Here is an 891,886-nt window from a genome sequence, read left to right as displayed (position 1 = left end):
ACGACGCCGTCGGCCGGGATCTTTTCGCCCGGCCGCACCGCAACGCGGTCGCCGATCGAAACCGTGTCGGCCGGGACCGTCGTCTCGGTGCCGTCGGGGTCGATGATCGTCGCTTCATCGGGAGACAGCGCCATGAGCTCGCGCAGCGACTGGCGGGCGCGGTCCATGGCGTACCCCTCAAGCAGTTCCGCGATGCTGAACAGGACCGCGAGCGTCGCGGCCTCGAAGTACAGCGGCTTCCCGAACGCGAAGCTGGCGGTGAGCGCGCCGAGGATGGCGATCGACATCAGGAAGTCGATGTCCATGCGGCGGTCGCGGGCCGAGCGCGCGCCGTTGCGAAGCGTCTTGAAGCCACCGGCCGCGACCGCGACGAGGAACGCGACGTCGGCGGCGTGCAGGCTGGTGCCGGCGACCACCCCCAACACGACGTTCGCGTCACCGACGAAGAACCGCAACGCCAGTCCGGCGAGCAGGAACACGCCGCCGACCGCGGTTTGGAGGGCGCGAGGGCTGGTCCAGACGTCCGCCCGGGAGGTGTCTCGGTCGCCGTCGGTTCCGGTGACGTCGTAGCCGGCGGCCTCAACGGCGGCCACGACGTCCGGCGTGGTGGCCGTGCTTTCGTCGAGCGTGACGACGACGGAGCCCGTCGTCGGCTGTTCTTCGTGGGCGGTGACGCCGGCGGTGGCGTCGAGGGCGTCCGCGACGCTGCCGGCGCACGACGAGCAGTCCATCCCGGGCACGTCGAGGCGCAACTCGACCAGGCCGTCGCCGGGCGGGTGATCGCGTGAAGACATTGCGAACTGGTACGTTCCGGACGGTTATGAACGCTACTGCTATCTACCCGGGTTGAGTTAATCAAAGTTAACAAAAAAATCCGATTGAGTTATTAATTAGGAGGTTGAGCCGCGGCGGCACAGGGATCACCGGCCGCCACCAGCGTGCCCACATGGCGGCGTTCATCGCGGGGAACCGAGCGCAACGGACGCATCGAGGAGCGACAGGAGCGCTTCGACACCGCCGACTGCGTGGCGATGACCCGCCCGATCCGTGACATCGCAAACGAGAGCGGACGTTCCGCGGCCGCGGTCGGATACGCGCTGTTCGCGTGCGACGCCCACGTTCGTTCGGGCACGCTGTGTTAGCAACGTGGACCGTCAAACGCGGCTTGAATGGTATTTTTTAATACTGAGTGCGGACTGTGTTGTTATATGAGCGTTGTCAGCGTCTCGATGCCCGAAGAACTGCTCGAGCGACTCGACGACTTCGCGGACGATCACGGATACACCGGTCGCAGCGAGGTCGTCCGGGAGGCCAGCCGAAACCTGCTCGGCGAGTTCGAGGACAAGAAACTGGAGGGGCGGGAGCTGATGGGCGTGGTCACTGTGGTCTTCGATTACGAGACGACGACCGTCGAGGAGAAGATGATGCACCTGCGCCACGAACACGAAGGGTTGGTGGCGTCGAACTTCCACAGCCACGTCGGCGGTCACCACTGCATGGAGCTGTTCGTGCTGGAGGGGTCACTGGAGTCCATCTCGACGTTCGTCGGGAAGATCCGCGCGACCAAGGACACACTAACCATCGATTACTCCGTGCTTCCGGTTGACGAGTTCGGGGGGCTGGCTGACGTGAGCTGACGCGCTACGTGTGTTGAGCGATCCAGCGCCCGTCTTCCTCAGCGACCAAGCCGTTGTCCTGGAGGTCCGGGAGGACACGAAGGAGCGTGAGCAACGGCAACTCGAGGTCGGCCTTGAGGTCGTCCAACGTTGCCCCACCCTGGGTCGCGAGATAGAGGTAGACGAGCTTCCGACGGTTCGAGTCGATGGCACGAACCGATGACACGACGCCAGCTGACTGCTCGTCACGTTGCGTGCTCATATCCGACGGCAGTACTTCGACGATAATAAAACTGGCCTACCACGTCTGTCGAAATCGGTGGGCGACAGGAACCGCCACAAGCGAAGCGACACGCTGGGCCGTCGACAACGGCTGTGGAACTGCGTGGAGCGACGGCCACAGCAATGCCGTAACTCCTTACGCGTGGAGGGCCGACGGGGCGTCAACTGACGGCATCGTGCTCGCGGGCCCAACCGCGAGCACGTCACCACCGCTGCACCGCTGCAGCGTGTGAAGGGTGGAGGGAGAGAGGAGAGACTGTGAGACCGAACGCTGCGATGTGGATTGCCGACACCCCCACTGCACGCACGTTCGAAGCCTCACGATCGACACGAGCACGGGAAGCCACATAAATCAGTGTCGGCGTTCTCTGGCGCTGCAAGTGCCCCGGAACGCACAGGGCAGTCGAACGCCGATCCACGGACCGGCTGACCGCCGGCCGGGATGTTACAACCGGTCGAACGCTTCGTCCACCATCTCCCCCGTGGTGGCGACGATGTCCTGCATCTCGCTGTCGTCGGCAGCCATCCCGAGGAGTCGCGCGATGCGCATGATCGAGACGTGATAGACCCGCTGGCGGCCGGGCGATTCTGCCCAGATCACCACGTTACACGGCATCAACGCGCCCAAGCGGTTGTCGGTCGCGTCGAGGGCGCGATCGGCCACGTCGGGGTGACACGCGCCCAGCACGTAGTAGGGGTCGCGGTCGGCGTCGATCTTCTCGTTGAGTAGTTCCGCGGGCGAAAACTCCACGGGGACACCGAAGCCGGCATCCGTGAATACGTCCCGGACGTGCTCGATGGCGTCCTCGTGGGACAGTTCCAGTGTCGCCTGCTGTTCGCCGATGTCAGCGGGGTCGATGGCGGCCGGGTCGATGGGAAGCATTCCGTGTGGTGTATCGACCAGGCCGGACAAAACGGTGGCGAGAACAAGCACCGCGCGCCCGACACCTCAGCGAGCGAAACAACCGACTCACACCAGCCGAGAATATTGTCTCCATAGCGCACACCCGGGGCGGCGGGTAGCGCCGCGGCGACACCGCGCCAGGCGAACGGGTACGGCGGTACAGCACGCCGACTGGAGCCAGCGAGTCGAGGCACCCGGACGGAGCCAGTGCCGGACGGCTACAGCCCCGATCGCGGGGTTGTGTGCGCCGGCCCGCGCCGGGAATTGTATAGAGTTTACACAAATCTTTTGGTGTCGAACCGGCTAGAGGAACCCAACGCCAATGCCAGATTCGATGGCTGAACAACTCCGCCACGACATGACCTGTGACGGGCTCTTGGAGTGTTTCCACGGCCTCAAACAGCTCGATAAGGGCGTGTTCCAAGCGCTCGTCACCACGAACGACGCACTGACAGTCGACGACATCGCCGAACGCGTGGACCGCGAGCGCTCGACGGCCTACCGCGCGGTTCAACGCCTCCTCAGCGCGGGACTCATCCAGAAAGAACAGATCAACTACGACCAAGGCGGCTACTATCACGTCTACGAGCCGACCGATCCCGCCGAGATCGCGGACGACATGCAGCGACTGCTCAACGACTGGTACGCCAAAATGGGCCAGCTCATCCAAGAGTTCGAAACCAAATACGACCGCACGGACGCCGGCGTGCAGTCCATCGAAGGCTGAGCGCGCCCCACCAGTGGCTGCGCTGCCGCCCGATCGTGAACTGATTGCCGCCCCGCGACGAACTGCAGGCGTGGGCTGATCGAGTGCGCCGGAACCACAGATCGACCACCACCACAAGCGTTATTTTGCCGGTTGATGATGGATAGATTATGAGTTCTGGCTTCTCCACAGGCGAGCGGCGAGACTTTGCGATCGGTCTCGGTGTTGTCTCCGCGGTCGCCAGCATTGCCGGAATTCTGGTGTCCGATGTCTCCATCACGTTCAGCACGTCGGCCTTTCTCTTCGTCATGCTCGTCGCGTTCGGAGCCGGGAACACCGTGGGTGTCTCGTGCTATCTGTTCATCGATCAGTCCGTGGTGACGCCGATGATCGGCGCTAGCTACGTCGTAGCGGTAGTAATCGCGCTGTTCCTCGGCGCCCAATCGTCGGGAATGCTGATGGTCAAGTTCGTCACTGTTTCGTTCCTTGCGATCATCGCGGGAAGCATCGAGTACGTGGTCCGGTCCCTGATCGGGGAGTTCGTCGAGATCATCGAGCCGCGACCGCTCGTGTGAGCGGCCCTGTCAGCGACCCGGGTCGGCAGTGTGGCTCGAATACCGGGAGTCAACGAGTGGCGCGGCCGACGCGTCCGGGGAGACCGACTGAAATGAGGATCGCAGCTACCCCTGGAGCCACGTGCTCAGGGGCCAGGCACAGTGTGGATGGGCCCTAGCGGTTCGTGACTCCACGGTTGCAGTTCGACCCGGAACTTCGGCTGACTTTGTAACGGTCCATCATTCGTTGGGCAGGTAGTCGCGGCGCTGATTGGCTCGCTCGCGCTTGTTGCGTCGGTCGTAGTGCTTGTCCAGAATCTCCTCGCTCGCGTTCAGGCGGTCGGACACACCCCGGCGAGTACCCAGAGCCACGAGTGCACGGTAGCCGCGCGCTCTCGGGTACCTTCGACTAAGTACGCCGTCGTTCACTTTCGCGGTGTGGCTCCCTCGCATGGACCGTGGCGAGGCCCACCCTCCGTGAATCACCCTGTCGAGTGAGCCAAATTCACTCGGTTTTCCCGCCTCGTGTGTACGAGTCAAAGACAGTCGCGGAGATCACACGCTCAAAATTCTCATCAGTCCTGTCTAGGAAGAGTACCGGCCAGGAATTGGCCGAGAATGAATCCGCCGCCGCAGAGGCAGATGAACGCACAAATAAAGATTATTCTCAATCGCCCTTTGAACAGCGGCACCACTCCACTAGTTGCATCAATCACTCCGATTAGAAGAATAGCGATGCCAGTGGCTCCATTTCCAAGCGCTGCTGCTGGAATTAACGAAATTTCTTTGATGCGGTTCCGATAATCCGCAACCAAGGCAGTCTGTCGGTCACTCTGGTTACTGTTTCGGACGAGACCAGCGAGTGGGACACTACCAATTGAAATAGCAATGATTGCGAGAACGAAAGATAACAAAAGGGGAATCGATCCCACGTAAATATACACATTAGGTTCTAAATTTCCCGAATCAGACAACTGCGGGATTGCCCCTACGATGGACAACCCTATCAGATCGAACTGAATCACTCGAATCGCACGAGAGGACTTCTCCCGTAACCGCCTCTGAAATAGATCAAATTCCGGGATTCCGTCGTCAGTCATTTCCTCATTATCCACACTTAGGACAGAACCTCGTGAAGATTACGCTACTAGATTTGGCGAGATATAATCAGAGCGCATCGAGACTTACTCGCTGAAGTCCAGCGTGAGAGCATCGCTCCGCCGAGACACGTCCACACCGTGACGAGACGCCCACGCGTAGAACTCTGCCGCCGCGGAGTCGCGCCCACGCTCGGCGGCACCAATCACTTTCGCGCTCGCCTCGACCGCGCGCCGGGTCGCGTCCTTCGCCTCCTGGGCAGCCTCGTGGACGATCTCGGCGACCCGCGTAGACCGCAAACCAACCTCCGCGTACTTCGTCTCCACGAGGTCATCCATTCGCCGAAGCGCCCGCCGCACCGAGTCAACGTGCCGGTCAGTCGCCTCCGCGAGATCGGCCGGCGATAGCTTCCCGCCGTCCGTCACCAGCATCTCCAGACTCTCCCACCCCACAGCGGTCGCTGAGCCTCCTCGTCGGTTTCACCGAGCGGGGAGAGCCCGAAGTCCTCGGGGTCGTGCCCCTCGATGTGGTACTCGCGTTTCTCCTTGCGGACGGACTCGTACCCACAGACCGGGCAGACTCCGAGGTAGATGTGCTTGCGGCTCCAAGAATACTCCTCGATCCGGAGCGTCACGCGCACCACCTCGCGGTTTCGATTGACGGATTCGCAGGACTGCGCGGCCCCAGAATCACTCGGTGGTTCGAATCCGACTCAGAGGCAAGGATTCGGGCGAGTCGATTACGAGATTCTCGAAGGGTAGAGACACCTCTACGAGAACTTCTGCATGAAGTAAGAACCGTCGAGGAAATGGATGGGCCCTGGCGGATTTGAACCACCGCTCACCCGGTGTCCCACAGCGCCGCCGCATGCGACGGCACTGATATGAGCCGGGGGCTTTGAACCGGACTAAGCTAAGGGCCCGCTGGCGATGGCTACCACGGGGAGTGTCTTTAGGGTATCGAACACTAGTCGGCGTACGAGCTGGCTGGCACGGATCGAAGAGGAAGTGACGCCGCCACCAGGGCTCGAACCTGGGACAACGTGGGTAACAACCACGTGCTCTACCAACTGAGCTATGGCGGCTCGCACCCTATCGTAACCCGGGGATTTTGAAATGGCTTTCGTTTCCCGGGCGGGGAGTCCGGGCATCGACACGGCTTAGACGCGGAGCGCCGAACGAGACGTATGACCGACGCCGCAGCAGTCATCGAGCGCGTGCGCCAGCGCGTCGATCCGACGCCCGCCGAGCGGCGCGCGCTCGCGGCGGCTGCCAGCCGGCTCACCGAGCGCGCCGAGGCCGCGATCGCGGAGCTACCCGTGGCCGCCGACGTGGTACAGGTCGGCAGCACCGCCCGTGGCACGTGGGTTGCGGGGGACCGAGACATCGACCTGTTCGTGCGGTTCCCCAGCGACCTTCCCCGCGAACAGCTAGAGACCTACGGCACGACCGTGGGCGCGGCGGTGCTGCCGGACGGCCACGAGGAGTACGCCGAACACCCCTACGTGACCGGGACGTTCGAGGGCTACGCGGTGGATCTGGTGCCGTGTTACGACGTGGCGGCGGCCACCGAGATCAAGTCCGCGGTGGATCGGACGCCGTTCCACACCACCTACCTCCAGGAGCACCTCGACGACGGCCTCGCCGCCGACGTGCGGCTGTGCAAGCAGTTCCTGAAAGGGATCGGCGTGTACGGCAGCGACCTCCGCACGCAGGGGTTCTCGGGGTATCTCTGCGAGCTGCTGGTCGTCGAATACGGTGGCTTCGAGGCGATGCTGGCGGCCATCGAGGACTGGCAGCCGCCCGTGGTGATCGACCCCGCGGCCCACCAGCAGGCGTCGTTCGACGATCCGCTGGTGGTCGTGGACCCCACCGATCCGGAGCGCAACGTCGCCGCCGTCGTGTCGGCAGCGAACGTCGCCACCGTCCAGCACCACGCCCGCCGGTTCCGCGCCACCCCCAGCGAGGACGCGTTCACGCCGGCGTCCCCGGCTCCCCTGGATGCGGCGGCGCTGCGCTCGCACATCGACCGCCGCGACACGACCCCGCTGGCGGTGGTGTTGGACGCCCCGGACGTGGTCGCCGACCAGCTCTACCCGCAGCTCTATCGGTCCCGTGATGGGGTCGTGCGCGGGCTCCGCGAGCACGGCTTCGACGTGGTGCGGGCGGCCGCGTGGGCCGACGAGCGCGCGGTGGTGTTCGTGGAGCTTGCGAGCGCCGAGCTGCCGGCCGTTGAGCGCCACGTCGGCCCGCCGGTCTCCGTGGGCACCCACGCCGAGCGGTTCTACGAAACGTACGCCGACGATGACGGCGTCTACGGGCCGTTCGTCGACGACGACGGGCGGTACGTCGTGGAGCGCGACCGGGACGTGCGGACCGCCGGTGGGTTCGCGCGCACCGAACTGGGGACGGTCGCGCTGGGCGCGCGGATCGAGTCCCGGGTGGCCAGCGGCGACTACGACGTGTACGTCGGCGATGCCGTTGTGGAGGCGTTGCTGCCGGAGTTCGAGAGTGAGCTGGCGGCCTACGTCGACCCGAAGGCCTGATGCGTGTCCCGAACACGCTCGAAGAGGTCGCGCACGCTGTCACTGACGTCGTCTTCGGGCTCGGTAGGGTCCCGCCCGTCGAAGGTTTCGTGGACCGTGCTGACGCCGTCGGCGAGCGTGTCGAGGCTGTACCCGCCTTCGAGGACGAACGCCAGCGGGGCGTCCGTCCGGGCGCTGATGCGGCGCACACGGTCGGTGAGCATCGCGTACCCCTCCGTCGAGAGGTGGAGGCGTGAGATCGGGTCGTGGTGGTGGGCATCGAAGCCCGCGCTCACCACGAACAGATCCGGGTCGAACGCCCGGATCGCGGGCGCGATGAAGTCGTCGACGGCGGCCGCGTAGTCGGCGTCCCCGGCCCCGGTCGGGAACGGGAGGTTCAGCGTCGTGCCCGCGCCGTCGCAGTCACCGGTCTGTGCGACCGACCCGGTGCCCGGGTAGAGGCCGTCCTCGTGGATGGACGTGTAGAAGACGTCACCGCGGTCGTAGAAGATGTCCTGGGTGCCGTTGCCGTGGTGGACGTCCCAGTCGAAGATCGCGACCCGATCCAGCCCGTGGGCGTCGAGGGCGTGCTGGGCGGCGACGGCGGCGTTGTTCACGAAGCAAAACCCCATTGCGTCGTCGGTGATCGCGTGGTGGCCGGGCGGCCGTCCCAGCGAGAACGGCGTGTCGCGGCCGTCAGCGCCGTCCAGGGCGGCGTCTATGGCGTCCATCGCGAGGCCTGCGCTGGCGCGGATGGCCGGCCACGTGGACTCGGTGGCGGCGGTGTCGGGATCCCAGCTGCCGCCGCCGCGCTCGCAGAACGACCGCACCTCGGTCGCGTAGTCGGGATCGTGGACGGCCGTGATGTCCGATAAGTCGGCGTCCGGGGCGTCCTCGTAGGTGACGCCGTGGCGCTTCTGGAGGCCACGCTTGATCGCCCGGAGGCGGTCGGGGCTCTCGGGATGCCGCACCCCCGGGTCGTGTTCGAGACACGCCTCGCTGAATCCGAATCTCATTCCACGAGCGTGACGTACGTCTGTATGTCTTCGGCTTGGACGGTGCGGCGGCCGGCGTGCTCGGCGAGCACCGCTGCGCCGTCAGCGATGTCGGCGGCGTACGCCTCGAGCACGCCCGCGAGCGCGACGCGTGCGTCCTCGGACACCCGGAACCGGTCGTCGATCTCCAGGCGGGCGATGCGGTCGACGGGGGCAACTGGGAGTGCGAGGTCGCCGCGGCGGTCCGGTGCCGTGTCGTCGCGCGGGCCCACGATCCCCTCGAAGTCGGACGCCATCAGGGTTTTTCGGCCGTCCTCGCGTGCGGCGGCGGCTGCGTCCACGGCGAGGATCGCCCCATGACGCTGGATGCGGCGCGCGAGTTCCTCGGCCGCGCCAGCGCTCACTCGCAAGTCACCCGCGTGCCCCCGGATGAGTGAATCCACCGGGGCGAACGGGAGTTCGACGCTCATGCGTCACATCGTGGCGCTCGCACGCTTAATTGTTTCCGTTACCTCGACGCGAGTCACGACTCCGTGACGTCGTCGGCGTGTAGCCGGCCGTCGTCGAGCGAGCCGCGGACGGTGACCTCCTGGCCGAGAGTCACGTCGGCGTCGGTGGTGACACTCATCGTCTCCTCGCCGTCGTCCAGAATCAGCGGGTCCTGGGCCTGCACGACGACGCCGGTGAACTCCACGGGCGTGTCGCTGTGTGGAGTCTGTGTGTCGGCCGCGTCGTCGGTGGCGGCGGGCTCGTCGTCGCTGTCGGCACCGAACGCCGCCAGCCCGCGGTCGGGGCCGTCGCTGCCGGCGGCGGCGTCGTCCTGGGTGCTGTCCGACAGCGGGATCACCGACGCCTGCCAGCCGGCCGACGCCTCGATGTCGTCCTGCCAGCCGTCCTGGATCTCCACGTCGAGGGCCGCCACTTCGTCACCCGGGCCGATGTCCAGATCCGCCTTCTCGCCCCACAACGCAACCCGAATGTCGCCGGTGTCGTCCTGCAGGCGGACGTTGCGTACCTGGCCCTCGCTGCCGTCGTCGCGGTCGAACGTGCGCGTGGGGTCGACCGACCGAACGACGCCCGCGATGTCCGCGGTGTCGTCCTGTTCGAGGCTGTCGATGGACGTGGTGTCCGGAACGAACGACACGTCGGCGTCCGGGACCGGCGTGACCGCGCCGGTGTCCCCGACGTGGAGTTCGAGGCTGCCCTCCCGCTCGCGGACGTATCCGTCCACGATCTCGACGACGGCCCCGGCGTCGAGATCCGTCGCGGTGTCGGCCTGGTCGTCCCACAGGGTCACTCGCACTCGGCCGGTCTCGTCGCCCACCACGAGATTCGACACACGACCCTCGCTGCCGTCGTCACGGTCGAACGTCCGGACGGCCTCGGTGTCCAGGACCTCCCCGACGAGGGTCACGTCCGAAACCCCCAACGAGAGGTCGGCGGCGTCGTATTCGTCCTGGATCTGGACGTCGATCTGCTCGTCGGCGTCGAGTTCGACCTCGTCGGCGCTGACCTCCAGGCCGTTGTAGCCGTCCGTCGGCCGCCCCTTGATGCGGAGCACGTCCCCGGGGGCGAGGTCGTCGGCGGCCGCGGTGGCCTGTTCGTCCCACAGCGAGACCCGGACGTCGTCCGTTTCGTCGGCCACCGTGACGTTCACCACCCGCCCCTCGGCGGCCGCATCGTCGTCGTCGGCGTCCTCGCGGTCGAACGTGCGGACGTCACCCACGCGGGTGACTTTCGCGATGAACTTCACCTCGTCCATCTCGGAGTCGATGTCCGCGACGCCGTTCACCTCGCCGTCGTCGATCTCGTGGGCGATGAGCATCGCCGCCGTCTCCTCGTCGGCGAGCCCCCCCATCTGTTCGACCTTCGACTCGACGGCCTCCCGGAACTCCTCGATAGACACGTCGGTGTCGAGGTCAGCGTACACGTCCTCAATCGCGCCCATTGTCGGTTCAGGCCAAGGCGACGGCCACCATAAGCGTTTACGGTGTCTCGATGAGTGCAGCGCGTGCGCTCGCCCACCACCATGAAAACGACTGTCATCGGGCGGCACGATCGTAACCGCTTTACGTAGCCCCGGGCTACACCTGAGTGAGTCCGGATAGGGTAGTGGACTATCCTCTTGGCTTGCGGAGCCAGGGACCGGCGTTCAAATCGCCGTCCGGACGTTCTCACAGTTCTCACCCGGCGAGCGCCGGCTGTGCGCTGTCGGCGTGATCGGCCGTGGGCGCGGCGCTTTTTCCACGTGGCCGCCAACGCAGCAGTATGGATGCGCCACTGCGTGCCGGGGTCGCCGTCTACAACGCCGGCCACCACCGGGCGGCCCGCGACGCCCTGGCGGACGGCTGGTTGGCTCGTTGCCGGGACGACGACGCCGAGCGCCACTGCACAGCAGCCCTACGGGCGTTCGCCGCCGCGGTCGTTGCGGCCCACGATCACGACCCACAGGCGGTGCGCGCGCACTGCCGGCGCGCCCGCGAACAGTTCGCGTGCTGCCCTGAGGATGCGGGCGTCGACGTCGGGGCAGCGGACGCGGCGCTCGACGCGCTCGCCGACGACCCGGACCGCGTCACCGACGCTGGGGTACCGCCGCTGGTCGTGTCTGGGACCGCGATCACGCCGTCCGCGCTCGGCCCACCGGCGGCCGTGGAGGCCGCGGTGGTGCTGGCCGACGCCGCCGGCTACCAAGCGGACGAGTTCAAGGCCGGCGTAGAGTACGCACGCGAGGAGCTTGCCGACGGCGATTACGGCGCCATCACGGGGTTGCTGTGTGACTTCGCGGCGGACGCCGACCACCGAGCGATGATCGCGACGCGACTCCGACAACACGTCCGCCGGAAGCAACGCCGGGAGGCGGACGTCGCCGGACTGTTCGACTGATCTCAGACGGCGTGGACGGCGATCACAGCCGCAACGCCGAGCACGACGATGCCGACGGCGCGAACCACCCACTGCATCCAGCCGGGGATCAGTTCGGTGCCGCCCGCGGGGCTGTCGTGTCTGCGCCGCCGGGTCGACCCGAGGAACACCGACAGGCGTGCCACCGTCGTCGGGGCGGCAACCATCGCAACGCCGAGCACACCCCCGAGGACGACGGCGAGCAGCTCGCGGAGGCCGGCACCACTGTCACCGACGATCTCGATCACAGCGCTACGAACGGAGGCGCTGGATGCGCTTCTCCGTTGGCGGGTGCGTCGATACGAGTTTCTGGAGGACGCTCGTGTCCGGGCTGGAGATGCACAGCGCGCTCACCTGCTGGTCGAGCCCGTCGTCGTTGCGCTGGCCGCGCTGGCGCCGCCCGCGCCCGCGGGAGGTGCGCTGGCGCTGCTGTTGGGCGGCCTGCTCGTTGCCCTGGCTGATCTTTTCGAGGGCGCGCGCGAGGGGTTCGCCGGTCCCGATGGCGCGGCGCGCGTCCGCGTCGGCGACGTACTCGCGGTAGCGACTGATCGCGAGCACGAACAGCGTCACGAGGAACTGCACGAGGTTCCCCACGACGATCGCGAGGAAGAAGTCCGCGAGGTCGTTGTCGCCGGAGAACAACACGATGTACTGGGCGACGATCCCGACGATCGACGCGATGCCCTGCCCGAGCTGCATGGTCACCACGTCGCGGTTGGCGATGTGCGAGAGTTCGTGGGCGAGCACGCCGTCGAGCTCCTCGTGTTCGAGGATGTCGATGAGCTCACGCGACACCACGACGGTGCCGTTGCCCTTTCGGCCGACGGCGAACGCGTTGGGGACGCCCATGTTCGCGACTTTGAGCGTCGGTTTCTTGATCCCCATGTCGCGTGACAGCGACTCCACGCGGCGGTGGATCCGGGGGAACTCCTGTTCGTCCATGTCCTCGGCGCCGACGCTGCGCAGCGCCATCCACTTCCCGACTTTGTACTGGACGCCAACGAGCACCACGCTCCCCACGATGGCGATCGCGAGGATGGTCTGGTTCTGACCGAAGAAAAACCACGCGGCAGCGATCGCGACCGAGTAGAACGCAAAGAGGATGGTGCCGACGATGGCCATCCGTATCTTGAGGCCGGTATTTCTCATACGAGCCACACTAGTTCGTCATGGCATATAAATCCAGTTGGGGATAGTGAGCCACACAGAGAGAGTTGGGGAGTCGAGATCTCAGGAGGGAGTAGTTCAATGCGCACAGAAAGAACTAGAGTACGGCAGTCAAATACACCGATGAGCCGCCAAATGGCGACGACCCACCGACACGCCGTGTATGGCTACGAAACGGCGATGCGAAAACCAGTGCTAATCTCCGTTTTGTTTAACGGCCTCAGCTGCCGCCGGAGAGTTTCTCGTCGCCGTCCCACTCGGCGGAGTTGTCACGGGGCTCGTAGCCGAGCGCGTCTTTGGCACGCGCCAGCGAGTAGTATTTGCGGTCGTTGTCCGAGATGCCGTAGACCACCTCGTAGTCGTAGTCCGCGCTGAGACAGCGATCAATGAGGTGCGCGCAGTCCCGGGGGGACAGCCACATCGCTTGGCCGCGCTCGTAGTCGATGGGCGGGTGGCCCGCGGTGAGGTTGCCGATGCGAACGGCGGCGAACGTGAGGCCGTGCTCGTCGTGGTAATACCGGCCGAGCGTTTCGCCGGCGGCCTTCGAGACGCCGTAGAGGTTCCCCGGACGGGGGCGTTCGGTGCCGTCCAACCGGAAGTCGTCGTCGCTGCGGTAGAGGTCGGGTTTGCGGTCCGTCTCGTAGTGGCCGACGGCGTGGTTCGAGGACGCGAACACGACGCGGTCGACACCAGCGGCCAGGGCGGCGTCGAGGACCGTCCGCGTGCCGTCGATGTTGTTCCGCAACACGCTCTCCCAGGGGGCTTCGGGGCGGGGGTCGCCGGCCAGGTGGACGATCGCGCCCACGTCGCTGGCGGCCTCACGCACCGCTGTTTCGTCGGTGATGTCGGCCACCACGAACTCGTGGTCGGGGTCGTCGGTGGGCGGCTCGCGGTCGAACAGCCGCCACGTGTAGTCGTCGCCGATGCCGCCGAGGATGGCTTGCCCGACGCGCCCGGAAGCGCCCGTGAGGAGGACCGGCTCGTCCATTCGAGTAGTCATCCGCCCGACTGGGGCATCAATGGTACGGTTCGGTCCGTCGGGCCGGATGCCAACAGTGCTTAGGCGTGGCCGCCCCCAGCCGGGGTATGGCGACTGACGCTCAGCAAGCCTGTTTCGAGGCCGGAATCAAGTTCGGCGCGCTCTACCACCAGTTCGCGGGCACGCCGGTGAGTCCGGCGAGCGCGCCGAGCCTGGAGACCGCGATCGAGGAATCAATCCGGAACCAGCCGTTCTGCGAGGGCGTCGCCGTCGACATCAAGACCGAACGCTTGGACGTCGAACACGGGTACACGGAGCTCACGGGCGAGTACATGGACGTCGAGTTGCGCATCGACTACGAGGGCACGACGGTCGCCGCGGAAATGGCGATGGACGACGGGTATCCGTTGATGCGGCTGGCGGAGATCGACCCGTAGCGCGGGCGTGCTTTTAACCCAGCGGCGGCCGAACGCCGGGAGTATGAGCCAGTCATCGCTGGACGACGACGAACTGTTCGGGGAGGCCGCCGAGGAGATGCGGGCCGAGGTGGAAGGCCACATCGAGGCCGCCCGGGACGCGCTTCCGGACGACGACGCCCTCTGGGAAGTCGACGACGGGGGCAACACGCTCGGGGTGCTGAACACGCTCAAAACGGCGCTCAACACCGAGGAGGTGGCGTCCCACGTGCGCGACGCGAAGAAGGCGTTCGTGATCGGGCAGCGCGCGGACGCGTTCGACGGCGACGACCTCGCCGACGACTTGGCGGCCATCGAGGACGTGCTTGCGGACCTCGAAGCCGCCAGCGAGCACGCGGGCGCGCTGGCGGAGACGCTGCCGGAGCTGCGAGGCGCGCTTCCCGACGAGTAACCACGCGCCGGTTATCGGTGTGGCAGTGGGGCGGTCGTGTCGCGGTCCGCGACGGCCGCGAGCAGGGCACACAGCGACTCGGTCGCGGCGTCCAGCAGCGCCGCCCCGCGATCCGCGTCGCCCGCACGGGGGTCGCCGACAACGCCGTTGTCGGTGAACGCCGCGGCGTCGGCGGCGAGGTTGGCGTGTGACACCCACTCCCCCCAGGCGTCGGCGCCGTCCTCGGCGGCCGCCTGGACGCGGTCCTCGCGGATCAACTCGGGGTCGGTGTGCCTGAGAAACGCCGTCTCCAGGGGGCCGGCGTGGCCCATGTCGCTGCTGTGGTCGCCGACGGCGTCGAACCACGTGAACGGCACCGCGTACGCGTCGTCCTGGCGCGTGATCGTGGCACAGACTTCGCCCAGCGCGGCGGTGTTGCCGCCATGCCCGTTGACCACGACGACGCGATCCCAGCCGTGGCTCGCGAGGCTCCCCACCACGTCACGAACGGTGGCGCGGAACGTGTCCGGGGCCACCCACAGCGTCCCTGTGAACTGGCGGTGTTCCGCCGACACCCCCACGGTGATCGGCGGCGCAACGATCACCTCGCCGTCCGAGTAGGCGTCCGCGCCGGCCGCCGCGACCGCGTGAGCGGTGATGTGATCGGTGCCCAGCGGCGCGTGTGGGCCGTGCTGTTCCGTGCTGCCGACGGGCAGCACCGCGAGATCCGTGTCGACGCCGTCGGCGTCCGTCCAGGTTGCGTCTGCGAGCCGCATACGCGACGGCACGCGCCCCCGGCGCTTGTAGGCTGCCATCCACCGGCTAGTCGTCGTCCTGGTCGTCGACGGTCGCCTGGCGTTTGGCCGCGCGCTCGATGAACTCGTCGGGCAGCTCGTCGATCTCGCCGGCCTGCACCCCCCAGAGGTTCGCGTACAACCCCTCGTCGCCGAGCAGGTCGGCGTGGGTTCCGCGCTCGACGATCTCGCCGTCCTCCAGGACGACGATCTGGTCGGCGTCCTTGATCGTGGACAGCCGGTGGGCGATCGAGAACGTCGTGCGGTCCTCCGTGAGGCGGTCGAGGCTGCGCTGGATGAGCATCTCCGTCTCCGTGTCCACGTCGCTGGTGGCCTCGTCGAGCACGAGGATCTCGGGGTCTTTGAGGATGGCCCGCGCGATGTCGATGCGCTGGCGCTGCCCCCCCGAGAGCTTCACGCCGCGCTCCCCGACCTCGGTGTCGTAGCCGTCCGGGAGGTTCTGGATGAACTCGTGGGCTTCCGCGGCCTTCGCGGCGTCCACGACGGCCTCGCGGTCGGCGTCGAAGGTGCCGTACGTGATGTTCTCCTCGACGGTGCCGTAGAACAGGAACGTGTCCTGGCTGACGTAGCCGACGTGCCGGCGCAGGCTGGGCAGCGTCACCCCGGAGATGTCCTGGCCATCGACACGGACCGCGCCCGCATCGACGTCGTACATCCGCAACAGGAGTTTCAGTACCGTGGATTTCCCCGCGCCCGTCGGGCCAACGAGCGCCAGCGTGTCCCCGCCGTCAACCTGGAAGTCGATGTGCTCGACGATGGCGTCGTCGTCGTCGTAGCCGAAGCTCACGTCGTCGTAGACGACGCCGCCGTCGTCAACGACGAGCTCGTCGGCGTCCGGGTTCTCCTCGATGCGGGAGGGCTCGTTCATCAGCCCGAAGATGCGCTCGCTGGACGCGCGCGCCCGCTGATACATGTTGATGATCTGGCCGAACTGCGCCATCGGCCAGATGAACTGCTGGCTGAGCAGGATGAACGTCACGAACTCCCCGGGGTCGAGCGTTCCGGAGAAGAACATCGGCGGGCCGGTGGCGACCCAGATGCCGCCGATCACGAACGTCAACACGAACCCCACGCCGGAGATGATGCGCAGCGCCGGGAAGAACTTGATGCGGATGGTGATCGCCCCCCAGTTGGCGTCGAAATACCCCTGTGAAACGTCATCAACGCGGTCCGACTCGTAGCGCTCGGTGTTCGACGTCTTGATCACTTGGATCCCGCCGAGGTTGTTCTCCAGCCGGGAGTTCAGATGCCCGACTGACGACCGCACGTCGGCGTACTTCGGCTGGATGGCGTTCACGAACCGGTAGGTGAACAGCGCGATGATGGGCACCGGCAACATCGTGAGAACGGCGAGTTGCCAGTTCACGACGAAGAGGTAGACGCCGATCGCCAGCACCATCACGGACAGCCGGAACGCCGAGTTCAAGCCGTCGTTGAGGAATCGCTCCAAGCGGTTCACGTCGTTCGAGAGGATGGACATCATCTCGCCGGTCTGCTTGGTGGCGAAGAAATCCATGTTCAGGCGCTGCATCTTGTCGTAGGTGTCGGTCCGAACGCGGTGCTGGATGTGCTGGCTGAACGAGTTGAACCCCCAGTTGCGGATCCAGTGGAACGCCGCCCCCAACAGGAACGACCCCGCGATCAGTCCCCCCATGAACAACAGCCGGTCGGGCTTGCTGCTAGGCACGACCGACTGCGGGAGGAACGGCAGAAACGCCTTGTTCCCCTGGATGACGGAGTCGATGGCCAACCCGAGCAACACGGGCGGCGCGAGATCCAACACGCGCGCAAACACCGACGCCAGAACGGCGACAACTGCCTGAAAGCTGTGATCGCGCCCGTACTCGTCGAACAACTGCACCATGGCGTTGTCGACGTCCGCGCGCTGCTCCTCGAAGGGATCGTCGTCACCCTCGTTGTCCGGTGCAGTACTCATGTTCCTGACCGAACGTGAGCCCCCGGCAAAAACGTTTCCTACGAATCGAAACACGCCGGTTGATTGGTTACTCGCCGGCCGCAGGGATCCGCACCCGATCCCCAACCGAGACGTTGTGCGCGGCCGTCCAGTTGAGCGACACCTCAAGCACCCACTTGCCGTGCCCCTCGTAGCGGGTCAACGGCCCGTCGCCGTCGGGGACCGTCGCGTGATGGATGCTCGTGATGTTGCGGTCGGCCCCCACGTAGATGATGTCGATCGGGAACGCCATCGACCGCATCACGTACGCGCGGCTGCCGGCCCGCTCGTGCACGAACAACATCCCCTCGTCGGCCGACAGCGACTCCCGAGTGCTGAGCCCGGTGTAGCGCTCGCCGCGCGTCGCTGCGACCGCGACCGCGACGCTGCCGTGTTCGACACCCGTGTCCGCGTCGACGACGGTGACCGTCGGCGCATCTCCGGGCTCCGGGGTCGATGGGGGATCCTGGGCGGCCATCGGCGACCCACCACAGCCAGCAACGACGACGAACACAGCGACAACAAGGGCGGTCCACCTCATGCCGACGTGTACGCCAGCGGCGGCTTTGGTCGTTGCGGCGAAAGGAAACCGTTTTTGCGACCGAACGGCACGATACGGGTACGGGTTCGTGGTCTAGTTGGTCATGACGCGGCCTTTACAAGGCCGAGGTCGGTGGTTCGAATCCGCCCGAACCCACTCGTCTGCTGCAACGAACAAGCGTGGGAAGCGAGGGCGGTTCGGACCCTGGAAGACGAACGACGTGAGTCTTCATCTGGTTCGAATCCCCCTCTCTCGCCCGCTAGTGGGCTTTCACCAAGTACTGCCGGAGGTAGTCCTCACGGAACATATCCAGCCTTCCCAGCCACCAAACTCCATCACCAGTCTCGGCTCAACCTCACGCTCATACAACAACGTCTCCCCGGTTCTCGATGTCGACGGTCGTTCCACTGCTGGCCGACTGGGCCACGTGCTGGCTGTCGAAACGGCTACGCAATGCGTGCACGTCCGGATTCTGCTGGGCGGTCACTCTACACTAGCCAGGAGTCAGTCACGACAGAACGGAGGGCAGCAGAACCGCTGGGAAAGCCCACATGGATGGGTGTTCGATAGCGATACCGCGGGGATGGCGGCCTACAGTTCCTGGCCGGTCGGGCGGATCAGGAGTTCGTTGACGTCCACGCGCTGTGGCTGGCTCGTCGCGTAGACGATGCCGCGCGCGATGTCATCGGGGTGCAGCATGGGCAGGTCCATCTCCGCGAAGCGTTCGAGGACTTGCTCGTCGGGCACGTGCGTGGAGAGTTCGGTGTCGACAGCCCCCGGTTCGATGATGGTGGTGCGGATGTCCTGGCTGGTGAGCTCCTGGCGGATCGCGTCGGTGAACGCGTTCACGCCGAACTTGGTGGCGTTGTAGCCGCTGGAGTCGGCGTCGGCCTGCCGGCCGGCGACCGAGGAGACGTTGACGACGTGGCCGGCGTCCTGGTCTTGCATGATCGGGACGACGGCGTGGGTGAGGTTCATGAGCCCGAGCAGGTTGACCTCCACCATCTGGCGGAGGTTCGAGCGGTCGGCCCGCTCCAGGGGTTCGAGCAGCATGACGCCGGCGTTGTTGACGAGGATGTCGATGCGGCCGTACTCGTCGACGGTCTCCGAAACGAGGTCGTCGATGGCGGCGTCGTCGGTGATGTCCGTGGGGACGACGAGCGCGTCACCGTCGGTGTCCTCGATGCGGTCGGCGAGCGCCGCCAGTTCGTCGGCGCGGCGGGCTGCGAGGACGACGTGAGCGCCCTCCGCGGCGAGTGCTTCGGCGGTGGCCTCGCCGATGCCCGAGGACGCGCCCGTGACGATTGCGACGTCACCGGCGAGTTCGTGGTTGTGTGCGGACTGCGCGTCTGTTGGGTCTGAGTCGGCTTCCATCACGTCGTCGTACGTGGTGCAACCACGAGCGTGCTGTGTTTACCAGTACGGGGGTTTATATACGGATGGCGTGTGTGGTGGGCAGGCCAGCAGTGGCGTGCACGTCACGGAGCATGCATCGGCCGGGCGTGCTCGGGGCCGACGGTTTCGCCGATGAGCTGGCGTTCCGCGCGGCGCAACAGGTCCGACGCCGCGGCGGCCGACACACCCAGCTCGGCGGCGAGCTCGCGGGTCGAGCATTGCCGCGGCGAGTCGTAGTATCCACGGGCGAACGCCGTCCGGATGGCGCGATACTGTTTGTCCGTGAGGCCGAACTGGTCGCGCTCGCCGGGGTGTTCGGGGTCGGATGCGATGGCCACCAGCTCGAACGGGATGTCGTTGACCGCACACCGGTCGCGGAGCGTGGCCAGCGCGTCGTAGTCCGAGAACACCTTCTGTTCGTGGATGCCGTCGGCGGTCACGGTGGCCTCCAAGGCGACCCCTTCGAACTCTGCCGGATCGTGGGAGGCAACCAGCCCCGTGGTGTCGGCGACGATGATCCGATAGAACCAGCCGTCGGCGGTCGCGCCGATCTCGGAGACGCTGGTGACCTGTGGGTGCGCGCGCGCCTCGTCTTCGAAGGCCGCCTGTGAGTCAGCAGCGACACGGATCGTGAACAGCAGCCGCCCGTCGTCGAGCGGGACGGAGTTCGAAATCGAGAGTTCCCCGCTGGGGATCGCGTCCGCGACGCTGACCAGTGGCAGGTCGGGATCTGCGAGCAGGATCTCAGCGACGATAGCCATGGGGCTGTCTCAGGATTCACGTCGGATAAACGAGCCGGCCCCAGGCCGGACTGTGGTCGCCGTTCTACAGCGTCCGGACGACTTGCGTGTCGTTCCCACTGGTGTAGGCAACAACACTCGCGTTCTCGCCGCAGCCAGTGAGTCGGTTGCCCACCGAAGTGACGTTCTCGTCGTACCCTTTGTCGCTGCAGTAGATGCCTTCGGTGTTGTCACCGAGTTTGGTGAGGGTGACATCGTAGGAGCCGTTGTCGAGCTGTTCGGCTGTGACGCCGGCTTGCGCGTTGCTCTGGAGGTTTCAGTCACCGAATCCAAGCACTGCGGTCGCGATGACCGCCGCGAGGATCACGGTGATAGCTACCATCAGAATCACGCCGATGACCGGCGACACAGCGCGTTCGTCCGCGTCCGTGTCGAAGAGGCTGAGGTCTGTCATTTGTGAACCCTGCCACGCCAACCACCGCTGGAACGATCTCCCCCGGAGGGTTCGCGTCACGCTGGTCGCTGCGTGTGGCTACGGACGGCTACATACCGGACGTACTTAAACCCACCTGACGGGTAGACCCCGACGATACCCGCTATGACGTGTGGCAACGACAAACCAGCCGGACGGCACGTCGACGGACAGTGAACAAAAGTACCGGGGGAAAATGTAGGCCGACCAAAATACGGCGGCTCCGGGGGGGTGACAGCGCCGCGATTCGAAACCCTTTTTTCTGCACCCGGCATCAGTACGGACACGAGCCGCCTTAGCTCAGACTGGGAGAGCACTCGACTGAAGATCGAGCTGTCCCTGGTTCAAATCCGGGAGGCGGCATCATACTCACGGTTCAAATGCCCACGGAGCGGTGCGTGGGCGACCCCCTCGGATTCCCTCACGACCAATTCGTTAAACTCGACTCGGTACTCTTCGCGTCCCGCGCGGATTCTCGTCTGTGTTCCAACTGAGAAGAGGCTGGAAGTCACAATCCTTCACCCGGGGGATTCCGACGGTATAGAGGCTGGTTGTAAACTAAAATGCGGAAACTCTTTTAACTGTTAAGACAATATAGTTTACAAGGATGCTTACGAAGGCCGGGCTCGCTATTCTAGACGTGCTGAGTTCCGGGGCGGACGCAACCGCACAAGAGCTGGCCGCAGAAACCGGGTATAGTCGCAAGCAGGTCTACCGCGTCGTTGACGACTTACTCGACAAAGGGGTACTGGACGAGTCCCGAGCGCAGCACAACCAGCGTGTCCTGCGCGCCTCTGACGACCCGATTGTCGAAGCGTACCGGGACCTAACATCGAACCTCGGGCACGTGGACTGGGCGGACCTCCTCTCACCGGCCACGATACAGGTCTGCTGGTACCTTGATGAACCACGCCGCATCACCACGATCGCTGACCGATTAGGAATTACGCGACAGGCTGTCCACAAGGCGTTATCCCCGTTGAAGAACCGAGCGATGCTCGCTCCCGCCGGCCCAGAGTACGCACTCGCCGACGACCTTCACCCCTTACTCGAATTCGCCAACACCGTCGTCAGGCATGGCCACCGCAACCGTGTTCGGCGACTCGCGCCCAGTGCCACAATTGCGTGGTGTGACCCGAAACGCGCGCTCGTCCAAGTACAAACCTCCGAAGACGCGGAGAAACTCCAGAACGCCGACGACTGGGACGTGACTGGATTAGCGGAATTCCAGGCGTACGGCCTGCAGTTCTTCCTTGCAGGAGAACCCGCCTTCTGGTACGCGCCAGACGACGATCTCACCCTTGCAGACATCGTTTGCCATACGCTCGTCCTCAACACTGACTCCCGACGCGTGAGCTACGCGATGCTGCTCATCGAACAGGAACGAATCGAACAGGAAACACTCACCGAGACTGCGACTTGGTACGGTCTGGACTCAATGATACCCCGGATGTATCGTCTTATAGACGAAGGCACTGACGCCGCCGATGAGATGGAGGCGGGAAGTCCCTTGCCGAGTGCTCAAGAATACGCGGCGCTGAAAGATCAGTATGGAGTCGTATAAATGACCGTCTTTAGTGGCGAGGAGGCCATCAAGACGTTTCTTGCCGAGTTTGACGAGTGGCTCTCAGAATCGGTGGACGTGTACCTCCTTGGCGGGTCTGCAATGACAGTTCGCGGGCTGAAAGACCAAACCGAAGATATCGACTTGGCTCTCGGCGTGCCAACCGAATTCGAACACGTCTATCACGCCCTTCGAGAACAAGGGTTTCAGGTGACGGGTGAGCCGACCGCGTCATTCGAAGGGGTTGGAAAAACGGTTGAGCTCTACCATCCTGGCCGCGGGTTTCGGGTTGACTTGTTCGAGCAACAGGTTGTCGGGAAAGTCTGGATCACAGAGAGCATGCACGACCGGGCGGACGAGTTCTGGACAGGGGAGTATGCAACGGCGTACGTGCTCGCTGATGAGGATTTGTTCTTGTTGAAGGCAGTGTCCGGTGGCGACTTAGGGGCTGGCAGACGACGCGACATTGAGGATATGCGGACGTACGCGCAGCGTGGACTCGCCTACGAGGAGATCCTCAACGAGATTGAGGAACAGCGCCCGTTCAATACGGGGTCAATTGAAGCGACGCATATCCGTAATCAATCTCACCCGTTATTTACTATCGAGGTGGCTGTACAGTCGCTTTCCGGGCTGCCATCCTCGTTTACGGATCGCGTGTCGGAGTTCGCAACCGAATTCGAAGTTGAGTACGGTATCTTGGAAGCGGTCGATGAGGGTCTTCGGAGTCCACGCGCGATCAGCGAACGTGTTCTTTCGAACATCCGAGAGCTCTCCGTTGGCGACGAGGAGGCGGTGTCTGCTGGGATCGATCGTCTCGTCGAAAAGGAAATTCTTGGCCGAGAAGGGGATACTGTTCACCCCTCGTCCAACTAACTCGGTGCTTTCGAATCTCTCAGTGACGGCACTGGGATGAGGATGGCAAGCGTTCGGCAGTACGTCTCTGGGTACGTACTTGTGTACATCCATGTGTACGTCCACAAGTACGTGTGTACGTACATTCTGCCGAACGTTAGTACTCCCAGCGGAGATCCGATATCGAGGTACTGATAGCGATCATGGACGGAACGCGACCAGAACCAACCTACGTATTAACAATCCAATCCAGCGGTGTAGTGCCGTGGGATTTCCTCGTCTCCGGGCGGGGGAATATGTCCGTCTCGTTCATCGCTGTCGAAGTGTCACCAAGTGTCGGCTACGTATATTCTACTACCGCCCTGCGGCACGGTTTTATTCGTTTCAGACTGCTGCCGTGTGTATGGACGAACTGACAGCGAATATCTCGTTCGACCGATTCGCAGATATGCCGGAATTCTACGGCTCCGGTGCTGCAGAATACCGTCTGGCGATGGTGAAAGAGCGCGCTGACTTTCTTGATCTGTTCGCAGGCGCTCGTCACGTGGATGCCGTGACGTACGCGGAAACGCCCGATCTGATGGTGAAGATGCTGACCGAGTACGACATTGGTTCACTGGACGTACTCATCGGGAACGCCGAAGACTACGCTGACCAGGTGAGCGAAGTATCGACAGCGAGGTCGCTCGTGCGACTGCGACAGGACGACCGACTCACGATTCGATTGAAGAACCGGAAGACAGTCCACTCGAAGATTTACCGAATCGTGATGCCGGACGACACGGTGAAGCTCGTCCAAGGGTCAGCGAACCTCTCACGGAACTCTTGGGAGTACCACACGAACCAGATCTCCGTCATTACGACCGATGTCGGGACCGAACTGGACGAGGAGTTCGAGCGGTTCATCGACGAGTACCGTGACGGGTACAGCGACCAGACACTCCTCGAAGGGCTTGTCGAAGCACTGGAGGAGGCCGATTCAGCGGAAGAGCGGGAGAACCGTATCGAGTACTGGGTTGGTGCGGGTGACCTTGACGTGAGCGACACTGCTGCCCTGAATCAGGACGCCGTCGAGGACCTGAAAGACGTCGCTGATCAGGTTACCGCCGTCGTTGACGACCCTGAGGAGGCCGAGGAGACAGTCGCGTTTGTCGAAGACCCCGAGAACGCCGACCGCAACGTCATCGAACCAGAGGACTCCTCGGACGAGGACGACTCACCCAATGCTCCGGACGAGGACGAGTCTCCGGATGTCGGACTCGTTGAGTCAGATCACGAGACGGGGTTGACGGATGGACTCGACCGGCCGCGGGTTCGTGCGCCCGACGAGAAGATACGGATGGGAACCAGCAAGGTGGACAAAGACACTGCAGACGAGTTCGGGGCCGGGCTCCGCGACCGTGGCGCGACCGTTGAGGACCACAGCATCACCGCGCCGCTGAGCGCGTACAACAACCAGGTCAAGGAATCGACGTCCATCCCGACGATGTCCGTCCTCCCAGAGTCAGAGCAAGTCGTGATCGGTGAGGACGATGAGATGATTCTCGTCGCCACCGACGAGCCGACCCCCGAAGTCTTGGATCATTGCCTCAAAACCATCGAAGACTACATCGAGACCGTCCAGAACCACGGTCACACGCAATCCGAGACCGCAGTGATGGCGCAGATGTACGAGGCGTTCCTCTACGGGTTCTGGGCCCCGTTCGCCAACCAGTACGCCGAGGCACTGTCGTCACCGTCACGGACGCTGGACAACGTCCTGCAGCACCTCTACATCGAAGGGAAGAGCGACGCGGGGAAGGACAAACTCACCGAGTACATCCTGCGACTCGTCTCCGACAACACGGTCATCTCCGGGGTAGACGCAGACGACGTCGGCGTCAAGGAAGTCCGCGGCGTCCGCGAGTGGGACACGTGCTTCCCGTACGCCATCATCGACGCGGAGAAAGAGAAGATCCAGCGGTGGAGCCCGATCCGAAACTACTGGGGGGACTGGACGCCCACCAGCGTCGATCAGCCGTGCCTTATCTTCACGACCAACGACGCGCTCCCGAAATCCGAGTTCCGGAACCGGATGAAAATCCTGAGCATGGACGTCTCCTTCCCCTCCAACCCGGAGGACCCAGGCTTCCGCGAAGCGCAACAAGACCTGTCAAGCGTACTGGAACGGCAGAACCCGATCTTCAGTTACGTGGCTCGCCGAATGCTTACCGAACAACCGTGGACCGACGGGAACGGCACTATCGAAGACGTCCGCCGTATTGTCCGCGAATTCTACGACGAAGCCGGTCGAGAGCAACCCGAGTACTTCCCCGCTGACGAGCCGGCCGAGAAGACGTACGACACGGGGCGGTTGAAGTGGCAGCGGGACATCCAAGGCGGCCGTGTCACGTTCGAACCAGAACCGAACGCCATCACGGCCGACTTCGACCGCGAAGAATACGAGGTGTACGACTACGAGAAGCGTCTCCCCAAGCGGTTCATGTCCGAGAAGTCTTCTACTAGTGTCTACATCGGCGCGCCAGAGGAATTCGCTGAGTGGATCGGGTACTCGGTTGATGAGCTACTGAATGGTGCTGCTGAAACAGGATCTGAGATTTCTCAGCAGAATAGAGGTCCAGAAGACAACGGGAACGATAGTGAATCAACTGGCTTCATCGCGCGATTGCTTGGTAGGTAACTGACCTCTCAGTTAGCGACATCACAGAGATTGTTACTCGAAAGTACCAGCCCTGTTCTTGGTCAAGTCAGAGTTCTTGCTGAAGAACTACATTGATACGATCCAGTACTGGGTTGCAGTCGTCGTTCTTTCGTGTTGTCTGCCGCAGTTCGTCGAACAGGCCAGCCAGCGTATTCACCGTTTCACCGCTCATCTTCGGTGGATCAATCGCCGGAACCTGTTCCAATTGATCCGGCTCGATTTTGTCGAACCCCCCATCCCGCGTTTGCTTGTACTCACGAACAACCTCTTCGAAGACGTGGCTATTGAGGTACGCCAGTAACGCTTTCAGTTCGGTCTCAGAAAGCGTGATGTCGTAGAAGCCGTAGCAAGCGCTCGTGTGTCGAATATCTGTTTCGTTCAGGATGAACTTGAACTGATCCCGGCTCGCATTTTGAACAAGGACGCGAGTTGGGTCTTTTCGTCGAGGTCGGTACCAGTACGGACGGTTCGAGAACGTGCTCGTGTCACTAAGCCCGTACTCAATTACACCCTCTCGAAGATACTCTCGCACTTCCGAGTACCCATCCCTAATGACGGATCCCTCACGCGCTTCCCTTCTTGCCGCTTTCGAGACCTCCTGTTTGAACTCCGCAATCGTATTCGGCACTTCGGGTATCCGGTCTGGGTCTAGGAGCCAGACTTCTTCTCCCTTCTCGCGTGCTTCCTTCCAGTCGGCTTCCTGATAGTCGTATCCATCTATCTGACTCGGCTTACGGACGATCCGCGACAGGTGGCGTTCGTCGAGATTGTTCTCATCGACTTCCTGCTGTGACAAGCAGAAGAGATTGACTTCGCCTGTTGTTGGCCCGCGGTGGATGGTGAGGAGTGTCCCAAGAGTCGGGAGGTGACTCGTATCGATCTCGACAGGGTCGAACAGGGCCTGCCAGTTCTTCTCAGGGCAAAGTTCGGATTGTGGGACACGGTTGATGATTCCCCACTCAGTTTCCCCCGGTTCGCCGTTCTCGACTGCGTCACGGATCGTCTTCGACTCGATCTTCTCGTCAACACGAATGAAGCGGGTCTCGCCACCTGTCTCACTATCCGGCTTCGCTTCTAAGAACGTGAGCAGAGCGGTCGTGTCGGCGTTATCGAAGACACAGTAGCTCTCCGGGTTGAATTGTACGAAGGCTTTGATTGCGTAGTTGTCGAGGAGGAACTGTTTGAGTGACTCTCCGTATCGGTTGCTGAGGAAGCTTTGCGGGGTGATGAAGGCCGCACGATCGCTCGGCGACAGGAAAGCGCGTGAGTGGTATATAAAGTAGGCATAGAGCGGTGACCGAGCACTGATTTCGAGTCCTGTGGTCTTCTCCAGTTGCGTGTTAATCCGTTCTTTGTACCAATCCGGGAGTGAATCTCCCTTCGTGTACGGTGGGTTACAGACGATCCCATCCAGATCTTGCTGCAGATCCGAAGGTGGGATATTGAGGAAATCTGTTTCAAGCAGTTCGTGTGGTTGCCCGTACAAGGTCAGCGCAGTGCTTCCCATAAGGAGGGCGAGCTGGCTCTGATCAATCCCGATTACGCGTGCTGAATCGGTACTCAATCGCCAGTCCGGATGAAACGGGCTCGATAGGACGCCAGCGCCCATCCCAGGATCGACGACGGTGTTGTCGCTTTCCCCTGCCCATAACCGCATCAACTGACCGATGTCAGGTGGTGTCCTGAACTGACTGAGCGATTGTCGGTATTTTTTCGGAATTACTGCCTCGTAGAGGCGACCGATGTCTTCCGCGGGTTGCGTGGACGCAAGCAACCGATCTCGATTCTCGTCGATGACCTCCATCTCCGATTCATCGACATGGAGAAGAAAGTAATCCAACACGCACTCTCCGAAACCTGGATTCGCCCCAACCTCTGCAACACTTTGTGTTATCTCCCACGTATCGGCAGGGAACTCCGGCAACTCACCACGTCGATGATGCCACTCATACACGGTGGCCTTTAGCAACCGGTTGAGGACGGCCTGGCGGGCGACGAGGCGTCTCCTGGTACTGGTAGTCGCATCATTGTATCCGTGAGACAGACACCACGTATCGACTCGTTCGTGGAGTGAGTCTGGGATCTCAGCGAGAGCTGGTGCGAGTCGATCAGCTACCGTTGTGATGATCTCGGCGAGGTGGTCGGTGTCAACTGACCGGCTGAACTCGGGTATCCTGTGATCCTTGTTTATCCACAGGGGATCTGGCGCAGTCGGAGTTATCGGCGATACATTTGCTATGTCCGGCTCAGTCACGGCTAATTCCGGATCTACCGAGGTTTCAGTCCGGCAGCGTCGAAGGTTCGTTTCATTCAACATCGGGGTAGCCTGCCATCATGAACCACCCCTATATAAAGCCTCGTCCGCTGAGTCCGAGGTTTCAACGCTATAGGCCGTTAGAAGCCAAATTCGCATTCACAGCGTAGACATCCTACTGACAGCACGACTATACCGCCGATAATAACAATTGCATGATCAGAACGCCGAGAGTCAGTGGCAAAATAGAGCCCAGACTACCGCGCGCGCGAACCGATCTGCGAGGATCTGTCGACGAAATTTTTGTAATCCCAGCACCGCGCGAGGACCTTCCGTCGACAAGACAGAAACAATCCGAAAGTCACTCTCAGATTGATCACCCGACGACCAACGGGATTTTTAGAGTTTTCGTCGAACTCCGAACCTCGTCAGCAGAGTGCCACACGAATACGTACGACCGACGACGCTGAATCGCTGAACAAAGAAATGGCAAACAGCTCTCGACCCGCACTTTCGAAAACAGTCGTGAACAGCGAACTACGTCGTGTCCCATCGAGGTCCATCAACGACTTCGTCCATGAGGATGTCGCGTCCTTCGTCAGCGGTTCGTTCTGCTTGTTTGACGTTCTCTAGGGTTGGTGTCAGAGTGCTCAAGACGGTGTGAGTAGGTCATCGATGTCCGATACGGTGAACAAGGACCACGAGTTATCGAGTTGTGCTTCGAGGCCGTCGACGAATCCGTTTTTCGAGAACAGGGCGAATTGCTCGTCTCGATCCGGCGGTCCCCATCGGACGTGCTCCGCCTTCGCTCGCAGGCTCTCGACGAGGCTTTCCCCAACTGGCTCAGTCGTCCACTTACATTCGGCAAGGAGGACTCGGTCGTCGTTCGGTGCCAGCCCGACGATATCGATCTCTTCCTCGGCGTACCACCAGCGACCGACTTCCGAGTACGGGTCGAATGTCCCGCGTCGAATCCCTTCCCAGACGGTTTCTTGACACACGTCCTCGAACGTGGTTGCGACGTGCGTTGGGAGGTCCGGCTCAATCGTCCCGTCGTACACGATCTCTGGTGCTTCCTCGATACTGGATCGATTCGGCTCGACGTACCGAAACCAGAACCGAAGGAACTCATCGGCAACCTGGTACCGCGACCGCTTGGATTTCTTCCCCGAGGCCGTGACTGGAACATTTCGTTCGATGAGCCGTAGTCGGCGAAGTGTCTGGAGATACTTCGAGAGCGGTCCCGAATCGATCCCTGTTGCGCCGGAGATTTCGTTCGGCGTCGTATGGCCCAGTGCGACTGCTTCGAGGATGCTCATGTACCGAGCTGGGTTTCGAAGTTCAGTTCGCAGGAGGAACTCGGGTTCGTTATACAGCACCGCAGACGGTGACAGTACGTGCGACTGAATATTCGCCGCGAGCGACTGCGAGTAGTCGAACAGTGTGAGATACATCGGGGTACCACCCGTGACGGCATACGACCGAATCGTATCCTGGATGTCGTACGAGATGACTTCTCGGGCCTGGTGAAACGAAAACGGCGTCACGTCAAGTTGCGCCGTTCGTCGCCCGTAGAGTGGGCTCTCGTGTCCCAGGATCTCTGACTCCATCGTACTCACGCTCGACCCACAGAGTACGAGCATCGAATCCGTCCCATCGAGTTCCTGGTCGACGAACCCTTGCACGTACGATGGGAGCGAGTCGTTCTCTTCGACGAGATACGGGAACTCGTCAATGACGACGATAAGATCCTCACGCTGGAGTTGCTCCCCGAGGTACTCGAACGCCTCGTCCCACCCGTCGATTCTCGGGACGCGCTCGTCGAAGTGGTCTGCGATTTGGTCGAGGAACTTCTCTCGCTGTCGATGTTCGGCCTCCTGCGCAGCGAGGAAATAAATGTGGGGACGATTGGCGCAGAACTCTTTGAGGAGTTCCGTCTTCCCAACTCGACGTCGCCCGTAAACAACGATGAAGTCCGCACCTGGGGACTCCACCGCGTCGGTGAGGGTATCGAGTTCCGCCTCCCGGTCGTAGAAGGTCATACTCTGGGTAATGATTACTACGATAATGACTTAAACATTCGGTCAACCGGGCCCAACCGAGAGTTGCTCGGACTGCGAACAAAGTACCGAACCAAGCCTGGTGAAAGATCCAAGCGAAACAGGGCTGAAGAGACGGGAATACCGGCCGTCAGTTCAATCGCGCGGTTCCGACTGGTCACTCCTCAAATCCTGGACCGACAGTGAACGAATCTGGCGCGCAGGCTAGTTGGTTGTGTTGACACCACTGACAGTGCTCACCAGCAGTGTACCGACCGAACGAGAACTCAGCAATGCGGTTCATCGACGCCGTCACGTCGTCCCTGACCGCCGCCAGGTCACCGTCGCTGAACGCTCGGGATTCGACTTTTGGACCGATGTCTCCGACATAGGCGTATCCCGCACGTGCGACAGGCTCATCGTACAGGTCACGGCACGCTAACAGGTAGATTGGGAGTTGTTTGTCGTCCTGTAGGTCGCGGTGGCGTTCGGTTGCCTTGTAGTCGATGACGACCAGTTCGTCGTCAGGCGTCCGGTAGACGGCGTCAATATAGCCGACGAGTTCGTGCCCATCGATATTGAGTTCGAACTCTCGCTCCGCGTCAATGACCTCGTAGCTGGGAAGATCTAACTCGAAATACCGGTCGATGCACTGTTTTGCCGCCGGGAGCGCGTCCTCAGCGCGGCGCTGACTGGCAAGTCGTCCGCAAATCTCGTACCATTCCTCACGGCGTTCCACGTCTTGATTCGCAGCTTGCTCAGCGGTGTCGTGGAACAACAACCCGATTGTACGTTGCGACACGCCACCCCCGGCGTCACTTGTGGTTTCCTGGTAATCGGGAAATGCGTTGACTACGTAGTCCAAGTAGTGACTTCGCGGGCATTCCTCGTAGGCCGCCAGTGACGTGTAGCTGTGGGAAAGCGACGGCGACGGTGTCGACGGGCCAGTCAGCGACGTAACCCGGAGTATCTCCCGCTCGGCTCTCGGTGAGAGATTCCCGTCGAGGGTGGCCGTTGCCAGGTTTAGCACGCGATCGCGCGCAATCTTAACCGCTAGCTCTTCCCCATCGTGCCTGACGGTACCGCCGATATTTCCGACAGTCTCGCTGGCCAGCGTGTTCGTCCAGTCTACTGCGTCGTCCGGGAGACACTCTTGGACATCGGTCCAGAGCGGGAGATGTCCTCGCTCTGGCTGCCAAGTGATTCGAGATGGGAGAATCTCGCCGACCACTTCCGAAACCGAATCCTCGTCCGCAGCATCGTCTCCTTCCTCGCTGCCACCCTGCAGGACAAGGATGTCCTCGGCACGCGTGATCCCGACGTGGAACACGCGACGGGTCTCACGAGCATCCCGCTCGACGAAGTCCTGCGCGAACGCTGCTTCCGCACCATCCGAGAGGCTGGTTTCGAGCGCGTCGTACGTACGTGAGCTCGGGGCCCATTCATCAGCCGTGATTTGCGGGATGAGGACAACCGGGAAGTCCAGGCCCTTGCTTTTGTGGATGGTCATCACGTTGACCGCGTCGTCAGCGACGTCCGGCTGACTCGTGGGTGTGGTGCCACTCTCGTCGAACAGGGAGTCGTAGTGTTCCAGCGAGTCGATGAACTCCGGGGTGAGCGGTGGTTGGACAGCACTGTCCCCGTACTGTTCGATGACGTCCTCCAGCTGGGCAAGATCCCGGCGCTCCTGTTCGCTGAGGTACCACTCGATGTTCGTGATGTCCATGAGTTCGCGGTACAGGTGACTGAGCGACGCCGAATCACGGATGGCGAGGAGCTCTGTGACGTGTTCGCGGGCTTCTGCGACGCGGTCGGGTTCCGCGAACTCGTTGAGCGGAGTCTCGCGGAGCGTGTCCACGAGCGGGTCGTCGCCCACGTTGAGCGTACGGAGATCCGCATCGCAGAGCCGGTACCGCATCAGGAGGACGCGATTCCAACTCACCTCGTCTTCCGGTCGGGCCAGCGCCTTCAGGTAGGCAGTGACGGTTCCGACGCCGACTGATTCCGTGGCCAGATCGCCAGCAACCTGGTACGGGATGCCAGCATCTTCGAATTCCTCGATGACAGGTGTCGCGTGGGCGTGCTTCCGAACGAGTAACGCGATGTCGCCTGGATCGTACGTCTCATCGAGGTTGTCTGCTACACCGGTCAGTAAATTCTGTACGACAGTACGAAGTTGGGCTGCACCGTCCGAGTCGTCGTCTTCGTCCGGTAGTTCGACGGTAACGACGGTATCTCCGTCGTATGCGGGTTCATCGACGCGAGTGAGCGTCTTGTGCTGTTCACGGTGGTCGAGTTTCTGAATCGCCTCGTTCGCTAGGTTGAGAATCGGCTGACGGGAACGGAAGTTCTCCTCCAGCGGTTCGTCCGTGAGCGCCGCAAACGCTTGGTCCAGTTCGTCGGTGATATTAGCGACGTTCGCGCCGCGCCATTCGTAGATCGCCTGATCGTCGTCCCCGACGACGAACAGATTATCGTCGGTGACGAGTGACGTGACGAGGTCGAACTGAAGGCGATCCGTGTCTTGGAACTCGTCGCAGAATACGTAGTCCCAGCGCTCGGCGATTTCCTCACCAACCGGCGAGTCCATCAGCGCAGCCGTCTCGACCACCAGGCCGTCGAAGTCAATGAGATTGCGCTCGTCCAGTTCTCGCTCGTACGCAGCGTACCCGGCAGTGAGATCTCGGGCAGCAAGACAGTCGGAAACGAACGAGTCGAGGTGGTCCGTGAGTTCAAGATCCAAATCGTCCGGGATCCCTTTCGGAGCACCGCTTGCGTACCCTCCAAACAGGTACTTCGGGAGTTTATACGCGTTGTCTGGCAGATCACGCTCGCCATTCTGGTGGGCCTCGAACGCGGTTTCAAGCGCATCACACAAATCGACGAGCCGGTCGAGGAAATCCCGAGCACTGGCTTCGATCCCGTCCGTACCCAATGCATCGCGTTCCGCGGCGAGCTCATCGCGCACATCGGGGAGTGAATCCAGCACGCTCGACACGGACCGGCCGCCGAGATGATCGCTGGCAATCGTTTCGATGCGTTCCGGCAGGTCGGCGAGATCGTAGACGCGGTCGGCGGGCCCGAGGAACGCGTCGATGTCGTCTGGCGAGATGCCGCTGCGCTTCATCGACCCGATAAAGCTGAGCAGCTTCGACGCAGCTCCGGACGCGTACCCGTCGCTGCCGTACACGTTGGGTTTGACCGACCGGTACTCGATGTCGTCCAGAACATCCAGCACAATAGCGTACTTCTCGGCGTCCGTGGCGACCTCGAAGTCCGGGTCGATCCCGGCTTCGTAGGCGTAGTCAGTGAGAATCTCGTTACAGATCGAGTGGTACGTGTACGCGTCGATGTCGTACCCCGCTGTCCCGAGTTTCGCGTTAAGCTTCTCCCGCATCGAGTCCGCCGCGTTGTTCGTGAACGTCAACGCGAGAATCCGGTCTGGCGAAACGTCTTCCTCGTCGATGAGGTGCTCGATCTTCCGCACCATCGTGAACGTCTTGCCCGTTCCTGCTCCTGCGAGCACACGCATCGGGTACGCATCGGAGTTGATGATTGTCCGCTGTTGCGGCTCTGGGGACACGTCTTCTTCCGGCACCGGGAACCAAGACGGGTACTCGGACTCGTCGCTCATCGTTGCACCTCCGTGGACAGTCGGTCAGCACACATCTCTCGATAGTCGCAGTCCGGGCACGCCTCCTCAGTAATAAGGTCGAGCGGTTCCGGCTCGTACGTCTCACCCGTGATGCCATCGTGGGCATCCCGGATGAGCGCCCAGATCGTGTCGTAGTGGTTCTCGTAGATTTCCGTGGTTTCCCGAGGCCAGCCACGCGCGGACACGTCGTATCCGTTCGGGGTGCTCTCGAACGACGTGCTGTTGAGGATCCCGTAGAAACTGAATCGAACCTCCATCCCGTCCTCGTAGAACGGTTCGTTCTTCACGCCTTCGACGTATGTCGCCGTTTGGAACGCGTTCCGGACTCGCTTCGGTTCGTGGGCTTCTCCGTCGAAATGGTCGCCAAGGTACTCGGCCGTCCCCGACGAAAGAACCCCGTCCGTGTTCCGCTTGTAGTCGAAAATGTGCAGCCCGTCATCAGTCCGGACGACGTTGTCAGCTTTCCCGTGGAGTTCTCGACCATCCACTTCGCACTCCACCCAACATTCCGTGGCGACCGAGTAGCGAGCGTGCTCGATCCCGTCACCGCCGTCCGGATCGAAGAATGACGCGATGGCAGCGCGGTTCTCAGCTCGCTGGTATTCCTGATGCGCAGCGGATTCGTAGTCGTCCGGGGTACTGTGTTCGTCCCATTTTGCATCGAAGACCTGCATCGCCCGGTTGTGTATCGTCTCCGGGTCGTCATCGCGGTCAGTCGCATCACACACGTCCTCGATAGTCTCGTGGTAGATCGTTCCTTGGTTGAGATACAGTTCTGTACGGTCCGGCGCGTTCACGTCTTGCGCGTAGCGGTAGTCGTACAGCCGCGGACACGTCGCGTAGTTCGCTAACCGCGACGGGGAGAGCGACGAACTCATCGCCGCACCTCCCCGTTAGCGAATTCGACACGTGCACGCAACGCTTCTCGGAGCTCGTCTCCTCGGGAGCCGCTTTGTTCGAGCAGGTCCTGAATCTCACCGAGTTCCGCTTCGACCTCGTCAAGCGACACCGCCACGTCCTGACTGTTCGCGCGGCGCACCTCCGCGAGCGCGTCGTCGACCCGCGACAGCAGGTACTGCTCCGCCGCTTTCTCACTCGTAATGTGTGGCTCATCGGCCTCGGTCACCCACGGAAGATCAGCATACGCTGCTGTGAGGAACCGCGATGCCTGCGTACGCTCTTCGAGCGCCGTGTCTTCGTACTCGTAGAGACAACAGTAGAGCCGCTCTGTCGCCGCGCCAGCACCGACAGCCAGCCGTCGCCGCGCGTGCTCCGTGTGGTACTGCGCGAACGGTCGTCCTGACGCTGTCGACGTCGTCGGGAACGTCGCATCCACGTCCGCTCCATCCAGTTCCGTTACGCCAGGGTAGTCTGGCATCGACGCGACTCGCTCGCTCGGGAACAACCGTGTTAGGAACGGGTCGCCGGGGTACTCGCTGTCGACGAGATTCACGAGGAACACCGCGCGGAACGACTCGTTCTTGATCGCTTGCAAGTGATCGACGCGGACGCCGCCGTTGAGATCCGTCGCACTCGTCTGATTCTGCTGCGGTGCGTACTCGTGAGCGCGTTCCAGCATCTCCTTGAACGACTCCCACGTCGCATCCACGAACTCGGTCTCTTCGAGGAACTCGGCCATGCGGAACGCCCGCCGGACGTTCCCGAACTGCGCCCGTGCATCCAACGGGGCCGCCCGCTCCGCGATCCGCTCTTTTAACCCGGAGTCCGTTGCCCACCAGCGAATCGCGTCTTCGAGGCTCTCCGTCTCGCTGACACGGTCTAAGCGGTCCGTGTCGAGCTCTGGACCGTGCTCGGGAACATCATCTTCCTCGTCAGCGAGATGCCGAACGGCCGCCAGGAGTTCCCGAATCGCGGGGTCGTCACCGAACCCCGTGACAGTTGTCGATTCCGTCGGAATCCCGGTGCCTTCGAACGCTTCGATAATGTCCGTCACAGCACTACCACTTTGCTTCGTGGCGACAGCGATGTCGTCGTACCCCCAGTCCGGCTGCACGACGAGCTCTTCAATCTCGTTCGCAATCTCAGCGAGTTGTTCGTCGCTGGAGTCTGTAGCGAGGACGGACACCGACCCGTTTTCCGGATCTTCCGGGACCGTTTCGTCGGCGAAATAAGCTGCCGTCGCAGCTGGTCGCGTCGACGGCGTCCCCGATGCCCCGAGTCGGGACTCGCTGAACGAGACGTAGTCCGTGACTGGCCCTGTCTCGACCCACGTCCGGCGCACACTCGCGTTCTCTTCGGCGACACAGACAAGCTCGCAGTCTCCCGCGAGCGCGTCGAGATACGCGCGATCAAGCGGGAAGAACTCTTCAAACTCGACCGCGAGCACCGCGTCGAAATCAACGACCTCGTCGCGGGCATCCCCGGTGAGGACATCGAGCGCTTCCGAGATGAGTTGCCCGCGTTCCATGTGCCCGTGATCGGCGAGCCACTCGTGGAACGCGTCGAGCGCAGCCGTGATGTCACGGAGTTCTGGAGTATCGTCAGGCGTGACCGTCTGCCAGGAGATCGTGCCCATCACGGCATCCACGTCCTCTATGAACGACGGTTGCGCAGACGCCCGTTGGAGGTACTCCGTTTCCCACTCGTAGTCTGCGAGGAACCGGTACAGGAGTTCCCGCCGTAGGGCGTCGGAGAGAATGACGCGGTCATCGGTCTGGTTGAGGACATCGGTCGCGTGCACCACCGACGACGTCACGTACGGCGTCGCCGCGCCCGGCAGTTCCTCACCTAACGCTTCACGGAACGTGTCTGCGCTCGTCGGCGCACCGGTGATGACGAGCACATCCTCAGAATCGTGCTCGTTGAGAAGCATCCGGTATTCGTTTCGCGCTGTCCGTTCGACGTTTTCGCCCCCGAACGGTACTGTAACTAACGTTCCGGTGAACTGCTGGTAAACAGATGATAGTGACACGGAATCGAACCTCGGATAATTAGAAACGTTGGTTGATTCTGTCATAAGAGTACCCCTACTTCCGCTAGTTCTCTCCATCTGGTCGGGCAGTTTGTTGGCAAAGCGTCTATACCTCCGCGTTGAGTTGTCCGGAGATGATGGTATGACTGAGACAGATGACTTGCGGCGGGAGTTGAAGACGTTCACACGCCGATGGGAGCAACTCACCGCGGTTCCCGAGACACCTCGGTCACTGATGGATGTGATCGAGTACTCGTTAGGAACACAACGGAAGGCCGAGGTGTACATCAACCGCCTCTTCGCATATTTCCTCGACCAGGAGCAGCCACACCGGATGAACTCGGAATTTCTCCGCGTATTTCTCAATGGCCTACCCGACACGTGTGGGTTCGAGGAGGATATCCACGATCTCTCAGACGTCGTTGTCGACGATCAAGTACGGCTCACTGAGCAGGCCGACGGAGAAACAGTATCGTCAGGATTCGTCGACCTGGCAATTCAAGTCCCGAACGAATGGTTCCTTCTGGTCGAACTCAAATTCTCTGCTGAGGACACGCAAACGGAGTTCTATCGACAGGACGTTACGCACATCGACGGTGTTCCGAAGGACGACTACGAGTCTGGCGCGTACTATCTCTATCTACATCAAGGGGACCGACCAGACGCGAACGATCCAGAATTCAGTAACTGGACGTGGACAGCCTTCGTCGAAACCGTCCTGACCGACTTTATTGTCGATAACGCACCACGGTACCCACAACGAACAGTCGTACAACTTCACGAATTCGCTGACGATATTCGATCCATCACAGGTATGTCAGACCCCACCGACAACGTTGACGAGAAGATCGAACTGTATCTCGACCACTACGAGGCCATCGCTGACGTAACGGCCACATTCGAGAACCAGTGGGAGACGTTCTCTCATAACTGGCCCTCTCGCCTTTCTGACCGTCTCGTCACCGCCGATCACGGATCGATCCGCTCGGAGAGCGACTACCACGTATTATTCGAGTGTCCGAACGACGCTGTCGGGGACTGGTGGTTCCGCTCAACGAGTTCCGATTGGGGGATGATCTTCAAACACGGCTGGTGGCGACACACCGATGACCTCTCAGACGTGCTCCACGAGCGACCCGACAATCGGAACGATGCCAGAATCGGATTCCACCACCGCCTCGAAAACGACCGTGAGCAAGCCCTCCGAGACAACACGCTCACACTGTATTTCCGAAACATGGGGGCCAACGATCAATCCTTCATCGATGCTGTTTCTGACCACTTCGATGCGCAAACCGATGCTATCGAGGCCACGCTGCCGGATACTGCCAGTCTCACCGGCAACAAACGCAATATGATATCAGCAGAGTACGATATCGCTCCCGACGAGTATGATGACTTTTTCGCGGCCTATATCGCGGCCCTCGAAGAAGGATTCACTGACCTCGTCGTTGAGAACCCCAAACTAATCGCTATCCTCGACGACATCTACACTGACGCCGTCGCAGAGGTCTACGACACCCAGATCACAATGAGTTCCCAACAAAACTGAGTTCGAAGCTCGTGTCGTGCAGGCTTACAACACCGGTCCTGGTGACTCCGGATACTGAATGATTTTCACGTCTTCGTCGCGGCTAGCTGGTGTTTCGCGGGCTAACTCGTCGACGAACAGCAGCCCCTTGACATCGACTGACTCCAAGAGGTCTTCTGCGGATTCAACGTACTCGTCCGTCGCCGACTGTTTGACAAACGCCATGTACTCCAGTAGTTCCCGGAGCCCGGTTGCAACATAGTCGGTGTTCTGCGTGTACTTCACTTCACCAAGGAACACTTGCTCAAGTTCCGTCCCACCAGCCTCTGTCTCCCGGTATCGCTCAAGAACAATATCAGGACGGCCACCCCACAGTGAATCACTGCCGCCACGCCCAAGCAGATCCTCAGAGATCGTTTGCCATCGGGAGAGCACCTCGTTCATACGGTTCAAGTACCCGTCAGGCTCGATATCTTCAGAGCCGATTGATTCACTGAATGAAAGCCCTTGACCGGTCGCATCGTGAGACAAGACGAATCGTGACCCGTCCTGCTCCCACGTAGCGATCGTCGACGGACTATCTCGACTGTCAGTCAACACCCGATACTCCACGCCCTCGTACGAATCAAGTACGCGGAACACCCAGTACAGTTCGAACAGCGTGTCCGTGTTCGCTGGCGCAATGAGTGTGTGATTCAATATATCGCGCGCTTCGGTGCTGTCCAACTCGTGGTTCATCAACTGCCGATACCGATCCAGCAAGACCGCTGCATCCTGATAGAACTGCGAGCGCGAGCGCTTGACTGACTCGATGGTCCTGTCTGTGATATCGGTATCAGCGACGTTGATCCGCTGCAGGTAGATGTTCTGCTCGTAAATCCGGTCAAGCATCTCCGCTGCTGACTCTACACCCCGACCACTCCCACCTGTGTGCGGCATCACCCACTCGTTCAGCCAGTCATACCCCTCCGAGTTGTCCAGCGCGTACGCAAGGTCATCCGTAACGATCTCGTGAATAATCGTCAGTAACCGTTTCAGCACGAGATTCTCGTCGATGTTATAGTGCTCTTCAGGCTGCGTACACACAAACAGCGGCTCATCCAGCCGACCAGCGCGTGCCCGTGTCTTCACCGTTCCCTGCCAGTCGATCTGTCCGCGGATCTCACCACGGTACTGGAACGACTCCGGAGCGGTTGTCGTCTTCATCTGCCGAATCCGATCTTCCAACTGCCGCATAAAATCCAGGACACCGACTTCCGAGCTGTCGTCTTCAGCATCGGTCAAGACGAAGTGAATCCGAAGCAGCGTTTCGATGTCGTCGATATCCAGGTCCGCGTGCGCCGACCCGATGACTCGATCGAATCGAACGCCTTTCCGGAGATACGTCTGAAAATCGTCGGCAATCTCTCCCAACAACGCCTCTTCAGTCGTCTTCGCCATTTTCAGTTACTCTCCCCCACCCGGCTGCAGGTCAATCTGGAAGAAATCACGTGCGACTGTCCACAACTCACCAGTCTCGTCGTCAACAATCTCGTCAAGCGCCCCGATCAGCTGCTCTAACTCGTTTCGCCGCAGCCCTTCCAACTGCGGAAACACGTACATAATGATCGGCGAAACATAATCCGCAGTCTCCGTTGAGGGAGCGGCTGCAACGTGTTCATAAATGTCTTCAACGATGGCTGGCCCGATGGCTCGCTGTTCATTAACCGCTCGCCAGATACGCCCGACCGTCTCGTAGTGCTGGTCTGCTTCCGGCACTCCACCGTTTGCCGCCCAGACTGCGACATAGTCCGCGACAAGTGATTTGAGTGCAGAATCATCACCATCCTCACGGGCAGGCAGATCAGGAATTCCAACGGGGACGAACGCCCAGCGCCGCATAAACGCGTAACTCATCTCGTACAGCGACGTCTTGTCGAGCGTGTTCATCGTCGCCAGCATCCGCCAGTCCTCAGGGATGAAAAACCGGTTCTGGCCGATATCCTCGTGGCTGCGGGACGCGTCGAGGATTTCAATCGGATCCCCGGCAGCGTCATCGAACGGTAACGTGACGCTCTCTCCCGTCAATGCCGAGAACAACGACCCGAATGCCTTGTCGATATCTGCCCGGTTGAGTTCGTCGATGACCAACCACTCATTCGCTGGTGTCCCGTCGCCATCTGCTTGGAACCGGTCCAACACAACTCCCGGCCCGAATTCAAGCGTGTTCTGCGTGGTCGTTTGATACCCGCCGACCGTGTCGAACGTCGACCAATCAGCCGACGCTGTCACGAGCTCGTATTTGTTTTCCCCGACTGTCGCCTCACACACTTGCCGTGCCAGCTTTGTCTTCCCCGTGCCCGGTGGGCCGAACAACAAAACGTGATTCCCGTTTGCCAACGCTTGTTCCACCCGTGACTGAATTCGATCCCATTCCTCCTCCGGGAAATGCAAGTGCTCCTGCTCAACCGCGATCTCCGAGTCCGGGACCGTAAGCTCCGAAGCGAAGTCATCAAACCGCGTCATCTCGCATAACTCCAGAATCCGGTCGTACTCACCCTCTGTGAGTTGCGTGATGACGAAGCTGTTGTCAGATTCAACGAGTCGGCTTCCATCTAACTCCGCGTCTGACTTCACATCCCGCCAACTTGCTCCATCTAATGACTTCTCCCATTGGAGCGTGATGCCTTCCACGGGTTCAGAATTACCGGACGTGGAAGCCTCAGTACTTCACAAAGCCGTTAGTTGAGAAGTCCGCTTGCTGAGTTGTGACCAAACAAACAGAGCAAGCGGACAGTGAAATCCACGAAGACCAGCTCCTTAACTTTCTCGTCAACGTTCTCACCAGCGCATTCACGCTAGATCTTGGTGAGAACGCAGAAATCGACCCAGAGGACATCTTCGAGGTCCTCGTCGGCGCGACCGCCGACGGGACCTCGATATCCACCCTCTGCGAGAAGAGCGAAGACGCTCCCTCTGGCAACGGTGTTCTTCATCATCTCCGGACCAAGTTCGACCTCGAAACCGTCGAATCTACCGGGAACACGCTCCTCCAACAGGATGTTCTCGAAACCCTCCCTGAGCAGGTGGAGGTCGCTGCTGACCTCCACCTGCGGCCCTACTACGGTGACGAAGACGAGACAGACGGCCTCTACTACAACGAGGCCAAAGCAGGAACGACTGCGTTCCACGCCTACGCCACGCTCTACGCACGCGTGAACAACAAGCGATACACCTTGGCGGTGCGCCGTCTCACCGACGGCGACACCGCCAGCGATGTCCTCGCCGAGTTTCTTGGACTGATCGATAGCTTCGAGTTCGACGTCAAAGCGGTCTATCTCGATAGCGGCTTCTACGACGGGAAGTGTCTCACGTTACTCCAAGCGCACAATTTCGCGTACATCGTCCCGGTCATTTCGTGGGGCAAGAAGATCAAGACCGAACTCACCCAGGGCTGGAGTCGTGAGATCACTCACGATCTCACGACGTCCTATGGCGAACACGAGTGGACCGTCGAATTTCCGGTGATGATCGACTGTACCTACAAGAATGGTCGATACGATGAGCATGGGGTGGCGCGTCACGGCTACGCCGTCGACGCGCCGTTCATCGACGAGCCACGACAGGCTCGATCCCACTACAGCAAACGCTTCGGGATCGAAGCGAGCTATCGCCTCTCCGAGTCAACGATTATCTCGACGACAACGCAAGATCCCACGAGACGGCTGTTGTTCGTTGTTCTCAGCCTCCTGATTCAGAATGTCTGGCGGTTCTTGCACTGGGAGTACGTGGCGACGCCCCGCCGAGGCGGGCGTCGCCTCTGGTGGTGGCCCTTCGAAGAGTTCATCGATATGGTGACCCGGGCAGCGTGGACGGCCCTCGCAGTGCGTCGGTCCGTCCCCGCGAATCGTCCACCGGACGACCGGTTTCACCGGTAACTAGTAATCGAGTACGCCTTGCCGATCAGTGGCAACGCCGTCGCTGTCGGCGGCGATTGCCGCCGACGCGACGGCTTCCCGTCTCTCGTCGTCGGAATGGATCTTCAGAACACAAATCCAGCTTTGGTTCGTCGGTAACTCACGATCCAGCATCAGTTAGCTCCGGATGCTTTGTGAGGTACTGAGCCTCCTCGTGTAATCCACGCACAACATGCGCTCGCCCGACAATCTCCTTCACCGGCGCAATCTGATATATTAATACCTGATCCCCTGGCATCGCCTCCTGATACGCCTCCAGATTCCGTCGCGTTTCACCAGCTGAATTTGTCACCTGATAAAACGACTCACCGCCCTCTTGATGCCAGTCAGTTGCCTCAGCATTCACCCAGAAGTACTGCGTTTCCCCTTCCGGCTCCGGCGGTTCTATTCCTGCTGCGTCCAAAAGAAATGCACCAGCATCCGGTGTGAGGTGGCAAAGATACGCCTGCAACACCTTCCCAGCGTCATTCAATGGGTACCTGGTTTTCTCCTGCCGGACCTCCGGATCAAGCAGCCCGTCCCGAATCTCGTTTAGCGGCACTGGATCACTTAATCGGTCTGTCGACAGATCGACGAAGAAGTGTTGTTCACCGTCGAATTCATCCTGATACGCTTCCGCCTCAACGACTGAACACGCACGGATCTCCTGATTCGCGTAGTGGAAAACGACATCCCCCGGATCCAAAACTGTGAGATCGCGTTGCCACTTCGTATCCGTTGACCGAAGATACTCCCCATCTAATTCTTCGTCGTGCGTTTGATTCACCCAATAAAAATCGATGTCGTCCGCGACGTCAGGTAATGCATCGGGTTCGACTGCGTCAGGAGCGAGAAGATCGCTCCAACTCCAAATCATCGTTTGGACGTGCAGCATCGACGGGTCCTCCACCCGCCCTTCAAGCCGCGTTAACAGTTGCGCACACGCCTCGTTTAATTCCTGATACTGACGCGCATCGAACCCTTGATTCACCTTGTAGTCCGCGAACTCACCGAAGAAATCCCGCATCTGCGTCCACTTGTAGTGAACATACTGATCCGGATGGACAAACATCAGAAGACACCCACCGAGTCCAAGCAGCGAACCAGGCGCACTCCCAGCTTCCACATCCGCGTAGAACTCCCGAAACCGGTCTAACCGCTCTACGAGATCTTCAGTCGGATCAAAGAAAAACGAAAGCGTATCGGCAGTTGCTTCGACGTCCGCTTCAGAAACCTCTTTGAACTCATGCCACGCTACACCGCCATTCTGCCCACCACCTAACATATACGCTGGAATTTTCGTGTCGATACTCACCTGCTCATCAAGCACTTCAAGCAGCACCGGAACATCACTCTGCGATAACTCCGTCACCTCCGTGTCCGCTAAGAATTCTGCTTCCAAATGCCGCTGATAATCCCATTTCCACGTTTCCCACCCAACAGGCGACGCCGCATCTTCCTCATACCCACCAGCATCCCACACCTCAACAAACCGATCAACAACATCATCGATTCCATCAAACACAATCTCAGAAGACGATTCACTCATTCATCAACACTGTCTCATCTACTCGCTTAAACGTACCCCAACGAAAATACGACGAGGAGTCATTCTGGCCACAGGGACTCTCGTGGGTGGGGTAAGTATCGTCCAACGGGCCCAGTCGTTCGCAAGTTCACCATCTGAGTTACCGGCAGAATTCCAAGATGCCAGTCTATGATCACCACCTCCGCTGCGTATTCTAGGCCTGGGGTTCGGCGGCCGCGGTGCTCGGCAACGACGTTGTATAACGCCTTGAGCGTAGATGTCGTGATGGTCGCTTCGACGTCGTCACTCACATCGCACGTAACATGTTGGTCAATGAACCATGCCGCGGCCCTGTATGCTTCAATGTAGAGGGGGCCTCTTCGTGATCTTGGTAACCTTGGGCATAGAGCACGAAGAGGACGTAATTGGCGTATTTACCAGGACGTAGTGGATTTGCTGGAGGTAGCGCATCTCAGATAAGATATTATTAATGTCATGTGTGGGTGACACAAAAGATGTTCAACAATCCGGGCACCGATACCTACCGGAACATTTTGGAAGCCTGGCTGAGCGAATGATGACGTGATAATAACCACTCATGAATTTAACTAAATTTCAAGTCGAGACATTCAAACCGATAGAAGAGGACGGCTTCGGATCGATTGAAGAACTCTCAGTACTGATCGGAAAAAACGACGCAGGCAAATCGTCGTTTCTGGAAGCGGTTAGGATCTTCCTCAAGGAGAAGGGGAAGCCCGAGCCCAGTCACTTCCACATGCGCGAAGCGGAAGAGATCGTCTTCTCTGGCCGCTTCGCAGGAGTGCCAGATGAACTCTCAGAGCAGCTCACTGATTCTGTCGACACGTCGGATGGGACTCTGAAAATCGTCCGAAAGTACAGCGAGAATGGGGAACGGGCTCCATCCCGAACGACACTATTGGGAGAAGACGAGCAGGAAACGCTAGGTTCCGGGACAATCGTAGAGGATGGCGAAGAACTCAATAAGGTTCCGTCACGTGAGCGAATCTGGTCATACCTTCCCGAACCTATCTACATTCCCGCGGAGCGGAATATCTCCGAGCAGACAAAGTTCAAGTCAGACACCTGGATCGACCGCCTGCTGAGTCCCCTCCTCAACGATAGCGAGTCGCTCAGCGCAAAGCGCGAATCACTGGAGGAGGAACTTCAAGACGAGATGGGGGTTCTCTCCGGTCTAATCGAAGACCGACTAGTGAGCCGACTGGACTCGATCAGTGAAGTGGAAGTTGATCCTGGGGCAATTGACTTGGGAAAAGCGTTCACTCCATCGATTACGGTCAAGGATCACTCGACCGAAACGTCAGTCCCGGTTGGAGAACGAGGCTCGGGAGTGGGGAGCATGTTCGTTCTTTCACTGGTTGAGGCTTACCGAGAACGGCACGTTGACGAGGGGTACTTCCTACTCTTCGAAGAGCCCGGAGTTTGGCTCCACCCAGAAGCGAAACGAGAGATGCTGGGCTCGCTTAAACAGATTGCCCAGTCCGGGGGACAAATAATGCTATCCACACACTCACCTATCTTCATCGATCGTCGAGGTCATGGTGATCTCCATCTTGTGCAACGAGAAGGCGGAAAAACATCGATTCGGATGATCAACGAAGACTATCTCTCCGCAGTAGAGGAACTTGGCGCTCGAAACAGTGACATCCTCCAAAGCGACTTCGTCATCTACACTGAGGGCCCCAGTGACGCGAGTATTCTCAGAACCGTGGCACGAGAGTACGTAGAAGACTGGGAGCGGAAGAACATCACAATTCAGCACCTCGGGGGGACAGGCAACATCCAGAGCTGCAACCCGGAAGACTTGCAAGGGATCAATCACAACTTCTGCTTCTTGCTGGACAGCGACCGCCGGTCCGAAGATACCCGTCCTTCAGATACCGTACAACAGATTCAGGACGACTGTAGAGAACTTCGAGCATTCGTTCATATCCTGGAAAAACGGGAGATCGAGAACTACTTTTCGCCGACTGGAATCAACCAAACGCTCGGTCTCGACGTAGGTCCAGATTTCGTTGGAAGCTACGAGGACATCCCCGAGAAACTCCATTCAGAGATTGCAGAGACACATATTGGGGAGGAGGGAGCACCCGTAGAGGATCGACAGTGTGACGCGTGCGGCAATATCACTGCTCCTGACGCTGGCAGGCAATATGACAAGAAACGGGGCACAGAAATCGTCGAAGCGATGTACAGGGAAGGCGAAGAAATCGAGGAACTTCACGATTTCTTAGATCGCGTCACTGATCAGTTGTCATAGTCATTCTTCGAATAGTTTCTGTTAACTTTTAGTAGCTAAATCTTCGATTATTTCCCGGTTGAGCGACTCGACCATCTTATACCGAACACGGTAACGGGGGTACGATTCTCAGTCCACACTCCAACTAAAGAGTTTCCGGACGGCGACACCTGCGGCCTCGGCTCTGCCCGCGCCATCTACGAGAACTTCGAAGCCCTCGCCGAACGCGCCCGCGACCAACTCCGCGACTGCCACTGCGGCCAACCCAACGGCTGCCCCGCCTACACCTTCGACGAAAACTGCGACAACGATAACAAACCCCTCCTCCGCGCCTCCGCCATCGACGTCCTCAACCAACTCCTCGGCGCGGAAGACCGCGACGGCCTCGCCGAACACCTCCCCGACGACGAACACGGCAGCGACCGCCGCCCCGTCGTCTTCTACTCCTAAAACAAGATCCGGATTACGTCGATTCCAAACTCAGTACATCACAAAGCCGCTTAGTTAGAACGTCTGCTTGCTGAAGGTGTGTCTACGACCCAGCAAGCAGACAGTGAGATTCACGAGGACCAGCTCCTTAACTTCCTCGTCAACTGCCTTGACGAGGAAGTTTCTCTCAACCTCGCCAACAACGCTGAAATCGGTGCAGAGGACATCTACGAGGTCCTCGTCGGCGCGACCGCCGACGGGACCTCGATCTCGACGCTGTGCAACTCCAGTGAAGACTCGCCATCGGCGAACACAGTTCTCTATCATCTACGGACGAAGTTCGAGCCCGAACGGCTCGAACGAGTCGCTAACACGCTTCTTCGCCGAGACATCGTCGAACTGCTTCCCGAGCAGGTGGAGGTCTGCGCAGACCTCCACCTGCGGCCCTACTACGGTGATGAAGACGACACGGAGAACCTCTATCACTCGGAAGCCAAGCGTGGAACCACCGCATTCCACGCCTACGCCACACTCTACGCGCGTGTGAAGAACAAACGCTACACGCTGGCGGTGCGCCGTCTCGAAGACGGCGACACCGCCAGCAGCGTCCTCGCTGAGTTCCTTGGTGTACTCGACGGCCTTAACACCGAGGTCAAGGCCGTCTACCTTGATCGCGGATTCTACGACAGCAAGTGTCTCACGCTGCTTCAGGCGCACAACTACGCCTACGTGGTCCCAATCATTCAGTGGGGTGAGGCGATTCAGCAGGAACTCTCGGAAGGATGGAGTCGCATTATTCAACACAACCTGACAGGGAAACTCGACGGTCACAGCTGGACCGTCGAGTTTCCCGTCTACATCGACTGTACGTACCTGAACGGACGATATGACGAGAACGGTGTAGCGCGTCACGGCTACGCCGCTGACGCGCCGTTCATCGAGACGCCACGCGAAGCGCGATACCACTACAGCAAACGCTTCGGTATCGAATCGAGCTATCGCTTGTCCGAGCAAGCGATAGCGACGACAACGACACGAGACGCGACGGTGAGACTGCTGTACGTCGTAGTGAGTCTGCTGCTACAGAATGTTTGGCGGTATCTCCACTACGAATACGTGGCGACGCCGCGCCGAGGCGGGCGTCGCCTCTGGTGGTGGCCGTACAAGGAGTTCGTGAATATGGTTCGACGGGCTGCGTGGACGGCCCTTGCGGTGCGTCGGGCCGTCCCCGCGAACCGACCACCTGACGACCGATTCCACCGCTAACCACTGACCGGGACAGCCCCCGCACTGAGTGGCGACGCTGTCGCGTCGGCGGCTAAGCGCCGCCGACAGCGACAGCTTCCCGTCGATCTGTGAGGAGATCGCGGTCGGTCACTGCACTCCGCAACAGAAATCAGACCTCAGACTGACTCAACTGAGGACGCTTTGTGAGGTACTGAAACTAGGATTGAGCTTCAATCGGTATAGATCTACATTATCATCCGCTACTGCACGCTTCACCCGTGTAGAGAAGTCCTCCGCGATCAGGATACCTCGTACCTCCTCCTCAGCCTGAGTCTCACGCTTCAAATCATTCATATATCCCTTGATCTGACCAACTGCACTATCGTCTGCCTCGCCCTTTTTCAGCTCGACAACTACCCAGCCATCCGAATCTTCAGCGAGGACATCGATATCACCAACAGGAATCGGAGATTCATGCTCTGTAACCGTGAGGCCACTATCTATTTTCTGAAGATTCCTCATCGCCCAAACATGCATATCGTCCTCCGATGATCCTAGCGAGATCGTCGATTCAATTTCCTCGGTCGGAATCTCTGGTGCTCGATTCACCGCCGCTTTGAGATCCTCCCGGGAACCCATCTGTTCTAGTTTAGTGACGGAGTGAAGCAGGATCTCAGCGGAGACTATACCGAATTGAGGCGGATTAGCTCAGGAGACTGGGTTCGCTGGAGCAGGCAGTCGCTGATTTGTTGTGTGATACCTTCGAGGCGGCGCACTCACAGCCGTGAGTGCGTCGCCGTTCCAGCGCTGCCGCTATCGACACAGGTGCTTCCCCGGTCGTCAGGCGAGTTCGTTACCAGAACTCGCCTGACTCAACCTGCTCACGTAACCGCGGTCGATGCGGATTTGGATCACGTGAAGCCCACAGCAACAACTCATCTAAATCCGGAAGTTCGTACCCTAAATCGAGCATCACGTACAACTGAATCAGGTGTGAATGGCGTTCGACAGCGTGAGAACATCGTCGACGAGGAAGTTGCGGCGACGACGCTGTGGCGTCGTCGGCGCTTTCCCGTTGTTTCACGTCCAGTTTCCGGAGTTCATCGACGATAACACGGCTCATCAGCAGTGAGATTGCGGCCATGATGACCAGAGCTTCGATGATGTACGGATCGGTCGTGTTGATTTCGTCAAGTCCGAAGCGTGATTTCAGTTCTTTGAACAATAATTCTATTTCCCAGCGCGCCCGATAGAGCTGTGCGATATCGGGCGCACTATAGTCGTCTTTCGAGAGATTTGTCAAATAGAGATGGTACTCTTCAGTATCCTCGTTCCAAACACCGACCAGTCGGAACGTTCGGGTCGTGCTGGTGCACGACCCTCGCTTTCGCTCGAACGAGAGGGTGATGCGAACATCGATTTCCTGTCGCTGCAGGTCGTCAAGGACGTCCTGCAGCGACTCTCCTTCGAGCGGGATACTGTTCCCCCGCCACGTCCGGAGCTCTTCGACGATCTCGAAGTTTGCGTCGTCTTTCACACGGGAGACGAACCAGCCGTTATTCTGGTCGATGCGGTCGAACAACCAGAAGTCGTAGAAACCGAGATCGAGCAAGACAAGTGCGCCAGCTACCCACTCGCCGGTGGGTAGCTGGCTCCGTTCTTGGGTTTTAGCGTCAGTTGTTCGGTACCGTGTTGGAAGGCCAGTTGAGAGTGATTCTGTTAGGTGAAGTTTCAGACCGGCCTGATCGTCACCGGTCGCAGCGTACACATCCGCGGCGTCTTGATAGAGAGAAACAATGCTCCCATCGGCAATGAGGACGTCTCGAAAGCGTTCGAGACGTCCGCTAAGGTCGGCATTTCTGGTATCGAGACTCTCGATGGCATCATCGAGAATCTCTCGAAGGAGTGCAACGAACGGTGGAGAGAACCACCCGTGGAAGGTTGCATAGGAGAGTTCATCGCAGTCGGACATTTCGACGAATCGTTCGAGAAAAGCCTGTACAGATCGGTCTGACCCAGCAGCGAAGCCAAGTGAAAGCGTGTAGAACAGCGCAACAGCGTCGAATTTCCGTTCACGCTCGACGAGATTCGTTGCGCGAGCGCGCTCGCGCAACTCATCGGAGGGAAACGCTCTTTGAATCCGATCAACAATCACTGAATCCGGTGGGGAGTAAGTCACACTATCCACCGGATTTCTCTGACTGGTAGTTACAACGATATCTAATCAGACGACGGTACACTCTGCTAAACTAGAACGGATGCCCGGGAACCACCAAAGTTAGCTAATGTAGCTGGCGTATAGACTTGAGGGCAGTCAGAGGGCAGTTCGTCCTTAGATACTGGAGTGCCCCAGTCATACCATCTGACGGTACGGTGGTATCGATGGTCATCGAATGGCAGGTTGGGGTGCCTAACGTATTCCGGCTCACCGACCTCACCAACGCCCACTACCAGTCCTTTCGGATTCGGTGCATAGACGATCACTGTGTCGCCTTTGCGCATTCCATCTCCGCGTTTTGTCTTCCCCAGAAAACGGGCTACTTGGCGGCCAGCGCCCGCATCCTTGCTTTTATCTACGATCTTCTCTGCGCTTTGATCCCGGAAATCACCAACTGAGCGTGCCCACCCGACCGTGACAATGTCCTGTTCAAGCCAATCGATAGCTAACGACCCACCATGGCCAGCGGTCATCCTCCACCAATTGTTATCTTGATTTACCATAGCACGACGAACTTGTAGAACTCATTTAAATTTGAATGTCCAGACATCGGAAGTAGGAATATTCCAGTATGACTGTGAGAAATTTGGCAATAAATCAGTCCGGGTAAACGTTATACTGTAGCTGGTAGCTATTTTAGTTGTAGTTGGAATATTGCCGTGAGTGAGAAATTCACCGCCGGGGATCAAACTGAGTCAGAAGAGGCAGATAGTTCGCAAGTCGATGAAACCCCGGAGCTCCAGCCCTCCCGTCAACAGGAGCGTGACCATTCCCCGGATGCGTATTCCTCGGGGTATGATCCGTTTGGTGAGACTCGCGTCGGCATTGGTAGTGCTGGCGGAGAGGTAGAGAAACTCATTCGGCACAATGAAGGCCGGCATCGTTCTGACGGTAATCACAGTACCCGTGAGGCAATCCGCGATAAGGTTCGTGTGACCGAGGCTTTCTGCTCTGCGCTCGATATCCCCGCCCATCAGCAACAAGCGGCAGTCACCGCGATGGCGACGATGAATCTTGATCGATTCGGTCGGCAGAAACGCCTGTCAAAAGTTGCCCTCGCCACGATCAAAGTCGTCGTCGAGTGGGACCGGTTTAATCGGATTCCTGATGAGGCCTTGCCGGACCTCGATGCCGACCGACTCCCGCCGCGGATGCTGGAACAAGACGATTTCCAAACTCTGCTGGAGGAACAAGAGGTTTCGAAATCCGATCTCTATAGCGTTTCACAACTCGTCAAACGCGAACTCAAAAAACACGATCACTTCCCACTATGACTGCGTCTTCGTGCCCGCCGAATTCGCCAAAGAAACCTCCTCGGACAACGGTACTCCCCTATTTGTGCCGGTAAATGCTCAATGGTTATTATCTTTGTGCCTAGAATGCTCGAAAATAATATTCTTTTAAGTATTCCCTGCGACAATATGCGAAATGAGGGTCGTCGGTCGTCGGTTCCGCCATAAGGCGGAGCGACGGCCTGGCTGCCAATTATCGCGCGAAGTTCGCCAGCCCTTCGTTAAGCAGGGTACCAAGTTTGGCCCCTTTGCAACACCTATTCCGAAGTGGCCAGTTCACGAGGACTCTGACTCTGCTTCAGCCACGAAGGGGTTACTCCATTACACACGCGAGCTTCGAGGCTTCGACCCAGCCAACCGCTTCGGTGTACATTCCATCGTACGCGCGAGGTTCACGCATCGCTTCTCGTCGTTAGCCAGCGACGTCCCTTAGAGACCCTTCGACACTCCCTCAGAGAGCTCCATCCCTCTCGACGGCTCACCTCGAAGGGTTTCCTCAACAGTCTGTATCACCGCGCCCAGTGGCAACACTGGCCAGCGCAGATACACTCCCTACGCAGCCACTGGCACTCAGACGACGAGACGCATCACCACGCGACTCCTTCGATCAATGTCCAGCTACACCAACCTCGACCAGACGTATCTTCCGCCGATCAAACAGCACGCCCACGACCGCTGGCACGAACGCTTCCCCACGGACCGCCCGCTCGAAGCTGCCTGGCGCGCCGCCAAACCCGTCGATGCACCCGCAGCCCGCTGCAGCCACGCCCGTCTCTACGAACCCGTCGACGCACTCATTCTCGTCCGCGACGGCTGGATCCGAACCGTCCTCATCAACGACGGTCGCCTCGACACGACCGGCCTCGTGATGTGCGACGCCTGCGACGACCTCGTAGACCCGATCACAGACACGCGCTGCCCAACCTGCGGAGAACCACAACCCGCCGTCCAAACCTGCGGACAAGTCACCGTGATCCGGGGAGGTGGTCACCGATGAGCAGCCCACCGTTCCTCCACATCGACGAGTTCGACGGCACGAACGGGTTCATCAAAACGAAAGCATTCGTCAACTACTCCATTGACCTCAACAGCCACACCCCACACCAGAAGGTCATGCTCGGCAACAGCGACCGCGGCGACGTCCAACGCCCCTGCGTCGTCTTCAACGACGACATCACGCTTGACGAAGGCTGTGGTTACGTCTTCGGTGGCTTCGACAACCTCTGGCCAGACGGCGAAGAGATACAGTTGAAGCTTGCCCAAGGCGCGTGGATCCGGAAGATCTACGACCCGAACGACGAGTAGCGCACCTCTCACCGTTCTGCACTCGAATCGGTATCTGTGCTCGGGCGGATTGACGTCCTGCACGGCCCAATTTAATGACGACCGGTTGAGAAGGGCTGTAGCAATGGCAGCTACACTCACCGAACCTGCCGTTCTCGCTGCCGCGAAAGACACCCTCTACCCGAATCTCGATACCAGTCCAGATCACTACGCTGTTACGGAAACCCAGTTCACGAAACCGACGTGGGGTGGGTGGGAAATCCCTGAAGATCTGCGCAGTCGTCTTGCGCCGTTCAATACGATTCGCCTTGCCGACGGCGAACCTGATCTCCTCGGCGTCGGGATGCCCGCTCTCGAAGTCCTGAACGCCGACACCACGACAACCCCTGTCGCCGTCATCGAATCGAAAGGCCACAACACCGACCCGAGCGCCGCCGATGTCCGAACCGGCATCAACCAGGCGCACGGCCACCTCTCCGAAGTCAACATCGGGTACGTCGCCGCCCCCATACAGAGCATCTCTGATCAAGCACGCGCTCTCGCACGCGATCTCAACATCGGCGTCATCGGCGTCGAAAGCCCGTACGACGCAACGCTCATCGAACCCGCTCGCGTCACCGGCGTCGGTGACTTCTCCACCACTATCGACGCAATCCGATTTCAAGCAACGACGCACCAACTCACCGAAGGTAGCTTCCCAGTAAACCATCCGAAGAACTACCTCGGCTACGCCCTCGCCCTCGCTGCAGATGGTGACACCGCTGACATCTACTCCGAACACGTGATCAACAGCGTATCTGGAGGCCGCCGCGGGGCAATCCTCCTCGGTCTCGTCGACAATCGACCTGACGGAGAGACACTCACGCACCTCGGCGCAGAAGTCGTCCGCTTCGCTCGCACTCAACACGGAACCGTCGATGCTGCACTCGATGAATTCGCCTCCTGGAAAGGCCGATCCACACCGTTCACCGACCTCGCACCCCGCTGGGCGCAATTCGCCCGCTCAGTCGCCATCCAGTACGACCCAACGCAACTCATCATCGAAGCACTCGAACGCCTCCACCAACGCGGCATCAAACCCGCAACCATCGACGACGTCGCGCGAGAAGCCTGCCGCATCAACCAACCACTCACCGTGGAAGTATTCTTCACCCAATCCAGACGCGAAGACATCCTCACCGCCGACGGTGACATCGACGAATCGGTCCTTATCGATCCGACCGTGTACAAATCGGGCATTCACTTTCAATTCAAATACCATCTCCGGCACATCGGACTGCTCACGGAAGGTGGGACCGATGACAAGGACGAAGTCCTATCGAGCGAGTGGACGCTAAATCAAGCGGTCGGACTCTGACTGGCTCACTCTTCGCTTGACTTACTAACTTCGGTGATGAGATTCCCGAACCGTCGGAGCAGGACTTCTGCATTCTCTTTGGTTGTTGTCGGCTGGTACTGTCCCTCTTCGTACTCCGCCAGTTGGATGCTTGGGTGAGCCAATAGGTTGAGTGACTGTTCAATGACGTGCTGGTCCGGAACTCGTTCCTCACTGTACATGCCTTTCAAAATCAAGCGGAGCCGGTCAGCGGTTCCTTCCTCTGGGTTTGCTCGTTGAAGCGCTTCCATCACGGCGAGCAAGTCCTCCGTACCACCGAGACGAGTCCGGAGTTCATCATCGATCTGATCTAAGCGGTCATCTTGGAATGCACCCGGTTCAGTGAGATATGTTGCGAGTGCTTCTGGCGGGATTCCATAGGCATCACGCCGTTCTAGGAGCGCCTGGAGGTGATTGGTCGCAAGGAGGACGATTCCTTGTCGGTCCGCATCTTCAATTGCCGCCGGGGTGAAGCCAGGTGCAACCACAATCGCTTGGTCGGCCAAATGTCGCTCTTTATGCCCTTGGATTCGCGTTGCATCTGGCGATGCCAGCGTCCCACTGCTTCGTGCCTTTACCTCGATGACTGCGTGAATTGGAGCCGTGATTTCAACGTCCGTATCATCTCCGCCTTCAATCCATCGCGCTTCAAACCCTAACCGAGAGAACGCCTTGGCGACCAGTTCTTCCAACTCCTCATATTGGTCACCATCCCGACTCGCCGCAACAATACGCTCTCCCAGATCTAGTTCTTGTACCTCTTCAGATTCCTCCTGCGACGGCTCCTCATCGAACTCATGAACCCGGACACCGCTCCCTGTCAACTCATTAACCGCGGTTTCAACGGACTCATACGCATCCTCTATGTCGCGGATACGCGAATCCGACACACGACTGAACCCCTGCGGAATATAATTGTCTTGGTACCCCGCGAGTTCATTGAACGACTCAACGTCCACATCAATCTCCTCCACCCCAGTCAAGAACAGCAAATACCGCCACGGACTTTCAGGATCCCACGGGTTCCCCTCAGTACGCCAGAGGTGCTCAGCCAGGTCAAGATCTTCACGTGTCCGCACAACCGTCGCCTGCGCGATGTACCTCCCATCCCGGTAGATTAACGCAATGTCCCCACCCTCCACGAACTGCCACTTCGAGTCAACTGACGTCCCCCACAGATGCACTTTCTCAGTCTCTGAATCAGTAACGGCCTCAACTTCGGTGTCAGAAAGATACTCTTCAAACTCTGCCGGGTCATACCCTTCCTTCACGGACTGCAGATAATCCTGATAGGCGTCCTCCCGTCCAGCTGTAATAATGGCAATCCCCGTCATTCGTGTGTGTGAATCACTACTTTGCCAGGAGAAAAATCACAGGGGTAGACAGGGAGTCTGTCGGTTACTCTGCAGTCTGAATTTCGGTGCGAATATCCGCCAACTCCGATTTTACCTCACCCTCGATCTCCTCTAGTTCCTCGTCGATTTCGTTGGCCGTCTTCCTGATTGAGGTTGTCTTCTTCCGTATCGTACTGAACCGGTCAATCGAATCGCTCACCTCACTCACGGCGTTCTGAATTGCTTCCGGATCGAAGGCGGTACCCGAATCGACGTACCCTTGGACCGCCCGTGTCCGCGCCCAGTTGTACGCGATCCGGAGGAAGCCCGGTTCGACGTCGTCGTCCTCGGTTTCTTTGAGGGCAACGGAGAGCCGCTCGGAATCGAACTCGTGGAAGTACCCGACTTTGTCCGGGATGTAGGACTCGCACTCGAAGACGACGATCCCGTAATCGGCGTCACGGTTCTCCACGGCGTCAGCGAGTTCCTCCTTGATATCGCGCTGTGAGTACCCGCTGTCGCTTTTCGCTTCGACGACGATTCGCTGACCAGTATCGTTGAGCGTGATAACGAAGTCGCCGACTTTCCGACCACTGATCTCACCATTCGTGTCACCAGTGTACTCGACCTCGTTACTCGTGTTGTACACGAGGTCCGAGAGCATGTTCTCGACCGTGTCTTCGAAGTCGTCGCCCTTCAGCGTGGTTCGCTGCCGGATCTCTTCCTCCGTCTCCTCAGCGGTCGCTTGCTCCTCGATTTTATCACGGAGGTCCTGAATCTGATCCTGTAGCGTCCGCTTGAGTCGGTACGTGGGCGTTCCCTCCGTATCAGGGTCCAGCGCCTTCTGAATACGTTCGCCGTCTTCACCGAGCTCTTCATCGAGGCGCTCGGTAAACGGCCCGTCTTCGCTGAACGCGTCCTCAATGTGCTGCTTGAGATGGCCATCCTGTCCGAGGTGATCGTCGAAAATCTGAGGAACGTGACCATCGTCGCCAAACTTCTCTTCGACCTCATCCTCGATCCGGTCAATCTCCTCCTGGAGATCTCGCTGCATCTCAGTGAACTTCCGCTCGACGTACTCCTCCTGCTGAGACGTTTCCGCAAGATCCATCGTCGTTACACCGACACGCAACGCCCGGACGAAGGCATCCTCCCGTTCTTGGTCGTCATCGAACTGACGAAGATACTCCACGACCGTTGAATCCGCCACCTCAAACTCGCTAACACGTACTCGGTCATCGTCCACTTCGATCCGAGGAACCCCTTCAGTAGCCATATATCACGCAAAAACCACACTGTAGATACATAAACTTCTCCACCAGACGGGGCAACTCCCCCATGAGTTTGCTCGGTCCTCCGCGACGTTCGTGCCCGCTTTGGCTTGTTTTCAGATAGGCACTACTAAGTGCGCACGGAAGAACGATGACGTAGTGACCAGGGAGTTCCCCTGCAAGCAAAGAGCGTAAGGACGTGGTGTTCCCACGTTTTGTAGGCTCTGAGCCGGCTTCTAAGCACGTCTACACACGTACTGGTGAGACTCTCGCAGGGTGTAGTGGCTGGACTGAACTCCTGCTGGAGTTCCTGAACTCACACCCACGCGAGTTCCGCATTATGTTCTGCAAGGTACGTAGTATCTAAACGCCCTTCAAGCGATGGAACCCGCTCGCCTGCTCGATTGATAATAGTTCGCTGTAGTAAGTCACTCTCCGTTTCAAACGACGGGTTCACCAACAGACGACACTCCTGATCGAGCGTGAACAGCTCACGGTCAAACGCGGCGTGATGCGTTTTACTCAACGGCACGACGTTCGCCAAGTCCGCCCTGTACTCAGGGTACTCACTCCACGACAGGATATGCGCCACGTCCAATAGACCGGGATGATCCACCCCGGAAACTGGACACGTCCGGTCGTGCCGGGACAGTACAGTCGCGCGGAACTCCGGATCGACCGACCGTGCGTGGACCGTCGTTTCGTACGTCCCAGTACCCATCCCAGCATTGCTCACCGACGGTGTCCAGTCCGAGTCAGCCCACTCCTCCACCGCGCTCTCAACGAACTGTAGGCCGTCCTCCGTCAACGCGTACTCGTCGCCGCGCTTCTCGACGAGGCCCATGCTTCGCAGCCAATTCACCCGCTGCTTCGCCATGTCGGTCTCGCCAGGGCTCCACCCTAACTCTGGATGTGTGTCGAGCTGCTGTTCACTTACCTCTGCGAGCGTCATCGGCCCAGCAGCCAACGCATACATGAGACTCCTCAGTCCAACGTTTCGATCACACATAATTCGCAGCAGCGTCGCCACGTCATCCTGCTCAACGTACTCCCGACCAGCATCACCAAGCGCCCAGTGATCGTTCGCCTGACGGAGAAACCCGACCTGCTGTAAATACCGCACCCGCCGCAGAATCGAGTCCCGACTCGACACGTTCTGGAACGAACCCCGATGCCATCCGACGAGTTCGTCCGTCGTCGGCTGATGCGCTTCAACGAACGCAAGAATCGCATCCAGCGTCTCAACGTACCGTGTCCCACCGCCAAACATCGGGACGATACTACGGAGCCGATCCGGAGGCATGACGAAACAGTGACAGAGCAGGATGATGATCCTTTCCCCGGCAGATCTGTCCTGAAGCTGATTGAGAGCTGTCGAGGACTATGCTTGGGAGGTGTCGTCGATTGGTGGTCGTAAGTCACGCCACCGGAAATCAGCCGTTTCACCCGAATCAAATGCGACCCGGTAGAGCTGCGCATCTCGCTCGTCAGCAGTAACCGAATCCGCATCATCACTCAACACTGCAACGACCTGCCCATGCTCCCCGTGAAACTCCTGATGATCGGGATCCGTCCCATCCGGAATATCGACCCGGACACGATCTCCCTTCGAGAAGCGCTGCATTAACGGACCAGACGACAGCGATGGTTATCAGCACTTGGTATCTACGACCGCTCAGTCATATCGAGTGCCGCATCGTTGTCACTCCCGCAGCAGAGATCGAGAGTTCCGTCACGAACGCCGCTCGGTCCTCGTATGTGTCATTCACCCGTGTGGCTGGGCCGGTGTACAGCACTGGTGTCCCATCAGCTGCCGCGAACGTGTACCCGGTCTCGAAATTCTCGCCACGCGGCGAATGTTCATCCCCCACTAAGACACAATCAAACGTGACTCGTGACGCCGCCAGCAACGCGTCTACATCAATATCAGCCTCATCGCCGCCATACGGCGTCACTCGTTCGTGCAGACACAGGATATTCGGGCCGGGCGACGCCGCCTCAAACGGAATCTCCGATGGCTCCCACCCAGTCAAATCATACGACCGAATATCGTCAAGCCCGACGTTCTTCGCCGACACACCGTACGCATCAACCGGTCCGCCAGCAACCGCCGTCCCCGATGCCGATAACTCAACGAGCGTCCCGTCCTGCACTTGTTGTTGTAGCCACGCCCCACCATCAACAGACGTCGGATGCCTCGGGTCCGCCGATTGGTGGTCATGCGTTCCAAGAATACAGTAGACCGGAATCTCGGAGCGTGCCAAGTCACGCAAACTTGACGTCGCAGCATCAAGCGTCACCCCATCCACCTCATGATCCAGCAAATCCCCAGTATGAATCACCGCATCAACTTCCCGCTCCAACGCAATCTCTCGAATCCGCAGCATCGTTTCCCGCGTATTAATCTCACCAATCCACGACACCTGTTCCCCACTCCCCGTCTTCACACGGTTCTCGTACCCGAGATGTGTATCACTCACAAACAACACTGTCGTCCCACTCGCCGTCGCACCACCTCCTCTGGTCTCTCGTGTTTGACGAACACGCGCCGGATCAAGCAACACATCGACGCCGTCACCTAGACGGTCCGCTGCGGGTTCAGCTGGGAATTCAGCCAGCAGCGAAATCGCCCAATCAACCTCCGCCGACGCGACGTTCACTGGAAGCACTTCTCCTGACTCCGGCGCAACCGGTAACTTCGCACCCGACGGCACGTACTGCTTATCCGACTCGCGCGGCTCCGCCACCCGAGTCGCCGAAAACTCCGTTACCCGATCCCCATCCCCATGTCGCTGCGCGTAGTCCTTCCGCTTCCCCGAATTCCGCTCCTTCTGCTGAGCGCCATAACACGACGCCTCATCAGCCAACAACTCATCACCGTATAGCACAGACCGCAACGCCAATCTCCACTCCGAATCCACCCCAGAAGGCAACGACCCATACAGAACAGAGAGAGAATCGTACAGCTCAGTCAACTCATTCCCAGAACCCATCGGATAGGAAACCCGTTACAGTCCGGTGATAATAAGTCGTCGATTGTTCCTTTCTTGTCCGACTTTCCTTGTTTGGCACCTGATTCACGCTAAGAAGGACATTAATTTCTGTACCGGTATCCGAGGCATGGTGTGTCCGGATTCTGATTATGACTGAAAAGAAAACTATCGAAGTCAGCGCAGACGTGTTCGAGAAAATCGCTCAGGACAAAGGGAAACGGACGTGGGACCAACAATTAGAGCGGATGCACGAGATGGCCTATGGAACCGATTACGTGCGGTCTCCGAAGCTACAAGATTTCAACGGCGGCGGCCCGGGCGGTGTTGTCGGTAAAGTCCGAGTTCCGTCCGATGGCGATCTTGAATTCCTTCTACGACTTTCCGACGGAACACCGACAGCGGTAGCCACCTTCGACGAACTTGCACCGAATGAAGAAGTGACTGTCGAGGTTCCAAAAGGCGAAGTAGTCGAAGAATAGATCGAACCACAGCCAATTTCGGGATCTGCCCCTGAAGGTCGCTACCCTCGTTCTGCGACGGACAGGTACAACGCATAATTATCGGTCAATTCCCCCGTATCGCGGTCTTCGGTCCGTTGAAGATTAATTTCAAGCCGTGTATCTTCCCCCTCGAACTCTAGGAGCGGCCTGAACAGGCTTCCAACTGCTTCAACGAACTCAGGGGATCCTGTGACCCGGATATCCGATATTTCGGTCGCGTATTTGCTTCCGCTGAAGTTATTAGGCTTCTCAACGACCGACTCTCGACTCTCCTGTTCAGAAGCCTCATCCAGACCGCTCAGCCAGTCGATTGCGTGCCGCTTCACTACGTGCCCAGAATCGGTCGTGGGGAGTTGCTCTAACTGACTCACACCACCAAGTTGCGCGTAATGGTATTTGAATCTCAGCGCGGTGCAAGGCGATCTACTCTTCGCCTTTCAAGTACATTCCCGCGACGACGTGCGGAGGCTCTTCCTGTTCTTCCGCCCACTCCTGGCGTTCCTCGTATTTCTCTTGCAGATTGTACCGGGAGATGATCTCTCGAACAGCCGCCACTAGCTCTTCACCTGTGATTTCTTCGTTACGGAGGTCTCTGAACTCGTCGAGGATCTGGTCTGCCGATACAGTCTCAACGATATCTTGGAACTGTGCTAGGGTCTGTTGTTGGTCGGTGTTTTCCACAGACGACGCGACTTCCCCGAGTTCGTCAATCACGTAGTCTCGGTCAATACTCGCACCTTGACGGGCCTCTCGTTGGAACTGACGGCGCTTACCCATGTCATCTCCGAACTCCGACCGCGCCACCTGAACCGCCCGTTCGTAGCGACTATCGAACTTTTCGGCATCAACGGACGCAACAGGCTCATCAACAGGACACGTGATGGTTTCGACGATAGTATCTTTCTCTTGTGAGGCAAGGTCTTGCCCTCCTTCGCTTGGGAAGGTTACGAGGTACGGGGTCGTGTAGTCTCCTTGCCGGTAGACAATGACGACACCGTCGTACTCTCGGTCCCACTCCATCGCACTCCGAATACCGTCACGGTCATCCAACCAACTGAGGAGATCCGGGTGTTCCTGTTTGAGATCCTGGAGGCTGCTTGCCGGACCGATGAGGTCGTCGCTCCCGATAATCTCGTTCACGTCGTCTTCGACCTTCTCGATATCCTCCTCGGCGTAGATGTCCTCCATGTACGACTTGTTCACGTTATCCTCCGGGCTCAGAATATCGCCGTCTTCACCTAGGATTCTACCGATTTCTTGAACCCGAGATTCAACGCGGTCGACGATGCCGAGTTCTTCTTCGAGTTTCGTTTCAGGCAGGAAATTGAGCGCGTAGATGTCCTCGTGGCCACTCCCGAGGCGGTCAACACGACCGATTCGCTGAATTAGACGCAGGGGATTCCAGTGGAGGTCGTAGTTGATGACTAAATTCGCATCCTGAAGATTGACACCCTCCCCGGCCACGTCGGTCGCAAAGAGGACATCAATCTCGTCACTGGGGTCAATTTCGTCCCGAGCATCGTTGGCCTCTGGAGCGAAACGCTGGATGATGCTCTCGACGTTTGACGTGTCACTCGTGGCACTGGCAAACCGAACGTCATCAGAGATGAGCCCGCGGTCTTGGAACTGCTCAAACGCAGACTCTAGATACTCTACCGTGTCTGTAAATTGCGTGAACACAATCAGCTTCTCAGCCCGATCACCGCGCTGAAGAATACCATGGGTGCCTACTCGAAGATTTCCAAGGAGTCCCCGGAGCTGTTCGACCTTGTCATCCATCGCGTAGTCGTTCTGGATGTCCTGATGGAACGGTTCCAAGGTGGCCTGGAGATCAGAGAGGAGTTGGATGTCAGTCTCAAGGTCGTGCTTCAGTTCTTCAAGATGGAAGGCTTCCGTTTGATATTCTGCGTACTCTCCTTCCTCAACCATCTCGTCAATTTCATCAAGGATGGTGTCGATCTGCTCACCACTGTTGATGAGCTCGGAGACGTCGCTCCCGACAGCGACCGTACCTTCGTCGAGGAGATCTCGGAACATTCGGTAACTCCGAAGCATCCGATTGAGAGACGTGTAGAAGGCGTGGACACTGCTTTCCAACCGCTTCAGGAGGTTGGACTTCATCAACCCACGAATGCTCCTTCCCATCGAAGAGAGGTTCTGATACGGGTCCTGATTCGCGTACCCCGTCTTCAGGTATTCCTCTTGACCCAGTGAGTACCGAGCGAACGTGAGGTCTTCCAGCGTCTCCACAATCGCATCGTAGAGTGAATCATTCACACCATCTTCCGTCGAGTACGTCTCATGCAGATTGTAATCGACCGTCTGTAAGTGCCGATCTGGGAGGTACCGTCGTTCGCCACCCATCTGGAGATACAGATTGCCCTCCTCGTCTTCCTCACCGTATTGGTCGATGATGTCCTGGCGAGTCCGCCGCACCATGACGTGGCTGAGAAGATTCGAGAGGTCAGTCTCGTCGTTCTCCGCCATCTGTGTGAAGTCGTAGAGGTTGGGGGGCGTAATCGGAATCTGCGTGAGGTCCTCGATGTGGAACAGCTTAATCTGATTGTAGACGTCCCACGCGCTTTTCGTATACGGTGTCGCAGTCAGGAGAATTGTCTGATTGACCGTCGGCAGGAACGACTGTAGATTGTCGTACCGGTGTGTATCGTCGTTCCGGAAGTGATGCGCTTCATCAACGAGACATACCGTCGTGTCGTCATGCTCTTCCAAGAGCGTCTCGTGGTAGTCCTCCTTCGAGACCATCCCCAGACTGATTACTTCCGCGTTGAAGTTGTACCGCTTGTTGACCATCCGCTCCCACATCGGCTGAAGATGTTTCGGCGAGATGATCAACATCTTCCCCTTGTTACCACGGAGACGATTCCGAGCGTGGAAGTGTTCGAGGAGGCCAAGGCCGACGAACGTCTTCCCCATCCCGACCACGTCGGAGACGAGGACCCCGTCGTATTTGTTGGCGATTCGGATGCCCCGATTCACCGCCCACTGCTGGAACTCATAGAGATCCTCGTATACGTCGAATGACTGGAGATAGTCTTCAGCAGTCTCTAATGTCTCCTTGTAAAGCTCGTAGAGAATCTTCGTGTACACCAGATACGGCGCCGGGAGACCAGTACCACTACTGACCTCACGGAGCGTCTCCGTCGTGTCATCTGGGAGTGAATCATCCGGCAGTGCCGGTGGCTCGTCTTCCGCCGAAACGTGACCCGGATTGTTCGAAACCCAAGAATCTTCGAATGCGTCTAGGAGGTCGGCGTCGAATTCTACGGCGTCGTCCCACAAGTCATCGAACCAGTCCTTCAGTTGCGTAACTCTCTCGTTGTAGACGGGTGCGTTTAGTTCCGTATTGCTGTGGAGCCCACTGAGACTGAGATTCGACGAACCGACGACGCCGACGTCTTTGGGTGTAAAGATGTCCCCTTCGTCTTTTTCGAAGAGATATGCCTTTGCGTGGAACCGTTCCTGAAGGTACAGCTTTGGCTGGATACGTCCCTGTTCTAGCCAGTCGATTAGCTTCGTGAAGAACGCTTGATTCTCTGCAGTCGGGTTTTCGTAAAGCAGCTGGTTCGAGTAGTTGTTCGCGGTTTCGGCACGAATTTCTGTGCGCTCACTCCACTTGACGTTCTGTGACTGTTTGAATTTCGTACCAGTGAGACGGAGGTTCTGATGAGCCTCTATGAGTTCGTCCAACCCCTGCTGATCTGGATTCCCTATTAGGACTTGGAGTGTACCACCGTTGTCGAGGAATTCATCCAGCTCTGGACGAAGTCGCTTTAGGCCGCTCATATAGAGGTACCCGACAGCAATCCGAATCCGATCCACCCCGTCGCCTTCGAGCCCGGATTTCAGGACCTCGTCTAGGTGCGAGTAGCGCCGGTTATCGATGATTCCTATTGATTCGTCATCACTCATGATTTCGAGCGGCTTGACTGCGATATTTGTTTATCATCTGAGTGGTGCAAACCGTGAAGGAGATTTGCGGAAACATACACTACACTGGAACAAGCCACATGAAAAATGTTTCATCGCACTACTGAGTGATTCACCAGTAGTACCAAACAAATGGAGATCGTGAGTATCATGGGAAGCGGCTCCTTAGGCAGAGAAATCAACTTGGATCCCCTCGTTACAGGTTTGAAAGATGAAGTCGGCGATATCTTGGAGACGAACTTCCAGAGTGCTGGGATAGTAACCGTGAAATTCGGAAGTGAAAGCCCAGCATTTAGTATTTATCGTACAGGAGCGTTTCAAGTCCGAGGAGCATCTGATCATGACGATCTGAACGACTGGATCGGTCAATTTCTTGGAATATTATCTGAGATTGGATTCGATATTGAGGACGCTGAATTTGAAGAGAAGACAGCTGTATTCATGGACGAGGTTCAGCAGAGTGTGAATCTGGAAGCACTCACGATTCACCTTGGTCTAGAATTCACGGAGTACGAACCCGAGCAATTCCCGGGCGTAGTGTATCGACCAGCAAACCAAACTGTTACGCTCCTTGTGTTTTCGAGCGGGAAGGTACTAGTTCTGGGCACCACCGAACAAGGGTGTGCAGAAGCTGCTTTCGAGTCCTTGAAAAAGGAGATTAGAGCGATCAGTTGAACTGCTTATCTGGAATAGTCATACTGGGGATTGTGTTGTGCGATAGTCTCACAGAGTGATGGATTTTCTTCAGGTTGCCTCATCAGTCTATCCCGGACCATGCGAACCATTTCTTGGTAGAACTCGCTTTTCTCCTCTACAGAGGTAAGACCGATCTCATCAAGGAAAGGCTCGTCAAGGGATCTCCGATCTTGCTTCATCTCATCTAAATCGAAATCATCCGGGGAATAAGCCTGCAGCTCCTCAAAAACATTGCCAATATCGCGGCTCATCACTTGTTCGAGTGTCTCTTTGATGCCCTCCTCAATCCCATCTGAAGCATTCAGTATTGGCATCTGTTGATACTCGAACTTATCCATCCTCAGAGTATTTGTCCAAGCACGAGCGGTCACCTCGGTCATGAACCAACCTAATGTTGTATTCATGTAACCAGCTAGGTACTCTGGTGACACAAACTCTGGCTTTGGAAGGTAGAAGAAGTTATCTGCTACCTCAAACAGACAGGGGTTGTAATGGAATTGGAAATTAGCGTTGAATGTTCTATTCAGTAGTAAGAACGGGCGATCACAATCTGACTGCTCATACCAAGGAGAACCACTTAGTGTAGGTCGGTCCGGAAGTGGTTTATTCGTTCTACCCCAGATTGGTTCTTCTCCAAGGTTAACATATTCGATTACTTGCTCGTTTTGTAACTCGGACTTCCCTCCTTCAATCTGGAGATGAACAGAGTTCAAGTGGCTTGGCTCGATCGGACTTTGTTTGATCTCCCGATTCTTTACTAGAATCAGGTTAGGAACCAGTCTTCGGCTATCTCCTTCATAGATGTAGTCAAAGTCCTCAATAAAGCGGTCGGGGACCTCATCGGCATCCCTCATCCAGTATTCCTTTTCGATATAGTAGTCTTCTCCTGAATCAGTATGGTGTAGCCTGAGATCTCCGCTAGATTCCTCCACAGAAGACTCGAACGTATTATTGCTGTTCCCCGGACGAGGGACGAAGAAGAATTTGTTTGCACCGCTTGTGGTGCCACGTTTAAGTCCCTGCTCATCACTTACGAGGCTCCCGAGAGTGGCAAATTTACTTCCAGAGTCCCGCCAAATAGTGAAATAGAGCGTCGGTGCCTCAATAAACCGGCCCCAGATTCCATCCTCATAAGAACCGGTGGGGAGGCATCCACTGTCCTCATACGATTCAAGCGAAGACTGGTTACTCACAAGACCCACTTCTTCTGAGAAGACCTGTTCAGTTTCCTCGGTGTCGATCTCCTTCGTACTTCCTCCACCTAACCTCCACAGACTCTCATGTGGAATTGACGCAACCCGTATTCCGTCACTTGTACTGACTTGCATGGTTTCTTCGTCCAGCGGAACAGTTTCCGCCGACTCCTCGGGGGAAACCAAGAAATCTCCGAATTCAGTTGCATAATCATAGTCGAAGAAGCCGCGATTGAACCGGACGAAGCGAGTATTCTCGTTCAATACCTCCTGAGACTTCCGATTCGCAACTGTAATGTACGTGTTGACATCAGCGTCCTCGAAGGATTTCTCACTGGTATTGCCGAGAATGTACGAAAGATCGGTTAGTTTGAGCAAACCTTCGTGGAGCCGCTTCCCGTAGCCGATATCAAGCCAAGAGTTCGAGGTGATGAATGACAGAGTTCCGTTCTCCCGCAGCAGATCGATTCCCTTGAAGTAGAAATATATGTATATGTCGCTTCTTTTGTATGGCTTGATGTCAAATGTCTTCTGTACATACTCTACAAGGTCGTTTTTATACTGGTTCCTCAGATCCTTGACCTCACTATCTTCCATCTCATCAAGGCGTTCTGGGTGAATCCCCTGGTCGATGATGTCCTCTTGACGGACGTATGGTGGATTACCGATCACAATGTCGAACCCACCTTCTACCATTACGTCGGAGAAGTCGATGTCCCACATGAAGAACCCAGTAGCCCCGGCCTCGTCAATCGCGTCGCGAGTCTCCTTGAGCTCTTCAATCCGCTCCTCGACGTCGTCATCAACTTGATCGTCCTTTGTGTCCCCAAAGAGGGTCTGCTGAGAACCGTCTTTAGATAGGTTGTCGATGAGACCGTCGATGTGATTCTTGAGAAGTTCCACCTGCTTCTCTTCGATCTCCTGTGTCCGATCGGCCTCTCCTTCGAAGTGTTCGCGCTTCAGCTCTTTCAGTTCAGTAAGGAGGTCGCCAGTATCCCCATCTAGCGTTCGCGTGAGGGTATCTAGGGAAACAAACTCTCCATCGAGCTTCTGAATCAGGCTGTCGCCAACCTTAAGCTTGAAGGAGAAATTTGGAAGCACTGGCCGCTGGTCGGGGAGTTGCTCCTCGCCCTCAACGAGCGAAAGCCAAAGACGGAACTCAGCAACCCGAACCGCCCAGTCCTTGACATCGACGCCATACAGATTCTCGTTGATGATCTGCTCTTTGAGGTGGTAATCCGGAGTCGTACCGAGCTTTCGGTAAAGTTCGGTAACCACTTGCTTCATTCCCACTAGGAACGCACCACTACCACAGGCGGGGTCAACGATACGCAGTTCGTGGAGGATACCCTCCAGTTGCTCTGTTTTCCCGCTGCTCTCCGCATCCCAGTCCTGTGGCTCACTGAAGATAAACTCGACAATCTGCTGTTTTCCTTCGGCATCGAGATCGTTTGCATGGTCACAGAACTGCTCGTACAGTGCCATCCGGCACATCAGATCCACCTCAACACGAGGCGTGTAGAAGATCCCAGCTTCGCCGCGTTCCTGCTCAGCAATCAGAGACTCGTAGATCTTCCCGAGCATCGCGGGATCGACGGCGACGTCGATATCGTAGGGGCTCTCTTCGGTGACGGTGAAGTTATACTGTTCGAGGAACTCTTTGATCACCGACTTCAGCGCAGAATCTGATAGGAACGTGTCGCGTCCGTCCTCCTCAGTCGGCTGGAAGAGTCCACCGTTCATGTACGGGAGCTCAGCAACAGCCGTCTCGACTTCGGAGGGGAGGTCAGCATCGATCTCTCCGCCTTCCGGGCTGTTCATACCCTCGAAGAACAGCGCCGAGAGCCACTTCTCGTGGAACACGTCTTCCTCGTTGGACTCCTCGTACTGCTGGTGGAACCATCGGATGAAGTCCTTCCGGTCACCAATCCAGCCCTTCTTCTGGAGATAGTAGAAGAACATCAACCGGTTTAGCATCGTGTGTGCGTACCGGTCGGCGTCCTCAATCTCCAGTCCCTTACGGCGAAGTTCCTCACTGAGCGTGTCGAAGGCGCTCTTGTAGTTCTCGTAGAAATCCTCAGTGACAGGCTTAACTCGGAACGCCTCATCGATGCGTTCTGCCAGCCGCCCTTTGCTGGCATCCATACTCGAAAGCGCATTTGCAACGGTGCGGTGGGTCTCGCCTTCCCCGAGGGTGTACCGGCGCAGAACAGGACGGCCAGTCGTGATGTCGTCCGTGCCTTCCTCGTAGGGTGTGACGAGGTGCCAGACGTCCTCGTCAGGGGCGTGGAATACAGTCAGGAAGGAGCCGTCAATAGCCCACCCGCTCGTTCGGTCTGACCGTGTGAGGCTCTGGATAGCATTCCGTTCGGCTGTCCGGGTCAGCTTCTCCAGTTCGACGTAGATTACGCGGAAGTTTCCTGATTCGGCGAAGAGCCGGGCAGCATTCGCCCGAGCTGTATTCGGCCACTCGTGAACAGGGATGTCCTGCCAGGTTGCGTCACCCAGTGGTGAGGTCGTTTCTTCGAAATTGAGCACCTGAACGAAGAGGTCCTGGAAGAACTGGGTTGCCGCCTCTCCGGTGGAGCGGTAATCGCGTTCGAATTCATCTAGAGAGAGGTCCTCGTCTAAACGCTGCCGAATCTCTTTGGTTTGCTCGTCAGTCATGGATATTGAGTCTGGTGGAGGGGTTCGATTGGACGAGCCAAATGGACATACAGCACCTTGCTCCTTCCCCCGACTTAAATGTTGATTTGGCCGGGGGAGACATCACCTATGAGAATGTAACTTACCCGATTCAAACAAACTCCGCCAAATCGTCCTTCAGGGCGGTGAATATCTCTTCTGCCGCATCCACACTCCGACAGCCGGTAATCACGACGCGGCCGGAAGCAAAGAGCAGAACTACTCCGTCGTGTCCTTCAGGGCGATAAATAAGGCCTGGGAACTGTTCGGGTTCGTACTCTGTCTGTTCCAGTCCCAATCCGATAGCGAGCGCATTAAGATTCAGAGTCTGGCCGAGATCCTCAGTACATACGTAGTTTTGAACGGAGAACCACTCGTCAGTCGCGTTTTCAATAACGTCCATATCGGACAGGAACTTCAGAAACCGTTCCCGAAGGTCGAACAATTCCTCCTCTGAAGTCGGTCCGGTAATGATGTATTTGCCAGTCCTGTATACGGTAATCAGCGGGCCATCTTCCTCAAATCGAAGATACATGCCAGGATACCATCCGTCTTTAGCTAAGCGAAGAACCGCGTGACAGCAGCGGCTTATCGAGGCTACTTTTCGGAAGGAATGAGGAGGTGTCGAGTGTGTACAACGAGACCTCCTCATCGAGAATCTTGCGTCGTCTCACTACACTGTTTCCCTCTGAGTTCCTTGAAGAGCACGCCGAGGAACTCGGCGTGGTCGAACGGGAGGGGAAGCTTCAGATTCCCGTCCTCGTGTGGGCGCTTGTGTTCGGCTTCGCCGCAGGCGAGAGCCGAACACTCGCTGGATTTAGACGTAGCTACAACTCTACAGCCGATGAGACGATCTCTCCCGGTGGCTTCTATCACCGGTTGACACCGTCACTTGCAGAGTATCTCCGCGACCTCGTCGAGCGTGGTCTCGACGAGGTCGCTGTTCCCGACGCTGTTGACGGTGATATCAACCGATTCAGGGACGTGATGATCGCTGATGGAACGGTGTTGCGGTTGCACGAGTTCCTTTCCGACGAGTTCCAAGCTCGCCACGAGGAGCAGGCTGGAGCGAAGCTCCACCTGCTCCACAATGCCACCGACCAGACGATTGAACGGATCGATGTGACCGATGAAAAAGCGCACGACAGCACGCTGTTCAAGACGGGATCGTGGCTGCATGGACGGCTGGTTTTGTTCGACCTAGCGTACTTCAAGTACCGCCGCTTTGCGCTGATCGACGAGAACGACGGCTACTTCGTGAGCCGGTTGAAGCAGAACGCGAATCCGGTGATAACAGAGGAACTACGGGAATGGCGCGGGCGCGCCATTCCCTTGGAAGGAGAGAAGATCCACGACGTGGTCGGTGATCTCTCGCGGGAGTACATTGACGTAGAGGTCGAAGCGGAGTTCAAGCGGGGTCAGTACGAGGGAACACGGTCGCTAGACACGAAGCGGTTCCGCGTCGTCGGCGTCCGGGACGAGGACGCCGACGACTACCATCTGTATATCACAAATCTACCGAGAGAAGAGTTTCTCCCAGCAGATCTAGGGACGCTGTATCGGTGTCGATGGGAGGTAGAAACGCTGTTTCGTGAGTTGAAGACGCAATACGAACTAGATGAGTTCGACACGAGCAACCCTGTTGTGGTGGAGATTTTGCTGTATGCGGCGTTGCTGTCGCTGCTAGTGAGCCGTGAGTTGTTGGATCTGGTCACCGAGCAGGCTGACGACGAGATTGTGTTTCCACCGGAACGCTGGGCGGCGACCTTCCGGTCGCACGCCCAGCTTGTTCTCCACGAACTCGGTGAGTACCTCGGCTACTCACCACCACCGTTGCTGGAGCGGCTCATCGAGGATGCTCAGAAGATCCATCAACAACGACCGATCTTACAAGAGACGCTCGCTACCGCTACACAACCGAGGTGTGAGTCTTAGCTAAAGACGAATGGCCAGGATACTTATCAGGGTCATATCGAGCCCGAGGTTGACCGATTTCTTCAGAGAGTGTTTCAAGGTCAATCTCAAGATCAAGGGAGCCTGAACCGACCATATTCACGACTTTCACCATCGCTCACCCCACCGTGAGGTCAAAGAAAAATCGGGGCTATCCATCTTCAGAAGAATCTAGTTCCCATAGCTTAGCGTTCCCAACCTTTCGAGAGGTGAGTCTTCCCTCTTCCTCCAGCTCAGAAAGTTTCGCATGAGCAGTTCTGTAGGCACAATCAACTTCGTCGGCTACTTCCTGAGTACCTGCTGATCCCCCTAATGATTCTAAGGCAGAGAGAAAATTCTCCCGAGTATACCGCTCGGTGTATTTCCCCGTCTCCTCATCTCGATCTTTGGGCATTACTCCGTCCATTGCATCTACCTGTAGAAGGGGTTTAATCTCTTGCACCCAATGCATCCTAATGCAATGGTAACGCTTTTACCAATGCAGGCTAATGCATTGGATAAGGAGGCCCGGCCCAACGGGAGATCCAGCGTAGAGGATACCCGCGTGGTGGTGCACGCGGGCGGGGCTTCCTGATAATCCGAGGTAACCCCAATGGAAGATTCAACCCCAGATCGACAAGAAGGCACGGATCGAGAGTTAATTGAAGAAATAAACAAACTGGAAAAAATTTCGCTCGGGGAAGGGGCCGCGACGTGTCAAGTGTACGGCTCTTCTCTTCGTGAGGGTGATGCGGTTGTTGTGTACGTGTTTCGGCCGGCTGGTGAGGTGATGTTTCAGGTCGGTTACGTGGTGTGTGGTGACGAGGGTCATGAGCTTCCCACGGAGTACACGCTTGGTGTGCGGGAATTGCTTGTCGAGGGTCGCATCGGGGTGTGCTCGGACGGGGCGACGCAGTCGTCGTGGCCGGTGCTGTTGGATCCCGAAGTGGTGGGAGTGAGTGCGGCGGCGACGAAGTCGGTGCGGAAGATCCCCGATGGTGGGTCGCCGGTGAATGATGCGTTGGACGTTGAGGAACCAGAAACGTCCGAGACGCAGGCGAAGGTGTCCTCGGGAGAGGCGCGGCGTCGTGCGAGTCATCCAGACGGCAATGTGGTCCGCGGGATGTTCTGGGGTGGTGAGCGATGACGTCAGGTGAGTCGGCGCTCGTTGATTCGCACCTCGATGTCGAGCTGGACGTGCCGCGGTCGGTGGAGGAGATGCTGCTGCCGGACGTGTACATTGGCCTCGAAATCGACCTGCTGTCTCCTGGTGATGGGATCGTCACGGATCGGCACCATGCGTCGGCGGATCGGTATGAGTCGGATGATCCGATGAATCAGATTGAAGGACAGATAAGCCCGTTCACCCTGTCAGGCTGGCTGCGGCACGGGTGTGAGGAAGTTGTCCAGATTGCAGGGGCGACGGCGTGCCACCCTGGTGAACCGAATGCGGACTACATGCGTGCGGAGACGTACGAGCGTGACTTGGAGTCCGGGTACCATGAGAAGGGAACTTGTCTGGATGAATACGATGATGGGTGCGTCGTCTACGACTTGTTCGGCGGATTCGGTGCGCAGCCGGGGAAATTGCTGCGCCGGCCTGTGACGTTCTCCCCGATCCGCAGGAACGTGGACGTTCTTGACGGGGAGGCGGAGGCGCACTACCGTCAAATCTCGAATCAGGTGCGGTCTCGGAACGAGGAAGACGGTGGGCAGCCGCTCCGCCAGGCGGATCGGGATGTGCTTGGGAACGTTGAGGGAACGTGGAAGTTGACGCTCCGGGAGTTGAAGCCGGAGTTCGTCGGGCTGTTGTTGGAAGCCGTGTCGTTCCTTGACGCGCACAGTGACCAGTATGGGTTTCAAGTCGGCGGTGCACGGAATTTCGGCGCTGGGATTGCTGACGTGTGGGTGATCAATCCGTTGTACACTGAGCAGGAGGTGCGGCGTGTGTTCAATCGGGCGCAGGCGACGACATCGGCGATGGAGGAGAAGGATAAGTTGTGGCGGTCGGAGTGTCGGCCGGAGTTCGTGAGGGCGTTGCAGGCGCGGGTTGCGCAGCGTGATGGTGACGTGCCTTTCCCTGGTGATGATGGGTCAGCGGGTGGTTCGGCATGACTGGTGGGCGTGACGACCGGGATGCTGGTGATGATGATCCGGGGAATGTGGATCAGGATGGTGCGGAGCTGGATAAACTAGCCGAGCCAGCGACTGGTCTGCGGACTGCTCAAGAACGGACGGCATCGGAGGAGTCGATTGTTGCGTCTGGCGGTGGAGAGGCGGGTGCTGCGACTGACGGGTCATCAGCGACTGGTAATTCCGACACTGATGGTCTCGATGAGTTGATGGAGCCGTCGACGGGGCTCCGCACAGCCCAGGAACAAGAGGCGGATACGTCGACGGACGACGACGATGATGACGCTGGCCGGGCAGGTGATTGGGATGCGTGATGCGATCGCCGATTCTGAGGGGGAGGTTGATGCCGATGCGGTGGACCCGTTGGTGGCGGCGTATCGGCATGATGTGCATAAGCTGCGGGCGCGGACGCATAGCCATGCAGTGGATTCGATTGGCGGTGTGCGGGTGAATGAGCCGGTGCCGGACGGGGCGGACGGGGATGCGGCGTTGTTGAGTCGGCCGCGTGGTGATCCGGAGCAGACGGTGGATGCGTACGCGTCGTGGCGGCGTATGTCGTTGCTGACTGGGGAGGTCGTTTCGAGTGAGTCGGGTGAATCGCTGGACGAGTTGCTCGTGGCCGATGACGCTGAGCAGTTGCACGCGACGTGGGTGTCGGCGACGCTGCCGGCTGGGTTCAGTGAGTCGCCGTACTACCCGTATACGTCAGTGAAGTACCACACGCTCCTGGCGGCGGTGCTGTTGGATAATTACCGGAACGGTCACGAGTTCGGCGACTTGTTCCTGGCAGTTGAAGCTGCGGACGCGGAGTCTGTAACACCGCATCGAACAGTACTCTCGACGGGTGGGGTATCGTTGGCTGTGACTGGGGAGCCGGGGGATCGGCCGGCAGCGCGGTTGGGTGATGTGCCGGCGCGGTCGTTCGCAGATACGTGGGCGCGGCTCCCGGCGCGCCCGTTTGACGTGGGTGGGTCACGTCGGTGGCGCGTGCTGGATTCGCAGTTGCGGCGGATCCGTTCGTGGTCGGTGGCGCTACAGTTTATCGAGGACTACGTCGCGGCGTTCGTACCGGCGCAGTGCGCTGGGCATGGTCGCCGTGGCTGTCGAGGTGGGGGTGAGGGTCGGTGACGCGGCTCCAACAGGTCCTCTTCGAGTTGGAGTCGCCGTACTACGGGCATCCGTATTTCGTGTCGGGGAACGCCGTGTTCAATGCGGTGGCGCGGCGTGTCGGTGCTGCGACGCGTGGGGCGCTGCATGTGAGTCACGGCGTGTTTCTCCCGGGTGAGTACGGTGAGTACCCGGCAGGCGCGTCGCAGGATGGGTATGCAGGGAAGCTCGGGTTGTCGTTGCCGGACGTGGAGTCGTACGAGGACTTGTTCGTGTTTCGGGACGCGGCGCAGCGGTGGCTTCTGGATTCACGGCCGCGGGATGCGCATAACCTACACCCGTTGCAAACTCATGGTGGCCGTGTTGCGTTCGACGATTCGTGTTGGTTCGGGCGGCCAGCGGAGATGCGAGATCACCGCCGGTCAGTGTCGTGGTTCCTGCACTGCTACTTGCACGCCGGGCGTGGTGGTGTCGTACCGGTCGCGGAGGATGTACTGGACGGGATTCGTGTTGGTGGGACGCGGAATTACGGGTTCGGAAAGGTGTCCGTGGTGGAGACACAACTCGTAGATCTCGATGCGTTGGATTACGCTGGAGTGCGAGGGGCTGACGAGTTGCAGTTGGAGCTGGTGACGCCGTACGTGCTAGCGAGTGAGGCTCCGAACGCGGATTCACAGTCGGTGCCGTGGTGGTGGGATGTGCCGTCTGGCGGGTTGCGTCGCCGGGAGACACGCCTCGTTAATGGTGAGGAGTCGTACGCTGTGGCGACGGTTGATCACGGGCAGGTCGTCGAGTACGTCGGAGATGACGCGGTGCGAACGGCGAAGAACGGTGTGACGCGGGTTGGAACGCATTCTCGGTTCGGGTTCGGGGAGTTTCGGCTGCGCCCGAGCGGTGCGGACCGGGTGCCGGAGCGTGCGGCGGCCGCGTCGGACGGAGGTGGTGTGTGATGGTGTTGGAGCAAGTGGCGTTCGATATCGAGACGACTGGGTTCAACGTTGATGACGAGGTGACGACGGTCGGGTTTGCGGTGCCGATGGGCGTCCGCGTGTTCGTGCAGACTGGCGAGCGGGCATCTGTTCTAGTTTAGTGACGGAGTGAAGCAGGATCTCAGCGGAGACTATACCGAATTGAGGCGGATTAGCTCAGGAGACTGGGTTCGCTGGAGCAGGCAGTCGCTGATTTGTTGTGTGATACCTTCGAGGCGGCGCACTCACAGCCGTGAGTGCGTCGCCGTTCCAGCGCTGCCGCTATCGACACAGGTGCTTCCCCGGTCGTCAGGCGAGTTCGTTACCAGAACTCGCCTGACTCAACCTGCTCACGTAACCGCGGTCGATGCGGATTTGGATCACGTGAAGCCCACAGCAACAACTCATCTAAATCCGGAAGTTCGTACCCTAAATCGAGCATCACGTACAACTGAATCAGGTGTGAATGGCGTTCGACAGCGTGAGAACATCGTCGACGAGGAAGTTGCGGCGACGACGCTGTGGCGTCGTCGGCGCTTTCCCGTTGTTTCACGTCCAGTTTCCGGAGTTCATCGACGATAACACGGCTCATCAGCAGTGAGATTGCGGCCATGATGACCAGAGCTTCGATGATGTACGGATCGGTCGTGTTGATTTCGTCAAGTCCGAAGCGTGATTTCAGTTCTTTGAACAATAATTCTATTTCCCAGCGCGCCCGATAGAGCTGTGCGATATCGGGCGCACTATAGTCGTCTTTCGAGAGATTTGTCAAATAGAGATGGTACTCTTCAGTATCCTCGTTCCAAACACCGACCAGTCGGAACGTTCGGGTCGTGCTGGTGCACGACCCTCGCTTTCGCTCGAACGAGAGGGTGATGCGAACATCGATTTCCTGTCGCTGCAGGTCGTCAAGGACGTCCTGCAGCGACTCTCCTTCGAGCGGGATACTGTTCCCCCGCCACGTCCGGAGCTCTTCGACGATCTCGAAGTTTGCGTCGTCTTTCACACGGGAGACGAACCAGCCGTTATTCTGGTCGATGCGGTCGAACAACCAGAAGTCGTAGAAACCGAGATCGAGCAAGACAAGTGCGCCAGCTACCCACTCGCCGGTGGGTAGCTGGCTCCGTTCTTGGGTTTTAGCGTCAGTTGTTCGGTACCGTGTTGGAAGGCCAGTTGAGAGTGATTCTGTTAGGTGAAGTTTCAGACCGGCCTGATCGTCACCGGTCGCAGCGTACACATCCGCGGCGTCTTGATAGAGAGAAACAATGCTCCCATCGGCAATGAGGACGTCTCGAAAGCGTTCGAGACGTCCGCTAAGGTCGGCATTTCTGGTATCGAGACTCTCGATGGCATCATCGAGAATCTCTCGAAGGAGTGCAACGAACGGTGGAGAGAACCACCCGTGGAAGGTTGCATAGGAGAGTTCATCGCAGTCGGACATTTCGACGAATCGTTCGAGAAAAGCCTGTACAGATCGGTCTGACCCAGCAGCGAAGCCAAGTGAAAGCGTGTAGAACAGCGCAACAGCGTCGAATTTCCGTTCACGCTCGACGAGATTCGTTGCGCGAGCGCGCTCGCGCAACTCATCGGAGGGAAACGCTCTTTGAATCCGATCAACAATCACTGAATCCGGTGGGGAGTAAGTCACACTATCCACCGGATTTCTCTGACTGGTAGTTACAACGATATCTAATCAGACGACGGTACACTCTGCTAAACTAGAACGGATGGGCGAGCGGGACGCGCCGGGGATTGAATCGGCTGTTGAGTCTGAGGTGTCGGAGACGCTCGTGCGAGTGTCTGCGCATGCGTCTGAAAGCGAGTTGCTGGCCGCAGTGTCTGAGTTCGTTGCGGAGCGGATCCGTGATGACATGCTGCTCGTCGCGTACAATGGAGAGCGGTGGAATGGCGGGTTCGACGTACCGTTCCTGCGAACGCGGTACGCGCAGCGTGATTTAGCATGGCCGTTCGTCGACGTGCCGTACGCAGACGTGATGCCGCTCGTCACTGACCGGTTCAACACGACCGTTGATGGGACCGAGCAGGGTGATCTCGTGACGGCGTACGACGTGTTGTGCGACGGTTCATACGGTGATCTCGACCCGTTCGACGATAGTGCAGAGGCTGTGGCGGCGTTCGAGGACGGGCGGTTTGCGGAGCTCGTGTTGCATAACGTGGCGGATGTGCTGCGGACACGGGCGCTCGGCCGCGTTGCGGAGCGGTACTGTTCGAAATTCGAGTTCAAAGTGAAGTCGCTGACGCCGACGAGGTCGATCTGAGATGCAGGTGGATCGAGTCCGACGCGGGGTTCGCGGCAGGTTGGTTCGTGACTGGGTGGTGCCGCCGGATTTGCTGTGAGCGGTACGCGGCGGCGACGCGGGTACGACGGGCTGCGAATTGAAGCGATACTCCACGACTTCCCGTTCCCCGGTGTGAACAGCTGCAGAACCGACCACTGGAAATCAGCGAATGACAGAAACAGAGTCACACGATCACGACGACGCGCCGAGGATGAGCGAATCGAGCGGTGAACGAACGGAGCGGTTGACGCCTGAGGAGTGCCACGAGACAGTTGATCCGAAGACGCGGGAAGCGGTGCTTGACGAGTACGCCCATCGTTGCCAGGTCTGCGGGCGACGCGGACCGGAGAAAGGCGGGTTAGCGACGCTGCATGTCCACCATATCGAACGCGACCCGGACGGGATTGGTGAGCATGATATGGAGAACCTGACGTTGCTGTGTCGGTCGTGCCACAGCTGGTTCCATCAACAGAGCACGCCTGACGACGCGCCGGTAGAGATCACTGAGGAAGACCAGAGTGTGTTGCTTCCGCAGGACATCGAGATCCTGCGGTTCTTAGCAGATGCGGGTCCGGCGCGAACGGGTGATATTGCGTCCGGAGTGCCGACTGACTTGACGGTGTCAGCGGTTCGTGAGCGGTTGTGGGTGCTGATGGGGCTCGACAACTTGGTCGAAGCCCGCGACCGGCAGATCGTCGATAAGGACGTCGAGACCGGGGAATGGGGGCTCACCGAGCAGATCGAGAACTCCGCTCGTGGGCACATCCCAGATGACCCGCAGTTGTTGCTCCAGCGTATGGAGGACGAGAAAGTCCGACAGGCACTCGACCGCGGGTGTGATCGCAACGACGTCATCAACGTGTTCGATGTCTCGCGTCGGACGACGTTCAACAAGCAGAAGCGAGCCTGTGCGTACGACTTCCCGTTTGCCGCGTTCAACCGCGGGGGACGGCCGACGACCGACAGCGACCGGTCGGAACGCAGTCCCGCCACGACCGACACAGGAGAGGACGACGGTGATGAACAGCAGCGGCTTGACGCAGCCCCCGAACAGGACACAGACTCGGTGGGCCGAACTGAAACGTGGGGTGCGACTGAGACGACTCCCGAATCGGAGCCCTCGAATGAGAGCGTGGAGGGTACTGATCAAGCGGTGAGTGAGAACGGTGCAGATGACGAGCTGCGCGTGCATCTGCAGCACGCAATTGATGCGCTACAAGAGGTAGAGCAAGGGCTGTAACTGAAATACGAGCTAGTCGGAGACTCGACCGGACTGGGATGTATCACCTGTTTTTATTGATACAGGTGCTCTAATTACGAGCAATCAATGTGCCGGTGCTGCTTGACGGAATATGTGAGAATCACACCGGAGTGTAGACCCTAAATGAGCGAAATACCGTTTCCGGAAGCGGAGAACCTCGACAAATTACCTAAAGACAAACGCGTATCCAGGATGGCTGAGTTGCTCGAAGACAGTCAAGAGATAGTCGCTCTTTCCATCGGTAATACGACCGGTGAGTTACCAAAGACCGGCTCCGTTGCCCGAGGTACGTATCCTGGTGACACGGAAGCAGAAGCTCTCGGTCGAGCCTACCACATCCGTGACCAGATTCGAGAGAATGGTGGCGAGGCTGAAGTCACATACATCGAACCTGTCGCCTACATCGATGGGACGACTTTTCATGAGGTTGAGATTGAGGTCATTGAAGGAAGTGAATAACTAGGTGGTGCTTGCGGAGTGACGGTGGGTTGTGAATGAGACATATTACTGTAGCGTTGGAAACGGGTGGTATGGATACGGCCGAGATCCGGGAGTGGGCGAAATCATACGACGAAAGTTACGATGAGGAACTCCACGAGATTGAACAGACGCTCCATGAAGCGCTACAAGCACAGGAGTACATTACGCAAGGACAGCTTCGTGATGTAGTCACGTGGAAATTGGATAACCAAGCGGGGCGTCGAAGCGGGAATATTGAACGAGTGAATTTGGTTCCCGGTGAGTTTGTGCGCCGGGTAAGCGAGGCTGCCTTGTTGGTTGACGATCCAGAGGTGCAACTCAAGACGTTGTCCTCGATTCCTGGAATTGGGTATGCGACAGCGACAGTCGTGCTTACGTTCTATGACCCTGAGCGGTACGCTGTGGGGGATCGATACATGGTGGATTTGTTCTTCGGTGAAGATCGGCAGATGCGGGTGACGGATTATCCAAAGCTGCTCTCGGAGTTGCATGACCGGAATCCGGGAGGGTTCGGTCTCCGAACGGTGGAGAAAGCGTACTATCAGCGGTATCGAGAAGAGAACGATATCGCGTAGGCCAACGGTTGAGGGCTGCTGGTGTACAGAATATCGCGTGATATGTAGTTACTCAACGGATGAACTTGGAGGTGTTAGAGAGGTTTCGTCCCGTGGTTTCGTCGCTCCTGGATCGTATCCTGCGTCTTGAAGGTTCGAAAGGACATCGTGGATGGTGTCGAGAGTGTCATACAGGTTTTCTGTGGTACGGCCGTCGCTGAGGAACTCGTTACTATCTGTGTTCTCGACGAGGAGGTTGGCGTGCGCGACGTCGTTGCGGAGGTCGGTGACTTCGTGGAGACGGGAGTCTGCACCGCCTTTCGTAGAGAAGTCGCAGGTTTGCCAGCAGGCTTCGACGCTGGTGACGATGGTTTCGAGCGTGGAGAATTGTGCGTAGTGGATCTCGTCTAACGCGACGTTGGCGGCTTGTGCGTCTTCGTACCGGTCTTCGATGTCGTCGAGTTCGTCTGCGGTGACGGGCGTGGTTTTCCAGTCTGGTTTCTTGTCGAGGATGAGCTCGCGGAGGTGTTCTTCGAGGTAGGTGATGCGGTCGAAGAGGTAGATGCGTACTGGGGCGGTGTTGAGATCGGCGCGGGTGAGGATGCCGGTGACGTTGTTGTGGCCGCCGAGGAAATAGACTGGTTGCTCGATGAGTGCGGACAGGACGTCGGTGAATGAGGTGTCGCCGCTGATCATGTGGCCGATGGTCAGCGGGGTGAGGTGGTCGTCGAGGGTGTTGCCGTCGTCGTCGGTTGTGACGTCATCTTCGTGGATAAATCCGATTGGGTCGTCGTTCGCGTAGACCGGGGCGGCGTCGTAGCCGTTCTCGGCGAGCCACTCGGCGGCGGTGCGTGGTGGCGTGTCGTGTTGGAGGTGTTCGACGGAGTGGGTGGCGAGTTCAGCTGCGGTGCAGTCGTAGAGGTCGCGGGGCATATTGCCCGGTGGGACGCCGAGGGTAGTCAAAATGAGGGTGCGATAGTGAAGGGGCGAGGTACCAACCCACCACAAAGTTAATACCTGTAAGGCATATATTTCTATTTGATTATGCCCAATGGGCATTTTGAGTCGGCGGGGGCGAGTATCGAGTACGGTGCTGCGGGCTGCCTCTTCCCCGTCGGCGACCTGGATGCGACAGTGCTCCAGTACCGAGATGCCCAACTCGCGCTCGACGACGTCGATGGCTCGGACGTCATCGTCGTCGCCCCAACGAGTCTTGCAACCAGTTACTTCCTCACTCAGCACGCGCTCACCGCAATTCCCGTCGACAGTCTCTCCACTGCAGTTCAGACCCGGCTCGCCAACGAGCTTGACGACCCCGTAGACACGTTCGAGTTCATCCAGATCGGCAAGTGGAACAGTACCAGCGCAAATCACTCACTCGCCGAGTTTACCGACGCCTGACCATCAACACTTGGACGTACTGACGCAAACAGCGCCAGCAGTACACGACTCTCAATGACTAAGACACTCGCCGACGAGTATCCCGAAGCCGCCACGTACATCCAGCAAGCCGTCGACGAACACGGCGAAGACTGGGTGCTGGAACACTATTACGAGCAACTGTACCCGCTCGGACGAGTGATAGCGATGCCCGAGAAGGACGAACTCCCGTTCTACGACGCGGACGAGCACGACACGATGACGGAAGAGGAACGGATCGAAATGTACCGGGCGTGGGCTGAGTACCGGGAGAACCTCCGTACCGGAACGAAACCTAGCGAGTGACTGCGACCCTACATTTTTCGCAGCGGTAGTCGTTGATGACGTATGGATTTGGATCGGGCGCGTGGTGCGTTACTTGGATTAGCGTCTGGGGATGCGCTTGGCCGGCCAGTCGAGTTTACGTCTGCGTCGGAGATCTCCGCTGAGCACGGACGGCTTGACGAGATGGTGGGGCACGGCACGTGGAACCAACCGGCTGGGACGATCACGGACGACACCGAACAGGCGCTGTGTATTGCTCGAAGTCTCGTCGAACACCAAGCGTTCGAGCCGGCGGATATCGCTGACCGGTTTGTCGCGTGGTACGACAGTGGCCCGTTCGATATTGGAGGAATGACGAGGCGGTCGCTCACCCGGCTCAAACGCGGCGACGCGTGGAACAAGGCGGGTCAGCACGTGTGGGAGAACAGTCCGGAAGGGCAGAATGCGGGGAACGGGAGTGTGATGCGGTGTCCGCCGCTCGCCATCCCGTACGCGACGGAGTGGGATCGACTCGCCGAAGTGAGCCGGCAGTCCTCACAGATTACGCACGCTGACCCGCGGTGTACTGAAGGCTGCGCTGTCCTGAATCTCACAGTGGCTGGCCTCCTCGACGACGCGGACGCGCCGTTGCAGGATGCGCTCGATTCCGTCGGTGCAGACGCGCCTGGTGAGCTTGTGGCGGCGCTCGAACCACTCGCTCGTGGTGACTCACCCTCCACGCTGGAAACGTCAGGGTACGTCGTGCATTCACTACAGACGGCACTCCACGATGGCCTCATCGCGGACAGTGCTGAGGACGCGATTGTGACGGCGGTCAATCGTGGCGGTGATACCGATACGATTGGGGCGATTGCTGGCGCAGTCGCTGGCGCGCGGTTTGGAGCGTCACAGCTTCCGGATCGGTGGCTTGCTGCTATCGATGAGACTGACGAACTCGAATTGCTGGCGGAGCAACTCGCGGCGGTATGATACAGGTGACGGAAGGAACACTCCTGTTTTGTGTCGGTGTCGAAGACATATTTAGAGTCTATGTATTATGAGCGGCTGTGGAGACGACTTTCATCAAAATGACTCTCAACGACTACCTTTATACCGAGAGAGGATTTAGACTCTATGTACGCTGAGCGGCTATGGAGTCAACAAACGACGAAGAGACTCAACGGAAGAGCCTGTCGACGCGTGAGTCGCGGGCACTGTCACGGCTCGCAAGCGAGAACCGGCAGGTCATCAGTATTAGTGACATCGCGGACGCGCTTGACATTCCGCGGAAGTCGGCAAAGGACATGGCGTATGCCCTCAAGGAGAAAGGGTGGCTTGAGCGGATCGCGCACGGGAAGTATCTGATTCTCCCGCTCTCTGCCGGTGAGAACGCCGTGTATACCGAGCACGAGTTCGTGATCGCGTCAGCACTTGTGGAGCCGATGTATATCGGGTACTGGAGTGCGTTGAATCACCACGGGCTGACCGAGCAGATGTCTCGCACAGTGTATGTCGTGACGACAGAGCGCGCCCAGGAGCGTGAAATCCACGGGGTCACGTACCGTCCGGTGACGGTTACTGAGCAGAAGTTCTTCGGGTATCAACCGACTGCGGTCGGGTCGAACCAGGTGAATCTGTCGAGTATCGAAAAGACGCTGGTCGATTGCGCCGACCATCCGGAGTTCTGCGGGGGTATCAGCGAGCTTGCGAAGGCAATGCAGAACGCCGTCGACACACGCTGTTCGTGGGAACGCGTCGTTGAGTACCTGCGGCGGGTTGGGAATGGTGCCGCAACCAAACGACTCGTGTATCTCGCCGACCAGTTGGACATCGACCTTCCGGAGTACCAGGACCTCGTCGAGAGCTTCACGACCGGGTACCCACTGCTCGATCCGACGAGAGAAGCGACGGGAACCCGGGACAGCACGTACCAACTCCGCCTAAATGTTGACCCCGAATCGCTCCTTCCTGGTGACTTCTCATGATTTCCGAAGCGCAACTCCGACGGCTGGCCAGAGAGCTGGATGTTCGACTCGGCTACGCGGAGAAGAACTACGTCAATTCGTGGATTCTGTGGGCGATCTACACGAGTCCCTACGGTGACAACCTGCTGTTCAAGGGCGGCACTGCGCTCAGCAAGTTGTACTTCCCGGAGACGTGGCGCTACTCGGAAGACCTCGATTTCGGTGTCGAGGGAGAGTATCACGGGAGCGAAGCGGGGTTGCAACGCGCATTGGAAGACGCGACCATCGCCTCCGATATCGACTTCGAGGTGACCAAACACCGCGAACTGCAGAAAGAAGCGTATCCGACGCACTACGTCGATATTGATATTCAGTACGACGCTGTGCTCGGTCACAAGAACACGACGAGTCTGGACGTGATGATCGATGAATACGTGGCGTTTGCTTCGGTGGACCATCGCCACGGTTACCAGGATGTCCCGGAATTCGAGCTGACCGCGTACAGCTTGGAAGAAATCTTCGCGGAGAAGTTACGAGCACTCTATCAGCGGTCACAGGCGCGTGACTACTACGACCTGTATCGGATGCTTACGGAGGCTGACGTTGATGACTCGGTTATTCTTCCGGCATTCATGCGGAAGTGCGACCACGACGGGCTAGACATTGACCTTCGGGACGGGCTTCCTGGAGAGAAACGGGACGAGATTCGTGACGGTTGGCAGAATACGCTTCCTGATTTGGTTGCAGACCTCGCCGAGTTCGGCACCGTGTATGACACACTCGAAGACTACGTCGATTCGCTAGTAGACGAGCAGCAACGCTAGTTCTGGAAGTGGGCAACGGCAGGACCGAGTGCCCGGGTGCGTTGGCTTTCGGTCACGTCGTACCGTTCTGCTATGCTATTGCGCCGGTGTCTTCGGCGATAACCGTTCCAGCTTCACAGACAGGGCATTGTTCGTCGACGAGTTCATCAATGGTCTTGACCGCGTTCGACCGGCACTCAGGACACGCTTTCTCATCTCTATCCAAGTCCAGATCTACCTGGGTTTCACAGTGGATGCAGAAGCAGTACGTGTTGAACCCGGTGCGACGGTCAATCTCTTCTTGGGATGCGTCCTCGCCGATCACTTCTCTCGCTCGCCCTATTTCCCCGGGATGTGGACAGTGGACGCGTTCGTCGTCATCCGCAATCGCGTACATGTAGTACCCCCAGCCGGACGGCATCTTGAAGTCACAGTCCGAGTTCGTACAGTAGAAATCGAATATTTGGGGCATTGATGCGCCATTCACCGGGATGCCAGTAATCTGTTTCCCAAACCCGAATCGCCGTCAGGTAAATCTTGTTCGGGGACCGTTGCTCAACTCGCTCCAGCGAGACGGGTGTAACCCGGTTCATCGAGCATCGATTGGTACGCGTGATCGATATCTCGGCCCGAGAGGTGGACGTAGCGACCGGGGACGCGTGACCCGGGAACCCACCCGAACCAGACGCACATCTGTGCTTCTGTGAGGTAGTTCGCTAGGTAGGTTGCGCGACTATGTCTGAAATGGTGGGGATTGACGGATTTTTCAATTCCGACGCGCTCTCGCGCCTTGTTGAGAATCCGTAGTCGGATGTATTGGTAGCTGATCGTTTCATCTGGAGAGCCTTGCTTTTCGTCGATTTTGCACCATAACGGCGCATCTGGCCGTCTGTTGGGATGGGCTGAAAGCCACGAGTCGAAGTACGATTCAGATTCGAGCAGTAGTAGTCGGCGTGAACCGGTCTTCCCTGCAACGACGACTTGCTTTCCCAGTGTCGTGTTCTCGATGTGGCTTACTTGGAGGTCGATGAGTTCGCCAATCCTGGCTCCGGTTTCCCACAGTACAGCGATGAATGCGCGGTCACGTTCGTTGCGACACGCATCGACTAACGCCTGGACATCGCGTGGTGTGAGGAGACTTTGTGGGAGGATTCGTTTCTGCTCTACCGGCCCGCGCCGGATCCACTTGGTTTCCTCGGGGTCCTCGCCATCGTTCATCCACTTCCAAAACTGCTTGATCGCCTGCTTGTAATCAACGACTGTCGAAGCGCTCGTTCCGCGGGTGTACAGCCACGCGACGAGATCCACGATATCGTCTTTGTCGAGTTCCGTAAACGGGGTCTGACCGACGTGGTCAGTGATGATTTTGAAATGAGAGAGTACTTTTTGTTGTTGTGCGGGACTGATGTCCGCGAGAACCATGTCCCTGTGATACGCCTGAACCAGTCGCTTATTCTCCGGGTGGATATGCGTGGCTGACTCAACGTAGTTCAGTACTCGGGCGGCTGCCGCTTCGTAGTCCATCGTCGGCATGCCATCCAGACAGGGTCTCTACGGAGATAATCCGCGCGATAAGCGCGTCCAATTGTTGTTCGATTCCCGTGGGTCACATCGAGATATTCAGCCGTGGCCACAGGCCTTGGCGATATATTCGTACTGTGAGTCGCTCCCGATTGCTCTCAGTTGGCGTGTCTTTTTCGGCCCTCCCTGCGTTTCGATTGGGATCGATGAGCGCCCCTCAGCTTCCAGCCCATCCACGGCGTTGGACGTGTTAATAGTTGCTGCGAAGTCGCGTTGGAAAGCCGATCATTGTCCTCAAGCTGGATTAGACCTTCAGCATATGATCGTAGATTCGTTCAGTGGTCTGGATACTGCGATGTCGTAATCGATTCCGGACATCGTAGAGCGTATTTTCGTCTTCTTCGTTCATCATTCTGTAGGCGACACTATGTCGGAGTGCGTGCGGTGTCACGTCACTGGCGTTACCCCGAGTGCCATCAATCTTGTATGGCCGAACCTCTGCTTCCTCGGCGATCTTGTGAAGCATATTCCGAACACCTTGTTCAGAAATCCGATCAGAGGATCGAGACGGGAAGAGTGCTTGCGGGTCTTTCCAGCGGGAGTTAAGATATGCTGAGAGCAATCGTGCCGTGTCCTTCGATAGTGTGAGGGTCACAGGCGGTGGGGAATTTTCGTTCGGGTAATCCTTCTGGAGGTCTGTCGGGAGATAGAGTTCCGAGTTTCCGTTTCGAAGCAACGGCTTGTCAATCTGGACGAGTTCTCCAACGCGGAGTCCAGTATCGTACGTGAACGTGATGATCGCTTCGTTACGTTGTTGGAGGTATTCTGCACCGGTGGTGTAGCATGCTGATCGGAGTGCTTCGACTTGGTCCGGTGTCATCCATACCTTCGCGCGAACTTTGGAGTTTGCAAGACTGCTCATTTCGGGATGCCCTCTTTATATACTGCTATTGGCCTGGACGCCCTTAACTTTGGAGTCTACAAAGAGACTCCAAAGTTGAGGGCGACCTTCTCAACCGATCTTCTCTTTGCTGCTCACGACTCGGTCGCTTGCTCATCAAGGAGCTCTCGGAGATAGGAACGGCTGGCAACGCCGACCTCAATCCCGCGAACGTAGTCGTCTTCGCCAAAGGCTTTGACGCCAGCTGAGCGTTGGGTGAATCCCTCAATGAGGACGAGACGGATACACTCGGTAACTGCAGATTTGCTATGCGCTTCGACAGCGGTGCTGACGTATCGGTCGAAGTGGGCGTCCGGGTCCTGTTCCGGTCGGGGATCAGCTGCTCGTTCTAAGGCGAGCTCAATGACGTCATCGACGGAGGGATGGGTCGAGTTTCCCGTATTCTCCCGCACACGATACGTCTCGTCTGTGGACATGGCGATACGTTCTATTTCGAGTGGCAAAAGCACAGTTGGCGATCAATCGAGAACCACGTCATCGAAGGTTTTCTTCTCCCACGACCTACGATGTGGCATGCATTCAAATCACGTCGGGTCTGACTGGACAGTCGAGTGGGCAACACCTACGCCAGGTGGTGACGGGTATCTGGATAACTTGGTGTTGAGCCGTAATCAGGCACGTGACTATGGTGACGAGCTTGTGATGTCTTTACGCGTGGACGAGAAGATATTGCAAGAACGGGAGATAGATCCTACTGAGCCGTTTGCCTGGAAGATTGAGGACGGTGAGTTGCTGACAGAGCAGATTTCGCGCCAGGCGTTCGAAACCGTTGCAGAGAGTGATCGAGATGATGCCGAGTATGCCAGCGAAGTACTGGACTATCGAGCGAGACGACGGATAAGCGACACACGGTAGCCGCCGGTCAGAAGCGAGACATCAGACGTGCTTGAAGTCGCCTCGGCAATAGAGGGCTGTTTCTGCTGTCACCGAATTATATCTGGGGACAATCGTCAATTAGCCAATTCTCAGTTAGCCTATTCTGTATTAGGCTATTCGAGAGTTTTATCTGGTTGGGCGGCAGTCAAAGGATATGGAGCGATTCGTGGATCGGGAGGATGAACTCAGTCGGCTTCGAGACTGCTATGAGTCGGACGACGCTGATATGGTCGTGATTTTCGGACGTCGCCGCCTCGGGAAAACCGAACTCGTCCGAGAGTCACTAACAAACCGCGATGACGCCATTTTGTACCAAGCGACTGAAACAACCCGGCAAATCCAACTGGACGCGTTCGTGGACGTAGCGGCTGAGTCGTTTCCGGGTATCGACCGGATCGAGAACGAGTGGGAATCGCTGCTTGGGTATCTCGCTGACCAGGATGCAGTCATCGTGCTGGATGAGTTCCCGTACCTGATTGACGCCGACGAGAGTCTTCCGTCGGTTATCCAGCGACTCTGGGATCAGGAGTTGCGTGACACGGGCGTGACGCTCGTGCTCGTGGGATCCTCGATTAGTATGATGGAGGAGGCGACACTCCTCGGGAACAGTCCTCTGTATGGTCGATTCACTGAGAAAATCGATCTCCGCCAGCTCGACTTTGCTGCCGTGCGGACGTTCTTTCCCGAGAGCTATACCCCCGAACAGTTGCTGTTCGCGTGGGGCGTGTTTGGCGGGACACCGTACTATTTGGACGGCATCGACCTAGATGGTGACCTCGGAACAGTCATCCAGCAGTCGCTGCTGTCACGGCAGGGATTCCTGCATGACGAACCGGAGTACGTCCTTCGGACTGAGTTGACTGAACCGAACCGGTACTTTGCCATCCTGAAAGCGATTGCCGCCGGGAATACCACGTCGAACGAGATCGCACAAACAGTCGGGATCGATGGCAAGCAGATTTCGACGTACACGCAGAAACTGGAGCGATTGCGACTGGTCGAACGTGAGGTCCCGGTAACGGAGGACAAGACGAAGTCACGCCGAGGGCGGTACCGGATTCTCGATCCGTTGTTCAGGTTTTGGTTTCGGTTCGTCTACGGGAACGAAGACCGCTACGAGCGATTGGGTGCCGACGCCTACGAGACGGTTATCGAACCGGAGCTGGCGGATTTCGTGAGTCAGGAGTTTGAAAATCGCTGTCAGGACATCCTCCCGGATCTCTATCCCGAGCTGATGTTCACCGATATCGGCCGCTGGTGGTACAACGAGTACGAAGTGGATGTGGTTGGATTCGATGCAGACGGGACGATGGTAACTGGTGAGTGCAAGTTCACGTCCGCGTCACTTGATTACGGTGCGCTTGCCTCGCTTGAAGACCACACAGAGGAGATCCGATGGTCGCCTGATGATGGCGAGGTAGAGCACGAGTATGCGCTGTTCGCGCGAAACGGGTTCACGCAATCTGTTCGTGATGAAGCGTCGGGCCGTGACGACCTGCAGTTATTCGATCTTGAACAGATCGTTGACCCGAGCGCGTCGCAGTAGGTGCGTCGAGAACTGTGGGATCGACCGATGTCGAGAGAATAGTGATCGACATCTTCGATTCTGTTTCCAAAGCGTATGCTGCCCATCAGTCGGCGCGTACAAGCAGGCCCTTACTTGCGCAGGAACAATGGAAGCTGTGGAATCGCGGGACTACTACTGTTCGTTACCGGAGTTCTGCGCCACAGTTCGGACAGAAGCGTTCGTCGCCGTCCAGCAGGTGGAGACACTCGACACAGACACGGTTGCTTGGCGGCGTGGCGATATCTTCGAGGAAGTCCATGGCTGTTCGGTCCTCGACACCTGGTCCGTAGCCGTCAGCATAGCCCGGCAGCGTCGAAGCCCACTGGACAGTCCCTTCGTCATCAACGAGTGCGATGTTGCCGGCAATATCGAACTTGCCGTACCGTTTGAAGCCTTCCGAGGGGGTCGGTTCGATGGACTGGTTTAGGGCACGGTTCCGTTTGAGATCGCGTTCGTAGATGTCTTCTGGCGTCGAAGCCCGCACCTCACCGGGGAACTCCGTGATCGGCCCATGCTGTTCGTCGATACGGTCAATCTCCACCACGATACCGTGGTTGTCGTGGAGCGTCCGTAACAGTTGGAGAACGTGCTCGTGGTGTTCACGAATGTCGGAATCAGCGTAGTATCGGAGTCTCATGGTTGATTCGACGTGTAAGATGAGGTTAGTGGCTTATTCTGGTACGTCACTCTCGGCTTGTCGCATCCTATTCTGACCAGAAGGCATCGTAGTCCACTGGATCAAACGCTACGTCCCGAATTGCTTGAAGGAGTTGGGTATCGGTGACATCAAGCCGAAGCCCGCGTGGTGAGAGGCACCGATTGATCATCGTGTGCCAATTGTAAAACAGAATAGCGATGTGCATGCCGTACAGACGCTGTTTGGGATCTTTGCCCTTGATGTGTGGCATAAAATTATGGACAATCTGGCCGATAGTCGGTTCGATGGCCCACCGCTGGATATACTCATCTCGAACGCCAGCCCCTGAGCGATACCGTAGGGAGCGGTCCGTAAGATACGTCGCATGCGTGGCGTGTTTATTGATGCCAACCCCGTCCTGTGCAGCTAGGTCCGAAAACGCTTCAGTAAGCATCGGTATTGCATCGTCAGGAACTAGTGGACCCTGAACCCTGGTATCCCCCTCATCTCCGGTCGCAAGTGGAACGCGAACCTTTTCGCCGTCTTCTTCATGTTGTATCTCTTCTGTTAATACCTTCTCAGGGTCGATCTCGACGAGGTCCGGATCATCACTGTTGTATGGATATGTGACCACATTTGGCTTGGGCTCTACGTTCCACTTCACGTCCTGAGCGAATCCGATGCAGTTGCTTGGCGTCAACCGTCTCAAACCTTTGATAATCGTGTGGTCCGGCGCACTGATGACCCAATCGTCGCCCGCGAAGCGTCGGACTGTCTCGATCAGTTCGCCCCCGATGATTTCGCTGTCGATGAAAATAGAGTCGATATCGACGGTGTCGAAGGTATTCGATAGAATCTCAGCAAGAGCCGTCGGATAGTCATATAGTGTCGCCACCAAACGACCGCCGAGGACAAATCGGCTCTCTGTGTCAATGCCACCGGCGACGAGAAAGGTCCACTGCTCAGTAACGGCGTCGTTGTCAGCTTTCGGTGGACGACCGATTGTGGCTTCAAGAGAGTCTCCTGTCCAATCGATGCGGAACATATCAGCGCCTATATTGAGCGGATCTGACCGCGACCAAAATCCAAACTCCTTCGCTAGGGCCAGCGTCCGGGTATGCACCGCATCGAATTGTGCATCGATTGATGGTATCGAAGCGCGATCTGCGTCAGGAGTAAAGTCGCGTAAGTCATACTCGGACGGGACTCGTTCAGGGACGTAGTTGTGTAGCCAGCCGCCCGATGGGATATTCTCCCGGGGATAGTCCCAATCACAGACATCTTTCATTTCTTCTAAGCCACAGTCAAATAGTGCCGATGTAGCGAGGGCCCCGATAAACGCCCGCATGTCGTGGTTAACCTTCTCGGTAGTGCGGCCGAACGTTAGCGGGTCGGTGGTGTGGTCAAGCAGGAGACGCACCCAATTCCGCAGTTCTTCTTTTTTGGTCTCACGTGAGACTGACTTCTCATTTAGTGGCGGCGCAACAGCACCAAAACTGTACGACTCCTTGATTGCGTCCGGTGGAACGACTCCCGCTCGAAAGACAGCATACACAGTCCTGGTAACCGCATCTTTGAAGGCATCCAGATCTATATCGTTGCCTTCGCTAAGCTCGCGGAACTCACGCTGTAAGACGTTGTACGAGGGGATGTCATTCGGCCCTTCGTACCCAAGCAATGAATGAACGACAGAATCGACAGGGTCAGGACCAGATAAGTACGCATGCAGTTCCGTCCCATTTTGCCCCCGCGCCAATCGCAAAAAGAGCGCTTTCAGCCGGCGCTCGGGGATATCAAGTTCTGCCGGATTAATTCCCTCAAGCGCCAGTTTCTCCTCGCATAGATTCAGAACAACCTCATCATAGAGCTTCCCCCCATCGTTCCCATACTCTGATATATCCTTCCAGAAATCACGATTCTCGGCATGAAACTGAGCAGTGAGGTGTGTCCGACGGAATAACGTCTCAACGTCATCAACGGGCGAAGAGACTTGGATGTCAATCCCACGGCGTTCTATCGGTCCATACTTCCGTCCATCCGAATCAACGCCATCCTTCTCTGGAAACGGTGCATAGGCAGTCGGCGCTGTGTAGGTACCATCGTCTGGTGCCTGCACAGGAGCTGAGTCATCAGTATGCTTGATTGGGGAGCCGTCGTACACCAAATATAGATTATCATAACTTGTGGTGCGTGATAAGTGATTGCCCCCGTATTCAGATGCCCCAACAGTTGCTAAGAGCAAAATAAGTCGCCTCTTGGGTTCTATAATATAGGCCCCATAGAATTGGTGTCGCTGTCTGTCGATATACCCCACAGACCGAGAAGAATTCACGACGGTGACAACTTATCACTCATCTCATTCTTCAACATCAGGTAAAAATAACCAAACGTAGTGTCCTCCACGTCGGAATCATCTCTAAAGTATACAGAATCCATCAAGAGCAAAATATACAGCCACTTGAGTTTTGATTGTGTCGCTCACGTTTCAGAGTCGTCTGTTTTGATCTCGTCTTGGAAGTTCGAGACAGCATCGGCGTGTTGTTCGGTGGCCTGTCGTTTGCGTTCCGTTGTCTCAGCGATATTGTTGTGTTGGGCGATCTCAGCGAGGTCTTCAGCTTCAGGGTTGAGTTGGTATAGCTTGATTTTCCCGCCATCATCTGGATATTGGAAATACTCTTTCCAGAGTCCAGTTTTGGCACCTTCGGTGAGCCGACTTGCAACCGTGCCGTGACTCACCACGAGTGCATCATCGATTTCGCTGAATCGCTTGGGCCCATCAGCGAGCTGAGCGAGGATTTCTACTGCGCCTTTCTTCTGGAAGAAGTCTCTGACCTTCTGATGATCAATCTCGGTTTCCGGTTCATCATCCGGTTTTGTATCTTCAGTAGCATCTACGGATTTACTGTTCTTATCAGGGTATACAGAGCCCGAGTTGCTGGTTTTCTCTAAATTCCCGACAGTCTCTGTTTCGTCATCAGAGGTGTTTGAGGTGTCGTTCGGCATGTTGTTATCCTCCTCTTCGGGCTCCAAGGTTTTAACTTACAGTGAATCAAACCACTATTTACTCAAAATTAGAACTGCTATGTATTTGAGCAACAATCGGCCGAACAGAGGTGAACAGGGCCAACATGAGTTCTGAAGCTTCTGACTCATACCAGTCGGCTATCGACACGGCAGAGGACCTACGAGATGATTTGGAGGCAATCGCAGCGAGCGATCTCCCGTTCGCCTACGACGCCGAACGCATCTTAGAAGAATTAGATCAAACACGAGGTGACGACTCAGAGTGAGGTGACGTGCCGACCAGAAAACACTAGAAGAACAGTTACCAGCGGTTCTCCACGAGCAATTTCAACTGGATGGACTGCCGCGCGACCACGAACCATCCTGGGAATACATCACCGCGAATACCCGGTACTCTGCGGAAGGACTGAACAACAGGTCCAAAGAATTGTACGGACAAACCCTCCTCGAATTTCTCGGAAAGCAGGGGTTTGGTGTCCGCAACAACGGGAGATGGCCCACCGGTGATGAAGCGACCATTCAGTCTCTGGAATACTACGTCAATAGTGCTCAGGATCGACGGGGATGGAAAGAGAACACTACAGGCACCGGTTCGACTGTCGAACGAATTGACCCCTGAGGCGTGAGGTGGCCGAATTCGGGCGCTTCAGACCGTCGAATAGTACAAGTTTTCATCACGTGATTGGACGTCCGCTGGGACGTCGGTGGCGTGCGTCTGCAGCGTGGTAAGGGATTGTCCCGTCTTATCGTAGTGATAGGGTTACTGGGCTGCCCGCGCTTGACGGCTCTGCTCAACTGTGAGCCGAACTTACCGACTGAGATCTTCTCGCAGTTCCTCTTCTAAATTAGTGAGTTCTGCATCGAGTTCAGCATCATCCACCTGTTCTGGTGGCTTGTCTTCTTCATCCTCGGCGTGATCATTGATTGGATGGCTGAACATCCGATCTAACTGATCGAGACTAGTGAAGAAGCGCCAGAACTCTTCGTCGTCCATAATAGATGGTGTGTGCTCTATTGACAAAAGCGTCAATGCCGATTACGGATCGTAGCCTTCGCCATGTATCTCCCCAAATGTAGGTTTTATTATTATTTGGATTAGGTGGCTTGTGTTCCCTCCGAAATAATCGCAGGCAGTTCCGGCCTGGGAATTTGGTTGAGTCTACCAACCGCCGAAAGTCAATGAGATATCATACCGTCACTGTACAGCGAATCTAAGTTGACTGAATTGGTTCGGTTGTGAGAGGCTACAAATCGAAAGCGAACAGGACACGGGTCATGACTGAAATATAATATGAAAGAACAGAACCAAATCTGACTCTATCTTAGAGCTTTGCCGGAAGTGCCTGTTCTATATTTCAAGTCCCAATGAGCGGAGTTCCTCGATCTCGCTTTGGATGCTCTTGACTCGCTCTTTCATGTCGCCATCAGCTTCCAACGCGGAGTCGAAGAGTCGTTCTTCCCGTTCTTCGAGCCGCTCGACACCCTTCGGACCCAGAGCCTGCCCACACCACATACATTGGGCTTCTCCCCTGGGCGTATCGCGTTGACAACGCGGACACTGCACCGGCCCGATATCCTCGATCTCATCCTCCGAAACGTCTACTCCGTGGGCACGGGCCACTTCACGAGCAGTATCCTCCCGGAACACATCGATATATCGTCGAGCTTCATCGCTGTTTTTCACCCAGCCATGATGGTTCTCTATATGATTCTGTGACACGTTCTTTCGCGCGAGGTAACTCGCGGAAGACTTCCGCATCCGCGTGAATACCATCTTCGATGGCTTTCTGAGATCGCCGTTATCAACCGCTCGCTTGACGGGTGCTCGAAGCATCTTCAACTTCATGTTGTAGCTCACATCCCGCCCGGTGTCTAAGTCCGACCAAAGCGGTGCATCAGGCTCGTTACCCCGAGGGTGAACCTCCAACCAGCGTTTGAGGTATGGGACTGATGAGATGAGCACCATTGAGCGGCGACCTTTCTTCCCATCAACGGTGATCTCCATCCCGTACTTGTGATCGCTAACGTCACCAACAGTGAGTCCACGGAACTCTCCGGATCGTGGGCCAGCATCCCAGTCTACAGCGACTGCCGCCTTGTTGCGTGCGTATTTGGCGTTATTCAGGACAGGAACAATGTGATCGTCCCACCACCACATCTTCGTCGGGTCTGGCTTTGGATCATAGTCCTTGGGGAGATCAGCAGAGATCCACTCAACGCTTGATGGTTTCTCTTCTTTGTAATCTCCTTCTGTTAGGTGCCCACCAAGCATTCGAAGCGCGACTCGATGGTCACGTTTCGACTCTTCGTTATCATAGTTCGCGTTGATCCAACTGACGTATTTCTTTGCGGCGTCTCTCTCTTTCTTGGACTCTCCAATGATTTCTACTAAATCTGGCTTGGGTAGTTCATCTGGGGAGTATTTGGACGAATCCCCAGCCATCATCGTGCAGTGCTGGAGGAGCTTCGACCATCGTCCCACAGAGTAGTTATGCACCCCGAGTTCTGAAGAGAACTTCTGGAGGGCGTCCTTCTCTTCTGGTGCGAGGTTCTCCGAATCCTTAATCCGCGTGTGGAGTGTTTCAATCGCAGGTGGCAATCTTGGCATACTCTAATTTAGAACGGGTAGGCATTTGAACTCTTGGTATATATCCGGGAGGCGGCATATTCTGAGAACGCAACCGCGAGCGTAGCGAGCGGTCCGTCGAAGAAACAACACCGACCGCGATTTGAACCGGACGAGTCGCGCGCAGCGAAGCGAGTACGTCTCGGCGGAGATGGCAATTCGGCGGTGAACGAGTTTCCCCTCAGATCAGCGTGTCATAGAAGGCTTTGTACGACAGTCTCACCTGGAAATTATCAAGACCCCCGTGCGACTGGCAGCCCGATCTCCCGGGAGAACGCGACGTAGTCCTTGATGAAGGGGTCCTCGCGCTCTTCCGGAACTCGCTAAACTAAACACGACCTCTAAATCAATCTTTCATATAATGTCTTTATTCCTAAATACAGACTATTCAACTATTTATTTGTTCAACAGAAATATTTAAGCGTTCTTTTTTAGCAGTTAGTAAATATTCAAGTGATAACTTTGAATCTAATTTCAGTGATTCCATCCACTCTGCGAGTTTAAGAGATGCGTCTACTGTGTAAGTCCCATTTGGGAAACAATCCAAATCGGAAGCGTGGTAAAGCTGATGCTGGATCCGATAGGTCCCATCAGGTTCGATCCATACTTCGAAGGGGCGATCCTCGACGGCGACCGTCACGTCCGTCGGCCATCGCCAACATCCCTGGGTCGGTTCCTCGGGGAGCGCCCCCTGATGGAACTCAACGTGCTTCGGTTCCCGCGGGAAAGGCTGAATCTCCCCGGCCGACCCCTCGAAGCGCGGGAGGTTCTCGAGTGGTCCGCCGCTTCGCTCGCCGGGGACAATCGGGACCTCGATGTCGTGGTGGTTCGTCACTGTGAGTTCGATGATTGCTGGCCGCTCGGCAGTCGCCGCTTCGAGCACGCTGGCACCCACCTCGACCAGGTCGGCGTCGTAGGACGGGGCGTCGGTGGTCCGCTCGTCCGTCGTCCCTGTCCGTTCGCCAGTAGTCTGTCTGTCCGTGGTCTCGGTTTTGGTCGGGCTGTCTCCGCTCGACGGGCTGGTGGGTTCGGTCGTTGACTCGTCAGTACTCACACAGCCAGCGAGTGAAAATAGGCTCGCCGGACAACCGAGGAGGACTGCTCTACGGGTATATGATTGCATATTAGGTGAGTAACGGGCAGGGAGTAAATGTTTCCTGTTATATATTGGAAGTGTTTAGTTAAGCTTGAAATTTCGGTGTCAAACGCTTGCGGAAAGCAATCCACGATTGGGGTCAGAAAGCCGATCTGCAGCCAGTCAGTGGGAAAGCTCCGAATCAGATCGCACTCGACGAAACAGTGGTTCGAATCAACGATCAGCAGTACTGGCTGTACGCTGCGGCGAATCCAGAAACGAACGAATTACTGCATATTCGGCTGTATTCGACGACTACGACCGCGGTGACTGAGATGTTCCTGCAGGAACTCCGCGAGAAACACGATGTCGAATCCGCCGTGTTTCTCGTCGATGGTGCCCGACATCTCCAAACTGCACTGCAACGAGCAGGGCTCCGGTTTCAGGTTGAACGTAACGAAAATCGGAACAGCATCGAACGTGTTTTCCGTGAGCTAAAACGCCGTACCTCTTCTTTCTCAAACTGTTTCAGTCACGCCGAACCGGAAACAGCCGAAACGTGGCTTCAGAGTCTCGCAACATGGTGGAACTCGCTAAACTAGATACGACCGGATCACCGTCTCCAGCTGGAACCGTACGCCACGTCGCGTCGATTGCAGCGCTCGATCACGGCTCGCAACGAACACGACCGTTGGGAGCCGCCGTCGCACGGCTGGGCGGATCGCAGCCGCCGGTGGGCGTATGGCGGCGCGGGTGGTAGGGTCGGGTATGCGTGTCGGCCCGCGATCGAGACGGGACGTGTTCGCACCGTCGGCCAGACACAGCTACTACGTCACCGAGCCGGGTGACGTGGCGGGCGTGCCGGGCTGGGATCGTGACGTGGTGTACGCGGCGGTGCGGACAGCCGACGGCATCGATGACGGCTGTGTGGTGGTCGCGTACGACCGCCACGCGTTGTACGTGGCGACACAGTCGGCTGTGACCTACCACCCACCGGGCCTGTTGGGTGTGCGGCGCTCGCCACGGCTGGCGGTCGCTGACGCTCACGAGTACCAGCCGGACACCGCTGAGACGGTGGGGGTCGGTGCGGTGACCGTCGAGGACGCGTTCGACGTGCTGGTGCCGGCGTTCGACTGGACGACGCTGACCGACGACGACGTGCCGCCGGCCGTGCCGCGCCGGCGCACACACGCGCCGTCGAAAACGGGAACGGGGACGCGGACGTAGGATCGCGGCGGGCGGACCCGAAGCCGGGACGCGGCGACACAGTGTAGTCCCAGTACCAAATTCCCAGGGGATGGTGTCCGGGGGAAGGCATTCACTGGGGCGCTGCGAAGCGTGCGTATCGCATGTTCACCGTACTGGTAAGCGACGGAATGGGGATGTTGGGAGCGCTCCCGGACGCGGTGGCCGACCGGGCGACCCGGGACGTGGCGTTCGATCACCGGCGGGTGGAGACGGGTGAGGGGCTCGTGGCTGCGGTCGACGACACCGGGGCTGACGCGGTCGTCGGCGGTCCCGAGACACCGGTGCCGGCGGAGACCATCGCGGAGATCGACGACGACGTGGCCGCGATCGTGCGGGCGGGCGTCGGCGTGGACGCGATCGACTGTGCGGCGGCCGCCGACCACGGCGTCGCAGTGGCGAACGCGCCGTCGTACTGCACCCGGGAGGTCGGCGAGCACGCGCTGTCGCTGGTGTTCGGGGCTGCCCGCCGGCTCCACGAGTACGACCGGCAGACGCGCCGCGGCGGGTGGGCGTGGAACGACGCGCCGGCTCCGCTGCGGCTGGCGGACGCGACAGTGGGGTTCGTCGGGTTCGGGGAGATCGCTCGCGGGGTGGCGGACACAGCAACGACGGTGGCGGAGTCGGTGATCGCCTACGACCCGTACGTGGACGCGGCGACCGCCGAGCGCCACGGCGTGGCGATGGCGGAGTTCGAGGCAGTCTGCGCGCAGTCGGACGTCCTGGTGGTGTTTGCGCCGTTGACCGAGGAGACGCGGGGGCTCGTCGACGAGGCGGCGTGCAACCGACTCCCCGAGGGTGCCGTCGTGGTGAACGTCGGCCGCGGGGCCGTCGTGGACGACGCGGCCCTGGCAGGGGCGCTTGAGGACGGCCCCGTGTCGGCGGCGGCGCTGGACGTGTTGCCGACGGAGCCGCCCGTCGAGTCGCCGTTGGTGGGTCGCAGTGACGTGCTCGTGACGCCGCACTGCGGGTGGTATTCGGAGGCGGCGGCGGAGTCACTGGTGGCGTCGCTGGCGGGGACGGTGGCGGCGGTGGCTGACGGCGATGGGGTGCCCGAGCGAACGCGGGTGGCGTGAGTCGGCGCGGGTGGCGGTGATGAAACCCTTATGAGTCTGACGCCGCAACTGCCACCATGACCTACGACACCGTCGTGTTCGACAACGACGGGGTTCTCGTTGGCCGCACCCGGTACGACGTGCTGGAGCGGGCCACCGAGGAGACGTTCAGGCGGTTCAACGTGGACGACCCAGACCCCGAGGATGTCGAAGCGATGACGATCGGCGCGACCCCGAAGACAGTCGGCGACGTCTGCAGCCGGTACGGGATCTCCCCGAAGGACTTCTGGCCGGAGCGCGACCGGGCGCTCACGGAGGCCCAGCGCGACGAAGTCCGGGAGGGCCGGAAAACGCTGTACGACGACCTCGACACCCTCCATGACCTCAACGTGAACATGGGGATCGTGTCGTCGAACCAGCAGGCAACGGTGGATTTCGTGCTCGATCATTTCGGCGTTCGGGACCTCTTTGGCGCTGCGTACGGGCGCGAACCGACGATTCAGAGCCTGGAGCGCCGGAAGCCCAACAGCCATTACATCGACCGCGCGCTCGCGGACCTGGACGCCGACACCGCGTTGTTCGTCGGGGACAACGAAAGCGACATCCGGGCCGCGGAGAACGCGGGCATCGACTCGGCGTTCATTCGACGCCCCCACCGGGAGAGCTGGGAGTTGAACGCGTGGCCGACCTGGGACATCGACTGCCTCAGCGATCTGCACGACATCTGCGAGTAGCGCGTGCACCCGGAATCGCGGCGGATGCGGGCCCAACAGCCGCGGGACGCGGTGCGAGAGGGCGTCCCGCCAGGCCACAAGCGTTATGAGTGCGAGGCGTCACAGTACAGTTGCAATGGCGACAGGCGAAGTTGACTTCTTCAACGACACTGGCGGCTACGGTTTCATCGAGACTGAGGACGCGGACGAGGACGTTTTCTTCCACATGGAGGACGTCGGCGGTCCTGACCTGGAGGAAGGTCAGGAAGTCGAGTTCGACATCGAGCAGGCCGACAAAGGCCCGCGCGCAACGAACCTCACCCGTCTGTAATCGGGATTCCGTATAGACGAATCGTTTCCAGAGTGGCGTACTCCACCGACGGAGTACAACGGACGGGTGTGGCCTCACGGCCCACGCGCCGGTTTTCTGCGCGATGGCACGTCGGAGAGCGCCGGGTGCCTGCAGCGGGCGTGCTCGGCGACGCTTCGAAGCCTTTATTCGCGCGCTGACCCTGAGCCACGGGTAGTACCTATGTCCGAGAAGCCGGCTTCCATGTACCGGAAGATCGACAAGCCGTCGTACACGCGGCGGGACTACGTCACCGGCATCCCCGGTTCGAAGATCGCCCAGCACAAGATGGGCGACCTGCAGGCCGACGCCGACGACTATCCCGTACAGATCAGCCTTGTTCCCCAGGAAGAGTGCCAGCTCCGTCATGGCTCCCTGGAGGCCGCGCGGCTGTCAGCGAACCGCCACCTCATCAAGGAGCTCGGTGAGGGCAACTACAAGATGCAGCTGCGCAAGTTCCCCCACCAGATCATTCGGGAGAACAAGCAGGCGACCGGCGCGGGTGCCGACCGTGTCTCCGACGGGATGCGCCAGGCGTTCGGCGTCCCGGTGGGCACTGCGGCCCGCATCCAGCCCGGCGATCAGCTGTTCACGGCCTACTGCGAGGTCGAACAGGCTGCCGCCGTCAAGGAGGCGTTCCGGCGCGCGTACAACAAGATCACGCCGCCGTGCAAGATCAACGTCGAGCGCGGCGAGACGCTGCTCGTCCGGTAGCGAAGCGCGACCCCGAGACGCCGGGTTCTCGGTCCGGCTTGCTGTCACCCGTGGAGCCACGCCTTTTTTCCCGTGGACCGCCGACTGCCTGGCGTATGCTGGGGCTGGCGGTCGCCAACGACGCCGAGACGTTCGCGCGGATGCAGGAGCCACTTGCCGAGCGCGGGGTTCGCGCCGAACACGTCACGGTCACCGGTTCGGTGACGCGTCTCGACGCGCCGCCGGTTGACGCGGATCGCTTCGACGCGGGGTTCGTCTATCCGGGCCGGCTGATGGAGGGCGGTGTCGTGGACGCGTTCATCGACGTGCCGTGGGTGAACGGCCGCGAGGCCGTGTTGCGGTCGCGGAACAAGGCGGGGGCGCTGGCGCTGCTGTCGGACGCCGGCGTGCCGGTGCCTGAAACAGTCTACGTGTCGAACCCGGCCGACGAGGACGCGGTCAGAGGCGTGTTCGAGGCGTTGGAGCCGCCGGTGGTGGTGAAGCCGAACTCGGCCACGCGGGGCGTCGGGGTGACGAAGGTCTCGGACCCGGATTCCCTCGATGGCGTGACTGACTACCTGGAGTTGGTCCACGACTACCGGGCGACCGGCGACAAGTCCTATCTGATCCAGGCGTTCGTTCCCGACGCCACCGATTACCGCGTGATGGTGCTCGACGGCCAGGTGGTCGGCGCGGTGCGGCGGGACAGCGCGGGCTGGAAGCACAACGTCCACCAGGGCGCGACCGCGGCGGGCGTGTCACTGCCGGATCGGCTGCGCGCGCTGGCGGTCGACGCGGCCGCCGCGCTCGACGTGTCGTTGCTCGGCGTGGACGTGCTGGCGACCGACGAGCGCGCGGTGGTCGTGGAGACGAACGCGCGGCCGACGATCGACGACACCGCGAAGTACGAGGCTGAGTTCTACGATCGGCTGGCGGCGTTGGTTCGGCGGACCGCCGGGGACGGGCGGGCGTGACGGCGTTACTGGACGTCGATGTTCGTGGAGGACTCCGTGCGGTCGAACGCGACTTCGAGGATGCCGTTGTTGTACGTGGCGGCCCCGGAGTGGGCGTCGACGCGCCCCGGGAGGTCAACGCGTTCGTCGTATTCGCGGTGGCCGGATTGGGCGCTGACGGTGACCGACGTGCCGTCGCATTGGATGGAGATGTCGTCTTTCTCGACCCCCGGGAGGTCGGCGATGACGCGGATCGCGTCCTCGGTTTCGTGAACGTCGACGTGGGTGCTGGAGGCGAACCCGGACTGGTCGCCGCGGTCGAGGCGCTGGCCGTCAGCCATCATGTCCTCCATCATGCGTTCAATCTCCCGGAAAATGTCATCAAACGGGTCATCCCGGTCGTCGCGTCTCATGGCCCGAGGTAAGTGTGGACTGTGGAAAAGGGTTCGGGCTGTGTCACTGTGTGCACAGCCAGCGCCGCCGTGGGAGCGCCTCAGATGCCGAGGGCGTCGTTGGTGGTGGCGATGGATTCGGCGGCGTCGGCGTCGCCGGCGATGGCGCGGACGGCGTCGACGTTCTCGGGAACGACGTCGGATTCCTGGTGGATGGCTTGGAAGCAGTAGAAGTCCCGGCCGTCCATGGTGACCGACTCCCCCCACAGGCAGTTCTCCCAGAGGTCACCCCGGGGGCGGCCCATGTCCTGGGCGTACTCCTTGAGCGGGCCGGTACCGTCGATGCCGAGGTCGTCATCGAGCAGCATGATGCGGGATTGGCCGGCGAGCACGTCCCGGACGTCGGCGGCGTCGGGGTCGCGTTCCAGGGTGACGTTGATGCTGTGCATATGCATCAGCGTCGCCGGCACTTTCATGCCGAGGGTGTCGATGTCGAGATCCGGGAAGATCGTGTTGACGTCCGGGCCGTGGTGGCTGGGGATGGTGATGGGGTCGGGGAGGATGTCGTTGATGGGGCCGCGGTCGGTCTGGCCGGGGTCGCCGCCGCGGCGCACGAGCGTGGCGCGCACCTTCTCGATGCCGTACTGTTCGCGCAGCGGCGCGAGCAGGCGGGAGAGGCCCGTGGTGTTACAGGAGACGACGCGCACGTGGTCGGCGTCGGCGGCCGCCTCGAAGTTTGCGCGGGCGTTGAACGAGACGTCGGCGACGCTGGCGTCCTCGCCGCCCTGGTAGATGGCGGGGGTGTCGTGGGCCGCGTAGCGGCTGCGGTTTTCCGCGCCGACGCCGGAGGGTGTGGCGTCGACGACGACATCGCTGTCGGCGATGAGGTCGTCGACGGGGCCGGCGGTCTCGATGCCGGCTGCGGGGAACTGGTCGGCGCGGTCTTCGACGGCGGTGTAGAGGTCGAAGCCGCGTTTGCGGGCCTGTGTGGCCTCGAAGTTGGGGCTGGTTTTCGCGACGCCGGCGACGGTCATGTCGGGTTGGGCGGCGACGGCGTCCGCGACGCGCTTCCCGATGGTGCCGTAGCCGTTGATGCCAACGCGGATCATACGAGGGTGTCCCACGGGCCACCGGATAACCGTTTCGAGGCAGGGATTTACGAGAACCGGAGTGAACTGTGCGCGGGGGCGGGCAGCGAAAGCGCTAACCACCGGCCGGTCGATCCTACGAGTATGAGTCTGCGCGACGCCGCGGAGACCGCTGTCGAACAGTGCCTTGGCCTGCAACCCGAGGAGTCGTGTGTCGTCGTCACGGACGACAAGCGCGAGGAGATCGGGCGCGCCATCTACGAGGCCGCTCGCGACGTGAGCGACGCCACCACGATGCTCCAGTATCCGCCCGGCGACCAGCACGGCGAGGAGCCACCCGCACCGGTTGCGGCGGCGATGGCCGACGCCGACGTGTTCGTGGCACCGACGACCAAGAGCCTGAGCCACACGCGCGCTCGTGGCGCGGCCAACGACGCCGGGGCGCGGGGCGCGACCCTGCCGGGGATCACCGCGGACGTGTTCACCACGGGGTTGGACGCCGACTACGAGACCATCGAAGCCCACTGCGAGGACGTGCTCGCGCAGGTCGCGGACGCCACGGAGGTCCGCGTGACCACGCCGCTGGGGACCGACATCACGTTCGAGGCGGGCGACCGCGCGTGGCGCGACGACACCGGCATCGTTCGTGAGGGCGGCGAGTTCTCGAATCTGCCCGCGGGCGAGGTGTTCGTGTCGCCGACGGACGCCAACGGCACGTACGTCGTTGACGGCACGATGATGCCCCACGGGAAACTCGACGACGAGGAGCTGCGCTTCGAGGTCGCGGACGGCGTCGTGACCGAGATCTCCGACGACCAGGTGCGCGAGCAAGTCGAGGCGGGCAGCGAGGAGGTCGGCGAGGACGCGTACAACCTGGCGGAGCTGGGCATCGGGACGAACGTCGCGGTCACCGAGCTCGTGGGCAGCGTCCTGCTGGACGAGAAGGCCGCCGGCACCGTCCACATCGCCATCGGCGACGACGCCGGGATCGGCGGCGACACCGACGCGCCGCTGCACCTCGACGGCATCATTCGGGAGCCCACCGTCTACGCGGACGGCGAGGAAGTCGAGTTGCCCCAGCCGTAGCCGAGCCCGGTGGGGCGTGACTCCGCGTGTTTTTACGTCCGCGCGGACAACGCGGCTGTATGAACCACGGAGTTGAGGCTGGCGAGCAGGTTGGGCTGTCGTGTCCGTCCTGTTCCCCGGATTTGGAGACGGTCCACGAGGTCGTGACGACCGGCGGGGGCCACGCGACAGTCGAGTGCGGGGCGTGCGGGCACGTGCACAAGGACCCGATCAAGACAGAGGACACCGAAGCGGTCGACGTGGTGGTGTCCCAGGACGGGGAGTCGTTCACCGGACAGACGTCGTTCGACCCCGAGGAGACGGTCTACGAGGGCGACGAGTTCATCGTGGAGACCGCCGAGACCATCGCGCAGGTGCGCGTGACGAGCATCGAGGTCGGTCCCGAGGACCGGACGACCCGGGCCGACGTCGAGGACATCGAGACCGTCTGGACGCGCGCCGTCGACAACGTCTCGGTGGACGTGACCGTCCACCCCAAGGAGGGCAGCGACGAGGGCAGCCGGAGTCTGGAGCTCCACGTGCCCGGTGACTTCGAGTTCGTCGTGGGGGAGACCGCGACGTTCGGCGACGAGGAGTTCACAGTGGAGGGCATCCACGTTCGGGAGTCCGCCACCGGCGAGTACAAGTTCCCGAAGCTCGGGAACGCCGGCGACACGGTGTTCGCGAAGGACGTGAAACGCGTCTACGGTGCCGACGAGTCGAGCGCCGCCTGGTCGGCCTGGTAGGCGGGCCAGCGCGCTGGGCTGCCGGAGCCGTCCTGTTTTTTGGCCCGGCCACCCACGGGCGTGTATGGAGGACTTCCGGACGCTGCTGGTGTTGCGAGCGGCCCGCGAGACCGGCGTACTGGATGCGCTCGTCGCCAGCGCTGACACGCCGGCGGCGGTCGCCGAGCAGGCGGGCGTGACCGAGCGCGCCGCCGAGGTCGTCGTGGCCGTGCTCGTGGACCGTGGGTTCCTGACGTGGGTGTCGGGGGCCGTGGAGCCGACCAACCGCATGCTGGGGTTCATCACGAAGACCGACGTGCGGTCGATCGGATCGCTGCCGCACGCGCTCGACGTTGCGGACGCGCTCGTCGCGCTGCCGGCAGCGATGGAAGGCGACGACGTACCGGCCGGCAGCGACACCGACCGCGCGTTCCGCAACCGCCTGGGGGCAGCGGCAGCCCGCGACGACGCGGCCGTGCGGGCGGCGGTGACCGCGGCGGTCCACGAGCGGCCGGGCGCGGAGTCAGTGGTTGTCGTGGGCGACGACGCGGGGCACCACGCCGTGGAGTGCGCGCGGCGAGGGTTCGACGTGGCGGCACACCACGACGACCGGGTGGTGGACGCGATCCGGCCAGTGCTCGCGGCCGAACCCGTGGAGCTCGTTGGGGGTGGCGTGGCGGAGCCGGTGGACGCGGCCGCCGACCTCGCGGTGATCCCACACACGCTCTCGCGGCGGTCCCCGACGGCGGCCCAGGACGTAGTGAGGGCCGCAAGCGAGTCGGTCAGCGCGGCCGGCGGGACCGTCGCGGTCGTCGACACGTTCGGCAGCGCGCCCGGGCTGTCGGCGGCGCTGCTGGCGACGACGCCGGGGGGTGCGGTCCGGGACGCCGACCGGGTCGCGTCGTGGCTGGCGGACGCCGGGCTCACCGACGTGCGCACGAGCGACGTGCCGGGTACCGAGCACCGCGTGGTGGCCGGCCGCAGGCGCGCAGTTCAATAGGCTGGGCTGCGGATACCCGTACATGGAGTTTGGGGCGTTGCGCGAGGAGATGGTCGACAGCCTCCTCGACGCGGGGACGGCGCTCGCGGACGCGCGGCCGGCGGACGCGGCGATGCGTGCGGTTCCCCGCCACGAGTTCGTCGACGCGGGGCATCGGGCGTACACCGATCAGGCGTTCGAACACCGCGGGACGCGCGTGCTCGCGCCGTCGACGGTCGCGCGGCTGATGGGAGCGCTGGAGCCACGGGCTGGCGACGACGTGCTCGTGGTCGGGGCCGGCGTCGGGTATACGGTGGCGGTGTTGGCGGAGATCGCCGGCCCGACACACGTACACGCTGTGGACATCGACCGGCAGGTCGTGTACGACGCGCGCGGGAACCTCGCCGACGCCGGGTACGAGGACGTGCTCGTGGACTGCCGGGACGGCGCTGAGGGGCTGGCGGAGTACGCGCCGTTCGACCGCGTGCTCGTGGAGGCCGGGGCGGCCAGCGTGCCGGACGCGCTCGCCCGCCAGCTCGCGGCCGACGGGCGGCTGGTGTTCCCGGAGGGCGTCGGCGATCAGCGCCTGGTGTCCGTTCGGGACGGCGAGACGGTCGGCGTGCACGGGCCGGTGTCGTTCGCGCCGCTGCTGGTGGCCGGCGAGCAGGCCAGCGCCGTCGAACGCAACCGCACCGTGCGCGAGGACCGCGAGCGCGTGCGCGAGGCGGCGCAGTCCCGCCCGGGCTGGGAGCGCGAGTGGATCGACTGGGAGGACGCGTAGCCGGGGGCGGCCGGCGTCGCGTGGGTTTTTGCGTGCTCGTTGCCATGCGTGGCGTATGACTGATGACCGCAGGACGGCCGGGTTCAAGGAGCGGACTCGGGTGGCTGAGGCGCGCGAGCGCCTCCTGGCGGCTGTCGACCCGCTGGCGCGCACGGCGCGGGTGGCGCTCGGTGACGCCGACGGGCGCGTGCTCGCAGCGGACGTCGAGGCACCGCGCGCGGTGCCCCACTACGAGCGGGCGGCCATGGACGGGTTCGCGGTGCGCGCCGCGGACACGTTCGGGGCGAGTGATCGGTCGCCGGTCGTCCTGGACGTGGGCACCGGCGGCGACGTGGGACCGGGGGAGGCGGTGCGCGTGCACACGGGCAGCGAGCTGCCGGCGGGTGCCGACGCCGTGGTGATGATCGAGGACGCCGAGCGCCGCGGCGACCGGGTCGACGTGTTCGCGGCGGCGGCCGGCGGCGCGAACGTCGCGCCGGTCGGGGAGGACGTGAGCGACGGCCAACACCTCTACGACGCCGGCCACCGGCTGCGGCCGTCGGACCTCGGGCTGCTGAAATCCGCGGGCGTGGACGCCGTTGCGGTGTACGAGCGCCCGACGGTGGGCGTGCTCCCGACCGGCGAGGAGCTGGTGGCCGCCGACCCGGGACCGGGGGAGGTGGTCGAAACGAACGGCGGGACCGTCGCCCAGTACGTCTCGCGGTGGGGCGGCGTGCCGACCCGTCGCGGTGTCGTCACGGACGACGAGGCCGCCCTCCGGACGGCGATCCGCGAGGCCGTCGACAGCCACGACATCGTGGTGACCACCGGCGGCTCCTCGGTGGGTGCGCGCGATCACGTACCCGAGGTGATCGCGGACCTCGGGACGGTGCTCGTGCACGGGGTGGCGTTGCAGCCCGGGCACCCGGTGGCGTTGTGCGTCGTCGACGACACGCCGGTGGTGGCGCTGCCGGGGTATCCGGTGGCGGCCATCGTGAACGCCGTGCAGTTCCTCCGCCCGCTTCTCAAGGCGGTGGGCCACGCTCCCGCGACCGCTCACCCGACGACTGACGCCGTGCTCGCGCGGAAGATCGCGAGCGAGCCGGGGACGCGGTCGTTCGTGCGCGTGACCCGACACGGCGACGAGGACGGGCGGCCGACCGTGACGCCGACGCGCGCGGGCGGGTCGGGCGTGTTGTCGAGTGTCGCGCTGGCGGACGGCTGGGTGGTGGTGCCCGAGGACTGCGAGGGGTACGACGCGGGAACGACCGTGGCGGTCGAACACTGGGAGTGGTCGGCGTGAGCGACGACCGCCGGGAGTTCCGGGATCTCGCGTCGCCGGCGCGCGCTCGGGAGGTGCTGGCCGCCCTGGACGTGACGCCGGCGCCCGAGACGGTGCCGCTGGCGGAGGCCCGGGGGCGCGTGCTCGCGGAGCGCGTGGACGCCACCATCGACGTGCCGGGGTTCGACCGCGCGAGCATGGACGGGTACGCGGTGCGGGCCGCGGACACGTTCGGCGCGAGCGAAGCCGATCCGGCGCGGCTGTCGGTCGCGGGCACGGTGCACGCCGGCGAGGAGCCCGCGGTCGAGGTGACAGCCGGACGCGCCGTGGTGGTGTCGACGGGCGCGGTCATGCCGCCGGGGGCTGACGCGGTGGTGAAAGTGGAGGCGACGACGGAGGCCGACGGCGGCGACGCGGTCGACGTGCGGACGAGCGTCGCGCCCGGGACCGCGGTGATGTTGGCGGGCGCGGACATCGCTGCGGGGTCGCGGGCAATCGGCCCGGGGACGAAGCTGACCGCCCGGGAGATCGGCGTGCTGTCGGCGCTGGGCGTCGGGTCGGTGCGCGTTCGGGGCGCGCCCACCGTGGGCATCATCTCGACCGGCGACGAGCTGGTGCGGCCCGGCGACCCCCTGGACAGCGCGGCCGGCCAGATCCACGACGTGAACAGCCACACGATCGCGGCCGCCGTGGAGGCGGCGGGCGGCGAGCCGGTGGTGTACCCCCACGCGGGCGACGACTACGCGGAGATGGAGCGGCTGCTCGTGGAGAGCGCCGCCGACTGCGATCTCGTGTTGTCCTCGGGGTCGACGTCCGCGAGCGCGGTGGACGTCATCTACCGGGTGGCCGAGGAGCGCGGCGACCTGCTGTTGCATGGGGTCGCGGTGAAACCCGGCAAGCCCATGCTCGTCGGGGAGATCGAGGGGACGGCGTACGTCGGACTGCCGGGCTATCCGGTGTCGGCGCTGACCATCTTCCGGGTGTTCGTTGCGCCGGTCGTCCGCGAAGCCGCCGGCCGGGGCCAGCCCGAGCCGACGGTGGTGACCGGGGAGATGGCGCGCCAGGAGCGCTCCGCGGAGGGGCGGCGGCGGCTGCTCCCGGTGGGGCTGGTCGAGGACGGCACCGGCGACCGCCTGGTGTACCCCGTGGACAAGGGCAGCGGCGCGACCACGAGCCTGGTGGACGCCGACGGCACCGTGACGGTGCCCGCCGACACCGCGTACGTGGCCGCCGGCGACTCCGTTGACGTGGCGCTGTTCGCGCCGGACGCGCGGGCCCCGCGAGTGTTGGCCGTCGGCGAGGACGACCCGCTGTTCTCGCGCGTGCTGGACGACGTTGCCCGGCCGCGGTTCCTGCCCGTGGGCACCCGTGAGGGGCTGCGGCGGCTCCGAGAGGGCGTCCCGGACGTGGTCGTGGTTGCCGGCCCGGCGACGCCCGACGGCGACGCGGTTTCCCTCGGCGGCTGGACCCGCGAGTGGGGGATAGTCGTGCCCGCCGGGAACCCCGCGGGCGTCGACTCGGTTGCGGATCTCGTCGACCGGAACCTGGGGCTGGTGAACCGCGCTCGTGGGTCGGGGCTGCGGCGGTGCTTCGACGACGCCATCGCGGCGCTGGCAGCCGAGCGTCCCGCGAGCCGCGGGGCGCTTACCGACGCCATCGACGGCTACGAGCTGACCACGACCGCCCACGAGAGCCCGGCGCGGAAGGTCGCGGCGGGCGACGCCGACGCGGGGCTCGGACTGGCTGCGACGGCGGCCAGCCTCGATCTCGGGTTCGTCCCGCTGGGCACGCAGTCCGTGACCGTCGTGGCCGCCCCCGACCGCGTTGACAAGCCGGGGGTTCGTGATCTCGCGGCCGCCCTCGATGACTGCGGCGGGCTGGCGGCACCGCTGGAGGGCATCGACCCACAGTGAGCGCGGGCGCTACGCGGAGTCGTCGGCGGCGTACTCGTAGGGGTCGCGGTCGCCCTCGACGTCGAGGTAGTCGTCGTTGATCTCCCAGCCGCCGTCGTCGGTCCGGGTCATGTACTCGCCGTAGTACGGAACCCGGTTGGCGACGGTCTCCCGGAACGCCGCGCGCATCGACTGGGTGGTTTCGCCGATCCCGCGGAGGTCGTCGTTGCGGTTCAGACAGCCCTTGAGGTAGCCGTCGTGCGTGAGCCGAACGCGGTGGCAGTTCGCGCAGAACTGCGGGTTCTCGACGGGGTCGACGATTTCGACCATGCCCTGGTCGGGGTGGGCGCCGCCGTCCGGCGTGACGGACTGGGCGGCGTCGTCGGCCGTGGAGCCGGCGTCCCGGCTGGACACCCAGTAGCGGCGGCGGTCGTGCATCTCGCGGGTTTCGATGCGGTCGGCGCGGTCGGCCAGCCAGTCGTGGACGCGGTCGATGTCGATGGCCCACTCGGGGTGGCCGGCGAGCTCGGGCATGTACTCGATGAGCTGCAGCCGGAGGCCGTCCCGGGCGGCGACGTGATCGACCATCTCGGGGACGTAGCCCGCGGTCGGCTCGAACACGACCATGTTCAGTTTCACGGGTGCCAGTCCGGCGTCGAGCGCCGCCTCGACGCCCTCCAGGACGGCGTCGTAGGCGCCGCTCTGGGTGAGCTCCGCGAAGGCGTCGTTGTCCATGGCGTCCTGGGAGATGTTGACGCGTTCGAGGCCGGCGTCGACGAGGTCGGCGGCCCGGCCCGGCAGGAAGGTGCCGTTGGTCGTCATCGACACCGCCATGTCGTCGGGGGTGCGCCGAATGATGGCTTCGAGGTCGGAGCGCAGCATCGGCTCGCCGCCGGTGAGCTTCACGGCGTCGACGCCGAACTCGTGGGCGACGGAGAGGAACCGCACGACGCGGTCCGTGGACAGCTCGTTCTCCCGGGGGTCAATCGGGCCGCGGGTGTCGCCGAGCCCCTCGTTGTGGCAGTATACGCAGTCGAAATTGCAGCGGTCTGTCAGCGAGACGCGGACGCCGGACACGTCCCGCCCGAAGTCGTCCTCAAGCATCGTCTCGCTAGTGCCTGGCACCGGACGCATTTAAGCAGTGGCCACGCGGTGGCCCCGGCGGGTCCGGCTGCCCGCACGACAGCCCGCCCGGTGGGCTTTTGCCGCGGTCCACCCAAGCCGCCACATGAGCGGGCTGGAGTTGGACGCGACACAGCTGGACCGGTACTCCCGACACATCATCATGGACGACGTGGGGGCGACCGGACAGGCGGCGCTCCGCGAGGCGGCCGTGCTCGTGGTCGGCGCTGGCGGCCTCGGATCACCGGTCATCCAGTACCTCGCGGCCGCCGGCGTCGGCACCATCGGCATCGCCGACGACGACGCCGTGGAGCTGTCGAACCTGCAGCGCCAGACCATCCACGGCACCGACGACGTGGGCGAGCAGAAAGTCGACAGCGCCGCGGCGTTCGTCGACACGCTGAACCCCGATGTCGACGTGCAGCGCCACGACCAGCGCGTCACCGCCGACACCGTCACCGACCTGATCGCGGCCTACGACGTCGTCGTGGACGCCTCGGACAACTTCCGGACGCGGTACCTCATCAACGACGCCTGCACGCTGGCTGGCGTGCCGTTCTCGCATGGCGCGATCTTCCAGTTCGAGGGCCAGGTCACGACGTTCACCGGCGGCGACGACGGGCCGTGTTATCGGTGCCTGTTCCCGGAAGCCCCGCCCGCCGGGACGGTCCCCGACTGCGCGACCGCGGGCGTCCTCGGCGTGCTCCCGGGAACGATCGGGTCGATCCAAGCCACCGAGACGGTGAAACACATCCTGGGCGTGGGCGACTCCTTGGACGGTCGGCTGCTGTTCTACGACGCCGCTGACATGTCCTTCGAGACGGTGGCGCTCGCACAGCGCCCGGAGTGCCCGATCTGTGGGGACAGTCCCGTGGTTGACTCCGTCCAGGAGGTCGCGTACACGGAGTCGTGTGCGGTCACCGGCGACGCCACCACGGAGTGACGGCTACTCGGGGATGTCGTGGCGCCAAAAGGCGTCATCGACGGTGACCTCTTTTTTGAACAGCGGGACCTCGTCTTTGAGGCGGTCGATCCCGTCCGAGACCGCTCGGAACGCGTCGCCACGATGCCCGGCAAGCACCACCACGTGGACCACGTCGTCGCCCGCGGGCACGACGCCCGTGCGGTGGTGCATGCGAACGTCGTAGACGCCGTCGCGCTCGCAGAGCTGCTCGCGGATAGTGGCCATGCGCTGCTCGGCGACGGTGTCGTAGCGCTCGAACTCCAGGTGTTGTGTCGGCGTGTCGTCGGGGTCGTCGCGTTCGCGCACGCGCCCCGTGAACGTCGCGATCGCGCCGGCGAACTCGCTGTCCTCGTGGGATTTGAGGCTCGCAACCAACGAGTCGAGCGTCTCCCGCACGGGGGCGTCCTCGACGGCCGCGAGGACCGCTTCGGTGTCGAGGGCGTCGGCGTTGGGGGCGGTCACGTCGGGGTCGGGGACGTCGTGGTCGCCGAGCGCAACCGTCGGGAGGGCGGCGTCCGGGAACCCCTCAACGATGACGTAGTCGAACGCGGGCGCGAGGTCCGCAAGCACGTCGTCGAGCGTGCGATCCGCGCCGCTGGCCGCCCACGCGCCGTGGTCGCTGAGCGAAACCGAGCGCGCGGTCGACGCGGGCGTGGTGACTGTGTCGTCCCGTCGGACCGTCGCGACTCGCCCGCGTGGCCGGAGTGCAGCGGCGACTGCGGCGGCGGCCGCGTCCGTGTCGGCAGCGGGGCCGACGACCGAGAGAGCCTTCATGCGCGTGCGTTGGCGGGCGGGGGTGATAAGGGTCGCCCGTTGGGCCGTAGGGACCACGGGGCCGCCGGCACGGGACCAGCAACGCGCCACGACCGGGAGCATCGGGACAGCGGAACACAGTCGTCACTCGCGGCCCCGGACGCGGGGCGGGCGACTGCCTGGCCCTACTGGCCGGTATCGACTGGATCCGTCGACTCGAGCGGGCGCACGTAGCGCACCCCCCGTTCGACGACGAACCAGGCGCTCGCGAGGAGCGCCCCGATGGTGTTGGCGAGTGCGTCGTTGAGGGAGGGATGGCGGCCTGGCTGGGTGGCCTGGAGGCCTTCGATGAGGAGGCCGTAGCCGACCGCGAGCACGAGCACGACGGCGATGCGCGTCAGGATCGTGTCGCGGCGGTGAGCGGTGGCGTACGCGAGCGCGAGGCCGAGGCAGAGATAGCCAAGCAAGTGGAGTTTCTTGTCCCAGAGTGGGTCCGGGCGCGGGGGCGCGACTGGCGGCGGTGACAGCACCGAATAGTACAGCAGAACCCCGGCAACGGTGGCAGCACCGAGATAGCGCAGCCACTTGGGGACGAGGGGGAACGGGAATCGGCGCACGAGCCAAAGATCAGACCGGGTGCCTAAATCCGTAGTGGTCCTCACTCGGCGTCGCGATCCGGCGGCTCCCCCTCGGTCTGAGCGGCGGCGTCATCGGCCGGTGTGGCTGGGGGTTCAAAGAGCGCGGCCAGCGCGCCCCCCGCCTGAGTGTCGGCGACCCACGCCAGCAACGCGCCGAGGGCGGTGACACCGTCCGCGAGGACGGACTCCCGGTAGATCGGCGCCAGCCACCCGACGACGCGTGTGAGGACGGTGATGAACGGGCCGACGGTGCGTGTGTCTCGCAGGTCGATGACGACCACGTCGGGGTCCGGTTCGGCGGTCAGCCAGCCGTAGAGAAACGACCCCGTGACGAATGCGGCGGCCGTCGAGGCGACCGTGCGGGCTGTGCGGGCGATCCGCGACCCACCCATTGCGGCCGTCGCTCGCTCCCGGAGCGTCGTTATCGATGTCATGCTGGTCGCACGCTCGGCCCGCTCCAAGTGGGTGGCTGTGCCGGTTCGTGTAGCATGGTGTTATGAATTGACGTTCACGACGGTCGCTTCGACGGTGGTCGTGTCGAAGTTGAGGACGACCGTCGACCGCTGCTGGAGCGGGCGACCGTTGAACGTTGTCCCGGTCGTCGTCTCCCGCACCCGAAGCTCGGTGGTGAGCGTCACGTCGCGGTTGATCGGGTGATCAACGACGTTGACGCTGCCGTCGTCGCCCGTCGTGACGAGCGTCGACGGCTCGACAGCCACGTCGGTGACAGTGGCAATGGGGGTGCCGTTGGTGCGCTCGGTCATGCCCGCGTGGAACGTCCGGGCGAACTGCTCCCGGATCCCGCTGACCTCAAGCGTGACCGTTCGCGTTGTGGCTGTCCCCGGCTGCTCGAGGGTGCCGACGCGCTGAATCCGGCCGTCGAGATCGTACGCGTCGGGTGCAAGCGAGAGGCTGTTCCCGCGTCGCACCGGCGTCACGCCGAACCGCGTGGTGTCACCCTCGGTGATCGTGTCGAGGGTGAGCCCGACCACCACGCGCTGCCGGCTGGGGTCTCTGGTGGCGTGCGTGGTGACCGTCTCGACGGTGGCGACGGCCTGCCCACCCAGGCGAAGCTGGTCGCCGGTGGTCACCTCACTGGCGTCGACTGCCGGGAGCGTCGTCTCCAGTACCACGTCGGTCGTGTCGGTTTGGAGCGTCTCGCTCGCACCGACGGACTGGATCGCGCCACTGACCTTGTACCGGCTGGTGGCGATGTCGAGGGTTCTGCCGAGGCGAAGCGGCGCGCCCGCGTACATCGTGCTGTTGTCGTCGCCGGGCGTCCCCTGCAGTTCTGCGCGGGCGATGACGCGTGTCTGACCGTCGTCCGGTGCCCGATAGACGTCGGTGATCGTCAGCTCGCTGTCCCCGCTCGCGTCCGTGGTGTCACCGACGGTGATCTCCGTGGCAATGTGGGTCGGGTGCGAGCCGAGATCCAGGGTCACGTGCGTCGAGGACTGTTCGGGCGCCGGCGTCGGCTGGAGCGCGAAGGCCGCGCCGGCAGCCACGACCGCGAGCACGAAGAGCACGACGAGCGCGTCGACGACGTTGACGACGCCGAAGAGGTTGCCGTCGTCGTCAAGGAGTTCCATAGAAATCACCGATCATGTTGGTTCGGGGTAGTTAGGGGAGTGAGAAAACGGTTCCGGAAGCAACCGTCAGTGTAGCGGCCGTTAGCTGTAGTACGGGATCGTCCGACCGAGTCCCGCCGCGAAGTCGACAGTCGGCTCGTAGTCGAGGTGCTCACGCGCCTTCGAGATGTCCGCATGCGAGTGGCGCACGTCACCCGGCCGGGGGTCGTCGTAGATCGGATCGAGATCCGTGCCGAGGTGGTCGTTGAGCGCGTCCACGAGCTCGTTGACGGTGACGCGGCCGCCCGTCCCAACGTTGAACGCCTCACCGGTGGCGTCGCCCTCGGCGGCACGGATGTTCGCCTGAACGGCGTTCTCGATGAACGTGAAATCACGGGATTGCTCGCCGTCCCCGTAGATGACGGGGCGTTCACCGTCGAGCATTAGGGAGATGAATTTCGGGATAACCGCGGCGTAGTCGCCGTTGGGGTCCTGCCGCGGGCCGAAAATGTTGAAGTAGCGGAGTGCCGCCGTATCGATGTCGTAGAGCTCGCTTGCCTGGAGCGCGAGCTTCTCCGTGTAGTGCTTCGAGAGGGCGTACGGCGATTCGGGCTGTTCGGTCATCGACTCGACCTTCGGGAGCTGGTCCGTGGAGCCGTACACCGAGGAGGAGGACGCGACGACGACGGTGTCCACGTCCGCCTTCCGCGCGGCGTCGATGACGGTGGCCGTTCCCGTACAGTTAGCGTCCGTACTGGTGACAGGGTCCTCGACACTCCGCGGGACCGAGGGGACGGCCGCCTGATGGAAGACATAGTCGACGCCCTCAGTGATGTCGGCGATAGTGTCGGCGTCTCGAATGTCTGCCTCGTGGAAGGTGAAGTCGTCGTCTGCATGTAGGGATTCGAGATTCTGTTCGCGGCCGGTCGCGAAGTTGTCGACGCCGCGAACGTCGTAGCTGCGGTCGAGCAGTGCGTCAGCGAGATTCGACCCGATGAACCCCGCGACGCCAGTGACGAGTGCAGTCGGCATACGTCAGAATTTCCACGAGTGGGGATGGGTCTGTCGACTTCGAACAGGTGACTGCTGGGTCACGCACTGGAGCATTCCTGGTCAGGGAATAGGTTTTGCCTGTGGGACTCACATCGTACACATATGGGTTCGGAGAGGGGAGAGAAACAGCGCGTCCAGTTCCGGGCGCCTGAGAGCGTCGTCCAACAGGCGGATACGCTGGCGACAGTACTCGAAACGGACCGCACGTCGGTTATTCTGTCGGCGCTCCAAGAGTACGTACGAGACGCTAGCCACGACGACGACCTCAAACAGGAGCTCGCAGACGCGTACTACGACGACGACATCACCTTCGACGAGCTCAAAGCCGTCGTCGGCCACGAGGAAGCAGCTAACTTCCGCGTGCTCAAGGAACAACTCGACGAGGGGTTCGTCGACGCGACCGCCGACGAGCTCGCCGAGTAAACACCGGCCGTCGCGAGTGCGCATGTCGCGTGAGTAGATTTATGCGGTTCCGAGAGGTATCTCGAAGTGAGCGGATGGCGCAGGAGACGATGATCCCTCTCTGAAGGGGTATGAGCCTCCTGTTGCTGTCCGGTAGGTTTCTGCGTCAGTAATCCGCTAGCTGTCGGTTCTTAATCGCTCGGACAGCTGCTTTACAGCCGGACGACGTGGTTGTCGTCCCGGTGGCTGGTCGCGTTCCGCGCGTCGAACAGGAGCGTCGACTCGTCGACGAGCCGGTCGACGTTCGAGATGGGATTGAAGGCGAGACGTTTTTACCCGACAAGTGAGCGAATCTCTACTATGCGAATTCTCGTTACGGGCGGTGCCGGGTTTATCGGCGGGCATCTCGCGGAGCGGTTTGTCTCCAGGGGGCACGACGTCGTCGTCCTCGACAACTTCGATCCGTTTTACGACACGCGCATCAAGGAACACACGGTAGAAGCGTGTCGGGAGCGAGCGGCAGACGGAGACGGATCGTACGAACTCGTAGAGGGTGACGTTCGGAACGCGGAGCTCGTCACTGAACTCGTGGATGACGCCGAGTTCGTCTATCATCAAGCCGGACAGGCCGGCGTCCGCCCGAGCGTCGAGAACCCACGGAAATACAACGAGGTCAACGTCGACGGGACGCTAAACGTCCTCGACGCTGCGCGGGAGACAGACATCGAGCGCGTCGTGTACGCGTCCTCGTCGTCAGTCTACGGGAAACCCGAGTATTTGCCCTACGACGAAGTGCATCCAACGACGCCAGTCAGTCCCTACGGCGCGTCAAAGCTCGCTGCGGAACGGTACGTCTGCGCGTACAACGAAGTTTACGACCTGCCGACCGTCGCGCTCCGCTACTTCACCGTCTACGGCCCACGAATGCGGCCGAACATGGCAATCTCGAATTTCGTTTCGCGAGGACTGAACGGTGAGCCGCCGATTGTGTACGGGGACGGCACGCAGACGCGTGACTTCACGTACATCGAGGACATCGTCGACGCGAACGAGGCACTGCTCACGGACGACGCAGCCGACGGCGAAGTATTGAACATCGGGAGCACGGACAACATCGAGATTCTGACGCTCGCAGAGGAAATTCGGGACCAGGTCGCTCCGGACCTGGATATTGAGTTCGCTGAGCGATTCGAGGCAGACGCCGAGCATACGCACGCGGACATCTCGAAGGCTAACGAACTGCTCGGCTACGAGCCCAGCCGGACGATCCGGGGGGGCGTCGAGGAGTTCGTCGAGTGGTACCGCGCGAACCGGGACTGGTACGAGCCGCTAGTGCTGGAGAGCTCATAATGCGGATTCTTCGCGTTGCACAGAACCTCTACCCGGAGGTACCGGGCGGGGGGACGTACCACGTCCACGCAATGAGCCGCGACCAAGCGGCGATGGGTCACGACGTTACTGTGCTCACGGTAACCGACGACGATAGCCTGCCACGGCACGAACAACGGGACGGATACACGGTTGTTCGCCGGCAGCCGACCGTCGAGTTGCTCGGGAACGAAATCTCGGCTGGCGTCGCGAAGTTTCTCCGGAACGCCGACGATTTCGATGTCGTGCACGCGCACTCGCATCTCTACTTTTCGACGAACCTTGCTGCGCTGAAACGGCGGTTGGGCGAGACACCGTTAGCGATCACGAATCATGGGCTCTACAGTCAGAACGCGCCAGAGTGGCTGTTCGACGCATACCTGAAGACTGTCGGCCGGTGGACGTTCAACCAAGCCGACGTCGTGTTTTGCTACACCGACGAGGACCGCGAACGCGTCCGCGAATTCGGCGTCGACTCGCGCATCGAGGTCGTCCCGAACGGCGTCGACACCGAACGATTCACGCCCGATGGCCCGACAAGCGACTTGATCGACCATGATGGAGAAGTGGTGTTGTTCGTCGGACGACTCGTGGAGGGGAAGCTTCCCGGTGATGCAGTCGCAGCGGTCTCACGACTGGCTCGGAACCGGGATGTGAAGCTGTTCGTGGCTGGCGAAGGGGCACTGCGATCGGAGTTGGAAGACGAACACGTCGAATTTCTCGGACAGCTACCGTATAAGGAGATGCCTTCCGTATACCGGTCTGCGGACGTACTGATATTGCCTAGCCGTGCTGAGGGATTACCCCGAGTAGTCCTTGAAGCAATGGCCTCCGGTGTTCCAGTTGTGGTGAGCGACCTAGAGCAGGTTGCACCCGTGGTTGGTGATGGCGGTGTGGCCGTACCTGTTGGGGATATCGAGGGATTTAGTGAGGGATTGAAGACGGTCCTAGACGGTGGAATTTCTGATCCACAGGTACAGATTGGAGGACAGTTCGACTGGGAGAGGACCGTTGAGAAGACAACTTCGGCTCTCAGAAGATTGTAGAAGAGACTGATCGTCAACATCTTAGTCCACGCTGAACCGGATATTGGGTAATAACACCCGTGGTCAGTAGATAATTACACACACTTCCATACTGGTTCACCAGTATGAGCCTAGTTCGAAATCCCAATCAATCGGGTAGAATGTTTCTGTGCCTGCACCGGGTGCCAAGGTCAACTCCCCGAAGTAGATTCGATTCTCACTGGTATGATAGAGATCGACGCGGACAAACTCAAATCCGTCCCCCAACTTTTCCGCGATTTCTATCATGTCATTTAATCGCTCAGGCTCATCAATTACTGGGCCTAGAGGGTAATCTAATCTGAAATTGTAAGGGCGCCATTCCCTATCAAAAAATCTACGCGACCGATTACCGGAAAACCGATTAAAATCTACGTGTACAAATTCGGCCCGACCGTTGAAGACATAGAACTTGAAATCCCGTGGAACAGAATTATTTGGATCAGGGATGTATTCCTCGATGACGATCTGGGGAGGAATAGATTCATACCAATATTCCCTAGATTTCGTGCCGTATGACGTTTCAAGCCAAGATTCGCATTCCATTCTGATCGAATCGAAATCTTGTTCTTGCTTTTCATTCACCACGATAGCCATCCCGCTCCCATGTGTGGCCTTGACAACAAATCTATTCGGTAAATCATCAAATGGGATCTCATTCGGGTCATCCCCCACAAAATAAAGCTCAGTCAATATATCCGTACTAACCGTTTCCTCAACGTACTCACGAACTGCATACTTATCGGACACCTTCGAGAATACGGAAGAATTCTCGCCAGAGAGCTTCCGTGAAATTATCTTTTCATTGAATGAACGGGGTTCGTCAAGTTTTGGCCAATACCCCAAAACAGGTGCTGCCATGAGCTTTTCGTGATTTTTTGGGGATATTATTTTCGATAGAATTGGATAGGCAGGCTTCTGGAGTACGAAACGGGCAGAATGCCTAAGCGTCGGGACGAATCCCCGATGCTGCAGTGTTTTTCGAAGCTTAGAAAAATAAGTCATAGATAGTTTCTGCATTTATTCGCATATATAAGTGTTGAATTCGTTGAGTGCATTCTCCAAGTCGGGGGACTATAGTTCTGGGTCGGTAAATCCGTTCGAAGTGTCTACTGGTTATCTTAGTAGGTAATGCAAACGTGCAACTGTGCAATCTAGTATTCTGGTTGGCCATAATCATGTAGGTAGAGTGGCACTGTCTAGTTGAGTTAGTTTGGGGAATGAGCAGATCGTTGAGTGAATTGGTTAGATGCTCGCAGATCTGCTCAGCGAGAGCTATAAACCGGGTTTAGAAGAATCTTGGGAGAATGAGCGAGGTCGTGTTTGAACAGTTTATACATTACTATAACCGCTACAGACCGCATCAAGCTTTCGAAGGAAAAACGCCGATCGAGGGGGTCCAGAACTAGACAGTGCCAATGAACCTATGCAGTCACGCTTTCGACGAGTATCAGGCCTTTATACCAGATGATGGTAATCTGATCCCATTACAGGTATAGAAGCCCCTCATCAACCACTCAACGATCACCCGGTTCTCAAACAAACTCAGCTAGACCCTCCAATTCAGAAAACATTGTTAAGAATCCAAGTTTTGATCTCGTCGGCAGACTTCTCTGGTGTGATACCACCACTGTTCTCAACCCTAATCAAATTTATATTTTGGTAATGGTGTATTTCCGATTTACAAATTCTATAAATGTTATCAAACTGCCTCCCAATATTATATAAACTAGAAATATCCTGGGATAGTTCAGCAGGTTCAACTCCGCCAGATCGGGATTTAAGTCGGTTTTTTAATTCTTCTGGCGGTGCAGTTACGTAGATTGCAACATAATCATAGGATGAGGGGATGATATTGAAAGAGGTACTTATTAGAGGGGTATAGTTGTCATTATTTGTAAGGTAAGCATATGACCAAACACCCTGAATAATACCCTGGTCAAATATAGTAACTTTTCCAGAACTCTCTTGCAGAAGGACGTCCATTACGTAGAGCCAATTGTAATTTGCTCGAATGTATCCAAAGAGGTTATTCGCATTACTCCATGGGAAAGTGCCAGCTGTTGGCCGAAAAATGGAACGTAGCACTCGAGGAAGTTTATAAGCGTGAGACATGTATCGAGACATATCATGGGCCAGGTTATATGGAGTGTTTATGGTTTCAACCCCACATGACAATAGCTTATTGTTTATTTTATTGGCAATAGTGGATTTGCCGGCGCCCATCGGGCCAAAAAAGTCTACTACTAACTCGTCATTATTATTCATTATTCTTTAACAGGAATATATGTTCTTGCGATAGGATTGGAAGGATCTTCTTAGATTCTATAATTTCAAACCCAGTAGAAAAGATTTCTTCAGTTCGTTGAGGGGATTCATAACAATTGCCACGCTCACCATCTCCAAGATCGCCACCGATTGTTCGCTGCCGCAAACCACGCCGAAGCTGGTGAAATCGGGTTTCGACGCCCGTAGAAGCTATAATATAGTCCGCAATTGAACCCAGTTCTTTGAGGATATTTTGCTTTGTTTCTGCTGGAACGCGATGAAGTAACCTCAAACAGACCGCCACATCAAAATTTTCATTAATTTCTTCAGAAATGTGTTCTGCATCAGAGACCTGAAATTGGGCCTGTTTAACCCCAGCCTGCTCAAATTCTTGTTCGGCAATTTGCAGCATATTTTCAGATATATCGCACGCAACCACCTCCGAACCATGTGCTGCGAAAACAGGCGCAAGTTTTCCAGAGCCAGTAGGGATATCAATTATCGTGCCATTTGGGATTTTTTCTAATAACGTACCAATCGCCTTTCGTTCGCGTCTCGCAATTAAAGCATGACGCCAGTTTTCCTTATTAGCGAATGCACTATGGTACTCCTTTGCAACCTCGTCTGATTTATAATGGTTCCTCATCTCTGAAGAGTAGTTAAAGGATTCGTCGTCGGGCATAGATAGGTCTCATAACTCCACAAACCTCACTCTATCGGATTTGCCACGTCATCCTTCAAATCATAACACTCAATTCCAGCGACTATGGAGTAATATGGTTAAAAGTATATCCATAGCCCGCGGAGTACATAGCAGTGAAACAGAATCAGTCAGCGATAGTACTAGGAAAAAGGACCTGTGGATACGTAGAAGGGTGAACAGACTGTGAGATCCAGAATTAAGATATACCTGCGACATATTACTACAATATGCCGTTAGTGAGTGTCGTAATACCGACCCACAACCGTGCGGATATTCTCCCACGGGCTTTACGAAGTGTTCAACAACAGTCCCATGAGAACCTCGATATTATCGTAGTAGACGATTGCTCATCCGATGATACGTCTAATGTTGTACAAAATCTAGCGGATTCCAGGACTAGATACATCAGGCACGAAGAAAATAAAGGAGCTAATGCAGCTCGAAATACCGGCATTAAAGCTGCTAATGGTGATTATATCGCTTTTTTAGATGATGACGACAAGTGGCTTGAACCGAAAATTGAAATGCAATTAGAGCGGTTCAAATTGCTTCCATCATCATACGGATTGGTGTACTCTGGTAGAAAAATCGTTGAGGATGGAGAAGTAATTGAAGAATATATACCAGACAAAGAGGGTGATATTTATGACATATTGTTGAATGGGAATATAATACCTAGTGAATCCCCCCTTATTCGTGAGGAGTGTTTCGAAAATGTAGGGAATTTTGACACAAAGTTCCAGAGTTCACAAGACATCGACATGTGGATCCGTATTGCCAAACAGTATGAGATCGCATGCGTTCCGAAAGTCTTAGCTATCAGTTTTTGGGGCCATAATGACAGAATAAGTCAAGATTATGATAAGAAATATCAGGGGACTATGAGGTTGCTGAAAAAGTATTGGTGGGATATGTTGAAAAACCCACGGGCAGCCATTAATGTCATACCAAAAATACTGTTCTACTTTACCATGAGTTGTTTTGAGAGGTGGCAAATCCACCGCAATAATATATTAAATAGACAATAATACCTTTGAGAAGAGGGGGATCACATATTCGGCGGTTGGATTTCTATAAACCACCAATTACGGAATATGCTTCTGGAGGAATCCTATTCGTCAAATACTATCTACGGTCAAAAAGCCGCTCAGTAGCGATGCATATTGACCGCAGAAGAAAGTTTCAGACACTATGAATTATCTTGTCGTCGGTAAACACATTTTTTCAGCGTTCCGCCTCTTTCGTCCACAAGATCGTAGCCAGCATCCTCAAAAGTCCGCCTGGCCTTTTGGACTTTAGCGGTCATCCCTTCGAAGGTGTGGTACTCGATAATGACAAAGGGACAATAGTCAATAACTGTTTGCAGTTCCTCTTCAATTAACTCGATCTCTGCCCCCTCCATATCAACGATTAGGCCACACTCGTTCAGACAATATTTGTCGATGATATCCGCCAGAGCAACCGTCTCAACCTCAATAGATTCCATGTCCCCTCCAACGCTCGAACGGGTGAAATCGCCGGACGTATTGAATTCAACAGCATCTGCCGTGGTCGAGTACGCTTTTTTCTCAATTATAAACTGAGCCTCATTAAGTTCGCGAGTGCGTTCCAGAACAGGGAGGATATCCGGGTTTGGTTCAACGACGATCTGTTGGACACCATCGTCTTGCTTCTGATTAACGGCGGACGAAATATATCCCAACCCACCACCGAACTCAACGACAGGGACCGAAGGATCGAGGTGATTTTTGATGAATGAGTGTATTTCCCGCTCATATTGTCGGAATACAAGTCGCGGAATCTGATGATGGACAACAGGATCCGAGATGTCGATTGTAACACCGGAACTTGTGATTGGGTTGCGGTATTGAGCCCACTTGACTGCACCCCATCGGACTGGTGATAACGTGGGTAAAAAATTCACCACGCCTCTGATTAGTCCAGACACTCCGCCATCACGGAATCTCGACAAGGCACGGGATACCAACCCTGATCTTGTCGGGTTTTGAGCCATACGAGGAAACTTTATCCCCCCCCCCCTTTTCAAAAGTATTTGGAATAGAGGCATTAGCAGTGTTCAGATAAGGATGAAGGGTGAGGCGGAACGATTTTTGAGTGGTCTATGCTCGAAATCGCCCGCCTCAACGGAGGTAGCGACTGCTTCGAGTTAGAGTTTCTGGAGCGAGAGGCGACACCCGAGCCGGCGATAAAGCTCAGTATCCAACTTCATCTAGCTAAAACATCAATCTCGAATACTGTAACGATTCTCTATATTTTGGGTGTCGTACGCTGTCGTTCGACCGTTCATAACTGGGTGCAGAAGGCTGATTTACAGCCGCTTAATGGCGCTGTTCCGAATCACGTCGCAGTTGATGAAATCACCTGGAATCACCCGGATTGGGCTGTTCGTGTCATTACTCGCCCTATGAGAAGTCAGTATGTGTTTACCCCGAGGTCTCGACAGCCGGCACAGCGTGAGCCCGTGAGATCATATCATTGCTGCTGACGACTCGACGAAGCTCTTCGTATGGATTGCGTCCCTGCTGGCGCCACGTCGCCAGCAGGGACAAGATCGTCTCGTGAACGAACATTCCTCGGTCATTACGGAGCGTTCCGATGATTTTCCGGAGAACCACTGGTTCACGAAGCGCGTTCTCTGCGGCATTGTTCGTCGGAGAGACCGCTGGCTCACCGACGAAGGTGAGCCAGTGGTCAAGACCTCCTTCGATCTTCCCGAGCAGTGTTGCCACTGGTCCGTCGGGTACTGACCGTTCAATCAGCGATTCAAGCTCTCTTCGCGCCACACGCTGGAGGTCTGCTCGCTCACGGACTGTCAAGTCGCTCTCCAGCCGGGCCTGGAGAGCGACGTACACCTGTCTGAGAGCGTGGTAGATCGGTTCACCTTCTGCCTGCTTTTCCGCGGCGTCTTCAGCCTCTCGAAGAATGTGCGCCCAACACCGCTGGAGGTTGCTGCTGAAAGCTGGGTACGCCGTCCACCCGTCACAGATGACCGTTCCCGCGAAGTCCTCACCGAGGACTTCCGCGGGAACATCACTTCCACGACTCTCTCTGACCGCGTATAACGTATGCTGAGCGGTCTTGAACGTCCAGATCCACGCCTGCTCACCCTCACGTTTGATACCTGTTTCGTCGATATGAACCACGTCGGCATCTTGGATCTCTTGACGGATCTGGTCGTACTCACAGCGACCGGCGCGCGCAGCGCGCTCGGTCGCGTGCCACGCGGATGCACCCGAGAGTTCGAGTCCATGCAGTTGCTCGAAGCGGTCAGCGATCTTCCGGTAGGGAAGGCGATGATCGTACCGTGACAGAGCTGATTGAGCGATGACGTTCACCCCGAACTGCCCCTCATCGGGGCAGTCGGGGTGAGCCGCAACTGTCTCTGTTCCACAGGAATCGCACTGGTAGTAGTGGCGGTTGTACCGGGTGATTTCTGGGGGCTGCGGATCAGGAATCTCCTCGACGAGTCGGGGGCTGACGCCCACCGACTCGTCGAAGTGGTCGCCACACTCAGGACAACAGTCACAGGTGACTTCGATTTCTTCGTCGGGATCAGCTGTAGAACGCCACTCCGGATCGTGACCGTCCTTTCGACCAGGAGTACCGCCATCAGTTCGGACATCGTCGTCTTCGTCGTCCTGCGAGGTCGGGGACTCATCGGTCCCCGACCGTCGCTTGCTGGGTGGAGTGTGCGGATTCTCGTATTTGCGAAGACGTGTTTCGAGTTCTTCGACCCGCTCGTCTTTCTCTTGCAACTTCTCTCGGAGCTGTGTGTTCTCTTGTTCAAGCTCTTCGACTCGTTGTTCAAGTTGCAAAAACCGGGAGAGCAACTCGTCCTTGGTGAGATCATCTCCGTTCACAGATCCCACCTTCCAGTACAGACAGCGGAGGCAACGGGATGGGCTCCGCGACGGAGCCCATCCCTGTGGATCATCACGAACCTCCGCTGCCAGCTCATACAGCCCGATTTGTGCGCCTCCTATGAGATGGTGGCGAAATCAGCTCGGGCTAAACACATACAGAAGTCATATATCGATTGGCGGATTGAGTCATCTCTATGTCGGATGAAGCCGAGCGCGAGTCGTCGCTCTTCGGTCGGATATCTCGTGGGGCTCTTATATTTGTCACCGGGAAAGGATTCAACAAAGGATCGCTCTTCGTCCTCAACGCGATATTGACGAACGGAATCGGCGTGAGTGCGTACGGAGTGTTCACGTACGCCAAGAGTATACTCACTATCCTCCTGACGTTTGCGGACTTGGGCGCGATGAACGCGATACTCAGATTCGTCCCGGCGAATCAGGACGACGACGCGAAGCAGAACCAGATTCTCGGACTCGCGTTCTCGACCGTTCTCGTTTGTAGTCTCGTCCTGGCCGGAGTCATCTTTTACTTTAGCCCGGTCATCACGGAGTGGACGCTGGGAGAAACGGCGCTTACGACAACGCTCCGGGCGATGATGTTTGCAGTCCCGCTGTTAATCTTCGTTCAGGTCATTGCTACCGTCTTCCGGAGTATCAATTTACCCGAGTACCAAGTGCTACTGTCCAGTATCTGTCGGCCGGGGTTTCAACTCGTTGTGGTTGGCGGGGCCGCGGTTCTCCTTGGAACACTGACTGAAGTTGTCATCGCGTTCGTCCTGAGTGGCGTCGCTGCAGCACTGGTCGGGATCGCTCTGTTTCTTCGTCGGACCACCTTCAAGCCGACACTCACGGGAGCGAGGGAGGAGGTTTCGGAGTTCTACAACTTCTCGTTGCCGATTGCCTTCAACAAGGCGGGATCGGTCATGTACAGCCGTGCGGACATCCTGATGGTCGGTCTCTTTCTCCCGAGCTCCGCGGTCGGTATTTACAACGTCGCGGTCCTTGTCTCACGACTCATCTCGCTTCCGCTCGGCGCGTTCGGACAACTCTTCCCGCCAGTTATCTCGGAACTATACAGTGGCGGGAAGATGGACGAGATCTCGTCGTTGTACAGCAGGGTGACGAGATGGATGTTCACCATCGCGCTATTGCCCGGACTAGCGGTCATAGCGTACGCCGAAACCGTCCTGCAGATATTCGGGAGTGATTTCACGGCTGGAGCGTCGGTTCTGGTTCTGTTCTCGGTCTCGCAGTTGGTAAACGCGGCTGTGGGACCGAGTGGCCATCTACTGATGATGACCGAGCACCAGTACTTGTCTATGGTGAATCAGTGGATTTTCGGTCCGCTGAACATCGTACTCAACTACGTTCTATTGAGCGAATACGGACTTATCGGGGCAGCAGTCGCCACCGCGTCCATCTTCGCGCTCCTCAACGTCACTCGCGTGGTAGAACTATGGCACACCGAGCGACTGACGCCATACACGAAGGCATTCGTCAAGCCTGTTATCGCGGGCGTGGTCGCCGGGAGTACGATGGAGGCCGCGAAAGTCCTCCTTGGCGGCTATCTGCTCCCGGTCGTCGGAACTTCCATTGGTGGCGTATTCTTCGTCGCGGTGCTTTACGTTCTTGGCATCGAGCAGGAGGACGTGGAGTTCTTTGAGGACGTTCTTCCGGTCGGATGATTTCAGGATCAAAAATCCAACCGCTAAAAAGGACTGAGTTCGGAGAGTACCGTATGAATGCACATTCGGTTCGTCGTTAGTCAGTTTCCGAAGATTTCGGAGACGTTCGTTCTGGACCAAGTGACGGGCATGATTGAAGCAGGCCACGAGGTCGATATCTTCGCCCGCTTCCACCCCGACGAGGGACAGACTCACGCCGTCGTGGACGAGTACGACCTTCTCGGAAAGACGTCCTACTCGGCCACGCCGGTGAGTAAGTTACAGCGTCTCCCGTCGGCGACTCGGCTCCTCGCCACGAAGGGATGGCGAGAGCCGAGGAAGGTATTCGAGTCGATGAACGTTTTCGAGTTCGGTCGGGATGCGCTTTCACTTCAACTTCTCCACGCGAGTACGTCATTTCCCGATGGAGATCCGGACGTGCTTCACTGCCACTTCGGCCCGAACGGAAACCTGGGGGCGCTCCTGAAACGACTCGGTGAAGTGCAGCGATTGGTTGTCTCGTTCCACGGGTCGGATATACACCTTGCGTTGAACGAGAAACGAGACCTCTATGACCCCGTGTTCAAGCGTGCGGACGCAATCCTCGTAAACTCGGGGTACAATTTGGAGAAGTTAGTCGAACTCGGTGCGGACCGAGCCGACCTCACCCGACATCCGGTTGGTCTTGATATCGAAAAATTCCCGTACCGGTGGGACGGTTCTGACCCGACCGACGCGAACGACGTCTCTCTCCTTACCATCGGCCGACTGGTAGAAGAGAAGGGGTATCCGTACGGGCTTCGAGCGGTCGCGGACGTGGTTGACCGATTCCCGAACCAGTCGTTCGAGTATCGAATCGTGGGGTCCGGCGATAAAGAGCGTGAGCTGAAAGCGCAGACAGAGGAACTCGGGCTCGAAAACGTCGTGCAGTTTTTGGGACAGAAGACCACCGAAGAGATAGTGAAGGAGCTCGGGAAAGCACACGTCTTCATGCTCCCGAGTATCAGGGAGGGGTTCGGGAAGGTGCTACTCGAAGCTCAGGCGACCGGTTTACCCTTCGTTAGTACGACAGCAGGTGGAATTCCGGAGGCGACGAACGCCGGTTCGGCCGGATATCTAGCTCCACCCGGCGATGCCGAGGCGCTCGCCGACCGACTAGCGGAGGTCGTCCGGAACCGAGATCGATGGGTGGAGATGGGACAGGCTGGACGCGGGTTCGTGAAGGAGAACTTCGACACGAGACAGTTGAACCAAGAGTTAGAGAAGATTTATCGGAGAGTCGCTTGATGAGCAAGAATATTGAAGTCGATAGAGAAAAATACACCTTGGCCGATGGTGCCCACTAATGACTAACGTCGCGGTCGTCGTACTTGACACATTACGGAAGGACAAGTTCGACGCACATTTCGACTGGCTTCCGGGAATTCGGTTCGATAATGCGTGGGCACCATCTCACTATACCGTTCCTGTCCACGCGTCCCTCTTTACTGGAAAGTACCCCAGCGAGGCCGGCGTTCACGCCAAGAGCGAACGGTTAGATTGCTCGGACCCAGTTCTGGCCGAGCGGTTACGAGAACAGGGATACACGACGCGAGCCTTGAGCGAGAATCTTTTACTCTCGTCGCTGAACGACTTCGACAGAGGGTTCGAATCCTTCAGGTCTATCGGACGCGCAGTACAGATAAACTCGAATATTTTCAACTGGAGCAAAGCCCTTCGAGATATCCCTCAGAACGGCGTTTTACGCGACGCTCGAGCCGTTTTACGATGCTTCTTCGGAGATGCTGATACGGTACCATCCCTCGAAGTCGGATGGAAGATGAAGCAAAATTCCTTCGACGGACTCAGTGAAGCCGAAACTCGAATTCAGGAAACGGATTTCGGGACCGATGAGTTTCTCTTCGTAAACTTGATGCAGGCACACGGACCATACAATCCGCCCGAGTCCTACGCGACGGTGGAGTGCGACCGATACGCCCCCAAGGGAGCGGAAACGCTGTTGGGTGGTGACGTAGATTTCAGCCGGCAGAAACGAGCGTACGACGACTGCGTGCGATACCTCTCCGACGGGTATCAGGGGCTGTTCGTGGATCTTCGAGAGGACTTCGATTACGTCGTTACGCTTGCCGACCACGGAGAGCTTTTCGGCGAACACGGCGCTCGCCAGCACTGGCACGGCGTATATCCCGAACTGACGCACGTCCCAATAGTGATTTCGGGAGACGGAATCGACGACGAGCGCAGAGACGAGACGGTCAGCGTCCTTGACGTTCACGAGACGGTTCAGCATCTAGTCGGAATCGACGCACCGTCGCGGGGACAAAACCTACTCGGGGATGTGGAGAGCCGACCTTGCCTCGTCGAGTATCGCGGCCTACGTGAGAGCAGACGAGAGATACTAGCCGAGCGAGGGTTCTCAGAGGTCGAAATCGACGAATACGACGTGCGGTTGAACGCTATCGCGGTTCCGTCGGACTACTACGGATTTGAAACTGTCGAAGGGTTCGAAGAACAGGGGACCGCGAGAGTAGACGACCCGCGAAGTCGGATGGACGAGCTATCGAAATCCGTTCCCGAACGGAGCGTCGCCGACGAAACCAAAGCAGTATCGGACGATGTCAAAGAACAACTAGAACGACTTGGGTATGCGTGAATATCGATTCGAGCTTCTGGCCGACCGCAAGGGTACGATGCGATGACTGAACGAGTGAACAACAGGGGCACCGTGAACGCCCGGTTAGTGGGGCACGTTGGACTGCTACTCGGATTACTGTTCGTCATAATCCGATAATAGCCTTGGGTACGGATACGACCCCAATCGTCGGCGTTCTCTACGCTGGACTTGTCACCATTCGACGAGAAATAGAGGTCGGGGGTGACCGCCGCAGTACTCGTTTTTGCAGTTATGAAGGCGAGCGTCCCTTTTCGAGGAGGTCCGTACGGCATCGAGTTCGATTTCTGGCTCTACGACCTACCACTCGTGGCGGCACTCACTGTACTCGCTATTCGGCAACAGGAACTCCGGCTCCACTGGTCGTTGTACGTACTACTGGTGTTAATCGGTCTCGTCGGCTGGACTGTCCTCTCGGCTATCGTCGGCAACGGAGTCTCAATAGCGGCCGCGATGACGTTCGCCGTGGACCTCGTTCAGCATCTGCTGCTCTTCGCGTTTGGTGTGCTGGCCACGATGCGATTCCGAACGCTGGTCTTTGCGCTTTCGGCGACGACTGCAGCCAACGTCCTGTACGCGACTGCCAAGACGCTCCGACAGTCCTTGTTCGGACTCACGACCCTCGTTGAATTATCTCAGATGTACGGACTTGACCCATTCCACGTCGTTTCGTGCTTAAACCCGGCCGAGATTGTCGAATATTCCATAAGTTCGACAACGAAATCATTCGAGCCGAGGCTATCTCTTTTACCTGTTGTACAACACTACTAGTGGGTTATTTTAGTGGCTAAAAGGTGATATATTCGTGCAGTAGTAACTCTTCAGGCCGATGGATGCGTATGAGCAAATGATAATTTGATAGCTGATATTATAATCCCTATACCCACCCAGGTTGATTCAAGATATAGAGCATTACTTGGCCCGAGGGTACTTAGCGGGAGGGCAAACGCCCAGGCGGCGATCGCAATTACCGCAGGGTCTTTGGTTCTTAACGAAGCTCGGATTGAATTAGAGATTAAGTACGCAAATAGAGCAAGGAGGACAAGCAGTCCAGCAATCCCTAACTCAGTAAAAGCAACTCCAAACCATGAATGAGGATCACCCACCTCATTTGGAGTTAATTTACGTTCTTGTATCAAGCGTGAAGAACTACCTAACCCAACTCCAATAATGCTTGATGTACCAATACTGAATTCTGCTTCGTACAGCTCCCATCGAGCAAATATCGAACTTGATTTAGCTGGTATCGGATTTGGGAGAGCCAGTAAGACAACTCCGAGAGCGTAGGTTAGAAGCGAAAATAGCGCCATTATTGGCCGGAAGGAAATCCAATCAGGAACAGCATCTCTGTGTGAAACATAGCTTAGAATTGCAACGACAGCAATCATAATAGCCACAGATATCAACGCGGCACGTGAGCCGTTGTTGAAAACCAATCCGATGATGGCGACCGTAAAAATCAGAGAGTTTCTTTTAGTTTGGGACGAGATATTCTTAGAGAATATAGTCGCCATTGGATAGGCAATTGTTAGTAAGAGAAACATTGAGAGGTCATTAATATTGAAATGCCAAGCAGTAGCGAGGTAACCAATATTTCCGTCAATAGTGCGTCCTGCGTATTTTGATGTGGGAAGGTTATTTCCAGTTAATACCTCAGGAATTGATATTACAAGCGCAGCGACTCCGAGAAGGGAGAGAACAATAAGCGATCTGTGGATGGACTTTCGGTCTATAAGAATGAATGAGAGAGCAACTGCAAGAACGGCACCTGTGCCCAATTGCGCTGCATCTCGAAGAGTGAGGTTCGGATAAATCGACCACGTAACGCTTGAGATGGCTATTAAAAGGAAAATGACTAGTAGAGAAGTTCCGCGAACAAGTTGAATTTGGTGCTGTTTCATCGTCCAAAATATAGCCAGAAGAAGGTATGGAATGAGAAGTAGTCGGTAGGGAGTGATGTAAATGCCAGCTATATGTACGCTGGGGAGTGTTGCACCTAGTGTTGCAAGGACAATCATCACATAAGTAGAATATTGCATAATCCGGCTCCAAGCCATTACCTCACGCTAATTGGGAGCGCCGCTTATGAGTAACGGAATCACATATACGACTCCAGAGTCTGTCCCAGAACCAGGAGGTTCCGCGACGGGGATAACAGTCGGGGGAGCAGGTGCGCGACCTTATTGAAACCCGCGTCCAACGGAGTCCAGATGTCGAAGGTGTATTCAGCCACCACATTGAGCCCTATGTAGATGCCAGCAGCGCGATGAGACGCCACCGGAGCGGATAGGCGGCCCAGATGCCGCCTGGCCAGCAAACGCCGGTGAGAGCGGCGAGCAAGCCCGCCAGCGCAAGTGCCGCGCCCGTCCCGTGGTAGTCGCGAACGCGAACAACACCAGCAGCAGCATCGAGGAAACAATGTTACAAACCTAATCATCACGCTATGGGAGCGTTTCTGCACCAACTTGTCCAGAGGGTGTCATAGAAGAGTTCTCATGGTTTGCTGAATCAGCTCTAACGAATTGAAAGCGCCGTACACTTGGTGCACGCTATTTTTAGCTTGTCGTAGCTATGGCGAAAGAGAAATTCGGAGTCGCTGTTGACGAGGAAATTGTGCGAGAAGTGGACGAACTGGTCGCTGAGTGTGACGATCTCGGAGCCAGCCGCTCCGAGATCGTCGAGGCCATCCTCACAGCGTTCGTCCAATCTGGGTCAAACCACGCTGAGCGAGTGAGAGAAATCATAATTCGGAAACGAAAGGGTACTCTCTAAGTATCTCAACATACCGTGCACCAAGTGCACGGCTTTCTAAGCTAGTAATGCTCTATAACAATCAGAAACTCTACTATAGTGTGTGAAGACTTCTATGACACCCTCTGTCCATCTAAAAGCCTCGAAACTCTGGCGCATCGTAAATTAATGGAGAAACTGAAGCTGGCACGTTCTTAACGTTGGACAGGTTCGGTAACCCGGACGAGAGATTACCAATCCTTTATGACCCGAGCAAATCTGGACGATATGTATGCACCGCAGGGAGTTGATTTCAGTAGGCTTAGTCGGGATAGTTGGGGGGTGTCTTGGTACGGCGCCATCTGTTGTTCGACATGAAGAGCCGACCTCTCTGACTGCGCTTAACTGGACACGTAATTCGGCGAATCCGATAATAACGGGATCAGCAGAAACACATGACCAGGCTGGATTCGGTGGAGTTATGCACGCCAGCAACCACATCAAAAACCCGATCGACAACTGGTATTTCTACTGGGCCGGGCACGATGGAGGAGGAATCTGGCTATCGACAGCCCCTAATCTAAATGGGCCATGGACGGTGCATGACCAATTATTTACTGCAAATGATGTTCTCGGCAACGGTCATATCTCCAGTCCATACCCAGTCGTGGACCAAGCGTCAGACCGAATACTACTCTACTATCATAGCCATCGTGGGAATAAGGGGCAATCAACTGCCGTCGCCGAACTGGATCTCGATAAAGGTACCGAGCTCAGAACACAACCGTCGTGGATTTTCGATCTTCCAGGCGACCGGTGGGATGGAAATGAACGGAGCTATCTGAAGGTGCTGCAGACCCATAGCGGCGAGTTTATTGGTGTGTACCAAGGCCGAGATGCCAGCAACTCCACCCCCGGCTTCGGCTTTGGGACAAGTTCAGACGGCATTAACTGGTCCATCTCGTCTCATCCGGCGTACTACAATTCGCAGGTTCAGGACAAGTCTGGATTTATTGGCGGCCCGCACTTGCTCCCCCTAAATGGGGAGATTTATCTCCTCTACCAAGACCGAGCCCGCCCTAATGATAGTCCAGAGGGAATCTACGTGCTTCCCTGGGAGAAGCGGGATCATCGGGTGTCAGATGGTAAACTGGTACTGGCAGCTGAACAGTCCTGGACGAATGACGAATCCCTTCACGTTGTTGACCACGTGTTTGAGGGTGATACTCTATATCTGTTCTACGCTGATTCCACGGCACAAGGAACCCAAAGCATCGGATTCGCAACAGCTACTGCCAGATAATGGTATGCATTTTGCTATGCGTGTGGAATGGAAATATAATAGATGGAAAATATCGAATTACTTGATAAAGCGTCCGTTATCGAGATAAGACTAAGGTACAAAACCCCAATATTATGAGGGGAAAGTAGCACTAGTTAGAATTACGCCACGCATCTTCTGCTTCAGCTAGCCGCGCTTCCGCTTCCTCCCGATCTTCTGGATACCCGATGTCAACGCGCCACCCATCCAGCCCAATCGCATCAATCGTCCGGCCACTCTGGATTAGCAGATCAATAGCCTCCGAAATCTCGTATTCCCCACGATTAGAAGGCTGCACAAGGTGACAAGCATGAAAGATAGCCGGACTGAACGTGTAGAAGCCAGTCATCACGAGATTCGACGGTGGGTCGTCGGGTTTTTCCACAACGTCGGTCACTTCGCCGTACTGGTTCGTATCACACACGCCATATCGACTCGCTTCCTCCCAGTCGACTTCCTCGACGAGGAATGCCGCGTCAGCCCGGTCCTCCTGCTGGCGACGCACCACGTCCTCGAGGTTCGCCTGGAAGATGTTGTCGCCAAGCATCAGCATGAAGTCATCATCAATGTACTCCTCGACTTTCAGGAGTGCGTGCGCCAACCCCTTCTGTTCGCGCTGATGGGCATACGTGATCGGAATGCCCTCGAATTCGTCGCCGTAGTGCTCGATAATGTCCTGCTTCCGGTAGCCGACGACCACGACGAGTCCATCCGCACCGAGCCCCACAAGCTGCTCGAAGCAGTGCGTGAGAATCGGCTTCCCGTTGACCTCAACCATGCCCTTGGGCTTGTCCTCGGTAAGTGGCCGGAGGCGTGTGCCCTCACCGGCGGCTAGCACGACCGCTTTCATATTGTCCGAAGGATAGCCGCACATGGTCATAGGTCTGTTGACTTGTTGAACCAAACCCTGAAGCAGCGTCCCACAAACCGATAGGTAATGCGAGTGAGTATCGTTGGCAGCGGCTACGTCGGCACGACGGTTGCCGCGTGTTTCGCCGACATGGGCCACGACGTCGTCAACGTCGACATTGACCAAGACATCGTCGACACGATCAACGCCGGGCAGTCACCGATTCACGAACCTGGGCTCGACGACCTACTTGCGACCCATGGTGACGACACACTCACGGCAACCACAGACTACGAGGATGTCCTTGAGACGGACGTCACGTTCCTCGCGCTCCCAACACCCTCCAAAGAGGACGGCAGCATCGACACGTCAATTATCGAAACAGCAGCCGAAACGCTCGGGAACACTCTTCGTGGGAAGGATGGTGACCACGTTGTCGTCACGAAGAGCACAGTCATCCCAACGACGACCACGGAGACACTCGCGCCGATTCTCACAGATGCCTCCGGCAAGCAGCTCGGCGAGAATCTCCACGTCGCGATGAACCCGGAGTTCCTCCGCGAGGGCACAGCCGTCGAGGACTTCCAAAACCCGGATAAGGTCGTCTTCGGCAGCGACAGCGAGACCGCCATCAGCACCCTCCACGAGATCTTCGAGCCCCTCATCGAGGCATCCAACGCGACTGTCGTTGAGACTGGTGTCGAGGAAGCGGAGATGATCAAGTACGCGAACAACGCCTTCCTCGCGTCGAAAGTCAGCCTCATCAACGACATCGGGAATATCTGCAAGGAGTTCGGCGTCGACGCCTACGAGGTTGCTGACGCGATCGGGCTCGACGACCGTATTGGCGAGCGCTTCCTGCGTAGCGGCCTTGGCTGGGGTGGTAGCTGCTTCGGGAAAGACACGAACGCCATCATCAACGCGGCCAAAGAGACGGGCTACGAGCCGGCGATGCTCGAAGCGGCCGTGGCGGTCAACGACCGCCAACCCGAACGCCTCCTCTCGCTACTCGACGACCACGTCAACGTCGAGAGCGAGCGCGTCGCCGTGCTTGGGCTCGCGTTCAAGCCCGGCACTGACGACGTCCGGGACTCCAGGGCGATCCCCGTTATCAATGGCCTTCAAGAGCGTGGTGCAAACGTCGCTGCCTACGACCCAGTCGCCGCCGAGAACATGCGCACGCACTTCCCAGACATCGAGTATACTGACACACCACAGGACGCACTTGCGGGCGCAAGCGCGTGCGTCGTCTGTACTGACTGGGACGAGTTCGCTGTACTCGACGAGGAGTTCGATGCCATGGAAACACCAGTCGTCGTCGACGGCCGACGTATTATCGAGCGCCGTGATGGCCTTACGTACGAGGGGCTCACCTGGTAGCAGGGAGTCGCGAACGACAGTACGGAACCAACCTTACTCAGAACACTCCCGCAGCGCGCCATAAGCGACCCCTAGCTCTCAACTTCACTTGCAGTAGTGGTGTGTCAACCTGCATCCTTCCCTGATACCCGGACAGCATGAATCCACGGCAATACAAAGAGATCCATCGCACAACCCCTACAGCACGCCGTTCCGAGACGCGAGTCCCTCTATCTTCTCGATTTCGGCGTCAAGCATGAGGACGTCGGCCATCGCGTCAACGGCACTTTCGAACGGGACATCCAACTCATAGCTGTAGTAGTTGCCTCTGGAGCCGCTGCGGTTCTCGTATTTGGAGAGGATGCCAAGCATGTGGAGATCGGAAAGGTGGTTGTGGACGGAGCGCTGTTTGAGCGGATCGTCAGTGTTCGCGGCTGACTTGCACAGCGACGCATACTCATCGTAAATGGCGCGCGTCCGACTAGGCGTGTCCGCTTTCGCAGCCTTCGAGACCACCGCCAGCAGTGTAAGCCGACCATGGGTTGTCAGTTCGCGCATTCCCTCTTCAACGCGTTCGCGTTCGAGTTCGGAGCGGGCGGCTTCAACGTGGTCCGTCGAGATCGCATCCGCGTCCTGATTCTCGGCGAGTTCACCGGCTAACCGAAGCAAGTCCAGTGCTTGGCGGGCGCTCCCGCTGTCGCGAGCGGCCAACGCCGCACAGTGCTGGGTCACGCCCTCTGCCAGCGAGTCGTCAGCAATTGCAATATCCGTTCGGGAGTCGAGGATGTTCGCGAGTTCGAGCGCGTCATACGGTGGGAACTGGAGTTCGCGCTCGCAGAGTGTGTCCTGAACGCGTGGGTCAAGCTGTTCTTGGAATTTATAATCGTTACTGATACCGATGATCCCGACTTTCGCGTCCTCAAGATTTCCTTGAGAGCGGGCGCGCGGCAGCTCGTAGAGGAGATCGTCGCGGTCGCCAATCGCGTCGACCTCGTCAAGAACAATCAGAATCGTTCCGCCGAGCGCTTCGAGCTCCTGGTAGAGTTTCTTGAAGACGGACTGTTGGGGGTATCCCGTGGAACTGATTTCGGCGCCGGGCCGTCGAAGCTTGTTCACGAGTTCGACGGCAACCTGGTAGGATGAGCTGAGCGTCTTGCAGTTCAGATAGATGACCGAGAGAGTGACATCGTCGTAGGCTTCGACGTCAGTCTGGAGTTGGTCGAGCAGATAGTCGGTGACTGCAGTTTTCCCAACGCCCGTGTTGCCGTAGACGAAGATATTGTTTGGTTCCCAGCCGTCGATGACTGGCTGGAGGGCGTCCATGTACTTCTCGATCTCTTCATCACGTTCCTCGATCTTGTTCGGCTGGTAGGATTCGCCGAGCGCATCCTTGTTTGCGAAGATGTTCTGCTTGCGCTCGAAACTAGGCATTAATAGCAAGACCCCGAGAGAAGATAATAAAACCACCGTTTCACCTGATGCAAGTGAACACCCACACACCACTGTTGCAAGTGAATCGAAACGTGAGGAACTAGAAGAACAACACACCACCAATACAAGTGAATATATGACATATCCCCCTCTGGCTGAAAACCTACTACCCAACAATAGAGCGTGAAACGCAAGAATGTCGAACCCCACCCACTAATCGGCCCTATGTCGTTACGGAAGTGAGAGGAGAAAGCCCCGCCCTTCAGGGCGGGGATGAATCCGACACTACCTTTCACTAACCACGTTCGAGAGCAGGGCCGGATATTCCACGCCAATCCACACTATTAACTAATCTTATCGACATAGGTTACGTATGGCGAAACAGGTCGTCACCCGAACCTACACTGCTTCCATACGGAACCAGCAACAGGTGTCCGACGACCTTGATTCGCTCGGGTTCGCAGCCTCGAAACTCTGGAACGTCGGACGGTGGGTCTGTGACAGAGTGTGGTCTGAGATAGGCCACATTCCCAGTCACACCGAACTCACCTCGTACCTCAAGTCGCACGAACGCTACGATGACCTGCATTCGCAGTCAAGTCAGCGAGTCCTTCAAGAACTCGCTGAGGCGTTCAACGGCTGGTACGGTAAACGACGCAACGGAGACACGAGAGCGAATCCGCCGAAGTACCGCAAGCACGGCGACGACCACCCACGAAGTACGGTCACGTTCAAACAGAAAGGCTTCAAGCTCGACACCCAGTACAACCGCGTCCGACTCAGTAAAGGGTCGAACCTGAAAGAATACTGGTCGGACTTCGTCCTCTGCGAGTACCAGATCCGTCCCGACGTTGACCTCTCCACCGTGGAGAACGTTCAACAAGTCAGATCCGCCTGGACTGGTGACGAGTGGGAACTGCACTTCGTCTGCAAGGTCGAAGTCGAAGTGAGCGAATCGCCCGGCGAGAAGACAGTGGGTGTTGACCTCGGCATCAACAACTTCGCCGCACTCGCCTACGAAGACGATCACAGCGAACTGTATCCGCTGAACTGCCTGAAGCAGGACGACTACTACTTCAGCAAGCGACTCGCTCAGTGTGACGATTCGGATTCCGAGCAGGCTACGCGACTGAACGAGAAGAAGTCGGCTCGCCGTACCCACTACTTCCACACCCTTTCAAAACACATCGTCCAGCGATGTGTTGACGAGGGGGTTGAAACGATTGCCGTGGGTGATCTATCCGGTGTCCGTGAGGATGAGGAGAACGGCGAGTCGAAGAACTGGGGCAAGCACGGCAACCTTGACCTGCACTCGTGGGCATTCGACCGTTTCACCGACCTCCTCGAATACAAGGCCGAGATGGAAGGCATCTCGGTTGAAGAAGTATCTGAGCGGGATACGTCGAAGTCGTGTTCGTGCTGTGGTCGGACGCGTGAGGCGAACCGTGTTGAGCGTGGGCTGTACGTCTGCGATTCGTGTGATACGGTGGCGAACGCGGACGTGAACGGTGCTGAGAACATTCGACAGAACGTATCTCCGAGTCCCGTCACGGATGGCGGTGATAGGAGTAACGGCTGGTTGGCACAGCCATCGACGTTCCTGTTTGACAATGAAACTGGTGCGTTCGTACCTCAAGAACAGGCTACGTCGTAAACCATAATATCCCAACGCGGTCGGGAATCCTCGCCCTTCAGGGCGGGGAGGATGTCAATGCTGCAGTCTCAGCTATCCTGTTTCAGTTGCAACGGTGGTGTGTCTCTCTTCGACGAGACTCCACTCTCTCAAAAGAAACACTAGTGGGACACGCTTCAGTTGCAACGGTGGTGTGTCTCTCTTCGACGAGACTCCACTCTCTCAAAAGAAACACTAGTGGGACACGCTTCAGTTGCAACGGTGGTGTGTCTCTCTTCGACGAGACTCCACTCTCTCAAAAGAAACACTAGTGGGACACGCTTCAGTTGCAACGGTGGTGTGTCTCTCTTCGATGAGACTCCACTCTCTCAAAAGAAACACTAGTGGGACACGCTTCAGTTGCAACGGTGGTGTGTCTCGTCACCTGAACCAATAACGGAGTACTGATTGGATAGATACAGAGCTGGTTCCGTCGAGGAACATTCGACGCAGTGGGGTGGGAGAACCGACAAGCAAGCGAGGCACGAACAGAACCGACAACGGGGCCATCCGAAGAACACTCGACACAGTGGGGTGGGGGGAGAAGAACAGCAGCGACGAATCAAGAACTGTTCCGTCTCCGGTCTTAACCAACACCATCCACCACTCCCTCACTAGTGTTGGTTAAGACCGGAATACCAGCAGCTACCGAGACTACTCGTCCGCTAGCTTACCAGTTTTCGAGGCGGAGCCCCCGGCTCAACGAGTGAGGGCTTCCGACTGGTCGGACGTGCGACGCGAGTCGGCCGGGGAGGGAGCCGACATTCACGACACAATCCACGAGCCAATAGCTTTCCAACTCCCGAATCATTGTATCTGGTCCACAGGCCTATGTGTATGGAGGTGATAACATATGGTGGCGGATGGCGTCCTACACAACCATCGAAGACTGGCGAGATGTCAAAGACGGCTCCGTCATCGATATCACCATCCGACAAACGGAGGACAAGCAGTACCCGAGCGGGTGGGACTACGGCCTACATCTCGGGGACGTCGGCGGCGACACAATCCTCCGCTACGACAACGCCCATGAACGGACGAAAGGCCACGAGCGCCACACCCAGGATACCGTTGAAATCATTGACTTCCCCGGAATGCTGGCGCTCTACGACCGCTTCAAGCGCGAGACCGAGGAGCTGTCGCCTGTCTCATGGGACTGGCCGGAGTAGGACGCATCCAAGAGGGACACACCATGCCCACACTCAAAGTTACCGTCGGCAAACGCGACCGCCTCGATCAGCGCACGCGTAGTCGAATCAAGGCTGCCCAAGAGGGCGAAGATCTCGACGACGCCCAGCCGGTACTGAATTTCGAGTCGTATACTGAACTGAGTCGACTCCTCAGCCCGAAGAACCTAGAGCTGTTGGAGACAATCTCCGAGCACGACCCAGAGAGCATCAGCGAAGCCGCCGAACTGGTGGACCGAGACTACAAACAAGTTCATCAAAACCTCTCTGAACTCGAAGATATCGGCGTCATCACGTTCGAACACAGTGACACCGGCCAAGCGAAGCAGCCGAAGCTGGCCTATGATGGCCTCGAAATCGACATCCCCTTTGCAGGGTCGAACGGGAGCGCCAGCACAGCCGCCCCCTGAACTACCCGCTCTTACTCGATCAGGACTGACGCCGTTCGCTCCTTGAGGGTAGGGCTTCCTGCTTCTATGACGCGCTTTGCAGATACAGGCGTATCCACAGGGAGCGCAGTCTCCACAGGCGTTGATTTGGAGTGTCCCACTCCTACAACTTCGAGACCGCGAGAAAGGATGTTCCACGCCGCGTTCGCGTCCCTGTCAGCCTCAAACCCGCAGGCAGGACAGGAGTGTTCACGGACCCAGAGCGGCTTCTCCGTCGAGACGCCGCACGCCGCGCACTCTTTGGTCGTCCCTCTCGGGTCCACCGCTACGAAGTGCGTGCCTTCGCGGTCGCACTTGTATTCGAGCAGCGAGAGGAACGTTCGCCACGCGGCAGACGCGGTGTTGCGACTGTTCGACGGTGATTCGAGCATCCCCTTCACGTTCAAGTCTTCGACCGCCACGAAGTCGTACTCCCGAGCATAGTACGCCGAGAGCTTGTGCAGGAAGTCGCGGCGCTTCCGTCGGAGGTCGGCGTGACACTCCGCGACGCGCCGCCGTTGCTTCTCGTAGTTGTTCGACCCGTGCTGTTTGCGCGAGAGTTTCCGTTGCTCGCGTTCCAAGCGGTCACATTCGTCTGAGAGGTCGAGCGACCCGACCGCCGCGCCGTCGGTGTCGTGTGCGTACGTGAGAATCCCAACGTCGATACCGACGCACTTCTCGGGGTTCTCAGGCGGTTCGGGTGGTTCACGGTCCATTTGACCCCGAAGGTGGCGAACCACTCGCCCGTCGGTTCCTTCTTGATCGTGACCTGTTTGAGTTTGGCGTCGTCGGGGATGGCGCGGTGGAGCCGAATCGGTATGTCCGCAAGTTTCGAGAGCGACAGGACAGTCTGACCGCCCTTCTTGTCGAGCTTGAAGCCAGACTGACTGTACGTGAAACTGCGGAACTCTCGTGGCGGCTTCCATTTGAGTTGGCCGACGCTGTAGCCGTTCTCCTTGAGCTTGGAGAGGCCTTTGAGGTTGTCGAACAGCCGTTCGACGACGGTTTGGAGAACCTTCGAGTACACGTCGTCGAGGTCGTCCCACCACTGCTTGAGGTCGGGGAGTTCCGACCGCAGGGTGGTCATGGACGGCAGTTCGCCGTGTTCGTCTTGGTACTCGTTGAGACGGTAGAGCGTGTGGTTGTAGAGTTGCCTACAAATGTCTCGGTGGCGGTCCAACTCCTCATGGTGGGAGTCGGACGGCTTGAGACGGTACTTGTAGGCGTAATACATCCGTTACTCTCGTTCCTCAATTAGTTCGTCCAATTGCTCGCGGACGAACGACGAGAGGTTGAGGTGTTGGTCCTCAATCCACTCGTCTTGGTCCTCCCGGATGGTGATTGTCTTCCGTTTCACCGTAATGCACACTATGCACTCTACACGTATAATGATTTGGGTGAGGCGTTGGCCTGTGGGCCGAGTGCCGAACATGTTTGAGTCTCATGCGGCGCTGTATCCCCTCCCTGCTCGCTCCCGTGGGTCGCTCGCTGAGGGAGGGGGCTTAGCGCCTCAATTCAGCTAAACACGACCCCTACACCAGCGGAAAGAGTTATTCTATGTTGGTTCATTACACCAACATAGGGAGCACAGATGGGATCGACGATCATCTACCGGCGGAGCAGGCCGAGTGCCTCGGGGCTTGACCCCGAGGGTGAAGGCCGTAAGCCCCGTTTAACGTGTTCCGTACGCTCGATATACTGCTCAATCGTGTCGGTCGAACCATCACCTGCCGTCCCCACGTAGTACGATTCCTCCCAGAACCCACCGCCCCAAAGATACTCCTCCAAGTACGACTCGTGCTGTTCCCACATCTCCCGCGCCGTGATGCTCTTGACCGTCCGCACAATCTCGCCCGGCGCGTGCTTCGGATGGGTGGAAAGGAACAAATGTACGTGGTCGGGTGAGATGTGGAGCGACAGTATCTCGTAGCCGTACTCGTCGCACACATCCCGAAAACTCGCCTCCAGCGAATCCTCGATTGGTTCGAGAATGGGTGGCGATACTTCGGACACCACACGAAGTGATAGTTGACGTTGTACACCGTGTGATTCGACCGCTTCTCGCCCATATCGAACCCACCCCACCAGCACAGTTAAGTATATCCAAAGGATATACGCAGGTATGGCGAATCGCTTTGAAATCGACGGCGAGGAAGTTCTCGACGGCGAGGTCAAGCCGTTCGGGAACAGTGCCCACGTCACCGTTCCCAAACGCTGGCGTGGTGCGGACGTGAAAGTCGTCCGAACCTCAGAACCCACCGAACAAGACGAAGAATGACCGACGCACAGGCTCTTGTCAAGACGCTGGACTTCCAACTCGACATCCAGAGTGACAACGAGAGCCTGCTGTACGACGCCACCCTCGAAGCCCGCTCGGTGTACAACGAAACCATCCGTCTCGCCAAAGAGGGTGTGGACTGGGACGCCATCCCCGACCGTGTGGCCGACGATGCCAACCTCGTGAAGAACACGACTCAGCGCGTCGTCGCCAAAGCACTCGGCGCGATGGAGAACTACTACGAGTACGACGACTTCGGCAAACCCAGCCACACCAAGGACGGCGCGTACCCGCTTCGTGCGAACTACGAGGAAGGGTACAACCTGTCGCTCACCGACGACGGCAACGTGGCGTTCCGAATCAGCGCGAAGCCGTACAACCACGTCAAGGGCGTCCTCAAAGGGAGTGACGCCCATCTCGACGTTCTCAAGACCGCTCTCACGAGTGACGAGTGGAAGATTGGGACGGCGGAAGCCCTGTTCCACAACGACACTCCTGAGTTGCACGTCAACCTCACCAACACCGAGCAGACCGTTCGAGACAAGCAGTACTCACGGACGGTCGTCGGTGTGGACGTGAACGAAGACAACGTGGCTCTCACCGCTCTTTCCGAGGATGGCATTGAGGACTCGTTGGTTATCGACTTCCCCGAAATCAAGTTTGAACGTCATCGCTACTTCACGATGCGGAAGCGCGTCCAGAACGCGGGGAAGAACAGCATCCACGACACGCTGGAAGGGCGTGAGGAACGGTTCGTCCGCGACAGACTCCACAAGGTGAGTCGTCACATCGTGGAGTGGAGTCGTCAGTTCGAGAAACCGTGTATCGTCTTTGAAGACCTCAAAGAGATGCGCGATAGTATCGACTACGGCACGCGAATGAACCGACGCTTGCACCACCTCCCGTTCCGCGCCCTCCAGTTCTGTACGTCGTACAAGGCCGCGTTCGAGGGCATCCCGACTGCATGGATTAACCCCGAGTACACAAGTCAACGGTGTCCGCTGTGTGGGCATACGGAGCGTGCGAACCGCAACAAGAAACGGTTCAAGTGCAAGGACTGTGAACATCAAGACCACAGCGACCGAGGTGCAAGCGTCAATATCGCCGTCAAAGGCGTAAAGAAACTTGATTGGAATGTGCCTGCTCTCAACAGCCTTCCCACCGTGCGGAAGGTGCGACGGCGGGCATCGGGGGCCGTGGACGCCCCGACCGTGACCCACGACACCGCTACAGGCCACCTTGCCGATGGTGTCGCGGGAGTGTCCGACTAACCTACGGGAAGCCTCGGGACTTGACCCCGAGGCGGTTCACGAAGACGAAGACACGTTCGCCGACGGCTCCAGATACGAGATGATCGCGACCGCCATCCCAAAAAGCGACGACTACCCCGAGGGCGTCAAGTATCGATTCCAGTACATGGCCGAAGACGGTCGAACGCTGCTCCGGTTCGACAACTTCCCGGACCACCCGGGCGTTGACCGCCATCACTACCACACGCCCACCGGCGTCTACGACGACATCGAATACACCGCCCTCAAAGCCCACGCTCAGACGTTCTACGACGAAATGGACGACCGCCGCGAGAGGTGACCCACCATGCCTGACAAATCCAACACACCCGACGACACCGACGACGTCAACAGCACCGACTCCGAGCCCGAGGAGATCGTGATGGACGACGTCGAAGCCGAGGCGGGCTTCCTTGAGGACCGCAACCCCGAGGACTACCCCTCGGTGCTACGGATCACATCCGACTCCGACGAGGCCCACCGCCAGGACGCGCTCGACCGCCTCGACCGCTGGGAAGCCGGCGAGGAGATCCCGCACGTCATTAACTTCCAGAACCCCAGCGACCTCCGAGCGCTGCTCACCGACCGCCGCGTTGAGCTCCTTCGGAGCATCATGGCTGACCGCCCGGATAGTATTCGCCAGTTGGCCGAGCGCCTCGACCGTGACGTCAAGAGCGTCCACGACGACCTGCAGGTCCTCGCTGACTACGACATTGTCCACTTCGAGCAGGCCGGCCGGGCGAAGCGCCCGTTCGTCCCCTACGACTCCATCGAGGTCAGTCTCGAAATCTCGACCTCGACCTCGACCGACGACGCCGCCCCCGCCTGACCAACCTCGATTCCCGTAGTGGAATCCCGTGTCTTCAGGCGGAAAAGGATGGCAACCTAGTGAATGTCACTGTTGACCATCCCCTTAACGATATCTTTGCCGAGAATGGGCCGACAGACATGCAGACCGCCAATCAGTCGAAGATTGGAGACTCGTCGAGAGAGCCAGATTGGTTGTTTGCAGGGTCGATCTCCATCTCTTGGAGGTCCTCGTCAGCGGGCTCGTCGCCGTCTCCGTGGTACCCATCGAGAGCCTCGTCAAGATTGTCGAGTGCGTGCTCTCGGGTGCGGCCCTGGCTGGAAACACCCGTTTCGGTATCTTTGGCGATCCACCATCCGTCGTCTTTCGTGAGTATAGTTGCCGGAATGACACCTCTCGACATACAACAACTCTCGAGGGACCGCTGCAAAAACCTTGTTACCGCTATTATCAACCGCTCCCGAAGTGTTTTGTCATCGACCGGCCTACGAAGGAGTATGGCGCAAGCGGATGCTGGTAATGGGGAGTCACCACGGCGACAGATCCATCTCGTTGAGGAAGCTGATGGAACGTGGTCCGCCATCGATGAGGGTGCCGGGGTGGCCAGCCAGGGGACAACGCGGGCCGAAGCACTGGCGAACCTCGACGAGGCCGTGGCACTCCATGAAGGCGAGATTGGCGAGCCGGTAACGGATGCTGATCTGCGAGACCTCGGACTCGACCCCAACACAGTCCCAGACGAGCCCCAGGAACCGGATGCGCCGTGGTTTTCTGAGTAATTGTGCCGGCTCCATATTCATCCAAGGAACTCGTTGCAGCACTCACAGAGGTGACATCCTCCTCGCCATGAACGGCGAGGCTTCCCCTACAAGGGGAATCCAATCTGGCAGGTTTCAGTCCGAGTAGACCACGAGCGTCATCTGCGAGGATTTCTCGCTCGTCTCGCGGTGGACTGTGGCGCTGTCACAGGCGCTCCCGTCCCGAGGCGAGTCATCGCGTCCGGGTTCCCAACGGACACTCTCTCCCCACGGGTTAGCGCGACGGGCGATATTCGCCGCCGCGTTAATATCTGCTTGGAACTCCGAGACGTGGCAGTCGTCGTGCGGACACACGAACTCCGCTTGTTCAACCCGCCGACCGAGACGCCCACACGCGTGGCAGGTCTGCGAGGTGTACGCCGCGTTGACGTACTCAACACGAATCCCTGCCTCGGTCGCTTTGTCTTCGATGCGACCCTGCAAGCGGGCGAATGCCCAGTTGTGGAGGCGACGGTTCATCCACTTGCTGTAGTCGAGATGCTCGCGGATGTACGACAAGTCTTCGAGGACGATAACCGCGTCCTCGAACTGTCGGGCATATTCGACGGCCTCCCGAGACGCCTTCTCGACAATATCTGTCAGGGCGTTCTGGTAGTGGTCGAATCGTTCGTCAATCCGCCACTGGGCGGCATCACGCTCTTGGAGTCGCTTGAGCGTGGTGTGCATCTCTTTGCGAAGGTGTCGCGCTCGACTGCCGCTGACGAGCATCGGCTTCCGTGGCACGTCGCGTTTGAGGGCACAGCCCGTAATCAACGCGCTCTCACCGACGTCGAAGCCGATGTACGTCGGGTCGTCCGACTCGGTCGGTTCTGCGACCGAGTATTCGACGGTGACGTGCAACTCCCACGACGTGCGGTGTCGCTGGAGGCGTAGTTCGCCCGCCGTCGCGTCGCCGTCAAGCAGGTCGCACCAGAGTGATTCCTGTTCGGGATTGATCTGAAGCGGAATCCAGAAGTTCGTCCCGCGACCGGGTTGCGGAACCTGCCAGACGAAGCCGTGGTCACGCTCCGCCGAGTGGTCGAATGTGGCCGCTCGATTGACGAGCCGAACTGGATGCTCGTCGTCCAACTCCTCGGCGTTGTACGTATCCCGAAGCTTCGGGACGTAGGACTTGAGCGCGTCCTTGGCCTGATACGGCAGGTCGTAGGGCGTCACGATGTCGTTGACGGCTGACATCGTGTTCGCCCCCGCGTCGAATGCGTCGTGGAGTGCGTCGTGGTAGGTGTCCAAGAGGCGCTGTAGGCGTTGCTCTTTGCCCGTGGTGGGTGTTGCGAGCGTGGCCTGTAGCGTCTTCGTCACCGTCTCGGACACACCCGTAGAAACAACGTAGATAAAGTTAAGTGTGGCGGAGGGCAAGAATGACTCATGCCTCACATCAACTTTGAAGTAGACGAGAAACAGTACAAGTCTCTGAAAGAGACAAAGAAGCGCCACGGTCTGACGTGGAAAGGAATGCTACTCCACGCGCAGAGGGATTTGGATTCCGACAGTGCCGATTGAGCGGTGGAATGCGTAGTCAAGTGACGCGATTCCCCACCCGGCCTAAAGGCCGGGGTTCCCTCGCTGATTAAAGATAGGCACCAGTTGAGCCTACTCTATGCCGGTTTATCCCACACATCAGATATCGGATATCTACCACCACCTGGCACTGTCTAGTTGAGCAGATTTTGGTAACGTAGTGTCTCACACTGGGTATACTGGAATTGAAACGGGTGCGATTCTTGATTATACGCTGAACAGGCGCAATCCCACGGCGTTCACGCCGTGGATACGCGCCGTCACTCGGTGATACGTTCCACCGCCAATTGCAGAGCTGAGTTTCCAATCCATACGTTGAAGTGCCAAAAACTGCTAGACAGCAGTAAGGCCAGGTCGGAACGGCGCGGATTCCGAACCGTCCTTCGGAGGCGGTCTATCCGCCACTCAATGAGACAGTATCCGAAACGCCGACGCGGTGAACACGAATCCTCGAAGGGTTCGCCGTGTGCCCGTCGGCCTGAGCAAGCCCGACGATACCTCCAAGTCCGTTGAACTGTCAGCGACTCCCGGCTGGCAAAAACAACAGCTGGGAGTCACCGACGCTGAGGATAGGAGTACCAGCCGCTTGGCACGGCTAACCAGCCACCGACCACGACGACTGGGTTAGATGTGAACTCCCGTAAAGTGGCGGCATCCATGGTTGCAAACCTGGCACTCCCACCGCTCGGGATTCCTCCACCTTCAGGCGGAGGAGGATGTCAAGCTTCTGAGATACTCTCCGTCTCGTTCGTACGCAGTCCAGAAGTGAACTCTCCTTGGGACCACAGCTGTCTTTCAGACAGTCGAAATCAGCCGATTTGCCTCAACTAGACAGTGCCCACCACCTCCAAGAGTGTAAGCGAACCCACGGCTAAAGCCCTGTCTCTTACCCACAACTCCTATCGCTGTAGTTCGCCGAGAAAGAGGCCAAGATGCAGAGCGGTTCACGGAACCGGCGGTCTGACGTAGACGATGAGAGTGAGCGATGTGAGACAGATGTCTCTGGCAAGGTTCGTGAGGAGTTCCAGTCTGCTGAGTTTGGTGACCAACGGCTTACGAAGCGATTGATAGAGGTCGGAGATCGGCTCGGCAGGGCACCTGCCGAGTCGATCCCAAACGCGTGCGAAGACTGGGCCTCCACAAAGGCTACGTACCGATTTTGCGACAACGAGCGTGTGGATCCGAACGAGATTCTTGATGCACATAAGCGAGCACAACGGTCACGAGTGCAGGACAACGACGAGCTCTTGGTCGTCTCCGACACCACTGAACTCGTCTTTCCGAGACATCCGTCGAAGGAAGGGCTTGGCGACATCGGCAACTCCAAGACAGATCTTGAAGGCGTCAAAGTTCACTCGACGATTGGACTTGATCCACAGACTCACCGCATGACGGGGGTCATCGATCAGCAATCGCTGATCGAGGACCAGCAAGCCAGCACGAAGCACGATGCGAATGGAAAGAACGAGCCAGTCGAATTAGAGAGTGAACAGGAAAAATGGATTCGGGGAGATAGGCAAGCCAGCGACTGGCTTGCCGAGGAGGTTCGGCCGATATTCATCCACGACCGAGGAGCTGACGCATTTGCCTTCTACCGCGAAGTTACAGACGACTTGGACGCTGGATTCGTCGTCCGTGCGAATCAGAACCGGTGTATTCAGACGCCGTCCGGAACGGACGGCCGTCTGATTGACTGGAGTGAAGACCTTCTTGAACAAGGTCGCACGTCTATCGAGATTGACCAAGGGAGCGGAAGAGAGGCCAGAGAAGCTGAGCTACTCGTCAAAGCCGGTTCATGTGAGTTACTCCCTCCAAAGAACGATTCAACTCATACGGATCCAGTTGAGGTAAACGTCGTCCGAATCGACGAACTTGGAGAACAAGATGACCCGATTCAGTGGGTGTTACTCACCACTGAATCGGTCGATACGTTCAGTGATTCGCTGAGGGTGGTAGAGTCCTACCGCGCCCGATGGACGATCGAAGACTGGCACAAGGTGCTGAAAACTGGATGCCGAATCGAGGAACGCCGGCTAGAAACATGGAAACGTATGGAGGTCTTGTTGAGTGTCTACTCGGTAATTGCGTGGAAGGTGCTGGAGTTGCGGGAACTTGCTCGGGGAGAGACATACTACTCACCTGATGTCCTTCTGAGCGAGACTGAACGGTCAATTCTGGAAACGAAATTTCCAGAATTGACCGACAATGGGGATCAAGCGTACGCAATTGCGGTTGCGAAGATCGGTGGCTACCTTGACCGAAGTTCCGATCCACCGCCTGGTTGGGAGACGATGTGGAAAGGTCTCAAGAAACTTCAGACCTGGGCGGAGGGATACGAACTGCACTCCTGAGACTTATGGGTAAGAGACAGGGCTAAAGCCGTGGGCTTTCAGCGTGGACTCCCACTCTGGCCGACACTATCGGCAGGAGGTTCATACCCTCCGTTCGTGTTCAACGTCCCGCTGTTCAAGCGCACGCCTACGGGTGCGCCTCCACCGGCGCCAGTTTGGGTCCGGCGGAGATACCGTAATCCAATATTTTTCGCGGCGTTGTAGTCGGCGTGGTTCTGGTAGCCGCATTTCAGGCACTCAAACGATTCACGCTCACGATTATCCGGGTGCGTGAACCCACACGTCGAGCATCGCCGTGAGGTATTCTCCGGGTCAACCTGCTCGACGTCGATCCCGTACTCAGCGGCTTTGTATTCGACGTACTCGTAGAGGCGATTGAACGCCCACTTGTGTCCCCACGACCCTCCAGTGCGTTCCCGAATGTCGGTTAAATCCTCAAATGCAATCACCGAACAGTCGTGGTCACGGGCTTCAGCCACCAACTCGTTCGAAATGCGGTGGAGCGTCAGTTTGAACCGCCCTTCCTCTTTCCGCCCCACTGCCTGCATATTCTCGTGTGCCCAGCGTGTGCCGTGTTCCTGTAAGTCACCACGCCGGGTCTCGTATTCGCGGCGCCAGTGGTCGAACTCATCACCCGTCCAGAACGTCCCAGTCGAGGCAACTGCAAGATTATTCACGCCGAGGTCAACCCCGAGAATTGTTCTGTTCTCGGTGGCATCCTGTCCTGGCGTGTCAGACTCCACGTCCGTCTTGCAGTGGATGTGAAGCATCCAGTTGCCGTTCGTGTAATGCAGTTCTGCCCCGGTGGTTTCGTACTCCTCGGAGAAGAAGTATTCTGCGTGGGGCGTGTCTCGTTCCTCGTCGGGTAGCACGTAGTCGGCTTCGATGCGACCGTCAACTGTTGCCAGCGACACGTAGTCATCGTGGAACGTCGCAGTGCGGTGGTCATAGACGAGGTGTGGGCTAGTGAAGTGGGGCATCGACGCCTTCTTGCCTTGCTTCCACTTCTTGACCACGCTCTTGGCGGCGTCAGCGGCCTTGTTTCGCGCCGCTTGGACGTGATTGCTGTGCAACGGTGTCTCCTCGCGCACGTCCTCGTAGGTGTCGTCGTGGAGCGTTGTCTTGCTCGTCGTGACGTATTCGCCGTCGAAAGCGTGGCGCGTCACGTAGTTAGCGGCCCACAGAAACTCGTCGACCGTGTCTTCGAGGAGCGCGGCGTCGTCACTGTCCACGTCAAGTTTTACGGGGACAGTACGCCGCTTCTCCATACTTCATATGGGTGTTTGATGGTTGAAAAGCATTAGGGAGTCGACCCTGCCATTGTCGGTGGGTTGTTGCACGGAGCGAACGCGCTTCCTCCCACCCGTAAACGGATGGGTTTCCGCGCTGTTACCGCTATGACTCCCAGGTATTGATTCGGTGAAGGCACGAGTGCGCCTCCACCGCTCCGCGGGCGCAGAAAAACACGGCCGCAACCGAGCGCATATGCTTCGAGCGGTTTGAACGGTCAGCTATCTACCACGTGCTTCCCACTCTGGGCGTGGTGTCGGGGACGGGAGTTCGTCAACCAGAGTTCGAAGTTCGTTCTCTGTCGTCCACGGGACGCATCGATCGTGGAGTTCGAATTTGCGGAACTTGTTGAGATGGACCCAACTGTACGTTGCCGGCTCTTCGTCCTCATCTGCCCGGTCGTCGATCACCTTCCAAACCTCCTGTTCGTCGATGTCAAGACCGCTCTCTTGGGCACGATCAACGAGCGACTCGACCTTTGATTGGACTTCATCCGTCGATAACTCGTCCGCGAATGCAATCTCGAGAGCGATCTGAATGACGTGGTCTTTCGAGTGAAGGTTCTCGTCAGTCACCCATGCGTAATCGCGCGGGAGCACGTACGACTTGTCGAAATATGGCGGGTCATCGATCTCGCCTAATTCCGGTGCTTCACCGCCGCTCTCCTTCTCGAAGACACCGACGATGTAGTCGCTGTATGTCGCGAGCAATGAAAACATGATATCGAACGTATTGAGCCGGTCAGTCGGCAGTTCGAGGAGGTCACCCATGATGAACGGGTAGGCGCCGAGTTGCTTCGTGAGTTCGTTCTGGACGGCGCGAAGCCGGCGGAGATAGGGGTCGCGATAGCTCCCGAGGATGAAATACGAGGTCCGCTGACTCCAGAGATACGGTAATTCGCGCTGTGTGAATCGCCAGATCTCTCGTTTCTCTGCTGGTTCAAGTTCGATACCCCCGATGGCCTCGTGAACGACAGTCATGATGTCTGCAGCATCCGGCGGCGGGCTTGGATCGGTCATTAGCTGCCGATTCAAACTACAACACCTTATCCCTTCTGAACCACTTTTGTTTTCTTCAGATTGACCAACTTGGTCTACCCTAACTGTTATATCGCCCCGCCTCGTACCATCACATATGAGCGAGAGCGACACTAGCGCGGCCGATGCGGGGCCGTTTGCGGAACAGCAGCGGCTGTTCAAGTTGCTATCCCAGGATACGCGTCATCTCATCATCCAGGAGCTACTGGGCCACCCCGCCCATCTGATGTCGCTCGCCGAACTCGAGTATATGACCGGGAAGAGTCAAGCGGCTATCAAAGACCAGCTGGAGACACTGATCGACGCCGGGCTGCTCGCACGCTACACGTACGAACCGAATGAGCGCACACGTGATCTCCCCGCTCAGTTCTACGGCTTCACCAAGCGAGGCGTCGAGGTCCTCCACGACTACAAGTATCTCCGTGGGCTTCCGGTCGCACGCGCTTTCTACGAAAACACGCGGAAAACCGAGAAAATCGAGCGCCACGAATCGGCACCCCGCCCGGAGCTTCCGGACGGTGTCGCGGACGCACTCGACTTTGACGAGCCCGAGCTCGACGCCGGTGATCGTGACATAGACCGCTAGCTCGTCGTCGAATAGCACCGTTCTCAACGCCGGAGCGGAATATCCCAATTTCGAGATTGCTCCGCCTTCAGGCGGAAAAGGTTGTCAACCTAGTGAATTAACCACCAGCAACTGTTCTCGTCGGCAATCCTCGACGGGTATCTCTCACACGCCCAACTATTTCGCCGAGCCAGTAACAAGCATTGACGAACGGGGTGGACGTTTTTACCATCACAGTTCCAAGACCTGGTACCGATGGGGGTGTTCGACGAACTACTCGTCGAGGACGGCGTCGAGTTGCCGAAGTTCCCACGCGAACGGAGCGCGTCCGAGATCGAGTGGCAGACGAAAGAGATCGGTCGGCCAGCCATGCAAGCGTACAAGCTCACCGCGGACGGCCGCTTGCTGCGGCGGGAACGCGAATACCGCGAGAAAACCCCCGAGGAGAAGCACGCCGAGGCCGCCGAACACGGCTTCGACTCGTGGGACGAGTACGTCTCGTTCTGCGAGGGCGCGGAGCCACAGGCACTCCTTGAGCGCGGCATCGGCATCGCCGGTCCGGGCGAGTCGACCGTCGACGAGGAGTTCTGGCTCGACCACAATATGCATGGGAGCTTCGAGTTCCACGGGAGCAGCGACGGCGTCGAGGACGGGTTCTCCTGGTCGTACGAGGCGCGGTTCACGCGCGGCGACCTCGACGCAATCGTCTTCCTCGGCGAGCGAGGCGGCGGCGGGCCCGACGACTACAAGCCGGATGAGCCCGCCACTGTCCGGTTCTGACCGCGACATCGTCGTCCATCAAGGTCGAGCTGGCGCGTCAACGTGCACACGTCGCCAGCCTCAGGGCGAGTGACCCCGGTGGTCTCGCGTTCGCCGAGTGCGCACTCACGATCGGATGTTGGTCACGCGTCGAATCCCGCTGCCCGTCAAACTATGCTGGTAACGCGCTTCAGTCAGCTACCCATTTCCAGAGTCAGTCCGACCGGTCTCACTACGTTCTTCGTTGGCGCCGAGCAGCAACGACCGTTCCTGCTCAGTCGGGTCGAAGTCAATCACCTGTTTCTCGTTGAGCATTGCCTCCACCGTGATCCTTCTGCATTCACCATCGATACCAAGTGATTCGATGCTGACGGTTTCCGGGTCGAGATCTGGGTCGACACCGCGGCGTGGCTCTCCTGTATTAGTGTCCACTTCGGGTTCGTTGGACACGGCGGTCGACTCACGAGGACGAACCTCGTGGAGCGTCGGTGGTGTTGAGTCGTCGTCGCAACTGGCGTCTCGACGAAGAGTGGTTCTTCGGCGACGACACCTCGAGAATCGAGAAGTATCGACGCCACGAGCGAACCACTCGGCCTGCTTGCTGGTCAGGCGTACCTGATTCGTCAACTCTCTGGCCATACGTTGTCATGACGCGGATGGCTAGTCATAACAGATTTAGTGTGCCAACCCGAACAGGTAGGTACGATGGCGACGGGGAACGACAAAATCCAATTCCGAGGGGAAACAGAAAAAGAAGCGAGTTACCTTGTCGATCAGATGCGGCTCGGCGGCATCAACATCAGCGAGCTCGCGCGGCGGGGACTTCGGGCGAAGCTCCGCGAATCCCTCTCCGATGAGGAGAAAATCCACTTGTACCAACAATATAAACAGGGCGAGATCTCCGAGGATGTCGCAGAAGTCCTGCTTGGGGACGGGCTTGCCGAGATCGAGCGCGAACAGGACGCGTTCGAGGACGCCATGGCACTCGACACGGACGACATCTACCAGTCCTGATTGATGGGCAGCAATGCGCGACATCCGGTCCTCGTCGATACAGATGCTCTCATCGCGGTCGCCAATACAGAGTTGTGGCCAGCGATCACTGAGACGTTAACCCTCACGACGACGAACGTCTGTCTCCAAGAACTCACCCACCATATCCGGGAAACCTCCGAGTACGCGGCCGACGGAACACAAGACAACTGGGTATACGAGGGGAGCAAAGCAGCACGGCAACCGTTCGAAGACGAGAGCAACGGCGCATTCACTGTCGTCCCGTGTGTGCCACGGCCACACGGCGAGGATGCTGGAGAAGAGTCGCTGCGCCGGGAAATCGTCCAGCATCCGGACGAGTACACCCACGCAATTTTGATGGACAAGCACGGGCGAATCGCGCTCAATCGCGCCTTCGAAAGCGCAGAGACTGCTGGACAAGCAGTTGCCCCACCATTTCTCCTCTATCTCCTCTACGATGCCGATGCGTGCACGAAAGCGGAATTCTGCCGGGCATGTGGAGAACTACTGGAGGGAGAGGGCTGGACAGGCTACCAAGCAGTGGAAGCCGCCTGGAACGCTATCCCAATCAATTGTAGCGAATTTCTCCCCGACGACCTCCTCCCCGACGAATAGCCCGACACCACCGAGTTTCATAGGCGGAGCAGGCTAAGTGGCCTCGGCGCTTGACTCCATAGTGCTCCAAGTTTGTCGAGGACATCTCCGGTGCTGACGTATGTTAGGGTGTTTCTGTCGTCTCGACGGGGTCTGTAAGGTCGACGCAGAGAGCATCGGTATTCGGCCACCACTCTGCGATGTATTGAGTCGTAGTCGTGTGGTGGTAGTTGTGTTGTTGGAGGAATCTTCGACAACTTACTTCGCCAGTATATCCTGTATCGTCGATTTTGTATGCGTACTCTGTAATTTCACTGGATGATTTTTCAGTATTGACGTCTACTGGTCGCACGAAAATGAGATCTAAGTCTTGGTGTGTCCCAAGGCGGACATACTCAGCTGCGGTAAACTGTGACTGATAAATGGCTGCGTTTACTCGTAACTCGTCGTCCTGAGAGATGGTCACGGTTCCCGTAGTTGGTTCTTTTGTGGAGGTCTGATCGGCCATTGTTAAAGAGAGACAATCGACAGTCGTTTGACGGTCATTACGTGGGTTCAGTCTCGTCTTCGGTTTCTGTTTCCGTGGCTGACTTGATCTCACTGCGGTCATTAAGCCCGTAGATTAGTGGCTCTTTGAGGACTTCCTCGGAGGGGATGTTCCAGTTGTCGGGGAAGATCGGCTTGGTGTTGAGTCCGGGGAGGTCTGGGGAGACGAGTCCGCGTGGATAGCGGAAAGAGATTCCGGGATAGCTTTGCTCCATTACACCTTCCACTGAAATACGCTCGCGCTCGTAGTAATCTTTCCTGTAGGTGCCATATTTATTATTCCCTGGGTGGCCGTGGGCGCTGAGTTGCTCGATCCAATTTTTGATGAACGGACGGCAGTCCCGTTCAAGGAGGGGGTCGTCGTTTTCGTGTTTGACGAGGAACGTCTCGAAGGCCTGCTGGTGGCTTTTTTCGTTCCGGGTGGAGGCTTGTTCGACGTCCCAGTGGGCCGTCATGTCCTGTTGGACGAGCTCGTCGGTGTCTGGGTCATAGCAGTAGAGCGCCTCCACAAACCGGAGATAGCTCAGGTCGATGGGGCGGTGACACCGTCGTAGTGTGGTGTTTTCGATGTCGTCTTCCTCGTTGTAGGTCTGGACGGGTTTTCCGTATTTGTTTTCGACGACGTAGTGGTCGTCGTCTTCGTAGTATCGTGGGAGGTTGTACTCGAAGGCCTCGAAGGGCGCTGTGGCATCTCCGCGGACGAGGACTTTGCCGTCGTGGATGAGCAGGTATTCACGGTCGCAGGTGAGCCACCAGTTGGCTTCAGAGACCCCGTCGGGCAACAGCAAGGTTTTGTCGTCGACGACGATCTTGCCGGAGCAGTTGTGGAGCTCGGTCTTGGTCGGGTCACGGTGCTTCATCGGGACGGCGAGGCTGTTGAGCGCCCATTCACCGAGCGTATCGAGGGATTCGGTGCGGCCGTCATCGTCTGTTTGCGGGACCATGACGGTGATCGTTTTATACCCCCAGACGGCCTGCCGGATGAGATTCGTATAGAAACTCCCCGCCTTTGATTTTGTTCGGTATTCGACTTCGACAGCAAAGATTTCGCCATCGTCACGACGCACCCAGAGGTCCGGACGCGACCCGGTGTCCTGGGTGACGATGACGACATCGTAGCCCTCAGTCTCGAAGGCAACAGCAACGTGTTTGATCGTATCCCAGTGAACCTCGGTGCCGTCGTTGGCGGTTGTCGGGTCCTGGTCGAAGTCGCTGTCTTCGATTGGCGCAGTAACACCGATTGTCACCTCATCGGGGAGAATTTCGTCGGGATCGATGCCGACATCAGTGATGTCGAAACCGGTCGCTTCCGGGGCCTTTCGCCAGGGGTCGATACCCGGGTCGATTGTGCCGAGTCCGACGTAGTGTTCGAGGTCGATCTCGCGGGCGAGGAGGCTCGTAAACGCGCAGCGGTCTTCAAGCGTATCGGATGCGCCGTACTGTCCACGCCGCATATTGTCGAATTCAGCTTCACCAGTGATCAACGATTGACCTGCACTAAAGTGCGGCAGGTTGCTGTCATCGGCGGGCATCACGGTCTCCTCATCTAGCCACGAGGTGGTGTAGCCGTCATCAATGACCGAGAGACTTGATGAGACCCCCAGTTTAGCAAACGAGTCGGCAGGGTCACACTGCCGCCCGAACCGGAGGCACTCAGCGTACTCACTCTCGGTGCTGATCTTGTACTCGGGATTAAACAGGAAGACGCGGACGGCGACCTGGTACTCGTTGCTCTCTGGAAGGCCACTCGACTGGCGGTACAGCGCGTGATAGAGGAACGGTTCCCCGGCGAGGTCCTCGAAGAGGGCGTTTGCGTCCGCATCGGAGACCTTCTCGCGGCCGGCAGGCTTGCGGTTGCGATGTTCCATCACGAGTCGTGTTCCAAGCGCCGGCGATGAGCCGAAGGCGTCCATCGGTAAGACACCGATACGAATCTTGAGTGCCTCCGGGAGCTCGCTTTTCAGTTTGCTGTACGTGGTGTGAAGTGGTTCCGGGAGTGAGTCCGGCCCCTCCACGGGCGCGGTGGCTTTTGTTTGAACTGTAGACTGTCGAGATGGTGTATACGCTCGGAACGCGTACATCATCCCGTCAGTGACTGGCAACGCGAACTCTTCGACTTCGTCTATCTCGAAATTATCTCCCCTATTAGACCCCGAATTATCGTTGTCGAATAGGTCAGAAATCACGACTGTGCCGCGCTTTGGCCCAGATTCGAAGGTTTCAACCATTGAAGCAGGGACCTTCACAAAGACGACTTTCGTGCGGTCGAATTCCTGTGTCTCAAGCGCTGACGGCCGGATACTGATGCTGTGCTGGTACGACGGGGGTTGGCTCTCCGCCCCTGGCTTTTGGTCTGACCGCGATTCTGATTTAGTCTTTGACATTATGGTGTGTGCTCAATGTAGCCGCTAGTCGCCGGACATCGACAGTGGGACAGCCCACGCCCGGTCAAAGAGTTGTCGCAGGCCGTCCCCGGCGCGCCCGACCCTGACGTCTTCGTCAGTTTCCAGTACCTCGTTAATCACCGTTTTCGGTTGGCTACAGTCTCGTGCCTGCAGTTGGCGAGAGACGACCTCGGTAAACTCGTCGTAGTCAATCGCCGCCGTGGGCGATTCGACCGTCCGCTGGGCGAGCACTTCGTTGACAACCGTCACGGTCTGCTCGTAACTAGATTGGTCGTCAAGATTTATCGCTCGAGGCGCCTCGTTCACCGGTGACAGCCCGTCACCGGAGGCATCCGGGAGCGCGTACACGGTACTCTCCGTGAGCGGTGCCGCCAACGGGACGACCAGAGGAGGGTTTATTGGACGCCAAGTAGTTGGATCGGGACTTGTCTGGGAGTCAGTAGCCGGTGCGACGGCCGGACGTGCTTCCTCGACGACCTGTTGTTCGACGTCGATCCAGGCACTATCGTTGAGCGTGACGGTCCCCTCTCTGAGGTCGTAGGTCGCTATGACGCGTTCATCGTGCCGTAGCTCGCAGACGCGAGAACGGTCCGCTTCGGCGTCAGTCCCACGGATACACCAGGTTGGCGAGGTGGTCCCAGCTGCAGTGACAGCCACTACTCCATCATGCTTGAGAACGTCCGTCCGGCTGAAGGGACGGATACCGTTGGCAGTACGTCCAGCTACAGGGGCTTCGAGCCACCTGTTGACGCGAGTCGCTGTCACTTCATCAGGGGCGACGATCACGTGGGTCGACTCGCGCTTGGTGGCGTTATACGCCGTCTGGATCGCCCGCTCGGGGACTTCCGAGGTGGTAAGGATGGTCACATCCACTGGATCATCGTCAATATAACAGTGGAAATCGACAGCTGGGTAATCATCCGCACGCGCGTAACGTACATGAGTGATGCCGGGCGTTGCGGCTAAGGCATCGCCCACGACGGACGACATCGGTGTATGTGGTTGGTGCTTGCTCATTGGGTTCTGGGGGGTCGACCCCCTACGACCACCATCGAAAGGGATTACAAAAACCGCTGTTAGAGTTAGCGGATTCAGAACTAAATCCACGGAAACCCACAGAAGTAGTTGAAAACACCCACAGAAAACCCGTCATCCGCCGAGAGTTCTCCCCCTCATCTTCCCGTGATCTTCATTGCTTGCGCCCGTGATCTTCACGCGTTCTTCATTGCTTGCGCCCGTGATCTTCACGCGTTCTTCATTGCTTGCGCCCGTGATCTTCACGCGTTCTTCATTGCTTGCGCCCGTGATCTTCACGCGTTCTTCATTACTTGCGCCCGTGATCTTCACGCGTTCTTCATTACTTGCGCCCCTCAATCCTCATCACTCGCACCCTTGAGGAGAACGTGAATCTGACTGGGTATCATCGCTCACCAAGCAAATCCTTGCCGCCCGCTAGTCTGAGGACATACGATGTGCAGCCTGAAACTAGAGAGTGCTACCTCCGCAGATCGCTATTGCTGGTTCATTCGGACGCTTCACGCCAACTGAATCGGCAGAAATCTTCGAACGATTGTAGGGGCGCCGCGTATTTCTTGTCGAGGCAATAGTGAGTGATTGATAATTCTGAGCTCATGCTCCGTATGGTCCTCACTAAACGTGGACTCGACGTGCGGCTGGCTGGCGCCTCTCCGTAGTCCGTCTTGCATACCTCTGCCCGTGCTCTCCGTTTGTATTTCTCTGCGTCTTCTGTAATTTCCAGCCCAGTGCAGGACCATCCTCAAGTTGGTCTAAAATCGTTTTGTACTGAGTTGAGCTGTGCCGTGGTAGTGCTAGCCGCTGGTGCTACTAGCGTGAACGGTGACACCGTACGGAGTTCAAATCTTCGGGAGTACCTGTCCTCTGTCATGGTGGTTTGGCGCTGTATCTGATTGTGCTTCAAAGTGTGCGTCGACGTTGCGGGAGAGTTGCGTGAGAGTTTATTCGAGACTGCGTACCCCTGCTGGAAGAGTTGCGCGGGGGTTTTCTCGAGAGTGTGTACCTCTGTTGGAGGTGTTGTGCGAGCCATTTGTTGCGTGAGTGTTGGTGGTTCTGTAGCGGTGGATTAGCTATTCGTTGAGAGGGTGTCATAGAACTCTTCTCACACCGTGATGATCGTACTTCCCGGATTGTCTCCACGTTCGTAGTTGGTGATAGCGACGACGAGGCGAAGGCACAGGGCAACAAACACCTGCGCCCGTGCGTGGACGCGGCCTCGGGCGTGCGTTCGCCCGAGGCCGCAGTCCTTCACTGATTCGTTGGTTCGTTCGACTCCAGTACGGCGGTTGTACGTCTCATCCAACGTGGACTGCTTCAGCTGAACGTCCTCGCTGTGTTCGGTGATGCGGTCTTCGACCCTGTACTCGATGTCTTTCGGGTCGTCAGTGTTTCGCGCGTTGTACGGAGCAACTGGCACGACCCCTGCGGCCAGCAGGTGGTCGTGCCAGTCGAGCGTGTCGTAGGCGCTGTCACCGACCATCCAGATCGGCTTGGCGACGGCGAGCGCGTCACGCGTGACGCGCATCGCCGTCTCCTCTGGCGCTTGTTTACTCTCTGTGAATTCCGCCGCGATTGGGATTTTTTGCCCGGTCGAGACGATCGTACAGCCGTAGCCGTAGTAGTACTCGTCGTCGGTTGGATCGTAGCACTTCGACGCGTCTTGATCGGCAGGCATCGCCCTCACGTCCGTTGAATCGATACAGTAGGTCAAGTCGAGCAGGCCGCGGACGGCGGCCTGCTCGACGAGTCGGTCAAAGACTTCGTCGACGACGTGTTCGAGGTCGGTGAGAAAGCGATCGACCGCGTCTCTCGACGGCGGTCGATCGAAGCCACAGCTCAGCCAGACAACCGTGTTCCGAAGCTCTCGTTCAACTGGACGAATTCCATAGATGTCCTTGTAGTAGCAGTGGAGGAAGCCACGCATCAGCTCTGGTGGTTCGTGCTCTCGTGTTCGCCCCGTCTGCGCCGGGGCGAACACGTCGAACTCTTCGAGAAACTCGAAGGAGAGGTGCTCAAACAGCGCTAGCGTCTCGGTCTCCGCGACATTGAAGAACGTCTCTACCGAAGGATCATCTTGCAGGGTCGCTGAGGCCATACCATCTCAGCATTCACCCTGCTCTTTGGTGTGGGAATCGTTCTATGACACCCTCATTCGTTGAGTCTATGATGAGGATGGGATAGTGTTGTACGGTGCCGAGCGTGGGCTTGGGTAGCGATACGTTCCGTGGAACGCTGCATCTGTTACTGCTAGGACGAGGCTATGTCCAAGCTCTTCTTGTAATGTCTATTTCAGGGAGCGGGCTGCGTTTCGACCCGGGTGTGGAACGGATCTCATGTGACTGGAAGCGGCTGTGGGGCACGGTGGGTGGCACGGACAGAGCTGTGAGGGACCCGCCCCTCTAATCGCCAGACGGAAGCAACTTCGAGGCACCCAACACCGACTGATATAATACTAATAAACACGCATTACTGCCGGGCGAACAGATGACTAGAACAACCACCCCAGGAGGGCCCCCAGGATAAACACATACTCCAATTTTCAGATAGCATCCCGGCTTGAGACAGGTCCAACTGACACCCCCTATTTGGACGGCCGCCAGTGGTTGAACGACACTCGAGACTAGTCCCCATCAAGCGTCGTCAACCAAGTGCTAGTCCATCAGCGGTCCAAGTGTCGGTTTGTCTTTGTCTGTTCTGCCAGCGGCAGCGTAGTCCCGACGGTGGCGCAGAATGCAACTGGTCCGTCCCCGGTTGGTAGCAAACGAGATACGTAGGTGAGTACTCGAACACCACTCGAGTGAGGCCACCGACACCGGACCGGGTTCGAAATTGATGGCTTGATCTGGTCGTGACAGACACCGGCTGATCGGCTCAGTGTCTTTGGTGTCTGTTTCTCGGCCCAGTAGTGGTCGTGGGACATCTCGCGGGGAACCACTATCGACGGCAGATTATGTAGTCGTGGTCCCGTGAGGGGTGCGGTGGCTGTTCGTGACGTCGTTGAACATATCCTCAGATTGATCGTGGACCGTGCGTCCAAGCAGCGAGTAACTCGTGCCGTTTTGATTGGTCGGTGGGACGGTGCGTCGCTACTAGGTTCTCGCTTGGGTTCGGGTTGACTCCACCTCCGTAATGGCGAGTGGGGGTGGGTGAGGAGAGACTGGTGTCTTTCGAGTCTCCGTTTAAGTTGGCGTGCTGATAGGACAAATTGGGGATCCCCGTGAGCAATTTATCGTGCTAATAGTTGTCAATACCTGCGGTCGACAGGTGGCCCACTGTGTCGGTTCAGGTCCTGTCGTTCGTGTTGGGCTCTCGTCATGAGTGCCGACCAACGTCACTTCGAAAGTGACCACGAATCAACACAAGGGGATTTGCCAGTTGGATATATTATCGTTCAATCGATTGAATCACTACTAGTAGAAAACAACTGGGAACTAGTACCCCTGCTTCGACGCCCTCCTCCACCCGAACACGCCATCCCAAAACCGTCCAGAGCACACTCCTAACCCCCGTTATTCCGAGACAACCCACCCAGCCTCACCCCCACTCGACTGCTCGTTATACGGATGCCGACGCGTACTCCCACTAGACGCTTTCTCATCCCACTCAATCGCATCACGAACGTCCTCCCGGTCTATCGTCTCACGAGCCGGCGGCCGATACGTAAGCCCGATCTCCTCAAGCTTCCGTGGCAAATACTTCGCCGCGTACTCAACACCAAACTCGGTTCGTAGAATCGACTCAACGGTATCAGTCGTAACCGGCTGCCGACGCTCAACACACTCAAGAAACGCCGCCTCTTCCGACTCCGAAAGCTTCGGTGGCCGCCCACTCCCATAATCCGGAAGCAACCCCGCAAGACCACCATCATTCCACCGATGCACCCACCGATACCCAGTCGACTCAGACCGCCCCACACGACCAATCGCCTCCGGAACGGAATCCCCCCGAAACAGATTCTTAACAAACACCAACCGCCGAACCCGCTCCTCGCTATCCGCCGCCTGCAACTCCTGATCTAACTCCGCCTCAGAAAACCACCGCTCCACTACTAGTGAATCACTCATGAACACCATTTAATTCCCAATCCTTTTCTAAAACTGTTATCCCAGAACCGCGTTGCCCCCAGACCACTTCACCAACCACAACCAGCAGTCCCATCAAAACCAAACCAGTTCGCTGCCACAACACCATCCGAAACCAGTCTCGCGGCGCACACTCGAAGCCCACTCCAGTATCCGGGCCGGAACCGCCGACCCGCCTCTCGGGTCCCTCCTGAACCAATAGTCACAGGCAATCGGCAGAGGAGTGCAGTAGGTCTATTAGTATTATATCAGTCGGGCTTCTGTGCCCTGAAGTAATCGCCTTCTTGCGATTTTAGCTATTACTGCCCCACAGCTATTTTGCTGCCACACACCGTGCCTCACAGCTGCCCCCCACAGAGACTATTCGGATTTTCCGCCAAGGGGAAGCGTCTGTGAGTTCCCGCCGCGGTCTTCCCATGAATTTGGGCACATTTAACGTGAATTGATGAGGAATTCTACCACCGATCGGGCTTGGAGGTGACCCCCGACACTTGGCCTAATGTTCTGTCTCCTCAATATATTGGTCAACCACTTCCTTCAACACTGCGCCGGTCGTTCCAACGTTTGTAACCAACGGCAGCACCACTTTCAGCCGGCTGTTGGTTAAGATACGGTAGCTCAAAACTTCCGAGTCTCGTTGCTCAGCCCGGTCGTTCATTATGGTCCACCTGCAACGCCTCGGACTCGATGTCGACACCGGGCAGCGACAATCACTCCTCCTTGACCGAACCCAAGTCGATAACGCGGTTCCCTATTGGCCAAGACCCCTCCACTCGAAACTCGTGTCATTCACTGTTAACGCCTGTCGGCCTCTCTGAGAACTCTGCGTTGTCGCGTCGAAGGGTTTGTATATTTTGCATACTATGTAAACAATATGGGGACGATTTCAGCACGCGTACCCGACGAATTGGAGGCTGAACTCGATGCGTATCTCGACGAGGAGAACCTCGATCGGAGCACGGCCGTTCGCAAACTCCTCTCAGAGGGGCTCGACGACTGGCGTCGCGAACAGGCCCTTGACCAACTAGCCGCCGGCTCCATTACATTCAATAAAGCCGCTGAGATGTCCGGGATGTCCGTCTGGAACTTCGCCCAGCTCGCCAAGGAGCGTGATATCACCTGGGTCGCAGCCGACCACCTTGACGACGACCTTGAAGCACTCTAATGTGGGTTTTTGACGCGACACCACTCATTTACCTCGCGAAAGTCCAGCAGCTCACACTCGTCGATCACTTGGAAGCACCCTGTGTTATCCCCGAACTCGTCTACGAAGAGGTCGTCACTACTGGCCTCGAAGAGGGCTATCCGGACGCACGTCGGATCGAACAACAAGTCGACACTGACCGGTTTGAGATCGTTTCAGTGGAGACGAACGCCCGCTCCTCGCAGATGCAAGGGAATCAAAATCTAAGCACTGCTGATGTCGCTGTCCTCGCCTATGCCGACGCCCACGATGGCGTCGCCGTGATGGATGAGTCGTATGGACGGGACGTCGCTACGACTGAGGGGATTACTACCCGCGGCACTGCATTTCTTGTCCTGAAATGTACGAAACAGGGCGCGATTAGTAGCGGTGATGCTCGCACTACTATTGATGCGATGATTGACGAAGGATGGTACTGTGCACCCGATGTCTACACAAGGATCATACAGAAACTTGAGACGCTTTCGGAGTGACCTTCGAGAAGACGAGCGAGGACGAACTTGAGGAACTCTCCGTCCCGGATCAGGTCCTCGGATTTCTCGCCGCCAACGAGGATCTCGCGTTCAAGGCCCGCGAAATCGCCTCTCAGATCGGCGTCGATGAGGGCGCGGTCAGCACCGCCCTATCGAGGCTGAAGGGGCGCAATCTCGTCGAACACAAAGCGACCTACTGGGCGATAACCGACGACGCCGAGCGACTCGACGGATACAGCGGGTATGAGCGAGCGACCGCCCTATTCAACCAGCAACTCGGTGCAGAGGACAAGGAGTCCTGGCGCGAACACGCACCGGAGGAACCACATCCGAGCGTTAAGGACGAACAGTGACCGACGAAGGGACACCGATTTTCGAGCGTGGCGACGTCGTCTACGGTGATGATCCGTTCAAAGGCGAGGAAGAGGCTCGACCCTGACTAATCCTCTCGAATCACGAAGGCCGTCCGTTCTACGGAAGTGCGAGGAGAAAGCCCCGCCGTTCACGGCGGGGATGAATCCGACAACACCTACACAGACCACGTTCGACGGGAGTAAATCCGACAACACCTCCGCAGCCCACCGCCGATAGCAAGACCAGATATTCTACCGGCGCAGCAACTGTCGGTGTGCTGGTGTGACATCCATAACAGCAATATTGGTTCCGTGTGCCGACGAGGTGGGAGCAGTGTTAGTATTTGCTGATTGGTCGTTATTTGAGGCCGGTGCGGTTGGAATTGTTTGTATTCCCCGGGGTTGGGGTGGAGGGTGCGTGTGAACGCGCCCGGTGAAAGAATGCCTGCTGAGAACACGAAGAACGGTAATCAATCCGCTCAGAGCGGTTGCACCACGCCGCAGACAACCTCGACACCCGCACAGCCAATGACACCAGCGACTCGCTGTGAGCAAATCGTAGAGTTCACCGACCAATCTGGGACGCGACGCCGCATTCGTTTCGTCCCTCAGTCGAATCCTGATGACCAGTGGCAGCGCATCGAGGAGGTCTGGCGAGCCCAAGAGTGGCAGCTTGTCGGCCAAGACACCGTCGCCGATGTCGACTACTGGACACGACCAGTCCAGACACCGTAATCATCATCCAGAACTCTCGTCTGAGGGTCTTCGAGTCGATACCCAGCGTGCAGGAACCAGAGCCCGTCGAGCAGCGCCAATCGTCAACATACTCATGCAGTACGCAAATCCCACGAGTCGGTACTTTCACACGAGTCGCTCACACGCCAGCTATTGGCCCTCCGTTCGTAGGAGGCGACCGACCGGACGTCCACCACGAAGCAGACCACAGCGGCCACAGCGCCCACCCCGTGAAATAAACGAACAAACCTGCAAAGTCGCCCACACATCCGTCTTTAGTTAAGCCTCACACCTCGGTTGTGTAGTGGTAGCGAGCGTCTCTTGTAAGATTGGTCGTTGCTTGTGGATCTTCTGAGCGTCTTCGATCAGCCGGTCGAGCAGCGGCGGTGGTGAATAGCCGAGGAACTCACCGAGTTCGTGGAGAATGAGCTGGGCGTGCGACCGGAAGGTCGCCGCCCAGCGCTCTGTCGGAAACACAAGCTCATCATCCGCCTGCTCAGTGACTAGATCCAACAGATCGCGGCTTACAAGCAGCGACAGCAGCGCTGCGTACAATAAGATCCTCACCACGTGTTCGTCACTCGTGTCGAACTCGTCCAATTCGTACTGCGTCTTCAGCTCCCGGAACAGCAACTCAACTTCCCACCGACAGCGGTAGATCTCCGCTAAATCCGCCGGAAAGAACTCCTTCCTCGCTAAATTCGTCATGTACAGGTGGTAGTCGTCGGCGTCCTCGTCGCGGACGCCGACGACGCGAAATCGCTTCGTATCTAGTGACCGCGTCCCATTGTACGGCCCTCGTTTGAATTCGACTTCGACTTCTACATCGATGTACTTCCGATCGAGATCGTCGAGAACAGCTCGGAGCTGCTTGCCCTCTAAGGGAATGGCGCGACCGCGCCATTCCCGTAACTCCCTCGTAATCAGCGGATTCGCGTTCTGCTTCAGCCGACTCACGAAGTAGCCGTCGTTTTCGTCGATCAGCGCAAACCGGCGGTACTTGAAGTAGGCGAGATCGAACAACACGAGGCGATTCTCAAGCCACGGCCCTGTTTTGAACAAGGTGCTGTCGTGCGTTTTCTCGTTAGCAGTATCGAGCCGTTCAATCGTCTGCTCTGTGGCATTGTGGAGCAGGTGGAGCTTCGCTCCAGCCTGCTCCTCGTGGCGGGCTTCGAACTGATCTGAGAGAAATTCGTGTAACCGCAACACCGTTCCATCAGCGATCATCACGTCTCTAAATCGGTCGATATCAGCGTCAACAGCGTTAGGAACAGCGACCTCGTCGAGACCATGCTCAACGAGGTCGCGGAGATACTCCGCAAGCGTCGGTGTCAACCGCTGATAGAATCCACCCGGAGAGATCGTCTCATCGGCAGTCGAGTTGTAACAGCGTCTAAACCCGGCGAGTGTTCGGCTTTCGCCTGCGGCGAAGCCGAACACGAATGCCCAAACGAAGGCAGGGATCTGGAGCTTGCGGTCACGTTCGACCACGCCGAGTTCCTCGGCGTGCTCTTCAAGGAACTCAGAGGGAAACAGTGTAGTGAGCCGACGCATAATCCGAGATGAGGAGTCCTTGTCGTGCACAGACTGGACTTCCTCATTCCTTCCGAAAGGTGCCTCGATAAGCCGCCGCTATCACGCGGTTTCTCGCTTAACTAAAGACGGATGGTCGCCCACAGCCAGCGTTACTTACGGATTGGAGAACAACGAGATGCTGGCCTACTTCGATACAGCGTCCCCGAACGAAGGGTTAACGACCAATTCAAGGTGAGTGGTTGATGCGGTCCGAAGACCTGGAGGAAGCAGTGCTTGACCGCTGGGGGAACGCCTGTGTCGTCTGTGGACCACGCCCCGAGGAATGGCTCGAGACGAATCGCGGGGAGCGGCGACAGGACAAGCTGTCGTTCCATCACGTCAACGGCGATGACACCGACGATCGTACCGAGAACATCATCCCACCGTGTCAGAGCTGTCACGTCCACATCCACCGCGTCGACGAACCCCCATACCGGATGTGGCACCGCCAACTCCCCAGCGAACATCGCCACGCCTGGAACGCCAATTACCAGGAGTGCTACGAAGGACGTCGGCTCACTCGCGAGGAGGCAGTACGGCGGTTCAGCGACGAAGAAAGCACTCCAGAGAGCGTCAAGTATCTCAAACACGAACGCGAGAACTTCGACCCGGACAACTTCACAACCAACGCCACACCTGGAACCAGCTACGACCTCGATTGACATCCTCCTCCGCCTGAAACTGGAGGAATACGTGGTCCGCCGATGTGTGTGGCATCGTATTGCTCGAATATCTCTTCGACCGGTCGTGTGGGCCTCTCTAGACGCAGAGGTTTCGGCTGCTGGGAGTCAGCGGCTCCGCCTCGAATTGGTGACGCCACGCTTATTTGTGTGTAGGTCCTACACATAGAGTGTGATGTCGGAGGAAAAAACGCGCGTCGACTTTAACGCGCCGCGGGCGCTCGTCGAGCGTGCTGATCGGGCCGCCGACCTCCTCGATATCTCCCGAACGCAGCTGCTCATCGACGCCCTACAGGACGAACTCGCGGAACTTACGGACAACGACGAGTTTCGGGCTCGCCTCAAGCAAGCCTACTACGACGGCCGAGCGGACTACCAGACGATCGAGGACCTCCTCGGAACGGAAGCGGCGATGCGGCTGAAACTCCTCCGTGACTCCATCGATCGCGCGCCACCCGAACCCATCCTCGACGACGAGCTTCCCAGTGACGACGAGTTCTACGATGGCCGTGTGGAGACGTGGTCGGACAGCGACGAGTCCGCGTAACAAATGGCGGGCCAATCGACGATTGTCATCGATGCGAATTCGCTGCTGAATCTCGCGACAGTCCGTGTCGACGCCAGCAACCGCGCGCCAACGGGAGCAGATCCACTCAAAGCACTGCTCGCGACGTATGAAGTCCACGTTCCGGACGTGGTAATGGAAGAGATTGGAGCGGCTGCTGTGGACGACGACCTCCTCGCCAGAGCCGCCGACCTCGTGCTCCAGGCAGCCCACCACCTGACGACCCACGATGTCGAAGCGGCACTCGACGCGCCGCTGACCTACGGCCTCGACACAGGCGAATCACACGCGATCTGGCTCGCAAACGATCTCCAAGCCGCGATGTTTCTTACCGACGAATTCAACACCACGAACTATCTCCTCGTCTCTCTCGCCCTCGATGACCGAAACACGCTCTTCACCACGCCGCATGTTCTCCGTTCGCTCGTACGTGATGGAATTCTCTCAGCGGCCTACGTCGACGCCGTGCTGACGTACTTTGTTGAGACGAAACACTGGGACAAAGTCTATGTCGAGCGACTCCGAAGCGAATACCTGTAAACTACCCCTCCCTACTTCGCTCACCCGGAGAAGTTCGCTCGTGGAGGGTGGGGGCTTGTCCGTGGACTCCGCCTCGGACCCGTCCGGGTGGGCGTTGAAAACGGAATAATCGGCTCTGTTGAATAGCGATCTAATCAGCCGATATCACTGGTTTAGAAGGATGAAGCCGAGGAATTCGATTCTGTCCTATGGAAATCGATCTCCTCGACTTCGTTGAGCAGTGTCGTGAGCTAGCTAAACAAGCGTTGGGGAAGCACGCGGGCGAGCCCGCCAGCGGCGGGTTCGCCCGCTGGGTCCACGTCGTTCTGCACTGCTTTCGGCTCGAAGAAGGCCACAGCTACCGTGAAACGCCGAATCGGCTGAAGTACCTGACCGAGATTCGCGACGTACTCGGCCTAGATCGGCACGACCTGCCGGACTACAGCACGATCTACAAATCGTTCGATCGGCTGAAAATGTGGGTGTGGCGGGCGCTGCTGCGCGTTTCCGCGCAGCAGCACCCGCAGTCTGGCCACGCCGCTCTCGACAGCACGTTCTTCGACCGTCGCCGTGCGTCGTCGTACTTCCGCCAGCGGTCGGGGAGCACTGTACAGACGCTGAAAGTGACGACATTAACTGATGTGGAGTCGCTTGCGGTTCTTGACGTTCACATCACAGCACGGTGGAAGCATGATACGAAGACCGGACCGCAGGTCGTCCGCCGAAACGCGGACGACCTGCAGTCGGTCGCCGCCGACAACGGCTTCCAAGACTGGCACACCGAGTACGAGATCGCTGCATATGACGTTGAGTACCTCGTTCACTACCGCGGGTCGTCACCGAAAGCAGCTCTGAACAACGCGCTCAACCGGGCAAAAGGCTACTCTCAGCGCTGGATGGCCGAAACGTCGTATTCGACAGCCAAGCGCTCGCTCGGCGACGCCGTGCGAGCGCTCGGCTGGTATCGGCAGTTCCGTGAAATTGTCTTGATGTTCGCTCTCATCAACATAGAATCGCTGTGTGAGCCGCTGTAACCGTGACTCAGCATCTATTCAACAGAGCAGAATAATCGGCTCTAGCAAGATCTATGACGTTTTGGGTCGTGGATTGGCGTATGGAAGATCCGTGTTCGGACTTGCAAGCTGATGCCAGCGAACGCGCAGCAGCGCCGGATTTTGACGAGTTAACTCCATCGGAGGATGTCGTCCGTAGTGACCGAACGCGCGATGACACAGAATGAGCGGAAGCCCACGCTCTAGGAGTGGGAGGAAGTTAACGTTGCTTCAACTACCGTAGTTTGAACTACGATAGTTGGACTACGCGATGAAAGCAGTCAGTTGGGCTGTAATGTGGTCCATCGCAACCCCTCATCGCTGTGGCTCGTGAAGTCCTGGAGTGGGAGAGTACGTTTCGTCTGTCTTCGGCTGGAGTTGCGTGGAGTGAGAGAGTACATTTCGTCTGTCTTTATGCCTCTAGGTCAAGCCTAATCGACCTCAACACAGAAACATCAATCAGTGCCACCAGTCGTTTGGTTCACCATCATGCGACCACAGACACACGGGACAACGAGTGAAAACCCACTATAGACTGCGCGTTATCGGTCTTCTGTTGGAGCGTCGCTCTCTCAGATAGGGAGTACGTTTCGTCTGTCTTTGGGTTACTCGGGTCGTGATTGGGGTAGCTTGTTTTGAGGTAGGGGTGAGTAGATTTCGTGTGTCTGTGGAGTATAGAGTTGGGGGACTGGAGTGAGGTGGTTATCTCCGTTGTTAGGACTGACGAGACTTACGAAAGAAGGTTTTAAATATATAGGGTGGTTCGCGGATGGTAGACGCATGGCTGGGCCATTCAGTGACGTTGAACAGACGATTTTTGCGGCCAAAGAAGTTCTCTCTGAAGACTACCAACCAGACCAAATCCTTGAACGCGACGAGGAAATCGACGACTACCGATACGCACTCCAAGACGTCCTCTTTGGCCGCACCCCCCAGAATGTAATGCTGTACGGGAAAGCCGGCCTCGGGAAAACCGCAGTGACGAAATACATGATGGAGGCGCTCCAAAGCGAGGTCAAAAACCGACCTGACGCCGACGAACTCCACGTCCACGAGCGGAATTGCAACGGGAAAACCGTGTATACGGTTGTTCGCAACCTCGTCAACAAGTTACTCCCAGACAGTGCAAGTGACTTCCCAAAGCGAGGCCTTGGTACAGGCGACGCTTTCGAGGAGCTGTACACCCAACTCGATCGACTTGGTGGGACCCATCTGATTGTCTTCGACGAGATCGATCACCTCGATAATGTTGGCACGCTTCTGTACGAACTGCCGCGGGCACGATCGATTGGCCATATTACGAACTCGAAGGTCGGTGTCATCGGCATCAGTAACAACTACACGTTCCGGCAATCGCTCTCCCCAAAAGTCAAAGACACCCTGATGGAGACCGAGATTTCGTTCAGTCCGTATAACGCGAGCGAGCTCCGAACGATTCTCACCGAACGTGCCGAACAAGCATTCGTCGACGACGTTTGTGACGAATCAGCGATCGCAAAAGCAGCAGCAATCGCAGCCAAAGACCGCGGCAATGCACGCCAAGCAATCGATCTCCTTCGCGTTGGCGGTGAAGTTGCAAAGCGACACGGCGACACCTATATCGACGACACCCACCTCACGGAAGCCCAAGAACTTGTCCAGCGAGGCCGCCTCAGCAACCGCATTCGCGACCAAACCCAACACGCTCAATTCCTCCTCGAAACTGTCGCCTACCTCGAACAACGTGGAAAGACACCAACCCGATCCAAGGAGATTAAAACCCAATACGAGGAAATTGCAGAATCCCACGCTGCAGACCCACTCACCACGCTCAAAAGCATTCAAAATCACTTATCGGACCTTCATATGCTCGGGTTCCTGCATCGGAACGGACAGAATCACGGGGAAGGTGGTGGCCGGTACTACGAATATGGCCTCGATCTTGACCCCGAAATCATCCTCGATATCAGACGCGAAATTGAAGAAGAACCATCCTAACAGATCCTTCCAGCTCCAGCCGTCGACTTTCACTGTTCACTCCCCCTGGTCAAAGACAGACGAAACGTACTCTCTCACTCCACGCAATCTGCCGAAGACAGACGAAACGTACTTTCTAAACACTCACAGAGATACTTGTGAGAAAAGCATATATTTCCATTCCTTGAGTGAAGGCACGCACGGCGAGATTTAATGCCCAGATGATCGCAAACTCGACCGTGCTTCTCATAGTGTGATTCCCACGTCTTCAGGCGTGGAAGGCTGTCAAAGCGTCTGTTAGGACGGAACAGTCAATCGTCGAGTACCAATCGCGCCCGAAGTGTTTTGTCATCCACCGGCTGAAGACGGAGTCTGGCGCAAGCGGATGCCGGCAATGGAGAGTCACCACGGCGACAGATCCATCTCGTTGAGGAAGCTGACGGAACGTGGTCCGCCATCGATGAGGGCGCCGGGGTGGCCAGCCAGAGTGAAACGCGCGCCGAAGCACTGGCGAACCTCGACGAGGCCGTGGCACTCTATGAAGGCGAAATTGGGGAACCGGTAACCGACGCTGAGCTGCGAGACCTCGGGCTTGCTCCAGACACAGTCCCGGACGAGCCCCAGGAGCCGGATGTGCCGTGGTTTTCTGAGTGACATGAGACGGCCGCAGGAGAACCCACATTAAGGCATGGGTTTTGAACAGGAAGGCGCCACTGGAGAGACGAGATTGTTCTGTCACCCCACCGCGTCGAATGTTCGTGGTGGGATTCGGGCGGCCGGAACACGAGTACACCGCGACTGCACTCACTACGGGCTTACCGGGACATATCCGGCGAACTACCCGTAGGTTTGCGCGGTGTCAAAGTCACCGTTCGACACGACCAAAGCGACGTTCGTGCCCAACGTTGGAGGAGAGTTGCTCCCAGTCTCAGCTCTTAACCAACAGCATCCACCAATCCTTCACTAGTGTTGGTTAAGATCTGAACACCAGCAGCTATTGAGACCACCTCGCCCGCTAGCTTACTCATCTCTCCGGTTAGAGCGGGAGTCCACTGACAAGCCTCGGGACTTGACCCCGAAGCGGTTGACGTCGGCTTGGTACTCGCCCATCCAGTGAATCAGTATGTCTCGACTGTGAGTCCGTCTACGTCCTTGAAATCCTCGTCGTTGCTCACGACTGGCTCGTCTAAGGTCAGTCCTGTCGCCGCAACCATTGAATCGGCCCCGTCGAGATTTGGTAGGGAATCCGACCGGGTGTGCCTTCCTCGAAGTGTTCCCGCTTTCCGGGCGAGACTGGCATCCATCTCGACGACGGGCAACGACTGCAGCAGTTTCTCGTATCCGTCCCGGAGCGTGTGCCGCTTTGGCTCAGGGGCTTTCGAGACGCCGTAGTACAGTTCCCACGTGACCATCGCTGGAACGCGTGTCGGGATGCCGGTCGCGTCTAGCTCCCCGGCTTTCTGCTTTGCAGTCGGGGTTTGCTCGACGAGATTCCCGAGAAATTCGGTATCCAGGATCACGGAAGTTCCTCATCGAGCGTCTCGCGGTTTGCCTCGTCGTCAGCCTCGAAGTCAGCTTCGAGCGCTTCGGTGTCCCACGCGTCGCTGGCTTCCTCGACGTCCTCAGCGAAGTCGAGCAGGCCGTACCCGCCGACCATCCGTTCGAGCGCGTCGCTGAACGATTCTCCCTCACGTTTTTCATCTTCGACGCGAGCGTACAGCCGTTCACTCACTCGAACTTGCTTCGTTCCCATATTAGTGCGTTGACGCTGTTGACAAATCAAACTGGCGGAAATACCATCGTCGTGACATCCTCCGCGCCGTGAACGGCGCGGCTTCCCTGCACAGAGGGAACCCGGCCCGGTGCCGGTCGGTTTCAGGACTGGCTCTCCCGAGGTCGGCGGGGCGGGTTTCGGCCCTCGCTCGGGAGCGTCCTGTGGCCCTGTCACGGGGGCTCCCATCCGCCACCGAGTCATTGCCCCGCGGTTTCTCAACGCGGCTCTCTCCGTGGCGGTCGTGGCTCGCGGCACAGCCACCGGCGCGGTTCACACCTTCTCGGGGGCAACCCATCACCCGGGCTTCCCGCGCACCGCAGACATGGGTGGAATGCGGCCCGACTCCCGCCGTCGCACGCGGCGGGGGTCGGCGGAACCCGTGTGTCAACCATCGACACGGTCGATACTAAGCGTTGGGGTTCCTGCCGAGGAGACTCCGGTCGTCTGTGCCACGGAGCTTACGCGATTCACGCCCGCCGTAAACGGCAGGATTCTCTCACTGAATCAAGATAGCGGTACCAGCGCGGAAGCCCACCCCTTCAGGGCTGTCTCTTACCCACAACTCCTATCGCTGTAGTTCGCCGAGAAAGAGGCCAAGATGCAGAGCGGTTCACGGAACCGGCGGTCTGACGTAGACGATGAGAGTGAGCGATGTGAGACAGATGTCTCTGGCAAGGTTCGTGAGGAGTTCCAGTCTGCTGAGTTTGGTGACCAACGGCTTACGAAGCGATTGATAGAGGTCGGAGATCGGCTCGGCAGGGCACCTGCCGAGTCGATCCCAAACGCGTGCGAAGACTGGGCCTCCACAAAGGCTACGTACCGATTTTGCGACAACGAGCGTGTGGATCCGAACGAGATTCTTGATGCACATAAGCGAGCACAACGGTCACGAGTGCAGGACAACGACGAGCTCTTGGTCGTCTCCGACACCACTGAACTCGTCTTTCCGAGACATCCGTCGAAGGAAGGGCTTGGCGACATCGGCAACTCCAAGACAGATCTTGAAGGCGTCAAAGTTCACTCGACGATTGGACTTGATCCACAGACTCACCGCATGACGGGGGTCATCGATCAGCAATCGCTGATCGAGGACCAGCAAGCCAGCACGAAGCACGATGCGAATGGAAAGAACGAGCCAGTCGAATTAGAGAGTGAACAGGAAAAATGGATTCGGGGAGATAGGCAAGCCAGCGACTGGCTTGCCGAGGAGGTTCGGCCGATATTCATCCACGACCGAGGAGCTGACGCATTTGCCTTCTACCGCGAAGTTACAGACGACTTGGACGCTGGATTCGTCGTCCGTGCGAATCAGAACCGGTGTATTCAGACGCCGTCCGGAACGGACGGCCGTCTGATTGACTGGAGTGAAGACCTTCTTGAACAAGGTCGCACGTCTATCGAGATTGACCAAGGGAGCGGAAGAGAGGCCAGAGAAGCTGAGCTACTCGTCAAAGCCGGTTCATGTGAGTTACTCCCTCCAAAGAACGATTCAACTCATACGGATCCAGTTGAGGTAAACGTCGTCCGAATCGACGAACTTGGAGAACAAGATGACCCGATTCAGTGGGTGTTACTCACCACTGAATCGGTCGATACGTTCAGTGATTCGCTGAGGGTGGTAGAGTCCTACCGCGCCCGATGGACGATCGAAGACTGGCACAAGGTGCTGAAAACTGGATGCCGAATCGAGGAACGCCGGCTAGAAACATGGAAACGTATGGAGGTCTTGTTGAGTGTCTACTCGGTAATTGCGTGGAAGGTGCTGGAGTTGCGGGAACTTGCTCGGGGAGAGACATACTACTCACCTGATGTCCTTCTGAGCGAGACTGAACGGTCAATTCTGGAAACGAAATTTCCAGAATTGACCGACAATGGGGATCAAGCGTACGCAATTGCGGTTGCGAAGATCGGTGGCTACCTTGACCGAAGTTCCGATCCACCGCCTGGTTGGGAGACGATGTGGAAAGGTCTCAAGAAACTTCAGACCTGGGCGGAGGGATACGAACTGCACTCCTGAGACTTATGGGTAAGAGACAGGGCTTTAGCCGTGGGAGGATGTCAGGCGTCGGTGTGTTTTCGAGCGGCCTGTAGGCTATCTGAGCCGGTTGTTAGATCGATCGTGTCCATGGTGGTGAATTCAGCGAGCGAGACGCCCAGCGCGCCCAAGAGGGCCCGCCAGGAGATTGTATAGGTTAGTTGTTCGCCCATCGTGACGTGGTCGGTCAGCGACCAGGTATCGATATGGTCATCAACGTGGATGGCAGGCACTACGACTTTGCCGATTTCTCGCTCGATTCCCGAATCGAGAGTGTAGACGACGAACAAGTAGAGGTGGAGTCGGCTGGTGTCTTCGTAGACGTCTGCGCTGGCAAGTAGTCGATGGTGGTGTGGTCCCCAGATTCGAAACCGGCCGGGGGTCTGGGATGGGTATTGGTTGATTGCGGTTTTGACCTCGACATAGCAGCTGACGCCGGACTGGCTTGTGACGTAGTTGTCGACCCACGGACCAGGCGACCACTTCTCGAACCGGGGGTGTTCGCCAAGCATGGCGTTCGCGAGTAGTTCTGCGTTGTAGCCGCGTGGCGCTGCTGTTCCACGCCCCCGGCCCTGGGGCTCGTTGCCGCCGAATTGCTCACGCACATCCTCCAGTTTGAGGCTGGGATGGACGACAATTCCCGGCGAGTCCTCACTCATCCGCTCGCGGTAACAGCAGATAGATGGCCTGCCTGAGATAGTGAGCAGCATCACGGTCATCGATTGAGGGATAGATATCAAGGAGCGTGGAAACGATTGGGTCGAGTGACTGACTCGAAAGCTGGCACTCACAAAATGAAGTGGTGAGGTTACCGGTTGTGGTGGTTGTGAGTTCGGTGATTGGCTTGCCACAGCGAGGACACACAGCAAGCGACGCAACCTGGTCGACCGCGGAAGTGTCGATGGTGCTCTCAAGGCGGAGCATCTGGCTGGTGAGAAGATCCCGGCCCTCAGTCGTCACCTCGTATGAGTCCAGTGGGGATTCGGCCTCGATGAGGCTGGCTTCTTCAAGGGGGTGGAAGGCACGGAAGAGCTCTTGGTCAGTCAGTGTTGGAGACTGTGAACCAGTGAGTGCCTCTCGGATGTCGCTGCGGGTGGTCGAACACTCATCTCGCTCGCGTCGGGCGATAGTGTAGAGGAGTGTGCGCGCCGGGCCTGGTAGATCAGTCCACGCAATCGGAGTTTGTTGTGCCGGCATTGTCTAGCCGTAACGTCGTCGCCCCCGCCCAAGATTGGAGTCCTCTCAACGCCTACACAGAATACAGCCACCCGAGTAGTATCGCAGAATACTCCGGAAACACACGAATACGGCAGTTACACGCCAATTCCGATGTTTCTACACTCGTATCACATCCGAAATAACCGTTGGTGCCTCCCCAACGCAGGACAGGTTAATGCCCAGTAGCCATAGAACTCTTAGTTAGGGATGGGTACGCTGACTCACACCGCGATTCGCAGACTGGGACGTTGACATCCTCCAGAGATAATCCGTGAGCCCGCCCACGACTCAGGGAGACTATCCCGGGTCAGCTGAGGCCCCCCACAGGTCCACAGCAGTATTGTCGCCTAACGCTGGGATAGGTATTCAGGATTACTGAGTATCCGGTTCTGCGAGCGCGATCTCTTGATAAACCCCGGGATTGTCCTGAAGTTTCTCCTGAAGATCGTTGATGACCTGTTCCTGTTGCATACGAAGGCGGTAGTGCTATATCCATATTGACATCCTCCTCCGCGTGAACGCGGAGGAATCCCGAGCGGTGGGAGTTTCAGGTTCGCAACCATGAGTCCGATTTCTTCTTCGGGAACCCGTTTAACCCATCACGAAACGGTGGCTGACTGGCGGTGCCAAACCGCCGTTACTCCTATCCTCCGCGCCGTTGACTCCCATCTGTTGTTTTTGCCAGCAGAGAGTCGCTGACACTTCGACGGACTTGGAGGTACCTTTGGACTTGCTCAACCAACAGGCACAGACGAACGCTTCTGGCATTCGCTTTCACCGTGTTGGTGTTTCGGATATTGTCTCATTAGCGGCGGCGAGGCCGCCTCCGAAGGCCGTTCGGAACCGCTCCGTTCCGACCTGACCTTACTCCCCGATACGAATTGACACCACTTGAAACTGCGGACTTTGGAAACTCGGGAATGCCACCGAACAGGGTTCGTGTAGGGTTCTGTCGAATTCATCCTGCGGCTAAAGCCGCAGGTATTCTCCTCGAATTTCGATAACCGTGGCGGTGACTTCGCTCAGAATCACTAGCCATCAACGAGACAAATCCGACAGTCAAAGCCGCAGAGTCGCCTAACTTGGGTAGACTCTCTAGAATTTTCCAAAGCACCCTACGGAGTCAGCTCCGTCTCCTGCTAGGTATCAGGGTTTAGTGAGTGGGTGGAGCGAGGTTTTTCATCGAGAAGTCCGAGCGGGGGACGAAGCGTTCGGCGAGCATCGCGAGTTCGTGAGTGCGTTGGATGTCTGCAAGGTTGTGTTTCAGCAGCGGCTTTGCTGTCCACAAAGGGGTCACAGGTATCGGCACCGATGAGCGCCTCATAGACCGACACGAGGTCGCGATTGTCGTTGGTGTCGAAGCGTTCGATTGCCTCCCTCATGTCGGCGTACGCGACATCGCCGAACGGCCACGGGATGTCGTGGCGGAGATACGCCGTCCTTCGGAGGCGGTCTATCCGCTCACCTTACGTAAACCCAGAGAGGGCACTACCAGTGGCAAACCCGACAGCGACCGCCACAATCCCGATGCCGAGCAGGGCGTAGTTCGCAATCGGGTTCGCTGCCGTAAACAGGTCGAAAGAGATTGTCCGGGTCGAGCGCGGCGTCCAGGGCTGGATGCCCATCGGAGTCAAGGCGTCAGCGGCGAGATGTGAGGCGATCGTCAGCGAGACCACGACACCGGCAAACAGGCCGATGCCGATACCCGCGAGCACGCCTCGTGAGAGGCTGGCGATCAGGCCGAGGCCGCCAGCAAGTCCACCGAGAAGAAGGGTGAACCAGGCGGTATGGGTCGGGCCACGGTGCTCGACGAACGGAATTCGCATGTCGAGGTCGGGGACCATCGCGAGCGCACCAGCGACGACTGCGCCGGCGATGGCGAAGTCGGTGTAGCCGACGGCAGTCGTACCCATCGCGACGGGGCTGTAGGCGAGGAGTGCCATACCGACGTGGCCCTCTCGGTGCATCACGAACCCGATTCCCCGCGGGAGGTATTCAAGTTTCTCGCTGCGGAACCCAACACGTAGACATCGTCAACGTCAGTGCCGGATTGTCTCGATGGTGTCGACGCCCACTTTCCAGATTTGGCGGACGACGATCTTCATATCTAGCCAGAGCGACTGCTGTTTGACGTACTGGAGGTCCCACCGGAGTTTCTCCTCGGGGTCGGTGCTCTTCGCGCCGTTCACTTGCGCGAGCCCCGTTAGACCGGGTTTGACGAACCAACGTTTCCGCCAGGACTGCTCCTGGGCCTCCAGTAGGGACTCCTCCTCGGTCCAGACGGCGCGGGGGCCAACGACGCTCATGTCGCCGACGAGGATCGACCAGAGCTGTGGAATCTCGTCGAGATGCGTGCGCCGGAGGACGCGCCCGATGGACGTAATCCGGTCGTTGTCCTCGTCGTCGACGGGCTCGACGGACTCGCCTTCGGGAACCATCGACCGGAACTTGTACACGTCGAATATCTCCCCGAAGACGGCCGTCCGTTCCTGGCTGTACAGCACGGAGCCACCGTCGTCCAACTTAATCGCGACGGCAATCCCCAGAATCACGGGGCTCAACACCAGCAGGCCGAACGCGGAGAATGCGACGTCGAACCCGCGCTTGAGTACGTAGTCCTGAACGTCCCAGGGTTCGACGTCAACGCTGACGAGCGTGCCGACGTCGTCGTCGGCGGTGAGGACGCGGTCGGCGTGGTCGCGGTGGACTTTGGCCGCGACGCCGTGCTCGTAGCAGGCGTCCAGTGCGCCGAAGAACTCCGCGCGGTCGGTGCGTTCGAACGCGAGCACGACCGTGTCGACGTCGTATTCGACGAGCACGTCTTCGATCCGGGAGAGGCCGCCGAGGCGGTCGTGGTCGTTGAGCGCGCGTGCATCACTGCCGCCGTCCGCGACGGCGGGGTGTGGGGGGGCGGCGTCCGGGGTGCGTGGGACGACTGTGGGGCAGACGTAGCCGTAGAGTGGGTGGTCGATGTCGGCGACGAGGCGCTCGATTTCGTCGAGCGTGTCGCCGACGACGATGGTGCGGGATGCTGCCGTCGGGGTAGGACGGCGGCGGATCCAAACGAACAGCGCAGGCACCGCAACAAGGAGGACTGGCGTGACCGCGAGCAGCGTCGTTCTGGGGAGGCGGTACGTGTAGTCGAAGTAGCCGATGGCAGCGAGCGCGAACAGGGCGACGACGACGCGTTTCTGCGCGAGCACCACCACGTCGAGGACGCGACGGGGACGGGGTTTGTACAGGGGGAGGCAGGCCACGGCGACGACGCAGACCGTGGTACTGACTTCGAGCAGTCCTTCAGCGACGCCCGGCGGGTCAGCCGCGAGCTGGGCGAACACCGGGAGCGCCCCGGTGAGTGCTTGGCCGGTAGGGCTGTTGGCGACCCCGACCGCGAGCGCGGTGAGCAGGCAGACCCCCGCAATACTCCCGAGTCGGTACCGCCACCCGCCAAGCATCGTCTATCACTGAGTGGTGGGCGGGGCGAGCGGTTAAGCACTCCGACTTCGCCCGGGGAGTGCACGCCAGTAGCGAGTTCCTGTGGACTTAAGCGCCCGAGCGGCGACAGTGGAACGTGATGCAGGCAATCGTCGTGGCGGCGGGGCGCGGAACGCGCATGGGACCGCTGACGGAGACGCGGCCGAAGCCACTGGTGCCGGTGGCGGGCGCGACACTGCTTGAGCACGTGTTGGATGCGGCGGCCGGGGTCGTCGACGAGTACGTGATCGTGGTGGGGTATCGGGGCGACCAGATCCGGGAGCGGATCGGCGCGTCGTACGCCGGGACGCCGGTGGTGTACGCCGAGCAGGACACCCAAGAGGGGACCGCGCACGCCGTCGGCTGTGCGGAGCCACACGTCGAGGGGCCCTGTCTGGTGTTGAACGGGGACGTCTACGTGACGAGCGCGCTGGTTGAGGCGTTGGCCGGCGCGGACGGGACGGCGATGTCGGTGATGCCGGTTGCGGACCCACAGTCGTATGGGGTGGTGGAGCGCGGCGACGACGGCCGGGTGACCAATGTCGTCGAGAAGCCGACGGACCCACCGACGGATCTCGCGAACCTCGGGCTGTACCGGTTCACGCCACGAGTGTTCGAGTACATCGACACCGTCGAGCGCAGCGAGCGCGGCGAGTACGAGCTGACGGACGCGCTCGCGCGGGCGATCGACCGCGAGGACGGCGGCGTGACGGCGGTGTCCTACGACGGCCCGTGGTTGGACGTGGGGCGGCCCTGGGAGTTGCTCGCGGCCAACAGCGCGCTCCTGGCGGAACAGGAGCGCGAGATCAACGGAACGGTGGCGGACGGCGCGACGCTGACGGGACGCGTCGTCGTCGAGGACGGCGCGCGGGTTCGCGATGGCGCATACATCGAAGGGCCGGTCGTCATCCAATCGGGTGCGGATGTCGGGCCGAACGCCTACGTTCGCGGCGCGACCGTTGTCGGACCAGACGTCCGGGTTGGGAACGCCGTGGAGGTGAAAAACTCGATTCTGATGGCTGACACGGCGGTGGGCCATCACGCGTACGTCGGGGACAGCGTGCTCGGGGCGGACGTGAACTTCGGTGCGGGCACGAAGGTCGCGAACCTCCGCCACGACGAGGAGACAGTCCACGTCCAGGTGAAAGGCGAGCTGGTCGACACGGGCCGCCGGAAGTTCGGGGTCGTCGTCGGGGACGACACCAAGACCGGGATCAACACGAGCCTGAACGCGGGCGTGACGCTGGGAACGGGGACGCGAACAACACTCGGGGCGGTCGTGACAACTGATAAGGGCCGTGACTGAGAGAACACAGTCAATGCAGGCTGTTGTGCTGGCGGCGGGGAAGGGAGAGCGGCTCTGGCCGCTGACGGAGAACCGGCCGAAGCCGATGGTGCCGGTTGCCAACCAGCCCATCCTGGAGCATATCGTGGACGCGTTGGTGTCGGCGGGCGTCACGAGGGTGATGTTGGTCGTGGGGTCGAACCGGGAGCGCGTCCAGCGGCACTTCGAGGACGGCTCGCGGTGGGGGATCGAGATCTCCTACGTGGTCCAGGACCGACAGCTCGGCACGGGCCACGCGCTCGCGCAGGCGGAGTCCGTGGTGGGGGAGTCGTTTGTCGCGCTGAACGGCGACCGCGTCATCGACGCGTCGCTGGTCGAGGACGTTTGGGAGTGCCACCGTGAGAGCGGCGACTCCGCGATGGGCGTGACCCAAGTCGAGACGCCGAGCGCGTACGGCGTGGTCGATCTCGACGGCGGGACCGTCACCGACATCGACGAGCAGCCGGTGCCCGAGCTGGTGGCGTCGGAGTACATCAACGCCGGCGTGTACGCGTTCGGCCCGAGCGTGTTCGCGGCGATCCGGCGGACCGACAGCTACGGCGAGCTGGCGCTCACGGACGCCCTCGGCGAACAGCTCGCGGACCACGAGCTGCGGGCCGTGCGGTACGACGGCCGGTGGCTCGACGTCTCCGAGCCGTGGGATCTGGTTGCGGCCAACAGCGCGCTCATCACGGAGCAGCGCTTCGACCCGCCGGTGGAGCGGCGCAAGCCCCGAGGGAGCGTGCCGGGCGACGATCAGCAGGCACCGGTTGGCGGAGGGACCGTCTGTGGCGAGGGCGTTATCGTGCACCCGCAGGCAGTGGTCCGGAACGGCGTTGCGCTCGGCGACAACGTGACCGTCGGTGCGAACGCAGTGATCGAACAGTCGATACTGTTACCTGACTCGACGGTCAACCCAGGCGCAGTAGTGAACGACAGCATCGTCGGCGCGAACGCGACCATCGGCGCGAACACGACCGTGGAGGGCGGCCAAACAGACGTGGTGCTTGGTGACACGGTCCACCAGGGGGTTCGGTTCGGGGCGTTGGTGGGCGACAACGCCGAGGTCGGCGCGGGTGTGACGGTCGCACCCGGGTCGATCGTCGGGAACAGCGCGGTCGTCGACAGCGCCACGGTCGTCACCGGGCGCGTCGACGACCAGGCGCACGTTACGAGAGGCTGACTATGTGTGGAATCACGGGCTACATCGGCACCGATCCGACGGGGCGCATCGTCCACGAGGGACTGCAGAACCTCGAATACCGCGGCTATGACTCCGCTGGCATCGCGCTCGCCGGCGGCGGCTCGCTGTCGGTGCACAAGACCGGCGGCGAGGTCGGCGACCTCCCAGTGCCGTCCCGCGAGGACGGGACGCGTGGCATCGGGCACACGCGCTGGAGCACCCACGGCGAGCCGACGCGGGAGAACGCCCACCCGCATACGGACTGCACGGGCGACGTAGCCGTGGTGCACAACGGCATCATCGAGAACTACGCCGCGCTCGCCGACGAACTGCGGGCCGACCACGTCTTCCACAGTGACACTGACACCGAGGTCGTCCCACACCTCATCGAAACCCACCTCGCCGACGGCGTGTCGCTGCTGACGGCCGTGCAGCGCACGACCGAGCGCCTCACCGGGAGTTACGCGCTCGCGATCACCGCCGCCGGCCACGACGGCATCGTGGTGGCGCGGTCGGACAGCCCGCTGTTGCTCGGGCACGGCGACACCGGTACGTTCGTCGCCAGCGACGCCACCGCGTTCATCGAGCACACCAACCGGGTCACGTACCTCCGGAACGGCGACATCGCACACCTCACCGAGACCGAGTGGACGGTGTACAACGACGGCGCGCGCGTCTCACGGGACATCGAAGCGCTCGACTGGAGCGCCGACGCGGCGGGGAAAAGCGGCTACGACCACTACATGCTCAAGGAGATCCACGAGCAGCCACGCGCGCTCCGGCAGGCGATCTCCGGCCGCATCAGCGATCTCGGGACGGACGTGACACTCGACATGGAGCTGTCCACGGAGACACTGCAGAACGTCGCGGAGCTCCAGATCGTTGCCTGCGGCACGTCGTATCACGCCGGCTTGTACGCCAAAGAGCTCCTGGAGACCCACGCCGACCTGCCGGTGACCGTGCACGTGGCAAGCGAGTACGAGCTTCGGGGCGGCCGCAGCCCCAAGGACACGCTCGTAGTGGCGATCACCCAAAGCGGGGAGACAGCGGACACGCTGGCCGCGCTCCGGAGCGCGGCCCAGAAGGGAGCACCCACGCTCGCGTTGACGAACACGCTCGGCAGCACGGTCACGCGGGAGGCCGACGACGCGCTGTTCATTCGCGCCGGCCCCGAGATCGGCGTCGCTGCCACGAAGACGTTCGTCTCACAGGTGGCGACCGCCGCACTGCTGACCATGCACATCGGGCGCGCCCGCAACGCCATCAGCACGGGCGACGCCGCCGCGCTCCGGGACGCGATCCGCGACCTGCCGGGGGCGGTCCAGCAGGTCCTCGATCAAGCCCCCGAGATCGCGTCGATCGCCCGCGAGTACGCCGACAGCGACGCGTTCTTCTACGTCGGGCGGCGGGCCGGCCGACCAGTGGCCTTGGAGAGCGCGCTCAAGCTCAAGGAGATCTCCTACGACCACGCCGAGGGGTTCAGTGCGGGCGAGCTCAAACACGGCCCGCTCGCGCTCGTCACGGACAACACGCCCGTGGTGGCGGTGTTGACCGAGTACGCGGCACCGGAGAGAACCGCGAACAACGTCAAAGAGGTGCAGTCCCGGGGCGCGGACGTCATCGGGCTCGCGAGCGACGCCGGGACCGCGCGCCACGCCGACGTCACGATCACGCTCCCGGCGTGTGGTCCCCTGGAGCCGGTCGTGGCGAACGTTGCACTCCAGTTGTTCGCGTACCACATCGCCAACGAGAAGGGCCGCCCCATCGACAAGCCCCGGAACCTCGCGAAGAGCGTGACCGTCGAGTAGCGCTACGCGGAGACTGTCGTGCCGTTGCCCACGGCGGCCGCCGGCACGGTGACTGTCCCGCCGGTCGAAACCGAGTACGCGCCGGGGTACGCCACTGTCACGGTGTAGGTCCCGTTGGCCGCGGCGGTCGTGGTCCGAGTGTACGTGACCGCCTGCCCGGAGACCGTGCCCTCGTGTGTCAGCGTGACCGACGCGTTCGACGCGGCGGTGCCGGTGACCGTCGCCCCCGGGACGACGCGGTAGACAGTTTTTGCGTCGCCGGCCCAGACCGCGCGGTAGTGCGCCAGCCCCGACCCCCAGGCGGTGAGTGCCGAGCCGATCGTCCCGGTGGCACCGTCGGGGACGGAGTTGGCGTCGAAGACGACGAACGCGGCGCGATCTTGGAGCCGGTCGTTCCACTTCCCCGGGGTCGTGGAGCGGAGGAAGTCGTCGTAGTTCGATCGAGCGTACCAGTAGCTACGGCTGTTCCCGGATCCGAACCAGTTGTACAGCCGGTTTCGGGACCACCGGCTGAACACGTACGTGGTGTCGTCGGTCCAGTCGGGCGCGTTGAGCGCCGCTTCGACGTGCGTGGCCGCGTGGTACGCGTCGTCGCTTTGCACCAGCGTGTTCGTGCGCAGCGGCGTCATGACTGCGCCGAGCCCGCCGACGAGCAGGAACGCAACCCCGATGCGGAGCGCGCGCGAGCGGGTTGGGATCGCAAGCGAGCGCACGCGCTCGCGATCCGACGATCGGGCCGAGAAGTCAAGCGGCGGATCCGCGAGGTCGACCACCGAGAGGAAGTACACGAACGCGACCGCAGCGAAGACGGCGACGAACACGGACAGCTCCCCGGAGAATCGGACCTGTGTCACCGCGAACGCGAACAACACGGTGCCGTAACAGCCGGTGAGCAGCCATCGTGGCCGCGAGCGCGCCACGCCCGTGTACATCGCCCACGCACCCGCGGGCAGCGCGAACAACAACGCCGTCCCGTAGAAGAAGATCGGCCCGGCGAACAGTCCGTACGTCGTGCTGAACAGCGATTTCGTCTCCACGATGGAGCTTCCCGACTGCCCGACGAATCGCGCCCCCTCCTGTTGGAGCTCCGCGACAAACGAGGGGTCGATCGTCGCGACGACGGCGAACGCGGCGACACCGCTGGCTGTGGTGAGCACTGGGGCCGTCCATGATGGCACCCCCACGCGTCGGACGCCGGCCGCGATGAGGGCGGCAGCACCGACGCCGAGCCCGGCCAGCAGCGGTGGCGCAACGATTACGGGCGACTGCCACCCGAGCAGAACATGGCCGGCGACTGCGAGCACGCCGCCGGCGGTGAGTGCAGCGGCGAGCGGGAGGTCTGCGAGCGCCGACTTGTCGTCGACGAGCGCGGCGCTGCGCGCGACCGCGTACACGACGAGCGGGACGAACAGCAGCGGCGCGGCGTTCCAGGAGTGAGCTTGTGCAGCGACGCTGCCAGCGAGCACACAGCCCCACGGGAGGTGGCGTCGCCAGCCGGAATCATCGGGAACGGCGACACCGGCCCCCGGGAGTAGACGGACGGCCGCAAGCACGGTGAACGAGAGCCACACGAGATCAAGGGCGTGGTGGTCGCCGAACCCGAGTGCGGTCCGATAGGCGTGCACAGGCAACACGGCCAGGACGAGTACGGCTGTGATCCCGACCCGGCGGTCGTGGGACAGCGTGGTCGCCAGCAGATAGCACGCTACCGCCGTCACGACAGCCGCCACCACGGGATACCAAGCAGTGACGTGTGCGGCGGCGCTCGCGCTCCCACCGAGCAGCCGCGTGGCACCAACCAGCACCACCACCAGCAGTGGTTCGCCGCGAGCAATACGGGCCGGAACGTCCAGCAGCCCGGCCCCCGACTGCTGCATTGCCGACACCAGGTACCGGTAGTAATAGGGGTCGTTGCCGAGCAACACGACGTGTCCGGCCCGGAACACCCGCGGGAAGACGAACACACGCAGCGCAACGACGACCAACAAGCTGGCGGCGAGGAACCAGGCCGCACGCGAGGAGACCGACGGGCTGGGAACACGGTCGCGAAGCGAGACCGCGGCTCCGTCAGCGTCGGATGGGTCGGCGTCCGGGTCGCCGAGCGCCGCCCGGACGGCCTGCCGGTCGGCGAGCACGTAGCCGTCGCCGGACTCGACGACGATGCCGCGGCCCACGAGTTCGCCGAACACCCCGGAGTCGACTGGTGCGTCGTCGAACGTCCACGTGTCCTGGCTCCGATCGACCTCGACGAGCGTATCGAGGGCGTCGGCGAGCGCCGGACGGTCAGCGAGGAGGGCGGTGGTCGCCGCGCGCACGTCACTCATTCGTTTTTGTCACGCCAGCCAGCGGGCTAATGTGTTTCGACTCCGCGACGCCCACACGGGCGCGCGGTCATTCGCCGAGCGCCTCGACGGGCGGATCGTTGGCTGCTTTCCACGCCGGATAGAGCCCGCTGAGCAGGCTGGCGAAGACCGCGAACAGGAACCCGTAGACGAGGTATTTCGAACTCGGCCACACCAGCACGTCCATGGCGTTTTGCGTGATTTTGTCGAAGATGAACGCACCCACGCCGAGGGACGCAAGCGAGCCGACTAACCCACCGACAGCGCCCAGGAACATCGCCTCGGTGAGGATCATGCGGAGAACTTCTCCCCGACGGATGCCGACCGCGCGCAGCACGCCGATCTCGCCGCGGCGCTCGATCGTGCTCATCAGCATGACGTTGAGGATGGCCACACTCGCCACCAACAGTGAGATCGAGCCGATGCCGAGCAACCCCAGTTTGAGCGTTCTCATGAACTTGTTCACGCCCTCACGGGCATCTGAAGTGCTCCGGATTTCGAGGATTTTCTCCTCGGTGCGGCCGTAGGAATTGAACTCCGAGTCGAGGCGGTCAGCGATCCGGGCCGCATCAGAGCCCGAGTCGGCGTAGATATCGACGGTGTCGTACTCGTCCCGATCGGCCATCGCGGACAGCGGCACGACGAGCTCGGCGAACCCGCCGAACCGAGAGGTGGTGGTGATGATACCACGAATCCGGTACAGACTGCCGTCGTACTTGACGGGATCGCCGACCCCGAGACCGAGCGTCTCGGCGGTCTGGTTGGTGAGCAACGCGCCCGAGTGAAGGGTTTCGGGTGGATTCGCCGACGTAATGTTGTACGGCTCGGCCACCTCGGTCACGGCGGTGACGGTGACCACGTCAACGGTGTCAGCGCGGGAAGAAAGCGACGTGGTATCGGATTTCTGCTCGACGACGGTGCCGGCGCTCACCAAGTCATCAATTCGTTCGACCTGCGTCTGCGTGACCCCGTTCTCTTCGGCGTCCTCACCGGCACTGACCGAGACCTTGTTGCCGAGATCACCGAGCTGGGCGGAGGCTTGCTGATTGATCGCGGCGCTCGCCATCCCCATCGATGCGATCGAGATCACACCGATCACGATCCCGAGCGCGGCCAGCGCAGTCCGCACGCGGTTCCTCCCGAGGTTCCGCCACGCCATCAACACGCTGGGGAACCGAGCGAGCACACTCACGTGTGTAACACCCCATCGACGAGGTTGACTGCGCGGTCGGAGAACTCCTCGAGTTGCGTGTCGTGAGTGATCGCAACCACGGCGATGTTCTCCTCCTCGGTGAGGCGCTGCATCTCGGTGAGAATCGTGCCACCCGTCTCCTGATCGAGGTTGCCAGTTGGCTCGTCGGCCAGCAGAATCTCGGGTTCGTTGATCAGCGAGCGCGCGATCGCGACGCGCTGCTGTTGGCCACCGGAGAGCTCGCCCGGAGTGTGTGTAAGACGGTCCCCGAGCCCGACGCGCTCCAGGAGATCGACCGCGCGGTCGTGGCGGTCGACGGAGGTGTCCCACATCGACGGCAGTTCCACGTTCTCCACGGCCGTCAGCATCGGGAGCAGGTGAAACGACTGGAAGACGAACCCCAGTTCCGCGCGGCGCTCCTCGGTGCGCTCGTCCTCACTGAACCCGGTCACGTCTTGGCCGTCGAGGATGACGCTGCCCGCCGTGGGTGAGTCAAGCAAGCCGATCATGTTCAGCATCGTGCTCTTGCCGGAGCCGGACGGCCCAACGACGGTCACCATCTCGCCGCGCGCCGCCGAGAAGTCAACGCCTTTCAGCGCCTCGACTGTCTCGGCACCGGTTTCGTACCGTTTGACCACGCCTTCGAGTTCGATGATGCTCATGGGTTCCGCCAGCGTCGAACAACGACGACGACGATCGCAATCACAGCGACAGCGCCCCCGATCTTGAACAGCGGTAACCCGCCACCGCTCGCGCCGTTGGACGGGCTGGGCGCGCGGTTCTGCTGTTGGCCCGGCGCGCGTTCGGGCGAGGTAGCGCTCCCGCTGGACGCGCCGCTCACGTCGACGGTCACGACGTCCGAGTAGCGCTGCCCGTCGGCGGAGTAGTTCACCGTTATCGGGATCTCGTCGACGGCCGAGTCCGCCTGCACAGTCATATCGAAGGTCGCGAACTCACTGGTTTCGATCTTTCCCACGAAGTACCCGCCGTTGGCGGACAGCCCATCACCGACGGCGTTGACGCGCACCGACGCAGCGTCCGCACTGCCAAGGTTCGCGGCGTCGCCGCTGATCGTGTACGTGGTCCCCCCACCGGATGCCTCAATGCCAGTGAGCGCAACGTCTGCGGAGCGCTGTGGTTGGTAGGTGAGTGTCGTGTTCGTGGTGTGCGTGCTGTGTTCGTCGTCGAGGGTGTACTCGCCGCGGATCACTAACTCGCCGCTGGGGATCGACGCCCCGTCGAAGGTAACGTTCGCACTGTCGCTTTCCGAAACGTTGGCGACTGGCGCCCGCTCGACGATGCGCCCATTGGACACGACCTGCAACTCGCCGGACTTGATCGGGATAGTGCCGTACTGCGTGATCGTGGCCTGGATGTCTGTCGATCCGTTGGTTGCTGTCGTGCGCGCGGAGACGCCCACGTCAGAAGTACGATCGTCGACGGTAACGTACACGCTGCGCTGCACGTAGAAGACGCTGCCATCCGGGTTCAGCCCCCGTACGTGGACGCTCAGCTGGTGGTCACCGGGCTCGGTGAACGTGCTCGACAACGGAACGTCAATGGAGTCACCCGCCCCAAGCCTCCCCAGGCTGTCTTCTGTTGCGAGGAGACCGTCGCCGCGCAGTGTGACCTCGTTGACGCGCGCGGACCCGCTTGCCGATCCGGAGTTGTTGATCGACGGGGTGATCAACACCTGCGTGCCCGTCGTTGGGTTCGCAGGCGAGACGGCCACGTCGCCGATGGTGACTGAGACCGCACCGCTGCCGGCGGACTGCGCCCCGGAAAGTGGGGCAACAGCCGACACCGCGGCCAGCGCCAGTACGACGACTGCGAGGCCGGCACCGACACGAGACCGCCGAGTCATCGGTATTCTGGCCGACTGGCGGACAGTGGCTGGCGGCGTGATTCGACCGGTCTCGATGGAAGGAGAGTGGGATACTGCATTGGGACCGTTCCAGTATCGGGAACGTTCCAGAAACTGGTCGGCTGTGATATGACTCTTTTGGTGGCAGTGAGCACGCGGTGGCTGTCGCTGGTCGGTCGTCGGTAACAAAGAAAACGGCACCGCAAGTGACCGCGTACGCGCGGTCAGACGTGATTCAGTGGGTCAATCAGTTCTGGCGGAGTGCCAGCAGCGCCGCACCGAGGACCGCGACGAGCGCAACACCGACACCGAAGCCGGGGATGCTGCCGCCTGACTCGCCATCGGAAGTGCCCTCCGAGCCGTTCTCGGTGGTGTCCTCCTGCGTGGTAGTCATCTCGGTGGTCGTCTCGGTGGTCGTCTCGGTCATCGTCGTCGTCATCGTCTGGTTGTTCTCGGGCTGATCGACGGTCGTCTGATCAGGCTCCTCGAGTTCCTCGACGATTTCGACGTTCTGACGGTCGGTGTTGTCACCGTCGTCAGCTTCGACCGTGTAGTTGCCCGGCTCGACGTTCGAGAGCGGGACATCAACCGACCACTGGCCGTCGCTGTTCCACTCATCAGTGCTGTTGATCTCGATGGACGCGTCGCCCTGGAGGAGTTCAACCGTGATGGTGTTGTCGTCGGCCTTCCGGTTGGTCGTCCCCATGACGGTGAGCGAGCCGCCCGCTTCGCCACCCTCAGTGGCTTCGATCGTGGTCAGTCCGTCAACGAGACGGAACTGCTGCGTGACGATGAGGTCGTCGCTGGCGGTGTCGTCGACCGTGTTCGAGAGGATGCGGTCGCGGATCTGGTCGCCAGTCGGCGAACCCGAGGTGTAGTTACCGACTTCGTCCTCAAGATCGCTGATGCTGCTGGCGGTGTCCTCACCGAACTTCCCGTCACGACCCGACGAGAGGACGTGTGCGGAAGCACTGCCCTGTCGGAGCTCCGAGATGTCGATGTCCTCCTCGTCGAACGTGTCGTCGCTGTCGACGGAGATGGACTGGAACTTGACCTTGCCACGGCTGCCGATGATGATGGCGGCAACGTTGTCCTTCCCGGGGGCGGTCCCCTCAACGTCGATCTGGTTGTCGTCGTCGGCGACCTGCCCGTTGTAGGTCTCGAAGGACGCGGTGAGTTCCGTGTCAGTCACACGGATCGAGGACGTACTGCTGACGCCCTGGTTGAAGTCGGACGTGTCAATGTTGTCTTTCACGCCACCGGACGAGTTGACGGCGTCGCTCTTGGCGATGATGCCGAGGCGGTACGTACCGGGGAGACCAAGGATGTCGTCACCGCCCTTGTCTCCATCGGAGAGCGTGATGTCTTCCTCCTCGAACGTGTCGTCGCTATCGACTTCGATCGATTTCTCGTCGTCGATGGTGACGAGTTCGAAGTCGTTGTTGTCGCGAGCGTACAGCACGACGTCGTCGGTCCCCTCGTTAGCGGTCCCGTTGATGTCGACTTCCGAGCCGACAACGTACGCGCCGGTCGGGTTGTCGAGGGTGATGTCGCCCTGCGTGACGTCGAAGTCAGTGTCGTCGTCGGTCGACAGATTGTTCAGAGCGTCGACGCCGTCTGTCCCGTTGAGTGATTCGCTGTTGACGTAGTTCTCGCCGTCAGTTCCGGATGCGGGGTAGAGGTCGATGTCGGCGCTGGAGTCATCGAGGTACTGCGTCTCGATGGATCCGACGCCGTTTCCGTCGTCGATCTCGACGATGGCGTACGCGTAGTCGACGTCCGAGATCGAGGTGTCTTCATAGGCGTCTACACTTTTGGTGATACTGCCGTTGTCGACGACGAGACCGGTGTCGACAGTGTCACCAACGCTGCGCATGACCTTCGCGGCTTCCTCGGCGTTGCTGTTGTCGCGGAAGTCGCTGCTGTCGATGGTGACAGCGTGGTAGTTACCTTCCGGACTGTTCTCGATGGTGTACTTGAGGTTCGCTCCCTGCACGACTTCGTCCTCGGCGAGGTTCAGCGATGCCTTGTTCGAGGAGGAAATCGTCACGGAGACGGACTCGGTGGCGTCACCGAAGTCCAGGTCCTCGACACCTTCAACGGAGAACGTGTAGTCGCCCGCGTCAACGTTGTTCGGGTTGATGCCGAAGTACGCCGTGTTGGTTCCGTTGTTCCGGGTGTCCGAGGTGCCGGTGAGGATCTCGTCGGTAACATCGAGGCCGTCCTCGTCTTCGACGGTCAGCTCGATGTCCTCAGCGGCGTAGTAGTTGTAATCAACGGCGACCCGAGATTCGTTCTGCTGTGTGTTCAGGACTCCGCCAGTGACGTCGTTGTCCGCGTTGTTGCGGACTTCGAGCATCGTCACCGATGGACTCTGGACCGTAACGCCGAAGTCAGCCTCGGCGATGTCTGGACCACTGCTATCGTAGGAACCGGTCGACTGGTCCTCGGGGATCGGCATCTGGAGCGGGACACCTTCGTCAGACCCACCAGTGCGCGAGAGGGTTGCCGAGTCGAACGTTTGGTCCGTGTTACTTGAATTCCGGAAGATGATGTCTTCCTCGCCCTGGAAGATGGTCGCGCCATCCCCGACACTCCCGCCGGTCTTGCCATCTACTGAGGCGTTGTTATATTCGTAGTTTGAATTATCATTGAACCGCTGATAATCGTTCAGCTTTTCTTGGTTCGCCGCAGCAGCCCCGCCCGTGAACGCGACGCCGGCTCCGATCACGGAACCGATCATCAGCGCCGTCAGGAGGACTGCGCGGAGTTTACCTGTTGTGTCTGTCATTTTTACTGAGTGACTGAGCTACGGTGTCAGTCCAACCAGACGACCGCATCCACCTGATTCCGCCGAAACGGTGAATCGTGGGTTTCTGCAGCCGCCATTTCGGGTAGGGGTGCTCCAGACTATACCCGGCCACTGGTAAATGCTTTCTGCCTTTTCGCGCGCCAGCCGCCGTCAGAACACCGATTTATATGTTTATTGCTCACATGAAACGTGAATGGTGGAGCGGCGACATCACGCACGGTGCCGTCCGGCGAAAACGGGGGTTAAAGATGCCCCAGTTCGAACCGAAGCCGCAATGAGCGGGAGTGGGCCACGGAAGTGCCTCGTCGTCGGCGTCTGTGTTCTCATCGCCGGGCTCGTCGTCCCTGCAGGCGGTGTCGCTGCACAGCCGGCCGTCGCGGGGAGCGACGGCGCGGGTAACAACATCCATGCGGGGGTTCCGTTCGCCACCGATCAGGCGCTGAACCTCACCACGAACCTCACTGTTGCGGGCACACCGCTGCCCGATGGTGGATCGGTGACGACTGCCGACAACCCCCGGCTGGCGATGAACGTGACCAGCAACGCCACCATCGAGGTGATCTCGGTGCGCATCAACGACAACACGCGGCGGTCGTACGTCCCGAACGCCACTGCGTTCAACGAATCCACGAGGCTGGACCTGGATGCGGGAACGCACGACCTGACCACGGTCGTCAGGACTGCGAACGGGACCACGACGTACACCGGGACGATCACCGAAGACCCGAACGCGCCACTCGTCACGTTCGAGGCCCCGATGTCGGCCGGGTTCGTCGGCCCGGACAACGAGTACGAACCCCTAGGTAACAACTACACCGTCAATCAGGCCACCGTCACCGTAGAAGGGACGATCCAGGACCAGTCGGCCGTGGAGTACATGGAGATCACGCGGTACTACAACTACCGACCGGGTATAAACGGCCTCCCGGACTCGAAGGCGGACGCCAAGCGGGAGATCGAGATTCCAGATCCGGGGGACTCGTTCTCCCAGGAGTTGCGCCTCGGACCGGGGCGTCCGAGCGTCGGCAGCGGCGTCAACCGACTTCAGATCGAAGTCGCGGACGAATACGGGAACGTCAGACAGTACCACACCCAAATCGCGGTCAAGGACACAGCTGCACCCGAGATCAACGTCTTGGATCGGCGGCCGGTCGCAACGCGCTCGGCGGTGGAGGTCACCGCTGAGGTGACCGATAGCGTGGGGATCTCGTCGATCAGCGTCCGGGACGGCCCGGTAACTGGTGCCGGCCAGGATGTCCTGTTCACGCAACGCCAGCCGTTGCAGCGCCCGTTCTCGAAGACGGTGACGACGACCGTCCCGATCCTCGACGGTACGAAGGCGATCACACTCATCGCCACCGACCAGGCCAACCACAGGACCACCCGCGAGCTCGCGGTGAACTACAGCGAGCTGGTCACGCCGGCGATCCAGTTCGACAACTCACTCACCGGAACGGCGGGGGCACAGCGCGTCCAGGCGGTCGGACGAGTCTACGACGGGCAGATCTCACGCGTGCGCGTCGAGTCGCTCACGCCGGACGGTGAGACGATCGACATCAACTCGGTGTACAGCGGTGGTGTCACCGAGAACGTCAGCTTCCAGGAGTTGCTGGATGCAGAGGCGTACCCGGCCGCCGTGCGCGTGCGCGTGCTTGACGTGACGGGGACCGAGCACACGAAGACCATCGAGTTGTCCCAGTCAGAACCGGTCGACGAAGTGGTGGTGGAAGGAGCGGGAACGGAAACCGAAACGGCCGGTGGCGAGGGCGATCAGGCCGACAGTACAACGCTCAGGAACATCGAATCCAGTCCGGCGGTGTCGCCGGGCACCGCCGATCAGTCGGGGCCGTTGGGAACGCTGACCGGGCTGGTGAGCGAGTACGCGCTCCCGATCGTGGGGCTGTTGGTGGTCGTGATTCTCTTGTTGGTCGTCCAGCAACGCCGCGGGTAGCGGGCAACGTTACGGAAAATTCGAGGCGAAAGCCTCGCCCTTCAGGGCGGGGATGAAGCCGACCAACAGTATTCAACCGCCGTCGATGGCATAGACGGGGTTCCAACGCAATCTTTAAGCCGTCCGACTGTGATAGTATGCATAGATGGTGAAGAGTACCCGTCACGCGAAATACGAACTCTACTACCACATAGTGTTCGTGCCGAAATATCGGCGTTCGCACCTGACGGGGAAGACGAAGGAGCGTCTTGAAACCATCTTCGCGGAAATCTGTGAGGACAAGAGCCTCGAACTGGCCGAGTCCGAGGTCATGTCCGACCACGTACACCTGTTCATCGGGAGTCCCCCGAAGAACGCCCCGTCCCTCATCGTCAACTGGGTCAAGGGCATCTCGGCGCGGAAGTATAATCAGCGATACGACGACCGCGTGAAGTGGACGCGTTCGTACTACGTGGGAACAGCAGGAAGTGCATCGAAGGGCGCTGTCGAACAGTATATCGCTGAACAGGAGGGTGACGACGCATGAAGCGCGTCAACACTTTCGAGGTCGTGCCACAGACCGAGAACGACAAAGAGTGCCTTCGACGGCTACTCGACGCCTCCGCCTCCCTGTGGAATGAACTGACCTGTCAACTGCCTCGGGGTCAAGCCCCGAGGCTTGTCAGTGGACTCCCGCTCTAACTGCGAAGGGCAGTAGGTCGGAATCGACCATTCGCGTTCAACGTCCCTGACTTCAGAGCCAGTTGACTCGTGGCTCGTCCAGCACCAGACTTGAGCCAGTGCTGAACAAGACGCCACCCGATATTCCGAGCGGCGTTATAATCGCTGTGCAACCGTTTCCCGCACTTCAGACACTCGAACTCGTCACCATCTCGATTATCTTCGTGGGTGAATCCACATTCACCATGACTGCATCGCTGAGAAGTGTACGCAGGGTTCACGTCGTCCACGCCGATACCGTATTCTTCGGCTTTGTATTCGACGTGCCGTTGGAGTTCCTTGAACGCCCACTGCTGAAACTTTGAAGCGTTCGAGATACGATTCCTGATGTGTTTCAGGTTCTCGAACGCGATTGCCGTACAATCGTTCTCCACGGCTTCCTGCACGATTTCTTTGGAGATGCAGTGAAGGTAATCGGCACTCCACCGAGCGAATCGGTCGCCAATCGACTGCATCGTGAGGTGGGCCGACCGAGTGCCTGTTTGTTGCAGGTTTCCACGCCGACGTTCGTACTCATCGCGTCGGTGGTTGAGGTAGTCTGCGTTACCGAGGAACGCTCCTGTACTGGTGACGGCGACGTACCCGTCCACGTTCAAGTCAACACCGAGAACCACTCCGTTCTCGGATTCTTCGTCGCAAGAGGTGTCAACGTCTTTCTTCACGGCGACGTGGAGGTAGTACGTGCCATCGCGTTTGTGGAGCGTTGCTTCGGCTTTCTCCCATTCATCCGTCCAGTAGTCCTCGAACGGCGTTCCTTCCTCGTTGACGGGCGTGACGTATTCAGCGGTCACGCGGTCGTCTACGGTGGCAAGAGATACGTGGTCGTCGTTGTACGTGATGGTTCGACCATTGTACACAACGACGCTTCCTCGGAACTCCGGCTTGCTTGCTCGTTCGCCGTCAAAGATTCTGTCTTTGCAGTTGCCGAGTGCGGTGGCCGCGAGGTTTCGGGCGGATTGGACGAGACTGGATTGCAGGGAGAGTTCATCACGAACATCAGAATACGTCTCTTTGTGGAGTGTGTTCTTGGTGTCCGTGATGTTGTAGGAGTTGTCGTCCCATCCGTGGTCTGCGACGTGTTGGGCCGCGTGTCGGAACTGCTCGAACGTCTCATCGAGGACTTCGGCGTCCTCTTTGGAAACGTCGAGTTTGACTTGGATGTTCCGAACAACCTCCATACTTCATTAGTATGGTGATAGATACTTAAAACCACATAATTGAGTGGGGGAGTCGGGCCTACTATCGAGCGTGGTTTGTGAGGGGTAGTGTCGGCTTCCTCCCCGAGGTCAAGCCTCGGGGTATCCGCCTTGAAATCTGATGAACGCCGCCAGAACTACTTCGGTGACGGCGACGTGTGGGATACTTCCGAATACCGTGGACAGTACAACGGCGTCGTCGGAAGCGCGACGGTCCAACAGGTCACGCGCAAGAACAGCGAAGCGTGGCGGTCGTTCTTCGCTCTCAAAGAGAAAGGCGAGGACGCCAACCCACCGTCGTACTGGGGGAACGAAGAGGACGGACGCGAACTCCGCACCTACATCCGAAACAACCAGTACACGGTTCAGTGGGGCAAGCGTAGCCGTCTCGAAATCCCTGTCGGGCAAGAACTGAAAGACGAATACGGACTCGGCTACCATGAACGACTCCGCCTCGAAGTCCGAGGCAACCCGAAGTGGGACGGCAAACAGGGTCGTCTGGAACTTGCGTACGACGAGGTGAGCGACACGTTCAGGGCTTTTCAACCAGTCACCGTACCTGATTCTCGACTGGATTCACCACTGGCTTCCGAAGAAGCCGCCCTCGACGTTGGCGCGAACAATCTCGTCGCCTGTTCCACGACTACTGGGAACCAGTACCTCTACGACGGACGGGAGTTGTTCGGACGGTTCCGCGAGACGACCGACGAAATCGCCCGTCTACAGTCGAAACTCCGCGAGGGACGCTACTCCTCGAAACGGATTCGACGGCTGTACCGGCAGCGAACGAAACGCCGTGACCACGCACAGAACGCGCTGGTACGCGACCTCGTTGAACGGCTGTACGACGAGGGCGTGGCGACGGTGTACGTGGGCGACTTGACCGACGTGCTGGAAACGCACTGGTCGGTCAGGGTGAACGAGAAGACGCACAACTTCTGGGCGTTCAAGAAGTTCATCCACCGTCTCGCGTGTGTCTGTGAGGAGTACGGCATCTCTCTTGAAGCCGAGTCGGAAGCGTGGACGAGTCAGACGTGCCCCGAGTGTGGCGACCACGAGGAGACAGTTCGCCACGAAGATACGCTGACGTGTCCGTGTGGCTTCGAGGGGCACGCCGACCTCACGGCATCAGAGACGTTCCTTCGAGAAAACAGCGATTGCGAAGTCAGGCCGATGGCACGGCCCGTGCGATTCGAGTGGGACGACCACGATTGGTCGGGGAAACCACACCCTCACGAAAGTCCCAAAGAAGTGCGCACAAACCCGCAAGTTGCCTCCGTGGGTCGGTAGCCGAACCCCCAACGGAGGAATCCTCGCGCTTTAGCGCGGGGAGGATGTCAATCGCGGCGGCGGCGCAGGCCCACACCAGCGAACACGATGACAACCGCCACGAGTGCCCCCACGGCGGTGAACCCCGGCGTTGGACCGCCGGTTTCGCGCGACGTGGTGGTCGTTTCGGACTGCGTCTCGGGCGTCGTCGTGGCTGCCGTGGTCGTGCGTGTCGGGTCGGTGACCGTCGCCGTCGTGTGCGCAACCGTATCGTCGGCAACGAACATCGTCAGTGTCACCGTCTCCCCGACGGTTGGAACCGGGAGGTCGACGGTGCCGGTAAACGTGCCGTTGGCGGCTACGGTCGCAGTGGACCGCTGAATGTAGCCGAACGATCCGTTCGATTCGGCGAACGAGACGCGAACCGTCGCCTCGGTTCCCGGCGCGAGGTTCGTCACACCCGAGACGTGTGTCGGCTGTGCGCGTGTGAGCAGCCGCCCGTCACCGCTGTCGGCTCGGAGATCGAAGCGTGTGCGTGGCGTCACGACCTGGAAGTCGTCGCTGGCGGTCTCGTTGGTGCCGGGAGCCAGATAGGGGAACGCCGGGATCGTTATGTCTCCGCCAGCGCCACCCAGGAGGCTGCGGTAATACGTCTGGATGTTGTTGTCCCCACGGTCGAACTGGAACGCGTCGGCGGGGTCGGTCTCGTAGGTGAGCGACGCCGAGAGGTTCTGGAAGTCGGTCCCGCTGGATGGTTGGAAGTCAGCAACCGCCTGTGGATCGACAACGACGTACAGTCGCCCGCGTGACGCGTTGGCGTACACTGAGGCCGCGGCCGGATCCGCACCGGATAGGTCGAGGATTTCGAGTGGGGACTCGATGCCGGGCGGTGAGTCCGGGCCCTTGACGACAGGGCTGTTGGTGGCCTCGACCGCGAACTGGACGCCTTCGCCGGTTCGGGCTTCGAGTGTGGAGAGGGTACTCGGGGCGACACCCGAGGCGAGCGCGTCCGGCCCGCCCGCGATGGCTGCCAGATGGCCGTAGATTCCGGTCGCGTTGGCCGCGATCACAACCCGGTCGGTGGTCGTGGGCGGTCGCTGGTCGGTCATCGACGCCGCGAGCGCGGTCGCGTTCGGAGCTGCGTCCGCCGCGCCGGCGGGGGCCGTGTTCACCGTGATGTTGTGGACGCCCGGGGTTGTCAGTGAGACCGTCGCGGTGTCGAATCCGCCGTCGGCCGGTGACGACGTGAGTGCGGTCGTCGCGCCGTCGGTGCGTGCCTGCGCGCTGATGGTTCGGTTGGTGGTCGCCGTCACGGTGTATGTGCCGGGCTGGAGGGGGCGAGTGAGTTGGGCTGTCGGCCGCTCGCGGTCGGCGCTCCGGATCAGCCCCACCGTGGCCAGGTAGTCGGCAAATCCGTCGAGCTGGGTGCCGTCGGGGCCGACGAACCGCGGCCCGGGATCGCCGTCGAGGCGTCCGTGAACGCCGCTTGTGACGGTGTCACCACCGCTGTAATAGACGTTTTCGGTGTTCGTCGGGCTGAGACTCGTACTGGTCCCGAGCGTCCTGGTGTTGATTCCGAGGGTGATCGTGCCGTCGGCGTCAGTGTCGACGGCGCGAACGACGTCGAGGAAACCGGCATCGGCGCCGCCGACGTGAATATAGACGGGGTGATCGTTGGGAATGCGGTCGGGCAGTGTCAGTGAGAGCGAAACGATGTCTCCCGCGGGCCGTGTGTGCTCGGTGTGTTGCCAGCCAGCGTCGTCGGTGCTGTTCGAAGGTGATTCCGGGGGCGCGCCGGCGGCCGCTGTCGGGGCGTGATCCGTGGCCGCAGCCACTGTCCCGGCGACCGGCGTGCAGACGACAGCCACGACGAGAATGGAAACGGCGGTCGCGCGCAGTGTCGTCGTGAGCGAGGGAGTGCGTGTCATGGATGAGAGCGTCTCCAGGTGCGCCACCCGATCTAGTGCGGTGGTTCGCGGCCCTGTTATTTGATCGTGTCCATCTGTGGGGCCGCAGCGGACGGGCGCAGTCGTCCGTGAGAGGGGATATCTAGAGGACGCAGTCGGGTGGGTAAATACTTTGGGCGCTCGGAACCCCGCCGACAGTCGGCCACAACGACGGAGCGGACGGCAACCCGACAGAGAACAGACCTGACAGCGACGAGGGCAGGGGCGAACGTGGGGGTCGGTAATCAGCACCTTCAAAATACTACTCTCGTAACTATCAGTATGAACGGCGATAGTCCCTTTGCGGGGCCTCCAGAAGACACACGCGAGGAGATCCTCCGGGCGGCGTTTCTCGTGCTCCAGCGGGACGGCTACGGTGGGCTGTCGATGAATCGGATCGCCGAGGAGGTCGGCCTGCAGAAGGCGTCGGTCTACCATCACTACGCGGAGAAAGACACGCTGTTGCTCGCGCTCGTCGATTACGTCGTCGAGGAGCTTCGGTACCGGATCGTTCAGTCCGACGACGAGGACCCCCGCCGGCAGCTGCGACGGTTCATCGACGAGGTGGTGTTCGGACACCACGCCGGATCGGATGCCACGGCGTTGTCGCCGCCGACGGATGGGACGATCCGGGCGTTCATTCAGATCCGCGCGCAGGCAGTCCACGACGACGACTACCGCGAACAGATCACGACGATCGACCGGATCCAACAGGAGCACATCGCGGAGATCATCCAGCGTGGCGTGGACGCGGGAGAGTTCCGCGATGTCGATCCGACGCAAGTGGCGTCGTTCATCTCGACGCTGTTGACCGGCGTGTTCACACGCCGAGTCACGATGACGACTGACCTGACGCCGGTGCGGGAAGCGACCCACGCGTATCTCGAAGCGGTGTTAGTGGCGTAACCCTGCTCGTGCGTGCTACGTGGCGCACAAACTATTACATAGAACGGGCAACACGTTGTGGGTATGTCACAGCAATCACGCACGGCGAGCCGGGAGGCGGCGTCGATCATCGCACTCCCGACACACGTGGTCGGCTACCTCGCACTGCTGGCGGCGATCGTCACGGGGGTCATCCATCTCCAGTTGGGCAATCAGATCGCTGGGTTGAACCAGCAGTTGGCGATCCTGTTCGTGTTGAACGGCGTCGGGTTCCTGGCTGGCGGCGCCGTCTACGTGAGCAGCTACTGGCGCGAGGCGCTGTATCTCGTGGCGGCGGCGTACGCGCTCACCACGATCGTCTCGTTGTTCGTGTTCCAGGGGTTCAGCGTGGACGCCTTCTACATGGGCAACACACTCAATACGACGGCCGTGATTTCGAAGGTAGCCGAAGCCGTGCTGGCGGCGTGTGCCGTGTTCTTGTACGCGACGGAGTAGCGGGACACGGAACAGGACGGCAGAAAACAGGAGGAGCGGTTATTCGCCGTCGCGGAACCGGCGGAACGCGATCACGCCAAGCCCGCCCAGCGATCCCAACACGAGAAGCGCGGCGACAGAGCCGGACAGCGAAGTGATGGAGCCGGGCGTCAGCGAGAACTGCTGTGCCGACTGGTTCGGCTGGGTCGTGGCTGGTGCGATCGACATCGAGGAGCTGGAGACCTGGACGGACTGCGAGCTGTCGTAGGACTCCCCGCCGACCTGGTACTCAGTGTGAAGCGAGAGCGTGGTGTCGGCGTCCAGCGTAGTGGGAACAGTCACCGTCTGTGAGTGGGCGGCGTCGACGGTCCCGAACGCAGCCGCAGGTGCCGGACCGACGTCGTCGGTGCCGACCGTGGTCACGTCGTTGACGGCTGCGTTACCGAGGTTGATGAGGCGATACTGGAGGAACTTCGAGTCGTTCTCTTCGATGACCGTTGCGTCGACGCGGACGTCGGTTCGGAGCGCATCGACGTCGATGGATTTCGACGTGTTGACTGCGGCGTCGCTGGTTTCAAGCGATGCCTTGAGGTCGATCGTCCCGGTGCGTTCGGGCCGGATATCGAATTCGAACTGGGTGATGTTCTCGGTGCCGAGCACCGGCTTCAGGCGCGTCTCAGTGTCGAGGTTCTGGTTGGTCGCTTCGAGGTCGAGCGACAGGTCCGTGAGCGGGTCCTCTTCGCCGTTCGAGACCGTGACGGTGACCGGCGTGTCGGTGCCCGCGACCGCGGACTGCGCGTCGATCTGAAGGCGAGGTTCGGGTGGTGACGACGAGGACGGCTCCGAGACCGAGACGTACACCGGGTAGTCGACGGAATCGATGCTGCGGGTGACCCCGTCACTGTCGGTCTGGACACCGCGAACGGTGACTGTGAGTTCTTTGTCACCAGCTGAGTCGAAGGACGTGCGAAGCGGCACGTCGATCGACTCGCCGCCGGCGATCGTTCCCAAATCGCTGACCTTTGCCAGGTTCCCGCCGTCACCGGAGAGGGTCACTTGCGTGATCTCGAACGATCCGTCGCTGGAACTGGAGTGGCGCACGGTCGGCGTGACAGTGATGGTGTCACCGGTCGTCGGTTCGTCGTCGGAGACGGCAACGTCTGAAACGGTGACTTTCAGACCGTTGTCTGCGGACACGACGCCAGCAGCCGCGACGGCCGACAGGCAGACGACGGCGGTCATAATTAATGCTTTCAGCGCGCGGGAATCCATGTGGTTGTTTCCCATCATAATCCCGGACAACAACCTAACAATATATAAATGTTGGCTTTATTGAGATTATGTAATCTTGGAATTATGTAGGGTTCCTCGTGATCACCTAGTAGAAGTCGGATCACCGAGACATGACTGCCTGTAGAAAAAGCCATATATCAGCCATATGCTGTCGATGGCCAACACCGAGACGACCGCAGCGACTGGCCGCCCACAGACACCAACACGCCTATGCACGGGGCGTGTTTCGCTCGGACCAGCAACCATGACTGCAGCGACAGACGCGCTCGCATGGGTTGTCGTCGCGGCGTTCGCAACGAGCGCCCTGATCGACGCGGCCAGCGACGACCACGAGGCGGTGCGGCGGTACGCCGCCGTCGGCGCGTGGGCCGTGTTCGGGCTGTTCTGGGGCCTGCTCATCGAACACTTCCTGCTCGTGCAGCAGTCACTCATCGAGGGCGCACTCGCTGCAGCGGCCGTGCCCGCGTGCCTCTACACGGCGTACCTCGTGGCCAGCGGCCGGAAGTCGCTGGCGACACTGACCCGCGCGATCGCGGTCATGGGGCTGCTCTACATTCCGTTTCAGACGATCGAGCCGCTGCGGCGGTGGGCGATCCTCACGACGACACACCACGCCGCGTGGATCATGGGCCAACTCGGCTACCACCCGGCGATCGAGGTCGCCACGAGCTACCACGGCTACCCTGCGAAGTTCGCGTTCCACGGGACGAACGTCGTGACCGGCGAACCCTGGGGGTTCCCCACAACGGTGCTACTGGCGTGTACGGGGATCGGAAGCATGAGCATCGTCGGCGGGCTCGTGGCGGCCGTCGACGCGCCGATGCGGCGCAGGCTGCGCGCACTGGGGGTGGCGATCCCGCTGATCTACGGGATGAACCTGGTGCGTGTCGTGTTCATCGCGATCGCACACGGCAACCAGTGGTTCGGCGGGGATGTTATCGAAGGCGTGGTGTTTGCGTTGTTCCCGACGGACAACCCCAACCGGGTGTCGTATCTGTTCGCGGATCGCGTGCTTGCGCAGTCGCTGTCTGTCGTGGTGCTCGTCGTGTTGACGCTGGCGCTGCTGCGTATCGTGCCGGAGCTGGGCGGCGTCATCGAGGACGTGGCGTTCGTTCTCACCGGCAACGAATACGACATCACGGGCCGGTTCGCCGGCGACCGCTAGCCCGGCCTGGTCGCGTCGGTTGGCGTGGATCGAGACAGGAGGCGTTGGGAACGGACGCGGCGCTGTCCGAGTAGCGGAACGGAGAAAGCGCCCGGAGCGGGATTTGAACCCGCGTCACAACCGTGACAGGGTTGTATGATGGGCCACTACACCATCCGGGCTGGCTGCACTCATTCGTATCCGGGGTATAGTATTAAGACTTTCCAATCGCGGGCTGTGTGTGTATCGCTGTCGTGTCACCGTTCGCGCGCCCCGTGGTTGACAAGGCTTAAATGCTGTGGGCAGCAACTGGCCTGTAGTATCTCGTGAGAGTCAGTTCTCCCCCCACGCAGGTGCACCCATGGTAGACGTAAGCCAACACGAACTCGTACCCGAGCACACCGTTCTCGATGAGGAGACACTCGACGGAGTGCTTGCGGACTACGACATCGACCGCACGGAGCTTCCGAAGATCAAATACAAGGATCCAGCGCTGCCCGACAACGCCGAAATCGGGGACGTCGTGGAGATCGTTCGGGACTCGCGAACCACAGACGAAGCCGTCGTGTACCGACTGGTGATCGAATAGATGCTACAGGAAGACAAACGCGAACTGTCCGAATCGTACTTCTCGAAAGAACGCCTCGCCGAACACCACTTCCGCTCGTACAACGCGTTCCTCGAACACGGCATGCAGGATGTCGTCACCGAGAAAGAACGCATCGAGACGGACATCGGCGACAAAGAGGACGAAGAGCCGGTGTGGGTTGAGCTCGGTGACGTTCGAGCCGTCACGCCCCGCGTCAGGGAGGCCGACGGCAGCGAGGAGCTGCTGTACCCACAGGAAGCGCGGCTGCGGAACATCACGTACTCGGCGCCCGTGTTCATGGAGATGAGCATCGTGCGTGGTGGCGAAGAAGAAGAGGAGCGTGTCCTCGACACGACCGAAACGAAGGTCGGTCGGATGCCCATCATGGTGGGCTCGGACAAATGCAACATTTCCGGGTTCAGCGACGAGGAACTCATCGAGATCGGTGAGGACCCGGCCGACCCCGGGGGGTATTTCATCATCAACGGCAGCGAGCGCGTGTTGATGACCAGCGAGGACCTCGCGCCGAACAAGATCCTCGCCGAGTACGACTCCAAGTACGGCGACGAAATTCAGGTGGCGAAGACGTTCAGCCAGCGCCGCGGCTACCGCGCGCTCGTGCTCGTCGAGCGCAACCGCGAGGGCCTGCTTGAGGTGTCGTTCCCGTCGGTCTCCGGGTCGATCAGCTTCGTAACGCTCGTGCGCGCGCTCGGGTTGGAGTCCGACGAGGAGATCGTCCACCGGGTCAGCGAGGACCCCGAGATCGTGAAGTTCATGCTGGAGAACCTGGAGGAAGCCGACGTCCAGACCCAGGAGGAAGCCATCGAGGACCTGGGCCAGCGCGTCGCCTCCGGGCAGGGCAAGAACTACCAGCTCAAGCGCGCGAACTACGTCATCGACCGCTATCTCCTCCCACACCTCCACGAGGACGGCGTCGAGGAAGAGGAGACACGCATCAACAAGGCGTACTACCTCTGCCGGATGGCCGAAGCGTGCTTCGAGTTGGCGCTCGGCCGCCGCGAGGCCGACGACAAGGACCACTACGCGAACAAGCGCCTGAAGGTCTCCGGAGACCTGATGAAAGACCTGTTCCGAACGGCGCTGAACAAGCTCGCGCGTGACGTGAAATACCAGCTGGAGCGCGCGAACATGCGGAACCGCGAACTCACGGTGAACACGGTGGTTCGGTCCGACGTGTTGACCGAGCGCCTCGAACACCCGATCGCGACCGGGAACTGGGTTGGTGGGCGGTCCGGCGTGAGTCAGCTCGTCGACCGCACCGACTTCATGGGTGTGCTCAGCCACCTGCGCCGCCTGCGCAGTCCGCTCAGCCGCTCCCAGCCGCACTTCGAAGCGCGGGACCTACACGCCACCCAGTGGGGGCGCATCTGTCCGTCCGAGACGCCGGAAGGCCCGAACTGTGGGCTGGTGAAGAACTTCGCGCAGGCGATGGAGCTCTCACAGGACGTCGACGACGAGCGGGACCTCAAACAGGAGCTGTCCTCGATGGGTGTGGAGGGAATCCCCGGCATCAGCATGGAAACGACATCGACGACGTCCGCGGACGACTAACATGAGTACGGAACGCGAAGCCAAAGTCTACGTCAACGGGAGTCTGGTTGGAACACACGAGAACCCCGAAGAGTTAGCAGAACAGATCCGGGAGGCGCGCCGCCGCGGTGAGGTCTCCGAGATGGTGAACGTCTCGGTCAGGGACCGCACCGGTGAGGTCATCGTGAACGCGGACGCTGGCCGGGCACGCCGGCCGCTGCTGGTCGTGGAGAACGGCGAGCCGGTGGTCACCCAGGAGGAAGTGGAGGCCGTCAAGAACGGCGACATCGACTTCGAGGACCTCGTTGAGGCGGGGAAAGTCGAGTTCATCGACGCCGAGGAGGAAGAGGACATCCTCGTGGGCGTCGAGGAGGAGGAGCTCACGACCGACCACACGCACCTCGAAATCGACCCGCAGCTCATCTTCGGGATCGGTGCGGGGATGATCCCGTACCCCGAGCACAACGCCAGCCCCCGGATTACGATGGGGGCGGGGATGATGAAACAGAGTCTGGGGCTGCCGGCGGCGAACTACCGCATCCGACCGGACACCCGCCAACACCTCCTGCATTACCCGCAGAAGGCGATGGTGAACACCCAGACGACCGAGCAGATCGGCTACGACGACCGGCCGGCGGGCCAGAACTTCGTCGTCGCCGTGATGTCCTACGAGGGGTTCAACATCGAGGACGCCCTGGTCATGAACAAGGGGTCCGTGGAGCGCGCGCTCTCCCGATCGCATTTCTTCCGCACGTACGAGGGCGAGGAGCGCCGCTACCCTGGCGGCCAGGAAGACCGCTTCGAGATCCCCGGCGACGACGTGCGAGGCGCACGCGGTGAGGACGCGTACACGCACCTCGACGACGACGGCCTGGTGAACCCCGAGACGAAAGTCGACGATTCGTCGGTGCTGTTGGGGAAGACGAGTCCGCCACGGTTCCTCGAAGAACCCGAGGACATGGGCGGGCTGAGCCCGCAGAAGCGCCGCGAAACGTCGGTGACGATGCGGTCGGGCGAGGACGGCGTCGTCGACACGGTGACGCTGATGGAGGGCGAGGACGGCTCGAAGCTCGCGAAAGTCTCCGTGCGCGACGAGCGCATCCCGGAGCTCGGCGACAAGTTCGCGAGCCGACACGGCCAGAAGGGCGTCGTCGGCCACCTCGCGCCCCAGGAAGACATGCCGTTCACGCAGGAAGGCGTGGTGCCGGACCTCGTGTTGAACCCCCACGCGTTGCCGTCGCGGATGACGGTCGGCCACGTGCTGGAGATGCTCGGCGGGAAGGCGGGGTCGCTGGACGGGCGGTCCGTCGACGGCACGCCGTTCACCGGCGAGGGCGAGGACGAGATCCGTGGCACGCTCGAAGACCGCGGCTTCAAATCCTCCGGCAAGGAGGTCATGTACTCCGGGGTGTCCGGGGAGAAAATCGAGGCCGAGATCTTCGTGGGGACGATCTTCTACCACAAGCTCTACCACATGGTGTCGAACAAGCTCCACGCCCGGTCGAAGGGGCCGGTGCAGGTGCTGACCCGACAACCCACCGAGGGTCGCGCCCGCGAGGGCGGACTGCGGGTCGGTGAGATGGAGCGTGACACCGTCATCGGGCACGGCGCGGCGATGGTGCTCAAAGAGCGCCTGCTCGATTCCTCGGACCGCGAGGAGATCCACGTGTGTGGGAACTGCGGCATGACGGCCGTGGAGAACTACGAGCAGCGCCGGGTGTACTGTCCGAACTGCGAGGAGGAGACCGACGTACACAGCATCGAGATGAGTTACGCATTCAAGCTTCTACTCGACGAGATGAAGGCGCTCGGCATCGCGCCGCGCCTGGAACTGGAGGAGGCAGTGTAATGAGTGCAGGACAAGCCCCCAAGGAAATCGGCGAAATCAGCTTCGGGCTGATGGACCCAGAGGAGTACCGCGACATGTCCGCCACGAAGGTCATCACGGCGGACACGTACGACGACGACGGCTTCCCGATCGACATGGGGCTGATGGACCCCCGACTGGGCGTCATCGACCCGGGCCTGGAGTGCAAGACGTGTGGGCAGCGCTCGGGCGGCTGCAACGGCCACTTCGGCCACATCGAGCTCGCGGCCCCGGTGATTCACGTGGGGTTCTCGAAGCTCATCCGCCGGCTCCTGCGTGGGACGTGTCGGGAGTGCGCGAGCCTGCTGCTCACCGAGGAGGAGAAAGACGAGTACCGGGAGAACCTCGATCGGACGCGGAGCCTCCGCCAGGACGTCTCTGACGTGATGACGGCGGCGATCCGTGAGGCCCGCAAGAAAGACCACTGCCCGCACTGCGGGGAGGTCCAGTACGACGTCAAACACGAGAAGCCGACGACGTACTACGAGGTCCAGCAGGTGTTGGCGTCGGATTACAGCGAGCGCATCGCGGCGTCGATGCAGCCCGACGAGGACGAGGACGACGCTGGCGTGAGCCCCCAGGAGCTCGCCGAGCAGACCGACATCGACATCAGCCGGATCAACGAGATCCTCTCCGGGGAGTTCCGGCCGCGCCGAGAGGACCGCGAGGCCATCGAGACGGCCATCGGCGCGGACCTCACCACCGAGGACATGAACAAGCTGATGCCGTCGGACATCCGGGACTGGTTCGAGGACATCCCCGGCGAGGACCTCGAAGCGCTGGGCGTGAACTCGGACCGCAGTCGGCCCGAGTGGATGATCCTGACGGTGCTACCGGTGCCGCCGGTGACGGCGCGACCGTCGATCACGCTTGACAACGGCCAGCGCAGCGAGGACGACCTCACGCACAAGCTGGTGGACATCATCCGCATCAACCAGCGGTTCATGGAGAACCGCGAGGCGGGTGCGCCACAGCTCATCATCGAGGACCTCTGGGAGCTGTTGCAGTACCACGTCACGACGTTCATGGACAACGAGATCAGCGGGACGCCGCCGGCGCGACACCGGTCCGGCCGCCCGCTGAAGACGCTATCCCAGCGCCTCAAGGGCAAAGAGGGGCGGTTCCGCGGCAGCCTCTCGGGGAAACGCGTGAACTTCTCCGCCCGGACCGTCATCTCGCCGGACCCCACGCTGTCGCTGAACGAGGTCGGGGTGCCGGATCGGGTGGCGACGGAGATGACACAGACGATGGTCGTCAACGAGCAGAACCTCGAGCGCGCCCGACGCTACGTCCGGAACGGCCCCGAGGGGCATCCGGGCGCGAACTACGTCACCCGGCCCGACGGCCGTCGCGTGCGCGTCACCGAGAAGGTGTGTGAGGAGCTCGCCGAGCGCGTCGAGCCCGGCTGGGAGGTCCAGCGCCACCTCATCGACGGCGACATCATCATCTTCAACCGGCAGCCGTCGCTGCACCGGATGTCGATCATGGCCCACGAGGTCGTGGTGATGCCGTACAAGACGTTCCGCCTGAATACGGTCGTCTGTCCGCCGTACAACGCCGACTTCGACGGCGACGAGATGAACATGCACGCCCTCCAGAACGAGGAGGCGCGGGCCGAGGCGCGCGTGCTGATGCGCGTCCAAGAGCAGATCCTCTCCCCGCGGTTCGGGGAGAACATCATCGGCGCGATCCAGGACCACATCTCGGGGACGTACCTGCTCACGAACGACAATCCGCGGTTCAACGAGACGCAGGCGTCGGACCTGCTCCGGCAGACCCGGATCGACGAGCTGCCGGCGGCCGCCGGCACCGACGAGGACGGCGACCAGTACTGGACCGGCCACCAGATCTTCTCCGAGTTGCTGCCCGACGACCTCTCGCTTGAGTTCACCGGCACGACGGGTGACACCGTCGTCATCAACGACGGACAGCTCGAAGCGGGCACCATCGCCGACGACGAGGTCGGAGAGTACGGCAGTGAGATCGTGGACACCATCACGAAAGTCCACGGGAACACGCGCGCCCGCATCTTCATCAACGAGGTCGCGTCGCTGGCGATGCGGTCGATCATGCACTTCGGGTTCTCGATCGGCATCGACGACGAGACGGTGTCGACGGAGGCCCGCGAGCGCATCGACGAGGCGATCCAGTCGGCGTACGACCGCGTGCAGGAACTCATCGAGACCTACGAGAACGGGGACCTAGAGAGCCTGCCCGGCCGCACGGTCGACGAGACCCTGGAGATGAAGATCATGCAGACGCTCGGAAAGGCTCGGGACTCCGCCGGGGACGTCGCCGAGGAGAACTTCGACGAGGACAACCCCGCGGTCGTGATGGCGAACTCCGGCGCGCGTGGGTCGATGTTGAACCTCACGCAGATGGCGGGGTGTGTCGGCCAGCAGGCGGTTCGTGGCGAGCGCATCAACCGCGGCTACGAGGACCGCACGCTCTCCCATTTCGCGCCCAACGACCTCTCCAGTGAGGCCCATGGCTTCGTGGAGAACTCCTACACCAGCGGGCTGACCCCGAAGGAGTTCTTCTTCCACGCGATGGGGGGCCGCGAGGGGCTGGTTGACACGGCAGTCCGGACGTCGAAGTCCGGCTACCTGCAGCGCCGGCTGATCAACGCGCTGTCGGAGCTGGAGACGCAGTACGACGGCACCGTGCGGGACACCAGCGACACGATCGTGCAGTTCGAGTTCGGGGAGGACGGCACCAGTCCGGTGCAGGTGTCCTCCAACGAGGAGGTCGACATCGACGTCGAGCACGTCGCCGACCGCATCCTGAACTCGGAGTTCGACAGCGACACCCAGAAGGCCGAGTTCCTGGAGGTCGAGGAGCCGCCGACGAACCTCTCCGAGCACGGCGCCGCCTGGGAGGTGGAATCGGATGACTGAGTTCGACGTGACGGACGGCGTCCACGACGTGATCGAGGACACCGAGTTGCCACGGCGGCTGAAAGACGAGGTGCTCGCGACCGCCGAGGAGCGCGGGGTCACGAAGTCCCAGGCGAACGAGATCGCCACCGCGGTTGAGGCCCAATATTTGGACACGCGCGTCGACCCGCTCGACCCAGTGGGGACGGTGAGCGCACAGTCCATCGGGGAGCCGGGGACGCAGATGACCATGAACACGTTCCACTACGCGGGCGTCGCGGAGATGGACGTGACACAGGGGCTGCCGCGGCTCATCGAGCTCGTGGACGCCCGGAAGACGCCGGACACGCCGGTGATGGAGGTGTACTTGGAGGACGAGTACGCCGAGGAGCGCGAGCGCGCCCACGAGGTCGTCTGGAAGATCGAGGCCACGAAGATCCTCGCGCTGGGCGACATCTCCACGAACGTCGCGGACATGGTCGTCCGCATCGACCTCAACGAGGACACGCTCCAGGAGCGGTGGCCGCGGGTTGACTCCACGACGCAGATCGCGGGGGAGGTCGCGGAGACGATCGAGGGGAACCTCGGTGTGACGGTGACCCAGGACGGCACGATCCTGGAGTTCGGACCGAGCGAGCCGTCGTACCGGGAGCTCCTGCAGCTGGTCGAGCAGCTCCGGGACATCGTGTTCAAGGGCATCGAGGAGGTGTCCCGGGTCGTGATCCGGCGCGAAGAAACCGACCGCGGCGAGGAGTTCGTCCTCTACACCGAGGGGTCGGCGTTCAAGAAGGCGCTCAAGATCGAGGGCGTCGACGCCACGCGCACGTCGTGTAACAACATCCACGAGGTGCACAAGACCCTCGGCATCGAGGCCGCTCGGGAGGCGATCATCAACGAGACGATGACCACCCTCGAAGAGCAGGGCCTCGACGACGTGAACATCCGCCACCTGATGTTGGTCGCCGACATCATGACCAACGACGGCACCATCGAGTCGATCGGCCGCCACGGCATCTCGGGGAACAAGAACTCCGTGCTCGCGCGGGCCGCCTTCGAGGTGACGGTGAACCACCTCCTGGACGCGGCGATCCACGGCGAGAGCGACGACCTCGACGGCGTCATCGAGAACGTGATCGTCGGGAAGCCGGTTCGGCTCGGAACTGGTGACGTTGACCTCCGGATGGGCGCGACACAGACGTCGGACTGATGACCATCCGGCTCTCAGATGAGGCGCGCCAGCTCATCGCCGTCTTCGAGACGGAGACCGACGCGACGGCCGTCGATTGCCTGCCCGACGACGACCGGGTGGTGTACGTCGTCACTGCGGGCGAGATGGGGGCCGCCATCGGCGACGGCGGGAGCCGCGTCGACGCGCTTGAAGCGACGCTCGGGCGCAGCGTGGTGCTCGTCGAGGATGCCCCGACCGCCGAGGGGTTCGTGGCGAACGCGCTCTCGCCGGCGGCGGTCTACAACGTCACGGTCAGCGAGAACGACACGACGGTCGCGTACGCGGAAGTCGCCCACGAGGACAAGGGCGTCGCGATCGGTGCTGACGGCACGAACATCGAGACCGCCAAGGAGTTGGCCGCCCGCCACTTCGACATCGACGACATCCAGCTGACGTAGTCCCGTTCGCTGCGCTCTCTCGGGCGCTGGCAAGGGCTGCGCTGAAAGCACTCCGCTTTCCTGCCGCTCGCTTCGTCGCCGCCCGTGGACAGACGAGGGAGTAACACGACCGAGCGCAGGGCAAAAGGTCGGGCTTAAGTGCCTCCGCGGGATACTCGGCTGTATGACGAACGGCAAGTACGCCGCTCGCAAACTCAAGAAGGACCGCCAGCAGCGCCGGTGGTCCGATTCTGAGTACGCGCGGCGAGAGCGGGGCCTCGGTAAGAAGTCCGACCCCCTTGAGGGAGCCCCACAGGGGCGTGGCATCGTACTCGAGAAGGTCGGCATCGAAGCGAAGCAGCCGAACTCCGCGATCCGGAAGTGTGTTCGGGTGCAGCTCATCAAGAACGGCAAGCAGGTGACTGCGTTCTGCCCCGGTGACGGTGCGATCTCGTTCATCGACGAGCACGACGAGGTCACCATCGCCGGGATCGGTGGGGCGAAAGGTCGCGCGATGGGCGACCTCTCCGGTGTCAACTACAAGGTCGAGAAGGTCAACGGCGTGAGCCTCATCGAACTGGTTCGCGGGAACGCTGAGAAGCCGGTGCGATAACACATGAGCGACGAGCAACCAGCCGAAGACGAGACAGAGGAGGCAGCCGCCGAATCCGAGGACACCCAGGAGGTCGCGGCGAACGCGAAGCTGTTCGGGAAGTGGGACGTCGCGGAGATCCACTACGAGGACCCGAGCACGCGGCGCTACCTCGCAGTGACGCCGGTCGCGCACACGATGGGGCGACACGCCCAAAAGCAGTTCAAGAAAAGCGAGATCTCCATCGTGGAGCGGCTCGCCAACCGCTTGATGAAGACGGGCGCGAACGCCGGGAAGAAACAGCAGGCACTGAAGATCGTTCGTGACGCGTTCGACATCGTCCACGAGCGAACCAACGAGAACCCCATTCAGGTGCTCGTGAGCGCCGTCGAGAACGCGGCCCCGCGGGAGGAGACCGTGCGCCTGAAGTACGGCGGGATCTCGGTCCCCCAGGCCGTCGACACGGCACCGCAGCGCCGCGTCGATCAGGCACTGAAGTTCCTCGCGGACGGCGCGCATTCGGCGTCGTTCAAGACGCCCACCGACGCCGCGGAGGCGCTTGCCAATCAGCTCGCTGGCGCGGCGGACTACAACGTCCAGACGTACGCCATCGGCCAGAAAAAGGAGAAAGAACGCGTCGCAGCAGCGGCACGCTGACGCGGGCGGGTTTCGATTTTCGCCGAGTCGGGTGATTCCGCTTGGCGCGCTCTCGGGTGGACAGCGACGCGTGGTCAGTCGGCGGCGGGGCCCGTGGTGGTGGTCTGGGCGTCGGCGTACGTGCGGATCGTATCGACGAGGCCGCGCCGGCAGTCGCTCTCGTCGGGGTCGGGGCCAAGCGTGGCGAACCGGCGGCGGAACCCGTCGACGTCGATCTCGGGGGCGTCCTGGCCGGCCGCGTGTGCGAGGTCGTACAGCCGGTGGTCGCCGGGAATGGCGTCGTGGCGTTCCAGGAGTGCGAGTGCGAACGCGGCGTTGACCGCGGTCATCGAGGGGTCGGCGCCGGCGGTGAGTCGGTGGCCGGCCTGCTGGCGGTCGGCCGGCTGGTCGGCGATGGCGGCCGCGAGCTCGGATTCCAGGAACGAGCGGAGTTTGTCGGTGGGGCCGACCGAGAGCGTGATGTCGTCGGCGTAGATGTCTTTGACGTGGTTGGCGATCTGGTAGCAGTGGGTGAGCACGCGCTGTTCGACTTCGCGGCCGGTGAGCGCGAGAAACAGCACTTCGTCCATCGAGAGGGTGTGGCTGGGGTGGCCGCGTTCGTGACGGTGCATGTGGGCGAACTCGTGGAGCGCGAGCTCGCGGGCCATCACGGAGGTTGCGGCCTGCTGGGAGATGTTGAGAACGTGGTGGTCGTCGTAGTGGCCGGCCCAGGTTCGCTCGTCGGGGTTCGACCGGATGTGGACGTCGACCGGGAGGTCGAGGTCGTGGCTGGGTTCGAAGACGTCTCGGGCGCTGAAGAAGGGGGCAGCCGGGCCAGCGCCGGACACACGAATCTCCATGGTAATAGTTCACAGCGGAGTGGTGACAAAGACTCTTACGCCCCCAGCAGGCCCCGCGTCCTCCGAAGTCGGTGGTCGGCGGGCAACGACCGCCCGGAACCCGACGCGTTCCGGGGTGACACCACGCGTCTCGGGTGCCATGCGACCGGCAAAGCACTATCCTTTTGAACCCGCTGGCAGTATGAATGTCCAATGGGCCGACGAAAGAAGATTGTCGAACAGTGCGAACGGCTGATGGACAACCCGGAGCAGATCCGGAACATCGCCATCGCCGCGCACGTCGACCACGGAAAAACCACCCTCACTGACAACCTGCTCGCGGGGGCGGGGATGATCTCGGAGGACACCGCCGGCCAGCAGCTGGCGATGGACACCGAGGAGGACGAACAGGAACGGGGCATCACCATCGACGCCGCAAACGTCTCGATGACCCACGAGTACGAGGGCGACGACCACCTCATCAACCTCATCGACACGCCGGGCCACGTCGACTTCGGCGGTGACGTGACCCGCGCGATGCGCGCCGTCGACGGCGCGCTCGTCGTCGTGGACGCCGTCGAGGGCGCGATGCCCCAGACGGAGACAGTCGTTCGGCAGGCGCTCCGCGAGGGCGTCAAGCCGACGCTGTTCATCAACAAAGTCGATCGCCTCATCTCGGAGCTCCAGGAGGGCCCCGAGGAGATGCAGGAGCGCCTGCTCTCGGTGATCGGCGACGTCAACGAGCTCATCCGCGGGATGACCGAGGAGAAAGACGACATCGAGGACTGGACGGTGTCCGTCGAGGACGGCACCGTGGCGTTCGGGTCCGCGCTCTACAAGTGGGGCGTTTCGATGCCGTCGATGCAGCGCACCGGCATGGACTTCGGGGATATCATCGACCTGGAGCGCTCGGACAAGCGCGAGGAGCTGCACGAGCAGACGCCGCTGGCCGACGTCGTGCTCGACATGGTCGCCGAGCACTTCCCGAACCCCATCGACGCGCAGCCCCGCCGTATTCCGACCGTCTGGCGTGGCGACGCCGACTCCGAGATCGCGGAGTCGATGCGCCTCGTCGACGAGGACGGCGAAGTCGTCCTGATGGTGACCGACATCGGCGTCGACCCACACGCCGGCGAGATCGCGGCTGGGCGCGTGTTCTCCGGCACCCTCGAGAAGGGCCAGGAGCTGTACGTCTCCGGGACGGCCGGCAAGAACCGCGTTCAGAGCGTCGGGATCTACATGGGCGGCGAGCGCGAGGAGGTCGACGAAGTCCCCGCAGGCAACATCGCCGCGGTCACCGGCCTCAAGGACGCCATCGCCGGCTCCACCGTCTCAAACGAGGAGATGACGCCGTTCGAGTCCATCGACCACATCTCCGAGCCGGTCATCACGAAGTCCATCGAGGCACAGAACATGGACGACCTCCCGAAGCTCATCGAGACGCTGCGACAAGTCTCGAAGGAGGACCCCACGATCTCCATCGAGATCAACGAGGACACCGGCGAGCACCTCATCTCGGGGCAGGGCGAACTCCACCTGGAAGTCCAGACCCAGCGCATCGAGCGCAACCAGGGCATCCCCGTCACGACTGGGGAGCCGATCGTCGTCTACCGTGAGACGCCGACCAGCGACTCCCAGGAAGTCGAGGGCGTCTCGCCGAACCGCCACAACAAGTTCTACATCACCGTCGAGCAGCTCAGCGACGACGTGCTCGAGGAGATCCGCCTGGGCGAGGTGTCGATGGACATGCCCGAACAGGAGCGCCGCGAGGTCCTCCAGGAGGCGGGCATGGACAAGGAGACGTCACAGGACGTCGAGAACATCATCGGGCGCAACATCTTCATCGACGACACGAAGGGGATTCAGCACCTCAACGAGACGATGGAGCTGGTCGTCGACGGCCTCACCGACTCCCTGGAGGACGGTCCGCTGGCGGCCGAACCCGTCGAGGGTGCGCTCATCCGCCTGCACGACGCGCGCCTCCACGAGGACGCCATCCACCGCGGTCCGGCGCAGGTAATCCCGGCGACTCGGGACGCCGTCCACCGCGCGCTCATCGACGCCGACATCCGGCTGCTGGAGCCGATTCAGGACGTCCGCATCGACGTCCCGTCCGAGCACATGGGCGCTGCGTCCGGCGAGGTGCAGGGCCGGCGCGGTCGCGTCGACGACATGTACCAGGAAGGCGACCTCATGGTCGTCGAGGGCATCGCACCGGTCGACGAGATGATCGGGTTCTCCAGTGACATCCGCTCGGCGACCGAGGGGCGGGCGTCCTGGAACACCGAGAACGCTGGGTTCCGCGTCATGGCGGACAACCTCCAGCGGGAGATCATCATGGAGATCCGCGAGCGCAAGGGCATGAAGACGGAGCTGCCCGAGAGCATCACGCACTTCTAATCCGTTCTCGCGGGGGGTTTCGATTTCGTGGCGCGTCGACGGCCGGTCGCGCGCTCGGCGACGCCGGCAGGAGTTGACTCGGCCGAAGCGTTATAACAGCCAGCAGTCCGACTGCAACTCATGTTCGCAGGCGGACGCGATCCGAGCTGCGGGGTCGGCACCGAGCGACTGCAGTCCGGCTCGTGGCCGACAACACGCGTCCGGCGGGGTGCCACGCAGGGGGTGGGGTGGCCGTGACCGCGCCCGCGGATCGGACCCACGTGCTCCGACTGGAGCTTGCCGACGAGCCCGGCGCGTTGCTGGCTGCGCTTGCGCCGATCGCGGACGCAGGGGGGAACCTGCTGTCGGTCCTCCACGAGCGCGGGTCGGTGACGCCGCGCGGCCGCATCCCCGTGGAGGTGACCGTGGAGTGTCAGCCCGACCGGTTCGAGACGGTGGTGGGGGCGTTGGAGGACGCGGGCGTCACCGTCATCGACGCCACCGCGGAGCGCTACGCGGACGCGGTGACGGTGCTGCTGGTGGGGGATCTGGTGGCCACTGATCTGTCCGAGCTGCTCGCGTCCGTCGAGGAGTGTGGGGCTGCGTCGGTAGTGGAGTTCACGTTGACCGACGAGCCAGGGGTGGGCCACGAGGCGAGTGCGCGCCTCCGGATGGGGGTGGCTGATGGTGCAGCCGAGCGCGCGCTGGCGGCCGTGCGAGCGGTGGCCGCCGAGGCGGGCGTCCGCGTGATCGAGCCACTGGTGGGTGATCGGCGATGAGACTTGCCGTCATGGGGGCGGGAGCGGTCGGGCAGGCGGTCGTCGACCAGGCCGCGTCCCACGGCCACACTGTGGTTGCGGTGGCCGATTCGACGAGCGCGGTCGTCGACGTCTCGGGGGTGGACGCGGCGGCGGTGTGTGCGCGCAAGCGCGACGCGGCGAGTGAGATCGGGACGGGAGCGCCGAGTGACGCGTTGGCCGCCGACTACGACGTGCTCGTGGAGGCGACGCCGACGACGCTGGGGGACGCCGAGCCCGGTTTCGGGCACGTCGAGCGCGCGCTGAGTGCGGACCGCCACGTCGTGCTCGCGAACAAGGGCCCGGTCGCCGAGCGCTACGCTGGAGTGTGCGAGCTGGCGGCGGCGAGCGCGGGCAACCTCCGGTTCGAAGCGACTGTTGGGGGTGCGATCCCCGTGCTGGCGACCATCGAGCGCATCGGCGCCGACCGCGTGCGCGCTGTCCGTGGCGTCCTGAACGGGACCGCGAACTTCGTGTTGTCGCGGATGGCGGCGGCGGGACTGGGGTACGAGCACGTCCTGGCGGAGGCACAAGAGGTGGGGGTCGCGGAGGCGGATCCGACGTTTGACGTGGACGGCACGGATGCGGCGCTGAAGTGTGCGATCCTCGCGAACGTGATCGGCGACCGTGAGTACGACCTCGACAGCGTCAGCGTCGACGGGATCACGAGGGTGGCACCGTCGGCGCTGGAGCTGGCCGAGACCGACGGGCAGACGATACGGCTGATCGGGGAGGTGGGGCCGGATCACGTGCGGGTCGGGCCGCGGTTGGTGCCGGCCAACGGGACGCTTGCGGTGTCCGGGACCACGAACATCGTGCAGTTGGAGACCGAGCACGCGGGGCGGCTGAACCTGTCCGGACAGGGTGCTGGCGGGGCGGCAACGGCGTCGGCGGTGCTTGCGGACGTCGATCACATCGCCGACCAACAGTAACGCCGGTTCGCTGACACAACGTTCTCGCGACCGTGGTACTAGAAGGCATGGTATCAGCGACTGTCGCGGCTGATCCCTGGTCGCGTACCGAAATGGTTTTAATGCGAACTGACGAATAGACTTCACAGAGCGCGTCTTCAGCGCATTATCCGAATATGAGCGACAACCGCCACCAGAACCTGGCCGTCATCGGCCACGTCGACCACGGCAAGAGCACGATGGTCGGGCGCCTCCTCTACGAAACGGGGAGCGTACCCGAGCACGTCATCGAACAGCACAAAGAAGAGGCCGAGGAGAAGGGCAAGGGCGGCTTCGAGTTCGCCTACGTCATGGACAACCTCGCCGAGGAGCGCGAACGCGGTGTCACCATCGACATCGCCCACCAGGAGTTCACCACCGACGAGTACGAGTTCACTATCGTCGACTGTCCTGGCCACCGCGACTTCGTGAAGAACATGATTACGGGTGCGTCCCAGGCCGACAACGCCGTCCTCGTCGTCGCCGCTGACGACGGTGTCGCGCCCCAGACGCGAGAGCACGTCTTCCTCTCGCGAACGCTTGGCATCGACGAGCTCATCGTCGCTGTCAACAAGATGGACGTCGTCGACTACGACGAGTCCAAATACAACGAAGTGGTCTCCGGCGTCAAGGACCTCTTCGGGCAGGTCGGCTTCAACCCCGACGACGCGAAGTTCATCGCGACCTCCGCGTTCGAGGGCGACAACGTCTCGGACCACTCGGACAACACACCGTGGTACGACGGCCCCACCCTCCTGGAGGCCCTCAACGGGCTTCCGGTGCCACAGCCGCCGACGGACGCCGATCTCCGGCTCCCGATCCAGGACGTCTACACGATCTCCGGGATCGGTACCGTTCCCGTCGGACGCATCGAGACCGGTGTGATGAACACCGGCGACAACGTCAGCTTCCAGCCCAGCGACGTCGGTGGCGAGGTCAAGACCATCGAGATGCACCACGAGGAAGTGCCGAACGCGGAGCCCGGTGACAACGTCGGGTTCAACGTGCGCGGCATCGGCAAGGACGACATTCGTCGCGGCGACGTCTGTGGTCCGGCCGACGACCCGCCGTCGGTCGCCGACACCTTCCAAGCACAGGTCGTCGTGATGCAGCACCCGTCGGTCATCACCGCCGGGTACACGCCGGTCTTCCACGCGCACACCGCACAGGTCGCGTGTACCATCGAATCCATCGACAAGAAGATGGACCCGGCGTCCGGCGAGACCCAGGAGGAGAACCCGGACTTCATCCAGTCCGGCGACGCAGCGGTCGTCACCGTGCGCCCGCAAAAGCCACTCAGCCTCGAGCCGTCCTCGGAGATTCCGGAACTCGGCTCGTTCGCCGTGCGCGACATGGGTCAGACCATCGCGGCCGGAAAAGTTCTGGACGTCGACGAAGCCTAATCCATGCAGCAGGCACGCGTTCGTCTCGCCGGCGTCGATCCCGACGACCTCGACAACATCTGTGGCGAAGTCCAGGAGATCGCGGACAAAACCGGCGTGAAAGTCTCCGGTCCGGTCCCGCTGCCGACGAAGACCCTCGAAGTGCCGTCCCGGAAGTCCCCTGACGGCGAGGGGACCGCGACCTGGGAGCACTGGGAGATGCGCGTCCACAAGCGTCTCATCGACATCGACGCGGACGAGCGCGCGCTCCGCCAGCTGATGCGGATTCAGGTTCCCAACGACGTCAACATCGAGATCGTCCTCGAAGACTGAGCCGCCACCGTGGCCCCATGAGGGCCGTTTTCGGCTCGCATCGTCTTCGATGTTCGACCTCGCCGCGCGGTCGTTTCTGCGCGGTCGCGGGCTCGTAGATCAGCGGTAGATCGCTTCCTTCGCAAGGAAGAGGCCCTGGGTTCAAATCCCAGCGAGTCCACTCCTGTATTTGCCCGCAAAGCGACGCGTCGGTCCGTAGTGTCGTGGTGCCGAGTCGAGAGAGAACAGTTACGGCTGTGTCCGACCCCCTGGCTCGGTGCGAGGCACCGTCTGTGGTGGCTACGAGGAGGTCGTCGGTGAGTCGACGACCGTGACGCCGCGGTTGTTCACCGCGTCGGGGTCGAGGCCGACCTCTTCGAGGAAGTCGCGGTATTCGCGTTCGGCGGTTTCACCGGCTTGTTGTTTGTCGCTGGCGCGGTCACAGAGCGAGATGAGGGTTTCGGGAACGTCGTTCTGGTAGACGATCCAGTGGTTCACGAGGTCGCTCATGCGGCGGATGGGGCTGGTGAAGTGGCCGTAGATCTCGAAGTTGAGCGCGTGGTGGCCGCCGAAGGGATCGTTCATGTATCGCGCGCGCGGCATCACCTTCATCACCGCCCACTGGATCTTGCCGAGCTGGCGCTCGGGGGCTTGTTCGAGGGTTGCGTTGACCGCCTTCCGGGGGTCGTCCCAGGCGTCGCCGGGGATGGAGACGCCGTTGAGTTCCTGGATCTCCTGGAGGGCGTCGTCCCACTCCTCGGGGGACGGCTGGGGGTGGACGCGGTAGACGGCTTCGACGCCGCGGTTCCACATGAGTTCGTGGGTGACCGCCTTGTTCGCCTTGAGCATCGACTCCTCGATGATGGTGTGGGCGCGGTCGCGGCGGGGGTTGAGCACGAGGCTCCCCTCGACCTTGCGCTGCTCGTGCATCTGGTCGGCGAGATCGAACACCAGCGAGAGGTCGTCGTGGAGGGGCGCGGTTTCGTCGTCGAGGCGCTGTTCGGCGTCCTTGTAGGTGAGCCGTTCGTCGCTGTGAATGACGGACTTGTAGATCTCGATGGTCTGATACGAGAGGTCGTCCTTGTCGAGGTGCATCTCGACGGTGTGCGCGAGGCGGTCCTCGCCGGGCACCAGCGAACACACCGTTTCGGCGAGCACCGGCGGGAGCATGTGCATGGTGTACCCGGGGAGGTAGACAGTGTTCGCGCGGTCGATGGCTTCCGCCCACATCTCCGAGTCCGGGTGAACGTAGTGGGTGACGTCGGCGATGTGCACCCAGAGGACGTACTCGTCGTCGCGTTCCAGCACGGAGATCGCGTCGTCGAAGTCCTGGGCGTCGACGGGGTCGACGGTCCACGTGGGCAGCGGGCGCATGTCCGCGCGGTCCTCGATTTCGGCCTGGATCTCCGCTTGGACGTCTTCGGTGCGGGCTTCGGCTTCGGCGACGACGTCCGGCGGGAACTCGTCGTGGAGGTCGAACTTCTCGAAGAGGTCGTCGCGTTTGTTTTCGAGTTGGCGGGCGAGTTCGGGCGAGATTTCGACGGGACCCTGGTCCTCGATGGACCCCTGGGCGGGTTCAGAATCGCTCATGGCTACCAGTAGCCGGGTGGCGTAGTTAGTGGTGTCGCCACCCTACTCGCGTTCGGCGGTGTCTTCGCGTGTGGCGTCGAGGAACCGGGCGAGGAACTCGTCGTCGGGGACCCGACCCGCGCCGGCGTCGTCGAGGGCCGCTTCGAGGCCATCGCGGGCGTGTTTGGTGAGCCGACGGAAACAGGGTTTACAGAGGTATTCGAACTCCTTGTCCGTGCGCGTCCAGCGGTCGCCGTGTTTGTCGTACTCGCGGGCGTCGCTGCGTGCGGTGGTGTCGCCGCACGCGATACAGGTGACGGGATCGTGGTCGGCCCACATCACGCGGTTGTTCACCGGGCGGGCACTTATCCGTTGGGCAGACAGCGGTCGATTTATGGCTGGAGGCGCCCCGAGGACACGTATGGACGTGTCTTCACGGCACCACTTGCGAAGCGACGACATCGACGAGATCGGCGACGCGCTCCGAACGGGGTTGGGTGTCGAGTTGGATGGCGACGCCTACGAGCGCGTGACGTTCGCCGACGAGGAGTTCGAGATCGTGCTCGTCGACGGCGACCCGTTGGTGTGGTATCCCGACGGCGAGCCGTTCGTCACGGTCGCGGGCGCGAACCGCACCGACCCGTCGACGGGGGTCGTGACTGTGGACGCCGGTGCTGTGTCGTTCGTGAGCGACGGTGCAGACGTGATGCGACCCGGGATCACGGCGGCATCGCCGGAGATCACTGCCGGCGACCTGGTCGTGATCCAGGAGGCAGCACACGGCAAGACGCTGGCCGTGGGGCGGGCGCTCGTCGACGGCACCGAGATGGACGGTGAGTCCGGGAAGGTCGTGTCGTCGCTGCATCACGTCGGCGACGAGCTGTTCGAGTTCTCGGTCTGACCGTCGGGGTGACCCGGGTCCGTCAGTCGGTTCCCGTCGCCGGGGCGTCCTCGTCGTCGGGGTCGTCGTACAGTTCGATGGCGTCCTCGTAGCCCGCTTTCGCGAGCCGGTACGTCTCCCGGAGATCGACGATCGGATCCTCGCTGGCGTCGACCCGGAGGTCGTTCCAGTACGGTGACTCCGCGGCGGCCGTGTCGACGACCGTGACCGCCGCGCTCTGCACGGTGAGCGCCTCGCGTTTGTCGCCGCCAGCGGCCTGTCCCGCGCCCAGGGCGTCGATGAGGCGGCTGGCAAGCGGGTCGGCGTCTTCGGCGTCGGTTGCACCGTCGACTCGTTGGTCCTCGTACGCCGCGGCGGTGCGTTCAACGACCGCGTCGCCAGTGAGGAGGTTGCCGGCGACGGTGTAGTTCTCGCCGGCACGGTCGCCGTACCAGCCGTTGCAGTCGTCGCCGGAGAACGCGAACGACCCGGTGCGGCCGACGCCGTGAAGCTGTCGCTCGGAGCTGTTGTCGTCGGCGTTGAGGAGTGCCTGCAGCGCGTCTTCGACGCCGAGCCCGTCGGCGAGGTAGTCGACGCCCGCCGACCCCAGTCGGGGGTTGGTCACGCTCTGCGTGGCGACCGCGCCGTGCTCGTTGACGTGTGGACAGGGGACGCCGACCCCGGGGAGTCGGGTCGTCACGGCAACCCCGAAACGGTACTGCTGGTCGCCGTCGGCGGTGTAGGGTTCTCGAACGCAGATGCTGAACGTCACGCTCGGGGCGAGCGCCTGCAGCAGCAAAGACCTGATCGAACCGGCAGTCGACCCCACCGTGATCGGGGGTGAGGCGGCGCGAGCGTGCGCAACCGGGCAGTTCACCCCGTCTGACGCAAGAACTATGAACGCGGCGGGTTGGTGTCTACCGTATGGGATTCATGAATAAGATCCTCCGTGGGAACGGCAGCTCCACCGAGGATTACGTCGAGCTGGACGCGGACGACTTCAATGCGGACGCCGGCGAGGCGAGCGTGGCCGTGCACATCGCGGAGATCGACGGCCAGGAAGACGTCATCGCGATCAAGGACGCGGTGTACGACGGGGATCTCGTCGTCGCGGACATCACGCGCCTTCGCACGGAGGATCGGACCGTCGAACACGTCATCGACGAGCTGCGCCAGGTCGCCAGGGAGGTCGGCGGCGACATCGTGCAGAAAGGCGACGACCAGCTGATCGTCACGCCGAACGGGATCGGGATCAGCCGTGAGAAGCTCAACCGGCCCTGACTGCTCGGCAGAGCCGGCGGCCGAGTGGTGCCGTACGGACCGCCGCGCCGATGCGTGTGGCGTCGGCGGCGGCTGTGACCACGGAGAGGACGGCAGAACGGCGGTCGACTAGACGGTGTCGGGTTTTTCGGCGTCGTCTTCGACGCTGCGCTTCATGGAGTCGCGGCGGGACTTGGCGTCTCGGCCCGTCGCCTCGAGCAGGAAGTCGTTTTTCGCGTCGACGGCGTCGGCGGCCGCGTCGGCGTTGCCTTCGGCGATCACGTCCTCGGCGGGCCGTTCCTCGAACTGGACGCCGAGCTTGTCTTTTTTCCCGGCGTATTCGACGGTTCCGGCGACGATGCGCTTGAACACGGGGTTGTCGGGGTCTTCGACGACGTAGAGGTCGCTGTCCTTGAACCGTTTCGTGTCGGTGACGTCGCCGAAATACTCCTCGACAGTCGCCAGCATATCAGACACGCGTTCGTCGAGATACTCCCCCCGCCGCATCTTGTACTCCTTCATGACCGCGAGAACGGCAGCGAGGGTTTTAGTCCCTTCGTGTGCCGTCAGCGGTCCTCACCGAGGTAGCCGCGCTTGCACTCCGGGCAGATGTCGCCGGCGCGCAGGCTGGCCCCGGCGGCGTACTGCTCGAAGCCGCATTCCGGGCAGAACAGCGTGAAATCGAGGTCGTCATTGCCGTCGGTGTCGACGGTTCCGGGGCTTGTGAACTCGGTCTCGTCCATCGGGTCGGGGTCCGCCGTCGTTTCGAACTCGAAGGTGCTGGTGTCGGCGTCGGTCGCGGTCGGCGCGACGACATCGGCGTCACCGGCTGGGTCCGTGCCGCGGTCGGGGGTTGCGTCGAACCCCTCGTCCTCGCCGTCGGGCTCGGGCCACTCGCCGTGGTCGCGGTCCGCCGGCGTGTCGTCGGCCGCGGTCGTGGTCGCGTCGGCGGTCGCCTGGGACGTGTCCACGCCGGCGGCATCGTCGTCGGCGTCCGGGTCGGCGTCGACGAACTCGACGGCCTCATCGTCCGGGTCGGCTGACGCCGCCGCTGTGGGGTTGTCCGGATCGACCTCGGGGTCGGCCGGCTCCGTCCACTGGTCGCGGCCGGGACTGTCCTCGTCGGCCGTGGTGTCGGCCGTGGACTCCTCCAGGATGACCGCGTCGTCGGCGCCGCTGCCGTCCGCCGGTGTGGTGTTGCTGGACGCCGATGCGTCGGTGGTCGTGTGATCGACGGCCTCGCTGGCGGTCGAGAACGCGGCGCTGCTGGTGCCATCGGCTGCCTGCGTGGCGTCGGTGTCGCCGTCCTCCGCGGAGTCAGGTGTCGACTGGGAGTCCGCAAGCGGCCGCACTTCGGTGTTCTCGCTTGTGACGTGTTCGGACCCACAGCGCTGGCATTCCCGGAGCTCGCGTTCTGTCACCACAACCTCGTTTCCGCGCTCCTCGCGGTCCCGCTCGACGAACGACTCACCGTAGTCGTGCCCGAGCAGGGAACACCTGATACCCATTGGGAGCGTCGTACCCAGCCCAACGGCAAAAGACTACCGTTCAGGGACACGGCTAAGACACCGGGGACCGTTCGATAACGTATGCCTGCGAAGCGCGAGTTTCGAGACCGCCCCCAGACGGAGGTTGCGGTCCTCGATGCGCTCGCTGAACGCCCCGGCGACGGGATGACCGTCTTCGAGTTGCGGACGGGCGTGGATGTCAGCATCGACGACATCGAGGCCGCGCTGGCGTCGCTGACGGCCGCGGGACTCGTGCACGCCGAGGAAGCGGAGGGCAGAACCAAGTTCAGAGTCGACGAGCGCGTTGTGGCCCGCCCGACTGACGACGCGACCGACGAGTCGTCGGTCCTGGACGCGATCCGGCGGCGGATCGGCCTCTGATCGATGCGGTGGGTTTACCCCCTGCGGGCGGCGAGATACTGGATATGACTGTGGTGAGGGCGGCCCACGAGGCGCACGGTGCGACGTTCCGCGAGGTGGCGGGGCGGGCGGTGCCCGTCGAGTACGGGCGTCCCGACCGCACGCATCGCGCCGTCAGGAACGCGGCCGGGGTGACCGAACACGCGTTCGACGTTGTCGTGGCGACCGGCGAGGACGCCCACGAGGTCGTTGCGGCCGGCGTGTCGGGTGGCGTACCGACCGAGGACGGGCGCGGCGCGTACGTGGTCGTCTGCGACGACGGGCGTGTGCGCGCGGACGGATACGTGTTTGCGACCGACGACCGGCTGTTGGCCCTCCTGCCGGCGGGCGAGGGCGACAGAGTTGCCAGCCGGTGGCGCGAGCGTGCCGGCAACCGGGACGCCGCGGTCACGCTGTCGACCGGCGAGTTCGGGACGTTCGGCGTCCACGGCCCACAGGCCACTGAGAAGGTGGCGAGCGTGCTGCACCGGGCAAGCCCCCCCGAGGAGCGCCTGCGGTTCGTCCGCGGGGAGATGGAGGGCGGCGTGACGGTCGTGCGCGACGACGACCTCGCCGGCGAGGAGGGATATCTGGTCGTGTGCGCCGCCGAAGACGCCGACGACGTGTTCGAGACGCTGCTGGTTCGCGGATTGAACGCCGTGCCGTTCGGCCGCGAGACCTGGGAGACGCTGACGCTGGAAGCCGGGACGCCGCTGTTCGCGTCCGAGCTCGCCGGTCGAACGCTTGCCACGCTCGGGCTCGCGCGCCTCGACGGGAGTGACGCCGCGGCTGCCGGGGAGCCCCACCGCCGCCTGGTGGGGCTTGCGCCCGACGCACTGCCGGCCTCCGAGGCGGCCGTGTACGCCGACGGATCGCGGGTCGGCGAGGTGACGCGGGCGGCAGAGAGTCCGATGCGGGGCGACCCGCTGGCGTTCGCCGTGGTGAGCGAATGGCACGGCGGGCTCACGGTCGCGGCGGACGGAGACCGGGTCGATGCAGCGGTGGTCGAGCCGCCGTTCGTCGACACCGGCGAGCGGTCGCGCCGACGGCCCGAGTACTAGGCGGCTGGCGGATCGGCGGCGCGCTCGGGAACACGACTGTTATTACCGTGTTCGGCGAACGCGCTGGCATGGACGCAGCCCCAACGATCTACGAGGACCGGCTGGCCGCCCAGATGGACCGCGGCGACTTCGTGCTCGCGGTCGTGACGGCGACCAAGCCGGATTTCTACAAGCAGGCCCCCGTCGTTGCCGCGGCCGAAGCCAACGACGTGCCGTGTTTCGTGATTCACACCGGCCAGCACTACGACGACGTGCTCGGGCACGGGCTCGAAGAGTACGGGATCGAGCCCCACATCGCGGCCGACCTGGGGATCAGGGGCGATCTGACCCAGAAGACCGCGGAGATGATGCTGGCGGTGAAAACGCTGGCCGAGCGCCTCGAGGCGTGGCCGGACACCACCGTGTTGCCGATGGTGCACGGTGACACGCACGCCGCCGGCGTCTTCCCGCAGGCGTGGATGTTCGCCACGAACCAGCAGGTCGCGCACAACGAGGCCGGGCTGCGGGGGATGGCGCCGGCGTACGAGACCACCGACGACCCGGCGGCCGTGATCCGCGAGCAGTGGCGCGGCGACTGGCACGTCGAGCGAACCGAGCCGTTCCCCGAGCAGTACGACACGTTCGTCGGTTCGGCGGCGTCGATCTACCAGTTCGCGCCCGTGGCGCTGAACCGCGAGCACCTCGAACGCGAGGGGTATCCGCGCAGCGTCGACGGCCACGAGCGGATGCCGGTGGTCGGGAACTCGGTCGTGGACGCCATCGAGATGAAACGCGATCACGACGGCGAGAGCGTGTTCGACGTGTATCCGGTGTTGGAGGCGCGCGACGACTGGCTGCGCGTGGACATCCACCGGCGCGCGAACCTCCTGCCCGAGCGGTTCACCGCCATCGTCGAGGGCGTCATCGAGCTGGTTGAGCGCGGCTACAACGTCAACTTCGTGGAGTTGAACGCCACCAAGCGGGCGTTGGAGAACTACGGCTACCGGGAGCGCCTCCAGCGGCTGGCCGACGAGCGGGAGAACTTCCTGTTCACGGGGCTGTGGAAGAAACACGCCCACGTCTACGAGTTCCTCGAATCCGGGCAGTGTTTCGCGGAGTTCACCGACTCCGGGAGCATGCAGGAGGAGCTCAACGAGATCGAGGCGGCGCTGTGTCTCACGGCGCGGTTCAGCACGGACCGCCCGGAGACGGTGTTCGACGCGAACACGAACCTCCTGGTGCCCCCGACAAGCGGCGCGTTCGTCGCGGACATGATCACCCACGTGGCGGAGACCGACGACGTCCGCGAGCGCATGCGGTCGGGGCAGGCACTCTACGGGGCCGACGTGGGCGAGGAGATCGTCGAGTTCCTGCGGGCGCGCGCCGACGACGGCGTCTTCGACTGGGCGCACGAGCGGCTCGGATTCGACGCGGGCAGCGAGCAGGCCTTCGACTACCTGTAGGGCTGTGTTACCGGAGCAGCGCCCGCGCCTGGTCGAGTGAGAACAGGCTGGTCGGTTTGTCCATGTCGACCGCGATCTCCCCGGAGAACAGCCGCAGGCCGGCGGACTGGATGGGCGTCGGCATCGAGTAGCCCGCCCGCACGAGGTGGCCGAGCGTGATCTCGCGTTCGAGGGCGTCCCGCCAGGCGCGCTCGTAGCCCGCGAGGGTGCCCGGGCGGTCGGGGTCGAGTTCGCGGGCGGCCGCGTCGGCGGCGGTCATCCCGTAGCGGATGCCGCCGCCGGTGAAGGGTTTGGTCTGCCCGGCGGCGTCGCCCAGCAGGAACCCGCGGTGGCTGGTGACGGTGTCCGGCGGGCCGATGGGGATGAGACCGGAACACCGGTGTTCGACGTCGACGCCGTAGTCGGCGACGAGGTCGTCGAAGCGACCGGCGACGTCCTCGCCGGGGGCGGCTGCGAGCCCGTATTCGACGCCGGCGTCGCCGCGGGGGATGCGCCACGCGAAGAACCCGGGGACGGTGAGGTGGACGTCCACGAAGTCCTGGTGGTCGGGGTCGGGGTCGAACGCGAGCGCGCCGTGCAGGAACTCGTCGGGGTCGGGCAGCGAGAGCGCGTCCCGAACGCGGGAGCGCGGGCCGTCGCTGCCGGCCACCATCTTCGCGGTGACGTCGATGGAGTCGTCGGGGCCGCGGGCGGTGACGGTGACCCGGTCGCGGTGTTCGGTGACGTCGGTGACCGTGTGGTGTTCGCGGACGTCAGCACCGGCGTCGCGGGCGGCCTCGGCCAGGACTTCGTCGAGGTGGACGCGGTCGATGGCGTTCGAGATCGGGGTGGATTTGTAGAACGGGTGGGCGGACGAGTCCGCGCCGCCGAGGTGGAAGCGCGCCCCCCGGATGTCGTTCTGGAACAGGGCGTCGTGGTGTTCGTCGGGGACGAACTCCCAGACGTCGAGGCTGACGTGGCCCGAGCACGCGAGCGGCGTGCCGAGGTCTCCTTGTTCGAACGCGATCACGTCGTAGCCCTGTTGGGCCGCGCGCCGGGCGAACCGCGCGCCGGCGGGGCCGACACCGACGACCACGAAGTCGTACATCATCGCGTGGTAGTCCGGTGGCCAGCAAAGGTCTTCTCCCTCGCGGCTGGCGGCTGCGTACGGCAGCTACACGGACGATGTGGTGCACGACGCCGACGGGTCACGGGCAACGGAGAGGCTGCCGGCGGCGTCGATCGACACCCGCGTTGCGGCGCTGGGGCAGTCGAAGTCGGCCGGCGTGACCCGAGCGGTCGCCGTGGCTTCCGTCCCGAGCACTCGCATCGAGGCGGTGTACGCGCGGCGGTCGCGCAGCCGAACGACCGCCGTGCTGTCGGGGGCGAGGGTGTAGACGCCGTCGAAGCGGGGTGTCGAGTCGGTGTCGACGCGGAGCCGCGTCGTCCACGACGCCGCGGTGGCGTTCCGGAGGCGCAACGCGTAGTCGCCGCCCGCACCGGCTGCGCCCACCGTCTCAGTCGCGGTGTCGCCGGCCGCCACGTCGTCGGTCACGACCCCCGGACACGCCATCCGCGTCGAGACGCGCGTGGACGAAAGCGTGGCGTCGTCCTGGACGGTGATGGCGGTGCTCGTGGCGTTGCAGGTGAACCCGCCCGGACGCAGGGTGGCTGTTTGCTCGCCGCGCAGCGTGGGGCCGGACACCCGCGCGGTGTAGGCGTCCAGGTCGGTGAGCGATGCGACCAGGCTCGCGTCCGCGGCGAGGGTCACCGGCTCGTCGAGCACGCGCTCGCCGCGCCGGGAGATCGTGAGCGTGCCGTCGTGTGGCTCGCTCGTGGGGTTGGTGAACGCGATGCGGGCCGGCCGCCGGAGCCCGCCCGCATCGAGGCTGCCGGTGCCGACGGTTCGGCGGGCGGTGTCGCCGGCCGCGACGCGCGTGCGGTCAGCGGAGCGCGGGGGCGACGCATCCGTGCCCGTCGATCGAGTGCGTGACGTGGCTGAGTGGTCGCGGTCGTCGCGCCGAGAGAGACAGCCCGCGGTTGCGGCCACAGCCCCGAGACAGAGCCGCGAGAGGAACGGTCGGCGGTGCATACACGGCCGTACGCGGGGCGGCGGTATTACGGCTTGGCGGGTTCAAACGCGCGTTTGAGTTCGCGGGCGGATCAGTCGTCGCTCAGCGCCGGTTTCTCGCGGCCGCTTCGCGGCCCCTCGCGGTCGACCGCCGGGAGCTTATCGCGGAGGTAGCGGCCGGTGTGGCTGTCGTCGGTGCGCGCGACCGCCTCCGGGGTTCCGGTGGCGACGACGTCGCCGCCGGCCGCGCCGCCCTCGGGGCCGAGGTCGACGACGTGGTCGGCGTTTTTCACGAGATCCAACTCGTGTTCGATGACGACGACGGTGTTGCCGCGGTCGGTGAGCCGCTGGAGCACCTCGATGAGCTTGCGCTCGTCGTGGCTGTGGAGCCCGGTGGTGGGTTCGTCGAGGAGGTACAGCGTGTCCCCCGAGGACTGCTTGCCCAGCTCCTCGGCGAGCTTGACGCGCTGGGCTTCCCCCCCGGAGAGCGTGGTGGACGGCTGGCCGAGGCGCATGTAGTCGAGGCCGACGTCTTCGAGCAACTGGAGGCGGCGGCCGAGCCGGCTGTCGGCCTCGAAGAAGTCGTGGGCTTCCTCGACGCTCATGTCGAGCACGTCGGCGATCGTCTTGCCCTTGAACGTGACGTCGAGCGTCTCGTCGTTGTAGCGGTCGCCGCCACACTCCTCGCAGGGCACGTGAACGTCCGAGAGGAAGTTCATGTCGATCTTCTGGGTTCCCTGGCCGCCACAGGCCTCACACCGGCCGCCTTTGACGTTGAACGAGAACCGCCCCTTCTTGTAGCCGCGCTGCGTGGCGAGTTTCGTCTGCGCGAACTTCTCCCGGATGTAGTCGAAGATGCCGGTGTAGGTGGCCGGGTTGCTGCGGGGCGTGCGGCCGATCGGGCTCTGGTCGATGAGCCGCACCGTCTCGACGTGTTCGGTGCCCTCGATGGCGTCGTGGTCGCCGGGGTCGACGCTCGTGTTGTCGTTCATCTCGCGGGCCAACCCCTTGTAGAGGATGTCGTGCATGAGCGTCGACTTCCCCGAGCCGGAGACGCCCGTGATGGCGGTGAACGCGCCGATCGGGAGGTCGACATCGAGGTTCCGGAGGTTGTGCTGGCGGGCACCCGTGACGGTGAGCGTGTCGTCGTAGTCGCGGCGCTCGTCGGGGACGGGGATCTGCTCGCGGCCCGCGAGGTAGTCGCCGGTGATGGAGTCGGTGGCGGCCATGACGTCGGCGACGCTGCCGTTGGCGACGACCTCGCCGCCGTGGCGGCCCGGCCCCGGCCCCATGTCGACGACGGTGTCGGCGCGGCGCATCGTCTCCTCGTCGTGCTCGACGACGATCAGCGTGTTCCCGAGATCCCGCAGCTCTTCGAGGGTGTTCAACAGCCGGTCGTTGTCGCGCTGGTGGAGTCCAATGGAGGGCTCGTCGAGGACGTACAGTACGCCGACCAGCCCGGACCCGATCTGGGTGGCGAGGCGGATGCGCTGGGATTCCCCCCCGGAGAGCGTCGACGCCTCGCGGTCCAGCGTGAGATACTCCAGGCCCACTTCCGTCATGAACCCGAGGCGGGCGCGGATCTCTTTGAGGATCTCGGCGGCGATCTTGGTGTCCCGGGCGTCCAGCTCGGCTTCCATCCCCTCGAACTGTGCGAGGGCGTCGCCGATGCTCATCCGGTTGACGTCGGTGATCGGGGTGCCGTCGACGAGGACGGCCCGCGAGGACGGCTTCAGGCGGGTGCCGTCGCAGGCCGGGCACGTCGTCACGGACATGTACGTCTCGATGTGGTCCCGGGTGGACTCCGAATCCGTCTCGACGTACCGGCGTTCGAGGTTCGGGATGACGCCCTCGAAGCGCTTCTCCTTGCGGCGGGTGCCGTTTTTCGTGGAGCGCTCGAAGACGACCTCGTCGCTGGTGCCGTAGAGGAACGCCTGCTGGACGGCGTCGTCTAGCTCGTCGAAGGGCGTGTCGACGCTGACTCCGAAATGCGCGGCGACGGCGTCCAGGCGCGTGCGGTAGTACGAGCGCTGGTAGCTCCACGCCTCGAAGACGTCTTTGATCGGCTTGGAGGTGTCGACGACGACGAGGTCCTCGCTGACCTCCTTGGTGTTCCCGATGCCCTCGCATTCGGGACACGCCCCGTGGGGGCTGTTGAACGAGAAGCTGCGCGTCTCGATCTCGCTGATGTCGATGCCGCAATGCGTGCACGCGAGGGCGTCGCTGAACTCCACGACGAGGCGGTCGTCGGCGGCGTCGTCGGCGAGGTCGCCGGTCGAGCGCGCCGTCGCGCCGCCGAGTTCGGTGTCGGGTCCGGCGTCCGGAACGACGACTTTGAGCACGCCGTCGGCTTCGTCGAGGGCGGTTTCGACGCTGTCAGTGATCCGGGAGCGGGCGTCCTCGGTGACGGTCACGCGGTCGACCACCACGTCGACCGTGTGGTCGTAGTTCTCGTCGAGGTCGGGGTCGTCGTACGCGAGGTCGTAGGACTCGCCGTCGACTGCCACCCGCGAGTACCCCTCGTTGACGAGGTCCTCGAAGAGGTCCTCGAAGGCACCCTTCTGGTCGCGCACGACCGGTGCGAGCAGCTTCGCTTTCGTTCCCGCGGGGAGGTCGAAGATGCGCCGCACCATCTGCTGGGCGGACTGCTCGCCGACCTCGCGGCCACACTCCGGGCAGTGTGGCGTGCCGACGCGGGCGTACAGCAGTCGCAGGTAGTCGTGGAGCTCGGTGACGGTGCCGACCGTCGACCGGGGGTTGTTCGCGGCGTTCTTCTGGTCGATGGAGATCGCCGGGGAGAGCCCCTCGACGGACTCCACCTGTGGTTTGTCCATCTGCCCGAGGAAGTTGCGCGCGTACGCCGAGAGGCTCTCGATATACCGGCGCTGCCCTTCGGCGTAGATCGTTTCGAACGCGAGCGACGACTTCCCGGATCCGGACAGCCCCGTGACGACGTTCAGCGACTCGCGGGGAAGCTCCACGTCGAGGTCCGTGAGGTTGTGTTCTTCGGCGCCACGGACCTCGATGTACTCTTCGCTCATTGGGAGAGCACAGGGGACCGACCACGGAAGGTCTATCGGTCCCAGCGAACGCAGGGAAGGCTTTTCAGTGGGCCGAAACAGCACACGACATGGCCGACTACGACATTGCCGCCGTCGACCTCGACGGCGACAGCTTCGAGGTCAGGCAGGCGCTCGTGCGGAACAAGTACGACGTCCGGAACGCCGACGGCGAGGTGGTGCTGAAAGCGAAACAGAAGCTGTTCAAGCTCAAAGAGCAGTTCCCGTTTGTCACCGACGACGGTGACCCGGCGTTCACCGTGGCGGCGGGGGGCATACTCGACATCGGCGGCACGTACACCATCGTCGACGACACCACCGGCGAGGACGTGGTGGTGCTCGATGAGGACTACTCGCTGTTCGCGGAGAACTGGACGATCCGGGACCCCGACACCGGCGACGCGCTTGCCACCATCGAGTCACGGAGCACGGTGCTGTCGGCGCTCCGCCACCTCATCGGCGTGGTGAACCTCGTGCCGAACAAATACGACATCTACGACCCCGAGGGGCGGGCGGTCGGCGCCATCGAGGGGCAGTTCTCGGTGAAGGACACGTACACGGTCACCATCGACGACGCACGCACCATCCCCAAGGAGGGTGTCGTGGCCGCCGCCTGCGTGATCGACGCGCTCGAAAACCAGTGAGTGCCCGGCAGCGAGCACGGGGTTCTTCAGCGAGTGCGGGCAAACACCGAGGCGATGCCATCGGAGTCGCGCTCGCTGCTCGCACGGTCGCTGCCCGTGGTCGGCGTCGCCTACCTCGTGTTCCTCGCGATGCAGCCGCCGCCGGGTCGGTGGGTGGGGCTGGCGTGTCTGGCCGTCGTCGCGCCGTTCGCCGCCGGCTGGGCGCTGGGGCGGTTCGCCGGCGTCGGCCCGTGGAGCCAGCGGGGCGAGTAGCGGCCGGTTCGGCGGCTACACGTGCTCGGGCAGCCAGCCGCCGTCGACGTTGACGTTCTCGCCGGAGACGTAGCCGCTGTCGGCGTCGCAGAAGAACCGGACGACGCTCGCGATGTCCTCGACGGTCGCCCACCGGCCACGTGGTGCGTCGGCGGGGAACTCGTCGGAGTTCTGGACGACGTACGGCGAGACGGCGTTGGCGGTGATGCCGTCGTCTTGGGTGTCGGCGGCGAGCATGCGGGTGAACATCAACAACCCCTGTTTGGCCGCGAAGTACGGGAAGTTCGTGGGATTGACCAGTCCCTTCTCGGCGGACGCGTAGCCGACGTTGACGATGCGACCCCACGACCGGGCGCGCATCCCTGGGAGCGCGCGCTTGGCGGTGAGGAAGGGCGCGGTGAGGTTGGTGTCGAGGACGGTGTGCCAGGTGTCGGCGTCGATCTCCGTCCAGTGCGTGGGCGCGAACGCGCCGACGTTGTTCACGAGCACGTCGACGGGACCGATGTCGGCTTCGACGGTGTCGAAGATGTGGTCGACGGCGTCGGGACTGGTGACATCGCCGCGGACCGTCGTGACTGCCGGCGCGCCGAGCGCCCGGGCTTCGGCGGCGGCCTCGTCGGCGGCGTCGGCGCTGGTGTGGTAATGGATGGCGACGGCGGCACCGCAGTCGGCGAGCGAGAGCGCGAGGCCGCGGCCGAGCCCGCGGGCGCTCCCGGTGACGAGCACAGTCCGGCCGGCGAGGTCGGGGGCGTGCATGTGCGCACCTGCGGGCGGCGGGCATATGCTTATGCTGGTCGCGGGCCACGACCGCGTATGATGCGTGTTCGGCGGCGGACGGGCGGTGGTCGCGGTCCCGGACCGAGGTGGCGATGATGGAGGCGTCGGTCGGCGACGGGATGGGGGGGCTGTTGGAGGTCACACTGGACGCCGAGGAGGCGGTGTTGGCCGCTGCGGGCGCGCTCGTGGATCACACGGGGGACGTGCGCATCGACCGGTCGCGGGCGGGGGCGATGCGGTCGGTCGCGAACACCGCCCGCGAGCGCGAGGTGACGCCGGTCCGGGTGCGCGCGGTCGGTGGCGGGGCAGTGGTGCGGTTCGCACCTGACTACCCGGGGGAGATCGCGGCCTGTGAGTTGGGCGCTGCCGGGGGGCGGGTGTCGGTGGCGTGGGACGGGTTCGTTGCGGCGCCGGTCGGCGTCAGCGTGGGTGCGCGCAGCATCGGGAACGCGCCGACGCGGGGCATGGGGCTGTTGATGACGCAGTTCACGGGCGAACGAACCGTGTACGTCGCCGGACGGGGGCGCGTGGAACGGGTGGCACTGGCCGAGGGGGACAGCCGCGTGGTCGCGGCCGCGAACGTCGTGGCGTTCGAGGACCGCGTGCGCGTGGCTGTCGAGCGCGTGTCCGCGATGGAGGACGCGGCGTCGGTGGGGCGGTTCCACGGGCCGGGCACGGTGTGGGTTGCGACCCGGTGAGCGGGCGGACACGATCCTGCGTGAAAACTGAGTGGTTAAGTGGTCGGAACCCGCCGCTACACGTGAATGCACTACGCGGGCGTCGACCTCGGGGCGACGAACGTGCGTGGGGCGGTCAGTGACGAATCGGGACGCATCGTCGGCGTCGACCGGCGGAAGACGCCCAGCGGCCCGACCGGGATCGCGGTCACGGAGACCGTGCTGGCAGTGATGCGCGCGGCGGCCGCGGACGCCGGCGTCGCGCCGACGGCGATCGAGGCCGCGGGCATCGGCAGCATCGGCCCCCTGGATCTCGCGAACGGTGCCATCGACTCCCCGGCGAACATGCCGGCGTCGGTGGAGACGATCCCGCTGGTCGGCCCGCTGGCGAACCTGCTGGGGGTCGACACGGAACGCGTGTTCCTGCACAACGACACGGTCGCCGGCGTCATCGGGGAGCGGTTCTACGCCGACCGCACGCCGGACGACATGGCGTATCTCACGATCTCCTCGGGGATCGGCGCGGGGATCGCCGTCGACGGAACCGTGATCGGGGGGTGGGACGGCAACGCCGGCGAGCTCGGGCATATGGTGGTGGACCCGCGCGGCCGGCGGACGTGTGGGTGTGGCCGGGACGGCCACTGGGAGGCGTACTGCTCGGGGAACAACATCCCCGAGTACGCGCGCCTGCTGGCCGACGACGCCGACGGCGTGGAGACGGCACTGCCCCTGGACAGCGGGGGGCTCACCGCCAAAGACGTCTTCGAGTGTGCGGCCGACGGCGACACGTTTGCCGCCCACGTCGTCGAGCAACTCGGGGTGTGGAACGGGATCGGCGTGACGAACCTCGTCCAGGCGTACGCTCCGCTGGTGGTGTACGTCGGCGGGGCGGTCGCGCTGCACAACCCCGAGCAGGTGCTTGGGCCGATCCGAGATTACATCCAGGAGCGCGTGTTCAGCAACGTCCCGGAGATCCGGCTGACGACGCTGGGCGACGACGTGGTGCTGAAGGGCGCGATCGCGTCGGCGCTCACGGGCGGGACCGGTGACAGCACTCACGCGCCGTGAGCGCGCGGTCTACCGGCGGGCGGCGTGAAAGAGCAGTAACCGAAGGTATACCATGCATCGAGCGTGTATCCGCGGGTATGAGCGAGACAGCGGCCGCGGGAGACCTCCACGAGCGCGTCGAAACCTGGCTCGTCGGTCAGATGCCGATCATCAGGAGCCACGGGGGGACCAGCGCCGTCAGGAAGGCCGACGCGACGGCCGGCGAAGTCGTCGTCGAGTTGGGCGGCGCGTGTTCCGGGTGTGGGATCAGCCCGCGGACGGCACAACGGATCAAAACCGACCTCGCGGCGGAGTTCGACGAGGTCGACGATGTCGTCGTGCGGTTCACCGACGGCGACGGCGGCGGCTGGGGCGGCGATCAGGCGGAGAGCTTCATGGGGATCGACCGCAACGAGGGCGGCCGCGGCGGTCGCGGCGAGGGCAGCCCCAGCTCCGACGCACACTTCTAAGGAGCGTGTTACTCAGCCACGGCTGACTGCACGCGCTCGGCGACCGACAGCGCGTTTTCCGCGAGTTCCTCGGAGACCAGGCCGTCGGCAACGCAGTCCTGCAGTTCCTCGCGGTCGACGATCTCGACGGCACCGTCGGCGTGTTTGATCACGTCCACGTGGAGGTCGACGTATCGGACGGCGTCCGGGAACACTTCCACGGGCGTGCAGACGTTGAGATACGTCCCCTTGCGTTCGCCGTCCTCGCTGCGGTAGACAGTCGGATACCACCAGTTGCCCTCGGTGAACCGGGTCGTGGCGGTGTCGCCTGCCTCGCGGGCGACACCCAGGGCGTCGTACGTGCCGCCGCCAGTCATCTCGCGCTCGACGGTGATGCGGGCGTTCTCCGCGGACCGATCGGTGACTTCGCCGCGGCCAAGCGAGATGAGCGCGCCGTCGGGTTTGCCGTGCTGGATCTCGATCGACGCGCCGACGCCGGGGCCGAACTGGTCCGTGACCGCGCCGAACGGGAACTCGTCGACGGACGCCCCCAGCGCCTCCGCGAAGTCGACGGCGTCGCTGGCGGCGTCGCTGCCGGCTTTGATGCGGTGGTGGCCCGGCATCGTCGCTGCCACCGTGCGGCGGTGGTCGTCGAGCGCACACCGGGTTTCGCGGCCGAACCACGCCCACAACGTGGTGTCCGGAGCGGCCACGAGGCCGGGGGTATCGCCCCCGTCTGCGTCGGCGAGTGTGGCCTCCAGCCGGTCTGCCCGGGCGGCCAGCGTGTCGAGGGCGGTCCCGCGGGCGTCGAGGCTCGCGTCGGCACCGTCGTACTCCCAGTAGACACCCCAGTTGTCGGGGATGTCGGGGTCGAGGAGCTCCGTCGCGCGGGCGAGCTCGGCGCGGTCGGTGGCGGCACCGGCGACGAGCGCGTCGACGCCGCGGTCGAGGCTCGCGAGCGCGCCCGAAACGGTGATCGTGGCCGTGGCCCTGGGGCGGTCGTCGTGCCAGGGCGGGGCTGGATCACGGATGGCGACCCGGAGGGTGTCGCCGTCGGTGACGTGGTCGTCGACGGCGCCGAACGGGAGGTAGGCCTCGCGGTCGTCGCCGAGGTCGAGGATCGCGCCGCCGCCGACGGTGTGGTCGACGGTGGCGTCGAAGACCGCGCCGCGAGGGACGGGATCGGGCCAGACGAAGGTGTCTCGGGGGAGGTCGGCGACGACGGCGCGGACGGCACGTGCGTGGTCGTCACCGTGGGCGGTGATGCCGACGCCCTGGCGGTCGGGCGTCATCCGGATGTCGGCGTGGGGTTCGGCGGCACCGAGGTCGGCGTCCGGGAACCGTGCCCGGATGGGCGGGGATGCGGCGACGACGTCGAGGCCCGCGTTCCGGAGCAACTGCGTGAGCGCGGTGGCGTAGATGCCGCGGACGCGAACCCGGGTCATTGGACGTGCGAGTGGGCGGCGGTGGTGGTGGGCTGGTGGCGCTGCATACGCGGTGGTTGCGCCCGTACCGGTATCAGGGTTTCAGTCGTCGGCGGGCTGTGCGGGGGTCGTGTCGGAGTGGTCGCTGTCGGTTGGGGTGGTGTACAACAGGCCGCGGCTGTGACTGTATGCCATGGTTGTGGCGTCGATTTGGTAGCACACAAAACCTATCGTCGAGGCAAGTACTGACACACGTCGGGTCGGAAGGAACGATGAAGGACGTGGATGCGAAAGACGGGACACATGACCGCTGACCAGGACCCGGTGCAGCGGGCTGCCGACGACGACATGGACCTCTACGATGTCGTCACGTGGGAGCCCCGTAGTCGGCTCGACTACGCGGCTACGTGGCTCTACAACGCTCTCGGGACGGGGCTTCGCCCCGGGGTGTTGGTTGTCGCGGCGCTCATCATCGTCGCGCAGTTCGCCACGGCGACGGGGTTGGTGTTCTTCGACCGGCCCGTCGTCGGGGCCTACGTGTTGCTCTCGGTGGCGCCCGCGCTGGCCGTCGCCGGCTACATCTGGCTGGCCGACGCGACCGGCCAAGAGCCGATCGAGTTGCTCGTCGCCACGTTCGTGTTCGGGTTCCTGTTCGCGGGCTTTGCGGCCGCCATCAACGCGATGTCTTCGGTCGTGCTGTTCGGGTCGAGCGACCCCATGACGGGGAGCACGGCCGTGGCCACGTCCGCACTGTTTTATTTCCTGGTCGTCGGCCCCGTCGAGGAGATCGTGAAGTGGCTGGCGGTGCGGCTGTACGTCTTCCGCAGCGACGAGTTCGACACCGTCGTCGACGGCGCGGTCTACGGTGCGATGGCGGGCCTGGGGTTCGCCACCGTCGAGAACGCGATCTACATCCTGCGGGAGGTCATGTCGGTCATGCAGACCGCGGGCGGCCAGCAGGCCACGGAGGTGGCGTTCCAGGTGGCGGCGCTGCGAACGCTCGCCGGCCCCGGCCACGTGATCTACTCGGCGTTCGCGGGCTACTACCTCGGCCTCGCGAAGTTCAACCCCGACGACGCCGGCCCCATCGTCGTGAAGGGGTTGGTGACCGCGACGTTCATTCACGCGACGTACAACACGGCGGTCACCAACCTCAAGCCGGTCGCGGAGTTCGTCGGGGTCGCCCAAGGGGTCGCGTTCCTGGTGTTCGTCATCGCCTACGACGGCGTCTTCCTGGCGGTCCTCGGCAAGAAGCTCCGGGCCTACCGGGCGGCGTACAACCACACCGGGGCGTCGGCGGTCGCGGCGCACGCCGCAACCTGGGACGGCGACGCGCTCGAGCCGGCGGTGCGGCGGATCGCGGACGACGGTGTGGGCGTCGACCCCGAGGATTACTCGGCTGCGTCCAGCGCGCCGCCGACCGAGTCCACGGAGGAGTCGTAGCTGGCCATCCGCTCGACGTACTTCGCGAGCACGTCGACCTCGACGTTCACGCGATCGCCGGGGCTGCGCTCGGACAGCGACGTGAGTTCGTAGGTCGTCGGGATGACGGCGACGGAGAACGTGCCGGCTTCGTCGTCGATGCCGGCGACAGTGAGACTGACGCCGTCCAGGGCGACCGATCCCTTCGGCGCGACGTACTGGGCGTGGCCGTCGGGGAGCGCGAACGTGAACGTCCAGTCCTCGCCGACCTGCTCGATGTCGACGACCTCGGTGGTGGTGTCGACGTGTCCCTGCACGACGTGGCCGTCGAGGCGGCCGTCGGCGGGCAGCGCGCGCTCCAGGTTCACGCGGTCGCCCGACGACACGGCGCTCAGCGTTGTCTTCGACAGCGTCTCGGCGGCGGTGAACACCGAAAACCAGTCCTCGCCCCAGTCTTCGACGGTGAGACAGACGCCGCCGACGCTGATGCTCTCGCCGTGGCTGAACGCGCCGAAACCCGTGACTGCGATGCGGAGGCGGCGACCGTCGTCGTCGTCGACGACACGCTCGACGGTGCCCGTCTCCTCGATGATTCCCGTGAACACGGTTCCAGATTCGGGACGCATCACGAAAACGTACCGGTTCGTGGCGACGACAACTGTTTTTCGCCTGCGCACGCACAGCCACCCTGTGAAGCTGCTCGATGCGGTCAGCCTCGGCGTCGCGGTCGCGTTCGCAGCGCCAGCCGGGATGCTGGGCGTCGAAACACTGCTCGCCGGGGACCACACCGGCTGGGTCTTCCTCGGGTTCGCTGCCGCCATCCTGGCGTGCGACCGCTACGTCTACACGCCCACCGAGATCCCGGCGCTCATCGCGCAGAGCGCTGCCACGGTGGTTGCCAACCCACCCGACAACGACGACGACAGCGACGACGCTCAGTAATCGGCTTTGGGCACGACCGAGCGCGGGAACGACCCGACGCGCTCGGCGCCGTCCGCGCCGACGACAGCGACATCCGACACGCCGACCGTGCGCCCGTCGTCGGTCACGCCCGCCGACACGGACACGACCGCACCCTCGGCGAGCGTCGCCTCCCCGGTCGGCGCTTCCCGGCGCTCCAGGCCGACCCCGTGAACGTCGACGGTGGTCTCCTCGGGCGGGAACCCCAGCGACGCCAGCTCGGCGGTCGCCTCCTCACCGGCGCGCTCGGCGGTCGTCTCCCCCGCCTCGATGACGTCGATGGCGGCGTCCACGCCGTACTCACAGCCCAGCGTGGCGCGGCGATCCCAGCCGCCGTCCGCGCCCGCGACGAACGTCCGGCGGACGGGCGCATGGTACCCGTCGACAACAGCAGTGGCCGTGACGCGCAGCGGCGTGTCCGGCTCCGCCGACGCCGGCCGCACGGTCGTCGCCGGCACCGCGCCGTCGTCAGCGATCCCGGCGTTGGCCGCACGACGCACGGCCGCGGGCGTCCCGAGGTCGTCCGCAACACCGTCGGCGAGCAAGCCGCCGGCGGCCCCAAGGCCGGCCTCGGCGGCGGCGACCGCCTCCCGCAACGTCTTCTGCTCGGCGGGCGTCTTGCTACGGCGGGCGTGCTTGTGGACGACCGTCGACGACACGTCGATGCCCGCCTCTTCGAGGTACAACGCGGCGTCGTGGGGCAGCATGCGGGGCGCAAGCACTGCGTCCGACGCCAACCCCGGCAGCCGCCTGGCGGGCACCGAATGCGGGTCCAGGACGGTGACCTCGGCCGGAACCCCGGACGCCGCGGGGAGGCTGCGCTCGGGCACCACTGCGACCCGGCCGCCGTACACGACGGCCGCGCGACACGGCAGCTGTGTGCCGGCGAGATACGACACCACCGGATCATCCGGCGGGCCGACGTGGACGAACGCGTCGGCGTCGGCGTCCGCCAGCGCGGTGGCGAAAGGTGGAGCGCGCATTCTGGTTACGGGATCTGCACCGGCGTATCGGCGTCCAGCGCGTCCGCAAGCGTCTGTCCGGTCCGCTCGCCGTACAGCAGCACGTCGATGGGGAGCGTCGGCGCGCCGCCGACGAGGTCCTGCAACAGCACCAAGCGCTCGCGGGCACGGCTCATCCCCACGTAGAAGACGCGGCGCTCGTTGTCAGTCAGGATCGGCACCGGGCTGGTTTTGCTCGTGAACTCCACGTCGTCGGGCACCGTCTCGGGGTCGGCGGTCGCCGCCATCTGCTCGACGACCTTCTCCGTGAGATCCGTCGCCAAGAAGACGTGATCGGCCTCGCGGCCCTTCGCGGAGTGGATCGTGCCGACGCGCACCCGATCCGGATCCATGCCACGGTAGTCACCCTCGAAGTAGGCGTCGATGCTGCGGCGCTGGTAGCGTGTGACCTTCCGCAGCATGTCGGCGGCCGCCGACGGCCCGGGAACGAACGGCACGTAGTCCCGGATGAACTCCGCGGGGAACGTCAGCTCCGTGAGGTCGGTGCTCTCGCCTTGGGCCTCGTCGATGGCCTCCCGGAGATCGCTGCGGTCGTTGGTGCCGAACGCCGAATCCTGGAGCATGTCCATGAGCCGGCGGGCCTCCAGGCCGTTGACGTCGTCGTCGGTCTCCAGGGCTTCGACGGCGTTGATGTACTGTTGGAGGCGGTCGGTCCACATCCGCTGGTCGGTGAGCGCGCGGAACGGGATGCCGTCGCCGATGAACTCGTCCACGAAGTCGAACAGCTGGTAGCGCGCCCGGAACAGGATCATCACCGTGTCGTCGTCGGTGGCCTCGACGGTCCGCCGCACGTTCCGCACGAGATCCAGCATCGACGGGCTGTCGATCGCTTCGACGCTGCCGCCCTCCTTGCGGGGTTTCAGGTCTTTCTCCTGGCGGGTGTCGATGTGACTGATCTCCTGTTGGACGATCTCAAGCACCTGGGAGGGGAGCCGATAGGAGTTGGGCAACACCTGGTCGTCGGTGACCGTGGTGTCGAGCAGCAGGCGGGGGTCGGCGCCCTGCCAGGCGTACACCACCTGGTCGTCGTCGCCCGCGATGAGGACGCGATCCATGTGGGGCCGCCACTCCTCGTAGACGTCGTACTGGAGGCTCGTGATGTCCTGGAACTCGTCGATGACGAGGTACTCGACGTTCGGCAGCAGCGAGCGCTGCTCGACGCGTTCGAGCATGTCCGCGAACCCGACGAGTTCGTTCTCGCCTTTGTACGTCCGCCACGCACGGATCGCCTCGGGGATGTCGTGGCGTTCGTCGCTGGACGGCCACGTCGGCGTGTACTTGTTCCCGACCTGTGCGTTCTCGTCGATCTCCGGGGGGAGGCGGACCTCCTCGTCGTCCCAGCGGAAGGGAACGTCGTACCACTCCGAGACGTCCCGGCTGGTTCGCTGGAGCCACTGTGAGGTGGCGATGACCTTGTTCCCCAGCGTCGTCGAGCGCGCCGTCCGGCGCGACCCGGAGGCGTACTCGTCCTCGAAGGAGATGCCGTACTCCTCACAGAACGCCTCCTTGTCGCTCTCGCCGACAACGTCCCCACGGGACAACCCGAGGAGTTCGTAGGCTTTGGCGTGCATCGTGGCGACGTTCCCCCGCAGGGATCGCGGGTTCATATCGAGTCGCTCGGCGAGTCGTTCCCGGACCTCGGCGGCTGCAGCGCGCGTGTACGACACGACGAGGATGTCTCGAACCGAGACGTCGTCCTCGCTGAGGATTTCCTCGACGTGGTCGAGGAGCGCGGTCGTTTTCCCGCTCCCCGGACCACCGAACAGCCGCGTGACTTCCGGCTCCGAGTCCGTCATTGCAGCACTAGAGGAGCTAATGGTGTATAAACCGATTGAAATTCTGCCACTCCGAACCGGGCGTCAAACCTGCCCGGTTTCGTCGGCCGCCGGAGCGGCCACACACGGGGGTGGGCGGCGCGCGCAGCGGCGTACGATGCTCCCGACAGAACCGCAAGCCGATGGTCGCGGGTCGGTGCGCGTGACCGGCGCTAGTTCGGTCCCCAGCCACAGACTGTGCAGGTTCGTGCGTCTACGTCGTGGAGCCCACCACACTCCGGACACTGCTTTTTGTTGTAGCTCTCGTCCCACGTCCGGGTGTCGTGGCCGCGGTCTTCGAGGAACTCGTCCAGCAGGGAGTCGTCCGAAGTCTGTGCGCTCGACATGCATGCCATGGTACACCGCGCCATCACTTCAAGCTACTGCAAGGTGTCAGGTAGTACCACACACAGGAGTCGCGTCCACGACACCGCCGCCGGCTGGTGGACCGGTCAGGCCTTCACCAGCACTTTGATCGCCTCCCGGTCGTCCATGGCCGCGTACCCCTCCGGGACACCGTCGAGGTCGACGGTCTTCGTGAAGATCGGCGACGGATCAAGCGTCCCCTGCAGCACGTCGGCCATCAGCTCCTCGGCGTACGCCCGAACCGGCGCGACCCCGCCCCGGATGGTGATGTTGTCCGAGAACATCGTGAACACGTCCAGCCCGCCGTCCTCGACGCCGTAGGGCACGCCGACGTAACCGACGGTGCCGCCGGGCCGCGCGATGGCGATGGCGGAGTCCATCGCGGACGCCGCGCCCACGCACTCCATGACGTGGTTCGCGCCGCCGTGCGTGAGGTCTCGCGCTCGCTCGATTGCGTCGTCGCCGCGCGCCGAGATCGTGTCCGTCGCGCCGAACTCCGTGGCGAGTTCGAGGCGGTCCTCGTGGTGGCCCATCGCGATGATGCGCTCGGCACCGAGGCGCTGGGCGGCGAGCACGCCACACAGCCCGACCGCGCCGTCGCCGACGACGACGACCGTGTCACCCTCGCCGACGCCCGCGCTGACGGCGGCGTGGTGGCCGGTGCCCATCACGTCGGTCAGTGGCAGCAGCGATTCGAGTACGTCCTCGTCGTCGGCGTAGCGGTCCGGCACCCGAACGAGCGTGCCGTCCGCGAACGGACACTTGACGTACTCGCCCTGGCCCCCGCCGTTGGCCTCGCTGCCCCAGGACTCGTCTTCAACGCAGGAGGTGTACAGGCCCTGCCGGCAGAACTCACACTCCCCACAGGAGATCGCGAACGGTGCGATGACGCGGTCCCCGGGCGCGACCGAGGTCACGTCGTCGCCGACTTCCTCGACGATGCCCATGGGCTCGTGGCCGACCCGCGACCCCGCCTCGCGGTCGCTGTCCCCTCGATAGAACCAGAGGTCGGAGCCACAGACCGCCGTGTGGGTCACGCGAATCACGGCGTCGTCGGGCGACTCAATTTCGGGTTTCGGTACCTCTTCGACGGCGATCTCGCCGGGTCCCTGATAGACGGCTGCGCGCATACTCGTCCCGACGGTGGGCAGCCAGATAAACGGCTGCCCCTCACAGTGTGGGCTGCCGGGCTGCCCACTCCTCGCGCAGCACCCCAAAGGTGACCATATCGTAGTAGTCGCCGCGATAAAATAACTACCGGCTGTTCGCACCGCCTGACGCGGCGTCAGAGGTCGTACAGCTCGCCGTACTTCTCGTGGACGTGATCGAGGAAGTAGTCGGCCGTGAACGCCTCACCGGTGGCTTCACGAACCAGGTCGGGCGTGGTGTAGCGGGCGCCGTGCTGGTGGACGTTGGATTCCAGCCAGTCACCGACGACATCGAAGTCGCCCTCGCGGACGCGTTCGTCGACGGGGCCGATGTCGGCCTCCAGCGCGGCGAATATCTGGGCGGCGAGCACGCTGCCCAGCGAGTACGTCGGGAAGTAACCGATCGACCCCTGGCTCCAGTGGATGTCCTGCAGACAGCCCTCGGCGTCGGTCTCGGGGCGGACGCCCAGGTACTCCTCGTACTTGTCGTTCCAGGCCTCGGGCACGTCCGCGACGTCGAGATCGCCCTCGATGAGTTCGCGCTCGATCTCGAAGCGCACCACGATATGCATGTGGTAGGTGAGTTCGTCCGCCTCGACGCGGATGAGGTTGTCCTCGAAGATCTCGTTGGCGGCCTCGAAGGCCGCCCGTGGGGTGGCGTCCTCGACCTGCGGGAACTGGGTTTTCATCTCGGGCAGGAACGCCTCCCAGAACGCCGGCGAGCGGCCGATGTGGTTCTCCCAGAGCCGGCTCTGTGACTCGTGGACGGTCAGGTCGCGTGATTCGCCGAGAGGGGTGCCGTACTCCGCTCGGGGGAGCCCGAGCGTGTAGCGGGCGTGGCCGAACTCGTGGATGGTCGACAGCAGGGCGTCGACGGGTTTCTCGGGGTCGAAGCGGGTGGTGACGCGCGCGTCGAAGGGAGTACCCGAGGAGAACGGATGGGGGGCGGTGTCGATCCGGCCGTGCTCCCAGTCGTAGCCGAGCGTGTCGAGCACGTCACGGGCGAGGTCCTCCTGGGTGTCCACGTCGAACTGGCTGCCCGCGAACGGGTCCGCGAGGGTCACGTCGCTGTCGCGGATGTCCGCGATGAGCGGGACGAGTTCGTCCCGGAGGCGTTCGAGCACGCGTTCTGCGGTGTCGAGGTCGAGATAGGGCTCGTAGTCGGCGAACAGGACCTCGTAGGCGTCTGCGTCGGGATCGATGTGGGTGGCGTACTCCCGTTTGAGGTCGATGAGGTCCTCCAGGACCGGCGCGAAGATCGAGAAGTCGTCTTCCTCACGGGCCTGCTTCCACTTGGGGTGGGCCTCGGAGGTCTTCTCCGAGAGGTCGGCGATCAGGTCGCTGGGGACGCGGGCGGCGCGTTCGTGCTCGCGGCGGATCTCGCGGACGACCGCCGCCTGTTCGTCCGTGAGGTCGGCGTCGGCGAGGTCGTCGAGCCAATCGGCGACCTGCTGGTCGGTCAGCAGGTCGTGTCTGACCGTCGACACCGCTGATTTCTGCGTCGAACGGGCGGGCGTGCCACCCTCGGGCATCATGACCTCCTGATCCCAGCTGAGGATGCCGGCCGCACCGCCGAGGCCGGTGATGGTTTCGTAGTGATCGAGGAGGGCGTCGTAGGCGTCCGGAGACTGTGTGGCGTGTGCCATGTGTGTGCATCGACACCGGGGTACTATCAGCGTTCGTGTCGCGGAACGCAGTGGGATCGCGGGGGCACGGGGTGCCGCAGTGTGTCATCGAAATTCATGTGCATGTTAACATACACCATACAACTTTTACGTCCGGCGCGCCTACCAGAAATCGGCGCCACCGTAGACCGGCGCCAGTCGAATCCATCCCGCACCCCCACGGCGCGCACGCCATCCCACGCTTGCGGTCACGCTCGGGGGCGCTGTCAGTGGCACCGTCCATCACACCGGACTTGTCGGGGACCTGGGCACGTCCCATCTCACTGCTTGCCACCCCACAGCGGCCGCGCTCGGCGGTGGCCTGCCGGGCAGCGGAGTGATCTCACCGGTCGCGGCCAAACACCCTTATCCGTGCGCCGAGACTACGGACAGTGAAATGAACGTCGTTCCGGACACGAGCGTCGTCGTCGACGGCCGCATCTCGCGGGGCGTCGAGGACGGGACCTACGAAGGCGCGACAGTGTATGTGCCCGAAGCGGTCGTGGGCGAAGTCGAGGCACAAGCCAACGGCGGCCGGCAGACCGGGTGGGACGCCCTCGAAGAACTCCAGCGGCTCGTCGAACTCGCCGACGACGGAGCGATCACCGTCGAGTACGTCGGCGAGCGCGCCGACGAAGACGACATCAAGCGCGCGGCGGCGGGCGCCATCGACGCCATCATCCGCGACGTGGCGGCCGCCCACGACGCGACGTTCGTCACCAGCGACATCGTGCAAGCGGAGGTCGCGGAAGGCAAGGGCATCGACGTGGAGTTCCTCGAACCCCTGGAACCGGATTTCGAGGCGCTCGCCATCGAGGAGTACCTCGACGAGGACACGATGAGCCTCCACCTGAAAGCGGGGATGGTGCCGAAGGCCAAGCGCGGTGACGTGGGCGAAATCGAATACCAAGCCATCGGCGAGGACGCCCTCGACGAATCGCTCGTGCGGGAGTACGCCACGGAGATCGTCTCAACCGCGAAGCGCGCCGACGACGCCTTCATCGAGCTCTCGGAGGACGGCATGACCATCGCGCAAGTGCGGGATCTGCGCATCGCCATCTCGGAGCCGCCGTTCAGCGAGCGCGTCGAGATCACCGCCGTGCGGCCGATCGTGAAGACGACGATGGACGATTACACGCAGGCCGATGCCCTCCGTGAGCGCCTGCTCGAACGCGACCGCGGCGTGCTCATCGCGGGCGCACCCGGCGCGGGGAAATCCACGTTCGCACAGGCGGTCGCGGAGTTCCTCGCTGACGCCGGCAACGTCGTGAAGACCATGGAGAAACCGCGGGACCTCCAACTCGGCGAGGAGGTCACGCAGTACACGGCGCTGAGTGGGTCCATGGAGAAGACCGCCGACTCCCTGTTGATGGTGCGGCCGGATTACACCATCTACGACGAAGTCCGGAAGACCGACGACTTCGAGGTGTTCTCGGACATGCGGCTGGCTGGCGTCGGGATGGTCGGCGTGGTCCACGCCACCCGCCCCATCGACGCCCTCCAGCGGCTCGTCGGGCGCGTCGAGCTGGGCATGATCCCCCAGATCGTGGACACCGTCGTCTACATCGAGGCCGGCAACGTCGAGACCGTCTACGACGTGACCACGGAGGTGAAGGTGCCGGAGGGACTGATGGAAGAGGACCTCGCGCGCCCGGTCATCCAGGTGCGGGACTTCGAGACGAGCGTGCCGGCGTACGAGCTGTACACGTTCAACCGCCAGGTCGTGACCGTGCCACTCGACGGCGAAAGCGGCGGTGCCGGGGAGTCCGGCGTGGACAAGCTCGCAAAGCAGGAGGTCGAACGGGAGATCCAGGCCGCCACCCGGGACCGTGTGGCGGTCGACATTCGGGGGCCAAACGACGCGGTCGTCTACGTCTCCGACGACGACATCAGCCACGTCATCGGGAAGGGCGGGGGCCGCATCGCGGACATCGAGAACCGGCTTGGCATCGACATCGACGTGCGCACGCTCGACGAGCGCCCCACGGAGTCGGCGGCCGACCCCGACAGCGACACCGACGACGCGCAGGCGGGGGAGATCGTGACCCCGGAGATCACGAGTCGACACATCATCGTCCCGATGGGCGACGACCGCGCCGGTGAGACCGTCGAAGTGCAGGCCGACGGCGAGTACTTGTTCACGGCGACGGTGGGCCGAGGCGGCGACATCAAGGTGTCTCGTGGCTCGACCATCGCCGAGGAGTTAGAGCGCGCGATCGACACCGAGCGGATGATCACGGTCGTGCCGAACGCGTAGCGTCGACCAGCAGTGACGCCGCGTGTGGGGCGTCAGAACGGAGTTCTCAGGCTGCTTCGGCGTCCGCGTCGGCGTCCTCCGGGGCAGCGTCCGGAGTGAGATCATACAGACTCTGGCGAGCGTCGGCGAAGTAGATGTCTTCGTCGACGGCGTCACGGTCTTCGAGCCGTTCGAGCGCGTACCGGACGGTGCGCGCCGAGAGCATTGTTTCCTCGACGATGCGTTTCTGTGTGAGTGGGCCGTCGTATTCGAGGACCTTGAAGACGAGTTTGGCGCTCGGTGGGAGGTCTTCGAGTACGCTGTCGTCTGCAGCCATCATTACGATTCGAAACACTCCACGCGCTTAAAGCACCGGGAAGTCGTCTCACGGGAACTGTTCACGTGACCTGTCGGTGGGGCGTCATCCGGCAAGCGAACTGCTTTTGAGCGCGGCCACCACACACCACCGTATGGCAGAGAACCTGGACCCGACGGCCGCTCATCGGCGAAGCCTGACGGTCACGACCATCGCCACGCTCGGCGGGGTGGTGGCGGCGTTCGTGTCGGAGGTGACCGTCTCCGACCCGACCAGCCGCATGGGCTTGCTCGTGTTGCTCGGGCTGGTTATCGTCGAGCTTGGTCTCATGCGGGCGTTCGGCGTCGACATCGGAGAGTTCTCCGCGAAAGACTACTTCTACGTCGCGTTCATGACGTTCGCGCTGTGGTTCGTCACGTGGGGCGTGCTCCTGACCGCCGGCGTGAGCCTGTAACGATGGCGGACGACAGCATCGCGGTCGTCGACCTGGATCGGTGTCAACCGGACCGGTGTAACTACGAGTGTTCGAACTACTGCCCGCCGAACCGCACCGGCAAGGAGTGCATCACGCTCCGCGGCGAGGACGCCGGGGACGGCGACCCCGACCAAGTCCACATCAGCGAGGAGATCTGTCTCGGGGAGTCCTGTGGGATCTGCGTCGAGAAATGTCCGTTCGACGCCATCGAGATCATCAACCTCCCCCAGGAGCTCGACGACCAGCCGACCCACCGCTACGGGGAGAACTCCTTCTCGCTGTACGGGCTGCCGGTGCCGGAGTCCGGGAAGGTCACCGGCCTGCTTGGCCCCAACGGCATCGGGAAGTCGACGGCCGTCGACTTGCTCGCCGGGGAAGTGACGCCGAACCTCGGCCGCCACGAGTCGCCGCCCGACTGGGACGAGGTCGTCGACGAATACCGCGGGACCGAGCTCCAGGACTACCTGGCGGCCGTCCGGGACGGCGACGTCGACGTCGCCAAAAAGCCCCAGTACGTCGACGAGATCCCCGCACAGTTCGACGGCAACACCCGCCAGCTGTTGGAGGCGACCGACGAGCGCGGCGTGCTCGATGACCTCGTCGACCGGCTGTCGATCCGGCCGGTGATGGATCAGGCGATCGATTCGCTGTCGGGCGGGGAGCTCCAGCGCGTCGCGCTCGCCGCGACGCTGGCGCGGGACGCCGATTTCTACTTCGTGGACGAGCTGACGCCGTACCTGGACATCGGCCAGCGCGTCACCGCGGCGCGCCTCGTGCGGGAGCTCGCCGAAGACGCCGACAAGGCCGTGCTCGTCGTCGAGCACGACCTCGCGGTCCTGGACATGCTGGCGGACTCCATTCACGTCGCGTACGGTGAGCCGTCCGTCTACGGCGTCGTGACGCCGCCGAAAAGCGTCCGCAACGGCATCAACGAGTACCTCCGCGGATACCTCGAAAACGAGAACATGCGCGTGCGCCCGGAGGCCATCGAGTTCGAGGAGCACGCCCCCCGGTCGGCCAGCCGCCGGGACACGCTCGTGTCGTATCCCGACATGACGAAGTCCTACGGTGACGGCGAGTTCACGCTGTCCGTCGAGGGCGGCGACATCAACCGCAACGAGGTGCTGGGCGTCGTCGGACCGAACGGCATCGGGAAGTCGACGTTCGCGCAGTTGCTCGCGGGCGGCCTGGAGCCGTCGAGCGTCGGCGGCGAGGCGGGCGCATCCCTCGACGTGGGGCTGGACATCGCGTACAAGCCCCAGTACGTGGAGGCCGACCAGCAGATGCGCGTCGACGCGTTCCTCTCGTCGGTCACGGACGACGTGGGGACGAGCTACTGGCAGACCGAGATCGCGGACCCGCTGCAACTGGATCCGATCATGGAGCAACGCCTGCCGGACCTCTCCGGCGGGGAGCGCCAGCGCGTCGCCATCGCGGCGACCCTCTCGAAGGACGCCGACCTCTATCTGTTGGACGAGCCGAGCGCGCACCTCGACGTCGAGCAGCGCGTGCTCGCGACCCGCGCCATCCGGCGGTTCGCGGAGAACAACGAGAGCACCGTGATGGTGATCGACCACGACATCTACATGATCGATCTGGTGAGCGACCGGCTGATGGTGTTCGACGGCGAGCCCGCCGAACACGGGCAGGCGTCGCCCCCCCAGGCGATGCGCTCGGGGATGAACGAGTTCCTCGCGAACCTCGACGTGACGTTCCGGCGCGACGAGCGCCTCGGCCGCCCGCGCATCAACAAACCCGACAGCCAGCTCGACAAACAGCAGAAACGCGACGGCGAGTACTACTACACGACCTGAATGCGGGCCGGGGCGTGCGAGCCCCGTTCGGGTGACGGCGTCGGTTCTAAGCGGCCGGTAGGGTTTTGTTGGTCGGCGCCGCTGGCGTTCATATGACCGTGCTCGACCGATAGCCGGGCGTCCGACCCGGCCGCCGCCGGCGGCCGGCGGCTGCCGCGTGCGGGCGTCACGACGGGGACCGGTTGCTGACCCAGCGAGACACCCACGCGTACATGACAGACAGACGGAATTCGACAGCGGTCGTCGCGAAGCGACGAACAGACACCCCCATCGAGACCGACGAGATCCGTGCGCTCTGCGAGGCGGCGGGCGTCGAGGTCGTCGCGGAACGCACGCAGGCGCGGCCCCGCGACCCGACCTACGACCTCGGCGACGGCGCGGTCGCCGACATCGCAGGCCTGGTCGAGCGCCGGAGCGCCGACCTCGTGGTCGTCGACGACCACCTCGACCCGGGGCGCGCGCACAACCTCCAGGAGGCCGTCGGCGCGGAGGTGGTCGACCGCGCGCGCCTCGTGTTGGACATCTTCGGGGAGCGCGCGGAGACCAAGCGCGCCCGGCTGGAAGTCCGGCTCGCCGAACTCCGGTACGAACTCCCGCGAGCGCAAGCCCGCGTCGAGCGCGGCGAGACCCAGGGCCGACAGGGGTTCCGGAGCGGCGGCGAACGTCCGGCCGCACAGCTGAAGGCGGACTACCGCCAGCGCATCACGGACCGTCGAGCGGAACTGGAACAGCTCGACGACGCCGACGACGGCCTCCGGGAGGCCCGCCGGGAGTCGGGCTTCGACCTCGTGGCGCTCGCGGGCTACACGAACGCCGGGAAGTCCACCCTCCTCAGGCGGCTCGCGGACGACCTCGCCGTCGACGAGAACGACGGCCACGGCGACCGCACCGACACGGCAGCCTCCCGCGACCGACTGTTCGAGACGCTGAACACGACGACGCGCCGGGCGACCGTCGGCGAGCGCCGCGTCCTCCTCACGGACACGGTCGGGTTCGTGAACGACCTGCCGCGCTGGCTGCTGTCATCGTTCCGAACGACGCTCGCGGCCGCCCGGGAGGCCGACGCCGTTCTCCTCGTCGTGGACGCGACCGACGACCGCGAGGGGATTCGCGCGAAGGTGGAAGCGAGCCGCGACGAACTGGCGGACGCCGAGGGGACACTCGTCCCCGTCCTGAACAAGCGGGACGCCGCCACGGACCTCGACGCGAAACGCCGGCTGCTCGCCGAGCACGCCGGGCACGCGCCGGTCGTCACGAGCGCGACGGAGGACGAGGGATTAGACGCGCTCCGGGAGCGCCTGACCGACGCGCTGCCGGACCGCAGGCGCGTCTCGCTGTCGGTTCCCAACACCGACGCCGGCAACGCCTTCGTGTCGTGGTGCCACGACCGGGGGACGGTCCACGAGCCGGACTACGGCGAGCGGATCGCCTTCGGCTTCGAAGCGCGGCCCGAGGTCACCGCGAAGGCCACGGGGCGGGCCGAGCAGTTGAACGAGGACTGACCAGCCCCGAGGGCGGTTAGAAGACGGTGCGCTGGCAGCTCCCACAGAGGTTCTCTTCCTTGCGGTCGACTTCGCGGACGGTGGGCGAGAAGTTCATCGCACACCGGTTGTTGTCGCAGTGTTCGAGGCCGAGCGTGTGGCCGAGTTCGTGGACGACTTCCTTGCGGACGCGGTCGTCGAAGACGTCGCTCGAAGACCGATTGGAGAAACCACCGTCGCTTGAGGTCTGGAGGCGGTACGTGGAGACGACGCAGCCGCGGCCGTCGAGATACGCCAGCCCGAAGACGTAGTTGCGGCGGCGGTAGAAGAGGTCGTGGGGCGTGATGGCGATGGTTTTGTCGCCGCTGGTGGCCCGGGTCGCGGTGTCGATGAACTCCGCAGCACGGTACTGGCTCCGGGCCTCGTCGTACGCCGCCGTCGGCACGTCCTGTTCGGAGGCAACGACGACCTCGCAGTCGTAGACCGAGCGGAGGCTGGACGATGCCTGCCGTTTGACGTGCGCGGGCACGTCGCCGACGGGGACGATGTCTACCCGCATGGGGTACCGTTAAGCGTGGGATGGCATAAACATCCCGCCGTGACACAGCCACCGACGGTCGCCGCGGTGTTGGCGGCCCACAGCCGCGTTGTGGAGGTCGGGATCGGAGCGCGACCGGACGTCGCGGCGGCGTTGGCGGAGCGCGGGTGTGCGGTGACGGCAACCGACATCGAGGCGTGTACAGTGCCCGAGACGGTCCGGTTCGTGCGTGACGACGTCACGGACCCCGAGCGGGCCGTATACGAGGCTGCCGACGCCGTGTACGCCCTGCGGTGTCCGCCCGAGCTGCAGCGGGCGGTCGTGGACGTTGCCGGGGCGGTCGGCGCGGCGTGTTATCTCACGACGCTGGGTGGTGAGCCGGTCGTTGTGCCGGTGAGCGAGCGACGAACGGTGGCGTCAGGGGCGCTGTTCGTGGCGCGGGACGCGTAACTGACTTGCCGGGTGCGCCCGACAGCCGGCGTATGGAGGTTGACGCGGTTGTCCTGGACGTGGATGGGGTGCTCGTGGACGTGGCTGAGTCGTATCGGCGCGCCATCGTGGAGGCCGTCGAGCACGTGTACGGCGACACCATCGAGCGGGCTGACATCCAGCAGTTCAAGGACGCTGGCGGGTTCAACAACGACTGGACGGTGACGGACGCGGCTGCGTTGTGGGTGCTGGCGTCCCGTGAGAACGGCACCATCGGGGGCGTGGGCGCGTTCACGGACGCGATCGCCGAGCACGGCGGCGGGCTGGCGGGCGCAGAGGCGGTCGTGGACGCCAGCCTCGGCCCGGCCGCCGTCGAGCGCGTGCGCGACGCCTGGGAGCCCGAGCGGCTGCGGGACGTCTTCCAGCAGCTGTATCTCGGCACCGAGTACTACCGCCGCTTCGAGGGCGGCGACCCCGACCTGGCCGCGCCGGGGTTCATCCACGACGAGGACCGCTTGCTCGCGCCCGAAACGGGCGACGCGCTGACCGCCGACTGGCCGGTGTGCGTGCTGACCGGGCGGCCCAGCGACGAAGCCGACGTGGCCTTGGACCGCGTCGGCCTGGACATCCCCGGAGAGCGCCGCTTCACGATGGACGACTGGGCGGCTGGCAAGCCGAACCCCCGGGCGCTGATCGCGCTCGCCGAGCGCACCGGAGCGGACTCGGTGGTGTTCGTGGGGGACACCCTCGACGACGTGGCGACGGCGCTGAACGCCCGCGAGGCCGACCCCGGCCGCGAGTACCACGCGGTGGGCGTGCTGACCGGCGGGTTGACCGGCGAGGCCGGCCGCCAGAAATACCACACCGCCGGCGCCGACCACGTCCTGGACTCCGTGAACGATCTGCCGGCGCTTCTCGGGCAGTGACACGGGCGGGCGGCTGGCGACCGGCCGTCGAGCCGTGGTGTGAGACGCCCACGCAATCCTTATTCGGGTGCCGGCCGACCGTCGGCGTATGCGAATCGCGTTGCTCGGCGGAACCGGCGACATCGGCGCGGGACTAGCACTGCGGTGGGCCACCGACAGCGACCACGACATCGTGATCGGGTCGCGGGACCCCGAGAAGGCGCGGGAGACGGCGGCAGCGTACGAGGACACGTTGGCCGATCAAGGCGTCGACCGCAAGCTCACGGGGTTCGCCAACGAGATGGCGGCCGACCGCGCGGACGTCGTGGTGGTGGCGGTGCCCGCCTACCACGTCACCGATGTCATGGGCGCTGTCGCGGACAGGCTCGACGCGGACACGCTGGTGATCTCGCCGGCGGTCGGCATCGCCAGCGGCGAGCACGGCCTCCACTACAACCCGCCGTCGGCGGGCAGCGTCACGGCGTTGGTGGCGGACGCCGCACCCGACGGTGTCGACGTGGTGGGTGCGTTCCACAACCTCGCGGCCGACCGGCTCGCGGACCTGGACACCGAACTGGACGCGGACACGCTCGTTGTGGGTAACGACGAGGGCGCGCGAACGCGCGTGGCGGAGCTCGCAGACGACATCACGGGGCTGCGCGCGCTGGACGCCGGGCCGGTGGAGAACGCCGCGGAGGTCGAGTCGCTGACGCCGCTGTTGATCAACCTCGCGCGGTACAACGACGACCTACGCGACGTCGGCGTCACGTTCGAGTGAGGCCACCGTGCGGAGCTTCGCGGTGAGCGCGTCCGCGTCGGCGGCGAGCACGCGCACCATCGCTTCCTTGCCGACAGCGCCGGAGTCGACGACGGCGTCGGGCGCGCTGTCGCGGTCCGCCATGACGCGTTGTGCGGTCCAATCCATCGTGCCGTCGGCGTCCGCGGGCTCGGTGGTGCGGTCGACGCTGACGGTGTCCCAGCGGTCGCCCAGGGCGTCCTCGCGGGCGGCGCTCCACCGGACGTTGGTGGCGGCGGTCACGTCGGCGTCGTGGGCGCGCACGCCCAGGAGGAAGCGGGCGATATGACTCGACGCCCCCGGTTCGATGCCGCCGGCGGCGCGGACGCCACGCGTGGTGGCGTGGAGGCGGCCATCAACGGCGACCACGTCGGCGGGCGTGGTGGCTGCCGGAGGTGCAACCGCGACGTTCATGCCGACTTCCGGCACCAGGGCAGGCGGCCACTCGGCTTCGAGCATCGCAACCACGTCCCGGACGGCCGTGATCCCGGCGCCGACTCCCGTGGTGGGTGTGGCGGTGGCGTGGCGGTGGTCGACGGGCCCGTCGCCGCCGCCCACGGAGAGGTCGCCGTCGATGGCGGCTGCGACCGCGTCGATACCGCGCTCGACCGCCGGCCGCAGGGCGTCGCCGTGGGCGAGGCGCGCAGTGATCGCGGCCGAGAGCGTGCAGCCGGAGCCATGCGTGGTGGGCGTCTCGATGCGGGGGCGGGTGAACGCGCTGGTGGTGTCGCCGGCGAACACGTCGACGGGGTCGCCGTCGAGGTGGCCGCCGGTGAGGAGTGTGGCGTCCGGCCCGAGCTCGCAGACCGCCTCGGCGGCCGCGCGGAGATCGGTTTCGTCGGTGATCTCGGTGTCGGCAAGCAGCTCGGCTTCGGGGATGTTGGGCGTGGCGAGCGTGGCGCGGGGGAGCAACTCGTCGCGGACGGCGGCGATCCCCGACTCGGTGAGCAGCCGGTCGCCGGACTGGGAGACGACCACGGGGTCGACGGTCACCGGTGCCGGCGTCTCCGCGAGCGCGGTGGCGACGGCGTCGACGACGGCGGCGTCGCCGAGCATCCCGGTTTTGACCGCAGAAACGTCGAAGTCGGTGGTGACGGCGTCGATCTGCGCGCGCACGGTCTCGGGCGCAAGGATGTCACTGCGGGTGACGCCGTGCGTGTTCTGGGCCGTGACGGCGGTGATCGCCGAGGTGCCGAAGGCGTCGCCGGCCTCGAACGTCTTGAGGTCGGCCTGGATGCCGGCGCCGCCGCCGCTGTCCGAGCCCGCGATCGTGAGCGCAACGGGGTGCATTAGTCGTCGTCTGCGGCGGGCGCGGCCGTGCTGGGGAGGTCAACGCGCGGCTCGTCGACGGCGAGCTCGTCCATGACGGCGTTGGCGGCGACTTTCCCCGAGAGCAGCATCGCGCCGAACGTCGGTCCCATGCGGGTGAGGCCGTGGACGGTCGCCGTGGAGAGTCCGGCGGTCACGAGGCCGTCGTGGACTTTCCCGGTCTGTTCGACGACCTTGTCCTCGCTGTCGGCGACCCACATGGAGTCGTGGCCGGGGGAGTCGTGGCCGGGCGCGCCGTATTCGCCGTCACCGGACTGGTCCATGCCGGTGGCGTGCTCCTCGACGTGTTCGATGCCGTCGGCCTCCAGGACGCCGCGTTCGTGGAGCTTGGAGACAACGACCGCGTCGTGGCCGGTGGCGTCGACGACCACGTCGGCTTCCAGCGCGATGGGGTCGACGCAGGTGAGCTCACGGGGCAGCGAGTGCACCGGCGTCCAGTTGACGACGGCACCGGCGACCGCGTGGTCGTCGCGCACGACGATGTCCGTGAACTCGGTCATGTTCTGGATGCGGGCGCCCGCATCGCAGGCGGCCGTGATCATCGCCGAGCAGGCGTGTGGGGCGTCAGCGACCGCGAGCCCGTCGTTTTCTTCGTCGTACTCGTATGGCACACCGAGGTCGTCGAGGACTGCTTCGGCGGGCGACCGGACGGTGAGCTTGTTCATCAGGAACCCGCCGAGCCAGAAGCCGCCGCCGAGGTAGTTGTTCTTCTCGATGATGGTGACGTCTACGTCCCGGTCGGCGAGCTCCTTGGCAGCCATCAGGCCGGAGGGACCGCCGCCGACGATGATCACGTCGGTTTCCGTGTCGTCGAGGAACTCGTCGGTCCACTGGCGTGTGATCGCGCGTGTGACTTCGGCTTCGTTTGCGTCAGCGAATGAGTCGAACGTCATACCACTACATGGTACAACTAGATAATTAAGCGTTGGGTTCCCGTGAGAGCCCAAAACGCTAAGCACACCCGGCCGTGATTTCGCGCATGGAACAAGTGTGGGCAGACGACAGCATTTCGGCCGCGTTCAACGACGCGTTCACCGCGTGGGTCGATCGCGGCGGCGGTGAAGTGATCGAGGCGACGGACACGCGTCTGCGAGCGGAGTTCCAGTCGACTGACGAACAGATGCTCACGGACATCGGGTTCTACGTCGCCGACGGCCGCCACATGGTGTGTTTCGAGACGGTACGGGAGGAACTCGAACTGAAGATGTTGACGCGGTACAGCGTCTCCGGCGGGAAGCTCATGGTGCAGTCGGATAAGGGCTCGCGGACGTTCAGCTTCAACGTCGAGGACGGCAAGTGGCGCGTCGAGAAATATCCGCCTTAGACGCCCCAGAAGGCCGCAATGCCGCCAACCGTGACCACCGACAACAGCAACTGCAGCGGGAGCCCGACGCGGAAGAAGTCACTGAACGTGTAGCCGCCCGGCCCGTACACGAAGAGGTTCGTCTGGTAGCCCACCGGCGTCATGAACGCCGTTGACGCCGCGAACGTCACCGCGAGCACGAACGCGAACGGGTTCGCACCGAGTTCGACGGCGGCTTCGACGGCGACCGGAATCAGCAACACGACGCTGGCGTTGTTCGAGATGACGCTCGTGATGACGCCCGTGAACAGGTAGAACACCCACAGCACACCCAGCGCCGGAAGCACCGTCGCCGTGGCGGCCATCGCCTCCCCGAGCAGCTGTGCGGCCCCGGTCTGTTCGAGCGCGATGCCCAGGGGGATGACGCCCGCCAGCAGGAAGATGACGTCCCAGTCGACGGAGTCGTACACCTCCGACGGGTGGAGGACGCCGGTCGACACCATCGCCACGACGCCGCCCAGCGCGGTCGTGACGATGTGAAACGGGGTCACCGTCGCCGCGAGCACGACCCCGAGGACGATGCCGATGGCGTGGGGGATCTTCTCCGTCCGGTAGTCCGGCTCGTCGGGCTCGTGGGCGACGATGAAATCGGGGTTCGCCGACAGCCTGTCGATCCCCGAGCGCGGTGCCTGCACGAGCAGCGTGTCGCCGACGCGGAGCCGCCGGTCGTCCATGCGTTCGTGGACCGTCTCTCCCCGTGACCGGAACGCCAGCACGTTGGCGTCGTAGCGGTCGCGGAACGACGACGAGGACAGCGTCTGCCCGGCGAGCGACGACCCCGAGTGGATGACGACCTCCACGAGCGCCTGCTCGTCCTGCGTGGTGGGTTCGAGGTCGCGCTCGTCGTCGGGCGCGCCCGTCAGCGAGAGGTCGTCGACGGTCGCGATGTCGGCCAGCGTCTCACGGCCGGTGCGGATGGTGAGCGTGTCCCCCGCACGCACGACCTTCTGCCCGAGTGGCTCGATGAACCGCTCGCCGTCGCGCACCAGCCCCAACACGTCGGCGTCGAACCGGTCGGCGTCGATGGCCGCCCGCACCGTCTGCCCGACGATGGGCGACGACTCCCGGACGACGACCTCCGAGAGGTAGTCGCCGAGCGCGTACTCCGTGAGGTAGTCGTCCTCGACGGGGACGCGATCGGAGAGCAGCCGGGGGGCGACGACGAACAGGTACAGCGACCCGACCGCCAACACCAGGACGCCGAGATGTGTGAACTCGAACATCGAGAACGCATGCAGGCCCGCGATCCCCTGCTGGTCGGCCAGTCGGGCGGTCGTCTCGCTCGCCAGGAGGTTCGTCGACGTGCCGATGAGCGTCAGCGTTCCACCCAGCATCGACGCGAACGACAGCGGCATCAGCAGCTTCGACGGACTGGTTTTGCCCTTGTGCGCGAGGTCCGGGATGACGGGCACGAGGATCGCAACCACGGGCGTGTTGTTCACGAACCCGGACACCGGGCCGCCCGCGGCGATGGTGGCGCCGAGCTGTCGGGACTTGTTCTCGCCGGCGAACGCCGACAGCTTCCGGCCGACGAGCTGGACGAGCCCGGTCCGGCTGACGCCCGTCGACAGGATGAGCATTGCGAGCACGGCGATGGTCGCCTTGTTCGAGAACCCCGAGAGGCTCTCGGCCGTCGACACCTGCGTCCACGGCTCCAGCACGGCCAACACCACCATGATGAGGATGGCGGTGACGTCGATCGGCAGCCACTCGGTGACGAACAACACGAGCGCGCCCACCACCACGCCGAAAACGACGAGCACGTCCGTTGAGACCCCGGCGGCGAGCGCGACGGGTGGTGACACCGCTGACATGGTGCCACGGTCAGACGGAACGACTGAAAGGCTACCGGAACGGATGCAGCGGCGCCGCTGGGCGCGACCGAAGCCGGCGGAAAAGGCGGCGTGACGTGTGCGCGCTCAGGCGCCCGCGGACTCGATTGCGTCCTCGAGCTGTTCGCGCTGCGTGACGCCGACGAACCGCTCGACGACGCCGTCGTCGTTCTCCACGACGATGGTCGGGATCGAACGCACTTGGTACTCGTTTGCGACGTCCTCGGCTTCGTCGACGTCGATCTTCTCGAAGGACACGTCCTCGTCGTAGTCCGCCTCGAGCTCTTCGAGGATCGGATCCTGAGTCTTGCACGGCCCGCACCAGTCCGCGTAGAAGTCTTTCAGGGTGACAGTCATCGATATACTCCGAATTGGCGGGCTTCGTGGTTAAGGGTTTCTCACGGCACGTCTGTTGCCGGAGGTGCGACAACTCGAAAGGTTTAGGCGGGCGCGCTGACAGTACTGACCCATGAGCAGTGGTCAAAACTCGGGCGGCCTGATGTCCAGTGCGGGCCTCGTCCGCTACTTCGACTCCGAGGACTCCAACGCACTCCAAATCGACCCGCGGTCCGTCGTTGCGGTCGGGGCGTTCTTCGGGCTGGTAGTGTTGCTGGCACAGTTCTTCGCGTAGCGAGACGTTTTTTCGCGGGAGCCGCATATGGCAGCGTATGACACTGACTGCCGGTGTTGTCGCCGTGCAGGGCGACGTCTCCGAACACGCCGCCGCGATCCGCCGCGCTGCCGACGCTCACGGCCAGCCCGCCGACGTGCGTGAGATCCGGACCGCGGGGGTCGTCCCGGAGTGTGACGTGTTGCTGTTGCCCGGTGGGGAGTCGACGGCCATCTCTCGGCTGCTGGACCGCGAGGGCATCGACGCCGAGATCCGCAGCCACGTCGCCGCCGGCAAGCCGCTGCTGGCGACGTGCGCGGGCCTCATCGTGTCCTCGACGGACGCCAACGACGACCGCGTCGAAACGCTTGACGTGCTCGACGTGACCGTCGATCGGAACGCGTTCGGCCGCCAGGTCGACTCCTTCGAAGCCCCCCTGGACGTCGACGGGCTCGCCGACCCGTTCCCCGCGGTGTTCATCCGCGCGCCGGTCATCGACGAGGTCGGCGCGGACGCGACGGTGCTTGCGTCCTGGGACGGGCGTCCGGTTGCGATCCGGGACGGCCCCGTGGTTGCGACGTCGTTCCACCCGGAGCTGACCGCCGACGTGCGGCTGCACGAACTCGCGTTTTTCGACCGAAAACCGTCCGCACAGGCCGGTGACGCATGAACGCCGACATCGACGCGGTGCGAGTGGCGGACACTCCCGACGGCACGATTGCGGTGGTCGTCCTGGCACGCGACGACGCCGACGACAGCGGCGACGTGCTCCCGATCTTCGTGGGCTTCGAGGAGGCGGCGAGCATCGCGCGCGGCCTGGACGCGGTCGACATCGGCCGCCCGCTCACCCACGACGTGACCCTCGACCTCGTCGAGGAGTTGGGCGGGCGCGTCGACCGGGTCGTGATTTCCAGCGTCGATGCGGGCACGTATTTCGCGGATCTGCACGTCGAGACGCCCCGCGGGAGCACGGTGGTCGACGCGCGCCCCAGCGATTCGCTGGCGCTTGCGGCGCGCACGAACGCCCCGATCGCGGTCGCCGACGACGTGTTCGCACAGGGTGCGCGCTCGCCCGACGGGTTTGATGAGCTGCGGGACATCCGGGAGGTGATGGGAGATGAGTGACCCGCTGCGCGAGCTGTTCGACGTGATCGAGGATCGCAAGGAAACAATGCCCGAGGACTCGTATACGGCCAGTCTGCTGGCCGACGACGAGAAAGGCGAGAACGCCGCCCTGGAGAAAGTCGGCGAGGAAGCCACCGAGTTCCTGCTCGCCGCCAAGGACGGCGACACCGACGAACTCGCCCACGAGGGCGCGGACGTCGTCTACCACATGCTCGTCGTGCTCGCCCAACAGGACATGGACGTCGAGGCGCTGCTGGCCGAGCTCGACGACCGCCGGTAGTCGCGAGACGTGCGCCGCCGATGGTGGAGGTCCACAGCGGCGTCGGCAATCGAGAGCCCCGTCAGGCGAGCAGGCCGCCGATGGCACCGGCGATGGCGCTGTCGACGGCGAGCGCCAGGAAGACGGCGAGCGCGGCGAGCGCCGCCCCGACGCCGAGCACGCCGATGGGGACGAACAGCAGCCCGCCGACGAGGCTGGCAGCGAGGATCAGCGACACGACGACCAGGCCGCCGAGCGCGCCCGCCAGGAGGCCATGCACCGCCCCGCTCCAGGCCCCGTCGTCGGCCATCCAGCCGGCGACGAACCCGCCGACCAGCCCCGCCGCGGCGTGGCCGATGCCCGGCAGCGCGAACGCGAACACGCCGAGCACGAACGAAACGCCGAACCCGGTGAGGACCGCACGCCAGTTGACCATGTGCCCGCCACGCGGGGGCGGCGCAAAAACCCTCGCGTGGGGATACGTGGCCTTTTACGTCTCGCCCGCGAATCCAGTTGCATGATTTTCGAGAGCCTGCCGACGACGCCCACGTCGGAGGAACTCATCGACCAGGCGTTCTCGCGAGCGGCCCGGGCCGGGCGCGCGAAGCAGGGCGTGGAAGCACAGCAGTCGATGCTCCAGACGGCGTCGAACATCCTGGGTGACAACCTCCACAACGTCGTCACCGAGTGGCCGGACTTCGACCACGTCGATCCGTTCTACGGCGAGCTGGCCGACGCCATCCTGCGCGAGGAGTTCGCCAGCGAGGACGGCGTCGACGAGCTCCGCCAGCACCTCTCGGAGCTGTCGTGGGCGTCCTCGAAGACCCACGACCTCGGCCGCGAGTACATCGGCCGGCTCCCCAACGACGCCGAGAAAGCCCGCAGCCTCCGCAAGCAGGGGTTCGGCCGCATGGGGTCGGTGATGGACCAGATCGAAGACGACCTGGAAGCCGTCGGCGCGGCCCGTGACGCCCTCAAGACCCTGCCGGAGATCCAGCCGGACGTGCCGACCGTGGTGGTCGCTGGCTACCCGAACGTGGGGAAGTCCTCGTTCGTGAACGCCGTGACCAACGCCAGCATCGAGACCGCCGAGTATCCGTTCACGACGAAGTCCGTGGACATCGGGCATTTCGAGCGCGACCACATCACGTGGCAGCTCGTCGACACCCCGGGGCTGCTCGACCGGCCGGCCGACGAGCGCAACGAGATCGAAGACCAGGCCGTGTCGGCGCTCACGCACGTGGGGGACGTGATCCTGTTCTTCGTGGACGCCAGCGCCGCGTGTGGCTACCCGGTCGCCGACCAGCAGGCGCTGCGCGCGGAGGTGGGCGACCGCTTCGGCGACGCCCCGCTGGTCACCGTCTGCAGCAAGACCGACCTCTCGGCGGAGATCGAGGCGGACTGCTACATGAGCGTCGAGGGCGGCGAGGGCGTCACGGAGACGCTGACCGCGGCCGTCGACGCGGTCGGCCACGAGCCAGAACTGCCGTTCGAGGAGTAGCGGGGACGGCCCGAGCGAAGCGAGCGCGAACCGCGGACTGCGCGCGCTAGAACGGTGCCGTGGGGCCAGCGTCGTCCGTGCTGGTGTCCGTGGACCCACAGCCACAGCCCGAGTCCGTTGTGATGCCGGTGACGGCGTCGAGGTCCGCGACGAGCGTGGCCTCGATCGCGCGCTCGGTGTCCGGCGAGACGCCGTCGGAACACCCACAGCCGAACGACAGCGTGACGAGACCGGTCTCCGCGTTCACCCGCTGGACCACTCGCGTCCCGCGGCTGAGGTCGGGGAACTCGCGGTCGAGTGTGGCCGCGACTCGGCGCCGGAGCGTCGCGGCGGTCGGGTCCTGGGACTCGTCTGTTTCCGTGCGCATGCGCCGCGGTACTCGGTGCCGGTATTTACTCGTTGGGGCGGGACGGCGCGACCCGCTGGGTTTCGACGTACCGGACTTCGACGGCGAGCTCCCGTCCGGTGTCGGTCTCGATGCGCTTGGCCAGCGACTGCGCGAGCGCGGGATACTGCTGGCCAGGTGGGATGCCGAGCGTGACGATGACTGTGTGTGGCTGGCGCGAAACGAGGCCGCGGTCGTACTGGAACTGGACGTCGACGACCGAGGTGTGAGCGGCCTGCGCGGTCACGTCGTCGATGGCGCGGTCGACGGCCTGTTCGGTGTCGGCTGCCTCGACGGAGGCGAGCGTAACGCCGCCGAGGAACGCCGAGAGAACGGCGATGGCGACGGCGAGTGTGACGCCGCGCTTGACGAGCGCGGCGTGGGCGTCGCCGACCGCGAAGAACCGCTGGGGGCGGTACCCGGAGTACCAGAGCCCGACGAGCGCGGCGAGGTTGATCGAGAGGACGTTCACGGCGACCAGCACGGCGGACCCGACCGCGAGTGTGGGGACCCCCCACGCGATCCCGATGCCGACGGTGGCCGCCGGCGGGATGAGCGCCACCGCGATGGCGACCCCGACCAGCGCCGAGGAGACGCCGGACATGAGACTGTAGACGCCGGCAACCCCGGAGCCGAGCGCGACCACGAGCGACAGGAAGTCGGGGCGGAGTCGCTCCCGGACCTCGGACAGCGACAACACGTCGAGGCCGGGGGGCACGAGGTGTGTGGTTTTCACGAGGAACGCGAACGCGGCCGCGCCCACGACCGCGAGCGCGACGCCGACCACCTGCAGTCGGATGCCGCGCGCGAACAGGTCGTCGTCGTCGACGACGGTGCCGACGCTGGCGGACATCGCCGGGCCGAGCAGCGGCGCGATCACCATCGACCCAACCACGGTGGCCGGCGAGTCCAACAGCAGTCCCGCGGTCGCGATGATGGTGCTGACGAGCGTGAGCACGGCGTACGTCACGCGGTTGGGCGCGAGGTCAGCGGCGCGCGCGACCAGCTCCTCGCGGGCGATGTGGTCGTCGGCGGCGTCGGAGTCGGCGCTGTAGCGCGCGTCCAGTTCGTCGAAGCGCCGGGAGACGACCGTTTCAGCGTCCACGACGACGGTGTAGGCGTCCTGTGACAGCCCCACGTCCTGGAGGGCGTCGAGGACGTCGCTGACCGCGGCGGTGGGCAGCGGGAAATGCACGACGGCGGTGTATTCGGTGCTTGCCGTTTCGGGGGTGACGACGTAGTCGACGCCCTCGTCGTCGAGGGCGGCCAGCACCGCGTCGCGTTTTCCGGTTGGCACCGTGACTTGGACGAGTCGCACGCCATCGAGTTGCCAGCCGGCGGAGAAAAGCCTTCGCTGATGGCGCTACGCCGTCGCGTTGTACGTCACCTGGACGGAGGCCGTGACGGTGACCGGGCCGGAGTCGATGGTGGTGGCGGTGGTGCTCTGGGGGACCATCCCGCCGGCCTCGGCGCGAGGATGGGCGGTCGTGTCCGCGGAGTCGATGGCGTGGACGCCGGCGACGCCGAGCCCGCCGGCGGACGCGAGGGTGTCGGCGCGCTGTCTGGCGTTGGCCATCGCGGTGTTCAGCGCGTCGTTGTGGAGGCGGTCCCGTTTGGCGTCGGAGAGCGTGAACGACGTGCCGTCGATGGTGTCCGCGCCGTTGGTGACGGCGACGTCGATGAGTTCGCCCGCCGCGGACGTGTCGTTGGTCGTGATTTCGAGGTCGTGGACGCCGCGGTAGCCGCTGTATTCGACGCCGTTCGGGGTGCGGTCGCGTTGCTGTCGGATGTCGAAGTTCGTGGTGCGGACGGTGTTGGCGGGGACGCCGTCGTCGGCGAGGGCGTCGCGGACGGACTGCACGTCGGCCGCCAACGACTCCCGGACTGCGGTGGAGTCGTTCCCGCTGGCGGTCACGGCGACGTCGATGACCGCCTGGTTGGCGGTTGCGTCGACGGTGCCGGCGGCCGACACCGTGATCGCTTTCGAGTCGGTGGTGTGGGTGTCGGCCGACGCCGGCCCCATGCCGAGGGCGGTCGCGCCCGCGATCCCGGCGACAACGAGGACGGCGGCGACGGCACACACACTGAGCGTGGATCGAGCGTTCATTGCAGGTCGTGCTTGGCGGAGCTGGGGCTTGAGTTCCACCAAGACTCAAACACCGCTTTGACTGTTGGCGTGGGACGCATTACTTAACCGGGCTGGCGGGCTACCAACGGTATGTTCAAGGATCGGCCCGACCGCAGCGACGAAGTCGTGCTCGTCGGACGGTCGAACGTCGGGAAGTCGACACTGATGCGGGCGGTCACCGGCCACCAGGTGCCGACCGGCCAGAAGCCCGGCGTCACCCGCCAGCCGAACCATTTCGACTGGGCAAGCGAGGACTTCATGCTCACCGACCTGCCCGGGTTCGGGTACATGCAGGGCGTCGAGGACGGCCACGAGGAAGCGATCAAAACCGAGGTCGTCCGGTACGTCGAGTCGCACGCCGACAACATCATGGTGGGCGTGCTCGTGCTGGACGGGAAGGCCGCCGTCGACATCATCGACCGGCACAGCGGCGGGGACGAGATCCCCCACGTGGTCGAGCTGTACTACCTGCTTGAGGAGTTGGGCGTCCAGCCGGTGGTCGCGGTGAACAAGATGGATAAGGTCGACGACCGCGACGAGCGGCTCAACGACATCGCCGACCGCCTGGGGTTGTACCCGCCCTGGGAGCAGTGGCAGGACGTGATCGCGCCGATCACGGCCAAGAAAGACCGCATCGCCGCGCTGGAGGACGCCGTGAACAGCCACTTCGACGCCGCGAAGCGCGACGACCTCAAGCAGTTCTTCAGTTAGCCGGCGCTGCCGAGTCGGACAGTGGGCGACTCGGGAGAACGGCCTCGTCACAAGGGGCTCGGAGGGGGTAACTCCTCGTCACCGTCGCCCACGCTCGCCGGTTTGGGGGGCCGTGGACAAGACCCTTTCACTCCTGGCCGGGGTGGCGCGTGTATCGCTGGGGCTTTTGGGCGGTGTGTGCAACGCCAAGCCATGCATGCGTTCGCGGTGGATGGACTGCCGGAGATCGACGCCGGCGACGATCTCGCGGCGTTGGTGGCCGAGCGCGCCGACCTGACCGACGGGGACGTGGTGTGCGTGGCGAGCACGGTCGTGTCGAAAGCCGAAGGCCGCACGGCCGCGCTCGCGGAGTTCACGCCGGGACCGCGGGCCGAGGAGATCGCCGCGCGGCTGGCCGACGTGACCGGCGAGCAGAAGGACCCGCGGTTCGCGCAGGCCGTCATCGAGGAGGCGACCGAGGTCATCATGGACGCGCCGTTCCTGCTCACGGAAACGACGTGTGGACACGTCGGCGTGAACGCCGGCATCGACCGCTCGAACACCGGGGGTGCGGAGTTGCTGTTGTTGCCCAAACGGCCGGCGGAGAGCGCCGCGCGGATTCAGGCGGGGCTCGCGGCCGACGTGGGCGTGGTGGTGACTGATACGTCGGGGCGGCCGTTCAGGCACGGACAGCGCGGCGTGGCGCTGGGCTGGGCGGGGCTGCCTGCGGCCCGGGATTGGCGCGGAGAAACCGACCGTGACGGCCACGAGCTGGCGGTGACGGTGGAAGCAGTCGTGGACGAGCTGGCGGCGACCGCGAACCTCGTGTCCGGCGAGGGCGACGACGGAACGCCGGTGGTCGTCGTGCGGGAGTTCGAGTTCGGCGACCACGACGGCAGCGAGCAGCTGTTCCGGGCGGTCGACGGTGACTTCGTGCGGCAGGCGCTCCGCGGCTGGACGTTCGACGGCGCGTGAGCGGCGACGTTAGCGGCGCTGCTGGGTGGTCGCGGAGTCGGGAACGAGCGGCGAAATCAGCCCCCCGACGGCGAGCGCGCCGAACGCGCCCGCGGCGGCGGTCACGAACAGCGCGCCGAAGAGGATGCCGATCGCCGAGAGGGGGTCGGTGGTGGCAGCCGTCGTGAAATGTTCGACCATCGTGACGAGGTTGTCGATGATCCAGACCATACGTCGACTGGGGTGGCTGGCGTCTTGAGTCCTCCGGGACTGCGTGGCCCCCGCCCACCGATCACCGTGGGCGGTCGACGGCGGCGAATACAGCCGCGTGCCGTCTCGTCGCCGATAGTGTTTAATATACGGATTTCGTACCCGTTCGTGTAATGTCGGAAGTCTGCTCGACGTGCGGGTTGCCCGAGGAACTCTGCGTCTGTGAAGACGTCGCCAAAGAGTCCCAGCAAATCGAAATCCGCATCGACGAGCGCCGCTACGGGAAAGAAGTTACCGTTATCGAAGGATTCGACCCGAAGGATGTCGACCTCGACAGCCTGTCCTCGGACCTCAAATCGAAGTTCGCGTGCGGGGGGACCGTCGAGGACGGCGAAATCGAGTTGCAGGGCAACCACTCGGGTCGCGTGGAGGATTTCCTCCGAAACAAGGGCTTTAACGTCGCCTAACCCCACGTCGACGCTCGCTTCTTCGTTCAGGTGCCGACGCCACAGCGGCTGGACCGGGCCGCCGTCAGAACGGGGCGTCCGTCTCGGGGCCTTCGTCGGCGGCGGTGTCGGAGGACTGTTCGAGGTCGCCCGGCCAGCCGTCGATCCCACACGCCAGGCTCTCGACCTGGGTGTCCGCGCTGACGCCCTCGTAGGAGGCGATCAAGCGGGCGGCCTGCTTGCTGGATTTGCCGTGCGGGCAGACTGTCACGACGCGGTCGGCGCCCGCCAGCTGGTCGACCCGTTGGGGGAGTTCCTGGAAGGGGATGTTCTCGCTGCCCGGGATATGCCCGCGGGCGAACGCCGGCGGGGTCCGGATGTCGACGATCCGGAGCGCGTCGTCGTCCAGCACTGCCGCGAGGTCGTCCGCGGAGAGTTCACCGTCCATCCCCTCGGGGTCGGCGGTCCGCGGACGTATGGCTTCCGGTCGTGGCGACCGGGTTACGGCGCTACTGTGTACCCCGCGTCGTCGATGGCCGCGACGACGGCGTCGGTGTCGGCGGTCCCCTCGTAGCTGACGGTGTCGGTGTCGGCGTCGGCTGTCGCGTCCGTGACGCCGTCCAGGTCGGTGAGCGCGTCCGTGACGGTTTGCTCGCAGTGCGCACAGGACATGTCGGTGACGGTCAGCTCTGTCATACAGTGTGGTGTAGGCCCGGCGTGTTTTTCGCGGTTTCCCTTCAGAATCCACAGCCACGCCCCGGGCCGCGCTTTGGAGTGTGAATCGGTCGGCGAAGAGAGCGGTTACAGGTGGCCGTCGGCGTCGGCCAGCAACAGCCCCTCGATGGTGGCGTCGTTGGCGGGTGGCGTGCGCGCGACCGTCAGGGCCTCCGCGACCGGGACGCGCTCGACGGAGAGGAACTCGTTGTCGTCGAGGTCGCGGTCGGTCGCCGTCAGGTCCTCGGCGAAGACGATGCCGCGCTTGTGACGGAGCACGCCGGTGGCCGTCCAGAACTCCTCCAGGAGCGTGACGGTGTCCGCCTCGAAGCCGGTTTCCTCGCGGAGTTCCCGGCGGCCCGCCGCAACGTAGGACTCGCGGGTTGGGTGCGGTGCAACGGCGTCGGTCGGCGTGGCGTCGGCGGTGTCCTCCTCGACGATGCCCGCGACCAGCTCCATGCACTGCTTGCGGATGGTGGGACGGTACTGGTCGACGAAGAGCACGTCGTTGTCGTCGACGGCGACGACGACAACTGCCGGGGGCAGGTCAGCCCAGTAATACTGTTTCTCGGTGCCGTCGGGCTGTTCGACGCGGTCGTACCCGCCGTCGTACCAGGTCGTCTCGTACTCGGTGCGGGATTCGACGAGTGGCCAGTCGTGGCTCATACGGCGACCATCACGACCCAGTTACTAAGCCCCACGCACGTCAGGCACAGATTTTTACGTCAGTCTGAGAAGACGAATATATGCCAGCAGCGACAGTGTCGCGGGCCGACAATCGCTATCTCACAGCCATCTTCATCGTCGGGACGGTCGAGGACTGCCGCGCGGAGACCGGGGCCGTCGCGGCCGAACTCGATGTCTCCCCCAGCACGGTCACCGAGCGGTTCCGTGACCTCGCGGCGCGCGACCTCGTCGACTACGAGCGCTACCAGGGCGCGACACTGACAGACCGCGGCGAGCGGATCGCCCGAACGCTCGCCTGGAAGCGGTGTCTCGCACACCACTTCAGCGCCGACGAACTGGACCTCCCCGCCGACACCGCCGATGAGCTGGGCGGCGCGCTGTCGGCGGACGCCGCGGCCGCGCTCCGCGAACACATCGACCACCCGTGTGGGGCGGAATGCCGGGCGCCGGCGGTTCGGCTGCCCGAGTGTACGGTTTACTCCACGGCCTCCCGGTAGTACTCGCCGAACGCGATCCGCCGCAGCGTCGCCACCGCCGCGTCCGCCTCCGCCTCGAAGGTCGCCGCGACGATCGCGTCCGCGAACGGCACGTAATGCCAGACCGCGTTGGCCACGTCCTGGCTGCCGTGCTGGACGACCTCGGCGTCGGGATGCTCGGTGCGGGCCGCCGCGAACTCCTCGTAGGAGCCGACCGCGACCACGAGCAGCGACGCGAACACCGCCTCCCGAGCGGTTTCGACGACGCTGCTGGTGACGCGGTCGTCGTACTCGGCTTTCGAGAACTCCATCTCGCGGGCCGTCGCTTTCGTGACTGCCTGGGCGGCGGGTCCGACCGCCTCGAACCGTGCTTTCGCGTCGGCAACTGTCTCCGGTGCGAACACGCCGCGCGTCTCGGTCATACCTACGTTCCCGGCGGCCGGCACTTATTCGTTTTCGGAGTCGCCGTTGTCGTCGGCTGACGACGCGTACATCGCGGCCGTGAGTTCGCGCGCCTCCGCCAGCACGTCATCGCTGTCGGCAGCGCTGGCGTCGACCGAAGCGCGCGCTCCGGCGGGCGCGTCGTGCGTGTGCGCCTCGGACACCGGCTCGGCGTCGGTCTCGGTGGCGTGGCCGACCACAGTGTCGGCCAGCTCCGCGGGGCCGCTGTCCGCCCACCCGGGGGCGTGCTCGTCGAGCCACGCCTCGTGGTCGCCGCCCCGCGTCAGGGCGGTGAACGCCACGTGGTTCGCGAGGTGCTCGCCGTCGGCCGTCTCGACGCCGCAGACCGGACACAGGTAGCCCATACCACACCCGTCGGGCTCACCGCTAAAACCCGTCACGGTCCGCCAGGCGCACGGCCATGACCCCGGCGTCCTCCCCGTCGGCGTAATACTCCGGAAGCCGCCGGATGTACTCGAAGCCGAACTCCTCGTAGAGGTGTCGAGCCACCTCGTTGCTCTCCCGCACTTCGAGTTTGACGGTGTGTGCGCCCTGCCCCGCCAGCGCCGCCACCCCCCGCGACAACAACAGCCGCCCGATGCCGTCGCCCTGGCGCGTGGAGCGCACGGCGATGTCCTTGATGTGGCCGAGCGGCCGCCCGTGGCCCGGAATGGTGTCCCCGACGACGTAGCCCGCGACGCTGTCCAGCCCGGACTGCTCGGCCGCCACCAGGAACCCGGCCGTGTCCAGCTGCCGCTCGAAGGCCGCGTACGGCCACGGATGCGAGAACACGGACTGCTCGATGCGAACGATGGCGAGCAGGTCCGCGCGCGTCGCCTGCCGCACCCACACGTCCGGATCACCGCGTTGAACCGCCGTCACACCGCGGCATACGTCACGGTTGGGTTTATCACCTACGGCCGACACACGTGGTCGAAAAACGCGTTGTGGACCGACTACCGGCAGTCAGTCGTCGGCGGGCGCGGCGCCCGAGCCCTCGCTGTGGCGCTGCTTCGTCAGCGACAGCTTGCCACCGGCGGCGAGCGTGCGGCGCTCGCGCTCCGAGGCGTCGAGGGTCGCGGTCGCCTCCCAGTCGTCGTTCACGCGGACCGTGAACTCCTCCTGGCCGTCCGCGACGGCGGCCGCAACGTCGTCGACGACCTCGACGTCGTCGCCCTGCTCGATGCGGGCGTACGTCTCCTCGTCGATGTTCAGCGGCAGGATCCCGAAGTTGAAGAGGTTCGCCTTGTGGATGCGGGCGAAGCTCTGGGCGAGGACGGACTCCACGCCGAGGAACATCGGGCACATCGCCGCGTGCTCGCGGGAGGACCCCTGCCCGTAGTTCTCCCCGGCAACGAGCACGCCGCTGTCGGCTGCCTTCGCGCGCTCGGCGAACGTGTCGTCGATGCGCGAGAGGGTGAACTCCGAGAGCCGCTCGATGTTCGAGCGGAACTTCAGGATGTCGGAGGTCGCCGGAATGATGTGGTCGGTCGTGATGTTGTCCTGCATCTTCAGCAGGGTCTCACCACGCACGTCCGCACCCAGCGGGTCTTTGACCGGTACACTGGAGATGTTCGGGCCCTTGATGAGGTCGTCGTCGATGGACTCCTCGGGCGTGATGATGTCGGTGTCGCCCGCCCCGTAGCCGCCGGAGTACGAGGTCCCCATCTCGAAGCCGGGGGCCTCGAGGTCACCGAGGTCATCGGAGAGGTCGCGCGGATCGACGATCTCGCCGGCGATCGCCGACGCGGTCGCGACCTCCGGCGAGCAGAGGTACACGGAGTCGTCCTCGATGCCCGACCGGCCCTCGAAGTTGCGGTTGAACGTCCGGAGGCTCACCGAATCGGAGGCCGGCACGTGACCGATGCCGATACAGGCACCGCACGTCGCCTCGCTGAAGTTCACGCCGGCGGCCATCATCTCGGCCGTCCAGCCCTCGCGGGCGAGCATCTCGGAGGCCTGCTTGGAGCCCGGCGCGACGATCATCTCGGTGTGCTTGGAGACCTCGCGGCCCTCCAGCATCTTGGCGGCCGGCAGGACGTCCTCGTAGGCGCCGTTCGTGCAGGAGCCGACCATGACCTGTTCGACCTCCTGGCCCGCGACCTCGCGGACCGGGACGACGTTGTCGGGCATCGACGGCTCTGCGATGAGCGGTTCGAGATCCGAGAGGTCGACGACGATCTCGTCGGCGTACTCGGCGTCGGCGTCGGCCTGGAGGTCGACGAACTCGTCTTCGCGGTCGAACCGGGCGAGCCAGTCTTCGGTGCGGTCGTCCGTCGGGAAGATCGAGGACGTCGCACCGAGCTCGGTGCCCATGTTCGTGATGGTGGTTCGCTCCGGGACGGACAGCGACTCCACGCCAGGCCCGGTGTACTCAAGCACCTTGCCGACGCCACCCTTCACGGAGAGGCGGCGCAGGAGCTCGAGGATGACGTCTTTGGCGGTGGCCCACTCGGGGAGCTCGCCTTCGAGCCGGACGTTGACGACCTCGGGCATCTCGACGTAGTACGCGCCGCCGCCCATCGCGACGGCGATGTCGATGCCGCCCGCGCCGATGGCGAGCTGGCCGAGACCGCCGGGGGTCGGCGTGTGGCTGTCGGACCCGAGCAGGGTCTTGCCGGGCGCGGCGAAGTTCTCCTTGTGGACGTTGTGGCAGATGCCGTTGCCAGGCCGGGAGAAATACGCGCCGTAGGTGCCGGCGGCCGACCGCAGGAAGCGGTGGTCGTCGGTGTTCTTGAAGTCGAACTGGTAGGTCTGATGGTCGCAGTACTGCGCGGCGAGCTCGGTCTGGACTTCGTCCATTTCGAGTGCCTCGAACTGCAGCCAGACCATCGTCCCAGTGGTGTCTTGGGAGAGCGTCTGATCGATCTCGATGCCGATCTCCTCGCCGGGCTGGAGGTCGCCCTCGACGAGGTGGTCATCGAGAATTTTTTCGGTAAGCGTCTGTCCCATAGCGACCTAAAATGGTCCGTCTACGATTATAAATCCCGTGTGTTTCAGGCGTTAGCGTCCGTCCTAATACACACGGAGCGTCCTTAATTGGGTCATGTGCACAACCCACAAAAGAACGCAGCACCGGGGGAACGTCCCCCGGCGAGGACAGTCAGAATCGCGTCCGGTCGATTACTTGTACTCGGTGACGGTGACGGTGAGGTCACCGCGGCCGCTGTAAGCGTACGCGAGCACGTTCAGATCCACGGACGTGTCCGGGTTGTCGATGGTGATCGACTCCTGGGAGCCGGTCGTCCACGACCGGAACTCGTAGCTCGACGTGGTCGGACAGGCGTTGGTGCTCGTGTTCGCGTAGAGGTCGAAGTCCGCGTTCCCCGGGCCATCGAGTTCGATGACGACCTGGCTCGGGTTGCTGTACTCGTAGGAGAACGACCAGCAGTTGCTGTCTCCACGGCCGCGCAGCGAGCCGGAGACGCTCGACGACGTCGAGTCGCCGCCGCCACCGCCACCGCCGCCGCCACCGGAGCCGGGATCGGTGTTGACGGCGTTGGCGGCGTCGACGCGACCAGCGCCCTGCTGGCGGTCGGACAGCCCGATGTCGACGGCGGTTGCCTTCAGGTGATTGCGGAGTTCGGCGTTCGAGAGCTCCCACTGTGCGAGCGTGAGCCCCGCGACGCCGGCGACAACGGGTGTGGCCATCGACGTGCCGGAGATCGATTCGTAGTCGTCTGCCGTCCACGTGGACAACACGTTCGTCCCGGGGGCGGCCAGGTCGATCTTCGGCCCGTAGTTGGAGTACGACGCCAGCGACTCGTCGGGGTCGAGCGCGCTCACGGCGAGCACACCGCCGTACGCGGCGGGGTACGAGACCGAGCCGCTCCCGTCGTTGCCGGCCGCGGCGACGACGAGTGCGCCCTGGTTGGCCGCGTACGTGACGGCGTTTTGCATCGTGTTCGTGTATCCGCCGCCGCCGAGCGAGAGGTTGATGACGTCAGCGCCCTCGTTGGCCGCCCACGTGATTGCGTCGGCGATGTCCGCCGTGGATCCGGAGCCACGCTCGGAGAGAGCACGGCCGGCGATCACGCTCGAGTTCCCGATCCCGGTGACGCCGTTGCCGTTGTTGACTTCGGCAGCGGCGATGCCGGCGACGTGCGTGCCGTGGATCTCCTCGTTCAGCGAGTCCGGATACGGGTCGCCGTCGTCGTCGACGAAGTCGCGGCCACCGTTGGACACCGAGCGGTCGATGTTGCCGTCGAGGTCCGGGTGGTCGTATTTTACACCCTGGTCGACGACGCCGATCGTGACGCCTGCATCGCCGGTCGTGGTGTCCCACGCCTCGGGGGCATTGACCTGCTGGTCGGCGTACTGATCGCCGAAGCGTGGGTCGTTGGGCACGAGTTGTGCCTGCAGTTCGACGTTCTGCTCGACGTACTTGATTGTGTCACGCGATTCGAGTCGGTCGACGAACTGCTTGCGCACTGACTCGGGGGCGTCGGCTGGCAGGCCCACAACGGCGGTGTTGAGCCGTTCCTGCACGCTGCCGACTTGCTCTTGGCCCTGCAGATACTGCTCGACGTGCTGCTGTGGGTCGTCTTCGACGTTGGACACGCCGACGATGTACTCGCTGCGGTCGGAGTTCCAGGGGTCGTCGGACTCCCCGGCGCTGACGCCGACCAGTGCGACTGACCCGGCGGCCGCACCGGTCGCGGTCAGGAAACTACGCCTCGTGACGTTGGTATTGTCTGCCATCCCACTCGCCAGGACAGTGTACACTTACTTAATATTTTTCGCTAGAAACTGTGATTTATATAGTTATAAATTGAAATGAACAGGCGAAGAGTGGAATCGAAACCGATTCCAGGCGGCCCCACCGAACGGCAGGCATGTACGAACGGGGGGCGTTCGTCGCTGACCACGTCGAGCCGGTTGCCGACGACCAGATCCAGCCGAACGGGGTCGACCTCACAGTCGATGCCGTCCTCGAACAGACCGAGCCCGGGCGCATCGACACCGACGGCAAAACCATCGGCGACCGCAGCCCGGTCACGCCGACCGCCGACGAGGACAGCACCGACACCACGGTCACGATCCAACCCGGGACGTACATCCTCCAGTACGCGGAGACCATCACCATCCCCGAGAACCACGTTGGGTTCGTCTATCCACGGTCGTCGCTGATGCGGAACTCCTGTATGCTGCATTCGGCCGTGTGGGACGCCGGATACACCGGCCGCGGCGAAGGCCTGTTCGAGGTGCACCACGAGATCACGATCGCGCGTGGCGCACGCGTCGCCCAGCTCGTGTTGGCGACCGGAGACCACGAAAACACCTACGACGGGAGCTACCAGCACGAGCGCACGGACACCCGTCCTGGCGAGTAGTCACACGCGCTCGTCGAACAGCGGGAGGAGCGTCTTGACCGTGTCCGCGGGCAGATCGTGCGCCGCGATGGAGGCGACGAGCCGGCCGTCGACGGCTCGCGCCCGGGCCACGAGCGCGTGGAGGAATCGGAACACCGCTTCAGGGTCGGTCACAGCCACGCTGCGTTCGAGTCCGTCGAGATACACCGTGGGGTCGTGTGTTTCCCACGCACCCAGGTACGCGTGGACGATGACGCCAACCGTGGCCATGTCGCAGCCGTTCGGCGGCGTGGCCGGAAGCTGAATCGGGGCGGCGTCCGTGTGCGCTGCGGGCGAGGAGCGCGCGGTCGCGGTGCGCACGTCCCCACTGCCGGCGGTCACTGCGGCGACGCGGTCCTTGTTCGCGCCCCACCGGCGAATCCAGGTCTCGGCGTCGAAGGCGTAGGTCACACCGACGGCCGTCGAAGCCGTGCGTGGGTCCGCGTCGACTGCAGTGACATCCGGTTCGGTCACGATCACAGCGTCTGCCTCCCGTGGTCGGCATTCCCCTCCCATGCCAGTCATTACCGCAAGCGTGTCAACGGTGGAATGTAAAGCTTGTCAAACGGTATGCATTAGCGTGACGCTGGGCGTGCGATGTCGCGCGCGAACGAACATTCAAGCCGATCGGGTTGCAGAACAACAACGATGGCACGACCCGCGGCAACAGGGGTGAGCGACTGATGGCCTCCGTCTCCTCGGCCCACCTCGTGTTGTTCATCGCCGCGATCCTGTTCTCGGCCGCGCTCGCCGGTGCGCTCACGGACAGTGCCACCATCATCGGCGACAGCGTCAACGACGCCGCCGACACCGACGCCGCACACGCCAACACCGCGTTCAGCGTCGTCAGCGATCCGGGTGCGCCGAACAGCGTCTACAACGACACCACGGATACGCTCACGATCCTCGTGAAGAACACGGGGGACAGCACGCCCCTGAGCGACCCCAGAGACATCACTGTGCTCGTCGACGGGGAGTATCAAACACCCGCGAGTACGGCGGTCGTGAGCGCGAACGCTGACACCTGGCGGCCGGGCACGCTGCTGCGCGTGGAGGTGACTGTTGATCTGGCACCGAACACGGAGACCCGGGTCGTCGTCGACACCAACGGCCACCGCGATCACTTCACGTTCACCACGTCGTAGCCCCTGGGCCACTCGGCTGTGGACTGCGGGCGGCGTGTGCGGCCCAGTGCCGAACAATGGCGGCGCTGGTGGGCGATGGGATGGGAGAAGGATGGACTCGCTGGGATTTGAACCCAGGGCCTCTTCCTTGCGAAGGAAGCGATCTACCGCTGATCTACGAGCCCGCATACTGGTTGAGCCGGTGGCTGTACTTCAGACTTCTGCTTCAGCGTGCGTGTTCGATGGTGAGTCACAGCACAAGCGGCGGAGACCCGTTGGTCGAAACGCGACTGGGGGCTGTGGCTGTAGTGGATCAGTTGGCCAGATATAATTGCACGCAAAATAAAAGTAAGTTTTGAGTAGTCTGATATAGAAAATTTCAACTGCGTGGACCGGATACTAACGATTGCAATGCCACGAGACACCCCCCGCACGTCACGAAAGAAGCGAGCGAACACGCCCGAGCACACCGCGAACGGAGTTGTGGTTAAGGGTCCGTAGAGCACGGAGAGACCTCGAGTGGAGGGGCCCAATGGAGGGACCCATCCAGTACAACCGGCATCTGACTATCTAGATCGAGAAACGACTGCACTTCCTGTGCAGCCGCTGTAACGGTAGGAGTACAGCCGGCGTAGAGCTGTTGAGAGAGTGCATCGAAGTTCGGGCTGTAGATACCCCCAAGGCTGTCGTGCTCTGAGGGGAACATTTCAACGGAGAACCGATACCGCTGAGAGCTGTCTGAGGAGGCCGTAGTCAAGTGAGCAACCACTGGGATGCCGCTCTTGCTCTGTGCAACCTGATAGCCCCCATCACCGAGAACCATGTACTTGTCGTCGGCACGCCCGTACCGCTGGACGATCGCGAGCGCGGACCGGGGCGAAAACCCCTGGTTGACGAACCGGGCGATGTTCTGGCCGATGAGCATCGCCGCGTCGTTGCCGATCGGGCGCACTGTGATGATCCCCGCCTGAGACCCCGCGTCGATGAACGCACGGCCGAGCTCGTACGACGAACACCCGTTCAACAGGAACACGCGTGGCGGCGTCGTCGTGGCGGCGATCTGATCGAACGAGAGCGCGCCGTCCGTGCACACGAACTGGGTGCCGTCCCGGACGTGACCGATGTAGTGAAAGAAATCGGTGTCACCCATTGACGTGAGCACGTCGGCGAGCTCCGCCCGGGTAGCGTTGCGCGCAACCGAAACGTCGAATTCGAGGCCGTCGCGGTTCCCGTACAGCGAGAACTCGCTGTATTCGTCCCACATGTCGTCCTCGTTGCACACCACGTTGACCGAGACGGAGTCGGTCGAAGAGTGGCTGAACCGGGCGTCGTAGGCGTCGGCGATCAGCTTCGTGTCGCCGACTGGAACCCCCGGGCCGATGTACGACGTCTCCATGGTGTCCGTCTCGGGCACCGCGACGAACTCGTCGGGGATCACACCGTGGCCGCGGGTGTCCGATGCGGTGTCGGTCGTGGAGCGCATGAACTCGTCGACGGCCGCCGAGAGCGCGGGCGCTGAGTCCGGCGTGGCGTCGGGAAGCGTGCGGACGACCGCCAGGTCGTTCGCGAGGAAGGACAGATGCTCGATGGGGCGAGGGTCGTCGGCGACCATGACCGTATGCCGCCACCGGGGTGCCGCCGCGAGCACCGTCTCCTGGGGGTACTCGGTGTACGCTTGCAGGCGAGCGGCCAGAGGCATGTCATAGAGCCGCTGCAGGTCGTCCCGCGTCCAGTCGAAGGCGGCCGTGAGTGTGTCTCGGGCGGGCGTGTCCAGGTCGTAGAGCCCGACGGACCGAACCACGCAGTCCAGCGTGAACACGTGCTTGAGGAGGGCCCCGGCGGCCCGGCCGAGCGTGTCCCGCGGGAACGTCGCGATCTGGTGCCCGCCGGCGGTCACGGACGGCGTCGACGACGGTTCGAGGCGGGCCCCCAGATAGAACGCGAGCGGCGTGACCGCGTACACGGCACCGAGCTCCGGCGGCACGCCGACAGTCACGTCCACGTCCGGGCGGGACAGGCTGTGGGTGGTCGAGTCGGGCTGGCCGACGGTCAGTCGGGGCGGGTGGCCCCGAAGCGTCGGCCACGACCGCTCTGGCGACGGCGTCTGGAGGGCCGCGCCGAACTGTTCGACTGCCGCCATCACGTCCACCGGGTCGGTGGTGGTTGTGATCTCGCCGATCGGGTGGGAGTGCTGGCTCCGGACGCCGATCTGGAGGTCGTGTGCGTCCGGGAAGCTGACCGTGACGTCGTCGAGTGTCATCGTCACCGTGGTGGTCGTCCCGCCGGGCACTCGGACGTACGTCCGGACCGGCGTTTGGAACTCCAGGAGGCGTGGGTCGTCGTGTGAGACGGTGACCGACTGGGGTTCAGTGAGGGCGTCGAGGGGGTCGCCCGTGGCGTCATCGCGGATGAACACCATGCTCGGCTTGGCGGTAGTGAGCCGGTCGGTGTGGACGCGCGCGGCTTCCTCGACGGGAAAGAGGAACGTGGACGGATCCGTCGGCGTCGGCGTGACCCGGGTCGGCGTGCGCATGACGACGCGTCGGTTGTAGATGTTGTCGTTCAGCGCCAGGCCGGTGTGGCCGTCGGACAGCGGAACGACCATTTCGAGGCAACTGGCCGCTGGCACGGTTACACCGTCCACCCCCAGTTGGGTGTGGCGGCACACCTGTGGGGCGGTCGCAGCGGCTCGGCGACGCGGTGACGCAGGGGGAGTGCGTGCAGTCCACACCGATCCAGGGTACCGGCGGCCGCAAGCATCTCGGAGCCGAAGCCGGCGGGCTGGCGGCGCGTGTATAACAAACCCCCGACCATTCTCATGAGTTGTGTGTGCACGGTTCGTTCATAAAGCTTAGCAACACGATGAAAGAACGTTAGAACGCGCTCGGAGCGACCGCCAACCGCACACCCGGGGTCGGCGGAGTGCGTGTGCGAACGCCTCACCGGTAGAAGTCGCCGTGTCGGAGCACGGCGCTGATGAGCACCGCGATGGGGATGATCTCCAGGCGGCCGACCCACATGTTGATGATGAGCATGCCCTTCGCGAGGGCGGGCATTCCCGGGCTGGTGATGCCGGCATCGAGTCCGACGTTGCTCTGCGCGCTCATCACGTCGAAGAGTACGTATTCAAGCGGGTGCTGTGGTGAGAGCGCGGCCAGTAACACGGCAACCCCGATGGCGAGGAACGCCAGCCACAGCACGAACACGAGCGTTGCCTCGGCGTACTCGCGTTGGGCTTGGTGCTCGCTGAGCTTCCGGTCGCCGATTCGGAGTGACCGGATCGCGGACGCCGGGCGGAACACGTCCCGGATCTGCCAGGCCGTCCCCTTGATGAGGGTGATCACGCGGATGAGCTTGATGCCGCTGACGGTTGAGCCGGCGGCAGCGCCGGTGAGCATCCCGAGGCACGCGAACAGCGTGGGGCCGGTCTGCCAGACGCGTTCGGTGCCGCGGCCGATCGTCGTGGTTCCGAACCCGGTGTTCGAGGTGGCGGACACGAACTGGAAGAGGCCGATACGGAACGACGCCGCAAGCGAGTCGTACTGGCCGGTGTAGAACAGGAGCGCCGACAGCACGGCCGCCCCCACGGCGAACCAGGCCACGACCCACCGCGTCTGGAGGTCCGCGTACACGTTTCTGAGGTCGCCCGTGAACAGCAGGTAGTGGACGGGGAACGCGATGCTGCCCGCGATCATGATGGGGACGGTGGCGTACTCGATGGCGGGGGAGTTGTACGCGCCGATGGAGCCGGCGCGCACCGCGAAGCCGCCGGTTGCGATCCCGGTCATGCCGTGGTTGATGGCGTCCCAGGGTGGCATGCCGGCCAGGAGCAGCAGCGCGATCGCACCCAGCGTGAGGCCGACGAAGAGCCGCCAGATCTCCTGGACCGTGGTGATGATGCTGGGGTGGATCTTCTCCGAGCGCGCCTCGCTCTCGTAGAGCGTGTACGAGCCGCTGCTTCCGTCGCCCCGGCGCAGGATGGCGACGGTGAGCACGATGACGCCGACGCCGCCAACCCACTCGGTGAGCGACCGCCACCAGTGGAGTGCCCGCGGGAGGTCGCCCTCGGTGGTGGCCATGGTCAGGCCGGTTCCAGTGAACCCGCTGATCGTCTCGAAGACGGCGTTCAGCGGGTGCAAGAACACCCGCGTTGTCGCGTTCAGGGGCGGTGTCAGCCCGGGCAGCAGTTGGAGGCGCATCGTCCACGCCACCAGGACGAACGGTAGCGCGCCCAGGACCCCGACGACGGCCCACGCGGTGGCCGCGGTCACCATGGCGTCGGGTTTTTTCGGCGGTCGGGCGCCCCGACAGAGCCGCGCCAGCCCAGTCCCGATGCCGCCCATGACGGCTGCGGAGACGACGAACGCCGGGATCGCGAAGAACTCGCCGTTGACCGCGACAACGGCGACCGAGGCGGCCAACAGCAGCGACACGGCCTGGAGGATGCGGCCGACGTCGCGGCCGACTGTGTCTACGGCGACGTGCATCCGGTGTCACGGTGGGTCTGGCTGGGCATGCTGTGCGTTGCGGTCACCCCGAGTGTGCGCGGCGCGGGAGACGGACGGATGTGTCACCTGGGAGGTAGCGGACCGGCACAGGATAAGGGTTGGCGTTCCGGCCGGACTGCGTCGGACAGTCGGCCACGCGGGAGCCCGAGGGGGAGGGCGGACAGTGCCACGCGCCGCTGACACCGCCGTGTGGGAAGTACAAAGGTGTTTAGGCGGCCCTAAACTAGGGCGGGGCGTGACCTATGAACGACACCACGGACGCGTGCACAGCACCACACGACGACTGCGGGATAGCCGGTGAGACGCTGGAGACGGTGGCGTTTCTGGCACGCTCCGAGCACCGACTCGGCGTCCTCGCGTTGCTGGACGGCACCGCGCGGACGCGGAGTGACCTCGAAGCCCACACCGACGCGACACGGGTGACGCTGAGTCGGGTGCTCAACGATCTCACCGAGCGCAGCCTGATCGAACACGACCCGTCGTCGAACGCGTACACACTGACGCAGTTCGGCGCGCTGGTGTACCGGGACTTCGACCGGCTGCTGGGGACCGTTGCGGTCGGGCAAGCGCTGCCGTCGGTGATCAACAGGCTGCCCGTCGACTGGTTCGGCTTCGACCTGCAGTGTCTCGCCGGCAGCGAGCACGTGGGCACCGAGCAGGCCGACCCGCTGGCCGCCGCGCGCGTCGTTGCGGGGGCGGTGGGGGCGGCGGACTCGTGTCGGTCGCTGCTCGGGACGTTCATTTCGCTGCCGATGTACACCTTCGGGGAGGCCGTCCGGAAGGGCACAGCGCCGTCGGTAACGGTGATCGCGGATGCCGAGGTGGCGGCCACCATGACCGAGGACGCGGCGCTGCGCGAACGCTGGGAGGCCATCGAGGCGGGGACCGACCGAACCACGTACTACCGGATCGGGGAGCGTGTCCCGTGCAGTGTTGATCTCATCGACGGGGAGACGGTGTTTCTGACTGTGAACCGCCACCAGGACGCTGGGTTCGACGTTCTGCGGTCGACACACCCGGACGTGGTTGCGTGGGCTCACGCCACGATCGAGTCCATGCAGGCGGGAGCGGTCCCGCTGTCGCAGGCCGCGCGTGCCGATGACTGACCGTGGCCACAACACGGTGTGAACAGTGTTCGCGGCGTGATGGACTGTGCAGGAGGAATCACTAAGGCTGTTTAGGTTGGCCTAAACATATGGCGCGAAGACGGCAGATCCTCGCCGGGGGCGCGAGCCTCATCGCAGCTAGTCTCGCCGGCTGTACGTCCAGCCAATCGCCGACCGACGACGGTTCGACCACCCAGACGGACGCGGGGTCCGATTCGTACACGGTGACAGTCGAGCCGAACCCCCCACACACCTTCGAGTCGGTGCCCGAAACCTACGCCGCGATCCCCAGCGTCTGGATGGACATCGGGATGGCGCTGGGCATCCAGCCGTCGGCCACCGCCAGCCTCGGCCGCGCCCCGCTGAAGTTCTACGACGCGCTGCCGGACGTCGCGTTCCACAAAGCCGAGATCGAACAGCTCGCGAGCGACTCCGAATCCGGCTACGACAAGGAGAACTTCTACGCCGCGGACTGTGACGTCCACCTCATCGACCCGCGGATGCTGAAGTTCTACGCGAACTGGACCGACGACGACATCGCAGCGATCGAGTCCAGTGCGGGTCCGTTCATGGGCTCCAGCATCCGGTTTGCGTCCTCCTCGGCCGTCGGTGACGGCCCCTTCTATGACCTCTACGAGGCCTTCGAGAAGGCCGCCGAGATCTTCCAACGCCGGGCCCGCTTCGAGGCCTGGCAGTCCATCAAAGCCGACCTCATGGACACCATCAGCGACGGCCTCCCCCCGGAGTCAGACCGCCCCACGGTGGCGGCCATCTGGCGCGGCGTCCGTCCCGACGCCGGGCAGTTCCGGATCGCGCCCCTCGATCCCGACCAGAACAACACGCTCACCTACCGCCGCCTCGGGATGCAGGACGCGTTCGCCGGCGCCGTCCCCGATGGCCCCATCGGCTACGAGGAGCTGCTGGACGTCGACCCGGATTACATCGGCGCGGTCGGCGGGCTCACCTCCCAGACCCACGCGGAGTTCGTCGACACCGTCGTCGAGCCCTTCGAAGCCAACCCCAACGGGCAGCAGCTCACCGCCGTCGAGAACCGGAACCTCGTGCGCACCGGCGGCCAGTTCATGGGACCGATCGTCGACCTGTTCTCCACGGAGGCCCTCGCGAAAATGGTCTACCCCGACGCCTTCGGCTCGTGGCCGGGCTCACCGACGGAGATCCCCGCGTCCGAGCGCCTCTTCGACAGACAGCGCGTCGCGGACGCCATCAACGGCGTCGGGCTGTAGGCAGCGATGACAGCCAACACGGACGCGTCGGCCACGCGGCGGCTCGCCACGCTCGCCGCTGGCAGCCTCCTCGTGGTGCTTGCCGCGACGCTGCTGCAGGTGAGCTTCGGCGCGTACCCGATCCCGATCGCGGACGCGTGGCACACCGTCTTCGACCCCGAAATCTGGTCCAGCACGGACGTCTGGCGGGCGTTCCTGCTGGGCGGCCGGCTCCCCGAATGGCTGTCCCGCCGGCAGGTCGTCGTGTGGAACATCCGACTCCCCCGCATTCTCGTCGGCACGCTGGTGGGCGCGAACCTCGCGGTGTCCGGCGCGATCTTCCAGATCGTCACCCGCAACGAGCTCGCCAGCCCCTACATCCTCGGCGTCAGCAACGGCGCGGGCATGGTCGTATTGCTCACGCTCACGCTGTTCTCGGGGCTGCTCCCGGTGATGCCGCTGCTGGCGGCGCTGGGCGGCGCAGTGGCGTTCCTGATCGTGTACGCGATCGCGTGGAAGAACGGCACCAACCCCGTCCGGCTGGTGCTCGCCGGCGTCGTCGTCAGCACCGTCTTCGGCTCCGTGCAGCGCGCGCTGTTCTTCTTCATCGACAACCTCGGGGTCGTGATGTCCGCCCAAACGTGGCTGTCGGGATCACTGCTGGGGACCGACTGGGCGCAGGTCCGCATCGCGTTGCCGTTCACGGTGCTTTCGCTGGCGCTTGCGTTCCTCGTGACCAACGAGCTCGACGTGCTGTTGCTCGGCGAGGAGACCGCGGAGTCGCTGGGCATGCCCGTTGAGAAAGTGCGGTTCGGCGTCGCCGGGATCGCCATCCTCTCGACGGCGGCCGCGATCGCCGTCGCGGGCCTCATCGGCTTCGTCGGCCTGATCGTCCCCCACATGGTGCGCAACATCGTCGGGAACAACACCCGCGACCTGCTTGCCGGCTGCGTGGTGCTTGGCCCGGCGCTGCTGGTTGGCGCGGACGTCGGCGCGCGCCTCGCGTTGGACCCGGTGCAGTTGCCCGTCGGCATCATCACGGGCCTGGTCGGCGGCCCGTACTTCCTGTACCTGATGCGGCGAACGGAGAACCTCGGTGACATCTGACTCATGACACGACAACCCGCGAACGACGCGACTGGAACCGACACGCCCGATCGCGGACTCAGCGGCACGGACCTCGTGGTGCGATATCCGGGCGGTGACGACCCCGTCATCGACGGCGAGTCCGTGACCGTGCCGGTCGGCGACGTGACCGCGCTCATCGGGCCGAACGGCAGCGGCAAAAGCACGCTGTTGAACGCGCTGGCGAACAAACACAGCCCGGCCGACGGCACAGTGCTGTTGGACGGCCACACCGTCGACGAACTGGGCTCCAAGGAGCTCGCGCGGCGACTCGGCTTGCTCTCCCAGGAGAACGTCACGCCGGGCGGGATCTCGGTGCGCGAACTCGTCGAGCGCGGCCGCTACCCCCACCAGGGGTTTTTCGACTCGCTGACCGACGCGGACCGCGCCGCCGTCACGGACGCGCTCCGCGTGGCCGGCGTCGACCACCTCAGCGGGCGCGACGTGGGGAGCCTGAGCGGCGGCCAGAAGCAACTCGTCTGGATCGCGATGGCGCTCGCCCAGGACACCGACGTGTTGTTGCTGGACGAGCCGACGACGTTCCTGGACCCACACCACCAACTCGAAGTGATGGACATCATCCAGGCGCTGCGCGACGACCACGACACGACGGTCGTGGTCGTCCTACACGACATCAATCAGGCCGCGCGCTACGCCGACCACGTGATCGCGCTCAAGGACGGCACGATCCACGCCCGTGGGCAGCCGGCCGACGTCGTCACGAAAGAGACGCTGCGAACGGTGTTCGACATCGAAGCCACGGTGTCGACCACCAGCCACGGCATGCAAGTGGTGCCCATTGAGGCGTTACACGACGAGGACGGCACCGACCACGAGCACGCGCCCGGGAGTCGGACGCCCACCCGGGAGACCGCTGCGGACGGCGGGACACCGCCCGCGGAGTGAGGGCGGCGGATGCGGACGCCACTGTGGGCGCGGTGCAGGCGCGTGATCCGGGGCCGGGGCGTGCACACCGGCTGGTGTGAGTGTCCCAGCCGTGGTAAACAGAAACACCTATGGATGGAAAATGGTGAACCACGTGATAGATTATGACTGTTACTGATCGCGGACTCCTGATCGCGGTCGCGGGCGGAGTGCTGAACCTCGCTGTCATGACCCTGCACAGCCAGCCGATCATCGCCACCGCCGCTGCGGACCAGTCCGGTGGTCTCGGTGTGTTGGGGATCTGGGCGCTGGTGTTGGTCGGGCCGTGGCTGCTGGGCGCTATCCCCACGCACATGTACGCCGACCACGGCGCGGTCTGTCCGCTGCTTGCAACGGGCGTGCTGACCGGGGCGTGTCTCTGGAACGGCATCACAGCACCCCCATCCGAGTCGCTCACCAGCCTGTACTACGAGGCGTGGCCGTTTTTCCTCGTGGTGCTCGTGGTTGCGGGCATCGCCGAGCGGTGTCTCCGAACGGGCCACGCGATGGACAGCAACCGCTCCAGCCAGGAGTGACACACCACCGGGCGCGGACCACCGGAGCCGGTGGAGGAGCCGCGATGGAACGCAGAACACGGGCGCGAAGGGATTTGAACCCCTGACATCTTGGTCCGGAACCAAGTGCTCTGTCCGCTGAGCTACGCGCCCACACGTGCACATAGCAGGGTGGTCGGTATAACCGTTGTGAGTCGGCCCGGGCGCGCCGCGGCGGGGAAAAACGGGTGCCGCGTGCGTCAGGGCGTCTCGTCGGTTTCGATGGAGAACGACGCCGTCGGGTGCGCGGTACAGGTCAACATATACCCCTCTTCGATCTCGGCGTCACCCAGCGACTCGTTGTTCGAGTGGCGGATATACTCGGCGGCGTCCTCGCCGTCAGCGACGCGGCCACTGCAGGAGACACACTGGCCCTGCTGGCAGGCGTACGGGAGGTCCCAGCCCTCGTCGACGCCGGCATCGAGGATGCTCTCGTTGCTCGCGACCTCGATGGTCTCGCCTTCCTTGACGTACTCGATCTCGTAGTACTCGACGTCGTCGTCGGCGATCGCGTCCGGATCGAAGCCGTCGTCTTCCTCCTCGCCGTCTTCGAGTTCCGACTCGGCACCGCCAGCGACAGCGCCCGCGCCCCCGCCGCCCCCGATGGAGCGGTTGTACGGCTCAGGGAAGTCCGTCTCCGGCACTGTGGACGCACGGTGTTCGAGGACGTCCTGTGCGATGTCCTCCGCGGGCGGCTTGGATGAGCCCTTCGCGAGATGCAGGACGACGAACAACAGTGTCACCCCCAGGCCGAGCGTGACACCCAGTGTGGTAACCATGCGTAGCGGTATGGAAGCGCAGTTTAACAGTATTGTGATTGCGCGACCACGGTTCTCCGGGCGAATTTTGAGGGTGTGGGTCGACAGGCGGGTATGGACGTTGCAGTCCTGCTGTTCGAGGGGTTCGACGAACTGGACGCCATCGGCCCGTACGAGGTGTTCCGCACGGCCGCGGAGCTGGGCGGCGACCTCGACGTGTCGATGCGCACGCTCGTGCCCGACGAAGGCGTGACCGCGCGCCACGGCCTCACGGTGGCGCCCGACGACGTGTTGTTCGGGGTGCCGGATCTCGTCGTGGTGCCGGGTGGCGGGTGGACCGACCGTGATCGGCCGGGCGTGTGGTCGGAGGTCGAAAACGAAACCCTGCCCGAGCGACTCGACACCCTCCACGGCGGCGGCGCGACCATCGCCTCGGTCTGCACGGGCGCGATGCTGCTGGCGGACGCGGGGTTGCTCGACGGGCGACCAGCGGCCACGCACGCCAGCGCGGCCGATGACCTCGCGGAGTACGACGTGGACGTGCGCGATGAGCGGTACGTCGACGACGGCACGGTGCTCACGGCGGCGGGCGTGACTGCGGGCATCGACCTCGCGTTGCACGTCGTCGAGCGCGAGTGCTCGGCGGGGCTGGCGGAACAGGTCGCCACGGAGATCGAGTACGCGTCGACGTACTAGGCGTCGTCGCCGGTGCGGGCGACCTCGTGGCGGCCGAACCCGTAGCGCAGCCGGTTGGCCAGGCGGCGCGCGAACCGACCGGTGTCGCCGCCGGTACTGCGGGAGCCGAACCGCTCGGAGAGCGCCTGGGAGACGAGGGGCACCGGGACCTCCTGTTCGAGGGCTTCCTGGACGGTCCAGGTGCCCGTGGAGCCGCCGGCCACGTGGTCGGCGACGGTGCCGAGATCGCTGCCTTCCTCGCGGAACGCTTCCTCGCAGAGCTCCAGCAGCCACGACCGGATCACGGCGCCGTTGTTCCAGGTTCGTGCGACGGCCTCCAGGTCGAGATCGTAGCGCCCCTCGTGGAGCAACTCGAACCCCTCGCCGTAGGTCTGCATGAGCGCGTACTCGACGCCGTTGTGCACCATTTTGACGTAGTGGCCGGCGCCTGCCGGTCCCATGCGGTCGTGGCCGTCCGGGCCGGTGGCGACGGCGTCGAAGACGGGCACGAGGTCGTCGTACGCCCACTCGGGGCCGCCGACCATCAGGGAGAACCCGAGTTCCGCGCCGGCGGGGCCGCCCGAGGTACCACAGTCGAGGTACGCGAAGTCGTGTTCCTCGGCGCGGCGCGTCGAGTCCTCGAAGTGGCTGTTCCCGCCGTCCACGACGACGTCGTCGGAATCGAGGCGTGGCGCGAGTTCGTCGAGGGCGGCGTCAACGGGGTCGCCCGCCGGCACCATCAGCCAGATGCGCTTCTCGGCACCGAGCTCCGCGGCGAGTGCGTCCAGCGTGTCGGCGGGCGTCGCGCCCGCGTCGGCCGCGTCCTCGCGCGCGGTCGCGTCGATGTCGAACGCGACCACGTCGTGGCCGGCGTCGAGACAGCGGTCGACGACGATGCGCCCCATGCGGCCGAGGCCGACGACTCCGAGTTCCATGGGTAGCAGTTCCGGGCGCGGTAAGTAGGGGTTGCGGTTGGTCACGACACACAGCGAAACTACGGCCGGGACGCGTTAGCCGTCGGGGATGCGAACGTTCCGATGTGGGGGCTGGTGCTCGGCGCCGCCACCGCGCTCGCCGGCGTGACAGCCGCAGACACCAGCCCGCCGTCTCCGGCTGACTTGCACGACGGACTCCGGGAACGCCGGGGCCGCGTCGACGAACTGGAGTGTCAGTCGAGCGCCCGGCGCGGCACGATGCGGGGTTCGTCGTCGTAGCTGACGGCGGCGTCGACGCCGAACACGTCCGCGAGCAGGTCCTCCGTGACCACGTCCTCGGGCGGCCCCCAGTCGTAGACGGTGCCGTCATCGAGGGCGACGAGGTAGTCCGCGAACCGGGCGGCCTGCTGGAGGTCGTGGAGCACCACACAGACGGTCACATCGCGGTCCTCGTTGAGGGTGCGGACGACCTCCATCACGCGGAGTTGGTGGTGCAGGTCCAGATACGTCGTCGGTTCGTCTAACAACAGTACGTCGGTGTCTTGTGCCAGCGCCATGGCGACGAACGCGAGCTGTTTCTGGCCGCCGGAGAGCTCCGAGAGCGCGGTGTCCCGGAGGTGCTCGACGCCGGCGAGGTCGATGGCGCGATCGATGGCCGCGTGGTCGGCGTCGTTGAGGGCGTCGAGGAACCCCCGATGGGGGTAGCGGCCGTGGGTGACGAGGTCGCCGACGGTGAGCCCGCCGGGCGCGTCGTTCTCCTGTGCGAGCAGGCCGAGTTCGCTGGCGAGTTGTTTCGGCGAGCGGTCGTGGACTGCGGTCCCGTCGAGCAGAACGGTGCCGGCGTCCGGGGCCAGCTCCGCGGAGAACCCCTTCAGCAGCGTGGATTTGCCGGAGCCGTTGGGGCCCACGAGCGCCGTGACTTCGCCGGCGGGCACGACGATGTCCGCGCAGTCGACGACGGTGGTGTCGCCGTACCCGAGTTCGAGGTCGGTGCCGAGCACTGCGGCCGACTCCACGGGGTCTTCGTCGGTGTCGGTGTGTGGTCGCTGTGGCATGGTTAAAACTCGTTGAATGATTCGGTGCGGCGGAGCAAAAGCAGGAAGTACGGGCCGCCGACGAGCCCGGTGACGACGCCGACGGGGACCTGGACGCCGCCGAGGCCCAGGCGCGCGATCACGTCCGCGACGACGACGAGCGCGGGGCCGGCGAACAGACAGCCCACCAGCAGCCGGCGGTAGTCGCTGCCGACGACGGTCCTGACGGCGTGTGGCACCACGAGCCCGACGAACCCGACGAGCCCGGCGACGGAGACGGCGGCGGCGGTCGCGAGGATGGCGAGCACCGACAGCCCGAACCGGATGGTTTCGACGCGCATGCCGAGCGCGCGGGCGCGGCGCTCCCCGAGCAACAGCACGTCGAGGTGGCGGGCCGCGGTGAGCGCGACCGGCACCACGAGCAGCGTGGGAACGACGATCAATTCGACGTCCGTCCAGCCGACGCCCGTGAGGGTGCCGGCCAGCCAGGAGACGGCGGTGCGCATCGCGCCGTTGGAGTCGATGAAGTAGAAGACGCCGGTCTGGAGGCTGTTGAAGACGGTGCCAACGACGACGCCGGCAAGCACCAGCCGGACGGGCGTGGTGCCACCGCGCCAGGCGACGGCGTATACGAGGAGGAACGCGCCCGTGCCGCCGAGGGCTGCCGCGACCGGCAGGAGGGAGGTGCCAAGCGAGAACACGATCGTGATGACGACGGCGAACCCGGCACCCGACGAGACACCGAGGATGTAGGGGCTGGCGAGCTCGTTGCGGGTGATGGCCTGGAAGATCGCGCCGGCGACGGCGAGGTTCGCGCCGACGAAGACGGCGACGACGACTCGCGGGAGGCGCTGGGTCCAGACGACGGCGGTCGCGTCCGAGAGCACTGCGGTGTCGCGGTAGACGCCGAGGAGTTCCGCGTGGCCGTCGCCGAGCAGGATGGTTGCGAGCACGTCGGGGTTCGTCCAGACGGCGCGGTCGAACAGCGCCCGCCACACCGTTTCCAGCGGCATCTGGTAGCCGCCGTAGCGGACTTGCACGAGCGCGCCCAGCACGACGGCGGCCGTGCTGGCGACGGCGATGCCGGCGAGGGCCCCGTCGAAGCTGGGACGGAGGCCGGTTCGCGTGCGGGACTGGCGTGACATCGTGGTGCTAGTCGGTGATTATCGACGCGAGTTCGGTGCGGTCGAACAGTGTGGTGGTGACCTGGTCGTAGAGGGCGGTCGCGAGGCGTTCCGTGAGGAACAGGTGCTGGATGGGGCCGAGGTAGATGGGGCCGCCGCGGTAGACGTCGCCGTTCTCGACGGCGGTGATGCGGCCCGCGGTGTCGTGGTTCTGCAGGAACGAGACGACGGTGTCCTGGAACTCGGCTGCGGTCTTGTCCTCGTGGCCGCGCACGAACAACACGTCAGGGTCGACGTTGAGCAGCGTTTCGGCGTCGATCTCCGAGCGCTGGCTCTGCGAGAGCGCGTCGATGCCGGAGTCGGCGATGGCGTCACGGACGTTGAGGTCGTGGAACGGCTTCTTGTTGGTGCCGGCGCCGCTGAGGAGGTACGGCGAGAACGAGGTCGGTTCGTTGGAGCCGCCCCAGACGAGCGCGCCGCGTGGCCCCTCGCTCGGGAGGGCGGTTTCGAGGCGGTCAAGCGCGCTGTCGTGGAACGACTGGAAGGCGTCGAACCGGTCGGTTTCGTCGAAGAGTTCCGCAACCGTCTCGAAGGCCTCGTACAGCGAGTAGTAGTCGTAGTCGTGCCAGGCGTCGGTGCGCCGGAAGATGGTGTTTCCGAGGAACGGTGCGGACCGTTGGGTGAGGAAGTCGATGTCCCCGCGGTCCAACTCGAAGGTGCTCGTGAGCCAGTTCGGATCCATGAGGTAGACGTCCGGATCGAGGTCGAGCAGCGTCTCACGGGTGACGCCGGCGTCGACGAGATCGACGAGCGCGGACGTGTCGACGCTGACGCCGTCGAGGGCGTCGTAGGCGTCGGTGTGGAAGCGGTCGCTGTTGCCGACGGCTGTGAGCGCGTCCCCGTGTCCGAGCGCGACCACCATGTCGGCGTAGCCGGACTCGTAGACGGCGACCGTGTCGGGGACGGCGTCGAACTCGACGTCGCCGACCGGCTCCATCGAGACGGAGTACGACCCGGAGCCGGCGGTCGTTTCGTCGGCGGTGGCCGTGGCGGAGTCGGCTGCCGTGGACGTGGATTCGGCGTCGGAATCCGGGCTCGAACAGCCCGCGAGGAGACCCGCAAGCGTTGCGGCACTGCCCGCTTTGAGGAACGCTCGTCGTTGCATATTGGTTTTGGCCCACCTAAAATACAAAAGCGCGTCGATTTTTCGAACGGGGACACGAGCGCGCACACAAACGCTGCGCGCAGCGTCGGCAGACACCGCTGCCAACAGCCCAACCGCCCGAATCCGTCGGCGAACCGCACGCGGACGGGAAGGTTTATCACCGCGCCACCGCACTTCGGAGGTATGCGCGTCGGTTCCACCGTAGTACGTGTGTAAATCGATTTCTCGGGCCGCGAACCCGACACACCGGCCAGCAGCGCGACCGACGCCCCGCTAGGTACCCATGACAGAGCTTCCGGACAGCTACGACCCCAACAGCATCGAACCGAAGTGGCAAGACGAGTGGCAGGAACGCGACGTGTATCGGTTCGACCCCAGCGAGTCGGACACCCAATACGTCATCGACACGCCGCCGCCGTACCCCTCGGGGAACCTCCACCTCGGGCACGCGCTCGGGTGGTCGTACATCGACTTCGTCGCCCGATACCGCCGCCTGAAAGGCGACGCCGTGCTGTTCCCGCAGGGATGGGACTGCCACGGCCTCCCCACGGAGGTGAAAGTCGAGGAAGTCAACGACATCCACCGCACGGACGTCCCCAGCGACGAGTTCCGGGAGATGTGTATCGACTGGACCGAGGACCGCATCGACGAGATGAAAGCGACGATGCAGGAACTCGGGTTCTCCCAGGACTGGGACTCCGAGTACCGGACGATGGACCCCGAGTACTGGGGGAAAACCCAGGAGTCGTTCTCGGAGATGGCCGACGCCGGCATGGTCTACCGCGACGAACATCCGGTGAACTGGTGTCCGCGCTGTGAGACCGCCATCGCCGACGCGGAAGTCGAGAACATCGACCGCGAGGGAACGCTGCATTACGTCACGTTCGACGGCGTGGACAACGGCGACATCGAGATCGCGACGACCCGCCCCGAGCTGCTGGCGGCCTGCGTCGGGATCGTCGTCAGCCCCGACGACGACCGCTACGCCGACCGCATCGGGGACACCTTCGAGGTGCCGCTGTTCGGCCAGGACGTCGAACTGCTCGCCGACGACGACGTCGATGCTGACTTCGGATCGGGCGCGGTCATGGTCTGTACGTTCGGGGACAAGCAGGACGTCGAGTGGTGGATGGACCACGACCTCGACCTCCGCACGGTGTTCACCGAGGACGGACACCTGAACGAGGCCGCCGGGGAGTTCGCCGGGCTCGCCATCGACGACGCGAAAACCCAGGTCGCCGAGGAACTCGACGACCAGGGATATCTCAACGACACGGAACCCACCGAGCAGAGCGTCGGGTCCTGCTGGCGTTGTGACACCGCCATCGAGATCCTCTCGAAAGAACAGTGGTTCGTGGAGGTCGACCAGGACCGCATCCTGGACGCCGCGGCGGACGCGGAGTGGGTGCCCGAGCACATGCACGACCGGCTCGTGGAGTGGACCGAGGGCATGGACTGGGACTGGGTGATCTCCCGGCAGCGGGTCTTCGCCACCCCGATCCCGGCGTGGGAGTGCAACGAGTGTGGCCACTGGGAGATCGCCGGCCGCGAACAGGCACCCGTCGACCCCACCGAGGACGACCCGGCTGTCGAGGCCTGCCCGGAGTGTGGCGGTGACGACTGGGCCGGCGAGACGGACGTGATGGACACGTGGATGGACTCCTCGATCACGCCCCTGCATCTGTCGGGGTGGCCCGAGGGGACCACCCTCGACGAGTTCGAATCGGTTGATCTCCGACCACAGGGCCACGACATCATTCGCACGTGGGCGTTCTACACGCTGCTGCGGACGGGCGCGCTCACCGACGAACAGCCCTGGGACGACGTGCTCGTCAACGGCATGGTGTTCGGCGAGGACGGCAACAAGATGTCGAAGTCACGGGGGAACTTCGTGCAGCCCGACGAGGCGATCGCGGAGTACTCCGCGGACGCCGTGCGACAGGCGCTGGCGCTCGGGGGCCGCCCGGGAAGCGACGTGCAGTTCCAGTGGAAGGAGGTCAAATCCGCCTCCCGGTTCCTGACGAAGCTCTGGAACATCACGAAGTTCTCGACGGGGCATTTCGACGAGGACACGCCCGCCATCCAGGACCCGGCCTACCGGGACGCCGACCGCTGGCTGCTCTCGGAGCTGTCGACGGTCTGTGAGGACGTCGACGAAGCCATGAGCGAGTACCGCTTCGACCGGGCGCTGCGCAGCCTCCGGGAGTTCGCTTGGGAGGACCTCGCCGACGACTACGTCGAGCTCGTGAAGGGGCGGCTGTACAACGGCCGCCCGGGTGAGCGCGCCGCCGCCGAGCACACGCTGTACACGGCGGTGACGGCGGTCACGCGACTGCTCGCGCCGTTCAGCCCGCACACCACCGAGGAGATCTGGCAGTCGCTGCCGGGCACCGAGGGCAGCGTGCACGCCGCGACGTTCCCGAGCGTCGAGTACCGCGACGCCGACGCCGAGCTGGCGGGCAAACGCATCGCGGAGGTCGCCCGCGAGATCCGCGCCTGGAAATCCGACCAGGGGATGCCGTTGAACGCGGACCTCGACCGCGTGGAGCTGTACTTCGACGACAGCGACGACGACGCCGCCAGGCTGGACACCTACGACCTCAGTGAGACGGTCAACGCCCCGATCCGACTGATCGATGGGCGGCCGGACGTCGAACTCGTGCCCGTCGACGTCGACGGCGACGACTCGGAGATCGGCCCGGAGTTCCGCAGCGACGCCGGCACCGTCATGGAAGCCATCGCGGCGGCCGACCCGGCGGCGATCCAGGCGCAGATCCATTCCGGTGACACCGTCACCGTCGAGGCCGACGGCGAGTCCTTCGACCTGGACGCCGACTGGCTGACCGTCACCGAGGAGTATCGAGCGTCCTCGGGCGAGGAAGTGACCGTCATCGAGGCGTCGTTCGGCACCGTCATTATCTACGAGTAACCACCGCCATCGCCCGGAACCCGACCGCTTTTTCTGGTGGCCGACGGACTGCGAGTATGGACCCCCGCGTCGAGGAACACGCCGAGGTACTGGTCGACTGGAGCGCGCGCATCGAGGCCGGCGACAACGTCGTGTTGAGCGTCGGTCCGGACGCCCACGAGCTCGCCGTTGCGGTCGCCGAGCGGGTCGGCGAGCGCGGCGCGAACCTCGTCACGACGTACGCCTCCGGCGAGATCGATCGCGCCTACCAGTTGGGCCACGAGGGGGACTTCGACGCGGACCCCGCTCACGAGCGCGCGCTCGTGGAGCACGCCGACGTCTGTCTGTTCATCGGCGGCGGGCGCAACACCAGCGCAGCGGCCGACGTGCCCGCCACGACCCGGGAGGCCTACAACACGGCCCACGGTGAGATCCGCGAGGCCCGGATGGACACCGACTGGGTGAAGACCGTCCACCCGACGCGGTCGCTGGCCCAGCAGGCGAACATGTCGTTTGCGGCGTACCAGGAGTTCGTGTACGACGCCGTGTTGCGCGATTGGGAGGCGCTCGCCGACCGGATGGCGAACATGAAGACGATCCTCGACGAGGGCAGTGAGGTCCGGCTCGTGACCGAGGACACCGACCTCACCATGCGCATCGCGGGGCGGCAGGCCGTGAACTCCGCGGCGTCGGTCGCCTACGATTCGCACAACCTGCCGTCCGGAGAGGTGTTCACCGCGCCGACGGCGACCGAGGGGGAGGTGCACTTCGACGTGCCGATGACGCTCCGCGGTGAGCGCGTGCAGGGCGTCCACCTCACGTTCGAGGACGGCGAGGTCGTCGACTACGCGGCCGCCCAAAACGAGGGCGTCGTCGGCGAGATCCTGGAGACCGACGCGGGCGCGAAGCGCCTGGGCGAACTCGGCATCGGCATGAACCGCGGCATCGATCAGTTCACCGACTCCATCCTCTTCGACGAGAAGATGGGGGACACCATTCACCTGGCGCTGGGTCGCGCCTACGAGTCGAATTTCCCTGCTGGCAGCGAGGACGAGGCCAACGAGTCCGCTGTCCACGTGGACATGATTACCGACGTGAGCGAAGACTCGTACATGGAAGTCGACGGCGAGATCGTCCAGCGAAACGGGACCTTCCGCTGGGAGGACGGATTCAGCGAGTGAGGCAGGCTTACCGGACCACAGCGGGGAGCCGGCCTGTCCGCAGTACCGCGAGCGTGCGTGGCCGGTCGCCGTCGCGGTTTTTGGCGTAGGTTTTACGACGGCGAGCCGGTGGCTCGCCACTGTAAGAGATACGAGCTGAGGGGAGTAAGCCCCCTTCTGTTCGGCCCGGCATTCGGCTGAGCGTCCACGCGGCCCCTTTCGGGTGGTTCGGGCTACCATGCGCGCGTGGACTTGCACCGGCGGGGGTTGGCCGTTCCATCGCTCCCCTCCCATTGGGGTGTCGATCACCGGTCCGTGGCCGCCGGTGTGGCGGCCACGCCCTCGGCGGGTTAACTGCCGTCCCTTTCGGGGTGGGTCGCGCGCCTCATCGGTGTGGGAGGGACGTGTCGTGTCTGTTCCAGTGCCGGCGGTCTCCCGCCCCGGACGTGTGTCCGGCCGCGTGCCCGAACGGGTGGGGGGACTTTCCTCATGCCTCACGGCACGGGAGCCGGGCTCCCTCTGCCCAGTCAGTGTATGAGCGGTGTGTCGTTAAGCAGTTCGGTTCCGTGAGCCGGGTGGTCGGCGCAACTACGTCAAAAAATATGAAGAAAGAATGCACTGGAAGAAAACAGTATCGGGCACGAACGTCGATTACCTTGCTCCAGTCGTCGGATATTCACTCCGTCAAGAAGTAACAGATGCCAGATAGGAATTGTTCACGGTTTTGAGTACCAAGGGAAGGCTTGAAGTCCGTGGTCGGCGTAATAGGCTTCGTATGGGCCAAGGCCAGTCAGTAATCCTTTCCTTCGAAGACGGCGCTCGAACGGTCGAGCTCGCGCGGGAGTCCGTGGAAGCGTTCGTCCAGAACGGGCAACGGGAACAGCCAGGGAGCATGCGAGACGCATTCTACAACCGCACCAGCGCGTTCGTGCGCCTCGAATCCACCAGGGGCCGGGGTCGACTGCGCGGCTGTGCGGGCGCTCACGGCTCCATCCACGAACTCGGCAACCACGACCAGCAACTCGGGCACGCGATCGTCGAGGCCGCCATCGAGGCGGCGTCGGAGGCGTCCTGTGGCTCCGAGGTCGAAGACGCCGAACTGCCGAACATCCGTGTCTCCGTCTGCACGGTTTCGAATCTCGTACTGACTGACGACCCGATCGAGGACATCGAGCTCGGCGTCCACGGCGTCGCCATCGACGGCGACGGCCAACACGGCTGGATGTACCCCACGCTCCCCGTCGAGAACGACTGGAGCGTGTTCGAATACCTCGACCGCACGTGCCGGAAGGCGAACCTCCCGGACGGCGCGTGGCAGGACGAGGACGTGATGGTGACACTCTTCGAAGGCCAGGTGTTCCGAGAGACCGGCGACGAGGACGACCCCGTCGAAGAACTTACTGCCTGAACGAGACGGCACGGGCGTCCTGACGCGCGCGCGCCGCGGCGTCATCGATGTCGAACGCCATGCTGACCGTTCCGTCCACCAGCAGCGGCTCCAGCAACGCGGTTGCGTCCGCGGGGGCCGGCTGGCTCGCCAGCGCGACGTGGTGGCCGCCATCGGGGGTTCGGTACACTGCCTTCGTGCCCGAGAGCTTCCCGCGCTTGGCGGCGGGTTCGCCCGCGACCTCGACGATATCCAACCCGAAGTCCACGGGCGTGGCGTTCGAGACGAACCCGCCGACGCCGAACCCGTCGACGACATCCCGGAGGCCGCGGAGGTCAGTGGGTGTCAAGCCACCGGAGACGAACACCGACACGTCGCTGTTCCCGCCGGCGTCGAGCGCCCACTGGACCTCCCGGGCGATGTGGCGGAAATCCCCGCGCCGCGAGGACGTGGTGTCGAGGCGAACCGCATCGAGGTCGTCGCCGAGTTCGTCGACCGCACGCAACACCTCGTCTTTCTCGTCGCTGTACGTGTCACACAGCGCGATCCGCGGGACGTCGTCCCCGACGCCGTCGGTGAACGCCCGCCACGCGGCCTCCTGGTTGCCGCGACCGAAACAGATCACCAGCGCGTGTGGCATGGTGCCGCCGGGCTCCCGGTCGAGGACGTCACCGGCGGCGACGTGTGAAAAGCCGTCGAACCCGCCGATGAGGGCGGCGCGCTCGACGACCGCGGCGATCGACGGGTGGACGTGGCGCGCGCCGAAGCTCAACAGGTGGCTGTCGGGCGCGGCTCGGCGCGCCGCAAGCGCCGCGGTCGCCATCCCGGAGGCGTGGGACAGGAACCCCAAAAGCGCCGTTTCGTAGCGCGCGAACGACTGATAGGGGCCGGTGATGCGCATCACCGGCCCGCCATCGAAGAGGGTGCCCTCCGGCAGCGCGTGCACGTCAACGGGGACGTCGGCGAGCAGCTCGGCGGCGTCCTGCAGGCCGGCCAGTACTTCGAACTCCCCGGTGGGGAACTGGTCCGCGGTGACCTCTGCGACCACGTGGGGGTTGCGGTCGGCGTGCTCCAATGCCTCAAGCGTGCGGTCGAAGTACGCGTCGGTCGCCCGGCCGCGCTTGATGGCGTCAGCGCCCACGATGTCGAAGGTCACGGCGCAACCCTCCACGAGTGCAGCATACACTCGCGTTCAACCGCCCGGGCGAAAAACCCTCCCCTCGAAGCCAGTTGCGCTGGCACTCCCACAACGGCGAAAAAGCAGTCCGCAATCCGGAGCCGTCCGACTACGACGAATCGTGAACGGCGTCCAGTTGGTCGACGGTCGGGGCGTTGACGATGGTGACGCGACCTTCGGTGGTGGTGACGCGGAACGCGTCGGCGTAGCCGCTGTCACTGTCGTCGGGGATGCGCCAGACGTTCGGGCCGGCGTCGGAGACCCGTTCGGCACCGTGGTACTGGAGGAGCTCCCGGTAGGCGTCGGCGAACTCCGTGGCGTCACTGGCCGAATCCCACGTGGACGCCCACACGTACGCGGTCTCGCTGGTGTTCAGCGAGTCACTGGCCGCGTACGGGACGAGTTTGTCGCCGTCCCAGCCGTCGGTGTACGGGTGGCTGTAGTTGTAGAGGTCGAGCGTGTCGTTGTTCCGTGCGGGCGCCAGCAGGTGGGCCGTCGGGATGACCACGTCTGCCGGCTGACCGGTGGCCTGCGTTTCGACGTAGCTCGGATACCACAGCATCGTGAACAGGCCGGCCTCGCCGAACGACGCGAAGTCGACGCTGTCGTTGCCCATCTCGGGGACCGTCCACGCGTCGGTGGACGTGTCGGCAACCGACACCGGCGTCGGCTCGTCGACGCCGTAGCGGTCGGGGTGGATGGTCTGCTCGGTGCTCGCCGGCGGGTTCTCGTAGACGTCGTTGACCGCGTCCCAGCCGCCGGACTCGTAGAGTTGCTCGACGAACACGGGGCCGTCGCTGTACGGCTGGAGCCGCGTCAGCGCGATGCCGGTGTGGCGGTCGCTGCCGGACGGCGACTCGGAGTCGGTCGGCCGCAGGCAGTCCCAGTCGCGCTCACAGCGCTGCTGGTAGCGGTGGTCGACGTAGTTGCCGTCGCCCTCGATGATGCCGTCTTTGGCGTTGTGCAGTTCCTGCGTGGACTGGTTCAACTCGGAGGTGTTGAACCGGTGGGTTTGCAGGCCGTGGAACAGCTCCTGTGAGAGCGTGATCTCGTCCATCTGCGGGGACTCGGTGTCCTCGGAGACGATCGCGATGCGGTCCTCGCTGGGGGAGTAGTAGCCCAGCACGGAGCCCGCGCGGTTCGACGCGAGCACGTCGATGGCGTTCTCGTCTTCGCCCACCATGAACATCGCCTCCCATTTCACGTTCTGGTGGAGGGTGCCGTTGCGCGTGACGTTCTCGTAGGAGGCCGCCGTGTCGTTGGCGAACTCCTCGCGGGAGATCACGTCGACGGGCACTGATTGGTTGAATTCGAGGCCGCGAACCACCTCGACGCGAGCCATCGACCGGTTCACGACGGTGTGCAGCTCGGAGTCGTTGAGGCCGTCGGATCTGTCGACGCTGATCGATTCGTTGTACCAGTAGCCGCCCTCCCAGCCGAGCGTGTCGGCGTCGGGGTCGTCGTAGCTAAACGATGCGTTCGCACCGGGTTGTGTCGTGGTCCCGGCCGCGTCGGTCATCTGTTCGGTAGTCGGCGCTGTCGTTGTCGGGTCCGTCGTGGCGTCGCCGGACATGCCACCCTGGCAGCCGGCCAGCACCACGAGGCACACCACTGCGACAGCGAGTAGTCGCCGTGCCATCGGCTAATCCTCGGTGTCGATCACCATAAATTCAGGTGAACAGGAAACCCGTCCCGGCGGCGTGTCGACAGGATCGCCGCGACGTGTAGGTACTTGGCCGGGGGCGGCGAACACGCGACCATGGATGTCGACCCAGCACACACCGCGGTCGTCGTCGTGGACATGCAAAACGGGTTCTGCCACCCGGACGGCAGCCTCTACGCGCCCACGAGCGAGGACGCACTCGCGGCCGTGACGGCGCTGGTGTCGCGGGCCCGGGACGCCGGCGCGCGGATCGTATACACCAGAGACGTGCATCCGCCGGGACAGTTCGAGCGCACCACCCACTACGACGAGTTCGAGCGGTGGGGCGAGCACGTGACTGCGGGGTCCTGGGACGCACAGTTACACGACAAACTCACGGTCGCGGCCGACGACCACGTGGTCGAGAAACACACCTACGACGCGTTCTACGAGACCGAACTCGACGGCTACCTGACCGCCCACGGCATCACGGAGCTGGTGTTCTGTGGGACGCTCGCGAACGTCTGCGTGCTTCACACGGCGGGCTCGGCGGGCGTCCGGGACTACCGCCCGATCCTGGCGGCCGACGCCGTCGGCTACATCGAGGCGTCACACAAGGAGTACACCCTCGATCACGCCGAGTGGCTGTTCGGCGAGGTCGCCGACCGGGCGGCGATCGCGTTCGCGTAATCCGTCAGAGCACGCCGGCGTCGGTGCCCTCCTCGGGGGAGAGCAGGTAGAGCGCGCCGACCAACGCGACGATCAACACCGCGAGTCCGATGGCGACCGACAGCGCCGCCCGCGAGGACGAGAAGTCCCCCGGTTTGAACACGATGACACGGCGGGTGACGGCGATCACGGCGGTGGCGACGACGATCCGCAGAACGCTTTGCTCGCGGGTGTACGCCACGACGGTTCGGTACACTTCCACGATGATGAACAGCAACAGGACCGTGTCGACGAGCGCGACGACCTCCCCGGCGTTGGTGATCGCCCCCGAGAGGATGAGCCCGCCGATGGTGAGTCCGAGGTCGAAGACGCCGACGGCGAACAGGAACACGAGCACGTAGGCGGCGACGATCTCGACGCCGCCGATGAGGCGCTCGGTGAGTTCGACGTGGGCTTCGACGTCCATACACAACGCCCGCGGGCCACCCGCACGAATTGCCACCCAAACTCATTCGGTATCGGCCGCGCGCGTGTCCACGGCGACGGCGACGCGGTCACCGACGGCGTGGTCGTGGCCGGGTGCAACGACCGTACACCCGAGTTCGTCGCGCCCGAGCCACAGCGACAGCCCCTGGACGGCCGTGTCGTCGACGGTCACACCGACGGTGTCCCGCCACGCGACCGTGCGCTCGCTGACCCGGTCACCGACCGCATGCCCCAGGACGGCGACGGGGTCGGCGTCGGTGGTGGCGTAGCCGGTCTCGTAGTGGGGGAGGCCGCCGTCGACGACACCACCGCCGTCGGTTGCCAGGCCGGCGTACCCGTCGCCAGGTGCCGGATGGGATGGCGCGTCGAGGCGCGCCCACGTGTCGCCGACGGCCGTAACCGTGGCCGTGCCGTCCCAGGGTGCCGGCCGCACTGCAACGTCGAGCGTGACCGGCAGCGACCCCGAGGCGCGAACGGCGTTCTGGCCGTGCTCGCGGAACCCCAGGTGGATGTGGTTGGTGACCCAGGGCGCGAAAAACCCCGACCGAACCAGGCTGCCAAGCGACTCCCCGACGGCGACCGTGTCCCCCGGGCTGACCGCGGGCTCGACGTGGAGGATGCGCGCGAGATGCGAGCCGGTGTCGATGACGATGAGGTGGTCGGTGTCGGTGGCGTACGGGCGCTGGGGGCACGCCACGGTGCGGGTGTCGACGACCGCGCCGGCGACGGGGCTGGGCGCGGCCAGCGCGCGCCCGTCGGGGCCGTCGCTGCCGTCCGGATAGAGGTCCACGGCGCAGCCGGCGTCGTGGGCGGGGTACGGGGAGTTATACCGCGACACGCGCGGGTACAGCCGCGAGAGCACGCTGCCGTCGAGGACAACCATGCGGGTGTGGTTGGAACCGAGAGGGATTACTCGGTTCGGTTCCAACCCGACCCCATGCGAGTGGTTCGAGGGCGCGCACCCGGACGAGACGCCAACACCGCCGTCACCCGCGACCTCCTGGAGTGGGTGCGGGCCAACAACGAGCCGGCGGTGCGCGTGTGGCCGCCCGGCCGCGTCGTCGCGTTCGGTCGCCGGGACGCGAACGAGGACAGCTACGCGGACGCCGTCGCGGCTGCCCGCGATCGCGAGTTCCCCACCGTGGAGCGCAGCGTCGGCGGGCGCGCGGTGGCGTACACGGAGTCCACGCTGGCGTTCGCGCGCATCACGCCGGCCGAGGACATGCGCACCGGGCTGGACGCGCGATACGACGCGATGGTGGGGGATATCATCGACGCGCTGCACGCCGTCGGGGCGACGGGAGCCAGGCCGGGCGAGCCGGCGGCGTCGTTCTGCCCGGGCGATCACTCCGTGCAGGCGGACTGCGGGAAGCTCGCGGGGGTCGCCCAGCGCGTCACCCGGGGCGCGGCGCTCACGTCGGGCGTGCTCGTGGTCGACGACCGACGGGTGATCGCGAACGTGCTCGACGCGGTGTACGGCGCGCTCGGCGCGCCGTTCGATCCCGAGTCGGTGGGCAGCGTGCGGGCCGCCGGCGGCGACCCCGCGGACGCTCGGGACGCCGTCGAGCGCGCGCTCGTCGGCGACCACGATCCCACGGTCGACGCAGTCCACAGCACTTAGGCTGGGCGGCGGCGAGTCCACAGTATGCGAGTCATCCGGGACGCAGTGCTGGCCGACGGGCGCGTCAGGGACATCCGACTGGACGGCGAGCGCATCGACGCCGTCGGGACCGCCCTCGACGGCGAACTGTTCGTGGACGCGAACGCGGACTATCGGGTGCTGCCGGGGATGATCGACGCGCACGTGCACTTCCGGCAGCCGGGCTTCGAGCACAAGGAGACGTGGGCCAGTGGGTCGCGGAGTGCGGCCGCTGGCGGCGTGACGACCGTCGTCGACCAACCGAACACCGCCCCGCCGACGGTGACCGGCGACGCCGTCGACGAGAAGGCGGCCCACGCCGCCGCCGACAGCGTCGTGGACTGGGGCGTCAACGGCGGGGTCACCGGAGAGTGGGATCCGGCGTCGCTGTTCGACCGGTCGCTGTTCGCGCTCGGGGAGGTGTTCCTCGCGGACTCCACGGGCGACATGGGGATCGACGCCGCGTTGTTCCGGGACGCCTGCCAGCGGGCGGCCAGCGAGGACGTCGTCGTCACCGTCCACGCGGAGGACGCCGACCGGTTCGACACCGCGGCGAAATCACGGAGTGACGCCGACGCGTGGAGTGCGTACCGGACGCCCGAGGCAGAGGCCGCCGCCGTCGAGCGCGCGGTCGAAGTCGGGACCGAGGCGGGCGCGACGATCCACATCGCGCACACGTCGACACCCGAAGGCGTGGACGCCGCGGCGGCCGGCGGCGCGACCTGCGAGGCGACCCCCCACCACCTCTTCCTCTCCCGTGACGACCTCGACGACCTCGGGACGTTCGGCCGCATGAACCCGCCGCTGCGAAGCGACCCCCGCCGCGAGGCGCTGTTCGAGCGGCTCGCCGACGGCCGCATCGACGTGGTGGCGACCGACCACGCCCCCCACACCCGCGCGGAGAAAGCCGCCGACATCTGGGACGCCCCCTCGGGTGTGCCAGGCGTCGAAACGGCGCTCCCGCTGTTGTTGGGGGCTGCCCACCGCGGTGAGCTGAGCTACGAACGCGTGCGTGACGTGACGGCCGCGAACCCCGCGGACGTCTTCGGCCTGGAGCGGAAGGGCCACATCGCGGCCGGCCGTGACGCCGACCTCGTGCTTGTCGATCCCGACGATGCACGGGAGATTCACGGCGACGACCTGCACTCGAACTGCGAGTGGACGCCCTTCGAGGGACACGTCGGCGTGTTCCCCGCGATGACGCTGGTCCGTGGGACGACCGTCTGGGACGGCGACACGGTGTCGGCGTTCGACGGTCGGAACGTCCGTCAGTAGCCGCTCAGACGCCGTAGGGCGCGCCCGCGATCGCTGCCCCGACCATCCCGCCAGCGCCGAACGCGATCACCAGCGCCATCGCCTGCCGCCCGCTCTCGGCGGTCCAGGTGTCGGAGACGCCGAGTTCGCGCGAGAACCCCTCGACGGCGTCCCCGGACAGCAGCACGCCCGACCACCCGATGAGACCGACGGCGAACGGGAGGGCGGCAAGCGGGAACGCGACGCCGCTCGCCTGCCGGGGGCTCACCCCGACGCCGAAGTGGAGCGCGTAGAACAGCGCGAACGCCGTGACAGCGCCGTAGCCGGCGGCCCGCGCGAACAGCCCCCAGTCGCGGCCCGCCGCCTCGACGCCCGCCTGTGACATCTCAGTCGACCGCCTCCCGCATCCGGGGGTCCAAGGCGTCACGCATGCCGTCCCCGAGGAGGTTGAATCCGAGCACGAGGATCGCGAGGAACAGCCCCGGGAACAACGACATCCACCACTTCCCGGTCAGGAGGCCGTTTGTCACGCCGTTCGAGAGCATCAGCCCCCACGACGGCATTCCGGGGGCCGCGCCGAACCCGAGAAACGACAGCGCCGCGAAGTCGATGATGGCCAGCCCGTAGTTCAGCGTCGACTGCACGGTCACGGGCGCCAGCGTGTTCGGGAACACGTGCCTGGCGAGCACTCGGGCGTCGGTCGCGCCGAGGGCTTCGGTGGCTTCGATGTACTCGTCTTCGAGCACTTTCAGCGCCGCCCCCCTGACGACGCGCGCGAACCGCGGCGTGTACACGAGCGTCAACGCGATGACGACCTTCCAGAGGCCGGCACCGAAGATGGCGACCAGCGCCAGCGCCAACAGCAACGACGGGAACGCCAACAGCACGTCCATCGTGCGCATGATGACGTTGTCCGTGAGGTCGCTGTAGTACGCCGCGATGATGCCGAGCGCCACGCCCAAGAACGTCGACGCCGCGACCGTGACGGTGCCGTACTTGATCGCGATCCAGGCCCCGTAGAGCGTGCGCTTGAAGATGTCGCGGCCGGCGGCGTCCGTGCCGAAGAGGTGTTGGGTGGCACCGCCGGAGCCGGCCCAACCGGGGGCCAACCGGTCCCCGACGGTGCCGAGGTTGGACGCGCGCAGCGCGCTCAGGTCGTAGGAAACCCGCGCGATGATCGCGACGGCGAGCATCCCCAGAATGATCGTCAGCCCGATGATTGCGAGCCGATTCGACAGCAGGTTCGAGAGGAACTGCGACGACCGCAGCCGGTCGAGCAGCGACCGGTCGGCGAGCGCGCCGTCGTCCGTGGATTGGTCGGTGTTCGTGCTCATGTGTCGTTATTGCTGGATGCGGGGGTCGAGGTAGCTGTACGTGACGTCGACGAGCAGGTTCACGAGCGTGAACAGCAACGCGAACGTCAACACTGTGCCCTGGACGAGCGGGTAGTCGTTGGCGTTGATCGCGCTGACGAGGATCGTGCCGATGCCCTCGATCCCGAAGACGGTTTCCGTGAGGACGGCCCCGCCGAGGAGGCTGCCGAACTGGATGCCGATGACCGTGATCACCGGCACCAGGGCGTTCCGGAAGCCGTGTTTCATGATCGTGATCTTCGAGCCTTGGCCTTTCGCGCGCGCCGTCCGCATGTAGTCCTGGCGCACGACTTCCAGCATCGACGACCGCATCATCCGGGAGATGAGCGCCATCGAGTAGATGCCGATGGTCGCCGCCGGCAGGATCAGATGCATGACCGCCGACACCCACGCCGAGACGTTCCCCAACAGGAGCGTGTCAACGGTGAGCATGCCGGTCAGCGGGAGCGTGACACCGAACAGCGACCAGGAGTCCGCCAGGAAGATCGTGGACTCGATGCGGCCGGACGCCGGGAACACCCCCAGGAACGTCGAGAACGCCAGGATCAACAGCGGACCCGACCAGTAGATCGGCACCGAGATCCCGGAGAGCGCGCCGATGCGACCGAAGTGGTCGGTGAGCGTGTCCTGTTCGACCGCCGAGATCACGCCCAGCGGGATGCCCAGCAGGATGCCGATGGCCTGCCCGTAGAGCGCGAGCTCGAGGGTGACCGGGATCTTGTCCGCGAGCACGCTGCGGACGGCGGTGCCCTGTGCGACCGAGTACGACTGTCCGAAGTCGAACTGGGCGGCGTCGACGAGGAACCGAGCGTACTGGACGTAGACGGGGTCGTTCAGCCCGAGTTCCTGGCGGAGTTGGATGACCTGCTGTTGGGGGGCGCGCTGCCCCAGGATGACCCGCGCGGGGTCGCCGGACGCCAAATGCAGGATCACGAAGACGAACGTCGCCACGCCGAACAACACCGGCACGAGCAACAGCAGCCGTTTCAAGATGAAGCGCTTGGAAGCCATGGATGAAGCGTGTCAGATGAGTGGCGTCAGTGTGTCAGTCGGCCGCCCGGGGCGCGGTCACGCCAGCTCGACGCGGTCGAGGAACGGCCCGCCGACCGACGTCGGCGTGTACGACTCCGCGACGACCGCCTCGTTGACGCCGCGAATGAGGTCGGCGTAGTCGAGATACACCCAGGGCGCCTGATCGTGGGCGATCTGTGAGGCCTGATGGTAATACTGCTGGCGGGCGGCGTCGTCGTAGGTCCGTTGGCCCTTGTCGACGAACTCCATGTAGTCGGTGTCGACCCACGCGGAGACGTTCGAGACGTTGTTCTTGTCCTCCCAGGCGATGTAGTTCTGGTCGGCCGGGACGTCGTCGATGTCCGTGCCGGGATGCAACAACACGTACATGAAGTTGTCCGGGTCGGCGTTGTCGGTGTACCAGCCGCTCAGGCAGGCGTCGTGGCGGCCGTCGTACGTGTACTCCAGGTACGCGCTGAACTGCGAGAACTGATTGATCTCGACGTCCACGCCGATCTCGGCGAGGTCGGATTTCACCTGGGTCGCGGTCTGGATCGGGTTGGGGTTGTAGCCCCGCGGGTTCGAGAACGTCGCAAGCTCGAAGGACAGATCGGTGACGCCGGCGTCCGCGAGCATCGACTCGGCCTGCTGGGGGTCGTGGGGGTACGAGTCGATGTCGTCGTTGTGCCCCAACACGTCCGGCGGAAGGGGCTGGTTGGCGGACGCGGCGAACCCCTGGTAGATCGAATCGACGATCTCGTCGCGGTTGATCGCCATGGAGATGGCGCGCTTGACCAGTGGGTCGCGGAACGCCGGTTTGCGGTCGTGGTTGAACGCCATGTAGCCGACGTTGATGCCGTTTTTCTGCCGGACGGTCGCCGAGTCCGCGGACGAGACCTTCTGGATGGACTGGGCGTCGAGGTTGTCCGTGATGTGGGCGTCACCGTTGATCAGCCCCTGGGCGCGGGTCTGGTTGGAGCCGGTGGTTTTGAAGATGACCGCGCTGACGCTTGGGGCCCCACCCCAGTAGTCGTCGAAGGCAGTGAGCCGGACGCGCTGGGTTTCGTTGTCGAGTTGGTCGAACTCGAAGGGGCCGGTGCCCACGGGGTCGGTGCCCAACTCCGGCTGGGCGTCGGCACCCAGGCTCTCGATCTGGTCGCGGGAGAGGATCGCGGCCGCGAAGATCGCGAGGTTCCGGAGGAACGGCGCGTACTGCTGGGTGAGATCGATCGTGACCTCGTAGTCGCCGGTTGCCTCGACGCTGTCGACCCAGTCGCCGAACGTGATCGAGGCGTACCCGGAGCGGTCCGACCCCAGGTAGTAGTCGTACTCGTCGTCGATGAACCGGCGGATCGTCGCCTTCACGTCGGTCGCCGTGAGGTCAGCGCCGGAGTGGAAGGTGGCGTCCTCACGGAGGGTGAGGGTGGCGGTTGTTCCATCGAGCGTCCAGTCGTCGGCGAGGCCGCTCGTGAGCTCGCCGCTGGTGCCCGGTTTGAACTGGATCAGGGTGTCGAAGATCTGGTTGGTGACTTTCGACACTTCCCCGCTGGTTGTCTGCTGGGGGTCGTAGTTCTGTGGGTGGTCACCCCGTGAGTACACGAGCTCGTCGCCACCACCGTCGCCGCCTCCCCCTGAGTCGGTGCAGCCGGCCGTCGAAGTCGCCACAACAGTCGCCGCACCGGCGGCTTTCAGGAAGCCACGGCGGCTCACGGTATCGTCTGACATACGACTGTATGGCACGATGGCGTACTTAAACATATCGGAGCGCGCCGCTCGGCGAATCACCCGACGACAGCGGACCGCGAGTTACGCCGAGCCCGCGTCGTCGTAGAGATGGCAGGCGACCGGCTGCTGGTCGCCCGAGAGCCCCGGCTCAGTGCGTTCACAGGGGCTCTCGAAGGTGGCCGCGAGCGCGTCCTCGGCGGCGTCCCAGTCGGCCCTGGCGAGCGCGTCGAACGCGGTCGCGACGACCTCGCGGGCGTCGCCACTGGGTTCCGTATCGAACTCGCGGTCCCAGAGCACGTCCACGAACGCCGCGCGGTCGGCCGCCCGCCCACCATCGGACGGCACGCCGGCGGCCGCGCCGTCGGGCGACGAGGCCGCTGCGGCGTCGGCCCAGACCGCGTCCAGTGGGATGTCGCGGTCGGCGACGGACTCCCGGAAGTCCATCACCGCGCGGAACGCGTCCTGCTCGATGTCGAGATCCGCGGGCGGGATCACCGACGGACACCGCGTCCGGAACCGGCACCCCGAGGGCGGGTCGATCGGACTGGGCACGTCGCCCTCCAGGATGATGCGGTCGTCGGTGGTCGCCAGCGGGTCCGGGTCGGGAATCGAGGAGAGCAGCGACTTCGTGTACGGGTGTTTCGGGGTCGAGAACAGCTGTGCCGTCTGCGCCGTTTCGACGATCTTGCCCAGGTACATCACGGCGATCCGGTCGCAGATGTGGCGCACGACCGAGAGGTCGTGGGCGATGAACAGGTACGTGAGATCGAACTCGTCTTGGAGGTCCTCCAGGAGGTTGAGGATCTGTGCTTGCACCGAGACGTCCAGCGCGGACACCGGCTCGTCGGCGACGATGAAATCCGGGTCGACGGCCAGTGCCCGAGCGATCCCGACGCGCTGGCGCTGCCCCCCGGAGAGTTCGTGGGGATACCGGTCGTACTGTGACGGGTCGAGACCGACGGCATCCATGAGATCGATCACGCGGTCGCGGCGCGCCTGCCGGGTGGACTGCGCGCCGGGGTTCGCGGGGAGGTCATGGATCTGGAGGGGTTCGAGAATGGTGTCCCCGATCGACTGGCGTGGGTCAAGCGACGACAACGGATCCTGAAAGATCATCTGCATGTCCGTGCGCGTCGCGCGCAGCTCGTCGTCGCCGAGGTCGGTGACGTCGTCGCCGGCGAACACCACCCTGCCGTCGGTGGGCTCCACCAACCGGAGGATCGACCGCCCGGTGGTTGATTTCCCGCAGCCGGACTCCCCGACGAGCCCGAGCGTTTCGCCCTCGTAGACGTCGAGATCGACCCCGTCGACGGCCTTCACCGGCTCCTGGTCGCCGCCCAGCACCGAGTCCAGCCAGCCGTCCGCCCGCGAGAAATGCTTCTGGAGCCCGCGCGAGGACAGCAACGGCTCCCCGTCGAACGACGCCGACGCCGCGGTGACGGCGCCGTCGTCCACGCCGTAGGCGTCGGTGTCGAACGACTCCTCGACGCATTTCGACCGGTGGGATACGTCGTCGGGCCCGTGTTCCATGTACGGGATGTCGTCGCCGACGCAGGCGTCGCTGGCCCACGGACACCGCGCCTCGAAGTGACACCCCGAGGGCAGGTCGATGAGATCCGGGACGTTCCCCTCGATGGGGTGGAGGCGGTCGGCGTCGTCGCGGGGAATCGACTCCAAGAGCGCGTACGTGTAGGGGTGGCTGGGGTTGTGGAAGATCTCCTCGACGGGCCCCTCTTCGACGATCTCGCCGGCGTACATCACGGCCACGCGATCACACGTCTCGGCGACGACGCCGAGGTCGTGGGTGATGAACAGCACGGACATCCCGAACTCGTCCTGGAGGTCGCTGATGCGGTCCAGGATCTGGGCCTGAATCGTGACGTCGAGGGCGGTCGTGGGTTCGTCGGCGATGAGCAGCCGGGGGCGACACGCCAGCGCGATGGCGATGAGCACGCGCTGGCGCATCCCGCCGGAGAACTCGTGGGGGTACTCGTCGAGGCGCGTCTCCGGCTCCGGGATGCCCACCGCGTCCAGCACGTCGACGACGTCGGCGACCACTTGCTCGTCGGTGTCGCCCCGCGAGATCGCCGCCCGGAGGCCGTTCAGCCACGAGTCAGTGGGCTGTTCGCCGTAGCGATGGAGGCGGAGGCTCTCGGCGACCTGTTCGCCGACGGTGAGCGACGGGTTCAGCGACGTCATCGGGTCCTGGAAGATCATGCCCATCTCGCCGCCGCGGAGATCCCGCATGGCGCGCTCGGGGGCGGCAGTGAGGTCGACGCGCGCATCCGTGAGTCGGACGTGCGCAGCGCCGTCCGGCCGGTCGCGGAGCACGTCCAGGGGGTCGGCGGAGGCGTCGACGTCGGGATCGTCGGTGTCCACGGTGGCGGCGGTGAAGAACACGAAGCCATCGAGGGCGTCCAGGACGGCCGCGTCCAACTCGTCGCCGATGGCCCTGGTGTCGTCGTCGGGGCCGGAGGCGTCGATTCGGTCGGCGAACTCGTGGAGTCGTGGACCGAGGCCGCCGGGGTCGGCTTCGAGGTCGGCGGCGATCCCGCGGAGCTCGCGTGGGGCCGCGTCGACGGCGTCGTCGCCACAGAGATCGGCCGCGAGCTCGCGGCACGCGGACACGACGGCGAACGGATAGGTGGCGGCCGCGTCCGCGTGGGCCGCGAGCACCCTGGCGGCGATGTCGGGGTCGGTGATCGTGACCCCGCCGCCGACAACGTCCCCCGGGTCGTCGACGAGTTGCATCGCGGACAGCGCGGTGACGCTCTTCCCGGAGCCGCTCTCCCCGACCAGTCCGACCGTTTCCCCGTCACTGATGTCCAGATCGACCCCGTCGACGGCCTTCACCGCGCCCCGGTCGGTGTCGAACTGGGTGCGGAGATTCGAGAGAGAGAGGATGTCACTCATTGGCCGCCAACTGTGTGAAGCGGAGGCATATAGCTTCCGCCAGACACCGAGACGGAAGCGTTTTGCGTGTGGGGTTTCGTCTCACACGCAGACCCACCGCCAATGCCACCACACGACACCAGCGACGCCGGCGCGTCCCCGTCGGCCGCAGCCGACCCCCCATCAAGCTGGGACGCGCTCATGGATGACATGGCCGCGATCGCCGACGACTACCGCGATCGTGGCTGGAGCGCCCACGAACTCCACCCGGGCGATATCAACGTCTCCGCGCCCACGGACGACGCCGCCGGGCGCGGCGGCATCGAGTTGCTGGTGCCGGACAACGAGTTCGAGCCCGTGGCGGCCGCATTCGACGCCGCCGACGGCTTCGACACCACGCGCGTGTTCCGCGCGGACACCAGCGGCACGGTGTTCTTCGTCGCCGCCGTGGAGGCGGCGGCCACGGAGACCGCCGTCCTGGTGCCCGCCTACTACAGTCCACCCGAACACGAGTCGTTCACGACACACCTGCGCTCGGCGGCGGGCAGCGTGCGCCTCCACGTCCGCCCGCTCGACGAGCGCCGCGTCCTCACGTTCGCACACGACGCCCCCGAGCTGTTGCTCCCCGACGGGGGCTAACCACCGTGCTCGATCGTGTGCCCGCAGTTCGGGCACTCGACGCCGTCGTGGCGGAGCGCATCACTTGCCGCGCGCACGTCGCGCATCACCGACGAGATCCGCTCCTCGGCCGCGAGCTCGTCGTCGACCGCGAGGTCGACGCCTTCGACCTCCAGGAGGAATTTCGCGACCTCCGTCACCTCGTACATCAGGTCGTCGAGTTCGTCCGCGGTGAAGAAATCACACATCGCCCCGTAGAGGAACGTCGCACCCGCTAGCTCGACTTTCTCCTCGAAGGACGCGCGCGCCTGGTTGACCGCCTGCGGGCTGTACGTGTCGGTCATGAACGACACGAGGTCCGGGAGGTTGCGTCCGATCTTCGTCATCTCGACGCCGGTCTCCGTGCGGAAGTCCGCGCACAGCCGCGCGATCGCCCACTCGCGGGCGGTGATGTACGTGCGCTCCCGGAGGAAGTCGTTGACGCGGTCGTACTGCGCGCCGTCCATCTTCGAGAAGCGGTCGTAGGTCCGCACGTCGGCGGGCGGCTCCGTGGTGTCGGACTCGCCGTCGCCGTGGTCGACGGGCACGGCCACCGGTTCGGCGTCCCACTCGTCTGGTGACGGCCGCTGATCTGGCATACTGGTCCGGGTTTGCTGTGGTTCGCGCAAAAACGTGTCGCCGTCACCGACCGGTCGGAGTGCCGAACGTTTTTGATGAGGGATGGTGACACTCACGATATGAAAGTGCTGGTCGGGATTGGGGGTGCAGACGACTCGCTGGTTGCGCTCGAAGAGAGCGTGCGCCGGGCCGTCGACACCGGGGACTCGCTGACCGTCGGTGTGGTCGCGAACCCGGAGAGCAACCGGGATCCAAGCGCGCTCGTCGACGCCGCGACCGCGGCGCTGGCCGACGCCGGGCTCCCGACGGACGTGCGGGAGCTGTCCGGCGATCCGGGGAGTGCGTTGGTCGAGGTGGCCGAATCGGAGGATTTCGACCAGATCGTGCTGGGCGGCGGGAAGCGGAGCCCGATGGGGAAGATCAAGCTCGGCCACATCGCCGAGTTCGTGTTGTTGAACTCCCGAACCTCGGTGAAGCTGGTGCGTGACGATGCCGGGTGAGCGCGTCTACCCGGAGGACGCCGCCGGCTCGTTCCCGACACCACCGCTCCGGATCACCGACAGCGACGGCCGCGAGATCACCGTGGACGCGTTCACGGGCGACGCCGACGCGGAGATCGACGCGCTCGTCGCGATGTACGACGACTTCGACCCGGAGGATCGCGCACAGGGCGTGCCGCCAGTCGGTGAGTCGCGCATCCGGGAGTGGGTTGCCAGCCTCCTCGAGCAGGACGGGTTCGACGTGGTGGCGTGGCACGGCGAGGAGATCGCGGGTCACGCCACGCTCGTCCCGGACGACGACGCGACCTACGAGCTGGCGATCTTCGTCCACCAGACCTACCAGGGCGCCGGCATCGGAACCGAGCTCATCAACGCCCTGCTGGGGCACGCGCAAGCGAGCGGCGCGGCGCTCGTGTGGCTGAGCGTGGAGCGCTGGAACCGGCCGGCGGTCGCGCTCTACGAGAAAGTCGGCTTCGAGACGGCGTCCGCCGAGAGCTTCGAGATGGAGATGGCGATCCGGCTGAACGACGACACCGGGTAGCCGGTCGGGGCGGCTCAAACGGACAACACGGGTTGGCTGGCGTACAACAGGACGTACTCGGCGGCCCGCTCTAGGACGTCCCCGGTCTCCTCGCGCATCCCCTCGCGGGGGATCACGACGAAGTCGGCGTCGATGTCGGCGGCCGCGTCGAGGATCACGCTGCCGGGGTGTTGGCGCTTGCGCGAGGTCGAAAAGCCGTACGCGATCGAGGAGTCGACGGCGACGCCGTCCGGGGCGAGGGCTGCGATCTCGTTGAGGAACGTGTTCGTGCCCGCAGCCACGTCGTCTTCGGCGACGTCACCGGTTCCGATGGCGCGGGTCACCGTCTCCCCGAGCACGTACAACGCGTGAGCGTCGGCGTCGTACCGGTCGGCGACCGTAACAGCGTACTCGGCGGCTGTGACCGAGGCGTCCGTGCCATCAACGGGGGCGAGCACGGTGTCGACGGTGAGGGGCATACGTGAGCGTGCGCCGTCGGGGTACTAAAGCGCTCCGCGTGAGGGTTTAAGATGCCGCGCGGGAAACACACGGCCATGATAGACACGGTTGTCATCGCGACCGACGGCTCGGAGAGCGTCGGGCGCGCTGTCGACGTGGCCCTGGACGTGGCGGCGCGGTTCGACGCCGCCGTCCACGCGCTCTACGTGCTGGAGGCGAGCGACGTGGAGTCGGCCCCCGACGAGGTCAGAACGGACATGCGGGACGCCCTCGAAGAGCGCGGCAAGGACGCCGTCAGCGCGGTTGCCGACCGCGCCGACGTGTCCGTGACGACCGCCGTCCGCGCGGGGCGGCCGCCCGCGGAGATCAGCCAGTACGCCCGCGATGTGGACGCCGACGCGGTCGCAACCGGCACCCGGGGCCGGCACGGCGAGAACCGGTTTCTCATCGGGAGCGTGGCCGAGCGCGTCGTTCGCACCTGCCCGGTCCCGGTGTTGACCGTTCGGCAGCTGGCGGACACCGACGCCGAGCAGACGACCGCGTAATCGCCGCCACAGCGCGCCCTAACCGCGGGGTTCTTCACCAGCCCACCCCAGGCTGGTGTATGGAAGACTGGGTCATCGACGACGAGGACCTGTCCCTGGAACGCAAGAGCCTGCTCCCCGGACGCGGGTTTTTCGTGCCCGACGACATCCACGAGGCACGGAAAGACGACGCGGTCCGCGAGCGCGTCGAGGGCGCCGACGTGATCGTGGTCGCGGACCCCGACGCCGACGGCCTGGCGTGCGCCGCCATCCTGCGGGAGGTCTACGGCGACGCCGCGCTCATCCCCGCCGGCCCCCACGAGATCGAGGACGGGCTGCGGCGTGCTGTCGAGTACGGCAACGAGGACTGCCGGCTGTTCGTCTGCGACGTCTGCCCCGACCGCTTCGAGTACGTCGAGACCGAGCTCGCGGACGCCACCGAGCACGCAAGCGAACTGCGGTGGTTCGACCACCACCAGTGGACCGCTGAGACGGCGGCCGCCGTCCGGGACGCGGGCGTCGACCTCGTGGTCGGCGACTCCGAGGAGGAATGCACCGCCGACGTCACGGTTCGCAGCCTCGACGCCGACATCCCCGAGCGCTTCCGCGAGCTCGCCGAAGTCACCCGCGACCACGACCTCTGGCTGAAAGACGACGACCGCAGCGACGACCTCGCTGACTACTCCTACTGGGCGGACACCGACGAGTACATGGACACCATCCAGGAGTACGGCGCGGACTTCCCCGACGACGTGCTGGCGTACATCGAGCAGCGCCGCGTGGAGAAACACGAACTCATCGAGCGCGCGGTCGACCGCGCGTCGATGAAGCAGATCGACGAGTGGACCGTCGGCGTCACGTACGGCCGGTGTTCGCAGAACGAGGTCGCCGAGGCGCTCCGCGAGCAAGGCGCTGACGCCGCCGTCGTCGTCAAACCCTCCGGGAGCGCGAGCATCCGCGGCACGGAGACGTTCGAGCGCGCCCACGAGGTCGCCGGGCAGGTGAACGGCGGCGGCCACCCGAAGGCCGCGGGCTGCAAGCCCGACATCTACGACGACATGCTTGACTACGCGGCCCACTGGACGAGCCAGGGCACGACCGCAAAGCAGGTCATCCTCGACGCGTTCCGCGCGCTCCCCGACGAGCCGGCCGACGCCGAGTAGCTGTCGGGGCGTTTTTCGGCGCCGCCGCCGTCCGCTCAGGCATGAGTCTGGACTTCGACGCCGATACCCCCGTCGTGGGGATGGTACACCTCTCCCCCCTGCCGGGCGCGCCCGGGTACGACGACGGCAACCGCCCAGCCATCCGTGACGCCGCGCTCCGGGACGCCAGCCGCCTCGAAGCGGGTGGTGTCGACGCCCTCCTCGTGGAGAACTTCGGGGACGCACCCTTTTACGCCGACGACGTGCCGAAGCACGTCGTGGCGTCGATGGCGGCGCTCGTCCGTGACATCACCCGAGAGACCGAGGTTCCGGTCGGCGTCAACGTGCTGCGCAACGACGCCGAAGCGGCGGTCTCGATCGCCGCCGCCACGGACGCCGACTTCGTGCGCGTGAACGTCCACACCGGCGCGCGACTCACCGATCAAGGCGTCGTGGACGGCCAGGCCGCCGAAACAGTCCGTCTCCGGGACCGCCTGGACGCCGCCGGGGTCTCGATGCTCGCCGACATCGACGTGAAACACTCCGCGGCGCTGGCCGAGCGCCCGCTGAGCGAGGGTGTCGCCGAGCTGCTGGAGCGCGGCCACGCCGACGGCGTGATCGCCAGCGGCGCGGGCACCGGCCACGCCACCGACCACGACCACCTCCAGGCGGTCGTCGACGCGCGGGACCGCCTGGACGCCGACGCCCCCGTCTTCGTCGGCAGCGGCGTCACCCAGGAGACGGTGGGCGCCACGCTGGACCTCGCGGACGGCGCGATCGTCGGCACCGCGCTCAAGGAGAACGGCGAGACGACCGCGCCCGTCGACGGCGACCGCGTCCGGGCACTCGTGGACGCGGCCCGCTAATCCGGGAGGTCGCTGGGGCTCGCCAGCCCGCCGCGCGCACCCTCGCGGGTGCAGTTCTGTGCGGCGGCTGCCGCGGCGATCCGGCCCGCGTCACGAACGCCGGCGTCGCCGAGGACCCACGCGTGAACCAGCGCCGCAGTGAACGCGTCCCCGGCGCCGGTCGTGTCGGTCACGTCGACGGCACGGGCCGGCGCGTGAACGGTGGTCGCGGGCGTCGCGAGAAACGCCCCGTCGCTCCCGTCGGTGACAGCGACCCGGGACGCCCCCATGGCGGCGAACTCACTGGCCGCGCGCTCCGGGCCGACGCCCACATGGGAGTCGGCGGCGCCCGCGTTCGCAACGAACAGATCAGCCGTCGCCGCAGCGGCGCCGACGGTGTCGGCTGCCGCCCCGCGCCCGTCGAGTTCGGCGCGTGGCCCCGCGAGGTCGAACGCCAGCGCCGACACCGCCCCACTGCGGCGCAGCGCCACGAGATCGCGGACCACGCCGTCGGGCGCGTACGCGCTCGTGAACACGCAGTCGGCCGCCCGGAGCGCGTCCCGATCGCTGCTCGTGAGCGCCACCCCCGGGACGGCGTCCCCACCGGCGACGATCATGCGATTGCCCTCCGGGCCACGAAGCACGAGCGCGTACGACGTGGCGTCGTCGCCGCGCCGAACCCGGGTGGCGTCGACGCCCCACTCGGCCAGCGACGCGCGCACCCGATCCCCGGCGTCGTCGCGGCCGACCCGGGACACCACCGCGGCGTCGTGATCGAGGGCGGCAAGCGCGCACGCGACGTTGGCAGCGACACCGCCCGCGCGCTCGGTGTAGTCCCGGACGAACGCGCCGCCGTCGGGAGCCGGGAGGTTCGACAGCCCGTACACGCGATCGAGCACCGCGCTTCCAACGGCGACAACAGCGGCCATGCGGACCTACTGGTCGTGGGCTCCCGCGAGCCACTTGTCCGAGTACGCCGTCCCACACGAACAGTAGGCGTACGCGTGGATCACGTCGCCGTCGGCGTAGAGCCCACCCACCTCCTCGTTTTGGGCCTCCGCGAACGAGAACACGAACTGAACGGTGTGGTCCTCACCCGGCCCATCGACGGCGTTCGGACAGCGCCCGTCGACGAGCGCGGCGTCGACGTCACCGGGCGTCTGCATCGCTGTCGATCCGAACTCCATGGCCTGCATGCCGGTCAGCGTCTCGAAGACGCTGCGGCCGGACTCCCCGTCGACGACGAGCACGACGCCCGGCGTGTCCGACTGGGCGCCCCGGATGTCGGCGACGCGCTCGGCGTCGGCGCGGTCGGCCAGCGTCTCAGCGTCGGACACGTACGACTCCGCGAGATACAGCGCGACGTGGTCGGTGCGGTCGCCCGCAAGATAGGCGTCGTAGTCGCTCACGCGCCAGGATACACGATGACCGCGAAAAAGCGTGGCGTTGTTACTCGTCGTCGCCGTCAGCGCCCAGCAGCTCCGCGACAGGCTCCTCGCCGTGTTCGTCGATCGCGACGTTGAGCTGCGCGACAGCCTCCGAGACCTCCTTCCCGCGGACGGTGACGCGCTTGCGCTCGCCGTCCTCGTCGGGGTTGAATCCAGCGCCCCCCTCCAGCAGGACTTCCATGAGGTCGCTGCCGTCGACGTCCTCCCGCATCGGCCGGCCGGCGTCGTCGCTGCCGCCCGTGATTTCGACGGTGTACCCGTCGAGGCCGACGGCACCGCCATCAACCGCAGCGCCGATCTCGCGACCGATGAATCGGTTCGCGTCCTGTCCGTCAACCTCGAATTGGTAGGTGCGTCCCGACTCGGGGTCGGCGACGGCGACCTGGAACGTAGCCATGCGTGCAACCAGTCCGGCGTGATTCAAAAACCCGTCGAAGCCGCCCAGGAGCGACGCTAACGGGGTTCAGACACACTGCCGGGGGATCACCCCGAGAAGCGGCCGGTGAAACGCACCGGTCGTGTCGCGCCGCGGCGGCGCAAACGACACCACGACACCCGTCGGATCAGCTTAGAACGGGTAGTCGCGGGTCTCGCGCTGAATGCTCACCCACTTCTCCTGGGTGAACTCGTTGAGAACGTACTCGCCGTTGTACCGGCCGAGCCCGGAGTTCTTGTACCCGCCGAAGGGAAGGTGGGGCTCCTGGTTGACGGGCTGATCGTTGATGTGGATCATGCCGGTGTCGATGCGGTCGGCGATGTCACGCGCCCGACCGGTGTCGCCCGCGTGCACGCTGCCCGAAAGCCCGTACTCGGTGCTGTTTGCGATCTCCACGGCTTCGTCGTCGTCGGAGAACGGGATCACCGGCGCGACCGGCCCGAAGTGCTCGTTGCACGCCGCCGCCATGTCGTTGGTGGCGTCCGAGAGCACGGTCGGCTCGACGACGAGGCCGTCGTGGTCCCCGCCGGTCTCGAGCGTCGCGCCCGCGTCGACAGTCCGCTCGATGTAGTCCAGGATCTGATCGCGCTGGCTCTCGTCGATGATCGGGCCAACGACCGTGTCGGCGTCGTGGGCCGTCCCGGTCGGCAACGCGGCCGCACGCTCCGTGAGGCGCTCGACGTACTCGTCGTAGACGTCCTCGTGGACGACGTGGCGGTTGATCGAGATGCAGATCTGCCCGGAGTGCAGGAACGATCCGAAAACCCCGCTGTCCACGGCGTCGTCGAGGTCCGCGTCCTCCGTGACGATGTGGACGTTGTTCCCGCCGAGCTCCATCGCCGGCAGCGCGAGGTTCTCGCCCGCCGTCGCAGCGACCTGGCGGCCGATCGCGGTCGACCCAGTGAACGAGATCACGTCGGCGTGGGGGTGACCGGCGATCCGGTCACCGATCTCGCTGCCCTTCCCCGTGACGACGTTGAACACGCCCTCGGGCAGCCCCGCAGCCTCGAACACCTTCGCGATGAGCAGGCCGCCGGTCACCGGCGTGTTCGACGCCGGCTTGAGCACGACGCTGTTGCCGGCCGCAACCGCCGGCGCGACCGCGCGGATCGAGAGGTTCAGCGGGAAGTTCCACGGCGAGATGATCCCCACAACACCCTGGGGCTCACGCACCACGATGTTCTCCTTGCCCTCGACCACGGACTGCTTGTGGTCGCCGTTCATCCGCGTCGGGAACGACGCCGCCTCGTCGGTGATCCCGACCGACGCCTCGAATTCGGCCGCGCCCTTCGTGTACGTGGTTCCGGACTCCGTCGCCAGCAGGTCGACGACCTCGTCGCGATGGGATGCGAGGATCTCGCTCGCCGCCGCAACGATGCGCGCACGCTCCTGGGGCGGCGTGTCAGCCCACTCCGTCTGTGCGTCCGCGGCGGCCTCGTAGGCGGCGTCGACGTCGTCAGTCGTCCCGGCTGGGATCTCAGTGAACAGCTCGCGTGTCGATGGGTCATCGACTTCGAGCGTCCCCCGGTCTCCCGGCGGGACGTACTCACCGTCGATGTACTGTACGTTCCAGTCGACGTCACCGAAGTCAAGGTCGGACATCAACGTGTAATTGGGGACGAGCCACCCTAACCCTTGGCCCCGCGGCGGATACCGAGTGTTGAAGCGCGAACCACACTTCGACCCACCGACGCACCCAAGCAGCGCCCGGCAGTACACTCCCACGATGGACCTTCGGTTCCTCGGCGGCGCACGCGAAGTCGGCCGGAGTGCCCTGCTCGTCGACGAGTCCCTCCTGCTTGACTTCGGGACGAAGGCCGACACACCACCCCAGTTCCCGGTGTCGACACCCACGCCGGACGCCGTCGTGGCGAGCCACGGCCACCTCGACCACGTCGGCACGATCCCCGCACTGCTCTCCGGCACGCACAGGCCCCCGATCCACTGGACGCCACCGACGTACGAGCTCGCGCTCACACTCGCGCGCGACACCCTGAAGCTCCACGGCGGAACGTACCACTGCCCGTTCATCGAGAACGACATCAAGCGCGTCACGGAGGTCTCCCGCACCCACGGGTACGGCGTCCCCTTCGACGCCGCAGGCTACGAGGTCACGTTCTACAACGCGGGCCACGTTCCGGGCAGCGCGCACGTCCTCGTTGACGACGGCGACACCCGGCTGCTCTACACGGGGGATTTCCACACGACCGATCAACGCCTCGTCTCGGGGACGACCGCACGCCCCGACGCCGACGTGGTCGTCTGTGAAAGCACGTACAGCGACGTGACCCACGACGACCGGGACAGCGTCGAGGCGCGGTTCGCGGAGAGCGTCAAGACGACGCTGTGGGAGGGGGGTACGGTCGTCGTCCCGGCGTTCGCCATCGGACGCACCCAGGAGCTGCTGCTCGTCTGTGACGCCCACGACATCCCCTGTTACGTCGACGGGATGGGGAAACGAGTCACCGAGATGCTCCTCCAATACCCCGGGTTCGTCCGTGACAGCGATGCGCTCCAGCGCGCGAAGTCCCACGCCAGGTTCGTGACGGGCCGGGACGGACAACGCAAACGCATCGCCGACCAGCAAGCTGCGATCGTCACGACCAGCGGTATGCTGTCTGGCGGTCCCGCGATGACGTACATCCCCGAGATCCGATCGAACCCCGTCAACAAGATCGCGATGACCGGCTATCAGGTCGCCGGCACCCCGGGGCGGTCGCTCATCGACTCGGGGCGCGCGGAGATCGACGGCCGAGTGCTGCCCGTGAGCGCGCAGGTCGAACAGTACGACTTCTCCGCGCACGCCGACCACGCCGGCCTGCGCGCCTTCCTCGACGACTACCGGGACGCCACCGTGCTCGTGAACCACGGCGACGACTGCGCGGCGTTCGCGGACGCCCTTCGTGACGAAGGGTTCACCGCGCGTGCCCCCGAACGGGACGACACCTGTCCGGTCTGACAACCACTAAGAACGCCGAGCATAGGCTTAACTTGCGGCCACGCATACCCCGCAGACATGACCGACGACCAACACGACGCCAGCGAAGAACGCGCGCACCTCGACGACGTCGAGGACGGCGCTGGCTGCACGGAGATCTGGGAACGGCTCTCCGGTCACCGGGCGGACGCCGCCGAGCCCGACCGCTGATCCGCCACAGATGGTAAACGTTTAACCGCACCACGCCCTCACGTGTACTCGTGGGCCGATAGCTCAGCCCGGCAGAGCGTCTGGCTTTTAACCAGACGGTCGAGGGTTCAAATCCCTCTCGGCCCGTTCGACCGCTGTTCTCCGTGACCGACTCAGTTCGCGCGCGTCAGCCACGCCACACCGACACCGACTGCGATCGCGGCGACAGCCCCACTGATCTGGAACGCTGTCACCGCACCACCGGGACCGTACTGCCACGGCATCCCGACGAGCGTCGCTGCGCCAACCAGCGCAACGAACGCCCCGACACTAACTCCCAGAACATCTAGCGTGTCTGCAGCGCCGTTCATACCGACCCAGTCACCACCGATTAGGTTAACCCTGACGGATCGCCGCCCTCAGTACCGCGACGGGAGGAACGAGAACATGACCAGCAACACCGCGGCCGCGCCGGAGAAGATCGTAACCCCACGCAGTCCGTCCATGCGCTCGGCGAAATACTCCTGTGCCTCCACATCGCTCGCGTAATCCTCGTGATCGGTCGTCAACTCAAGCACAGGCTCGCCGCTGGACCCCGACTCGATGTACGCCGTATACTCGGTGTCCTGCACCTCAGTGGTCTCGCCACTGCCGAACTCCAGCTCGTTCGTCCGCGGCGCGAACCACTCGACGGTCACCGCTGACTCCGACACCGACGCCACCGCGGTCTCGTTGTCGTTGCCATCGTAGGTGACCGCGTCACCGACGCTGAACGCCAAGACGTCCTGCTCGGGGAGATACTCCTCGCGGGGCACGAGCGTCTGCGTCTCCCCCTCAGGCACGATCACGTACGTGGTCCCGTTGCGCTCGACGGTCGGCCGATCGACCGACTGCACCTCCCGCAGCTCGAACGCCCCCACGGACGCGTTCGTCACACGCACCGAATAGTTCTGCCCGGACACCGCCACCGAATCGTTTGCACTCCACGTCGCCGTGTATCGCGCCGATTCGTTCTCCCACGTCGCTGTCGCGGACTGCGCGGACACCTCCGAGAACGTATACTCGGTCCCCGACATCACGCGCTGCTCGCCCTGCGTGATGCTGTACTCCGGATCATCCAGCGACACGGACGGCTGCTCTGCCGCCCCAAGTAACGTGTACGACCCCACCGCAAACACAAGGAAAATCGCGACGGATACCACCGCAGCACGTCGTTGCATACTCGAACCCTTGGGAGGGGTGCGTATAATCGTTACTTTCCACGGCCACAACGAGCCACCCCACGCGCGGGCCGAACACCCCGGGTATAGCCACTCGATTCACCGCTCCACGACCACTGCCGACTGTGTTGCCACTCGAACCGTCACTCGCTGCTGAAAAGCCAAGGGCCGGATTTGAACCGGCGATGAGCGGCTCTGCAGGCCGCCGCGTTAGGCCGAACTCTGCCACCTTGGCACACGACTACGTACCGGTGTCCCGCCAATAAACGTAGCGGTCTCCAGTCAAAACTGCAAAAAGCCCCGAACAGCACCGCTGCTGTTCGAAGCATGAATGAGAGTATGAATAGTAGGCGGCGAACCGGATTTCCCAGAGGCTCGCGCACTCCAGTACTGACCGGAACGCAGGCGGGCTTATCTTCCGTGTTCGGGATGGGTACGGGAGTAACCCCACCGCTATGGCCGCCTTAATACCGACCAACGGAATCGAACCGTTGTACGCCGACGTCGGCGGACGTCCGTATGTAAGTGCAATCCAGTAAACGCCTGGACTCGACCACGTATGTGGTGAGTGCATGAGTGTGTGGCATTGACCTGTTAGTACTCGCGGGCTAAACGTCTCGTTGCCTCGACGCGTACACCCCAAGTCTATCGAACTCGTCTTCTACGAGCGGTCTCAGTGGTGCTTCTTTTCCAGGTGGGTTTCGAGCTTAGATGCATTCAGCTCTTACCCCGTGGTGCGTAGCTGCTCGGCACATGCCCTCTCGGACAACCGATACACCAGTGGCACCCGTTCGTAGTTCCTCTCGTACTATACGAACGTTCCTGTCAAGCACCAAAACACCCCCAATAGATAGCAGCCGACCTGTCTCACGACGGTCTAAACCCAGCTCACGACCTCCTTTAATAGGCGAACAACCTCACCCTTGCCCGCTTCTGCACGGGCAGGATGGAGGGAACCGACATCGAGGTAGCAAGCCACTCGGTCGATATGTGCTCTTGCGAGTGACGACTCTGTTATCCCTAAGGTAGCTTTTCTGTCAGCAATTGGCCGCATCAAGCAGCCTAATTGGTTCGCTAGACCACGCTTTCGCGTCAGCGTCCCTCGTTGTGTAGGACACTGTCAGCCTATCTTATGCTCTTGCACTCTTCGCCGAGTCTCTGACTCGGCTGAGATAGGCTTAGGGCGCGCTCGATATCTTTTCAAGCGCGTACCGCCCCAGTCAAACTGCCCGGCTACCGGTGTCCTCCTCCCGGAGTGAGGGTCACAGTCACTGACGGGTAGTGTTTCATGTGTGACTCGGTGGCGTGCTAGCGCACGTACCTGTGTAACGTCTCCTACCTACTCTGCACATCAGCGACCGTGTCCCAGCGACAGCCTGCAGTAAAGCTCTATAGGGTCTTCGCTTCCCCTTGGGGGTCTCCAGACTCCGCACTGGAACGTACAGTTCACCGGGCCCAACGTTGGGACAGTGAGGCTCTCGTTGATCCATTCATGCAAGCCGCTACTGAAGCGGCAAGGTACTACGCTACCTTAAGAGGGTCATAGTTACCCCCGCCGTTAACGGGTCCTTCGCCCCATTGTACTGGGTGTTCAGATACCCGCACTGGGCAGGATTCAGTGACCGTACGCGTCCTTGCGGATTTGCGGTCACCTATGTTGTTATTAGACAGTCGGAGCCTCCGAGTCACTGCGACCTGCCTCATTGCGAGGCAGGCATCCCTTATCGCGAACTTACGGGACTAACTTGCCGAATTCCCTAACGTCGGTTATTCCCGACAGGCCTTGGCTTCCTCTGCCAGAGCACCTGTGTCGGATCTCGGTACGAACACCGTACTCGCCTTTTCACGGGCCCCAGATTGACTTGAGTTTCCCTGTTCCGACGTTCGTTCGCTTCCTGCCATTACGGCTTCCACGAACTTCGACGGTTCGACCGGGCGAATGCCCGGCTCAAGCTGCTCCGAGGCGTCGACTTTCAATGTACGGTGGCACTGGAATATTAACCAGTTTCCCTTTTGACCCGCTCGAATTACGACGGGCCTTAGGATCGGCTAACCCTCGGCTGATAAGCATTGCCGAGGAACCCTTGCTCTTTCGGCCATCGGGATTCTTACCCGACTAACGCTGCTACTATGGCCAGGATTTTCTTTTCCACTCGGTCCACTCGAGTTCTCACCCGAGCTTCCACCCGAACAGAATGCCAACCTACTGGATCACGGTGTTACCCGTGCCGTTAGGTCTCGGTGGCGAACTTGAGCCCCGATCATTTTGGGCGCCTCGAACCTCGGCCGGTAAGCTGTTACGCTTTTCTTAGAGGGTAGCTGCTTCTAAGCTCACCTCCCGGCTGTCTAGGGCTCGAGACCACCTTCAATCGCACTTAGCTCGCACTTTGGGACCTTAACCTAACTCTGGGTTGTCTCCCTCACGGTGCACAGGCTTACCCCGCACACCGGATTCCCTGCGTCGACGGCGTCCGTAGGTTTGGAGTTTGACAGGGGAGACAACTCCTCTCGGAGTTGAACTCCCCAATCGGTCGCTCTACCCCACGAACTACCTCGGCAGAGGTCATGCTTCGACATGTTTCGGTTGGAACCAGCTGTTGCCCGGTTCGATGGGCCTTTCACCCCTACACGTAGGTCACGGGAGGGTGTTGAAAGACACCAACCCTAACAGGCCTCCACATGGCTTTCGCCATGCTTCACCTTGCCCACGCGTAGATCACCGGGTTTCGGGTCGTGCCCGTTTGACTCCCCGCGCTTGAACACGGTGGCCCTCGCAATGCTGCGGCCATATTGGTTTCCCTACGCCTTCCCGGATACTCCGGTTAGACTCGTCAAACAGGCACACTCCCTGGCTCGTTTTTCAAAACGTACGACGGAACATCGGCTCCTCTCAGGTCCTACCATGAGTTTGCACTCAAGTCGTTCCCAGAGAGGCCTTTTATGCCCCGTCGCTCCATCGCCACCTGATTTCAAGCCCTATTTCACCCCCCTTTGTGGGGTGCTTTTCAGCGTTCGTTCACACTACTTGTTCACTATCGGTCTCGGAGAGTACTTAGTCTTGGCAGTCGATGCCTGCCACATTCACGAGGGATTTCCAACCCCCGCTACTCTGGAGCTGACGCACGTCGTACTGGTCCGTGATACGGGGCTGTCACCCTGTATCGCGCTCCGTTTCAGGAGACTTCACACGAACGGTCAAACGATGAAAGTCAGTCCGAACACCACATTGCCCGAAGGCTTCGGTTTGGACTGTGCCGCGTTCATTCGCCATTACTAACGGCGTCTCATTCGATTTCTCTTCCTGGCCGTACTGAGATGCTTCAATTCCGGCCGTTCCCCATTGCGCAAGGCAATTGTTATAGGGATTCCCATTAGGAGATCCTGAGTTCTTAGCCTCCGTGCGGCTCCCTCAGGCTTATCGCAGCTTGGCACGTCCTTCGTCGGCATCCGAGCCGAGCTATCCACCAGGTGGCACAGTAGCCACGTTGGTTGTCGACTGCAAAGCAGTCGACGAATATGGTACTCAACCACACGAAGTGGTCGAGATGTTGGCTGTAAACAGCCAACGACGATGAATGCTCACCACACAATGGGTGAGCGCTGTTAAGTCACGGATGTGACTAACAGTCGGTACTCGACCACGGTGGTCGAGTCCAGTGAGCGCCTGGATTGCACTTACACACGGCCGTCATCGCACGTCCCTAGGTGAACAGGGAGCGTACATCGACCCTTCCCACCCGCACTTTCGCGGAGTGGTGCATCAGTCTTCGTCGCGATTCATCGTTGCCCCGTCTCCCACTTAAGGGACACGATCCAAGATGAACCCCGAACGGGATGGACCCACTGGGATTCGAACCCAGGGCATCCTCCTTGCAAAGGAGGCACTCTACCACTGAGCTATGGGCCCACCTCCCGATTGGGAGGGTATGTTAGCCTTGATGATTTGTAAGTGCCCAACTGGGCACGACGGCGTCGTTCGGTGAGCTGGAGCGTCGCTCCAGTCTCGGACGTTAGGAGGTGATCCAGCCGCAGATTCCCCTACGGCTACCTTGTTACGACTTAATCCCCCTTGCGGAGCCCAGATTTGACCAGCGCATGCCGGCCTCATCCGAACCCCACTCGGGTGATTTGACGGGCGGTGTGTGCAAGGAGCAGGGACGTATTCACCGCGCGCTGCTGACACGCGATTACTACCGAATCCAGCTTCATGAGGGCGAGTTTCAGCCCTCAATCCGAACTACGATCGAGTTTAGGAGATTAGCGCCTCCTCTCGGAGTGGCTTCCCATTGTCTCGACCATTGTAGCCCGCGTGTTGCCCAGCCCATTCGGGGCATACTGACCTACCGTTGCCCGTTCCTTCCTCCGCTTTGGCAGCGGCAGTCCACCTAATGTACCCAGCTACCCAAAGGGTACTGCTGGCAATTAGGAGTGCGGGTCTCGCTCGTTGCCTGACTTAACAGGACGCCTCACGGTACGAGCTGACGGCGGCCATGCACCTCCTCTCAGTAGCCTCGGGTAAGGTCATCAACCTGACCGTCATTACTACTGTCGGGGCTGGTGAGATGTCCGGCGTTGAGTCCAATTAAACCGCAGGCTCCTCCGGTTGTAGTGCTCCCCCGCCAATTCCTTTAAGTTTCATCCTTGCAGACGTACTTCCCAGGCGGTCCGCTTCTCGGCTTCCCTACGGCACAGCGCAGGCTCGTAGCCTGCGCCACACCTAGCGGACATCGTTTACAGCTAGGACTACCCGGGTATCTAATCCGGTTCGAGACCCTAGCTTTCGTCCCTCACTGTCGGATCCGTTCTCCTGAGGCGCTTTCGCCACCGGCGGTCCGTCCAGGATTACAGGATTTCACTCCTACCCCAGACGTACCCCTCAGGTCTTCCGGTCCCAAGCTGAACAGTTTCCGCTGGACGCCTGCCCGTTAAGCGGACAGATTTCCCAACGGACTTGTTCAGCCAGCTACGGACGCTTTAGGCCCAATAAGATCGGCCATCACTCGGACTGCCGGTATTACCGCGGCGGCTGGCACCGGTCTTGCCCAGTCCTTATTCGTGCACCACCTTACGGTGTACAAAAGTGAAGGCTCTATGCCTTCACACTCGGAGTCCCCTTATCGCACTTTCGTACAGTGTAAAGGTTTCGCGCCTGCTGCGCCCCGTAGGGCCCGGAATCTTGTCTCAGATTCCGTCTCCGGGCTCTTGCTCTCACAACCCGTACCGATTATGGGCACGGTGGGCCGTTACCCCACCGTCTACCTAATCGACCGCAGCCGCATCCTGTGGCGCCGGAGCGTTTCCGGCTTTGCCCCTTCCAGGAGCAAAGCGTTATCGGGGATTAGCCTCAGTTTCCCGAGAGTATTCCCGTCCACAGGGTAGCTTGGCCACGTGTTACTGAGCTTTCCGCTGCGGGTCTAAACCCGCACAACTAGCATGGCTAAATCGGACTCCGATAGCAATGGCCTCCGGCAGGATCAACCGGAATTTGCTGGGATGGTTCCCAGCGACCAAGACTATCAAGTCTTGGTTTGGCGGGGACACGTAATGTGTCCCTTAGCACACGACGTATCGTCGTGGCCAGTTGGATGTCACCAAACCATCAAGGCTAACATCAGATTCCATCTTTACGGCGGACCGCAGGTGTGGAATCCTCATTCCTTCGGACCAGACCGTAGAGTTCGACAGGTCATAAACCCATCGGACTCCGATCAGTCCAAGACGACGTTCGCATTTCCCCGAACGCCCCGTTATTACTTAAGGGCATCGAATCACGCTCGAATCGAGCGTGACGTTTGCCCACCAGGGCGGCGAGGAACACGCGTTAACCACCTGGGAGAACCAGGTAGCCACATTGTCGTTCGCAATTCCTCGTAACGCCCGTTATTACTTAAGGGCATCGAATCACACTCACTGAGAGTGAGACCGACACCATGGAGAGCGTCGAAGAGATGCATCAGCCACCCGGACGAACCGGATAGCCTCATTGTCGTTCGCATCTCATCGGAACACCCGTTATTACTTAAGGGCATCGAATCGAGTTCGGCCGAACGCCGAACCGATCAGCGGAGTCATGCGTCGGCCACCCGTGTAACCGGGCGGCCCCATTGTCGTTCGCATTCCACCGAAGTACCCTGTTGTACTTAAGGGCATCGGACTGAACCCAGTCGGGTTCCGTCCGAACGGGACGAGGGGGCGTCAATCAGTGGCGTCGGGTGCACCGAGCCACCTCACGTCGTTCGCATCTCATCCGAGTGGTGGGGTACATAAAACACCGTCGAACCAGCAGCGCTTCGTGATGGCGGCCCACACCAGGGACACACGCCACAGCGTATTGCGTAGGCGGAGGTCGGCCGGTCATCCCGCGCGAGTGCGTTCGGTCGGGCCGAGTGGTACCCACGCGGGTGCGTGTTGGGTTGGGGCGTTGTAAGCAGTTTCGCCGGAGCTACGTCTCGCGGTGGTCGATGCCCTGCTTGGAGACGTTTGCCTTGGTGATGTCGCCCGGCATCCAGTCGGGTTTGTCGTCGGGAGCGGTTTCCTCCCACGCCCACGCTTCGTAGATGTGGATCTTGTCGGTCCCCTTCTCCCGGAGTTCGATTCGGTTGCGGTCGGCCTCGGACTCCGACTCACCGACATCGTCGAGGCGACGCGCCGCTTTGAGTGCTGCCTGTCGCGGCGTGTTTCCACTGAAGACACTGGGCTCGGTCCCGTCGTCGGTGCGGAGTGCGAAGTTCCGCTTGCCGTCCTCACGTACCATGGTTTCTTCGTGGGATGCAAACACAAGGCCGGAGGATAAATATGTCGGCGATTCTTGGCGTTCGCTTATAAGCAGGCCGGAATGATCGGCACGCGGCGGGGGGACGCGTGCCCACAACGCAACAGGATCGACGGGCGTCGGCCAGCCCCGCCGGGAGACACGGGAGGCGAAGCATTCAACCAAGTCGCCGACGCAGACGACGGTGAGAACGCCCCCAATGTATGGACTGCTAAAATCCGCACTGTTCGGACTCCCACCGGAGACCACACACGAGATAACCACGAGTGCCCTCCGGGTTGCACAACGCGTGGGCGCACACCGTGCGTACGCGAAACAGTTCACCGTCACCGATCCGCGACTGTCGGTCGATGCCTTCGGGCAGACGTTCCCGAACCCCGTGGGCATGGCCGCCGGCTTCGATAAGAACGCCGAGATACCGCGCGCGCTTGCCGGGCTGGGGTTCGGGCATATCGAGGTGGGCGCGGTGACCGCCGAGCGACAGCCGGGGAACGACCGGCCACGGCTGTTCCGGCTGCCGGATGACAACGCGCTGGTGAACCGAATGGGGTTCAACAACGAGGGCGCGGACACCGTAGGGGCGCGGTTGGACGCCGAGCCACTGCCCGACGTTCCGGTGGGCGTGAACATCGGGAAATCCAAGACCACGCCGCTAGCGGACGCCCCCGACGACTACACGTACACGTTCAGCCGTGTCGGCGACGCCGTCGACTACGTCGTCGTGAACGTCTCCAGCCCGAACACCCCCGGTCTCCGGGAGTTGCAGGGCCGCGACCAGCTGGCGGCGATCTTGGAGGCCTTGCAGGACGCTGGTGCCAGCCCGTTGTTGGTGAAGCTGTCCCCGGACCTCCACCAGGACGCGGTGGCTGACGCCGTCGAGTTGGCCAACGACCTCGGCCTCGACGGGATCGTGGCGACGAACACGACGACCGAGCGCCCAGAATCGTTGAGCCACCCACACGCCGGCGAGCAGGGCGGGCTGTCCGGAGCGCCGATCCGTGAGCGCGCGACCGAACAGGTGCGGTTCGTCGCGGAGCGCACCGACCAGCCGGTCGTGGGCGTTGGGGGCGTCGCGACGGCCGAGGACGCCTACGAGAAGATCCGCGCGGGCGCAAGCGTGGTGCAGTTGTACACGGCGTTGGTGTACGAGGGGCCGTGGGTTGCAAAGCGGATCAACGAGGGGTTGGTGTCGTTGCTCGAACGCGACGGGTTCGACAGCGTCGAGGACGCCGTCGGTGCGGACCTGTAGCTAACGGAGCGCGTCGAGTTCGAACTCGAAGCCGGCGACCGGCACTTCGACGTCGTGTTCGACGATGACGCCGGGGTGGAGTTCACCGATGACGCCGGCCGGCTGGCCGTCGATCTCGATGGTGGCGGCGCGCCCGTCGATGAACGACGGATGAGTGGTGGGCGGCGTTTCGAGGGCGACCGCGAACTCGTCGCAAAGCGCCTGGAGGCGGGCCTTGGCGTCCTCGTAGGAGGCGTCGTTGCGGGCCAGCACGGCGGCGACGGTGCGGCGTTCGGCGACCCCGGTCTGGGTGTCGCCGTCGGCGTGGGCGGCGAACCCGACTTCGGCGAGGTCCTGCGGATACGCGTGGTGGGTGTTCGTCTCCAGAACCATCGCCAGCGAGGGCAGCGCCCACGTGCGAAGGATCGTGAAGTCCTGGCTGTAGGGTTCGGCGATGGTGGCCGGCTGGGCCGCGCCGACCGCGTCGTGGTCGGGGGTCAGCCGCATGCGGTCGAAGTTCTCGGCCTCGCTGGTCATGTTGAAGTTCAGGAGATCCTCGAACCCGAGCCCGACGAGCGCCTGTCGCACCGAGCGTTCGAGGCGCGAGGATTCGGTGCGGCCGCCGATGGTGTTGACGTCGGGATAGCGGGGCGTGAGGTCGTTGAAGTCGTACGCGCGCCCGAGGTCGTCGACGACATCGACGGGGTGGCGGACGTCGACGCGGTAGGGCGGGATTTCGACGTCGTAGCCGTCGTCGGTCGGGGTGGCGTCGAGGCCGGCGCGTTCGGCGAGATCGACGACCGCCTCGGTGGTGAACTCGACGCCGAGCAGCGTCTCGATCCGGTCGTGGCTGACGTGTTTGGTGCGGACCGCGAAGTCGGGGCGGTGGAGCTCGCGGTCGGGGTAGTCGACGGTGACGTCCTCGATGGTCGCCCCACGGGCGTCCAGCGCGTAACAGATGATGGCGCACATCCGGTCGATGGTCCACTGGTCGGTGCCGGTGAGTTCGACGAACAGCTCCCGGGAGTCGGTGGTGACCTCGGTGCGGCGGCCGTTGATGACCGGCGGGAAGCTGAACAGCCCGATGTCGTCGTAGATCGCTGGGTAGGTGTCGTGGTCGGCCAGGAGGTCGGCGTACGTCTCGCCGGTGGGGTGTTCGGTGAGCACGTCGGCGGGCGTGCGTTCGGCGTCGTCGTCGAGCGGGACGAACGTGTCGCCGTCGGGGTCGATGCCCGTGTACGTGAGCGAGCGTGCGGCGGTGCCGTCGCCGTCGACGGTGTCGCCTTTGAGCATCGCGAGGTCATGGATGCCGATGGCGCCCTTCGCTCGCTTGCGGCCCATCGTGGCGTGCAGTTTCTCCTGGAGCTGGATGAGCGAGTCCAGGGCGTCCGCGTCGAGGTCGACGCCCCGGATCACGGCGCCGGTGACGTACGGGCGATCCGCGGGGACGTCGGTGACGTCGATCGCCCACTCCGGGGCGTTGGTGTCCGGGATGTCGACCCCGCGGTCGTCGCCGGCGTGGTAGCGCAGACTGCGCGCGATGCCCTCGACGGAGAGGCGGTCGAGGCGGTCGGCTTCGAACTCAAGCTTGAACTCGCCGTCCTCGGTTTCGCCCTCGTATTCGATGCCGAGCCCGAAGAGGTCCTGGCGGAGCTCGTCGTCGTCCTTGCTGCGGTGGCCGGTGAGCCGGCGGAGTTCGTCGGGGTCGATGTCGACGACGGGCATCAGTACACCACCTCCGCGTTCCGCAGGAACCCAACGTCACACAGCGTCCCGTGGACGTCCCGGATGTCCTCGAAGCCGGTCATCAGCATGAGCAGGCGTTCGAGGGCCAACCCCCACGCCATCACGTCGCCGTCGACGTCCAGCGGGTCGAGCATCTCCGGGCGGAAGATGCCGGAGTTCCCGATCTCGATGAGCTCCCCGGTCTCGGGGTGGCGGCCGAACAGTTCGAAGCTGGGCTCCGTGTAGGGGTTGTACGTGGGCTTGAACTGGAGGTCGTGGATGCCGAACTGGCTGTAGAACTCCCGGAACGTCCCCATGAGGTCCCGCACCGAGAGGTCGTCGGCCAGCACCCAGCCTTCGATCTGGAAGAACTCCAGGAGGTGGGTGGCGTCGAGAGTGTCGTTGCGGTAGGCCTTTTCGACGCTGAAGTAGCGGGCGGGGGCCTCGACGTCCGCGTCCGCGAGGCCGGCGAGGTGGCGGGCGGTGAGGCTCGTCGTGTGTCCGCGGAGCGCGAGCGCACGCGCGAAGTCCTCGTCCCACGGCGAGTGGTAGCCGTCGCCGTCGTCACCGGCTCCCTCGCGGTGCGCGCGTTCGACGCGCTCGACGAGGGCGTCGGGCAGTTCGTCGATCCGCGCGGGGTTCGAGAGCGCGAACCGGTCCCAGTGGTTCCGGGCGGGGTGGTCCTGTGGCATGAACAGGCAGTCGTTGATGTAGAAGTCGGCGTCGACGTGGGGCCCCGCCATCTCCTGGAACCCCATCCCGACGAGGACGTCAGTGACGCGTTCGGCGGCCTGCCGGAGGACGTGTGTCTTGCCGGGCGTGTGGTCGGCGGCGTCGGCGGCGACGTTGTAGTCCGCGAACTCGACGTCCGCCCACTCGCCGGACGCAAGCAACTCGGGGGTGAGCTCGACGACCTCGTCGGTGGCTTCGACGCCGGCCATCAGTTCCGTGACGCCGGCCTCGGTGAGCGTCACTGAGCGCACCGTGCGCTCGCTGACGGTCACGAGATCGCGGCTGGCGAGCTGATCGAGGACGGCGTCGTCGGCGAGGGTGTCGCCGGCGGCGAGCGTGGCGAGGGCGTTCGCTTCGGGATCGTCGTCGGGGTCTGCGTCGGGGTCAGCGGCGAGTGCGCCCGAGTCGATGGTGCCGTATCCCTTCCGGGCGTAGTTCGACAGCGCGATGTCGACTTGGGGGCCGTCGAGTCCGGCAGCGCCGATGACGTGGCCCATCTCGACGGGGGTGTCGTCGGCACCCGCGTCGAGGGCGGCCCGGTAGAGGCGGACCTCCGGGAGTCCGTCCGTGGCGTAGGCGTGGCCTTCGTCGGTGAGCGAGACCGTCGTCGTGGTGGTCTCGGTGACGGCGACCAAGCCCTCGGCTTCGAGGGCGAGGGCCGCGCCGGCGATCGTCTCCGGCGGGTAGTCGGTGTCCGCCGCGAGGGCCTCGATGCGTTGGGGGTCGTCGGTGCTCGCTGCGTCGAGCACCGCGACCTGTTGTGTTGGGAGTTGCATGTCGTGTAGGCGTGCGTGGCAGTCAGTTATCGGTTCCGAACGACAGCGGTCCCCTGTCGGTGGGGCAACGACGCGTTAGGCGTCGAAGAAGAATCCGAACCCTGGATGCGGCGCTGTTTCGGGCCTCATGCATCGGATCTGGGGTTCGGGCACCATGTTCGGGGCGACGGGGGCGGTGGGGAAAAGCGTTCCGTCGGGGGTGGGTTACGCTGGCGGATCGTCGATGGGGCCGAGCCCGAGCGTGCGTTCGGCGGCCGCCGCAACCGCGGGGACGTGGTCGTCCGGGGTGTAGACGCCGAAGCGCCACTGGGCGCGCTGGGAGGCGAGCATGCCGTCGACGAGCGGGCTCTGTTCGTCGAGCCGGCGGGTGTCGCCGTTGACGGTGACCCGGACCGAGGACTCCGGCATCGAGGGCGCGCCGGGCGTGTCGATGACGACGGCGGTGGCGGGGACGCCGGCAGCGTCGGCGACCTGGGATTCGAGGTCGCGGACGGTCCGGTAGTCGGCGGTGGCAACGTCGTCGGGGACGGCGTCGCGTTCGGTCCAGACGGCGCGCTTGTAGAGGTCGCGGTTGCGGATGCGGCGGGCGGCGTCCTGGGTTGCGGGGCAGTCCCGGAGCACGGCGAGGAGGTCGGCGTCGGTGAACCGCGCGAACGTCTCGGCGTCGAGGTCGGTGGTGTCGAGCAGGCGGGCGCTCGCGCGGTCGAGCATCGCGCCCGCGATGCGGGAGACGTGGTGGCGGTAGACGGTGGCGTTCATGAGCGCGCGCCCGACGAGCACGCTCTCGGCGGTGGCGACGTTGCCCTCGGCGAGCACGAGGTCGCCGTCCCGGAACGTGAGCGCGCGCAGCAGCCGACCGTGATCGATGGTGCCGTAGGGGACGCCGGTGTGGTGGGCGTCCCGCACGAGGTAGTCCATGCGATCGACGTCGAGTTCCCCGGCGACGAGTTGGCCGAGTTTGCCGTGTCCGGCGACGAGGGCGGCGACTCGGTCGGGGTCGAGGCCGTGGGCCGCGAGCACGGCACCGGGCTCGCCGTTGGAGACGAGGTGGGCGACGTCGTCGTGGTGGCGGTCGAGGCGGCGCTGGATGATGCCCTCGGTCTGGTGGCCGTAGGGGCCGTGGCCGATGTCGTGGAGGAGGGCGGCGGCACGGACGGTGTCCGCGCGCGTGCCGGAGATGTCGAGGTGGGCGAGCGCGCGGTCGGCGAGGTGGTAGACGCCCAGGGAGTGCTCGAAGCGGGTGTGGTTGGCCGACGGGTAGACGAGGCGGATGGTGGAGAGTTGCTTGATGTGGCGGAGCCGCTGGACGGGTTCGGTGTCGAGCAGCGCCGCCGCGACGCCGTCGGCTTCGATGTAGTCGTGGACGCTGTCCTTGATGGCGCGCATTCGTCCGGGGCGTGGTGGGGCGGCGTCAAAGATGGTTCGACACGGTGTCGAAACGGGCTTGCGTGGACGCCGCATAGCTGTGGGCATGGATCGGCCGCGCATTGCGTTGGTGAACGCCGCACACGAGCCGGGTGAGACGGCGCGGAACTTCCGCCGGGAGTTGGACGCTGAGCTGGTGGAGTTCCACGCGAAGGGCGGGCGGGTACCGGGGCACACGGAGTTCGATGGGGTGGTGGTCACCGGGTCGAAGTCGTCGGTCTACTGGGACGAGCCGTGGATCGAGGCGCTGTGTGACTACGTCGAGGACGTGCACGCTGCGGGGGTGCCGGTGTTGGGCGTGTGTTTCGGGCATCAGGTGCTCGCCGAGGCGCTTGGGGGGACCGTCGAGGACATGTCGGGGTTCGAGTTGGGGTACCGAACCGTCGAGCGCGTCGCCGACGACCCGCTCTTCGAGGGGCTGCCGGAGTCGATGACCGCGTTCACCACCCACGGCGACGTGGTCACGGAGCTGCCGGCGGCGGCGACGCTGCTGGCGGAGAACGACTACGGCATCCACGCGTTTCGCGTGGGGCAGTCGGTCGGCGTGCAGTTCCACCCGGAGTACGACACGGAGACCGCCGAGCGCATCGCCACCGAGAAGGACGTCTCGGAGGCGCGCCGGGACGCAGTGCTGGCGGGGATCACGCCGGAGGCGTACGCGGCGGCGTGCGAGACCAAGCGGCTGTTCGAGAACTTCACACGGCAGCTCGGGCGGGGCACGGACGGCGGAGCCGAAAACTAGCAGGGTTTTTTTACGCATTGGGTCTGAGTACCACGTATGCTCGACTACGTGGGATTGGAGGCGGACCTCGACAGCGAGGAGCGCTTGATCCGGGACACGGCGCGGGAGTTCGTCGACGAGCACGTGCAGGACGACATCGGCGAGCACTACTTGGACGGGACGTTCCCGACGGAGCTCATCCCGGAGATGGGCGAGATGGGGTTTTACGCGCCGAACCTCGACGGCTACGGGCTGCCGAACGTGTCGGAGACGGCCTACGGCCTCCTGATGCAGGAGTTGGAGGCGTGTGATTCGGGGCTGCGGTCGATGGCGAGCGTCCAGGGGGCGCTCGTGATGTATCCGATTCACGCGTTCGGCAGCGAGGCCCAAAAGGAGCGATGGCTGCCGGCCCTGGGTGCGGGGGAGGCGGTGGGGTGTTTCGGGTTGACCGAGCCCGAACACGGCTCGAACCCGTCGGCGATGGAGACAACGGCGGAGCCGGACGGCGACGAGTACGTCCTGAACGGGTCGAAGACGTGGATCACGAACTCGCCGATCGCGGACGTGGCGGTCGTGTGGGCCAGGGACCACGGCGAGGACGGCACGCCGGTCCGGGGGTTCCTCGTGGAGACGGACCGCGACGGCGTCACCACCAACGAGATCGACGAGAAGCTCTCGCTGCGCGCGTCGATCACCGGCGAGATCAGCCTCCGGAACGTCCGCGTGCCGGCGGAGAGCCGGCTGCCCGGCGTCGAGGGGATGAAGGGGCCGTTGTCCTGTCTGACGCAGGCCCGCTACGGCATCGCGTGGGGGGCGGTGGGTGCGGCCCGCAACTGCTTCGAGACCGCACGGGAGTACGCCACCGACCGCGAGCAGTTCGACCAGCCCATCGGGGGGTTCCAGATGCAACAGGACAAGCTCGCGGAGATGGCGACACAGATCACCACGAGTCAGTTGCTCGCCCACCGGCTGGCCGGGCTCAAGGAGCGCGGTGACCTCCGGCCACAGCACGTTTCGATGGCCAAGCGCAACAACGTCCGGATGGCCCGCGATCAGGCGCGTGTCGCCCGCGAGATGCTGGGCGGGAACGGCATCACGACGGATTACCCGCCGATGCGCCACATGGCGAACATGGAGACCGTCTACACGTACGAGGGCACCCACGACATCCACACGCTGATTCTCGGCGAGGACCTCACGGGCATGCAGGCCTACCAGTAGGCGCGATCAGTCCCGCGCCGGCGGGTCGTCGCGCACGATGTTGCCGAGCAGCGCCCGGCGGTCAGCGCCCGCTCGGTAGAGGCGTTCCCGAAGCGATGCGTACCCGGGCACCGAGCCGAGCGCGCCGAACACCGGCTGGAGCGCCGGGACGTCGTGGACGAGCGTGCGCTCGATGGCTTCCCCACAGGAGTAGACGGCGTCGTCGGTGAGCAGGTGCGCGCAGTTCTCGTAGTCCTCGGGCAGCCGCGCGCGCTGGTCGGGGGACAGCTCGGTGAATCCGACGAGGGCCACGTCGCCGTGGCGGGACGCGACGTTCGCGCACCACGTGCAGAACCCGCAGTCGTCGTCGAACACCAGCCGCGGTGGGTGGTCGTGTGTCGGTGCCATGGGTGGTTAGTCGAACCGCCCCGTGATCGTGCCACACGACTCACAGACCGTGTGGATCTCGTCGCGGGCGTCCGCGAGCGTGATTTCCTGGGTGGTTTCGCCCCCGCAGTCGGGGCACTCGCGGAGCGTTTCCGTGTCGCCGGCGTCCTGTGGAGCGCCGACGGCGAGCGCGCGCACCCGTTCGTCGCCCTCGTTGACGCCGCGCTGGAATTCGCCGGGCCCGAAGCGCGCGAGTTCGCCCGCGGAGACGGCGACGTCGCCGTCGAGCGTGCGGAACGTGACCGTGCCGGCGAGCACGTAGAACACTTCTTCCTGGGCGGCGTGGGCGTGGAAGCCGTAGGAGAAGCTGTCGCCGGGCGCGAGCTCGTAGACGTTCATCGCGGCGTCCGAGAGGCCGAGCGCGTCCGTCAGCGGGAGGCTGCGGGCGGCCGGGCCCATCCGGGAGTCGAGGTCGTCGAGGCGCACTGTCCGCATACGCGGGAGTGGGGGTGTCACGCGCATAAGCCTGCGGGGTCGGTGGCGTGTCGCCCGAGGGATTCATACCGGCTGCGGCCCCAGCGTGGGTATGGCAATCGACCCGCAGTTCACGGAGAACCGAGCGCAAGTAGACACCCACAAGGGACACGACGTCTGGGGGCCGGTCGAGGAACCCGAGAAGCTCGGGGTGCACGGCACCCACGTGGCGGTTGACTTCGACATCTGCCTGGCGGACGGGGCGTGCCTGGAGGACTGCCCCGTGGACGTCTTCGAATGGGTGGAGACGCCCGACCACCCCGAAAGCGAGCGGAAAGCCGACCCGGCGAACGAGACGCAATGCATCGATTGTATGCTCTGCGTGGACGTGTGTCCGGTGGACGCGATCGACGTCGATGCCGGGCGCGCCTAGGGCGGGGTTACGACCGCTCGATCTCGAGTTGGTCGCGGAGCTGCTGGAGCGCGTCGCTGTCGGAGATGTCTTCCAGGCGCTGTTGGAAGTGCTGCTCGCAGACGCCGACTTTGAGGCCGCTTTTCTCGACGGTGAGGTCGGCGTCCCGGTCGCAGTAGTGACACTGCATGAAGGATCGTTGGGGCTGGAGCCACCTGAACCCCACGACAGTGACACGACTAGCGGGTGTTAGCCGGCGAGGCGTGTGCGGACGGCGGCGTAGGCGTCGCGGTCGAGGCCGGCGGTGCCGAGCGTGTGGTCGTGGGCGTCGGTGCCGCCGGTGGGGATGAGGTCGTGGGTGTCGATGGCGTCGGCGACGAGTGCAGCGCCGTCGTCGGGGGCGGTGCCGACAGGGCGGTCGTAGGGGTAGTGGGCTTCGACGGCGTCGAGGGCCGCACAGAGCGCAAGCGCGTGCTGTGGGTCGTCGTATCGAAGCGGGTGCGCGAGGCCGACGAGGCCGCAGGCGTCGGTGAGGAGGTCGACGCCGGTCTCGAAGTCGGGGACGTCGCGGGCGACAAAGCAGGGGCCGTCGTTGCCGATGAGGCTGTCGAAGACGGCGTCCATGGTGTCGTAGTCGGTGTCGGGGTGGGCGGTGATGGCGCGCGCGATGTGGGGGCGGCCGAGGCCGGGCCGCGGTTCCAGCGGGAGTGAGACGCCGAGTCTGGCTTCGACGCGGTCGATGATGCGGCGGCCGCGGTCGCGGCGGTCGCGCTGGATGCGGTCGCATTCGGCGGTGAGGGCGTCGGTGCCGTGGACGCCGTAGCCGAGGAGGTCGACGCGTTGGGGGCCGGTGTCGACGCGGAGTTCGATCCCGTGGATGACAGTGATGTCGTCGCGGACGGTGACCGGGGCGTCGAGGGCGGGGTGGAGGCGGTCGTGGTCGGTGATCGCGACGGCGGTGACGCCCGCGTCGTGGGCGGCGTCGGGGACGGCGTCGATGGTGAGTGTGCCATCGGAGTTGGTGGTGTGGACGTGGAGATCCGCGTGAACCATACGGATAGGCGGTGGGCGCGGCACCTAAACGTCGTGGTCGGTGCAGCGGACGAACGTTCATGATCGACCACCCAGAATACTCTTGTGGAGCGAGCCCGACGTGTACAATCATGACGTTCAAACAGGCCGCGGACGTATTGCACGCACAGGAGTATCCGGCCAGCGCGTCGGCGATCGCGGCCGCGTGTGGGGACGTGGAACTGGAGTCCGCCGGCGGGGAGGATCTCAGGACGGTGATCGCGCGCACCGGCGTGGACGAGTTCGCGTCCGCCACCGAGGCGACGTTTGCGGTGTATGGGGCGCTGCCGGCGGCGGCGGTCGGCAGGATCGGGTACACCGACCGTGACCCGGATCCGATGGGCGTTGAGGGCAGCGATCCGGTCTCGTTTTGAGCAGTGTGACAACACACCGCAATGACCGATAGTTTGAAATGTGAGAGCGAAGAACTACCGTGTACACATTTACCATGTCAATGGGTGCCTACGACGAGGCGGAACACGAGCGCAGGGAGGCGAAACATAGCGTCGACGTCTCCGCGGACGACGACGAGCGGGCGGCGTACGACGGCGACGTGGAGTTCACCACCGACGAGTCGACCGAGGAGTTGCTCGCGCAGTTCAAAGCGATGAGCGACTAGTTCCTGAGGACGGACAGCGAGACGGTGGTCACGACGATGACCGCGACGACGTGACCGGCGACGGCGAAGACCAGCAGCGGATGCCCCCAGACGAACGGGAGCAGGACCGCTTGGGCGGTTCCGAACCCGAGCGTGCGTTTGTCCACACCGGCCATGCGGGAGGCGGTGGCGGGCTGGAGGGATTGGGTGAGCGACCGCCACAGCGCGACGACGGCGGCCCACCAGCCGGTCCCGATGCGGTAACACACGTCCCAAAGCACGAGCAACGCGAGTGCCGACGGGATCACTGGGGGTTGCTCGCCGAGCAGGCCGGCGACCAGCGTCGCGCCGTCGCGGGGGTCCCAGACGAACAGGTACGTCATGAGGAGCACGTACGACACCACGCCGAGGACGACTTCGATGCTGGACGCGAACAGCAGTTGGCGGTATCTGGCGGGGACACCCGGGCCGCGGGCGCGGGCACCGATGTCGAGCATGAACGCGCTGCCGGCGGCCGCCACCAGCACGGCGGCCGTGCCGGGGAGGATCGCGCCGGGGAGGTCGTAGACGGCGGCGGTCACGAGGACGCCGACTTCGAACAGCACGAACTGGATGAGGACCGCCAGCCGGTCTGAGATGTCGATCCCGGGGATGGCACCGACGATGCTCTCGTACACCCAGGTTTCGCCGTAGACGCCGCCGGCGGCGTGGGCGGTGGATGTGGGTTCCTGGTAGTCGCTGGGCGGGGGGTCGCGGGAGTCACTCATCGGCGGCCACCCCGCGCTCGCGCAGCGCGTTCGCGGCGGCGTCGTCGAACGGCGTCAGCGACACGTCGACGAGGTCCTGGATGCGGTCGTCGGTGACCACGACCGGATGTTTGAGGCCGTGGATCAGGGGATGGGCGACGCTCCGGGGCACGTCGGTCACGAGGTCAACCCAGTACGTCGAGAGCGTCGGCGTCAACACTGGCACGGGAACGAGCAAGAGGCGCTGCCCCGCAAGTGTGGCGGTTCGTTCGAGCATCGACTTGTACGAGAGCACGTCGGGGCCGCCGATCTCGTACGTGTTGCCGGCGGTCGCCGGCGTTTCGAGCACGCCACGCAGGTACGCGATCACGTCCGCGACGGCGATGGGCTGGCAGGGCGTCTGCACCCACTTGGGCGTGATCATCACGGGGAGGCGGTCGACGAGCTGGAACACCAACTCGAAGCTAGCGCTGCCCGCACCCACGACGACGGCTGCGCGAAGCGTCGTGAGGTCGAAGGCCGCACCGGCGAGCACGGCTTCGACTTCGCGGCGTGATTCGAGGTGATCCGAGAGGTCGGTGCCCTCCTCGCCGAGGCCGCCGAGGTAGATCACGCGGTCGACCCCCGCGGCGTCGGCGGCGGCGGCGAAGTTGCGGGCGGCGCGGCGGTCGCGCTCCGCGAAGTCGTCGCCGGCGCGCATCGAATGCACGAGATAGTAGGCGGTGTCGATGCCGTCGAAGACGCCCGCCAGCGACGCGGGGTCGAGCAGGTCGCCCTCGGCCACGTCGACGCTGGTGTCGGGGTCGTAGCCGTCGGCGTCGCGGACGAGCGCCCGGATGTCGTAGCCGGCACCGGCCAGTGCCGGGGTGAGGCGGCCGCCGATGAACCCGGTCGCTGCCGTGACAAGAACTCCCATAGGTTCGATTGGGGCGTCACCTGGTTAAGTGTTCAGCCGGCTGACTGGTGGTCTCACCAGTGATATATAGCACACACAGTCCTATGGAGGGATGGCAGCCACCACGTAGCCATATTATAAACGGGTTTACTGGTTCCGGGTGGCATTCCAAGCGATGCACTCAGACCCAGACGACGGGGCCAGCGGACCAGTGTCTCGGCGAGCGTTCGTGGCCGCAACCGGTACTGCGGGTGTCGCGGCGCTTGCCGGCTGCGCCAACAGCACCGACGGCAGCGGGGGCGACGGCACGGAGGCGGCCAGCCAGGACGGCGACGAGACGGCAAGCCAGTCCAGCCAGCTCGACACCAGCGTGTTGACCGGTGACGGCTCCTCGACGGTATTCCCGATCACTAACGAGGGATCGAGCTACTGGAACTCGAACCCCGAGGCCGGCGACGAGGATTACTGGCCCGAGGAGTGGGCCAGCGAGTACGACACGGAGATGCGGCTCGCTGATTATTTCGCGTCGGAGTACGGCTACGAGGCCGGTGGGGAACGGTCGAGCCCGCCGTTCCGGGTGAGCATCGCGTTGAGCCACTCCGGCACCGGCATCGAGGGCGTCATGGAGGACCGCGTCGATATCGGTGACGCGTCGGCGTCCGCCGCCGACGAGCTGCCGGACGCGGACAGCGACACCCTGGATGGGTTCGTCGACCACGTCGTGGGCGTCGACGGGCAGCCGATCGTTGCCAGCCGTGAGGTCGTTGACAGCGGCGTCGAAACCATCACCATCGAGGAGTTGCGCGGGATCTACCGCCAGGAGATCACGAACTGGTCGGAGCTGGGCGGCCCGGACCGCGACATCCTGGCGCTGGGGCGCGCCCAGGGGTCGGGCACGGACACGTCGTTCCGGGCGAACGTCTTCGGCGATCCCGAGGCGGCGATCAGTCCCGACCAGCGCTACGGCCAGAACCAGCAACTCCAGCAGGCCATCGGGCAGGCGGACAACGCCATCGGGTACATCGCGTTGGCGTTCGTGCAGCCGGACGGCGACACCCCGCCGCTTGACCTGGAGATCGACGGGACGACGTACGCCTACGGGGAGAACCTGGGCGCCGAGGAGTACCCGTTGTCGCGTGACCTCCACGCGTACACGTGGCAGGACACCTCGCGGAAGGAGGCCGCGTTCATCAACTTCCTGTTGAGCGAGTTCGGCCAGGAGAAGTTCGTGACGAGCAACGACTACTTCGCGTTGCCCGAGTCCCGGCTGTCGACGGAGCGCGAGAAGGTCGCGGCGTCGAACTACCAGACGTGAACCGGAGCGGCCGGCACGGCACGGCGGCTCGGAGGCGCCAGCCATGATGCGGCGCGTCAAGCGGACCGTGGCGGCCCGCGTCACGGATCCGGTTGTGGGTGTGGCGCGGTCGGCGCGCGAGTACCGCTCCCGGACCGGTGACACGGCCGTTGCCGTGCAGGCCGTGATCTGCGGGTCGCTGGGGGCGGCGTTCGTGGCGTTCCTGGTGGGATCGCAGTGGACCGTCTTCCCGGCGGGCGTGTTCCTGGCGACGACAGTCGTGGGGTGGCGACGCGAGCAGGCCGCCACCGGCAAGGCGGTGACGTTTCTGATGACGGTCGGAACCGTCGGCGTGTTGGCGTTGATCGTTGCGTTCTTACTCGTGCGGTCGGTGCCGGCCGTCGAGCACATGGGCGTTGGGTTGCTGGGGCGCACCGCGGACCCGCTGTGGGCGGCCCGCGACGGCGGCGTGTACTCGCTTGCGCCGATGCTCGTCGGGACCGCGATCACGACGTGCATCGCGACGGTGATCGCGACACCCGTCGGGATCGCGGGCGCAGTGTTCATCAGCGAGATCGCGCCCCCGCGGGTGCGTGACGTGGTGAAGCCCGGGATCGAGTTGATGGCGGGGATCCCGTCGATCACGTACGGGTTCATCGGGTTGACGGTGTTGAACCAGTATTTCTACGCGGAGTTCCGCACGCCGACGATCGGGTCGTATCTCGCCGCGGGCGCGATGATCGGCGTGATGGCGTTGCCGACGGTCGTCACCATCTCCGAGGACGCGCTGGCTGCGGTCCCGGAGTCGGTCAAAAGCGGGGCGCTGGCGATGGGGTCGACGCCGTGGCAGACGACCAAGAGCGTGACACTGCCGGCGGGGTTGTCGGGGGTGTCCGCGGGCGTGCTGTTGGGTGTCGGACGTGCCATGGGGGAGACGATGGCGGCGACGGTGATGCTCACGCACACGAAGGGGTTCCCGTCGCCGGTGTTCGACGTGTTCTCACAGTACGGGGAGACGCTGACGACGGTCATCGCCTTCGAGGGGGGGAACGCCAGCGGCGTCCACATGAGTGCGCTGTTCGCCGGTGGCGTCGTGTTGTTCGTGACCGTGATGGCGTTGAGCGTCGGGTCACAGTACGTCGAGTGGCGGATGCACCGCAAGCTCGGGGGTGAGACCTGATGGGGACCGCGACGAAGACCCAACTGGCCACCGGAGAGTCGGTGGTGGGTGCGGTCACCTCGCGCACCGTGCTCGGGGTGACGGCTGCGACCGTCGTCCTGGCCGTGGCGTGTCTCATGCAGTGGGTTGCGCCCGGCGGGGCTGTGGTCGGGATCCCGGTCGCCACGCTGTTGGGCGGCGGGCTGGCCGTCGCTGGCTGCGGGATCGCGGTGTTGGGCGCCGGGTCGCGGCTCGAATACATCGAAACCACGCCCTCCCGTGCGACCAGTCTGGCCGCCGGCTGTGTCGTCGGCATGCTGTGGGCGGTCAGCGGTGGGGTCGCCACGACGGTCGCCGTCGGCGGTGGGGACGCGTGGCTGCCCGTCGCCGTGGTGGGTGGCGTGGCGGGGGCGCTGGCGACCGTGTTGCCCCGCGAGGACGCCGGTGCGACGCTGCCGGCCGCGGCCGTGATCGTGGGGTGGGGCGGTGCGATCGCGGCCAGCGGCGGCGGTGGTGGCTGGACGTGGGCACCGGCGTGGTCGTCGGCGGTGTTCCCGGGCACGGAGATCGTGCCGGTGGTGGCTGTCGGCGGTGCGTTGCTGGCGGCGTGGAGCGGCGCGAGCGCACACGCTGGCTTCGGCGCTGAGGGGCGGCAAGCGGGGGCGTACGCGCTGGTCGGTGCGGTGGTCGTCGGGACGCTTTCCGTGTTGGTGTTGCTCGTCGGGTTCGTCGTGTCGAAGGGGATAACGCCCGTGTTGACGGGCGCGAGCCTGACCGGTGGCACGCTCGGGCTGCCGTTCGTCGACGCCGCCGTGCCGTGGCCGACGCTGCCGTTCGTGACCAACCAGACCGGCGGCCTCTACGTCACCATTCCGGGGGTGTTCCCGGCGCTCGTGGGCACTCTCTGGCTGGTGTTCGGTGCGATCGTGGCCGCGGTGCCGTTGGGCATCGGGGCGGCGGTGTTCCTCACCGAGTACGCCGAGCGCGGTCGGTTCACGCAACTCGTCGAGGTCGCCACGAACGGGTTGTGGAGCACGCCCAGCATCGTGTTCGGCCTGTTCGGGTTGGCGTTCCTGGTGCCGCGGCTCAGCGGCGGGAACTCGATCCTGGTCGGCCAGCTGGTGTTGGGGTGTATGCTGTTGCCGCTGGTGTTGCTGACCTGTCGGGAGGCGCTGCTGGCGGTGCCCGACGCGCACCGCGACGCCAGCGCCGCGCTGGGCGTGACGAAATGGCAGACGATCCGGAGCGTCGTCGTGCCGGCTGCGATGCCGGGCACGATCACGGGCGTGATCCTCGGGGTGGGGCGCATCGCGGGCGAGACCGCGCCGCTGTTGTTGGTGTTCGGTGGGGCACCGTACCCGTCGAACACGCCGGACGTGCTGGGCAGCTTCTCGCTGACGGCCCAGCCGCCGTTCGTGACCAACGACGCGCTGTTGGCGCCCGCCAGCGCGCTCCCCTACCAGCTGTACACGACGATCACCGCGGGCGTGTTCCCCAAAGACGAGTTCACCACGGCGGCGTTCGGCTGGGGGACTGCACTGGTCTTGCTGGCGGTAGTGATCGGGTTGTACGCGGTCGGCATCGCCAGCCGTCGGTACTTCAGGAGGAAGCTACATCATGAGTGACACACCACAATCGGAGCCACGACGCAGCGACGACCGTTCGGGAGCCGACGACGCCACCGCGGCGGCGGCGGGCAGCACAGACGCAGCCGCGGCCGCCGTCTCGTCGAAGACGGGCGGTATCGCGGGCCCGCCTGGCGGGCCCGGTGAGGTCGACGGCGACGAACCGGCGGTCGCCAGAACGGTCGGCGAGAGCGACGAACAGTTGCAGGACGCGTGGACCGACTACGAGTTCGACGGGGACGCGAAGGTCAGCGTGTCCGACCTGGATACGTACTACGGCGAGGAGCGGGCGTTGGAGTCGGTCTCCCTGGACATCCCCGCCGAGAGCGTGACCGCGCTCATCGGGCCGTCGGGCTGCGGGAAGTCGACGTTCCTGCGGTGTTTGAACCGCATGAACGACCGGATCAGGGGGGCGCGCGTCGAAGGGAGGGTGGCTCTCGACGACAGGGACGTCTACGGTGACGGCGTGAGCCTCGTGGAGCTGCGCCGGCAGGTGGGGATGGTGTTCCAGGAGCCCAACCCGTTCCCGAAGTCGATCAGGGACAACATCTCCTACGGGCCCCGGAAGCATGGTGACCTCGAAACGGGGCTGCTTGCGCGGCTGCTCGGGCGCGACGACCGGGACGCGGAGCGCGACCTCGTCGAGCGGGCGCTGCGGCGCGCGGCGCTGTGGGACGAGGTCAACGACCGCCTGGGCGACAACGCGTTGGGGCTGTCCGGGGGCCAACAGCAGCGCCTCTGTATCGCGCGGTGTCTGGCCGTCGATCCGGACGTGATCCTGATGGACGAGCCGGCGTCGGCCCTGGATCCGGTGGCGACGGCGAAGATCGAGGACCTCATCGAGGAGCTCGCCGAGGAGTACACCGTCGTGGTGGTCACGCACAACATGCAGCAGGCCGCCCGCATCAGCGACCAGACGGCGGTGTTTCTCACCGGCGGGCGGCTCGCGGAGTACGACGCAACCGACGCGATCTTCCAGAACCCCCAGAGCCAGCGCGTCGAGGATTACGTCGCCGGGAAGTTCGGGTAGTCGACGGATGGATCGGTTCAGTTGGCGGCCGCAGCCGGGCGGCCACAGGGCGACCGCTCGCGGCGTCCGGTCGGGGGTGTAGCGCGTGGAAACGCGCAAGATCCAGCAGGTTGGCGGCGGCACGTACACGGTGTCGCTGCCGGGGTGGTGGGCCACCGAGCACGGCGTGAGCGCGGGCGACACGGCGTATCTCTACCCACACAGCGACGGCTCGCTCGTCGTGCGGTGGGGCGAGGCGGCCGACAGCCCGCTGGCGTCGACCCGTGTGCCGGTGCCGTCGGACGCTCCGCCACGGGCGGCGGCGGAGGCGTTGGACGCCGCGTACGTCGCCGGGTTCGAGGAGATCGACGTGAGTGGGGTGGCGGCGTCGCCGCCGCCGGCGGCGGAGGTGGCGGTGTCGGCACCGCAGTCGGCCCGTGGTGACGGCGACGGGAGTGGCACTGCTGGCCCGACAGCCGCCCAGCGGGACGCAGTGATCGACCGGGCGCGCACCCTCCCCGGGGTTGACGTGGCTGCGTCGTCGGCCGACCACGTGGCTGTCCGGGGGCTGTTTGACGCGGCTGACGTCTCCATCCGGCGGTCGCTCATGCGGCTGCGGTTCAACGCGTTGGCGGCCCACGAGGCCGCGATCGACGCCGTCACGGCGTCCGGCGGCGGCGTGGTCGAGCGCGTGGAAGACCGGTGCCATACGGCCGATCGGACCGTGCGGCTGATCGAGCGGTACGGGAACCGCGGGCTGGCACAGCGGTCGACGCTGGACGCGCTTGCGGTGTCACGGCCCCAGGTGGCCGGCTGCGTGGCGGCGGCGCGGGCGCTGGAGCGCGCCACTGCTCGCGCGGGCGACGTTGCGGCGGTCGGGGAGCGCGCCGCCGGGAGCCTGGACGACGACGTTGCGCGGGTGCTCCGTGGGGTGAGCGAGGACGCGTGTGCGAGCGTGGACGCTGCGACGGACGCGCTCGTGGAGGCGGTCGGCGGGTCGAGCCGGGTGCCGAGCGCGCACGACGCGCGCCGACAGTGTGCGCGCGTCCGCCGGGTCGCCGACTGCGTGGAGCGCGCGGCGCTCGACGACGACGCGGCCGCGATGCGAACGCCGAGCACGGCGGCTGTGGCAGTCCGAGCGCTTGACGGGCTGGTGGGGACCGCGGACTGCGGTGCGGCCATCGCTGCGGTCGCGCTCCGGATGGCCGTGGGCGCACAGCGGTAGCGGCGGCGAACCTGGTATCCCTCCGGCACGCGAAGGCAGCGTATGAGCGAGGCCTGTGACGCCTGCGGCGACGACGTGCGGCTGGCCGGCGGCATCGCGAACATCTGGGCGAGCGAGCCGGTCCGCACGGGCGGCATGACGCTGGAGTTCGACGACGGCACGGAGCACTTCCTGTGTTTCGACTGTATCGAGGCGCTGCCCGACGCGCCGACGGCCGCGGACGTGGAGGCGCTGAAGGGATGAGGTTTTCCGCGCGGCAGCCCTCGCGTCGTGCGTGCAACCGGGTCGCGTCGTCGAAGAGTTCCCCGCGCCGGAGTTCCGGGGCGCCCAGCGGCAGGCGCTGGCGGACATCCAGGCGGCGTTCGACGCCGGCAACGACGTGGTGTTGGTGCGGGCACCCACTGGCAGCGGCAAGAGCCTGCTCGCGCGGGCCATCATGGGGTGTGCGCGGCGGGCCGCCGACGCCGACCCCAGCGACGCCGTGGGGGCCTACTACACCACGCCGCAGGTGAGCCAGCTCGACGACGTGGCCGCCGACGACCTGCTGGAGGAGTTCAAGCTCATCCGGGGGAAGTCGAACTACACGTGCATCCTCCCCGGCGAGGAGGCGACGCCCGTGGACCGCGCGCCGTGCGCCCGCGAGCGCGGCTACGACTGCGCGGTGAAACACCGGTGTCCGTACTTCGCGGACCGCGCCATCGCGTCCTCGCGGGCGTTCGCCGCGATGACGCTGGCGTACTTCATGCGCACCGCCGGGTCGGAGGTGTTCCGGAAGCGCGACGTGTGTGTCATCGACGAAGCCCACGGGCTCGCCGAGTGGGCGGAGATGTACGCGACCATCGACCTCGACGAGCAGCGGGTGCCCGTCTGGGAGGACGTCCGGGTTCCGAGCGGCCTCGACGGCGACCCCGAGCGGACGGCTGATTTCGCCGACCACCTCCAGGGGGTCTGTGAGGGCGTGAAAGACGAGCTGCTCGGGCAGGACGAGCTCACCACGGAGGCGGTGGCGCGCCGGGACCGCTTGCAGGAGCTCATCGCCGAGTTGGACTGGTTCATCGAGGACTACCGGGACCCCGAATCGGCGACGACGTGGGTTGTCGACGCCGACGAGGAGGGAGTTACGATCAAACCCATGGACCCCGAGCGGTATCTGTCGCACACGGTCTGGGACCGCGCGAACAAGCACGCGTTGCTGTCGGCGACGATCCTGAACAAGGCGGCGTTCTGTCGGAGCGTCGGCCTCGATCCGTCGACCGTCGCGCTGGTCGACGTCGAGCACACGTTCCCCGTGGCGAACCGGCCGCTGTACGACGTGACCCAGGGGAAGATGACCTACGAGAACCGCGCGCAGACGCTGCCGAAGCTGGCGGACACCGTCGTCCGCGTGATGGCGACCCACCCCGACGAGAAGGGCATCGTTCACGCCCACAGCTACGACATCGCGGAGAACCTGGCGGCGCGTCTCGCGGACGCCGGTGTCGGCGACCGCGTGCGCACCCACGACGCCGACACCCGGGATGCCGAACTGGAGCGCTGGAAGGCAAGCGACGACCCCGAGGTGTTCGTCGCCGTGAAAATGGAGGAAGCCCTGGATCTGGCCCACGACCTGGGGCGCTGGCAGGTGCTGTGCAAGGCGCCGTTTCTGAACACGAACGACTCCCGGGTGGCCGCCCGTCTCGCGGACGGCCAGTGGGCGTGGTACTACCGGACGGCGCTGCAGACGATCATTCAGGCCTGCGGCCGGGTGGTGCGTGCGCCCGACGACTACGGCGCGACCTACATCGCGGATTCGAGCGTTCTGGACGTCTTCGAGCGCGCCCGTGGGGACATGCCGCCGTGGTTCGCGGCGCAGGTGGACGCGATGACGACGCCCGACCTCGCCGAGCCGGACCCGGCGGCCGCGCTGGGGGAGACGACTGCCGGCGTCGAGCAGGTCGAGGCCGCCACCCGTTCAACGGACACCGGTGGCCGCGGGTCGACCGGCGAGACACAGCCCGATCGGACGGCGAGCCGCGACGACCGGGACAGCGAGGGGTCGCCGGTCGCGGACGTCTGGAACACCGAGTGATCAGAGCAGCGAGACGGCGTACGCGACCGACGACCCGAGCAGCAGGATCGTGAGGACGATCGCGCGGTACTGGTTGCGGTCCATGCACACACCTGTTGCCGGCGACGGGTAGGCGTACCGGTGGGCTTTCGTCGGAGCCACGTGAACGCGGCGGTGTGCTCCGAACACGACTGCTCGGTGTTGGACTGCTCGCGTCCGGGTTGCTGCACCTGTTCGGCGCGAACCGGCTGCTCGACTGGGCGGCGACGGCCTACGACGTCGGCCTGGACGCGGAGTTCACGCCCGGGCCGACGACGGCGTGGCGGGTGCGGGGGGTCGGGGTGGCGTCGCTGCTGGCGGGCGCACACCTCGCGTACCACGGGCGTGTGGTTCCGAGAAACGACGGCGACTAGGGAACGCGGGCGTCGATGACGACGTGGAAGACGCCTTCGCTGTGTGATTTGACGCGCCGCGTGTCCAACACCGTGGGGGCGGGGCGGCCGGCGCGCTGGCAGCCGGCGCGGAGCCGCGAGAGCGGGCGCTCCCAGAGTTCCGCCTCCGGAACCGCGCTGTGGGCGTGGAGGACGCCGCCGGAAACGAGGTTGTCGAGGGCCGCGTCCAGATAGCCGGGGGTGGACGCGGCGTCGCCGACGGGACCGCCGCCGAGCGCGTCGTAATACCCCATGACGATCCGGTCGGCGGGCGCGTCGACCTCGCGGCAGTCCCCGAGGATGGTGTCGAGCGTCTCGGCGACGTCGTTGAGTTGGGCGTTCTCCGCCAGGAAGCGGAACGCGGTGGGGTTTTTCTCGACGGCGGTGACGGTCGCGCCGGCGCGGGCCATCGGGAGCGCGAAGTAGCCGACGCCCGCGAACATGTCCAGCACGCGCTCGCCGGGGCCGGTGGCGTCGCCCATGCGTGCGCGTTCGGCCTTGTTCCCCGGCGAGAACATGATAGCAGCGAGATCCAGCGCGTACCGAGTGCCGTGCTCGACGTGGACGGTTTCGGTGTCGCCGTCCCCGGCGACGACCGAGACGTCCGGGGTCCGGTGTTCGCCGGCGACGCCGTCGCCGCGATCGAGGACGGTGTCGGCTTCGCGGTGGAGCTCCAGCAGCGCGGCCCCGACCTCACCGGGCCGGGGGCAGTCGGTGAAGTCCGCCAGGATCACGCTGCCGAGGACCGCCCACGACGAGGGGGCGCGCTCGCGCTCGGCGGCCGACCAGCCGCGCTCGCGCAGGCGGTCGCCGAGGTCGGGGGCGCGAGGATCGGGGTCTGCTTGGGCGATGGCGCGCTCGAAGGCGATGCTGGCTGGTTCCTCGGTGACCGGGAGTTCGACGTGGTCGGCGTCGTGTTCTCGGACTTTCCGGCGGTCGTCGTAGACGCCTTCGTCCTCCAGCCCGTCGATAGCGCGCTGGCTGTCGGGTTTCGGGACGACGACGGCGAGGCTACGCATCGGGGAGGACGTGGAGACCCGCGCGGGATTTGAGCGCCGGGACCGTCGACGCGTCGGGGTCGACGTAGTCGGGGCGGGCCACGGTCTGGGCCTCGTAGGTGTCGGGGTCGAGGATCTGGATGGCCGCGTCGTCTTCGACGGTGACGACCGTCGCCTCGGTGGCGTCCGCGACGGCACCCAGTTTGCGGGCGTCCGGGCTGTCGCCGTCCTCGAAGCTCGCCTCGTAGGGTTCGCCCGTGGTCACGCGAACGCCCTTGAGGTTGCCGTGGTTGGACTGCACGAGCACCGGGCCGCCGTCGTCGGCGGCGATGTCCACGACATCCCCGGGAACGAACTCGGGCAGCCGGACGGCGTAGGTGACGCGGTAGACCTCGTTGCCGTCGTCGTCCTCGGTGATGAGCGTCTCGTGGTCCTCGAAGTCGCCGCCGAACTCCTCGACGAGCTTGCGGGCGAGTTTCAGCCCGATCTTGGTCGTGGAGAGTTTGATGTCGGTGCCGGATTCGGCGTCGCCGATCTCGGTGACGAACGCCTCCCGGTCGCCGGTGGCCTCCATGTCGGCGACGATGCGGTGGGCGAGCTCGGCGGCGCGGTCGGTCTCCTCGCTTGTGGGGTCCCGGCCGACCGCCCGCACCTGCACCGTCGAGGCATAGGACTCCCCGGCGATGCGGCCGCAGCGCTGGCAGGTCTGGCGGCTCACTTTCACCGTGACGGCGACCTGCTCGGTGCGGTGGGTGTCCCGCACGACGCCGGTGAACGTCGCGTGCATCCGGACGGTGTTGTCGTCGAGTTTCTCCGGGCGGACCTCCCAGTCGACGTCCTCGGCCTCAAGATGGACGCCGAGCGCCTCGGTCGTCTCCGCGACGGCGACGTCGACGTAGTCGTCGGCGCCGATGTCCACCCAGCGGTTCCCGCGGTGGACGGCCCCACAGCGGGCACACACCATCACCTCGATGGTGTCGGGGGCGTCCACGAGATCGAACGCCGCGAAGTAGCAGGAGTCGCACAGCGACTGCTCGCGGCGCGTCGCCCCGTCACCGCCGACCGAGTCAACGGGGTCGCCGCACTCGGGGCAGAAACTGCTGCCTGCGTCGGTCATGGGCCGGGATAGCGCTCGCAGGCTGTTAAGTACCCCGTCACGGCGGCGGCCGAGTGCGGCGACCAGTTTCACTTTCAGTGTGCTGTATACGAGACTTTATGCGTGGGGCGGCACAACCAGGAGATACATGCCTGAATCCGATCTCGAAGAGCTGCCCGGCGTCGGCCCGGCAACCGCAGAGAAGCTCCGCGACAACGGCTTTGACGCGTTCCAGAGCCTCGCAGTCGCGAACAGCGCCGAACTCTCGAACACCGCCGACATCGGCGAAAGCACCGCTGCGGACGTCATCCAGGCCGCACGCGAGGCCGCCGACGTGGGCGGCTTCGAAACCGGCGCGACCGTCTTGGAGCGCCGAGAGCAGATCGGGAAGCTCACCTGGAACATCCCCGAAGTCGACGACCTCCTGGGGGGCGGCGTCGAGACCCAGTCGATCACCGAAGTGTACGGCGAGTTCGGCGCGGGGAAATCCCAGGTCACCCACCAGCTCGCGGTGAACGTCCAGCTCCCGACCGAATACGGCGGCCTCCACGGCCGCGCGGTGTTCATCGACTCCGAGGACACCTTCCGCCCCGAGCGCATCGACGACATGGTGCGTGGCCTCTCCGACGAAACACTCCAAGCGGCGATGGAGGCCCACGAGATCGAGGGCAGCACCGACGACGAGGACACCCTCACGGAGCTCGTCGACGCGTTCCTGGACAAGATCCACGTCGCGAAAGGCTTCAACTCCAACCACCAGATGCTGCTGGCGGAGAAGGCCAAGGAGATCGCCAGCGAACACGAGGACGGCGACTGGCCGGTGCGGATGCTCACCGTCGACTCGCTGACCGCGCATTTCCGCGCCGAGTACGTCGGCCGCGGCGAGCTCGCGGACCGACAGCAGAAGCTCAACAAACACCTCCACGACCTCGAAAAAGTCGGGAACCTCTACAACGCCGCGGTGCTGGTCACCAACCAGGTGCAGTCGAACCCGGACGCGTTCTTCGGCGACCCCACGAAACCCATCGGGGGCAACATCCTCGGGCACAAGTCGACGTTCCGGATGTATCTCCGGAAGTCGAAAAACGACAAGCGCATCGTGAAGCTCGTCGACGCGCCGAACCTCGCGGACGGCGAAGCCGTGATGCGGGTACAGGACGAGGGCCTGAAGCCCGAATAAGCGGCCGCGGTCTCAGGCGTCGTCTTCGGTGGTCGTCCGGTCGGCCTCGTCGCCGTCGCCCGTGTAGATCTCCGCGCCGTCCTGGACGACCTTCTCCGAGAGCACCGCACACTTGATGCGCATCGGCGTCACCTCGACGCCGAGCATGTCCAAGATGTCATCCCGGTCGAGGGCGTCGACCTCCGCGAGCGTCATGCCCGGGAGTTCCTCCGAGAGCATGCTGGCGGAGGCCTGACTGATCGCGCAGCCGTCGCCGCGGAACGCCACGTGAGCGATCGTTTCGCCGTCGTCGTCGAGGGCAACGTCGAATTCGAGTTCGTCCCCACACGAGGGGTTGTATCCTTCGTGGGTGAACGACGGCTCGGGGAGCTCGCCCTGGTTGCGGGGGTTGCGGTAGTGATCCAGGATCTGCTGTCGGTACATGTCCGAACCCATGCTCATATTGCTTGCTGGTAGGGCAGAACGGCGTAAAAACGTTCCGTGGCGCTGACCGATCAGGGCGCGAAGATCTGGCGGGCTTCGTCGACCGCCGCAACCAGGGCGTCGACCTCGTCGCGGGTGTTGTAGAGGTAGAACGACGCGCGGGCCGACGCCGGGACGCCGAGGGTGTCGTGCAGCGGCTGCGTGCAGTGGTCGCCGGCACGGATCGCCACGCCGTAGTCGTTCAGGATCGAGGACAGATCGTGGGCGTGGATGCCGTCGACGTTGAACGACACGACCGCGCCGCGGTCGTCGCCCGGCGGGCCGTACACGTCGACGTCGTCGGTCATCGTGAGCTGGTCGTAGGCGTACTCGGTGAGCGCCTCCTCGTGGGCTCGGATGGCGTCCATGCCGATGTCCTGGAGGTAGTCGACGGCTTCGGCGAGCGCGATGCCCTGGGCGATGACCGGGGTCCCGGCTTCGAACTTCCAGGGCGGGTCGTTCCAGGTGGCGTCCTCGTAGGAGACGCGCTCGATCATGTCGCCGCCGTAGAGGAACGGCTCCATCTCCGCGAGCAGGTGGCGCTTGCCGTAGAGGCAGCCGATGCCCGTCGGGCCGAGCATCTTGTGTCCGGAGAACGCGTAGAAGTCGGCGTCGATCTCCTGGACGTCGACAGCGCGGGTCGGCGCGGCCTGCGCGCCGTCGACGAAGATGTAGGCGCCGTGGTCGTGGGCGATGTCCGCGAGCTCGCCCACGGGATTGACCGTGCCCAGAGTGTTCGAGATGTGGACGGCGTTCACGAGGGCGGTGTCGTCGGTGATCATGTCCGCGGCGGCGTCCATGTCGAGGTGGCCGTCGTCGGTGATGGGGATGTATTTCACCTCGGCGCCGGTTTCATCGGCGACCTGCTGCCAGGTCACGAGGCTGGCGTGGTGTTCCATCTGCGTGAGCACGACCTCGTCGCCGGGGCCGAGCTCGTTCAGTCCCCACGCGAACGCCACGAGGTTCTCGGCTTCGGTGGTGTTTTTGGTGAACACCATCTCCTCGCGGTCCTCGCCGCCGACGAACGCGGCGAGCTTGTCGTGGGCGTCCTCGTAGGCGACGGAGGCCTCCTGGCTGAGTTCGTGGAGGCCGCGGTGGACGTTCGAGTTGTACCGCCGGTAGTAGTCCGCGATGGCGTCGACGACTGGCTCAGGGGTGTGTGAGGTGGCGGCGTTGTCGAGGTAGACGAGATCCTCGCCGCCCGCGACCTCCCGTTCGAGGATCGGGAAGTCGGCGCGCACGGCCTCGACGTCTATCGGGCCCTGTTCGGTGGCTTCCATTGAAACGGTGTAGGGAGCCGGGCCACTACTGTCCTTCGGTGGGCCGAAATCCGGCCGCGACTGGGGTGCTCAGAACTGCATGAACTGGGCGTGGACCGTGCCCTCCAGTTCGAGCACGTTGGCAGCCTCGACGTGTCCCGCGTCGATGGCGATGCCGACGGCGGTGTCACCGACCACGTTCCCGATGGTGGCGCGAGCCAGCGCCGCCCGGACGGCGTCTGCGTCGGCGGCCTCGCCGTCGTAGAAGGACTCGGTGACGGTGAACTCGGTGCCGCCGTTGTCGTAGGTCTCCCCGAGCACGTCACGGTCGCAGGCCGCAACCAGCAGCCCCCGGTCGGTGTGTCGCTCCCGCATCACCAACGGCGACGGAGTGGTCATCGCTCGTCGACGAGTTCGCGTTCCTGCTGGCTGCGGATCTCGTCGGCCTGCTCGGCGACCTTCGCGGCCTCCTCGTCGCGGCCGAGTGCCTCGAGCGCGCGGGTTTTCTCCTCGTAGACGTCGGCCTGCTGGAAGCCCAGGCGGATCGCGTTGTCCAGGGCGTCGAGCGCCTGCTCGGGGCGGTCGCGCTCGTTCTCGATGAACCCCAGGTTGTACCACGCCTGTGGCAGGCGCTTGTCCACACGGACCGCCTCCTCGGCGTGCTCGTAGGCCTGTTCGTCCTCGCCGAACTCCCAGAGCGCGTACGCCAGGTTGGTGTGGGCGGCCGCCTCGAAGTCCCCGTCGTCGGCGACGAACAGCGCCTCCCGGTGTGCGCCGACGGCGGCGTCCCACTCCTCGAGCTCGCCGTGCGCGATGCCCTTGTTCACCCAGGCCTCCTGTTCGCGGTTGTCGTCGTCGGTGTACTGGGCGGCGCGCTCGAAGGTGTCGACGGCCTGCTCGTTGCGGTTGATGCCCATGTAGCTCAACCCGACGTCGATGAGTTCGTCGGCGTCGACGGCGTCGTTGTCGAGGGTGCGCTCGTCGAGGGTGTCCGCGACCACGCGGCTGTCCACGGGGTCGACCGTGTCGGGGTCGACGTCCAGTTCCGGCGGGTCGAGGTCGAAGCCCGCGTAGGGGTCGTCGAAGCCCGCGCCCTCGGAGAACTCGTGATCGAGGGCGTCGTCGTCGAGCCCGGCGGCGTCTTCGGGCGCGGGCTCGCCGTCGGCGTCCTCGCTGCGGTCTGTCATACGGCGTGGTTGGCGAGCCGCGGGGTTAAGGCCTCCGCACCCGGCCGCGTGCGTGTGAGCCGCCTGCGCGACGCCGGCCGAGCGCACCGACAGAAGAACAACGTTTTAACGACGGCGGTGGTACTCGCGTCCACTATGGGTAAGAAGTCGAAGGCCTCGAAAAAGCGGCTGGCCAAACTGGAGCGCCAGAACAGCCGCGTCCCCGCGTGGGTCATGATGAAGACGAACCGAGACGTCCAGCGCAACCCGAAGCGCCGCAACTGGCGGCGTAACGACACCGACGAATAATGAGCGCCAGCGAATTCGATGACCGCTTCGTAACGGTGCCGCTGCGTGACGTGACGAAGGTGCCGAGTCACGAGCGCGCCGGCGAAGCGATGAACATCATCCGCCAGCACCTCGCAAAGCAGTTCGCCGTCGACGAGGACGCGGTCCGCCTGGACCCCTCGATCAACGACGCCGTCTGGAGCGAGGGCAACAACAACCCGCCCCGGAAGCTCCGTGTGCACGCGGGGAGCTTCGCCGAGGACGGCGAGACAGTCGTGGAAGCCGACTACGAAGGCTGACAAGCTTGCTACGCGCTGCGTTCCGTGGGTCCGCGTATATCGGCGTGTTCGCTCGCGCCACCGAGAGCTGTGTGCTCGTTCGCCCGGACCTCGACGACGACTTCGTCGACTCGATCGCCGACGAGCTGGGTGTGCCCGCCGTACAGACCACCGTCGGCGGGTCCTCGACTGTCGGGTCGCTGGCAGCGGGGAACAGCAGCGGGCTGCTTGTGAGCAACCGGATCCGGGAGCGGGAGCGCGACCGCATCGAGGCCGCCGGCGTCACCGTCGGCGAGCTTCCCGGCGCGGTCAACGCCGCCGGGAACGTCGTTGTCGCCAACGACGACGGCGCGTACGTCCACAGCGGGCTCTCGGACGACGCCGTCGCGGCCGTCGAGGAGACCCTCGACGTGTCAGCGACGCGGGGCCAGCTCGCGGGCGTCGACACCGTGGGCACGGCCGCCGTCGCGACCACTGACGGCGTGCTCTGTCATCCGAAGGCGACGGACGCGGAGCTGGAGCGCATCGAGGAGACGCTGGGCGTGTACGCCGACGTCGGCACCGTGAACTACGGGGCGCCGCTGGTCGGCTCCGGGCTCGTGGCGGCCGACGACGGCTACCTCGTCGGTGACGACACGACGGGGCCGGAGATCGGCCGGATCGAGGACACGCTCGGCTACATCGAGTAAGAACGCCTTCGTTGCCCACCTGTGCGGTCCTCCACGCGGGAGGCCAGACGCCCGATTGACGGCTTTTTCGTGGCTGCGGTGCTCGCTCAGCGGCGTGGCTGGGAAGGGAAGATACTTCCCCCTTGCTGCCGCAGTGAGTGACATGAGTCTTGGAGGCGGCGGTCAACAGCAGCTACAGCAGTTGTCCCAGGAGATTCAAGCAATCGAGGAGGAGGTCGAGGAGCTCGAAGCCGACGTGGCGTCGCTGCGCCAGGAGCAAACGGAGATCGAGGAGGCCAAAGAGGCCCTCGACGTGCTGGAGACGGGCGCGACCGTGCAGGTGCCGCTGGGCGGCGACGCGTACGTTCGTGCCGAGGTCAAGGACATGGACGAGGTCGTTGTGAGCCTCGGCGGCGGGTACGCCGCGGAGCAGGACAGCGACGCCGCGGCGAGCGTGCTCGACGAGAAGAAGGCCACCATCGACGGCCGCATCGACGACGTGCAGGCCGAGATCGATGACCTCAGCGAGGAGGCCGAGCAGCTCGAACAGCAGGCCCAGCAAGCCCAACAGCAGATGATGCAACAGCAGATGCAGGCCCAACAGCAGCCCCAGGACGGCGAGCAGTAAGGTCAGCATGTTCGACGGGTTGAAGGACAAACTCTCGAATTTTCGGGAGGACGCCGAGGAGGTCGCCGAGGAGAACGCCGAAGAGCTTGCCGACCAGCCGGACGACGAGGCGGCGGACACGGAGGCAGCCGCCGCGGACAGCGCCCCCGAAGACGCGCCGGCGACCGCGGATGCCGCGGCACCGGCGACTGAGCCGGCGGGCGAGCAGCCCGACGCCGACGACGAGGAGTCGTCGGCCGGGTTCGTGAGTCGGGCGGCGTCGATGGCTCGCGGCCGCGTCGTCATCGACGAGGCGGATCTGGAGGCGCCGCTTCGCGAACTGGAGTTCGCGCTCCTGGAGAGCGACGTGGAGATGAGCGTCGTGGAGGAGATCCTGGATCAGATCCGGGGGGATCTCGTCGGCGAGGAGCGGAAGTTCACCGAGTCGACGGACACGCTCATCGAGGACGCGCTGCGTGAGGCGCTGTTGTCGGTGATCGACGTGGGGCAGTTCGATCTCGTGGACGAAATCGAGTCCGCATCGAAGCCGGTGACGATCGTGTTCACGGGCGTCAACGGCGTGGGCAAGACCACGACGATCGCGAAGCTGGCGCGGTACCTCGAATCGGAGGGGTTCTCGTCGGTGCTGGCGAACGGCGACACCTACCGTGCGGGGGCGAACCAGCAGATCGAGGAACACGCCGAGGCGCTCGGCGTGAAATGCATCACCCACGAGCAGGGCGGCGATCCGACGGCGGTCGTCTACGACGCCGTGGAGTACGCGGACGCCAACGGCGTGGACGTCGTGTTGGGTGACACCGCGGGCCGGCTGCACACCTCCGACGACTTGATGAGTCAACTGGAGAAGCTCGACCGGGTCGTCGATCCGGACGTCACGGTGTTCGTCGACGAGGCGGTCGCGGGCCAGGACGCCGTGAATCGCGCCCGCGAGTTCGACGAGGCGTCGGCGGTCGACGGCACGATCCTGACGATGGCGGACGCGGACAGCCAGGGCGGGGCCGCGATCTCCGTGTCCCACGTCACCGGGAAGCCGATCCTCTTTTTGGGAACTGGACAGGCGTACGAGGACTTGGAGCCGTTCGATCCGGACGCGCTCGTCGACGACCTGCTGGCTGCGTCCGACGATTAGGGCGCGTCGGCGGCCGGCGGGTCGGCGTCCACGACGACGAACTCCCGGCGCGTGCCGTGGCGGTTGTGGGCGCGGACTTCGCCGGGCTCCCATGGTGGAACCCCAACGAGGAGCTGCGCGTGGAGGTCGTCGGCGAGGGTGACAGTGTGGTCGCCCTTGGGGTGTGAGACGAACCGGCCGGCGGTCTGGCCGGCGGGGGCGGCGAGGTCGACGCCGAACACGCTGGTGAGCGCGTCGCCGGCGCTGGGGAAATAGAAGTCCGACAGCACTGGTGTGTCGGGGTCGAGGGTGTGTGTCTCGTCGCCGGCGTCGAGATCCCGGGCGGGCGTCGCTGCGAGGCGGACGGACACCGAGTCGGGGTCGGCGTCGGCCGCGAGCTCACAGAGCACGGCAACGAGCGCGCGGGTGGCGTAGACGGGTGGCATGCACGCCCATACGCCCGCCGGCGGGTTGAGCGTTCCCCTAGTCGAGGGTGCCAGCTGCCATACGCGGTGGCGCTGCGTGGAACAAGGCTCTTAGGGGGCGGTCGCGTAGTCGCGACCAATCATGGTACTCGACGACCTTGGGAGCTCGCTGCGGGGCACCTTGGACACGCTCCGCGGGAAGTCCCGCATCTCCGAGGAGGACGTCGACAAGGTCGTCAAGGAGATTCAGCGCTCCTTGCTGCAGGCCGACGTCGACGTGGACCTCGTGATGGATCTCTCCGAGTCGATCACGGAGCGGTCGCTTGAGGAGGAGCCGCCGGGCGGAACGAGCGCCCGCGATCACGTGTTGCGCATCGTCTACGAGGAACTCGTCGGGCTCGTGGGTGATTCGACGCCGATCCCCCTGGAGGAGCAGACGATCATGCTGGCGGGCCTGCAGGGGTCGGGGAAGACGACCACGGCCGCGAAGATGGCGTGGTGGTTCTCGAAGAAGGGGCTGCGGCCGGCGATCGTGCAGACGGACACGTTCCGGCCGGGGGCCTACGAGCAGGCCGCGGAGATGGCCGACCGCGCGGAGGTCGATTTCTACGGGGAGCCGGACAGCGACGATCCCGTGCAGATCGCCCGCGACGGGCTTGCAGCGACGGCGGACGCCGACGTGCATATCGTGGACACGGCGGGCCGCCACGCGCTGGAGGACGACCTCATCGCGGAGATCGAGGAGATCGAGGGCGTCGTCGAGCCGGACCGGAGCCTGCTGGTGTTGGACGCCGCGATCGGGCAGGGCGCCAAACAGCAGGCCCGGCAGTTCGACGCGTCGATCGGCATCGACGGGGTTGCGATCACGAAGCTCGACGGAACCGCGAAGGGCGGCGGGTCGCTGACGGCCGTGAACGAGACCGACTCCACCATCGCGTTCCTGGGCTCCGGGGAGACCGTCCAGGACATCGAGCGCTTCGAGCCGGATTCGTTCATCTCGCGGTTGCTGGGGATGGGGGATCTCAAGCAGCTCACCGAGCGCGTGGAGCGTGCGATGGAGGAAACCCAGGACGACGACGAGGACTGGGACCCCGAGGACCTCATGAAGGGGGAGTTCACCCTCCACGACATGCGAAAGCAGATGCAGGCGATGGACAACATGGGGCCACTGGATCAGGTGATGGACATGATCCCCGGCATGGGGGGTGGGTTGATGGACGAGCTCCCCGACGACGCGATGGACGTCACCCAGGAGCGCATGCGGGGCTTCGAGGTCATCATGGATTCGATGACCGAGGCGGAGATGGCCGACCCGCGCTCGGTGGGGGCGTCACAGATCCGGCGCATCGCGCGCGGGTCCGGGCAGCCCGAGGACCGCGTTCGGGAGCTGCTCGACCAGCACAAGATGATGGCGCAGACGATGCAGCAGTTCCAGGGCATGGGTGACGGGGACATGCAGCGCATGATGTCGAAGATGCAACAGCAGGGCGGTGGCGGCGGTGGCGGGTTCGGCGGCATGTTCTGAGGCGGCGTGCGTCCGGGTTTTTATACGCGCGGGCCTCGATTCGGGGAGTATGAGCGTTCGGCGCGTGGCTGCCACCGCCTACCGTGAGGCCGCGCCAGCGCTGGCGGCAAGCGTCCTGGGCGGGCTGTTTGCGGGCGCGGTCCTGGGCGGGATGCGTGCGCAACTGGAGGCCGTCGACGGGCTGCTTGTGGTGGTGCCGGCGTTGCTGGCGACACGGGGGAACGTGTACGCGTCGTTCGGCGCGCGCCTGGCCACCGGCCTCCACCAGGGCATCATCGAGCCACACGTCGCCGCCGGGGACCGGCGACTGCGGGCGGCCGTCGGGGCAGCGATGGGGAACGGCCTGCTTGCGAGCGGGTTCGCGGCCGCCGTCGCGTTCGGCGTGCTGACGGCGCTTGGGCGGCCGGTGGCTGGGCTGGCGACGCTGGTCGGGGTTGCGCTCGTCGCGGGGTTGTTGTCCGGCGTGGCGCTCACGGGCGCGGTGGTAGCGGTCGTGTTCGCGGGGTATCGGCGCGGCTACAACCCGGACACGCTGGTCGGGCCGCTGGTGACGACCACCGGGGACCTGTTCGGGTTGGCGTTCCTAGTGCTTGCGGTGCGGCTGATCGTGGGGGGTGTGTGAGTGCCCCGGACGTGGTCGGTGCGGGCGATCACGCGTGCCACCCTCCCGATCCTGCTCGCGCTGACGGTCGTGGAGGTCGGCAGCGGGCTCGTGCTCGGAACGTTTGAGGCGACGCTGCTGCAGTATCCGTCGCTGCTGGTGTTGGTGCCGGTGACGATCGGGACGGCTGGGAACCTCGGGAGCATTCTGGCGTCCCGGCTGTCGACGGCGTTCCACTTGGGGACGCTGTCGTTCGATCCCGGCGACGACGACCTGGCGGGGAACGTCGTTGCGACCGTGATGCTGGCGATCACGGTGTTCCCCGTGGTGGGCGCTGGCGCGTGGGGGGTGGCAGCGGCCACCGGCAGCGTTCGCCTCCCGGTGGGCGTTGTCATCGCCGTGGCGGCGGTGGCGGGCGCGTCGCTTGCGGTGCTTGCGGTCGCGGTCACGCTGCTGGCGACGTACGCCGCCTACCGGTTCGAACTGGACCCCGACGACGTGGTGATTCCAGTGGTCACGAACACCTGTGACGTGCTGGGTGTGGTCGTGTTGTTCGGCGCGGTTGAGGTGCTCGTGTGAGCGCCGTCAGCAGGTGGCGTGCGTCGCCGAAACCGACACCAGTAACTCCACGAGTCACGAAGCGGGCGGCGTGCAACTGGTGGCGCTGCTGTGGGCGGTCGCACCCCGAGTGGTGGGCGTGGCTGCCGCGATCGCGGTGGGACTGACGCTGGCGAACCTCGCCGTGGCGTTCGGCGCGGTTGATTACGTTGCGCGGTTCGCCACGCCGCTGACCGGTCCCGCGAACCTGCCCGACGAGGTCGGCACCGCGATCCTGGCCACGACCGCGTCCCCGACGGCGGGCTACGGCATGCTCAAGGAGTACCGGGACGCCGGCGTGCTCAGCGATCGGGCGACGCTCGTCGCCATCACCATCAACACGTTCTTCGGCTTCGTGCAACACATCTTCACGTTCTACGCGCCGGTGTTGCTCCCGATTCTGGGGCTCCGCCTGGGGCTGATGTACGTCGGCGCGCGCGCCGCCGTGAGCCTCGGGATCACGGCCGCGGGCGTGCTCGCGGGTGCGGTGGTGTTGTCCGAGGACGACGTCGCGTCGGCGTCTGACGCCGGGGTGACGATGCCGGGTGAGGACGCCGCCGACGAGTCGACGCGGGAGACCGTCGCCGGCGCGGTCACGAAGACCGGTGGGAAGCTGAAAACCCTCGTGCCCCGGTTGGCGGTGGTGTACGCGGCGGTCGTCTTCCTCACCGAGACCTACGACGTGACCGCGTTCACGGCCGCCGCGGAGCCGCTCACGTCGGTGCTCGGGCTGCCCGGGGTCGCGGTGCCGGCGGTCGCGACGTTCGCCGTCGACACCACGACCGGCGCGATCTTCATCGCGCCACACGTCCCCGGGGAGTTCACCGCGGGCGAGGCGGTCGCCACGATGCTCGTCGGGGGGATCGTGTCGTTCGCGGTGTCGACGTTCAAGCGCTCGATCCCGTTCCAGTACGGCATCTGGGGGGCGCGCTTCGGGTCGAAGGTCATCGCCGTCAACATCGCCGCAAAAGTGGTGTTCATCTCGGCCGCGATCGCCGTGTTGCTCGTGTGACCGCGGTCAGGGGTCTTCGAGGGGCTCGCCGCCGTCGGTGGGGGGTGCGAGGTGGTCGATGAACTGTTGGACGGCCGGCTCGGCGACCGTGACCTCGACGTGGAGGTCGCCGAGCTCGTCGGGGTTCCCGACGGCGAAGTTGACCGTGCCGTTGAACGCCGCCTGCTTTTTGAGGTCGAAGCTGAACCCGGCGTCCGTCTGGGAGGCCTGGAACTGTTCGCGCGCCGTGTCGAGGATGCGCTGGTCGAACAGCTGCTCGCGGAACGACGCCGTCGTGTCAGTCTCGGCGACCGCACGGTCGTCCTCGACGGTGACCGTGGCGTCGGGGAACAGCCGGAGGATGGCGTCGGCTACGCGGTCGTCGGGTTCGGTGGGGTAGACGGGCGCGGTCACGCGGACGGTCACGTCGGTGGTGTCAGTCATGGTTGTCGGGCACCTCAGTGTGGGGTGTGTCGGCGGCGAGCAGGTCTCGGACCGCGTCGTGGAACGCGTCGAGGCTGTCGGTGTTCTCGATGCGGACGTCGGCCAGGTCGATGGCGTCGTCCATTCCGAAGCCGCGTTCGCGGTCCTCGCGGGCGTCGAGGGGTTCGCCGTCGGTGTCGCCGGGTCGGTCGCGGTTCTCGATGCGGGCTTCGCGTAACTCTCGGGGGGCGGAGACGTGCACGAGCGTGAAGTCGTCGCCGAACGCGTCGCGGAACGTGGTCACTTCCACGTCCGAGCGGATCCCGTCGACGAGGACCGTCGTGGCGTCGGTGAGGTGGTCCTCGATGATGGGGAGTGACTGGTGGGCGATCGCGCCCGGGCCGTGTTCGTCGCGGAGCGCTTGCGCGATGCGGCCGTGGTGTTGGGCGGGATCCAGGCCCTGGTCGCGACACTCCTGCCGGATCACGTCACCCATGACGAGCACGGGGATGCCGGCGTTGGCGGCCACCGTCGCGGCCTCGCTTTTCCCGGAGCCCGGCATGCCCACGGTCCCGATGACTCTCATTGGTAGACTGCAAGCGACCCCGCCACGTGTGTGCTTCGGTGTGGCTGCCGGGCGTGTGAGCCGTGGCTGTCATCCAGTCGATTTTTACGCCACCCGGTGGTACTGCCGGATGCGGGCGCGTAGCTCAGTCCGGACAGAGCGTTCGGCTTCTAACCGAAATGTCGGGGGTTCGAATCCCCTCGTGCCCGTGGCGTCGGCTGGCGGCGGGGCGTGGCACTGAGACCGAGCACCGCCAGCGGCGGTTACATGAGCTGCGTGACTTCCTGGAAGTCGGTGCGACAGAACGGGCAGCGATAGCTCGTTTCAAAGCCGGCGGTCTGTGCGACCGTCCGGGTTTCGAGTTCGTGCATCGCGATGGAGCGACCGCAGTCCGGACAATCGAGCTTAGGCACGGATAATTGATATATTCCCAAACATATTAAAATCAATGATGTCAAATGATACCATAGAACACGGCTATGGCAGTCGGCCACCGTGCAAGCCGGACGACATCGGAACCGGCCTCGGGGGACCGCCCGCTTACGCGTCGAAGCCGTCCTCGAAGACGAACGTCCCGTTGCGCTGGACGATCTCGCCGTCGACCTCGATGAACGAGTCCTCGCTCATGTCAACGATCATGTCGACGTGTTTCGCGGAGTCGTTTTGCTCGACGCCCTCGCCGACCGTCTCGGGGTACGCGCGCCCGAGGGCCATGTGGACGGTGTCGCCCATCTTCTCGTCGAAAAGCATGTTGTACGTGAACCGGTCGATGTCCCGGTTCATCCCGATCCCCAGCTCGCCCAGCCGCCGCGCGCCGTCGTCGGTGTCCAGGATGGCCGCGAGCACGTCCTCGTTTTGCTCGGCGCTGAACGACACGACTTCGCCGTCCTCGAAGGTCAGCGCTGCGCCCTGGATCTCGCGGGCCTGATGGTACACCGGCTTGTCGAAGACGACCTCCCCCTCCACGGAGTCCGGAACGGGTGCGGTGAACACCTCGCCGGCGGGCAGGTTGTTCGACCCGCAGTCGTTCAGCGTCGTCATGTCCGCGACGCTCATCGTGACGTCGGTGGTGTCCCCGGAGACGATGCGGACTTCCTCGGCGGGGTTCAGGATGTCCACCATCTGCTGTTGGTGGTCCTCGACGGCGTCCCAGTCTTTGTTCACGGCGTCGTAGACGAAGTCCTCGTAGGCGGCCGTCGACATGCCCGCGAGTTGGGCGTCGGCCGGGGCGGGGTACTGGGTGAGACACCACTTCGTCGACAGCCGGGCGTTGAGCACGTCGCGGTGGGCTTCCGCGAACGCCGCCCCCAGCTCCGTGGAGACGTCGCTCTGCTCGGTGACGTTGCGGTGTGGTCGGCCCACGACGGCGGCGTCGGCGTGCTCGTAGAGCTGCAGGAGGTGTTCGGGCGTGGAGAGGTCCTCGGCGTCGATCGCCTGGAGGTACGCGCGCGCCGCGCGGTCCGTGCCGATACCGCGGTCACCACGGGCGAGCATCACGGGGTTCGCGCCGACTTCACCGATCTTCTCGTAGAGGGCGACGCGGAGGTCCTCGGCGACCGGCGGCAGGCTCACCACGACGTTCTCGTCGGGCTGCAGGTCGATGCATCGGTCGACGATGACCGCTGCGTGCTGGCGGATGCGTGAATCCATGCTGTCACGTGGTCGGAACTGCCTGTTGGATGTTTCGGAACGTAACTGGCAGGATGACTTTTCCCCCTGGGGGTGGATGTCCCGATATGATCGATCTTCGCAGCGACACGGTCGCCACGCCGACCGAGGCGATGCGGGAGGCGGCGGCCCAGGCGCCGGTCGAGCACGGCGAGCACGGCGACGACCCGGCTGTGGCAGCGGTGGAGGCGACGGCGGCGGACGCCGTGGGCATGGCGGCGGCCGTGTTCGTGCCGAGCCGGACGATGGCCAACCAGATCGGGGCGCAGGTACACACCGCCCGCGGGCAGAGCGTGCTCGTCGAGCGGGCCAGCCACAGCTACAGGCGGGGGAGTGGCGGGCTGGCACAACACGCTGGGGTGCAGGCGCGCGCGTTCGACGGCGGCGAAACCGGCTGTCCGACCGCGGAGCAGGTGGCCGCCGAGATCACGGCGGGGGGTGGGCACCGGCCGGAGGTCGGGCTGGCGTGCGTGGAGATCGCACACGGGGCGAACGGCGGGGTCGTGGCGCCCGTCGACGCGTTCGCGGCTGCCGTGGAGACCGCCCACGAGCACGACGTGCCGGTGCACGTCGACGGGACGCGGGTGTTCAGCGCTGCGACCGCGCTGGGCGTCGATGCGGCGACGCTGCTGTCGCCGGTGGATTCGGTGGCGGTGTGTCTGTCGACGGGGCTGGGCGCACCCATGGGGGCAGTGCTGGCGGGAAGCGAGTCGTTCGTGGCGTCGGCCCGACGCGTGCAGGAGATGTACGGGGGTGGGATGCAGCAGGCGGGCATGGTCGCGGCGGCGGGCGTGTGCGCCCTGGAGAACCGCCACCGAGTCCACGAGGACCACGAGAACGCGCGTCGATTGGCCGAGGACCTCGACGCGCTTCCGGGGGTGACGGCGGCCGAACCGGACACGAACATCGTGCTCGCGGACACCCGGGACGCGGACGTGACCGCCGCGGCGTTCCTGGCGGGCTGTGAGGAAGAGGGCGTGCTGGGGACGGCGGACGGCGAGTACACGGTCCGGTTCTGCACGCACCGCGACATCGGGGGCGCGGACATCGCGGCGGTGGTGTCGGCGGCGGGGGAGGTCGTCTAATCCCGGTTGCTGTTCTCGACGCCGTCGCGGAAACTGGCGACGGTGCGCCGGATGAACAGGAAGGTGAAGAACACGAACAGCAGGAGCGCAGCCGCGAAGACGTAGAAGACGGGTCCGAGCGAGGCCATGAGGGAGTGATGCATGGCGTGTGGCATAGTGGTTTCGGGTCGTCGGGAAGAATACACACGCAAGGTAACAAAACATTAATCATAGATTGGTGATACTGTTTCGTAATGACCGGGCTCCTCCCATCGGCGTCGGAGCCGTCGGCGTCCAGTGATGGCCCACGGGTTGTCGGGGTTGATTCCGACGATGCGGACCAGCTGCTGTCGGCGCTGGGGTCCGAGACGGCGCGGGACATCTACGCAGCCGTCCACGACACGCCATCGACGCCGTCGGAACTCGCCGCGGACATGGAGACCTCCCTGCAGAACATCCAGTACCATCTCGATCGCCTCGAAGGCGCGGCGTTGGTCCAGGAGTGTGACACGCGGTATTCCTCGAAGGGGCGGGAGATGAGCGTGTACGGGGCGCGCGACACGCCGGTGGTGTTGTTCGCGGGCAGCGAAGAGGACGGCGAGAGCGTTCGGGCGGCGCTGTCGGGGTTGTTCGGCGGGATCGGCGCGGTGAGTCTGGCGACCGTTGCGGTGCAACACGTCGGCGGTGGTGGTGCAAGCGGCGTACAGATCGGGACCGGTGCGGCGGCGCAGGCGGCTCCGGGAGCGGCCACGAGTTGGGACGCCGTGTGGACGCTGATGCAGGTGGCGCGGTATGGGCTCCGCGAGGCGGTGGTGGCCGGTGGTGGGCTGCTGGTTGTGGGGCTTGGTGTCGGTGCCGTGATCGCAAAGGCGAGGGCGGCCTGGTGAACCCACCCCGCGGCACTCGCCTTGAACCGCGTGTAGACGAGTGTGCGAGGCTAGTCGCGTGAGACGTGGGTCGAACGGATGGTGTCGCCGTCGCGGGTGGAGATCGCAATGCGGACGCCGTGGTCGGTTGGGTGGAGAGTCGCGTGTGCAGCCGGGGAGCCGCGTGGGTCGGCGTGGCTACCGGGGTTGAGGAGGACGGCTGTGGGCGTGGTGGTGAGCGTCGGGGTGTGGGTGTGGCCGGAGACGACGATGTCGGCGCCTCGTTCGCGGCCGAACAGCGACAGCGCCGTGTCGCCGCCGGGTTCGCGGTGGGTGAGCGCGATGCGGAGGCCGGCGGTGGTGATCGTGCGGGCCGGCGGGAGGCGGTCGCGGACGGCGGGGGAGTCGGCGTTGCCGTGGACGGCGTGGAGGCGGGTGGCGGCGTCGTGGAAGGCGTCCAGGGACGATTCGGTGGTGAAGTCGCCGGCGTGCACGACGGCGTCGGCGTCGGCGACTGCCTGACGGGCGTGGCCGGTGAGCGCGTGGTCGGTGTCGCTGTGTGTGTCCGCGAGGACGGCGATCATCGGTGTGGCGTAGTGTGTGGGGGCGTGTGAGCGTTGCGGCCGGTGGTGAGGCCCACTCGGCTGTGCGTGGTGTTTGGGTGGCCCCGAGTACGCCATCACAGAGAATAACAACGGGTATCGAAGAAATTTGTTTTTGGTACGCCAAACAAAATTTGGATGCAGCGGAAAGCTTTAAGTGGCAGGCGGTCCAACGTGTAATCGTTATGAGCACGCAAAAGAACGCGCGAGCGACCGCCGGTGAAGTCGAAGGGTCGGACGCACTGCGGATGGACGCCGACCGCGCCGAACAGTGTGTAGACGCCCTGAACGCCGATCTCGCGAACGTGTACGTCCTCTACCACCAGCTCAAGAAGCACCACTGGAACGTGGAGGGGGCGGAGTTCCGGGACCTGCACCTGTTCCTCGGTGAGGCCGCCGAGACGGCCGAGGAGGTCGCCGACGAGCTCGCCGAGCGCGTGCAAGCGCTTGGTGGCGTGCCCCACGCCAGCCCCGAGACACTGCAGGCCGAGGCGTCCGTCGACGTCGAGGACGAGGACGTCTACGACATCCGGACGTCGCTGGCGAACGACATGGCGATCTACGGGGACATCATCGAGGCCACCCGCGAACACACCGAGCTCGCGGAGAACCTCGGCGACCACGCGACGGCACACATGCTCCGTGAGGGGCTCATCGAGCTCGAAGACGACGCCCACCACATCGAGCACTACCTGGAGGACGACACGCTCGTCACGCAGGGCGCCCTGGAGTAAGCCGGCGAGAACCCACCACTGTTCTTTCGCGACTAGCGTTCGACGTCTACCGTGAGGTCCGTGGAGAGCCAGCCGTCGGCGTTGCCATCCTCGGTGAATACGGTTCGCTCCGGCGAAGATTGGAGGGCGGTGAGGCGGTCTTCGGTGTCGTCGTCAGCGTCCCGCGTAACTGGCATATCAGGCCCTATGCAGCGGTGCTATCATATGTGTTTTGGTCGGCCTAAAACAGGGCGTTTGTGGCGGTCGTCGCGCTGAGCCGGAGGTTTATACTGCAAGCCGTTCGTATTCCGGGACACCGTGGCCGCACGCAGAGACGACACCCCCGACTACATGCAGTTCTTCCCGAAGCCGTCGCCGTACGACAACCAGCGGGCCGCGATGGACGCGATCCGGGACGCGCTCGACGGCGGCACCAACGTGTTGTTCGAGGGGGCGTGCGGAACGGGCAAAACCCTTGCCGCGCTCGCGCCGGCGCTGTCGCACGCCCAGGCCGAGGACAAAACGGTCGTCATCACGACCAACGTCCACCAGCAGATGCGCCAGTTCGTGCGCGAGGCCCGCGAGATACACGCCACCGAACCCATCCGCGCGGTCGTGTTCAAGGGCAAGGGGTCGATGTGTCACATCGACGTGGACTACGAGGAGTGCCAGGTGCTGCGGGACAACACCCACGAGCTCGTGGACGCCACCCGGGACAAACGCCAGCTCGAAGAACGCCAGCGCGCTCTGCTCGACGAGGCACAGGACGGCGACACCGAGGCCGCCGACGCCCGGCAGGCCGTCATGGACGAGCTGGAAGCCGTCGAGTCGGAGTTGGCGGCCCTCCAGGACGGCAACGTCTGCGAGCGCTACCGCCAGAACCTCGTGGGGAACACCGACGAGTTCTACCAGTGGCTGTACGACGACGTCCGCACCCCGGAGGACATCTACGGCTACGCCGAGGAGGCGGGGTTCTGCGGGTACGAACTCCTCAAGGACGGCATCGAGGGCGTGGATCTGGCGGTCTGCAACTACCACCACCTGCTGGACCCGGGGATTCGGGCGCAGTTCTTCCGCTGGTTGGGCCGGGACCCCGAGGACGTGGTGGTGGTGTTCGACGAGGCGCACAACATCGAGGACGCCGCCCGCGACCACGCCGCCGAGACGCTCACCGAGCAGACCCTCGACAGCGCCCTGGACGAGCTCCAGGACACGAGCGATCAGCGGGCAGCGGCCGCCGAGCGCGTGCTCGGGGCGTTCCGGGATGCGCTCGTCGAGACCTACGAGGACGCGCTGCGTCCGGGCGGCGATGGACCGGCGGACACGAAGTCGGCGGTGGAGTCGAACTGGGTGGACGTGCCGGTCGCCAACGACGACCGCCGGGACGACCTGACGCTGGCGTTCCTCCAGTCGTACACCGGCCCGGGGATCACCGAGGACGTCACCGACGCCCTGGGGTTGGGGGAGTACCTGGACGGGGAGTACGAGGACGCGTATCGGAACGGCGACGCGACGACCCGCCGGGAGTGCCACGTGCTGGCCGCCGCCGAGTTCGTAGAGGCGTACGTCGAGCGCGGCGGCGAGTTCGGGCAGTATCCGACGGCGGCGGTGCGCCGCGACGACCGCACCGAGGCGGTGTACGGGCGGGCCGAGCGCTACACCTGCATCCCGCGGGAGGTGACCACCGACCTGTTCGACGCCGTGCACGCAAGCGTCCTGATGAGTGCGACGCTGCGGCCCTTCGACGTGATCGGCGACGTGTTGGGGTTGGACGACCCCGTGGAGTTGGCGTTCGGGCTGCAGTTCCCGGAGGACCGCCGCCGGACGTTCGCCGTCGACACCGAGCCGTTGTTCTCCTCGAACCGCGAGGACCGCGCGACCCAGCAGGCGGTCGCGGGCGCGCTCCGGGACGCCGCGGCGTACACGCCGGGCAGCTGTCTGTTTTTCTTCCCGAGTTACGCCGAGGCGAAGCGCTACCACGACCTGCTGGCGGACTGCGACGCCACGCGGTATCTGGACGAACCGGGGGTGGCGGCTGACGACCTCCGGGAGGCGTTCGTCGCCGACGGGGACGGCGCGCTGTTCACGTCGCTGTGGGGGACCCTGGCCGAGGGCGTGAGCTTCGACGGTGACGACGCGCGGACGGTCGCGGTCGTCGGCGTCCCGTACCCGCATCTGGACGCGCGGACCGAGGCCGTCCAGGACGCGTACGCCCAGGCGTTCGCGGACCGCGATGCCGACCAGGGACTTCGCAGCGACCGCCAGGACGCCGGCTGGCGGTACGCGGTGGAGATCCCGACCGTGCGGAAGACCCGCCAGGCGATGGGGCGCGTGATTCGGTCGCCGGAGGACTTCGGCGTGCGGATGTTGGTCGATCGGCGGTACACGGCGGCGAGCCGCACCGGGATGCAGAAGTATTCGGTGAACCCGACGTTCCCGCCGAGCGAGCGCGCGGAGATGGTGGACGTCGATCCGGAGAAGCTGCGGTTCTCGTTGTTGAACTTCTACGGCGATCTGGGGGCGTACGGTGGCGATCCGCCGAGTCCGTAGGCGGCGTTACGCCGGCAGCGAGACGGTGTCGACGGGTTCGCCGACGGTGGCGTCGTAGAGGGAGAGTTCGTCGATGGTCCAGGTGACGGGGCCGACCGCGCGGCCGTCGATGGCGTCGACGGCGCGCTGGCCGCGGAACCCGTCGGCGTCGCGGGCCAGCGTGACGTGGGGGTCGTAGTCGTCGCCACCCTCCATCACGGGAACGGGGTCGAAGGGGTCACAGAGGCGGTCGTGGAGGTGGTGGATGCCGGGGCTCTCGACGGCGAGGTAGACGACCGGACTGGAGCCGTTGGGCGGGTTCTGGAAGGTGTCGATCTCCGAGATGCGGGCTTGGGCGGCGGGCGCGCCTTGGAGGGCGTCCTGGGCGGTCTGCCACGCCGCCAGCGCTTCCTTGCGGGTGTCGGCGGGCACGCGCTTGACCAGCAGCGTCTGTTCGTGGCGCTGGCGGACGCGATCGAACTCGGTGAGCGCGGGCCGGAGGTCGGCCGCGATCTCGTTGACGGCGGGCGGAACCGGCGCGTTCACGCTGTACACGCCCGTCCGTCGGGCGTGGATCGTGAAAGCCCTGACGTTGTTCCTACAGTTCGTCGAGCAGCCAGAGGGCAACGGCGATGACGATCACGAGCGCGATGAGTGGGCGTGCGAGCCGGAGGGCGGCGGTGAGCGCGCCGAGGAGTGCATCGAGGACTTCGATCGCGAGCCAGACGACGACCAGCGCGAGGGCGATTTTCACCAGCGAGTCCGTGTCGAGCGCGCCGCGTGCGCGGGGCATGGGAGGGGTTGCGTGACGACGACTAAGAGCCTACCGACTTCCATGTGACTAGTTGCCAGGAAACGTTTAACTCGGTGGCTGCGTTTCTCGGAGGTAGATGACGCCGCCGGCTCCCACCAGCGTGCGGTCGTCGCTGTCCGCCGGGAGCGCCGCGGCTGGCGTGTCGCAGCGCCGACGACGACGGGGTCCCCGTGACCCCCTATAGCTAGCCCTGTTCTACCGTTCGTCGTCGACCGCACCGCCGTTCGACCACTGCGATACGCTACACACACAATGCCATCAGGAACCGTCGCGCTCGCCTTCTCGGGCGGGCTCGACACGACAGTCTGTGTCCCGCTGTTGAAAGAGGAGTACGGCTACGACGACGTGATCGGCGTCACCGTCGACGTCGGGCAGCCCGACGCCGAGTTCGCGGCGGCCCGGGAGACCGCCGCCGCGCTGGGCGTCGAGCACCACGTCGTCGACGCCACAGCCGAGTTCGCCGCGCTGTGTTTCGACGCCGTGCGTGCCAACGCGACCTACCAGGGGTATCCGCTCGGCACCGCGCTTGCCCGCCCGGTCATCGCCGACGCCATCCTGTCGGTGGCCGAAGCCGAGGGCTGTGCGGCGCTGGCCCACGGCTGCACGGGGAAGGGAAACGACCAGTTGCGCTTCGAGGCGGTGTGGCGTGCCAGCGACCACGAGGTGTGTGCGCCCGTCCGCGAGCTCGGGTTGACCCGCGAGTGGGAGATCGAGTACGCCGCCGAGCGCGACCTCCCGGTGGAGGCGGGCAACGAGGGCGAGTGGAGCATCGACACGAACCTCTGGAGTCGCAGCGTGGAGGGCGGCCACCTGGAGGAGCCCGACTACCAGCCGCCCGCGGACATCTACGCGTGGACCGACGCGCCGAGCGGTGAGACGGGCACCGTCGACATCACCTTCGAGGCCGGGGTGCCGGTGGCCGTCGACGGGACGGCGATGGAGCCGGTGGGGCTTATCGAGGCGCTGAACGACCGCGCGGGGAGCTACGGCGTCGGCCGCACGGACATGCTCGAAGACCGCATGCTGGGGTTGAAAGTCCGCGAGAACTACGAGCATCCGGCCGCGACCACGCTGCTGGCGGCCCACAAGGCCTTGGAGGGGCTCGTGTTGACGAAGGCCGAGCGGGATTTCACCGCGGCGGTGAGCCAGCAGTGGGCGCAAAAGGCCTACGAGGGGGTCGTCGAGCATCCGCTGATGGACGCGCTGAACGGGTATCTGGACGAAACCCAGTCGGCGGTCAGTGGCACGGTGACCATCGCCTTCGAGGGCGGGCGGGCGCGTCCGATCGCCCGCGAGAGCGAGCACGCGGTGTACTCCGCGGACGCGGCGTCGTTCAACACCGAGACCGTGGCGGGGATCGAGCAGGCCGACGCCACGGGGGTCGCGAAGTACCACGGCTTCCAGTCGCGGTTGGCGAACGCGGCGTTCGACGGCAACAAATGACCGGGGGCGGCGATCCGGTGGTGCGCCGCGACCGGTTCAGCGGCGGCCCCGCGCGCTCGTTCCTCTCGTCGATGGACGGCGACGGCCGCATCTTCGAGGCGGACCTCGCGGTGGACCGCGCACACGTCGTGATGCTCGCCGAGCAGGATATTATCGGCGACGAGGCGGCGGCGGCGATCCTGGGCGCGCTGGCCGACGTCGAGGCGGCGGGGTTCGACGCGCTGCCCCCGGGCGAGGACGTGCACGAGGCCATCGAGACGGCGGTCGTGGAGGCTGTCGGGCGTGACGGCGGGAAGCTACACACCGCGCGGTCGCGCAACGACGAGGTGGCGGCGTGCATCCGGTACCGGCTGCGCGCGGACCTGCTGGACGCCATCGAGGCCGTGGTGGCGCTGCGGAGTGCGCTGGCCGACGTCGCGGCGGCGGAGGCCGAGACGGTGATGCCGGGGTTCACGCACCTGCAGCCCGCACAGCCGACGACCGTCGCGCACTGGGCGCTCTCGTACGCGGGGACGCTCGCCCGCGACACCGGCCGGCTGTGCGACGCCTACGGGCGCACGAACGAGTCGCCGCTGGGCGCGGCGGCGTTCGCCGGCACCACCTTCGGCGTCGACCGCGAGCGCACGGCCGCCCTGCTGGGGTTCGACGGCGTCGTGGCGAACGCGGCCGACGCCGCCGCCAGCCGTGATTTCCTGCTGGAGGCGGTGAGCGCGCTGGCGTCGGTGGCGGTGACGTGTTCGGGGCTGGCCGCGGACGTGGTGTTCTTCGCGAACCGCGGGTTCGTCGAGGTGAGCGACGACTACGCGTCGACGTCGTCGATCATGCCCCAGAAGAAGAACCCGGACACCATGGAGTTGGTGCGCGCGACCGCGGGCGACGCGGTGGGCGCGCAGCAGGCCCTCGCGACGACGCTGCAGGGGCTGCCGCGGGCGTACAACCGCGACCTGCAGCGTGCGACCGGGCACGCGTGGACCGCCGTGGATGGCGTGACCAGCGCGGTCGAGGTGGCGGCGGGCGTGGTGGCGACCGCGGGCTGGCCCGCTGACGACCTCGAAGCCGCGGCGGGCGAGGGGTTTTCGACCGCGACCGGTGTGGCGGACGCGCTCGCGGCGGGGGGGCTGCCGTTCCGGACGGCCCACGAGGTCGTGGCGCTGGCGGCCGAGCGCGGCTGCGAGGGGGCGACCCTGGACGCGGTGGCGGCCGCGACCGAGGCGGTGACCGGGGAGCCGTTGTCCGCGGTCGTGGAGCCGGCGGCGGTGGCTGACGCGCTGGATCCCGTGGGGAGCGTCGCCGCCAGGGATTCGGCGGGCGGCCCGGCACCGGCGGCCGTCGAGGCCGCCGTGGCGGACGTGCGCGACGGGATCGACGCCGACGAGGCGGCGCTGGCGGCCGAACGGGCGTCGCTGGCGGACGCTGCGGACGCGCTGGCCGCGGAGGTGTCGGGGTATGTGTGAGTGGGGGTGGGGCGGATGACGGTCGTCGTGGCGCTCAGTGCGGCCGGCGATCCGGGAGTGGCGGCGGCCGATGTGGCGCATCTCGCGGCGAACGGCGAGGCGGTCGTGGTCGTGTGCGACGGGGCGGCGGCCGCGGAGGACGTGCTGGCGGCGTTCCGGGCGGTCGGCGTACCGGGCGTGGCGCTCGACGAGGCGGCCGTCCTGGCGGGGGACCGGGAGTGTGTGAGTGCGGCCGTGCTGGCCGAGGAGTGCGACGCCGGGTGCGTGCCCGTGGTGTCGGGAGACGTCGACCGCGCGGCGGCCGCCATCGCCGGGGCGTTGGACGCCTCGCTGGTGGTGGTGGCGGACGCCGACGGCGTGTCGGAGGCGGTGGTGGCGGCCGAGGCGGCGGTCGCAGGCGAGGTCGCGGAGGCGGTGGTGGTCGACGGGGGGCGGCGTGATCCGGTGGTGCGTGGGCTCAACGGACGGGCTGGCATCCGGGTCACGCCGTCGGTGGGCGGGTGAGCGCGGGCCGGATCCCAGTGGCTGCGTGCGGGGCTGAGGTTTTTGTTCCAGCGGCGGAAACCCCGGAGTATGGAGTTCGTTACGACCGAGACCGTGCCCGGGCGCGAGATCACGGAGTCGCTGGGCGTCGCGCGCGGGAACACGGTGAAAGCACGGAACGTCGGCCGGGACATCACGCAGAGCATCCGGAACATCACCGGCGGCGAGTTGAAGGCGTACTCGGAGCTGTTGACCGACGCCCGCGACGACGCGCTGGATCGGATGGCCGAGGACGCGCGGTCGATGGGCGCTGACGCGGTTGTGAACGTGCGCTTGGAGAGTTCGGAGATCGCGAACGGCGGCTCGGAGGTCATCGCGTACGGCACCGCCGTGACGCTGGCCTGAGGGCGGGTGCCGTGTCGCCGTCGGGGACAACTTCTTGTGCCATGAGAACGACCATCAAGACGTATCGCAATGCAACCGTGCCACAACTGTCAGTCGGTCATCGACGAGTACACCCTCGACAAACAACTCGACGGGCTGCGCGAGCTGACAGTCGACGATTTCAACCTCTGTGCGGACTGCGTGACCGTCGTCGACGACGCGTGTGTGACGTGTGGCGGCGCGGTCTACGTCCCCGAGAGCGCCACGAAACCCCCGCATTACTGTCCGGCGTGTCGGGCTGACCTGCTGGCCGGCGGCCACGACCCCGGCTGGCGCAGCGACGTGGTGTCGGACTGACCCCCGGAGGTCGGTGGCAATACTCACACCACCCGCCTGGTATTTGTGGGTCGCCCACGGAGACCGAGCCATGACTGACCTCTCGCTGGCGGGCGAGACGCCGGCGTGCGCGACCGACGGCGTCTGGCTGGCGTGCGTGGAGTGTGGTGGGACGCTGGCACCGTTCGCGGACGTGGTGTACCGGTGCCCGGAGTGCAGCGGCCTGCTGGAGGCGCGGTACGCCGACTACCCGGGATTCGAGGCGTTCAGTGGGCGCGGGGTCTGGCGGTACGCCGACGCGCTCCCGGTCGACGCGGGCGTCTCCGTCCAGGAGGGCGACACGCCGCTGTACGAGGCACCCGACGTCGCCGCGGCGGCCGGCGTGGCCGACATCCGCGTGAAACACGAGGGGATGAACCCGACGGGGAGCTTCAAGGACCGCGGGATGACCGTGGGCGTCCGGGTCGCCGAGCGCCTCGGCGTCGACCGGCTGGCGTGCGCGTCGACGGGGAACACGTCGGCGGCGCTGGCGGCGTACGGCGGGCGCGCCGACACTCCCGTGTTGGTGTTGCTCCCGGCGGGCAAGGTGGCGGCGGGGAAGATCGCGCAGGCGGCGCTGCACGGCGCGCGCATCTGCGAGGTCGACGGCAACTTCGACGACTGCCTGGACGTGGTCGCCGAACTCGCCGCCCGCGGGGAGGCGTACCTCCTGAACAGCCTGAACCCGTTCCGCCTGGAGGGCCAGAAGACCATCGCGTTCGAGATCCTTGAGCAGTCCCGGACGGCCACCGGCGAGTGGCCCGACCGCATCGTGCTCCCGGTGGGGAACGCCGGGAACACGGCGGCCCTCTACAAGGCGTTCCGCGAACTCGTCGCGGCGGGCGCGATGACCGACGACGAGATGCCGGCGCTCACCGGCGTGCAGGCCGCGGGGGCGGCACCGATGGTCGAAGCCGTCGAGGCGGGCCGCGGGCGCACCGAGCGCTGGACGGACGTCGAGACGCGCGCGACCGCCATCCGCATTGGAAACCCGGTGAACGCGCCGAAAGCGCTGCCGGGCGTCTACGAGACGGGTGGCACCGCCGTCGCCGTCTCCGACGACCGCATCACGGACGCCCAGCGCATGCTCGCCGGCGACGGCATCGGGGTGGAGCCGGCGTCGGCGGCCAGCGTCGCGGGCCTGCTGGCGCTCCGCGAGCGCGGCGAAATCAGCGCCGACGAGCGCGTGGTCTGTCTGACCACCGGCCACCTGCTGAAAGACCCGGCCGCCGCGGCCGCCGCCGGGGGCGACACCACGCCGGTGCCGGCGGACGCCGACGGCGTCCTCGACGCGCTCTGAGCGTCAGGTGACGCGCGCGATGATCACGGCGGCCACGACCAGCGCGCCGACCAGCCCCCAGAACGCGATCTCGTAGTTGGCGGCGGTCGACACGGCGCCGACGTACGTCGGGCCGAGCGCGCCCAGCCCGATGTAGACGGTGCGCATCGCGCCGAGGTCGCCGCCGGCGGACTCCGGGGGGAACGCGTCCATCAGATACGACTGCATCACCGGCGGGAACGCCAGCAGCCCCGCCGCAAACACCACCACCGCACCGACGGCGGCCACGGGGGACGGCACCACCACGACCGCGGAGAGCGCGGCCGCGCCCAACACGAGCGCGCCGACGGCGAGCGCGCGCCGGGAGATCGTGTCCGAGAGCGTGCCCGCGGTGGGTTTGGCGATGGCGCCGACGGCGAACAGCGCGCCGAAGGCGACGGTGCCGACCACCGGCGCGAACTCCTTGCCGTCGGTGAAAAACGTCGGCAGGAACGCGGCGATGGCCTGCCAGGTGAACGCGTACAGCGTGTACGCCACCAGGATCCACCGGAACTGGGTCCCCGAGAGGAGGCGGGCGGCGGTGTCGCGGACGGCAAGCGACCGGCGCTCGAAGACGTACGATTCGCGGCTCCAGACGTGCAACGCGATGGCGACGGCGGCGGTGAGACCGACGATGGGGACGAACGCGTACCGCCAGCTGAGGAGCGCGAGCGCGACCGCGGCGATGCCGGCGGCCGACATCCCGCCGAGATCCCCGGAGGCGGTGTGCAGGCCGAACGCCCGGCCCTGCTTGGTCGAGTAGAGGTCCGCAACGAGCGCGCGGGCGGCGGTGGGGTAGAGCCCTGCACCGGTGCCGACGATGGCCGCCCCCACCAGCAACGCGGCGTACGAGCGCGCGGTTGCGAGGACGACGAACCCGCCCGACGCCATCCCGAGCCCGGTGACCAGCAGCGTCTTCCGCGAGAGGGCGTCGGAGAGGCGGCCGCTCGGGTACTGCAACAGCGCGTACAACCCCCACAGCGTCGTGAACGCGAACCCGGCCTTGGTGTTGGTGATGTGGATGTCCGCGGTGAGCGCCGACAGCATCGGCGACAGGACGAGGCGGCCGGCCTGAATCGCGAACCAGCCGGTGGAGATGGCGACCAGCAGCCGCCCGGCGTATCCACGAACGAGGCCGTCGTCGCTGGGAGATGTCACTGTTGTCGTGGAGGACTGGCGGGCATTTGAGGGCGCTGAAATCGGCAGGATTCAACCCCCCGGCAGTCGGCTACTCGTCGTGTTCGCCCGCCAGGGCGGCCTCACGGAGTTCCCGGCAGCGCTCGCTGCCCACGTCGAGGTCCGGGACTGCGGTCGGCTGCATGTCGTCGTCGACGGCCACGAACACGAAGTAGGAGTCAGTGGTCGGTTCGGTCTCGCCGCTTCGCGGGTCCTCGCGGAACGCCCGCAGCCGCACCTTGATGCTGGTGTGGCCGGTGTCGTAGGCGTACGCCTGGATGACGCAGATGTCGCCCTGTGGGACGGGGCGCTCGAAGTCGAGGCTGTTGATGCGGGCGGTGACACACGTCTTGCCGGCGTGGCGCATCGCCGCCATCGCGCCGATCTCGTCCATCCACTTGACGACGTTGCCCCCGTGGGCGGAGGCGTAGTTGTTGGTGTCGTCGGGCTGGACGCGCTCGCGGTTCTCCATGAACGTGTCGCTGATCGAACCCATACCACACGGAGGGCGGCCAGCCGGAAAACGGCTGGCGTGGGCCGTCGGCGGCCCGAGTGGGCTACTCGCCGTTCAGTTCGATGCTGGTGACGTCGACGATGCGGTCGTCGCCGGCGAGTTCGTCGAGGGCGCGCGCGGGCACGTCGGCGTCGAGGTTGTAGACGGTGAGCGCCTCCCCGCCGCGGGCTTCGCGGGCGTTGAACATGCCCGCGATGTTCACCTCGGCGGTGCCCAGGACGCCGCCGATGAACCCGATGACGCCGGGCGTGTCGTGGTTGCGCGCGACGAGCATGTGGCCGTTCGGGGCGGCCTCGACGCGGAACCCGTCGATCTCCACGAGCCGGGGGTCGTCGCCGGCGAACAGCGTGCCCGAGACGGTGAGTTCCGCGTCGCCGTTGCCCACCGTGACCGAGACCAGGCTCTGGTAGGCCTCGCTGCGGTGGTTTTTCGTCTCCGTCACGGCGATGCCGCGCTCCTCGGCCACCCGGGGGGCGTTGACCGCGTTGACCTGCCACTCCAGGCCGGCGAACGCGCCCTGTTGGGCGGCCGCCGTGACGAGCGCGACGTCCTCGTCGGCGACCTCGCCCTGGTACGTGACGTCGACGCGCTCGATGCGGGGGTCGAACAGCGCCGCGGCGACGGTGCCGGCGGTCTCCGCGAGGTCGACGAACGGGCGGATGCGGTCGAACGCCGACCGCTCGGCGCTGGGCGCGTTCAGCGCGTTCACCACCGGGTCGCCGGCGAGCGCGGCGACGACCTGGTCGGCGGTGTCGGTGGCGACGTTCTCCTGGGCGGCCTTCGTGGACGCGCCCAGGTGTGGCGTGGTGATGATGCTGTCGGCGTCGTGGAGCGGGGACGCCGGCGGGAGCGGCTCCGTGCGGAACACGTCGAGGGCGGCCCCCGCGATGACGCCGTCCTGGGCGGCGTCGGCCAGCGCGTCCTCGTCGACGACGCCGCCGCGGGCGACGTTGATGACGTAGCCGCCGTCCATCCGGGCGAGCTCGGCCTCACCGATGAGGCCGTCGGTCTCGTCGGTGAGTGGGACGTGGATCGTGAGGAAATCCGCGCGCGCGACGCAGGTCTCGATGTCGACCAGCTCCGCGCCGAGCTGTGCCGCCCGGTCCTCGCCGATGTAGGGGTCGTAGGCGACCAGGTCCATGCCGAGGCTGTCGAGGCGCGTGGCGACCTCCTGGCCGACGCGTCCGAGGCCGACGACGCCGAGCGTCTTGCCGGAGAGTTCGGTGCCGAGGTAGTCGTCTTTCGCCCACGACCCGGCGTCGAGGCGGGCGTGGGCCTGCGGGATCGAGCGCGCGGCCGCGAACGCCAGCGCGACGGTGTGCTCGGCGGCGGCGCGGACGTTCCCCGCGGGGGCGTTGGCGACCATGACGCCGTGGTCGGTGGCGGCGTCGATGTCGATGTTGTCGACGCCGATGCCGGCACGGGCGACGATGACGAGGTCGGGGGCGGCCTCGAAGACGGCGTCGGTGACAGCGGTGCCGGATCGCACGATCAGCGCGTGGGCGTCGCTCACGGCGTCTAAGAGCGCGTCGCCCGTGGCGTCGTAGGCGGTTGTGACCTCGTGGCCGGCGTCCCGGAGCCGGTCGAGGCCGGCGTCCGCGATGGGGTCGGTGACGAGAACTCGCATGTGAGTGGGTCAGCGCGCGCGCCGATAAGCGTTTCCGCATGTGTGTGGGGCGCTACCGGAGCCCGCACCCGAGAGTGATGCACGATGCTGTGTTGGTCGGCGCTGAAATACTGCCGGATGTGGGGTGTTTATGCTGGCCGCAGGGCAACTCCGGGCATGACACTGGTGGCGTTCGACTTCGACGGCACGCTGGCCGAGTCGGAGATGCTCGACCGGATCGCGGCGCGCGCGGGCGTCGGCGACGAGGTGGCTGCCATCACCGAGCGCGCGATGCGCGGGGAGCTGTCGTACGCCGACAGCCTCCGGGAGCGCGCCCAGTTGGTCGCGGGGCTGCCCGAGTCGGCGGCCGCCGCTGTCTACGACGGCGTCCGCCTGCGTGACGGCGCGGGCGATCTGGTGGCGAAGCTCCGCGATGGGGGTGTTCGGGTCGTGGTGTTGACCGGCGGCTTCAAGCCGGGCGTGGCCGCGGCGTTCGACGCCGCCGGCGTGGCCGCCGACAGCGTGGTCGGGAATCGCCTCGTGGCCGCCGACGGCGAGCTCACCGGCGCGGTCGAGGGCCCCCTGGTCGAGGGCACGAAAGACGACGCGCTCCGGGACGCCTGCGAGGCGGCTGGGACCACGCCCGCGGCCGCGGTGGCCGTGGGTGACGGCGCAAACGACGTGCCGATGCTGGACGCCGCGGGCACCGCGATCGGGGTCGACCCGAAGCCGGGGGTCGACGCCCACTGCGATCACACCGTCTCGTCGATGGACGCGCTCGGGCGCGTGCTCGACGACCACGGCATCGCGTGAGCGCCGCGCTCACAGCGCGTCGGCGAGCTTCTGGACGGGATGTGGCGGGGCACCGTCGGTGTCGACGTCGTCGCGCTCGCTGAGCTGGCTGCGACACGACGACCCCGGCGCAGTCACGGTGTCGGCGTCGCTGTCGGCGACCTGATCGGCGAGGATGTCGGCGATGGCCTGGCTCATCGAGTAATGCTCGGCCTCGTAGCCGAAGCTGCCGGCCATCCCACAGCACGTCGAATCCAGCGGGTCGACCTCGTAGCCCGCGCGCCGAAGGACGCCGACGGCGTGGTGGTCGCGCTGCTGGGCTTTCTGGTGGCAGTGGCCGTGGTAGGCCAGCGATTCGCCGTCGGCGTCGAAGCCGGCGGCCGCGTCGAGCCCGTGACGGTCGAGGTACTCGCAGACCCCGTACGTGTTGGCGGCGACGGACGCCGCGGGGGCGCTGGACAGGAGGTCGTGGTAGTCGTCTTGGACCATCACCGCGTCGGAGGGTTCGACGTACACCACGTCCCAGCCGTCCGCGACCTTCGGCGCGAGCGCCGCGACGTTCTCGCGCGCGATCCGGCGGGTGCGGTCGATCAACCCCCGCGAGTACGCCGGCCGCCCGCTGGTGCCGACGCCGTCGGGGAGCGCGACGTGGACGCCCGCGGCCTCCAGCACGCGCACCGCGGCTTTCCCGACGGCGACCGTGCTGTAGTTGGTGTACGGGTCGGGCGCGAGCAGGACCGTGTGCTCGGCGGCTGCCTCGGGCACCCGGCTGCCGCCGCGCGCGTCGAACCACGCCCGGAGGCTCTCCCGCCGGAACGTCGGGAGGTCGCGCTCGGCGGCGATGCCCAGGGTTTTCTCGGCGAGCGCGCCGGCACCCGGCAGCGCCGTGGCCCAGTTCGAGACGGGCGCGAGCGCCGACCCCAGGTGGAACAGCGCCTCAGTGTGGCCGAACAGCCGGTCGAGGACGCCGACGCCGTCGGCCTGGTGGCTGGCGTGTTTCACCTCGGTTTTGAGTTTCGCCATGTCCACGCCGCTGGGGCAGTCGAGTTTGCAGCCCTTGCAGCCCACACAGAGATCCAGCACCTCCGTCAGGAACTCGTCGTCGAGGGGGTCGGCGGGGAGGTGGCCGTTCATCGCCGAGCGCAGCATGTTCGCACGCCCGCGCGTGCTGAGTGTCTCCTCGTTGGCGGCGCGGTAGGTCGGACACATCACGCCGCCGGTGGTGTCCTGGTGGCCGGTGCACCCGGCACAGCCGTGACAGAGCTCGGTCATGCCCCGGAATCCGTTCTCGGTGTCCCAGTTCAGTGCGGGATCGAACCCGGCGTCGAACTCGTCGTCGGGGGCGACACGCAGGTGGTCGGTCATGTCGATCTCGCCGGCGGCGTCCCCACAGACCGGCCCGGGGTTGAGGATCCAGTCGGGGTCGAAGGCCGCCTTGGTGCGGCGGAACGACGCCCACAGGTCCTCGCCGTAGAACTTGCGGTTCCACTGGCTGCGCGCGCGTCCGTCGCCGTGCTCCCCGGACACTGCGCCGCCGTACTCCACGACGAGGTCGGTGACGCGGTCGGCGATTTCGGCCATCTTCGCGACGCCCGCCTCGTCGGCGAGGGTCACGAGCGGGCGGACGTGCAGGACGCCGGGACCGGCGTGGGCGTAGTAGGACGCGACCGTGTCGAGGTCGTCCAGGATGGCTTGGAAGTCCGCGACGAACGCCGGCAGGTGGTCGGCGGGGATGGCGGTGTCCTCGATGTAGGGGTAATGTTTCTCGTCGCTGGTGCGGGACAACAGGATGGGGAGGCCGGCCTTGCGCATCTTCCAGAAGTGGGCCTGGCGGTCGTCGTCGTAGGCCTCCAGTGCGTCCACCGCGTGCACGGGGGCGTCGGTGGTGGTAGCCTCGGGTGGGTCGGCGGCCGGCGTGGCGCTGGGCAGCCGGTCGGCCAGCAGGTCGGCCACGCGGCGGCGGGCCTCGGCCGGGCTGTCGGCGTAGAACTCCACCAGCAGCGTCGAATCCGTGCCGTCGGGCAGCAGCCCGACGACGTCGGCGAACTCGTCGGTGTCCCGCGCGAGATCGAGGAACACGTCGTCCATCACCTCAACGGCGGACGGGTCGTGATCGAGAACGGGGGCCACGTCCTGCATGGCGTCGCGCACGTCGTCGTACGTGAGCATCGCCACCGCGGTCTCCGCGGGGACCGGCTCCAGGGAGACTTCCGCCTCGGTGATGATGCCCAGGGTGCCCTCGCTGCCGGCGAGCAGGCGGGCGGCGTTCACCGCGCCGTGGGCCTCGGCGTCCGCCAGCAGGCGGTCGTAGTTGTACCCCGAGACGTTGCGCTTGAGGTCCGGGAAGCGCTCGCGGATCCGGTCGGCTTCCTCGTCGAGGAGCCGCCGGAGGTCGGCGTAGATGCGGGCTTCGAGGTCGCCGTCGGGGTCCGCGAGCGCGTCGAGGTCGTCGGTGTCCACCCAGCCCAGCGTGGTCACCGTGCCGTCCGCGAGCACGACCTCGGCGGATTCGAGGTAGCCGTCGGCTTTCTCGTACTGCAGGGAGTGTGCGCCCGTGGAGTTGTTGCCGATGGCCCCGCCGAGCACGCTCTTGTCCCCCCACGCGGGATCGGGGGCGTACTTCAGACCGTGGGCGGCGAGTTCGTCGTTGAGGGCCGCGAGCGTGATCCCGGGCTGGGCGCGCGCGGTCTCGGCCTCGGGGTCGAACCCGACGAAGCCGTTCATCGCGTGTTTGAAATCCAGGACGACGGCCTCGTTGACCGCCTGGCCGGCGAGACTGGTGCCGCCGCCGCGGGGGAGCACGGGGATCCCGCGGTCGGCGCAGTACGAGACCACGGCGGCGACGTCGTCGGTGGACGTGGGGAACACGACGCCGACCGGGAGCGCCTCGTAGATGCTGGCGTCGGTGGCGTACAGCTGGCGCGTGTAGCTGTCGAAGCGCACGTCGCCGTCGACGCGCTCGCGGAGGTCGTCGACGAGCCCGGGGCGCTCGACGCTGTCGCTGGTGTAGTCGTAATCGGCGTCGGGGTCGGTTGACGGGTCATCGGAGCGGAGGTCGCGCGTTGCCATCGTCGACCATAGGAGGTGTGGCGTGTTATGCGGTGGTGGTCAGTCCACGGCGGCGTGGCGGGGCGGCGCTACGCCGACCCGACCGCGGCCTCGATGGCGGTTTCGAGGTCCGCGACGATGTCGGCGGGGTCCTCGATGCCGACCGACACCCGCACCATCTCGGGGCGCACACCGCCGGCGCGCTGGGCTTCGGGGGTGAGCTGCTGGTGGGTGGTGGAGGCGGGATGGATCACGAGCGTTTTGGCGTCGCCGACGTTCGCCAGCAGGCTGGCAAGCGTGGTCTCCTCCGTGACCGCTTGGGCGGCGTCGTAGCCGTCCTCGACGCCGAACGTGAGCATGCCTCCGTAGCCCGAATCGAGGTAGGTGGTCGCGTTGTCGTGGGTGTCGTGGTCGGCCAGTCCGGGGTAGTTGACCCACGACACGTTGGGGTGGTCCCGGAGGTGTTCGGCGACGAGCTGGGCGTTCCGGCAGTGTTGTTGCATGCGCAACGGGAGCGTTTCGAGCTTCTGGAGGGTTTGCCAGGCGTCGAACGGCGACTGCTGGTTGCCCAGATCGCGCAGCCCGCGGGCGATGGCGGCGTACGTGAACGCGGCGTCCCCGAAGCGATCGGTGAAGGTCACGCCGTGGTAGGCGGGGTTTTCCTGGGCGATCTCGGGGTAGTCGGCGGCGTGGGCGTCCCAGTCGAAGCTGCCGGCGTCGACGAGCGCGCCGCCGACGGTGGTGCCGGCACCGTGGATCCATTTGGTGGTGGAGTGCCAGACGATGTCGGCACCGTGGTCGATCGGGGTTGCCAGCGCGGGGGTCGCGAACGTGTTGTCCACCAGCAGGGGAACGCCGTTGTCGTGGGCGATGTCGGCGATGCGTTCGAGGTCGGGCGTGATCAGGCTGGGGTTGCCGACGGTTTCGACGAGCACGTAGGCGGTGTCGGCGTCGATGGCGTCGGCGTAGGCGTCGTAGTCGAGGACGTCCACGAACGTCGTGTCGACGCCACGGCGCTGGGCGCTGTGCGTGAGGTACGTCACGGTGCCGCCGTAGAGGTCGCTGGCGGCGACGACGGAGTCGCCGGCGCGTGCCAGCAGGAACGTCGCGAGATCCAGGGCGGCCATTCCGGACGCGGTGGCGACCGCGCCGACGCCGCCTTCGAGGGCGGCGAGGCGGTCCTGGAGGGTCTCCACGGTGGGGTTCATCAGCCGCGAGTAGATGTAGCCGTCCCGCTCAAGGGCGAACTGGCCGGCGGCGTCGGCGCTGTCCTCGAAGGCGTACGACGTGGTCTGGTAGAGCGGCGGCGCGCGAGCGCCCGTGGCCGGGTCGACGCGCTGGCCGGCGTGTACACTGTTGGTGTGGAGTCCGTGGTCGTGGCCCATGACTGGGGGTACGGCAGCAGTGGTATAAACCGCGCCGACACCTGCAGGTGCTGCCGGGCTTCGGGAGTGTCACACACCGCCGGTGGCGTCAGTGACCGCCGCCCCGTCGGTGCCGGCGGCGAGGAAGTCCGCCAGCGGCGGGCCGACGGCCGCGGAGTCGACGAGGAACGCGTCGTGGCCGTAGTCGGAGTCGACGACGTGGTGGGCGACGCCGGCGGCGCCGCCCGCCCGGAAGGCGTCGGCGACGGTCGCGCTCTGTGCGGCGGTGAAATGCCAGTCCCCGGTGAACGACAGCACGAGCGCGTCGCCGTCGAAGGCCGCCAGCGCGTCGGCGACGGAGGGCCGCCCTGCCGCGAGGTCGTAGGCGTCCATGGCGCGCAGCAGGTAGAGGTAGCTGTTGGCGTCGAAGCGGGCCACGAACGTGTCGGCCTGGTAGTCGAGGTAGGATTCGACGTCCCGGGTGGCGAAGAACTCGGCCGCGGGGTCGGCGGGGAGGGCGGTGTCGGTGGTGGCGGTCCGGCGGCCGAACTTGTCGGCCATCGACGCCTTCGAGAGGTACATCACGTGGCCGAGCTGTCTGGCGAGCGCCAGTCCCCGGTCGGGGTGTGCGCCGCCGTAGTAGTCGCCGTCGTTCCAGTTCGGGTCGCCGCGGATGGCGCGGCGTGCGATGGCGTTCAAGCCGAGGCATTGGGCGTCGAGGCGTGGTGCGGTGGCGACGGCGGCGATCAGGTGTACGTCGTCGGGGTAGCGCCGCGCCCAGTCGAGGGCGTTCATGCCGCCGACGCTCCCGCCGACGACGGCGTGCAGGCGGTCGACGCCGAGGGTGTCGAGGAGGCGGCGCTGGCAGCGTGTCCAGTCCGGGACAGTGACGGGGGGGAAGGCGGTGCCCCAGGGGTCGCCGCCGGGGCCGTCGGCCGGCGGACCGTCGGTCCCGTGGCAGGAGCCGGGCACGTTCGCGCAGACGACGAAGTACTCGGTGGTGTCGATGGGGCATCCGGGGCCGACGATGTCCGGCCACCAGCCTCGATCGTCGCCGTCGGCGCGCCCGCGGACGTGCTGGCTGCCGGTGAGCGCGTGACAGACCAGCACCGCGTTCGAGCCGGTGTAGTCGCCGTACGTGCGGTAGGCGACGGTGAGGCTGTCGACGGTGTCACCGCAGGCAAAGGTGAACCCGTCGAGCTCAGTGGTCGGCATCGGTCCCCCGTCGGTACATACTTGATAGTAATTTTTCGCCACCGTATTATGCACAGCAATCACGGCAAGGGCCGCCGCCATCGCGCCGCGGGCCACACGAGAGGCGGCCGCCGGGGCGGGTTCCGCCACAGCCGCCGCGCTCTTGATGCTTCGATCCCAACCCTCGCCGAATGGCCACCCGGGAGCGCGCCGCCTTAGCCTCGGTCGTGTTCGCAGTGCTGTTCGCACAGGTGCTCGTCTATCCGGGCGCGACCGACCTCGTCGAAGCCTACGGCGCAGCCGCCCCGGAGACCGCGAGCCGGTGGTTTCTCGCCGCCGAGTTCGGCGCGTTCGTCGCGTTCGCCGGCGTCTGGGGGGCCGCAAGCGACCGCGCCGGCCGCCGCACCCCGTTCATCGCCGCGGGTGCCGCCGCCGGCAGCCTCGGCTACGCCGTGCTCGCTGTGGCCCCCCTCGGGCTCGGCGGCGCGCTCGCGTTGCGCGTCGCACAGGGCGCGGCCACGATCGGCGCGTTCTCGCTGGCGATGACGATGCTCATGGACCTCTCGGCCGACCACGGGGCGGACATGGGGGCGGCCGGCATCGCCATCGGGCTGGGCACCGCACTGGGCGCGCCCATCGGCGGCCAGCTCACCGAACTCGCGCCGCGCGCCCCACTGGTCGTCGGGAGCGTCGCCCTCGCCGTCGCCGCCGCCGTCACCGTCCGGCTCCCGGACAACGCCCCCACCACCACCCAGTCGCAGCTGTCCGCGGCCGTGCTCGCGGTGCGTGACACGCCGGCGGTCCTGGTGCCGTACGCGTTCGGCTTCATCGACCGGTTCACCGCCGGGTTCTTCGCGCTTGTCGGGACGCTGTACTTCCAGTCCAGGTTCGGGCTCGACGCCGGCGCAACCGGGCTCACGCTCGCGCTGTTTTTCGCGCCGTTCGCCCTGCTGCAGTACCCCTTCGGCCGCCTCTCGGATCGCATCGGACGCACCATCCCCATCGCCGCCGGGTCCGCGCTGTACGGCGTCGCGGTCGCCGGCGTGGGGGTCGCGCCCGGGCTGCGGGTCGCACAAGCCGGCATGGTCACGGTCGGCGTGCTGGGGGCGCTGATGGCACCCGCCACGATGGCGCTGGTCACCGACATCGCGCCCGACACCGAGCGCGGCGTCCACATGGCGGGGTTCAACATCGCCGGCTCACTGGGGTTTTTGGCGGGCATCGTGGGTGGCGGCTGGATCGCCGACCGCCGCGGCTTCCAGGACGCGTTCGCGATCGCGGGCGGCGCTGAACTCGTGCTTGCGGCCGTCGCGTTGCCCGCGTTGCTGGCGCTGCGGGACCGCCGAAGCGAGTAGCGAGCGCGCCTACTGTTCGAGCGTTGCCCGTGCGGCGGCCACGCCGTCGTGAACGGCCACGTCAACCCCGACCTCGTCGAGTGCGTCACCGACAGTGCGCACGCCCCGAACCACCTGTTGGGCCGTGAGTTGGCCCATGTTCGACACGCGGAAGATTTCGCCGCCGAGATGGCCCTGCCCGCCGCTGATCGAGACGCCACGCGCTGTCACGGCGTCCATGAACGCGGCGGCGTCCGCGCCGCGCGCGCCCGCCGGCAGCCGGATGGCGGTGAGCGTGTTCGAGTACGCCGCGGCGTCGTTCAACTCCGGGAACGACGCCAACCCCATCTCGTGGAACCCGTCCCGGAACGCCGCCGCCTGCCGGCGGTGGCGGGCGATGCGGTCGGCCATTCCCTCCTCGCGGATGCGCGCGGCGGCCGCCGCGAGCCCACGGAACAGGGGAACGGCGCTCGTGAACGGCGTCTGGTTCGACTCCGCTTTCCGCAGATGCCACTCGATGTCCTCGTAGAACGGCGCGGCCTCGCCGTCCAACGCCGGCACCACGTCGTCGGTGACGTACACCGCGCTCAACCCGGGCGGTGCGGCCAACGCCTTCTGGGCGTCGGTCACCGCGATGTCCACGCCCCAGTCGTCGATCCGGAACTCGTCGCCGCCGATGCTCGTGACGCCGTCGACGACGTAGCGTGCGCCCGCGTCGGCGGCGATATCGCCGACCGCGTCGACGGGGTTCAACAGCCCGGTGCTGGTCTCGTTGTGCACCATCGTCACCACGTCCGTCTCGGTGGTGACCGCGTCGGCGACGGCGTCGAGGTCCACGGGCGCGCCCCAGTCGGCGGTCACCCGCGTGACATCGGCGTACCGCTCGGCGACGCGCGCGAACCGCCGCCCGAACTTCCCGTTCACCACGGCCACCACCTCGCCGCCGTCCCCGACGAGGTTTCCGACCGCGGCCTCCATGCCCATGGTCGCGGTGCCGTTCAACAACAGCGCCGTCCCGCCGGCAGACGTCGTGTCCCCGGACGGCGTCGACTCCTCGAAGACGTACTCGACGTGCTCCTGGGCGCGCTCGTAGACCGCCTCGAAGGCCGCCGATCGGTGGGACACCATCGGCGCGCTCATCGCCTCGCGTACCTCGCGGGCGACCGGAACGGGGCCGGGATTCAACAGCAGGAAGTCCTCTCGCATACGGGAGCGTCGGCGCGCGCGGGCATAAACACGGCGGGTGGTGCAAGGCTCGCCGCCGTGGCTACGAGAACTTGTGCACCGTGATGTCGAGGGTGTCCAGATCCAGGATGGGGGCGGTGGCGACGTCCGGCGAGATGTTCACCGACTCCTGGAACGCCGTCTGGTGTTGCCAGCACCCGGAGTTGACCAGCCGGACGTTGTGGTGGATGCCGACGCCGAGCTTGTGGACGTGGCCGGTGTGGAACACGTCCGGAACGGTGTCGATGGCGAGGTGGTCCTCGGCCTCGGGCGCGAGCCGGGTGCGGCCGCCGAACGGCGGGGCGACGTGGCGCTTTTTCAGGAGGAGCTCCATCGCGTTCTGGGGGTCGTCGTAGGTGACGTCGTCGCTGGGGTGTTCGGCGATCACCTCGTCCAGGGACACCCCGTGGTACAACAGCACCGAGACGCCGTCGATGGTGACCGTCGACGGGTTGCTGGTGATGCGGGCGTCGTGGGCGCGCATGATCGACCGCAGCTCCTCGTCGAACGCCGGCTGCGGTTCGGCGAGCCGGACGGCGTCGTGGTTGCCCGGAATCATCACGATCTCCATGTCCCCGGGCACGTCTTTGAGGTGTTCGGCGAACGTCTCGTACTGGTCGTAGATGTCGACGATGTCGAGTTCCTCGTCTTGGCCCGGGTAGACGCCGACGCCCTCAACCATGTCGCCGGCGATGAGCAGGTACTCCACGGACTCGGCGGCGGGCGTGTGCAGCCAGTCGGCGAACGACCGCCAGGCGTCGGCGGCGAACTCCTGGCTGCCGACGTGCACGTCGGAGATGAGCGCGGCCTGCACGCTGCGGTCGGCGGTGCTCGGCGAGTACGTGCGGGGAACCTCCGGGAAGTAGATGTCGTCGGCGAAGAGGATGGTGCCGTCGTCGGCCAGCGTGCCCGACACGGCGATCACCTCGTCCAACAGGAGGTCGTCGACGAGATCCGAGACGTCGCGGTCTTTCAACACGAGCACCGGGAAGACGCCGTTGGTGTCCTCCAACTCGACGCGCCAATGGCCGCTGGTGGTCGACCGGATGTCGTTGACCATGCCGACGATGGCGGCGTCACTGCCCCCGGGCATCGAGGCGAGCGCGCTGGTCGGCCGGTGGTTGACGCGACCCCGAAGCTGTGCGGCGAGGCGGTCGTACCGGTCGCGGAACACCGACACGAAGTCCTGGTACTCGCCGGTTCCCGTGGACGCGCCCGTCATGTCGCCGTCGATCTCGACGCTGCGCGCGTCCGCGGTGGCCGCGCGCCCGCCGTCGTGGTTGGGGCGCGTGTCCGTGGCCGACGGATCGGTGTGTGTCGTCGCCTCGTCGGGAGGCGTCGATGCCGGCGCGGACGTCTGCGCGGCACTCGAAGCGGTGTGGGCATCGAGCACCGCTCGAACGTCGCTGACGGTGAGCGTCGCCGCGTCCGCTGCGGCGGCGGCGACCGCGCGCTCGACTGCTGCACCCGGGTCGTCAGCGCCCGCGAGCAGCGTCACCGCCTCCCGGTCGGCGTTGTATCCGCGGCTCGTCAACTCGCGGACCACGCGCACCGATGGCTCCAATGGCACACCGGACTCGAAGGCGCGACGAGGAGATAAGCATGGCGAGATGACCGCGGGCCGGTACCGGAACCGACGGGAGGGCAACGTTGAAACGCGGTACGGCCGAACCGGTATGCAATGACCGGCGACGATGTCCCCGATCCGACCGACGGCCCCCGGGCCGCAGTCCGGTGGTTCTGGTCGACTGATCGGGCGGACGTGCTGTTCGTCCGGGAAGCCCTCTCGAGTCTGCTCGTGGTGTCGATGGTCGGGCTGTTGTTGTTCTCCGTGAGCGGTGTGTGGCCGCCACTAGTGGCGGTCGAATCCGGCAGCATGCAGCCGAACCTCCAGAAGGGAGATCTGGTGTTCGTCACGGAGGAACACCGCCTCAGCCCGGAGTACGCGTCCGGCGGGACGGGCGTTGTCCCGCACAGGACTGCGACCGCTCACGGCTACGAGAAGATCGGGGGGACCGGCGACGTGATCGTCTACGAACCGGACGGCAACAGCAGGGCAGTCCCGATCATTCACCGCGCACGGTTCTGGGTCGACAACGAGGAGAACTGGTACGACCGCGCGGACGAGTCGATCGTCGCCGCGGACAGCTGCAGCGAGCTGCGGAACTGTCCGGCACCCCACGCCGGCTTCATCACGAAAGGCGACAACAACAGATCGAACAACTACTACGACCAGTCGGCCGGGCTGTCGGAGCCGGTCAAGCCCGGCTGGGTGCGGGGAACCGCGGAGTACCGGGTGCCGTTCGCGGGCTGGGTGCGGCTGGTGATCTCCGGGGAGGCCACCGTGGCGCGCCCCGGCGGCGCGGCGCTCGGCGGCGAGCGCGCGCTGGGCCAGGCGTAGCCGGCTACTCGGCGTACAGCGAGTAGACGATCACCGCGAACCCGATCGCGGTGAGCGCGCTCTCGGTCAACACGGCGAAATTGCTTTGCAGGTTCAACAGCACGTCGATCCCCCCCGCCAGCAGCGAGCCGAGCGTCACGAACCCGAACCCGATCGTCAACGACCGGAGCGCCGGCGAGCTCGTGCGCCGCCACGCCTTCGCGGCGAAATACGTGACGGCACCGCCGAGCGCCAGCGTGAGTGTCTTCAGCGCGACCACGACTTCGTAGTGTATCATGTTTCTTTGCTCACCTCTGTCCACAGCGTCTCGAGCCGTTCGTCGGTCGACGTCGGCGGGCGGTGGATGCCGACACCGAGCGTGCGGTCGTCGTCGAGGGTGATAACAACGTCCTCGAAGGCGACCACGTATTCGGTGGTGTGGTGGCCGTCGTCCTGTAAGACCGCGCGCCCCTCGAGCAGCGCCGCGTCAGTCAGCAGATCCAGCTTCCGGTAGGTCGTGGACATCGGGACGCCGCTTCGGTCGGAGATCTCCTTGGCGGTGCGCGGTTCGTCGAGCGCTTCGATGATGTCTCGACAGCCCGCGTCATCCAGCGCATCCAGGACATCCTGGAGATCCGGAGTGTCGTCCGAATCGAAGGGAGCGCGCATGGATATGCTGGCATTCGGGAACCCCGGCGTATAACTCGTTTCATATTCCGCTGTGACCGGCCGGTGCTTCCCATGCGCTGAGAACCGACGCCAGGAGCCAGGAACCACGTCTGTCATTTAAGTAATGTGACTGTGGATGATGACACGAGGTGAACGCGATGGGATACAACACACGAGCGGGGACGGAGTCCGGCGCTGGCTACGGAGCCGCCGGCACCTGGCCGGCGTACTGGATCGCGGTCGTGCGCGTGCTGACTGGCTGGTGGTTCTTCCACGCGGGCTTCACGAAGCTGCTCGAAGGCGGCTTGACGTTCGATCCGTCGGGCTACTTGCAGGGGATGGCGGGAACGGTGCTGGCACCCGTCGGTACGACGCTGGCAGGCTACCCCGGCATCATCGGCCCGATGGTCGTGATCTTCGAGACACTGATCGGGCTGGCGCTCATCGTCGGGCTCCTGACGCGGTTCGCGTCGTTCGGCGGTGTGATGTTCATGACCATGTTCTGGATCGGGAACGCCGAATACGCACACGGGGTGGTCAACAGTGACTTCATGGGCTTGCTGTTGTTCACCACGATCATCGTGTTCGGCGCCGGCCGCTACTACGGCCTGGACAGCATCGTCGAGCGCACGGACCTCGTTCAGGGGGCACCGCGGCTCAAATACCTCCTCGGATAACACGGTGACACGACATGACTGACACACTCGACAAGGCGGTGATGGGACTCAGCGGCGGACTGATGGTGCTCGGCGTCGTGGGCGGCGGCCTCGTGGAGTTCCTGGCGGGCCCGCCGTACGTACCGACGACGGAAAGTGGCGAGGTGCTGACGGCGGCCGCGGTCGCCCCGAACGTACGGGCAGCGCTGGTGTTGGCGGCGCTGCTCGTGTTGTTCGTGTACGCAGTGTACAAACTCGCAACCCCGGTGCGGGGGCAGTCACAGCACAGCGAACGGGCGACCGCCGGCGACTAGGATCCACTAATTGTTCTCGAAGCGCGCCTGCACGAACGGCGTGATGTCTTCGATGTCGCTGAGCCGCGAATCCGCTTCGAGGACCGCCTCCGTCTCCTCGACCGGAACCGACAGCGAGATCTCTTTGGTGCGGCCGTACCGGCCCTTCGAGACGACGACGGCGTTGACGATGCCGAGCATGTCGAGTTCGCTGATGAGGTCGGTGACCCGGCGCTGCGTGAGCACGTCGGCGTCGAGCTCGTCGCACAGCGTCTTGTAGATGTTGTACACCTCACCCGTGTTGACGTTGTGCACGCCGTTGTCCTCCAACAGGAGAATGGCGTAGAGCACGAGCTTGCTCTGTGTCGGCAGCGTTCGGACGACCTCCACGACGCGGTCGAGCTCGATCTTGTCTTGGGCGCGGCGCACGTGGTCCTCGGTGACGTTTTCGGCCTGGTCGCGCTCCGCGAGCTCGCCGGCGGTCCGCAGCAGGTCAAGGGCGCGACGGGCGTCGCCGTGCTCCTGAGCGGCGAACGCCGCACACAACGGGAGGACGTCGTCCGAGAGCGCGTCGGCTTTGAACGCGACGTCCGACCGGTGCTGGAGGATGTCCCGCAGCTGGTTGGCGTCGTACGGCGGGAACACGATCTCCTCCTCGCCGAGGCTGGACTTGACACGGGGGTCGAGGAAGTCGGTGAACTTCAGGTCGTTGCTGATGCCGATGATCGACACCCGGGAGTTGTCCAACTCGGAGTTCATGCGGGAGAGGTTGTACAGCGTATCGTCGCCGGATTTCTCGACGAGCTTGTCGATCTCGTCCAGCATGATGACCGCGACGCGCTCGACGTAGTCGACGGCGTCGAAGAACGTCGCGTACACGCGGTCGGTGGGCCACCCTGTCATGGGGACCTGTTCCATCTCGGCCTTGTCGGCTTCCAGGGAGTCGATTCGGTCGTCGATCTCCGCGACGGAGTCGAAGCGCTCCCGAAGATCCGAAAAGCTGTCCGAAACATCGGAGCCCTCACTCGATTCGTCGCCTGTACGATCGTCGCCCGGCGACCCCCCTATTTCGAGTGCGGTGGGGTCGTCGTCGGCCTGTGCCCGGAGGTCCGAGAGGTCGGCGATGCGGGCGTCGACGAACGCCCGGTTTTGATCGATGAACGTGTTGGCGAGCTGTGCGAGCACCCGGTACTGGGTGTCCGTGACTTCACAGTTGATGTATTCGACCTCACAGGGAACGTCGTACTTCTTGGAGGTCTTCTCCAACTCCTGGCTCACGAACTTCGCGCTGGCCGTCTTTCCGGTGCCCGTCTTCCCGTAGATGAGGATGTTCGACGGCGTCTCACCGCGGAGCGCCGCGACCAGGATGGTCGCCATGTTGTTGATCTGGTCGTTTCGGTGTGGGAGTTCGTGGGGCGTGTACGACGGCCGCAGGACCTCTTTGTTCTCGAAGATGGGCTCGCCGCTGAGCAGGTCATCGAAGAGTCCCTCGTCGTCGTCCTCGTCGTCGAGGACGTCGTCGAGGTCGACTTCGAAGTCGCGGTCCGCGGTTCGCCGTTCGTCCGTCGACCGATCGTCTGTCATGTATTCACGCACACCCCCTTGTTTCGGGTGGAATACGCAGTCGGGAAGAGAGAACGGCCAGCAAGGCCATCAGCGGGCGGTATAGCGTCCCCGCTCCGACAGCGTTCCAGTTGATGCAGATGAAACAGTGGGTCCGAGTCGGACTAATAAGTTACGATAGCGGGGACGCTTCCGGGCAGGCACGATCACAGCAACCCGATACCAGGACGCCCGCCATCCGATGTCCCGCCGGTTAGAGGGGGGAGGGATGCGGTCCGGAACCAGCCGGGGCGACCCGCGGAGAAAGACGATGAATCGCCGTTCCACCTGAAACAGAGGTTGAGGTCAAACGTGGCTGCCAACCCCCCACCCCTTCGTTTCGAGTGGAACGAGAGTCTTCTGTGGGGTGGGGGGTCCCCACCCCCCTTCTAGAGTAGCGGTACTACTAAGTCCCTACAATCAGAACAACAACCGCAAACTAGCAAAAACTAGGAGCAGAATACGGTAGTTGTCTAGTTCTAGTTGCGTTTGGGCGCTGATCTTGGCTGGCGGGTGGGTCGGGGCCGTCCCTGTTCTGGAGTTCCACCCGAAACGAAGGGGTGGGGGGTTGTGGATGTCCCCGTGTGTTGATATCGCCTGTCGTGGATGTGGCTACATCGTGGCTGACGGGGTGCACTCTCGTCTCGGCGTCGATCCCGGAGCCGGGGTTCGATCTGACCACGGTCAGACCCCTGTCTGACGGATTTCACGCCCTCTCACTGGGGTTTTATACGCATCCAGACACGTCCTGCGTCAAACATACAAGGCATGGGGTGCGAATGGAGAGCAAGGATGGGACTGTTCGCAGACTTACGCGACAGCGTCTCTCGGGTCACGGCGAGTCTGTTCGCCGACGACTCGGAGCCGAAACGAATCGGGATTTATGGACCGCCCAACGCGGGGAAAACAACGCTTGCAAACCGCATCGCCCGCGACTGGACGGGTGACGCCGTCGGTCCGGAGAGCCACATTCCCCACGAGACGCGGCGCGCCCGCCGCAAGGAAAACGTCGAAATCGAGCGCAACGGCAAGACGGTCACCATCGACATCGTCGACACGCCCGGCGTGACGACGAAAGTCGACTACTCGCAGTTCCTCGACCACGACATGGAGAAAGACGAGGCCGTCCGGCGCTCTCGGGAGGCCACCGAAGGCGTCGCCGAGGCGATGCACTGGCTGCGGGAGGACGTCGACGGCGTCATCTACGTGCTCGACGCCACCAACGACCCGTTCACGCAGGTGAACACGATGCTCATCGGCATCATCGAGAGCCGAGATCTGCCCGTGCTCATCCTCGCGAACAAAACCGACCTGGACGACGCCAACATCCAACGCGTGTCCAACGCCTTCCCCCAACACGAGACGATCCCGCTGTCGGCGTTGGAGGGCGAGAACATGGACGAGGTCTACGACAAGATCGCGGCGTACTTCGGGTGACCGCACATGCCAGAAACAACCAGCAGCAGCGGCGACGGACCACAGGACGGCGTTCAGGTCGACCTCATCAGCACCGAGCGGATGAACGGCAAGACCTCCATGGAGAAGATCCGACTCATCCTCGACAGCGTCCGGGAGGGTGACATCGTCGTCCTGGAGTCCGGACTGACCCCCGACGAGGAGTCGAAGCTCATCGAAGTCACGATGAGCGAGATCAACCCCGACGGGTTCTCCGGCATCGAGATCGAGAGCTTCCCCCAGTCCGAAACCTCGAACACCACCCTCCTCGGGCGACTCATGGGTGCCCAGGAGACGTCGAAACTGACCGTCATCGGGCCGGCGAACCAGATCCAATCCCTCCACAAGGATGAGACGCTGATCAGCGCGCTCATCTCCCGCCAGTAATGCCCCACCAATGCACGAACTGCGGGCACGTCTTCGCGGACGGCTCCAAGGAGATGCTGTCGGGGTGTCCGGACTGTGGCGGCAACAAGTTCCAGTACCATCCCAGCGAGATCCCTGCGGACAGTCCCAGCGGTGACCCCACGCCATCCGACGGCTCGGACGCCGACTCCAGCACGGTCTCGGGCGCTGTCGGCCGCGCCGCCGACCGCGTCCGTGACGCCGTCGCCGAGGCAGACACACCCGCCGACGATCCGACACCCGACGACGAGGGCGACACGCAGTCCGACCCGGCAGCCGACAGTCCGGGCGCGGGCGCGCCCGACGCCGACCCCGGTGTTCGCGCCGCAACACCCGACGACGAGGACGGCGCGCAAGCAACCGCCCGCAGCGAGGTCGTCGACGTGTCCACGCTTCCAGATCAACCCACGGACGGCCGCGTCGTCGAGGAGCCCGACACCGACGAGGCGGAGCCCGACCTGGAAGACCTCCGCGAGGAACTCAACGACCAGTTCGAGTCCATCCGCATCGTCGCCCCCGGCCAGTACGAGCTCAACCTCATGGAGCTGTACGACCGCCAGGAGTACATCATCGCGCTCCAGGAGGACGGCCAGTACGTCATCGAGGTTCCGGACGCCTGGGAAGCAGCCGATCCGACCGACGTCGAATAGCCCGCAGTCCCACCCGCGTCCTGCCCGACAGACCACACCGTGAAACGGTAGTATGCGACTGTTTCACGGTCGCACGCCGTAGTTTTCACGCCGCAGTGCTGCCGAGTGCAGAAGTTGTTTTGCCCTGTAGCCCGCCAGCCTACACACATGTCTCTTCGCAACCGCGCGCAGGCACTGCTGGCGCTGTTCCCAGCGTTCCTGGCGCGTCTCGGTCTCGTCGACCGTCGCAGGGGCGAGGAGGCCTTCGATCTGGCTGTCCCCGCGATGGTAACCGGCGGCCTCCGGACGCTGCTGCGGACCGCCGACTTCTTCATGGTGAGTATCGCCACCGGCTCGACCGCGGTCGCCGCCCTCGAAATCGGCTTCCAGTATTACTTCATTCCGTTCGGGCTCGCGCTCGCGCTCACGTCCGGCACGATCAGTGTCGTCTCCCGGTTCAAAGGTGCTGACGACCACGCCGGCGCCAACTTCGCGATCAAGCAGTCGCTGTGGCTGGCGTTGCTGGTGTCGTTGCCCATCACCGCCGGCACCTGGGTGTACGCCGACTCGATGATCGGGTTGCTCAACAGCAACCCCGAGATCATCGAGTTGGGTGCGGCGTACCTCCGCGTGGTGATGCTGACCGTCGTGTTCCGGTTCTGGGGGATGACGGCGTCGCGGGCGCTCGCCGGTGCCGGCGACACCCGGACGCCGATGTACGTCCGGCTCATCACCCTCCCCACGAACATCGCGTTGAACGCGGTGCTCATCTTCGGGATCTGGGTGTTCCCCGAGCTGGGCGTCGTCGGCGCCGCCTGGGGAACCGCGATCGCCAACGCCGTCGCCGGCATCGTGTTCTTCGCCGTCCTGCTCTCCGGGCGCTGGGATGTCACCCTCTCGTTCAGCGGCAAGCAGTGGGACTGGGGCGTCGCCAGCGAGATCGTTCGCGTCTCCCTCCCGCTGGCGGGCACCCGGCTCTCCCGGACGTTCGGCCGGTTCCCGTTCCTGTTCGTCCTCGGGCTGTTCAGCCACCAGGTGGTCGCCGCCTACGCCATCGGCCGCCGCGTGATGCTGTTGGCGTTGATGCCCGCGTGGGGGTATTCGACGGCGTCATCGACGCTCGTCGGCCAGCAACTCGGCGCCGGCGACCCCGATGAGGCGGCCGCCTACGGCTGGCAGACGCTGCGCGTCGCGCTGGCCACCCAACTCATCATCGGCGCGCTGCTGTTCGTGGCTGCGGGCCCCATCGCGTCCGCGTTCACCCCCGATCGGTTCTCCCTGACCGTGACGTTCATCCGCATCTTCGGGCTCAGCGTCGCCGGGTTCTCCGTGGCGCGCACGCTCCGCGGCGCGCTCCGCGGGGCCGGCGACACCCGTTGGCCGCTGTACGGCGGACTGATCGGGACGTACATCGTCCGCCTCCCGCTGGCGTTCCTGGCGCTCGACCCCGGCCAGGTCGTCTCCGCCGGCCCGTGGGTGATCGACGCCACCGTGCACTCGCTCTCCGTCGGCCCCGTCACCACGCCGACGATCGCGTTGGGCGTGCTCACCATCCCCGGTTTCACCGTGGCCCCCGGGCTCGGCTGGGGGTTCGCCGCGATCTTCCTGGCGATCGTCGGCGACATGTACACGCGCGCCGCGGTCAACTTCGTGCGCTTCCGGTCGGGCGCCTGGCGGGCGTACGGCACCCCCACCGCGGCCGCCGACTGACACCCACGAACGCCACGGATTTAAGGAATGGACGCCGAACGTCACTCCATGAGCACGCCAACGAAAGTCGTCGTGTCGACCGTCGCTATCGCCGCCGTTCTCTCCCTGCTCGTGCTGGTGAACGTGGCGTAATGTTCACCGAGCGCGCCCTCGACGGCGAGCTCGCGGCCGTCCGGGACGCCTACGCCCCGGACGCCGTCGTCCTCGACTGTGACGCGGACTTCGAGACGCTGTCCCCCGAGCACCGCGACGACGTGCTCCCGGTGATCGACGATCTCACGCCACACGAGTACGACACCGACTGGCTGCCCGCCGACAGCCCGGCGTTGCTGACGCAGCTGGCCACCCGGGAGTTCGTCGTTGGAATGCCCGGCGACGGTGCCGTCGCGTGGACGACCCAGACAGAGCCGCCGGTGGTGTTCGTGAAAGCCCGCATCGAAGGCACCCCCAGCGAGTTCGCCGACTTCCTCGTCGCGGAGGCGCTGGTCGCGGCCGGTCTCGGACTGCCCGAGCGGTTCCTCGGGCTCTTCGGCTCGGCGTATCCGGCGTTCGCCGCGGCCGTCGACGGCGACCCGGTGGCGGTCTACCAGACCGCCGCCGCCGCCGCAACCGCGTTCCGCGGGCTGCACACGCGCCCCGAGTTCGAGACCTGGGACGCCGACTTCCCCCGCCTGTACGACGCCTGGGTGGACGCCGGCGAGCGCATTCGGCCGCGGCTCGACGGGCTGTCCGGCGAGCTCGCTCGCGGCACCACGTCGTTCGCCGACGCCGCCGAACTGGCGTGCAGCGCCGTCAAACACGATGTCGACGTGCCCACCCCGTTCGCGGCGCTCGACTCGCCGGCGTTCCGACGCCACGGCAGCGAGTACGCCGTCACGTGGGCCGAAAAGCTGTTCGCGGCCGACACCGACGCGTAGGCGGCTGTCAGCGGTCCGTTCTCACGGTGCCGTCGGCGTCGAGTTCGACGACGAGATCGCTGGCGTCGCGGAACCGGCTCAGCGCGTCCTCGTCGTGGACCTCCGCGGACACGTGCACCAGGGCGGTGGCGTCGTGGCGCTCCACGATCCCACGCAGCCGCTGCAACGCATCGAGAGCCTGGTGTTCGTCGGCGTAGTACGCGAGCTCGGTCAGCGAGTCGAAGCTCACCCGACGCTTGCCGTCGGTGTCGGTGAGGAACTCGTCGATGGACGCCAGGATCCCGTCGACGTCCCCGGGCCGGGAGACGTACCGGATGTGGGAGGCGGCTCGCCGCGAGTAGCCGTGTTCGACGGACAGCGTGTCCAGGATCTCCGCGCGGTCCTCGTCGACGTCGTAGTATTCCAGTTTCTGTGTGACCTCGCGGGCAGTGGTGCGCGTCGACACCACGAGGAAGTGATCGGTGTCGGCTTTCAGGAAGTCGGTGTCCATGCGGTCGGTCGCACCGGTGGACGGATGAATGAGCAATGCGACCGTGCCGCCCGGCACTGCGTCCGGGGTGCCCTCGATGGCGAGCTCGTAGTCCATACCGTGGCGAAGCGCACCCGTCATCTTAATCATACGGGTGCACACCGCATGGCCGGCGACCCGCCCCACCGCTGGCGGCTCACAGCAGGCTGTCCGCGGTGGCCGCGCCCACGACGCTGAACAGCGCGCTGACCGACGCCGCCTTGGCAGCCAACACGCCGACCACGGCCACGCTGGACCCGACGCCGAGTTCCGCGGCGAACGTCGTGGGTGCGGTGAGCACCACCGACAGCGCGAGCACGGACCCGAACGACACCACCATCAGGGAGACGAACCGCACGGGAACGCCGACCACGTCGGCCTCCCGGTCGGGGTCGCGGCCGTCGTCGGCGGTGTACAGCGCGCTGTACCCGATGGCCGCCACGACCCCCACGACGATGATGCTGTGATACCACTGCATCCGGCTGGCAAGCAGCCACACCTCCTCGGTGACGACAAACGGCCCCGCCAGCAGGACCCCGCCGACGACCTGCTGGACGGTGTCCGCGTACGCGTACCGGTTTCCACTCATCTCGTGGTGCGTTCGCGGCCACCGGCCAAATGCCGTCCGGTGGCGTTTTGCCGGTCGGCGTGCATGCCACTCCTATGAGTGTTCGCGAGGAGTTCGACGAGTGGGCCGCCTCGGGCCGCGACAAGGGCATGGAGGACCGCCATTGGCACACCGCCAAGGACGTGCTCGCGCGGATGCCCGTCGAGGACGACGACACCGTCCTCGATCTCGGGACCGGCAGCGGGTACGCGGTGCGCGCGCTCCGCGAGCGCGGCGTCGCCCGTGGGTACGGCCTCGACGGTGCCCCCGAGATGGCGGCCAACGCCCGCACGTACACCGACGACGACGACCTCGCGTACGTCGTCGGTGACTTCGGGAGCCTGCCGTTCGCCGACGACGCCATCGACCACGTGTTCAGCTTCGAAGCGTTCTACTACGCCAGCGACCCCCGCGAGACCCTCGCGGAGATCCGGCGCGTCCTGAACCCCGGCGGGACGTTCTACTGCGGCGTGAACTACTACGAGGAGAACGTCCACAGCCACGACTGGCAGGACTCCATCAGCGTCGAGATGACCCGCTGGGATCGCGCCACGTACCGCGAGGCGTTCCGGGGGGCGGGCCTACACGTCGCCGCGCAGGACCTGATCGCGGACACGGAGATCGACATCCCCGCCGCCAGCGAGTTCCCCCACGAGGGCTTCGACAGCCGCGCGGACATGGTCGAGCGCTACCGCACGTTCGGCACGCTGTTGACAGTTGGCGTGGCTCCCTGACCGCTACTCCGGAAGCACGTCGATGCCCCCGGACGCAACGCTCACGGTCGCCGGGCCGCGGTCCGGCGGGTCGGGCGTGGTGACGAGCAGTTCGGTGCCGGCCCAGTCACAGTACACCGTGTAGGTGTCACCCCGGAACGCCGTGCGCTCGACGGTGACATCGAACCCGACTCCACCCGAACCGAAGGACAACGCCTCCGGCCGCAGACCGACGGCGACGTCCCCCGTCACGCACTCCGACAGCTCGAACGTCACGCCATTGACTGACACACTCGACCCCCCTGTTTCGAGTGGAACCGCCGTCCCCGACACGACGTTGTTCTCGCCGACGAACTCCGCGACGAACCGCGAGGACGGCTCTCGGTAGACCGCCTCCGGCGTGCCGACCTGGACCACCGCACCGTCACGCATCACCGCCACGCGGTCGGAGATCGACAACGCCTCGGCCTGATCGTGCGTGACGTAGACGGTCGTGATATCGAGTTCGCGCTGGATCTCCTTGATCGTGCCACGCAGCCGGTCGCGCAGCCGCGCATCCAGCGCGCTCATCGGCTCGTCCAACAGCAACACGCTCGGCCCTGGCGCGAGCGCGCGCGCTAGCGCCACGCGCTGCTGTTGCCCGCCGGACAGCGCCGCCGGCTCCCGGTCGCCGGTGCCCGCCAGATCGACCAGCGACAGCAACTCGCTGACGCGCTCCTCGGTCGACGCCCCGCCCGGTGGCTCCCGGAACCGCAGGCCGTAGGCGACGTTCTCGCGCACGGTCATGTGTGGGAACAGCGCGTAACTCTGGAACACGATCCCCACGTCGCGGTCCTCGGGCGGCACCCCACCCACCGACCGATCCCCGAACACGATCTCCCCGCGGTCCGGCGTCTCGAACCCCGCGATCAGGCGCAGCGTCGTGGTCTTCCCGCAGCCCGACGGCCCCACCAACGTGAAGAACTCGCCGTCGGCGATGGAGACTGAGACGTCGTCGACCGCTGTCGTCGTCGACCCGAACGCACGCACCAACCCCTGTAGCTCCACGCTCGTCATGGCTGATATCGACCCCCGACGCGGTCGATCACCACGAAACTGGCGGCCGTCACCACCAACAACACCGTCCCCATCGCCGCCGCCGGGCCGGTGCTTGGCCCCGCGGTCCGATCGATCAGGAACCGCTTGAGCGCCACCGGCATCGTGTACACGGACTCGTTGGCCAGGATCACCGTCGAATCGAACTCCCCGATGCTGATCGCGAACGCGAACGCCGCGCCCGCCACCACGCCCGGCCACACGAGCGGCAACTCCACGTCCCACAGCGCGCGCCCCCGGCTCGCACCCAGCGCCCGCGCGGACTCCACCACCCGGCTGTCGACCGCCGCCAGCATCGGCGCGACGTTCCGCACCACGAACGGATAGCCCGCGATCGCGTGCGCGCACACCACCACCAGCGGCCCAACCAGTTGCACCCGCGTGCCGGCGATGTCGACCCCGAACGCGAGCGACTGCAACAGTCCGAAGCCGACGACCACCCCGGACACCGCGACGGGCGCCATCAGCGCCGCGTCCGCGAGCCGCCGCCCGCGGCCGCCCCGCGCCGAGAACGCCCCCACGACCACCCCCATCGGTAGCGCAACCGCAAGCGCCCCCACGCCGAAGACGATCGAATACCAGACGGCGGTCGCCGGCTGCGTGCGGCCGCTGGCCTGTCGCGTGCCCAGGAACCGCCACCACCGCAGCGTCGGGTCCGTCACCCCGCCCACGCTCGCCGCCACCATCGACACCACGGGCGCGACGAACACCACCGCCACCACCACCGCGTAGCCGACTCCCGCCAGCCGAAGCGCCCACTCGCGGCCCCCCGACGCCCCCAACAGGCGCTTGCGGGGGCGGGACCTGCCGCCGGCACTCGCGGCCGACTGCCGGCCCTCGTACCGCAGATACACGTACATCAACGCCAGCGAGAGCCCGGTTTCGAGCGTCGCGAGCGCCGCCGCCGTGCCGTAGTCGAACTGCTGGATGCGGGCGTACAGCCACACCTCCACGGTCGCCAGCTTCAGCCCGCCCAACGCCAGCACGATGGGGAACGACATGAACGTGAACACGAACGTCAACAGCGCGCTGGCGGCGATCGCCGGCACCAACTGCGGGACCACCACGTCACGGAACGCCCGCAGCGGACTGGCCCCCAGCGACCGCGCGGTCTCCACGGCGCTGGCGTCGACGGTCTCCCACGCCGAGGCCACCATGCGCGTGACCAGCGGCGCGTTGTAGAACGCGTGTGCGACCACCACGATCTGCAGCGTGTACAGGAACTGGACGCGTCCGACACCCAGCGCTGCCAGCGCGTCGTTGACCGTGCCGTGCTGTCCGAACGTCGCCACGAACCCGACCACCACCATGATCGACGGCAACACGAACGGCAGGATCGTCAGCGACCGCAGCGTCCGCCGCCCGGGGAACTCGAAGCGCGCAAGCACGTACGCACCCGGCAGCCCCAGTGCCACGCTCGCCACCGTCGACAGCACCGCCTGGTACGCCGTGAACCCCACCAGCCCGAGGCTGACACCGGGATGCACGACCGTGATCGCGGGCAGCCACCCACTCCACCCGACGCGCACGTCCACCGCGTGCGCCCACGCAGCCACGTCCCCCGGCACCGACAGCGGGTGTGCGAACGCGCCGTGGGCAGCGCCCATGTAGAACTCCGACGTGAGCACCGCCACCACGGGGTTGTCGGGGCCGAGCGCCGCCGCGAACACGGTGCCGACCGGATAGTAAAACACCACCGCGAGCACGGCAAGCGTCGCCACACCCGCAGCCGGCACCGCGTACCGGTCGACGACGCTCACGCCGGACTGCCGCCTCATTCGACGTTCGTGGCGATCCGCTGGGCCCACGTCTCCGTCCACTCCGCGACGCTGCCAGCCAGCTCGTCGTACGTCAACCGCACCGGCTCCGGCGGCTCGTAGCCGTACTCCGCGACGTCCGCCGGCAGGCTGGCGGTTTCGGTCGCCGGGAACTGGGCGTTCCGCTCCGCGATCCCCTGCTGGCGCTCCGGCGACAGCATGAACTCCACGAACTCCGCCGCGACCTCCGGGGTGTCGGTGTCAGCGAACCGCGCGACCGCCTCGGGATTGATATACCCCTGATCGTTCAGGAAGCCCACCCGGTGATGTGGGAGGTCGTCGGGGTCGTTGTAGATCACTCGGTCCGTCGAGTACGACACCACCATCGGGCGCTCACCCTCCGTGAACGTGGTGTACGACTCCGACCAGCCGTTGAGCACGCGCACGTCGTTGTCCACCAGGCGCGTCCAGTAGTCCAGGTAGCCGTCCGGGCCGAACTCGTGGATCGTCCACAGCAAGAACGCCCGCCCCGGGTCGCTGTTCTGGGCGGTCTGCGTGAGCAGCGTCCCCGCGTACGGCTCGGTCGTCAACGCTTCGAACGTCTCGGGGGCGTCCACGACCGTGCCGTCGTACACCAACGAAATGTAGCCGGTGTCGTAGGTGAGCGCGCGGCCCGCCGGGTCGATGTGAAGCGCCTCTTTGATCTCGCTGCTGCGGGACACGTCGGCCGCCAGCCCGTCGAACAACCGCGTGTCGTCCCCGAGTTCGTTGTCGATGCGCACCAGCTCCCCCGTGTTCAGGCCGACGAACAGATCGGCGTCGATCCCCACGCCGTTGCGCTTCTTGTTCACGAACTCGTTGACGCCGGCGGTCGGCGTGGTGAACTCCACGGTCGTCTCGTGGTCGGCCTCCCACTGCGCTTTCAGCCAGCGGCCCGCCGACCCCTCGCCGACGAACGAGTCGTAGGTTCCGACCCGCAGCGTCTCCGCGCTGTTGCCGCCCATCTGTAGGCAGCCTGCGGCAGCCACTCCGGTGGCCCCACCACCCACTGCCCGCAGGTAGTCACGGCGTCTCATTACCGGGTTGTTCAATAGGGTTGTGGTTAAGCCCGTCGCTCCACACCCGGCCGTCGGCCGCGCTACACCAGCGACCGGCCGGCCGCCGTCCACGCCCGCACGCTCCCCTCGTAGAACGACACGTCGGTGAACCCCAGCCACCGCAACACCACGAACGTGTGGCTGATCCGGCGCGCCGTGTTGCAGTACAACACCACCCGGTCCTCGCGCGTGATGCCGTGCTCGGCCAGCACGTCCTCGATCGCCGCCCGGGATTTCAACCCCCGCGTGTCGTCGTCGACGAACGCCGTCCACGTGACGTTCACCGCGTCCGGAATGTGGCCGTCGGCGAACTCCCCTGGGTCCCGCGTGTCAACGACCACGGCCGCATCGCTGGCGGCCGCGTCGGCCACCGCCTCGGTCCCCACGAACACGTCAACACCCCGCTCACCGGGCTCGTACGTCGTTTCGTCTACTTCCGGCGTCCCGGTCGTGGTTTCGTGCTCGCGCACCCACGCGCTGTAATCCCCGTCCAACACCGCCACGTCGTCGTGCCCGTGGTACAGCGCCGTCACGAGGAACCGCGCCGCGAACACGCCGTGGGTGTCGTCGTACGCCACCAGCGTGTCCCCGCGCTCGACGCCCGCCGCCGACAGCACCGCCGCCCACTCCTCGGCCGGCGGCAGCATCCCCTGTGGACCGTCCGCGCTCCGGAACGCATCGAAGGGCACGTTCACCGCGCCCGGCACGTGTCCGATGCCGTCGTACTCCCAGGCGTCGCGCACGTCCACCACACGCACCGACGCGTCGTCCTGTTCGTCGAGCCAGTCCGGTGTCACCACCCAGTTGTCCGACATCACCCACCCGTTCGAGCCGCCGGCGTATAGCACTCCGGCCTCCGGCACCACGACCCCACACGAATGGGGGGTTTTCGCCGCCGGCACCGAGAGTTATGTACGTGGGCGTTCACCCATTGCGTATGGCAGATTACGCCACCGACGTACTCGTCACCGCCGACTGGGTCGACGACCGCCTCGACCAGTTCCGGAGCGACGACCCCGACCACCGACTCGTGGAGGTCGACGTCGACACCGAAGCCTACGAGGAGTCACACGCCCCCGGTGCCATCGGGTTCAACTGGGAGACCCAACTGCAGGACCAGACCACCCGGGACATCCTCGACAAGGACGCCTTCGAATCGCTGCTGGGCAGCCACGGCATCACCGAGGACTCCACGGTCGTCCTCTACGGCGACAACTCCAACTGGTTCGCCGCCTACGCCTACTGGCAGTTCAAATACTACGGCCACGACGACGTGAAACTCCTCGACGGCGGCCGGGACTACTGGGTGGACAACGACTACCCGACCAGCGAGGAGCCGCCGTCGTTCTCCGCGACGGACTACGACGCCAGCGGCCCCTTCGAGGGCATCCGGGCGTACCGCGACGACGTCGAGAACGCCATCGACAAGGGCCTGCCGCTGGTCGACGTGCGCTCGCCCGAGGAGTTCAGCGGCGAGATCCTCGCGCCGCCAGGCCTCCAGGAGACCGCCCAGCGGGGCGGCCACATCCCCGGCGCGGAGAACATCTCGTGGGCCGCCACGGTCAACGCCGACGGCACGTTCAAGTCCGCCGACGAACTCCGATCGCTGTACGCCGACCAGGGCATCGACGGCGACGAAACCACCGTCGCGTACTGCCGCATCGGCGAGCGCTCCTCGATCGCGTGGTTCGCGCTCCACGAGCTGCTGGGCTACGACAACACGGTCAACTACGACGGCTCCTGGACGGAGTGGGGCAACCTCGTCGGCGCGCCCGTCGAGACCGGCGAGTGAGCGTCACCGACTGACCGACGCGACCCGCCCCGCAGCCGGCCGCCCGGATCGCCGACGCCAGCATACAAGCCGCCAGCGCCCCAACGCCTCAGCATGGACGCCAGCGAACTTCACGACGCAGTCCGCACGGCCAACGACACCGCGCTCTCGCGGCTCGGCTCCTCGAAGTCGCTGTACGCCGACACCGGCGGGGAGATGGACCCCGACCCGGTGTTGGTGGCCGCCGCGGACGCCGAATACGCCGCCGCCGAAACGTTCGCCGCGTGGGCGGACACCGAACCCCACGCCGACGCCCAGGCGGCGTTCGCCACCACCGCAAGCGAGGAACGCGACCACTACGACGCCGTCCGCGGGGAACTCGACGCCCACGAGCCCGCCTCTGACGACGCGAACGCGATGCACACCCACCTCCGGGGCCTCGACACCACTGCCGCTCGCCTCGGCGGCCTCCTGGGGCGCATCCTCGCCACGGAGAAATCAAAAGAACAGTTCACGGGCTTTTTCGTCGGCCAGGCCGACCCCCAGACCGCACAGCTGTTCCGCGACCTCAAGGGCGACCTCGACGACCAGCTAGAACGCACGCTCGACCTCCTCGACGCCGTCTGTGCGGCGGACGACGACTGGCAGACCGCCAGTGACGCCGCCGACGCCGCCATCCAGGCGGCCTACGACGAGTACACCGCCCAGCTGGAGTCGATGGGCGTCAACCCCAAGCCGGTCTGCTAGCCCGCCGGGCGCGCTCCTGAAGTGCGCCCCGCACGTACCCCGGTGTAATGAGTGACGCCAGCGGCCCCCTCCAGCCGGACCGACCCGAGGCCGACGTGCCGTTCCGCGTCGAAGCGCCCTTCGACCCGGCGGGCGACCAGCCCGACGCCATCGCGGAACTGGTCGCGGGCTACGAGCAGGGCGCACAGCAGCAGACGCTGCTCGGCGTGACCGGCTCCGGGAAGACCAACACCGTCTCGTGGGTCGTCGAGGAACTCCAGCAGCCCACGCTGGTCATCGCGCACAACAAGACGCTTGCCGCACAGCTCTACGAGGAGTTCCGGTCGCTGTTCCCCGACAACGCCGTGGAGTATTTCGTCTCCTACTACAACTACTACCAGCCCGAGGCGTACGTCGAGCAGACCGACAAGTACATCGAGAAAGACGCCTCGATCAACGACGAGATCGACCGGCTGCGCCACTCCGCGACGCGGTCGCTGCTGACCCGCGACGACGTCATCGTCGTGGCGTCGGTGTCCGCGATCTACGGGCTCGGGGACCCGCGCAACTACGAGGAGATGAGCCTGCGCGTCGAGCGCGGGCAGTCCATCGGCCGCGACCAGCTGCTCGCGAAGCTCGTGGACCTGAACTACGACCGCAACGACGTGGATTTCACGCAGGGCACCTTCCGAGTCCGGGGCGACACCGTCGAAGTGTACCCGATGTACGGCCGCTACCCCGTGCGGGTGGAGTTCTGGGGCGACGAGATCGACCGCATGGCGAAACTCGACCCCCTGGAGGGCACCGTCGAGAGCGAGGAGCCGGCGGTCCTGTTCCACCCCGCCGAGCACTACTCGGTGCCCGACGCCGAGATGGAGCAGGCGATCGAGCGGATTCGAACGGACATGCACGAGCGCGTCCGGCATTTCGAGCGCACCGGGGACATGGTGGCCGCCCAGCGCATCGAGGAGCGCACCACCTTCGACCTGGAGATGATGGCGGAGGCCGGCTACTGTTCGGGCATCGAGAACTACTCGGTGTACCTCTCGGACCGCGAGGTCGGGGACGCCCCCTACACGCTGCTCGATTACTTCCCCGACGACTTCCTCACCGTCATCGACGAGTCCCACCGCACCGTCCCCCAGATCAAGGGCCAGTACGAGGGCGACAAATCACGCAAGGACAGCCTCGTGGACAACGGCTTCCGGCTGCCGACGGCCTACGACAACCGCCCGCTGACCTTCGCGGAGTTCGCGGACAAAACCGACCGCACGCTGTACGTCTCCGCGACGCCGGGCGACCACGAGCGCGCGCAGTCCGCGAACGTCGTCGAGCAGATCGTGCGCCCCACACACCTCGTCGACCCCGACATCTCGATCGCCGACGCCACCGGGCAGGTCGAGGACCTCATGGACCGCATCGACGAGCGCGTCGCCCGCGACGAGCGCGTGCTCGTCACGACGCTCACGAAACGCATGGCCGAGGATCTCACCGAATACCTGGAAGAAGCCGGGGTGGCCGTCGAGTACATGCACGACGAGACGGACACCCTGGAGCGCCACGAACTCGTGCGCGGGCTCAGACTGGGCGAGTACGACGTGCTCGTGGGCATCAACCTCCTGCGGGAGGGGTTGGACATCCCGGAGGTCAGCCTGGTGGCGATCCTCGACGCCGACCAGCAGGGGTTCCTGCGCTCGGAGACCAGCCTCGTGCAGACGATGGGGCGCGCCGCCCGGAACGTCAACGGCGAGGTCGTCCTGTACGCCGACGAGACCACGGATGCGATGCAGGCCGCCATCGACGAAACCCAGCGCCGCCGCCGCATCCAGCGGGCGTTCAACGAGGACCACGGCACCACACCGACCACCATCGAGAAGGCCGTCGGCGACATGAACCTCCCCGGTGCCGAGACCGACACCGCCGATGTCGCCGGGGACGCCCCCAGCGACGAGCAGGAGGCCGCCCTGCTCGTCGAGGACCTCGAAGCACGCATGGAAGACGCCGCGAGCAACCTCGAGTTCGAACTCGCCGCCGACATCCGCGACCGCATGCGGGAGCTCCGCGAGGCGTTCGACCTCGACGGCGGCGACGCCCCCGAGGACCCCGGCGGCGTCGCACCCGAAACTGAGGACTGGTGAGACGGCGGCTCGCTGGTCAGCCCGCGGCACCGCTTGCCGCTTCGCTTGACGGAGAAACCAACGCTTTTCAGCCATCAACTGGTTAGCCGCCGCCAGTATGTTGACAACCGCTGCAGCCACGGATCGCCACCCCGGACACCCGATTCAGCCGCCCACAGCGGAGGGGTCTGCGGCGTGACCGACACTGATACGCCGTCCGGCCGGGACCGGGCAACGAAACTCTTCTTGAAGTACCAGCACGTTTTCGTGTTCCTCGCGCCCGTCGCCTTCGTCGTCGGCGTCTTCTTCGGGCCGCTCGCCCCCGCCGACCCTGTGCCGGGCTATTGGACGAACTTCTGGTGGCTGTTCCCCGTGTTCCTGCTGGGCGCGATCACGGTCAACACCGTCGGCATCAGTGGGTCGGCGCTGTTCGTGCCGTTCCTCATCTTCGTGTTCCCGCTCTTTGCGGACCCTCTGGAAGCCGAAACGCTCGTGAAAATCGGCCTCATCAGCGAGTCATTCGGTCTGTCCAGTTCCGCCATCGCGTTCGTACAGTACGGCCTCGTTGATCGGAAGCTTGCGCTGTCGCTGGTGGCTGGCGGGCTGCCGTTCGTCGTCGGCGGCGCGCTGCTCTCCTTTGTCACCCCGGAGCCGGTCTTCCACGCGCTGCTCGGCGTCGCACTGCTTGCGGCGTCATTGCTCCTGTTCAAGGCAGACCTCGGCCACGGCGACACCGCCGACAGCGACGACAGCCACGCGGCGGCCACCGACGGCGGGTCGAACCTGCCCGACGACCCCGACAAGCTCGGCCCGGCGGGCGTGCGCGTCGACGACGGCGCGGTCACCCGGGTTGACCGCGACGGCGACACCTACGAGTACGACCGCGGCGGCTACCTCCGGCGGTTCGGGAACTACAGCGTCGGCGGCACCTTCCAGGGGCTGGCCGGGTTCGGTATCGGCGAACTCGGCATCATCTCCATGCTGTCCTCGAAGATCCCCGTGCGGGTCGCCATCGGCACGAACCACATCGTGGTCGCAAGCACTGCCATCATCGCGTCGCTCGTCCACGTCTTCGGCGGCGGGCTGGTCGGCGGGCACTCCATCGACCTCGCGACGACGCCGTGGAACATGGTCGTGTGGACGGTCCCGGCGACCGTCACCGGCGGCCAGATCGCGCCGTATGTCTCCGCCGCGCTGGACACTGAAACCATCAAACAGGGCGTTGGCGCCCTGTTCGCAGTCGTCTCCGTGGCGTTGTTCCTGATGGCTGCTGGAGGTGTCTGACGTGTACGAGACGATTCTGCTCCCGACCGACGGGAGCGAGGGGACGGCGGCCGCCGCCGAGCACGCCGCGACCGTCGCGTCGGCGTTTGACGCCATGGTTCACGTCGTTTCGGTGGCCGACGAACGCAACCGCTTCGAGTCGCCCAGCGCCGGGCTCGCCGGCGACGCGTGGGCGGAGCGCGAGCACGAGCGCGCCGAGGCCGCGGTCCGCGAGACGGCGGCCGGGCTCCCCGATGTCGTTCGGACTGAAACGGCCGTCATCGAGGGCATCCCCCACGAGGCAATCGTGGCGCACGCCGGCGACGCCGGCGCTGACGTGGTGGTGATGGGGACCCACGGCCGCACCGGGATGGACCACTATCTCGTCGGCAGCGTCGCAGAAAAGGTCGTCCGCACGTCCCCCATCCCAGTGTTGACAGTCGGAATCGAGGACTGATCACCGCTCGTACAGCGCTGCCTGCTGGTCGACGTAGCGGTCGGACCACTCGCTGACGTGTTCTCGGAGGTTTGCGACGACGACGCCTGGCACGCGGGCCAGCCGCCAGCCCAGCCCCTCGTCGCCGTGGTGGCGCTGCTCGTCGACACGTCCGCCGGGGGCATTATCGTGGCTCATTCCGGCTAGCTGTCGTTTCCCCAGTCACTAAACATCACGGTCGTTTGCACACGCTTGATCAACTTAGATTGTACTTCTACAAGTTTAGTTGGTAAGCTTTATTCGGTGGCCGCGACTGTGACTGAACACGACCGAGCGGCCCGCTTGCAGGCGTTTTCGCGGATAGCGACTGCCACGCTCAGCGGCGGCCCCGCTCGGCAGACGACACATGACCCACGCCACATCAGCCACATCCGACATGGTCGCTGCGGCACTCGACCGCGCGCTCACCGATCACGAAGACGACATCGACTCCGACGCCCGCGACCGCATCCTCACCGAAGCCACACGCAACGCCTACGACGACGCCACCACCGACGAACGATACGACGCCCTGCTCGGCGCGCTCACCGGCCGCATCGACCGCCACCCCGCGTACAAGACCGTCGCGGGACGCGTGCTCCGCGAGCGCCTTGAACGCCGCCTCGTCGACGACTACGACCCCGCCACCCGGGATGCCGCCACCCGGCAAGCGTTCCGTGACGGCATCCAGCGCGGCCTCGACGCCGATCTCCTCGACGAGCGCATGGGCGACTACGACCTCGACCGCCTCGCAGACGCCATCACCCCGGCCCGCGACGACCGCCTCGACTACATGGCCATGGACACCCTCCGACAGCGGTACTTCCTCCGGGAGCCCGACGCCGACCTGTTTGAACTCCCACAGCCGTTCTGGATGCGCGTCGCCATGGGCGTCGCGCTTCGCGAGGACCCCGCCGACCGCGAGGAGTACGCCATCGAGTTCTACGACGCGCTGTCCACGCTGCGGTTCGTCCACTCGACGCCCACCCTCTTCCACGCCGGCACCACCCACGCCCAGCTGTCGTCGTGTTATCTTACCACCGTTCCCGACGACTTGGACGGCATCTTCGACGCGTACAAGGAACACGCCAAACTCTCGAAGTGGAGCGGCGGCCTCGGCAACGACTGGACGCCGCTGCGCGCCGCCGGCTCGCTCATCGAATCCACGGGCGTCGAGTCGACGGGTACCGTCCCGTTCCTCAAAATCTCGAACGACGTGACCGCCGCGATCAACCGCTCGGGGAAACGCCGGGGCGCGGCCGCCGCCTACCTCGCGTGCTGGCACCTTGACTTCCCCGCGTTCTGTGACCTCCGCCGGAACACCGGCGACGAACGCCGCCGCACCCACGACATGAACACCGCCGCCTGGATCCCCGATCTGTTCATGGAGCGCGTGCGCGCTGACAAGCGGTGGACGCTGTTCTCTCCGAAGGAAACCGGCGACCTCCACGAACTGTACGGCAGCGACTTCGCCGAGCGCTACCGCGAGTACGAGGCGATGGCTGACGACGGTGACATCCAGCGCTTCGAGCGCGTGGACGCCACCGACCTCTGGCGCACCATGCTCACCCGCCTCTTCGAGACAGGCCACCCCTGGCTCACCTTCAAGGACCCTTGTAACGTGCGCTCCCCACAGGACCACGCCGGTACAGTGCGCTCCTCGAACCTCTGCACGGAGATCACGCTCAACACCTCCGAGGAGGAGACGGCGGTCTGCAACCTCGGGAGCGTCAACCTCGCGCGCCACCTCGACGACGGCGACATCGACCGCGAACAGCTCTCTGAAACGGTAGAAACCGCGATGCGGATGCTGGACAACGTCGTCGACCTGAACTTCTATCCGACGGAGAACGCCGAGCGCTCGAACATGCGCCACCGGCCGGTTGGCCTGGGCGTGATGGGGTTCCACGACGCCCTCCAGCAGATGCGGGTGCCGATGGCCAGCGACGACGCCCTCGACCGCGCCGACGCACTCCAGGAGTACGTCGCCTACCACGCCATCGGTGCCTCGGCTGACCTCGCCGCCGAGCGCGGCACCTACGAGAGCTACGAGGGCTCGAAGTGGGACCGGAACGTCTTCCCGCAGGACACCGTTGATCGCCTCGAATCCGAGCGCGGCCGCGAGATTCCGGTCCCGCGCGAGGAACGCCTCGACTGGAGCGACGTGCGCCAGCGCGTCGCCACCCACGGCATGCGCAACTCGAACACGATGGCGGTCGCACCCACCGCCACCATCTCCACCATCGCCGGCACCACGCCCTCCATCGAACCCGTCTACTCGAACCTCTACGTCAAATCCAACATGAGCGGCGACTTCACGGTGGTCAACGACCGCCTCGTCGCCGACCTCGAAGAGCGAGACTTGTGGACCGAAGAACTCCGCGACAAACTCACCTACCACGACGGCTCCGTGCAGGAACTCGACGCGGTGCCCGAGGACGTACAGGAACTGTACCGGACCGCCTTCGAGATCGACCCGCGCCACCAGCTCCGGCTCGCCGCGCGCCGCGGCGTCTGGATCGACCAGAGCCAGTCGGTGAACGTCTTCTTCCCCGAAACGGACGGCTCGAAGCTCTCCGAGGTGTACCAGACGGCGTGGGAACTCGGCCTGAAGACGACGTACTATCTGCGCACACTCGGCGCCAGCCAGATCGAGAAGACAACGCTAGACATGGACGAGTACGACGACACCCAATTCCGGGGTGATGACGACGAGTCGGACGCGGACGGTGACCTACCGAGTGTCGAAGACCCCACCTGCGAGGTGTGTCAGTGATGCCGGTCCTCGACAGCGACGCCGAACACGACCCCAACAAGATCCTGCCCATCGACTACGACTGGGCGCGGGAGTACTACCAGCAGGGCGTCGCGAACAACTGGACGCCCGAAGAGGTGGCGATGCAAGGCGACATCTCCCAGTGGCAGGGCAACGAACTCACCGACGCCGAGCGCCAGCTCGTGGAGTGGAACCTCGGGTTCTTCTCGACGGCCGAATCCCTCACCGCGAACAACATCGTGCTCGCGATCTACGAGTACGTCACCGCCCCCGAATGCCGGCAGTACCTCCTCCGGCAGGCCTACGAGGAGGCCGTCCACACGGACACGTTCATCTACTGCTGTGACAGCCTCGGGTTCGACCCCGAGCACATGTACGGGATGTACGACCGCATCCCCAGCATCGCCGAAAAAGACGAGTTCGTCGTCGGTCTCACGCGCGCCGTCGACGATCCGGCGTTCACGATCGACACCGACAACGACCTCCGGGACTTCCTGCGGGATCTCGTCGGCTTCTATGTCATCATGGAGGGCATCTTCTTCTACGCCGGGTTCGCGATGATGCTCGCGCTGAAGCGCCGCGGGAAGATGGTTGGTGTCGGCGAGCAGTTCGAGTACATCATGCGCGACGAGTCACTGCATTTGAACTTCGGCGTCGACCTCATCAACCAGATCCGGGACGAACACCCCGACGTCTGGACCGCTGACTTCGAGGCCGAGGTTAACTCCCTGATGCGGGACGCCGTCGACCTCGAACAGCTGTACGCCCGCGACGCCTGCCCCGACGATCTCCTGGGGATGTCAAGCGAACAGTTCGCGGACTACGTCGAATACGTCGCCGACCGACGCTTCCAACAGCTCCGCATGGACCCCGTCTACGGCACCGACAACCCCTTCCCGTGGATGACCGAGCAGGTCGACTTGAACACTGAGACGAACTTCTTCGAGCGCAACGTCTCGGAGTACCAGCAGGGCGGCTCCCTCGACTGGGACTGACCGCCACGCTCACAGCCGCTTGGCGATGGTTTCCGCGGTCGCCTCGCCGACGCCCGCGACATCCCGGAGGTCCTCTACCGACGCCTGTCGCACGCCCGCAACGCTCCCGAACCGCCCCAGCAGCCGCGCCCGCAGCTCCGGCCCGACGCCCGTGATGCCGTCCAGCGCCGTCGTCACGTCGTCGCGCAGCGTCCGGTGGTACGCCACCGCGAACCGGTGGGATTCGTCGCGGACGCGTTGCAGGACGTGCAACTGGGGGGCGTCGCTCCCCCAGTCGTACGTGCGGTCGGGCGTCACCACGACCTCCTCGTCTTTCGCCAGCGCGATCACGGCGTCGGGGCCGTCCCAGCCGGCGGCTTCAACGGCGTCAAGCGCGGCGTCCAGTTGCCCCCGGCCGCCGTCCACCAGCAACACGTCCGGGTCCGGCCGGTCGTCGCGGCCGTCGACGGCGCGCTCTGCCCGCCACCCCACCAGCCGGCGCATGTTCGCGTAGTCGTCGTTCTCCTCGTCGAGCTTCTTGCGGCGGTAGTCCGCCGTCTCCGCGCTGCCGTCCACGAAGCAGACGTTGCTGCCGACGACCTCCCGGCCCTGGGCGTGGCTCACGTCAACCCCCTCGATGCGCTCGGGCCGCCGGACGCCCAGCGCGTCAGCCAGCGCCCCGAGTTCGTCGCCGCCCCCGGCCCGGCGGTGCGCGTTCTTCAGTGCCAACTCCACGAGCCTCGCCTCCCGGCCAGCACCCGGAACGCCAACGGCCACGTCCGCGGCGTCCAGCCACGCCGCCACCTCGTCGTCGCCATGGGGTTCGGGCAACAGGATGCGCTCGGGCAGGTCGCGCTCGGCGTAGTACTGCACGAGGAACGCCGCCAGCACCGCCGCCACCCGATCCTCGCCCTGCGGGGCCTCCAATCGATGCTGGTCGCGCTCGACGAGCTGCCCGCCCTCGGCGTGCAGCCGCGCCACCGTCGCGGCGTCGCCCTCCACGGCGACGCCCAGCACGTCAGTCGACGCCCCGGCGTCCGCGTCGCCGGCGGCGACCGCCGCGCCGCCGCCCTCGTGGAACCCCTCGACGACCGCCAGCCGATCCCGGAGGTTCGCCGCGCGCTCGAACGCCTCGGCCTGCGCCGCCGCCGCCATCTCCCGCCGGAGTGGATCCGCGAGCGCGCCCGTCTCCCCCTCGAAGAACCGCGTCGCGCTCTCGACGGCTTCGCGGTACTCGCGCTCGCTGATCGCGCCCGTGCACGGTGCGGCACACAACCCCATCTCGTAGTCCAGACACGGCCGCTCGCGGTCCCGGTACTTGTGCTCCGAACACCCACGCAGCCCGTATACCGACCGCACCGCTTTCACGACTGTCTCCACGTCCCCCTTGTCGGTGTAGGGGCCGAACGCCGCCGCCCCCGGATCCGGGTCCCGCGTCACCTCGATCCGTGGCGCTTCCCGGTGGCTGGTCACCTGCACCAGCGGATAGGACTTGTCGTCTTTCAGGCGGACGTTGTAGCGCGGCTGGTGGCGTTTCACCAGGTTCGCTTCGAGCAACAGCGCCTGCGTTTCGGTGTCCGTCACGGCCACGGTCACGTCGTCGGCGCGCGCCACCATTCCGGCGATGCGCTCGCTGCGCGGGTCGCCGTACGACCGCACCCGGTCGCGGATGTCCACGGCCTTTCCCACGTACAGCACTCGCTCCCCGTCGGCCGTCCCATCGGGGTCGCGCGCGACGAACTGGTAGACGCCCGGCTCCGCCGGCAGCTCGCTCGCGCGCGCCCGCACCTCGTCGCCGTTCATCACACCCACGTACGCCCGCGACGGCTTTCAACCACCGGGTCTCCCACCCCATCCACCGGTGGACTTACGGGCCACCCAGTGGACGCCACTGACAATGGCCACGCCGAACACCCCACGCGAGTCGTCGCTGTTGTACGACACCAAACTCGACTACGTCATCGCCGCCTTGCTCGTCGTCCAGGGGCTCATCATCGCCCTCATCGGGCTGTTGCTCGTCAACCTCGACCGCAGTGCTTTCGCCACCGATCTCGCCGCCGAACTCACCGCGGACCCGGAGTTCACGTTCTCCATCTCCCAACCGGCGCTTGCCGCCGCCATCGAGACCCTCCTCACGTGGACTGCCATCGGGTTCCTCGCCGCCGGCGTCGGCACCGTCCTCATCGCCGCCTCGTTCTTCCGGTACCGGGGCCGCGTCCGCGACCTGATCGCCGTCGGTGACAGCCCGCCGCGCTGGCACGCCCCGCTGCTCGGTGGGCTGGTGGCCACCGCCATCTCCTTCATCCCGTTCTCGCAACTCGTCGGCGGTGCCGTCGCCGGCACCGCCTCGACACGCAGCCCCACCCTCGACGGCGCACTCGCCGGGGCCGTGTTCGGCGCGCCCGGCTACGTCATCTGGGCAGCCATCGCCGCCGGCACGTTCGCCGCCGGCACCCCCTTCCTCATCATCGTTGTCCTGATCTCCCTCCTCCTGACCGTCGCAATCAACGTCGTGTTGTCGGCCGTCGGTGGGTTCGCCGCCCGACTGCTCTCGTAGCGCCGTCGCGCTCCGCGCCACGACGAACGCTTCAAGGAGTCGCTCACCGAACCCTCACGCATGAGCGACACCGAGCGCGCATGGCTGGTCTTCCGCGAATACACCGACAAGGGCCTGTTGAGCCTGACGTACGCCACGCCCGACGGCGAACACGTCCACCGCAAACAGCGCTCGCTGAACGCCGGCGACCCCACCGCCGCCGTGGACGTCGCCGCCGACGACCTCGACCCCGTCGAGGATCCCGCCGATGTCGACCGCTACGGCACCGAGGCGTCCCGCATGCGCGACGAGCACGACCCCGACGACACGGTGTAACGCCGCGCTCGCTGGCGCTGAGAACCACCCCAACCGATTTACCAACACGTGTAATCTGAGCAAACGTATGCCAGCGATCGAACTCAGCGGCGTCTCCAAGCGCTATGGGGACGTCACCGCCCTCACAGACCTCAACGTAACGGTCGACGAGGGCGAGATATACGGCTTCCTCGGCCCCAACGGGGCGGGGAAATCGACGGCGATCAACATCCTTCTGGACTTCGTGCGGCCGACCACCGGAAGCGCAACGATTCTGGGGTACGACGCGCAGGCCGACTCCCAGGCGATCCGCCAGCGCATCGGCGTGCTGCCCGAGGGGTTCTCGGTCTACGACCGCCTCACCGCACGCAAACACGTGGAGTTCGCCATCGACTCCAAGAACGCCACCAACGACCCCGATGCGCTGCTCGACCGCGTCGGCATCCCGGAGGCCGCCGACCGCAAAGCCGGCGGGTTCTCGACGGGAATGCGACAACGCCTCGGGCTCGCCATCGCGCTCGTCGGTGACCCCGAGATGCTGCTGCTCGACGAACCCTCCTCCGGCCTGGACCCCAACGGCGCGCGGGAGATGCGGTCGATCCTCACCGAGGAAGCCAACCGCGGCACGACCGTGTTCTTCTCCAGTCACATTCTCGGCCAGGTTGAGGCCATCTGTGACCACGCCGGCATCCTGCAGAACGGCACGCTCGTCGCCGAGGACTCCATCGACGCGCTCCGGGAGGCCACCGACGCCACCACCACGCTGACGGTCACCCTGGACGCGGTCACCGACGACGCCGTCGCCGCCGCCAACGCCATCCCCGGCGTCTCGGAGGTGTCCGTCGATGCCTCCGATCTGGTCGTTCGGACCGGCGACGCGTCGAAAACGGACGTCCTCGACGCCATCGAATCCACTGGTGCGACCGTCCAGGACTTCGCCACCGAAGACGCGTCCCTGGACGACGTGTTCTCCGCCTACACGACGGAGGAGATGCCCGCATGAGCTGGGCCGCGATCGCACGCAAGGACTTCAGCGACGCCGTCCGATCGAAAGCCCTCTGGGCGCTCACGGCGTTGTTCGTGGTGTTCATGCTGGGTGCTGCGGCCGGGTACGGATACTACTTCGACACCAGCACCCTCGGGCTGTTAACCGTTCTCTCGGGTCCGGTCAACTTCCTCATCCCGATCACCGCCCTCCTCGCCACGATCCACTCGATCAGTGGCGAACTCGAATCCGGCACGTCGAAGTTACTGCTGTCGCTGCCGCACACCCGCCGCGACGTCGTCATCGGGAAGATCGTCGGCCGCAGCGCAGTCATGCTCATCGCCGTCTTCATCGGTGTGATGTCCGCCGGCGCATACGTGTTCGCCGTGTACACCACCGTAGACGCCATCAACTACCTGGGATTCGCCGTGTTCGCGCTCCTGCTTGCGCTGGTCTACACCTCGATCGGCGTCGGGCTATCGGCGCTCGCTCGCTCCACATCACGGTCAACCATCATCGCCGCCGGGTTCTACACGCTGCTCAGTTTCGTCTGGCCGCTGATCCTGTCCGTCGTCGCGTACACCACGTCCGAGGACTCCATTCTTAATCTCACCCCTGGACGGCGTCAATTCCTCAACCAGATCCCGCCGACGGACGCGATTACCACTGCCCGTGCGGGGTTCACGAGTGTAATGAACACCCCTGCCGCATTGGCCACCAGCAAGTGGGTCCTCCTCGTGATCGCCATCGCGTGGCTCCTCGGTGTGCCCGCGATCGGCTACTGGCGGTTCAACACCCGCGACCTCTAGACTACGGCTCCCACCGGTACCGGGTCGTCGGTTCGCCGGCGAACACCGGTCCCGGGCCGGCGCTCTCGAAGGACGCAGCTACCAGCGCCGCCGTGATGTCGTCCGTTCCGTTGGCCGGCCGGACGACTTCCACCGGCAACGTCTCCCGGGTCGCAAACGTCTGTGGCGGGTCGAGCAACGCCTCGACCGCTTCGGCGTCTCCCGCGATGCGCGTGATGTGTACTGCGTCCCGTCCTGTCTCGTAGGACAGGAACCCGATCACGTCTTCGTCGTCGCCGTCGTCGGCCACCGCGACCTGAACGGTCCGGTCACGGATGAGCCGGGCGGCGTCGATGTCGGCCGCCGCGAGCCCCGCCACCGCAGCCGTGTCGCCGGCTGTCGCGTCCCGAACGTGCATACACACGCCTACACCGCCCGCCCTCTTGAAACTCGTGTGCGGGCCGGCCGGCAACCTTCTCACCCATGCAAGCAGTTATCTACGGTGGCTCCCATAGCCGGCGGCAATGAGTACGGGACGCTGTACGGGTGACCGCCGGTGCGCGTAGTCGCGAAGTTCGGCGGCACCAGCCTCGGGAGCGGCGACCGCGTGGAGCGCGCTGCGGACTCCATCGCGGACGCCGTTGCGGCCGGCCACGAGATCTCGGTGGTGGCGTCGGCGATGGGCAACACCACCGACGAACTGCTCGACGACATCACGTTCGACGCCGACGAACCCGACCGCGCGGAGATCGTCTCGATGGGCGAACGCACGTCCGTGCGCATGCTGAAGGCCGCGCTGGCCGCTCGCGGCGTCGACGCAACGTTCCTCGAACCCGGGACCACCGACTGGCCGATCGTCACCAACGAGCGCGGTGAAGTCGACGCCGACGCGACGGCCGCCGGCGTTGACCGCCTCGTGGGCCGGCTCGGGGACACCGTCCCCGTGATCACGGGGTTCCTCGCAGAGGACCCACAGGGCAACGTCACCACGCTCGGGCGCGGCGGCTCGGACACGACCGCGGTGATGCTCGGACGGTACCTCGACGCCGACGAGGTCGTCATCGTCACCGACGTGGAGGGCATCATGACCGGCGACCCCCAGGTCGTCGAGGGCGCACGCAACGTCGGCCGCATCACCGTCGACGAACTCCGCAACCTCTCGTTTCGCGGCGCGGAAGTCATCGCGCCGTCCGCGCTCTCGTTCAAAGACGACGCCCTCGACGTCCGCGTGATCCACTACCAGCACGGCGACCTGCTGTCCGGGGGCACGCGCATCGAGGGCACCTTCGAGAGCATGATCGACATGCGGGACTCGCCGCTGGCCTGTCTGACCGTCGCCGGGCGCGCCATCCGCAACCGCCCCGGCATCACGTCCGCGCTCTCGACGGCGCTCTCTGACAGCGACATCAACGTCGACGCCGTGGCCTCCGGCATGGACTCGATGACGTTCTACGTCGACGAGTCAGTGGCCGAGCGCGCCGAGAACATCCTCCACCAGGAGGTCATCGCCGTCTCCGAGCTGTCCTCGGTCACCGTCACCGACGACATCGCGGCGATCCGCGTGCTCGGCGGCGAACTCCCCAACCGCCCGGGCGTCCTCTGTCGCATCATCGACCCGCTTGCCGACCGCAACATCAACGTCATCGACATCATCTCCTCGGCCACCTCCGTCGCGGTTTTCGTCTCCTGGGCGGACCGCGAGCCGGCCCTCGATGTCGTCCAGAACGGCTTCGGCTCGTAGCCCAACCCCACACCACCGCACGCAGTTGTACACCGCCGTACGGAGTTCTCACGCCGGACCTATGGCGGTCGCCGTTCTCCCGGTTTCGTATGCGTTCTCACACAGCCACGATGGTCGACCGCATCGAGGACACCAGCCGGGCGGACCGCGAGGCCGCGCTCGCGGACGCCGGCCACAACGTCTTCGAACTCGCAAGCGACGACGTGGCCGTCGACCTGCTGACCGATTCGGGAACCGGAACCATGAGCAACGACCAGTGGGCGGCCATGCTGCAGGGCGACGAAGCCTACGCCGGCAGCGCCAGCTTCGACGACCTCGCGGCCGCCGCCGAGGACGTGATGGGGTTCCAGCACATCATCCCCGCCCACCAGGGCCGGGGCGCTGAAAACGTCCTCTACGGGGCGGTGCTCTCGGCTGGCGACACCGTTCTGAACAACGCCCACTTCGACACCACGCGGGCGCACGTCGCCGCCAACGACGCCACGCCCGTCGACTGCCCCGTCGACGGCGCGCGCGACCCCGACACCGACGCCCCGTTCAAGGGCAACTTCTCGGTCGAACGCGCCCGCCGCGTCGTCGACGACGTCGGCGCGGACGCCGTCCCCGTCGTCGTGCTCACCATCACCAACAACTCCATGGCCGGCCAGCCGGTCAGCATCGAGAACACCCGCGAGGTCGCCGCGTTCGCCGACGACATCGACGCCACGTTCGTCATCGACGCCTGCCGGTTCGCCGAGAACGCCCACTTCGTCCAGCAGCGCGAACCCGCCTACGAGCACGACTCCGTCGCCGCCATCGCCCGCGAGCAGCTCTCGTACGCCGACGCCTGCGTCATGAGCGGGAAGAAAGACGGCCTGGTCAACGTCGGCGGGTTCGTCGGCCTCCACGACGACGGCCGCCTCCACGAGCAGTGCCGCCAGCGCGGCATCCTCTACGAGGGCTTCTCGACGTACGGCGGGATGTCCGGCCGCGACATGGCGGCGTTCGCCGTCGGCCTCCGGGAGGCCGTCGAACCGCCGTACGTCGCCGAACGCGTCGCCCAGGTCCAGCGGCTCGCGGACGCCCTCACCGACCGCGATGTCCCCATCTACCAGCCGGCCGGCGGCCACGCCGTCTACATCGACGCCAACGCCGCGCTCCCCCACCTCCCACGCGAGCAGTTCCCCGGGCAGGCGTTCGTCTGTGAGCTCTACCGCGAGGGCGGCGTTCGCGCCGTGGAACTCGGCCGGTTCGCGTTCCCCGACACCGACCGCCGCGACCTCGTTCGGCTCGCGCTCCCCCGCCGCACGTACGGCCCCGACCACCTCGACCACGTCGCCGACACCGCCGCCGCGGTCTGCGAGCGCGGCACCGACGTCACCGGCCTGGAGATCGTCTCCGAACCCGAACTGACCGAACTCCGGCATTTCTCCGCGGCCCTCCAGCCGGTCGCGTAACCCGCCTACCGCCCGCTCGCCAGCCGGTCGGCAGTCCGGGCCGGCAGCCCCGCATCCGAGACCGCCGCCTGCACAGCGTCGATGTCGTACTCGACGCGGTGCTCGGTCACCGACAGGTCGTCGACGTCCACGACCGCGTACGCCGCCCGCGGGTCCTCGTCGCGCGGTTGCCCGACGCTGCCCGGGTTCATCACGACGCCCGCCGCGTACGTCTCGTGGTGCTGGACGTGCGTGTGTCCCAGGATCAACACGTCCTCGATCGGGGTGTCGTCGTCGGTGCCACGCCCCAGCAGCGACGGCTCGAACTCGTCGGGGTAGGTGTACTTGTCCCGGAACTCGGGGTGGTCGTGGATCACGCGCACGCGCCCGTCTGCGAGCCGCTGCTCCGCGGGCCGGTTCTCGATCCACGTCCGCTGGACGTCGTGTAGCTCCTCGACGGCGTGTTCGATGCCGGCCTGCGCCATGCCGTTCCCCTGGAAGTTCTGCCCGGTCGCCACCATCCGGTCGTGGTTGCCCATCACCGTCGGCACGCCACGCTCCCGCAGCGTGTCGACACACGCGGCCGGCCACGGATTGTAGCCCACCACGTCGCCCGCGCACACGAGTTGATCGACCGCCGGCATGTCCGCGAGCACGGCCTCCAATGCAACCAGGTTCGAGTGGATGTCCGAGACAACGCCGATTCGCATACGTACGTCTCGGTCGTCCCCGGTCTTAGTTCTCCGGTCGCCCCGCTAGGGATCGTTCACCACGGCGGTGTCGTAGCCGTCGCCCACGCCCCGCCGGCTGACGCCGGCCGCACACACCGCGTGTTCGAACGCCGCGCTGTACGCCTCACGCGCCGCGTCCGCAGCCGTCGCGGCGTCGAAGCCGATCGCCTCGGGCGCGTCTTTCTCGTAGGTCGCGACCAGCGTCGGCTCCTCGACCGCCCGCACGAGCACTGCGTCCGCGCGCACGATCCCGACGTACGCGGTGCCGTCGGGCGCCAGCACGCCCGCGATCCGGGGCGTGTCGTAGTCGTCTTTCTCGTAGTCCATGGCCAGCAACGCCTCCGTGAGCGCGTCCCGGGGCGGGTATCCGCGCTCGACTTTCTCCGTGATCGGGTCGACGTGGCTGCCGTTGCCCACGACGGCGTGTCCGCCGGCCGTCCGCACGCAGTTGTACGACACGTAGGGGTTGGTCGTCTCCTCGGCGTCGGCCGTCGGCACCACCGTCAGCCCCGCCGGGCGCTCGATGAGCTTGCGGTTCGGGAACGACCGCGAGGACACGCGGTACGCCGCAACCGACGGCCCCACGACGACGAACCGTCCGATGTACATACGCGTCCGTGCATTCTCGGGCCGCAAATAGGCGTCGATATATCCACGTATACGCTGTGGGTGGCTCGCCCGCGGCTGTCGGCGCTGCTTCGCAACACTAATAACCACCACACCCGTTTTGTCTGGTGCAGCCACGCAGTCCCGTAGGGTAGTGGCCAATCCTGAAGCCTTCTGGGGGCTTCGACGGAAGTTCGAATCTTCCCGGGACTACTTCTGGCGTACACGACACCCCTACCCCGGGGTCGCCCACGCCACCGATCCACATTCCGAACGCGAAAACCGCCGGACGGCGGCCAGCCACAACCCCTTTGTTTCAACTGGAACCTGCTTACTTTTCCACGTCCAGCAACGCCACCCGCTCACGCACCACGCCGGCCAGTGATCCGTCGACCGCCGCCATCTCCGCCTCACTCACGTCGAAAAACGCCCGCAACACCGCCGGCTCACTCGCCGCCCCAACCACCGGCTCCACGGACGCCAACATCGCCGCCACCGCGTCAGCCGCCGCCGCCTCGTCGCCCCCACCAGCCACCACCACACACACCGGCTGTCGCCCCTCGTCCACACCCATGTCGAGTGCGCGCCGGATCTGCCGGCGGCCGGCCGCGTACAGCAGGATCTCCACGGCGCGCTCGTCGGCGACGTTCGCCCCGCGATCGAACGCCCGCGCAGCGTGTGTTACCGCGCTCTCCACGTGCTCCCGGCCGGCGACGTACGCCGCGTCGAACGCCTGCACCGCCACCCCGTGCTCGTCGCCCACCGCCCCCAGCGACGCCACGAACGCGTCCACGTCCTCGACCACCGCGACGCCCTCGACGATCCTCACGAGAAATCACCCAGGCTCGACTGCCCCTCGTCGCCGCCCGCCTCACCGCCGGACTCCGGGGCCGCATCCGTATCGGCGGCCACGCCATCCATCCCGGGGTCGGGATGGCCGACGGTCTCCAGGATCCGCTCGGCGGTGGCCGCTCGCCCACGCACCGCCCCCAGGACCACGGCTTTGTCGGCGTTCCGGAGGTCCGCCCGCGACTCCACGCCCGCGTTGTACAGCCGCCGCGCACGCTTCCGCCCGACGTTCCGCACTCCCGCAAGCCCCAACAACTCCTCGCGGACCCCGTACTGGACGCGCTTGCGGGCCTCACGGACCGCCGGCCCACACTCCACGTCCAACTCCCCCGCCAACCGCTCGGCGGCGTTCAACAGCCACTCCGCGGTCTCCACCTTCCCCCGAATATCCCCCGGTCCCACGTCGTAGCGCTCGGCGATGCGCTCCTCGTCGAGCTCCGACGCCCAATCCGCCATGAGCCGCGCCGTCTTCAACGCCGACAGCCAGTCCTCGAACTCCGCCTGCTCCTCGCGGGGCGTCGCCCCCAGCAGCTCGTCCTCGTGCTCGTAGGCGACCTCCGTGTACTGCTCGCGGTCCCCCGACCGGAGATACAGCTCGTACATGTCCGGCGTCCGGCTCACGAGGTGGTACAGCCCCAGCGGCGTCGGCTCCACGCTCGCGTCCGCCGGCAGCGCCGCGTCGTCGCCCAGCTCGCTGGCCGGCCGAAACGCCCCCTTATCGTCGGTCTCGGTGGCGTCCCGCGCCGCATCGCGCAGCCCGTCGATGATCGTCGCCGCGCTCATCGGATCGACGTACAACCGACTCACCAACTGCCCGGTGGCGGTCGCACGCAACGCCGCGCCGTCGCGCTCCACGAACCCGTTCCGGTCGAGGTAGCGCAACACGTCCCCCGTGACCGACCGCAACCGCCCCGTGTCGTCGGTCTGCGTGGCGTACAGCGTCCCCCCGAGGAACTCGTGGAGGCCGTCCTCGGTCGTCGTGAACCCGGTCGCGATGGCGGCCAGCACGTGCGTCCGGAGCGCCGGCTCGGCCGCCAGCTTCGACCGCACCGGCTCCGGGTCGGCGTACACGTACCGGTCGAACAGCTCCTCCAACTCGTCGTGGCTGTTCGCCAACAGCACGGCCTCCCCGTACGGGTCCAACCCCGGCCGGCCGGCACGCCCGAACATCTGGTGGACCTCAAGCACGTCCAGGGGCTGCATCCCACCGGCCGTGCCGTCGTAGCGCTGCCAGTCCCGCACCACGACCCGCCGAGCGGGCGTGTTCACGCCCGCCGCCAGCGTCGGCGTCGCCGACACGGCTTTCACCAGCCGATCCCGGAACGCCTCCTCAACGAGTTCGCGGTGCTCGCGCGCGAGGCCGGCGTGATGGAACGCCGCTCCCGACGCGACGGCGTCGGCAAGCTCGTCGCTGGTTTCGGTGTCGCTGACCCCGCGGATCTCCGCGGCGATGTCCGCCAGCCGCTCGCGCTCGGCCGACGACAGCGCGTTCCCGGTGACATCGGCCAGCCGGCGCGCCGACGCCTCGGCGTTCCGCCGCGAGTTCACGAACACCAGCGTCGACCCGTCGTCGGCCAGCGTGTCCGCCACCACTGCCGCCGTCTGGCTGCCCGACCCCACGGAGAGTTCGGCCTGGGTGCCGTCGTCGTAATGCAGCGACTGCCCGTAATGCACGCCCGTCCGCAACTCGATGGGCCGCCAGTCCGAATCCACCAGCTCGGCGTCCAGCCACGCCGCAAGCTCGCCGGCGTTCCCGACCGTCGCCGACAGCGCAACCACCTGCAGATCGGCCACCTGCTGGCGGAGCTTCGCCAGCGTCACCTCCAACGTCGGCCCGCGGTGGTCGTCGTCCACGAGATGGACCTCGTCGGCGACCACGCAGGACAGATCGTCGATCCACCCGGCCCCGTTCCGCACCAGCGAATCCACCTTCTCGGAGGTCGCCACCACGATGTCGTTGTCGGCCAGCCGCGCGCCGTCGCGCTCGTAGTTCCCCGTCGACACGCCCACCGAGAGCCCGAACCGCTCGAAGGCCTCGAACTCCTGGGCTTTCTCCCCCGCCAACGCCCGCAGCGGCACGATGTAGAGCGCGGTGCCGTCCCCCGAGAACGTGGGGCTGTCACCGCCCTCGGCGATCGCCGACAGCATCGCCAACTGCGCGATCAGCGTCTTCCCGCTCGCCGTCGGCACGCTGGCCACCAGGTTCGCGCCCTCGGTGACGCCTCTCTCGACGGCCTCGGCCTGTGGCGGGTACAGCTCTTCGACGCCCTCGCCCTCGAAGTGGTCGGCGACACCGCCGGGCAGCCCGGGCACGTCCGCAACTCTCATTGGCCCGCAGTAGGCTCGTCCCGTGGTTTAAACTGTCGGGCCGGCCCCGGCAGGAATATACACCCGCCGCGTCCACGTCCGGGTATGCGAGTCGAATTCGACCGGGACACCTGCATCGGGATGTTCCAGTGTGTCGCGGAATGGGGCGACGGCTTCGACGAGGACACGGACGCCGGGAAGGCGGTGCTCGTCGACGGCGACGCGATCGGGGACGACGTGTTCGCCGTCGACGTGCCCGACGGCGACGAACTGGACGCGAAGTTCGCGGCCCGCACCTGTCCGGTCGACGCCATCACCGTCTACGACGACGACGGCGAGCAAGTCGTCCCCTGACCACAGAATCAGCCGGAGTCGGGCGTTACGCGATCTCGTCGTACTGCGCGGAGAGCTTCCCGGCGGCCTCGTCCAGGAGGTCGCGCTCGTCGGCCGTGAGCTCCCACTCGACGACCTCTTCGACGCCGTCGGAGCCGAGCTTCACCGGGATGCCCAGGCCCACGTCGTCGAGGCCGTATTCGCCGTCGAGCACCATCGACCCGGGCAGCACTTCGCCGGTGTCGTTGAGGATGGCTTCGACCATGTGGGCGACGCCGGTCGCCGGCCCCCACTGTGTCGCGCCCTTCTTCTCGATGACGTTCATCGCCGACTCCTGGAGGTCCGCGAGGATCTCCTCGCGCTCATCGGCGCTGAACGCGGGATCGGTGCCGTTGACGCGTACCTTCGAGAACACGGGCACCTGGGCGTCGCCGTGCTCGCCGAGGATGGTCGCGTCGACGTTCTGGACGGGGACATCGAAGCGCTGCCCCAGGACGTACCGGAAGCGCGCGCTGTCCAGGCGGCCGCCGAACCCGACGACCGAGTGGCGGTCGCGGTCGCCGCTCTCGTAGAGGTGGCGGTTCAGGAGGTCAACGGGGTTCGACGTGGTGACGGTCACGAAGTCGTCGTTGTGCTCGGCCAGCGACGAGCCGATGTCCTCCATGATGGGCGCGTTGTCGCCCGCGAGGTCCGTGCGGCTCTGGCCGGGCTGGCGGGGGATGCCGGCCGTAATGACGACCACGTCGGAGCCGGCGGTGTCCGCGTAATCGCCCTGCACGACGTCGGTGTTGGCGTCGTAGGCGACGCCGTGATTGGCGTCGGCCGCCTGGCCGATGGTCTCCTCTTCCTTGTCGGGGATGTCCACGAACACGAGTTCGTCGACCACGTCGCGGAGCGCGAGGTTGTAGCCTGCGGCAGCACCAACCGTTCCGGCCGCACCCACAATGCTGACTTTCGTCATATCACGTAATTCACCACCGGCGAATCCGTTAAGCGCTTCGATACCCCCGGCGTGATGCCACGAACACCGCCCGAAAGCCCGACAACCACCGAATCATGGTTCGACACGCATCGAATACAGGTGGTGTTCGCCATCGCCCGCAGCCTTTTCGACGCTCCCGACCGATACGCCACCCATGAGCAACACCGACGACGGCTTCGACAAGGAAGCCGCCCGCGAGGAACTCCGCGAGAAATACAACGCAGACCAACAGGACCGCGAGGAAACCGCACGCATGAGCGACCTCCTCCTGCAGGGCGCAACCATGACCAACGACCACTGCGACCGCTGTGGCACCCCCCTGTTCCGGCACGACGGCGAGACGTTCTGCCCGACGTGCCAACACGACGATGACAACGACGACGACCCCACTGCCACGACGCAGTCCGCGCCCGACCGCTCACCCCCCGCGGACCCACAGGCAACGCCACCGTCCTCGCCACCCACGACGCCCGACACCTCCTCCAGCACGGCCGCTGCAACCGACGACGTCCCGACGGCTGCCGCCCGCGACCGCCCCGAACACGCCCCCACCGCCGAACCCACAACCCCAGCCACTGAGGAACTCGAATCCACCATCGCCGCGCTCGCGCGCCGCGCGAGCGACGCCGACGACCCCCGAACCGCCCGCGAATACCTCGAAGCGGCTCACGAAGCCGCCGCCGCCCTCGACACCCTCCGGCCCTAGTCGTCCCCTCCTCGTGCCGCCGCGCCGTCGCGGTGGCACGCGGTCGGCCGCCCCGTCCCATCCTCGTCCAACGGCGGCGACTCCCCTTCGCAGACGGTCTCGAACTCCTCGGCGAGCACCGCCCGCCCGTCCTCGACGTCGCCGCGCACGATGTCGTCCAGCGCCGCCTCCAGGGTGGCCTCCGCCGACGGATCGGTGAGCGTCTCGGGGATGTCGTGCTCGCGGCGCAGCTCCGCCTTCATCGCGTCAGCGTCCGCCGGCGACACCGACGCGTCGTCCTCCACGCCGACGAACGCCCGAAGCCCCGCAACGTCGACGCCGTGGCGCTCCACCGCAACCCGGAGGTTCATCACGCCGCGCCAATGCGCCTGCTCGAAGTCGTAGCCGTCGGGCTGGATCACCTCCGGACACCGCGTGTGGAAGTTACAGCCCGTCGGCGGATCGGACGGCGGCGGGACCTCCCCACGAAGCCCCGCATCGGTCCCCCGGGACTCCACCCCGACCGTCGGAATCGACCGAAGCAGCGCCCGCGTGTAGGGGTGTTCGGGGTCGTTGAACACGTCCTCGGTCCGCCCCATCTCCACGATCTCACCCAGGTACATCACCGCAACCCGATCGCACACCTCGCGCACCACCCCCATGTCGTGGCTGATGAACAGCACCCCCAGGTTGAACTCCGCCTGGATGTCGTTCAGCAGCGTCAACACCTCCGCCTGCACGCTCACGTCGAGCGCCGACACCGGCTCGTCGGCGACGATGAGTCGCGGGTTGACCACCAGCGCCCGGGCGAGCGCAACCCGTTGCTTCTGGCCGCCGGACAGCTCGTGAGGATACCGGGCGGCGTCCTCACCGCTCATTCCAACGCGTTCGAGGAGATCCCGCGCGATCTCCAAGCGCCGGCTGCGTGGCCCCACGCCGTGGATCTTGAGCGGCTCGGCGACCGACTCGCCGGTGGTCATCCGCGGGTCGAAGCTCGAATCCGGGTTCTGGAAGATCATCTGGGCCTCCCGCCGGAACCGCTTCAACGCCGTGTCGTCGTACGCGGTGACGTCTTCCCCGTCGAAGTAGACGCTGCCGGCGGTCGGGTCCGTGAGCCGGAGCACGGACTCCGCCACCGTCGACTTCCCACACCCCGACTCCCCCACGATCCCCAGGGTTTCGCCCGCCCGCACCTCGAACGACACCCCGTCCACTGCGCGAACCCGTCCGACCTCCGTCCGCAGTACGCCCTCCGTGATCGGGTAATGCTTCTTGAGGCCGTCCACTCGCATCAACGATTCCGTGGCGTCCGACTCCGTGTTCACGATCTGCTTGCTCATTGGTGTCCTCCAGTCGCGTCCTCGCCGCCGGCCAGTTCCCCCTCGTCGTGCTCGGCGTCGTAGTAGACACACGACGCCTCGTGGGTGTCGCCGTCGTCGACGCCCCACAACGGCGGCTGGTCGCCGCTCCGACACGCCTCGGTGGCGTGCTCACAGCGCGGCGAGAACCGACACCCTGCCGGCGGGTCCGTGACGTCGGGCAGCGACCCCTCGATCCGATCCATCGACCCGCCACGCCCCGGCAGACAGTCCATCAACGCCCGCGTGTACGGATGCGACGGGTTCCGGAAGATGTCCTCGACGGTCCCGGTCTCCATGACCTTCCCGGCGTACATCACGACGACGCGATCCGCGATCTCCGAGACCACCCCCAGGTCGTGGGTGACGAAGATGATCCCCATGTCGTGTTCGGCCTGGAGGTCTTCGAGCAACCGCAGGATCTGGCCCTGGATGGTGACGTCGAGGGCCGTCGTGGGCTCGTCGGCGATGAGCAGGTCGGGATCACAGGCCAGCGCCATCGCGATGAGCACGCGCTGTTTCATCCCGCCGGAGAACTCGTGTGGATAGTCGTCGACGCGCGCGCTCGCCTCCGGAATCCCGGTCTTATCCAGCAGGTCGACGACCTGCCGTTGAACCGGCACCTCGGGGTCGCCGTGGTCGTGGATCCGGATCGCCTCCCCGATCTGGCGGCCAACCGTATACACCGGGTTCAGGCCGTTCTGTGGGTTCTGGAAGATGTGGCTGATGCGCTTCCCGCGCACGTCCTGGAGTGCCGTCTCCGAGAGCGTCGTGAGGTCCATCCCATCGAAGGTGATCGTCCCGCCGACGATCTCCCCCGGCGGCGTGTCGAGAATCGACGTGATGGACTCACTCGTGACCGTCTTCCCGCTGCCGCTCTCCCCGACGATCGCCACGGTCTCCCCGTGGTCGACGTCGAAGCTCACCCCGTCCACCGCGAACACCGTGCCGGCGTCGGTGTGGAACTGCGTCTCCAGGTCCGACACCGAGAGCAACGGCTCGCTCACAGCCCCCCACCTCCGTCGACCTCCTGGCGGGGGTCCATGGCGTCACGCAACGACTCCCCGACGTAGTAGAACGACAGCACCGTCAGGAACAGGAACACGCCGGGGATCGTCGCGATCCACCACGCGCTGGCGAGGTTCACCTGCCCGGCGGCGATGGTCCGCCCCCACGAGTACGTCGTCGGGTCGCTGAACCCGAGAAACGCCAGTGACGCCTCGCCGAGAATGAACCCCGGAATCCCGACCGTCGCGCTGATGATGATGCTGTTCGCCGAGTTCGGAATGAGATGTTGGCGCACGATGTAGAGCATGTTCGCACCCGAGGCTTCGGCGGCCGTGATGTACTCCTCGGAGGCGCGCTGCAACGCCTCCCCGCGCACGGTCCGAGCGATCCCCTCCCAACTGAAGAACCCGAACAGGAGGATGATCATCCACAGCTCGCTCCCGAACAAGTACGTCAACAACAACAACAGCATGAAATCCGGGAACACCGACTGCACGTCGACGTACCGCATCAGCAGCTCGTCGATCCGGCCGCGGCCGACCGACGTCGCGAACGCCGCGACGGCACCGACCGCCGACCCGATGATGACCGAGAAGATGGTCGCGATGAGCCCGACCTCCATGCTCACGCGCATCCCGTACACCACGAGCGTGAGGATGCCCTGGCCTTTCGCGGACGTTCCCAGTGGGTACTGCCAGGTGCCGGTTTTCACGACGCCACCGACGGTCGTGCTCATGCCAACCGGCGGCACGCTCTGGTTGGTGAACTGGGTCGTCGGCGGGTCGATGAGCAGCGGCCCGAGGACCCCCACGACGAACATGACCGCCAGCCAGCCCAGCGCCACCACGGCGACCTGATTCTTCTTGAACCGCTGCCAGTAGAACGCCCGCAGCCGCGGCTTCTGGGAGAGCGGAATCACCGCGTGGAAGACGATGGCGATGAGCGTCCCGATGAACAGCCACTCCACGCTCAACACGTCCCAGCGAAACACCAGCGGCCCAGTGTTCCACGTGTAGTCGTAGACGAACGCCACGATCAGACCCAGATACGACAGCAGCTCCGCGAGCCCGGCCCGTGAGACACCTAGCGTCGAGATCCCCTGGGCGTCCCAGTCGATGTCCTCGAAGGTAGCGGTGTCGGCGTCTTCGGCGGCCATACTACCGATCACCGTAGTCGATCCGTGGGTCGAGGATGGTGTACGACACGTCCTCGATGAGGTTCCCGATGATCGCCAGGAAGACGGTGATCATCGTGGTTGCGAGCACGAGCGTCGTGTCCTGCTCGGTGATCGCGGTGAACGTCATCAACCCCAGCCCGGGAATGGAGAAGATCTGCTCGATGATGACCGACCCCGACCAGAAGATGGCCAGCAGGCTGCTGACGAAACTCGTCGTCAGCGGCACCGCGGCCATCCGGAAGACGTGGTGTATCATGAGCCGCCACTGGCTGGCCCCCTTCGCCTTCGCGACCTTCACGAACTCCTGGTTCATCTGCTCGATGGCCTGCGCCCGAGAGTACCGCATCTGCCACGCCAGCGAGGCCGTGAGCAGGACGAAACTCGGTATCAGGAGCTGTGTGATGTTCGCCATCGAGGCCCACCCCTGGTTTATCGGGATGCCGCTCTGGTAGTACGTCGAGATGAACTCGAAGTGCGTTCCTAACAGGATGATGAGCACGAGCGCGAACCAGAAGTTCGGAATACTGATGCCGAAAAACCCGACGAACGACCCCAGGTAGTCCGCCTTCGTGTACGGCTTGTACGCCGAATACAGGCCCAGCCCGTACCCGAGTATCGTCGACACCACGAGCACGGGAATGGCGTACTGGGCGGTGTACGGCCACGCCTCCGAGATCGCCGCCATCACCGACTGCGACCGGGATTCGGACCACCCCCAGTTCAGCGTCGCCATGTTCGTCACGTAGTTGACGTACCGCTCGGTGATGGGTTTGTCCAGGTTCTGCCGTTCACGGTACTGTTCTCTGCACTGCTGTGCGTCGCCGCCCGACGCCGAACAACTCATCACCGACTTCGTCTGTCCGGTGTCCGGCGACGCGACGAGCAGCCCGAACGTCAGGGTCAACGCGATCCACATCACCACGAACGTCCAGAGCACGCGCTTCACGATGTACCATTTCATAGTTGTGATCCCTCTGAACTGGTGGCTTAGCGGCCGCTGGCTCCGTCGGAGAAGTACATCTCCGAATACCGCTCTTCGACGTAGTAGTCGTTTGCGGGGCTGTCCGGGACGTTCTCGACGCTGTCGTTGTACGCGTAGAAGTTGTACGGGTTGTACTCGAAGATCACCGGCCGCTCCTCGGAGAGGTACTCCAGCATCTCCGTGATCTTCGCCTTCGCGGCGTCGCGACTCGCAGCCGTCTGGGCCGCATCACGCATTCCAACGAGGTCTCTATCCGGCGCATAGCCGTAGGAGTTAAACGACTGTTCGGTGCCGAAGAGGTTCGTGATCGTGCTGGCGGGCGTGTTCGGTCCATAGTCGAAGCCGAGTGTGAGCATGAAGTCCCACGGCTGGGCCGACACCGCTTCGTCCTGTGGGCCGCGGTTGTAGTCGGACGGCTGCCTGTTCTCGTCGCCGTATCCGGGCTCCCCCGAGAAGCCTGGTGCCGTCTCCGTCGTTTTGAAGTAGTTACTCATCAGGTTCGGCCACGACGTCGTTTCCTGGTTCAGCTTGATGCCGACCTTCCCGAGGCGCTTTTTCAGGTAGGCCGCCCGCAGGTCGTCGGTCTGCCCGGACTGGTAGACGATGGTCAACTCGACCTGGTTGCCGTCCGGTCCAACGAAGGTGTCGCCGCTGTACCCGTAGTCGTTCGAGGTGCCCTCCTTGAGGAGGCGGCGCGCTTCGTCCAGCGACCCCGAGAACGTCGTGGGGTTCTCGGGCGCGTACGGCCCCCAGGTCGGATGCAGCGTGTTCTGGACGCCGGCCCGCCCGTTGAGGATGTTCTCGACGATGAACTCGTTGTGATAGATGTGCGCCATCGCGTGCCGGACCTTCTTGTTCCGGAGCTGCGTCCAGCCGTTCGCACGGTGGTTGATCCCCAGATACCCGGACCACGACCGGTACGGGTTCTTATACAGCTCGATACCGCCCTGGTCGCGGAACTCCGGGACGTCCGTGGAGGGGATACTCACTCGGTCTATCTCCCCGCCTTTCAGCGCTTCACGAGCCGTACTCGCTTTGTTGAAGTACTGCATGTGGAACTCGTCGAAATACGGCGCGTTCGCCATCACCTCGGGCACGCGGTCGTCGCGTTTCGCCCACTGCCGGAGGTAGTAGTCCTCAGCCCGCTCGAAGGCCATGACCGACTGCTGGGACCAGCGCTTGAGATCCCACGGCCCGAGGTTGCCGTTGAACGCAGCCCGCATCACCTCCTCGTCCTGTTCGAGGCCGTCGGCGTCCTCGGCCTCGACGTACGGCTTCGCGAGCGCTTTCGGGATCGGGTACATCCCGCCGAGGGGTTCGTTGTACGGGAAAAACGGTCGCGGCTCCGGGATCGTCTCTCGGATCGTGTACTTGTCGACTTTCTCGAACGTGATCGGGGTGTTGTCAGCCCCGACGTTGAACAGGTGACTGTAGGTGAACGCCGTCCAGTCCGGCCGCCAGAGGTTGTTGAGGTTCCAGAGGTAGTCGTCGGCGGTCAACTCCCCGTAGCCGTTGCCGTATTCGAGGTTGTCCCGGAGCGTGATCTCGATCTGGTCGACGGGCTCGGACACCGAGAAGTCCTCGAACCACAGCGGCAGGATGTCCTCGTACGCCTCCCCGGTCCGCGAGAACCCCGCATCCATCACTGAATTGACGCGAGCGGAGGTCTGTCCGTCACCGATCCGGAACGCGTTCAGGCCGTTCGTCGTCGACGTCGTTGCCACCTTGAACGTCCCACCCCGCGGGATGTTTTCGGGTTGCAGCGTCTCGGTGTCCGGCGACGACGTCTCCTCGCTGGTCGCGGTCGCCGCCGAGTCGTCGCTGCCGCCGCCCAGACAGCCCGCGACGCCCGCCGCAACCCCGGTCGCGCCGAGCGCTTTCAGCACCCGCCGCCGCGAGTGCGCCTCGCTGGTGGACTGATCCGTGTTTGGTCGTGATGGTCTCGCATGGTTGTCTCTATTTGCCATGGCACACACATACAATACATATGGTATATATGTTTCCCATGATAGCTCAGTATGCCCACACGACGAGTCGTGAGAAACGGCTGCGCCGATCCAACGACCGGGGTTGATCGCCCAGCACGCCGAACCGCGGCTGAGCGCGCCCCACCGGCGATTCACCGAACACAGCCGCCACACAGACCTCTCAGCGAAACGATATTCTGCCCGCGCTCACTCCGGCTGATACTCGGTCCCAACGACCCCGCGTATCCGCTCGGCGGTCACTGCCCCGACGCCATCGGCCGCCGTGAGCTCGTCCTCGCTGGCTGTCATCACCGCCTCCACGCTCCCGAACGTGTCAAGCAGCGAGCGCGCTGTCACCGGCCCCACGTCGGTGATCGACGACACCACGTACTCCTGTTGCTCGCCCTGCGTCTTCGCAGCTTTCTCGCCGTGCGCGCTCACCGCGCGGTCGTTGGTGGTCTGCTCGCGCTCGGCGATGGTCTCGATCATCTCCGTGGTATCACCCTCGCCGTTCGTATGCATGACGCTCAGCCCCCAATCAACCGCCAGCGACGCCATCGCCGACCGAACCGCGTTCGGGTGCACGTTCCGCTCGGCGTAGAGGTCGCCGTCGCCCTCGACCACCAGCACGGGCCGCGTGTACTGGCGCGCAAGCTCCTTGGCCTGCTCGAAGATGGAGCGCTCGCTCCCCAGCAGCGTGTCCATGAAATCACTGTGGGACTTGCGCTCGACGGCCACGCGATCCGACACCACGTAATCCCCCACCGCGAGCGTTTCCAGGCGCGTCTCCACGCCGTCGCGCTTCGAGAGCTCGCGCGCGATCGTCGAATCCAGTTCGCGCTGATCCACCACCACCTCGACCGCCTCGCCGGCACCGTCTACACGCGCCGCCACGCCCTCGGTGTCCTCGCCGTCGGACACGTCCTCGGGAGCCGGTGCCGCCGGCTCCTCGCCGGCCGCCTCGGCGTCCCCGAACTCGTCTAAGGCCTGCTGTGCGCCGTCCCCACCGAGTTCGGTCTCCAACTCGTCGGCACGCCCCTTCAGCGACTGCAGTTCCTCGGTCATCTCCTGCTCGCGGCGGCGGGAAATCCAGAAATACGCCTCGTCGCGGGTGTCCTCCGCCAGCAACACCACGACCCGGCCGGCCGTCTGGCGGCCGGTTCGGCCCTTCCGCTGGACCGACCGGATCGCCGTCGGCACCGGCTCGAAGAACAACACGAGATCGACCTCCGGCACGTCCAACCCCTCCTCGGCGACGCTCGTCGACACCAGCACCTCGAAGTCGCCGTTCCGGAACTCGGCCAGCGTCTCGCGCTGCTCGGTCTGGGTCATCCCGTCGCTGCCGTCGGCATCCCCCTGCCCGACGAACCGCCGGGTGTCGAAATGCTCGCCGAGAAACGCCGTCAGCGCCTCGGCGGTATCCCTCGACTCCGTGAACACGATGACCCGGTCCCCGTCCTCGATGCCCAGCGTCTCCGCCAGCAACATCCTGGCCTGCCGGAACTTCGGATGCAGGCCGTCGAACTCCCTGGCGGTCCGCATCGCCCGCTTGACGGCCGGCTCGCTCACCAGCCGCTGGCTGGCCTTCGACGCCCCGGAGGTGTTCGCGGCGTTGCGCTGGCGCTCGAAATACCGCCGCACCGACTCCACGCTCTGGGTCTCGACGAGCTCGACGGCGCGCTTGAGCTTCATCACCTCGGCGTGCACGCTCATCCCCTGGTAGCCGTCGCTGTCGTCGTCGTCGATGAGCTGCTGGAGGCGCGCCCGGATCTCGTTGAGGTCTTTCTGGCTGATGTCCGGACTGGACGCCTTCGTCACGCCGATCTCCCGGAGTTTCGCCAGGCGATCCTCGATCACATCGTTGATCGCGTCCCGGATCTCCAGGATCTCCTCGGGGAGCGTGACGCGCTCCCACTGCACGTCAGTGTCGTGGGTGTGCTCGCCGACATCGGCGTCGTCCTCGGTCATCACCTCCACGTTCCCCACGCCGAGGTTCTCACACACCGTCCGGATCTCCGCCTCGGTGCCGCCCGGCGACGCGGACATCGCGGTCACCAGTGGAGCGGCCGCATCGGCGTGATACCGCTCGGCAACGTATGTGTACGCGTAATCACCGGTCGCCCGGTGGCACTCGTCGAACGTGCAATGCACCACGTCGTCCATGTCGATGCGGCCGCCCACGAGGTCGTTCTCGACGACCTGCGGGGTGGCGACCACGACCCTGGCGTCGGTCCACGCCGCACGCCGGTCGTCCGGTCGCGTCTCCCCCGTGAACACCACCACGTCGTCGTCGGGAACCGCCAGCGCCTCCCGGTAGAAGCCGGCGTGCTGTTCGACCAGCGGCTTCGTCGGTGCCAACAGCAGTGCCGTCCCGCCCGCGTCGTCGGCCAACCGATACGCCGTCACCAGCAGGCTCACCGTCGTCTTCCCCAGCCCCGTTGGCAGACACACCAGCGTGTGCCCCTGTCGGGCCGCCGCCGCCAACTGGAGTTGGTACTGGCGCGCCTCGATCACACCATCAGCAAGCATCGGATGGTCGACGTACCCCATCTCCTCCGACATTCGCCCACGAGTACGTCGGTCGCTCGGTTAAGCGTTCGCGTCCCGCGCTCAGACAGCCGCCACCAGCCACATCGCGGCCGCCGACCCCAGCGGGATCGAGGCGTTGTCGTCGATGACGTACCCGCGAACGACCGGTGTCGTGCCGTCGGCCAGCGTCGCGGTCACCGCACCCGCCACCCCAGCAGACAGCGGCACCGCAAGCAGGCTCGCGATCCCCAGACACACCCCGAACGTCGCCAACAACACCCACCCCTGCTTGAGCCCCGTGCCGCTCCCCGACAACAACCCACTGACCGGATCGCCGATCGACAACATCAACACCGCCGGCACCGCCACGCTCGCGGGAAACACCACCACCGTCGCCGCCCCCGCGAGCATGTACAGCGCGTACCCCGCGGGGTTGTCCTGCTCGTACTCTCGCGTGAGCGCGTCGTACACCCGCCAGCTCACGCGCCCGGACAGCCGCAGCAGCTCCAACACGACCGCAATGGCTGCGCCCACCACGAACAACCCCTGTACGACCCGCCACGACACGACACCACCGAGAAACCCCGCCGGAATGACCGCGCCACTGGCGTGCACGAGCCGCCGGCGGAGTTCGCTCACAGCGCTTCGAAACGCAACTCGCCGTCTCGAAGCCCGACCAGCGTCTCCGCCACCTCCGCGATCGGCACGCGAACCTGTGTTGTGGTGTCCCGATCCCGCAGCGTCACCGCGCCCTCTTCGAGCGCTTCGTAATCAACCGTGACGCAGTACGGGGTGCCGACCTCGTCCTGGCGGCGGTACCGCCGCCCGATGTTCCCCGAGTCGTCGTAGGTCACCGCCAGCCCGGCCGCCCGCAGCTCCGCCGCGATCTCCCGGGCGCGCTCGCCCAGGCCGTCCTTGTCCATCAGCGGGAACACGCCCACCGTCGTCGGCGCGACCTCGGCGGGCAGCCGCAACACGTCCCGTGGTTCGCCGTCGACCTCGTCGGCCTCATAGGAGTGCGCCAGCGCCGTGTACACCGCCCGCCCGATCCCGAACGCCGGCTCCACCACGTGGGGGATGATGTGGCGGCCCGACTCGGTCTCCTCGGCGACCTCGAAGCCGGTCCGCTCGGTGGGCACGGTGTACGCCTCGCCGTCGACGTCCACCGTGACCTCGTCGCCGTCGAAGGCCGCCCGGTCACGGGCCGCCAGCGCCGCCAGCGCGTCGGCCACGTCGCCCGCAGCCCCGCCGAACTCCGGCCCCAAATACGACATCTCGGGGTCGACGCTCGCCCGCTCAACGGTCTTGGGCTCGTCGTACGCCTGGAACACGGTGAAGCTGTCATCGGCGTGCTCGTCGTGCTTCGAGAGGTCGTAGTCGGTCCGCGACGCCACGCCTTCCAACTCCACCCAGTCGCCGTCGACCTCACCCTCGGCGTCCCAGCAGTCCGACGCGTAATGCGCCAGCTCGCCGGGGAGGTGTTGGCGGAACCGGAACCGGTCCATGTCCACGCCGACGCGCTCGAACCACTGCTTGGAGCGCGCGAGGAAATACGCCACCCACTCGCCGCCCACCACGCCCTCGGCGAGGGCCTCCTGGGGCGTCAGCCGCAGGTACTCCTCGCCGGCTGCCTGCTGTGCGTCGACCGGGTACAGCGGCAACTCCACGTCGGCAACCCGGTCGAGGGCGGGGCCGTCGTCGGCGGGGTCCACGAAGAACTCCAGCTCCGCCATGGTGAACTCCCGGGTCCGCAACAGGGCGTTGCGCGGGCTGATCTCGTTGCGGTACCCCGTGCCGACCTGGGCGACGCCGAACGGCAACTGGTTGCGGGCGTACTCCTTGAGCCGCGGGAACTCCGTGAACATCCCCTGGGCGGTCTCCGGGCGCAGATACCCCGGGTCGCCGTCGCCGGGCCCGATGGTCGTGTCGAACATCAGATTGAAGCCGGTCACCGACTGGCCGGCCAGCGGGCCGCCACACGCCGGACACACCAACTCGTGGTCGGCGATGAGCGCCTCGACCTCGTCGGTCGGCATGGATTCGGCGTCCTCGACGTCGGTGTTGTCCTCGATGACGTGGTCGGCGCGGTGGCTCTCCCCGCAGTCCGGACACTCCACGAGCATGTCGTCGAAGTCGTCCAGATGGCCGGACGCCTGGAACACCGGCTCCGGCGTCACCGTCGGCGAATCGATCTCCATGTTCCCCTCGCGGGTGACAAAGCGGTCGCGCCACGCGTCCTCGATGTTGCGCTTCAGCGCCGCGCCCTCCGGGCCGTACGTGTAAAACCCCGCCGCGCCCCCGTACGCCTCGCTCGCCTGGAAGAAGAACCCGCGCCGGCGCGCGAGCTCGCTCACCGTCTCACTCATCGGTGAGCGCAGCCAGCAGGTCAACGTCGCGTACGATACCGGTGAGCTCGTCGCCGGACATCAGTGGGAGCTGCTCGATGTCCGTGTCGAGCATGGTCTGGGCGGCGTCCCTGGAGGTCCGCTTGCCGGTCACGGTCACGACGTCGCTGGTCATGAACTCCCGCACCGGTTCGGCGGGGATCTGGACGTTCCGCGTCGGCAGATACCGGCTGCCGACGGCCTTGATCGACTCCCACTTCCAGTCGTCGTCGTCGGCGGCCATCGAATCACCGGTGTTGTCCTCGCCCTCGACGACGCGCGCCACGTCGATGATGTCGACCTCGGTCACCATCCCCGCCATGTCGCCGGTCTCCCCGAGCACCACCGAGTACGGTACGTTAGCGTACGAGATGCTGCGCTCGGCGACCGTCAGCGGCGCGCCCTCGTAGGTCGTGTTGATGTCGCGGCGCGCGAGCCCCCCGACGTCGGTGTCGCCGTCGGCCTGCCCGTCGGCGATCGCACGCACCACGTCGGTCACCGTGACGATGCCCTCCAGGCGCTCGTCCTCGACGACCGGCACGCGTCGCGTCCCGGAGTCCACCATCAGCGACGCCACCTCCGGGACCGTCGTGTCCTGGGTGGTCGTCGGCACGTCCCGCATCAGCAACGCCAGCTGGTCCTCCTCGGGGCGCTCGATCAGGTCGTCCCGGGAGATGAGTCCGCGATACCGCTCGCCGTCCTCGCTTGCCTTCACCACGGGCACCGCGGAGAACGCCCGCTCCTGTAGGTATTCGAGGATGTCGTCCCGCGTCCCGGGCAGCTCGACCGTCACCACGTCGTCCCGGGGTGTCATCGCGTCAGCGACGTTCATGTGGGCGTCGTACTTGCCCCACCCATTTGTAGGCTACGACAGCTTGCGTCACCGACTCACGGGTCTACGCTGACGATCCACGGAGCCACCGCAGGCCGACCGCGGCGACCGCCACGTCGACGCACGGCGCGCACGCACAACACGAAACAGTGCGTACACCAATCACGAAGCTGTCGTGTCGGCCGCTGGTATCGCCACTCTCGGTATGCGTACGCGTGCACGCAGTTTCCACGCGCCGGTCGCGTTACACCGACCACGATCGCGCGGACTTGACGAAGAGCTTAAGTACATGCTATTGTCACCTATGACCATGACAGGTGACGGCATGTCCAACACGAGTCGTCGTCGGTTCCTGAAAGCCACGGGCGCGGCAGCCCTCACTGCCACCGTCGCTGGCTGCAGCGACAGCACCAGCGACGCCGATGGCGGCGGCGGCAGCGAGCCGACTGACGCGCCAACGACCACCGACGAAAGCACCGACTACCAGCCCGACTTCGACAAATACCCTTACGGGATCGACGAGACGAAAGTCGCGGAAGCGCGCAAGGTCATGGAGGAGGCCGGCTACGGCCCCGACAACAAGTACGAGCTCAACTGGCTCCAGTACCAGAGCCCGACGTGGAAGGAGATGGCGAACACCATCCGCGCCCGGCTCGAACAGGCCCACATCGAAATGACGATCAACGACGCCAACTTCTCGTCGCTGCTTGAAACCACCAAGCAGGGCGAGCACGAGGCGTTCACCCTCGGATGGGTTGCCGACTACCCGCGGCCGCGGAACTTCATGCAGCTCGTTCAGCCGGACAACACGATCTACGGCGGCGAAACCGCGGCCAACGGCGCACGCCTCTACTGGAAGGAGGACGCCAACTCCGATCCCGGCGTTCGGGAGTTCATGACCGAACAGTACGAGCGGCTCGTCAGCAACCCCGGCCAATCAGAGGACGCGATCCAAACTCGGAAGGACGCCGCAACCAACATGGAAGAAGGGCTCTGGGAGTCGGCTGCCCTCATTCCGGTGTACCACAACCTCGCCCAATCCTTCTGGTACGACCGGCTCGACTACAATCCACCCGGCGCGATGGGGTCCTCGAAGCAGAAGACGAACAATGCTGTCGCCGGCATCGACGGAAAGGACCGATTGAGCGGCATTTCGTCCACGTTCAACTCTCTGGACCCGGTCGCCTCGGGCAACACCGCAAGCGGGGCCAAGGTGATGGACCTGTTCGACGCGCCGACCAACTACAAGAACGGTCGGACGGAGATCTCGAACCTCCTCATCACCGACTACGAGACCAACGACGACCTCTCCGAGTACACGCTCACGTTCAAGGAGGGCGTGCAGTTCCACGGCGACTACGGCGAGATGACCGCCGACGACGTCGTGTACTCGATCCGTCGGCTGGCGGAGTCGACGAACTCCACCAACCAGTCGTTCGCCATCTCCACGCTGGGCATCGAACACGAGGTCGACGAGAACGGCGCAGTCAAGCGCGCCACCGGCGTCGAAGCCGTCGACGACTACACGGTTCGCCTCACACTCGAATCGCCGTTCCCGTACGCCCTCGACGCGCTAACGTACAGTGCGTTCTCCGTGGTTCCGGAGGGGATCGTCGGTGACATCGAGGGCTACGAGGGCGACATGCCGTACCCGGAGTTCTCCGCGTCGAACCCGGTCGGCACCGGTCCGTTCACCTTCGTGGAGTGGGACTCCGGCAACGGCGGGTCGTACTCCGCGGATGCCTTCGAGGACTACCACGACGGCGCGCCGGCGATCGACGGCATCGACGACGCCATTATCTCGGACGACACGGCACGATACAACTACTTCCTGAACGAGAACGCCGACTCCACCGGCATCCCGACCTCGAAATACGATCCATCACTGCACTCCAGCGGTGAGACGCTCCCCGGTGGCCGCAAACTCGGCACGTACGGCCCCATGGAGAACGACAAGACGGTGAACTCCTCGTCGGTTTCGACGATCGACACGTACTACGTCGGCTTCAACATGACCAAGGTCCCGAAGCCGGTGCGCAAGGCGATGGCGTACGTGATCAACCGCGAGCAGTTCGTCTCGGACGTGTTCAAGGGCCGTGGCGTCGGTGCCTTCCACCTGCAGCCGCCACAGCTGTTCAGTGACGGCCAGGAGGGGTACAACAACCATTACCAGGGCGAGTAACCGGCTGAGTCAGTAAATCGAACCTTTTTTTATTACCTAATTCAACCCTTGAGTCACATCCGCACGCTTGCGACACCCTAGCGGATATCAACTATGTACGCCGCCGAAACAACAGTCCGTGGTGATACACAATGAACCGACCACTATACATCGCGAAACGGTTACTTCTCGGTGTCCCGGTCCTCCTGTTCGGTCTCACACTCACCTTCCTGATCCTGTACCTGGGGCCGATCGATCCCGTCCTCGCCATCCTCGGGAAGGACGCAACCCCAACCGCCGCCCGCAACCTGGAGATCTCCCTGGGGATCCGATACCCCAACGGCAGCCTCGTTCCGCTGTGGGTGCAGTACAAGAACTTCCTCGTCAACATGGTGACGTTCGACTTCGGGACGTCCTGGGCGATCGCCCGAAACCAGCCCGTGGCCGCCATGATCGTCGGCCGCCTGCCCGCAACCATCTGGCTCGGCTTCTGGTCGGTGCTGGTTGCGCTTTTCGTCGGCATTCCGGTCGGCCTGTACGCGGGCCTCAACTCCAACTCGTGGAGCGATTACGCGGCCTCCTTCGGGGGAATCGTTTGGCGTGCGATGCCGAACTTCTGGCTGGCAGTGATGCTGTCCGGGCTGATCACCGCCGGCGGTGTGCTTTCCGGATACCGTGATCTCATCATCGAAACCGACGTTGTCGGCACCTCGAACGCGCTCCAACACCTGTTCTCGGGGATCGACCCGTTCGCCGGCGTGCCCGTCTTGGAGTTCTTCTGGATCCCCGTTCCGAACCTCGGCCCGATGGCCGAAGCGTTCAAATGGATCCTGCCGGCGGCGCTCGTTCTCGGGTCCTCATCGATGGGTAACGAAGTCCGCATCGGCCGGACTGCCGTCCTCGAAAGCCTCCGGTCCGAATACGTCGACACCGCGAAAGCCAAGGGCGTCTCCCCCCGACGCATCATCGTGAAACACATCGGCCGAAACGCGGTCATCCCGCTGCTCCCGGTCATCATGGGCGAGTTCTACTTGCTCATCGGCGGCTCCGTTCTCGTCGAGAAGGTCTTCAGCATCAACGGGATCGGGAACCTCTTCATCCGCGCCGCGTTCAACTCCGACATCCCGGTGATGATGTCGCTGGTGTTCATCTTCATCCTCATGCAGATCCTGTTCAACCTCCTCCAGGACGTGCTGTACACGTACATCGATCCGCGAATCACGCTGTCAGACACGACCGAGTAACACAATGGCCGCAAACACCACTCACGCAGACGACACACGAGACACCACACGCCGCAGCACCGACGGTCTCTGGACTCGCATCCGCACCAACCCCCAGCCGGCCCTCCGATGGGGTGTCGTCGCTGCAGTGCTGGTCGTACTGGAGCTGGGTGCTCTTACGGGCGGAATCCTCACGCTCGTTGACGCCCTCGTCATGGGTGTCACCGGTCTCATCGATGTCATCGTCGGACTGGTTTCCCCGGCGTTGGCCGGCCGAGTCGTTGACGTCCAACTGGCGCTCAGCACGTTCATCGAGGGCGTTCGGTCGACGGCACAGAGCCTCCCGACGCTTCTCAGCCGCGATGTCATTCCCAACCAGGGGTACAACGACCCCTCGACCGTGCGGTCGTTCCTGGGATTGTCGTACAACGCCTGGACCGGGCCGTTCCTGGGACTGTCGCCCGCCGCCGCGTGGGCGATCCGGATGGCGTTGACACTCGCGTACTCGCTGTTCACCTTCTACTGGCTGTACCGCGGCTGGCTCACGTTCCGCACCCACTACCGCAGAGCCGGCTGGACGCCCCGCGACGACATGGTCAATCGGCTCCGCAACCACTCCTGGGGGAAGTTCGGGATCGTCGTCCTGGTGTTGTTCCTCACGATGTCGCTGTTCGGAACGACGCTTGCGCCCTCGACGGTTCAGCAGAACATCACCGCCTCGTACGGCAACGAGGTCCAGTACGTCTCGGACGACACCGGCGCCGTGGAGACGATCCCCGTCGGGGAAGCGAACTTCAACTCGAAATCAAAGGGCAACCCCGCACAGAACGTGGGTGTCATGACGTACGACGACTACGGGCGGTTCCATCCGTTCGGCACGCTCCCCAACGGCCGTGACCTGTTCACGTATATGATGGGTGGTGCCGAAACCACGCTGATGGTGACGGGTATCGCCATCGGGATGGCGGGGTTCATCGCCGCGCTGCTGGCGTTGGTGTCGTCGTACTACGGGGGGACGGTGGACCTCTCCGTGCTGACGCTCGCCGACGGGATCGTCTCGATCCCCCAGCTGTTGTTGTTGATCATGGTCAGTGTCGTGTTCCAAGACCACTGGCTCAAGTCCGTGTTCAACGGCGGGCTGCTGTTAGCGCTGGTGTTCGGGCTGACGACGTGGCCGGTCCTGTGGCGTTCGCTCCGTGGCCCGGCGTTGCAGGTCGCCGAAGAAGAGTGGGTTGACGCCGCGAAGAGCTTCGGCCAGCAACCCACGGTCACGATGCGAAAACACATGCTGCCGTACGTGCTGGGGTATCTGTTGATCTACGCGTCCATGACCGTGGGCGGCATCGTCATCGCGATGGCGTCCCTGTCGTTCCTCGGCAACGGACTCGGGATCACGCCGCCGACGCCCGCGTGGGGCCGCGCCATCTCCCAGGGGCAGCCCTACGTGTCGTCGGCGTCGTGGCACATCGCCCTCATTCCCGGCCTGATCATCGTCGTCCTGGTCACCGGAGCGAACGCGCTCGGGGACGGCATCCGTGACGCGATCGACCCCGAGAGCGAAGGCGGCTCCGAGGAAGAAGCTGCGGCCACCGGAGGTGGTGCATAGATGCAATCCACGACACCGACAGCCGACGACGACGACCCGCGGGACGAATCGATCCTGTCTATCCGGAACCTACAGACGGTCTTCCGGACGGACCACGAACACATCCGCGCCGTTGACGGGATCTCGCTGTCGATTTCGCCCGGCGAAACGCTCGGGATCGTCGGCGAATCCGGCTCCGGGAAAAGCGTCACTGCGCGGTCGATCATGGGGCTGGTCGACGCGCCGGGCGAAGTCCTCCCGGAGTCCTCGATCGTCTTCGACGGCACCGAGCTCACGGAGCTCAGCGCCGACCAGTACCAGGAGGTCCGCGGGAGCGGCGTCGGCATGATCTTCCAGGACCCGCTGAAATCCCTGAACCCCGTCTACACGGTGGGCAACCAGATCCGGGAGGCCCTCCGGATCAACCGCGGGATCACCGGCCAGGAGGCCACGGACGTCGCCATCGACCTGCTCGAAGACGTCGCGATCCCCGACCCCGAGCGGCGACTCGACGAGTACCCCAACGAGTTCTCCGGGGGGATGCGACAGCGCGCAGTGATCGCGATGATGCTCGCGTGCGACCCCGACGTGCTCATCTGCGACGAACCCACGACCGCCCTCGACGTGACGATTCAGGCCCAGATCGTCGAACTCCTCCAGGACATCCAGGCCGAGCGTGACCTGGCGATCCTCTTTATCACCCACGACATGGGCGTCATCGCGGAGATCAGCGACCGCGTCAACGTGATGTACGCCGGCGAGTTCGTCGAGAAGGCACCGGTCGAAGAGCTGTTCGCAAACCCCAAACATCCGTACACGCAGGGCCTGTTGGACGCCATCCCGGGAACGAGCGTCGACGACGAGCGGCTCAACACCATCGAGGGCGACGTGCCAACGCCCAACCAGCCCGCGACCGACTGCCGGTTCGCCCCCCGGTGTCCCAAGGCGTTCGAGGACTGCACCGAGGTTCATCCGACACACGTCTCGGTGTCCGACAGCCACGACCACTCGACGGCGTGCCTGCTGTACCCCGAGGGGAAATCGCGCACCGAGCGCGTCGAACACCACCGCTCGCAGGCCCCCGCCGACACGCAAGGAGGTGCCCAGGAATGAGCCAGCAATCGATCCAGTCGACCGCGGACGCCGACCAGCACAGCCAGCCACTCGTGGAGGTCACCGACCTCAAAAAACACTACGGCGACGGCGGCCGGTTCAGCGGCCCGCCGGTCAAGGCCGTCGACGGCGTGAACTTCGAGATCCAGGAGGGCGAAACCCTCGGGCTGGTGGGTGAGTCCGGCTCCGGGAAGACGACCCTGGGGCGCACGCTCATCCAGCTCGAAACCGCGACCGAGGGCACCGTCTCCTTCGACGGCCGGGACATCACGAAGCTCACCGGCAGCGACCTCAAGCAGTGGCGCAAGAACGCCCAGATCGTCTTCCAGGACCCGGATTCAAGCCTCAACGACCGCATGACCATCGGTGAGATCGTGCGCGAGCCCCTGGACGCCCACGACTGGAACTCACCCGCCGAGCGCCGGGACCGCGTCAAGGAGCTGTTGTCCTCAGTCGGCCTCCAGGCGGACCACTACTACCGGTATCCCCACCAGTTCTCCGGCGGGCAACGCCAGCGCATCGGCATCGCACGCGCACTCGCCCTGGAGCCGGAGTTCATGGTCCTCGACGAACCGGTGAGCGCGCTCGACGCCTCCGTGCAGGCGAAGATCCTCAACCTCTTGGAGGACCTCCAAGACGAGTTCGGGCTTACGTACCTGTTCATCGCCCACGACCTCTCGGTCGTGCGTCACATCTGCGACCGCGTCGCAGTCATGTACCTCGGCAAGATCATGGAGATCGGCGAGACGGAGGAGCTGTACGCCGACGCGAAAAACCCCTACACGCGGTCGTTGTTGTCCGCGATCCCACGGCCCGACCCCACCATCGACCGGGACCGAATCACGCTTCCCGGTGCCCCGCCCAGTCCCCGCAACCCGCCGGCGGGGTGTCAGTTCAGCACCCGGTGCCCGGCGAAGATCCGGCCCGAGGCGTACGCCGACATCGACGACGACACGTGGAGTCGCATCGAGCAGTTCCGCGAGGTCGTGCGTGAGCGCACCCGCGACCAGATGGGGGTTCGTGACCGCGTGAAACGTCGCTTGGGCACGTTCTCGAAGTACGACGACATCGAGGAGGCCGCCGACGACCTGTTCGCGGACGTCGACCTCCCAGCGGGAATCACTGACACCGTTGACACCGCCATCGAAGCAGTCAAAGACGGCCGTCCAACCGAGGCACACGACGCCCTCACACGGGAGTTCGGCGGCGTCTGTGACACCGAGCGCCCCGACATGCACCAGGTCAGTGACGCCGGCCGGCTGAGCTACTGCCACCGCCACGATTCGGAGTACGACTCGGTCGCCGACACGCTCGCCGACCGGTCCCACGAGTAACCACTGTCATGCACGAGCGCGCGCTTCGACTGATCGACCTGGTTTATTCGGCAGGGCTCGTGTCGGGTGCGCTCGTCGCCACCACGCTCGCCGCCACCACCCTGCTGGGGGCGTCGCTCGTGACGGCGAAGTTCGCGCTCTTCGTGGTCGGCGTCCTGCTTTCGGGTCTCGGTTTCATGGCTGTGCGGCCCGCGCCCGCAGCCCCCCACAAGGACGAGCTCGTGTCGGTGAGTTCGCAGTCCCAGACCAGCGTCGAGCGCTGGATCCAGACCATTCCCCCGCTGGACAGCCAGCCGCTGCGACACCCCGACCGCATCAGCCGCAACTGGAAGCTGCTCGTGACCGGCCTGGTCGTGCTCGCGGTGTCGGCGTTCATGGAGTTCGTGTTGGGAATCTCCGTTGCGAGCCCGTGACGGCGCTCATCCCGGATTTCGCATGGTTTATGTGGTCGGTGTTGATTGTACACATATGACCACGAATACGGCGTCCGCACCGCGGTTCGTCATCAGCTGGGTTCTGCGGAAGTTCGTCGGCGTGTTCGTCGCGTACGTTTCCGTGGCGAGCCTGACGCGCGCGATCTCCGGCGGTAGCACCATCGGCATGGTGTTCTACGCGCTGCTGGTGGCGGTCGGCGTCTACCTGTTCGTCAACATGTAGGCACGGCGGTGGCCTCAGGGCTGGCGGTCGTACGCGTAGTACGCCGCCGGCTCCGGGAAGAACGCCGACACGTCGTCGTGTGTGAACGCACCGTACTCGGTGTGATCGATCGCTTTTACGCGTGTGTGCATCTCCTCACGGTCGGTCGCCGCCCGCACCAGATCGGTGGCGTCCCGCATCCGGAACGTTCCCGCGAGAAACACCACGACCTCGGCGTCCATGTCGAGCTGCTCGACGACGACGTAGACGTGGCCCTCCTGTGTCCGCTGGTAGACGGCCGTCTCGGTGAACTCGGCGCTGTCGTAGTGGGATTCGAACGTCTCGCCGTCGGCCTTCGAGACGATGAACGTCAACCCGAACTCGTCGTCGGCCCCCTCCGCCGGTGGGACCGGCGCCGTACTCCCCGCGGTGATGGTGCAGGTCGTGAACCCGTTTTCCTCGCGGTCGGCGGCCATCGCCTCGATGTCCTGCAGCGTTCGCTCCCAGTTGGTCTTCACCGACTCGCTCGTCTCGGAGAGATGGGCTCCGTTCGCGGCTGGCCCGTCACCGCGGGATTGCTGGTCCATACTGGGTGCCAGACCGCCCACAGTGAAAGCTTTTCCCACGGCACTCGACGACAGTCCGCGTTCGCCGGCGACGTGGCACCGAGTCAACCCGCCGACAGCTTCGACGCTGTTAAGTACTTCCTGTGGTGTTGTAGCATACGTCATGTCGACTGACGCCACGCCCGCGGCGCACGCAGGGACCGACGTGATGGCTTCGCTGGACGACGACGGCCCACGCGCCCGACTCGTCATCGCCGACATCTCCACGGACGACGCGTGGATGTCGGTAACCGAGGCCCACGCCACCCCGCTTCCGGCGTGGCGGTAACGGCGTTCCCGACACCGCAACGCCAGGACTTTTGCGCACCCGCATCCTTGAGACGAGCATGAACGCTCGCGAAGTCACGGGTGGCCGTGAGTTCGTCGTCCGCCTCGACCCCGGTTCGGAGTGGCGCACCGAACTCGAAACGCTGGCCGCCACGGAGGACATCACCGCCGCCTGGTTCACCGGTCTCGGCGCCGTCCAGGACGCGGAACTCTGGTATTACGACCAGGACGACTTCGAATACACCGCCGCCGAGTTCGACGAACCCCTCGAGGTCGCCGCCTGCGTCGGCAACATCGCCACCCTCGACGGCGAGCCGTTCGCGCACACGCACGCGACACTGTCGCGGCGCTCCGGGCAAGCCCTCGCGGGCCACCTCGAACGCGCGACCGTGTTCGCCGGCGAACTGTACGTCCGCGAACTCGACGCCGACCTCGTTCGCGAGCACGACGCCGCCACCGACCTCGACCGCTGGCTGTAATGCGGCCCACCGACGAAACCTACTTCGAAACGCTGGAAACCGGCCTCGACGACGCCTTCGAGGTCGCGGAAGCCGCCCGGGAACGCGGCGAAGACCCGACGCCGAACGTCGAAATCCCGGTCGCAAAGGACATGGCCGACCGCGTCGAGAACATCCTCGGGATCGACGGCGTCGCCGAGCGCGTCCGCGATCTCGACGGCGAGATGAGCCGCGAGGAGGCCGCGCTGGAGCTCGTCGCGGACTTCGTCGACGGCCGCGTCGGCGACTACGACACCGACGCCGGCAAGATCGAGGGCGCGGTCCGCACCGCGGTTGCACTGCTCACTGAGGGCGTGGTCGCGGCCCCCATCGAGGGGATCGACCGCGTTGAAGTCAACGACAACGACGACGGCACCCAGTACGTCGCGGTCTACTACGCCGGCCCCATCCGGTCGGCCGGCGGCACCGCGCAGGCGCTCTCGGTGCTCGTCGCCGACTACGCGCGTGCGATGCTCGGCATCGACGCGTTCAAACCCCGCGACGACGAGATCGAGCGCTACGCCGAGGAGGTCGATCTCTACGACTCCGAGACCGGTCTCCAGTACTCCCCGAAGGACGCCGAAACCACGTTCATCACCGAACACTGTCCGGTGATGCTGGACGGCGAAGCAACCGGCAACGAGGAGGTCGATGGGTTCCGCGATCTCGAACGCATCGACACCAACTCCCCGCGGGGCGGCATGTGTCTCGTGCTCGCGGAGGGCATCGCGCTGAAAGCCCCCAAGATCCAGCGCTACACCCGGAACCTCGACGAAGTCGCGTGGCCGTGGCTCCAGGACCTCATCGACGGCACCATCGGCGCCGACGACGCCGACGAAGACACCCCGGACGCCGGCAGCGACAGCGACGCATCCGACGACGGGGACGCCCCCAGTGCGAGCACCGACACCGAGGAGCCACCCCGCGCCGACCCCTCGGACAAGTTCCTCCGCGACCTCATCGCGGGCCGGCCGGTGTTCGGCCATCCCTCCAAAAACGGCGGGTTCAGGCTGCGCTACGGGCGTGCGCGAAACCACGGGAACGCGACCGCGGGCGTCCACCCGGCGACGATGCACTTGCTCGATGACTTCCTCGCGACGGGCACCCAGATCAAGACCGAACGCCCCGGGAAGGCCGCGGGCATCGTCCCCGTCGACTCCATCGAGGGGCCGACGGTGAAACTCGCCAACGGCGACGTCCGCCACATCAACGACCCCGCGGACGCCCTCGACGTCCGCAACGGCGTCGCGGAGATCCTCGACGTCGGCGAATACCTCGTGAACTACGGGGAGTTCGTGGAGAACAACCACGAGCTCGCGCCCGCCTCGTACGCCCCCGAGTGGTGGATTCAGGACCTCGACGCCGCGGGCGCGGACGTGCAAGCCCTCCGGGACTCGCCGTACGTCGATCTCACCGCCCCCACCGCCGATCAAGCCATGGCGTGGGCGACCGACTACGACGCCCCGCTGCACCCGGCGTACACGTACCTCTGGCACGACATCGACGTCGAGCAGTTCCGCGCGCTCGCCGACGCCGTCGCCGACGCCCACACCGACGCCAGCGACGACGACGACCGCGGTGTGCTCGTGCTCGATCACACCACCACCGTGCGCGAGACGCTCGAAGCGCTCCTGGTCACCCACCACCAGGGCGACGACACCATCCGGGTCGACGACTGGCTGCCGCTGGCGCGCTCGCTCGGCGTCACCGAATCGCTCGACCGGGAGTGGGAGACGCTCTCTGAGGCCGCCGCCGAGTGGCCCAACGCCGTCCGCGCGGTCAACGAAGTCGCGCCGTTCAGCGTCCAGGAGCGCGCCCCCACACGCATCGGGAACCGCATGGGCCGCCCCGAGAAATCCGAATCCCGCGATCTCTCGCCGGCCGTCCACACCCTGTTCCCCATCGGCGACGCCGGCGGCAGCCAGCGCGACGTCGCCGACGCCGCGCGGTACGCGCCGGACATGTCCGACACGCCCGGCGAAATCCCCGTCCGGGTCGGCGACCGCGTCTGTCCGTCCTGCGACGAGCACACCTACGAATCGCGGTGCCCCGACTGCGGGGACTGGACCGACCCCCACTACGAGTGCCGGGACTGCGGTGCCGTCGCCACCCCCGACGAGTCCGGGCGCGTCGAATGCCCGAACTGCGGGCGGGACCTCGACAACGTCACCACACAGGTCATCGACATCAACGACGAATACCACGGCGCGCTCCGCGCCGTCGGCGAGCGCGAGAACGCCTTCGACCAACTCAAAGGCGTCAAGGGACTGTTATCCGCGGAGAAAACCCCCGAACCCATGGCGAAAGGCGTCCTGCGCGCGAAACACGACGTCACCGCGTTCAAGGACGGCACTGTCCGCTACGACATGACCGACCTCCCGGTGACCGCCGTCACACCCGCGGAGCTCGACGTCACTGCCGGGCAGTTCCGCGAACTCGGCTACGACCAGGACATCCACGGCGACCCCCTCGAACACGACGACCAACTGGTCGAACTCCGCGTGCAGGACGTGGTGCTCTCCGACGGCGCGGCCGACCACATGCTCAAGACCGCGGACTTCGTCGACGACCTCCTCACCCAGTATTACGGCCTCGACGCCTTCTACGACCTCGACGACCGCGACGATCTCGTCGGCGAACTCGTCTTCGGCATGGCACCCCACACGTCGGCCGCCGTCGTCGGCCGCGTTGCCGGCTTCACCTCCGCGTCCGTCGGCTACGCCCACCCCTACTTCCACGCCGCGAAACGCCGGAACTGCTTCCACCCGGAGACGAACGTCTGGTTCCGCGACGAGTCCGGGGAGTGGCACCACGACCCGATCGAGACACTCGTCGAGGCGCGACTCGATCCCGACACGGCCGACGAGGACGACTTCGGAGCCCTCGTGCAGGCCCTCGACGGCGACGTGTTCGTGCCCTCGGTGACCGAGGACGACGAGGAGACCCTCCAGCGAGTCGAAGCCGTCTCCAAACACCCCGCCCCGGACCACCTCCTCGCGGTTGAGACGAAACGCGGCCGGGAACTGACCGTGACCCCCGACCACTCGATGCGTCGGTGGACCGGGGACGGCATCGAACGCGTCGACGCCCGGGAACTGACGGCGGGCGACGCTCTTCCCGCACCGACACAGGTTCCGGGCGACGACGAGACGGCGACGTCCGATCCGCGTTCCGAGTCCCTGGACGGCACACACCCGCAGCGACGCTTCGGTGACGGCGGCAGCGTCCGGACCGACGAGGTCGTGTCCGTCGAACCGGTCCGATCCAGCGTCGACCACACGTACTCCCTGACCGTCGCGGAGACCAACACGCTCGTCGCAAACGGCCTGTTCACCGGGCAGTGCGACGGCGACGAGGACTGCGTGATGCTGCTGATGGACGGCCTGATCAACTTCTCGAAGTCGTACCTGCCGGACAAGCGCGGCGGCCGGATGGACGCGCCGCTGGTGATGTCCTCCCGCATCGACCCCGCGGAGATCGACGACGAAGCCCACAACATCGACATCGACCGCGAGTACCCCCGGGAGTTCTACGAGGCGACCCGGGAGCTGGCCGACCCCGAGGACGTGGCGGACCTCATCACCCTCGCGGAGTCGACGGTCGGCACCGACGAAGAGTACACCGGCTTCGGGCACACCCACGCCACCTCCAACATCCACCTGGGGCCGTCGCTGTCGGCGTACAAGACCCTGGGGTCGATGATGGACAAGATGGACGCCCAACTGGAGTTGGCCCGCAAACTCCGGTCGGTCGCCGAAACCGACGTCGCCGAACGCGTCATCGAGTACCACTTCCTCCCGGACCTCATCGGGAACCTGCGCGCGTTCAGCCGCCAGGAAACCCGGTGTCTGGACTGCGGGGAGAAATACCGCCGCATGCCGCTCAGCGGCGACTGCCGGGAGTGCGGTGGGCGCGTGAACCTCACGGTCCACGAGGGCTCCGTCAACAAGTACATGGACACCGCCATGCGGGTCGCCACCGAGTACGACTGCCGGGAGTACACGAAACAGCGCCTCGAAATCATGGACCGACGCCTGGAATCCGTCTTCGAGGACGACACCAACAAGCAAAGCGGCATCTCCGATTTCATGTGACCACGGCGCTCGCCGCGCGCGGCGCGCTCAGAACGGGGCCTGTGGGCCTTCGTCCTCGGCGCTCTCCTCGGTGTCGCCGTCCTCGCCCGGGAACGACGGCGTCATCCCGCTGCTGTCGCCCATGCCCGTGCCCGCGTTGACGACATCGATCTCGGGGATCTCCTTGGTCATGCGGGACTTGATCGCTTGGATGGTCATCGGTGAAATCCCGCAGCCCGAACACGCACCGCCGAGCTGGAGGTCCACGACGCCGTCCTCCCGGTTGATGTTCTGGACCGCAGCGGTGCCGCCGTGCATCTGAATCTGTGGGAAGTTCCGACGGAGGAAGTTGTCGACGCGCTCCTCTAGATCCGACCCGTCCTGGCTCTCTGCGCTCATGTGTCCGGGTTGGCACTCACCCCGCTTAGGCCTTTTCGTCGGCTTGGCCACCGATCCCGAACTGGTCGCGGAGGTGCACGCAGATGCGGTCGGTGTGTTCGTCGATCACGTCGCGCGCGTGGTCGGCATCGACCTGGACGCCCGCCAGCCGGTCCAGCGGGTCCGCTGGCAGTTCGACGCTGAACCCGCTGTCAGCCTCGTAGAACGGCTCGCTCTCCGAGAGCACCTGCTGGTCGATGGCGTGGACGAGCTTGCGGTCGTAGGTCCCGTTCATGTCGTCGAACGCCCGCTTGTAGGCGGTTTCGAGCTTCGGGAAGTAGTCGACGTACTTCTGTTCCTCGAACTCTTCGGCCGTGAGATCGCTCATACTCGCCGTTTGGACGCCCGCCTGCAAGTGCCCGTCGGAACCTCCCGCACACAGCGCGCCCGCCAGTGGGTGCGATCCAGTTTTCGGCGTGGATGGCGGCCGTCGCATCCAGCCATCATCCGTTCGCACGACTGGTCGTGTTCTGCCCCCCCGTTGGATCGTTCTGTATCGTAGAAATTGGTTTATGGCTCGCCGTTGGTCGCAGTCGCGTTCGCCATGCTCGACTGGGAGCCAGTCCCCACGTGGGTGGCTCCAACCCGGTACTTGCGTCTTGCCGACCGGTGGCTCGGGTGCACCCCGAGCGTCGCTGGCCTGATCGCAGCATCACTCGGACGCCGGGCGCACCTGTGCTGGCGGGCTGCGATCCCCTCGGTTGGACTCCTGACCGCGCACGGTTGCCATCGTAGTCACCGTGCCATCCCGGCCCGCCACTACAATAAAGCACATACTGCAATACAGAACTCACGTGGCACAGTTGTTCACGAGTTCAATGATCGGGATCCTGAGGGATAGCAGCTCAGTCACACGGCACCAAACAGCCGGGCCACCCTCAAAGAGGGGGTCTCGTGGCGGCGGCCGCCCGCCTTACGCTGGCCGTCCACAGCGGCCGCCAGCACATAGTTAATATAACTACACAACGTACAGACGCAGATGACCACGCTGGACGCCGGTGCAGCCAGCCCGGTTCACGTGCTGTACGTGAACGACGACGACGACTTCGCTGAACTCACTCGCAGGAAGCTCCAGAGCGCGCCGGCATCGTTTACCGTCACCACGGTGGGGACCGCAGCCGATGCACTCGCCCGGCTCGACGAATCGGCAATCGACTGCGTCGTCACGTCGTACTCGCTGCCGGACACCACGGGGATCGACCTCCTCGAACGGATTCACGACACCGACCACGATCCGCCAACGATCCTGTTCACTGGCCGGGGCAGCGAGCGGATCGCAAGCGAGGCGACGCGCGCGGGCGTCTCCGACTACCTCCCGATTCATGCCGGCCAGCGCAGCTTCGAGTTGCTCGCGCGCCGCGTCCGGACGCTCGCCGAGGCAGCCCGCAAGGAGACGGTCGCCGAGGAGATGTCGGACCGGTTCCGACGGACGCTCGAACGCTCCACGGACGCCGTCTACGCCGTCGACGAGGACTGGCGCATCGAATACATGAACGAGACGATGGCCGACCGCATCGACTGTGATCGTGACGCCGTGGTCGGCACCGTACTCTGGGAGGAGTTCCCCTCGCTGGTCGGGACGCCCCTGGAAGAACAGTACCGCACGGCGATGGAAACCGGCGAGTCGGTGTCGTCCGAACAGCGCCTCGGCGCGCCCTTCGACTACTGGGTCGACGTTCGGGCGTTCCCCGACGACGACGGGTTGACCGTGTTCTCCCAGGAGATCACCGACGAGCGCGAGCAGGCCCTGGCGCTGGAGCGCAGCGAGACGATCCTCCGCCACATCCACGATGTCGTCTTCGTCGTCGACGATGCGGGCGTCGTTGAGTTCGCCAACGCCGCCGCACAGCGCGTGATCGGCGGCACACAGTCCGCGCCGCTGGTCGGTCACCACCTGCCGACGATCATCGAGGACCGCGGCAGCACCGCCGACGCGACGAGCGTTTCGGACGCGATCGACTCGACGCTGGCGGAACTCGAAAGCGACGGCGGCACCGCCGGATTCTACGATGTCAACCTGCCAATCGACTTCGACGCCGGCAACGACACCCGCACGCTCGACGTTCGGTTCACGCCGTTCCGGACTGCGGTCGACCGCCAGGTCCTGGTTGTCGGGCGAGACATCACCGAGCAAAGCGACGTGCGGCGACACCTCGAACGCGAGCGGGACGCACTCCGGGAGATCCAGCGCGTCGTGGCTGAGACGGAGCTGTCCGTCGACGAACGCCTCGAAGCGCTGCTGGCGGTGGGGTGTCAGGCGTTGGACCTGGAGATCGGGATCGTGTCCCACATCCACGGCGAGCAGTACACCGTCAAAGCCGCACACACGTCCGGCGTCGACATCGCGCCCGGCGACGAGTTCGATCTGGCGACGACGTACTGTGAATCAGTCGTCCGCAGTGACACCGTCTGTTCGTTCAGTGACGCCACCGCCGACGGGCGCGAGACCCACCCCGCCTACGAGGAGCTCGGCCTCCAGTCGTACGTCGGCGCGCCGCTGATCGTGGACGGCGACCGCTACGGGACGATCAACTTCTCCAGTCCGGCCACGCGGGTCGCCGACTTCGACGCGATCGAGGAGACGCTCGTCGAGCTGCTGGCGGAACTCGTCAGCGCGGAACTCTCCCGGGGCCGCGACCGCGCGGAACTCCAGCGTCGCCAGTTCCTCTTCGAGCGCATGCAGGAGACCGCCAACGTCGGTGTGTTCGAGTACGCCCCGTCGACGGGGTCGCTCGAGTGGTCCGACGGCGTCCGCCGGATCCACGGCGTCGATCCGGGGTACGAGCCGTCGTTCGACGACGCGATCGACGCCTACCATCCCGACGACCGGGAGACGATCGCAGCGGCCGTCGACCGTGCACTCGACGAGGGGGAGCCGTACGACCTCGATCTCCGGATCGTGCGTCCGGACGGCGTGGTGCGTGACGTCCGCGCGTGGGGCGAGCGCGTCGACAGCCCACAGCACGGTGCTCGGACGCTGCGGGGAGTGATCCAGGACATCACCGGGCGGAAGTCCCGGGAGCGCGAGCACAAAGCGCTCGCCGAGGAGTACGAGGCGCTCCTGGAGACGTCCGGTGACGCGATCTTCCTGCTCGACGTCGACACCACCGGCGACGAGCCGCGCTTCGAGTTCGCGCGGCTCAGCCCCGGCTACGAGGCCCAAACCGGCTTGGAGACGGCGGCGGTCAAAGGGAAGACGCCGCGGGAGATCTTCGGCGACGAACAGGGCAGCGAGGTCGCCGCGAACTACCGCCGCTGTGTCGACGAGTGCGCCCCGATCTCGTACCGCGAGGAGTTGGATGTCGGCCCGGACGCCCGGTTCTGGGATACGGGGTTGGCACCGGTGGTCGTCGACGGCGAGATCGTTCGCATCGTCGGCATCGCGCGCAACGTCACCGACCAGGTCGAGCGCGAGCGCAGCCTCGAAGCAACCAACCAGCGCCTGGAGTCGCTCATCGAGGCAACCCCGCTTGCGGTGATGGAGATCGACCCGGACGGCACGGTCACGCGCTGGAACGACGAGGCCGAGTCGATGTTCGGGTGGACCCGCGAGGAGGTGGTCGGCGAGTTCAATCCGGTCGTTCCGGACAGCCAGCGCGACGAGTTCGAGGACCACCGTCAGCGCGTCCTGGGCGGCGAGCGGATCCGCGGGATGGAGCTGCGCCGCCAGACGAAGTCGGGTGGCGACCTGGATGTGCTCCTGTCCGCCGCGCCGGTCCCGGGCGCTGACGGGGAGACGACCAGCCTCCTCGCCGTGCTTGAGGACATCACTCCCCAGAAGCAACTGGAGGCGAAGCTGCGCGCCCTCCAGGAGACTGCGCGGCGGCTCACGAGCGCGCAGTCGAGCGCGGCGGTGGGTGAGATCGCCGTCGAGGTGGCGGCCGACGTGCTCGGGTACGACCTCACCGCCGTCTGGGAGCACGACGAGCAGTCGGCGTCGTTGGTGCCACTCGCCGCGACGGGCGCCACGCGGGAGGCGTTCGACGACATCCCGACCCTGCAGTCCGGCGACAGCCTCGCGTGGGACGCCTTCGAGTCCGCGGAGCTGCACGTGTACGACGACCTCGAACACCAGTCCGATCTGGTGGCGTCGGGGACCCCCCTGGAAAGCGGCCTGTTCGTGCCCCTCGGCGGGTTCGGTGTCCTCGGTGTGGGGGCGACCGCCGGGCAGACGTTCTCGGACACCGACGTTGATCTGTTCCGGATCCTGGGGTCGACCGTGGCAGCGGCGCTCGCTCGCGCGACCCGCGAGACCGAACTGCAGCGACAAAACGAGCGCCTCGATCAGTTCGCGAGCGTCGTCGCCCACGACCTCCGGAACCCCCTCTCGGTCGCCACAGGGTTCCTGGATATCGTCGCGGACACCGGGGAGTTGGAGTACCTCGACCGGATCGAGTCCGCCCACGACCGCATGGCGCGGCTCATCGACGACCTGCTCACGCTGGCCAGCGGCGAGTCGACGGTCACCGACGCCGAGTGCGTCGACTTGCACGCAGTGACGACCGAGTCGTGGGGCTACGTCGACACGGCCGAAGCGACGCTGTGCGTCCGCGACGACCTCCGCACTGTGTCCGGCGACGGCAGCCGACTGACCCAACTGTTCGAGAACGTGTTCCGGAACGCCGTCGAACACGGGGGCGCTGCTGTCACGGTGACGGTCGGCCAGCTCGCCGACCGCGAGGGGTTTTACGTCGCCGACGACGGCGACGGGATCCCCGAAGACGAGCGCGGCGACGTGCTCGATCACGGCGTCACCTCAAGCGACGCCGGCACCGGGTTCGGGCTGTCGATCGTCGAGGACATCGCCAAAGCCCACGGCTGGGCGGTCGTCGTGACGGCGGGCGCGGACGGCGGCGCGCGCTTCGAGTTCGAGACCGATCCCTGACCGCGGTGCTAGTCGCCGCCGCGCTGGGCGGCGAGCACGCCGCTGGCGGCGTCCAGGAACGCCCGCTCGTTGCCCGCCGGCACGGTTGCACCCGCGGCGGCCTCGTGGCCGCCCCCGTCGCCGCCGGCCGCAGCCGCGGCCTCTCGAACGACCACCGCGAGATCCACGCCGGCGTCGACGACCCTGGCGGTGGCGCGCGCCGACACCTTCACCGCGGGCTCGTCGTCCTTGGCCGCGAACGCGACGATGGGGCGGTCGTTCTCGGTTTCGTCGCCGCTCAGCGCCATCCCAGCGACGATGCCCACGATGGTCTCCCGGATGCGGTCGTCGGCGTGGAACCACTGGAGGTCGTCCTCGACGGTGACGCCCTCCCGTGTCACCCACGACACGCCCTCGGAGAGCGTTTGCCGGTGTTCCTCGCGGAGCGACCGCGCGCGCTCAAGCGCGTCACCGCGGTCCCCCATGCAGACCGCGAGCCCGACGTCGGCGCGCTCGTAGCGCGCCGTCGCGTTCAGCAGCGTGGCGAACTCGCTTGCGTCCCGCAGCGCGGTGCCGGGCTCCTCGTCGGTGAGCGTGTACGTCGTGCCCACGAGGGTCGTCACTTCCGCGCTGGGAACGCCGGTCCGGACGGCGCGCTTGACGAGCGCGCTGACGACGGTTCGGCGCTCGTCGTGGTCCAGTGACGCCCACGTCCGCCAGTCGCCGCCGTCGTGGAGGTCGACATCGAGGGCGTCGAGGAACCGGATCGCGCCCTGGTGGTCGTTCGTGATGCCCGGGATGTACAGCTCGCTTGCGTACTCCAGGAGCCTCGGCAGCGGCCGCGTCTGCGTGCCGTACAGCGCGAGCCCGGTGGCGGTGTCCAGCACGCCCGCCTCGACGCCGTCGGCCGCGACGCGGGTGTTCGCGCCGACGAGTTCGCCGTCGACGGTTTGGCGGTCGCCGACCGCGCCGACGACAGCCAGCGCCGCCAGATCCGTGGCGTCCGCTCCGAGCAGCGCCCGCGCAAGCACGTAGGTCGCGCCCGCACCGGACAGCTCGGTGCCGCCGTCGACGCCCTCCAGCAGCGGGTTGAGGTGGTAGTCGGTGGCGGCGTTCTCGGCGGGCTGGTGGTGGTCGGCGATCACCGGCGTGAACTCGCCCGCCCGCTCGTGGGCGGTGATCGCGTCCAGTTGCCCGCTGCCGAAGTCGGTGAACAGCACTGTCCCGTGGTCAGCGCCCGCAATGTCGGCGATTTCCTCGTCGTCGAGTTGCTTCGAGAACACGACCTCGTGGGGGATGGCCGCACGCTCCAGGGCCGTCGACGCGATGCCCGCGCTCGTCAGGCCGTCGGCGTCGATGTGCGACGCCACGAGGACGCTGTCGGCGTCCCGCAGGGCGTCCGCGCAGGCCGCTGCGCGCTCGGCCAGCGCCGGCACGGGGGGGCCGTCGGTGTCCATCACTCCCGGATAGCGCGCACTCGCGTAAAAACGTCCGCCTACGCGTCCTCGATGGTGGCCCGCGCCAGCGCCTCGAAGCCGGCGTCGTCGGGCACCACGTCGACGCTGATGCCGTGGTCGGCGGCCGTCTCGGCCGTCGGCGGGCCGATGGCACCCACCGTGGCGTCGGCGAGCCCCTCGCGGGCGGCCGACTCGATGCCGCGCTCGCGGGCGGCCGCCAGCCAGTGCTCGACGGTCAGCGAGGACGTGAACAGCGCCGCGTCGAGATCGCCGGCGGCGGCGAGTTCCGTGGAGTCACCCGCGCCCGCCGGACGCGTGAGCGCGTACAGCACCGTTTCGTGGACGTACGCGCCGGCCTCGGCCAGCCCGTCAGTGAGCACCGCCGAGCCGTGGTCCGAGCGCGCCACCTCGACGCGCGCGCCGTCGATGTCGCCGTCCAACGCGGCGACGAGCCCGGCGCTGGTGTACTCCTCGGGGACCACGTCGACCGTCCAGCCCGCCTCGCGGCAGGCGTCGGCGGTCGCCGGCCCGATGGCTGCCAGCCGCCCGCCGCCCGGCGTCCACCCGCTGTCGGCGGCGAGTTCGACGCCGGTCTTGCTCGTGACGACGACGACAGCGCCGTCCCCGCGGGGGACAGCCCCGGTCGGGTCGACGGCCAGCATCGGATCCGGAACCGGCACAGCGCCCAGGTCGTCGAGCAGCGCGACGGCGTCCGCGATGCGGTCGTCGTCGGGCCGGAACACCGCGGCGTTCACGGCTCGCCCTCCACCCCGTCCCAGAGGCCAGCGACGCCGCCGATGACGGTGATCGCGGGCGGCGAAATCCCCGCCTCGTCGCGGGCCGCAACGATCGTGGCCAGGGTGCCCGTGGCGACCTGCTGGCCGGGCCGCGTTCCCTTCTCGACGAGCGCAACCGGCGTCTCGGGGTCCATCCCCGCGTCCCGGAGCGCGGCGGTGTACTCCGGCAGCTTCCCGACGCCCATCAACACGACGATGGTGCCGCCGGTGTCGGCCAGCGCCCCCCAGTCGACGGCGGATTCGTCCTTGCCGGGGTCCTCGTGGCCGGTGACGAACGACACCGAGGAGGCGTGGTCGCGGTGCGTGACCGGGATGTCGGCCGCCGCCGGCGCGGCAACCGGCGACGTGACGCCCGGCACGACCTCGAAGTCGACGCCGTGCTCGGCGAGGTACAGCATCTCCTCGCCGCCCCGCCCGAACACGAACGGGTCGCCGCCCTTCAGCCGCACCACGTCGTTGCCGTCCTCGGCGAGCTCGACGAGTCGCGCGTTCGTCTCCGACTGGGGGGTGCGCTCGCCGCCCGCGCGCTTCCCGACGTCCTCGCGTTTCCCCTCGGGGATCGACGACAGGATCTCCGGACCGGGGAGCTTGTCGTGTAACACCACGTCGGCCGCCTCCAGCAGCCGCGTCGCCTTCACCGTCAGCAGCTCCGGATCACCGGGGCCGCTCCCCACGAGGTAGACTGTGCCGGTCATTTCAGGCCTCCGTGCGCGCGTCCTCGATGAGGTCCGCGGCACCCCGATCGCGCAGGTCGGCGGCGAGTTCGCGGGCGTCCGTCGCGTACTGCTCGGCGTCCAGCTCGCGGGTCTCCCCGACCTGCTCGCTGCCGTCCTGGCTGAACACCTGCACGGCCGTCCGGATGGTGTCACCCTGCACGAGGGCGTGCACGCCGATGGGCGCGATGCAGCCGCCGCCAAGCTCCTCGAGCACGACGCGCTCGGCGGTCACTTCCACGCGCGTCCGGACGTGTTCGAGGGCGTCCCGGAGCGTGTCGACCACGTCGCTGTCCCGGCGCGCGGTCACACAGAGCGCCCCCTGCCCCGTCGCCGGCACGTGCGTGCCCGTCGACAGCTCCTCGATGCCGACGTGGTGCAGCAGGCCGGTGCGCTCCAAGCCCACGCGCGCCATCACCAGCGCGTCGTACTCGGTGTCCGGGTCGCGCTCCATCGCGGACTGCTGGAGCGGCGTCAGCGAGTCGAACCACTCCGTGACCGACTGCTCGAACTCGCTGCTCGACGCGGTGTCGTCACCGTCGTCGGGGGCTCTTTTTTCGCCGTCCTCGGTGTCGAGGTTCTCGACGCCCGCCTCGATGTCGGCGGTGTAGTCGCCGCGGCGCTGTTCGCGGGCGTCCCGGGATTGGGCTTCCTTCTCGGCCTCGGTGCGGCGCTCGTGCTCGCGGTGCAGCGCCGGCGCGAGCAGCTTCTCCACGCGCGTGCCGACGTTCCCGCGGATGGGCTCGACGTCGAGGCCGGGCCGGTGGGCCTGCACTTGCGCGCCCCGCCGCAGGCTCGCGGTGCCCACGACACTGCCGGCCGGCAGGTCTTCGAGATCGGTGCCGCCCGGAGTGACGAGCACGTCCGCGGGGTTCTCCCGGTGGGGCACCGCGGCCACAACGAGGTCCTCGGGAACCTCGGTCGGCACGTCTTTCATCGAGTGCACGGCGGCGTCGACGGTGCCCTCCATGACCTCCTGGTCGAGCGCGCGCACGAACGCGCCGGTCTTCCCGAGGTCGCTGATGAGCGCGTCGGTCACGCGGTCGCCCTCCGTCTCCACTTCAACGAGTTCGACGTCGTGGCGGCGGTCCTCGAGGGTGTCGACGACCTCGCCGGCCTGCCGGAGCGCGAGGTCAGACCCCCGTGTCGCGAGTCGAATCTGCTGGCTGCTCATGTCTCAGCCTCCGCGCTCCCGATTGAAACCCTCTGCGTTCCGCTGCGGCGGCGTTCCTACACGCGCTCGTTCTCCCGGAACTCCGCGCGCCACTCCCGGAACCCCGACGGCATCACCACCACTCCGCGGCGGGCGCGCACGTACAGGATGGCGAGCGCGGTCCCGCCAACCACCGCAGCACCGAGCAACACGCCGCCCCGCGGTGACCCGCTCCTCAGCGACGGCCCGCGGAACAGCGCCACCAGCCCGTACACCAACACCACATCGACGGCGGTCGCCAGCAGCGGTGCGGTCGCCAGCAGCGGCGTGGTGCGCGCCATCCCCAGCAGCGTCGCGTCCGTCGCGTTCCGGATCGCCCGCGTGTCCAGGTACGCCGCGATCGGGAACGCCAGGTAGACTCCGACCGCCGGCACGCCGAACGCGACCGCCGGCAGGTAGACGGCTGCCTCCACCGAGGCGTACGCCTCCGGCACCACCACGATGATGCCAACCATCCAGGCCGCGGCCACGACCCAGAGCGCCACCACCAGCGGGAGGGCACCGATCCAGTACCACGACCGGGAGCGCACGCGATGCTCGCTCATGGTCGGCCTATGGACTCGTGCCTCTTATACAGGTAGTACACGGCGAGCGCCACTTGCAGCGGCTGCACCACGACCCCCACGAGGCCGACCAGGCCGTAGCTCGCGGGGTCGGGTTGCCAGTCGCCGCGCACGGCCGCGACCGCCTCGGCGTCGCGGAAAACGGCGACCGGGAACACCAGCGAGACGATCATCCCGACGAACGCAAGCAGCACCGCGACCACGATGAGTGCGAGGCTGACGACGCCGAACCCGGCGCTGACGCGTACGGCCGGCCCGCCGGCAACCACGCCCGTGACCAGAAGCACTCCCACCACGGCCGCGAACGCGACCCCGACGGCGGAACCCACCACCCAGTAGGCGGGCACCGCCGCCACCCAGTACCACCACTCCGAGTCCACTCCGTCGGGCTGTTCGCCGATCTCTCGGGCGTGATCCGGGCCGCCGCCGCCCGGCGTGATCGGGTCGCTTCGGCGGCCGCCACTGCCGTCCGCATCGTCGCCGCGGTCGGACACCATGCCGGGGCGTTCGACGTGCTGTGAGAAAAACCCCCGCCGCAGACCCCCTCAGAGCGCGTTCCGGTACGCCTCGATGGTCTCGTCGACGTCCGCCTCGGTGTGGCCGTACGAGACGAACTGTGATTCGAACTGGTTCTGGGAGAGCAACACGCCGGCGTCCAGCAGCTGCGGGCGGAACACGCGGTTCCAGCGCTGGACGGCGGCGTCGCCGACGTCGGCCCCGGTTTTCGGGCAGGCGGCGTGGCGCTCACAGTCGGGCTCCTGGCGGCAGCCGTCGGTGCACGCGCCCGACTGCGCGTCGCCATCGCGCGTGAACACCACTTTGAACATACTATCACGGCCCACGACAGTGTACGCGGGCGCGTGTTCGGCGACCACCGCTGCCAACCCCTCGCGGAGCCGCCCCCCGAGGCGGTTCACGTGCTCGTAGACGTCGTTTTCGGCGGCGTACTGGAGCGTCTCCAGGCCGGCCGCCATCGTCACCGGATGCCCGGAGAACGTCCCCGCCTGGAACACGTCGCCGGTCGGCGTGAACTCCTCCATGACGTCCGTGCGGCCGCCGATCGCGCCGACCGGGAAGCCGCCGCCGATGATCTTCCCGAACGTCGTGACGTCCGGGGTGATGTCGAATTCGGACTGCGCGCAGCCCAGCCCGCCGACCCGGAAGCCCGTGATGACCTCGTCCCAGATCAGCAGCGCGCCGTGGTCGTGGGTGAGGTCCCGCAGCGTCTCGTGGTAGCCCGCGACCGGCTCGACGATGCCCTTGTTCGCCAGGATCGGCTCGACGAGCACGGCGGCGATGTCGTCGCCGTGGGTCTCGAACACCTCAGTGACAGCGTCGGCGTCGTTGAACGGCACCGGGATGGTGTGCTGGGCGAACGCCGGCGGGATGCCCGCGGAGGAGGGGCCACGGTGATCGGCGTCGCCCTCCACGAGCGTGGACTCCTGTGCGCCGTGATAGCCGCCCTGCATCACGACGATCTTGTTCCGGCCGGTGTAGCCGCGGGCGAGCCGCACGGCCGACACCGTCGCCTCGGTGCCGGAGTTCACGAAGCGCAGCAGCTCCACGCTGGGGACGTGGCGCGCCACGAACTCGGCGTGCTCGACTTCGATCTCGGTCGGTGTGCCGAACAGCGGGCCGTCGCTGGCGCGGCGCTGGATCGCGGCCGTGACCGGCTGGGGGAGGTCGTGGCCCAACAGCAGCGGGCCGAGCCCCATCACCCAGTCGATATACCGGTTGCCGTCGGCGTCGATGACGTGGCCGCCGTCCCCGGACTGCACGAACGTCGGGTACGGCTGTGGCGCGGCTCGCACGGTGGAGTTTACGCCGCCGACGAGCACGTCGAGCGACCGGTCGTAGAGCTCCCGGGACGTCTCGCGGTTCATGCCCTCGGGTTGGGCCGGTCCCCGAAAATAGGTGTCGGGTTCGGCGCTCGATCCGGCGGCGACCACCGTTCTCGCAGGCGAACGCACCGGCGTGTTCACTCGCTTGGGCGCGCCGTGGTGTCGCCGGCCAGCAGCAGGCCGACCGCGTCGTTAAGCGCGTGGACGGCCATCACGACCGGGAGGCTGTGCGTCCAGAGGTAGAGCGCGAGCAACACGACGGTCGGTTGGGCCATCTGGACGGCGGCGGCCCGCGACCAGTGCTCGCCGACGTGGGCGGCGAGGAACGCCACGAGGGAGACGGCGGCCGCGAGCAGCGGGCTCCCGGTGAGCGCGGTCACGCGCTCGACGGCGTACCCCCGATAGGGGACTTCCTCAGTGACACCGGCCGTCCCGGCGACGACCAGTCGCTCGGCCACCGAGCGGTCCGTGAACGCCGCCATCCCGTCCCGCATCGCGTCTGCCGTGCCCAGCGCCTCCCACAGCGGCGAGAACAGGAGTGCGCTGCCGAGCATCGCGGCGAGGCCGACGGCGGTGTGGTACGCGAACGGCAGCGGGCCGGCGACCGTCCAGCCGATGGACGAGAGCGGCCGTCCCTCGACGGCGAGGACGTAGCCGGCGACGGCGGCCGGCACTAGCCACTTCCAGACGTGCGGTTCGAGGCCGTCGCTCGGCCGCCCGAGCCGGTCCTGCAGTCGGGACACCGCCTCGAAGCCGCCGAGCGAGAGCGCGAGGCCGCCCAGGACGACCACCCAGTCCATCCGCCGTCAGAGGGTCTCGGCCACGTCCTCGGCGAAGTACGTGATGATGAGGTCCGCGCCCGCGCGCTTGATCGACAGCAGGCTCTCGTGGGCGACCGATTCGAGGTCCAGCCAGCCCTTCTCGGCGGCGGCGTGCAACATCGCGTACTCCCCGGAGACGTTGTACGCCGCGACCGGGCGGTCGAACTCGCGGCGCACGTCGCTCACCACGTCGAGGTACGGCAACGCGGGCTTGACCATCAGCACGTCCGCGCCCTGCTCGACGTCCAGGGCGACCTCGCGGCTGGCCTCCCGCCGGTTGGCGGGGTCCATCTGGTAGTGGCGGCGGTCACCGAACGACGGCGCGCCGTCGGCGGCGTCCCGGAACGGCCCGTAGAACGCCGACTCGTATTTCGCGGCGTAGCTCATGATCGGCACGTCGCTGAACCCCGCGTCGTCGAGGGCAGTCCGGATCGCATCTACCATGCCGTCGGTCATCGCCGACGGCGCAATCATCTCCGCGCCCGCCTCGGCGTGCGACACCGCCGTTTCCGCGAGCAGCGACAGCGTCTCGTCGTTTTTGACCGTGAGCGTGGGGTCGGTGTCGGCGTCCGCCTCGACGACCCCGCAGTGGCCGTGGCTGGTGTACTCACACAGACAGACGTCGGTGATGACGTAGGCGTCGGTCTCGCTGGTGATGCGCCGCGTCGCCTCCTGCACGATGCCGTCGTCGGCGTACGCCCGGCTCCCGGTGTCGTCTTTGGACGCCGGGATGCCGAACAGCACGATGGCCTCGACGCCGGTGTCGAGGATCTCCCGGGTCCGGTCGACGGCGTCGGCAAGCGGGACGCGCTCCTGGCCGGGCATCGACGGGATCGGGGTGCGTTCGTCCGCCGTCGCGTCCACGAACACGGGCGCAACCAGGTCGGCGGGGGTCAACGTCGTCTCCGAAACCAGATCACGGACGCCGTCGCGGCGGAGTCGCCGCGGTCGGTGTGGAAGCTCCATGTGTTGTCCTCCGGCCGGCCCCGCAAAAGCGTTCGCGGAACCATCGGTCCTGACCGCTACCAGGATGCCCACACCCCCCAGGCCGCCGGCCGGATTCCACAACCGGGTTGGCGGTGTCACATCTCCGGGGCGTGTGGACGGGAACCACCTCCAGTTCTACGCGCTGTACGTCTCGCGGCCTCGCTGCTCGGACTCGCGACCGCCGGCGTGCTCTATGAGCGCTACGGCCTCGACCCCGTTTTCGACGTGCCCGCCGTGTTGTTCGTCGTGGTCTGGGTGCTGTTGGACGCCGACGACACCCGCATCCGGGGGTTCCCGTTCAGCGACCTCGCGGTGAACCGCCACGGACCGACTGTCAGTCCGCCGAGTAAAATCCCGTTCAGCGAAGCTATAACAGCCCGCCGGCGTCACTGTCTACCATGCCCGGCCCAGCATTCGCGGACGGCGACGCCGTCTCTCTCCACCCGATCGAGGACGAAGACCACGAGTTCATCCAGTACGGCCGCAACCAGCCCGACGTGCGGGTGCCGCTGACCGACACCGACATCCGCACCCTCGACGACGTTGCGGAGTCAGTCGAGGACTCGGACGATCGCTTTCTCATCTGCGTCGACGACCGTGACGACTCGACGGACGGGCCCGCGAGCAGCGACGCCGACAACCCGACGCCGGTCGGCGAGGTGGCGTTCGCGTGGGTCAGCCAGGCGGGCGAGCACGGCAGCCTGATGTACTGGATCGCGCCCGACCACCAGGGCAACGGCTACGTCACCGAGGCCACGACGCTGTTCCTCGACTACGTGTTCGGCGAGCGGGGCTTCCACAGGGTCGACGCCCACGTACTCGCCCCCAACGAGGCGTCGCAGGCGGCCCTGGAGAAACTGGGGTTCGAGCGCGAGGGCCAGCGCCGTGACGACGCCATCGTGGACGGCGAGTACGTCGACACCTACACCTACGGGCTGCTCGACCACGAGTGGCTGGACGACTGAGTCGGCGCGTCGACTGGTGTCGCGGCGACCACACCGGCCTCCGACGCGCGAACCAGTTCAGTCGTGCGATGGCACTCAGTCGGCAGCCGCCGGTGTCTCGCTGACACCGCTCGCGGCGGCACCGCCGCTCGCCTCGATGGCTTCCACGAGCAACTCGGTGACGTCCGTGATCTCGATGTCGTCCTCGTAGCCCCCGGTCTTGCGGCCGTCCTCGTACATCGTCATGCACATCGGGCACGCGACGACGAACCGGTCGACGTCCGGCCCCGCGTCGGTGTCCTCCAGTGCCTCCCGGATGCGCTCCTCGCTGGGTTTCGGCTCCTCGTCGAAATCCATCCAGAGGCCGCCGCCGCCGCCGCCACAGCAAAAGGAGTCGCTGCGGTTCCGGGGCATCTCGTCGAGCGTGACGCCCGTGGCGCGCACGACCTCACGGGGGGCCTCGAACTCGCCGTTGTACCGCCCCAGATGGCAGGGGTCGTGGTAGGTGACGGTGTCGTCGAGCTCCGTGCCCGAGAGTCCGAGCGCGCCCTCGTTCACGAGGCCCTCGACGACCTGCGTGTAGTGGTAGACCGAATCGGCGTTCTCGAAGCCGAACTGGTCGTACTCGTTGGAGAAGGTGTTGTACGAGTGGGGGTCCGTGCAGACGATCTTCTCGTAATCGCAGTCGTCGAACGCCGCGATGTTGTCCTCGGCGAGCATCTCGTAGAGTCCCTCCTCGCCCACGCGGCGGATGTCGTTGCCGTCGTTTTGCTCGTCCTCGTAGAGGATGCCGTAGTCGACGCCCGCCGTCTCGAAGACCGTCGCCAGGGAGCGTGCGATGTGCTGGTTGCGCTCGTCGTAGCTCGGGTAGTCGCCGACGTACCAGAGGTACTCCACGGACTGCTCGCGGGCGTCCGGAACCTCGAAGTCCAGGTCGTCGGCCCAGTCCGGGCGCGTGCGGTCCGGCTCACCGAACGTGTTGCCCTTCTGGAAGGCGTTCATCACGGCGTCCTCGACGTTCTTGTTCATCTGTCCGGACTCCGTGAGCCGGCGGTTCATCTCCGTGAACTGCGTGACGTGCTCGATGTCCACCGGGCAGGCGTCCATGCACGCCATACAGGACATGCAGGACTCCATCGTCGACGCGTCGATGACCGAGGTGCCGCCGTCGGCGACGATGTCGACCTCCTCGCGGTCGCCGGACGCCACGCCCTCGCGGTAGGATTTCAAGTCCAGAATCACGTCCCGCGGGTCCAGGGGGCGGCCGGCAGCCTTCGCCGGGCACACCGACGAACAGCGGCCACACTTCGTGCAGGCGTCGTGGTCGAGCAGCTGCTTCCAGGAGAAGTCCTCGATCTCCGACGGGCCGATCTCCTCGGGGCTGGCGTCCGCGGGGACGCGGGGGAGCCGGCGGCCGGCGTCCGCGTCGCGGGCGACGAGGTTGGCGTAACTGGAGATCATGTGGAACGGCTTGGCGTACGGGACCGCGGCGACGAACCCCAGCGCCAGGATCGAGTGACTCCACCAGATGACGGGGTAGGCCGCGGCCGCCAGTGATCCGTCGACGCCGGCGGCCGACAGCACGTCCGCGACGAACCAGCCGACGAACGAGACGGTCTCGAAGCTGGGGAAGCCGGTGCCGAGGATGCGAACGCCTTCCGTGACGTAGCCGCCGACCCCAAGCAGGAACAGCGCCCACACGAACGCGTCGTCCTCGCGGCTGGTGTGTTTCCCCCAGAGGCGCTGGTTGCGCACCCAGTACCGCCGGTAGATGGCGACCCCGACGCCGACGACGAACAACAGCCCCATGGCGTCCATCACCAGCGAGTACGAGAGGTAGAACTCACCCACGAAAAACGACGACTGGCCCAGCGCTTTCGTCCAGACGTCCATATCGATCGCGAGGATGGTGGTGCCGATGAGCAGCGTCAGGAACCCCCACAGGATGAACGTATGCATCAGGCCCGCGACCAGGTCGCGGTCGAACTGCTTTTCGTTGGACGCGACGAGCTTCGCGGCCGACACCACGCGTCCGGGGAGGTTCGACAGCCGCTCGGTCGGGTCCTCGCTGCCGCGGGCGTAGGTGGCGAACCGCTGGTAGACGCCGTACAGGAAGATCGCGACGGCCATCGCGGCGAGCCCGTAGAACATGGCCTCGCCGACGTGGCTGATGCGCCAGAACGTGGGGCGTGTGGTCTCGCCCCCCGTTTGCGCCAGCACGGTCGAATACATACCAGTATTCCGGGACAGGATCCAGATAAAGGTTGTCAACCATGCGACCACCGCATCCGGGGTGGTCACACGAGCACGGTTCCGGCGAGTCCGGCGGCGGCGGCGGTCGCCAGCCAGTCGCGGCGGGCGTACGCCAGCGGCGGGCTCGTCGGGTTCCAGGCGAAACACCGGGCGCGCAGCGCGACGGCGAGGCGGTCGGCCCGCGAGAGCGCGCGCCCCAGCCCACCCACCGCGACGAGCCGGATGCGCTCCCGGATCGACCGCTCGCCGCCGAGCCGCGCGTTCACGGCGTCCCGGCGGGCGGTGAGATCGCCCTGCAACACCGGCAGGAACCGGAACACGAGCGCGACGCCGATGCCCGTCGCGGCCCCGAGCTTCCCGGGCAGGAGCCAGCGGACGGCCGCCCGGGAGTCCCGCACGGGCGTGCTGTAGACGTAGGTGGCCGCGACGAGCAACACCAACAGCACGCGGTACGACGCGAGCGCGACGCGGGCGGCGGGGGCGATCCGGAACCACGGCTCGCCGAGCGTGAGTCCCGCCACGGCCGGCGCGGCCAGCAGGAACGGCGCGACCGCCCGGAACTCGCCGAGCACGTCCCGCACGGACGCCCCCGCGAGTCGTGGCACCACCACCGCAACCGGCGTGAGCGCCGCCAGCCCGAGGATCGTCGTGTGCGCGAACGCCGCGGCGGCGAACCCCGCCTGGAGCGCGAGCTTCGCCCGCGGATCTAGGCGGTGGAGGACGCCGCCGCCGGGCCGGTACGCCAGCGTCACGGCGGCCGCACCCCCGCGTCGGGGAGCGCGCCCCGGACGTCCGCGGGGTCGCCCCGGAGCGCGATCTCGCCGTCCCGCATCGCCACCACGCGGTCGGCCAGCGTCCAGACGTCCCGGAGGTCGTGGGTGACGACGATCAGACTCGTTCCCGCGGCGTGTAGCGCCCGCAGCCGGTCGAGGACGGACTGCCGTGCGGGCCAGTCCAGGCCCGTGAACGGCTCGTCGAGCACGAGGTGGTCGGGGCGCATCGCCAGCGCCGCCGCGATGGCCACCCGCTCCTGTTCGCCCCCCGAGAGGTCCGCGACGCGCTCGTCGCGCCGCCCGCCGAGTTCGACGGCGTCCAGCGCGTCCGCGACGCGGGCGTCGATCTCCTCGCGGGGGCGGCCGAGGTTCTCCGGGCCGAACGCCACGTCCGCGCCCACCGTCGCGCCGACGAAGCCGTCTCTCGGGTTCTGGAAGACCATCCCGACGCTCGCGCGGGCGGCCACGAGATCCTCACCAACGGGGGTGCCGTTCACGAGCACTTCGCCGTCGTCCGGTTCGAGGAGGCCGTTGCAGTGTCGGACGAGCGTCGTCTTCCCGGAGCCGTTCGCGCCCGTCACCACCACGCATTCGCCGTCAGCGACGTCGAGGCTGACGCCGTCGACGGCGACGGTGTCGCCGTAGCGGTGAACGAGGTTCCGGACCGACAGCATCAGGCGGCGTTCAGCTGGTCGCTGCGCGTGATGCCGATCGCGGCCGCGATCTTGAACGCCTCAGCGGGGATGAATGCCGCGCCCGCGACGAGGAACGCGTCCACGAGCGTGGACGGAGCGAACGCGGCCGCGAGGCTGGGGCGCTGTACGATGGCGAACCCGACCGTGCCGGCGGCGTAGATGACGACGGTGGCCGCGACCATCGCGGCGACGAGTTTCGCCACCCCCACGTCCCGTGGGTCCGCGAGTTCGGTGGTGCCGTGTGCGACGAGCCCGGTCAGAGCCGCCGCGAACGGGTACGACAGGAGGTAGCCGCCGGTCGGCGCGACGAACGTGCCGAGCCCGCTCCCGCCGCCGGCAAACACGGGTGCGCCGACGCCGCCCGCGATCAGGTACAGCACCATGGACGCGCCGCCCCAGACGGGCCCGAGGTAGAGTCCCGCGAGGAAGACCCCCAGCACCTGCAGGGTCACCGGTGCCGGCGAGACGGGGTTCTGGAACGACACGTACGCCATCGCTCCGGTCAGCGCCGCGAACACGGCGGCTCGCGCGATGTTCTCGACGGTCTGGTCGCCGACCAGCTCGACGCCGTCTGTTTCGGTTTGCATGCTTGCGTTCCGTGTGTCGTCAACTGTATTCAAACGCCTGGTTTACGACGGCGCTGGGAGCCAGCAGACATTTCACCACGGGCACACAGACTCTCACAGTACCCCAATGGACGAGAAGACCGAGGAACTCCGTGATATCTTCCAGAGTGTCACCGACAACGACACCATCACGGAATCACAGGCCGACACCCACGGCTCGCTCACCGCCGAACCAGCCGTCGAGGAGACGCTCCGCGACACCATCACCACGATGCGGGACCGCCTCGCGTTCCACACCGACCTCGACACCGCGACCCTCGTCACGGTTGTCCGCCAGTTCTACGCCGGGGACGCCGACGACGCCATCGCCGCCGCCGCCGACATCGACGCCCGGACGGTCCGCCACGCCCGTCTCGACCTCCACCTCGTCCGCGACGACGACGCGGACACACCGCTGCCCCTGGACGCCGTTCGTGACGCCGTCGCCGACCCCACTGACCCCGACCCCGACGCCGTCGCGGACGCCCTCGACGCCGCCCCCGAGGACGCAGCCGCCGCCTGCGACGTGCTCCGCGCGAAAACAGCCATTCAGCGCTCCAACGACCGCTACCGCGCCGAGTTCGAGAACGTCCTCCGCGACCGCGCGCTCACCGAACGCCTCACCGCGACCGTCCACGAGGACGGCCTCGACGACGCCACCGACGGCCAGGAGACCGACGTCGACCTCTGACGCGCCAGCGCCGACCCGCGGTCCCCATCGAATCCCCTTTCACTGTGCCCCCCGAGACGTCAGTCAATGGCACGCGGTAGCCGCGGCGACGGCCCTCTCGACCCCGACATCCCCGCCGCTGTCGACGACGCGTTCGCCTTCCTGTTCCGGAACAGCACCGTCAACGCCGTCATCGCGTGGCTGGCGGTCGCCGTGCTCGGCGGCGTCGTCCTGGACAGCGCCCTCGACGTCGATCTCCGGTGGCTGGTGTTCACCGGCGCTGTCGGCGTGATCGTCGCCGTGCCGCCGGTCGTCTTCCGGTCGTGGCGCACGATGCTGCCCTGGGAACTGCTGTGTGTCGGGCTGTTGCCCATCCTGGTGCGGGGGCTGTTCGGCGGCACCGTCGGCACGTTCGCCGTCTACGTCTCGCTGGCCGCCGTTGCACTCGTCGTCGTCGGCGAACTGCACACGTTCACGTCGCTGGCGGTCACGCACTGGTTCGCCGCCGTGCTGGTCGTGTTGGTGACGCTGGCCTCGGGGGCGGTGTGGGCGGTCTTCCGCTGGACCGCCGACCAGCATTTCGGCACCGCATACCTCACCACCAACCACGCGTTGATGACCGAGTTCGTCTGGGTGACGCTTGCGGGCCTCGCCGCCGGCGTCCTGTTCGCCCTCGCGCTCCGACGGCGAACCCGCTGGCTGCGCCGCGCCACCAGCCGGGTGACCGAGCGGTGACGCTGCTCCCCCGGCCGTCGGCAGCGACACAGCGCCTGCTCACACGCGCCATGCAGGCTGTGCTCGTCGTGATGGTGGCTTTCGGCTTCCTCGACGGCAACTCCAAGGCCGTCGTCAACGGCACCGTCACACTGCTCATCACGCTCGTGCCGGGCGCGCTCGAACGCAACTACGGCCTCCCCATGGATCCGTGGCTCGTGCTCTGGATCACCGCGGCGGCGTTCCTCCACTCGCTGGGATCGTCCGGACTGTACGTTTCCATCCCCTGGTGGGATCACGTCACGCACGCGCTGTCGGCGTCCCTGGTCGCGGGTGCCGGATACACGGTCGCGCGCGCCGTCGACTGCCACCACGACGACATCACCGTGCCACGCGAGATCGCGTTCGTCTACATCTTCGTCGTCGTGCTCGCGTTCGGCGTCGTCTGGGAGCTCCTGGAGTTCGGTCTCGACGAACTCGCCACGGCCACCGGACTGGCGATGCCGCTGGCCCAACACGGCCTCGCGGACACGATGCACGACTTCATGTACAACTCCCTGGGCGCGCTCGTGGTCGCCGTCTTCGGGCAGGCCCACCTCACGGGCGTCGCCGAAGTCGTCGCGGCCTGGTGGCGCTCGCGCCAGTAGCACGCCAACGTTCACATACGAGGCCGCGCCCACCCCGGCCCGTGACCGCCGACGACCGCGTCCCGTTCAGCGATCTCGCGACCGCCGCGTACTGTCCCCGCCAGCTCTACTACGCACGCCGCGACGACCGGGACCCGCCCCCAGCACACGACGCCGCCCGCGAACTCGCGGCCCAGTACGGCGCGCTTTCGACCGCCGATGCGTCGACCCTGGCCGCCCACGACCTCGCCGTTTCACCCCCTGAGTTCCAGTCGAACCTCGCCGCCAGCCTCGCCGTCCACTCCGTTTCTGACCCCGCCGAAACCGCCGTCTACCTGCGTGGGAAGGACGCACACGGCACGGCGGCGAAAGTCCACCACGACCCATTCGCCCCCTCGCTCGTGACCCCAGGGAGCCCACCCGAAGCGGGGGTCTGGGAACCGCAGGCAGTCCGGGCGGTCGCCGCCGCGAAAGCCCTGTCGTGGCGCGAGCAAACGCCCGTCGACCACGCCTTCGTGGAGTACGCCCGCCACGGCGTGATCCGGCGCGTCGCCCTCACTACCCGGAAGAAAGCGGCCTACCAGCGCGCGCTCCGCACCGCGCGCTCGCTGGACGGCCCGCCGCCACGGCTGCACGACGACGCCAAATGCGGGGCCTGCGACTACCGCGAGGCGTGTGGCACCGAAACCCGCAGCCTCCGGTCGCTGCTGTCGTTCGACGACGCGTAGTCAGGCGTGCTCGGCCAGCCACTCCCGGACGGCGTCGCCGACCGCGCCCGCGCGCAGTATCTCGCCGCGCGCCACGTCGACCACTGTACTCCCAGTCCCCCCCGGTGACTCCCCGGCGTCCACCACGGCGTCGACGCGCGCCCGGAACGCGGGGTCGAGAGCCGCCGGGTTCGTGACGCTTGGCTCCCCGGAGACGTTCGCGCTCGTCGCCGTCAACGGCGCGACCCGCTCCAGCAGCGCCACCGCCACCTCGCTGTCGGGCACCCGCACCCCGACGCGGTCCCGGCCGCCGGTCAGCACGTCGGGGACCGAATCGCGCTTCTCGCAGACCACCGTGACGGGGCCGGGCAGGAACTCGGCCATGAACGCCCGCTCGGTCTCGCCGACGGCGACGTGCTCGACGGCGGCTTCGACGTCCGGGAACGCGAACGACAGCGGCTTCTCCCGGGGCCGCCGTTTCGCCTCGAAGGCGGCCTCGATGGCGTCCGGATCGAGGGCGTCCGCGGCGAGTCCGTACACCGTCTCGGTCGGGAAGACCACCAGCCCGCCCTCACGGAGCGCTTCGGCGGCCTCAGCCAGGGCGTCGTCCGTACTCATAGCGGGACTACACGCTTGCTCGAAAAGGAACTTTTGACCGCGCTAAGCGAACCCCGGAACCACGAACCGCGCGACACCGGATGCGACTACAGTTCGTCTAGCGCAGCCTCCAACTCGTCGTACGCGGGGAACTCCGGCCACTGCTGGGCCACCCACGCGTACTCGACGGTGCCATCCGCGTCGATGACGACCGTCGCCGGACGGTGCTCGACGACACCCGCCATGCCGTCGGGGTCGTGCTCGACGCCGTACGCCTCGGCGACGCCCGCCTGCGGGTCGCTGAAGAGGCCGGTGAACTCCTGGATGCCGCGGTCCTCGATGGTGGTCTTGTGTTCGTACGGCGTCGAGATGGAGACGCCGACCACCTGGGCGCGCTCGTGGACGCCGCGCTCCCGCAGCTCGGAGTACATGTCCGTCGCGGGGAACGCGCCGTCCATCGGCGTGAACACCAGCACGACCGGGCCCTCCGCCAGCAGGTCCGCCAGCGCCACGTCCGCCCAGTACTCGTCGGTCACCAGCGGGCGGATGAAGTCGGGGGCGTCGTCGCCCGCCGCCACGTGGTCCACCGCCGGGAGGTCGACGACGTCGAAGTCCAGTTCCATCACTCCCCACCCCCGTAGGTGGCGTCGAGATACGCGACGATGTTCGCGCTCTCGGCCATCGCCACGCCGGTCTCGTCGTCCACGATGGCGGGCACGGTGCGCGCGCCGACGATGCGCTTGACGGCGTCGCGCTCGGAGTGCATCGGCTCCACGTACCGCGACTGATACGCCAGCCCGAGCTCCTCCAGGCGGTTCACGACGCGCTCGCAGAACGGACACGCCTGCAGCCGATACAGCGTGATGTGGGCGTCACTGTGCGGCGGCCGTGGTGGCGCTGCGGGAGCACTCATGTACGAGGTGTTCGGCGGAATCCCGGGTAAACGCTTCGCCCGCGGCGGCTGTCGCAGCTTCGGTCAGCAAAGAATTAAAAGGAGTGCGGAGTAAGACCACATCTGAATGGGCATCTCACCGCCTCTGACTGCTGTGTCGGCGTTCGGGACCGACGTTTCCGGAAACGTCTTCATCGGCGCCGGAGTCGCGACGCTGGCCGTCCTGATGGTACTGTCGGCGTTTTTCTCCTCCTCGGAGATCGCCATGTTCTCGATCCCGCGCCACCGCATTGACGCACTCGTTGAGGAGGGGCGTTCGGGCGCTGACGCAGTCGCAGCGCTGAAAAGCGATCCCCACCGGCTGCTCATCACCATCCTGGTCGGGAACAACCTCGTGAACATCGCGATGTCCTCGATCGCCACCGGCCTGTTCGCCACCTCCATGTCGCAGGGCAAGGCCGTGCTCGCGGCCACCTTCGGCGTCACCGCCCTCGTCTTGCTGTTCGGGGAGAGCGCGCCGAAGTCCTACGCCGTCGAGAACTCCGAATCCTGGGCGCTGTCCATCGCGAAACCCCTGCAGTGGAGCGAGCGATTCCTGTATCCGCTGGTCGTCCTGTTCGACTACCTCACGCGCGCGGTCAACCAGTTCACCGGCGGTCGGGCGGCCATCGAATCCAGCTACGTCACGCGCTCCGAGATCCAGGACATGATCAAGACCGGGGAGCGCGAGGGCGTCATCGAGGAGGACGAACGGGAGATGCTCCAGCGCATCTTCCGGTTCAACAACACCATCGCCAAGGAGGTCATGACGCCGCGCCTCGACGTCGTTGCGGTCTCGAAGACCGACACCATCGAGGCGGCCATCCAGACGTGTACGCAGGCCGGCCACGAGCGCGTGCCCGTCTACGACGGCGAACTCGACAACGTCATCGGCGTGGTCAGCCTCGAGGATCTCGTCCGCGAATCCCTCTACGGGGAGACCGAGGACGCCGAGCTAGACGACCTCATCGAGCCGACCCTCCACGTCCCCGAGTCCAAGAACGTCGACGACCTCCTCCAGGAGATGCAGGACGAACGCGTGCAGTTGGTCGTCGTCATCGACGAGTTCGGCACCACGGAGGGGCTGCTCACCGCCGAGGACATCACCGAGGAGATCGTCGGCGAGATCCTGGACGGCGGCGAGGACCTCCCGATCGACTCCGTCGACGAGGACACCGTCCGCGTGCGCGGCGAGGTGAACATCGAGGAGGTCAACGAGGCCCTGAACATCGACCTGCCGGAGGGCGAGGAGTTCGAAACCATCGCGGGGTTCATCTTCAACCGCGCCGGCCGGCTCGTCGAGGAGGGCGAGGCGTTCCGCTTCGAGGACATCGAACTCACCGTCGAGCACGTCGAGAACACGCGCATCATGAAGGCCCGCGTGCAGCGCCTCGACTCGGCGGCCGAGGCCGACGCCAACGCCGAAGTGTTGACCGCGGACTCCACCGGGAACGGCGCGTAGCGCGCTCCTCCCGCCTACATGACCGCGCTGACGGCCGCGAACACGCCGTAGCTGGCTGCGAACGCGACCACCAGCGACGCCACCCACGCCAGCACCGTCACCGCCATCTTCCGGCCGCTGACGCCGCCACCGCCGCCGCCCGCGGCGGCGTACCCCGAGCCGATGATCGCGGAGACGATGATCTCGTTGAACGACACCGGGATGCCAAAGAACACCGCCGACTGCGCGATGGCGAAACTCGGGATGAGCGCGGCGATCGACCGCCGCGGCCCCAGCGAGGAGTAGTCCTGTGAGAGCGCCTTGATCATCCGCGGCGCGCCCGTCCAGGACCCAACGAGCAGTCCAACGCCACCACCCGACAACACGTACGGCAGGGGGATCTCACCGCCGATGAGCGGCAACAGCGGCCCCACAGCGAGGCCGACCTGACTCCCGCCGGCGGAGAACGCCACCAGTCCGCCCAGCGCCAGCAGGAAGTGGCGCTGCCCGCGGCTGGCGTTACCCGCGCTGTCACAGTAGAGCGCGCCCGCGGCCGCCGCCGCCACCGCCAGCGTCGCGGCCCCACGCCCCGCCAGTGACGGCGTGCCGGCCACGCTCGCGAGCGACCACGCGATCGACCGTGCGGCGTCGGGGCCGCCGAGAAACGCGAACTCGATGTTGGCGGTGATCGCACCCACGCCGCCCGCAAGCGCCGGCACGAGCACGCGCTCGTGGGCGGTGTCCCGGAGGCTCCGCGCGGTCACGTACGCCGTGCCGCCGCCGACGAACGGCGTCAGCACCCACAGCGTCGCTATCTGCTGGTATTTCGGCCACGCCGGCCCACCCCCCATCGCCAGCCCGGTACCGACAACCGCGCCCGTGACGGTGAACGCGGTCGCGATCGGGTATCCGGCGAACACGCCCGCCGCGACCAGCAGCGCCGCCGTCGACAGCGCTATCGTCGCCGCCAGCGGCGACAGCGGCATCCCCACGATGAGATCGCCGCCGACCGCCTCCGAGACGTTCGCACCCTGGAACACCGCGCCCGCGAGCCCGAGGATCCCGACGACGAACCCCGCACGCATCACCGTGATCGCGTTCGCGCCAACGGCTGGTGCAAACGGCGTCGATCCCGACGACCCGGCACCGATCGCCCACGCCATGAACAGGCTCGCTACCGCCGCCACCACGAACGTCGCTGCTTCAGCACCAACCATTCGTTAGTCACTATCCGCGCGGCGGTGCAAAGAGGCTGCCGGCACGCGTCGCCCAGCCGGGCTCAGTTCGTGGTCGATTTGGCGTCCTCGCGTTGTTTCGGCGGGTCGACGCCCTCGGCGGCCTCCGCGACGTCGGTTTCGCGTTCCGTGTCCACGTGCCAGCGGTCGAGCGCTTCGAACGACGAGAGGTGGTCTTGGACCGCCGACTTGAGGTCGTCGTCGTTGATGTTCACCTCGAAGACGAACTCCTCCTGGCTGCGGACGCGCTGGATGTTCGCGGACACCAACGCGTTGTCGAAGTAGTACGGCGCGATCCGCGTCATCACGTTCCGGTACACCGCGTCCTCGACTTTCCGGATGGCCTTCCGGCCGGCCGTGTCCGCCGCCCGCTTGACGTGGTCCAGGGACGACTGCCACTTCTCGACGGCGTCACCGCCGTCGCCGTCGCCGAGCTTCTCGTAGGACGCCGACAGCTGCTCGCCGGCCTTCTGTAGGTCCTCGTCGGCGGACGCGCCGGCCTTCTCGCCTTTGCCCTCCGCGACGCTGGCCTGATCGGCGGTCTTCTCGTTGACCTCGTCACCGATGCGCTCGTGTGACTTCGGCCGCCAGTCGTCCCACTCCGCGAACGCGTCCGCAAACGCCTCGTCGGCACCGGCTTCCCGCAGCGCGGTCGTGATGCGTTCGCCGTGTTCGACCACGTCGCCCCACGTGCCCCGCTGCTTGAACCCCGCGACGCTCTCCTCCATAGCTGCCCGATCTAGGCCCGCATCGCATAAACGTCTTGTCGATACCGGCGTGTCATAGTAGGTTTCAAGCCGACGCGCAGTCCCACCTCACGTATGACCATCGAGGACCGCGGCGACGCACACGTGATCACGCATTCGCTCGCCAAACACACCCTCTCCCGGCTCCGGGACACCACCACCGAGCAGGTGAGCTTCCGGAAGGGGCTGGTGAAACTCGGCCGCATCTCGGGCTACGAGATCATCGACGGCGCGATGGAGACGGAGTTCACGGCCTTCGAAACGCCGCTCACCGAGACGACCGGCGAGCGCGTCACCGGCCTGGACGACGTCGTCATCATCAACGTGCTCCGTGCGGCAACCCCGTTCGTCGAGGGGCTGCTGAAGGCGTTCCCGCGAGCGAAACAGGGCGTCATCAGCGCGGGCCGCGACGAGGACGCCGGCATGGACGCCGACGGCGAGTTCCCGATCACCGTCGACTACGTGAAACTCCCGGACATCTCGGAGGGCGACACCGTCATCGTCGCCGACCCGATGCTCGCCACCGGATCGACGATGTGCACCGTCCTCGACCACGTCACCGACGAGATGCCCGCTGCGGGCGTCGAGGACCTGTTCGTGCTGTCGGCCGTGAGCGCCCCGGACGGCCTGCTGCGGGTCGGCGACCAGTTCCCGGACGCGGACCTGCTGACGGTCGCCATCGACGACACGCTCACCGACGACGGCTACATCGTGCCCGGACTCGGGGACGCCGGCGACCGCGCGTTCCGCACGACCTGACGGCGGCCCCGCCACGTTCAAGACGCTCGCCCGCAAGGCAGCGCGTATGAGCGACGCCGACGCGGAGCCCTGTGATTGGTGTGGCGACGCGGTTGCGAACCCGTTATCGCGGACGGTTCGCGTCTCCGTCGACCGCTCCCAGATCGACAGCCAGCGCCTCTGTCCCGAGTGCTTCGCCGAATGGGTGGATCGCTACGAGACGGAGATGCGCGCCGACACCGGACACGACGACGCAGCCGCGGCGGCCGACGGCGAGGACGGCGGCACCGACATCATCGTCGACTGACCGCAGGGGGGTTACTCGTCGGCGGCCGCCCCGGGGCGGTCGGTCTCCAGCACCGGGGCCGCCTCGTGGTGGTCGCTGTAGCCGTCGAACCAGGCAGCGATGCGCTCGATGCGGTCGACCACGTGGCCCGGATCACCGGACCGGGAGAGATCGTGGCCCTCGCCGGGATACCGAACCAGCCGGGTGTCAACGCCGTGTTTCTTCAGCAGCCGGTAGAACAGCTCCGCGGTGTTCGCCGGCGTCCGGTAGTCGGCCTCCGAGTGCACGAGCAGCGTGGGGGTGTCGACGGCGTCGGTGTGCGCCGCCGGGGACTGCGCCCACAGGAACGCGTTGTCCCGCACGGGGTCGGTGTCGAACTCACCCTCAACGAGCGCGTAGGCGTCCGTCGTGCCGTAGAACCCCGTGAGGTCGTAGACGCCGCGCTGCGCGACCGCGCCGGCGAACGCGTCGGTGTGGCCGACCGCCCAGCCGGTCATGAACCCGCCGAAGCTCCCGCCCGTGATGAACGCGTTGTCGGCGTCCACGTAGTCGCGGTCGGTGACCGCCGCCACGCCGGCCATGACGTCCGCGAGCGTGACCGCGCCCCAGTCGCGTTCGACGGCACGCAGCCACTCCTGGCCGTACCCCGTCGAGCCCCGGGGGTTACACCAGAACACCACGTACCCGCGGGCCGCAAGCGTCTGGAACTCGTGCCACATCGTCCCGGCCGCCGACCACATCAGGTGCGGGCCGCCGTGGACGTTCACGACCAGCGGATACGTCTCCTCGGGGTCGAACTCCGGGGGCGTGAGCACCCACCCCTGGATGTCGCCCGCGGGACCATCGATCCACACCGACTCGGGCTTGGAGACGGCGCGCTCGTCGAGGTAGTCGCGGTTCGCGCGCGTCAGCGTGACCTCCTCACCACCCATCGGGGTCGCCGCCACGACCTCGCCGGGGTGGTCCCATTCGGACTGCACGACGGCCACCGCGTCCACGGACACCGAGAACGCGTGGACGTGGCGGTCGCCGGCAAGCACCACGCGGTCGTCGCCGGTGTCGGCGGCCACCCGCCGCAGGACGTACCCGCCCTCGTCGGGCGTGCAGACGTACAGGTGCTCGCCGTCGGGCCCCCACTCCGGGGCGTGGCCCGCAGTCCGCTCGGCGACTGTGCGGTCGACCCCGTCCGTGAGGCGGTCGGTCGCCCCGGTGTCGCGGTCGAAGACCTCGACGGCCGTCTGCGTCAGCGTCGGGTCGTCGGCCGGCGTCGTCGTGTACGCGACCCGGGAGCCGTGGACGGCCAGCGTCGGCCCCATCCCCTCGACGGTCGTCACAACGGTGCTGTCAGCCGAGTCCGCCGGCGTCGCGGCTTCGATCGCCCACTCCAGGCGGTCGTCGGCGTCCAGCCCGCGCCGGATCGGATAGTACAGCGTGCCGTCGTCGCCCCACGCAGGGCCGCCGCATTCGGCGACACCCGCGGTCACTCGGTCGACGCGCCCCGCAGCGAGGTCCGCGACGTACACGTGCCGGCGCGCGCCGTCCCGGTAGCTCGTGTGGCCGCGGTACATCTGCCGGTCGATCACGCGCGGATCGGGGGTGTCGCGCTCGTACTCGCCGTCGTGCTCGCGGTCCAGCTCCTCGGCTCGCTCCGCCGGCCGCACCGCCTGCAGGAACGCCACCCGGTCGCCGTCGGGTCCCCACGCGATGTTCGAGACGCCGCCGATCACGTCGGTGATTCGCGTTGCCTCCCCGCCGTCCACGGGCACCACCCACAGCTGGGGGCGACCCCCGCCAGCGTCGCCGCGGGTGGAGACGAACGCCAGCCGGTCCCCGGTGGGGCTCCACGCCGGCTCGGCGTCGGTGCCATCGGCGGCGGTGAAACGCCGCGAACCGCCACCGCCGACCGGCGCGACGTGGACTGACGCGGTTTCCTGGCCGGTGTCGCCGTCGCGCTCAGCGGTCGTTCGGACGTACGCCACGCGGTCGCCGGTCGGGGAGACCGCCGGCTGGCTGAGCCGCGCCAGCTCCCAGTAATCGCTGGCTTCGACTGGCTGCATAGTGGGGGGTCGCCCGGCGCTCGCAAAACGGTTCGGGTACCCCCCGTGGCTGTCTGCCGCCAGTCAGTCCCGTTGCTCGCGGTACGACTCGATGTGGTCGTCGTCGATGTGATCGAGCAGCCGGTGTGCTCCCGCTTCGGCGCGCTCCTCGATCGCGTCCGCGGACAGCGTCGCGTCGAACGTGCGATCGAGGTGCGCCGCCCGCAGCGCCGCGAACTCGTCGTCGTCGAGGTCGTGGTCGTCGCCGGCCTCGGCGGCGAACCACTCCCGCCAGCGGTCACGGTCGGCCCACTCCCCACTGAGATCCGACTCGCGGCGCTTCCAGTCGTAGTGTGGGGCTACGCCCTCGGGGTATCCCCGGGCGCGCTTTCGGTCCGCCAGCAGACAGCGCGCGACGTGCGCGCCGTTGCCCGCCGCGATCACGGCCTGTGCGCTGCGCTGGCCGCCCGGGGACGCGACGTAGAGGCCGTCGACGGGCGTGCGGCCGTCGGCGTCGGCGTACGCGTCGTCGAAGCGCTCGCGCGACTCGCCGTGGTGGTCGTGGGTTTCGAAGGCGCTGTCGCCGACGACCGGCCGCAGGTACGAGCCATCGTACCACGCCGCGGCGAGCACGGTGTCGGTGTGCACCCGACGGCCGTCCTGCGTTTCGACGACGAACCCGGTGTCGTCGTCGCTCGGCCGGTCGACCGATTCGACGGTGTCCGCGATCAGGTCACAGCCCGCGGTCTCGGCGTGGTCGTGGAACAGCCCTCGCAGCGTCGGCACGTCGATCCCGCCCGGGAACCCGGGGTAGTTCTCGACGAACGCACAGCGCGGGAGCGCGGCGTTCCCGCGGTCGAAGACGACCGTATCGAGGCCGTAGCGCGCGGTGAACACGCCCGCAGCGCAGCCCGCGGGGCCGCCGCCGACGATGACGACATCACGGCGCTCGCCGTCCTGGGTGGGCATCGGTTCGGGCACGTCAGATCGCCCCCGCGACGATGTCCGCGACGCGCTGGCGGTCGAACAGTTCGCCGTCGTACCCGTAGAGGTCGCCGGCCAGTCGCTCGGTGAGCACGAGGGTTGTGATCGGGCCTTGATAGAGGCCGCCGCCGCGATACACGTCGCCGTTCTCGACAGCGGTGACGCGGCCCGCGGCCGCGTGGGATTGTAGCGGGGACACGACGGCGTCCTGGAACTCGGCTGCGGTCTTGTCCTCGTAGCCCCGCAGGAGCAACACCTCAGGGTCGATGTCGAGCAGCGTTTCGGCGTCGATGGCGGTCCGCGACCCGTGGAAGTCCGGCACGCCGCTCGCCGCAACGGCGTCCCGGACGCCCAGATCGCGGACGTGCTTGAATCCGGTCCCGCCGCCGATGATGTAGGGGTAGAACTCGGTGGGAGCGTCCCCGACCCCCCAGACCACGGCGGTGGCGGGACGGTCGGCCGGCGCGGGGACGACCGATTCGAGCGTCGACTGGGCGTCGGCGTGCAGCGCCTTGATGGCCTCGTAGCGGTCTCGGCGCTTGAACGCCGCCGCAAGCCGTTCGAGCGCGCCAAGCAGCGAGTAGTAGCGGTAGTCGTCGTGCCACTCGTAGTGGTGGGCGTAGCTGCAGTTCCCGAAAAACGGGGCGATCCGGGATTCGATGTCCTCGATGTCCGCCTGGGAGATGTTCTCTGTGCGGTGTTCGAGGAAGTTCGGGTCGATCACGTGGATGTCGGCGTCGAGGTTGTAGAAGCGCTCGGGGTTGACGCCGTCCTGGTACAGCGACACCATGTCGCTGTCGTCGACGCTGACGCCGGGGATGTCGTCGTAGTAGTGGGTGTGGTATCTGTCCGTGAGCGTGACCGCGGCCGGCGGGTCGAGGCCGAGCGCGACGCCCATATCCGCCCAACTGCCGTTGCTCGTGACCCAGCGTTGGGGCACGCCGTCGAACGCGACATCCCCGACGGGCGCGATCGAGGCGGTGTACGTGTTCTCGGCGCCGCGTTCGTCGGTGTTGTCGGGGCTGCGCGCACAGCCCGCGAGCAGCCCGACGGTTGTGAGGCTCGTGGTTGTGGCGAGGAACTGTCTGCGCGTTCGCATGGTTTTAGGCCAGCCTAAAACTACTTGTGCGCTTCGGTTTTCCGCCGGCGCTACGCGATCTCCGCCCGGCCGCTCGTTGCGTCCGCGATGCGCTCCCGGAGCGCGTTGGCGTCGGCCACAGCCACCGTCACCTCGAACGTCACGTCGGCCTCGTAGTCGGCGTCGAACGAACACTCGGCGCTCTCCAGAATCCCCCGCACGGTGCCCGAATCATCGTACGCAACCGTCACCACGAGCCGCGCCTGCGGGCGCTGGGTGACCACGCCGGCCGCATCCACGGCGTCCTTGACCGCCGTCGAATACGCCCGCGCCAACCCCCCAACGCCCAGGTTCGTCCCCCCGTAATAGCGCGTGACGACACCCACCACGTTCTCGACGTCGCGCTGCTGGACGACGTTCAACGCCGGCTTCCCGGCGGACCCAGTCGGCTCGCCGTCGTCGCTCTGGTACTCCCGCAACAGATGCCCACCGCCCGGGCCACCACCGGTCACGCGCACCCGATACCACGGCACGTTGTGGGTGGCATCCGCGTGGCGCTCCCGGACCTCCTGGATGAACGCTTCGGCCGCCGCAACGGTGTTTGCCGGCCCCGCATACCCGATGAACTCAGACCCCCGGACCTCGAAGCTGTCCCGCCCCGAGCCCGCAAGCGTGCGGTAGGCGTCGGTCACACGCGCTCGTTGGTCGAGCAGGGGGTTGCCGCTTGCGGTTCTGCCCACAAGGGTTATGCATTCGTCGGCGCAAACCCGGGACAGATGGTTGCGTTGACGACCGGCGACCTGTTGTTCACGCTCTCCCGACTCACCCCTTCGCTCCCGGGCCAGCTCGCCGGACTCACTGACCTCGAACTGCTGTACGCCGCCGCCAGCGCCCTGCTCTCGCTTTCCGGCATCGCGATGGTCGCGTTCGCCGCCAACGCGTTCCTCCAAACCGAACGCCGGGAAATGCTGTACCTCGCGTTGGGGTTCTGTGTCGTCGTTGCGGCCGCGATCGCCACCACCGTTTCGGCGTTCGCACAGGACTTCGAGAACGCCATCCTCCTGCTCACGGTGAACTACGCGCTGACAACGGTCGGCTACGTGTTCATCCTGGCGAGTGTGCTCTTCCGGGATTAGGACAGCTCCACCGATCGCACCGCCGACATCTCCGCCAGCGCCGTGAACACCGCCCCCGGCAACTCCTCGTCGGTCACGACGTACAGCCGCGGTTCGTCGGTGAACTCCGGGTCCTCGCTGATCGTCTGCCGGATCGGGATCCCGTGGTCGGCCAGCAGTCCCGTCACCGCGGCCACGATCCCCGGCTCGTCGGCGTCCTGAACGGCCACCGTCACCACGTGCAGGTCAAGCACGGGTGCCAGATCCATCAGGCTCGGGATCTGACTGATGTTCTGGAAGATGCGCGTCAGCTCGCCGTCATCGAGGATCGCCTCCGTCGTGGAATCGACCACCCGCCGGTCGACGCCCGCCTCCTGGGCGACCTGCGTGTACGGGATCTCGATCCCCCCGGAGACCACGCGGCCGCCGTCGTTCACCGAGAACCCGCGTTCGAGCAACAGCCGAATCACCGCCTGCTGTCCGGGACTCCCCTCGAACTTCTGCATGATCTCGTCGAACATTATGGTCCAAGCCAGGTGGACGCGCCTGAAAACCGTTCGCGTCCCAGTCACCCCGCCAGCCGGTGTCCGGCCACCCAACCCAACACCGAGCAGGCTTTTGGGGCTGCCAGCCACAGCCAGGAACGTATGCGTCAAGTAGACACCTGTGACTTCTGTGGCGACGCCCCGGATGGGGTCTTCGAGGTCGTCCCCGCGGCCAACCCCAGCGGTCCGGTGCGGCTCGCGCTCTGTGACGGCTGCAAAACCACGCTGGAGACGGTCACCGACCCGCTCCGTGGTGCCGACGACCACGACGGGGCGGCCACGGACACCGACCACTCCGGCTCCGACCCGGCCGCCGATTCTCCCGCCACCCCGCCGACGTCCCCGCAAGCCGCCAGCAGCGACGCCGCCGGCATCACCATCGAGGACTCCACCGACGACGCCGCCGCTTCGCGGCCCGACGGCTACGCCCAAGTCCTGCGGCTGCTGGAGAACCGCGACGACGACATGCCACGCGGCGACCTGCGCGCGCTCGCGACGAACGCCTACGGGCTGACTGCGGACTCCTTCCAGACCGCCGTCGACGCCGCCATCGAGAACGGCGACGTGGCCGCCGACGGCGACGGACTGCGCCGCACATAGGTCGGCTCCCACGCCAGCGCCGCCCCGCTCAGAGGTCGCCCTTCGTCGAGGGCGTCTCCCCCGCCCGGCGCTGGTCGATGCGGGTCGCGTCGTCCACCGCCCGCCCAACCCCCTTGAACAGCGCCTCGATCTCGTGGTGGGCGTTCTCGCCGTCGACCCCGCAGTGCAGCGTGACCGCGGCGTGCGTCGCGAACGTCCGCCAGAAGTGCGCCGCCATCCGGCTCGTCAGCCCGCCGACCGTCGGCTGGCTGAACCCACCGTCGAACTCGTAGACGGCGCGCCCCGACACGTCCACGACCACGGACGCCACCGCCTCGTCCAGGGGCACCCGGCGGTCGGCGAACCGCTGGATGCCGCGCTTCTCGCCGACCGCCTCGCTGAACGCCGCCCCGAGCGCGATCCCCACGTCCTCGACGGTGTGGTGGTCGTCAACGTCGAGATCGCCGTCACAGCGCACGGTCACGTCGAACAGCCCGTGTTTCGCGAACGCCGCCAGCATGTGATCGAAGAACCCGATCCCGGTGTCGACGGTGTGCTCGCCGTCGCCGTCGAGGTCCAGCGTGACCGCCACGTCGGTTTCGGCCGTCTCCCGCGTCACTGCGGCTGTCCGGTCTGTCATCACCGCGGTAGTGGCGCGCCGCCCACATGGTCGTTGTGCTCCCGGCGGCGCTCAGTCCTCGACGGCCGCCTGCGCGTCCGCAAGCGTGAAATTCCCCTCGTAGAGCGCGGTCCCGACGACCGCGCCGGCCGCCCCCGCGGCTTCGAGTGCGCGCACGTCGTCGACAGTGGCAACGCCGCCGCTGGCGATCACCGGGATGTCGACGCTGTCAACGAGGTCTCGAACGGGGCCGGTTCGCACGCCCTCCTGTTTCCCCTCTACGTCCACGTCGGTGAACAGGATGCCCGCCGCCCCCAGGTCGGCGTACCGCTGGGCGGCCGCCACCGGGTCCATGCCGGTGCCCTCGGTCCAGCCTTCCACGACCACCTCGCCGTCCTTGGCGTCCAGGCTCACGAGCACGCCGTCGCTGTACGCGGCCGCGATCTCCCCGACGATGTCCGGGGTCTCGATGGCGGCGGTGCCGAGGATGACACGGTCGACGCCCCGATCGAGCAGGGCCGTGGCGTCCTCGGCGCTCCGAATGCCGCCGCCGACCTGCACTGACACGTCGGTCGCGTCGAGGATGTCCTCGACGGCGGTGGCGTTCGCGCGCGCACCCTCGAAGGCGCCGTCCAAGTCCACGAGGTGCAACGCCTCGGCGCCCGCGGCCACCCAGTCGGTCGCGGCGTCCACGGGGTCGCCGTACGTGCGCTCGGTCCCACGCTCCCCCTGCACGAGCTGCACCACCTGTCCGTCCTGCATGTCGACGGCCGGCAGCACCGTGAACGACTCGAATGTCATACCCCCACCATGGGCTGCCGTGGATAAAACCCCTCGTTGACGCCGCGGGCAGCGTCGTGATGGCGGTCACACCCGGGCTTTCGTGGCAGTACGCTGGCCCGAACAGCAACTACTATGCGTTCGGAAGCCGAACTCTGCAGTGATGCCGACGGTAGAATACCTCAACTACGAAACGCTGGACGACCAGGGCTGGGACATGGACGACGACGACCTCTTCGAGAAGGCCGCCGACGCCGGTCTCGACGGCGAAGACTACGGCACGATGGAGGTCGCGGAGGGCGAGTACATCCTCGAAGCCGCTGAAGCGCAGGGCTACGACTGGCCGTTCTCGTGTCGCGCCGGTGCCTGTGCGAACTGCGCGTCCATCGTCAAGGAGGGCGAAATCGACATGGACATGCAGCAGATCCTCAGCGACGAGGAAGTCGAGGAGAAGGACGTGCGCCTGACCTGCATCGGCTCGCCCGCAGCCGACGAGGTCAAGATCGTCTACAACGCCAAGCACCTCGACTACCTGCAGAACCGCGTCATCTGAACTGGCCCCGCGCCCGGTCCGGGACAGCCCGTGACGCGCCGCTAGCTCACCCGATTCTTCGCGCACACGCCACGCAGCCCCGGCTCCGACAGCCTGCCTGCCGCGCCGGCCCACTACTGGCCGCCCTGTGCGTTCCGCCTCGGCGCATTCTCTCGTTGTGAAACTACTCCCTTTACACTAAACCACCCAACCGAGAAGCCGGTGGCAATGTCGCGCACCCTGCGGTTGTCAGCCATTCGACCGTCGTGGCTGCCGGCCGGCCTCGACGCCCGCCGCCTCGTGCTGTTCTGGAGCGCTGTTGCCGGCGTGCTGGTTCCCGTCTACTTCCTCGTGCTCGCGGACGTTTCGCACCTCGCCTGGGACTACCGCGCCTACCACGCGGCCGCGGAAGCCGCGCTCCACGGCGACCCGTTCGTCGGCATCGAAACCGGGCTGCCGGGCGTCTCATACGTCTACCCACCGGTCGCGGTCGCGCTGTTCGTGCCCCAAGCGGCCGCCGGCGGCTGGCAGACCGCGTTCGCGATCCAGTCGGCGTGCAACGTCGCAGCGGCGCTGGGGCTTGCAGCCCTGACAGTTCACACCATCGAAGCCCGGCGCGGCCGACTCGACGACATCGACCGGCTGCTCGTCGTTGGGTTCTGCGTCGCCAGCGCGCCAGTCCTGTCCGCGCTCGGCCTGGGGCAGGTCGACACCCTGATCGCGCTCGCGCTCGCCGGCACGTTCGTCGCGCTCGAACGCGACCACCAGGGGATCGCCGGCGTCGTCATCGCCGCCGCCGCCCTGGTGAAGGTGTTCCCGGTCGTCCTCGGACTGTGGCTCGTGTTCCGGCGGGCCTGGCACGCGATCGGGGTCGCGGTGGCCACGGCGACCGGCGCGCTCGTGGCCGGCGGGCTCTGGTTCGGGGTCGACGCCTACATCCGGTACGTCCACGTGCTGGCCGCCCGCAGCCGGGTGTCTGAGTTCGCCGGCACCGTCTCCCCGGATTTCTTCGCGATGTCGCTGTACCGCCCGCTCTCGCAGCTCCTGGGCACCGTCGACCCCCGGCTGTACGGCCCGCTGGCACTCCTGGCGGTCGCACCCGCGGTGTGGTTCGTCGCTCGCCGGGAGCACACCCTCACCGACCGACTGACGACGTACCTCGCCGTCGTCGCGGGCATGCTGCTCGTCTCACCCGCGTCGAACGCCCTCTACGTGGTGTACGCCTACTTCCCGCTGGTGTGCCTGCTGTACCTCGATCCCGGCGGCCGCGAGCGCTGGCTGCTGCTCGCAGGCACCGCCGCCATGGCGTTCCCCGTCCAGCCCGCCCACGTCGCGGCCGGCCTGGCGTCACTCGGCGCACCGTCGACAGCCAGCCACGCCGTCCTCGCTGTCGTCGCCCCCGTGTTGTCCGTTGCCTCCGTTCCCCTCCTCGGCCTTTCGGCGGTACTCGTGTGGTGTACCATCCACACCGCGGGCCGCCACGTTCCACTCACCACCGCCCACACCCCAGCCAGCGGCGACTGACCGGCCGCCGGTGGTGTTCGTGGCCGGGCTACGACTGCCAGTCGAACGCCGTCGACAAGTCGTGTGGGAGGTGCCCCGCCGACCCCCGGGCGCGATCCAGGTACGCCCGCAGATCCGGCCTGAACGCGGGGGCGGCGCACTCGATGATCGCCTCGGCGCGCGCGACGGGTGGCTTCCCGCGCAGGTCCGCGACGCCGTGCTCGGTCACCACCACGTCGGTGTCGTGTTCGGTGTGGTCGACGTGGCTCGCCAGCGGCACGACCGTCGACACGTCGCCGCCGGCCGCGGTCGCGGGCAGCGCCACCACAGTGAGGTGGGCGTTCCGATTGAAATCGACGCTGCCGCCGATGCCGTTGATGAGCCGCGCCCCCGAGACGTGTGTGGAGTTGACGTGTCCGTAGAGATCCACGCCGACCGCGCTGTTGACCGCGACCACCCCGAACCGGTCGATCAGCGACGGCGCGTTCGAGACGTTCGACGGGCGAAGCACCACGTCCTCGGCGTACCGCTCGGGCGCGTCGAACACGCGATCCTGTCCGTCCACTGAGAGCGCCAGCGAGGTCGCGCTCGCCACCGCCAGGTCGCCGTCCGCAAGCAGGTCCAACAGGCCGTCCTGGATCACCTCGCCGTAATACCGCAGCTCACCGTCGGCGAGCGACGACCCCGACAGCGCGCCCATCAACGCGTTCCCGAGGCTGCCGACGCCGAACTGGAGTGTTGGTGCCGCTCCGATCACCGGATCACGGTCGACGGCGCGCTCCAACACGGTCAAGACGTTGTCGGCGATGCGGCGGTCAGTCGCCGTCGGATCGCGGAACTCGTAGGGGTCATCACGGCGGTCCGTGCGCACGACCGCGCGCAGCTTCTCGGGGTCGAATCGCACGGCCGACTCGCCCACCCGCTCGCCCGGCGCGGACACCGCCAGCGGCCCCCGGTCAGGCGGCGGGTCACGCACCACCACGTCGTGGAACGCCGACAGCCCCATCGGCTGGGCGTCGTTGACCTCCACCACCACCTCGTCGGCCGCCCGCACGTACGCCGGCGTCTGCCCCACGGACGTCGAGGGGATCAGCCACCCCGGCCCGACCGCCACCGCCTCCACGACCGCCACGTCGGGGTCCACCAGCCGCCCGAACCGCACCTCGTCGCTCAGCCCGGCGATCCCGCGATCCGCGAACGCCAACTCCCGCTCGTTCGCGGCCGTCCGCGCGGCCGTCGTCGCCTGATACGGGTACCGCCGCGCGACGCCGCCCGCCGCCACGAGATCGGTGTCCAGTGGGTCGCCGACGCTCCCGCCGGAGACGACGGTGAGCGCGAGGTCGCGGCCGTCGCGCGCGGCCGCGGCCAGCGCCCGTGGCACCGCCTTCGGGTCGCCGACGCTCCCGAACCCCGACACCGCGAGCGTCGCGTCGTCGGCGATGCCGGCCGCCACGGTGGCGGCGTCTTTGACCGGACAGTCGCCGTTCACGCGCCCCGCCACGCCGGCCGTCCGCGGTGCCGTCATCGTGACTCCCCGTCCGGGACCGTGCGCTCGGCGTCCGGTTGCGTGCCGACCCCCGCGGGCCATCCCGGTGGCCGGGCGGCCGACGGGTCCGCGGCCCCACGCTTGCGCACCATCGGCGTGCGCTCCAGGGACAACACCAACTCGCCGTCCTGGGTGTACGTCCGCAGCTCCGTGGTCACCATCCCGACGCGGGGCCGGGACTCCGATTCGCGCTTGCTGAGCACCTCGCTCTCGGCGAACAGCGTGTCGCCGTGGAACACCGGCGCGTGGTGTTGGATGTCGTCGTACCCGAGGTTCGCGGTCGCGTTCGCGGACACGTCCACCACGCTCATCCCCACCGAGAGCGCGATCACGAACAGCCCGTTCACGAGGCGTTCGTCGAACTCGGTTCCGGACGCGTACGCCGCGTTGAAATGCATCGGGTTCGCGTTCATCGTGAGGTTCGTGAACCACACGTTGTCGGTCTCCGTGACCGTCCGGCCGTAGGGGTGTTTGTACACGTCGCCGACCGCGAAATCCTCGTAGAACCGCCCCTGCCAGCCCGCCCGGAGCTGGACGGTCGTGTCGGTTGCTGTGCGCTGCTCGGCCGTTCCCGTAGACGGGTTCGTCGTGTTCTGTGGCATCGTTGTGGCTGTGTGTCGGTGTTCGGTTGGCGATTCCCCGAGTCCGCCCGCACGCCGCCTATGCCGCGTCACCAGGACCCACTGCCGCCCGGTGGCGCGCGAGCGTGCGTCGCATCTCGTTGCTGACCGCCGCGTACCCCGCGTCGAACCCCATGCCGGGCTTCGCAAGCACCTGTGCGGCGTCGGTCGCCAGCGCGACGTGCGCGCACCGCCGCGCCGACACCGTCGTCTCGTTGCACGTCCCGCCGACGTACGCCCGGGTGTCGGTGCCCGCGCAGTATCTGGCTGCCCGCCCACTCTCCAGGAGGCCCCCCACGTCCGGGGTCTTCACCTGGACGACGTCCGCCGCGCCGGCGTCCACGAACGCCTCGACGTCCGCGCGGCTGTCACACCACTCGTCGGCGACGATGTCGACGGCCACGCCGGCGTCCGCGAGGCCGTCCCGGAGCTCCGCCATCGCGTCGATCTGCGCCTCGCGGCTCCCGGCGTCCATTGGCCCCTCGATCTGCAGCGGGTACGGGGCGGCCGCCGCCCGCAGCTCGCGGACGTACCCCGTGACCGCCGCGCGGTCGTACGGCGGCCCGAACAGCTCCCCGAGCATCCCGTACACGTCGACGTGGAACCGCGGCCGATAGCCGTCGCCGCCCAGGGTGGCGGCGCGCTCGGACAGCCAGTCGAGGTACTCGACGAGTCGGACGCCGTCGGGGCCGACCGCCTCGACGCTGTTGAACAGCCCGTGGGGCAACACGCCGACCCGCTTCAGCAGCATCGCCTCCGCGCCGCGGCGGCGCTGCTCGCCGGACTGCCCGAACACGGGCACCGGCTCCGTCGCCGGCTCAGTCCCCAGGGCGTCCGCGAGGACCCGCGTCTGCGTGGTCGCGCGCGCGGCGCTGGCGGCGGCCACCAGCGCCTGCGAGACGCCGTACCGGACCGCGGTGTGCAGCCCTCGCTCGTCGGCGAGTGACTCGACGACCGCCGCGTTGTCCGCGACACACGCCGCATCCCGGCCCACGAGCGCCTCGGCCACCGTGCCCTCCACGACGGCCCTGTGGTCGGCCGCCCGGAACAGCGGATCACGGTCGCCCGCGCCGGAATACTGGACGGCCGCGCAGTCCCCGCGCACCCGTCGCCCGTCGCTCAACACCACCTCGACCACGAGCGCCTCCCCGGGTTCGCGGATGCGCTCGTAGCCGTCCGTCCGCGGGCTGCCCGCGTACGCCATCCCGTCGGCGTCGGCGCCGGCGGTGATCGCGGCCTGGTCGTCGAAGAAAAACCCCGCGACCCCCGGCGTCGCGGTGACGCGTTCGATCCGCATCAGTCGTCCCCCGGGCGGCCGATGAGCCGCCCATCGCTGACCGCCGACACGTCGTCGGCCACCATCCGGAACGAGAGCTCCCGGCCTTCGGTGTCCGCGCGGCGGTCCAGTCGCGCGCGATGGATTCGCTTCGTCTCGTCGTCCAGCGCCACCGCCCCGAACTTCAGCAGGCGAACCCGGCCGTCGTCGTCGCGGGCCGGGAGCACGTCACCCGCCGCCGCGTCGCTGGGCGGGAACGGGATGTCAAGCGTCCCCGCGTCGAACGCCCGCACCGTGCCACGCGCGATGTCGCCGTCGCCGGCCTCGTACACCGCATCGAGCAGTGATCGCACCGACCGCTCGATCAACGCCTGCTCCCTGTCGACGCCGTCCAGCGTGATCGACTGCTCGTCGAGCATCCGCAGCACCTGCTCGGTCGTGCGCAGGCCCGCCGCGTTCGATTCCGCCGTCGGCACGCCCACCGCCTCCTGGGGGGATTTGGTGATGACCTTCGTGGGTTCGACGAGCGCAGCGGTCGCGCCGGCCAGCCCGATGACGCCGTGGGCCCGCGCCTCGTCGCGCGGGAACCCCCCCATCCACTGGTGGAGCACCGTCGTGACGGTCACCGAGTCGGGCAGGTACTCCGCCCCGATGGCCGCCATCGCGCGCACCGCAGCGACGTCTTGGACGAGGTTGCCGACCTGGCCGTACCCCAGCGTGACGCTGCGGACGCCCTGGGTTGCCGCCAGCAGCCCCTCGATGGTGACGATCGCGATGGCGATCGACGGCGGGACGAGCGTCCCCGTGAGGGGGCCGAACGGCTCGCGGTTGATCGTGACCCCGCGCTCCGTGTACGCCCCACAGAGCCGGTCGACGTACTGCCAGTACTCGATGGTCGTCTCTAGATCGTAGGCACTCGTGTACGGGAGGTTGTACGTGATCGGCCCGCCCTCGAAGCTCTGGAACCCGCCCGCAAGCGTGACCGCCGCCAGCAGGCGCGCGTCGGGGGTGCCGTGTCTGACCTGCACGGGTGCGTCGACCCGGCGCACGACCTCCCGGCAGCCCTCAACGCCGTGGTTGACGGCGGGAAAGCCGTTGAGCTCGCTGCTGTCGGCCTCCCGGGAGCGCGCCAGCCCCTCGGCGGCCTTCTCGTAGGCGTTGTCCCGGGTGTACGAGTCGATGGTGGTCGGCAGGAGGTCCGCGCCGCCTTCCTCGTCGAGGTGCTGGAGCAACTCGACGTGCTCGTCGAGGCGGGGTACGCCGGCGCGGGGCTGGCACAACACCGCCTCGGCGTTCTCAAGCACCGCCGCGAACCGCTTGTGGGGCGGCAGTGACTCGTGGAACGCCACGGCGTCCGCGAAGTCCACGGCCGCCCTCGATACCCAGTCGCCGGTTATCCGGTCCGTGATGGCCTCCAGTTCGGTGTCGGTGAGTCGCTTGTCTTCGATCATCGGGGGTTACGCGCCGAGGGTGGTGGTTGTCGGGCTGCGTTCGTCCACGTCCAGTTCCGTCTTGACCGCATCGACGACCGCCTCGAAGCCGGTTTGGGCGCTGAACACCCTGTCGAAGCCCATCTCCTCGAAGCGCTGTTTGACCGTCTCGAAGTCGGTCTGGCCGACCGCGAGGTTCCCGCCCACGACAGTCGTCGCGTCCACGCCCGCCGCCGCCAACTGATCGTGGAGCCCCGCACAGTCCTGCTGGGCGTGACCGTACAGCGAGGACACCAACACCGCGTCGGCGTCGTGGTCAGCGGCCGCCGTCGCGAACTCCGTTTTGGCCGTCTGTGCGCCGAGGTTGTGGACGGTGAACCCAGCCTCCCGCAACGCGTGATCCAGCAGCGTGATGCCGACCGCGTGGGCGTCTGAACCGATCGTTCCGAGGACGACGGTTGGATCTGTGGCGCTCATTGTTCGTTAGTAGTCGAAACAGACATCGACAATAAACGTATTGGCGATTACAGGGATCTGAAACAACGACGCTGTGCGGGCCGATCCGGGCTGTCGGGGGAGCATCCGTGTCGAACGCTCCGCCCTCATACTTCATAAAAGTTCATTACTTATTCGCGGGTGTCCACACAGCCCGGCCGACCACGTGCAAAACAGCTAAGCAACCGTAGGTCCCTCACCCGGTAGTGGTCGACGCCTCGATACCGGATCTCCTCCGGCTCGTTGCAGTGCCAGCGCTCGGCTGGGCCGCCGTCCGCGACATACACACGCGCCGCGTCTCGAACACCCTCTGGGGGCCACTGGCGCTCCTCGGCGTGCTCCTCCTGCTGTGGGACGGCTTCGTCGCACTCGGCATCCCCGGCGGGCTCACGCCGTTCGCCATCCGAACCGCGTTCAGCCTCCTGTTCGTCATCCCGCTGGCGTACGGCTTCTGGTATATCGGCGGCTTCGGCGGCGCGGACGCCCGCGCGTTCATGGTGCTCGCCGTCCTCTTCCCCACCTACCCCGCCTATGAGTTCGCGGGCTACGCACTCCCCGGTGTCTCCACCACGCTCGGCGTCTTCTCGCTGACCGTCCTCACGAACACGGTGCTGTTCGCACTCGCGTACCCGCTCGTGCTCGGCGCCCGGAACTCCCTCACCGGGAACGTCTCCGTGGTCATGTTCGTCGGCCGGCGGGTCGCCGCCGACGACCTCGCCACGGTTCACGGCAGCCTGCTGGAATCCTCGGCCGGCGGGTTCACGCGCAGCGGCCTCGACCTGGACGCCCTCCGGATGTATCTCCGATGGCGTGACTGCACGCTCGCGGACCTCCGCTCGGACCCCGGCCTCCGACACCCGGACACGCTCCCCGACACCCCCGGCGACCCGACCGACGGCGCAGTCGCCACCGACGGCAGCGGCGACCCCTGGGGTGCCGCCGCGTTCCTCGCGGACATCGACCACTCCGCGTACGGCACCACCCCAGCCCAGCTCCGCGACGGCCTCGACCTCATCACCGACCACGACGACGTCTGGGTCACCCCCGGCGTCCCGTTCCTCCTGCCGCTGTTCGCCGGCCTCGTCGTCGCGCTCACGTTCGGCGACGTGCTGTTCTACGTGCTGGACGCCCTGGGGTTCGCGGCGGCCTGACCCGGCACGCACAACCACTAACCCCCCGGGCACCCAGTCGCCAGTATGGAGGAGTTCGACGTCGACCTCGACTTCGGCGGTGCCGGCCACACCGACGACGGCGACGGCCTCGTCGCCGTGATCGCCCAGGACGCCGACAGCCGCGACGTACTCATGCTCGCGTACGCCACCCGCGAGGCGGTCGCGAAAACCGCCACCACCGGGCGGGCGCACTACTACTCGCGGTCCCGCGACGAACTCTGGGAGAAAGGCGCAACCAGCGGCAACACCCAATCCGTCGACGAGATCCGCGTCGACTGCGACGGCGACGCCCTGCTGTATCTCGTCGCCCAGACCGGCGGCGCCTGCCACACCGGCCACGAATCCTGCTTCCACCGCACGCTCGACGGCGACACCGTCGGCGACCAGGTCTTCGACCCGGACGACGCGTACTGAGCCGCCGATCCGGCGTTACTCCGCGCTCGCGGCGTCACCGAGCACGTCGGCCGCCCGCGACAGTGCGTCGTCGAGGCGCTCCGCGTCCGGTCCCCCGCCCTGCGCGAAGTCCGGCGGCCCACCGCCACCGCCCCCCACCATGGCCGCGAGCTCGCCGACGACCTCGCCGGCGTTCACGGGCACACCGTCGGGGACGCCCACGACGAACTGCGCGCCGTCGGCACCGGAGCCGACGACCGCGACCTGCCCGCCGTCGACCAGCGCGTTCGCGGTCGCTTGCAACTCGTCCATGTCGCCGTCCACGCGCTGCACGACGGCCGTCGTGCCGGCGACGTCGACCTCTTCGCCGGCACCGCCGCCGGACGCCCGCGCCTCCGCGAGCTGCTCTTTGAGGTCGTCGATGGTCTTCCCGCGGTCCTTCCACTCGGTGAAAAACCGCTCGGCGGTCTCCGGAACCTCCGACGGCGTCACATCGAGCACCTCGGCGGCCGCCCGCAGATCGTCTTCCTGCCCCTGCACGTGCTCGACGGCGGCCGCGCCGGCGGCGAACGTCAGCCGCTCGACGCCGTCCTGCACGCGCTCGGCGTTCAGGATCTTGATCGACCCGATCTCACCAGTGCGAGCCACGTGGGTCCCCCCGCAGGCCTGCACGTCGTCGTCGACGTGCACGAGCCGGATCTGCTCTCCCGCCGGGATGCCGCCCTGATAGAGGTCGAACCCGTACTCCGCCTCGGCCTCGTGGCGGTCGGGCCACTCGCACTGCACGCTCGTGTTCGCGCGCACGATCTCGTTCGCCACGCGCTCGATCTCCTTGACGGTCTCCCTGTCCACGCGCTCGTAGTGCGTGACGTCGATGCGCGAGGAGTCGACGCCCTTCTGCGCGCCGGCCTGCCGGACGTGCTCGCCCAGCACCTGCCGGGCGGCGTACACCACGATATGCGTCGCCGTGTGGTGGGCCATCAGCCGGCGGCGGCGCTCGGTGTCGATCTGCCCGCGCACGAACTCCCCCTTCCCGGGGTTGTCGGTGGTGCGATGCAACACCACGCCGTCGCGCTCCTGGACGTCGATCACGTCCACGGTGTGGTCATCACCGGTCAACACGCCCGTGTCCGCCGGCTGCCCGCCGCCCTCCGGGTAGAACATCGTCTGATCGAGCACCACGTCGAAGGCACCGTCGCCGTCCTCGCCCTCCCGCTCGAAGACGTCGAGGACAACGGCCTCGAACTCAGACCCGTACGCGTCGTCGTAGTACAGCGTCTCCGTCTCGGGCAGATCCGCCAGCCGGTCGTCGCCGCCGCCGTCGCCGCCCGCCGCCCCGCTGTCGCCGTCGTCGTGGCGGGCCGCCACCAGCGAATAGAAGTCGTCGGGCGCGTCGACGGTCGCCCCGACGTCGGCGGCGATGTCGGCGACCATCCCCGGCTGGATGCCGTGTGAGTCGTACAGCTCGATCAGCTCGTCGGTCGGAACCGGCTCCCCGCGGTCGGCGTACTCCTCGGCCAGCTGCTCGACGCGACGCCCCCCACGTTCGAGGGTCTCCCCGTACTTCTCGACCTCCGACCGCACGATGCTCCGGATCGTGTCGCGGTTCTCGTACCCCAGCCGGTCGGCCTGCATGTCGACGAGCTCGTCGAGGGGCACGTCGGCACCGATGTCATCCACCAAGCGCTTGGTGCGGCGCAGCACCATCCGCGCCAGATAGCCCGTGCCGACGTTCGACGGCACGATCCCGTCGCCGAACATGTACGCCAACACCCGGGAGTGGTCGGCGATCGCGTAGATGTCCTCCAGGGGCGCCACAAGCTCGGTGAGGCGCTCGGCGTCGACACCCAGCTCAGCGGCGATCCCGGCGCGCGCGTCCTCGATGTCGGCCACCTCGTCGATATCGAGGTTCCCCGCGTGCTTCGACGCACGGTGCACGAGTTCGGCCTCCTCGTCGGTGTGCTCGATGCCCGCCTGCTCTTTGAGGAAGTCGATGGTGTCGGGGTAGACCGCCTCGTAGACGGTCGGCGTGCCCTGGCTCATCCACGTCCAGCGCTCGACGCCGTAGCCGGTGTCCACGACGCGGCGGTCCATCTCCGCGTACGTGTGCCCGTCTTTCATCTCGTACTCGCCGTCCGGATCCCGTTCGAGGCTCATGAACACCAGCGTCGCCAACTCCAAGCCCCGATAGATGACCTCGAACGCCGCGCCGGCGTTCCCGCCGCCGACCCAGGGATCCTCGATGAACGTCACCTCGTCGAGGGACACCCCCACGTCCGCCAGCAACCCCTCGCAGTGCTCGACGGCCGTGTCCTTCCAGTACACCTCCCCGTCGTAGGCGTAGTCGGTGCCCTCGTCGGCGTTGAACGCGTGATGGCCCAGCATCTCGAACGCCATCGTGTGCCGCCCGGTCTTCCCCACGTTGTCGATGTCCTGCATCCGAATGCAGGGCTGGCTCACCACCAGCGGGTTCGCCGGTGGCGGTGACGCCCCGCTCGTGACGTGGGGCTGGAAGTCATAGATCGACGCCTGGGTCAACAGCACGTCGTCGCGCCACCGGTTCGCCGCCACCGGATACGGGTCGATGCTGTCGTGGCCCGCGCGCTCGAAGTACGACACCATCGCCGACCGCATCTCGGTCAGCGAGTACGACGCATCGAAGCCGGGGTTGTCGATGAACTGGTAGTCCTCGCAGGGCGGCTCACCGCACGTCTCGCGGTCGCCGTCGCGCGTCCAGAAGTGCGCGCCACACGACACGCATTCCCGGCGGTGAAACCCCTCCTCCTCGAAGTATTCGAGGCGGTAGGCAGATTCGAGGTCGCTCATTGGACGTAGGTGGCCGGCGAGCGAGTAAAACAGTTCCGGGAGCGCTACCGCACCCCACGCGCTACTCGCTCAGCCCAGCCAACTCGACGAACTCGTCGTAGGGCTTCGCGCCGGTGAACGACGTGGTGACGACGCCGTCGGCAGCCACCACGAACCCGGGCGTCGACTTGATCCCGGCGTTCTTCGCGGCGGTTTCGTCCTGGGAGACCTGCGCGCTCTGCGTGCGCTCGGCGGCCGCCGTCCGGACCGCCTCGGGGTCCTCGATGTCGGTCTCCGACGCCAGGTACGATTTGATGGTTTCGCCGGGATCGTCGGCGACCTGGTCGGGGTTGCTGTACACCCACTCGCGGAGCGCCCAGAACGCGTCCGCGTTTCGCTCGTAGGTCTCCTCGAAGGCGTGCACAGCGCCTGTCGCCCACGGCGCGACGAACGCCATGTTCCGGTAGACGTACGACAGCGACCCCGGCTCGATGAAGTTCGCGTTCAGCTTCGGGAACACGTCCGCCTCGAAGTCCTGGCAGTGCGGACACGACGGATCGGAGAACACCACCACCGTGGTGTCGGCCGACAGCGGGTCCGGGCCGAGCACGGGCTGGGCGTCCAGCCCCGCCGCCGCCGGGTGGTCGGCCAGCGACGCTGCGTCGCCGGTCGTCTCGGCGTCCGTGGAACTGGACGCCTGGCTGTCGCCGCCGCCGTCGTTCGAGAGACAGCCGGCAAGCGACAGGCTCGCCGCCGCTGCCGTCGCCGTGAGCACGCGCCGTCTGTGTGGCATGGCCTGCGTTTCGGTGTCGCCGGTCAAATACCCCGTGGAATCAAACCCCGCCCCCACTGCTAAGCCGCTGGCTCGCGTACCGACGGGCATGGGCCGCATGATCGACGGTGACTGGCGCACTGAGGCGGACATGAACGAACACAGCGACGACGGTGCCTTCGAGCGCGACACCACCAGCTTCCGGAACTGGGTCGGCGACGACGTACCCCCGGCGGCCGGGCGCTACCACCTCTACGTCTCCTACGCCTGCCCGTGGGCCCACCGCACGCTCCTCGTGCGCGCGCTCTTGGGCCTCGAAGACGCGATCTCGGTCAGCGTCGTCGACCCCGTGCGCTACGATCAGGGTTGGACGTTCGACCCGGAGAAACCCGGCTGCACGCCAGACCACGTCTTCGGCGGCACCCACCTCCGGGACGTCTACACCGAAGCTGACCCCGAATACACGGGCCGCGTCACGGTGCCCGTGCTGTACGACACGGACGCGGACACCATCGTGAACAACGAAAGCGAGGAAATCATGCGGATGCTGGACGTGGCCTTCGACGACCACGCCGCACGCGACGTGGACCTCTACCCCGAGGGCTACCGGGACGAGGTGGACCGCCTCATCGAGGACATCTACGACCCCATCAACAACGGCGTCTACCGCGCCGGCTTCGCGGACAGCCAGCGCGCGTACGACAACGCCGTCGACGACCTCTTCGAGGCGCTCGCGCACTACGACGACGTGCTCGCGGAGCAGCGCTACCTCGCCGGCGACGTGCTCACGGAGGCCGACGTGGCGATGTTCACGACCCTGTACCGCTTCGACGAGGTCTACCACACGCACTTCAAGTGCAACCGCTAGCGCATCAGCGACTACGACAACCTCTGGCCGTACCTTCGGGAGCTCTGCCAGCTCCCCGGCGTCGCGGACACCCTCTACATGGAGCACGTCAAGCAGCACTACTACCGCAGCCACGGCCACCTCAACCCCAAGCGCCTCGTCCCGACGGGCCCGAACCCGGCGTTCTTCGCGCCCCACGACCGCGACCAGTTGCCGGGCGGGCCGCCGGCGGACCTGCGCGGATAGCGTCTGAGACAGTACCCACAACCTACGCCGACACCACCTCTGACGATACTCGGTCCGCACAACGCAGCGGCAGAGACTCCGGACCGAACCCCGCTGTGTGGCCTGATGAGCCACGGGTGACGCGTGAACAACGATACACGGGTGGCTGTCGCTGTGAGCCGTCGTCAATCACCGATAGCGACGGCCGCCCTCCGAACAGCGCTGTTCGGCTGTCACCGACGACCGCTTGTAATCCACGTTCAGTATGGTAAAATAATTAACAGAGCTACCCAACGATCAACCTGAACAGGTAAACAAGATGGGTGTGATTGAGACAACATCGCTATCGAAATCGTACAGTAACACGACCGCAGTTGACGGTCTCGACCTGTCCGTAGAACAAGGCGAAGTGTTCGGATTCCTGGGCCCGAACGGCTCGGGCAAGTCGACAACGATCGATATCCTTCTGGGGTTCATTCAACGGACCTCAGGCACTGCCTCTGTGTTCGGACTTGACCCGGCCGAAGACGGCACATCAATCCGTCGCAACTGCGGTGTCGTTCCGGATGGGTTCGAAGTAATGCCCGGCTGGACCGGGAGAGACCACCTCGCGTTCGAGTTGGATGCCCGTGACGTGGACAGCGAGACGACACCGCTCCTTGACCGGGTTGGACTGCTCGAAGACGCTGACCGTCCCGCAACCGGGTACTCCCGCGGAATGACACAGCGTCTCCTGATCGCAATGGCGTGTGCAGGAGAGCCGGACGTCCTGTTGCTTGACGAACCGTCGACCGGGCTTGACCCGAATGGAGCACAGTTGCTCCAGGAGCTGGTCGAAGAGCAAACCGCACGCGGGGCGACAGTCTTCTTCTCCAGTCATCGCCTCGGACAGGTCGAGTCAGTCTGTGACCGTATCGGGATCCTCGCTGACGGGTCGCTTCTGACGGTCGACAGTATCGAATCGCTGCGCGAGACGCTCAGCGATGCAGCCCAACTGCGAGTTTCAGTTGACCACGTGCCGAACGAACTTGAACCATTACTGAATCACAATGCAGTCAATGGTGTCGAAGTCGACGGGTGCACGCTCCACATCGAGTGTTCAGTCGAACGCCAGCTGGCCGTACTGAAGCAGTTGGAACAGCTGGGTGTGAATCCACGCGAGTTCGAGACTGAGACCGCCTCGCTGCAGGACGTGTTTGCGGCCTACACAACGTCGGCAGCAGCCGAGAGTTAGGCGGGGATCCCTGCTGATTTCGGCGCTTCGCTACGCGATATCCGTTGTGTTGAACCAGCGGCACGCGATAAGTAACGGAACGATCCCCCATAGTGAAAGAACAACGAGCGAGAGCCATTCCGAGAGATACCATGGAACCGCGCCATCGAGCACTCTTGGAACGATCGTAACATTTGTAACAAATAGGTTAGTGACTTTCAGCTGTTCCATCACGCTGGTTCCCCAGCTGTGAGTGTTCGGGAGTCCGGCGATCCAGTTCGTGACAGCCAGATAGCTACGGATCGGCACGAGACGATCAAAGAACAGGGCGTTGGCTTGTATCGGCGGACCCATTATTCCCTCCCAAAAGAACAGCATGCCGAAGAACAGTGACACGAGGACTGAGACTGACCGGCGCCCGGTCTTCACGACGGCCGACACTGCTGTCGAAAGCGAGAGCCAGACGAGGAGGTACAGTGCTGTGAAACCGAGGAACACAACAGAGGCAAGAAGCGGTGGACGGCTGTTAACGACCGTCCACACCGCGAAGCCACCGAGAATCGCGATCGTGGTGAATGTCACGAGTGCTGCTGCTTCACCGAGAAACTTCTCAGCGATGTATCTGGACCGAGTGTAGGGGAGCTTCAACAGGAGCCGGATTCGACCACTGGCCCGGTCGCCAGCAACGATGTTGTAACCTAAAAATATCGCGGCAGACCCACCGATAATTCCCATGACCCATTGAAAGACGAGAATAGGATGTTCTGGGCCGGGGGTGTAGTTGCTTGTCTGTGCGAATATGAGTCCGTTCATCCTTGCGGTTCCGAAGCCAAAGACGAACAGACAGTACAGCCAGTATCGTGGGTTTTGGAGTTTCACTCTAAACTGCCGGCTTGCTAAGGGAAGGCGGGACGAGACGAAGCGGGATCGCGTCGGTTCCAACTTCGTATCATCTGATCTATCCATACTTAGTTAGATGGATTATAATAGTTGCAGAAAATCTTTTTTATCGCACTTTACTGCCACACGCTCATTTCGCAGGCGTTTGTTTTCGGTGTCGTAGTCAGTCCGTCACAACGCCCAGCTTCTTGCTTTTCTCGTTCCCCTCGATCACCGAGGACGTGGCTCTTTGCCCCGGCGAAACCGCTGACCTGACACCCGAAGACATCCACGAGGTTTCGCCAGCGGTCGCGGGCTACTCGTCGGCGTTCAGTGCGACGGACGCCAACAGCGCCTCCAGTTGCACGCGCTCGTTTGCGCCCTCCGCGATGCGGTAGTCGGCCTCCCCGAGGCGGTCCAGCAGCCGCACTGCGGCCGCCTCCTCGACATCGAACTCCCAGACCGAGCGGTGCACCTGGTCGATGATGTCGCCGCCCGCCAACCCCCGGTTCGTGAGGAGGTCGTCCAGCGTGGCTCGCGCGGCCGCGAAGTCGCCGCCCAGTGCCTCGGTCACCATCGTCTCGATCTCCTCGGGACGGGCGGTCGCGGTGATCGCGTAGACGGTCTCCTCGTTGACGCTGTCGCCGGTCGCCGAGGCCGCCTGGAGGGCGTTGATCGCGCGGCGCATGTCGCCGTCCGCGGCGTACACCAGCGCGTCGATGCCGTCGTCGGTGTGTTCCAGGCCCTCCGTCTCGGCGATCTCACGGAGGTGGGCGGCGACCGCGTCGTCGCCGAGCTGCGCGAACCGGAACACCGCACACCGGGACTGGATCGGGTCGATGATCTTCGAGGAGTAGTTACACGAGAGGATGAACCGGGTGTTGTTCGAGAACTGCTCCATCGTGCGGCGCAGCGCCGACTGGGCGTCGTCGGTGAGCGCGTCCGCCTCGTCCAGGAAGATGACGCGGTAGTTGTGGCCGCCGAACGACGACCGCGCGAAGTCCTTGATGCGGTCCCGGACCACGTCGATGCCGCGCTCGTCGCTGGCGTTCAACTCCAGGAAGTTGTCCTGCCAGTCGTCGCCGTAGAGTTCCTTGGCAATCGACACCGAGGACGCCGTTTTTCCGGTGCCCGCCGGCCCCGCAAACAGGAGGTGTGGGAGGTCGTCGCGGTCGACGTAGCTCTGCAGGCGCTCGGTGATGTCGGGGTGGCCAACCACGTCTTCGAGGCGTTCGGGCCGGTACTTCTCAACCCAGATCTCCTGGCGGCCGCCCGCGGCGTCGGTCATGCTCGCCACCACGAGCGTGTGGGACTTAAACGCCGCGAGACCCACCCATCCGGTTGCTGGCGCTGCGAACGCGCACCGTGGGTGTTGTCGCCCGGACAGCTCCGGCGCGACGGCAGCCACAGACAGCCCCACGCACGCGCTCACTGCCGACAGCGCGCGGCCCGGTGGGAACGTCACCACCGCAGCGTCCACCTGCTGGGCGTCGCCTGGGGGCAGTACCACGGCGACGAACCGCCGCGTGACGCCGCCCCGACCTGACGACCGCGGGGCTGAAGGCAGCCACAGCAGTACCGCCAGTATGCGCGTGACTCTGTCCGTGGTCGGCGGGGACACCCACGAGTTCACCGTCACCACGGCCGCCGACACCGAACCCGGGCCGCCGACGACGTACGCCGACCTGCTCGCCGACGTGGGGTTGAGCCCCCACGAGGTCGCAGTGATGGTTGACGGTTCGCCGGTCCCCGAAGACCACCCCGTGGACGCGGATTTCGTGCGCGTGCTTCGCCTCATCCAGGGTGGGTGAGGTGGCCGACCACACCACCACGCCCGTCGTCCGGACGGCGGGGCCACGCGACCACCTCGGCGTGATGCGGGTGCTCGACGGCGCGAACCTGGCTGTGGACGCCGCTACCGTTGCGAATCGCATCGAAGCGGGGACCGTCGTGGTCGCCGACCACGACAACCGCATCGTCGGCGCGCTCGTCGCCGTCCCCCGACACGAGACGGGCGCGCACGTCGAAGCGGTCGCTGTTCGGCGGCGTCGCCGTGGCCAGGGCATCGGCTCCCGGCTCGTCGGGGCGGCGACGACCCGCTGGCGTCCCCTCACGGCGAACTTCGACCCCGGCGTGAAGCCGTTCTACGACGGCCTGGGATTCGACTGCGAGCGCCGCGGCGAGCGCTATCGGGGCGTCCTCGGATAGCCCGGGCCACCGCCTCAGACGACGGGCGCGACGAGTTCGCGTCCGGCGTCCAGCAGCGCCGCGACGCGGGCGGCGCTGCCCGCCTCCGCGTACACCCGCATCTTCGGCTCGGTGCCCGACGGCCGAACCAGCAGCCACGACCCGTCCGCGAGCACGATCTTGAACCCGTCCGTGTCGTTGACGCTGTCGACGGCGACGCCCGCGACGCTGTCCGGGAGTGCGGTGCTGAGCCCGTCGAGCACCGCCTGTTTGCGGTCGTCCGGGCAGTCGACGCTCGTCTTGTCCTGGTGGATCTCGCCGTGGGCGTCCTCGATGGCGTCGATACGGTCGTCAAGCGCGGTTTCGCTCGCCGCCGCGGCGGCGAGCAGCCCCATCAGCACGCCGTCCTTCTGGCGGACGTGCCCGCGCATCGTGTAGCCGCCGGACTCCTCGCCGCCGAACAGGGCGTCGTGGTCGTCGACGGCCGCCGCCACCCACTTGAACCCGACCGGGACTTCGACCACCTCGCAGTCGTGGGCGGCGGCCACCGCGTCCACGTGGCCGGTCGTGGAGACGGTGCGGACCGCGGGACCGGTCCCGGACTCCAGCAGGTAGTCGTAGGCCAGCACGTAGAACCAGTTCCCGTCGAGCACGCCGCGCTCGGGCGTGACAGCCGCCACGCGGTCGGCGTCCCCGTCGTTGGCGATGCCGAGGTCGGCGTCGTGTTCGTCGACGGCGTCGGCGAGGCCGGCGAGGTGTTCGGGCGTCGGCTCCGGTGGGGTGCCGCCGAACGCGGCGTCCTGGGTGCAGCGCCGCCGGATCACGTCCGCGCCCGCCGCTTCCAGCGCGTCACCGGTGACGCCGCGGCCACTGCCGTGCATCGCGTCGTACACGACCGTCAGCCCGTCCAGCGACGCGTCCACGAGGCGGCGGCAGTGCGCGACGTGCGGGCCGGTGAAGTCCACCCGCCGGATCTCGCCGGTGGGGTCGCCAGCCGCCGGCGTCCCGAGGTTCGCCATGATCCCGTCGGTGTCGCTGGGGAGCGCGCCGGCCCCGTCAGCGGGAATGAACTTCACGCCGTTGTACTCGGGGGGGTTGTGCGAGGCCGTGATGACCACCGCCCCGGCCAGGTCGCGTTCGACGATGGCGTGTGAGACCGCGGGCGTCGGGCAGTCCCGCTCGGGCAGCACCACGTCGAAGCCGTTGGCCGCCAGCACGTCCGCGGCGTCCGCGGCGAACCCCGCGGACGTGTCGCGGGCGTCGTATCCGACGGCGACCGTGTCCCCCGCGCCGCCGTCGGCCGCGAGGTGGTCGGCAACCCCCTGTGCGACGATGCGCACGCGGTCGCTGGTGAACTCGGATAAGGGTGCACGCCAGCCGTCCGTGCCGAAACTGATGACCTCGTCCATGCCCGGTCGTCGCCGCGACTCGTCAAAGACCCTCCGGTTGCTGGTGTCCGTGGGGGATGGTCAGAACAGCGCCTCTTTTTGCGCCCGCGAGAGCTGCTTGATCCGGTACTCGCGGCGCATCGCCTCGGACTTCGAGTCGAACGATTCGGTGTGCCTGAGCGTCACCGGCGTGCGCCCCCGCGTGTACTTCGCGCCGTCGCCGGCGTTGTGCTCGGCGACCCGTCGCTGGACGTCGGTCGTGTAGCCGGTGTAGTAGGTGCCGTCACTGCATTCGATGACGTACACGTGATGCATGCGAGAACGAAACGGCGGGTTGGATACTGGACTTTCGGTCAGGCGTGGCGGCCCCGCTCGCGGGATACCTCAGCGATCCCCGCGTTCGCCGAGCAGTTCGGGCACGCGCGAACCTGTCCGTCTTCGCCCGCGAACACGCGAACGAAATCATCGGAAACGTGGCCGTCACAGTGAGTGCAACGAGGCATTGGGGTGCTGCCGACTTGGCGTCGGCATCCCAGTATAGTCCACACACGAATAAAATAGTTTCCCCAATCCCCAACATACTTTCCGAGAGTGTGAATCTCTGTTCGTTCGTACCTGCTGTCGAGTGGCCACGTTCGTTTCATGTGGAGCGGTGGTTGGTCACATGGAGTTCGCCACGTACACGCCGTAACCGGGCCGTTACGCGCCCGATTATGGGAAGCCTTATAAGCGGGGGAGTGAAAACCCAGCGTGTATGGCAGACCTCATCGTCAAGGCCGCTGTGAAGGAAGCACTCGACGACAAGAACGTTGCCTCCGACTTCTACGAGGCCCTCGACGAGGAAGTCGACGACCTCCTCGCCGACGCCGCGGAACGCGCCGAGGCCAACGGTCGCAAGACGGTGCAGCCCCGCGACCTGTAATTCGGCACTCGCTTCTCTCAGTTTTTCACACCGCACAGCCCCGCGTGCACCACCACCCCGCTTACGGGTCCCGCACGCGGACGCCGTCGTCGGTTCCCACGTAGACGGCGTCAGCCATCCCCACGAACAGCCCGTGCTCGACGACGCCCGGAACCGCCGACAGCGACGCCGCCACCGCCTCGGGGGTCTCGATGGCCCCGAAATCGCAGTCCACCACGAGGCTCCCGGCGTCCGTAACCACCGGCCCGTCCTTCCGCTCGGCGTCCCGCAGCGTCGCCGTCCCGCCCAGCGCCTCAACCCGATCGACGACCACCGGCCAGGCGTCAGGCACCACCGCCACCGGCACCGGCACGTCCACCACGTCGCTCTCCTTGGACGGATCGGCGACCACCACGAAGCGGTCGGCGCTGGCCGCCACGTATTTCTCGCGCGTGTGGGCCGCCCCGCCACCTTTCACCAGCACGCCGTCGGCCACCTGATCGGCGCCGTCGATCGCGACGTCCACCGACGCCGCCTCTAGACTCGTTACCGTCACCCCGGCGTCGACGGCGCGCCGTCGGGACTCGAACGACGTCGCTACCCCCGAGACGTCCGACGCTTCCGCACCCAGCGCGCGGATCGCGTGCGCCACCGTGCTCCCGGTTCCGAGCCCCACGACCGCCCCCTCGGTCACTTCCTCGGCCACCGCCGCCTCCCCGGCCCGCCGCTTTTGCTCGGCGCTCCCGCCAGCCTGTTTCATAGCACACGCTCGCACGCCACCACCTAAAAAGCCACCCGCACTCCCTACAGGCGCTCCAGGACCGCCTCCGAGTCGTGCGTGAGCCGCAGCGTCCGCGACCGCCCGCGCCCCGACCGCTGCTCGTACGCCGCGTCGATCACGCCGAGCTCGTCGAGTTTGTTCACGATCTCCGTGTACCGCGTATACCCCAGGTCGGTGCGGTCGTTGAACACGTCGTACACGTCGCCCGCCCGGTCGCCCTCCTGCTCGGCCACCGTCCGCACCAGCGCGCGCTCGTTGTCCGACAGCGCCGCCAGCGTCCGCGACAGATGCACGTGCTTCGCGTCCTCGTAGACGGCGTCGACGTCCTCCATCTCGACGGTCTTGCTCGCGCGGGACTCGGCGTGCAGCCCCGCTCGCCGCAACACGTCGATCCCCACCCGCAGATCGCCCGCCTCGTCGGTGCGCCCGCCCACGGCATCCAGCACCGGCTCCGCGACCGCGCCCTCCCGGAACCCGACCTCCACACGATCCCGCAGGATGTCCGTGATCTCCGCCCGGTCGTACGCCGAGAAATACGCCTCCTCGGGCCGAAACACCGACTGCACGCGCCCGTCCAAGGCCTCGATCACGTCCAACTCCAGGTCCGACGACACCACCACGACACCGACCTTCGCGCCCGGCTGGGTCTCGTGGGCCCGCAACAGCGAGTACAGCGTGTCACCGGCTTCGTCCTCGTAGAACAGGTAGTTCACGTCGTCCAAGGCCACCACCAACACCTCGTCGTCGTCGGCGATCCGCTCGGCCACCTGTCCGAACAGCTTCTTGAACGAGATCCCCGACGACGGCGGCTCGTAGTCGAAGATCTCCTCGAACACCCGCGAGAACACCGCGTACCGCGTGGAGTCGACCTGGCAGTTCACCCGCACCGTCTGCACCCCGGGCTGACCGCTGAGCTCGCCGAACAGCTTCTGGACGGCTGTCGTCTTCCCGGTGCCCGGCGGCCCGCGCGCAACCACGTTCAACGGCCGGGACCCACGCACGGCCGGCCGGAGCGCGTACTGCAGCGTCTGCAGCTGTGACTCCCGGTGTCGGAACACCTCCGGGACGTAATCGATCTCGAAGACGTGCTCGTCCCGGAACACGGTCTCACCCCACCCCAGCAGCCCCTCTTCGGGGTCCTCATCCATCACATCCACCACGCCCTGGCAGCCACTTAACGGTTCGCCACGGCCCGCCACCCGCTGGCAAACGCCCGCACACCCCGCGAACCCGGCGATCCGCTGACCGGGGTCAGAACTTCTCCAGCAGCCGCTCGTAGAACCCCTCACCCACCGCCCCGTCCGCCTCGGCCAGCTTCTCCACGATGAGCTCCGGCGTCGACCGCGCGAGATGGTCTTTCACCGGCGACCGCTCAACGACCAGTTCGCCGTCCTCCAATCCCGCCGCGTGGATGCCGTCGACGGTCACGCCGAACCCACACTGATCCCGGATTTCGCCCGCCAGATGGGAGACGAACACGCCCGACGCCCCCGCCTCGTGCAACGCCTCCAGGATCCCCGCGATGATCTTCGCCGACGCTCCCGGCTCCGTGATCGACTCCAACTCGTCGACGAGCACCAGCCGGCTGGCCGCGCTCTCCTCGCTCCCCTCATCGTCGGCCACGCGCTCGGTCAGGCTCGCGAAATCCCGCAGCGTCGCCTCGAACGCCCCCGCATCAAGCGTGCCCTGGGACTTCGCGTAGTAATGCAGCTCCGCGATCGCCGGCACGCGCGCCGCCTCGGCCGGAACCGGCAGCCCCATGTGCGCAAGCACCACCACCACCGCCACCAGATCGAGCGTGCTCGTTTTCCCCCCGGAGTTCACGCCCGACAACAACGCCACCCCGTCGACGCCGTACTCCACCGGCTCGGTCTCCGCGAAGGCAACGTCCAACAGCGGATTGCGCCCGCCTTCGATGCGGAACCCGCGGCCGCCGCGCTCGGCCAGCACGCAGTCGAAATCCGCCGCGAACCGCGCCACGGCAAGCGCCACGTCAACCTCCAGGGCGTCGTGGACCAGCGCCTCAGTCGGCGCTCGCAGATCCGCCAGCGTCGCCGCCAACTCCCGTTTGCGCTCGGCGGCCCGCCGATCCCTGGCCGCCGTCAGCGATTCGCGCACCCGCGCCATGGCGTCGTCGTCGCGCGCCACGGGGAACGTCGGCTCGTCGCCGAACACCCGCCGTGCCAGCTTCGCCGCCTCGCCCCGCAGCCCCAACTGCTCTTCGAGCGCGTCCCGGGCCGCCCCGACGGCGTCATCGTACTCGTCGGCGAGCTCTCTGCCCAGCAGGCTGTCCACCCCCGCGCCCCGCTCGACGAGGCTCAACAAGTCCGCCCCCTCGATGGTCACGTCCTGCTCCCCGATCGCCTCCCGGAGCCGGTCGTTGGCCACCGACTCGGCGTCGCTGACCGCCGCATCGAGGTCGTTCACCGCGCGCGTCAGCCGATCCAACTCGTCGTCGCCAGCCACCGACCCGTCGCCCTCCAGGTGCGCCAGCGCGCCGTCCAACGCGTCCAAATCCACGTCGGTGTCGATGCCGGCGGCCTCGTGCACGCTGACCGCCGCCCGGATGCGGTCCCGGTTCGCCGCGAAAAACGACAGCACGCGCTCGGGCACCACCTCCGCCGGGCGCTCCATGGCGTCGGGCTCCACGCGCACGTCCCCCTCGACCTCCACGCCCACGAACGCCTCATCGAGTGCCACCACCGTCGTGTACCCGCGCGCCAACTCCGCCAGGTCGCGGGCGTCCTCCACGATCTCCACGGACAGCTCCGGGAACGCCGCCGCCGCGTCGCTGTACGTCTCGGCGTCGGTCGTCGCCACGCAGCGCTCTCGCACGGACACGCCGGACGGCGCTGACAGCGGCTCCACGCCCGCCAACGCCTCCAGAACGTCGTCGCGTGGCGTCCGCTGCATGGCATCGGCGACGAACGCGTTGACCTCCGCGATCCGCGAGTCGGCCGCGCTCGGATAGAACGTCCGCAGCCGCTGGCGCGCGTACTCGGTGACGGCACGCTCCTGGAGCAACCCGAGCACCCGCTCGTGGATCTCCGCGGCCCGATCGGTCGCCAGAAACCCGCCGGGGTCGTCGTGGCGCACCCGGATCGCGTTGCGCACGATCCGGGCCGCCCGCCCCTCGCTCACGCCGGGCGCGCCGGCCACCGCCGCCACGTCCCCGCGCTCCAGCGCGCCCTCCGGGTCGTCGAGGCTCCCGAGCGCGTCGGCGGTCTTCGCGCCCACACCTGGGATCGCCTGCAGGTCCATCGGGAGAGGTGTGCGCACCCGCACGCAAAGAGCTTTCGCGGTCCCCCTAGTTTCCGGTCCACCGCAACAACGCAAGCGTCCCCTCGAACAGCACGACCATCGTGATCGCCACGATCACCGGCACGATCCCGGTCGGGTCGATGGCGCTGAACGTGAACGCGATCCCCGCGAAAGCCCCCCAGAACAGCAGCCGCCGGCTCTCCAACCACTCCCGGGTCGTGACCCCGAGCATGATCGCGAGCATGATGAACAGCGGGATCTGGAAGACGACCGCCAGATACCCCATCACGAGCAACAACAGATTGAACGTGGTGCCGAGCGCGAACGCGACGTCGGCCGTGGGTTCGGTGTAGCTCTGGAAATACCCCATCGTGTACGGGAGCACGATGAAAAACGCGAACAACACGCCAACCACGGACAACACCAGGCTGGTCGGCACCGACGCCAGATAATACCGCCGCTCGTTCCTGTACAACCCCGGCCGCATGAACACGTACGACTCGTAGACGAACGCCGGCAGCGCCACCACGAGGCCCGCCAGGCTCGCCACCTTGACCTGGGTGATGATGAGCTCCAAGGGCTGATACACCCGCGGATCGATCGCTTCGCCGCCCGGCAGCACGTAGTTCCACATCCACGTGATGAGTGGTTTCGTCACCGGGAACACGACGATGCTCACCAGCGCCGCGATGGCGACAACGATCCCCAAACGGGTCACCATCTCCTCGATGTGCTCGCCCAGCGGTGCCTCCTCGTCGGACTCCGGCGCGTCCATCCCGATGCCGCCACCGGCGGCGTCGGGATCGCTGCTCGCGCCCGCCGCCACGCCGCCCGGCGTCGGCTGCGTGGCCGCCGTTGGACCGCCGGCTTCGTGGTCTCGCGGCGTGGCCGTCTGGTGGCGGTCCTCCGGGAGCAACTCCGGCTCGGACGCCTCCGCCGAGGGCTGCTCGTCGTCGTCGACGCGCGTGAACTCACCCCCCTCAGACTCGCCGCCACCGACGCGACGCACGGCGGACTGCAGGCCGTCCCACGGCGGGCCCTCGGAGGCGGCGTCGTGGCGGCCGTCTGAGTCCTCAGCCATTCGTCCGATCCTTCGCGGCCGCGCCGTTATAGGCTTTCTTTTACCGTCCGACAAGAAGATTGATAACTCCGAGCGGGCTATCGCGTAGCAATGAGTGGCTCCGGCTCGGATCTCGTCAGCCCGGGCACCGCCCGCGCAATCGACTCCGGCCGAGAATCCATTGGCGTCCTGCTTTCGACGGCTCAGGACCGCCTGCAACACGTCTTCATCGCGTTCGTCGTCGGGCTGCTGGCCGGCATCTTCGTGATGCGGCTGTTCATCTGGCCCACCCTGGAGGCCGATCTGCTGCCAGCCAACGCCGAAGTCATCGCCCAGACGCCCTTCGAGGTCATCCTCATGCAGGTGAAAATCGGGCTGTTCGCCGGCGTTTTGGCGGCGCTCCCGGTGTTGGCGTACCACGCCAAACGCCCCCTCCAGGACCGCGACATCGTCCCGCCGATCAGCGTCACGCGCTGGCAGCTCGGCGGCGTGCTCGTGATCGCCGCCGGCCTGGCCGCGCTGGGCGTGCTCTACGCGTACTTCGCGTTCTTCCCGCTGATGTTCCAGTTCCTCGCCGGGAACGCCGACACGGTCGGCCTCTCGCCGAAATACTCCATCGTCAAGTGGACCGAGTTCATCCTGTTCCTGTCGCTGTCCTTCTCGCTTGCCGCACAGCTCCCGCTGTTGATGTCCGGGCTGTCGTACTCGGGCATCGTCGCCTACGAGACGTTCCGCGACAAGTGGCGGTACGCGATCGTCGCCATCGCGACCTTCGGCGCGCTGTTCTCCCCCCCGGACCCGTTCACGCAGATCCTCTGGGCCACCCCACTGGTGTTGCTGTACGGGCTCAGCCTCTACGTCTCGAAGATCGTCGTGACGGTCAAACGCGGCCGCGACGACATCGACGTGCGGGGTGTGTTCCGCGCCGCCTGGAACCGCATCCTCGGGGTCGTCGTCCTCGGGTTCGGGGCGGGATACGCAGTCGAACAGTACAACGGCATCCAGCTGTTCAACGACGGGCTGGCGGCGCTCGGGTCCGGGGTCCGCGTCCCGACCGTCGAGCGCGCACTCGGCGTCCCGACCGACACCGCCGTGCTCGTGCTCGGCGCCGCGTTCGCGGCGCTTGCGGTGCTCGCGGCGACGCTGTACTACCTCTACGTCGCCGTCGACCGCGCGGCCGCCCGCAACGGCCCCCGCAGTCGCCGGCCCGACCCCGCCGACATCGACCTGAACGCTCTCGACGCCGCCGGCATCGAGGCCGCCCCCCCGGAAGCGTTCGCCGCACTCAGCGAGGACGAAGCGCTCGCAACGGCCTCCCAAGCCATGGACGACGGCGACGACCGGAAAGCCGAACTCGTCCTCGACCGCTTCGACGCCGCCGCTGCCGACGACGACGACACGGGGTCCGAGGCCGACAACCCCGACGCGGAGTCGTCAGCCACCATGCAGCGCACGGCCGCCGGCATGATGGACGCCTTCACCGAGGACGACACCACCGAGGACGACATCGGCGGCTACTACCACGACCTCCGGTTCATCTTCGACAGCCTCCGGTCGCGGGCGTTCCGCATCGTCGGCGGGTTCATGCTCGTCATGGTCGGCGTGTTCGGCTGGCTGTACTACGGCGGCCTGGCAACCCTGCGCTACGACTTCATCACGCGCATCCCCCAGGAGATCCAACCCGACGCCAACTCCTGGCCGATCACGCTGCACCCCGTCGAGGCGCTGGTGTTCCAAGTGAAGCTCTCGGTCGTGATCGCCGCCGTCGCCGTGGTGCCGCTGCTCGTCTACTACCTGTGGCCGTCGCTCTCCGAGCGCGGCCTGGTGACCGGCGACCGCAGCACCATCCTTGCTTGGGGTGGCAGCCTCGCGGTCACCCTCGTCGGCGGCAGCTACCTCGGGTACGCCTACATCGCGCCCGCAGTCATCTCGTTTCTCGTCGGCGACGCGCTGCAGGCGGGCATGGTCATCAGCTACACCATCGGCACGTTCGCCTGGCTGGTCTTCCTGTTGACCGTCGGGATCGGCCTGCTCGCCAGCATCCCGGTGACGATGGTGCTGTTCAACCACGGGAACATTGTCTCGTTCGACACCATGCGGCGGCGCTGGCGGGTGCCCGTGCTCGCCACGTTCTTCTTCGCCGCGCTGGCGACGCCGGACAGCCTCTACACGATGTTCATCGTGGCCCTTCCGGTGGCCACGATGTACGGCCTCGGGCTCGCCATCCTCTACGCCCTCACGCTGGGCGGTCGACGCGGCGGCGACTCGCGGTCCACACCGACGTAACCCGACGGCCGAGCGGCCACCCAACCCGCGCAGCTTATACTCGACGGCTCGCATCCGTTAGTATGCCCAAGATCAGCGTTGAGATGCCCCAGGAGCTGTTGGACGATCTCGACGAGCACGTCGGCGACGACGGCAAGTTCGTGAACCGGAGCGACGCCGTCCGCGCGTCCATCCGGAAAACCCTCGACGTGCTCGACGACATCGACGCGCGCCACGGCCGCCTCCAGGACGCCGCCACAGCCGATGACGCGTAACGACACCCCCGTGACCCAGGTCGCGCTCATCGGGCTGTTCGTGACCGCGCTGGTCACCGCCCAGCTGACGGCGTCGAAACTCCTGTTGTTCGAGCTGCCGGTGTCGCTGCCCGTCACCGGCGCAGCGCTCGTGCTCCCGGGGGCGGCGCTGGCGTACGCCGTGACGTTCTTCGCGTCGGACTGCTACGCCGAGCTGTACGGCCGGCGGGACGCACAGGTGATGGTGAACGTCGGGTTCGTGATGAACCTCGTGTTGCTCGCGTTGGTGTACAGCACCGTTCGCGCGCCCATCGCGCCGTTCTCCGGAGTCGGCCAGGACGCCTTCGCGACGGTCCTGTTGTCCGCGGGGAACATCGTGGCTGGGTCGCTGCTGGCGTACGTCGTCAGCCAGAACTGGGACGTGATCGCGTTCCACGCCATCCGCGACCGCACCGGCGCCAGCCACCTCTGGCTGCGCAACATCGGCTCCACGGCGACCAGCCAGATCATCGACACCGTGATCTTCGTGACCGTCGCGTTCTGGGCGGCACCGGTGCTGTTGGGCGTGGGTCAACCCAGAACCCCCGCACAGCTGCTCGCGTTGATCGTCGGCCAGTACCTCCTGAAACTCGCCATCGCCGTCGGCGACACGCCGTTCGTCTACGCCGTCGTGGCCGCGGCCCGCTCGCGCGGGCTCGGCGCGCCGGCACCCGCAGCCGACTGACCCGGCGGTTACGCGCCGTCGCGGCGCTCGGCGAACCCGTAGTTCGGCTTCAGGTCGGTCACCGTCACGTCCACGGTGTCGCCCTCGGCGGCGTCATCCACGAACAGAGTGTACCCCTCGATGCGCGCGATCCCGTCGCCCTCGTCGCCCGTGTCGACGATCTCGACGGTGTGCTCGTCGCCCTCCGCGATGGGAGCCACGATGTGGTTTTTGCCCACCACGTACAGCTCGGAGGAGGCGTCCCGGGAGGCGTCCGGGCTGTGCGTCGCGACGAACGCGAACTCGTCCTCGATGTCCGCCAGCAAGTCCTGGAAGTCCCGGCCGTCGAACACCTTCACGACGAAGTGGCCACCCGCGTCCAGCAGCTCGCGCGCCGTCTCCAGGGCCTGGCGGGCGAGGTGCACGGACCGCGCGTGGTCGAGGTCGTACTCACCGGTCATGTCCGGGGCCATGTCCGACACCACGACGTCGGCGCTGCCGTTGGCGGCGTCCCGGACGCGCTGTCTGGTTTCGTCCTCGGTCATGTCCCCGCGCACCGTCTCCAGGCCGGCGTCCGTCTCGAACTGCGTGATGCTCTGGAAGTCGACGCCGACGACCTTCCCGCGTGCCCCGGCGCGCTCGGCGGCCACCTGCAGCCAGCCCCCGGGTGCCGCGCCCAGGTCCACGACTGATGCGCCCCCGAACAGCACGTCGAATCGGTCGTCGAGCTGTTGGAGCTTGTAGGCCGCCCGCGACCGGTAGCCTTCCTGCTTGGACTTGTTGTAGTAGTGGTCCTTCCGGTTCCCCATGGTGTCGACAGCGAGGGCACCGGAACGGATAGTTTCGTCGTTCGCCGGTGTCAGCCCGTCCACTCACGGACCAGCAGCCCGTCTCGGTGGGTGTGTCCCGTTCCATCCGCGTCCTCGGTGACAGCGTCGCAGCCGGGTACGGCACCGACGACAGCCCCGCGTGGCCCCACCGGATCGCCGACGCCCTAGGGGAATCGGTGTCCGTGACCGTCCGTGGCGGCGTCGGCACGACGCTCACCGACCACGCAGCCGACACCGCCACAGCCGGCGACTCGGGCGAGGTGACCGTCCTCGTTCACGCCGGCCACAACGACGCACAGGTGGGCGGCGACGGCGACCCGCGCGTCTCCGCCGACGCGTTCCGGGCGGCGGCCGCCCGCCTCGACGCCGCCCTCAGTGCCGCCGACCGGGTCACCAGCCACGCCTTCGTCGGGTTGCTCCCGCTGCTCGACGTCGCGGGCGGCGTCGGCTTCAGCGCCGCCCAGCCCCAGCGCGCGCTGGCGTTCGACGACGCGCTGGCGGCCGCTGTCGACACCCATCTCCCGGTCGCCCGCCCGATCGACGCGTGGCGCGACCGCACCCGCGACGGCGTCCACCCGACGCCCACGGGCCACCAGGCGGTCGCCTCGACCGTTGCGGACTGGCTGGCCGGCGAGCCGTGATCCGCTCAGTCGCCGGCGCGAGCGGCCAGTGCGGCGGTCGTGTCGGCGGCGCGCAGGTCCGCGATCGTGCAGTACCACGCCCCCCGGACGCCGGTTCCATCGGCCACCACCGGGTCCGCCAGCGCCACGAGGTCGCCGAGCTCCAGGACGGTCACCCGGTCGGTGTCCGCGAACGGCTCAACGGTCGCCGCCCAGTCACCCGCCTTCATCGGCCCGGGGCCGCCGCGCGTCTGCTCGACGCGGTCCACCACGGGCGCGACGTGCGTCACCGCCGACACCGGTGCCGGCCGATAGATCGCGAGGTGGTCGTAGGCCGCCGTCGCGCGGCTGTACCCCGCGGGAATCGGGTACAGGCCGCGTCCCTGGCAGCGCTCGAACGTCGCCGGCCGCACCGCCACCACACAAACCCTGTCGTCGGGCTGCATCCTTTCCCGTTCGGCCGCCCGCTACTTGTGGTGGTGGGGTCGACGGGAACGCTTGAGTCACTGGCGCTCCTGGGTCGGATATGCGCACCACCGACGGCGGCTTCCGCGCCGAGGCGGTCACCGCGCTGGCGGCCCGTGACTACCACCACGCCAGCGATGCGTACGCTCGCGCGGGCTGGCGGGTGCTGTCAGCGCCCCGCAACGACCCCGACGTTGCACCGTTCGACCCCGGAGAGAAAGGATGGGTTGGCTCGGGGCTGGCGCACCTCGCAGCCAGCACCGCGGCCGCCCGGGTTGCCGGCACGCCCGCCCGGGCGACCGACCGCGCCGTCCACGGCGTCGCGGCCGCCCGCGACCTCCGGCGCGCGTACGCCGACACCCATCCCGCGCGGGCGGCGTGCTTCGACGAGTTCATCGCTGACTTCCACGCGCTCGGCGGCCTGGACGGCGTCGGCGACGCCTACGAGGACGCCGCCGCCGCCCACCGCGAGGCCGCCGGATCGGTTGCGTCCCCGCAAGCGCTCGCGACGACGCCGCTGTTCGAGGCCGCAGCCGTCCCCGTCAAGCAGCTCGCCCGCGGGCAGGCCGACGGCGAGATCGCGGTGTCCTGGGACGACCTCCACGGCGGGGACCCCGGCGACCCGGAGGCGTTTCTCGCACACCGCGCGACGTACAAACGCCAGCGCCTCCCCGGGCTCGTCGAGGCGGCGGTCGACGACGGCCACCTCGCCGCGCCACGGGGGACAACCGAGTACGCCACCGACCACCACGAGTGTCCGGCGTGTGGCTCCCGCCACGTCAACTGGGTCGCCGACAGCACCCTCTGTCTGGTGTGCTCGCGGCCCACCGAGCCCACCAACGAGTAGCCGCTCACCCGAGGAACTGTCGCTCACGCGCCCCCCGCCGGATCGCCGACCGCAGGGCGTCGTCGTCGCCGCGCTGGAGGGCGTCGATGGCGTCGTCGGTGGCGGCGCGGTGCTCGCTGTTCGGGGTGACGTCCACGCGCTCGACGGCGGCCGCCAGCGTGTCGTCGTCGAGGTCGAGCACGTCCGTACACCGTGGGTTGAAATACCGCGCGGCGTCCGCGAGGTGGTCGAAGTACGCCGGGAACGCCTCGCGCACGAACGCCGCGTCGTCGTCGGTGAGCGCGTGCGCGCCCAGCAGCGTCGGCGGGCAGCCCACCGCGTACAGCGACGCCGTGTAGCCGATGGCCCGCGGGAGCGCGTTCTCCCCGACCTCGCGGGCGTAGCCGAACAGCCCGACGTGGAGCTTGCGGGCGCGCCGGTCGGGCACGTACGACGACAGCCGGTTGACCGTCCCCGCGATGGCGTCCACCTGGTCGGCGTACGCGTCCGCGGTCCGGTCGATGACGGCCAGCGCGCGCGCCTCGTCGATGGGGAACGGGGGCGCACCCAGGTCCGCGTCACGGAGCGTGGCGACCCCGTCGCGGACCGTCTCCACGGGATAGTCGTATTTGAACGCCGACTGCACGGTGAACGTCTCCACCTCGCTGTAGGCGTCGGCGGTCGCGGCCGCGCGCTCGGGGGTGAGGTTCCCGCGGAACGGCGCCGACCCCGCGCCCAGGATCGGGTGGACGTCGACGCCGGTGGCTTCGCTCATCTCGTAGAGGCGCTGCAGAGCGACCTTGTTGATGAGGTCGGCGGCCAGACAGCCGTAGTTCAACGCGGGGTCCGAGCGCGCGAGAAACACCCGGACGGCGTCCTGGTCGTGGGCGGTCGCGTACTCGCGGACGATGTCGTCGGCCGCCAGCATCGCCTCCCGCTCCTCGATCAACGGGATGACCGTGATCGACGCCGGATCGAACTCCCCCACCCACTCCTCGACCGTTCTGCCGTCCCAGACCGCCTCGTCGGCCTTCCCGGTCACGAACCGCTCGTAATACTCGTGGACGGCGTTGAGCTGGTCGGCGTCGGTCACCATCGGCACGATGACCTCGAAGATCGGCGCGGTCGTCTCCAGCCCGTACTCGCCGGCGAAGCGCCGCGCGGCGTCGAACGACCGCGGGATGCTCTCCAGGATCTCCAGCAGGATCTTCGCCTCGGACCCCTCCACGTCGGGGTTCGGGCCGCGAACGGTCAGCCGCACGTCCGTCCCCAACTGGTGGTCCGCGAAGAACTCGTCGTACCGCGAGAGCAGCTTCTTGACGGCGTACTCGTCGCCCTCCTTGCCCTCGAAGTCCCACATCTGTTCGTCGCAGCCCAGATGCGAGTACACGTAGTAGGCCTCCTGTATTTCGTCCTCGCCCTCGATCACGTCGCCGGCGGTGAAGAACGGGAGTGTGGCGTTGTCCGGATGTTGCGTGCTCATCAGTCGCGGCACGTCGACCATGCGACGTGGTACGTGACCGCACCCCAAAAAACCGGCCGGCAATTCAGCTGTGTTCACGCCCGCTCACAGCAACCGAAACCAGTTTCCACCTCGTTGCCGTCGCCGCCGACACGCGTGCTCACCCACCACCGGACGCCCACGCCGCCGGTCGCCACCGCCCCTCCAACCGCAGCCGCTAGGACACCCCTGCGGGGGAGTCCGTGATGGGGGCGGCGTCTGCTCTTGTCGGCTCCACGCCCGGCCACGTCGCGGTCGTCGTTGTCGCCACCCTGCTGATCTGGGCCGGCAGCTCGTGGCTCGAAGCCGCCGCCGAACAGCTGTCGGCGCATTACGGACTGCCCGCCGTCGTGCAGGGGTCGATCGTCGTCGCCATCGGCTCCAGCTTCCCGGAGCTGCTGAGCGTGCTCGTCACCGCCCTCGACGGCTCGTTCGGACTGGGTGTCGGCGCCATCGTTGGGTCGGCGATCTTCAACATCCTCGTGGTGCCCGGGCTGGCCGGCATCACCACCACCCAGCCGCTGGACGCCACCCGGACGGTCGTCTACAAGGAAGCCCAGTTCTACATGCTGGCGGTTTCCACGCTGCTGCTCACGTTCGCGCTGGCAGTCATCTACGCCCCCATCCCGGGTGGTGGCCCGCTCGACGGCGCTGTCACGCGCCCGCTGGCGCTCGTCCCGCTGCTCCTCTACGGGCTGTACCTGTTCATCCAGTGGCAGGACGTGGGCGACCACGACCCCACCACGGACACCACTGACGTGGACGTGCCCCGGGCATGGGCGCGCCTCGCGGCCGGGCTGGCCGCCATCTCGGTGGCCGTCGAACTGCTTGTCGGCGCGGTCACGGGACTGGCAGCCACGTTCGACATCCCGTCGTTTCTCGCCGGCGTGACCATTCTGGCCGCCGCCACCAGCCTCCCGGACGCGCTGGTGAGCGTTCGGGCCGCGCGCAGCGGCCACGGCGTCACCAGCCTCGGGAACGTCCTCGGGTCGAACACGTTCGATCTCCTGGTTGCGATCCCGATCGGCGTCCTCATCGCCGGGCGCGCCCCCGTGTCGTTCGCCGTCGCAGCCCCCCTGATGGGTGTGCTCACGCTCGCCACTGTCCTGCTGTTCACCGTGCTCCGCACGGGGCTGTCGCTCACCGACGCCGAGTCGTACGCCCTCCTCGTTGCATACCTCGGCTTCGTGGCCTGGATCATCGGGGAAACACTCGGGGTCGTCGGGCTGATTCGGGTGTGATCGCCGCCAATGCCAGCGCCCACGCGCGCGCCCGTAGCGGGGGCTTTTTACGGGCGGCTTGCGTAGCCGTCTGCAATAATGTTCAAGGCGATAGTAAGCGCCGACACGCTCCAGGAGACACTCGACTCCGTGAGCGTGCTGGTGGACGAGTGCAAGATCCACCTCGACGACGACACCCTCTCCATTCGCGCAGTCGACCCCGCCAGCGTCGGCATGGTCGACCTCGATCTCGCCGCCACTGCGTTCGAATCCTATGAAGCCGACGGCGGCCTCATCGGCGTCAATCTCTCCCGGCTGGAGGACATCGCGGGCATGGCCGACGCCGGCCAGCTCATCCAACTGGAACTCGACGAGGAAACCCGCAAGCTCCACATCCAGATCGACGGCCTCGAATACACGCTTGCGCTCATCGACCCCGACTCGATCCGCCAGGAACCGGACATCCCGGACCTCGATCTGCCCGCGCACGTCGCCATCGAAGGCCGCGACATCGACCGCGCGGTCACCGCCGCCGACATGGTCTCCGACCACATCGCGCTCGGCGTCGACACCGGCGACGACCTGTTCTACGTCAACGCCGAAGGCGACACCGACGACGTCCACCTCGAACTCGCGCCCGACCAACTCATCGACCTCGACGCCGGCGACGCCCACAGCCTGTTCAGCCTCGACTACCTCAAGGACATGAACAAGGCCATCCCGACGACCGCGGAGGTCGAACTCGAACTCGGCGACGAGTTCCCCATCAAGCTGCACTTCGACATCGCCGACGCACAAGGCCACGTCACGTACATGCTGGCCCCGCGCATCCAGTCCAACTGACGCCACCGCCCGCTCCGTTTCTGATCGCGTCCGGACCCGTCCAGCCGCCGGCTCGTGCCCTCCGAGCGGTCACCGGGCCAGGACTGTCTCGCCGGCCCGCACCGTCTGCCCGGACTCCACGACGACGTCCCCGCGGTCGTACGCCGGTGGAAGCACCACGTCGGCGCGACTCCCGAACGAGATGTGGCCGAGGCGGTCGCCACGCGCGAGGTCCTCACCCGCCTCGACGTAGGGATGGATGCGTCGGGCGAACGCGCCCGCGATGAGCACCACCGTCCACTCCGCCGTCTCGATGCGGACGCGCTCGTTGTGCGCGGACTCCTTGCTGAACGCGGGCCGGTGGCCGCCCGGCTCGTGGACGACGCTCTCGACGCGCCCCGCCACCGGCACGCGGTTCACGTGGACGTTGTGTACGTTCATGAACACGCCCACACGAACCCGTCCGTCGTCGCGCGTTCGGATCACCGACACCGTGCCGTCGGCGGGCACAACCACGCCCGCGCCGTTCGGGCTGCGGTCGGGGTCGCGATGGAACCACACCACGAACGCGGCCAGCGCGACGCCGACGACGCCCCACGGCGACGACGCCGCGAGCGCCGCCACACCGACGACTGCGGGCGGCAGGGCGTACTTCCACGTCCAGGGGCCGCGCGCAAGCACACTCGACGCGTCGGGGGCAAGGCGTGTGAGCGTGTCGGTCCAAGCCGGGGTGCTTATCGGCGTCCGCTCGCAAACACGGGCCAGCATGAACGCCCGCCACGCCCGCTATCCCTTCCTGGGGGACGCCCGCGACGCCGTCGAGGAAGCTGGCGTGGACCTCGCTCGCGTCGTTACCGAGGACGACGCCGTCGTCGAGCGCGCCCGCGAGCGCGTCGTCAGCGCGCTCACGGACGGCACGATCGGCGAGCCGGCCGCCACGGTCAGCACCCGCGTCGAAGTGCTGTCCTATCCGGTCGCCCGCGTGCTGGTGTCCATCGTTGACGAATCCGTGCTCGTGCGCAAGTACGCCACGGCCGAAGCCGACGCGGCCTACGACCGGTTCACCGCCGACGAGTCCACCGACACCGACCTGAAAAGCGTCTCCGACACCACACGCGTCTCCCGTGACACGCTCCTCAGTGAGTTCGATCTCAGGGCACACGTTCACGCCACACCGGACGCCCACACGGTGGACGTGCCGACGTACCTGTTGCTCGCGTCATCGCTTCGCGACGACGACTGGCGGCTGGTCAACCGCGCGCTCGACGACGGTCGCGTGCCGGTCACCGACGCCGAGCTCGACACCCTCATCCGGGAAGCCATCCGCGAACGCGTCGCGGACGGCCTGCCCCTCTCGGTCCCCGACCAGATCGCCGACGCCCTCGACGAGCCGGTGGCCGCCATCCAGGACGCCCTCGCGGACCTGGATCTCACCCGCGAGATCGACACCGTCGTGCCGGAGCTGTTCCCGCCGTGCATGAAACACCTCCTCGACCAGGTGCAACGCGGCGACCACCTCCCACACCACGCCCGCTTTGCCATCACGTCGTTCCTCTCGAACGTCGGGCTGTCGACGGACGAGATCGTGGACATCTACGAGGTCAATCCGGGGTTCGGCGAGGAGATGACGCGCTACCAGACCGACCACATTCAGGGCGACTCAAGCCCCACCGAGTACACCGCGCCGTCGTGCGCGACGATGAAAGCCTACGGGAACTGCGTGAACCCCGACGACCTCTGTGACGCCATCAACCATCCGCTGTCCTACTACGAGGTGAAACTTGACGACGGCGACGACGACCTCGCCGACTGGCGGGACCGCGAGGACGACGACAGCCCCGATTAGCCCTGCTTGCCCGACATCCAGTAGCCGATCCCCGCCATCAACAGGATGAAAATGACTATCGCAGCGACCACTGCGTACCCGGACGTGGCTCCGAACCCGCCGGCTCCCACCGACACTGCGGCGACGAGCACAGCGATGAAAACAAGCACCGCGAGGACGGCGATGCCGGCCTCCACGCGGGCGTCGAGCGCGTCTGACATGGCTTGCGATTCCACGGGCCACTGGAAAAGCGCTTCGAAGCAGCCGACGCCCGACCGAGGACGCTAGTAGTCGTCGAGGCCGGTCCGCTCGGGGCCGCCGGCGAGCGTCTCCAACTCGGTGCCGTCGGCCAGCGCGGTCTGCTTTTTGACGCGGTAGCTCCCCGCGTCGGTGGTGTGGAGGTCCGCCGGGTGGAAGAAATACCAGTCCTCCCGGTCGAAGCGCGCGCCGATGCGTGGCTTCGCGCCGAAGTTCCGCGCGAAGTACACCAGTGACTCCACCTCCTCGCCGTCCAGGTAGATGGGGTCGCCCGCCGAGGATTTCGCCTCGATGGCGTAGAACTCCTCGCCGTTGCCCGCCAGCACGTCGGGGAGGTCGCGCTTGGTCGCCGCCCCCGACGCCGGCGCGCGCATCACGGCGAACCCCGTCTCGTCGAGCGCGTTCACGAGCTCGCGCTCGCGCCGGTTGCCCTTGGCGTTGGAGTTAGCCATGGTGGATGCCCCCGTGCACGCCAGCGCCCTGCGTCGCGATCATGCGCCACGGTAGGCCGCCGGCCGGTTAGTGCGTTGTGCCACAGTCCGGTGGCGCTGCCGGCTTACGTGCCGTGCTGCCAGGAGTCCATGTACTCCGCCTGATCGTCGGTGAGGGCGTCGTACTCGACGCCCTCGGCCGCCAGCTTGATCTCCGCGATCTCGATGTCTAGCTCGTCGGGCACGTTGTGGACGCCGGCCGCGTACTCCTCGCGGTTCGCCACGAGTTCGCGCACGCAGACCGCCTGCACGCCGAAGCTCTGATCCATCACGCCGACGGGGTGGCCCAACCCGATGGGCGACGCGAGGTTGACCAGGCGGCCCTCCGCCAGCACGTTCAGGCGGCGGCCGTCGGCCAGCTCGTACTCGCGGACGCCCTCGCGGGCCTCGCGCTCGGAGACGGCGAGCTCCGAGAGGTGATCGAGGTTGACCTCCACGTCGAAGTGGCCGGCGTTGGCCAGCACCACGCCGTCGTCCATGCGCTCGAAGTGCGCTCGCGTGATGACGTTCTTGTTCCCGGTCGTGGTGAGGAACACGTCACCGACCTCGGCCGCCTCGGCCATCGGCATCACGTCGTAGCCCTCCATGTGCGCCTCCAGGGCGCGCCGCGGCTCGACCTCGGTCACGATGACGTTCGCGTTCTGGCCGGCGGCCTTCTTCGCGACGCCGCGGCCGCAGTCCCCGTAGCCCGCGACGACGACGTCCTTGCCCGCCCACGAGAGGTTCGTGGTCATGGCGATGTTCGCCAGCGCGGACTCCCCGGTGCCGTGGACGTTGTCGAACAGCCGCTTCATCGGGGTGTCGTTCACCGCGAACACGGGATACTCCAGGGCGTCGTCGTCGTCCATCGCGCGCAGCCGGTGGACGCCCGTGGTGGTCTCCTCGGTGCCGCCGATGATGGTGTCGATGAGCTCGGGGTGGTCCTCGTGTACGCGGAACACGAGGTCGCCGCCGTCGTCGACCGTGACCGTCGGCTCGTGGGCCAGCACGGCGTCGATGGCGTCGTAGTACGCCTCCCCCTCCGCGCCGCGCTCGGCGTACGAGGTGATCGACTCGTGGGCGTCGAGCGCCGCGCTCACGCCGTCGTGTGTCGACAACGGGTTGCAGCCCGTGATCGCGATCTCGGCCCCGGCGTCGGCCATCGTCTCGACCAGCGCCGCCGTCTTGGCCTCGACGTGCATCGCCATCCCGATGGTTTCGCCGGCCAGCGGCTGGTTGGCGTCGAACTCCTCGCGGAGCGCGGACAGGATCGGCATATGCTCGAACGCCCAATCGATCTTCGCGCGCCCCGTCTCGCGCGCCGACTCGGGATCATCGAGCCGGCTGCTGATCGCCGGTGCAGTTGTCATACCAGGACTCACGGGCACCGACCTCAAAACGCTACCGGAGCCGCCACACGCGTCCCCGTGGCACCACCAGGCACGCCGCGCTACTCGCCGGCGCGCGCTGCCAGCTCGCTCGCGCGCTGTGCGGCCTGCTCCCGCACCGCGGCCTCGTCGAACGGCAGCACCTCGCGGTCCCGCATCAGGATCGCGCCGTCACAGATCGTGTGCCGCACGTCCTGGCCGGTCGCCGCGTACGCCAGATGCGAGACGTGATCGTGGACCGGTGTGAGGTGTGGCGCGTCGAAATCCACGACCGCGAGGTCCGCGTTGGCGCCCACTTCGATGCGCCCCGAGTCGAACCCCAGGGCGGCCGCCCCGCCCGCGGTCGCCATCTCGACGGCCGCCCGGGCCGGCACGGCGTCGGCCGCGCCGGTCTGTAGCTTCCCCAGCATCGCCGCGTCCCGCAGCTCGTCGAACACGTCGAGGTCGTTGTTCGACGCCGCCCCGTCCGTCCCGAGCGCAACGGTCACGCCGGCCTCCCGCATCGCCTGGACGGGCGCCATCCCGGACGCCAGCTTCATGTTCGACGCCGGGCAGTGCACGACGCTTGCCCCCGACTCCGCGAGCAACTCGATCTCGCCGGCCGTGGTGTGCACGCCGTGCGCCAGGAAGTCATCCTCCGCAAGCAGCCCCACGTCGGCGGCGTACTCCAGGGGACGGCTGCCGTGCTCGTCGACGATCGGCTCGACCTCCTGCTCGGTCTCGTTGGCGTGGAAATGCACCGGCACGTCGGCCTCACGGGCCGCCGCGACGAACTCGCGGAGATACTCCTCGCCGACCGTCGTGAGGCTGTGGGGCATGTACGCGCTCGTGATGCGGCCGTCGGCGGCGTCGTTGAACTCGCGGGCGACCGACAGCGCCTCCTCGTTGTCCGCGACCGCGTCGGCGTCGTCCTTCCCGACGGTGACCACGCCGTGGCCCACCCGCGCACGCAGCCCCGCCTCGGTGATCGCGTCGACCACCTCCGGCACCTCGAAGTACATGTCCGCGAACGCCGTCGTGCCCGCGCGGATCATCTCCACGAGCCCGAGCCGGGCCCCCGCGCGGATGTCGCCGTCCGCCAACTCCGCCTCCGCCGGCCAGATGTCCTCCTGGAGCCACGCGTCCAGTTGCTTGTCGTCGGCGTACCCGCGCAGCAGCGTCATCGCCACGTGACAGTGGGCGTTCACCAGCCCCGGCATCACCAGACAGCCCGCCGCGTCCACCGTCTCGTCGCCCGCGGGCGTGTCCCCGACCGCGATGATCTCCCCGGCGTCCCGATCAACCAGCACGTCGCCGTCGCTCACGGTGAAGTCAGGATGCAGTACCGCGCCGCCGGCAACCCGCAGCGTGTCGCTCATATCGCGTGTTCGCCCGACCCGGGCGAAAAGCTGTCGGGACGCGACGACTCCCAGGCGGCCGCCGCGATGCTCGCGGTCTGGCCCACGCCCACGGCCCCGATGCCCGCCAGCACGAGCCACCCCGACGCCGCCGACAGCGGCGCCGCAAGCCCCACCACCGTCACCGCCCCGCCAGCCACCGACGCCATGGCCGCGCCGAGGTAGACCCGCGCCAGCCCCGGGGCCGGCGTTCGGCGCGCGGTCACGGCCAGCGCCCGCACGGGGAGCAACATCCACCCGACCACGGTCGCCGCGCGCAACACGCCGCCCGGCACGGCGGGCACCCGGAACGACGCCACGCCGAGCAGCGTCACGCCGACGCCCGCAACGATGACGCCGCGCCACGCCCGCAGCGCGCCCGCGTCCATCTCCGTCCAGGACACCGCCCCGAACGCAACCAGCAGCCCCACGATCACGACGTGGGCGACGAACAGCGCGTGCGACCCGACGTATCCGAGGTGGGCGGCAGCGGTGAACCCCCACGCCAGCGGTACCAACCCGACGGGCGCGTACTCCCGGGTCCGATCTAGCATACCCTCCGGTGGGACGCCCGCGTGCTTCAAACCCCGCCCCGCCGCCGCCACCCAAAGCTAGTTCCGCACCCCCGGTGAACCGGCTGGCATGCGCATCGCCGTTCCGAACAAGGGACGCCTCCACGACCCGACCCTGGCGCTGCTCGACCGCGCCGGCATCGGCGTCGAAGACGGCGCCGACCGCCAACTGTACGCCGACACCGTCGACCCGGCGCTCACGGTGCTGTACGCGCGCGCCGCCGACATCCCCGAGTACGTCGCCGACGGCGCGGCGGACGCGGGGATCACGGGCCACGACCAACTCCGGGAGTCCGGCGTCGACTGCGTCGAGGAGCGCCTCGATCTCAACTACGGGTCGTGCCGACTGGTGCTTGCCGCCCCCGAGGACGGCGACGTCACCGCCCCCGCCGACCTCGACGGGGCGACCGTCGCCACCGAGTTCCCGACGATCACCCGCGCGTACTTCGCGGACACCACCGCCACCCCGGAGATCGTGGAGGTGACCGGCGCGACCGAACTCACGCCCCACGTCGAGATGGCCGACGCCATCGTCGACATCACGTCCACGGGCACGACGCTCCGCGTCAACCGCCTCCAGGTCGTCGACGAGGTGTTGTCGTCGTCAGTGCGGCTGTTCGCCCACGAGGACGTCCACGACGACCCCAAAGTCCAGCAGGTCGAAACCGCGCTCCGATCCGTGCTCGACGCCCACGGGAAGCGCTACGTGATGCTGAACGCGCCCGCCGACCGCCTCGACGACGTGAAGGCAGTGCTGCCGGGGCTTGGCGGCCCGACGGTGCTCGATGTCGACGAACCGGGGACGGTTGCGGTGCACGCCGTCGTCCCCGAGCGCGACGTCTTCGAGGCGATCTCGGAGCTCAAAGCCGTCGGCGCGTCCGGCATCCTCGTCACCGAAATCGAACGCCTCGTGGACTGACCTCACTCCTCCGCGCCGGCCACCTGGCGGGTCGCGCGGACCACGAGTCGGACCGCCGTCCCGCCGGCGGGGTAGGCCATCGTGCCCACGACGCCCGCGGCCGCAAGCCCGATCGCCGCGATCCGCATCTCCCCGATGGTGGTCGTGGCCAGCGAAACGGCGGCCCCGCCGGCCGGCGCGAGCCACCGGTCGGCAAGCGACGCTGGCCGACCCAGCATGTAGTAGGCCGCCAGCGACACCACGGCACCGAGGCCGAACACCGCAGCAACGTCCGGCCCCGGCCGGTGGACGTAGGTGGCGGCGTACGCGAGCACCGCCGCGCCAAGCGCCATCACGCTGGCGCGCAGTGCGCGCTGGTCGTACTCGTCCATGCGCGTCACTGCACGGCCCATGGGTAAAAATCGCGGTGCGCGTTCTCTCCGGCTGCGACCGTCAGCCGGGCGCCGTCGACAACACCGCCAGCAGGTTCGCAACCAGCAACACCACCGCCAGCGACACGGTGTAATGCATCACCACGACGAACACCGTCGTCCGGTAGCGAACCCGGTATACGGCGCGCACGGCGGCAGCGTCGGCAGCCAGCCCGACGGCGACGATGAGCAGCGGGTTGAACCGCACGAGCACGAGCGTCACCACGGCCGGCGCGACGCCGACGAGGAAGCCACGCTTCCAGGGGACCTCCCCGAGGATGTACGTCGCGGCCGCGTGGGCCGTGAACCCGAACAGCAGCCAGCCACCGACGAACGTGGCGAGATACTGCAGCGGCGTGCCCGCGACCGGTTCGACGGTCGCCACCATGCCCGCCTAGTCGAGGAGCCCCAGCTCCTCGAGCCGGGACGTGATCTTGTCGACGGCGTGCTCGGCGTCCTTTGGCTCTTTGCCGCCGGTGATGACGAGCTTCCCGGAGCCGAACAGCAGCGCCACGACCTCGGGGTCGTCGAGACGGTAGACGAGCCCGGGGAACTGCTCGGGCTCGTACTCGATGTTCTCGAGGCCCAGCCCGATGGCGATGGCGTTGAGGTTCAGCTGGCGGCCGAGGTCAGCGGACGTGACGATGTTCTGGACGACGATCTCGGGGTCGTCTTCGACCTTGATCGAGAGCTCGCGGAGCTTGTCGAAGACGATGCGGAGGCTCTCGTGTACGTCGTCGGTTGATTTCGCGCCCGTGCAGACGATCTTGCCCGAGCGGAAGATGAGTGCGGCGCTTTTCGGGTCCTGCGTGCGGTAGACCAGGCCGGGGAACTGCTCGGGGTCGTAGTCAGCGCCCTCGAGGTCCATCGCCACGCTCTGGAGATCGAGCTCCTGCCCGATGCCGGTGGAGGCGACCACGTTTTCAATGTTGATGGTTTCCTTGGGGTCGGTCATCGTTCGACTTAAACCACGTATTTAACCTTTATAAAGATTGGTAGTCCGGGGAGTGGTGCCTCAAATACCCAGCGTCACCGGCAGCCTGATTGCCGGCGGGCGTCCAGGTCGTGCGTGTTCGTGCTCGAACTCGGCGGGGACGACGCCGACGCGTTCGCCGCCGCCGAAGCCCGCACTGCAGCCCCCGACGCCACCGTGGTCGCGCCCGGTGTCGCCACCGCCAGCAGCCTCGACACCGACGCGCTAGCCGGGTTAGCGTACACGCACCGCGCCGCCGACCACCTCACAACCGCCGCCGCCACCGTCCCCGCGGCCGTCGCCGCGCTCCGGGACGCGCCCCTCGACCGCACGGGGTCGGTCGCCGTGCGCGCCCGCGACGTGCGCCACACGACCGGCGTGGACACCCAGCGCGCCGAACGCGACCTCGGCGCCGTCCTCGTGGACGCCGGCTTCGACGTGGACCTCGACGCCCCCGACCACGAACTGCGCGCGCTGTTCACCGCCGACGACTGCTTTCTGGGGTGGCACGTCGCCGACTCCGTCCGCGACTACGGCACCCGCAAACCCACCGACCGCCCGTTCTTCCAGCCGGGCAGCATGGACCCGCTGTTGGCGCGCGCGGCCTGCAACCTCGCCCGCGTCACCCCCGGCGACCGCGTCCTCGATCCGATGTGTGGCACCGGCGGCGTGCTCATCGAAGCCGGGCTGCTCGGCGCACACCCCATCGGCACGGACGCCCAGGCGAAAATGGCGGCGGGCGCGCGCCGCAACCTCACCCACTACGTCGATGACGCCACCACGGGGCGTGCCGACGCCACCGCGCTGCCGTTGCCCTCCGACAGCATCGACGCCGCCGTCCTCGACGCCCCCTACGGCCGCCAGTCGAAGATCGCCACCCACGACCTCGCCGACCTGGTCGGGGGGGCACTCGACGAGCTCGCCCGCGTCACCGCCGGCCGGTGCGTGCTCGTCGCCGACCGCGACTGGCGCGCCGAAGCCACCGCCGCGGGCTGGACCGTCGACGCACGCTTCCAGCGCCGCGTCCACCGGTCGCTCGTCCGCCACGTCCTCGTGTTGGTGTAGTCACGACCGGTAGTGGTCGACGAGCCCGACGACCGCCAGCGACCCGATGACCGCGATCAGTGCCCACACCCGGTTGGCACCGACCGGGCGGACGTTCAGGGCGGCCATCACCGCCGACGCCAGCAGGTATCCGAACAGGCTGGTGAACCAGACGGTCGCGTACTCGACCGGCGCTCGCCCGACAGCCACCCACCATCCGATCACGAAGCCGGGTGCGAGCTGCGCCACCGTCTCCCACCACGGCGTCGCCGGGCCGGTCACCACCCACAGCACCAGCGACGCGGGCAGCGACACCATCAACATCGACCCGACAACGATGCCGGCGCGCTCGAAGTACTCCGCAAGCTCCATGCTCTGACCGAACCCGCATCCCGATAAAAGCCTACCGGCCAAGCTCCGCGAGCAGCCGCCCGAGCTGCACGCGGTCGCTGGTGCCCCGCGTGAGATCGAACTCCACGTCGCCCGCAAGCGCGTACAGCTCCGCCACGTCGTCGCCGGAATACCGCGAGCGCGCGACCTCCAGGAGGTCATCGAGCACCTCGCCGCCGCTCATCCCCTCGTCCACCAGCAGGTCGTCCAGCGTCGACCGTGCGTCGGTGAACGCGCCGGCCTCGGCGTCGTCGAGCATCGACTCCACGGCGGCGTCGCTGCCGACGTCCTGCAGCGCCTCGTAGGCGGCGTTCATCGTCACCTCGCCCTCCTGCTCGGCGGTCGTCTGCGCGCCCAACACGGCCTCCCGGAGGTCGCCCTCCGCGTACCCCGCGACGAACTCCAGGCCGTCCGGCTCGTAGTCGACGCCCTCGGCGGCCACGATCTCCCGGAGCACGTCGACGACCTCGTCGTCGGTCGGCGCGCGCACTGAGACGGGGAAACACCGCGAGTGGATCGGCGGGATCAGCTTCGACGGCTGGCGGGTCGCGATGATGAACTGCGTGGCCTCGTGGTGGCGCTCCATCACCCGCCGCAGCGCCTGCTGGAAGTCCTCCCGGATGGCCTCGGCGTTGTCCAGCAGGATGGTGTTGTAGCCGCCCGAAACCGGCGAGTAGCTCGCGGTCTCTTTCAGGACGTGGTTCACGAGGTCGGCCTTCGAGGAGTTCCGGCGGCGCTTGGCGTCGATGAACGACGCGAACCGGGGGTCCTCGCTGATCTCCGTTTTCGTCATCCCGAAGACGTCCGCGACGTTCACCTCCACGAGATCCGTCTCCGGATCGTCGTGGGCGGCCGCTGCGAGCGCGCGAACGGCGGCGGTCTTCCCCGCGCCCGACGGCCCGTACACCACGAGGTTCACGGGTTCGTCGACGGCGTCCCGGAGCCGGTCGCGCACGCTCGCCTGCGGGAGGTCGGCCAGCGACGGCGCGTGCTCGTCGATCCACAGCGGCTCGTCCATTGCTACCCGCTGCTACCCGCCACGGCACAAAGAAAGGGCCGGTCGCCGGCCCGGCCGCCGGCGCGCCTCCACCGCATCGGTGAGGTTTTGCGCGCGGCCCGCCCAGGTTCGGGCATGACTCTGGAGGTCACCTTCCTCGGGACGAGTGGCGCCGTCCCCACGACCGAACGCAACCCCAGTTCCGTGTTCGTGCGCCGCAACGGCGACGCGTTCCTCTTCGACGCCGGCGAAGCCACGCAGCGCCAGATGATGCGGTACAAGACCGGCTTTGGGGTTTCCGACGTGTTCATCACGCACGGCCACGGCGACCACGTCTTCGGGCTGCCGGGGCTCGTTCACACCTGGGACTTCAACGACCGCACGGACCCCCTGACGATCCACGTGCCACGCGGCCTGCGCGGCGACATCGAGGACCTCGTGTTCTCGGCCGGCGGCGACGTCGGCTATCCGGTCCGGATCACCGAGGCCACCCCCGGCGCGGTCGTGCGCTCCCACGACGACTACGAGGTGCGGGCGTTCGAGACGGCGCACAGCACCGCCTCCGTCGGGTACGCGCTCGTGGAGGACGACCGGACGGGTCGCTTCGACCGGGCGCGCGCCGAGGAACTCGGCGTCCCGGTCGGCCCGAAGTTCTCGACGCTCCACGACGGCCAGCCGGTCGAACTCGACGACGGCACCGTTGTCAGCCCCGAGCAGGTCGTGGGCGACCCGCGGCCGGGCCGCACACTCGTCTACACGGGCGACACTCGGCCCCACGACCCCGTGGTGTCGGCCGCCGAAGACGCGGACCTCCTGATCCACGACGCGACGTTCGCCAACGACGCCAGCGAGCGCGCCGCCGAGACGGGCCACTCGACGGCCGGCGAGGCCGCGGACGTAGCGACGGAGGCGGGCGCAAAGGCGCTCGCGCTCACGCACGTCTCCTCGCGGTACGCGGGCGACGCCAGCGAAATCAGTGCGGGCGCGTCGGGCTTCGACGGGGAGGCGTTCGTCGCCCACGACGGCCTGACCCACGAAATCCCGTTCCCGGACGCCGACTGACCGCGCCGCCGTGCACTTATGCGTGCTCACGTCGTACGTTCGGGCGTGAGTACACGCACGAGCGCCCTCGACGCTCTCGTGTTCGGCGTCGACGTGCAAAGCGGTGACGTGCGCGGTGACGCGCCCTCCTACGCGCTTGTGAGCTTTGACGGCGAGACCGTCGAGCGCGACGTTGTCACGCGCCGGAAGCTGTTGCGGTTGGTGGCCGACCGCGAGCCCGCCATCGTCGCCACCGACAACATGTACGAGCTCGCCGCCGACAAGGACCAACTCGTTCACCTGCTGCGGCGGCTGCCCGACTCCACCACGCTCGTGCAGGTGACCGGCGACGAACGCCCCGAACCCCTCTCCAGGGTGGCCAAACGCCACGGCGTCCCGTACGGCAAACCCGCGATGGAGGAAGCGGAGGCCGCCGCCCGACTGGCCGCCCACAACGTCGGCTACGAGGTGTCGGCGTTCACCGACGAAACCGAACTCAAGGTCGCCCGCGGGCGGTCCACGGGTGGCGGTGGCGGGTGGAGCGCGGATCGCTTCACGCGGCGCATCCACGGCTCGGTCAAGCGGGAAACCCGCACCGTCGAATCAACGCTTGACGACGCCGGCCTCGACTACGACCGGGAGGTCACCGAGAAGTACGGCGGCTACGCCAACGCCGTGTTCACGGTGCAGGCGCGCCCCGAGAACATCCCCGTGAGCGAGCACCGCGCCGGCGACACCCGGGTGGAAGTCGAGCCCGTGCGCCGCGACGGCATCGAGTTCCGGCCGCTGGCGCGCCGCCGGGACCGCGTGCTCGTCGGCATCGACCCGGGAACTACGACGGCCGTCGCGCTCGTTGGATTGGACGGCCACGTGCTCGACGTGATGAGCACGCGCACCGCCGACACCGGCGATGTCATCGAGTGGATCATCGAGCACGGCCGCCCGGCGCTGGTGGCCGCCGACGTCACGCCGATGCCCGACACCGTCGAGAAGATCGCGGCCAGCTTCGACGCACCGACGTGGGACCCGGACACCGATCTCCCGGTCGACGAGAAACAACACCGCACCCGCGAGGAGGGCTACGACGACGACCACCAGCGGGACGCGATGGCGGCCGCGCTGTACGCCTACGACCACTACCGAGAAACCATCGAGCGCGCCACCCGGGAGACGCCGCCGACCCTCGACGAGGGCGACGTGGCAGCGCGGGTGCTCGACGGGGAACCGCTTCAGGCCGTCCTCTCGGACCTCGAAGAGACCGACGACCCCGAACCCGACGAGCCCACCCACGACCCCCGCGAGCTCACCGACGACGAGCGCCGCATCAAAGACCTCGAAGCCCAGGTCGAGCGCCTGCAGGCCCACGTCTCCGATCTCGACGCCGAACTCGACGCGAAAGACGCCACGATCGAGGAGTACGAGGACGAGCTCTCGGAGGCCCGCCGCGAGGAACGCCAGGAAGCCCGCGAGCGCCGCGAAGTCACCCAACTGGAGTGGGAGAACGACCGCCTGGAGACCGAACTGGAGGAGCAACGGGAGCGCGCGGACGAACTCGAAGCCAAACTGGAGCGCCTGAAAGACCTCTGGAAGCTCGACCACTCGAACCTCGGCGACGTCGGCGGCGAGGGCCGCGATCTCGTCGCCGTCAAGCCCGTCGACCAGTTCACGGTCGACGCCATCGAGACGGCCGACGACGAGTACGGCATCGCCAGCGGCGATGTCGTCTACCTCCGCGACGCCTCCGGCGCGGGCCGCCGCACTGCCGAACTCCTCGCCGGCTTCGACCCCCGCGTCGTCCTGCGGTCGGGCGGCCTCTCTGACGCCGCCGACGAGGTGCTGTTCGACCACGAGATTCCCGTCGGCCCCGCCGACGGCGTCACCATCCGCGAAGTCGACGAACTCGCCATCGCCAACGAGTCCGAAGTGGAGTCCGTCGTCGAGGACTGGAAGCAGCGGAAGGCCGAGCGTGAACGCGAGCAGAAGGAGACAATGGTCGACTCCATCATCTCCGAACACCGCGCGGATAGGGACTGACTGTCTCGGCTCGACCGCAACGCTCCGCTCACAGACTCACTGCCTGCCTAGTTCTCGGCTCGCCCGTCCAACCGCGTTCTGGAGGCGTTCGGCGTAGAAATCCCGCTCGTACGCGGATAGCTCGTCGAGCGCGAGCATGCCCGCGACGAGTCGAGCGAGCGTCGCCGCCCGGTACAGCGGCTCGCAGCGGTCGAAAGACCCGGCGACCGGCCGCACCGCCCGGTACCCCTCGTAGAATGTCTCCCTGACGCACCAGTCGGCGGTCGGGTCGTGCATCCAAAACGCGTTCGCGGCCGCCGCGAGGTCCCACTCGGCGCGGCCGGCGCGGGCGCGGTCGAAGTCCAGCACCCCGACTACCTCGTCGTCACTGAACAGCACGTTGTCCGGTGAGAAGTCGCCGTGGCAGAGCACCGGGTCGAACGACTCCGGGAGGTGGTCGGCGAACTCGTCGAGAACGTCTTCTAAACCGTCGGCAATCGACCCCAGTCCGGCGTCCCTGAGGTGTCCGGCGCTCTCCGAAACCTCGCGTTGCACCCACTCGCGGAACGTCGCGTCGCCGCACGCTCGGACGGACAGCTCGCCACCTGCGCCCACCAGCACGCCCGCAGTGTCGAACGCGGCGTGGTCGTGAATCGCCGCGAGAGTGGCGGCCGCGTTCCGCGTGCGCGCCGGGGAGACGTCTCGCTCGCCGGTCGTCCCCGGGAGCCTCTCGACGAGCACGTACCGCCGGTCGTCGAACTCGGCGACGCGCTCGCTGACCACTCGCGGGACCGGAATCTCGGTCTCCCGGAGCGCGACGTAGCAGTGGCGGCCGCGGGCCAGCGGCTCCACGTCCCGACTGTCTCCGGACGCCGCGAACTGGAGCACGTAGCCTCGACTGTTGACCGTGAGGACGTACGTCTCGTGCTGGAGGCCTTCGGCGACCGGCGCGACGGCGTCTGGCGGTGCGCCGAGGTCGCGTTCCGCAATCGCAGCGACCGTGTCGTCCATCGGCTCGTGGTTCGGGAACCGACCGGTTACGGCTTTCGGGGGTTCGGTCCACTGCCGTGTCGGGACTCGTCCGTTCGAACCGTTCACAGACTTCCGCACCGCTTAACCCCGCGGCCCGAGTCTCCGAGCGTATGAACGCGTACGAGCGCATCACTCGGAACACGGCGGAGGTCGTGACCGAGGAAGAGGTGCGGGAACTGGCCGAGGACCCCGAGGGCAAGCGGGTGTACGTCGGCTACGAGCCCTCCGGCGTGCTCCACCTCGGACACCTGCTGACGGCGAACAAGCTGATGGACCTCCAGGACGCGGGGATGGAGGTCGTGGTGCTGCTGGCGGACGTCCACGCCTACCTCAACGACAAGGGGAGCTTCGAGGAGATCCGGGCGACCGCCGACCAGATGAAAGCACAGTTCCTCGCGTACGGCCTCGACGAGGATCAGACCGAGTTCGTCCTCGGGTCGTCGTTCCAGCTCGACGAGGACTACGAACTCGACCTGCACGCGATGCAGGTCGAGACCTCCCTGAAGCGCGCGCAGCGCGCGATGGCAGAGATTCAGAGCGGGGAGACGCCGAAGGTCAGCCACGTCGTCTACCCGCTGATGCAGGCGCTGGACATCGAGTACCTCGATTTGGACCTCGCCATCGGCGGGATGGACCAGCGGAAGGTCCACATGCTCGCCCGCGAGGAACTGCCGAGCGTCGGCTACGAGAAGCGCCCGGTGTTGCACACGCCCATCATCGGCGACCTCGGAACTGGCGACGGGAAGATGTCCTCCAGCGAGGGCGTCACCATCTCGATGGAGGATTCCACGGCGGACATCGAGGAGAAGGTCACCGGGGCGTTCTGCCCCCAGACCCGGGACCCCGAGGGCGAGACGGTCAACCCGGTGCTGGAGCTGTTCCAGTACCACGTCTTCCCGCGGTTCGACGAGGTCGTCGTACAGCGCCCCGACGAGTACGGCGGCGACCTCGTCTACGAGTCCTACGAGGACCTCGCCGACGACCTGGAGTCGGGGGAGCTCCACCCGGCGGACGCGAAGGGCGCGCTCGCCGCCGCCCTGGACGAACTCATCGAGCCAGGGCGGCAGCGGCTCCGAGAGATCCGCGGCGAGTAACGACGCCACCGGGGGTGCCGAGACGGCGCTCCGCGTGGCGCTGGACGAGCACGGCAAGGTGGCCGGGACGGAGCGGGTCGCCGACAACTACCTTCGCGTCCTGCCGCGGGCCTGCGTTCCCGCTGCGTGTTGTGGACGCGATTACGCCATCCCGAACACGCCCATGACGGACTGGATGGCGCCACGGGCGACGAGCGCGAGGCCGACGAGGACAGCCGTGAGGCCAGCCGCGACGACCGGCGCTTTCCACGCGACGACGGCGACGCCGACGACCATCAACACCAGTCCGAAGACTCCCGACAGCCCGAGTTTGTCGAACATATCGCAGGCACGCTCAGCGGCCGTAGTAAGCCTGCTGGTCGGCGGTCGAGTGCCGTGGAGTGGTGGGGTTTAAACAGTTCGCTGTTCAACCGCGGCGTATGAGCGACGACGGCGGCGGACGCAAGAACTTGCGAATGCCCGAGGACGACGAGGTGTTCGCGGAGGTCACGGACATGCTCGGCGCGAACCGCGTGCAGGTGCGGTGTGCGGACGGCGAGGAGCGGACGGCGCGCATCCCCGGCCGGATGCAAAAGCGCATCTGGATCCGCGAGGACGACATCGTGCTCGTGGAGCCCTGGGACTGGCAGGACGACAAGGCCGACGTGACGTGGCGCTACGAGAAAAGCGACGCCGACCAGCTCCGCGAGGAGGGGCACATCGAATGATTGCGGTGGGCCGGCAGTGACCGACGACGAGTACGGATTGACCGAGGAGACGGCGGGCGCGCCCGGCGACGAGTTCGAGGAAATCGACGTCAGGGACACGGAAGCCGACAAGATCGCGCGCACGAAAGACCGCGAGTTCGCGGAGTTCCGCAAGCGCCTGAAGGACACCGAGCAGTTCAAGCTCGACGACGGGGCGTTCGACGACGCGACGTACGCGGCCATCTACAAGCTCGTCGAGGACGACCACGTGGGCGCGATGGGCGGCCCCATTTCCACGGGCAAGGAGGCCAACGTCTACGAGGCGTTGGACGCCGAGGGCGGCGACGTGGCGCTGAAAGTGTATCGCATCAACGCGTCGAACTTCCAGCAGATGCGGGCGTACCTGGAGGGCGACCCGCGCTTCGAGGGGTTGCGCGGCGACAAGAAGGCGGTCGTGCTGTCCTGGACGCGCAAGGAGTTCTCGAACCTGCGCCGCGCGAAGGCGGCCGGCGTGCGGGTGCCGGCGCCGCTGGCGGTCCAGCGCAACGTGCTGGTGATGGAGCTCATCGGCCGCGAGGGCGACGCCGCGCCGACGCTCAGCGACGTTGACATCGAGAACCCCCAGATAGCCTACGAGGTCGTCCGCGAGTACGTGCGGCGGCTGTACGACGCCGGCCTCGTGCACGGCGACCTCTCGGAGTACAACGTTGTGGTCTACGAGGGCGAACTGGTCGTCATCGACGTGGGCCAGGCGGTGACCATCCACCACCCCAACAGCGCGACCTTCCTCGAACGGGACTGCCGGAACGTCGCGAACTTCTTCGCGCGGCAGGGCGCGGACGCCGACCCCGACGACCTGCTGTCGTACGTCCACGAGCACGCGACCCCGCGCGCCGAGGCGGACACGGCGGCGGGCGACCGCGACGGCACCGAGGGGAGTCTCGACCGGGGCAGCGACGCTGACGACGCCTGAACGGACCGGACAGAAACTGTTTTGAACGTGGTCGACGCACTCACGCGTATGCAGTCTGCTCCCTGTGGCTGGCGCTGGCGCGTCCGGGGAGCGGACAGTTTCGCCGCCGCGGCCTGACGGGCGTCACCCGCTCGGGTCGGGGGCGTGGCTCACTCCGGTCCCGCTGTTCTCCCGTACTGCGCGTCGACCACCAGCCACGCACCCACACCAACACACATGACAGCCGACGGAAAATCCGTGACGCCGTACGCCGTCGAGAGCGACGACCTCGACTACGAGAAACTGCTCGCTCGCTTCGGCGCCGACGAACTGACCGACGACCAGCGCGCCCGGTTCCCCGACCACCCACTGGTGAACCGGGGGCTGTTCTACGCCGGCCGGGACGTCGACGACTTCCTGACGGCCGGTGAACAGTCCATCGTCACCGGCGTCGGGCCGTCGGGGCCGATGCACCTCGGGCACGCGATGGTGTTTTACTTCGCGAGACGCCTGCAGGACGAGTTCGGCGCCCGGGTCTACGTTCCGCTCTCCGACGACGAGAAGTACTGGTTCAAAGACCAGACGCCCGCGGAGACGGGCGACTATCTGCGAGCGAACCTCCGTGACCTGCTCGCGGTCGGGTTCGACCCCGAGTTGACGCGCATCGTCGTCGACACGCGGGACGCGGACGTGCTCTACCCGCTGGCGACCGCGTTCGCGGGGGACGTGCGGCACGCGACGCTCCAGAACGTCTACGGCGAGCCGGACAACGTCGGGCAGGCGTTCTACCCGGCCGTCCAGACCGCCCACCTCCTGCTCCCGCAGCTCGTCCACGGCGAACACGAGACGCTGGTCCCCATCGCCGTCGACCAGGACCCCCACGTGCGGGTGAGCCGGGATGTCGCTGCGAAAGCCCGCTACCCGGTCCGGAAGCCCGGGGCGCTCCTGATGCAGTTCCTGCCGTCGCTGGCGGGCCCCGGGAAGATGAGCAGTTCGGCGGGCGTCTCGATTCGTCTCACAGACAGCCCCGACACGGTCCGCGAGAAGGTTCGCACGCACGCCTACACCGGCGGCCGCGCGAGCGTCGAGGAACACCGGGCGAAGGGCGGCGTCCCCGCGGAGGACGTGCCCTTCCAGTACCTCTCGGCGTTCTTCGAGCCCGACGACGCCGAACTCGCGCGCATCGAGCGCGAGTACCGGGCCGGGAACCTGCTCTCCGGGGAGTTGAAAGACCTCGCCGCCGACCGCATCACCGAGTTCCTCGCGGCCCACCAGCGGCGGCGCGCGGCACTCGGCGATGTCACCGAGGCACTCGACGCGTTCCGGCTCACCGACGACGAGCGCCAGCGCGCCCGCGACGCGGTCGGGTTCGGGGACTAGTGGGTGCTGGCTGCGGTCGCCGTCACTGCCGTGGATCGGGCGCAGACCGACTGACGCAGGTGACGAAGGCTTTTACGCGAGCGACAAATAGACTGCAGCATGAAACACGTGAAGATTCCGACCGACCGGATCGGGGTGCTCATCGGCGACGGGGGCGAGACGCTGCGCCGCATCGAGGCCGCCGCCGAGGTCGACATCGATGTCGACTCCCAGGACGGTGCGGTCGCCATCGAGCGCACGGGCGACCCCGTGCGGGGGATGCAGGCACCGGAGATCGTGCAGGCCATCGGCCGCGGGTTCAAGCCCGACGAGGCGCTGACGCTGCTGGACGACGACATGCGGATGTTCGACACCATCGACATCGGGCGCGCCGCCCGCAACGACAACGACCTCCGCCGGAAGAAGGGCCGACTCATCGGGGAGAACGGCCGCACACGGGAGCTGATGGAGGAACTCACCGGTGCGTCCGTTGTCATCTACGGGTCGACGTTCGGCGTCATCGGCCAGCCCTCCGAGGTTGACGTGGCGCGGTCGGCGGCGGAGATGCTGCTCGACGGGGCACCCCACGGGTCGGTGTACTCGTTCCTCGAACGCAAGCGCAGCGAGGAGCTGAAACAGCAGGGCATGGAGTACCACGAGTTCCACGGCTGACTGTCACCTCGTATTTTGTTCTCGCTAATCGTGTAGCGTAACTTCGCAGTCGAATCCGTCGATCACATCGCTTCTGGTGTACTCCTCCAGAACCCGAGTAGCACCGAGGCCACCGCCCCGAGCACGATACCCGGAATCGCAATCGTGGAGTCGCTCGCGTTTGCCACAATGAGTACGACCAACGCCACTCCCCCACCGACCAGTGCCAGCGCAACTCCAAACGCAATGTCCATTCCAAATCCAGCGGTCATACGCTGAAGAACGTCTGGTCGCACAGTCGCCAGTGACCAAACCACAACGCCACTGATGAGACACGATACGAGTAGTAACAGCCCGTTGTACCCGGCCGACGTGATGTTCTGGACTGTGTACGAGCCGATAAAACCGCACAACACGGATATAAGCGCCAGAGTTGACTTTTTCATAAGTGAATAATGTGAATTGCGTATGATTAAACATACCGTCTGACACTTCTGGTTTTATGATCAGATATCTAAGTAATTCCAGCGGGCATAAGTGTCCCAATCACCACGCCAATCTTGATCCTCTGCATCTGACGTTGCTTACCCCTCTACGACGTTAGCATCCGATTCAACCTTGACTACTAGAATATAATTGTAACCTGCTTTGACATCCAGTTCGATAGACTTCTCGAATGCTTCTATTGTTGAATTCGGAAGAGGGAAACTGAAACACTCATTAAAACAACAATTTGCTATTTTAATAGCTCCTGTAAAATAATAGAATTATGTCTTTTCTGTGGCTAAATTGGTGTTCCGTTTGAATGGCTGATTGTTCCTTGTAAGACACGCTTTCTCGGCACCTTTGGGGATTGTTAATGACTAGCCCACAAGTTTTAAATAGAATCGCAATCAATCAAAGAGTGATCATGGCGCAGCAGATGGGTAACCAGCCGCTGATTGTACTCTCCGAGGACAGTCAGCGCACCTCAGGCGAGGACGCACAGTCGATGAACATCACCGCCGGCAAGGCCGTCGCCGAATCCGTTCGCACCACGCTCGGCCCGAAAGGCATGGACAAGATGCTCGTTGACTCCTCGGGCGAAGTCGTCGTCACCAACGACGGCGTCACCATCCTCAAGGAGATGGACATCGAGCACCCGGCGGCCAACATGATCGTCGAAGTCGCCGAAACACAGGAGACAGAGGTCGGCGACGGAACCACGACATCGGTCGTCGTCTCCGGCGAGCTGCTCTCCGAGGCCGAAACCCTCCTCGAGCAGGACATCCACGCCACCACGCTCGCACAGGGGTACCGACAGGCCGCCGAGAAAGCCAAGGAGCTGCTCGACGACGCCGCGATCGACGTCTCCGCCGACGACACGGAGACCCTCGAGAAGATCGCCGCGACCGCGATGACCGGCAAGGGCGCGGAGAACGCCAAGGGCGTCCTCTCGGATCTCGTCGTGCGCGCCGTTCAGTCGGTCGCCGACGACAACGACGTCGACACGGACAACGTCAAAGTCGAGAAGGTCACCGGCGGCGCAATCGAGAACTCCGAGCTCATCGAGGGCGTCATCGTCGACAAGGAACGCGTCAGCGAGAACATGCCGTACGCCGTCGAGGACGCCAACATCGCGCTCGTCGACGACGGCCTGGAGGTTCAGGAGACCGAGATCGACACCGAGGTCAACGTCACCGACCCCGACCAGCTCCAGAACTTCCTCGACCAGGAAGAAGAGCAGCTCAAAGAGATGGTCGACGCGCTCAAGGACGCCGGCGCCAACGTCGTCTTCGCCGACTCCGGCATCGACGACATGGCCCAGCATTACCTCGCCAAGGAGGGCATCCTCGCGGTCCGTCGCGCGAAATCCGACGACTTCACGCGACTCTCCCGCGCCACGGGCGCAACCCCGGTCTCGAACGTCAACGACATCGAGGCCGCGGACCTCGGCGCAGCCGGCAGCGTCGCCCAGAAGGACATCGGCGGCGACGAGCGCATCTTCGTCGAGGACGTCGAGGAAGCCAAAAGCGTCACCCTCATCCTCCGCGGCGGGACCGAGCACGTCGTCGATGAGGTCGAACGCGCCATCGAGGACTCCCTCGGCGTCGTGCGCGTCACTCTCGAAGACGGCCAGGTCATGCCCGGCGGCGGCGCGCCGGAGACCGAGCTCGCGATGCAGCTTCGGGACTTCGCGGACTCCGTCGGTGGGCGCGAACAGCTCGCCGTCGAAGCGTTCGCGGACGCGCTCGAAGTCATCCCGCGCACCCTCGCCGAGAACGCGGGCCACGACCCGATCGACTCCCTGGTCGATCTCCGCAGTCAGCACGACGGCGGCGACACCGAAGCGGGCCTCGACGCCTACAACGGCGACGTCATCGACATGGAGTCCGAGGGCATCGTCGAGCCACTGCGCGTGAAAACGCAGGCCATCGAGTCCGCCACCGAGGCGGCAACGATGATCCTGCGCATCGACGACGTCATCGCCGCGGGCGACCTGGCCGGCGGCCAGGTCGGCGACGACGACGGCGACGACGGCCCCGCTGGCGGCCCTGGCGGCATGGGCGGCGGCATGGGCGGCATGGGCGGTATGGGTGGCATGGGCGGCGCGATGTAAGCTCGGCCACACGACACCACTCCAGCCAGTCTGCACCGCTCGCTCACCATCCGACACGTTTCTTTCGGCGCCCCACCACCCAGCGGCAGCGCCGCCACAACTGTGTTCAATTCAACCATTTCGGCGTGTTCAGCCAGTAAAAGGAGGGTCTAAGTGTCACGCGACATGATCGCGTGTATGGAGACGCTGCTACTCAACAAGGACGACGTGGACGAGAACACCCCGATGGCGGACCTCATTTCGGCCATCGAGGACGCGTTCGCCGCCTACGAGACGGGCGACGCCCAGATGCCCGCGAAGTCCTACGTCGACCTCCCCCAGTACAACGGCGACTTCCGCTCGATGCCCGCGTACATGGACGCCGGCGACTGGGACGCCGCCGGCATCAAGTGGGTGAACGTCCACCCCGACAACCCCGCGGACCACGACCTCCCGACGGTCATGGGCACGATGGTCTACTCCGACCCCGAGACCGCGTTCCCGCTGGCGCTCATGGACGGCACCGAACTCACGATGAAGCGCACGGGCGCGGCGGCCGCGGTCGCCACTGACCACCTCGCCGTCGCGGACGCCAGTTCGTTCGGCGTCGTCGGTGCCGGCGTGCAGGCGTACACCCAACTGGAGGCCATCTCGAAGATCCGGGACATCGAGGAGGTCGTCGTCAGCGACGTCAGCGACGACGCCGTCCAGCAGTACGTCGATCACTTCTCGGACCGCTTCGACGTGCGCGGTGGCTCCATCAGCGAGGCCGGCCACTGCGACATCCTCTCGACGGTCACGCCCGTCGAGGACCCCATCGTGACCGCCGAGGACGTCGGCGACCACACGCACATCAACGCCATGGGTGCCGACGCCGAAGGGAAACACGAGCTCGCCGACGACATCCTGCTTGCCGGCACGCTCGTCATCGACGACCACGCCCAGACCACCCACTCCGGGGGGATCAACGTCCCGTACCACGAGGACACGCTTGCGGACGACGACATCGACGCCGAGATCGGTGAAATCGTCGTCGGGAACGCCGACGGCCGCACCGACAGCGACGGCGTCACCGTCTTCGATTCGACGGGGCTTGCGATCCAGGACGTCGCCGCCGCCCACGTCGTCTACGAGCACGCCAGCGAGCACGACAACGGCTACGAGTTCGATCTGCTCGGCGTCTAGCGGCTTTTCCCTGCGCTACTTCGACACCCATCACCCGCACGGTGGGCGGTCGCTCGTGCCCGAGTCGGGGGGACTGCCGTACTGAAAGGCATTTGTCGGTCGGTCACGCAGTGTCCGCCAAGAGAGACACATGGGAGAGCAAGCCACCTACGACCACCACGCCATCGAGCAACACTGGCAACGCGAGTGGGACGATGCCGACGTTTTCCGGGTGCCCGACGACGCCGACGACCCGGAGTACGTGTTGGCGATGTTCCCGTACACGTCCGGTCAGCTCCACATGGGCCACGTGCGGAACTACGCCATCACCGACGCGTTCGCCCGCTACCGCCGGATGGACGGCGAGGACGTGTTGCATCCGATGGGCTGGGATTCGTTCGGGCTGCCCGCGGAGAACGCCGCCAACGAGCGCGACACCAACCCCCGGGAGTGGACCGAGCGCTGCATCGACCAGATGCGCGACCAGTTCGAGGCGCTGGGCTTTGGCTACGACTGGGAGCGCGAGATCACCACGTGTGACCCCGACTACTACAAGTGGAACCAGTGGCTGTTCACCGAGTTCCGCGACGCCGGGCTCGTGGACCGCCGGGCCGCCACGGTGAACTGGTGTCCGTCCTGTGAGACGGTACTGGCGGACGAGCAAGTCGAGGGCGACGACGAGCTGTGCTGGCGGTGTGACACGCCGGTCACCGAGCGCGACCTCGACCAGTGGTTCTTCGAGACCACCGCGTACGCCGACGAACTGCTCGATGGCCTCGACGAGTTGGACGGCTGGCCGTCGAACGTCCGGGACATGCAGCGCAACTGGGTCGGCCGCACGGACGGCGTCGAAGTACCGTTCACCGTGCACACGCCCGACGGCGACGAGGACGTGGTGGCGTTCACGACGCGGGTGGATACCATCCACGGCGCGACGTATTTCGCGCTGGCACCGGATCACCCGCTGGCGGAGGCCGCGGCCGACCGCGACGACGACGTGGCACACTTCGTCGAGGAGGTCGCCGATCCCGACGGCGACGAGCCACAGGGCGTCGAGACGCAGTTCACCGCCACGAACCCCGCGACGGGTGCGGAGATCCCCGTCGTCGTCGCGGACTTCGTGCTGTCGGACGTCGGCACCGGCGCGCTGATGGCGGTGCCCGCCCACGACGACCGCGACCACGAGTTCGCCCAGGCCCACGACCTCCCGGTTCGGCAGGTCGTCGCGCCCGCGGGCGACGAGGACGCCGACGTCGAGGCCGCCGCCTACACCGCGGACGGCGTGCTCGTCAATGCCGGCGACTACACGGGCCTGGACAGCGAAACCGCCCGTGAGGAGCTGACCGCGGACATCGACGGCGCCGCGTCCGCCGTCCAGTATCAGCTCCGCGACTGGGGGGTCTCCCGGCAGCGCTACTGGGGCACCCCGATCCCGATCGTCCACTGCGAGTCGTGTGGGCCGGTCTCCGTCCCCGACGACGACCTGCCCGTGGAGCTCCCGGAGTTCGTCCACACCACTGGGAACCCGCTCGACGCCGCCGAGGACTGGAAGCAGACCACGTGCCCCGACTGCGGCGCGCCCGCCGTCCGAGAGACCGACACGATGGACACGTTCCTGGACTCCTCGTGGTACTTCCTGCGGTTCGCTTCCCCGGCGTTCGACGACGCGCCCTTCGACACCCAGCGCGCCAACGACTGGCTGCCCGTCGACGAGTACGTCGGCGGCGACGAGCACGCCGTCATGCATCTGCTGTACTCGCGGTTCGTGACGAAGGCGTTCGCGGACCTCGACATGCTTGAGCACCGCGAGCCGTTCGCCGGCCTGACCACACAGGGCATGGTGTTGGGCGAGGACGGCACGAAGATGTCCAAATCCAAGGACAACGGCGTCGCCCCCGAGCGCATCGTCGACGAGTACGGCGCCGACACCGCGCGGCTGTTCACGCTGCGCGCGGCCCGCCCGTCGAAGGCCTTCCCGTGGAGCGAGGAGGGCGTTCGCTCTAGTCACACCTTCCTTGAGCGCTTGCTCTCGATGGCGCGGGCGGTCGACGCCGACGCGACCGCCGACGGTGACCTCGATCCCGCCGCCGAGTACGTCGCCCGCGAGACCGCCGCGACCGTTCAGGCCGCCACCACGCACTTCGACGACATGGAGTTCAACCGCGCCGTGCAGGCGGTCGACGAGCTGGTGTCGCTGCTGGTGCGGTACCGGGACCGCGACGACGCCGCGCCCGCGGTCGTCGCGCGCGGCGTTACGGCCGCCGTGAAGCTGCTTGCGCCCATCGCTCCCCACGTCGCCGAGGAGTGTTGGACGGCGCTGGGCGGCGACGGGTTCGTCGCCGAGGCCGCGTGGCCCACCCCCGACCGCGACGTCAGCGACCACGACCGCGCGACCAGCCTGATCGAGCAGACCCGCGAGGACGTCCGCGACATCGTCGACACCGCGGGCATCGAGAACCCCACCGGCGTCGACGTCGTCACGGCCCCCGAGTGGATGTACGACGTGCTCGCCCGCGCGAAAGCCGCCGACGGGAACGTCGTCGGCTCCGTGATGAGCGACCAGTCCCTCCAGCAGCACGGCGAGGACGCCGCCGACTACGCCAAGGACCTGGCCGCCCAAGCGCCCGCGTTCCCGGACGTGCTCGGACCGGACGGCGAACGCGACGCGCTCGGGCGCGCCGTGTGGCTGCTCGAAGCCGAGTTCGACGCGCCGGTGCGCGTGCTCGCCGCCGAAGACGCCGCCGACAGCGTCGCGAACAAGGCCGAACCGGGGCGGCCGGCGATCCACGTCGACGAAGCCGGCGACTGACACTCACGCCACGTGCTCGGTGTCGTACGACCCCAGCCGCCGCACCCAGCCGGCTGCCGCGATCTCCGCCACGTCCGCGACCGCGTTCCGGGTGCGCTCCTCGTAGCACCCGCTCGCGATGTCCACGTGGAAGACGTAGTCGCCCAGTCGCTCCCCCGACGGCCGGGATTCGACCCGCGACAGGTTGATGTTGCGGTCGGCGAACGGCTCCAGCAGCTCCAACAGCAGCCCGGGGTGGTTCGCGTTCGGGTAGACGATGATCGAGGACTTCCCGCCGGCCGGCGTGCGCTCGCTTGCCGGCCCCACCACGAAAAACCGCGTCTCGTTGCTGGCGCGATCCTGAATCCCGGACCTATGCACGTCAAGGTCCGTGCCGTCGGCGGAGTCCGGGTGCGCGATCGCGGCCGTGGTCTCGTCGTTGCGCGCCACCCCGACGCCGCGCGCGGTCGACGCGACGGCCCGGCGGTCGACCGCCGGATGGGTGGCGTCGAGGTACTCTCGACACTGCGCGAGCGCCTGCGCGTGGCTGGCGACCGCGTCGAACCCGTCGCCCTGGGCGAGCAGCGCGTGCCGGATCGGCGTCACCACCTCCCGGACGACCGCCAGGCCGTCGGTGTCCGCGAGCGCGTCGAGCGTTTCGGTCACCGACCCCTGGATGCTGTTCTCGATGGGCACGACGCCGCGGTCGGCGTCACCCACTGCAACCGCATCGACGATGTCGCGCACGGACTCCATGAACGACACGTCGCCGGCAGAAACAGCGCTCGCGGCGCGGTGTGAGTACGTCCCCGACGGCCCCAGCGTCACCGTATCCATGTCCGCGGATACCCACGGCGACGGGAAAAACACGTCGGGGGTGTGTGGGTTACCGGTTCAGCGTGTGGACGGCGTGGCCGAGCGCGTGCTCGGCGGCCTCCATCGTGGCCTCGGACAGCGTCGGATGCGTGTGGATGGTGGACGCGACGTCCTCCAGGGTGGCCCCCATCTCGATCGCGAGGCCGAGCTCGGCGACGAGCTCGCTGGCCTCCGGGCCGACGATCTGTGCGCCCAGCAGGAACCCCGACTCCTCGTCGGCGACGACCTCCACGAAGCCGTCGTCGTGGCCCGTGGTGAGCGCGCGCCCGCTGGCGTTGAACGGGAACGTCCCGACGACCGGGTCGAAGCCCTGCGCGGCGGCGTCGTCCTCGGTGAGCCCGACGGTCCCGATCTCGGGGTCGGTGAACACCGCCGCCGGCACAGCCTGGTAGTCCAGGGCCGCCGGCTCGCCCGCGATGACTTCCGCGGCGACCTCGCCCTCCTTGCTGGCCTTGTGCGCGAGCATCGGGCCGGGCGCGACGTCGCCGATCGCGAAGACGTTCTCGACGTCGGTGCGGGCCTCGTGGTCGGTCTCCAGGCGGCCGTCGTCGTTCGGTTCGAGGCCGACGGCGTCCAGGTTCAGCGTGTCGGTGACCGGCTGGCGGCCGACCGCCACGAGCACCTTCTCGGTCTCGAACTCGGTCTCCTCGCCGTCCTCGTCGGCGGCGGTGACCACGATGCCGTCGTCGGTGTCCGTCCAGCTGTCGGCCGCGAGGCCGAAGTGGAAGTCGATGCCGAGTTCCTCGGCGCGCTGTCTCACGGGGCGCGCGATGTCGTCGCCGTACTGTGGCAGGATGCCATCCAGCATCTCCACGACGGTCACGTCCACGCCGAGCTTCGCGAACACCGTCGACAGCTCCATGCCGATGTAGCCGCCGCCGACGATCACCATCGACGCCGGCAGCTCCGCCATCGCCAGCGCCTGCCGCGAATCCAACACGGGGTCGTCGCCGAAGTCGAAGCCCGGCACCTCGATGGGCCGAGAGCCCGTCGACACGATGGCGTGCTCGTACTCGATGGTCTCCGAGCCCTGGCCGTCGCCGCCGTGCACGACCCGCAGCTTGTCGCTGCCCGCGAACTCCGCGCGCCCCTCGATGAGGTTCACGCCGTTGGCCTTGCAGAGCTTCTCCACGCCGCCCGTGAGCTGGTCGACGACGCCGTCCTTCCAGTCGACCATCTCCGCCACGTCCACGTCGGGGTCGGCGTACACGCCCATCTCCTCGGCGTGGCCCGCCTCGTGGGCGACGCCCGACGCCGTGATCATCGCCTTCGACGGGATGCAGCCGTAGTTCAAGCAGGTGCCGCCGTAGGCGTCCTTCTCGACGAGCGTCACGTCGAGGCCGAGCTGTCCCGCGCGGATCGCCGCCACGTAGCCACCGGGGCCAGCGCCAACGACCGCGACGTCCGTCCCAGTCGAGATGTCTCCGACAACCATGATTATTCGAGTAGTAGTAGTTCGGGGTCAGTCAGATACTCCATCACGCGGTTCGTGAACTGTGCGGCCTCCGCGCCGTCGATGACGCGGTGGTCGATCGACAGCGACAACGGCAGCGTCTGGGCCGCCCGCACGTCGCCGTCCTCGGCGACCGGGCGCTCGTCGATCGCGCCCAGCCCCAGGATCGCCGTCTCGGGGTAGTTGATGATCGGGGTCGCGTACTCGCCGCCGATCGCGCCGAAGTTCGTGATCGTGAACGTTCCGCCGTCCATGTCCGCGGGCGCGATCGAGCGCTCGCGGGCCTGCTCGACGAGGTCGTTCATCTCCGTGGAGATCTCAAGCATCGACTTCTGGTCGACGTGCTCGACGACCGGCACCATCAGCCCGGCGTCGGTCGCGACCGCCACGCCGATGTTGTAATCCTGCTTGAGCGCGATCTCCTCGTCGTCCTCGCGGAGCTCGGAGTTCAACACGGGGAACTCCTTGAGCGCCGCGACGACCGCCTTCATCACGAACGGCATGTACGTCAGCTTCACGTCCTCGGCCTCGGCGCGCGCCTTCAGCTTCGAACGCGTCTCCACGAGGCTGTCGATGACGGCGGTGTCGTGGTGGGTGACGTGTGGCGCCGTGTACTTCGACTCGGCCATCTGCTCGCCGATGGTGCGGCGGATGCCCCGGTAGGGCTCGGTGGTCTCGCCGCCGGCGACGAACTCGCGGGTGGCTGCGCCGCCCGCCTCGCCCTGCGCGGCCTGCCCCCCCTCGGCGTACGCCTGGACCGCCTCCGCGGTGACGAACGCCTCGCCGTCGCGCTGTTCGACCGCCGGCACGTCGTTGATGTCGACGCCCAGCTCACGGGCGACCCCGCGGGTCGCGGGTGCCGCAAGCGTCTTCTCGCGGCCCGCCGGCTCTTGGCTGCCGGCGCTCGCCGCGGTGTCGTCCTCGTCGACGCGTTCCGTCGCGGACGTGGCCTCGGTGGTGTCCTCGCCGCCCTCCGCGGCGGCGCGCACGTCGCCGTCGGTGATGCGCCCCGACGGCCCGCTCCCCTCGACGCTGTCGAGGTCGACGCCCAGCTCGCGGGCGAGCGTGCGAACGCTCGGCGGCGCGAACGTCCGGCCGCTGGCCTCGCTGGTCGCCGACGCGGCCTCGTCGCCGCTTTCGTCGCCGTCGTCCGCGGTGGCCGACGCCTCGCCGTCAACGTCGAACGTCACGAAGAGATCGCCGACCGGCACCACGTCGCCTTCCGCCCAGTGGAGTTCCTGGACCGTGCCGTCGACCGGCGCGGGCACCTCGACCTGGGCTTTGTCCGTTTCGACCTCCGCGACCGGCTGATCCTCGGTGACGGTGTCGCCCTCGTCGACGAGCCACCGCACGAGTTCGCCCTCCGCGACGCCCTCTCCGACGTCAGGTAGCGTGAATTCGCGGGCCATCTTAGAAGTCGAACGCCTCCTCGATGCCGGCCGCGATGCGCGCGGGCTCGGGCAGGTAGTAGTCCTCCAGGGCCGCCAGCGGGAACGGCACGTCGAAGCCGGTGATGCGCTCGACGGGGGCCTCCTGGTACAGCAACGCCTCCTCCTGGATGGTCGCCGTGATCTCCGCGCCCAGGCCGCCCGTGTTCGGGGCTTCGTGGACGATCGCGGCGCGCCCGGTCTTCTTGAACGACTCGATGATCGTGTCGAAGTCGATGGGGCTCAGACTCCGCAAATCCACGACCTCGACGTCGATCCGATCGAGGTTCTCGGCGGCCTCAACGGTGGGCTGGGTCATCGCCCCCCAGGTGAACACCGACACGTCCTCACCCTCCGTGCGGACGGCCGCGTCGCCGAGTTCGACCTCGTAGGGGTCGTCGGGCACGTCCTCGCGGAACGCCCGGTAGATCTTCTTCGGTTCGAGGAACACCACGGGGTCCGGGTCCCGGATGGACGCGATGAGCATCCCCTTGGCGTCGTACGGCGTGCTGGGCATCGCGACCTTCAGCCCGGCCTCGTGGGCGTAAAACGCCTCCTTGGACTCGGAGTGGTGTTCGGGCGCGCGGATCCCGCCGCCCATCGGCGCACGCAGCACCATCGGGAGCGTGAACCGGCCGCGGGAGCGCGTTCGCAGCCGCGACATGTGGCTCACCACCTGGTCGAAGCCCGGGTACATGAACCCGGAGAACTGGATCTCCGGCACCGGCTTCAGGCCGTAGGCGGCCATGCCGACCGCCGACCCGATGATCCCCGACTCCGCCAACGGCGTGTCGATGACCCGGTCGTCGCCGAACTCCTCGTAGAGGCCCTCGGTCGCCCGGAACACACCGCCGTTCTGCCCGACGTCCTCGCCCATCACGAGCACGTCGTCGTCCTCGGCCATCCCGTCGTGGAGGCCGTCCCGTACCGCCTGCACTAGCGTCAGATTCTCGCTCATATCGTTAGTCCTCCAGGAGCGCCTCGTCGCCGTACTCGTCTCGGATCGACTGGAAATACTCCAGTTGCTGTTCTAGGCGCTGTGGCATCTCCGCGTAGACGTTCTCGAACATCGATGCGGGGTCGGGCCGCGGCGTCTCCTCGGCGGCCTCGATGGCGTCGGCGACCGCGTCCTCGATGTCGGCCTCGATGGACTCGATGGCCGCGTCGTCGAGGCGGTCGGTCTCCACGAGGAACGTCTCCAAGCGCGGGATCGGGTCCTTGTCCTTCCAGGCCTCGACCTCGGACTCCTCGCGGTAGACCGACGGGTCGTCGGCGGTGGTGTGCGCGCCGAACCGGTACTGCACGGCCTCGATGAGCGTCGGCCGCATTTCGTCCTCGTCGGGGTCTTTCGCTTTCTCGATGGCGTCGTGTGCCACCTGGTAGACCGCAAGCGGGTCCATCCCGTCGACCTGCACGCCCTCGAAGCCGTAGGCGGCGGCCTTCTGGGCGAGCGTGTCCGTCGCTGTCTGCTGTTCGCGCGGGACGCTGATCGCCCACTGGTTGTTGTTACAGAAGAACACGTTCGGCGTGTCGTAGACGCCCGCGAAGTTCAGGCCTTCGTGGAAGTCACCTTCGGAGGTCGCGCCGTCCCCGAAGTAACACATGAACGCCGTGTCGGATTCGTCTTTGAGCTGCGACGCCCACCCCATCCCGGTGGCGTGGGGGATCTGGCTGGCGATCGGCACCGCGACCGTGAAGATGTTCTCCTCGGTCGGGATCGCGTTCCCACGCTCGTCACCCATCCAGTACAGCAGGGTGTCTTTCAGTGGGAGGCCGCGAACCAGGCTGGCGCCGTGCTCGCGGTAGCTGGGCACGATCCAGTCGTCGTCGGCAAGCGCCATCGCGGACGCGATCTGTGCGCCCTCCTGGCCGGACAGCGGCGGGTAGGTGCCGATCCGACCCTGCCGTTGGAGGCTCACCGCGCGCTCGTCGAAGCGCCGCGCGAGCTTCATGTAGCGGTACATCTCCACGAGCTCGTCGTCGGTGAGGTCCGGTACCTCCGCGCCGTCGACCAGCTCGCCGTTCTCGTCCAGCACCCGGTAGGTGTCGTCGGGTGCTCGATGAATGGTCTCGGTCACGGGTACCCCCGTCCTGACATGTGCGGAGGATCTACCCCTGCGACTATATGATTTTCGTAACAATCGTTTCCATGGGGATCGCTGCCATCGAATTTCAACCCACTGTCCAGTCTCAGTGGACTGATTGGGTAGAACGAGCGCCATTCCCGGGAAAAATACGAAATCGAACCGACGCCGCCCGGACGTCGTCGTCGGCGACCGGTCGGACGGTGATCGCCGCCAGTGACCTCACTCCGACGCCGCACGCCGCGCGTTCCGGCGGGCCTCCTGGACGCTTTTGCCCTCCCGCAGCACGGCGTCCACGAACAGCTCGCCGGCCTTGTACGAGGACCGCACCATCGGTCCCGACGCGCAGTACAGGAACCCGAACTCGGATTCGGCCACGCGCTGCCACGTCTCGAACTTCTGGGGGTGGACGTAGTCCGCGACGTCGAGGTGTGACCGCGACGGCTGGAGATACTGCCCCAGGGTCACCACGTCCACGCCGGCCTCCCGGAGGTCTCCAAGCGTCTGGTAGACCTCGTGGTCGTACTCGCCGACCCCCAGCATGATGCTCGTCTTGGTGTAGATGTCCGACTCCCGGGTCACGTACTCCAGCACCGACAGGGACTGCTCGTAGCCCGCGCGCCGGTCCCGCACGGGGACCTGCCGGCGCGCGACGGTTTCGATGTTGTGCGCGATCACGTCCGGCCCCGCGTCGATGATCTTCTGAACCAGCGATTTCTCGCCCTGGAAATCCGGAATCAGCACTTCCACCAGGATCGAGGGGTCGCGCTCTTTGATCTCCCGGATCGTCCGCGCGAAGTGGCCGGCCCCCTGGTCGTCGAGGTCGTCGCGGTCGACGGACGTCAACACCACGTAGTCCAGCCCGATCTCCGCCACGGACTCCGCGACGTTCGCCGGCTCATCGGGATCTAGGGGCTCCATGCCGCCGGTTTTCACGTCACAGAAGTTGCAGCCACGCGAGCAGCGATCCCCCATCAGCATGAACGTCGCCGTGCCGGGGCCGTCACGGCCGCTCCAACACTCCCCCATGTTGGGACACGACGCCTCCTCGCAGACCGTGTGGAGGTCGTTGTCGCGGAGCGTCTCCTTGATGTCCGTGAACCGCTCCCCGGACGGCGGCCGCATCTTTAGCCACTCCGGCTTCCGGCGGCTACTCATGCCAGTTCCTTCGGGACCAGCCGCAAAAATGCTGGGGATTGTTGCCCCGGCAATACGACCCACAGATACATAGATTAATGCCACGGCGCTGGAAAACCAATCGGTAACACACCCCACTCATGTTTGATCTCTCACGTGACGAGATCACCGGCGGGTCACTCCCCCGCGCGCTACTGGTGCTCACCGCCCCCCTCGTCGTCCAGCAGTACGTCGTCGTCGTCCAGCAGATCGTCGACGTGTTCTGGCTCGGGCGGGTCAGCCGCAACGCCGTCAGCGCCGTTGGTCTGGTCGCGCCGCTCATCGGATTACTCGCCCTCGCCACCAGCGTCGCCACGATCGGCTGCCGGGTGCTCGTCGCCCAACACGTCGGCGCTGACGACGCCGCGGCGGCCCGCAGCACCGGGTTCCATGCGACCGTGCTCGTCGGCGCTGCCAACCTCCTGTTGGCTGTGGTGGTTCTCTGGCTGGCACCGGACCTCGTTGGGGTCCTGCTCTCCGACGAGGCGGTCATACAACTCGGCGCCACCTATCTCACTGTCACCACCGTCGGCCGCGTCTTCGGCGGCATGAGCGACACCATCGAGTCCGGGTTCGTCGGCTGGGGTGACTCCCGGATGTCGATGCTCATCAACGTCGTCGCCGTGCTCACCAACGTCGTCCTCGACCCGTTTCTGGTCGTCGGCTGGCAGCTCCCCGGGTTCGCCGGCTACGGCATCTTCGGCGCCGCGCTCGCCACCGCGATCGGCTACGTCGCCGGGTTCGCCGTCGCAGTCGGCGGGCTCGGCGTCGACAGCACCAGTTTCACCATCCGCCGCGCCGACCTGGGGGTCAGCCGTGACACCGTTCGCAGCCTGCTCTCGGTCGGCGTCCCCCACGCCGGCCAGGAGGCCGGCCGCCAGATCGCGCGCCTGCTGGTTGTCGCCATCGTCGCCGGCGTCGCCGGCAGCGCGGGGTTGGCGGCGTACACCATCGGCGCGCGCATCGCCACCATCGCGTTCGTCCCCGCGGCGGCCGTCGGGAGCGCGGTGTCGAGCATCGTCGGGCAGAACGTCGGCGCGGGCAACCCCGATCGGGCGACGCGCGCGACCTGGCTGGCCGCCGGGGCCACCACCGCCGGGATGGCGGTCCTCGGCGTCGCCCAGTACAGCAGCCCCGCCACCATCGTGTCGGTGTTTGCGCCCACGTTCTCCGGCATCGAACTGACGTACACCGTCGCGTACCTCCAGATACTCGCCGTCGGCTACTGGGCGTTCGGCCTCATCTACCCGATCCAGGGCGGGTTCAACGGCGCGGGCAAGACCACCGTCTCGATGGTCGCCACGCTGCTGCAGTACTGGGGGGTGCGGCTCCCCGTGGCCGCCCTCGGCGCGTACGTGGTGGTGTTCTCGGTGCCAGTCCACGCCGCGTTCTGGGCGATCACCGCCTCGAACGTCGCGTGCGCGGTCGGCGTCACGGCCTACTTCTGGGCGCAGACCAGCGGCGCGACGGGCCTGATCGAGCGCGCCGCGACCGCCGCCGCGTCGGACTAGAAACGCCTATCCGCCGGCCGCCCCTCCCCTTCAGCGATGGATGTCGCCGAGGTCGTTCCGGAGTTCGCCGAGGCGTTTCCCTTCGACGAGTTCAACGCGATGCAGCGGGAGGCGGTGCCGGCGCTGCTGGAATCCGACGCGAACGTGGTGGCGTCCGCGCCCACCGGCAGCGGGAAGACGGCGCTCGCGGAGCTCGCGATCTGCCAGACGCTCGCCGACGGCGGGACGGCGCTGTTCGTCGCGCCGCTGCGCGCGCTCACCAACGAGAAAGAAGACGAGTGGGAGCGCTTCGAGGCGCTCGGATACTCCGTGTACGTGGTCACCGGCGAGCGCGACCTGAACCCGCGGCGCGCCGAGCGCGCCGACGTGCTCGTGATGACCCCCGAGAAGGCCGACTCCGCCACCCGCAAACACGACTCCCCGCGGTACGCGTTCGTGACCGACGTGGAGTGCGTGGTCATCGACGAAGTCCACCTGCTGGATTCGGAGACCCGGGGGAGCGTCCTCGAAGTCGTGGTCTCGCGGCTGCGGCGGCTCTGTGACCCCCGAGTGGTCGCGCTGTCGGCGACCATGCCGAACATCGGCGACGTCGCGGACTGGCTGGACGCCACCCCCGACACCACCTTCGAGTTCGACGACGACTACCGGCCGGTGGACCTCCACGCCGGCGTTCGCACCTACGACCACGGTGACAACCCGTTCGCGGACAAGTACCGGCGGCTGTTCACGGCGCTCGATCTGGCCGAGCCACACCTCCGGGAGGACGGCCAGTCGCTGGTGTTCGTGGCGTCCCGCCAGGACACCGTGCAGGCAGCCAAGAAGACCAGAGACGAGATCGCACAGCGGGACATCCCGGTGGGGTCGCGGGGCGACTACGACTTCCACACGGCCACCGAGGCGCTCGACAACGAGACGCTGCGGAAGTCCGTGCTCGACGGGGTGGCGTTCCACCACGCGGGGCTGTCGACCACCGACAAAAGCCACGTCGAGCAGTGGTTCCGCGAGGGCAAGATCCGGGTGTTGTTCTCCACGTCCACGCTGGCGTGGGGCGTGAACCTGCCGGCGCGCTGCGTGGTGATCCGGGACACGAAACTCCACGACCCCCTGGAGGGAGAGGTCGACATGAGCCCCCTGGACGTCCTCCAGATGCTGGGTCGCGCGGGCCGCCCCGGCTACGACGACGTGGGCTACGGCTGGGTGGTGTGTGACACCAGCGACGCCGACACCTATCGGACGCTGCTGGACGAGGGCCACGAGATCGAGAGCCGACTCGACGGCAACCTCGCCGAGCATCTGAACGCCGAGATCGCGATGGGGACGATCCGTGACCTCGGCGACGTGATGGCGTGGCTCGAAACGACGTTCTACTACCAGCGCGCGCAGTCCGCGCCCGACGCCTACGAGTTCTCGACGCTTCGCGATCGCGTCCGGGCGACCCTCGACGATCTCATCGACCAGGGGTTCGTGGAGACCGACGCGGATCTCGGGCTGTCGGCGACCCGGCTGGGGGTGTTGGCGTCGACGTACTACCTCCGCCTGGACACCGCCCGCGAGTTCCGCGCCGTCATCGACGACGCCGCCGACGACCGCGCCATCCTGCGCGCGGTGGCTGCCGCCGGCGAGTTCGACTCCGTGAGCGCCCGCCACTCCGAGCAGGACGCGATCCACACCGTCCTGGGCCACAGCGGCGACGAGATGGCCGACGGCCCGCGGAAGGTGTACGCGATCCTGCGCGCGAGCATGCGGGGCGCAGTCCCCTCGGAACTCCGGTCGGACGCGTGGGTGATCACGCAGAACGCGCTCCGGCTGCTGGCGGCGCTGGGGGCGTTTTTCGACCGATACGACGACCCCTTGGGGGCGAACGCCGCGGCCCGGTTGGAGGCCCGCATCGACACCGGCGTCCCCGAGGCCGCCGTTGGCCTGACAGCCATCGATGGCGTCGCCGCTGGGCGCGCGCACAAACTCCACGACGAGGGCATCGACACCCCCGGGGATGTCCGTGATGCGGGCGTTCCCGGGCTCGTGGACGCCGGTCTCGCGCCGGGCGTCGCCGAGAGCGTCCACGAACAGGCCGCCGGCCTGCCGGCTGTCGCCGTCGACTGGGGCGATTTCCCGGACTCCGTTCCCGCCGGTGACAACGACCTCCGTGAGGTCACCGTCCGCAACCACGGCGGCGGGGCCAACGCCGGCGTCACGGTCACGGTCAACGGCGTCGAGATGACCACCGAAACCAGCTACCTGGACGGCGCGCTGTCGGTGCCGGTGGGCGTGTTCGGCGCGCCCGACGCGGACACGCTCACGTTCGAGGTCACGGTCGCGTTCGCGGAGTTACCCCTTCCACCCGTGACCGAGACCCGCACCGTCGACGTGGTGTAGCCGAGGGTTGAAACCGGAGACCGCGGCCACCCACACGCATGCAGGACGCCATCCGAGTGCTGGCCGGGGAGTGTGCGGTGCGCTACGAGAACGACGCGTCCACCGACCGCGTGCTGCGCGGCGACGTGGTGGTCGTGGTGAAACCCGACGACACCGTGTTGGTGCACGACGCCGACGGCTACCAGCCGGCGGCGTGGCTCACCAGGCCCGGTGTCGTGCGGTACACGCGCGACGCCAGCGGGTTCCGCATCGACGCCGCCGACGGCGACGAGCGCCTCGTCGTCGAGAGCGCGACCGAGCACGGCGACGCCCATTATCCGGTGTCGCCAGCGGGGCCGCCCGTGGGGCGCTGTGAGTGTGGCGGCGCGTTCGTCCGCGACGGCGGCCGCGTGGTGTGTGTGGACTGCCGCGACCAGTATTCGATCCCGCGCGACGTGGCGGTCGTCGACGACGCGTGTGCGGCCTGCGGGCTGCCGCGGATCCGGGTGGCGCGTGGCGTGACGGTGACCGCCTGCGTGGACCGCGACTGCGAGCCGATCGCGGCCGCGGTCGCCGACGCCATCGACTGGACGTGTCGCTGCGGGGCGGCGCTCGGGGTGGCGTCCGAGCGTGGACTGCACGCCGCCTGCGAGTCCTGCGGGGCGCGGTTCCGGCTTCCCCACGGGACGACCGCCGGCGACTGTGGGTGTGGGTTGCCCGCGATCAGGACCGCCACCGGCGTTCGGTGTCTGGACGGCGACTGCGAGCGCGCACCGCAGTCGCTTTGAGTGCTGGCCGTGTCCGTGGGGTATGGACGGCGATCTGCGCGGGGATACAGTGCATATCGGTGGCGACGCCCGCCAGCGATTCCACGACGCACGCGGGTACGGCTACCCGCTGGGCGGCAACGACATCGCGGTGTCGCTCGTGGAGGCCGCCCACCTCCTGTTCCGTGGCGACCTCGATTCCGTCGACGGCATGGGGTTTCGGGCGTTTCTCACGGACCGCGAGGCGGGGTTCGCCGCCCGGTTTCTGGTCTACGTCGACCTCCGGGATCGGGGGTTCTACCTGGTGCCGGACCGCGACCCGTGGTGGCGCGACCCCGGCGACGGCGATTTCGTGGTGTTCCCGCGCGGGAACACGCGCCGCGACGGCGTCGTGAAACACCGGGTGCGCGTGGTCGACGAGCGCACGACCCTCCCCGTCGACGGGCTCTCGGAGTCGGTGCTGGCGGTCGTCGACGAGGAAAGCGAGATCACCTACCTCGACATCGCCCCCGAAACCCCCACCGGGGAGACGACCCTCGACCGCCCCACCGATGTCCCGGGGGTGTTGTTGGACGACCGCGTGCTCGTCTGGGAGCCGCCACAGCGCCTGCACAACGCCGGCTTCTACGGCCAGCCCCTCGGCGGGCGCGCCGCCGACCACGACGCCCTCCAGTTGTCGCTCGTGGAGGCGGCGTACCTCATCGACGCCGGCGTGTTGACGCTCACCGACGCCACCATCGACGACGTTCGTGCCCGCGGGCGGCTCGGTGAGGGCGAGCATTTCGACTGCCGGCTGGCCGTCTATCGCGCGCTCCGTGACGCCGGCGCGGTCCCGAAAACCGGGTTCAAGTTCGGCGCCGATTTCCGCGTGTACTCGGCGGTGTCGTCGGTCGACGACCTCGGGCACTCGGAGCTGCTGGTGCGCGTGATCACCGACACCCACGTGTTCTCGCCGGGGGACCTCTCGCTCGACGTGCGACTGGCCCACGGCGTCCGCAAGCGAATGGTTTTTGCGGCTACCGACGACACAGACGACACGATTCGCTGGCTTTCGGTGAGTCGATTGACGCCATGACATCCGACGACACAGACGACACGGCCGGTGCTGACGACGTTGCACTCGACCCCTGGGGGTCGGCAACCATCTCGGACTACCGCGCGCTCTTCGACGAGTTCGGCATCGAAGCCTTCGAGGACGTCCTCGACGGCGTGCCCACACCCCACTCGCTGATGCGGCGCGCGATCATCTTCGGACACCGCGACTACCGCCGGGTGGCGGCGGCGATGCGCAACGACGAGCCGTTCGCGGCGCTGTCCGGGTTCATGCCCACCGGGGACCCACACATCGGCCACAAGATGGTGTTCGACGAGCTCATCTGGCACCAACAACAGGGCGGGGACGCGTACGCGCTCATCGCCGACCTGGAGGCGCACTCCGCCCGGGGCTTGGACTGGGCGGAGATCGACGAGCACGCCGAGGACTACCTGCTGAGCCTGCTCGCGCTCGGCTTCGACGCCGACGAGGGCGAGCTCTACCGCCAGTCCACGAACCGCGAACTCCAGGACCTCGCGTTCGAGCTCGGCATCGAAGCCAACACCTCGGAGTTCGAAGCCATCTACGGGTTCGGCGGCGACACCGACGTGTCCCACATGCAAAGCGTCGTCACGCAGATGGCCGACATCCTCTACCCGCAACTCGACGCGCCGAAACCGACGGTCATCCCGGTCGGCCCGGACCAGGACCCCCACGTGCGGTTCGCCCGCGACCTCGCCGAGCGCACGCGCTACTTCAAGGTCACCGAGGCGTTCGCCAGCGTGGCGTTCGACGACGACGAGCGCCCGCTCGTCCGCGCCGCCTACGACGCCCGCAGCCAGTACGCCGCGGACACCGACCAGCCCCGGTGTACGGAGGCCGCCGACTGGCTCGCGGCCGAGCCCGCGGCCGCCGACGGCGTCGATGCGGCCACCGCCGAATCGGTGGTTCAGAAACTGGAGAACGCGGGCATGGAGCCGCTGCGTCCCCGGGTTCGGTTCTTCGACCGGCAGGCCACAGACGAGGCGTTCACGGCGCTCATCGACGAGATCGCCGGCGAGAAGCGCGTCTTCGAGGGGCACGTCGACGCCTTCGAGCTGTCCGCCGAGACCGCCAGGGACCTCGCGCTCGCCGTCGAGGTCGACCACGGCGGCTACGGGTTCGTGCCGCCGTCGTCGGTCTACCACCGCTTCATGACGGGGCTGACCGGCGGGAAGATGTCGTCCTCGGAGCCGGCCAGCCACATCAGCCTGCTCGACGACCCCGAGACGGGTGCCGACAAGGTCGCCGCCGCCACCACCGGCGGCCGCGACACCGCCGCCGAGCAGCGCGAGCGCGGCGGCGAGCCCGACGACTGCCCGGTGTACGAGCTGTACGCCTACCTGCTCGCGGGCGATGACGACGCCCTCGCGGAGGAGGTCTACGCCGAGTGCGCCAACGGCGACCGGCTCTGTGGCGGCTGCAAGGAGCAGGCCGCCGACCTGATGGCACAGTTCCTCGAAACCCACCAGGAAAACCGCGAGGCGGCCCGTGACGTGCTCGCGGAGCTGGACATCGATCTGGACTCGGCGCGCGTGTAGTCCGGGTGGGGTGACAGAAGGCCTATCCCGCGGTCACTCGTTCTGTCGCGTATGTCCGACGCGCAGCCCGCACCGGAGGCGGATCCAGACGCGCTGGTCGGTGCGCTCCGGGACGCCGCCGACGCGGCCGCCGACGCCGACGCCGCCGTCGAAACGTACGGCGTTGATCGGCTTCGAGCGCTCCGAACCGCGCTGGCGGATCTCAACCGGCTGTTCGACCAGTACGAGGGCGACGCCACCGGCACCGGTGATTTCCAGTCGTATCTGGACTTCCAGGACGACCTCGTCGCGCTCGTCGACGGGTTCGACGACGACCTGCCCGAGCGCGACACCTTCGAGTCGCTGCTGGAACTGTTCAAGAAGCGCCGCCTGTCCGCCGACGACTTCGCGACGGCGCGGCGTCGCCTCCAGGACGCCCGCGACCTCGTCGGCCGCCTCGACGACCGCGCCGACGCCCACGACGACTACCGGGCGACGCGCTCGCGGGTGGCCGACGCCGCCGACGCCGCCGCCGACACGGTCGCCGAACTGGAGCGCCTCCGACGGCTTGGGAACGCCGACCTCGACGCGCCCGTCGAGACCCTCCGCCAGCCCATCGACGCCTACGACGACGCCGTCCGGTCGGCGTTCGAGTCGTTCCGCCGCGACGCGCCCGCCCGCGAGGTCATCGCGCTCGTCCGGACCACCGAGGCCTACCCGCTCGTGGGGTTCGAGCCCGCGCCCGAGGGGCTCGCTGACTTCGTCGCCGACCGCGCGGCCGGCACGGAGCCGATCCCCCAGCTGCTCGAGTACGCCGGCTACTCGCCGTCGAAGCTGGACCACTACGTCGCCGCGCCGCGCACGCTGAAGCGCGCCGTCGGCGGGAACCGCACGTACCTCGAACGCCTCGACGCCGACCCACTCCTCGTGGGGTGGCCGCCAGCGCCCGCCGCGGCGCTCCAGTACCGGCTCGATGAACTGGTGTCGGTCGTCGCGCGGTTCGCCGGCGACGACGTCCTCGAACCGCTGCACGCGGTCCGGCGGCGGGTGCGCGGCGACGACTACGACCGTCTGCGGGACGCCGCCGTCGCTACCCACGAGCTGACCGCCGACGAGAAACAGCGCATCGCGGCCGGCGTCGCCGACGACCTTCAGCGGGCGCGAGCCCGCGAACAGCGCCTGCGGGACGCGCTCGACGAGTACTAGGCGTCGGCCCGCGCCGCGCGCAGATCCGCGGCGAACGCCTCCGCGAGGGATTCGGCCCGCTCGTGGTCGGTGGACTCCGCGTAGATGCGGACGACCGGCTCCGTGCCCGACGGCCGCACGAGCACCCAGGCGTCGCCGTAGTCCAGCCGGTAGCCGTCGATGGTGGTGCGGTCGGCGTCCGCGTCCAGCGCGCGCGCCTCCGCCGCGTCGAGGAGCGCCCCCCGTTGTGCTTCCGTGTCGTAGTCGACGTTCACGCGGACGTTGTGGTAGTCGTCGTACGGCGCGACGACCTCGCTTGCGGGCGTGCCGTCGGCCAGCAGTTCGAGGAACCGTGCGCCAGTGTACGCGCCGTCGCGGGTCATGCGGTACTCCGGGAAGATGATCCCGCCGTTGCCCTCGCCGGCCACCGGGACGTGGTCGCCCTCGGCTTCCAGCTCGCGGATCCGGGTCATGATCTGCGTGGAGCCGATGGGCGTGAGCTCAAGCGTCGCTCCAGTGCGATCGCAGACGTCCACGAGGCGCTGGCTGACGTTCACCGCGGACACTGTGGTGTCGCCGGCGTCGAGCTCGGCCTCCGCAAGCGCCGCGAGCGTGGCGTCGCCCTCGATGTACTCGCCGGTCTCGTCGACGAAGATGGCACGGTCGGCGTCGCCGTCGTGGGCGATCCCCACGTCGGCGTCGGCCGCGCGCACGAGTGCGCCGAGGTCGCCGAGGTGTTCGCGCACCGGCTCGGGCTCCCGGCCGGGGAAGTGGCCGTCCGGTTGGGCGTTCACGGTGACGACGTCACACCCGAGCTCGCGGTAGAACGTCGGGCTGGTGAGCGCGCCCGCACCGTGGCCCGGGTCCAGGGCGACCGTCAGGTCGGCGGCCGCGATCGCCGCCCGGTCGACGGCGTCGGACAGCTGTGCGCGGTAGTCGCGGCCCGCGGACGCCACCTCCCGGTCGGCTCCCACACCGTCCCAGGCGGCGTTGTCGAACTGCTCGGTGGTGAACGCGCGCTCCACGCGCTCCAGGTCGGCAACCGCCAGCTCGACGCCGTCGCTGCCGACGAGCTTGACGCCGTTGTACTGGCTGGGGTTGTGACTCGCGGTCACCATCACCGCCGGGACGCCGGCGCGCTCCGCGTACGCTTGCGTGGCCGGCGTCGGAACCACCCCGAGCCGGTCGACGTCCACGCCGATGCTCTGGAGGCCCGCGACGGCCGCGTTTTCGAGCATGCGGCCGGTGGTTCGGGTGTCCCGTGCGACCGCGACGCGGTCGGCGCGCCACACCGAGCCGGCCGCCTTCGCGACGCGCAACACGAACCCCGGTGTGAGCTCCTCGTTGGCCACGCCCCGCGTTCCGCTCGACCCGAAGACGTTCATGCATCCTCCTGCGTGCGGCCGCCTCTAATCGCTTCCGAACGCGTCACGTTCACGGGGAACAGCGGGTCACCCACGTTCCCGTCGTCGTCGAGCACGCGAACCTCCACGACCAGCGTCGTGTCCTGGTAGCGGTAGGGCCCCTCCGTGGCATCACAGTGCTCCCGGAGGTCGTCGGCGAGGGCGTCGCCGGCCTCCCGGGTGACGTCCTCGGTCACCCACTCGCCGCGGGGTGCGTTCTCCACCGTCGCCGACGCCACGCGCTCCAGGGGTTGGTGGTTGGTCACGAACGCCTCCGAGAGCGTGCACACGTGTGTCTCACCGTCCCCAGCGGACTCCGACGGGCGCTTCGCGCGGACGCGAGCGGTCTCGTCGGCTCCCATCGTCAGACAGCCGCCGCCCACCCCGAACAGCGCGCCGGTGACGCCCACAAGCACTGTTCGTCGTCGCATACGTCAGTAGTCCCCCCGGGCTTGCAAAGCGCTTTCGAGAGAACCGCAACCACTTAGCGTGCAGCCGACCCGGCTGTACGCATGCCCGCCATTCGCGACGACCACGTGTTCGTCGAGGACACCGACGCCCACGTGGCGTACATCGCCGCCGGCCTCGGCATCACCGCGGCCCACATCGGCGCCAGCACTGTCGGCGAGTTCGCGCTCGAACACCGGTGTGACGCCCGCGACGTCGCCGCCACCCGGCTCGGCGTGGCCGCCGCCACCGCCGACGGCGTGGTGCTGTCGACGGCACCGCCGGACAGCGCGTTCGCCGACATCGGGTTCCCCGCCGCCGTCGCGGTCACCGGCTTCGACGGCACCGTCCTGGCGGCCGACGAGGACGGCCGGATCGCCCAGTACGACCCCGACGCCGGCGCGTGGACCGACCGCGCGGTCCTCACGGACGCCACCGTTCGCGCGCTCGACGCCGACCTCGTGGCCGCCACCGACGGCGTCCACCGGCTCACCGACGCCGGTCTCGCCGACGCCGGCCTGGACGACGCATACGACGTGTCCGCCCCGGGCGTGCCACACGCGGCCACCAGCGAGGGGTTGTTCGCGCTGGGCAACGGCTGGCGGGAAGCCGCCACCGGGGCGTTCCGCACGGTCGCCGCCGACCCCGCCTCCGCCGCGCCGGGCGCGACCGGCGTCGCCCACGCCGCCACCCCCGAAGCCTGCTTCGAACACCGCACCGACGCATGGCAGCCCTGTCGCGACATCGCGCCCTCGGACGCCGCCCGGGTCGTCGACGCCACGTACGCCGTCGACACGACGATCCTGCTCACCGCAGCCGGGACGCTGATCGTCGTGGACGGCGACGGCGACGCCCGCCACCGCAGCCTCGGGCTGCCCGACGCCGCCGCCGTCACGGTCGTCGGGCACACTCCCGACCGGTGAGGGTCGGGACGCAATCAGACGGTCCCGACGATCAGGTGCGCTTTCCTGGGGCTATCCGAGACGCTTCAGTCAATCCCCTACTCTCGGCCGCACGTCCAGTTATGGTATCCTAACCGGGAGTCGTGTCGCTCACTTATCAGGACCCTGGGTCCGAAATTTACGTGTAATGTGGCCTAATATAAGAGAGGCTACTGCTACTAGCAGGAGCAAATCTTTCCCCTCAAGCGCCCACGTAGCCACCATCGCCAACACACTCAGGGTGGCGATAATATCGAGAGTTTTCTCTGATGACATACGAGTAAAAATTCTACTTTCCTACTTTCGTTTCGGAATCCCGATACCCGAAAATGACGCCTCTACCCTTGTTAATTCAGTCATCAATTTGATCTGCTCGCGCATCAAAGATATGGTCTACGGTATCGAGCGCACTCTGCTCGTTGTTCTCTCACCAGTCTCCCGAACAGAGTTGGCCCGTTCCTCGCCTTCGTAAGAGAACGGCTCCGCGATTCTGTCATACGTGCGGTTATTAGCGACGCTGTCGTTTTTGCTGCGCTTACTCTATCTCGCTCAAGCACGTTCACAGCCGCTGGCAGACGCAACCATCAGGTTCCGACGATCGCGCGCGTTTCCTCCGCGCCCATACGAGTACCACGTTCTACTACTCTCCGCTCGTTCGCGGTTTTCTGATCCGAAACGCATGGGGGGCAAGCGCGCCATTAGAGACCCACGCCGAAGCACCGACACCGCGGCGCAGCCCGCGCCCGGCGGTCGTGCAGGCAGCCAAAGGAAACGTGTAAGCCGCCGGCCCGAGTCCACTCGCGTATGTTACTCAGCGGGTCCTCGAGTCAGTCACTCGCGGCCGCGCTCGCCGCCGCAACCGGCGAGCGGCTCGGCGATGTGACCTACGACTCGTTCCCGGACGGCGAGCAGCTGGTGACCGTTCCCCCGGCCGTCGACGGCGAGCGCGCGGTCATCGTGGCGTCCACGCCGACCAGCGACGCCCACATCGAGGTGCTGCAACTCCAGGACGCCGCCCGCGACGCCGGCGCGTCCGAGATCATCACCGTCCTGCCGTACATGGGGTACGCCCGCCAGGACGACGCCTTCGACCCCGGCCAGCCGGTGTCGGCGCGCGCGGTCGCTCGCGCCATCTCCACGGGCACCGACCGCGTGCTCACGGTCAACCCACACGAGGACGGCGTCCTGGAGTGTTTCGACGTGCCTGCCGCGGGCGTCGACGCCGCGCCACAGCTCGCCGCGCCGCTGCCCGCGGATCTCACCGACCCCGTGTTCCTCTCCCCCGACCACGGCGCGACCGATCTCGCCACCAGCGTTCGGGACGCCTATGGCACCGGCGTCACCGATCACTTCCAGAAGGTCAGACACTCCGGTAGCGATGTCACCGTCGAACCCAGTGAGATCCAGACCGCCGGCCGCGACGTCGTCGTCACCGACGACATCGTCGCCACCGGCACCACGATGAGCGAAGCCATCACCGCGCTCGACGACCCCGCCCGCGTGTTCGTCGCCACCGTCCACCCGCTGCTCGCCGGCAACGCCCGCCTGAAGCTCGCGCGCGCCGGCGTCGAAGCCGTCTACGGCACCGACACCATCGAGTGCGCCGTCTCCGAGGTGTCCGCCGCGCCCGCCATCGCTGACGCCCTCTGAGCGCGCCCGCTCAGCGCAGCCACCGCCCTACGGCGGCGTCCGGCCGCCACGCGAGCAGCCCGACCGCGAGCACGAACACCGCCGTCGCGGCGTCGGACGACAGCGCCGACGCCGTGCCGACCGCGACCGCGCCGCCCGCGAGCGAGGACACGACCGCCGCGACCACCGGTAGCGTGCAGCTCACGCAGGTGAACACCCCGACGAGCCCGCCCACAAGCGACGCCTCGGCGTCGGCCAGCGTGGCGTACACGAGATACGCCAGCGCCAGATACCCCCCGATCCGGTAGGGGGCGGCGGCGACCCGTAGCGGGCCGACGTACCCCATCACCATCGGTCCCCACCCCGGCGGCAGCGCCCAGTGGACGGTCACGCCGCTGCCCGTCCCCACCGCCACGACGCCGCTGACGGCCGCCAGCCCGAGGAAATACGCCGCGCCGGCACCCGCGGCGAGCCAGCGCCGCCGCCGGCCGGCCGGCCCGGGCGAAACCCGCCAGACGGCGATCGCGCCGACGTTCAGCCACACGAACGGGTACAGGAGGTACCGGCTGCTGGTGATCGCCACCGGCACCGACGCCAGGTACGCCGCCAGCGCCGCGAGCTCAGCGAGCGTGAGCGCTGCGAGCACGCCGACCGTCCCGCGACGCGGCCGGGCCGTGAGCGCGCCGCTCACGGGCCAGCCACCCCGTCGTCCAGCAGCGAGCGCGTGGAGTTCCCGACGACCAGCAGACTTGACACCGTCATCGCGCCCGCCGCGAACAGCGGGTTCAACACGCCCGCAACCGCCAGCGGGACCGCGATGGCGTTGTAGCAGAACGCCCACGCGAGGTTCTGGCGAATGCGGCCGTTGGTCGCGTCCGTCAGCGCGAACACCCGTGGGACGGCCCCGAGGTCCTCGGTGGTCACGACGGCGTCGGCGGCGTCGGCGGCGAGCGCCGCGTGGTCCAGCGCCACCCCCAGATCGGCCGCCGCCAGCGCGGGCGCGTCGTTGACGCCGTCGCCCACCATCGCCACGGTGTCGCCGTCGGCCCGCAGCGACCGCACCGCCTCCGTTTTGCCCTCCGGCGGGACGCCCGCGAACACCGCCGCGATCGCGTCGTGGTCGCGGAACCGCGCGGCCGCTTCGGGGTCGTCGCCGGTCACAACCACCACGTCACGGCCGTCGGCGTCCAGGGTGGAGACAACGTCCGTCCACTCGTCGCGGGGCCGGTCGCCGGCCACCACGACCCCGCGGGCTTCGCCGTCCCACCCGACGAACACGGGCACGTTGCCGTTCGCCCGCGCGTCGCCGGCGCGCTCGGCGTACGCCTCGGGGACCCGCCAGCCGCGGTCGTCGAACAGCGCGCGGTTCCCGGCCACCACCCGGGGCGCGTCCGCCGCCGCGGCCGCCCCGTCGGGCCGAACCGCCAGGCTGCCGGCGACCCCGCGGCCGGGCACGCGCTCGAAGTCGTCGATGTCGCCGGCGGGCGTGGCGTCGTCGGTGATCGCGGCGGCCACCGGGTGGTCGGCGTACTGTTCGACGGCGGCCGCCCGCGCGAGCACGCCGTCGTCGCCGACGACGTCCCGCACGCGCATCTCGCCGGTGGTGAGCGTTCCCGTCTTGTCGAAGACCACCGTATCGACCGCCGGCGCGGCCTCGAACGCCGACACGTCCGTCACCACGACGCCACCGTCGAGCGCCTCCTGGACGCCACGAGCGACCGCCAGCGGGGTCGCCAGCCCGAGCGCGCACGGACACGACACCACGAGCACGGACAGCCCGACGAGCAACGCCTCGTTCGCCGCCGCACCACCCGCGAGCAGGTGCCAGCCGCCGGCCACCCCCGCGAGCACAACCACCAGCGGCACGAACACCGCGGCGACGCGGTCGACGAGGCGCTGGACGCCCGGCCGCGCGCTCTGCACGTCCCAGAGCACGCGCACGACGCGGTCGAGCGTGCTTGCGGCGTCGTCGCCGACCGCGACGACGAGGCGGCCGTCGGTGACCACAGCCCCGCCGACGGCGTCGTCGCCCGGCGTCGCCCCGACGGGCGTCGACTCCCCGGTCACCAGCGACTCGTCGACGGTCGCCGACCCGGACGTGACGACGCCGTCGACGGGGATGCGCTCGCCGGTGCCGACCACCACTTCGTCGCCCGCCTGGAGCTCCTCGATGGCGACCGTCTCCGTGGCGCCGTCGGCGCGCCGGCGGGTGGCGTCGTCGACGCGCTCCTCGGTGAGGTCCGCCAGCCGGCCCGCGGCCGCGCGCTTCACCCGCCCCTCGTAGTAATCCCCGACGGTGACTGCAAGCACCACGACGATGGCGACGTCGAAGTACACCTCGCGGCCGCCGGTCAGGATCGTGGCCGTGCTGAAGACGTACGCCGCGCCCGCCGCGATCCCCACCAGCAGATCCATGTTCGGGTGGCCGGCGCGCAGGCTCACGTACGCCCCCCGGAACAGCGGGTAGCCGGTGTACGCCAACACCACGGTCGCCATCAGCCACACGTTCGCCAGCAGGTAACTGCCCGCCAGCCCCCCGAGGTCGAGCAGCTGGGCGGCCGACGGCACGTCCAGATACGCGGGGTACAGAAACAGGACGTACCACAGCATCGTCATCATCCCGAAAAAGCCCCCGACCAGCAGCCGCCCCACTTCCGACTCGTCGTCGTCGGCGGCGGCGTCGCCGTCGCGCTCGGTGGCGCTGTACCCCAGCCCGTCGACCGCCGCCCGGACGGCCTCGCGGTCGACCGTCTCGGGGTCGTAGGTGACTTTCAGCGTCTCCGTCGGGTAGCTCGCGGACGCCGCCCGCACACCCTCGGTGTCGGTCGCCTGGGCCTCCACGAACGCCTCGCAGGTCGCACAATGCATCCCCGACACGGAGAGAAACGCCGCCTCGCCGTCCACGTCCGTCGTGTCCGCGCCAGTGTCGAGGCTGTCGGCGGCCCCGGCGGCGTCCATGGCCGCCGGGTCCTCGAGCGTGCGCGCGACCTCCATGCAGCCCCGACAGCAGAACGCGCCGTCGACGTCGTCTCCGCCGGTGACCGGCGGCTCCGGCGTGGGCAACCCACACAACGTGCAACTGTCTCGTGTCATGCTATGTTGGCAGCGGCGGCATCGGCAACGGCACCTGCGGGACCGGCCAGCCGAGCGCGGCCAACCCCTTCGCCAGCGGGATGGTGCCGGCGACCACGAACGCGACGCCGAGCGCGCGGTGGACCCGCCGCCGCGTCGTCGCGCTCACGGCGTCCACGGCGGTGCCGTACGCGAACAGCGTGGGGAACGTTCCGAGCCCCAGCGCGCCCAGCGCCGCCGCGCCCTCGACGGGGCTGGCGGTGGCAACGGCGTACACGTATCCCGGGTAGATCAGCGGACACGGCAGCGCGCCGTGGGCAGCCCCCAACACCGCGATCCGGGGGCCGGTCGCCCAGTCGTCGACGTGGTCGGTGAGGCGGCCGGTGACGGCGCTGAACGCCCGTCCCAGCCCGGGCACCGCCCCCGCAGCCAGCCGCGACCCGCCGCCGGCCGCGTACCCCACGCCCGCGGCCACGATGGCCGCGCCGGCGACGACGCCGGCCACCCCCCGGACGAGGTGGGCCACCGCAAGCACCCCGCCGGCGTCCACGAGCACGCCCCCAACTGCACCCATGAGGCCGCCGACGGCCGCGTAGCTCACTGTGCGGCCGCCGTTGAACAGGGCGTGCTGGCGCAGCGCCCGCGTCGAGGGGCCTCGCTGGTCGTCGGTGCCGATGCGGTCGGCGTACATCGTCACTAGCGGCCCACACATCCCCAGACAGTGTGCGCCCCCGAGCAGCCCAACCACGAAGAACACGACCACCCCCGCGTCGGGCGTGGCCGCCGCTCCGGTCTCGGCGATGCTGCCGGCGGACCAGCCCACGGCCGCGCCCGGCATGGTGTGCGGTCAGTGTGCGACGCCGTGCCCGGCGTCGTCGGCTTCCGCGGTCGAGAACATGTAGTACAGACACCCCGCGACGATGAGAACGTTCCCGAGCGCGACGGCCGCGATCGCTTTCTGTCCGGCCGCGTACAATGCCACCGGCACCAGCGATAACAGCGGCATCACGGTCGCAATAACCTGTGGTCGCACGTTCATACGCGCTCGTTGCCAGCGCTGCCCCTAAACGCTTTGACGAATTCCTACGCGCTTGGAATCACCGAGCGTTGCTAAAGGACACCTTCGAAATACGGGGACGTGGACGGACACGGGGAGGGCGGCCACGGTCCCACGGCTGCTGCCCGGTGCCAACGCACTCTCGTTGCCGCCTGTGGCGGTGACGGGACCAACGCGAGGTGCATACGATGACCAGACTAGATGACACAGCGCTCTCACGCCGCGGCGTCCTGCGCGCCGCTGCCGGCACTGCGACGGCGGTCGCGGCCGGCACGGCGGCGATCGGGGCGGCCGCGGCTCAAGCGTACGATGGATGGTTCTCCGGCGACGCCAAGGGCGGCGCCGTCGGCAACTACGACGGAACGACTGTTGACCGGACCGGCACTGACGAGGTCACGATCGACGTTGGGGTGGACGCCAACGGCGGCACGTACGGGTTCGGGCCGGCAGCCGTGCGGGTCGACCCGGGCACGACGGTGTCCTTCGAGTGGGTGTCGAACACGCACAACATCCTGATTGACGCCCAGCCCGACGGCGCCGACTGGGGCGGCCACGACCCCATCGAGAACACGGGGTTCACGCACACCCACACGTTCGACACCGAGGGTGTGTACACGTACTACTGTAACCCCCATCTCACGATGGGGATGAAAGGCGCGATCGTCGTCGGCGGCGACAGCGGCGGCGGCGGTGGCGGCGGCTCCGATCAGCCGACCGTCGCGGCCGACTACGGCGACTGGTTCACGAAAAGCGCCGACGGCGGCGCGACCGGGAACTACACCGGCGACACCACGGACAAAACCGGCACCGACGAGGTGACCGTCGAGGTCGGCGCTGACGCCAACGGCGGCACGTACGGGTTCGGGCCGGCAGCCGTGCGGGTCGATCCGGGCACGACGGTGACGTTCAAGTGGACGTCGAACACGCACAACGTGTTGGTCCAATCCCAGCCCGACGGCGCCGACTGGGGCGGCCACGAACCCATCGAGAACGAGGGGTTCACCCACACGCATACGTTCGAGACGGCGGGCGTGTACACGTACTACTGCAACCCCCATCTCACGATGGGGATGAAAGGCGCCATCGTCGTCGGCGCGCCCCCGGGTGGCACCACTGGCGGTGGTGGCGGCGGGGCGGCCGGCAGCAGCGTCTCTCCGGCCAGCACCCTCTGGACCGCCGTGTTCGCCGGCGCGGTCGGGGTTGCGATGCTGGTCCCGGTTGCGGTGAGCTACTACCGGCGCACGCCCGCCCCGGACTCGTCGGGGGCGTTCGACTACGAGCCGGGCGGCGACACGGACGACCAACCTGCGATCCCCGAGGCCGACGCCTTCGAACCCGACACCGAACTCGGGCACGACGAGTACGACCCGGTTGGAACGCTCTCCATCGTTGCGGTCTACTTCCTCATTCTCGTGGGGATGTGGGCGTTCACGTACTTCATCGAGTTCCTCGGGAACGGACCGACGATCATGGGGTGACTCACGTGAGGATTCACAGATTCGAAAAACTCTGGCTCGGCGCGGCGTTCGTACTCATCGTTGCGTTCATCGCAACCATCGTCTACGGCTCACTCGGCCCGGGCGTTGCGATGGTCGGCGACGACGGCGGCACAGTCAACCCGGACAACCCGACTGCCGCGGACAACTTCCGCGACCCCGGCGTCTACCAGGCCGACGACGACAGCTACGACGTGTACGTCGAAGCCAGACAGTTCGCGTTCTCTCCCGGGACGAGCGAGCCGATCCGCGTGCCCGCGGACACGAACGTGACGTTCCATATCACCAGCGGCGACGTCACCCATGGCTTCGAGCTGGTCGGCACGAACGTCAACACCATGGTGATCCCGGGGCAGGTCGCACAGCTCACGGTCAACTTCGACGAAGCCCGCACACACCACATCGTCTGCCACGAGTACTGTGGGCCAGCCCACCACGCCATGGAGGGCTCCATCGAAGTCGTCCCGCAGTCGGAGTTCACACCCCCACAGCAGGCGGCTGCCGACCAATCCGAGGTGACTGATACGTGACGTTCATCGACAAGTTCCCGACCGAAGCGAAGCTCGTCAGATGGCATTTCGGCGTTGGGTTCGTCGCGCTCGCCATCGGCGGCCTGTTCGGCCTCGTGCAAGCGCTCTACCGCACCGGGCACCTCCGGTCGCTGCTCCCGATCAACGCCGCCCAGTACTACACGGTGTTGACCGGCCACGGCGTGCTGTTGGCGCTCGTGTTCACCACGTTCCTGATCTGTGGGTTCTTCGTGTGGGCGGTCACACGCAGCCTCGACCGCCCGCTTTCGCACCCACGGCTCGTCTGGACGGGGTTCATCTCGATGGTCGTCGGCACCACGCTGGCCGCCATCACCATCCTCAACGGGTTCGCGCCGGAGCTGCCCTTTGGCTCCGCGAACGTGCTGTACACGTTCTATCCGCCGCTGCAAGCCCACCCCGCCTTCTACGTCGGGGCGGCGCTGCTCATCGTCGGCTCCTGGATCGTCGGCGCCGACTACTTCCTGACGTATCGCGCGTGGCGCGCGGACAACCCCGACGAGCGCATCCCACTCCAGACGTTCATGGTGCTCGCGACGTTCGTCATGTGGTATCTCTCCTCGGCCGGCGTGGCCGTCGAAGTCGTCGCGTTCCTGATCCCGTGGTCGATGGGGTGGATCAGCCAGGTCGACCCGCTGTTGACCCGCACGCTGTTCTGGTACTTCGGCCACCCCGTCGTCTACTTCTGGCTGCTGCCCGCCTACCTGGCGTGGTACACCATCCTCCCGAAGCTCGCCGGCGGCAAACTGTTCAGTGATCCGCTGGCACGCGTCGTCTTCGTGCTGTTCGTGTTGCTGTCGACGCCGGTCGGCTTCCACCACCAGTACACCGACCCCGGGATCGCTGAAGGGTTCAAATTCATCGCGATGACGAACACCTTCATGCTGCTGTTACCGTCGCTGCTGACCGCGTTCACGGTCGTGGCGTCCCTGGAACACGGCGCCCGCCAGCGCGGCGGCAGCGGCTACATCGGCTGGCTGCGCGCGCTCCCCTGGGGCAAGCCGTCGTTCTCGGCGATGGCGCTTGCCGGGCTCGTGTTCGCTGCCGGCGGGTTCTCCGGCATGATCAACGCCGGCATGAACATCAACTACCTCATCCACAACACCATCTGGGTGCCGGGCCACTTCCACCTCACCGTCGGCACCGCGTTCGCCCTGACCATGATGGGCGTCGCGTACTGGCTGGTCCCCCAGATCACCGGCAAACGCCTCCAACACCGGACGCTGGCGGCCATCCAGCCGTTCGTCTGGGTGATCGGCATGACGCTGATGTCGAACGCCATGCACCGCGGCGGCCTCGCCGGGCTGCCACGGCGCACCGCCAAGCCGCTGTTCCGCGGTGAGGGGGCGGCCCCCTTCGATCCGGTGGTCGGCACCATCAGCGAGATGCAACTCCAGATCGCGATCGGCGGCACGCTGCTGTTCGTCTCGCTGGCGCTGTTCCTGGCCGTGATGGTGGGCACGTGGCTGTCACGACCCGGCATGGGGCGGCTCTCGGTCAACGGTTCGATCCCGTCGGCGTTATCCGGCCCCGCCGACAGCCCCCGCATCCTCGACAACCTCAAGGTTTGGACGGCCATCGCGGTCGTCCTCGTGATCATCGCGTACGGGCTCCCGCTGTACGGCATGCTCGCCGACGGCGTTCTCGCCCCCGGCAGCCCCGGCTTCCCGGTGTAACCCACACCCACCTGTTCACTCATGGCTGATTCAGACACCGACAACACCGACGACGGCGTCCCGCGGCGCTGGCTGATCCGCGCGCTCGTCGGCATCGGGTTCGGCATCCCGGTGGTCATCGAAGGCGGCACGCTCGTCGGCCTCCTCAAATCGGGGCTGTTCGGTGACGGTGACGGCGACGACGCCGCCACGATCACCGGCCCGACCGCAACCACCTCCGGGCCACCACCCGTCGGCACTGGCGACGACCTGCTGGCGGCGTCCGCCCGCAGCGCCACGCTCTCGGACGCCACCGTGCACGCCGCCACCGACGGCTGGCGGTTCGCACTCACGGTCGCCGTCGAAAACACCGGCGACCGACCCTACGAACTCCGGTTGGGCACCGTCACGACCCAGAACGGCAGCCGCGTGGACGGCACCGCGGCCACCGACCGCCTCGGCGTCGGCGAGTCAGCCACCCTGTCGGCGACGTACGCGCTGCCGGACGGCGAAACACCCGCGACGATGACCATCGTCGGCGTCGACTACGTCGACGGCGGCGGCGAACGGCTCACTCGCCACACGGTCCGGTTCGGCAACGTTCCGGTCAAACGGTAAGAGCGGCCGCCTACACCGCCTCGACTTCCAGGATCATCGTGGTTCCTTCCACGTCCCACTCCTCGCGGTGGCCGTCCTCGACCTCCCCGAGCTCCCGGGCGCGCGTCTCCGCTGTGATGAGGGGCTCGTGGCGCGCGACCAGCTCGCCCACGCGCTCGTCGAACACGAGCACGTCCAGGCGGATCTCGGCGTCCATCGCCAGGTCCATCTCCTTGCGCATCTCCTGGACGCGGCGCACGACCTCCCGAGCGTACCCCTCGCTCTCGACGTCCTCGTTCAACTCGGTGTCGACGTAGACCGTTCCCGCCGCCGTCTCCGTCTCGAACGCCGCGCCGGCGACGTGCTCGGGCGTCTCTTCGACGAACTCGACCATCTCCGTGGTCAACTCGATGTCGTCCCTCCCGAGGTCGGCGGCGACCTGCTCGGCGAGCGCGTCGATGTCCCTGTCGGTGACGTGGGCGTCGTTGAGCGCGTTCATCACCGCGCCGGCGTCGTCGCCGAACGCCGGCCCGAGCTCGCTCATGTCCGCGCGGGCGCTGTACGCCAGCTCGTCCCAGGCCGCCCCGGGTTCGACGACCTCGACCGCGCGCGTGTTGAGGCGGTCCGCGAGCAGGTCGCCGTGGGCGTCGAGCGCGTCCACGACGCTGTCCTCGGCGGCGTCCACGACGACGCGCGTGACCGGCCAGCGCAGCTTCCGGCCGGCCTGCTGGCGGGCGTGACTGCCCGCCTCCTCGGCGGCGCGCAGCACTGCCACGTCGGCCTCCAGGGCCGGCGCGCGCAGCGACTCCTCGACGGTCGGCCAGTCGGCCATGTGCACCGTATCGTAACCCCGATCGCCGGTGAGGTGGCTGTACAGCTCCTCGGTGACGAACGGCGCGTACGGCGCGAGCAGCGCCACGACTTCGAGCAGGACGCGCTGCATGGTGGCGTACGCCGCGGTCTTCGACGCCGACGCGTCGTCCTCCCACATGCGTTCGCGCACCACCTGGACGTAATACCGTGAGAGGTCTTCGACGACGAACTCCAGGACGGCGTCCAGCGCGCGGTGTTGCTCGAAGTCCTCCCAGTGAGCGGTGGCGTCGGCTTTCACGTGCTGGAGCCGGGACAGCAGCCACTCGTCGACGGTCTCCAGGTCGGCGTCGGCGATCCCAACACCGGCGTCGTCGCCGCCGAACGCAGCCGGCACGTTGGCGTCGAAGTCGTCGAGCGCCATGTACGGGCGGGGGAACCGGAACACGTTCCAGAGGATGTTGAGGTCCCGCTGCATGTTCTCGGTCTCGTCCCACGAGAAGCTCATGTCGTCGCCCTGCGGGGTCACCGACAGCAGGAACATCCGCATGGGGTCCGCGCCGTACTCGTCGATGACCTCGTTCGGTTCGATCGTGATGCCCTTCGATTTGGACATGCCGCGGCCGTCGGGCATGTTCGCGTAGCCGTGCATCAACACCTCCTCGTAGGGCACGTCGCCGAGCGCGGCGGTCCCCATGCCCAGTTGGCTCCAGAACCACCCGCGGGTCTGATCGTGGGCTTCCATGATGAGGTCGGCCGGCCACAGCTCGTCGAAGTCGTCCTCCTGCTCGGGGTAGTTCAGGGTGCCCCAGGACGCCACCGAGGAGTCAAGCCACACGTCGAAGACGTCCGGCACGCGCGTGTACTCGGTGCCATCCTCGGTGATCGTGATGTCGTCGACGGTCGGCTTGTGGAGGTCCACGGACGCGGGGTCGACGTCCTGGTCGGCGAGCGCCGCGAGCTCCTCGCGGGTGCCGACCACGAGCACGTCCTCGGCGTCGCCGCTCCAGTCCTCGGGCGTCCAGATGGGGACCGGAATCCCCCAGTAGCGCTGCCGGCTGACGTTCCAGTCCGGGGCGTTCTCCACGAAATCCCGGAACCGGTTGTCGCGCGCCCACTCGGGGTGCCACTCGGAGGTGTCCATGTTCGCCAGCAACTCGTCTTTGACGTCCGTGATCGTGATGAACCACTGGTCGGTGACGATCTGGATGATGCCGGTGTCACACCGCCAGCAGTGGCCGTAGCTGTGCTCGACGGTCTGGCTGGCGAGCATCGCGTCCCGCGCTTCGAGGTCCGCGATGATGTCGTCGTTGGCGTCCCGCACGAACGCCCCCGCGTACTTGCCTCCCGCGTCGGTGTAGACGCCGTCCTCGCCGACCGGACAGAACACCGGCAGGTCCAGCTCCGCCCCGCGCTCGAAGTCCTCCTCGCCGTGGCCGGGCGCGGAATGCACCAGGCCGGTGCGGTCGGCCTCCACCCAGTCGCCGTGGTAGACCTCGTGGGTGCCGTCGGCGTCGGTCGGGTTCGCCGGCACCGCGTCCGCCAGCGGTGGCGTGTACGACCACCCGATCAGGTCGCTGCCCGAGTGGTCGGCCACGATCTCGTGGTCACTGTAGCCGCCCGCGGACAGCACGTCCTCGACGCACTCCGACGCGACGTAGAGGACGTCCGTCTCGCCGTCCGGCGTCGTCGCACGCACCTGCTGGTAGTCGCCGGCCTCGTCGACGGCGACGAACTGGTTCGCGGGGATCGTCCACGGCGTCGTCGTCCACACCACCAGGCTGCCCTCGCGGTCGTCGAGGTCGAACCTGACGTAGATCGAGGGGTCGGTGACGTCCTCGTACTCCACTTCGTTGTTCGCGATGGCGGTCTCACAGCGCGGGCACTGGCTGATCGAGCGCTGTCCGCGCTCGACGAGGCCGTTGTCGTGGACCTCGCTGAACGCCCACCACGCCGCCTCCATGTACGACGGGTCGACGGTCTTGTAGGGGTTGTCCCAGTCCATCCAGACGCCGAAACTCTGGAAGTCCGACTGCAGCCCGTCGAGGTTGTCGTCGGCGAACCGCTTACACTCCTCGATGAACGCCTCCTCGCCGAACTCCTGGATGTCCTTTTTCGACTCGAAGCCCAGCTGTTCCTCGACTTTCGTCTCGATCGGGAGGCCGTGCATGTCGTAGCCCGGCCGATCGGTTACGTCGTAGCCCTGCATCCGGTGGTAGCGGATGTAGGCGTCCTTCAGCGTCTTGTTCCAGGTGGTGCCCATGTGCGCCGCGCCGCTGGTGTACGGCGGGCCGTCAACGAAGAAAAACGTCTCCGCGTCGGCGCGATGATCCACCGTCTGCTCGTACGCGTCGACGGCCTCCCAGTACGAGAACACCCGCTCCTCGACGCCCGCGGGATCGTACTGGTCGGGCACGTCACCGAATCCACTCATACGGGTACCGTCCCGCTCGCACCTCAAAGAACAATCGGTTGTACAGTCCCGGTTACGACAGCTGCCCGGTGACGGCGTCGCGCACGACCTTCGCCCCGCCGATGACGCCCACTGCGCCCATCACGGCGAGCCACAGCCCGAACACCATGCTGCCGCCGTCGCCGGCCAGCGCCGTGGCGCTCTGTAGCTCCGCGAACAGCCCCCCACCGACCAGCGTCGTGCCCGCGAGCGTCAACAGCGGTGCGGTCACGAGGTCGAACAGCTCCGGCACGGATTCAATCATACACGCCGTGAGGAAGTTGCGCGTTGTATGCCTTCCGTTCGACACGGAAGACTTACCATCGGCCACGCCCCACCCCCGGTATGAGTAACACAGCGAACATCGACTACCCGGACCTCGCGAAGTACGGGACGGCGGCGAGCGCGGCGATGATCTGCGTCGGAGCGGCGGGCACGGTCCTCGGCTCCGGCGTGGTTTCCGGCTGGGAGGCGTCCATGCTGTTCGACCTGGAGATCCTCGGCGTGCTCGGCATCGTCGTCTGCCCGTTCCTGTTCGGCATCCTGCTGCCGCTGATCGAGTAACACCTCGCGTACGCTTAAGAGGGTGCCGCGCGTCCGACCAGCCATGTCCGACGACTGCGTTTTCTGCCAGATCATCGCCGACGAGATCCCCGCCCGCGTCGTCCACGAGGACGCCGACACGCTGGCGTTCCTCGACGCCACGCCGATGGCGCCCGGCCACACGCTCGTCATCCCGAAAACCCACGCCGCCACGCTCGCGGACACGCCCGGCGACGACGCCACCGCGGTGTTCGAGACGCTGCACGCGCTCGCGCCCACGGTCGAAGCCGCGGTCGATGCCGACGCCACGACGATCGGGTTCAACAACGGCACGGCCGCCGGCCAAGAGGTCCCCCACGTCCACGGCCACATCATCCCGCGGTTCGCCGACGACGACGGCGGCCCGCTGCACGTCGCCGCGGGCACCCGTCCGGACGTCTCCGACGCGGACCTCGACGCCACCGCCGCGGACATCACCGACCGCCTGGCCTGACCCCCGCTGACATTCTTATGCGATGGCGCGGCAGTCCCGGCCGTGTCCGACTCACCAGCCAGGACGGCCGCACTGACCGCAACCGCCGGCGGCGCAGGTGCCACCCGGCTCGCCGTCGCCACGGGGGCTGTCCTCGCACGCACTGGCGCAAACGTCGCGGTTCTCGACGCCGCGTTCGCCACCCAAGGCCTCGCACAGCACGTTCCCGGCCGCATCACGACCGACGTCACGCGCGTCATCACCACAGACGCGGCCCCGGCGGCCGCCCGGTACGCCATCGCCCCGGACGCCGACGCCGCCCTCACGGCCTACCCCGCGTTCGCCGCCTTCGAGCGCATCGCCGCCGCGAAAACACCCGCGGCGGCCGCCCGCCTCGGCAGCGTCGTCGACACGCTCGCGGACGCACACGACTACGTGCTCGTCGACACCCCGCCGATCGCCGCCAACCAGGCGGTCGCCGCCGTCACGGCCACCGACGCCGTCGTCGCGGTCGTTCCGCCCGGTGACCGCGGCGTCGACACCCTCCAGCGTGCCCGCGGTCGGCTCGCCGACATCGGCACTGACTGCACCCACGTCGTCGCCAACCGCGCCGCCGACACACCGCGGGCGGCCACACACGCGGTGCCGACTCACGCCACCACCGGCGTCCCCGACACACCAGTCCCGCTTTCGGGCACCGGCGCGTTCACCGCCGCGGTTGCCGCCCTCGCCGACGCCGTCTTCGACACCGCGGTCGCCGCGTCGCTTTCCACCGGGTCGGTCCTAGACGCCGTCCACGCCCGCCTCACCTGATCCCGGCAGCGTCGCCGCCAGCGCGTCCCGTTTTGCCACCATCGCGTCCTGCTGGGGGGACAGTGCGCTCACCACCACGTCCGCAGCGCCGGGCAGGCTGTCGTGGGTCATGATGTACGCGGCCAGCATGCATTCGCGTTCGGTTCCGTCGGCCGCCGCCACCGCATCGACCCGCGTTCGCTGCCCCTTGAGCCACGCCGCCACCGGCTCGCGCTGTCGCTCCGATAGCGGCATCACGTCGTCGAAGCCAAGCAGATGCAGGCATTTCGCCACCGTCGTCGGCGGGACGCCGACGGCGTCGCTCACTGCCTGCTCGCCGGCGCCACTGGCGTGTTGCTTGGCGACGGCCGCCGCCTGCGCCGCCGTACACGGCAGCCGGTCGGCGTACGTCCCCAATCGGTCGGCCAGCGGTGCCCGCGTGTGGTCCACGCTCGCCACCCCGCGTTCCCGCTGCTGTGTGGTTGTCGTCGTGATGCCGTCGGCGATCTCCGCCAATCCCATGCGCCGCGATGGCACCCCTCTCGAACCTAAATGTACGCACTCGCTGCCGCCACAGTCCCCGCCGACCCCAGCGAACGTATCGACTATCCACCCGTTCGCGCCCGTCTCGCCCCGTCTCGACGCTCGCTCGCCGGTGCTTACACACTCCTCTGGCCCCTACGCACACACGCAATGCAGCATCCACACCGCTGCCCTGAATGCGACGGCACCATCCGCGAAACCGACACCGAACACGTCTGTGCCGACTGCGGGCTCGTCGTCACGGACGCGCCCATCGACCACGGGCCCGAGTGGCGGACGTTCTCCGACGACCCCGATCACGCACCCGAGCGTACCGGCGCGCCGCTCACCCGCTCCCGCCACGACCGCGGCCTCTCGACCGAGATCGGCTACAGCGCACGGCTCACGGGCCGCAAACGCCGCAAGTTCGCACGGCTCCGCCGTCAACACAAGCGCGCCACGATCCCCTCGAAAGCCGACTACAACCGGATCTACGGGTTCACGGAGATCCGCCGCCTCATCGGCACGTTCGGCATCGGCACCGGGCTCCGCGACCAGGCCTGCACGCTGTTCGCGTCCGCCCAAACGGCGGGCCTGCTCCACGGCCGCACCATCGAGGGGTTCGCGGCCGCCGGCGTCTACGCCACCTGTCGGACCAACGGGGTCACCCGCACCCTCGACGAAATCGCCGCCGCCGCCCGCGCCACCCGCCCCGAACTCACCACCGCCTACGACGCCATGAACCGTGATCTCGGGCTGCCGACCGGCCCCATCGACCCCCGCGAATACCTCCCACGATACGCCGACGCCCTCTCCCTGCCGGCCCGCATCGAGCGCCAGGCCCGCGAACTCGTCGCCGCACTCGAAACCGACGGCCTGGTCGCCGGCCGAAACCCCAGCGGCGTCGCCGCCGGCTGCCTCTACACCGCCGCAACCGACACCGACCACGCCGTCACGCAGTCGGCCGCCGCGGCCGTCGCCGACGTCACGCCGGTGACGCTGCGCGCGACCTACCAGAACCTCACTGACGCCTAATCAGCCACCACCACGACCGGCGCATCCAGCGCCGCACTCGCCGCCAGCGCGTCCGCGCACACCGCCGCGCTCACAACCAGGGGTGCGCCCGGCGCGGCCAGCCTGGCGATCGCGGCCGCGCCAGCCCACGGCGGCCCGCTGAACCGCCGTGGGGGCTGTGACGGCGGGACGCTCGCCGGCACCGCCAGCGCGTCCATTGCCCGCCGAAACCGGTCACTCCAGCGCGCCACCAACGCGTCCCGGGCGGCCTGCTCCAGGTTCGCCCGCCGGTCTTCGAGGGTGAGCCGGCGGCGGGCGTCCGCCCACGCGGCCTGCGCCCGCCGCAACCGCTCTTTGGCGGCGTGCCACTCCGTCTCCACCGCCGTCAGCGCCCTGGTCACGGCCACCACCGGCTCCCCATCCCCCGGCTGGGTCCGCCCTTGGACCCGTGCCGCACGCTCGCGCATGTGACCGACCGCCACCTCAGCCGCCGCGACCCGTTCCCGCGCCGCCGCCAGATCCACGTCCGGTGTCGACAACCCCGCGAGCTGTCTTGTCACCGCCGCCAGCTCGTCGTCGTGTGTCGTCCGCGCGCCCCGACTCCGCGCCGCCGCCGCCAGTGCCACCCCCACTCGCAGCGTCGTCCCCTCGCACAGCACGCCCACGTGCTCGTGGACCGCGGCCGGCCGCTGTCCGCGCACACGGCCGTCATCCGGGTCGGTGATCGCCGCCACCACCGCCGACGCGGGCACGCCCTCGTTCCGGAGGTCGACGGCGCGCCCGCGCCGCACGCGCTCGCCGAACGCCACCCTCATAGCGGCACGCCACGCAACCCCTCGGGATCCGGATGCTCGGTCCCCGACGCGAACTTCCGATACGGTGTGCTCCGCGACGCCCGGCCCTCGTACGCCTCCGCAGCGGTCCTGATCCGCTCGGGCACCTCCCTGAACTCGTTGAACGGTGCCGTCTGCTTGACGGCCACGTGGCCGCCGTGTCGCGCCCGCAGCCGCAACACCTGCAACGCGCTGAACTCCGTCTCCCGGAACAGCACAGCCCGCCCGAACCGGTCCACGACACACCCCGGATGGGCGTCACAGGTGTTCCACAACTGCCGGCGAGCCGCCCGCGAATACGCCACTGCTAACAACATTACGTTGACATTCCAACGCGCCCCAAAAAAGGCGTTCCGGTTCGAACAACCCCCGGGCCCGGCCGTCGGCTAGATCGAGCGCAAGTGGTCCGTGTTCGGCTGATAGAGCTCCCCGCGTTCCTTGAGCTTCTCGATCTCGTGTTCGGCCTTCCCGGCGTCCATCCCGATCTCCTCGGCACGATCGAGGACCTCCTCGACCGGCGCGCCGTCGTCGAACTCCTCTTCGATCTCCCCGATCAGTGCCTTGATGTTCTTCACACGATCCCGCTGGGTCTTCGACTGCCCGGTCTCGACCACGTCGGCGTCGAACTCGCCTGTTTCGGGGTCCACGCCGATGTCCTGGAGACACGACTGCACGATCCCGATCACGCGATCGGCGTCGCTTTTCTCCACGGAATCCGACAACCGGAGCCGCGCCGACGCCTCCGCCAACCGCACGATCGCCTCCAGCTGGCGCGCGGTCACCGGCACCGGCGCGTCCTCGTCCGCGCCCTTCGATCGCAGATCCACGTAGAACTCCTCGATGGCCTGGCGCGCGTCCGGGGTCATCGTCGGGAAACACGTCCGCCGAGCGTACGCGATGTACTTCCGCAACAACCCCGGCTCGATCGCCGGCGCAACGTCCTCGGTCTGGCTCTCGATCTCCGCCTCCGAGTAGTTCGCGTTCGCGAGTTCCTCGTTTTGCGTGTTCAACTCCCCGGCGTAGTTGGTCTGCAGGATGTGATCCGCCAGCGCCGCGTCCTCCTCGGGGTCGGGCTGATCGGTCACGGTGAAAATCAGGTCGAACCGCGAGATCAACGCCGGCTCCAGGTCGATCTGCTCGCCGATCGGCTCGTACTGGTCGAACCGCCCGTACTTCGGGTTCGCCGCGCCCAACAGCGAACACCGCGCCTTCAGCGTCGCGTTGATGCCCGCCTTCGAGACGGAGATCTTCTGCTGTTCGAGCGCCTCGTGCATCGCCGACCGGTCGTCGTCGGCCATCTTGTCCAGCTCGTCGACGGCCGCCACGCCGTTGTCCGCAAGCACCAGCGCGCCCGCCTCCAAGCTCCACTGCTGGCCGTCACCGAAGTCGTCGCGAACGGCCGCGGCGGTCAACCCCGCCGCACTCGACCCCTTCCCGGAGGTGTACACCGACCGGGGCGCGATGTTCTGCACGTAGGAGATCATCTGGGAGTTGTGCGAGACCACGCCGTCGGTGAGGTAACTGTGGGTCCCCTCGACTTCGAGGTCGTACACCCACTCCTCGTCGGGTTCGACTTCCGTAATCGATTCGATGGCGCTCCACGCGACGGTTTCGGCGTCCCCCACCGGCGCTGGTTGTGCGTCCCGGATGACGCCCCCGTCGGGTGCGACCTGCCCGGAGCCGTCGCCGTCCGGGGCGACCCCGACGAGCTGTCCGACCTCCAGATCCTCGGTTCGGACCGCGTCCGGGCCGTGCGACCCGGCGACGAACAGCGGGTGGCTCGGCGTGACGGTGAGCCGGTGACCGGCCGCCGTCCGCACGCGGTACATCGTCTCGGGGGCTTCGCGCTTCCAGACCTTCGTCGCGCGGCGCTGCACGAGCCTGCCGTCGGCTGCAAGCGACGGGACGGCCACGTCCACATCGTCCCAGACGCCGTCATCGACGGGCCGCGGGTCGTCGAGGTTCGCTTCGACGAGGTCCCGGATCTCGCGCTCGCTGCCGTCGGCGAGCGCCACCGTGGTGTCGCCCCGCACGCACTTCCCGGTTCCCGGGTCACCGATGAGCAGCATGTGGAGGTCGCCCCGAATGCGGGACTTATCGGGGAGGTGTTTGGTGACGCCCGAGAACAACTGCAGCATCATCGCGAGCTTGGCCTCGCGGTGGCCGTAGATCGCCGGCGCCATCGAATCCACCATCTCCTCGTGGATCTCCTCGTGGTCCGAGAGCGCGACGATCTCCTCTTTGTCCGCCTCGGAGATGTTCAACTCGTCGAACTCGGCGTCCTCGATGACGACCGACGACCCTTCCATGTAATGTTCGAACACCGGCGAGTCGGTGGCCTCCTCGCTCTGGTCGAGCCGGAGGACGCCGGTGACGGTGACGTGATCGCCCGGCGTGACGTTGCCGGTGGCGTCGTCCTCGACGTGGACGTCGATGCTCTGTGGCGTCTCCCCGCCGCCCAACCCCTCGGGTGACTCCTGGATGCGCAGCTTCTGGGAGTCCACGAACTCCGACCGATCCGGGTCGAGCTTGAACGGTCCCTGGCGCTCGCAGGACTCACACTGATACGGCTCCTGGAACCCCGCATCCCCCTGTGGCACCTCCGTGTCGGTGCCACAGCGCTGGCAGACGAACACCGCACGCTGGATCTTCGGCATCACGTCGGTGGCCTTCCGCACCATCCCCTGGATCGAAACCATCGTGTTGAGGTGTTCGGCGCGGATCGCCCGGATGTCCGTGTGCTCGGCCAGCCCGTGCACGCGAACGTGTGCCTGCCCGAGGCTCACGTCGACGGGCAGATCGTACACCCGCAACGCCTCCTCGGCGGCTTCCTGGAGCTGGTCGGGATGGCTGATGTAATCGTCGGCCAGGTCCGGATCCATCTGGTAGAGATCCCGCCAGTGCAACTCGAGGGACTTCGATTCGCGGGGATACTGGCGTGCGAGGTTCCCGATCTCGTCGCTGTAGTATCGCCGGTAGAACTCCTCGAACTGGTCAACGAGCTCCTGGTTGGCGGCCTGGGCCATTCTGTCCTTCCAGAATACTGCTCGCTGGCGTAAGAACCTTCGCAAACCACCGCCACACAGGCCGGCCCGCCGTCGCCATCACACACACGCTGCTGTACCGAGAAGCCAACGCTTAGGAGTCTTCAGGACTGTATTGAGTCTGCATGAGGGAGGGTGCGTAGTGCCCGAGACTGTTCTCGGGCTCACGCTGATTGACTCGCTGTACGCGGGACTGTTCGTTCTGGGGGCCGTCCTGACAGCCGCCAGCATCCTGCAGGCAACCCGCATCGAAGACCGCGAGACACGCCACGGACTGATCGCGCTGCTGGCAACCGCCAGCGGCTGGTCGGTCACGCACGTCGTGACGCTGCTGGCACCATCACAGCTGATCGCCAACGTCGCGTACCTCGCGGGCCTCATCCTGGGGTTCTCGACCGTGTGGGCGTGGCTCTACTTCTGCTCGGCGTACACCGGCCGCGTCCTCCACCGGGACACCTGGGTCGTCCGCGGCAGCATCCTCGCGTACCTCTCGGTCGTCGCGGTGAAACTCACCAACCCCTTCCATCACCTCTACTACCGCGCCACCTACCAGCCCGCCAGCTTCCCCGCTGTCGTCGTCGAGCACGGCATCTTCCATTGGGCGGTCACGGGCCTGTCGTACGCGCTGGCCGCCATCGGCATGTTCATGCTGTTCGAGCTGTTCCGCGAAGCCGACTACGGCACCCGGCCGCTGGCGGGACTCGTCGCCGTGATGGCGCTGCCGGCGATCTTAGACGTCTACAGCTTCGCCAGCTCGACGCTCGTCGACCTGATCCACTCGCCGCTCGGCGTCGCCGTGTTCGCCGTCGGCGTCCTGTTCATCCACGAAGACCGGTTCCTGGCGGTGCAACTCACCGGTGACATCGCCGAGCCGGTCGCGTTGCTCGACGAGGACGACCGCGTGCGCGCGGTCAACGACACCGCCCGGTCGCGCTTCCCCACTCTCCGGGACGCCACCGGCGTCCCGCTGTCCACCGCCGCGCCAGCGATCGCCGAGCACGTCGACGGCGACGACGACGTGCTCGCGTTGCGCCACAGCGACGACACCGAATACTACCTCGTCGCCGAATCCACGTTCTCGCTGGGTGCCAGCAACCTCGGCCGCGTCATCGTCTTCACGGAGATCACCGAAACCGAACGCCACCGCCGCGAGGTCGAACGCCACAACGCCCAACTCGAAGGGTTCGCCGCCGGCGTCAACCACGAGCTCCGCAACGCCATCCAGGTCGCGTCCGGCTACACCGCGCAGGCCGCCAGCGCGCTGGAATCCGAGAACGTCACCGACGCCCAGCAATCACTGGCCCGTGTCTCCGACGCCGTCGACCGCATGGCCGACCGCGTCAACGACCTGTCCACGCTCGCCCGCCACGGCCGGACCCTCCGGGACACCACCACCGTCGACGTGGCGGCGGCCGCCCGCGCCGGCTGGCAGACCACCGACACCGGCGACTGCGAGCTCACCGTCACCGGGGACACGACGGTCTCCGCCGACCGCGTGCGCCTCGAAGACCTCTTCGAATCCGCGTTCGCGTTCACCACCGACAACAACGCCACCGCCGTCACCGTCGCCATCCACGACGACGGCTTCTCCATCGCGGACAACGGCGCCACGCCGTCGGTCACTGACACCACGCGGTTCTTCGACTACGGCGACGCCGTGCCCACGACCGAAGCCGGGATGCATCTGCCGAACGTCCAGACGCTGGCCCGCGTCCACGGCTGGACGGTCAGCGTCGATCCCGACTACGAGGACGGCGTGCGCCTCGAAATCACGACTGATCCCGCGCCCATCGCGCTCACCGACCCCTAGCGCAACTCGACGTCCTGCTCTTCGATGACGCGGTCGCTCTCGTTGTTCACCGCACGCACGACGAGCGTTGTCTCCCCCGTTCGCCCCACGTCCTTCGGGAGTTCCGCCGTCCCGCCGACCTCGGTGATGGTCGTGTTCCCCAGGGCGTTGCCCGTCGTCACCTCGATGTAGTTGGCCGTGCCCTGATCGGTCCACAGCACGGTCGCCCCGCCGTCCGTCGCCGCGACCTGCACCGTTGCGGTCACCTCCTCGTTGTTCGTGAACGCACCGACGCCGACCGCGGCGGCGATCAGCACCGCAAGCACGAACATCACCGCCACACCAGTGGCTGGGGATGTTGCGCGCTCGTCGGACGGCGCCAGGGCCATATGCATCCTACCTTCGGCCCACGTATGTATATGGCCTTGTTGGCCGTGTGCTATCTTGCCACGTCCCCGACGCGCAACACTCAACCCCCCGGCACCCACACACGACGGTGTGCCCGAGACACTGACCGCGAGTGTCATTCACGCCCTGCCGCCGGAGGAACACGCCGACGCCGACCTGGAGCCGGCGCTCGAATCACTGGCCGCCGACCGCTACATCCTCGTTTGCCGGAAGGGCGGCACCCCGACCCGTATCCAGCGGCTGCTCGCGTTCCTCCGCCGGGACCCCATCGAAGCCATCACTGTCGTCGCCGACGACGCCGTGCCGGAAGACGACGAGTTCACCACGCAGGTCACCGCCACCGAACTCGCCGGCGTCTACGACGCGGTCGGCGACGTGTCGTAGCCGCGCCCGCGACACTCGTCCGTTAGAAGAAGAACACGTCCAGACCACCATCAACCCCGGTCGCGAAACGTGAGACGCTGGACACGCTAACAATCACAAACGGACTGCAACTCATACCTGAACACGTTTCTGGGTATATTTCCGGCATCGATACTGTCAGTTGAGCGCCGCAGGTTCGGCGCGCAGATCTCTCTGATCCAAATTCCGATCAACATCTTCAGTGCTTCCTTTGGCCTACACTAGATATTCTGCCTATTTCATCCAGTTGCCAAAATGATGAACTATTATTGTGATGCACGGTCCAATAGTTACGTGTGCCCTCCACAGGCCGGTAGCACTACCAGAGTGCGGTTTCTGTAACAGTACTCCCGCAATCCACTAGCCACCAACAAGATACCCATATACAACACAACTCCAGAAACGTGCCCACCACCACAATCGCACGAACGCAATGTCGGCAGCATCTTCGTAGAAAGTCCCCGTGGCTTGCTGCCCTGGCGTTCCTCGTCTTGAGTCGAATCGCAACCCGTCCAGATCCGGAGGCCGCTCGAATCATCGGCAACGCGATCTCACTCGTTAACGCCCAGTCTGCAACCACATTTACCGTTCCGTTTGCTGCTGCCGCCCTCGGCTTCCGATCGATTATCGGCGAACGCGAGTCCGGCACCGCCCGCATCCTCCTCAGCACCAGAACCACCCGACCTCGTCTCATCCTGGGAATGGTCCTTGGACGCGGCACCGCACTCCTCGTTCCGATCCTCACGGCCACCGTCCTCGTTGTCGGCCACGACATACTTCGGTACGGACAGTTCTCTCCGCTGTTGTTCCTCGCATTTCTCGCGCTTTCGACAGTGTACGTGTTCGCGTGGACCGGACTAACTATCGGTCTCTCGGCTGTCACGTCATCGACGACCCGCGCAGCCATCCTCGGGACCACCGTAACCCTCGGCTTCGTGCTCTGGAAGGGCCTCACGCTCCCGACCTTGTGGCAGTTCACGACTGGTTTTGTTCCCGGACGCGAGCTCGCACACCCCGAGGCGTTCGAGGTCGCTCGTTGGCTCTCACCCACCCATGCGTTTGTCGTCCTCACAAACTGGCTGTTCGGCGTCCCCATCGGTCCCGATGTTGCCGTCACTGGGGTTGCCGATGCGCTACGCCAATCAGCGGTGTTTGCGCCAACACCGCCCCCGGTTTCTTGGTGGTGGGCGTTGGGGTTCCTGCTAGCGTGGCCGGCGCTTGCGCTCGCGGGCGGTATCACGATATTCCAGCGCGGCGACCTCGCCCCGCGTAGCCGCGCCGGACCATTCCGCCGACTCATCGACGCAGCTTCATTTCTTCCCCAGGCCGGTGGCCGACAGTTCAACCGGCTCCCAGAATGGAGCCGTGCCGCTGATTCACTGCCCGGATCGTGGCAGCCGCTTGCCCGCCGTGAATTTCGCCGGCTCGCTCGCAGCCCGATTGTCTGGCTCGTCGGCGGCCTCGTGTTTGTCGGTGCCTTCCTCAGCCTCCCACAACCCACGCACGTTCAGGACGCACTCGGCTCGCGAGTCCCGCTTGCGGCCCTCCAGACCCCGCTGTATCTCATTGGCGGATTCGGCGTGCTCTTCGGGACGTTCCGGGCTGTGATTCGCGAGCGGGACACGGGTACGATTCGCTCCACTGCCGGAACCGCGATCTCACGCACAGAAACGCTCGTTGGCTTCACGCTCGGCCGTGCAGCCGCATTTGCTGTTCCATTGGTTCTCGCAGCCGCGTTCACCTGCTTCGCTGCGGTTCCACGCTATGGCGTCGTTCCCCTCGATACGCTCGCCGTCTTCCTTGCGTACACACTGTTGTTCCTCGTTGTAATCGCTGCAATCGGCGTCTCGCTGTCGACGATCTTCCGGAGCCAAACGGCCGCTGGATTCGTGATCCTCGCCTACGCCTTCGTTCACATCACGTGGTTCCAGATCTCGAACACGCTCTACGGGGCGCTCTCCGGCACGGCTGTCTCTGGGTTTTCTCCGCCGACCAATCCACTCTACTTGGTCGCTCGCTGGCTCCCACCGCTCCGGCTCCCGTTCGTCGTGACGAACGCGATCATCGGCGTTCCCAACTCCGCAGGCCCCGCGACCAGCGTTCTCGGTGACTTACAGCCGAACGTGTTCTCCAATCTGATTGTCGTACGACTCCAGTACGGCGCTGATGTACCCGTCTGGTACCTCCACCCGTTCGTTGCCCTGATCGCAGTCCTCCTCTGGGCACTCGTCCCCTTTGCGGTCGCTGTCGCGCTCCACCGCCGTCGAAACATCGAGTAGTCCGCCCGGGCGTCAGCCAACTCGGCAAACGCATCCTCGATGTCGCTGAACTCGCCGACGCCTGCCAGCGTCGCATCCACCTCGGCCCTTTCGACCCGAAGCCGAACTTTCACGCCAGCTACGCCACGGCGTTCGGTCGACGGATCTATAGCCGGTTGCCGATCAGTGAACTGGCCAACTCGATTGTAGAGACTTTCTCAACGACATAACTAGAGGGCTATAGTTCGGGTCACGCTCGGGCCGACCGGCGCGCTGGTCGATTTCGGTTTCAAGCCCACGCGGTCGAGAACTGTCCCGGGGTATATTTAGTAGCGTCGCCGGGAGCCTTTCGACCTGGATGCATCGCTCCCTGTTAGCGTATGCTGGAAGCCGGCTATCCGAGAAGTGGGACCGCCCGAATTTGAATCGGGGTCACGGGCACCCAAGGCCCGAAGGATACCAAGCTACCCTACAGTCCCGTATCACCACCTACTGTGGTGGTGGTGGTAAGCGTTTCGTTCGATCGCCCCTACTGGTCGTCCTCGCGGAGTTCCAGGGTCGCGATGATGCGGCCGGGCGCGTGGCCCTTGCGCACGCCGTCGAGGATGCGGAACGCGCTGTCCGGATCCAGGAAGTGCGTGGTGACCGCGCGCCCGCGGTCCGTCGGCTCCAGGCCGTCGATGAACTCGTACTCCAGTAGCTTCCCCAGGGCGTGTTTCGTGGGGATGTCCCCGACCATGCGGTCGTTGAGGCGTTTGGCGGCCGTGCCGCCGACGGTGACGTTCGCCAGCGTCTCCTCGACGGCGGCGTCCTCGTCGTAATGCGTGACCACGTTCTCCATGTCGCCTTTCAGGAGCGTGAACGCGATTTCCTCCTCGGTGCCCTCCATCGAGGAGTGATACGACGCGTCGGGTTCGACGAGCACGTACACCTTCCCGCGGTCGTGGTAGTCGGGACGGCCGGCGCGGCCGAGCATCTGCTCGAACTCCTGGACGGAGAGCCATTCGATGCCCATCGCCAGCGTGTCGAAGATGACCTGGTTGGCGGGGAAGTCGACGCCCGCCGCGAGCGCCGCCGTCGTCACGACGGCCGCGAGGTCCTGGTCGCCGAACTGTCGCTCGACGGATTTGCGTTCGCCGTAGTCGAGGCCGGCGTGGTACGGCCGCGAGGGGTAGTCGAGTTTGCGCGAGATCTCGTTGCAGCGCCGCCGCGAGTTGGTGAAGATGATGGTCTGCCCGCGGTACCCCATCGAGGACTCCTGGTCGAACTCCCGGCGGACGAGCGTGTTCTCGATGTCGGGCTTCTCGGCGCCGTCGGCGAACGTGACGTGGCGCTCGATGGGCACGGGGCGCTCCTCGAACTCCACGAGGTTCGCGCGCAGCTTCCCCGCCAGCTCGCCGGGGTTGCCGACGGTCGCGGAGAGATACACCCACTGGGCGCCGTCGTAGCCCGCGCGCTCCTCGCGGCGCTGCTCGCAGTAGTATTTCAGCCGCGAGATGAGGCCGTCGAGGCGGTGGCCGCGGTCGTCCTCTTTGAGCGTGTGCACCTCGTCGATGACGACCGTGCCGATGTCGCCCAGGTCGCGGCCCGTCCGCAGCGCGTGGTCGATGCCCTCGTAGGTGCCGACGATGATGTCCGCGGCGGGGTCGAAGGCGTGGCCGTCGTCCCGGATCCGCGAGGACCCCACGCGGATGGTGACGTTCGCGAGGTGGCCGTATTCGTCCTGGAAGTCCTCGTGTTTCTGGTTGGCCAGCGCCACCAGCGGGACGAGAAACAGCAGCTTGCCGTTGCCGGACTGCAGCCGGTGGAGGCCCGCGATCTCGCCGACCAGCGTCTTCCCGGTCGCCGTCGCCGACACCACCATCTGGTCGTCGCCCTCGACGAGCCCGTTCTCGACGGCGAGACTCTGGACGGGCAGCAGTTCCTCGAAGCGGTCCTCGAAGAGCCCCTGGACGTCCGGATGCAGGTCCAACTCCGAGACGGCCACGGGGTCGACGTCGTCGGTGGTCGCCGACACTTCGTCGTATTTCGTCAGGTCGGGGTCGAGCTCGCCACCCAGCAGCCCGGTGACCTTTTCGAGGTCCTGCTCGGCGAACAGCAGCTCTTCGAGGCGGTCCTGTGCGGCCCCCGACACCGCCCCCGAAAAGGAGAGCTCGCGCTCCAGCTCCTCGACCGCGCAGTCCCGGCAGATGAACTCGCCGTCGGCCTCGATGGCGGTCTCCGCGGTGAGCGGGGAGTACCGCCCGCGGCCCGCGCAGTACCGACACGTCCGCACCACCTTCGCGGCGAGCTGGTAGGCGTCCAGCATGGCCTGGACCTCCTCGCGGCCCGCGGCCGTCGTCTGCTGGCTGATGCGGATGCGGCCGGCGCGGCGCGCGATCTCCACGAACTCCTCGGGGTTGCGTGGCTCCTCGCCGCCGTCGGTCTTCCGCCGAAACCGGGCCGGACGGGGCCCGGCGCTTTTCTCCGCGACCTCTAGTTTCGCGCGGAACAGCCGGTCGCCGTCGCGGTTGGCCACCGCGAGGTAGTCGTCGCCCGTCTCGTGGAGGAACAACGTGTCCACGCGCTGGACCTGCTCAGACACGACCACACATACAGGACGCCGGTATTTCAGCCGTTCGCTTGGCTTCCCGATGCCACCGCCAGCGCGCGCTGGCAGTGTCTCACGGTACCGGGAACGTCTGTTTCGCCGACGGCACGCCGCCCGAGATCACGGGCGTCCTCGACTGGGAGACCGCGGCGCTCGGCGAGCCCCGGACGGAGCTCGGGTATCTCCTGTTCTACTGGCGGGACGACGGCGACCCAACGCCGGGCCTCGACGCCATCCGAGCGCGCTACGGTGACGACCACCCGGACGCCGTTGCGGAAGTGGCGGCGGCGGCCGAGCACGGCTTCTACCGGTACGCGAACCGGCCGGGCAGCCCCAGCCGTCGCGAGTTGGTCGAGCGCTACGAGGCACGGACTGGGCTCGCCTTCGACCACGGCCGGTTCTACCGGGCACACGCCGCGCTCGGGCTCGCCGCCGTCTGGGAGGACAGCCACGCCCGCCGGGTCGCGGCCGGCGAGCCCACCGACTGGGAGCCGCTGCTGGACTACACGGCGGCGGTCACGGCGAGCATCGTCGACGGCGAGTTCGAGGCCTGAGGCCCGCTACGCTTCGTCCGCGACCAACTGGATGTCGTCGTCGCCGTTCGGCACCACGCAGATGAACGCCCCCGGCTCGTCGCCGTCGTTCTCGTACCAGTGGACGGCACCGGCCGGAATCAGGAGGCTGTCGCCGGCGCTGACCTCGTGGGTGTCGCCCTCGATGCCGACGGTGTACTCGCCGGCGAGGACGTACTGCTCGTGTTCGACCGCGTTCGTGTGCTCGGGCACGCGTGCCCCCGGGTCGAGTTCGAACCGGCGCATCGCGAAATGCGGCGCGCCGTCCTCGCCGTCGATCAGCACGCCCTTCCTGGTGCCATCGCCGGCGCTCACGTCCGCGTAGTCGATCTCGCTGGCGCGCCGAACCAGCGGCGTCGGCTGTTGTCCCATGGCCACCACCACGCCCACCCGCCACATAACTGGCTCGGCCATCCCCGTGGAGTCGCGGCCGGCGGTGCCGGAGCGCACAGACATAGGGACGTGGCCGGGCTATCCGCGTCCATGCCACAGTCCCCTGCGGCGTTTCGCTTTGACTACGAGTCGCCCGCGCTCCGGTTCGGTCCCGACAGCGTGCGCGACCTCGACGCCAGCCTCGACGCCCACGACGCCGACACCGCGCTCGTCGTCACCGGCTCCACGGTCGGCACCACCCCAGCCGTCATGGACCCCGTGCGTGACGGGCTCGGGGACCGTCTGGCCGGCGTGTTCGCGGAGACCACCGGCGAGAAACGCCTCACAACCGCGTTCGACGCCGCCGAGCGGGTCGCCGCCACGGACGCCGACGCGATCGTCGCTGTCGGCGGCGGGAGCAGCATCGACGTGGCCACTGTCGCCGCCGCCCTCACGGGCACCACGCAGTCGCGCGCGGCGGTCGCCCGGACCGTCCGGGACACCGCGACGGTCCCGATCCCCGACGGCGCGCTGCCACCGATCGTTGTCGTCCCCACGACGCTCGCCGGTGCCGACATCTCACAGGGCGCGGGCATCGCCGCCCACCCCGACGCCGGGGTCGTGGACGACACCCACAGCGCCGTCGCCGACGACCGCCGCCTGATGCCCGCCAGCGTCGTCGCCGATCCCGTGCTCGCCGCAACCACACCCAGATCCGTGCTCGCGGGGTCGGCGATGAACGGCCTCAACAAGGGCATCGAGACGCTCTACGCCGCCACCGCCACGCCGATCACCGACGCCACCGCGAGCCACGGCGTCGGCACGCTCGCCGCCGGCCTCCGAGCGCTCGGGACCGCTGATCCCACGCCGGAGACGATGGCCCCCATCCTGCGGGGGCTGTTGCTGGTGGAGTACGGCATCTCGCGGCCCGACGCCACCACGCTCTCGTTGACCCACGCCTTCGGCCACGCGCTGTCCCGCGCCAGCCCCATCCAACAGGGCGTCGCCCACGCCGTCGTCACACCCCACGTGCTCGCGCACCTCTTCGACAGCACCGACGGCCGCCGCGACCGGCTCGCCGCCGCCCTGGACGTCGGCGACGATCCCGACCCCGCGTCCGCCGTCATCGACGCCGTCACGGCGGTGCGCGACGCCCTCGGGCTGCCGGCCCGCCTCCGCGACACCGACGGCCCGGCCCGCAGCGAGCTTCAGGCGGTCGCCGCCGCTGCTATCGCCGACCCGTTCGTGGACAACGCGCCGGACGGCGTCCCGCTCACGCGCGCCGACGCCACTGAAATCCTCGACGCCGCCTGGTAGCCGGGCTGGAACCCGGGTGGCCGTGGACTTAACACGCATCCTCCGGTACGCTCCACTATGCGAGGGTTCCGCATCGGGCGTGTGTTCGGCATCCCGATCAAGCTCGACGTCACGTTCCTGCTCGTGCTCCCGGTGTTCGCCTACCTGATCGGCACCCAACTGGAGGTGTGGGTCTCGACGCTGAACGGCGCGCCGTTCGCCGCCGGCCTGGACGCCACAGCGCTGACCGCCGGCTCCGTCCGGTGGGTGCTCGGTGCCGCCGCCGCAGTCGGGCTGTTCGTCGGCGTCGTGCTCCACGAACTCGGCCACTCCGTCGTCGCGATGCGGTACGACTTCACCATCGACGCCATCACGCTGTGGGTGCTCGGCGGCGTCGCCAGCCTCACCGATCAGCCCGAGGAGTGGGACCAGGAGCTCTGCATCGCGCTCGCCGGTCCCGCCGTCAGCGTCGCGCTCGCGGCCGTCGCCTACGGAATGCTTGTCGTGCTCCCGTCGTCGCTCGACACCGTGCGGTTCGTGTTCGGCTACCTCGCGCTGATGAACCTCGCGCTCGCCGCGTTCAACCTGCTCCCGGGGTTCCCGATGGACGGCGGCCGCGTGTTGCGCGCGCTGCTGGCCCGCACCCGGACGTTCGCCCGCGCCACCAAGATCGCCGCCGAAGTCGGGAAGCTGTTCGCGTTCGTGCTGGGGATCGCCGGCCTGCTCTCGTTCAACGTCATCCTCATCGGGGTGGCGTTTTTCATCTACATCGGTGCCGCCGGGGAAGCCCAGCGCACGGCCATGAACGCCGCCTTCGAGGGCGTGACAGTCGCCGACGTGATGACGCCCGCAAGCGACGTGCACACGGTCGCTGCCACGGCCTCCGTCGCCGACCTCATGGACAGCATGCTCGAACACCGCCACACCGGCTACCCGGTGTTCCGGGACGCCACCGCCGTCGGAATGGTGACCCTCGACGACGCCCGGTCCGTGCGCGCCGTCGAGCGCGACGCGATGCGCGTCGCGGACGTGATGAGCGACGACGTCTACACCATCCCCGGCTCCGCCGACGCCACCGACGCCCTCGACGCCCTCCAGGAACACAGCGTCGGCCGCCTGCTCGTCGTCGACGCCGACGGCGAGATGGTGGGGCTCATCACCCGCAGCGACCTCATGGACGCCTTCGGCATCATCCAATCCACCGGGGCGGCGGTCTCCCGGGAGTCCCTCGATCTCCCCAGCCGCCCCTGACTGTCGACCGGTACGTTCTTCGCCGTGCTCGCGCTATCGGCTCGTCCACGATGCCCGACGGTGACGCCCCCGATGTCACGCCCCTCTACGAGGCGTGGTCGCTGCACGGCGCCGACCGGTACGCCGCCGGCGACCTGCGCGCGCGCAGCCGCTACCTCGGCCTCGAACACGACGACCTGCGCGCGTGCCTGACGCAGGCCGCCGACGTGGTCGACGTGCCCGCCGAAGACGGCCGCGGGACGGTTGTGCCGTTGCACGCCCCGGACACACCCGAGCCGACCGACGAGTACGTCGTCTGGGACCCGGACAGCGACGCCGTCGGCTACTTCGACGAGAGCTTCGGCATCAGCGGCGCGCACAGCCGCGTCCCCCTCGACGACGTGGTCGCCACGGCCATCGCCCACCGGGTGCGGTTCTGGCACCCGGCGCGCGCTCCCGGCGGCGACACCGACTCGGACGGCCCGCTTGCAGCCGCCACCGTGCCCGACGGCGTTCCCCCAACGGATCCGCTCGCCGGCCGCGACCGCCGGGCGTTCTTCGACACCCTCCGCGAGACCGTCCGGGGCGAACGGGCCGCCGAACGCGACCAAACCCGCGACGCGCACGCCGACGCCGATCTCCGCCAACTCGTCGACGAGCACGCCGTCGACGGGCCGTTCGTGCTCGTGTCGACGACCGCCCACTCCGACCGGCCGGCGGACGTCCGCGTCCAGTACGCCCCCGACGACGGCGCACCGGCGGACATCGACCTCGTCGCCGCCTTTGACCTCTACCCGGACAACCGCGTGCTCGTGGACGCGTTCCACGACGCCCTCCCGTTCCCCGCGCGCGTCGCGAGCGTCGACGGCTCGCTGGTGACCCTCCAGCCGACCTGGGAGCGCGTCACCGACCCCGAGGGCGTCGCCACGACGCTCGCCGACGCCGACCCGTTCTGGCTGCGTGGCCTCCTCAACCCCGTGCCGTACACCCGCCGCCTGGACGCCATCGACGCGGTCTGGGAGACGCCCGCGAAGCGCCGGCTGCTCACCGGCCAGCGCCCCCTGTCGTTCTCGCGGCCGCCGAACCGCCGGCGCGCCGACCTCGCGCTCGACGACCACCAGCAGCGCGCGCTCGCGTGGGCGGTCGCCGCCGACGACGTGGCCTGCATCCACGGCCCACCGGGCACCGGGAAAACGCGGACGCTGGCCGCGGTCGTCGCCGAGTCGGTCGCCCGCGGCGAGCGCGTGCTCGTGACCGCCCACTCCAACCAGGCCGTCGACACCCTCCTCGTCGGCGACAGCACGCTCGACGCCGCGGACGACGGCTCCCTGCACGGCGTGCTCGGCGACGACCCCACGGTGGACATCGCACGCCACGGCCGCCACTCCCGGAACCGCGTCGTCGACGACCACTACCGCCAGCGCGGGGTCGACGCCGCGGACGTCGTTGCCGCGACGACGAACGGCGCCGCCACCTTCGACCAGAACGCCTTCGACCTCGCGGTCGTCGACGAGGCCACACAGGCCTCCCGGGCCGCCACCGCCATCGCCGTGAACGCCGCCGACACGCTGGTGCTCGCCGGCGACCACCGCCAACTCCCGCCGTACGGCGTCCGGGAGGGCGGGGCGGGCGAGATGCGGCCGTCGCTGTTCGAGACGCTGATCGACCGCTACGGCGACGACGTTGCCGTTCTGCTCGCGCGCCAGTACCGGATGCACGACGCCATCGCGGGCTTCCCCAACGAGGCGTTCTACGGCGGCCGCCTCGAAACCGCGGCGGTGGCCGCCGACCGCGCCGTCGACGGCCTTCCGCCGGTCGCCGTCGTCGACGTGGCCGGCCAGGAACGCCGCGACGAACGCGGCGCGAGCGTCCGGAACGCCGCCGAAGCGTCGGTCGTCGCCGACCGCGTCGACACGATCCGCCGTGCCGGCGTCGAGCCCGGCGATCTGGGCGTCATCGCCGCGTACAGCGACCACGTCTCGGCGATCCGGGGCGTGCTCGCCGACCGGGGGCTCGACCGCCCGGCGCTCACCGTCGACACCGTCGACTCCTTCCAGGGTGGCGAACGCGACGCCGTCGTCGTCTCGTTCGCGCGCAGCAACGACGCCCACGACGCGGGCTTCCTCGAACACCCAGCGGCGGGACCACGCCGGCTGAACGTCGCGCTCACACGCGCCCGCCGCCACCTCTCGCTGGTCGGCGACTGGGCGACGCTCACCGACCCGGCCAGCCACCGCAGCCCCGCAGCGAGCTGCGCAGACGTATACGCCGACCTCTACGACACGCTCGCCGACCACGCCGACGCCAGGCTGTTCAACCGCCGCTAACCCTCGCCGCGACCTCCACAGCCAAGACCCCGGGCGTGCTACACGAGTGCGTGACTGCCCTGCTCGTCTACGGTGCGTACGGCTACACCGGTGAACTGGTCGCCGCGGAACTCTGTGCGCGCGGCCACGACCCGGTGCTGGCCGGCCGGAACGCCACGAAACTCGACCGCATCGGCACCCGCCTGGGCTGCGACACGCGCGCGTTCCCCGTCGGGGCCGCCGCCGCCCACCTCGACGGCGTCGACGTCGTCCTGAACTGTGCGGGCCCGTTCACCGAGACCGCCACCCCGCTGGCCGACGCCTGCCTGGACGCCGGCGTCGACTACCTCGACATCACCGGCGAGATCCCGGTCTTCGAGACGCTCGCGCGCCGCGACGACGACGCACGCGACGCCGACGCGACGCTGCTCCCGGGCGTCGGCTTCGACGTGGTGCCGACCGACTGCCTCGCCGCCCACCTCGCCCAGCGGCTCCCCGACGCCACCCACCTCGCGCTCGGCTTCGAGCCACACGGCGGCATCTCGCCGGGCACGGCCGCCACCGCGGTCGGGCAACTCGGCGACGGTGGTGCCGTCCGCCGCGACGGCCGCCTGCTCTCAGTGCCGCCCGCCCACCGCCAGCGCCGCATCGACTTCGGCACCGGCACCCGGACCGCGGTCACGTTCCCCTGGGGCGACGTCGCCACCGCCTTCCGGTCGACCGGCATCCCGAACGTCGAGGTGTACATCCCCATGCCGTCGGCTGCGCGCCGCGCGCTGCGCGCGTCCGGGAACCTCGCGCCGCTTTTCGACGCCGCGCCCGTCCAAGACACCCTCCGATCGCTCATCACGCGGTTCGTCGACGGTCCCGACGCGGACGAACGCGCAACCGGCCGCGCACACATCTGGGGTGAAGTCAGCTCCGACGCCACCGGCGAGACGGCGGTCTCCCGGCTTGTCACGCCCGAGACCTACGCGTTCACCGTCGACGCCGCCACCACCGCCGCCGAGCGCACTCTCGACGGCGACACCCCGCCCGGCTACCAGACGCCCGCGACCGCCTTCGGCGCCGACTTCGTCACCGACCTCGACGGCGTCACCCGGACCGACGACGGGGACGCCTAGAGCGCGTCGAACTCGACGTCACCGTTGTCCGACTCCGCGACCACCTCGTGCGTCCCCTCGCCGAGCACGCCACGCACCATGCCGTCGTCGCCGTCGCGACGCAGGTCAGACAGCTCGAGGTCCTCGATGCCGGTTTCGCCGTTGTCGGTCCGTGCCACCACCTCGGCGTCGGCGTCCGGGGACAGTGACACGCTCACGTCCCCGTTGTTCGACACGGCGGTCACGTCACCGGACAACGGCGCTGGCTCGTCGATGGTGACCGCACCGTTGGTCGTCTCCGCCGCCGACACCGGGCCGGCCGACTGCACTGTCACGTCGCCGTTGTCCGTGGTCGCGGACTCGACGCCCGCGACATCCTGGACGTCGATGTCGCCGTTGCTCGTCTCAAGCTCGCCCACCGCCGTCCCGGCCGGCACCTGCACGTCGAACGCCGCGCTCACGCCGTCGGTGGTTCCCGCGAGCGCGACCGAAAGCCCATCGGCGCCGGTTTGCCCGGCGACCTCGGCGCCGTCGACGCGCTCCTCGCTGGGGCCCGACAGCCGTGCCGTTACCGCCACCTGCTCGCTGTCGTGTGTCGATACCGCCACGTCGCCGTGCTTGCCGCTGACGCTCACGGCCGTGTCCTCGGCGGGCAGGTCGAACTCGACATCCCGCGTCTCCTCGTACTGGTCGTCGGACTGGGCCCCCATACAGCCGGTCAGTGACGCTGCCGCCGCAGCCGCGACGCCGCCAAGGAGGGCTCGTCGGTGCATACGTCGTGCTCTCCGCTCGCGTCCCTTATTAACTCCTACGTGTTGCTCGCGGTTCGAGTCTCGGCGACGGGCCAGACGGGAGCATTGAACCAGCGCCAGCGGTCACCCTCGCTGTGCTCGGGTGCCGTGACCGGCAGCGCTCGCCGGGACGGACCTCCCGCTTCGCACTTCGGTCGTCGCGAAAAGGTCCAGGGGCGAGAATCGAACCCGCGTCTCAGCCTCCACAAGGCTGAAGGATAGTCCACTACCCTACCCCGGACACTGCATCCTGTCGTAGCGTGCTCGCAGACAAATACGTTACGACCTCGGGCAGACGATACGCTTTTCCACTAACCCGCCGTATCACGGGGTGACTGTGGCCATCACGGACAAAATCTACGTCAAGAACCACCGCCAGATCGCCTCCCAGCTCGACACCCGATTCCCCAAGTCGGCGTTCAGCGGCGCGACCCTCGACATCCTGTTCACGGGGGATCTCTCGGCGCTGAACGACGCCACCCGTGACACCGTCCTGGAGTTCGCCGAGGACTTCCTGGACTGCGACTGCGACTCGAACCCCTACTGTGGCCACCCCGAGGAGAAGTTCGTCGAGTACCTGCTGGACCTCCGCGCGCAGGGCCTCGACCCGGAGTCGATGGTGGACGTGATGACCGACGACTACATGGTGTACGCCTACCCCGGCGACCTCTACTCGTTCCTCGACGACGCCATCCGCACCCTGGAAGCCGTCGAAGAGCTCGCCGACGTGGACGGCCGCCCAGAGGAGGCCGACCGCGCCAGCCGGAAGAAGCGCGAACTCAGTCGGTAGCGCCGCTGCCGCCTACCCGAGCTGGTAGGGTTCGTCGTCGTCATCCAGTTCCTCCAACTTGACCACGTCACCGATCTCGTCTTCGCTGTCGGTCTGACTCCGGAGGTGGTCGATGTACGCCTTCTGCTCGTCCAGCTGCTCGCGGAGGTGTTCGGCTTCCAGTTCGAGGCGCTCGTGTTCGCGCACGAAGCTCTTCGACACCTCGACGGTCGGCGGGAAGTCGTCGTCGTCGCCGTCTCGCGCTCTCGTGCTGTCCTCGGGCACGACCCGGACCTTCCCGTCGTGGGTCACAAGCGAGTCAACGTAATCACGGAACACCGCCGACAGGGAGATGTTGCGCTCCTCGGCGATCTCGCTGAGCGCGTCAAACGCCTCCTCGTTCACCCGGAACGAGATGGTCTTGTTCTTGTTCCCCATGTACCGGACAGTCGCGCCCGGAGCAGCTTAAGCGTTTGTCGCCCTCACTCCGGCGCGTCGAACTCCGCCAGCGCGTCGACGACCGCCTGCCGGTACGCCGAGGTATCCGCGCCGTACTCGGCGCGGGCGCGCTCGGCGTACTCGTTGCCCTCCTCGTTGAAGGCCTCGATGCGGTCGAGCGTGCGCTCGGCGGCCTCGACCACCCAGCGGTCACGAACGCTCTCCTCGACCATCGTGATCGACTCCGGCCGCAGGGAGACGTTCACGGACCCGTCGTCGGTCTCGTAGGTCCGTGGCTTCCCGACCACGGCGACGTACGTCGGCGTCTCGGCGTCCCGCAGTGCCGCCGCCGCTTCCGGCTGGTACTGGCCCGCGTAGACGAAAAACGTCCCCGTCGGGTCGACGACGCGGCCCCGCCAGTACTCCGCGTCCTCGCCGATGTCCTCGGTCTCGGTGAGCGTCCCGGTGACGAACACGCGGTTCGCGCGCTCGCCGGTCGGGAGCAACGCGTACAGCGGCGCGCGCTCGTCGTCGGACTCCTTGAACGTGAACGTGGCGTCGTTGAACTCGGCTGCGAAGACGCGGCGTGCGACTTCTCGGGTGGGTGCGCCGCTCATTTCAGATCGACCTCGCGCGGATCAGCACGGATTCAGTGTCCGGCCGGGTGGTAAGCAACTCGGTGTCGTTGGCGAGCACGTACCGACCGAACGTCGGCCCCGTCACCCGATAGTACTTCCCGAGGATCGTGGCGCGCATCTCGTCGGCAACGACGGTCGTGTCGAGGGCGTCTTTGGCCATCTGCTTGGCCTCCTCTAGGCCGATGCCAGTGAGGGCTTCCGTGGCCTCCTCGTCGAAGATGACCTCGTGGACGTCGGTGCCGTCGTCGAGCACCCCCTTGATGCGGAGGTCGAACTCCCCGTCGCCTTCGCCGTGCTCGTTGCAACGGCCGTTCTGGAGGACGCGCGTGCAGTCCTCCTCGGGGCAGCGCTTGATCAGCCCGCTGCCGGACTGTACGTCCACGAGCGCGCCCGCGACCTCGTCCTCGTTGTCGCCGACCTCGAACTCCTCGTCGACCGCCTCGATGGACGTTGTCTTGTTCAGCTTCACCGAGTATCGGCCCTGGTACTCGTCGGTGACGACGTTCCCGAGGCGATAGACTTGGCCCTCGTCGAGGGTTTCGAGGTCCGACTTCGCCCACTTCGTGAACTTGATCGTGCCGGTCGGGTCGCCCAGCAGGCCGACCTGCCCGACGGAGTCCGAGCGGGGCTCCCACAGTTCCACGACTTTCGCCGTGATGTCCACCCACTGCTCGGCCTCGTCGACGTCCTCGACTTCGACGGTGTCGTTGCCGCCACCGCCGGCGAGGTCGTCGCGGTCGAGGCCGGCCTCGTCGAGGTAGTGGTTCTCGACGCTGCGGCGGGCCTCGTCGACCGGGACTTTGTACTCAGAAACCAGTTTCTCCAGCCGTGCTTCCACGTCGTCGACGGTCGCGTCGACGTGCTCCGAGAGGTCGTCGTGGACCTCCTGAGCCGTGTCTGAAAGGTCGCTCATGGTCGTGTATCCGTCTCCGCGTGTGTTTCGATGGGAGACGTATCGGTGTTTGCTCCCAACCCCCTTTAAATCTCCGCACCCGGGGTGAACGCGGTCGCTCGCCCCCCGGAGACAGGCATTTGGGCCGCGGCGTCGAACCCGCCGGCATGCACTCCACCCTCCGGGTGAGCGCGCCGTGACACACACTGTCGCTGCCGTCCTGCTCGCCGGCGGCACCGGCACCCGGCTGTATCCCGCGAGCCGCAGCCACCGCCCCAAGCAGCTGCTCGCGCTCGGCGATGACGACCGCAGCCTGCTCCGCCGGACCGCAGACCGCGCGGCCTTCGCCGACGACCTGCTGGCGGTCACCCGCGAGGCGTACGCGGACCGCGTCCGCGACGAGGTCCCCGAGGCCACCGTCCTCGTGGAGCCGGCGGGCAAGGACACGGGGCCGGCGCTCGCGTACGCCGCCAGCGAGGTGCGGGCGCGGTTCGGCGAGGACGCCGTCATGCTCTGTCTGCCCAGCGACCACGTCGTCGGCGACGGCTTCCAGGAGACGGCTGAGACCGCCGTCGATGTCGCCGCCCGCACCGACGGCCTCGTCACGATCGGCGTTGAGCCGGACCGCCCGGCCACCGGCTACGGGTATATCGAACCCGGCGACGACCACGGCGACCACCGCGGGGTCGCGGTCTTCCGCGAGAAGCCGGACGCCGAGACTGCCAGCCGGCTCGTCGACCGCGGCTGTCTCTGGAACGCCGGGATGTTCGCGTGGACGCCCACGGCCTTCCTCGACGCCGCCCGCAGCGGCCCACTCGACCCCCTCGTGGACGCCCTCGCAACGGACGCCGATCCGGCCACCGCCTTCGAGCGCGTCGACCCCGTGAGCGTCGACTACGCCGTCCTCGAACGCGCCGCCGACGTGCGCGTCGTCCCCGCCGCCTTCGACTGGGACGACCTCGGTGCGTGGAACGCCCTCGGCCGCCTGCTCGACGGCGAGAACGCCGTGCTCGGCGACGCCACCACCATCGACGCCACCGGGAACGTGCTCGCAAGCGACGACAAACACGTCTCGGTCGTCGGCGTCGACGACCTCGTGGTCGCGGCCTACGACGACCGCGTGCTCGTCGTCCCGAGAGCGGACGCCCAGCGCGTCCGCGAGGTGGTTGCGGCCCTCGACGCCCCGTTTTGAGCGCCGGCCACTACCCCCACAGCCGGCCGCCGTCGACGGGCACGCTGGCACCGGTCACGAAGCTCGCGCGGTCGCTGGCGAGAAACGCCACCACGTCGCCGAGCTCACTCGGCTCCCCGAGCCGATCCAAGGGGACCTCCTCGCTCCACCCCGCCAGCCCCGCCTCGTAGCTGTCAGCCTCCCCGCGCGCAACGGCCGCCGACACCAACTCCTCGATGCGCGCGGTCTCGTGTGGCCCCGGCTGGACGACGTTCGCGCGCACGTCCGGTGCCCACTCGCGGGCGACGGTCTTCGCCAGCCCGACGACACCACGCCGCACCGCGTTCGACAACACCAACCCCTCGATCGGCTCGCTCACGCTGGTCGAGGTGATACACGTCACGGTGCCGCCGTCGCCCGCCACCAGGTGCTCGTGGGCGGCGTCAAGCGTCCGCACGACACTCATCACGAGCAACTCGAAGGCGTCCGTCCAGTCGTCGTCGGTGACCGCGGTGAACTGCCCGCTGGGCACGCCGCCGGCGGATGTGACGACGTGATCGAGGCCGCCGAACGTCTCGACGGCTGTCTCTACCACTGCCGTAACGTCCGCCCCGTCGGTGATGTCCGCAGGGACCCCACGCACCGAGCCGGCGGCGTCCGCGCCGATCTCCTCGGCCGCCGCCACAACGCGCTCTTCGTCGCGCGAACACACCACCACGTCGGCCCCCTCGCGCGCCAGCGCCGCCGCACTCGCCTTTCCAAGCCCGCTCGACGACGCCGTCACAACCGCCACGTCCCCATCGAGTCCGAGTTCCATACCGACGCCTTCGCACCGCACCGGGGAAGCTGCTTCGCAGCCGCCCCGTCAGCTCCCCCAGAAGTTGTCCCGGCTGCCCAACCGCTCGCGGTCGTCGTGCCCGCCGTCGTCGGCGTCCTCGTCGTCGCCCCCCGCCGCGTCGTCGTCGGCGTCCGCCGGCTCGTCGGGGAGCTTCTCGATCAACTCCGCACGCGCGTAGTTGGGCTTCACCGTCGACACCTCGGCTTTCACGCGGGCCGGCGGCAACACGCCGTCGACCATCACGATGAACCCCGACTCCTCCTGGCGGCCAACGCCAGCCCCGCTCTCGTGCATGTCGTCCACCTCGATGACGACCTCCTCGCCGGGCACCACGGGCGCGGTCTGCAGGTCCTCGATCGGCTGGCTGTAATGCTGGCACCACTCCATCCCGCCGCGGTCGCCGTAATGCTGGCACCCCATTCCCTCGATCTGTTCCTGGAAGCTGGGGCACTCGTCGGCGATGGGGCAGTCGGCCATACTCCCTACTGGTGGCGGCCGCTCTAAAAGCATTCCCTCTGCATTACTCTCACCAGCCCCGACGCCTCCAATCACCCATCCATCACAAGGGATTTACTAACACCGGCGGTCTGTCGGCCCGTGACGATCCGCGACGCCCTCTCGGTCCACCGCGTACCGAGTGCACTCCTCTCGGTCACCGTCATCGGCCTTGTCGCCCGCCTGCTGGCGCTCGGCGACCGCGTCTTCTACTACGACGAAGCATGGTTCGGCTACTGGGTCCTCCGCGGCATGGAACACGGCGCCTGGGAGTACCGCCCCATCCTCCACGGGCCGCTGTTCGCGCGCGTCAACTCGCTGGTTTTCGGCGTGGTCGGCGCAACCGACGCCACCGCACGCCTCGTCGTCGCGCTCACGGGCGCGCTGCTCCCGCTTGCGGCGTGGCTGTTCCGCACCCGCCTCCGCGACGCCGAACTCATCGCGCTCGGCGTCGCCCTCGCGTGCAACCCCGTGCTCGTCTACTACTCGCGGTTCATGCGCAAAGACCTCCCGCTGGCGGCGTGCATGCTGCTCACGCTCGGTCTCCTCGCTCGCGCGTCCGACACCCGCCGACCGCGCTACCTCTACGCCAGCGCCGTCACGCTCGGGGTCGCGTTCGCCACGAAGGAGAGCGTCCTCCTCTGGATGGTGACGTGGCTCGGGGCGAGCGTGCTCGTGCTCGATCGCCACCTCCTGCGCGCCCGCGACACCGACGGCGACGCTCTCGGGGCCCTCCGATCGCTGCTCCGCCGTGCCGTCGCGGGCGCACGCGACTGGTGGCACCACGGCGTTCTCGCGGCCGCCGTCTTCCTCAGTGTCGTCGTGTACTTCTACGCCCCCCGTGGCGGCCCCGGCCAGGAGATCGGGCTCTGGCGCGCCCTCACCGGTGACTTCGCCACCCTCCCCGCCGTCGTCGGCGAGGCCACCCTGGGATCGCTGCACAAGGCCATCGACTACTGGGCAACGGGGAGCATCCAGCGCCACGCCTACCTCCCGTACTTCACGGACACCGCTGACACCGTCATCGCGGGCGCGTCCGGGGTCGCCGCGTTCGCCGTCGTGGGGTTCCTCTGGGATCGCTACGCCGGCGCCCACCCCCGGGGGCTGGTTGCGTTCAACTTCTACTGTGGGGTCGCCGCACTCGTCGGGTACCCCCTCGCGAACAACTTCCCGGTTCCGTGGTCGACGGTCCACGCCATCGTGCCGCTGACCGTTCCCGCGGCCGTCGGCGCCGCCGTCGTCTACCGCTGGGGCCGCAGCCGTCTTCCCGCCCGCGAACCCACGATCCTCAGCGAACACACCCCGATGCACGCCGTCCGAGCAGTGCTCGCCGCAGCCGTCCTCCTGTCGGCTGTCGCCGCCGGCGGCGCAACCCTGACCGAGACGAGCTACCAGGCCCCCCACGAGAGCCCGCGAGGGGACCCCGGCAGCGACGTGATCTACTACGCACAAGCGCCCGCGGACCTCCGCACGGTCGTCACCGACATCGAACGCGCGGCCGCCAGCAGTGGCTCGGACACGGACGTCCTCTACGTCGGCGCCCCCCTCGCGATGACCGAATCACGCGTCGACCGCCCGCCGGCAACCGGCGCGTGGCACGCCCGCATGCCGCTCCCCTGGTACACTGAATCCCTGGACGCAGACGTCGCAAGCGTCGACGACCCCACGGCGGTCGGTGACACCCCGCCGCCCGTCGTGATCACGACCCCGGCGCTGGAATCACAGGTCGGGGCCGCCATCGGTGCTGGCTACGAGCGCGAGACACACGCTCTCGACGACATCGGCGACCGCACTGTTGTGGTGTTCACCGCCACCACGGAGTAACCTGGCTGCTGGCACGCGCCCCGTACACGGTGTTCGTGACGCAAAAACCGCGGCTACGCCAGCGGCGTCCGCTCGACGACCTGCCCGTCGTAGGTCGGATACTGCTCGACGATCTCCCCGTCGTCGATGTCGCCGTCGTCGATCATCTCTTCGAGGAGCCACCACGCCACCTCGACGTGGTCGGACTTCACGGTGTAGTACTCCTCGGGAACGCCCAACTCGCGGATGCGGCCCGCGCCGACCGTGGTCTTCCCGTAGACGAGCGTGCCGTCGTCGGTGATCTCGTCGAACTCCCGGCGGACGTTGCGCGCCATGCGCTTGAGCCGCGAGCGGTGCTGGGCGGCGTCCTTGAACACGCTCGTACAGAAGTACACCTGCTCGTGGTCGGCCATCTCCGAGAGGATGGCGTCCTTCGAGCCGTCGACGGCGCTCATGTGGCCCTCCTGGAGCTCGTAGCCCGCCTCCTGCATGCGCTCGTAGTTCCCGTCGCTCATCTCGAACTCGTTGATGTTACAGAAGTCCGCCGCGCCCTCGTCGAGGAACTCCAGGAACTCGTCCTCGGCCCGAATCCCGGGGATCTCGAAGGCGGGGGTCAGTCCCTCCTCGCGGGCGATGTAGAGGATTTCCTCCCACTCGGTGCCGTGCATATCCCCCCACAGCTCGTAGGGCGGATGGAAGCGGATCTCGTCGAGGCCCGCCTCGCTCAGCCGACGCATGTTCTCGCGGCCGCCCGTGATCCCCGTGTAGAGGTGCGTGTGGTGGTCCTCGCCGAACTCGTCTTTCAGCAGGCGCAGATACCGACAGGTGCGGTCGAGCACTTCCTGGGGCTCCCCGCCCGTGATCGAGGTGCCAAGCGCGTCCATCAGCTTCGCCTCGCTGATGATGTCCTCGTCGTCCTCGACGGGGCGCTCGTTGGCGTACACCTGCTGGACGTTCTTCCGGTTCTCGCCGAGCGGACAGTAGAAACAGTCACGCTGGTCACAGTACCCATACACGAAGAGGACCATCTTTCCCCCTTCCGCGCACTGCTCGCAGCCCTTTGAGATCATCTGGTGACACATCAGTACCGCGTGAAGCCTCAAAAACCGTGCGGAACGCAACCGCCACCGGTGTTTCTGTGAGCGCTGCCTCCCCCCGAAGACAAATATGGGGGGGTCGCATACCACCGCCTAGATGTTGTTGGTCCTGTGCGTGGACCTCGACGACGACCTCGGCCGGAAAACGGGCGTCCCGACACCTGTCGTCGGGCGCAACGACGTCGAGCACGCCGCCGTCTCGCTGGCCGAAGCCGACCCCGAGGACAGCGACGTGAACGTGCTCTTCGAGGGCGTCCACCTCCACGACCGGTACAGCGACGACGAGGACGTCGTGGTGGCGGCGGTCACCGGCGTCGACCGCGGGGACGTGGCCGCCAACCGCGCAGTCGGCCGGGAAGTCGACGAAGTCCTGGCGTCGCTGTCGCCCACCGACCCCGTGCGCGCCGTCGTCGTCACCGACGGCGCGCAGGACGAATCAGTGGTGCCGGTGATCCGCTCGCGGGTCCCCATCGAGGCGCTCAAACGCGTCGTCGTCCGGCAAGCCCAGGACTTGGAGTCGATGTACTATACGCTCAAGCAGGTGATGAACGATCCCGAGACGCGGGGCACGATCCTGGTTCCGCTGGGCATCCTGTTGTTGATCTACCCGCTGGCGGTGCTGGCCGACGTGCTCGGGCTCCCCGGCGCGGTGCTCGGGGTGTCGTCGGCTGCCGTCGGCCTCTACGCCCTGTTCCGCGGGCTCGGCCTCGAACGCGTCGCCGACGACGCCGTCAACCGCCTCCGTGACGGCCTCTACACCGGCCGCGTCACACTCATCACGTACGTCGTCGCGGCCGCGCTGCTCGTCATCGGCGGCGTCGAAGGCGCCGCACGACTGGACGCGGTGCGCGCACACGCCGACGGCGCGCTCGCCCCAAGCACCGTCGTCGCCGCCCTCACCTACGGCGCAGTCCGGTGGTTCGCTGCCGCCGGTCTCACGACCAGCCTCGGCCAGGTCACCGACGAATACCTCGCCGACCGGTTCCGCTGGCGGTATCTGAACGCGCCGTTCTACGTGCTCTCGATCGCCGCCGTTCTGTACACGCTGTCGGGGTTCTTCCTGGAGTACGTCACGCTCACCGAACTCGCCGCGGTGCTCACGGCCGGCACGCTGGTGAGCGTGCTGTCGACGCTGGCGCTCGCGGTCGTCGAATCGTGGCGCGCCACCCCCGAGGGGTCCTGAGCTACGCGTCCCGCTCGACGACGAACTCCGCGAGATACTGCAAGTAGTCTTTGGCCTCGCCGTCCGGCAGCTCCAGCTCCGCCAGCGCCCCCAGCGCGCGCTCGGACTGCTCGCCCGCCAACCGGTTCAACGCGTCCGGCGACCGGTCCGTGACCTGCACGATGCTGGGGCGGTCCAAGGCCTCGTCGACCCCCGCGGGCTTTCCCAGCGCGTCGCTGTCCGCGGTCGCGTCCAGCACGTCGTCCCGGATCTGGAACGCCACGCCGACGCGCTCGGCGTACTCGCCGAAGCGCTCGACGGCCCGCCCGTCGGCGTCCGCTGCGATCGCGCCCAGCTCCGCCGCCGCGCGGAACAGCGCTCCGGTCTTCCGACGCGCGAGTTCCATGTACTCGCGCTCGGTCTCCGGCCGGGCCACGAGCTCGATGGCCTCCCCCTCGCCGAGCTCCACCAGCGAATCGGTCACACACTCCATCGCGCGCGGGTCACGCGAGAACAGCGCGAACGCCTCCCCCAGCAGGCCGTCGGACGCGACGATCCCCGGTCCGTAGCCGTACTCCGCCCACGCGCTCGCCGAGCCCCGGCGCAGCTCCGACCGATCGATGATGTCGTCGACGACCAGCGAGGCGTTGTGCACCAACTCGACGCCGACGGCGTAATCGAGTGCGTCCTCCCCGCCGGCCGACAGCGTCGCGTTCTCCCGGACCGCGGCGGCTTCGTCGGCCCCCGTCCAGACGGCACCGCCGGCGGCCTCACACACGAGCACCGTGAGCGTCGGTCGGACGCGCTTGCCGCCGGCCAACACGACGTGTTCGAGTTGGTCGCCGAGCTCCGTCGGCTCGACACCGCCGACCGCCTCGGTGATGCGCTGCTCGATGGCGGCCCGGCGCGCCTCCACGTACTCCATCACCACTCAGTCGGGGTTTCCCGGGCAAGTACCTGACGGCATCCCACGGCGAACAGCCGCCACCGGGCGGTTTCCACCAGTCTGCCCGCACACCCCGGTAGTTATACCGCCCGCGGTCGCACGACCCGCACATGCGCGGCCAACCCGTTCACCGCCGGTCAGTCCTCGCGCTCGTGGGTGGCGGTGCCGTGTCCGCACTCGCCGGCTGCACCGACACCACCGACGGCGACGCCACGACAACCACACCCGAACCGACGCCCCGATCGGAGGCACAACCGACGCCCACGGCCACCGACGACATCCCGATCGCGGGCCCATCGCCCGATTTCGGCGGGCTCGGACTGGCGAGCAGCGCCTTCGCCGACGGCGCGGCTATCCCCGACCGGTACACCCGCAGCGGCGCGGACGTGAACCCGCCGCTGTCGATCGCCGGCGTCCCCGAGGACGCCGCCACGCTCGTGCTGGTCGTCGACGACCCGGACGCCGTCGACCCCGCTGGCGAGGTGTGGCTGCATTGGCTGGTGTGGAACATCCCCGCCTCCAGAACCCGGATCCCGGCCGCCTGGACGCCCACGGAGCCAACGGTCGGCACCAACGACTTCGGTGAGCGCGACTACGGCGGCCCGGCACCCCCCGACGACACCCACCTCTACCGGTTCAAACTGTACGCCCTCGACACCACCCTCATACTCCCCCAGGACGCCACCGAGCGGACCGTCGGCAACGCCGTGCGCGGCCACGTGCTCGCGGCGACCCAGCTGGTCGGGTCACACGCGCCGTAACTGCGTGCCGCTCGCGTCCGCGCTCAGACGCTCGGCGCTTCGCCGCCGAACTCCTCGATGAGCGCCGGGACGACGTCGAAGAGGTCGCCGACGATGCCGTAGTCGGCGATGTCGAAGATCGGTGCGTTCGGGTCCGTGTTCACCGCGATGATGGTGTCCGCGCCCTTCATCCCGGCGACGTGCTGGACGGCCCCGGAGATGCCGACCGCGAGGTAGACGTCCGGCGTCACCTGCTTGCCGGACTGCCCGACCTGGCGGTTTTTCGCCAGCCAGCCGTTGTCCACGATGGGCCGCGACGAGGACAGCGTCGCACCCGTCGTCTCGGCCAGCGCCTCGATCAACGCGATGTTCTCCTCCTCCTCGATGCCGCGCCCGACGGACACGAGGAACTCCGCGTCCGCGATGTCGACGTCGCCGCCGCCGACCTCCTCGAAGCCGTTCACCGTGGCCCCGATGGCGTCCTCGTCGATGTCGGCGTCGAACGTCGAGATCTCGGCGTCGCCGACGCCCTCGGCGGCCGGCCACTCCGCGCCCCGGATGGAGACGACGTACGGGCCGTCGCTCACTTCCACCGTGGTCTCGACTTTCGAGCCGTACATCTCCCGCGTGACCTCCAGGGTGTCGCCGTGATCCAGGCCGATGGCGTCCGAGACGTACGTGCGTCCCGTCCGGGTCGCCACCGCGGGCGCGTAGTCCAGCCCGTTCACGCTGTTCGGCGTGAGCACGACCGCCGCGTCGAGATCGCCGGCCAGCGCCGCCACGGCCTGCACGTAGACGTCGTGGTTGAACTCCGCGCCGTGCTCGACGGCGTGGACGTGATCGACGCCCGCCCGGTTCAACTCGTCGGCGAACCCGTCGGTGTCCCCGGACACCACCGCGGCGTGAAGCTCGGTGTCCATCGCGTCCGCCAGCTCCCGGCCCGCGGTCAGCAACTCGAAGCTCACGCCCCGCAGCTCGCCCCGGCGGTGATCGGCGACGGCGAGCACGCTCATTCGCCGACCACCCCCGCGTCGCGGAGCACGTCAGCCACGCCACTGGCCTGTTCGCCGGCGTCGCCCTCGATGTACTCGGCGTCGCTCTCGGTCTCGGGCTCGTACATCGCGGTGATGTCGAGGCTGGACGCAACGACGTCCGCGTCCAGCCCGAGGTCGTCGAGGCTCTTCGGCGCGATCTCCTTGGACTGCGCCTGCCGGATGCCACGCAGGCTCGCGTACCGCGGCTCGTTGATCCCCGTCTGGATGGTGAGCACCGCCGGCAGCTCCACGTCGGTGAGCTCCTCGACGCCGCCCTCCAGTTCGCGGCGCACCGACGCCACGCCCTCGTCGAGCACGCCCGCGGTGTCGAGGTCGTTCACGACCGCCGCCCACTGGACGCCGAGCGTCTCGGCCAGCGCGATCCCGGTCGCGCCGAAGCTGTCGTCGTTGGCCTGCACCCCGGAAAACACCAGCTCGGGGTCTTCGTCCTCGACGACGGCCGCCAGCAGCCGGGCCTTCGTCTCCACGTCGAGCAGCTCGGTCTCCTCGATGGCGTCGTCCCAGACCCGGACCGCGCGGTCCGCGCCCTTCGCCAGCGCCATCCGGATCGTCTCCTCGGCGCGCTCCGGGCCGATGGTGACCGCGACGACCTCGACGTCGTCGCCGGCCTCAGCCAGCTGGACGGCCTCCTCGACGGCGTAGTCGTCCCACTCGTTGAGGTCGTAATCCAGGTACGTACTCTCGATCTCCGTTCCCGAGATCTCGAAGTCGTCCTCGACGGCAGCCACCTCCTTGACGGTGACGAGAACCTTCATCACCCGAGAAATCGAGCCCCCTGTACGTAAACGTTTTCGGAACCGTACGCCCGGTGTTGGGGGTTGTCCTCACTCCGTCTCGTCGTGTTCGCCGGCCAGCGTGTCGCTGTCGACGCCCTCGCCGGGCAGCGAGATCAGGTTCTCGCGGCCGATCCGCAGCTTCTCCACGCGGCCGTCCTCGTCCATCCCGGACAACACCTGCGAGACCTTCGCCGTCGACCACCGCGTTTCCTCCACGATCCGGGACTGCTTCATCCGCCCGCCGTTGTCCGTGAGCAGCCGCTCGACGCGCTCCTCGTCGCTCAACAGCTCCGGGTCGATGCGCTCGTCCTCGCGTTCGGCCGCGCTGTCGCCGCCGCCGTCATCGGGCTCCGGATCGTCGGCTGTCGGCGCGGGCGACTCACCGCCATCGCCGGCGTCGACCGCCGGTCCCGTGGCCCCCTCGCTGTCGTCACCGCCGGTGCCCGGCAGCGTCAGCGTCGAGCGGCTGTACGCCCACGCGGTCACGCCCGCCGCCCCCAGAACGACCGCCGCCGCCCCCACAGTCGTCGCCGGGATCCCCGTCCCCGACAGGCCCGGCGACGGCACGAACACCAGCGACGGCTCGTCGGCCGCAAACGCTTGGCCGCCCTCCCACTGGTACGCTCCCCCGACGACGTTCGTGTTCGGGGATACGTCGTCAGCCTGGTAGTTCTCCGGTGGGCGAACCCGCAACTGCTGCCCGGCACGCAGGTCACCGAACCACGACCCGGAGAACGCGTCGACGGTTATGGTCTCGTTGTCGACCGCCGCGAAGTTCGTCCACGTGAACCGCAGCGTGAGCACACCCGTCTCGTTCCCGTCGTGCTCGACGATCCGGGACGCCCGGCGGACGTCCGTGACCGACATCTCACGGCCGACACGCGCGCTCGCCCCGGGCACAGCCGCCTTGAACGTCTCCGCGGAGAACCCAGGGGAGGTCTCACCGGCCTCGAACGCCGTCGAAACCCGGTCGAACGCCACTGACCCGTTGCCGTCCCCCAGCGGGTAGGTCGCGGACACGTTCCAGTGTGCATCCCCGGTGTCCGTGACCTCCACCGTGATATCGACCGTGCTCTGTGGGCCGCTACCGGTGGCTGCCGGCATCGCCGTGGTCTCGGCTGTCGGCGCGGGCCCGTGCCCACTGCCCCCGGCTCCAACCGGGACCGCGACCAGACACGCCAGCGCGACCAGGAGGAGGAGGGCCTGCCGCATACACCGTTCGTGGTCGACGCTCGGGCAAAGTCCTTTCTATCCCACGGGTCGGCACTGCGAGCGCTCCACATCGTTTTTGACGGCCCTCCGCAAACCATGGGGCATGTCCCGCGCTCCCCTCGCCGTCGCCGCCCTCGTGGTTGTCGCCACCGCCATGGCGGCGACCGGGCTCGCCGCCCCGGGACCGCCCACCGCCTCACAGCAGTCCCCCGCGGTCGGCCCCTCCCCCGACACGACGCGCGTCCTCCGGCTCACCAGCGCCGACGCCGCCGCCTTCGGGACGCCCGCCCTCTCGGTCACCGGCACGCTCGCCGCGGGTGCCACCGGCATCTCCACAGCCTACCGCCTCGAACGCCTCGACACCGCGCTGTCCGTCGCCAACACGGACGCCGAGCGCCGCGCGCGCATCCGCACCGAACTCGACTGGGCGACGAACCGAACGACCGCGCTCGTCCAGCGCGAACGCGACGCCAGGGACGCCTACGCCGCCGGCACCATCACCACAACCGAGTTCCTCACCATCGTCGGCTCCGTTCACGCGGCCGCCACACGCATCGAAGGGTTCCTCGGCGGTCCCGACGACAACCGCGCGCTGTACACGCTCGCGGACTCCTACAGCAACCTCACCACGCGGATCAGCCAGGTCAACACCCGCCTCCAGACCGTTCAGGGCCCGGTCCGCGAGCGCCTGGCTGCCGTCGTCGACGGTGACCGTGACGCCGTCCGCGTCCACGTCACCGTCGGCGACGGGGTCATGCTTGCCACCCGCGACGGCGATACCTACGTCCGCGAGACGGTCGTCCCGGGCAACCTCGACGCCGCCACGACCGCCGACTACGGCGACCCCATCGCGCTCATCGGTGCCACCTACCCGTGGACGAAAAACCACTCCCGTGGTGTCTCGTACTCGCTGCTCGGCCAGTACGCCGTCCTGTTCTCCGCGAGCCACGACCACGGCGAGCTGTCGCTGTACTACGACCCCTCCACGACCCACGTCTTCGTGGAGCGCCAAACCCGCCGCCTCCCACAGACGCCCGCCTCGTACACCACCGTGAACGCCACCGACACGACCACGCTCAGCGTTTCGGAGCCGTACGCCGGCGGCCCGGTGAACGTGCGCGTCGAAACCGCGACCGGCACGCCGGTCGACGCGTCGATCAGCGTCGACGGCAGGGCCGTCGGCGCGACCGGCGACAGCGGCGACCGCTGGTTCGTCAGCCCCGCCGGCGAGTACACCGTCGCGGCGACGGTCGGCGGCGACAGGGTCACGACGACCGTCACTGCGGACCCACACCCGCCCGCTCCCGGCGGGAACACAACCACCACGCTGCCCCGGTAGACACCCCCGAACGTTCTTACCGGAGGCCCCAGCCACCTGGCCGTGTGCCGCGTGGCTCCGCCCCCGTCGTGGCCGTGGTGGCCGTCGTTGCGATCACGGTCCTGGCCGGGGCCGCCGTGTTCGCTGTCGCGCCGTCGGTGACGACACCCCCGCCGCCACAGCGCGGCGTCAGCGTTTCGGCCGCCGCCGACGGCACTGTCGCCGTGACACTGCTTTCCGGGCCGCCGATCGACCCGGCGGCGGTGTCACTGCGGGTTCGCGTGGCCGGCACCGACCTCGCCCACCAGCCCCCCGTGCCGTTTTTCTCCGCCACCGGCTTCTACAGCGGGCCGACCGGCGCGTTCAACGCCGCCAGCGCCGGCCGCTGGCGTGTCGGCACCACCACGACGCTCGTGATCGCCCCGACGAACGATCCACTGCCGGCGGCCGGCGACCCGGTCCGCGTCACGCTGGCCGTCCGCGGCCACGTCGTCGCTGTCGCCGACACCACGGCAACGCCGGCCTAGTCGTCGGCCGCCGGTGCGCGCGCCACGGTCACGATCGCCGGCGGGCTGTTTGGCTCCTTCCGGAGCACGCGGTGCTGGATCTCCTCGTAGCCCGCCTCCCGGAACATCCGGTCGGCCTCGTCCTCGTCGTAGAACAGCATGATGGCGTCCGCGAGCTTCCGGAAGACCGTTGAGGCGGGGTAGTCCGGCCCCACGACGAGCACCTGGCTGCCGGGTTTGGCGACGCGCCGCAGCTCCCGCAACCCCTGCACGGGGTGTGGCCAGTACTCGATGGACCCCGACGACCACACCACGTCGAAGCTGTCGGGCTTGAACGGCAGGCGCTCGGCGTCCCCGAAGTGAAACGCCACCGGATCGTGTTTCCCGAACTTCTCCCAGGCCTTCGTGAGCTGGTGGGGGCTCTGATCGAGGCCGTAGACGTGCTCCGTGTGCTTCAACAGCCCCTCCGTGCCGAACCCCGTGCCACAGCCCACGTCGAGCACGCGATCCTCGGCGTCGATGTCAAGCATCGACAGCGCCTCCGCGCGCATTTCCTCGGTCCAAATGAACGTGTTGACGCGGTCGTACACCTTCGAGAGGTACTTGTAAAACGTGCGGGCCCGCGCCTTGTCTTCGAGGACTCCCATCGACCGACTGTTGGCCTGAACACGCATAATAGCTTCCGATGGCCCAGGGACTTCGCAACTACCATATAGCACGTCCGCTAACCCCCACCTGGTTAGAGCGTATGCCAAGGCCAGAGGTTCTCGAAGACATCAAATCGGCAGAGTCAGACGCCGACGACATCGTGGCCGAGGCCGAGGAGGACCGCGAGCAGCGGCTCTCTGACGCCCGCACCCGGGCCGACGAAATCCGCGCCGACGCGGAGGACGCGGCCCGCGAACTGAAAGACGAACAGCTCTCCGACGCACGAGAACAGATCGACTCCGAGCGCGACGCCGTGCTCGCGGACGGCGAGTCCGATCGCGAGGCGCTGCTCGCCGACGCCGACGCCAACGAGGACGACGCCGTGGCGTTCGCGCTCGACCGGTTCATGGAGGCGGTACATGCTCAGACCTGAGCAGATGAGCAAGGTCTCGGTGGCGGGGTCCACACACGTGTTGACGCCCGTCATCGAAGCGGTCCACGACGCCGAGTTGGTCCACCTCTCGGACTACGACGGTGGCATCGACGGGTTCGACAACGGCGACCCGATGACGGGAGCCGACGAGGCCGCCGAGAAGCTGGTGACCGTGCGGTCGCTGAAGTCCCTCCTCGACGTTTCCGAGGGGGACGCGGGTCCGACACGCATCGTCACCGACGACGCTCTCGACACCGAACTCGAATCCATCCGCGTCGAAGCCACCGATCTCGACGACCGCCGCAGCGAGCTCACCGACGATCTCCGGGCGGTCACCGAGCGCATCGACGCCGCCGAACCGTTCGCCGACCTCGGCATCGACCTCGATCTGCTGTCGGGGTACGACTCCCTGCAGGTCGCGGTCGGCACCGGCGACCAGTCCGCCATCGACGCGGCGCTCGCGGCGTCCGAACGCGTCACCGCCTTCGAGACGTTCAGCGGGACGGAGACCATCGGCGTCTTCGCCCATTCGGCCGACGACGCGGCACTGGACGACGCCCTCGTCGGCGTTCCGTTCACGCGCCTTGAGGTCCCCGACGCGGACGGAAGCCCCGAGCAGTACGTCTCGGAGCTTCGCGAACGGCGCGACACGATCCAGGCCGAGATCGAGGACGTCGACGACGAACTGGCCGCGTTCCGGGACGAGCACGCCGGCTTCCTGCTGGCGGCCGAGGAGCGCCTCGCCATCGACGTCCAGAAGTCCGAAGCACCGCTGCAGTTCGCCAGCACCAGCCACGCGTTCGTCGCGGAAGGCTGGCTGCCGACCAGCGAGTACGACGCGTTCACCGACGCCATCGAGTCGGCCGTCGGCGACCACGTACTCGTCGAGGAGCTCGAACGCGCTGACTACGAGCCGACGGGCCACGACCAGCACGTGCCCGCCGACGACGGCGCGGACGCCGCCACTGACGGCGGTACCACCGCGTCGTTCGACGAAACCGACAGCCCGCCGGTCATCCAAGACAACCCCGGGCCGGTGTCGTCGTTCGAATCGCTCACCGAAGTCATCAATCGCCCGCAGTACACCGAGATCGACCCCACGGTCGTCCTGTTCCTGACGTTCCCTGCGTTCTACGGGTTCATGATCGGCGACCTCGGGTACGGGGTCCTGTACGCGCTCCTCGGGTTCTGGCTGTCCCGCAGCTTCGACAGCGAGATGATCTCGAAGCTCGGCGGCGTCGCCATGTGGGCTGGCGGGTTCACGGCGCTGTTCGGCGTGCTGTACGGTGAGGTGTTCGGCCTGCATCTGGTCACCGAATACCTCTGGCACGGCGCGCTCGGACTCGCCGACGCGCCCCTCAAGAAGGGCCTGCACGTCAGCGCGTTCGCCGAACTCTGGCTCGCGGCGAGCCTGGTGTTCGGGATCGCGCACCTCGCCATCGGCTACGTGTTCGGCTTCGTCAACGAATCGCGCTCCCACGGCCTGAAAGACGCCGCCCTGGAGAGCGGCGGCCAGCTGTTGTTGATGGCCGGCGTCGGCGTGTGGCTGTTCAGCACGCATATGCAGTCCGGCGGCGGCCCCCGCCCCGAACTGCTGTACAGCGTCGTTGCGCTGCCGCCGATCGTCGGCAAGGCGGGCCTGGCGGCTGCAGTCGTCGGGCTCGTGTTGGTCACCCTCGGCGAGGGCGCCGCCGGGTTCCTCGAGAGCCCGACGTACGCGCTCGTCAACACCGTCTCGTACACCCGAATCGCCGCCGTGCTGCTCGCGAAAGCCGGCATGGCGTACGTCGTGAACCTGCTCGTATTCGGCGCGTACGAAACCCACCTCGAACACCCCGAGACGATCGACTACATGTTCGGGCTGTTCTCCACGACCATCGAGCATGAGACACACTTCATGCTGTTCAGCGGCGAGGCCCACGGGGAAGTGCTGTTCCCCGGCCTGATGCATATGGGTGCGGCCGGCATCCTGATCGGCGTGTTGGTCCTGCTTGTTGGCCACGCGCTGGTGCTCGCGCTTGGCGTCACATCCGCGGGCTTACAGGCGCTGCGCCTCGAATACGTGGAATTCTTTAACAAGTTTTATGAAGGCGGTGGAGAGAAGTACAACCCGTTCGGTTACACACGAAACTACACCACTGAGGATTAAGTAAAATTAAAATGTTCGAAACTTTCACCCAGCTGTCCACGATCCTGGCAGAGACCGGTAGCAATATGCCCGCAATCACCCCGAAAGCCGCCGCGGCGCTCGCGGTCGGCCTCGCAGCCCTCGCCGCCGGGTACGCCGAGCGTGGGATCGGGTCCGCAGCGGTCGGTGCGATCGCCGAAGACCCCGACCTCTTCGGAACCGGGCTCATCCTGACCGTTCTCCCGGAGACACTGGTCATCCTCGCGCTGGTCGTTGTCTTCGTCGTCCCGACTCCGTTCTAATCACCCCCCGCAGCCTTCACTTATGAGTCTGGAAACAGTAGTTGAGGATATTCGAGACGAGGCCCGCGAGCGCGCGAAGGAGATTCGCGCCGACGCCGACGAGCGCGCCGATGAGATCGTCGCCGAGGCGGAAGCCGACGCCGACGACATCATCGCCGACGCCGAGGCCGAGGTCACCGCCGAAATCGACCAGGAGCGCGAGCAGCAACTCTCCAGCGCGGAACTCGAGGCCAAGCAGATGCGCCTCGAAGCACGCCGGGACGCGCTCCAATCCGTGCGATCGGCCGTCGAGGATCGCATCGTTGCCCTCGACGGCGACGAGCGCGAGGAGCTCACCCGTGAGCTGCTCGACGCCGCCAGCACGGAGTTCGACGGTGCCGACACGGTCCGCGTGTTCGGCCGCGCGGACGACGAGGCCCTCATCTCGGAGATCCTCGACGATTACGACGGCTACGAGTACGCCGGCGAGTACGACTGTCTCGGCGGCGTCGTGGTTGAAAGCGATGCGTCCCGGATCCGCGTGAACAACACGTTCGACTCGATCCTCGCGGACGCCTGGGAGAACAACTTGAAAGCAATCAGCGCCCGGCTGTTCGACGAGGAGCAATGAGCGCGTCCGGACCGGCCAACTACGAGTACGTGGTCGCCCGGATCCGCCACCGCCGCGCCGGCCTCTTCGGCGACGACGAGTACCGGAAGCTCCTCCGCATGGGCACCGGCGAGATCGCGCGCTTCATGGAGGACTCGACGTACAAGGACGCCGTGGACTCGCTCGCCTCACGGCACCGTGGGATGGACCTCGTGGAGTACGCGCTCAACGAGGGGCTGGCCGCGGAGTTCGACGCGCTGCTCTCCTGGAGCGAAGGGCGGCTGTACGATCAGCTCGCTAAATACCTCCGGAAGTTCGACGCGTGGAACGTCAAGACAGTGTTCCGCGGGCTGTACTCGCACGCCGACACCGACGCCATCCGCGCTGACCTCGTCGACGCCGGCGAGTTCGACGCGGCGTTCCTCGACGAGTTGCTCTCGGCGGACTCCGTCGAGACGGTCGTCGACGCGCTCTCCGGCACGATCTTCGATACGTACCTCGAACCCGCGTTCGCGGACTACGAGGCCGAAGACTCGCTCGTGCCACTGGAGAACGCCGTCGACCGCGCGTACTACGAGAACCTGAACCCGTCGCAGCCGGCGACGGCGGCACAGGACAGCCCCGAAGCGCTGTACGCGGAGTTCCTGACCGCCGAGATCGACTTCCGGAACGCCAGAAACGCGTTGCGGCTCGCGCGCTCGGGCGTCTCCGTTGATCCGGCGGCGTACTTCATCGAGGGTGGCACGCTGTTCGAGGCCTCGGAGATGACGACGCTGGTCGAACGCCAATCCGATCTCGTCTCCCGGATCCAGGACAGCACGTACGGCGACGAGCTGTCCACCGCGTTGACCGCCCTCGAGGAGTCCGACTCACTGATCGGATTCGAGCACGCCCTCGACCGTGCGTTGCTGTCGTACTCGGATCACCTCTCGTACGTCTACCCCACGTCTGTGTGTCCGGTGTTGGCGTACGTGCTCGCGAAGGAACGCGAAGTAGACAACATTCGCGCCATCGCTCGCGGCCGGGAAGCCGGCATGAGCGAGGACGAAATCCAGGCGGAGCTGGTCATGCTATGAGCCAGGAGATCGCTGTCATCGGCAGTCCCGCGTTCACGACGGGGTTCCAGCTTGCGGGCGTCCGGAAAGTCGAGAACGTCGCCGACGACGAGAAAGACGATGACCTGGACGCCGCCGTCGAAGCAGTGCTCGCCGACGAGGACGTCGGCATCGCTGTGATGCACGACGACGACCTCGCGCACCTCTCACGGGGCGTTCGGCAGTCCGTCGAGACCAGCGTGGAGCCGACGTTCGTGACCATCGGTGGCGGTGCAAGCGGTGCAAGCGGACTCCGAGACCAGATCAAGCGCGCCATCGGCATCGACCTGATGGACGACGACGACGATGCAAGTGCTGCCGACACGGAGGCAGGTGACTAATTCGAATGAGTCAAGCTGAAGCAATCACTGACACCGGCGAAATCGAGAGCGTGAGCGGTCCGGTCGTGACCGCCACGGGCCTCGACGCGCAGATGAACGACGTCGTCTACGTGGGCGACGAGGGTCTGATGGGCGAGGTCATCGAGATCGAAGGCGACGTAACCACCATCCAGGTCTACGAGGAGACGTCCGGCATCGGGCCGGGCCAGCCCGTCGACAACACGGGCGAACCGCTCACCGTGGACCTGGGCCCGGGGATGCTGGACTCCATCTACGATGGTGTGCAGCGTCCACTGGACGTCCTCGAAGACGAGATGGGGGCGTTCCTCGATCGCGGTGTTGACGCACCCGGCATCGACCTCGACACCGACTGGGAGTTCGAGCCCACCGTCGAGGCGGGCGACGAGGTCGCGGCCGGCGATGTCGTCGGCACCGTCGACGAAACGGTCAGCATCGAACACAAGGTCCTGGTGCCCCCCCGCAGTGACGGCGGCGAAGTCGTCGCCGTCGAATCCGGCACGTTCACCGTCGACGACACGGTCGTCGAGTTGGACACCGGCGAGGAGATCCAGATGCACCAGGAGTGGCCGGTCCGCCGCCAGCGCCCCACCGTCGACAAGCAGACGCCGACGGAGCCGCTGGTGTCCGGCCAGCGCATCCTCGACGGCCTGTTCCCGATCGCGAAAGGCGGGACGGCCGCGATCCCGGGGCCGTTCGGGTCCGGGAAGACGGTCACCCAGCAGTCCCTCGCGAAGTTCGCCGACGCGGACATCGTTGTCTACATCGGCTGTGGTGAGCGCGGCAACGAGATGACGGAGGTCATCGAGGACTTCCCGGAGCTGCCCGACCCCCAGACCGGGAACCCGCTGATGGCCCGCACCACGCTCATCGCGAACACGTCGAACATGCCGGTTGCGGCGCGTGAGTCCTGCATTTACACGGGGATCACCATCGCGGAGTACTACCGCGACATGGGCTACGACGTGGCGCTGATGGCCGACTCCACCTCGCGGTGGGCGGAGGCCATGCGGGAGATCTCCTCGCGACTCGAGGAGATGCCCGGCGAGGAGGGGTATCCCGCGTACCTGGCCGCGCGCCTCTCGGAGTTCTACGAGCGCGCCGGCTACTTCGAGAACTTCAACGGGACCGAGGGCTCCATCTCGGTCATCGGTGCGGTGTCGCCGCCCGGCGGGGACTTCTCCGAGCCGGTCACCCAGAACACGCTGCGCATCGTGAAGACGTTCTGGGCGCTTGACTCGGACCTCGCCGAGCGCCGGCACTTCCCGGCGATCAACTGGGACGAGTCCTACAGTCTCTACAAGGACCAACTCGACCCGTGGTTCACGGACAACGTCGTCGACGACTGGGCCGAGCAGCGCCAGTGGGCGGTCGACATCCTCGACGAGGAATCCGAACTTGAAGAGATCGTGCAGCTCGTCGGGAAGGACGCGCTGCCCGAGGACCAGCAGCTCACGCTGGAAGTCGCGCGGTACATCCGCGAGGCGTGGCTCCAGCAGAACGCGCTCCACGACGTGGATCGCTACTGCCCGCCCGAGAAGACGTACGCCATCCTCTCCGGCATCAAGACGCTTCACGAGGAGTCCTTTGAGGCGTTGGACGCCGGTGTGCCAGTCGAGGAGATCACGTCGATCGACGCCGCGCCGCGCCTGAATCGTCTCGGCACGACGCCCGACGACGAGCACGAGGCGGAGGTCGCGGAGATCAAACAGCAGATTACCGAGCAGCTTCGGGAGCTCTACTGACTACAATGAAAGAGTACCAGACGATCACTGAAGTCAGCGGCCCGCTGGTGTACGTCGAAACCGACGAGCCGATCGGGTACGACGAGATCGTCGAGATCGAGACGCCGAACGGCGACGTGAAGCGCGGACAGGTGCTGGAGTCAAGCGACGGGTTCGTCGCCATCCAGGTGTTCGAGGGGACCGAGGGCGTCGGGAAGGACGCCTCGGTGCGGTTCCTCGGTGAGACCCTGAAGATGCCCGTGACCGAGGACCTGCTCGGTCGCGTGCTGGACGGCTCCGGCAACCCGATCGACGGCGGGCCGGACATCGTGCCCGACGACCGCGTCGACATCGTCGGGGAGGCGATCAACCCCCACGCCCGCGAGTACCCCGAGGAGTTCATCCAGACCGGCGTGTCCGGCATCGACGGCATGAACACGCTGGTGCGGGGCCAGAAACTCCCGATCTTCTCCGGCTCCGGCCTGCCACACAGCGATCTGGCGCTCCAGATCGCCCGCCAGGCGTCGGTGCCCGAGGAAGAAGCGGAGACCGACGACGACGAGGGCAGCGAGTTCGCCGTCGTCTTCGGCGCGATGGGGATCACGGCCGAGGAAGCCAACGAGTTCATGGACGACTTCGAGCGCACCGGCGCGCTGGAGCGCTCGGTGGTGTTCATGAACCTCGCCGACGACCCCGCCGTCGAGCGAACGGTGACGCCGCGGATGGCGCTGACCACGGCGGAGTACCTCGCCTTCGAGAAGGACTACCACGTGCTCGTCATCCTGACGGACATGACGAACTACTGTGAGGCGCTCCGCCAGATCGGCGCGGCCCGCGAGGAGGTGCCCGGTCGGCGTGGCTACCCCGGGTACATGTACACGGACCTGGCGCAGCTCTACGAGCGCGCCGGCCGCATCGAGGGCAAGGAGGGCTCTGTCACCCAGATCCCCATTCTCACGATGCCGGGCGACGACGACACACACCCGATCCCGGACCTCACCGGGTACATCACTGAGGGCCAGATCATGATGAACCGTGATCTGAACAGCCAGGGCGTCACACCGCCGGTGAACGTGTTGCCGAGCCTCTCCCGGCTGATGGACGACGGCATCGGCGAAGGCCTCACGCGCGCGGACCACGGTGACGTGTCCGACCAGCTGTACGCCGCCTACGCGGAGGGCGAGGAGCTGCGTGACCTGGTGAACATCGTCGGCCGCGAGGCCCTGAGCGAGCGGGACAACCGCTACCTGGACTTCGCGGATCGCTTCGAGGCGGAGTTCATCGACCAGGGGTTCAAGACCAACCGCGACATCGAGGAGACGCTGGATCTCGGCTGGGAACTGCTGTCGATGTTCCCGAAGACCGAGCTGAACCGCGTCGACGAGGACCTCATCGAGGACCACTACGTCGAGGACGTCGCCGACGAAGCCACGGCCGACTAGCGCCGTCCGGCTGCGACGGTCTTTTTCGCTGCACTCCGCGGCGCTCGCACCACCAGCCAGTGGGCTGTGTGCCCGTCACATGCCGCCGCCCGGACACCGCGTGTGTTGCCCCCCACAGTTACGTACGGGCAGCAAAATGGCATACACAACGTGGCTGCTGGGCACCCGTTGGGCTCGCCGTCGGTGCTGCTGTGGCGTGTCCGACTCGACACCGCGGGCTGTGGGGCGCGCTCGGTCGGACAGCCCGCGGCTCGCGCCGCCCACACGGCGCACTCTCGGGGGGAGACGGCGTGACGACGAGCTACCTCACGTTCCTGGCTGTCGCCGTCGGCCCGCCGCTGGTTGCGCTGGGCGTGGTGCGCGCGGCTCGCTGGGACGGTGACCGCGCCCGGGCGGCCGGCGTCGGCATCCTGCTGGTGTTGGCGCTGTTATACACGACCCCCTGGGACAACTACCTGATCGCAACGGGCGTCTGGTGGTACGGCGAGGGCACCGTCGTGGGGCGGCTCTGGCAGATGCCCATCGAGGAGTATCTGTTCGTTATCACGCAGACGCTGCTCACCGGGCTCTGGGTGCAAGCCCTCCCGCTGCGCCCGACCGCCGGCTTCTCGCCGACCCGGCGTGACGCCGTGCTGGGCGCGCTCGCGGGCGTGCTCGTCGGGTGTGGGGGCGCTGTGCTGCTCACCGTCGACGCGACGTTCTACATCGGCGCGATCATCGCGTGGGCGGCACCCGTGCTCGCGCTCCAGTGGGCGGTCGGCTGGCGGTATCTGTGGCGCCGCCGCCGGGTGTTCGCCGCGGCCGTGCTGGTGCCGACGCTGTTCCTGTCGGCGGCCGACCGGTACGCCATCGCGGACGGCATCTGGATCCTGGCCGGCCAGTACACCACCGGAATCACGGTGCTCGGGCTGCCCATCGAGGAGGGCGCGTTTTTCTTCGTGACGAACGTGTTCGTGAGCCAGGGCCTCATCCTGTACGCGTGGGTGCTAGCCCGGTGGCGTTGACCCCACTCACGGCGCGGGCGCGTCGCACGCTGGCCCGTCCGGCGCTGGCTTTGGGCTGGGTGGCGATCAGCATCGCTGCCCTGCCCGCGATCACCGGCGTGTCGCTTTCGCCGACCGCACGGTACGCCCCGCTGGTCGCCAGCGCGGTGGTGTTCGGCATGCCACACGGCGCGATCGACTACCTCGCGTTGCCCCGCGCGGTCACGGGCACCGTCACCGTGCGGTGGCTGGCGGTCGTCGGCGTCCTCTACCTCGTGCTCGGTGGTGGCTACGCCGCCGCGTGGTTTTTCGCGCCCGTTCCCGCTGCGTTCGCGTTCGTCGCGATCACGTGGCTGCACTGGGGGCAGGGCGACCTCTACCCGCTGCTCGACTTCCTCGACGTCGACTACCTCGATACGCGCCCGCGGCGCGCGGCGACGGTCCTGATCCGGGGTGGCCTCCCGATGCTCGTGCCGCTGCTCGGGTTCCCGGAGCGGTACCGCAGCGTCGTCGACGCGTTCGCCGCGCCGTTCGGCGGCTCCGTCGGCGACCTCGCGGTGTTCGACCCGCGCGTCCGCCTGTGGCTGGGCGTCGCGTTCGCAGCCGCGACCGTCGCGGTGCTCGCGGCGGGCAGACGCCGCACCCACTCCCCCGGCGCGTGGCGCGTCGACGCCGCCGAAACCCTCCTGTTGTGGGTGTTCTTCTTCGTCGTGCCGCCGGTGTTCGCCGTCGGCGTCTACTTCTGCGTCTGGCACTCGGTCCGGCACGTCGCGCGCGCCATCGCCGTCGACGGCTCGGTCCACCCGTCGCTGCGCGCGGGCGACATCCTCGGACCGCTGGCCCGGTTCGGCGTGGAGGCCGCGCCGATGACGGCGGCCGCGCTCGCGTTGGGCGGCGTGCTGTGGTGGGCGGTACCCAACCCGCCGACCACGCTCGAATCCGGGGCCGCACTCTACCTCGTGTTGATCGCCGTGCTCACCCTGCCACACGTCGCCGTGGTCACGTGGATGGACCGCGTGCAGGGCGTCCTCTGAGCCCGACTGGAAACGTTTACTTCCCCGGAGACCGAACACCGGGCTAAGAACCCCGCATGGCTCAGGACATCAAGCCCACCCGAAAGAACCTCATGGAGATCGAGGACCGCATCGACCTCTCGGAGCGCGGCCACGACACGCTCGAACAGAAGCGTGACGGACTCATCATGGAGTTCATGGACATCCTGGATCAGTCACAGGACGTCCGGTCGGGTCTGGAAGGCGACTACGAGACCGCACAGCAGAAGATCAACATGGCGCGCGCCATGGAGGGCGATGTCGCGGTCAGCGGGGCCGCCGCGGCGCTCGAAGAGTACCCCGAGATCACCGTCGAGTCGATGAACATCATGGGCGTCGTCGTCCCCCAGATCGAATCGACGAAAGTCAAGAAATCCTTCGACAAGCGGGGCTACGGCATCCTCGGCACGAGCGCGCGCATCGACGAGGCCGCAGACGCCTACGAGGAGCTGTTGGAGTCGATCGTGCTCGCCGCGGAGGTCGAGACGGCGATGAAGAAGATGCTCACCGAGATCGAGACGACCAAGCGCCGCGTGAACGCACTGGAGTTCAAGCTGCTGCCCGAACTCCACGAGGGCAAAGAGTACATCGACCAGAAACTCGAAGAGAAGGAACGCGAGGAGATGTTCCGGATGAAGAAGGTCAAAGACAAGAAAGAAGCCCAAGAGGAGGCGGCCGACGAGGCCGCGGCCGCGGAGTCGACGGGCGCGTAGCCGTCGACTGAGCCATGACGTGTCCGAACTGCGGGTGTCCGGTGGTGTCGTTTCCGATCCCAGCGTCGGTCAGCGACTGCCTCCCCGACGACCGGCCCGGAGCCGTGCTCTGCACGCAGTGTCTGCGCGTTGCGCCCACCGATGACCCGCCCGACGACTACCCCGACTTCGCCCGTGCGAGCGACGCCTTCCCCGCCGACGGCGAGACCGCCGCGGTGCTTGCGTGCTTGCTCGCGCTCGTGGATCGGCTCGCGCTCCACCGCGCGGACGCCGACGCCGTTGCCGGGGTCGCCGAACGCCACGGCGTCGACGTGCTGTTGTTCTTGGACCGCCTCGCAGCCGACACAGCCGTCACCCCGGCGGTGGACGTGAGCCGGCGGCGCACACAGTTGGCACAGCTCATCTGAGCGCCGCCGGCAGCGAGTCCCCGGCGACATCCACGCCGGCGGGGAGACTTTTGATGCTCTACGCCCAACACGGGATGTGGACTCCCGGTTCGAAGTTCTCGGCGTGTCCCCTGACGCGGACGAGGCGGCCATCGAACGCGCGTACCGCCGCCGCGTCGTCGAAACGCATCCCGACCAGGGCGGCTCCCGGGAACGCTTCCAGCTGGTGCGGGCCGCCTACGACGCCATCGAAGCCGGCGACGCCGATGGGTTCGATGAGGCCGACGTCGACACCGATCCCGGCGACGGGGGTTTCGAGCGCGCGCCGGAATCCGCGGAAACGACCGTCGAATACCTGAACTACGCGGTCGCGGCGGACGCGGGCTGGGCGCTCGACGACGACGACCTGTTCGCGAACGCCGCGGCCGCCGACCTCGACCCCGTCGACCACGGCGAGTTCACCGTCGAGCCAGGCGAATCACTGCTTGAGGCCGCCGAACGCCGTGGGTGGCGGTGGCCGTACGCCTGCCGGGGTGGTGCGTGTGCGAACTGCGCGGTCGCCGTCACCGACGGGGCGCTGTCGATGCCCACCGACCACATCCTCACTGCCGATCTCATCGACCAGGGGTTCCGGCTGTCCTGCAACGGGGTCCCGCTGTCGCCGGAGCTGCGCGTCGTCTACAACGTCAAACACCTGCCGGGGTTGGCGGAACTCCGGCTGCCGCCGTATCCCTTCGAGCAGGCACACGTCGACGACTAACCGACCGGTGTGGCGGCCTACACGCCGGTCGAGTACCGCAAAATCCCGGCGTACCCGCCGAACGCGGTCAGCAATTGCTCGCCCTTCTCGAAGTCCGTGGAGATGAAATGCGTCTCCGTGCCGCGCTGGTCGGCGATCGACATGAGGTGGTCGATGGCGTCCTCGCGGTCGACCTCGGTGGCCTCCTCGCCGCAGTCCGAACACGTGTGCTCGGGGCTGGTGTTCCGGCGGTCGATGGTTTCGTACTCCTCGTGGTCGTTGGGGCACTCGTAGATGACGACGTCCTCGCGGAGGTCCTCGGAGACCAGCAGGCGGTCGACCGAGCCCATGATGAGGTTTCGGCGCGTCTGCTCGAACCCGTAGGTGGCGAGCTTGCCGCCGTTGAGCTCCTCGAAGAACTCCTCCATGTCGGATTTGTCGTCCATCAGGTCGGCTTCCGCCAGCGCCGCCTGCCCCGCGTCGACCAGATCCGACAGCCCGGACTCGTCGGTGTACGACACGTCGAATTTCCCCAGGACCTTGTCCTGGAGCTCGTGGTGGAGGTAATCCCCGTCGAGGAACTCGTCTTTCGTTGGTGACGGGCCGCCCACGAGGATGCCGTCGATCTCGTGGCGCTTCGGCACGAAGAGATCGTCGGCCATGCCCGCGACCTCCTGGTAGAAGTTGTCGATGGCTTCCAGGCGCAGCCGGGCGAACCGCTGGGCGGACTGGCCGCCCTTGCGCTGTTTCCCGGGCACCAGGGACTCCGCGGATTTCACCGGTTGGACCCGCTTGCCCTTCAGCCAGCCGACGTTCGACTCGCGGCGATCGAGGACGATCAGCCCGTAGAGGCCCTTATCGCCGAGCATCTCCGCGAGGGGTTCGGTGAGGAACGCCGAGTCGCAGTGGTAGCGGAACGACTCGATGGGCTGGGGTGGGGACTCCAGGACTTCCGTGACCATGTCCGTGCGGCCGCCGCCGGAGTCGACCGCGCCCGAGAACACGACCATCCCGTTGTCCGGGGGGAACGTGTCGTAGTAGCGCAGTCGGTCTTTGATCGACGTGAGGGCGTCCTGGACGTTGGTGCGTGTCTGCTTGGATTTGATGTTGGAGGCCTCGGAGTGCTCCTGGGTGACGTGGGCCACGACGTCCGAGATCTGCTTGTCCGGGGGGATGTAGATGGTGACCAGTTGGGTGCCGCTGCCCTCGTAGTCTTTGAGCTCCTCGATGACCTTGCGGAACTCGTACTTGCGTCGGTCCTCGGACGGTACCTCGTCCTGCTCGCTCATTGCATTGACGTAGCCGACCGGCCGGTAAGTAAGCTTTGACCCTGTAGAGCGCCGTGGCTGGGGCATCCGGCACCGCCAAACGCTTTATGTGACGGTGTGCGAAGATGGAACCATATGAGTGGCCGTGTGTTCGCCGTCGCCTCCGGGAAGGGTGGCGTCGGAAAGACGACGACTGCGGTAAACGTCGCCGCGGTGATGGCGGAAGCCGATCGGTCGGTGGTGCTCGTGGACGCCGACCTGGGGATGGCGAACGTCGATCACGTGGTGGCGTGCGACGAGTCAGCGACTGCAACCCTCCACGACGTGCTCGCGGACGACGCCGCGCTCACGGACGCGACCGCGGCCGCCCCCGCCGGCTTCGACGTGATCGTCGGCGGCACCACGATCACGGATTTCGGGCGCGCGGATCCGTCCGCACTCCCGGACGTCGCGGCGACGCTTCGTGACCGCTACGACTGCGTGATCGTCGACACCGGCGGCGGACTCAGCCACGACACGACCGTGCCGCTGGGCCTGGCCGACGAGACAGTGCTCGTGTCCACGCGCCAGACGGCCGCCCTGGCCAACACCGCGAAAACCCGCGCCCTCGTCGAGCGGGTCGGCGGCCACGTCGCCGGCGCTGTCGTGACGCGGGTCACCGACGACGCCGGTGGCGCCGACGCCGGTCACGGGGACGCCGCCGCCACGCTCCAGACGGACATCCTGGGGTTGATTCCCGAGGACAGCCGCGTCGCCGACAGCGAGCGCGCCGGCACCCCCCTTGTCTCGCTCGCCCCGGAGAGCCCCGCCGCCCAGGCGTACCGCGAGCTCGCGTACACGCTGCTCGACGAGCCGTTGCCGGTGTCGTTCCGTGACGGGGACGCCAGCGGTGACGCCGCCTCGGGGCTGATGGCTGCATCCGCGCCGTCCGGAGCGCCCACTGACGACGGCAGCGGTGCCGGCGCGGCGACCGGCGACGACCAGACACGGGACGCCTCGATCCTGTGGCGGCTCACCGGTGGGTTGCTCGGGTCGAACGGGAAGCGTTAAGCGACAGCGTCCTCCGACACTCAGGTATGCCAACGGAACGCGATTCAATGTCAACTGGATGGCTGCTGCTCTACGTGCTGGTCGTGCTCGGGGTCACGTACGGCGTGCTCGCGTACGTCGGCGCGCCGCTGTAGCCGGCGACTCCACACTGTTTGTCCGTCACCCGCCCTCCAGAAGGACTCGACAGAGGCACGCCCCCATCGCACCCACGAGACCGCCGATAGTTGAGCCCACGCCGCCACCGCCGGACTCGCTTCCGGTCGGTGGGTTGGACTGCCCTCCGGTGGCGGTCCAGTTCCGTGGTGTTATGCGTGTCACGTCCGACCCCATCGGTAATGAGCGAGTCGGACGGTCCGAAACAGGTGGACGACCCGGACTACCACCACGAGAACCACACGGCCGCCCAGACGTGTGGCTGGACTGCGAACGCGATGCGCGGCGAGGGCACGTGTTACAAGCACGCGTTCTACGGGATCCGGTCCCACCGGTGCATCCAGATGACACCGGTGGTGCGGTGCAACGAGCGGTGCGTGTTCTGCTGGCGGGACCACTCCGGGCACACCTACGAGCTCGACGGCGTGGCGTGGGACGACCCGGAGGCCGTGGTGGACGCCTCGATCCGCCTCCAGCGGAAGCTGCTGTCGGGGTTCGGCGGCAACGACGAGGTGCCCCGAGAGCGCTTCGAGGAGGCGATGGAGCCCCGCCACGTCGCCATCTCCCTGGACGGCGAGCCGACGCTGTACCCCCACCTGCCCGAACTCATCGAGGCGTTCCACGACCGGGGGTTGACGACGTTCCTGGTGTCCAACGGCACCCGCCCGGCGGTGCTCCGGGAGTGCGATCCGACGCAGCTGTACGTCTCCGTCGATGCGCCCGAGCGCGCGACGTTCGACGACGTGGTGGGGGCGACCGAGGACGACGCCTGGGAGCGCCTCGTGGACACGATGGACGTGCTGCACGCGAAAGACGACACCAGGACCGTGTTGCGGACGACGCTGGTCGGCGGCCAGAACATGGCGAACCCGGACTGGTACGCCGGGTTCTTCGAGCGCGCGGCCCCCGACTTCGTGGAGCTCAAGGCGTACATGCACGTCGGGGATAGCCGGGACCGCCTGGGGCGGGCGGCGATGCCCGACCACGAGGACGTCCTCGCGTTCGCTCGCGCGGTCAAAACACACCTGCCGCATTCGGTGCTCCGGGAGCAGCCCGCCTCGCGGGTGGCGCTGCTCGCCCGCGATGAGGACACGTGGGTGGAGGACCTGCGGCCGGAGTCGGCGTTCTGGACCGAGGGCGCTCGCCCCACCGCGGACTAGCTCAATTCCGAGACGCGTTCCACTTTCGGTATCCTTATGCGGGGCGCGGGCCAACCCCCAGCCATGTCAGGAGCCACGAGCACCGGCGACGTCGGGTACGACGAACTCGCCGTGCTCAAACTGCTCGCGCTCGACGGCGCACACCGCGGCGAGGTGAAAGTGTCGTGTGGCGACCTCGCAAGCCGCCTCGACGCCTCCAGCCAGACCGCCTCCCGGCGGCTGCAAGCACTCGACGACGCCGACTACGTCACCCGTGACCTCGTCAGCGACGGCCAGTGGATCACCGTCACCGACGCGGGCCGACACGCCCTCAAACACGAATACGAGGACTACCGCCGCATCTTCGAGGACCCCGGCGAGCTCGCGCTGGCGGGGACAGTCACCAGCGGCATGGGCGAAGGCCGCCACTACATCAGCCTCCCCGGGTACAACCGCCAGTTCGCCGAGAAGCTCGGCTACGAGCCGTACCCGGGCACGCTCAACGTCGATCTCCCCCCGGACGGTCAGCGCGCACGCGCCGGCATACAAGCCCTAGACGGCGTCGACATCGACGCCTGGGAGGACGAAGACCGCACCTACGGGTCGGCCACCTGCTACGCCTGCACCGTCGTGGGTGACGGCACCGACTTCGACGGCGCACACGTCATCATCCCCGACCGCACCCACCACGACGACGACCAACTCGAAATCATCGCCCCGGTCAAGCTCCGGGAGCGACTCGGCCTGCTCGACGACGACGAGGTGACCATCCGTGTCGAGGCATAGCAACGCGGCCCACGCTCCAGGCGTCGGTCGGGCTGTCGACGCGTTCCGGGACGGCCAGCCCGTGCTGGTCCACGACGCCGCCGACCGCGAGGGCGAAGTCGACCTGATCTATCCGGCCCCCGCGGTCACCGCCGACGCCGTCGCACGCATGCGCACCGACGCCGGCGGCCTCATCTGCGTGGCGCTCGGCGACGCCGTCGCCGACGCGTTCGCGCTCCCGTTCATCGCCGACGAACTCGATCACCCCGCCGCCGACCACGGCCACCTCGGCTACGACGACCGGTCGTCGTTCTCCCTGACAGTCAACCACCGCGACACCTACACCGGGATCACCGACGACGACCGCGCGCTCACCATCGCGGAACTCGGCCAGGCTGCCGCCGACCCCGCGGCCGTCGACTTCCCGGCGACGTTTCGCGCGCCCGGGCACGTACACGTGCTCCGCGCCGCGCCGTCGCTGTCCGCTCGCCAGGGCCACACCGAGCTCGGCATCGCGCTCGCCGGTGCGGCCGGCGTCCCGCCGGCCGTCGTCGTCTGCGAGATGCTCGACGCCGACACCGGCGGCGCGCGCTCGGTCGCCGACGCCAAACGGTACGCCAGCCGCCACGACATCCCGTACGTCGAGGGCAGCGATCTGGTAGCCGCGTTTCAGTAGCACCGCCACGATCCGGTGTGGCACTCGCAGTTGATCCCAGCACGCTTATCACCCCATCATCGGGCTACGTACACCCATGGCATCGTACGGCGTGTTGGCGCTTGTTCCGCCGCTGCTCGCGATCGTGCTCGCGATGACCACCCGACAGGTGTTGGTGTCGCTGTTCGCTGGCGTCTGGGCCGGCGCGTTGGTCGTCGCACAGTGGAACCCGATTGCTGCGACCGCACTGACGATGGACTGGCTGGTCGCGGTCGTTCGAACGCCGTTCAACACGAAATTCATCGTGCTCATCCTGTTCATGGGTGCGGGAGCGGCGTTCATCTACCGCTCCGGGGGGATCCTCGCGCTCGAACGCTGGATCGGCAGCCGCATCTCGACCGCACGCGAGTCACAGATCCTGACCTGGCTGATCGGCGTGTTCATCTTCTTCGACTCGTACACGAGCACGGTCGTCACCGGCAACGCCACCCGGGAGCTCGCCCAGGACGCCGACTCCTCCCGCGAGATGCACGCCTACGTGCTCGACTCCACGACAGCGCCCGTGACGACGTTCGGGCCGGTGTCGAACTGGATCGGCTACCAGGTGTCGATGATCATCGCGGGCCTGGAGGCGGCTCGGGTCTCCGCGGCCGAGCTTGGGACCACTCCGTTCGGGCTGTTCTTGCAGTCGATCCCGTGGAACATCTACTGCTTCATGGCGTTTTTCATGGTGGGGTTCATCACCATCACCCAGCGGTTCTTCGGGCCGATGCTGGACGCCGAGTGGCGCGCCCGCACCACCGGTGACACCATCGCCGACGGCGCAACGCCGCTGTCTGACGTCTCCAACGACGTCGGCGACCCCAGCACGGCGAACCCCTCGTTGTTGAACTTCTTCGGGCCGATCGCCGTGTTGTTGGCCGTCGGTCTGGGGTCGATGTGGTATCTCGGCGGTGGCTACAAGCCGGGCGTCGACATCGCCACCGCCCTCCAGGAGACCGACGTCGCGATGGGGCTGCTCCATGGCGCGTTCGCGTTCATGGTCTCGGGCTTCGTCGGTGCGCTGGCGTACGGCACGATGGACCTCGAAGGCGCGACGGACACCATCGTCGATGGGTTCAAGACGATGAACATCGCGCTCGCGATCATCGTGCTGGCGTGGGGGATCGGGATGGCAGCCGAGAAGGTGGGGACCGCTGACTTCATCGTCACCACGCTGGTCGGCAGCGGCGTGCCGGCGGGCTTCCTCCCGTTGCTCGTGTTCCTCGCCGCGATGTTCGTCGCGTTCACCACCGGCACCTCGTGGGGGACGATGGCCATCCTGACGCCGGTCGCGATCCCGCTGGGATACAACCTCGCGGGCGCGGCGGTGTTGCCGGTCCTCGTCGGCGTGCTGTTCGGCGGCGCGATCTGGGGCGATCACTCCTCCCCGATCAGCGACACCACGGTGATGTCGTCGATCTTCGCGGGGTCGGACCACATCGACCACGTCACCACCCAGATCCCGTTCGCGGCGACGGCCGCGGGCGTGACCATCGTGATGTTGGTGTTGTACGCGGTCGGCCTGCGGTCACCCGTGGTCGCGCTCCCGCTTGCGACCGTGCTCACGCTCGGCGCTGTCGTGGTGTTGAACAAACTCGACACCCGCCGGAAGGGACTGCCCGAGGTGATGCCGCGGGCCGACGCCGTCGACGAGGCGGACCGCGAGGCGGCCGCCAACGGCACTCTCTCGCTGCCCGCCGCCGCCACGAGCTACGACTACCTCTCCCTGGTGCCGGTGGCCGCCGTCGGCATCGTCCTCTTGTATCTGTCCCTGGTGTTCGTGTTCGCGGCGCTGGGCGGGTAGGTCAGTCGTCGTCAGTTGCGGCCGCGTTGGCGGCCGGGGCGGCGGGCTGCGTGGCCGAACCCGCGCGGTCGTAGCCGCGGCCCGCAAGCACCAGCCCGAACAGCACCAGCGGCGAGAGGATGCCGAAGAAGTAGTACGGCGCCCACCACCACGAGATGGCTCCGGGCTGGCTGGTGTAGAGCGCGCCCGTCATGAACACGGCACCGGCGTGCCACGGGAAGAACGGCCCCGTGGGTGTGCCGGCGGCCTCGACCGCCCGTGAGAGGTCGCGCTCGTTGAGGTCGTATTCGTCGTAGAGCGTGCGGAGGCTGACGCTCGGAACGACGATGCTCATGTACTGTTGGGCGGAGAACGCGTTCGTCGCGATGGCGGCGACACCGGTGCCGGCGACCAGCGATTCGGGCGACCAGATGGCGCGCGTCAGGTGGTGGGTGAGCGTCGGGAGGACGCCGGTGCGTTCGAGCAGGCCGCCGAGCGAGAGCGCCGCGACGACGACCGCGATCGTCCACGCGGACCCGGCGATGCCGCCCGTGGTGAGCAAGTTGTTGACCAGTTCACTCCCGGTCTCGGGGGTGGTGCCGTTGAGGAAGATGTCCCACGCGGCGGTGAACGAGGCGCCTTGGACGGCGATCGTGGTGAGCGCGCCGGCGAACACGCCCGCGACCAGCGAGGGGAGCGCCGGGTAGCCGCGGAACGCCAGGCCGAACGTGACGACCAGCGGCAGGAACACCAGCGGGCCGAGCGCGTAACTGCCGGCGAGGGGGCCGCTGATCGCGGTGACGTTCGCGGCACCGCCATCGACGATGAGCACGCCCAGCACCGCGTACGCGAGCACGGAGAGGCCGAACGCGATGGCGGTCCCGAGTCGCATGCCGTTGATGTGGTCGTAGAGGTCGGCGTTCGTGACGGCCGCGGCGAGGTTCGTGGTGTCCGACAGCGGGCTCTGTTTGTCGCCGGCGTAGGCCCCGGAGACGATCGCGCCGGCGGTCATTGGTAGCGGGATGCCCAGCCCGGAGCCGATGCCGACGAACGCGACGCCGAGCGTACCCACGGTGGTCCACGAGGAGCCGATGGCGAACGCGACGACGGCGGCGAGGATCGCCGTCACCGGGAGGAAGACCGCGGGCGTGAGCGCCCCCAGGCCGTAGTACATCAACCCGGGGATGGTGCCGGCGCTGGTCCACGTCGCGATGAGCCCGTAGATGACGAACAGGATCAGGATGGCTTGCAGCCCCATCCTGAGGCCGGCCAGCGCGGCGTCGGAGACGCGTTCCCAGTCGTAGCCCAGGTGGTAGCGCGCGAACAGCCCGGTGAACGTGATGCTCCAGAGGAGCGGCGCGTGTGGCGCAAGCCCGAGGTAGCCCGAGCCGACGCCGAGCGAGACGACGACAACCAGCACGGGAACCAGCGCCTCGGTCAGCGTCGGCTTCCGTGCGTCGTCGATGTCCTCGTAGGCAAGCGGCGTGAAGTCGCTCATCACCCACCGATAATTCACATCGGTAATTAAGCTCTACGGTTAGATTATCTCAGGACATTCTTGCCGGTGTCCAGACGCGTCGGGGATCCGTCACTCGTGGTTTTATCACCGATCAGTTCGTCAGTCCGCACATGCCCAGTTTCAGTGAGATGGACGTCGACACCATCTGGATGGACGGCGAGTTCGTCGACTGGGAGGACGCACAAGTACACGTCCTCACCCACGCACTCCACTACGGGTCCGGCATCTTCGAGGGGGTCCGTGTCTACGACACCGACAACGGCCCCGCGATCTTCCGGTGGGACGACCACCTCCAGCGGTTCTACGAATCGGCGAAACCCTACGACCTCGACATCGAGTTCACGCCCGACGAACTCACCGACGCCACCGTCGAGCTCATCCAGCGCCAAGACCTCGGGTCCTGTTACATCCGCCCGCTGGCGTACTACGGCTACGAATCACTCGGCGTCTCCCCCGGCGACTGCCCGACCGACGTCGCCATCGCCGCCTGGCCGTGGGGCGCGTACCTCGGCGACGACGCCCTCGAAAACGGCGTCGACGTGATGGTGTCGACGTGGCGCAAGCACGCCTCCAGTCAGATCCCGACGAACGCCAAAACCACCGGCCTCTACGTCAACAGCATGCTCGCCGGCGAGGAAGCCCGGCGCAACGGCTTCACCGAAGCCATCGTCCTCAACAAAGAGGGCAACGTCGCGGAAGGCCCCGGCGAGAACATCTTCCTCGTGCGCGACGGCGAACTCTTCACGCCCGGCCTCTCCGAGAGCATCCTCGACGGCATCACCCGCGACACCGTCATCACGCTCGCCGAGGAGCGCGGCTACACCGTCCACGACGACGTCTCGATCTCGCGTGGCGAACTCCACACCGCCGACGAGCTCTTCTTCACCGGCTCCGCCGCCGAAGTCACGCCGATCAAGCAAGTCGACAACGTCGAAATCGGCTCCGGAACCCGCGGCCCGGTCACCGAAGAGCTCCAGACCGCGTTCTTCGACCTCGTGGAGGCCGGCGACCGCGAGGAGTGGTTCCACTACGTCTGAAGCCGCCAGCGAGACCCGCCTGAACCGACCGCCGCGATCATTCCTCGTTTTCGTCGTCGTCGTCCTCCGGGAGCAGCTCGTCGATCGCCACCTCGCTGTCGTCGTTCTCGCCGAACCCGGCGCTCAGCACGCGCGTCAACGCGTCCTCGACGCCTTCGTCCGTCTCCTCCAGGTCCTCGGGCTCGACTTCCATCACGAACCCCGTGGTGATGTTCGGCGCGGTCGGCATGAACACCACCTCCCGGCCGTCCGGGGCTTTCTTGCCGGTCTTGAACGCGGTCAGTCGCATCCCCGGCCACGGCTCCACGCGCACCGGCTGCTGGAACTCCCCGGTACCGTCGGACAACACGGTCTCGACGGCCATCTTCGAGGCGTTGTACACGATCCGCAACACCGGCAGCCGGTTCATCACGTAATCGATGAGTGCCTCCAGAATGCTGCCCGCGGCCGTCCGCATCAGGTATCCCACCGAGAACACGATCAGCACGAACACCGCAAGCGTCGCGGCGACCGCCTGGTACTGCGTGTCGGTCAACTGCGTAAACAGGGTGATGTTCGAGAGCAATCCGAACAGCCAGTAGATCACGTACAGCGTCACCACGATCGGAACGAGAACGATCAGCCCGCTTGCGAAGTCCCGCTTCCAGGAACCCATATAGTATAGTTCAGAAACCGGTCACGTATAGTGATTTCGAGGCGTCACAGCGCCGCTAAACCCCCACTAAACTACCGTCCGAGGACCGCACGGAGCGCGAACACAAGGTTTTCCTTGCGCTCCATGGCTCGCCGATAGAAATACGAGAACCACTTGCCACCGTAGGGCACGTACTGGTAGGTGGGGACCCCCGTGGCAGCCAACTCCGTCTGTGCGTCCTCCCGGATCCCCATCAGCATCTGCACCTCGTAGTCGGTGCCGTACTCCTCGTGGAGCTCGGCGGCGTACGAGATCATCGCCGGATCGTGGCTGCCCACCGCCACGCCGTCGTCGAACTCCCGGAACATGAACTCCAGGTGTGTCCGGTACGCCTCGTTGACATCGGGTTTGTCCTGGTAGGCTACGTCGTCGGGCTCGTCGTATGCGCCCTTCACGAGCCGCACCTTCCCCGGCACGTCCGCCAGCCGGTCGAGGTCCTGCTCGGTGCGCTTTAAGTTCGCCTGCACACACAACCCCATGTTCCCGGCGTGGGTCCGGGCCAGCGACTCGAAGGTGTCCATCGTCGCGTCCGTCGTCTCGTGGTCCTCCATGTCGACCCACGCGAACACGTCGTGGTCGGCGGCCGCCGCCGCGATGGTTTCGAGGTTCTCCGCAAACACCTCGGGGCTGACGTCTAGTCCGATCTGGGAGGGCTTCACCGACACACAGGCGTCCACGTCGCTGTCACCGACGTCGGCCACGAGTCGCCGGTAGGCCGCCGCGTCCTCGTCGGCCGGCGGGCGCTCGTGGTAATGCTCGCCCAGCAGGTTCAGGATCGCCGTCACGCCGCGATCGTTCAGGTCCGCGGCGTACTCGATGGCTTCGGCCGGCGTCTCCCCCGCGACGAACCGGTTCGCGATGGGTGGTATCATACCAACCTCTCGTTCTCCACATGTCTTAAACACCCGGCCTCTCGGAATCCGCGGCTTTTTGCCGGGCGCGCGACCACCGACCCGCATGGACCTGGTCGGCACCGTTGTCGTCGCCGTGTGGGCGATGTTGCCCGCGTACGTCCCGAACAACGCCGCCGTGCTCGCGGGCGGCGGCCGCCCCATCGACGGCGGGCGCAGCCTCGGTGATCGCCGCCTCCTCGGCGACGGGAAAACGTGGCGTGGCACCGCCGTCGGCACCGCCGCCGGCGTCGCGCTCGCCGTCGCGCTCAACGCGCTCCGGCCGGCCGCCGCCGACGCCCTCGGCGTCGTGCTGCCCGCGTTCCCGCCCGCGGCGATGGGCACGCTCGCGTTCGGGGCGATGGTCGGCGACATCGCCGCCTCCTTCCTGAAGCGCCGTACCGGCCGCCAGCGCGGGGCCGCCTTCCCGGTCGTCGACCAGCTGGACTTCGTCGTCGTCGCGCTCGCGCTCACCGCGCTTGCGGTCCCCGCGTGGGTCGGCGACACCTTCGGGCTGCCCGTGCTCGTCACCGTCGCCGTCCTCACGCCGGCCCTCCATCTCCTCACCAACGGCATCGCGTACGCCCTCGGCGTCAAGGACGAACCCTGGTAGCGGGCCGCCGCCCGGACCGGGGGGCTTTTGTCCCGCCGGCACCCCGTTTGCGTCGATGAGTGCAACTGACGACCTCGTGTCCGCACTCCGGGCCGCGGACGCGGTGCAGTTCGGCGAGTTCGAGCTCTCACACGGCGGCACGTCGGAGTACTACGTCGACAAATATCTCTTCGAGACCGACCCCGAGTGTCTGTCGGCCATCGCCGCGGCGTTCGCCGACCGCATCGACGAGGACACGACGCTCGCGGGCGTCGCGCTGGGCGGCGTGCCCCTGGCCGCCGCGACCGCCACCGAGGCCGGCGTACCGTACGTCATCGCGCGCAAGCAGGCCAAAGAGTACGGCACCGCCAACCGCATCGAGGGCCGGCTCGACGACGGCGAGGAGGTCGTGGTCGTCGAGGACATCGCGACCACGGGCCAGTCGGCCGTCGACGCCGTCGACGCCCTCCGGGACGCCGGCGCGACCGTGAACCGCGCGCTCATCGTCGTGGACCGCGAGGAGGGCGGGCGCGAACTGTTGGCCGAGCACGGCGTGGAAATGGCGGCACTCGTCACCGCCAGCGACCTCTTGGACGCCGAGTAACCCGGCTGTCAGGGTTGAGCACGGTCCGCCTGCGCCCCGCTTCGCGGTATTCAAGTTTGTGGAACCGTGTGGGTCGGTATGAACCGAGCTGAGAAAGCCACTCTCCAACTGCAGGCAGTCGACGTTCTCCGCACCCTCAAGGAGACCCGCACCTACGACGAGCTGTCCGCCGACACCGGACTCCCCGCCGGCGACCTGAACCGCTACGTCAACGGCCACGTGTTGCCAAGCGCCGACCGCGCCCGTGAGGTCGTCCAGAACGCCGGCGCGGACCTCCTCCAGGCGGAACTCGCGGCCCGCGTGCACGTCGACGACGACGGCTACGTTGACAACTCCGGGATCGTCTTCGACCAGTCGTTTCTCGAACTGGTCGCGCCCGTCGCCGCCGAAACGTTCGACTTCGACGCGCCCGACGTGGTGCTGACGGCCGCCACCGACGGGATCACGCTGGCGGCGGCGCTGGCTGGCTACTACGGCGCCGACTGCGCGTACGCCAAGCAGTCCAAGGAAACCGCCGTCGAGGAGTTCGTCGAAGCCCGCCAACGCCTCGAATCCGGCATCGAGTTCACGTACTATCTGCCGGCGTCGGCGCTCGACGACGGTGACACCGTGCTCGTCGTCGACGACCTCATCCGATCGGGGGAGACCCAGGAGCTGCTGTTGGACATCGCCGACGCCGCCGGCGCGGACGTGACCGGCGTGTTCGCGCTCATCGCCGCCGGGGAAACCGGCGTCGACCGTGCCCGGGAACGCACCGACGCCCCGGTCGGCGCGCTCACCGATCTGGACGACCTCTAGCCGGATTCTATCCGTAATTGTGCATTATTTTCACCACAAACTCCCATAAGCAACCACGAACGTCGAACGTGTACAACAAGGCTCAAGTACGTCCTGGGGATGTGGCCACACGTGCATCATGGGGCTCGCTGAGTACTTCGGATTCGACGACCACGACACCGACCTGCGGACGGAACTCGTCGCCGGGCTGACCACGTTTCTGGCGATGTCGTACATCGTCCTGGTCAACCCCGTCGTCATGACACAACGCACGACGGCCGGCGAGGTCGTCAAACCCGGCATCGCGCTGGCGAACTACAGCCACGACCAAACCGTCCAAATGCTGGCGGTCGTCACGCTCCTGGCGTCCGGCGTCGCCATGCTCGTCATGGCGTTCTACGCCAACCGCCCGTTCGCGCTCGCGCCCGGCCTGGGCCTCAACGCCTTCTTCGCGTTCACCGTCGTCGGCACGCTCGGCGTCCCCTGGCAGACCGCGCTCGCCGCCGTCTTCACCGAGGGGCTGCTGTTCATCGTGCTCACGGCCGTCGGCGCGCGCGAATACGTCATCACACTGTTCCCCGAACCGGTCAAGCTCGCGGTCGGAACCGGCATCGGGCTGTACCTCGCGATCATCGGCCTCGAAGCCATGGGCATCGTCGTCGGCGACGCCGGCACCATCCTCGCGCTCGGCAACCTCGCGCAGAACCCCGTCGCCGTCGTCTCCATTCTGGGCCTGTTTTTCACCATCGCGCTCCACGCCCGCGGCGTCACCGGCAGCATCGTCCTGGGCATCATCGCGACCGCCGCCACCGGCGGCGTGCTCACGTTCGCCGGCGTCGTCGACCCCGGCGTCCTCATCGGGGACTTCGTCCGCACCGGCGGCATCGCCACCCAGCGCCTCCCACACGCCCAATACGACATCACGCCGCTCGTCGGCGCGTTCCTCGCCGGCTTCCAGGACATCGACGCGTTCAGCTTCGCGCTCATCGTGTTCACGTTCTTCTTCGTGGACTTCTTCGACACCGCCGGCACGCTCGTCGGCGTCGGCCAAGCCGGCGGCTTCCTGAACACCGACGGCAACCTCCCCGACGCCGACGAACCGCTGATGGCTGACGCCATCGGCACCACCTTCGGCGCGATCATCGGCACCTCCACGGTCACCACCTACATCGAATCCGCGACCGGCGTCGAGGAAGGCGGCCGCACCGGCATGGTCGCGCTCGTCGTCGCCGTCCTGTTTTTCCTGTCGCTGCTGGTCGTCCCGCTTGCCGCCGCCATCCCCCAGTACGCCAGCCACATCGCGCTCGTCGTCGTCGCGTTGCTGATGCTCGCGAACGTCACGGCGATCGACTGGGATGACATCACGCACTCCATTCCCGCCGGCCTCACCATCATCGTGATGCCGTTCACGTACTCCATCGCGTACGGCATCGCCGCCGGCATCGTCTCCTACCCCGTCGTCAAGGTCGCCACCGGCGACGCCGACGAGGTCGCCATCGGCCAGTGGCTGCTGGCCGCCGCGTTCATCGTCTACTTCTACGTCCGCACCAGCGGCGTCCTCGCCGCCGCCGTCTGATCCGCGAACCGGCTGTTCCTGCTCGGTCCACCGCACTCTTCACTCGCTGCCCCGTATACTGGTGTATGTCGCTGGAACTCTACAAGCTCCCGGGCTGCCCGTACTGCGCGAAAGTCGAAACGAAACTCGACGAGCTCGGCCTCGACTACGTCGAACACGAGGTCCCCAGCTCGCACAGCGACCGTGACGCCGTCGAATCGGTCAGCGGACAGACCGGCGTGCCGGTGCTCGTCGACCCCGACCACGACATCGACGGCATGCCCGAAAGCGACGACATCGTCGCCCACCTCGAACAGCACTACGCCGAGTAACTGCCCGCTGGCAGGTGCCACTGACTTTTTGAGCACCGCGCGCGTCAATCGGCACATCCGTGCGCGTGGCTCACCGAGTGCAGTCGATCATCGACGCGTTGGCATCGACACAGGCACGCTTCGCCGTCACCGCGGCGCTCGCCGTCGTCGCGGTCGGTGCCGCGTGGCTGGTCGCCCCCCGCATCATTCGCGGCGTCCACCGCCAGCTCACCGCTCGCGTGCTCACCGACGACCGCATCCCCGGCGACCCCACGGCGTTCTCGATCGACTTCCCGACCGGGATCGTCGTCAGACTGACTCAGGCGGTGCTGCTCGCGGCCGCCGCGCTGCTGGCGCTTCTCGTCTGGGGGTACGTCGACCTCGTCATGCTGGCGGTGGCGAGCCTCGCCGACCTGCTGCCCGTGGCCGTCCGGCTCGCGGTCACGATCGGGATCGCCGGAGCCGCCCTGGTCACTCTCGACGTGGTCGACGCACGCATCACCGCCTACGCCGAGGCCTCCGACACCCTCACCCAACACCAACAGGGCGTCGTATTCCGCGTGTTACAGATCACCGTGCTCGTCGCCGCCGGGATCGCCGCGCTCACGATCTGGGGGGTCGATCCCAGTGGCCTCCTCGTCGGCGCGGGGTTCCTCGGGATCGTCATCGGCACCGCCGCCCGCACCACCATCGGCTCGCTCATCGCCGGGCTCGTGTTGATGGTCGCGCGCCCCTTCGAGATCGGCGACTGGATCGCGCTCGCCGACGCCGAGGGCACCGTCACCGACATCACCGTGGTCAACACCCGCGTCCGCAACCCCAGCGGCGAGGAGGTGGTGATCCCCAACGAGAACGTGTTGAACGCGACGATCACGAACCGCACGAGCCTCGACCGGCTTCGGCTCTCCGTTGCCGTCGGCGTCGACTACGACGCCGACATCGAAACCGCCGAGGACGTCATCGAGGACGCGATCACCGACGTGTCGCGGATCCTCGATACGCCGGCCCCGCAGGTCGTGCCGACGGCGCTCGGTGACTCCGCGATCGTCCTGGAGTGTCGGTTCTGGATCACCCACCCGAGTCCCGCCAAACGCAGCATGGCAACCGCGGCGGTCGTGCGCGCGGTGAAAACAGCCCTCGACGACGCCGACATCGACATCCCGTACCCCCACCGCCAGCTCCTCACCGAGGACGACAGCCTCCAGGCTTAGGCCTCCTGGAGGTCGCCGCGGTCGGCCAGCAGATCCCGGAGGTCCTCGGAGTCGTCGACGTTCGCCAGCTCCTCGCGCTCCACGATCGCGGTGTCGTCGACGGACTCCCGGCCGGCCTCGTCGACGACGTACACCGCCCGCGTGTGCGTGACCTCGCCGACGGAGCTCATGATGCGGGCGCGCTTGACGGCGGCCTCGGTGAACGCCGAGTGCCCGGTCAGCAGCCGGTCGTGGCCCGCGCCCGCCTCCCCGACCGCTTTGAACGGCGCTTGCACCGTCGGATGCACTTCGAACCCCACTCGCGCGAGCACGGACAACACGGGCACGTCCTCGGGGGCCGCCTCCGGATCGTCCGGGGTCGGATCCGTGTCCCGGACGTCTTCGGCGCCGTCCATCACGTCGACCGGTGCCGTGAGCTCACCCCCGAAGAGGTCCTCCAGGCGCATCGCCACCTCGATGCTCGCGTTCATTCCGTCCTCGTATTTCGAGACCGTGCGCCGTGACACGCCGAGCTCGCTGGCGAGCTGGCCGAGGCTCAACCGTTCGTCCTCGCGGCGGTCCGCGAGCACGTCGCCGTCGATGTTCACGTACAGCCCGCCGGGTGCCGCGTACACGAGCGGCGGGATCCCGTCGACGAACAGTTCCATCGCCGTATCGGGGTTGAACACGGGGACGCCGTGGCGGAAGTACACCACCCCCGGATCGAGGTCTTCGTCGCGCGTTCGCAGTCCCACGACCAGTGGCGTCGCGTGGAGATACGTTCCCAGCCGCCGCATCTCGGCGCCCGTCTCAGCGTCGAAGGCGTCGATGTTCACGAGGACCTTCATCAACACCACGTCGCTGCCGCGCCGCGCGGCGACGTCGAAGCTCTTGGGCCGCGTCGCACACCGGTCGCTCACCGAAAAGCCCGCGTCTGCGAGCATCGCGGTGACGTTCTCGATGAGAGCCGACCGTGACATACCACGGTGATAGGTCTTTGCCACCATATATGCGTTGTGACGGTGCCAGCGCCGCTGGCCCTGTTTCTACTCCGCGCTCGGTTCGGCCGCCGTGACCGCAACGTCGAAGACGGCCACCCGCGTAGGGCGCGCCATGACCGTCGTGGCGCTGGACGACACGGACTCCCGGACCGCGGGGATGTGTACGACGTACGCCGCCCACCTCGTCGCCGAGGAACTCCGGGCCGCCGGCTGCACCGTCCACCGCGTGCTCCTCGTGCGCCTGAACCCCGCGGTCGCGTACAAGACCCGCGGGAACGCCGCCCTCGCCGTGCACGCCGACGTGGACCCGCAGGTCGGCTTCGACACCGCGCGACGGATCGTCGACGCGCACGCCGAGACCGACGACGACCGCACCAACCCCGGGGTCGTCGTCGCTCACGACGCCGACGCGCCGGCTCCGGTCGCCGCGTTCGCCCACCGCGCGCTCCGCGCCGACATCGACCCCGCCGACGCCGCGGCGCTGGCGGCCGCCCACGGCTACCGAACCGCCGGCTGGGGGACCGGCCGCGGCGTCGTGGGCGCGCTGGCCGCCGTCGGCGCGTGGACGGCGTTCTCCGACTGGACCTACGAGTGCATCCAGTATCGCCCCCGCGACCGCTGGGGAACCACCCGGCGTGTCGACGCCGACAGCGTGTTCGCTGCCGCCGACGACGCCTACCCCGCCGCCTGGGACACCGTCGACCACGTCGAGGACGACCTCGTCTGCGTGCCACACACGCCGGGGCCGATCCTCTACGGCATCCGGGGCGACGACGCCGACGCGGTCCAGGCCGTCGCCGCCGACATCGACAGCGAGCCGCCCCACGCGCGCGAGCTGTTCGTCACCAACCAGGGCACCGACGCCCACCTCGCCGACGCACCGCTTGCGGACGCCCGCGACGGCCGCGGCTACCGCGTCGAGGGCGTCGTTGCCGACCACCCCGAAACCCGGGAGGGCGGCCACGTGTTCGTGCCGATCACCGACGGCGAGGCGACGCTGGCCTGTGTGGCGTTCGAACCCACCAAGCGGTTCCGCGACCACGTCCGCAACCTCCGCCCCGGCGACCGCATCACCGCCTGCGGGGAGGTCGCCGACGGCACGCTCAAACTGGAGAAGTTCGCCGTGCGCGGCCTCACACGCACCACGCCGACGACCCCGGTGTGTCCGGACTGCGGGACGACCATGGAGAGCGCGGGCGCAACCCAAGGCTACCGGTGCCGGGACTGCTCGACGACCGCCCCCGGGACCGCCCACCGGCTCATCGAGCGCGCGCTTGACCCCGGCTGGTACGAGGTGCCGCCGTGCGCGCGCCGCCACATCGCACAGCCACTGGTCCGCGGTGACTGGGACGCGGCGGTTCATCCGGAGCGATAGATAAGTGTTTTACGGCGATTTTCGTGCAGCCGTAGTCCACCCCCACATTTTACCGTCTCGTTGTCGAAACTCCGCGTATGTCACCGGGCAGTCGCACTCACCGTGACGACGACGCCGTAACGCCGGACGAACAGCCGACGAGCGCTGCGTCCGGCCGAGTGCTCGCTCGGGTTGAAACGGCCACCGACGGCCACGAGGAGTGCACGCTGTTCCCCGCGGACGCCGACCCGGACACGCTCGTCACGACGTGGATCACCGCCGCCGACGACGCGTTTACCGCCCTCTCGGAGTGGCGTTAGGGCTTCTTCAGGCCGCTGCCGGTCAACGCAACGACCACGTCATCGCTGTCACCGACCACGCCGCGCGCTCGGTACGCCGCAAGCCCCGCGACAGCCACCGCACTCGTCGGCTCGACGTACAGCCCGGCCTCGTGCAGCGACGCCAGCGCGTCCGTGGTCGCTGACTCGTCACACGCCACCACGTCGCCGTCGGTCGCCGCCACCGCAGCCGCCACCTGATCCAGGCGGGCCGGCGACCGGATCTGAATCCCGTCGGCCGCCTCGTTGACCGCGTCTTCGTCCGATGCCGACCCGTTGACCGCCGCGGCGACCGGCTCCACGCCCGCCGCCTGCACGCCCAGCAGTCGTGGCATCGATTCGATCCAGCCGCCCGCGGCGAGCGCCCGAAACCCCCGGTACGCGCCCAACAGCAGCGTGCCGTGGCCGACGGGCACCACCACCGCGTCCGGCGCACGCCACCCCCGCTGGGCGGCGATCTCGTAGGCGACCGTCGCCGTCCCGGCGTAGAACGACGGCGACCACGCGTGGCTGGCGTACCACGCGTCGCTCCCGACGGCCTCGCTGACGCACGCCTCGGTCACCGCACGCCGTCCGCCCGCCACCGGCACGGTCGTCGCGCCGGCGGCCTCCATCGCGTCCAGCTTCGCCGCCGGGGCGTCCGCTGGCACGTAGATCTCCGCGTCGATGCCCGCCCGCGCGGCGTACTGCGCGACCGCCGCCCCGGCGTTCCCCGACGAATCCTCGACGACGCGATCCACACCCAGCGCCGCCGCCCGCGTCATCAGCACCGCCGCGCCGCGGTCCTTGTAGCTGCCCGACGGACACACGTAATCGAGTTTGAACTCGGCGTCCCACTCGGACGCCGACACCAACGGCGTCCACCCTTCCCCCAGCGACACGGCATCGTCGGCGGCCACCGGCAGGAACTCCGAGAACGCCCACAGCCCCGCCGTCGGATCGACCGCCGTCGGGTCCCCGGTCGCCCGTGGGCGCTCGGCGAAATCAACGGCGTGCTCACACGCCCGGCAGCGCCACGGCTCCTCGGGACCCGTCTCGTACGTCGCGCCACACGACCGGCACACAAGCATACGGTGTTCATCGCCGCCCCGCCACGTCAGCCCAGCGGTGTCGCGCTAGTACGTGTCCACCCGCGCCCCCACCGAACACACGTACTCGCCGGTCGCCACCTGGGGTTTGCGGCGGGACCGCCAGAAGATCCCGTTGCGGTCGGCGGTCACCGTCGCTTTCAGCATCCCGAACGGATCGGTCACGTCGAACAGCGCGTCCCCGGCGTCGACGCGATCCCCGAGCTCCACGGCGTAGTCCACGAGCCCGCCGGCCGGCGACCCATACCGGTCGAACTCGCGCGCGCGCACCTGCTCGGTCGTGTCCACGTCCCCATCCAGGAAGCCGTAATGCCGCAACACGTTGAACACGCCGGTGACGCCGTACTCGATGGAGTCGGCGTCCCACCCGACACACCCGCCGAGTTCGGGGTCGATGGTGGGCACGCCCGTGTTCGGTCCGGCGCGCGCGAGCTGCCCGTCGGGCCCCTTCTGATCGAGCACGTGGCCGGTGCCAAACACCTTCGCGAGCTCCAGGCACTGCGAGTGCAGGCGGTGGTGGCGGCCACACCGCACGCGCACCTCGTTGATCATCCGGGAGGTCGACCCCTGGTGGAGGTCGACGACGAGATCGGCGCTCTCGGCGGCCGTGAACGTCGCATGCGCGATGCGCTCGCTCGACGATCCATCGGCCGTCCCGGGGTACGCGCGGTTCAGCTTGGTGTCGTCGATGGGGTTGCGGTGTTCGGCCACCCGGAACGCGGGCAGGTTCGCGATGCCCACGATCAGGATCTCCCCCGCGATCTCCGCGGGGTCGAGTTGCGGGACGACGCGTCGCACCACACCCACGCCGTTGAGTTCGTCGCCGTCGCTCGCGGCCTGCATGTACAGCGTCTTGCCGTCCCGCGCGCCGTTCACGACCGCGACCGGCAACCCAAGCGTGGTGCCGTCGCGCGTCTCGCCGACCGTGAGGCGGCCACTGTCGAACTCCCCGGGTGCGGCCGACGCGGTGCCAAGGCTGGTCATTGTGTGTCGGTTCCACCGGCCGTCCCTTCAGCGATTCGGTCGCCGAACCAACGGGGCTAAAGCCCGGCCGCCACAACACCCGCCTATGCCAGAACGGCCCGGCGTACAGAACCTCCTGGACGCGCTGAACGTGGCCACGCAGGTCAAACGCGGCGCCGTCGTCGGCGCGCTCGTCGCGATCGGAACCTACTGGCTGTTCGTGGTGTCAGCCGGCGGCTCCGCCTACCCCACCCCGTATCTGGCCGGCATGGGGCTCGTGTTGGCGTTCACGGTCGCGATGTTCGCAACCGCCGTGTTCACGCTGGGCGCTGCCTACCGCGTCTCGAAGACGGTCGACATCCCGGACTCCGATTAAGCGCCGGCCAGCTCCCGCAGCTTCTGTGCGCCGCTGCGCGTCCCCTTCGCGAGCAACACGTCACCCGCCCGGACAGTGGTCTCCGGCCCCGGCTCGATCACCCACGCGTCCTCGGGGCTGCGGTGTCCGTCCCGGCTGCCCGCCGCCGCCACGTCACCGGTGTCCGGTGTGGCACCCCGTCGAACCGCGATGATTCGCATTCCGGTCCTGGTTTTCACGCGCTGGTCGCCGAGTGTCGTCCCCGGAAGCTCGCCGCCCGCGCCCACTGGCACCCGCACCACCACCTCGTCGGAGGCCTCGACGGCCTCCTGGACGACGATGTGGGTGTCAAGCCCACGGAGCACCCCCTCGCTGATCTCGACGGCGGCGTCGCTGATGACCTCCGTCGCCGTGGCGATCTGCATCAGCCCGCGCAGCGACACGGGATCGGCGATGTCCGTGGCGGCGCGCAGCGTCCACGCCTCGAACCGGGATTTCAGGGCGTCCACTTCCGCCTCCAACTCGACGACCTCCTCGGCCAGCCCGTCGTCGTCGAACAGCACCGCGCCGTACGCCAGATCGACGGCGAGCTCGCTCATGTTCTTCATCAACGCCACCGACGTGACCGCGCGCCCGAGGTCCGCGACCGCCGGCTCGCTGGGCGCCGGCGGGTCGTACGCCGTCCCCGTCACCGTCTCGTAGACGCCCTCGACGCCGGTCGTGGGACCCCGGAGCAGGAGCACGTCCGCGGGCCGCAGCGTCGTCTCGGGCCCCGGGTTCGGCAGCCAGTCGCCCGCGTCGCCGTCGCCGCGGCGGACGGCGATCACCCGCACGCCGGTGTTCGTCTCCAGGTCCACGTCGCCAAGCGTCCGGTCGGCGTACCGCGAGTCGGCCACCAACCGCCCCCGGACCAGTGACTCCGCGGCGTCGGGCAGCGCGCCCTGCATCGCGTCGGGCAGCCCCACGTCCTCGCGAACGACTTTCGCGATGTCGCCCGCGGCGTCGCTCATCTTCTCGGTCGCCGCCACCACCCCCAAGACGGGGGCAAGAGACTCGGCGTCAGCGGGGCTGCGTGCCGCCAATAGTAGCGTCATTCGCGCGCGCAACTGGAGCACGTCCATGCGCTTCTCCAGGCGGAGCACCTCGTCGGCGACGTTGTCGCTGCCGTGCAACACCGCCGAGAACGACAGATCGACGAGCAACTCGGCGGTGTCTTTCAGCTCCACGAGGAGGTCTTTCGCGCTCGCCGGCTCGTACTCGACGCGGCCACCCATACGCCCGGCTTCGCCCCCGGTTGCGTTAAACGTTGGCGTACTCGGCCCCGGGCGATTATTTCACACAAAAAACCGATACCCATTAGGACCGGCGTGGGTGAGCCTATAGCATGTCCGACGAACTCAAGAAGGGGCTCGAAGACGTGCTCGTGGCCGAATCCGACCTGAGCTTCATCGACGGCGACGCCGGCAAGCTCGTGTACTGCGGATACGCCATCGAGGACCTCGCGCGCACCGCCAGCTACGAGGAAGTGTTGTACCTGCTTTGGCACGGCGACCTCCCGACGCGATCCGAACTCGACGCCTTCCGGGCGGACATGGCGAGCCACCGCGAGATCGACGACGACGTCCTCGCGCTCGTCGAGAACCTCGCGGCCGCCGACGCCGACCCGATGGCCGCGCTCCGAACCGCCGCCTCGGCGCTGTCCGCGCACGACGACACCGCCGGCGGCTCGGATCCCGACGACGCCCGCGAGTCAGGGAAACGCATCACCGCGAAACTCCCCACCATCGTCGCGGCGTTCACGCGCCTCCGGAACGGCGACGACGTGGTCGCGCCCCGCGACGACCTCGGCCACGCCGCGAACTTCCTGTACATGCTGAACGGCGAGGCGCCCGACGACGTGCTCGCGGACGTCTTCGACCAGGCGCTGGTGTTGCACGCCGACCACGGCCTGAACGCGTCCACGTTCTCCGGGATGGTCACGGCAAGCACGCTGGCGGACGTCCACGCCGCGGTCACGTCCGCGATCGGCACGCTCTCGGGCAGCCTCCACGGCGGCGCGAACGCCAACGTCATGCGGATGCTCAAGGAGGTCGACGACAGCGACAAGGACCCGCTGTCCTGGGTCCAGGACGCCCTGGCGAACGGCGAGCGCGTGATGGGGTTCGGCCACCGCGTCTACAACGTCAAAGACCCCCGGGCGCGCATCCTCAGCGAGCGCAGCGAGGAGCTCGGTGCGGCCGCCGGCGACACCAAATGGTACGAGATGAGCGTCGCCATCGAGGATTACATGGCTGATGAGAAGGGCCTCGCGCCGAACGTTGATTTCTACTCGGCGTCGACGTACTACCAGATGGGGATCCCGGTCGACATCTACACGCCGATCTTCGCCATGTCCCGCGTCGGCGGCTGGGTCGGCCACGTCCTCGAACAGTACGACGACAATCGCCTCATCCGACCGCGCGCGCGATACGTGGGTGCCGAGGACCGCGACAGCACGCCCCTCGACGAGCGGTAACCGTCACTGTTCGCTCGGCTGCTCCGCTCGGAGCCACCCCGGCTGCACACTCAGCACGGAGCCAGCGGGTCGCCGTCGACACGCTCGACGGTCGCCGGCGTCACGAGGTAGTGGGCGTGTGAGCCGCCGTCCGTGTGTGTCTTATGCGACCTGTTCGACGCTGGTTCGGTCCACGATTCCGTGCTCCAGTACGGATGAACCACCGCAACGCGAACGCCGTCCGCTGTCCGGTTGGTGACCGTCGCGTTCTTTCGAACCGCCGTCGCACTGGTTCCCCAGCTGTCGAGGCACCTCGCGCCGGCCAGTTCGGACCGAAGATACTCCGCTTCGGCAGCGAGCGCCCGTTCTTTGGCCGTTGAATCCGTCAGTGACGTTCCGTTCGGTGCTGTGTCCGACTGTCTGTGCGTCGAACAGCCGGTGAGTCCTGCGACGACGGCGAGCGCCACACTCGAAAGCAAGCGCCGCCGGGTCCGGGCCCTGGACATGGCTGCGTGTGCTCCCCGATCGGGTAAATGCTTTCTCGGTGTCCTGTGCTGCGTAGACCGATCCCTCACGGCACGATCGACCACCTGATTCGCAGTCGCGACTGCGGAACTGGCACACGCGTGCCCCCAAGCCCCCACTCGCAGTTTCACTTTCACTCCGCTTCGATCGGTTTTATGTTCGTGGGCGTCCTACCGATAGCTGTCACACGCTCCGTTCTCGCGTTCTTCGCCGCCCACCACCAACGGTTAAACCCGGACCACGCATACCAGCGAGTATGCTCTCGCTGTCCGACATTCGGGACGCCCGCGAGCGCGTCTCCGAAACCGCCCGCCACACACCGCTTGAGTACTCGCATACGTTCTCCGATCTCACCGGCGCGGACGTCCGCCCGAAGCTGGAGTGTTTCCAGCGCACCGGCTCGTTCAAGATCCGCGGCGCGACCAACCGCATCCGCACGCTCTCCGCCGACCAGCAGGACGCCGGCGTGGTCACCGCGTCGGCCGGCAACCACGCCCAGGGCGTCGCGCTCGCGGCCTCCCGGTCGGGCGTCGACTCGAAGGTGGTGATGCCGGAGTCCGCGCCCATCTCGAAGATCAAGGCCACCAAGAGCTACGGCGCCGAAGTCGTCCTCCACGGCGCCGACTACGACGACGCACAGGCCCACGCCCACGAACTCGAAGCCGCCGAAGGCCGCACGTACGTCCACGCCTTCGACGACGAGTACATCATGGCCGGCCAGGGCACCCTGGGCCTCGAAATCGCCGCGGACTGTCCGACGGTTGACACCGTCGTTGTCCCCATCGGTGGCGGTGGCCTCATCTCCGGCGTCGCCACCGCGCTCAAGGGGGAACTCGACGACGTGCGCGTCATCGGCGTGCAGGCCGAGGGGGCCTCGACGGTCGCGCGGTCCCTCGACAAGGGCCAGCCACAGGCCGTCGATCACGTCGACACCATCGCGGACGGCATCGCCGTCCGACAGGTCGGGGCGCAGACGTTCCCCGTCATCCAGGAGTACGTCGACGAGGTCGTCACCGTTTCCGACGACGAGATCGCCACCGCGCTCGTGTTGCTGCTGGAGCGCGGGAAAACCCTCGTTGAGGGTGCCGGCGCCACCGCGCTCGCGGCCGTCCTGGAGGACAAATTCGAGTACGCGGACGGCGAAACCATCGTGCCCGCGCTCTGTGGGGGCAACATCGACCTCAACCTCCTCACCACGGTGATCGTTCGCGGGCTCGTCGACCAGGGCCGCTACGTCAAGATCCGCACCGTGCTCAAGGACAGCCCGGGCAGCCTCAACGACCTGCTGGCGACCGCCGCCGAGGAGCGCGCGAACATCTACGCCATCCAGCACGACCGCACCAACCGCGACATCGCGATGAACGCCACCGAGGTCGAACTCGACCTCGAAACGCGAGGCCCCGAACACGTCGACCGGCTGCTCACCCGGATCCAGGACGAGGGCTTCGACGTCACGGTGCTCAACGGCCCCCAGATCGTCAGCGAGTGACGCGGCCCGGACCTCGTAGGTTTAAGACGTGGGGGTGCCACGTCACGAGCATGAAGCGCCCGATTGAAACCGCTGATGCGCCCGCCGCGGTCGGCGCGTACAGTCAGGCAGCCACCGACGGTGACGTCGTGTTCACCGCCGGTCAGATCCCGATGACGCCCGACGGCGAGCTCATCGCCGACGAGCCCATCGACGTCCAGACCCGCCAGAGCCTCGAAAACGTCAAAGCCATCCTCGAAGCGGAGGGGCTGAACATGCAGGACGTGCTCAAGGTGTCCGTGTTCATGGACGACATGGACGACTTCGACGCCATGAACGCCGCGTACAAGGAGTACTTCCAGGACAACCCGCCCGCGCGCTCCGCCGTCGAAGTCGCCGCCCTCCCGAAGGGCGTCGGCGTCGAGATCGAAGCCATCGCCGCACAGCGCGACTGAGGCATGGTCGCCGCCCGCACGACCGACACCCTGCTGTGGGGTTGCATCGCCGCGCTCGCGTTCCTCGTGCTCGCGCAGGCGTACGTGCTGGCGACCGGCGCTGCCGTTCCGTTGGCCCCGCTGTTCGGGGTTGCACTCGTCGTGTTCGCCGTCGGCGCCGCCACCGGCCGCGCTGCGCGGGTCCGAGTCGGCGACTGACCCGAACAGAAGGGTTTAAACGCACGACCCCGGTACGGAGGACTGGGCCGGGATGGCCGAATGGCAAAGCGCACGCCTGGAAAGCGTGTCCCCTTACGGGGTTCAGGGTTCAAATCCCTGTCCCGGCGTTTCTCGCGATAGTTTCGAGCGCCCAGCGGCGGCGTCGTCGCCCCGCCTCAGTCCGTGGCGCGCATCGGCGGCCGGGTTCGGTAGGTGAGCGCGCGCCACAGCCACTCCAGGGGGCCATACTGGAAGTACCGCACCCAGAGCACCGACAGCGCGATCTGTCCCACCCACACGGCGGCCACGATACCCAGCGCCGCCACCCGGGAGACCCGGCCGAACAGCCCGAGGCCGTGCCCGTAGAAGATCGCCGTGGCGACGACGGTCTGGAGGATGTAGTTGCTGAACGCGGTGCGGCCGACGGCGGCCAGCCCGCGCGTGACGACGCCCGTTGGCCAGCGCTTGGCGACCAGCATCACGGCTCCGAGGTAGGCGCCGGCCAGGGGAACGCTGCCCCAGTAGTTGAACTGCCCCCAGAGCAGCCCGGCGGACGCGGCCCAGTCGGCGGCCGTGATATACCAGACGCCGGCGGCGGTCACGGCCAGCCCGACGGTGCCGCCGACGGCGACCAGCCGCCGGTAGAACGCCCGGGATCTGTCGTTGGTGGTGACGCCGGTGTGGAACAGCGCCATCCCGTACAGCATCAGGCCCGCGGTCCGCCAGCCGGTGTTGGCGATGTAGCCGGTGGTCTGGCGGCCGAGCGCGGAGTCGACGCGGTGGGCGAGTTGGGCGCTCCAGCCCCCGCGGTAGGCCTCGATCTGCGCCTGCAGCGCGCCATCGGCGGGCTGCCAGCTGCTCGCGAAGACACCGGGATCGGCGACCAGCGCCGACAACAGGGTCAACAGCGTGGGCACGGCGAGCAGCGCGGTGCCGGCGAGCAGGAGGTCCCGTGTCTCCCAGTTGCGGGCGGCAACGACGAACAGCGCGGTGACGCCGTACGCCACCAGGATGTCGCCGTACCAGAGCACGTAGGCGTGTACGAGGCCGAACGCGATCAGCCACAGCGACCGCCGGACGTGCAGCGTGACCGCCGGGTCGCCGTCGCGCTCGCGGTTGCGAACGAACATCGCCACCCCGGTGCCGAACAGCAGCGTGAACACGGTGATGAACTTCTGTTTCACGAGGAGGTGGCCGGCCAGCCACGCCCAGTAGTTCATGCCGGTGAAGTCGCCGTACGCAGTGGGGTTCAACAGCACGACTTCGGGCATGGAGAACGCGCGGACGTTGATGACGAGGATGCCCAGCAACGCCACGCCACGGAGCGCGTCCAGCCCGATGATGCGGTCCGTGGGTGCCGTCGGGGAGCCTTTGGTGGTCATGTGTGTGGCGTGTCCGCGACGCGGCGGATGCGTTGTCACCGTCGTGGCGGCTGCTAAAAGTTGTTGGTGCCGTGGCGTCAGTCGGAACTTAAACCCAGGCCTATGTCCGGCTCGTCGTGTGTCTGTACGGCACAGTGGCTCGTGTATACTGTGGTGTGGGCTGCCGTCCGGGCGTGTCGCGGCCGTTTCGCTGCCCTCCGATCCGAGACGATTTAGAAGGATTTATATAGAATGGCAATCAATCTATCTACTGAACATGGCTCAGCAACAGCGAATGCAGGGACAGCCGATGATCATCATGGGCGACGACGCACAGCGCGTGAAAGACCGCGACGCCCAGGAACACAACATCTCGGCCGCCCGCGCGGTCGCCGACGCAGTACGCTCGACGCTCGGCCCGAAGGGCATGGACAAGATGCTCGTCTCCTCGATGGGCGACGTCACCGTCACCAACGACGGCGTCACCATCCTCCAGGAGATGGACATCGACAACCCGACCGCCGAGATGATCGTGGAAGTCGCCGAAACCCAGGAAGACGAAGCCGGCGACGGCACCACGACCGCGGTCGCCATTGCGGGCGAACTCCTCAAGAACGCCGAGGACCTCCTCGAGCGGGACATCCACCCGACAGCCATCATCAAGGGCTACAACCTCGCCGCCGAACAGGCCCGCGAGGAAGTCGACAACGTCGCCGTTGATGTCGACCCCGACGACAAGGACCTCATCCGCAGCGTCGCCGAGACCTCGATGACCGGCAAGGGCGCGGAACTCGACAAGGAGCTCCTTTCGAGCATCATCTACGACGCGGTCAACCAGGTCGCCGTCGAAACCAACGACGGCGGGATCGTCGTCGACGCCGCCAACATCAACATCGAGACCCAGACCGGCCACGGCGTCAACGAGTCCCAGCTGCTCCGCGGTGCCGCCATCAGCAAGGACCCCGTCCACGACCAGATGCCCGCCGCAGTCGAGGACGCCGACGTCCTCCTGCTGAACGAGGCCATCGAAGTCGAGGAAGCCGAAGCCGACACCTCGGTCAACATCGAGAGCCCCGACCAGCTCCAGTCGTTCCTCGACCAGGAGGAAAAGCAGCTCAAGGAGAAGGTCCAGCAGATCGCCGACACCGGCGCGAACGTCGTCTTCTGCCAGAAGGGCATCGACGACATGGCCCAACACTACCTCGCCAAGGAGGGCATCCTCGCGGTCCGCCGCACGAAGAAATCCGACATCGAGTTCCTCACGAACGTCCTCGACGCGTCGGTCGTCACGGACCTCGACGCCGCCTCCGAGGCTGACGTGGTCGCGGGCTCGGTCACGCGCGACAGCGACGACGAACTGTTCTACGTCGAGGGCGAGAGCGAGCAGGCCCACGGCGTCACGCTCCTGCTGCGTGGCTCGACCGACCACGTCGTCGACGAGCTCGAACGCGGCGTCTCCGACGCGCTCGACGTGTCCGCCCAGACGCTCTCGGACGGCCGCGTCCTCCCCGGTGGCGGCGCCACCGAGGTCGAAGTCGCCAGCCGCCTGCGTGACTTCGCGGACTCCGTCTCCGGGCGCGAACAGCTCGCCGTCGAGGCGTTCGCCGACTCCCTGGAGCTCGTGCCCCGCGTCCTCGCGGAGAACGCCGGCCTGGACTCCATCGACACGCTCGTCGACCTCCGGTCGGCCCACGAGAACGACGACGACGAACACATCGGGCTGAACGTCCTCTCCGGCGACCTCGAAGACACCTTCGAGGCCGGCGTCGTCGAACCCGCACACGCCAAAGAGCAGGCCGTGACCTCTGCCAGTGAGGCCGCGAACCTCGTGCTCAAGATCGACGACATCATCTCGGCCGGCGATCTCTCGACGGACAAGGGCGACGACGACGGCGGTGCCGGCGGCATGGGCGGCGGTATGGGCGGTGGCATGGGCGGCATGATGTAAGCCCGGCCGTCACCACACCCCGCATGCACCGCTCGCTGACCGACGCCGACGTTCTTTGCGCGCGATCTCCACCGCGCCAGCGGTGCCGCCGGCGACCACGGCTGTGCCCGGTCGCGTTCCCGGAGTGGTGGTTACGCGTCGCCGTCGAGGTCGAGTTCGAACTGTTCGTTTTCGGCGGCCGCGTTGAGCACGACACTGGTGCTGCTTTCGTTGATGTCGGCGTCCGCCAGCAACTCCTTGATGAGCGTGTTCATGTCGTCGGTGTCGGTGAACTTCCCGATGGCGAGGACGTCGTAGTCCCCGGTGATCTCGTAGACGGACACCATCTGCTTGTGGCCCCGCAGCGTCCCAGTGATTTCAGGGAGCGCGGTGCCGTCGACTTTCAACTGGAGGATGGCCGTCACGTCGTATCCGAGGCGTTCGTAGTCGACGACCGGCGTGTAGCCGTTGACAGCGCCCTCGTCTTCGAGGGTTTGGAGGTGATTCGAGACCGTGGTGACCGACACGTCGAGGTCGTCGGCGAGGCTCCGGAGGCTCGCGCGGCCGTCTCCGAGTAGCTCGTTGACCAGTTTCACGTCGAGGTTCTCGTAGGTCATGCGTCCGGCTACCGTCTCCACCGTATAGAAGTTTACGAACGTCCAATTCTGTCTCGCATCGCAATCACTTACACCGAGCGATACTCATTTATCCATGGAGGGAACAACACGTACCGTACATCGAAATGACGAACGGAGATTCTTCATCGAGCGCGCTCACCGACAACGAGCGGGCCGTACTGGACGACATCGAGGCGCAGGGCATTGATTTCCTCCGCCTCCAGTTCACCGACATCCTCGGCACAGTCAAAAACGTCTCCATTCCGGCCCACCAGGCGGAAAAGGCGTTCACCGAGGGGATCTACTTCGACGGCTCCTCGATCGAGGGGTTCGTGCGCATCCAGGAGTCGGACATGCGACTCGACCCCGACCCCGAGACGTTCGCCGTGCTCCCGTGGCGGTCGAACGGCGACGGCGGCAGCGCCCGCCTCATCTGTGACGTCGTTGACCGCGAGGGCAACGCCTTCGCCGGCGGTCCCCGGCAGGTCCTGAAGAACGTGCTCGCGCGCGCCGACGACATGGGGTACTCCGTCAGCATCGGCCCCGAGCCGGAGTTCTTCCTCTTCGAGAAGGACGACGACGGGAACGCGACCACGACCGCCCACGACCAGGGCGGCTACTTCGACCTCGCACCGAAGGACCTCGCGTCGGACATCCGCCGCGAGATCATCTTCACGCTCGAAGCGATGGGCTTCGAGATCGAAGCCAGCCACCACGAGGTCGCGCGCGGCCAACACGAGATCAACTTCAAGTACGACGACGCGCTCACCACCGCCGACAACATCGCGACGTTCCGCGCGGTCGTGCGCGCCGTCGCCGAACAACACGACGTGCACGCCACGTTCATGCCCAAGCCCATCGGCGAGATCAACGGCTCGGGCATGCACAGCCACATCTCGCTGTTCGACGAGGACGGCGAGAACGTCTTCGCCGACAACGACGACGAGTTCAACCTCTCGGAGACGGCCTACCACTTCATGGGCGGCGTGCTCGAACACGCCCCCGCGTTCACCGCCGTCACCAACCCCACGGTGAACTCCTACAAGCGCCTCGTCCCGGGCTACGAAGCGCCCGTCTACATCGCGTGGAGCGGCGTGAACCGGTCGGCGCTCATCCGCGTGCCCGACGCCGCTGGCGTCTCCGCGCGCTTCGAGATCCGGTCGCCGGACCCCTCGTGTAACCCCTACCTCGCGCTCGCCGCCGTCATCGCCGCCGGCCTCGACGGCATCGACACCGACGCCGATCCCGGCGACGCCGTCCGCGAGGACATCTACGAGTTCGACGAGGACAAACGCGACGCCTACGGCATCGACACGCTCCCGGGCCACCTCGGCGACGCGGTGACGGCCCTGGAATCCGACCCCGTGATGCAGGACGCGCTCGGCGAGCACGTCTGCGAGAAGTTCGCGGAGGCCAAACGCCACGAGTACGCCGAGTACAAGGCGTCCGTTTCGGAGTGGGAGACCGACCGCTACCTCGAGAAGTTCTGAGCCGCGGGTAGCCCGACGAACACCGCGCCGGCGGCAGCGTGCGCGCCGAACACCGGTATCGCCCCGGCACCCACGCCGACCGACGCCGCGGCCACACCCCCGGCGACGACCACCGCGCCCGCGCCAGCCATCGGGCGGGTCCCGCGTCCGACTGCGCCACGCGCGGCTACGATCCACCACCCCACCAGCCCGCCGGCCGCCCCGCCGAGCGCCGCCACGGCGTCGGTCGTCGGCCCGGCCACGGCGACCGCCCCCGCAGCCAGCATCACAGCCAGTCCGAACCCGTAGCTGACGCGCTGCCGCGTCACCGCCAGCACTCCGCCCACCACTGCGACGCCCACGCCCGCCCCAGCCACGACGTCCACGAGGTAATGGACGCCCAGCGCGAGCCGCGTGGCCGACACGACCACCACCATCGCCGCGCCGGCCGCGTACCGCTGTCGCCGCCCGCCGACATCGAGCAGCGCCGCCAGCCCGCCGTACAGCACGGCCGACCCGATGGCGTGCCCGCTCGGAAAGCCGGTTCCGTGGGCCGTCACGTGGGCCACCGACGCGGGCGGCCGCGGCGCGGCGAACACGCCTTTCAGGAGCACGATGGCCGCCAGTCCGACGCCCACCATGGCCAGCAACCGCGCCCCGTCACGCCGCCCGAGCACGCCAGCGCGCGCGCCGAGCACGGCGGCCACTGGCGGTGCGCCTGCGACGACGTACCCACTACCGAGCGTTGTCAGCACCACGACCGCCCCGACCAGCGGGTCCGGCACGCTCCCCGCGATCGCGTCGGTGACGCCGACGCCCCGCCCCGTCACGGCCCCCGCCAGGACCGCACGCGGTCGACCAGCCGGCCCGGCGCGCCCAGCGCGCTCGCACCCACGCCGACCACGACCATCAGCGCGTACAGCCCCAGCGTTGAGAGCCACACCACGATCATCGCCAGGATCGCCCACCCCCCGGAGAGGGACGCGAACGCCCCCAGCGTCATCACGGTGCCGTACAACAACACCAGGTACGGCCCCCATCCCCGTGCTTTTCCGCGGCGCTGGCGGGCGCGCACGTACTGTTTCAGCTCGGCTTCAAGATCCGCTCGGCTGACGGTCTTGGCATCGAGGTCCTCGCGGAGCGCCTCGACCTCGGCTCCGAGGGCCGCTACGTCCGGCGCTTCCGAGGGCGGTGCTCGCGTCTCCTCGTCGCTCTCGTTGTCAGTTCGTCCCGACGGCACGGCGTTGAGTACCGCCCCAACTGTCATAACGATGCCGCCACGCTACAGGACCGCCGCCTCGACCTCCGCGAGCCCGCCGTCGGTCTTGAACGTCGTGCCGCCGAAATGCGTCCGAGACGCCCGCAAGCCCGCGTCCCGCAACTGATCGAGGAACTCCGCCATCCCCACTGCGGGTTCGCCCCACTGGCTGTACAGCCGGTGTTGGTCGTAGTGGGTCGGCTCGTGGAGCTCGCCCTCGATGGTCTGCAGCAGGTGGAACGCCTGCGAGGCCTCCCCCATCTCCCGGGTCAACTGCTCGCGCACGCTCGCCGCGAACGCCTCCTCGTGGGCCGGCCCGAGCCACAGCGGCCCGGCGGTCAACACCTGGTGGCCGCCACACCGTGGACACTCCGCCCGCGGGGCGGCCACGAGGCCGTACTCGTGGTCGCGGGACAGACACTGCTGGCAGTGATACACGTGCCCGACCTGCTCGACCGCCGCGTTCGCGTCGGTCGCCCGGTGATCCAGTTCGAGGTACGTCCGCACGTAGTGGTCGCTGACGTGGCTCAGGATCGGCGTCACGCCGACGTCATACCGGGCCGCCGTCCGCGCCAACGCCCCCAGCAGGATCCGCAGCCCCATCTCCGCGTGGTAGTTCGTGTTCCGGGGGGTCGCCGAATACTTCCGCACGCCGGACTCGAAATGCGCGCCACACAGCGGCGCGGTGTCCGTCGCGGTCACACACACGAGGTTGCGCGCGTTCGCGAACGCCGCGTCCGCGAACGGCATCGGCGACCCGAACGGGTCGATGTCAACCACGTCGAGCACGCGGTCGTGGTCGTGCAGCAGGCTGTTGGCGTCCCGCGCGACGACCTCGCCGTCCAGGCCGTTGCGCGCCAGGTTCGATGTCGCCAACTCGACGGCGTCGGCGTCGACGTCCGCCATCGTCACGTCCCAGCCCGCGTCCGCCGCCCGCACGCCGCGGATGCCGCTGGCGGTCATCGCGTCCAAATACGACGCCGCCCGCGGCTCACGTTCCCGGAACGCCGCCAGCGTCGCCACGGTCAGATCCCGGTTCAACTCCTGGGTCGCGTTGAAGAACACGTCGTCGGCGGCACCCTCACCGCCGCCCGACGCGGTCGGCACCGAAACCGTCACACCCCCCTCAGATACGTCCATACGCTCCGTCGGCGGCCACACGGCAAAAACGACCCGGACTCGCCACCCGCGCAACCGAACTGCTAAACCGCCCGCCCCCTAAGCACAGCACGTGCCCGACGACGGAGGCCCCAACAGCACCGGCTGGCAGGAGACCCTCGCCGAGACGGGGGCGCTCACCCCCGAGATCACGCGTCGCATCCTCGACGCGCACGGCGACCGCGGCCGCCGCGCCATCGAAGCCGCCAGCGAAGGCCGCGTCAAACAGTACACCGACTTCACGGTCGTCGTCGGCCACGGCGACGAGTACATCATCGAAGGCGGTGCCTGCAACTGCCAGGACGCCCGGTACAACCTCGGCCCCGACGAATCCTGTTGGCACGCCCTCGCCGCCGCCATCGCCGCCCGCGTCGGCGCCGTCGACCACCACGACATGTTCTACAGCGACGTCCGCGAGTTCGTCTGAGCCGCCGCGCTTGCGCTCGGCCGCCGGCAGTCGGGCCGCCAGAGACGGCGGCCGCGTCGCCGAGGCGCGTCGAGGACGCGGCGTCGGCTACTGGTCGGCGCAGTAGTCGACGAAGTTCCGGAGGATGCGCAGCCCGGTTGCCCCGGACTTCTCGGGGTGGAACTGCGTCCCGAAGACGTTGCCGGCGTCGTTGGCGACGACCGCGGGGAACCGCTCGCCGTAGTCGGTCTCCGCGACGACGTGACCGGGGTCGTCCGGCGCGGCGTAGTAGGAGTGCACGAAGTAGGCGTACTCGCCGTCGACGCCCCCCACGAGCGGGTGGTCGCGAGTGACAGCGAGCTCGTTCCAGCCCATATGCGGGACTTTCACCGTGCCGGTGAACCGGACGTTCCTGCCCGGAATGAGGTCCAGCCCCCTGGCGTCGCCTTGGCCCTCGTGGTCGGCCTCCTCGCTCGAAGACAACAGCATCTGCATCCCCAGACAGATGCCGAACAGGGGCCGCCCCTCGCCGGCCGCGTCGGTGAGTGCGTCCCGGAACGGCCCGGCGTTCTCCATGCCGTCGCCGAACGCGCCGACTCCCGGCAACACGATGCCGTCGGCGTCGTCCAACGCGCCCGGGTCCTCGACGATCGAAACGTCGGCGTTCGCGCGCTCCAACCCCCGCGTGACACTCCGCAGGTTCCCCAGGCCGTAGTCCACGACCACGATCGACGCCCCACGCTGCCCGGTGCCCGTCGTATCCATGGCCGCCCGTTCGCCACCGACGCCAAAGGCCTTTTTCGTCTCCACCGGTGCCCCGCCGCAACGCACGCGCAAACGCCCGCTGTGGTCCGTCTCCGCGAATAGAATGAAAAATCCTTTTTGATTCAATAATGGAACTGTAACCCGTACACCAATGGACCGACGCAACTTCCTCAAAACCGCGGGCGCAGCCGGAACCATCGGGATCAGCGGCCTCTCGGGCTGCCTGGGAGTCCTCGGTGGCGGCGGCGAAGACGCCGATGTCCGGTTCGTGCTGACGCCGGCCGAATCCGACGTGAACGTCAAAGAACAGTACGCCGGCGTCTTCGACTACCTCGAATCCGAGACCGGCGCGTCGATCGAACCCAAGGTGGCCGCCGACCACCAGGCCGTACTGCAGGCCCTGGAGAACGACCAGGCCGACATCGCCGACGCCTCGCCGACGCTCGCGGTCGTCGGCGACAACGCCGGCGTCACCGACGTCGTCGGCATCCGCGTTGCGTACGGCGCATCGCGGTACTTCTCGACGATCACCACCCAGCCCGACAGCCCCATCGACTCGCTGTCGGATCTCGCGGACGAAACGGTTGTCTTCGGCGCCCGCCTCTCCACGTCCGGCTCCCTGTTCCCGCTGAAGATGCTCGCCGATGCCGGCCTCGACGTCGGCGACGCTCCCGAGGGCGAGGTCACCGGCTTCACCGGGAAGTGGTCCAACGACCACAACACCGCCATCGAGCAGCTGCTCGAACGCGACGAGTACATGGCCGCCGGCACCGGCGCGTTCGTCTCCCTCCCACACGTCCCGCAGTCACAGCTCCCCGAGCAGGTCATGAACATCTCCTCGGACGCCGACACCGCCGGCACCGAGGACCCCGAGCTCCAGTTGCTGGCTGCCTCCGATCCGATCCCGCGCGCCCCGCTGCTCTCGCGGCGCAGCTGGGAGGGCAGCGTGCGCTCCGACGTGCAGACGGCGCTGCTCGACGCCACGGAGTCCGACCTCAAGGGCAGCAACGCCAGCGACGAACTCTGGTTCACCGGCGTCGCGGAGGCCACCATCGACGACTACGAGCCGGTCCGGAACGTCAAGAACACGCTCGGCCTCGAGTTTGGGAACTAGCCGGCCAGCAGCCGTGATTCCGAGTTGTTTTAGGCATCGAATCACTCCCTTCGACGCACCCACCGCCGGCAACGGCACCCAAGACAGATGAGCAACATAACGGTCACCAACCTGCACAAATCGTACGGCGACGTCGACGCCCTCGAGGACGTTTCCTTCGAGATCCTCGACGGCGAGTTCGTCGTCATCCTCGGCGAGTCCGGAGCGGGGAAGTCGACGCTCCTCCGGTGTCTCAACGGCCTCACAGAACCCACCACCGGCTCCGTGAAGATCGACGGTGAGCCGGTCAACGGCCCGCGCGACGACGTCGGGATGATCTTCCAACAGCACAACATCATCGAAGAAATGACGGCGTACACGAACGCCCTCTCGGGGTCGCTCAACCGCACCTCGCTGGTGCGCAGCCTCTTCCAGTGGAACGACCGCGAGGAGAAACTCGACGCGCTCCGCGCGCTCGACACCGTCGGCCTGCTCGACGACGCCGAACAGCGCGCCGGCCGCATGAGCGGCGGCCAGCAACAACGCGTCGGCATCTCGCGCGCGCTCGTGCAGGACCCGAACCTGCTGCTCGCCGACGAACCCGTTGCCAGCCTCGACCCGGCGAGCGCCGAATCAGTCATGGGGTACATCAAGGACGCCGCCGACCAGCACGACCTCACGACGCTCGCGAGCCTCCACCAGGTGAATCTGGCCCGCGAGTTCGGCCAGCGATTCATCGGCATGAAAGACGGCCGCGTCATCTTCGACGGCTACCGCGACGACCTCACGTTCGACGTCATCGACGACATCTACGGCAACATCCAGACCGACGCCATCCGCACCGGCGACGACGAGGACGACGCCAACGCTGACGTGGCCCCCACGACCAGCAGCGACGGCGGGACCGACGCCGCCGGCGGCCCCGACCAACAACCCGCATCCGACCCACATCTGTCATGAGCACGAAACCGAACGAGGGGCTGTTGGCCCGCTTTGGCTTCGGTGTCGACCCGGACGACAAATACGAAGCGCAACTCTACCGGATCAAGCGCAACCGAACGAAAAACCGCATCATCTGGGCGCTCGCCCTGATCGCCTTTCTCGTGCTGTTCGAGGTTGCGCTGGAACTGGTCAACTTCTCGCTGCTCGAAATCTCGGCGTACTGGTCGCAGTTCGTCGGGTCGCTTCGGGACTTCTTCCCGCTGACATCGCTGTTCGGCGTGGTGCCGTTCGTCGACGTGGGCCAGTATTACTCGTTTTTGGCGGCCCACGAAAACCCCTCGATTCCGCTTGCGGCGGTTGAGACGCTCGGCATCGCGTTCGCCGGCACGGTGCTCGGCGCGCCGCTGGCGCTGACGTTCGGCGTGCTCGGCAGCGAGCGCGTCACGCCGTTCCCGCTCAACTTCCTGTTCCGTGGCGTGATGAGCTCGATCCGGTCGATCCCCGCGCTCGTGTGGGCGCTCATCTTCATCCCGCTTGGCGGTCTCAGCCCGTTCACGGCGACGCTGGCCATCGGCACGGACACCATCGGGAACCTCGGGCGGCTGTTCACGGACGCCCTCGAAGAAGTCGAGGACGGCCCCATCGAGGGCGTCGAGTCGACCGGCGCGTCACGGCCCCAGGTCATCCTCTTCGGGATGCTCTCACAGATGGTGCGGCCGTTCATCGCGTGGTCGATGTACATCCTCGAAATCAACGTGCGGGTGGCGGTCACCATGGGCCTCATCAACGCCGGTGGGATCGGCGAGATCCTGATGTTGCAGCGCCAGACCCGCAGCTGGCACAACATGATGGCCACCATCATCGTCATCTTCGTGCTGGTGGTGTCAGTCGAAATGCTCAGCCAGCGCATCCGCTCCCGCATCCGGGGCAACGAGAGCACGAGCGTCCTCCGGCTGTTCGTGCGGACGATCAAGCAGTTCCCGTCGAAAACCCGGGAGGCGCTCACGTAACGGTCAGTAGTCGCCGAGCCGGGCCTGCCCGCCGTCCGCGCCCGCCATCGTCGCGGCCTGCTCGATTGTCTCCCGGAACGCCGGCCGCTGGCTCGCGTCGTAGAGGGTTGCAGCCGGATGCAGACACACCACCACATCCCGGGCGGTGCCGCCCAGCGACACCCGTTCGACGCTGCCCGCCTCGCCGGTGACGGCGACCGACCGTTCGAGCACGTGCTCGCTGGGGACTTTGCCGAGCGTCACGATCACCGCGGGGTCGACGCTGTCGACTTCGGCCACGAGATGTGACCGACAGTTCGCGAGCTCCTCGCTGTGCGGGTCGCGGTTGTCCGGCGGCCGACACCGGACGCAGTTCGTGATGCGGACGTCTTCACGGGCGAGCCCGGCGGCCGCGAGCTCGTCGTCCAGAACGTCGCCGCTGCGCCCGACGAACGGCACGCCGGTGTCGTCCTCGGTTGCGCCCGGCGCCTCCCCGATGAACAACACGTCGGCGTCGCTGGGGCCGTCGCCGTTCACGACCTGACTGCGTGACTCCACGAGCGCGTCACACCGCGTGCAACACGCCGTCACAGCCGCCCCGTCCATGGTGTCGTCCCGTTGGCTGGGCTCGTCCATGCCCTGACCTGACGGGCCCGCGCCGTGTTAAGCGTAGTCGTCGCCGGCCCGTGCCGCCAGCCGCGCAACCCGCAGGGGTTCGGGACGGCCGCCCACGGGCGTGAACGCGCGCACCACAGCAGCGGCCCGATCGCAGCCGACGCTGCGCACGAACACGCGGTGGTCGTTCACCGTGACCGGCGTGCGCTCCGGCAGCGACTCGTAGATCGCCAGCCGGGCGTCGCGCTCGCGCCCCGTGAACTCGCGGTTGATCGGCTCGTCCAGCCCGGGGCTCTCCTCGAAGGACACCGCGAGCACCGGACGGTCGACGCGCTCGTGGACGGCCCGCACGTCGATGACGTTGAACCACGCGGGCGCGATCCCCGCGAGCAGCACGTACTGGACGTCCTCGCGGTTGAGGCGCTCGTAACACCGACTCACGGCGGCGGTGCTGTCCAGCCCGCCGACCGTGCACGCCGAAAACGAGACGCCGTCGACGACCCGAGCGGCGCGCACCACCGCCCCTCCGACCGTCGCGTGACCGCCGTCACCGCGGTTCGAGACCGCAACCCCGAGCGCGCGCGTGCCGCGCTTCACGAGGACTGGTCTTTGATCTCCTGCAATCGATCCAGCAGCTCGTCGTTCGACGCGCCGATCTCGTAATCTACGCCGCCGTCGTGCTCGTGTTCGGCCGTGTCCATTTCGTCCGCGGCAGCGACGTCCTCGGAGTCGATGGACTGGGTGTCTTGCTCGGACTCGTCGTAGCTCCCGAAGCCCATAAGCGAGTGAGTGTAGGCGACTGCGCCACTAAAATTTCTCGCCGGGTTTAGGTGCGAACCACCCGTGTGGGCGTGTATGTCCGTCCGAGTCGTCACCAGCGGTGCGGCGTCGTTCACCTGCAACGCCTTCCTGGTCGTCGGGGACACCACCACGCTCGTCGACGCGGGCGCGTACGACGGCGTCGCCGACGAGATCCGCGCGCACGTCGACGCCCTCGATCAGGTCGTGGTCACCCACCAGCACACGGATCACGTCCAGCAGCTGGACGCCGTCGTCGACGCCTTCGACGGCCCCGACGTGTACGCCTACGCCGACCACCCGCTGCGCACCCACGCTCTCGCCGACGGCGACACCGTCCAGGTCGGCGACCAGGCCGCCGACGTGGTGTTCACGCCCGGCCACGCCCCCGACCACGTCTCGCTGGTCACCGAGACGGCGCTGTTCGCCGGGGACGTCGTGGTTCACGACGACGGCGCTTTCGACGACGGCAGCTTCGGCCGCACCGACATGCCGGGGCAGTCGCGGGAGCGCCTCATCGGCAGCCTCCGGGAGTTGCTGGCCCGCATGCCCGACTCGGTCTCGGAGCTCTACGCCGGCCACGGCGGCGTCTTCGAGGGCGACGTCCGGGCGGTCGCCGAGCGCGCGCTCGACCGCGCCCAGCGCCGCAACCCGAAGTACCCGGACGACCAGTAGCGTGCGGGCTTGCCACACCACGACAACGCTTATTTTCGCGGCGTCGAACCGTCGGGTATGCCCGGCCGTCCGTTCATCTCCGGCGAGCGCGTCGACCTCTGCCCGGTCAGCGAGGACGACGTCGATTTCCTCCACGACACGATCAACGACCCCGCCGTCTGGCCCCCGGTGGGCGCTCGCACGCCCGTCACCGAGCGCGAGGAACGCGAGTGGTACGAGGAGCAGGCCAGCGCGGACAACGGCACGGTCAACTTCGTCGTCGCCGTCGACGGCGCTCCGATCGGCAGTCTCGGCGTGCACGGCGTCGACGACACGAACGGGAGCGCCGAGCTCGGCGTCTTCCTCGCCGAGGACCACTGGGGCGAGGGGTACGGCACCGAGGCGGGTCGGCTCGCCACCACGTACGCCTTCGATCAGCACCGACGCCACCGCGTTTTCGCCCGCGTCTTCGAGGACAACCAGGCCTCGATGCGCGTCTGGGAGCGCCTCGGGTTCGAACGCGAAGGCACCCACCGCGACGCGATGTTCCTGCACGGCGAGTACCTGGACGTGCACTGCTACGGCGTCCTCGAATCCGAGTGGCGCGACCAGTGACGCCACCCGAGCTCGTGCCCGCCGTCGTCGCCGTCGTCACCGACGACGAGGGACGCGTGTGTCTCGTCCAGGACACGAAACGCGACCGGTGGCTGCTCCCCATGGGACGCGTCGAACCCGGTGAGTCGGTCACGGACGCCGTCCGCCGGGAGGTCCGCGAGGAAGCGGGGCTGGTCGTTGCCCCTGACGTTGAACTCACCGGCGTCTACACCGACCCGGCCACGCAACTGTTCGACACCCCGGACGGCCCCATGCAGTATCTCGCGCACGTCTTCCGCTGTGCGTGGGTCGACGGCGACCCCGAACCGGACGGCGACGAGACGACTGCCGTCGACTTCTTCGAGCCCGGCGAGTACCCCACCGACCTCCACCCCAGCGACGACTGGATCGCACACGCCCGCCACGGCGACGGCGTCGAAGTCACCTGACCCACTGCCGTCAGCGACACAGCCGCCGCTGTCGGCCGTGAGCGTGCTGCAGAAGACCGCCGGTCAGTTACGCGGAGCGACGCTCGGAGGCCTTCGTGCGGAGGTTCTTGTACCCGCACTTCCGGCAGCTCTCGGCGTCCGTCGGGTTCCGTGCGTTACACCGCATGCAGACCTGCTTGTTCAGCAGTCGGTCCTCAATGGTCTCGCTCATGCACCCGGGTTCGGCGCCACCGCGTTTAAGCGGTTCGGAACGCCGGTCAGTCTTCGCCGGCGTCGAGGTACGCCTGCTGGACGGCCACCACCTCACTGGAGTCCTCGCAGTCGGCGTACCGCCGGAGCGGTTCCTCGTTCAATTCGAGGAACGTATGCCCCCACGTGAACTTCGACAGCAGTTCCTCGGCGCGCTCCCAGCGCCCCAGAATGGCGAGCGCGCCGGCGAACGCCTCCACGGTGTTCAACTGGAACGGCTGCCCGTAGTTGACCGGGTTCGCAGCCACCAGGAACGGCAGCGCGCGGTGCTCGCCGTCGATCTCGAACATCGCACGGCCAGCCGTCTCCCACGAGCAGTCCAGTGCGACTAGCATGTCTGTGTCGTCGGCCGGCGACAGCGCCCGCTCGGCGTGCGGGTTCAACACCACGCCGGCCGGCGTCTCGCGGCCGGTCCGATGCAGCGCCGCCAGATCGAAGCGCGCGAGCTTCCGCGCCGTACACTTCTCGGGGTCGTCGTCGCCCTCGTACCGGACGTGTAACTCCACGGTGTCATCATGCCGTTCGGCGGTCGCCGGCAAAAGCCACTCGCCCTGTGGTTTCTTCACCGCGCGCGCCAACCACCACGCCATGGACGCCACCGACCCCGTCCAGACGTACTACGACGCCATCGACGACGGCGACTACGACGCACTGCGTGGCGTGCTCGCCGACGACTTCACCCAGGAGCGCCCGGACATGACACACGACTCCCCGGACGCGTTCGTCTCGTTCATGCGCGACGACCGCCCCCGGGTGGACACCCGCCACGTCCTCGACGGCGTCTACGCCGGCCCAGCCCGCGGTGTCGCCGCCCGCGGCCGCCTCGTCGCGCCCGAGGGACCGATGTTCGCGTTCGTCGATGTCTTCGAGCTGACCGCCGCCGGGCGCGTCAGTCGCCTCCGATCGTACGTCGACTGACTGCTGCCCGCGGGCGCTCGCGGCTCACTGCGTTCACGCCTCGCGGTCGCCGTCGCCCAGCGCGGACTCGCCGACCTTCCGGGAGCCCTCGATGCGCGTCTGGCCGTTCATGTACGGCTGCAGCGCCTCCGGTACCGTTACGGTGCCGTCGTCGTTCTGGTAGTACTCCAGGATCGCCACCAGCACGCGGGGCACCGCCACCCCCGATCCGTTCAGGGTGTGCAGGTGTTCGGCGGACTCGTGGCGCTCGGGCCGGTACTGGATGTCGGCCCGCCGCGCCTGGAAGTCCTTGAAGTTCGACACCGACGACACCTCCAGCCACCGGCCCCCCATTTCGGGGCCGTCGTCCATGTCGTCGCCGGGCGCCCACACCTCGATGTCGTACTTTTTGGCCTGCGTGAACCCCATATCACCGGTGCACATCTCCAGGACGCGGTACGGCAGATCGAGCCGCCGCAACACCGCCTCCGCCTCGTCCAGCAGGCCGTGGAACCGCTCGGCGGAGTCCTCCGGGCGCACGAAGTTCACGAGCTCGACCTTGTTGAACTGGTGGACGCGCACGATCCCCCGGGTCTCCGTGCCGTGCTCGCCGGCCTCCCGGCGGAAGTTCGGCGAGTACGCCTGGTGTTTCACCGGGAGGTCGTCGTCCAGCAGGATCTCGTCCCGGTACATGTTCGTCACCGGGACCTCCGCGGTCGGCAGCAGCCAGAGGTCGTCGTCGTCGTAGTCCGCGTCGTTCTCGCCGCCGATGCGGTAGGCGTCCTCGACGAACTTCGGGAACTGCCCGGTGCCCTCCATCGACCGCGCCGACACCGGCATCGGTGGGAACACGTCCTCGTAACCCTGTTCGCGGTGCACGTCGAGCATGAACTGCACGAGGGCGTGCTCCAGGCGCGCGCCCGCCCCCTTCGAGAAGTAGAACCCGCCGCCGGAGACCTTCGCGCCGCGCTCGAAATCCAGGATGTCCAACTCCTCGCCGAGGTCGTAGTGTGGCACCACCGACTCGGGCAGATCGCGGCGGTCGTCGAACCCCTCACGGCGGCGCTCGACGTTCTCGGCCTCGCTGTCGCCGACCGGCGCGTCCTCGTCGGGCACCATCGGCAGCGTCAACAGCAGGCGTTCGAGCTCCGCCTCCAGGTCGTCGGCGCGCGCCTCGACGTCCGCCAACTCGTCTTTGAGCGCCTGCGAGCGCTCGATTGCCTCCTGGGCGGCGTCCTCGTCGCCGGCCTGCTTGAGCTCGCCGATCTTCGAGGACACCTCGTTGCGGTCGTGGCGGAGCTCGTCGCCCCGCGCTTTCAGTTCGCGCCACTCCTCGTCAACCTCCAGGATCCGGTCGAGGTCCGCGTCCACGCCCTTCGCATCGAGGGCGTCCCGCACTTTCTCGGGGTGCTCGCGGACGAATTGTCGGGACAGCATTTGCGTTCGGGTTCGCCGGGCCGCGGCAAGAACGTATCGCATCCCTGTGATGCAGTCACGCCGGGCGGTGTCGCTGCCACGCCAACGCTTTTCCCGGCTGCCGTTCCCCGTTCGTGTATGAGCGCAGGCGACGTCTTCGACGTGTCCGGCTGTCCCGGCATCTCGTTCGTCGACACTGGCATGTACGACACCGCCGAGTACGGTTCGGTCTACGTCATCGACGCCGACCGGCCCGCCGTCGTCGACACCGGCACCGGCACGAACTACGAGCGCATCCTCGACGCCCTCGAAGAACACGGCATCCAGCCCGCAGACCTCCGCGCCGTCCTGCTGACCCACGTCCACCTCGACCACGCGGGCGGCGCTGGCCTGCTCGCCGAGGCGTGCCCGAACGCCGACGTGTACGTCCACGAGCTCGGCGCGCGCCACGTCGTCGACCCCGAGCGGCTCGTCGAGGGCACCAAACAGGCGGTCGGCGACCAGTGGCAGTATTACGTCGAGCCGACGCCCGTCCCCGAAGACCGGGTCGTGGAGCTCACCGACGGCGACACCGTCGACCTCGGGAGCCGCACGCTCACCGCACACCACGCCCCCGGACACACACCCCACCAGGTGGTGTTCGAGGATCACTCCTGTGATGCGGTGTTCACCGCCGACGCCGCCGGCATCTGGGTCCGCGCCCAGGACCGCGTGCGCGAGACCAGCCCGCCGACGGATTTCGACCTCGAACAGTGCATCGACGACGTCGAGATGATCCGCCGCCTGGACCCCGAGACGCTGCTGTACGCGCATTTCGGCCCAGGGCCTGCGGAGACCGACGCCGTCCTCAAAGAGTACGAGCACGTGCTCCGAGACTGGGTTGCGGCGGTCAAACGCGAGGTCATCGAGCGCCACAGCGAGGCGGCCGCCATCGACCACTTCGCCGCCACGACGACCGTCGAGGACGTCTGGGGCGAGCACAAGGCCCGCGCGGAAACCAAAATGAACGTTCGTGGCGTTCTCCGGTATCTTAACACCCGGGCCTGAGAGTAGCCGACATGGACCCCCGCGACGCCGAACGCGAGTACGACGACCACGTCATCGCACGCCAGACACTTTCACGCACGTTCGAGGACGCCGCCGAACGCCACGCCGACAGCCCCGCCCAGGCGTACAAGGGCGGCGTCTACGACCGCAGCCTGGCCCCCGAGGTGGTCGACCCCGCGCCCGACGGCGGCGTCGAAACGCTCAGCTACGACGCCCTCCGCGACATCGTTCGCACGCTCGCCGCCGGCTTCCGGGACCTCGGCGTCACGGCCGGCGACCGCGTCGGCGTCTTCGCGCACACCCGCATGGAGTGGGCGCAATGCGACCTCGCCGTGCTCGCCGCCGGCGGCGCGGTTACCACCGTCTACGCCAGCTCCAGCCCGGCGCAGATCGCCCACCTCCTCGGCGACAGCGGCGCCGTCGGCGTCGTCGTCGAGAACGACACCCTCCGCCAGCGCGTCCGCGAGGTCGAATCCGACCTCGACGACCTCGAGTTCGTCGCCACGATGGACACCCCCAGCGACGACACGCGCCCGCTGTCAGCGGTCTACGACCGCGGCTGCGACGCCTTCGACCCGGACGCCTACCAGGGCTGGATCGACGACCGCGATCCCGACGACCTGGCGAGCCTCATCTACACCTCCGGCACCACGGGAACGCCCAAGGGCGTCGCCCTCACACACCGGAACTTCCACGCGAACCTCAACCAGTCCCGGCGGCGATTCGGGCCCCGACCCGACCGCGGCGACGCCCCCGCGGTCACCAGCGACAGCCGCCACCTCTCGTTTCTCCCGCTCGCACACGTGCTTGAGCGGCTCTCGGGGCATTTCCTGCCGCTGGCGTCGGGCGCGCAGGTCTGCTACGCCGAATCCCCGGACACGCTCCGGGAGGATTTCGGCCTCTTCGAACCCACCAGCGCCACCAGCGTCCCCCGCGTCTACGAGAAGCTCTACGACACCATCCGCGAGCAGGCCGCCGACTCCCCGGTCTCCGAGCGCGTCTTCGAGTGGGCGACCCGCGTCGGCCGCGCCGCCCACACCACCGACGACCCCGGGATCGGGCTGCGCGCCGCACACGCCCTCGCGGACACGCTCGTGTTCTCGGACATCCGGGACGCCCTCGGGGGGGAGATCGAGTTTTTCATCTCCGGCGGTGGCTCGCTGTCCCCGGAGCTGTGTGCGCTGTTCCACGGCATGGGGCTGCCCATCCTCGAAGGCTACGGCCTCACCGAGACCAGCCCGGTGCTCGCGGTCAACCCCTACGAGGACCCCATCGTCGGCACCATCGGCCCGCCGGTCACGGACACCGAGCTGACCGTCGACGAGACCATCGCCAGCCCCGAGCAACGCCAGCGCTGTGACGGCGCCGCCGGCGAGCTGCTCGCGCGCGGCCCACAAGTGTTCGACGGCTACTGGGGGCTGCCCGATGCCACCGACGCCGCGTTCGTCACCCGCGAGGGCAAAGAGTGGTTCCGCACCGGCGACGTGGTCGAACTCCGCCCCGACGGCTACGTGCGGTTCCTCGAACGCGCCAAGCAACTGCTGACCCTCTCGACGGGCAAGAACGTCGCCCCCGGCCCCATCGAGGACGCGTTCGCCGCCAGCCCGCTGGTCGCACAGGCCATGGTCGTCGGGGACGGCCAGAAGTTCGTCTCCGCGATCCTGGTTCCGAACTTCGACGCGGTCTCCGAGTGGGCCGCCAGCCAGGAGATCGCGCTCCCCGACGACCGCGACGCGATCTGCCGCGACGAGCGCGTCCGCGCGCGCATCCAGTCGGCGGTCGACGACGTCAACACCGGCTTCGAGCCCTACGAGCGGATCAAGCAGTTCCGCCTCGTGGCGACCGAGTTCACGGAAGCGAACGACCTCCTCACACCCACGATGAAGAAGAAACGCCACCACATCCGTGACCGGTTCGCGGACGCGGTCGGCGACGTCTACGACGACTCCGAATTCAGCACCTAACACACCGCCGACGCTGTCGTTTCGGCCGATACCCATGGTGATTTATGCTCGCGCGACAACGAGCAAGACGTGATACGACTGGAGGCTGCGCAATGAGCTCCGGAATCATCCCCGTCGTTGCGACAATCATCGCACTCGGCGTTCTCTCCCAGGTCGTCGCCGACAAGCTCCAAGTCCCCAGCGTTCTGTTCCTCATCCTGGCCGGCATCGTCGTCGGCCCCGAAGTCCTCGGCGTCGTGACGCTGTCGTCGTTCGGCGGCATCGACACGCTGGCCGGGATCGTCGGGCTCTCGGTGGCCGTCATCGTCTTCGAGGGGGCGTTCCACCTCAAACTGGAGAAGCTCCGCGAAGCCCCCGGCGCGTGGCTCCGGCTGGTGACCGTCGGCGCAGCCATCGCGCTGTTCGGCACGGCCATCGTCGTGCGCGTTCTGCTCGGGACCGGCTGGGATGTCGCGTTCCTCATCGGCAGCCTGCTCGTCGCCACCGGCCCCACGGTCATCACGCCCATCCTGAGCGTGGTGCCGGTCCGCGACCGCGTCGGCGCCGCCCTCGAAACCGAGGGCGTGGTCAACGACGTGACCGCCGCCATCCTCGCCATCGTCGTGTTTCGCGTCGTCGAGAACCCCCAGCGCTCCGTCGACGTGGTGCTCCAGGACTTCGTGACGCGACTCGGCACCGGCGTCCTCGTCGGGCTGGTCGTCGCCGCCGTTGTCTGGTATATCCTCCGCCGGATCGATCTCTCGAAGGGCAACGCGCCACAGAACGCGCGCCTGGTCGTGCTCGCCGGCGCGCTCGTCGCGTACGGGGCCGCGGACACCCTCTACAGCGAAGCCGGGATCGCCGCCGTCGCCACCGCGGGCGTCCTCCTGGGGAACGCCGACCTCCCCTACGAGAAGGAGATCGAGGCGTTCAAAGGCGACGTCACGCTCGTCGTGTTGTCGTTCGTCTTCATCGGGCTGGCGGCGCTGCTGTCCTTCCAGACGCTGCTCGATCTCGGCGTCGCGGGGCTTGCGGTCGCGGTCCTGGTGGCGCTTGTCATCCGCCCGCTTGCGGTGTTCGCGTCCACCGCCCGCTCGCGGTACACGTCCGCCGAGCGCGTGTTCATGAGCGCCGTCGGGCCGCGCGGCATCATCCCCGCGTCGGTCGCGACCCTGTTCGCCGTCGAACTCCAGGGCTACGGCATGCCCCAGGCCGCAAACGTCCTCGTCGGCACGGTGTTTCTCACGATCCTGCTGACGGTCGTCTTCGAGGGCGGTTTCGCCAGACACATCGCCCAGGCGCTCGACGTGATTCCCATGCGAGTCATCATCGTCGGCGGCGGCACCGTGGGTCGCGCGCTCGCCGAACGCCTCGAAGACCGCGGGGAGAACGTGGTGCTGGTCGAAGACGACCCCGAAGCCGTCGAGCGCGCCCGCAACCAGGGGTACACCGTTCACAGCGGCGACGGCTCCGACACCGACGAACTCCGGGCGGCCGGCGCCGAGAACGCCAAGATCCTGACCGCGGCCACCGGTGACGACGACGTCAACCTCCTGGTCGCACAGCTCGCGGACTCCAAGTTCGACATCGACACCATCATCGCCCGCGCGAACAACCCGGACAACATCGACGCCTTCGAAGACCTCGGCGTGAGCACGGTCTCGTCGTCGCTGGCGACCGCCTGGGGCATCGACAACATCATCGAGCGCCCCGCGCTCTCGAACTGGATGACCGAAATCGGCCGCAGCGGCGACGTCCAAGAGGTCGAAGTCACCTCCGAGGAGCTCGTCGGGCTGACGATCGCCGACCTCGACGACGACCTCCCCGGGGGCGTCATCATCGCGCTCGCCGGCCGCGACGGCGACAACCAGGTTCCCAACCCCGAGTTCACCATCCAGCACGGCGACCACCTCACGTTCCTCGGCCGCAAGGAGGCGGTCCGTGACGCCCTCAACTGGTGTCACCCCGACGACGGGTAGTCGCGCCCGCTCACTCCTGGACGTGCCAGGTGAACAGGCTCTCGAAGACGTAGTTCACGAGCATCGCCACCGCGATCGCGCCGCCTTTCACGGCGATCAGCCAGCAGTCAACCCCGAAGACGGTGGCGTCGACGGTGACCCCGTAGAACACACCGACGAACAGCGCGTACTGCAGCGTCGACCCGCCCGCCCGCACGACGTGTGACCGCACCAGCCGCCGCCCCACGGAGCCGCTGCCCGCGTCCGCGAACGTCCACCGGTCGTTCACCGCGAACATCACGAGGATCGCCGCTTCGATGCTGGCGACGTTCGCGGCGGCCGCCCACACGCCCGCAGCTTCGGTCAACACCAGCAGCGTCGTCACGTCGACGACCGCGCCGACGGCACCCACGGAGACGAACTTCCCGAACCGGGCGCGCGACGCCAGCGCGCTGATCCGTGCCGGCACCGCCGCCCGGATGCGGTCGCGGCGCTCACTCATGGCTGCCCGGTCGGTCGATCAGCGCACGATCATCGCTGCCACGCGCCGCCAGCGCCGCGTGCAGGCGGCTGTCGCCGAGGCGCTTGGCGCGGTGGCGCGCCCGCACCAGCGCCCCGAGCAGCCCCACCGGCGCGCGCACCGTCGACACCGTCGATCCGGGCTGGTCCTCCCACGTGATGGGGACCTCCGCAACCCGACAGCCCAGCGCCCCCCCGACCGCGACCAGTTCCACGTCCCAGGCGAACCCCGCCTCGTAGAGGTGCTCGCGGACGCGCTCCCAGGCCGCGGCGGTGAGCGCTTTGGCCCCACACTGGTAGTCGTGGAGGTCCACCGCCAGCAGGGTGCCCGCGAGCCACGCGAACCCGTCGCCGAGCAGTCGCCGGACGACCGTCTGGTGGCTCTCGACGGTGGCGTCCGGATGCCGCCGCGACCCCACTGCGAGGTCCGCGTCCCCGTCGGTCACTCGGGCGACGACCTCGGCCAGCGAGCCCGCGGGCGTCGCGCCGTCGGCGTCCGCGAACGCCACCACGTCGGTGTCGAGCGCTTCGAACCCCGCGGTGATGGCCGCGCCCTTCCCGCGGCGGCCGGCGCTCTCGGCGACCGTCACCCCGGCGTCCCGAATGCGGTCGGCGACCCCGGGGCCGGCGGCGTCCAGTTCAACGCGGAGTGCGGCGGGGTCGAACGTCTCTCGGAGGGCGTCGAGGTACGCCGTGAGGCGGTCGATGTCGGGATCGTAGGCCGGGACGACGATGCCGACGGAGGTCATTACCCGGACGAACACGGGACGGTGGTATCAGTTTCGTGGTTTCGGTCCACCACGCCACCGCACCGGGTGGTTATCGCTCGAAGGAGATCGCTGCGCCCTGGCCGAAGCCGACACACAGCGTCGCCAGCGCCTTCCCGGCGTCGCGCTTGTTCATCTCGTGAATCAGGGTGACCGGGAGGCGCGCGCCGCTGGCACCGAGCGGGTGGCCAACGGCGATCGCGCCGCCGTTGACGTTGAACCGGTCGTTGTCGATGCCGAGTTCGTCCCGCGAGTAGAGCGTCTGGGAGGCGAACGCCTCGTTCAACTCCACGAGGTCGAACTCGTCGATGTCCTCGCCGGTGCGGTCGAGCAGGCCGCGGGTTGCCGGCACCGGCCCGATCCCCATCACTTCGGGGTTGACGCCCGCGACGTTGTGGTCGCCGACGCGCGCCAGCACGTCGAGGCCGTGGTCGCGCGCGAACGCCTCGCTCGTCACGAGCGTCGCCGCCGCCCCGTCGGAGATCTGGCTGGCGTTCCCGGGCGTCACCGACCCGTCGCTTTTGAACACCGTGGGGAGCTCCCCGAGCGCCTCCAGCGTGGTGTCCGGGCGGATGCCCTCGTCCTCCTCGACGAGGCCGCTGTCCGTCTGTACGGGCACGATCTCGTCGTCGAAGCGCCCGGCGTCGGTCGCCTCGGCTGCCCGCCGCTGGCTCTGGAGGGCGTACTCGTCCTGCTCGGCGCGTGTGATGCCGTGGCGCTCGGCGACCTCCTCGGCGGTCATCCCCATCTCGAGTTCGGGGACGTTGTACTGCTCGCTCAGCCCCGGATGCAGGTGGGCGTACGAGTCGCCGTCCATCGGCACCCGGCTCATGTTCTCGACGCCGCCCGCGATGATGGCGTCCCGCTGGCCCGCCCGCACCGCGTCCGCGGCCCGCATGATGGCCTCCATGGAGGACGCACACCAGCGGTTGATCGACGCCGCCGGCACGTTCTCACCGAGCTCGGAGAGCAACGCGATGACGCGCGCGACGTTGTTGTCCTGCTCGGTGCGCTGCTGGGCGACCCCCCACTGGAGGTCGTCGATGTGGTCGCCGGTCAACCCCGTCTCGGCGAGGATGTGGTCGATGACCGTCACCGAGAGGTCCTCGCTGCGCGTGTCGGCGTACACGCCGCCGTCCTTTCCCTGTGGGGTGCGGTAGGCCGCAGCGATGACCGGAGTGGTGGTGGCTGCCATACCAAACGCGAGCGCGCCCCGCTCCTTAAAGCTCCCACAACGGCCGACATCCAGCCAGCGGTTTACTGGCCGCGATCCCGCAGCCCGCATCCAGAAAGCGTTTACTCCCGTCCCCGCAACCGCGTGTACATGCGTCGCTCCCGCGACGACTCGTCCCCCCGCGTCGCGGCCGCCGTCGTGGCCGTCACAGCCGCCGCTCTCCTCGCCCGCCTGTGGGCGCTGGGCTGGCGGGTCGCCCACCAGGACGAAGCCCGGGTCGCCGACTGGACCCTGCAGTACATGGACCTCGGGGCGTGGCAGTACCGCCCCATCATCCACGGGCCGTTCCTCCCACACGTCAACGGCGTGGTCTTCGACGTGTTCGGCGCGACCGACTTCACCATGCGACTGGTGGTCGCGGTCGTCGGCGGCCTCCTCCCGCTGACGGCGTGGCTCTACCGGACCCGCCTCTCGGACGTCGAAGTCGGCGCGCTGGCGGTGTTGCTCGCGGCCAACCCGGTGGTGCTGTACTACTCGCGGTTCATGCGCAACGACCTCCTGCTCGCGGGGTTCATGTTCACCGCCGTCGGGCTGTTCGTTCGGTTCCTGGACACTCATCGTGCGCGATACCTCTATGCCAGCGCCATCCCGTTCGCGCTGGCGTTCACCACCAAGGAGAACAGCCTGCTGTATCCGCTCTGTTGGCTCGGCGCGCTCGCGCTCGTGACCGACGACCGCATGGCCGTCGCGGGCGCGACCGACACCAGCCGGCTCGCCGTCGCCCGTCGCGCCGCCGCCCGCATCCGCCACCGCGCCTGGCGCGCGAAGGCCGCACTCGCCGGCAGCGCGCTGACCGCCGCCGTCATCGTCGTCTCGTTTTACGCGCCCAAGCCCGACCTCTACCGCCTCTTCGAGCAGCCCGGCCGCGCGCCCGCCGTCCTCGAAGCCGCGACGATCGGCACCTACCACGAGTTCGCCGCCCTCTGGGCGTCCACGAGCACGGTCGCCCACTCCTACGTCGCGTTCCTCAGCCACGACCTGAGCGTGCTGGTCGCCTGCGGGACCGTCGTCTCCGTCGCCGCAGTCGTCGGCTACCTCGCGAACCGTTACGCAACCGAGACGCCACGCCCGCTGGTGTCGTTCGCGTTCTACTGGGGCGTGTTCTCGGTGCTCGGATACCCCGCGGTCGTGGACATCGCCGCCGCCTGGACGGCGGTCAACGCCCTCGTCCCGCTCGCCATCCCGGCGGCCGTCGGCGTCGGTGCCGTCGTCAGATACGGCCGCCGCGGCGCCGCGGCCGGCGACACCGCCGCCGTCCGGCTCGCGGTCACCGTGCTCGTCGTTTCGGCCGCCGGTATGGGTGCCGTCGCCGCCGAAACCACCTACGCACACCCACAGTCCCCCAGCAACCCGCTCGTGCAGTACGCCCAGCCCGGCGGCACCATGCAGCCCACCATCGACGACATCCAGCGGGCCGCCACCGCCACGAGCGGCCTCGACGTGCTGTACTACGGTGACAGCAACGACACCGCCGACGACGGCCTCGAATTCAGCGACGCCGGCGACGGCACGTTCAACCTCACCACCGGCCCGCCGTCGGGGTGGCACGACCGCCTGCCGTTCCCCTGGTATCTCTCACAGGTGGGCGCGAACGCAACCACCGTCCAGACCGCCGCCGAGGTCCCCGACACGCTGCCGCCGGTCGTCATCTCGGTGGTCAGCGAAGAAGACGACTTCGCGGCGCTGCTCGCGGCCGCGGACAACAGCCACTACGAGCGCCACACCTACCCCCGGTATCTCACGGACGGCCACAACACGCTCGTGATATACGTCGACACGACCGCGGTCCCGGCCGCCCAGCAGTGACCGCGCGGCCCCCACATCTCGGCCCGACTGCGACGCGCTTAAACGGGATGCGACGGTAGTTCTTGGGTAGTGACCGAGGCTCTCGATGTCGTGGAGTTCCTGCTGACGGCCCGCGTCTACGACCGCCACCAGGACTTAGACGAGAACGACCTGCCACCGGCGCACCGGATCGCGCTCTGGGGGGACGACGGCGTCCCCCGACCGCCACAAACCACCGAGGACGCAACCCGCGACGCCACCGGCATCGCCGACCCCTGGGAGGCGGTGTCCGAGCTCATGTTCACCGACCGGGACGCGTTCGCCGGCAGCATCACGCTGGTCGACGACGACATGGCGATCGACTGGTTCGTCGACCGCGCGGCCGCCGACCGCATCAGCGCCAACCCCGTGTTGGCGTTCGTGTTCGGCGACGAGTTCGGCGTCGACTACGAGACCGCCCGCGACGCCAACCGGCCGGTTCAGGCCGACCCGCAGTGGATCGACGGGCTGCTCGAGGAGTATTTCGACGAGGACGACGAGGAGATGCTCGACCTCGTGGACGTGCGGTCGCCGGCGGAACTCACGGTGTCCCTCGACGACATCGTGCTCACCGACGACCAGGAAGCGGAGATGTCGAAGGTCGCGAAGGCCATCGAGCACCGCGACTACCTGGCGACGATCGGCCTCAACGAGGTCGGAAAGCTGCTGTTCGTGGGGCCGCCCGGCACCGGGAAAACCTCGACCGCCCGCGGGCTCGCCCACCAACTCGACCTGCCGTTCGTCGAGGTCAAACTCTCGATGATCACCAGCCAGTATCTCGGCGAAACCGCGAAAAACGTCGAGAAAGTCTTCGAGGTGGCCAAACGGCTGTCGCCGTGCATCCTCTTCATGGACGAGTTCGACTTCGTCGCCACCACGCGGACCGGCGACGAGCACAACGCCATCAAGCGCGCGGTCAACACGCTGCTGAAGTCCATCGACGAGATCAGCCTCGTCACCGATGACGTGTTGCTCATCGGCGCGACCAACCACCCCGACGAGCTCGACGCGGCGGCGTGGCGGCGCTTCGACGAGATCCTCTCGTTCCCGCGGCCCGACGAGGGGATGCGCGCGGACATCATCTCGCTGGTCACCAGCGAGGTGGACATCGCCGACTTCGACCCCGCCGCGCTCGCCGCCGAAACCAGTGGCCTCACCGGCAGCGACCTCCGGCTGGTGCTCCGGGAAGCCGTCCTCGACGCGCTCGTCGAGGACCGCACGGAACTCACACAGGACGACCTCATGGCCGCCATCTCTGAGTTCGAGGACCGCGACCACCTCCGCAACCTCGACACCCTCGAAGACGCCCTCGACGACACCCACAGCGACCACACCCACGACGACCATCCAGCTCCCAATCCGGAATGAAGGTGACGCTGCTGGGGACCGGTGACACCACGGGCACGCCGACGCCGGGCTGTGACTGCGCGACCTGTCAGGCCGCCCGCGAGCGCGGCGTCGAACGCACCCGGTTTTCGGTTCACGTCGCCGACGAGGCGTCCGGGGACGCGTTGCTGATCGATTTCAGCCCGGACTTCCGCGCCCAGTTCCTCCGCACGGACGCCCCGTCGCTGCCCGACGCGGGCGTCGTCACGCACGTGCACTTCGACCACCTCGACGGCCTCGGGAACGCCTACCGGCTGTTCGACGACCTCCCAGTGTACGCCGCCACCGACACCGACCCCACCACCGGCGAGTCGGTCGCCGAGACGGTCGCCGGGAAGTACGACTACCTCGACAGCATCGCCCTCCGTGGCGTCGCCCCACGCCGCTCGTTTGCGGCCGCCGGCTTCGACGTCACGCTGGTTCCGGTCGACCACCCGCCCCTGCTCTGCTACGGGGTCGTCGTCGAGCGCGCCGGCGCGAAACTCGCGGTCTCCGGGGACACCACGTACGCGATCCCCGAGGCGTCCCGGGACGCGATGCGCGACCCCGACCTGCTGGTGGCCGACGGCATCGTGCCGGCACACCTCACCCACCACCACCCGAAAGGCGGCCGCCATCCCGACGCCGACGGCGTCCCACGGACGTTCGGCACGAAACACATGACCAGAGAGGGCGCGCTCGCGCTCGGCGACGACCTCGACGCCGACCGGACGCGGGTCGTCCACGCCGCCCACTACTACCCCGTCGAGGAAGCGTTCGCCGACGAGATCGCGGTCGACGGCGAGACGATCCGCCTCTGACCGGCTCAGAACTGGTCGAGGCCGGCCTGCCGGTGGCGGCCACCGGCGTCGCGCTCCCAGCGCGTTCGGCGCTCACGCTCGGCGTCGAGGGCGACCGCCGGCGGATCCGCGTCGGCGAACCCCGGACAGTCGGTGCCACACTCGCGTGCCGGGTCGACCACCCGACCGAAGTGCTCGCAGTACGGCAGTGTGACACCGCCGTCGCCGGTCGACGCACGGGCGCAGGCCGGCAGGTCGAACGTCCGCCACCCCTTGCCGTGCGCGCGCTCGGCGATCTGTCGCCGCTGGCGCGCCTTCGCCGCGCCACTCACGGGCCGCACGTCGGTGCGCGCCGCGTGCTCGTCGAGCACCTCCAGGCCCGGGCCGGCGGCGTCGAGGCGCTCGGGCTCCCGGACGATCCGGATCGGTCGCTCGCGGTCGAAATCCACGCGCCACACCCCCACCGCGTCGGGCAGCCGGTTCAGGTGCGCGCCAGTGACGTGTGATTCGGTCGCCACCACGGCGTAGTCGAGCACGCCGAGGCTGGCGTCGTGGCGCAGCTGGCGGGACAGGCCGCCCGGCCGCTCCAGGTCGGGTTTGTTCTCCACGCCGACCAGGCCGCCGATCCACTCCGGGTAGCGTGTGGGCTGGCGGACGACCTGCTGGCCGTCCCGGCGTGTCACGTCCAGGAACCCGGTTTCGGCGCCCGCGTCGGCGACCGCTCGCGCGCGCTCCGGCGGGCCGTCGAACACCCGTGTCACGCGTTCGTACGTCCCGACGGGGACGGGCGCGTCGAGCACCGCACGCGGGATGGTGTCGCTGGTGAGCGCCATCCGGGCGTCGAACGCCGGCCCCGGCAGCACGCAGACGGCGTCCACGATGCGCCCGCCGGCGGCGTGCACGCTCGTCCCGAGTTGCCGGGCGACGACGCCCGCCTCCCCCACGCCGGGCACTCCGTCGGCTTCGAGGTGCGCGCACAGCCGCAGTTCGAAGGCGTACTCTCGCACGGCTACCCCCGCGTACGGCACCCGTTCGGGAAACCGTTGCCCATGGGGTTCCGGCGACGACTCCGTAACAGTAGGTTTATCAGTCGCTCGGGGCGAAATTCACGCAAGATTACTCTGTGAACATGGCAGACGAACACCGTCAACCGGAGGTGAACATCGGACTGGTCGGCCACGTCGACCACGGCAAGACGACCCTGGTCCGCGCACTCAGCGGTGAGTGGACTGACCAGCACTCCGAGGAGATGAAACGCGGGATCTCCATCCGCCTCGGGTACGCCGACGCCACGCTGCGTCGGTGCCCTGACTGCGACGAACCGGAGTGTTACACGGTCGCGGAGACGTGCCCCGAGCACGACACCGCCACCGAAATCGAGCGCACAGTCTCGTTCGTTGACGCCCCCGGCCACGAGACGCTGATGGCGACGATGCTGTCGGGCGCCGCACTGATGGACGGCGCGGTGCTCGTCGTCGGTGCCAACGAGCCGGTGCCCCAGCCCCAGACCGAGGAGCACCTCATGGCGCTGGACATCATCGGCATCGAGAACATCGTCATCGCACAGAACAAAGTCGACCTCGTCGACGCCGAGGAGGCCCGACAGAACTACGAGGAGATCCAGGCGTTCGTCGAGGGGACCGTCGCGGAGGACGCGCCGGTCGTCCCGGTCTCCGCCGAACAGGAGATCAACGTCGATCTCGTTATCGACGCCCTCCAGACGGAGATCGCGACCCCCGACCGCGACCCGAGCGCCGATCCCCTGCTGTACGCCGCGCGATCGTTCGACATCAACCGCCCCGGAACCGAGTGGGGCGGCCTCCTCGGCGGCGTCATCGGCGGCAGCCTCGTGGACGGCGAACTGGAAGCCGGCGACGAACTCGAACTCCGCCCCGGCCGCGAGGTCGAGGAAGGCGGGAAGACGGAGTGGCGGCCGGTCACCACGGACGTCCGCAGCCTCCAGGCCGGCGGCGAGGACGTCGACAGCGCCAGCCCCGGTGGCCTCCTGGGCGTGGGCACGGGCCTCGACCCGAGCCTGACGAAAGGCGACGCGCTCGCCGGCCAGGTCGCCGGGCCGCCCGGCAGCCTGCCGCCGACGTGGGAGTCCTTCGAGATGGACGTGGATCTGCTCGAGCGGCTCGTCGGCGCGGCCGACGGCGAGCAGATCGACGACATCTCGACGGGTGAGCCGCTGATGCTCACGGTCGGCACCGCCACCACTGTCGGCTCGGTGACGAGCGCGCGCGACGGCGAGTGCGAGGTCGCACTCAAGCGGCCCGTCTGTGCGCCCGCCGGCGCGAAGATCGCGATCAACCGTCGCGTCGGCGCGCGCTGGCGACTCATCGGCGTCGGGACGCTGACGGAGTCCGAGTAGACGCATGCAGGCGGTCGCCATCGACACCAACGCGTTGTTGTTGCCGGCCACGCAGCCGCTCCGGCTCTTCGAGGAGCTCGACCGGCTGCTCGGCGACTACGACGCCGTTGTCCCCCAGGCGGTCCACGACGAGCTCGTGGCGCTCGCGGCGGGCGCGGGAGAGACGGCGTCGGCGGCCAGCGTCGGCGTGGATCTGGCGACCGACCGGTGTGGCACGCTCCGGACAGACGTATCGTATGCGGACGACGCGCTCCACGCGCTTGCGGTGAGTGAGGACGTGGACGCGGTCGTGACGAACGACGGCCCCCTGAAAGAGCGCGTGCTCGACGCGGGCACACCGGTAATTCATTTACGGGGCCGGACGCAACTCACCATCACTCGACCATAGAAGATGTACAAGCGAGCACGGCTGAAAGACACGATAGAGGTCCCCCCCGAGTATCTCGGGGCTGTCGGTCCGGACCTGGTGAAGCGGCTACTACAGGACAAACTCGAAGGACGCATGGACGAAGACGTCGGCAGCATCGTCACCGTCACTGAGGTCCACGACCTCGGTGAGGGCGCGGTGTTGCCGAACCGTCCGGGCGTCTACTACGAGGCGGAGTTCGACGCGGTGACGTTCGAGCCCGAGATGCAGGAGGTCGTCGACGGCGAGGTCGTCGAAGTCGTCAGCTTCGGGGCGTTCGTCGGCATCGGCCCGGTCGACGGGCTGTTGCACGTCTCCCAGATCAGCGACGAATACCTCGCGTTCGACGAGGAGAACCAGCAGCTGGCGTCCCGGGAGTCGAATCAGGTGCTCGGAACGGGTGATTCGGTGCGGGCGCGCATCGTCACGAAGAGCATCGACGAGCGCAACCCCCGGGAGTCGAAGATCGGCCTGACAGCGAAACAGCCCGGCCTCGGAAAGCACGGCTGGCTGCAGGCCGACCGCGAGCAGGCCGACGCGGCAAGCGAGGGCGAGTAGATGGCGTCGAATCGCCTCGCGTGCCACGACTGCCACCGGATCGTCGAGCCCGACGAGGAGATGTGTCCGTACTGCTCGTCGAACAGTCTCACCGAGGACTGGGCGGGCTACGTGGTGATCACCCACCCCGACACCTCGGAGATCGCGGACAAGATGGAAGTGCATGAGGCCGGCGAGTTCGCGCTGAAGGTTCGGTGAGGACGGTGTCGGAGACGGACGCAGCGGCGACGCTGCCGGCCGACGCTCGGGACGCGTTCAAATCCCCCATCGGGCCCGTGTACACGGACGCGGCGGCGCTGCTGGCGGACGCCACGCCCCCGATCATTGCGGTCGGTGACGTGGTGACGTACCACCTCGTCGATGCCGGGCAGACGCCGGCCGTGGCGGTCGTCGACGGGCGCACCGAGCGTGACGCCGTTCGGCCCGCCGTTCGGGACGCGATCCCGGAGCCGGATCTCACCGTGGCCAGCGAGCCGGGGACGGTGTCGGTGTCGCTGGTGCGCGCGCTCGTCGACGCCATCGCGGACGCCGACGCCACCGTGGTGTCCGTCGACGGCGAGGAGGATCTCGCTGTTGTCCCCGCAGTGCTGGCGGCGCCCGCCGACGCCACCGTGGTGTACGGCCAGCCCGGCGAGGGAATGGTGCGGGTGCCCGTGACCGACGCGGGGCGCGCGGAGATGCGCGAGCGCGCCGACCGCCTGGAGACGACGGCGGCGTTCTGGCGACTCGTGGACTGATGCGGCGTTCGAAATGCTTTTACAGATTTCCCGCGCAAGTACGTGTTAACTGACCATGGAAATCGAGATTCTGGGGCAGGAGGACAATCCCCTGCTTCACCGGACGGACGTCCAGTTCAAGATCGTGCACGACGACGCCACTCCGTCGCGGCTGTCCGTGCGCGACAGTCTCGCGGCGAAGCTCGACAAAGACTCCGAGGAAGTCGTCGTGCACGAGCTCGACACGAAGTTCGGCATGCGGAAGACGCGTGGCCGGGCGAAGGTGTACGACTCGCCGGCCCAGGCCGCCGAGGTCGAACACGATCACATGCTCGAACGAAACAAGATCGGCGCCGACGACGCCGACGCCGAGGAGGCCGAGTAAAATGGCGCGCGGTGACTACTACAGCGACGACGGCACGACGGACAAGGAGATGTGCCCGCGCTGCGGGGACACGTTCCTCGCGGCCCACGACGACCGCCAGGTGTGTGGGCGCTGCGGGTACACCGAGTGGGAGTAACGGTATAGATGCGCGTGCTCGGCGTCGAAGGGACAGCGTGGTGTGCGAGCGCGGCGCTGTACGACGCCGACGCTGCTGCTGATTCTGTCGTCATCGAATCCGACGCGTACCAGCCCGACAGCGGCGGCATTCATCCCCGCGAGGCCGCCGAACACATGCGGGAGGCGATCCCCGCAGTCATCGAGACGGTGCTCGGGGCGGCCGACGGCGACATCGACGCGGTCGCGTTCTCCCGCGGGCCGGGCCTGGGGCCGTGTCTGCGCATCGTCGGATCGGCGGCGCGCGCGCTCGCTCAGGCTCTCGACGTGCCCCTCGTGGGCGTCAACCACATGGTTGCGCACCTCGAAATCGGCCGCCACCAGTCTGGGTTCCAGCAGCCCGTCTGCCTGAACGCAAGCGGCGCGAACGCCCACGTGTTGGCGTACCGCAACGGCCGGTATCGCGTGCTCGGGGAGACGATGGACACCGGCGTCGGGAACGCCATCGACAAGTTCACGCGCCACGTCGGCTGGCAGCACCCCGGCGGGCCGAAAGTCGAAACGCACGCCCGGGACGGCGAGTACACCGCGTTGCCCTACGTGGTGAAGGGCATGGACTTCTCGTTTTCCGGGATCATGAGCGCCGCCAAAGACGCCGTCGACGACGGCGTGCCGGTGGCCGACGTCTGCCGGGGGTTGGAGGAGACCATGTTCGCGATGCTGACCGAGGTCGCGGAGCGCGCGCTCGCGCTCACCGGCCGGGACGAACTCGTGTTGGGCGGCGGCGTCGGCCAGAACGACCGGCTGCGGGGGATGCTCGAAGCGATGTGTGCGGCCCGCGGGGCGTCGTTTCACGCGCCCGAGCCGCGGTTCCTGCGGGACAACGCGGGCATGATCGCGGTGCTCGGCGCGAAGATGGCGGCCGCCGGGGCGACGATCCCCGTGGCCGACTCCGCGATCAACTCCCAGTTCCGCCCCGACGAGGTGTCGGTGACGTGGCGCGACCCCGAGTCGCCGGCACGCGACCCGGGGGCCGACGCCGTGCGCCAGGGCGCCGAAGCCACCGTCACGTTCGCCGACGACGCCGTGATCAAGGAGCGCGCGCCGAAGGCCTACCGTCACGACCGCCTCGACGACCGCCTGCGCCGAGACCGCACCGTCCTGGAGGCCAGACTGACCAGCGACGCCCGCCGGCAGGGCGTTCCGACGCCGCTCGTCCGCGACGTCGACGTGCCCGCGGCGACGATCACGCTCCAGCACGTCGGGAACGCCGACCTCCGGGACGCGCTCTCGCCCGCCCGCGTTCGCGCCGTCGGCCGGCATCTCGCGACCATCCACGACGGCGGGTTCGTGCACGGCGACCCGACCACGCGCAACGTGCGCGTCGGCGCCGAGCGCACGTTCCTCATCGACTTCGGGCTGGGGTATTACACCGACGCCGTCGAGGACTACGCCATGGACTGCCACGTCTTCGAGCAGAGCCTCGTCGGCACCGCCCCCGACGCCGACGCCCTCGTTGCGGCCTTCGAGGACGCCTACGAGGAGGCCGCCGCCAGCGGGCGCGTGCTCGACCAGCTGCGCGCCGTCGAGGGCCGGGGGCGTTACCAGGACGACCCCGAGACGGCGTAGTCCGGGCGCTCCCAAACTGATATGTCCGCCGCCGCCGAAGACGGCGTATGGTCGAGAAACCCACCAGCGGCAGCCTGTTCGGTGTGCCGTACAACTTCGAGCGTCCGAAACTCTCCGCGATGCTGTCGGCGTACTGGCAGCCCGGCGAGGGCATGCTCGTCGAGAAGCCGTTCGGGATCGGGTACACGTTGAACCTCGCGAACTGGCGGTCGTGGATCGTGCTCGGCGTCGCGGGCGTTCTGCTGTGGCAACAGCAGGGCAGCGACGCCGCCAGTGAGGACGCCGAGTCGGCCGTCGACGACGCCGTCGAAGTCGTGGTCGACGACTAACCGACGCCATCTTCTCCCCGCAGCCCCACCGCTGGCGTACATGTCTACGCTCCGGTTCGTCACGACGAACAGCGGGAAGGTACAGGAAGCCGCGTCCTACCTCGACGGCCTCCGGCGGGTCGAACAACTCGACTACGATTACGCGGAACTCCAGTCCGATGACCTGGCGGCGATCGCCACGCACGGCGCCCGAGAGGCCTACCGGGAGACCGACGACGACACCCCGGTTATCGTCGACGACGCGGGGCTGTTCGTGCGCGGTCTGTCGGGGTTCCCCGGGCCGTATTCGGCGTACGTCGAGGACACGCTCGGTATCGAGCGCGTGTGGGAACTCGCCAGCGATCTCGACGACCGGCACGCCGCGTTCCGGTGCGTGGTGGCGTACACCGACGGCGACACCGTGGAGACATTCACCGGGGCCGTCCAGGGGACGATGGTTGCGCCGCGGGGCGACGGCGGCTTCGGTTACGATCCGATCTTCGAACACGACGGGACGACGTTCGCGGAGATGCCCACGGACCGGAAGAACGCGCTCAGCCACCGCGGGCGCGCGCTCGCGACGTTCGCCGACTGGCTCGCCGAGCGGGCGAACTGAGCCGGGCGGACTACGCGCGTGGGTCGCGGTCGGGACCGGGGTAGTCGCCGCCCACGACCACCGGGTACAGCGACGCCGGATCGAACAGGCGGGCGAACGCCCGCGGCGATTTCACGCTCACGGAGACGCGGCCGGTGAGCGCCGCGCCGGTGGCCGCCGACTGGAGGTCGTCGTCGTGGGTGAGCACGTGGGCGGCGCCGCCGCGCATGGCGGCCGCGAGCGCGGGCTGGTCGCCCTCGGGGTGTTCGACGGTGGTCACGCGGTCGGCGATGCGGCCCCGCCAGTCGGCCGCGAGCGCGTCACTACCCAGGGCCGCGATCACCGCCTGGGCGTCGTCCAAGAGGGGCGTGCTGGCGACCAGTGTCACCCAGTCGTGGGCGCGCACCACGTCCAGCGCGGCGCGCGCGTGCCCGTCGACGAACACGTCCGCGGCGAGCACGTCCGCGTCGGCGGCGACCGCCGCGGGGTCGGGGTTACTCGCCACGGCGTGCGTCGAGTTCCGCGTGGATGTCAGCGCGCGATACGTCGGCGTCGGCGCCGCGCTCGAAGAGGGTCTGCCAGGCTGTCATTGTGTTGTGGCCATCAGCTGTCGCACGTTCGCCCGGTAGTCGGCGGGCGTTAATCCCAGATCGATGTCGATGGTGATAGTGATTGCGTCCGAGAGCTCTCGGGTCGCCGTCTTGGTGTAGTTCTGTGCGGGGTACGCGCCCCCGGCAACGACGACGTCGTCGCCCTCGTTCCACACCGCGAGGTCCCCAGCAACCGCGATGCCTCCGGCGTCGATGGTGACGGTGTCGCCGCCGGTCTCGTACTCGATGTCACCGACCCGGTAGTCGCCCTGGAACGTCGCCATCGCCGGCTCTCGACCGGTTGCGGTCGTCAGCGTCTCCACGCCGGTCTCGGTGATGTTCGTCACGCCGCGGTCGCGCATGCGCCGGCGGAACTGGCTGCGGGCCTGTGCCGTGGTTTTGTCGAGGACTTCCGCGCGGCCGACGTTCCCCGGCAAGTCGTTCAGTGGCGGGTCGAAGTTGATGTGTGATGCGGTGAAGACGCCGAGCGTGGCGTTGACCCGCCCGCCGGTGTCCTCGGCGACGGCGGCCGCGAGTTCGGCGTTCCGGTACGTCAGCGTGACCGCCTTCCCCGCCACCTCGACCGGACCGTACGACTCCGAGAACACGGTCTCTTCGCTGCGGTCGGCACGCTCCCAGCCGCCCGCGTCCAAGGCGTCGCTCGACACGTCCGGCGGCGCGACGGTCCCCACCGCAGCCGAACATCCCCCCAGGATGCCCAGCCCGGCAGCGCTCACTCCCCCGATGAAGCTGCGACGATGCATACACCGCGTCGGGGGTTCGGCTGTATGCATGTTGTGGCCAGTTTAGCCGCCGGCGTGGCTGTACATTACGATCACCCACCAATACATACGTTTAGTTACATTTCGTCGTATTTCCAGTCCGATCGCTGACGTTCTCACGCGGCTGTCTTCCCGTATTTCGCGTATTTCAGACTCTGGGCTGTCGTCTGTCTGACGTGGATTTATGGGGGGTCGCAGTGTAGGACTCAAGCGGACGCGCGACCCCCTCCCTCCCCCCGCGCGTCCAACACTCTCCCACTCCCGCTTTTGGCGACGACTGCATCGACACGCACCGCTGTCCGTAACTTTACAACCATCCAGCACCCACTCCACCCATGGCCGCCCCCGGGCCGTCCGCCGACACTGATACCGGTCTCGACGCGCTCGTCGACGACGCCGGGTTTTTTCGCTCGCTGGTCGAACACGGCTCGGACGCGATCGTCACCATCGACGACGACAGCACCATCCGGTACGCCAACCAGGGCGTCCACCGCGTCCTCGGCTACCGCCCCGACGACCTGATCGGGGACTCGCTCACGACCATCATGCCACCGCGGTTCCACGACGCCCACTTCGACGCCGTCGACCACTACCTCGAAACGGGGGATCGCCGACTCGACTGGAACGCCATCGAAATGCCCGGCCAGCACGCCGACGGCCACGAGATCCAGCTGTCCATCACGTTCGAAGAACACGTCCACAACGGGGTCCGCGCGTTCTCCGGGATCATGCGCGACGTCTCCCGCCAGAAAGCCTACGCAGCCACGCTCGAATCGCTCCAAGACATCACGCACACCCTCATGCAGGCCCGCACCCCCGGTGCCATCGGCGACCACGTGGTCGGAGCCGCCGTCGACATCATCGGCTTCCCGGTGGCGTCCCTGTACCGGTGTGACGACGCCACCGGCGTGCTCCGACCGGTCGCGCAAAGCGACGCCGCGGCGGCGCTGTTCGCGGACCCACCCGCCCTCTCAGCGGGCTCGCTCGCCTGGCACGCCTTCGAGACCAACGACTCGGCGGTCTACCACGCCGACGCGGACGCCACCACCCCCGTCCACGACCCCGACGGCCCCATGACCGCCGAGTACGCCGCCCCGCTCGGCGAGCACGGCGTCCTCCTCGTCGGGGACACCGACGACGTGGCGTTCGACGACCACACCAGCCGCCTCATCGAACTGCTCGCCGCGAACACCCAAGCCGCACTCGAACGCGCCACGCGCGAAGCCGAACGCGAACGGCAGAACGAACAGCTCGAACGGTTCGCCAGCATCGTCTCCCACGACCTCCGGGATCCACTCCAGACCGCCCGCGCCACGGTCGCACTCGCAAAGGCCGGCGACGACGACGCGCTGACGGATCTCACCGCCGCCCTCGACCGCATGGACGCGCTCATCGCGGACGTACTCACGCTCGCGAAACACGGCCAGACGGTCGGCGAAACCGAACCCGTCCCCGTCGCGTCGGTCGCCGCCGACGCGTGGTCGACGGCCGGCGCACCCACCGCGTCACTGTCGACGGCCCCGGATCTGCCGACGCTCAACGCCGACCCCGAGCGCCTGCGCACGCTCTTCGAGAACCTCTTCGGGAACGCCGTCGCACACGGCGGCGACGACGTCACGGTCACGGTCGGCGCGCTCACCGGCGCTGACAGCGGCGGGTTCTTCGTCGCCGACGACGGCGACGGCTTCGGTGACACCGACACCGCACAGCTGTTCGACTACGGATACACGACCGACACCGACGGCACCGGCTTCGGCCTCAGCATCGTCCGCGACATCGCCACCGCACACGGCTGGACGATCGACGCAACCACCAGCGACAGCGGCGGCGCGCGATTCACGATCCACACACAATGACCGAGACACACCCCGACCAGTCCGAGATGCGCTCGACCGAGCCCGTCGTCCTCGTTGTCGACGACGAACCACGCGTCGCCGAAGCCTTCGCGCTCTGGCTCGAAGACGACTACGAGGTCCGCACAGCCACCAGCGGAGCGGCCGCACTGGAGGCCGCCGACGGCGACGTTTCGGTCGCGTTGCTGGACCGCCAGATGCCCACCATGACCGGCGACGAAGTGCTCGCCGCGCTCCGCGAGCGCGCCCTGGACATCCGCGTGGCGATGGTGACCGGCATCGACCCCGACTTCGACATCGTCGAGATGCCCTTCGACGAGTACATCCAGAAGCCCGTCGACGGCGACACCCTCCACGACGTGGTTGCGCGCCTGCGCACGCTCAACCAGTACGACGACTCCATCGACGAACTCTACCGCGTCACGCAGAAACTCGCCACCCTGGAAGCCCAGCTCTCGGAGCGCGCGCTCGCGGACAACGACGAATACCAGCGCCTCCGCGAGCGCAAAGCCACGCTGTCGGAGGCCGCCGACGCGGCACTCGACGCCGCCGGCACGTCCACCGACGCGCTGGGCGACGAGTTCGCGCGCCTCTTCTAGCCGAGCCGCGACAGCAGATCCTCGACGTACGCCGGCACCGCCACGTCCGCGAGGTCGCCGTCCGCGTTCCACGACGCCACCACCTCGTAGCTGCCGTCGCGCTCGACGTCCAGCTCCCACTCGGTGCCGTCCGCGTCGGTCACCTCGACGCGCGCGCCGCCGGACTCCAGGGGCCGCTGGGGCGCGATCTCCACCGTGTTCCCGTTGTAGGCTTCGACAGTTTCGGCGTCCATATCCGAGGGTACGTCAGCCCCACACTTGAGCGTTCAACGACGGCGTGTCACCTCACGAGGTCCCAGACCTGCACGTCGTCCCCGGAGCCGGTGGGTCCAGAGCCACGGCTACGCACTCGCTTCGTCGCCCGCAGGAAAAGCCTAGGCCGGAATTTGAATCCGGGGTCTCGTCCTTACCAAGGACGCGCTTTACCGCTAAGCTACCCAGGCACGCATTACGATTGAAGGTCCGGAAGTGACTTTATGCGTTTCGATTCAGCGCTCGATACCTGGCGGCGTGCCGACACGATCGTCGGACTGCACGGAGCCGACGCGCGCCATGATCTCCGCGACGCGCTCGGGGAGCGCGTCCGCGGCCGCCGGCAGCGGCTCGCCGTGGTTGTCCGCGAGGCCGACGAGATACTGCCGGAGCGCCACCGGCGGGTCGCTGCCCGTCGCGGACCCGCCCGCGATGGCCGCCAACTCGAAGACGTTGGCCTCCAGGCAGCGGTCGGTGGGCGCGCGGTCGGCGTGCCTGTCGGTCTGCTCGCGGCCGAACGCCCGCACTGTTTCGACCGCCTGGTCGGCGGCCTCCGTGCGCGCCAGCAGCCGGAAGCCCCGGGCGACCAGCACGTCCGCGGCGAGAATGTCGAGGTCGTCGCCGGGGTCGTCGGGTGCGTCGGCCGCCGTCCACGGCTCCGCGCTCACGAGGCCTCGCGTCACCCGGAGGCCGTCGTAGATGAGCTGCACGCCGGCCGCGCGCTGGGCGATGGCGTGCTCGTCGACAGCGCCGTCGACGACACGCGCGCTCAGCAGCGTCAACACCCCGGGAAGCATCGACGACGACACCACGTGGTCGTCGATGACTGTTTGGAGCCCGTCCGGCGTAACGTCAGTAATGGCCTCTCTGGCGGCTGCACGTGCCTGTTCGGCCTCCTCCATCACACCCGCCTAGCGGAGCGAACGGCAAAGACCTTTGGAAAGTACTACCACGTATTGGCATGCTCTCGATCACCGACGGCGACGCCGTCCGCGAGATCACACTCGACCGGCCCGACGCCAGGAACGCGCTCACGCGCCAGGGGGTGACGGCGCTGGCCGACGCAGTGACCGCGGCCTCCCAGCCGGTGGTCTACCTGCATGGAGCCGGCACGGCGTTCTGCGCGGGCGCGGACCTCGATGTCGTCGCGGACCTCGACGGCGACACGGGGGCGGCGTTCGCCCGCCGCGGCCAGCGAACCATGAACGCCATCGTGGACGCCGACGCCGTGGTTGTCGCGGGGGTCGACGGTCCAGCCCGCGGGGGCGGTGTGGAGCTCGCGCTCGCCTGTGATGTGCGCGTCTGCACGCCGGCCGCGTCGTTCGCCGAGACCGGCGTGACGCTCGGGCTGTTCGGCGCGTGGGGCGGCACGCGACGCCTCCGGCAGGCGGTCGGCACCACGCACGCCGCCGACCTCTCGCTGTCTGGGCGCACTGTCGACGCCACCGACGCCCGTGCGATGGGGTTGGTGTCCCGGATCGTCGAGGACCCGCGTGCGGTCGCCGACGAGATCGCTGCCAACGACCCCGACGCGCTGCGAGCGCTGCAGGCACTGCTGGGCCAGAACGGCAGCCAAGCGGCGACCGACGAACGGGAGGCCGCGGCGTTCGGCCGACTCCACGCGGAGCCGCGTTAGGGGGCCGGCGGCATCGCGCGCTTGTGTTTGCTGGCTCCGTAGAGGTCCCGGACGGTCTCGACCACCGACGGGTCGATGTCGAGGTGGGTGGCCGTCGCGCTCGCTGGGAGGCCGCCGTCGACGTGCACCGCGAGCACGGCGTCGATGGTGTCGTAGTCAACGCCGAGCTCCCCTGCGTCGGTCTGGTCGGCCCACAGCTCCGCGGTCGGGGCTTTCGTCACGAGGTCCTCGGGCACGCCCAGGTCGCGGGCGAGCTGTCGCACCTGCATCTTGTAGAGGTTCCCGATGGGGTTGCAGTCCACGGCCTGGTCGCCGTACTTGGTGTAGTAGCCGGTCATCGCCTCCGCGCGGTTGCCCGTCCCGAGTACGACACCGTCGCCGTGGTTCGCGACGAAGTAGTTGATCACGGCGCGCGTCCGCGCTCGCGCGTTCCCGACCGCGACTTCGTCGCCGGCCGCGTCCGGGAACACGTCGGTCAGCTGGGTCACGAACGGATCGATCTCCACGACGTCGTACTCGATGCCGAGGTCTTCGGCGACCCGCTCGGCGTCGCTCATGTTCTGGTCGCGGGACACCGCGCCCGGCATCACGAGCCCGTGGAGGGCGTCGGCACCGAGTTCGTCGACGGTGAGGTGTGCAACGGTTGTCGAGTCGATGCCGCCGGACAGCCCGAGCACGCAGCGCTCGGCGCCCGCCGCCGCGACGGTGTCTCGGATGAACGACTGGATGCGGTCGCGGCGCTCGGCGAGCTCGGCCGCGGAGAACCGCAGGTCGAGTGGCGAAACGGTGTCTGGGGCGCTCATCGTCTCTAGGTTTGGCCCGAGCAGTAAAATCCCCGCGGCTAGTCACTCGTCCGCACGCCGGCGTCCGCCAAACGCTACGTTGAAGTGCCACCACAGTCAACGATGGATCACCGCTGTTCGAGCGCGGCGCGCGCTGGTGGTCTAGTGGTAGGACATGAGCTTCCCAAGCTCATAGCCCGGGTTCAATTCCCGGCCAGCGCATCCTTCACGCGCCCGGTTCTGCCGGGCGCCGACTGACACCCGATAGCTGTGGCTGTGGCGGTCGCCCACGCCGGAACCCTCTTGTCGCGGGCGCTGGGAGGATCACCATGGCAGTTGACGCCAGCGCTGCCCGCGAGCACGTGTGCACCGCTCACGCCGACGTGCTCGCGGCCGTCGGGGCCGCTGCGGACGCCGTTGACGGAGCCACCGCGTCCAGTGGCCCCCAACTCGGCGCGGCCCTGGAGTCGCGGCTCACCGACCGCGGCGTGCTTGCGTCGCTGCCCGGGGTGCTTGCCGCGGCCGTGGCGGCGGCCGGCGGCGAGCTGCCAGCGGAGCCGGTGGCAGCACCGCCGTACGTCGTCGTGACGGGCCGCGGCCCGGTGTTGCGGGCGACACTCGACGCCGGCCGGTTGGTCGTCGAACTGCGGGTGTTCGCGCTCACCGACGCGAACCGCTACGAGCGCCGCGACGGGGTGGCCGTCGAGGCGTCCGTCAGGTAGCCGCGCACGGCTGCCGTGGGGCAGCCGAGACTGGGGGCGATCACCGCACCGCGGGATACGTGTCACGCTCGATCCACTCGCGGAGGCGGCTGGCTCCGGCGGTGTCGTATCGAAGGGGGCGACGCCACCACGGCCCCCGCCCGGAGTCCGCCGACCACTCGGTGACCGCTCGGTTCGCTTCAGTGCCCTGCGCCCCGCTCAACGGGACCGCAGTGTCGTACAGTCGCGAGGCGTCGGGGTCGCCAGCGAGCAGGACCGCGGCGTCGAAGGGGTCACGGTAGCAGTGAGCGTTCCCCGCGAACGCCGCCCGCTCGTCGGCCGACAGGGCTGCGTACTCGTCGCCGGGCAGCGGGTCGCGGGCGAGCGCGAACTCGCCGATGAGGTACGCCCCCCAGTCGGACGCCATCCAGGCGGCGGGGTCGTCGGGGGTGTCCAGCGTGCCGTAGAAGTAGACGTCGTCGCCGGCCGACAGTTCCAGCAGCGGCCGGGCTTTCAGGTCATGCGGGTCGCCGTAGGTGTACCGCTCACAGCACGGGTACTCGGCGAACGACGGATCGAGGTGCACGGGCGTATCCTGCAGGTCGGGCGGGACCGTGATCGGGAGATCGAGGTCGGCGTACGTCGGCACCGAGCCGGCGGTCGGTTCGGGCTCGGGGATGGGAACGTAGACGAACGAGCCGTCGGCTCGCAGCGGCCCGCGGAACCCCGGCTGGTTCGTGTTCGCGGCGACGTTGATCGCGACTCCTGTGGTCACGGCTGTAGTGACCGCACGCAGCGCCGACAGAAGTCGTATCCGGAGTCGTTTTCCGTGCCGCAAGCCGGACACGTCGCCGCGGTCGGGGTCGGGTCGTCGTCCGCGCGCTGGTTGGCGTCCCGGTCCGGGGGTTGTGGTGCCACCTCGGTGACACCGATGTCGCCGCGCTGGATGCGCCGCCACACCGCGATCTGGAGCACCGCAACCACGACCATCGCGAGCAGGAATGGCGCCCACTCCATGCGCCGTGCTACCACGGCCAGGCTCTTTAGCGTTCGCCCGGTGGCGAGCGGTCCCGCTGGAACTCGTCGTACACGGCGGCGTCGGCCGGCACCGCGTCGTCGAGTCGGCGCTCGGCCTGCCGGCGTTCGCCGCCCGCATCCAGGGGCGCGGCGACCGGCTCCCACCCCGGCTTCACGCGCACGCTCTCCGCGGGGCTCCCGACCGCAATGTGGTGGGCCGGCACGTCGCCCTGTACGACCGACCGGGAGCCGACGAGCGCGTTCTCCCCAACGCGGACCCCCGCCCGCACGAGCGCGCCCTGGGTCACCCGCGCGTCGGCACCGATCTCGGTGCGGTAGTTCGTCACGTCGGTCTGGTCGACCACGTCGTGGTCGTGCGTGTAGAGGTGTGCGCCGTCGCTCACGCTGGCCCGCGCCCCGACCACGACCTCGCCGCGGTCGTCGAGGTGCACGCCGTCGTGAACGACCACGTTGTCACCGAGTTCGATGTTGTGGCCGTAGGTCATCGTGATGCCCTTGAACAGCCGCACGTCCTCGCCGACGCCGGCGAACAGGTGGCCCGCGAGCATCCGGCGGAACGGGAGCGCGACGTCGACGTTGTCCGCCAGCGGCGTGGTGTCGAACTGCCGCCACAGCCACTGCAGGGGTTTCGAGCGCGCGAACGCCGCCTCGTCTTTCTCGGCGTAATACTCCGATTCGAGGCTGGCGTTCCGGGGGTCGAGGGTTGCCAGCCGCGCCGTCGCGGCCGGCCGGACGTCGTCGCCGTCCCGCCAGGCCTCGTAGGCGTCCCGCTCGCCGCGGAGGTCCGCGAGCGTCCCCGTGACGGCCGTGGCCAGCTCGTCGGGCGTCTCCGCGGCGGACAGCCGCTCGTCGACGCCCGACACGAACGCCCGACGAACGTCCTTGGCGTCCGCGGGCAGCGAGACGTGTCGCTTGGTCATGCCGTTCCGTGGGCCGCCAGCGGCATAGTGGTTTTCGTCCCGAAAGCTGCCGCCGCGACGGGTCTCGCTGGGAGCCAGTCGGTGGCTGACGACAGCAGCACCGCGGCGACGCCGGCGACCGCGAGCACGCTGACCAGCGACACGAGGGACTCCTCCCCGGCCGTCGTGAGTCCGAGCGAGACCACCGCGACGAGCGGTCCTACTCCCAGCACCGTCAGTCGGTCCAGCCTGCGTTGGAGGGCGTCGTCCATGCTCGTGGCTGTCGAATTCACGCGACGAAACCGTATCCCTGTCGCTGGAACCGTCGGCGCTAAGTGGCACAACACCCAACCCTGACACATGCAACATCGGGAGCTCGGTGACTCCGGCGTTGAGGTCAGTGAAGTCGGGTTCGGCGCATGGGTCGTCGGCACGGACTGGTGGGGCGACCGCGACGAGGACGACGCCCTGGAGATGGTCGAGTACGCCCTCGACCACGGCATCACGTACTTCGACACGGGCGACGTCTACGGCCACGGCCGCAGCGAGGAGCTGCTCGGGGAGGCGCTGGCCGAGCACGGCGACGAGATGACCGTCGCCACCAAGGTCGGCTACGACTTCTACAACAACCCGCAGGCCGGCCACGGCGAACTCCCCAAGGAGATGGGCGTCGACTACCTCCGGGACGCCGTCGAGAAGTCCATGGACCGCCTCGGCGTCGACCACGTCGACGTGCTGCAGCTGCACAACCCGGACGTCGACGAACTCACGCCCGATGTCCTGGATCTGCTTGACGACCTCCGCGCGGACGGCCGTGCCGACGCCATCGGCGTCGCGCTCGGCCCCTCGATCGGCTGGCTCGCCGAGGGCGATCACGCCATCGAGGCGGCCTTCGACTCCGTGCAGTACGTCGGCAACGTCCTCGAACAGGACGTCCACAACCACTTCGTCGACTCCGTCCGGGAGCAGGGCGCGGCCACGTCCCTGATCCCCCGCGTCCCGCACTCGTCGGGCCTCCTGAACGAGCAGGTCACCCCCGACACGGAACTCGGCGAGGGCGACCACCGCGGGTTCCGCCCGGAGGAGTGGTACGAGACCGGCTGGGAGAAAGTCGACGCGCTGCGCTTCCTCGAACGCGACGGCGAGCGCACCATGGGGCAGGCGGCCATCCAGTGGCTGCTGAGCTTCGACGAGGTCGCGACCGTCACGCCGACGTTCCGCTCGAAAGCAGACATCGAGGCGTGGGCGAGCGCCTCCGAGACGCCCGCGATCAGCGACGCGGAGCGCGAGCGCGTCGCGGAGCTCTACGCGGACAACTTCGGCGTCGACCGCTTCGACGGCATGGAGAAAGAAGACTACCGCACGAGCGTCGACGGCGACGATCTCCGGGACGCAGGCATCCTCGGATCGGCCGACTGATCCCAACCTATATTCTGTGTGGGACTGAACGCCCGGTGTGCCTGACTCCACCGACCAAGTCACACCGCGGTCGCTGTCCGCCGCCGACCGGCTGGCCCTCGGTGCCCTCGTGCTCCTCTACGTGAGTGCGGGCCTGGACCTCCTGCCGGCCGGCACGGTCGCGGTCAACATGCTGTTGGTGATCGGTCTCCACCGGATCGTCTCCTGACGCTCGCTGTCGAGTGCTCCCGTGGGTACCACCCGGACAGTGGTCGGGGTGCGCGGTTCCTTACGCGAGGAAGACGTGGCGCGGGCGGTCCGCGAGCACGTCGCGACCCCAGTCGACGGTGTCCCCGAAGTCGTCGCTGCGGAAGAACGCCATGGCGTCCTCCTGGGAGCGCCACTGGCTGGCGATGAACATGTCGTCGTCGTTCTCGACGTTCACCATCAGATCGGTGTCGAAGTGGCCGTCCATGTCCGCGAGCACGCCGGCGACGGTGTCGAACTTCTCGACGAACTCCGCGGTGTGTTCGGGCTTGGTCTCGTAGAACATGCCCATCGTGCCGAACCCGGACTCCTCGCCGGCGCGCTCGACGACCTCGGGCAGGTCGGCGAGGAAGCCGGCGGCGGTGTCGGCGGCGCTGGCGGTGTCCCAGATGGAGACCACTGCGCGCCGGTCGGCCTCGTGGCCGTCGTAGACGGCGGTTTTCACGTGCGTGTCGTAATGCTCGAAGTTCCCCCGCAGCCCCTCGACCTCCTCGAAGAGGTCGTCGGCGCCGGCTTCCGAGTACAGCACCGTCGCGTAGACGTCCTCGCCGTGGGGCTGGCCGGCGTAGATGTCCTCGTCGGCGAGTTCGCCGCGGATGCCGTCGTCGGCCTCGTCGCCGGTGCTGTGGTGGTGCTGTTCGCCGTCGTCGCCGTCGTGGTGGTCGGAGTCACCGTGGTGGTGCGTACGCTCGCCCTCACCGTGGGCGTCCGCCCCGCCCTCGGGGGCGGGCACTCTCTCGCCGGCCATGAACGCCGGCAGATCCGCGGGCGGGAACCGGCGGCCGACGAAGAAGTCGCCGAACGCGCCGTACTTCGCGGACACTTCGTCGAAGCGCATCTCGTAGACGATGTCCTTGATGTCGGTGAGGTCGTCGGCGAACAGCGTCACCCCCCACTCCATGTCGTCGAGGCCCACCGAGGACGCGATGACCTGGCTGACCTTCCCGGCGTACTGCTTGCCCAGGTCGCCGTGGACGTCCATCATCTCCGCGCGCTCCTCGATGGGCAGGTCGTACCAGTTCTGCTCGGGCTGGCGGCGCTTGCTCATCGGGTAAAACGAGACGTACGTGTCGTCGGGGATCTCCGGCGTGAGCTTGCTCTCGAAGTACTGCCGGAGCCCGTCGTCGACGGAGTCGGGGTCCTCGAAGTAGTCGGGCGCGGTGTACCCCGAGATCTCGACCACGGAGACGTACGAGTGCGCGCGCTCGGTGTACTCGGCGAACGCGGTCTGCTCGAAGGCCCGCTGGATCCGATCCAGTTCGTCGAGGCTCTCCCGGAAGTGCACGAACAGCAGGTCCGCTTTCTGTCCGGTGATCGAGAACACGCCCGACTCGCCCTCGTCGGCGTCCGCAAGCGCCTCGCGGTCCGCGAGGAACGACGCCGCGTCGTCGAGGGCCGCCGTCCGATCCCGCTCCGGCGCGTCACGCCATGCATCCCAGTCCACGGTGTAGCAGTCGTGGAGCACGAACCATCCCTCGTCTGTCGGCGGAGCGTCTGCCATACATCGGCGTTCGAACCGGGCGTAGAAGGGTTTTCCCAAAGCAGCCCGCAGTGTGACGGCGGCCCACCGACCGAAACCCTTTCACTGCGACCCCCGGAAGGTGGACGCAGATGCGAAAGAGTGGGCCGCCGAAGGGGCTCGTCTCCTACCTGGTGTTGGAGTTGCTTGACGAACAACCCCGGTACGGCTACGAGATCCTCAAGGAGATCGAATCCCTCTCCGGGGGCCACTGGGAGCCGTCCTACGGGTCGGTCTACCCCATCCTCTACAAGTTCGAGGAGAACGGGTACGCCGAGCGCCTCGACGTCGAGGACGAACCCGACCGGAAATACTTCGAGTTGACCGACGCCGGCCGCGAGGAACTCGCCGCGAAACGCGAGGAAGTCGGCACGGCGGGCACGGACCTCTTCGATGTCATCCTGGGGTTCTATCACATGTTCGCGGTGCTCGGCACCGACGACCGCTTCGACGTCGAAAACCCACCGGAAGGCACCGGGTGGCGCTTTGACGAGGCGTTCTCGGCGTGGATCGTCGAACAGGTGGTGCGCCACCACGAACATTACTTCTCGGAGTTCGAGCGCGTCCCCGACACCCCCGCGGAGTTCGCCGACCGCATGGGCATCGACGGCCCCGACGACTAGGACAGCAGCTCCGGCCCGAACAGCATCAACAACAGGCTGCACAGCATCAGCAACCCGATCCCGGTCGTGATCGCGCGCGTCGCCGTCTCCGGGCTCTCGAAGGGCAGTCGCACCGTCACCGCCTCCGCGGCCGACCGCAGCAGGTGGCCGCCGTCAAGCGGGAACGCCGGGATGCAGTTGAACAGCGCGAGGTTGAGGTTCACCCAGCCGGTCCACAGCAACACGTTCGCCGCGCCGAACGTCACCCAGTCCGGGAACACGCCCAGCACGCCGGTGACGTGATAGAAGCTCGCGTTCATCCCCGCGATCCCCGCGAAGTTGAACCCGAGGGTCGGATCCACGAGCCCGATCAGCGGCAGGTACAGCGCGATCACGACCGCCTGCAGGAAGCCCGTGATGGGGTCGTCTGCGCCGCCGAACAGCGTGCTGAGGTACGCCGACCCGGACGTCTCCCCGGAGAGCAGTCCGCGGTAGGTGTCGGCCGGATACAGTGTCGCCCCGAAGCCGTCGACGGCCACCCCGCTGACGCCGCGTGCGGGCGCGATCCCCATGTAGCTGGAGCCGTCGGACTGCTCGCCCAGCGTGATCTCGGTGGTGGTCCGACTCCCGTTGACGTACGCCCCGACGCTGATCGTGTCACCGGGGTCGCGGGCGTCGAGCTCGCCGCTGAGTGCGTCGTACGTGGGCACCCGTGTTCCGTTGACCGAAACCACGACCGCGTTGGTGCCCGCCGACAGGCCGTCCGTGGCGGCCGGCGCGTCGGGGATCGTCGTCACGAGCGCGCCCGCCGGTCCGGTCGCGGTCGCCGCGCCGTCGTTCAGTTCGAACGCCGCGACCTCGCGGTCGGCGAGCGCCGCCCGCAGCTCCGATTCGGTGCTGACCGTCGTGCCGTTGACGGCCGTGATGGTGTCGTTCGTGGTGATCGACAGCGGCGAGTTCGACGCGTTCGCGACCACCGACAGCTGCCGCTCGACGCGCACCGTCTCGTTGCTGGCGAGGGTCACCGGCACCGTGGGGTCGTCGTACTCGTCGAGGGCCTGCCTGAACGCCGTGTTGTTCGCCACCGGCGCGCCACCCACCGCGGTGATGCGGTCCCCCCCGGAGAACCCGGCGGCGGCGGCCGCCGTCCCGTCGTGGACTTCCCCGACGAGGCCGCCGTCCGAAACCGCGACCGCGCCCGCAACCGGCCCGAACAGCAACGCCAGCGTCACCACCACAACGAGGAAGTTGTTCGTGACGCCGGCAGCGAACATCCGGGACTTCGACCCGCGGTCGGCGTCCGCCTGGCTGTCCTGGTCCGGTTCGACGAACGCGCCCACGGGCAACACCGCCAGCAGCGCCACGCCCATGGACTCGACGTCGATGCCCTCGACGCGACACATCAGCCCGTGGCCGAACTCGTGGATGACGATCCCGATGAACAGCCCGGCGATGATCTCCGGCGCAACCGACAACGGCAGGAAGTCGTTGACCCCCGGGATCACCAGCACGTTCGACGGCTGGCTGATGCTCGTTGGCTCCGGCGGATTCAGCAGCGTCGTGATGGCCACCAGGACGAGCGCGATCAGCACGCCGACCAGCACGACCGACGCCAGCCCCAACCCGAAGTTCCCCCACGCGCGCCACAGCCGCTTGGGGGTCGCCATCCAGTCGAGAAACCGCTTCCCGCGCTTCGTGTGGAGGGTCGTTATCGGGCCGCTGGTGTGCACGAACGACGGCAGCAGGCCGCGGCTCTGCGCCCACGACACCGCCGCCCAGTACGCGAGCAGCCCGACCAACAGCAGCTGCCAGGTTTCCATTGTCCGTTGCTTCGGGGGTCTAGGTCAAAAGGAGTTCGGGGATGGATCGCCCGCTCCACCGCCGTCCACGGGGCGGCGTTCAGCCCTCGCGGCGGAGCCGCGTGACCACGAACTCGCGGTCGAGCTTCGCGAGGAACGGCCCCAGCTTCGGCCCCTGGTCCTCGTCGAAGAACAGCCGGTAGCCCGCCGCGAAGAACGCGCCGATGTCGATGTCGTGGCGCTTGGCGGCCTCGTAGATCTCGCCCTGCAGCGCCTCCCCGTCGGGGTCCTCGCTGTCGAGGAACGCCGCCAACTCGTCCAGCGCCGCCGCCGTGGCGTCGTCGAAGTCGTGTGCGGGGATCTCGGCGCGCGCGAGCCGGTAGTTGAACTCGTTGTTCGTGCGGCGCGCCCACTCCCGGGCGCGCTCAACGCGCGTGAGCGCGTCCGCGACGGTGTCGGCGTCAGCGTCCGCGGGAATGTGCCCCTCGCGGCGCGCGATCTCCTCGCGCAGGGCGGAGTCCTCGGTCATCCCCAGCACCGCCGCGAACGTGAACGGGATGCGCACGCGATCCGCGTCGATGTCGTCGACGAGCAGCGGGTACACGCGGGCGGCGCGCTCGCGTTCGTCCTCGCTGGCGTCGGCCGCCTCGCCGAAGTACACGCGCTCCATGCGATCGAACTCGTCGACGAGCTGGTCGAGGTGCTCGATGGAGAAGTCCCGCGCGCGGCGGGGGTCCTTGCTGAAGAAGTACCGCACCACCGGCAGCTCCAGCAACGCGAGCACGTCCTGGACGAGGATGACGTGGCCGGCCGACGAGCTGAACGGCTCCCCGTCGAGCGTGAACCACTCGTACACCATGGGGGTCGGTGGCTCGTCGCCGAGCACGTTCCGGGAGATGTCCGTCCCGGAGGGCCACGACCCTTCGGCGTGGTCTTTCCCGAACGGCTCGTAGTCCACGCCCAGCGTGCGCCACTGCGCCGGCCACTCGAAGCGCCACGGCAGCTTCCCCTCGCGGAGGGTCGCCGTGCCCTCGTGACCACACCCCTCGATGGTCTGGTCGCCGGCGTCCATGTCGGTGCAGACGTACTCGACGGTGCCGGCGTCGGCGTCGACGTCGGTGACCGTCTCGGTCACCTTCCCGCACGCCTCACAGATGGGGTTGAACGGCACGTACTCCTCGTCGACTTTGTCCTGGTATTCACCCAGCACGTCGCGGGCCGCCGTGACGTGCTCCAGGAGGTACCGCGTGACCTCCTCGAACCCGCCGTTGGCGTAGGTCTCCGTGTTCGAGACCATCTCGACGTCCACGCCCAGGCGGTCCGCCGAGGACTGAATGAGGTTCGAGAAGTGCGCGCCGTAGGAGTTACAGCACCCGAAGGGGTCGGGGATCTCGGTGTAGGGCGCGCCGAGGTTCTGCCCGAGCGCGCCCGCGTTCACGTCCCCGAGAGCAACGACCTCCCCGTCCAGGTCGGCGAGCTTCCGGGGCAGCCCCCGCAGCGGGTCGCGGTCGTCGCTGGTGAACACCTGGCGTACCTCGTGGCCGCGCTCGCGCAACACCGCCGCCACGAAATACCCGCGCATGATCTCGTTCATGTTGCCGAGGTGTGGCACGCCGGACGGCGAGATCCCGCCCTTGATCACGATCGGTTCCTCGGGGTCGCCGTCGAGCACGCGGTCGGCGGCGGCGTCAGCCCAGAACAGGCGACCGCTGCCGTCGTCTGCGTACGGGTCGTCGTCAGGATGCATGGTCTTACTCCTGGTTGTCGGCCCAGTACGTCATCTGGTTGTCGGTGCCGTCGGGGATCACGTCGGTGCCGTCGTGCTCGCCGAAGCGCACCGCGTCCACGATGCGGCGGGGGTCGGTCCCGTCGAGCACGATGGTGCGGACGCCGGAACGCTCGATGAGCTTCGCCGCCAGCAAGTCCACGGGTGCCGACGATCCGGCGTTCATCTCGATGTCCGCGATGATGTCCACGAGCTCGCCCGCCGTCATCCGCGTGAAGTGCTCGGCGTCGGCGTCCTCGTTGGGGTCCGCGGAGAACACGCCGGGCACACTGGTCGCGTACAACAGCAGGTCGGCGTCGGTGTACTCCGCGAGCGCGGCGCTCACGGCGTCGGTCGTCTGCCCGGCGACCACGCCCCCCATCACCGCGATGTCGCCGCGCCGCATCGCCTCCCCGGCGTCCTCGTAGTCTTCGGCCGGGCTGGGCGCTGCGTCACCGCCCAATGCGGCGATGAGCAGCCGGGCGTTGAGCCGCGTCACGTCGACGCCGATGTCATCGAGCTCGATCTCGTTGGCGCCGAGCTCGCGCGCTGTTCCGATGTAGTCCCGTGCGACGCCGCCGCCACCGACCACGGCCCCGACCTCACAGCCGGCGTCGGTCAACTCGTTGATGGCGTCGGCGTGGGCGTCGACTTGGTCGGCGTCCAAGCCGGGCGCGAGCACGCTGCCGCCGATAGAAACCACCACTCGCATACTACAGCCCGGTAGCCCGGTGGCGTGCTTAAGGGTTGTCAACTGATCGCGCGTGCAGCCGTTAGACGGCCGGAAGAAACACTCCTGCGACGTTCGGGGCCGCCTGGCTCCGGTGCGCGCGCCACGACTGCCGGCACTGTCACCTCCCGATCGTCTGACGTGTCGATGACAGCCCCCGCTGTCACCCGGCCTAGGAGATGCTGTCGTCTCCCACCCAAAATAAACTCTGAAACACGAGTATAAACTGTCTAATTGGCTCTAAGCACGTTATAAACTGTACGTACCCCCTCAGTTCACGGGGTGAAACGGCCGAAATCAGCCCGAACGTTCCTTCTGTTATAACCCATCCTGGGCGGTACACGAAAGCGAGGCCAGACACCATGAGCGCACCCAACTCCCCCTCCAGTGAGGCCGAGTCGCAGGACAAGGAAACGCGCCTGAAGTCCTACCTCCGCGAGAAGGCCGACGACGGCGAGCTCTACTTCAAGAGCAAGTTCATCGCCGACGATGTCGATCTCTCCCCCAAGGAGATCGGCGCTCTGATGGTGAAACTCTCGAAGTCCGCCACCGACATCACCGTCGAGAAGTGGTCGTACACCAGCGCCACCACGTGGCGCGTCCAGCCCGCATAACACCCCTCCCCCGCCACTGCGTCCCCGTTTTCGCCGTGCAACACCCATAGTGGTTAAGCGGCTGTAGCCGCTACCACGCTTCAATGCCGCCTGAATCGCCAGCGGACGCGCCCTCCCCGGCCGCCTTCGGCGACCGCTTCGACGTGTACGACGTCCAACACCGGGACGACGAACTCCTCTACTTCGGGCAGCCCGGTGCCGACCGAGCCACGATCGAGCGCGAACTCTGGCCGCTGTTCCGCGAGCACGGCTACGACGTCAGGCTCACCGACCGCACCGGCGAGCGCGTGCTCGTCGCCACGCCAGCCGACGCCGCTGACACCGACACCGGGGTGCCGTGGACGAACGTCGCGTTGTTCCTGGCGACGCTCGCCTCGACGCTGTTCGTGGGCGCGAACTGGTATTACGTCGACCCGTTCTCGCCCGCCGTCGTGCGCGCGATCCCGTTCACGCTCGCGGTCATGGGCGTGCTGGGCACCCACGAGCTCGGCCACTACGTGATGAGCAAACACCACGACGTCGACGCGACGCTGCCGTACTTCATCCCGTTCCCGTCGCTGTTCGGCACGATGGGCGCGGTCATCCGGATGCGCGGCCGAATGCCCAGCCGCAACGCCCTCTTCGACATCGGCGCAGCCGGGCCGCTGGCGGGTCTCGTCGCTGCCGTCGTCGTTTCCGTGATCGGGCTCGTGTTGCCGCCGGTGACGGTGCCCCCGGGGGTCGCGAACTCGGCCAGCGCCGTTCACGTGGACTTCGGCTACCCGCTGTTGCTGCGCGGGATCGCGGCCGTGCTCGGCGAGCAGTTCGCGTACGCGGACCCACGCACAGCCGTCAACCCCGTCGTGATGGGCGGCTGGATCGGCATGTTCGTCACGTTCCTGAACCTGCTGCCGGTCGGCCAGCTCGACGGCGGGCACATCCTCCGGTCGCTGGTCGGCGAGACCGCCGGTCGCTTCGCGCCGCTCGTGCCGACCGCGTTGCTCTCGCTGGGGGCCTACCTCTGGATCGTCCGAGACGCCGGGAACGCCGCCGGCATCTGGCTGCTGTGGGGTGTTCTGGCGTCGGTGGTGTCGCTGTCCGGCACCGTCACGCCGGTCGACGACCGGCCACTCGACCGCCGGCGCGTCGCGCTGGGCGTGGTGACGTTCGTCCTCGGCGCGCTGTGTTTCATGCCGGTCCCCATCCAACTCGGCTAATGCGTCCAGCCGTCGTCGGCCAGCGCGTCGCCGTCGAGGCACACGCCGTCGGCCGCCGCGGTGACGCGCCCGACGACCGACAGCGACCCGGGGACCGCCGCCCGCGCCGCCTCCACGCGCTCGGGCGGCACGGCCGCCACCAACTCGAAGTCACCGCCGAAGGACACCGCGCGCTCGACGGGGTCGGTGGTCACCTCCGCGAGCGCGTCCGCCACCGGGAGGCGGCCGCTGTCGACCGCCATTCCGCAGTCGCTGGCCGCCGCGAGCTGGTGCAACGACCGCGCCAGCCCGTCGCTTGCGTCCATCATCGCGGTCGCGTGCGCGCCGAGCACCTGCCCGGCGGCCACCCGGGGCATGAACTGGAACAGGTCGTTGGCGCGGTCAGTGTCGCCGGCGTCGAACAGCGCCATCGCGGCCGCGCTGCGCCCCAGCGACCCGGTCACGACCACGCTGTCACCCGGCCGGGCACCGCTGCGCGCGACGCGGTGGTCGGCGTCACCGATCGCCGCCGTCGCCACCGTGAACTCGCTGTGCCCGTCCAGGTCGCCGCCCACGTACTCCGCGCCGACGGCCGTACAGACGTCGCGTGCACCGGTCACGAACGCGGCCAGCTCGTCGTCGTCGAAGCCCGGCGCGCCGTAGGCGGCCACTGCGGCGGTCGCGGTCGCGCCCGTCGCGGCGACGTCCGACAGCGACGCGCCGACCGACCGCCAGCCCGCGGTGTACCTGGTGGTGCCCGACGGGAAGTCCGTCGCGTCGTGGAGCATGTCGATCGTGAGGGCGGTGTCACCGACGACTGCGGCGTCGTCGCCGGCGCGTGAGACGAGCCCGCCGACAAGCTCCAGGGCCGCACGCTCATCCATACCACGCGGTTGGCAACCACCGGTGATAAGCCCCCGGAAAGCCGCCACGGCACCCGGCCGCTGCCGCCGGGGTGGCGGTCACGCACGCCGGTGTGGCCGCCTCGCGCCGCCTAACGATGCCTTTAAACGAATCAGGGACGACGTGCCTGCAATGGCAACTCTCTACGACGCCCCCGTGGACGAGCTCATCGACGAGCTCGCCGCGGACCTCGAAACGCGACTCGACGAGCCGGACTGGGCGAACTACGCGAAGACGGGCGCGGGCCGCGAGCTTCCCCCCGAGCAGTCTGACTTCTGGGCGACCCGTGCGGCCAGCCTCCTGCGGAAGGTCGCCATCGACGGCCCGATCGGTGTCAAGCGCCTCTCGGAGGCCTACGGCTCCACGACCTCGGGCTCGAACCGCTACGTCGTCGCGCCGTCGACGACGACCGCCGGCTCCCGGAACATCGTGCGCACGATCCTCCAGCAACTCGAAGCCGAGGGCCTCGTCGAGCAACAACACGACCACGGCCGCGTCGTCACCGGTGACGGCCGCAGCCTCCTCGACGAGACCGCCGGCGACGTGATCGAATCCCTCGATCGCCCGGAGCTCGAACGCTACGCGTAACGCTCGCCGACGCGACGCCGCCACTTCTCGTTCGGGTAGCGCCGGCAGCAGTCGACGCTGTGCACAACAATTAACACGACTCGCGGCCAACTGTCATCCAGTATGAGTGGGAACCCTGACGACGACCGACTAGAGGAGCTTCGCCAGCGAAAGAAAGAGCAGCTCAAGCAACAACAGCAGGGCGGCGACGCGGAGCGTGAGGCCCAACAGCAGCAGGCCCAGCAGGCCGAACAGCAAAAGCAGGCGATGCTCAAGCAGAACCTCACCGACGGCGCGCGCAAGCGCCTGAACACGATCCGCATGAGCAAGCCGGAGTTCGCCGAGCAGGCCGAACAGCAGGTCCTCGCACTGGCCCAGTCCGGACGCGTGCAGGGCCGCATCGACGAGGATCAGATGAAAGAGATCCTCCGCGAACTCAAGCCCGACTCCCAGAGCTTCAACATCAATCGCCGATAAGCGATGGAACTGGGCCTGCTTTACAGCGGCGGGAAAGACTCCACGCTGGCCGCCCTCGTTCTCGATCGGTTCTACGACATCACGCTCGTCACCGTGCATTTCGGCATCACCGACGAGCACGCCCACGCCCGCGCTGCGGCGGCTGAGACCGACTTCGACTTCGAGGCACTGCAGTTGGACCGCGGGGTCGCCGACGACGCGGTGGCGCTGATGGTCGAGGACGGCTATCCGCGAAACGGCATCCAGCACGTCCACGAGCACGCCCTGGAGGCGGTCGCGGAGCGCTTCGACGCGGTCGCGGACGGCACGCGCCGCGACGACCGCGTGCCGACGGTGTCGCGGGCGCACGCCCAGAGCCTCGAAGACCGCCACGGCGTGGATTACGTCTCCCCGCTGTCGGGGTTCGGACGCGGCGCGATCGACCGACTGGTGGCCGCCGAACTCGACGTCGAAACCGGCCCGAGCGAGGAGATCCCGCGCGCGGACTACGAGGCGGAGCTGCGGGCGCTGCTGGCGGCCGACCGCGACGACACCGCGATCAGCGACGTGTTCCCCGAGCACGACCAGACGTACGTGCACGGGCTCCGCAACTAGGGTGGGCGTCGAACGGAAGCTTTGAAGCGCCGGACGCGACAACCGCACTCCATGTACGACCGACTCAAGGGGTTTCGTGACTTCTACCCCGCGGAGATGGGGCCGCGGCGCGCGGCGATCGACGCGATCGAGGACGCCGCCGCCAGCTACGGGTTCCGTGAGGTTGGCACGCCCGCCATGGAGCGCACCGAGATGTACGTCGACAAGTCCGGCGCGGAAATCGTCGACGAGCTGTACTCGTTCACCGACCAGGGCGGGCGGGACGTGGCGCTCACCCCGGAGCTGACGCCGACCGTCGCGCGCATGGTGGTGGCCAAACAGCAGGCCCTCTCGAAGCCGATCAAGTGGTACTCCTCGCGGCCGTTCTGGCGCTACGAGGAGCCCCAGCAGGGGCGGTTCCGGGAGTTCTACCAGACCAACCTCGACATCTTCGGCACGAGCGATCCGCGCGCCGACGCCGAGGTGCTCGCGGTCGCCGCCGACGGTCTCACGTCGCTCGGGCTCACGGGCGCGGATTTCGAGTTCCGGGTGAGCCACCGGGACATCCTCGGCGGCCTGCTGGCCGCGTTCGACGCCACGGTGGACACCGAGGCGGCGATTCGCACCGTCGACAAACGCGAGAAAATCGAGCGCGCGGCGTACCTCGATGACCTGGCGGCGGCGGGGCTGTCATACGATCAGGCCGAGCAATTCGACGACCTCCTGGACGGCGACGACCTCGACGCGCTCGTGTCGTTCGCGGGCACCGACCGGGTCCGGGACGCGGTCGCGAACCTCCGGAACGTCCTCGATGCGGCCGAAACCCTCGGCGTCCGCCAGTACTGTGACGTGTCGCTGACGACCGCCCGCGGCCTGGATTACTACACGGGCGTGGTGTTCGAGTGCTTCGACTCCACGGGCGACGTCGGGCGCGCGGTGTTCGGCGGCGGCCGGTACGACGACCTCATCGAGCGCTTCGGCGGGCAGCCCACGCCGGCGGTCGGCGTCGCGCCCGGCCACGCCACCCTCAACCTCCTGTTGGAGAACGCCGGCGTGCTCCCCGACGACGAGTTCACGCCCGACTACTACGTGCTCCAGGTCGGGGACACCGACGCCGAAGCCGCCGACGTCGCGAGCGCGCTGCGCGAGCGCGGTAACCGCGTCGACACCGACATCACCGGGCGCAGCTTCGGCGCGCAGATGAACTACGCCGACAACGTCGGCGCGGACACCGTCGTGATCGTCGGCGAGCAGGACCTCGCTGACGGCAACGTCACCATCAAGAACATGGCGTCCGGCGAGCAGACGACCGCCCCGATCGCGGCGTTCCCCGGCGCGCACGACGCGCCGCGGGTCGAGGACTTCGCGTAACCGGATGCCGCGTCGCGCGTTCCGGGTCGCCTACGACGGCCGCCCATACCACGGCTTCCAGCGCCAGCCCGACGTCTCCACGGTGGCCGGCGAGCTGTTCGGCGCGCTGCGCCGCCTGGACGTCTTCGACGGCGCGAAACCGTCGGGGTACGCCGCCGCCGGGCGGACGGATGCCGGCGTGTCCGCGCGCGCCCAGACGGTCGCCTTCGACGCGCCGGCGTGGCTGACCCCCGACGCGTTCACCGGCGCGCTTCCGGACCCCATCCAGGTGTGGGCGCACGCCGACGCGCCGCCGGAGTTCCACGCCACCCACGACGCGGTCGCGCGCACCTACGTTTACTACTGGTACGCCCCCGACAGTCGGGCCACCGACGACCGCGCCGCCGGGGCGCTCGACCGGCTCACCGGGACACACGACTTCCACAACCTCACCCCCAACACCACCAACACCGTCCGCGAGTTGGACGCCACCCTGGACCGCGACGGGGCGTTTCGCGTCATCACCGTCCGGGCCGGCGGGTTCTGTCGGGAGCTCGTTCGCCGCGTCGTCTCGCTCGTCCAGCTCGTCACCGAGAGCGGTGACACCGACCGGATCGACACCGTGCTGGGCGACGAGCCGGTTGCCGGCCCGGACGGCGTGCCGCCCGCTGACCCACACCCCCTGGTGCTTCACGCCGTCGCCTACGACGGCCTCTCGTTCACCGTCGACGAGGACGCCGCCGAGCGCGCGCGAACCACGTTCCGCGCAGCCCGCGCGGACCACCACGAGCGCGCCCGCGTCGCCGGCCACCTCGCCTCGATCTAGTCCCAGGCGGCCGGCCAGACGTCCGCGGCCATCATCCCCGACCGCATGCCTGCATCGACGAGGCGCTGGCGGAGCGTTGCCTGGCTGGCACGGGGGATGGTCGTGTCCTCGCGCGCGAGTTCGCGGACGAGCAGCGCGGCGAGCATGCCGTGCTCGCGCAGCGTCCGCGCGTCGACTTTGTCACGGGTGTCGGCCTGCGTGTGTCCCCAGCCGCGGCCCCGCTCGGGGGTGACCGAATGCAACTGCACCGCGGGGACGCCCGCCCGGAGGAACGGCCAGTGGTCGCTGTACGGGTGCAGCGTGTCGACCACGTCGATCGGGTGCCCGGTCGCGTCCTCGACCGCCGCCAGCACGTCCGCGAACGCGGGGGTGGCGTGCAGGAACGCCCGCAGCGTCCGATACCGGCCCGCCCCGTCGAGGTTCACCACCGCGCGCACGGCGTCGGTGTCGAGGCTGTCCGCGAGCGCGCTCGCGCCCACGAGCCCGACTTCCTCCCCGCTGACCGTGCCCAGCCGCACGCGCGTCTCCAGGACGGACTCCATCGCGGCCAGCACGCGCGCGGCCGCCACCAGGGTGGCCACGCCACAGCCGTTGTCGAGTGCGCCCTCGCCGATGTCGTGGGCGTCGTGGTGCGCGATCACGACCACCTCCGTGGGCGTGTCCGGCCCGAGCACGCCGTGCGTGTTGACGCCCGTCCCTGGCTCGGTGTGCGCGTCGACGGTCAGCTCGGCCGCCCCGCCCCGCTCGGCGTACGACTCCAGCCACGACCCCACCTCCCCGGAGACGCTGGCGGCGGGGCGCTCGCCCACGCGGCCACCGCGGAGTGCACCCGTTTGGGGGAGTTGGCCGTCGCGCTGGTTGTGGAACACGAACCCCGCTGCCCCGCCCGCCACCGCCCGGCCGTACTTCTCCATGCGGTGGACGCGATCGCCCCCCGGCGGGCTGCCCGTCGACGCAACCACGACCGCGCCCTCGACGTCGACCCCGTCGAAACCGGCCGGCGCGCCGTATCCCGCCGAGACCAGTCGCCCGGTCGCCGTGCCGGCGGGCGCATACGGCAACGCGATGGCGTCGAACGCCCGCTCGTCGGGCGCGGTCACGCGCAGCGCGCAGTCCCCCCGCGTCCACACCGGGAGGGGGAACGGCTCAGTGGTCGCGTCACGAACCCCGGCCTCGCCCAGCGCGTCCACGACGTGTTCGGCGGCCCGGCGGTCGCCGGCGTGGCCCGCCATCCGGGAGTCGAGCGCCGTGAGCGCCGTGAGCACGTCCCACGGCGTGTCATCGGTCCATGCCTGTCCGAGCGCCCGCGGCACAGCGTCCATGCCGCCCGCTACGTCGGGCACCGGGTTAATTTCGGGGGCCGTCGCCGGCAATCACCCGGTTGTTTGCGAACGTTTAACCGGACGCACGCGAACGCTGGGGCATATGAGCAGTGTCCCCGACCGGGCGGACGTGGCGGACGAGTACAAATGGGCGCTGGCGTCCATCTACGAGACCGACGACGAGTGGGAGGCGGCCTTCGAGGACGTCCAAGCCGAGCTTGACGCGCTCAACGACTACGAGGGGCGGCTCACCGAGGACGGCGAGACGCTGCTGGCGGCCCTGGAGTTGCGCGATGCGGTCTACCGGGACGCCAAGACGGTGTCCGCGTACGCCCGCATGCGGTCGGACGAAGACACCCGCGACCAGGAGTACCAGGCGCTGCAGGCGCGCGGCGCGAGCCTCATGACCGACGTGTCCTCGGCGACGTCCTTTTTCGACCCCGAGCTCCAGGCCTGCACCCGCGAGCAACTGCAGTCGATGATCGAGGAGACGCCCGAGCTTGCGGTGTACGAGCATTACTTCGACGACGTGTTGCGGATGAAACCGCACACGCGCTCGGCGGAGGTCGAGGGGCTCCTGAGCGAGCTCGGCGAGGTGTTCGGCGCGCCAAGCGACGCGTACAACATGCTCACCGACGCCGACCTGGAGTTCCCCACCGTCGAAGACCCCGCCGGCGATGCCGTCGAGATCTCGCAGTCGAACTTCACGAACCTCCTGAAGACCCCGGACCGGGCGTTCCGACAGACCGTCCACGAGCAGTTCTACGACACCATCAGCGGCGTCCGGAACACCATCGGGTCGACGATGAAAACCCAGATGAAACGGGACGTGAAACTCGCCGAGGCGCGCAACTACGACACCGCCCGGCAGGCCGCCCTGGACAGCGGCAACATCCCCGTCGAGGTGTACGACACGCTCGTCGACACGGTCGACGACAACCTCGGCACGCTCCAGCGCCACGCCGACCTGAAGCGGCGCGCCCTCGGCGTCGACGACCTGGAGATGTGGGACCTCTACATGCCCATCGTGGACTCCGAAGGCCCCGATATCGAGTACGCCGACGCCCGCGAGCACGTCATCGAGGCGGTCGCGCCGCTCGGCGAGGACTACCAGCAGCGTGTCGCCGACGGCCTGGATTCGAACTGGGTGGACGTCTACGAGAACCGCGGGAAGCGCTCGGGCGCGTACTCCGGGGGGACCTACGACACCCAGCCGTTCATCCTGATGAACTACCAGGACGACATCTCCTCGATGTTCACGCTCGCCCACGAACTCGGGCACAGCCTCCACAGCCAGTACACCAGCGAACACCAGCCCTACGTCTACTCGAACTACGAGATCTTCGTGGCGGAAGTCGCGTCCACGGTCAACGAGGCGCTGCTGGTCAACCACCTGCTCGACACGGTCGAGGACGACCACTTCCGGCGGCACATCCTCAACGAGTACCTCGAACGCTTCCGGTCGACGCTCTACCGCCAGACGCTGTTCGCGGACGTCGAACAGCGCCTCCACGAGCTCACCCGGGCGGGCGAGGCGCTCACGCCCGACCGCATCGACGAGGTGTACGGCGACCGCAAGCGCGCGTACTACGCCAACGCCACCATCGACGACCACATCGAACGGGAGTGGATGCGCATCCCGCATTTCTACTACAACTTCTACGTCTTCCAGTACGCCACCGGCATCTCCGCGGCGGTCGCGCTCGTCGAGGACATCCTCGACGACGACCAGCCCGACGCCGCCGCCCGCTACCGGGAGTTCCTCACCCGCGGGTCCAGCGCGTACCCGATCGAACTCCTCCAGGACGCCGGCGTCGACATGTCCACGAGCGCCCCCATCGAGCGCGCGATCGGCGTCTACGACCACTACCTCGACGAGGCCGACGACCTCGTCTAACGCCGCGCCGCCACACCCCCGTTTGGCGTCCCGCGCACGGACAGTGTAGCCTACCCAAAGGAACTTCTACGCGCGGCCCCTATGGACGGCAACGAATGTCGCGTAGCCCCTCATTGCCGGACCGGCCGACGCTCGACGTCGATCCCGAGTCGACGCCGGCGGAACGCCTCAACGCGCTCCAAGACCACTACGTGGATATCGTGGCGGTCAACGGAGAGCTGCAGGCGCAACTCGACGATGTCGAAGCCCGCCGCGAAGAACTCCGCGAGGAGGTCAACCGCCTCCAGCGCGAGAACGAGACGCTGAAAACGGCGTCGCTGTACCTGGCGACCGTCGAAGACCTGCCCGAAGACGGCAGCGCCGTGATCAAACAGCACGGCAACAACCAGGAGGTCCTCACCGAGCTGTCGCCGCGACTCGCGGACACCCTGGAGGTCGGCGACCGGGTCGCGATCAACGACTCGTTCAGCGTGCAGCGCGTGCTCGACGACGAAACCGACGCCCGCGCGCAGGCCATGGAAGTCGACGAGTCGCCGTCGGTCACGTACGCTGACATCGGCGGCCTCGACGACCAGCTCCGGGAAGTCCGGGAAGCCGTCGAGGACCCGCTGGTCAACCCCGAGAAGTTCGACGCGGTCGGCGTCGAACCCCCGAGTGGGGTGTTGTTGCACGGGCCGCCCGGCACCGGCAAGACGATGCTCGCGAAAGCCGTCGCGAACCAGACGGACGCCAGCTTCATCAAGATGGCCGGCAGCGAGCTCGTGCGGAAGTTCATCGGCGAGGGCTCCCGGCTGGTCCGGGATCTCTTCGAGCTCGCGGAACAGAAAGACCCCGCGATCATCTTCATCGACGAGATCGACGCCGTCGCCGCCAAGCGCACGGATTCGAAGACCAGCGGGGACGCCGAGGTCCAGCGCACGATGATGCAGTTGCTCTCGGAGATGGACGGCTTCGACGAGCGCGGCGACATCCGCATCATCGCCGCCACCAACCGCTTCGACATGCTGGACTCCGCGATCCTGCGGCCCGGCCGCTTCGACCGCCTCATCGAAGTCCCCAACCCGAACCCGGACGCCCGCGAGCGCATCCTGGAGATCCACGCCGGCGAGATGAACGTCGCCGACAGCGTCGACTTCTCGGATCTCGCCGCCGACACCGCGGAGTTCTCCGGTGCGCAGCTCGCCAGCCTCGCCACGGAAGCCGGGATGTTCGCCATCCGCGACGACCGCGACGAGGTCCACCGCCAGGACTTCGACGACGCCTACGAGAAACTCGTCGCCGAGGGGGACACCGAGTCCAGCGGCCCGCGGTACCCGAGCTACATTCAGTAAGTATAGGACGCCGGACGGCGTACGCCGACCGTATGCCTCGCATCCGAATCGCGTGGGGGAGCGGTGTCGCCCCGACGAAGATGGCCGCCTACGACGCCGCGCTCGCGGACGCCAACGTCCACAACTACAACCTGATTCGCGTCTCGTCGGTCATTCCCGCCGACGCAACCGTCTCCGCGGTCGACACCGCGCCCGACCTCGGGCCGGCGGGGAACACGCTCACCGTCGTGGAAGCCCGCGGCCAAACAGCGGGGCCGGGGCAGGCAAGCGCCGGGCTGGCGTGGGCACCCCGCGACGGCGCGCCCGGACTCTTCTACGAAGCCGCCGACGAGACCACCCCCGACGACGTCGCCGACCGCGTCACCACCGGCATCACGGCCGGCATGGAGGTGCGCGACTGGGACGGCGTGGAGCCGTCCGTGCGGACCGAGACGGTCACCGCCGACGCCGGCGAGCACGCCGCGGCCGTCGTCATCGCGGCCTACGGCGACAGCGACCCCGTTTTCGACCAGTAAGATCACCCGACAGTAGAAGGGTTATACGTTCCCACCACGTACCCGTGTGTCATGCATGGAAACGCGCCGTACAGCGGGCCGGCGGACGCCACTGGCGACCTCAGTGGCGAGCAACGTCGCGCGCTCCAGACGAGCATCGCGCAGATCGCGTCCCGGACCCGCGAGTTCCTGCCCGACGAGTACGTGGTCGGCTCGGAGGTCACGAACGGGTCCAGCGGCGTGCAGGTCACGGTTGCGGTTCGCCCGCCCGCCGGCAACCCGGTCAGCGCCGGTTTCACGCCCGAGTTCGAGGATCTCGCCGACGACGACCTGATCCCCACCGAGGACCGCGAGGAGGTCGCTCGCGGGCTCGCCGCCAGTGCGGCGCTGCAGGTCAAACACGCCCTCGGCGACGACGTTCCCGAAACAGCGCGGTAGTTCAGCCGGTTCTCACGGGCCAAATTCGGCGGTCAACTAGAGCTTACAGCCGTATCCGCTGCCGGCCCCAGACCGCCTACTTCCCCCAGAAGGGGTCGCGTTTGCGCATGATGTCCAGATAGGATTTCAGCGCCTCGCGCTCGTCGGCGGGCAGGTCAGACGTGAGCTCTTGGTCCAGGACCTTCGCGTGCTTTTCGGGCAGGTCAACCCAGAGTTCGTCGCCCTCCTTGATGTCGCGGCCGACCGTCGGGCCGTCGATGGAGACGCTGACGCGGTTGCCCGCGCGGGCTTCGTCGACGTCCTCACCCTGATCCTGGATGCCCTTGACGATGCCCGCGCGGTCGAGGTCGTTGCCCTCGATACCGCCGACCGGCGTGTTCCGCTTGAGCGTGCCCGACACCACCTCAACGCCGACGACCGCGGGGTCGTTCTGGCGGAACACGTGGTCTTTCAGGATGCGGAACCGCGCCGGGCGCACGATGTTGTCGAAGACGGCTTCTTTCTGCTCGCGCTCCTGGGCGTCGACGAACGCCTCGTAGTCCTCGACGAGCTGGTAGATCACGTCGCTGTTGAACACGCGCACGGACTCGCGTTCGGCGTTCTCCGCGGCGGCCGGCAGCACGTCGACGTTGAACCCCAGGAGCACGCGGTTTTTCTCGCTGTCGACGGTGGTCGCCATCGCCACGTCCCGCGGCGCGACATCGCCGACTTCCGCCGACATCACGGGGATCTCGGCCTCTTCGAGCGCGCTCACGAGCGCCTCCAGGCTGCCCAGCGTGTCCGCTTTCACCACGATCCCCTCCTCGCCGGTTTCGACCGCGACCTCCGCCAGCTCCGCCTCCACCTCGGTGACGACGTCCGCGACGTCACGATCGCCGACCACGCGGATCGGCGCGCCGGCCATCGCGTCGTCGAGGTCCGGCGCGGCGACTTTCAGGCCGGCGGCGGCCTGCATTCGGTCGACGTTCCCGAAGCGTTTCTCCGTCCGCATCTCCGCGAGGTCGCCGGGCTTCAACAGCGCGCGGACGTCCGTGACGATGGGCTCGGGCTGCGCGCCGACCACGACGGTGTCCCCCGACCGGATGGTGCCGTCGTAGAGGATCACGTCGACGGTCGTCCCGAAGCCCTGCTCGTCTTTGACTTCGAGGACGGTGCCCGCGCCGGGGCCGTCGATGGTGACCTCCATCTCGGATTTCATGTACCGCTGGGCCAGCCCCATCAGCACCGTCAGCAGATCCGGGACGCCCTCACCGGTTTCCGCCGAGACGGGGATGACCCCGACGTTCTTCTGGAAGTTCTGCACCCGCCAGTAGAGGTCCGAGGAGAACCCCGCGTCGGACATCTCGCCGATGAGTTCGTACAGCGCGTCGTCGAGGTCCGAGCGCACGCGGTCGCTTTGGTCGTCGTAAGTGCCCTGCACGGGCGCGTCCGGGTTCGGGTTCCACCCCGGCGTCGTGTCGATCTTGTTCGCGGCGACGACGAACGGCGTCCCCGTGTCCTTCAGGATGCGGATCGCTTCCTCCGTCTGTGGCTGGAAGCCGTCGTTGACGTCCACCACGAGGATGGCGATGTCCGCGAGCGCGCCGCCCCGCGAGCGCAGCGTCGAGAAGGAGTGGTGGCCGGGCGTGTCGATGAACAACAGCCCCGGCAGGTCGAACTCGGTGGGGTCGACGAGGCTGCCGGCGACCTCCGAGACGGTGTCCAGCGGGACCGCTGTCGCGCCGATGTGTTGGGTGATCGCGCCGGCTTCGCCTTCGATGACGGCCGAGCCGCGGATCTTATCCAGCAGGCTAGTCTTGCCGTGGTCGACGTGGCCGAGCACGGCCACGATCGGCGTTCGCAAGTCCCCGGGGTCGTCGGTGGTGTCTGCGTCGGGCATAGTAGAATCCTCCGAGAGAACGGTCGTTACCCCAATGGAGCGCGCGGTAGCCTATAATTCCATCGTCACGGCGGCGACGGCGACGCCGATGGGCCGACCGCGTTCGGCTGGCGTCGCGTGTGGCGCTGTCGACTCGCTGTGTGGTGGTTTCGCTGTCGCACGCCCGTCGGACATCCCCCCGGGGTTTATGTGAATCCCGACAGTGAAACCGGGTATGGCCGACATCCTCGCCGAAAACCTCTCCGGGAAGGCCGTGATGGGGTCGGACGGCACGGAGCTTGGCATGCTGTACAACATCACGATGGACCTCAAATCCGGCACGCTGGAGCACCTGCTCGTCGAGCAGACCGAGGAGTCCGTCGCCGCTGACTTCCCGATCGGCGACGACGGCCGGTACCGCGTTCCGGTGAGCCGCGTGCAAGCAGTCAAAGACTACATCGTCGTTCGCCGATAGTGCACGTCCTCGACGCCACCGCGTTCATCGACGAGTACGACGCCCCGGACCCGACCGCCTCAGTCCCCGAGGTCCGCGACGAGCTCACCGACGCCGCGGCGTTCCGGTTCGACGCGGCCGCGGGCAGCGGCATGCGGGTGCACGTCCCCGCACAGGACGCCCGCGAGGCCGTGCGCCAGGCCGCGGCCACGACCGGCGACGCCGACGTGCTCTCCGAGACCGACCGCCGGCTGTTGGCGACCGCCCACGAACTCGACGGGACGCTGGTCAGCGACGACTACGCGATGCAGAACGTCGCCGCCGAGCTCGCCGTCACGGTCGAGTCGATCTCCCAGGACGGCATCACCGAGCGCCGCGACTGGCGCCTCCAATGCCAGGGGTGTGGCCGCGAGTTCGACGACACCGACCACGACCGCTGTCCCGTCTGTGGCAGCCCCCTCGAACGCAAGAACCCGTCGTAGGCTACGTGAACTGCCAGTACGCGAGTCCGAACTGGACCGCGTCGTAGACGCCGTGGATGACGATCGGTGCCAGCAGGTTGTCGGTGCGCTCGTAGGCGACGCCGAGCACCAGGCTGACGACGAACACGCGCGCGAGCGCGACCATCACGGCACCCGGGGCGGCTGTCCCGGCGTACGCCAGCAGGTGGCTGGCCGCGAACACGAACGACGCGACGACCACGGCGCTGCGCCGCGAATACGCGTCGTAGAGGTATTTCTGCACGGCGTTGCGCGCGAGCAGCTCCTCGCCCGGGGCGACGAACACCAGGGAGACAACCGCCAACGGCACTAGCATCGCGGGGGTCTTCCGGGCAGCTTCGATGAGGCCGTGTTGGGTCTGTGGCAGCGAGAGCGCCGTCACGACCACGTTCAACCCCAGATGCAACGCGAAGATCGCGCCCACACCGCCAGCCGCAACGCCCACGTCACGCCGGGTGACGGTGGGGGTGTCGATCCCGGCAACGTCCGATGCCCGCACGAACACGACGCCCATGATCCCCAACCCAACGCTTGACACCGCAGCCCGCACCGGGTACGCGACCGTCGGCGCGTCCGGCGCGATGCCCGCGGCGATGGCTGCAAGCAGGCTGCTCGCGACGAGCGCGCCGGCGGACACGACCACAGCAACGCCGACCGCCCGCTCCCGGGCGCGCACGCCGTCGGCATCCACGCCGGCGACCGCGGCGAGCCCGGCCCCGATCACGCTGATCCCCGCGAACAGCGCCACCGCCGGCCCGGCGGTGACCGGCCCGGTCATGGACAGCAGCGCCGCCGCCGCCGTCAGCGAGAGCGCGCCGCCGGCCCCGGTGCCCACGCCGGACAACCACGCGGGGCCGGTGCCGTGGCGACGCCCCGCGAACGCCAGCGTGGCGACGGCGGCGCACGCGGTGGCGGCGTGTGCCACCGTGTCCGCGGCGGGCGCCCAGTCGAGCAGCGTCGCCGCCAGCCCGACGCCCGCGACGACGAACCCGACAGTCGACGCGTACCGGTCGGATACAGGAGGTGTTGGCATGGCCGCGCTCACTCCACGATGTGGGTCTCCGTCTCCGGAAGCGGGTCTTCGCCGCGGAGCAGTTCGCGGGCGGCGTTCTTCCCCCACTCGACGGCGGGCTGGGTGAACGTCTCGACGCCGTAGAGCTCGCCCGCGAGCACGCAGGCGGCTTCGAAGTCGAACAGCAGCCGCCCCACCGACCGCGCGTCGACGGCCGGCATCTCCACGCGCACAGTGGGGACACCGGACGCCGCGAGGCTGGCCGCCGTCGCCTCGAACTCGGCGTCGAGTAGCGCCCCGAGATCGCCGCCGGTGAGATAGTCGATGTCAGCCAGTTCCGCCTCCGGAATCGCACAGTCGGGCCGCGACGCGGGCCGAAGCATGGTCACGAGTTTGTCCCGCGGGCCGGCGCGGTAGAGCTGGAGTTGGCTGTGCTGGTCGGTCGCGCCCAGCGCCCGCGCCGGCGTCTGCCCGACGCCGTCTTTCCCGAGGCTCTCCGCCCAGAGCTGTGCGAACCACTCGGCGAACGTCTCCAGGCGCTCGGCGTACGGCAGCATCGCGTTCACGCCCGCCCCGCGCTGATCGAGGGCGTACGCGGTCGCGCCGTACGCGTACGCGGGGCAGTCCTCAAGGGAGCCGGCAAGCGCCGCCCGCCCGTCGGCCGCGCCCGCCACCAGCTCGCCGACGTCGACGCCGGCGATCGCGGCGGCCGGCAGCGCGACCGTCGACAGCGCGGCGAACCGGCCGGGAACGCCCCTCGGGGCGTCAAGCACGGGCAGGTCGTGGGTGTCCGCGAGCGCCCGCAGCGGCCCGTCGTCGCCCGTCGTGACGAGCGTGCGCGCCGTCCAGTCCACGCCCGCGTCGTCCATGGCGTCCCGCACAACCAGGAAGTTCGCGAGCGTCTCGGCGGTCGTCCCCGACCGCGACACCACGTGCACGGCGGTCGTCGAGAGATCGATCCGGTCCAGCAACCGGGTGACGTGCGCGGGGTCGACGTTGTCCAGCGCGTGGTAGTCCAGGTCGTCGTCGCCCAGTGCGTCCACGAGCGTCGCCGCGCCGAGCGCGCTCCCGCCGATCCCGACGGTCACCAGCGTGTCGGCGTCCGCCACCGCGTCGGCGGCCGCCGTGATCGCGTCCACATCAACCGTCCGCGGGAGGTTCAGGGCCGCGTACCCGAACTCGTCGCCGTCCATCCCGGCGGTGATCCGATCGTGTGCGCGGGCGACGCGGTCGTCGAGTCGGTCCAGCGCGTCCGGCGGCACGCCCGGCGTGGCGGTCGCGTCGAGTGCAGCGCCGATGTCGATTCGCATACACGGAGGGGAGTCTGCCGGCCACTTCAGGGTGGCTAGTTCCGCGAGCCCCCGGGTCGGCGCGGAGTCGCCGGGCTTTTGCTCGCCGCGCCCGCAGGCCACACAAATGGGCCGGTTCGATAGTTACTCCGGGCTGCTGTCGGCGTTCCCGTACGCGTTCCGCGAATCGGACTCCCGGCTGTTCAAAAGCTACGCCGTCGTCAGCGCCGTGCTCGGTGGCCTGTTCGCGTTCCTGATGGCGGGCGCACTCGTCGTGCTCATCTCCAACACTGCCGGCGGGAGCGGCGGCTCGCTGACGCTGTCCCGCACGTTCTACGTCGTGCTCGGGCTGTTCGTGTTCCTGCCGTTGGTCTCTCCCGTGTTGTTCGTCGCGCGCCGCCACCGGCGCGCACTGTCCGTGAACCCCGCCTACGACGCCGGCGTTTCGACCGCCGGCTATCTGTTCGTGGTGTCAGTGTACCTCGGCGTGGTGGCGTCCATGCCGGCGACCTACCGGGTCGCCGGTGAGATCGCGTCCCGACCGCCACCCAGCGGCGTCGCTGCACCCCTGATCGCCGTGCTGTACGGCATCCCGCCGCAGTTCTCGCCGGTGGTGCCGCTGGCCGGCGCGGTGCTCGTGTACGCCACGCATCGCTGGCTGCGCGCGTGAACCGCCGAACAGTAACAGTGAACCGGGGAGCCGGCCTACGGGCGGGCATGACCGACGCCCGATCCAAGACCGCGACGTTCTTCGTCAGTGACGCCAGCGAGGACTCCGCGATCCTCACCGACGTCTCGGACGCACAGGTGCACACCCTCTCGGAGAACCCCGGGCTCTCGGCCGGCGACGTACTGGACGCAACCATCACGCCGGACCCACCGATGCACGTCACGTACAGCGTCGCGTCCGTCGCCGAACACACCCAGATCCCGGTGACCGTCAGCGACGAAACCCCCACCCCGAACGCTCGCGATCTGGCCGCCGACCTCCCCCGCGGCGAGCTCGCGACCGCCGAGCGCGCCGGCGTCGGCGAAATCCACGTGCTCTCGGTCGGCGCGGACAACGTCTCAGACGCCGTCGATGACGTTGTTGCGGACGACCAGACCGTCTCGCGGGCCGCCCGCATCGGCATCAATCGCGTGGAGGTGCGGGCGGGCGAGGACTTCATCAGCGTCCGATATCTGCCGTAGCCCCGGGCCTGCCCTCCCGTCGCGCCCCCACCGGCGCGGTCACGTCGTGTGAGTGCGTCCCGCTGTACCAGCTCTCGAACCCACGGCGTCCGGATAAGAAGGCTTAACCAGCGTCGCATCCCACCGCCAGGCATGTCATGGTTCGAGGTCCCGGACGTTGACCTCAGCCAGTACTCAATGCGGCAACTCGTTGCGCCGCCGCTTGCCGTGTTGGTCGTCGCCCTCGCGGTCATCGGTGGGTGGATGGCCGCCACGGGCGCGCCGGTGTCGCCCGGCATTGAGTTCACTGGCGGGTCGGAAGTGGTCGCACAATCAAGCGCGCCGTCCGCACAGGTCAAAGCCGCCTTCGATGCCGAGCCGACGTCGTTCCGCTCGGTCGGCACCGACGGCAACCGGTACCTCGCGACCTTCCAGAGTGAGAACGCCCCCGGCATCAGTGGGGACACCGCTGACATCGAAATCGTGCAGTCCCAGGAAGTCTCACCCTCGTTTGGCTCCTCGACTCAGGGACTGGCACTGCTGGGTGTCGCGGCCGCATTCCTCGGCATGAGCGTGCTCGTGTTCGCGCTGTTCCGGACGTTCGTCCCCAGCATCGCGGTCGTCGTCTCAGCGTTCAGCGACATCGTCGTGCCCGTGGCGCTGATGAACGTCTTCGGCATCAAGCTCTCGCTGGGAACGGTCGCTGCGTTGCTGATGTTGATCGGGTACTCCGTCGACTCCGACATCCTCCTGAACAACCACGTCCTCCGGCGGTCGGGCGGGTTCTGGGAGAGCGTCGACCGCGCGATGAACACCGGTGTCACGATGACACTCACCTCCATCGCCGCGATGGTCGTGATGACGATCGTCTCCTACATCTTCGGCATCCCACTGATGTCCTCGATCGGCCTCGTGTTGGTGATGGGGCTGGTCACTGATCTCATGAACACATACATGTTGAACGTCACGTTGCTTCGCTGGTACAAGTTCGAGGGGGTGGCGAAATGAGCTGGTTCCGCGAGAACTGGCGGATCGCAGCCCTCGTCGTCCTGGTCGTCGCCAGCTCCGTCGCGTTGTTCGCGCCCGGCATCGGCGCGAGCGCCAACACCAGCGGCCAGCAGGCCGCAACCGGTGACCCGACGAACCTCAACTACGGCCTCGAACTCTCCGGTGGGGTCCGCCTCCGCACGACTGTTACCGGTGTCACCGCTGACGGCGTGTCGGTCACTCCGGACAACGAAGGCGAGATCGCCACCCGCATCAGCACCGCCCTCGACGTCGAGCGTGGCAACGTCCGCGCCCGCCCGGCCAGTGGCAGCGTCGAAGTCTACCAGAACGTCTCCACCAGCAGCCTGCGCACCACGCTTGAGGACGCTGGCTACTCGCCGGATTCGGTTCGCCGCGGCGTCACGCAGGCCACACGGGACAACATCGTCTCCATCATCGGCTCGAAGATCGACGCCACCGGGCTCGGCGGCGCGGAAGTCAAAGACATCGAAACCAGCGCCGGCGCTCAGGCCCACTACATCGTCGTGGAAGTGCCCGGCCAGAACGCCTCCCAGGTGCAGTCGCTCATCCAGGGACGCGGCCAGGTCACCCTCGACGCGTATTATCCGGGATCCAACGGGACGAACGTCAACGCCACCGTTCTGCGCGGCGACGAGCTCGTCGAAGTCGACCAACCCAAACGCGACCAGAACGGCCGGCCGTTCGTCCCGGTACAGCTCTCGGCGGAGGCCGCCCAACGGTTCACCGGCGACATGACCCAGTACGGGTTCACCTCACAGGCGGGCATCAGCAACTGTCGGTTCCCCAACGGCGGATACTGTCTGCTCACCAAACTCGACGGCGAGGAAGTGTACAACGCCAGCATGGGGCCGGGGCTGGCGCGGACCCTCAGCTCCGGGAAGTTCGTCAACAACCCGTCGTTCCGGATCACGGCCAACTCCATGACGGCAGCCCGCAACCTGCAGGTGAACCTGCAGGCCGGCGCGCTGCCCGCCGAGATCACCGTCCAGAACTCCTACTACGTCGCGCCGAGCTTCGCACAGAAGTACAAACCGCTCTCGCTGGTGACCGGGCTCGCGGCCGCGATCGCGGTCGCGATCATGGTGTTGCTCCGGTACGGCGAGCCGAAGATCGCGATCCCGATGGTGTTCACGGCGCTCGCGGAGGTCGTCATCCTGCTCGGGTTCGCCGCCGTCTCCGGGCTGGCGCTTGACCTCTCACACCTCGCCGGGTTCATCGCGGTGATCGGAACCGGGGTGGACGACCTCGTCATCATCGCCGACGAGGTGATGACAGAGCAGGTGTCGTCGTCGCGCATCTTCCAGAGCCGCTTCCGGAAGGCGCTGTGGGTGATCGGTGCCGCCGCCGCCACCACCATCCTCGCGATGAGCCCGCTTGCGGTGCTGAGTCTCGGCGACCTCCGCGGGTTCGCGCTGGTCACCATCCTGGGCGTGCTCATCGGGGTGCTCGTCACGCGGCCGGCCTACGGTGACGTGCTCCGGCGGCTGCTGACGACAGACACCTGAGCGGGCCTCAGAAGTCCGTGAGCTTCGCCTCGGTCGCGCCCTTCGCGTCCAGGCCGAACTCGGCGAGCGCCACGAACTCCAGGCCGTTGTCCCGGAGCGCCCGGGTCACCCGCTCGGACGCCGACGGCGCGACCAGCATCCCGCGCACGTCATCGTTCGTCTCCGCGTAGCGGTCGACGTAGCGCTTGAGCTGGTCGAAGTGATTCAGCGTCGCCTGGATGCGTTTGACCTCGATCACGACCGGCGTGCCGTCCCCGTCAACGGCGTAGAAATCGATGAACCCGTATTTGGTTTCGCGCTCGTGCTCGACGACGCGCAGCCCCGCTTCGAGGGCGTCGGGGTTGGCCTCGATGTACTCGTGCATCTCCGCCTCGGTTCCGGACTCCTCGTAGGTCGCGCCGTCCTCGGCGTCGAACCGCGTGACACCGTAGACCTCATGCAGCCTGGTTTCGACGCGCTCGGTGGGGTTACTGCGGCGCGCCAGCAACACTGCGTCGCCCTGGCTGGTGCGCGCCTCGACGGTGCCGCCGCCGGGCATCCAGTTGACGGGCTTGTGGCCCGTGGGCTGATGCACGAGAAACGTGCCGTCGGGTTTCGCGACGAGCAGCCGATCACCGTCGCCGAGATAGCCACTCGTCCGCCCGTTGTATTCGACCTCGCAGCGGGCTTGCACGCTCAGCACTGCGCCGTTCCGGAACGCCGCGTTGGCCGCGTCGACGAACGCCGCCGGTGTCGGCGCGGACACTCTCTCGACTGTCATTCTATGGGTGTGCAGGCCACCGCGATGGTTAAACGCCCGACTTCCCGGTGGTTCCTGTCGGCGCTCCGTCGTGTGTGAACCGCGCCGGTGCGAAGCTGGGTTTAAGTCTCTGGGACAGAATTCAGGCGGTATGTCGGAGTTCGGCGTCCTCTCCGTTGTCCCGCCGTTACTTGCAATCGCGCTGGCGATCATCACGCGGAAAGCCATTCTCTCGCTGTTCCTCGGCGTGTGGTCGGGGGGGATCATCTACACAGGCGGCCTCGGCATCCAGCAGACGTTCAGCTGGGTCGTCCGGTCGATCTCCCAAGTCGAACCCAACGCCGAGGGGTCGGTGTTCCACGCCCAGATCATCGTGTTCACGCTGTTGCTTGGCTCATCGGTCGCGATGATCTGGCGCCTCGGCGGCTCGCACGCCGTCCGCGACTGGGCGCTCACGCACATCGACAGCAAGCGCTCGGCGGGCGTCGTCGCGTGGCTGCTGGGCGTGCTGTTGTTCTTCGACGACTACGCCAACACCGCCATCGTCGGCTCCACGATGAAAGACGTCTCCGACCACCTCGGCCTCTCCCGCGAGAAGCTGTCGTACGTCGTCGACTCCACTGCCGCGCCCGTGGCGACACTCGGCATCTCCTCGTGGGTCGCGTTCCAACTCTCCATGATCGAGAAGGGCTACGAGACCGCCGGCGTGTCCGCCGCCAACCGCCCACAGAACTTCGAGATCTTCCTGCAGGCCATCCCGTTCAACATGTACTCGATTCTCGCCGTGGTGATGGTGGCGATCATCGTGCTTTCGCGCCGCGACTACGGGGCAATGCTGACCGCCGAACACCGCGCGACGACAACCGGCGCGGTCACCAGCGAGGACGCGACCCCGATGCAGGACGTCAAGGGCGAACTCGGGGAGCCCAGCGCGGAAAACCCCTCGCTGGTCTCCTTTTTCGTCCCGGTCGCCGTCCTCATCGCTGTCACCATCGCCACCGCACTGTACACCGGCTACGGACCCGACACGACCCTCTACGACATGGTCGTGGGCGCGGACTACGCAGTGGCGCTCATCGTCGGCTCGTTCGCGATGGTCGTCTCGACGTACGTCCTCGGCCTGACGTACGGGATCCTCTCACTGGGTGAGAGCGTCGACACGACCGTCGACGGCTTCGGCATCATGCTCACGGCCGTGACGATCCTCGTGTTGGCGTGGTCGATCGGCAACGTCGTCGACGCGCTCGGCACTGCAAGGTACGTCAGCGGCATCGCAAAGCTGTTCCTCACGCCGGCGCTGCTGCCGGTTGTCGTGATGTTCACCGCCGCGTTCGTCGCGTTCTCTACGGGCAGCTCGTGGGGGACGATGAGCATCGTCACCCCCATCGCCGTGCCGGTCGCGTGGAACCTCGCCGGCACCCACACCATGGTGTCCGCGGTCGTCGGTGTGGTGTTCTCGGGCGCCATCTTCGGCGACCACGCCTCCCCGATCTCCGACACAACCGTGCTGTCGGCGACGTTCACCGGCGCGGACCTCATCGACCACGTGCGCACGCAGCTGTACTACGCCGGCACGGTCATCGCCGTTACCGCGGTGCTGCTCGCCGTCTGGGGGGTCACCCGCATCACGCCGTGGGTGTTGCTGCCCGTCGGCGCGCTCGCGCTCGTTGTCCTCGTCTACGCCCTCTCGGAGCTCGACGCCAGACGCCGCGACATCAGCCCCGTCCAGTCGGGCACCCCCAGCGCAGACCCCGACGACTAAAACTCGTCCAGCGCGGACTGCTCGGCCGCCCCGAGCGCGTCGCGGCTGGTCTGCCAGCTCGCGCGCGCGCACTCCGGGAGTTCGCCGTGCTCGCGGACGTACGCCGCCAGGAACTCCCGCGTCGTCGAGTCGCTGGGGTATCCGGACCCGATGTCCGCGTCGAACGCCGCGGCGAGCGCGTCGACGTGGGCGTCCCGCGCGACTTTCGCGACGATGCTCGCCGCCGCCACCAGATCGTACTCGTCGTCGGCCCCGTGTTCGGCGGTCACCGCCACGTCGGCCGCGACCCGGTTGGCCACCCGGCGGCCGAACCGCTGTTCGTTCACGTCGCCGGCGTCAACGTACCCCGCCATGCCGTCGGCCACCACCCGCCCGAGCGCGTCCGCCTGGGCCGCCACGGTGAGCGTGTTCATGTCCGACTCCGGGTCGTCGATGCGGTCGACGGGCACCTCCGCGACACCCACCCGCATCGACGCCCGAACGCGGTCGTCGAGCTCCGCCCGGCGGTCGGCGCTGAGGCGCTTCGAATCCGCGACCCCGTCCGGAACGGCGGCCGGGTCGCCGGCCACCGCCGCCGCGAACATCGACCCGAGGACCGGCCCTTTCCCCGCCTCGTCGACGCCGAACCGCGCCATCTCAGGGGAGATGCTCGGTGTCCTCGAAGGCCTCGGTCTCGCCCGCTACAGCGACCACGTCGAGCGCCGTCACCACGGCCCCGACGCCGAGCAGGCCCGCGAGGCTCGGATTCGTCCGGCCGTCGTCGCTGGACACGAGCTCCTTGATGTAGAGCCCGCCCTCACCCTCGATTTCGACGGTGGCGTGCGTGTCGTCCTCGCGGTCGGCCGTGATGTCGTAGACGTCGCGCTCGCGGACGAGATGCGCGCGCCGGTGGTCGACGCGGTTCGGCGTCTCCTGCTCGATGGTCGCGCCGTCGAGTTCGTCGATCGCGTCCCGGAGGTCGTCGTCGCCCACCGGCGCGTCGAACTCCACGTCAGCCCGGTAGCGCTTGCGGGCGTCGAGTTCCTTCACGCGCTCGACCATCTCGTAGCCCGCGACCGCGACGCCCTCGACCTCGGCTTTGCCGTCCGCGAAGTCGTTGATCGCGTCCGCCAGCGCGTCGGCGTCCGGGTGGCGGTCCTGTGGCTCCGCGACCTCGATGACGAACGGCCGCCCCGTCCCCAGCATCAACGCGTCGATGTCCTCGCGGCCCGCGCCGTGGAACGACGCCTCCGTGCCGCCCATCGCGTCGACGACCGGCGGCGCGGTGAGCTGCTCGACGCTCTCCGGGTAGAGAAAGCCCGTGCCGTCGCAGTGCGGGCACGGCGAATCCACGAGCGTCCCGCTGCCGTTGCAGTCCGAACACGGCCACTTCGTCTGGGGGATCCCGCGTTCGAGTTTGCGGTACCGGCCGTAGACGAACGCCGAGTTCACCGTCACGTCGACGGTTTCGGCTTCGACGTCGATCACGGCGAGCACGTCCGGCCGCCCGAAGTCCACCTCAGTGCCCGTGCGATCGCCGACGCGCTTCCCGACCTCGCGGTTGCACTCGGATTTGAACGGCTCGCCGGCGTCCTCAGCCAGCCCGGCGAGGTCCCGCAGCATCGCCTCGTTCTCCTCGACCAGCGGCGGCGCCTGCGTCCCCACCTGGTAGGTGTCAAACGACGCGTCCGCGACGGCGTCGACCACGAGGTCCGCGAACTCGTCGAACCGCCCGGACGCCCCTTCGCACACCCAGCACGGCTCCTCGGGCTCCTCGTAGGGCTCGTCATCGGCAAGCGCCACGGCGGTCCGCAGCGCCCGCCCGCGCTCGGCGTTCGACAGCCCGAAACTCCGTTCCGCGAAACACCGCCCCAGGCAGGCGTCACACACCGGGGTTTCCGCCAGCACCGCGCGTGCATCCTCCAGGATGGTCATGGACGTTTCGTAGGCGGCCGGTGGTACGTACTCTTCGGTCCGCGGCCACACGACCCCCGCGGCCGGCGGGAGGCGACCGCTCCCGGCGGCGCGCCGCCGGCCACACGCGCCGGACCGCGCTCGGGCGAACCCTGCGCTGTAATGAGTAGACTCAAGAGAACCCTCCCGGAACTACCCTCGGATGCGACGCGGGACAGCCGGGCTCGTCGGCGTCGTTCTCGCGCTGAACGCGACCCTGGTCGTCGGGGCGCTGTTCTCGGAGCGCGCACTCACGATCGCGGTGGTGTTCGCGCTCGACGCGGTCGCCGGCATCGCCCGCCTCCTCTACGAACGGCTCGCGGCCGAACGGGCGTCGACAGCGCCGCCCGCGATGACGCCGCTCCGGTTCCTCGAACCGCTGTACGAGATGGTGGCGGACAAACGCGGGAGCGTCCGGGTCGCGGCCCGGTTTCCGTCGGTGTCACCGCGGAACCTCCCGTACGTCGTCGACCAGTGGGTCGTCTGCTTCGCCGTGTTCCCCGTGGTCGTGCTCGCGTGGACCGCGCTGGAGCCGTTCGAGGGCGGGCTCGGGCCGACACTGCTTCCGGCCGTCCTCCTCGTCGCGGCGAAACACGGCCGCATCGTGCAGACGTGGGCTGCGGCCGGCCGGTACGCGACCGCATCGCCGCGAACTGTTCGGCCGAGCCGCGACATCGTCTACAGCACTGTCGTCGCCTGCGTCGCCGTCTGGTCGCTCTCCAGGACGCCCCCGGACCCCGCGCAGGTGACCGCGGCCACGGCGCTGTTCTGCCTCCCGAAGTTCGCCTTCGAGTGCCGCGAGTGCGGGGTCGGCCCGTGGCCGTTGACCTTCGACCCCGCGGGCGGCGCGACACTCGACCCGCTCTCGGTCCCGGACGGACCGCCGCGCGCGACCGTCCAGAACGACCGCGGCGTCGTCCGCGCGTGGGCGGTCCACGACGGCCTCTCGTACGCCGTCCTCTTCGCCACCTCGTTGACCGGATTCCTCGGGACTGTCGCGGTTCTCGGCTCCGGGTCGCTGCGCGTCACGCTGTGGGCGGTCGCGATAGCGCTCCTCGCGGCGCCGCCGGTCGCCGTCCTCACCGTGGTCGCCGTGGTCTGGCTGGGGCACGCCAACGAGGAGTACCGGGTCTACGACGACGCGCTGGTCGCCTACGACTCGCTGCTCGACGAGCCGCAATGGGTCGTCCCGGTCGAGGACATCAGTTCGGTCTCGGTCGGCGACGACCCGCTCGGCTGGACGATCCTGGGCCTCGTCCACGTGCTCCCGTTCGAGACGTATCCCGTCGTCGTCGAACGCGAGGGCGGTGACGACATCCGCCTCAGCGCGCTCGCCGACCCGGCGGCGCTCGCCAGTGCCGTCCGAGCCAGTCCGCGCTCCCGCTAGCCGTCACGGGGCGTCCGCGTGGCCGCTCGCTCGCGGGCACCCGGGCGCGAACAACCGGCGCGTCGAGAGCAGCCCGTCCCGCCTCATCTCGTCGGCGCAGTCGGCCGGCGGACACATCGGGCTCACCGAGGACTGCACGCGCCGAGGCGGTCGGGGTGGCTCGCCGCCCAGCCCCGAACCCGATGCACGTAAGCCACCCACGCCCGACTACCCACGCATGAGACAGTTCGTCGTCCTCGGGCACGACGCCCCGACGACTCCCGACTTCCCGCTCGACGACCTGCCGGGCGCTGCCGGCCGGCTCGACGTCCTCTGTCGGTGCGTGAGTGCGGCGCTGTTCGTCTCGCATGGCATCCGCGACGACGTCGAGGTGTTCCTCGTCCTCGGCGACGAGGTGACGGTCCGCATCGACGCCGGGGCGGTCCAGTACATGCATCCCGACGAGCGCAACGTCGCCGGACTGCTGAAGCAAGCCCTCGACGCGAAAACCGAGGCCATCGGCCACCAGGAGGCGTCGTCGTCGCCGGGCATCCACGTCTCGAAGCGCGGCTTCGAGGCCGTACTGGACGCCGTCTCGGGGCCCGTCGTGGCGCTACACGAGGACGGCGACGCGCTCGCCGCCGTCGACCCCCTTGCGGATCCCGTGTTCGTGCTGTCGGATCACCGCGATTTCACCGCCGCCGAGGCCAGCCTGCTCGCGGACGCCAGCGACCACCGCGTGCGCGTCGGCCCGACGGTGTTGCACGCCGACCACGCCATCACGGTCGCGCACAACCACCTCGACACCGCCGGGTTCGACGCGTACTGACGGCGACGGCCACGGCAGCCGGCGGGTCACGCGTGCTCCCCGATCCGGAACCGTTAAATCCACAACGGCCATTCTCTCACGTGCGGGCCGGTGGGGTAGCTTGGTATCCTTCGGCCTTCGGGTGGCCGTAACCGCGATTCGAATTCGCGCCGGCCCATTTCTGCCCGCACTCGTTTTCGATTGACTAAACGGCGTTCATAAACCGTCTTAGAAGCCCGGCTCTTCACTTCAATCGTGCCCCTACGCCGTCGTGGACTTCTACGAATACGTAGGGGTCGTAGACGTTTCAGTTCCCCTGTTTCGGAATAGATTCTGTACCATTGAGTATTCAGCGCCCTGTCTTCAGATGATACGGCTAATGGTCGCCACCAGCAAGCCGAGCGAGCGTCGTGAGTGGCGCGTGAGTGCGGTCGAAGCCCTACCGAGTAGATTGGCGATATTTTTGACGTTCGCTCTGCGGCTGTAAGCGCTGGTCTAACCGACGGGACGGCAACACTAGCTAACACCGCGAATGAGAGTCAGCCCGAGGTAGCACAAGCGCCGCTGTGGGTCAGACACGTTGACTAACGTTATACTGACGAGCCTTCAACCACTACTGAGAGAGAAACATTGTCTCCGCCAAGCCGACCGCGAGAATATTGAGTCAGTCACCCTTTGAACCCCAAAATGGTAAAATCGGTTTGGCACTCTCTGCGGATATTCCCCGCTCGAAACCCACCTGCCGAACAGGGGGAAACCGATTTGTCACGACCGACGCCGATGGCCAGCAACGTTCGTCAGTACAACCTCTGTGGGGGTGCCATCACGGCAGGGGGACAGGTCGTCTCACCCGTTCGCCAGTGACGAGAGTTGTGTGGCTGAACCTCTGAGATCACTTGACGACGCCGTGAGACATGGGGACGCTCATCCGTCTTTAGCTAAGACGAGAACCGCGTGACAGCGACGGCTTATCGAGGCTACTTTTCGAGAGGAATGAGGAGGAGAAGTCTGTGCACAACCCTCGCTCCTCAACGAGAATCATGCGTCGGCTCACTACACTGTTTCCCTCCGAGTTCCTCGAAGAGCACGCCGAGGAACTCGGCGTGGTTGAGCGAGAGGGCAAGCTTCAGATTCCCGTCCTCGTGTGGGCGCTCGTGTTCGGCTTCGCCGCAGGCGAGAGCCGAACACTCGCCGGGTTCAGACGCTGCTACAACTCCACAGCTGATGAAACGATCTCTCCCGGTGGATTCCATCAGCGGTTGACGCCGACGTTGGCAGAGTATCTCCGCGACCTCGTCGAGCGTGGTCTCGACGAGGTCGCTGTTCCCAACGCTGTTGACGCTGATATCGACCGATTCAGAGACGTGATGATCGCTGATGGAACGGTGTTGCGGTTGCACGAATTCCTCTCTGATGAGTTCCAAGCCCGTCACGAGGAGCAGGCTGGAGCGAAGCTCCACCTGCTCCACAACGCCACCGAGCAGACGATTGAACGACTCGACGTGACCGACGAAAAAGCGCACGACAGCACGCTGTTCAAGACGGGTTCGTGGCTCCAAGGACGGCTCGTTCTGTTCGATCTAGCGTACTTCAAGTACCGCCGGTTCGCGTTAATCGACGAGAACGACGGCTACTTCGTGAGTCGGCTGAAGCAGAACGCGAATCCGGTGATAACGGAGGAATTACGGGAATGGCGCGGGCGCGCCATTCCCTTAGAGGGCAAGCAGATCCACGATGTGGTCGATGATCTCTCTCGGAAGTACATCGACGTTGAGGTCGAAGCGGAGTTCAAGCGAGGCCAGTACGAAGGAACGCGGTCGCTGGACACGAAGCGGTTCCGCGTCGTCGGCGTCCGTGACAAGGACGCCGACGACTACCATCTGTATATCACGAATCTATCGCGAGAGGAGTTCTTCCCGGAGGATTTAGCAACGCTGTATCGGTGTCGGTGGGAGGTAGAAACGCTGTTTCGTGAACTGAAGACGCAGTACGAGTTGGACGAGTTCGACACAAGCGACCCGGATATCGTGAGAATTCTGCTGTATGCGGCGTTGCTGTCGCTGCTGGTGAGTCGTGAGCTGTTGGATCTGGTGACCGAGCAGGCTGATGACGAGATCGTGTTTCCGCCAGAACGCTGGGCGGCGACCTTCCGGTCGCACGCCCAGCTCATCCTCCACGAACTCGGTGAGTATCTCGGTTACTCACCACCGCCGTTGCTGGAGCGGCTGATCGAGGATGCTCAGAAGATTCACCAGCAACGTCCGGTCTTACAGGAGACGCTCGCTACCGCTACGCAACCGAGGTGTGAGTCTTAGCTAAAGACGAATGTGGGGACGCTTGTAGCGTTGAGTGAGGTGGGGACACCAAGGCGCGAGCATTAGGGATACCGGGGCAGAGAAAAAAATATTACCTGTCAGCCACACATCTGCTGTTGTGCCAGTCAGAAATACTGCATGCCCTCATTGTGGCCATGAAACTTTAGTAAATGTGCCTGATGAAAAGACGAAAATCAAACGTGTTGCACAGAATGATAGCTGGTCGGGTAAAGACACTCACGTAGCCTGTCAAAACTGTGACAAAAAATTCAGTGCCAAATATACAAAATAAATTGGTTTTGAACGGTTTAACCACCGTTCGGTTATTGATCTCTCCAGCCCTATGACCACCTCTCGGTCCCTCTCTAAATGTCCGATTATCGGGCCGAAATAGCATGTAGAAGTGGTACCATGTTCTTATAATTTAAGTAGGGTAGCCCAAGACGCTACCTGCTACAAATCACCGATAAGACGAGCTTGCGCGACGGCCAAGTTCGCCTCTTCCTCGGTGAGTTTCTGACCACGCCCGTCTTCGAGTTTGGCAAGCAGGCCGGCCTCGTTTTCAGGGAGACTGACTTCGGGTGACTTGTCTTGTTTGTCCATACATCGTTGTCCGTCCCCGGCGACAAGTTTGTCCGGGCAAGCAGAGCATCGAGAAAGGGAGCCTTCAGTCGGTCGTCGTTCTACACGCCGTCAAGACAGTCACGACGCTGTTCTACATTCACCTATTCGTCGCGTCGGTCGTAGTGGGCGTCGAGTTCTCCTTGGCTCACGTTTATCGGGTCGGACACTACCCGTTCCGGTACGTCTTCGGTTAGGTGGTGCGTTATGCTTCCCCTCCAGATTACGTGGAGTGACACAGACGATAGATACTTGCTCGCTCTCCCTCGTTCAGTAATGGCTTCGCACTCGTCTCTCTCTCTCTTTCCTATGCGGACAGTCTCTTTGAGACCGACAGGGGCGCGTCCGCCGATAGACCGTTTGTCGGAGAGTGTTGTTGGTGGGTCGTCCGTGCTTGGTGGTCAGCAATGGGTCACGCCCGTATTCGTCGGTAACATCGTGACGGTGTACATCGACGTAGTCTTCGACCACAGTACAGACAGCCGTCGTGAGAGCCACGTATCGCTCACCGTTCCCTTTGTTCTTTAACGGCGTATCAGTATCCGGCTGGTGGCGAACGGAAAGGTATTGATCGTCCGGGTGGAAGTCCGATAGGTCGAGCGAACGAATTGACCCGATACGCATACCTGTCCGCCATAGCAAGAGAACAACGGTGTGAGAGAACGAAGCATACTCGAACCGTTCGAGATAGTCGAGTAGCACCTCGGCTTCCTCCGAGTCGAGTTTCACGTCCCGCTGACCAGTTCCGTCCCCAAGCGTCGGAGAGATTATTTTCGAGTGTAGGTCACTTTCGACGGCGTCCACCGTCTCACAGAACCGAATAAACACCCGAAGGGTATCCATTTGGGATTTGAGACTGACTTTGTTCAGGTCGCCGTCTTCCTTCCGCCACAGTTTGTAGCGGTGAAGGTCGCGGCCGGTGAGATTGTTCACGTTCTCTACGTCTCCTTCGCCGTCGCACCATCGGACAAAATGGTTTAGACGGTACTCATGAGCCTGTAAGGTACTCCCGGTCACGTCGGTACTCCGTTCCCGTAGGTACAAGTCGAGCGCTTCCTCTGCCGTGGTCGGCGTCAGGTTCCGGTTTTGCTTGGACATAGGTTGCTCCGAATCCCATAACCGCAAGAGGGAGCGCCGAAGAGTGGCCGTAACCGCGATTCGAATTCGCGCCGGCCCACTACTCACTTACCCCGTTTCCCGCATTTTCAAACACTTAGTGGCCGCTTTGCGGGGTGTTACACAACCGCTCTGGATTGAGGCGTATTCCCGGAGCCACGAGCACGGCTACCCCGAAGGCTGCGCCTGGTTTGTGGGTGCGAGTTCGGCCACAAGGAGACACGAGAGCCTCACATCGGGATCCATAACTCCGAAAAGTGAGTGATTTTGAGCTACTGAACGGAGTGAATCGGCCGGGATCCGGCATGATCCACCCGATCACCTCGGCCTTGATTGGCTCCTTGAGAGTGCGAGTACCGAATTATGCACACGAGGTTTGCGGCTTTGCGTGCACATACCGGAATCGAGTTTGAGTGCGTGAAACCGCATGGTTGTAAATGATCCGCCGAGACTACAGAATGGCTAGTCTCGTTATTGGTTGTCCCCGACCGAGCCTAAATCTGCTTCTGGTGGCTTAGGTTGCGCGTTTTCATATATCTTGTCCATATTAACGCTAGGCGAGCCTTTACCGTCGTAATCCGTGGTTTTCCCATCGTATTCACTTACTTTTTCGTACCTGTCTGACAATTTTATTGATCGCTGTTTGGTCAATGCAGCTCCGTCCAGGGCCCTTACCTTTGTCCCAATTCCTGAACTTACCGGACAATAATTAACAGAGTCGGTAGTAGTAATGACAAATTCAGAGTGTTGCTTTACCATGACGGCTATCGATACTAGTTGAGCGCTTCGCCCCTTCAGAAGTGCAATCAGCCGAGAAGCACAACAACTGGACGTACCTCAGCCCGCACGACCTCCGGAGAACGTGGGACACACTGTCGTCCAAGCGCGAAATTGGTTCCAGACTATTCATGGAATACGACGGCTGTGAGAACTGAGATACGTTCTGCGAACACGATCTCGACTAATACTCAGTGAAAGGTCAGCACTAGACGAGAGAACGTTCGGTAGTTATGACCTGTCTCTCAGTGCTTATTCCGGGAGCAGTCTAATCCACTCCATCGTGTAGTCGTTAGCTTGGCTCTTGATGAGGACAAGCTCTCCTTCCGGGGCGATGCTCCCTGTTTTCTCGAGGTAGAGTGCCTCTGTATATTCTCGGCCAGAAAAATTGTCCGGGACCATTCCGTATAATATGTGTCTTTGTTCGTCGACCTGCGTGATGTTCCCGTCAATACGGTCCAAATCAGCGCCTGACGGAGTGTGAACGTCGAGTCGATAATCGTCTACGTCGTCTCCAGCTCGCATATCGAGTACCACCGTGTACGTATCATCGGTAGGAGTACATTCGTGCCCATTGTCCTCACCTATTGCACTGTAATTGCATCGGAGTCCAAACGGGTGATTCTGTGTATAGAACCATCCTGCCGGTGCTATGACCAGAACAGCGGCGATTGGCCCGAGGAACCCCCAATTGAAGACACCAATCAAGACAACGAGGATAGAACCTATGAGCGAGCTAAGTTGGTATATAGGATGTGCTGTGTAGGACTGAAGAAACTCCTTAACATTACGAACGAATCCAGACGGGTCAGAGAACACTCGACGAATCGCTGGAATTGGTGCAATCCATAGCGGAGTGCTTAGAACAACAACTGGAATGCTAAATGCGGCCCGGCAAAATTCCTGAATCGAGTCGAGAGACACTATCGGCCATATGAGGGATAGACAACTTCCTTCTCGAATAACTGCTTTACATACCTACGGCCATCGTCGGGTGCATCGTCGCCTATCTGCATATTCCCACGGTCATAAGTCACAGAGACCACTTCCGTACCGGGATTACCGTTGTCTGTTAACTCAAAGTAAACCTCAGCGCGCTCAATAATGTACTGCTCACGGCGAATTCCGAGATCTCGAAGGGATCTGATCTCACCACTCAAATCAATTTTCTCCAGCATCGGAAGGATCTGCTCAAACTGTTCGGGCTCGTCAAATTGATCCCTCAAACTAGGATCCAAGAGAGCATCATCTGGGTCAATATCATCATTCGAAAGGCTGTTAGCGACTCGCTTGAGATTAGTGAAGTCAAATCGTCCTTCCGACCCGGTCAATGTCAAGGAGTCGTACTGATCCGCTCTCTCGAAGAAGTTCCAGAGCGCCTCGCGTTTGACAGAGATGGACCTTTTTAGACCATTAGAGCCTTCAAACTGGTCGTCAAGATCTCGAAGAACCACGTCCGGATCAACACGCCCGTTTTCCAGTGTTAATAGGAATAATCCGGATTGGGAGCGATACTCGAATGACGCACTCTGTGCCCGATTTTCACCCTTCCAATCAGTGAAATTATAAATTAGGTCGCCGGAGTAGACATTCTGATCTTCGTATGGATAGTCTTCAATCTCCCTGTGGCCTGTAACAGTTCTCTGTTCAATATCATCAAGATCAACACTAGACTCAGACGTGCTCAGATGGGTCTGTCGCCGGAACTTGTCAAAGTTTTCGATGCGTCCAAGTCTTTTGGTCGACATCTGGTTGGAGCCGCGTGTAGCCGTGTTTGGTCCTTTGTCGGAAGGACGTGTATTTCTTACGCAGGATAACGGTTTATGTAGCGTCTTTGCCAGGCTCGCGCATATCGTCGTCTACCGGCTGCCGTTGGCGCTTCCGCTTGTACTCTTCCGGAACTCTCCTCAGCTGACCCTGATACTCATAGCCCTCTTCCTCTGCTCGCTTCGCGAGATCGTAGAAGAACGACTCTGGGGGGTACTTTTGCGTCGACGGGAGGTTCCGCCAGATGTCGTACTGGTGAATGAGTTCAAAGATGAACTGAAGAGAGACTGCCATCCGGCGGAGATGGCTCAACTCTTCAAGCTCGTTGTCAGTGACCGTGACATGAACTTTCCCGCCCTGCTCAATCTTAGCCTTCACAACTTGATTATCCAGCACGAACTGGCACTTGAGCTTCTCCGGCTTCTTTTGATCTAGGATTGCGATGATTGCCGGCACTGAACGAAGGACGTTCTTCGAGTCCTCAATGGTCACTCCCTGTCCCGTGTTGTCGATGGAGTCGCTTGTCGTGCCTACAGTCGAGACCTCCCGAATGCTCAGCTCGGAATTAAGGCCCTGACCGTTGAACGTCCGGTAGAGAATCCAGAGCAGGAAATCGTGATGGAAATTCAGCTCTTCAAGCTCTACTTTTTCCGAAAGCCCTCCCCGAAGCCGTCTCCTGTTCTTCGCGAGCTCGGCTTTCTGCCCACGGAAGACCATCAGGTCCTCTCTGCTATCCCAGTGGATCTCTACACCGTCTTCTTTCTTCTTCTGGATGGTGCGCTTCGAGCCAGTGTTCCGATCGAACCCCGATTGGGTGTCCCAGCGGGTGTGCTTGTAGTTGAACGAGTAGAGACGATCTCCGAGACGCTGAAGGTTCCACGTGAGGTCGCCCGTGGTCTGGAGAAGGTCGTCAAACTCGGCTCGCTCAAACCCTCGGGATTCAACCCCAGGGTCAGGCTCAGTGTACTGCGAGAGACCAGAAACTAGGTCTTCCGGTGTTTCGTCCTCGTCCTTGACATCAACGGAGAAGAGGCCGTTGAAAACCAACCAACCGTCGTAGGTGTACATCTCCTCGGGAAAAGAGGCGGACATTGGTTAATAGAAGTAGTCCTTGACACTTAAACTTCTAGCCCACAAACACAAAATGACCTATTTTCACTGGCAATTCCAAAATTTGGGTAAAGTCATTTTAATTCAATTATCAAAACAAACAGTCAATGACATATATCAGTTAGCCCGAGAGCGGTCTCGGCTGATTCTCCACGTTTACTGTCTTCAAGATATCGCTGGCCCCAGGTCGTCACGCTGATCCGCCCTTCGAAAATATCTCAGCCAAACCTGTGCTGGCGAGCAAGCTGAAGACCTGATTCCCGGATCGTTTTGAATCGGGAGACATGGGATGCGTTGTCTGCGGTGTCGTCCTGACTGCCTCATTGAATTAGCAGCAGCTGGCAGTGGTAGTTAACCACTTGATCGAGAAGCACTACGACAATTTCTCGCAGGAGGAAATCTGGCGCCGTCGCCGCCATCAGACGGAACAGCGTTGCAACCACATCAAAAACATCGCTCTCACCGGTGACTAACATCAACAGCAAACCGCGAGTACAGCGCGAGAGATGTACCTGAAGGGTCAGTAAACTAATTCCCGCCAGCCCATTTCTCCCCACAGTCGTCGCTCACTCGCCGGCCGCCGCTTCGTTGGCTCCACCCGCCTACGAGGCGGTCAGCGTGTCCTCGATCACAACCGTCTCCGACGGCGTGTGCACCACCCGGACCGTGATGGTGTCGCCGCCGTCGAGCGAGCAGTCCCGGTTTGCGATCCGAAACGTGGCCGTCTCGCCGGGCCGCCAGACGCCGTCCGTGTTCGCGTCGAACGCCCCGCCGTCCGGGCTGTAGAAATCGAACAGCTTGTCGCCGTCGTACGTGCTTGGGCCCAGCGTGCTCGTGGGCAGGTCCACGATCCGGGCCCGCTTCCCGCAGGCGGCAGTCGCATCCACGACGACGTCGAGGTCGGACACCGCCACATCGTCGCCCGCGATGTGGGTGAGTCGAACGATCTGATCGCCGCCGCCGGCCGTGTCGCGGACGAGTTCGCCACTCGACTGCCCGATCAGCGGCGCGGGGCTGCTGATGGTGTCCGTGGACCCGAGGGTGAACACCGCGACTGTCCCCGCAAGGACCACTACGACGACGACCATGAGAACGACGGCCGTGACTGGCGTGGCTGCTCGCATTGGTGGGCTGACTGGATCACTGTTCGTCGTGTGGGCGTGAATACGCTTCGCTCCGTTCCGGGATACCGCCAGCAGCCACCGTACGGCCGGTGGGTGCATTGCTGGTCTCCCGAGAACGAACCCGCATTGGCGCTGTCCGACCGCACACACACCTGCCGCATTGGTGCTGTCCCTGGTCGGCGTCCGCCGAGCTTTGATCACTGGTCCCCATTCAGTGCCCAGTGAACCTCGCCCACCCGAAGGTAAAACAACTAACAAAAATTATTTGTTTCTTCCAAGGCATATACATGATGGAGGAAATACCAAACTCATGGATCGAAGAACATACATTGCAACGATCGGATCGACAGTATCGGGAGCCACCGTTTTATCCAAGACGGCTGCTGCCCAGTCCAGCTCTGACGACGGTGACGATCCGGATGTGCGCTTCGAATCAGTAACTGGCCCATCGAAAGACGTGTACACAAGGGGTGAAACCGTCGAAGTGAACGCCACAATAAAAAACTATGAACCGCTCGGGAGGACGGTATACGTCGGGTATTCCGTCTCTAACGACGGGCGGCTCTTCGAAAACGGGAACCGGACCGACGAGGCGGTGTTCGTTGGCCCCGGTGCCAAGAGCGACGTGGAGCTCGAATGGAACGTTTCGAGCGAAGCACCCCCAGGGTACTACGGGCAGTACGTGAAGATCTGGCGGGACAGAGTGAACAACGGATCGCCTAGAGAGAAACTCAAACACGGCCTGGACGAGTACGACAGGACTGACGAGCGGGTCTTTCGGGTCAAATCGTAGCTTCCAGGTCACCCACTGAACCCGGGTCGCACACCATGACCGCGCCGTCAGTCGACGAGCGCGGCCTCCAGCAGCTCCAGGGGGTGGCGCACCTCGTAGCCCGTGCCGTGCTCCATCTGCATCGCACACGTCGGGCACTCCGTGAGGCCGGTGTCGCCCTCGGCGGACTCCATGTGATCGAACATGTCGTCGCCGATCTCCATGGAGGTCTCGTATTTCTCTTCTTTCCAGCCGTAGGTGCCCGAGATCCCCGAACACGAGTCGCCCACGTCGTCGATGCCGACGCCGTCGAGGTCGCCGAACAGCTCCACCGCCTGGCGGTCTAGGCCCTGGCTGCGGGCGTGGCAGGGGGCGTGGTACGCGAACTCGTCGGCGAGTTCGCCGTCGATGTCGGCCGACTGCACGGTCTCCCGGAGGGGTTCGTGGATGCGCAGGTATTCGACGGCCTCGAAGGTGTTCGACGCCACCGTTTCGATGCCGTCGATGTCGAACAGTTCGGGGTACTCCTGTCGGAGCGCCATCGAACACGACGTACACGAGGCGATGGCGTCGTAGCCCTCCTCGATGAGGTCGCTCATCGAGGACACCGTGATGTCGGCGTGGCGGCGGGCGTCGTCGAGCATGCCGTTGGCGAACATCGGGGTGCCCGAACAGCCCTGTTTGGGGACGACGATCTCGTAGCCGAAATGCTCGTAGACGCGCACCATCGCCTGCCCGACCTCGGGGGTGTTGTAGTTGGCGTAGCAGCCATGGAAGTACGCCACCTTCTTGTCGGCGTCCACGGGCTCGCCGCGTTCACGTCGGCGGGCTTGCGCGCGCTCCTTGGAGGCGGCCGCGCCGCCCCGCGCCTGCCACCACTCCCGGAAGGTCTCGGTCGCGAACGCGGGGAACTCGCGTTCGCTGGTCACGCCCAGCGTCTTCTCCATCACCCAGCGCGCCGGCCCGAAGTTCATCGCGGCGTTCGCGAGCCGCGGGAGCGTGCTGGCGATGCGCGCCGACGTGCGGTAGTTCGCGAGGATGCGGTTGCGCCAGTATTTCAGCGAGCGCTTGGACATCTGGTCGTCGACGTACTCGCCGCGCGCGGTGTTGTGCATCTGTGACAGCGACACGCCCGACGGACAGGCCGAGTCACACCGCATGCAGTTCGAACACTCGGTGATGGAGTCGTCGATCTCGTGGTCCTCGTCGTCGGACTGCTCTTTGAGCCGCCACTGCTCGGGGCCCTGGAACTTCGGGCCGGGGAAGTCGTCGTCGACCTCCGCGACCGGGCAGTTGGTGTCACACGTCGAGCACTTATAGCAGGAGTCCGACTCGGGGCGCAGGTCGAAGTCGTCGGTGTCGTCGTGGAGCGCCACCGGGTCGAACTTCTCGCCCACGTTCGGTGTGGCTGGCTCGAAGCGATTCTCCGCGGTGGTCGTCGTGGAATCGGATTCTGAGTCACTCATCGTGGATCGCCTCCGCTGCCGCCGTTCCGGCCGCGTACCCCGTTGCGATGGAGACGCCGCTGCCGGAGTGCTCCGCTGCGAAGTTGTAGCCGCCAAGCACTGCGCCCGCCGCCCGCAGGTTCGCGTGGGCGGCGGCACCGTCGTCGTCGCGTGGCCGCAGTGTGTCGTCGGTCCGCACGCCGAACTGCGCGAACGCGTGGTCGCCGAACGCGTCGTCGTCGAACCACGCGTACCGGTCGTCGCTGTGCGCGATCCGGCAGTCGAAGATCGGTTCGTAGACCGCGTCCCGGTCGGAGTCGATGCCTTTCCCCACGAGCCCGCCGGTCGCGAGCACGTACTCGTCGGCGCTGTTCGGGATGCGCGCGCCGTTTTTCTCCACGTACACGGTCTCGACGCCGTCGGCGGTCGTGTCGGCGTCCACCACGGGGTTGCCGGTTTCGATGCGCACGCCCGCCGCCTCCAGCGCGCCGAACAGGTGATCGGACAGCCGCAGCCCGGGCAGCGACGGCGGTCCCATCGGCACCTCGAACACCGCAGCCCCCAGGTGGTCCGCGAGCGCGTCTCGCACGCCCGCGGGGTCGTCGTCGCCCAGCACCGCCGGGAAGCCGACGCGGTCGGCGTCGGCGGCCGCGTCGGCGACCCGTGTGGCAAGCGCCAGGCGGAGCGGGCGCTCGGTGCCGTCCACCGACACCCGGGGGTTCGCGTCCAGCAGCCCCGCGTACCGGGTGACTTTCGCGCCCGCCCGGAGGTCGCCCGGGAACGGCACGGTCACACCGTGCACGTCGAAGGGGACGCCCGCCGATTCGAGGTGGGCGGCCGCGTGGTCCGCGTTGAAATCCGGCAGCGTCTCGAAGCCGACCAGCAGCGTGTCCCGGTCGTCGCTCGCCAGCCCGGCGGCGGCGCTGGCGGGATAGCGCGCGGTCGGCTTCACGGTGCCACCGTGGGTCGGCACCAGCGCGTTGGCGTCGGTGTGGTGCCCCTGATAGCGCGGCGCGTGCGCGTCGAAAAACGCCATCGCGTCGCGCACCGTGTCGACGCCGACGGTCCGATACGGGTGGGCGTCGGGCAGCGACGGGATGGCGTCGAAGGGGTCGACCACGGGACCGTCCCCGCCGGGCGTGTAGCCGAGCACGTCGACGAGCCCGCTGGCGTTCCGGAGCGTGCTCTGTTTGTACGACACCAGCCGGGTGTCCGCGCCCGCGTCGGCGGCCGCCAGCGCGCTCGTGATGCCGGCCAGCCCGCCGCCGATCACGAGCACCTCGGATTCAATTGCCATGCGCGCCCTCCGGGCCGCCGTCGGCCGCCAGCGGCCCCGCGTCGAACGCCGTGAAGTCGATCTCAGTGTCCGCGTCGGCCGGGTCGTGGCCGCGGTTCTGCGTGGTCGCGTGCAGCGCGTAGCTCAACATCGCCTGGGAGAGCTGGTCGCCCCAGAGGGCGTGGCGCTGGCCGCGCCACCGCTCGGCGAGCAGTTCGTCCCAGGACGCCCGCACGGTGGCGTCGTCGTAGCCGGCCGTGTGGAGCTCGTTCGCCAGGCGGTGCGCGCAGAACCCGCCCTGGCAGTTCCCCATGGTCGCCCGCGTGCGGATCCGCACTGCGTTCAAGTCCGTCCCGGACTGCTCGATGGCGTCCTGGATTTCCGCCCGCGTGACCGCCTCGCAGGCACAGATCGTGGGGTTGGGGTCGTCCGTGTCAAGCACGCTGCCGGCCCGCGAGCCGAGGCGGTCGACGCTGCGCTGGGCGACCGGCGACCGCAGCCCGAACTCCGTCATGTAGTCGTCGAGCGCGGTGTTGTCGGCGCTCCCGGGGAGCGCGACGTCCGCGGTCCGACAGTCCGCGGTGACGCCGAGGCGCTCGCAGACGTGGTCAGTGATCTCCTCGGCCATCATCCGGTAGGTCGTGAGCTTCCCCCCGACGATGGTCGTCATCCCGGGCAGGTCGTCGCGGTCGTCGTGCGCGAGCAGGAAGTAGTCCCGCGTGATGTCCGTGGGGTCGTCGCTGTCGACGTCCGGGGGCTCGTACAGCGGCCGCACGCCCCAGAACGACCGCACCGTGCGGGCGTCGTCGAGCATCGGAATGAGCTCCGCCAACTCGTCGATCACCATGTCGACCTCCCACTGCTGTTCGGGGTAGTCCTCGGGGTCGGCGACCTCCTCGTCGGTCGTCCCCAGGATGCAGGTGGTCTCGTGGGGCACCACGATGTCGGCGTCGCCTTTCGGCCGGCACCGGTTGACCACGGTGTCGACCTGTCGCGTGTTCATCACGGTCATCACGCCCTTCGACGGACGGACCTCGACGTCAACGCCCGCCATCTCACCGAGGCGGCCCGCCCACGCGCCGGCGGCGTTCACGACGTGGTCGGCGCGGATCACCTCGGTGCCGCCCTCGGTGCCGTGCACGCGCTTGCCCGCGCCGGTCGCGTGTTCGACTTCCACGCCGACCACCGCGCCGTCCTCCACGACGACGTCCGTGACCGTCGAGTGCGTCTCGATGCGCGCGCCGTGCTCCTGGGCGCTCGCGGCGTTTGCGACCACCAGGCGGAACGGGTCGATCGCGGCGTCGGGCACCCAGATGGCCTTCTCGACGTCGTCGGCGAGATGTGGCTCCAGCTGCCGGGCTTCCGCCCCGGAGAGCACCTTCGTGGGAATGTCGCAGGCCTCACAGCCCGCGAGTTTCTCCTGGAAGTACTGCTCGCTGTCCTCGGGCCGTTTCACGAACAACCCGCCTGTCTCGTCAACGCAGTGCGTTGCGATCTCTCTGAGCACGCGGTTCTCGATGATACACTCGCGCGCGCTGGCCTGGTCGCTGACTGCGTACCGGCCCCCTGAGTGGAGGAGGCCGTGCATCCGGCCAGTCGTGCCATGCGTGAGGTTGCCCTGCTCGACGAGCGTGACCCCAAGGCCACGCATCGCGAGGTCGCGGGCGACGCCGGCCCCGGTCGACCCACCCCCAACGACAACCACGTGCGGTTCCTGCGCCATACGACGCCTTACACGGCGACCGCCTTTACCTCATCGAAGGTCCCGCAGCGACGCGTAAACAATCGGGTCGTGTCGGCGGTCGGGGCATTCCGTCCGGCGTGAAAGGACACATTCAGGGCTCTTCGCGGAGTTTCAGGGATTTTTATTACGGGTTATGATATTGTGTACCGGTAACGCGGTCTTGACGGTAAGACAACCGCGCAACGAGGTTGACACAGCTATGACAGACGCATACGTCGGCGCGATCGACCAAGGGACGACAGGCACGCGGTTCATCGTATTCGACCAACACGGCGACGTGGTCGCGAACACCTACGAGAAACACGAACAGCACTACCCCGAACCCGGCTGGGTCGAACACGACCCCCTGGAGATCTGGGAGAACACGAAAAGCGTCGTGACGGCGGGGCTCTCGGCCGCCGGGCTGGACGCCGACGACCTCGCCGCGATCGGCATCACCAACCAGCGCGAGACCACCGTGGTCTGGGACGCCGCAAGCGGCCGCCCGATCCACAACGCCCTCGTCTGGCAGGACCGACGCACCACCAGCCGCGTCGAATCCCTGGAGGAAAACGGCAAGATCGAACGCATCCGCGAGAAAACGGGCCTGGAGGCGGACGCCTACTTCTCGGCCACCAAAACCGAGTGGCTGCTCGACGAAGCCGAGCCGCTGAAGCTCTCCTCGGCGCGCGCCAGCAGCCTCCGGGATCGCGCCCGCGACGGCGAGTTGCTCATGGGCACCATCGACTCCTGGCTCATCTACAACCTCACCGGCGAACACATCACGGACGTGTCGAACGCCTCCCGGACGATGCTGTACAACATCACCGACCTGGAGTGGGACGACTGGCTGCTGGAGGAGTTCGACATCCCCCGGGAGATGCTGCCGGAAGTACGGCCGTCCTCTGACGAGGCCGTCTACGGGCACACCGACCCCGACGGCTTCCTCGGCGCGTCGGTTCCCGTCACGGCCGCGCTGGGCGACCAGCAGGCGGCCCTCTTCGGGCAGACGTGTTTCGACGCCGGCGACGCCAAGAACACGTACGGCACCGGCTCGTTCTACCTCATGAACACCGGCGAGGACGCCGTCTCCTCCGAGCACGGCCTGCTCACGACGATCGGGTTCCAGCTCTCCGGGGAGCCCGTCCAGTACGCCCTCGAAGGATCGATCTTCGTCACGGGCGCGGCGATCGAGTGGCTCGAAGACGTCGACCTCATCAACAACGCCGCCCAGACCGCGGAACTCGCCAGCTCCGTCGACACCACCGACGGCGTCTACATGGTGCCCGCGTTCACCGGGCTGGGCGCGCCACACTGGGACGGCCGCGCCCGCGGCACCCTCGTCGGCATGACGCGGGGCACGCGGAAAGCCCACATCGTTCGGGCGACCCTCGAATCGATCGCCTACCAGACCCGCGACATCGCGGCGGCGATGGAGGCCGACTCCGGGGTGTCCACCACGACGCTGCGCGTCGACGGCGGCGCGGTCAAGAACAACTTCCTCTGCCAGCTGCAGTCGGACATCATCCAGACCGACCTCGCGCGCCCGGAGGTCGACGAGACCACCGCGCTCGGGGCGGCCTACGCGGCCGGCCTCGCGGTCGGCTACTGGGACAGCCTGGACGACCTCCGGGAGAACTGGCGTGTCGACCGGTCGTTCGAGCCGGAGATGGACCCCAGCGAGGCCGACAGCAAGTACGGCCGCTGGGAGGACGCCGTTGATCGCTCGCTGGCGTGGGCCACGGAGGACTGACGATGCCGGGACTCACTCTCGCCACGCTCCCCGTCGTCGACATGGCCCCCGAACCGTTCGCCGTCCTCCTGCTGACGGCGCTTGCCGGGGGCGCGTTCGGCGCGGCCATCGGCGCGCTGCCCTCGTTCATCTTCACGGGATTCGTCGTCCTCATCGGCGAATCGCTCACACTGCTCCCGGGCGACCTGCCCGTGAGCCTCACCAACGCCATCGGGTTCGGGCCGATCGTCGGCCCCCACATCGCGTTCGCGGGCGGCGTCGCCGCCTCCGCGTACGCCGGCACGCGGTACCCGGAGCTCGCGCCCGACGGCTGGGACTACCACTTCGGGAAGAACATCCAGTACGCGTTCGGCACCAAACCCGACGTGCTGGCGGTTGGCGCGGTCTTCGGCGCGCTCGGCATGCTGATCGCCAAAGTCGTCACGGCGCTCGGCATCCCCACGGACAACATCGCCGTGGCCGTCGTGGCGACCGCCCTGATCGCCCGACCCGTGTTCGGCTACCCGATCGTCGGGTCGCCGTCCGGCTCCGGCCTCCTCGACATGGGACCGTTCGAGCGCGACGAGCCACACCCAGCGGCCGACGGCGGCGCCGCCGAACACGCCGGCCGCCCCGCCACGGAGCCCTGGCTCCCCCAGCAGTACACGTGGACCGGCGTCACGCTCATCGGCGCGATCTTCGGCGTGCTCGCGGGGTTCCTCTGGCTGCAAACGGACAGCGTCTTCCTCGGGTACGGCCTCTCGGCCGCGAGCCTGGTTTTCCTGCAGTTCGACGTGCCCAACTTCCCGGTCACACACCACATCACGCTGCTGGGCGCTGTGGGCGGCGTGCTCGGGTTCAGCGTCTTCGCAAGCCCCCTGCTGGCGGTCGTCGCCGCCGGCTGCTTCGGCGTCCTGAGCGCGCTCGTCGGCGAGTGTGGCGAACGCATCCTCTACTCGCACTCCGGCACCCACGTCGACCCGCCCGCGATGGCGATCGCCACCCTGATGTTGGTGATCGGCGGGGCCTTCCAGCTCGGACTGCTGCCGACCAGCAGCTACCTCGGCCTGTAACGCCCGCGTTGCTGTCGCCGCCCGCCGTTTAGGCGGGGCAGCCACACCACTCACCGCGACACAACCCCACTACAGCATGGACCTTGACGCGAGAATCACGCGCCGCCAGCGCCGCAGCACCGACGCCGCACTCATCACCGACTTCGAGCCGCTCTCGCCGGTCGCCCACATCACCGAGCCCTCCGACCGTGGCCCCGCCTTCGAGCGCCTGCTCGACCACTTCAGCCCCGCCTTCGACGGCGCGCTCCCGCCGAACGCCTACCTCCACGGGCCGCCCGGCGCGGGCAAATCGGCGGTCGTGTCCGCGCTGTTCGCGCGGCTCGCGCGCCACGCCACCGGGGACGCGGTCATCCACACGAGCACGCGCGCCGGCACCCCACAGCCGTCCACCCCGGCGTCGGCGATGCCGGCGTTCGTCTACGTCGATCGCCGGACCGCCACCACCCCGTTCGCGTTCTCCCACGCCGTCCTCGACGCGCTGGTGTCGGAGTCGGTGCCGACCCACGGCGTGAGCACGGCCGCGATCCGGGACCGACTCGCCGACGCGGTTGCCGCCCACCCAACGGGAGTCGTGGTCGCCGTCGACCACACCACGACCGCCGCCCCCGTGGCCGAACTGCTGACCGCCCTCCCGGATCGTGCCCGGTGGCTCGCGGTCGGGCGTTCCGAGCCGTCCGACGCCGCGCTGACCGCCCACACCGATCGCGACCTCCGCATCGACGCCTACCAGCGCCAGACGCTCGTCGGGGTTGTGACCACGCGGGCGTCCCTGGCCCTCGGCCAGCACGCGTTCACCCAACAGCACGCGCGCCGCATCGCCGCCTGGAGCGACGGCAACGCCCACGACGCGCTGGCGGCGCTGGCCGTCGCCGCCCACGCCGCCGACAGCGCCGGCCGCAGCCGGCTCACCGACGCCGACATCGAGGCGGGCATCCAGGACGTGCCCCGTGGCGGCGTCGTGCTCGGGCGTCCGCTCGCGGTTTCGGACGCCAAACAGCGCGTCCTGGCGGCGCTGTTGGACACCGACGCCACCCACGGGTCGGTCACCGAGGCCGCCGACGCGGTCACGGCCACCCCCGGCGTATCGCTGTCCCAGAGCACGGTCACGCGGCTGCTGTACGAGCTGTCCGGCGACGGCATCGTCGAGCGCGTGCGCGCCACCACCACCGATTCGGCCGGCCGCCCCCCGAGCCGTGTTGCGGTCCGGTTCGCGCCGACGGCGTTCCGCCGGCTCCGAGCGCGGGCGTAGCCGCCGGCGCGCCGATTCCACAGGTTCATATTGCCGGCGGGCCGTCTCTCATTCGATTACCGTGAGCGGGACGCCCGTCTCAGACACCAGATCGACGAACGGGGCCGAGCAACGACTCGTGGTCGTGTGCGGGCTGCCAGGCACCGGGAAAACCACCGTCTCCGGACACGCCGCCGAGACCCTCGACGCCGAGTTGCTGCGCACCGACGTCGTCCGCACGGACCTGTTCCCCGAGCCCGACTACACGCCGGCGGAGGTCGCAGCCGTCTACGACGCGCTGCTCGACCGCGCGGGCGCGGCGCTCCGGGACGGCGACTCGGTCGTGCTCGACGGCACGTTCAAGAACCACGCGCGCCGGGCGGCCGCGCGACAGCTGGCCGACAGCGTCGGCGTCCGCTTCGAGCTGGTGAAAGTGGAGTGCACCGAGGCGGTCGTTCGCGACCGCATCCGGGCGCGTTCGGGGGACGAAAGCGACGCGGATTTCGCCATCCACCAGCAGTTCCGCGAGGAGTTCGACCCCATTCCCGGCGACGACCACGCGATCATCGACAACTCCGGCGACCGCGACGCCACGCGCAGCCAACTCGTGGCCCTCCTCTGAGCCCGCCGCGCCAGCCTTTTTCGCTCCCGCCGCCCAATCGGAGGCATGCCGACCGACGACCTCGCGTGGGAGACGACCGCCACGACGACCGCCTACGACTGCCCGGGGTTCGTGATCCGCCGCGACGAAACCCGGCTGCCCGACGGCACTGAAACCGACTACGACTACCTCCACGACGGCCCGGCGGTGGTGGTGTTGGGGTTCACGCCCGACGGCGACGAGGTGGTGCTCATCGAGGAGTGGCGGCAGGCCGTCGGGCGCGTGAACCGCGCGCTCCCCGCCGGCAGCGTCGAGCCCGGCGAATCCCTCGCGGCCGCCGCCCGCCGGGAGTTCCGCGAGGAAACCGGCTACGAGCCCGCCACGATCGAGCAGTACGCCACCTACGAGCCGGCCAACGGCATCAGCGACGCCGTCCACCACTACTTCCGCGCGACGGACTGTACGCCCACCGCCAGCCAGACCCTGGACGACGACGAGACGATCCGGGTCGACACCGAGCCGTACGACGATCTGGTGGCGGCCGTCCGGGACGACGATATCCGGGACGGCCGCACCGCGCTGGGCGTGCTCCAGCACGAACTCGCGTAGGTTTATTGGGACTGCCGGCCTGCGTGCCGCTATGGGCGTCATCGTCTACGACGATCCGCGTGGGGATGTCACCGAGTGGCCGACCGACGACGACCGACTCCGGTACGACGAGGCCACCGAGCACTGGCTCGTGAAAACCGGCGACGGGACGGTTCGGCGCATCCCCCGGGAGCGCGTGTTCTACGTCGAGCAGGAGTCCTGAGCGCCGAAGGCAAGCCTCAAGCGCGCACGGTCGCTACGCCGGTGCAATGAGAGACGTCTTCGAGGTCGGCGCACAGGACGGCCTCGCGCGCATCGGCGAACTCGACGTACCACGGGCGGGTGTCACCGTCGAGACGCCGACCCTGATGCCGGTCGTCAACCCCAACCTGATCACCGTCGAGCCGTCCCGGTTCGTCGACGAGTTCGGCGCGGAACTGCTCATCACGAACTCCTACATCATCAACAGCGACGACGACCTCCGCGAGCGGGCGCTCGATGAGGGGCTCCACGAGATGCTGGGGTTCGACGGCGCGATCATGACCGACTCGGGGAGCTTCCAGCTCGCGGAGTACGGCGAGATCGACACCGACACCGAGGCCATCCTCCGGTTCCAACACGACATCGGCAGCGACATCGGGACGCCCGTGGACATCCCGACGCCGCCGGACGCCGACCGCGAGCAGGCCGCGGCCGAGCTCGAAACCACCCAACAGCGCCTGGAGCTCGCCGAAACGGTCGACGTCGGCGACATGCTGGTGAACGCACCCGTCCAGGGGGCGACCCAGCCGGACCTCCGCGAGCAGGCCGGCGCACACGCCTACGGCACGGCCCTCGACCTGTTCCCGGTGGGTGCGGTCGTCCCCCTGATGAACCAGTACCGCTACGACGACATGACCGAGGCCGTGCTCGCCGCCAAGCGCGGGCTCGGCCGCGACGCGCCCGTCCACCTCTTCGGCGCGGGCCACCCGATGATGTTCGCGCTCGCCGCCGCGCTGGGCTGTGACCTCTTCGACTCGGCGGCCTACGCTATCTACGCCCGCGACGACCGCTACCTCACCGTGTCGGGCACGGAGCACCTCGATGACCTCCACTACTTCCCCTGTGACTGTCCGGTCTGTGCCGAGCACAGCCCCCAGGCCGTCCGGGGGATGGCGGCCGGCGACCGCGAGCGCCTGCTCGCCGGGCACAACCTCCACGTCTCGTTCGGGGAGATCCGCCGGGTCAAGCAGGCGATCAAGTCCGGGACGCTCATGGAGTTGGTCGCCGCGCGCGCCCACGCCCACCCCAGCACGCTGGACGGCTACCGCGCCCTGCTCGATCACAGCGACCAACTCGAAGCCAGCGACCCCGCGAGCAAGGACGCGTTCTTCTACACGGGCGCGGGCAGCGCGCGCCGCCCCGAAGTCCACCGCCACCACCAGCGCCTCGACCGGTTGGACGTCGACGGCGACGACGTCCTGCTGACCGAGGGCGACAGCAACCACCGCTACGACGAGTCCTGGAACGTCCTGCCGCCGTTCGGCCCGTACCCCTCGGCGCTCGCCACCACCTACCCGCTGACCGCCGAAACGCCCGCCCGGATGGACCGCGCGGGCTACGAGGCGGCCGCCGAAGGCGTGTGCCGGCTCGCCGAGGCCAACCCCGACACCGCGTTCACGCTCGCCCACGACGACTGGCCCGAGAGCGCGCTCGAAGCGGTGCCACAGCGCGTTTCGCTGTACAACGCCGTGCGCGGCGAGTAGACCCGCCACCTGCGGTGTCGGCGAAAGGCAAGGCAATTGAGCGCGCGCCCCCCACAGCGCAGTATGACTGAGTACTTCGAGATCCACGAGCGCGACGCCGCCGCGCGCGTGGGCGAACTCCGGCTCTCGGAGCCCGTGACGACACCGACGCTCACGGACGACGTGATCGCGGACGCGGGCAGCCGGTGGACACAGCCCCGAGAGACGCCCGAGGGCGACGACGCCGCGCTGACAGTGCTCCCCCACCGCGGGTTCCCGTCGGGCACCGCCGACGACGTACAGGCGTCGTTCGCCCCCGACTACCCGGACGTTGCGTTCCCGAGCGCGGCCGTCGTGTCGCCGTCGACGGCCGCGGACTTCGGTGCCGACGCCTACGTGCTGTCGGGCGCGCCCGGCATCGTCGGGCACGGGTCGGCGTTCGCGGACGCCATCGTCGAGGCCCGCGCCGCGATCCCGGACGACACCGCGCTCTCCCTGTCGGGGGTCGCCACGCCCCGGAACGTCGCCGTGCTCGTCTACGCCGGCGTCGACCTCGTGAACGCCGACCGCGCCGTGGTCCGCGGGACGCAGGGGCGCTATCTCACCACCGAGGGAGCCTACGACCTCGCCGACCTCGACGAGCTGCCGTGCTCGTGTCCCGCCTGCCAGCAGCCGGCCGCCGACTTCGACCGGACCGACTGCGTCGACCACAACGTGAACGCCCTCGAAGCCGAGCTGGCGCGGGTCCGCCGCCGCATCCGGGACGGCCGCCTGCGGGACTACGTCGAGGGGCAGGCCCGCCACACGGCGTGGCTCACGGCCGCGATGCGCGAGCTCGACCAGCAGTACGGCTACGTCGAACAGCGGACGCCGACGTTCCGGGACTCGCTGCTGTTGTCCTCGACCCAGGACGCGTTGCACCGCGTGGAGATCCAGCGGTTCGCCGACCGCGTCACCAGCCGGTACCGCAAGCGCCTGGACGGCCACCCGCTGTTGCTCGTGCCGTGCTCGGCGCGGAAACCCTACAGCGACTCCCAGAGCCACCGCCAGTTCCAGGACGCCGCCAGCTACCGCGCGCACGTGGCGTCGATCACGTCGCCCATCGGCGTCGTCCCCCAGGAACTCGAACTCACGTATCCCGCCCAGCATTACGACTCCGTGGTGACGGGGCGCTGGAGCGCCGAGGAGAAGGACTTCGTCGCGCGCGTGCTCCGCCGGTACCTCGAACGCACGGATTACTCCCGCGTGATCGCGCACGTCCCGCCGGAGGGCTACCGCGACATCTGCGAGCGCGTCGCCGGCGACGTCGACGTGCCCTTCGAGTTCACCGTCGCGGACCATCCCACGACTGACGAGAGCCTCGGCGAACTGAACGCCGCCCTCGCCGGCGAGGACAAGATCTGGGTGCAGGAGCGCGAGGCGGCCACGCTGAAGGCGGTCGCGGACTACTATCTGGGCGACGGCGCGGGCGACGCGGTGTTCGCGGACATCGAGGTGCAGGGCCGGTATCCCAAGCTGCAGGCGCTGGACGCCGACACCGGCGACCAGCTCGCGGCGCTCGTCCCCGAGTACGGCTCGCTGTCGTTCACGCTGGCGGGTGCCCGCCAGTGGGTCGCCAGCGACGCGCCCACCAAGCGCGTCGAGATCGACGGCTTCGTGCCCCAGGGCAGCGTGCTCGCGCCCGGGGTGATCGACGCCAGCGACGACATCCGGGTCGGCGACGAAGTCGTCATCGAGGGGCCGGCCGCGTTCGCCGTCGGGCGCGCACGGATGCCCGGGCCGGCGATGGCCGACGCCACCCGCGGCATGGCGGTGCAGGTCCGGCACTGCGTCGAACGATAACACCACGTCGTTGGATCCGCTGAGCCGGCGGTCTCCGGTCACGTTTTCGCGGCGTCGTGGTGCTGTCTCGCACTCGTATCACAACACCGAAAGAAATTTCACGCATATCAGTAGCTTAAAGTTACTCATTCGCCATTGGCACATAGGCTACATAATGGTTAACGGGAACACGGTCCACGAACCGACAGGCAGTACCGCCGGACAGCCAGCCGACATCGAGGACCCGACGTGGGTAGTGGTCAAGTCGTTGTTGGAGACGAACACCGCCACCACGAACGCGCTCGAAACGGTCATGCTGTACGCGGCGACGGATCGCATCGACGACCTCCCTGCCGACGCACTCGCGGCGCACCTCGATGACCTCATCGAGACCCAGCGCCGCACGATCACCGAACTGGAGCTCGCGAGGGACGCGATCAGCGAGCTGAACGCCGAGCAGTAACGCCCGCCAGACCCCACTGCCGACCGCCCTGCCCTGATCGCCGCCGTCGGCGACTGCGTGCCGCCGTGCACCGACACCGGTGTGCGCCCGAACCAGTCGTTGCCACCCATGGCATATACTACCAGTACACGACAATATCCTAGCATATATCAGATCCGGCCGTGAGGTAGCAGCCATGAAACTCGCAGTACCGACGGATTTCGACATTCTCGACGCGCTCTCCGACGGAAAACGCAACAACGCCGTCAACCTCTCGCATATCCTCGACAAGAACAGGGCGTACATCAACACCCGGCTGCCCATCCTCACCGACTACGGCCTGGTCGAGCGCATCGGTCCCGCCCCGAAAAGCGGGCTGTACGCGATCACGGCGAAAGGACAGGCGGCGCTGACCCACCGGGACGCCTACGAGAACGACGACGACGACTTCGAGGCGCGCGTCGAAGCCACCGTCGCGTAACCGCGCCTCGTTTTCGGCCCGCACGCTGTCCTGCTGCGGTGCTGTGTTTCGATACCGCCCGTCGGTTCCGCTGTTCCGTGCTCCGTAACTAATTTAACGGCAACTGGTATATACTGACAGTATATGTGGGTAGTTGGCAGCGCCGCCGCATCCGCCCCCCGCTGGGGCCGCCGCCGACTGCACGCCACGACACAGCCGATCCTACCATGACAGACCACACCCCCACCACCAAGTTGCGCGCGGTCGCCCTCGCTGCGCTGCTGGTTCTCTCCGTGCTCGCCGGTGCCACCACGTTCACCGGCGCTGCCGCCGCCGCCGCAAACGCCGGCCCGGAGGCGTTCCAGGACCAAGCGACCGACGCCGGGGACCTCACGCCAAACGAAACCGCAGTCGTACAGACGATTGATGCACGCGACGCCGACGGTGGCGACGACGACGCCGACACCGTCCTGACCGGGCTCACCCTCTCGGGGGCCACCAGCAACACCGTCTCCGCATCGAACATCTCCGAAATCGAGGTCCTCGACGGGAGCGGGACGTCGTTGGGCACCACGGCCCCCGCGGCGTTCACCTCGCCACAGCAACTCGACATCACGAACCGCACCATCCCCGACGACACCACAACCGAACTCCGGGTGCAGGCCACGGTCGCGGCCAACGCAACCCAGTCCAACGCCACCTTGGCGTTGGACACACGCGCGAGCTGGGTCGAAGGCAACACCACCGGCACCACTGACCCCGCCACCGACGGCGCGCCCGAAACCCTGGCCGCGGACACGGCTCCCACTGACAACGAGACGGTCAGCCTCGACAGCGTCGAACTCGACGGCAGCGACACCACCAACCAAACGGTGGTGTTGACGTTCAACCAGCCGGTTGTGGCGACTGACAGCGGCATCACCGCCGCCAACGTCACGTACACCGACGCCAACGACACCGGCAACCGCTCGGTCACCGCCGTGCGCGACCTCGACGGTGACACCCAGGTCGCGGTCTCGGTGAACGAGAGCGTCACCGCCGCCGACCTCGGCGTCGACACCGTGGGCGTCGAGTCCGGTGCGCTCCGCACCACCGACTCACCACCCACGACCGTATCCGCAGCCAGCATGGCCATCACGGCCGACGCCACGACCGACACACCTCCACTGGTGGTCGTCACACCGTCCACCCGCACGGTCAACCAGTCCACGGACGCACTGGACGTGGCGTACCGCTACAACCAGCCGGTCTCCGGCGGCAGCGCCGACGTCACCATGGCGCTGTCCGCGGTCAACAGCACCGACGGCGCGACGTTCAACATCTCCGACAGCCCACTGGTGGCGAACGCGACCCAGCGCCTCACGCTGGACTTGGCTGAGAACGCCCCGCTGGCCGACGGCGCGTACACGCTGTCGGTCACGGTCGACGACGGCTCCGGCAGCCCCGTCACACGGACGACCGATCCGGTCGTCGTCATCGACGACGAACCCCCGGACGTTTCGGCGGTGTCCCTGAACGCCTCGACGGACGTTTCACCACGCGACACCGTCGCCGTCAACTACACCTACGACGACGCAACCAACGCCACCAGCGCCACCGTCCACTTCGTCGCCGCCGCCGACGCTGGCAACTTCACCGCCGGTAACCTCGCCAACGCGTCGGCCGCCAGCGTGTCGAAGGAGATCGATATGGCCCCCGGCAAACAGCGCGTCGACGTGAATCTCCGGTGGGTCCGCGAAGTCACGGACAACAGCAACTACACCGTCTACGTGACCGCCACCGACGAACGCGGACTCACGAACCTCAACACGAGCGCCACACCGATCATCGAGGGCACCGTCGCCAGTGCTACCCTGGACGTGAACGCCGCGCAGCCAACCCTCGACGGCGTGGAAACCGACACCGGGAGCACGACGGTCACCGCGACGTTCAGTGAACGCGTCGCGGCCGTCGACGGCGACCCCAGCCCGAACGAGTTCGTCTACCAGGACGCCACCAACGACGGCGCGGGCGCCATCACGGCAGCCACCGCCAGCGGCCCCGCATCCATCGACCTGACACTCGACAGCGCCGTCACGACCGCCGACATCGGCACGGACGCCGTCTCCGTTCGCGCCGACGCGTTCACCGACACCGACGACGCTGATCCGCGCGCCGTCCCCGCCAGTTCGGCGGTGGTCGCCGACACCACCGCGCCGACCGTTCGCAGCGCCGATGCCGGCCCGATCAACAACCGCACCGTCAGCAGCTACGACGTCTCGATCACGACGGGTGACGAGCCCGTTGAGGCCGCTGTGACCCTCCGCGGATCGGGCGGCACCACCCGCTCGAAGACCGCCGCCGACGTCACCGGGGACGCGACGTTCACGTTCGACGCGACCGCGCTCGATCGTGGCGCTGTCGACGTCACGGTGACCCTGACCGACGCCGCCGAGAACACGGTTTCCACCACGAAAACGGTCCAGAAAGACACCGTCGTCCCGACCATCACGACCGCCGCAGCGAACCCCGGCGCGAGCCCGGACGCCGGCGGGAAGACGCGGCTCGTGACCGTGCTGTTCTCCGAGCCCGTCGACGGGTCGTCCGTTTCCGCCCAGAACCTCGCGATCACCAGCGACGACTACGCCATCGACGACGTCCTCCCGGAGTTCCTCACCGCCGACAACGAGGCCGTCCTGTTGTTGAACCGGTCGGTCGCTGTGGACGCCATCGGCTCGGAGTCCGTACAGGTCCGCGCGCCCGGCGTCACTGACACCGTCGGCCACCCGGTCGCGAACGCGGCACCGCTGGCCGACACGGAGACGACCGGCACCGCAGCGCCCGAGCACACGCCCGGCTTCAAGGAGGTGGTCGCCGAGCCGGGGGCCACCACGCTGACCGTTCGATTCGACGAGATCGTTAGCGCACCCGATGGCAGCGGCCTCACCGCCGCCGACTTCACGTTCGAGGACGGGAACAACGCGTCGGCAGGCACCATCACGGCCGCCACCCAACTCGACCCACAGACGGTCGAGATCACGCTCGACGAGGCGCTGACCGCCGCCGACCTGGTCGACGACTCGCTTTCGGTGACCGCCGACAGCGTCGTCGACACCAGCGGCAACGTGATGCCGGCGGCGTCGACGACGTTCGGCATCGACCTCGGGCTCACGACCACCACCGCTGGCGACACGATAACGCTCCGGGTCACGACGCTGAACGACATCGAGGCCGCCGTCGGGAACGGCCTCACCGTGACCGAGGCCACCCGTGAGCTCGCGTCGCTTGAGGAGTTCACCCTCGACGACCGGTTCACCGCGACGCTCAGCCCCGACGACTTCACCGAGATCAACGCCGGCGTCTACGAGGCGTCGGTCACGGTCCCACACGCCGACGGAGCCGTCGCCGACGGCCGCTACGAGGTGTCGGGGACGGTCGATGGGCGGGTGCTCTCGCGGACCGCCGAGATCGACACGACGCCACCCTGCCCGACCGACGCCGTGCTCCACACCGTCACGAGCGAGGCCCAACCCGGCGACGCGCTGAACACCACCCGGGTCCGCGTGCTGTTCAACGAGCCAATCGACGCCGGCGACATCACGCCCCGCGACGTTTCCATCGACGGGTTCGACGGCGAGATCGTGGCTGTCCAAGACGGCGGCCTCTTCGGTAGCGTGAGCGTCGTCGTCGAGGGCCACATCCAGACCGGCACCAGCCCGGCAGTGACTATCGACGGCGACAGCTACACCGACCGCACCGGCACGCAAGGCGCGACCGGCGCCAGCACCGTCGTGCACACGGACGTCCTCCGGCTGGATCGCGGCCAGAACTACGTGTCGGTGCCGGCCACCAGCGGCGCGGTGCCGCTGTCCGAGATCGACACGTCGGCGGTCGACGCGATCTACGCCTACGACGCCGCAGCCGACGCCTGGGACGCATACGATCCGGACGCCAGGGAGAACAGCCTCACCGCGCTCGAAGGCGGCGCGGGCTACGTCTTCGTCATGGATCGCGCGTCCGCCGTTCCGGTGAACGTCTACAACATCGCTGGCGCCGCCGCGGGCGCGGACCCGAGCGCGCCGGCACCGACCGCCCAATCGCTCAGCGAGGGGTGGAACCTCGTCGGCCAGTACCGGGCTTTCGAGCAGCCAGTCGACACCGCGCTGTCCTCGGTCTCTGAGGGTGCCGTGTACAGCGTCCTCGCGCAGGACGAGACCGCCGACGGCGTGGCGTTCACCTCCCACTCCGCCGGCGACTTCGAGACGATGGAGCGCAGCGAGGGCTACTGGGTCTTCGTCCGTGAGGACGAGGCCTACACCGCAGCGCCCGCCGACAACTAACACACCTCCGCCACGCGATGTTTGATTCCATGGACACGATACGACCCACGATCCGGCGAACAGCAGTCGTCGTCACAGCCGTCGCAGTGATCGCAGCGCTGGCCGCTGCGGGCAGCACCGCAGCCGCGGCGTCGTCGCCACCGACACCGCCACACCGGTTTTTCGGCACTGTCAGTGATGCTGACGGCCACCCCGCCGGCAACGTCACCGTCGAGGTGGTACACAACGGCTCCGTTGTCGCCTCGAACACCACCGCTGACAGTGGATACTACGATCTGATCGTCCCCGCTGACGCCGTCTCTGCGGGGCGGTCCGTGACGGTGACCGCCCGCAACCAGTCCGCCCAGTTCGAGTGGACCGCGGCCGGGTCGACGGAGGTGGAGTTCACGCTCGGCCCGTCGGGCGGCAGCGACGTTGACGATGGCACCGACAGTGGTGGTGGCACAGACGGCGACACCGGCGGCAGTGGCGACGAGGCGGGTGGCGGAGGCGGTGGCGGAGGCGGTGGCGGTGGCAGTGCTGGCGGCGGTGGCGGCGGCAGTGTCGCTGCCGGGAGCGCGAGCCAGGACGCGACGACGGTGAACGCCGCGACCCAAACGCCGACAACGACGACGGCGACTTCCCAACCCACCACCCAAGCGACCACGACGCCAGACACGTCGACGGCAACGAGCACGGCGGCACCGACAGCATCAACGACCACAACCGAACGCGATACGGACGACGCGTCCAGCGGGACCGTCCCCGGGTTCGGGGGCGTCATCACGCTGGGCGGCATGGCTGCGGCGGCGCTGCTGGCTGGCCGGCTGCGATAACCGCGCCGCCGCGCGCTCGGTGGCTGGAGATGGCGTAGTTATTTGTATACTGGTAGTATATACGGATGCTATGAGACAGACCCGGCGAACGTTCATGAAGACAGCCGCCGCAGCGATCGGCGGCCTCTCAGCCACGACACAGCCCGTCACCGCCGAGCGCGTCCGCGACGACCAGTTCCTCGTCGACACGCAGTCGGCCACCAGCGACGCCTGGCGAGAGGCCGTCGACGTCATCGACGAAGCCCAGTCCGTCGGTTTCGCGTCGGTCTCCGGCTCGGAGCAAGCCCTCACCGGCTACGGCCTGGACTTCGCCCCGGAGTTCGAACTCTCCATCGACCCGCCGACGATCACTGGCGTCTCCCCCGCGGACGTGCCCGACGAGCTCCCCGACGGCGCACAGTCGGCTTCCTTCGACACCACTGACGACGACATCCCACAGCCACACCCACTCCAGTGGTCGAAAGCCGAGCAGAACGTCGCCGCCATCCACGACAACGACGTCACCGGCGAGGGCACGACCATCGCCATCGTGGACTCCGGGATCGACGCCAGCCACCCGGATCTCACCGTCGACACCAGCCGCTCGGGCAACTTCTCCCTCGATGACTCACTGGGAACCAGCGCCGACAGCAGTCACGGCACGCACTGCGCCGGCATCTCGGCGGCTACCGGTGCCCGCGCGTCCAGCGGCGGCCCATACGCCGTCGGCGTCGCGCCCGACGCGACGCTCCTGGACATGAAGGTGTTCCCGTTCAAATCCAGCGCATCGATCCTCAACGCCGCCGAAACGGCGATCCGAGCGGGCGCGGACGCAGTGAACCTGAGTCTCGGGCCGTCCAGCCCGGTGTCGCCGAGCGTCAGCCAGCACCTGAGCGTCAAGGCCTACCGGCGCATCGGCGAGCTCGCCGTCGACAACGACGCCGTCCTCGTCGAGTCCGCCGGCAACGCCGACACCAACATCGACGACTTCGAACCGCAGGTAACGAACACCGGAAAGGGCAGCCACCCCGGATGGATCTCCGTCTCGGGCACCGGACCACGAAGCGCGGTCCCCACGCTCGAAGCCCAGCCCCCGGACGCCGACGGCGACGGTGTCCCGGACTTCGGCACGAACAGCCCCACGCACACGCCCGCCGTCTACACCAACTACGGCCCGGACTCCGTCGACGTCAGCGCCCCGGGCGGGAACGTCGGGTCGTCGGGCTCGCTCTGGGACGGCGTGTTCAGCACGCTCTCCCCGGCCGTCGATTCGTTCGGGTTCGCGCGAACCGGCCCCGGCGGCGGCTCGGGGCTTTACGCCGGCTCCGGGATGTACGGCACGCTGCACGGAACCAGCATGGCGGCACCACACGTCACCGGCCTCGCCGCCGTCGTGGCGGCACAGAACCCCGGCGCGACCACGCGCCAGATCATCGCCCACATCAAACACACCGCCGCCCACGTCCGGTCGGACTACCAGGTCGACTACTTCAGCGCCGGCGACACCACCCCGGACACGTACGACAACGGCACCCTCGAAGACCGCTACGCCTCCGAGACGTTCCGCGGCGCGGGCCACATCGACATCCAACGCGCCGTCGAAAAGCCCATCCCGTTCCCGGGCGGCCTCGAATTCGACGGCACCACGTATTACCCCGCCGACCCCGACGACGACGGCGTCTACGAGGACGTCAACGGCGACGGCGTCGTTGACATGGCCGACGTGGAACTCCTCTACCAGTTGGCGCTCCGCAACGCCGTCCCGGAGGGCACCACTGCCTTCGACGTCACCGGCGACGGCAAATTCGACATGCACGACGTCCAAGCGCTCACCCGCCAAGTCGAGTGACACCGTCCCCCGCCCAACTGTTGGGTGTGTGACGTAATCACCAAGTTCCCGGCTGCTGTACCCTTGCGTGTGCGCGTCGACGACATCATGACCACCGCCGTCGTGGCGGTCCCGGCCGACGCGTCGTTGCACGACGCCGCCGACCGCATGCTTGCGACCGGTGTTGGCAGCGTCGTCGTCACCCGCGACGACAACCCCGCGGGCATCCTCACCGAGCACGACTTCGTCGCCGCCGGCCACGAACACGACCGTCCGTTCGACGAAATCCCAGTGTACGCCGCGGCGTCCCGGCCCCTGGAGACGGTGTCTCCGTCTGCGACCGCTAACCGGGCTGCACACACCCTCCGCGATGCCGGCGTCAGTCACCTCCCGGTCGCGGATGGCCTCGACCTCGTCGGCATCGTCACCACTACCGATCTGGTTGGTGTCCGGGATCACCTCGACGCCGACGCCGAGCACGCGCTCCGCGAACGCACGGCCTGGGAGCAGACGCCCGACTGACTGCGTCAGGTCTTGTAGCCGAGCTGTTCGAGTCGATCGTCGACGACCGACGCGTCGGTCGCCTCCACGGACCCGCCACGACCACCGCTGGGTTCGCGCGTCCGCTCGTCGCTGGCGGTGGTCTCACACCACGGCACCTCCCGAAGCGCCGGAACATCGACGCCGCCGGGATGGCCGTAGATGGCGTGTTCACCGAACGCGTTCCCGTGGTCGGCGGTGAGCACGGTCCTGTCGGCGTCGACGTTCGAGCGCAACACCGCGACGTCCTCTAAGACGACTTCGAGGTTGCGCTCGTAGTCCCGCCAGGCGTCCGCGACGGAGCGCCGGCCGAACCGCAGTTGCTCCCAGACGGACATCGGCTGGTCGCCCCAGTCGTCCAGGGCGACTCCGCCACTGTCGTCGTCGAAGACGGTGGGGAAGTGGGGCTGCATGTAGTGGACGATCAGCCGGTCGGTGTCGTGGGTGCGCCCCGCCCTGATCGCGGCGTCGGTCACCGGGCCGGGTGGGATGGTACCCTGGGCGTCGTCCCAGCCGTACTCCCAGACCGCCTCGTAGCCGCCCAGCCGGCTCGTGTCAATGGTGCGCGAGGAGTACGGGTTCCCGGTCACGTAGGAGACGTCCGCAAGGGCGTCGTCGCTGGCGCTCCCGAGCACCGCGGTGAGCCACTCCGTCGACGTGCTTGCCGGCGATGTCGCCGTTCCGCCACTGTCGAAGTCGTACTCCCCGCCGCCGACGACGTCGGCGAACACGTCCGCCCGACAGGCGTCCAACACGACCAGCATGTCCCATTCCGCGTCCAGGATCGGGTCCGGGGTGCTGCGTGATCGTAGCCCGTAGTACGTCCGCGAGGCGAACTCGCGGACCGCGTCGAAGCCGGCGTACCGGAGGCTGCGGGCGGCTGCCGCGAGGTCCGAGATCATCGTCCCCTCCGCAGCACACTGTCTCCGTTGTTCACGCCGGCAGCCACGACTGGAACGTATAAGATTGCTGTGAAAGGCCGCGGCTCAGTCGTCGGCCAGCGCGCCGTACTCGTGTGGGCCGTCGACCGCGACCGCGCCGCGCCGCACCGTCGTGTCGCCGGCGAGGTGCGCGCGCACCGCCGCCACGAGCGCGTCCGCTTCGAGGGGCTGGCCGCGGTCCTTGACCGCAGCGACCGACGCGTTCGGCGGCACGGTGAACGCGCGCTGGGTGAGGATCGGCCCCTGGTCGAGGTCGGTGGTGACGTAGTGTGCGGTGACGCCGGCGACACGCACGCCCGCCTCGACGGCCTGCCGGTAGGCCTGTGCGCCCGGGAACGCCGGCAGCAGGCTTGGATGGACGTTCACGATGTGGCCCGCGTACCGGAACACCACGTCCGGGCTGAGGATGCGCATGTATCGCGCAAGCACCACGAGGTCGGTGTCGTACGCCGCGAGCAACTCCAGGAGGCGCTCCTCGTCGGGGGTGCCCGTGTCGTCGCCGATGTCGTGAAACGGGACGTCGTGCTCGTCGGCGACCGCTTCGAGGGTGTCGTGGTTGCCGATGACGACGTTCACGGGCGCGCCCAGGTCGGCCTCAAGGAGCGCGCGCAGGCAGTGGTCTTCTTTCGTGACGAGGACCGCGATGCCGTCGTCGCGCTCGTCGGGGAACCGAACCCGCACGTCGACGCCGAGCTCGTCACCGGTGTCGTCAAGCGCCGCCTGGAAGGCCGCGCGGTCGGTGACCGGCTCCGCGCCGTCTGCGAACCCACAATCCGCGAGCAGCGTCATGCGGAAGACGCCGTCGCGGACGGTCTGCTCGACGTCTTCGATGTTCGCGCCGTGCTCGAACAGCAGTCCCGTGACCGCAGCGACGATCCCGGTGCGGTCGGCTCCGACCACCGTGACTTCGGTGTAGTCGTTTTCGGCGACACTGCGGGAGTGCTGTTCGCTGGACATACACGCCCGGAGGTCGTCGATACGGATAGATGTGTCCCACGTGAGTGGCCCTCTCGCAACTCATGAACGTGTATTATCGTAGCGTTCCAAAAGAGTGATTGCACACGAAAGTCCACACCGATGTGATGACCGCGTACACCGCCACGGTGACGGTCCGACTCCAACACGGCGTCCTCGACCCGGAGGCCGAAACCACCCAGCAAGCCCTCGAACGCCTCGGGTTCGAACTCGACGCGCTCCGGTCGGCCGACCGCTTCGAGATCGACCTCGACGCCGACGACGAACAGGCGGCCGCCGAGCGCGCCGACGAGATGGCCCACCGACTCCTCGCCAACCCGACCATCCACGACTACGACGTGGCGGTCGAAGCCCGCGAATGACGGTCGCAGTCGTTCGCTTCGGCGGCTCGAACTGCGACCGCGACGCCGTCCGGGCGCTCGCCCACCTCGGCGTCGACGCCGCGGTCGCCTGGCACGACGACGGGCTTCCCGCTGACACCGACGGCGTCGTCGTCCCCGGCGGGTTCTCGTACGGCGACTACCTCCGCGCGGGTGCGATGGCCGCCCAGTCGCCGGTCGTGGCGGAGGTCCGCGCGCTCGCCGCCGACGGCGTCCCGGTTCTCGGCGTCTGCAACGGCGCCCAGATCGGCTGCGAGGCCGGCCTCGCGCCGGGCGCGTTCACGACGAACGCCAGCGCGCGCTTCCAGTGCGAGCGCGTCCACCTCCGCGTCGAGAACGCCACCACGCCGTGGACGGCCGCCTACAGCGAGGGCGACGTCCTCGAAATCCCCATCGCGCACGGCGAGGGACGCTTCGAAATCGACGACGACGCCTACGCGGACCTCGTGGCCGACGACCGCGTGCTCTTCCGGTACTGCAACGCCGACGGCGAGGTCACCGAGGCGGCGAACCCGAACGGATCGACGGGCGCCGTTGCCGGCGTCACGGGCGACCGCGACCACGTTGCGGTCATGATGCCCCACCCCGAGCGCGCGACGCTCCCGGCGCTCGGTGCCACGGACGGCCAGGGCATCCTCGGCGCGTTCGCGTAGCGCTTCCACCCGCCACCGAAACAGTGTAGACCCTGGTCCCCCCAATACCACATATGGCAGTCAAAAAACACGTCACGAACGGTATCGTCTCGCTCGTCGTCAGTGTCGCCGCCACCGTGTACGCTGCCGACGACGGCCCCTGGGACCTCGAACAGGTCACGCTGGCCGTCGCGGTGTCGGCGTTCCTCTCGGGGTTCTTCACGAGCTACTTCGCCGAGTAACGCCGTCGGGGAAACGCCGATACGGCATCCCCACGTAGGTCGCGCATGGACGCCCCACAACCGGCCGGCGACGACTGGCCCGCCCGCCCGCTGTCACCCGACGAAGCCCGCGCCCGCCTCGACGACACCGCGGACGCCCGCGCCGTCTGGGTGATGGACCACGATGACGGCGTCCGCTCCACAGTCGTTCCCGACGACGCCCCCGCGGACGCGGTCGTGGACGTCGTCGTTGAGACGGCCACGGGCTTCGAGATGTACAGCTACACGCGTGGCCAGTGGATGGACTACGGCACGCAACGGCACGATGACGACGACGCCCCCTCGATGGCGGGCACCCTGGAGAGCTACCGGCTGCTGGCCGGCGAGTCGGCGCTGTCACTCTGACCGCACTCACTCCGCCAGCGGGAGGTTGTAGGCCGTCTCCCGTTCAACGACCGCTTCGTGCGTGGCCTCGCACTCGCAGGCGACCTCCGAGAACACCGACGGGTCCTGGCGCAGGTCGAAGTCCTTGATGGCCTTCTGCACGCGGTCGTCGCACTCCCCGCAGTTGTGCGCCCCCCGGTCGCTGCCGTGACCGACCGGGTCCGAGACCACGATGGCGTCGACGTCCGCCGTCGACTCCAGGACCTCGGCGACGCTCCAGAGCCACGGCGGCCGGTAGCCACCGCGGAAATGCAGCTGGTCGACCATCGTGTACCGCTGGACGTTCGTCGGGTTCATCGACACCGTGTGACAGCCATCGACGGCCGCACACCGCCGGATCGAGGACTGCATATCCGCGATCGCCTCCGACTCGGCGAGGAACGGCGGCTTCATCAGGAGGTACGCCTTGATGCCGGCGTCCGCCGCGCGCGCCTCCGCGCAGGCGGCCTCGAAGTCCTCGAAGTCGAAGTACTTGTTCACGCAGTCGTGGCGCACCCGATCGGTCGCCGTCTCCAGGCCGACGGCCACGTCCGTCTCCAGGCCGACCGCGGTGAAATCCGTGATCTTCTCCCGATCCACGAAATCCGGCAGGCTCTCGACGACGATGCGCTCGCGGTCCGCGAACGTCTCGGCGATGGCCCGCCGGGTTTCGGCGGGCACCTCGCGCTCGTCGAGGAACGACCCGCTGGTGTAGATCTTGATGAGCCCGGCCTGCTCGTCGCCCTCCGCGCGTTCGTGGGCGAGGCACTCGTCGATCTGCGCCAGGAGGTCCTCGTGGGCAACTGAGCCACCCTCGACGGACTCGGCGACGTACCCGCACATCGTGCAGCCGCCGGCCCGCGCCCACCGACACCCGCCCGTGTTCAGGATGATCGTGAGACTGTTGTAGACGCCGTCCGGCGTGTTGTCCTCGTCCAGCCAGACCCGCGTCGGCTCCCGGGGGTCGTAGTCTTTGGCGCCCTTCTCGTCCCGCAACTCCCGCATCACCTTGTTGTGGGCGTCCATCCCGCGCCCCTGCTCGTAGACGTCCGCGCTCGGCTCGCTCATTGCCCGCGACGAGGACTCGCGGGCGTAAAGCGGCTTCGTCTGTCGGTGTCCGCCCGGGAAACCGACGAACCGGAGCGCTTCAGACGCCGAACCAACGACGGACCGCCCGGAGCCAGCCGACGCCGCGCGCCCGCTGCTCGTCCTCGTCGTCCTCGTCGTCGGGCGTCTGGACGCCGATTCGCGAACTCCGGCCGGTGGCCGCGTCGATGACTGTTGCGTGCTTCAAGACCTCTCCAGTCCACCAAAGTCACTTCCGTTGTATATTCTCAGCTCCTTGTCTAATCCATCCGGTTCATATCGGCGGTAACTGGCTTGTTCATTGTTTTACTAACCAGGGTGGTATCCTATTCTTCATCCTCCTCGGTCTACTGCGAAAGGAGGCCAACTCCTGTCGTACAGATTGACATTCTCTGGCTATCAGGATGCATTCAAAGTCACATTGACGGGTGAACTCTCGGACAATGTCGCTAATCCGTTCTAGTCGCTTGAGAAACCCGGTACGGCCTTGTCTCCGAGTGCCGCTTTCGTGATGATTAGCGTACAACGAGACAGCCCGTAAGTGGAACTGTATGTGCGTATCTATCCATGATTCCTCCCATTTATTGCACCCAAGTCGCCGGTAAATAGAGTTCTCCTCTTCGTCTGTGGGTAGATCTGGTATATCGCCTCTATTGGTAATTAGCCGTATTTAGACGAGAAAATTACGTATGTTGCTGAAGATAATACTGTTACAGCTAGAGAAATAGTTAGGGTGTCTGGGTCGGTAACGGTCTTCATTGCTGGCTCTGGATAATTGGCGATAACACTCCAGATGAAGACGCTGATGAGTACCATCCCTCCAAACACTAGGCTCCCATAGAGGGGGTTATTTTTCAACCAAGTGTTCAATTCGACCATATATTCTGCTCGCTGCTGGACAATAAAAAAGTGGTGGTGGTGCCGTGAGGGTCTTATTCTATACACTAAAGGACTTAATGATTAATCATATCGCTGAAATTTTACGTCCGAATCTTTGAATAGCTGGTGGGGTAAATAATGGCGGGCGTTTGATTCGTCTGTTATGTCCTCCGGGCTATTTGATGCTCTTCGTCAACCAGAACATACTGGTGAAAACAGATGCACGTCATGCACAATGGTAATATCACAATAGAATCATCCTCGGCTTCTTTTGTTCTTTAATGCCAAAATGTTCCACTATATTTTGATGTTGTCTTTCCTTTCCTGATTTACTTTTCCGGGTGTCAAATTCGAAACCGCTCTGAATTCATCGGAACATCAATCATGATTCTGTAGGTGAGATCTGGAACTGTTTAGCTCAGACATTCTGATAGGCGTCTCCAACACTCGTTTCACAGAGGTTCCGTTCAAACCGCCAGCCAGAATGCAGGACACCGCGACCACGACGACCGCCGCCGCATCACTCGAAGGCGTCGAGCGCGTCGCCGAGCGGCGGCGCGTCGAACCACTCGCGGGCCGTGTAGCGGTTCGCGCCCGCGGCGTACAGGTCCGCCGCGGCCTGCAGGATCTCCGGCGGCAGCGGGTCGGGGGACGGCTCACAGAGGGACTTCCAGTCGGCGACGCCGCGCTCGTCTGCCGCCCGCTTGGCGTCTTTGAGGGCGCCGACCCACTCGGGGGCCGAGCGCTTGTAGAACTGCCGCACCGCCTCCTTGGAGACCTCTCGGCCGTCGAACCGGAAGCGGTTCTCGTCGAACGTCCCGGCGACGTCCGCGACCCGCACCTCGCCGTCGACGTATACGCATTCGAGCTTGCCGTCGTCGTGGACGAAGCCGGCGTCGGCCGCGCAGTCGGTGATGGTTTCGTTCACGCGGCGCGCGAGCGCGTCCAGCTCCGCGATGTCGGCGTCGCCCGCGATCTCGTCGGCCATCGACCGGGACAGATAGCGGTCTTGCTCCTCGTACTTCGTCGAGAACTCCACGATCGTCTCCGGCAACTCGACGGGTCCCTGGGGCCATTCGTCGGCGTCGATCCCGACGTCCGCGGGGGCACACCGCGTCCGGAGGCTGGAGCCGACCGGCACGGCGTTCCGGAACACCACCTCCAGGGGCACGAGGTAGTTGCTGCCGCCGGCGTCGTGGTACCGGTCGTAGTCGTAGTTCCCGTCCTCGAACGGGAGCGTGGGCACCTGCGTGAGGTCGATCACCATCTGGGTGGGTGCCTCGGGGGCGTCCGCCAGGCGCACCGTCTCCCCACCCGGCGTCCGCACGCCCTGGTAGTGTGTGGGGACGCCCGCGGCCGCGAGCTGTTCGAACGTGTACGCCCCCATGGTGCAGAGGCTGGCCCCCTTGCCCGGAACGTGGTCGGGCATCTCCCCCCAGTCGAACACCGAATACCGGTCGCTGAACTCGAAGACACCCCGCCCGAGGTCGGTGTCCGTTGCTGGTGACTCGACGCGGCGGTCTTTGACGCTCGCCATACCACTATGCCTGGGACCCCACCCCATCAATCTTTCACTTGCGTGCGTACACGCCACTCGTCTGCGCGCAGTCTGTCCACGAATTTGCGTACGGATCCGGCTGCCGCTGTGGCAGGGTTTTTGCCCGTGCAACCGGTGCCATCGACAATGACCGACGCCAGCGCTCTCGACTTCGACGTGGTCCCGAGCACCGACCAGTCGTTCGAGAACGCGCTGGCGAACGCCCGTGACGGCCGCCGCCTCACCGTCGCCGACGGCATCGAACTCATCACCACGGGCACCGACACCGACGGCATCGACCCGCGACGCAAGGAACTCGTCCTGGAGGCCGCCGACCGCCGCCGGGCCGACGTGGTCGGCGACGACGTGACGTTCGTCGCCAACCTCAACAACAACGTCACCACGGCCTGCAACACCGGCTGCCTGTTCTGCAACTTCAAAGACACCGCCCACCGCTTCGAAACCGAGCACGAGGCGGCTCACGGCGGCTTCACCAAGACGCCCGCCGAATCGAAAGCCACGGTCGCGGACGCCGTCGAACGCGGCGTCTCCGAGGTCACGTCGGTCTCGGGGCTGCACCCGGCGTTCGGACTGAACGAGGCCCACCGCGACGCCCTCGACCCCGACGACCCCGACCACAACTACAAGCCCCCCGAAGCGTACGACACGGACCCGACGACGTACGCCGCGCAGATCGCGGCGATGAGCGAGGCCGGCGCACACGTCCACTCGATCACGCCCGAGGAAGCCCACCACGCCCAGCGCGGGGTGAGTTGGGGTTACGACGAGGTCTACGAGACGCTGGCCGACGCCGGCCTCGACACCGTTCCCGGCACCGCCGCCGAAATCCTCGTCGACGAAGTCCGGGACGTCATCTGTCCCGGCAAAATGACGACCGACGAGTGGGTCGCCGCCATGGAAGCCGCCGCCGACGCCGGCCTCGGAACGACCGCCACCATCATGTACGGCCACGTCGAGAACGCCGCCCACCGCATCCACCACCTCGACGTGATCCGCGCCCTCCAGGACCGCACCCACAACATCACGGAGTTCGTCCCGCTGTCGTTCATCCACGAGCAGACCCCCCTCTACGAGCGCGGCGTCGTCGACGGCGGCGCCAGCGACGCCGAAGACGAACTCATGATCGCCGTCTCGCGGCTGTTCCTCGACAACATCGACCACATCCAGTCGTCGTGGGTGAAGTTCGGGGACGCGAAGGGACTGGCGCTGTTGAACTGCGGCGCCGACGACTTCATGGGCACGATCCTCAGCGAGGAAATCACGAAGCGCGCCGGCGGCCAACACGGCGAGTTCCGGTCGGTCGCCGACTACGCCGAGATGATCTCGGCCATCGGCCGCACGCCGGTCGAGCGCTCCACGGACTACACGACTCGGCACGTCATCAACCCCGACGCGGACACCATCGGCCCCCACGTCGGACCGAACGCCGACGGCACGCCCCTGGTGTCCGAGCGCGCCGGCACGCCACCCCACAGCGCCGGCGACTAACCGCCGTCACTCCGCGCGCACCGCCTCGTACCGGTCGCCGTCCTCGATCGCGCGCCAGATGCGCTGGCTCACCCAGCCGTCACCGGCGGTCCCGCCGTCGGCGGGCAAGAACCGCTCGTACACCGGCAGGCGCTCGCGCAACGGCACCCCCGCGTGGTCGGCGATGGCCGACAGCTCGTCGAGGGCCGGCCACGCGTAGTCCGGGTTGATGTGGTCTTTGGTCACGGGCGAAACGCCGCCCAGATCATCCACGCCGCAGTCGACCAGCCCGCGCACGTCCGTCAGGTTCGGCGGCACCTGCACCCCGACCTCGGCCGGGAGCACGGCCCGCGCCATCGCCACCACGCGACGCATCGTCTCCGCGCCCGGCGGCTCGCCCTGCCAGCGCGCGTTCGGACGCACCGGCTGCACGATCACCTCCTGGACGTGGTCGTGGCGCTCGTGCAGCGCCCGGATCGCGAGCAGGCTCTCGGCGCGGTCCCGCCAGTCCTCGCCGATCCCCACGAGAACGCCCGTGGTGAAGGGCACGCCCAGGTCGCCCGCCACGTCGATCGTGTGCAGGCGCTGCTCGGGGGATTTCGCGCGTGGGCCGCCGTGGGCCTGTACGTCAGCCGTTGTCTCCAACATCACCCCCATCGACGCGTTCACGTCGGCCACGGTGGCCATCTGTGCGCGCGTCTGATCGCCGGGGTTGGCGTGGGGCAACAGCCCCGCTTCGAGCGCGATCTCACAGGCCGCCCGCAGGTACTCGTGGATGGAGTCGTAGCCCCACTCGCCGAGCTGCTCGTGGATCGCAGTGTAGCGGTCGTCGGGCTGGTCGCCGAACGTGAACAACGCCTCGGTGCAGCCCGCATCGGCCCCAACACGGCACTGCTCGCGGATCTCCTCCGGCGTCAACAACGACGCCTCACCGGGCACGTCGTAGTACGTGCAGTACGTACACGTGTACCGACACGCCGTCGTCAGCGGCACGAAGACGTTGCGCGCGAACGTGAGACTGGACGCCGGCGCCACGTCCGCCGGACGCACGTCGAGGGCGCGCTCCACGGCGGCCTCGGAGACCGACACTGACACGTCGTACTCGTCGCCGCCGAACTGTGTCTCAGTCACGGCACACCCCCACATCCAGACGCCACTTCATGCCAACGCGTCCGGCCGTCGCGCGGTTAGTCGTTGGGTTCCCGGACCACGGTTGGCGTGCCGTCGTCCACCGCGAGCCGCCACCCGCCGGCGATCAACCACTCCCGGGTCCGGCGCGTGTTGTGCACGAACACGTCCACGAGATCCGACGCGTCGTCGACGTCGGCCGCCAGCCGGAACGAATCAACCGTGGTGACGGTCAACCCGGCGCGCTCGGCCGCCGTCACGTGATCCCGGAACGACACGCCGTGATACGACACCGGCACGTCGGCCGTCCGCGCGAGCACCACGTTCGTGCCGCCGCCGCTGCCGGGCGCGAGCACCACGTCCCCGCTGGCGGCGAACACCCGCCGGATGGCGTCCGGCGTGGCGAGCGCGAGGTCCGCCATCACGACCGCCGTCGGGAGCGGCCCGTCGGCGATCGCGGCCGCCACCGCCGTCGACAGCGCGCGGTCGTCAACGGTCACGGGCGCGTCGACGGGCCGCGACACCGGAGCCGTCGCAACCACCACCGGGTCGCCGCCCGCGTCCCGCACCGCCCCAAGCACGTCTGCAAGCATTGCGTACGCGAACCCACGCCGCTCCTCGGCGTCCGCAAAGAACTCCGCAAGCCGCGACTTCGGATCCCGAGGGTCGAACGGCACGACCGTCCGCATCACCCCAGCTTGTCGTAGGTGTCACGCTGCTGGAGATACCAGTAGCCGAGCCCACCGAGCACCAGCAACACCACAACCGCAGCGCCGCCGTACATCAACAGCCGGGTGCGCTTGGCCGAACTCTGTGCGCTGCTCGCGGCGCTCTCGGCCTCGTTGGCGTTCGTGACCGCCTGGCTGAACTCGCCGGCGTTGTAGAACTCGATGGCGTCGCGCACGTCGCGTTCCGCGCCCGTGACGCTTCCGCCAGCGTCGGTCGCGCGCTCGACCGCGGCCTCCGCGTCATCGATCGCCCTGCGAGCCTCCCGGCTGTCGGTCGTGTACGGCCGCGTCTCGAAGGCCGATCCGATCTGGCTCGTCGAGCCCCCGCGCTGGGTCTGCTCGAAGGACGCGTAGGTCACCGTCTGCTCGGGGTCGTAACTCCACTGGAACGTCTCCGTTCCCGGTGTCGTCCCCTCGATCTGGACGTCCGCACGCGTCACCGCCGTCGCGGCGTCGAAGTCGTACTCTATGGCCTGTCCGGTCAGCGTCTCCTCGTCGACCTGATTGCCGGCGTTGTCGAACGTCTGGATCGTCCACGTGACGTTTTCGAGGTCGGTCTCCGCGCGCAGCGTCCACTCCTCGTAGTCGCTGAACGGCTCCGCGACCTCGAACGTCGTCGATTGCTGTTCGCCGACCTGCACCGTGCTCGGCTCGTCCCCGCTGACCGACACTGCAGCCGCCGGTGTCGCTGCCACTGCAAGCAGCGCCACGACAGCGAGGACAGCCCCGAGCTCAGAATAATGGCTCGAGCTCATCCTCGTCGTCTTCGACTAACTCTTCTAAGTTATCTTCGCTTTCCTCTCGGATCTCGTCGATGTTGTCCTGGGCCTCGATGGCGACCTCCTGAAGCTCCTTGATGCGCGGGACGTCGTTGACGCCCGACAACAACACCACGGAGGCCACCTGATCGGAGTTCGACACCGGGTAGTCGCCGCCCCGGACTTCCATCGATCCGGTCTGGTCTTCGAGCCACTTCCGCCCGCGCTCGATGCCTTTCCGGTTCAGGTACTTCGGCGGGCCCGCCGTGACCAGCAGCGCGCGCTCGCTGCCCTCGATCTCACACGGCAGCGTGAGCCGCCCCAGCGCGGCCTTCCGCACGAGGCTGGTGATGCGGTTGGTCGTTGAGGCGGTGTCCTCGAGTTCGTCGTCGTCGCCGGTGAACCGGGACAACAGCCCGCTGCCGGCACCGCCGCTGTTGTTGTCCACCGTCTCGGAGGCGTAGCCGATCGTGGACACGCCGCCGCCGGCCAGCGTGTTGATGATCTCGCTGGAGTCGACGACGGACTCCGCGACATCGCCGCCCTGCTCGACCTCGCCCGCGCCGAACAGGATGCCGAACCGGGTGACGATCTCCTCGTTGATCTCGTCGTAGCCGCCCTGCACGGACTCCCCGGACTTCCGCCAGGCGTCGTTGTCGAACACCAGGAGGTTGTCCACCTCCCGCACGAACGTCTGGAACGACCGCGCCGCGTTCAGCGTGTAGATGCCACCCTCGTCGCTCCCGGGCAGCACGCCGATCCCGTAGACTGGCTCCGTGTAAATGCGCTTGAGGTGTTTCGCGATGACCGGCGACCCACCCGAGCCGGTGCCGCCGCCCAGCCCCGAGATCACGAGGAACGCGTCGACCTCGTGGACGGGGATGGAGTCGATGGCCCCCTGTACCTCGTCGATGTCCTCCTCGGCGATCTCCGCGCCGAGTTCGTTGTCCGCTCCGACCCCGTGTCCCTTGACGCGCGACTGCCCGATCAGCACGCGGTTCTCTTCGGGGATATGCTCCAAGCCCATGAGGTCAGCCTTGGCGGTGTTGACGGCGACGGCGGCGCGCACGATGTCCGACCCGTGGCGCTCGTCGTACTCGATGAACTTGTCGAGTATTTTCCCGCCCGCCTGACCGAACCCGATCATTGCCAGTTTCATGCGGAATCCTTGCCAAGGTAAAGCGCCAACGGCTGTATAAGGCTTTTGCAGACGAGCGTCAGACGCCCGCTTGGACGCCCAGTACGCCCGCTACACGCCCGTTCTGGTCGCCCGCCGTCGCCCCGCATCAGACGGCATTCATGTAACTGTTCTCTCATCATTCGACACCGAGGTACGCTGCCAGCGTCCGCAGCGTCGACGGGTCCACGTCGAACGCGGTCACGTCGTTGGCGCTGGTGGTGTTGTCCAGTTTCAGCGACCGGTACTGGTCGGCACCCATGGGCACGAACGGCAGCGGGTCCGCGAGCGTCAGCCCCACCGCAGCCAACGGCATCGGCACCGGAAGCACGCGCACCGACTTCCCGGCCGCGCGATACGCCATCCGGGTCACGTCCGCCAGCGTCAGCACGTCCGGGCCGCCGATGTCGTAGGTCTCCCCCCAGTGGGCCTCCGTGCTGAGGGCGTCCGCGAGCATCGGCACGAGGTCACCGACCCAGATCGGCTGGAACTTCGACGCGCCGCCGCCGGGCAGTCCCGTGACGTAGGGCGTCGTGAGCTGCTTCGTGAACGGGACGAACTCCCCGCCGTCACCGAACACGACCGACGGCCGCACGATCGTGTGGTGGAGATCCGACGACCGCACCGCTTCCTCGGCGCGCCCCTTCGCCCGCAGGTACGCGGTCGGTCCCGTGGGGTCGGCGTCGAGGGCTGACAACTGGAGGATGTACTCCACGCCGGCCTCCGACGCCGCTGCAACCACGTTCTCGGTGCCGCCGAGATGCACGTCGAGGTGGCGGCTGTCGCCGCCGGAGGGCTTGAACAGCGGCGACAACGCCACCAGGTTCACCACCGCATCGTGGCCGTCGATCGCGTTCGCGACTGTCTCCTTGACCGTGACATCGCCCACGATGCGGGTGACGTCCGCCGGGAGGGCCGCGTCAGCCGGCTCCCGTGCGAACGCCGTCACGTCGTGGCCGCGATCGTCCAACTCTCGACAGAGGTGTGTGCCGATGAACCCCGTCCCGCCAGTAACCAACACGTCCATACTGTCACACACACACGCGGCCATCGTAAAAGTATGCAACGACGCCGCCGACCGCCGATCCGAAGGGCGTTTGTACGCCGCTGGCCGTCACCTCGGGTATGCTCGTCACGCTTGAGGGACTCGACGGAAGCGGGAAGACCACGGTCTGGGAGTCGCTTCGAGCGTCCCACGACGACGGCGTCACGTTCACCGCCGAGCCGACGGACTCGCAGTACGGCCAGGCCGTCCGGCGGTCGGAATCCGCGGCCGACGCCGACCCGATCGCCGAGCTGTTCCTGTTCACCGCCGACCACGCCGACCACCTCTCGCGTGTCGTCTCTCCGGCGCTCGACCGCGGGGATGTCGTGATCTCGGATCGCTACTCGGACTCCCGGTACGCCTACCAGGGCGCGACGCTGGCCGACACCGTCCCGCGCGCCATGGAGTACGTCCGGGGCATCCACCAGCCCTGGACGCGCCCCCCGGACGTGACCCTTTATTTCGACGTGGACCCCGACACGGGGGCCGCGCGGTCCGGCGCAACCAACAAGTTCGAGACCGCCGCGTTCCTCGCCGACGTCCGGGCGAACTACGAGCAGCTCATCGACTACACCCCCGAGCGGTTCGTCCGCATCGACGCCACACAGTCCCCGGAGGCCGTGATCGCGGACGCCGAAGCGGCGCTCGCCGACGCGCTGCCGGACGACGCCTGGGCGTGAGTGCGCCGCCCTACTGTCGGGTGTTCTCCGTGCGGTCGCTGAACTCCTCGACCGGCGGCAGCCAGAACAAATGCACCGACCACCCCAGGAAGAACGGGAACGCCCACGTGGTGACGATCAGCGATCCGGGATCCGCGAACGTGCCCGCGCCAACCCCAAGCACTCCGAACAGGATCGTCGTGACGACGTAGACAACGGGCACGAGTACGAGCGTGTAGATCACCGCCCCCAGTCGCGTGTTCAGCGTGATGCGGAAGAACCGCGCGGCGAACGCCGCGATCGCCGCGTGCACGACCACGATGAGGGCAACACCGGCAGCGGTGGCGGCCGAAACCATACCGGGTGTACTGCCTCGTGGGGCTTTTCGCTATCGGTAAGTACCTGCCCACAGTCCGGCCGGATATGCACCGCGTCATCGGGGCCCGTGATCTCCACGCTGTCGACGTGAGTGAGGAGCAAGCGCGCGCTGTTCTCCGGGACATGGTTCGCGCCCGGCACTTCGACGAGCGCGCGCTTGCCCTCCAACGCCGCGGCTGGATGCCCGGATACCCACCGTTCAAAGGACAGGAAGGGTCGCAGGTCGGGGCGGCACACGCTCTCGCCGGCGACGACTGGCTGTTCCCCACGTATCGTTCCAACGCCATGCAGCTCGCCCGTGGCGTCCCCGCAAGCGATCTGTTGCTCTTCCGGCGGGGGCGCGCGGAGTTCCACTCCGACCACGACCACAACGTCTTCCCGCAGGCCGTCCCGATCGCCAGCCAGATCCCGCACGCGGTCGGCGCGGGGATGGCGATGTCCTACACCGACAGCGGGCAGGCGTCGCTGGCGTACTTCGGGGACGGCGCAACCTCCGAGGGGGACTTCCACCAGGGGATGAACTTCGCGGGCGTGTTCGACGCGCCCGTGGTGTTCTTCTGTGAGAACAACAACTGGGCGATCTCGCTGCCCCGGGAACGCCAGACGGCAAGCGACTCCATCGCGGCGAAGGCCGACGCCTACGGCTTCGAGGGCGTGCAGGTCGACGGCAACGATCCGCTTGCCGTCTACGAGACGGTGACCGACGCGCTGGCTGGTGCCCGCGACGGCACCCCGATTCTCGTCGAGAGCCTGACCTACCGGCAGGGCGCACACACGACCAGCGACGACCCCGACCGGTACCGCCCCGAGGAGGAGGACCTGCCGGCGTGGCGGACCGCCGATCCGGTCGACCGGTACGCCGACTACCTCCACGACCAGGGCGTCATCGACGCCGGGTTCGTCGAGGAGTGTTTCGACGCGGCCGCCGACGAGATCGACGACGCCGTCGAAACCGCCGAAGCAGCCGGCGCGCCCGCCGTCGACGAACTGTTCGATCACGTCTACGCCGAGCGCACGCCCCGCATCGACGACCAGAAGGCGTGGCTGGAGTCGTGGCTGGAGACCCACGACCCACAGGAGATGGAGTTCTGAGCGCGGCGCCCGCCGCGCTCACGCCGTCGCCAGCGTGATGTACGTCTTCGTGTCCGTCACGCCGGTTATCGTCCCGATCTCCGTCGACACGTTCTGTAGGATGTGATCGACGACGTCTTCGCCACCGACCTCCGCGATGACGTCGTAGTTGCCCGCCACGACGCGGGCATCGGTCACGCCCTCCATTGTCGTGACTGCGTCGCAGATGTCCGCGACAGCACCTGCACCGGCGCTCACCATGACGAATGCGCGTGTCATGCCTCTCTGTACCGTGGCACACACCAAAAGCATTGCTGCATGAGACCATCACACAAACTTATTTGTTGTGGCATATCGTACTGGAACACATGGACATCGTTATCGTCGGGGCTGGGCGCGTCGGCTCCCGGACCGCCCGGGTCGTCACGAACGAGGACCACGCCGTCACCGTCATCGAACAGGACTACGACAGGGCAGAGCGCGCCCGCACCGAGGGCTTCGACGTCGTCGAGGGCGACGGCACGAGCGAGGACACCCTGCTGGACGCCGGCATCGACACCGCCGACGCGATCGGCGCGCTCACCAGCGACCTCAACACGAACTTCATCGCCTGCATGGTGGGCAACCACCACGACTGCCGCACCGTCCTCCGGATCGACGAGGACTACCGCGAGGACATCTACCGCAAATACGCCGACGAGGTCGACGAGATCGTCTACCCCGAGCGCCTCGGCGCGATCGGCGCGAAAAACGCCCTTCTGGGCGGCAACGTCACCGCCATCGCCGACCTCGCCGAACACCTCCAGGTCGTCCAGCTCACGGTCACCGACGACGCCCCCATGCGTGGCTACAGCATCAGCGAGCTGGAGCTCCCGGCGGGCGCGCGCCTGCTCGCGTTCGGGAAACACGACGCCTCGCTTGCGTTACCCCTGCCCAGCGAAACGCTCGAGACCGGCGACCGGATCGCGGTCCTCGCCGAGTTCGACACCCTCGACAGCGTCCGCCAGATCCTCGTCGGCAACGCCCCGCCAACGGAGGTGGCCTGAATGGTCGTCGCTTACGTCCTCGTGAAAGCCAACACCGGCCGTGCGGAGGAACTGCTCGACGAGATCGCGACCATCGACGGCGTCGTCAACGCCCACATCGTCGCCGGCGACGTCGACCTCATCGCGAAAGTCGACGTCGACACGCCCGCCGACGTCAAGGAAATCGTCACCGCCCCCATCCAGAACCGCCGCGGCGTCGAAGACACCGAAACCTACATCTCCATGTAGGCCGGCCAACCCCGTCCTACAGCGGCGTTCCGCCGGCTTCCTGCGCGTTCTGGGCGGCCTGCTCGCGCATCGCCTGCACCGCCTCGATGTAGTCGTAGCCCGGCACGATCCCCTGGAACCACGTTCCTTCCACGTAGTTCACCAGCGCCAGCGCGTCGTCGGCGGCCATCCCGGAGCGCGGTGCCATCGTCAACGTCACCGTGATCTCGCCGCCCGCCCGCGTGACCGCCGACACCGACACGTCCTCGGCGCGCGTGACGCTGTCAGCGTCCCGCACGCGGCGCTCGAAGGTCTCGTACCAGCCGTCGCTGACCACGTCCGCGACCTGCTCGGTTGTCGCCGCGTCCAGCGTCGGCACCACGACCGCGATCTCGACGCCCGGCGGCTCCACGGCAACCACCGCCTCCCAGTCGTTCGTCGTCGGCGCAAACGATCCCTCCGCCACCGCCCGGAACCGACCGTGAGACTCGAACTCACCGGCGATCTCGTCCATTGGCCGCCCCTACGGTGCCGGGCCGTTTGGACGTTGCGCTGGCGGCGCGGCGCTTCGACAGCTACACGCGCGCCCACCCGCAATCGGACCACGATGGGGACTGCACTCCGGATCGACGCGCGGTCGACAGCGCTCGTCGCCGTTGGCGGGGCCGTCGGCGCAGTGCTCCGGTACACCGTCGCGCAGGTGATCGCCGGCCCGCTGGGTACGCTCGCCGCGAACGCCGCCGGGAGCCTCGCGCTCGGCGCGCTGGCCTACGAGGCCGCCGCCACCGACAGCGCGCTCTCCGCCGACGCCCACACGCTGCTTGGGACCGGCTGCCTGTCGGCGTTCACGACGTACAGCACGTTCGCCGTCCAGACCGCAGGCCTCGCGCCGCGCTGGATGGCCGCGAACGTCGCCACGACATACGCCCTCGGGTTCGCGGGCGTGCTCGTTGGGCGCGCAATCGCCGCCACAGCGCGGGGTGATCGGCGATGACCGGCCCGGTGGTTCCGCCGGCGGTGCTCGTCGCCGCCGGCGGCGCGCTCGGCGCGGTGCTCCGGTGGCGCGTCGTCGCCGCCACGCCCACCACGGAGTACCCCGCGGGCACGCTCGTGGTGAACGTCGTCGGGTCGTTCGTGCTCGCCGCACTCACGTTCGCCGCGGCCGACGCCGACATCATGCTGTTGTTCGGCACGGGCGCGTGTGGCGCGTTCACCACGTTCGCGTCGTTCAGCGTCGACGTGGTCGCGCTCGTCGACGCCGACCGGCCGGTGGCGGCCGCCGGCCACGCCCTCGGCAACCTCCTGGGTGCCGGGCTCGCGGTCGCGCTCGCGTGGCTGCTGGTCGCGTGACGACCCCGCGGTCGGAGGACTGAAGCCCACGCCCCAGCAAACCCGCGGTAATGACCATCGACTGGGGGTCAGTCACCCACATCACGAAAGTCGACCCCGCGGATCCGCTGCCCGACGACGCGTCCGTGCTCGGGCACACGGATCTCGTGATCGTCGGCGGCTCCGACGGCGTCACGGAGTCGAACACGCTCGCGACGATCGAACGCATCGCCACCGAAGCCCCCGACATCCCGGTGTGGCAGGAGCCCTACAGCGGCAGCCACGTCTCCAAAGACACCATCGAAGCCGTCGACAACGTCGCCGTTCCAGCCGTCTACAACGGCGATTCCGCGAACTTCGTCGACAAACACGTCGACTTCTTCACGCAGGCCGCCCGCAAGCCAGCGCAGCTCACCGGGGCGAATCTCCCGCTGGTCGGCGACATCGTCGAGTCCAAGGGCCGAGACGCGGTCACCGACCTCACCGACGCCGTGCTCGCGGAGGGATACGTGGTCCAGAACCTCGACTCGAAGGCCGCCGCCGAGTCCGGCGTCGACACCCTCTACACGCCCGAGCAGGTCGCCGGCGCGGCCCTCGCCACGGAGTCGTTTTTCGACTTCCCCGTGTTCTACGTCGAATACTCCGGCACCTACGGCGGCCCCGCGGACGTCGAGGCCGCAGCCCAGTACCTCGAAGACACCACGCTGCTCTACGGCGGCGGCATCCAGAACGGCACCCAAACCCGGGCGATCCTCGACGCCGGTGCCGACGCGGTCGTGGTGGGTGACATCTTCCACGAGGACCCCGACCGATTCATCGACACCATCCCCTGACGCTACTCGTAGGCGAGCCACAGCCGCTGGATCAGCCCCTCGACGACCGTGTAGACGCACAGCGCATCGCGCTCCCCGCCGTCCGTGTTCGTGATGTGTTCGTGGTCGACGACGTACGGCCCGCAGCTCACCCGGTCCACGACGCTGATCTCCGGGGCCGCCTCGGCGAACTGCTCACCGTACGCCGCCTCGATCGCCGCCGTCCCCACCGCGATCGGGTCGCCGTCGCCGTCCAGTGCGTCGAACGTCGTCACGACGGCGTCGTCGTCGAACTCCGCGGCGAACGACGCCACGTCACCGTCGTTGTACGCCGCGATCTGGCGATCGACCACGTCCTCGGGCTCCGTGCTCCACATGTCGGCACCGTCGCAGCGCTCCCCGATGAAGCCTGGGGCGCTCGCCGCCGGCAGCGCTCGCAAAACGAGTGCGAGAGGTGGGATTCGAACCCACGAACCCCTACGGGAGCGGGTCTTAAGCCCGCCGCCTTTGGCCGCTCGGCCACCCTCGCATCTCCGTAGTGTGGGGGCGCGGAGAAGTGGGTTACGGTCACGCGGCGGCGCGAACACGGCGCTGCCCGCGTCCGCCGCTACCAGTCGACGGACAGGCTGCCGTCCCCGCTGGGGTCGGGCGCGATCTCCTCGTCGCTGCGGCGGTCGACGACGTGAATGACGCCGTCGCCTTTCTTCGCGGGGCAGGCGTCGGCGGCGTCGATGTTGTGCTGGAGGTCGTCCTCGTCGAAGAAGTACGCCACCGGGTCGCCCAGCCCGGTGCCGATGTCCATCTCCCAGTTGGCCGACACGGCGGCGCATTTCCCCGCCCCGAAGCATTTGTTCGCCTCGAAGATGATCTTGTACGGCGCGTCCTCGATCGGTGGCGCGTCGGTTTCGCCGATGTCGCTCGGGTCCGGCGCGGTGTCGGCGTCGCTCATGGGTCACGCTTGGGCGTGACCGGTCTTTCGGCTTTCGGTCGGCGGTCTACTCGTGGATCTCGACGCGGTCGATGGTGATCTCGGACGCCGGCGCGTCGTTGGCGTCGGTCTCGACATCGCCGATGGTTTCGACGACGTCCATGCCGTCAGTGACCGCCCCGAACACCGCGTGGCGGCCATCGAGGTGCGGTTGGGCGTCCAGGGTGATGAAAAACTGGCTGCCGTTCGTGTCCGGCCCGGAGTTCGCCATCGAGAGCACGCCGGGGCCGTCGTGGGTGAGGTCGTCGTGGAACTCGTCGGCGAACTCGTAGCCGGGGCCGCCCCGGCCGGTGCCGGTCGGGTCGCCGCCCTGAATCATGAACCCCTCGATGATGCGGTGGAACGAAACCCCCGCGTACAGCGAATCCCCGCGGATCTCGCCGCTCTCGGGGTCCTCCCAGGTGACGGTGTCCGGCGCCGGGTCGGCGTCCGCCGCGGGCTCGTGGCGCGCGAGGTTCAGGAAGTTCTCGACGGTGCGGGGGGCCCGCTCGTCGTACAGTTCGATGTCGAATTCGCCCTCGCTCGTGTGAACCGTGGCGTCGACTGGCATCGTGTTCCGACAGTCGGCGCGCCGCATGAAAAACCCTCCCGACTCGACCGCCGCCGCGTGGCGGCGCTCAGAACGCCCGCAGGTCGGCCAACAGCGCCTCCGCGGTGCCGTCGGAGATGACACGCTCGGCGGCCTCGATGCCCTCGTCGAGCGTGGCGACGTCGGTGCGCGCGTACAGCCGCAGCGCGGCGTTCACCAGCACGGCGTCGTGGAACTGGTCGGTGCGCTCGCCGGACAGCACGTCCTTGGTGATCGTCGCCGAATCGGCGGCCACGTCCTCGACGTGGAGGTCCTCGGTCTCGAAGTCCATGCCGTACTCGGGGGTTTCGATGGTGAAATCCGCGAGGTCGCTGCCGGCGTCCCACTCGGCGACGGTCGTCGACCCCGGGCGGACGTCGTCGTACCCCTCAAGCCCCTGGAACATGAGCACGCGCTCGAAGCCGGCGTGCTCGCTCTCCCGGACGGTTTCGACCATCTTCTCGGCGAACGCCAGGTGGTAGAACGACCCCAGGTGGACGGCCGCGTCGGCGGGGTTGGCAAGCGTCTCGACGGTGTTGACGAACGTCCGCACGCCCATCTTATCCCGGCGGTCCCACAGGGCGTCCACGGTCGGGTTGAACGCCGGCTGGTAGTAGAACCCGAAGCCGTGCTCGTCGACCATCCGCGCCGACGCCTCCGGCGTGAGCTCGGTGCGCACGCCCAGCGCGTCCAGGACGTGCTTGTACGCGACCTCCTTCTGCGAGGGGACGTGATCCCCGGAATGCACGACGATCGGCGTTCCGGCGGCGGCGGCGACGATGCCCGCAGCAACGCCGAGCACCGCCGACCGCGCCTTCCCGTCGTAGTTCGCCCCGCAGTCCACGGGGTCCGCGTCCGGGGCCGCCGTGTGCCGGCTCTCCTCGTACATCACGTCGACGTACGCGCCGAGCTCCTCGGGGTTGTTTTTCTTCCAGCGGTTCGCCAGCCAGAACGCGCCGAGCGTTGTCTGATCCGGTTTCAGGTCCAGAATGCGCTGGAACGCCTCGCGGGCCTGCTCGCGGTCCATGTCCCCCGCGGATTTCGGCCCGGACGCAACGACTTCGGTGTTCAGGCGCTTCAGCGGCCACTCGCCGTACTCGTCTGCCATACACGCCGGTTGGGCGTACACCGGGGTAAATCCACGCACTTCCTCCCAGATCGTGGTACGCCCGGCCGGAACCGGTACACAGTAACCGCGGGCGGTCGTAGCTCCCCGTGATGGTTTCGGGTGATTGGCGCGACCACATCGACGACACCGACGCACGCCTGATCGACGACTACCAGAGCGGCTTCCCGGTCCGCGAACGCCCCTTCGAGGCGCTGGCCGACGACCTCGATACGACCCCGTCGGACGTCCTCGACCGCGTTCGCAGCCTCCGTGACGACGGCGTCTTCCGGCGCTTCGGCGCGGTCCTGAACCCGCCGGTTATCGGCTCCTCGACGCTGGCGGCGGTCGCAGCGCCTGACGACCGCTTCGACGAGGTGGCCGACGTCATCAACGGCTACCAGCAAGTGAACCACAACTACGAGCGCGCCCACCGCTACAACCAGTGGTTCGTCGTGACCGCCGGCGACCGGGAGACACGCGACAGCATCCTCGCGGACATCGCCGACCGCACCGGCTGTGCGGTGTTGAACCTCCCGATGCTCACGGACTACTACATCGACCTGGAGTTCCCCGTGGTGAACTCCGACCGGTTCGCCCGCGAGTCACTGGCCCACACCGCCGTCGACGCCACACGCATCAGCGAAACCGCCACCGGCGACCTCGCCACCCTCGACGCCGAGCTCCTGCTTGCGATCCAGGACGGGTTCCCGCTGTCCGCCACGCCGTACCGAGACATCGCCGCCGACATCGACGCGGACGTCAGCGCCGTCCTCGACGCCGTCGAGCGCCTGCTGGCCGACGGCTGCATCAAGCGCGTCGGCTGCATCGTCAACCACGTCGTCACCGGGTTCGACGCCAACTGCATGGTCGTCTGGGACGTCCCCGACGACGAACTCGACGAGCGCGGCGTCGCCGTCGGCGAACTCCCCTACGTGACGCTGTGCTACCACCGGCCGCGGCGACCCGACCAGGACTGGCAGTACAACCTCTTCACGATGATCCACGGTCGGGAAAGCAGCGCTGTCGACGAGAAAATAGACGAACTCGCAGCCACCGAACTCCCGTTCGAACACGAGCGGCTGTACAGCAAGCGCACGCTCAAACAGACCGGCGCTCGCTACGACGATCTGGTTGACGCCGCCGAGTAGTCTCGGCGGTTACTCGCGCGCCGTCACGAAGAGGATCGGCGCGATCACGAGCAACGCGATGCCGACGAACCGGAACATGAACGGCGTCTCGCCGAGCAGCGACTCCGGCGTCGCCAGGAACAACACCCCGAACAGGGTGGTGTTGATGGCGACGATCTTCCGACTGCCCAGCGGCAGCGTTCCGACCACGGAGCCGATCAGCAACACCGCAAGCACGTGCCCGATGTGGTAGTTCTGTAGGAAGTTGTCGACCAACGGCAGGGGCGTGAACACCATCCTTTGAACGAATTTGGCCGCGAAATCCTCTTTAAGGTTCCGTTCCGCCCTCCGTCCGGGACAGGTCGAGGGGGCGAATCCACGTGTACCACACCGTCAGAACCATCAATCCGTACCCGCCGGCCCACACCGCCTCGTCGGCCAGTCCCGTGGTGGACTGCGCGACCAGATAGCTCGCAACCCCGGGGAGAACAACCCCACCAGCAAGCACTGCGGCGAGTTTCACGTGGTCGTTCACGCGTCACTGTTCGGGCTCGAGCCGCCTGAATGTCCCGGTTCGTGACCGGTCGCGATGGCACTGTGTGCGTTCCGTACAGGGGGAGCCGCACCGGGGTCGGCAGGGGGATCACGCTTGACGGACTGGGCACCCCGGGCGGTCAGAGACACGGGCTCCGAGCGGAACCCACGAGACCGTAGCGCCCCGACCGTTGTTAACCCACAGCCGCAGTTGCAGCGCGTGCAAACGCCGCGCCGTTCACACGCCGAGTTGGCGCGCCATCCACTCCTCGCCGGCCTGCCCCAGCATCGCCTCGAAGTCACTGAACGACGTCCGTGCGGCCACGTACTCGTCGAACGCCGCTTCGGGGATCGCCGCGAACTCCGCCCGCGACGACACCGACCACTGGCTGGCCGCCATGAACGCCTCGAAGCTCTCGGCGTCCGTGTGTCGCTGCATGAACGACGGCGGGAACACCACGCCCAGCGCGTCCCCGTTCTCGGCCAGCGACGCCGCCCGTGCGTGGAGTTCGTCCACCACCGCGCTCACGCTCCCGTACTCGTTGCCCCCGTCACTCATACCACGACCATCGACGCCCGCGGTCAAAACAGTTCGGTGCCCACGCCCCGACGGCGGCCACACCTCCCGAGCGGGACGCGATACCGAGTCGTGCAGCCCTGGGTTCAGCGGACCCCAACGCATGACGCCACCAACGACAGCGCTACGGACTCGAACCACCGGCGGAAAAACCCTGCCGCGCGAACCGCTAGTGGGTCAGTGCGGATTTGAACCGCAAGCCTCCACCTTATCAGAGTGGCGCTCTACCTAGTTGAGCTACTGACCCGCGCACTTCGAGGTAGTCCGGTGGTACAATTAAGGGTTTCCTTTCGACCGGACGACGGCAGCCGGTCCCACGGCTCACTGGTCGTCGTCAGCGTCGTCCTCGAAGGAGACGTCGTAGGCGTCGTCGCCGAGATTGATGGTGTCGTCGTCGCCGTCGCCCGCGCCGCCGCCGAACCCGGATCGAGGGTCGCCGCCGGCCCCGCCGTCTCCCCCGGGGAACCCGAACGTGTAGACGTTGCCCGAGACGAACCCGCCGGTTTTCGCGTCGAGCTTCGGAGTGACGTACCGCTTGACCCCCCAGCGGAACGCCACACGCGTGACCGGGATCACGATCAGGAACCCAAGCGCGTCGGTCACCAGGCCCGGCGTGAGCAGGAACGCGCCGGCCGCGATCAGCAGCCCGCCGTCGACGAGCTCGTTCGTCGGCGGGTCGCCGCGCGCGACCGACGCTTGCAGCCGCGACAGCGTCGCACGCCCCTCCGCCCGCACGAACAGCGTCCCCAGCAGGGCAGTCAGAACCACCAGCGCCACGGTCAGCTGCCAGCCGAGCTCACCCGCCACGAACACCAGAAAGACGGCGTCCACGAGCGGCACCACCAGCAACGCAAGAAACACCGACCGAAAGCGAGGCATGCCCGAGGGTTGCCGGGCATGCCTGATAGCCTTTCTGCTCCCGCCGGTGCCGTTCGGCGGTCCGAAACCGTTTCCCGGTGGCGACGCGGAGTACTGCCGTATGAGCGACGCCAGCGACGACCGAACGCGCGTGGAGTGGCGCGAGTGGGGGAGTGATGCGTTCGCGGACGCCCGCGAGCGCGGCGTGCCCCTGCTGGTGTCGGTTGTGGCCACGTGGAGCGAGTCCTGCCGGGCGATGGCCCAGCGCACGTACGCCGAACCCCGGATCGCGGCGAACATCAACGACGACTTCGTGCCGGTGCGCGTGAACGCCGCCCGCCGCCCCAGAGTGCGCGAGCGGTACAACATGGGGGGGTTCCCGTCGACGGTGTTCGTCACCCCCGACGGCGAGCATATCGCGGGCGCGACGTTCCTCGAACCGGATGGCTTCCGGCAGGTCCTCCAGCGGGTGCGCGAAACCTGGGACGACGCGGGCGCGGACGCGGGCAGCGTGCCGCGCGCGCTGTCCGGTGGCGAGCCACCGGCGGCGCCGCTTTCGGGCGACATCGAGGGGTTGGTTGCGGGCCAGCTCGCCGACCAGTACGACAGCGACCACGCGGGCTGGGGGACCAGTGAGAAGTTCCCCCTGCCCGAGACGGTGTCGTTCGCGCTGAAGCGCGACCGGGACCGCGCGCTGCGCACCCTGGACGCGATCCGCCGCCATCTCGTGGGCGACGACGGCGGGTGTTTCCGGTTCGCGCACGGCCGCGACTGGTCGGACCCCCAGACGGAGCGCACCCTCTCGGTGAACGCCGGCATGCTCGCGGCGTTCGCGCACGCCTACCTCACCACCGGCGACGACGAGTACCGCGGGGCGGCCACTGGCGTCCTGGACTACCTCACCGAAACGCTCTGGACGGGCGCGGCGTTCGGCGCGGGCGAAACCCCCGACGGTGGCGTCGACGACGCCGCGTACGCCGACGGGAACGCGCTGGCCGCCGACGCGTTGCTGTCGCTTGCCGCGTACACGGGCGACGACCGCGCAACCCGGTACGCCGAGCGCACCCTGGCGTATCTCGCCGACGAACTCCTCGTCGACGACACGGTTCGACACTACGCAGGGGCGGCCGCGCCCGTGGGCCTGCTCGCCGACCGCGCGCGCGTCGCTGGTGCGTTCACGACGGCGGGGCAAGTGTTGGATCCGGCGTACCTGGAGCCGGCACGCGCGGTCGCCGACCGCGCGATCGCGGACCTCCAGGACGACACCGGCGCGTTCGTCGACGGCCCCGAGACGGGTGCTGGGCTGCTCGACGAGCCGCTGCGCCCCATCGACGACACGGCCGCGATGGCGAACGCGCTCGTCGACCTCTCTTACCTCACCGGTGAGGCGCGCTACCGGGACGCCGCGCGGGACGCCGTCGCCGCGTTCGCGGGGGCCGCCGAGCGCATGGGCGTCCAAGTTGCGGGGTACGCGACCGCCGCCGCCCGCCTCAGCACTCGCCCGCTGGTGATCCGGGTGGCCGACGACCCCGGCAGCGAGCTCCATCGGGCCGCGCTCCGCATGGCCGACCACGAGAAGGTGGTCGCCGTCGGTGTGGACGGCGACCCGGGGACCGCGTGGCTCGACACTGCCGACGGCGACACCGACGCGGTCGTCACCCCGAGCGCGCTCGCGGCGCTCGTTGCCGACACGGCGCAGTAGCCATCCCGCCGCCCGGCGGTCGCCGGCGGTTTCCGGTCTCTTGCCCGCTATATAGGCCTCTGGAGCGGGATTCAAGTCGCTGGCGACCGATCCGCTACGTGATGGCCCACGACGAGCCCGGCTCCCCCTCGGACACCGTCCCGGACGTTGACGAACTCCTCGGTGATCTCCCGTACGTCGTTGTCTGGCGCGCCAGGCCGTGACGCCGCATACGCCGTCCAGTCCCGGCAAGTGCTGCCGATTATAAACTGTCGGAGCGTTTTTCACGGCGTGTCTTGAATTGACGCACCATGTCCGACTTGAGGGACTTGGGGCTCTCGGAGTACGAGGCCAACGCTTACCGATCCCTGTTGCGCATCGGCGCAGCAACCGCCAAGGAGTTGTCGTCGGCCAGCGGCGTCCCGATGGGACGCATCTACGACGTGCTTGGCAGCATCGAATCCCAACACCTCGTGCGCAGCCAGGCCGCCAGCCGGCCGAAGAAATACGTCGCCGTCGAACCCGAGACGGCGCTCAACAGACTGCTTGAGGACCGCAAGCGCGAGCTCCAGGAGAAAGCCACCCAGTACGAGAACGTCGTTGACACGCTGGCGCGCGAACTCGACCACCCGAAAGCCCCCGAAGACGGCTTCTGGACGGCGGAACTCGGCCCGGCGGCCGCGCTGGATCTGTGGCTGGAGCGCATCGACGCCGCCCAGGACACGATCACGCTGGTCTCGGGGACGCCCGCCTCCGGGTTCGACCTCGACGACGTATCCAGCCAGGTGTTCGACCGGCTCGCGGTCGCCGTCGAGCGCGGCGTCGACGTCTCGGTGCTGTTGTCGTCGGATCTCGCGGACTGCATGCCACACGACGTCAACGAGCGATACATCGACGCGCTCGCCGACGACCCCACCTACGAGGTCCGCATCGGCGACAGCATCGACGGCAACGTCACCATCATCGACGGCGCGGAAGTCTGCCTTGAGGTCTCGAACCCCGTCCAGCCCGGCGAAGCGTTCGCCACCATCGACCTCCAGGACCGCGAGTTCGCCGCCGACGTCCGCGCCGCCTTCGAGGAGAGTTGGGGCGATTCGACGACGCTCGGCTGAGCCGGCCGGCGGCTGTGCCCGCGGGCGGACAGCTGCGACGCTCCCAGGGCTGATCTCTGCGGGTGCGTGCCCGCCTGTCGATGTCGTCCCGCAGCCGCCGCTCGTACCGGCGCGTTTCGCGGTGTGGCACGGCGGCCGACTCGCCGATCACTCGCCGCTGCCGACCTCCTCGCGGAGCTGCCCGAACTCGGCGACGCGCTCGGCGTGGGCGTTGTGCTGGTGGATGGACTCGTCGTTGGACTGCTTCATCGTCACGACTGCGTCCTCGGGGAGGTGGTCGAACTCCTCGACGACGCCGCGGGCCATCGACCGCACGCAGTCCTCGACGAACTTCGCGTTCGCGTGGGACTCGTAGGTCATGTGGTCCTCGTCGGGGCGTTTCGCGGTGTTGTAGATGCGCGCGCTCATCGAGTCCCGCGCAACCGACACGAGATCCATCAGGTTCACGTCCGGATCGCCACCGGCTTCGACGGTGAGCGTGGCGTGGCCGCGCTGGCTGTGCCCCGCCTGCGGCACGTCGCGCAGGAACTCCCGGACGGCGTCCTCGCCGACGCCGAGCTCGGCGAGTTTCCGGCGCGCGGTCTCGCTCATCATCTGCTGGCTGCAGGGACACACTGTCATGCCGACGACGCGCGCGCCGATCTCCTCACGGGTGGGCGCGTCCTCCTGGGCCGTCGCCGAGGCGATGATGTCGATGGTGCCCTGGGTCGGCAGGTCAGACGCCGGCGTCTCCTCGCGCAGCATCAACTCGGCGTTCATCTCGACGGTCGCCGTCGTCGTGTAGTCGTGTTTCTCAAGCAGCCGCTCGGCGACCTCCCCACACATCTCCTCGACGCGGTAGATCGGCTCCCGAACCGCGTCTTCGAGCGTTTCGTCGATCACGCGCATGTTCCGACTCATGTCGATGCCCTTCCGTCCCCGGGGCAGATCGACGTACACCTCGAACTCCGCCATCAGCACGATCGGGCGGTCGTCCTCGCGCGCGATCTCGACGAGTTTCTCCACGCCCGTGACGCCGACTTCGCTCAGGCCAACTGATACGTCAGGCTCGGTTGCCTGCACGTCCGGCAGCTGCTGACTCATTGGCCGGGCGTACGTCGGGAGGCTCAATACCACTTTCCGTTCCGGCACTCACTCCAGTTTGCTCAGCGCCTCGAAGAAATCCGCCGCCGGCCCGGCCACTCGCGCCGGCTCGTCGGCCGCCGTCACGGTCATCTCCACGGGCGGGTCCACGCGGGTCAGTCGCCCACCGTCGCTGGCCACGACGACGCGCCCCTCGCCGCCGTCGTCGAGTGTCTCCACGCGAATCCGGATCTCGCTGTCCAGCCCGGTCACCAGCGGCGGGAGCGCGTCAGCCCCACACATCTCCGTGACGACGAGCGCGTCCACGCTGGGCTGCACCAGCGGCCCGCCCTCGCTGAGGTTGTACGCCGTGCTGCCGGTCGGCGTCGCCACGAGCACGCCGTCGGCGCGCGTCGCCTCGTACTGGGAGCCGTCGACGCGCACATCGACGGCCACGCCGTGGCCGTGGCCGCGCTGCTCGCCCTGGATCGCCACCTCGTTGAGCGCGGGCGTGCTCGCCCAGCCGTCGCCGGCCGCCACGACCCGGGGGACCTCCCGGCATCGGACCGCGCCCGTCTCCCGGTAGCGGTTGACCTCCTCTCGGACCGCTTCGACGGCGTCGGCCGGCGCGACCGCGTTCAGGAACCCGACCTCACCGAGGTTGACGCCGAGGATCGGTGTCGCCCCCGCGCCCCGCGCGGCGAACAGAAACGTTCCGTCACCGCCGATCGACACCACGAGATCGCAGTCCGTGAACGCCGTGGTGTCCCGCCCGCACTCGCCCGCGCAGGCGAGCGCCTCCGCGGTCGCCGTGTCAACCCAGACGGTCACCTCAAGCGCCCGCAGTTGCTCGCGGATCTCCCCCGCAAGCGAGGTTGCGCGCTCGTTGCCGCGCTGGGCGACGATGCCGACGTGCATACGTCTCCCTGGGACGCCGGCACTTGAAAAACCCGCGGGCGGCGGAAACTACTTTTCCCTCCCCGTCTTCGCCCGAAACATGACGCCGACAGTGCGTTCGGGCACGGCCCGGGGGCGACACTGTGGCTGACGACACCGCCGCCGGGAGCGACGACGACGACGACGATGGGTCCGACGGCGACTGGTTCGAAGCCGCGTTCGCAGCCGACGACGACGACGCCAGCGAGACCGACGATGCAAGCGACGTGGACGCCGACGCACCGCCGGACGCCGACATCGGGCGCGCCCGAGACGAACCCAGCACCGCCGCGGACGCCGACTCGGCGGACCCGGAGACGTTTGCGACCGCCTTCGGGACCGAAGACGACACGCCCAGCGGCGACGGCCCCGGCAGCGAGGAGGGGCTTTTCGACGACGACTTCGCCGACGCGTTCGCCGGTGCCGACAGCACGCCCGCACAGCCCCCAGACGGGCTGGCCGACGACAACAGCGGCGGCACGCGCACGTTCGGGTTCGACGTCGAGGGCACCGACGCCCCCGGCGGCGGCGACTTCGAGGATCCGGAGTTCGACTCCGACATCCCACGCATCAACGTCGGCATCGAGGGGCTCGACGAGATGGTTCAGGGCGGCGTCCCCGAGCGCTCGCTGCTGGTTGCGGTCGGCGAAGCCGGCACCGGCAAAACCACGTTCGGGCTGCAGTTCCTCCACGAGGCGCTCTCCAACGGGGAGCGCGCGGTCTTCATCACGCTCGAAGAGTCCCGGGGGCGGGTCATTCAGAGCGCCGACGAGAAGGGGTGGGCGTTCTCCGAGCACGCCGACCGCGGGAACCTCGCGGTCGTGGACATCGACCCGATCGAGATGGCGAACTCCCTCACCAGCATCCGCAACGAACTCCCGCGGCTCGTCGAGGAGTTCGGTGCCAGCCGGCTGGTGTTGGACTCGGTCTCCCTGCTGGAGATGATGTACGACGACCAGTCCACGCGCCGCACCGAGATCTACGACTTCACCACGGCGCTGAAGGAGGCGGGCGTCACCACGATGCTCACCAGCGAAGCCAGCGAGGACAACCCGTTTGCCTCCCGGTACGGCGTCATCGAGTACCTCACTGACGCCGTCGTGGTGTTGCGCTACATCCGCCCGGAGGATTTCCGCGAAACCCGTCTGGCCGTCGAGATTCAGAAGATCCGGGACGCAAACCACTCCCGGGAGACCAAACCCTACGAGATCACCCACGAGGGGATCTCGGTCTACCGGCAGGCCAACATCTTCTAGCTGCGGGCCCGCGGTCCTCGGCGTGGCGGCCGCGGCGTCACCGGACGATCGTCACCGGAATCGGCGACCGCCGAACGACGTTTTCGGCGACACTGCCAAGCAGGATCCGGGTCACGCCCGAGCGCCCGTGGCTCCCCATCACGATCTTGTCGATGTCGTTTTCCTCGGCGTAGGAGACGATGGTGCGACTGGGCCGCCCGACCTCCGTGGCGGTCTCCAGGGTCGTGTCGTACTCGTCGGCGGCCTCCTGCGCGTCAGCGAACAGCTCCTCGGCGGCGGCCTTCGACTGCTCGAACCACTCCTCGGAGTATCCTGGTACCGCCGCCTGCGAGGTGTATCCGGCCTCGATCGGGTCGATGACGTTCAGCACGGTGATCGTCGCGTCATCGAACTCCGTGAGGGCGTGATTGATCGCGGTTTCCGCCTGCGGCGATCCATCGATCGGCACCAAAACTCGGGGCATGCATGGGGATTCAGCTGCCGAACGCATAAACACCGAGGCTCGTTCCTATCAGTCGCGACCGTGGCGCGTCACGCACGTCGCCAGCCCCTGGACCTCCACGGGCTCGGAGTTGTCCGGCGAGTACACCACCATCTGCCCGGTGTTCATGTACGGCACCTTCGACTGCAACGTGGCCGGAATGTTCACCGCCTGGATCGCGTCCTCGTCGCCGAGGTTCAACACGACCGTCGTGTTCACCTGCTTGAACACGGGACCAGCGATGTCCTGGGGGTCCTGGGTGATGAGGAACAGCCCCAGGCGTTCCTTGCGGCCCTGCTTGGCGGCCTCGGTGAACTTCCCGACCACTTTCCGGGCCTGCACGCTGTCGGCGTCCGAGAGGAAGTTGTGCGCCTCGTCCATCCCCACCAGCAGCGGCGTCTCCTTGATGGGCTCGTAGCTCGGGTCGTTCGAGAGCTTCTGGTCCACCAGCAGGCTGGACACCGCGAGCACCACCGTTTCGGCGGCCCGTGAGTTGCTGATGTGGTAGGTCGGCACCACCGAGAGGCGGCCCGGCTGCACGAACTCGCGGTCCTCGACGAGGGCCGTGATGGACCGCGCGTCCTGGTCGAACAGGCCGTTGGGCATGCCGTTCACCCGGCGCAGGACGGCCTCGTAGGTGGCTTCGTGGACGCGCCCGGACTCGTCGAGTTCCTCCTTCAGCGCGGGGTCGTCGAGGAACGCACAGAACTCGCGGTAGGTGCCGGACTCGCCGTACTGACCGAAAAAGCGGTCGAGCAGGAGGTGAAGCGCGCCGTACTGGTTGTCGTTGAGGCCGCTGGAGGCGACCAGCCAGGGGTTGTCCCGCACCATCGAGAACGGCACCGTGAACGCGACCTGTTCGGCGGCGTGGTGGTCGGCGGCGTACGACGCCGACCCGACTTCCGGGACGAACGCGACGGTGTCGTCGTGGCCGCCGTAGGCCAGCCCCTGTGTCTCCCACTGGCGCCGGTCGCTGGCGTCGGCGTCGGGGTTGTCGTCGTGCATCTGGGCGTACTCGTCTTGGGGGTCGAACTGGACGACCGCCATCCGGCGTTCGGGGCCGCCGGAGTCGACGGGGTACCGGCGGTCCTCGTGGAGGTACTGCCGGAGCACGTTCTTCGCAGCGTGGGTCTTCCCGGAGCCCGTGCCGCCCGCGATGAGGGTGTGACGAAACACGAGCGGGTCGCCCGCCTCGTAGCCGTCTTTCACCCGGTAGTCGATGGTCGGCGGGTCGGCCGCCGTCCGGACTTTCTCCCCGCCCACGGAGAGGTGCCCGAGGAACACGCCGTCGGCGGGGATTTTCAACCCGGCCTTGATCTCGGCCGCGTCGTCGGCCGCCCGAACCACGGTTTCGGGTTTCGGGACGCGGTCGGGCATCCGGCGCGTGATGTCGTCGCCCTCGTCGGAGAGGACGGCGACCGGATCGAGTTCAGCGAGGAACTTGTAGTCCGCCTCGTCGACGCCGTCCGAGCGCATCGCACGCCGGGCGTGGATCTCGGTGGCGTCGTCGCTCTCGAACGCCTGGACGTATTCGAGGCCGGTGATCTTGCAGAACAGCGTCTCCCCGCCCGGGTAGGGCGCGACGAGGTAGGTTCCCAGCCGGACCGCCGCCCGGTTGCCGGCGGTGACGTACGCCTTCAGCGCCGTCTCTTGGCCGTCTTCGTGGATGCGCAGCCCCTCCGAGACGGCGAGCGCGCCGAGGCCGTCGTCGCTCCCGGTGGCTTCGAGTGTCGGGCGGTCGAAGTCGTCGTCCGCTGGGGCGGGGCCGTCGTCGCCACCACGCTCGTCGTCGTCGCGGCCGTGGTCCGCGAAGTCCCCGAGGTCGCTCATGGACGGGCCGTGGCGGCGCACGGACTAACCGCTTTCCCCTGCCCGCACGGCCCAGCCCCCGGTGGCCCGCGGTCTTTTGTGTGTCGCCGTGCTAGCGCCGGCATGCTGCTGGTTCGTGGGTCGGCGGGCGGAACCGCCCTGACGGGAACGCTGTACGAGCGCGGGGAGACCGCGCCGTCGTTCAAGGGAGCGCCCGACGAGGCGGCACCCTACGTCTGGGTGTGCGACGAGTTCTACGAAGTCGACAGCGGCGGGCAGGTCCAGCGCGTCGACGGCGAGGACGTGCACGTCGCCTTCGAGTCGCCGATGCCACGGGGGTTCGAGACGCGGGACGCGGCCTTGGAGGCGGCCCGCGAGCACGTGCGCACGCAGTTCGCGCGCATCGGCGTGGACCCCGAGACGGTTGACGTGACAGTGGTGCAGGAACACGAGGCCGACGCCGAGTTCTGAGCGCGGGTCAGCCGTCCGCGGTGTAGCCGTCGAAGGCGCGGACGGCGTTGCGGCCGGCGACGACAGCGCAAGCACCGGCAACGGCCAGGCCGACGGCGAGCCCGGCGACGTGGACGACCGCCGTCGAGACCCCGAGTGCGCCACCGAGGACGCTCCCGACCGCGGGGGATTGAGCGCCGGTGGCGATGCCCGCGGACAGCAGGAAGACGATCGTGTAGACGCCGAACGACCACAGCGACGGGACGACGACTTCCCGGCTGCGGGTCATGCTTGTGGCCTCGTATTTCGGGAAGGACGCGCCGACGCCGGCGGCGACCGTCGCGGCGAGCGCCGGGAGGACGACGCCGCCAACGGCGAGGCACGCGACTGCGACCGGCGACAGGGGACTGAGGACGCCCAGCACGACCGCGAGCGCGATCGAGACGGGGGTGCCAACGAGCGCGCTGGCGGCGACCAGGCCGGCCACGACTTCACGGCCGGTGACGCCCGAGGTGGCGGTGATCGGGAGAACCGCGCCCTCGTCGCCGAGCGGGTTGAGGGCGAACAGCGCGCCGGTCGCCCAGGCGGCGTACAGGGTGAGCGTCGCGGGCAGCGTGGCCGTGACCCGCCCCGCCGCGATGCTGTTTTGGATGGGGCCGAACAGCACGAACGCGGGGTAGACGACGTAGAGGAGCTTGATCGGGGCGCGGCGCGCCCGCAGCCAGCTTTTGCGCGCCACCCACGCCGCCGGGCGGCCGAGCACGCCGTCGAGGCGGCCGCCGCGTGCGGAGTCGGTCGTGCGGATGTCGGCGTGTGCGCCGTCGTCGTACCACCGGCGCTCCGAGACGCGAACGCTTGCGAGCACGCCGAGCGCGGCGACACCCATCGACCCGGCGAGGGCAGCCCCGGCGCGGAGCGCGCTGGCGTCGGCCCCGGGGACCGTGATCAGCGCGAGGTCGGTGTACCACGCCACTGGGGACGCACGCGCGGCCTCGATGACCGGCCCGGCGACGGTCCAGAGGGAGTCCGTGAGCAGCAACGCGAGGTACGCGACGAACGCCCCCGCGCCGAGCGCGCCCTTGTACCGGTCGACGAACGCCGACTGCCCGAGGGCGTACGCGATGACCATGCCGATGGGGAACCCGACGAGGTACGCGGTCGTGGTGAGCGCGAGCACGGCGATCGGCGCGGAGAGGAGCGCCAGCGGCCGCCCCACGCCGCCGGCAAGCCCGACGCTGGCCACGAGCAACGGCGGCACGAACATGCCCGCGACGCGGACGTACCCCGCGGCCAGCAGCCCCCCCACGACGTCGCGGGCGGGGACGGTGGTGAGGTAGCCGTCACGGACATCGATGTCACCGATCTGGAGCACGGTGAGGTAGGCGGTCATCACGACGGTGACCACGCCGATGCCCGCGGGCACGAGGGTGCCGATCGCACTGGCCCCGTCGACAACCGACTGCGCATTGGCGTACACCACCCAGGTGATCCCCGGGGTCATGGCGGTCACGGCGACGACGGCGAGGCCGACCGCGAAGTGGTGGGTGACGCTCTTCCCGCGGAGTTTCCGCCAGCCGATGCGGAGTTGGGTGGCTGCGATGCGGGCGGCGTGGTGGGTGTTCGGAACGCCGGGCATCTACGCCGCCCCGTCGATGCCGCCGGTGACGGTGAGGAACACGTCTTCGAGGGTGCGCTCGTCGCCGGCCTCGGCGCGCTGCTTGAGGGCGTCCGGCGGGCCTTCGGTGACGAGGCTGCCGTCGTAGAGCACGCCGACGGTGTCCGCGAGGTCGTCGACGACCGGCAGGATGTGCGTCGAGAGGAAGACGGTGGCGTCGCCGGCGGTGAGATCCGCGATGGTGTCCCGGACGGTGCGCGCCGCGCGCGGGTCGAGTCCCGAAGTGGGTTCGTCCAAGAAGAGCACGTCGGGGTCGTGGAGCATCGCCTGGATGATGCCGGTTTTCTGTTTCATCCCCTTGGAGTACGTCGAGATGCGGCGGTCGGCGTCGTCGCCCAGCGAGAACCGCTCCAGGAGGTCCGTGATGCGTTGTTCGGCCCGGGGGTCGGGGATATCCCGGAGCCCCGCGATGTATCGGAGCTGTTCGCGCGCCGTGAGCTCGGCGTGCAGCGGCGGCTCCTCGGGGAGGTAGCCGATGTTCGGAACCACCGACGCTCGGTCGGTCACCTCAACGCCGGCGACGGTGGCGGTGCCGCTGGTCGGTTCCACGAGCGTCGTGAGCATCCGCATGGTCGTCGTTTTCCCGGCCCCGTTGGGCCCCAGGAAGCCGTACACCGAGCCGCTGGGGACCGCGAGATCTATCCGCTCGATGGCTGTCGTGTCACCGTACCGCTTCGTGAGGGCGCGTGCTTCGATTGCGCGGTCGGTCATCGTTCGGCGGTCCTCCGGCTGGCCGTATAAAACCGCCCGCCGGCTACCAGCGGTGGTCGTCGTAGTTCCGGTCCTCGCGGCTGCCGACGACCCGTTCGAGCTTGCGCACGAGCTCCTGTTTCTCGTCGCTGCTGATGCGCGCGAGCTCGTCGGCTTTCCCCACTGGTTTCGGGGGGCCGGCTTCGGCAGCGACCTGGCTGGTGACGTAGCGCTCGACCGCCGCCCGGCAGTCGGGGTCGTCGGCGAACACGCGGGGCACCTCGACCCTGTGCACGAGATCCGTGCGGGGGTCGTAGACGACGAAAAACGCCACCTCGTAACAGGCGGCGTCCAGTTCGCGGTCGACGCCGAGCGCGTCGGCGTCGGCGAACACGCCGTCAGCGCCGAGCGTGGACGTGAACCAGCACGTCCACGTGAGCTCGTCGGTGCGTCGGTGCTGGTCGTCCCCGTCGAACTCGCGGCGCTCAAGCACCTGGCCGAAGAACGCGGCGTCGGTGGCCCACGGCGTGGGGCGGCCGCGGTCGCGGAGCGCGCGCACGAGCGCCTGGCTCGCGGGGCTTTTCACGAAGCCGGCCAGCGGGACACCCCGGTCGGCGAAGTCCTCGACGAGCCGGACGTAGTTCTCAAGCACTTCGCCGACGAGTTCGTTCTGCGTGACGAGGTCCGCGAGGCTGGCGTGGCGGTCGGCCCAGTTCACGAGCTGTTTGGGATAGACGGGGCCGTCGAGCAACAGCAGGTCCTCGACGCGATGGGCGTGTTCGCGGGCGTGATGGCTCTCCGCGAGGTAGAGCGCCAGGCCGTGGACGACGCGCTCCTGGTCGCGGGCCAGCGGGGTGGTGTGGACGATGCGGCCCCGCCAGTAGCCCTCGTCGTGTGTCTGCCAGTCGGTGCTCGTGTCGACGCTGGCGTCGTTGGAGTGGACGCTGGTGATGGTGGTGCGGGCGCGGTGGCAGTCCAGCTCCGAGGGGGTCGCGCTCATCGCGGCCTGCGCGAGGTCGAGAACGAGGCCGTTGGTGAACGTCCGAGGGTTGATCGTGCCGGAGTCGAGGCCGTGGGCGGTGTCGAAGGCGTCGGGCTGGAGTGCGAGCTCCTCGATCGGGGCGGCGTGTTTCGCGAGGTCGTCCAGCGGTTCGAGGACGGGGCCGTCGTCGCCGTAGAGGGGGTCGAGGAACTCTCGGAACGTTTCGTCGGCGAGATCCCGGTGCTCCTCGGCGTCCACCTCGTGTGTGATGTGCGCGGCGAGGGCCGCGATGCCGTCGAAGTGGACGGGGTCGAGAGTCATGCTCACGGCTCGGGGGCGGACCTCCTAATACACCGGTGGTCAGGCCCGGCTGCACTGTGCGACGTTGATGACGCCAACCAATAAACGCCTGAGTGTGGTGGTACGAATCCCGCTCAGACTCGCAAAACCATCGAGAACTGCGTCTGGGTGTACAACCATGGGTCGTCCCCGAACCAGGTCTCTCGGTGAAAACTAAGCGCTCGTACCCTTTGAGGACACCTGAACGAAGCGCCGACGGTGTTCCGCTGGAGCCGCTGTCTCACGTGAACGAAACCGCGATTCGGCACGTGAACGAGACGACGTGACGCGACGGGGGACCGAGCACGACTGCGACGCGCTCTGTCGTTTACTCGCGACCGAAGCAACTTTTGTCAGAATTCTTAACTTCGTCGGGAGGGTAGCCAAGCGTGGATGCAGCAACACCGCGCGAACTCGGTGAACTGGCGGCGCACCGACAGCGGCGTCGAACTCTACGACGAGACCAACCCCGACGCCTGGATTCACGTCGACGTCGACCCCGGCGCCCCCGCAGACGAACGCCCCTACAGCGTTTGCCCGGACTGCGGCGTCGTCGCCCCCCAGCGCACCGCCCCCACCGACCACATGGTGTGTGGCGAGTGTGGCGCCGAGTTCGACAACGACGAGCGCCCCGCTGACGACGCGTAACGCCCGCTGGACGCGCTTGTCCCGAACGCCGTTCCGAAGCCGCGTCGACTGGGCGGCCACGCTCGCGGCGGGCAGCGACACGACACCTACATACTCCCGGCTGCCACAGCCCCGTACATGCAGGCCGCGCTTGTGATTCTGGACGGCTGGGGCCTCGGCGATCACGACAGACGCGACGCGGTCCGGGCCGCCGACACCCCTAATTTCGACGAGTACGCCGAACGAGGCGCGTTCGGGACGCTGACCACGTCCGGCCGGGACGTGGGGTTGCCCGACGGCCAGATGGGCAACAGCGAGGTCGGCCACCTCACCATCGGCGCGGGCCGCGTCGTGAAGCAGGCGTACACGCGCATCGAGGACGCCATCGCCGCGGGCGACCTCTGCGGGAACGACGCCATCTCCGGCGCACTCGACCACGTCGCCGACACCGGCGGCACGCTGCACGTCATGGGTCTGGTCTCGGACGGCGGCGTCCACGCCGACCAACAGCACATCCACGCGCTCGTGGAGTGCGCCGCCGGACGCGGCGTCGAAGCGGCCGTGCACGCGTTCACCGACGGCCGGGACACCTCGCCGACCGGCGGCGAGGACTACCTCGCCGACCTCGAAGCCGTCGCCGACGAGCACGGCACCGGCGACGTGGCGTCCGTCTCCGGGCGGTACTACGCGATGGACCGCGACCAGAACTGGGCGCGCACGAAGCGCGCATACGACGCCATCACGCGGTCCGGCGGGGTCGCCCATCACGCCGCTGCCGCGGTCGACGCCGTCACCGACTCCTACGAGCGCGGCGACACCGACGAGTTCGTCGTACCCACGACCATCGAGGGCGGCGCCGCGCTCAGCGACGGCGACGCCGTGGTGTTCGCGAACTTCCGGGCGGACCGCGCCCGCCAGCTCACCCGGCTGCTCGCGGACATCCACCCCGCGGGCTGGGACGCCGACGGCATCGAGACGAACCCGCCGGCCGTGCCGGTGGTGACGATGACCGAGTACGACGAGACGTTCGACTGCCCGGTGGCGTTCCCCGCCGCGGAGCCCACGGACACGCTCGGGGCGGTGCTCGCAGCCCACGACCACACCCAACTCCGGGTCGCGGAGTCGGAGAAGTACGCCCACGTGACGTATTTCCTCAACGGCGGCCGCGAGGTCGCGTTCGACGGCGAAACGCGGACGATCGTGGACAGCCCGGACGTGCCGACCTACGACGAGCAGCCCGCGATGAGCGCGCCCGCGGTCACCGACACCGTGCTGGACGCGCTGGCCGGCGACGACCCGGACGTGCTCGTGTTGAACTACGCCAACCCCGACATGGTCGGGCACACCGGCGACTTCGACGCCGCCATCGAGGCCGTCGAAGCCGTCGACCGGGAACTCGGCCGCCTCGTGCCCGCGCTCAACGACGCCGGCGCACACGCCTTCCTCACGGCCGATCACGGCAACGCCGACGACCTGGGGACGCCCGCCGACCCACACACCGCCCACACGTTCAACCCCGTGCCGTTCGTCTCGCTTCCGCCCGCGTCCGGCGACACCGCGGCCGTCCGCGACGGCGGCGCGCTCCGGGACATCGCGCCGACGCTGCTGGACGTGCTCGGCATCGACCGGCCGACCGTGATGACGGGGGCGTCGCTGCTGGAGTGACCTCAGTGCGCCGGCGTGTAGGCGTCCGAGGCGACGTTCAACACGACGACGCCCGCGACAATGAGCGCAAGCCCGACGACACCGGCCACGTCGACCGACTCCTCGAACACGACCACGCCGACGAGCGCCGTCGCGACGATGCCGACGGCCGCCCACGTCCCGTACACCACCCCGACCGGGAGTTCCTCCAGGACGAGGCCGAGGAAGTAAAACGAACTCACGTAGCCCGCGAGCACGACGACGCTCGGCGCGGGGTTCGAGAACCCCTCGGACAGTTTCAGCGCGGTCGTGCCGGCCACCTCCGTGGCGATCGCCGCCGCCAGATACGCGTATGGATACACGACTGCTGTGTCGTTCGGCCGGGGAAAGTGCGTTTCCGAACGTGGTGCCACTTGTAGCGCGTTTCCGGCAGCTACTTGCGGCCCGGCCGCCCGCAGCCCGGTATGTCGCGGCTCGCCGAACTCGGGCTCTCGGGGTACGAAGAGCAGTGCTACCGCGCCCTGCTGGCGCGCGGCCCGTCGACGGCGCGCGCCGTCTCGGACGCCAGCGGCGTCCCCATGGGACGCGTCTACGACGTGCTGAACGGCCTCGCGGCGCGCGACCTCGTCGAGACGCGGCCGGGGGAGCCGACACGGTACTGTGCGGTTGACCCCGAGACGGCGGCCGACCGGCTGCTGGCGGAGCGCAAGCGGGAACTCGCCGAGCAGACCGACCGCTACGAACGCCTCGCGGCCGCCCTCGGCGACGAACTCGCGGCCGTCCCGCCGACCGAGAGCCGCTTCTGGACCGCCCCACTCGGCGGCGAGACGGCCGTCTCGCTCACCCGCCAGGTGTTCGAAGACGCCAGCGACGAGGTCCGGTCGGCCATGAGTCGCCCTTACGTCGGCGCGCCCTGGGACCGCTACGACGCCGAGATCGCGGCGTTCGACGAGACGCTGCCAACCGAGCAGTCGGTGCGCGTGCTCGTGGCTGCGCCGGTCCTCGACACGGTTCCGGTGGCGGTCCGCGACGCGTACCTCGACCGCGAGGCCGTGTCGCTGCGCGTCACCACGGCCCTCGCTGCGACCTTCGATCTCGTGGACGACGACCGCGTCTACCTCCACGTGCCCCACCCTCTCGACGAGGGCGAGCGCCTCGGCGCGGTGGAACTCCGCGACGACGCCCTGCTGGCGCGGCTGCAGGACCGCTTCGAGCGGGCGTGGGAGCGCGCCGAGACGCTGTCCGCGCTCCGCTGACTACGTCCGGAAGGAGAGATCGAGGGTGGGCGCGGAGTGGGTCAGCGCCCCCATCGAGATGACATCGACCCCCGTGGCCGCGTACGCGGGCACGTCGTCGACGGTGATGCCGCCGCTGGCCTCCGCGAGCGCCGCGCCGTCGAGCAGGTCGACGGCGCGCTCGGTCTCCACCGGCGTCATGTTGTCCAGCAGGACGATGTCCGCGCCGGCGTCGGCGGCCCGGGGCGCGTCCTCGGGGGTCTCGACCTCCACGTCGAGTTTCGTCGCGAAGCTCTTCGCCGCCCGGAAGCGCTCGATGGCTCCTTCGAGGCCGAGCTCGGCGACGTGGTTGTCCTTTACCATCACCATGTGCGAGAGGTCCAGGCGGTGGGTGTCGCCGCCGCCCGCGACCACCGCGCGCTTCTCGACGCCCCGCAGCCCGGGGGTGGTTTTCCGGGTGCCCGCGATCGCCACGTCGTCGCTCGCCTCGCGGGCGGCGGCGACCGCGCGCCGGGTCTTCGTCGCGACGCCGGACGCGTGGCCGGCGACGTTCACGGCGACGCGCTCGGCCCGGAGCACGCTCTGTGCGGCCCCCGAAACCCGGAGCACGGTGTCGCCGGCGTCGATCCGGTCGCCGGCCGCCGCGGGGGCGTCGGCCTCGCAGCCGAGATACTCGAAGACCCGCACGGCGGCGTCGAGGCCGGCGGCGACGCCGGCCTGCTTGGCGACCAGTCGGCCGGTGGTTTCGCCGGGCACGTCGTTGGTCACGTCGTGGTGGCCGAGGTCCTCGCGCAGCCACCGCTCCACGTCGGCGTCAGTGACCGGCATCGGGGGCCTCCTCGGCGGCAGCCTCGTCGCTGCGGTGGTGGCAGCCGGCGCTCTCCGGGTTCTCACCGGCGGCCCGCGCGATCAGCAGCCCGACGACGGCGGCGTTCCGGAGCTGGTAGAGGTCACGACTCGTCCGCGTGCGGGCGTACGAATCGACCTCGCCTTTGAGCCGGCGGAGCACGCCCTGCGCGCGCTGGAGGTCCGCGCCGGTGCGCCGGAGGCCGACGTGTTCGTCCATCACGCGGCGCAGCCGCCGGAACTTCTCGGCGGCGAACCCGTCGGGAAGGTCGGGATCGCGGTCCCGCAGCTCGGGCGGCTCGCTCGGTGCCGGCGCGCGACCGTCACCGGCCGCCGTCTCGCCGGCGCGCAGCCCCCAAACGAGCCCTTCGAGCAGGCTCGTGGACGCCAGCCGGTTCGCGCCGTGGACGCCCGTGCGGGCGCACTCGCCGACCGCGAACAGCCGGTCGAGGCTCGTCCGCCCCACCGTGTCGACGGCCACGCCGCCACAGAGGAAGTGCTCGCAGGGCGCAACCGGGATGCCGGTCTCCCAGTCGACGCCGCGGTCCGCGCAGGCCTCCGCCAGCCCGGGGAACTCCTCGCCGAACGCGAGCGGGGAGACGTCCAGCCTGACCTCGCCCGTGGCGTCCCGTTCGGCTGCCACGGCACGCGCGACCACGTCGCGGGGCGCGAGCTCGGCGTCCTCGTGGTAGTCCGGCATGAACCGCTCGCCGTCGGCGTTCCGCAGGAGCGCGCCCTCGCCCCGCACCGCCTCCGAGACCAGGAACGGGTCGGCGTCGTCGTAGGCGGTCGGATGGAACTGGACGTACTCGGCGTCGGTGACGTCGGCCCCGGCCAGCGCGGCCATCGCGACGCCGTCGCCCGTCGATCCGCGCGGGTTCGTCGAGCGCCGATAGAGGTCGCCGATGCCGCCCGTCGCGAGCACCGTCGATCCGGCGAACACCGGCACCCCAGTCTCGGCGCGGTCGCCCGTTCGGGGGTTGCGGTCGAGCAGCGCGCCGGTCACCGCCCCCTCGTCGGTGATCAGATCGAGGGCGGCGGCGTCCTCCAGCATGTCGATGTTCTCGTGGGCGTCGAGGTGTCGGAGGAACGGCCCCAGGATGTGGTGGCCCGTGGCGGCGTCCACGTGCAGGATGCGCGCCGCCGAGTGGGCGGCCTCCCGGGCGTAGTCGAACCCTTCCTCGCCATCGAAGGGCACGCCCAGCGTGTCCACGAGCACGTCCTCGACGGCCGCGGCGGCGTCGCCCACGAGTGCGTCCACGGCCTCGGGGTCGGCCTCCCCGTCGCCGGCCGCCAGGATGTCCCGTTTCAGCGACTCGGGGTCGTCACGGGTGGTGGCGATGCCGCCCTGTGCCCAGTCGGTGCTGGCGTCAGCGGGCTGTTGGGCCTTCGTCGCGACGAGCACGCTCGCGCCCTCGCGGGCGGCGGCCAGCGCGGCCCCACACCCCGCGATGCCCGATCCAAGTACGAGTACGTCGGTGGTGGTGGCGTCGGTCATCGTCAGAGTTCGAGCATGCGGTCGAGGCCCACCTGTGCCAACTCCGCTTCCTCGCTGTCAACCTCGATGACGTTGCGCTCGCGGCCTTCGACGAGTTCTTCGAGGACCCACGCGAGGTAGTTCGGGTCGATCTGGCGCATCGCGTTGCAGTCCATGCAGGCGTCCCCGCACAGCGGGACGACGTTCACCTCGGGGTGCCAGCGCTGGAGGTGGTTGGCCAGGTGGATCTCGGTGCCGATGGCCCACGTCTCCCCCGGGTCGGCGTCCGCGACGGTCTCGGTGATCGTTGCGGTCGATCCCACGACGTCGGCCGCTTCGACGACCTCCCGGCGGCATTCGGGGTGGACGACCACGTTGGCGTCCTCGTGGTCCGCCCGGACCTCGGCGACGTGCTCGGGCGTGAACCGCTCGTGGACCTGGCAGTAGCCGTCCCAGAGCACGATGTCGGCGTCGGCGACCTCCTCGGCGGTCTTCCCCTCGGCTGCCCAGGGGTCCCACTCGACGGTCGCGTCCGCCATGCCGAGGCGGTGGGCGGTGTTCTCGCCGAGGTGCTTGTCGGGCAGGAACAACACCTTGTCGCCGCGCTCGAACGCCCATTCGAAGGCGCGGTGCGCGTTCGAGGACGTACAGACCAGCCCGCCCTGTTCGGCACAGAACGCCTTCAGGTCGGCGTAGCTGTTCATGTACGTGATCGGGATGATGGTCTCGTCGGGGGCGGCGGCGGTGATGTCCGCCCACGCGGCGTCCACCTGGAGGGCTTCGGCCATCCCCGCCATCGGGCAGGAGGCCTCCATCGACGGCAGGATCACCGACTGGCTGTCGTCGGTGATGATGTCCGCGCTCTCGGCCATGAACGTCACGCCGCCGAAGATGACGTAGTCGGCGTCGGCGTTGGCGGCCTCCTTCGAGAGCTGGTAGGAGTCGCCGACGAAGTCGGCGTGCTCGACGATCTCGCGGCGCTGATAGTTGTGGCCCAACACCACGACGTCGTCGCCGAGTTCGGCGCGCGCCGCCTCGATGCGCTCGGTGCGCGCTGTTGGTGTCAACTCACGGTACTCATCGGGAAGTGCTTCGAGGTCGTCGTATTTGAAGAGACTCAGGTCGGTCTCGAACGACGACGTGTCCATTTGTGCCACGTTCAGTTCACCAGTGTAATAACCACTTCAGAACTCCACAATGAAAAGATTAGTTCTTCAATACTGCCACTGGGAGACTCACCGTAGTCAACACGCCGGCCTGACACCCGCCTCACCGACCGTCGTACACCACCGCTCCGTCCACGACGGTCATCGACACGCCGACCTCGTCGGCGATCGCGTCGGCGTGCTCCCACGGCGACGCGTCAAGCACCGTGAGGTCGGCGAGCGCGCCCTCCCGAATCACGCCCTGCTCGTCGCAGCCGGCGCGCGCGCCACCGCTGGTGTACGCCCGCAGCGCCGCCGTGACCGACAGCCGCTGGGCGTCGGCGGGCGCGGTCACCGCGTGATGAACGCCCACGAGCGGGGCCAGCGGCATACAGTCGCTGCCGAACGCCACGTCCACGCCCGCGTCGAGCATGTCGGCGAATCGGTTGCTGGCTTCCCGGCGCGCAGTGCCCAGGCGGTCCGCGTAGAGCCCGTCGCTGCCCGCCCACTTCAGGAAGTTCGGCTGCACCGACGCCACCACGCCGAGGTCGGCCATCCGCTCGATGGCGTCGTCGGACGCGAGCTCGGCGTGCTCGATGCGGTGGCGGCGCTCGCCCGCGTCCTCGTAGGCGTCGAGCACCGCGTCGACCGCGGCGTCACCGATGGCGTGCGCGACCACCTGCAACCCCGCGTCGTCGGCGCGCTCGACGAGGGCCGCCAGCGCCGACGGATCGACGACCCACTGTCCGGTCTCGCCGGGCGCGTCGGCGTACGGCTCGGACAGCTTCGCCGTCCGCCCGCCGAGGCTGCCGTCCGTGTACGTCTTGATGCCGCCGACGGTGACCATCCCTCCGCCGTGGTTCGTCACCAGCCCCGTCTCCAGGACGGCGTCGAGGTGGTCCGCCCAGTAGTTCAGCCGCACCCGCACGGAGAGCTCGCCAGCCGCGTCCAGCTCGCGGTACACCCGGGGCGCATGCGAGTCCCGCACCATCTCGTGGACAGCGGTCACCCCCCTCTCGTTGGCCTCCCGCTGTGCGGCCTCGATCAGCGGTTTCGTCCCCGCCAGATCCGGATCGGTGGCGTCGTAGACGGCCTCCACGGCGTCCTCGACGATGCGGCCGTCCTCACCCACGTCCGCGGCCGGCATCTCGTCGCCGTGCTCGGCCAGCGCGACGCCGTTCACGGTCGCGGTGTGCATGTCCTCCCGGATCGCCGCCACCGGCCGTGCCTCGCTGACGGCGTCCAGATCCGCCGTCGAGAGCGCCGCGCTCCACTGGCTGTCGTCGTACCCGAACCCGAGCACCCAGCCGGCGTCGGTCTCGCGGGCGCGCTCGGCCAGCCGTGCTGTCGCCGCCGCCGGGCTGTCGGCCCCCCGGAGGTCCGCGTGGACGCCGTGCTTCCCGAGCACCGCCAGATGCGTGTGTGCGTCCACGAACCCCGGCACAACCACCCGGCCGCCGAGATCCACCTCCCGGGTGCCCGTGTCCGCACGGAACGCCGCGTCGTAATCGTTGGACAGCCCCACGATGCGGCCGTCCCGGATGGCGACCGCCGAATGCGTCGGGTCCGCGGGCGTCGCGGTGTCGGTGAGCACGTGCACGTCGCCGTTGTAGAGAATCAGGTCTGCGGCCGCTGTCATACGTGTACGCCACACCGCAGCCGGCTTAGGCGTTCGGGAACCGGCTGCGCCTACTGGCTGGCGATCTGGCGGGTGACCGCCGCCCGCCACTCGTCGGCGTGCTGACGCAGCGTCTCGGCGGAGTGGCCGATCGGCGCCTCCGGAACGTGAACGTACTCCCGGAGCTCCGCGGGGAGGCTGGCGTTCGTCACGGTTGGAATGCCGACGTTCTTCTCGGCGACGGTGCGCTGGGTGTCCCCCGACAGCATGAACGACGCGAACGTGTCCACGAGCGCCGGGTTCGTTGCACTCTCGAACTTCGTCGTGCCCGAGACGTACGTGTAGGCGCTGTCGCCCGGGAACGCCACCTGGTGGCGCGCCATGTCCACGTCCGGATCCTGGCTGGCGTACACCTGATCGGTGCTGTACGACATCACCATCGGCGCTTCCCCGCCCGAGTACGCACTGTACGTGGCGTTCCACGACCCCGCGGTCTGGAGGCCGTTGTCGGCGAGTCGCCGCCAGTACTCCAGGAACCCGTCTTCGCCGAACGCGTCCACGGTCCACAGCACGAACGCCAGCCCTGTCGCGGTGTTCTGGGGGTTCGGCACCAGGATGCCGTCGCTGTATTCCTCGGTGGTGAGCGCCGCCAGCGTCTCCGGGGCGTCCACCACGGTCTCGTCGTAGATGATCGTGACGTACGACGCCCCCGTGGGGAGCATGCGGTCCGTCCCGTCGATCCAGAACCGGTCGTGGACGTTGTCGGTGTTGTCGACGGCGTCGGTGTCGAAGGCCGCGAACAGCGGCGCCGAGAGCTCGCGGTCGGCGCGCGCCAGATCCGCCGCCGTCACGCCCACGTAGCCGTCAGCCCCCAGGTCCACGCCCTGCTGCGCGCGGCGCATGAACTCCGTGACGCCGTTCTCGGTCACCACCCAGTCGAAATCGACGGTGTACTCCGACTGCACGGCGTCTTTCACCCAGTTGCCGGCGCTCGTCGACACGGCGTTGACGTACGTCTCGCTCGCGCCCATTCTGAGCCGTGGGGGCGTCCCCTGCTGGGTCGCGGTCGTTCCGCCTGTCGTGGTTGTCGTCCCTTCTGTCGTGGTTGTCGTCCCTTCTGTCGTGGTTGTCGTTTCTTCTGTCGCGGTTGTCGTCTCCCGGTCGCCCACGCATCCGGCGAGCCCCAGGCTGGCGGCCGTCGCGCTGCCGACCGCCGCCACGAACCGTCGCCGGGAGGTCATCGGTCGCTCGCGGCCGTCCGTCCGAGACGATCCTCGACGCGGTCGACTTTCTCCTCGACGGCGAGGTCCTCCTCGCGGTAGTGATCGATCTTCAGCGTGGTGCCCACGCGGGGCGCGTCGACCGCCTGGTGGGCGGCGGTCACGGCCGCCATCAACTCCGCCATGTCGTCGGCCTCGATGGTCGTCTCCATCGGGTGTGTCCGGTACCGCACGTCGAACTCCTCCAGCGCGTCGACCGCGCTGGCGATCTGTGCGTCGAAATCGACGCCGGGGCTGTCCACCGGGGCGACCGAAAGCATCGCCGTCACTGTCATACCCCGGCTAGCCGATCACCAACTCATATAACCCACTGTTCGGTGCCCGGTGTCGAAGGACAACCTTCAGGGCGGCGGGCCGCCGACTCCCGGGCATGCCCGACGATGCCAGCGACCTCGCCGACCGCGTACAGGCCGGGGACCTCCGGCTGTACGAACTCGACGACGAGACCGACGCCGACACCGCCGCGGCGGCACGCCGCGCGGTCCTCGAACGCGAAACCGACGCCGACACCGACGCGCTCGGCGCGTTCGCCTTCGACGCCGATCAGGCAGCCGACACCGCCGTCGAGAACCTCACCGGCGGCGCGCAACTCCCGCTCGGCGTCGCCGGCCCGGTCGCCCTCAGCGGCGGCGCCGCCGACGGCGAGTACTACCTCCCGATGGCCACCACCGAGGGCGCGCTGGTCGCGTCCGTGAACCGCGGCTGCTCGGCGATCACCGCGGCCGGCGGCGCGAACGCCCGCGTCACCAAAACCGGGATGACGCGCGCCCCGGTGTTCCGCGTCGCGGACGTGACCGAGGGCGCGGAGGTCGCCCAGTGGGCCGACGACAACACCGACGCCCTGGCGGCGGCCGCCGAATCGACGACCAGCCACGGCGAACTCACCGACGTGACGCCGTACGTCGTCGGGGACAACGTCTACCTCCGGTTCCGGTACGACACCAAAGACGCCATGGGGATGAACATGGCCACCATCGCCACCGAGGCCGCAAGCGAGCTCGTGGAGGACGAAACCCCCGCGGAGCTCGTCGCGGTGTCGGGCAACCTCTGCACGGACAAGAAACCGGCCGCCATCAACGCCGTCGAGGGCCGGGGCCGCACGGTCACGGCCGACGTGACCATCCCCCAGGACGTGGTCGAGGAGCGCTTCGACACGACGCCGGCCGCCATCGAGGAAGCCAACACGCGCAAGAACCTCATCGGCTCCGCGAAAGCCGGCAGCCTCGGGTTCAACGCCCACGCCGCGAACGTCGTCGCCGCCGTCTTCCTCGCGACCGGCCAGGACGCCGCCCAGGTCGTCGAGGGCGCAAACGCCATCACGACCGTCGAAGCCCGCGACGACGCCCTCTACGCGTCGGTGAACCTGGCGAGCCTCGAAGTCGGCACCGTCGGCGGCGGCACCACACTCCCGACCCAACGCGAGGCACTGGACGTGCTCGGCGTCCGCGGCGGCGGCGACCCCGCGGGCGCGAACGCCGACGCGCTCGCGGAGATCATCGCAGTGGGCGCGCTCGCCGGCGAGATCAACCTCCTGGCGGCGCTGGCCTCTCGCCGCCTCTCGGCGGCCCACGCCGACCTGGGGCGCTAGGCGCGCTCACAACAGCCGGTAGCCGTCCCCGGCGTCGACGACCTCGCCCGCCCGCGTCAACTTCGCCAGCGCGTCCGCGACGTACTCGCTGCCGACGCCGTGCTCGGCGGCGAACGCCGCCACCTCGAGCTCCGTCGGCTCGTCCAACTCCCGCAGCGCCGCCCTGACGGTGTCCTGTCGCGAGCGACTGCGCCGGGTGCCCTCGGCGCGCTCCCCGGCGGCCGCCGCCTCGGCCGCGTCGACGCCGGCCGCGTCGAGGTAGTCGTCGTCGTCGATGCCCGCCGCCATGGCGTCCTCGCCGAGCGCCGTGAACCCGTCCATGTCAGCGAACGCCTCCCCGTAGCCCGCCTTGTTCGCGAGGATCGACGCCCGCACCTCACGGGCGTGGTCCTCGTCGTCGGTGGTGACGAACTGTTTGAGCGTCCCGAACTGGTGGCGCGTCTCGCAGCGCGGACAGCTGGTGGTCTCCGGGCGGCCCGCGACCACCCACAGCGCGTTGCAGTCCGAACACCCGACGACAGCGTACGACATCACCCGATCATGGGGCGTCGGCCAGGATAAACACGGCGGCTCAAAAAACCGGCCCACGGTGGTCGGTGCTCGGCGCTGGCGGCGTTACGCGAGGTCCTCGATGCGGTCGATGACGGCCTCGGCGTACGTCGTGCTGGACACTTCCTCGGCGTCGTCGCGCTGGCGCGCGAGGTCGTAGGTGACCGTGCCCGACTCGATGGTGTCCTCGACGGCGTCGCGCACGAGCGTGCTGGCGTCGTCCCAGCCGATGTACTCGAACAGCAGGCGGCCCGAGAGGATGAGCGCGGTCGGGTTCGCCTTGTCCTGGCCGGCGCGCTTCGGCGCGGATCCGTGGACCGGCTCCGCGAGACACCGCCCCGCCCCGAAGTTCGCGCCCGGCGCGATGCCGAGGCCGCCGATCTGCGCGCCCGCGGCGTCGCTGAGGTAGTCGCCGTTGAGGTTCGGCATCGCGAGCACGTCGAACTCGTCGGTGCGCAGCTGCATCCACTGCAGCATGGCGTCCGCGAGGCGCTCCTCGACCATGACGGCGTCCTCCGGGATGTCGACCTCGTCCTGTTCCTCCCACAGCGAATCGGGCGCGGCGAACACCTCGTCGTCGGGGTACTCCTCCTCGGCGACCTCCATCCCCCAGTCACCGAACTGCCCCTCGGTGAACTTCATGATGTTGCCCTTGTGGACGAGCGTGACCGTGTCACGGTCGTTCTCGATGGCGTAGTCGATTGCCTCCCGTACCAGACGCTTGGAGCCCTTCTCCGAGATGGGCTTGAGGCCGATCCCGATGTCGCCGTCGTGCATCACGTCGTCGAAGTCCATCTCGTCCTCGACGAACGAACGCACCTGCTCCGCCTCGTCGGTGCCGGCCTCCCACTCGATGCCCGCGTAGACGTCCTCGGTGTTCTCCCGGAAGGTCACCATGTCCATCTCCTCGGGGGCCTTCATGGGTGACGGGACGCCGTCCAGGTAGTAGGTCGGCCGCACGTTCGCGTAGAGGTCAAGCGTCTGGCGCAGCGCCACGTTGAGGCTGCGGAACCCGGCACCGACCGGCGTCGTGAGCGGCCCCTTGATCGCGACGCGGTGCTCGCGGATGGCCTCGACGGTCTCCTCGGGGAGGTTCTCGTCGTACATCTCCCGGGCGGACTCGCCGGCGTACACTTCCATCCACTCGATGTCGTGGCCGGTGGCCTCGGCGGCCGCGCTCAGCACGTCCTGGGCGATGGGACCGACGTCCTTGCCGATGCCGTCCCCGTGAATGATGGGGATGATCGGGGTGTCGGGGACGTCGAGTTCGTCGGCGGCCTCGTCGTAGCTGACTTTCGCCCCGCCCTCGGGGACTTCGATCTTGTCGTAGCTCATTGTCGTTTACACCTCACGCGAGACGCCTAAAAGGACTACTGTTTGCGCCGTCGCCGCCACCCCCAACGCACTCCCCGCTGGCGGCGGTACGGGAGCGCATGCGCGTGCTCGTTCACGGCGGTGCCGGGGCTCCCCCCGACGCGCCCGCACCCCGCCAAGACACCCTGGAGACGGCAGCCGACACCGGCGCATCGCACGCAACGCCCGTCGACGCAGTCACGGCGGCCGTTCGCGTCCTGGAGCGCGACCCCGCGTTCAACGCGGGCACCGGGGCGACACCCCAATCGGATGGCGTGATCCGCACCGACGCGGGCATGATGACCAGCGACCGCGCGGCCGGCGCAGCCGCCTCGATGCCCGGCGTCGAGGCCGCGGTCGCCGTCGCCCGCGCGGTCATGGCGGACACCCCGCACGTGCTGTTGAGCGGCGTGCACGCCGTCGACTTCGCCGCCGACACCGGCATCCCCGTCGAGTCGGATCTCTGGACCGCCGACACCCGTGCCCGCTGGGACGACCTCGACTCCCATCCCGACGGGTCACCCACCGACCACCGCGACTGGGTGCGGGAGCGGTTCGGACGCACTGACCCCGGCGGCCGCGAGTCGCCGCCCGGCGACCACGACACCGTGGGCGCGGTGGCGTCCGACGGCGACCGGTTCGCAACCGCGACCTCGACGGGCGGCCGGTGGCTCGCGCTCGCCGGGCGCGTCGGCGACGTGCCCCAGATCGGGGCCGGGTTCTACGCCGCCCCGGCGGGCGCGGCGTCGGCCACCGGCGCTGGCGAGGCCATCGCGAAAACCACGCTCTCGCGGCGCGCGGTCCGGCACCTCGAAGCCGGGCTGGGGGCGCAGGCGGCCGCCGACCGTGCCATCGAGGAGTTCAGCGAACTCACGGGGGCGTCAGCCGGCGTCATTGTCGTGGACCGCGACGGCGGGTGCGGCACAGCACACAACGCCGCCGCGATGCAGACCGCACGGCACTGACTCGCGTCAGGCGTCGAACACCACGGGATCGCCGGTGATCGCGGCGGTGACGCGTTCGCCCGCCGACAGCGGAGCGTCCGTGTCGCGGATCGACGCCGCCAGCGTCACGCCCTCGGCGGCACCGACGGGTGCGAGCCGGTACCGGACCGCCTCCCCCTGGAAGGTTCGTTCGCGGACGACGGCCTCGAAGGCGTGGTCGGCGGCAGCGTCGTCGGTGCGGGCGACCATCTCCGGGCGGATCGAGGCGGTGACCGCGCCCGTCGCGTCCGTCGCCACGGGAACGGTCACCCAGTCGCCGACCGTGAGCGCCGGCGCGCCCCCGGCCGCTGGCTCGACGGTGCCGTCGACGAGCGTCGTGTCACCGATGAACGACGCAACGAACGGGGACGCCGGGTTCCGGTAGACGGCTGCCGGGGTGCCGACCTGCACGAGTTCGCCGTCCCGCATCACGCCGATGCGGTCGGAGACCGCCATCGCGAGCTCCTGGTCGTGTGTCACGTAACAGAACGACCCCTCGACGGCGTCGCTCAGCCGCCGAAGCTCCGCCTGCATCTGCTTGCGGAGCGTGCGGTCGAGACTCGACAGCGGCTCGTCCAGCAGCAACACCGCCGGCTCGTTGACGAGCGCGCGCGCCAGCGCCACGCGCTGCTGTTGGCCCCCGGACAGCGCGCCCGGCGATCGCTCCCCGGACTCCGTGAGGTTCACCAGGTCCAGCGCCGACTCGACGCGGCGCGCCACCTCGTCGGCCCCCACGTCGGGGTCTTTCTCCAGGCCGTACCCCACGTTCTCGGCGACGCTCATGTGCGGGAACAGGGCGTGCTGTTGGAACACGAGGTTGGTGTCGCGTCGCTCCGGGGGCACGCCGGTCGCGTGCTCGCCGTTGATCCGGATGGTGCCCTCGGTCGGCGACTCGAAGCCGCTGATCAGCCGGAGCGTGGTGGTCTTCCCACAGCCCGACGGCCCCACCAGCGTGAACAGCTCGTTCCGGCGCAGCGTCAGCGTCAGATCCGCGACCGCCGTGGTGTCACCGTACGTCTTTCGGACGCCGTCCAGCCGCACCAGCGCGGCCGCCTCCCCGTCGTCGTGCCCGCCCCCAGATGGGGGTGTCTCGGCCCCCGCTCGTGCAGTCATTACTCCGGCATAGCTCAGGCCGGGGTATCCGGCCGACGCATCCCGTCGATATTGCCGGTTCCACTCGCGGCCCCGCCTTCCCGCGGTACCTGCGGGTATCGCGCGGTTTTTCAGTCGACCACGACTTCCGTCGAACAGTCGCATGTCTCCACGCCAGCCTGACGCTTCTGACGCGGACGCTCCTGCGGACACCACCAGCGACGCCGGCCACCCCCACTCGACCGTGGGCCGGCGGTCGTTTCTCGCCGCCACCGGCGCTGCGGCCAGCGCCACCACGCTTGCCGGCTGTCTCGGCGGCACCACGGGCACCCCAACGATCAACGTCCTCACCTGGGAACATTACGCCCGCGACGACGTGGCCGCCGCCGTCGAGGACGCCGTTGACGCCACGGTGAACGTCACGAAGTCGATCTCCTCGGAGAAGATGTTCGCCGGCTGGCAGGCCGGGAAAGACCAGCAGTTCGACATCGCCATCCCCAACAACAACTACGTCCCGAAGTTCGCGGCGGCCGGGCTCGCGGCCCCGGTTCCGGTTTCGGACCTCGACAGCTACCCCGCGATCTACGACTTCTTCAAGAACACGATGGACACCCAACTCGCCGTCGACGGCACCCCGTACGGCGTGCCGATCCGGTTCGGGTATTACGGCTACGGCTACGACTCGCGGGCCGTCCCCGACCACGACCCCTCCTGGAGCGTGCTGTTCGACGGCATCGACGGCGTCGATCTCAGCAGCGCGGTCGCGCTCTACGACAACCACTTCAAGGCCATGTCCGCGGCGGCGCTCCACCTCGGATTCCGGGACGCCTTCGACGGCGACCGCATCACCCTCTCCGAGTCCCAGCTGGGCGCGGTCACGGACGCCCTCATCGACCAGAAGCAGTCCCTGCTTTCGGGATACATCGCGGGCGACGCGTCGTTCGTCAAAGGCATCACGAAAGGCGACTTCCACGTCGGCCACACCGGCCGCATGAACGTCACGAACATGCGCGCCGACGGCACCGACTGGATCGAGATGGCGACCCCCACGGAGGGCGCGCTCTCCTGGTTCGAGGCCGCCGTGGTCTCCACGCAGACCGACCACCCGGACCTCGCGTGGGAGGTCGTCAACGAGTACATCGCCCCCGAGACCGGGGCCACGCTCGCCCGTGAGGGGCACGCGCCGAGCGTCAACCCGGAGACCACAGCCCACCTCTCCGAGCGCCGCACCGAGCTCTACGGGGCGATCGACCCGGCCCGCCTGGCGGACATGATCCCGTCGAAGGCCGTCGCCAACGAGGACGCGTGGCGGGCCGCCTGGGAGCGCGTCAAGACCGCCTGAGATGGGCGACACAGACTCCGTGCTCGGCCGTCTCGTCGGGTCGCCCCGTGCCCGCCTGGCGGCGCTGCTGGCACCCAGCGGCGGCCTCCTGGTCGCGCTCCTGTTCGCGCCGCTGTCGTTCATGGTCGCGGTGTCGTTCGCGCGGGTCAGCGACGCCTCCCGGATCATCTGGCACCCCACCGCGGCCAACTACACCGCGCTCGTCGACGCCACGCCGTTCTGGTCGACGCCGTTCGTCACATCGCTGCTGTTGTCGGTTGGCATCGCGGCCGCCACCACGGTGGTCTGTCTGGTGGCCGCCTACCCGGTGGCGTACGCGCTCGCGCGCCGCGACCGCGGCCGGCGGGTGGTGTTCTTCCTGGTCCTGTTGCCGTTTTTCACCATGTACCTGGTCCGCGTCTACTCGTGGTATCTCCTGTTCGGCGACGGCGGCGTCCTCAACGACATCGCCACCGTCCTGGGGGTCGGTCCCGTCGACGCCTTCGGGTTCGGGGTGCCGGCCATCGTCGTGGGGCTTGCCCACGCCCAGTTCCCGTACATGCTGTTGACGCTGTACGCGGGCATCGAGGCCGTCGACTTCGACGTGCTGGAGGCCGCCCGCGACCTCGGGGCGTCCCGGCGGGCGGTGTTCCGCGACGTGCTCTTGCCGTTGACGCTGCCCAACGTCGTCGCCGGGTCGCTGTTCGTGTTCGTGCCGGCGTTCGGGTCGTTCGTCGCGCCACGGTTCCTCAGCGGCTCCACCGTGTTGTTGGTGGGGCAGCTCATCGCGGGGCGCATCGACTCGTTCAACATCGCCAGCGCGAGCGCCGCCGCGACGGTGGTGGTCGTGCTGATCGCCGCCGCGTTCGGCGTCGCCGCGCGCTACACCGACGCGTCGGCCGGAGGTGACCACTGATGGCGTCGCCGTCGGCCCGCAGTCGGCTCCTGGGGCACGCGCTGTCGGCGTGGACTGTCGCCGTGCTCGCGGTGCTGTGGCTACCACTGGTCGTCATCATCGCGCTGTCCGTCGCGGAGAACGCCGCCACGATCCTGCCGTTCACCGGCGTCACGCTCGCGCACTACCAGGCCACGCTTCAGGACGGCGCGCTGTTGGGCAGCGTCGCCAACAGCGCCACCATCGCAACCCTGGCGTCGGTGCTGGCGACGGCCGTCGGCGTGCCCGCAAGCGTCGCGCTCGTTCGGTACGACGTGCCACTCTCGAACGCGTTCCGGGTCGCGGTCGTGCTCCCGATGGTGGTGCCGGGCGTGGTGCTTGGCATCGGCGTCCTCATCTCCATCCGCACGCTGCCGGGGATCACGCCCGGGTTCGTGCCGACGGTGCTGACCCACGCCGTCTACGGGCTGCCGTTCGTGGTGCTGTTGGTGTCCGCCCGACTGGCGGCCGTCGACGACACGCTCGCGGACGCCGCCCGCGACCTGGGTGCTTCGCCGCTCGTGGCGTTCCGGGACGTGACGCTGCCGGCGATCGCGCCCGCGGTCGCGTCCGGGTTCCTGTTCGCGTGGGTGCGGTCGTTCGAGGAGTTCGTGCGCGCGTACTTCGTGTCCGGGACCACGGACGTGCTCACCACGGAGATGTACGCGCTGTTGGCGTACGGCACCGCGCCCAAGCTGAACGTGATCGCAACCCTGGTTCTGTTCGTGCTCGCGGTGGTGCTTGCCGTGGCGATGACGGCCGGCGACGTGGTGTCGGCGGTCACCGCCGGCGAGTAACACGCCCAACCCGCAACCTCTTTGCCGCGTTCGGGGTAACCTCCTGGTATGACAGACAGCGTGACGGTTGGTTCGGACGCCTACGAGCAGTACGTGGAGGCCGGCGACATCCTCACGACGGTGCTGTCCGAGGCCGCCGACCGCGTTACGGTCGGGGCGACCCACCTGGAGGTCGCGTCGTTCGCCGAGGAGCGCATCCGCGAGCTCGGCGGCGAGCCGGCGTTCCCGGTGAACATCAGCGTCAACGAGGAGGCGAGCCACGCCGCGCCGGGGGCGGACGACGACACCGAGTTCGGCGAGGACATGGTGTGCCTCGACGTCGGCGTGCACGTCGACGGGCACATCGCGGACGCCGCCACCACGGTCGACCTCTCGGGCACTCCCGAGCTCGTGGAGGCCGCCGAGGAGTCGCTGGCGGCCGCCATCGACATGGTGGAGCCGGGCGTCCAGACGGGCGCGCTGGGCGCGGAGATCCAGGACGTCGTCGAGGCCTACGGCTACAACCCGGTGGTCAACCTCACGGGCCACGGGATGGACGTCTTCGACGCCCACACGGGGCCGACGGTCCCCAACCGCGGGGTCGACTCCGGGGCCGAGCTCGCGGTCGGCGACGTGGTCGCCATCGAGCCGTTCGTCACCACCGGCACGGGGAAGGTCACCGAGGGTGCGGCGACGGAGATCTACGAGGTGGTGTCCTCGGGGACCGTCCGGGACCGGCGCGCGCGCCAGTTGCTCGACGACCTCGAACAGTTCGACGGGCTGCCGTTCGCGGCCCGCTGGCTCGACGGCGCGCGCGCGGAGATGAGTCTGACGCGCCTCGAACGCGCGGACATCGTGCGGTCGTACCCCGTGCTGAAGGAGGCAGATGGGGAACTCGTCGGGCAGGACGAGCACACGCTCATCGTCACGGAGGACGGCTGCGAGGTCGTGACTGCGTAGCCGCCACTTGAGCCGGGCCGTGCGACGGGCGGGGCCGTCAGGCGTTGTTCATTCGTTGTGCGTGTTCGGCGTCGCACTCACAGCACGTCGCGACCCGGTACGGCTCCCGGGAGAACGCGGCGTTCTCGGTGTTCGTGTTCTCCGTTCGGAGCTCAACCGCAACCTGGTGGGTCGTGGTCTGACCGCAGCGCTCGCAGTACTCCGTCACCCCTTCGAAGCCCGGTGTTTTGCTCGCCATCGGTGAGTCCCGTGTGAGTACCTACACCTCCCGAACGTATATGTGTGTGGATCGTTACCATGATAGATAGTTGATACCGGCACCGAAACACTCCTTGCCCAGCCACGCACAGGGCCGCGTATGGAACAGGTGTTCGCGCCGTGGCGCATCGAGTGGGTCGAACGCGACGACACGACCGACGACGACGTTGACTGCGTGTTCTGTGCGTTCCCCGGCCGCGAGCACGCCCGCCAGCACCTCGTCGTCGCGCGCACCGACCACGCCGCCGTGATGCTGAACAACTACCCGTACAACCCCGGCCACTGCATGGTCATCCCGGACGTCCACACGGGCGACTACGGCGACCTCGACGCCGACACGCTGCTCGACCACGCCCGCCTCAAGCAGGCAACCCTCGACGCCCTGGACGCCGCGCTCGGCCCCGACGCGTTCAACACCGGGCTGAATCTCGGCGGCGGCGCGGCCGGCGGCAGCATCGGCGACCACCTCCACACCCACGTCGTGCCCCGCTGGAACGGCGACACGAACTTCATGCCCGTCATCAGCGACACGAAAGTCATCGTCGAAGCGCTCGACGACACCTACGACCGGCTCCACGACGCGTTTCTCGCCCGCCCGGACGCCACCGAAGCCCCAACCGGGGCTGTGTTCGTTGATTTCGACTGAATCGAAACCTCGATACTGCCCGCCACACTACGCGTGACCAATGGAGCGCAAGCGCGCAGTCCGGCGCGTCGGTGCGCTCGTGCTCGCGGCGAACCTCGCGCTCGTCGCGGCCAAGGGCGCTGCCTGGTGGGCGACCGGCAGCCTCGCGGTCGGCTCCGAGGCGATCAACAGCCTCGCCGACGTGGCGTACTCGCTGGTGGTTCTCGGCGGTCTCTATCTCACCACGCAACCCCCGGATTTCAAACACCCACACGGCCACGAACGCATCGAACCGTTCGTCTCCCTGGTGGTCGCATTGGGCGTGCTCGCCGCCGGCGGTGCCGTGCTCTGGCAGGCCACCACGACCGTGGCCGCGGGCGACTACGGCCCCACTCCCGGCCTCCCCGCGGTCGGCGTGCTCGTCGGCACCGCAGTCGCAAAATACGCCCTCTACCGGTACGTCCTCGGCGTCGCTGCCGATCATCGCTCCCCGGCGCTGCGCGCCACCGCCCTCGACAACCGCAACGACATCCTCACCGCCAGCGCGGCGCTCGTCGGCGTCCTCGGCTCCGCCACCGGCTACCCCGTCTTGGACCCGCTTGCGGCGTTCGTCGTCGCCGCCGGCATCCTCCACACCGGCTACGAGATCGTCCGGGACAACGTCAACTACCTGGTCGGCGCTGCGCCGCCCGCCGACCTCCGCGAGCAGATCCTCGGGCGCGCCCTCGACAATCCGGACGTCGAAGGCGCACACGACGTGGTTGCCCACTACGTCGGCCCCGAGATCGACGTCAGCCTTCACGTCGAGGTGGAGGGCGAGATGACGCTGCACGAGGCCCACGACATCGAGACCGACCTCATCCTCGACCTCGAATCCATCCCGGAGGTCGACGACGTGTTCGTCCACGTCGACCCGAAGGAACTCGGCGAATGGAAGGACGCGGACACCGCGCCCGAATAGCGCGCCGCCTGCGAACGGTCAGTCCGCGGTCGTTTCGGCGGGGCCGTCGTCGACCGCGGCGGCATCCACGGGCTCCGCGAACGCGTAGACGGTCTGGTGGCTGGTGACCTCCACGGTAGCGAAGTCGCCGGGCTCCAGTCCGTGGTCGGTGGCGTTCTGCACGATCACCTGGCGGTACGCGCCGTCGTAGCATTTCACCGAGTCGCCGGTCCCCTCCTCGACGACGAGCACGTCACGCCGGGTGCCAACCATCGACTCGTGGGCTTCCCCAACCACGTCCATTTTCAGCTCCGTCATCGCCTTCGAGCGGTCCTTTTTCGTCTGCCCGCCCAGCCCCTTCAGCTCGGCGGCGTCGGTGCCCGGGCGCTTGGAGAACCGCGTGACGTTGATCTTCTCCGGGCGGGTCTCCCGCAGGAGGTCCATCGACGCCTCGTGGTCGTCGTCGTCCTCGGTCGGGAAGCCGACGATGAAGTCCGTCGACAGCGTCCACTCCCCGAGGGTGTCGTTGAACGTCTCCACGATGTCGCGGTACTGGCTGACCTCGTGTTGGCGGCGCATGTCCGCGAGCACGTCGTCGCTGCCGGACTGGACGGGCGCGTGCAGGAAATTATAGATCTCGTCGTGCTCGGCGAACACCGCCGCCAGCTCCTCGCGGATGCCGTGGACGCCGCCCGGGTTGGCCATCCCCACGCGCACCCGGAACTCGCCCTCGATCTCGGTGGCGATGCGCTCCAGCAACTCGGGGAGTTTCCGCTCGCCGGTGTCCCAGCCGTAGACGCCCGTGTCCTGGCCGGTGATCCGGATCTCCTTCGCGCCGGCGTGCACCAGCGCGCGCGCCCTCTCGACGTTCTCCTCGACCGGCGGGGAGTCCACGCGGCCGGTGGCCTGCTTGGTGATGCAGTACGAGCAGTTGCTCATGCAGCCGCGCGCGATGGGCAGGATACCCACCACGCCGTCCAGGATCGGCTCGGCGTCCGGCGTCGTCGTCGGACACTCGCCGTTCGTCACCGCCTCGGGCACGTCGTCCCAGTGCAGGACCTGTGCGTCCACGTCGGCGTCGGCGAACGCCTCGCCCTGGGCCAGCGCCATGCAGCCCGTGACGATGAGGTCGGCGGTCTCGTCGGCGAGTTCTTTGGCCCGCCGGAGCATGTTTCGCTCCGTTTTCTCGACGACCGTACAGGTGTTGAGGATCGCGACGTCCGCGTCAGCCGCCGTCTCCACCTTGTGGTGGCCGGCGTCGCGGAGGCGTCGCTCGATGTCGCGGCTCTCGCCGCGGTTCGAGGTGCACCCGTATGTTTCGATGTGGTAGCGGGCCATCGCTGTACATGTGTTGCCCGCGCGCAGCAAAAAGGCATGCGGTCGCCAGTGATGGCGCCTACTCCGCGAACGACGCCACGATGTCGACCCCCGAGGACGCGCCGATGCGCACCGCGCCGGCGTCGAACATCGCCGCGGCGTCGGCGTACGTCCCGACGCCGCCGCTGGCTTTCACCGGGAGGTACTCGCTCATCAGCGACACGTCGGGGACCGTCGCCCCGCCGTCGGTGAAGCCGGTCGCCGTCTTCACCATCGCCGCGTCGGCGTCGGCCGCCGCCTCGCAGGCGGCGCGTTTCTCGGCGTCGGTCAACACCGGCGTTTCGATGATGACTTTCACCGGCAGCGGCGTGGCGTCGTTCACGGCCGCGATCTCCGCGGTCACCGCCTCGTGGTCGCCGCCTTTCAGTCGGCCGATGGGGATCACGAGGTCGAGTTCGTCCGCGCCGTCGGCGTGCGCGCGCTCGGCGGCCGCGACCTTCACGCTGGTTGCCTGCGTGCCGTGTGGGAACCCGATCACGGTGGCGATGGTGCGGTCGGCGGACGCGTGGTCGCGGGCGTCGGCGACGTAACACGGCGGGATACAGACGTTCATCCCGTGGGCTTCGGCGTCGTCGACCACGCTCAACACGTCCGCGCGTGTCGTGGTCGGTCCCAGCACGGTGTGGTCGATGCGGGCGGCGAGTGTCTCGCGGTCCATACCCGGACAACAGCCCGGCGCGTGGAAATATTCCGTGGCTCTCTTCGCTGATAACGCCACCCGAAGGTTGAAATGCGACAGTTAGCAGTGATTGAGTATGCATAGCACGACCAGACGAGAGTGGTTGGGCGCGATCGGAGCCACCGCAGCCACCGGGCTCGCTGGCTGTGCCGGCGTCGGGGGGGCAGGCCAGCCCGTCACCGTCGGCTCGCTGCTCCCGCTGTCCGGCCCCGGCTCACTCGGTGCCCTCGCCGCCGACCACCAGCGCGCCATCGACACCGCCGTCGAGCACGCCAACCGCGGCGGCGGGATCAACGGCCGCGATGTCGTCCACGTCTCGAAAGACACCGAAGCTGACCCGTCGGTGGCGGCCGACCGGTACGCCACGCTCGCCGCCGACGAGTCCCCCCTGGCGATCGTCGGCCCCGTGCTCAGCGGCGTGACGACGGCGCTCACCGAGCAGGCCGCCGCGGACGCACAGCTCCTCGTCAGCCCCTCCACAACCGCGCCCGCGATCGCCACCGCGGGCCGCAGCGACGGCCAGAAGTTCGTCGCCCGCACCTGCCCCAACGACAGCCAGCAGGCCGCCGTCATGGCGAAGATCGTCGACGACGACATGTACGCCGCCGCCGACACGGCCACCATCCTCTACGTCGACAACGCGTTCGGGGCCGCGTTGGCCGACGTGCTCGCCGACCGCCTCGGGGCCGACCTGCTGGCGTCGGTCCCCTATCAGGGTGGGACCGACACCCCGGGCGGGCCGGTCGACGACGCGCTCGCGCCCGACCCGGACGCCGTCGCGTTCATCGGCTCGCCCGGCTCCTCGAGCGGCGTCATCGACGAGCTGGTCGGCCGCGAATACGGCGGCGAAATCGCGCTCAGCTCCGCGCTCGCGTCGGCGTCCTCGCCGCCCAGCTGGAACGGCGCCTACATCGCGACCGTCAACAGCGTCAACACCGTCGGTACCAAGCGCCTCCGGCGCGCCCTCAGCGACGCCACCCCGCTGCAGCCGTACACCGAGAACGCCTACGACGCGGCCGCGCTCGCGTTGCTCGCGGCGTCCTACAGCGGCGACCCGACTCCGCGCGCCGTCGCCGGCGCGCTCCAGTCCGTCTCCGGCGGCGTCGGTCACTCGATCACCGTCGGCGACTTCGGGCGCGCGACCGACCTCATCGACGCCGGCCGCGAACTCAACTACAACGGGGCCACCGGGAACGTCGACCTCACCGCCGCCCTCGAACCGGTCACCGGCTACCTCATCCAACAGCTCACTGACGCCGGTATCGAGACCCGCGAGCTGCTGAAATCCGGATACTTCACGGACGGTGGTGACGCGTGAGCGACATCGACCGCGGACTCTTCGAGCGCGTGCTCCCCGCGCGCATCCGGGGCAGCTACGCGGCGAAGTTCAACGTGTTGTTGCTCGTGGTGGTGATCATCGTGGCGGCCGCCGGCGGCTACATCCACCTCCAAACCCAGTCGACAGTCGGCGAGAACACCGAGCGCCGCGTGTCGGGTATCGCCGAACAGCAGGCCGCAACGCTGCACGACTGGCTCACACAGAAAGAATCGACCACGACGTTCCTGGCCTCGGACATCGGGGGTGATGCGGTCCGGACGAGCGACGTCAAACCACAGCTCGAACGCCAGCTCGCAACCCTCCAACAGGACGTGCGCGCCATCCACGTGGTGTCCACGAGCCAGGACACCGTGGTCGCGAGCACCGACGACGCGCGCTCCGGGACGACACTCCAGGCCGGCGACGCGCCGTGGCTGTCCACCATCGAGGACGGCACCACCGACGTGTCCGTCTCCGACCCCTACGAGGTCGACGACTCCCCCGTGGTCGCCATGACTGCGCCCACGGACAAACCCGGCTGGGTGCTCGTGATGACCGTGTCGCTGGCCCAACACTCCCAGTCGTTCAACTCCCCGATCGCCACCGGCGACGTGAAAGTCGTCAACGGCGACGGCGTCATCACGCTCGACAACCGGAACCGCGCGCTGCTGGAACAGTACACTGACACCGCGGGCAACGTTCCGGCTGCGGTTGCGACCGCGCGCAGCGGTCAGACCGTCTACAACACCGAACCCGAACGCACCGGCATGGACGACGGCCGGTACGCCACCGCGTACACGCCGGTCGCCGGCACCGACTGGGTGTTGACCTACCACGTCCCCCGCGGGCAGGCGTACGCGCTCCAGTCGGAGGTCACGCAGAACCTCGCCGGCCTCGTCGTGGTGGCACTCGTGGGCCTGCTGCTGGTCGGGCTGACTGTCGGGCGGCGCACGTCCAGCGCCCTCGACGAGCTGGCGGGCGTCGCGGCCGCCATCGCCGACGGCGACCTCGACACCACGATCCCCGACACCGACCGCACCGACGAGCTCGGACAGCTCGTCGGGGCGTTCGGGGAGATGCAGACGTATCTCACCACGGCCGCCAGCCAGGCCGACGCGCTCGCCGACCAGAACTTCGACGCGGACGTGCTCGACGAAGACCTCCCCGGGGCGTTCGGCGCGTCACTCTCACAGATGCACACGCGCCTGGAGGCGCTCATTACGGACCTCGATGAGGCCCGCGAGGACGCCGAGCAGACGCGCAAAGACGCCGAAGAGGCGCGTGCAGCCTCGGAGCGGTTGAACGAGCGCCTGGAGCGTCGCGCCGCCGAGTACAGCGACGAGATGGCGGCCGCGGCGGCCGGTGATCTGACCAGACGCCTCGACGAGGACGTCGACAGCGAGCCGATGCAGGACATCGCCGAGGCGTTCAACGACATGATGGGCGACGTGGAAGCCACGCTGGCACAGGTGCGGTCGATCGCCGACGCGGTCGACGCCGCCAGCACCGACGTGTCCACGAGCGCCGCGGAGATCCGCAGCGCCAGCGACCAGGTCAGCGAATCCGTCCAGGACATCTCCGCGGACGCCGACCAGCAACGCGACCGCCTCGGCACGGTCGGCGACGAGGTCACGTCGCTGTCCGCGACCGTCGAGGAGATCGCGGCCAGCGCCGACGACGTCGCCGAGACGGTCAACCAGGCCGCCACCGAGAGCGAGCGCGGCCAGGAGCTCGGCGAGGACGCCGTCGCCGAACTCGAACGCATCGAGGCGACCGCCGACAGCGCCGTCGAGCGCGTGACCGCCCTGGAGGCGGCCGTCGACGCCATCGGCGACGTGACCGGCGTCATCACGGACATCGCCGAGCAGACGAACATGCTGGCGTTGAACGCCAACATCGAGGCCGCCCGCGCCGACAAGAGCGGCGACGGCTTCGCGGTGGTCGCCGACGAGGTCAAGGACCTCGCCGATGAGGTCAAAGAATCGGCCACGGAGATCGAGACGCTGGTCGACGACGTGCAGGCCGACGTCGCGGACACGGTCGCGGACATGTCCGAACTCGGCGACCGCGTCGACGCCGGCAGCGAGACCATCGAGGCGGCGCTGGCGGCGCTCGACGACATCGGCGACCAGGTCGAGGCCGCAAACGGCAGCGTGCAGTCGATCAGCGACGCCACCGACGAGCAGGCGGCCTCCACCGAGGAGGTCGTCACGATGATCGACGAGGTCACGGACCTCAGCGACCGCACCGCCACCGAGTCCCAGCAGGTGTCGGCGGCCGCCGAGGAACAGGCGGCGTCGGTCTCGGAGGTCGCCGGGCGCGCCGACGACCTCGACGACCAGGTGTCAACGCTCAACGACCTGCTCGACCAGTTCGACGCGCGCGCGGCGTCGGCCGACACCGACGAGAACTGACGCGTCGCCGAACCCTTTTCTTCGTGGGCGCGTAGCCCGAGTATGGTCACCGAGGACGTGCGGGCGACCGCCGACGACATCGCCGACATGGAGATCCGGGGCGCGGCAACCATCGCGCGGGCGGCCGCCGACGCGCTCGAATCCCAGGCCACCGACAGCGACGCCGACTCGCCCGCCGCGTTCCGCGCGGAGCTTCGGGCGGCGGCCCGCCACCTCCGGGACACCCGCCCGACGGCGGTGAGCCTCCCGAACGCCCTCCGGTACGTGCTCGGCAACACCGACGGGGAGACGGTGGCCGCGCTGCGGGCGTCGGTCACCGACGCCGCCGACGCCTTCCGCCAGCAACTCGACCGCGCCCAGGACGACCTGGGCGCGATCGGCGCCAACCGGCTGCGGGACGGCGACACCGTGATGACCCACTGCCACTCCACGGACGCCCTGGCGTGCGTGAAAGCCGCCCTCGACGACGGCAAACACATCGAAGCCGTGGTCAAGGAGACCCGCCCCCGCAAGCAGGGCCACATCACCGCCGACCAGCTCCGCGAATGGGGGGTGCCGGTGACGCTGATCGTCGACAACGCGGGGCGTCGCTACCTCGACGCCGTCGATCACGTGCTCGTGGGCGCGGACTCCATCGCCGCCGACGGCTCGGTCATCAACAAGATCGGCACCAGCATGCTCGCCGTGGTCGCCCGCGAGCGCGGCGTGCCCGTGATGGTGGCGGCCCAAACGCTGAAACTGCATCCGGACACCCTCACCGGCAACACCGTCGAGATCGAGATGCGCGACGAAACCGAGGTGCTGGCCGCCGCCGACCGCCACCAACTCGGCGCGCCCGCCGTCGAGAACCCCGCGTTCGACGTGACGCCCCCGCGGTACGTCGACGCCATCGTCACCGAGCGCGGGCAGTTCCCCCCCGAGAGCATCGTCACCCTGATGCGGGAGCTGTACGGTGACGGCACCACCGAACCGTGGGCCGAGGACTGACCCGAAAGGCAACACTTTCACCGCGAGCGTGACGCCACCCCGTATGGACACCATCGCCGTGCTCCCTTCGGGGTTCGCGCTCCCGCCGCTGCCACACCTCCTCGCCGTCGCGGCGCTGGCGGCCGCCGTGCTCGTGGGGCTGCGACGCGACCCGCCCACCGTCGACGGACGGGCCGTGCTCGCGCTCGCGCCCTGGATGGTCGCCGGATCGAGCCTCTACGCCTGCCACCAACTCGGGCTGTATCCGTCGGCCGTCGCCCCCGTCTTCGGGTCGCCCATCGTCTACGCGACCACCGCCGCCGCCGCCGGCGCGACGTGGCTGGCCGTCCGCCGGTTCGGCGCGCGGCCGCAAGCGCTGCTCGCTGGCGTCGGCGCTGTCGCCGCCGCCGTTCCGATCACCGCCGCGCTCGCGCGTGGCTGGACCGCCGGCACGCTCACGCTCGCGTGGCCGTTGGGCGCGGTCGGCGCGGCGCTGGTGCTCACCGCCGGCAGCTGGCGGCTCCTGGCCCGCATCCGCCCCACTGACACGCGCGCGGTCGGCGCGGCCGGCGTGCTCGCGGTCTTCGGGCACGCCCTCGACGCGACCTCGACGGCCGTCGGCGTCGACGCCCTGGGGTACGGCGAACAAACCCCGCTGTCGACCGCCATCATCGAGCTCGCGCGGGCGCTGCCGACCGCGCCCGTCGTCGGCGGCGGCTGGCTGTTCGTGGTCGTGAAACTGGCGTTGGCGGCCGGCGTCGTCGTTCTGCTCGCGGAGTCGGTCCGCGACCGCCCCCAGGAGGGCACCGCGATCCTCGGGCTCGTGGCCGCGGTCGGGCTCGGTCCCGGCGTGCACAACGTGGTGTTGTTCATCGCCGCCAACCCCACAGGCTTTTAGCCGCCGCGGCCGCTGGCCGCTGGTATGAGCCGCGTCGTCGCCGCCGGCCACGTCAACTGGGATGTCACGCTCCGCGTGGATGCGCTCCCCGAACCCGACGGGGAAGCCGAGATCGTCTCCCAGCGGCGCTCGGGCGGTGGCAGCGCCGCCAACGTCGCGTGCGCGCTCGCCGGCTTCGACATCGACGCGGGCCTCGTCGGGAGCGTCGGCGACGACGAACACGGCCTGCTCGCGCAGCGCGAACTCCAGGCCGCCGGCGTCGACCTCGCCGGCCTGCGCGTCGTCGACGGCCTCGAAACGAGCGTCAAATACCTCCTGGTGGACAGCCGTGGGGAGGTCATGGTGCTCGGCAACGACGGCGCAAACGAGGCCGTCGCGCCCGGTGACCTCGACCCCGCGGTGGTCGGCGCGGACTGCGAGCACGTCCACCTCACGAGCCAGCGCCCCGCCACCGCCGCCCGCCTCACGGCCCTCGCCCGGGAGCACGACGCCACCGTCTCCTTCGATCCGGGGCGTCGGCTCCGCGACCGCGACTACGGCGACGCGCTCGCCCGCACCGACATCCTGTTCGTCAACGACAACGAAGCCGGCGCCGTTCTCGACGACGACGGCGGCCCGACCGCCCCCGACAGCGACCGCGTCGTCGTCGTCAAACACGGCTCCGACGGCGCGACCGTCCACACCCCCAGCGGGTCGGTCACCCACCCCGGGTTCGCGGTCGACCCCGTGGACACGACCGGCGCAGGCGACGCGTTCGCCGCCGGGTTCGTCGCCGTGGTGCTTGACGGCGGCGACCACGAGCGCGCCCTGGAGTTCGGCAACGCCTGCGGCGCGCTCGCCGCCCAACACGAGGGCGCGCGCACCGCGCCGACGCGCGCCGACGCCGCGTCGTTTCTCGACAGCCAGTTCTGACCGCCACCGGATCCACGGCTTTTTCTCGCCACCAACACAACCCCGCGTATGGCCAAACAGCCCCACCTGCTCGTCGAGGACGGCGACGTCACTGATATCGCGTTGCTCCCCGGGGACCCGGGGCGTGTCGACCGCATCGCCAGCCACTGCGACGACAGCGAGGTCGTCGCGGAGAACCGCGAGTACAAGGTCGTCAACGCCACCTACGAGGGGGTTTCGCTCACGATCTGCTCGACCGGGATCGGCTGCCCGAGCGCCGCCATCGCGATCGAGGAGCTCGCGAAAGTCGGCGTCCAGACGGTCATCCGTGTGGGCACCATCGGCGGCCTCCAGGCCGGCGTCGAGGTCGGTGACATGATCGTCGCCAACGGCGCCGCCAAAGCCGAAGGCACGAGCAAGCGCTACGAGTCCGCGACGTACCCCGCGGTCCCGGCGTACAGCGTGCTCGCGGAGCTCGTCGACGCCGCCGAAGCCACCGAGGGTGTCGGCGACCACGAGCAGTCCGCAGCCGCCGACGGTCCCGCCGGGGCGACGGTCCACGTCGGCCCCATCGTCAGCGACGACGCCTTCTACAACGAGAGCGACGACTACGTCGCCGACTGGGAGGCCGCGAACCTGCTGGGCATCGAGATGGAGGCCGCGACCGTGTTCTCGCTGGCGCGGCGGCGCGGCCTCGCCGCGGGCGCGATCTGCACCGTCGACGGCAACCTGGTCGCGGGCACTCAGAAGGGCGCCGACAGCGACGACGAACTCCCCGAGAAGGCACAGAACAACGTCTCGCGGGCGATCGATATCGCCCTCGACGCGGTCGTCGCCCTGTCGTAGCTCGCGGGCGTGCGGGAGCGAAACACACAAACAGTCACCGACCGGACTGCTGTGGTGTTGTGCTCCCGGAGGTCCGCCGTCGACTCGCCGCCGCGCGCCGCCGTGTTGCGCGCATCGAGCGGCGCGAACTCCGCCAGCTCCGGCGCTGGCTGGAAACCACGAGCAACCTCCTGCACGCGTCGGTGCTGTTGTTCGTGCCCCTGCTCGTCGGGCTGGTAACGCTGTTGTCGAACACCATCGGCGCGGTGTCGTTTCTGTTGTTCCCGCCGCTGGCGTCGGGCACGTACACGCTGTTCTCGGACCCCGACGGCCAGTACGCCGACCCCGTCACGTTCGTGGCTGGCATGACCGTCGGCGCGCTCTGTGGGTGGGGTGCGGTCACGGTCGTCGCCACGGCCGTCTACGACGTGGCCCCCTCCGCGGTCGGCGTCGACGCCGGGGCGGCGGCGCTCGCCGTGCTCGCCACCGGCGGCGCGACGTGGCTGCTGGGCCTGGAGCTCCCGACGGCGTTCTCGACGGCGCTGCTCGCGCTGTTCACTGGGAACGCCGGCGTCGCGTACGTGGCCGGTGTCGCGCTGTCGTCGTCGCTGGTCGCCGTGGTGTTCGTGGTCTGGCGCAGACAGGTCTACGAGGAGCGCGCCCGCTACCTCTACCACACCACGGCGGCCGACGACCACGTCGTCGTCCCGATGCGCGGGCCTCGGGCTTCGAAGGCGGCGATGCTGGGCGCGCGCCTGGCGGCCGCCCACGACGCCGGCAAAGTGGTGTTGCTCGACATCGTCGACGACGCGGACGTGGCGGCCGCGCGGCGCAACTGCATCCGGACCGCACCCGACGACGACGCGCGCGTCGAGAACGCCGCCTCGCCCGCCGAGCAGGACGCCGCCGAAACCGCCGCCCAGCGCCTCGAAACCCAGGCCTCGCGGGTCGAAACGGCGGTCGGCGTGCAGTGTGAGGTCGTGGTCGCGGTCGCCGACAACGACCCCGCCAAGACCGTGCTGGCAACCGCCGACGAGGCCAACTGCGATCTGGTCGTGACGCCGCTCGCCGCCGGCGACGACGCGGGCGACTTCGACGGCGGGCTGTCGCCGTTCGTCACGACGCTGTTCGGATCGTCCGTCGACGTGGTGGCGCTGCAGGCCGGCGACGACACCACCAACTGGAAGCGCATCATGGTGCCCGTGCGGTCGGCGTCCGACGTCGCACACGCGATGCTGGATTACGCCGCGCGCCTCGCCGGCCACGACGGCACGGTCAGCGCGTGCTCGTGTGTCGAGTCCGAGCGCGACCGCCGCCGGGCGGAGTCGTCGCTCGCCAGCCTCACTGACGTCGTCGACACGAGCTGCGAAACCCGGGTTTCGCGGTCGTCCGTGGAGTCGTTCATCGAACGCAACGACAGCCACTACGATCTGGTGTTGCTCGGCGCCAGCACCGACCGGTCGGCCGCCTCGAAGTTCTTCTCGCGGCCCACCTACGAGCGCGTCGCGGACCTCGACACCGACGTCGCGCTCGTCCACATGGGGTGACCCGGCCGGCTACGGGTCGGCGGCGTCCCCGACCACGTCGTGGGCCTTGCGCTCGGCGTCGTGGTCGCCCAGCGCGGATTGCGCGATCAGCCGGCCGCCGATGACCGCCGGGCTGATCACGGTGTCGGCGCCCGCGCGCCGGAGTTTCGCCTCGTTCTCCTGGTCGCTGGCGGCCGCGACCACCGCCACATCCGGGTGGGATTCCCGCACGGTCAACACCACGAGTGCGTCCTCGCCGTCGTCGTTGGTCGCCGCGACGACGGCGCGAGCGCGGTCGACGCCCGCCCGCGTCAGCGCCTCGTCGTCGGCCGGCTCCGCCACGAGCACGTGCAGGTCGCGCTCCCGCAGCGCGGTCACGCTCCGGTCGTCGCTGGTCACCACGACGTACTCGCCGGGGCCGCGGTCGAGCTCTGTCAGAATCGGTTCCGTGAGATCGCCGTACCCCGCAACGACCACGTGATCGTTGAGGGCGTCGAGGTCGCGTTGTGTCATGCGTCCAAGGACGTTCGCGAGGCGCGCTTCCAGGGCCGGCCCGATCAGGGTCGTGAGCGCAACCGCGAAGCTCGCAGCGCCGCTCACGAGCACGGACAGCGAGAACAGCCGCGCGGCCTGCGTGGTGGGTGTGATGTCGCCGTACCCGACTGTGGTGGCGGTGACCAGCGTGTAGTAGAACGCGTCGAGCACCGTCGACACCGCCCGGAAGCCGTCGTCGCCGCGGAGCGCGTACGTGCCGACGGTGCCGTACGCCAGCACCCCGATGAGTCCGGTTCCGACGGCGAGCTGGCTCGTGGACCGCGGCGTGCGACCCGTGAACCGGCCGGCGGTGACGCCGACGACGGGAAGCGACCCCACCGACACCACCACCAGTGGCACCGAGTACGGCGTCGCCTGCAACAGCCCCTGGGCGGCGGTGACCGGCAGCAGAACCACCGTCGAGTACCACGCCGCCCGGAGCCCGCGCCGCAGCCCGACCGCGCTCACCACCAACAGGAACCCAGTGAGCGCGCCCGTGAACCCGGCGGCCTGGCTGACCCACGCCGGCACGTACTCCGCCACCGGCCCGAACCCCGTGCCGGGGTCGATGATGCCGACGACGCCGGTGGCGACGGACAACACCGCGACCACCAGGGTCAACGCCACCGCGAGCCGCCCGGGCACGCGCTCGGCGCCGTCCATACGGCTACGCCGACGCCCCACGTAATAAGCGCGGCGACGCCGCCGGGCTGTGGCGACCCCGCAGCACATATGCCGGGCGGCCGACGACGTAGTGGTATGGAGTGGCAGCTGTTCGCCGACCTCTCGGAGGTGGCGGGCGACGACACCGTGACCGTCGCCGTGCCCACCGACGACCCCACCGTACAGGACGCCCTCGACGCGCTGGTGGCCGACTACCCGGCGCTCGGCGACCGCGTGCTCGCCGCCGACGGCAGCCTCGCAGCACACGTCAACGTGCTCGTCAACGGCGTCACCGTCGACGCCGACGACCTCGACACCGCGATCGCTGCCGGCGACGAACTGGCGATGTTCCCGCCGGTCAGTGGGGGCTGATGCGCCTGCTCGCACACCGCGGGTTCGCCGGCGTCGCACCCGAGAACACGCTCGCCGCGGTTCGCGGGGCCGTCGACCGCGCGGACGGCATCGAGGTCGACGTCCAACCCGCCCGCGACGGCACGCCGGTCGTCTTCCACGACCACCGCCTCGACGACGCCGACGGTGCCCGCGGGATCACCGACGCCACCGGGGCCGTGTGGGACGCCACCCCGGACGCGCTGGCCGACGCCGACGTGCTCGGGTCCGGGGCGGGCGTGCCGACGCTCGCCGCCGTCGCCGACGCCGTCACCGGCGACACCACGCTGCACGTCGAACTCAAATCCCCCGGGTGTGTGACCACGCCCGGAACCGACGGCCCCCCGCAGTCGCGCTGGCAGCCGTTCGTCGACAGCGTGGCCGCCGCGGTCGCCGACACGCCCGTGGTGTTCTCGTCGTTTTTCGACGGCGCACTCGCCGCGGCCCGGGACGCCGCCCCCGGCGTTCCGCGCGCGGCGCTGTGCGTCGACGGCCAGCGCGGGCTGGCTCGCGCCGCCGCGACCGACTGTGCGGCGCTGCACCCGCCCGTCGACCGCATCGAGGACACCTCGCTCGTGGCGCGCGCACACGACGCCGGCCTGACGGTGAACGCTTGGACCGTCGACACCTGGCTGGACGCCACGCGCTGCCGGCGGGCCGGTGTGGACGGCGTGCTCGCTGACTACCCCGGAGTGGTGGCCACCACGTGGTGACTACGCCCGGTAGTCGCTCGTGAGGTCGGCGGCCAGCACGAAATCCGGCGTGTCGCCGATGTCCGTGCGCGTCACCGCCACGTCGCTGACCATGCCCACGTCCTCGGGGAGCAACACCCGGGTGCGATCCGCGTCGACGCGCGCGGCGTCGCGCGCGACCGCCGCCAGGATGTCCCGGCAGGCCTCGGCGTCAGTCCAGCCGGCGACGCCGTACTCCGCCCACGTCTCGGTGACGCCGTCGGCGTTCTCCCGGTCGTAGGTCCGCGCCCGGAAGGTGAACCCCTCCGTGCCGGCGGCGTCGTCTTGCACCACCAGGAGGGCGTCGCGCTCGCTGCTGGCCGCCGCCAGCCGGTCGCGCGTGAGCTCCGCCAGCGCCCACGACTCGTCGGTGTGCAGCGCCAGCCCCTGGAGGCGGTCGCGGGCGCGACTCGACTGCCAGAACCGCCAGGCCGCGTTGACGTCACCGGTCACGGCCCGGCTCGGGGTCGCCGTGGCGTCCGGCGTGGGGTGCACCCACCGGAACTCGGTCGCCGGCGCGAACCCGGACGCCCGCGAGTGCCCCAGCCCCATCACGTTCCAGGAGAACACCATGTTCCGGGCGACGGTCACGCCCTGTTCGCGCGCCCAGTCGAAGCCCGCGTGCACGAGCTGCAGGCCGACCCCCGACCCCCGGTACTCGGGGTTCGTGCGCATCCCCTGTGCCCAGGCCTCGTGGGCCGACAGCTGCACGAACTGCACGATGCCCGCGATGTCGTCGCCGGCGTCCGCGACGAACGTGCGCTGGCGGGGGCCGTCGGTGGCCACCCACTCCTCGAAGATCTGGGGGATGTAGTCGCCGTTGTCGCGGCGCTCGGCCCACGTGTCGCTGGTGAACGCCGTGACGGCCTCGTGGTCGGACAGCCTCGCCTGCCGGACGGTCAACTCCCCGCTCATGCCGTCCATGGGCGGGACTGCGTGGTGAGCGCGCCAGCGACCGACTCCTGCATCGCCGCCTCGGGGTCGTCGGCGTTCGCCAGTGCCCACATCAGCTTCACTTTCGCCGTCCCCGGCAGGGTGTCGCCGGCCTCCACGACGCCCGCCGCGAGCAGATCCCGGCCCGTGTCGTAGACGCGGTCACACACCCGCCCTTCGAGACACTGGCTGGTCATGACGACCGTCGTGCTGTCATCCACCAGCGACCCGATGGTGTCCGTGAGATCGCTGTGGACGTGGCCCAGGCCGGTGCCCTCGATGACCACGCCGGCGCTGCCCTCGCAGGCCGCCAGCAGCGACTCGTTCATCCCGGGCGTGAACTTCACCAGATCCACCGCCGGCTCCAGCGCCGACGCGACGTCCAGGGTGGCGTCGCCGCGGGCGGCGTGTGCGCCCTCGACGGTGACCCCGCGGGCGTCCGCGGTCGCGGCCTCGCTGGCGGCGTCGTAGTCGACGTACCCCAGCGGGGTCGCACCCACCGTCTCGAAGGCGTCCCGGCGGCTGGTGTGGGTCTTGCGCACGCGGGTGCCGCGGTGGAGCGCACACCGGTCGTCGCTCTCGGTGGCGTGCATGCAGACCATGACCTCGGCGACGTCGCTTTTCGCGGCTTCGACGGCGCAGACGGCGTTCATCACGTTGTCCGAGGACGGCCGGTCGGCGGACCGCTGGCTGCCCGTGAACACCACCGGGACCGGCGTCTCAAGCATGAACGAGAGCGCGCTCGCGGAGAACTGCATGGTGTCGGTGCCATGCATCACGACCACGCCGTCCGCGCCCGCTTCGATCTCCTCGCGGACGGCCGCCGCGAGGTCCTGCCAGATCGAGGGCTCCATGTTCTCCGAGAGGATGTTCGCGACGACGCGGCCCCGGTAGTTGGCGCGGCCCGCGAGGTCCGGCACCGCCCGCAACACGTCCTCGGCGTCGAACTGTGCGGTGACCGCGCCGGTCCGGTAGTCGACCGTCGACGCGATCGTGCCGCCCGTCGAGATGAGCGCAATCGTCGGCAGGTCGTCGTCGAACTCGACGGTCGATCCCGCCGCGTCCTCGCCGGTGTCGCCGTCGACGGTGACGGCGTCGGCGTCCAGGACATCGATGTCCGCGTCGGCGGTGTCGACGCCCACGTTGTACCCCGAGTCGAGTTTCACGACGAGATGGTCGTCCGACGGTGACGGCACCAACACGCCCTCGTGGCTGGCGTCACCGTGCGTGACGCGCACGCGATCCCCTGGGTCTGCTGTCATACGCCGCAGTACCGCACCACCGGAGGAAAAGGTTGCTACTCCGCGATCGCGTACTCGCCGTCGGCGCGCTCCACGACCAACCCCCGGTCGGCCAGCGTCTGCAGGACGCCGTCGATCAGTGGGACGGGTGCTTCCAGCGCCTCCGCGACGTCGCGAGCGGTCCGCGAGTCGTCGGCGAGCGCCGCCAGCACGTCGGCGTAGAGGCGGTCCGGGCCGTCACCGATCGCGTCGCCGAGCGCCGCCTGCACGTCGGCCAGCTGGCCCTGCACCCAGCGTTGGGCCATCGACAGCTCGCGTTCGAGCTCGTTCAGCTCCTTGAGCTTCGCGGCGAGCTCGTTGACCTCCGCGTTCGAGTCCCGCTCCTCGATGCGCACCGAGACGTACTGGCACCGCGCCAGATCGAGGTCCGTGCTTGCGGGGTATGCCGACTTCGCGCCGTACCCGAACGGCGACAGCTGCACCTCCAGGCGGAGGTTCTCGGCGATGTGGAAGTACTTGCGGCGTTGGTCGTCAACCCGGGACTCGACGAGGCCAGCGTCGTCGAGCTGCTGGAGGTGGTCGATGACGGCTTTCGGGCTGACGCCGATGTACTCGGAGATCTCCGTGACGTAGCAGGGCTTGCGTGCGAGCAACTGGAGGATGCGTCGGCGGTTCTCGTTGCCGAGCAGATCCAGCAATGCCCCTGAGTCCATACAGTTCCTGGTTGATCGCCGGCGCTGAAAAGGGTGTCTGCTTGGCTGAACCAGCAATTTGTGCCGGGTTGGGCGATGCACTTATCCGTGAGTGTGACAAACATACACATGCATGTTCGAGGCGTTCTCAAGCGGCTACTACCTCGGACGGTTGTACGTCGAACCCGCGGACACCGGCCGGGCCGCCATCAACCGGTCGCACCACCAGCGGGTCAACGAACAGCTGTACACCACCGCGGCCGGCGTCTCCCGGACCGACCTCCCGCTCGTGATGAAACTCGGGGACGCCCACCTCGCGGTCGACGGCCAGGCGGACGTCCCACAGCAGACGCTTGCAGTGCCCGCCGATTGCCTCGACGACCTGAACGTCGACAACCCGCCGACGCTCTCGGAGGTCCTGCTCGCGAAACGCGACCACGCCGCCCGCCTGCTCGACATCGGCGCCGTCTGACACGCGGCGCAACGCCTATACTCGCAGCCCCCCGCGATCACTCCATGCTCGACGACCTCCTCGGGCGCACCGAACTCAAGGCCCGGATCGACGACCTCGAAGCCGAGGCCGACTCCCTCCAGCAGCAACTGGACGCCGAGGCCGACCGCCGCAGCGAGGCGGCCCGCAAGCGCCAGGCGGCAGAGCGCCGCGCCAACGAACTGGAAACGAAAATCGAGGAACTCCAGGACCGACTCGACCGCACGGACTCCGGCGACGCCGCCCCCGAGTTCCGCGACCGCATCGCCCTCACCGGCCGCCGCCGCGACCGCGTCCTCGCCCTCCTGGAGAGCCTCGACGCCGGCCCGGAGGGCGTGCTCACGGCGTACGTCGCCGACGACCCGCCGGCGCGGCTCCGGGACGCCCTCGGAGACCGCGCGCCCCTGGTCGCGCGCGCAGCGCCCTGCCTCGTCGTGCACGACCGCGACGGCATCGTCTCCACGGCGCTCCGCCCGCCGAACCCACCCGAGCCGTTCTGCGAGTGGGGCCAGACGGCGCGCATCGAACGCGACTGGCTCGCGCCCACCGGCCGGTACGCGTTGGCCGTGGTGCGCGCGGACCTGTTCGCGGTCGGCGTCTACCGTGACGGCGACCGCCGCTCCTTCGACGGGTTCACCAGCAACGTGAAAAGCGACCACTCGAAAGGCGGGTTCTCCCAGGCGCGCTTCGAGCGACTGCGCGACGAACAGATCCAGGCCCACCTCGAAGAATGCCAGCGCGCGCTCGCGGACATCGACGCCGATCGGCTGTTCGTCGTGGGCCAAGACACGCTGCTGGACGCGTTCGACGCCGCCGCGACCGCCGCCGTCGACGCCACCGGCGACCCCGCCGACGCGCTGGCCGACGCCCACACTGACTTCTGGACGCTCCCGTTGTCGCTGCTGTAGCGGCGTCTCAGAGCCGATAGGTCACGTCGTGACTGCGCCCGCAGCACGGACACACGCGCCGGTACCGGATGTGGCTCCCGTCGGTCACGGACTCCCAGCACCCCGCCTCGTCCTCGTAGCCACAGCCCGAACACGTCACGTCGACGCGTTCGAGGCGGCTGCGCATCCGATCGAGCGCGGTTGTCCCTCGCTGTGTCGCTGCCATACGTGTCAGTACACCACCCACGATCAAATACGCTGTGGCGTGTTCACAAGGGTAACGTCTGTGGCGTCAACGAATCACCCCAGCAGTAAACTTACCACACCCCAGTGCCACCCACGTGGCATGCGCGTCGCCTTGCTCGCTCACGGCCAGTTCCCCGACCGCGCGAAAACCGCGGTCGGCGTGCTCCGGTACGCCGACTACGACGTGGCCGCCGTGCTCGACCGCGACACCGCGGGCACCCAGGTCGCCGACCACATTACTGGCACACAGGACGCCCCCATCGTCGCCTCGATGGCGGCCGTCGACGCCGCCGTCGACGCGCTCATCATCGGGATCGCGCCCATCGGCGGCGGCTTCGATCCGTCCTGGCGGCCCGACGTCCGGGCCGCCCTCGAACGCGGGGCCGACGTCTCCGCCGGCCTCCACACCTTCCTCGCTGACGACGACGAGTTCGCCAGCCTCGCAGCCGAGCACGGCTGCGAACTCCGTGACGTCCGCCGCCCACCGGACGACCTCGGGGTCGCCGACGGAACCGCACGCGATGTCGACGCCACGGTCGTCACCACCGTCGGCACCGACTGCTCGGTCGGAAAGATGACCGCCACCCGGGAACTCTACGCCGCCGCCCGCGATGTGGGCCTCGACGCGGGGTTCGTCGCCACCGGCCAGACCGGCATCCTCATCGAGGGCGACGGCGTGCCCGTCGACCGCGTGGTCGCCGACTTCGCCGCCGGTGCCGTCGAAGACGCGGTGACCGCCGCCGCCGCCAACCACGACTACGTCTTCGTCGAAGGACAGGCCAGCATCGTCCACCCCGCGTACTCGGGCGTGACCACGAGCGTCCTCCACGGCTCCGCCCCCGACCACCTCGTGCTCTGCCACGAGGCCGGCCGCGGGTCGATCCACGGCTACGACACCACGCTCCCGCCGATCGAATCGTTCCCGGCGCGCTACGAGCGACTCGCCGCCCCGGTCAGCGACAGCGACGTGGCCGGCGGCATGCTGAACACTCGCCACATCGACGCCGACGCCGACGCCCACGACGCGGTCGCCGACTACGCCACCGCCATCGACGCGCCCGCCACCGACCCCGTGCGGTTCGGCCCCGATACCGTCCTGGAGGCGATCCGATGAACACCGACTTCGAACGCCGCCAGTTCCCCCTCGAACACCCGTTCACCATCGCCCGCGGCACCCAAGACACCGCCACCGTTGTGACCGTGTCCGTCAGCGACGACGACGGCACCACCGGCGTCGGCGCGGCCGCACCGTCGGCGCACTACGGCGAAACCGCGGCCACCGTCGACGCCGTGCTCCCGGACCTGCTCGCGGTCGTCGAACGTGTCGACGCCCCCGAGCACCTCGCCCGCATCGAGGCGGGGCTGCGCGACGTTGTCAGCGGCAATCCGGCCGCCAGAGCCGCCGTCTCCATCGCCTGCCACGATCTCGTGGCGAAACGCGCCGACTGCCCGCTGTACCAGTACTGGGGATTGGACCCGGCGAACACCGTCGAAGCCTCCTACACCATCGGCATCGACGACGCCGAGACGATGCGGGAGAACACCCGCGCGGCCGTCGACGCGGGGTTCGGCACGCTGAAGGTGAAACTCGGGACGCCCCGCGACGAACAGCGGCTGTCAGCGGTCCGGGAGGCCGCGCCGGACGCGACGATCCGCGTGGACGCCAACGAAGCATGGACACCCCGCGAGGCCGTCCGGAACATCGAACGGCTGGCCGACTACGGCGTCGAATTCGTCGAACAGCCCGTGCCGGCCGACCACCCGGCGGGCCTGCAGTTCGTCCACGAGCGCGCCGCGCTCCCCATCGCCGCCGACGAGTCCTGCATGGTCGCCAGCGACATCCCACAGCTCGCCGATAAGTGTGACATCGTGACCCTCAAACTGATGAAGACCGGCGGGCTCCGTGCGGCCATGCGGCTGATCCACACCGCCACCGCCCACGGCCTGGACGTGATGTGTGGCTGCATGATCGAATCGAACGCCAGCATCGCCGCGGCCGCCCACCTCGCGCCGCTGCTCGACTACGCGGACCTCGATGGGTCGCTGTTGCTGGCCGACGACGACTTCGACGGCGTCCCGATGCCAGCCGGCCACATCGACCTCGCCGCTGTCGACGGCCCCGGCACTGGCGCACGAGAATAACCAGCCGTCCGCGAAGCCACCGGCTGTGGGGTGGGTGATTGCTGCTCCGAAATCGAACGCCACGACGCCGGAGCGTAAGAGTAGTGATAGTGAAGCGTCAGCCGTCGTCAGATACGACGGGCGGCGGCGTTACTCGTTGCGAACGAGGTTCGTCGCGCGCGGACCCTTCGGGGATGATTCAATGTCGAACTCGACTTCCTGACCTTCCTCCAGGTCCGGACCGCCGACGTCTTCCATGTGGAAGAATACGTCCTCGTCGTCATCGACGTCGTCTGCGTCAGTCGAAATGAAACCGTAGCCGCCCGTGTCGTTGAAGAAGTCAACCTTACCGGATGCCATTGCAATCAACCGTTGGGCCGACTACGGGATAACACTTCCGAGAGTCACGGTAGCATGGATCGCAGCATCGGCTGTGCAGTGCCTCCACCCCGCTCGGGCGCAGCGGCCGACTGTGACACCCGCGCGGCGACCGCTCCGCGCGTGTGGGGCGGCATGTTCACACCGTCACAACAAGCTTATGAATGTCTCCGAGCGAAGCAGTGATATCATGAGTTCGGTCACTGTGACGCTGCCGGACGGCTCCACGCTTGAGGTGGCGTCCGGCGCGACGGTCGAGGATGTAGCGCACGAAATCGGGCCTGGCCTCGGCCGTGACACAGTTGCGGGCAAGATCGATCACGAGTTGGTGGCCAAAGAGGAGCCGATCTCCGAGGACTGCGAGATCGAGATCGTCACCGACCAGAGCGACGAGTATCTCGACGTGCTCCGGCACACCGCCGCGCACGTGCTTGCGCAGGCGATCCGCCGACACCACCCCGACGCGAAACTCACCATCGGCCCCTACACCGACGAGGGGTTCTACTACGACATCGCGAACGTCGAGTTGGACGCCGACGACCTCGACGAGATCCAGGCCGAGGCCGCGTCCATCATCGCCGACGACCTCGACGTCGAGCGCGTCGAATACGACCGCGCGGACGCCCGCGAGCACTACGCGGACAACGAGTTCAAACGCGAGATCCTGGACGCGGAGGCGGCCGGCGACGGGCCGGTGAGCTTCTACACGCAGGGCGACTTCGAGGACCTCTGCAAGGGCCCACACGTCGACTCGACGGGCGAGATCGGCGGCTTCGAGGTGCTTGAGACGTCTGCCGCCTACTGGCGGGGCGACGAGGAGCGCGAGACGCTGACGCGCGTGTACGGCACGGCGTTCCCCACCGAGAGCGACCTCCAGGAGTATCTGGCGCGCCGCGAGGAGGCCAAAGAACGCGACCACCGCAAGCTCGGCCGCGAGATGGACTTGTTCTCCATCCCGGACGTTACGGGGCCGGGGCTGCCCCTCTATCATCCCAACGGCAAGACGGTGCTGCGGGAGCTCTCGGAGTACGTTCGGGGCCTGAACAGCGAGATGGGCTACGACGAGGTCGAAACCCCACACCTGTTCCGCACGGAACTCTGGAAGCAGTCCGGCCACTACGACAACTACGTCGACGACATGTTCCTCCTCGACGTCAACGACGAGGAGTACGGCCTGAAGCCGATGAACTGTCCGGGCCACGCCACCATCTTCAACGAGGGGTCGTGGAGCTACCGCGACCTCCCGGTGCGGTACTTCGAGGACGGCAAAGTCTACCGCAAGGAGCAGCGCGGGGAGCTCTCCGGGCTCAGCCGGGTGTGGGCGTTCACCATCGACGACGGACACGTGTTCGCGCGCGCCGACCAGATCGAGGCGGAAGTCCGGCGGCTCATGGACACCATCACGGAGGTCCTGGACACCTTCGACCTCGACTACGAGGTTGCGCTCGCCACCCGCCCGGAGAAGTCCGTCGGCAGCGACGACATCTGGGAGCAGTCCGAGCGCCAACTCCGGGAGGTGCTCGACCAGCAGGGCGTCGACTACGACGTCGAACCCGGTGACGGTGCCTTCTACGGGCCGAAAATCGACTTCGGCTTCGAGGACGCGCTCGGCCGCTCGTGGGACGGCCCCACGGTCCAACTGGACTTCAACATGCCCGACCGCTTCGAGCTTGAGTACACCGGCTCCGACAACGACGCCCACCAGCCGGTGATGATCCATCGCGCCCTCTACGGCAGCTACGAGCGGTTCTTCATGGTGCTCATCGAGCACTACAACGGCCGGTTCCCCACCTGGCTTGCGCCCGAGCAGGTCCGCATCCTCCCGGTCACGGATGACAACCTCGGGTACGCACACCGCGTGAAAAACGAGCTCGGCGACTACCGCGTCGAGGTCGAAGACCGCGACTGGACGGTCGGCAAGAAGATCCAGCAGGCCCACGACGACAACGTCCCGTACATGCTCGTCGTCGGTGACGACGAGGAGGACGCCGACGCCGTTTCGGTGCGGGACCGCCATGAGCGCGAGGGCAAAGGCGTCGACCTCGCGGCGTTCCGTGCCCACCTCGACAGCGAGGTCGACGGCAAGCGCACCGAACCCGACTTCCTCGACTGACAGCCCCCCGTCGGCGGCGCTCCGTTCGGCTCAGCCGTCGGTGGTGCCGTCGTCGTGGGCGTCCGAGATGGTTCGCGGAGCGACGCCCGCGGTGTCCGGCTGGAGGTCGTCGATGGCGGCTTTCACTGCCCCGAAATCCGGGCTCTCTGAGAGGTCACTGCTGGCCCAGGCGTACCGGATCACGCGGTCGGCATCGATGAGAAACACGGCACGCTCGGGGACGCGGTCGTGGTCTTCGGCCGACGCCTGGAGCACGCCGAAGGCGTCCGCGATCGCGCCCGCGTGATCGCTGAGCAGCGGGAACGTGAGCGCGTACTCGTCGGCGAACGCCTCGTGTGCGTACGTACTGTCCGGCGAAATCCCCCAGACGGCAAGCCCGGGCGTGCAGTCGAACCAGCGCGCGTTCTGGATCGCACACAGCTCCGTTGCACAGACCGGGCTGAAGTCGAACGGGTAGAAGAACAGCACCACCGCCCGGTTGTCCGCGAGCGCGTCCGTGAGTCCCAACCGCGTCTGTGTGCCGTCCGATACGCCCGGCAGCTCGAACGCGGGGGCGCGTGCACCCTCACAGCGCATACTCGGTGTATCTGTGTCATTGCTGATAACGCTACCGGCGCGGCCGGGAGACAGCCGTGGCGCTAACCGTTCGGAGCCCCAACCCCGCTGCATGCATCAGGAGACCGTGCTTGTGCCGGGCGCTCGGGACGTGGAAGCGACCCTCGACGAGCCGGCGGACGGCGACGCGACGGCCTGCGTCGTGGCGTGCCCGCCCCACCCACAGCACCGCGGGCATCGCGGCGACGACCGGCTGCAGGCGGTGGCGGCGGCGCTCGTCGAGGACGGTCTGGCGTGTCTGCGCTTCGATTACGGCGACTGGGACGGCGGCATGGGCGAACGCGAGGACGCCCGCAACGCCATCCGGTGGGCCGGCGAGCGCTACGCCCACACCGCCGTGTTCGGGTTCAGCTTCGGCGGCAGTATCGCTGCGCTCGCCGCCGCGACCACTGACCACGACCTGTGGGCGGCGTCGCTGCTCGCGCCCACCGCCGAGCTCGCGGCGGGGTTGGACGCCGCGGCCGCGCTCACGGACGTGCCCGCGCCCGTCCAGGTCGCGTACGCCACCCGCGACACCACCGCCGACTGGGAGCCCGTCGTCGAGGCTGCCCGCAGCGACCCCGAGACGACGGTCGCCGAACTCGACGCCGACCACTTCTTCGTCGGCAAGCACGGAACGGTGGCCGCGACGGTCGGCGAGTTCTTGATCGGGCATCGCCGGGGTCGATAGCGCCCCGCCCTACGTCCGGCGCAATCCGGGAACTCGGGCAGCGAACGGGACCATTCCGCTACACGCACTGCTATCCCTGAGCCACCGGTTCCGGCCGCGTACCGACTCCGGTCGAACCGGTCGTGGCCTCGCCGTCGAACCCAACAGGAGTCCAGCGCCAGCGCCGACGGGGGCGGAATCAGACAGTTCGAGCTGGTCCAGTCGTCCACTAACCGACACGCTTTCGTATTGACCTTTTATCTATGCTAGGAAATGAGAAACGACGACTGCTGTTCCCGGCGGCAATTCGGAACGACACTCGGGGGTATCGGACTAGCCACAATGACAGCCGGCTGCAGTGCGTTCGGTTTACCTTCGAAGAAGCCGGTCACGGCGAGCACTGAACGATCGCTCTCTCCCGAATCTGGGCCGATGTCGCGCAGTGATTTTGCGGTAGCGGTTGACAACACTCGGGAGACGTACGGCGAAAACGGTATCTGGGGGTTGGCAGCAAGCGACCCCGATCACGGACTCGAATACGTCGGTGCGTGGCAGGATTCAGCGATCGGACACCGGACAGACGACGAACCCGCGTTCACGTCCGACCACCTCGTTGTTCTATACCGGATTCCCGGATTGCAACTGGACGGTGAGCAGTTCTATCGGGCGTGGCTCTGGAGTGGCGCAGTGCCCGAACCGTCCTCCCAACTCGAAGCCATCCGCCCGTCGATCCATCTCGTTCGTGATTCGGACGACATGCGCCGATACGACCCTGCGAGTACTGCGACCGAGGGGCCGGTCTCCGTTTCGTTCAATACACCTGCTACACCTGGCCCTGATGGGCCGACGATAGAATTCCCCTTGCACGCCGGCGAAGTCGAGTACGCGGCGAGAGAAACGAGGGTCGGGGACGCCGGCGGCTACGGGGCCACGTGGACTGGCGCGTACGATTCCGTCCAAGGTGTAAACGCGACCTGCGTGATGAAGTGGCCGGCAGACCGGGCGTACGACATCCGGTGGAACGCGGAAATCAAAGCCACACCGAAATAGTAGACGGCGCTCGTAGTCACGTTGTGCCACCTCCTGACGCGCAGCGTGCGCTCCGAAACCGTTTTTGCCGCGCCAGCCGCACACACAGTATGCCGACAGAGACCGAATACGACCCCTCTCTGGGGAGCAAGTTCGTGTTCGTGACCGGCGGCGTGATGTCCGGGCTGGGGAAGGGCATCACGGCGGCGAGTCTCGGGCGACTGCTCTCGAACGCGGGGTTCGATGTTACTGCGGTGAAAATCGATCCCTACCTGAACGTCGACGCGGGCACCATGAACCCCTACCAGCACGGGGAGGTGTACGTCCTCGATGACGGTGGGGAGGTTGATCTCGATCTGGGGAACTACGAGCGGTTCCTCGACGAGGACATGACCTCGGATCACAACGTCACCACGGGGAAAGTCTACCAGGACGTCATCGAGCGCGAGCGCTCGGGCGACTACCTCGGGAAGACCGTCCAGATCATCCCGCACGTGACCGACGACATCAAGCGCCGCGTGCGCGAGGCCGCCGAAGGCAGCGACGTCTGCCTGGTGGAGGTCGGCGGCACGGTCGGCGACATCGAGGGGATGCCGTTCCTCGAAGCGCTCCGGCAGTTCAGCCACGAGCAGGACGACGAGGACATCCTGTTCACGCACGTGACCCTGGTGCCGTACTCGAAAAACGGCGAGCAGAAAACCAAACCCACACAGCACTCCGTCAAGGAGCTTCGGTCGATCGGCCTCCAGCCGGACATCCTGGTCGGGCGCTGCGAGGACCGCCTCGATCCCGACGTGCGCGAGAAGATCGCGCTGTTCTGTGACGTGCCCATGGACGCCGTGTTCTCCAACCCCGACGTGGAGGACATCTACCACGTGCCCCTGACCGTCGAGGAGGAAGGCCTCGACCAGTACGTCATGGAACAGTTCGATATGGTTGAGGACGCCCTGCCGGCCGCCCAGCGGTCGACGGAGTGGCGGGATCTCGTCACCCGCGAGCGCACCGGTGAGGTGGACATCGCGCTCGTCGGCAAGTACGCCCTGGAAGACGCCTACATGAGCATCCACGAGGCGCTCAAGCACGCCAGCCTGGAGGCCGGCGTGGAAGTGAACGTGTTGTGGGTTGACTCCGAGAAGATGCACGACCACCACGAGCGCCGCATCGCCGACGCCGACGGGATCGTCGTCGCCGGCGGGTTCGGCTCGCGTGGCACGGCGGGCAAAATCGACGCCATCCAGCACGCCCGCGAGCACGACGTGCCGTTCCTCGGGCTGTGCCTGGGCTTCCAGCTTGCGGTCGTGGAGTACGCGCGCAACGTTCTCGGGATGACGGGCGCGCACTCCGCGGAGATCGACGAGGACACCGAGTACCCGGTCATCGACCTGCTGCCCGAGCAGTACGACCTCGAAGACCTCGGCGGGACGATGCGGCTGGGCGCACACGAGACCGCCATCGAACCCGGAACCCTGGCCCACGACCTGTACGGCGACACGTCGTGCACGGAGCGCCACCGCCACCGCTACGAGGTCAACCCCGAGTACATCGACGACCTCACCGCCGACGGCCTGACGTTCTCCGGCGAGGCCGGCAACCGCATGGAGATCGTCGAACACGACGACCACCCGTTCTTCTTCGGGACGCAGTTCCACCCCGAGTATCGGTCGCGGCCGACGCGGGCGAGCCCGCCGTTCGTCGGGCTGCTTGACGCCGTCCTCGAACGGGCGGACGTGGCTCCTGCTGGCAGCGACGCCGACGTGGAGGTGACGAACTGATGGTGGACGTCGACTCCTTCGTCGAGGACGCCCGCGCGGAGATCAGCGAGGCGCTCGGCGACGAGACGGCCATCATCGCGCTGTCCGGCGGCGTCGACTCCTCGACGGCGGCCGCACTGGCCTACGAGGCCGTCGGCGACCAGCTCGTGCCGGTCTACGTCGATACCGGCCTGATGCGGAAAGGCGAAACCGACGAGATCCGGGAGGTCTTCGACTACATGGACAGCCTCCGGGTTGTGGACGCCAGCGACCGCTTCTTCGACGAACTGGCCGGCGTCACCGACCCCGAGGAGAAGCGCCACGCCATCGGCGAGCAGTTCATCCGGGAGTTCGAGACGGTCGCCGAGGAGGTCGACGCCACCCAGCTCGTGCAGGGCACCATCTACCCCGACCGCATCGAGAGCGAGGGCACGATCAAGAGCCACCACAACGTCGGCGGGCTGCCCGAGCGCGTCGGCTTCGAGGGGATCGTGGAGCCGATGCGCGACCTCTACAAGGACGAGGTGCGGGAGGTCGCGCGCCACCTCGGCCTCGAAGAGATCATCAGCGAGCGCATGCCGTTCCCGGGCCCCGGGCTCGCGGTGCGCGTCATCGGCGAGGTCACCCCTGAGAAGGTCGCGGTCTGTCGGGAGGCCACCCACATCGTCGAGGACGAACTCGAAGCCTACGAGCCGTGGCAGGCGTTCGCCGCCGTACTCGGCCGCGCCACCGGCGTCAAGGGCGACAACCGGGTGCACGGCCACGTCGTCGCCGTGCGGTCCGTCGAGTCACGGGACGGCATGACCGCACGCGCCCAGGAACTGGAGTGGGAGACCCTCCAGCGGCTACAGTCACGCATCGCCGGCACCATCGACGAGGTGTCGCGGGTCGTCTACGACGTGACCCACAAGCCGCCGGCGACGATCGAATACGAGTAACCCGCCCCCGCGACTCGGCAGGTTCTTGAACGCGCCGCCCCCAGCTACCAGCATGCACGCACTCGTCGTCGGTGGCGCTGGCACCGACATCGCGGACGCGCTCGAAGCTGAGGGCGTCGACGTGACCCGCCTCGAAGGCGTGGTGTCCGGCGACCGCCTCGAAGACGCCGGCGTCGCGGACGCCGACCTGTTGGTGGTCGCGGACAGCAACGAGGCGACCGCGGTCCCGGTCGCCCACGAGCACAACCCCGACATCCGAACCGTCGCGTACACGGGCGACGGCGTCCCCGAGTTCATCAAGGGCGTCCTGGATCTGACCGTCGATCCCGCCCTGTTGGACGCCACCGCGGTCGCCGAAGAGCTGGCTGCCTAACTCTTCTCCCGACGGTTTCGGGCTGTGACACGGGCGTCTCACAGCGAGAGCGCCAGCGGCCGCCCGGGGTGGGCGTCGGCGGGGTCGTCGACGGCGGCCGACACCGGGCTGACGTGCTCCCAGCAGACGAACGTCTCGACCCGCCCCGGTTCGTACAGGAAGTAGTCCGCGGGCTTCGGGCAGCGGTCGCAGACGGGGTCGCCCTCGCAGCCGTCGAGCGCCGCCGACAGCGCCGCCGGGGCACCGTCGTCGTGTGAACCCGACATACATGCCAGGTACGGCGCGCTCCCACTTGAAATTCGGCCCCGTGGGACGGACCTACGGCGAGCGGCGGTCCAACACCGGGATCTCCGCCAGGCGCTGCTCGTCCAGTGCGTCCCAGTCGATGCCACTGGGCGTGTCATCCTCGTGGGTGGTGGTGATCGTTCGGTCCGGCGTGACCACGTACTCCATCGGCACGTCGTGGGCGGCGGTCGGCACAGCGTCGTCGACGACCTGGCGCTCGTGGACGGTCGTCACAGTCGCGGTGTCGTCGTCGACGCGCCCGAACGCCCGCAGCAGCGCGAACTCCAGGTCGCTGTACCCCTCCCCTTTCCCGACGCGCTCGCCGCGGTCGGTGACCGCGACGCTCCCCGACACGATGAGGTCGATGGGATCGACGTCCCCGGGACCGACCGGGTCGCCGTACTCCTCGATCCCCGACACCGTCGTGGCGGCGTCGATGTCGTCGATGGTCGTTGGGTCGAGGCGCAGGAAACACTCCTCGTCGCGCAGCCGCGGCACCGCCGCGTACAGTGTCTTCCCCGCGCGCAGCGCCGCCCGCCGCACCGGCAGCTGGGGGGCGTCGGGGTTCGCCTTCACCGTCTCAGCGCGCTGCCACACGTCCGTTTCGGTGAGGCGGGCGGCGGCCTCATCGGCACCGGCGTAGTTCGGGATGCGGCCGTGTGGCGGGAACGGGAACCGCGCCACGCCGCTGTCTTCGAGGTCGTCCCAGACGCGCTCTCGGAGGCGGTGTTTGTCCGTCATGCGTCAGTGTTGTGGCCGGCTAGTCCGGCGAGGTGCGCAAGCTCGGGCAGAATGATTTCGTCGGTCCCCAGCGTGGCCGCGTGCTCGCTGCCCGGCAGGCAGAACACGAGCGTCCCGCCGACCACGCCGCCGGTGGCCCGCGACCCGATGATCTTGGTGCCGATGTCCGCGGCCGACCGCCGCCGGAACTCCTCGCCGAACCCCGGCAACTCCATGTCGAACAACGGGCGGGCGGCGTCGACGGTCACGTCGTCGGGGGTCACGCCGGTTCCGCCGGTCGTGACCACGGCAGCCACGTCGTCACGTCCCGTGAGATTGTCGAGTGCGCCCTGCACGCGGTCGTACCGGTCGGTCACCAGCTCCCGCGTCGCCACCTCGTGGCCGGCCGCCTCGACGGCCGCGACGACGGCGTCGCCGGCCGGGTCGTCGGACAGCGACCGCGACGACGACACCGTCACCACGGCGACGCCGACCTGCGAGATGTCGTCCTCGTGGTGGGCGTCAGTGGAGTCCTCGTCGTCGGGGGTGGACTCCGCCGTGCCGTCATCGCTGCTCTCCGCAGCGTCGTCGTCGTCGTCATCGTTGCGCCGCGTGTTCCGCGACTGAAAGTCGACCATACATCCACGTGGGCGGCCACAGTGATAAGACTGTGAGCCTGCGTGTCGCCGGGGCGTACAGTTTTGCCGTGGGGGAGCGACCACGCCGATATGCAGGCAGTCACCTTCGACGGCCACGGCGGCACCGGCGTGATCGACTACCGGACGGTCCCGGAGCCCGACCTCGGGGCCGACGACGTGCTCGTGGACGTGCGCGCCGGCGCGCTCAACCACCTCGACGTGTGGACGCGTCGCGGCATGCCGGGGATCGACCTCTCGATGCCACACGTCCCCGGCAGCGACGCCGCCGGCGTGGTCTCGGCGGTCGGGGCGTCGGTGACCCGGTTCGAACCCGGGGATCGGGTGGCGGTGCTCGCGGGCGTCTCGTGTGGGCAGTGTGAGTTCTGCCGGCACGGCGAGCCCGCGCTGTGCGCGTCGTTTCGGGTGCTCGGCGAGCACGTGCCGGGCGTGCACAGCGAGCGCGCGGCGGTCCCGGCGGACAACCTGATCGCCGTGCCCGAGCACGTCGACTGGGAGACGGCAGCGGCCGCACCGCTGGTGTTCCAGACGGCGTGGCGCATGCTCAACACGCGGGCGGACGTGTCCCCCGGGGAGTCCGTGCTCGTGCTCGGTGCCAGCGGCGGCGTCGGGCACGCCGCCGTCCAGATCGCCGCCCACGCCGGGGCCGAGGTGTTCGCGACGGCGAGCACCGAGCAGAAGCTCCAGTACGCCGCGGAGCTCGGTGCCGACCACGTCGTGAACTACACCGAGACGAACTTCGCCGACGAAATTCGCGCGCGAACCGGCAAGCGCGGCGTCGATGTCGTCGTCGATCACGTCGGCGAGGCGACCTGGGACGACTCCCTGCGCTCTCTCGCGAAGGGCGGCCGTCTGGTCACCTGTGGGGCGACCACCGGCGGCCGCCCGGAGACCAACGTCCAGCGCGTGTTCTGGAACCAACTGGACATCCTCGGGTCGACGATGGCGACGCCGGGCGAGGCCGACGCCGCCCTCGAACACGTCTGGGACGGCACCTTCGACGTCCGCATCAGGGACGTGCTCCCGATGCGTGAGACTGCCCGCGCCCACGAACTGCTGGAGAACCGAGAGGGCTTTGGGAAAGTAGTCGTTAAACCGGACAACGAACTCGACTGATGGTCCAGACCCACGAACCCCAGGAGGCCGCCGGTACAGACGACATGAGCAAGCGGTCCCAGTGGCTACTCGTCGCCGCGCTCGCCGTTTGCGGGCTGGCTGCGCCCGCGTTCATCTACTGGGCCGGCGCGGGCAGCTTCGGGCTGGGGTTCCGTGACACCTACCTCACGATCCCGATGATTCCCGCCGTCCTCTTGGGTGTGGTCGGCGTCTGGACGGCCGTTCGGGGCTGACCCGACGGTCGCGGCCACGCTTCGACCGGCACGGGATCGGCCGGCTTTCCGTTAGCGCACGGCGACCGCCTGGCGCTCGAACGCCTCGCCGGTCCACAGCCACGCGTCCAGTATCGGCGGCCGCGCCGCCAGCGACGCCACGACGTACACACGGTCGGGCCACTGGGCGTGCTCGCGGTCGGTCGCGCTCGGCCGGCCCGGCCCGACCGGGTGGCTGTGATAGAACCCCACGACCTCCCGACCGACTGCGGCGGCCTCGTCGAACACTGCCAGCGTCGCCTCGGGGTCCAGCTCGTACCGCATGCGGGGCGCGTCAGCGACGTTCGGCACCCGTCGGACCGCCGTCACGCGCCGCAGGTCGCCGTCGCGCTCGCCGACGAACACGCCACACGCCTCACGGGGCGTGTCCGCCTGTGCGTGATCGAGCACTGAGTCATAGCCCTCCCTCGTGAGGACGAACACGGCTCGCGTTTGGCACGCCAGTACAAAAGTCGCGGTGGTGTGTGGATTACGCCCGGGTGCCGTCGGGGACGGGGTCGGCGTCGCCCTCGAAGTCCCGCCGCATTGCGATCTCGAACCACGGGCACAGCCGGAGCTGGCGGTAATACCGGGGGTTCTCGTAGAGGTCTTCGTAGTCGACCCACATCGCGCCGCCGACCTCCTCGGGGTCGCGGTCGAAGCTGGTGTCGTGCAGCGTCGCCTGCAGGACCGCACAGACCTCCCATTCCAGGCCCTCGTCGAGGTAGCGGCGCTTGTATTCGAACCGGTCGGTGATCTCCAACTCGTCGTACTGGTGTGGTTCGATCCCGAGCTCTTCGGCGAGGCGCTGGCGGGTCGCGTCCACCTGGCTCTGCCCCTCGATGGGATGGCTGGCGACCGTGCCGTCCCAGTGTGTGTCCCAGAGGCGCTTGCGGTCGGCGCGCTGGGCCAGCAGCACGCGGCCGTCCTCGTCGAACAGCAGACACGTGAACGCGCGATGCCGGACGCCGTCGCCGGTGTGCGCGTCGAGGCGGTTGGCCAGCCCCGTGCGCTCGTCGTCGGGGGTGACTGCGATCACGTCCTGCGTGGCGTTTTCGGCGGTCTCGTCCTCGCGGTCGGTCTTCCCCGACCCGGGGCTGCTTCGGTCGGCTTCGCTCATGCTGTCACGCATGACCACCCTGCCTAATAGCGCTTCGACTCACCCCAGCTTCTCGTCGAGGATCAGCCGCGTGCGCGTGGACACCACCACGTCCTGCTCGCGGGCTCGCCGCATCAGATCGTTGACGCCGCTGGTGTCGGCGGCGTCCACGATGAGCACGATGTCGTCTTCCCCCGAGACCTGCCACACGAAGTCGACGGCGTCCCACTCGACCATTCGGTCACCCACCACGTGGGTGTCGGCGTCCATCGCGACCCCGATCTCGATCATCGCCTTGACGTTCCCGGTCGAGGTCGACACCGTGAACCGCTCGATGACGCCGTCGTCGACGAGCTGGTCGACGCGGTTTCGGATGGTGCCCTCACTGACGCCGATGTCGTCGGCGATCTCCGTGTAGGGGGTGCGGGCGTCGCGCCGCAGCGTGTCGAGGATCTGTTGGTCGATGTCGTCCATGACTGGTGTTGTGCCACGCACCGCAAAAGAGTTACGAATTTCGTAACTAAGCTACGAAGAAAAGATTTATACTCGGCGAATACGTGGCAATGTCGTAATGTCCGACGCGTACCTCGCGCTCGAAACCGGCGACGTGGTCGAAGCCACAGCCCGCGCCCCGGGGATGGCGCGCGGCGAACTCGTCTTCACCACCGCGTACACCGGCTACGAGGAGAGCCTCACCGACCCGTCCTACGAAGCTCAAGTGCTCACGTTCGCCTACCCCCTCATCGGCAACTACGGCGTCCGTCCCGAACGCACCGAATCCGACCGCGTTCACCCCAGCGCCGTCGTCGCCCGCGAGCTCACCGACGACGTGGCCGACTGGCTGCGCACCGAGGGCGTGCCCGCCGTCGACGGCATCGACACCCGCGACCTCGTGTTGGACATCCGCGACGGCGGCGCGATGCAGGTCGGCATCGCCGCCGGCCCCGACGCCAGCCCCGCCACCGCCCGCGCCCAACTCGCCGACTGCCCACGGCTCTCGGCCCGCACGGAGATCGGCGCCCACGTCAGCGTCGACACCGCCGAAACCCACGGCGACGGCGACACGACCGTCGCGCTCGTCGACTGCGGCGCGAAACGCTCCATCATCGACGCGTTCGTCGCCCGCGGCGCGACCGTCCACCGGCTCCCCTACGACGCCACGCCCGCCGACATCGCTGCCGTCGACCCCGATCTGCTGTTCATCTCCAACGGCCCCGGCGACCCCGCGAACTTCGACGCGGCCGAACACCTCGTCGACGAGTACATCGGCACCGTCCCCATCGCCGGCATCTGCCTGGGTCAACAGATCGTCGCCCGCGCGCTCGGCGGCGACACCGAGAAAATGGACTTCGGCCACCGTGGCGTCAACCAGCCGGTCCTCGACCACGACTCCGGGCGCGTCGTCATGACCACACAGAACCACGGCTACACCGTCGCCGACCCCGGCGACCTCACCGTCACGCAAGTCAACGTCAACGACGGCACGCCCGAGGCGCTTGACTCCGCGCCCCTCGACGTTCTCACCCGCCAGTACCACCCCGAAGCCAACCCCGGCCCCCACGACACGCGCGGGTTCTTCGACGACGTGCTCGCGATGGCTGACGCGTCCTACACGCCCGCCACCGCTGACTGAGGCCGCCCCAGCGCCCCCCGTTTCTCGCCGCTCAACACGCCACCGGCCGGGGCTCACCCCGTGCGACCGGTCACCCCCACGTCTCGTCGTTGACCGGCCGGTCGGCGACCGGCATGGCCTCACGGGCACCGTCGGCCGCCGCGATCCCCTCACGCATCGCCTCCGCGGCCGCCACCGTGGAGACGTACGGGATCTCGGCCTCGACAGCCGCGGTCAGCGCGTCGCGGTCGTCGCTGACGAGGAACTCGACCTCGCCGCGACGGATCGCCGCCGGCACGTCTTTGACCGTCACGACCTCGAACCGCTCGCCAAGCCCCTCGACCGGAAGGTCGACGACCACCGTCGACCCGGGTACGGGTGCGTTGGACGCCGCCACCTGGGCCTTCCAGTAGGCCATCCCCGGATCGCTGGCGGTGCCCATCACCTCGCCCGTGGACTTCATCTCCGGGCCGAGGCGCGGATCCGACCCCGGCAGCCGGTCGAACGGCAACACCACCTCTTTGACGCTGTACTGCTCGGGTACGCCCTCGCTTGCGTCGAGGTCGGCCAGCGACTCGCCGGCCATCACCTTCGCCGCGAGCTTCGCGATCGGGACGCCGGTCGCCTTCGAGACGAACGGAACGGTGCGCGAGCTCCGCGGGTTCGCTTCGAGGACGTACACCTCGCCGTCCTGGACGGCGAGTTGGACGTTCAACAGTCCCACCGTGTCCAGCGCCCGCGCGATCTCGGTGGTGACCTCCCGAACCCGCGTGAGGACGTCGTCGCCGAGCCCCCGGGGCGGAATCACGCACGCCGAGTCCCCGGAGTGGACACCCGCGCTCTCGATGTGCTCCATCACGCCGCCCACCAGCACGTCCTCGCCGTCGCTGACGGCGTCCACGTCGAGCTCGACGGCGTCGGCGAGGAACTCGTCGACGAGAACCGGCTTCTCGGGGCTGACCCGGACGGCCTCCTCGACGTAGCGGCGGAGCTCGTCGTCGTCGTGCACGATCTCCATCGCGCGCCCACCGAGCACGTAGCTCGGGCGGACCAGCACCGGATATCCGACCTCGGCGGCGAGCTCCAGCGCGCCCGCCACACTGGTCGCAGACCCCCCGTCGGGCTGGCTGATGTCGCGCTCGTCGAGCAGCCGATTGAAGCGGTCGCGGTCCTCCGCGAGATCCATCGCGTCCACGTCCGTCCCCATGATCTCACAGTCGAGGCCGCGGCGCTCCAGCTCGGCTTCGAGGGGCGCGCCCACGTCCACGCTGGTCTGGCCGCCGAACTGCACCATCACGCCGTCGGCGTTCGTCGCCTCCACGACGTCCGCGACCTCCTCCGCCGTGATCGGCTCGAAGAACAGCCCGTCGGAGGTGTCGTAGTCCGTCGACACCGTCTCCGGGTTGTTGTTCACCACGTGGGCGTCGATGCCCGCCTCGCGGAGCGCGCGCACGGCGTGCACCGTACAGTAGTCGAACTCCACGCCCTGCCCGATGCGGATGGGGCCGCCCCCGACGATGACCACGCTGTGGGCGTCCCGGTCGGCCCGCACGTCGCTTCCCGTCGATCCCTGCGAGCGCGCCGAGTAGTAGTACGGCGTCGAGGCCGCGAACTCGCCCGCACAGGTGTCGACCTGCTTGAACGTCCGTTCGGGGGCTGTCGCCGCCACGTCGTCGACGGCCACGTCACCGCCATCCGACGCCAACGCCGCGACCGCGCTGTTCGTGTACCCGAGCGCGGCCGGCGTCGCAACGTCGCCCTCGCTCGCGGCCGCGGAGGCCGCGGCGACGTTCTGGAAGCGCTGCAGATACCACTCCCGGAAGCCCGTGTGGTCGTTCACGTCCCCGACAGTGAACCCGCGCTCGAACGCCTCGAAGACGGCGTAGGGCCGGTCGGGACTCGGTCGGGCGAGGTAGTCGGCGGCGAGTTCGTCGTCGCTGACGGTCGCCCAGTCGACGCTCGGATCGTACTCGCTGGAGCGCAGCGCCTTCAGCAGGCTCTCCTCGAAGGTGCGCCCGATGGCCATCGCCTCCCCCGTGGACTTCATCGCCGTCGACAGCTCGAAGTCCACCTCGGGGAACTTGTCGTTTGGCCACCGGGGCACTTTCGTCACCACGTAGTCGATGGCCGGCTCGAAGGCCGCCGTGGTCTGGCCGGTGATCTCGTTGTCGATCTCGTGGAGGCGCTTGCCGAGCGCGACCTTCGCGGTGACCCGCGCGATGGGGTAGCCGGTCGCCTTCGACGCCAGCGCCGAGGACCGCGAGACGCGCGGGTTGACCTCGACGACCCGGTACTCGCCGCCGGGCGTGCCGTCGTCGCGCCACGCGAACTGGATGTTGCAGCCGCCCTGGATGCCCAACTCGCGGATGACCGCGACGGCCGCGTTGCGCATCTCCTGGTGGCCGTCGTCCGGGATGATCTGGCTGGGCGTGACGACCGTGGACTCGCCGGTGTGGATGCCCATCGGGTCGATGTTCTCCATGTTGCAGACGATGATGCAGGAGTCGCCGGCGTCCCGCATCACCTCGTACTCCAGTTCGACCCACCCGGAGATGGACTCCGTGACCAGCACCTCGGCGTTCCGCGAGAGCCGCAGGCCCGTGCGCACCCGGTCCACGAGCGCCTCGAAGTCGTGGACGACACCGGAGCCGCTGCCGCCCAGCGTGTACGTCGTCCGCGCGATCACCGGCAGCCCGCCGACCGCCTCGACCGCGTCGTCGACGCGCTCTCGCAGCGCCCCCTCGTCGATGTCCGTTGCCGTCTCGTCGTCGCCGAGCGCGATGGTCGTCGAGGCCGGCACCGGCTGGCCGAGGTCCGCCATGCGCTGGCGGAACAGGTCGCGGTCCTCGGTCGCGTAGATGGTGTCCAACGGCGTCCCCATCACGTCGACGTCGTGTTCGTCGAGGACGCCCTGCTCGGCCAGCGCTGCCGTGACGTTCAGGCCGGTCTGGCCGCCCAGCCCGGCGATGACGCCGTCGGGGTCCTCCTGCTCGATGACCTCGGCGATGGCGTCGGGCTCGATGGGCTCGATGTAGACCGCGTCGGCCATCTCGGGGTCGGTCATGATGGTCGCTGGGTTGGAGTTCACGAGCACAACCCGCGCGCCCTCCTCCTGGAGCGCGCGACAAGCCTGCGCGCCCGAGTAGTCGAACTCCGCTGCCTGGCCGATCTGGATGGGGCCGCTCCCGATGAGCAGTATCGTCCGGCTGTCCTCGGTCATGTGTTACCCAGCTAGCGTGCGGTCATCGTAATAAAACACACGAATCTATTCGACTATCGGAGTCAAGTTGCGAATATCGTAGCAAAACGCTCAGAAGTCACTCTCGGTATCTCCCAATAAGTTGTTCTGTTCAATGGAAACTTATTTTAATTGATTACACTACATCCGGTCGTGGACACAAGTAACACGCCTCCAGATCACGCACACTCTCAGCCACGAATCGGACGGCGAGCTGTTCTAGCTGGGCTCGCCACCACAGCTGTCGCCCCCGCATCCACCATCGCGGCCGCACGAGACTCACACGCAGTCCCTGATGAATCCCCGATCGCGGCCGACAGGCCAGGCAACAAGCACGGCCTCCCGGTCACGGCGCGCGGCGAACTCACGACCACCGTTCGGCGCGTCACCGACGACGCCTTCCTGCACGAACGCACGTTCCGCAGCGACGCACTCGCTGAACACTTCGGCGACCCGGTCTTCGAGTTCGAACCGACACCAATCGCAGCGGCGTGGCTCTCCCCGTCGATCACCGCCGCCGGCGGCGTTAGCTACACGCGACCCGCGACCGAAGTCATCGGCACGCCTGCGGAACACGCCCGCGCCGAAACCACGATCAAAGCCCAGCGCACCGCCACACACCCACTGCTCGATGATTCCGCTCCCGCGTCCGACATCCGCGACGACCTCACCACGGTCCCACTGTACAATTACGCATCGAAAGACACCGCTCGTGCGGACCCCGCGGCCCGCGCAGCACCCACGAACATCGCAATCACGTCCGGCCCGGCACCCGACGCCGGGGCCTGGATGGAGTCCGCCTGTGATTGGACATCCGGCGTCGACGAGTTCTTCGACTTCATCGGTGATCTCCCCGGTATCGGCGGCGGAAACGACAACCCGTACGCCCAACCTCGGTTTCTCAACTACGACGGCGACATCATCGGCACTGACCGCCACGTCATGAAACGCGCCTCCGGGCGCGTGTTCTCTCAGCTTCACGCCCGACTGTACGATGTCAGCGATCACACCGACGCCGTCGACGTTGTCGGCCAAGTTCACCGCGATCCTGCCGACCACAACAAGCTCCGTGACCCCCTGCCGATCGATAAAGCCGCATGGGAGTACACCGACGCCCGCGACGCGGCATGCGACTGCTGGGCGAGCCACGATTCCGCCAGCAGTGACGGCCCCGCTGCAGTGTCACGGTACCCGGTTGGGCGTGGAGACGTTGCGACCCACGATGGCCGTATCGCGGCGATCCAGAACAACGGCTTCCAGCGACCAGCCACCCAGCGGACACACGACCCCGCCGCCGCGAGTGCGACGGCCACGACCACCACGCAGCCCGACCGGCCGTGTGCCTGCTTGCTTGGGTTTTAATGGCTCCTACCGGTATCTCGGTTGTGACCGCGGACGGGTCATCACCCCTTGTCGGAACCACGCTCACCGTCCATCTGTTCGCCGCCACCACCGGCGTGCTCGCCGCGGCGATCGTTCACCACTACCGCGCCCGCATCCGCTCTGCACCCCGTGCGCTGCTCGGCGCGTGCCTGCTTGCCGGCGCACTGTATGGCGGCCTCTGGGTGGGTCGTCAACTCCTCGGCTCGACCACCGCGGACTGGGCGGCGGAAATCACCGGCATCCGGGATGCAGCGCTGGTGGCTGGCGCTGTCGCCGTGTTCTGCCTGGTTGTGGCCGCGACTGTCGCACCGCCGTTGTGGCTACTCTCACGGGATCTCCTCGCGAGCGCGCTGCTCGGGCTGTTCGCAACCACGTACAACCTCGTGTGGGCGCTGCTCACAACCAGCACGGAAAGCAACAGCCTCATCATTCACCTCGGGGTGGCGTACCCCGTCCTGTTGGCGGCGATGCTCGTCGCCGCGGGTGTCGAGGTCACCGCGGGCCACGTGATGGCTGTCCTCCAGTAGCCCCCTTCGGCGACCCGATTCAGACCGCCGTGTCGTACTCGTCCTCGAAGTCCCGCTGCTCGCGGTAGACGGCCACGAACTCCTCGACGTCGAACGCCTCCAGTTGCTCCTGGAACTCCGTCTTCGAGGACTCCGCCTCGGCGTGGCTGACGGCGTGGTCCATCAGCTCCACGACGAGCTCGACGACGACCCGGTGGAGTTCGCGGGCGTCGAGGTCCGTCACCCAACACATCGCGTACCCAACGCTGCCGTTCTCGCTGGCGTCGATAGCGGTAATATCCTCGGGCAGCTCTTCGAGCACGGCCCCCATCAAGTGCGGGGTGCCGAACTCCTCGAAGTCGTCGCCGTCAGCCGGCTCAACGGCGTCCTTGAGCACGTCCACGATGGATTCTGGCACCCACCGCGACGGCGGATGCATATCCATCACGACGGCGTGTGTGTCGCCACACGCACACGCGTAGTTCCGCATCCCCATGTCGAAATCCTTCATGTGCGCTTGTTCACCACACGGCAGGTCCACCCAGTCGTCGTCGGCTTGCTCCGTTCCGGGGACGCGTGGCTCCGTCATCGTGTGGGTGTTGGCGTCGGCACCGAATAAGCGCCGCGGACCGCGCCCGGACAGGGGCTACGGCCAGTCGTCGCGCTCGGGCTCGTCGGGCATCGGGTCGGGCTCGTCTGCCTCGGCGATCTCCCAGTCGGCGTTCTCCGCGGCGGCCTCCAGGGTGAGATACTCCCAGTCGACCCGCTCGGCGAGCTCGCGGTCCTCGTCGTCGATCCCGACGAAGACGTGTCGCTCCGTGTCGAACTGCTCTTTGACCGACTGGAGGCTGTCGGCGCGGCTCTTCGGCCCGGAGAAGAAGTCCTGACGGATGCGCCGCTTGCGGGTGAAGTTGGTGACGACGTAGGTCGGCTCGTCGGAAACCACGCCGACGTACTCGGTCCACTGGCGAGCGCCGGCGAACGCGGTCCCGGGTTTGGCGAGCTGCTTGAGTGCAGACAGCTCGAAGGCGAGTGTCATGTCCGTGCTCCCGCCGGATTGGCTCATGCCGGGGAATGGGGTGCGGACGGGAAAAACGGCTTCGGTTGGGGTAGGGGTGTGGCTCGGACCAGTCAGCGCGCGACGGTGATCCGGTAGTAGCTGGTGAACCGTACGACCTCGCCGTCCGTGAACGCCGCTGCGTCGTCGTCGTCGAGGTGGACCGCGCCGCCTGTGGCGGCCTCGTGCAGCGTGTCCTGTGCGTGGTCGTCCAGTTCGTCGAAGTCCCGAACGGGTGCGTGCGTACCGCCGTCGGTGGCGGCTGCACCGGGGGACTCGGCTTTCGTGGCGTGGATCGTTGGATTCATCCGGTCACCGGCACGCGTGTGCCAAGTTACCATACATAGTTCAATGACTTAACTCTATTGGCCGTTCACACGCCATCCGCCACACAGAAACGCCCCGTCGGACACGACACAGCACCGGCGACGCCCGCTACTGCTGTGTCGCCGCGCCGAGCTCGTCCATCTCGAAGTTGTCTTGGAGCAACACGTCCTGTTGGTCCGCCACGACCGCCTCCTCCTTGATGAGCTGCTTGTACTTCGACTGCGGTGCCAGGTTCCCGATCAGAACGCCGCCGACGAGCTGGCCGTCCTTGAACGCCAGCCGCCGCCACTCGTTGTCCCCGTAGGACCGCTCGCAGGTCTCGTCGCCGATCGTCGGGAAGCCAAACGAGAGGAACGGGAAGTCGAAGTGCGTGATCGAGTACGACGACACCCAGCGGAACGGCTCGATCTCCACGTCGTGGCCGCTGTCAGCCAGCATCGTCCGCCCCGCGAGCGCACCCTGCTGCTTCGCGGACCCCCACGACCCGTTCTGCGCGCGCTCGTCGAGGATCGTGTCCCAGTACTGTGTGATGTCGCCGGCCGCGTAGATGTCGTCCACCTCGGTCCGCATGTACTCGTCGACGTGGACGCCGTTCTCGATGGTCGCGTCCGTGTCCTGGAGGATCTCCACGTTGAAATCCAGGCCGATAGCCACCCCGGCGAAGTCGGCGTCGTGGCGGACGCCGTTCCCGTCGACGGCGGCCGCGAGTGCGCCGTCGTCGTCGACCTCGAAGTGATCCACGCCGGACTCGAAGACGGGCTCGACGCCCTTCTCGCGGAGCCCCTCGTGGATGATCTCCGCGCCCGCCTCGCTGAGCGCGTACCGCCACCAGCGGTTCCCCCGCATCAGATACTTGGCGTCGACGTCCTGGCCACCACAGATCGCCGCCAGGTCGATCCCAAGCAGGCCCGCACCGACCACAACCCCGGTGTCGGCCGCCTCGGCGTGCTCCCGGATGCGGCGCGCGTCCTCGAACGTCCAGAAGTGATGGACGCCGTCGGCGTCGGCGTTCTCGACGGGGAGGTCGTTGGGCGTGCCCCCCGCCGCCACCAGCAGCTTGTCGTACTCGATCTCGGTGCCCTCGTGGGTTTCGACCGTGTGGGCGTCCGGGTTGATCCGAGTGACCAGCGTGTTCAACTGGATGTCGATGTCGCGCTCGTCGTACCACTCCGGATCGTGAATGCTGATCGGGGCCTCCGGGAGCTTGCCCTTCGCGTACTCCTTGATCAGAATCCGGTTGTACAACGTCTCCCCTTCGTCTGTGAGGACAGTGATGTCGGCGTCCGGAGCCTCCTCGTGGATGGCTTCGGCGGCGGAGCTGCCCGCGATGCCGTCTCCAATGATCACGTACGATGCGCTCATACTGGGGGGTCACGCCTCCAGGGTTAATGTGGGTTGCCATCTCCTCGCCGGCCGGAATTCCGCCGTATCGTCGCCCCAGCAGTCCCACGCCGCGGCGCCAGCACACGACACCGCCGCCTCGCCGTTCCGCCGGGTGGGGTTACGGGGAACACGCCGCCCATCCGACCGCTATATAGCGTTCCCACGCCCTCTATACCGCCAGTTCTGCACTCTGGTGTCGATTCCTGCGCATAATTCAGATAAACTATAATGCTAGTTTATTACCTGTCCCGACGACAGTCCGCATGTCTCCACACCGGAGACGGACCACCAATGCAGGACCAGTCAGGATTCCGCCAGCAGCAGCTATCGACAGCCCAACAGCGCGCACGCCCGGTCGACGCACGATACGCCCAGTCCGGAACGGTCCGCCAACAGCAACCGGCACAGCAGTCCATCGCCCAACAGCAGCCCATGGCCCGCCCGCAGCCGGTAGCCCAGCAACAGCCCGCCGCACAGCAGCCCGCACAACAGCCATACAAGCAGCCCCGCCAGCAGCCGCCGGCCGAACGCGCCCCGAACTCGAAGATGGCAGCGCCACGGCAGCCTTATGCCCAGCAGCCATCCGCACAGCCGGCGCGCTCGATCCCTGCCCAGTCAGCCGCCGCCAACCCGAACGCGCAGCGGACCCCCAGTACCTGGCAGGCCCAGCAGTCGCAGCCGCGCCAGCCACAGTTCCGACAGCCCGCGCAGTCGGCGTTCAGCCAGCCTGCGATCCAGCAGCCCAGCGCCCAGCCCCAGCAGCCGGCGTTCGAGCAGTCCCCGATGTCGCAGTCCCAGCCCGCCCAGCAGGCACCCGCCAGCCAGTTCACCGCACCGGCAAGCGCCCCGTCGATGCGCGGCCAGCCCCAGCAGTCCGTCGAATCAGCGAACACGAAACTGCTGGTGGAGACGCTCGCGCGCCGGCTCGGTCTCACCACCCAGCAGCTCTCACAGGCCGTTCCGCGACTCGACGTTGCGCTCGGCAGCGCCCAGTCGCGCCACCAGCCCCGGCTGATGGGGTCGGCTGACAGCCAGCCGATCCGTTCGGAGCCCGTCGCCGACGCGCCCCAGCCAGTGAGCCAGCCGGAGTCCGCGACCACCGAAATCCAATGAGCTACGACCCCCGACTCGTCAACGACGCGCCGCGTGCAGCCGCCACCTGGAGCGCGCCCGAACAGGCCGCACCGGTCGGCGCGGCGGGAATGCCCCGCCAGCAGCCCCAGATGCCCCAACAGCAGCCGGTGCAGGACGGGGCCAGCCAGCGCCAGGCTGCCACCATCGACCAGCAACCGCCCGCCGCCACGCCCAACGTCGACGTCATCGAATCCGAGGCGGAGGTCGTCGTGATGATCGAAGTCCCGGGGTTCTCCAAGGACGAGATCACGGTCCAGGCCGACGCGAGCAACCTCTACGTGACCGCCGAGCGTTCGACCGACCCACAGATGGGGATCGAGGGCGACGACAACGTGTTGCTCCGGGAATGCCCGGATCGTCTTGAGCGCGCCATCACGCTCCCCAACTACATCGATCCCGGGGAGGCAACGGCCGAGCACGTCGACGGCGTCTGTCACGTCACTGTGCCGAAAGACGAGGCCGAGCGCCAACACGAGATCGCCTTCCAGTAGCCAGCCAGCCGACCACACGCCGCGTTTTTTCCGGGCGACCGTGCCACGATCCCCCGGGACCCGAAACGGTCTTTGTGACTGACCACGTATGGGGGGTAGGGCTAGGTGCCGCGGTCACCGCGGGCCTACTGAGTACCGATGTCACAGGATTATCGTCTCGTCTCCACACTCGTTCGCGCCGGCGACAGCCTGCCGTGTCCAGCGGAAGCCGATCCCGTTGTGCAACCAACCAGCACGCCAGGACTGTTACGGGTGACATACCTCAAGGAAGTCACCCGTGTGCCGTTCGCCGAACCCACCCGCGACGCCGACGTGGCGTACGTCGAGTGACCGCGCGGCCACCGGTGTCGGGACGTTCTTGAGTCCGGCCGCCGTACAGGCCTGTATGAAGCTCCGCCAGAACCTTCGCCATTTCGCCTCACAGAAGGCGCTTGAAGTGCCGGGATTGCGCGACGTCGTCCACGACAAGCTCGTCGACATCCACACGAGCATCTTCCTCGATAAGGCGACCGAGTCGCGCCGCGACGAGCGGGAAGCCCACCTCGATGGGTTCTTCGACGCGTCGATGGAGATGTATCTCGTCGCGTTGCAGTCCGGGCTTCCGGAGGCCCAGGCCCGAGAGATCACGCATATCGTCGCCAACTTCGACTTCTACAACCACGGCTGGACGGAGATGATGGAGTTCCCCGGCGACGAGCTCCGCGACCACTACGACCGCCACGCCGACTTCTTCGACGAGCACGACATCACCATCGACAACCCGCTGGGCGCGTTCCAGCCGGCCGACGGCATTCCGGACGCCCCGGCAACCCCTGAGAAGCTCGCCGACGCCGACTTCGAGAACGCCGCCGCCGGCTTCGAGGACGACGTGTACGTCGAAACCGACGACGGCATCCAGAAGGGCGGTGTCGACGAACCCGACGACGTCGACCCCGAGGACAGCCCGTTCGCCGAGTAGTCGAGCACCGCCGCCCGACCGGGCTGGGGGTCGTGACGACCTCGAAGCCACCGGCGCTGTCGCCGGTCAGCCGTGTCGAAGCCACCAGAGCTAAGTGGGGTTCGGGCGACCAGCCTGACGTGACAGCCCCGCCCTCCCCGGAGACCGTCACGACGTACCTCGAAGACGGTGCCCGCATCGCCGGCATCCTCCTCGTCTGGGGTGTGTTGACCTGGTTCTTCCGGTACGGCCTCACGGCGTTCCCCGGGCTCGATGTCGTGTTCGGCTTCGTCGGTGTCCTGAACGCGGTTCTGTACGTGGCGTACCGCACGCTCGACTACCACCACGCGCTCGCCGAAGACGGGTAGCCGGCACACCCCGCGGAATCGGCGCTCACCCGGCGTGGTCGACTCGTCGGCCGCGTCGGGCCGCGACCCAGCCGCCGACTCTCGCGCCGAGGACGCCGACGACTGCGGCGAGCGCGAGCACGAGCGCTGCGACCGCGCTGGTGGCTCCGAGGACGAACGCGGGACCAGCGACCTCGAACCAGGCGGGCCCGGACAGCGCCGTCGCGTCCCCGAGTATCGCCGCGAGCAGCCACGCGACCCCAGGGAGGCCGCCGACGACGCCGGCACGCAGGCCGACGGCGTCCGGGTCGGCGGCGCGACCGGCGGCCAGGTACCCGGCGACGAGTCCGGTGACCGCGACGGCGTCCAGCGGGAACTCGCGGCCGCCACCGGACAGCCAGTAGAGCGCGGCCGTCACGGGCATCGACGCGACGCCGCCGAGCAGGGCGTCCCGCCACGTTTCGGAGAGTCGACCGTCGTCGGGGCTGCGTCGGACCATACGGCGGCGGACGGCAGCGATGATAAAAAAGACCAGTGTGAGTTCGCCGCTCGTGCAGTCGGCCGAGCGGGACTACGCGCCGTCCAGAATCCGGTCGGCGGCTTCGTTGCCGGCGACGATGCCGCCGTTCAGCGACCGCTCGGGGTACTGCGCGCGGCTCGCCATGCCCGCATAGTAGACGTCGTCGTGGCCCTCGCTGGCGAGGTCGTAGGGCACCACCATGTCGAGGTAGCCGCGCTCGTAGACCGGTGCCGTTCGGGGGTTCCGGTTCGTCTCCACCCAGTTCACTGATTCGCGGTCGAAGTCGGGGAACAGCGCCTCGATGCCCGACAGCCAGTGCTCGCGGACCTCCTCGTCGCTCATCTGCCACACCTCGTCGTCGCGGCTCTGGACGTACTTCGGGACGTACAGCAGGTGTTCGCCGCCGTAGCGGGCCGGGTCGATGAAGTTCGTGTGCTCGATGAGCGCGCCGAAGGGCGCGTCGTCGGCGATGTTCAGCCAGTACGTGTCCGTCAGCGCCTCGTCCATCGAAACGATGGAGCAGACGGTTCCCTGGAAGGTGATGTCGCACTCGTAGCCGGTCAGGGATTCGAGCACGGTGGGCATCGCCGCCACGATCACGCCGTCGGCGTCGACGCGCTCGGTGCCCGCCTCGCTGTCGACAGTGACGCCCGTGACATCGCCCGCGTCGTCGCGCTGGATGGCGGTGACACGCGCCCCGGTTTCGATGTGTTCGCGGCCCACGTCTTCAACGAGCGCGTCCAGCAGCCGGCCGAACCCGCCGTCGAGGTAGCCCAACGGCTCGCCGCGCAGCAGGTCGCGCTCGCCCCGGAACTTGATGCGGCCCAGCAGCCACGCCGCGCTCACGTCGTCCATCCGGCTCCCGAACTTCGCTTCCAACAGCGGCTCGAAGAACTGCTCGTAGACGCCCCGCGTCGTGTGCTCGCAGAGGAACTGCTCGACGCCGACGTGCTCGAAGTCCGTCAGGTCCTCGTAGGTGTCACGCGACGGCAGGCCGCCCCGCACGTCGAGTTCCTGTGTCAGCATCGCCAGCCGGGCGGTGTCGTAGAGGGACAGATGCGGGAACGCCAGGATCTCCCAGGGCGTGTCCATCGGGTGGACGGTGCCGTCCACGTAGTAGGCGTTCTTCCCGATGGGCCACCGAAGGTCGTCGCCCAGCCCGAGCTCCTCGATGCGGTCGATGATGGTCTCCTCGGCGGCCGAGAGGTGGTGGTAGAACGCTTCGATGGGGTCGCCGGCTGTTTCGTGCGTGGCCGCCAGCCCTCCGACGGTGGCCGACGCCTCGAACACGCGGGCGTCGACGCCGTGTTGTTGGAGGCGTCGCGCAGCCGAGAGGCCAGCGATGCCGCCGCCAACGATAGCAATCATACCTCGGGGTCGCGTGGCAACCGGGGTCAGCGTTACGGTCGACCGCCACGCCGCCGTCCGTGTGAGACGTTGGTTCCCCCCGTCAGCGTTTTCCTCGCCCACAGCAGACGTTACGCCAGCATGGTTGTCACGGTGCGTGCGCCCGCGACGAGCGCGAATCTCGGCAGCGGGTTCGACGTGTTCGGGGTCGCGTTGTCGAAGCCCGCCGATGTCGTTCGAGTCGAGCGCGCCGACACGACAACAATCACTGTCACCGGGGCGGGCGCACAGTACGTGCCCACCGACCCACAGGAGAACACCGCCGGCGTCGTCGCCGCAGCGCTCGACGCGCCGGCCGCGATCCACATCAACAAGGGCGTGCGGCCGTCCTCCGGGCTGGGGTCGTCGGCGGCCAGCGCGGCGGCCGCGACCGTCGCGCTCGCGGAGCTGTACGACCGCCCGCTCGACGACGACGCGCTCGTTCGCGCGGCCGCCCAGGGGGAGGCGGCGGCGTCCGGCGTCGCGCACGCCGACAACGTCGCCCCCGCCATTCTCGGTGGGTTCACCATCGTCCGCGAGGACGGCATCGAGCACGTCGACGCCAGCCTCGCGCTTGCGGTCTGCCTGCCAGAAACGACCGTCTCAACGCGCGATGCGCGCGGCGTCATCCCCGAGTCGGCGGCCATGGAGGCCGTTGTCTCCACCGTGGAGTCGGCCGCCACGCTCACGCTCGGCATGTGTGAAAACGACCCACAGCGGGTCGGCCGCGGCGTCGAGGACGCACTCGTCACGCCGGCGCGTGCCCGACTCATGGACGGGTACGAGGCGGCGTCCGCGGCCGCCCGCGACGCCGGTGCGACCGGCGTGACGATCAGCGGCTCCGGGCCGGGCGTTGTGGCGGTCTGTCGTCGGCGCGACCGCAAGCGCGTCGCCGCCGCGCTCGTGGACGGCTTCGATTCGGCGGGGGTCGCTGCGTCGGCCTACCAGACGCGCATCGGCGACGGTGCCACACGGCTGGCAGCCGATGGTGACGACCGCGCGCCGTGACTGGTGGCAGCCACGGGCACGCTCCGGAGTCCGCTATAGTTATATTGTCAAGAAAACACATGTATGAGCGGCTCTTGAGACGTATTCCCAACCCAAACACCGGGGTTTTTTGTTGGTTTGGAGCGGCGTAACTGGTATCCGGGCGGCGGCGCATCGCAGCCGGGCCGACGACGGATGGCACGTCTCAGCCCACACAGAGACATCCACACCAATGCACAGACGGCAGTTCTTGACCGGGCTTGGCATCTCCCTCGGTGGTGTCACAGTCGGGTCTTCCACCCGGGCGCGTACAGTCATCACAGACACAACCGCAGCGACGGCCGACGACCGTGTCGACGAACTCCTCTTCGATTCGTCGGCGGGCCTCCTGGCCGCACCCCGCACCGACGGCGGCGATCCGGGATTCCTCCCGGACGCCCAGATCGTGGCCGCGGCCGAGCCGACCGCAACGACCGTCGACCGCGACGGCAACGACGACACCACCGCGTACCCCGACGGCGAGACGATCCCGCTGATGGCCGTCGACGGCTCCGTGGTCGCGTTCGCCGCGCCGTTTGCCCCGGACGACAGCGACGCCGGGTCGTACGGCAACGAGGACGTGTTGCTGAACGTCTTCGACGCCTACGCCGACGCGGGCACGATCTACTGGGACGACGGCCACGACCAGTTCTACGACCGCGCCTCGCACTCGGCGGTGGCCGCGCGCGCCGACACCGCGGGCCACACGGTCGCCGCGACGACCGACATCGCCGACGCGGTCACCCGTGAGGACGCCGCCGCGGCCGTCGTCACGTCCCCCGCCGACCCGTTCAGTGCCGCCGAACAGGACGCGCTGGCGGCGTTCGCCGCCGACGGCGGGCTCGTGGTGTTGATGAGCCAGTCGGACTATAAGAACTACGACGCCACGGCATCGCTCAACGACCTCGCCGACGGCATCGACACCACCATCCGGTTCAACGACACGCAGGTCACCGACGACCAGCACAACGCCGGCGCGGCGTTCGCGCCGACGACGGCGACGTTCCCCAGCGACGACCACGCGTCGCTGCTGGCGGCTCGCACTGACGGGACCGACGATGTCACGATCACCGCCGACGAAACGTACACCGTCGACGTGGTTCGGGTCACCGACGGCGACACTGTCGACGTGCGGTTCCGAGACGGCACGACCGACACGGTTCGCATCGTCGGCATCGACACACCGGAAACCGGCCAGACGACCGAGCGGGTCGCCGAATACGAGGGCATCACTGACGCCGCCGCGCTGAAAGCCCGCGGCGACGCCGCGACCGCGTACGCACGGGACGCGCTCGGCGGACAGACGGTCACGCTGTCCTTCGATGCGGGCGGGCCAGCGCGCGGCGACTACGGCCGCCTCCTGGGGTATCTCACGCTCCCGGACGGCACCACGTACAACCGCCGCGCCGTCGCCGACGGCGTGGCGCGCGTCTACGCCTCCGCGTTCTCCCAGTACGACGACTACTGGGCGGCCGAAGCCACAGCCCGGGCCGCCGGCGACGGGCTGTGGGAGCTCTCGGACCCGACCGCCATCGGCGGCCCCGACAGTCGATCCGTCGAGTCGCTGTTCTTCCCCGATCCGGTCGCGGTGACCGGCGGCCAGACAGTGGTCACGTCGGCCGACAGCACGCCCCTCGTCACCGCCGATGCTGCCGCCCGCGTCGCCGCGGTCGGCGGCCCGCTCATCGACGAGGGGTTCGAGCCCGCCGAGTCCGACGGCGCCGCCACCAACGAGGGCCACGACGTCTCGATGTTCGTCGCCGAGCTCATCGACTGCCTCGCTGCGGACGGCTTGTCCGCGCCCGTGCTCGTCGACGGCGGCCACGGCCAGTTCGGCAGCGACGCCGCGCTCTCCGCGGAGGACGTGGCGTACTTCCAGCGGTTCCTCGAAGGCTGGTCGCCGGCCGGCGTGGATCTGGACGGCGTCACCACCCTCCCCCACGACACCGGGCCGGCGCTCTGTCACGACGACGGCACGCCGGCCGCCAGCGCGCTCATCGTCTCGTCGCCCACGACCGCGTTCACGGCGGCTGAGCGCCGCGCGGTCGCCGACTTCGCCGACGCCGGGGGCGCTGTCATCCTCATCGGGTCGGCGGCCGACACCGACGCACTGGCGCGGTTCGCGCCGCTCACCGATGCACTGGATACGACCGTCGGATTCACCACGACGCCGGTCACCGACCGGACACACAACCTCGGCGGCGATCCCACGCGGCCGACGACGACGGCACTCACGGAGCCGGCCGCCGTGCTCGGCTCGAACGCGACCTCGCAGTAGCCGCGGCGCCTAGTTCCCGCGGTCCTGCATCCGCTCGTCCTCGGGCAGGTCGGCGTTCGGGTCGCCCTGCATGCCCTCCCCGATGTTCGACGCGATCTCCGCGAGGCGCTCGGGGTCGTCGTGGTTGTTCACGGCGTCCACGACCGCCCGGCCCATGGCCTCGGGGTTCTCTGCGCCGAAGATCCCCGAACCGACGAAGATGCCGTCACAGCCGTGATGCATCATCAGCGCCGCGTCGGCCGGCGTCGCGATGCCGCCCGCCGCGAAGTTGACCACCGGCAGCCGCCCCATCTCCGCGGTCTCGTGCACGAGCTCTCGGGGGGCTTCGTGGTCGCGGGCCCACATGTCCCGCTCCTCGTAATCCATGCCTTCGAGCTTGCGGATGGCGGATTTGATGTTGCGCTGGTGGTGGACCGCCTGGTTGACGTCACCGGTGCCGGCCTCCCCCTTGGTGCGGATCATCGCCGCGCCCTCGTCGATGCGGCGCAGCGCCTCCCCGAGGTTGCGCGCCCCGCAGACGAACGGCGCGGTGAACTCGCGCTTGTCGATGTGGTACTCGTCGTCGGCGGGCGTCAACACCTCGCTTTCGTCGATCATGTCCGCGCCCACCGCCTGCAGGATTTCGGCCTCCTTGCGGTGGCCGATCCGGGACTTCCCCATCACCGGGATCGACACCTCCTCGATGATGCCGGTCAGGCTCGCCGGGTCGGCCATCCGCGCCACGCCGCCGCGCTTCCGAATGTCCGCCGGCACGGCCTCAAGGTTCATCACAGCAACCGCACCCACGTCCTCGGCGATGCGCGCCTGCTCGCGGTTCACAACGTCCATGATGACGCCGCCCTTCTGCATCTTCGCGAACCCGCGTTTCACCAGCTCGCTGCCGCGCCGCAGTTCCTCGAGGTCGGTTTCCGTTGCCATACCATACCGTTGGTTTGGGAGTGCTTAATTGGGCCGGTTGCGGAACGACCTGAACGCAGCGTCACGCCGCCAGCACGCCCCCGACACCGCTCGCTCCGGCGGCCGGCTTCCCCGGCGCTGACGGCCGTGTGACCGCCACTGGCGCCCGCCCGGACCGCAAGCGCTATGCGGCGACCGCGCGACCGTCGCCACGTACCGATGCCGACTCGTGACGCCGCCGAGACGACGCCCGACGACACGCTCCCGTGGTACGTCGCCCCGCTCCCGACGCGACTGGAGGACCTTGCGCTCCGGCTGGCGTGGGTCATCGCCGCGATCAACGTCGCAGGCACCGTCTTCGGGTTCTGGTACTACCGCATACAGCTCGCGGACACGCCGCTGGCGGCCTGGATCTTCGTGCCCGACAGCCCGATGGCAACCCTGTTCATCGCGGCCTCGTTGGTGGCGTACGAACTCGACTGGGACGCCGACTGGCTGCACGCGCTGGCGTTTTTCGGCTGTCTCAAACTCGGCCTGTGGACGCCGTTCGTCCAACTCGTCGTGAACGGCCAGGGCGCGCTCTGGTGGGGCATGTACTGGTTCCTGGTGCTCAGTCACTTCGGGATGGCCGTCGAGGCGTTCGTCGTCCACCGCTACGCGACGTTCTCGGTGCCCGCCGTCGGGGTGGCGCTGGCGTGGTACGGCATCAACGACCTCCTCGATTACTTCCTGGGTGTGCTCGGTGGCCCCCACCACACGCTCCTGCGCGCCGAACTCGGGGCCGAAGCTCCACACGCCCTGTACGCCCACGACATCGCGGCCGCCTGCGCGGTGGCGCTCACCATGCTCGCGACCTACCTCGCGCTCGCCACCCACATCCACGCCACCGAGCACCGCCGGTGACTCACGGCAGCTTCAACATCCGTGCGCCGTCCTCCTGGGCGCGCAGCACCTCCGCGACGCCGGACGGAACCACGGTGACGCCGGACACGAACTCGGCGTTGGTGTAGTCGAAGCGCGCCACCGAGCGCTCGCAGACGGCCACGGTGACGCCCGCCGCGAGCATCTGCGCGACGTTCTCGGCTTCGGGTGCTGACGCGCGCAAGAACCGGACTCCCGGCCCGTTGACGACCACCTCGATGGCCTCCGGCGGGGTTTCGACGCTCGCGTCCTGCACGAGGTTCGCGAGGTTCTGCAACGCCATCGTCCACCCCGACACCGTCTCCGCCGTGATATGCACCACGACACCGGACTGACTGCTCATACACCGCGTGGTTGGAGTGACGCCCGCATAACCCTGCCGTCACTCCCCGGTGCCGGTGTTCTCGTGGGCGCGCACCCACAGCTGGCCGATGCGGGACAGCCACGTCCGGTAGGATTTCCCGTGTTCCTCGCGCTCGACGTACCCCTTCCCGCCCGGTCCGAGTTTGTCAACGGTGTAGGTCACCTTCGACCGGAAGCTGTCGGTGTACTCCTCGTTGAGGTCGTCGGCCAGCGCCGCCGCCAGCTCGCTGACCGACTCGAAGGTGCCGTGCTCGCCGAGGGTGAACAGGATCACCTCCTCGAAGGGCTTGACGTTCGAGAACGACGCCACGGGCAACTCCACGATGTGGCTGCCCCCGATCTCCTTGGCGCCGATGGTGGTGCCGCGCTCGTCGAACTCCGCGAGCAGATCGCGGGCCGCGGTCAGGCGCTCGTCGACCGCGTCCGCGTCGACGTCGCCGTCGGCCACCGACTCAAGCAGGGCGGCGCTGGCGCGTAACTCCTCGGCGAGCTCGGTTTCCAGATACTTCTCGGGGGCCGTGTAGTAGGTGTGGATGCGGTCGCGGTCCTCGGGCTGTTCGACCATCATCGAGTGGGCGGCCGTCGCGAACGCGAACGAGACGGTGCGGGGCATCGACGCGATGTTCACCCACACCTCGCCGTCGGGGTCGGCGTCGAGAACGTCGTCGATGAGCGCGAACGCCTGCTCGAAGGCCGCGTCGTAGTCGTACACGTCGACCACGGACACGCGGTCGGTGTCCGCGCCCAGTAGGTTCCGGAAGTCCTGTTCGAGTTTCTCGGAGATGCGCTGGCTGTACTCCACGTTCGCCTGACTCCCCACGGCCCCCTCCAGGAGAATCACGCGGTCGACCTGTAACTGCTCGCGCACCAGTGGCGCGATCAGCCGGTCGTAGTCGAAGCCGACCGGGACGACGTGCGTCTGCATGCCTTCGGCTTGGAGCATCGGCGGCAAAAGGCTACCGCGCTCCCAGCGAGGCCCCGACACCGCCAGCAGTAATAGCCGGGCACGCCCTATCGGGCGTATGAGCAAGTGGCTGGCGTCCGGGCTGCGACGCGATGTCTGCGTCGTGGTGGCTGGCGAGGGGTCCCCCACCCAGCAGTCCGTGAAGCGCGCCGTCGAACGCAAACACGACGACCGCATCGACCCCCAGCGCTTCGTGGGCGTGATCCGCAAGCTGGAGTCCGCGGGCATCATCGAGCGCGAACGCGACGGCCTCCACGACCGGCTGCTGTTGACCGACGCCGGCCAGCGCCGGCTCCGGGACCACCACGCCTGGGTGGCCGACTACCTCGACGACTGACTCAGTCCGCGCGCAACGCGTCGACGTACGCGCTCGCGTTCTCCGTGGCGCTGGGCGCCGTCACGGCCGAGACGCCGACGGTCAACACGACGCCGAGGGGGAGGCCGACGACCTGCGCGAACCACCCAAAGTACGACGACGCGATGATCGGGACGCCGGCCAGCGTGACCGGCGGCCCGAAGACGGTCGCGAGGTAGAACGCCTGGGTGCCCAGGACGCCGGCGAACATCCCGGCTTTCGTGGTCCGGCGCCAGTACATCGCCAACGCGACCGGCGGCGCGAGCTGGGCGAACCCACCGAAGGCGGTTGAGCCGACCTCAAGCAGGCTGCCGGGCCGCAGGAGGCTGCCGCCGAACGCCGCGACGGCGAACGCCGCAACGCCGACGCGGCCCAGGGTGTCCTCGCGGCGGGCGGTGGCGTCGGCGTTCACGAACGGCCGGTAGATGTCCCGCGTGAAGTACGACGACCCCGACAGCAGCATGGAATCACTGGACGACATCATCGCGGCGAGCGCGCCCGCAACGACGAGCGCGGCGAACCAGCCGGGCGTGTACTCGCTGAGGAGGATGGGAACGATGTTCTCGCCGTCGGGCAGCGGGAGCCCAACGCCGTTGGCCCACGCGCCCATCAGGAACGCCGGCACGAACAGCAACACGACCAGCAGCGGCCAGATCGCGAACGTGCGCTTGAGGGTGCGCTCGGAGTCCGCAACGAAGAACCGCTGGTTCACTTGCGGGAACATCGAGACGCCGACGGCGATGCCGATGGCCTGCGAGAGCATCCACTGCGGGGAGTACGCGCCGCCGCCGAGCGCGCGGAACTCGGCGGGGAGTGCGCCCGCCAGCCCGCCGGTGGTGCCCGCGATCTCGGCGGCCACCCAGACGAACGCCACCCACGTGATGCCGAGCATGAACACGCCCTGCAGGGTGTCCGTCCACGCGACGCCGCGCATCCCGGAGATGGCGACGTACACGACCATGAACAGCGTGATGAACCCGGCACCCGCCCAGTAGGGGACCGCACCACCGGTGAGGCCAACCAGCGCTTCCCCGGCACCGATCTGCTGGAGCATCACGTACGGGAACAGCCAGAAGATGCTGACGCCCGCGACCAGCCCGCGCAGGCCCCGGGAGCCGAAGCGGTCGCCGAGCATCTCGCCGAGCGTGACGTAGCCGTTGGCCTTGCCCAGCAGCCACTGTCGGTAGCCCAGGACGTACCACAGCAGCCCGAACAGCACGCCGTCCATGAGGCCCATGACGAGGATCCACTCGGGGCCGTTGGCGTACGCGATGTTCGGCCCGGCGAAGAACGTGAACGCCGACAGCAGCGTGGCGAACGTGGTGAACAGGAGCACGCCAGTGCCCAGGCCACGCCCGGCGAGGTAGTAGTCCTCGGCGTCCCGGTCGGTGACGCGGTACGCGACGAGACCGACCGCCAGCGCCACCACCATGTAGCCAGCCACCACGCCGAGCTCCAGGGCCACGCCGCTCACTGTCGCTCACCCGTCACGAACAACCCCCAGTCGTGGCGCGCGAACGCCCCGAACGCGAGCGCGGTCACGCCCATCCAGGCGATGTGCCACCACAGCCAGACCGGGAGGCCAGCGACGAGCGTGTCGCTGCGCCAGAGGAACCACGGGACGGCAAGCCCGAGCAACACGACGAAACAGCCACCCCAGCCGAGCGCGCGCCATGTTCGCATGGAATCATGGTACGCGTCCCATCCCGGGTTAATCATTGGGTTCCGGGGGTGGCTGCCAGGACGCCGGTTTCATGCCGCTCACGACAGGTATTTGACGACCCCCGTCATACAACAATGCAACACGAAACCGATGGAAGACACCGCCAAATACCTCATTCACGCGGACTTCGTCGTTGACGGCGTCGTCGAGCGCAGCGACGTCGTCGGTGCCGCGTTCGGGCAGACCGAGGGGCTGCTCGGCGACGACCTCGCGATCCCCGACCTCCAGGACTCCGCGAAGCTCGGCCGCATCGACGTCTCCGTGGACAGCGAGGGCGGCCAGTCGTTTGGCGACATCACCATCGCATCCAGTCTCGACCGCGTCGAAACCGCGACGCTTGCGGCGGCCCTCGAAGCCGTCGAACGCATCGGGCCGTGTCGCGCCGACGTCGAAGTCGACCGCATCGAGGACGTGCGCGCCGCCAAGCGCCGCGAAGTCGTCGACCGCGCGAAAGAACTGCTCGCGACCGCCTTCGACGAGGGCGCGATCAACGCCGACGACATCCTCGACGAGGTCCGGGAGAGCGTTCGCGTCGATGACATCACCGACTACGACGGCTTCCCGGCCGGCCCGAACGTCGACTCCAGCGACGCCGTCGTGATCGTGGAGGGCCGCGCCGACGTCGTCACCCTCCTGAAATACGGCATCAAGAACGCCGTCGCCGTCGAAGGCACCAACATCCCCGACGCCATCGCGGCGCTCTCCCGGGAGAAGACCGCGACGGCGTTTCTCGACGGCGACCGTGGCGGCGACATGATCCTGCGCGAACTCGGACAGGTCGGCAGCTTGGACTTCGTCGCGCGCGCCCCGACGGGGGAGTGTGTCGAGGACCTCTCCCGACGGACCGTCGACTCCGCGCTCCGGAACAAAACCCCGGCGTCGGCCGCCGCCCCGATCGCCACCACCCAGTCCGAAACCGCCGCCACGGACGGCAGCGCGACGCCGGCGCCCACCCCCGAGCCGGCGCCGGACACAGCGCCCTCTCCGGACAGCGACGACGACACCGAGGCGGCCGCGCCGCCGACGCTCGCCGAGCACGCCAGCGCGGTCGCGGACACCGAGACCGCACGCCTTCTCGACGACGCGCTCGCCCGCATCCGGGAGGTCCCAGCGGCTGAGGTCGTCGACGCCGTCGCCGACGCCGACTCCGTGCCGGCGGTCGTCGTCGCGGACGCCACGATCACCCAGCGCTTGCTCGATGTCGCCGCTCAGCGCGGCGTCGCGTCGCTGATCGGTGCCGACACCGACGAGTTCGTCAAACAGCCGCTTGCCACGCGCGTTCGCACCCTCGACGACGCCCGCACCTGACTCACGCGACGCCGACAGCGAGCGCGAGCGCACCGCCGACCGCAGCGCCGGTCAGCGTCGCCAGGAAGTTCACACCCTGGTTGGTGAGCACGCGGCCTTCGATGGTTGCGCCCGCGAGGCTGTCGGCGGTCATCCCGGCGACGCCCGCCGCCACCACCACGCCGCCGCCCCGCAGCGTCACGCCGAACACCGCGACCGACAGCACCGCAATGATCGTCGCCCCCACGACGCCCGCGAGCTCGCCCTGCCAGGTGACCGCGCCGTCGGTCCCGGGGTCGACGCGCTCGAACGTCGTCACCAGCCGCGGGGTGTCGAACAGCCCGCCGACCTCCGAGGACAGCGTGTCAGCCAGCGCCGTCGCAACGCTGCCGGCGTACGCGAACAGGAACGCCGTGTCGGCGAACGGCACGTGTGCGTGCGCCGCATACAACACCAACGCGATGAGCGCGGCCGCCGAGTTCCCCAAGACGTTGGCTGTGCCGCGCGCGCCGTCGTTCGGCTCCGCAACACCGCGGTCAGCCTTCAACTCGTACTTGAACTTCGTGGCCAGGCTGCCGACCGCGAAGAACGCAACGAGTACGACGAACCAGCCGTAGCCGCCGAGCACGACGGCAAGCAACCCGAGAAAGACGCCCGTGAGCATGCCCGCGATCGACGTCGCGCCGAGCGCACGCGACACCCACCCGAACGCCGTCGTGACCGCGAGCGCGACAAGCACGCGCTCCCAGGCCGCCACCGTCGGGACGCCGGCCAGCGGTGCCAGCGCCGTGACCACCCACAACACCACGACCACCGACCCCAACACCAGCGGGGCGTCCCGGAGCGCAAACAGCGTCCGCATGATCCCCGCCAGCAGCGCCCCGCTCACCGCCAGAAACACGAACTGGGGCTGTCCCACCGGCGCACCGGCGCTCGCGGCGACCACGGCCTGGCCCGCGAAGGCAGCGCCGGCGGCCGCGACAACGAACCCGCACATCGACAGCGTGCGGTTCTCCCGCACCGCCAACACGAGCCGGCGGCCGAGGTCGCCGTAGCCGACGATGAGCACGGCCGCGACGAACACGTCGGCGGGCGCGCCGAACGCCGGCAGCAACACGGCGGCGATCGCCGCCGCCAGTGCGAACGCCACGAGCGTGTGCAGTCGCCCCGCGTTGCGGTCCCGCACGGTCGACAACACGTCGAACAGCCAGCCGTCGGTGATCACCGCCGCCCCGGCGGCGACGGCCACGAACGGCACTGCGGCTGCACGGCCGAACGCGGGGGCCGCAAGTGACAGCGTCGACACCAGCGCGAACGCCAGTGCGCGCCGCAGGCTCCAATGCACGTCTGCCTCCGATTTGCCGGCCCCGCACTTAACTTCCCCGAAGCCGCGACCCACAACGCTTTGCACGGCGGCGCGTCATGGCCGACACGTGGGCCTGTACGACTACTATCTGGCCGCCCGCGTGCGCCGCCACAGCGCCGAGGCACCCGCACACACTGCGGTCGTCATCACGGAACGCGACCTCCTGGAGGCCGGCGCGTACGACACGCTCGCGGACTTCTACGCGTGGGCGTTCGACTCCGGCGTCGACCGCATCACCGTCTACGTGAGCGTGCTCGACGCCGCCGCCGTCCCGACGCTCGAACGCGAGCTTGGAAACGTCGCTGCGCCCCGCGAGGTCGCGGTGCGGGGCCCCGACGACGACGAGCGCGCCGACGCCCCGATCCAAGTGAGCGTCGGCCACGGCGGCAAACACGAGTTCGCGACCGCCGTGCGGAGCGTCGCCGACGCAGTCGCCGCCGGTGACCTCGACCCCGACGCCATCGACGAGGACGTGATCGAGTCCGAACTCGTGTTCCCGGCTGAACCGGACCTCGTGATCAAGACCGGCGCCGAACGCCTCTCGGATTTCATGATCTGGCAGTCCGTCTACTCGGAGCTCTACTTCACGGACGTCAACTGGCGGGACTTCCGGAAACGCGACTACCTGCGGGCGGTGCTTGACTACCAGAACCGCCAGCGGCGGTTCGGGCGGTGAAACGCCCCCTCGGCCGCACTCAGTCCGCCGACTGCGTCTCCGCCTCGACATCCTCGGGCGGGTCCGGGAGCGCGCCCTTGAACCGGTCGAGGACCCGGCGCGCCTCACCCACCTCACTGCCGAGCGCGCGAACCAGTGCGAGCGCGCGTTTCGCTCTGGTCTGCCGCCAGGACGCCGCCCGGGATTCGTACGTGCGGATCGCGCGCAGCAGATCGACTTTCGAGAACTCCGGCCAGTACGGCGTACAGAAGAAGACGGCGGCCTCGCTGCCGTTGGCGTGCCACGGCAGGAAATTCGACGTGCGCTCGTCGCCGCCGGTGCGAATGATGAGGTCGACGTCCCGGACGGGACTGGTGTGCAGCCGGGATTCGATGGCCTGGGCGTCGATGTCCGCGGGGTCGAGGTCGCCGGCGGCGACCGCGTCGGCGACACCGCGGGCGGCGGTGAGCAGCTCGTCGCGGCCGCCGTACGCCAGCGCGACGTTCAGCGTGAACCCGTCGTAGCCCGCCGTCCGGGATTCCGCGTACGTGATGGCGTCCCGGACGCGCTGGGGGAGGCGACCGGTGTCGCCGATGGCGCGGATCCGCACGCGGTCGGCGTGGACGCGGTCGGCGTCCGCGAACTCCCGGAGCTTCGATTCGAGCAGGTCGAACAGGTGTTGTTGCTGGTCGGGCGGGCGCTCGAAGTTCTCCGTGGAGAACGCGTACAGCGTGAGCTCCTCGACGCCCAGGTCCGAACACCACTCCAGGACGCGCTCGGTTGTCCGCGCGCCCGACTGGTAGCCGTCTGTCGGGTCGTCGCCGTGCTCGCGGGCGTACCGTCGG

896 protein-coding genes, 22 tRNA genes, 3 rRNA genes, 1 other RNA gene and 8 pseudogenes (1 of these 930 cut by a window edge) are annotated in these 891,886 nt (G+C 66.5%); 477 read left to right on the top strand and 453 right to left on the bottom strand.

The genetic code is table 11. The features are described from left to right. A protein-coding gene (locus tag ACOZ32_RS05800; RefSeq protein WP_010902063.1) for a heavy metal translocating P-type ATPase crosses the window boundary here: on the bottom strand, positions 1–794 show its beginning. It extends 1,480 nt beyond the left edge of the window; 794 of the gene's 2,274 nt are visible here — the first part of the coding sequence; its start codon is at positions 792–794; the stop codon falls past the left edge of the window. A gap of 144 nt (positions 795–938) precedes the next feature. Here ACOZ32_RS05800 and ACOZ32_RS05795 point away from each other — a divergent pair, with 144 nt between their 5' ends. Continuing rightward, on the top strand, positions 939–1,142 hold the full coding sequence (locus ACOZ32_RS05795; protein ID WP_012289105.1) for a hypothetical protein: 204 nt from the start codon (positions 939–941) through the stop codon (positions 1,140–1,142). Positions 1,143–1,208: 66 nt separating this feature from the next. Continuing rightward, entirely contained in the window at positions 1,209–1,637 is a 429-nt protein-coding gene (locus ACOZ32_RS05790; protein WP_012289104.1) for a CopG family ribbon-helix-helix protein, read from the top strand. Between the two features lie 4 nt (positions 1,638–1,641). Here the strand turns inward: ACOZ32_RS05790 and ACOZ32_RS05785 are convergent, their stop codons facing one another. Next, the gene (locus ACOZ32_RS05785; RefSeq protein ID WP_010902060.1) at positions 1,642–1,878 is read right to left on the bottom strand and encodes a hypothetical protein; all 237 of its coding nucleotides are present in this window, start codon (positions 1,876–1,878) and stop codon (positions 1,642–1,644) included. Positions 1,879–2,343: 465 nt separating this feature from the next. Further along, on the bottom strand, positions 2,344–2,781 hold the full coding sequence (locus ACOZ32_RS05780; RefSeq protein ID WP_010902059.1) for a DUF302 domain-containing protein: 438 nt from the start codon (positions 2,779–2,781) through the stop codon (positions 2,344–2,346). Between the two features lie 343 nt (positions 2,782–3,124). Here ACOZ32_RS05780 and ACOZ32_RS05775 point away from each other — a divergent pair, with 343 nt between their 5' ends. Together ACOZ32_RS05775 and ACOZ32_RS05770 are read left to right on the top strand one after the other, a co-directional pair. Further along, complete coding sequence (locus tag ACOZ32_RS05775; RefSeq protein WP_010902057.1) at positions 3,125–3,529, top strand: helix-turn-helix domain-containing protein; 405 nt, start codon at positions 3,125–3,127, stop codon at positions 3,527–3,529. 149 nt (positions 3,530–3,678) lie between these two features. Next, positions 3,679–4,083, top strand: coding sequence for a hypothetical protein (locus ACOZ32_RS05770; RefSeq protein ID WP_227970905.1), 405 nt, complete (start codon positions 3,679–3,681; stop codon positions 4,081–4,083). Positions 4,084–4,302: 219 nt separating this feature from the next. On the opposite strand, the pseudogene ACOZ32_RS05765 reads toward ACOZ32_RS05770, so the two are convergent. From ACOZ32_RS05765 to ACOZ32_RS05740, 6 genes and pseudogenes are all read right to left on the bottom strand, one after another. Then, positions 4,303–4,419: pseudogene (locus ACOZ32_RS05765) on the bottom strand (site-specific integrase); the annotation flags it as partial. Positions 4,420–4,637: 218 nt separating this feature from the next. Beyond that, complete coding sequence (locus tag ACOZ32_RS05760; RefSeq protein WP_227970904.1) at positions 4,638–5,177, bottom strand: hypothetical protein; 540 nt, start codon at positions 5,175–5,177, stop codon at positions 4,638–4,640. A gap of 69 nt (positions 5,178–5,246) precedes the next feature. Further along, positions 5,247–5,612, bottom strand: coding sequence for a hypothetical protein (locus ACOZ32_RS05755; protein WP_012289102.1), 366 nt, complete (start codon positions 5,610–5,612; stop codon positions 5,247–5,249). Beyond that, positions 5,582–5,803, bottom strand: coding sequence for a hypothetical protein (locus ACOZ32_RS05750; RefSeq protein ID WP_012289101.1), 222 nt, complete (start codon positions 5,801–5,803; stop codon positions 5,582–5,584). Before ACOZ32_RS05750 ends, ACOZ32_RS05755 begins: the two co-directional genes overlap by 31 nt. Before the next feature lie 170 nt (positions 5,804–5,973). Next, positions 5,974–6,082 (bottom strand) — tRNA-Ile (locus tag ACOZ32_RS05745). 89 nt (positions 6,083–6,171) lie between these two features. Then, positions 6,172–6,244 (bottom strand) — tRNA-Asn (locus ACOZ32_RS05740). A 102-nt stretch (positions 6,245–6,346) separates the two neighbouring features. On the opposite strand from ACOZ32_RS05740, the gene cca reads away from it, so the two are divergent. Beyond that, a complete protein-coding gene (gene cca / locus ACOZ32_RS05735; protein ID WP_010902052.1) occupies positions 6,347–7,705 on the top strand; it encodes a CCA tRNA nucleotidyltransferase in 1,359 nt (452 codons plus the stop codon). Here cca and ACOZ32_RS05730 read toward each other — a convergent pair. From ACOZ32_RS05730 to ACOZ32_RS05720, 3 genes are read right to left on the bottom strand one after another with little or no spacing between them, the layout of a single operon-like run. Beyond that, positions 7,684–8,700 carry a histone deacetylase family protein gene (locus tag ACOZ32_RS05730; RefSeq protein WP_010902051.1) on the bottom strand — a complete coding sequence of 339 codons (1,017 nt, stop codon included), beginning with the start codon at positions 8,698–8,700 and terminating at the stop codon, positions 7,684–7,686. The two genes, cca and ACOZ32_RS05730, sit on opposite strands and share 22 nt — an antisense overlap. Next, entirely contained in the window at positions 8,697–9,149 is a 453-nt protein-coding gene (locus ACOZ32_RS05725; protein ID WP_010902050.1) for a histone family protein, read from the bottom strand. Before ACOZ32_RS05725 ends, ACOZ32_RS05730 begins: the two co-directional genes overlap by 4 nt. A 53-nt stretch (positions 9,150–9,202) precedes the next feature. Then, positions 9,203–10,627 carry a single-stranded DNA binding protein gene (locus tag ACOZ32_RS05720; protein WP_010902049.1) on the bottom strand — a complete coding sequence of 475 codons (1,425 nt, stop codon included), beginning with the start codon at positions 10,625–10,627 and terminating at the stop codon, positions 9,203–9,205. 150 nt (positions 10,628–10,777) lie between these two features. Here ACOZ32_RS05720 and ACOZ32_RS05715 point away from each other — a divergent pair. Both ACOZ32_RS05715 and ACOZ32_RS05710 read left to right on the top strand, forming a co-directional pair. Continuing rightward, positions 10,778–10,850, top strand: a tRNA-Arg gene (locus tag ACOZ32_RS05715). A gap of 97 nt (positions 10,851–10,947) precedes the next feature. Continuing rightward, positions 10,948–11,562: a hypothetical protein gene (locus ACOZ32_RS05710; RefSeq protein ID WP_010902048.1), complete on the top strand. Its 615-nt coding sequence runs from the start codon at positions 10,948–10,950 to the stop codon at positions 11,560–11,562. 2 nt (positions 11,563–11,564) lie between these two features. Here the strand turns inward: ACOZ32_RS05710 and ACOZ32_RS05705 are convergent, their stop codons facing one another. From ACOZ32_RS05705 to azf, 3 genes are all read right to left on the bottom strand, one after another. Beyond that, on the bottom strand, positions 11,565–11,828 hold the full coding sequence (locus ACOZ32_RS05705) for a hypothetical protein (protein WP_227970903.1): 264 nt from the start codon (positions 11,826–11,828) through the stop codon (positions 11,565–11,567). A 4-nt stretch (positions 11,829–11,832) separates the two neighbouring features. Beyond that, complete coding sequence (locus ACOZ32_RS05700) at positions 11,833–12,702, bottom strand: M48 family metallopeptidase (protein ID WP_010902046.1); 870 nt, start codon at positions 12,700–12,702, stop codon at positions 11,833–11,835. Between the two features lie 265 nt (positions 12,703–12,967). Beyond that, the gene (azf, locus tag ACOZ32_RS05695; protein WP_012289099.1) at positions 12,968–13,735 is read right to left on the bottom strand and encodes an NAD-dependent glucose-6-phosphate dehydrogenase Azf; all 768 of its coding nucleotides are present in this window, start codon (positions 13,733–13,735) and stop codon (positions 12,968–12,970) included. Between the two features lie 98 nt (positions 13,736–13,833). Here azf and ACOZ32_RS05690 point away from each other — a divergent pair, with 98 nt between their 5' ends. Together ACOZ32_RS05690 and ACOZ32_RS05685 are read left to right on the top strand one after the other, a co-directional pair. Further along, on the top strand, positions 13,834–14,163 hold the full coding sequence (locus ACOZ32_RS05690) for a dihydroneopterin aldolase family protein (protein ID WP_010902044.1): 330 nt from the start codon (positions 13,834–13,836) through the stop codon (positions 14,161–14,163). Between the two features lie 43 nt (positions 14,164–14,206). Then, complete coding sequence (locus tag ACOZ32_RS05685) at positions 14,207–14,593, top strand: DUF5790 family protein (RefSeq protein WP_136361073.1); 387 nt, start codon at positions 14,207–14,209, stop codon at positions 14,591–14,593. 11 nt (positions 14,594–14,604) lie between these two features. Here ACOZ32_RS05685 and ACOZ32_RS05680 read toward each other — a convergent pair whose 3' ends face one another. The 3 genes from ACOZ32_RS05680 to ACOZ32_RS05670 all read right to left on the bottom strand — a co-directional run bounded on the left by ACOZ32_RS05680 (position 14,605) and on the right by ACOZ32_RS05670 (position 17,882). Continuing rightward, positions 14,605–15,348, bottom strand: a complete 744-nt coding sequence (locus tag ACOZ32_RS05680) for a creatininase family protein (protein ID WP_136361072.1) — start codon at positions 15,346–15,348, stop codon at positions 14,605–14,607. A 46-nt stretch (positions 15,349–15,394) separates the two neighbouring features. After that, positions 15,395–17,323: an ABC transporter ATP-binding protein gene (locus tag ACOZ32_RS05675; protein ID WP_136361071.1), complete on the bottom strand. Its 1,929-nt coding sequence runs from the start codon at positions 17,321–17,323 to the stop codon at positions 15,395–15,397. Between the two features lie 67 nt (positions 17,324–17,390). Beyond that, positions 17,391–17,882, bottom strand: a complete 492-nt coding sequence (locus ACOZ32_RS05670; RefSeq protein WP_244289010.1) for a DUF192 domain-containing protein — start codon at positions 17,880–17,882, stop codon at positions 17,391–17,393. Between the two features lie 82 nt (positions 17,883–17,964). Between ACOZ32_RS05670 and ACOZ32_RS05665 the strand changes: the two genes are divergently transcribed. Then, positions 17,965–18,038, top strand: a tRNA-Val gene (locus ACOZ32_RS05665). A gap of 435 nt (positions 18,039–18,473) precedes the next feature. Here the strand turns inward: ACOZ32_RS05665 and ACOZ32_RS05660 are convergent. From ACOZ32_RS05660 to ACOZ32_RS05650, 3 genes are all read right to left on the bottom strand, one after another. Further along, the gene (locus ACOZ32_RS05660) at positions 18,474–19,256 is read right to left on the bottom strand and encodes an SDR family NAD(P)-dependent oxidoreductase (RefSeq protein ID WP_136361070.1); all 783 of its coding nucleotides are present in this window, start codon (positions 19,254–19,256) and stop codon (positions 18,474–18,476) included. Positions 19,257–19,360: 104 nt separating this feature from the next. Then, the gene (locus tag ACOZ32_RS05655) at positions 19,361–20,038 is read right to left on the bottom strand and encodes a helix-turn-helix domain-containing protein (RefSeq protein WP_136361069.1); all 678 of its coding nucleotides are present in this window, start codon (positions 20,036–20,038) and stop codon (positions 19,361–19,363) included. A gap of 295 nt (positions 20,039–20,333) precedes the next feature. After that, entirely contained in the window at positions 20,334–20,471 is a 138-nt protein-coding gene (locus ACOZ32_RS05650) for an archaellin/type IV pilin N-terminal domain-containing protein (protein ID WP_424335072.1), read from the bottom strand. 307 nt (positions 20,472–20,778) lie between these two features. On the opposite strand from ACOZ32_RS05650, the gene ACOZ32_RS05645 reads away from it, so the two are divergent. The 4 genes from ACOZ32_RS05645 (at position 20,779) to ACOZ32_RS05630 (ending at position 25,588) form a co-directional block, all read left to right on the top strand. Further along, positions 20,779–20,852: transfer RNA gene (locus ACOZ32_RS05645), tRNA-Phe, on the top strand. Between the two features lie 244 nt (positions 20,853–21,096). Beyond that, entirely contained in the window at positions 21,097–22,053 is a 957-nt protein-coding gene (locus ACOZ32_RS05640; RefSeq protein WP_135829603.1) for a winged helix-turn-helix transcriptional regulator, read from the top strand. Then, on the top strand, positions 22,054–22,929 hold the full coding sequence (locus ACOZ32_RS05635) for a hypothetical protein (RefSeq protein WP_424335071.1): 876 nt from the start codon (positions 22,054–22,056) through the stop codon (positions 22,927–22,929). 382 nt (positions 22,930–23,311) lie between these two features. Next, positions 23,312–25,588 carry a hypothetical protein gene (locus ACOZ32_RS05630; RefSeq protein ID WP_424335070.1) on the top strand — a complete coding sequence of 759 codons (2,277 nt, stop codon included), beginning with the start codon at positions 23,312–23,314 and terminating at the stop codon, positions 25,586–25,588. 67 nt (positions 25,589–25,655) lie between these two features. Here the strand turns inward: ACOZ32_RS05630 and ACOZ32_RS05625 are convergent, their stop codons facing one another. From ACOZ32_RS05625 to ACOZ32_RS05605, 5 genes are all read right to left on the bottom strand, one after another. Continuing rightward, the gene (locus ACOZ32_RS05625; RefSeq protein ID WP_424335069.1) at positions 25,656–27,863 is read right to left on the bottom strand and encodes an Eco57I restriction-modification methylase domain-containing protein; all 2,208 of its coding nucleotides are present in this window, start codon (positions 27,861–27,863) and stop codon (positions 25,656–25,658) included. A gap of 650 nt (positions 27,864–28,513) precedes the next feature. After that, entirely contained in the window at positions 28,514–29,905 is a 1,392-nt protein-coding gene (locus tag ACOZ32_RS05620; protein ID WP_135829600.1) for an ATP-binding protein, read from the bottom strand. Between the two features lie 175 nt (positions 29,906–30,080). Beyond that, entirely contained in the window at positions 30,081–33,536 is a 3,456-nt protein-coding gene (locus tag ACOZ32_RS05615) for an ATP-dependent helicase (protein ID WP_135829599.1), read from the bottom strand. Further along, entirely contained in the window at positions 33,533–34,435 is a 903-nt protein-coding gene (locus ACOZ32_RS05610; protein WP_135829598.1) for a RecB family exonuclease, read from the bottom strand. The genes ACOZ32_RS05615 and ACOZ32_RS05610 overlap by 4 nt, the downstream gene beginning before the upstream one ends. After that, positions 34,432–36,390 carry a DNA helicase UvrD gene (locus ACOZ32_RS05605; RefSeq protein ID WP_135829597.1) on the bottom strand — a complete coding sequence of 653 codons (1,959 nt, stop codon included), beginning with the start codon at positions 36,388–36,390 and terminating at the stop codon, positions 34,432–34,434. Before ACOZ32_RS05605 ends, ACOZ32_RS05610 begins: the two co-directional genes overlap by 4 nt. A gap of 241 nt (positions 36,391–36,631) precedes the next feature. Here ACOZ32_RS05605 and ACOZ32_RS05600 point away from each other — a divergent pair, with 241 nt between their 5' ends. Then, positions 36,632–38,041, top strand: a complete 1,410-nt coding sequence (locus tag ACOZ32_RS05600) for a PD-(D/E)XK nuclease family protein (protein WP_424335068.1) — start codon at positions 36,632–36,634, stop codon at positions 38,039–38,041. A 24-nt stretch (positions 38,042–38,065) separates the two neighbouring features. On the opposite strand, the gene ACOZ32_RS05595 is transcribed toward ACOZ32_RS05600, so the two are convergent. Both ACOZ32_RS05595 and ACOZ32_RS05590 read right to left on the bottom strand, forming a co-directional pair. Beyond that, complete coding sequence (locus ACOZ32_RS05595; RefSeq protein ID WP_424335067.1) at positions 38,066–39,304, bottom strand: hypothetical protein; 1,239 nt, start codon at positions 39,302–39,304, stop codon at positions 38,066–38,068. Positions 39,305–39,466: 162 nt separating this feature from the next. After that, on the bottom strand, positions 39,467–40,693 hold the full coding sequence (locus ACOZ32_RS05590) for an AAA family ATPase (RefSeq protein ID WP_424335066.1): 1,227 nt from the start codon (positions 40,691–40,693) through the stop codon (positions 39,467–39,469). Between the two features lie 74 nt (positions 40,694–40,767). Between ACOZ32_RS05590 and ACOZ32_RS05585 the strand changes: the two genes are divergently transcribed. Next, a complete protein-coding gene (locus tag ACOZ32_RS05585; RefSeq protein WP_285255186.1) occupies positions 40,768–41,937 on the top strand; it encodes an ISH3 family transposase in 1,170 nt (389 codons plus the stop codon). Between the two features lie 139 nt (positions 41,938–42,076). Here ACOZ32_RS05585 and ACOZ32_RS05580 read toward each other — a convergent pair whose 3' ends face one another. Continuing rightward, complete coding sequence (locus tag ACOZ32_RS05580) at positions 42,077–43,504, bottom strand: hypothetical protein (RefSeq protein WP_424335065.1); 1,428 nt, start codon at positions 43,502–43,504, stop codon at positions 42,077–42,079. A 577-nt stretch (positions 43,505–44,081) separates the two neighbouring features. On the opposite strand from ACOZ32_RS05580, the gene ACOZ32_RS05575 reads away from it, so the two are divergent. From ACOZ32_RS05575 to ACOZ32_RS05565, 3 genes are all read left to right on the top strand, one after another. Beyond that, a complete protein-coding gene (locus ACOZ32_RS05575) occupies positions 44,082–45,782 on the top strand; it encodes an ATP-dependent nuclease (protein WP_135829594.1) in 1,701 nt (566 codons plus the stop codon). A 39-nt stretch (positions 45,783–45,821) separates the two neighbouring features. Then, entirely contained in the window at positions 45,822–46,211 is a 390-nt protein-coding gene (locus tag ACOZ32_RS05570) for a Zn-binding domain-containing protein (protein WP_424335258.1), read from the top strand. A gap of 78 nt (positions 46,212–46,289) precedes the next feature. Then, entirely contained in the window at positions 46,290–47,456 is a 1,167-nt protein-coding gene (locus ACOZ32_RS05565; protein ID WP_424335064.1) for an ISH3-like element ISH27-3 family transposase, read from the top strand. Positions 47,457–47,603: 147 nt separating this feature from the next. Here the strand turns inward: ACOZ32_RS05565 and ACOZ32_RS05560 are convergent, their stop codons facing one another. After that, entirely contained in the window at positions 47,604–48,056 is a 453-nt protein-coding gene (locus tag ACOZ32_RS05560) for an endonuclease NucS domain-containing protein (protein WP_424335063.1), read from the bottom strand. 214 nt (positions 48,057–48,270) lie between these two features. Next, positions 48,271–49,605, bottom strand: a complete 1,335-nt coding sequence (locus ACOZ32_RS05555) for an IS4-like element ISH32 family transposase (RefSeq protein WP_424335044.1) — start codon at positions 49,603–49,605, stop codon at positions 48,271–48,273. Between the two features lie 194 nt (positions 49,606–49,799). Between ACOZ32_RS05555 and ACOZ32_RS05550 the strand changes: the two genes are divergently transcribed. The 5 genes from ACOZ32_RS05550 (at position 49,800) to ACOZ32_RS05530 (ending at position 53,568) form a co-directional block, all read left to right on the top strand. Beyond that, positions 49,800–50,033 carry a hypothetical protein gene (locus tag ACOZ32_RS05550; protein WP_424335062.1) on the top strand — a complete coding sequence of 78 codons (234 nt, stop codon included), beginning with the start codon at positions 49,800–49,802 and terminating at the stop codon, positions 50,031–50,033. A 261-nt stretch (positions 50,034–50,294) separates the two neighbouring features. Beyond that, a complete protein-coding gene (locus tag ACOZ32_RS05545) occupies positions 50,295–50,909 on the top strand; it encodes a DNA-directed RNA polymerase subunit epsilon (RefSeq protein WP_115795709.1) in 615 nt (204 codons plus the stop codon). A 628-nt stretch (positions 50,910–51,537) separates the two neighbouring features. Next, the gene (locus ACOZ32_RS05540) at positions 51,538–51,924 is read left to right on the top strand and encodes a hypothetical protein (RefSeq protein WP_135829592.1); all 387 of its coding nucleotides are present in this window, start codon (positions 51,538–51,540) and stop codon (positions 51,922–51,924) included. After that, complete coding sequence (locus tag ACOZ32_RS05535; RefSeq protein WP_115795711.1) at positions 51,921–52,232, top strand: hypothetical protein; 312 nt, start codon at positions 51,921–51,923, stop codon at positions 52,230–52,232. The genes ACOZ32_RS05540 and ACOZ32_RS05535 overlap by 4 nt, the downstream gene beginning before the upstream one ends. A 103-nt stretch (positions 52,233–52,335) precedes the next feature. Next, positions 52,336–53,568 carry a hypothetical protein gene (locus ACOZ32_RS05530; protein WP_424335061.1) on the top strand — a complete coding sequence of 411 codons (1,233 nt, stop codon included), beginning with the start codon at positions 52,336–52,338 and terminating at the stop codon, positions 53,566–53,568. A 5-nt stretch (positions 53,569–53,573) separates the two neighbouring features. Here the strand turns inward: ACOZ32_RS05530 and ACOZ32_RS05525 are convergent, their stop codons facing one another. The 5 genes from ACOZ32_RS05525 to ACOZ32_RS05505 form a co-directional block, all read right to left on the bottom strand. Beyond that, positions 53,574–54,920 carry a restriction endonuclease gene (locus tag ACOZ32_RS05525; protein WP_424335060.1) on the bottom strand — a complete coding sequence of 449 codons (1,347 nt, stop codon included), beginning with the start codon at positions 54,918–54,920 and terminating at the stop codon, positions 53,574–53,576. A gap of 64 nt (positions 54,921–54,984) precedes the next feature. Beyond that, positions 54,985–56,196, bottom strand: coding sequence for a restriction endonuclease (locus ACOZ32_RS05520; protein WP_424335059.1), 1,212 nt, complete (start codon positions 56,194–56,196; stop codon positions 54,985–54,987). A 311-nt stretch (positions 56,197–56,507) separates the two neighbouring features. Further along, positions 56,508–57,494 (bottom strand): HNH endonuclease, encoded by a 987-nt coding sequence (locus ACOZ32_RS05515; RefSeq protein ID WP_424335058.1) that lies wholly within the window; start codon positions 57,492–57,494, stop codon positions 56,508–56,510. A 78-nt stretch (positions 57,495–57,572) separates the two neighbouring features. Beyond that, positions 57,573–57,815 (bottom strand): hypothetical protein, encoded by a 243-nt coding sequence (locus ACOZ32_RS05510; RefSeq protein ID WP_424335057.1) that lies wholly within the window; start codon positions 57,813–57,815, stop codon positions 57,573–57,575. A gap of 55 nt (positions 57,816–57,870) precedes the next feature. Next, positions 57,871–58,851: a metallophosphoesterase family protein gene (locus tag ACOZ32_RS05505; protein WP_424335056.1), complete on the bottom strand. Its 981-nt coding sequence runs from the start codon at positions 58,849–58,851 to the stop codon at positions 57,871–57,873. A gap of 482 nt (positions 58,852–59,333) precedes the next feature. Between ACOZ32_RS05505 and ACOZ32_RS05500 the strand changes: the two genes are divergently transcribed. Continuing rightward, complete coding sequence (locus ACOZ32_RS05500; RefSeq protein ID WP_424335055.1) at positions 59,334–59,663, top strand: hypothetical protein; 330 nt, start codon at positions 59,334–59,336, stop codon at positions 59,661–59,663. Between the two features lie 41 nt (positions 59,664–59,704). Here ACOZ32_RS05500 and ACOZ32_RS05495 read toward each other — a convergent pair whose 3' ends face one another. Both ACOZ32_RS05495 and ACOZ32_RS05490 read right to left on the bottom strand, forming a co-directional pair. Continuing rightward, positions 59,705–60,055 carry a hypothetical protein gene (locus tag ACOZ32_RS05495; RefSeq protein ID WP_424335054.1) on the bottom strand — a complete coding sequence of 117 codons (351 nt, stop codon included), beginning with the start codon at positions 60,053–60,055 and terminating at the stop codon, positions 59,705–59,707. A gap of 52 nt (positions 60,056–60,107) precedes the next feature. Then, positions 60,108–63,614, bottom strand: a complete 3,507-nt coding sequence (locus ACOZ32_RS05490; protein ID WP_424335053.1) for a helicase-related protein — start codon at positions 63,612–63,614, stop codon at positions 60,108–60,110. A gap of 150 nt (positions 63,615–63,764) precedes the next feature. Here ACOZ32_RS05490 and ACOZ32_RS05485 point away from each other — a divergent pair, with 150 nt between their 5' ends. Next, positions 63,765–64,307, top strand: coding sequence for a transcription factor (locus ACOZ32_RS05485; RefSeq protein ID WP_424335052.1), 543 nt, complete (start codon positions 63,765–63,767; stop codon positions 64,305–64,307). Positions 64,308–64,312: 5 nt separating this feature from the next. Here ACOZ32_RS05485 and ACOZ32_RS05480 read toward each other — a convergent pair whose 3' ends face one another. Beyond that, positions 64,313–68,188 carry an Eco57I restriction-modification methylase domain-containing protein gene (locus tag ACOZ32_RS05480; protein WP_424335051.1) on the bottom strand — a complete coding sequence of 1,292 codons (3,876 nt, stop codon included), beginning with the start codon at positions 68,186–68,188 and terminating at the stop codon, positions 64,313–64,315. Between the two features lie 130 nt (positions 68,189–68,318). Beyond that, the gene (locus tag ACOZ32_RS05475) at positions 68,319–68,741 is read right to left on the bottom strand and encodes a TATA-box-binding protein (RefSeq protein WP_424335050.1); all 423 of its coding nucleotides are present in this window, start codon (positions 68,739–68,741) and stop codon (positions 68,319–68,321) included. A 125-nt stretch (positions 68,742–68,866) separates the two neighbouring features. On the opposite strand from ACOZ32_RS05475, the gene ACOZ32_RS05470 reads away from it, so the two are divergent. Continuing rightward, complete coding sequence (locus tag ACOZ32_RS05470) at positions 68,867–70,141, top strand: IS4 family transposase (RefSeq protein WP_151147453.1); 1,275 nt, start codon at positions 68,867–68,869, stop codon at positions 70,139–70,141. Here the strand turns inward: ACOZ32_RS05470 and ACOZ32_RS05465 are convergent. Then, complete coding sequence (locus ACOZ32_RS05465) at positions 70,116–70,274, bottom strand: hypothetical protein (RefSeq protein WP_424335049.1); 159 nt, start codon at positions 70,272–70,274, stop codon at positions 70,116–70,118. The two genes, ACOZ32_RS05470 and ACOZ32_RS05465, sit on opposite strands and share 26 nt — an antisense overlap. Positions 70,275–70,751: 477 nt before the next feature. On the opposite strand from ACOZ32_RS05465, the gene ACOZ32_RS05460 reads away from it, so the two are divergent. The 5 genes from ACOZ32_RS05460 to ACOZ32_RS05440 all read left to right on the top strand — a co-directional run bounded on the left by ACOZ32_RS05460 (position 70,752) and on the right by ACOZ32_RS05440 (position 74,468). Then, a complete protein-coding gene (locus ACOZ32_RS05460) occupies positions 70,752–71,285 on the top strand; it encodes a hypothetical protein (protein WP_424335048.1) in 534 nt (177 codons plus the stop codon). Continuing rightward, positions 71,282–72,253, top strand: coding sequence for a hypothetical protein (locus ACOZ32_RS05455; RefSeq protein ID WP_424335047.1), 972 nt, complete (start codon positions 71,282–71,284; stop codon positions 72,251–72,253). The genes ACOZ32_RS05460 and ACOZ32_RS05455 overlap by 4 nt, the downstream gene beginning before the upstream one ends. Positions 72,254–72,550: 297 nt before the next feature. Then, positions 72,551–73,399 (top strand): hypothetical protein, encoded by an 849-nt coding sequence (locus tag ACOZ32_RS05450; protein ID WP_424335046.1) that lies wholly within the window; start codon positions 72,551–72,553, stop codon positions 73,397–73,399. Further along, on the top strand, positions 73,396–74,328 hold the full coding sequence (locus tag ACOZ32_RS05445; RefSeq protein ID WP_424335045.1) for a hypothetical protein: 933 nt from the start codon (positions 73,396–73,398) through the stop codon (positions 74,326–74,328). The genes ACOZ32_RS05450 and ACOZ32_RS05445 overlap by 4 nt, the downstream gene beginning before the upstream one ends. Continuing rightward, positions 74,328–74,468, top strand: a complete 141-nt coding sequence (locus ACOZ32_RS05440; RefSeq protein WP_424335264.1) for a hypothetical protein — start codon at positions 74,328–74,330, stop codon at positions 74,466–74,468. Before ACOZ32_RS05445 ends, ACOZ32_RS05440 begins: the two co-directional genes overlap by 1 nt. 200 nt (positions 74,469–74,668) lie before the next feature. On the opposite strand, the gene ACOZ32_RS05435 is transcribed toward ACOZ32_RS05440, so the two are convergent. Further along, positions 74,669–76,003, bottom strand: coding sequence for an IS4-like element ISH32 family transposase (locus tag ACOZ32_RS05435; RefSeq protein WP_424335044.1), 1,335 nt, complete (start codon positions 76,001–76,003; stop codon positions 74,669–74,671). A gap of 70 nt (positions 76,004–76,073) precedes the next feature. Between ACOZ32_RS05435 and ACOZ32_RS05430 the strand changes: the two genes are divergently transcribed. The 4 genes from ACOZ32_RS05430 (at position 76,074) to ACOZ32_RS05415 (ending at position 78,962) form a co-directional block, all read left to right on the top strand. Further along, positions 76,074–76,625, top strand: a complete 552-nt coding sequence (locus tag ACOZ32_RS05430) for a hypothetical protein (RefSeq protein ID WP_424335043.1) — start codon at positions 76,074–76,076, stop codon at positions 76,623–76,625. Between the two features lie 232 nt (positions 76,626–76,857). Beyond that, a complete protein-coding gene (locus ACOZ32_RS05425; RefSeq protein ID WP_424335042.1) occupies positions 76,858–77,886 on the top strand; it encodes an HNH endonuclease in 1,029 nt (342 codons plus the stop codon). 144 nt (positions 77,887–78,030) lie between these two features. Next, the gene (locus ACOZ32_RS05420; protein ID WP_135829509.1) at positions 78,031–78,366 is read left to right on the top strand and encodes a hypothetical protein; all 336 of its coding nucleotides are present in this window, start codon (positions 78,031–78,033) and stop codon (positions 78,364–78,366) included. Between the two features lie 71 nt (positions 78,367–78,437). After that, positions 78,438–78,962, top strand: coding sequence for a hypothetical protein (locus ACOZ32_RS05415; protein WP_135829508.1), 525 nt, complete (start codon positions 78,438–78,440; stop codon positions 78,960–78,962). A gap of 48 nt (positions 78,963–79,010) precedes the next feature. Here the strand turns inward: ACOZ32_RS05415 and ACOZ32_RS05410 are convergent, their stop codons facing one another. Further along, positions 79,011–79,874: a CBS domain-containing protein gene (locus ACOZ32_RS05410; protein WP_135829507.1), complete on the bottom strand. Its 864-nt coding sequence runs from the start codon at positions 79,872–79,874 to the stop codon at positions 79,011–79,013. Between the two features lie 111 nt (positions 79,875–79,985). On the opposite strand from ACOZ32_RS05410, the gene ACOZ32_RS05405 reads away from it, so the two are divergent. The 5 genes from ACOZ32_RS05405 to ACOZ32_RS05385 all read left to right on the top strand — a co-directional run bounded on the left by ACOZ32_RS05405 (position 79,986) and on the right by ACOZ32_RS05385 (position 83,412). Then, a complete protein-coding gene (locus tag ACOZ32_RS05405) occupies positions 79,986–80,342 on the top strand; it encodes a hypothetical protein (RefSeq protein WP_424335041.1) in 357 nt (118 codons plus the stop codon). A gap of 54 nt (positions 80,343–80,396) precedes the next feature. Further along, positions 80,397–80,666, top strand: a complete 270-nt coding sequence (locus ACOZ32_RS05400) for a hypothetical protein (protein WP_135829505.1) — start codon at positions 80,397–80,399, stop codon at positions 80,664–80,666. A 42-nt stretch (positions 80,667–80,708) separates the two neighbouring features. After that, a complete protein-coding gene (locus ACOZ32_RS05395) occupies positions 80,709–81,614 on the top strand; it encodes an ADP-ribosylglycohydrolase family protein (RefSeq protein WP_135829504.1) in 906 nt (301 codons plus the stop codon). A gap of 161 nt (positions 81,615–81,775) precedes the next feature. After that, a complete protein-coding gene (locus ACOZ32_RS05390) occupies positions 81,776–82,609 on the top strand; it encodes a type IV toxin-antitoxin system AbiEi family antitoxin domain-containing protein (RefSeq protein ID WP_135829503.1) in 834 nt (277 codons plus the stop codon). Next, a complete protein-coding gene (locus tag ACOZ32_RS05385; protein ID WP_424335040.1) occupies positions 82,606–83,412 on the top strand; it encodes a nucleotidyl transferase AbiEii/AbiGii toxin family protein in 807 nt (268 codons plus the stop codon). Before ACOZ32_RS05390 ends, ACOZ32_RS05385 begins: the two co-directional genes overlap by 4 nt. A 70-nt stretch (positions 83,413–83,482) precedes the next feature. Here the strand turns inward: ACOZ32_RS05385 and ACOZ32_RS05380 are convergent, their stop codons facing one another. The 4 genes from ACOZ32_RS05380 to ACOZ32_RS05365 form a co-directional block, all read right to left on the bottom strand. Further along, entirely contained in the window at positions 83,483–83,863 is a 381-nt protein-coding gene (locus ACOZ32_RS05380) for a hypothetical protein (protein ID WP_135829501.1), read from the bottom strand. Positions 83,864–83,946: 83 nt separating this feature from the next. Next, positions 83,947–84,924, bottom strand: a complete 978-nt coding sequence (locus ACOZ32_RS05375) for a tyrosine-type recombinase/integrase (protein WP_135829500.1) — start codon at positions 84,922–84,924, stop codon at positions 83,947–83,949. Positions 84,925–85,216: 292 nt separating this feature from the next. Then, complete coding sequence (locus ACOZ32_RS05370) at positions 85,217–85,834, bottom strand: tyrosine-type recombinase/integrase (RefSeq protein ID WP_135829499.1); 618 nt, start codon at positions 85,832–85,834, stop codon at positions 85,217–85,219. A gap of 113 nt (positions 85,835–85,947) precedes the next feature. Further along, complete coding sequence (locus ACOZ32_RS05365; protein WP_424335039.1) at positions 85,948–86,289, bottom strand: hypothetical protein; 342 nt, start codon at positions 86,287–86,289, stop codon at positions 85,948–85,950. A gap of 97 nt (positions 86,290–86,386) precedes the next feature. On the opposite strand from ACOZ32_RS05365, the gene ACOZ32_RS05360 reads away from it, so the two are divergent. After that, positions 86,387–86,728, top strand: coding sequence for a hypothetical protein (locus ACOZ32_RS05360; protein WP_424335038.1), 342 nt, complete (start codon positions 86,387–86,389; stop codon positions 86,726–86,728). Positions 86,729–86,903: 175 nt separating this feature from the next. Beyond that, the gene (locus tag ACOZ32_RS05355; RefSeq protein WP_424335037.1) at positions 86,904–88,295 is read left to right on the top strand and encodes an ATP-binding protein; all 1,392 of its coding nucleotides are present in this window, start codon (positions 86,904–86,906) and stop codon (positions 88,293–88,295) included. Between the two features lie 163 nt (positions 88,296–88,458). Here ACOZ32_RS05355 and ACOZ32_RS05350 read toward each other — a convergent pair whose 3' ends face one another. The 6 genes from ACOZ32_RS05350 to ACOZ32_RS05325 all read right to left on the bottom strand — a co-directional run bounded on the left by ACOZ32_RS05350 (position 88,459) and on the right by ACOZ32_RS05325 (position 95,657). After that, the gene (locus tag ACOZ32_RS05350) at positions 88,459–88,953 is read right to left on the bottom strand and encodes a zinc ribbon domain-containing protein (RefSeq protein WP_267161678.1); all 495 of its coding nucleotides are present in this window, start codon (positions 88,951–88,953) and stop codon (positions 88,459–88,461) included. A 67-nt stretch (positions 88,954–89,020) separates the two neighbouring features. Next, the gene (locus ACOZ32_RS05345; RefSeq protein WP_424335036.1) at positions 89,021–91,069 is read right to left on the bottom strand and encodes a hypothetical protein; all 2,049 of its coding nucleotides are present in this window, start codon (positions 91,067–91,069) and stop codon (positions 89,021–89,023) included. A 362-nt stretch (positions 91,070–91,431) separates the two neighbouring features. Continuing rightward, a complete protein-coding gene (locus ACOZ32_RS05340) occupies positions 91,432–91,956 on the bottom strand; it encodes a winged helix-turn-helix transcriptional regulator (protein WP_267161676.1) in 525 nt (174 codons plus the stop codon). Between the two features lie 829 nt (positions 91,957–92,785). Next, positions 92,786–92,971, bottom strand: a complete 186-nt coding sequence (locus ACOZ32_RS05335; RefSeq protein WP_267161674.1) for a hypothetical protein — start codon at positions 92,969–92,971, stop codon at positions 92,786–92,788. Positions 92,972–93,325: 354 nt separating this feature from the next. Then, positions 93,326–94,585 (bottom strand): site-specific integrase, encoded by a 1,260-nt coding sequence (locus tag ACOZ32_RS05330; RefSeq protein WP_267161673.1) that lies wholly within the window; start codon positions 94,583–94,585, stop codon positions 93,326–93,328. 406 nt (positions 94,586–94,991) lie between these two features. After that, positions 94,992–95,657: a hypothetical protein gene (locus ACOZ32_RS05325; protein WP_424335035.1), complete on the bottom strand. Its 666-nt coding sequence runs from the start codon at positions 95,655–95,657 to the stop codon at positions 94,992–94,994. A 140-nt stretch (positions 95,658–95,797) separates the two neighbouring features. Between ACOZ32_RS05325 and ACOZ32_RS05320 the strand changes: the two are divergent. The 7 genes and pseudogenes from ACOZ32_RS05320 to ACOZ32_RS05290 all read left to right on the top strand — a co-directional run. Continuing rightward, positions 95,798–96,280 (top strand): annotated as a pseudogene (locus tag ACOZ32_RS05320) (IS6 family transposase); the annotation flags it as partial. A 166-nt stretch (positions 96,281–96,446) separates the two neighbouring features. Continuing rightward, positions 96,447–96,905, top strand: coding sequence for a hypothetical protein (locus ACOZ32_RS05315; protein WP_424335034.1), 459 nt, complete (start codon positions 96,447–96,449; stop codon positions 96,903–96,905). 122 nt (positions 96,906–97,027) lie between these two features. Next, positions 97,028–97,999 (top strand): C-terminal binding protein, encoded by a 972-nt coding sequence (locus ACOZ32_RS05310; RefSeq protein ID WP_424335033.1) that lies wholly within the window; start codon positions 97,028–97,030, stop codon positions 97,997–97,999. A gap of 56 nt (positions 98,000–98,055) precedes the next feature. Continuing rightward, positions 98,056–98,712, top strand: coding sequence for an HAD family hydrolase (locus ACOZ32_RS05305; protein WP_010902025.1), 657 nt, complete (start codon positions 98,056–98,058; stop codon positions 98,710–98,712). Positions 98,713–98,827: 115 nt separating this feature from the next. Further along, positions 98,828–99,022, top strand: coding sequence for a cold-shock protein (locus tag ACOZ32_RS05300; RefSeq protein WP_012289092.1), 195 nt, complete (start codon positions 98,828–98,830; stop codon positions 99,020–99,022). Positions 99,023–99,223: 201 nt separating this feature from the next. Continuing rightward, the gene (locus ACOZ32_RS05295; protein ID WP_010902023.1) at positions 99,224–99,754 is read left to right on the top strand and encodes a 50S ribosomal protein L16; all 531 of its coding nucleotides are present in this window, start codon (positions 99,224–99,226) and stop codon (positions 99,752–99,754) included. Between the two features lie 95 nt (positions 99,755–99,849). Beyond that, positions 99,850–100,707: an ATP-grasp domain-containing protein gene (locus tag ACOZ32_RS05290; protein WP_285253489.1), complete on the top strand. Its 858-nt coding sequence runs from the start codon at positions 99,850–99,852 to the stop codon at positions 100,705–100,707. Between the two features lie 5 nt (positions 100,708–100,712). Here ACOZ32_RS05290 and ACOZ32_RS05285 read toward each other — a convergent pair whose 3' ends face one another. Beyond that, the gene (locus ACOZ32_RS05285) at positions 100,713–101,099 is read right to left on the bottom strand and encodes an Hsp20/alpha crystallin family protein (protein WP_010902021.1); all 387 of its coding nucleotides are present in this window, start codon (positions 101,097–101,099) and stop codon (positions 100,713–100,715) included. A gap of 80 nt (positions 101,100–101,179) precedes the next feature. Then, positions 101,180–102,187 (bottom strand): type II glyceraldehyde-3-phosphate dehydrogenase, encoded by a 1,008-nt coding sequence (locus ACOZ32_RS05280; RefSeq protein WP_010902020.1) that lies wholly within the window; start codon positions 102,185–102,187, stop codon positions 101,180–101,182. Between the two features lie 123 nt (positions 102,188–102,310). On the opposite strand from ACOZ32_RS05280, the gene ACOZ32_RS05275 reads away from it, so the two are divergent. The 6 genes from ACOZ32_RS05275 (at position 102,311) to ACOZ32_RS05250 (ending at position 108,890) form a co-directional block, all read left to right on the top strand. Continuing rightward, entirely contained in the window at positions 102,311–103,252 is a 942-nt protein-coding gene (locus tag ACOZ32_RS05275; protein WP_136361064.1) for an aminopeptidase, read from the top strand. A gap of 59 nt (positions 103,253–103,311) precedes the next feature. After that, complete coding sequence (locus ACOZ32_RS05270) at positions 103,312–103,977, top strand: HVO_0476 family zinc finger protein (protein ID WP_010902018.1); 666 nt, start codon at positions 103,312–103,314, stop codon at positions 103,975–103,977. Positions 103,978–104,041: 64 nt separating this feature from the next. After that, positions 104,042–104,956, top strand: coding sequence for a hypothetical protein (locus ACOZ32_RS05265; RefSeq protein WP_285255657.1), 915 nt, complete (start codon positions 104,042–104,044; stop codon positions 104,954–104,956). Positions 104,957–104,978: 22 nt separating this feature from the next. Continuing rightward, positions 104,979–105,716 carry a protein-L-isoaspartate O-methyltransferase family protein gene (locus tag ACOZ32_RS05260; RefSeq protein WP_136361062.1) on the top strand — a complete coding sequence of 246 codons (738 nt, stop codon included), beginning with the start codon at positions 104,979–104,981 and terminating at the stop codon, positions 105,714–105,716. Positions 105,717–105,771: 55 nt separating this feature from the next. Continuing rightward, entirely contained in the window at positions 105,772–106,998 is a 1,227-nt protein-coding gene (glp, locus tag ACOZ32_RS05255; protein ID WP_285255498.1) for a gephyrin-like molybdotransferase Glp, read from the top strand. Next, a complete protein-coding gene (locus ACOZ32_RS05250) occupies positions 106,995–108,890 on the top strand; it encodes a molybdopterin biosynthesis protein (RefSeq protein ID WP_285265730.1) in 1,896 nt (631 codons plus the stop codon). Before glp ends, ACOZ32_RS05250 begins: the two co-directional genes overlap by 4 nt. Positions 108,891–108,899: 9 nt before the next feature. Here the strand turns inward: ACOZ32_RS05250 and moaA are convergent, their stop codons facing one another. After that, on the bottom strand, positions 108,900–109,973 hold the full coding sequence (gene moaA, locus ACOZ32_RS05245; protein ID WP_205252359.1) for a GTP 3',8-cyclase MoaA: 1,074 nt from the start codon (positions 109,971–109,973) through the stop codon (positions 108,900–108,902). A 124-nt stretch (positions 109,974–110,097) separates the two neighbouring features. Here moaA and ubaA point away from each other — a divergent pair, with 124 nt between their 5' ends. Continuing rightward, positions 110,098–110,934, top strand: coding sequence for an SAMP-activating enzyme E1 (gene ubaA / locus ACOZ32_RS05240; protein ID WP_010902012.1), 837 nt, complete (start codon positions 110,098–110,100; stop codon positions 110,932–110,934). Between the two features lie 3 nt (positions 110,935–110,937). On the opposite strand, the gene ACOZ32_RS05235 is transcribed toward ubaA, so the two are convergent. From ACOZ32_RS05235 to ACOZ32_RS05215, 5 genes are all read right to left on the bottom strand, one after another. After that, entirely contained in the window at positions 110,938–111,729 is a 792-nt protein-coding gene (locus tag ACOZ32_RS05235; protein WP_012289090.1) for a molybdopterin synthase, read from the bottom strand. A 164-nt stretch (positions 111,730–111,893) separates the two neighbouring features. Further along, positions 111,894–112,325 (bottom strand): VanZ family protein, encoded by a 432-nt coding sequence (locus ACOZ32_RS05230; RefSeq protein WP_205252357.1) that lies wholly within the window; start codon positions 112,323–112,325, stop codon positions 111,894–111,896. A gap of 41 nt (positions 112,326–112,366) precedes the next feature. After that, the gene (locus tag ACOZ32_RS05225) at positions 112,367–112,780 is read right to left on the bottom strand and encodes a hypothetical protein (RefSeq protein WP_205252356.1); all 414 of its coding nucleotides are present in this window, start codon (positions 112,778–112,780) and stop codon (positions 112,367–112,369) included. 60 nt (positions 112,781–112,840) lie between these two features. After that, the gene (locus ACOZ32_RS05220; RefSeq protein WP_285253524.1) at positions 112,841–113,935 is read right to left on the bottom strand and encodes a DUF4330 family protein; all 1,095 of its coding nucleotides are present in this window, start codon (positions 113,933–113,935) and stop codon (positions 112,841–112,843) included. An 81-nt stretch (positions 113,936–114,016) separates the two neighbouring features. Continuing rightward, the gene (locus ACOZ32_RS05215; RefSeq protein ID WP_424335032.1) at positions 114,017–114,946 is read right to left on the bottom strand and encodes an NAD-dependent epimerase/dehydratase family protein; all 930 of its coding nucleotides are present in this window, start codon (positions 114,944–114,946) and stop codon (positions 114,017–114,019) included. A 123-nt stretch (positions 114,947–115,069) separates the two neighbouring features. On the opposite strand from ACOZ32_RS05215, the gene ACOZ32_RS05210 reads away from it, so the two are divergent. The 3 genes from ACOZ32_RS05210 (at position 115,070) to ACOZ32_RS05200 (ending at position 117,783) form a co-directional block, all read left to right on the top strand. Continuing rightward, positions 115,070–115,390, top strand: a complete 321-nt coding sequence (locus tag ACOZ32_RS05210; RefSeq protein WP_424335031.1) for a hypothetical protein — start codon at positions 115,070–115,072, stop codon at positions 115,388–115,390. Positions 115,391–115,729: 339 nt separating this feature from the next. Beyond that, a complete protein-coding gene (locus ACOZ32_RS05205; RefSeq protein ID WP_424335030.1) occupies positions 115,730–116,719 on the top strand; it encodes an SDR family oxidoreductase in 990 nt (329 codons plus the stop codon). Continuing rightward, positions 116,719–117,783, top strand: a complete 1,065-nt coding sequence (locus tag ACOZ32_RS05200) for a glycosyltransferase family 4 protein (RefSeq protein ID WP_424335029.1) — start codon at positions 116,719–116,721, stop codon at positions 117,781–117,783. The genes ACOZ32_RS05205 and ACOZ32_RS05200 overlap by 1 nt, the downstream gene beginning before the upstream one ends. A 96-nt stretch (positions 117,784–117,879) precedes the next feature. Here ACOZ32_RS05200 and ACOZ32_RS05195 read toward each other — a convergent pair whose 3' ends face one another. The 3 genes from ACOZ32_RS05195 to ACOZ32_RS05185 form a co-directional block, all read right to left on the bottom strand. Next, positions 117,880–118,806: an ATP-grasp fold amidoligase family protein gene (locus ACOZ32_RS05195; protein WP_424335028.1), complete on the bottom strand. Its 927-nt coding sequence runs from the start codon at positions 118,804–118,806 to the stop codon at positions 117,880–117,882. A gap of 558 nt (positions 118,807–119,364) precedes the next feature. Then, positions 119,365–119,787 (bottom strand): hypothetical protein, encoded by a 423-nt coding sequence (locus tag ACOZ32_RS05190; protein WP_424335027.1) that lies wholly within the window; start codon positions 119,785–119,787, stop codon positions 119,365–119,367. Positions 119,788–120,061: 274 nt separating this feature from the next. Beyond that, the gene (locus ACOZ32_RS05185) at positions 120,062–120,751 is read right to left on the bottom strand and encodes a class I SAM-dependent methyltransferase (protein WP_424335026.1); all 690 of its coding nucleotides are present in this window, start codon (positions 120,749–120,751) and stop codon (positions 120,062–120,064) included. 248 nt (positions 120,752–120,999) lie between these two features. On the opposite strand from ACOZ32_RS05185, the gene ACOZ32_RS05180 reads away from it, so the two are divergent. After that, positions 121,000–121,800 (top strand): glycosyltransferase family 2 protein, encoded by an 801-nt coding sequence (locus ACOZ32_RS05180; RefSeq protein ID WP_424335025.1) that lies wholly within the window; start codon positions 121,000–121,002, stop codon positions 121,798–121,800. Positions 121,801–121,961: 161 nt separating this feature from the next. Here ACOZ32_RS05180 and ACOZ32_RS05175 read toward each other — a convergent pair whose 3' ends face one another. Next, positions 121,962–122,720, bottom strand: coding sequence for an FkbM family methyltransferase (locus ACOZ32_RS05175; RefSeq protein WP_424335024.1), 759 nt, complete (start codon positions 122,718–122,720; stop codon positions 121,962–121,964). A 174-nt stretch (positions 122,721–122,894) separates the two neighbouring features. On the opposite strand from ACOZ32_RS05175, the pseudogene ACOZ32_RS05170 reads away from it, so the two are divergent. Continuing rightward, positions 122,895–123,149: pseudogene (locus ACOZ32_RS05170) on the top strand (IS6 family transposase); the annotation flags it as partial. A gap of 67 nt (positions 123,150–123,216) precedes the next feature. Here ACOZ32_RS05170 and ACOZ32_RS05165 read toward each other — a convergent pair. Further along, positions 123,217–124,653, bottom strand: coding sequence for an IS66-like element ISNpe24 family transposase (locus tag ACOZ32_RS05165; RefSeq protein WP_015298959.1), 1,437 nt, complete (start codon positions 124,651–124,653; stop codon positions 123,217–123,219). A 197-nt stretch (positions 124,654–124,850) separates the two neighbouring features. Between ACOZ32_RS05165 and ACOZ32_RS05160 the strand changes: the two genes are divergently transcribed. The 4 genes from ACOZ32_RS05160 to ACOZ32_RS05145 all read left to right on the top strand — a co-directional run bounded on the left by ACOZ32_RS05160 (position 124,851) and on the right by ACOZ32_RS05145 (position 129,762). Further along, on the top strand, positions 124,851–126,341 hold the full coding sequence (locus ACOZ32_RS05160) for an oligosaccharide flippase family protein (RefSeq protein WP_424335023.1): 1,491 nt from the start codon (positions 124,851–124,853) through the stop codon (positions 126,339–126,341). Between the two features lie 57 nt (positions 126,342–126,398). After that, positions 126,399–127,607 (top strand): glycosyltransferase, encoded by a 1,209-nt coding sequence (locus tag ACOZ32_RS05155; RefSeq protein ID WP_424335022.1) that lies wholly within the window; start codon positions 126,399–126,401, stop codon positions 127,605–127,607. 58 nt (positions 127,608–127,665) lie between these two features. Continuing rightward, a complete protein-coding gene (locus ACOZ32_RS05150) occupies positions 127,666–128,973 on the top strand; it encodes a sulfatase-like hydrolase/transferase (protein WP_424335021.1) in 1,308 nt (435 codons plus the stop codon). 252 nt (positions 128,974–129,225) lie between these two features. Then, positions 129,226–129,762: a hypothetical protein gene (locus ACOZ32_RS05145; RefSeq protein ID WP_424335020.1), complete on the top strand. Its 537-nt coding sequence runs from the start codon at positions 129,226–129,228 to the stop codon at positions 129,760–129,762. Positions 129,763–129,812: 50 nt separating this feature from the next. Here the strand turns inward: ACOZ32_RS05145 and ACOZ32_RS05140 are convergent, their stop codons facing one another. Continuing rightward, positions 129,813–131,048, bottom strand: coding sequence for an O-antigen ligase family protein (locus ACOZ32_RS05140; RefSeq protein WP_424335019.1), 1,236 nt, complete (start codon positions 131,046–131,048; stop codon positions 129,813–129,815). Positions 131,049–132,202: 1,154 nt separating this feature from the next. Here ACOZ32_RS05140 and ACOZ32_RS05135 point away from each other — a divergent pair. Continuing rightward, positions 132,203–133,024: a hypothetical protein gene (locus ACOZ32_RS05135; protein ID WP_424335018.1), complete on the top strand. Its 822-nt coding sequence runs from the start codon at positions 132,203–132,205 to the stop codon at positions 133,022–133,024. Positions 133,025–133,154: 130 nt separating this feature from the next. On the opposite strand, the gene aglF is transcribed toward ACOZ32_RS05135, so the two are convergent. Next, positions 133,155–133,892 (bottom strand): UTP--glucose-1-phosphate uridylyltransferase AglF, encoded by a 738-nt coding sequence (gene aglF, locus ACOZ32_RS05130; protein WP_424335017.1) that lies wholly within the window; start codon positions 133,890–133,892, stop codon positions 133,155–133,157. An 87-nt stretch (positions 133,893–133,979) separates the two neighbouring features. Between aglF and aglM the strand changes: the two genes are divergently transcribed. Beyond that, positions 133,980–135,272: a UDP-glucose 6-dehydrogenase AglM gene (aglM, locus tag ACOZ32_RS05125; protein WP_424335016.1), complete on the top strand. Its 1,293-nt coding sequence runs from the start codon at positions 133,980–133,982 to the stop codon at positions 135,270–135,272. Positions 135,273–135,449: 177 nt separating this feature from the next. Here the strand turns inward: aglM and ACOZ32_RS05120 are convergent, their stop codons facing one another. Next, positions 135,450–136,682 (bottom strand): orc1/cdc6 family replication initiation protein, encoded by a 1,233-nt coding sequence (locus tag ACOZ32_RS05120; protein ID WP_424335015.1) that lies wholly within the window; start codon positions 136,680–136,682, stop codon positions 135,450–135,452. Positions 136,683–137,055: 373 nt separating this feature from the next. Here ACOZ32_RS05120 and ACOZ32_RS05115 point away from each other — a divergent pair, with 373 nt between their 5' ends. The 3 genes from ACOZ32_RS05115 to ACOZ32_RS05105 all read left to right on the top strand — a co-directional run bounded on the left by ACOZ32_RS05115 (position 137,056) and on the right by ACOZ32_RS05105 (position 139,951). Then, entirely contained in the window at positions 137,056–138,336 is a 1,281-nt protein-coding gene (locus ACOZ32_RS05115; RefSeq protein ID WP_424335014.1) for an RNA-guided endonuclease InsQ/TnpB family protein, read from the top strand. An 881-nt stretch (positions 138,337–139,217) separates the two neighbouring features. Then, positions 139,218–139,523, top strand: a complete 306-nt coding sequence (locus tag ACOZ32_RS05110) for a toxin-antitoxin system TumE family protein (RefSeq protein ID WP_424335013.1) — start codon at positions 139,218–139,220, stop codon at positions 139,521–139,523. Positions 139,524–139,546: 23 nt separating this feature from the next. Beyond that, entirely contained in the window at positions 139,547–139,951 is a 405-nt protein-coding gene (locus ACOZ32_RS05105; protein WP_012289078.1) for a transcriptional regulator, read from the top strand. 11 nt (positions 139,952–139,962) lie between these two features. Here ACOZ32_RS05105 and ACOZ32_RS05100 read toward each other — a convergent pair. Next, a pseudogene (locus ACOZ32_RS05100) lies at positions 139,963–141,203 on the bottom strand (RNA-guided endonuclease InsQ/TnpB family protein). 440 nt (positions 141,204–141,643) lie between these two features. After that, positions 141,644–142,038 (bottom strand): annotated as a pseudogene (gene tnpA / locus ACOZ32_RS05095) (IS200/IS605 family transposase); the annotation flags it as partial. Positions 142,039–142,091: 53 nt separating this feature from the next. Here tnpA (ACOZ32_RS05095) and ACOZ32_RS05090 point away from each other — a divergent pair. Genes ACOZ32_RS05090 through ACOZ32_RS05075 form a run of 4 tightly spaced genes read left to right on the top strand, consistent with a single transcriptional unit; the run spans position 142,092 to position 144,365 of the window. After that, positions 142,092–142,247, top strand: coding sequence for a DUF2080 family transposase-associated protein (locus ACOZ32_RS05090; protein ID WP_007540613.1), 156 nt, complete (start codon positions 142,092–142,094; stop codon positions 142,245–142,247). Further along, positions 142,244–143,518, top strand: a complete 1,275-nt coding sequence (locus ACOZ32_RS05085) for an RNA-guided endonuclease TnpB family protein (protein ID WP_424335012.1) — start codon at positions 142,244–142,246, stop codon at positions 143,516–143,518. The genes ACOZ32_RS05090 and ACOZ32_RS05085 overlap by 4 nt, the downstream gene beginning before the upstream one ends. Next, a complete protein-coding gene (locus ACOZ32_RS05080; protein WP_424335011.1) occupies positions 143,493–143,837 on the top strand; it encodes a toxin-antitoxin system TumE family protein in 345 nt (114 codons plus the stop codon). Before ACOZ32_RS05085 ends, ACOZ32_RS05080 begins: the two co-directional genes overlap by 26 nt. Before the next feature lie 6 nt (positions 143,838–143,843). Continuing rightward, positions 143,844–144,365: a transcriptional regulator gene (locus tag ACOZ32_RS05075; RefSeq protein ID WP_424335010.1), complete on the top strand. Its 522-nt coding sequence runs from the start codon at positions 143,844–143,846 to the stop codon at positions 144,363–144,365. 133 nt (positions 144,366–144,498) lie between these two features. On the opposite strand, the gene ACOZ32_RS05070 is transcribed toward ACOZ32_RS05075, so the two are convergent. Further along, positions 144,499–144,747, bottom strand: a complete 249-nt coding sequence (locus tag ACOZ32_RS05070) for a type II toxin-antitoxin system HicB family antitoxin (protein ID WP_424335009.1) — start codon at positions 144,745–144,747, stop codon at positions 144,499–144,501. Between the two features lie 94 nt (positions 144,748–144,841). Between ACOZ32_RS05070 and ACOZ32_RS05065 the strand changes: the two genes are divergently transcribed. Next, on the top strand, positions 144,842–145,123 hold the full coding sequence (locus ACOZ32_RS05065) for a type II toxin-antitoxin system HicB family antitoxin (RefSeq protein ID WP_424335008.1): 282 nt from the start codon (positions 144,842–144,844) through the stop codon (positions 145,121–145,123). Positions 145,124–145,237: 114 nt separating this feature from the next. On the opposite strand, the gene ACOZ32_RS05060 is transcribed toward ACOZ32_RS05065, so the two are convergent. Beyond that, the gene (locus ACOZ32_RS05060) at positions 145,238–146,473 is read right to left on the bottom strand and encodes an RNA-guided endonuclease TnpB family protein (protein WP_424335007.1); all 1,236 of its coding nucleotides are present in this window, start codon (positions 146,471–146,473) and stop codon (positions 145,238–145,240) included. Between the two features lie 1,139 nt (positions 146,474–147,612). On the opposite strand from ACOZ32_RS05060, the gene ACOZ32_RS05055 reads away from it, so the two are divergent. Continuing rightward, positions 147,613–149,031 (top strand): IS4 family transposase, encoded by a 1,419-nt coding sequence (locus ACOZ32_RS05055; protein WP_285253326.1) that lies wholly within the window; start codon positions 147,613–147,615, stop codon positions 149,029–149,031. Between the two features lie 22 nt (positions 149,032–149,053). Here ACOZ32_RS05055 and ACOZ32_RS05050 read toward each other — a convergent pair. Together ACOZ32_RS05050 and ACOZ32_RS05045 are read right to left on the bottom strand one after the other, a co-directional pair. Next, positions 149,054–150,299: pseudogene (locus ACOZ32_RS05050) on the bottom strand (RNA-guided endonuclease InsQ/TnpB family protein). 243 nt (positions 150,300–150,542) lie between these two features. Then, complete coding sequence (locus tag ACOZ32_RS05045) at positions 150,543–151,340, bottom strand: hypothetical protein (protein ID WP_424335006.1); 798 nt, start codon at positions 151,338–151,340, stop codon at positions 150,543–150,545. 115 nt (positions 151,341–151,455) lie between these two features. Here ACOZ32_RS05045 and ACOZ32_RS05040 point away from each other — a divergent pair, with 115 nt between their 5' ends. Both ACOZ32_RS05040 and ACOZ32_RS05035 read left to right on the top strand, forming a co-directional pair. Next, positions 151,456–151,944 (top strand): ArsR family transcriptional regulator, encoded by a 489-nt coding sequence (locus tag ACOZ32_RS05040; protein ID WP_424335005.1) that lies wholly within the window; start codon positions 151,456–151,458, stop codon positions 151,942–151,944. Positions 151,945–152,178: 234 nt separating this feature from the next. Then, on the top strand, positions 152,179–152,703 hold the full coding sequence (locus tag ACOZ32_RS05035) for a hypothetical protein (protein ID WP_424335004.1): 525 nt from the start codon (positions 152,179–152,181) through the stop codon (positions 152,701–152,703). A gap of 177 nt (positions 152,704–152,880) precedes the next feature. On the opposite strand, the gene ACOZ32_RS05030 is transcribed toward ACOZ32_RS05035, so the two are convergent. Beyond that, the gene (locus ACOZ32_RS05030; protein ID WP_424335003.1) at positions 152,881–153,132 is read right to left on the bottom strand and encodes a hypothetical protein; all 252 of its coding nucleotides are present in this window, start codon (positions 153,130–153,132) and stop codon (positions 152,881–152,883) included. Positions 153,133–153,459: 327 nt separating this feature from the next. On the opposite strand from ACOZ32_RS05030, the gene ACOZ32_RS05025 reads away from it, so the two are divergent. Both ACOZ32_RS05025 and ACOZ32_RS05020 read left to right on the top strand, forming a co-directional pair. Beyond that, positions 153,460–153,696, top strand: coding sequence for a hypothetical protein (locus ACOZ32_RS05025; RefSeq protein WP_424335002.1), 237 nt, complete (start codon positions 153,460–153,462; stop codon positions 153,694–153,696). Positions 153,697–153,699: 3 nt separating this feature from the next. Further along, positions 153,700–154,311 (top strand): hypothetical protein, encoded by a 612-nt coding sequence (locus tag ACOZ32_RS05020; RefSeq protein ID WP_424335001.1) that lies wholly within the window; start codon positions 153,700–153,702, stop codon positions 154,309–154,311. A gap of 524 nt (positions 154,312–154,835) precedes the next feature. Here the strand turns inward: ACOZ32_RS05020 and ACOZ32_RS05015 are convergent. The 6 genes from ACOZ32_RS05015 to ACOZ32_RS04990 all read right to left on the bottom strand — a co-directional run bounded on the left by ACOZ32_RS05015 (position 154,836) and on the right by ACOZ32_RS04990 (position 163,016). Further along, positions 154,836–157,220 (bottom strand): hypothetical protein, encoded by a 2,385-nt coding sequence (locus ACOZ32_RS05015; RefSeq protein ID WP_424335000.1) that lies wholly within the window; start codon positions 157,218–157,220, stop codon positions 154,836–154,838. Positions 157,221–157,244: 24 nt separating this feature from the next. After that, positions 157,245–158,114: a hypothetical protein gene (locus ACOZ32_RS05010; protein WP_424334999.1), complete on the bottom strand. Its 870-nt coding sequence runs from the start codon at positions 158,112–158,114 to the stop codon at positions 157,245–157,247. A 276-nt stretch (positions 158,115–158,390) separates the two neighbouring features. Further along, a complete protein-coding gene (locus tag ACOZ32_RS05005) occupies positions 158,391–158,615 on the bottom strand; it encodes a hypothetical protein (protein WP_424334998.1) in 225 nt (74 codons plus the stop codon). A 763-nt stretch (positions 158,616–159,378) separates the two neighbouring features. Further along, the gene (locus ACOZ32_RS05000; protein WP_135830781.1) at positions 159,379–160,371 is read right to left on the bottom strand and encodes a transposase; all 993 of its coding nucleotides are present in this window, start codon (positions 160,369–160,371) and stop codon (positions 159,379–159,381) included. A gap of 1,414 nt (positions 160,372–161,785) precedes the next feature. Continuing rightward, entirely contained in the window at positions 161,786–162,340 is a 555-nt protein-coding gene (locus ACOZ32_RS04995; protein ID WP_424334997.1) for a helix-turn-helix domain-containing protein, read from the bottom strand. Between the two features lie 514 nt (positions 162,341–162,854). Next, the gene (locus ACOZ32_RS04990) at positions 162,855–163,016 is read right to left on the bottom strand and encodes a hypothetical protein (RefSeq protein ID WP_424334996.1); all 162 of its coding nucleotides are present in this window, start codon (positions 163,014–163,016) and stop codon (positions 162,855–162,857) included. Positions 163,017–163,232: 216 nt separating this feature from the next. On the opposite strand from ACOZ32_RS04990, the gene ACOZ32_RS04985 reads away from it, so the two are divergent. The 3 genes from ACOZ32_RS04985 to ACOZ32_RS04975 are packed head-to-tail and all read left to right on the top strand — an operon-like array spanning position 163,233 to position 164,388. Continuing rightward, a complete protein-coding gene (locus ACOZ32_RS04985) occupies positions 163,233–163,523 on the top strand; it encodes a UPF0175 family protein (RefSeq protein ID WP_424334995.1) in 291 nt (96 codons plus the stop codon). Beyond that, entirely contained in the window at positions 163,523–164,035 is a 513-nt protein-coding gene (locus tag ACOZ32_RS04980; protein WP_424334994.1) for a DUF3368 domain-containing protein, read from the top strand. The genes ACOZ32_RS04985 and ACOZ32_RS04980 overlap by 1 nt, the downstream gene beginning before the upstream one ends. After that, positions 164,032–164,388 carry a MarR family transcriptional regulator gene (locus ACOZ32_RS04975; protein ID WP_424334993.1) on the top strand — a complete coding sequence of 119 codons (357 nt, stop codon included), beginning with the start codon at positions 164,032–164,034 and terminating at the stop codon, positions 164,386–164,388. The genes ACOZ32_RS04980 and ACOZ32_RS04975 overlap by 4 nt, the downstream gene beginning before the upstream one ends. 1,014 nt (positions 164,389–165,402) lie before the next feature. Here the strand turns inward: ACOZ32_RS04975 and ACOZ32_RS04970 are convergent. Beyond that, the gene (locus ACOZ32_RS04970) at positions 165,403–166,677 is read right to left on the bottom strand and encodes an IS4-like element ISH8A family transposase (protein ID WP_006183907.1); all 1,275 of its coding nucleotides are present in this window, start codon (positions 166,675–166,677) and stop codon (positions 165,403–165,405) included. Between the two features lie 224 nt (positions 166,678–166,901). Between ACOZ32_RS04970 and ACOZ32_RS04965 the strand changes: the two genes are divergently transcribed. From ACOZ32_RS04965 to ACOZ32_RS04940, 6 genes are all read left to right on the top strand, one after another. Next, positions 166,902–167,360: an HNH endonuclease gene (locus tag ACOZ32_RS04965; protein ID WP_424334992.1), complete on the top strand. Its 459-nt coding sequence runs from the start codon at positions 166,902–166,904 to the stop codon at positions 167,358–167,360. A gap of 193 nt (positions 167,361–167,553) precedes the next feature. Beyond that, complete coding sequence (locus ACOZ32_RS04960; protein WP_424334991.1) at positions 167,554–167,925, top strand: hypothetical protein; 372 nt, start codon at positions 167,554–167,556, stop codon at positions 167,923–167,925. Between the two features lie 177 nt (positions 167,926–168,102). Next, positions 168,103–168,483, top strand: coding sequence for a hypothetical protein (locus tag ACOZ32_RS04955; RefSeq protein ID WP_424334990.1), 381 nt, complete (start codon positions 168,103–168,105; stop codon positions 168,481–168,483). A gap of 188 nt (positions 168,484–168,671) precedes the next feature. Then, the gene (locus tag ACOZ32_RS04950; protein WP_424334989.1) at positions 168,672–169,496 is read left to right on the top strand and encodes an IS5 family transposase; all 825 of its coding nucleotides are present in this window, start codon (positions 168,672–168,674) and stop codon (positions 169,494–169,496) included. Between the two features lie 798 nt (positions 169,497–170,294). Further along, positions 170,295–171,491 (top strand): orc1/cdc6 family replication initiation protein, encoded by a 1,197-nt coding sequence (locus ACOZ32_RS04945; RefSeq protein WP_424334988.1) that lies wholly within the window; start codon positions 170,295–170,297, stop codon positions 171,489–171,491. Positions 171,492–171,842: 351 nt separating this feature from the next. Beyond that, positions 171,843–172,124 carry a type II toxin-antitoxin system HicB family antitoxin gene (locus ACOZ32_RS04940; RefSeq protein WP_424335257.1) on the top strand — a complete coding sequence of 94 codons (282 nt, stop codon included), beginning with the start codon at positions 171,843–171,845 and terminating at the stop codon, positions 172,122–172,124. A gap of 464 nt (positions 172,125–172,588) precedes the next feature. Here ACOZ32_RS04940 and ACOZ32_RS04935 read toward each other — a convergent pair whose 3' ends face one another. Both ACOZ32_RS04935 and ACOZ32_RS04930 read right to left on the bottom strand, forming a co-directional pair. Next, positions 172,589–172,990 (bottom strand): PIN domain-containing protein, encoded by a 402-nt coding sequence (locus tag ACOZ32_RS04935; RefSeq protein ID WP_424334987.1) that lies wholly within the window; start codon positions 172,988–172,990, stop codon positions 172,589–172,591. After that, the gene (locus tag ACOZ32_RS04930; RefSeq protein WP_424334986.1) at positions 172,987–173,223 is read right to left on the bottom strand and encodes an antitoxin VapB family protein; all 237 of its coding nucleotides are present in this window, start codon (positions 173,221–173,223) and stop codon (positions 172,987–172,989) included. Before ACOZ32_RS04930 ends, ACOZ32_RS04935 begins: the two co-directional genes overlap by 4 nt. Before the next feature lie 619 nt (positions 173,224–173,842). Here ACOZ32_RS04930 and ACOZ32_RS04925 point away from each other — a divergent pair. Beyond that, positions 173,843–175,261, top strand: a complete 1,419-nt coding sequence (locus ACOZ32_RS04925) for an IS4 family transposase (protein ID WP_285253326.1) — start codon at positions 173,843–173,845, stop codon at positions 175,259–175,261. Between the two features lie 41 nt (positions 175,262–175,302). On the opposite strand, the gene ACOZ32_RS04920 is transcribed toward ACOZ32_RS04925, so the two are convergent. From ACOZ32_RS04920 to ACOZ32_RS04905, 4 genes are all read right to left on the bottom strand, one after another. After that, positions 175,303–175,938 (bottom strand): hypothetical protein, encoded by a 636-nt coding sequence (locus ACOZ32_RS04920; RefSeq protein WP_424334985.1) that lies wholly within the window; start codon positions 175,936–175,938, stop codon positions 175,303–175,305. Continuing rightward, complete coding sequence (locus ACOZ32_RS04915; protein WP_424334984.1) at positions 175,931–176,476, bottom strand: hypothetical protein; 546 nt, start codon at positions 176,474–176,476, stop codon at positions 175,931–175,933. Before ACOZ32_RS04915 ends, ACOZ32_RS04920 begins: the two co-directional genes overlap by 8 nt. A gap of 1,487 nt (positions 176,477–177,963) precedes the next feature. Continuing rightward, complete coding sequence (locus tag ACOZ32_RS04910; protein WP_424334983.1) at positions 177,964–178,464, bottom strand: metal-dependent hydrolase; 501 nt, start codon at positions 178,462–178,464, stop codon at positions 177,964–177,966. A gap of 72 nt (positions 178,465–178,536) precedes the next feature. After that, positions 178,537–179,952, bottom strand: coding sequence for a sugar transferase (locus tag ACOZ32_RS04905; RefSeq protein WP_424334982.1), 1,416 nt, complete (start codon positions 179,950–179,952; stop codon positions 178,537–178,539). A gap of 119 nt (positions 179,953–180,071) precedes the next feature. Here ACOZ32_RS04905 and glmU (ACOZ32_RS04900) point away from each other — a divergent pair, with 119 nt between their 5' ends. Genes glmU (ACOZ32_RS04900) through glmS form a run of 3 tightly spaced genes read left to right on the top strand, consistent with a single transcriptional unit; the run spans position 180,072 to position 184,286 of the window. Continuing rightward, positions 180,072–181,277 carry a bifunctional sugar-1-phosphate nucleotidylyltransferase/acetyltransferase gene (gene glmU, locus ACOZ32_RS04900; RefSeq protein WP_424334981.1) on the top strand — a complete coding sequence of 402 codons (1,206 nt, stop codon included), beginning with the start codon at positions 180,072–180,074 and terminating at the stop codon, positions 181,275–181,277. 13 nt (positions 181,278–181,290) lie between these two features. Beyond that, positions 181,291–182,478, top strand: a complete 1,188-nt coding sequence (glmU, locus tag ACOZ32_RS04895) for a bifunctional sugar-1-phosphate nucleotidylyltransferase/acetyltransferase (protein WP_424334980.1) — start codon at positions 181,291–181,293, stop codon at positions 182,476–182,478. A 2-nt stretch (positions 182,479–182,480) separates the two neighbouring features. Then, positions 182,481–184,286, top strand: a complete 1,806-nt coding sequence (glmS, locus tag ACOZ32_RS04890) for a glutamine--fructose-6-phosphate transaminase (isomerizing) (protein WP_424334979.1) — start codon at positions 182,481–182,483, stop codon at positions 184,284–184,286. Between the two features lie 2 nt (positions 184,287–184,288). On the opposite strand, the gene ACOZ32_RS04885 is transcribed toward glmS, so the two are convergent. The 5 genes from ACOZ32_RS04885 to csg all read right to left on the bottom strand — a co-directional run bounded on the left by ACOZ32_RS04885 (position 184,289) and on the right by csg (position 192,475). Beyond that, positions 184,289–186,610, bottom strand: a complete 2,322-nt coding sequence (locus ACOZ32_RS04885) for an STT3 domain-containing protein (RefSeq protein ID WP_424334978.1) — start codon at positions 186,608–186,610, stop codon at positions 184,289–184,291. 67 nt (positions 186,611–186,677) lie between these two features. Then, entirely contained in the window at positions 186,678–187,787 is a 1,110-nt protein-coding gene (locus tag ACOZ32_RS04880; RefSeq protein WP_136361666.1) for an ABC transporter permease, read from the bottom strand. A 29-nt stretch (positions 187,788–187,816) separates the two neighbouring features. Next, positions 187,817–188,482, bottom strand: coding sequence for an ABC transporter ATP-binding protein (locus tag ACOZ32_RS04875; protein WP_136361021.1), 666 nt, complete (start codon positions 188,480–188,482; stop codon positions 187,817–187,819). Continuing rightward, on the bottom strand, positions 188,479–189,684 hold the full coding sequence (locus ACOZ32_RS04870; protein ID WP_424334977.1) for a CARDB domain-containing protein: 1,206 nt from the start codon (positions 189,682–189,684) through the stop codon (positions 188,479–188,481). Before ACOZ32_RS04870 ends, ACOZ32_RS04875 begins: the two co-directional genes overlap by 4 nt. Before the next feature lie 247 nt (positions 189,685–189,931). Beyond that, complete coding sequence (gene csg / locus ACOZ32_RS04865; protein ID WP_424334976.1) at positions 189,932–192,475, bottom strand: HVO_2072 family ArtA-dependent S-layer glycoprotein; 2,544 nt, start codon at positions 192,473–192,475, stop codon at positions 189,932–189,934. A gap of 295 nt (positions 192,476–192,770) precedes the next feature. On the opposite strand from csg, the gene ACOZ32_RS04860 reads away from it, so the two are divergent. Together ACOZ32_RS04860 and tnpA (ACOZ32_RS04855) are read left to right on the top strand one after the other, a co-directional pair. Continuing rightward, on the top strand, positions 192,771–194,447 hold the full coding sequence (locus ACOZ32_RS04860; protein WP_424334975.1) for a hypothetical protein: 1,677 nt from the start codon (positions 192,771–192,773) through the stop codon (positions 194,445–194,447). Positions 194,448–194,592: 145 nt separating this feature from the next. Next, the gene (gene tnpA / locus ACOZ32_RS04855; RefSeq protein ID WP_285252989.1) at positions 194,593–194,973 is read left to right on the top strand and encodes an IS200/IS605 family transposase; all 381 of its coding nucleotides are present in this window, start codon (positions 194,593–194,595) and stop codon (positions 194,971–194,973) included. Positions 194,974–195,124: 151 nt separating this feature from the next. Here the strand turns inward: tnpA (ACOZ32_RS04855) and ACOZ32_RS04850 are convergent, their stop codons facing one another. Beyond that, positions 195,125–196,345 (bottom strand): RNA-guided endonuclease InsQ/TnpB family protein, encoded by a 1,221-nt coding sequence (locus tag ACOZ32_RS04850; RefSeq protein ID WP_424334974.1) that lies wholly within the window; start codon positions 196,343–196,345, stop codon positions 195,125–195,127. Between the two features lie 141 nt (positions 196,346–196,486). On the opposite strand from ACOZ32_RS04850, the pseudogene ACOZ32_RS04845 reads away from it, so the two are divergent. Then, positions 196,487–197,653: pseudogene (locus ACOZ32_RS04845) on the top strand (RNA-guided endonuclease InsQ/TnpB family protein); the annotation flags it as partial. A gap of 47 nt (positions 197,654–197,700) precedes the next feature. Here ACOZ32_RS04845 and ACOZ32_RS04840 read toward each other — a convergent pair. Further along, positions 197,701–199,560 (bottom strand): BGTF surface domain-containing protein, encoded by a 1,860-nt coding sequence (locus ACOZ32_RS04840; RefSeq protein ID WP_424334973.1) that lies wholly within the window; start codon positions 199,558–199,560, stop codon positions 197,701–197,703. A gap of 300 nt (positions 199,561–199,860) precedes the next feature. Here ACOZ32_RS04840 and ACOZ32_RS04835 point away from each other — a divergent pair, with 300 nt between their 5' ends. Both ACOZ32_RS04835 and ACOZ32_RS04830 read left to right on the top strand, forming a co-directional pair. After that, the gene (locus ACOZ32_RS04835) at positions 199,861–200,484 is read left to right on the top strand and encodes a TetR/AcrR family transcriptional regulator (RefSeq protein ID WP_285254784.1); all 624 of its coding nucleotides are present in this window, start codon (positions 199,861–199,863) and stop codon (positions 200,482–200,484) included. A gap of 63 nt (positions 200,485–200,547) precedes the next feature. After that, positions 200,548–200,958: a DUF7475 family protein gene (locus ACOZ32_RS04830; protein ID WP_235167492.1), complete on the top strand. Its 411-nt coding sequence runs from the start codon at positions 200,548–200,550 to the stop codon at positions 200,956–200,958. A 39-nt stretch (positions 200,959–200,997) separates the two neighbouring features. Here the strand turns inward: ACOZ32_RS04830 and ACOZ32_RS04825 are convergent, their stop codons facing one another. Further along, positions 200,998–202,227: a transglutaminase gene (locus ACOZ32_RS04825; RefSeq protein ID WP_424334972.1), complete on the bottom strand. Its 1,230-nt coding sequence runs from the start codon at positions 202,225–202,227 to the stop codon at positions 200,998–201,000. Between the two features lie 247 nt (positions 202,228–202,474). On the opposite strand from ACOZ32_RS04825, the gene artA reads away from it, so the two are divergent. Further along, complete coding sequence (artA, locus tag ACOZ32_RS04820; protein WP_285254785.1) at positions 202,475–203,395, top strand: archaeosortase A; 921 nt, start codon at positions 202,475–202,477, stop codon at positions 203,393–203,395. Between the two features lie 88 nt (positions 203,396–203,483). On the opposite strand, the gene ACOZ32_RS04815 is transcribed toward artA, so the two are convergent. Continuing rightward, a tRNA-Asp gene (locus tag ACOZ32_RS04815) sits at positions 203,484–203,556 on the bottom strand. 179 nt (positions 203,557–203,735) lie between these two features. Between ACOZ32_RS04815 and ACOZ32_RS04810 the strand changes: the two genes are divergently transcribed. The 8 genes from ACOZ32_RS04810 (at position 203,736) to ACOZ32_RS04775 (ending at position 213,111) form a co-directional block, all read left to right on the top strand. Then, positions 203,736–203,963 carry a DNA-directed RNA polymerase subunit H gene (locus ACOZ32_RS04810; protein ID WP_010903999.1) on the top strand — a complete coding sequence of 76 codons (228 nt, stop codon included), beginning with the start codon at positions 203,736–203,738 and terminating at the stop codon, positions 203,961–203,963. Next, positions 203,964–205,535, top strand: a complete 1,572-nt coding sequence (locus tag ACOZ32_RS04805) for a DNA-directed RNA polymerase subunit B'' (protein ID WP_010903998.1) — start codon at positions 203,964–203,966, stop codon at positions 205,533–205,535. Between the two features lies 1 nt (position 205,536). After that, positions 205,537–207,363 (top strand): DNA-directed RNA polymerase subunit B, encoded by a 1,827-nt coding sequence (rpoB, locus tag ACOZ32_RS04800; RefSeq protein ID WP_010903997.1) that lies wholly within the window; start codon positions 205,537–205,539, stop codon positions 207,361–207,363. Beyond that, complete coding sequence (locus ACOZ32_RS04795) at positions 207,363–210,278, top strand: DNA-directed RNA polymerase subunit A' (RefSeq protein WP_285254017.1); 2,916 nt, start codon at positions 207,363–207,365, stop codon at positions 210,276–210,278. Before rpoB ends, ACOZ32_RS04795 begins: the two co-directional genes overlap by 1 nt. Then, positions 210,271–211,464, top strand: coding sequence for a DNA-directed RNA polymerase subunit A'' (rpoA2, locus tag ACOZ32_RS04790; RefSeq protein WP_136361011.1), 1,194 nt, complete (start codon positions 210,271–210,273; stop codon positions 211,462–211,464). The genes ACOZ32_RS04795 and rpoA2 overlap by 8 nt, the downstream gene beginning before the upstream one ends. After that, positions 211,464–211,883 (top strand): NusA-like transcription termination signal-binding factor, encoded by a 420-nt coding sequence (locus ACOZ32_RS04785; protein ID WP_010903994.1) that lies wholly within the window; start codon positions 211,464–211,466, stop codon positions 211,881–211,883. Before rpoA2 ends, ACOZ32_RS04785 begins: the two co-directional genes overlap by 1 nt. 163 nt (positions 211,884–212,046) lie before the next feature. Then, a complete protein-coding gene (locus tag ACOZ32_RS04780; protein WP_010903993.1) occupies positions 212,047–212,475 on the top strand; it encodes a 30S ribosomal protein S12 in 429 nt (142 codons plus the stop codon). A 3-nt stretch (positions 212,476–212,478) separates the two neighbouring features. Further along, positions 212,479–213,111: a 30S ribosomal protein S7 gene (locus tag ACOZ32_RS04775; RefSeq protein ID WP_285254018.1), complete on the top strand. Its 633-nt coding sequence runs from the start codon at positions 212,479–212,481 to the stop codon at positions 213,109–213,111. 74 nt (positions 213,112–213,185) lie between these two features. Here the strand turns inward: ACOZ32_RS04775 and ACOZ32_RS04770 are convergent, their stop codons facing one another. Next, the gene (locus ACOZ32_RS04770; protein ID WP_010903991.1) at positions 213,186–213,950 is read right to left on the bottom strand and encodes a DUF5781 family protein; all 765 of its coding nucleotides are present in this window, start codon (positions 213,948–213,950) and stop codon (positions 213,186–213,188) included. A 192-nt stretch (positions 213,951–214,142) separates the two neighbouring features. On the opposite strand from ACOZ32_RS04770, the gene ACOZ32_RS04765 reads away from it, so the two are divergent. The 6 genes from ACOZ32_RS04765 to ACOZ32_RS04740 all read left to right on the top strand — a co-directional run bounded on the left by ACOZ32_RS04765 (position 214,143) and on the right by ACOZ32_RS04740 (position 219,930). Further along, positions 214,143–216,329, top strand: a complete 2,187-nt coding sequence (locus tag ACOZ32_RS04765; RefSeq protein WP_010903990.1) for an elongation factor EF-2 — start codon at positions 214,143–214,145, stop codon at positions 216,327–216,329. 233 nt (positions 216,330–216,562) lie between these two features. Then, entirely contained in the window at positions 216,563–217,087 is a 525-nt protein-coding gene (locus ACOZ32_RS04760) for an amino acid-binding protein (protein WP_285271767.1), read from the top strand. Continuing rightward, positions 217,084–218,037, top strand: coding sequence for a homoserine dehydrogenase (locus ACOZ32_RS04755; RefSeq protein WP_424334971.1), 954 nt, complete (start codon positions 217,084–217,086; stop codon positions 218,035–218,037). Before ACOZ32_RS04760 ends, ACOZ32_RS04755 begins: the two co-directional genes overlap by 4 nt. A gap of 155 nt (positions 218,038–218,192) precedes the next feature. After that, on the top strand, positions 218,193–219,458 hold the full coding sequence (tuf, locus tag ACOZ32_RS04750) for a translation elongation factor EF-1 subunit alpha (protein WP_010903986.1): 1,266 nt from the start codon (positions 218,193–218,195) through the stop codon (positions 219,456–219,458). A gap of 3 nt (positions 219,459–219,461) precedes the next feature. Continuing rightward, entirely contained in the window at positions 219,462–219,770 is a 309-nt protein-coding gene (rpsJ, locus tag ACOZ32_RS04745) for a 30S ribosomal protein S10 (RefSeq protein ID WP_010903985.1), read from the top strand. An 88-nt stretch (positions 219,771–219,858) separates the two neighbouring features. After that, positions 219,859–219,930: transfer RNA gene (locus ACOZ32_RS04740), tRNA-Ala, on the top strand. Between the two features lie 119 nt (positions 219,931–220,049). Here the strand turns inward: ACOZ32_RS04740 and ACOZ32_RS04735 are convergent. Next, positions 220,050–221,339, bottom strand: a complete 1,290-nt coding sequence (locus ACOZ32_RS04735; protein WP_424334970.1) for an RNB domain-containing ribonuclease — start codon at positions 221,337–221,339, stop codon at positions 220,050–220,052. A 42-nt stretch (positions 221,340–221,381) separates the two neighbouring features. Continuing rightward, on the bottom strand, positions 221,382–221,657 hold the full coding sequence (locus tag ACOZ32_RS04730; RefSeq protein WP_010903983.1) for a DUF7562 family protein: 276 nt from the start codon (positions 221,655–221,657) through the stop codon (positions 221,382–221,384). Between the two features lie 82 nt (positions 221,658–221,739). Here ACOZ32_RS04730 and ACOZ32_RS04725 point away from each other — a divergent pair, with 82 nt between their 5' ends. Further along, positions 221,740–222,219 carry an RNA-binding protein gene (locus tag ACOZ32_RS04725; protein WP_010903982.1) on the top strand — a complete coding sequence of 160 codons (480 nt, stop codon included), beginning with the start codon at positions 221,740–221,742 and terminating at the stop codon, positions 222,217–222,219. Positions 222,220–222,241: 22 nt separating this feature from the next. Here ACOZ32_RS04725 and ACOZ32_RS04720 read toward each other — a convergent pair whose 3' ends face one another. Further along, positions 222,242–222,970: a DUF1028 domain-containing protein gene (locus ACOZ32_RS04720; protein ID WP_285255229.1), complete on the bottom strand. Its 729-nt coding sequence runs from the start codon at positions 222,968–222,970 to the stop codon at positions 222,242–222,244. Between the two features lie 152 nt (positions 222,971–223,122). On the opposite strand from ACOZ32_RS04720, the gene ACOZ32_RS04715 reads away from it, so the two are divergent. Beyond that, a complete protein-coding gene (locus ACOZ32_RS04715) occupies positions 223,123–223,479 on the top strand; it encodes a cell division protein SepF (protein WP_010903980.1) in 357 nt (118 codons plus the stop codon). A 108-nt stretch (positions 223,480–223,587) separates the two neighbouring features. On the opposite strand, the gene ACOZ32_RS04710 is transcribed toward ACOZ32_RS04715, so the two are convergent. Together ACOZ32_RS04710 and ACOZ32_RS04705 are read right to left on the bottom strand one after the other, a co-directional pair. Next, a complete protein-coding gene (locus tag ACOZ32_RS04710) occupies positions 223,588–223,980 on the bottom strand; it encodes a DUF5611 family protein (protein WP_010903979.1) in 393 nt (130 codons plus the stop codon). A 44-nt stretch (positions 223,981–224,024) separates the two neighbouring features. Further along, positions 224,025–224,966 (bottom strand): DUF7093 family protein, encoded by a 942-nt coding sequence (locus ACOZ32_RS04705; RefSeq protein WP_205251309.1) that lies wholly within the window; start codon positions 224,964–224,966, stop codon positions 224,025–224,027. A gap of 81 nt (positions 224,967–225,047) precedes the next feature. Between ACOZ32_RS04705 and ACOZ32_RS04700 the strand changes: the two genes are divergently transcribed. From ACOZ32_RS04700 to ACOZ32_RS04690, 3 genes are all read left to right on the top strand, one after another. Then, entirely contained in the window at positions 225,048–225,347 is a 300-nt protein-coding gene (locus ACOZ32_RS04700; protein WP_010903977.1) for a DUF6432 family protein, read from the top strand. Between the two features lie 44 nt (positions 225,348–225,391). Beyond that, a complete protein-coding gene (locus ACOZ32_RS04695) occupies positions 225,392–226,426 on the top strand; it encodes an aminomethyltransferase family protein (protein ID WP_285265761.1) in 1,035 nt (344 codons plus the stop codon). Positions 226,427–226,494: 68 nt separating this feature from the next. Next, complete coding sequence (locus ACOZ32_RS04690) at positions 226,495–227,868, top strand: UDP-N-acetylglucosamine 2-epimerase (protein WP_205251307.1); 1,374 nt, start codon at positions 226,495–226,497, stop codon at positions 227,866–227,868. A 7-nt stretch (positions 227,869–227,875) separates the two neighbouring features. Here the strand turns inward: ACOZ32_RS04690 and ACOZ32_RS04685 are convergent, their stop codons facing one another. The 3 genes from ACOZ32_RS04685 to uvrA form a co-directional block, all read right to left on the bottom strand. Further along, positions 227,876–228,955 (bottom strand): geranylgeranyl reductase family protein, encoded by a 1,080-nt coding sequence (locus ACOZ32_RS04685; RefSeq protein ID WP_205251306.1) that lies wholly within the window; start codon positions 228,953–228,955, stop codon positions 227,876–227,878. A gap of 66 nt (positions 228,956–229,021) precedes the next feature. Next, positions 229,022–229,939, bottom strand: a complete 918-nt coding sequence (locus tag ACOZ32_RS04680) for a hypothetical protein (RefSeq protein WP_424334969.1) — start codon at positions 229,937–229,939, stop codon at positions 229,022–229,024. 71 nt (positions 229,940–230,010) lie between these two features. Continuing rightward, the gene (gene uvrA / locus ACOZ32_RS04675) at positions 230,011–232,959 is read right to left on the bottom strand and encodes an excinuclease ABC subunit UvrA (RefSeq protein WP_235262662.1); all 2,949 of its coding nucleotides are present in this window, start codon (positions 232,957–232,959) and stop codon (positions 230,011–230,013) included. 89 nt (positions 232,960–233,048) lie between these two features. Between uvrA and ACOZ32_RS04670 the strand changes: the two genes are divergently transcribed. Together ACOZ32_RS04670 and ACOZ32_RS04665 are read left to right on the top strand one after the other, a co-directional pair. Then, positions 233,049–233,621: a hypothetical protein gene (locus tag ACOZ32_RS04670; protein ID WP_136361002.1), complete on the top strand. Its 573-nt coding sequence runs from the start codon at positions 233,049–233,051 to the stop codon at positions 233,619–233,621. 54 nt (positions 233,622–233,675) lie between these two features. Next, positions 233,676–233,873 (top strand): hypothetical protein, encoded by a 198-nt coding sequence (locus tag ACOZ32_RS04665; protein WP_010903970.1) that lies wholly within the window; start codon positions 233,676–233,678, stop codon positions 233,871–233,873. A 15-nt stretch (positions 233,874–233,888) separates the two neighbouring features. Here ACOZ32_RS04665 and ACOZ32_RS04660 read toward each other — a convergent pair whose 3' ends face one another. Further along, complete coding sequence (locus tag ACOZ32_RS04660) at positions 233,889–234,629, bottom strand: SDR family NAD(P)-dependent oxidoreductase (protein ID WP_136361001.1); 741 nt, start codon at positions 234,627–234,629, stop codon at positions 233,889–233,891. A gap of 116 nt (positions 234,630–234,745) precedes the next feature. On the opposite strand from ACOZ32_RS04660, the gene ACOZ32_RS04655 reads away from it, so the two are divergent. From ACOZ32_RS04655 to ACOZ32_RS04645, 3 genes are all read left to right on the top strand, one after another. Then, positions 234,746–235,348, top strand: coding sequence for an AIM24 family protein (locus ACOZ32_RS04655; RefSeq protein ID WP_338756285.1), 603 nt, complete (start codon positions 234,746–234,748; stop codon positions 235,346–235,348). A 66-nt stretch (positions 235,349–235,414) separates the two neighbouring features. Further along, on the top strand, positions 235,415–236,395 hold the full coding sequence (locus ACOZ32_RS04650; protein WP_136361000.1) for an ROK family protein: 981 nt from the start codon (positions 235,415–235,417) through the stop codon (positions 236,393–236,395). Positions 236,396–236,472: 77 nt separating this feature from the next. Then, positions 236,473–236,844: a NifU family protein gene (locus ACOZ32_RS04645; RefSeq protein WP_010903966.1), complete on the top strand. Its 372-nt coding sequence runs from the start codon at positions 236,473–236,475 to the stop codon at positions 236,842–236,844. 8 nt (positions 236,845–236,852) lie between these two features. Here ACOZ32_RS04645 and ACOZ32_RS04640 read toward each other — a convergent pair whose 3' ends face one another. Continuing rightward, positions 236,853–238,268: an Rne/Rng family ribonuclease gene (locus ACOZ32_RS04640; protein WP_205251303.1), complete on the bottom strand. Its 1,416-nt coding sequence runs from the start codon at positions 238,266–238,268 to the stop codon at positions 236,853–236,855. 282 nt (positions 238,269–238,550) lie between these two features. On the opposite strand from ACOZ32_RS04640, the gene ACOZ32_RS04635 reads away from it, so the two are divergent. Then, positions 238,551–239,690 carry a PrsW family intramembrane metalloprotease gene (locus tag ACOZ32_RS04635; RefSeq protein WP_168731176.1) on the top strand — a complete coding sequence of 380 codons (1,140 nt, stop codon included), beginning with the start codon at positions 238,551–238,553 and terminating at the stop codon, positions 239,688–239,690. Here the strand turns inward: ACOZ32_RS04635 and ACOZ32_RS04630 are convergent. Continuing rightward, a complete protein-coding gene (locus ACOZ32_RS04630) occupies positions 239,639–240,274 on the bottom strand; it encodes a riboflavin synthase (protein ID WP_168731194.1) in 636 nt (211 codons plus the stop codon). The two genes, ACOZ32_RS04635 and ACOZ32_RS04630, sit on opposite strands and share 52 nt — an antisense overlap. 85 nt (positions 240,275–240,359) lie before the next feature. Between ACOZ32_RS04630 and ACOZ32_RS04625 the strand changes: the two genes are divergently transcribed. Then, complete coding sequence (locus tag ACOZ32_RS04625; RefSeq protein WP_049892579.1) at positions 240,360–240,611, top strand: DUF7533 family protein; 252 nt, start codon at positions 240,360–240,362, stop codon at positions 240,609–240,611. On the opposite strand, the gene ACOZ32_RS04620 is transcribed toward ACOZ32_RS04625, so the two are convergent. The 5 genes from ACOZ32_RS04620 to ACOZ32_RS04600 form a co-directional block, all read right to left on the bottom strand. Beyond that, positions 240,605–241,612 carry a M24 family metallopeptidase gene (locus ACOZ32_RS04620; protein ID WP_285270830.1) on the bottom strand — a complete coding sequence of 336 codons (1,008 nt, stop codon included), beginning with the start codon at positions 241,610–241,612 and terminating at the stop codon, positions 240,605–240,607. The genes ACOZ32_RS04625 and ACOZ32_RS04620 overlap by 7 nt on opposite strands. Positions 241,613–241,617: 5 nt before the next feature. Then, a complete protein-coding gene (locus tag ACOZ32_RS04615) occupies positions 241,618–243,447 on the bottom strand; it encodes a UvrD-helicase domain-containing protein (RefSeq protein WP_010903960.1) in 1,830 nt (609 codons plus the stop codon). 191 nt (positions 243,448–243,638) lie between these two features. Continuing rightward, the gene (locus ACOZ32_RS04610) at positions 243,639–243,812 is read right to left on the bottom strand and encodes an HVO_0416 family zinc finger protein (RefSeq protein WP_012289528.1); all 174 of its coding nucleotides are present in this window, start codon (positions 243,810–243,812) and stop codon (positions 243,639–243,641) included. A 105-nt stretch (positions 243,813–243,917) separates the two neighbouring features. Continuing rightward, complete coding sequence (locus ACOZ32_RS04605) at positions 243,918–244,961, bottom strand: zinc-dependent alcohol dehydrogenase family protein (protein WP_285254938.1); 1,044 nt, start codon at positions 244,959–244,961, stop codon at positions 243,918–243,920. Between the two features lie 155 nt (positions 244,962–245,116). Then, positions 245,117–246,625: a carboxypeptidase M32 gene (locus tag ACOZ32_RS04600; protein WP_205252296.1), complete on the bottom strand. Its 1,509-nt coding sequence runs from the start codon at positions 246,623–246,625 to the stop codon at positions 245,117–245,119. A 415-nt stretch (positions 246,626–247,040) separates the two neighbouring features. On the opposite strand from ACOZ32_RS04600, the gene ACOZ32_RS04595 reads away from it, so the two are divergent. Continuing rightward, positions 247,041–248,900: a PINc/VapC family ATPase gene (locus ACOZ32_RS04595; RefSeq protein WP_285254937.1), complete on the top strand. Its 1,860-nt coding sequence runs from the start codon at positions 247,041–247,043 to the stop codon at positions 248,898–248,900. A gap of 46 nt (positions 248,901–248,946) precedes the next feature. On the opposite strand, the gene ACOZ32_RS04590 is transcribed toward ACOZ32_RS04595, so the two are convergent. Then, on the bottom strand, positions 248,947–249,219 hold the full coding sequence (locus ACOZ32_RS04590) for a MarR family transcriptional regulator (protein ID WP_010903955.1): 273 nt from the start codon (positions 249,217–249,219) through the stop codon (positions 248,947–248,949). Between the two features lie 130 nt (positions 249,220–249,349). Between ACOZ32_RS04590 and ACOZ32_RS04585 the strand changes: the two genes are divergently transcribed. The 3 genes from ACOZ32_RS04585 to hflX all read left to right on the top strand — a co-directional run bounded on the left by ACOZ32_RS04585 (position 249,350) and on the right by hflX (position 252,986). Beyond that, positions 249,350–249,649, top strand: coding sequence for a hypothetical protein (locus ACOZ32_RS04585; RefSeq protein ID WP_010903954.1), 300 nt, complete (start codon positions 249,350–249,352; stop codon positions 249,647–249,649). 2 nt (positions 249,650–249,651) lie between these two features. Next, positions 249,652–251,484, top strand: coding sequence for a ribosome biogenesis/translation initiation ATPase RLI (locus tag ACOZ32_RS04580; RefSeq protein WP_136360993.1), 1,833 nt, complete (start codon positions 249,652–249,654; stop codon positions 251,482–251,484). Positions 251,485–251,696: 212 nt separating this feature from the next. Further along, the gene (hflX, locus tag ACOZ32_RS04575) at positions 251,697–252,986 is read left to right on the top strand and encodes a GTPase HflX (protein WP_424334968.1); all 1,290 of its coding nucleotides are present in this window, start codon (positions 251,697–251,699) and stop codon (positions 252,984–252,986) included. 16 nt (positions 252,987–253,002) lie between these two features. Here hflX and ACOZ32_RS04570 read toward each other — a convergent pair whose 3' ends face one another. Next, a complete protein-coding gene (locus ACOZ32_RS04570; RefSeq protein WP_010903951.1) occupies positions 253,003–253,524 on the bottom strand; it encodes an archaemetzincin family Zn-dependent metalloprotease in 522 nt (173 codons plus the stop codon). A 39-nt stretch (positions 253,525–253,563) separates the two neighbouring features. On the opposite strand from ACOZ32_RS04570, the gene ACOZ32_RS04565 reads away from it, so the two are divergent. The 3 genes from ACOZ32_RS04565 to npdG all read left to right on the top strand — a co-directional run bounded on the left by ACOZ32_RS04565 (position 253,564) and on the right by npdG (position 255,615). Further along, positions 253,564–253,953 carry a UPF0146 family protein gene (locus ACOZ32_RS04565; RefSeq protein ID WP_010903950.1) on the top strand — a complete coding sequence of 130 codons (390 nt, stop codon included), beginning with the start codon at positions 253,564–253,566 and terminating at the stop codon, positions 253,951–253,953. 32 nt (positions 253,954–253,985) lie between these two features. Continuing rightward, positions 253,986–254,858, top strand: coding sequence for a TIGR01548 family HAD-type hydrolase (locus ACOZ32_RS04560; protein ID WP_010903949.1), 873 nt, complete (start codon positions 253,986–253,988; stop codon positions 254,856–254,858). Between the two features lie 88 nt (positions 254,859–254,946). Next, positions 254,947–255,615, top strand: coding sequence for an NADPH-dependent F420 reductase (npdG, locus tag ACOZ32_RS04555; protein ID WP_010903948.1), 669 nt, complete (start codon positions 254,947–254,949; stop codon positions 255,613–255,615). Here npdG and thiD read toward each other — a convergent pair. Together thiD and ACOZ32_RS04545 are read right to left on the bottom strand one after the other, a co-directional pair. After that, a complete protein-coding gene (gene thiD, locus ACOZ32_RS04550; RefSeq protein WP_205251297.1) occupies positions 255,586–256,923 on the bottom strand; it encodes a bifunctional hydroxymethylpyrimidine kinase/phosphomethylpyrimidine kinase in 1,338 nt (445 codons plus the stop codon). The genes npdG and thiD overlap by 30 nt on opposite strands. Continuing rightward, on the bottom strand, positions 256,923–257,855 hold the full coding sequence (locus ACOZ32_RS04545; RefSeq protein WP_010903946.1) for a sulfide-dependent adenosine diphosphate thiazole synthase: 933 nt from the start codon (positions 257,853–257,855) through the stop codon (positions 256,923–256,925). The genes thiD and ACOZ32_RS04545 overlap by 1 nt, the downstream gene beginning before the upstream one ends. A gap of 86 nt (positions 257,856–257,941) precedes the next feature. Between ACOZ32_RS04545 and ACOZ32_RS04540 the strand changes: the two genes are divergently transcribed. Continuing rightward, entirely contained in the window at positions 257,942–258,286 is a 345-nt protein-coding gene (locus ACOZ32_RS04540; RefSeq protein WP_010903945.1) for a hypothetical protein, read from the top strand. On the opposite strand, the gene ACOZ32_RS04535 is transcribed toward ACOZ32_RS04540, so the two are convergent. Together ACOZ32_RS04535 and trxA are read right to left on the bottom strand one after the other, a co-directional pair. After that, the gene (locus ACOZ32_RS04535) at positions 258,283–260,139 is read right to left on the bottom strand and encodes an SLC13 family permease (RefSeq protein WP_424334967.1); all 1,857 of its coding nucleotides are present in this window, start codon (positions 260,137–260,139) and stop codon (positions 258,283–258,285) included. The two genes, ACOZ32_RS04540 and ACOZ32_RS04535, sit on opposite strands and share 4 nt — an antisense overlap. Before the next feature lie 105 nt (positions 260,140–260,244). After that, the gene (trxA, locus tag ACOZ32_RS04530; RefSeq protein ID WP_010903943.1) at positions 260,245–260,514 is read right to left on the bottom strand and encodes a thioredoxin; all 270 of its coding nucleotides are present in this window, start codon (positions 260,512–260,514) and stop codon (positions 260,245–260,247) included. 112 nt (positions 260,515–260,626) lie between these two features. Here trxA and ACOZ32_RS04525 point away from each other — a divergent pair, with 112 nt between their 5' ends. From ACOZ32_RS04525 to hisE, 4 genes are read left to right on the top strand one after another with little or no spacing between them, the layout of a single operon-like run. Continuing rightward, positions 260,627–260,788 carry a preprotein translocase subunit Sec61beta gene (locus ACOZ32_RS04525; RefSeq protein ID WP_010903942.1) on the top strand — a complete coding sequence of 54 codons (162 nt, stop codon included), beginning with the start codon at positions 260,627–260,629 and terminating at the stop codon, positions 260,786–260,788. Positions 260,789–260,825: 37 nt separating this feature from the next. Next, a complete protein-coding gene (pdxT, locus tag ACOZ32_RS04520; protein WP_424334966.1) occupies positions 260,826–261,437 on the top strand; it encodes a pyridoxal 5'-phosphate synthase glutaminase subunit PdxT in 612 nt (203 codons plus the stop codon). Next, positions 261,434–261,892, top strand: coding sequence for a bifunctional nuclease family protein (locus ACOZ32_RS04515; RefSeq protein WP_285254620.1), 459 nt, complete (start codon positions 261,434–261,436; stop codon positions 261,890–261,892). Before pdxT ends, ACOZ32_RS04515 begins: the two co-directional genes overlap by 4 nt. Continuing rightward, a complete protein-coding gene (gene hisE, locus ACOZ32_RS04510) occupies positions 261,885–262,172 on the top strand; it encodes a phosphoribosyl-ATP diphosphatase (protein ID WP_136360986.1) in 288 nt (95 codons plus the stop codon). The genes ACOZ32_RS04515 and hisE overlap by 8 nt, the downstream gene beginning before the upstream one ends. Positions 262,173–262,233: 61 nt before the next feature. Here hisE and ACOZ32_RS04505 read toward each other — a convergent pair whose 3' ends face one another. Beyond that, positions 262,234–262,587 (bottom strand): DUF5518 domain-containing protein, encoded by a 354-nt coding sequence (locus ACOZ32_RS04505; RefSeq protein ID WP_235168408.1) that lies wholly within the window; start codon positions 262,585–262,587, stop codon positions 262,234–262,236. A gap of 81 nt (positions 262,588–262,668) precedes the next feature. On the opposite strand from ACOZ32_RS04505, the gene ACOZ32_RS04500 reads away from it, so the two are divergent. Continuing rightward, a complete protein-coding gene (locus tag ACOZ32_RS04500; protein ID WP_424334965.1) occupies positions 262,669–263,652 on the top strand; it encodes an NOG1 family protein in 984 nt (327 codons plus the stop codon). 46 nt (positions 263,653–263,698) lie between these two features. On the opposite strand, the gene ACOZ32_RS04495 is transcribed toward ACOZ32_RS04500, so the two are convergent. From ACOZ32_RS04495 to ACOZ32_RS04485, 3 genes are read right to left on the bottom strand one after another with little or no spacing between them, the layout of a single operon-like run. Then, the gene (locus ACOZ32_RS04495; RefSeq protein ID WP_136360984.1) at positions 263,699–264,019 is read right to left on the bottom strand and encodes a hypothetical protein; all 321 of its coding nucleotides are present in this window, start codon (positions 264,017–264,019) and stop codon (positions 263,699–263,701) included. A gap of 25 nt (positions 264,020–264,044) precedes the next feature. Then, positions 264,045–265,355: a TIGR00341 family protein gene (locus ACOZ32_RS04490; protein ID WP_012289527.1), complete on the bottom strand. Its 1,311-nt coding sequence runs from the start codon at positions 265,353–265,355 to the stop codon at positions 264,045–264,047. A gap of 45 nt (positions 265,356–265,400) precedes the next feature. Then, a complete protein-coding gene (locus tag ACOZ32_RS04485) occupies positions 265,401–266,144 on the bottom strand; it encodes an SIMPL domain-containing protein (protein ID WP_010903934.1) in 744 nt (247 codons plus the stop codon). Positions 266,145–266,255: 111 nt separating this feature from the next. On the opposite strand from ACOZ32_RS04485, the gene engB reads away from it, so the two are divergent. Continuing rightward, positions 266,256–266,876, top strand: a complete 621-nt coding sequence (gene engB / locus ACOZ32_RS04480) for a GTP-binding protein EngB (RefSeq protein WP_010903933.1) — start codon at positions 266,256–266,258, stop codon at positions 266,874–266,876. A 192-nt stretch (positions 266,877–267,068) separates the two neighbouring features. Then, the gene (locus ACOZ32_RS04475; RefSeq protein WP_010903932.1) at positions 267,069–267,830 is read left to right on the top strand and encodes a coenzyme F420-0:L-glutamate ligase; all 762 of its coding nucleotides are present in this window, start codon (positions 267,069–267,071) and stop codon (positions 267,828–267,830) included. Positions 267,831–267,839: 9 nt separating this feature from the next. On the opposite strand, the gene ACOZ32_RS04470 is transcribed toward ACOZ32_RS04475, so the two are convergent. Further along, positions 267,840–268,040, bottom strand: coding sequence for a hypothetical protein (locus tag ACOZ32_RS04470; protein ID WP_136360980.1), 201 nt, complete (start codon positions 268,038–268,040; stop codon positions 267,840–267,842). Positions 268,041–268,192: 152 nt separating this feature from the next. Between ACOZ32_RS04470 and yciH the strand changes: the two genes are divergently transcribed. Next, the gene (gene yciH / locus ACOZ32_RS04465; protein WP_010903930.1) at positions 268,193–268,486 is read left to right on the top strand and encodes a stress response translation initiation inhibitor YciH; all 294 of its coding nucleotides are present in this window, start codon (positions 268,193–268,195) and stop codon (positions 268,484–268,486) included. Between the two features lie 64 nt (positions 268,487–268,550). On the opposite strand, the gene ACOZ32_RS04460 is transcribed toward yciH, so the two are convergent. The 3 genes from ACOZ32_RS04460 to ACOZ32_RS04450 form a co-directional block, all read right to left on the bottom strand. Then, the gene (locus ACOZ32_RS04460) at positions 268,551–268,913 is read right to left on the bottom strand and encodes a rhodanese-like domain-containing protein (RefSeq protein WP_136360979.1); all 363 of its coding nucleotides are present in this window, start codon (positions 268,911–268,913) and stop codon (positions 268,551–268,553) included. A 53-nt stretch (positions 268,914–268,966) separates the two neighbouring features. Beyond that, positions 268,967–269,161: a heavy-metal-associated domain-containing protein gene (locus ACOZ32_RS04455; RefSeq protein WP_010903928.1), complete on the bottom strand. Its 195-nt coding sequence runs from the start codon at positions 269,159–269,161 to the stop codon at positions 268,967–268,969. 105 nt (positions 269,162–269,266) lie between these two features. Beyond that, entirely contained in the window at positions 269,267–269,845 is a 579-nt protein-coding gene (locus ACOZ32_RS04450; protein WP_136360977.1) for an NUDIX hydrolase, read from the bottom strand. A gap of 80 nt (positions 269,846–269,925) precedes the next feature. Here ACOZ32_RS04450 and ACOZ32_RS04445 point away from each other — a divergent pair, with 80 nt between their 5' ends. Continuing rightward, on the top strand, positions 269,926–270,363 hold the full coding sequence (locus tag ACOZ32_RS04445) for a metal-dependent transcriptional regulator (protein WP_235263061.1): 438 nt from the start codon (positions 269,926–269,928) through the stop codon (positions 270,361–270,363). Here the strand turns inward: ACOZ32_RS04445 and ACOZ32_RS04440 are convergent. The 5 genes from ACOZ32_RS04440 to ACOZ32_RS04420 all read right to left on the bottom strand — a co-directional run bounded on the left by ACOZ32_RS04440 (position 270,342) and on the right by ACOZ32_RS04420 (position 275,484). After that, positions 270,342–270,764 carry a DUF5809 family protein gene (locus ACOZ32_RS04440; protein WP_010903925.1) on the bottom strand — a complete coding sequence of 141 codons (423 nt, stop codon included), beginning with the start codon at positions 270,762–270,764 and terminating at the stop codon, positions 270,342–270,344. The genes ACOZ32_RS04445 and ACOZ32_RS04440 overlap by 22 nt on opposite strands. 24 nt (positions 270,765–270,788) lie before the next feature. Further along, positions 270,789–271,148 (bottom strand): DUF5810 domain-containing protein, encoded by a 360-nt coding sequence (locus tag ACOZ32_RS04435; protein ID WP_205251295.1) that lies wholly within the window; start codon positions 271,146–271,148, stop codon positions 270,789–270,791. A 22-nt stretch (positions 271,149–271,170) separates the two neighbouring features. Continuing rightward, positions 271,171–271,665: a ribosomal protein S18-alanine N-acetyltransferase gene (gene rimI, locus ACOZ32_RS04430; protein WP_012289526.1), complete on the bottom strand. Its 495-nt coding sequence runs from the start codon at positions 271,663–271,665 to the stop codon at positions 271,171–271,173. 84 nt (positions 271,666–271,749) lie between these two features. Then, entirely contained in the window at positions 271,750–273,735 is a 1,986-nt protein-coding gene (locus ACOZ32_RS04425) for an aconitate hydratase (RefSeq protein WP_010903922.1), read from the bottom strand. Positions 273,736–273,906: 171 nt separating this feature from the next. Then, a complete protein-coding gene (locus tag ACOZ32_RS04420; protein WP_010903921.1) occupies positions 273,907–275,484 on the bottom strand; it encodes a S8 family peptidase in 1,578 nt (525 codons plus the stop codon). Positions 275,485–275,618: 134 nt separating this feature from the next. On the opposite strand from ACOZ32_RS04420, the gene ACOZ32_RS04415 reads away from it, so the two are divergent. Further along, a complete protein-coding gene (locus ACOZ32_RS04415; RefSeq protein WP_010903920.1) occupies positions 275,619–276,116 on the top strand; it encodes a deoxyuridine 5'-triphosphate nucleotidohydrolase in 498 nt (165 codons plus the stop codon). Here the strand turns inward: ACOZ32_RS04415 and ACOZ32_RS04410 are convergent, their stop codons facing one another. Next, positions 276,117–276,659, bottom strand: coding sequence for a DUF7504 family protein (locus tag ACOZ32_RS04410; protein ID WP_010903919.1), 543 nt, complete (start codon positions 276,657–276,659; stop codon positions 276,117–276,119). A gap of 158 nt (positions 276,660–276,817) precedes the next feature. Between ACOZ32_RS04410 and ACOZ32_RS04405 the strand changes: the two genes are divergently transcribed. Beyond that, on the top strand, positions 276,818–277,279 hold the full coding sequence (locus tag ACOZ32_RS04405) for a flagellin (protein ID WP_205251294.1): 462 nt from the start codon (positions 276,818–276,820) through the stop codon (positions 277,277–277,279). Positions 277,280–277,371: 92 nt separating this feature from the next. On the opposite strand, the gene ACOZ32_RS04400 is transcribed toward ACOZ32_RS04405, so the two are convergent. From ACOZ32_RS04400 to ACOZ32_RS04385, 4 genes are all read right to left on the bottom strand, one after another. After that, positions 277,372–277,443 (bottom strand) — tRNA-Ala (locus ACOZ32_RS04400). A gap of 302 nt (positions 277,444–277,745) precedes the next feature. Further along, positions 277,746–279,887, bottom strand: a complete 2,142-nt coding sequence (locus tag ACOZ32_RS04395; RefSeq protein ID WP_229373380.1) for a hypothetical protein — start codon at positions 279,885–279,887, stop codon at positions 277,746–277,748. A 2-nt stretch (positions 279,888–279,889) separates the two neighbouring features. Continuing rightward, positions 279,890–280,078, bottom strand: a complete 189-nt coding sequence (locus ACOZ32_RS04390) for a hypothetical protein (RefSeq protein WP_424334964.1) — start codon at positions 280,076–280,078, stop codon at positions 279,890–279,892. A gap of 119 nt (positions 280,079–280,197) precedes the next feature. Continuing rightward, complete coding sequence (locus tag ACOZ32_RS04385; RefSeq protein ID WP_285255222.1) at positions 280,198–281,745, bottom strand: TrkH family potassium uptake protein; 1,548 nt, start codon at positions 281,743–281,745, stop codon at positions 280,198–280,200. A 263-nt stretch (positions 281,746–282,008) separates the two neighbouring features. Between ACOZ32_RS04385 and ACOZ32_RS04380 the strand changes: the two genes are divergently transcribed. The 5 genes from ACOZ32_RS04380 to ACOZ32_RS04360 all read left to right on the top strand — a co-directional run bounded on the left by ACOZ32_RS04380 (position 282,009) and on the right by ACOZ32_RS04360 (position 286,680). After that, positions 282,009–282,872, top strand: coding sequence for a helix-turn-helix transcriptional regulator (locus ACOZ32_RS04380; protein ID WP_424334963.1), 864 nt, complete (start codon positions 282,009–282,011; stop codon positions 282,870–282,872). 89 nt (positions 282,873–282,961) lie between these two features. Then, complete coding sequence (locus ACOZ32_RS04375; RefSeq protein WP_424334962.1) at positions 282,962–284,116, top strand: ABC transporter substrate-binding protein; 1,155 nt, start codon at positions 282,962–282,964, stop codon at positions 284,114–284,116. A 6-nt stretch (positions 284,117–284,122) separates the two neighbouring features. Then, positions 284,123–285,202 carry a FecCD family ABC transporter permease gene (locus tag ACOZ32_RS04370; protein ID WP_285255220.1) on the top strand — a complete coding sequence of 360 codons (1,080 nt, stop codon included), beginning with the start codon at positions 284,123–284,125 and terminating at the stop codon, positions 285,200–285,202. 3 nt (positions 285,203–285,205) lie between these two features. Then, entirely contained in the window at positions 285,206–286,126 is a 921-nt protein-coding gene (locus tag ACOZ32_RS04365) for an ABC transporter ATP-binding protein (RefSeq protein ID WP_235263135.1), read from the top strand. Positions 286,127–286,269: 143 nt separating this feature from the next. Next, positions 286,270–286,680: a hypothetical protein gene (locus ACOZ32_RS04360; RefSeq protein WP_205251291.1), complete on the top strand. Its 411-nt coding sequence runs from the start codon at positions 286,270–286,272 to the stop codon at positions 286,678–286,680. A 59-nt stretch (positions 286,681–286,739) separates the two neighbouring features. Here ACOZ32_RS04360 and ACOZ32_RS04355 read toward each other — a convergent pair. Together ACOZ32_RS04355 and ACOZ32_RS04350 are read right to left on the bottom strand one after the other, a co-directional pair. Further along, a tRNA-Arg gene (locus ACOZ32_RS04355) sits at positions 286,740–286,812 on the bottom strand. Between the two features lie 86 nt (positions 286,813–286,898). After that, positions 286,899–287,477: a 2Fe-2S iron-sulfur cluster-binding protein gene (locus ACOZ32_RS04350; protein ID WP_010903910.1), complete on the bottom strand. Its 579-nt coding sequence runs from the start codon at positions 287,475–287,477 to the stop codon at positions 286,899–286,901. A gap of 93 nt (positions 287,478–287,570) precedes the next feature. Between ACOZ32_RS04350 and ACOZ32_RS04345 the strand changes: the two genes are divergently transcribed. Further along, complete coding sequence (locus ACOZ32_RS04345) at positions 287,571–288,152, top strand: DJ-1/PfpI family protein (protein ID WP_010903909.1); 582 nt, start codon at positions 287,571–287,573, stop codon at positions 288,150–288,152. Here ACOZ32_RS04345 and ACOZ32_RS04340 read toward each other — a convergent pair. The 4 genes from ACOZ32_RS04340 to ACOZ32_RS04325 form a co-directional block, all read right to left on the bottom strand. Continuing rightward, the gene (locus ACOZ32_RS04340; protein ID WP_205251290.1) at positions 288,149–289,066 is read right to left on the bottom strand and encodes a decarboxylating 6-phosphogluconate dehydrogenase; all 918 of its coding nucleotides are present in this window, start codon (positions 289,064–289,066) and stop codon (positions 288,149–288,151) included. The two genes, ACOZ32_RS04345 and ACOZ32_RS04340, sit on opposite strands and share 4 nt — an antisense overlap. A 233-nt stretch (positions 289,067–289,299) precedes the next feature. After that, positions 289,300–290,121: an ABC transporter ATP-binding protein gene (locus ACOZ32_RS04335; protein WP_010903907.1), complete on the bottom strand. Its 822-nt coding sequence runs from the start codon at positions 290,119–290,121 to the stop codon at positions 289,300–289,302. 2 nt (positions 290,122–290,123) lie between these two features. Beyond that, on the bottom strand, positions 290,124–291,245 hold the full coding sequence (locus ACOZ32_RS04330) for a FecCD family ABC transporter permease (RefSeq protein ID WP_205251289.1): 1,122 nt from the start codon (positions 291,243–291,245) through the stop codon (positions 290,124–290,126). 7 nt (positions 291,246–291,252) lie between these two features. Next, positions 291,253–292,389: an ABC transporter substrate-binding protein gene (locus tag ACOZ32_RS04325; RefSeq protein WP_136360963.1), complete on the bottom strand. Its 1,137-nt coding sequence runs from the start codon at positions 292,387–292,389 to the stop codon at positions 291,253–291,255. 283 nt (positions 292,390–292,672) lie between these two features. On the opposite strand from ACOZ32_RS04325, the gene ACOZ32_RS04320 reads away from it, so the two are divergent. Further along, positions 292,673–295,318, top strand: coding sequence for a valine--tRNA ligase (locus ACOZ32_RS04320; RefSeq protein WP_010903904.1), 2,646 nt, complete (start codon positions 292,673–292,675; stop codon positions 295,316–295,318). Between the two features lie 56 nt (positions 295,319–295,374). Then, positions 295,375–296,478, top strand: a complete 1,104-nt coding sequence (locus ACOZ32_RS04315) for an aminopeptidase (RefSeq protein WP_136360961.1) — start codon at positions 295,375–295,377, stop codon at positions 296,476–296,478. A 133-nt stretch (positions 296,479–296,611) separates the two neighbouring features. Here ACOZ32_RS04315 and rnpB read toward each other — a convergent pair. After that, positions 296,612–296,981, bottom strand: an RNA gene (rnpB, locus tag ACOZ32_RS04310) — RNase P RNA component. A 251-nt stretch (positions 296,982–297,232) separates the two neighbouring features. Between rnpB and ACOZ32_RS04305 the strand changes: the two genes are divergently transcribed. Further along, positions 297,233–297,865 (top strand): TIGR00296 family protein, encoded by a 633-nt coding sequence (locus tag ACOZ32_RS04305; protein WP_010903901.1) that lies wholly within the window; start codon positions 297,233–297,235, stop codon positions 297,863–297,865. Here ACOZ32_RS04305 and ACOZ32_RS04300 read toward each other — a convergent pair. Then, the gene (locus ACOZ32_RS04300; protein ID WP_010903900.1) at positions 297,855–299,000 is read right to left on the bottom strand and encodes a nicotinate phosphoribosyltransferase; all 1,146 of its coding nucleotides are present in this window, start codon (positions 298,998–299,000) and stop codon (positions 297,855–297,857) included. The genes ACOZ32_RS04305 and ACOZ32_RS04300 overlap by 11 nt on opposite strands. A gap of 130 nt (positions 299,001–299,130) precedes the next feature. After that, on the bottom strand, positions 299,131–300,660 hold the full coding sequence (locus ACOZ32_RS04295; RefSeq protein ID WP_136360959.1) for an Hvo_1808 family surface protein: 1,530 nt from the start codon (positions 300,658–300,660) through the stop codon (positions 299,131–299,133). A gap of 120 nt (positions 300,661–300,780) precedes the next feature. Here ACOZ32_RS04295 and ACOZ32_RS04290 point away from each other — a divergent pair, with 120 nt between their 5' ends. Beyond that, positions 300,781–301,353, top strand: a complete 573-nt coding sequence (locus ACOZ32_RS04290) for a cysteine hydrolase family protein (protein ID WP_424334961.1) — start codon at positions 300,781–300,783, stop codon at positions 301,351–301,353. Between the two features lie 4 nt (positions 301,354–301,357). Here the strand turns inward: ACOZ32_RS04290 and ACOZ32_RS04285 are convergent, their stop codons facing one another. Continuing rightward, a complete protein-coding gene (locus ACOZ32_RS04285) occupies positions 301,358–301,798 on the bottom strand; it encodes a phosphate-starvation-inducible PsiE family protein (RefSeq protein ID WP_010903897.1) in 441 nt (146 codons plus the stop codon). A gap of 42 nt (positions 301,799–301,840) precedes the next feature. Then, entirely contained in the window at positions 301,841–302,701 is an 861-nt protein-coding gene (locus ACOZ32_RS04280) for a hypothetical protein (RefSeq protein WP_205251285.1), read from the bottom strand. A gap of 54 nt (positions 302,702–302,755) precedes the next feature. Between ACOZ32_RS04280 and ACOZ32_RS04275 the strand changes: the two genes are divergently transcribed. After that, entirely contained in the window at positions 302,756–303,439 is a 684-nt protein-coding gene (locus ACOZ32_RS04275) for a lipoate--protein ligase family protein (RefSeq protein WP_205251284.1), read from the top strand. A gap of 24 nt (positions 303,440–303,463) precedes the next feature. After that, a complete protein-coding gene (locus tag ACOZ32_RS04270) occupies positions 303,464–304,732 on the top strand; it encodes a dihydroorotase (RefSeq protein WP_010903894.1) in 1,269 nt (422 codons plus the stop codon). A gap of 4 nt (positions 304,733–304,736) precedes the next feature. On the opposite strand, the gene ACOZ32_RS04265 is transcribed toward ACOZ32_RS04270, so the two are convergent. From ACOZ32_RS04265 to ACOZ32_RS04245, 5 genes are all read right to left on the bottom strand, one after another. Continuing rightward, the gene (locus ACOZ32_RS04265; RefSeq protein WP_205251283.1) at positions 304,737–305,096 is read right to left on the bottom strand and encodes a DUF7268 family protein; all 360 of its coding nucleotides are present in this window, start codon (positions 305,094–305,096) and stop codon (positions 304,737–304,739) included. A gap of 1 nt (position 305,097) precedes the next feature. After that, the gene (locus ACOZ32_RS04260; RefSeq protein ID WP_205251282.1) at positions 305,098–306,045 is read right to left on the bottom strand and encodes an ABC transporter permease; all 948 of its coding nucleotides are present in this window, start codon (positions 306,043–306,045) and stop codon (positions 305,098–305,100) included. 6 nt (positions 306,046–306,051) lie between these two features. Continuing rightward, the gene (locus tag ACOZ32_RS04255; protein ID WP_010903891.1) at positions 306,052–307,095 is read right to left on the bottom strand and encodes an ABC transporter permease; all 1,044 of its coding nucleotides are present in this window, start codon (positions 307,093–307,095) and stop codon (positions 306,052–306,054) included. Positions 307,096–307,152: 57 nt separating this feature from the next. Further along, entirely contained in the window at positions 307,153–308,820 is a 1,668-nt protein-coding gene (locus ACOZ32_RS04250; protein ID WP_205251280.1) for an ABC transporter substrate-binding protein, read from the bottom strand. Between the two features lie 81 nt (positions 308,821–308,901). Beyond that, a complete protein-coding gene (locus tag ACOZ32_RS04245) occupies positions 308,902–311,733 on the bottom strand; it encodes an ABC transporter ATP-binding protein (protein WP_205251279.1) in 2,832 nt (943 codons plus the stop codon). Positions 311,734–311,835: 102 nt separating this feature from the next. Between ACOZ32_RS04245 and ACOZ32_RS04240 the strand changes: the two genes are divergently transcribed. Beyond that, a complete protein-coding gene (locus ACOZ32_RS04240; protein ID WP_205251278.1) occupies positions 311,836–312,351 on the top strand; it encodes a DUF7529 family protein in 516 nt (171 codons plus the stop codon). On the opposite strand, the gene ACOZ32_RS04235 is transcribed toward ACOZ32_RS04240, so the two are convergent. Next, a complete protein-coding gene (locus tag ACOZ32_RS04235; RefSeq protein ID WP_010903887.1) occupies positions 312,348–312,968 on the bottom strand; it encodes a DUF5806 family protein in 621 nt (206 codons plus the stop codon). The genes ACOZ32_RS04240 and ACOZ32_RS04235 overlap by 4 nt on opposite strands. 99 nt (positions 312,969–313,067) lie before the next feature. Between ACOZ32_RS04235 and ACOZ32_RS04230 the strand changes: the two genes are divergently transcribed. Both ACOZ32_RS04230 and ACOZ32_RS04225 read left to right on the top strand, forming a co-directional pair. Continuing rightward, positions 313,068–313,448 (top strand): universal stress protein, encoded by a 381-nt coding sequence (locus ACOZ32_RS04230; protein WP_012289522.1) that lies wholly within the window; start codon positions 313,068–313,070, stop codon positions 313,446–313,448. After that, positions 313,438–313,989: a GNAT family N-acetyltransferase gene (locus ACOZ32_RS04225; protein ID WP_010903885.1), complete on the top strand. Its 552-nt coding sequence runs from the start codon at positions 313,438–313,440 to the stop codon at positions 313,987–313,989. Before ACOZ32_RS04230 ends, ACOZ32_RS04225 begins: the two co-directional genes overlap by 11 nt. Before the next feature lie 14 nt (positions 313,990–314,003). On the opposite strand, the gene ACOZ32_RS04220 is transcribed toward ACOZ32_RS04225, so the two are convergent. Further along, the gene (locus ACOZ32_RS04220) at positions 314,004–314,447 is read right to left on the bottom strand and encodes a universal stress protein (protein WP_010903884.1); all 444 of its coding nucleotides are present in this window, start codon (positions 314,445–314,447) and stop codon (positions 314,004–314,006) included. 75 nt (positions 314,448–314,522) lie between these two features. Here ACOZ32_RS04220 and ACOZ32_RS04215 point away from each other — a divergent pair, with 75 nt between their 5' ends. The 3 genes from ACOZ32_RS04215 to ACOZ32_RS04205 are packed head-to-tail and all read left to right on the top strand — an operon-like array spanning position 314,523 to position 316,959. Next, a complete protein-coding gene (locus tag ACOZ32_RS04215) occupies positions 314,523–314,972 on the top strand; it encodes a universal stress protein (RefSeq protein WP_012289521.1) in 450 nt (149 codons plus the stop codon). A gap of 59 nt (positions 314,973–315,031) precedes the next feature. Beyond that, the gene (locus ACOZ32_RS04210) at positions 315,032–316,114 is read left to right on the top strand and encodes a DHH family phosphoesterase (protein WP_010903882.1); all 1,083 of its coding nucleotides are present in this window, start codon (positions 315,032–315,034) and stop codon (positions 316,112–316,114) included. Between the two features lie 41 nt (positions 316,115–316,155). After that, positions 316,156–316,959: a BtpA/SgcQ family protein gene (locus ACOZ32_RS04205; RefSeq protein WP_285255210.1), complete on the top strand. Its 804-nt coding sequence runs from the start codon at positions 316,156–316,158 to the stop codon at positions 316,957–316,959. Here ACOZ32_RS04205 and ACOZ32_RS04200 read toward each other — a convergent pair. The 4 genes from ACOZ32_RS04200 to ACOZ32_RS04185 form a co-directional block, all read right to left on the bottom strand. Continuing rightward, on the bottom strand, positions 316,956–317,867 hold the full coding sequence (locus ACOZ32_RS04200) for a carbohydrate kinase family protein (RefSeq protein ID WP_424334960.1): 912 nt from the start codon (positions 317,865–317,867) through the stop codon (positions 316,956–316,958). The genes ACOZ32_RS04205 and ACOZ32_RS04200 overlap by 4 nt on opposite strands. A 6-nt stretch (positions 317,868–317,873) precedes the next feature. Beyond that, positions 317,874–318,347, bottom strand: coding sequence for a DUF5807 family protein (locus tag ACOZ32_RS04195; RefSeq protein WP_205252259.1), 474 nt, complete (start codon positions 318,345–318,347; stop codon positions 317,874–317,876). A gap of 40 nt (positions 318,348–318,387) precedes the next feature. Then, a complete protein-coding gene (locus ACOZ32_RS04190) occupies positions 318,388–318,783 on the bottom strand; it encodes a 30S ribosomal protein S6e (protein ID WP_010903878.1) in 396 nt (131 codons plus the stop codon). A 171-nt stretch (positions 318,784–318,954) separates the two neighbouring features. After that, positions 318,955–320,424: an aldehyde dehydrogenase family protein gene (locus ACOZ32_RS04185; RefSeq protein WP_010903877.1), complete on the bottom strand. Its 1,470-nt coding sequence runs from the start codon at positions 320,422–320,424 to the stop codon at positions 318,955–318,957. A gap of 124 nt (positions 320,425–320,548) precedes the next feature. On the opposite strand from ACOZ32_RS04185, the gene ACOZ32_RS04180 reads away from it, so the two are divergent. The 3 genes from ACOZ32_RS04180 to ACOZ32_RS04170 all read left to right on the top strand — a co-directional run bounded on the left by ACOZ32_RS04180 (position 320,549) and on the right by ACOZ32_RS04170 (position 322,096). After that, the gene (locus ACOZ32_RS04180; RefSeq protein WP_424334959.1) at positions 320,549–321,781 is read left to right on the top strand and encodes an MBL fold metallo-hydrolase; all 1,233 of its coding nucleotides are present in this window, start codon (positions 320,549–320,551) and stop codon (positions 321,779–321,781) included. Between the two features lie 57 nt (positions 321,782–321,838). Continuing rightward, positions 321,839–321,970, top strand: coding sequence for a hypothetical protein (locus ACOZ32_RS04175; RefSeq protein WP_010903875.1), 132 nt, complete (start codon positions 321,839–321,841; stop codon positions 321,968–321,970). A 52-nt stretch (positions 321,971–322,022) separates the two neighbouring features. Then, positions 322,023–322,096 (top strand) — tRNA-Lys (locus ACOZ32_RS04170). 26 nt (positions 322,097–322,122) lie between these two features. On the opposite strand, the gene ACOZ32_RS04165 is transcribed toward ACOZ32_RS04170, so the two are convergent. From ACOZ32_RS04165 to ACOZ32_RS04130, 8 genes are all read right to left on the bottom strand, one after another. Then, a complete protein-coding gene (locus ACOZ32_RS04165; protein WP_010903874.1) occupies positions 322,123–322,320 on the bottom strand; it encodes a hypothetical protein in 198 nt (65 codons plus the stop codon). 48 nt (positions 322,321–322,368) lie between these two features. Next, positions 322,369–323,169, bottom strand: coding sequence for a hypothetical protein (locus ACOZ32_RS04160; protein ID WP_205251273.1), 801 nt, complete (start codon positions 323,167–323,169; stop codon positions 322,369–322,371). 159 nt (positions 323,170–323,328) lie between these two features. After that, positions 323,329–323,404, bottom strand: a tRNA-Cys gene (locus ACOZ32_RS04155). A 110-nt stretch (positions 323,405–323,514) separates the two neighbouring features. Next, positions 323,515–323,636, bottom strand: a 5S ribosomal RNA gene (gene rrf / locus ACOZ32_RS04150). A gap of 108 nt (positions 323,637–323,744) precedes the next feature. After that, positions 323,745–326,658, bottom strand: a 23S ribosomal RNA gene (locus tag ACOZ32_RS04145). 346 nt (positions 326,659–327,004) lie between these two features. Beyond that, positions 327,005–327,076: transfer RNA gene (locus tag ACOZ32_RS04140), tRNA-Ala, on the bottom strand. Positions 327,077–327,181: 105 nt separating this feature from the next. Next, positions 327,182–328,654 (bottom strand): 16S ribosomal RNA (locus ACOZ32_RS04135). Together the 16S, 23S and 5S rRNA genes with 2 tRNA genes alongside form the textbook arrangement of a ribosomal RNA operon. A gap of 957 nt (positions 328,655–329,611) precedes the next feature. Continuing rightward, the gene (locus tag ACOZ32_RS04130; RefSeq protein ID WP_010903872.1) at positions 329,612–329,923 is read right to left on the bottom strand and encodes a non-histone chromosomal MC1 family protein; all 312 of its coding nucleotides are present in this window, start codon (positions 329,921–329,923) and stop codon (positions 329,612–329,614) included. Positions 329,924–330,140: 217 nt separating this feature from the next. Here ACOZ32_RS04130 and ACOZ32_RS04125 point away from each other — a divergent pair, with 217 nt between their 5' ends. Continuing rightward, on the top strand, positions 330,141–331,190 hold the full coding sequence (locus tag ACOZ32_RS04125; RefSeq protein ID WP_010903871.1) for a quinone-dependent dihydroorotate dehydrogenase: 1,050 nt from the start codon (positions 330,141–330,143) through the stop codon (positions 331,188–331,190). Here the strand turns inward: ACOZ32_RS04125 and pheT are convergent, their stop codons facing one another. From pheT to ACOZ32_RS04110, 3 genes are all read right to left on the bottom strand, one after another. Then, a complete protein-coding gene (gene pheT / locus ACOZ32_RS04120; RefSeq protein WP_136360942.1) occupies positions 331,191–332,894 on the bottom strand; it encodes a phenylalanine--tRNA ligase subunit beta in 1,704 nt (567 codons plus the stop codon). Beyond that, positions 332,894–334,402 (bottom strand): phenylalanine--tRNA ligase subunit alpha, encoded by a 1,509-nt coding sequence (locus tag ACOZ32_RS04115; protein WP_424334958.1) that lies wholly within the window; start codon positions 334,400–334,402, stop codon positions 332,894–332,896. The genes pheT and ACOZ32_RS04115 overlap by 1 nt, the downstream gene beginning before the upstream one ends. Before the next feature lie 204 nt (positions 334,403–334,606). Then, a complete protein-coding gene (locus ACOZ32_RS04110) occupies positions 334,607–335,788 on the bottom strand; it encodes an HD domain-containing protein (protein WP_010903868.1) in 1,182 nt (393 codons plus the stop codon). An 85-nt stretch (positions 335,789–335,873) separates the two neighbouring features. Between ACOZ32_RS04110 and ACOZ32_RS04105 the strand changes: the two genes are divergently transcribed. Together ACOZ32_RS04105 and ACOZ32_RS04100 are read left to right on the top strand one after the other, a co-directional pair. Next, positions 335,874–336,569 carry a type 1 glutamine amidotransferase gene (locus ACOZ32_RS04105; RefSeq protein WP_010903867.1) on the top strand — a complete coding sequence of 232 codons (696 nt, stop codon included), beginning with the start codon at positions 335,874–335,876 and terminating at the stop codon, positions 336,567–336,569. A 36-nt stretch (positions 336,570–336,605) separates the two neighbouring features. Continuing rightward, positions 336,606–337,769 carry an acyl-CoA dehydrogenase family protein gene (locus ACOZ32_RS04100; protein WP_012289518.1) on the top strand — a complete coding sequence of 388 codons (1,164 nt, stop codon included), beginning with the start codon at positions 336,606–336,608 and terminating at the stop codon, positions 337,767–337,769. Positions 337,770–337,775: 6 nt separating this feature from the next. Here ACOZ32_RS04100 and ACOZ32_RS04095 read toward each other — a convergent pair whose 3' ends face one another. Together ACOZ32_RS04095 and ACOZ32_RS04090 are read right to left on the bottom strand one after the other, a co-directional pair. Further along, entirely contained in the window at positions 337,776–338,156 is a 381-nt protein-coding gene (locus ACOZ32_RS04095; protein ID WP_205251270.1) for a thiol-disulfide oxidoreductase DCC family protein, read from the bottom strand. Positions 338,157–338,162: 6 nt separating this feature from the next. Next, positions 338,163–338,630, bottom strand: a complete 468-nt coding sequence (locus ACOZ32_RS04090) for a cupin domain-containing protein (RefSeq protein WP_012289517.1) — start codon at positions 338,628–338,630, stop codon at positions 338,163–338,165. 91 nt (positions 338,631–338,721) lie between these two features. Between ACOZ32_RS04090 and ACOZ32_RS04085 the strand changes: the two genes are divergently transcribed. Further along, on the top strand, positions 338,722–339,042 hold the full coding sequence (locus ACOZ32_RS04085) for a 4Fe-4S dicluster domain-containing protein (RefSeq protein ID WP_010903863.1): 321 nt from the start codon (positions 338,722–338,724) through the stop codon (positions 339,040–339,042). A gap of 7 nt (positions 339,043–339,049) precedes the next feature. On the opposite strand, the gene ACOZ32_RS04080 is transcribed toward ACOZ32_RS04085, so the two are convergent. Beyond that, positions 339,050–339,211, bottom strand: coding sequence for a DUF6757 family protein (locus ACOZ32_RS04080; RefSeq protein WP_012289516.1), 162 nt, complete (start codon positions 339,209–339,211; stop codon positions 339,050–339,052). Positions 339,212–339,270: 59 nt separating this feature from the next. Further along, on the bottom strand, positions 339,271–340,074 hold the full coding sequence (locus tag ACOZ32_RS04075) for a PHP domain-containing protein (RefSeq protein ID WP_010903861.1): 804 nt from the start codon (positions 340,072–340,074) through the stop codon (positions 339,271–339,273). A gap of 110 nt (positions 340,075–340,184) precedes the next feature. Between ACOZ32_RS04075 and ACOZ32_RS04070 the strand changes: the two genes are divergently transcribed. Together ACOZ32_RS04070 and ACOZ32_RS04065 are read left to right on the top strand one after the other, a co-directional pair. Further along, on the top strand, positions 340,185–340,466 hold the full coding sequence (locus ACOZ32_RS04070; RefSeq protein ID WP_070807660.1) for a DUF5789 family protein: 282 nt from the start codon (positions 340,185–340,187) through the stop codon (positions 340,464–340,466). A gap of 74 nt (positions 340,467–340,540) precedes the next feature. Beyond that, entirely contained in the window at positions 340,541–340,711 is a 171-nt protein-coding gene (locus ACOZ32_RS04065) for a DUF5786 family protein (protein ID WP_012289514.1), read from the top strand. Here ACOZ32_RS04065 and ACOZ32_RS04060 read toward each other — a convergent pair. Together ACOZ32_RS04060 and ACOZ32_RS04055 are read right to left on the bottom strand one after the other, a co-directional pair. Beyond that, on the bottom strand, positions 340,708–341,457 hold the full coding sequence (locus tag ACOZ32_RS04060) for a DUF7530 family protein (protein ID WP_010903860.1): 750 nt from the start codon (positions 341,455–341,457) through the stop codon (positions 340,708–340,710). The genes ACOZ32_RS04065 and ACOZ32_RS04060 overlap by 4 nt on opposite strands. Continuing rightward, a complete protein-coding gene (locus tag ACOZ32_RS04055) occupies positions 341,450–342,352 on the bottom strand; it encodes an NAD(P)H-binding protein (RefSeq protein ID WP_424334957.1) in 903 nt (300 codons plus the stop codon). The genes ACOZ32_RS04060 and ACOZ32_RS04055 overlap by 8 nt, the downstream gene beginning before the upstream one ends. 154 nt (positions 342,353–342,506) lie before the next feature. Between ACOZ32_RS04055 and ACOZ32_RS04050 the strand changes: the two genes are divergently transcribed. From ACOZ32_RS04050 to ACOZ32_RS04020, 7 genes are all read left to right on the top strand, one after another. Continuing rightward, the gene (locus ACOZ32_RS04050) at positions 342,507–343,646 is read left to right on the top strand and encodes a PstS family phosphate ABC transporter substrate-binding protein (RefSeq protein WP_205251269.1); all 1,140 of its coding nucleotides are present in this window, start codon (positions 342,507–342,509) and stop codon (positions 343,644–343,646) included. A 43-nt stretch (positions 343,647–343,689) separates the two neighbouring features. Then, on the top strand, positions 343,690–344,805 hold the full coding sequence (gene pstC / locus ACOZ32_RS04045) for a phosphate ABC transporter permease subunit PstC (RefSeq protein WP_010903857.1): 1,116 nt from the start codon (positions 343,690–343,692) through the stop codon (positions 344,803–344,805). Continuing rightward, a complete protein-coding gene (gene pstA, locus ACOZ32_RS04040; protein WP_010903856.1) occupies positions 344,805–346,409 on the top strand; it encodes a phosphate ABC transporter permease PstA in 1,605 nt (534 codons plus the stop codon). The genes pstC and pstA overlap by 1 nt, the downstream gene beginning before the upstream one ends. Next, positions 346,402–347,439, top strand: coding sequence for a phosphate ABC transporter ATP-binding protein PstB (gene pstB / locus ACOZ32_RS04035; RefSeq protein WP_424334956.1), 1,038 nt, complete (start codon positions 346,402–346,404; stop codon positions 347,437–347,439). The genes pstA and pstB overlap by 8 nt, the downstream gene beginning before the upstream one ends. 85 nt (positions 347,440–347,524) lie before the next feature. Further along, positions 347,525–348,643, top strand: coding sequence for a phosphate uptake regulator PhoU (locus ACOZ32_RS04030; RefSeq protein ID WP_205251267.1), 1,119 nt, complete (start codon positions 347,525–347,527; stop codon positions 348,641–348,643). A 42-nt stretch (positions 348,644–348,685) separates the two neighbouring features. Beyond that, the gene (locus ACOZ32_RS04025) at positions 348,686–348,886 is read left to right on the top strand and encodes a DUF7561 family protein (protein ID WP_136360931.1); all 201 of its coding nucleotides are present in this window, start codon (positions 348,686–348,688) and stop codon (positions 348,884–348,886) included. A 31-nt stretch (positions 348,887–348,917) separates the two neighbouring features. Beyond that, the gene (locus ACOZ32_RS04020) at positions 348,918–350,711 is read left to right on the top strand and encodes a helicase C-terminal domain-containing protein (RefSeq protein ID WP_205251266.1); all 1,794 of its coding nucleotides are present in this window, start codon (positions 348,918–348,920) and stop codon (positions 350,709–350,711) included. On the opposite strand, the gene ACOZ32_RS04015 is transcribed toward ACOZ32_RS04020, so the two are convergent. After that, entirely contained in the window at positions 350,712–350,852 is a 141-nt protein-coding gene (locus ACOZ32_RS04015) for a hypothetical protein (protein WP_157849924.1), read from the bottom strand. Between the two features lie 14 nt (positions 350,853–350,866). On the opposite strand from ACOZ32_RS04015, the gene ACOZ32_RS04010 reads away from it, so the two are divergent. After that, on the top strand, positions 350,867–351,103 hold the full coding sequence (locus ACOZ32_RS04010) for a hypothetical protein (RefSeq protein WP_049892570.1): 237 nt from the start codon (positions 350,867–350,869) through the stop codon (positions 351,101–351,103). Here ACOZ32_RS04010 and ACOZ32_RS04005 read toward each other — a convergent pair. After that, positions 351,100–352,140 carry a class I SAM-dependent methyltransferase gene (locus ACOZ32_RS04005; RefSeq protein ID WP_205251265.1) on the bottom strand — a complete coding sequence of 347 codons (1,041 nt, stop codon included), beginning with the start codon at positions 352,138–352,140 and terminating at the stop codon, positions 351,100–351,102. The genes ACOZ32_RS04010 and ACOZ32_RS04005 overlap by 4 nt on opposite strands. Next, the gene (locus ACOZ32_RS04000) at positions 352,133–353,236 is read right to left on the bottom strand and encodes a 60S ribosomal export protein NMD3 (RefSeq protein ID WP_010903850.1); all 1,104 of its coding nucleotides are present in this window, start codon (positions 353,234–353,236) and stop codon (positions 352,133–352,135) included. The genes ACOZ32_RS04005 and ACOZ32_RS04000 overlap by 8 nt, the downstream gene beginning before the upstream one ends. Positions 353,237–353,363: 127 nt before the next feature. On the opposite strand from ACOZ32_RS04000, the gene radA reads away from it, so the two are divergent. After that, positions 353,364–354,395 (top strand): DNA repair and recombination protein RadA, encoded by a 1,032-nt coding sequence (radA, locus tag ACOZ32_RS03995; RefSeq protein WP_012289511.1) that lies wholly within the window; start codon positions 353,364–353,366, stop codon positions 354,393–354,395. Between the two features lie 12 nt (positions 354,396–354,407). Here radA and ACOZ32_RS03990 read toward each other — a convergent pair whose 3' ends face one another. From ACOZ32_RS03990 to ACOZ32_RS03975, 4 genes are all read right to left on the bottom strand, one after another. Then, entirely contained in the window at positions 354,408–354,836 is a 429-nt protein-coding gene (locus ACOZ32_RS03990; protein ID WP_010903848.1) for an iron-sulfur cluster assembly scaffold protein, read from the bottom strand. Positions 354,837–354,889: 53 nt separating this feature from the next. Then, positions 354,890–356,137: an aminotransferase class V-fold PLP-dependent enzyme gene (locus ACOZ32_RS03985; protein ID WP_010903847.1), complete on the bottom strand. Its 1,248-nt coding sequence runs from the start codon at positions 356,135–356,137 to the stop codon at positions 354,890–354,892. A gap of 69 nt (positions 356,138–356,206) precedes the next feature. Continuing rightward, complete coding sequence (locus tag ACOZ32_RS03980) at positions 356,207–356,515, bottom strand: DUF424 domain-containing protein (protein ID WP_010903846.1); 309 nt, start codon at positions 356,513–356,515, stop codon at positions 356,207–356,209. Beyond that, positions 356,512–357,303: a tetratricopeptide repeat protein gene (locus ACOZ32_RS03975; RefSeq protein ID WP_010903845.1), complete on the bottom strand. Its 792-nt coding sequence runs from the start codon at positions 357,301–357,303 to the stop codon at positions 356,512–356,514. The genes ACOZ32_RS03980 and ACOZ32_RS03975 overlap by 4 nt, the downstream gene beginning before the upstream one ends. A 135-nt stretch (positions 357,304–357,438) precedes the next feature. On the opposite strand from ACOZ32_RS03975, the gene ACOZ32_RS03970 reads away from it, so the two are divergent. The 5 genes from ACOZ32_RS03970 to ftsY all read left to right on the top strand — a co-directional run bounded on the left by ACOZ32_RS03970 (position 357,439) and on the right by ftsY (position 360,273). After that, on the top strand, positions 357,439–357,591 hold the full coding sequence (locus ACOZ32_RS03970; protein WP_010903844.1) for a 50S ribosomal protein L39e: 153 nt from the start codon (positions 357,439–357,441) through the stop codon (positions 357,589–357,591). After that, entirely contained in the window at positions 357,591–357,869 is a 279-nt protein-coding gene (locus tag ACOZ32_RS03965) for a 50S ribosomal protein L31e (protein WP_010903843.1), read from the top strand. Before ACOZ32_RS03970 ends, ACOZ32_RS03965 begins: the two co-directional genes overlap by 1 nt. 5 nt (positions 357,870–357,874) lie before the next feature. Further along, positions 357,875–358,537, top strand: a complete 663-nt coding sequence (locus tag ACOZ32_RS03960) for a translation initiation factor IF-6 (protein WP_010903842.1) — start codon at positions 357,875–357,877, stop codon at positions 358,535–358,537. Positions 358,538–358,679: 142 nt separating this feature from the next. Next, positions 358,680–359,144 carry a prefoldin subunit alpha gene (pfdA, locus tag ACOZ32_RS03955; RefSeq protein ID WP_205251264.1) on the top strand — a complete coding sequence of 155 codons (465 nt, stop codon included), beginning with the start codon at positions 358,680–358,682 and terminating at the stop codon, positions 359,142–359,144. A 7-nt stretch (positions 359,145–359,151) separates the two neighbouring features. After that, on the top strand, positions 359,152–360,273 hold the full coding sequence (gene ftsY / locus ACOZ32_RS03950) for a signal recognition particle-docking protein FtsY (RefSeq protein ID WP_205251263.1): 1,122 nt from the start codon (positions 359,152–359,154) through the stop codon (positions 360,271–360,273). Here ftsY and ACOZ32_RS03945 read toward each other — a convergent pair. Continuing rightward, positions 360,270–360,698, bottom strand: coding sequence for a hypothetical protein (locus tag ACOZ32_RS03945; RefSeq protein ID WP_010903839.1), 429 nt, complete (start codon positions 360,696–360,698; stop codon positions 360,270–360,272). The genes ftsY and ACOZ32_RS03945 overlap by 4 nt on opposite strands. A gap of 121 nt (positions 360,699–360,819) precedes the next feature. Here ACOZ32_RS03945 and ACOZ32_RS03940 point away from each other — a divergent pair, with 121 nt between their 5' ends. The 4 genes from ACOZ32_RS03940 (at position 360,820) to ACOZ32_RS03925 (ending at position 364,412) form a co-directional block, all read left to right on the top strand. Further along, positions 360,820–362,202 (top strand): signal recognition particle protein Srp54, encoded by a 1,383-nt coding sequence (locus tag ACOZ32_RS03940; RefSeq protein WP_010903838.1) that lies wholly within the window; start codon positions 360,820–360,822, stop codon positions 362,200–362,202. A 49-nt stretch (positions 362,203–362,251) separates the two neighbouring features. Beyond that, entirely contained in the window at positions 362,252–362,824 is a 573-nt protein-coding gene (locus tag ACOZ32_RS03935) for a magnesium transporter (protein WP_010903837.1), read from the top strand. Further along, complete coding sequence (locus ACOZ32_RS03930; protein ID WP_010903836.1) at positions 362,825–363,382, top strand: magnesium transporter; 558 nt, start codon at positions 362,825–362,827, stop codon at positions 363,380–363,382. A gap of 70 nt (positions 363,383–363,452) precedes the next feature. Continuing rightward, positions 363,453–364,412: a hypothetical protein gene (locus ACOZ32_RS03925; protein ID WP_012289510.1), complete on the top strand. Its 960-nt coding sequence runs from the start codon at positions 363,453–363,455 to the stop codon at positions 364,410–364,412. Positions 364,413–364,418: 6 nt separating this feature from the next. Here the strand turns inward: ACOZ32_RS03925 and ACOZ32_RS03920 are convergent, their stop codons facing one another. Continuing rightward, positions 364,419–364,835, bottom strand: coding sequence for an RNA-binding domain-containing protein (locus ACOZ32_RS03920; RefSeq protein WP_010903834.1), 417 nt, complete (start codon positions 364,833–364,835; stop codon positions 364,419–364,421). Then, on the bottom strand, positions 364,828–365,400 hold the full coding sequence (locus ACOZ32_RS03915) for an AAA family ATPase (protein WP_424334955.1): 573 nt from the start codon (positions 365,398–365,400) through the stop codon (positions 364,828–364,830). The genes ACOZ32_RS03920 and ACOZ32_RS03915 overlap by 8 nt, the downstream gene beginning before the upstream one ends. A gap of 113 nt (positions 365,401–365,513) precedes the next feature. On the opposite strand from ACOZ32_RS03915, the gene ACOZ32_RS03910 reads away from it, so the two are divergent. After that, a tRNA-Arg gene (locus ACOZ32_RS03910) sits at positions 365,514–365,588 on the top strand. Positions 365,589–365,642: 54 nt separating this feature from the next. Here ACOZ32_RS03910 and ACOZ32_RS03905 read toward each other — a convergent pair. Both ACOZ32_RS03905 and ACOZ32_RS03900 read right to left on the bottom strand, forming a co-directional pair. Next, the gene (locus tag ACOZ32_RS03905; protein ID WP_157849923.1) at positions 365,643–365,792 is read right to left on the bottom strand and encodes a hypothetical protein; all 150 of its coding nucleotides are present in this window, start codon (positions 365,790–365,792) and stop codon (positions 365,643–365,645) included. A 127-nt stretch (positions 365,793–365,919) separates the two neighbouring features. Further along, a complete protein-coding gene (locus tag ACOZ32_RS03900) occupies positions 365,920–367,029 on the bottom strand; it encodes an aminopeptidase (RefSeq protein ID WP_010903831.1) in 1,110 nt (369 codons plus the stop codon). 86 nt (positions 367,030–367,115) lie between these two features. Between ACOZ32_RS03900 and ACOZ32_RS03895 the strand changes: the two genes are divergently transcribed. Further along, positions 367,116–368,132 carry a low specificity L-threonine aldolase gene (locus tag ACOZ32_RS03895; RefSeq protein ID WP_012289509.1) on the top strand — a complete coding sequence of 339 codons (1,017 nt, stop codon included), beginning with the start codon at positions 367,116–367,118 and terminating at the stop codon, positions 368,130–368,132. Here ACOZ32_RS03895 and ACOZ32_RS03890 read toward each other — a convergent pair. Next, the gene (locus ACOZ32_RS03890) at positions 368,129–368,260 is read right to left on the bottom strand and encodes a hypothetical protein (RefSeq protein ID WP_260173106.1); all 132 of its coding nucleotides are present in this window, start codon (positions 368,258–368,260) and stop codon (positions 368,129–368,131) included. The two genes, ACOZ32_RS03895 and ACOZ32_RS03890, sit on opposite strands and share 4 nt — an antisense overlap. A gap of 105 nt (positions 368,261–368,365) precedes the next feature. Between ACOZ32_RS03890 and ACOZ32_RS03885 the strand changes: the two genes are divergently transcribed. Beyond that, positions 368,366–368,998: an ArsR/SmtB family transcription factor gene (locus tag ACOZ32_RS03885; RefSeq protein ID WP_010903828.1), complete on the top strand. Its 633-nt coding sequence runs from the start codon at positions 368,366–368,368 to the stop codon at positions 368,996–368,998. A 50-nt stretch (positions 368,999–369,048) separates the two neighbouring features. Here ACOZ32_RS03885 and ACOZ32_RS03880 read toward each other — a convergent pair whose 3' ends face one another. Further along, complete coding sequence (locus tag ACOZ32_RS03880; protein WP_012289508.1) at positions 369,049–369,561, bottom strand: metallophosphoesterase; 513 nt, start codon at positions 369,559–369,561, stop codon at positions 369,049–369,051. Positions 369,562–369,764: 203 nt separating this feature from the next. On the opposite strand from ACOZ32_RS03880, the gene dpsA reads away from it, so the two are divergent. Further along, positions 369,765–370,313, top strand: a complete 549-nt coding sequence (gene dpsA, locus ACOZ32_RS03875; RefSeq protein WP_010903826.1) for a DNA starvation/stationary phase protection protein DpsA — start codon at positions 369,765–369,767, stop codon at positions 370,311–370,313. Between the two features lie 32 nt (positions 370,314–370,345). On the opposite strand, the gene ACOZ32_RS03870 is transcribed toward dpsA, so the two are convergent. Continuing rightward, positions 370,346–370,489: a hypothetical protein gene (locus ACOZ32_RS03870; protein ID WP_010903825.1), complete on the bottom strand. Its 144-nt coding sequence runs from the start codon at positions 370,487–370,489 to the stop codon at positions 370,346–370,348. 154 nt (positions 370,490–370,643) lie between these two features. Between ACOZ32_RS03870 and ACOZ32_RS03865 the strand changes: the two genes are divergently transcribed. After that, complete coding sequence (locus ACOZ32_RS03865; protein ID WP_205251917.1) at positions 370,644–372,842, top strand: ATP-dependent DNA helicase; 2,199 nt, start codon at positions 370,644–370,646, stop codon at positions 372,840–372,842. A 6-nt stretch (positions 372,843–372,848) separates the two neighbouring features. Here the strand turns inward: ACOZ32_RS03865 and ACOZ32_RS03860 are convergent, their stop codons facing one another. Continuing rightward, positions 372,849–373,376, bottom strand: coding sequence for a 2'-5' RNA ligase family protein (locus ACOZ32_RS03860; RefSeq protein WP_136360920.1), 528 nt, complete (start codon positions 373,374–373,376; stop codon positions 372,849–372,851). Positions 373,377–373,419: 43 nt separating this feature from the next. Then, positions 373,420–373,614 carry a DUF7554 family protein gene (locus ACOZ32_RS03855; RefSeq protein ID WP_205251260.1) on the bottom strand — a complete coding sequence of 65 codons (195 nt, stop codon included), beginning with the start codon at positions 373,612–373,614 and terminating at the stop codon, positions 373,420–373,422. Positions 373,615–373,887: 273 nt separating this feature from the next. Here ACOZ32_RS03855 and ACOZ32_RS03850 point away from each other — a divergent pair, with 273 nt between their 5' ends. The 6 genes from ACOZ32_RS03850 to thrC all read left to right on the top strand — a co-directional run bounded on the left by ACOZ32_RS03850 (position 373,888) and on the right by thrC (position 379,074). Next, positions 373,888–375,078: an argininosuccinate synthase gene (locus tag ACOZ32_RS03850; protein WP_205251259.1), complete on the top strand. Its 1,191-nt coding sequence runs from the start codon at positions 373,888–373,890 to the stop codon at positions 375,076–375,078. Further along, on the top strand, positions 375,075–376,532 hold the full coding sequence (argH, locus tag ACOZ32_RS03845; RefSeq protein ID WP_424334954.1) for an argininosuccinate lyase: 1,458 nt from the start codon (positions 375,075–375,077) through the stop codon (positions 376,530–376,532). Before ACOZ32_RS03850 ends, argH begins: the two co-directional genes overlap by 4 nt. A 15-nt stretch (positions 376,533–376,547) precedes the next feature. After that, positions 376,548–377,036 carry a hypothetical protein gene (locus tag ACOZ32_RS03840; protein WP_010903819.1) on the top strand — a complete coding sequence of 163 codons (489 nt, stop codon included), beginning with the start codon at positions 376,548–376,550 and terminating at the stop codon, positions 377,034–377,036. A gap of 69 nt (positions 377,037–377,105) precedes the next feature. Beyond that, the gene (locus tag ACOZ32_RS03835) at positions 377,106–377,420 is read left to right on the top strand and encodes a YbjQ family protein (protein ID WP_010903818.1); all 315 of its coding nucleotides are present in this window, start codon (positions 377,106–377,108) and stop codon (positions 377,418–377,420) included. A 69-nt stretch (positions 377,421–377,489) separates the two neighbouring features. Continuing rightward, a complete protein-coding gene (locus ACOZ32_RS03830) occupies positions 377,490–377,756 on the top strand; it encodes a DUF7571 family protein (protein ID WP_136360916.1) in 267 nt (88 codons plus the stop codon). 70 nt (positions 377,757–377,826) lie between these two features. After that, positions 377,827–379,074 (top strand): threonine synthase, encoded by a 1,248-nt coding sequence (thrC, locus tag ACOZ32_RS03825; protein ID WP_424334953.1) that lies wholly within the window; start codon positions 377,827–377,829, stop codon positions 379,072–379,074. Between the two features lie 3 nt (positions 379,075–379,077). Here the strand turns inward: thrC and ACOZ32_RS03820 are convergent, their stop codons facing one another. The 3 genes from ACOZ32_RS03820 to serA all read right to left on the bottom strand — a co-directional run bounded on the left by ACOZ32_RS03820 (position 379,078) and on the right by serA (position 382,409). Beyond that, positions 379,078–380,250: an MFS transporter gene (locus tag ACOZ32_RS03820; RefSeq protein ID WP_205251255.1), complete on the bottom strand. Its 1,173-nt coding sequence runs from the start codon at positions 380,248–380,250 to the stop codon at positions 379,078–379,080. A 70-nt stretch (positions 380,251–380,320) separates the two neighbouring features. After that, positions 380,321–380,764, bottom strand: a complete 444-nt coding sequence (locus tag ACOZ32_RS03815; RefSeq protein WP_010903814.1) for an acyl-CoA thioesterase — start codon at positions 380,762–380,764, stop codon at positions 380,321–380,323. Between the two features lie 61 nt (positions 380,765–380,825). Then, entirely contained in the window at positions 380,826–382,409 is a 1,584-nt protein-coding gene (gene serA / locus ACOZ32_RS03810) for a phosphoglycerate dehydrogenase (protein WP_285271454.1), read from the bottom strand. Between the two features lie 156 nt (positions 382,410–382,565). Between serA and serB the strand changes: the two genes are divergently transcribed. Further along, entirely contained in the window at positions 382,566–383,201 is a 636-nt protein-coding gene (serB, locus tag ACOZ32_RS03805; RefSeq protein ID WP_244288998.1) for a phosphoserine phosphatase SerB, read from the top strand. 9 nt (positions 383,202–383,210) lie between these two features. On the opposite strand, the gene ACOZ32_RS03800 is transcribed toward serB, so the two are convergent. The 3 genes from ACOZ32_RS03800 to metX all read right to left on the bottom strand — a co-directional run bounded on the left by ACOZ32_RS03800 (position 383,211) and on the right by metX (position 388,807). Beyond that, entirely contained in the window at positions 383,211–386,249 is a 3,039-nt protein-coding gene (locus ACOZ32_RS03800) for an FAD-binding and (Fe-S)-binding domain-containing protein (protein WP_424334952.1), read from the bottom strand. A gap of 68 nt (positions 386,250–386,317) precedes the next feature. Beyond that, positions 386,318–387,613: an O-acetylhomoserine aminocarboxypropyltransferase/cysteine synthase family protein gene (locus tag ACOZ32_RS03795; protein WP_205251251.1), complete on the bottom strand. Its 1,296-nt coding sequence runs from the start codon at positions 387,611–387,613 to the stop codon at positions 386,318–386,320. A gap of 69 nt (positions 387,614–387,682) precedes the next feature. Next, positions 387,683–388,807, bottom strand: a complete 1,125-nt coding sequence (metX, locus tag ACOZ32_RS03790) for a homoserine O-acetyltransferase MetX (RefSeq protein WP_424334951.1) — start codon at positions 388,805–388,807, stop codon at positions 387,683–387,685. A 170-nt stretch (positions 388,808–388,977) separates the two neighbouring features. On the opposite strand from metX, the gene ACOZ32_RS03785 reads away from it, so the two are divergent. Then, the gene (locus ACOZ32_RS03785) at positions 388,978–390,141 is read left to right on the top strand and encodes an MFS transporter (RefSeq protein WP_424334950.1); all 1,164 of its coding nucleotides are present in this window, start codon (positions 388,978–388,980) and stop codon (positions 390,139–390,141) included. Positions 390,142–390,150: 9 nt separating this feature from the next. On the opposite strand, the gene ACOZ32_RS03780 is transcribed toward ACOZ32_RS03785, so the two are convergent. Together ACOZ32_RS03780 and ACOZ32_RS03775 are read right to left on the bottom strand one after the other, a co-directional pair. Continuing rightward, positions 390,151–391,326, bottom strand: coding sequence for a pyridoxal-phosphate-dependent aminotransferase family protein (locus ACOZ32_RS03780; protein WP_235157070.1), 1,176 nt, complete (start codon positions 391,324–391,326; stop codon positions 390,151–390,153). 61 nt (positions 391,327–391,387) lie between these two features. Further along, positions 391,388–392,914, bottom strand: coding sequence for a DNA-directed DNA polymerase II small subunit (locus ACOZ32_RS03775; RefSeq protein ID WP_235157071.1), 1,527 nt, complete (start codon positions 392,912–392,914; stop codon positions 391,388–391,390). Positions 392,915–393,025: 111 nt separating this feature from the next. Between ACOZ32_RS03775 and ACOZ32_RS03770 the strand changes: the two genes are divergently transcribed. Continuing rightward, positions 393,026–393,745 (top strand): S26 family signal peptidase, encoded by a 720-nt coding sequence (locus ACOZ32_RS03770; RefSeq protein ID WP_235157072.1) that lies wholly within the window; start codon positions 393,026–393,028, stop codon positions 393,743–393,745. 4 nt (positions 393,746–393,749) lie between these two features. On the opposite strand, the gene ACOZ32_RS03765 is transcribed toward ACOZ32_RS03770, so the two are convergent. Both ACOZ32_RS03765 and ACOZ32_RS03760 read right to left on the bottom strand, forming a co-directional pair. Then, positions 393,750–394,022, bottom strand: a complete 273-nt coding sequence (locus ACOZ32_RS03765) for a DUF7521 family protein (RefSeq protein ID WP_010903804.1) — start codon at positions 394,020–394,022, stop codon at positions 393,750–393,752. Further along, a complete protein-coding gene (locus ACOZ32_RS03760; RefSeq protein WP_424334949.1) occupies positions 394,019–394,393 on the bottom strand; it encodes a helix-turn-helix domain-containing protein in 375 nt (124 codons plus the stop codon). The genes ACOZ32_RS03765 and ACOZ32_RS03760 overlap by 4 nt, the downstream gene beginning before the upstream one ends. Before the next feature lie 158 nt (positions 394,394–394,551). On the opposite strand from ACOZ32_RS03760, the gene ACOZ32_RS03755 reads away from it, so the two are divergent. Together ACOZ32_RS03755 and ACOZ32_RS03750 are read left to right on the top strand one after the other, a co-directional pair. Next, complete coding sequence (locus ACOZ32_RS03755; RefSeq protein WP_010903802.1) at positions 394,552–395,070, top strand: DoxX family protein; 519 nt, start codon at positions 394,552–394,554, stop codon at positions 395,068–395,070. Between the two features lie 14 nt (positions 395,071–395,084). Further along, the gene (locus ACOZ32_RS03750) at positions 395,085–395,363 is read left to right on the top strand and encodes a hypothetical protein (protein ID WP_010903801.1); all 279 of its coding nucleotides are present in this window, start codon (positions 395,085–395,087) and stop codon (positions 395,361–395,363) included. Positions 395,364–395,369: 6 nt separating this feature from the next. Here the strand turns inward: ACOZ32_RS03750 and orc7 are convergent, their stop codons facing one another. Next, positions 395,370–396,926, bottom strand: a complete 1,557-nt coding sequence (gene orc7, locus ACOZ32_RS03745) for a DNA replication protein Orc7 (RefSeq protein WP_235157074.1) — start codon at positions 396,924–396,926, stop codon at positions 395,370–395,372. A gap of 810 nt (positions 396,927–397,736) precedes the next feature. Here orc7 and ACOZ32_RS03740 point away from each other — a divergent pair. From ACOZ32_RS03740 to ACOZ32_RS03720, 5 genes are all read left to right on the top strand, one after another. Continuing rightward, a complete protein-coding gene (locus ACOZ32_RS03740; RefSeq protein ID WP_012289501.1) occupies positions 397,737–398,381 on the top strand; it encodes an Era-like GTP-binding protein in 645 nt (214 codons plus the stop codon). A gap of 6 nt (positions 398,382–398,387) precedes the next feature. Then, positions 398,388–398,786, top strand: coding sequence for a DUF2073 domain-containing protein (locus ACOZ32_RS03735; protein WP_012289500.1), 399 nt, complete (start codon positions 398,388–398,390; stop codon positions 398,784–398,786). Next, the gene (locus ACOZ32_RS03730; protein WP_010903797.1) at positions 398,786–399,454 is read left to right on the top strand and encodes a Zn-ribbon domain-containing protein; all 669 of its coding nucleotides are present in this window, start codon (positions 398,786–398,788) and stop codon (positions 399,452–399,454) included. Before ACOZ32_RS03735 ends, ACOZ32_RS03730 begins: the two co-directional genes overlap by 1 nt. A 147-nt stretch (positions 399,455–399,601) precedes the next feature. Continuing rightward, positions 399,602–401,143, top strand: a complete 1,542-nt coding sequence (locus ACOZ32_RS03725) for an MATE family efflux transporter (RefSeq protein ID WP_136361662.1) — start codon at positions 399,602–399,604, stop codon at positions 401,141–401,143. Between the two features lie 131 nt (positions 401,144–401,274). Then, positions 401,275–402,060, top strand: coding sequence for a DUF7089 family protein (locus ACOZ32_RS03720; protein ID WP_235157080.1), 786 nt, complete (start codon positions 401,275–401,277; stop codon positions 402,058–402,060). 7 nt (positions 402,061–402,067) lie between these two features. Here ACOZ32_RS03720 and ACOZ32_RS03715 read toward each other — a convergent pair whose 3' ends face one another. Beyond that, on the bottom strand, positions 402,068–402,646 hold the full coding sequence (locus tag ACOZ32_RS03715; protein ID WP_136361661.1) for a DUF7090 family protein: 579 nt from the start codon (positions 402,644–402,646) through the stop codon (positions 402,068–402,070). 79 nt (positions 402,647–402,725) lie between these two features. Continuing rightward, positions 402,726–403,157 carry a DUF2391 family protein gene (locus ACOZ32_RS03710; protein ID WP_010903792.1) on the bottom strand — a complete coding sequence of 144 codons (432 nt, stop codon included), beginning with the start codon at positions 403,155–403,157 and terminating at the stop codon, positions 402,726–402,728. A 74-nt stretch (positions 403,158–403,231) separates the two neighbouring features. On the opposite strand from ACOZ32_RS03710, the gene ACOZ32_RS03705 reads away from it, so the two are divergent. Beyond that, positions 403,232–403,909 (top strand): class I SAM-dependent methyltransferase, encoded by a 678-nt coding sequence (locus ACOZ32_RS03705; protein WP_136361659.1) that lies wholly within the window; start codon positions 403,232–403,234, stop codon positions 403,907–403,909. Between the two features lie 3 nt (positions 403,910–403,912). On the opposite strand, the gene ACOZ32_RS03700 is transcribed toward ACOZ32_RS03705, so the two are convergent. The 4 genes from ACOZ32_RS03700 to ACOZ32_RS03685 all read right to left on the bottom strand — a co-directional run bounded on the left by ACOZ32_RS03700 (position 403,913) and on the right by ACOZ32_RS03685 (position 408,652). Further along, a complete protein-coding gene (locus ACOZ32_RS03700) occupies positions 403,913–404,944 on the bottom strand; it encodes an ABC transporter ATP-binding protein (RefSeq protein WP_136361658.1) in 1,032 nt (343 codons plus the stop codon). After that, the gene (locus ACOZ32_RS03695; RefSeq protein WP_424334948.1) at positions 404,941–406,761 is read right to left on the bottom strand and encodes an ABC transporter permease; all 1,821 of its coding nucleotides are present in this window, start codon (positions 406,759–406,761) and stop codon (positions 404,941–404,943) included. The genes ACOZ32_RS03700 and ACOZ32_RS03695 overlap by 4 nt, the downstream gene beginning before the upstream one ends. Next, positions 406,758–407,816 (bottom strand): thiamine ABC transporter substrate-binding protein, encoded by a 1,059-nt coding sequence (locus ACOZ32_RS03690; RefSeq protein WP_235218902.1) that lies wholly within the window; start codon positions 407,814–407,816, stop codon positions 406,758–406,760. The genes ACOZ32_RS03695 and ACOZ32_RS03690 overlap by 4 nt, the downstream gene beginning before the upstream one ends. A gap of 62 nt (positions 407,817–407,878) precedes the next feature. Continuing rightward, positions 407,879–408,652 carry a sulfurtransferase gene (locus ACOZ32_RS03685; protein WP_235157091.1) on the bottom strand — a complete coding sequence of 258 codons (774 nt, stop codon included), beginning with the start codon at positions 408,650–408,652 and terminating at the stop codon, positions 407,879–407,881. A 116-nt stretch (positions 408,653–408,768) separates the two neighbouring features. Between ACOZ32_RS03685 and ACOZ32_RS03680 the strand changes: the two genes are divergently transcribed. The 5 genes from ACOZ32_RS03680 to ACOZ32_RS03660 all read left to right on the top strand — a co-directional run bounded on the left by ACOZ32_RS03680 (position 408,769) and on the right by ACOZ32_RS03660 (position 414,171). After that, entirely contained in the window at positions 408,769–409,629 is an 861-nt protein-coding gene (locus ACOZ32_RS03680; protein ID WP_346265157.1) for a sulfurtransferase, read from the top strand. Positions 409,630–409,722: 93 nt separating this feature from the next. Then, positions 409,723–410,355, top strand: coding sequence for a hypothetical protein (locus ACOZ32_RS03675; RefSeq protein ID WP_010903785.1), 633 nt, complete (start codon positions 409,723–409,725; stop codon positions 410,353–410,355). A 47-nt stretch (positions 410,356–410,402) separates the two neighbouring features. Continuing rightward, entirely contained in the window at positions 410,403–412,472 is a 2,070-nt protein-coding gene (uvrB, locus tag ACOZ32_RS03670; protein WP_010903784.1) for an excinuclease ABC subunit UvrB, read from the top strand. 174 nt (positions 412,473–412,646) lie between these two features. After that, entirely contained in the window at positions 412,647–413,735 is a 1,089-nt protein-coding gene (locus ACOZ32_RS03665; protein WP_235157095.1) for a sulfite exporter TauE/SafE family protein, read from the top strand. 1 nt (position 413,736) lies between these two features. After that, positions 413,737–414,171, top strand: coding sequence for a universal stress protein (locus tag ACOZ32_RS03660; RefSeq protein WP_012289494.1), 435 nt, complete (start codon positions 413,737–413,739; stop codon positions 414,169–414,171). Here the strand turns inward: ACOZ32_RS03660 and ACOZ32_RS03655 are convergent, their stop codons facing one another. Next, the gene (locus tag ACOZ32_RS03655; RefSeq protein ID WP_235218900.1) at positions 414,172–414,348 is read right to left on the bottom strand and encodes a hypothetical protein; all 177 of its coding nucleotides are present in this window, start codon (positions 414,346–414,348) and stop codon (positions 414,172–414,174) included. It abuts the gene before it with no gap. A 208-nt stretch (positions 414,349–414,556) separates the two neighbouring features. Between ACOZ32_RS03655 and ACOZ32_RS03650 the strand changes: the two genes are divergently transcribed. Next, a complete protein-coding gene (locus tag ACOZ32_RS03650) occupies positions 414,557–416,965 on the top strand; it encodes a ribonucleoside-diphosphate reductase subunit alpha (RefSeq protein ID WP_424334947.1) in 2,409 nt (802 codons plus the stop codon). Next, complete coding sequence (locus ACOZ32_RS03645) at positions 416,965–417,960, top strand: ribonucleotide-diphosphate reductase subunit beta (RefSeq protein WP_424334946.1); 996 nt, start codon at positions 416,965–416,967, stop codon at positions 417,958–417,960. Before ACOZ32_RS03650 ends, ACOZ32_RS03645 begins: the two co-directional genes overlap by 1 nt. 9 nt (positions 417,961–417,969) lie before the next feature. Here ACOZ32_RS03645 and ACOZ32_RS03640 read toward each other — a convergent pair whose 3' ends face one another. After that, positions 417,970–419,742, bottom strand: a complete 1,773-nt coding sequence (locus tag ACOZ32_RS03640) for an excinuclease ABC subunit C (RefSeq protein ID WP_338416973.1) — start codon at positions 419,740–419,742, stop codon at positions 417,970–417,972. A 94-nt stretch (positions 419,743–419,836) separates the two neighbouring features. Between ACOZ32_RS03640 and ACOZ32_RS03635 the strand changes: the two genes are divergently transcribed. The 4 genes from ACOZ32_RS03635 (at position 419,837) to ACOZ32_RS03620 (ending at position 422,584) form a co-directional block, all read left to right on the top strand. Further along, the gene (locus ACOZ32_RS03635; protein WP_010903777.1) at positions 419,837–420,496 is read left to right on the top strand and encodes a DUF5518 domain-containing protein; all 660 of its coding nucleotides are present in this window, start codon (positions 419,837–419,839) and stop codon (positions 420,494–420,496) included. 60 nt (positions 420,497–420,556) lie between these two features. After that, complete coding sequence (locus tag ACOZ32_RS03630) at positions 420,557–420,811, top strand: hypothetical protein (RefSeq protein ID WP_010903776.1); 255 nt, start codon at positions 420,557–420,559, stop codon at positions 420,809–420,811. A gap of 67 nt (positions 420,812–420,878) precedes the next feature. Beyond that, complete coding sequence (locus ACOZ32_RS03625) at positions 420,879–421,793, top strand: ABC transporter ATP-binding protein (protein ID WP_235157108.1); 915 nt, start codon at positions 420,879–420,881, stop codon at positions 421,791–421,793. Continuing rightward, positions 421,790–422,584, top strand: a complete 795-nt coding sequence (locus ACOZ32_RS03620; protein WP_136361649.1) for an ABC transporter permease — start codon at positions 421,790–421,792, stop codon at positions 422,582–422,584. Before ACOZ32_RS03625 ends, ACOZ32_RS03620 begins: the two co-directional genes overlap by 4 nt. 1 nt (position 422,585) lies before the next feature. Here the strand turns inward: ACOZ32_RS03620 and ACOZ32_RS03615 are convergent, their stop codons facing one another. Further along, entirely contained in the window at positions 422,586–422,981 is a 396-nt protein-coding gene (locus tag ACOZ32_RS03615) for a hypothetical protein (RefSeq protein WP_010903773.1), read from the bottom strand. A gap of 138 nt (positions 422,982–423,119) precedes the next feature. Here ACOZ32_RS03615 and ACOZ32_RS03610 point away from each other — a divergent pair, with 138 nt between their 5' ends. Then, entirely contained in the window at positions 423,120–424,304 is a 1,185-nt protein-coding gene (locus ACOZ32_RS03610) for an aspartate kinase (protein WP_424334945.1), read from the top strand. A gap of 89 nt (positions 424,305–424,393) precedes the next feature. Further along, positions 424,394–425,740, top strand: coding sequence for a tryptophanase (locus ACOZ32_RS03605; RefSeq protein ID WP_424334944.1), 1,347 nt, complete (start codon positions 424,394–424,396; stop codon positions 425,738–425,740). 5 nt (positions 425,741–425,745) lie between these two features. Here the strand turns inward: ACOZ32_RS03605 and ACOZ32_RS03600 are convergent, their stop codons facing one another. Beyond that, positions 425,746–426,429, bottom strand: coding sequence for a metallophosphoesterase family protein (locus ACOZ32_RS03600; RefSeq protein ID WP_205251225.1), 684 nt, complete (start codon positions 426,427–426,429; stop codon positions 425,746–425,748). Between the two features lie 45 nt (positions 426,430–426,474). Further along, the gene (gene purO / locus ACOZ32_RS03595; protein ID WP_010903769.1) at positions 426,475–427,059 is read right to left on the bottom strand and encodes an IMP cyclohydrolase; all 585 of its coding nucleotides are present in this window, start codon (positions 427,057–427,059) and stop codon (positions 426,475–426,477) included. A 137-nt stretch (positions 427,060–427,196) separates the two neighbouring features. Between purO and ACOZ32_RS03590 the strand changes: the two genes are divergently transcribed. Continuing rightward, positions 427,197–427,269: transfer RNA gene (locus ACOZ32_RS03590), tRNA-Gln, on the top strand. Positions 427,270–427,387: 118 nt separating this feature from the next. Here the strand turns inward: ACOZ32_RS03590 and cgi121 are convergent. Together cgi121 and ACOZ32_RS03580 are read right to left on the bottom strand one after the other, a co-directional pair. Beyond that, on the bottom strand, positions 427,388–427,885 hold the full coding sequence (gene cgi121, locus ACOZ32_RS03585; RefSeq protein WP_010903768.1) for a KEOPS complex subunit Cgi121: 498 nt from the start codon (positions 427,883–427,885) through the stop codon (positions 427,388–427,390). Then, complete coding sequence (locus ACOZ32_RS03580; protein WP_424334943.1) at positions 427,882–430,233, bottom strand: ATP-dependent DNA helicase; 2,352 nt, start codon at positions 430,231–430,233, stop codon at positions 427,882–427,884. The genes cgi121 and ACOZ32_RS03580 overlap by 4 nt, the downstream gene beginning before the upstream one ends. A gap of 84 nt (positions 430,234–430,317) precedes the next feature. Here ACOZ32_RS03580 and ACOZ32_RS03575 point away from each other — a divergent pair, with 84 nt between their 5' ends. After that, entirely contained in the window at positions 430,318–430,566 is a 249-nt protein-coding gene (locus tag ACOZ32_RS03575) for a ferredoxin (RefSeq protein ID WP_010903766.1), read from the top strand. Between the two features lie 25 nt (positions 430,567–430,591). Here ACOZ32_RS03575 and mdh read toward each other — a convergent pair whose 3' ends face one another. After that, the gene (gene mdh / locus ACOZ32_RS03570) at positions 430,592–431,506 is read right to left on the bottom strand and encodes a malate dehydrogenase (protein WP_424334942.1); all 915 of its coding nucleotides are present in this window, start codon (positions 431,504–431,506) and stop codon (positions 430,592–430,594) included. A 175-nt stretch (positions 431,507–431,681) separates the two neighbouring features. On the opposite strand from mdh, the gene ACOZ32_RS03565 reads away from it, so the two are divergent. Then, entirely contained in the window at positions 431,682–432,233 is a 552-nt protein-coding gene (locus ACOZ32_RS03565) for an Sjogren's syndrome/scleroderma autoantigen 1 family protein (protein WP_235218848.1), read from the top strand. On the opposite strand, the gene ACOZ32_RS03560 is transcribed toward ACOZ32_RS03565, so the two are convergent. The 9 genes from ACOZ32_RS03560 to ACOZ32_RS03520 all read right to left on the bottom strand — a co-directional run bounded on the left by ACOZ32_RS03560 (position 432,230) and on the right by ACOZ32_RS03520 (position 444,449). Further along, a complete protein-coding gene (locus ACOZ32_RS03560) occupies positions 432,230–433,552 on the bottom strand; it encodes an ABC transporter ATP-binding protein (RefSeq protein ID WP_235218849.1) in 1,323 nt (440 codons plus the stop codon). The genes ACOZ32_RS03565 and ACOZ32_RS03560 overlap by 4 nt on opposite strands. Then, entirely contained in the window at positions 433,549–434,577 is a 1,029-nt protein-coding gene (locus ACOZ32_RS03555; RefSeq protein ID WP_338416968.1) for an ABC transporter ATP-binding protein, read from the bottom strand. The genes ACOZ32_RS03560 and ACOZ32_RS03555 overlap by 4 nt, the downstream gene beginning before the upstream one ends. Next, the gene (locus ACOZ32_RS03550; RefSeq protein ID WP_424334941.1) at positions 434,574–435,734 is read right to left on the bottom strand and encodes an ABC transporter permease; all 1,161 of its coding nucleotides are present in this window, start codon (positions 435,732–435,734) and stop codon (positions 434,574–434,576) included. The genes ACOZ32_RS03555 and ACOZ32_RS03550 overlap by 4 nt, the downstream gene beginning before the upstream one ends. Position 435,735: 1 nt before the next feature. Next, positions 435,736–436,716 (bottom strand): ABC transporter permease, encoded by a 981-nt coding sequence (locus ACOZ32_RS03545; RefSeq protein WP_010903760.1) that lies wholly within the window; start codon positions 436,714–436,716, stop codon positions 435,736–435,738. A gap of 26 nt (positions 436,717–436,742) precedes the next feature. Continuing rightward, entirely contained in the window at positions 436,743–438,704 is a 1,962-nt protein-coding gene (locus ACOZ32_RS03540; RefSeq protein ID WP_424334940.1) for an ABC transporter substrate-binding protein, read from the bottom strand. Between the two features lie 207 nt (positions 438,705–438,911). Beyond that, entirely contained in the window at positions 438,912–441,266 is a 2,355-nt protein-coding gene (locus ACOZ32_RS03535; RefSeq protein WP_424334939.1) for a DEAD/DEAH box helicase, read from the bottom strand. A 48-nt stretch (positions 441,267–441,314) separates the two neighbouring features. Next, positions 441,315–441,872 (bottom strand): dolichol kinase, encoded by a 558-nt coding sequence (locus ACOZ32_RS03530; protein ID WP_012289491.1) that lies wholly within the window; start codon positions 441,870–441,872, stop codon positions 441,315–441,317. Next, complete coding sequence (gene glyS / locus ACOZ32_RS03525) at positions 441,869–443,599, bottom strand: glycine--tRNA ligase (RefSeq protein WP_205251217.1); 1,731 nt, start codon at positions 443,597–443,599, stop codon at positions 441,869–441,871. Before glyS ends, ACOZ32_RS03530 begins: the two co-directional genes overlap by 4 nt. Next, positions 443,592–444,449, bottom strand: a complete 858-nt coding sequence (locus tag ACOZ32_RS03520; RefSeq protein ID WP_010903755.1) for a CBS domain-containing protein — start codon at positions 444,447–444,449, stop codon at positions 443,592–443,594. The genes glyS and ACOZ32_RS03520 overlap by 8 nt, the downstream gene beginning before the upstream one ends. A gap of 310 nt (positions 444,450–444,759) precedes the next feature. On the opposite strand from ACOZ32_RS03520, the gene ACOZ32_RS03515 reads away from it, so the two are divergent. From ACOZ32_RS03515 to ACOZ32_RS03485, 7 genes are all read left to right on the top strand, one after another. Continuing rightward, the gene (locus tag ACOZ32_RS03515; RefSeq protein WP_424334938.1) at positions 444,760–446,631 is read left to right on the top strand and encodes an ABC transporter substrate-binding protein; all 1,872 of its coding nucleotides are present in this window, start codon (positions 444,760–444,762) and stop codon (positions 446,629–446,631) included. A gap of 131 nt (positions 446,632–446,762) precedes the next feature. Next, a complete protein-coding gene (locus ACOZ32_RS03510) occupies positions 446,763–447,854 on the top strand; it encodes an ABC transporter permease (protein ID WP_285271279.1) in 1,092 nt (363 codons plus the stop codon). A gap of 4 nt (positions 447,855–447,858) precedes the next feature. Then, positions 447,859–449,439: an ABC transporter permease gene (locus tag ACOZ32_RS03505; protein WP_136361636.1), complete on the top strand. Its 1,581-nt coding sequence runs from the start codon at positions 447,859–447,861 to the stop codon at positions 449,437–449,439. Further along, a complete protein-coding gene (locus tag ACOZ32_RS03500; RefSeq protein ID WP_235157166.1) occupies positions 449,440–450,531 on the top strand; it encodes an ABC transporter ATP-binding protein in 1,092 nt (363 codons plus the stop codon). Continuing rightward, positions 450,528–451,865, top strand: coding sequence for an ABC transporter ATP-binding protein (locus ACOZ32_RS03495; protein ID WP_424334937.1), 1,338 nt, complete (start codon positions 450,528–450,530; stop codon positions 451,863–451,865). The genes ACOZ32_RS03500 and ACOZ32_RS03495 overlap by 4 nt, the downstream gene beginning before the upstream one ends. An 8-nt stretch (positions 451,866–451,873) precedes the next feature. Continuing rightward, positions 451,874–452,278 (top strand): DUF7555 family protein, encoded by a 405-nt coding sequence (locus ACOZ32_RS03490; protein WP_136361634.1) that lies wholly within the window; start codon positions 451,874–451,876, stop codon positions 452,276–452,278. A 55-nt stretch (positions 452,279–452,333) separates the two neighbouring features. Continuing rightward, complete coding sequence (locus ACOZ32_RS03485; RefSeq protein WP_227970891.1) at positions 452,334–452,522, top strand: hypothetical protein; 189 nt, start codon at positions 452,334–452,336, stop codon at positions 452,520–452,522. 14 nt (positions 452,523–452,536) lie between these two features. On the opposite strand, the gene ACOZ32_RS03480 is transcribed toward ACOZ32_RS03485, so the two are convergent. Beyond that, entirely contained in the window at positions 452,537–453,088 is a 552-nt protein-coding gene (locus tag ACOZ32_RS03480) for a DUF7529 family protein (protein ID WP_136361633.1), read from the bottom strand. 142 nt (positions 453,089–453,230) lie between these two features. Between ACOZ32_RS03480 and ACOZ32_RS03475 the strand changes: the two genes are divergently transcribed. From ACOZ32_RS03475 to ACOZ32_RS03465, 3 genes are read left to right on the top strand one after another with little or no spacing between them, the layout of a single operon-like run. After that, the gene (locus ACOZ32_RS03475; RefSeq protein WP_012289488.1) at positions 453,231–453,395 is read left to right on the top strand and encodes a DUF7556 family protein; all 165 of its coding nucleotides are present in this window, start codon (positions 453,231–453,233) and stop codon (positions 453,393–453,395) included. 58 nt (positions 453,396–453,453) lie between these two features. Further along, positions 453,454–453,873: a PPC domain-containing DNA-binding protein gene (locus ACOZ32_RS03470; RefSeq protein WP_010903746.1), complete on the top strand. Its 420-nt coding sequence runs from the start codon at positions 453,454–453,456 to the stop codon at positions 453,871–453,873. Then, positions 453,873–457,985: a DNA-directed DNA polymerase II large subunit gene (locus ACOZ32_RS03465; protein ID WP_136361632.1), complete on the top strand. Its 4,113-nt coding sequence runs from the start codon at positions 453,873–453,875 to the stop codon at positions 457,983–457,985. The genes ACOZ32_RS03470 and ACOZ32_RS03465 overlap by 1 nt, the downstream gene beginning before the upstream one ends. Before the next feature lie 27 nt (positions 457,986–458,012). Here the strand turns inward: ACOZ32_RS03465 and ACOZ32_RS03460 are convergent, their stop codons facing one another. Both ACOZ32_RS03460 and ACOZ32_RS03455 read right to left on the bottom strand, forming a co-directional pair. Further along, positions 458,013–458,363, bottom strand: coding sequence for a NifU family protein (locus ACOZ32_RS03460; protein WP_010903744.1), 351 nt, complete (start codon positions 458,361–458,363; stop codon positions 458,013–458,015). Between the two features lie 25 nt (positions 458,364–458,388). Continuing rightward, on the bottom strand, positions 458,389–458,730 hold the full coding sequence (locus tag ACOZ32_RS03455; RefSeq protein WP_136361631.1) for a DUF5783 family protein: 342 nt from the start codon (positions 458,728–458,730) through the stop codon (positions 458,389–458,391). 651 nt (positions 458,731–459,381) lie between these two features. Between ACOZ32_RS03455 and ACOZ32_RS03450 the strand changes: the two genes are divergently transcribed. Continuing rightward, the gene (locus ACOZ32_RS03450; protein ID WP_136361630.1) at positions 459,382–463,287 is read left to right on the top strand and encodes a PAS domain S-box protein; all 3,906 of its coding nucleotides are present in this window, start codon (positions 459,382–459,384) and stop codon (positions 463,285–463,287) included. A gap of 8 nt (positions 463,288–463,295) precedes the next feature. On the opposite strand, the gene ACOZ32_RS03445 is transcribed toward ACOZ32_RS03450, so the two are convergent. The 10 genes from ACOZ32_RS03445 to ACOZ32_RS03400 form a co-directional block, all read right to left on the bottom strand. After that, on the bottom strand, positions 463,296–464,723 hold the full coding sequence (locus tag ACOZ32_RS03445) for a DHH family phosphoesterase (protein WP_136361629.1): 1,428 nt from the start codon (positions 464,721–464,723) through the stop codon (positions 463,296–463,298). A 38-nt stretch (positions 464,724–464,761) separates the two neighbouring features. Further along, entirely contained in the window at positions 464,762–465,502 is a 741-nt protein-coding gene (locus ACOZ32_RS03440) for a uroporphyrinogen-III synthase (protein WP_136361628.1), read from the bottom strand. Next, positions 465,475–466,215, bottom strand: a complete 741-nt coding sequence (gene cobA / locus ACOZ32_RS03435; protein ID WP_010903739.1) for a uroporphyrinogen-III C-methyltransferase — start codon at positions 466,213–466,215, stop codon at positions 465,475–465,477. The genes ACOZ32_RS03440 and cobA overlap by 28 nt, the downstream gene beginning before the upstream one ends. Before the next feature lies 1 nt (position 466,216). Continuing rightward, complete coding sequence (gene hemC / locus ACOZ32_RS03430) at positions 466,217–467,407, bottom strand: hydroxymethylbilane synthase (RefSeq protein WP_136361627.1); 1,191 nt, start codon at positions 467,405–467,407, stop codon at positions 466,217–466,219. Between the two features lie 56 nt (positions 467,408–467,463). Next, positions 467,464–467,991, bottom strand: a complete 528-nt coding sequence (locus ACOZ32_RS03425) for a hypothetical protein (protein WP_136361626.1) — start codon at positions 467,989–467,991, stop codon at positions 467,464–467,466. Continuing rightward, positions 467,988–468,506, bottom strand: a complete 519-nt coding sequence (locus tag ACOZ32_RS03420) for a hypothetical protein (RefSeq protein ID WP_136361625.1) — start codon at positions 468,504–468,506, stop codon at positions 467,988–467,990. Before ACOZ32_RS03420 ends, ACOZ32_RS03425 begins: the two co-directional genes overlap by 4 nt. Positions 468,507–468,554: 48 nt before the next feature. Continuing rightward, positions 468,555–469,892: a glutamate-1-semialdehyde 2,1-aminomutase gene (gene hemL / locus ACOZ32_RS03415; RefSeq protein ID WP_136361624.1), complete on the bottom strand. Its 1,338-nt coding sequence runs from the start codon at positions 469,890–469,892 to the stop codon at positions 468,555–468,557. Positions 469,893–469,987: 95 nt separating this feature from the next. Next, on the bottom strand, positions 469,988–470,650 hold the full coding sequence (locus tag ACOZ32_RS03410; RefSeq protein ID WP_136361623.1) for a CPBP family intramembrane glutamic endopeptidase: 663 nt from the start codon (positions 470,648–470,650) through the stop codon (positions 469,988–469,990). Between the two features lie 6 nt (positions 470,651–470,656). Further along, positions 470,657–471,637: a porphobilinogen synthase gene (gene hemB, locus ACOZ32_RS03405; RefSeq protein WP_136361622.1), complete on the bottom strand. Its 981-nt coding sequence runs from the start codon at positions 471,635–471,637 to the stop codon at positions 470,657–470,659. A gap of 156 nt (positions 471,638–471,793) precedes the next feature. Then, positions 471,794–471,982, bottom strand: coding sequence for a hypothetical protein (locus ACOZ32_RS03400; protein WP_136361621.1), 189 nt, complete (start codon positions 471,980–471,982; stop codon positions 471,794–471,796). Positions 471,983–472,056: 74 nt separating this feature from the next. On the opposite strand from ACOZ32_RS03400, the gene ACOZ32_RS03395 reads away from it, so the two are divergent. Beyond that, a complete protein-coding gene (locus tag ACOZ32_RS03395) occupies positions 472,057–472,623 on the top strand; it encodes a GNAT family N-acetyltransferase (RefSeq protein WP_136361620.1) in 567 nt (188 codons plus the stop codon). 75 nt (positions 472,624–472,698) lie between these two features. Here the strand turns inward: ACOZ32_RS03395 and ACOZ32_RS03390 are convergent, their stop codons facing one another. From ACOZ32_RS03390 to ACOZ32_RS03375, 4 genes are all read right to left on the bottom strand, one after another. Next, on the bottom strand, positions 472,699–474,834 hold the full coding sequence (locus ACOZ32_RS03390) for a (Fe-S)-binding protein (protein WP_136361619.1): 2,136 nt from the start codon (positions 474,832–474,834) through the stop codon (positions 472,699–472,701). Between the two features lie 65 nt (positions 474,835–474,899). Further along, a complete protein-coding gene (locus ACOZ32_RS03385) occupies positions 474,900–475,607 on the bottom strand; it encodes an energy-coupling factor transporter transmembrane component T family protein (protein ID WP_136361618.1) in 708 nt (235 codons plus the stop codon). After that, positions 475,604–476,302: an energy-coupling factor ABC transporter ATP-binding protein gene (locus tag ACOZ32_RS03380; protein ID WP_010903729.1), complete on the bottom strand. Its 699-nt coding sequence runs from the start codon at positions 476,300–476,302 to the stop codon at positions 475,604–475,606. Before ACOZ32_RS03380 ends, ACOZ32_RS03385 begins: the two co-directional genes overlap by 4 nt. After that, positions 476,302–476,910, bottom strand: coding sequence for a biotin transporter BioY (locus tag ACOZ32_RS03375; protein ID WP_136361617.1), 609 nt, complete (start codon positions 476,908–476,910; stop codon positions 476,302–476,304). Before ACOZ32_RS03375 ends, ACOZ32_RS03380 begins: the two co-directional genes overlap by 1 nt. Positions 476,911–477,016: 106 nt before the next feature. On the opposite strand from ACOZ32_RS03375, the gene ACOZ32_RS03370 reads away from it, so the two are divergent. The 4 genes from ACOZ32_RS03370 (at position 477,017) to ACOZ32_RS03355 (ending at position 479,666) form a co-directional block, all read left to right on the top strand. Next, entirely contained in the window at positions 477,017–477,619 is a 603-nt protein-coding gene (locus ACOZ32_RS03370) for a conditioned medium-induced protein 4 (protein WP_136361616.1), read from the top strand. A 66-nt stretch (positions 477,620–477,685) separates the two neighbouring features. Further along, positions 477,686–478,333, top strand: a complete 648-nt coding sequence (locus tag ACOZ32_RS03365; RefSeq protein WP_010903726.1) for a hypothetical protein — start codon at positions 477,686–477,688, stop codon at positions 478,331–478,333. Continuing rightward, positions 478,330–478,959, top strand: coding sequence for a hypothetical protein (locus ACOZ32_RS03360; RefSeq protein ID WP_136361615.1), 630 nt, complete (start codon positions 478,330–478,332; stop codon positions 478,957–478,959). The genes ACOZ32_RS03365 and ACOZ32_RS03360 overlap by 4 nt, the downstream gene beginning before the upstream one ends. 41 nt (positions 478,960–479,000) lie before the next feature. Then, positions 479,001–479,666, top strand: a complete 666-nt coding sequence (locus ACOZ32_RS03355; protein WP_136361614.1) for a CRISPR-associated protein Cas4 — start codon at positions 479,001–479,003, stop codon at positions 479,664–479,666. Here the strand turns inward: ACOZ32_RS03355 and ACOZ32_RS03350 are convergent, their stop codons facing one another. The 3 genes from ACOZ32_RS03350 to ACOZ32_RS03340 all read right to left on the bottom strand — a co-directional run bounded on the left by ACOZ32_RS03350 (position 479,667) and on the right by ACOZ32_RS03340 (position 481,155). Beyond that, the gene (locus ACOZ32_RS03350; RefSeq protein ID WP_010903724.1) at positions 479,667–480,263 is read right to left on the bottom strand and encodes an L-threonylcarbamoyladenylate synthase; all 597 of its coding nucleotides are present in this window, start codon (positions 480,261–480,263) and stop codon (positions 479,667–479,669) included. A gap of 86 nt (positions 480,264–480,349) precedes the next feature. After that, a complete protein-coding gene (locus ACOZ32_RS03345) occupies positions 480,350–480,865 on the bottom strand; it encodes a peroxiredoxin family protein (RefSeq protein ID WP_136361613.1) in 516 nt (171 codons plus the stop codon). After that, positions 480,865–481,155, bottom strand: a complete 291-nt coding sequence (locus ACOZ32_RS03340) for a glutaredoxin family protein (RefSeq protein WP_010903722.1) — start codon at positions 481,153–481,155, stop codon at positions 480,865–480,867. Before ACOZ32_RS03340 ends, ACOZ32_RS03345 begins: the two co-directional genes overlap by 1 nt. A 106-nt stretch (positions 481,156–481,261) precedes the next feature. Here ACOZ32_RS03340 and ACOZ32_RS03335 point away from each other — a divergent pair, with 106 nt between their 5' ends. Then, complete coding sequence (locus tag ACOZ32_RS03335) at positions 481,262–482,635, top strand: hemolysin family protein (protein WP_235157223.1); 1,374 nt, start codon at positions 481,262–481,264, stop codon at positions 482,633–482,635. A 14-nt stretch (positions 482,636–482,649) separates the two neighbouring features. Here ACOZ32_RS03335 and ACOZ32_RS03330 read toward each other — a convergent pair whose 3' ends face one another. After that, the gene (locus ACOZ32_RS03330; RefSeq protein WP_424334936.1) at positions 482,650–483,831 is read right to left on the bottom strand and encodes an anion permease; all 1,182 of its coding nucleotides are present in this window, start codon (positions 483,829–483,831) and stop codon (positions 482,650–482,652) included. A 62-nt stretch (positions 483,832–483,893) separates the two neighbouring features. Beyond that, entirely contained in the window at positions 483,894–484,577 is a 684-nt protein-coding gene (locus ACOZ32_RS03325; RefSeq protein ID WP_010903719.1) for a DUF5828 family protein, read from the bottom strand. Positions 484,578–484,670: 93 nt separating this feature from the next. Here ACOZ32_RS03325 and upp point away from each other — a divergent pair, with 93 nt between their 5' ends. Continuing rightward, positions 484,671–485,354, top strand: coding sequence for a uracil phosphoribosyltransferase (gene upp / locus ACOZ32_RS03320; RefSeq protein ID WP_010903718.1), 684 nt, complete (start codon positions 484,671–484,673; stop codon positions 485,352–485,354). A 46-nt stretch (positions 485,355–485,400) separates the two neighbouring features. Continuing rightward, entirely contained in the window at positions 485,401–485,640 is a 240-nt protein-coding gene (locus ACOZ32_RS03315; protein ID WP_010903717.1) for a DUF7569 family protein, read from the top strand. A gap of 11 nt (positions 485,641–485,651) precedes the next feature. Here ACOZ32_RS03315 and ACOZ32_RS03310 read toward each other — a convergent pair whose 3' ends face one another. From ACOZ32_RS03310 to ACOZ32_RS03295, 4 genes are all read right to left on the bottom strand, one after another. Then, positions 485,652–487,676, bottom strand: coding sequence for an alpha/beta hydrolase family protein (locus tag ACOZ32_RS03310; RefSeq protein WP_205251181.1), 2,025 nt, complete (start codon positions 487,674–487,676; stop codon positions 485,652–485,654). A gap of 63 nt (positions 487,677–487,739) precedes the next feature. Then, positions 487,740–488,624 (bottom strand): NAD(P)/FAD-dependent oxidoreductase, encoded by an 885-nt coding sequence (locus ACOZ32_RS03305; protein ID WP_205252232.1) that lies wholly within the window; start codon positions 488,622–488,624, stop codon positions 487,740–487,742. 13 nt (positions 488,625–488,637) lie between these two features. Further along, complete coding sequence (locus ACOZ32_RS03300) at positions 488,638–489,738, bottom strand: ABC transporter substrate-binding protein (protein ID WP_424334935.1); 1,101 nt, start codon at positions 489,736–489,738, stop codon at positions 488,638–488,640. 50 nt (positions 489,739–489,788) lie between these two features. Next, positions 489,789–490,409 carry an IMPACT family protein gene (locus ACOZ32_RS03295; RefSeq protein ID WP_424334934.1) on the bottom strand — a complete coding sequence of 207 codons (621 nt, stop codon included), beginning with the start codon at positions 490,407–490,409 and terminating at the stop codon, positions 489,789–489,791. Between the two features lie 84 nt (positions 490,410–490,493). On the opposite strand from ACOZ32_RS03295, the gene ACOZ32_RS03290 reads away from it, so the two are divergent. After that, positions 490,494–490,853 (top strand): hypothetical protein, encoded by a 360-nt coding sequence (locus ACOZ32_RS03290; protein ID WP_136361606.1) that lies wholly within the window; start codon positions 490,494–490,496, stop codon positions 490,851–490,853. Here ACOZ32_RS03290 and ACOZ32_RS03285 read toward each other — a convergent pair. Beyond that, positions 490,850–491,353, bottom strand: a complete 504-nt coding sequence (locus tag ACOZ32_RS03285; protein ID WP_012289478.1) for an amino acid-binding protein — start codon at positions 491,351–491,353, stop codon at positions 490,850–490,852. The two genes, ACOZ32_RS03290 and ACOZ32_RS03285, sit on opposite strands and share 4 nt — an antisense overlap. Positions 491,354–491,479: 126 nt before the next feature. On the opposite strand from ACOZ32_RS03285, the gene ACOZ32_RS03280 reads away from it, so the two are divergent. Beyond that, positions 491,480–491,977: a hypothetical protein gene (locus ACOZ32_RS03280; protein ID WP_205251180.1), complete on the top strand. Its 498-nt coding sequence runs from the start codon at positions 491,480–491,482 to the stop codon at positions 491,975–491,977. 28 nt (positions 491,978–492,005) lie between these two features. Here ACOZ32_RS03280 and hisB read toward each other — a convergent pair whose 3' ends face one another. Together hisB and hisA are read right to left on the bottom strand one after the other, a co-directional pair. Then, positions 492,006–492,596 carry an imidazoleglycerol-phosphate dehydratase HisB gene (gene hisB / locus ACOZ32_RS03275; RefSeq protein ID WP_010903709.1) on the bottom strand — a complete coding sequence of 197 codons (591 nt, stop codon included), beginning with the start codon at positions 492,594–492,596 and terminating at the stop codon, positions 492,006–492,008. A 51-nt stretch (positions 492,597–492,647) separates the two neighbouring features. Further along, complete coding sequence (gene hisA / locus ACOZ32_RS03270) at positions 492,648–493,376, bottom strand: 1-(5-phosphoribosyl)-5-[(5-phosphoribosylamino)methylideneamino]imidazole-4-carboxamide isomerase (RefSeq protein ID WP_205251179.1); 729 nt, start codon at positions 493,374–493,376, stop codon at positions 492,648–492,650. A gap of 142 nt (positions 493,377–493,518) precedes the next feature. On the opposite strand from hisA, the gene fer2 reads away from it, so the two are divergent. Then, positions 493,519–493,908 (top strand): ferredoxin Fer2, encoded by a 390-nt coding sequence (gene fer2 / locus ACOZ32_RS03265; protein ID WP_010903707.1) that lies wholly within the window; start codon positions 493,519–493,521, stop codon positions 493,906–493,908. A 207-nt stretch (positions 493,909–494,115) separates the two neighbouring features. Beyond that, complete coding sequence (locus ACOZ32_RS03260; RefSeq protein WP_424334933.1) at positions 494,116–495,411, top strand: glycosyltransferase family 87 protein; 1,296 nt, start codon at positions 494,116–494,118, stop codon at positions 495,409–495,411. 28 nt (positions 495,412–495,439) lie between these two features. Here ACOZ32_RS03260 and ACOZ32_RS03255 read toward each other — a convergent pair whose 3' ends face one another. From ACOZ32_RS03255 to mamA, 5 genes are read right to left on the bottom strand one after another with little or no spacing between them, the layout of a single operon-like run. Continuing rightward, positions 495,440–496,915 carry an acetyl-CoA hydrolase/transferase C-terminal domain-containing protein gene (locus ACOZ32_RS03255; RefSeq protein ID WP_424334932.1) on the bottom strand — a complete coding sequence of 492 codons (1,476 nt, stop codon included), beginning with the start codon at positions 496,913–496,915 and terminating at the stop codon, positions 495,440–495,442. Next, the gene (locus ACOZ32_RS03250) at positions 496,912–497,538 is read right to left on the bottom strand and encodes a MaoC family dehydratase (RefSeq protein WP_424334931.1); all 627 of its coding nucleotides are present in this window, start codon (positions 497,536–497,538) and stop codon (positions 496,912–496,914) included. Before ACOZ32_RS03250 ends, ACOZ32_RS03255 begins: the two co-directional genes overlap by 4 nt. Positions 497,539–497,596: 58 nt before the next feature. Then, the gene (locus tag ACOZ32_RS03245; protein ID WP_424334930.1) at positions 497,597–498,853 is read right to left on the bottom strand and encodes a methylaspartate ammonia-lyase; all 1,257 of its coding nucleotides are present in this window, start codon (positions 498,851–498,853) and stop codon (positions 497,597–497,599) included. Continuing rightward, complete coding sequence (locus ACOZ32_RS03240) at positions 498,853–500,283, bottom strand: methylaspartate mutase subunit E (RefSeq protein WP_205251174.1); 1,431 nt, start codon at positions 500,281–500,283, stop codon at positions 498,853–498,855. Before ACOZ32_RS03240 ends, ACOZ32_RS03245 begins: the two co-directional genes overlap by 1 nt. Before the next feature lie 6 nt (positions 500,284–500,289). After that, positions 500,290–500,739: a methylaspartate mutase subunit S gene (mamA, locus tag ACOZ32_RS03235; RefSeq protein WP_010903701.1), complete on the bottom strand. Its 450-nt coding sequence runs from the start codon at positions 500,737–500,739 to the stop codon at positions 500,290–500,292. A 224-nt stretch (positions 500,740–500,963) separates the two neighbouring features. On the opposite strand from mamA, the gene ACOZ32_RS03230 reads away from it, so the two are divergent. Then, positions 500,964–501,908: an A24 family peptidase C-terminal domain-containing protein gene (locus tag ACOZ32_RS03230; protein WP_424334929.1), complete on the top strand. Its 945-nt coding sequence runs from the start codon at positions 500,964–500,966 to the stop codon at positions 501,906–501,908. A 45-nt stretch (positions 501,909–501,953) separates the two neighbouring features. Then, a complete protein-coding gene (hisI, locus tag ACOZ32_RS03225; protein WP_136361599.1) occupies positions 501,954–502,343 on the top strand; it encodes a phosphoribosyl-AMP cyclohydrolase in 390 nt (129 codons plus the stop codon). 15 nt (positions 502,344–502,358) lie between these two features. Here hisI and alaS read toward each other — a convergent pair whose 3' ends face one another. Continuing rightward, on the bottom strand, positions 502,359–505,148 hold the full coding sequence (alaS, locus tag ACOZ32_RS03220) for an alanine--tRNA ligase (protein ID WP_205251172.1): 2,790 nt from the start codon (positions 505,146–505,148) through the stop codon (positions 502,359–502,361). A 61-nt stretch (positions 505,149–505,209) separates the two neighbouring features. Next, complete coding sequence (locus ACOZ32_RS03215) at positions 505,210–505,920, bottom strand: DsbA family protein (protein WP_229373372.1); 711 nt, start codon at positions 505,918–505,920, stop codon at positions 505,210–505,212. Positions 505,921–506,008: 88 nt separating this feature from the next. Here ACOZ32_RS03215 and ACOZ32_RS03210 point away from each other — a divergent pair. Next, positions 506,009–506,992, top strand: a pseudogene (locus ACOZ32_RS03210) (glutathione S-transferase family protein). A 298-nt stretch (positions 506,993–507,290) separates the two neighbouring features. Continuing rightward, positions 507,291–508,205, top strand: a complete 915-nt coding sequence (locus ACOZ32_RS03205) for an ABC transporter ATP-binding protein (protein WP_424334928.1) — start codon at positions 507,291–507,293, stop codon at positions 508,203–508,205. Positions 508,206–508,235: 30 nt separating this feature from the next. Here ACOZ32_RS03205 and ACOZ32_RS03200 read toward each other — a convergent pair whose 3' ends face one another. Both ACOZ32_RS03200 and ACOZ32_RS03195 read right to left on the bottom strand, forming a co-directional pair. Beyond that, positions 508,236–509,150, bottom strand: a complete 915-nt coding sequence (locus ACOZ32_RS03200; protein WP_424334927.1) for an ABC transporter permease subunit — start codon at positions 509,148–509,150, stop codon at positions 508,236–508,238. A gap of 229 nt (positions 509,151–509,379) precedes the next feature. Beyond that, entirely contained in the window at positions 509,380–510,351 is a 972-nt protein-coding gene (locus ACOZ32_RS03195) for a replication factor C small subunit (protein WP_235168555.1), read from the bottom strand. Positions 510,352–510,649: 298 nt separating this feature from the next. Between ACOZ32_RS03195 and samp2 the strand changes: the two genes are divergently transcribed. Next, positions 510,650–510,874 (top strand): ubiquitin-like small modifier protein SAMP2, encoded by a 225-nt coding sequence (gene samp2, locus ACOZ32_RS03190; RefSeq protein ID WP_012289475.1) that lies wholly within the window; start codon positions 510,650–510,652, stop codon positions 510,872–510,874. 64 nt (positions 510,875–510,938) lie between these two features. Beyond that, positions 510,939–511,271 (top strand): GNAT family N-acetyltransferase, encoded by a 333-nt coding sequence (locus ACOZ32_RS03185; RefSeq protein ID WP_424335256.1) that lies wholly within the window; start codon positions 510,939–510,941, stop codon positions 511,269–511,271. 14 nt (positions 511,272–511,285) lie between these two features. Here the strand turns inward: ACOZ32_RS03185 and ACOZ32_RS03180 are convergent, their stop codons facing one another. The 3 genes from ACOZ32_RS03180 to ACOZ32_RS03170 are packed head-to-tail and all read right to left on the bottom strand — an operon-like array spanning position 511,286 to position 513,141. Next, entirely contained in the window at positions 511,286–512,659 is a 1,374-nt protein-coding gene (locus tag ACOZ32_RS03180; RefSeq protein ID WP_424334926.1) for a phosphoglucomutase/phosphomannomutase family protein, read from the bottom strand. A 60-nt stretch (positions 512,660–512,719) separates the two neighbouring features. Next, positions 512,720–512,953: a GIY-YIG nuclease family protein gene (locus ACOZ32_RS03175; protein WP_010903691.1), complete on the bottom strand. Its 234-nt coding sequence runs from the start codon at positions 512,951–512,953 to the stop codon at positions 512,720–512,722. 38 nt (positions 512,954–512,991) lie between these two features. Further along, positions 512,992–513,141, bottom strand: coding sequence for a DUF7563 family protein (locus tag ACOZ32_RS03170; RefSeq protein WP_012289473.1), 150 nt, complete (start codon positions 513,139–513,141; stop codon positions 512,992–512,994). A gap of 251 nt (positions 513,142–513,392) precedes the next feature. Here ACOZ32_RS03170 and ACOZ32_RS03165 point away from each other — a divergent pair, with 251 nt between their 5' ends. Beyond that, positions 513,393–513,560 (top strand): DUF1931 family protein, encoded by a 168-nt coding sequence (locus ACOZ32_RS03165; RefSeq protein ID WP_010903690.1) that lies wholly within the window; start codon positions 513,393–513,395, stop codon positions 513,558–513,560. 61 nt (positions 513,561–513,621) lie between these two features. On the opposite strand, the gene rpiA is transcribed toward ACOZ32_RS03165, so the two are convergent. The 4 genes from rpiA to ACOZ32_RS03145 all read right to left on the bottom strand — a co-directional run bounded on the left by rpiA (position 513,622) and on the right by ACOZ32_RS03145 (position 518,662). Continuing rightward, complete coding sequence (gene rpiA, locus ACOZ32_RS03160) at positions 513,622–514,299, bottom strand: ribose 5-phosphate isomerase A (protein ID WP_285271416.1); 678 nt, start codon at positions 514,297–514,299, stop codon at positions 513,622–513,624. Positions 514,300–514,343: 44 nt separating this feature from the next. Next, the gene (locus tag ACOZ32_RS03155; RefSeq protein ID WP_010903688.1) at positions 514,344–515,468 is read right to left on the bottom strand and encodes an ORC1-type DNA replication protein; all 1,125 of its coding nucleotides are present in this window, start codon (positions 515,466–515,468) and stop codon (positions 514,344–514,346) included. 103 nt (positions 515,469–515,571) lie between these two features. After that, positions 515,572–517,581, bottom strand: coding sequence for an endonuclease MutS2 (locus ACOZ32_RS03150; protein ID WP_205251168.1), 2,010 nt, complete (start codon positions 517,579–517,581; stop codon positions 515,572–515,574). A gap of 46 nt (positions 517,582–517,627) precedes the next feature. Beyond that, positions 517,628–518,662: a twin-arginine translocase subunit TatC gene (locus ACOZ32_RS03145; protein WP_010903686.1), complete on the bottom strand. Its 1,035-nt coding sequence runs from the start codon at positions 518,660–518,662 to the stop codon at positions 517,628–517,630. Between the two features lie 90 nt (positions 518,663–518,752). Here ACOZ32_RS03145 and tatC point away from each other — a divergent pair, with 90 nt between their 5' ends. The 3 genes from tatC (at position 518,753) to ACOZ32_RS03130 (ending at position 521,884) form a co-directional block, all read left to right on the top strand. Further along, entirely contained in the window at positions 518,753–520,927 is a 2,175-nt protein-coding gene (gene tatC / locus ACOZ32_RS03140) for a Sec-independent protein translocase TatC (protein ID WP_010903685.1), read from the top strand. Positions 520,928–520,989: 62 nt separating this feature from the next. Next, entirely contained in the window at positions 520,990–521,181 is a 192-nt protein-coding gene (locus tag ACOZ32_RS03135) for a ribbon-helix-helix domain-containing protein (RefSeq protein ID WP_010903684.1), read from the top strand. Then, a complete protein-coding gene (locus tag ACOZ32_RS03130) occupies positions 521,171–521,884 on the top strand; it encodes a queuosine precursor transporter (protein WP_010903683.1) in 714 nt (237 codons plus the stop codon). Before ACOZ32_RS03135 ends, ACOZ32_RS03130 begins: the two co-directional genes overlap by 11 nt. Positions 521,885–521,892: 8 nt before the next feature. Here the strand turns inward: ACOZ32_RS03130 and ACOZ32_RS03125 are convergent, their stop codons facing one another. Continuing rightward, positions 521,893–522,672, bottom strand: coding sequence for a 23S rRNA (uridine(2552)-2'-O)-methyltransferase (locus ACOZ32_RS03125; RefSeq protein ID WP_010903682.1), 780 nt, complete (start codon positions 522,670–522,672; stop codon positions 521,893–521,895). Positions 522,673–522,719: 47 nt separating this feature from the next. Between ACOZ32_RS03125 and ACOZ32_RS03120 the strand changes: the two genes are divergently transcribed. After that, positions 522,720–523,334, top strand: coding sequence for an SGNH/GDSL hydrolase family protein (locus ACOZ32_RS03120; RefSeq protein WP_424334925.1), 615 nt, complete (start codon positions 522,720–522,722; stop codon positions 523,332–523,334). A 5-nt stretch (positions 523,335–523,339) separates the two neighbouring features. On the opposite strand, the gene ACOZ32_RS03115 is transcribed toward ACOZ32_RS03120, so the two are convergent. Continuing rightward, positions 523,340–523,759, bottom strand: a complete 420-nt coding sequence (locus ACOZ32_RS03115) for a hypothetical protein (RefSeq protein ID WP_424334924.1) — start codon at positions 523,757–523,759, stop codon at positions 523,340–523,342. An 80-nt stretch (positions 523,760–523,839) separates the two neighbouring features. On the opposite strand from ACOZ32_RS03115, the gene ACOZ32_RS03110 reads away from it, so the two are divergent. Next, the gene (locus ACOZ32_RS03110; protein ID WP_424334923.1) at positions 523,840–524,625 is read left to right on the top strand and encodes a hypothetical protein; all 786 of its coding nucleotides are present in this window, start codon (positions 523,840–523,842) and stop codon (positions 524,623–524,625) included. Positions 524,626–524,629: 4 nt separating this feature from the next. Here ACOZ32_RS03110 and ppcA read toward each other — a convergent pair whose 3' ends face one another. After that, positions 524,630–526,108, bottom strand: a complete 1,479-nt coding sequence (gene ppcA / locus ACOZ32_RS03105; protein ID WP_010903679.1) for a phosphoenolpyruvate carboxylase — start codon at positions 526,106–526,108, stop codon at positions 524,630–524,632. Between the two features lie 203 nt (positions 526,109–526,311). Between ppcA and ACOZ32_RS03100 the strand changes: the two genes are divergently transcribed. Next, a complete protein-coding gene (locus ACOZ32_RS03100) occupies positions 526,312–527,346 on the top strand; it encodes a sodium:calcium antiporter (protein WP_424334922.1) in 1,035 nt (344 codons plus the stop codon). A gap of 78 nt (positions 527,347–527,424) precedes the next feature. Continuing rightward, positions 527,425–528,168 carry a DNA polymerase sliding clamp gene (locus ACOZ32_RS03095; protein ID WP_010903677.1) on the top strand — a complete coding sequence of 248 codons (744 nt, stop codon included), beginning with the start codon at positions 527,425–527,427 and terminating at the stop codon, positions 528,166–528,168. A 69-nt stretch (positions 528,169–528,237) separates the two neighbouring features. On the opposite strand, the gene ACOZ32_RS03090 is transcribed toward ACOZ32_RS03095, so the two are convergent. Beyond that, the gene (locus ACOZ32_RS03090) at positions 528,238–528,828 is read right to left on the bottom strand and encodes a protein sorting system archaetidylserine decarboxylase (RefSeq protein WP_012289470.1); all 591 of its coding nucleotides are present in this window, start codon (positions 528,826–528,828) and stop codon (positions 528,238–528,240) included. 85 nt (positions 528,829–528,913) lie between these two features. On the opposite strand from ACOZ32_RS03090, the gene priL reads away from it, so the two are divergent. Further along, on the top strand, positions 528,914–529,993 hold the full coding sequence (priL, locus tag ACOZ32_RS03085) for a DNA primase regulatory subunit PriL (RefSeq protein WP_424334921.1): 1,080 nt from the start codon (positions 528,914–528,916) through the stop codon (positions 529,991–529,993). On the opposite strand, the gene ACOZ32_RS03080 is transcribed toward priL, so the two are convergent. The 5 genes from ACOZ32_RS03080 to ACOZ32_RS03060 all read right to left on the bottom strand — a co-directional run bounded on the left by ACOZ32_RS03080 (position 529,990) and on the right by ACOZ32_RS03060 (position 534,018). Then, positions 529,990–530,193 carry a DUF7472 family protein gene (locus ACOZ32_RS03080; RefSeq protein ID WP_010903674.1) on the bottom strand — a complete coding sequence of 68 codons (204 nt, stop codon included), beginning with the start codon at positions 530,191–530,193 and terminating at the stop codon, positions 529,990–529,992. The two genes, priL and ACOZ32_RS03080, sit on opposite strands and share 4 nt — an antisense overlap. 63 nt (positions 530,194–530,256) lie before the next feature. Beyond that, the gene (hjc, locus tag ACOZ32_RS03075; protein ID WP_010903673.1) at positions 530,257–530,682 is read right to left on the bottom strand and encodes a Holliday junction resolvase Hjc; all 426 of its coding nucleotides are present in this window, start codon (positions 530,680–530,682) and stop codon (positions 530,257–530,259) included. 104 nt (positions 530,683–530,786) lie between these two features. After that, the gene (locus ACOZ32_RS03070) at positions 530,787–532,070 is read right to left on the bottom strand and encodes an adenosylhomocysteinase (protein ID WP_010903672.1); all 1,284 of its coding nucleotides are present in this window, start codon (positions 532,068–532,070) and stop codon (positions 530,787–530,789) included. Between the two features lie 80 nt (positions 532,071–532,150). Next, a complete protein-coding gene (locus ACOZ32_RS03065) occupies positions 532,151–533,446 on the bottom strand; it encodes an amidohydrolase (RefSeq protein ID WP_235262728.1) in 1,296 nt (431 codons plus the stop codon). Next, a complete protein-coding gene (locus tag ACOZ32_RS03060) occupies positions 533,443–534,018 on the bottom strand; it encodes a hypothetical protein (protein WP_010903670.1) in 576 nt (191 codons plus the stop codon). Before ACOZ32_RS03060 ends, ACOZ32_RS03065 begins: the two co-directional genes overlap by 4 nt. A gap of 88 nt (positions 534,019–534,106) precedes the next feature. Between ACOZ32_RS03060 and hisG the strand changes: the two genes are divergently transcribed. Next, entirely contained in the window at positions 534,107–534,955 is an 849-nt protein-coding gene (gene hisG, locus ACOZ32_RS03055; RefSeq protein WP_136361584.1) for an ATP phosphoribosyltransferase, read from the top strand. A 2-nt stretch (positions 534,956–534,957) separates the two neighbouring features. Here the strand turns inward: hisG and ACOZ32_RS03050 are convergent, their stop codons facing one another. The 3 genes from ACOZ32_RS03050 to ACOZ32_RS03040 all read right to left on the bottom strand — a co-directional run bounded on the left by ACOZ32_RS03050 (position 534,958) and on the right by ACOZ32_RS03040 (position 536,320). Then, a complete protein-coding gene (locus ACOZ32_RS03050; RefSeq protein ID WP_227970889.1) occupies positions 534,958–535,326 on the bottom strand; it encodes a hypothetical protein in 369 nt (122 codons plus the stop codon). 61 nt (positions 535,327–535,387) lie between these two features. Next, on the bottom strand, positions 535,388–535,753 hold the full coding sequence (locus tag ACOZ32_RS03045; RefSeq protein ID WP_205251160.1) for a DUF7473 family protein: 366 nt from the start codon (positions 535,751–535,753) through the stop codon (positions 535,388–535,390). Between the two features lie 6 nt (positions 535,754–535,759). Next, positions 535,760–536,320, bottom strand: coding sequence for a TATA-box-binding protein (locus tag ACOZ32_RS03040; protein ID WP_010903666.1), 561 nt, complete (start codon positions 536,318–536,320; stop codon positions 535,760–535,762). 114 nt (positions 536,321–536,434) lie between these two features. Between ACOZ32_RS03040 and ACOZ32_RS03035 the strand changes: the two genes are divergently transcribed. After that, a complete protein-coding gene (locus tag ACOZ32_RS03035; RefSeq protein WP_424334920.1) occupies positions 536,435–537,403 on the top strand; it encodes a TIGR01177 family methyltransferase in 969 nt (322 codons plus the stop codon). Here ACOZ32_RS03035 and ACOZ32_RS03030 read toward each other — a convergent pair whose 3' ends face one another. Together ACOZ32_RS03030 and ACOZ32_RS03025 are read right to left on the bottom strand one after the other, a co-directional pair. Then, positions 537,404–537,754 carry a hypothetical protein gene (locus ACOZ32_RS03030; RefSeq protein ID WP_205251158.1) on the bottom strand — a complete coding sequence of 117 codons (351 nt, stop codon included), beginning with the start codon at positions 537,752–537,754 and terminating at the stop codon, positions 537,404–537,406. Between the two features lie 31 nt (positions 537,755–537,785). Further along, the gene (locus ACOZ32_RS03025) at positions 537,786–538,790 is read right to left on the bottom strand and encodes an AAA family ATPase (RefSeq protein ID WP_136361580.1); all 1,005 of its coding nucleotides are present in this window, start codon (positions 538,788–538,790) and stop codon (positions 537,786–537,788) included. A 114-nt stretch (positions 538,791–538,904) separates the two neighbouring features. Between ACOZ32_RS03025 and rnz the strand changes: the two genes are divergently transcribed. Both rnz and ACOZ32_RS03015 read left to right on the top strand, forming a co-directional pair. After that, positions 538,905–539,831 (top strand): ribonuclease Z, encoded by a 927-nt coding sequence (rnz, locus tag ACOZ32_RS03020; RefSeq protein WP_010903662.1) that lies wholly within the window; start codon positions 538,905–538,907, stop codon positions 539,829–539,831. Between the two features lie 45 nt (positions 539,832–539,876). Further along, positions 539,877–541,844 (top strand): DUF460 domain-containing protein, encoded by a 1,968-nt coding sequence (locus ACOZ32_RS03015; protein WP_424334919.1) that lies wholly within the window; start codon positions 539,877–539,879, stop codon positions 541,842–541,844. Between the two features lie 36 nt (positions 541,845–541,880). On the opposite strand, the gene ACOZ32_RS03010 is transcribed toward ACOZ32_RS03015, so the two are convergent. Further along, complete coding sequence (locus ACOZ32_RS03010; RefSeq protein WP_424334918.1) at positions 541,881–542,834, bottom strand: phosphotransferase enzyme family protein; 954 nt, start codon at positions 542,832–542,834, stop codon at positions 541,881–541,883. 131 nt (positions 542,835–542,965) lie between these two features. Here ACOZ32_RS03010 and ACOZ32_RS03005 point away from each other — a divergent pair, with 131 nt between their 5' ends. Beyond that, a complete protein-coding gene (locus ACOZ32_RS03005; RefSeq protein ID WP_205251154.1) occupies positions 542,966–543,949 on the top strand; it encodes a tyrosine--tRNA ligase in 984 nt (327 codons plus the stop codon). A 141-nt stretch (positions 543,950–544,090) separates the two neighbouring features. Here the strand turns inward: ACOZ32_RS03005 and ACOZ32_RS03000 are convergent, their stop codons facing one another. Next, positions 544,091–544,270 carry a DUF7470 family protein gene (locus tag ACOZ32_RS03000; protein WP_012289467.1) on the bottom strand — a complete coding sequence of 60 codons (180 nt, stop codon included), beginning with the start codon at positions 544,268–544,270 and terminating at the stop codon, positions 544,091–544,093. 98 nt (positions 544,271–544,368) lie between these two features. Between ACOZ32_RS03000 and eif1A the strand changes: the two genes are divergently transcribed. The 4 genes from eif1A (at position 544,369) to ACOZ32_RS02980 (ending at position 547,618) form a co-directional block, all read left to right on the top strand. Next, on the top strand, positions 544,369–544,656 hold the full coding sequence (gene eif1A, locus ACOZ32_RS02995; RefSeq protein WP_010903658.1) for a translation initiation factor eIF-1A: 288 nt from the start codon (positions 544,369–544,371) through the stop codon (positions 544,654–544,656). A gap of 16 nt (positions 544,657–544,672) precedes the next feature. After that, positions 544,673–545,608 carry a serine/threonine-protein kinase Rio1 gene (gene rio1, locus ACOZ32_RS02990; RefSeq protein WP_424334917.1) on the top strand — a complete coding sequence of 312 codons (936 nt, stop codon included), beginning with the start codon at positions 544,673–544,675 and terminating at the stop codon, positions 545,606–545,608. 216 nt (positions 545,609–545,824) lie between these two features. Then, a complete protein-coding gene (locus tag ACOZ32_RS02985) occupies positions 545,825–546,967 on the top strand; it encodes a tryptophan--tRNA ligase (protein WP_424334916.1) in 1,143 nt (380 codons plus the stop codon). A 99-nt stretch (positions 546,968–547,066) separates the two neighbouring features. After that, positions 547,067–547,618, top strand: coding sequence for a KH domain-containing protein (locus ACOZ32_RS02980; RefSeq protein WP_424334915.1), 552 nt, complete (start codon positions 547,067–547,069; stop codon positions 547,616–547,618). A 62-nt stretch (positions 547,619–547,680) separates the two neighbouring features. Here the strand turns inward: ACOZ32_RS02980 and ACOZ32_RS02975 are convergent, their stop codons facing one another. Continuing rightward, entirely contained in the window at positions 547,681–548,043 is a 363-nt protein-coding gene (locus ACOZ32_RS02975; protein ID WP_424334914.1) for a hypothetical protein, read from the bottom strand. Between the two features lie 464 nt (positions 548,044–548,507). Here ACOZ32_RS02975 and thsA point away from each other — a divergent pair, with 464 nt between their 5' ends. From thsA to leuS, 3 genes are all read left to right on the top strand, one after another. Then, positions 548,508–550,196, top strand: coding sequence for a thermosome subunit alpha (thsA, locus tag ACOZ32_RS02970; RefSeq protein WP_012289465.1), 1,689 nt, complete (start codon positions 548,508–548,510; stop codon positions 550,194–550,196). 177 nt (positions 550,197–550,373) lie between these two features. Beyond that, on the top strand, positions 550,374–551,360 hold the full coding sequence (locus tag ACOZ32_RS02965; RefSeq protein ID WP_424334913.1) for an ornithine cyclodeaminase family protein: 987 nt from the start codon (positions 550,374–550,376) through the stop codon (positions 551,358–551,360). A gap of 130 nt (positions 551,361–551,490) precedes the next feature. Beyond that, positions 551,491–554,148 carry a leucine--tRNA ligase gene (gene leuS / locus ACOZ32_RS02960; protein ID WP_235157252.1) on the top strand — a complete coding sequence of 886 codons (2,658 nt, stop codon included), beginning with the start codon at positions 551,491–551,493 and terminating at the stop codon, positions 554,146–554,148. Between the two features lie 3 nt (positions 554,149–554,151). Here the strand turns inward: leuS and pheA are convergent, their stop codons facing one another. The 6 genes from pheA to lipA all read right to left on the bottom strand — a co-directional run bounded on the left by pheA (position 554,152) and on the right by lipA (position 561,125). Next, complete coding sequence (gene pheA / locus ACOZ32_RS02955) at positions 554,152–554,964, bottom strand: prephenate dehydratase (protein WP_285271326.1); 813 nt, start codon at positions 554,962–554,964, stop codon at positions 554,152–554,154. A gap of 49 nt (positions 554,965–555,013) precedes the next feature. Beyond that, positions 555,014–556,438 carry a dihydrolipoyl dehydrogenase gene (gene lpdA, locus ACOZ32_RS02950; RefSeq protein WP_205251148.1) on the bottom strand — a complete coding sequence of 475 codons (1,425 nt, stop codon included), beginning with the start codon at positions 556,436–556,438 and terminating at the stop codon, positions 555,014–555,016. A gap of 2 nt (positions 556,439–556,440) precedes the next feature. Then, positions 556,441–557,865 (bottom strand): dihydrolipoamide acetyltransferase family protein, encoded by a 1,425-nt coding sequence (locus tag ACOZ32_RS02945; RefSeq protein WP_235157257.1) that lies wholly within the window; start codon positions 557,863–557,865, stop codon positions 556,441–556,443. A gap of 1 nt (position 557,866) precedes the next feature. Beyond that, the gene (locus tag ACOZ32_RS02940; protein ID WP_012289463.1) at positions 557,867–558,841 is read right to left on the bottom strand and encodes an alpha-ketoacid dehydrogenase subunit beta; all 975 of its coding nucleotides are present in this window, start codon (positions 558,839–558,841) and stop codon (positions 557,867–557,869) included. A gap of 4 nt (positions 558,842–558,845) precedes the next feature. Continuing rightward, positions 558,846–559,961 (bottom strand): pyruvate dehydrogenase (acetyl-transferring) E1 component subunit alpha, encoded by a 1,116-nt coding sequence (pdhA, locus tag ACOZ32_RS02935; protein ID WP_424334912.1) that lies wholly within the window; start codon positions 559,959–559,961, stop codon positions 558,846–558,848. A gap of 228 nt (positions 559,962–560,189) precedes the next feature. Next, on the bottom strand, positions 560,190–561,125 hold the full coding sequence (gene lipA, locus ACOZ32_RS02930) for a lipoyl synthase (protein WP_010903644.1): 936 nt from the start codon (positions 561,123–561,125) through the stop codon (positions 560,190–560,192). Positions 561,126–561,244: 119 nt separating this feature from the next. Between lipA and ACOZ32_RS02925 the strand changes: the two genes are divergently transcribed. The 6 genes from ACOZ32_RS02925 to ACOZ32_RS02900 are packed head-to-tail and all read left to right on the top strand — an operon-like array spanning position 561,245 to position 569,574. Next, complete coding sequence (locus ACOZ32_RS02925; protein WP_285271501.1) at positions 561,245–562,654, top strand: MATE family efflux transporter; 1,410 nt, start codon at positions 561,245–561,247, stop codon at positions 562,652–562,654. Between the two features lie 36 nt (positions 562,655–562,690). Continuing rightward, positions 562,691–565,030: a DEAD/DEAH box helicase gene (locus ACOZ32_RS02920; RefSeq protein ID WP_424334911.1), complete on the top strand. Its 2,340-nt coding sequence runs from the start codon at positions 562,691–562,693 to the stop codon at positions 565,028–565,030. A gap of 38 nt (positions 565,031–565,068) precedes the next feature. Then, positions 565,069–565,797 carry an endonuclease NucS domain-containing protein gene (locus ACOZ32_RS02915; protein ID WP_010903641.1) on the top strand — a complete coding sequence of 243 codons (729 nt, stop codon included), beginning with the start codon at positions 565,069–565,071 and terminating at the stop codon, positions 565,795–565,797. 22 nt (positions 565,798–565,819) lie between these two features. Further along, entirely contained in the window at positions 565,820–566,851 is a 1,032-nt protein-coding gene (gene endA / locus ACOZ32_RS02910) for a tRNA-intron lyase (RefSeq protein ID WP_205251143.1), read from the top strand. Beyond that, positions 566,848–568,389 (top strand): tryptophan--tRNA ligase, encoded by a 1,542-nt coding sequence (locus ACOZ32_RS02905; RefSeq protein ID WP_010903639.1) that lies wholly within the window; start codon positions 566,848–566,850, stop codon positions 568,387–568,389. The genes endA and ACOZ32_RS02905 overlap by 4 nt, the downstream gene beginning before the upstream one ends. A 51-nt stretch (positions 568,390–568,440) precedes the next feature. Continuing rightward, positions 568,441–569,574 carry a DUF7118 family protein gene (locus ACOZ32_RS02900; protein WP_424334910.1) on the top strand — a complete coding sequence of 378 codons (1,134 nt, stop codon included), beginning with the start codon at positions 568,441–568,443 and terminating at the stop codon, positions 569,572–569,574. Here ACOZ32_RS02900 and glmM read toward each other — a convergent pair. Together glmM and ACOZ32_RS02890 are read right to left on the bottom strand one after the other, a co-directional pair. Continuing rightward, positions 569,571–570,938 carry a phosphoglucosamine mutase gene (glmM, locus tag ACOZ32_RS02895; RefSeq protein WP_010903637.1) on the bottom strand — a complete coding sequence of 456 codons (1,368 nt, stop codon included), beginning with the start codon at positions 570,936–570,938 and terminating at the stop codon, positions 569,571–569,573. The genes ACOZ32_RS02900 and glmM overlap by 4 nt on opposite strands. Next, positions 570,935–571,387 carry a hypothetical protein gene (locus tag ACOZ32_RS02890; protein ID WP_205251140.1) on the bottom strand — a complete coding sequence of 151 codons (453 nt, stop codon included), beginning with the start codon at positions 571,385–571,387 and terminating at the stop codon, positions 570,935–570,937. Before ACOZ32_RS02890 ends, glmM begins: the two co-directional genes overlap by 4 nt. 81 nt (positions 571,388–571,468) lie before the next feature. Here ACOZ32_RS02890 and ACOZ32_RS02885 point away from each other — a divergent pair, with 81 nt between their 5' ends. Further along, a complete protein-coding gene (locus ACOZ32_RS02885; RefSeq protein ID WP_205252197.1) occupies positions 571,469–572,326 on the top strand; it encodes an HVO_0234 family beta-propeller protein in 858 nt (285 codons plus the stop codon). Between the two features lie 822 nt (positions 572,327–573,148). Beyond that, entirely contained in the window at positions 573,149–573,994 is an 846-nt protein-coding gene (locus tag ACOZ32_RS02880) for a ribose-phosphate pyrophosphokinase (protein ID WP_205251138.1), read from the top strand. A 10-nt stretch (positions 573,995–574,004) separates the two neighbouring features. Here the strand turns inward: ACOZ32_RS02880 and ACOZ32_RS02875 are convergent, their stop codons facing one another. The 4 genes from ACOZ32_RS02875 to ACOZ32_RS02860 are packed head-to-tail and all read right to left on the bottom strand — an operon-like array spanning position 574,005 to position 578,084. Beyond that, positions 574,005–574,664: a DUF7546 family protein gene (locus ACOZ32_RS02875; RefSeq protein WP_205251137.1), complete on the bottom strand. Its 660-nt coding sequence runs from the start codon at positions 574,662–574,664 to the stop codon at positions 574,005–574,007. Further along, positions 574,661–577,066 (bottom strand): heavy metal translocating P-type ATPase, encoded by a 2,406-nt coding sequence (locus ACOZ32_RS02870; RefSeq protein ID WP_424334909.1) that lies wholly within the window; start codon positions 577,064–577,066, stop codon positions 574,661–574,663. The genes ACOZ32_RS02875 and ACOZ32_RS02870 overlap by 4 nt, the downstream gene beginning before the upstream one ends. Position 577,067: 1 nt before the next feature. Further along, the gene (locus ACOZ32_RS02865) at positions 577,068–577,883 is read right to left on the bottom strand and encodes a sulfite exporter TauE/SafE family protein (RefSeq protein ID WP_229373370.1); all 816 of its coding nucleotides are present in this window, start codon (positions 577,881–577,883) and stop codon (positions 577,068–577,070) included. A 9-nt stretch (positions 577,884–577,892) separates the two neighbouring features. Beyond that, entirely contained in the window at positions 577,893–578,084 is a 192-nt protein-coding gene (locus ACOZ32_RS02860) for a hypothetical protein (protein WP_010903630.1), read from the bottom strand. 206 nt (positions 578,085–578,290) lie between these two features. Between ACOZ32_RS02860 and ACOZ32_RS02855 the strand changes: the two genes are divergently transcribed. Genes ACOZ32_RS02855 through ACOZ32_RS02840 form a run of 4 tightly spaced genes read left to right on the top strand, consistent with a single transcriptional unit; the run spans position 578,291 to position 582,419 of the window. Continuing rightward, complete coding sequence (locus ACOZ32_RS02855; RefSeq protein ID WP_205251135.1) at positions 578,291–579,580, top strand: halocyanin domain-containing protein; 1,290 nt, start codon at positions 578,291–578,293, stop codon at positions 579,578–579,580. A 5-nt stretch (positions 579,581–579,585) separates the two neighbouring features. After that, positions 579,586–580,128 (top strand): cytochrome c oxidase subunit II, encoded by a 543-nt coding sequence (locus tag ACOZ32_RS02850; RefSeq protein WP_285271473.1) that lies wholly within the window; start codon positions 579,586–579,588, stop codon positions 580,126–580,128. Further along, complete coding sequence (locus tag ACOZ32_RS02845) at positions 580,125–581,822, top strand: b(o/a)3-type cytochrome-c oxidase subunit 1 (protein ID WP_010903627.1); 1,698 nt, start codon at positions 580,125–580,127, stop codon at positions 581,820–581,822. Before ACOZ32_RS02850 ends, ACOZ32_RS02845 begins: the two co-directional genes overlap by 4 nt. A gap of 21 nt (positions 581,823–581,843) precedes the next feature. Beyond that, on the top strand, positions 581,844–582,419 hold the full coding sequence (locus ACOZ32_RS02840) for a hypothetical protein (RefSeq protein ID WP_010903626.1): 576 nt from the start codon (positions 581,844–581,846) through the stop codon (positions 582,417–582,419). Positions 582,420–582,429: 10 nt separating this feature from the next. Here ACOZ32_RS02840 and ileS read toward each other — a convergent pair whose 3' ends face one another. Then, entirely contained in the window at positions 582,430–585,642 is a 3,213-nt protein-coding gene (gene ileS / locus ACOZ32_RS02835; protein WP_424334908.1) for an isoleucine--tRNA ligase, read from the bottom strand. Positions 585,643–585,694: 52 nt separating this feature from the next. Further along, positions 585,695–585,925 carry a hypothetical protein gene (locus ACOZ32_RS02830; RefSeq protein ID WP_010903624.1) on the bottom strand — a complete coding sequence of 77 codons (231 nt, stop codon included), beginning with the start codon at positions 585,923–585,925 and terminating at the stop codon, positions 585,695–585,697. A gap of 80 nt (positions 585,926–586,005) precedes the next feature. On the opposite strand from ACOZ32_RS02830, the gene ACOZ32_RS02825 reads away from it, so the two are divergent. The 3 genes from ACOZ32_RS02825 to ACOZ32_RS02815 are packed head-to-tail and all read left to right on the top strand — an operon-like array spanning position 586,006 to position 587,488. Continuing rightward, positions 586,006–586,224, top strand: coding sequence for a hypothetical protein (locus ACOZ32_RS02825; protein WP_010903623.1), 219 nt, complete (start codon positions 586,006–586,008; stop codon positions 586,222–586,224). Positions 586,225–586,267: 43 nt separating this feature from the next. Beyond that, on the top strand, positions 586,268–586,696 hold the full coding sequence (locus ACOZ32_RS02820) for an HIT family protein (protein ID WP_010903622.1): 429 nt from the start codon (positions 586,268–586,270) through the stop codon (positions 586,694–586,696). A 42-nt stretch (positions 586,697–586,738) separates the two neighbouring features. Next, positions 586,739–587,488 (top strand): AAA family ATPase, encoded by a 750-nt coding sequence (locus ACOZ32_RS02815; protein WP_136361566.1) that lies wholly within the window; start codon positions 586,739–586,741, stop codon positions 587,486–587,488. Here ACOZ32_RS02815 and ACOZ32_RS02810 read toward each other — a convergent pair. After that, on the bottom strand, positions 587,459–587,989 hold the full coding sequence (locus ACOZ32_RS02810) for a hypothetical protein (protein WP_136361565.1): 531 nt from the start codon (positions 587,987–587,989) through the stop codon (positions 587,459–587,461). The genes ACOZ32_RS02815 and ACOZ32_RS02810 overlap by 30 nt on opposite strands. 171 nt (positions 587,990–588,160) lie before the next feature. Between ACOZ32_RS02810 and ACOZ32_RS02805 the strand changes: the two genes are divergently transcribed. Further along, on the top strand, positions 588,161–589,024 hold the full coding sequence (locus tag ACOZ32_RS02805; protein ID WP_205251131.1) for a transcription initiation factor IIB: 864 nt from the start codon (positions 588,161–588,163) through the stop codon (positions 589,022–589,024). Here the strand turns inward: ACOZ32_RS02805 and ACOZ32_RS02800 are convergent. The 3 genes from ACOZ32_RS02800 to ACOZ32_RS02790 form a co-directional block, all read right to left on the bottom strand. Beyond that, a complete protein-coding gene (locus tag ACOZ32_RS02800) occupies positions 589,021–589,818 on the bottom strand; it encodes a hypothetical protein (protein WP_424334907.1) in 798 nt (265 codons plus the stop codon). The genes ACOZ32_RS02805 and ACOZ32_RS02800 overlap by 4 nt on opposite strands. After that, positions 589,815–590,153, bottom strand: a complete 339-nt coding sequence (locus tag ACOZ32_RS02795; protein ID WP_010903618.1) for a hypothetical protein — start codon at positions 590,151–590,153, stop codon at positions 589,815–589,817. Before ACOZ32_RS02795 ends, ACOZ32_RS02800 begins: the two co-directional genes overlap by 4 nt. A 69-nt stretch (positions 590,154–590,222) precedes the next feature. After that, positions 590,223–592,862, bottom strand: a complete 2,640-nt coding sequence (locus ACOZ32_RS02790) for an ATP-binding protein (RefSeq protein ID WP_285271371.1) — start codon at positions 592,860–592,862, stop codon at positions 590,223–590,225. A gap of 160 nt (positions 592,863–593,022) precedes the next feature. Between ACOZ32_RS02790 and ACOZ32_RS02785 the strand changes: the two genes are divergently transcribed. Then, a complete protein-coding gene (locus ACOZ32_RS02785) occupies positions 593,023–594,690 on the top strand; it encodes a histidine kinase N-terminal 7TM domain-containing protein (protein WP_205252189.1) in 1,668 nt (555 codons plus the stop codon). On the opposite strand, the gene ACOZ32_RS02780 is transcribed toward ACOZ32_RS02785, so the two are convergent. Beyond that, positions 594,687–595,058, bottom strand: a complete 372-nt coding sequence (locus tag ACOZ32_RS02780) for a hypothetical protein (protein ID WP_148265497.1) — start codon at positions 595,056–595,058, stop codon at positions 594,687–594,689. The two genes, ACOZ32_RS02785 and ACOZ32_RS02780, sit on opposite strands and share 4 nt — an antisense overlap. A 109-nt stretch (positions 595,059–595,167) precedes the next feature. Here ACOZ32_RS02780 and ACOZ32_RS02775 point away from each other — a divergent pair, with 109 nt between their 5' ends. Then, on the top strand, positions 595,168–595,461 hold the full coding sequence (locus tag ACOZ32_RS02775; protein ID WP_205251126.1) for a DUF7526 family protein: 294 nt from the start codon (positions 595,168–595,170) through the stop codon (positions 595,459–595,461). Between the two features lie 422 nt (positions 595,462–595,883). Beyond that, positions 595,884–597,758: an ABC transporter permease gene (locus ACOZ32_RS02770; RefSeq protein ID WP_229373366.1), complete on the top strand. Its 1,875-nt coding sequence runs from the start codon at positions 595,884–595,886 to the stop codon at positions 597,756–597,758. A 385-nt stretch (positions 597,759–598,143) separates the two neighbouring features. Here ACOZ32_RS02770 and ACOZ32_RS02765 read toward each other — a convergent pair. Together ACOZ32_RS02765 and ACOZ32_RS02760 are read right to left on the bottom strand one after the other, a co-directional pair. Then, a tRNA-Pro gene (locus ACOZ32_RS02765) sits at positions 598,144–598,216 on the bottom strand. 50 nt (positions 598,217–598,266) lie between these two features. Next, complete coding sequence (locus tag ACOZ32_RS02760) at positions 598,267–600,321, bottom strand: DEAD/DEAH box helicase (RefSeq protein WP_012289450.1); 2,055 nt, start codon at positions 600,319–600,321, stop codon at positions 598,267–598,269. A gap of 74 nt (positions 600,322–600,395) precedes the next feature. Between ACOZ32_RS02760 and ACOZ32_RS02755 the strand changes: the two genes are divergently transcribed. Beyond that, entirely contained in the window at positions 600,396–600,881 is a 486-nt protein-coding gene (locus ACOZ32_RS02755; protein ID WP_229373365.1) for a phosphotransferase, read from the top strand. A 6-nt stretch (positions 600,882–600,887) separates the two neighbouring features. On the opposite strand, the gene ACOZ32_RS02750 is transcribed toward ACOZ32_RS02755, so the two are convergent. Next, positions 600,888–601,271, bottom strand: a complete 384-nt coding sequence (locus tag ACOZ32_RS02750; protein ID WP_012289449.1) for a cupin domain-containing protein — start codon at positions 601,269–601,271, stop codon at positions 600,888–600,890. Between the two features lie 111 nt (positions 601,272–601,382). Between ACOZ32_RS02750 and ACOZ32_RS02745 the strand changes: the two genes are divergently transcribed. From ACOZ32_RS02745 to ACOZ32_RS02730, 4 genes are read left to right on the top strand one after another with little or no spacing between them, the layout of a single operon-like run. After that, positions 601,383–602,588: an iron-containing alcohol dehydrogenase family protein gene (locus ACOZ32_RS02745; RefSeq protein ID WP_205251125.1), complete on the top strand. Its 1,206-nt coding sequence runs from the start codon at positions 601,383–601,385 to the stop codon at positions 602,586–602,588. 57 nt (positions 602,589–602,645) lie between these two features. Continuing rightward, entirely contained in the window at positions 602,646–603,818 is a 1,173-nt protein-coding gene (locus ACOZ32_RS02740; protein WP_136361555.1) for a CBS domain-containing protein, read from the top strand. Positions 603,819–603,868: 50 nt separating this feature from the next. Beyond that, positions 603,869–606,124: an AAA domain-containing protein gene (locus tag ACOZ32_RS02735; RefSeq protein WP_424334906.1), complete on the top strand. Its 2,256-nt coding sequence runs from the start codon at positions 603,869–603,871 to the stop codon at positions 606,122–606,124. Positions 606,125–606,174: 50 nt separating this feature from the next. Next, entirely contained in the window at positions 606,175–607,227 is a 1,053-nt protein-coding gene (locus ACOZ32_RS02730; RefSeq protein WP_424334905.1) for a saccharopine dehydrogenase family protein, read from the top strand. Here ACOZ32_RS02730 and ACOZ32_RS02725 read toward each other — a convergent pair. Both ACOZ32_RS02725 and ACOZ32_RS02720 read right to left on the bottom strand, forming a co-directional pair. Further along, positions 607,224–607,979 carry a DUF4097 family beta strand repeat-containing protein gene (locus ACOZ32_RS02725; protein WP_010903603.1) on the bottom strand — a complete coding sequence of 252 codons (756 nt, stop codon included), beginning with the start codon at positions 607,977–607,979 and terminating at the stop codon, positions 607,224–607,226. The two genes, ACOZ32_RS02730 and ACOZ32_RS02725, sit on opposite strands and share 4 nt — an antisense overlap. A 186-nt stretch (positions 607,980–608,165) precedes the next feature. Further along, positions 608,166–608,238, bottom strand: a tRNA-His gene (locus ACOZ32_RS02720). A gap of 96 nt (positions 608,239–608,334) precedes the next feature. Here ACOZ32_RS02720 and ACOZ32_RS02715 point away from each other — a divergent pair. Beyond that, positions 608,335–608,787, top strand: a complete 453-nt coding sequence (locus ACOZ32_RS02715) for a DUF5814 domain-containing protein (protein WP_136361551.1) — start codon at positions 608,335–608,337, stop codon at positions 608,785–608,787. Positions 608,788–608,799: 12 nt separating this feature from the next. Here ACOZ32_RS02715 and ACOZ32_RS02710 read toward each other — a convergent pair whose 3' ends face one another. From ACOZ32_RS02710 to ACOZ32_RS02700, 3 genes are read right to left on the bottom strand one after another with little or no spacing between them, the layout of a single operon-like run. Then, on the bottom strand, positions 608,800–609,204 hold the full coding sequence (locus ACOZ32_RS02710; RefSeq protein ID WP_010903601.1) for a ribbon-helix-helix protein, CopG family: 405 nt from the start codon (positions 609,202–609,204) through the stop codon (positions 608,800–608,802). A gap of 44 nt (positions 609,205–609,248) precedes the next feature. Continuing rightward, the gene (locus ACOZ32_RS02705; RefSeq protein ID WP_010903600.1) at positions 609,249–609,821 is read right to left on the bottom strand and encodes an RPA family protein; all 573 of its coding nucleotides are present in this window, start codon (positions 609,819–609,821) and stop codon (positions 609,249–609,251) included. A gap of 1 nt (position 609,822) precedes the next feature. Continuing rightward, positions 609,823–610,755, bottom strand: a complete 933-nt coding sequence (locus tag ACOZ32_RS02700; RefSeq protein ID WP_012289447.1) for a replication protein A — start codon at positions 610,753–610,755, stop codon at positions 609,823–609,825. A 175-nt stretch (positions 610,756–610,930) separates the two neighbouring features. On the opposite strand from ACOZ32_RS02700, the gene ACOZ32_RS02695 reads away from it, so the two are divergent. Beyond that, on the top strand, positions 610,931–611,926 hold the full coding sequence (locus ACOZ32_RS02695) for a mannose-1-phosphate guanylyltransferase (protein WP_205251123.1): 996 nt from the start codon (positions 610,931–610,933) through the stop codon (positions 611,924–611,926). Positions 611,927–611,936: 10 nt separating this feature from the next. Here the strand turns inward: ACOZ32_RS02695 and ACOZ32_RS02690 are convergent, their stop codons facing one another. Together ACOZ32_RS02690 and ACOZ32_RS02685 are read right to left on the bottom strand one after the other, a co-directional pair. Next, positions 611,937–612,722, bottom strand: a complete 786-nt coding sequence (locus ACOZ32_RS02690; RefSeq protein WP_205251122.1) for an SDR family oxidoreductase — start codon at positions 612,720–612,722, stop codon at positions 611,937–611,939. Between the two features lie 48 nt (positions 612,723–612,770). Beyond that, the gene (locus ACOZ32_RS02685; protein WP_285271458.1) at positions 612,771–613,220 is read right to left on the bottom strand and encodes a TRAM domain-containing protein; all 450 of its coding nucleotides are present in this window, start codon (positions 613,218–613,220) and stop codon (positions 612,771–612,773) included. Between the two features lie 120 nt (positions 613,221–613,340). On the opposite strand from ACOZ32_RS02685, the gene ACOZ32_RS02680 reads away from it, so the two are divergent. Beyond that, positions 613,341–615,062: a flippase activity-associated protein Agl23 gene (locus tag ACOZ32_RS02680; RefSeq protein ID WP_285271457.1), complete on the top strand. Its 1,722-nt coding sequence runs from the start codon at positions 613,341–613,343 to the stop codon at positions 615,060–615,062. Between the two features lie 53 nt (positions 615,063–615,115). On the opposite strand, the gene ACOZ32_RS02675 is transcribed toward ACOZ32_RS02680, so the two are convergent. Beyond that, on the bottom strand, positions 615,116–616,111 hold the full coding sequence (locus tag ACOZ32_RS02675) for a radical SAM protein (protein ID WP_012289444.1): 996 nt from the start codon (positions 616,109–616,111) through the stop codon (positions 615,116–615,118). 124 nt (positions 616,112–616,235) lie between these two features. Here ACOZ32_RS02675 and ACOZ32_RS02670 point away from each other — a divergent pair, with 124 nt between their 5' ends. Continuing rightward, the gene (locus tag ACOZ32_RS02670; protein WP_010903593.1) at positions 616,236–617,321 is read left to right on the top strand and encodes a DUF373 family protein; all 1,086 of its coding nucleotides are present in this window, start codon (positions 616,236–616,238) and stop codon (positions 617,319–617,321) included. A gap of 1 nt (position 617,322) precedes the next feature. On the opposite strand, the gene ACOZ32_RS02665 is transcribed toward ACOZ32_RS02670, so the two are convergent. Continuing rightward, the gene (locus tag ACOZ32_RS02665) at positions 617,323–618,225 is read right to left on the bottom strand and encodes a polyprenyl synthetase family protein (protein WP_205251120.1); all 903 of its coding nucleotides are present in this window, start codon (positions 618,223–618,225) and stop codon (positions 617,323–617,325) included. 131 nt (positions 618,226–618,356) lie between these two features. Between ACOZ32_RS02665 and ACOZ32_RS02660 the strand changes: the two genes are divergently transcribed. Next, positions 618,357–619,007 (top strand): YbhB/YbcL family Raf kinase inhibitor-like protein, encoded by a 651-nt coding sequence (locus ACOZ32_RS02660; RefSeq protein WP_205251119.1) that lies wholly within the window; start codon positions 618,357–618,359, stop codon positions 619,005–619,007. Between the two features lie 23 nt (positions 619,008–619,030). On the opposite strand, the gene ACOZ32_RS02655 is transcribed toward ACOZ32_RS02660, so the two are convergent. From ACOZ32_RS02655 to ACOZ32_RS02645, 3 genes are all read right to left on the bottom strand, one after another. Continuing rightward, positions 619,031–619,999 (bottom strand): electron transfer flavoprotein subunit alpha/FixB family protein, encoded by a 969-nt coding sequence (locus tag ACOZ32_RS02655; protein ID WP_205251118.1) that lies wholly within the window; start codon positions 619,997–619,999, stop codon positions 619,031–619,033. Next, the gene (locus tag ACOZ32_RS02650) at positions 619,996–620,796 is read right to left on the bottom strand and encodes an electron transfer flavoprotein subunit beta/FixA family protein (RefSeq protein ID WP_205251117.1); all 801 of its coding nucleotides are present in this window, start codon (positions 620,794–620,796) and stop codon (positions 619,996–619,998) included. The genes ACOZ32_RS02655 and ACOZ32_RS02650 overlap by 4 nt, the downstream gene beginning before the upstream one ends. A gap of 69 nt (positions 620,797–620,865) precedes the next feature. Beyond that, on the bottom strand, positions 620,866–622,029 hold the full coding sequence (locus ACOZ32_RS02645; protein ID WP_424334904.1) for a helix-turn-helix transcriptional regulator: 1,164 nt from the start codon (positions 622,027–622,029) through the stop codon (positions 620,866–620,868). A gap of 103 nt (positions 622,030–622,132) precedes the next feature. Between ACOZ32_RS02645 and ACOZ32_RS02640 the strand changes: the two genes are divergently transcribed. After that, entirely contained in the window at positions 622,133–623,368 is a 1,236-nt protein-coding gene (locus tag ACOZ32_RS02640) for a DUF7094 domain-containing protein (RefSeq protein WP_424334903.1), read from the top strand. A 44-nt stretch (positions 623,369–623,412) separates the two neighbouring features. Next, positions 623,413–623,874 (top strand): hypothetical protein, encoded by a 462-nt coding sequence (locus tag ACOZ32_RS02635; RefSeq protein WP_012289443.1) that lies wholly within the window; start codon positions 623,413–623,415, stop codon positions 623,872–623,874. Here the strand turns inward: ACOZ32_RS02635 and ACOZ32_RS02630 are convergent. Then, entirely contained in the window at positions 623,871–624,500 is a 630-nt protein-coding gene (locus tag ACOZ32_RS02630) for a methyltransferase domain-containing protein (protein WP_012289442.1), read from the bottom strand. The two genes, ACOZ32_RS02635 and ACOZ32_RS02630, sit on opposite strands and share 4 nt — an antisense overlap. Positions 624,501–624,601: 101 nt before the next feature. Between ACOZ32_RS02630 and ahaH the strand changes: the two genes are divergently transcribed. From ahaH to fer, 14 genes are all read left to right on the top strand, one after another. Further along, positions 624,602–624,934, top strand: a complete 333-nt coding sequence (ahaH, locus tag ACOZ32_RS02625; RefSeq protein ID WP_010903585.1) for an ATP synthase archaeal subunit H — start codon at positions 624,602–624,604, stop codon at positions 624,932–624,934. After that, the gene (locus tag ACOZ32_RS02620) at positions 624,921–627,083 is read left to right on the top strand and encodes a V-type ATP synthase subunit I (protein ID WP_205251114.1); all 2,163 of its coding nucleotides are present in this window, start codon (positions 624,921–624,923) and stop codon (positions 627,081–627,083) included. The genes ahaH and ACOZ32_RS02620 overlap by 14 nt, the downstream gene beginning before the upstream one ends. A 65-nt stretch (positions 627,084–627,148) precedes the next feature. Then, a complete protein-coding gene (locus tag ACOZ32_RS02615; protein WP_010903583.1) occupies positions 627,149–627,364 on the top strand; it encodes an ATP synthase subunit K in 216 nt (71 codons plus the stop codon). A 22-nt stretch (positions 627,365–627,386) separates the two neighbouring features. After that, positions 627,387–627,974: a V-type ATP synthase subunit E gene (locus ACOZ32_RS02610; RefSeq protein WP_010903582.1), complete on the top strand. Its 588-nt coding sequence runs from the start codon at positions 627,387–627,389 to the stop codon at positions 627,972–627,974. Continuing rightward, entirely contained in the window at positions 627,971–629,029 is a 1,059-nt protein-coding gene (locus tag ACOZ32_RS02605) for a V-type ATP synthase subunit C (protein ID WP_205251113.1), read from the top strand. The genes ACOZ32_RS02610 and ACOZ32_RS02605 overlap by 4 nt, the downstream gene beginning before the upstream one ends. Then, positions 629,026–629,388 carry a V-type ATP synthase subunit F gene (locus tag ACOZ32_RS02600; protein WP_285271437.1) on the top strand — a complete coding sequence of 121 codons (363 nt, stop codon included), beginning with the start codon at positions 629,026–629,028 and terminating at the stop codon, positions 629,386–629,388. Before ACOZ32_RS02605 ends, ACOZ32_RS02600 begins: the two co-directional genes overlap by 4 nt. A gap of 5 nt (positions 629,389–629,393) precedes the next feature. Next, positions 629,394–631,151 carry an ATP synthase subunit A gene (locus tag ACOZ32_RS02595; RefSeq protein WP_010903579.1) on the top strand — a complete coding sequence of 586 codons (1,758 nt, stop codon included), beginning with the start codon at positions 629,394–629,396 and terminating at the stop codon, positions 631,149–631,151. Positions 631,152–631,156: 5 nt separating this feature from the next. After that, the gene (locus tag ACOZ32_RS02590) at positions 631,157–632,572 is read left to right on the top strand and encodes an ATP synthase subunit B (protein WP_010903578.1); all 1,416 of its coding nucleotides are present in this window, start codon (positions 631,157–631,159) and stop codon (positions 632,570–632,572) included. 150 nt (positions 632,573–632,722) lie between these two features. Then, the gene (locus ACOZ32_RS02585; RefSeq protein ID WP_205251111.1) at positions 632,723–632,866 is read left to right on the top strand and encodes a hypothetical protein; all 144 of its coding nucleotides are present in this window, start codon (positions 632,723–632,725) and stop codon (positions 632,864–632,866) included. Beyond that, positions 632,863–633,576 carry a lycopene beta-cyclase gene (crtY, locus tag ACOZ32_RS02580; protein WP_285271436.1) on the top strand — a complete coding sequence of 238 codons (714 nt, stop codon included), beginning with the start codon at positions 632,863–632,865 and terminating at the stop codon, positions 633,574–633,576. The genes ACOZ32_RS02585 and crtY overlap by 4 nt, the downstream gene beginning before the upstream one ends. Then, positions 633,567–634,589: a Brp/Blh family beta-carotene 15,15'-dioxygenase gene (locus ACOZ32_RS02575; protein ID WP_012289439.1), complete on the top strand. Its 1,023-nt coding sequence runs from the start codon at positions 633,567–633,569 to the stop codon at positions 634,587–634,589. The genes crtY and ACOZ32_RS02575 overlap by 10 nt, the downstream gene beginning before the upstream one ends. A 56-nt stretch (positions 634,590–634,645) precedes the next feature. Then, the gene (locus ACOZ32_RS02570; protein ID WP_010903575.1) at positions 634,646–635,320 is read left to right on the top strand and encodes a V-type ATP synthase subunit D; all 675 of its coding nucleotides are present in this window, start codon (positions 634,646–634,648) and stop codon (positions 635,318–635,320) included. 14 nt (positions 635,321–635,334) lie between these two features. After that, entirely contained in the window at positions 635,335–635,727 is a 393-nt protein-coding gene (locus ACOZ32_RS02565; RefSeq protein ID WP_010903574.1) for a DUF6276 family protein, read from the top strand. 76 nt (positions 635,728–635,803) lie between these two features. Next, the gene (fer, locus tag ACOZ32_RS02560; RefSeq protein ID WP_424334902.1) at positions 635,804–636,466 is read left to right on the top strand and encodes a ferredoxin Fer; all 663 of its coding nucleotides are present in this window, start codon (positions 635,804–635,806) and stop codon (positions 636,464–636,466) included. Between the two features lie 17 nt (positions 636,467–636,483). Here the strand turns inward: fer and prf1 are convergent, their stop codons facing one another. Beyond that, entirely contained in the window at positions 636,484–637,734 is a 1,251-nt protein-coding gene (prf1, locus tag ACOZ32_RS02555) for a peptide chain release factor aRF-1 (protein WP_012289438.1), read from the bottom strand. A gap of 114 nt (positions 637,735–637,848) precedes the next feature. Between prf1 and ACOZ32_RS02550 the strand changes: the two genes are divergently transcribed. The 5 genes from ACOZ32_RS02550 (at position 637,849) to ACOZ32_RS02530 (ending at position 643,321) form a co-directional block, all read left to right on the top strand. Further along, positions 637,849–638,763: a MinD/ParA family ATP-binding protein gene (locus ACOZ32_RS02550; RefSeq protein ID WP_285271214.1), complete on the top strand. Its 915-nt coding sequence runs from the start codon at positions 637,849–637,851 to the stop codon at positions 638,761–638,763. Positions 638,764–639,098: 335 nt separating this feature from the next. Further along, positions 639,099–640,076, top strand: a complete 978-nt coding sequence (gene twy1, locus ACOZ32_RS02545; RefSeq protein WP_136361531.1) for a 4-demethylwyosine synthase TYW1 — start codon at positions 639,099–639,101, stop codon at positions 640,074–640,076. Positions 640,077–640,139: 63 nt separating this feature from the next. Then, positions 640,140–640,841 (top strand): DUF120 domain-containing protein, encoded by a 702-nt coding sequence (locus tag ACOZ32_RS02540; protein WP_205251108.1) that lies wholly within the window; start codon positions 640,140–640,142, stop codon positions 640,839–640,841. Continuing rightward, positions 640,828–641,496, top strand: a complete 669-nt coding sequence (ribB, locus tag ACOZ32_RS02535) for a 3,4-dihydroxy-2-butanone-4-phosphate synthase (RefSeq protein WP_205251107.1) — start codon at positions 640,828–640,830, stop codon at positions 641,494–641,496. Before ACOZ32_RS02540 ends, ribB begins: the two co-directional genes overlap by 14 nt. A 76-nt stretch (positions 641,497–641,572) precedes the next feature. Then, entirely contained in the window at positions 641,573–643,321 is a 1,749-nt protein-coding gene (locus tag ACOZ32_RS02530; RefSeq protein ID WP_010903566.1) for a Na+/H+ antiporter NhaC family protein, read from the top strand. A 1-nt stretch (position 643,322) separates the two neighbouring features. On the opposite strand, the gene ACOZ32_RS02525 is transcribed toward ACOZ32_RS02530, so the two are convergent. Then, complete coding sequence (locus ACOZ32_RS02525) at positions 643,323–644,798, bottom strand: Na+/H+ antiporter NhaC family protein (RefSeq protein ID WP_010903565.1); 1,476 nt, start codon at positions 644,796–644,798, stop codon at positions 643,323–643,325. Positions 644,799–644,929: 131 nt separating this feature from the next. On the opposite strand from ACOZ32_RS02525, the gene ACOZ32_RS02520 reads away from it, so the two are divergent. Beyond that, positions 644,930–645,856 carry a branched-chain amino acid transaminase gene (locus ACOZ32_RS02520; RefSeq protein WP_010903564.1) on the top strand — a complete coding sequence of 309 codons (927 nt, stop codon included), beginning with the start codon at positions 644,930–644,932 and terminating at the stop codon, positions 645,854–645,856. A gap of 37 nt (positions 645,857–645,893) precedes the next feature. On the opposite strand, the gene ACOZ32_RS02515 is transcribed toward ACOZ32_RS02520, so the two are convergent. Then, positions 645,894–646,511 (bottom strand): DUF502 domain-containing protein, encoded by a 618-nt coding sequence (locus ACOZ32_RS02515; RefSeq protein WP_010903563.1) that lies wholly within the window; start codon positions 646,509–646,511, stop codon positions 645,894–645,896. Positions 646,512–646,582: 71 nt separating this feature from the next. Beyond that, complete coding sequence (locus tag ACOZ32_RS02510) at positions 646,583–647,422, bottom strand: proline dehydrogenase (protein ID WP_285271213.1); 840 nt, start codon at positions 647,420–647,422, stop codon at positions 646,583–646,585. Between the two features lie 85 nt (positions 647,423–647,507). Here ACOZ32_RS02510 and ACOZ32_RS02505 point away from each other — a divergent pair, with 85 nt between their 5' ends. The 6 genes from ACOZ32_RS02505 (at position 647,508) to ACOZ32_RS02480 (ending at position 652,490) form a co-directional block, all read left to right on the top strand. Continuing rightward, positions 647,508–648,053, top strand: a complete 546-nt coding sequence (locus ACOZ32_RS02505) for a CDP-2,3-bis-(O-geranylgeranyl)-sn-glycerol synthase (protein ID WP_235157433.1) — start codon at positions 647,508–647,510, stop codon at positions 648,051–648,053. Positions 648,054–648,108: 55 nt separating this feature from the next. Beyond that, positions 648,109–648,636 carry an orotate phosphoribosyltransferase gene (gene pyrE, locus ACOZ32_RS02500; protein WP_010903560.1) on the top strand — a complete coding sequence of 176 codons (528 nt, stop codon included), beginning with the start codon at positions 648,109–648,111 and terminating at the stop codon, positions 648,634–648,636. A gap of 78 nt (positions 648,637–648,714) precedes the next feature. Further along, positions 648,715–649,434 carry a phosphoribosyltransferase family protein gene (locus tag ACOZ32_RS02495; protein WP_010903559.1) on the top strand — a complete coding sequence of 240 codons (720 nt, stop codon included), beginning with the start codon at positions 648,715–648,717 and terminating at the stop codon, positions 649,432–649,434. A 118-nt stretch (positions 649,435–649,552) separates the two neighbouring features. Further along, positions 649,553–650,989: an NCS2 family permease gene (locus ACOZ32_RS02490; RefSeq protein WP_010903558.1), complete on the top strand. Its 1,437-nt coding sequence runs from the start codon at positions 649,553–649,555 to the stop codon at positions 650,987–650,989. A 65-nt stretch (positions 650,990–651,054) separates the two neighbouring features. Next, the gene (locus ACOZ32_RS02485; protein WP_010903557.1) at positions 651,055–651,300 is read left to right on the top strand and encodes a glutaredoxin family protein; all 246 of its coding nucleotides are present in this window, start codon (positions 651,055–651,057) and stop codon (positions 651,298–651,300) included. Between the two features lie 59 nt (positions 651,301–651,359). Next, entirely contained in the window at positions 651,360–652,490 is a 1,131-nt protein-coding gene (locus tag ACOZ32_RS02480) for a mechanosensitive ion channel family protein (protein ID WP_235218940.1), read from the top strand. Here ACOZ32_RS02480 and ACOZ32_RS02475 read toward each other — a convergent pair. Beyond that, positions 652,487–653,449 (bottom strand): transcriptional regulator, encoded by a 963-nt coding sequence (locus ACOZ32_RS02475; protein WP_012289434.1) that lies wholly within the window; start codon positions 653,447–653,449, stop codon positions 652,487–652,489. The genes ACOZ32_RS02480 and ACOZ32_RS02475 overlap by 4 nt on opposite strands. Positions 653,450–653,582: 133 nt before the next feature. Between ACOZ32_RS02475 and ACOZ32_RS02470 the strand changes: the two genes are divergently transcribed. Further along, on the top strand, positions 653,583–654,845 hold the full coding sequence (locus ACOZ32_RS02470) for a tRNA(Ile)(2)-agmatinylcytidine synthase (protein WP_205251103.1): 1,263 nt from the start codon (positions 653,583–653,585) through the stop codon (positions 654,843–654,845). 77 nt (positions 654,846–654,922) lie between these two features. Further along, positions 654,923–655,144: a DUF7511 domain-containing protein gene (locus tag ACOZ32_RS02465; protein WP_010903553.1), complete on the top strand. Its 222-nt coding sequence runs from the start codon at positions 654,923–654,925 to the stop codon at positions 655,142–655,144. Here ACOZ32_RS02465 and ACOZ32_RS02460 read toward each other — a convergent pair. Together ACOZ32_RS02460 and ACOZ32_RS02455 are read right to left on the bottom strand one after the other, a co-directional pair. Further along, positions 655,141–656,232, bottom strand: a complete 1,092-nt coding sequence (locus ACOZ32_RS02460) for a threonine synthase (RefSeq protein WP_010903552.1) — start codon at positions 656,230–656,232, stop codon at positions 655,141–655,143. The two genes, ACOZ32_RS02465 and ACOZ32_RS02460, sit on opposite strands and share 4 nt — an antisense overlap. Positions 656,233–656,277: 45 nt before the next feature. Then, positions 656,278–657,234: a succinylglutamate desuccinylase/aspartoacylase family protein gene (locus tag ACOZ32_RS02455; RefSeq protein ID WP_010903551.1), complete on the bottom strand. Its 957-nt coding sequence runs from the start codon at positions 657,232–657,234 to the stop codon at positions 656,278–656,280. Positions 657,235–657,319: 85 nt separating this feature from the next. On the opposite strand from ACOZ32_RS02455, the gene ACOZ32_RS02450 reads away from it, so the two are divergent. After that, positions 657,320–657,589 carry a DUF7536 family protein gene (locus ACOZ32_RS02450; protein ID WP_010903550.1) on the top strand — a complete coding sequence of 90 codons (270 nt, stop codon included), beginning with the start codon at positions 657,320–657,322 and terminating at the stop codon, positions 657,587–657,589. On the opposite strand, the gene ACOZ32_RS02445 is transcribed toward ACOZ32_RS02450, so the two are convergent. Beyond that, positions 657,586–658,842: a potassium channel family protein gene (locus ACOZ32_RS02445; protein WP_010903549.1), complete on the bottom strand. Its 1,257-nt coding sequence runs from the start codon at positions 658,840–658,842 to the stop codon at positions 657,586–657,588. The two genes, ACOZ32_RS02450 and ACOZ32_RS02445, sit on opposite strands and share 4 nt — an antisense overlap. 110 nt (positions 658,843–658,952) lie before the next feature. Between ACOZ32_RS02445 and citZ the strand changes: the two genes are divergently transcribed. Continuing rightward, positions 658,953–660,083 (top strand): citrate synthase, encoded by a 1,131-nt coding sequence (gene citZ, locus ACOZ32_RS02440; RefSeq protein WP_285254974.1) that lies wholly within the window; start codon positions 658,953–658,955, stop codon positions 660,081–660,083. Positions 660,084–660,133: 50 nt separating this feature from the next. Here citZ and ACOZ32_RS02435 read toward each other — a convergent pair whose 3' ends face one another. Next, positions 660,134–660,568 carry a hypothetical protein gene (locus ACOZ32_RS02435; RefSeq protein ID WP_285254975.1) on the bottom strand — a complete coding sequence of 145 codons (435 nt, stop codon included), beginning with the start codon at positions 660,566–660,568 and terminating at the stop codon, positions 660,134–660,136. A 275-nt stretch (positions 660,569–660,843) separates the two neighbouring features. Between ACOZ32_RS02435 and ilvA the strand changes: the two genes are divergently transcribed. The 4 genes from ilvA to ACOZ32_RS02415 all read left to right on the top strand — a co-directional run bounded on the left by ilvA (position 660,844) and on the right by ACOZ32_RS02415 (position 662,836). Continuing rightward, a complete protein-coding gene (ilvA, locus tag ACOZ32_RS02430) occupies positions 660,844–662,076 on the top strand; it encodes a threonine ammonia-lyase (RefSeq protein WP_136361519.1) in 1,233 nt (410 codons plus the stop codon). Between the two features lie 50 nt (positions 662,077–662,126). Further along, positions 662,127–662,510 (top strand): Rid family detoxifying hydrolase, encoded by a 384-nt coding sequence (locus ACOZ32_RS02425; RefSeq protein WP_010903545.1) that lies wholly within the window; start codon positions 662,127–662,129, stop codon positions 662,508–662,510. Between the two features lie 3 nt (positions 662,511–662,513). After that, positions 662,514–662,708, top strand: coding sequence for a hypothetical protein (locus tag ACOZ32_RS02420; RefSeq protein ID WP_205251099.1), 195 nt, complete (start codon positions 662,514–662,516; stop codon positions 662,706–662,708). A gap of 46 nt (positions 662,709–662,754) precedes the next feature. Next, positions 662,755–662,836: transfer RNA gene (locus tag ACOZ32_RS02415), tRNA-Ser, on the top strand. A gap of 48 nt (positions 662,837–662,884) precedes the next feature. Here the strand turns inward: ACOZ32_RS02415 and ACOZ32_RS02410 are convergent. Beyond that, entirely contained in the window at positions 662,885–664,090 is a 1,206-nt protein-coding gene (locus ACOZ32_RS02410; protein WP_010903543.1) for a DUF418 domain-containing protein, read from the bottom strand. 256 nt (positions 664,091–664,346) lie between these two features. On the opposite strand from ACOZ32_RS02410, the gene thsB reads away from it, so the two are divergent. Next, a complete protein-coding gene (thsB, locus tag ACOZ32_RS02405) occupies positions 664,347–666,017 on the top strand; it encodes a thermosome subunit beta (protein ID WP_012289432.1) in 1,671 nt (556 codons plus the stop codon). A 131-nt stretch (positions 666,018–666,148) separates the two neighbouring features. Here thsB and lrp read toward each other — a convergent pair whose 3' ends face one another. Further along, on the bottom strand, positions 666,149–666,613 hold the full coding sequence (lrp, locus tag ACOZ32_RS02400; RefSeq protein ID WP_010903541.1) for an HTH-type transcriptional regulator Lrp: 465 nt from the start codon (positions 666,611–666,613) through the stop codon (positions 666,149–666,151). Positions 666,614–666,738: 125 nt separating this feature from the next. Here lrp and glnA point away from each other — a divergent pair, with 125 nt between their 5' ends. Next, the gene (gene glnA, locus ACOZ32_RS02395) at positions 666,739–668,103 is read left to right on the top strand and encodes a type I glutamate--ammonia ligase (protein WP_205251098.1); all 1,365 of its coding nucleotides are present in this window, start codon (positions 666,739–666,741) and stop codon (positions 668,101–668,103) included. Here glnA and ACOZ32_RS02390 read toward each other — a convergent pair. From ACOZ32_RS02390 to ACOZ32_RS02380, 3 genes are read right to left on the bottom strand one after another with little or no spacing between them, the layout of a single operon-like run. Beyond that, on the bottom strand, positions 668,085–668,912 hold the full coding sequence (locus ACOZ32_RS02390; protein WP_205251097.1) for a phosphatase PAP2 family protein: 828 nt from the start codon (positions 668,910–668,912) through the stop codon (positions 668,085–668,087). The genes glnA and ACOZ32_RS02390 overlap by 19 nt on opposite strands. Further along, the gene (locus ACOZ32_RS02385; RefSeq protein WP_205251096.1) at positions 668,909–669,349 is read right to left on the bottom strand and encodes a ribonuclease BN; all 441 of its coding nucleotides are present in this window, start codon (positions 669,347–669,349) and stop codon (positions 668,909–668,911) included. The genes ACOZ32_RS02390 and ACOZ32_RS02385 overlap by 4 nt, the downstream gene beginning before the upstream one ends. Before the next feature lie 15 nt (positions 669,350–669,364). Next, positions 669,365–670,480: a tRNA (guanine(26)-N(2))-dimethyltransferase gene (locus ACOZ32_RS02380; protein ID WP_205251095.1), complete on the bottom strand. Its 1,116-nt coding sequence runs from the start codon at positions 670,478–670,480 to the stop codon at positions 669,365–669,367. 91 nt (positions 670,481–670,571) lie between these two features. Between ACOZ32_RS02380 and ACOZ32_RS02375 the strand changes: the two genes are divergently transcribed. Then, positions 670,572–670,925, top strand: coding sequence for a hypothetical protein (locus ACOZ32_RS02375; RefSeq protein ID WP_012289430.1), 354 nt, complete (start codon positions 670,572–670,574; stop codon positions 670,923–670,925). 87 nt (positions 670,926–671,012) lie between these two features. Here the strand turns inward: ACOZ32_RS02375 and hisH are convergent, their stop codons facing one another. Further along, positions 671,013–671,669, bottom strand: a complete 657-nt coding sequence (hisH, locus tag ACOZ32_RS02370) for an imidazole glycerol phosphate synthase subunit HisH (RefSeq protein ID WP_205251094.1) — start codon at positions 671,667–671,669, stop codon at positions 671,013–671,015. Between the two features lie 151 nt (positions 671,670–671,820). Between hisH and ACOZ32_RS02365 the strand changes: the two genes are divergently transcribed. From ACOZ32_RS02365 to phnE, 3 genes are all read left to right on the top strand, one after another. Then, complete coding sequence (locus tag ACOZ32_RS02365) at positions 671,821–672,783, top strand: phosphate/phosphite/phosphonate ABC transporter substrate-binding protein (protein WP_205251093.1); 963 nt, start codon at positions 671,821–671,823, stop codon at positions 672,781–672,783. Positions 672,784–672,870: 87 nt separating this feature from the next. Continuing rightward, positions 672,871–673,722, top strand: a complete 852-nt coding sequence (locus tag ACOZ32_RS02360) for a phosphonate ABC transporter ATP-binding protein (RefSeq protein WP_205251092.1) — start codon at positions 672,871–672,873, stop codon at positions 673,720–673,722. Beyond that, complete coding sequence (gene phnE, locus ACOZ32_RS02355) at positions 673,719–674,714, top strand: phosphonate ABC transporter, permease protein PhnE (protein ID WP_205251091.1); 996 nt, start codon at positions 673,719–673,721, stop codon at positions 674,712–674,714. The genes ACOZ32_RS02360 and phnE overlap by 4 nt, the downstream gene beginning before the upstream one ends. 3 nt (positions 674,715–674,717) lie before the next feature. Here phnE and ACOZ32_RS02350 read toward each other — a convergent pair whose 3' ends face one another. Genes ACOZ32_RS02350 through ACOZ32_RS02340 form a run of 3 tightly spaced genes read right to left on the bottom strand, consistent with a single transcriptional unit; the run spans position 674,718 to position 676,087 of the window. After that, a complete protein-coding gene (locus ACOZ32_RS02350; RefSeq protein WP_229373361.1) occupies positions 674,718–675,329 on the bottom strand; it encodes a uracil-DNA glycosylase in 612 nt (203 codons plus the stop codon). 27 nt (positions 675,330–675,356) lie between these two features. Then, positions 675,357–675,905 (bottom strand): DUF99 family protein, encoded by a 549-nt coding sequence (locus ACOZ32_RS02345; protein ID WP_205251090.1) that lies wholly within the window; start codon positions 675,903–675,905, stop codon positions 675,357–675,359. Next, on the bottom strand, positions 675,902–676,087 hold the full coding sequence (locus ACOZ32_RS02340; protein ID WP_010903530.1) for a DUF5786 family protein: 186 nt from the start codon (positions 676,085–676,087) through the stop codon (positions 675,902–675,904). The genes ACOZ32_RS02345 and ACOZ32_RS02340 overlap by 4 nt, the downstream gene beginning before the upstream one ends. A gap of 76 nt (positions 676,088–676,163) precedes the next feature. On the opposite strand from ACOZ32_RS02340, the gene ACOZ32_RS02335 reads away from it, so the two are divergent. The 3 genes from ACOZ32_RS02335 to ACOZ32_RS02325 are packed head-to-tail and all read left to right on the top strand — an operon-like array spanning position 676,164 to position 677,803. Continuing rightward, a complete protein-coding gene (locus ACOZ32_RS02335; protein ID WP_424334901.1) occupies positions 676,164–676,781 on the top strand; it encodes an MBL fold metallo-hydrolase in 618 nt (205 codons plus the stop codon). Between the two features lie 57 nt (positions 676,782–676,838). Next, the gene (locus ACOZ32_RS02330) at positions 676,839–677,375 is read left to right on the top strand and encodes a GNAT family N-acetyltransferase (RefSeq protein ID WP_010903528.1); all 537 of its coding nucleotides are present in this window, start codon (positions 676,839–676,841) and stop codon (positions 677,373–677,375) included. Next, a complete protein-coding gene (locus ACOZ32_RS02325) occupies positions 677,372–677,803 on the top strand; it encodes an NUDIX domain-containing protein (protein WP_205251087.1) in 432 nt (143 codons plus the stop codon). The genes ACOZ32_RS02330 and ACOZ32_RS02325 overlap by 4 nt, the downstream gene beginning before the upstream one ends. A gap of 67 nt (positions 677,804–677,870) precedes the next feature. On the opposite strand, the gene ACOZ32_RS02320 is transcribed toward ACOZ32_RS02325, so the two are convergent. Both ACOZ32_RS02320 and ACOZ32_RS02315 read right to left on the bottom strand, forming a co-directional pair. Further along, on the bottom strand, positions 677,871–678,014 hold the full coding sequence (locus ACOZ32_RS02320; RefSeq protein WP_010903526.1) for a 50S ribosomal protein L40e: 144 nt from the start codon (positions 678,012–678,014) through the stop codon (positions 677,871–677,873). Positions 678,015–678,060: 46 nt separating this feature from the next. Next, entirely contained in the window at positions 678,061–678,558 is a 498-nt protein-coding gene (locus ACOZ32_RS02315; protein WP_012289427.1) for a DUF367 family protein, read from the bottom strand. 82 nt (positions 678,559–678,640) lie between these two features. Between ACOZ32_RS02315 and ACOZ32_RS02310 the strand changes: the two genes are divergently transcribed. Continuing rightward, positions 678,641–678,970, top strand: a complete 330-nt coding sequence (locus tag ACOZ32_RS02310) for a nuclear transport factor 2 family protein (protein ID WP_010903524.1) — start codon at positions 678,641–678,643, stop codon at positions 678,968–678,970. Between the two features lie 33 nt (positions 678,971–679,003). Here the strand turns inward: ACOZ32_RS02310 and serS are convergent, their stop codons facing one another. Beyond that, positions 679,004–680,386 carry a serine--tRNA ligase gene (serS, locus tag ACOZ32_RS02305; RefSeq protein ID WP_285254368.1) on the bottom strand — a complete coding sequence of 461 codons (1,383 nt, stop codon included), beginning with the start codon at positions 680,384–680,386 and terminating at the stop codon, positions 679,004–679,006. A gap of 117 nt (positions 680,387–680,503) precedes the next feature. Here serS and ACOZ32_RS02300 point away from each other — a divergent pair, with 117 nt between their 5' ends. The 3 genes from ACOZ32_RS02300 to ACOZ32_RS02290 all read left to right on the top strand — a co-directional run bounded on the left by ACOZ32_RS02300 (position 680,504) and on the right by ACOZ32_RS02290 (position 685,334). After that, positions 680,504–681,412, top strand: coding sequence for an MBL fold metallo-hydrolase (locus ACOZ32_RS02300; RefSeq protein WP_424334900.1), 909 nt, complete (start codon positions 680,504–680,506; stop codon positions 681,410–681,412). Positions 681,413–681,423: 11 nt separating this feature from the next. Beyond that, positions 681,424–683,376 carry an AMP-dependent synthetase/ligase gene (locus tag ACOZ32_RS02295; RefSeq protein ID WP_424334899.1) on the top strand — a complete coding sequence of 651 codons (1,953 nt, stop codon included), beginning with the start codon at positions 681,424–681,426 and terminating at the stop codon, positions 683,374–683,376. Positions 683,377–683,468: 92 nt separating this feature from the next. Next, entirely contained in the window at positions 683,469–685,334 is a 1,866-nt protein-coding gene (locus ACOZ32_RS02290; RefSeq protein ID WP_235157481.1) for a cation:proton antiporter, read from the top strand. 10 nt (positions 685,335–685,344) lie between these two features. Here the strand turns inward: ACOZ32_RS02290 and ACOZ32_RS02285 are convergent, their stop codons facing one another. From ACOZ32_RS02285 to ACOZ32_RS02275, 3 genes are all read right to left on the bottom strand, one after another. Next, positions 685,345–685,815: a GtrA family protein gene (locus ACOZ32_RS02285; protein WP_010903519.1), complete on the bottom strand. Its 471-nt coding sequence runs from the start codon at positions 685,813–685,815 to the stop codon at positions 685,345–685,347. Beyond that, entirely contained in the window at positions 685,808–686,581 is a 774-nt protein-coding gene (locus tag ACOZ32_RS02280) for a glycosyltransferase (RefSeq protein WP_205251082.1), read from the bottom strand. The genes ACOZ32_RS02285 and ACOZ32_RS02280 overlap by 8 nt, the downstream gene beginning before the upstream one ends. A 70-nt stretch (positions 686,582–686,651) precedes the next feature. After that, a complete protein-coding gene (locus tag ACOZ32_RS02275; RefSeq protein ID WP_205251081.1) occupies positions 686,652–687,794 on the bottom strand; it encodes a thiolase family protein in 1,143 nt (380 codons plus the stop codon). A 129-nt stretch (positions 687,795–687,923) separates the two neighbouring features. Here ACOZ32_RS02275 and ACOZ32_RS02270 point away from each other — a divergent pair, with 129 nt between their 5' ends. The 3 genes from ACOZ32_RS02270 (at position 687,924) to ACOZ32_RS02260 (ending at position 691,843) form a co-directional block, all read left to right on the top strand. After that, positions 687,924–689,639 carry a flippase activity-associated protein Agl23 gene (locus ACOZ32_RS02270; RefSeq protein ID WP_424334898.1) on the top strand — a complete coding sequence of 572 codons (1,716 nt, stop codon included), beginning with the start codon at positions 687,924–687,926 and terminating at the stop codon, positions 689,637–689,639. Between the two features lie 69 nt (positions 689,640–689,708). Then, positions 689,709–691,025 (top strand): ATP-binding protein, encoded by a 1,317-nt coding sequence (locus ACOZ32_RS02265; protein WP_012289423.1) that lies wholly within the window; start codon positions 689,709–689,711, stop codon positions 691,023–691,025. Beyond that, the gene (locus ACOZ32_RS02260; RefSeq protein WP_205251078.1) at positions 691,022–691,843 is read left to right on the top strand and encodes an MBL fold metallo-hydrolase; all 822 of its coding nucleotides are present in this window, start codon (positions 691,022–691,024) and stop codon (positions 691,841–691,843) included. The genes ACOZ32_RS02265 and ACOZ32_RS02260 overlap by 4 nt, the downstream gene beginning before the upstream one ends. 5 nt (positions 691,844–691,848) lie before the next feature. On the opposite strand, the gene ACOZ32_RS02255 is transcribed toward ACOZ32_RS02260, so the two are convergent. Further along, positions 691,849–692,829, bottom strand: coding sequence for a DUF5787 family protein (locus ACOZ32_RS02255; RefSeq protein WP_424334897.1), 981 nt, complete (start codon positions 692,827–692,829; stop codon positions 691,849–691,851). A 122-nt stretch (positions 692,830–692,951) separates the two neighbouring features. Between ACOZ32_RS02255 and ACOZ32_RS02250 the strand changes: the two genes are divergently transcribed. The 10 genes from ACOZ32_RS02250 to rdgB are packed head-to-tail and all read left to right on the top strand — an operon-like array spanning position 692,952 to position 698,928. Continuing rightward, positions 692,952–694,196 carry a translation initiation factor IF-2 subunit gamma gene (locus ACOZ32_RS02250; RefSeq protein WP_010903512.1) on the top strand — a complete coding sequence of 415 codons (1,245 nt, stop codon included), beginning with the start codon at positions 692,952–692,954 and terminating at the stop codon, positions 694,194–694,196. A gap of 4 nt (positions 694,197–694,200) precedes the next feature. Continuing rightward, positions 694,201–694,584, top strand: coding sequence for a hypothetical protein (locus ACOZ32_RS02245; RefSeq protein ID WP_010903511.1), 384 nt, complete (start codon positions 694,201–694,203; stop codon positions 694,582–694,584). A 3-nt stretch (positions 694,585–694,587) separates the two neighbouring features. Beyond that, positions 694,588–695,160 carry a DNA-directed RNA polymerase gene (locus ACOZ32_RS02240; protein WP_010903510.1) on the top strand — a complete coding sequence of 191 codons (573 nt, stop codon included), beginning with the start codon at positions 694,588–694,590 and terminating at the stop codon, positions 695,158–695,160. Continuing rightward, the gene (gene spt4 / locus ACOZ32_RS02235) at positions 695,161–695,358 is read left to right on the top strand and encodes a transcription elongation factor subunit Spt4 (protein WP_010903509.1); all 198 of its coding nucleotides are present in this window, start codon (positions 695,161–695,163) and stop codon (positions 695,356–695,358) included. It begins immediately after the preceding gene. Between the two features lie 5 nt (positions 695,359–695,363). Next, a complete protein-coding gene (locus tag ACOZ32_RS02230; RefSeq protein ID WP_012289421.1) occupies positions 695,364–695,897 on the top strand; it encodes a GTP-dependent dephospho-CoA kinase family protein in 534 nt (177 codons plus the stop codon). Positions 695,898–695,952: 55 nt separating this feature from the next. After that, positions 695,953–696,261, top strand: coding sequence for a 30S ribosomal protein S24e (locus ACOZ32_RS02225; RefSeq protein WP_010903507.1), 309 nt, complete (start codon positions 695,953–695,955; stop codon positions 696,259–696,261). 1 nt (position 696,262) lies between these two features. Further along, the gene (locus tag ACOZ32_RS02220; protein WP_010903506.1) at positions 696,263–696,397 is read left to right on the top strand and encodes a 30S ribosomal protein S27ae; all 135 of its coding nucleotides are present in this window, start codon (positions 696,263–696,265) and stop codon (positions 696,395–696,397) included. 8 nt (positions 696,398–696,405) lie between these two features. Then, entirely contained in the window at positions 696,406–698,004 is a 1,599-nt protein-coding gene (locus tag ACOZ32_RS02215) for a bifunctional N(6)-L-threonylcarbamoyladenine synthase/serine/threonine protein kinase (protein WP_424334896.1), read from the top strand. 47 nt (positions 698,005–698,051) lie between these two features. After that, positions 698,052–698,333 carry a DUF5808 domain-containing protein gene (locus ACOZ32_RS02210; RefSeq protein ID WP_010903504.1) on the top strand — a complete coding sequence of 94 codons (282 nt, stop codon included), beginning with the start codon at positions 698,052–698,054 and terminating at the stop codon, positions 698,331–698,333. Between the two features lie 40 nt (positions 698,334–698,373). After that, entirely contained in the window at positions 698,374–698,928 is a 555-nt protein-coding gene (rdgB, locus tag ACOZ32_RS02205; RefSeq protein WP_424334895.1) for an RdgB/HAM1 family non-canonical purine NTP pyrophosphatase, read from the top strand. Positions 698,929–698,938: 10 nt separating this feature from the next. Here the strand turns inward: rdgB and ACOZ32_RS02200 are convergent, their stop codons facing one another. Together ACOZ32_RS02200 and ACOZ32_RS02195 are read right to left on the bottom strand one after the other, a co-directional pair. After that, positions 698,939–699,412, bottom strand: a complete 474-nt coding sequence (locus tag ACOZ32_RS02200; protein WP_424334894.1) for a DUF7384 family protein — start codon at positions 699,410–699,412, stop codon at positions 698,939–698,941. A gap of 81 nt (positions 699,413–699,493) precedes the next feature. Next, on the bottom strand, positions 699,494–700,261 hold the full coding sequence (locus ACOZ32_RS02195) for a hypothetical protein (RefSeq protein WP_424334893.1): 768 nt from the start codon (positions 700,259–700,261) through the stop codon (positions 699,494–699,496). Between the two features lie 353 nt (positions 700,262–700,614). Between ACOZ32_RS02195 and ACOZ32_RS02190 the strand changes: the two genes are divergently transcribed. Both ACOZ32_RS02190 and ACOZ32_RS02185 read left to right on the top strand, forming a co-directional pair. After that, complete coding sequence (locus ACOZ32_RS02190) at positions 700,615–702,135, top strand: PAS domain-containing sensor histidine kinase (protein ID WP_205251074.1); 1,521 nt, start codon at positions 700,615–700,617, stop codon at positions 702,133–702,135. A gap of 26 nt (positions 702,136–702,161) precedes the next feature. Continuing rightward, entirely contained in the window at positions 702,162–702,731 is a 570-nt protein-coding gene (locus tag ACOZ32_RS02185) for a response regulator (RefSeq protein ID WP_205251905.1), read from the top strand. Here ACOZ32_RS02185 and ACOZ32_RS02180 read toward each other — a convergent pair. The 3 genes from ACOZ32_RS02180 to ACOZ32_RS02170 all read right to left on the bottom strand — a co-directional run bounded on the left by ACOZ32_RS02180 (position 702,728) and on the right by ACOZ32_RS02170 (position 703,885). Beyond that, positions 702,728–702,964 carry a hypothetical protein gene (locus ACOZ32_RS02180; protein WP_010903497.1) on the bottom strand — a complete coding sequence of 79 codons (237 nt, stop codon included), beginning with the start codon at positions 702,962–702,964 and terminating at the stop codon, positions 702,728–702,730. The two genes, ACOZ32_RS02185 and ACOZ32_RS02180, sit on opposite strands and share 4 nt — an antisense overlap. Before the next feature lie 138 nt (positions 702,965–703,102). After that, positions 703,103–703,174, bottom strand: a tRNA-Thr gene (locus tag ACOZ32_RS02175). Between the two features lie 45 nt (positions 703,175–703,219). Further along, the gene (locus tag ACOZ32_RS02170) at positions 703,220–703,885 is read right to left on the bottom strand and encodes a DUF7114 family protein (RefSeq protein ID WP_012289417.1); all 666 of its coding nucleotides are present in this window, start codon (positions 703,883–703,885) and stop codon (positions 703,220–703,222) included. Between the two features lie 59 nt (positions 703,886–703,944). Here ACOZ32_RS02170 and ACOZ32_RS02165 point away from each other — a divergent pair, with 59 nt between their 5' ends. Beyond that, on the top strand, positions 703,945–704,619 hold the full coding sequence (locus tag ACOZ32_RS02165) for an enoyl-CoA hydratase/isomerase family protein (protein ID WP_205251073.1): 675 nt from the start codon (positions 703,945–703,947) through the stop codon (positions 704,617–704,619). On the opposite strand, the gene ACOZ32_RS02160 is transcribed toward ACOZ32_RS02165, so the two are convergent. Beyond that, positions 704,616–705,422, bottom strand: coding sequence for an NAD+ synthase (locus tag ACOZ32_RS02160; protein ID WP_010903494.1), 807 nt, complete (start codon positions 705,420–705,422; stop codon positions 704,616–704,618). The genes ACOZ32_RS02165 and ACOZ32_RS02160 overlap by 4 nt on opposite strands. A 130-nt stretch (positions 705,423–705,552) precedes the next feature. Here ACOZ32_RS02160 and ACOZ32_RS02155 point away from each other — a divergent pair. Both ACOZ32_RS02155 and ACOZ32_RS02150 read left to right on the top strand, forming a co-directional pair. Continuing rightward, positions 705,553–705,623, top strand: a tRNA-Gly gene (locus ACOZ32_RS02155). Positions 705,624–705,730: 107 nt separating this feature from the next. Then, positions 705,731–706,123, top strand: coding sequence for a hypothetical protein (locus tag ACOZ32_RS02150; protein ID WP_424334892.1), 393 nt, complete (start codon positions 705,731–705,733; stop codon positions 706,121–706,123). 40 nt (positions 706,124–706,163) lie between these two features. On the opposite strand, the gene ACOZ32_RS02145 is transcribed toward ACOZ32_RS02150, so the two are convergent. From ACOZ32_RS02145 to ACOZ32_RS02130, 4 genes are read right to left on the bottom strand one after another with little or no spacing between them, the layout of a single operon-like run. Further along, on the bottom strand, positions 706,164–706,877 hold the full coding sequence (locus ACOZ32_RS02145; RefSeq protein WP_205251071.1) for a hypothetical protein: 714 nt from the start codon (positions 706,875–706,877) through the stop codon (positions 706,164–706,166). After that, entirely contained in the window at positions 706,874–707,119 is a 246-nt protein-coding gene (locus ACOZ32_RS02140) for a DUF7577 domain-containing protein (protein ID WP_010903491.1), read from the bottom strand. Before ACOZ32_RS02140 ends, ACOZ32_RS02145 begins: the two co-directional genes overlap by 4 nt. A 26-nt stretch (positions 707,120–707,145) precedes the next feature. Further along, positions 707,146–708,060 (bottom strand): acyltransferase, encoded by a 915-nt coding sequence (locus ACOZ32_RS02135; protein ID WP_205251070.1) that lies wholly within the window; start codon positions 708,058–708,060, stop codon positions 707,146–707,148. After that, on the bottom strand, positions 708,057–708,311 hold the full coding sequence (locus ACOZ32_RS02130; RefSeq protein WP_205251069.1) for a hypothetical protein: 255 nt from the start codon (positions 708,309–708,311) through the stop codon (positions 708,057–708,059). The genes ACOZ32_RS02135 and ACOZ32_RS02130 overlap by 4 nt, the downstream gene beginning before the upstream one ends. 88 nt (positions 708,312–708,399) lie before the next feature. Here ACOZ32_RS02130 and ACOZ32_RS02125 point away from each other — a divergent pair, with 88 nt between their 5' ends. Together ACOZ32_RS02125 and ACOZ32_RS02120 are read left to right on the top strand one after the other, a co-directional pair. Next, positions 708,400–709,458, top strand: a complete 1,059-nt coding sequence (locus ACOZ32_RS02125; protein WP_205251068.1) for an aldo/keto reductase — start codon at positions 708,400–708,402, stop codon at positions 709,456–709,458. Positions 709,459–709,495: 37 nt separating this feature from the next. After that, positions 709,496–709,666, top strand: coding sequence for a hypothetical protein (locus tag ACOZ32_RS02120; RefSeq protein ID WP_205251067.1), 171 nt, complete (start codon positions 709,496–709,498; stop codon positions 709,664–709,666). Positions 709,667–709,726: 60 nt separating this feature from the next. Here ACOZ32_RS02120 and ACOZ32_RS02115 read toward each other — a convergent pair whose 3' ends face one another. Beyond that, positions 709,727–711,205, bottom strand: a complete 1,479-nt coding sequence (locus tag ACOZ32_RS02115; protein ID WP_010903487.1) for a heme-binding protein — start codon at positions 711,203–711,205, stop codon at positions 709,727–709,729. Positions 711,206–711,315: 110 nt separating this feature from the next. Between ACOZ32_RS02115 and ACOZ32_RS02110 the strand changes: the two genes are divergently transcribed. Next, positions 711,316–711,846, top strand: a complete 531-nt coding sequence (locus ACOZ32_RS02110; RefSeq protein ID WP_205251066.1) for a PadR family transcriptional regulator — start codon at positions 711,316–711,318, stop codon at positions 711,844–711,846. Here the strand turns inward: ACOZ32_RS02110 and ACOZ32_RS02105 are convergent. The 3 genes from ACOZ32_RS02105 to pyrH all read right to left on the bottom strand — a co-directional run bounded on the left by ACOZ32_RS02105 (position 711,843) and on the right by pyrH (position 716,101). Beyond that, complete coding sequence (locus tag ACOZ32_RS02105; protein ID WP_424334891.1) at positions 711,843–713,645, bottom strand: site-2 protease family protein; 1,803 nt, start codon at positions 713,643–713,645, stop codon at positions 711,843–711,845. The two genes, ACOZ32_RS02110 and ACOZ32_RS02105, sit on opposite strands and share 4 nt — an antisense overlap. Positions 713,646–713,724: 79 nt before the next feature. After that, positions 713,725–715,371 carry a lysine--tRNA ligase gene (gene lysS / locus ACOZ32_RS02100; protein WP_205251064.1) on the bottom strand — a complete coding sequence of 549 codons (1,647 nt, stop codon included), beginning with the start codon at positions 715,369–715,371 and terminating at the stop codon, positions 713,725–713,727. Positions 715,372–715,375: 4 nt separating this feature from the next. Beyond that, positions 715,376–716,101: a UMP kinase gene (gene pyrH / locus ACOZ32_RS02095; protein WP_010903483.1), complete on the bottom strand. Its 726-nt coding sequence runs from the start codon at positions 716,099–716,101 to the stop codon at positions 715,376–715,378. 380 nt (positions 716,102–716,481) lie between these two features. On the opposite strand from pyrH, the gene ACOZ32_RS02090 reads away from it, so the two are divergent. Together ACOZ32_RS02090 and ACOZ32_RS02085 are read left to right on the top strand one after the other, a co-directional pair. After that, on the top strand, positions 716,482–716,733 hold the full coding sequence (locus tag ACOZ32_RS02090) for a DUF7123 family protein (protein ID WP_010903482.1): 252 nt from the start codon (positions 716,482–716,484) through the stop codon (positions 716,731–716,733). Between the two features lie 83 nt (positions 716,734–716,816). Continuing rightward, positions 716,817–717,929 carry a site-2 protease family protein gene (locus ACOZ32_RS02085; RefSeq protein WP_205251063.1) on the top strand — a complete coding sequence of 371 codons (1,113 nt, stop codon included), beginning with the start codon at positions 716,817–716,819 and terminating at the stop codon, positions 717,927–717,929. On the opposite strand, the gene thiL is transcribed toward ACOZ32_RS02085, so the two are convergent. Then, positions 717,926–718,792 carry a thiamine-phosphate kinase gene (gene thiL / locus ACOZ32_RS02080; RefSeq protein WP_205251062.1) on the bottom strand — a complete coding sequence of 289 codons (867 nt, stop codon included), beginning with the start codon at positions 718,790–718,792 and terminating at the stop codon, positions 717,926–717,928. The two genes, ACOZ32_RS02085 and thiL, sit on opposite strands and share 4 nt — an antisense overlap. A gap of 151 nt (positions 718,793–718,943) precedes the next feature. Here thiL and ACOZ32_RS02075 point away from each other — a divergent pair, with 151 nt between their 5' ends. From ACOZ32_RS02075 to truA, 5 genes are all read left to right on the top strand, one after another. Then, positions 718,944–719,399, top strand: a complete 456-nt coding sequence (locus ACOZ32_RS02075; protein WP_010903479.1) for a 30S ribosomal protein S19e — start codon at positions 718,944–718,946, stop codon at positions 719,397–719,399. A gap of 102 nt (positions 719,400–719,501) precedes the next feature. Then, complete coding sequence (locus tag ACOZ32_RS02070; protein WP_010903478.1) at positions 719,502–719,855, top strand: DNA-binding protein; 354 nt, start codon at positions 719,502–719,504, stop codon at positions 719,853–719,855. 3 nt (positions 719,856–719,858) lie between these two features. Then, positions 719,859–720,449 (top strand): alpha hydrolase, encoded by a 591-nt coding sequence (locus ACOZ32_RS02065; protein WP_010903477.1) that lies wholly within the window; start codon positions 719,859–719,861, stop codon positions 720,447–720,449. 51 nt (positions 720,450–720,500) lie between these two features. Further along, on the top strand, positions 720,501–721,799 hold the full coding sequence (hisS, locus tag ACOZ32_RS02060; protein ID WP_010903476.1) for a histidine--tRNA ligase: 1,299 nt from the start codon (positions 720,501–720,503) through the stop codon (positions 721,797–721,799). 4 nt (positions 721,800–721,803) lie between these two features. After that, the gene (gene truA, locus ACOZ32_RS02055; protein ID WP_205252144.1) at positions 721,804–722,604 is read left to right on the top strand and encodes a tRNA pseudouridine(38-40) synthase TruA; all 801 of its coding nucleotides are present in this window, start codon (positions 721,804–721,806) and stop codon (positions 722,602–722,604) included. Here the strand turns inward: truA and ACOZ32_RS02050 are convergent. Then, a complete protein-coding gene (locus ACOZ32_RS02050) occupies positions 722,601–723,926 on the bottom strand; it encodes a M28 family metallopeptidase (RefSeq protein WP_205252143.1) in 1,326 nt (441 codons plus the stop codon). The two genes, truA and ACOZ32_RS02050, sit on opposite strands and share 4 nt — an antisense overlap. Before the next feature lie 103 nt (positions 723,927–724,029). Here ACOZ32_RS02050 and pepF point away from each other — a divergent pair, with 103 nt between their 5' ends. The 4 genes from pepF (at position 724,030) to ACOZ32_RS02030 (ending at position 728,086) form a co-directional block, all read left to right on the top strand. Continuing rightward, a complete protein-coding gene (pepF, locus tag ACOZ32_RS02045; RefSeq protein ID WP_424334890.1) occupies positions 724,030–725,823 on the top strand; it encodes an oligoendopeptidase F in 1,794 nt (597 codons plus the stop codon). A 95-nt stretch (positions 725,824–725,918) separates the two neighbouring features. After that, entirely contained in the window at positions 725,919–727,154 is a 1,236-nt protein-coding gene (gene pan2 / locus ACOZ32_RS02040) for a proteasome-activating nucleotidase Pan2 (RefSeq protein WP_010903472.1), read from the top strand. A 32-nt stretch (positions 727,155–727,186) separates the two neighbouring features. Then, on the top strand, positions 727,187–727,669 hold the full coding sequence (locus ACOZ32_RS02035) for a pyruvoyl-dependent arginine decarboxylase (RefSeq protein WP_424334889.1): 483 nt from the start codon (positions 727,187–727,189) through the stop codon (positions 727,667–727,669). A 51-nt stretch (positions 727,670–727,720) separates the two neighbouring features. Next, positions 727,721–728,086 (top strand): DUF5811 family protein, encoded by a 366-nt coding sequence (locus ACOZ32_RS02030; protein ID WP_010903470.1) that lies wholly within the window; start codon positions 727,721–727,723, stop codon positions 728,084–728,086. A 76-nt stretch (positions 728,087–728,162) separates the two neighbouring features. On the opposite strand, the gene infB is transcribed toward ACOZ32_RS02030, so the two are convergent. Beyond that, positions 728,163–729,965: a translation initiation factor IF-2 gene (gene infB / locus ACOZ32_RS02025; RefSeq protein ID WP_424334888.1), complete on the bottom strand. Its 1,803-nt coding sequence runs from the start codon at positions 729,963–729,965 to the stop codon at positions 728,163–728,165. A 214-nt stretch (positions 729,966–730,179) separates the two neighbouring features. Between infB and ACOZ32_RS02020 the strand changes: the two genes are divergently transcribed. Together ACOZ32_RS02020 and ACOZ32_RS02015 are read left to right on the top strand one after the other, a co-directional pair. Then, on the top strand, positions 730,180–730,419 hold the full coding sequence (locus ACOZ32_RS02020) for a PRC-barrel domain-containing protein (RefSeq protein ID WP_010903468.1): 240 nt from the start codon (positions 730,180–730,182) through the stop codon (positions 730,417–730,419). Then, positions 730,419–730,880: an NOB1 family endonuclease gene (locus tag ACOZ32_RS02015; RefSeq protein WP_012289414.1), complete on the top strand. Its 462-nt coding sequence runs from the start codon at positions 730,419–730,421 to the stop codon at positions 730,878–730,880. The genes ACOZ32_RS02020 and ACOZ32_RS02015 overlap by 1 nt, the downstream gene beginning before the upstream one ends. 1 nt (position 730,881) lies before the next feature. Here ACOZ32_RS02015 and ACOZ32_RS02010 read toward each other — a convergent pair whose 3' ends face one another. After that, entirely contained in the window at positions 730,882–731,931 is a 1,050-nt protein-coding gene (locus tag ACOZ32_RS02010; protein WP_205251056.1) for a CPBP family intramembrane glutamic endopeptidase, read from the bottom strand. A gap of 8 nt (positions 731,932–731,939) precedes the next feature. Then, on the bottom strand, positions 731,940–733,220 hold the full coding sequence (locus ACOZ32_RS02005) for a glucose-6-phosphate isomerase (RefSeq protein ID WP_424334887.1): 1,281 nt from the start codon (positions 733,218–733,220) through the stop codon (positions 731,940–731,942). Positions 733,221–733,326: 106 nt separating this feature from the next. Between ACOZ32_RS02005 and ACOZ32_RS02000 the strand changes: the two genes are divergently transcribed. From ACOZ32_RS02000 to ACOZ32_RS01985, 4 genes are all read left to right on the top strand, one after another. Then, the gene (locus ACOZ32_RS02000) at positions 733,327–733,869 is read left to right on the top strand and encodes a hypothetical protein (protein WP_424334886.1); all 543 of its coding nucleotides are present in this window, start codon (positions 733,327–733,329) and stop codon (positions 733,867–733,869) included. 47 nt (positions 733,870–733,916) lie between these two features. Continuing rightward, positions 733,917–734,390 carry a DUF5812 family protein gene (locus ACOZ32_RS01995; RefSeq protein ID WP_205251053.1) on the top strand — a complete coding sequence of 158 codons (474 nt, stop codon included), beginning with the start codon at positions 733,917–733,919 and terminating at the stop codon, positions 734,388–734,390. Positions 734,391–734,522: 132 nt separating this feature from the next. After that, positions 734,523–735,377, top strand: coding sequence for a protein translocase subunit SecF (gene secF / locus ACOZ32_RS01990; protein ID WP_205251052.1), 855 nt, complete (start codon positions 734,523–734,525; stop codon positions 735,375–735,377). After that, a complete protein-coding gene (locus ACOZ32_RS01985) occupies positions 735,374–736,903 on the top strand; it encodes a preprotein translocase subunit SecD (protein WP_424334885.1) in 1,530 nt (509 codons plus the stop codon). The genes secF and ACOZ32_RS01985 overlap by 4 nt, the downstream gene beginning before the upstream one ends. A 7-nt stretch (positions 736,904–736,910) precedes the next feature. On the opposite strand, the gene nucS is transcribed toward ACOZ32_RS01985, so the two are convergent. Continuing rightward, positions 736,911–737,663 carry an endonuclease NucS gene (nucS, locus tag ACOZ32_RS01980; protein WP_235157711.1) on the bottom strand — a complete coding sequence of 251 codons (753 nt, stop codon included), beginning with the start codon at positions 737,661–737,663 and terminating at the stop codon, positions 736,911–736,913. Positions 737,664–737,793: 130 nt separating this feature from the next. Between nucS and ACOZ32_RS01975 the strand changes: the two genes are divergently transcribed. Further along, on the top strand, positions 737,794–739,404 hold the full coding sequence (locus tag ACOZ32_RS01975; RefSeq protein ID WP_205251049.1) for a Na+/H+ antiporter NhaC family protein: 1,611 nt from the start codon (positions 737,794–737,796) through the stop codon (positions 739,402–739,404). Here ACOZ32_RS01975 and rnhB read toward each other — a convergent pair. After that, positions 739,401–740,039 carry a ribonuclease HII gene (rnhB, locus tag ACOZ32_RS01970; protein WP_235157709.1) on the bottom strand — a complete coding sequence of 213 codons (639 nt, stop codon included), beginning with the start codon at positions 740,037–740,039 and terminating at the stop codon, positions 739,401–739,403. The genes ACOZ32_RS01975 and rnhB overlap by 4 nt on opposite strands. A 1-nt stretch (position 740,040) precedes the next feature. Further along, the gene (locus tag ACOZ32_RS01965; protein ID WP_010903457.1) at positions 740,041–741,318 is read right to left on the bottom strand and encodes a tRNA pseudouridine(54/55) synthase Pus10; all 1,278 of its coding nucleotides are present in this window, start codon (positions 741,316–741,318) and stop codon (positions 740,041–740,043) included. Positions 741,319–741,499: 181 nt separating this feature from the next. On the opposite strand from ACOZ32_RS01965, the gene ACOZ32_RS01960 reads away from it, so the two are divergent. From ACOZ32_RS01960 to ACOZ32_RS01945, 4 genes are all read left to right on the top strand, one after another. Beyond that, complete coding sequence (locus ACOZ32_RS01960; protein WP_285271261.1) at positions 741,500–742,723, top strand: hypothetical protein; 1,224 nt, start codon at positions 741,500–741,502, stop codon at positions 742,721–742,723. 217 nt (positions 742,724–742,940) lie between these two features. Continuing rightward, complete coding sequence (gene trmY / locus ACOZ32_RS01955; protein WP_010903455.1) at positions 742,941–743,531, top strand: tRNA (pseudouridine(54)-N(1))-methyltransferase TrmY; 591 nt, start codon at positions 742,941–742,943, stop codon at positions 743,529–743,531. A gap of 84 nt (positions 743,532–743,615) precedes the next feature. Continuing rightward, positions 743,616–743,688, top strand: a tRNA-Pro gene (locus ACOZ32_RS01950). Positions 743,689–744,550: 862 nt separating this feature from the next. Continuing rightward, positions 744,551–745,825, top strand: a complete 1,275-nt coding sequence (locus ACOZ32_RS01945; protein ID WP_136361736.1) for an IS4 family transposase — start codon at positions 744,551–744,553, stop codon at positions 745,823–745,825. A 453-nt stretch (positions 745,826–746,278) separates the two neighbouring features. On the opposite strand, the gene ACOZ32_RS01940 is transcribed toward ACOZ32_RS01945, so the two are convergent. The 6 genes from ACOZ32_RS01940 to ACOZ32_RS01915 all read right to left on the bottom strand — a co-directional run bounded on the left by ACOZ32_RS01940 (position 746,279) and on the right by ACOZ32_RS01915 (position 752,340). Next, entirely contained in the window at positions 746,279–746,428 is a 150-nt protein-coding gene (locus tag ACOZ32_RS01940; RefSeq protein ID WP_424334884.1) for a hypothetical protein, read from the bottom strand. Positions 746,429–746,716: 288 nt separating this feature from the next. Next, positions 746,717–747,544, bottom strand: a complete 828-nt coding sequence (locus ACOZ32_RS01935; RefSeq protein ID WP_424334883.1) for a tyrosine-type recombinase/integrase — start codon at positions 747,542–747,544, stop codon at positions 746,717–746,719. A gap of 1,047 nt (positions 747,545–748,591) precedes the next feature. Then, positions 748,592–749,158 carry a hypothetical protein gene (locus ACOZ32_RS01930; RefSeq protein WP_205251046.1) on the bottom strand — a complete coding sequence of 189 codons (567 nt, stop codon included), beginning with the start codon at positions 749,156–749,158 and terminating at the stop codon, positions 748,592–748,594. Between the two features lie 104 nt (positions 749,159–749,262). Beyond that, on the bottom strand, positions 749,263–750,087 hold the full coding sequence (locus ACOZ32_RS01925; RefSeq protein WP_205251045.1) for a hypothetical protein: 825 nt from the start codon (positions 750,085–750,087) through the stop codon (positions 749,263–749,265). A gap of 73 nt (positions 750,088–750,160) precedes the next feature. Further along, a complete protein-coding gene (locus ACOZ32_RS01920; protein WP_205251044.1) occupies positions 750,161–751,198 on the bottom strand; it encodes a hypothetical protein in 1,038 nt (345 codons plus the stop codon). A 620-nt stretch (positions 751,199–751,818) separates the two neighbouring features. Continuing rightward, positions 751,819–752,340: a type IV pilin gene (locus tag ACOZ32_RS01915; protein WP_424334882.1), complete on the bottom strand. Its 522-nt coding sequence runs from the start codon at positions 752,338–752,340 to the stop codon at positions 751,819–751,821. Between the two features lie 310 nt (positions 752,341–752,650). Here ACOZ32_RS01915 and ACOZ32_RS01910 point away from each other — a divergent pair, with 310 nt between their 5' ends. Continuing rightward, positions 752,651–753,133, top strand: a complete 483-nt coding sequence (locus ACOZ32_RS01910; RefSeq protein ID WP_424334881.1) for a hypothetical protein — start codon at positions 752,651–752,653, stop codon at positions 753,131–753,133. A 47-nt stretch (positions 753,134–753,180) separates the two neighbouring features. Here the strand turns inward: ACOZ32_RS01910 and ACOZ32_RS01905 are convergent, their stop codons facing one another. The 3 genes from ACOZ32_RS01905 to glpA are packed head-to-tail and all read right to left on the bottom strand — an operon-like array spanning position 753,181 to position 757,556. Then, positions 753,181–754,578, bottom strand: a complete 1,398-nt coding sequence (locus ACOZ32_RS01905) for an anaerobic glycerol-3-phosphate dehydrogenase subunit C (RefSeq protein WP_010903449.1) — start codon at positions 754,576–754,578, stop codon at positions 753,181–753,183. Further along, complete coding sequence (glpB, locus tag ACOZ32_RS01900; protein WP_205251040.1) at positions 754,571–755,854, bottom strand: glycerol-3-phosphate dehydrogenase subunit GlpB; 1,284 nt, start codon at positions 755,852–755,854, stop codon at positions 754,571–754,573. The genes ACOZ32_RS01905 and glpB overlap by 8 nt, the downstream gene beginning before the upstream one ends. After that, positions 755,844–757,556: an anaerobic glycerol-3-phosphate dehydrogenase subunit GlpA gene (glpA, locus tag ACOZ32_RS01895; RefSeq protein ID WP_010903447.1), complete on the bottom strand. Its 1,713-nt coding sequence runs from the start codon at positions 757,554–757,556 to the stop codon at positions 755,844–755,846. The genes glpB and glpA overlap by 11 nt, the downstream gene beginning before the upstream one ends. Before the next feature lie 220 nt (positions 757,557–757,776). Between glpA and glpK the strand changes: the two genes are divergently transcribed. From glpK to ACOZ32_RS01825, 14 genes are all read left to right on the top strand, one after another. Beyond that, positions 757,777–759,309 (top strand): glycerol kinase GlpK, encoded by a 1,533-nt coding sequence (glpK, locus tag ACOZ32_RS01890; protein WP_205252132.1) that lies wholly within the window; start codon positions 757,777–757,779, stop codon positions 759,307–759,309. A gap of 2 nt (positions 759,310–759,311) precedes the next feature. Next, a complete protein-coding gene (locus ACOZ32_RS01885) occupies positions 759,312–760,361 on the top strand; it encodes a hypothetical protein (protein WP_010903445.1) in 1,050 nt (349 codons plus the stop codon). 76 nt (positions 760,362–760,437) lie between these two features. Next, positions 760,438–761,610 (top strand): AAA family ATPase, encoded by a 1,173-nt coding sequence (locus ACOZ32_RS01880; protein ID WP_010903444.1) that lies wholly within the window; start codon positions 760,438–760,440, stop codon positions 761,608–761,610. Positions 761,611–761,671: 61 nt separating this feature from the next. Next, complete coding sequence (locus ACOZ32_RS01875; protein WP_205251036.1) at positions 761,672–762,211, top strand: AAA family ATPase; 540 nt, start codon at positions 761,672–761,674, stop codon at positions 762,209–762,211. Between the two features lie 45 nt (positions 762,212–762,256). Further along, positions 762,257–762,799, top strand: coding sequence for an NUDIX hydrolase (locus ACOZ32_RS01870; protein ID WP_010903441.1), 543 nt, complete (start codon positions 762,257–762,259; stop codon positions 762,797–762,799). A 31-nt stretch (positions 762,800–762,830) separates the two neighbouring features. Further along, positions 762,831–763,001 carry a hypothetical protein gene (locus ACOZ32_RS01865; RefSeq protein WP_010903440.1) on the top strand — a complete coding sequence of 57 codons (171 nt, stop codon included), beginning with the start codon at positions 762,831–762,833 and terminating at the stop codon, positions 762,999–763,001. Positions 763,002–763,047: 46 nt separating this feature from the next. After that, a complete protein-coding gene (tgtA, locus tag ACOZ32_RS01860; protein WP_424334880.1) occupies positions 763,048–764,523 on the top strand; it encodes a tRNA guanosine(15) transglycosylase TgtA in 1,476 nt (491 codons plus the stop codon). Between the two features lie 63 nt (positions 764,524–764,586). Beyond that, positions 764,587–766,344 (top strand): archaeosine synthase subunit alpha, encoded by a 1,758-nt coding sequence (gene arcS, locus ACOZ32_RS01855; protein WP_205252130.1) that lies wholly within the window; start codon positions 764,587–764,589, stop codon positions 766,342–766,344. A gap of 154 nt (positions 766,345–766,498) precedes the next feature. Next, positions 766,499–766,786: a hypothetical protein gene (locus ACOZ32_RS01850; protein WP_205251033.1), complete on the top strand. Its 288-nt coding sequence runs from the start codon at positions 766,499–766,501 to the stop codon at positions 766,784–766,786. A gap of 175 nt (positions 766,787–766,961) precedes the next feature. Beyond that, positions 766,962–767,246, top strand: coding sequence for an ArsR family transcriptional regulator (locus ACOZ32_RS01845; RefSeq protein WP_205251032.1), 285 nt, complete (start codon positions 766,962–766,964; stop codon positions 767,244–767,246). A 206-nt stretch (positions 767,247–767,452) separates the two neighbouring features. Next, entirely contained in the window at positions 767,453–771,544 is a 4,092-nt protein-coding gene (locus tag ACOZ32_RS01840) for a beta strand repeat-containing protein (protein WP_424334879.1), read from the top strand. Positions 771,545–771,573: 29 nt separating this feature from the next. After that, complete coding sequence (locus ACOZ32_RS01835) at positions 771,574–772,359, top strand: hypothetical protein (protein ID WP_229373358.1); 786 nt, start codon at positions 771,574–771,576, stop codon at positions 772,357–772,359. A 70-nt stretch (positions 772,360–772,429) separates the two neighbouring features. Then, positions 772,430–774,187 carry a S8 family peptidase gene (locus ACOZ32_RS01830; RefSeq protein WP_205251029.1) on the top strand — a complete coding sequence of 586 codons (1,758 nt, stop codon included), beginning with the start codon at positions 772,430–772,432 and terminating at the stop codon, positions 774,185–774,187. Between the two features lie 69 nt (positions 774,188–774,256). Beyond that, on the top strand, positions 774,257–774,688 hold the full coding sequence (locus ACOZ32_RS01825; protein WP_229373357.1) for a CBS domain-containing protein: 432 nt from the start codon (positions 774,257–774,259) through the stop codon (positions 774,686–774,688). Positions 774,689–774,693: 5 nt separating this feature from the next. Here ACOZ32_RS01825 and ACOZ32_RS01820 read toward each other — a convergent pair whose 3' ends face one another. After that, positions 774,694–775,608 (bottom strand): hypothetical protein, encoded by a 915-nt coding sequence (locus ACOZ32_RS01820; protein WP_205251028.1) that lies wholly within the window; start codon positions 775,606–775,608, stop codon positions 774,694–774,696. 84 nt (positions 775,609–775,692) lie between these two features. Further along, positions 775,693–776,604: a formyltetrahydrofolate deformylase gene (locus ACOZ32_RS01815; protein ID WP_205251027.1), complete on the bottom strand. Its 912-nt coding sequence runs from the start codon at positions 776,602–776,604 to the stop codon at positions 775,693–775,695. 125 nt (positions 776,605–776,729) lie between these two features. On the opposite strand from ACOZ32_RS01815, the gene purS reads away from it, so the two are divergent. Genes purS through ACOZ32_RS01795 form a run of 4 tightly spaced genes read left to right on the top strand, consistent with a single transcriptional unit; the run spans position 776,730 to position 778,260 of the window. Next, positions 776,730–776,984: a phosphoribosylformylglycinamidine synthase subunit PurS gene (purS, locus tag ACOZ32_RS01810; RefSeq protein ID WP_010903429.1), complete on the top strand. Its 255-nt coding sequence runs from the start codon at positions 776,730–776,732 to the stop codon at positions 776,982–776,984. Beyond that, positions 776,981–777,655 (top strand): phosphoribosylformylglycinamidine synthase I, encoded by a 675-nt coding sequence (gene purQ / locus ACOZ32_RS01805; RefSeq protein ID WP_010903428.1) that lies wholly within the window; start codon positions 776,981–776,983, stop codon positions 777,653–777,655. Before purS ends, purQ begins: the two co-directional genes overlap by 4 nt. Before the next feature lie 53 nt (positions 777,656–777,708). Beyond that, positions 777,709–777,876, top strand: a complete 168-nt coding sequence (locus tag ACOZ32_RS01800) for a hypothetical protein (protein ID WP_010903427.1) — start codon at positions 777,709–777,711, stop codon at positions 777,874–777,876. Between the two features lie 45 nt (positions 777,877–777,921). Then, on the top strand, positions 777,922–778,260 hold the full coding sequence (locus ACOZ32_RS01795) for a hypothetical protein (protein ID WP_205251026.1): 339 nt from the start codon (positions 777,922–777,924) through the stop codon (positions 778,258–778,260). Positions 778,261–778,266: 6 nt separating this feature from the next. Here the strand turns inward: ACOZ32_RS01795 and ACOZ32_RS01790 are convergent, their stop codons facing one another. The 4 genes from ACOZ32_RS01790 to ACOZ32_RS01775 all read right to left on the bottom strand — a co-directional run bounded on the left by ACOZ32_RS01790 (position 778,267) and on the right by ACOZ32_RS01775 (position 781,780). Next, entirely contained in the window at positions 778,267–779,346 is a 1,080-nt protein-coding gene (locus ACOZ32_RS01790; RefSeq protein ID WP_205251025.1) for an archaeosine biosynthesis radical SAM protein RaSEA, read from the bottom strand. Positions 779,347–779,425: 79 nt separating this feature from the next. Further along, positions 779,426–779,572: a hypothetical protein gene (locus ACOZ32_RS01785; protein ID WP_205251024.1), complete on the bottom strand. Its 147-nt coding sequence runs from the start codon at positions 779,570–779,572 to the stop codon at positions 779,426–779,428. Between the two features lie 452 nt (positions 779,573–780,024). Beyond that, positions 780,025–780,243, bottom strand: coding sequence for a hypothetical protein (locus ACOZ32_RS01780; RefSeq protein WP_205251023.1), 219 nt, complete (start codon positions 780,241–780,243; stop codon positions 780,025–780,027). A 520-nt stretch (positions 780,244–780,763) separates the two neighbouring features. Then, the gene (locus ACOZ32_RS01775) at positions 780,764–781,780 is read right to left on the bottom strand and encodes a phosphoribosylaminoimidazolesuccinocarboxamide synthase (protein ID WP_205251022.1); all 1,017 of its coding nucleotides are present in this window, start codon (positions 781,778–781,780) and stop codon (positions 780,764–780,766) included. 147 nt (positions 781,781–781,927) lie between these two features. Between ACOZ32_RS01775 and cofH the strand changes: the two genes are divergently transcribed. Next, entirely contained in the window at positions 781,928–783,289 is a 1,362-nt protein-coding gene (gene cofH / locus ACOZ32_RS01770; protein WP_205251021.1) for a 7,8-didemethyl-8-hydroxy-5-deazariboflavin synthase subunit CofH, read from the top strand. A 6-nt stretch (positions 783,290–783,295) separates the two neighbouring features. Here cofH and cofG read toward each other — a convergent pair whose 3' ends face one another. The 5 genes from cofG to ACOZ32_RS01745 all read right to left on the bottom strand — a co-directional run bounded on the left by cofG (position 783,296) and on the right by ACOZ32_RS01745 (position 788,086). Next, positions 783,296–784,414 (bottom strand): 7,8-didemethyl-8-hydroxy-5-deazariboflavin synthase subunit CofG, encoded by a 1,119-nt coding sequence (cofG, locus tag ACOZ32_RS01765; protein ID WP_205252124.1) that lies wholly within the window; start codon positions 784,412–784,414, stop codon positions 783,296–783,298. 41 nt (positions 784,415–784,455) lie between these two features. Continuing rightward, complete coding sequence (gene cofC, locus ACOZ32_RS01760) at positions 784,456–785,085, bottom strand: 2-phospho-L-lactate guanylyltransferase (protein ID WP_010903420.1); 630 nt, start codon at positions 785,083–785,085, stop codon at positions 784,456–784,458. Next, on the bottom strand, positions 785,085–785,879 hold the full coding sequence (locus tag ACOZ32_RS01755) for a hypothetical protein (RefSeq protein ID WP_205251019.1): 795 nt from the start codon (positions 785,877–785,879) through the stop codon (positions 785,085–785,087). Before ACOZ32_RS01755 ends, cofC begins: the two co-directional genes overlap by 1 nt. Next, a complete protein-coding gene (locus tag ACOZ32_RS01750; RefSeq protein WP_012289408.1) occupies positions 785,857–787,041 on the bottom strand; it encodes a tubulin/FtsZ family protein in 1,185 nt (394 codons plus the stop codon). The genes ACOZ32_RS01755 and ACOZ32_RS01750 overlap by 23 nt, the downstream gene beginning before the upstream one ends. Positions 787,042–787,198: 157 nt before the next feature. Continuing rightward, complete coding sequence (locus tag ACOZ32_RS01745) at positions 787,199–788,086, bottom strand: complex I NDUFA9 subunit family protein (RefSeq protein WP_235157684.1); 888 nt, start codon at positions 788,084–788,086, stop codon at positions 787,199–787,201. A gap of 98 nt (positions 788,087–788,184) precedes the next feature. Between ACOZ32_RS01745 and tmk the strand changes: the two genes are divergently transcribed. Next, positions 788,185–788,784 (top strand): dTMP kinase, encoded by a 600-nt coding sequence (gene tmk, locus ACOZ32_RS01740; protein ID WP_010903416.1) that lies wholly within the window; start codon positions 788,185–788,187, stop codon positions 788,782–788,784. A 10-nt stretch (positions 788,785–788,794) separates the two neighbouring features. Here the strand turns inward: tmk and ACOZ32_RS01735 are convergent, their stop codons facing one another. Then, positions 788,795–789,121 (bottom strand): hypothetical protein, encoded by a 327-nt coding sequence (locus ACOZ32_RS01735; RefSeq protein WP_285271531.1) that lies wholly within the window; start codon positions 789,119–789,121, stop codon positions 788,795–788,797. A 65-nt stretch (positions 789,122–789,186) separates the two neighbouring features. Between ACOZ32_RS01735 and ACOZ32_RS01730 the strand changes: the two genes are divergently transcribed. After that, on the top strand, positions 789,187–790,233 hold the full coding sequence (locus ACOZ32_RS01730) for a thiamine pyrophosphate-dependent enzyme (RefSeq protein ID WP_049892524.1): 1,047 nt from the start codon (positions 789,187–789,189) through the stop codon (positions 790,231–790,233). 18 nt (positions 790,234–790,251) lie between these two features. Here ACOZ32_RS01730 and ACOZ32_RS01725 read toward each other — a convergent pair whose 3' ends face one another. Further along, the gene (locus ACOZ32_RS01725; RefSeq protein ID WP_012289406.1) at positions 790,252–790,491 is read right to left on the bottom strand and encodes an Lrp/AsnC ligand binding domain-containing protein; all 240 of its coding nucleotides are present in this window, start codon (positions 790,489–790,491) and stop codon (positions 790,252–790,254) included. Positions 790,492–790,580: 89 nt separating this feature from the next. Between ACOZ32_RS01725 and ACOZ32_RS01720 the strand changes: the two genes are divergently transcribed. Next, a complete protein-coding gene (locus ACOZ32_RS01720) occupies positions 790,581–791,258 on the top strand; it encodes a potassium channel family protein (RefSeq protein WP_205251016.1) in 678 nt (225 codons plus the stop codon). Next, a complete protein-coding gene (locus ACOZ32_RS01715) occupies positions 791,259–791,486 on the top strand; it encodes an Lrp/AsnC family transcriptional regulator (protein ID WP_010903411.1) in 228 nt (75 codons plus the stop codon). A gap of 16 nt (positions 791,487–791,502) precedes the next feature. On the opposite strand, the gene ACOZ32_RS01710 is transcribed toward ACOZ32_RS01715, so the two are convergent. Beyond that, on the bottom strand, positions 791,503–791,979 hold the full coding sequence (locus tag ACOZ32_RS01710; RefSeq protein ID WP_205251015.1) for a DUF5813 family protein: 477 nt from the start codon (positions 791,977–791,979) through the stop codon (positions 791,503–791,505). A gap of 93 nt (positions 791,980–792,072) precedes the next feature. On the opposite strand from ACOZ32_RS01710, the gene ACOZ32_RS01705 reads away from it, so the two are divergent. From ACOZ32_RS01705 to ACOZ32_RS01695, 3 genes are read left to right on the top strand one after another with little or no spacing between them, the layout of a single operon-like run. Then, the gene (locus tag ACOZ32_RS01705; protein WP_424334878.1) at positions 792,073–792,459 is read left to right on the top strand and encodes a fluoride efflux transporter FluC; all 387 of its coding nucleotides are present in this window, start codon (positions 792,073–792,075) and stop codon (positions 792,457–792,459) included. Next, a complete protein-coding gene (locus ACOZ32_RS01700) occupies positions 792,456–792,815 on the top strand; it encodes a fluoride efflux transporter FluC (protein WP_205251013.1) in 360 nt (119 codons plus the stop codon). The genes ACOZ32_RS01705 and ACOZ32_RS01700 overlap by 4 nt, the downstream gene beginning before the upstream one ends. Positions 792,816–792,865: 50 nt before the next feature. After that, positions 792,866–793,627 (top strand): heptaprenylglyceryl phosphate synthase, encoded by a 762-nt coding sequence (locus ACOZ32_RS01695; RefSeq protein ID WP_010903407.1) that lies wholly within the window; start codon positions 792,866–792,868, stop codon positions 793,625–793,627. 2 nt (positions 793,628–793,629) lie between these two features. On the opposite strand, the gene ACOZ32_RS01690 is transcribed toward ACOZ32_RS01695, so the two are convergent. The 5 genes from ACOZ32_RS01690 to ACOZ32_RS01670 all read right to left on the bottom strand — a co-directional run bounded on the left by ACOZ32_RS01690 (position 793,630) and on the right by ACOZ32_RS01670 (position 796,270). Further along, positions 793,630–793,983 carry a nuclear transport factor 2 family protein gene (locus ACOZ32_RS01690; protein WP_205251012.1) on the bottom strand — a complete coding sequence of 118 codons (354 nt, stop codon included), beginning with the start codon at positions 793,981–793,983 and terminating at the stop codon, positions 793,630–793,632. A gap of 69 nt (positions 793,984–794,052) precedes the next feature. After that, positions 794,053–794,135: transfer RNA gene (locus ACOZ32_RS01685), tRNA-Leu, on the bottom strand. Between the two features lie 78 nt (positions 794,136–794,213). Next, a complete protein-coding gene (locus tag ACOZ32_RS01680) occupies positions 794,214–794,555 on the bottom strand; it encodes a ferredoxin (RefSeq protein ID WP_424334877.1) in 342 nt (113 codons plus the stop codon). 46 nt (positions 794,556–794,601) lie between these two features. Continuing rightward, on the bottom strand, positions 794,602–795,144 hold the full coding sequence (locus ACOZ32_RS01675) for a peptidylprolyl isomerase (protein WP_012289404.1): 543 nt from the start codon (positions 795,142–795,144) through the stop codon (positions 794,602–794,604). Positions 795,145–795,211: 67 nt separating this feature from the next. After that, complete coding sequence (locus ACOZ32_RS01670; protein WP_205251011.1) at positions 795,212–796,270, bottom strand: anthranilate phosphoribosyltransferase; 1,059 nt, start codon at positions 796,268–796,270, stop codon at positions 795,212–795,214. 110 nt (positions 796,271–796,380) lie between these two features. Here ACOZ32_RS01670 and ACOZ32_RS01665 point away from each other — a divergent pair, with 110 nt between their 5' ends. After that, on the top strand, positions 796,381–797,418 hold the full coding sequence (locus tag ACOZ32_RS01665) for an Lrp/AsnC family transcriptional regulator (RefSeq protein WP_010903402.1): 1,038 nt from the start codon (positions 796,381–796,383) through the stop codon (positions 797,416–797,418). Between the two features lie 9 nt (positions 797,419–797,427). On the opposite strand, the gene ACOZ32_RS01660 is transcribed toward ACOZ32_RS01665, so the two are convergent. The 5 genes from ACOZ32_RS01660 to ACOZ32_RS01640 all read right to left on the bottom strand — a co-directional run bounded on the left by ACOZ32_RS01660 (position 797,428) and on the right by ACOZ32_RS01640 (position 799,387). After that, positions 797,428–797,694 (bottom strand): hypothetical protein, encoded by a 267-nt coding sequence (locus ACOZ32_RS01660; RefSeq protein ID WP_010903401.1) that lies wholly within the window; start codon positions 797,692–797,694, stop codon positions 797,428–797,430. 31 nt (positions 797,695–797,725) lie between these two features. Beyond that, a complete protein-coding gene (locus ACOZ32_RS01655) occupies positions 797,726–797,932 on the bottom strand; it encodes a hypothetical protein (protein ID WP_012289403.1) in 207 nt (68 codons plus the stop codon). 237 nt (positions 797,933–798,169) lie between these two features. Further along, entirely contained in the window at positions 798,170–798,490 is a 321-nt protein-coding gene (locus ACOZ32_RS01650; RefSeq protein WP_227970882.1) for a hypothetical protein, read from the bottom strand. A gap of 191 nt (positions 798,491–798,681) precedes the next feature. Then, positions 798,682–798,755 (bottom strand) — tRNA-Ile (locus tag ACOZ32_RS01645). Between the two features lie 74 nt (positions 798,756–798,829). Next, the gene (locus ACOZ32_RS01640) at positions 798,830–799,387 is read right to left on the bottom strand and encodes an FxsA family protein (protein WP_285271293.1); all 558 of its coding nucleotides are present in this window, start codon (positions 799,385–799,387) and stop codon (positions 798,830–798,832) included. 100 nt (positions 799,388–799,487) lie between these two features. On the opposite strand from ACOZ32_RS01640, the gene ACOZ32_RS01635 reads away from it, so the two are divergent. Then, entirely contained in the window at positions 799,488–801,068 is a 1,581-nt protein-coding gene (locus tag ACOZ32_RS01635; RefSeq protein ID WP_424334876.1) for a DUF255 domain-containing protein, read from the top strand. 290 nt (positions 801,069–801,358) lie between these two features. After that, the gene (locus tag ACOZ32_RS01630) at positions 801,359–802,159 is read left to right on the top strand and encodes a TrmB family transcriptional regulator (protein ID WP_010903396.1); all 801 of its coding nucleotides are present in this window, start codon (positions 801,359–801,361) and stop codon (positions 802,157–802,159) included. A gap of 147 nt (positions 802,160–802,306) precedes the next feature. On the opposite strand, the gene mptA is transcribed toward ACOZ32_RS01630, so the two are convergent. Together mptA and ACOZ32_RS01620 are read right to left on the bottom strand one after the other, a co-directional pair. Then, positions 802,307–803,242 carry a GTP cyclohydrolase MptA gene (gene mptA / locus ACOZ32_RS01625; protein ID WP_010903394.1) on the bottom strand — a complete coding sequence of 312 codons (936 nt, stop codon included), beginning with the start codon at positions 803,240–803,242 and terminating at the stop codon, positions 802,307–802,309. Between the two features lie 48 nt (positions 803,243–803,290). Then, complete coding sequence (locus ACOZ32_RS01620; protein WP_010903393.1) at positions 803,291–804,139, bottom strand: NAD(+)/NADH kinase; 849 nt, start codon at positions 804,137–804,139, stop codon at positions 803,291–803,293. A gap of 122 nt (positions 804,140–804,261) precedes the next feature. On the opposite strand from ACOZ32_RS01620, the gene ACOZ32_RS01615 reads away from it, so the two are divergent. Continuing rightward, entirely contained in the window at positions 804,262–805,413 is a 1,152-nt protein-coding gene (locus ACOZ32_RS01615) for a KaiC domain-containing protein (protein WP_205251007.1), read from the top strand. A gap of 37 nt (positions 805,414–805,450) precedes the next feature. Here the strand turns inward: ACOZ32_RS01615 and ACOZ32_RS01610 are convergent, their stop codons facing one another. Then, a complete protein-coding gene (locus ACOZ32_RS01610) occupies positions 805,451–805,876 on the bottom strand; it encodes a universal stress protein (protein WP_012289398.1) in 426 nt (141 codons plus the stop codon). 48 nt (positions 805,877–805,924) lie between these two features. Continuing rightward, on the bottom strand, positions 805,925–807,724 hold the full coding sequence (locus ACOZ32_RS01605; RefSeq protein WP_424334875.1) for an ATP-binding protein: 1,800 nt from the start codon (positions 807,722–807,724) through the stop codon (positions 805,925–805,927). Positions 807,725–807,826: 102 nt separating this feature from the next. On the opposite strand from ACOZ32_RS01605, the gene ACOZ32_RS01600 reads away from it, so the two are divergent. Beyond that, positions 807,827–808,174, top strand: a complete 348-nt coding sequence (locus ACOZ32_RS01600) for a DUF7113 family protein (RefSeq protein ID WP_010903389.1) — start codon at positions 807,827–807,829, stop codon at positions 808,172–808,174. 7 nt (positions 808,175–808,181) lie between these two features. On the opposite strand, the gene ACOZ32_RS01595 is transcribed toward ACOZ32_RS01600, so the two are convergent. The 3 genes from ACOZ32_RS01595 to ACOZ32_RS01585 are packed head-to-tail and all read right to left on the bottom strand — an operon-like array spanning position 808,182 to position 811,821. Further along, positions 808,182–809,789: a hypothetical protein gene (locus tag ACOZ32_RS01595; RefSeq protein ID WP_205251005.1), complete on the bottom strand. Its 1,608-nt coding sequence runs from the start codon at positions 809,787–809,789 to the stop codon at positions 808,182–808,184. Next, the gene (locus ACOZ32_RS01590) at positions 809,790–810,539 is read right to left on the bottom strand and encodes an ABC transporter ATP-binding protein (protein ID WP_010903387.1); all 750 of its coding nucleotides are present in this window, start codon (positions 810,537–810,539) and stop codon (positions 809,790–809,792) included. It abuts the gene before it with no gap. 43 nt (positions 810,540–810,582) lie between these two features. Further along, positions 810,583–811,821, bottom strand: coding sequence for a DNA double-strand break repair nuclease NurA (locus tag ACOZ32_RS01585; protein ID WP_205251004.1), 1,239 nt, complete (start codon positions 811,819–811,821; stop codon positions 810,583–810,585). A gap of 411 nt (positions 811,822–812,232) precedes the next feature. Here ACOZ32_RS01585 and ACOZ32_RS01580 point away from each other — a divergent pair, with 411 nt between their 5' ends. Both ACOZ32_RS01580 and gpmI read left to right on the top strand, forming a co-directional pair. After that, on the top strand, positions 812,233–812,487 hold the full coding sequence (locus ACOZ32_RS01580; RefSeq protein WP_010903384.1) for a hypothetical protein: 255 nt from the start codon (positions 812,233–812,235) through the stop codon (positions 812,485–812,487). A gap of 117 nt (positions 812,488–812,604) precedes the next feature. Further along, positions 812,605–814,131 (top strand): 2,3-bisphosphoglycerate-independent phosphoglycerate mutase, encoded by a 1,527-nt coding sequence (gpmI, locus tag ACOZ32_RS01575; RefSeq protein WP_205251003.1) that lies wholly within the window; start codon positions 812,605–812,607, stop codon positions 814,129–814,131. A 2-nt stretch (positions 814,132–814,133) separates the two neighbouring features. Here gpmI and hsmR read toward each other — a convergent pair whose 3' ends face one another. Further along, on the bottom strand, positions 814,134–814,472 hold the full coding sequence (hsmR, locus tag ACOZ32_RS01570) for a multidrug efflux SMR transporter protein HsmR (protein ID WP_205251002.1): 339 nt from the start codon (positions 814,470–814,472) through the stop codon (positions 814,134–814,136). Between the two features lie 102 nt (positions 814,473–814,574). On the opposite strand from hsmR, the gene ACOZ32_RS01565 reads away from it, so the two are divergent. Further along, on the top strand, positions 814,575–815,366 hold the full coding sequence (locus ACOZ32_RS01565) for a TrmB family transcriptional regulator (RefSeq protein WP_205251001.1): 792 nt from the start codon (positions 814,575–814,577) through the stop codon (positions 815,364–815,366). Here the strand turns inward: ACOZ32_RS01565 and nadC are convergent, their stop codons facing one another. From nadC to ACOZ32_RS01535, 6 genes are all read right to left on the bottom strand, one after another. Beyond that, positions 815,367–816,173: a carboxylating nicotinate-nucleotide diphosphorylase gene (gene nadC / locus ACOZ32_RS01560; RefSeq protein ID WP_205251000.1), complete on the bottom strand. Its 807-nt coding sequence runs from the start codon at positions 816,171–816,173 to the stop codon at positions 815,367–815,369. It abuts the gene before it with no gap. Then, the gene (locus ACOZ32_RS01555; RefSeq protein ID WP_205250999.1) at positions 816,160–817,689 is read right to left on the bottom strand and encodes an L-aspartate oxidase; all 1,530 of its coding nucleotides are present in this window, start codon (positions 817,687–817,689) and stop codon (positions 816,160–816,162) included. Before ACOZ32_RS01555 ends, nadC begins: the two co-directional genes overlap by 14 nt. A 2-nt stretch (positions 817,690–817,691) precedes the next feature. Further along, positions 817,692–818,816 (bottom strand): quinolinate synthase NadA, encoded by a 1,125-nt coding sequence (nadA, locus tag ACOZ32_RS01550; RefSeq protein WP_010903378.1) that lies wholly within the window; start codon positions 818,814–818,816, stop codon positions 817,692–817,694. Positions 818,817–818,937: 121 nt separating this feature from the next. After that, positions 818,938–820,452: an amidohydrolase gene (locus ACOZ32_RS01545; protein ID WP_424334874.1), complete on the bottom strand. Its 1,515-nt coding sequence runs from the start codon at positions 820,450–820,452 to the stop codon at positions 818,938–818,940. Positions 820,453–820,502: 50 nt separating this feature from the next. After that, positions 820,503–821,672 (bottom strand): thiamine ABC transporter substrate-binding protein, encoded by a 1,170-nt coding sequence (locus tag ACOZ32_RS01540; RefSeq protein ID WP_205250997.1) that lies wholly within the window; start codon positions 821,670–821,672, stop codon positions 820,503–820,505. After that, on the bottom strand, positions 821,669–821,986 hold the full coding sequence (locus tag ACOZ32_RS01535; RefSeq protein WP_010903375.1) for an MTH1187 family thiamine-binding protein: 318 nt from the start codon (positions 821,984–821,986) through the stop codon (positions 821,669–821,671). The genes ACOZ32_RS01540 and ACOZ32_RS01535 overlap by 4 nt, the downstream gene beginning before the upstream one ends. 95 nt (positions 821,987–822,081) lie before the next feature. On the opposite strand from ACOZ32_RS01535, the gene hmgA reads away from it, so the two are divergent. Further along, on the top strand, positions 822,082–823,299 hold the full coding sequence (gene hmgA / locus ACOZ32_RS01530) for a hydroxymethylglutaryl-CoA reductase (NADPH) (protein WP_010903374.1): 1,218 nt from the start codon (positions 822,082–822,084) through the stop codon (positions 823,297–823,299). Between the two features lie 6 nt (positions 823,300–823,305). Here the strand turns inward: hmgA and ACOZ32_RS01525 are convergent, their stop codons facing one another. Both ACOZ32_RS01525 and icd read right to left on the bottom strand, forming a co-directional pair. Next, entirely contained in the window at positions 823,306–823,830 is a 525-nt protein-coding gene (locus ACOZ32_RS01525; protein WP_205250996.1) for a DUF5817 domain-containing protein, read from the bottom strand. Between the two features lie 84 nt (positions 823,831–823,914). Continuing rightward, positions 823,915–825,183 (bottom strand): NADP-dependent isocitrate dehydrogenase, encoded by a 1,269-nt coding sequence (icd, locus tag ACOZ32_RS01520; protein WP_010903372.1) that lies wholly within the window; start codon positions 825,181–825,183, stop codon positions 823,915–823,917. Between the two features lie 98 nt (positions 825,184–825,281). Between icd and ACOZ32_RS01515 the strand changes: the two genes are divergently transcribed. Then, complete coding sequence (locus ACOZ32_RS01515; RefSeq protein WP_010903371.1) at positions 825,282–826,166, top strand: isoaspartyl peptidase/L-asparaginase; 885 nt, start codon at positions 825,282–825,284, stop codon at positions 826,164–826,166. 6 nt (positions 826,167–826,172) lie between these two features. Here the strand turns inward: ACOZ32_RS01515 and ACOZ32_RS01510 are convergent, their stop codons facing one another. Further along, positions 826,173–827,297, bottom strand: coding sequence for an ABC transporter ATP-binding protein (locus tag ACOZ32_RS01510; RefSeq protein ID WP_424334873.1), 1,125 nt, complete (start codon positions 827,295–827,297; stop codon positions 826,173–826,175). Between the two features lie 142 nt (positions 827,298–827,439). Here ACOZ32_RS01510 and ACOZ32_RS01505 point away from each other — a divergent pair, with 142 nt between their 5' ends. The 4 genes from ACOZ32_RS01505 to map are packed head-to-tail and all read left to right on the top strand — an operon-like array spanning position 827,440 to position 831,267. Further along, positions 827,440–828,618, top strand: coding sequence for an ABC transporter substrate-binding protein (locus ACOZ32_RS01505; protein ID WP_424334872.1), 1,179 nt, complete (start codon positions 827,440–827,442; stop codon positions 828,616–828,618). A gap of 1 nt (position 828,619) precedes the next feature. After that, positions 828,620–829,513 (top strand): ABC transporter permease, encoded by an 894-nt coding sequence (locus ACOZ32_RS01500; protein ID WP_010903368.1) that lies wholly within the window; start codon positions 828,620–828,622, stop codon positions 829,511–829,513. After that, positions 829,513–830,328, top strand: a complete 816-nt coding sequence (locus ACOZ32_RS01495) for an ABC transporter permease (RefSeq protein ID WP_205250994.1) — start codon at positions 829,513–829,515, stop codon at positions 830,326–830,328. The genes ACOZ32_RS01500 and ACOZ32_RS01495 overlap by 1 nt, the downstream gene beginning before the upstream one ends. 48 nt (positions 830,329–830,376) lie before the next feature. Further along, positions 830,377–831,267, top strand: a complete 891-nt coding sequence (gene map / locus ACOZ32_RS01490; protein ID WP_010903366.1) for a type II methionyl aminopeptidase — start codon at positions 830,377–830,379, stop codon at positions 831,265–831,267. A 37-nt stretch (positions 831,268–831,304) separates the two neighbouring features. On the opposite strand, the gene ACOZ32_RS01485 is transcribed toward map, so the two are convergent. Beyond that, on the bottom strand, positions 831,305–831,505 hold the full coding sequence (locus ACOZ32_RS01485; RefSeq protein WP_010903365.1) for a hypothetical protein: 201 nt from the start codon (positions 831,503–831,505) through the stop codon (positions 831,305–831,307). A gap of 120 nt (positions 831,506–831,625) precedes the next feature. Between ACOZ32_RS01485 and ACOZ32_RS01480 the strand changes: the two genes are divergently transcribed. Continuing rightward, positions 831,626–832,171, top strand: a complete 546-nt coding sequence (locus ACOZ32_RS01480; RefSeq protein WP_205250993.1) for an HIT family protein — start codon at positions 831,626–831,628, stop codon at positions 832,169–832,171. 40 nt (positions 832,172–832,211) lie between these two features. Beyond that, positions 832,212–833,111 carry a cation diffusion facilitator family transporter gene (locus ACOZ32_RS01475; RefSeq protein ID WP_010903363.1) on the top strand — a complete coding sequence of 300 codons (900 nt, stop codon included), beginning with the start codon at positions 832,212–832,214 and terminating at the stop codon, positions 833,109–833,111. Between the two features lie 18 nt (positions 833,112–833,129). Here ACOZ32_RS01475 and ACOZ32_RS01470 read toward each other — a convergent pair whose 3' ends face one another. Continuing rightward, positions 833,130–834,428, bottom strand: a complete 1,299-nt coding sequence (locus tag ACOZ32_RS01470) for a tRNA (N(6)-L-threonylcarbamoyladenosine(37)-C(2))-methylthiotransferase (protein ID WP_205250992.1) — start codon at positions 834,426–834,428, stop codon at positions 833,130–833,132. A 58-nt stretch (positions 834,429–834,486) separates the two neighbouring features. Continuing rightward, positions 834,487–835,125, bottom strand: a complete 639-nt coding sequence (gene deoC / locus ACOZ32_RS01465) for a deoxyribose-phosphate aldolase (protein WP_205250991.1) — start codon at positions 835,123–835,125, stop codon at positions 834,487–834,489. Between the two features lie 97 nt (positions 835,126–835,222). On the opposite strand from deoC, the gene basB reads away from it, so the two are divergent. From basB to ACOZ32_RS01430, 7 genes are read left to right on the top strand one after another with little or no spacing between them, the layout of a single operon-like run. Next, positions 835,223–836,464 (top strand): chemotactic signal transduction system substrate-binding protein BasB, encoded by a 1,242-nt coding sequence (gene basB / locus ACOZ32_RS01460; RefSeq protein WP_424334871.1) that lies wholly within the window; start codon positions 835,223–835,225, stop codon positions 836,462–836,464. After that, positions 836,461–838,878, top strand: a complete 2,418-nt coding sequence (gene basT, locus ACOZ32_RS01455) for a chemotaxis signal transducer protein BasT (RefSeq protein ID WP_424334870.1) — start codon at positions 836,461–836,463, stop codon at positions 838,876–838,878. Before basB ends, basT begins: the two co-directional genes overlap by 4 nt. A gap of 42 nt (positions 838,879–838,920) precedes the next feature. Further along, positions 838,921–839,865, top strand: a complete 945-nt coding sequence (locus ACOZ32_RS01450; protein ID WP_205252096.1) for a ribose 1,5-bisphosphate isomerase — start codon at positions 838,921–838,923, stop codon at positions 839,863–839,865. A 52-nt stretch (positions 839,866–839,917) separates the two neighbouring features. Further along, complete coding sequence (locus tag ACOZ32_RS01445; protein WP_424335255.1) at positions 839,918–840,742, top strand: DUF63 family protein; 825 nt, start codon at positions 839,918–839,920, stop codon at positions 840,740–840,742. A gap of 24 nt (positions 840,743–840,766) precedes the next feature. Continuing rightward, positions 840,767–841,654: a carbohydrate kinase family protein gene (locus ACOZ32_RS01440; protein WP_235157637.1), complete on the top strand. Its 888-nt coding sequence runs from the start codon at positions 840,767–840,769 to the stop codon at positions 841,652–841,654. Between the two features lie 48 nt (positions 841,655–841,702). Further along, positions 841,703–842,479 carry a nucleoside phosphorylase gene (locus ACOZ32_RS01435; protein ID WP_205250986.1) on the top strand — a complete coding sequence of 259 codons (777 nt, stop codon included), beginning with the start codon at positions 841,703–841,705 and terminating at the stop codon, positions 842,477–842,479. Between the two features lie 59 nt (positions 842,480–842,538). Next, positions 842,539–844,005, top strand: coding sequence for an HPP family protein (locus ACOZ32_RS01430; RefSeq protein ID WP_205250985.1), 1,467 nt, complete (start codon positions 842,539–842,541; stop codon positions 844,003–844,005). A gap of 9 nt (positions 844,006–844,014) precedes the next feature. On the opposite strand, the gene ACOZ32_RS01425 is transcribed toward ACOZ32_RS01430, so the two are convergent. Further along, complete coding sequence (locus tag ACOZ32_RS01425; protein WP_235262872.1) at positions 844,015–845,181, bottom strand: NAD-binding protein; 1,167 nt, start codon at positions 845,179–845,181, stop codon at positions 844,015–844,017. A 96-nt stretch (positions 845,182–845,277) separates the two neighbouring features. On the opposite strand from ACOZ32_RS01425, the gene ACOZ32_RS01420 reads away from it, so the two are divergent. Then, positions 845,278–845,553: a ubiquitin-like small modifier protein 1 gene (locus ACOZ32_RS01420; RefSeq protein ID WP_012289392.1), complete on the top strand. Its 276-nt coding sequence runs from the start codon at positions 845,278–845,280 to the stop codon at positions 845,551–845,553. Next, entirely contained in the window at positions 845,553–846,284 is a 732-nt protein-coding gene (locus tag ACOZ32_RS01415) for a glycerophosphodiester phosphodiesterase (RefSeq protein WP_205250983.1), read from the top strand. The genes ACOZ32_RS01420 and ACOZ32_RS01415 overlap by 1 nt, the downstream gene beginning before the upstream one ends. Here the strand turns inward: ACOZ32_RS01415 and ACOZ32_RS01410 are convergent, their stop codons facing one another. The 3 genes from ACOZ32_RS01410 to ACOZ32_RS01400 are packed head-to-tail and all read right to left on the bottom strand — an operon-like array spanning position 846,285 to position 849,189. Further along, positions 846,285–847,217, bottom strand: coding sequence for a GNAT family N-acetyltransferase (locus tag ACOZ32_RS01410; protein ID WP_012289391.1), 933 nt, complete (start codon positions 847,215–847,217; stop codon positions 846,285–846,287). Then, on the bottom strand, positions 847,214–848,497 hold the full coding sequence (gatD, locus tag ACOZ32_RS01405; protein WP_424334869.1) for a Glu-tRNA(Gln) amidotransferase subunit GatD: 1,284 nt from the start codon (positions 848,495–848,497) through the stop codon (positions 847,214–847,216). The genes ACOZ32_RS01410 and gatD overlap by 4 nt, the downstream gene beginning before the upstream one ends. A 35-nt stretch (positions 848,498–848,532) precedes the next feature. Then, entirely contained in the window at positions 848,533–849,189 is a 657-nt protein-coding gene (locus ACOZ32_RS01400) for an ArsR family transcriptional regulator (RefSeq protein ID WP_010903348.1), read from the bottom strand. A gap of 112 nt (positions 849,190–849,301) precedes the next feature. On the opposite strand from ACOZ32_RS01400, the gene ACOZ32_RS01395 reads away from it, so the two are divergent. Together ACOZ32_RS01395 and ACOZ32_RS01390 are read left to right on the top strand one after the other, a co-directional pair. After that, the gene (locus ACOZ32_RS01395) at positions 849,302–849,640 is read left to right on the top strand and encodes a DUF5802 family protein (RefSeq protein ID WP_424334868.1); all 339 of its coding nucleotides are present in this window, start codon (positions 849,302–849,304) and stop codon (positions 849,638–849,640) included. Positions 849,641–849,684: 44 nt separating this feature from the next. Continuing rightward, on the top strand, positions 849,685–850,566 hold the full coding sequence (locus tag ACOZ32_RS01390; RefSeq protein WP_205252090.1) for a Vms1/Ankzf1 family peptidyl-tRNA hydrolase: 882 nt from the start codon (positions 849,685–849,687) through the stop codon (positions 850,564–850,566). 7 nt (positions 850,567–850,573) lie between these two features. Here ACOZ32_RS01390 and ACOZ32_RS01385 read toward each other — a convergent pair whose 3' ends face one another. Then, on the bottom strand, positions 850,574–850,771 hold the full coding sequence (locus tag ACOZ32_RS01385; RefSeq protein WP_049892519.1) for an HVO_0649 family zinc finger protein: 198 nt from the start codon (positions 850,769–850,771) through the stop codon (positions 850,574–850,576). 120 nt (positions 850,772–850,891) lie between these two features. Here ACOZ32_RS01385 and ACOZ32_RS01380 point away from each other — a divergent pair, with 120 nt between their 5' ends. Together ACOZ32_RS01380 and ACOZ32_RS01375 are read left to right on the top strand one after the other, a co-directional pair. Further along, a complete protein-coding gene (locus ACOZ32_RS01380) occupies positions 850,892–851,905 on the top strand; it encodes a DUF1611 domain-containing protein (RefSeq protein WP_424334867.1) in 1,014 nt (337 codons plus the stop codon). Then, positions 851,902–852,933: a dipeptide epimerase gene (locus tag ACOZ32_RS01375; RefSeq protein ID WP_285271345.1), complete on the top strand. Its 1,032-nt coding sequence runs from the start codon at positions 851,902–851,904 to the stop codon at positions 852,931–852,933. Before ACOZ32_RS01380 ends, ACOZ32_RS01375 begins: the two co-directional genes overlap by 4 nt. Before the next feature lie 129 nt (positions 852,934–853,062). Here ACOZ32_RS01375 and ACOZ32_RS01370 read toward each other — a convergent pair whose 3' ends face one another. After that, entirely contained in the window at positions 853,063–853,272 is a 210-nt protein-coding gene (locus ACOZ32_RS01370; RefSeq protein ID WP_010903343.1) for a cold-shock protein, read from the bottom strand. Positions 853,273–853,480: 208 nt separating this feature from the next. Between ACOZ32_RS01370 and thrS the strand changes: the two genes are divergently transcribed. Beyond that, positions 853,481–855,403, top strand: a complete 1,923-nt coding sequence (thrS, locus tag ACOZ32_RS01365; RefSeq protein ID WP_424334866.1) for a threonine--tRNA ligase — start codon at positions 853,481–853,483, stop codon at positions 855,401–855,403. 30 nt (positions 855,404–855,433) lie between these two features. On the opposite strand, the gene ACOZ32_RS01360 is transcribed toward thrS, so the two are convergent. Further along, positions 855,434–855,979 (bottom strand): redoxin domain-containing protein, encoded by a 546-nt coding sequence (locus ACOZ32_RS01360; protein ID WP_205250977.1) that lies wholly within the window; start codon positions 855,977–855,979, stop codon positions 855,434–855,436. A 91-nt stretch (positions 855,980–856,070) separates the two neighbouring features. Between ACOZ32_RS01360 and ACOZ32_RS01355 the strand changes: the two genes are divergently transcribed. From ACOZ32_RS01355 to ACOZ32_RS01335, 5 genes are all read left to right on the top strand, one after another. After that, on the top strand, positions 856,071–856,688 hold the full coding sequence (locus tag ACOZ32_RS01355) for an alpha/beta hydrolase (RefSeq protein ID WP_285266071.1): 618 nt from the start codon (positions 856,071–856,073) through the stop codon (positions 856,686–856,688). A 411-nt stretch (positions 856,689–857,099) separates the two neighbouring features. Next, on the top strand, positions 857,100–857,717 hold the full coding sequence (locus tag ACOZ32_RS01350; RefSeq protein WP_285271344.1) for a hypothetical protein: 618 nt from the start codon (positions 857,100–857,102) through the stop codon (positions 857,715–857,717). Positions 857,718–857,806: 89 nt separating this feature from the next. Further along, on the top strand, positions 857,807–859,468 hold the full coding sequence (locus ACOZ32_RS01345) for a CTP synthase (protein ID WP_205250974.1): 1,662 nt from the start codon (positions 857,807–857,809) through the stop codon (positions 859,466–859,468). Next, positions 859,468–860,385 (top strand): glutamine-hydrolyzing GMP synthase, encoded by a 918-nt coding sequence (guaA, locus tag ACOZ32_RS01340; protein WP_010903336.1) that lies wholly within the window; start codon positions 859,468–859,470, stop codon positions 860,383–860,385. Before ACOZ32_RS01345 ends, guaA begins: the two co-directional genes overlap by 1 nt. 52 nt (positions 860,386–860,437) lie before the next feature. Continuing rightward, positions 860,438–860,758 (top strand): DUF7126 family protein, encoded by a 321-nt coding sequence (locus tag ACOZ32_RS01335; RefSeq protein WP_010903335.1) that lies wholly within the window; start codon positions 860,438–860,440, stop codon positions 860,756–860,758. 38 nt (positions 860,759–860,796) lie between these two features. Here the strand turns inward: ACOZ32_RS01335 and ACOZ32_RS01330 are convergent, their stop codons facing one another. From ACOZ32_RS01330 to ACOZ32_RS01320, 3 genes are read right to left on the bottom strand one after another with little or no spacing between them, the layout of a single operon-like run. Further along, on the bottom strand, positions 860,797–861,024 hold the full coding sequence (locus ACOZ32_RS01330) for a hypothetical protein (RefSeq protein ID WP_205250973.1): 228 nt from the start codon (positions 861,022–861,024) through the stop codon (positions 860,797–860,799). Positions 861,025–861,076: 52 nt separating this feature from the next. Continuing rightward, on the bottom strand, positions 861,077–861,784 hold the full coding sequence (locus ACOZ32_RS01325; RefSeq protein WP_205250972.1) for a 5-formyltetrahydrofolate cyclo-ligase: 708 nt from the start codon (positions 861,782–861,784) through the stop codon (positions 861,077–861,079). Beyond that, positions 861,781–862,401: a molybdopterin-binding protein gene (locus ACOZ32_RS01320; protein WP_424334865.1), complete on the bottom strand. Its 621-nt coding sequence runs from the start codon at positions 862,399–862,401 to the stop codon at positions 861,781–861,783. The genes ACOZ32_RS01325 and ACOZ32_RS01320 overlap by 4 nt, the downstream gene beginning before the upstream one ends. A 90-nt stretch (positions 862,402–862,491) precedes the next feature. Between ACOZ32_RS01320 and ACOZ32_RS01315 the strand changes: the two genes are divergently transcribed. Then, the gene (locus ACOZ32_RS01315; RefSeq protein ID WP_010903331.1) at positions 862,492–863,535 is read left to right on the top strand and encodes a zinc-binding dehydrogenase; all 1,044 of its coding nucleotides are present in this window, start codon (positions 862,492–862,494) and stop codon (positions 863,533–863,535) included. Next, the gene (locus ACOZ32_RS01310; RefSeq protein WP_010903330.1) at positions 863,535–863,768 is read left to right on the top strand and encodes a hypothetical protein; all 234 of its coding nucleotides are present in this window, start codon (positions 863,535–863,537) and stop codon (positions 863,766–863,768) included. Before ACOZ32_RS01315 ends, ACOZ32_RS01310 begins: the two co-directional genes overlap by 1 nt. Positions 863,769–863,819: 51 nt before the next feature. Here the strand turns inward: ACOZ32_RS01310 and ACOZ32_RS01305 are convergent, their stop codons facing one another. From ACOZ32_RS01305 to ACOZ32_RS01295, 3 genes are read right to left on the bottom strand one after another with little or no spacing between them, the layout of a single operon-like run. Next, complete coding sequence (locus tag ACOZ32_RS01305; RefSeq protein ID WP_235157622.1) at positions 863,820–864,230, bottom strand: desampylase; 411 nt, start codon at positions 864,228–864,230, stop codon at positions 863,820–863,822. A gap of 46 nt (positions 864,231–864,276) precedes the next feature. Next, complete coding sequence (locus ACOZ32_RS01300) at positions 864,277–864,906, bottom strand: isopentenyl-diphosphate Delta-isomerase (protein WP_205250968.1); 630 nt, start codon at positions 864,904–864,906, stop codon at positions 864,277–864,279. Between the two features lie 39 nt (positions 864,907–864,945). Then, positions 864,946–865,359, bottom strand: a complete 414-nt coding sequence (locus ACOZ32_RS01295; RefSeq protein ID WP_010903327.1) for an Lrp/AsnC family transcriptional regulator — start codon at positions 865,357–865,359, stop codon at positions 864,946–864,948. 97 nt (positions 865,360–865,456) lie between these two features. On the opposite strand from ACOZ32_RS01295, the gene carA reads away from it, so the two are divergent. Then, entirely contained in the window at positions 865,457–866,518 is a 1,062-nt protein-coding gene (gene carA / locus ACOZ32_RS01290) for a glutamine-hydrolyzing carbamoyl-phosphate synthase small subunit (RefSeq protein ID WP_235157621.1), read from the top strand. A 70-nt stretch (positions 866,519–866,588) separates the two neighbouring features. Here the strand turns inward: carA and carB are convergent, their stop codons facing one another. Further along, positions 866,589–869,717 carry a carbamoyl-phosphate synthase large subunit gene (gene carB, locus ACOZ32_RS01285; RefSeq protein ID WP_424334864.1) on the bottom strand — a complete coding sequence of 1,043 codons (3,129 nt, stop codon included), beginning with the start codon at positions 869,715–869,717 and terminating at the stop codon, positions 866,589–866,591. Between the two features lie 171 nt (positions 869,718–869,888). Here carB and ACOZ32_RS01280 point away from each other — a divergent pair, with 171 nt between their 5' ends. Next, positions 869,889–871,097 carry a hypothetical protein gene (locus ACOZ32_RS01280; protein ID WP_205250966.1) on the top strand — a complete coding sequence of 403 codons (1,209 nt, stop codon included), beginning with the start codon at positions 869,889–869,891 and terminating at the stop codon, positions 871,095–871,097. 23 nt (positions 871,098–871,120) lie between these two features. Next, the gene (locus ACOZ32_RS01275; protein WP_235157618.1) at positions 871,121–871,645 is read left to right on the top strand and encodes a hypothetical protein; all 525 of its coding nucleotides are present in this window, start codon (positions 871,121–871,123) and stop codon (positions 871,643–871,645) included. Positions 871,646–871,664: 19 nt separating this feature from the next. Here the strand turns inward: ACOZ32_RS01275 and ACOZ32_RS01270 are convergent, their stop codons facing one another. The 4 genes from ACOZ32_RS01270 to ACOZ32_RS01255 all read right to left on the bottom strand — a co-directional run bounded on the left by ACOZ32_RS01270 (position 871,665) and on the right by ACOZ32_RS01255 (position 874,370). Beyond that, entirely contained in the window at positions 871,665–872,213 is a 549-nt protein-coding gene (locus ACOZ32_RS01270; protein ID WP_205252078.1) for a DUF5815 family protein, read from the bottom strand. A 57-nt stretch (positions 872,214–872,270) separates the two neighbouring features. Further along, positions 872,271–872,690, bottom strand: a complete 420-nt coding sequence (locus tag ACOZ32_RS01265) for a DUF7124 domain-containing protein (RefSeq protein ID WP_010903322.1) — start codon at positions 872,688–872,690, stop codon at positions 872,271–872,273. Between the two features lie 65 nt (positions 872,691–872,755). Further along, positions 872,756–873,022, bottom strand: coding sequence for a hypothetical protein (locus ACOZ32_RS01260; protein WP_235157616.1), 267 nt, complete (start codon positions 873,020–873,022; stop codon positions 872,756–872,758). A gap of 94 nt (positions 873,023–873,116) precedes the next feature. After that, positions 873,117–874,370 (bottom strand): NAD(P)/FAD-dependent oxidoreductase, encoded by a 1,254-nt coding sequence (locus ACOZ32_RS01255; protein ID WP_010903320.1) that lies wholly within the window; start codon positions 874,368–874,370, stop codon positions 873,117–873,119. Positions 874,371–874,682: 312 nt separating this feature from the next. Between ACOZ32_RS01255 and ACOZ32_RS01250 the strand changes: the two genes are divergently transcribed. The 5 genes from ACOZ32_RS01250 to ACOZ32_RS01230 all read left to right on the top strand — a co-directional run bounded on the left by ACOZ32_RS01250 (position 874,683) and on the right by ACOZ32_RS01230 (position 877,321). Beyond that, positions 874,683–875,504: a hypothetical protein gene (locus ACOZ32_RS01250; protein WP_424334863.1), complete on the top strand. Its 822-nt coding sequence runs from the start codon at positions 874,683–874,685 to the stop codon at positions 875,502–875,504. After that, positions 875,501–876,016: an Hsp20/alpha crystallin family protein gene (locus tag ACOZ32_RS01245; protein ID WP_285253545.1), complete on the top strand. Its 516-nt coding sequence runs from the start codon at positions 875,501–875,503 to the stop codon at positions 876,014–876,016. Before ACOZ32_RS01250 ends, ACOZ32_RS01245 begins: the two co-directional genes overlap by 4 nt. Before the next feature lie 138 nt (positions 876,017–876,154). After that, complete coding sequence (locus tag ACOZ32_RS01240; protein WP_010903317.1) at positions 876,155–876,346, top strand: hypothetical protein; 192 nt, start codon at positions 876,155–876,157, stop codon at positions 876,344–876,346. 55 nt (positions 876,347–876,401) lie between these two features. After that, positions 876,402–876,974 carry a DUF6149 family protein gene (locus ACOZ32_RS01235; RefSeq protein WP_205250961.1) on the top strand — a complete coding sequence of 191 codons (573 nt, stop codon included), beginning with the start codon at positions 876,402–876,404 and terminating at the stop codon, positions 876,972–876,974. A 119-nt stretch (positions 876,975–877,093) separates the two neighbouring features. Then, a complete protein-coding gene (locus tag ACOZ32_RS01230) occupies positions 877,094–877,321 on the top strand; it encodes a hypothetical protein (RefSeq protein WP_049892518.1) in 228 nt (75 codons plus the stop codon). A gap of 25 nt (positions 877,322–877,346) precedes the next feature. On the opposite strand, the gene ACOZ32_RS01225 is transcribed toward ACOZ32_RS01230, so the two are convergent. Together ACOZ32_RS01225 and ACOZ32_RS01220 are read right to left on the bottom strand one after the other, a co-directional pair. Continuing rightward, positions 877,347–877,799 carry a DUF5518 domain-containing protein gene (locus ACOZ32_RS01225; RefSeq protein ID WP_424334862.1) on the bottom strand — a complete coding sequence of 151 codons (453 nt, stop codon included), beginning with the start codon at positions 877,797–877,799 and terminating at the stop codon, positions 877,347–877,349. 72 nt (positions 877,800–877,871) lie between these two features. Further along, complete coding sequence (locus ACOZ32_RS01220; protein ID WP_205252074.1) at positions 877,872–879,188, bottom strand: NAD(P)/FAD-dependent oxidoreductase; 1,317 nt, start codon at positions 879,186–879,188, stop codon at positions 877,872–877,874. 120 nt (positions 879,189–879,308) lie between these two features. Here ACOZ32_RS01220 and ACOZ32_RS01215 point away from each other — a divergent pair, with 120 nt between their 5' ends. Beyond that, on the top strand, positions 879,309–880,214 hold the full coding sequence (locus ACOZ32_RS01215) for a homoserine kinase (protein ID WP_235157615.1): 906 nt from the start codon (positions 879,309–879,311) through the stop codon (positions 880,212–880,214). Between the two features lie 211 nt (positions 880,215–880,425). Next, a complete protein-coding gene (locus ACOZ32_RS01210) occupies positions 880,426–882,510 on the top strand; it encodes a thermonuclease family protein (protein ID WP_424334861.1) in 2,085 nt (694 codons plus the stop codon). Between the two features lie 9 nt (positions 882,511–882,519). Here the strand turns inward: ACOZ32_RS01210 and pdxS are convergent, their stop codons facing one another. Beyond that, entirely contained in the window at positions 882,520–883,428 is a 909-nt protein-coding gene (gene pdxS / locus ACOZ32_RS01205; protein ID WP_010903311.1) for a pyridoxal 5'-phosphate synthase lyase subunit PdxS, read from the bottom strand. 198 nt (positions 883,429–883,626) lie between these two features. On the opposite strand from pdxS, the gene ACOZ32_RS01200 reads away from it, so the two are divergent. Beyond that, a complete protein-coding gene (locus ACOZ32_RS01200; protein ID WP_424334860.1) occupies positions 883,627–884,310 on the top strand; it encodes a DUF1405 domain-containing protein in 684 nt (227 codons plus the stop codon). A 1-nt stretch (position 884,311) separates the two neighbouring features. Here ACOZ32_RS01200 and ACOZ32_RS01195 read toward each other — a convergent pair whose 3' ends face one another. Then, entirely contained in the window at positions 884,312–884,671 is a 360-nt protein-coding gene (locus tag ACOZ32_RS01195) for a DsrE family protein (RefSeq protein ID WP_010903309.1), read from the bottom strand. A 39-nt stretch (positions 884,672–884,710) separates the two neighbouring features. Further along, a complete protein-coding gene (locus ACOZ32_RS01190) occupies positions 884,711–885,616 on the bottom strand; it encodes a DUF6293 family protein (RefSeq protein WP_049892517.1) in 906 nt (301 codons plus the stop codon). A gap of 97 nt (positions 885,617–885,713) precedes the next feature. Here ACOZ32_RS01190 and ACOZ32_RS01185 point away from each other — a divergent pair, with 97 nt between their 5' ends. Then, positions 885,714–885,992, top strand: a complete 279-nt coding sequence (locus ACOZ32_RS01185) for a PadR family transcriptional regulator (RefSeq protein WP_285253777.1) — start codon at positions 885,714–885,716, stop codon at positions 885,990–885,992. A gap of 1 nt (position 885,993) precedes the next feature. On the opposite strand, the gene ACOZ32_RS01180 is transcribed toward ACOZ32_RS01185, so the two are convergent. Both ACOZ32_RS01180 and ACOZ32_RS01175 read right to left on the bottom strand, forming a co-directional pair. Continuing rightward, positions 885,994–887,442, bottom strand: a complete 1,449-nt coding sequence (locus ACOZ32_RS01180; protein ID WP_268824157.1) for a sodium:solute symporter family protein — start codon at positions 887,440–887,442, stop codon at positions 885,994–885,996. 38 nt (positions 887,443–887,480) lie between these two features. Beyond that, positions 887,481–887,693: a DUF3311 domain-containing protein gene (locus tag ACOZ32_RS01175; protein ID WP_205250954.1), complete on the bottom strand. Its 213-nt coding sequence runs from the start codon at positions 887,691–887,693 to the stop codon at positions 887,481–887,483. A gap of 130 nt (positions 887,694–887,823) precedes the next feature. On the opposite strand from ACOZ32_RS01175, the gene dnaG reads away from it, so the two are divergent. After that, positions 887,824–889,041: a DNA primase DnaG gene (dnaG, locus tag ACOZ32_RS01170; protein ID WP_424334859.1), complete on the top strand. Its 1,218-nt coding sequence runs from the start codon at positions 887,824–887,826 to the stop codon at positions 889,039–889,041. A gap of 1 nt (position 889,042) precedes the next feature. On the opposite strand, the gene ACOZ32_RS01165 is transcribed toward dnaG, so the two are convergent. Next, positions 889,043–890,365 (bottom strand): DUF92 domain-containing protein, encoded by a 1,323-nt coding sequence (locus ACOZ32_RS01165; protein ID WP_012289378.1) that lies wholly within the window; start codon positions 890,363–890,365, stop codon positions 889,043–889,045. Positions 890,366–890,453: 88 nt separating this feature from the next. Here ACOZ32_RS01165 and ACOZ32_RS01160 point away from each other — a divergent pair, with 88 nt between their 5' ends. Further along, positions 890,454–891,062 (top strand): undecaprenyl diphosphate synthase family protein, encoded by a 609-nt coding sequence (locus tag ACOZ32_RS01160; protein WP_012289377.1) that lies wholly within the window; start codon positions 890,454–890,456, stop codon positions 891,060–891,062. 19 nt (positions 891,063–891,081) lie between these two features. Here ACOZ32_RS01160 and uppS read toward each other — a convergent pair. Next, positions 891,082–891,886, bottom strand: an 805-nt coding sequence (gene uppS / locus ACOZ32_RS01155) for a polyprenyl diphosphate synthase (protein ID WP_424334858.1), incomplete at its 5' end; no start/stop codon positions are given.

This window comes from Halobacterium sp. MBLA0001, assembly GCF_049705385.1.
GTDB classification, from domain to species: domain Archaea; phylum Halobacteriota; class Halobacteria; order Halobacteriales; family Halobacteriaceae; genus Halobacterium; species Halobacterium salinarum.
This window is presented reverse-complemented; position numbering and strand designations above follow the sequence as displayed.

Excerpts from the sequence above, each read along its gene's own strand:
- ACOZ32_RS04990 (WP_424334996.1), bottom strand. The coding sequence starts at position 163,016 with ATGAACGACCGGGCTGAGCAACGAGACTCGGAAGTTTTGAGCTACCGT.
- deoC (WP_205250991.1), bottom strand. The coding sequence starts at position 835,125 with ATGGACCGCGAGACACTCGCCGCCCGCATCGACCACACCGTGCTGGGA.
- ACOZ32_RS02000 (WP_424334886.1), top strand. The coding sequence starts at position 733,327 with ATGGGCCGGTTCGATAGTTACTCCGGGCTGCTGTCGGCGTTCCCGTAC.
- lrp (WP_010903541.1), bottom strand. The coding sequence starts at position 666,613 with ATGACCTACGAGAACCTCGACGTGAAACTGGTCAACGAGCTACTCGGA.
- ACOZ32_RS05315 (WP_424335034.1), top strand. The coding sequence starts at position 96,447 with ATGCGTGTCGGCCCGCGATCGAGACGGGACGTGTTCGCACCGTCGGCC.
- ACOZ32_RS03735 (WP_012289500.1), top strand. The coding sequence starts at position 398,388 with ATGCCAGAAACAACCAGCAGCAGCGGCGACGGACCACAGGACGGCGTT.
- ACOZ32_RS02925 (WP_285271501.1), top strand. The coding sequence starts at position 561,245 with ATGTTTGATCTCTCACGTGACGAGATCACCGGCGGGTCACTCCCCCGC.
- glpA (WP_010903447.1), bottom strand. The coding sequence starts at position 757,556 with ATGGCGCAGGAACCGCACGTGGTTGTCGTTGGGGGTGGGTCGACCGGG.
- ACOZ32_RS02010 (WP_205251056.1), bottom strand. The coding sequence starts at position 731,931 with ATGCCAACACCTCCTGTATCCGACCGGTACGCGTCGACTGTCGGGTTC.
- citZ (WP_285254974.1), top strand. The coding sequence starts at position 658,953 with ATGTCCGACGAACTCAAGAAGGGGCTCGAAGACGTGCTCGTGGCCGAA.
- ACOZ32_RS04705 (WP_205251309.1), bottom strand. The coding sequence starts at position 224,966 with ATGGGTATCAGGTGTTCCCTGCTCGGGCACGACTACGGTGAGTCGTTC.
- ACOZ32_RS02030 (WP_010903470.1), top strand. The coding sequence starts at position 727,721 with ATGCATGGAAACGCGCCGTACAGCGGGCCGGCGGACGCCACTGGCGAC.
- ACOZ32_RS05405 (WP_424335041.1), top strand. The coding sequence starts at position 79,986 with ATGCCCAATGGGCATTTTGAGTCGGCGGGGGCGAGTATCGAGTACGGT.
- ACOZ32_RS05270 (WP_010902018.1), top strand. The coding sequence starts at position 103,312 with ATGAACCACGGAGTTGAGGCTGGCGAGCAGGTTGGGCTGTCGTGTCCG.
- ACOZ32_RS04435 (WP_205251295.1), bottom strand. The coding sequence starts at position 271,148 with ATGGGCTACCTGTGTCCGGTCTGCGGCGTCGAGACGGCCGACGGCGAG.
- ACOZ32_RS02335 (WP_424334901.1), top strand. The coding sequence starts at position 676,164 with ATGTCCGTCCGAGTCGTCACCAGCGGTGCGGCGTCGTTCACCTGCAAC.
- ACOZ32_RS02675 (WP_012289444.1), bottom strand. The coding sequence starts at position 616,111 with ATGATCTCAAAGGGCTGCGAGCAGTGCGCGGAAGGGGGAAAGATGGTC.
- cobA (WP_010903739.1), bottom strand. The coding sequence starts at position 466,215 with ATGACCGGCACAGTCTACCTCGTGGGGAGCGGCCCCGGTGATCCGGAG.
- ACOZ32_RS01705 (WP_424334878.1), top strand. The coding sequence starts at position 792,073 with ATGGGGACTGCACTCCGGATCGACGCGCGGTCGACAGCGCTCGTCGCC.
- ACOZ32_RS02465 (WP_010903553.1), top strand. The coding sequence starts at position 654,923 with ATGTCACCGGGCAGTCGCACTCACCGTGACGACGACGCCGTAACGCCG.
- azf (WP_012289099.1), bottom strand. The coding sequence starts at position 13,735 with ATGGACGAGCCGGTCCTCCTCACGGGCGCTTCCGGGCGCGTCGGGCAA.
- uvrA (WP_235262662.1), bottom strand. The coding sequence starts at position 232,959 with ATGAGCGAAGAGTACATCGAGGTCCGTGGCGCCGAAGAACACAACCTC.
- purO (WP_010903769.1), bottom strand. The coding sequence starts at position 427,059 with ATGTACATCGGACGGTTCGTCGTCGTGGGGCCGTCGGTTGCGGCGTAC.
- ACOZ32_RS03130 (WP_010903683.1), top strand. The coding sequence starts at position 521,171 with ATGACGCGTAACGACACCCCCGTGACCCAGGTCGCGCTCATCGGGCTG.
- ACOZ32_RS02615 (WP_010903583.1), top strand. The coding sequence starts at position 627,149 with ATGCCCGCAATCACCCCGAAAGCCGCCGCGGCGCTCGCGGTCGGCCTC.
- ACOZ32_RS04415 (WP_010903920.1), top strand. The coding sequence starts at position 275,619 with ATGTACGAACGGGGGGCGTTCGTCGCTGACCACGTCGAGCCGGTTGCC.
- ACOZ32_RS01820 (WP_205251028.1), bottom strand. The coding sequence starts at position 775,608 with ATGATCTCGGACCTCGCGGCAGCCGCCCGCAGCCTCCGGTACGCCGGC.
- ACOZ32_RS03705 (WP_136361659.1), top strand. The coding sequence starts at position 403,232 with ATGAGTGTTCGCGAGGAGTTCGACGAGTGGGCCGCCTCGGGCCGCGAC.
- ACOZ32_RS02650 (WP_205251117.1), bottom strand. The coding sequence starts at position 620,796 with ATGAAGGTTCTCGTCACCGTCAAGGAGGTGGCTGCCGTCGAGGACGAC.
- ACOZ32_RS03330 (WP_424334936.1), bottom strand. The coding sequence starts at position 483,831 with ATGGTTGGTGCTGAAGCAGCGACGTTCGTGGTGGCGGCGGTAGCGAGC.
- endA (WP_205251143.1), top strand. The coding sequence starts at position 565,820 with ATGGACGGCGATCTGCGCGGGGATACAGTGCATATCGGTGGCGACGCC.
- ACOZ32_RS04475 (WP_010903932.1), top strand. The coding sequence starts at position 267,069 with ATGCATGCGTTCGCGGTGGATGGACTGCCGGAGATCGACGCCGGCGAC.
- ACOZ32_RS03110 (WP_424334923.1), top strand. The coding sequence starts at position 523,840 with ATGCGCACCACCGACGGCGGCTTCCGCGCCGAGGCGGTCACCGCGCTG.
- ACOZ32_RS03095 (WP_010903677.1), top strand. The coding sequence starts at position 527,425 with ATGTTCAAGGCGATAGTAAGCGCCGACACGCTCCAGGAGACACTCGAC.
- ACOZ32_RS01715 (WP_010903411.1), top strand. The coding sequence starts at position 791,259 with ATGGTCGTCGCTTACGTCCTCGTGAAAGCCAACACCGGCCGTGCGGAG.
- ACOZ32_RS05710 (WP_010902048.1), top strand. The coding sequence starts at position 10,948 with ATGGATGCGCCACTGCGTGCCGGGGTCGCCGTCTACAACGCCGGCCAC.
- basB (WP_424334871.1), top strand. The coding sequence starts at position 835,223 with ATGCATAGCACGACCAGACGAGAGTGGTTGGGCGCGATCGGAGCCACC.
- ACOZ32_RS04835 (WP_285254784.1), top strand. The coding sequence starts at position 199,861 with ATGAACGGCGATAGTCCCTTTGCGGGGCCTCCAGAAGACACACGCGAG.
- ACOZ32_RS03080 (WP_010903674.1), bottom strand. The coding sequence starts at position 530,193 with ATGTCAGACGCGCTCGACGCCCGCGTGGAGGCCGGCATCGCCGTCCTC.
- ACOZ32_RS01225 (WP_424334862.1), bottom strand. The coding sequence starts at position 877,799 with ATGGTCCGACGCAGCCCCGACGACGGTCGACTCTCCGAAACGTGGCGG.
- ubaA (WP_010902012.1), top strand. The coding sequence starts at position 110,098 with ATGAGCGGGCTGGAGTTGGACGCGACACAGCTGGACCGGTACTCCCGA.
- ACOZ32_RS03855 (WP_205251260.1), bottom strand. The coding sequence starts at position 373,614 with ATGCCCCGCGCACGCGGCGCGCTCGACACGGACTCGCTGGTGAAAATC.
- ACOZ32_RS03945 (WP_010903839.1), bottom strand. The coding sequence starts at position 360,698 with ATGCCACCCGTCTACGCCACCCGCGCGCTCGTTGCCGTGCTCTGTGAG.
- map (WP_010903366.1), top strand. The coding sequence starts at position 830,377 with ATGACAGACAGCGTGACGGTTGGTTCGGACGCCTACGAGCAGTACGTG.
- ACOZ32_RS04110 (WP_010903868.1), bottom strand. The coding sequence starts at position 335,788 with ATGCGCGCCATCAAGGACAGCGTCCACGACTACATCGAAGCCGACGGC.
- ACOZ32_RS04175 (WP_010903875.1), top strand. The coding sequence starts at position 321,839 with ATGACCGACGACCAACACGACGCCAGCGAAGAACGCGCGCACCTCGAC.
- ACOZ32_RS02940 (WP_012289463.1), bottom strand. The coding sequence starts at position 558,841 with ATGAGCGAGAATCTGACGCTAGTGCAGGCGGTACGGGACGGCCTCCAC.
- ACOZ32_RS05220 (WP_285253524.1), bottom strand. The coding sequence starts at position 113,935 with ATGGAACTCCTTGACGACGACGGCAACCTCTTCGGCGTCGTCAACGTC.
- nucS (WP_235157711.1), bottom strand. The coding sequence starts at position 737,663 with ATGACAGTCGAGAGAGTGTCCGCGCCGACACCGGCGGCGTTCGTCGAC.
- ACOZ32_RS02185 (WP_205251905.1), top strand. The coding sequence starts at position 702,162 with ATGCGCTCGACCGAGCCCGTCGTCCTCGTTGTCGACGACGAACCACGC.
- ACOZ32_RS03770 (WP_235157072.1), top strand. The coding sequence starts at position 393,026 with ATGACCGGCGACGATGTCCCCGATCCGACCGACGGCCCCCGGGCCGCA.
- ACOZ32_RS01580 (WP_010903384.1), top strand. The coding sequence starts at position 812,233 with ATGCAGCAACACCGCGCGAACTCGGTGAACTGGCGGCGCACCGACAGC.
- hemL (WP_136361624.1), bottom strand. The coding sequence starts at position 469,892 with ATGAACCGCGAGACGTCCCGGGAGCTCTACGACCGGTCGCTCGACGTG.
- ACOZ32_RS02410 (WP_010903543.1), bottom strand. The coding sequence starts at position 664,090 with ATGACCACCAAAGGCTCCCCGACGGCACCCACGGACCGCATCATCGGG.
- ACOZ32_RS05700 (WP_010902046.1), bottom strand. The coding sequence starts at position 12,702 with ATGGCCATCGTCGGCACCATCCTCTTTGCGTTCTACTCGGTCGCGATC.
- ACOZ32_RS02865 (WP_229373370.1), bottom strand. The coding sequence starts at position 577,883 with ATGCCGGGCGCGGCCGTGGGCTGGTCCGCCGGCAGCATCGCCGAGACC.
- ACOZ32_RS03305 (WP_205252232.1), bottom strand. The coding sequence starts at position 488,624 with ATGCCCACCCAGGACGGCGAGCGCCGTGATGTCGTCATCGTCGGCGGC.
- ACOZ32_RS02920 (WP_424334911.1), top strand. The coding sequence starts at position 562,691 with ATGGATGTCGCCGAGGTCGTTCCGGAGTTCGCCGAGGCGTTTCCCTTC.
- ACOZ32_RS01610 (WP_012289398.1), bottom strand. The coding sequence starts at position 805,876 with ATGCCCCGAGTTTTGGTGCCGATCGATGGATCGCCGCAGGCGGAAACC.
- carA (WP_235157621.1), top strand. The coding sequence starts at position 865,457 with ATGTCCGACGCGTACCTCGCGCTCGAAACCGGCGACGTGGTCGAAGCC.
- ACOZ32_RS05225 (WP_205252356.1), bottom strand. The coding sequence starts at position 112,780 with ATGACATCGATAACGACGCTCCGGGAGCGAGCGACGGCCGCAATGGGT.
- ACOZ32_RS05615 (WP_135829599.1), bottom strand. The coding sequence starts at position 33,536 with ATGAGCGACGAGTCCGAGTACCCGTCTTGGTTCCCGGTGCCGGAAGAA.
- ACOZ32_RS03500 (WP_235157166.1), top strand. The coding sequence starts at position 449,440 with ATGCAATCCACGACACCGACAGCCGACGACGACGACCCGCGGGACGAA.
- ACOZ32_RS04725 (WP_010903982.1), top strand. The coding sequence starts at position 221,740 with ATGGACGTGTCTTCACGGCACCACTTGCGAAGCGACGACATCGACGAG.
- ACOZ32_RS03255 (WP_424334932.1), bottom strand. The coding sequence starts at position 496,915 with ATGACGGCACCGCGGACGGCCGGCGTGGCGGGGCGCGTGAACGGCGAC.
- ileS (WP_424334908.1), bottom strand. The coding sequence starts at position 585,642 with ATGAGTGGATTCGGTGACGTGCCCGACCAGTACGATCCCGCGGGCGTC.
- ACOZ32_RS01730 (WP_049892524.1), top strand. The coding sequence starts at position 789,187 with ATGCACCGCGTCATCGGGGCCCGTGATCTCCACGCTGTCGACGTGAGT.
- ACOZ32_RS04070 (WP_070807660.1), top strand. The coding sequence starts at position 340,185 with ATGACGTTCAAACAGGCCGCGGACGTATTGCACGCACAGGAGTATCCG.
- ACOZ32_RS05600 (WP_424335068.1), top strand. The coding sequence starts at position 36,632 with ATGACTGAGACAGATGACTTGCGGCGGGAGTTGAAGACGTTCACACGC.
- ACOZ32_RS03710 (WP_010903792.1), bottom strand. The coding sequence starts at position 403,157 with ATGAGTGGAAACCGGTACGCGTACGCGGACACCGTCCAGCAGGTCGTC.
- ACOZ32_RS03475 (WP_012289488.1), top strand. The coding sequence starts at position 453,231 with ATGTCGACTGACGCCACGCCCGCGGCGCACGCAGGGACCGACGTGATG.
- ACOZ32_RS03370 (WP_136361616.1), top strand. The coding sequence starts at position 477,017 with ATGGACGAGAAGACCGAGGAACTCCGTGATATCTTCCAGAGTGTCACC.
- serB (WP_244288998.1), top strand. The coding sequence starts at position 382,566 with ATGACACTGGTGGCGTTCGACTTCGACGGCACGCTGGCCGAGTCGGAG.
- ACOZ32_RS01255 (WP_010903320.1), bottom strand. The coding sequence starts at position 874,370 with ATGAGCGCATCGTACGTGATCATTGGAGACGGCATCGCGGGCAGCTCC.
- ACOZ32_RS02125 (WP_205251068.1), top strand. The coding sequence starts at position 708,400 with ATGCAACATCGGGAGCTCGGTGACTCCGGCGTTGAGGTCAGTGAAGTC.
- ACOZ32_RS05350 (WP_267161678.1), bottom strand. The coding sequence starts at position 88,953 with ATGAGACTCCGATACTACGCTGATTCCGACATTCGTGAACACCACGAG.
- ACOZ32_RS02570 (WP_010903575.1), top strand. The coding sequence starts at position 634,646 with ATGGCTCAGGACATCAAGCCCACCCGAAAGAACCTCATGGAGATCGAG.
- ACOZ32_RS03350 (WP_010903724.1), bottom strand. The coding sequence starts at position 480,263 with ATGAGTACGGACGACGCCCTGGCTGAGGCCGCCGAAGCGCTCCGTGAG.
- phnE (WP_205251091.1), top strand. The coding sequence starts at position 673,719 with ATGAGCACGAAACCGAACGAGGGGCTGTTGGCCCGCTTTGGCTTCGGT.
- ACOZ32_RS05410 (WP_135829507.1), bottom strand. The coding sequence starts at position 79,874 with ATGCCCCGCGACCTCTACGACTGCACCGCAGCTGAACTCGCCACCCAC.
- truA (WP_205252144.1), top strand. The coding sequence starts at position 721,804 with ATGCCGCGTCGCGCGTTCCGGGTCGCCTACGACGGCCGCCCATACCAC.
- ACOZ32_RS02365 (WP_205251093.1), top strand. The coding sequence starts at position 671,821 with ATGGACCGACGCAACTTCCTCAAAACCGCGGGCGCAGCCGGAACCATC.
- ACOZ32_RS01710 (WP_205251015.1), bottom strand. The coding sequence starts at position 791,979 with ATGGACGAGATCGCCGGTGAGTTCGAGTCTCACGGTCGGTTCCGGGCG.
- ACOZ32_RS01960 (WP_285271261.1), top strand. The coding sequence starts at position 741,500 with ATGCGACGCGGGACAGCCGGGCTCGTCGGCGTCGTTCTCGCGCTGAAC.
- ACOZ32_RS01475 (WP_010903363.1), top strand. The coding sequence starts at position 832,212 with ATGGAGCGCAAGCGCGCAGTCCGGCGCGTCGGTGCGCTCGTGCTCGCG.
- lpdA (WP_205251148.1), bottom strand. The coding sequence starts at position 556,438 with ATGGTTGTCGGAGACATCTCGACTGGGACGGACGTCGCGGTCGTTGGC.
- ACOZ32_RS01295 (WP_010903327.1), bottom strand. The coding sequence starts at position 865,359 with ATGGACGACATCGACCAACAGATCCTCGACACGCTGCGGCGCGACGCC.
- ACOZ32_RS04275 (WP_205251284.1), top strand. The coding sequence starts at position 302,756 with ATGCGAGTGGTTCGAGGGCGCGCACCCGGACGAGACGCCAACACCGCC.
- hmgA (WP_010903374.1), top strand. The coding sequence starts at position 822,082 with ATGCCCGACGATGCCAGCGACCTCGCCGACCGCGTACAGGCCGGGGAC.
- ACOZ32_RS03125 (WP_010903682.1), bottom strand. The coding sequence starts at position 522,672 with ATGGGGAACCGGAAGGACCACTACTACAACAAGTCCAAGCAGGAAGGC.
- ACOZ32_RS04440 (WP_010903925.1), bottom strand. The coding sequence starts at position 270,764 with ATGACCGAGACGCGCGGCGTGTTCGCACCGGAGACAGTTGCCGACGCG.
- ACOZ32_RS04050 (WP_205251269.1), top strand. The coding sequence starts at position 342,507 with ATGCACTCAGACCCAGACGACGGGGCCAGCGGACCAGTGTCTCGGCGA.
- aglM (WP_424335016.1), top strand. The coding sequence starts at position 133,980 with ATGCGAGTGAGTATCGTTGGCAGCGGCTACGTCGGCACGACGGTTGCC.
- ACOZ32_RS01310 (WP_010903330.1), top strand. The coding sequence starts at position 863,535 with ATGGTCCAGACCCACGAACCCCAGGAGGCCGCCGGTACAGACGACATG.
- ACOZ32_RS03895 (WP_012289509.1), top strand. The coding sequence starts at position 367,116 with ATGATCGATCTTCGCAGCGACACGGTCGCCACGCCGACCGAGGCGATG.
- engB (WP_010903933.1), top strand. The coding sequence starts at position 266,256 with ATGTTCAAGGATCGGCCCGACCGCAGCGACGAAGTCGTGCTCGTCGGA.
- ACOZ32_RS03740 (WP_012289501.1), top strand. The coding sequence starts at position 397,737 with ATGGGACTGTTCGCAGACTTACGCGACAGCGTCTCTCGGGTCACGGCG.
- ACOZ32_RS05460 (WP_424335048.1), top strand. The coding sequence starts at position 70,752 with ATGGAAGATTCAACCCCAGATCGACAAGAAGGCACGGATCGAGAGTTA.
- ACOZ32_RS05015 (WP_424335000.1), bottom strand. The coding sequence starts at position 157,220 with ATGTCAAAGACTAAATCAGAATCGCGGTCAGACCAAAAGCCAGGGGCG.
- ACOZ32_RS02085 (WP_205251063.1), top strand. The coding sequence starts at position 716,817 with ATGCCGCCTGAATCGCCAGCGGACGCGCCCTCCCCGGCCGCCTTCGGC.
- ACOZ32_RS04580 (WP_136360993.1), top strand. The coding sequence starts at position 249,652 with ATGGCGGACGACAGCATCGCGGTCGTCGACCTGGATCGGTGTCAACCG.
- moaA (WP_205252359.1), bottom strand. The coding sequence starts at position 109,973 with ATGCTTGAGGACGACTTCGGGCGGGACGTGTCCGGCGTCCGCGTCTCG.
- ACOZ32_RS04830 (WP_235167492.1), top strand. The coding sequence starts at position 200,548 with ATGTCACAGCAATCACGCACGGCGAGCCGGGAGGCGGCGTCGATCATC.
- ACOZ32_RS05635 (WP_424335071.1), top strand. The coding sequence starts at position 22,054 with ATGACCGTCTTTAGTGGCGAGGAGGCCATCAAGACGTTTCTTGCCGAG.
- tgtA (WP_424334880.1), top strand. The coding sequence starts at position 763,048 with ATGAGAGACGTCTTCGAGGTCGGCGCACAGGACGGCCTCGCGCGCATC.
- ACOZ32_RS05135 (WP_424335018.1), top strand. The coding sequence starts at position 132,203 with ATGCACGCCAGCAACCACATCAAAAACCCGATCGACAACTGGTATTTC.
- ACOZ32_RS03655 (WP_235218900.1), bottom strand. The coding sequence starts at position 414,348 with ATGAGCCACGATAATGCCCCCGGCGGACGTGTCGACGAGCAGCGCCAC.
- ACOZ32_RS03010 (WP_424334918.1), bottom strand. The coding sequence starts at position 542,834 with ATGGACGACACGGTCGCTGCGATTGCGGAACGCGACCTCGGCGCACCG.
- ACOZ32_RS04360 (WP_205251291.1), top strand. The coding sequence starts at position 286,270 with ATGACTGTTACTGATCGCGGACTCCTGATCGCGGTCGCGGGCGGAGTG.
- ACOZ32_RS02285 (WP_010903519.1), bottom strand. The coding sequence starts at position 685,815 with ATGAGTGAGCGCCGCGACCGCATCCGGGCGGCGGTGCCGGCACGGATC.
- ACOZ32_RS03760 (WP_424334949.1), bottom strand. The coding sequence starts at position 394,393 with ATGCGCGCTCCCTTCGATTCGGACGACACTCCGGATCTCCAGGATGTC.
- ACOZ32_RS02665 (WP_205251120.1), bottom strand. The coding sequence starts at position 618,225 with ATGGAGTACGTGGAGGCGCGCCGGGCCGCCATCGAGCAGCGCATCACC.
- ACOZ32_RS03545 (WP_010903760.1), bottom strand. The coding sequence starts at position 436,716 with ATGAAATGGTACATCGTGAAGCGCGTGCTCTGGACGTTCGTGGTGATG.
- ACOZ32_RS04905 (WP_424334982.1), bottom strand. The coding sequence starts at position 179,952 with ATGCTTGGCGGGTGGCGGTACCGACTCGGGAGTATTGCGGGGGTCTGC.
- ACOZ32_RS04560 (WP_010903949.1), top strand. The coding sequence starts at position 253,986 with ATGGAGGTTGACGCGGTTGTCCTGGACGTGGATGGGGTGCTCGTGGAC.
- ACOZ32_RS03835 (WP_010903818.1), top strand. The coding sequence starts at position 377,106 with ATGGAGTTCGTTACGACCGAGACCGTGCCCGGGCGCGAGATCACGGAG.
- ACOZ32_RS05500 (WP_424335055.1), top strand. The coding sequence starts at position 59,334 with ATGACTGAAAAGAAAACTATCGAAGTCAGCGCAGACGTGTTCGAGAAA.
- ACOZ32_RS03640 (WP_338416973.1), bottom strand. The coding sequence starts at position 419,742 with ATGAACGGCGACGAGGTGCGGGCGCGCGCGAGCGAGCTGCCGGCGGAG.
- ACOZ32_RS04365 (WP_235263135.1), top strand. The coding sequence starts at position 285,206 with ATGACACGACAACCCGCGAACGACGCGACTGGAACCGACACGCCCGAT.
- ACOZ32_RS05390 (WP_135829503.1), top strand. The coding sequence starts at position 81,776 with ATGGAGTCAACAAACGACGAAGAGACTCAACGGAAGAGCCTGTCGACG.
- ACOZ32_RS02160 (WP_010903494.1), bottom strand. The coding sequence starts at position 705,422 with ATGAGCGCCCCAGACACCGTTTCGCCACTCGACCTGCGGTTCTCCGCG.
- ACOZ32_RS03505 (WP_136361636.1), top strand. The coding sequence starts at position 447,859 with ATGGCCGCAAACACCACTCACGCAGACGACACACGAGACACCACACGC.
- ACOZ32_RS03315 (WP_010903717.1), top strand. The coding sequence starts at position 485,401 with ATGAGCGACGCCGACGCGGAGCCCTGTGATTGGTGTGGCGACGCGGTT.
- ACOZ32_RS03985 (WP_010903847.1), bottom strand. The coding sequence starts at position 356,137 with ATGGAAGCCACCGAACAGGGCCCGATAGACGTCGAGGCCGTGCGCGCC.
- ACOZ32_RS04405 (WP_205251294.1), top strand. The coding sequence starts at position 276,818 with ATGGCCTCCGTCTCCTCGGCCCACCTCGTGTTGTTCATCGCCGCGATC.
- ACOZ32_RS04255 (WP_010903891.1), bottom strand. The coding sequence starts at position 307,095 with ATGGCTTCCAAGCGCTTCATCTTGAAACGGCTGCTGTTGCTCGTGCCG.
- ACOZ32_RS02310 (WP_010903524.1), top strand. The coding sequence starts at position 678,641 with ATGGACGCCACCGACCCCGTCCAGACGTACTACGACGCCATCGACGAC.
- rnhB (WP_235157709.1), bottom strand. The coding sequence starts at position 740,039 with ATGGCGCGGTTCGGCGTCGACGAGGCGGGGAAAGGGCCGGTCCTCGGG.
- ACOZ32_RS03865 (WP_205251917.1), top strand. The coding sequence starts at position 370,644 with ATGCAGTTCTTCCCGAAGCCGTCGCCGTACGACAACCAGCGGGCCGCG.
- ACOZ32_RS03245 (WP_424334930.1), bottom strand. The coding sequence starts at position 498,853 with ATGCGGATCGAACGCGTCACCGCGACGCCGGGGGTCGCGGGGTTTTTC.
- ACOZ32_RS05070 (WP_424335009.1), bottom strand. The coding sequence starts at position 144,747 with ATGTCGAGAGGTGTCATTCCGGCAACTATACTCACGAAAGACGACGGA.
- ACOZ32_RS04525 (WP_010903942.1), top strand. The coding sequence starts at position 260,627 with ATGAGCAGTGGTCAAAACTCGGGCGGCCTGATGTCCAGTGCGGGCCTC.
- ACOZ32_RS01720 (WP_205251016.1), top strand. The coding sequence starts at position 790,581 with ATGGACATCGTTATCGTCGGGGCTGGGCGCGTCGGCTCCCGGACCGCC.
- ACOZ32_RS04875 (WP_136361021.1), bottom strand. The coding sequence starts at position 188,482 with ATGAGCATCATCGAACTCGAAGGCGTGGTCAAACGGTACGAAACCGGT.
- ACOZ32_RS01515 (WP_010903371.1), top strand. The coding sequence starts at position 825,282 with ATGCGCGTGCTCGTTCACGGCGGTGCCGGGGCTCCCCCCGACGCGCCC.
- nadA (WP_010903378.1), bottom strand. The coding sequence starts at position 818,816 with ATGGACACGTCGTCGTTCGAGACCGACCTGAGTCTCTTCAAATACGAC.
- ACOZ32_RS04240 (WP_205251278.1), top strand. The coding sequence starts at position 311,836 with ATGCCACCACACGACACCAGCGACGCCGGCGCGTCCCCGTCGGCCGCA.
- ACOZ32_RS04660 (WP_136361001.1), bottom strand. The coding sequence starts at position 234,629 with ATGCACGCCCCCGACCTCGCCGGCCGGACTGTGCTCGTCACCGGGAGC.
- ACOZ32_RS02180 (WP_010903497.1), bottom strand. The coding sequence starts at position 702,964 with ATGGACGCCGAAACTGTCGAAGCCTACAACGGGAACACGGTGGAGATC.
- ACOZ32_RS02590 (WP_010903578.1), top strand. The coding sequence starts at position 631,157 with ATGAAAGAGTACCAGACGATCACTGAAGTCAGCGGCCCGCTGGTGTAC.
- ACOZ32_RS01585 (WP_205251004.1), bottom strand. The coding sequence starts at position 811,821 with ATGACTCTCGACCCCGTCCACTTCGACGGCATCGCGGCCCTCGCCGCG.
- ACOZ32_RS01390 (WP_205252090.1), top strand. The coding sequence starts at position 849,685 with ATGCTCGACGACCTCCTCGGGCGCACCGAACTCAAGGCCCGGATCGAC.
- ACOZ32_RS04615 (WP_010903960.1), bottom strand. The coding sequence starts at position 243,447 with ATGACGGACTCGGAGCCGGAAGTCACGCGGCTGTTCGGTGGTCCGGGG.
- ACOZ32_RS03050 (WP_227970889.1), bottom strand. The coding sequence starts at position 535,326 with ATGGACGAGTACGACCAGCGCGCACTGCGCGCCAGCGTGATGGCGCTT.
- ACOZ32_RS01540 (WP_205250997.1), bottom strand. The coding sequence starts at position 821,672 with ATGACCTCCCGGCGACGGTTCGTGGCGGCGGTCGGCAGCGCGACGGCC.
- rpsJ (WP_010903985.1), top strand. The coding sequence starts at position 219,462 with ATGCAGCAGGCACGCGTTCGTCTCGCCGGCGTCGATCCCGACGACCTC.
- ACOZ32_RS05575 (WP_135829594.1), top strand. The coding sequence starts at position 44,082 with ATGAATTTAACTAAATTTCAAGTCGAGACATTCAAACCGATAGAAGAG.
- ACOZ32_RS01450 (WP_205252096.1), top strand. The coding sequence starts at position 838,921 with ATGGTCACCGAGGACGTGCGGGCGACCGCCGACGACATCGCCGACATG.
- ACOZ32_RS04225 (WP_010903885.1), top strand. The coding sequence starts at position 313,438 with ATGCCGGGTGAGCGCGTCTACCCGGAGGACGCCGCCGGCTCGTTCCCG.
- ACOZ32_RS05375 (WP_135829500.1), bottom strand. The coding sequence starts at position 84,924 with ATGCCGACGATGGACTACGAAGCGGCAGCCGCCCGAGTACTGAACTAC.
- ACOZ32_RS04930 (WP_424334986.1), bottom strand. The coding sequence starts at position 173,223 with ATGGGAACGAAGCAAGTTCGAGTGAGTGAACGGCTGTACGCTCGCGTC.
- ACOZ32_RS05085 (WP_424335012.1), top strand. The coding sequence starts at position 142,244 with ATGACCGACGCACAGGCTCTTGTCAAGACGCTGGACTTCCAACTCGAC.
- ACOZ32_RS01620 (WP_010903393.1), bottom strand. The coding sequence starts at position 804,139 with ATGCACGTCGGCATCGTCGCCCAGCGCGGCAACGAGCGCGCAACCTCG.
- ACOZ32_RS04970 (WP_006183907.1), bottom strand. The coding sequence starts at position 166,677 with ATGCGTCGGCTCACTACACTGTTTCCCTCTGAGTTCCTTGAAGAGCAC.
- thsA (WP_012289465.1), top strand. The coding sequence starts at position 548,508 with ATGGCGCAGCAGATGGGTAACCAGCCGCTGATTGTACTCTCCGAGGAC.
- ACOZ32_RS01965 (WP_010903457.1), bottom strand. The coding sequence starts at position 741,318 with ATGACCATCCTGGAGGATGCACGCGCGGTGCTGGCGGAAACCCCGGTG.
- ACOZ32_RS05400 (WP_135829505.1), top strand. The coding sequence starts at position 80,397 with ATGACTAAGACACTCGCCGACGAGTATCCCGAAGCCGCCACGTACATC.
- ACOZ32_RS03795 (WP_205251251.1), bottom strand. The coding sequence starts at position 387,613 with ATGGGCCACGACCACGGACTCCACACCAACAGTGTACACGCCGGCCAG.
- ACOZ32_RS04770 (WP_010903991.1), bottom strand. The coding sequence starts at position 213,950 with ATGGAGATTCGTGTGTCCGGCGCTGGCCCGGCTGCCCCCTTCTTCAGC.
- pfdA (WP_205251264.1), top strand. The coding sequence starts at position 358,680 with ATGAGTCTTGGAGGCGGCGGTCAACAGCAGCTACAGCAGTTGTCCCAG.
- ACOZ32_RS05720 (WP_010902049.1), bottom strand. The coding sequence starts at position 10,627 with ATGGGCGCGATTGAGGACGTGTACGCTGACCTCGACACCGACGTGTCT.
- ACOZ32_RS03175 (WP_010903691.1), bottom strand. The coding sequence starts at position 512,953 with ATGCATCACGTGTACGTCATCGAATGCAGTGACGGCACCTACTACACC.
- ACOZ32_RS04305 (WP_010903901.1), top strand. The coding sequence starts at position 297,233 with ATGGGCCAAGGCCAGTCAGTAATCCTTTCCTTCGAAGACGGCGCTCGA.
- ACOZ32_RS05610 (WP_135829598.1), bottom strand. The coding sequence starts at position 34,435 with ATGAGTTCGTCGCTCTCCCCGTCGCGGTTAGCGAACTACGCGACGTGT.
- ACOZ32_RS02245 (WP_010903511.1), top strand. The coding sequence starts at position 694,201 with ATGCAGGCGGTCGCCATCGACACCAACGCGTTGTTGTTGCCGGCCACG.
- ACOZ32_RS03510 (WP_285271279.1), top strand. The coding sequence starts at position 446,763 with ATGAACCGACCACTATACATCGCGAAACGGTTACTTCTCGGTGTCCCG.
- ACOZ32_RS03520 (WP_010903755.1), bottom strand. The coding sequence starts at position 444,449 with ATGAACGTCGCTGACGCGATGACACCCCGGGACGACGTGGTGACGGTC.
- ACOZ32_RS03485 (WP_227970891.1), top strand. The coding sequence starts at position 452,334 with ATGACCACGAATACGGCGTCCGCACCGCGGTTCGTCATCAGCTGGGTT.
- fer2 (WP_010903707.1), top strand. The coding sequence starts at position 493,519 with ATGCCGACGGTAGAATACCTCAACTACGAAACGCTGGACGACCAGGGC.
- ACOZ32_RS02660 (WP_205251119.1), top strand. The coding sequence starts at position 618,357 with ATGCGCGGCCAACCCGTTCACCGCCGGTCAGTCCTCGCGCTCGTGGGT.
- ACOZ32_RS04200 (WP_424334960.1), bottom strand. The coding sequence starts at position 317,867 with ATGGCCGCTGTTGTCGCCGTTGGAAGCGCGGTGCTCGATCGCGTGTAC.
- glpB (WP_205251040.1), bottom strand. The coding sequence starts at position 755,854 with ATGGCAATTGAATCCGAGGTGCTCGTGATCGGCGGCGGGCTGGCCGGC.
- ACOZ32_RS03615 (WP_010903773.1), bottom strand. The coding sequence starts at position 422,981 with ATGCACGTTCGGGACGCGACAGCCGGCGACACGGCTGCGGTGGCGGGG.
- ACOZ32_RS05540 (WP_135829592.1), top strand. The coding sequence starts at position 51,538 with ATGTCCAGCTACACCAACCTCGACCAGACGTATCTTCCGCCGATCAAA.
- ACOZ32_RS04330 (WP_205251289.1), bottom strand. The coding sequence starts at position 291,245 with ATGTCACGCCAGTCCCGCACGCGAACCGGCCTCCGTCCCAGCTTCGAC.
- ACOZ32_RS03150 (WP_205251168.1), bottom strand. The coding sequence starts at position 517,581 with ATGGACCTGCAGGCGATCCCAGGTGTGGGCGCGAAGACCGCCGACGCG.
- ACOZ32_RS02475 (WP_012289434.1), bottom strand. The coding sequence starts at position 653,449 with ATGTCACGGTCGGCTCTCATCGAGAACGTCACCGCGATGCTCGCAGAC.
- ACOZ32_RS04455 (WP_010903928.1), bottom strand. The coding sequence starts at position 269,161 with ATGACAGAGCTGACCGTCACCGACATGTCCTGTGCGCACTGCGAGCAA.
- ACOZ32_RS01260 (WP_235157616.1), bottom strand. The coding sequence starts at position 873,022 with ATGGTAACTTGGCACACGCGTGCCGGTGACCGGATGAATCCAACGATC.
- ACOZ32_RS04730 (WP_010903983.1), bottom strand. The coding sequence starts at position 221,657 with ATGTGGGCCGACCACGATCCCGTCACCTGTATCGCGTGCGGCGACACC.
- ACOZ32_RS02425 (WP_010903545.1), top strand. The coding sequence starts at position 662,127 with ATGAAGCGCCCGATTGAAACCGCTGATGCGCCCGCCGCGGTCGGCGCG.
- ACOZ32_RS03300 (WP_424334935.1), bottom strand. The coding sequence starts at position 489,738 with ATGCGAACGCGCAGACAGTTCCTCGCCACAACCACGAGCCTCACAACC.
- npdG (WP_010903948.1), top strand. The coding sequence starts at position 254,947 with ATGCGAATCGCGTTGCTCGGCGGAACCGGCGACATCGGCGCGGGACTA.
- ACOZ32_RS02380 (WP_205251095.1), bottom strand. The coding sequence starts at position 670,480 with ATGGACGTATCTGAGGGGGGTGTGACGGTTTCGGTGCCGACCGCGTCG.
- ACOZ32_RS04250 (WP_205251280.1), bottom strand. The coding sequence starts at position 308,820 with ATGTCAGACGATACCGTGAGCCGCCGTGGCTTCCTGAAAGCCGCCGGT.
- ACOZ32_RS05080 (WP_424335011.1), top strand. The coding sequence starts at position 143,493 with ATGGTGTCGCGGGAGTGTCCGACTAACCTACGGGAAGCCTCGGGACTT.
- ACOZ32_RS03250 (WP_424334931.1), bottom strand. The coding sequence starts at position 497,538 with ATGCCACAGAACACGACGAACCCGTCTACGGGAACGGCCGAGCAGCGC.
- ACOZ32_RS02750 (WP_012289449.1), bottom strand. The coding sequence starts at position 601,271 with ATGGGACAACAGCCGACGCCGCTGGTTCGGCGCGCCAGCGAGATCGAC.
- ACOZ32_RS03395 (WP_136361620.1), top strand. The coding sequence starts at position 472,057 with ATGCCCGGCCCAGCATTCGCGGACGGCGACGCCGTCTCTCTCCACCCG.
- ACOZ32_RS02780 (WP_148265497.1), bottom strand. The coding sequence starts at position 595,058 with ATGGCCCTGGCGCCGTCCGACGAGCGCGCAACATCCCCAGCCACTGGT.
- pdxS (WP_010903311.1), bottom strand. The coding sequence starts at position 883,428 with ATGGCAACGGAAACCGACCTCGAGGAACTGCGGCGCGGCAGCGAGCTG.
- ACOZ32_RS02435 (WP_285254975.1), bottom strand. The coding sequence starts at position 660,568 with ATGTCCAGGGCCCGGACCCGGCGGCGCTTGCTTTCGAGTGTGGCGCTC.
- glp (WP_285255498.1), top strand. The coding sequence starts at position 105,772 with ATGACTGATGACCGCAGGACGGCCGGGTTCAAGGAGCGGACTCGGGTG.
- ACOZ32_RS02450 (WP_010903550.1), top strand. The coding sequence starts at position 657,320 with ATGCCAGAACGGCCCGGCGTACAGAACCTCCTGGACGCGCTGAACGTG.
- ACOZ32_RS03100 (WP_424334922.1), top strand. The coding sequence starts at position 526,312 with ATGGGGGCGGCGTCTGCTCTTGTCGGCTCCACGCCCGGCCACGTCGCG.
- ACOZ32_RS03310 (WP_205251181.1), bottom strand. The coding sequence starts at position 487,676 with ATGCAGCCAGTCGAAGCCAGCGATTACTGGGAGCTGGCGCGGCTCAGC.
- ACOZ32_RS02165 (WP_205251073.1), top strand. The coding sequence starts at position 703,945 with ATGCTCTCGATCACCGACGGCGACGCCGTCCGCGAGATCACACTCGAC.
- aglF (WP_424335017.1), bottom strand. The coding sequence starts at position 133,892 with ATGAAAGCGGTCGTGCTAGCCGCCGGTGAGGGCACACGCCTCCGGCCA.
- ACOZ32_RS02885 (WP_205252197.1), top strand. The coding sequence starts at position 571,469 with ATGCCCGCCATTCGCGACGACCACGTGTTCGTCGAGGACACCGACGCC.
- ACOZ32_RS01600 (WP_010903389.1), top strand. The coding sequence starts at position 807,827 with ATGCTGCTGGTTCGTGGGTCGGCGGGCGGAACCGCCCTGACGGGAACG.
- ACOZ32_RS02595 (WP_010903579.1), top strand. The coding sequence starts at position 629,394 with ATGAGTCAAGCTGAAGCAATCACTGACACCGGCGAAATCGAGAGCGTG.
- ACOZ32_RS02320 (WP_010903526.1), bottom strand. The coding sequence starts at position 678,014 with ATGAGCGAGACCATTGAGGACCGACTGCTGAACAAGCAGGTCTGCATG.
- ACOZ32_RS03515 (WP_424334938.1), top strand. The coding sequence starts at position 444,760 with ATGACAGGTGACGGCATGTCCAACACGAGTCGTCGTCGGTTCCTGAAA.
- ACOZ32_RS03205 (WP_424334928.1), top strand. The coding sequence starts at position 507,291 with ATGGGTGTGATTGAGACAACATCGCTATCGAAATCGTACAGTAACACG.
- ACOZ32_RS02300 (WP_424334900.1), top strand. The coding sequence starts at position 680,504 with ATGAGCGCAGGCGACGTCTTCGACGTGTCCGGCTGTCCCGGCATCTCG.
- ACOZ32_RS02745 (WP_205251125.1), top strand. The coding sequence starts at position 601,383 with ATGCCACAGTCCCCTGCGGCGTTTCGCTTTGACTACGAGTCGCCCGCG.
- ACOZ32_RS04960 (WP_424334991.1), top strand. The coding sequence starts at position 167,554 with ATGTCGGAGGAAAAAACGCGCGTCGACTTTAACGCGCCGCGGGCGCTC.
- ACOZ32_RS02105 (WP_424334891.1), bottom strand. The coding sequence starts at position 713,645 with ATGGAAACCTGGCAGCTGCTGTTGGTCGGGCTGCTCGCGTACTGGGCG.
- pstC (WP_010903857.1), top strand. The coding sequence starts at position 343,690 with ATGATGCGGCGCGTCAAGCGGACCGTGGCGGCCCGCGTCACGGATCCG.
- ACOZ32_RS03645 (WP_424334946.1), top strand. The coding sequence starts at position 416,965 with ATGCCGGTCCTCGACAGCGACGCCGAACACGACCCCAACAAGATCCTG.
- ACOZ32_RS01360 (WP_205250977.1), bottom strand. The coding sequence starts at position 855,979 with ATGCGCTGTGAGGGTGCACGCGCCCCCGCGTTCGAGCTGCCGGGCGTA.
- ACOZ32_RS01845 (WP_205251032.1), top strand. The coding sequence starts at position 766,962 with ATGAAACTCGCAGTACCGACGGATTTCGACATTCTCGACGCGCTCTCC.
- ACOZ32_RS03695 (WP_424334948.1), bottom strand. The coding sequence starts at position 406,761 with ATGAGGCGGCAGTCCGGCGTGAGCGTCGTCGACCGGTACGCGGTGCCG.
- ACOZ32_RS03850 (WP_205251259.1), top strand. The coding sequence starts at position 373,888 with ATGCCATCAGGAACCGTCGCGCTCGCCTTCTCGGGCGGGCTCGACACG.
- ACOZ32_RS02645 (WP_424334904.1), bottom strand. The coding sequence starts at position 622,029 with ATGCGGCAGGCCCTCCTCCTCCTGGTCGCGCTGGCGTGTCTGGTCGCG.
- ACOZ32_RS02905 (WP_010903639.1), top strand. The coding sequence starts at position 566,848 with ATGACATCCGACGACACAGACGACACGGCCGGTGCTGACGACGTTGCA.
- ACOZ32_RS04280 (WP_205251285.1), bottom strand. The coding sequence starts at position 302,701 with ATGGTTGTCCTCGACGGCAGCGTGCTCTCGCGGCTGTACCCGCGCGTG.
- ppcA (WP_010903679.1), bottom strand. The coding sequence starts at position 526,108 with ATGGTCGACGTGCCGCGACTGATGAGCACGCAACATCCGGACAACGCC.
- ACOZ32_RS04945 (WP_424334988.1), top strand. The coding sequence starts at position 170,295 with ATGGCTGGGCCATTCAGTGACGTTGAACAGACGATTTTTGCGGCCAAA.
- ACOZ32_RS03830 (WP_136360916.1), top strand. The coding sequence starts at position 377,490 with ATGCAACCGTGCCACAACTGTCAGTCGGTCATCGACGAGTACACCCTC.
- ACOZ32_RS05200 (WP_424335029.1), top strand. The coding sequence starts at position 116,719 with ATGCGGATTCTTCGCGTTGCACAGAACCTCTACCCGGAGGTACCGGGC.
- ACOZ32_RS04965 (WP_424334992.1), top strand. The coding sequence starts at position 166,902 with ATGCGGTCCGAAGACCTGGAGGAAGCAGTGCTTGACCGCTGGGGGAAC.
- ACOZ32_RS02685 (WP_285271458.1), bottom strand. The coding sequence starts at position 613,220 with ATGGCCGACTGCCCCATCGCCGACGAGTGCCCCAGCTTCCAGGAACAG.
- ACOZ32_RS05120 (WP_424335015.1), bottom strand. The coding sequence starts at position 136,682 with ATGCCTAGTTTCGAGCGCAAGCAGAACATCTTCGCAAACAAGGATGCG.
- uvrB (WP_010903784.1), top strand. The coding sequence starts at position 410,403 with ATGAGTGACGCCAGCGGCCCCCTCCAGCCGGACCGACCCGAGGCCGAC.
- tmk (WP_010903416.1), top strand. The coding sequence starts at position 788,185 with ATGCTCGTCACGCTTGAGGGACTCGACGGAAGCGGGAAGACCACGGTC.
- ACOZ32_RS01395 (WP_424334868.1), top strand. The coding sequence starts at position 849,302 with ATGTTCGAGGCGTTCTCAAGCGGCTACTACCTCGGACGGTTGTACGTC.
- ACOZ32_RS04605 (WP_285254938.1), bottom strand. The coding sequence starts at position 244,961 with ATGCGCGCAGCCGTCTATCAGGGACCCGGCGAGATCGCCGTCGAAGAG.
- ACOZ32_RS04920 (WP_424334985.1), bottom strand. The coding sequence starts at position 175,938 with ATGAGTGAGGACTCGCCGGGAATTGTCGTCCATCCCAGCCTCAAACTG.
- ACOZ32_RS02210 (WP_010903504.1), top strand. The coding sequence starts at position 698,052 with ATGGTCGAGAAACCCACCAGCGGCAGCCTGTTCGGTGTGCCGTACAAC.
- hisS (WP_010903476.1), top strand. The coding sequence starts at position 720,501 with ATGTACGACCGACTCAAGGGGTTTCGTGACTTCTACCCCGCGGAGATG.
- cofH (WP_205251021.1), top strand. The coding sequence starts at position 781,928 with ATGACCGACGCCAGCGCTCTCGACTTCGACGTGGTCCCGAGCACCGAC.
- ACOZ32_RS02340 (WP_010903530.1), bottom strand. The coding sequence starts at position 676,087 with ATGGGCTTCGGGAGCTACGACGAGTCCGAGCAAGACACCCAGTCCATC.
- guaA (WP_010903336.1), top strand. The coding sequence starts at position 859,468 with ATGGTGGACGTCGACTCCTTCGTCGAGGACGCCCGCGCGGAGATCAGC.
- ACOZ32_RS02670 (WP_010903593.1), top strand. The coding sequence starts at position 616,236 with ATGTTGTTGGTCCTGTGCGTGGACCTCGACGACGACCTCGGCCGGAAA.
- glyS (WP_205251217.1), bottom strand. The coding sequence starts at position 443,599 with ATGAGTGAGACGGTGAGCGAGCTCGCGCGCCGGCGCGGGTTCTTCTTC.
- ACOZ32_RS02195 (WP_424334893.1), bottom strand. The coding sequence starts at position 700,261 with ATGCATCGTCGCAGCTTCATCGGGGGAGTGAGCGCTGCCGGGCTGGGC.
- serS (WP_285254368.1), bottom strand. The coding sequence starts at position 680,386 with ATGCTGTCCCGACAATTCGTCCGCGAGCACCCCGAGAAAGTGCGGGAC.
- ACOZ32_RS01920 (WP_205251044.1), bottom strand. The coding sequence starts at position 751,198 with ATGTCCGCCTCTTTTCCCGAGGAGATGTACACCTACGACGGTTGGTTG.
- upp (WP_010903718.1), top strand. The coding sequence starts at position 484,671 with ATGACCATCGAGGACCGCGGCGACGCACACGTGATCACGCATTCGCTC.
- ahaH (WP_010903585.1), top strand. The coding sequence starts at position 624,602 with ATGCCAAGGCCAGAGGTTCTCGAAGACATCAAATCGGCAGAGTCAGAC.
- ACOZ32_RS01925 (WP_205251045.1), bottom strand. The coding sequence starts at position 750,087 with ATGTCGACCAAAAGACTTGGACGCATCGAAAACTTTGACAAGTTCCGG.
- ACOZ32_RS05415 (WP_135829508.1), top strand. The coding sequence starts at position 78,438 with ATGGATACGGCCGAGATCCGGGAGTGGGCGAAATCATACGACGAAAGT.
- ACOZ32_RS03885 (WP_010903828.1), top strand. The coding sequence starts at position 368,366 with ATGACCGGGCTCCTCCCATCGGCGTCGGAGCCGTCGGCGTCCAGTGAT.
- ACOZ32_RS02700 (WP_012289447.1), bottom strand. The coding sequence starts at position 610,755 with ATGAGCGACCTTTCAGACACGGCTCAGGAGGTCCACGACGACCTCTCG.
- ACOZ32_RS02790 (WP_285271371.1), bottom strand. The coding sequence starts at position 592,862 with ATGGCCCAGGCCGCCAACCAGGAGCTCGTTGACCAGTTCGAGGAGTTC.
- ACOZ32_RS04445 (WP_235263061.1), top strand. The coding sequence starts at position 269,926 with ATGCCAGCAGCGACAGTGTCGCGGGCCGACAATCGCTATCTCACAGCC.
- ACOZ32_RS05525 (WP_424335060.1), bottom strand. The coding sequence starts at position 54,920 with ATGACGGGGATTGCCATTATTACAGCTGGACGGGAGGACGCCTATCAG.
- ACOZ32_RS02900 (WP_424334910.1), top strand. The coding sequence starts at position 568,441 with ATGTCCGACGCGCAGCCCGCACCGGAGGCGGATCCAGACGCGCTGGTC.
- ACOZ32_RS04495 (WP_136360984.1), bottom strand. The coding sequence starts at position 264,019 with ATGCGCACGGAAACAGACGAGTCCCAGGACCCGACCGCCGCGACGCTC.
- ACOZ32_RS04090 (WP_012289517.1), bottom strand. The coding sequence starts at position 338,630 with ATGCGGACAGTGCGCCTCGACGACCTCGACTCCCGGATGGGCCCGGCC.
- ACOZ32_RS02985 (WP_424334916.1), top strand. The coding sequence starts at position 545,825 with ATGACAGCCGACGGAAAATCCGTGACGCCGTACGCCGTCGAGAGCGAC.
- pepF (WP_424334890.1), top strand. The coding sequence starts at position 724,030 with ATGAGCAGTGTCCCCGACCGGGCGGACGTGGCGGACGAGTACAAATGG.
- ACOZ32_RS05530 (WP_424335061.1), top strand. The coding sequence starts at position 52,336 with ATGGCAGCTACACTCACCGAACCTGCCGTTCTCGCTGCCGCGAAAGAC.
- ACOZ32_RS04025 (WP_136360931.1), top strand. The coding sequence starts at position 348,686 with ATGAGCGAGGCCTGTGACGCCTGCGGCGACGACGTGCGGCTGGCCGGC.
- ACOZ32_RS01565 (WP_205251001.1), top strand. The coding sequence starts at position 814,575 with ATGTCGCGGCTCGCCGAACTCGGGCTCTCGGGGTACGAAGAGCAGTGC.
- lipA (WP_010903644.1), bottom strand. The coding sequence starts at position 561,125 with ATGAGTAGCCGCCGGAAGCCGGAGTGGCTAAAGATGCGGCCGCCGTCC.
- ACOZ32_RS03920 (WP_010903834.1), bottom strand. The coding sequence starts at position 364,835 with ATGACTGACACCACCGACGTGACCGTCCGCGTGACCGCGCCCGTCTAC.
- ACOZ32_RS02385 (WP_205251096.1), bottom strand. The coding sequence starts at position 669,349 with ATGACAGTTGGGGCGGTACTCAACGCCGTGCCGTCGGGACGAACTGAC.
- ACOZ32_RS03550 (WP_424334941.1), bottom strand. The coding sequence starts at position 435,734 with ATGGCCGCCGAAGACGCCGACACCGCTACCTTCGAGGACATCGACTGG.
- ACOZ32_RS03970 (WP_010903844.1), top strand. The coding sequence starts at position 357,439 with ATGGGTAAGAAGTCGAAGGCCTCGAAAAAGCGGCTGGCCAAACTGGAG.
- ACOZ32_RS03495 (WP_424334937.1), top strand. The coding sequence starts at position 450,528 with ATGAGCCAGCAATCGATCCAGTCGACCGCGGACGCCGACCAGCACAGC.
- ACOZ32_RS02050 (WP_205252143.1), bottom strand. The coding sequence starts at position 723,926 with ATGGACGCTGTGCCGCGGGCGCTCGGACAGGCATGGACCGATGACACG.
- ACOZ32_RS04765 (WP_010903990.1), top strand. The coding sequence starts at position 214,143 with ATGGGCCGACGAAAGAAGATTGTCGAACAGTGCGAACGGCTGATGGAC.
- ACOZ32_RS02915 (WP_010903641.1), top strand. The coding sequence starts at position 565,069 with ATGCAGGACGCCATCCGAGTGCTGGCCGGGGAGTGTGCGGTGCGCTAC.
- ACOZ32_RS02550 (WP_285271214.1), top strand. The coding sequence starts at position 637,849 with ATGAGTGGCCGTGTGTTCGCCGTCGCCTCCGGGAAGGGTGGCGTCGGA.
- ACOZ32_RS02610 (WP_010903582.1), top strand. The coding sequence starts at position 627,387 with ATGAGTCTGGAAACAGTAGTTGAGGATATTCGAGACGAGGCCCGCGAG.
- ACOZ32_RS04485 (WP_010903934.1), bottom strand. The coding sequence starts at position 266,144 with ATGAACGCTCGATCCACGCTCAGTGTGTGTGCCGTCGCCGCCGTCCTC.
- ACOZ32_RS04265 (WP_205251283.1), bottom strand. The coding sequence starts at position 305,096 with ATGTCACAGGCGGGCGTCGAGGCGGCGGGCCGCGACTGGGGGCTGTTC.
- cofG (WP_205252124.1), bottom strand. The coding sequence starts at position 784,414 with ATGTGGGGGTGTGCCGTGACTGAGACACAGTTCGGCGGCGACGAGTAC.
- ACOZ32_RS05550 (WP_424335062.1), top strand. The coding sequence starts at position 49,800 with ATGGTCATCGAATGGCAGGTTGGGGTGCCTAACGTATTCCGGCTCACC.
- ACOZ32_RS02710 (WP_010903601.1), bottom strand. The coding sequence starts at position 609,204 with ATGGGGAACAAGAACAAGACCATCTCGTTCCGGGTGAACGAGGAGGCG.
- ACOZ32_RS03060 (WP_010903670.1), bottom strand. The coding sequence starts at position 534,018 with ATGCTAGATCGGACCCGGGAGTACGCGCCCGTCGGGTTGGTACCGCTG.
- ACOZ32_RS04100 (WP_012289518.1), top strand. The coding sequence starts at position 336,606 with ATGCTCGACTACGTGGGATTGGAGGCGGACCTCGACAGCGAGGAGCGC.
- ACOZ32_RS02860 (WP_010903630.1), bottom strand. The coding sequence starts at position 578,084 with ATGAACGTGCGACCACAGGTTATTGCGACCGTGATGCCGCTGTTATCG.
- mptA (WP_010903394.1), bottom strand. The coding sequence starts at position 803,242 with ATGAGTCAGCAGCTGCCGGACGTGCAGGCAACCGAGCCTGACGTATCA.
- ACOZ32_RS01335 (WP_010903335.1), top strand. The coding sequence starts at position 860,438 with ATGCACGCACTCGTCGTCGGTGGCGCTGGCACCGACATCGCGGACGCG.
- ACOZ32_RS04910 (WP_424334983.1), bottom strand. The coding sequence starts at position 178,464 with ATGCACCGAGAGGGCCACGTCGGTATGGCACTCCTCGCCTACAGCCCC.
- ACOZ32_RS01370 (WP_010903343.1), bottom strand. The coding sequence starts at position 853,272 with ATGGCATCCGGTAAGGTTGACTTCTTCAACGACACGGGCGGCTACGGT.
- ACOZ32_RS03135 (WP_010903684.1), top strand. The coding sequence starts at position 520,990 with ATGCCCAAGATCAGCGTTGAGATGCCCCAGGAGCTGTTGGACGATCTC.
- ACOZ32_RS05210 (WP_424335031.1), top strand. The coding sequence starts at position 115,070 with ATGGGTTCGGAGAGGGGAGAGAAACAGCGCGTCCAGTTCCGGGCGCCT.
- ACOZ32_RS02690 (WP_205251122.1), bottom strand. The coding sequence starts at position 612,722 with ATGGAACTCGGACTCGATGGGGACGTGGCGGTTGTGACGGCGTCGTCG.
- thrS (WP_424334866.1), top strand. The coding sequence starts at position 853,481 with ATGAGTTCGGTCACTGTGACGCTGCCGGACGGCTCCACGCTTGAGGTG.
- ACOZ32_RS03975 (WP_010903845.1), bottom strand. The coding sequence starts at position 357,303 with ATGACAGACCGCAGCGAGGACGCCGACGGCGAGCCCGCGCCCGAAGAC.
- ACOZ32_RS02825 (WP_010903623.1), top strand. The coding sequence starts at position 586,006 with ATGAGTAACACAGCGAACATCGACTACCCGGACCTCGCGAAGTACGGG.
- ACOZ32_RS03605 (WP_424334944.1), top strand. The coding sequence starts at position 424,394 with ATGCGTTCTCACACAGCCACGATGGTCGACCGCATCGAGGACACCAGC.
- ACOZ32_RS04270 (WP_010903894.1), top strand. The coding sequence starts at position 303,464 with ATGCGAGTCATCCGGGACGCAGTGCTGGCCGACGGGCGCGTCAGGGAC.
- ACOZ32_RS04995 (WP_424334997.1), bottom strand. The coding sequence starts at position 162,340 with ATGAGTGATTCACTAGTAGTGGAGCGGTGGTTTTCTGAGGCGGAGTTA.
- ACOZ32_RS04080 (WP_012289516.1), bottom strand. The coding sequence starts at position 339,211 with ATGCAGTGTCACTACTGCGACCGGGACGCCGACCTCACCGTCGAGAAA.
- ACOZ32_RS05630 (WP_424335070.1), top strand. The coding sequence starts at position 23,312 with ATGGACGAACTGACAGCGAATATCTCGTTCGACCGATTCGCAGATATG.
- ACOZ32_RS04115 (WP_424334958.1), bottom strand. The coding sequence starts at position 334,402 with ATGCAACTCCCAACACAACAGGTCGCGGTGCTCGACGCAGCGAGCACC.
- ACOZ32_RS02280 (WP_205251082.1), bottom strand. The coding sequence starts at position 686,581 with ATGACCTCCGTCGGCATCGTCGTCCCGGCCTACGATCCCGACATCGAC.
- pstB (WP_424334956.1), top strand. The coding sequence starts at position 346,402 with ATGAGTGACACACCACAATCGGAGCCACGACGCAGCGACGACCGTTCG.
- ACOZ32_RS02975 (WP_424334914.1), bottom strand. The coding sequence starts at position 548,043 with ATGAAAAAGTCAACTCTGGCGCTTATATCCGTGTTGTGCGGTTTTATC.
- ACOZ32_RS04700 (WP_010903977.1), top strand. The coding sequence starts at position 225,048 with ATGCCTGCGAAGCGCGAGTTTCGAGACCGCCCCCAGACGGAGGTTGCG.
- ACOZ32_RS02830 (WP_010903624.1), bottom strand. The coding sequence starts at position 585,925 with ATGATTGAATCCGTGCCGGAGCTGTTCGACCTCGTGACCGCACCGCTG.
- ACOZ32_RS02945 (WP_235157257.1), bottom strand. The coding sequence starts at position 557,865 with ATGGCCCGCGAATTCACGCTACCTGACGTCGGAGAGGGCGTCGCGGAG.
- ACOZ32_RS02020 (WP_010903468.1), top strand. The coding sequence starts at position 730,180 with ATGGCCGACATCCTCGCCGAAAACCTCTCCGGGAAGGCCGTGATGGGG.
- ACOZ32_RS05660 (WP_136361070.1), bottom strand. The coding sequence starts at position 19,256 with ATGGAAGCCGACTCAGACCCAACAGACGCGCAGTCCGCACACAACCAC.
- prf1 (WP_012289438.1), bottom strand. The coding sequence starts at position 637,734 with ATGAGCGAGCAGGACGAGGTACCGTCCGAGGACCGACGCAAGTACGAG.
- ACOZ32_RS03480 (WP_136361633.1), bottom strand. The coding sequence starts at position 453,088 with ATGGACCAGCAATCCCGCGGTGACGGGCCAGCCGCGAACGGAGCCCAT.
- arcS (WP_205252130.1), top strand. The coding sequence starts at position 764,587 with ATGACTGAGTACTTCGAGATCCACGAGCGCGACGCCGCCGCGCGCGTG.
- ACOZ32_RS04055 (WP_424334957.1), bottom strand. The coding sequence starts at position 342,352 with ATGGGAGTTCTTGTCACGGCAGCGACCGGGTTCATCGGCGGCCGCCTC.
- ACOZ32_RS05260 (WP_136361062.1), top strand. The coding sequence starts at position 104,979 with ATGGAGTTTGGGGCGTTGCGCGAGGAGATGGTCGACAGCCTCCTCGAC.
- ACOZ32_RS05785 (WP_010902060.1), bottom strand. The coding sequence starts at position 1,878 with ATGAGCACGCAACGTGACGAGCAGTCAGCTGGCGTCGTGTCATCGGTT.
- leuS (WP_235157252.1), top strand. The coding sequence starts at position 551,491 with ATGGGAGAGCAAGCCACCTACGACCACCACGCCATCGAGCAACACTGG.
- ACOZ32_RS05045 (WP_424335006.1), bottom strand. The coding sequence starts at position 151,340 with ATGACCGATCCAAGCCCGCCGCCGGATGCTGCAGACATCATGACTGTC.
- ACOZ32_RS05385 (WP_424335040.1), top strand. The coding sequence starts at position 82,606 with ATGATTTCCGAAGCGCAACTCCGACGGCTGGCCAGAGAGCTGGATGTT.
- ACOZ32_RS01880 (WP_010903444.1), top strand. The coding sequence starts at position 760,438 with ATGGACCTTGACGCGAGAATCACGCGCCGCCAGCGCCGCAGCACCGAC.
- ACOZ32_RS03365 (WP_010903726.1), top strand. The coding sequence starts at position 477,686 with ATGGCACGCGGTAGCCGCGGCGACGGCCCTCTCGACCCCGACATCCCC.
- ACOZ32_RS04545 (WP_010903946.1), bottom strand. The coding sequence starts at position 257,855 with ATGACGTTCGACTCATTCGCTGACGCAAACGAAGCCGAAGTCACACGC.
- ACOZ32_RS03980 (WP_010903846.1), bottom strand. The coding sequence starts at position 356,515 with ATGACCACTCCGTCGCCGTTGGTGATGCGGGAGCGACACACCGACCGG.
- metX (WP_424334951.1), bottom strand. The coding sequence starts at position 388,807 with ATGCCGACCACTGAGCTCGACGGGTTCACCTTTGCCTGCGGTGACACC.
- csg (WP_424334976.1), bottom strand. The coding sequence starts at position 192,475 with ATGACAGACACAACAGGTAAACTCCGCGCAGTCCTCCTGACGGCGCTG.
- ACOZ32_RS01775 (WP_205251022.1), bottom strand. The coding sequence starts at position 781,780 with ATGGCGAGCGTCAAAGACCGCCGCGTCGAGTCACCAGCAACGGACACC.
- ACOZ32_RS05725 (WP_010902050.1), bottom strand. The coding sequence starts at position 9,149 with ATGAGCGTCGAACTCCCGTTCGCCCCGGTGGATTCACTCATCCGGGGG.
- ACOZ32_RS01415 (WP_205250983.1), top strand. The coding sequence starts at position 845,553 with ATGCGCCTGCTCGCACACCGCGGGTTCGCCGGCGTCGCACCCGAGAAC.
- glmM (WP_010903637.1), bottom strand. The coding sequence starts at position 570,938 with ATGAACGTCTTCGGGTCGAGCGGAACGCGGGGCGTGGCCAACGAGGAG.
- ACOZ32_RS01985 (WP_424334885.1), top strand. The coding sequence starts at position 735,374 with ATGAGCTGGTTCCGCGAGAACTGGCGGATCGCAGCCCTCGTCGTCCTG.
- ACOZ32_RS05295 (WP_010902023.1), top strand. The coding sequence starts at position 99,224 with ATGTCCGAGAAGCCGGCTTCCATGTACCGGAAGATCGACAAGCCGTCG.
- ACOZ32_RS03005 (WP_205251154.1), top strand. The coding sequence starts at position 542,966 with ATGAACGCGTACGAGCGCATCACTCGGAACACGGCGGAGGTCGTGACC.
- ACOZ32_RS03420 (WP_136361625.1), bottom strand. The coding sequence starts at position 468,506 with ATGGTGTCCGACCGCGGCGACGATGCGGACGGCAGTGGCGGCCGCCGA.
- ACOZ32_RS05640 (WP_135829603.1), top strand. The coding sequence starts at position 21,097 with ATGCTTACGAAGGCCGGGCTCGCTATTCTAGACGTGCTGAGTTCCGGG.
- ACOZ32_RS01535 (WP_010903375.1), bottom strand. The coding sequence starts at position 821,986 with ATGACAGTGACGGCGATGCTTTCGGTCGCCCCGGTGGACAGCCCCGGC.
- ACOZ32_RS03165 (WP_010903690.1), top strand. The coding sequence starts at position 513,393 with ATGGCAGACCTCATCGTCAAGGCCGCTGTGAAGGAAGCACTCGACGAC.
- ACOZ32_RS05290 (WP_285253489.1), top strand. The coding sequence starts at position 99,850 with ATGCTGGGGCTGGCGGTCGCCAACGACGCCGAGACGTTCGCGCGGATG.
- ACOZ32_RS04380 (WP_424334963.1), top strand. The coding sequence starts at position 282,009 with ATGAACGACACCACGGACGCGTGCACAGCACCACACGACGACTGCGGG.
- ACOZ32_RS01725 (WP_012289406.1), bottom strand. The coding sequence starts at position 790,491 with ATGACACGCGCATTCGTCATGGTGAGCGCCGGTGCAGGTGCTGTCGCG.
- cca (WP_010902052.1), top strand. The coding sequence starts at position 6,347 with ATGACCGACGCCGCAGCAGTCATCGAGCGCGTGCGCCAGCGCGTCGAT.
- ACOZ32_RS01350 (WP_285271344.1), top strand. The coding sequence starts at position 857,100 with ATGTCGCGCAGTGATTTTGCGGTAGCGGTTGACAACACTCGGGAGACG.
- ACOZ32_RS03890 (WP_260173106.1), bottom strand. The coding sequence starts at position 368,260 with ATGGCCTCGCTCGGACCCGTCTTCTACGTCTTCGCGGCTGCGCTCCTG.
- gpmI (WP_205251003.1), top strand. The coding sequence starts at position 812,605 with ATGCAGGCCGCGCTTGTGATTCTGGACGGCTGGGGCCTCGGCGATCAC.
- ACOZ32_RS03345 (WP_136361613.1), bottom strand. The coding sequence starts at position 480,865 with ATGGAACTGGACTTCGACGTCGTCGACCTCCCGGCGGTGGACCACGTG.
- ACOZ32_RS03200 (WP_424334927.1), bottom strand. The coding sequence starts at position 509,150 with ATGGATAGATCAGATGATACGAAGTTGGAACCGACGCGATCCCGCTTC.
- ACOZ32_RS05110 (WP_424335013.1), top strand. The coding sequence starts at position 139,218 with ATGGCGTCCTACACAACCATCGAAGACTGGCGAGATGTCAAAGACGGC.
- glpK (WP_205252132.1), top strand. The coding sequence starts at position 757,777 with ATGACAGACGCATACGTCGGCGCGATCGACCAAGGGACGACAGGCACG.
- ACOZ32_RS04190 (WP_010903878.1), bottom strand. The coding sequence starts at position 318,783 with ATGGCTACGTTCCAGGTCGCCGTCGCCGACCCCGAGTCGGGACGCACC.
- pyrE (WP_010903560.1), top strand. The coding sequence starts at position 648,109 with ATGAGTGCAACTGACGACCTCGTGTCCGCACTCCGGGCCGCGGACGCG.
- ACOZ32_RS03325 (WP_010903719.1), bottom strand. The coding sequence starts at position 484,577 with ATGGAGGAGAGCGTCGCGGGGTTCAAGCAGCGGGGCACGTGGGGCGAC.
- ACOZ32_RS03455 (WP_136361631.1), bottom strand. The coding sequence starts at position 458,730 with ATGAGCGATCTCACGGCCGAAGAGTTCGAGGAACAGAAGTACGTCGAC.
- ACOZ32_RS03540 (WP_424334940.1), bottom strand. The coding sequence starts at position 438,704 with ATGGCAAATAGAGACAACCATGCGAGACCATCACGACCAAACACGGAT.
- ACOZ32_RS04515 (WP_285254620.1), top strand. The coding sequence starts at position 261,434 with ATGAACGCCGACATCGACGCGGTGCGAGTGGCGGACACTCCCGACGGC.
- ACOZ32_RS04860 (WP_424334975.1), top strand. The coding sequence starts at position 192,771 with ATGAGCGGGAGTGGGCCACGGAAGTGCCTCGTCGTCGGCGTCTGTGTT.
- ACOZ32_RS05510 (WP_424335057.1), bottom strand. The coding sequence starts at position 57,815 with ATGCAGCGCTTCTCGAAGGGAGATCGTGTCCGGGTCGATATTCCGGAT.
- ACOZ32_RS01380 (WP_424334867.1), top strand. The coding sequence starts at position 850,892 with ATGCGCGTCGCCTTGCTCGCTCACGGCCAGTTCCCCGACCGCGCGAAA.
- ACOZ32_RS05090 (WP_007540613.1), top strand. The coding sequence starts at position 142,092 with ATGGCGAATCGCTTTGAAATCGACGGCGAGGAAGTTCTCGACGGCGAG.
- ACOZ32_RS03185 (WP_424335256.1), top strand. The coding sequence starts at position 510,939 with ATGCGGGTGCTCGACGGCGCGAACCTGGCTGTGGACGCCGCTACCGTT.
- ACOZ32_RS01500 (WP_010903368.1), top strand. The coding sequence starts at position 828,620 with ATGGGCGACACAGACTCCGTGCTCGGCCGTCTCGTCGGGTCGCCCCGT.
- ACOZ32_RS03065 (WP_235262728.1), bottom strand. The coding sequence starts at position 533,446 with ATGAGCGACACGCTGCGGGTTGCCGGCGGCGCGGTACTGCATCCTGAC.
- ACOZ32_RS01670 (WP_205251011.1), bottom strand. The coding sequence starts at position 796,270 with ATGGCAGACGAGTACGGCGAGTGGCCGCTGAAGCGCCTGAACACCGAA.
- ACOZ32_RS05025 (WP_424335002.1), top strand. The coding sequence starts at position 153,460 with ATGCGGCTCGGCGGCATCAACATCAGCGAGCTCGCGCGGCGGGGACTT.
- ACOZ32_RS04095 (WP_205251270.1), bottom strand. The coding sequence starts at position 338,156 with ATGGCACCGACACACGACCACCCACCGCGGCTGGTGTTCGACGACGAC.
- rnz (WP_010903662.1), top strand. The coding sequence starts at position 538,905 with ATGACTCTGGAGGTCACCTTCCTCGGGACGAGTGGCGCCGTCCCCACG.
- ACOZ32_RS03675 (WP_010903785.1), top strand. The coding sequence starts at position 409,723 with ATGGACGCCAGCGAACTTCACGACGCAGTCCGCACGGCCAACGACACC.
- ACOZ32_RS04885 (WP_424334978.1), bottom strand. The coding sequence starts at position 186,610 with ATGAGTGACGTGCGCGCGGCGACCACCGCCCTCCTCGCTGACCGTCCG.
- ACOZ32_RS01640 (WP_285271293.1), bottom strand. The coding sequence starts at position 799,387 with ATGCCTCGCTTTCGGTCGGTGTTTCTTGCGTTGCTGGTGGTGCCGCTC.
- ACOZ32_RS05140 (WP_424335019.1), bottom strand. The coding sequence starts at position 131,048 with ATGGCTTGGAGCCGGATTATGCAATATTCTACTTATGTGATGATTGTC.
- ACOZ32_RS02190 (WP_205251074.1), top strand. The coding sequence starts at position 700,615 with ATGGCCGCCCCCGGGCCGTCCGCCGACACTGATACCGGTCTCGACGCG.
- alaS (WP_205251172.1), bottom strand. The coding sequence starts at position 505,148 with ATGAGCGACCTCGAATCTGCCTACCGCCTCGAATACTTCGAGGAGGAG.
- ACOZ32_RS04805 (WP_010903998.1), top strand. The coding sequence starts at position 203,964 with ATGCTACAGGAAGACAAACGCGAACTGTCCGAATCGTACTTCTCGAAA.
- ACOZ32_RS02420 (WP_205251099.1), top strand. The coding sequence starts at position 662,514 with ATGGTCGCCGCCCGCACGACCGACACCCTGCTGTGGGGTTGCATCGCC.
- orc7 (WP_235157074.1), bottom strand. The coding sequence starts at position 396,926 with ATGACAGACGATCGGTCGACGGACGAACGGCGAACCGCGGACCGCGAC.
- thiD (WP_205251297.1), bottom strand. The coding sequence starts at position 256,923 with ATGCACCCCGTTGCGCTCACGATCGCGGGCTCGGACAGCGGCGGCGGC.
- hemC (WP_136361627.1), bottom strand. The coding sequence starts at position 467,407 with ATGAGCAGCCAGCAGATTCGACTCGCGACACGGGGGTCTGACCTCGCG.
- thsB (WP_012289432.1), top strand. The coding sequence starts at position 664,347 with ATGGCTCAGCAACAGCGAATGCAGGGACAGCCGATGATCATCATGGGC.
- hisA (WP_205251179.1), bottom strand. The coding sequence starts at position 493,376 with ATGACATTCGAGTCGTTCACGGTGCTGCCGGCCGTCGACATGCAGGAC.
- ACOZ32_RS01735 (WP_285271531.1), bottom strand. The coding sequence starts at position 789,121 with ATGGTTTCGGCCGCCACCGCTGCCGGTGTTGCCCTCATCGTGGTCGTG.
- ACOZ32_RS01440 (WP_235157637.1), top strand. The coding sequence starts at position 840,767 with ATGAGCCGCGTCGTCGCCGCCGGCCACGTCAACTGGGATGTCACGCTC.
- ACOZ32_RS02140 (WP_010903491.1), bottom strand. The coding sequence starts at position 707,119 with ATGGAGTGGGCGCCATTCCTGCTCGCGATGGTCGTGGTTGCGGTGCTC.
- ACOZ32_RS03785 (WP_424334950.1), top strand. The coding sequence starts at position 388,978 with ATGGCCACCCGGGAGCGCGCCGCCTTAGCCTCGGTCGTGTTCGCAGTG.
- ACOZ32_RS03040 (WP_010903666.1), bottom strand. The coding sequence starts at position 536,320 with ATGACCGACCCCAAGGAAACCATCAACATTGAAAACGTGGTCGCCTCC.
- ACOZ32_RS02600 (WP_285271437.1), top strand. The coding sequence starts at position 629,026 with ATGAGCCAGGAGATCGCTGTCATCGGCAGTCCCGCGTTCACGACGGGG.
- glmU (WP_424334981.1), top strand. The coding sequence starts at position 180,072 with ATGCAGGCAATCGTCGTGGCGGCGGGGCGCGGAACGCGCATGGGACCG.
- ACOZ32_RS03195 (WP_235168555.1), bottom strand. The coding sequence starts at position 510,351 with ATGACCGACGCCGCGGGCGGCCGCCAGGAGATCTGGGTTGAGAAGTAC.
- ACOZ32_RS01915 (WP_424334882.1), bottom strand. The coding sequence starts at position 752,340 with ATGCGAGCAGCCACGCCAGTCACGGCCGTCGTTCTCATGGTCGTCGTC.
- ACOZ32_RS04535 (WP_424334967.1), bottom strand. The coding sequence starts at position 260,139 with ATGTCAGCGGTGTCACCACCCGTCGCGCTCGCCGCCGGGGTCTCAACG.
- ACOZ32_RS05020 (WP_424335001.1), top strand. The coding sequence starts at position 153,700 with ATGGGCAGCAATGCGCGACATCCGGTCCTCGTCGATACAGATGCTCTC.
- ACOZ32_RS05335 (WP_267161674.1), bottom strand. The coding sequence starts at position 92,971 with ATGGACGACGAAGAGTTCTGGCGCTTCTTCACTAGTCTCGATCAGTTA.
- ACOZ32_RS03965 (WP_010903843.1), top strand. The coding sequence starts at position 357,591 with ATGAGCGCCAGCGAATTCGATGACCGCTTCGTAACGGTGCCGCTGCGT.
- ACOZ32_RS04470 (WP_136360980.1), bottom strand. The coding sequence starts at position 268,040 with ATGGTCTGGATCATCGACAACCTCGTCACGATGGTCGAACATTTCACG.
- ACOZ32_RS05280 (WP_010902020.1), bottom strand. The coding sequence starts at position 102,187 with ATGATCCGCGTTGGCATCAACGGCTACGGCACCATCGGGAAGCGCGTC.
- ACOZ32_RS03635 (WP_010903777.1), top strand. The coding sequence starts at position 419,837 with ATGGCCACGCCGAACACCCCACGCGAGTCGTCGCTGTTGTACGACACC.
- ACOZ32_RS03700 (WP_136361658.1), bottom strand. The coding sequence starts at position 404,944 with ATGACGAGCGTGGAGCTACAGGGGTTGGTGCGTGCGTTCGGGTCGACG.
- ACOZ32_RS04950 (WP_424334989.1), top strand. The coding sequence starts at position 168,672 with ATGGAAATCGATCTCCTCGACTTCGTTGAGCAGTGTCGTGAGCTAGCT.
- ACOZ32_RS02530 (WP_010903566.1), top strand. The coding sequence starts at position 641,573 with ATGGCATCGTACGGCGTGTTGGCGCTTGTTCCGCCGCTGCTCGCGATC.
- ACOZ32_RS04695 (WP_285265761.1), top strand. The coding sequence starts at position 225,392 with ATGACTGTGGTGAGGGCGGCCCACGAGGCGCACGGTGCGACGTTCCGC.
- ACOZ32_RS01840 (WP_424334879.1), top strand. The coding sequence starts at position 767,453 with ATGACAGACCACACCCCCACCACCAAGTTGCGCGCGGTCGCCCTCGCT.
- ACOZ32_RS02705 (WP_010903600.1), bottom strand. The coding sequence starts at position 609,821 with ATGAGCGGCGCACCCACCCGAGAAGTCGCACGCCGCGTCTTCGCAGCC.
- ACOZ32_RS01660 (WP_010903401.1), bottom strand. The coding sequence starts at position 797,694 with ATGGTGTTCACGCCCCTGCCGTTGGTCGACAACTTCCTACAGAACTAC.
- ACOZ32_RS03445 (WP_136361629.1), bottom strand. The coding sequence starts at position 464,723 with ATGGACACCGACGGCCCCCCCGTGCCGGCGCTGGCCGAGCGCGCAGCG.
- ACOZ32_RS02250 (WP_010903512.1), top strand. The coding sequence starts at position 692,952 with ATGGCAGACGAACACCGTCAACCGGAGGTGAACATCGGACTGGTCGGC.
- ACOZ32_RS01265 (WP_010903322.1), bottom strand. The coding sequence starts at position 872,690 with ATGAGCCAATCCGGCGGGAGCACGGACATGACACTCGCCTTCGAGCTG.
- rpoB (WP_010903997.1), top strand. The coding sequence starts at position 205,537 with ATGAGTACGGAACGCGAAGCCAAAGTCTACGTCAACGGGAGTCTGGTT.
- ACOZ32_RS01175 (WP_205250954.1), bottom strand. The coding sequence starts at position 887,693 with ATGCGAACATGGCGCGCGCTCGGCTGGGGTGGCTGTTTCGTCGTGTTG.
- ACOZ32_RS03940 (WP_010903838.1), top strand. The coding sequence starts at position 360,820 with ATGGTACTCGACGACCTTGGGAGCTCGCTGCGGGGCACCTTGGACACG.
- ACOZ32_RS01905 (WP_010903449.1), bottom strand. The coding sequence starts at position 754,578 with ATGAGTGACTCAGAATCCGATTCCACGACGACCACCGCGGAGAATCGC.
- dnaG (WP_424334859.1), top strand. The coding sequence starts at position 887,824 with ATGGAAGACACCGCCAAATACCTCATTCACGCGGACTTCGTCGTTGAC.
- ACOZ32_RS03565 (WP_235218848.1), top strand. The coding sequence starts at position 431,682 with ATGAGCAACACCGACGACGGCTTCGACAAGGAAGCCGCCCGCGAGGAA.
- ACOZ32_RS04260 (WP_205251282.1), bottom strand. The coding sequence starts at position 306,045 with ATGAGCACGAACACCGACCAATCCACGGACGACGGCGCGCTCGCCGAC.
- ACOZ32_RS03025 (WP_136361580.1), bottom strand. The coding sequence starts at position 538,790 with ATGGACGAGCCGCTGTGGATCGACGAGCACGCGCCGTCGCTGGCCGAC.
- ACOZ32_RS01865 (WP_010903440.1), top strand. The coding sequence starts at position 762,831 with ATGGGCGTCATCGTCTACGACGATCCGCGTGGGGATGTCACCGAGTGG.
- ACOZ32_RS01525 (WP_205250996.1), bottom strand. The coding sequence starts at position 823,830 with ATGTCGTACGCTGTCGTCGGGTGTTCGGACTGCAACGCGCTGTGGGTG.
- cofC (WP_010903420.1), bottom strand. The coding sequence starts at position 785,085 with ATGCGGACGGTCGTGCCGTTCGACCCTCGGGATCCGAAGTCGCGGCTT.
- ACOZ32_RS02115 (WP_010903487.1), bottom strand. The coding sequence starts at position 711,205 with ATGGCAGACGCTCCGCCGACAGACGAGGGATGGTTCGTGCTCCACGAC.
- ACOZ32_RS02965 (WP_424334913.1), top strand. The coding sequence starts at position 550,374 with ATGGAGACGCTGCTACTCAACAAGGACGACGTGGACGAGAACACCCCG.
- hisH (WP_205251094.1), bottom strand. The coding sequence starts at position 671,669 with ATGGATACGACGGGCACCGGGCAGCGTGGGGCGTCGATCGTGGTCGTG.
- ACOZ32_RS04165 (WP_010903874.1), bottom strand. The coding sequence starts at position 322,320 with ATGAACGGCGCTGCAGACACGCTAGATGTTCTGGGAGTTAGTGTCGGG.
- lysS (WP_205251064.1), bottom strand. The coding sequence starts at position 715,371 with ATGCATCCTGACGACGACCCGTACGCAGACGACGGCAGCGGTCGCCTG.
- ilvA (WP_136361519.1), top strand. The coding sequence starts at position 660,844 with ATGCTCTCGCTGTCCGACATTCGGGACGCCCGCGAGCGCGTCTCCGAA.
- ACOZ32_RS01470 (WP_205250992.1), bottom strand. The coding sequence starts at position 834,428 with ATGGCCCGCTACCACATCGAAACATACGGGTGCACCTCGAACCGCGGC.
- ACOZ32_RS03490 (WP_136361634.1), top strand. The coding sequence starts at position 451,874 with ATGCACGAGCGCGCGCTTCGACTGATCGACCTGGTTTATTCGGCAGGG.
- ACOZ32_RS02490 (WP_010903558.1), top strand. The coding sequence starts at position 649,553 with ATGGGGCTCGCTGAGTACTTCGGATTCGACGACCACGACACCGACCTG.
- serA (WP_285271454.1), bottom strand. The coding sequence starts at position 382,409 with ATGCGAGTTCTCGTCACCGACCCCATCGCGGACGCCGGCCTCGACCGG.
- purS (WP_010903429.1), top strand. The coding sequence starts at position 776,730 with ATGACCGCGTACACCGCCACGGTGACGGTCCGACTCCAACACGGCGTC.
- ACOZ32_RS01750 (WP_012289408.1), bottom strand. The coding sequence starts at position 787,041 with ATGAAACTGGCAATGATCGGGTTCGGTCAGGCGGGCGGGAAAATACTC.
- ACOZ32_RS02870 (WP_424334909.1), bottom strand. The coding sequence starts at position 577,066 with ATGACACGAGACAGTTGCACGTTGTGTGGGTTGCCCACGCCGGAGCCG.
- ACOZ32_RS04640 (WP_205251303.1), bottom strand. The coding sequence starts at position 238,268 with ATGACCCGGGTTCGCGTCCGCGGCATCTACGCCACCGCGCTCACGCAG.
- ACOZ32_RS03390 (WP_136361619.1), bottom strand. The coding sequence starts at position 474,834 with ATGTATTCGACCGTGCTGGCGCAAACGGGGGGCGAGACCACACGCCCC.
- ACOZ32_RS04460 (WP_136360979.1), bottom strand. The coding sequence starts at position 268,913 with ATGGACGGTGAACTCTCCGCGGACGACCTCGCGGCAGTGCTGGACGAC.
- ACOZ32_RS05305 (WP_010902025.1), top strand. The coding sequence starts at position 98,056 with ATGACCTACGACACCGTCGTGTTCGACAACGACGGGGTTCTCGTTGGC.
- ACOZ32_RS03180 (WP_424334926.1), bottom strand. The coding sequence starts at position 512,659 with ATGGACGAGGTCATCAGTTTCGGCACGGACGGCTGGCGTGCACCCTTA.
- ACOZ32_RS02350 (WP_229373361.1), bottom strand. The coding sequence starts at position 675,329 with ATGGACGAGCCCAGCCAACGGGACGACACCATGGACGGGGCGGCTGTG.
- ACOZ32_RS05680 (WP_136361072.1), bottom strand. The coding sequence starts at position 15,348 with ATGCGGCTCGCAGACGCAACCTGGACGGACGCCGACGGCGTCGACACG.
- ACOZ32_RS04650 (WP_136361000.1), top strand. The coding sequence starts at position 235,415 with ATGCACTACGCGGGCGTCGACCTCGGGGCGACGAACGTGCGTGGGGCG.
- ACOZ32_RS04235 (WP_010903887.1), bottom strand. The coding sequence starts at position 312,968 with ATGCCAGATCAGCGGCCGTCACCAGACGAGTGGGACGCCGAACCGGTG.
- ACOZ32_RS02495 (WP_010903559.1), top strand. The coding sequence starts at position 648,715 with ATGAACCGAGCTGAGAAAGCCACTCTCCAACTGCAGGCAGTCGACGTT.
- ACOZ32_RS04215 (WP_012289521.1), top strand. The coding sequence starts at position 314,523 with ATGATAGACACGGTTGTCATCGCGACCGACGGCTCGGAGAGCGTCGGG.
- ACOZ32_RS04290 (WP_424334961.1), top strand. The coding sequence starts at position 300,781 with ATGGATGTCGACCCAGCACACACCGCGGTCGTCGTCGTGGACATGCAA.
- glmS (WP_424334979.1), top strand. The coding sequence starts at position 182,481 with ATGTGTGGAATCACGGGCTACATCGGCACCGATCCGACGGGGCGCATC.
- ACOZ32_RS04665 (WP_010903970.1), top strand. The coding sequence starts at position 233,676 with ATGCCATCGGAGTCGCGCTCGCTGCTCGCACGGTCGCTGCCCGTGGTC.
- ACOZ32_RS05275 (WP_136361064.1), top strand. The coding sequence starts at position 102,311 with ATGAGTCTGCGCGACGCCGCGGAGACCGCTGTCGAACAGTGCCTTGGC.
- samp2 (WP_012289475.1), top strand. The coding sequence starts at position 510,650 with ATGCGCGTGACTCTGTCCGTGGTCGGCGGGGACACCCACGAGTTCACC.
- ACOZ32_RS03215 (WP_229373372.1), bottom strand. The coding sequence starts at position 505,920 with ATGCCACACAGACGGCGCGTGCTCACGGCGACGGCAGCGGCGGCGAGC.
- ACOZ32_RS04375 (WP_424334962.1), top strand. The coding sequence starts at position 282,962 with ATGGCGCGAAGACGGCAGATCCTCGCCGGGGGCGCGAGCCTCATCGCA.
- hisE (WP_136360986.1), top strand. The coding sequence starts at position 261,885 with ATGAGTGACCCGCTGCGCGAGCTGTTCGACGTGATCGAGGATCGCAAG.
- ACOZ32_RS04685 (WP_205251306.1), bottom strand. The coding sequence starts at position 228,955 with ATGTACGACTTCGTGGTCGTCGGTGTCGGCCCCGCCGGCGCGCGGTTC.
- ACOZ32_RS02110 (WP_205251066.1), top strand. The coding sequence starts at position 711,316 with ATGCGAAAGAGTGGGCCGCCGAAGGGGCTCGTCTCCTACCTGGTGTTG.
- ACOZ32_RS03720 (WP_235157080.1), top strand. The coding sequence starts at position 401,275 with ATGTTCACCGAGCGCGCCCTCGACGGCGAGCTCGCGGCCGTCCGGGAC.
- ACOZ32_RS01320 (WP_424334865.1), bottom strand. The coding sequence starts at position 862,401 with ATGGTCGACTTTCAGTCGCGGAACACGCGGCGCAACGATGACGACGAC.
- ACOZ32_RS04635 (WP_168731176.1), top strand. The coding sequence starts at position 238,551 with ATGACCGCTGACCAGGACCCGGTGCAGCGGGCTGCCGACGACGACATG.
- ACOZ32_RS03260 (WP_424334933.1), top strand. The coding sequence starts at position 494,116 with ATGTCGCGCACCCTGCGGTTGTCAGCCATTCGACCGTCGTGGCTGCCG.
- ACOZ32_RS04345 (WP_010903909.1), top strand. The coding sequence starts at position 287,571 with ATGGACGTTGCAGTCCTGCTGTTCGAGGGGTTCGACGAACTGGACGCC.
- priL (WP_424334921.1), top strand. The coding sequence starts at position 528,914 with ATGAACGCCCGCCACGCCCGCTATCCCTTCCTGGGGGACGCCCGCGAC.
- ACOZ32_RS05300 (WP_012289092.1), top strand. The coding sequence starts at position 98,828 with ATGGCGACAGGCGAAGTTGACTTCTTCAACGACACTGGCGGCTACGGT.
- rpoA2 (WP_136361011.1), top strand. The coding sequence starts at position 210,271 with ATGACTGAGTTCGACGTGACGGACGGCGTCCACGACGTGATCGAGGAC.
- ACOZ32_RS03290 (WP_136361606.1), top strand. The coding sequence starts at position 490,494 with ATGGTTGCGTTGACGACCGGCGACCTGTTGTTCACGCTCTCCCGACTC.
- ACOZ32_RS03470 (WP_010903746.1), top strand. The coding sequence starts at position 453,454 with ATGAACGCTCGCGAAGTCACGGGTGGCCGTGAGTTCGTCGTCCGCCTC.
- ACOZ32_RS04425 (WP_010903922.1), bottom strand. The coding sequence starts at position 273,735 with ATGGGACAGACGCTTACCGAAAAAATTCTCGATGACCACCTCGTCGAG.
- ACOZ32_RS02035 (WP_424334889.1), top strand. The coding sequence starts at position 727,187 with ATGCCTCGCATCCGAATCGCGTGGGGGAGCGGTGTCGCCCCGACGAAG.
- trxA (WP_010903943.1), bottom strand. The coding sequence starts at position 260,514 with ATGACTGTCACCCTGAAAGACTTCTACGCGGACTGGTGCGGGCCGTGC.
- ACOZ32_RS04810 (WP_010903999.1), top strand. The coding sequence starts at position 203,736 with ATGGTAGACGTAAGCCAACACGAACTCGTACCCGAGCACACCGTTCTC.
- ACOZ32_RS02630 (WP_012289442.1), bottom strand. The coding sequence starts at position 624,500 with ATGGGAGTCCTCGAAGACAAGGCGCGGGCCCGCACGTTTTACAAGTAC.
- ACOZ32_RS04315 (WP_136360961.1), top strand. The coding sequence starts at position 295,375 with ATGGACCCCCGCGTCGAGGAACACGCCGAGGTACTGGTCGACTGGAGC.
- ACOZ32_RS04780 (WP_010903993.1), top strand. The coding sequence starts at position 212,047 with ATGACGAACGGCAAGTACGCCGCTCGCAAACTCAAGAAGGACCGCCAG.
- ACOZ32_RS01245 (WP_285253545.1), top strand. The coding sequence starts at position 875,501 with ATGAGCTACGACCCCCGACTCGTCAACGACGCGCCGCGTGCAGCCGCC.
- ACOZ32_RS02855 (WP_205251135.1), top strand. The coding sequence starts at position 578,291 with ATGACCAGACTAGATGACACAGCGCTCTCACGCCGCGGCGTCCTGCGC.
- rdgB (WP_424334895.1), top strand. The coding sequence starts at position 698,374 with ATGTCTACGCTCCGGTTCGTCACGACGAACAGCGGGAAGGTACAGGAA.
- ACOZ32_RS05195 (WP_424335028.1), bottom strand. The coding sequence starts at position 118,806 with ATGACTTATTTTTCTAAGCTTCGAAAAACACTGCAGCATCGGGGATTC.
- ACOZ32_RS05690 (WP_010902044.1), top strand. The coding sequence starts at position 13,834 with ATGGCGACTGACGCTCAGCAAGCCTGTTTCGAGGCCGGAATCAAGTTC.
- ACOZ32_RS01510 (WP_424334873.1), bottom strand. The coding sequence starts at position 827,297 with ATGACTGCACGAGCGGGGGCCGAGACACCCCCATCTGGGGGCGGGCAC.
- ACOZ32_RS01410 (WP_012289391.1), bottom strand. The coding sequence starts at position 847,217 with ATGAGCGGGGAGTTGACCGTCCGGCAGGCGAGGCTGTCCGACCACGAG.
- ACOZ32_RS05480 (WP_424335051.1), bottom strand. The coding sequence starts at position 68,188 with ATGACTGACGAGCAAACCAAAGAGATTCGGCAGCGTTTAGACGAGGAC.
- ACOZ32_RS03990 (WP_010903848.1), bottom strand. The coding sequence starts at position 354,836 with ATGAGCATGGGTTCGGACATGTACCGACAGCAGATCCTGGATCACTAC.
- ACOZ32_RS01480 (WP_205250993.1), top strand. The coding sequence starts at position 831,626 with ATGGAACAGGTGTTCGCGCCGTGGCGCATCGAGTGGGTCGAACGCGAC.
- ACOZ32_RS04645 (WP_010903966.1), top strand. The coding sequence starts at position 236,473 with ATGAGCGAGACAGCGGCCGCGGGAGACCTCCACGAGCGCGTCGAAACC.
- ACOZ32_RS05380 (WP_135829501.1), bottom strand. The coding sequence starts at position 83,863 with ATGCCCCAAATATTCGATTTCTACTGTACGAACTCGGACTGTGACTTC.
- ACOZ32_RS02215 (WP_424334896.1), top strand. The coding sequence starts at position 696,406 with ATGCGCGTGCTCGGCGTCGAAGGGACAGCGTGGTGTGCGAGCGCGGCG.
- ACOZ32_RS01945 (WP_136361736.1), top strand. The coding sequence starts at position 744,551 with ATGCGTCGGCTCACTACACTGTTTCCCTCCGAGTTCCTCGAAGAGCAC.
- ACOZ32_RS01800 (WP_010903427.1), top strand. The coding sequence starts at position 777,709 with ATGGCAGTCAAAAAACACGTCACGAACGGTATCGTCTCGCTCGTCGTC.
- gatD (WP_424334869.1), bottom strand. The coding sequence starts at position 848,497 with ATGACAGCAGACCCAGGGGATCGCGTGCGCGTCACGCACGGTGACGCC.
- radA (WP_012289511.1), top strand. The coding sequence starts at position 353,364 with ATGCCTGAATCCGATCTCGAAGAGCTGCCCGGCGTCGGCCCGGCAACC.
- icd (WP_010903372.1), bottom strand. The coding sequence starts at position 825,183 with ATGAGCTACGACAAGATCGAAGTCCCCGAGGGCGGGGCGAAAGTCAGC.
- ACOZ32_RS04230 (WP_012289522.1), top strand. The coding sequence starts at position 313,068 with ATGAAAGTGCTGGTCGGGATTGGGGGTGCAGACGACTCGCTGGTTGCG.
- ACOZ32_RS01385 (WP_049892519.1), bottom strand. The coding sequence starts at position 850,771 with ATGGCAGCGACACAGCGAGGGACAACCGCGCTCGATCGGATGCGCAGC.
- ACOZ32_RS05730 (WP_010902051.1), bottom strand. The coding sequence starts at position 8,700 with ATGAGATTCGGATTCAGCGAGGCGTGTCTCGAACACGACCCGGGGGTG.
- ACOZ32_RS03170 (WP_012289473.1), bottom strand. The coding sequence starts at position 513,141 with ATGCCTCGTTGCACTCACTGTGACGGCCACGTTTCCGATGATTTCGTT.
- ACOZ32_RS03240 (WP_205251174.1), bottom strand. The coding sequence starts at position 500,283 with ATGATCGAAGACAAGCGACTCACCGACACCGAACTGGAGGCCATCACG.
- ACOZ32_RS02005 (WP_424334887.1), bottom strand. The coding sequence starts at position 733,220 with ATGCGAATCGACATCGGCGCTGCACTCGACGCGACCGCCACGCCGGGC.
- ACOZ32_RS05535 (WP_115795711.1), top strand. The coding sequence starts at position 51,921 with ATGAGCAGCCCACCGTTCCTCCACATCGACGAGTTCGACGGCACGAAC.
- ACOZ32_RS05145 (WP_424335020.1), top strand. The coding sequence starts at position 129,226 with ATGAAGGCGAGCGTCCCTTTTCGAGGAGGTCCGTACGGCATCGAGTTC.
- ACOZ32_RS04085 (WP_010903863.1), top strand. The coding sequence starts at position 338,722 with ATGGCAATCGACCCGCAGTTCACGGAGAACCGAGCGCAAGTAGACACC.
- ACOZ32_RS02795 (WP_010903618.1), bottom strand. The coding sequence starts at position 590,153 with ATGTTGTTAGCAGTGGCGTATTCGCGGGCGGCTCGCCGGCAGTTGTGG.
- ACOZ32_RS02725 (WP_010903603.1), bottom strand. The coding sequence starts at position 607,979 with ATGCACCGACGAGCCCTCCTTGGCGGCGTCGCGGCTGCGGCGGCAGCG.
- ACOZ32_RS02735 (WP_424334906.1), top strand. The coding sequence starts at position 603,869 with ATGCCCGACGGTGACGCCCCCGATGTCACGCCCCTCTACGAGGCGTGG.
- ACOZ32_RS04320 (WP_010903904.1), top strand. The coding sequence starts at position 292,673 with ATGACAGAGCTTCCGGACAGCTACGACCCCAACAGCATCGAACCGAAG.
- ACOZ32_RS05185 (WP_424335026.1), bottom strand. The coding sequence starts at position 120,751 with ATGCCCGACGACGAATCCTTTAACTACTCTTCAGAGATGAGGAACCAT.
- ACOZ32_RS05790 (WP_012289104.1), top strand. The coding sequence starts at position 1,209 with ATGAGCGTTGTCAGCGTCTCGATGCCCGAAGAACTGCTCGAGCGACTC.
- hemB (WP_136361622.1), bottom strand. The coding sequence starts at position 471,637 with ATGGAGCTTCCACACCGACCGCGGCGACTCCGCCGCGACGGCGTCCGT.
- hjc (WP_010903673.1), bottom strand. The coding sequence starts at position 530,682 with ATGGCTAACTCCAACGCCAAGGGCAACCGGCGCGAGCGCGAGCTCGTG.
- glmU (WP_424334980.1), top strand. The coding sequence starts at position 181,291 with ATGCAGGCTGTTGTGCTGGCGGCGGGGAAGGGAGAGCGGCTCTGGCCG.
- ACOZ32_RS01495 (WP_205250994.1), top strand. The coding sequence starts at position 829,513 with ATGGCGTCGCCGTCGGCCCGCAGTCGGCTCCTGGGGCACGCGCTGTCG.
- ACOZ32_RS01325 (WP_205250972.1), bottom strand. The coding sequence starts at position 861,784 with ATGACGGACAAACACCGCCTCCGAGAGCGCGTCTGGGACGACCTCGAA.
- ACOZ32_RS04870 (WP_424334977.1), bottom strand. The coding sequence starts at position 189,684 with ATGACTCGGCGGTCTCGTGTCGGTGCCGGCCTCGCAGTCGTCGTACTG.
- ACOZ32_RS05675 (WP_136361071.1), bottom strand. The coding sequence starts at position 17,323 with ATGAGTACTGCACCGGACAACGAGGGTGACGACGATCCCTTCGAGGAG.
- ACOZ32_RS04075 (WP_010903861.1), bottom strand. The coding sequence starts at position 340,074 with ATGGTTCACGCGGATCTCCACGTCCACACCACCAACTCCGATGGCACA.
- ACOZ32_RS04540 (WP_010903945.1), top strand. The coding sequence starts at position 257,942 with ATGGAACAAGTGTGGGCAGACGACAGCATTTCGGCCGCGTTCAACGAC.
- ACOZ32_RS04670 (WP_136361002.1), top strand. The coding sequence starts at position 233,049 with ATGGCCGACTACGACATTGCCGCCGTCGACCTCGACGGCGACAGCTTC.
- ACOZ32_RS03620 (WP_136361649.1), top strand. The coding sequence starts at position 421,790 with ATGAGCTGGGCCGCGATCGCACGCAAGGACTTCAGCGACGCCGTCCGA.
- ACOZ32_RS02980 (WP_424334915.1), top strand. The coding sequence starts at position 547,067 with ATGAAACACGTGAAGATTCCGACCGACCGGATCGGGGTGCTCATCGGC.
- ACOZ32_RS04600 (WP_205252296.1), bottom strand. The coding sequence starts at position 246,625 with ATGGCACACGCCACACAGTCTCCGGACGCCTACGACGCCCTCCTCGAT.
- ACOZ32_RS01180 (WP_268824157.1), bottom strand. The coding sequence starts at position 887,442 with ATGGTGGTGGCGCTGGCGGTCGGTCTCGTCGCGTACCGCGTCACCGAC.
- ACOZ32_RS04125 (WP_010903871.1), top strand. The coding sequence starts at position 330,141 with ATGTATGGACTGCTAAAATCCGCACTGTTCGGACTCCCACCGGAGACC.
- ACOZ32_RS05620 (WP_135829600.1), bottom strand. The coding sequence starts at position 29,905 with ATGACCTTCTACGACCGGGAGGCGGAACTCGATACCCTCACCGACGCG.
- ACOZ32_RS04755 (WP_424334971.1), top strand. The coding sequence starts at position 217,084 with ATGAGACTTGCCGTCATGGGGGCGGGAGCGGTCGGGCAGGCGGTCGTC.
- ACOZ32_RS01250 (WP_424334863.1), top strand. The coding sequence starts at position 874,683 with ATGCAGGACCAGTCAGGATTCCGCCAGCAGCAGCTATCGACAGCCCAA.
- ACOZ32_RS01995 (WP_205251053.1), top strand. The coding sequence starts at position 733,917 with ATGACCGACGCCCGATCCAAGACCGCGACGTTCTTCGTCAGTGACGCC.
- ACOZ32_RS05215 (WP_424335032.1), bottom strand. The coding sequence starts at position 114,946 with ATGCCGACTGCACTCGTCACTGGCGTCGCGGGGTTCATCGGGTCGAAT.
- ACOZ32_RS04005 (WP_205251265.1), bottom strand. The coding sequence starts at position 352,140 with ATGCGTAGCCTCGCCGTCGTCGTCCCGAAACCCGACAGCCAGCGCGCT.
- ACOZ32_RS03580 (WP_424334943.1), bottom strand. The coding sequence starts at position 430,233 with ATGAGAGTTGCGGACGTGCCCGGGCTGCCCGGCGGTGTCGCCGACCAC.
- ACOZ32_RS05285 (WP_010902021.1), bottom strand. The coding sequence starts at position 101,099 with ATGAGACGCGACGACCGGGATGACCCGTTTGATGACATTTTCCGGGAG.
- ACOZ32_RS01545 (WP_424334874.1), bottom strand. The coding sequence starts at position 820,452 with ATGACAGCGGCCGCAGACCTGATTCTCTACAACGGCGACGTGCACGTG.
- ACOZ32_RS01850 (WP_205251033.1), top strand. The coding sequence starts at position 766,499 with ATGGTTAACGGGAACACGGTCCACGAACCGACAGGCAGTACCGCCGGA.
- ACOZ32_RS04370 (WP_285255220.1), top strand. The coding sequence starts at position 284,123 with ATGACAGCCAACACGGACGCGTCGGCCACGCGGCGGCTCGCCACGCTC.
- pdxT (WP_424334966.1), top strand. The coding sequence starts at position 260,826 with ATGACACTGACTGCCGGTGTTGTCGCCGTGCAGGGCGACGTCTCCGAA.
- ACOZ32_RS05310 (WP_424335033.1), top strand. The coding sequence starts at position 97,028 with ATGTTCACCGTACTGGTAAGCGACGGAATGGGGATGTTGGGAGCGCTC.
- ACOZ32_RS04335 (WP_010903907.1), bottom strand. The coding sequence starts at position 290,121 with ATGCCACAGCGACCACACACCGACACCGACGAAGACCCCGTGGAGTCG.
- hisG (WP_136361584.1), top strand. The coding sequence starts at position 534,107 with ATGCGCATCGCCGTTCCGAACAAGGGACGCCTCCACGACCCGACCCTG.
- ACOZ32_RS01815 (WP_205251027.1), bottom strand. The coding sequence starts at position 776,604 with ATGTCCAGCGAACAGCACTCCCGCAGTGTCGCCGAAAACGACTACACC.
- ACOZ32_RS01505 (WP_424334872.1), top strand. The coding sequence starts at position 827,440 with ATGTCTCCACGCCAGCCTGACGCTTCTGACGCGGACGCTCCTGCGGAC.
- eif1A (WP_010903658.1), top strand. The coding sequence starts at position 544,369 with ATGAGCGACGACGGCGGCGGACGCAAGAACTTGCGAATGCCCGAGGAC.
- ACOZ32_RS03280 (WP_205251180.1), top strand. The coding sequence starts at position 491,480 with ATGCGTCAAGTAGACACCTGTGACTTCTGTGGCGACGCCCCGGATGGG.
- pyrH (WP_010903483.1), bottom strand. The coding sequence starts at position 716,101 with ATGCGAGTGGTGGTTTCTATCGGCGGCAGCGTGCTCGCGCCCGGCTTG.
- ACOZ32_RS04340 (WP_205251290.1), bottom strand. The coding sequence starts at position 289,066 with ATGGAACTCGGAGTCGTCGGCCTCGGCCGCATGGGGCGCATCGTCGTC.
- ACOZ32_RS01300 (WP_205250968.1), bottom strand. The coding sequence starts at position 864,906 with ATGAGCGAAGCCGACCGAAGCAGCCCCGGGTCGGGGAAGACCGACCGC.
- ACOZ32_RS01665 (WP_010903402.1), top strand. The coding sequence starts at position 796,381 with ATGGTTTCGGGTGATTGGCGCGACCACATCGACGACACCGACGCACGC.
- ACOZ32_RS04620 (WP_285270830.1), bottom strand. The coding sequence starts at position 241,612 with ATGCGCGCTCCACCTTTCGCCACCGCGCTGGCGGACGCCGACGCCGAC.
- ACOZ32_RS05580 (WP_424335065.1), bottom strand. The coding sequence starts at position 43,504 with ATGAGTGAATCGTCTTCTGAGATTGTGTTTGATGGAATCGATGATGTT.
- ACOZ32_RS01330 (WP_205250973.1), bottom strand. The coding sequence starts at position 861,024 with ATGTCGGGTTCACACGACGACGGTGCCCCGGCGGCGCTGTCGGCGGCG.
- artA (WP_285254785.1), top strand. The coding sequence starts at position 202,475 with ATGACTGCAGCGACAGACGCGCTCGCATGGGTTGTCGTCGCGGCGTTC.
- ACOZ32_RS01215 (WP_235157615.1), top strand. The coding sequence starts at position 879,309 with ATGGTTGTCACGGTGCGTGCGCCCGCGACGAGCGCGAATCTCGGCAGC.
- ACOZ32_RS04500 (WP_424334965.1), top strand. The coding sequence starts at position 262,669 with ATGATTTTCGAGAGCCTGCCGACGACGCCCACGTCGGAGGAACTCATC.
- ACOZ32_RS02510 (WP_285271213.1), bottom strand. The coding sequence starts at position 647,422 with ATGATACCACCCATCGCGAACCGGTTCGTCGCGGGGGAGACGCCGGCC.
- ACOZ32_RS05520 (WP_424335059.1), bottom strand. The coding sequence starts at position 56,196 with ATGGCTACTGAAGGGGTTCCTCGGATCGAAGTGGACGATGACCGAGTA.
- ACOZ32_RS03815 (WP_010903814.1), bottom strand. The coding sequence starts at position 380,764 with ATGGGTTCGATCAGCGACACGTTCATGGAGAACCGCGAGCGCGTCCAG.
- ACOZ32_RS02620 (WP_205251114.1), top strand. The coding sequence starts at position 624,921 with ATGCTCAGACCTGAGCAGATGAGCAAGGTCTCGGTGGCGGGGTCCACA.
- ACOZ32_RS02330 (WP_010903528.1), top strand. The coding sequence starts at position 676,839 with ATGCCCGGCCGTCCGTTCATCTCCGGCGAGCGCGTCGACCTCTGCCCG.
- ACOZ32_RS04915 (WP_424334984.1), bottom strand. The coding sequence starts at position 176,476 with ATGCCGGCACAACAAACTCCGATTGCGTGGACTGATCTACCAGGCCCG.
- ACOZ32_RS02455 (WP_010903551.1), bottom strand. The coding sequence starts at position 657,234 with ATGACCAGCCTTGGCACCGCGTCGGCCGCACCCGGGGAGTTCGACAGT.
- ACOZ32_RS05065 (WP_424335008.1), top strand. The coding sequence starts at position 144,842 with ATGGCGCAAGCGGATGCTGGTAATGGGGAGTCACCACGGCGACAGATC.
- ACOZ32_RS05360 (WP_424335038.1), top strand. The coding sequence starts at position 86,387 with ATGCATTCAAATCACGTCGGGTCTGACTGGACAGTCGAGTGGGCAACA.
- ACOZ32_RS03900 (WP_010903831.1), bottom strand. The coding sequence starts at position 367,029 with ATGGATTCACGCATCCGCCAGCACGCAGCGGTCATCGTCGACCGATGC.
- ACOZ32_RS05330 (WP_267161673.1), bottom strand. The coding sequence starts at position 94,585 with ATGCCAAGATTGCCACCTGCGATTGAAACACTCCACACGCGGATTAAG.
- ACOZ32_RS05685 (WP_136361073.1), top strand. The coding sequence starts at position 14,207 with ATGAGCCAGTCATCGCTGGACGACGACGAACTGTTCGGGGAGGCCGCC.
- ACOZ32_RS04980 (WP_424334994.1), top strand. The coding sequence starts at position 163,523 with ATGTGGGTTTTTGACGCGACACCACTCATTTACCTCGCGAAAGTCCAG.
- ACOZ32_RS02640 (WP_424334903.1), top strand. The coding sequence starts at position 622,133 with ATGTCCCGCGCTCCCCTCGCCGTCGCCGCCCTCGTGGTTGTCGCCACC.
- ACOZ32_RS01790 (WP_205251025.1), bottom strand. The coding sequence starts at position 779,346 with ATGAGCGAGCCGAGCGCGGACGTCTACGAGCAGGGGCGCGGGATGGAC.
- ACOZ32_RS02260 (WP_205251078.1), top strand. The coding sequence starts at position 691,022 with ATGAAGGTGACGCTGCTGGGGACCGGTGACACCACGGGCACGCCGACG.
- ACOZ32_RS05670 (WP_244289010.1), bottom strand. The coding sequence starts at position 17,882 with ATGAGGTGGACCGCCCTTGTTGTCGCTGTGTTCGTCGTCGTTGCTGGC.
- ACOZ32_RS02275 (WP_205251081.1), bottom strand. The coding sequence starts at position 687,794 with ATGGCAGCCACCACCACTCCGGTCATCGCTGCGGCCTACCGCACCCCA.
- ACOZ32_RS02505 (WP_235157433.1), top strand. The coding sequence starts at position 647,508 with ATGGACCTGGTCGGCACCGTTGTCGTCGCCGTGTGGGCGATGTTGCCC.
- ACOZ32_RS04390 (WP_424334964.1), bottom strand. The coding sequence starts at position 280,078 with ATGAGAATGGTCGGGGGTTTGTTATACACGCGCCGCCAGCCCGCCGGC.
- ACOZ32_RS05770 (WP_227970905.1), top strand. The coding sequence starts at position 3,679 with ATGAGTTCTGGCTTCTCCACAGGCGAGCGGCGAGACTTTGCGATCGGT.
- ACOZ32_RS01240 (WP_010903317.1), top strand. The coding sequence starts at position 876,155 with ATGTCACAGGATTATCGTCTCGTCTCCACACTCGTTCGCGCCGGCGAC.
- ACOZ32_RS05425 (WP_424335042.1), top strand. The coding sequence starts at position 76,858 with ATGAGCGAATCGAGCGGTGAACGAACGGAGCGGTTGACGCCTGAGGAG.
- secF (WP_205251052.1), top strand. The coding sequence starts at position 734,523 with ATGTCATGGTTCGAGGTCCCGGACGTTGACCTCAGCCAGTACTCAATG.
- ACOZ32_RS02220 (WP_010903506.1), top strand. The coding sequence starts at position 696,263 with ATGGCGCGCGGTGACTACTACAGCGACGACGGCACGACGGACAAGGAG.
- ACOZ32_RS02805 (WP_205251131.1), top strand. The coding sequence starts at position 588,161 with ATGCAGCATCCACACCGCTGCCCTGAATGCGACGGCACCATCCGCGAA.
- ACOZ32_RS03450 (WP_136361630.1), top strand. The coding sequence starts at position 459,382 with ATGACCACGCTGGACGCCGGTGCAGCCAGCCCGGTTCACGTGCTGTAC.
- ACOZ32_RS05355 (WP_424335037.1), top strand. The coding sequence starts at position 86,904 with ATGGAGCGATTCGTGGATCGGGAGGATGAACTCAGTCGGCTTCGAGAC.
- ACOZ32_RS04735 (WP_424334970.1), bottom strand. The coding sequence starts at position 221,339 with ATGAGCGATTCTGAACCCGCCCAGGGGTCCATCGAGGACCAGGGTCCC.
- ACOZ32_RS05775 (WP_010902057.1), top strand. The coding sequence starts at position 3,125 with ATGCCAGATTCGATGGCTGAACAACTCCGCCACGACATGACCTGTGAC.
- ACOZ32_RS03045 (WP_205251160.1), bottom strand. The coding sequence starts at position 535,753 with ATGGTGGCGACCGTCGAACCGGTCGCGGGCACGCCGCTGCAGTATCTC.
- ACOZ32_RS01885 (WP_010903445.1), top strand. The coding sequence starts at position 759,312 with ATGCCGGGACTCACTCTCGCCACGCTCCCCGTCGTCGACATGGCCCCC.
- ACOZ32_RS01345 (WP_205250974.1), top strand. The coding sequence starts at position 857,807 with ATGCCGACAGAGACCGAATACGACCCCTCTCTGGGGAGCAAGTTCGTG.
- ACOZ32_RS03840 (WP_010903819.1), top strand. The coding sequence starts at position 376,548 with ATGACGGTCGTCGTGGCGCTCAGTGCGGCCGGCGATCCGGGAGTGGCG.
- ACOZ32_RS05370 (WP_135829499.1), bottom strand. The coding sequence starts at position 85,834 with ATGAGCAGTCTTGCAAACTCCAAAGTTCGCGCGAAGGTATGGATGACA.
- ACOZ32_RS04205 (WP_285255210.1), top strand. The coding sequence starts at position 316,156 with ATGAGTCTGGACTTCGACGCCGATACCCCCGTCGTGGGGATGGTACAC.
- hflX (WP_424334968.1), top strand. The coding sequence starts at position 251,697 with ATGACAGACAGACGGAATTCGACAGCGGTCGTCGCGAAGCGACGAACA.
- ACOZ32_RS01650 (WP_227970882.1), bottom strand. The coding sequence starts at position 798,490 with ATGAGTGACGGGGGCAACGAGTACGGGAGCGTGAGCGCGGTGGTGGAC.
- ACOZ32_RS02515 (WP_010903563.1), bottom strand. The coding sequence starts at position 646,511 with ATGGGTTCCTGGAAGCGGGACTTCGCAAGCGGGCTGATCGTTCTCGTT.
- ACOZ32_RS04715 (WP_010903980.1), top strand. The coding sequence starts at position 223,123 with ATGGGATTCATGAATAAGATCCTCCGTGGGAACGGCAGCTCCACCGAG.
- ACOZ32_RS03460 (WP_010903744.1), bottom strand. The coding sequence starts at position 458,363 with ATGAGCGCAGAGAGCCAGGACGGGTCGGATCTAGAGGAGCGCGTCGAC.
- ACOZ32_RS02170 (WP_012289417.1), bottom strand. The coding sequence starts at position 703,885 with ATGGAGGAGGCCGAACAGGCACGTGCAGCCGCCAGAGAGGCCATTACT.
- ACOZ32_RS04595 (WP_285254937.1), top strand. The coding sequence starts at position 247,041 with ATGAACGTCGTTCCGGACACGAGCGTCGTCGTCGACGGCCGCATCTCG.
- ACOZ32_RS05485 (WP_424335052.1), top strand. The coding sequence starts at position 63,765 with ATGGAGATCGTGAGTATCATGGGAAGCGGCTCCTTAGGCAGAGAAATC.
- ACOZ32_RS05780 (WP_010902059.1), bottom strand. The coding sequence starts at position 2,781 with ATGCTTCCCATCGACCCGGCCGCCATCGACCCCGCTGACATCGGCGAA.
- ACOZ32_RS04840 (WP_424334973.1), bottom strand. The coding sequence starts at position 199,560 with ATGACACGCACTCCCTCGCTCACGACGACACTGCGCGCGACCGCCGTT.
- ACOZ32_RS01400 (WP_010903348.1), bottom strand. The coding sequence starts at position 849,189 with ATGGACTCAGGGGCATTGCTGGATCTGCTCGGCAACGAGAACCGCCGA.
- yciH (WP_010903930.1), top strand. The coding sequence starts at position 268,193 with ATGTCGGAAGTCTGCTCGACGTGCGGGTTGCCCGAGGAACTCTGCGTC.
- ACOZ32_RS01630 (WP_010903396.1), top strand. The coding sequence starts at position 801,359 with ATGTCCGACTTGAGGGACTTGGGGCTCTCGGAGTACGAGGCCAACGCT.
- ACOZ32_RS03730 (WP_010903797.1), top strand. The coding sequence starts at position 398,786 with ATGCCCCACCAATGCACGAACTGCGGGCACGTCTTCGCGGACGGCTCC.
- ACOZ32_RS03650 (WP_424334947.1), top strand. The coding sequence starts at position 414,557 with ATGACCCACGCCACATCAGCCACATCCGACATGGTCGCTGCGGCACTC.
- ACOZ32_RS05180 (WP_424335025.1), top strand. The coding sequence starts at position 121,000 with ATGCCGTTAGTGAGTGTCGTAATACCGACCCACAACCGTGCGGATATT.
- ACOZ32_RS03465 (WP_136361632.1), top strand. The coding sequence starts at position 453,873 with ATGCGGCCCACCGACGAAACCTACTTCGAAACGCTGGAAACCGGCCTC.
- ACOZ32_RS04690 (WP_205251307.1), top strand. The coding sequence starts at position 226,495 with ATGGACGCAGCCCCAACGATCTACGAGGACCGGCTGGCCGCCCAGATG.
- ACOZ32_RS02820 (WP_010903622.1), top strand. The coding sequence starts at position 586,268 with ATGTCCGACGACTGCGTTTTCTGCCAGATCATCGCCGACGAGATCCCC.
- ACOZ32_RS02540 (WP_205251108.1), top strand. The coding sequence starts at position 640,140 with ATGTCAGGAGCCACGAGCACCGGCGACGTCGGGTACGACGAACTCGCC.
- ACOZ32_RS03765 (WP_010903804.1), bottom strand. The coding sequence starts at position 394,022 with ATGATACACTACGAAGTCGTGGTCGCGCTGAAGACACTCACGCTGGCG.
- ACOZ32_RS02075 (WP_010903479.1), top strand. The coding sequence starts at position 718,944 with ATGGCAACTCTCTACGACGCCCCCGTGGACGAGCTCATCGACGAGCTC.
- ACOZ32_RS01835 (WP_229373358.1), top strand. The coding sequence starts at position 771,574 with ATGGACACGATACGACCCACGATCCGGCGAACAGCAGTCGTCGTCACA.
- ACOZ32_RS03375 (WP_136361617.1), bottom strand. The coding sequence starts at position 476,910 with ATGCAAACCGAAACAGACGGCGTCGAGCTGGTCGGCGACCAGACCGTC.
- rpiA (WP_285271416.1), bottom strand. The coding sequence starts at position 514,299 with ATGAAACAGGCTGGCGGGAGCGCCGAGCAAAAGCGGCGGGCCGGGGAG.
- ACOZ32_RS05465 (WP_424335049.1), bottom strand. The coding sequence starts at position 70,274 with ATGGTGAAAGTCGTGAATATGGTCGGTTCAGGCTCCCTTGATCTTGAG.
- ACOZ32_RS02150 (WP_424334892.1), top strand. The coding sequence starts at position 705,731 with ATGGCAGTTGACGCCAGCGCTGCCCGCGAGCACGTGTGCACCGCTCAC.
- ACOZ32_RS01700 (WP_205251013.1), top strand. The coding sequence starts at position 792,456 with ATGACCGGCCCGGTGGTTCCGCCGGCGGTGCTCGTCGCCGCCGGCGGC.
- ACOZ32_RS01485 (WP_010903365.1), bottom strand. The coding sequence starts at position 831,505 with ATGGCGAGCAAAACACCGGGCTTCGAAGGGGTGACGGAGTACTGCGAG.
- ACOZ32_RS04060 (WP_010903860.1), bottom strand. The coding sequence starts at position 341,457 with ATGAGTGACTCCCGCGACCCCCCGCCCAGCGACTACCAGGAACCCACA.
- ACOZ32_RS04000 (WP_010903850.1), bottom strand. The coding sequence starts at position 353,236 with ATGACCGACGCAGGCAGCAGTTTCTGCCCCGAGTGCGGCGACCCCGTT.
- ACOZ32_RS01315 (WP_010903331.1), top strand. The coding sequence starts at position 862,492 with ATGCAGGCAGTCACCTTCGACGGCCACGGCGGCACCGGCGTGATCGAC.
- ACOZ32_RS01635 (WP_424334876.1), top strand. The coding sequence starts at position 799,488 with ATGAGCGACGCCAGCGACGACCGAACGCGCGTGGAGTGGCGCGAGTGG.
- ACOZ32_RS02890 (WP_205251140.1), bottom strand. The coding sequence starts at position 571,387 with ATGCGACGACGAACAGTGCTTGTGGGCGTCACCGGCGCGCTGTTCGGG.
- ACOZ32_RS02740 (WP_136361555.1), top strand. The coding sequence starts at position 602,646 with ATGCGAGGGTTCCGCATCGGGCGTGTGTTCGGCATCCCGATCAAGCTC.
- ACOZ32_RS04285 (WP_010903897.1), bottom strand. The coding sequence starts at position 301,798 with ATGGACGTCGAAGCCCACGTCGAACTCACCGAGCGCCTCATCGGCGGC.
- ACOZ32_RS01910 (WP_424334881.1), top strand. The coding sequence starts at position 752,651 with ATGGATCGAAGAACATACATTGCAACGATCGGATCGACAGTATCGGGA.
- ACOZ32_RS01675 (WP_012289404.1), bottom strand. The coding sequence starts at position 795,144 with ATGCCAGTCGACGCCACGGTTCACACGAGCGAGGGCGAATTCGACATC.
- ACOZ32_RS03685 (WP_235157091.1), bottom strand. The coding sequence starts at position 408,652 with ATGTCGGACAACTGGGTGGTGACACCGGACTGGCTCGACGAACAGGAC.
- ACOZ32_RS04325 (WP_136360963.1), bottom strand. The coding sequence starts at position 292,389 with ATGCAACGACGAGCGTTCCTCAAAGCGGGCAGTGCCGCAACGCTTGCG.
- ACOZ32_RS05340 (WP_267161676.1), bottom strand. The coding sequence starts at position 91,956 with ATGCCGAACGACACCTCAAACACCTCTGATGACGAAACAGAGACTGTC.
- ACOZ32_RS05000 (WP_135830781.1), bottom strand. The coding sequence starts at position 160,371 with ATGGCCTCAGCGACCCTGCAAGATGATCCTTCGGTAGAGACGTTCTTC.
- thiL (WP_205251062.1), bottom strand. The coding sequence starts at position 718,792 with ATGGATGAGCGTGCGGCCCTGGAGCTTGTCGGCGGGCTCGTCTCACGC.
- ACOZ32_RS03285 (WP_012289478.1), bottom strand. The coding sequence starts at position 491,353 with ATGTTCGACGAGATCATGCAGAAGTTCGAGGGGAGTCCCGGACAGCAG.
- ACOZ32_RS05150 (WP_424335021.1), top strand. The coding sequence starts at position 127,666 with ATGACTAACGTCGCGGTCGTCGTACTTGACACATTACGGAAGGACAAG.
- ACOZ32_RS04180 (WP_424334959.1), top strand. The coding sequence starts at position 320,549 with ATGGACCTTCGGTTCCTCGGCGGCGCACGCGAAGTCGGCCGGAGTGCC.
- ACOZ32_RS03870 (WP_010903825.1), bottom strand. The coding sequence starts at position 370,489 with ATGCCAGTTACGCGGGACGCTGACGACGACACCGAAGACCGCCTCACC.
- ACOZ32_RS02655 (WP_205251118.1), bottom strand. The coding sequence starts at position 619,999 with ATGAGCGTGCTCGCCGTCGCCGATCACCGCCGGGGCGAGCTGCGGGGC.
- ACOZ32_RS01605 (WP_424334875.1), bottom strand. The coding sequence starts at position 807,724 with ATGAGCGACCTCGGGGACTTCGCGGACCACGGCCGCGACGACGACGAG.
- ACOZ32_RS04210 (WP_010903882.1), top strand. The coding sequence starts at position 315,032 with ATGGAAGACTGGGTCATCGACGACGAGGACCTGTCCCTGGAACGCAAG.
- ACOZ32_RS02065 (WP_010903477.1), top strand. The coding sequence starts at position 719,859 with ATGGAACTGGGCCTGCTTTACAGCGGCGGGAAAGACTCCACGCTGGCC.
- ACOZ32_RS02460 (WP_010903552.1), bottom strand. The coding sequence starts at position 656,232 with ATGCTTGTGTGCCGGTCGTGTGGCGCGACGTACGAGACGGGTCCCGAG.
- ACOZ32_RS04245 (WP_205251279.1), bottom strand. The coding sequence starts at position 311,733 with ATGAGTGACATCCTCTCTCTCTCGAATCTCCGCACCCAGTTCGACACC.
- ACOZ32_RS02090 (WP_010903482.1), top strand. The coding sequence starts at position 716,482 with ATGAGCGCACCCAACTCCCCCTCCAGTGAGGCCGAGTCGCAGGACAAG.
- ACOZ32_RS04385 (WP_285255222.1), bottom strand. The coding sequence starts at position 281,745 with ATGCACGTCGCCGTAGACACAGTCGGCCGCGACGTCGGCCGCATCCTC.
- ACOZ32_RS01745 (WP_235157684.1), bottom strand. The coding sequence starts at position 788,086 with ATGGACGTGTTGGTTACTGGCGGGACGGGGTTCATCGGCACACACCTC.
- ACOZ32_RS04450 (WP_136360977.1), bottom strand. The coding sequence starts at position 269,845 with ATGAGCCACGACTGGCCACTCGTCGAATCCCGCACCGAGTACGAGACG.
- ACOZ32_RS03155 (WP_010903688.1), bottom strand. The coding sequence starts at position 515,468 with ATGGATGAGGACCCCGAAGAGGGGCTGCTGGGGTGGGGTGAGACCGTG.
- ACOZ32_RS02800 (WP_424334907.1), bottom strand. The coding sequence starts at position 589,818 with ATGAGGGTGGCGTTCGGCGAGCGCGTGCGGCGCGGGCGCGCCGTCGAC.
- ACOZ32_RS02565 (WP_010903574.1), top strand. The coding sequence starts at position 635,335 with ATGACGTGTCCGAACTGCGGGTGTCCGGTGGTGTCGTTTCCGATCCCA.
- ACOZ32_RS05160 (WP_424335023.1), top strand. The coding sequence starts at position 124,851 with ATGTCGGATGAAGCCGAGCGCGAGTCGTCGCTCTTCGGTCGGATATCT.
- pheA (WP_285271326.1), bottom strand. The coding sequence starts at position 554,964 with ATGGATACGGTGACGCTGGGGCCGTCGGGGACGTACTCACACCGCGCC.
- ACOZ32_RS04655 (WP_338756285.1), top strand. The coding sequence starts at position 234,746 with ATGGAGGCGTCGGTCGGCGACGGGATGGGGGGGCTGTTGGAGGTCACA.
- ACOZ32_RS03030 (WP_205251158.1), bottom strand. The coding sequence starts at position 537,754 with ATGGAGCTTGCGGAGTACTTCGAGCGCGCCGGCATCGTTGTCGGGTCG.
- ACOZ32_RS02520 (WP_010903564.1), top strand. The coding sequence starts at position 644,930 with ATGCCCAGTTTCAGTGAGATGGACGTCGACACCATCTGGATGGACGGC.
- ACOZ32_RS02485 (WP_010903557.1), top strand. The coding sequence starts at position 651,055 with ATGTCGCTGGAACTCTACAAGCTCCCGGGCTGCCCGTACTGCGCGAAA.
- ACOZ32_RS01935 (WP_424334883.1), bottom strand. The coding sequence starts at position 747,544 with ATGTCCAAGCAAAACCGGAACCTGACGCCGACCACGGCAGAGGAAGCG.
- ACOZ32_RS01690 (WP_205251012.1), bottom strand. The coding sequence starts at position 793,983 with ATGTGGAGCACGGAGCCCGAGGACGTGGTCGATCGCCAGATCGCGGCG.
- twy1 (WP_136361531.1), top strand. The coding sequence starts at position 639,099 with ATGAGCGAGTCGGACGGTCCGAAACAGGTGGACGACCCGGACTACCAC.
- hisI (WP_136361599.1), top strand. The coding sequence starts at position 501,954 with ATGGAGGAGTTCGACGTCGACCTCGACTTCGGCGGTGCCGGCCACACC.
- ACOZ32_RS03535 (WP_424334939.1), bottom strand. The coding sequence starts at position 441,266 with ATGTCGGAGGAGATGGGGTACGTCGACCATCCGATGCTTGCTGATGGT.
- ACOZ32_RS05035 (WP_424335004.1), top strand. The coding sequence starts at position 152,179 with ATGGGGGTGTTCGACGAACTACTCGTCGAGGACGGCGTCGAGTTGCCG.
- ACOZ32_RS02445 (WP_010903549.1), bottom strand. The coding sequence starts at position 658,842 with ATGGGTGGCCGCGTCGAGTACGAGCCGGCGAGCGCGAAAGACCTCCTC.
- ACOZ32_RS01795 (WP_205251026.1), top strand. The coding sequence starts at position 777,922 with ATGGACGCCCCACAACCGGCCGGCGACGACTGGCCCGCCCGCCCGCTG.
- nadC (WP_205251000.1), bottom strand. The coding sequence starts at position 816,173 with ATGCCGGTCACTGACGCCGACGTGGAGCGGTGGCTGCGCGAGGACCTC.
- ACOZ32_RS01200 (WP_424334860.1), top strand. The coding sequence starts at position 883,627 with ATGCCGACTCGTGACGCCGCCGAGACGACGCCCGACGACACGCTCCCG.
- ACOZ32_RS03800 (WP_424334952.1), bottom strand. The coding sequence starts at position 386,249 with ATGGCAACGCGCGACCTCCGCTCCGATGACCCGTCAACCGACCCCGAC.
- ACOZ32_RS03715 (WP_136361661.1), bottom strand. The coding sequence starts at position 402,646 with ATGGACTACGAGCTCGCCATCGAGGGCACCCCGGACGCAGTGCCGGGC.
- ACOZ32_RS01425 (WP_235262872.1), bottom strand. The coding sequence starts at position 845,181 with ATGGACGGCGCCGAGCGCGTGCCCGGGCGGCTCGCGGTGGCGTTGACC.
- ACOZ32_RS02135 (WP_205251070.1), bottom strand. The coding sequence starts at position 708,060 with ATGACCAAGCGACACGTCTCGCTGCCCGCGGACGCCAAGGACGTTCGT.
- ACOZ32_RS03560 (WP_235218849.1), bottom strand. The coding sequence starts at position 433,552 with ATGAGCAAGCAGATCGTGAACACGGAGTCGGACGCCACGGAATCGTTG.
- ACOZ32_RS02360 (WP_205251092.1), top strand. The coding sequence starts at position 672,871 with ATGAGCAACATAACGGTCACCAACCTGCACAAATCGTACGGCGACGTC.
- ACOZ32_RS05265 (WP_285255657.1), top strand. The coding sequence starts at position 104,042 with ATGGAGGACTTCCGGACGCTGCTGGTGTTGCGAGCGGCCCGCGAGACC.
- ACOZ32_RS01940 (WP_424334884.1), bottom strand. The coding sequence starts at position 746,428 with ATGGACAAACAAGACAAGTCACCCGAAGTCAGTCTCCCTGAAAACGAG.
- ACOZ32_RS02470 (WP_205251103.1), top strand. The coding sequence starts at position 653,583 with ATGACCGTCGTGGCGCTGGACGACACGGACTCCCGGACCGCGGGGATG.
- mamA (WP_010903701.1), bottom strand. The coding sequence starts at position 500,739 with ATGAGCGCCACAGATCCAACCGTCGTCCTCGGAACGATCGGTTCAGAC.
- argH (WP_424334954.1), top strand. The coding sequence starts at position 375,075 with ATGACCGGGGGCGGCGATCCGGTGGTGCGCCGCGACCGGTTCAGCGGC.
- carB (WP_424334864.1), bottom strand. The coding sequence starts at position 869,717 with ATGACCGAGGACAGCCGGACGATACTGCTCATCGGGAGCGGCCCCATC.
- ACOZ32_RS01420 (WP_012289392.1), top strand. The coding sequence starts at position 845,278 with ATGGAGTGGCAGCTGTTCGCCGACCTCTCGGAGGTGGCGGGCGACGAC.
- ACOZ32_RS02130 (WP_205251069.1), bottom strand. The coding sequence starts at position 708,311 with ATGGACGACGCCCTCCAACGCAGGCTGGACCGACTGACGGTGCTGGGA.
- ACOZ32_RS01270 (WP_205252078.1), bottom strand. The coding sequence starts at position 872,213 with ATGACGGAGCCACGCGTCCCCGGAACGGAGCAAGCCGACGACGACTGG.
- ACOZ32_RS02295 (WP_424334899.1), top strand. The coding sequence starts at position 681,424 with ATGGACCCCCGCGACGCCGAACGCGAGTACGACGACCACGTCATCGCA.
- ACOZ32_RS05560 (WP_424335063.1), bottom strand. The coding sequence starts at position 48,056 with ATGGGTTCCCGGGAGGATCTCAAAGCGGCGGTGAATCGAGCACCAGAG.
- ACOZ32_RS02070 (WP_010903478.1), top strand. The coding sequence starts at position 719,502 with ATGAGTGGGAACCCTGACGACGACCGACTAGAGGAGCTTCGCCAGCGA.
- ACOZ32_RS02270 (WP_424334898.1), top strand. The coding sequence starts at position 687,924 with ATGCGTCGCTCCCGCGACGACTCGTCCCCCCGCGTCGCGGCCGCCGTC.
- ACOZ32_RS04795 (WP_285254017.1), top strand. The coding sequence starts at position 207,363 with ATGAGTGCAGGACAAGCCCCCAAGGAAATCGGCGAAATCAGCTTCGGG.
- ftsY (WP_205251263.1), top strand. The coding sequence starts at position 359,152 with ATGTTCGACGGGTTGAAGGACAAACTCTCGAATTTTCGGGAGGACGCC.
- ACOZ32_RS03780 (WP_235157070.1), bottom strand. The coding sequence starts at position 391,326 with ATGCGAGAGGACTTCCTGCTGTTGAATCCCGGCCCCGTTCCGGTCGCC.
- ACOZ32_RS02225 (WP_010903507.1), top strand. The coding sequence starts at position 695,953 with ATGGAAATCGAGATTCTGGGGCAGGAGGACAATCCCCTGCTTCACCGG.
- ACOZ32_RS04985 (WP_424334995.1), top strand. The coding sequence starts at position 163,233 with ATGGGGACGATTTCAGCACGCGTACCCGACGAATTGGAGGCTGAACTC.
- ACOZ32_RS01680 (WP_424334877.1), bottom strand. The coding sequence starts at position 794,555 with ATGAGCGACGCCGACACCGCGCCGGACCCGAGCGACATCGGCGAAACC.
- mdh (WP_424334942.1), bottom strand. The coding sequence starts at position 431,506 with ATGACGAAAGTCAGCATTGTGGGTGCGGCCGGAACGGTTGGTGCTGCC.
- ACOZ32_RS05655 (WP_136361069.1), bottom strand. The coding sequence starts at position 20,038 with ATGGCTATCGTCGCTGAGATCCTGCTCGCAGATCCCGACCTGCCACTG.
- ACOZ32_RS04570 (WP_010903951.1), bottom strand. The coding sequence starts at position 253,524 with ATGCGGGTAGACATCGTCCCCGTCGGCGACGTGCCCGCGCACGTCAAA.
- ACOZ32_RS05075 (WP_424335010.1), top strand. The coding sequence starts at position 143,844 with ATGCCTGACAAATCCAACACACCCGACGACACCGACGACGTCAACAGC.
- ACOZ32_RS03880 (WP_012289508.1), bottom strand. The coding sequence starts at position 369,561 with ATGATCGCCGTCCTCGCGGACACACACAGCGACACCGACCACGCGCTC.
- ACOZ32_RS03630 (WP_010903776.1), top strand. The coding sequence starts at position 420,557 with ATGAGCGACACCGAGCGCGCATGGCTGGTCTTCCGCGAATACACCGAC.
- ACOZ32_RS02240 (WP_010903510.1), top strand. The coding sequence starts at position 694,588 with ATGTACAAGCGAGCACGGCTGAAAGACACGATAGAGGTCCCCCCCGAG.
- ACOZ32_RS01555 (WP_205250999.1), bottom strand. The coding sequence starts at position 817,689 with ATGACCGACGCCACCACCACCGACGTACTCGTACTTGGATCGGGCATC.
- hisB (WP_010903709.1), bottom strand. The coding sequence starts at position 492,596 with ATGACAGACCGGACAGCCGCAGTGACGCGGGAGACGGCCGAAACCGAC.
- ACOZ32_RS02840 (WP_010903626.1), top strand. The coding sequence starts at position 581,844 with ATGGCTGATTCAGACACCGACAACACCGACGACGGCGTCCCGCGGCGC.
- ACOZ32_RS03915 (WP_424334955.1), bottom strand. The coding sequence starts at position 365,400 with ATGAGAGTCATCGGGACCGTGGGCATGCCGGGCTCCGGGAAAAGCGAG.
- ACOZ32_RS03000 (WP_012289467.1), bottom strand. The coding sequence starts at position 544,270 with ATGTTCGACAAACTCGGGCTGTCGGGAGTCTTCGGACTGGTGTTGATG.
- ACOZ32_RS04775 (WP_285254018.1), top strand. The coding sequence starts at position 212,479 with ATGAGCGACGAGCAACCAGCCGAAGACGAGACAGAGGAGGCAGCCGCC.
- ACOZ32_RS03115 (WP_424334924.1), bottom strand. The coding sequence starts at position 523,759 with ATGCAGCCCGACGACAGGGTTTGTGTGGTGGCGGTGCGGCCGGCGACG.
- ACOZ32_RS01210 (WP_424334861.1), top strand. The coding sequence starts at position 880,426 with ATGCACAGACGGCAGTTCTTGACCGGGCTTGGCATCTCCCTCGGTGGT.
- trmY (WP_010903455.1), top strand. The coding sequence starts at position 742,941 with ATGAGACAGTTCGTCGTCCTCGGGCACGACGCCCCGACGACTCCCGAC.
- ACOZ32_RS05155 (WP_424335022.1), top strand. The coding sequence starts at position 126,399 with ATGCACATTCGGTTCGTCGTTAGTCAGTTTCCGAAGATTTCGGAGACG.
- ACOZ32_RS03425 (WP_136361626.1), bottom strand. The coding sequence starts at position 467,991 with ATGAGCGAGCATCGCGTGCGCTCCCGGTCGTGGTACTGGATCGGTGCC.
- infB (WP_424334888.1), bottom strand. The coding sequence starts at position 729,965 with ATGCCCGACGCAGACACCACCGACGACCCCGGGGACTTGCGAACGCCG.
- ACOZ32_RS05650 (WP_424335072.1), bottom strand. The coding sequence starts at position 20,471 with ATGACAGACCTCAGCCTCTTCGACACGGACGCGGACGAACGCGCTGTG.
- ACOZ32_RS05430 (WP_424335043.1), top strand. The coding sequence starts at position 76,074 with ATGGGCGAGCGGGACGCGCCGGGGATTGAATCGGCTGTTGAGTCTGAG.
- ACOZ32_RS01235 (WP_205250961.1), top strand. The coding sequence starts at position 876,402 with ATGAAGCTCCGCCAGAACCTTCGCCATTTCGCCTCACAGAAGGCGCTT.
- ACOZ32_RS03725 (WP_136361662.1), top strand. The coding sequence starts at position 399,602 with ATGTCTCTTCGCAACCGCGCGCAGGCACTGCTGGCGCTGTTCCCAGCG.
- ACOZ32_RS05115 (WP_424335014.1), top strand. The coding sequence starts at position 137,056 with ATGGCGAAACAGGTCGTCACCCGAACCTACACTGCTTCCATACGGAAC.
- ACOZ32_RS04785 (WP_010903994.1), top strand. The coding sequence starts at position 211,464 with ATGACCATCCGGCTCTCAGATGAGGCGCGCCAGCTCATCGCCGTCTTC.
- ACOZ32_RS04410 (WP_010903919.1), bottom strand. The coding sequence starts at position 276,659 with ATGACTGGCATGGGAGGGGAATGCCGACCACGGGAGGCAGACGCTGTG.
- ACOZ32_RS01695 (WP_010903407.1), top strand. The coding sequence starts at position 792,866 with ATGACCATCGACTGGGGGTCAGTCACCCACATCACGAAAGTCGACCCC.
- ACOZ32_RS04505 (WP_235168408.1), bottom strand. The coding sequence starts at position 262,587 with ATGGTCAACTGGCGTGCGGTCCTCACCGGGTTCGGCGTTTCGTTCGTG.
- tatC (WP_010903685.1), top strand. The coding sequence starts at position 518,753 with ATGAGTGGCTCCGGCTCGGATCTCGTCAGCCCGGGCACCGCCCGCGCA.
- thrC (WP_424334953.1), top strand. The coding sequence starts at position 377,827 with ATGACTGACCTCTCGCTGGCGGGCGAGACGCCGGCGTGCGCGACCGAC.
- ACOZ32_RS03410 (WP_136361623.1), bottom strand. The coding sequence starts at position 470,650 with ATGGACTGGGTGGTCGTCCTGGGCGGCCTCGCGCTCTCGCTCGGCGGC.
- ACOZ32_RS05450 (WP_424335046.1), top strand. The coding sequence starts at position 72,551 with ATGACGCTGGCCGGGCAGGTGATTGGGATGCGTGATGCGATCGCCGAT.
- ACOZ32_RS04295 (WP_136360959.1), bottom strand. The coding sequence starts at position 300,660 with ATGGCACGGCGACTACTCGCTGTCGCAGTGGTGTGCCTCGTGGTGCTG.
- ACOZ32_RS03145 (WP_010903686.1), bottom strand. The coding sequence starts at position 518,662 with ATGGCTGAGGACTCAGACGGCCGCCACGACGCCGCCTCCGAGGGCCCG.
- ACOZ32_RS02880 (WP_205251138.1), top strand. The coding sequence starts at position 573,149 with ATGTTACTCAGCGGGTCCTCGAGTCAGTCACTCGCGGCCGCGCTCGCC.
- ACOZ32_RS03380 (WP_010903729.1), bottom strand. The coding sequence starts at position 476,302 with ATGCTGTCGGTCCGGAACCTCGTTCACCGCTACGGCGACACCGTCGCC.
- ACOZ32_RS04065 (WP_012289514.1), top strand. The coding sequence starts at position 340,541 with ATGTCAATGGGTGCCTACGACGAGGCGGAACACGAGCGCAGGGAGGCG.
- pstA (WP_010903856.1), top strand. The coding sequence starts at position 344,805 with ATGGGGACCGCGACGAAGACCCAACTGGCCACCGGAGAGTCGGTGGTG.
- ACOZ32_RS01190 (WP_049892517.1), bottom strand. The coding sequence starts at position 885,616 with ATGCAGACGCACGTCGTCCCGGTCGGCTTCGACTACGACCGGCTGATC.
- ACOZ32_RS01590 (WP_010903387.1), bottom strand. The coding sequence starts at position 810,539 with ATGACCGACCGCGCAATCGAAGCACGCGCCCTCACGAAGCGGTACGGT.
- ACOZ32_RS04850 (WP_424334974.1), bottom strand. The coding sequence starts at position 196,345 with ATGGAGGTTGTTCGGAACATCCAAGTCAAACTCGACGTTTCCAAAGAG.
- tuf (WP_010903986.1), top strand. The coding sequence starts at position 218,193 with ATGAGCGACAACCGCCACCAGAACCTGGCCGTCATCGGCCACGTCGAC.
- ACOZ32_RS02525 (WP_010903565.1), bottom strand. The coding sequence starts at position 644,798 with ATGAGCGACTTCACGCCGCTTGCCTACGAGGACATCGACGACGCACGG.
- ACOZ32_RS03335 (WP_235157223.1), top strand. The coding sequence starts at position 481,262 with ATGGGCATCTCACCGCCTCTGACTGCTGTGTCGGCGTTCGGGACCGAC.
- ACOZ32_RS01355 (WP_285266071.1), top strand. The coding sequence starts at position 856,071 with ATGCATCAGGAGACCGTGCTTGTGCCGGGCGCTCGGGACGTGGAAGCG.
- ACOZ32_RS05190 (WP_424335027.1), bottom strand. The coding sequence starts at position 119,787 with ATGGACGTCCTTCTGCAAGAGAGTTCTGGAAAAGTTACTATATTTGAC.
- ACOZ32_RS04590 (WP_010903955.1), bottom strand. The coding sequence starts at position 249,219 with ATGATGGCTGCAGACGACAGCGTACTCGAAGACCTCCCACCGAGCGCC.
- ACOZ32_RS03340 (WP_010903722.1), bottom strand. The coding sequence starts at position 481,155 with ATGAGTGCTCCCGCAGCGCCACCACGGCCGCCGCACAGTGACGCCCAC.
- ACOZ32_RS01870 (WP_010903441.1), top strand. The coding sequence starts at position 762,257 with ATGCCGACCGACGACCTCGCGTGGGAGACGACCGCCACGACGACCGCC.
- ACOZ32_RS03600 (WP_205251225.1), bottom strand. The coding sequence starts at position 426,429 with ATGCGAATCGGCGTTGTCTCGGACATCCACTCGAACCTGGTTGCATTG.
- ACOZ32_RS01195 (WP_010903309.1), bottom strand. The coding sequence starts at position 884,671 with ATGAGCAGTCAGTCCGGTGTCGTGGTGCATATCACGGCGGAGACGGTG.
- ACOZ32_RS04350 (WP_010903910.1), bottom strand. The coding sequence starts at position 287,477 with ATGGTTACCACACTGGGTGTCACGCTCGGCCTGGGGGTGACACTGTTG.
- ACOZ32_RS04105 (WP_010903867.1), top strand. The coding sequence starts at position 335,874 with ATGGATCGGCCGCGCATTGCGTTGGTGAACGCCGCACACGAGCCGGGT.
- tnpA (WP_285252989.1), top strand. The coding sequence starts at position 194,593 with ATGGTGAAGAGTACCCGTCACGCGAAATACGAACTCTACTACCACATA.
- dpsA (WP_010903826.1), top strand. The coding sequence starts at position 369,765 with ATGAGCACGCAAAAGAACGCGCGAGCGACCGCCGGTGAAGTCGAAGGG.
- ACOZ32_RS02290 (WP_235157481.1), top strand. The coding sequence starts at position 683,469 with ATGAGCTCCGGAATCATCCCCGTCGTTGCGACAATCATCGCACTCGGC.
- ACOZ32_RS03750 (WP_010903801.1), top strand. The coding sequence starts at position 395,085 with ATGACTGACACACTCGACAAGGCGGTGATGGGACTCAGCGGCGGACTG.
- ACOZ32_RS01595 (WP_205251005.1), bottom strand. The coding sequence starts at position 809,789 with ATGCCCGGCGTTCCGAACACCCACCACGCCGCCCGCATCGCAGCCACC.
- ACOZ32_RS05105 (WP_012289078.1), top strand. The coding sequence starts at position 139,547 with ATGCCCACACTCAAAGTTACCGTCGGCAAACGCGACCGCCTCGATCAG.
- ACOZ32_RS05515 (WP_424335058.1), bottom strand. The coding sequence starts at position 57,494 with ATGCCTCCGGATCGGCTCCGTAGTATCGTCCCGATGTTTGGCGGTGGG.
- ACOZ32_RS05475 (WP_424335050.1), bottom strand. The coding sequence starts at position 68,741 with ATGTATCTTCGATTTGAGGAAGATGGCCCGCTGATTACCGTATACAGG.
- ACOZ32_RS04585 (WP_010903954.1), top strand. The coding sequence starts at position 249,350 with ATGGCAGAGAACCTGGACCCGACGGCCGCTCATCGGCGAAGCCTGACG.
- ACOZ32_RS05420 (WP_135829509.1), top strand. The coding sequence starts at position 78,031 with ATGAGCGAAATACCGTTTCCGGAAGCGGAGAACCTCGACAAATTACCT.
- ACOZ32_RS05040 (WP_424335005.1), top strand. The coding sequence starts at position 151,456 with ATGAGCGAGAGCGACACTAGCGCGGCCGATGCGGGGCCGTTTGCGGAA.
- ACOZ32_RS05455 (WP_424335047.1), top strand. The coding sequence starts at position 71,282 with ATGACGTCAGGTGAGTCGGCGCTCGTTGATTCGCACCTCGATGTCGAG.
- ACOZ32_RS04160 (WP_205251273.1), bottom strand. The coding sequence starts at position 323,169 with ATGCAACGACGTGCTGCGGTGGTATCCGTCGCGATTTTCCTTGTGTTT.
- ACOZ32_RS01780 (WP_205251023.1), bottom strand. The coding sequence starts at position 780,243 with ATGGTCGAATTGAACACTTGGTTGAAAAATAACCCCCTCTATGGGAGC.
- ACOZ32_RS03625 (WP_235157108.1), top strand. The coding sequence starts at position 420,879 with ATGCCAGCGATCGAACTCAGCGGCGTCTCCAAGCGCTATGGGGACGTC.
- ACOZ32_RS01830 (WP_205251029.1), top strand. The coding sequence starts at position 772,430 with ATGAGACAGACCCGGCGAACGTTCATGAAGACAGCCGCCGCAGCGATC.
- ACOZ32_RS02810 (WP_136361565.1), bottom strand. The coding sequence starts at position 587,989 with ATGGGATTGGCGGAGATCGCCGACGGCATCACGACGACAACCACACAG.
- spt4 (WP_010903509.1), top strand. The coding sequence starts at position 695,161 with ATGGCGTCGAATCGCCTCGCGTGCCACGACTGCCACCGGATCGTCGAG.
- ACOZ32_RS03690 (WP_235218902.1), bottom strand. The coding sequence starts at position 407,816 with ATGAGACGCCGTGACTACCTGCGGGCAGTGGGTGGTGGGGCCACCGGA.
- ACOZ32_RS01435 (WP_205250986.1), top strand. The coding sequence starts at position 841,703 with ATGGCCAAACAGCCCCACCTGCTCGTCGAGGACGGCGACGTCACTGAT.
- ACOZ32_RS05055 (WP_285253326.1), top strand. The coding sequence starts at position 147,613 with ATGCAGAGCGGTTCACGGAACCGGCGGTCTGACGTAGACGATGAGAGT.
- pan2 (WP_010903472.1), top strand. The coding sequence starts at position 725,919 with ATGTCGCGTAGCCCCTCATTGCCGGACCGGCCGACGCTCGACGTCGAT.
- ACOZ32_RS04185 (WP_010903877.1), bottom strand. The coding sequence starts at position 320,424 with ATGTCCGACCTTGACTTCGGTGACGTCGACTGGAACGTACAGTACATC.
- ACOZ32_RS01375 (WP_285271345.1), top strand. The coding sequence starts at position 851,902 with ATGAACACCGACTTCGAACGCCGCCAGTTCCCCCTCGAACACCCGTTC.
- ACOZ32_RS01220 (WP_205252074.1), bottom strand. The coding sequence starts at position 879,188 with ATGATTGCTATCGTTGGCGGCGGCATCGCTGGCCTCTCGGCTGCGCGA.
- ACOZ32_RS03070 (WP_010903672.1), bottom strand. The coding sequence starts at position 532,070 with ATGACAACTGCACCGGCGATCAGCAGCCGGCTCGATGATCCCGAGTCG.
- ACOZ32_RS03935 (WP_010903837.1), top strand. The coding sequence starts at position 362,252 with ATGAGCGTTCGGCGCGTGGCTGCCACCGCCTACCGTGAGGCCGCGCCA.
- ACOZ32_RS04680 (WP_424334969.1), bottom strand. The coding sequence starts at position 229,939 with ATGCACCGCCGACCGTTCCTCTCGCGGCTCTGTCTCGGGGCTGTGGCC.
- ACOZ32_RS05235 (WP_012289090.1), bottom strand. The coding sequence starts at position 111,729 with ATGAAGGCTCTCTCGGTCGTCGGCCCCGCTGCCGACACGGACGCGGCC.
- purQ (WP_010903428.1), top strand. The coding sequence starts at position 776,981 with ATGACGGTCGCAGTCGTTCGCTTCGGCGGCTCGAACTGCGACCGCGAC.
- ACOZ32_RS05440 (WP_424335264.1), top strand. The coding sequence starts at position 74,328 with ATGGTGTTGGAGCAAGTGGCGTTCGATATCGAGACGACTGGGTTCAAC.
- ACOZ32_RS04710 (WP_010903979.1), bottom strand. The coding sequence starts at position 223,980 with ATGAAGGAGTACAAGATGCGGCGGGGGGAGTATCTCGACGAACGCGTG.
- ACOZ32_RS01755 (WP_205251019.1), bottom strand. The coding sequence starts at position 785,879 with ATGAGCTCGAGCCATTATTCTGAGCTCGGGGCTGTCCTCGCTGTCGTG.
- ACOZ32_RS05205 (WP_424335030.1), top strand. The coding sequence starts at position 115,730 with ATGCGAATTCTCGTTACGGGCGGTGCCGGGTTTATCGGCGGGCATCTC.
- ACOZ32_RS05365 (WP_424335039.1), bottom strand. The coding sequence starts at position 86,289 with ATGTCCACAGACGAGACGTATCGTGTGCGGGAGAATACGGGAAACTCG.
- ACOZ32_RS04880 (WP_136361666.1), bottom strand. The coding sequence starts at position 187,787 with ATGGCGTGGCGGAACCTCGGGAGGAACCGCGTGCGGACTGCGCTGGCC.
- ACOZ32_RS03755 (WP_010903802.1), top strand. The coding sequence starts at position 394,552 with ATGGGATACAACACACGAGCGGGGACGGAGTCCGGCGCTGGCTACGGA.
- ACOZ32_RS04130 (WP_010903872.1), bottom strand. The coding sequence starts at position 329,923 with ATGGTACGTGAGGACGGCAAGCGGAACTTCGCACTCCGCACCGACGAC.
- ACOZ32_RS05395 (WP_135829504.1), top strand. The coding sequence starts at position 80,709 with ATGGATTTGGATCGGGCGCGTGGTGCGTTACTTGGATTAGCGTCTGGG.
- glnA (WP_205251098.1), top strand. The coding sequence starts at position 666,739 with ATGACGAACGGAGATTCTTCATCGAGCGCGCTCACCGACAACGAGCGG.
- ACOZ32_RS05490 (WP_424335053.1), bottom strand. The coding sequence starts at position 63,614 with ATGAGTGATGACGAATCAATAGGAATCATCGATAACCGGCGCTACTCG.
- ACOZ32_RS04610 (WP_012289528.1), bottom strand. The coding sequence starts at position 243,812 with ATGTCGAGCGCACAGACTTCGGACGACTCCCTGCTGGACGAGTTCCTC.
- ACOZ32_RS02605 (WP_205251113.1), top strand. The coding sequence starts at position 627,971 with ATGAGCGCGTCCGGACCGGCCAACTACGAGTACGTGGTCGCCCGGATC.
- ACOZ32_RS03575 (WP_010903766.1), top strand. The coding sequence starts at position 430,318 with ATGCGAGTCGAATTCGACCGGGACACCTGCATCGGGATGTTCCAGTGT.
- pheT (WP_136360942.1), bottom strand. The coding sequence starts at position 332,894 with ATGCCCGTCGTCGACATCGACCCCGACGAACTCCGCCGGCTCACCGGC.
- ACOZ32_RS01185 (WP_285253777.1), top strand. The coding sequence starts at position 885,714 with ATGAGCAAGTGGCTGGCGTCCGGGCTGCGACGCGATGTCTGCGTCGTG.
- ACOZ32_RS01975 (WP_205251049.1), top strand. The coding sequence starts at position 737,794 with ATGTCGGAGTTCGGCGTCCTCTCCGTTGTCCCGCCGTTACTTGCAATC.
- ACOZ32_RS04220 (WP_010903884.1), bottom strand. The coding sequence starts at position 314,447 with ATGCCCCTCACCGTCGACACCGTGCTCGCCCCCGTTGATGGCACGGAC.
- ACOZ32_RS04925 (WP_285253326.1), top strand. The coding sequence starts at position 173,843 with ATGCAGAGCGGTTCACGGAACCGGCGGTCTGACGTAGACGATGAGAGT.
- ACOZ32_RS05605 (WP_135829597.1), bottom strand. The coding sequence starts at position 36,390 with ATGCTTCTCAACGAGCACGATTCTGAGGATGTGCTCGTCATCACCGGT.
- ACOZ32_RS04420 (WP_010903921.1), bottom strand. The coding sequence starts at position 275,484 with ATGGCAGACAATACCAACGTCACGAGGCGTAGTTTCCTGACCGCGACC.
- ACOZ32_RS04825 (WP_424334972.1), bottom strand. The coding sequence starts at position 202,227 with ATGATGGGAAACAACCACATGGATTCCCGCGCGCTGAAAGCATTAATT.